Source organism: Teredinibacter purpureus (genome assembly GCF_014217335.1).
GTDB classification, from domain to species: domain Bacteria; phylum Pseudomonadota; class Gammaproteobacteria; order Pseudomonadales; family Cellvibrionaceae; genus Teredinibacter; species Teredinibacter purpureus.
Map to the genome: position 1 here is coordinate 1,516,957 of NZ_CP060092.1, position 922,746 is coordinate 2,439,702.

Consider the following 922,746-nt stretch of genomic DNA (forward strand, 5'->3'; position numbering starts at 1 on the left):
TCTTACTATTAACGCCTTTTAGTTCTGCGTGCGCTTCGCGACCATCCGCCAGTGCGACAACAATTTCGTCGACGCCATTGATAACATGGTTGTTGGTTAAGATATAACCTTCTTTGCTGACGATAACACCTGAGCCGCGCGCGGATTGCATGCGCTGCTGGCGAGGGATGTCGGAATTATTGAAGTAATGGCGAAATAATGGGTCGTCAAATAGAGGGTGCCGACGAATATTGACTTGGGTGCGGGTATATATATTGACGACTGCTGGCGCAGCGCGAGCAACGGCGCGCGCATAGGAGGTAGTGCCCTGCCAGCCATCGTTTTCGGTGGGCGACAAAAAAGCCACTGGCCGCCCAATGGCCCCAGTTTGAATGACGGAGTGTTTAAACTCGGGAAAGAGTGTAAGTGCTATCAGAGCGCCGAGTAGCCCGATAACAACGGGCCATCGAACATAAACGAACGCTCTGTAAAGGGTATTCATACCGCACTGCTCTAATAATTATTAGGGTGAGTTTGCTACGTTGGCCGTAACTTATTGCTGTGTCGTCTTGCCTTACTATGGTGGGTTAGGCTGTTTTGCCTGGGTGGAAGTTATCGTGTTCTTTATTGTCGTCTTCGTTAAGGCCGTACTCTTCGCTTAGCGTGCCTGTTTGCCCTGGAGTTTTGGGCGCCCAGTCGCGGGGTGGTTCTGCCTGTATTTCATCGATTGCATTTGCGCTCTCAATCCCTAGCGTGCTGTCCCCAGCTTCTAGTATCTTTCGGCTAATTTCCGAGTTGGTGAGTTGCACGGCGCCTTTGGCTAGGTGTTCGTGTACTTCTTTGTAGTTTTGAGTAAGGTTGTGCACCAGTTTGGATGTCTCGGCGAAGTGCTGTGCCACATCTTGTTGGTATTGGTTTAGTTCTTCGCGGGTGAGTTGTAAGCTTTGCTCTAGCTCTTTCTGTTGCTCTGGCGGCAAAAGAGTTCGACTAATTACAGCGCCAAGAAGTCCGCCAATACAAAAAACGATCGCACCGACCATCACGAGAATTTCGAGTGAAAACAAGGTTAGCCTCCAAAAAAAGAATTCAGTCCTAAACAAACTGAATAATACACCAGAATGGTGAGGGGAGTTTGAAGTAGAGAACAGATTCTTTCGCAAAAGATTCTTTGTCGTTTGTTGAGACCCTTGTGTCGTTTAAATTGAGGTTCGCATGGGGTAGAGTAGCGGCTCGATAGCGGCAGCCTTTAAATCAAGTGCTATAGTGATTTCTTCCTTTTTTATCTGTGTCAATGTGTAGATGTTTTATGCCGGATTCCCCCCTTAGTCGATACCACCAAGATCTTCAGCGTTCAGGTTTTGTTGCTGATGAGTCGCAGTTAAATGCCGTTCGCTCTCTTGATGAGCTGTATCACTCGTTGGTAAAAAGCCACGATGGCTGCGAGTGGAAGAAAGCCCAAACGCCTACCGTATGGCGCCGTCTAAAAGGTGTGTTCAGTGGTTCGTCAGGAGTCAAACTGGAGTCTCATGGCTTATATTTTTGGGGTGGGGTAGGGCGAGGCAAGACATACCTAATGGATGTGTTTTTTGAGTGTTTGCCGTTCGACGCTAAAATGCGCACTCATTTTCATCGGTTTATGCGTAGGGTTCATCAAGAGCTGACGTCTTTAACTGAGCAGCAGGACCCATTGGAAATTGTGGCAGGTCGTTTAGCCAAAGAGGCGAGAGTGATCTGTTTTGATGAGTTTTTTGTGGTGGATATAACGGATGCCATGATATTGGCGGGTTTACTCGAGGGGCTTTTTGCCCGAGGGGTAGTGCTGGTGGCAACATCGAATATTGCACCGGGCGGGTTATATGAGAATGGATTGCAGCGCGCACGTTTTTTGCCCGCTATAGCGTTGTTACATCAGTATACGCAAGTCGTTAATGTTGATGGTGGCGTGGACTACCGCCTACGGGTGCTCGAAAAAGCTGCGCTCTATTATGTGCAGGGTAATGCTGATGTTCCCGCTCAGTTAATGGCTTGCTTCCACAATTTGTTACCTGACCCCTCTGCGGCGGAAGGTGATGTAATGCTGGAGATTGAGGGGCGTCACATTGAGGCGCGATACGTTGCTGAAGATGTTGTGTGGTTTCAGTTTGCTCACTTGTGTGACGGCCCTCGTTCGCAGAATGACTATATAGAGTTGGCGCGTGAGTATCATGCCGTGATTGTAGAGGGGGTCCCTTATTTTGATGGGCAGAATGATGATTTGGCTCGGCGTTTTATCTATCTAGTAGACGAATTTTACGATCGTAATGTTAAGGTGATTGTCTCGGCGGTAGCGCCTGCGCATCAGCTGTATCGTCAGGGCCGTTTAGGTTTTGAGTTCGAACGAACGGTTAGCCGTCTTCAGGAAATGCAAAGTAGCGAATACCTCTCTCAGCCTCATAAAGCCTGATGCGTAGTGAAAGGCTCAGTGTTTAATGTGTGTGCCAATGTGCCCACATCCCTCCGCCCTTAAGATTAACTTTTTATAACCAGTGGGCATAGCCTAAAAGCGGAACTACACTTACCTGTATGGCGCCTAAAACATGTTTTTAAGCAGAGTAGTGTCGATACGTAAGGCGAGTGGTGGAGGTGGATGTTTAGTTTGTTGAAGCTATACCGGTTTTGGTCTCTTTTTAGGAGAGGTGTGTTCGCCTTTGTGGGGCTAACGCTATTGCTGGCCCCAGCAGCGAATGTTTTGGGTAAAGACGATGCTCCTGAGCCGCTAACAGTTATTCACAGCATTAGTGGGTGGAGCCCCACTATGAAAGCGTTCCAAATGGATTTGATGAGGACGTTGTTACGCTTATCGTCTGAGGAGGAGGGCGATTATAACGCTGTTTTCGATGATAGAAATATGACAACAAGCCGCTCCATGCTAGCGACACGCCGAGGTGAAATTCACACGGGGTTGACCACCGGTTGGGGGGCGCTAAGAAACAGCAAGGAGCATGTGACGCTTTATCGTTATCCCTATTTAAAGTCATTGTTAGGGCTGCGGCGTTTTATCATTCGAGCAGAAGACCGAGAACGCTTTGAGTCTATTCGATCAGTTAAGGGGTTAAAGGGGTTTCGTGCGGGGCAGGGTGCCGGCTGGCCGGATACGCGAGTTTACCGTGAGGCCGGTATTGAGGTTGTTGAGGCCGAAAACTACCCCAGCTTGTTCCCTATGCTGGCCAAAGGCCGCTTTGACTTTTTACCGTTGAGCGTGCTGGAGGTAGAGGGTGCGCTAGCAGAGTTTGAAAAGGATTACCCGAGCTTAATCATTGCAGAAAATATGTATGTCTTTTACCCCATACCTTTGTATATAAGTGTTAGCAATACTAAGCCTAAAGTGTCTGAGCGATTGAAGGCAGGGCTGGATGTTTTGTTTGATCCAGACAGTCCTTTTGAACTTGACAATCTCATGTTGCGTCATTTCCCATTAGAGGGAGAGATTGAGATTGATGGTCGAGCCACGTTAATTACAATGAATAACCCTTATGCTGAGGCCGAAATTAACCTCACTATGTTGCGTTATTTTAGTGAACATTATCGTGTTACTCTCTCCCGCTAGCGTTTTCCCTCTCCACGTTCAGTGCTATGTCGACAACTCGCTTGAATATTGGTCAATCTTTCTGTAGAATCCGCGCTCCTTTCGCTGGGGCTGGTTTTCAGCTTGCAGCATTTGAATCATTTTTCCTTTAGAAACTCGTACCTTCGCAAGGCAGATAACATGAAGACTATTAGTGCCAAACCTGAAACAGTAAAACGCGACTGGTACATCGTTGACGCTGACGGCAAAACTCTCGGCCGTATGGCTGCAGAGATTGCTTCCCGCTTGCGCGGAAAGCATAAGCCTGAGTACACGCCTCACGTAGATACCGGCGACTACATCGTAGTAGTTAATGCCGAAAAAGTACGTGTGACGGGTAAGAAAGCGTCAGATAAGATGTACCACCATCACACTGGTTATATCGGTAACCTAAAATCAATAAGCTTCGAAAAGCTCATTGATAAGGCTCCCGAACGTGCCATCGAGGTTGCCGTTAAAGGCATGATGCCGAAAGGCCCCCTCGGTCGTGCAATGTTCAAAAAATTGAAGGTTTATGCCGGTGATGCGCATCCGCACACGGCTCAGCAGCCTCAAGAACTCAACATATAATTAGGAGCGAATAATGGCCGCTGAACAATATTACGGAACAGGTCGTCGTAAAACGTCGACCGCACGAGTTTTTATCTCAACAGGTAGTGGCATCATCACCGTTAATGATCGCCCTTTAGACGAATATTTTGGCCGTGAGGTTGCTCGCATGATCGTTCGTCAGCCGCTTGAAGCGACTGATAACGCCGAGAAATTCGACATAAAAGTCACCGTTAAAGGTGGTGGTAGTTTCGGTCAGGCTGGTGCAATTCGCCATGGTTTGACTCGCGCGTTAATGGTTTACGATGAAACCTTGCGTCCAACCCTTCGTAGCGCTGGTTACGTTACTCGTGATGCCCGTGAGGTTGAGCGTAAGAAAGTTGGTCTGCGTAAAGCACGTAAGAAGCCGCAGTTCTCCAAGCGTTAATCGATTTTTGCGAGGGCTTGCTTCTCGCATCAGTTGGTTCACAAAACGCCCAAACCCCTCTGGTTTGGGCGTTTTTGTATCGGTTATACCGGAGTGTTGGGCGGCTTTAAACGACCGTTTACCTTGTCACTTTGTGGGAATTTCTTTACCATATCGCCACTTTTTGTGGGGACGCATTCCCGTCAGAGCCTTCGCCGGTCACAACTTGTTCGTATGTGCCAGAATAAGTTAGTGCTAAAGCAGAGGCCATGCGTCACGCCCCAACTATAATAAACTCCGAACTATGGGGAGAATTAGGCTTTTACGCGCTCTATTGACTAGCCTACAGGTTGTTGTGGTGCGCAGAGCGGTTTTGGAAGCCAGCTCCAGACTAGATTTCGCTATTCATCTTAAAATATTAAAAATACGGGCCTTAAATCAGCCTTAATGGGAGATAAACGTCGTGAGTAATGACGGTGTGAATGAAGGGCGTCGCCGCGTGCTAACCGCACTGACGTCTGTTGTAGGTGCAGCGGGCGTCGTAGGCGCAGCGGTGCCATTCGTGGGTTCTTGGAATCCTAGCGCGAAAGCCAAAGCGGCTGGCGCTCCAGTGGAAGTCAATATTTCCAAGCTTGAACCTGGTCAGATGATGACGGTGGAATGGCGAGGCAAGCCAGTTTACGTATTCCGTCGCACACCAGAAGCTATGGCTTCTTTGTCCTCTATTGAGGGTCGTTTAAGAGACCCTGCATCAGAGGAATCTGTTCAGCCGGCCTATGCCCAAAACGCTACACGCGCGATTGAAGGTAAGGAAGACGTATCGGTATTGTTGGGGTTGTGCACTCACTTGGGTTGCGCACCTACCTACCGTCCTGAAGTTGGTGCAGAAGATCTTGGTGGTGACGAGTGGATAGGCGGATTTTTCTGTCGCTGTCATGGTTCCAAGTTCGATCTTGCGGGTCGAGTGTTTGAGGGCGTACCAGCCCCAATTAACCTCGAGATACCGCCCTATCAATATCTAAGTGACACGTTGTTGCTTATCGGCGATGACCAGGGGGCTTAAGGCTATGATGAATTGGCTAACTGGATTATGGAATTGGATTGACGCCCGTCTACCCGTGCAGCGTGCATGGGATACACACATGGCTAAATATTACGCGCCTAAGAATTTCAATTTTTGGTATTTCTTTGGTGTTCTTTCTTTGCTGGTATTGGTTAACCAGTTACTAACCGGGGTTTGGCTCACTATGAGCTATACGCCGAGCGCCGAAGGTGCTTTTGCTTCTGTTGAGTACATCATGCGAGATGTGCCTTACGGCTGGTTAATACGCTATATGCACTCCACCGGCGCATCCGCGTTCTTCTTGGTGGTGTATCTGCACATGTTTCGCGGCCTTATGTATGGCTCTTATAAAAATCCGCGTGAACTCGTATGGATTTTCGGTATGGTTATCTATGTCGCACTAATGGCTGAGGCTTTCTTGGGTTATGTTTTGCCTTGGGGGCAGATGTCTTATTGGGGTGCGCAGGTAATTGTGAATCTGTTTGGTGCTATACCCTATGTTGGTGAAGATCTAGTGCAATGGATTCGTGGTGATTACCTCATTTCTGGTGCTACCCTTAACCGATTTTTTGCGCTGCACGTGGTTGCTGTGCCCATCGTTTTGTTGGCTTTAGTGGTGCTGCATTTACTTGCATTGCACGAAGTGGGCTCTAACAACCCCGACGGTGTTGAGATTAAAAAGAATAAAGATGAAAACGGTATCCCTTTAGATGGGGTTCCTTTCCATCCTTATTACACCGTGCATGATTTAGTCGGTATTACGGTCTTCTTATTTGCTTTCTGCGGCATAATTTTCTTTGCTCCAGAGTTGAACGGCTATTTCCTCGAGCATGCTAACTTTGAGCAGGCGAACGGTTTGAAGACCCCTGAGCATATTGCACCGGTTTGGTACTTCACGCCTTTCTACGCTATTTTACGCGCGGTTACGTTCGATCTGGGCGGTGTGTTTACGTCTAAGCTATTGGGATTTATTGCCATGGCGTTAGCGATTGTGGTGTTGTTCTTCCTTCCTTGGTTGGATCGTAGCCCCGTTAAATCGATGCGTTACAAAGGTAATTTTAGCCGTATAGCATTAATTGTTTTTGCCGCAGCATTTGTGGTGCTAGGGTATTTAGGGCTTAACGCGCCATCTCCTGCTCGCACAGCTCTCGCACAGTTCTGCACCGTGGTCTACTTCGCTTATTTTATTGGCATGCCTTTCTGGACGCGAATGGAAAAAACGTTGCCAGAGCCCGAGCGCCTGCAGATGAAAGGCTTGCCTCTGCCGTTGGTACTTGGTGGGCTGGTGTTGTTCTTGGTGTTGGTGTTTGTGCCTATTAAAGCGGTTGCAGCTTCCGGCGGCGCTTGTGGCGCGGTTCCTTGTGACCACTTTGAAGCCGATCTTGGCGATAAAGAATCTCTTCAGCGCGGTGCGGCGACCTTCATCAATTACTGTATGGGTTGCCACTCGGCATCTTATTCGCGTTACGAACGAGTTGCCGAAGACCTCAATATTCCATTGGATCTCATGCTAGAAAATATGGTTTTCACTGATCAAAAGCTCGGCGAGCTTATGACTATTTCCATGCCTGCTGATAAGGCTAAAGAGTGGTTAGGGGCAACGCCTCCCGATCTTACGTTGGCTACGCGTGCGCGGTCTTCGGATTGGCTTCACACTTTCTTGCGTAATTTTTATCAAGATGACAGCCGTCCTACGGGCGTAAACAATAAAGTGTTTGAAAGCGTTGGCATGCCACATGTGCTGCTCGAGCTGCAGGGGCTTCCTGAGTGTGCCGCGGGTGAAAAGCTGGATAGTCATGGCGATGTTGTGCGTAACGATCTTGGTGAGGCTATCATGGCGTCGTGTGGCGCTTTGAAAGTGGGCAGCGTAACCGGTAGTTTGACTCCAGAAGAGTACGATCAAACCGTTTACGATTTGGTTAACTTTATGACGTATATGTCGGAGCCTGTGGCCGATAAGCGTGTTCGTATTGGTATTTACGTTTTCTTGTTCTTAGGTGTGTTGCTGATATTTACTTGGCTCCTAAACCGCGAATATTGGAAAGACGTACACTAGCAGTAAATTTGGTCGAAGCTGTTTCCAGCATCGACCATTCCTTTTGTATTTATCTATTTTGGGGATTTAAAATGGGAGTTGTAACTAAGCGCTCATCCATGACCTACTTTTCCGATGGCCGAGATCATTACAGTCATCGCGTACGTATCGTATTGGCGGAAAAGGGGGTAACGGTTGATGTGGTTGAAGTAGACCCTGCTGATATTCCCGCTGAACTCAGTGAAATCAACCCTTACAATTCGTTGCCGACGCTGGTTGATCGTGAGTTAACGCTGTATGAAACAGGCGTTATGATGGAGTACCTTGATGAGCGTTTTCCTCATCCGCCGCTGCTTCCTGTTTACCCTGTTGCGCGAGCAGAAAGCCGACAGTTTATCTATAGAATCGAAAACGATTGGGCGCCGTTGGTTGCAACTCTCGCTAATTCAAATAGCAAAGAAGCCATCGCGGCCGCCGCAAAAGAGTTAAAAGACAGCTTAGTGGCCATAGCGCCTATTTTCGGTGAAAAGCCATTCTTTATGAGTGATGAGTTTACGCTGGTCGATTGCTGTTTGGCGCCTATTTTGTGGCGTTTAGAAGCCTATGGTGTTGAATTGCCGAATACTCGCCAGGTGTTACCTTTGCTAGAGTATATGGACCGTATGTTCCGCAGAGAGTCTTTCCAAGAAAGCCTTACTGAGCTTGAACGCGAAATGCGACCACAGTTTGGTTAATGACATTGCCCGAGGCTGTCAGGCTCCACGATTGAATAGTGGGTGTGGTGGCGTCGGTTTTGTTTTTTTCTTTTATCTATTAACGATGTATCTCGAGTGACGCCAATGGCGATGACTTCAAGTAGACCTTATCTTCTTCGTGCTCTTTACGAATGGATTGTGGATAACGACTTTACGCCCCACGTTGTAGTGAATGCTTTGGCGGGTGAGGTGGAAGTTCCACAGAAATATGTGAATAAAGAAGGGCAGATTGTTCTGAATATAGCCCCTCGTGCGGTTGCCAGTTTAGAGATTGGCAACAAAGCTGTGGTCTTCAATGCTCGCTTTGGCGGAATTCCTACCGATATTTATGTGCCATGCCATGCCGTATTAGGTATTTATGCGCGCGAAAACGGTCAGGGCATGATGTTCGAATCTGAACTGCCTACTGAGCCAGACCCTAGTTCACCAGATGAAGGGTCGCCTTCCGAACCTGCGCGTCGACCCAGTTTGCGGGTTGTAAAGTAGAAGCTTCCACCTTCATTTCTTTGTAGAGGTATAAGAGGCGGGACACGCCTTTTATACCCTCCGCCCTTAATTTTTAGTTTTTATATAGCTATTAATTCTAGCCTCTCCTGCTAATAGCGCTTTCCTAGTGCTCTTGATCCCATACAATTAGGGAGCAACCCTACAAAAAATATAAGTATCTAAAGGAGGTCTCATGGCTTTGTTACAGCATGCATACGGTATTATGACGAATCCGTCGGCAGAATGGGTGTCAGTTCGAGACGATAATAGTTCATTCAAGCAGGTTTTTTTGAGTCACGTTCCCTTTTTGGCCCTTATCCCGTCTTTGGCGTCTTTCTATGGCGTTACTCAAGTTGGTTGGAGCGTTGGCAGTGGAGATCCTATTAAGTTAAGTATTGATTCGGCCGTTTCTTTGAGCGCGTTAACCTATGTTGCGTTACTCGCGGGCGTCTTTATTCTTGGTGAATTTATTAATTGGATGTCACGTACCTATGGTGTGTCTGACTCTAAAGAACGGCGGCATCATGCGGGCACCGCTTTAGCAGTGTGTATTACTACCCCCTTATTTTTGGCCGGTATATTCTTGCTGAATCCGTCTATTTGGCTTAATGCCGTAGCAATGATCGTTGCAGGAAGTTATGCGGTATACCTCATATTTGAAGGCATGCCAATCGTCATGAGTATCGATAAAAATAGAGCATTCATGTACTCATCATCGGTGATCACTGTAGGCTTAGTGCTTATGGTTTCAGCAATGATAGGGACCGTTTTAATCTGGGGTATGGGCATTGGCCCAATCTATATCGATTAAAGCTTAGCGGCGCCTTTTTTTATATTTTACCTTTACGTAAAGCGCGTACTGCACGCGTTTCGTACTTCGGGCCACCTATACTAATGTCTTCACCCGAAAAGTTTCACGTTATGTGTCATTAGCGAGGGTGGAGCATGTTAGGACGTAATGTTATGCCCAGCAATAGTAGCCGTATCACTTTTCCTGCCATTCTAGATTTTGAAGCCTCGGGGTTTGGTAGCTCTAGCTTTCCTATCGAAGTTGGTGTTGTGCTCTCTTCGGGGCAGCGTTATTGCGCGCTTATCCGGCCACATAAAACCTGGACTCATTGGAATAGTGAGGCCGAACAGTTGCATAAAATCTCTAGATCTAAACTTGTGGAGTGCGGTAGGCCCGTGCAAGAGGTGTGCGCAGAATTAAACGAATTAGCCGGTAAAACTGCGCTCTATAGTGACGGTTGGACACATGACCATTCTTGGTTGATTCGGCTATATCATGCTGCTGCAATGGCGCCTACATTCAAGCTAAGCCCTATTGAAGCTATCGCGACCGAACAGCAGTTAGGGTGTTGGGACGACACCAAAAAAAGCGTGCAGCAAAATCTAGGTGTGCTGCGCCATAGGGCAAGCAGTGATGCGTTAATGATCCAGCAAACCTTTATTGAGTCACGGAGGAGGGCCGAGGTGGATTGTGCCCGCCTGGAAAGTGCAACGAATGTTTCCCCTGTGCCCAGAGTGAATGATTCTTTGGCTTCGGTTTATTCTCCAGGCTCTGTCCTTAAGTCCAAAGTTAACTAGTTTAGAACCTAACTTTCGTTGAGTAACGGTGGTACCGGGCAGTCTAGCGAGTCGGCGATTGCACGATATAGTTCGCCTTCTACTGGTGTAACAACGCCATCTGCGGCGATTACTTCCGCTAATGCTTTTAATAAGCGAGGCTTTTGTAAAAGTTTAAGTGCCGCGAGTTTTTCTATTGCGGTGTCTATCTCTTTGAATGAATAGTTACCCGAATTTAGTGTGAACTTTGCGTTTTTTAAACCGAGGTGTTCTATACCTTTTTGAAACGCCCCACCGGGCGATACGCTTTTGCCTGCATGCACAACTAGGCTAAAGATCAAGCTGACTTCGTTGGTTAGCTGTTGCAAACTGTAGCGCGGCTCGGGTGTGTAGGCTTCTGTATTGTTGCGGATAATTCGAAATACGCACCATTCAAAAAGACTAACATGTGAATCAGACTTGATAAGTGCAACCAAGTTATTTTTGAATACGGTGTACTGTGGTTGTGAGAGAAGTTTAAGTGCTGGAATAGCCATCTCAATTAGTGCTACGTGCTGTTTTCTTTCTAACTGAAAAACGTAATGAGCGAGTTTTTTCATTACTTTGAAAGTCGCAGGATGCGCCTGGTCTTTTAAGTGTCGAACCTGCTCGTTTCGAACATCCTTTTTTTTGTCTAACAAAAGGCAATAAATGAGTGCGCGAGCACTAAACGGCTGATGGGCGGCATCACGCAGGTTCTGAGGAATAGAGTGGATTAAGGTTTGTGCGTATCGCAGGTGGTTGCTGTCGGGCTCGCCGATACTGTCGACCACACCCATCGTAAAAGCCGACATGGACGCCTGATGCGTTGCTGACGGTTGTGCGAAGCTAGACGTTTGTTGATCTGTTTGTGCGGTATGTTCTATGGGTTGTGGGTGAATATAGCCCCCGTTCCAGCTCGGTATCACACGTTTAATTCGTGTATGCAGTGGAGGGTGGGTTGCCATTAGCGCACTAAAGGCCGTCTTAATACCTTGGCCAAAATACATATGACTAAATTGAGCAGCGTTAGCATTGTCTAATAGCGAGCCGGTGTCGTAACCGCCTATTTTTTTAAGTGCATTGCCAATACCTTCTGGGTTTCGCGTATATTGAACGGCAGACGCATCGGCCAAAAATTCTCGTTGCCGACTTACCGCAGCTTTAATCATATTGCCAAAAAAGGTTCCGCCATACCCAATCGCGACAAGGGCGAAACCTAGGCTTATTTGTGCTGACGCGTTTTTTGAGCGCGGGCCATGATAGCTAGAGTTATAGCGGCGTCGACGCCCGTAATGATAACCACCGGTGCCTTGTAATATGAAGGCACCTATCAAGCCAATAACGAGTATGCCGTGTAAAAGTGCTACGAGTCGCGTATTCAGCCGCATATCGCCATTATGTATATGACTAAACTCGTGGGCGATCACACCTTGTAATTCTTGCCTATTCAGTAGATCTATACAGCCTCTTGTAATACCAATAACGGCATCTCGCCTAGATAAACCTGCTGCAAAAGCATTGATGCTGCTTTCTTCTAACACGTAAACGGGTGGAGTTGGGTTGCCGGAAGCAATGGCCATTTCCTCGACTACATTTAACAGTATTCGGCTTTGGCCTTCGCTTCCATCGTAATGCAGTAGTTGTCCTCCTAGTGATTCAGCGACTTTCTTTCCGCCGCCGCTAAGTTGGGAATACTTAAATAACGTTCCCATTGCGACCACGGATGAGACGCTAATCGCGATAATCAAAGCATTTTTGGTTTGAAGAAACGTCAATAAATGCTCGGTCATCGACATTTGCTGCGCAGCGACAATTTCTATACTTGTTGTATGTAGACCAAGATAATAAATGAATACGCCGATCACCGTGATGGTGATAGCCACTAAGGTCAATACTGCGAGCACCAATAGTAGTACTAGCAGGGTTGTTTTTTGTCTGGCGCTATCTTGATGCTGGAAGAAATTCATAGGTTCAATAATTCAGTCCGGTAACATTAAAACGAGATTTTAGGGGCCTGTTGAATTTGCGCGCTGTCTTCAAATTCTAGTAGCTCTGCATCCTTGTTGTGCCCGAAGAAGTTGGCAAAAAACACGGGCGGAAAGCTCTGCCGGAAAATATTGTATTCGGTAACCGAATCGTTGAAGGCTTGGCGGGCAAACGCGACGCGATTCTCTGTAGAGGAAAGTTCTTCAGTGAGTTGTGCCATATTGGCGCTAGCTTTAAGGTCTGGATAGGCTTCCATCACCATATTTAAACGCCCGAGGGCACCGGCAAGCATACCTTCTGCGTTGCCCAACCCCTGCATTGCGGAAGGGTCGCCAGGGTTCTGTGATGCGGCTTTTAAGCCGGAGAGTGCGGTGTTTCGCGCGCTTATGACCGCTTCTAAGGTTTCTCTCTCATGAGATAAGTAACCCTTTGCAATCTCTACGAGGTTTGGAATGAGATCGTAGCGTCGCTTTAATTGAGTCTCGATTTGCGCAAACGCATTTTCGAATCGATTTTTAAGGCTTACCAATTGGTTGTAAATGGAAATGATGTAGAAAACCAATCCGACGAGTATGACGAGAGTAACGATTGTTGAGACGGACATAGGTAGCGCTCCTGCGATTGATGTTTGAATAGTCTAACGAGCTGTTCTGAGAATGCCAAGTGGCGTTTATTGATGTTGCCCGTGTTAGGGGGTGACACCAATACGTTAAGAACTGCGCCAATATTATTAACATTAATGGGCTAAAGCATACGCTGTAGAAAGATGCGTGTATTCTAATCTTTCAGTAGGATGGGAATTGGTTGACGCTTTATTATAAGGAGTCGGTTATATGAGAGATGATATTGTTGTAGTGGGGCTGGCAAGAACGGCTATGGGCGGTATGCAGGGTGTTTTTTCCGATACTCCAGCCACAATTTTGGGAGGCAAAGCCATAGAGGGCGCACTGCTCGATGCTGGATTAGACCCCGCCGATGTGGACGAAGTCATTATGGGGTGTGTGTTGCCCGCAGGCCAAGGTCAGGCGCCTGCACGCCAAGCATCTCTCGCTTCGGGTATATCGACGTCTGTGCCCACAACAACGCTGAACAAAGTGTGTGGCTCCGGCATGAAGGCCGTCATACTGGCTCATAACGCACTCGCAGTGGAGGCTGCTTCTGTCGTGGTGGCCGGCGGAATGGAAAATATGACACGAGCACCGTATTTACTGGATAAAGCACGCACTGGCTTTCGGCTGGGTCACGGTGAAATCTACGATCATATGTTTTTAGACGGCCTGCAAGATGCTTCTACCGGCGAACTTATGGGTCATTATGCGGAAGCTACTGCGGATAAGTATGGCTTTTCGCGCGAGGTACAAGATAACTTTGCCATCCAATCGTTAACACGTTCTCTACAGGCGATTGAGGAGGGCCGGTTTAAGCGAGAGATTACACCGGTTGTTTTAAAAAGCCGCAAAGGCGAAACGGTGATAGATACCGACGAACAGCCCGCGAATGCTAGACCAGATAAAATTCCAGGTTTGCGGCCAGCGTTCAAGAAGGAAGGTACTGTAACCGCTGCAAATGCGAGTTCTATTTCAGATGGCGCTGCTGCGCTGGTGTTAATGCGGGCCGGCAGTGCAAAAGCACAAAATATTAAGCCTATTGCGCGTATTGCTGGCTTTGCTGAATATGCTCATGAACCCGAATGGTTTACAACGGCACCTGTCGGAGCTGTTAAGGCGTTATTGGAGCGCACGAACTGGTCAATAGAGAGTGTCGATTTGTTTGAGGTCAACGAAGCTTTTGCCGTTGTAACTTTAGCCGCAATACAAGAGCTGGCTTTGCCTCTTCATAAAGTGAATGTGAATGGTGGCGCTTGTGCGTTGGGGCACCCACTTGGCGCCTCAGGTGCGAGGGTGTTGGTTACGCTCATTGCTGCGCTTGAGGCGCAGTGTAAAAAACGAGGCATTGCAACTTTGTGTATTGGCGGCGGCGAAGGTATTGCTATGGCTGTTGAAATACCTTAATACCTCGCAACGAGGAATACCGAAAAACGCTATTCAATATATTCAATGGCTCGTACAACTTTTTTAACGCCACTGGTATTGGCGACAACGTCGGTTATTTTGTCTGCTTGTACTTGCGTCATAATGCCCATTAGATAAACGATGGCATCTTCAACAACAAGTTCAACACGAGAAGAGTCTATATCGTTGTGGGCGAGCAATTTCGTTGCAATTTTTATCTCCAAATACCCGTCGTTTGTTCGTGAAATAAAACTCGTTTTGGGTTGGATTTGTAGCTCGTTATAAACCTGTCGCACACGGGAGACATTGCGAGCCGTTTCGCCTGCCAGAGTATACGCTTGCTTAGTTTCAACCTGTCCTGTCATTAGTACAGTTTGATTAAAACAGTAAATGTTAATGTGCGCTTGATCCAGTTCTTCACTCGCTTTTTTTAAATTCACGGCCACAATCGTACGTAGATTAGAGTCGTCTATTTTATTGCCGAATGAGCGGCGACCGGGATCCGTTTTTATAGGGCCAGATGTGGTCGCGTCAACAAGAGAAACGCAACCGCTTAAAAGAGAGAGGAGAAAGGCACTTAAAATGAATGCTGAAAATTTGGCCATAGGTATGGTTATTCTATCCCGAATAATGTGTTGTCGATAAGGTCGCACAAGCAAAATATGGTGAGCAGGTGAATTTCATGAATGCGGGTTCTGGAGTTGATGGCGGCACAAATCTCAATATCATTGGTATCTAGTAGTGACGATTGATCGCCGCCATCACGGCCTGTGATAGCCACGACCTCCATCCCTCTGTCACGCGCAGCGCTAACTGCGGCGACTAAATTGGCAGCGTTACCACTGGTACTTAACGTGATGAGAATGTCGCCTTCATGCCCGAGTGCGCGGATGGGCTTTGCGTATATGTCGCTATAGTTATAGTCTGCTGCGATGGCGGTATAAGTGGATACGGAGCTGCCTAACCAGATAGCGGGTAAACTAGGCCGTTCTTTTTCGTACCTATCGATAAGAGATGACGTAAAAATTTGTGCAAGCGCAGAGGATGCGCCGTTTCCGCAAATGAGTATTTTCTTGTCGTTTAGCAGTGCGTTTACAATCTTGTTGCTCGCAGCTTCTATCGAGGGGGCGAGTTGCTCGCCAACCTGCATTTTGGATTCGACACTACTCTGAAATAAGGCGTAAATTCGTTGATTCATACTGAGTGAGCCTAAAAGGCTGCTTGTATCCATTGGGTGTTTTTGTCGTCGAGTCCAATGACATCGAAGCGTATAGGCATAGTATCAGAAAGTCTGTGTTCCAATAGGTAATGTTGTGTTGCCTTAATTATTTTTTGTTGTTTGCCTCTGGTTACCGTTTCAATGGCGCTACCAAACTGGTTTGATTTTCGAAAGCGTACTTCGATGATCACTAAGGTGTTCCCTTGCTGCATAATGAGGTCGATTTCCCCCATTTTACAGTGGTAATTACGACAAACTAAGGTAAGCCCCTCGGCTTTTAAGTAAGCGAGAGCCGCATCTTCTGCGGCATCGCCGGTAATTGTCGCCGGGGCTCTTTTTTTTGAGGAGCGTTTAAATAGCATCACGGGCCGTTACGGTGGGCATTATATAGGCACGGCCCCGTATAAATTGAGCCCATGCTTGTTCGCGTACGATACGCTTTTGTTCATCTAGCCCCAGTTTGCCGGTATTTCCGTAATAGTGAGCATTACGGACTAGCTCCAGTTGGCGCAATCGAGGCGAGAGTTGAAAAGCATCAACACCTAAGGCATAAAGCCGTTGATAGGCACTCGCGCTATTGGCAAATTCATCAATAGCCTGTTTTTCGGGGGTGTGCTGATTAAAAAACCAAGGCAGGGTTGCGAACCTAATACCATTCATATCGCGGTCGGCATTACTATCGATCTCACCGTTATAGATATGGCTGGTGGAATAAACGGGTATATCGCCAGCGTAATGGTAGGCCAGTGTAGGTTTGAGTTGGCGGGCCTGAGTAGGGCGGGCAACCATAAAGATTAAATCAACGTCTTTACGTTGTCTCGGTTCAAATTCCAGGGCTCGGTTCAGTATTTGGCGCATGCGCCTTGCGCGTTGTTGGCTATCGGTAACATCCATTGCGTCGCGAATAAGGTTGGAGTATTCACTTTGCGATTTAAAACGATAATCACCGACAATAGCGCCACCCAGTGATTGCCAGGTCTCTGAAAATGTTGCAGCGGCTCGGTCGCCCCAACCGCTCTTTGGGCCGAGTATCATGGCGCGGCGATGGCCGTCTCGCCATGCTCTTTCTGCTACTTGCGCGGCTTCGTCCTCCACGGCTAAGCCAAATTGAAATAATTGCCCTGTATTCCCTAGTGCGTGTTCGCCGTAGTTAAGGGCCAATGTTGGCACAGGCATATCGAGCCGAAGTGCAAGAGTGTCGATATTGGCCTTGTCCAGTGGGCCTATCACCAGCTCTGCGCCATCAAGTACAGCTTGATCGTAGATCATGCTGATGTCGCCCGCGGCCGTGTCGTAAAAGTGTAAGTTGGGAAGTATGTCTCCTGTTTCTGCTAATCGGTAGAAGGCGGCCATAATCCCGTCACGGATAGCGGATGACGCTTTTTCCAATTTACCGCTTAGCGGTAACAATACCGCAATGTGGGAGGCCTGTTCATCCACCAGTTGTTTGAGTAACTGTAAATCGGCGGGTAAGCGCAAGCTAGCGGGGTGTTCTGGCCAACGCAGCACCCAGTCTTCTACACTTTCTAGCTGCAAACGCATGTTGGTTTGGTTATCTTTGCTCAGCGTGGCTAGTCGGTACCAGCCTTGAGCGGTGGGATCTGAATGCATTTGCGATTCCATTTGCAAATCTTTCAGTGGTAACTCCATTAAAGCGATCCAAATTTTGTCTAGATTCAAGTCGCGGGGCTCGTTGTTCAGCGCAGGCTGCATTGAGTAGCGTGCATCTATAATGAGTCGCTCCGAGATGCAGTCACGAAACTCTGCTAGGTCGCAGAGCAATTGTGCCCGTAGTTCCTGCGCGTGCAGAACAGCGACAGGTTTAGATGGAAATAGGTCGACGAATCGGGCGTCCCATAGTATTCGCTTTGCGATGAAATGTTCGCCTTGCGCTACTGCTACCTGTGCCGCTAGCATGGAGTATGTGAAATAATGTGTATCGTCGAGTGCATTAGGGTATAGGTTGCTGAGCGTGATACGAGCCCAGTCGAGTTCGCCTAATTGGTACATCCCTTCTGCCGCTTCAAGTACGAGCGATGTACGCTGTTTCCCCGTGACGCTTGCGGCTTCGGCCAGCAGTTCATTAATAGATTCTGTACTAATGACTTGACGTTCATCAGGAGGGTCTTCTTTAATCGGTGGTGTACAGGCACTTAACAGTAGTAGTGCCAAGGCTAATCCCAACCTACGAATGTTAGCGTTATAGCCTTTTAGTGGCTGAACAAATTGAATCACAGACTCCCCCGCACAAAATAAGTAAACCTAAAGGCCGAAATATAACAAATGACGAACTCAAACGCGCTATACATAGTCGCAACCCCAATCGGCAACCTTGGTGATATTACCTTAAGAGCTATAGAAACGCTTAAAACGGCTGACATTATAGCCGCAGAAGACACGCGTCACAGCGCGAAATTACTTCAATATTACGGAATAGACACCCCACTTACGCCTTATCATGATCATAGCAATGACACACAGACCCAGCGGCTGCTGGATAAGCTACAGGAGGGCCGGTCAATTGCGTTAATTTCTGATGCAGGCACGCCGCTTATCTCGGACCCTGGTTTTCGCTTGGTAGTACTGGCGCGAGAGCAAAAAATTCGTGTGGTGCCTATACCCGGCGCTTGCGCGGTTGTTACTGCCTTGAGTGCAGCAGGCCTACCCTCAGACCGTTTTTCGTTCGAAGGTTTCCTGCCAGCAAAGAATGCTGGCCGCCGTGCGCGCTTAGAATTAGTTGTCACAGATCCGCGCACATTAATTTTTTATGAATCTCCCCACCGCATTCAAGATTCGCTTGCCGATATGGCCGCGATATTTGGGCAAGATCGACAAGCAGTGTTGGCTCGTGAAATTACCAAAACGTACGAAACGTTCCTGTCCGGTGATTTTGCCCAGTTGCAGCAAGTTTTGTCTGAAGATGCCAATCAATTGCGCGGCGAAATGGTGGTAATGGTACATGGCTACAGTGAACCTCTTGCAGATCCGGAAAGGTTGGAGCCTGACGTAGAAACAATGTTGCGGGTGTTGTTAGACGAGTTGCCGCTTAAGCAAGCTGCGGCCATTGCCGCAAAATTAAGTGGAGAAAAGAAAAACAAATTGTATAAATGGGCGGTGGATAATAAAGGCGCAACGGAAAAGTAAAAAGACCTTAAGTTTGTGACGGCTAACGCCAACAGGCCGCTGCTGAATGATACAGTTGTCAGTTATGCTTAATGAACGAAAACGGTTTAACGTTAGCTGTCCAGTTAAGGAATATTGTGAATGGCTATAAAGTTTAAATCAGGCGTTGTTCTGGTGTTAGTGGGCGTTGGTTTAGTGTCGGCCTATCAGTTAGGCAGGCTTAGTGTTAAACCTATTGCGTTAGAAGTGGCTCGCGTTACAGCGCCAGAGGGTTACGATCTGTCAGCTGCGGAGCCGTGTCTGAGTCATTCACTTGCATTTTCTGTTGAGGAAGAGACTGCTCTAGTGGGGAATAACGCTGGCGATGTACAAGCGGATAGCGCGTTACTCGATAATGACAACGAGGCAAATATGAGTGACGAGCGCTATGCGCAAATGGAGCGTGCGCATGACCAAATTGAACGTTTCTCCGCTTTTACAGATACGGCCCGAAAGGATAATTTGAATCCATTGCAAGTTGTTAATAATCGGTTTGAAGAAGAGGCCGTAGATTATGATTGGGCCGCTAATCGCGAAGACGAATTGTTTTCGATGTTTGATAACCAAAACGAATTGCAAAACATTGCGCCACTATCAGTGAACTGTAAAACGACAAACTGTAAGGTTGTTTTAGCTGTTGAAAGTGAGCGTCAGGCAGAAGAGCTATCTACACTGTATAGCCGTTCTATGTTAGAGAGTGAGGGGGCTGGTATGCCGTTATCGGTATCGCATTTTTTTGATAGCGTGTCGGGCGAGCTGGTGTTTTATCTTTCGGATACGGAGGGTGCGGGGTTGTTTAAATAGTGGTAATTGTACGAACGTAAAAACCCCCTATAATTTGATTGTAGGGGGTTTTTACGTTAAGTAATTAAATTACTTAACGTAAACGCGCCAATTATTACAGTTATTAAATGACGTGGTGTAATTGCTGTTTTTAGATGTAATTGTACAGCTAGAGCCATAGCCGTTAAAACTTTCATACTTACCAATAGCAATGCTGGGGTGTCCGGGACAGCTTACGGAATATTCGGTATATAAATAGCCGCCACCGCCAGTGCCGTAAGTTTGTACTGCGCTGCATTCAGGTGGGTAGTTGCCTTGAACGGGGTCGTTCCATTCAAATATTTTAGCGCCAGCGTGTGCTGTAGTTGCAAAGCCTACCGATAATATTAGTCCTAATAGTTTAGTTTTCATGATCTCTCCAAAATTAGTTTTTCTATATTTATGTGTTTGCGGCGTCCTGCCCAATACCTCAATTAGTGTGTAATTAAAAACTAACGAGGTAATGTAAAGCTCCAAATTTTGTTGGCACGATAGTAATATTGATAGCGACAAGAAGAAAATGATTTTGACGTCATGCGTTAAATGCATGACCCAGTCGTTTTATTGCAGTGCCAAATAGATGAAACAGGTGAGATGGATGAATGTTGTCCTGCGGGAGAGGGGTTGCGCGATTTTTTTAGTGCGGGTTTAAACACTATTAAAAAAACATTTGTGTGATTATATATTTTTGTAAAGCGGGGAATAGTTGTTGTTGGGGCTGACAGCTCATAAAGGTTGTGGGCTTGAGCGAAGAGGGGCTGGAGTTGGATCTGCGCTAAGTATTAGGGGGTGATTACTTTGGTGAAAACAGCCTTAAAAATGAGAGTGTTGTTTGTGATGCAAGGCAGGTTTTCGTGGTTTTCTTGTGTGGGGTTTTTAAACAATGGTTTTTAGGCTCTGGCGAGCGTGAGTATTTGTTTGGGGCGAGGTGTTACTGTCAGAGCGGGCCAAATTTTAACGTTTAAAGAAAAGTATTAGAGTGCCTGCTGCTAGCAATAGAAGCGATTCTCGTGGGGCTTGAGTTAGCTCTGGTATTGCCTGAAGAAGTATATACCCTCCCGCGAACATGCAAGCGGCAGCGCCGATCTTTACTGTGTTGTTGCGTGAACGGTTCATGGCGTTGGATTGTGACTGGCGTAACGCCTTGCTTGCAGCTTTTAATTCCGGGGCAGCCTTTGCTAACGTTTTAACTTCCGAGAGTGTATCGAAAATTAAGTGGGGCACTTGTGGGAATTTTTCCATCCATTCTGGAGCATGGTATTTCAGGTCTTCGAAAAGTGTTTTTGGGTGAAAACGCTCGCGTACCCAGCGTTCAAGGTAGGGGTGCGCTGTATCCCATAAATCCAGTTTTGGGTAGAGCTGTCGGCCTAAGCCTTCGATATTTAAAAGCGTTTTTTGGAGTAAGACGAGTTGTGGTTGCACGGGCATTTGGTAACGCTGAGCTGTTTTGAAGAGGGAAATTAAGGCTTCTCCAAATGAAATTTCGATTAAGGGCTTTTCAAAAATAGGTTCGCATACTGAACGAATGGCGGCCTCAAAGCCCGCAATAGAGGTTGAGCGCGGCACCCAGCCGCTCAGCACATGTAGTTCGGCCACTTGTCGATAGTCACGACGAAACATCGCAAGTAGATTGCGAGCAAGATAATATTGGTCTTCTCTTGTGAGCGTACCGACAATGGCCATGTCTACCGCCATATAGCAAGGGTCGCGAGGGGTTTTCTTCGAAACGAAAACGTTGCCAGGATGCATGTCGGCGTGAAAAAAATTGTGTTCAAACACTTGGGTGAAAAAAACTTCTACTCCGCGCTCCGCTAATAATTTTAAATCGATACCGTGTGATTCTAGCTGTGCCGTGTCGGTTACGGGCAGCCCGTAAAGGCGCTCTAGCACTAAAACGTTTCGCGTGCTGTATTGCCAGTAAACTTCTGGAATGTACAGCATGTTTGAGTTTTCAAAGTTACGTCTGAGCTGCGAAGCATTTGCACCTTCGCGAGCCAGGTCCAATTCATCCAATATTGTTTCGCGGTAGTCATCAATGATTGCTACTGGTCGTAGGCGTTTACCTTCAGTAGTGAACCTTTCGATGAGGCGAGCGATAACGCGCAATAGTTGTGTATCTTTTTCGATTATGGGTTCTAGCCCAGGCCTTATTACTTTTATGACAACATCTTCGCCACTGTGTAAAACGGCTGTATGTACTTGAGCAACGGATGCTGAAGCGAGAGGCTGGCGGTCGAAATGTTTAAAGAGGGTGTCAACGGGGCCTTGTAGTTCACGCTCAACTATTTCGACGAATAATTCACTGCTAAAGGGAGCGACGTTATCTTGAAGGTGGTCGAGTTCAGCTACAATATCGTCAGGGATAAGGTCCGGGCGGGTCGAGAGTAGTTGCCCAAATTTAACAAAAATGGGGCCAAGTTCTTCGAAGGCGCGACGAATGCGTGCGCCGCGATTGTCGGGTGACTTTGGGTAGAGTTTAAATAAGAGTAATAACAGTTTGAATGTGCGAGGGCTGTGGTGGCTGTGCGCCATCTCGTCGAGTCGATAGCGACCAATAGTATGAAGTATTTTAAGTAAGCGAAAAAATTTAGCCACGGTAACGTTTAGGGCCTTAATGCTGTTGTGTGTGTTGTTGCGAGGAAATTGAAGCTAGCAGTTTATTTACTCTAGCGTCTAGTCGCTCGGATTGTTGCCGTAAAGTGTTAACGGTCTGATTGAAACGCTCCAATTCTGTAACGGTAGGTACTGCTCGCAATTCTTCTGTTAGGAATTCACTGATAAATTGTGGGGTGCGTAAGGCTCTTGGTTTTAGTGTGTTAAATAAACCCTTGAATGCTTTAGCGGCATAATGAGCGGGTAGGTCACCTACTTTTTGTGAGAGTGCATCTTCCCAGTCGATGTCGAGGTTTTTCATAAAGTGCTGGTAGTCTGCCAACAAGCTTACCTGCCCGCTAACATTGACACCGCTGCCTGCTAGCGAATGGCTGGGGTTAAAGATAAGCATTAGTAGCGTTAACCATTCGCCCTTGAGGGTTGCGGTAGCTTCGCCGGAATAATGGGCGAGCACGTAAATGTGCTCATCTACAGCATGAAGGTAGAGATTACCTTGTTCACTTTCTATCGCTAGCACTTTGTCGTGCAGTTTAGGGAGGCTGGCGCGGCTACCAGGGTCATACTGAAGTGAAGCATTGAGTGCGGTTTCAATGCTAAGGGCTAAGGCCGTTGCGTATGTGGGGTCTCGTGTGTCCATGAAGGCGCTATGCTTTTATGCCTTTGTGCAGAGCAACGACACCGCCCGTCATGTTGTAATATTTAGTGTCGCTGAAGCCTGCATCCGTGAGCATTGTTTTTAACGTTTCTTGGTCTGGGTGCATGCGAATGCTTTCAGCCAAATAACGATAGCTTTCTGAATCATTCGTAATGAGTTTACCCATGGCAGGCAGTATGCGGAAAGAGTACGTGTCGTAAATCTTTTCAAGCAGGCTATTCTGAGGCTTGGAAAACTCCAGTACGAGTAGTCGCCCGCCGGGCTTCAGGACTCTATACATTGATTTAAGTGCGAGGTCTTTATCGGTAACGTTTCGTAGGCCAAAGGCAATGGTAATGCAGTCGAAACTGTTATCAGGAAAAGGTAAGTATTGGGCGTCAGCTTGAGCGTAATGAACATTGCCCGCGATACCTTTGTCGGTAAGTTTGTCGCGACCGACCTTTAGCATGGAGTCGTTAATGTCGGCTAGTACTACGTTACCTTTGGGGCCTACAAGCCGAGCAAACTTGGCGGTAAGGTCGCCAGTGCCGCCGGCAATATCTAGTACGCTATTGCCGGTGCGTACACCCGAAAGTTCGATCGTAAATTTTTTCCAGATGCGATGTATACCGCCAGACATCAAGTCGTTCATTAAATCGTATTTGGCGGCGACAGAGTGGAATACATCCGCCACTTTTTCGGCTTTCTCTTCGGTTTTGACCGTTTGATACCCGAAGTGTGTAGTGTGATCTTTAGACATGATTAAGCCTCAAATGCTGGACAGGCTTATTGTACCTTAAAAGTGGCTTTTACATGGAGATTCTGCCGTTTATACGACTATAAGGGCTTATAAGGGGCCAACCCATTTCACGGTGGAAGTCTTGGCTGCGTCTTCCTGAGCTTCATGTGTTGCTACGCGATCGAGATAATTTTGCCATTTGTCTGCATTGTTTGCGCCGAGTTCTTGTAGGTATTCCCAAGAGTATATTCCTGAGTCATGTCCGTCACTGAAGATAAGTTTGATGGCATAATTTCCTAGTGGCTCGATACCGGTTATAGCAACAGTTTGTTTATTCAGCTGTAACACTTCTTCGCCAGGACCATGGCCCTTTACTTCTGCGGACGGTGAATACACCCGCAGGTATTCAGCGGCGAGTGGATAATGAGTATCACCAAAGGAAATTTCAAGAATACAGGATTTTCTGTGGAGCTTAATGGCGCTAGGGGTGAGGTTCATGGGTATTGTCTGCATAGAGGTAAAGAGCATGAAGGCGCTGTTCAAGCCGCTCTAGATAACGCTCAAACTTTAGGGCTCTTGCAGTAAGAGCCCTAAAGCATGGGCTGTTAGGCGTTAGAGTAAAATTAGAGTATAAACCGACTTAAATCTTCGTTTTGAGAAAGCTCGCCAAGCTGTTTGTCCACATAGGCGGTGTTGATTTCAATGTTGGCGTCCGCCTTGTCTGTTTCGAATGAGATGGTTTCGAGTAGCTTTTCGAGCACGGTATGCAGGCGACGCGCACCGATGTTTTCTGTGCTTTCATTGACGTTGTAGGCGGTTTCTGCGATGCGACGAATGCCGTCATCGGTGAATGTAATGTTAACGCCTTCTGTTGCGAGCAGTGATTGGTGTTGCTCTGTAAGTGATGCGTCTGGCTCGGTAAGAATGCGTTCAAAATCGTCAGGGGTAAGAGCTTCGAGCTCAACGCGAATAGGGAGGCGGCCCTGAAGCTCGGGGATTAAATCGGACGGCTTCGATAGGTGGAACGCGCCCGAGGCGATAAACAATATATGATCGGTTTTGATCATGCCGTGTTTGGTGCTTACGGTGCAACCTTCTATTAATGGCAGTAAATCGCGCTGAACGCCCTCACGTGAAACGTCTGCGCCTGATGCGCCTTCGCGTTTTGTGACCTTGTCTATTTCGTCTAGAAAGACGATGCCGTTTTGTTCGGCGGCCTCAATGGCTTGAGATTTTAATTCGTCTTCATTAACCAGCTTGGCGGCTTCTTCGTCGGTTAATTGTTTGAAGGCTTTTTTAACGGTTACCTTCGCTTTCTTTGTTTTGCCTGTATTAAGATTAGAAAACATACTTTGAAGCTGATTAGTCATGTCTTCCATGCCGGGTGGGGACATAATCTCCACTCCGACCTTGGGCGCAGCTACGTCTATTTCGATCTCTTTCTCATCAAGCTCGCCTTCACGTAACTTTTTACGAAAAACCTGACGCGTGCTCGATTCATGAGTTTGCTCACTGTCGGTTCTGGCGGGGGGTAGCAGTGCGTCAAGAATACGTTCTTCTGCGGCTTCCATTGCGCGATGTTGGCACTTCGCTATTTCTTGTTCTCTATAGAGCTTTATTGAGCGGTCTACAAGGTCTCGAACGATAGATTCGACATCACGACCGACATATCCAACTTCTGTGAATTTAGTCGCTTCTACCTTAACGAAAGGTGCATTAGCCAATTTTGCTAGGCGCCGTGCGATTTCAGTTTTACCTACACCGGTGGGGCCGATCATGAGGATATTTTTAGGGGTGATCTCATTACGCAAGTTTTCATCAAGTTGCATTCGGCGCCACCGATTTCGAAGGGCAATAGCAACGGCTTTTTTTGCGGCTTGCTGGCCAACAATGTGTTTGTCCAATTCGTGGACAATTTCTCGGGGAGTCATTTGTGACATGGAAAACCCTCTTGCGAATACCGCAGCATAAGGTGCCGGCTAGTATTCCAGTTGTTCAATAGTGAAGTTATGGTTGGTGTATACACATATGTCACCCGCGATGGTGAGCCCTTTTTCAACGATCTCGGCGGCTGATAACTCAGTGTTTTCCAGCAGTGCTCGCGCAGCAGATTGCGCAAATGAGCCTCCGGAGCCGATGGCAATGAGGTCGTCTTCAGGCTGTATAACATCACCGTTACCCGTGATAATGAGTGAGGCATCTTTGTCTGCAACCGAAAGCAGTGCTTCTAAGCGTCGCAGTGCACGGTCGGTGCGCCAATCTTTCGCGAGCTCAACGGCGGCCCGTACGAGCTGGCCTCCATGGGCGTCGAGTTTGGCTTCAAATCGTTCGAATAATGTAAAAGCATCGGCCGTACCGCCGGCAAAGCCCGCGATCACTTGATCGTTATAGAGTCGCCGAACTTTTCTCGCATTGCCTTTCATGATGGTGCTGCCAAGTGATACTTGGCCGTCGCCGCCGATAACCACTTGGTTGCCGCGACGTACAGATAGTATGGTTGTACCGCGATACTGTTCCACGGAAATTCCTTAAGTACGTAGTGATAGAGTAAGCAGCAGATGTGGGGGCTGCGTGCAGTAATTCAAGCGCAATTAAAGGTTTACGGAGAAGAGTGGTTGGGCGTACGCTTGAGTACTAGAGCTTCATATTGATTTGATACTAATGTGCTGCGTGCTTTTTCACGTTGAGATCGTGATTCGAATGGGCCAACTAGCACTCGATGCCATGTCTCGCCATTGCGTATACGCGCTTTTTCGATATGCGCTTCTAGGTTTAGCAAAATGAGTTGCACTTGAAGCTGTTCTGCGTCTTTTGGGTTCTTAAACGAAGCTACCTGTAAAATATACTCTTCTTCACTCGCGACTGAGGGCGTTTCAGGTGCGATTTCGAGGGGGCTTTCTTTCATGAAGTCTGGAATAGTGACGTCATTTTCTTTGAGGATGTCGTAGAAAACGAAGCGCGGGGTGGCGGGTGTTTTGATGTCCGTTTTGGGTGATTCTGATGATGATGGCGACGGCTTGCGCCCAATTTTTTGGATAGGATCCATTTCGGATAGGCGCATTAAGAACATGATGAACGCGCCAAGAATACAGCCTGTGAATAGCCATACCCAAGCGGGAACGCGAGGCTCAAGGGTTTTTCTGCGAGCGTGAGGCTGATTTTTACGTGCGTGGTTTTGCGCCATATTTGGTGTGTGTAACTTTTTATGTCTTAAATAGGGGGTGGAGTGGTGGGTTCTGTTGTCGCGAGGCTCCCTTCTGCGCTCTCTTTCGCCCTTTAGGGGTATAAGCCTGAAGCCTATCACAACAAGGTGCTCTAAAATAAATTTTCATAATAAATTTATTGGTTTACGTCTATAACTTAATATATTATCGAGATAAATTGTAGCAAAATGTAAGGGCTCTGGGCTTTGCTGGCCCTGATTTGCTAAAGTGCAAAGTAGCCTAGCCTATTTATGGGTAGCCGTTCAGTCGTGATTGTTCGCACATGATCTAGTTGGCTTATCGATAAATCACTTTATTTAGCCAGTACTCGAATTCCTCGATTTGAAGAAATGGATATTGTTATGACCCCGATCAAGCTTAACCTCAAACCGTTCATACTGCTGTCGCTCCTCGGGCTTTTTCTAGTCGGTTGTGGTGGTGCTCCTGGTAACACGCCTGGTTTAACGCCTGGAGTTGATGATACCGACAGTTCGTTTCTTAAAATTGGCACTGGTGGTGGTTCCTCTTTTTCCGAGGGTGTTGCCAGCGGTGAGCTGATAACGGCTAACTCAAGCAGCGCGTCTTGGGTTGTTGGTGTGGTGATTGTGGGTAATGGCAATATCGCAGTCGTTGATGAATACACCGTTAACTTTACTTCTACTTGTGTGGCAACCGGGTTATCAACATTGAGTCGAGATTCGGCGGCCACGGTAGCGGGGCGGGTGTCGGTCAGTTACACCTCCGACGGCTGCAGTGGTATCGATACTGTTGTAGCGACGGTCAATACGGGCAGTAACGTGATTTCGGCGGTTGTTGATTTGAATATTACTCAGGCGACCGGTAACTCCGGTGGCGGAGATGAAGGCACTGTTGTAAGAATGGGGTCTGGTACTGGCGCGGCATTTCAGGAAGATGTGTTGTTGGCAGGTTCTACCTCGTTGCCTGCGGGTGGTGATACGAGCATAACCGTTAGCTTGGTTGATATAGACGGTGTGCCTTATACCGCTGTAACGCCAGTGGTATTTTCGTCTGGTTGTGTGTCGTCTGGCTTGTCTGAATTTGCACCTGAAGAGGTGAGTACTAGTGGCGGTGTTGCCAGCGCGCAATACCGCACAAACGGTTGTACGGGTACGGATATTGTTACGGCCACGGCAACAGTAGACGGTATCGATTTATCGGCGTCAGTAAGTTTGTCGATCGAGTCTGATAACGTTCTGGGTATAGAGTTTGTTGAGGTTGTTGAGCCACTTCTGTCTTTACCTGGGGCTGGTGGTGCTGAGACTACAGAGGTGTTTTTCCGGTTGTTGGGCGGTTTGGGTGCGCCAGTTGTGGGAGAGGCTGTTTCCTTTCGCTTGAGTTCTTCAATTGGTGGGATTTCAATTGCGCCAAATCGAGAAAGCGATATCAGTGACTTTGACGGCATAGTCTCTACAACAGTTCAAAGCGGCACAGTTAGTACCACCTTCCAAGTGGTAGCAACACATGATGCAACAGGAAATTCAACTAATTCGGACGGTATTGTTGTGTCGAGTGGCGTGCCAGTCGACAGTAAGTTCTCGCTTTCGCTCTCTACCTTTACGCCTCGCGATGCATTTGATACTGACGGGATAGAAGTTGATTTAAGTATTATTGCCAGCGACTATTTCGGAAACGATGTGCCCGATGGTGCTCAGGTTTATTTTGCTTCTCCTGAGAGCGGTAACGTGGATCAGAGTTGTATATTGATTAGCGGAGAGTGTTCCGTCGTGTGGCGCAGCGCGGGAAGTCGACCTGATGATTTCCGTGCATCGATAATTGCGTATATCGACGGCGCAGAAGATTATACCGATACGAACGGTAATACTGTTTATGATGCCGGCGATGTGCGTGGAATCGATTTAGGTGAACCGTTTATCAACGAGGATGAATTGGGCGGTTATGATATTGGCGAGTTTTTTGTCGATTCGAATCGTAACGGTATCCGAGATGTTGCGAATGGAGAATGGGATGGCCCGTGCCTAGATGCTGTTGATGCGTCTGCTGATTGCTCGGGTAATGATTCCGTCTCGATATCTAAAGTGGCTGTTATTCGAATGCCAACGGACACGCCAAGAATGATCGAGGCGACCATCGATTATTCCGATGGTGTTGGTGCTCGGGATTTGTTTGAAGGGGCTCTTATTGATTTGGAATTGTCGCCAGACTTATCCGTTCTGATTACTTTCACTATTGCCGATAACAATACATTGGCCGATATTTTTGGCGGGCATCCAATGCCTTCTGGAACAAATTTTATTATCGATAGGGTCTACCCGTCTGGCGTGGTGTTTAATGATGGTGCCATCGCGGGAGATACTGAAGTGGAGGTTTCGAATTCGGCTACAGGCCCTACGACCTTCTCAGTGGTTATTTATGCTGAAGATGACGGTGACTTTAGTACCGGTTCTTTCTTGCAGGTTGGTGTTCATGAAGGCGGTGCGGCCACTGAAAAACTGGGTGAGTTTGTTTATCGATTGCGTATGTAATATTTTTATTCTTCGCCCCTTGGAGACTGTGTGAGGGGCGAGATTTTAGTGTGTTAACTTTCTAAAGCATCTACATCTATCGACCAGCGTGTTCTTTTTGCGAGAGCGTGCTGGTCTATGTGTTCTAGCCCCTTCTTTAATATTTCTTGTAGTCCCTTTCTTGAGCTGGCGGTTAGCTGAAATTGATAGCGATACCTTTCGTTCAGCTTTTCCATTCGAGCGGGCACCGGCCCTAAATAACGCAGATGCTTTGACGCTGGGGCTAGCTGGTTAAAAGTATTGGCGACCATTTGTAAAAACTCAATGGCGTTGTTAGCCCGTTTTGACTCTGCTCTAAACAGCGCGGTGAACCCGAAAGGGGGTAGGCCGGTTACTTGTCTTTCCTTGAGGATTTCGCGTGCGTATTGGTGGTATCCCTTCGTTAATAAGAACTGTAAAAGAGGGTGGTCTGGGGTATGGCTTTGAATAAGCACTTGCCCTGGTATGCTTTCTCTTCCTGCTCGTCCAGCCACTTGTACGATTAGTTGACCCATGCGTTCGGGGCCGCGAAAATCCGAGCTTAATAGCCCTTGATCGCAATCAACGATTATCACCAAGGCGATATTGGGCAGGTGGTGTCCTTTTGCGAGCATTTGAGTACCGATAAGGATGCAGGGGGCTCCTTCCGCGACTTGCTTTAACGTGTTACTTAACGCGTTTTTACGCTGTGTGGAATCTTTGTCGACGCGCAAAATAGGTGTGCTGGGGAAGCGTTCGTTTAGCCACAGCTCTGTTTGTTCTGTTCCTAGGCCTTTTGGATTGATGTCATCGCTATTGCAGCTGGGGCAGCGACGTCGCACAGGCTGCTGCGAGTCGCAATGATGGCAGTGCAGGTGGAGTGGGGACCGATGGAGGGTCATGTGTGCGTCGCAGTTACGGCATTCGGCAACCCAGCCGCATTGATGGCATAGCAGTGTTGGGGCATACCCTCGACGATTTATAAAAACAATGGCTTGGTGTCCATTGTTTAATGTGGCGCCTAAAGCCTCGACGGCTTGATTGCTAAGGCCTGCCGACAGAGTTTGTTGTCGCAGGTCGACAATTCGAATCCGTGGGGGTTGCGCTTTGCCTGCACGCTTCGTTAAGCGAAGGTGTTGGTATCTGCCTTGAAGGGCGTTGTGCAGCGTTTCTAAGGATGGTGTTGCGGAACCCAAGATGATGGGAATCTTGACGTTGCTTGCGCGGAAAATAGAAAGGTCACGTGCAGAGTAACGAAGATTGTCTTGTTGTTTGTAGGAGAGGTCATGCTCTTCATCGATGATGATGACCCCCAAATTCTTTATCGGTGTAAGGGATGCGAGGCGAGTACCGATCACAATGCGTGCCCGCCCGTCTCGGGCGGCAAGCCAGCTTTGTGTTCTTTTAACTTCACTAATGTTGGAGTGGAGCTCTGCTATCTCGCAGTTAAATCGGCGGCGAAAGCGCATGACGGTTTGGGGTGATAGGCCAATTTCAGGAATGAGAATGAGAGCTTGTTGTTGGGCTTGTAGGACGCGCGCAACGACTTGAAGGTAGATTTCGGTTTTCCCGCTTCCAGTGGCGCCTTCGAGTAGGTATGTATTGAATTGGTGGTAACGGAGGTGATCGATGGCCGCTTGCTGTTCATCGGTTAGTGACAATGGCGCTTCTTTGAGTAGTGTGTCAGTGCTACTGGTGATTTTGGGGGGCACGTCTGTGGCACATTTTTTTTCCAGCAACCCTTTTTTTTGCATGCTAGCAAGCACGCTATTACTGAAACCGAGGCCGGAGGCTTTATCCTGTGTAAGCTGGTTGTGCTGTAGAAGGTGTTGAAATATTTGTTGTTGTTTTTTTGCGCGCTTTAGTGCGTCGTGCGGCAGGCCTTTTGCCTCGATGGTTAATGCCCAAACTGTGGCCTCGGCTTGTTCTGCTTTGCCCTGGCGCAATCGCTGGGGAAGAGCGGCGTGAAGTGTTTCGCCAAAAGGGTGCTGATAATAATTTGAGGCCCATCCGCAAAGTTTTAGAAGCTCTGCAGGGATGATAGGTTGTGCGTCTAGAATGGCGTTCGCTGGCTTAATCCTGCTTGGGTCAATCGTCGGGGTTTGGTGGCAAGAAACGATAACGCCAACGAGTGTTTGTGAGCGAAAGCTTACTTCTGTGCGACGGCCGATGAGGTCGGATTCTTCGCCCGGTTTTATCGGTATGGGGGATAGATAGTCGAATAGTCGTCGTAACGGGACAGGCAGCGCGACGGCCAAATACCAAGCGTTAGGCGGGTGAGGTGGATTGAAGTCCGAGTTAGGTGTCATTGTGGAATTCTACACTAGAGGAGTGTCTTGCTGGTGGTTGCTTGGGGTAGTTTTTCAGGCAAAAAAATACCCGCGAAAAAGCGGGTATTTTGGATGTTTTGTAAGTTTGGAGGCTTATTTTTTTGCGCTGCGAGCAAATCGCTTGTTGAAGCGATCGATGCGGCCGCCACTGTCCAACACTTTTTGTTTGCCGGTGTAGAACGGGTGGCATTCAGAACACACGTCGATGTGAATCTCTTTTGCTAATGTGGAGCGTGTCTTAATGCTATTGCCGCAGCTACAGGTAGCGATCATTTCGCCGTAATTGGGTTGAATATCGTTTTGCATGGTATTGCCTCTATGTGCCAATTTGGCTTTTCTGGGTTCCGCCACCTGATCTATTGCCAAGCACCGAACCGCGTTTATGAGAGCCCAGAGGTCGAAGCGCTTCGTGCTTGGCCGGATTTGGGAGGGCGCATACTAGCAGAATAAAGCATCAAAGCAAATGCTTGGTCGCTGTCAGCAGGCGGTTTAAAAAAGCTCCTCGGTTAAACGTTCTTCATTTTCGTAAGGGTTAAAAAGTGGGGATGTGTCCTCTTTTTCAGGGGGTACATTTTCAACCCGAAAGTATTCAAATTCGGCGTCGGGGTCGCCGGTGTGGGCTCGTTCGCCAGTTTCAGGGTCAATTTTAATGCTGATAATGCCTTCTGGCTGAACGCGGGTTTTTTCCTGTGTCCCGTCAAGGGCCGTTCGCATAAAGTCAATCCATATGGGTAGAGCGGCTTTGCCGCCGAATTCGCGCTGCCCAATAGGGGTGTTTTGATCAAACCCGAGCCACGTTGTAGCGACTATGTCACTGTTATAGCCAGAAAACCAAGTATCGACGGGGCCGTTAGTGGTGCCTGTTTTGCCCGCAAGATCATTTCGGCCGAGCACTTTTGCTCGAACGCCTGTGCCTCGCTGAATAACGTCCCGAAGCATGGAGTTGATGATGTAGGCTACTCGTTCATCAAGTACTCTCTGCGCTCGCGGAAAGTCCTTTGGGCTTAAAAGGCCAAGAAGGCGTTTTAGCTCGAAAGGTATTTCAAACGGGTCGTCACTTAAATAGGGGTATTCCTCGTCTGGGTCGAACGGAGTGCTAGAGAAAGTTTCGCCTGTATCACAGTCGGAGCAAACAGTTAACGGAAGCGCCTCATATACGGTGTTGCCGGTATTATCCAGTATCTGTTCTATCAGATAGGGTTGAACTTGATACCCGCCGTTGGCAAACACGGCATAACCGGTTGCAACGTCTAGGGGCGTTAGTCCGTGGCTGCCCAGTGCAAGTGATAGGTCGCGCGGGAGTTCATCCTCAGTAAAGCCAAATCGATGCATTCCTCGTATGGTGTTGCCAATGCCTACTTCGCGTAGAACGCGAATAGAGACAAGGTTACGTGAGCGATAGAGTGCCTCTCTCAATCGTGTGGGGCCATCAAATTTCCCGCTAGAATTTTTGGGTCGCCATGTGCTTTCGAGTGCTGCGTCATCAAAGACTATAGGGGTATCCATTATGATAGAGGCTGCTGTCATCCCGTTTTCGAGAGCGGCATTATAGATAAAAGGCTTAAAATTGGAGCCGGGTTGTCGTTTGGCTTGTGTGGCACGATTAAAGTGGCTTTGGTTGAAGTCAAACCCGCCGACAAGCGATAAAATAGCGCCATTTTGGGGGGCCAGTGCGATTAGCGCAGCTTGAGCATTCGGAACTTGGCTTAGGCTGTAGCCTTTTTCTGTATTGCCCGATAATCGAATTACGTCGCCTAGGCTTACCACATCTGCGGCACTTTTGGGGGATGGGCCTAGACGGCTTTCCGAGACATAAGCTTTGGCGTTGGAGATCCCCTGATCCCAGTCAATTTTTGTGGTGCTGCCATCGGGCAAGATGGCGATAAAAGCGGTGTCTTCTATATAAGCCACGGCTGCGGGCGTTAAGTCACCGTAGGTGGGGAGACTTTTGAGTTTGTCCTGCCAGGCGTCGACTAGAGGTTGAAAATCTAAAGGTTGTGTTGTGGGTTCGGGCTCGACGTCGATTTCTGATTCTGATGCGTTTAGGAGGGGAGCGTTCGCGGCTTCGTCACCCGGCATATTCGGTAGTAGCGTCAGAGATTGTTCTGGCCCACGGTAACCATGCCGTAAATCGTATGTTAATAGTCCGTTTACGATGGCGAGATTAGCGCTCTCTTGCATTGAGCTGTTGATCGTTGTAAAAACTTTGTAGCCGTCGGTGTAAGCTTCAAGGCCAAATAGCTCGATTGCTTTGGCGCGAGCCATTTCAGCAATATATGGTGCTTGAACATCGAGATTACTATTGTGGTAGCTGGCACTTACAGGCTCGGCAATGGCGAGTGAGTAGTTGTTTTGTTCTATTTTGCCGAGGGACAGCATGCGCCCTAATATCCAGTCTCGCCTCAGAAGCGCGCGCGAGGGGTTGGCAATGGGGTTCATGGTGGACGGGCCTTTTGGCAAACCTGCCAGCATAGCAATTTGAGCTAGACTTAGTTGGTCGAGCGGTTTGCCGTAGTAAACTTGGCTCGCGGCGTTGATACCGTAGGCGCGATTGCCAAGGAAGATAATGTTGACGTAAAGCTCTAGAATCTCTTCTTTGCTTAATTCTTGCTCTATGCGCAGCGCCAGCAAAATTTCATTAAATTTTCGTGCAAAGGTCTTGCGGCGGGAAAGGTAATAATTACGCGCGACTTGCATAGTGATGGTGCTGCCGCCAGAGGCTCTACGGCCTGTCAGAACAAGCTGGCTTGCGGCCCGCATGAGGCCTTTTAGCGACACGCCATTGTGCTCGAAGAAATCGTCATCTTCAGCGGCAAGCAATGCGTCCACATAGCTTTGTGGAATATTGTTGAATTTTATAGGTGTGCGCCGTTTCTCACCAAATTCAGCTAGAAGCTTGTGGTCGGCGGAATAAACGCGCAATGGCGTTTGTAGTTTCACGTCTCTCAGGCTGTCTACGGATGGTAGTTGAGGGCTGAGAATAAGGTACATACCGGATAAAACACATAAAGTGCCGCCGGTTCCTGCGAGTGTCAGCCAAAGGCTGACGATTAAAAAGCGTTTTTTGATAGTCATTTGAGTATTTTAAAACTGAATAAGGGGCCGGATCGCAATAGGTTTTGCCATTATAAGACCTTTTTCACACTTTACCTATGTAGTCACAGGTTGCAGCCTATACTTAAAGTGCTATAACATAAACATAACCTAAGTAGCGGATATAGATAGAAAAATGGGTATTCTCAGTTTATTCGAGCAGAAAAAGAAACCCGTACTCGGTCTGGACGTGAGTTCGACAACCGTTAAGTTGTTAGAGTTCAGTCGACAGGGTGATGGCTATCGGGTCGAGAATTATGCTGTTCGCGCATTGCCACCCAATGCTGTTGTTGAAAAAAACATCAACGATGTTGAAGTGGTCGCTCAAATTATCAAGGCCGTTGTTCAGTCATCGCGCACTAAATTGAAAGATGCCGCGGTTGCAGTGCCAGGGTCATCCGTTATCACAAAGGTTATCGAGATGCCGAGTGATATGAGCGATGAAGCCCTAGAAACACAGATATCACTCGAAGCTGACCAGTATATCCCCTATCCCCTTGAAGAGGTCGCCATTGATTTTGATGTGTTAGGTGTATCGGAAAAAAATCCAGATCAAATAGAGGTGCTGTTAGCCGCATGTAGACGTGAGAATGTCGATATGCGTGCAACGATGCTTGATTTAGCCGAATTGCAAGCAAAAGTCGTTGATGTGGAAGCTTACACAATGGAACGCGCGTTTTCTTTGGTTCAAGAACAGCTCGAAGATCAGGAAGAGCAAATCGTCGCCATTGTTGATATTGGTGCAACGATGACTACTTTGAGCGTACTCGTTGACGGAAAAACAATCTATACCCGTGAGCAGTTGTTTGGGGGCAAGCAATTAACTGAAGAGATCCAGCGCCGGTACGGTTTGTCAACAGAAGAGGCTGGGCTGGCGAAAAAACAAGGGGGGCTTCCTGATGATTATGAGCCCGAAGTTTTGGAGCCTTTTAAAGACGCTGTTGTTCAGCAGGTTACTCGTTCACTCCAGTTTTTCTTTTCGTCCAGCCAGTATAATGACGTGGATCATATCGTGCTCGCTGGCGGAGTGGCGTCCATGGAGGGGTTGGCTGGTTTGATAGAAGAAAAATTAGGTACCTCGGCTACGGTGGCAAATCCTTTTGCCAATATGTCCGTGTCCTCTAAGGTTAATGCCGCCGCGCTAACAAATGATGCGCCGTCATTAATGATCGCAACCGGATTGGCCCTGAGGAGCTTTGTCTAACATGGCTCAGATTAACTTATTGCCTTGGCGTGAAGAGCACCGCCGAGAGAAAAAGAAAGAATTTTTAACCCAGCTTGGGGGCGTATGCCTACTGGCAATTGGGGTAGCTTATCTTTGGGTTCAAGCCGTAGATGGCGCTATCGCGACTCAAAACACTCGAAATAGTATGTTGAATACCGAGATTGGGTTACTAGAAAAGCAAGTTAGTGAAATTAAAGACTTGAAGAAAAAACGTCGTGAACTGCTGGACCGAATGAAGGTTATCCAGGATCTGGAGGGTAAGCGGTCCATTATTGTTCATTATTTTGATGAGTTTGCAAAGTCAGTTCCCGATGGCGTTTACATCACCACATTGTCAAAGAATGGCAATATTATTTCCATTGATGGCGTTAGCGAGTCCACCAACCGTGTATCTACTTTTATGCGTCAGCTTGACGACTCGGAGTGGTTTGCTGATCCGAACTTAAAATCGGTTGTCGCGGCCCCTCAGCATGGGTCACAAGCCAGCACTTTTCAGATGCAGCTGAAAGTGGTGCTTCCAGACGACGACGCGAAGGAAGAATAAAATGGCCGACATGAATCAGCTTATAGAGCAATTGCAAGGTTTCGATATCAATGATGTCGATTGGGATCGGGTCGGTGTTTGGCCCGTAGCGGTGAGAGTTTTACTTTGTTTTTTTGCTGCGGCCGCAATTGTTGTTGCTGGGTATTTTCTTGTTGTCCAAGAAAAAAATCATGAGCTAGATATTGCTAAGAATAAAGAAGTACAGCTTAAAACCTCATTCGAAACCAAGGCGTTTGAAGCTGCAAACTTAGACCGATATCGACAGCAAATGCTAGAAATGAAAGAGTCTTTTGGTACTTTGGTTTCTAGGCTACCGACAGATACTGAGGTTCCAGGGTTGTTAGAAGACATTGACAATAAGGGCGTTGAAAGTCGATTGTCGATACAAAGTATCGCTTTGCAAAATGAAGTTTCTACGGAATTTTACATTGAGTTGCCGATTAAGATAAATGTTTCTGGCGGGTACCATGAGTTTGGGGCTTTTGTGAGTGGTGTTGCAGGCATGCCACGCATTGTGACGTTGCATAATTTTCGAATTAGCAAGCCTTCATCTTCAAGTGGAGCGGGCTTAACTAACAGTACTTTAACAATGGAGATTATTGCTAAAACGTACCGTTACAAATCTCAAGGTAGTTAGTTATGCAAAAAAACTTGTCTCGAATATTAACCGCGTATGTATTTTGCTTCTTGTTCGTTGGCTGCAGTTCTGATGGGGCGCATTCTGATTTGAGCTCCTACATTGGAGAGGTAAAAGAGCGACCTTCCGGTTCTATTGAACGTCTTCCTCCATTTAAGCCTTATGAGGCGTTTGTTTATAGCGCTGCAGCGATGCGCAGCCCATTTGATCTCCCTATTGATGTGGAAAGGCGTGTGTATGAAAGTTCAAATGAAAACGTCAAACCCGATTTCGCTCGAGAAAAAGAGTTTTTAGAAGGGTTTGTACTGTCGTCTTTGGATATGGTTGGAACCTTGGAAAAAGATGGTGTTCTATGGGCTTTGATAAAAGATAGTAGTGGCCGTATCCACCTGATTACAGAGGGCCATTATCTAGGTAAAAATCATGGGAAAGTGATTGAAACTTCCGAGACAAATATAGAACTTATTGAAATAGTGTCTGATGGCCTTGAGGGCTGGGTTGAAAGACCGAGTATCCTTGCTTTATCCGAGAAGGAATAAACAAAATGTTTACACAAAAAATGAAAATCCTACTCATTGGTACTCTAGTGCTGGCATCTGGCAGTCTTATGGCCGCGGATTTGAATGATATCGGGTTTTCTGAGTTACCTGGTGAGCGAGCTGAGCTTCGTTTAAGCTTTGCGGGTGATGTTGTTGAGCCGCAAAGCTACATTATTGATCAGCCTCCAAGAATCGTACTTGATTTCAATGGTGTCGAGAACTTATTGGCCCAGAAGAAATACCCTATGTCTGTTGGAGAGGTAGTAAGTGCGGTGGTGGTTGCCGGAGGGGGCCGAACACGACTAATTGTTAATTTAAATAACTCCGTACCATTCTCCTCCCGAGTTGAGGGGCAGGAGCTGATCGTCGAAATCGGGGCGGAATCCGTTAGTAGTGCTGTTCCTAGCAGCCTATATAGTGAAATGTCTGGCGCTTCCCAGAGTGGCTCTGGCGAGTATCGCGGGGCAAATGCGTCTTCCGAGATTGATGGAATAGATTTTCGTCGCGGTGAGCTGGGTGAAGGTAAGGTAATTGTTACTTTGACAAATCCTAATATTGCTATTGACGTAGAAGAGGTCGCGACAGGTGTAACGGTCACCTTCTTGGATACGGCTCTTCCAGGTGCAATGGTTCGAACTTTAGATGTAGTTGATTTTGCAACGCCGGTTAGCACGTTGGGTTCAAGTACCGCGGGCTCGAATACCGTTTTGAAAATTAACGCGACAGGTGATTATGACTATTTAGCTTATCAGGCAGATAACGAGTACGTTATTAGTGTTAAGCCTTTAAGTCAGGCTGATGTAGAGGAAAAGAAAAAGGTTTTTGCCTACACCGGAGAGCGTTTGTCCATAAACTTTCAGGATATTAAGGTTCGCTCGGTGCTGCAGTTGATTGCAGATTTCACTGAATTGAATCTTGTCGCCAGCGACACCGTAACAGGTAGTATAACGTTGAGATTGGAAAACGTGCCTTGGGATCAGGCGCTGGATCTCGTATTGAAAACAAAGGGATTGGACAAGCGTCAAATTGGCAATGTATTAATGGTTGCGCCTGCCGCTGAGATAGCAGAGCGAGAGAAGCAGGAAATTGAGACCAAAAAACAATTGGAGGAGTTGGCGCCACTGAGGACTGAGTATATTCGTATTCGATATGCGAATGCTCGTGAGTTGTTCTCGTTATTTATGTCATCTAGCGGCGGCGGCGGTGCTTCTGGCGGCAGTGAGGGGGCCGGTAGTGCACGTAATTCAACAGGTAGTATCTTGTCTGATCGTGGGCAGGCTATTGTCGATGAAAGAACAAATTCGATAATACTCACTGATACTGAGGAAAAAATTAATAAATTCAAGCAGCTAATTGATCGGATTGATGTTCCTGTTAAACAGGTGATGATTGAAGCTAGATTGGTTATCGCAAACTCCGACTTTCGTAAAGAGCTGGGTGTTCGTATGGCGGGCGATGCTGTGCAGTCAACTCAGTCTGGCAGCCATATACACGAATTCACAGGTAGCATGGAAGGTATTTATGCGGAAGAAAATGGTGTAAGAGGGGCTTATTCCGATAATGACGGCGATGGATTTGCGGATAGCGCTCATACTTTTCCTCAAAATAGCTTGGTCGACCTAGGTGTGTTTAATCCGAGTGGCTCCATCGCATGGAATATTATTAGTAGTAATTTCATGTTGGGAATGGAGTTGTCGGCACTTCAAGACTCAGGCTTTGCTGAAATCGTTTCTCAGCCTAAGGTCATCACCGGCGACAAGCAGCCTGCAACGATTCAATCGGGTACCGAGGTTCCTTATCAGGAAGAGTCGGCTAGCGGTGGCACAACGACTTCATTTAAAGAGGTGGTCTTGAGCTTGCACGTGACGCCGCAAATTACGCCTGACAATAGAATAATTATGGAGTTAACGATTGATCAAGACTCGGTAACGGGCGTTTCCTCGGGTGTTCCAATTATCGATGTGACGCATTTAGAAACTTCTGTTCTTGTCTCTGATGGCGATACCGTTGTGCTTGGTGGCATTTACCAGACGGAAACGGTCAAAGGCCAGAGTAAGGTACCTCTTTTGGGCGATATACCGTTTGTAGGTGCGTTGTTTAGAAATGATATTCGCTCAGAAGAGAAGCGAGAGTTGCTAATCTTTGTGACGCCGCGAATTATGACTTCGGATTTTCTTGAATAACGTGAATCACCCTATTTTTTTGGTCGGCCCTATGGGGGCCGGCAAATCGACTATCGGCAAAATGCTAGCATTGCGTCTAAATCACGAGTTTCTTGATACAGACCATGTTATCGAGTTACGTACTGGCGCCGATATTCCTTGGATTTTTGATGTTGAAGGCGAAGACGGTTTTCGAGAGCGAGAGTCCTCGGTGCTAGACGAAATGATCGGTATGCGCTCGGCTGTGGTGGCTACCGGCGGTGGTATTATTATGCGGGAGCATAATAGACAGTTGCTTCGAGCGCAGCCATTGGTTGTGTACCTTACGGCTAGTATTGAGCAGCTGGTAGAGAGAACCTATAAAGATAAAAAAAGGCCTTTACTGCAAGTTGATGATCCCAAAGCAAAAATTGTAGAGCTCTTTAATCTTCGAGACCCTTTGTATCGCGAAGTTGCAAGTTTTGTACTTATGACTGATGGTCGAAGCCCCAAGTATGTCGTGCAGGCCATTGAAGAGTGGTTGGCAGCTTCAGGGGGTTGAATTTAGCGTTTTTTGCATTTCCGTTCTTTTTCTCATTTCTCGTATACAATATTGGCCGTTATTAAATTTCGTTTTCTAAATTGGACGCATTTTTTACTATGGCCATTCCTACCCTCAATGTAGACCTCGGCGAACGCAGTTACCCCATTTTTATCGGTGAGAACATGCTCGCTAACCCCGAAACGCTTGTCCCCTATATCGTTTCTGATCAAGTTATGCTTGTCACCAATAGCACGGTTGACCCTCTCTATACTCAAAAGATTGAGGCCTTGCTGGGTTCGCACTTTCGAATTGATAAAGTGGTATTACCCGATGGCGAGCAATATAAAAATACAGAGACGCTTAACGGTATTTTCGATGCACTGCTTGAAAAACGTCATAATCGTCGAACAACGTTAGTTGCCTTGGGTGGCGGTGTTGTGGGTGATATGGCTGGATTTGCAGCGGCATGTTATCAGCGAGGCGTTAATTTTATTCAGGTGCCCACGACGCTCTTGTCACAAGTAGATTCCTCTGTCGGCGGCAAAACGGGGGTGAATCATCCGTTGGGAAAAAATATGATAGGCGCGTTTCACCAGCCGAAATCGGTTGTGATCGATACCGACGTGTTGAAGACTTTGCCGGATAGAGAGCTTTCCGCTGGTTTGGCAGAAGTCATTAAGTACGGTTTGATTGCTGACGCGAATTTTTTTGTGTGGCTTGAAGATAATATAGGTAAGTTGCTTGCACGTGATTCGGTTGCGCTGGCGTACGCTATTGAAGTGTCTTGCCAGACAAAGGCGGATGTTGTTGCAAAAGATGAAACCGAGTCGGGTGTAAGAGCTATTTTAAATTTGGGGCACACATTTGGGCATGCCATCGAATCTCATCAGGGGTACGGTGTTTGGGTGCATGGCGAAGCGGTGGGCGCGGGTATGGTGATGGCCTGTGATTTATCGTTCCGGCTGGGGTGGCTGGGTCAGGATATTGTCGATCGAGCGCATGCGTTGATTTCTCGTGCGGGGTTACCTGTTCGGGCGCCAAAAAATATGACGCCTGACGTTTTTCTTGAATATATGGCGGTAGATAAAAAAGTGCTTGATGGAAGTTTGCGCTTGGTACTACTCAAAGGCTGTGGTGAAGCCGTGGTGACGAATGATTTCAGCGCAGCACTGTTAAACGAAACGCTCGCAGAGTTTTGTGAATAACTGAAACTAGGCTATGGAAAATCAAGAGTTAGACTTAAACCTTGAGCCACATTCATCCGAAGGCGACAGTGCGCTGATTCATCAGGAGCAGTGCAGTGGCTTTTTCTCTACACCAAGCCGGCAAGGCGTTGTTGATCAGATTGTACATTTTATGCAATTTAGTGAAGGGCTGCCTGTATTGGTGGGTGATGCTGGCGTTGGGAAGACTAGATTGTTGGGTGAGTTGTCACTTCGGTTAAGCCATCTCGAGGTGTGCGGGTGCTGTGAGTTTACGGGTGAAGCAGCATTAGTTGATGATTTGGTCATTGTTAGTGGCGCTCTGGGCCTTCAGTGTGCGGAGCAGGACAGCCCCGGTGAAATACTTGCCGCCCTTAGACATTTTTGCCATCAGCTTACATCCGAGCAAAAGCGAGGAGTGTTAATGCTCGATAATGCCCACTTGCTTGATGACGCTACATTGGGAGCTTTAACTAGCTTATTGCAGGGCATTCAAGTGGGCGGTTACGGTATATCGTTATTGTTGAGCGGGCGTCCGGGCTTGGTTGAGCGTCTTGATGAAATGGCGATACTTGATGTCCCTATTTATGATTTCGAAATGCCACAATTATCGTGTGCGGAGCTAGAGACATTTATCGCTGCGCAGGGCTTTGTTGTGTCTAATGCCGGTGAGCCGGAGGCTATTCGCCACGTATGGGCTAAGTCTATGGGCAACCCCGGCTTGGCGCTGACACTACTTAATAGCGGTTTTTCGGCTAAGGTTGCGGTTGAAGCGCATGGAAAAGCATCCGAGAGTCGAAATACCGTATTCACGTTTGCTGCGGGTATGCCCATTGTTCATCTTATGGCTATGTCTGTACTGGTTGGGGTATTGATTTGGGCGATACAATCGCGCGATACGGATGATGATGTTGAAGCGGTTACTTCAACAGAAGTGCTTGCGCCTCAGGAAGCCCCCCCTCTATCTGTGTCGTCTGTAGAGGCTTTGGGCGATGACGTAGCTGGCAATATGCTAACGACGCGCCCACCTATTGATATTACGGCTGTCCCCGCACGTCCTGACGTCCATAATTTACAGGTGGGTGCCGAAGGCGAGGCGCTGGAAGCTACCTTCGTGTTAGAGGAGGCGGTCGACACCTCGGTCGATGTGGTTGAGCTTGAGCTTGAGCGTGCGCCGGAGCCAGTGGAAATTGTGGCCGCCCCCTCTGTCGTCGAACACACTAAAACCTCACAGATGCTCTATCAGCATGATGAGGCGTTTTTGATGTCCCAGCCAAATTCAGATTATGCGCTTCAGGTGCTGGCCGCCAGCAAACATTATTCGTTACAGTCCTACATGGAGCGGCAGGAGAATCGTGCCAACTTGTATTTGTATCAAAGTTATAGAGAAGGCAAACGTCTGTATGTAGTGCTCGCGGGTGTCTATACTTCTCGGCAAGCGGCGTTAAGGGCACGTGAACACTTGCCAGAGGAGCAGAGAAATGCCGGCCCTTGGCCTCGATCACTGAAAGACATTAAGCAGGAGATCAGTGCAAATAGCCGAAATTGAAAGGCTTTTATGTGTTAGATCACCTGTATCTTGCGCCGGACAAATCGGCATCCTCTTGCTAATGATGAGTTGTGCAGTTAATATGCTGCGCCCAATTATCAGTAGCCCCTATCTTTTGGGCCTTTTTTTATCTGGCTTGCCCACAAATTAGTTCGTCGTGTTCTAGGGATTACGCAGTAGCATCCAACGTTTATAGCGAAGCGATGCACCTTAAGTGGTCGGTGTTTACTACAAGGTAAGGTGAATCTACCAAGGCTTGATGACGCAGTGGTTGGGCTCGATAGTCGTTATTAAAAGCAGCTTTAACGATACGAGAGTGGGTCACGCTAAGTGGCCGGCACGGATAGTGCGTTGAACTTTAGCGCCAGCGTGGAGGTCGATTACCCTTATTTTCGCACCAATAGCATGCATTAATAGATAGAGTTGAATGAATAAAGTGAATGAGCCTATGAAAACTGGTCTTTACCGGCTGGACGAATTTAAAGATAACTGTGGTTTTGGTTTGATTGCCCACTTAAAAGGTGTTCCCAGTCACAAACTGTTATCCACGGGTATTGAAGCCCTCACCTGCATGACCCACCGTGGCGGAATTGCCGCAGACGGAAAAACGGGTGATGGTTGTGGTTTGCTCATTCAAAAGCCCGATAGCTTCTTGCGTACGATCGCAAAAGAAGAGTTGGGTATAGAGCTGTCTAAGCAGTACGGTGTTGGCTCATTGATGCTGAGCAACGATGCGGCTGAAGCGGCTGACGCTAAAGTCGTTGTTGAAGAAGAACTTGCAGCACAAGGTTTTTCCAATTGCGCATGGCGCGAAGTCCCAACAGATTCGACCTGTCTTGGGCCGATTGCACTGCAAACCTTACCCTCTATTTTTCATCTTTTTGTGAATACAGAGGACATCGACGACCAAACGTTAAGCGCAAAATTATTTGTTGCTCGCCGCAAAGCCGAAATTCGGATGGCTAAAGCGTCGACGTTTTATATTGCGAGCCTGAGCAGTAAGGTCTTGTCGTATAAAGGGTTGATGATGCCCGTAGACTTACCTTCTTTTTATACAGACTTAGCTGATGAGCGACTCGAAACCGCCATCTGTGTTTTTCATCAGCGCTTTTCTACCAACACATTGCCAGAATGGCCGTTGGCTCAGCCGTTTCGTATGTTGGCTCACAATGGTGAAATCAACACCATCATGGGCAATCGCAACTGGTCAGTCGCGCGAACCCAAAAATTTCAAACGCCATTGTTACCCAACGTTGACGATATAGTACCGCTTGTCAATCGCACCGGTTCAGATTCGTCAAGCCTCGATAATATGCTTGAACTGCTTTTAATCGGTGGTATGGAGCTTCATCGAGCTGCGCGCATGCTCGTTCCGCCTGCATGGCAGAATGTTGAGCATATGGACGCCGATCTTAAAGCGTTTTATGAATACAACTCGATGCATATCGAACCATGGGATGGCCCCGCAGGTTTAGTGGTGACCGACGGTCGCTATGCGGTTTGTACTCTTGATCGTAACGGTCTACGCCCATCCCGGTGGGTAATCACCAAAGATGACATCATTACCGTCGCTTCTGAAATAGGCGTGTACGATTACTCTCCGGAAGACGTAGTGGCCAAAGGTCGTTTAGGCCCTGGCCAAATGTTGTCGGTAGATACGGAAACAGGCAAGCTTTACCATACCGCTGATATCGACCAAATGCTTAAAACTGGCCAGCCTTACCTTAAATGGATGAAAGAGCAGGCGGTACGGATTGAGTCAAACCTCGATCGTGAGCAAGCTGAACATAGTCTAGATGCCGATCAGGTTGAAACGGCAATGAAAATGTTTCAGGTAAGTTTCGAAGAGTGTGACCAAGTGCTACGCCCACTCGCAGAGGCGGGCCAAGAAGCGGTTGGCTCGATGGGTGACGATACCCCAATGGCCGTACTGTCTGAAAAGCGTCGCGCACTTTATGATTACTTCCGACAGCAATTCGCTCAGGTAACAAACCCGCCGATCGATCCGTTACGCGAAGCCATCGTTATGTCTTTGGAAACGTGTATTGGCCGTGAATTATCTGTATTCGATGAAACGCCCGAACACGCCAATCGGGTTATTTTGACGAGCCCTGTTTTATCGCCCGCAAAATTTCGAGCGCTTCAACAGCTAGATAGCCAAGGCTTTGAATCGACAACCATTGACCTTAACTACGATGCTTCTACTTTGAACCTTAAGCAGGCTTTAGAGTTAATGCTCGAGGATGTTGTAGCACAGGTGAAATCCGGCAAAACCGTTATCGTGTTATCGGATTTAGCTATTATTGAGGGCAAACTTCCCATCCACGCACTCCTTGCTACCGGAGCCGTTCATCACAGGTTAACGCGCGAAGGCTTGCGTTGCGATGCCAATATTATTGTTGAAACTGCCACCGCTAGAGACTCGCATCATATAGCAATGCTTATCGGGTATGGCGCTACGGCTGTATACCCCTATCTTAGCTATTACGTGATAGAGCGCCTAATTAACAAGGGCGAATTAATTGCTGATTATGCCGACGCGAGTACGAATTATCGTAAGGGTTTGGCTAAAGGCCTCTTAAAAATTCTTTCAAAGATGGGTATTTCAACCATCGCCTCATATCGTGGCGCGCAATTATTCGAAGCGGTTGGCTTATCAGAAGACGTTGTGGAGAGTTGTTTTGTTGGCACTGTTAGTCGCGTCAAAGGTGCCGATTTCAGTGATATAGAAATTGATCAAAAATCATTGGCAAAAGATGCTTGGAAAGCTCGAAAAGGTATTGAACCCGGCGGATTGCTAAAATATATGCACGGTCAGGAATATCACGCCTTTAACCCCGATGTCGTCCAAACCTTACAAAAAGCGGTTCAATCAGGTGAATATTCAGCGTGGAAAGAGTACGCCGCGTTGGTTAACCATCGGCCAACCGCGACGCTGAGAGACCTTTTAGAGCTAAAGGAAGGCGCTGCACAAGCCATACCGCTAGCCGACGTTGAGCCGATGGAATCTATCGTGCGTCGTTTCGATTCGGCAGCGATGTCTTTGGGTGCTCTAGGGCCAGAAGCGCATGAAGCTTTAGCGCAGGCCATGAATACCTTGGGTGGTCGCTCAAATAGCGGCGAAGGTGGTGAAGACCCTATTCGTTTTGGTACCAATAAAGTCTCGAAAATTAAACAAGTTGCCTCGGGTCGTTTTGGTGTGACGCCTCATTACCTTGTTAACGCCGAGGTATTACAGATTAAAGTGGCGCAAGGCGCTAAACCGGGTGAAGGTGGCCAGCTACCCGGTGGAAAAGTGGATGAGTTGATTGCTCGTTTGCGATATTCCGCTCCCGGGGTGACGCTTATTTCGCCGCCGCCGCATCATGATATTTACTCGATCGAAGATTTGGCTCAGCTCATTTTCGATTTAAAGCAGGTAAACCCAGACGCGCTCGTGTCCGTGAAATTGGTGTCTCGACCTGGCGTAGGTACCATTGCCGCCGGCGTTGCAAAGGCGTATGCCGACCTCATTACCATTTCCGGTTATGACGGTGGTACGGCAGCAAGCCCATTGACCTCTATCCGTTATGCGGGCTCCCCATGGGAATTAGGGCTTGCCGAAACTCACCAAACACTGCGTGCGAACGATTTGCGCGGCAAGGTTCGAGTGCAAACGGATGGTGGTTTGAAATCTGGTCTGGATGTTGTTAAAGCCGCTATTCTAGGTGCCGAAAGCTATGGCTTTGGAACGGCTCCAATGGTCGCGCTGGGCTGTAAGTATTTGCGTATTTGTCACTTAAATAACTGCGCTACCGGCATAGCCACCCAACAAGAAGTTTTGCGTAAAGAGCATTACATTGGCACTGTTGAAATGGCCATGAACTTCTTTAAATTTGTAGCTGAAGAAGCGCGAGAGTGGATGGCGAAACTGGGTGTTCGCAACCTAGAAGAATTGATTGGTCGTGTAGATCTTCTAGAAGCTATTGAAGGAAATACTGAGAAGCAACGTAAACTGGATTTAAGTCCAATGTTGTATACAGATGCTTTACTCGACAGTAAACCTCAGTTCTGCCAGTCCGAACGCAATGAGCCTTTTGATAAGGGCCTATTGGCTGAAGATATGGTGGCTACCGTATTACCGGCCATAGACGCGAAATTGGGTGGTGAATTTACCTTTCACATCACCAACTGTGATCGTTCAGTCGGTGCACGTATTAGTGGTGAAATAGCAAAACGTCATGGCAACCAGGGCATGGCTGACAAGCCCATCACACTGAAGTTAACCGGTATCGCTGGCCAAAGTTTCGGTGTGTGGAATGCGGGTGGCCTGAATATGTTGCTTGAAGGTGATGCGAACGATTACGTCGGTAAGGGAATGGCTGGCGGAAAACTGGTTATTCGTCCGCCTAAAGGTTCAACTTTTGCCAGTCAAGATACCAGTATTATGGGCAATACATGTTTATACGGCGCTACCGGAGGCAAGGTCTTCGCCGCAGGAAGTGCGGGTGAGCGCTGTGGTGTGCGTAATTCTGGGGCTCATGTTGTCGTCGAGGGCGCTGGCGATCACTGTTGTGAATATATGACGGGCGGTATCGTGACGGTATTAGGTGAAACCGGTGTGAATTTTGGTGCCGGTATGACTGGTGGGTTTGCCTACGTACTGGACGAGAAAAACAGATTTGTCGATAGATACAATCATGAGTTGGTCGATATCACCCGGGTTAATACGGAATCGCTTGAGCCACATCGTAATCATCTCCGTGGCGTGATCAAAGAGTTTGTCAGAGAAACTGAAAGTGTGTGGGGCCAGCATTTGCTCGATAACTTTAGTGATTACGTTGGTAAGTTTTGGTTGGTCAAACCCAAAGCTGCCGATTTAGACAGTATGTTGCACAGCGTTAAAAAGCGCGGTGAATAATTAACACAATTATCAATGGCCGTTAATAACGCGGCGATTATTGATTCAGGCTTGCTTTGCAAGCCGCCAGTAAAGTAGCAAGGGCTGAATGTATGGCTGAACGATTAAACAATAACTTCCAATTTCTCGATGTTGGACGTCAAGATCCCAATAAAAAGGACACGGCGACAAGAAAAGAGAGTTTTGTGGAAATATATCAGCCCTTTACCGAAAAACAGGTGCAGGGCCAGGCTCATCGCTGCTTAGAATGTGGCAACCCTTATTGTGAGTGGAAATGTCCGGTACATAATTACATCCCTAATTGGCTCAAACTTGTGTCCGAAGGGAATATTATTGAAGCCGTTGAGCTTTGCCACGAAACAAACTCCTTGCCTGAGGTGTGTGGTCGAGTATGCCCGCAAGATCGATTGTGTGAAGGTGCTTGTACGTTAAACGATGGTTTTGGTGCTGTAACCATTGGCAATACCGAAAAATATATTACGGATACAGCGTTTGCTCTGGGATGGCGCCCCGATATGAGCAAGGTTGTGTGGACCGACAAAAAAGTCGCCGTTATTGGCGCGGGGCCTGCGGGCTTAGCGTGTGCTGATATTCTCGTACGAAACGGTATTAAACCGACAGTTTTTGACAAACACCCTGAAATTGGTGGGCTATTAACTTTCGGTATTCCTGAGTTCAAACTCGAAAAAGACGTAATGAAAAACCGGCGTGAAATTTTTGCTCATATGGGCGTTGAGTTCCGTTTGAATATGGATGTGGGTAAAGACGTTACGATTGATGAGCTACTTGCCGATTATGATGCCGTGTTTATGGCCATGGGCACTTACACTTATATGAAAGGTGGTTTTCCCGGGGAAGATTTGCCGGGCGTGTTTGATGCCCTACCGTTTTTGATTTCTAATGTGAATCGTAATTTGGGCTTTGAAAAAGACCCCGCAGAATTCATCAGCGTCAAAGATAAAAAAGTTGTGGTATTAGGTGGCGGTGATACGGCTATGGACTGCAATCGTACATCGATTCGTCAGCAGGCCGCGAGCGTAACGTGCGCATATAGACGTGATGAAGAGAACATGCCTGGTTCGCGCAGAGAAGTGGTTAATGCGCGTGAAGAGGGCGTTGATTTTCTGTTTAATCGACAGCCCGTAGCCATCGTGGGTGATGGAAAAGTTGAAGGCGTAAAAGTGATAACAACCCGGCTAGGTGACCCAGATGAAAACGGTCGTCGTAGGCCTGAACCTATTGAGGGCAGTGAAGAGATTGTTCCTGCGGACATGGTGCTAATCGCTTTTGGGTTTCGTCCTAGCCCTGCCCCATGGTTTGAACAACAGGGTATTACTGTCAATAGCTGGGGCGGTGTTGAGGCCGCGGAAAAGCAGCAGTATAAATTTCAAACATCCAACCCTAAGGTGTTTGCAGGTGGCGATATGGTTCGCGGTTCCGATTTGGTTGTGACGGCCATTTGGGAAGGACGCCAAGCTGCCGAAGGAATAATGGATTACTTGGACGTATAATTAAAAAACGCGGCTGGTTGTCTCATGGCCGGCCTTTCAGTACCGACAATAACGACTGACTTGCCTGCCCATGATTGAATTAAAGAACGACCGTTTTCTCCGCGCGTTATTACGCCAACCTGTTGATGTAACCCCTGTTTGGATGATGCGCCAAGCAGGGCGATATTTGCCAGAATATCGTGCTGCCCGCGCGCGCGCGGGCGATTTTATGGGGCTCTGCACTAACCCGCAAAGGGCCTGTGAAGTTACCATGCAGCCGTTGGAGCGTTACCCCCTAGACGCCGCTATTCTCTTTTCCGATATTCTTACCATTCCAGATGCAATGGGGTTAGGCCTCTACTTTGAAACGGGTGAAGGCCCAAAGTTTCGCAAGCCGGTACGTACCTCGAAAGACGTTGAAGCGCTTCCTGTCGTCAATACTGAAAACGAACTCACATATGTGATCGATGCCGTATCGACCATTCGCCACGAGCTTAATGGAAGCGTGCCGTTAATTGGTTTTTCGGGCAGCCCATGGACGTTGATGACCTATATGGTTGAGGGCGGCTCGAGCAAAGATTTTCGCCGAGCAAAAACAATGCTGTATAACCAGCCCGAAGTTGCGCAGCTATTGCTTGATAAGCTCGTGCTTTCGGTAACCGACTATCTCAACGCCCAAATACGCGCCGGTGCCCAGGCGGTCCAAATTTTCGATACCTGGGGTGGAGCCTTATCGCATGAGGCCTACTTAAAGTATTCGCTAGCGCCTATGCAGCGCATTGTAGATGGTCTTATCAAAGAGCACGAAGGTCGCCAAGTCCCCGTCATTCTTTTTACAAAAGGTGGCGGCCAATGGCTAGAATCTATGGCTGCAACGGGGGCGACCGCATTAGGCTTGGACTGGACGACGGATATAAGTGTTGCTCGCGCAAGAGTTGGCGATACTGTTGCGCTACAAGGCAACATGGATCCCACTATTCTATATGCCAGCCCAGACCGAATTCGTGAAGAGGTAGGTCGTATTCTTAAATCGTATGGCGCGGGTAGTGGCCATGTATTTAATCTCGGGCACGGTATCACGCCAGAAGTAGACCCAGAGCATGCCGGAGCTTTCATTAATGCGGTACACGACCTATCAAGTGAATATCACGGCTGAAACATATCGATTAATGGTATTTGGTAATTAGCAATACCTTTGTTTATATTTATATCGAATATAAACCCTAATAAAGTATGTGTCTGGTCGTCAATTTCTTCGATTCGCCAATCAATTGCCCTTACGCAATAAGGGCTCTTACGCTTATAATTTGATCGGAGCATTTTGGCGCGAAAATACACTTTTCGTGCTAGTCTACGACGTCACTCCGAAAAATGAGGAGTGGTGACATAATAGAGCCTTTGCGTAAGAGGATAATTTCTTGGGAATTAAGCAGGTCAAGATTGATGCCAACGAGCTAACCGTTGGCATGTTTGTGTCTGGTCTAGATAGGCCATGGACGCAAACGCCTTTTCCGCTCCAAGGGTTCTATATTCGCGACCTTGATGAAATTAAAGAACTAAAGGTGCACTGCAATTTTGTTTACATCGATGTTGCTAAGGGCACCGCACCGGTAAAAACCAATCTTAGAAAGCTAACGGCTCGCTCTAGCGGTGGGCGAAAAGCTGCTCGCGCACCGAAGCTCACACGAATAGTGGATGTGGCGCCGTTAAAAATTCGGCGCGATGTGTATCGCGAAATTGATCCTCTCGAAAAAGAAATTGGCCCTGCACGCGAACTTCATCAGCAAATGTATGATGCGGTCGGCAGCGTCATGGGGCATGTTAATCAAGATCATCATCATGTGCCCATAAATGAAACTAAGCGTGTGGCGAGCCAAATGGTCGATAGCGTGCTGCGCAGCCCCGATGCTTTTACGTGGTTAAGCCGCGTTCGCGATAAAGACGAATACACCTATTCTCATGCCGTACGTTCGGCGGTTTGGGCCATTTTATTTGGTCGACATATAGGCCTGCCTAAAGCAGATTTAGATGTTTTGGCGATGGGGGTACTCCTTAAAGATATTGGTAAAACACGTTTGCCCCGGCATTTGCTTGAGAAAAAACAGCGTAGCGAAACTGAGCAAGAGGCGTATGAGAAGTTTATCGATTACGGTGTAGAAATTTTACGTAAGCTGCCCGATGTTCAGCCGCGTGTAACGTCCGTTGTTAAAACGCATTGTGAACGCGTAAATGGCAGTGGTTATCCGCAGCATTTGCGCGGTGATAAAATTCCTTTACTGGGTAAGATTGCGGGTATTGTCACTTTTTACGATGAAACGGTGAACCCGCGTGGTGAAGGGCATCCGCTATCACCGTCTAAAGCTGTCGCGAGACTGTATGAATTACGGGAAGTGGAATTTCAAGAAGAATTGGTTGTAGAATTTATTCGGGCGATTGGTTTATACCCAACAGGCACATTAGTTGAATTGTCTACGGGCGAAGTGGGTGTTGTGGTTGAGCAAAATTTTGATCGACGTTTGAAGCCTGTCGTAATGGTCGTTCTAGATGCTTACAAGCAACTATTGCGTGCGCCCGAATTAGTTAATTTAGCGGCAGAAGAGCGCGATAAACAAGCAAAATTAGATTCCGGTAAGTACCATCCGTCTGAAATACAGCGTATTGAAATTTTGCAAGATTTACAGCCGGGCGCTTATGACATAGATGTGGCCGGTATTCGCGATAAATACATTCAACGCAAGCAAGGCAAAGGCCTGCTGGGGTTGTTTAAGCGTTCAGGGTTAAAGCTACCGGGCTTTTAACCTTTATGGTATTAACAACTCTTTTGCTAGGAGTAAGGTTTTTTTATCCAAGCCCCATCTATACCCTCCTAACAACCCGCTCTCCCGTATCACTCGATGACACGGTATAAGCACTGCAACGGGATTTTTGCCAATGGCGGTGCCTGCCGCTCGGCTGGCGTTTGGGTTACCTACTTTAACCGCTACTTCACCATAACAAAGCGTCGTGCCCTGCGGTATATTGAGCAGGGCTCGCCAAACGGCTATTTGAAAGTTGGTGCCTTGCACGTATAGTTTCAGCGTTCCGTTTTTCACGCTCGGTTTTGAAAATATCCTATTCAACCACTGTTGTGCCTCGGTAGGTTGTTCTTCCCAACGAGCTGCAGACCATTGTTGTCGAAGGTGTTTGTTGTCGCGCTCAGCACCGTCATAACGTGTAAACTTTAAGCTGTGAATACCTCGTTTGGTCCAACATAGTCGAGCAATACCCAGTGGCGTATTTCCTTCTCCAAAGTAAAACGTTAATCCTTCCCCGCGGGCTTTGATATCCCCTGGTGTGACAGCTTCTAGTGATACAAGGTGGTCGTGGAGGCGGCTACTACTGGACAAACCTAGTGCGTTGCTCGTTTCAATGCAGGAGTGCTGTTCAGCAAGTATTGGTTTAGCGTTTTCTACGGTGACGCACTGTAAAAACTGTTTAGGGCTTATGCCAACCCACTGCTTAAATAAATGATGAAGGTGGTCTGAACTCATGTTGAGCTGTTGTGCTATGTTCGCAACGCTAGGTTGCGAGCGAAAGTGAAGGCGCAAATATTCAATTGCCGCGCACATGCGCTGAAAGCGCTTATGCGTAGGGGTGCTCGCAGAATTATTCATAGATCGGGTCGCTCAGAGTCAAAGATGAGTGCCTACCAAAGCCGACGATAGTATTTTATTGTCAATTTGGCGACCCGCATCCTGCTTAATGACGTTTTTTTATCGTAGCCAAGGGCTCTCCCATTTTGACGGTGCGCCCAGGGGTCATACGTTCAAGCCAGTTGGTACTGTTTTCGGGCATCAATAACACGGCGGTTGAACCTAGTTTAAATCGCCCCATCTCGCTACCGCGGGTAAGTGAAATAGGGGGGTGTTCGCCGTACTGCTGGCGTGTCACTTTATTGCCTCGAGGCGCGATTTCGCCAGCCCATACTGTTTCGATAGAGGCAACGATCATTGCGCCTACGAGTACTACAGCAACGGGCCCAACGTCCGTTTCGAAGATGGATACAACGCGTTCATTGCGCGCGAAAAGGTTGTCTACGTTGTTCACGGTCGTTGGGTTGACGGAGAAGAGTGCGCCGGGAACATGGATCATATCGGTGAGGGTGCCGCTTATGGGCATGTGTACGCGGTGATAATCTTTTGGGGATAAATATACGGTGCAATACTGGCCATTTTCAAACTTTTTAGCCAAAGTTTCGTCACCCCCCAGTAATGCTGTGGTCGAAAATGATTTTCCTTTTGCTTGGAAAATTGTATTGCCGTTAATAGTGCCTGCTTGGCTAATAGCGCCGTCAGCGGGGCATAATAAAGCATTTTCTTCTTCCTCCAGTGGTCGTGCTTCGGGCTTTAAGGCTCGGCAAAAAAATGCGTTAAAACTTTTATACTCGAGAAGGCTTTCCTGCGCGGCCTCGGCCATATTGACATCAAAATTTGCAGCAAAACGCTGGATGAATAGGTTTTTTATCCACGTGATTTCGGTGCTGGCAAACCACCCTACAATGCGCGAGAGCAAGTGATGGGGGAGTATGTATTGCAGCAGTACAAATAAAAAAGATTTCACAGCGTTGTTTCCTCAACCGGTGTGTTTGGATGGTTGCCCCATTCAGCCCAAGAGCCGTGATAGGCCTTAATGTTAAAACCGAGTAGTTTACCAACCAAATAGGTAAAACCCGAGCGGTGATGAGACTGGCAATGCGTAATAATCGAGTGCTTTTTTGTTAAGCCTACTGATTGCAAATAGTGTTCTGCATCGCTTCGTATTCGGTGGCCGTTTTGCGGTGCCATTAATTGTGTCCATTCACAATTAATGGCACCGGGAATGTGACCACCTTTACGTGCAAAAACTTTTTCGCCGCGAAACTCTTCTGGAGAGCGAGCATCCCAAATACGGGCATTGTTGTTGTTCAGCTCCGCCAGAATATCGGGAATTTCGGCGATAACGCCTGAGTGAATATTGAGGGCGGGTGATGTGGCGGAGGCTCTATGCTCGTGTTGTTCCACTGCTAGAGCGTTCTTCTTCCAGGCCAATAATCCTCCATTCACGTAGGAATAGTGTGGGTGCCCAATCACGTCTAATGTCCAAATGAATCGGCCTGCCCAGCCACCACCTTCATCGTCATAAACAATAAAATGTGTATTTGAGGTAAGGCCTAAATAGCCAAAAACCTGCTCTAGTTGCGCTAACGGCGGTATTTTACCTGGCGCAGGCGGGCGACCTGATAGTAGCGCGGTTGGGGGAAGATAGACGGCGTTAGGTATGTGGCCAGCGCGATAAGATTGCTCGGAGCTTAAATCAATAATACAAATGGGCGGTAAGGCTTGTGTGTTGTAAGCCAGAGCGCTGGCTCTAGCGTCTAGATACTGGTGGAGTTCAACCGGTTCTATAACGGGCGGCAAAAGCGGGTTGAGCATAAAGATCCTTGTGGAGAAGCATGTGCGAGAGATCGTGGTAAGGCTATAGCGATGGTTTTATATCGACGTCATTTAAGGTGTTAATGATGCGACAAAAGCTCTCATAACGTTCGGCGGATATAATCCCGTCTTGTTGCGCTGAGGTAATGGCGCATCCAGGCTCCTGTTGGTGCCTGCAATCTCTGAATTTACAATGCCCCGCACGTTGACGAAGCTCTATAAAACCGTGAATAACATCGTCCACGTTCATGTGCCATAGCCCAAAATCACGAATACCTGGTGAATCGATACAATTGCCGCCGTCAGGGAAGTGATAGAGCCTAGAATGGGTCGTGGTATGCCGGCCTTTAGCAATTTGTTCTGAAAGCTCTCCAATTTTAATATCTTCGTTGGGCAGTAACAGTTGAATAATGGACGATTTACCGACGCCAGATTGTCCCGCGAAAATACTGGTGACGTTGCGTAAATGTACTTTTAGGGTATCTAGCCCGTGTTCGCTTTTCGAAGACGCAAGCACAACGTCGTAACCGAGTAATTTATACTGATGTAGCAGTTGTTGAATAGAGCAGCTCTCAGGCTCGCCGAGTAAATCGGCCTTATTGAGAAGTAATACCGGTTTTACGTCTAAATTTTCGGCGACTACGAGGTAGCGATCAATAAGCCCTGCGTGAGGCTCGGGTTCTACGGCTAGCGTGATAAGTACTTGATCGATATTGGCGGCAACATCGCGCATTTTTCCGTAGCTATCGGGCCTTTGTAGGCGGTTACGGCTTTGCATTACAGAAACGACAACACCGCAATTATCGTCCTCTTGCTGCCAGATAACGTTGTCGCCCGTAACGATTTCCCCCAAGTTTGCACGCAGATAGCAGCGCCATAGAGTGCCATCTGCGGTCTCGATATCCGCTTGCTTTCCGTAGCGGGTTATAACCGTTCCGTGTTGCTCGGGCGCGCTAGAACGGCCTTCGTTGTCAGCATTCTTTCGGCGTTTCTTTTGGTTTTCTTCGATTCGTCGAGATTGCTGCTGGCTTAGCTTACGCTTGGTCATGAGTGGCCAATAGGGAGCGTGTTATCGTGGAGCCTGTCTGATCATTTGGCTCACGAACACGCAGAGATATGAGGTGTGAGGGTCGGGGGGTGTGCCTGCTAATGGGAACTTCCTCTTCGAGCTGCTAGAATTCGGAAGTTGCATTGTAATGGAAAAAACTATGGCTAACAGCGAAAACAACCTTATTTGGATTGATCTGGAGATGACCGGATTGATTCCTGAGCATGATGTCATCATCGAAATAGCTACAGTTGTTACTGATGCGAACCTCAATACGCTTGCTGAAGGGCCCGTTATGGCCATTTATCAGCCTGATGCGGTAATGAATCAAATGGATGAGTGGTGTACCACGCAGCATGGGCATTCAGGATTAACGCAACGGGTGAAAGCGAGCGAGGTTTCTACGTCCGCGGCTGAACAGGCAACGTTGGATTTTCTCGCAGGCTGGGTGCCTGAAGGAAAGTCGCCAATGTGCGGTAATTCGATCGGGCAAGACCGGCGATTTTTACAACGTTTTATGCCGCGATTAGCGAATTATTTTCACTATCGCAACATTGATGTAAGCACGTTAAAAGAGTTGGCGTCTCGTTGGCAGCCCCACGTTCTTGACGGGTTTACCAAGCAAGGTTCTCACCTAGCGCTAGACGATATTCGTGAATCAATCGCGGAACTAAAGCACTATCGCGAACATTTTATTCGCCAATAGATAATTACGCGTCATACCGTTGACGCGTTCTTTTATCTATAGATCTTTTCCTTCTGCAAGTTAAAGTGCTTGCTTAAAAGTTGGTCTAAGCACTGTCATCTATTGCCGCTTTTATTCTTTCCTTCAGGTGTATCATTGCACCTGTTATTCCATATTCTTCCTTGGTCTTATAAAGGAGGTTTTTAGCGCAAGCAGGTTTTTGACAAGCTTGCATATCAGGACGAAGCTTAAAGTAACAAACCGACTTAACGATTAATCTCAATCTTCGACATTGATGTTATTGAGGCTGGGTAATCGGTTTTTTTGGCGGTTATTTTATTGTTACGAGCTTCATTGTTACTAGCTCGAAGGAATGAGACCTATGCAATTTCCCGATTCATCTGTACCTTTATATTCTGTAGTCGAGTCTGACCTCTCATCGGTAACGGCTGCTGTGGCCGAACCTGAAAGTCGACGTGAGCGCAGGGACCAAAGTAAGCCAATTCCCATGAATGTGGCTGAGTACATTAACGATGACCAAGTGATGTCGCTGCGCAATATGGAAAGCTTTGGTTGGCAGTTGGCCTTTGTTCGACGGCCGTTATTTCAAGATGCTGTTGTTGTTGTTGTGAATGCCGATCAAAGTCAGTACGGCGTACTGGAGAGTGACGGTTCGATTAATATGAAGTCAATGCTTGAACTACGGCACTAGCTATATTTTATCGCGCATTAACGACCCAGCATAATTTTCTTCGTTTCCGCTATAGCGCTCTCCTTTCTTCTATATAATGCCCGCCTCTTCAAATCCTGCAGGGGCGAGGTATTTCGTGCACACCAATAATCAATTTTTTGTGAAGGGTAAGTTTTTGCTGGCTTTTGGTTTTCTTGCCGTGTTTATGGGCAATTTTGGGCAATCATTTTTTCTCGGCACTTACGGCGCTAGCATTCAACAGTCGCTAGAGCTTTCGGCCTCGCGTTATGGATTGGTGTATTCCGTCGCTACATTGCTTGCAGGAACGAGTTTAATGTTGGTAGGAGGGTATATTGATCGATGGCCGCTCATGCGCTTTACCAGTTTTGTGGCCTTTGGTTTGATGTTTGGTTGTTTGCTGTTTGTGATTAGCGACAATATTTGGTGGTTGGGGTGTGCATTTTTTATGGTGAGGTTGTGTGGCCAAGGTTTGTTACCGCATACCGGTGTTACCACCATGGCGCGTTGTTTTTCGGGTCATAGAGGTAAGGCAATTAGTGTAGCGGCTTCTGGCGTGCCTGTTGGTGAAATATTACTACCGCTTGCCGCTACGTTGCTTATCTCGTATTGGGGTTGGCAAAATAGTTGGATTGTTATTGTAATTTTTATTGCTATCGTATTTTTGCCGTTGAGCTACTTTTTACTGTCTAGCGCAAAGCGCAGAGGGTATGAGTTTTCGCCTGTTGTACGCGATGCAAGTGAGCAAGCAGAGGATCAAGGCCGAGGCGCAGTATTATCCGATGGACGTTTCTGGCGAGTGTTGCCTGCTGTGATTGCCGCACCGTTTGTGGTGACGGGTATTTTCATACATCAATCGTTCTTTTTGTTTGAAAAGCAATGGTCAATGGACGTATTTGCGGCAAGCTTTGTTGTTTATGGTGTTGTGCATTGGCTTGCATCTCTGGTTGCAGGCTTATTGGTCGATCGCTACAGCGCTGCTCGATTGCTGCCTTTTTATAATCTGCCCTTATTATTGGCGATGCTTGCCGTTGCCTTTTTAGAGGGGCCGGTTGTCGCAGGCGTTATGTTGGCGTTACTGGGTATGTCGATTGGTTGTAGCGGTCCCATTACTGGAGCGTTATGGGCGGAAGTATACGGAACTGGGAGGTTAGGTAGTATTCGTTCAATGACATCGTCATTTGGTGTTTGGTCTACCTCATTATCGCCATTGTTGTTTGGTGTGCTTATCGACAATCATATGAGCGCGGTGACTTTAGCTGTGATTTTAGCGGTCGCGGTGAGTGGGGCGTGCGTGTTAGCTGCGTTCTCCTATCCTGTCAAAAAAGTCTAACGCTGTAATTTTCGTGGTCGTTTGCGCTGCGGGTTGAGTTGTTGCGCCAAAGCCCAGTCGATGTGTTCGGCAACTAATGTGCTGGCAGTATTTTTTTGGCTGCGTAGCGCTTGAATAATCTCGTTTGAGTGCGGTGCGTTGCCAAGGCCTATCGCGAGGTTACGCTGCCAGCCTTCAAAGCCAATGCGGCGAATTGCCGAGCCTTCGGTATTTTTTAAAAACGTGTCTTCATTCCATAAGAAAAGCGTTAGTAAATCGCTGTTGGCTAGGCCGTGCCGTGGTTGAAAATCTTTTTCGCCGCTAGGTTGTGCGTACTTATTCCATGGGCAAATGGCTTGGCAGTCATCACAACCAAATACGCGGTTGCCCATTACCGCGCGGTACTCTTGAGGGATTGGCCCTTTGTTTTCGATGGTTAGGTAGGCAATGCATCGGCGTGCGTCAAGCTGATAGGGCTTGGGGAATGCGGCGGTTGGGCAAACTTTAAGGCAGGCTTCGCAATCGCCGCATTTATTTTCGGCAGTAAACGTATTAGTGGGGAACGGCAGATCGGTGAATATTTCACCTAGGAAAAACCAGCTTCCCGCATACTGGTTAATGAGTAGTGTGTGTTTGCCTACCCATCCAAGGCCGGCTTTTTCGGCAAGCGGACGCTCTAGAACTGGCGCGCTATCGACGAAAGGTCGTTGATGTGCCGGTTGGTCGGGAAAAATAATACACGCTTCAGCGTTAATTTTTTCGGCCACTTTGGCGAGACGTTTTCGAATCAACTTGTGATAATCTCGCCCTAATGCGTATCGAGAGATGTACGCTTTTTCAGGAGATTTTAAGATTTTGATCTGTTCTGTGCTATCGGGGAGATAGTCCATTCGAGCGGAAATAATACAGCGGGTGCCTTCGTGCAACTTTTCTGGTTGCTTACGCATCTCTTGCCGTTCGGCCATCCAGGCCATTGTGCCGTTGTACCCTTCGTCGAGCCACTCTTCTAGTCGCTCAGCTTCGCTCGAAAGATTGCCGTCGGATATGCCTATTTGCTGAAAACCTAGCTCTCGCGCCCAGAGTTGGATTTTTTCGGCTAGCGCGGCGAGTGCGAGCATCTGTTCTGGGGTAGGGTTATAGCCTTGCATAATGATTCAGTTCGATTGAGTGTGCGAATTGGCTTTGGGAGTATGGCCAACATTCCGTATAATTTCGGCCACACTAATTGAGCCGAACTTGCTATGAGTGATTTTACACTGCCCGACCAACTTTTTCGCGCTGAACACGTGCGCCAACTAGAAGAACTCGCGATCGATGTTACGGGTATCGCAAGTATTCAACTGATGAAGCGCGCAGGCCGCGTTGCTTTCGATGCGTTAATTCAGCGGTGGCCTAACGCCGAGTCGGTACGAATCGTTTGCGGCAGTGGTAATAATGGCGGCGACGGTTATGTTATGGCTGCGCTGGCAATGCGTAGGGAAATGGATGTAGCGGTTTTATCGCTATGCTCTCCTTCGGCCCTAACAGGGGATGCGGCTCGGGCTTATCGGTTCGCAATACAAGAAGGTGTGAGGGTTGTCGAGGTGCAAGACTGGTCGAGCGCTTTCTTACAGGAACACACCGATATCATTGTTGATGCACTCCTTGGCACAGGCTTAAAGGGAGAGCTTCGAGCAGAGGTTAAGGCGGCAATAGACGCTATTAATGGGATGGGGGTACCGGTTGTAGCTGTTGATATGCCATCGGGCCTAAACGGCGATACCGGTGGCACTTTGAGCGCTGTGATTGCGGCGACTTTAACGGTTACGTTTGTGGCCTGTAAGCCGGGTCTGCTAACGGGCCGGGGGCCTCAGTTGTGCGGGGAGGTGGTTTTTGATGATTTGGGCCTCAGCAAAGAAGGCAGCCAAGATGCGTTACAGGCCGCATGGTCTACCATTCAGGCCGACTGCCAAAGGGTGACTATCCACTCGACTAAGCTTCTACTGCAGGCTAGACCTGCCGATGCCCATAAAGGAATGTTTGGCCACGTGCTTGTGATTGGTGGCGACACGGGGTACGGCGGTGCTGTGACTCTCACGGCAGAAGCCTGTGCGCGTTCTGGAGCGGGGTTAACCAGTGTTGCGACACAACCAATCCATGTGAACGCTATTTTATCGCGCGTACCAGAAGCGATGGTTACCGGTGTTGCATCGGGTCAGGCATTGGAGCCGTTAATGGCTTTCCCTAGTGTTGTGGCGGTAGGGCCGGGGTTGGGGCAGTCACCATGGTCTGAACAAATGTTGCAGCAAGCCGTGCAGGCAGATTTACCTCTAGTTGTTGACGCAGACGGCTTGAATATTATGGCGCAAGGGCGAGTGTTGCCGAACGCGTATCGCGATAATTGGGTGCTAACGCCTCACCCTGGTGAAGCCGCCAGATTGCTTGGTTGTAGTGTTGAGGTAATACAGAATAATCGATTTTTAGCTGTGAGTGAGCTGCAAAAACGTTACGGGGGGGTTGTAGTATTAAAAGGAGCCGGTACGGTAATAACCGATGGCCACCAGCTTTATCTTGCGGATGTGGGAAACCCCGGTATGGCATCGGGTGGGATGGGCGACGTTTTAGCCGGCGTTATAGCGGCGTTAATGGCTCAGGGGCTTACGGCTCTCGACGCGGCTTGCCTTGCCGTTTGTGTGCATGGTGACGCAGCCGATTTAGCGGCCGAAGAGGGTGGTGAAAGAGGTTTGTTGGCGTCGGATTTAATCCCCTATATTCGAGAGTTATTAAATTAATGTCTGGTATTTCAATATCTGCGTCGATAATCTTTGACGCTTCTTTGGTCGATGAGGCTGCGACGGTAGCCGTTGGAAGGTTATTCGGCGCGCATCTGCGCGGCGGCGCTATTATCAATTTAGACGGTGTACTTGGTGCGGGTAAAACTACCTTCTGCCGTGGTATTCTCAATGCGTTTGGTTATTCAGGTGCGGTTAAGAGCCCAACTTATACTCTGGTCGAGCCGTATGAATTTGAAGATGCTTCGGTTTTTCATTTTGATTTGTATCGTTTGGGTGACCCTGAAGAATTGGAATACATGGGGATACGGGACTATTTCCAGACGCATGCCATTTGTTTAATCGAGTGGCCGACAAGAGGAGAAGGTTTTTTGCCCGCGCCAGATCTAACGGCCACCTTTACGCCGCAGGGCGAGGGCAGAGCGTTGAGTGTGTGTGCCCACACCGCACGCGGCATAAAAATCGTGCAGAGTATGGGTTAAAATAACAATACATGAGGGCGCTGAAGTGGTGCTGTTGAATACGCTGAAAGTGGAATGTGTGCCTTGGGCGCTATTGGCGTTTGTTCAGCTGCTGTTTCTATTAAGTTCTTCGGCTATGGCCGCTAATATCGATAGTGTGCGATTGTGGCGAGCGCCGGATCATACGCGATTAGTATTTGACTTAAGCGCAGCGGTAGAACACTCGGTTTTTCGGCTTAAAGAGCCTGACCGAATTGTAGTCGATATTGCAGGTTCTACGAGCAAGGTGTTGTCGAAGGATATCGATCTTTCGTCAACACCCATTAAACAGTTGCGCTTTGGTAAACACAGTAACAACTTGCGGGTTGTCTTGGATCTTAGTACTGACGTTAAGCCGCGTACGTTTATACTGGCGAAACATGGAGAAAAACCTGACCGTTTGGTTGTTGATCTTTATGATGCGAAAACCGAAACGGTTAAAACGGTTGAACAAGTTGTTACTACTTACAGTGGACGACGCGATATTATTGTAGCGATTGACGCCGGGCACGGTGGGGAAGATCCCGGCGCATTGGGCCCTAAAAAAATCTACGAAAAAGACATTGTTTACAAAATCAGCCAGCAGTTAGAGCGCATGGTAAATGCGCAACCCGGCTATAAAGCGCACATGGTGCGTTCTGGGGATTACTACATTCCGCTGCGTGAACGCCGAAATAAAGCGAGGAGTGTGCGAGCGGATGTTTTTATTTCTATTCATGCCGATGCGTTTAAAAACCCTAAGGCGCAAGGGGCATCGGTGTTTGCATTGTCTCGCCGTGGTGCAACCTCTGAAACGGCACGATTCTTAGCATCAAAAGAAAATGAAGCCGACTTAATTGGTGGTGTAGGCGGCGTTGACCTCGAAAACATTGACGATACGTTAGCGGGTGTACTTGTCGATTTATCGATGACAGCTTCGCTAGCTAATAGTTTAGACGTGGGCGATCGCGTATTGAAAGAGGTGGGTAAAATTACGCGATTACACAAACCACATGTAGAGCAGGCTGGTTTTGCTGTGCTTAAGTCCCCTGATGTGCCTTCTATTCTGGTCGAAACGGGTTTTATCTCCAACCCTGGAGAGGCTAAAAAACTCAATACTTTTGCTCATAGAAAAAAGCTCGCTACGGCCATATTTAATGGCGTTAAGTCCTATTTTTATGAAACCCCTCCCGCAGGCTCTTTTGTGGCTTGGGAAAAAAATGGTGGTTCTAATAGCGTTGTACAGCATACGATTACTCGAGGCGACACGCTAACGGCGTTGGCAAATCGGTATAATGTGAGCGTTGCGAAGATCAAAACGGTTAATAATTTGACCGGTTCTCACATTAAAATTGGCCAAGTACTTAAGATACCGGCCTCCTAAATTCCCATCACAAACAGTCTTATACATGAATCATATTCAAAAACTCAGCCCGAGATTAGCTAACCAGATCGCGGCGGGAGAAGTTGTTGAGCGTCCCGCCTCCGTCATCAAAGAGCTAGTCGAAAATAGTGTGGACGCCGGTGCCCAGCAGCTGGACGTGGAGGTGGAAAGTGGTGGTACAAAGTTAATTCGAGTGCGTGACAACGGAAAGGGCATTGCCAAGCAAGATTTACCGTTGGCGTTAAGCCGTCATGCAACGAGTAAAATATTAAGTTTAGATGATCTAGAATCTGTCGGTACTTTGGGATTTCGCGGAGAGGCATTAGCCAGCATCAGCTCCGTTGCACGGTTAAAATTAACCAGTAATAACGGTGATAGCGATAGTGGCTGGTGCGTAGAAGCCGAAGGTCGCGATATGGATGCGGTAGTAACACCTGCTGGGCATCCACGGGGTACGTCGGTAGAGGTAAGAGACTTATTCTTTAACACGCCTGCACGCCGAAAATTTTTAAGGACAGAAAAAACAGAATATTCTCGTATTGAAGATATTATCAAACGTTTGGCTCTTTCACGTTTTGAATTAGGGTTTTCGCTGAAAAATAATGGTCGAGTCATCCATAGCTGGCGACCGGCTCATTCGCAGTTAGAGCAAGAGCGGCGAGCTGCTCAAATTTGCGGTCCAGTCTTCATGGAAAATAGTGTGCATGTGGATATTGAACGCGCAGGTTTACGCTTATGGGGTTGGGTGGCGTTACCGACCTTTTCGCGTAGCCAGGCTGATTTGCAGCATTTTTATGTTAACGGCCGAGCTATTCGAGACCGATTAGTGGGGCATGCGATTAAGCAAGCGTACCAAGATGTTTTATATCATGGTCGTCATCCCGCCTTTGTACTTTATTTGGAACTCGATCCAGCCAATGTTGACGTTAATGTTCATCCAACGAAACATGAAGTACGTTTTCGTGATAATCGATTAGTTCACGACTTTCTTTTTAGAAGCCTCCATAAAGCGCTCGCAGACGTTCGTCCTGCAGCGGTCAATTCAGAGCTTATGGCGGGAGAGCCCGCACCGGTAGCACCTTTTGATAAACCTCCAGAGCAAGGAGCATTAGTGCTGGCCGGACAGAAGCCTGTTCAATTCGAATATACCTCTAGTGCGGTTGCAGAATCGGGAGGCGAATATCGGCCTCAGGCTCAGCCTCAGTATACTTCTGCTGGGAGCTATAGCGCTCCGTCGTCGCAGTCCCAAACGGTTGATTTTAATCAGCAGGGAGAGGTTCCGCCGCTCGGGTATGCGATTGCACAGTTAAAAGGCATCTACATCTTGGCTGAGAACGAGCAGGGTATGGTTGTTGTTGATATGCATGCAGCGCATGAGCGTATTACTTACGAAAGAATGAAAACACAGCAAGAACAACAAAAAATTCAATCGCAGCCGCTACTGGTCCCGCAATCGATGGCGGTGAGTGAAAAGGAAGCGGATAGTGCGCAGGAGTGTAATGAAGTTTTTACGCGTTTAGGCTTCGACATAGAAAGGGCAGGGCCAGAATCACTTTTAATTCGGCAGTTACCTGTTATCTTGAATCGCGCGAATGTTGAACAGTTAGTGCGGGATGTTTTATCGGATCTTATTGCTTTTGGGTCAAGTGAGCGGATCCAGCATAATATTAATGAAATTTTATCGACGATGGCGTGCCATGGTTCTGTGCGAGCAAATCGAAAGTTAAACGTTGCCGAAATGAATGCTTTATTGAGAGATATGGAAGCAACTGAACGTAGTGGCCAGTGTAATCATGGTAGGCCTACGTGGAGTCAGCTTTCGTTAGCGCAGCTAGATAAATTATTTATGCGAGGTCAATAGTGGAGCTTGCCGAACATCCCAGCGGAAAGCCTCGTGCGATCGCGTTAATGGGACCCACTGCGTCAGGGAAAACGGATCTGGCTATAGCATTGCATGAACAGTTAGGCGCCGAAATTATTAGTGTCGACTCTGCGTTGGTTTACCGTGGTTTAGATATCGGCTCTGCTAAACCTAGCGCAGATGAGCTTGCGCGCGCGCCCCATCGTTTGATTAACATTCGGGACCCGTCCGAACCCTATTCTGCGGCAGATTTCGCAAAAGATGCGACGAAAGAAATGGCCGATATTGTTGCTCAAGGTAAAACGCCGTTATTGGTTGGTGGCACCATGCTGTATTTCAAAGCTTTGCTCGAAGGGCTTTCAACCATGCCAGCGTCAGAGCCTGCTACTCGCGCGCAGATCGAAAAAGAAGCCGCTGATTTTGGTTGGCCGTATATGCATGATCAGTTAGGGCTGGTTGATCGTGTAACGGCGGAATTGATACACCCTAACCATTCGCAGCGAATTTGCCGTGCGCTTGAAGTGTATCGGCTTTCAGGAAAACCAATAAGTGAGTTCCGTCAAGAAAACAGTGGCGGTCTCTTGCATGAGTATGAATGGACCCAAATTGCGATTACACCTTTTGACAGAACCGTGCTTCATCAACGGATAGAATCGCGTTTTAAATTAATGCTTGAACTCGGGTTTATTTCCGAGGTCGAAACATTGTACCGTCGAGGCGATTTAAATTCGGAATTGCCCGCAATTAGAGCAGTGGGGTATCGTCAGGTATGGGATTACCTCGAGGGTAAGAGTGACTTTTCTCACATGCGAGAGCGGGGCATTATTGCAACTCGGCAGTTGGCTAAACGACAATTAACGTGGCTACGCTCTTGGCCGAACTTAAATTGGTTATATAGTCAGCATGAAAATGGAGAATTGTTGAGTTCTAGTGAAATTGTGATTAAAGCATTGAGAATTTTATCTCCAACCACCATATAATGGCGCGGAGACCTGCTTAATGACGAGTGCAGGATGTTGGGGCGAGAGATTGTGTGATTATTAACATTATCGGTAAGGAAGCCGGTTGATCGTGACATTCTAGCCCGAACGACTATAGTCAATTTATACGCTTACACGGATACTATTGATCTTAAAACTCTATAAATGGTTATAAGCGCGAACTTGGCGTGTTAACACCCGTTTAATGTTTTTTTATTAAGAGAACGTGACTACTTACTTTTGATCCTTACAAGGAGAATACCCATGTCAAAAGGGCATAGCTTACAAGACCCTTACCTTAATGTGCTTCGTAAAGAGCGCATTCCGGTGTCCATATATTTGGTTAACGGCATCAAACTTCAGGGACAAGTTGAATCGTTTGACCAGTTTGTGGTTTTGCTTAAAAACACTGTAAGCCAAATGGTGTATAAGCACGCTATTTCTACTGTTGTCCCTTCACGCCCTGTTCGCGTGCCTATGCTAAATGCTGATGGCACTGGCGATGATCTGGATAATGGTGAATAGCTTCGAGACGCTAAAAGCAGGGGAATAGACGTTGGTCTAGGTCAGCCTATTTAGCTTGGACGTATCTTAGACACTGCTTTTAGCCAACCTCATAGCGGAGAATTACTTGTTTTTTGATAGACCTGATTCTGGTGAATTAGCCATCTTGGTTCACTTGGAGCTGCCAAAGGCAGTAGCGGCTGATGATCCCAGAGAGTTTGAAGAGCTGGTATTGTCGGCGGGGGGAGATCCAGTGGAAATGCTCACTGGCGCGCGTTCTGCACCCCACTCAAAGTACTTTATTGGCACCGGTAAACTCGATGAGCTACTTCAGTTAGTGCGTGAGCACGATGCTGGGTTAGTGATATTTAATCACGAGTTGTCCCCAAGCCAAGAACGCAATATAGAGAAAGAGCTTGAATGTCGTGTGCTCGACCGCACAGGGCTTATCCTCGATATTTTTGCCCAGCGTGCGCGTACCCACGAAGGCAAGTTACAAGTTGAATTAGCTCAGCTTGAGCATATGTCCACTCGGTTGATTCGCGGCTGGACGCACCTTGAACGACAGAAAGGTGGCATCGGTTTACGTGGGCCAGGGGAAACGCAATTGGAGTCTGATCGTCGTTTGTTACGAGCGCGAATTAAGACTATCGGTAAGCGTCTTGAAAAAGTGCGAAAACAACGTGAACAAGGCCGGCGAGCAAGAAGCCGCGCTGATATCCCTACCGTCTCTCTTGTTGGTTATACCAATGCTGGTAAAAGCACGTTGTTTAATGCGATTACTGAAGCGGGTGTTTATGTTCGTGACCAATTGTTTGCGACCTTAGACCCTACTATGCGTCGTATTAATTTACCGGATGTTGGTGGCGCAGTGCTCGCCGACACGGTGGGTTTTATTAGTAATCTACCACACCGCTTAGTTGAATCGTTTCGCGCCACGCTAGAAGAGGCCGCTAGTGCCGATTTGTTGTTGCACGTTATCGATGCCCCGGCGGATGAGCGTTTGCATAATATTGAACAGGTCGATCTCGTTTTAGAAGAAATCAAAGCTCATCAAATTCCGCGTTTACTGGTCTATAACAAGATCGATTTAATGGAAGGTATGGCGCCCAGAATAGATCGCGATGATTTGGGCAAACCGGTCGCCGTTTGGCTTTCCGCTCGGGATTCCCAAGAAGACAGGGCGGGAATAGAGCTATTATTCAAAGCGATATCGGATTTGTTAACGGATGACATGTTCCATGAGAAAGTGAGTTTGTCCGGTGATATGGGTAGTTTACGTGCGCGGTTGCACCGGCAAAATGCAGTGCTTGGCGAATCCTATTTGCCAGACGGTCGTTGTGAAATTGAGATAAGATTGCCCCAAGTGGATCTCAAGCGTATGCTCTCGGCTGAGAACATTGATCTCCAAGACCTTGCGGTTCAACCGCAACAAGATTCAGACGACGAGCGTCTGGCGGTCTAAATCTAACCTATTGACTAGCCTGTTTTTTAACTAGCGTGCTCGTTTCGCGAACGCGTACAGTTGAAAACGGCCAAATCGCCTTTATATCCTCTCAACTAATTCAAAATAATACGGAGTAACTTATGGCTTGGAATGAACCGGGTGGTAATAATAAAGACCCCTGGGGTGGCGGAAAGCGCGGCAATGATGGCCCGCCCGACCTAGATGAAGCCCTGAAAAACCTACAAAAGAAGTTGTCTGGCCTATTTGGTGGCGGCGGTAGAAGCGGTGGCGGGCAAGGCTCTGGTTTTGGTTGGTCTATGGTTGCTCTTGTTCTTATTGTTATCGCGGGAATATATATTGTTCTTGGCTCGGGTATTGTGAACGAGCAAGAGAGGGCCGTTGTATTACGCCTAGGGAATTATCATGAAACTAAAGGCCCTGGTTTTCGCTGGAACCCGCCTTTAGTGGATAAGGTTTATACCATTAATGTGACGGGTGTACGCCAGTGGACCACGTCAGAGCAAATGCTTACTAAAGATTTGAATATTGTTGATATCAAATTGTCAGTCCAGTATTTGATCAACGATGCTGAGCAATTTTTGTTGCGAGTGAAATCGCCTGAAGAAAGTTTAAAGCAAGCAACAAATAGTGCGTTAAGGCATGTGGCAGGTTCGGCTTTGATGCATGCGGTGTTAACCGAAGGTCGAGAGCAGGTTGCTTTTGATGTTCAGGATCGCTTGCAAATGTACCTTGATTCCTATGAAACAGGAATAAGTATTGAAAAGGTGAATATCGAAGATTCTAATCCGCCTCGTGAAGTACAGGGCGCGTTCGATGAAGTGATTGAAGCGAGAGAAGATGAAGAGCGTTTTCAGAATCAGGCGCAAGCTTATGCCAACGGCGTTATTCCTGAGGCGCGTGGTGCTGCACAGCGTGTGTTAGAAGAAGCTTACGCGTATAAAGAAAAAGTCATTGCCGAAGCAGAAGGTGAGGCGAAACGTTTTGAGTATTTACTTGCCGAGTATAAAAAAGCCCCTGAAGTGACACGGCAGCGTTTGTACCTAGATGCGGTACAACAAGTGATGAGTCTAAGTTCTAAGGTAATGGTTGATGTGGAAGGCGGTAATAACATGATGTATATACCGCTCGATAAAATTATGAGCAGTAATCGTCAGCCCGCTGGGCGAGCTATGGACGCCGTTGACATGGACACTTTGACGAATCAAGTGTTAGAGAATATTCGCCAAGAAGAGTCTGGTCTTAATGCGCGTCGTAGGGAGGGGAGATAGTTATGTCCGTAAGAGCCTTTATATTATCCATACTCGCTTTTGTTACCATTGTGATTGCAGCGAATTCAATCTACATCGTCAACGAGTTTGAGCGTGGCGTGCTGTTGCATCTTGGTCGAGTGGCCAATGCTGACTTACAACCTGGTGCGCATTTCAAAATCCCAATTGTACAAGAAGTGCGCAAGTTCGATGCGCGTGTACTGACATTGGATGCACGAGCTGAACGTTTTCTGACTGTCGAAAAGAAAAGCATGATGGTCGACAGCTTTGCCAAGTGGCGTATTATCAATGTAGGAACCTATTACACGGCAACTAACGGTGATGAGGCCCGCGCAAAGCGACTGCTAGAGCAGCGTATTAATGGTGGTTTGCGGAACCAGTTTGCTCAGCGATCATTGCAAGAAGTTGTGAGTGGAGAGCGCGATCAATTAATGACTAACCTCACCAATCAGCTAAACGAATTTACCCAAGATTCTCTGGGTATCGAAGTGGTTGATGTGCGAGTGAAGAAAATTGATTTACCGTCGGATGTGAGTGGCCCGGTATTTAGCCGTATGCGCGCTGAGCGTGAACGAGAAGCGCAGGAACATCGTTCACAAGGTAAAGAGCAAGCGGAAATCATTCGCGCCGATGCAGAGCGTCAACGCACGATCATGCAGGCAGAGGCTTATCGTGATGCAGAGCTACTTCGTGGTGAAGGTGATGCAAAGGCGTCCGGTATCTATGCGGCGGCTTTTCAGCAAGATCCGGAGTTTTACAGCTTTGTTCGTAGTCTGGAAGCTTATAAACAAAGCTTTAGTGGCAAAGAAGACATACTACTGATTGACCCTGATAGCGAATTCTTCCGTTATCTGAAGAATTCAAAAGGCAAATAGCGCTTGAATTCATGGTAAAATCACATAACCGGCTCCGATAGAGCCGGTTTTTTTATGTCTACGGATGATGGGTGGGGCTTCAAAAGTACCCGTCATGCTTAGCGAACAACTGAAATGTTAATGATAAAGGCTTCATTAGAATCCTATGTGGGAAGAACTCGGTAAAGCTGTTTGCCTGATATTGATCATAGAGGGCGTCGTGCCTTTTCTGTACCCTGATCGTTGGCGTAAATTGGTGGCAACCCTAGCGATTATTGATGACCGTCGTTTGCGGATTATGGGTCTCCTTAGCATGTTGATTGGGCTGGCATTGTTGTTAATCACTAATTGAGAATATACACATTATGAGTAGAGTTGACCGCTGGTTGCTGCCAGACGGCATTGAAGAGTTACTCCCTGAAGCGGCTAACAAAGTTGAAGGACTTCGCCGTAGATTGGTCGATACTTTTAAGTGCTGGGGTTACGATTACGTTATCCCGCCTATGGTGGAGTTTACCGACTCGCTTCTCACAGGCTCGGGCCGCGATATTGAACTGCTCACCTTCAAGGTGACGGATTTAGTGTCTGGGAAGACCATGGGTATTCGTGCTGATATGACGCCACAGGCGGCTCGAATGGATGCTCATAGCTTGAAGCGGGAAGGGGTTAATCGTCTTTGTTATGCTGGGCATGTGCTACACACCCGCCCGAAAGCACCTCTAGCATCGCGCACTCCGGTGTGGGCTGGTGTTGAATTGTTCGGTGAGCCAGGTATAGATGCCGACTTAGAAGTGATTAGCTTACTGTTAAGCACATTGCAGGCTGCCGGCCTAGACAAACAGTATATTGATATCGGACACGTGGGTATTTTCCGAGCATTGTCCGAAGCGGCAAGTTTGGACGAAGCAAAAGAAGAAGCGCTGTTTAACCTGCTTCAGGCCAAGGCTACCACGGAAATTCAGCGTTGGGTTGAAGATAATATAGACGAAGAGTACATGCGCAATTGGTTTATCGAGCTTCCAAAGCTGTCTGGTAGCGTTAGTACGCTGGCTCGTGCCCAAGAGGTTTTTGCTGAAGCGCCAGCCGAAGTTGCGGCTGCATTGGACGAACTTGCAGAGCTAGCGAAAGTTCTACAGCCACGTTACCCCGAGGCGCAATTATATTTCGATTTAAGCGAGCTCCGTGGTTATCATTATCATACAGGTATCGTTTTTGGCGCATTTGCGCCAGGATTAGGGGAAGCCATAGCGAATGGCGGTCGTTACGACCATATTGGAGAGGCTTTTGGTCGTCCGCGGCCCGCTACCGGTTTTAATGTCGATCTTACGGCAATAAGTCAGGTGGTAGAGGTTGCCGAAAAAGTTAATGGTGGTATCTTTGCGCCTTCCGTTAGTGATACGGGCGTAGGTACTCGTCAGTGGCAAAAAATATCAGAATTGAGAGCGGCGGGAGAGCGTGTAGTAGTGGCATTATCGGGTCAAACTGAGCCTCTATTGCATCAAAACTGCAATCGAGTGTTAGTCGAGCGTAACGGACAGTTTGAGATAGAATCTGTCTAAACGGTATTGAGCGGTAGCCTAAAGGGGCCGCGTAAAGATTAGTAAAAAAGAGTGTATGCTAAAAATGGGTAAAAATGTTGTGGTTCTAGGCACCCAATGGGGTGACGAGGGTAAAGGTAAAATTGTGGACCTGCTCACTGAGCAGGTATCCCACGTCGCACGATTTCAGGGCGGCCACAATGCGGGCCACACGCTTGTAATTGAAGGTAAAACGACGGTATTGCACTTGATCCCTTCTGGCATATTGCATGACGGCGTTACGTGTTTTATTGGTAACGGTGTCGTGCTTGCGCCTGACGCTTTGATGAAGGAAATGAAAGAGCTAGAAGCACAAGGTGTTCCTGTTCGAGAGCGCTTACGCTTGTCTCCTTCGTGCCCTTTGATTCTTGCTTATCATGTTGCCCTTGATCAAGCGCGAGAAACCAAGCGTGGTGAGGCTAAGATAGGTACAACCGGCAGAGGCATTGGCCCTGCATACGAAGATAAGGTCTCTCGCCGAGGTCTACGTTTGGGCGACTTGCTCAATGCTGACCGTTTTGCGGCAAAACTTAAAGACGTTGTGGAGTACCACAATTTCGCATTGACACAATATTACGGTGCTGAAGCCATAAGCTATGAAAAGGTGTTATCTGAAACGCTTACCTTAGCGAAAGAATTGATCCCGATGATTTCTGACGTGGTAGATGACCTGCATGTTGCACGTGAAGCCGGAGAGAATATTTTATTCGAAGGCGCGCAAGGGTCGTTACTCGATATCGATCACGGCACCTACCCGTTTGTAACATCATCCAATACCACTGCCGGCGGCACCGCCACGGGTTCGGGGTTTGGCCCGCTGTATCTGGATTACGTATTGGGTATAACGAAGGCTTACACCACCCGTGTAGGTTCTGGCCCGTTTCCTACAGAGCTCGAGTGTGAAGTGGGCGAATACTTGGGGGTTAAAGGGCACGAGTTCGGCGCTACGACTGGACGCAAGCGTCGGACAGGTTGGTTTGATGCCGTTGCCGTTAAACATGCTGTCCGCATTAATAGCATGAGTGGCATGTGTCTAACTAAATTGGATGTGCTAGATGGCCTTAAAGAGGTCAAAATTTGCGTGGGTTACCAGAATAGTGCGGGCGAAACTATTAGCATTCCGTGTGACGCCGAAGGGTGGGAAGATATTCAGCCTGTATACGAGAGCATGCCTGGTTGGACAGACTCCACTGTAGGTGTGCAGACGGTCGAAGGGCTTCCGCAGGCGGCACGAGATTACATTAGTCGTTTAGAGGTACTGGTTGGTATAACGGTAGACATTATTTCGACTGGGCCAGACCGAGTTGAAACCATTGTGCTGAGAAGTCCCTTTACTTAAGTTTTTTTGTGTTAGCTTTAACGTGAAAGATTATAAAACCGCTGCTAAGCCAGCGGTTTTTTTATGGGCGTCGATCGAGTGTATTGGATACCTTCAGAATCTTCGCGAGAGTGGTATTGTGGTGTTTATACTCCGTTAAAAGATTAACTATACTTAAAGAGTCTTTAAAGCGTTTTTTATATTGATGGCCGCAGGATCTACTTAGCTATGGATTACCCTCAGTTTGTTGATGATCATGTCTACTTGGATATGGACTCCTCTATACCCGAAACCGACCAGCTCAAAGCTATGCTGTCCAATCTCACGCGAATTCATTTGCTAACCGCAAATAAGTTCGAGGATTTTGACGAGCTTATTCGAGAGTATTTAGTCTCAGGGCTCGAGGTTTTTGGTTTAGAGACGGGGATAGTCAGCCAAGTTACCGAAGATGGAATATACCGTATTTGTGATGTGGTTAGCCCAATTGAACTGTTGCATAAAGGGCAGGAGTTTATGCTTGAGGACACCTACTGTCGCGAGGTCGTTCGAAGCCGGCAAGTACTCGGTTTTCCTGAGGTTGGCAAACTGGACTATATGAACTGTCATCCGGTGTATCAAAACTTAAAGCTAGAGGCCTATTTGTCTGCGCCCATTTTTGTGGGCGATAAGTTGTTTGGCACGTTAAATTTTACGTCTACAACACCAAGACACCGTGGTTTTTCGTTTCATGAGCATAATCTTATTTTGCTTATGGCAAACTCTATGGGTTCCTTCATTTTGTTGCGTAACAAGGAAGATAGGTTAAAAGCGTTAAATGATCGAATTAAGCGCTTTGTCGGTTATGTTGCGCATGATCTCCGCAACCCTTTAGGTTCTATTCTTGGATATGCTCGAATGGGAGCTCGAGAAGGGTTAAGTGAAAAACGCTTGCGTACCATTATTGTGAATATCCAGCGTCCGGCAGAAAGGGCGTTAGAGTTTGTATCGACAATTTTGGAGAATGCCGCCATTAGTACGGGCAAGTTTAGTTTGGTACAGCTGCCCATAAAGACCGAAACACTTTTTAATGAAGCGGTAGAATCTGTGGCGTTATTTGCTGCAGAGTCGGGTATTCAATTTGAGTTGACTGGACAAAACGATGTGAAGGTGTTGTGTGACAGCAAGCGAATCAACCAAAGCTTAATGAATTTACTGGTAAATGCGATCAAGTATTCGCCTGCTAACAGTTACATTCAACTAAATGCCAGCGTTGTTGATCAAGCCTGTAAAATAACCATTAATAATACCATTGGTGAAAAAGACGATAGTGAATCGGTGGAAACGAAAAAGTTATACGGCTCTGTTGGGTTTGGCCTTGATATTGTAAGAGAAGTGTTGGTCGCGCATCAGTCAACGCTATTGATCGAAAATATTGGCCCGAATTATTGTGTCTCATTTTCCTTGCCCGTTGCTAATGGGTGAGCTCTTTTGTATAAACTGTTGCTGTCGTGATAAGTTAAAAATAGGGTTAATGTAAATTTGGCGCTCATAGCTATAGATTTTATTGGTTTGTCTACGCATAAGCTTACAACTGTAGAGTCTAAAGGACCTGTTTTTAGTCCTCAAAGCAGTGTTCAATTCTTCCTATATTCCTAGTTGCTATTAAATAAAACCCTCCCCCCTATAAAAATTTGACAGATTATTTTAATTCAAAAAAAACAAGGGTAAGTGATTGAATTAGAAGGTCGTCAATAAAATAACGCATATACCTATTGGCTTCTTTCCTCTGCCCGCATCAAAAAATTCCTTCCTATACTTTCGAACTGTTAGAGCGCCGTAGTGCAACTGCGCTCGTTAAAATCAGTTATACGTTAATCGCGGAATCAAAGGGAATCCAGTATATGTCTCCTCTGTTGGTAGGCGCGGCGAGTAGCCGACAAGCAAGCAAGAAAATGGTAATTCTGATGAGTGTCATCCTTGTAGGGTGGCTCGCAGGGTGTGATAGCGGTAGTGATGGCAACTCACTTACAGACGTTATCGTTCCGCCAACGGTAGAGCCAACAGACGTTCCCGCCACACCTACACCAACACCTGAACCCGCTGCACCCTTATCGTTTTCGGGTGCTGCAGTTGACGGCCCTATTGCGAATGCCGTGGTGCGAATTTATCGGTTAGATGCTAGTGCGGAAAATTTAGAGGGTGTACTGCTCGACGAAGGCGGTACGGATGCCCAAGCGCAATTTGTTGGTTTAGAGGTTGACGCGGATGAGACCGGCCCCTTCCTCATTGTCGTAAGCGCAAATGACGATACCATTGATCTAAATACAGGTATGCCGCCGATTATCTCGGATGTCCGAACCGTGGTTACCGTCGATCGCATTGGCGATCCCGTCTATATTACGCCGTTAACAACTATGGCTGTAGCACTCGCTGCAGCTAAATCAGATGACGACGGAAGTATAACGGATGAAGAGCTTTTAGACGGATTGGAGGCTGCTGCTAACGAAGTCGTCTCAGCATTAGGGTTTGGAATGAATTCCGATGTGGATATTTTCTCGGTGCCGCCCATGGTGACGAATGATACCGATACTGATGAGGAGCTTGGTGAGGTTTCTGCGTATCGCACGGCTATCTCAGGTGCCGCTGCAGTAATCTTTAGTATTCAGCAGAATACAGAAGGCGCGACTACGGGAGATATTCTGGAGGGTCTAGCCGATGACCTTAGCGATGGCTCTATTGATGGGAACAACAGCGAAAATGAAGTTTTAGAGAATTACGATAGTGATGATGCCACGGTCATTATTGAAACCGATCCCTCAAATTTATTTATTCCCGGCACAAATAATACCGTCGAAGACGTCGAACAGTTACTGAGTGATGAGACGGCCGATACAGGCAGCACTGCAGATACGACCAGCCTAACGGATGGCACGGTCGATACTGATGCTGCACCCGGTGAAGCCGATACCGACCGAGATCACGACGGCGTTATCAATGCCGACGATGCCTTTCCCAATGATCCTAGTGAAACGTTAGATACCGATGGTGACGGCGTTGGTAATAACGCAGACCCTGATGACGATAATGATGGAACACGAGATGCCAACGATGTATTTCCGTTAAACCCAAGTGAGCATTCAGACACAGACGGTGACGGCACCGGCAACGCGGAAGATGATGATGACGATAACGATGGCGTGCTGGACCCAGAGGACGACTTTCCTCTTGATGCCAGTGCTAGTGACGCAACCGACGTGGACGGCGATGGATGGCCTGCCGGCCAAGATCCAAATGATGACGACGCGGATAATCCCGGTATTGCTTTCGTCGATAGCGATGGGGATGGCTTAGGTAATAGTGTTGATTCTGATGACGACAATGATGGTGTGATTGACGAAAACGACGACCTACCTCTTGACCCTACCGAAGCATCGGATTATGACGGCGATGGTTTTGGCGATGGTAAAGATGATGATATTGATGGCGACGGCGTGGCCAACCATACCGACGGCAATGATGTAGTGAATACCCCCCAAACCCAAGCGAGCCCTCGGGATGCCTTTCCGTTCAATGCCTCGGAAAGCCGTGATATGGATCGTGATGGGATTGGTGATAATGCCGACAGCGATGCCGATGGCGATGATCTAATCGACATACACGACCCTGACCCCACAAATCGCGATACCGATGGCGACGGCGTAAGAGATGGTGCTGATGCGCTCCCAGAAGATGGTACGGAAACGTTGGATTCTGATGGTGATGGTGTAGGCAATAATGCTGATAATTGCCGTTTTGTCGCCAATGCTAACCAAGATGACATTGACGAAGACAGCATGGGTAATGCCTGTGACGACGACGACGACGGAGACGGCGTTCCAGATACGGACGACGACTTCCCTCTCGATCCGGGAGCGTCAGAATCCAGTGATGCCGATGGTGATGGTTGGCCTGCAGGTCAAGACACCGATGATAACAATGCCGCAGTGCCCGAGGGTGACTACATCGATAGCGACCAAGATGGCGCCGCCGACACTGGTGGTTTAGCTCCCGATGATGACGACGACAATGACGGCGTAAATGACGAAGATGACGCGTTTGACACAGACCCCACTGAAACGCGCGATTCGGATAACGATGGTATAGGTGATAACGCCGATCCAGACGACGACAACGACAACACGCCTGATAGCGAAGATGCCTTCCCTTATGATGACAGCCAAGCGGCTGACACCGACGGTGATGGCGTAGGCGATAGTCAGGACAACTGCCCGAATACCGCAGGCCCACAAACTGACTTCGACGACGACGGAATGGGTAATGTGTGCGATCTCGATGACGACAATGATGGCCATGCCGATGATGACGATGGGTTCCCGCTTAACCCGGAAGAATCGATGGACACCGATGGCGATGGGATTGGAAACAATGAAGACAGCGATGATGACGGTGATGGCGAAAGCGACGAAGCAGAAATGGAAGCGGGTACCGACCCTCTACACCGCGATAGTGATCGTGATGGCAGTGATGATGGCAGCGATAACTGTCCCTTAGTGGCCAATGCTGATCAGTCTGACACTGATGAAGATGGGATAGGTAACCTCTGTGATGATCCACCCGACCTATCAGGCTATTACCTTATGGACATCACTGTCAGCGTGGCCGAATCTGACGTGGCTGAAGGCTGGGAAGATATTGCGGCGCAAGACTGCGATAGCGCCGAAGGTAATATGACGGCTGAAGTGGCACTCGTTTCCCAAATGGGAACAGAGTTCAAACTGCATTTTGCCGAAAATGAATTTGACGGCGAAGACGCTGGCGAAGGCACGGTGAACGCGCTTGGCCAGGTGGTAATAGAAGATCATGGCGAGCACCGTATGCCCACAGGCATGATGGAAGAATTCCATCTCACTTTCCAGGGCCTTAATAATGCGGCCACGGGTGTCATTAGCGGAACGGTAGAAGAAGAGCGGCAAGTGACTGAAGCCGACGGTACGGCAGTACTATACTGCTACACCATGATGGCTGTGACCATGACGCCTATGCCAGAAGTGAGCTCATCGCTCGTATTGGATGCCGACGGCGCCGACGGAGGATTCTTCACCTCCGGCAGTGATTCGTGGTACGACGATATGGATGGCCATCATCAGATCGAATTTTGGTACGACCTGCTAAGCAGTGAAGGAGAAAGCAGCTTTGTCTGGAATTCTGAAACGGGCGTTTGGGAAGCCTCAATGATGGACGATGACAGAGGAGGGCTTGTGTTGACCTCTGCCGGTTGGATGGAGGCCTCCGAAGATATGAGTGTTGATATCGACGGTGACGCTGCTGTTGTGTCACGCATGAGTGCCGGAGGAGTCGCCATACAGTCGTGGATGGTAAGTGCTTACTCGCTATCGGCTGAAGGTAAACCAATGGCAAACCTAGTTAACCGTGACTGGGTGCACGAAGGTTTGATTGATCCTTTTGCAACGTTTGGAGCAGGGGTGAACGCCCTTGCAATAGCGGCGCAAAGCCAAGCTGATACTTATGAGGTGTTCTGCGGTGAAGATGATTGGGCCGGCGTGCAATTGGGTTGCTTAAATTGGATGGCCGCAAGTTGGGAGCCGCCTGAAAGCGAAAACTCACCGGTACTAGCGACCGCACTATCAGACGTTATACACGACTCTGATAGCAGTATGATGGCCTTCTGGCAAGGTATTTGGGTGGCTCGAGAAGAGTCGTCCGGCGGCGAGGTAAGGGCTTACTTACAAAGTGATGCGCCGTCTGGTGCCGAGGGCACAACCGGTACTGCAACCTTTTACTTTGCCGGTGATGATGGCGTAATGGAGCCGTTAATGGACGCAGACGGACAGGCCATTATGACCGGTTGGGCAATATCGGACCCTCTCAACAATGACACGGACTTAATCCTATCGTTTGAGATGCCTGAAATGCTTAGGCATGAGTTTGATACACCCAGTGATGATGCGGCCGTAATTCTAGCCGTTGTCGAAGACACTGATGGCGTAGGCTATGTGCGTGAAGGGCGTATGCGCGCGGCGGGTGAAATGTACCGCAACGCAGGGCTGAACGCTGTTGGCGCTGAAGCCGCACTGGCCAATTTTGACTACGAAATGCCAACACCGGAGCCCACTCCAGAGCCAACACCCACGGCTGAACCTACACCCACGGCTGAACCTACACCCACGGCTGAGCCAACACCAACCGCTGAACCAACACCCACGGCAGAGCCAACGTCCACACCGACGTCAGAGCCCAGCGGTACGCCATCTCCGGAACCTATGGGTGATCGCGATGGAGACGGAGTAGACGACGGAATGGATAACTGTGTCCTAATCGCAAACGAAGACCAAGCCGACACTGACCTCGATGGCTTGGGCGACGTGTGTGATATGACGGTTGAAGAGGTATTCGGTGTGTATCTAGCCGAATTAACTTTTACCGATACAAGTGAAGATTTTGATCATGACACCGGTGCCTGTGTTGCGTCCGAAGACGATACGTTCTTCCTCGAAACACATATGGAAGGCAATCAACTGTTTATGCACATCATGGGCGAAATGGAGGATGAAGGGCTCGGTGCCATCATGGACGCGAACAATGATTTTGTTTTGGTTGGCGGCCCCGATTTCACCGGTACCGGAACATTCTTACCTGCCACGAACAGCTTTACCTTTATGTTCAGTGACAGCTATTCCAGTGAAGACGGCACTATTCAGTGCGCAGCCGCTGGCACTGTAACCGCAACGCCACCAGATGCCGTGGTAGAAAGCACGGCCATGGCTAGCGGTGTGAGCTGGATGGAAGCACACATGTGGGACAGCACTGGTGACGGTGTCGACGATCAAAGCGAGTATGAATATGGGACCATAATGGTTGATGCGTTAGAGGTCGTGAGCTCCTGGAATGACGGGTTAGGAGAGTGGGTTGAGAACCCTGCTTCCGACACGGACAAAGAAGGGTTCCTGACGGACAACGGCATAGGCTTTGCTGATGATCTAATTGTCGTAGACGGTTTTGTCGACTCGACTGCAGGTGAAACAGCGATTATAAAAATGACCTCCGATGGTATCGCTGCCGATTACCAAATCATGCATGTAGAGTTAGAGTCATTCACTCTTGCAGGCATGCCGGTATTAAGTGTGGCACCCGATTTTTCTGCGGGTATTGGCGACACGCTTAATTTTAGTAATGGTGCCATGGCCTATGTAGCGCACATACAAACTCAAAATGATACGTACCGGTTCTGGTGCGATGACGATCACGATGAATGGTTTATGGACAACCTTGAATGCGACAACATTGTGGCCCTTGATTGGGTAGAGTCGTCAACCGATCCTTCCGATTTCGACCCCGTGCCTGCGCAAAGCCTTGACGCCGTGATCAACACGCTCGATGCTGTCTCAGCGGGCACGGCGGTAGGAGGGGTGTGGATAGGCGAAGGCTCTGACGCTATGGGTGGCTTCGACGTGCAAGCGTATTTTGCCTCGGAGAATGGCAATAGCACGGATGCATCGCAATTCGTAATGTTTGTGCGCCATAACCATGGCGGCGATCCGTCGAGTATTGTCGGTGAGGGTGCGGTTACCGTGTCCTCAATGGGTGGTCTTACGGTGATGAGCTTTGACGTTCCAGAGAGTTTAATGCCCATAGTGCATATTGATATGGACGAAATGGAACGTTTTATTTTTGTTGAAAGCGAGATTGAAACCGGCGGCGCAACCTACGTGCGCCAGGGTGCTATCAGTCGCGGCGGAGTAGCCGAAACGGCCATTCTCTTCAACCCAACGGCGCGGGATGATATCGTGAATAACTTCAGCCCCTTCTAAATGTCGTTTATAGGCCCGCCAAATTAGTCGGTCTTATCGCAATATAGTAATGCTCGCCCCATGAGGGCGAGCATTTTTTTTGTCTGAGGGAAAATGCGGATCTACTGCGAGATGATGCGTGTCAGGCTATCGTCGAGTAAATTGATATCGATACGAGTTTCGTCAATTAAGTAAAAGTGATTGGCCCCCGCAATTATTAAGTGCTCACTCGTATCGCCTGCAGCATTGGCAGCGGCGCTAAAGTTTTCGGAAATAGCGGGCGGTACAATCGTGTCGCGGCTGCCGCTTAGCAGAATGCTGGAGCTACCATTGGGCAGCATATGCATCGGCGAGGTGCTCAGCAGTCGCTCAGAAAACTCTTCTGGATTAAGGCTAGATTTATGTATTATTTGCTCAGCGCTATTGCCGCAGGCGCCAGATTCTAGATCACCAATCCCCCCCAACGTAAGCGTGCCTTTAATGCGAAGAGGATTTTCGTTGTAGAGAGGGCTATTATCCGAAAGTGTAGAACGAGCGCTTAACCATAATGCAAGATGACCTCCGGCGCTGTGTCCCATGGCCGTAACGGCGTCCTCATTAAGAGGATAGTGCTTGGCAAGGTGCCGAACATAATCCGTTGCGGCAGCCACATCCTCGAACATCGTCGGCCATTCACCGCCATTGCCTAGTCGCCTGTATTCAATATTCCACACCGCAAAATGTCGTTCGGCCAACGCAAATGAAAGCCCCTCCTGTAAATCCAGCGTGTAGCTTGATTGCCAGCAACCGCCGTGAATCATGACGACCACGGGTAAAGGTTCTTGTGAATCAGCGGCTAAATAAAGGTCGCCGAACTGTGCATTATCAGTGCCCCACGGTATGCGAACTTTCGTCACGTTTGGCGTAGGGTTTGGCAATCGAGGCTCGGGGCTAAGCTCTACGGTGGGTGATGGGCTTAGCACCTGAGTAGCAGGCTCGGAAGACGGTTGGGTTGGGTCACGTTCGCTGGCTTGCTGGCCTCCGCAACCACCGAGAAGCCCTATGACGAGAAGAAAGGGGGTGTAGAGAGACCTAACCATAAGAATTTCCGTATTTTGAGCAGAATTAACAGTAAATACGTCAAAAATTGCACAGTGGATTTCCCTGGCGGCGTTTCTTAGCCTAGAATGCACTCCGCTTTTGGCGCGCATCAACTCACCGGTGACTTCGTTTCGGTAGGATGTGCGTTCTTATTTACATTCAAATATTATCAGGAGGCCGTTCGTGAGTGACGATAGCCGCAAAGACTATCCTAACCAGCCCTTAAACCAGCATACCGTTGAAAAAATTGGCGGTACGTCCATGACTAATTACACAGCGGTGCGAGACAATATTGTGCTGAACCCAAGCGAGCGGTATCAGCGAATTTTTGTCGTATCGGCTTATGGTGGTGTTACGGATGGGCTTCTCGAACATAAAAAGAGCGGCCAACCCGGTATCTATGGCCGTTTTGCCAATGGCGTCAACGATGACAGTTGGCGCGAATCTTTAGACGAACTGAAAAAACGGCTGTTTGAGTTGAATGCACGCTTCTTTACCGATGAAGCATCTTTAGCGCAAGCCAATGATTTTATCGGTGAACGTTTGGGCGCTGCTGAGCGCTGCCTGAATGATTTGCAGCATCTTTGTGAGCATGGTCATTTCGCCTTGCAGGCACACCTCGATACCGTACGTGAAATGCTCGCCAGTATAGGCGAGGCGCACAGTGCATGGAATATGGCTACATTGCTTCGCCAAAGCGGCGTGAACGCCGTATTTGTCGACTTAACCGCCTGGAGCGATAGTCAGCATCTCGAACTCGATGAGCGCATTGTCGAAGCGTTTAAAAATATTGACCTCTCTACACAATTGCCCATTGTGACCGGTTACGCGCACAGTAAGCAGGGCTTAATGAAAAGCTTCGATCGGGGCTATAGTGAAATGACGTTTAGCCGTATAGCGGTCATAACGGGCGTGCGTGAAGCGGTTATCCATAAAGAGTTTCACCTTAGTAGTGCCGACCCTCGTCTAGTGGGTGAAGAGAATGCGGTGCCTATTGGGCGGACAAACTACGATGTTGCCGACCAACTGGCCAACTTAGGTATGGAAGCAATACATCCGCGTGCGGCAAAAGGTATGCGGCAGAGCAATATCCCATTGCGCGTTAAAAATACCTTTGAACCAGATCATGAAGGCACCTTAATTACGGGTGATTACGTTAATACCGCACCACGTGTTGAGATTATTGCTGGCCGTAAAGGCGTTTATGCAATTGAGTTGTTCGATCAAGATATGGCAGGTAAGGTCGACGAATATGATCGCGAGATATTAGCCGTTCTACGCCGTTTTAAAGCGCACATCGTATCGAAAGATATTAATGCGAATACGGTAACGCATTATCTTGCCACCAACTTAAAAACCGTCAAGCGTATTAGTGACGTGTTAGAAGAAAAATACCCAGAAGCCGATCTCAAACAAAAGAGAGTTGCCCTAGTCTCGGCCATTGGTAGCAATATGCAGGTTGCGGGTATTTTAGCTCAAACAGTTACGGCGTTGGCCGCTAAAAATATAAGTGTACTGGCAATGCACCAGTCTATGCGTCAAGTGGATATGCAATTTGTCATTGAAGAAGATGATTACGATGCAGCGGTTCAAAGCTTGCATCATTGTTTGGTTGAAACCCAGCAAGAAAACCAATCGGCATGTGTTGCGGTGTAACCTGACCTCTCGGCGGGGCACCACCCCGTCGGCCTTCTGTTCCTTTGTTCTACCCTGTTGTTGTCTCTTCTTCGTTTAAAACCTCTTCTCATTTCTGCTAATTGGCGTTACCTATAGGGTAATGGCGTGTTACCTACCTTCACAACGGTAACGATTGAAGTGTAAACTGCCTCCCAAAGCGGTCGTTAAAATAAACATCGTGTTTCTTTGAGTAACAATGGTGCGTTCTTGGTGAGTCTATGAAAATTTTTAGTGCATTTCTGTTTGGGTTATTTCTTTCTGCGGCAGCAACGGCCGACCACAATAGTGAAAATACGCTGTTATCGGCGCTTTCTACTGTGGCGACCTATAAAGAATTACGTAAAGAATGTTCCGGTACGGTTGGTGACGAACGAAAAGCGTGTTTTCACCGATTGAACCAATTGAATACCGATTACCAAGCAGCTAAAGAATTGCTGGCCTCCAATACCCATCATGATGAAACTAATGTTCACTTAGTCAGTTACGCTTACTGACATTCCTTTTCGCTCGACGTTTCTCACGCGTTTTTTTAGAAAACAGCTCACCTAAGGTTGGATAACGGACTTATCTAATGCTGGAGCAGCGTAGTGCTCGTAGTGAGGTCGAATATTGGGGTCGGCATGCTCATGAGCAACATCCGCGACTAAGCGTCTCAGCCATTGATGCGCAGGATTAAAATGTAATAGCGGGCTCCACGCCATTGTGAGTTCAAGGGCTGGAATCGTAAACGGTGGTGGCGTGAATACCAAATTAGGATTATGTTTTTGCAGTTGAGCCGCTTTTGTTGGCAACGTAACAATCAGCTCACTGACCTCGGCCATTTGCAGCGCCGCTTGATAATGCCGTGTAAAGACGTTGACATGTCGTTTCTCTCCCAGTTTATGTAACGCCGCATCGACCCACCCTAAACGTTGCACATCATCGGGGTTTACCCCAACGCCTACCCCCATTCCTGTTTTGCTTACCCAAATATGTTGCGCGCTCATGTACGTTTCATAATTAAAACAATTCGCAATAGGGTTATCTTTTGCGTACACGCAGGTGAAATTGTCTCGCCATAACAGTGTTTGGTAAAACGACTGGGGCAATTCATCGAAACGATTAATGACAAAGTCCACAAACCCCTGCTCAACATCGTGAGCTTTTACGTCGCTCGGCGCCATAATGTCGATAGAAATATGGGGCGCGGCTTCACGAAGTCGCGCAAGTACTAGCGGCATTAACGCCGATTCCCCGTAGTCACTTACCGCAATACGATAAAAGTGTTCGCTTTTATCGGGTGTGAATTTATTGATTGGCTGCACGACCTGCTCAACTTGAATTAATAAATCACGAACATGGGGTTCTAGCGCTTGGGCTCTTTCTGTCGGTTTCATTCCTTCGCTGGTGCGTACTAGCAGTGGGTCGTCGAATAATTGTCGTAAGCGCTTTAATGCATTAGACATAGCCGGTTGAGTAATGCCTAAAAACTCTGCCGCTCGTGTTACGCTTTTTTCTCGCAGCAATACATTGAGGGCAACCATTAAGTTTAAATCAACACCGTGTAAGTTCATTACCTTATCCGCATCAGTGGAATTTATACCCCAATATATACGCTTGTATGAACGGTAAGATAGCGGGATAAATCAAACTAATAGACAATAAATTATTAGCGGTTGGAATGTATTATGCGTTGTGCATAGACGATAAATAACCACGCTGAATACAAAATTGCTTCGGTATAATCGGCACGAATGAGCCAGATAAAGTGCGCAATTACCAACAAACCGATGAGGTAGACGAGTTTATGTAATTGCAGCCAGCGGCGGCCGAGCTTGCGACGGAGTGATTGGGTAGATGTTATGGTGAGGGGGATGAGCAATAGCCAAGCGGAAAAGCCCAGCGTGATGTAAGGGCGGTCGAGAATGTCTTCCCATACATAGGCGAATGAAAGGGATTGATCGAAAACCCAGTAAATAGCGAAATGTAAACTAGCGTAAAAAAAAGAATAAAGCCCCAGCATGCGCCGAAACTGCATAATTTTTTTCCAGCCAAAAGCTGCTTTAAGGGGGCTTGCACTAAGGCTTAATAATAAGCATACCAGCGCCCACTTTCCCGTTTCGTGGGTAAGTGTTTCAACGGGGTTTGCACCTAAGCGATGTTGAAAAAACTGCGCTGTTAATACAATTATAGGCAGCAGTAATAGAGTAAAAACAAGTAGTTTTAAGAGCGAGTTTTTTTTTAGCATTAAAAGTAAGTCTTTAAATTCATGTCTTTGTAGAGGCCCGCAACCTCTTCCGCATAGCCATTAAATATTTCAGTGTCAACTTTGAAGTATTCGCCAATACGCCTTTCTCGTTTTTGGCTCCAGCGAGGGTGGTTAACGGTAGGGTTTACGTTGGAATAAAACCCATACTCTTTAGGTGCGATCATATTCCAGCTAGTTTTCGGTTCTGTTTTAGTGAAGCGAATGGCGGTTATAGATTTAATACTCTTAAAGCCATATTTCCAAGGAACAACCAAGCGAATAGGGGCGCCGTTTTGGTTGGGTAGCGGCTTGCCGTAGAGCCCTACCGCCATAAACGTTAACGGGTGCATAGCCTCGTCCATGCGCAAACCTTCACGGTAAGGCCACTCTATAGTACGGCGTTTTTGCCCTGGAAGAGGGCGGTCTTTGTGATAAACCGTCTCGAACGCAACGTATTTTGCGTCACTCGTAGGCTCGAAACGTTTAAGTAAGTCGGCTAAGGTAAAGCCTGTCCATGGAATAATCATCGACCAAGCTTCTACGCAGCGTAATTTATAGATACGTTCTTCCAGTGCGTGCGGGGCTAACAGTGTCTCAAGTGCATACTGGCCTGGTTTTGCACATTCGCCTTCGACAGTGATTGACCAAGGTTCTGTTTGCAGCGCACTCGCATTTTCATACGGGTCGGTTTTGGCTGTACCTAACTCATAAAAATTATTGTACTGTGTTACGTCACCTAAAGGCGTTAGTGATTCGGTGTGAGCGCGAGTGCGTTTAGCAAGCTTTAATTTTTGTTGTAAATCGGATACTTTTGCTTGTGCAACATGAGGAAGATAGCCCGCTAGCGCCAGACCGCTCAGCCCGCTGTTACGAATGAATTGTCGCCGCGATTGGTAAAGGCTTTCGTGGGTGACATCATTTTCAGTTAAACCGTATCGGTGTGCAGACGTTATAAGCGGCCAGCGGGGCTTTGTCATGAGAGATTCTCGAAAGCAATGTTCAGGTTGTGTATAGAAATCCCAGCTGGCGCAAAGTTCATTAATCGGGGAATTTAATTTTGCAGTTATCTTGCGTTAGCCGTAATGCTTCAGCGGCAAAATCAAGTTCGTTACCCATCTTTGTAAACTCTTCTGCGTATCGGCGTTTTGCTTGCTTACGAAATTTTCCGGTGATAAAACGTCGAATTTCTGTTTCGCTTTGCAGCGCTAGCCCCGGGATTTCAACGGGTTTGCGGGTTTCTTCATCGAGCGCCACCATGCTGAAATAAGATGTGTTGGTATGCTTGCAAACCCCTTGCTTAAAGTCTTCTGATTCTACGCGTATACCCACCTCCATCGACGAGCGGCCGACATAATTGACTGAGGCATAAAGCGTAAGCAATTCACCGACTTCAACAGGGTTTAGAAAGTTAACGGAATCTACAGAGGCTGTTACACAATAGAGCCTAGCGTGGCTAGCCGCACAGGTGTAGGCAATTTTGTCCATGAGCGACAGAATAATACCACCGTGTACTTTTCCGCCGAAATTGGCGTACGAGGGAACCATTAGTTCTTTAAGAATTACTTGAGAGTCTGATACAAATCGGAATTGTTCGGTCACGTGGGCGTTTCAACTTTGATGTTACTTGCGGCTGCAAGTAGTGGGTTATATGCCCATTTTATTGAGCACGTCGATCAAATCGCGAAGTGTACGCTCAGCAACAGGATGGCTTACCGCAAAACGAGATTCGAGGTTCGTCAGCAAATCAACGATTTCATTACTGGCGCGGGTGCGTTCTACCACATCTTGCAGGTTGGAATCTAGGTCTCGCAGTAGTTCTAGGGCTTTCGTATCGGGGGTGTTGGCTTGTTTTAATTCATGAATGAGTTGTTGGGCGAGTGACTTGAGCTTACTTTCGTCCGTCATTGCACATGCCTCGTAGGATGGTGGTGATGTGTATGCGGAGGGTCTTGGCCCTCCGCTTAGGGGCTTACTCTTCTTCTTCTGCGATAGGGGGTTTTTCGTGCAGGTTAGCCTTTACGGTTCCTTTGCGATGCGAAAGCGCTGCCTCGAGTTTTTTTGCAGAATCAGCAATGGCGCTATAGAGCTGCTCATTGGTTGAATGTACCGATACTGTCGTGCCTAAAAAATGCGTATTGGCTTCAACTTTCTGCTCGTGCTTTTCGACCGTTAGGATGACGGATAAGGCGTCTAATTGAGGGAAGTGGCTTTGTACTTTAGCGAATTTAGTGTTAACAGATTGGCGAATGCCTTCGGTTATTTCTACATGACGACCAGCAATGTTAATTTGCATAAAACCTTTTCCTATTGTGATTCTTGAATGCCGGGGAAGGCACTCGGGGATGCAGCGGTTTATGTCGCTACTGTTTCTAACTTATGGGGTTGTGCAAGGAATTTCAAGCACCAGTGTCATGTAGATGAGCCGTTGTGAGCACTTTTTTTCTATTAGAGCCTGCAATCAAGGTATATCACTTGAATGTACCCGTTTGCTCATGCATTATTTGCGCCCACTTTATAGCTCATCCAGTGCCGCTACGATGTTAGAAAAAACGCACCTTATTAAACTTGCCAATATGAAAATGCCTTTTGGCCGCTATCAAGGTCGAGTATTAATTGACCTGCCAGAAGAATACCTTTTATGGTTTTCTAAAAAAGGCTTCCCCTCAGGTGAATTAGGCGAACTTTTATCTTATGCGCTGGAAATTCGTATCAATGGCCAGGAGGCCATTCTTGATCCGTTGCGCCGTTACCCCAGCATCCATTAGCCCGTTTTTCTTTGCGCCGAAGAATGTTTAGGTCTCGCTACTCACCCGCACAAAATCAGTACCGCGACAGCCTGGGCAGGGCGGGATACTACCGGTTTTTTTGAAGTGCATCTCTTTGTCACACGCGCGGCACCGCAATACACCGGCTACCGTTACCTGCCCCGTGTGGTAGCTTGAACCCGATTCGGCCCATTCCGCGAGCTTACTAAACATATCACTAGCGCCATGCGAGAGTGCAGCAGTTAAATCGAGAAAACCCGCTTGTAGGTTGTCTTTTTTAAGCTGCTTTTTCGCTTGCTCGCTAAGGGAGTGAAAATGTTTAGCTGATTGCTCAAGATCGCGTCGCAGGTAAAATTTTAAATGTGAACTTTCGTTGTGCGTGATGTCGCCTATTGCCACAAAATGATCGCGTGCTTTCTCAAGTGCTTTCTCTAAGGATGCCAGCGTTTTTTCACCTGATTCAGTAAATAGCTCGCGCGCTTTTGCCGCCATTTTTTCGTAGGTGTGGGCAAGTTTACTGTCGTCATTATTGGTCATTGCTGGAGGCTCGTACTTGAAGTGGGCGCCCCTAGAAGCTCCCTAGAGGATTATTTAAGTGTAGCTTAAGAAAACCTCCATTCCTTAACCTAAAGCGTATTAGTATGACGGTTGGTTTCGAACACAATTCAAATAAGGAGAGATCGTTATGGTACGAAAGTTATTAGTGACTATAGGTACAGCTTCAGCCCTCATATTCGGGGCGCAGGCGCTGGCGGGTAGCGACACATCAGTGGCCGTTAAGGTCAACGCTGCCATGAGCGACAGCAATCGTCCGGAAAAGCACGTGGTTCGAGATGCGAACCGTAAGCCATTAGAAACACTTGAATTTTTTGGCCTAAATGACTCAATGAAAGTTGTCGAGCTGATTCCTGGAGGAGGTTGGTATACACGCCTGTTGGCACCAGTTTTACGCGACAATGGCAAGTTGTACGTGGCCTACGGTGCGGGCTGGATGGGCGATTTACTGCAGCAGCCAGATTTCACCAAGGTGACCTTATTGGCGCCGGAGAGCAAGCTCCATAAGCCTGAAGGAGAACGCTTTTATGCATTGGAAAACGTTGCGACCGGTGTTACTAACGTTGATATGGTATTAACGTTCCGCAACTACCATAATTTTGATGAGCAGAGCCGTCAGCGTATGAACGACGAGGCTTATAAAATGCTGAAAGAGGGCGGAATTTACGGTGTTGTGGACCACACCCGCCGTCATTTGGAACCTCTCAATGGTGAGAATGGTCGTCGATTTGACCCTGTTCTTGCAATCAAAGAGATTCAGGCCGCAGGGTTTGAACTGGTGGATTTTTCGGATCTGCACTACCAGCCTGTTGATGCCTTAGAGTATGAAGTGGGCCACAAAGACGTCACCGGTAAAACCGATCGATGGACGTTGAAGTTTAAAAAAGTGTCGAAGTAAGGTACTTTTTGTTCAAAAAAAGCGCGTTTTCACTTGGTGAGCGCGCTATCACTTGGCTTTTGGGTGAGAGCCTCAGGCGCCCAAGGGCTGAAATATGTCCCGTCACTTCTTTTGCTCTTTCTTCGCCGCCTCAAACCGCGCGTTTAGCTATTTGGGTATGAGTCATCGACCATCTCTAGGTATTTTTCTAAAAAATGTTTAAGGGGGGATTTCTCCGTTCTGGCTATTTTGAGTGAATGGGATTTTTATCCGCAAACTGGCGGGCTAATAATTTGGTCGGTTTCCCCCTAGAATCATCTATTCTCTGTTATCGATCAATATTTATTGTCACAAATCTGGAATATATGTGTAACATGCGACCCGCGGTCACTGGGTCGCATGTCACTAGCGGGAGATGTCGATGAAAATTAAAAACCCTTTAACTGAAATGTTTGGCCGCTCTCCCATCAAGCCTATGGAAGAGCATATGTCGGTTGTTACCGACGCGTCTAAAGAACTGCTGGCCTTCTATGAAGCGAGCATTCTGACTGACTGGGCTGGCGCTAGCGCAGCTTATGACCGAATATCGGCATTGGAGGAAAAAGGGGACGAGCTGAAAAAGCAAATTCGCTTACATCTTCCTAAGAATCTCTTTCTTCCTGTTCCTCGGTCTGATCTTCTCGATTTACTGACCAAGCAGGATAAAATTGCCAACCGCTGCAAAGATATATCAGGTCTAATGTTGGGGCGTAAAATGGTTATACCTGTGCCTCTCCAAGATGCTGTTCGCCAGTTTTTAAAGGGTGGTATTGCAACCGTGTTACAGGCCCATAAAGCTATCAACGAAATGGACGAGTTACTCGAAACCGGCTTTGGTGGCCGCGAACTGGATGTTGTCGAAAATATGGTAAGCGTGCTCAACGACTTAGAGCAGGCCACCGATCACCAGCAAATCGATATTCGTGCGGGGTTATTTAAGCTTGAAGCTGAGTTGCCGCCCGTGGATGTCATCTTCTTTTACCGTATTATCGAAGAAATCGGCGATCTCGCTGATCGAGCGCAGAAAACAGGCCAACGGCTACTGCAATTGCTCGCTCGCTAATTCGGCACTTACGCATTCTGATTTAACTATTCGTGAGGTTCTATCCACATGTCGATCTTGTCTGATTACGGCACCATTTTGCTTGTTATGGGCTGTATATTTTGTGTTTTTATGGCCTGGGGCGTGGGTGCAAATGATGTTGCAAACGCTATGGGTACTTCCGTAGGCTCAGGCGCACTGACAATTAAGCAAGCGATATTTATCGCAATGATATTTGAGTTTTTGGGCGCTTATCTGGCGGGGGGGGAAGTAACCTCCACGGTTCGTAAAGGCATTATTGACCCTGCCGTAATGGAAGGCTCGCCTCATCTGTTGGTCTTCGGCATGTTAAGCGCATTATTGGCCGCAGGAGTATGGCTGGTCATAGCGAGTATTCTCGGGTGGCCTGTATCCACTACTCACTCTATTGTGGGCGCCATTATTGGTTTTGCTGCTGTGGGTATTTCTAGTGACATCGTGGAGTGGGGGAAAGTGGGAACTATTGTCGCGAGCTGGGTCGTATCCCCCGTTTTAGCGGGTACTCTATCCTTTCTTCTCTTTAAAAGTGTGCAGTGGCTAATTTTTGGCTCACCTAACCCGGAAGCCGCTGCGCGCAAATACATTCCTATCTACATGTTTTTAGTTGGCTTTCTAATCGCCATGGTGACCATGCTTAAAGGGCTAAAACATGTATTGAAAGATACAGGAATGCAATTGAGCTACCTCGAAAATATTGGTATTGCCGTAATACTGGGCTTAATTGTGTCTGCGTTTGGGCTTTATTTGCTTCGCCGAGTTGACACTAGCGGTGAGGTTGACCCCGATAATCGTTTTGAACATGTAGAAAAAGTGTTCGCTGTTTTAATGATCTTTACCGCTTGCTCTATGGCGTTCGCGCACGGTTCCAATGATGTTGCGAATGCGGTTGGGCCATTGGCCGCGATTGTTGGGGTGATTAAATCGGGTGCTGTTGAAACCAGCTCGGCGATGCCCGGCTGGGTGCTGCTCTTAGGTGGTCTCGGGATTGTCGTGGGATTAGCAACTTATGGGTATAAAGTCATCGCCACAATTGGACGAAAGATTACAGAATTAACTCCAAGCCGTGGCTTCGCTGCCGAACTAGGCGCTGCGGGTACGGTAGTCTTTGCATCAGGAATGGGCCTGCCTATTTCGACGACCCACACACTTGTGGGTGCAGTATTGGGCGTTGGCTTGGCACGTGGTATTGGCGCACTTAATCTCGGTGTGATTGGCTCCATCTTTATGTCCTGGGTCATTACCTTACCAGCAGGTGCTGGCTTGGCGATAATCTTCTTTTATAGTTTCAAATGGATCTTTGGAGCTTAATAGCACGGTGTAATAAACCATTTGTATAATTGAATTTTTTGAGAAGCGCCATTGTTTTATTTCAGTGGCGCTTTTTTTGTGGAAGCTAGAAAGAGTCCGCGTAACGCTCGCCGCAATGGGTGTTACTATTTGAGTCTGTATTTGGATAAACGCCTCGGGGGAGATAATGCCAGATCTAACTCTTGTAATAGGGAATAAAAATTATTCATCGTGGTCGTTGAGGCCTTGGTTTTTTCTGCGGTACCATCAAATACCGTTTAAAGAGGTAAACGTACAGCTGTTTACTGCTTCTACTGCACAGGCACTAGAGCCCTACGGTTCCAATGCTAAAGTGCCTGTTTTAACGCTAGATGAAGGTATTGTTTGGGATTCGTTAGCCATTTTGGAAACTTTATCCGAGATGTATTTAGGGGGTAAAGGTTGGCCTGTTGATGTTAATGCCCGTGCATTGGCGAGATCCATTAGCTACGAAATGCACTCAAGTTTCCAAAGCTTACGGGATGCCCTTCCTATGAACTGCCGTAAGCAATATACCATCAAAAATATATCCCCTACCCTACAAGCTGATATTGTGCGCATCAAATACTTGTGGGCGAAGTGCCGCCGGCAATATGGGAGTAAAGGTGAGTGGTTGTTCGGTGAGTTCTCAATCGCTGACGCGATGTTTGCGCCCGTCGTATTACGTTTTCACGGGTACAATATTGAGTTAAATACGGAGGAACGGGGGTACGTGCAAACTGTTTTAACTCAGCCGTGTATTCAAGCGTGGATGGCTGCAGGTGTTCTGGAAACCGCTGTGATTGATAATGACGAAGTTGCCAATGGTGGCCAGTATTCTATTTGTAATTAAATCTAGTGGTTCGTATAGCGTGATAGCTAAGTGAAAACCTAGGGTAATAATAACTGTTAACGTGGTGTTGAAAGAGGTTAAGTATGGAGTATAAGGGTGAATTTCAGATTACAGGTTGGGACGAAACAGCTCTCAGCGACGGTGAGAACGGGTGTAAATTAACGCAAGCGAACGTTACACAGCAATACTCTGGAGAAGCTGAAGGCGCCTCTACATTGACGTACCTTATGCAGTACCAAAACGAACAGTACGCACTTTTTGTTGGTTACGAAACACTTGAAATACACATAAACGGTACGGCGGGAAGTGTAGTCTTGCAGCATGATGGAGAATTTAAAAGCGGAGTGGCAAAAAGTCAGTTTAAAATTGTGGCTGGGTCAGGAAAAGCTGCATGTGAGGGTTACACTGGGCATGGCTACTTTACCTCTACGGCGGGCGGTAAAGCCGATTACGTTATAATAATGTCTTAACGGATATAAAAGGGTTAAAATTTTAAGCGTAACGTTGATCTTTCTGTGTGTTATTACGTTAGTGGGCTGCTCCAAGGCAAGTTACGTAAACGAAAAAAATACTACTATGCATGGGAAAAAGAGTTTGGCTATACGCAAGTCGTCAAAGTCAATGACACGCTATATGCAGTGGCGCACTATATCTGGCCACCTAATTAGAGGTGATATTCACTACGGATATAGAAAAGCTAAAAGCGGCTATTCCAACGCGAAAACTTTATGTCAATAATCAATACCCTTCCTCTAACTGGGTCGAAGCGGAACGGCTATGGAGTGAAAATAGCTTTCTTGAAATAGAGGTGGTGGTACTGCCGTAAACGCCAGCCTAAAGAGCGTCTAACCATTTTATTTCGAGTCAAAATTGAAGGGGCGTTAATCAGTGAAGCACCCTTTCGAACGTTCCTGTACAGAATATTTTACACGCCCATAGGTGTTTTGTTTGGGCTTCTATCACGGGCGTTAAATGGCTCACCGCGTTATTTATAGTTTTTTTTACGCCACAGGCTAGTCGGTTGAGGTGTTGCAGCGTTTTCGAATTCTGCTGAGGCCTACTGGTGTAATTCCGAGATAGCGCGCAACGTCACTTTGAGATAAGCGTTTTTCCAGTTCGGGTTGACGTGTCCGAAAAAGGCGATAACGTTCCTCCGCAGAAAGACATAAAAGCTCGTACTCTCTGCGTTCTTTTTTCATGGTGAGCTGTAGAAGAAGCCCTTGCACATCTTCCGAAAATTTTGGATCTGTATCCCTTAGTGTTTTAAGTGTCGATTGGTGGATTTTAAACAATGTACAATCTTCCAGACTCAGCACACTAAATGTACTGGGCTGATCGTGCAGCAGAGATTGTGCGCAGCTTATGAAACTTCCTTCAGTAACGAAAGATTTTATATATTCTTTTCCCTCGTTCGTAATGTAACACGCCTTGAGTAATCCGCTCTCGATAACATAAAGGTTATCCACCACTTTGCCTTGCTCAAATAGATACTCACCTTTGTGAATGCCTATTCTCGTTCCGTACTCTCTATATTTATCAAACAACTACATTCTCCACAATTAACTTGGGTTAATGAACTAAACAAAGCCTAAAGGTACAGTGCCGTCACGTGCTGATAATCATCTCGTCACTACAGGTGCGAATGAAAAATACAATAATCCGTTATCTGAGGTGAGGCACTAACGTGAATTTTGGGGTGTTATACGTGCCAATAAGCGGTTTTCTAACGTCAAAAACGTAGAGTGCTGCCGGCGCAATTTAAACTTGTCGTTTTAAAGGCATGTAGTTTTCTTCAGAAAGGAACGGAATAACGATGATCTTGGAAAAAAGAACCATTTTATTAACGGGTGGAACATCTGGAATAGGTCGGATTCTACTCGAAAAACTCGTGGACTGTAACAGCCAAATAATCGTTTTGGGACGGAACACCACAGAACTCGAGAGACTGGAAATTGAGTATGACAATGTTCATGGGTATACCTGTGATCTATCCAATAAAGCCAGTACGCTTACGTTACTTAAGGAACTTGCCGAAAGGTATCCCGATGTGTCGGTAGTCTTTAATAATGCGGCGATACAGCGCACGCCTAAGTTTACGGACGAAAACTTTTGCTTTGACACTATAGAAGAAGAGATCACGGTTAATCTTATGGCGCCAATATGGATATGTTCGGTATTGCTGAAGGGGATGGTCGCAAGAAAGGAGGGCGCGGCATTTATTAACGTGACCTCTGGGTTGGCCATAATGCCCAAAACGAACTCTGCGGTGTATTGTGCCACTAAAGCTGGGTTACACAGTTTTTCAAAGAGTTTTCGTTATCAGTTAGAATCTACGCGGGTAAAAGTATTTGAAGCCGTTCTGCCGGTTGTGGACACCCCTATGACGGAAGGCCGAGGCAGCGGAAAAATAAGTGCGGAAAAAGCGGCAAGCGCCATTATAAAAGGCGTTGAGCGGGGGAAGGAAGAAATGTTAATAGGAAAAGTCAAGATGATGCCCATTGTTCACCGCTTGAGCCCCCGACTGTTAACGTCAATCATGAAATCAGCTTAATGATCGAAAGGAGAAAAGATGAAACCCTTATTAACGGTTGCTGCCGTATTGGCGTGTATTTTCGCGTCGACATTTTTAATACTTAAATTGAGTGGGGTTCTAACGGTAGATGATATTGAATATTTTCTGCAGTCAGCGTCTGACATTAATCCGTTATACGTTGCGGCGTTAGTGATAGCCATTCTTTTTGCTGATTTATTTATAGCCGTTCCAACAATGACCGTAACCTTGTTGTCGGGCTATTTTTTGGGCGCTGTAGTTGGGGGGGTAAGTGCTTTGATTGGGATGATGTTCGCTGCAACTACCGGTTATATTATTAGCCGAAAATTTGGGCCCAGCCTACTCTATCGTATTTATAAAGACGAACAAAAACTGTCGGAAATGCGCACAATATTCGGGCGTCACGGCGCTTTCGTTTTGTTGATTTGTCGCGCAGCACCCATATTGCCAGAGCTTTGTTGTTGTCTTTCTGGCGCAACCAAAATGCCATTTATTCGTTTTATTCTTTATTTTTCCATCGGCACGGTTCCCTACGCGTTTATCGCGTCCTACGCGGGATCCATTAGTACACTGAGTAACCCGAAACCCGCGATACTAACGGCCATCATTGTTTCTGGTGGGTTGTGGTTGGTGTGGTTCTTTTTTCTAAAGATCACAAACAATTCAAAGCCGGTCAATAACGACATTACATCCGCTTAACGCGGATAGCCATAAGCACAAGAGATCGGCGCCAATGGTGTGCTGGTATCTACGCAACACTTTGGAGAGCGAGTTTATGTTTCGTTTACACGTAATTTCCTTACTATTTTTTTGTTCCATTTTCGAGGTCCATGCTATGGATAAAACCGATGTGTCATTAAAGGTCGATAATATTGATTCGTCTCGTCACGGCAATGTTGTTGTTTTTGTTTTTGGAGAAGAAGGTTTCCCGAAAGAACACGCTAAAGCCGTAACACGTTATGTATTTGCAGCGGAAACATCGACACATACACTGACTATTTCGGTTCCAAAGGCGCGTGAGTTCGCGATAAAAGTACATCATGACGAAGATGACAGTGGTACGGTAACCAAGAACTGGACGGGTATTATCCCCGCTGAAGGGCTTGGGTTTTCTTCTGGGGCAAAAATTCGTCTTGGGCCGCCATCATTCAAATCGGCGAAAATGACGTCACCTGCTAGCGGTAAAATATCGATACCATTGCGGTACCGCCATCCATAGAGCTCGTGCCAAATAATTGCGGATACTTGTAACCGAAGGCTGTTACTTGCAGGTAGTAGGTTTATATATTCTCGCTCGACGAAATGGCGAGTAGGCAAGCTCTTTTTCCTTGTGGTTGTAGTGGCCAGCGAGTAAAAAAAGGGCTATTCGTCGTGACGAGTGTTGTATCACTAGCTATACGACACTCGAGCTTTGCATCTCTTCCGTGCCCATTCCTTTTCTTTCTTATGTATGCGATATGTCTTTCTGTTGGTAGCATCTGCCGTTAAAATACGTAAAGTTGCTACGTAAGCCCACCCATATTCGGGTGTTTTCCTTACTCATTCGCTACTGTACAAAGACCCTCGCTATCGTGTTCATATTGCGGTGTTCACACGTGCGAAAATGTTGCTCATTCCGGCGAGCAGGCTTGGCCAGAAGGCCTGATTCCGGCATACTGCTCCTCACGAGCATCTCTTGGGGGCGTCTCGGTACACGGTGGGTTGCCAGCCTTTTCGTCTGATATCGGCGGTTAGGGGCGCTGTTGGTTAAAGTCTTAAGATGCCATCGTTACTTCTCTCCCCACTTTAATGAATGGTTTCATTTTATCTACGCTCGTATTGTTGGCCTATCAGGCCTGCAGTGCTATTGAAAGGTGAGTGTTGGCTTATACCCCTGAATTGCGCTTAGCGCCTTACGGTTGAATTAGCCAATCACTAAATTCCTGCGCGAAGCGGGAGCCGTTAAAGGGTGGAGCCAAAGTGACACGTTTCTATAAAATTAGGGGTAGAGTGCAGGGTGTTTTTTTTCGCGCTAAAACACAGGTTACGGCGCAAACGTTAGGTTTACAGGGGTGGGTGAATAATTGTGATGATGGCTCGGTAGAGGTTGTCGCGTGTGGCGATACTCATGCTATCGAAGCGCTTGAACAATGGCTTGCTCGTGGCCCAAAGCTTGCCCGTGTTGATAGCCTAGAAAGTCAAAATTTAAGCTTAAGCGACCTTCTACAAGCGAAACGAGTCAGCCAACTTCCGCCAGAATTTTTTATATCATATTAATTAGACACAATTATGCCTTTAACACATTTTATCGCCCACAGGGTTCAACGATTGTCGCCCACTGAACCGAGTCACGTTCATTGCCGGGAAAGCGTTTTTACGTTAAATGGGAAAATAGAAGAAGTTTTTCGAGAACTTAAACAGTCGTATTTAAAGCGTTTAGGGAAACAATACGGTCGATTTTCTGAAGATATTGGCCAGTTTCCCCTATCAAGCTGGCTACGAGAGCTGAACGAAGAAAAAATCGATTTTGCGCGCTTCTCTGAGTTGTTATTAAAACAGCTTAAAACAGTTTTCGATTCTGGTGAGTTTGCGCTTGAAGGTCATTTTTTTATCGCACAAGAGCAGCTAGAGGTTGGCTCCGGTCTTTATTGTTTTTGGGTTCATCAAAATCAAGTGTCAGCGTTAGATGGTGAACTCAACTTCAACGACCTTGTGATGCTCGATACAGCTAATATTGCTTGGGGAGTCAAAATTAACCTCGACGATTGGGAGAACGCACACTCGCAGCATTACTTGGGCGTTATTGCGTGGCGCGGTGAAAAGGAAATTTCAGATGCGTTATTAGATGTTATTGGTTTCACCGATAAAATAGACACAAAGGCCGATACAGAGCAGTTTTTGGAGGCCGTTGAGCAGTATGTGGAAAAACTGCCTGAAGACGAAATTCCGGTTACACGCAATAAAATTGTTGAATATTGTTTAGAGCAAGATAAAAGAGGCCAGGCCGTTGCCCTTACGGATTTATCCGAACATATGAACCAAACGGCGCCCAAGGAATTTCAGGAAAAAATGAACGTTTTTAATCCCGAAATAAAGCAGCAATTCATACCGGATAGAGGGCAGGTTAAAAACTATGTGCGAATTAGTGGAAGAGATGAGCTTATTAGTATGAGTTTTGCTTCGGGTTGTTTGGGTGAAACGGTTGTTTATGACGCGGAAACTGATAGCTTGACTATACGTAAAATTCCATCGGCGTTAAAATCGCGATTAATGAAACATATGAGAGACGCGTAAAGCGATCGACCTTGCGATGGAATCCGTGCAGTTAACATTATTCAACTAATAGAAAAGGCCGCATTATACTGCGGCCTTTTCTAGTTTTATGATGGGTAACTCACGTTTTAATCGTGGTTTTTTATCTAATAGGTATAGACAAGCGTTAACGACGTTTGTGTATCGGTTTTTTCGATGTTATCTAATACGACGGAGTTGTTGTAGATAGAGAAACCGGCTTTAAGCGCAAAGGATCCGTTTAGCGCTGCTGTTAAGGCTGTTTCTGCTTTCGTTTTGCTGTTTTTCGCTGAATCGAATGCTATATCACTGCTCAGTGTTTGTGTGAATTTAGCATGCTCGCTTAGCTTCCATTGGAAGTTTCCCGAGATACGCAATACCAGAGATTCTTCACTTTTACCCAGTAGATAATCACCGTTATTATTGGTGGAATTTTCGGTTTTGGAATAGGCCAAACCGGGACCAATACTGTAGTTTAATTTGGTGGCTTCGGTTTTGAATAGGCGGTTTGAATAACCGGCTGCGAGAGTGCCTTGATAATCGTAACCACTAAATTTATCGTTTTCGTAAGAGGCGTAAACAAATAGGCCTCTATGCTCTTCGTTTAGTTTGTAATCGCTTTGTGCCGACATGAAATATTTTTCAGCGGTGACTTGGTTTTCGGAAAGGATCTCGTCTTCTAGCATGATTTCGACTTCGTTTTCTTTGTAGAAGCCTTCTATAACATAGTTGTTGAGCCACTTGTCGAGGTCATGGGTAATGTCGAGTTTGCCTTTGAATGCGTTTGACTGGGTGTTACCTGAGGTGGTTAAAGCACCTAATTCTGCTTCAGCAGAAATACTTTTTGGTTCTTCTTCGGCAATACAATTATAGGCGATACACGCTAACAGTAGCGTGGCTGAATATTTCATGGGAGATCCTTGTCACGATAAGAATGGGGCGGGTGAAATTGGTGGGCGATTTTACTGTAAATTTTGGCACGGAACCACGAGAAAACAAGTGCTAGACCGGAATATTATCGCAAAGCTGTGGAAATTAACGGAGTTAATCCAGAAAATATGAGCAACAATCCAACTGGTGAAAAAATAAGCTTTCCTGTCATTGGGATTGTTTATTCGTGCTTTAAAGAAAAGTTTGGGATACCGCGCCAGCCAGGCCTTGCCTCCGCGGCCCAGGCGGTTATCGAAATTGCTGCGCCCTACAATACTTTGGATGCTTTTGAAGGGCTTGGTGATTGTAGCCATATATGGTTGCAGTTCGTTTTTCATAAAAGCTTACATCATGCTTGGCGGCCTAAAGTGCGGCCGCCTCGGTTGGGTGGAAACCGATCGGTGGGCGTATTTGCAACGCGGTCGCCTGTTCGACCTTCTGCTATTGGGTTATCTGTGGTTCGGCTAGAGAGAATTGAAGGTAAAAACGGTGTGCAACTCTATATTAGCGGTGCAGACTTATTGGAAGGCACGCCAATTTTAGATATTAAGCCCTACGTTCCGTATGTTGATTCCGTACCAGAGGCACTAAACCGAATGGCAGATGCGCCGCCCTCGGTTATGGCCGTACGGTTTAGTGGAATAGCCAAAGCACAAATAGACGCGGCCAATGGGTACGATAATCTGGCCGTGCTAATCGAGCAGGTGTTAGAGCAAGATCCACGTCCGCAGTATCAGAAGACGGATGAAGCGCGCACGTACGGTATGAAGCTTTATGAATTCAATTTAAAATGGCGGTATTGTGTTGAGGGGAGTGTAGAGAGTATTGAGGTGTTAGAGCTTGTGCCGTTATTGATTTGATGGACTGTGATAAGTGACGTCTAAGCGGCCTTTAAGCATGAAAAAGGTCGTACCACGTTACTTATTGATGGAAACGGTTGGCTACATTCGGCAACAACAAGAGCGCCCAATGTAGCCACTTTATACGTGAGGCGTTAGCGCCGAGCGCGTCGTTGGAGGCTCACCCCTAATAAACCTAAAGCTAGGAGTAATAGGCTGCTGGGTTCGGGTATGGGCGTTGTGCTGTCAATGACGTTCACTAAGCCTTTATTGAAATCTCCGTCTAGCCAATCGCCATTCTGGTCGCCCAGTGCCCATATCGTATCGAAAAAAAACTCACTAGTGCCAATCGATAGCGTATTAAAGGTTAAGGTTGCGAGGGAGAAGCTATTGGCCTGATTTGCAACGAGATCTAATGCACTTTCCCACGAGAGTTCATTAAGGTTCGCCCAACCGCTACCTGATGACGAGTCTTGCAGGCTATCGCCGAGCTGGTTACCAAAGCTAACGCTGGTCAAACCCAGAATACTGCTATCGAAAAACAAATCGAAATCAAAGTCGCCAAGAGCATTGCTATCCGTTAGACCCGAGATAAAAATATCCACGGAGACCGAATCGCCCAGCGTGACGGTTTGCTCGACGGGTGTAATGTCGATTACAACAGCGCTTGCAGTGTGGTGCGTGAAAAATAATGCTAGAGCCAATAATAATACGTAAAAGTTTGTTCTTTTCATGTTTAAGTCCTTTTAAGTTTACAGTAATTCACAACGAGGGAGTGTGCATAAGGTGACACATGCGCGTGCATCATTGAGCGTAATGGTCCCATCGCCGTCGATATCGCGCGCATCGCCAGGTGCTGCGGTGGTATTGCGTGCGCTTCTAACAATAAGAACATCGTCCTTATCGACATTATTGTCTCCGTCGAAATCACATTGCATGGGTTCAACGTCTTGGGCGAAATTTACCTCACAGCTATTGCCTGCGCCATCAGTGGCGACAATGGAGCCAGCAGCGGCAAGGTTGGCGTCAAGAATATTGATGGAATAATTCGCTTGTGGCTCGCCGGGGGTAAAGGGTGTGACCACTACGCTTGCATTCACAAGTGACACGCCTTCAATTATGAAAATGCCAGTATCAGCATCGATTGTATCGTTAGCGTTGGTGTCTTCACCGAGGTCGAGAATATCGTTGTTATTAATATCTTCACTGGGTTGGTTGTCGGTAGCAACGCCCGTGTAGCCGGTAGCGGTTGGCGTTAATGAACAAATTGGATTCCACGGGTCGCCTTTAGGATTAATAAACTGAAATAACGCACCGCCTGGGTAAATATAGGAATCGTAGCTGTTATAGCCTTCTATAGTGATGCCGTGTCCATTGGGTGAAAAGGTTTCGTGTACACCCTCCGAGAGTTGAATAACGGCCGCAGAATATAAGCTACTTGGTATAGACCGAAAGAATTCGAAAGGTATGGCGATGCCATCGAGTGTGACAGAACCAATATCGGCATTGTGTGCAATTAACGTTAAATAATGCTCCGCAAACTGCGCGCCACCGACGGTAGAGAATGTGTAAGCATTTAAATATTGTTCCGGTGGAATCATGTTGCCCATTGCTGGGTCGCCGGTGGTAGCACCGGTAGACGATTGTCCCGGCATATATTGCACAACGAAAATGGGTTTATCAGAAGAAAAATTATGTTCGCCTGCCAAGAAAGGGGTTTCGTGGAATTTTCCTTTCCCTACTCCACTGGCAATTACGGTATTGTCGAGCAGTATGTCGGTGTTGTCCTCGGAGGCAAAAATTCTATAAATCGAGCCAGCGGGTCGATCAGGGAGGTTTGCGACCAGAGCGCTAGTGCCCCAACTCTGTACCGGCTGCGCGACCTCAAAAATATGGTCGCATGCACTGATGTTATTTGGAACATTGGTACAGCGTTCACCGTTAATCACGCCAACAGGTTTGCTGGATTCTATGAGTGTCCCACTAAGATCCGCTGCGGCACCCCGTCCTTGCGTGACTAGAAAATAGGCTTCGCCCGTATTGAGCGTGACGGCATAGGGTGTGCCGGCCGGATGGCCTGTGGTAGCGGCAGTGGGTGTAATGGTAACTTCCGTGTTGTCGTAAGCAGCATACACAGTAAACTGCGAACCATAAAAGCTAGGCGTATAACTGGCGACAATATATTGGGTATTCATCGTATCAATGGGTAGTGCTAGCGCAGCGTCCGATGTGAAACCACGAAGGTTAACCATATAGGATACAAACTCTTCTGCGGCGTAAACGCGAATGGCGTTATTACTAACCGCATTAGATGTCCAGATGTTGGCCGATAATGGTATGTCGACGACGGTCACGTCGCCCGGCACAACGGTAACCGTCGTGTTAAACGTAGGGCTGTTAACTGGGTAATCAACTGTAACGTCGGTAACGGTGTCTGCCGTTAGATGAACTTGTAACGTTGATGCGCCTGTGTAGTTTGGCAAGAAAGCCATAATGAAATCCGTGCCTTTGTTGTCCAGCGCGGCGAAAGTGTACGGTGTTAAAATAGTGAGAATAAATGCGATGAGCAGTCTATAGCGAAGCGCATTGCGCGATATTTTTTGTCTCGATAAAACAGAACAGTTAACCATAATCATATCCTTATAGAATTGGGCTGTTTACAAAATGTCGACATTCGACATTGCTGAAAAGCAAGTAGTATTCCATGAGGTTTTAGACGCTAAATTAGCGGGTATATGACATCTCTATAATTGTTGTGTCGGATTTTTTCCTAGCCGTAATTAAAGCCTGTATAGCGGTTCGACGAAGAAAATCGCGTTGGCGTTTTAAACCAAGTTAAAACTAGCGTTTGGGTTGGGAGCGATGCCTTATCCGCCATTAGTGCGAATATGTGGCGCGTGAATTACGTAGGGTGCGAATAATGTGTAAAAATAATCAACTTACGTAAAAATTTGAATAGAAAAACGAAACGTTAGCCGTGCCTAGTGGTGTATATCGACGATTGGGGTAACGGTTGAGTTGCTCTCAAATGAAAGAGTACCTATCCGTTTAAAACGGAATAATGTTGAAAGTATACAGTCAGGAAAGTTTTGAATGCGAGTATTGTAGTGTAGTACGGCATCGTTGAAGCCTTTGCGCATCATTTCTATTTCGTTTTCCAGTTTGACCATCCTCCTGTGAAGGTCTTGCATTGCGTTGTTGGTTTTAAGGTCGGGGTACTGTTCGAAGATTACCGAAAGATCGCAAAGCAACTGGTGCTCGTTACGTCTATACGCATCGACTTCTGTGGCGGATGAATGGTGGTTACGTTGGGTTCGTAGCGTCGCAATTTGCGTTAATAACGCCTTTTCATGCGCAAGTAGAGTGGTTGCAATTTTCTCGAGTCGAGGAATAAGTGTTGCTCGTTTTTTTAAGCTAATTTGAATGTTAGCCCAGCCTCGGTGACAGCGTTGTCGAAGAAATATCAAATCGTTGAACATTATAATAAGCATGACGCACCCTAAAAAAATTGGCGCCGCCATAGCTGCATTCAAAAAATCTAAAGACGAAAACTGTCCGTTACTGCCTGCTATCATTAATAGCGCTAAAAACATAAGGCTGACGGATGCACTGAGCGCCAGCATACCTTTGGCGGCCTTCATAAGCATTACCGTATTCTCGGGCTTGTTGCTAATAATAAAAGGTGAGCCTTTTTCGTGGGTAAGCACCAACGTATTGCCGGTGGTTTTATCGGTTACGGCCTTCCCCAGTAAGTACAAGGTATCGTTTGGGCTTAAACGTTTCTCTGAATAGCGTTTTATGCCTCGGCGTTGGGTTGTATGGTGCTCTGTAATAATCTCGGCGTTACTAGGAAACACACGAAGCTCGCCCTCGTTATCGGTACAGTAGAAAGGTTGTTTTTCTATTCGATCTTCTAGCGTTACCCAGCGAGAATTTTTGCCGCTTCCGCGTTTTTCCGTAACGGTATAGTGATACCAACAGCAAGGCTGATTGGTGAGCGGCCCGCGCAGAGTCTCGGCCTGCGGTTGGGCTTTTAATTGCCCCACCACCTCTGTTAAGCCTACTGTTACGCCGGTTGTTTTACTGGTGGGCAAGTTTTCTTGGATGCGCTTAACGCGAATAAAGGTAAACGCAAGCCACGCGGTGCCCAGCGTAAAGGCCAGCGCGAGTAGATCAAGAAGACGGTTATGAGGCGTGCGAGTAGAGGTATAGAGCGCGCGTTCTGTGTCTGCCAGAGCTTGCTGTTCTTGTGATAAAGGCACCGCAATAGGGGCGTTTAAATGTCGGGTGTGCGCGTAGAGGCTTTCAGGAAAGGTGTTAATTTGTTCGAGATAACGTTCTCGCAGAATATAGCGGGAGAGCTGCCAGCCATTAATACGTTGTTGATCCATGTCGGCGACGGCGGAGAATGGCGCCTGAGCAAAATCGATGGTGGTACTATCGTTAAGCGAGAGATTATAGCGAGCTGCCACTGTTTGAATAAGCTCTCCCGCACGGGAATGTTGTTTTAAAAAACGTTGGTGACCATTTTGTACATCACTTTCTACACTCTTCCACCCGTAATGTAAGAGTAGTGTCGTACAGCTTAGGCTGACGAGTGTGAGATAAATTATGACCTTATGGATGGCAAGAGCGTAAATAATGCAAAAGCACATAAGCACCAGTGCGCTAATTGCGCCACTTAGAAGTAATACTACCCACCACCCCATATTACTTCGTTCTGCTGCTGCTCCTGCGCTTGACACAATGGGGATGTAGTCGCCGGAGGTCTGAAAATTAACGGTAACGTTATTATCATTGTGTTCGAGCCATCCAAAAAGGCTTACCCATTGATTGACGTCTAGTCGCCATTCGGTATATCGACGACCGCCCTTAGTTTGTCTTAACTTTTGAGGCGCAGTCCAGTGTAGAGAATGAAGGCTACTGTTGGCGATAATAAGAGCGCTACTGCTGTTATCACGGAGATAAAAATCGGCAGCATTGCTTTCATCGCGTAGAGTCCTCCATTGGGTGTTGCCATCGCTATCGCGGTATTCCTCTTCTTCTAAATACCGATAATAGATTGTTTTATTCATCGACCGTGGGGCCGTTACGGTGCTGGGCCCAGCTTCGATCACGCCGCGTAATTGTACTTCACCATGGGTGCTGCCCATGATACTGCTGTGCGGGATACGCTCTAGAATACGAAAATCAAGTAGTGATTGGAACGCTTTTTCGGCAAGAAAAAAAGCCAAGCAAGCCAACCCAATTGCGCCTATGAGCGACAAAATACGTTTAACAATATCCATAAAAATATGTGATGTCTCATGCAGTGGTTAAGTGCTGTGTAATAACGTGTTAAAGCGTGCGTGCGGCCAAGGCTTGTCGATAATGGTTGGCACTGCTGTCGTCGTTACCGAAGCATGCAAAAACAACCGTGTCTAAATGTTTTGCGTGGGTAAGGTAATCGCATATCGTTTGAACCGCAATTTTACTGGCGGCGGCGAAGGGGTATCCATATGCACCACAACTAATTGCCGGAAAAGCAATAGTACGAATGCCGTGTTTTACCGTGAGGGCGAGGCAATGGCTGTAACAGCTGCGCAATAACTCGGCCTCGCCTGCTTGGCCACCTTGCCATACAGGCCCAACGGTGTGAATAATGTATTGGGCCGCTAAACCAAAGGCGGGCGTTATGCGGGCATCGCCGGTACTACAGCCGCCGAGAGTATCACAGTACGCTCGCAGTTCGGGCCCAGCAGCGCGATGAATGGCGCCATCCACGCCGCCGCCACCGAGTAAGCTAGTATTAGCCGCGTTAACGATGGCATCAAGATTAAGTGTGGTGATATCACATTGTCGAATCAGAATTTGAGTCACGGTACGCTCCTGTTAAACAGGGGTTGAATGTGCCGTAGTGTACTCTTTTTTAGGGATGATTTACCGCTATTGTGCGGAGCCGACTGTGCCAAGACACCAAAAATTTATAGACCATGGTGAGAGCGGGAGCGTTGCTGCTTGGCCTGAGGCTTGGGGGAAGTCTTTAAGATTTACGGCACCTTTTTTGAAGCGTGGCTTGACCCCGTTGATCAATACTTTCTTTGCGGATAATTTTTTAGCTGTTATGCAATAGCGTTGTAGAGCGGGGCCAATGCCGGTGGCGCAAACCGTGCGAGGCGAGCTGGACATATTGATGAGTAGCAAACAGATGCCGCCCGTCTGTTTGTTGCTATGCGCGTATGCACGTAGCGTTTCGTTGTGAAAATCGAGTTGGTATACGGCCGTGCCCATTAACTTTCCCCACAACCAGCTAACCCAATAATCGGGCCGAGGTTTGAGAGAAAGGCGGTCGATTAAACCGTAGTCGCCACCGATTAAGCTCTGTCGAATCATCACTTTTTGGTCCAGTCGTGCGCCCTGTCCTAATTGGTCTGCCCACCAAAAACAGGACATAAATCGATCAGAAATTTTGGGTTGCCCGCCACATTGTGCCGACCCTGTTTCACCTGTCCATAACTCAGCATGGGGCTGCGAGATATCACGCAGCTGCTTAAGTTGTAAACTGTATTCGCGAAAGGCATCAAAGGATTTTACGGAAAGTGTATTGGCTTTAGTCGCTTTGCGTGTTCGCACGGGAGAGCGTACGCTTTGAAACGGGTAATAATGCCAATCGACAATATCTAGTTCGTTACCCGGCGCGTGTAAAAATTTTTCCGTAATATTTGAAAATGGTTTAATGGCCTCTCCAATTCTTGGCCAAAAAGCACTGCCGGGGCCACAAATGCGAATGCTGGGGTAGTAGCGCTTGACGAGTTGAGTAAAGGTTGCGTAATCGTTCGCGAGATCTCGTGCGTTGGGTTGTGAGAGCAACCCGTGAAAAGCCCAGTAAGCATTTAGCTCATTGCCGAGTTCACAGACATCGATAGCGTAATTGTTTTCTTTGGAATATTGCAGCAGATGTTGAATACACATACCGGCCCATTCCCCTTGTTGCTTGCGTTTGAATAACCCGTATTTAAACGTGAAGAAAAATTTTAAATGGTTGCGTGAAATAAAGCGGTGTAACTCATCCCATTGCCGTTGCGTTAACACAAGGCTGTCTTGTTCGCGGGAAATATTGTGCTGAGTGTGACGATCGAAGTAGTGTATTTTATCGGCTTCGGAACCACCCACTCGAAGATAAGCTGGGCCAAGGCTTTGCACCAATAGATTGAGTTTTGGGTTATTTAAGTTGAGAGGGGGGATGCGCAGAAGGCCTAATCCTCGGCGAGTACCCATACTGCCTTCCCACCAAAAGCCTCCTGCGATTACGGAAATATCAATAGAGAACGACAGGTAACGAGGGTCTACGCGCGCGATGGGTTGCCCGTCAGTAAGCGATATTGTCACGGTTGGTGTGGGTGATTCGTTTCGTGACTGAGCGGTTAAACGTACAATTTTGCGGAGTTTTTCTAGCAAAATACGGCCTAAGTAGAGTGAATGAGCTGCAAAAGATTAAGTCAGAATTATGACCGTCGCGTTACAATTGCGGTCGCTAGCAAAATAAGTAAGATAACGGAATAAGGTAAATGTGTGTGACAGATAAAAGCGAACACAATCAGTTCCATATATTGCGGGAAAAATGTTTAGCTAAATCTTCGCGAGAGTTTAAAGCACGTGGCAAGTCGGTACGGCGTTGCAGTAATTGCCAGCTCGCCGACTATGCGTGTATTTGCGATTACCGGCCGCAACTCCAGAGTCGAAGTGAGTTTATATTGCTTATGCATCGCAATGAAGTTTTCAAACCGACCAATACAGGGCGTCTTATTGCCGATGTGCTTCCTCAAAACACCCATGTTGCGTGTTGGAGCCGCACGGAACCAGAACCGCAATTGCTAGCACTGTTAAAGGATGAGCGTCGTCGCTGCTTTATCGTATTTCCAGAAGGTGATGATAATCATTGTGCAACCAGCGGTTTACCGCAGGATGACAAAATAAATACCTTTATATTATTGGATGGCACATGGAAGCAAGGCCGACGCATGTTAACGCTGAGCCGTTGGCTGGACGGGATAGCCGTTCTTGCTTTTCCCGAGACACTTATGCGTGGTTATGCGGTACGGAAATCGGAGCATCGATATCAGCTGTCGACGGCGGAAGCCGGTGGCTTGTGTTTACAGTTAACGGGTGAAACGACTCAGGCAAATAGATTATTCGATTACTTTACGTTATTTAATCAACATTATGTTGCAACGAGAATGTCCACTCCACCTGTTGTATCGGATCTTCATCATCGTTTAAAGGCTAATAGTGCCTAGGCGCCCGTGTTGATCTTCTCGCCTGTTAGGTTAGGGCTATGTTTCGATTTTTTCTACAGAGACAACAATAAATAAGGCAACAGTCATCCCATTAGCGTTTAGCTTTTTTCTTGGTGTAGCGCGTGGCTTGCGCGTCTAGTGGGTTGTCGGGCCAGGGGTGTTTGGGGTAACGTCCTTTCATTTCTTTTTTAACGTCTTGGTAGCTTGTCTGCCAAAATCCTTCTAGATCTTGCGTGATTTGTAGCGGACGGCGCGCAGGCGACAGCAGGTGAAGTTGGATTTTTACTTTTCCGTTCACAAGCGCGGGAGTTTGTGTACAGCCGAACATCTCTTGTAATTTTACTTCGAGTACAGGGGGGGACTGACAGTAATCGAGGCTAAGACTAGAACCGGACGGCACGTTAAGGCGTGTAGGCGCAAGATTATTGAGATCTTTAGGTTTCGGCCAAGGTAAAAGGTTTTCGAGAATGGAATGTAAGTCGAGTGTTTTTAAATCTGTTCGTTTTGTGATGCGGGATAGGTAGGGCGCTAACCAGCTTTCGAGTGTTGCTAGTAGGTGGGCGTCGCCAACATTTGGCCAGTCATTATTGGGTAGCGTGCTATTTAAAAGCATTACGCGCGCTTGCCACTGCCGCAACTCATTATTCCAGGGTAAGCAATTAATGCCGTGTGATCGTATTAAGTTTATGACAGCCTGCTGTTTATCGTTATCGCTAAGATTTTTCAGCGGTTGTTTGTTCAAAATGATGCTGCCAATACACGTTTGGCTTTCGGCAATAAGGCGATCGTTTTGCCACTCCAGAACAGTCTTTTCAGTAAGTAGTGCGCTGAGTGCGGTTGAAAATAGCGCAGGGTCGAGTGAGGCGGCACTGTATATTTTATCTTCGCTTTGGCCGGTATGGCCACCGAGTTCGGCAACGGCAAGCCAGTCGCTGCCGGCAAGTGCACTATTGCTGTCGATAATTGCGGTGCGCCCGTTGCTGAGCAAGTAATGGTGACGGCTATTGTCACGTTTTTGAGCGATTCTGTCGGGGTAGGCGCAGGCTAACAGGAAGCCCATTTGTAGCGGCGTGGCTATCTTTTCTCGGTCGCTGGTTGTTTTTCCTCTCAGTGATTGTTGAAATTGTTTTGCTTGTTTTCGAGTGCGTATTAACCAGTGATGATGTTGCTGATTCGTATTTCTATCACCGGTTAGTACGTGGAGTGTGTGTTCAATATCGACTTCGTTTATAGGGTTGCGTTCCCCCATTAGGGCTGCAATTAAGCATGCTGTTTCAAGTGCATTGTGCGCCGCGCCCATTAAAAGCATGTGGGCGAGACGTGGTTCGGTAGGCAGCGACGCCATTTTTTCACCATGGCTATTGAGGTTGCCTGTATCGGTGAGTGCGCCCAGTGTTCGAAGTAGCTGTTTGGCTTGAGCGAAGGTCGCGGCCCCGGGGGTATCGAGCCATTTCAAATCGCTCGGGTCGGTCACGCCCCATTGCAACAGTTGTAATGCAAGCGGAGCTAAGTCCGCTATTAATATTTCTGCCGGTGTGTGGGGTACGAGTTGCGAATGTTGGACATCGCTCCAAAGCCGATAACACACACCGGGTGCCAGCCGCCCTGCACGACCAGCGCGCTGTTCACTTGAAGCCCGAGAAATTCGGCAGGTTTGTAATCGTGTCATGCCGGTTCGCGGATCGAATTGAGGTTTTCGGGCGAGACCTGCGTCCACCACAATATTCACCCCTTCAATGGTTAAGCTGGTCTCAGCGATATCCGTAGCGAATACTACTTTCCGGTTAAAAGGCGAATTTGCGGGCAAAGGTGCTATGGCGGCTTGTTGTTCACGTAAAGGGATGCTGCCGTGCAACGCGAGCAATGCAATGCTGGCTTGGTCTTTGTTCGATAGCCGCGATTGTAATGAGGTAAGGCAACGGCGGATTTCATTTTGGCCGGGTAAAAAAACAAGTATGTTACCTGTCTGCTTTTTTAATGCGATTTCAATGGTTTCGCAAACGGCATTGTGAATAGGCTCACGAAGAGATAAGTGAGTGCCATAAAAACAGTCTACGGGGTAACTGCGGCCTTGGCTTCGAATAATGTTGCTCGTACCCAGCAGTGACGCCACTGAGTCGCCATCCAAGGTTGCCGACATTACCAATAACTTGAGAGGGTCGTGTGAGTCGCGAAATAACTCGCGGCCTTGTAAACAGAGTGCCAGGCCAAGGTCTGAGTGAATATTGCGCTCGTGAAATTCGTCAAAAATTACTAGCGCGGTGTCGGAAAGTTCAGGGTCGTGCTGTAAGCGCCGTGTAAGAACACCTTCGGTTATTACTTCGATGATGGTTTTTGAACTGGTTTTTTTCTCTAGCCGAATAGTATAGCCAACGGTTTCTCCCACCTTTTCACCGAGTAAGTTGGCCATTCTTTCTGCCGCTGCACGCGCGGCGACACGGCGTGGTTCGAGTACGATTATTTTTTTCCGTTGTCGCCAGGGCGCATCGATAAAAGCTAATGGAACGGCGGTGGTTTTACCTGCGCCCGGAGGCGCTTCCAATACCAGTTCGTTATCGGATAGAAGCGCGCTTGTAATGGCGGGTAAAACGAGGCTAATCGGTAAACTTGGATCTGCTGAAAACATAATTAAGGTACTACGCCGAGACTAATTGCGGGGTTTGATCACGCATGAGCGACACCGCTTTAATCTGTGCAAAGACTGTTTGTCCTACGCTAAGTTGTAAGTGTGCCAATGACCGACGGGTAATACGTGAAAGCATGATTGCGCCCTTGTCGTCGGGTGTTTTGAGTTTTACCAATACTTGGGCGGGGTCTGGGCTGTCGACAATAGCGACAACGCACAGTGGCAAAATATTACTAATACTGGAGCGCTCGGCGCGATCTAAGGCAATGCTCACGTCTCGAGCCATAATTTTAACCCGCACCTTATGGCCACGTTCAAGCTCTCGTTGTGAAACAAAAAGCGTACCAAATTCTGTAGCACATTCGGTTAAATGAAATTCGGGTTGGTGCTCGATTACAATGCCGTCCGCGACTACGCAGGCCTCTTCTAAGTGAGATAGCGGCAAGTTCGGGTCCGTCAAAAGTGAATTAAGAGGGCCTTGGTGAGTTACACGGCCATGGTCGAGTATTACCATGGTGTCGGCAATGCGAACCACTTCATTAAGCGCATGGCTAACGTACAAAATGGGAATATCCAGTTGCTGATGCAGAGCTTCCAAATACGGCAATATCTCGTTTTTACTGGCTTGATCGAGGCTGGCGAGCGGTTCGTCCATCAATAGTAATTGCGGGCTTGTGAGAAGCGCTCGAGCAATGCCAACGCGTTGTTGTTGGCCGCCCGAAAGTTGATGAGGGTAGCGCTGCGTTAACGATTCAATACCGAGCAAATGCGTTGCTTCTTCCAGAATGATTTTGCGCTCGCTTATGGGTATACGTTTGTAGCCGTACATTAAATTCTGTTGCACGGTTAAATGAGGAAATAGATTGCTCGTTTGAAACACATACCCAATAGGGCGCTTATGTGTAGGTAGCGTGATTTTTCCGTTTTGAAATTGCATTTTCTTAAATTGAATGAGGCCTGCGTCGAGAGGCTCTAAACCCGCCACACACCGTAGTAATGTGCTTTTTCCCGAGCCCGAAGGGCCAAAAATGGCGGTAATTCCCTGCGCGGGCAGTGTTAAATCTATTTCTGAGTAGAAATCGCCTTTGCGCAGTTTATAACGAAGTTGCAGCGAATTATTAAGGCTCACAGGTTCAGCCCTCTTTGTTTTCGTTCTAGCAGTTGTACACTAAATAATACGCTGAATGCGAATATTAACATGCCCGCAGCAAGCCAATGTGCCTGCGTATACTCTTGAGATTCGACGTGATTATAAATGGCCATAGAGAGTACTTGGGTCTCGCCGGGAATATTGCCACCGATCATTAGCACAACCCCAAACTCACCCATAGTGTGCGCGAAGCTAAGCACAATTGCTGTTAATAACCCCGGGCGGGCGAGCGGTAGGGCAATAGTAAAGAAGCGATCGATTGGGGAGGCGCGTAATGTGGCTGCCGTTTCCAGCGGTTGTGTGCCCATTAACCTAAAGGCATTTTCGAGAGGTTGCACGGCAAAGGGCAAAGAATAAATAACTGACGCTACCACTAAACCTGAAAAGGTAAAAGGCAGTGTTCCTATTCCAAGTGCTTGAGTCATTTGCCCTACGAATCCTTCGGGGCCGAGCAATAGGAGTAAATAAAAACCCAGCACAGTAGGGGGTAAGACCAAGGGCATTGCTACGAGCGTTGCAATATAAGGCTTGGCTGGGTGAGCTGTTCTGGCTAACCACCAACTTAGAGGTAGCGCGATAAACAGCAGTACCCATGTGGTTGTAATGGCGAGTTTAAGCGTGAGCAATATAGGCGTGTAATCGAGTGAGAGCATATAGTATTACGGTGTCGAAGGCGTTTTGTAGCCCATGCGTTGAAGTGTATTGATAGCGATAGGGGTTTTCAAAAAGGCAATAAAAGCCGCAGCCGCTGCGTTGTTTTTTCCGTGAGTTAATAATATTGCCTGCTGGGTAAGAGGCGAATGTAAATTGCTGGGTACTTTCCAGTGATAGTGGTTATGGGTGTCTAAATGTAAAAATTGCGAGAGGGCAATAAAACCGCCTTCACTGTTACCGCTGGCAATATATTGAAGGGTTTGGGTAATATTATTGCCGTAAACGAGTTGTTTTTCGTTGACGTAATTTAAGCTGTTTAAGGTTTCAACGGCGGCTACGCCGTAGGGCGCAATACTGGGATTGGCAATGGCCATTTTTCGTATCAGGCTGAAATTGGGTATTGCTTCAGACGCATGTTGTTGGGGAGCCCAATAAACCAATTGCCCTTCGGCATAATTGAAGGCTGTGTTTGCGATACCATGACCACTGGCGAGTAATGCTTGGGGGCGCTGAGTGTCGGCAGCGAGAAAAACGTCGTAGGGCGCGCCGTATTGTATTTGTGTAAAGAGTTGCCCGGTAGACCCTGTTATAACCGTGAGCGAGTGTTGCGTTTGTTCTTCAAAAATAGGTTGTAACTTTTTAAGTGTGGGACTGAAGTTGGCCGCTACCGCAACACGACAATTTTCTGCTACAGCAATGGTGCTTAAACTGATAAACAATCCATAAACAACCAGTAAACGAAAGGCAAGCATAGGTTAGAGATCCTTCGCAATTTGGATGTTATTTAATTGCGGCGTAGAAAGACTAATGCCTTCAATTTCTGCCGCAGAAAAAACGGCTTCATTAACGCTATAAATTGTGCCCATGAGATGTCGGCGAATGGTAGCGGTTATTTTGGTGTTGGGTAACCGCCCTAGATAGAACCATACCGTGTATTCAAGGGCGTAATCGCCAGCGAGTGTTAGTGCGCATTCAAACGGCGCGTCGACATTAAGGTTTAAACTAGTATTTTTACTGCATTGCTCGTTTGCCTGGCGAAAAATACGTTCTATTCGATTTCTATAATGTTGTAATTGTTCGCTTCGTTCTTCGATGGTTTTGCCGTCTATTTGGGGGTAGCCAATATTATAGCGAAGCGCTTGACGAATGCCGTCGGTTGAAGCGATACGACTAAGGTTATCAATTTTGGATTTTATAAATTGGCTATTGCGAATTAAGGTGCGATGGTTATTGCGTATGTCGTACAGCACTATGTATATCAGTGTCACTTTGCTTATGACATATTCATCAGGATAGCCATCTACAACGACGACGTCGCCGTCTTGTAGTATGCGAGTATTCAGTACAATTAAACCGCTGATGATATCGGGCGCCCAGCTAGCGCTCGTAAAGGCTAAAAAAGCAGCGACAATACCAAAAATACCTGTTGTTTCAAGCATGCTATCGGCGCCCCAAATTTTTATGAGGGCATAAATGGTAAAGATGATAATAAAACTTAAACAGAGTAAATCGACGAGGCGAGTACTATAAGTATCGATATACACTTTTTTGTCATCGATAACTTTTTCGTTGCCAAAGCGTTTTCGCGATAAGAAGCAAAGTAAATTGTAGCCATAGAGCGCGGTGTAGACCGCCGCTAAGCTGAGGCCTAATTTGATAAATGCATTTTCGTAATCACTGCTAACTTTGAGCAACGTTAGGTCTAATACGTGTAATACAAGAATGACAATGTTAACTGCGCGAAAAATACGTACCGGCGATGTGCGAGTTTCGTCAATTTCGATCAGAGCTAGTAGTGGCCTTGCAGCGAATAATAGACTGATATTGAGTAGGAATATCAGCCCGTGTACGATTCGTTCAGTCTGCGTGAAGTCAGGCGTTAGCCAGAGGATAGTATCCAAGGGGAAGAGTCTCCGTTTGCTGCCAGAAGCAACGGATAATACCGCCAACGCAGGCAAACATAAACGTTGACGGTCTTTAATTGGCAATAGTCAGAAGGGCTTCTAAGCGCGCACGGCACCTTTGGTGCCAATGATGCCTGTTTAGCGGGTAAGAGAGGTAACGTTTGAGTCTTCAACGCTTTCCGTTGAAGCGCTATCATCACTTGCCATGGGCGCGGCTTCTAGCAATACACTGGGCTTGCCCTTACATGCTTTAACTAGGTCGTCGCTACGTTTGGCGAGTAAAAGGCCAATGGCTTCTACGTCTTCATCGCTAACTGTGGGTATATTCGCTTCAATTAGGCGCGTAATACTTTCGGCCAATTCGAGCATTTTATCGTGTGCGTCTGCTGCTTTTTTGTCATCAAACATACTGCCATCCCGGTCACATTTCCAAACTGCAATAACTGCCATTGTTGCGATCCTCAATACATGGTGAATTTAGGTGTACTGTATAAGGGTACAGTACACCTAAATTGTCTGTAAAGCGAATATTATGCGTTGGGGTTGCAGTACATTTCTGGGTAAACTTATTGGTGAGCTTTTAACCTATTAATGGACCTTTCCCTAATGGACGGCCGAGCTGCCTTTAGGGGAATGTATTTTCTGAAACTTTCTTGTAATGATGACCGTAAGTAGTACGGTGAGGCGCTGAATGATATCTGTGCGAAACGCGTCGGGATTGGGCTCGACCGAGCATTTAACCGTCGATACACGTGAACTCACAATATCTTGAATGATCTGAAAGCGATTATTGTCTGCAGGGTCTAGCGTAGGAATGGTTTGAATCAATTGCTTCATCACCGTACTGTAATCGGTACTTCCGTAGCTATTGAGGATTTTTTGAGCGTGACGCTCTAGTTCCTTGATTTTCATTTCTTTTAGGCGAGGCACTAATTCAGCCTCACCGGTTCGGAGAAATTCTTGCGTTTTCATTGTCGCTGCTCCTCTGGCGTGGCGGGTATGGTAATCGGTATTATTTGAATTGTCAGTCTTGTAGTGAGCCCTATGAAATTAGAACGTCCGAGTTGTGAACTCTGTTTGCGACCTACGCGCACATGCCTGTGTGATCTTGTGCAAAAAGTAAACTCCAACATCGAAGTGATTATTTGGCAGCATCCGAGCGAAGCGGGGCACCCTAAAGGTACTGCTCAACTTTTGTACCTGTGTTTGCCGAATAGTCGTTTATATGTGGGTGAACATTATACGGCTTCGGCGCTTGGAGTAAGGTCGTCAGAATGCGCGTTGCTTTATCCCGAAGAAGAAATACAAAGCGGTTTAAAGGGCTGCGTTGAGCGGAAGTCAACGCCAACGCATCAATTACTGGTGTTAGATGGAACATGGCGTAAAAGCCGTAAACTACTGTATCTAAATACCTGGTTAGCCGATTTGCCCCGAGTGAACTTGCCGTCGGAACAGAGTGAGTACCGTATTCGGAAAGCGGAACAACCTAATCAATTATCCACCTTTGAAGCGGTACAATTGGGTTTGAAAGTGTTAGACCCACACGCAAGAGTGGGGTGTTTAACCACTGTCTTTTCTGCATTTGTAGAGCGCTATGAAAAATTTATACCCACTCGTTAACGTATAGGGTTAATACATGCCTTATGATGAATAAGTGGTGTAGATACGTGTAACCTTAACGTAGCCGAAGTGCTGCTTTGGTGGCACATTCGGTCACTATAACGGGATATAAAAGCGGTTTTAGATATTCGAATAACGTTGAATGTCGTGAACAGATGACATTGTCGAGTGAATGGACAACTACCGGTAGGGTAAGCATTGTTGTTGAATGTCGTCAGCAGGTTGTAACTCTCAATAGAGGATGATGTGTATTATGAAGATTAGAACGTTAATAGGCAGTTTATTGCTGCCAGCGCTATTGGCTTGCACTACCGCGGGCGATGCCGTAACACTGCCCAAAATGGCTGATTTACTGGCACAAGAGACCGGGCAGAACGGCCGTGCGTGTGTTCGAGTGTCCGATATTGATGGGTATGGTTTTCAGCACGACATCGTAACGGTGGATGCTGGGCGCGATTACTACTTGATGACCACTTTAACGCGTTGTCATGCGATGGCAATGGCTGTAGCGGTGGTCTTTAAGGGGCCGCAGAATGAAGTGTGTGGCGGCGGTACAAGTAGTATTACCAGTACGGATGGCCGTTGTACCATTAGTAAAATATTTGAGTTCGATGATAAGGACGCGGCCTTTAGCGCATTGAAAAAAGCTCAATCACTGATTGATGAAGCAAAAAATGCGGCCCAGATGACGATGGAACTAGTGGAATAGCTTACTCCGTTACTCGAACGAGCCTTTTGAACTAACCGTAATTTTTACGTGTTTAGACTAAGGCTAGGTTTTATCATTGACAGGGTTAACTATTTCTTTCGGTATTAGCCCGTTCGTTATGTAGTTGCGTTTGGCGCTCGCCTTTCGCTTCAATAGTGCTCTGCGTCTATCGGGTACGATTGGCCAGCGTCTACTTCAGTTTTGACTTCTCCAGTATTTAACGCGCTTAGCGTTTTCTCTCGGGCTAAGAGCGTTAGCCCATCGTTTTTTTCGCTGTGATTTCATTTAGGGGCTTCAATCTACCGCCCGCGCGCAATGGCGCTGCGTGTGTTTACGGAAAAACTAGGGGGCTATGACACGGGAACGGTCTTAGGCAGCAAAGAATTACCGTCTTTTAGAGGCAAACGTGTGACTTAACGTTAGAAAGATGGCCGAAATGTAACGGTTATGCATTTTAGCTTAGCTATTTAATTGCGATTATAACGCTTCTTTAGCAATGAATTTGACGTCAATCTAACGCGGTTTTGCTAGACTGGTGGGAGCAATATTCAGTTAAACGGCTTTAATTATCTTATTATCTTAAGTTAACCAGTAACAGGATTCGTGATGAAACGTTTTGTAAAAACTTTGATATTGGTCGCGGTAACGAGTGTATCGAATATAGGATATGCGGCCCCATTGGCATTGAATGAACAGGAATACTTCGAGAAACGAGGGCTAAACGTTTTTGTTTTTAATAATTGGTATAACGGTTTGTTTAGCGATTCAAAAATGAGTGGCTTGGAAATTGTTCATCATGGCGTGCGTACCTCCACCAATGGTGACGTTCGATTAAATTCCACACCAGAGCAGTGGGATAAAATTCCAGCGTTCATTGAACGTAAAGTTGATCTAAAAAATCAAACGGTAGAAGCTTTTTTGCATTACCCCGAATTTGATTTTAAATATTCCGTTCGAGCAGCCGCCGTTAACGGTGGTTTAAAAATTAGTGTTTCTCTGCCCAAAGCCTTACCAAAAGCATTGGAAGGGGTGGCAGGTTTTAATCTGGAATTTATCCCTTCGGTATATTTTGAAAAATCGTTTCTAATGGACGAGCATGCTGGCACGTTCCCGCTTTACCCTTCCGGGCCAAAAGAAGTCAACGGTGTACGTGCGGCGCAAGCGCTGGCCAGTGGTCAAACACTGGTATTAGCACCGGAAGATATGCAACGTCGTGTGATGATCAAGTCCAATGGGCCAACGCTTCAGCTATACGATGGTCGTAATAAAGCTCAGAACGGTTGGTTTGTGGTGCGCAGTTTGATTCCATCCGGCAAGAAAGGCGATGTCATCGAATGGCATTTAAGTGCGAGTACGGATAAACATTGGTTGCGTGAGCCATCGATCGGTCACTCGCAAGTGGGCTATCATCCTAACCAGAAAAAAATAGCCGTTATTGAGCTCGATAAATACGACACTCAAAAATCTACAGCGCGTTTAATTAAGATCTTGGCCGATGGCAGTCGAAAAACTATTGTGAAAGCAAAACCGTCCGAGTGGGGCAATTATCAACGTTATCACTACCGCACCTTCGATTTTAGTGCCGTACAAGACAGTGGCTTATATGTGCTGGAGTACGGTGCCGTTACCACCGCGCCTTTTAGAATAGGTGGCGATGTTTATTCAACGGCTTGGCACCCAACAATGGATGTCTTTATGCCGGTTCAAATGGACCACCTTCTCATTAACGAGGCCTATCGGGTATGGCACGGAGCTTCCCATTTGGACGATGCTTTGCAAGCACCGGTAAACCATAAACACTTCGATCTTTTTGCGCAGGGCCCCACAACGGACAGCCCCTACAAACCAGGCGAGCATATTCCAGGGTTGAACATTGGTGGTTGGTACGATGCCGGCGACTACGATATTCGTACCCAGAGCCAATACCGCGCCATCTCGACACTGGTTGATGTTTGGGAAACGTTTAGGCCTGAACGAGACACCACATCAGTGGATTACCCTCGTAAATTTGTCGACCTCCACGTGCCCGATGGCAAGCCTGATGTGTTACAGCAAATTGAGCATGGTGCTTTAGCGCTGATAGCCCAGTACCGTGCCGTGGGCCACGCTATTCCCGGTATTATCGTACCGACTATCGACCAGTACACGCATTTGGGCGATGGGTTGACGATGACGGATAACCTAATTTATAACGCCGGCCTTGATGAACTCGAGAGCAATGGCTACGAAAGTGGTAAGTTCGACGACCGTTGGGCGTTTACCTCCTATTCGAGCAAGTTGAATTATGGCGGCATTGCAGGCTTGGCCTCGGCTAGCCGAGCATTAAAAGGCTACAACGAGGCACTGGCGAAAGAGTGTTTGGCTACCGCTATCCGTGAATGGCAGGAAGAGCAAAGCCACGAGCCCGTGCATTTTCACCATGGTAATACCACCGGATCCGATATTGAGATTGAACACTTCAAAGCGGCGTTGGCGTTATTGAAGGCGACAGGTGAGCCACAGTATCGTCAAGCAGTGGGCGAATTACTTGCAGGGCTAGCGCCTCACTTTAACGGTGTTGCGGATCTTGCTTTAAAAGCTATTCCCTACATGGATGCGGCCTATAAAGCGCGGGTAAGAGCGCTTACCGAAGCGTATGTTAAAGCTTTACCGGAACAGCTTAAGAAAAACCCCTATGGCGTGACCATTGGTGAAGGCGGCTGGGCAGGAAATGGTTGGGTCTTATTGCGCGGCATTAATCACTACTACATGCATAAAGCGTTTCCAGATTTGATCGACAAAGAAATGGTGTATCAATCGCTCAACTATTTGTATGGCAACCACCCCGATTCCGATATCTCCCTTGTATCGGCAGTGGGGACGCGTTCAAAGAAAGTGGCGTATGGAATGAATCGCGCGGATTATTCGTTTATAGCCGGCGGAGTAGTGCCAGGCATTTTGATGTTAAAGCCTGATTTACCCGAAAACCGTGAAGACTGGCCCTTCCTGTGGGGTGAGAATGAATACGTTATTCCCATGGGGCCTTGGTATGTTTTCTTAGTCCAGGCAGTAGAGGATCTAGTCAAAGAGACTAAATGAATGGTGAGCAGCTAAAAAAGTGGGCGAAAAGACTGTTCGTAATCGGATAAATCAGATAGATTAGGTGACAAGCGCTTAGCGAAGGACATTGTTCTAACGATAGGCGTCTGTATACCTGCTGAAGCTTTGTCAGCAGAACTCAAGGGCGAAAGCCCTTTTTTTCGTTCTCCCCCTCCTATTGTTTCTCGCGTTTTTGTAAGCGTCCCTCATTGTATTTAGCGGCCACCCGCACCTTGTATTGGCTGTGGCGTAGGGTATCGCTAGCGTTATAGTTTTTATATATCGATAATATAACTTTGATTGATTTAATGTATTGGTGTTTGTTTATTACTATTACCTCGTCAACATCAATTGTCTAAATTAATCGGGAGATACCACTATGACAACGTCATTAATCAACACGACCATTAAGCCATTTACGGCAACCGCTTATCACAAGGGTGAATTTGTGCCCGTCAGCAGCGATGACCTTGCCGGTAAATGGTCCGTTGTAATGTTTTACCCAGCAGACTTTACGTTCGTCTGCCCAACGGAATTGGGTGACATGGCCGATTACTATGCGCAATTACAGGAGATGGGTGTAGAGGTTTATTCGGTGTCTACAGACACCCATTTTACCCACAAAGCGTGGCATGACTCATCAGACACCATCAGCAAAATTGATTTCCCCATGATTGGAGATCCAACCGGTGCTATTACCCGAAATTTCGGCGTCATGATAGAGGCCGATGGCTTGGCCCTTCGAGGCACCTTTGTGATCAACCCTGAAGGGGAGATAAAAGTCTCTGAAGTGCACGATTTGGGTATCGGTCGTTCTGCTAAAGAGCTCGTACGAAAAATTCAGGCTGCGCAATACGTTGCCGAGCACGATGGCGAAGTGTGCCCAGCCGCTTGGCAGCCGGGCGAAGAAACGCTCGCACCCTCCTTGGATTTGGTCGGCAAAATTTAACGGCCGTACTGTAAGGCCCACTTTATCGCTAGCGGTGAGGTGGGACTCTTAACTGAAGCATTCCTTAACTGAAGCAACCCTTAGCTAACGCAGCCCTGTTTTGGTTACAACCGTATTAAATGTTCGCGATATTTTGGAGGTGTTCTTATGCTAGACCCACATGTGAAAACTCAACTTAAACATTACCTCGCCAATCTTCAAACACCTGTGGAATTAGTCAAATTTGTTGATGACAGCCCAAAGGGTAAAGAGCTCAATAGTTTAGTTGAGCAGATAGCGGCGCTATCGGAAAACGTGAGCATTAGTCCGCAAAGCGCCGCTGGCGAACGCGTGCCGTCAATGTTAATACGCTCGGCAAAAACCGGTAGTGAAATTCGTTTTGCTGGCGTACCCATGGGGCACGAGTTTACGTCCTTGGTATTGGCGCTACTGCACAGTGGCAGCCATCCCATAAAACTGGATGAGGACGTTATCGAACAGGTACGTGGCCTCAAAGGCGAGTACCGCTTTGAGACGTTTATTTCACTCTCCTGTCAAAATTGTCCGGATGTTGTGCAAGTGATTAATATGATGGCGGCGATCAACCCCAGTATTACCAGTGTGATGATCGATGGCGCGGTATACACGGAAGAAGCCGAAACACGAAATGTTATGGCGGTTCCCACGGTATTTCTAAATGGCGAAAACTTTTCTCAAGGACGTATTACCCTCTCGACAATATTGCAGCGCCTCGATAATCAATCGGGTGACCGTGACAGGGAAAAAATTAACCGTAAAGAGCCCTTTGACGTACTCGTGGTTGGCGGTGGCCCAGCAGGTGCCTCTGCAGCCATTTATGCTGCCCGAAAGGGGGTTCGTACCGGCATAGTGGCAGACAAATTCGGCGGCCAATTATTGGATACGGTGGCCATTGAAAATTTTATTTCGGTGAAGGCAACAGATGGGCCGAAGCTAGTGGCTAGCCTCGAAGAGCATGTGCGAGAGTATGATGTGGATATTATGGCGGGCCAGCGTGTGGCGCGAATAATTGAGGCGCGTGAAAAGTATGAATATACCGTAATTGAATTGGAAAATGGTGCACGTTTAAGTTCTCGATCCGTAATAGTGGCAACGGGTGCTCGATGGCGAGAAATGAATGTACCAGGAGAGCAAGATTACCGTGGCAAAGGCGTTGCGTACTGCCCTCATTGTGACGGTCCTTTGTTTAAAGGAAAGTCGGTAGCCGTTATTGGGGGCGGCAATTCGGGTATTGAAGCAGCGATTGATCTTGCGGGTATCGTTGAGCACGTCACAGTATTAGAGTTTGATACGGAATTGCGTGCAGACGAGGTCTTGCAACGTAAAGCGCAATCTATGGGCAATATCACCATAATTCTTCAAGCCCAAACCCAAAAAGTAGTAGGTGACGGCGCGCGTGTTCAGGGTTTAGAGTATCTCGATAGAGCGACGGGTGAAACGCAGTCACTTAAGGTAGCCGGTATTTTCGTGCAAATTGGTTTAGTGCCCAATACTGAGTTTTTAAACGATGTGGTTGAAATGACGTCTCGCGGTGAAGTGGTCGTTGGCGCTCGAGGAGAAAGCTCTGTGCCGGGTATATTTGCTGCGGGTGACGTAACCAACAGTCCGTTTAAGCAAATAATTATTGCGATGGGCAGTGGTGCTACCGCGTCGTTGGGCGCGTTTGACTATTTAATTCGAACGCCTCTGCCGCCGGTAACCGTTTCTGCGCTTCGGCAAGAAAAGCCATTACACGTTGAAATCGCGTAAAAGAGGTTTTCATAAACACAGGTTTAAAATCCATTAAATTGAATACTTATTCGGTTGTTTTGCGCGGCAAACCTATTCCACACGTTGGCGGGCATCGTAAAATCTACCGGAGGGTATTCAATAAAAGGGCTGTCTAGCCCTGCGCTAGTGACGTTCATATCAATTGAGCCGTCACGTATGGGAGGCGCTTCCTGCTCGAAATTGAGATAGGCCATACTCACATAATTACTGGCTGAATATTCTAGGTTTAAATCTTGTGTAAAGGTGCAATCGCTTAACGGCGCGAACTCGTCTGCGAGTTGCCATTCCCCCGATGCGTTTGACTGCAAACAAAAGTTACCAAAGTGAACGGTGAGGTCAACGTTACCGGTAAAACCTGCACTGGCTAATTGATACATTAAACTACCAATTTTTAGCATTTGCGTTTCGTTCAACGGCATTTGGTTGTAGTGGAATTGCAGCTGACTATCAAGAGCCCAGCTGAGGGTCTCCAGCAATGCGGGGTTGTTTTCCTTTGGGATAGGCTCTGCCTTTTGGGGCCCGAAGCTTGTGGTAAAATTGTCGAACGAGCGCAGTTGTTTTTGTTGTGTTAACAAAAGCTCATGATAGTTAGTACCCAGCACCCCAAGCGAACGCTTAGTATTAAATAGCTCATAAGCCAGTACGGCCAAACCCATGAATATGAGCAATAATAGTGAACTCGAAATAATGGACGATTTTTGGCGATCAGAATTTAATTCGTCGCTAATAACGGCTAAGGGGACATCGCCTAACTTTGCCTCATTCACCCCGTTTTTCTCGATATCATGGCTGAGCCTACGAATGATAAAGCGTGCGTTATCGGCCATTTGCTGACGAACATCGGCGATATGTAGTTCGAATAGGCGAGCGACTTGCGTACGCATGTGTTCGAGTGAGGAGCTCTCGGGTTGAGGTTTGGCTGGGGCCGAATTGTGAGTAGTTGCATTTTTGAGGGGCGGTGCAGCCGTAGGTGGCCTCGTGTTTACCGTGGCCTGTTTTGGGCGTATTTCATTTTTCGGTTTTGGGGTGATTTTTAAGCTAGAGAGCACACGTTCCAGCCCGGCGGGTTTAATCACTTCTTTCGATAATATATCCAGTGCGCCAAGCGCGCGTGCTTGACCAACGTACACATCACCTTTTTGTGCGGTATACATAATGACGGGGATCATCGCCGTGGTAGGGTTGGCCTTTATAATCTTGAGAGCCTCAAAACCGTCCATGCCTTCCATATGATGGTCCATAAAAATAACGGCAGGGCTTCGGTAGCTTAAATAGGCCAAGGCCTCTTCGGCACTAAAACTGATGTCGACCGCTAAATCATAACGTGCGAGCATTTTCTTTAGCCGCAGTTGAGCGGTTTTTGAGTCGTCAACAATTAGCACACGTTGCATTATTAGCCTCTTTTATTATTAGTGTGTTGTGCGTAATTTAAACAATCATAGTACCTGTTGGCTAGCCCCATGATTATAAAATCACACGATAATGCGGGGTTTGTAGCACTTTTGGGTGGTTTTCTCTCATCTGATAGCGTTTATACTCTAGCCCTCGTAAGTATAGTGTTCCTTAAACATTCAGCAGGTAAACCTTCATGATTCAGTGGGCCCAAGGCCAAACCAGTAACCGGCAATCGATATTGCTACGTATTCTCGGCTTGCGCGCAATTGCGTTAGCGGTCGCTTTTCTCGTGTTAGGTATTTTCCAGTTTGGTTTGGAGAGGCCGCTTAATTACACGCTGCTATACACCATTGCACTGGCAGCGGTTGTCTATACCTTAGTAACGTTGTTGCGGTTGCGTAGCAAGGTCCCGGTGACAGACGCAGAATTATTTGCCCATTTACTGATGGATGCATTGATATTACTCGTTATCGTGTTTTTTTCCGGGCGCGCTACTAATCCGTTTATTTATTATTTGTTAGTCTTGGTTGCGATTAGCGCTACGATATTTAGCCGAAAGGTTAGTTGGGTATTTGCAGGTTTTGCCATAATCGCTTACACCGGATTGCTGTACCTAGATCTTGAAGAGCATATACACCATCTATTTAGCGATTTTCAGCTACACCTTATTGGCATGTGGGTGAACTTCGTTGGAAGTACCTTGTTAATGCATTTTTTCGTGTCAGTACTCGCCATGGCTTTACGAGATAGAGAAGGTCTTTTGGCTCAAGCGCGAGAAGAAACGTTAAAGAACGAACAATTGGTGGCCATAGGAACGTTAGCCGCTTCTACGGTTCATGCGTTGGGCACGCCCTTATCCACCATGGCAGTTATGTTAGGTGAGATGAAAAGCGATGCTCAAAACGATGCAGAAGATTTTGACGTATTAATGTCGCAAATCGATCGCTGCAAGCAAACTATGAGTAAGCTATCGGTTATAGCATCGAGCAAAGAGTCTGCGTCGGCACCGGCGCCCGTGAGCGATGTCATTCATCATTTAGATGAGCACTATTTGTTACTCAACCCGAAAACAATGCCGGTTTACCATGTGGAAGAAAACGTATCGCAGCGGCTTGTCAGTGATAGCTTATTGTTTGTGTATGCCATTATTAATCTAATTGACAATGCTATTCGGGCGTCCAAAGAGAGCGTTGATGTATCGGTAGCCGAAGTGGACCAATACCTACAATTTAAAATAGAAGACGATGGTGAAGGGTTACCCCCTGATATGGTTGAAAACTTTGGCAAACCGAATCTCGCGCGCAAAAACGGTGGGCTAGGTATTGGTATCTTTTTAGCCAATACAACGATTGAAAAAATGAACGGGAAAATAGTGTTATACAACCCCACAGATTCACGCTCGCAACGAACCACGTTAATTGTAGAGATACCTATAGTTGTTGCGGGCGTTAGCGATAATGCCCGCGACGTAGATGGCGGTGATTATGAATGATATAAATGGCGGCGGGCCTTCTTTTAAAGAAACAACCATAAATCGGTTTTTCTATATTGAAGATGACGAAGTGCTCGCACGTGTGACCATACGCGCTCTAACGAAGCGTGGTTTTATTGTTGAGCATTTCGACAGTATTACAGCAGCGGCAAGTTGTCACCATTTGGGCGAATTTAGTCAAGCATTGTTAGATTTAAAGTTGGGTGATGGAACGTCGCTTCCTTTAATAGAAAAACTGTTAAATGCCAATCCCCATATTAAAATTTTATTACTAACCGGTTATGCCAGTATTGCAACGGCTGTTCAAGCCGTAAAAATGGGCGCAACCAATTATCTCGCTAAGCCGGCAACCGTTGACGAAATACTGCGGGCGTTTGAAGGGGATGATGTAGATAACTCGCCAGAAGAAACACAAGGGAATGATGAAATGTCTCTGAGGCGTCGCGAGTGGGAGACCATTCAAACGGCGCTCGTTGCGAACAATGGTAATATTTCGGCTACTGCCCGCCAGCTTAAAATGCATCGTCGCACGCTACAGCGAAAATTACAGAAGCGACCTGTGAGTGAGTAACGTTACATTGCGCATAATGCTCTCACCTTTCAGCGTGTAGACTAGCCTCCCTTTTTACAATCACATGGGTGTCCTATGAAAGCCAAATTTACCGAAGGCTCAATCTTTCGGCATGTGAGCGTGATGACCTTTGCGTCGAGTATCGGCCTTATGTCACTTTTCCTAGTGGACTTGGTCGATATGTATTGGTTGAGTTTGTTAGGCGTTATTGAGCTGGCTGCGGCTATCGGTTATGCCGGCTCTATTCTCTTTTTTACACTGTCATTATCGATAGGCCTATCGATTGGTTGTGGCGCACTTGTGTCTCAGTCTGCTGGGCGCGGCGATAAAATCGCTACGAGCCAATTGGTGGGTAATATTTTCGCCCTTATTTTTGCGGTTACACTTCCAGTGTGTTTGCTGGTACTGGTATTGGTGCCAACGTTACTACGCTGGTTGGGTGCCGAAGGCCCCGCGTTTGAATTTGCGCGCGCCTATCTATTAATAATATTGCCGAGCTTGCCGTTAATGGGGGTGGCCATGGCGGCCGGGGGTGTTATGCGAGCGTTAGGGCATGCAAAGGAGGCAATGGTTTTAACCTTAATGGGTGGTTTGGTCAACGCCGTGCTCGATCCCTTGTTTATTTTTGGCTTTGGTTGGGGGATTGAAGGCGCTGCTGCTGCAACGGTAGTGGCGAGAATTGCGATGGTCGTTTACGGTTTGTATCGTGTCGCCTTTGCCTACGATCTTATTCGTTGGCCTAGTGTGGTGTCCTTTGTGGCGGATGCGCGTAGCTTTTTGGCGACCGCAATACCGGCGGTTCTTACAAACTTGGCAACACCTATAGCCGTAGCCTATGTCACCGCAATCATGGCCTTATTTGGTGATAGCGCGGTGGCGGGCAATGCGATTATTAGTAAGTTACAGCCGTTAGCGTTTGCAGGGTTGTTTGCATTGTCGGGCTCAATAGGGCCAATAGCGGGGCAGAATTTTGGCGCGAACAACAAGGCCCGAGTAATGGAAACTTTACGCGCGAGTATTCTCTTCACGTTGGCCTATAGCATTGTTGCTTGCGGTTTATTGTTTATGTTTACCGATACCTTAATCGCTATATTTAAAGCGAAAGAGGATGCCGCTCAACTCATTAAATGGTTTTGTTATGGTTTAAGTAGTATGTTCTTTTTTAGTGGTATTACCTTTGTGACCAACGCACTATTTAACAATTTACGCTTGGCCCATTGGGCAACTATTTTTAATTTTGCGAAAGCAACGGTGTTTACAATACCGTTTGTTTTGGTGGGCGCAGATCTTGGGGGCCCCGTGGGCATTTTGGTCGGCTTATATTGTGGTGCGGTGTTAGTTGCCGTGGCAGGATGGGGTATGGCGTGGCACAAAATTAGAAGGTTACCGATAGCTTAATATCGTGCGCGCCGGTTATAGAGGTCAATATACCGCACTATAACTGGCGCGAAAGTAGCTTAATTACAACGTAGCCTTAACGGTAATGTCGTTTTAATGGTTCGGAAACCAATGGCGCGTGCGATTCGCAAACGCGACCAGCGACAACATAACCGGTACTTCTACGAGTACGCCAACAACCGTTGCTAGGGCTGCTCCCGATTGTAAACCAAACACCGAAATGGCTACCGCTACCGCTAATTCAAAAAAGTTTGACGTTCCTATCATGCATGCGGGTGCAGCAATATTATGTGGTAATTTTAAGACTTTCGCGCCCGCATACGCTAGCGCAAATATTCCATAGGTTTGAATAAGCAAGGGAATAGCGATTAAGCCTATGGCGAGTGGCTTTTGTAAAATCACCTCGGCCTGAAAACCAAACAGTAGTACCACTGTCGCGAGCAAACCAATAATCGACCACGGTTTAAGCGCGCCTACAAAAGCGTCAACTTCGCGGTGGTCAGATGATTTATCCAATAGTTTTCGGGTGAAATATCCAGCAACTAAAGGGAGCAATACGTACAACCCAACGGAAAACAGTAGCGTTTGCCACGGCACCTGAATATCGGAGAGCCCTAAAAGAAACGCGGTGATGGGTGCAAACGCGAAAATCATAATAATATCGTTTACGGATACTTGTACAAGCGTGTAGTTGGCATCACCTTTTGTGAGTTGGCTCCACACAAATACCATTGCGGTGCAGGGCGCTACGCCCAATAAAATCATCCCGGCAATATATTCGTTAGCGGTTTGAGGGTCGACCAAACCTGCAAAAAATACCCGGAAAAACAACCAGCCCAAGGCCGCCATCGTAAAGGGCTTAATCAGCCAATTTATTACTAAAGTTAGGGCAAGACCTTTCGGTTTTTTACCGATATCTTTAATGGACGAGAAATCGACTTGCACCATCATGGGGTAAATCATTACCCATATAAAAACCGCGACGGGTAAGTTGACGTGCGCGACTTCCAAACGCGCAAAGAACTGAAAGACTTCAGGGAAGAGGTTGCCGGTTGCAACGCCGGCAATTATGCATAGCCCGACCCAGACACTCAAATAACGCTCAAAAATGCCCATGGCTTAGTGCTCTCCAATGGCAATAAGTGCGTGTTCGAGTTGCGCCTTGTTCAGGTTCGCTAAATCCAACTGCAATACTTTTTCTAACCGCGTTTCCAATGTTGCCATCACCCGATAAAAAGCGTCTCGAATATCGGCTTCACTGCCGTCAAGTTTGGAGGGATCGGGTAGCCCCCAGTGTATGACAATACCGTTGCCGAACCACACCGGGCACGTTTCTTTCGCTGCGCTATCGCACACGGTAAAGATAACATCGGGCGCAAAGCTCTCGTGTTCGTCCCACGATTGGCTTTTAAGATTGTGAGTCGCTAGTTTTTTTTCTGCCAAGTAGCGTAAGGAAAGTGGGTGCACTTCGCCTGCAGGTGCACTACCGGCGCTACGAGCTTCGAGTATGCCCTTTCCTAAATGGTTGGTGATAGCCTCACCCAGAATGCTGCGGCAGCGGTTGTGAGTACATACAAATAGAATTTTCATAAGCGTCCTTTTTAACGAGGTGTAGGCGAGTAGCGATTATGGCTCGCAGCGTTGCGGTCTACCCTTCATTGCCGAAAGGCTTTGGGTGTAGGGGGTTAACGTGTCTAATTCGGTGTTATGGGTTTGTTGGATGATATTCACGGCCCAGCTTGGGAGGGTGGGGTTGAGCCTGTAATAGACCCACTGGCCTTGCTTGCGATCGATAAGTAGGCCCTCTCTGCGCAGCTGTGCCAAATGACGAGAAATTTTAGGTTGGCTAAGCCCCAGTGCCTCTACGAGCTCACATACACACAATTCTTGTTCCTGAAAAACAAGCAAAGAGCAGATTAGACGGGTTTCATCGCCTAAGCACTTGAATAGCGTTTGTGGAGTCATGGGGTTCACCGTGCCGGATAACGGGTAGAGATTATATATGATTTTCCATATATTCGTTAGAGAGCCCCTAAAAAACTATTGCGGGGCTCTAAAGGGGAGGGTGCTCGTTGCGGGGGCGTATTCCGTCTATCCACAGTGAGAGCAGTTGGTTGCAGTGCTGTTCGATAGATGTGGCGTCTGCAAATATTTCTGGGTGAGTATGAATGAGGCCGTTGGTATAAGCCCAGAGGCTATCGGCCATGACGGAAAGGGGTACGTCTTGTCGGATGGCCTTGTGCTGCTGAAGGTGAGACAGGGCACTTCTCATGCTGGCGTGAAGATGTTTTTTTCGCTCGTCAAAAAAGCGCTGTAGCTCGGAGGCTTGAAGCGTAAATTCCTGGCTGCTGATAATAATACGCATGGCTTGATGAAGGTTTGGGTCGGTGAAAAAGCTGCGAATAGTGGTTTGCAGTATGTGCGTAAATTCAAGTAATAGTTCAGTTGTGCCAAGCGCCTGTAACGATGTGATAAAAGCACTGTAAGGGCCGCTAGTACTGCGCTCCCAAAGGCTTTTGATGACATCGTCTTTGTTTTTAAAGTGCCAGTACACGGCGCCTCGAGTCATGTCAGCCGCGCAGGCGATATGATGGAGGGTGGTGTTTGCGACACCTTGCTCGCTGAAGATGCGCGTGGCGGCGTCCAGCAGAGCGTGACGAGTTTTTTCGGTATCTTCTTTAGTTTTACGTGCCATGGGCGCAATTTCGCATTAAGTGGTAGCAGAATCAAGCTTGCCAATTATTATACATGCATGTATGTTTGTAAATAGGCTGTGTGAATCCCTGTAGCGGTAGCTATACCTCTATGGGAGCTGTGGTGGATAGTGTGCAATGAATGAGTGCGTAATATGTTGAATCGAAGAGTAATGGGTATAACAGCAGTAGTGTTGTTACTAGGGTGTTCTGAGCGAGACGTTACGGCCATAGAGCCGGTTGTACGGCCAGCGAAAATCGTGACCGTGCGGGCGAGTGGTGAGCGTTTAGTTCGTAGTTTTCCCGGCACGATAGAACCGTCAACCAAGTCGGATCTGGCGTTTCGAGTGGGTGGGCAGCTTATACACTTACGGGCTGTTCCCGGTGAACAGTTTGATGAAGGCGAGGTGCTCGCGCAATTGGATGATGCAGAGTTTCAGAATGCTTTGAAAGATAGAGAGGCACACCACGCGTTGGCTAAGTCTCAATACGACAAAGTGGTGCGTTTACGGGACAGTAATCATGCCAGCCCGTCAGATTTCGACCATGTAGACGCGACCTTAAAGGCGGCCCAAGCGGCTTTGGCCGTTGCGCAAGACAATCTAAAATATACGCGTTTAGTTGCGCCGTTTAAGGGCGTGGTCACGCAACTTTCGATTGAGAATTATCAAGCGGTAAACGCTAATGAAGCCGTTATGCAGCTTCGAGGGGATGATTTCTTAGATGTTCGTTTTGATATGCCGGAGAGCCTTCTGGGTAAGCTTAAAAAAGTAAAAGACCCAAGTCTGTATTGTGCTGATGTTCGTTTTACTACCTATTCGAAAAAAACCTATTCGGCGTGCTTTAAAGAATATGAATCCTCTGCGGACGCCCATACGCGCAGTTACAGCGTAGTGCTCACTATGCCGCAAGTTGATGAGTTTTCCGCGTTACCGGGAATGGCTGTTACGGTCTCGCTCGATTTGTCTTCATTGATTTCTGACGATGCCTATGCGCGAGGAATGCTGGTGCCGCTTAGCGCCGTGTTTGAGGAGGCGGAAAAAACGTGGGTGTGGAAACTGAATGCCGCGATGCAGGTGGAGAAGACTGTTGTGATCGTGAACCGTATTGAGAATGATCAAGTATTGGTGGAAGAGGGGGTAAGTGAGGGCGATTTAATTGTTGCCGTCGGCGTTAATTTTTTACAAGAAGGCCAGGCAGTAAAACCTTTATTAAAAGAACGCGGACTGTAGGTGTGATATCCGCATGATGAAATTAACTGAATACACCATGACGAAAACCACTATTTCATGGTTGGTGGTCGTGTTATTAATAGGGGGTGGTTTCTTATCGTTTATGGCGTTAGGCCGACTGGAAGACCCCGCTTTCACCCTTAAACAAGCGGTTGTTGTTACGCGTTATCCTGGCGCGTCCTCCCAGGAAGTGGAGGAAGAAGTCACGTTACCCATTGAAAATGCGATTCAGCAATTACCGTATGTGTATCGTGTTGTTTCGAATTCAACAGCGGGTTTATCGCAAGTCGAAGTTGAAATGAAAAGCATTTATCGTAAGGATGACCTCGCGCAAATATGGGATGAGATGCGTCGAAAAATTAATGACCTTGAATCGAGTTTACCACCAGGGGCGGTAAAGCCCATTATTAATGACGATTTCGGCGATGTATACGGTATTTTCTATGCGATTACAGGCGCGGGGTTTAGCTATAGAGAGTTGGCCGATTACGCAGATTATGTACGTCGTGAACTGGTGCTGGTCAAGGGGGTCGGTAAAGTATCGGTGGGTGGTAACGTGCCCGAGCGTATTTATATTGAGGTGGACCGCGCAAAATTATCAGCGTCGGGTTTTTCGATTAATGCCATTGCACAATTGATACAAGACCAAAGTTTGGTGACCGATGCAGGGCATATTGAGGTTGCCAGTGAGTATTTGCGTGTAGCGTCAACAATGTTTGGCGGTGAAGGTGTCGACGCATTAGGTTCGCTCTTGTTGGGCAGCTATGACGGCAATTTGGTGTACCTCGCCGACGTGGCAACGCTGTCTGTTGGCTATCAAGATCCAGCAACACATCTTTACCGGTTTAATGGTGCGCAAGCGCTAACGTTGGGTGTATCGTTTTCCACTGGCGTGAATGTGGTTGAGGTGGGGGCAGCACTTGAAAAACGTTTGGCCGAACTCGAGTATCAGAGACCAATCGGTATTGAATTGAACGCTGTCTACAACCAGTCTGCGCAAGTGGATGAATCGGTAAATGATTTTTTATCCGGTTTAGTGCTAGCGGTAGTTATTGTCATTGTGGTGTTGATGCTCACAATGGGGTGGCGCCCCGGTTTAATCATGAGCGCGATACTACTGCTCACGATCGCCGGCACGTTTATAGCCATGCGCCTATACCATATTGAATTGCACCGAATTTCGTTAGGTGCGCTAATTATTGCGCTGGGGATGCTGGTGGATAATGCCATCGTGATTACCGAAGGCATTATGGTAGGAATACAGCGTGGCATGTCCAAAACCGAGGCGGCCATTAAAATTGTATCGCATACGCGGTGGCCGCTATTGGGTGCTACGGTTATTGCTATTACCGCCTTCGCGCCGATCGGATTATCACCGGATGCTACTGGTGAATTTACCGGCAGTCTATTTTGGGTATTGTTATTTTCATTAATGTTGAGTTGGCTCTTGGCTATTACGTTAACGCCGTTTTTCTGTTTTCTATTGTTTAATGAATCTCAACGCAAGGCTCTTGATCCGGAAAAACCCGCAGAAGAGCAGACCAGCGTTGATCCTTACGCTGGTGCAGCGTACCGACTGTATAAAAAGCTATTGCACCTAACGCTGCATTACCGATGGGCCACTATGGGTCTGATGCTGGCGTTATTGTTGAGTGCAGGCTACGGTTTTACTTATGTAAAACAGGCGTTTTTTCCCGATAGTTCGTTGCCTGTCTTTATGGTGGATTATTGGTTGCCGGAGGGAACCAGTATTGCAGCGACAGAAGCAGACGTTAAAAAACTTGAGCGTAGAGTGCTGGCATTAGAGGGTGTAAAAAAAGTAACCGCGACTATTGGGCGTGGCGCGGAGCGGTTTATGCTCACGTACTTTCCCGAAAAATCGTATTCGAGTTATGCGCAATTAATTGTTGAAGCCGAGCGGTATGAGCAGGTCGCCAGTATTATGGCGCAAGTCGATACGCTACTTGCAGCCGAAATGCCACAAGCGTTTACACGGTTTAGGCGGCCAGCAGTAGGGCCGGCAACGACAGCGAAAATAGAAGCGCGTATTATTGGGCCAGACGCAGCCGTACTAAGATCATTGGGGCAAGAAATTGAAACGCTTTTTAACGCGGAACCCACGGCAATTAATATTCGGCAAGACTGGCGTGGCCGCACAAAAGTACTGCAGCCTGTGTTCGATTCAGCTGCCGCCAAGCGTTTTGGTATAACCAAAGCGGATTTGGATAACGCATTAAAAACAACGCTTAATGGCACCGTGGTGGGCGCGTTTAGAAAGGGCAGTGATATTGTGCCTATCGTACTTCGGCCGCCTGAAAATGAACGTAGTGGGGTAGAGCAGCTAGAGCAATTACAAGTGTTTAGCCCTGTTACAGGGCAGTACGTTAATGTTAGCCAGTTCGTATTGGGCGTGGATTTGGTGTGGGAAGACCCCATTATTAAACGTCGTGATCGTAAGCGAACGCTGTCCGTTTTGGCCGACCCTAATGAACGTTCCAACCCGTTTAAATTGCTGTCTGTATTGCGTCCTGCGGCCGAAACCATACCATTGCCTGCGGGCTATCAATTAGAGTGGGGTGGAGAATACGAAGCTCAGCAAAAAGCGAATGAGGCGGTGTTTGCGTTTCTCCCACTTGGGCTTTTGGTGATGGTGGTGATTACCATTTTTATGTTCAATTCTATTAAGCAAACGCTAGTGGTTTGGATTACCGTACCTTTGGCCTTTATTGGGGTATCGTTTGGCTTACTGGTTACAGGAGCGCCTTTTAGCTTTACGGCAATGCTAGCCGTTCTTAGTTTAATTGGCATGCAAATAAAAAATGGCATTGTCTTGGTTGAAGAGATTAAACGGTTAAGAGAAGAGTTGAGCTACAGTTGGCATCGAGCGATTAGTGATGCGTCGGTAAGCCGGTTGCGGCCGGTAAGCATGGCGGCGATCACGACTATATTGGGGATGTTACCGTTGGTGTCCGATGTGTTTTTTATGCCTATGGCGGTCACGATTATGTTTGGCTTAGGGTTCGCTACGGTGTTGACGCTATTTGTGGTGCCTGCACTTTTTGCACTTTTTTATGGTGTAAGTGAATAGCGAGAAGGTATGGCGCTAGCCACTTAATATGGCTGCTTGAATAAGGCGTACACCTTCGATAAATCGAAGGTGTACGCAGCACCATTAGCGTGTGTTCGTTGCGTGGTAGGCAGGGTACTTATAAAGGGTCAATCATTCGTTTCAAAAGACAATACAAATTCATGGTTTCCACCAGGCAACAATTCAAACGTAAAGACTTTTTGTTGGTCTCCAATAATAACGGTTGCCTCGTATTGCCCATAGAAGCCGCGTTCAGAAAATTGGCCCGCGATATCGGTTGTGCCGTTAAAGTTATTCCACCATTCAGAATAGATTTGATTTTTCCACGCGATGGCGTTGGGTTTTTCTCGCCAATCAGTGTCGTAAAGAGCCGCTTTAGGTGACCAGTGGGCATTTGCCCAGAAGCCCCATAATTGAACGCCAACCGTTGCAGGGTGGCTAAAAAAGATAGTGAGAAAATCACGTGTATAATCGGCTTGAAGTTCTTCGTCGTCTGAATTTATATCAAATTCCGTTGAGCGAATATTTAGATGGGGGAACGCCGTATTAAAACGCTCTAATAATGCGTACACCTGCTCGATAGACGTTGGGCTATCACTGAAATGACTTTGCATGCCCATACCGGTGATAGGCGCATTGTTATCCACTAAAAACTGGAGGGTATCTTCGAAGTGCTGTTGATGAGCGAAATTGCGGCCACCGGCCGATAGAATGCTGTAGTCGTTAAGATAAAGGCCTTGCGTGGGTAAGTTCTGACGAGCGCGATTAAACCACTCTACCATCACAGAATTTCCGAAGGCGTCCATTAAATAATGGTTGTCGTAGGGTTCGTTCACAACATCCCATTCATCAATATGATTAATGGTTGCAGAAGCGATGTCGTCGATATGATCAAGTACTACGTTGAGCGCCTCGGGGTCGGCATTTTCAGGGTCTCCTTCAGGAAGGTATTGCTGAATTAACTCTGGCAAATTGCGTTTCGAAGGCCAAACCATCACGTGTCCTCGTGTTGCTAGGCCGTTGTCGCGTAGCCATTGCAAACCGGCCAATGTGGTTTCTTGGCTAAAATAGTCGCCCCATTCTCCCGCCCAGGGCGCCCATTTTAAATCGTTTTCTGGGCCGCTTTGATTAAACAGTTCGAGCACTTTTGAGCGATATATATCGTTGTCGGTACCTTGGCCCATTAATAGATTGCCGACTGTAACCGAACCAAAATGATAGGCGTGTTGGGTGAAATTAACCGCGATAGCGGCGTTCGCCGCATAGGTGCCATTGTCATCGAGTACTTGTAATTGAAAGTCGCCTTTACGTATTTGTTCAATACGGTCGGCGGCAGCGATACGCCAGCTTGCATCCGTTGCTCGGCCCTCATAGCTCGGGCGTGTAATGGGTAGCAGGCTAATGTCGACGTCGTCAAAATGAAGAAGCTCTACCCCTGCAATCTCGAACGTTTGCGCGCGATCTCCGGCACCAAATCCAAACTTTAAGGCCAGATTGCCGATGGCTTGGTCATCCAAAATCTCGGCGGGCAGGTAGTACTCCACCCACTCGGCAGCAGCGGTTATCTCGCGGGTTAAATACTTGTTGTAGCTTGTATTATCTTCGAGAAACACGGTCGTAAAGGCATTGCCTGTCTCATAGGTATTGGCAATAGAGCGCATGTACACATGCACAAGCACGGTATCGCCTTGCTCAATGACCGTAGTGGTCGGAAATTGCAGCTGACCGTTCCAGAATTCCCCATCAGGCGCGTCCACCGTAATGCGCAGCGCTTGAGAAAAGCGGCTGTCCTCGACCTCAACAACGGCATATTGCCCAACGTTTTCACCGTTATTGTCCCCGCCCCAAAAGGCAACGCTTGCGTTGTCTATGGCTGATTGGCCGCTACCCAAAATATCTGTGGGCGCAGGAGTGGGGGTGGGTGCTGGTGTGGCAGTGGGAATAGGTGTGGCGGTGGGTGGGTCAGTGGGTGAGGGAGCGGCCGTAGGTGTGCTCCCCGAAGACGTACCGCTACCAGAGCAGGCACTGAGAATAAGCGCTAGACAGAGCAATAAGGAAGTTAGTATGCCATTCATGCGGTTAGTCTCTTTATTGTAGGTATGTGGCGCCAATTTACCGTGTTAGGGAACAATTAACTACAGGGAAGATGTCTTTTGCTACGCAGTGTGGGTAAAAGGGCATTGTGTGAGTGAAACAACTGCTTTTTTATCTGCTGCTAGACTTAACGGGTGGAGGTTACGTTAACGCCTTCTAGAATTTAAACCATTATTGGAATGTGGAAGTTTTACCCATGAACGCATATTGGCCTCGCGCATTGGTTCTGTCATTTATGGTGGGGTTTGCTGGTTCTGTCGTCGGACAAACTGACGATGTAACGGCAGCCGATTTAATTGAGCTAGATTTTGAAGATTTGGTCAACATGGATGTTGAGATCGAGAGTGCCGGTAAAAATACGGCGCGAGCAATGGATTTACCCTACGCTGCGTCGGTGATTACGGCCGCCGATATTCGTCACAGTGGAGCCCAAAATATTCCAGAAGCGTTGCGCTTAGCCCCAGGGCTCTCCGTAAAACAAATATCGGCGGGTGAATGGGCCGTTGGAATACGGGGTGGAGGGGGGCGGTTTTCTCGCTATGTACTGATTGTGGTTGACGGACGTATTGCCTACAACAGTGTGTACAGTGGTGTTAACTGGGATGAACTTAACTTAACGCTCTCACAAATAGCGCGAATAGAAGTTATTCGTGGCCCCAATGCGGCGTCGTGGGGGGCTAATGCGGTGAATGGCATTATTAATATTATTTCGGATAGACCCAGCGCCGAGCAAACGAAAAGGGTTGATGTGTGGGGCGGAAGTGGTGATCGAGCGGGCGTTGCCGCGAATGTAGCGCAACCTTTATCAAACGGTTGGGTGCTTGGCCTTTCAGGTAATGCATCCCAACGGCAGGGCCTTATTACACAAATGACCGAGGTGAGAGAGCCCAATCACGATGGTTGGCGTATTTCGTCGGTGCTATCGCGCATGAGTGGCCGAGAAGAAAGCATATTTATGGCCGATATGTTTGGCACTAAGCAAGCGCCGAGTTGGGGGTGGTTGAGCCAAGATCTTTCGGAACAAGAAGCGATAAATGTAGAAGAAAAATCGGGCTGGTCGGTACAAGCCAGCCATAAAGGTGGGCTAGGTGATAACGGCCATTGGAAAGTGCGAGCCTCTGCTGAGCGAACGGAAAGAGATACAACCCTATTTGAATGGAATGCCACCAATTATCAATTGGATATCGAAGTTGCTAATACGTGGCGTTCACATAATGTTGCCGTGGGCTTTAACAGCCGACAAAACGATACACGGCTGCTGTTAGATCCTTCCATGGAGTTTGTGTTTAGGCCTGCTGATCGAGAAATTAATAATTACGGCCTTTACGTGAGTGATGTGATCGACCTCACCACTAATCTACAACTTACGATGTCTGCACGTTTAGATGAAAATGAACTGAGCCAAAGTGAGGTGCAACCATCGTTGCGGTTGATATGGAGCCCCACTGAAGATGACCGTATTTGGGTTGCGGGATCTAAGGCGACCACAACACCGGCTAGAGCTTTGGTGGATATCGAGGATGTAATGTATACGGTGGTGCCGCCCGAATTATCGGGTGCTCCTTTGCCTACCGGCATACTGTTAAATGGTTATCAAAGTATCGAAGACGACCCAAGCTTACAAGCCCTAGAATTGGGGTATAGGCACACGTTCGACCGGTTCCATATTGATGTAGCACTGTTTGATTTTGACTACCGTAACGATGTTGCCGTCGAGTTGATAGGCGACCCTGTGCTGATTTTTAGCCAAGATTATGAGCCAACTCACCTTGTGCAGCGTGGCGTATTTACCAATAGCCGTATGCTTGCCAGCAGAGGAGGGGAGCTCAGTATGCGCGGAAAATTTGTTGATTGGTGGTCGGCACAGTTTACCTATTCACGCGTCGAACGCGTTGATCAAAAGGTGGGGTGGAGCTCAAATACCTCATTTATGAATAGCGTAGATCTAGCCAATAATTGGCAATGGAATTTATGGATAAGACATAGCCATGGTAATGCCGGTGCGGCTGCGCAATTTTCTGAAGTGAGTACGGCGGCTGATGGTATAGATGATTACCTTACGCTAGACACGAACGTGCAATGGCAGGCGAACGACCGTTGGCGAATAGAGTTAATAGCCAATAACCTTGGCGAAGAGCATGTCGAGACGCAGCGTGAGCAATTTGCCACAGAGCGTATGTTAGTTGAGGCTTATGCCATGCTTAAAGTGGGTTTCACCTTTTAATATGCCTAGCCGTTTCTTGTTGAAAACTTCCGTGCTGCATAGAATAGCGATTGTCTGGCTATTCTCGCTGGCAGGCTTGTTTTTTTCGGGAATCGTTAATGCTCAGCAACAAAGTGTTCATGCCTTGCGTAGCGCCTACCTTTACTATTTTTCTCATTTTATTACATGGCCTGATTCGACTCAATTTGAACGCGGTGAGCTGCACTTGTGTGTATTAACCGAAAACGAAAAAGATAGTTTTCAGCTATCCACTATCGACAACAAATTAATAGGGAAAAACAGGCTTAAAATACAGTTTTTAGACAAACATAATGATCGCGTAGACCACTGCCATATGCTGTATGTAACCGCGCCCTATCGGTTGTGGTTGTTGGCGAACGCCGGAAACCTAAATCGCGATACGCTTCTGGTAACCGAAGGTAATCTACTGAATAAAGGCGATATACATCTTTATTTGTTGGAGAACAAACTTAAATTTGAAATTGATAATAGTGGGTTAACAGTAAAGGATTTTAAGGCAAGCTCAAAACTGCTTCGTTTATCGAAAAAAAGAGGGAGCCAGTGATGCTTCAGAGGCTGCGTATAGATTTTAAATCTAGAATAGTCTTTCTTGTGTTAACCTCGGTGTTGCTGGCGGGTTTTGTTAATGGTGCCGCAGTGCTATGGAATTACGATCGTGTTAGCCGCGAAGTACTCCAAACCAGAGTCGAGATAGAATCTGATATTATTAGTCAGAATATAGCCGCGTCAATTTTATTCGATGATCAGCAAATAGCGAATGAAACATTGGCTACTTATAGCGCAGATAAGTCCATATTGCTCGCCACCTTAATGCTGCCAGAGGGAATCGAATTTGCTCGCTATGTTAATGAGACATACCGTGCAGATGATAACAATATTTTTTTGGTGTCGAAAACTATTGTTTTTGATGGCGATATTATTGGGTCGCTAAATATTGTTGTTTCCAAAGCTGAAATCTATCATCAAAATATTGCGAACGGTATATTTTTGTTTGTACTGTTAGGTGCTGTGTTTGTGTTTGTCTATAGCATTACGCGCCCTGTTTTAAAAACCATTTTAGTGCCGCTCCTCAGCTTACATTCATTGTCTGAACGTATTGCGTTGACGAGAAACTATGCGTTACGCGTCAAAATTCAGTCCGACGATGAAGTCGGAAGGCTGAGTAAAATGTTTAACCAGATGGTTGAACAAATTGAGCACCGAGACGTGATGCTCGAAAAGCAGGTCGGGCAGCGTACAAATGAGCTGGAAAAATTGGCGGAAGAATTTAGGTTTCGTGCCTTTCATGACAGTTTGACGGGCTTGCCGAATCGCGCACTACTGAATGAGCGTTTTGGGCACAATATAGAACATGCTAAGCGAATGAAAAATCGGTTTGCTTGTCTGTTGCTAGATCTTGATGATTTTAAAACCATTAACGATACGAAAGGGCATGAGTTCGGCGACGAATTGCTTATAGAAGTCGCTGGCCGATTAAAGGCTTCTGTGCGGGCGGAAGATTTAGTCTGCCGTCTAGGTGGAGATGAATTTGTATTATTGCTGAGCGACTTAAACGATATACATGAGGTAGAGGTAATCTCCCGTAAAATACTCGCCCAGATTAACCGTGAATTTAATATTAAATCGGACCGCATTCGTACAGCGGTGAGCATTGGCGGCGCGGTGTATCCGGATCATGGTGACGATTTGAGTTCCATTAAACGCCATGCCGATGTCGCAATGTATCGGGCGAAAGACGAGGGTAAAAATCGATTTTGCTTGTTTGAAGGAGGAATGGAAAAAGACGTTAAATATCGTTTAATGATTCAAAGCGATTTACGGCCAGCAATAGAAGAAAAACAATTAGAGATTTATGTTCAGCCAAAAGTAGATCCGCAACACAATAAAGTGCTGGGGTGTGAGGCATTGGTTCGCTGGAACCATCCAAAAGAAGGCTTTCTAACACCAGATAAATTTATTCCTTATGCTGAAGATGTTGGGATGATTGCCGAAATTGATTATTTCGTCATTCGAGAATGCTGTGAGCTAATTGTAAAATGGACGGAGATTTTTACGCAGCCAATTCCCATTGCGTTTAACCTTTCGGGGCGACATTTTCACGATTACCGTATTGTTGATGTGCTGGAAAAATCCATTGAGCATTACCATATTGATCCGTCGCTATTGGAGGCCGAGATTACCGAAGCGGTATTAATACAAGACCCCGAAAGAGCCCAGAAAATTGTCCATTCCATAAAATCATTGGGTTTGGGTATTAGTTTAGATGATTTTGGTACGGGTTATTCGTCATTGAATTACCTGCGTACATTGCCCATTGACACGGTAAAACTTGATCGATCTTTTGTGGCGAATATCGATAGTAATGCGCAAGATCGGCGATTAACTAGAGGGATTGTATCGCTTACACAGGGCTTAGATTTAAAACTAGTGGCAGAAGGTGTAGAGAACGAAAAGCAATTGCGGGCATTATTAGACGTGGGTTGTACCAATATGCAAGGGTACTATTTCTTACGGCCATCCTCTCATAGTGATTTTTTACACTGGTATCTCAAGGCGTTTTCGCTTCAACGCGCGTTGAGCCGTTAGTTTTTTATCGTTAAGCTGTGCGTTTAACTATTGTGTTAATACGTTATTCTCACTGTCATTTTGTAGAGACATGCATAAGAAAGCAAAAAAACGCTTCGTTGTGCGAAGCGCGAAAAAACGCCCCGAGCGGTTAGCTGAAGGGCGTTGTAGGGGGTACATTCTATTAAAGGTTACTAATGGTTAAAAATTACCTTTTACAACCAGCGCAACGCGACGGTCAGATACAAACCAAGAACGACCTGTTGCCAACATTTCATCATTCAAAATCATAAGTGTTTCTGATTGAGAATTGGTCAAGTTAGTGCCTTGTAGGCCCACTTGGAAAGTGTCATTAACAGTGTAAAAAACAGACCCATCTAACTGACCGTGATCATCGTAAAATAAAGGCGCTTTACTGATAACATCACGCGTGGTTAGTAGGTATTTGGAACGCCAGTTATAAGCGAGACGAGCATTCCACGCGTCATTTTCAAACATACCCACTAGGTTAATAGTTTCGTCTGACTGGCCTTGTAATGGCATGTTCTCGAGCTGTACTCGAATACCGGTATCGTTGGAGTCGTTACCGGTCCAACTGGCATTGTCATAAGACTCTTCGTCGTTAGGAACGCCGCTCGCATCGATATAGGTATAAGTTGCTTGCACGCCGAAGTGTTCTAATGCTCCCGAGAAGAACTGCTGATAGGACAATTCAAAACCGTCCATTTTAGCGTTGCCGCCATTTACTGTACTGGTGATGTCAGCCGTCTGGGTAATGCTGGTTGTTGGGTTGTTTATGCTTTGGTAAGCACTGCCTTGAATAAAATAGTTGCTCAGGTTTTTATGGAAAAGCGTACCACTTAACTGACCTACGTCAGAAAAATACCATTCCACGGCCATGTCGTATTGAACGGAACCCATAGGCTTAAGGTACGGGTTGCCGCCGCTACCATCCCATCCACTAACATACGCTTGTTGGATCAAAAGGTCGTTTGCGGTTACGTCATCGGGATTATCTTCGTTACGTGGGTTGCGAAGCGTTTCTACTGAACGTGCACCAACGGTTACACGGTTCCGAACATCTTCCATATCCGGTAATGCAACGGCTTTTGCAATCCCGAAGCGCGCAACTATATCGTCTGTAAGCTCTAGCTTTAAGTTAAAGCTTGGCAAAAACATATCGAAATTGGCTTTTGCCGTTTGCGGTAATTCTACGTCGTTACCAAAATTTCGAATGTCATTGGCTAAGTAGTTGCGATCGTGTCCGATCCACTCATTCCCTTCTGTATCCAAAATTACCTGCATTTCATCAGCCGTTGGGTTGTTGTAATAAGACAGCACTTGCTCGGCGGTGAGGGGTAAGGTGATATCGTCGGGAACGGCAAAGTCAGGGTTTAAATCTGGATAGCTAACAGACCCCACGGCATCGCGATCTAATTTCACGTAGCGAATACCAATGTTACCGCTATAACGTAAATCTTCGTCGCCACCAAAATCCAAGCGGGCGTAGAAGGATTGGTTCGTTTCAGTAGTATCAAAGATTTCACCTGGCGAGAAGATTCCGTATTGGTCATCTACGCCATCACGCTGAGGGTAAGGCTCCCAGTTTCCACCTGGCGTTACGTCTAGTTCGCGTGCGGGGTTGGCGCCCATCAATGACAGTACAAAATCTTTTGAGGCGTGAATGGTTTTATCGCCAGGAATTGTCAGTACATCACCACCGTGGAAATCCGACCAGTCAGCATATTCCCAGTCGCTCGATTGGTTAGGGTGCTCTTCGAGCCATCCGGCACGACCACTCCACTCGGGTCCAATGGAGCCCCACTGCCAACTGGTTACTCGTACGGTTTGTTCGCGCTTTGCGTAACGAACACCGGTTTTTATCGATTTTAAGACGTTACTGTCTTCAAAGTGATAGGTAGCATCTAAACGCATAGCGCCCGATTCACCTTCAGAGCGCTCGTAGTGGTCCATCGCCGAACGCCAAAAATAAGAGTTGGTGTCTTGGAAATAATTACTATCGCCGGCAGGATCGTTAGTGAAACCTGGGTATCCATCTGGGTAGGTTTCTGCGTCGGGGTGCGTGGCGAATAATTCTGGGTTCGCATCGCGGTAACCGTGCCATGGTTCGATTAACGTTAGGGTAGGAGTATCGCCAGTGGTGTCATATTGCTGAGAGGCAAATGTACCGGTGTGAACCACTAGATCGTCAACATTCGTTTCGGCTTGAATGTATTGAAGATCTGCTTCTAGTTCTAAATTACTCGTTGCTTGCCACACGAGGTTCGCAGAAAAATCTTCTACGAGAGTTTCGGTTTCTTGAACGCGGCTATCGAGCTGAGTTTTGTGACCGAACTGGCTGCGAACATTAGGGCCCCACGTACGAGATACGTGATCTAAGTTGTTGCCTGATACACGCCAGCCGTTGTGGGTTGGGCCGCCCCAAACAAGTGTGCCGGCTTCAAATAATCCGTTATCGCTGAACGACAATAGATCTGTTTCTGGGTTGCCAGTATCCAACGCGGTTGATTCACGGCGATCGATATCTTGGTAGCCACCTTGATATTTAATAGCCTGTTCGTGCCACGATAAGATCGCATCGGAACGAATGTATTCTACCGTTGCTGTAATAGATTCGTCAGGGCTTGCCCACTGAGCCGAGGTCGCTAAACCTTTTCGCTTGCGATCATCAGTCTTCATCAAGGCGTTTGCAGCATTAGGCAACCAAACAGTTTCGTTACCCTCTAGCCCGACAAAACGTTCTGCACCGGGTAAATTTGCGGCCCAATACTGAACATAGGCATCACTTTGAATACCATGAGATTCGCCAATCAATGAAGAGTCTGCAATGTTAATTAAGAAGCCAAAGTCACCCGCAGAAGTGGACCAGCGGTCGCTATACAAACCGGAAATGGTCGGCGTACCTTCTTGTGCAATGTCGCCGTAGGAGTAATCAGCGGTAAAGGCGAGTTGGCGACCTTTTGCATCGAAGGGTTTGCGGGTGTGCAGGCTAATAGTGCCGCCAATGCCGCCTTCAATCATATCGGCGGTTTGGTTTTTAAAGACTTCCACTTTGCCCATCAATTCTGGGGGCACATCTTGGAAATTAAGGCCTCGACCAGAATTTGCGGTGAAACTATCGCGACCATTAAATTCTGAACGTGTTTGGGTCATACCACGAATGATGGCGCCGGAACCTTCAACACTAAAGTGATCGGGATCGTCAGGGCCGGAAAACCGCTCAACGGAAACACCGGGAATACGCTGAATGGCTTCAAGTACGCTACGGTCTGGCAGAGAACCGATATCTTCCGCTGAAATAGCGTCGACAAATGTATCGGCTTCACGTTTTATATCCTGAGCATTCTGTAGGTTAGAGCGTGTTCCGCTCACGATAACTTCTTCGACCGCGGCGTCGTCAGCCTGCCCTATCGCAGAATGAGAGGCTAAGGTGCTCATTAAAACGACAAGCGAAGAGGCTAAACCTGCGCTGGCTTTATTACTTAAACTACGCAACATTACATTCATTATTGATTACTCTCTCTTTGGGTATTCGACTAGCGGCTAGCCTCGAAAAAAGGGCAAATTGTTTGTTACTGTGGGTTACCGCAATAACCGTCATGCGCTCAAGACCGGCCGTTAGGAGATGCGTGAATCGGGTTTGATTTTTTTTAGGCAATAGCATCCCGTTCCCACGACAAAAACGGGGAAATAAAGATGATTTTTGGTTGATTCACGCGCCGAGACTATGTGTGGGTGCCATCTAAATGTCAATATGACTATATGATGGTTTAGACTAAAATCTAAGGCTATTGGCGTATTAAATGTTTGTTTTTAACCTACTTAACTGATAATAAGGTTTGTATAACAATAGTATTAACGTATAAATACGATTGTTGTCAGGCCGAATGAAGGATCTTGAATGTTAAAACTATCGCATTATTGTGAACCTTGTTTTGTTTTCATTGCGTCTCTGGGGGTTGCTTTTTTTATGCAGGGCTGCGAAAGCGAAACGCAACGCAACGCCGCGGCTAATTCCTTGCCTTCCCTCGAGAGCTTGCACCTAAAAAACAACCACGTACAGGTGGTGTTAACCCCCCAAGCAGGGGGGCGAGTGATTGCGCTTTCGGTACCGGGTTTTGAGAATATTTTATCGCCTGGCACCGATGTTGTTATCCAGCCAGAAACGGTCATAACGCCTTCATCGAACCGGCTTGATTACCGTGGCCATATTATTTGGCTAGGCCCACAAAGCGAATGGTGGGTGCACCAACAGGTGAATGCCACGCGTGCGCAGGCGAAATCGGTTTGGCCGCCAGACCCATACGTCACAATGGCGCGCAATAAGGTTGTTGAGCACAGTGAGCAGCGCATTGAATTAAAAGGGGTGGAGAGCCCGGTTTCAGGCATGCGTGTAAACAAAACGTTCGCATTGCCCGATCAAAACGTGCCAGATGAGGAAACACAGGGTACGTTGGTGATAACCGCAACCGCTGAAAATATAACGCGCGACCAGACTACACGTTGGGATCTATGGATGAACACTCGTGTTACCACCGATACGCGCGTGTACGTGCCGGTTGCGGGTGCCGAAAACGTACGGCTCAGTCCTTTTTCGCCGCCGGCATCGGGGGAGATTCAATTTTTAATGGAAGACGGTATTCTCGCGCTTAACTGGGAAAAACGGCATACAGGCGCTGTAGTGGAAGGTAAATTGTTTATTCAACCTTCGGCAGGTTGGATGGCGGCCTTCACCCAAGAGCAACTGTTTATTATTGGGTTCGATCTGCTACCCGAAAGCCTGATTCATCCAGAACAAGGGCAAGTAGAGCTTTATTTACAAACAGGGTTGGGGGCAGAGGCCGGCGGCGTTATTGAGATAGAGCAGCATGCCGCATATAAAACATTGGTACCGGGCCAAAGTATGTCTGCGCAGCAGCGTTGGAGAGTCATGCCGTATACCGGTGGTAGCACCCCTAACGATCATCGTAACGCTCTTCGGGCATTAGGGCTCTAGCGGTGCACCAATAAAGAAGAGGGCTGTTCATTCATTCTCATCCAGTCAGTGGTTTTATCCGTAAAATCACTGTCTCATTTATAGCTGAATTGGAGCCCTTCATGCACACCCTCACGTTATTTTACGACGGCTGCTGTCCGCTTTGTGTCGCGGAGATGCGAGCGTTAAGCACGCGAGATACCCAACAGGCACTTGTGCTTGAGGATATCCAGCAGGAGGACTTTGTGTTGCGATACCCTCATATTAATCTAAAGCGCGCGACTGAGAGGCTACACGCCGAGAGCGGCAATGGCGATGTGTTGTTGGGGCTGGATGCCACACGCGCGGCATGGGCGGCTGTAGCGCCTAGATCTTTTACGACCTTATTCGTAACTTTTTTACGCTGGCCTCTCGTGCGGTGTTTCTCCGATGCTGCGTACGGGATCTTTGCACGCCACAGATATGGATTTTCGCGTTTATTAACGGGGCGGTCGCGTTGTGATCGTTGTAAAATATAACCACCAAGGCTTAAAGGTCTGCACGTTTTCGCAAAATTTAGCATTATCAACGCCAATTCTTTCTAACCCCCTTTCTATCATCTATGGTTAAGAGCAAATTGCTCGCCCTGTCGTTGGCTGGCGCGTGACATTTGCGCTAAATTTTAGCGAAAAATAATGCGGCCACGGCGTTAAAAAAGTAAGCGGAACGTACAATAAAAATCGAAGCGAGAGTGTATGACAAACACACTGGTTGATACGTATTTAAGTATAAGACGTCAAACATTGCGCCTCGTTGAAGGGCTGTCGGCCGAAGACTTGGTGCTGCAGTCCATGCCAGACGCGAGCCCCGCAAAGTGGCATCTTGCGCATACTACATGGTTTTTTGAAGCGTTTTTTTTGCAGAAAAAGTGTAAACATTACACGCCCTTTAATCCACAATTTCAGGTGTTGTTTAATTCTTATTACAACACCGTGGGGGAACAGCACCCGCGTCCACAGCGTGGCATGTTGGCGAGACCATCCTTGGATGAAGTGCTGGCGTATCGTCATCATGTTGATAAACACATGGTGTCGTTATTAACCGAATGCGAAGAAATTTCGTGCAGTGCCGTTACCGTTGGATTGCATCACGAAATGCAACACCAAGAATTATTACTAACCGATTTGTTGCATTTGTTTTTCCTGAACCCGCTAAAACCACCGGTCATGGCGGGTGATACAACACTGTTGGATACGCCGGTATCAAACGATTGTCAGCCCTATTTCAAAGTGTATTCCGAAAGTCTCACCACAATAGGCTGTAACGGCCCACAAAAAGATACCCGTAAGCGAAGTAGTGTACCGTTTAGTTACGATTGCGAACGCCCCGCCCATTCTGTTTTTATGCCAGCGTTTCGCATGTCGAATCGACTGGTAACAAACCGGGAGTGGTTAGCCTTTATGGATGATGGTGGTTACAAACAGAGCTTGTTGTGGCTATCCGATGGTTGGTTATGCAAAGAGCGTAATAATTGGTGTGCACCCCTGTACTGGATTCAATGTAAACAAGGATGGCAGGAATTTGGATTAGATGGCCTGCAGCCGGTCAACCTTTCATCACCGGTTTGTCATGTTAGTTATTACGAGGCCGACGCTTATGCGCGTTGGGCGGGAAAACGCTTGCCCTATGAATACGAGCTAGAAAAAATTGCACTGCAACGCCCTATTGAAGGTCAATTTCTGGAGCAACTGCAATGGCGACCGCAACCGGCTGAAAGTACGGAAGGCATGCATCAAATATATGGCGATGTATGGGAATGGACGCAAAGCGCCTACAGCGCATATCTCGGGTTCATACCGGAGCGCGGCGCGTTAGGCGAATATAACGGAAAATTTATGGCGAACCAATTCGTGCTGAAGGGCGGCTCTTGTGTTACCCCTAAAGCCCTCGTTCGAGCGAGTTATCGTAATTTTTTTCATCCGCAACAACGCTGGCAATTTAGCGGTTTGCGATTGGCTGAATAAAAAAGGAATGTTTATGCAACTTCAGAACGCCGCTAGGCAAGAAGAGAGTGGTTATGCTTCGTCTGTGGTGAAAGAGTTTTTGGCGCATGTGCGCGATGGCCTTAGAAAACCGCAAAAACAGCTGTCTCCAAAATATTTTTATGACGAAAAAGGGTCGGGGTATTTCGATAAAATATGTCAGCTAGAGGAGTATTATCCTTATAAGTCTGAACTCAAGTTAATGCCGATAGTCGCAAGAGATATCAGTAGAATACTTACCGATCGCTATAGCGTAGTAGAATTTGGTGCGGGGTCGTTAACAAAAGTGAGGCCACTATTGGACTGGCTGAGAAAGATCGATCAATTTGTACCTATCGATATATCGGGGGAACATCTTCGGTCTGCCTGTGAAGAATTGTCCGGTGATTATCCTGGCGTTAATATTACGCCGATTGAAGCCGACTTTTCACATGAAGTCGATTTGAGCGGAGTAAACGCGAAGCGCCTTGGTTTTTTCCCCGGTTCTACCATTGGTAATTTTACGCCCGCTCAAGCGAAGTCGTTTCTAGGTTCTGCGGGTAAAACGCTAGGCCCAGACAGCTATTTTATTATCGGGGTGGATACAAAAAAATCACCGACATTTTTGCATCACGCCTATAACGATGCGCAAGGCATTACGGCAAAATTTAACCTTAATATGCTGCACAGGATAAACAACGATCTAAGATGCGATATTCCTGTTCACTATTTCGAACATTACGCACACTACAACGCACTCAAAGGCTGCGTTGAAATGCATCTTGTCAGCACGAAAAACTTTGAATGTAATATTGCGGGAGAAAGCATTCATTTTTCAGCCGGTGAAAGTATTCATACCGAAAACTCTTATAAATATCATCCAGAAGAATTTACAGCGCTAGCCGAAAAAGCAGGGTGGTCGACGCAAAAGATATGGATGGCCGAGCGGGATATGTTCAGTATATTTTTGCTCAAATATTAAAATGCAGGAATGGGAGTGTCCTATTCACTGTGTTCGTACGTTTATTGGCGGCGAGGGGCGGCAACAATTACAGGGGGGTAATAGGCACCTGATTTTTAGGCTAGGCAAAGAACATCTTGTGGCCGAAAAAAACATTACTGAATGGATTAGGCAGTACTCGGCTCATAATACCCGCGATATTTGTATTGCGTTATGGATAAAAGAGGCAGGCGCGACCTATTATCTCCGAGCTATTTTTTGTCAGTACGGTCGTTACATTTTACGGTGTGGGTCAGGCAATATTGCTATTGCGGCTGCAGTATATCGTGTGGCTCCTCAGGTATTCCGCTCTAGTATTGTCGGTCTAGAAACCCCCGTGGAGTCGTTGGTGCTGGTGAAAAAAAGCGCAACCGAATTTGGTTATCGCGCGTATCCGTGCCCGCTAAGGCCTTTTTCTTGCTCGCGTCTTTGGCAGCGAATAACGGGTATTCCGCTCGTGGGAGGCGCTTTCTCGGGCGGCCCACGGGACTACGTTATTGTTGAAACGCAACACCACGCCTTTGTGCGTGATATGGTCCCGCTATTAAGACGTTTGTGTACCTATAGCGCACGGGCCCTCATTGTGACGGCGCCGTTTGTCGATACGCCGCTTTTTACTTCCACGCGGCACAGTATGCAATATGTCATGCGCTATTTTGCACCGCAGTACGGTGTGAACGAAGATGCTGCAACCGGTTCAGCGAATATACAATTGATGCATTATTGGCATAAAAGGGGCGGCTACGGAGGCGGTAGTTCAGTCATGCTGGCACACCAATTATCAAAAGAGGGGGCGGTAATGGAGGGAGTATGTTCACGGTCACTCATTACCTTGTTTGGCCGAGTGAATTTTGAACAGTAAGCGAGGGTCAGCTAGGGTTAAAGAGAGCGCTTAGCAAAAGATAGTTTTGTTACGTTTTAGCAAGAGCAGTTGCGGTGATTAAATTCTAATTCCGTTACAATGATCCCCTTAAGAACGTTGCGTAAGCTAGTGAGGCGCGGGGTAATATTGCGCCGCCTCTTGGCGAACGATTTGTTGAATTTTGAGTTAACGTAGATCCTGTCGATATGTTCAGAGTTATTGTTTTAGTCTCCCTAGTATTTGTTTCTAATAGTGTATTCGCGTCGCTTGCCGATTATTTTAAAGATGAACTTGGCCGTACCAAGTGGCAGCATGTGGCTAATTTTTCGGGCGCCGTGCTTATTACGCTTCTTACCATTACGCTTATTACCTTAGTGTTCAGTTATCGCAATAGCCGTAAAGCTAATCGCGAGCTAACCGATATTCGAAAAGATTTAGAAGATCGTGTGCAAGATCGTACCGCTACCTTAGCTCATGCGAACGAAGCGCTTGAAGGTGAGATAACTGAACACCGCGAGACCATGGAACGTCTGCAAGATTCACAGGGCTATATTCGCAGTATTGTAGATTCAATGCCGTTAATGTTGATTGGCCTGAATAACGAAAAGCACATCACTCAGTGGAATACCGCGTCTGAGAAAGTAACGGGTGCAAAACGTGAGCAAGTTTTAGGTAAGCCATTATGGGATGCCTACCCCACTATCGCGCTGTCGCCAGAACAGGTTCAAGAGGTACTCGAAACCAAAAAAACGACTACCATTAAGCACAGCCAGCGCGGCCAGTATTATTTTGATATGACGTTGTATGCGTTACAAAGCAGTAATGATGTGGGTATTGTGATTTTGCTGGAGGATGTTACGCATCGCGTGAAAGCCGAAAACCGCTTAATCGAACTCGATAAAATGGCGTCTATGGGTGAGCTAGCCGCAACCATGGCGATTGATGTGGGCACGCCATTGGCAACCATTATGAAAAATCTGCGCTGCATTCAAAACTCAGAATGTTCAACGGCTAAGGCGCCGCCTGCAAGCAATAATGAGATGCTAAACGAATGTTTATCTGCTGCGATAGATGATGGTCAGCAAGCGAATGCAATTGTTAAAAACCTGATTGATTTTTCCCAGAATCAGGGAGGAAAGCTACAGCTCGCCAATATTCCCGATATTATTGATCACACTGTAGAACTTGCCTGTGAAGTGTTAACTAACCCTTCAGGCTTGCGCTTTAGAGACATTGAATTGAAAGTTGATTACCCCGAAACACTCAGTCGTGTGCCTTGCCAAATAGCAGAGTTGCAGCAAGTGTTTTTGGGCGTATTTAGGCACGCTTGCCATGCCCTTGGCGAGTGTCAACGCGGAGACTTTTCGCCCTTAATCACGATAGAAGTTAATGAGTTTTACGATGCTATTTGGATTAAGGTTAATCATAACGGCAAGGGTTTAAATGCTGAAGAGCAACAGAATATTTTTGAACCCTTCTTCCTTAATGATACAACCCAACCGCTTTCCTCTGGCGCCCAGCGCCTGTCTTTCGCACACTTCGTGGTAACGGAGCATCATCACGGTCACATGGCGGTAACGTCAGATGTAGAGGTTGGCACTACGTTTCATGTTCAGTTCCAGGTGCGCTAAGGCACCTGGAACTGTCTTAAATTAGGGCAGTGGTGGGGCGGCAGTTTTGGATGGGTGGTAAGGGCCGGCAGGAATACGGCTGCCACCTTGAAGAAAAGCCGCTTCACTGGCTTTTATCGCCAGAGGGCGGTAGTCGGGAAACGCGCGAGTAAGAGCTGCCGACAAAGCCTCGCCAATAAGGTCCCCAAGTAAACTGCCGCTATTGGAATCGTTTTGCGATGATACGCTTACGGTTTCTCTATCCCGCCAAATTTCTTCGCCACCACTGTTTAACATCCGAAACGCTAACGTTACGGACGTAGTGGAATTAAGTACCACGTACTGCGTATCCCAATACTCGACATTAATATATAGAATGGCGCTGGCACCAAACATGAGTGCAAGACTTTCGGGGGGTAACTGCTGAACTTCTGCTGCGTCGTACAACCCTTCGTTTTCCAGTACAACTTTCACGGTATTAACAGGAAAAACGTAATAGCCGCGTTCGCCGAGCAAGCGTGGCAGTACACTCAACATCGTACCGGGTGCGTGAATGTTAACGCTGCCATTAGTGACGGGCAGTACTAATATTGAGCGAACGCCTGATTGATCAAATGTTTGCTGATAGGGATTTATCTGGGCGGTGGAGGTGGTTTCACAGGCGCTAAGCAGGGCAACCATGGCGGTAAGCCCTAGCGCGCGGAAGACATTACAGTGCATTCTGTCGTCCCTCTAAATTAAAAATCATGGATGACATTAGTTTGCGACTTTCTGGCCATGTCTCATGCTCTTTTTCATAATACGTAATTGCGGTTGCGGAATCTCCGGCCTGTAAAAAATAGGTGCCCACTTCGGCATATAGCCCTGGGGGCACAATTTTTCCATTGGCCTCTAGTTGTTCAATATGAGCGACTAATTTCTGGCGAATTTTTTGGTGTTCGGCGGGATACTGGTAGTAACGGTAAAGACCGTCGGAATAGCTGCCCCAGTCGTATTGCGATTGGCTAGCGCAGCTACTTATAAGCCCTACGGCAAATAATACGTAAAGTCTCTTCATTGTGGCAAAGGTATCGATTTGATAGCGCTTTCGCCGAGGTAAAACGTTTCGCTGAAGACGATAGTATTACCACGTGTAAGCGCGATTTTATGGGCGCCGGTCAATAGTTTAAGTGCTGCCTTTCCCGTCAAGTATTGGTCTGCAGTACCCATCGCTAGGTTATCGACCCATATTGTGAAGTCGGCGGTATTCTGAGTTTTGTTGGCAGGCGTAAACGAAATTGCCGGCCGTAAATCAACGGCTACTTCGCTGGTAGTCGGCTGCTGTACACAGCCGCTTAGTGTCACTAGCGTGAGTGCGAATGAGAAAAGTAAGATAAATGCTTTCATGGGGTAACCTCCTGAACGACTAACTGTGACGGCTGAAGTCCTTCTATACTGCCGCTCACGAGAGAGACAATAGCCCCTTCATTGGTCTCGTTCTGGCCAAAAAGGGATATAACTTTTACGCGAGCAACTTTCTTGCCGGGCAATTGAATATTAAAACCCGTTTGGCCCGATACTACCGTTTTGCCCTCTGTTAAGATATCGAACTCCATTCCCACTTGAACCCCTTGTCGCTGGCCTCCGCCCATGTAAATACCATCGGCTTCAACTGCGATCACGTTAGACTGCCAGGGTTGATCGCCAAGTAGCTGCGTTAACGAGTTAACAACTTCGGCTACCGCGATGGCGATAGCGCGGTCATTAATGGCAGCATCGTAATCGGCTCGAGAACCAAAACCCGCTACATTAACGTTTTCGATAGAGGCTTCACCTGCGCCGCTAAAGGCATTGGTTACATGTGCGGTACGCGCATCGACCAATCGTAAATCGACCTTTGCATAAGCGGTTTGTTTTTTGCTCGACGAAAGAAAGCCTGACTCGCCGGTAGTGCGACGACCAAATTCGGTAAGGGAGCCAATAAGCAGCGCATCTACGCCAACGAGATTGAGCGTTTGTCCGGTTAGAGTGGCCTCATCTTGCAGGCGGCTTATGTCTGGGCGTTCAAACACCAAAAAGTTACCCGATTCGGTTAGCGCCTTGGATAATAAATCGGTTACCTGCTTGCCTAATACATCATCGTGAATATCACGCAGCAGGCTTTTGCCGTGCAATGTTTCATTGGTGATACGCCCTAACGCCACTTTTCGTTTAAGCGTAAGCTGAGCCGGTTGGCTGGCAAGCATATCGGCTTGTGCTTGGCGTTGTTGCTCAAGAGAATAATCGTTCTCACGTTTATCAACCTGCGGGGTTTGGCTTGCGCACCCACTGAGAACCGCTAAGCCGAGGCAGAGGGTGAGCGTAAAATGAAGGAGAGAGTGCGAGCGCTGCATAGTGTGTTCCTTTTATGCCTTTAGGCCAAAATAAAGGTTTTGGCCGTGAACTAACGGATGGTAATAAAGCGGTTACGAGCGTAAAAAATCATTGCGATTATCGAGCACCATTACTGAATAGAAGCTGAATAACGTGATGTTGAAGGCGCGTGAATAAGCTGGATGCCGCTACGGAGCACCGCATGAAGCAAAGCGGCCTCCGTTCGCATACTATTTGTGTTGCCAGGTAACGCTTACGTTGTAAATTCTACAACCCTATAGTCTTCGCTGAGCGATTGTTGCACAGGTTTAGGTGCGGGGTCGTAGTGACTGAACGTAATCGTAAACGAACCTTCGCCACCCGTCATTGATTTTATTCTGGATGGGTAGTTGAACAGTTCAGCAAGGGGAATTTTGGCGCTAATGTGTGCCTGTTGTCTATGTGTAGGTGTTACGTTTGTGACGATGCCTCGGTGTGATGCGATATCACCGGTAATGTCGCCCGTACAATCTGTGGGGGCGGTAATGCTAACAATTACGATGGGTTCTAATATTAACGCGGCCGCTTTAGTCGCGGCATCTAAAAAGGCTTTGCGGCCAGCGGCGACAAAAGCAATTTCTTTGGAGTCGACGGCGTGATGTTTTCCATCTAGCAAGGTTACACGAATGTCCTGCATAGGAAACCCCGCAATTACGCCTTCTTGCAGCATTTGTTTAATGCCTTTTTCAACCGCAGGAATAAACGAACCGGGAATAGCGCCGCCGACAACTTTGTTTAAAAATTCAAAGCCTGCGCCTCTATTGAGTGGTTCAACGCTCAGCGAGACTTCACCAAACTGTCCAGCGCCACCGGTTTGTTTCTTGTGACGATAATGTCCCATTGCGGAACGCCCAATGGTTTCGCGGTAATCAATGCTTGGGGGTTGAGTCTCGACGTGTAGATTAAAAACACGCGCCATTTTTTCGAGTGCAATACGCAAGTGAAATTCGCCAACGCCGTGCAGAACAGTCTCGTTTACGTTAATACGATGCTCAAGCCTTAAGCTCGGGTCTTCTGTGATGAGTTTTTTCAGTGTCTCGGATAACTTTTGCTCATCGCCAAGGCGTTGGGGGCGTATCGAGAGCCCATACATAGGGGAGGGGAAATGTAATGATTTTAGATGCAGTGCGTCGTAGTCGTGTGAGGCGTGCAACACGGAATCAAAATGTAACTCGTCAACTTTGGCTATGGCACATATATCGCCGGGTTGTACAGATTTCACCTCCTTAAGTGCGTTACCTTGTACACGGTAAAGGTGCGTTATCTTGATAGCCTTGCGGCTATCGCCTACATAAAGCTGGCTATCGGGCACAATAGTGCCTTGGTGCACCCGCAGTACTGCAAGCTTTCCCTTGAAGGGATCCACGCTAACTTTAAATACATGAGCAACAATAGAATCTTCTGGCTGTCGAGAGAGTGTAATGGGCGCATTTTCATTTAAGAAAAGAGGTGGATTACCTTCGCTTGGGGTGGGCATTAGGGTTGTGAGAATACGCAGTAGTTCTGAGGTGCCCACACCCGTGCGTGCAGACACAAAACAAATGGGTATTAAGTGATGGCATCGAAGCGCGGTTTCGAAAGCGTCATGTAATTGCGCGGGTACTAACGCTTGGCCTTGCTCAATGTACAAGTCCATTAGCGCATCATCTAGTTCCACAACTTGGTCTACAAGTGCATCGTGAGCGTGGCTTACCGAGCAGAATTCAGTGTTTGTTTTTTGCGGATCAAAATAACAGTCCACCACAGCGCCATGGCCGGGTACGGGTAAGTTTAGCGGCAAACATTCACGCCCAAAGCGTTGTTGTATTGTTTCTACCAGCTCGCTCACATCAAAATCGAGTGCATCAATTTTATTGATGATAATTATCCTGCATTTCTCTCTCTGCTTTGCGGCCTCAAGCATACGCTCGGTCATAATTTCGATGCCGGTACTCGCGTCAATGACTACGGCAACACTTTCAACCGCAGGAAAAACACTGATGCTGCGGCCAATAAAGTCAGGATAACCCGGAGTATCCAGCATATTGAGATGCACGTGATTATGTTTCAGGTGGCATAGCGAAGACTCTACCGAGTGCTGAAGTAATGTGGACTGTGAATCGAAATCACATACCGTTGTGCCACGAGAAACCTCTCCAAGGGCTTCAATACTTTGAGTGTCAAACAGTAAGCGTTCAATGAGGGACGTTTTACCTGCACCCGAATGACCGGTGAAGGCAATGTTGCGAATAGCGTCAATAGTTGTGCGATTAGATTTGTGCATCGTGTGCTCCCGTGCGTTAAGTGGCAGTCTCGAGTACAAACAGCGAATAACGTTCAGAAAAGCAACCGCTTGCACTAAAGGCCGCGCCGCGAAACTGGGCAGGTAATAACACGTCCCGGATCAGCTGGCCTCCCGAGAAATAGTGGTAGGTTTTAGTGTGACGGAAAGTGCAAGGCTCGCGTTGACGGAGGTCAATGTTCAAGCCTCCAAGAGTAAGGCGAATCGCGCCATACCGAGACATAAGAAGTATTGCGCGACAGCGCGATGTTTAGTCGCATAGTGATGGTCAATTTCATTATTTGCTGGTCAAAACTACCACTTCTCACATCAACAAAATAAAAATAGAGTAGCGGCCGTTCGAGCAACGATAAAAAAACCTTTAATAACAATGTGTTAACAAAAAAATAAATGTTGGCACAGTTTCTGATATAGCAATAGCGTTAAATCAATTCGTTGCTTAAGCTGAGCGTAAGTGATCATCACGCATCGCACAGCCGCAATACATCGTTAATGTGTTTTTTGGGAGAATGTAATGAAAGTATTAAGGAATAGTTGTTTACGAGCGTGTTGTGTTGCCGTTGTATTACTCGTTGCCAGCGTATCGGCAATCGCCGAATCAGAGCACGCGCCAAATCGATTTCAGGCTCAGCTGCAGCATGCCGATTATGGCATGCCTCATTGCGCTTCACTATTGCCGGTCGTTCAGAAGAAATTGCAAGAGCAAGAAGCCACCATTAATCATGTGATGATTCAAAAGCCGGTACTGATGACAGAAGCAGCGAGCGCTGAGCGCGAGGCCAACACACCTGTTTTATTGCCTCGTTTTGAAAAAATTGTGGTTCATCGCTTAGATGAAAACAATTACATCACAAGTTTAGCCGTGAATTAAAATCGCTTAGGGATAGGCTGTTAGTGACGCTGATAACGATACGCCTTGCCGATTTCGAGTAGGGCTATTGGCTGACATTACTCAATAATATGAGTTTAAACGTGGTGTAGGTGCTCGCAATTAAGCACTAAAAAATTCAATTCTGGTAGCGAGATGAGTGCAAGTTACAGGTGTTGGCTGGATGAAGGTCAAGCACTAACGTAAGGTTACGTTTGGCAGCGCACGCTAAACGAATGGTGTTCTACCGACCATACACATGAATTTACGCCACGCTACTTTTAAAGGCTTCAAGCATTGAACGTTATTGACCGTGGATACCGTATTTAGACTTAATTTTTTAAGGTTCATCTACGTAAAGCCTGAATGTTCAATTGCCATACTTCTCCGTGATTTAGGGATGCTTCGTCTGTTAATATTACGGCTTTGAAAAGCACTATTTTTCTGGGAGAAGGAAATGCTGTTTTGGCTTAGATGGCTATGTCTAGGTATAGGTGTAGGTCTCACAAGTGTCTACGCCTGGGGCGAAGGTGCACGCTCGGTGCTGCCTGAGCAATGGCAGTCGATTAGTTTGGCGGGTGAAAAAGTTGGCTCTCGAACTATCCGTCGCTCAATTAAAAACGAACGTATAGAAACAACGGAGGTGCTTACATTACACACGCGAGTACCAGGCCAGCCAGCGCAACAATCGACCATTACGCTGCGGTATGTTGAATATTTAGACGGCCAGCCTATAGCGGTTTATAAAACGATTAATTCTGCGCATGCAACCCATACGATGGCGGCGGTGGTAAGCGAACGTTTTTTGGTTGTTAGTCACGGTGGCGAACGAGCACAAGCGAAGAAATATTCAATCCCGCCACATTTCTATTTTCCGGAAGCATTAAGGCAGCGCTTACTCCACAGTGATAATCAGTCGTCGATTGAATTCAATCAGTGGAGTTTTTCGGCCTTGGCATTTGAAATTGTACGGCTAGATATTCAAAAGTTTCGTCCTTCTGATCTCGCACTAGAAAATGTTGAGATCAAGAACTTTGAGGCGAACAATAGCGGCGCGGTAAATAAATACCCGCCACAGTGGCGTTTAACTCAGACGGTGTTAGGTGAAGAGAATACAGCTTCTGTACAGGGCCGTAAAAAAATCCTATTAGCCGATAAATATTTTTACGTGCAAAGCGAATGGTCTCAGTCGTCCGGTGATGCCTTGCTTGTCGAGACCTGTGACGAAGTGTGTGCGACAGCAGATGTTACGCCCTTACAAAATGTGTATAGACAACTTATTCGTTCCCCCTTTCGTATTCCTGATGCAGCTTTAAAAAGAACGATTCGCTACCATTTAAACAGTGATTCTTTAGGGCAGGTTCCCAATACTCACGAGCAAAAGGTTAAGCAACTGGATGATGGTGTACACGTGACGGTTTGCGCACACTGTGATATTGGCGCCGAGCCGAGGGCGGGAGAATTACGCGAGGCAATGCTGTCCAATTATTGGATTGATAGTGATGCCGAGAGTATTCAATTAAAAGTGCGAACGCTATTGAATGATGAGCGATCAACGCTTAATAACGACGAAAAAATGAAACATCTAAGTCGTTTTGTTACGCGTCATATGAAAACGGGAAAGGTCGTGTATTCGGGCTACGCTCGTGCATCACAAGCATTGGAAACCGGTAGTGGCGATTGCACCGAACACGCCCTTTTATTGGCCGCATTGGCACGTGCCGCAGGTATCCCAACGCGTATTATTGTTGGCCTTGCCTACAGTAATGATCGATTCTATGGAAAAACCCATATGTTTATACCGCATGCGTGGGTGCAGTCATGGGTAAATGGGGTGTGGAAAAGTTTTGATAGTGGTATGGAAGGCTTTACTGCGGGGCACATAGCACTGGGAATAAGTAATGGTGAGCAGTCAGATTTTATGCGGATAAATCACCAGTTGCGTGGTTTAACGATTGTATCCGCAGCGCAGGTGTCTTCCGCTCCATAAGCCATTTCAATAAATTGCGGTAGACGATAACGCCGTAGGAGTAGACGGTGGTTGTTTTAGGGCGCGCACGAGTGCGCTACAGCACACAGGGAAATAGGGAACAAAAAAATAGCGACATAGAAGAATATCGCTATTGGATAGTGGCGGCTAATCTACTCGGTAATTACCGGCAATTCTTCTAATACGGTTTCTTGCGTTGTGCCTTCGGCTTCAAAGGCGACGGCATCATCATTTTTTACCGCACCCATAACGGTCATTTCTTCTAACTGTATCGCTAGGTCGTCGGCGTAGGCGGTACTAGCGAATACGACAAGGGTAAGACCAATTATTTTCACAGCGGATAATACATTCATTATAGGCTCCTCACGCGTTAAAGCGTTGAGTGTAGCGAGCGGGTTAACCCGTGCGCAGTAAATGGGAGGTGGTAGTTGCTAGTAGTAGTTACTAGTGTTGGCTGCAAATACCGATGCCGCGATTATGGGTTAGAAGTGTGTCAGTTGAATGACATTAATATTGCAGTTGCGTGGAAATGCGGAAAAAGTGAGAAAAGTGAGTATCGCCCACTAAACGCTGGCGAACGCCTAAACGGAATAGCAGCTTGGCTGACGAGGGCACATGGCTCCGCGTGAACAGATTAGCCGCGCTTCACTTTCGATACCTCTGGCTACCCAGCCAATATTTAAAATACGGGCAACACTGGTTAAATCGGCCTTTATTGCACGGGGGATTTTAGCGGAACCCCCATTTTTAACGCAGGTGAGCTTTAGGCTAGCAGCTATTTCTTGTGCAGCTTTACCTTGTGCTGCAATAGCGGGATTGAGGTCGATACCAGCACACAATACATGGGCGTGTCCTGCTAAATCCTTAACATAGATAGATTCGCACGCATAAATACGTGGTTCGTTATTCACATCCATAATGGATATCTGCGAAGCGGTACCGGTAACTGGGTGGTCAATCATTCGAAAGACCGACCAATGCTGACATGGATCGCCGATCACACGCATATTCCCCCACGGCAAAGGAATACCGTTACCGCGATACACCGCTTTTAACTTGCCCGGCGCGTAAGCATCGAAATAGTGCCAGTGGGGGTAGGGTGAGACCGCCGTCATTCGGCGCATGGCAACCGATTCCGAAACCTCTACGAGTGAACTTACACTGACTTCGTAACCTTGACGGTCGAGCATTTGGCGGAAGGCAACCTTAGGGCAAAGCAGCGCACCGGCAAAAAAACTGCATTCGAAATCTCGCCATGCATGCAAAATATCTTGGGCACCCACAATGGATGACTGGCTGCCAGGTATCGCTTCTTCTAATAAAGTGGTGCTTTGCCCATGTCCGGCGACCAGCACATTTCGGAAAGCTTCTTTATCGTGCAACACGCAGTGGCCAATTTGCACGGCCAAATCGTATTTAAAACGCTTAGGGCGAGCCTTAAGCGCCGTGTTTACATAAATGGTTTTGAGCGGTTCGTAGAAGGAGGTAACGATACAATCATCACCTATCGCGATGTCGTTTTGAACCTCCGAGGGTGTTTCGTCGAACCATCTTATACGCAGGCCTAGTGATTTCACTAGGCCAAGAATATCGCCTTTACTCAGTGGCAATCGCTTTTGACCTATGTCTTCAGCAGCTCGCTCTAAATCGGGGAAATGGTTTTGATGGTGTTCTTGATGGGCCCTTATCAGCAAATGCGCAAACTGTCGCCCTGTGGTACCGGTTTGTGACAGTAACTCTGGAATAGCAATTTGTAATATTTCGTTAGAAAACAAAAAGTTAGGTTCTAGAGCCATACCACTAATACCGCCCCTGCTGCCCTTAACTGGGGTAATATCCTGCTCCTCGGGGATATCATCTAAAAACCATTCAAGCTCTTTTTGAAAGACCGTTGCAATGATCTCTAGCATGTTTTCACTGGGCACTCGCTTACCTCTTTCTATCATGGAAAGGTAGGAAACCGAGGGCGCATATTCCGCCTCAACCTTTACGCAGCGCGCAGACAAATCCTCCATTGTGAGGTGGTTACGCTTACGCAAATTACGTATTTTAGTGCCAAGGAAATGAGCCTTACGCATAAGGCTCTTAGTGTCTTTCATTTTGTAAAATTTACACTGTGAAATTTCTATTGTGAAATTCTAGCGTTTGCTCACCTAAACTGTAGTTAAGCAAACCGCTAACGTAGAACATAGATGTTAGACGCATAAAAGCGAGTTAATAGACTGCTTTAAGTGTAGCTCGGCTATTAGTCCCGATGGCTTGAATGTGAGTTTAAATTGATTAAAACAGTGAAGAAACGGGTATTTACCATGAACATTCCGCAAGAAAATAGCAGTCTTATCAACGATAAATTTTTTACCTTTATCAGCGATGAAGTATTGCCGCTTACCAGCCTACATTCGGTTACATTTTGGGAAGATCTCAACCAGTTAGTTGAAGACCTTATGCCGGTGAATAGGGCGCTTCTTCATACTCGCAACCAGATGCAGGAAAAAATTGATGCATGGCATCAATCGAATCGAGATAGACCGTTCGATGCGAATGCGTATAAATTATTGCTACACACCATTGGTTACTGGGTTGACGAGGGTGAGGATTTTACCCTTTCAACCGATAACGTAGATGCCGAAATTGCCACAATCGCCGGCCCCCAGTTAGTGGTGCCACTTAAAAATGCACGGTTCGCATTGAACGCTGCAAATGCCCGCTGGGGAAGTTTATACGATGCGCTATACGGCACCGATGTTATCCCCCATAAAGATGGTTTGAAACCGTGCAAGCGCCATAACCCTGCGAGGGGCAACCATGTTATTGCGTATGCCAAAAACTGTCTTGACGAAATTTTTCCGTTGGCACATGGCTCACATAAGAATGTTACGAACTACATGGTGTACTACCAGCACCTATTGGCGTTTTTTCCCGATGGTACGGATAGCGGTTTAAAAAACCCGCATCAGTTTGTGGCCTTATGTGGTCACAAAGATAATCCCGAATCAATCTTACTTAAAAATAACGGCTTACATATCGAAATTGTCTTCGATAGAAACGGGGTGAATGGCAAACATGACCTCGCGAAAATAGAAGACATAATTGTCGAGGCCGCCATAACCACAATTATGGATTGCGAAGACTCTGTTGCCGCCGTAGACGCCGAAGACAAACTAGCCGTCTATCGAAATTGGTTGGGTTTAATGCAGGGTGATCTCACTGCAAATTTTGATAAGGGCGGCGTCACCTACACTCGTCGGCTAAACCGCGATAAATGTTTTACTTGTGCTAATGGAGACGATTATCGGTTACCGGGGCGAGCCTTATTGCTTAATCGTAATGTCGGTCATCTTATGGAAAGCGATTTAATGACAGACCGTAATGGAGGCTGTGTTGGTGAGGGGATTCTCGACGCCGTGGTAACCGCGTTAATTGGCTCTGTCGATTTAAACCGGGAACCCAAAGAGATAAAAAATAGCCGTGCGGGCAGTATCTATATTGTTAAGCCGAAAATGCATGGCCCAGAAGAGGTGGCCTTTACGTGCACGTTATTCGACCGTGTAGAAGCGATGCTGGGATTAGAAAAAAATACGTTAAAACTGGGCATAATGGACGAAGAACGCCGAACAACCCTTAATCTAAAAGCGTGTATTCGAGCAGCAAAAGCGCGAGTTTTTTTTATTAATACGGGCTTTCTGGATCGCACTGGCGACGAAATTCATACCAGTATGCACGCAGGCCCTTTCTTACCCAAAGCGCGTATTAAGGAGCAGCCTTGGATTAACGCTTATGAGCATCGAAATGTGGATATTGGTATTGCGTGCGGTTTTCCGGGGCGCGCCCAAATTGGTAAAGGTATGTGGCCAATGCCCGATGAAATGCACAAAATGATGACGCAAAAAATGGAGCATCCTCTAGCGGGTGCAAATACGGCATGGGTGCCGTCGCCTACTGCAGCGGTGCTACACGCATTGCACTATCACAGTATCAATGTGCGAGAGGTTCAAGCGCAACTCGCGAATCGAACGCGCGCGAGCATTGACGATATTGTGTCAATACCCCTTATGTCGGCGCATATGAGCGCGAGTGCCGAGGACATTGAGCGTGAATTAGAAAACAATATTCAAGGTATTTTGGGGTATGTCGTACGATGGGTTGAGCAGGGTGTTGGCTGTTCAAAAGTACCAGACATCAATCATGTGGGATTAATGGAGGATAGAGCAACGTTACGTATATCCAGCCAACATATTGCAAATTGGTTATTACACAACGTGTGTACGGCTCAGCAGGTCAACGACAGTTTGCTTCGAATGGCGGCTGTGGTAGACAGCCAAAATAAAGGTTCAATAGGCTACGAGCCTATGGCGCCAGAGACAGAATCGAGCCTTGCGTTCAACGCAGCGAGAGATTTGATTTTTAAAGGGGTGGATCAGCCTAATGGCTATACCGAACCACTGTTACATCACTACCGTTTACGCGCTAAGCAAAAGGCGAACGGCTGAAGGCGTCAACATTGTGTAACGTGAAAAATTCGCGCAAAGACCAAGACGATATTAATTGAGGTTATTATGAATAAGTACGCAACAGAATCGAATCATGCATCGGCAACCATTAATTCTCAGGGGCATCGTTGGGATTCTATCAACCCCGAATCTGTGGCGCGAATGCGCTTACAAAACCGGTTTGAAACCGGCTTGGATATTGCCCGCTATACGGCGGCTATTATGCGCGCCGATATGGCCGACTACGATGACAATGCAGAACACTATACCCAGTCGTTGGGGTGCTGGCATGGGTTTATCGGCCAACAAAAAATAATCTCCATTAAAAAACATTTTGGTACTACTCAAGGCCGGTATTTGTATTTGTCGGGGTGGATGGTGGCGGCTATGCGTTCAGAATTTGGGCCGCTACCCGATCAGTCTATGCATGAGAAAACGGCGGTTCCAGAATTAATTACCGAATTGTATACTTTTTTAAAACAAGCCGATGCCCGCGAACTAGGCCACATGTTCAAAGCGCTAGATGCTGCACGCGCACAAGGCGACGATATTAAAACGCAAACTATTCAAAATGCCATCGATAGTTTTGAAACCCACGTGGTACCCATTATTGCGGATATTGATGCAGGCTTTGGTAATGAAGAGGCAACCTATCTACTGGCGAAAAAAATGATAGAAGCCGGTGCATGTTGTATTCAAATTGAAAACCAGGTATCGGACGCTAAACAATGTGGCCATCAAGACGGTAAGGTAACCGTGCCCCATGAAGATTTTCTCGCAAAAATAAATGCGGTGCGGTACGCCTTTATGGAGTTGGGGGTTGATGATGGCATTATTGTCGCGCGCACAGACTCCCTCGGAGCAGGGTTAACGCAAAAAATTCCGGTATCGAAAAGTACAGGCGATTTAGCGGAACAGTACAACAATTTTATTGATGGTAAAGCCATCGATAGCATCGAAGATATCGAATCTGGCGACCTTGTTATTTCACAGCAGGGCCGAAAAATAAAGGTAAACAGGTTGTCGAATGGATTGGTACGCTTTAAGCCTAACACCGGAGAAGCGCGAGTTGTACTGGATTGTATTACGTCACTACAGCACGGCGCAGATCTATTATGGATCGAGACAGAAAAACCTCACATCGGGCAGATAGCCGGCATGGTGAAACGTATTCGTGAAGCGGTTCCTAATGCAAAGCTGGTTTACAATAATAGCCCCTCTTTTAACTGGACACTTAATTTCCGTCAGCAAGTGTTTGATGCATGGCAGCAAGAAGGGCGTGACGTAGGCGCGTATGTTCGTGATAACTTAATGCGAGGCGATTACGATAATACCGCGTTAGCGAGTGAAGCCGATGAAAGAATTCGAGCCTTCCAAAAAGAGGCCGCCACGCAAGCGGGTATTTTTCATCACCTAATTACGCTGCCAACGTATCATACGGCAGCGCAGTCTACCGATAGTTTGGCGCGAGACTATTTTGGTGAGCAAGGTATGTTGGCGTATGTGAAAAATGTGCAGCGCAAAGAAATACGCGAAGCATTGGCCTGCGTAAAGCACCAAGACATGTCGGGTTCAAATATAGGGGATGACCACAAAGAGTATTTTTCGGGTGGGCAGGCGCTGAAGGCATCGGGAGAGGGGAATACAATGAATCAATTTTCCTAAGGTTACAGGCCCTAAAAAAAAGCCGCTCACCCGTTAAGGTGAGCGGCTTTTTTTGTGACGCTTAAAATAAGCGTGCGAGACCGATTACCAGCTTAAGCAGTGTGTCTGCTTAACGGAGAAGGCATTCGCTCTTTTCAGTATGCCTTCACCACATTCGCCGCGCTCATAAATATGTTCTTCAGCGAGCATGGAGGTAACGTTGCCATTAGAATCAGCATTACCAATTACGATAAGCAATGTGCCTACCGTTGAATAATCGTAAATGCGTACTTGAAGGATGTCTTGAGTGAAATGGTACGATTCAATAAGACGACCGCTTTCGTCATCATAAACGTATTCCGCTTCTTCAAGATTAGCCAGACGATCGCCAGCCCAGCTGATGGACGTTTCTACGCCATTCGCGCCCCATGTGTATTCCTGCAGTTCGTCAATACTGCCATCAGAACCGAAGTCAACGGTATTGAAGTCGACTTTTCCGTTGCTAAAGAAAGTGCGGGAATGATCATGGAAATTCTCAGACGTAACGCCGCCGTCGCTATCAAAATTTTGAGCATGTTCCGACGCCCCCACAAGATTACCGTTAGACCATTCGTCTTCCCAAGCGAGTTGGGTCATCATTTCGCCCGTTCCTGCATCGCTCCATGCGTCGAAGGAGGTTAACGTAACGACATCGGTTTCGGTGGTATTGGCGGCATCGTAGGTAAAGTCAATGCGCATAGCTTCACGGCCAAGAGGGTATACGTCCGAGATACTGTCTATGATTTGAGCGTGCTGCTCGTTATTGGCGTTGTAGGTATAAGACTGCTGTGCATGCAAAATAAGATCGACGAGCTCTTCGTTTTCGATTACGCCATTGTATTCCCGTACCTCATGCAAACGGTAGGATACTGGCGTTGCCGTTGGGGCGGTAGTCGGTACTGCAGTAGGCACTGCAGTAGGGGTAGTTCCCGAACCAGTACTGCTGCTGCCACCGCCGCCGCAGGCGACGAGTAATGTTGAAAGAGCCAGAAGGGCTAGGGTGTTATGTAGCGTTTTTATCATTTCAGTTCCTTTTAGATAAGCAAAAGCTGCGTCAATATAAAGTGGTTGATTGTCGAATACAATTTAGAATTAACGTATAAAATGACAATCAAACTTAGGTGCCCCTCCTTTTTCAAACAAACCCATTCTTTGGTTGGTGAAAAATTACTGTCGATTTGGTTTTCAAACACTTTCCCTGTAAACGCCCAATTGTTCGATGAGCCGTTTCCCCGCAAGCGCCTAACGGTCTGGTGTTAGCGGCGTGCGGCCGCACCTTGCCTCGTACCTGATTAGCGCCTTTAAGCTGTACTCCTACATCGATTGCGGGTTTTCGTCAAGATGTAATTTGGCTCAGTGGTGAATACCACTTCATATCGACATACTGTCCGCGTCAATCCTACAAGAGCAATTTTCGTGAGTAGGGATGGCTAATAGGCGCTATCGGCAGTGAGCCGATGGTGAATGAATATTCCATACTCAGACAAATGCCAAACTGGATCGATATGAAACTCTACGAATTTCTACAGGATTGCCACCAAAAAAATATCCGTTTTAAATTGTCTGGTGATGCTATAAAAATTAGCGCACCGCCGAACACACTCAACGACGAAACGGTGGCCCTCGTACGTACGCTTAAGCCCGAAATTATCGATTGGCTAAAAGAAGCGAGTAAAGCGGTCGTCGACGAGCAGGCGAGTGATACTCAATCGTCATTAAATATCCCTGTGTCTAAACGCCTTACTGCGCTCCCTGCGTCGTATAACCAAGAGCAGATGTGGTTATCCGAAGCCGTGGATGATGTGGGGCAGGGCTATCATTTTTGTCGAGTACTACACCTTAGTGGGGTGTTGAATAACGGTGCGCTCGAGCGAGCCTTTGACACGATCGTGCAACGGCATGAAACACTGCGCACCAATTTTTACGATGATTCTGGCGTTGTGTGTCAGCGTGTACACGACGCTACGTTTGGCGAAATACCCGTATTGGATTTGAGCGAAAAAGATATTCATATTGCCGAGAGTGAAGCCGAAAGTGCCGCGATAGCCTTTGAAACGCTGCCCTTCGACCTTGCCGGTGATTTAATGATGCGCTGCACATTAATAAAATTGGCCGACGACTACCATCAGTTAGTGGTGGTGCTTCATCATATTGCCTCGGACGGTTGGTCGTTAGGCGTTTTGGTGAATGAACTTAGCGAAAGTTATACCGAGCTTACCGAAGGTACTGCTGCGGTGTTAGATACCTTACCTCGGCAGTATGTCGATTTTGCCGATTGGCAGCGTCAACAAGTAAGTACGGGAGCGTTTAATGATTCCATTCAATACTGGAAACAATCACTTGGCGGAGCCCCAGACGTTCACAGTTTACCAACGGATTTCCCACGCCCGAAGCGTCGTAAATTTCACGGCGAGACCCTAACGCAGCGCATCGATTTCGCTAGCCTCGGGGAGCTAAAGTCCATTGCGCAAACCTCTGGCAGTACCTTGTTTATGGTGTTGCACACGTTGTTTGGTGTAATTTTGTCGAAATACAGCCAATCGAATGATCTAGTGATTGGTACACCAGCCGCGAATCGCTCACACGAATCCTTGAGTGGCTTAATAGGCTATTTTGTGAATATGCTGCCGTTGCGTAACACCTACGACAGCGCGGCAACGTTTAAGCAAACGCTTGCCAGTGTCACAAAAAATAGTCAAGAAGCCTTTGAACACCAGCACGTACCCTTTGATCAAATTGTTCAAACGTGCGCGGCGCACCGTAGCGCCAGTTACAACCCACTGATACAAATAGCCTTTGCCTTTCAGAATAATGATATTCCAGAATTTGAATTGCCAGGGCTGCAGTGTTCAATTAGCGCATTAAAAAAGAACACCACGTTATTCGACCTTCAACTGGATATCTCGGAAGATGCCCACGGCTTGGCGTTAACGTGGGAATATTCTACTGAATTGTTCAAACCGAATTTTATACAAGCCTTAGCCAAACATTTTTTACAGCTAACGCGTGCGGCCATTGTGTCGCCGAACACGCCTATCAATGAACTCGACTACTTAAACGAAGAAGAAAAAAATAACCTGCTGTATACCTGGAATGAACAAAAGGCCGATTACCCACACGATAAGAGTTTGGGCAAACTATTTAATGAGCAGGTAGCAAAAACACCGCATAACGTCGCAACGGTATTCGATGATGCGACGCTCACCTATACGCAGCTTAATGAAAAATCGAATCAATTAGCTGAGTATTTACGTGTTCATCGTGGCGTAGAACGCGGCGCAATGGTAGGCGTGTGTATGGATCGTTCTAGCGATATGGTGGTAGCCATTCTCGCTATTGTTAAAGCGGGTGCAGCTTATGTACCGCTTGATCGCGAGTATCCCGAAGCGCGTTTGCGCTACATGATGGAAGATGCAAAGCTCAATACCGTTATCACGCATCGCGCGATATTTGGGCAGTCACCCATTCCTGCGGCCGCAGCCTTGTGTTTAGACGACGATACCGTTAGTGCAGGCATGGAAAAATGTAGTACCCATGTAAAAGCAGAAGCCACCGCGCAAGATCACGCCTATATTATTTACACCTCAGGTTCCACAGGTAACCCCAAGGGCGTACAAGTCGATCATCGCGCAGTGGTAAGGCTCGTTAAAAACACAAATTATATTTCTCTGACCAGCGACAGCGTCGTTGCACAGGCATCTAACATGTCATTTGATGCTATGACATTCGAATTTTGGGGCGCGCTCTTGAACGGTGGCCAGCTGGTTTACGTAGCCAAAAACACCCTTATTAATCCAAAGCAATTGGGCAATGCCTTACGCGAAAAAAATATTGATACACTCTTTATTACTACGGCGCTGTTTAACGCGATTGCCAACGAAAGCCCAACGGCACTCGCCAATTTAAACGCATTATTGTTTGGCGGTGAAGATTGTTCCCCCACCGCCATTGAAACCATTGTACGTGAAGGAAAACCCGAACATCTTTTACATGTATATGGCCCCACTGAAAATACCACGTTTAGTTTATGGAAGGAGCTTACTGCCGAATATGTGGCGAGTACCCATAAAATTGCGCTGGGTAATGTTATCAGTAATACCGCAGGCTATGTCTTGGATGCACATCGCCAGCTATGCCCCGTGGGCGTAGTAGGCGAACTCTATCTAGCCGGCGCTGGTACTGCGCGTGGTTATTTAAATCGAGAAGCGTTATCGGCAGAGGTCTTTCTTAATAACCCGTTTCATAAAACGGGCTCACAGTGTTCTGGCCCCGTAATGTACAAAACGGGTGATCTTGTTCGACGCTTGCAAAACGGCGACCTCGAATTTATTGGCCGAGTGGATCATCAGGTAAAAATTCGTGGGTTCCGAATAGAGCTTGGAGAAATAGAGCACGCCCTTACATCAATGCCGAGTATTCGCGAAGCCTTTGTTATGGCGCACACCACAGCACGCGGCGACAAACAATTACTGGCGTATATTGCACCGAACCGCGATGACGATACGCTAATAAAGCAAATTCTTGAGAAAACATCGGCGGCTCTGCAATGGTCCGGCGAGATAGAGGCGGTCTTAGCGAATATGTTGCCGGACTACATGGTGCCTTCTGCGTTTATTGTACTACCTCATTTGCCCATTACGCCCAACGGTAAAGTGGATCGAAAAGCGCTGCCGGAACCCACTGCACAGCTACTGGTTAGTGAGTATGTTGCGCCGGCTAATGAAACCGAACAGACACTATGTGAAGCCTGTGAAGCCCTACTGAATGTTGAAAAGATTGGTCGGCACGATAACTTTTTTCAACTTGGCGGCCACTCATTGATGGTTATGCGTTTAGTCGCGACTATAAAAGAGCAAGGCTACATTCTCGACGCGCGGGACGTTTTTTCTGCTCGAACCTTTGCCGATCTTGCGCACTGCATGGCTGCCGTAGAAGCTCACGACGCAAGTGAAAACGTGGCGCTAAATTATGCTATACCGGAAGGTGTTAATCGTCTAACCGCAGACGTATTGCCTCTTATTAATTTGAGTGAAACTGAAATGTCGCTATTGGAAGAGACCCACCCAGGCGGCATTGAAAACCTACACAGCGTATACCCGCTATCGCCACTACAGGATGGTATTTTGTTTCATCATATGATGAATCAAACCTGCGACCCCTATATTTTAACCGCACAATTTGTCATGCCCAGTGCCGAGTCTGCACACACTTTTATTGACGGGTTACAAAACGTCATCAATCGCCATGAAGCGCTGCGTACCAATATTCGCTGGCAGGGTTTGTCGCGTCCGTTTCAGACCGTTAGCCGTGCGGTCGCGTTACCCGTAACCTGGTTAACATTTGATAATGAATGTCCGTTAAACACCAATATGCGAGTAATTGGCGAGCAACACAGCAAGCACATGGATTTGGAACTGAAGCCCCTCATAGAAGTGGTGGTAGGGCAAAGCGAAGGCCAAAGGTCGTGCGGCCTACTATTAACATTCCATCATATTATTTTGGACCATGTGGGCCTCGACATTATTAAACGCGAAATAGCCGCGCATAGCGAAGGCCATAGCGCATCGCTCGAACCGGCTGCGCAGTATGGGCATTTCATTGCCGCGAGCCTACAAGACGATGCGACCTCACGCGCAACCACCTACTTCAGTGAAACACTGGGCGATGTAGATGAAGTGACCGCACCTTTCGGATTAACCGAAGTACAGGGTAACGGCGCGAATATTATTGAATCGAATACAACACTTAGTGCGGATCTTAGTGAGCGAACACGCGCAATCGCAAAAATTGAAAACGTTAGCCCCGGTATTCTTTTTCACGCCGCATGGGCGATGGTTGTTGGCGCGTGTAGTGGCCGAGACGATATTGTATTTGGCTCCGTATTATCGGGCCGCATGCAAGGCGTGAACAATATAGGCAATATGTTAGGTGTCTTTATCAATACACTGCCTTTTCGTATTAATCTCGAAAATGTCAATGCCGAAAGTTTTGTACAGGCAATACAGCATCGCCTGAGAGAACTCATGGCCGTCGAACAAGCGCCATTGGCTCTAGCGCAAAACTGTTCTGGTATTGAAACGGCCCAGCCGCTGTTCAGTGCAATCTTAAACTATCGTCATACCGAAAATACCGCGTCACTCGAAGATAAGTTGGGTTTCACTTTAGTCGAAACGGTCGAGCGCTCTAACTACCCGTTTAATTTGTGTGTTGACGATCTGGGCGATAATTTTCTTCTAACCGCGCAGGTAGACGCGGTGCTGTCTCCCGAACGTATTGTGGCATTGGTAGAAACCGCATTGGAGCAGTTGGTAACATTGTTAGAAACCAAGAGTGACCAAAAAATTAACGCGATTTCGGTATTGTCGGCGCAAGAACGCAGCACGTTGTTGCATGAGTGGAGCGAAGGGCCGAAGAAACAGACGATGCCTTTTGACCTTATTCACCAAACGTTTGAACACCACGCTACCTCAGCGCCAAGCTCCGTTGCGATAATCTTGGGTGAGCAGCAATTAAGTTACGGTGAATTGAACGAGCAGGCGAATAAGCTTGCACATTACCTACGTCGTGAAGCAACCATAACTCCCGATACGTTAATAGGTGTTTGCTTGGAGCGCTCCTTCAATATGGTAATCACCATGCTGGCAATTGTAAAAGCTGGTGGTGCTTACTTGCCTATCGATCCGAATTATCCTCGTGCACGTCTACAGTTTATTGTTGAAGATTCTGGCCTTAGTACTATTGTAACCACGCAATCGCTCGCCACGCTATTTGAGCAAGCAAGCATTATTGCGTTGGACGATACCACCGTGAGCGATGCGATTACGGCAGAGTGCGCCAATAATATTACCGCGTCTAGCGCGGCGTTAATGCCGCAACATCTGGCTTATGCCATTTACACTTCGGGTTCTACGGGAAAACCAAAGGCATCACTGTTAACGCACAGTGGCTTATGCAACCTAGCCGATACCCAACGTCAATCACTAACGGTAGAGGAAAATTATAGTCGCGTTCTACAGTTCGCCTCTGTTGCGTTTGATGCTGCAACCTGGGAATGGGTAATGGCGTTGGCAAATGGCGCAACGTTAGTGCTTATGACGAGTGAACAACAAAAAACACCCGAAGCATTGGATGAACTCGTACAACTCAACAACGTAACACATGCAACATTACCTCCCGTATTGTTGCCGCTGCTGAATAGAGAAAAATGGCGCAGTGTCAGTACCCTTGTAGTTGCGGGTGAAGCCTGTCCGGAAAAAGTGGCTGCGCAATGGTGTGAAGGGCGTACATTTATCAATGCTTATGGCCCGTCGGAAACCACAGTGTGCGCCACCATGGGCCACTACAGCGCGCACAGCACGGCGCTGCACATGGGTAAGCCTATTCAAAATATGTCGGCTTACGTACTGAATACCCATCAAGAGCTTGCGCCCATTGGGGTGCCGGGCGAACTCTATATTGGCGGGCAAGGTGTAGGTCGAGAATATTTAAATCGAGACGCATTAACGCGCGAAAAATTCATACCTAATCCTTTTTCAAATACTCGGTCTAGATCATCAGATACGCTCTATAGAACGGGTGATCTAGTACGTTGGTTAGAGGATGGCAATCTAGAATTTTTAGGCCGCATCGATCACCAGGTTAAAATTAGAGGCTTGCGCATTGAGCTGGGTGAAATCGAAAATACCTTGTTGGCGCAAGCTACGGTCGATAATGCCATTGTGGTCGCACAAGACAATGCGCGTGGCGATAAAAGCCTGGTCGCGTACGTTGCGAGCAATAATGAAGCGGTTGTAAAAGAACTGCATACTGCGCAAGGCCGTCAACCAGAAAATGCCGCCTGCAAAACCGAAGAGGCACAATTACGGCTAGCGCTACACGCGGCCTTACCCGATTATATGGTGCCAACAGGGTTGGTGTTATTACCAACTTTGCCGGTTACTGTTAACGGAAAAATTGACCGTAAAGCACTGCCGGCGTTTGAGCCTTCTGATGCGCAAGCTGAATTTGTAGCGCCGATTAGCGAGACACAAAAACGTGTTGCAGCGATATGGCAGGACGTCTTACAGCGCGATAACGTTGGCCTACACGATAACTTTTTTCAGCACGGCGGCCATTCATTGTTAGCGGCACGTGCGATTGGTCGAATGAATGCAGAATTTTCGTTAGCCTTACCGCTTACTGCATTATTTGATCAGAAAACGATTATCGCTATTAGTACATTAATCGATTCGCAAAGTGACAGATCGGTTGATAACGTAATAGGTGAATACTCGCGAGACAACGAATTGCTTGCGTCTTTCTCCCAGCAACGTCTCTGGGTACTCGATAAAATTGATGGCGGCAGTGCTCATTACAATATGCCGAGCGTATTGGCCTTAACGGGGTCATTAGATTACAAAGCCGTAGAACAGGCGTTTAATAGAATTGTTCAACGCCACGAAAGTGTACGTACCCAGTTTTATACGAATGAAAATGGCGATGTGTGTCAGCGTATAAGGCCGTTTGTGACCCAGCCCGTAGGTTTTCATGATGTATCGACAGCGGGCGATGAACAGGCCATAACGACGGCATGGCAAACGTTAGCCAAAACAGAGGCTGCATTGGCCTTCGATCTGGACCATGATTATTGTATTCGTGCGTCGATTATTAAACTAAATGACACCGAACATCGATTATTGGTAACGGCCCATCATATTGCTTTCGATGGGTGGTCATCCGCTATCTTGATGCGTGAGTTCACCGAATATTACACGGCGAGTACGCAGCAACGATCAGCACAGCTTATGCCTCTCAGTATTCAGTACGCCGATTACGCCCAATGGCAGAGAGAGAAACTTCAAGGTGATGCGCTGGAAACGGAGCTTGATCATTGGCAAGGCAATTTAGATCACTTGCCCGTTGTGCATAGTTTGCCACTCGATAAACCTCGCCCTGCGGTGCAAACTTACAATGGCTGCACCTACACATCAGTATTGTCAGAAGATAATGTGGGCGCGCTAAAGGCGCTGTGTCAGCGAACCGATGCAACGCTCTTTATGGGCTTGCATGCAGCGCTTAGCGTTTTACTTTCTCGCTACAGTAATGAAACCGATATTGTTATTGGTTGCCCTACGGCTAACCGTGAACAGCAGGGTATAGCCGAGTTGATTGGGTTTTTCGTCAACAATCTTGTACTGCGCAGTGAATTATCCGAATCGGATTGTTTTAATGACGTTTTGCAAAAAAGTAAGTGTTGCCTAAAGCAGGCGTATGATCACCAACAAGTACCGTTCGAAAAAATTGTCGAGCGGCTACAACCTCAACGCAGTTTAAGTCATAGTCCGTTATTTCAAATAATGTTGGTATTACAAAATAATGAAGAGGCCGATCTATCGTTACCCGGTTTGCAATTGCAGCATATTGCAGAAGGCAATACGGTATCAAAATACGATCTCACTTTACACGTGACTGAAAACGAAGGGCACCTCAATCTAGGGTGGGAATTTAATACCGATCTATTTTTACCTGCAACCATTGCGCGTATGGCAAATCATTTTGACCGTGTTCTCAGCGCTGCTTTGGCCGCGCCAACCGACAATATTTATGCGCTAGAGATGCTCGATAATGACGAATGTGTTAAGCAGTTGCACGATTGGAATAAGGTCACGCCAAACGCACTCGAGCACTCAGCCATACATCGCTACTTCGAGCGAAAGGTTGATGAACAGCCAAAGGCAATCGCTGTTGTATTTGAAGATGAAACCTTAACCTATGAGCAATTAAATGGTCGTGCCAATCAGTTAGCTCATTTTATGGTGCGCGAGCGTGGCATTGTGGCCGGTGAGTTAGTAGGCATTAGTGTAGACCGATCACTGAACATGATTGTTGGCATACTGGCGGTGTTAAAAGCGGGCGGTGCGTATGTGCCATTCGATCCCGACTACCCCGTCGATAGGCTCGCCTTCATGTTGCAAGATTCTGGTGTGAAGACTGTCATTACCTCACAAAGTGTCTTCACTAAAACACCCATAACCGCTTCACAAGCGCTGTGCCTGGATGACCCGGAAGGATTGTACCGTTTCGCCCGCCAGCCTCTTGCAAACCTTGCTTCACCGGACGTAGCAATAACGCTCGACAGCTTGGCGTATGTTATCTACACCTCCGGCTCTACCGGAAAGCCTAAAGGCGTTAAGGTTAACCACCGTAATTTAATGGCCTCTACACAGGCCCGATTTAATTATTACACCACACCGTTAACGGCGTTCTTATTATTAAGCCCGTGTAGTTTTGATAGCTCTATAGCGGGTATTTTTTGGTCGTTAATGAGTGGTGCGAAGCTGGTAGTGCCCGATAAGAGTCGCCTTTCCAAACTCGATACGTTACTGGCACTAGTAAATAAAGAGCGGGTTAACTATTTGTTATCAGTTCCTTCTCTTTACCAAGAAATGTTGGGGTTAATGAAGCTTAATGGGCAAGGCGCATCATCGCTAGAGGGCGTAATTCTGGCCGGTGAGGCTTTACCGCCGGCGCTGGCAATAGAGCACCATGCCTCTCTGGGTGATCGTTGCGCATTGTTTAATGAATATGGCCCAACCGAAGCGACGGTCTGGAGTACCGTGCATAAACTTAGCGGTACGCCTGAGGGCAGTGTACCCATTGGTAAATCGCCGAATTTAGCGAAGCTTTATGTTGTAAACAATGGCCAGTTGGTTCCAGAAGGAACACCGGGCGAACTGCTCATTGGTGGTCATGGCGTAAGCCAGGGTTATTTAAATCAACCCGCGTTGACGCACGAGAAATTCATTACTAATCCATTTTATGATGACAGCGATATAACCGCCTCTAAGCAGCTGTATCGCTCTGGTGATCTCGTAAGATGGTTACCCGACGGCAATTTGGATTTTCTAGGACGGGTAGACCAACAAGTCAAAATCCGAGGGTTTCGAATTGAACTGGGTGAAATTGAAAATACATTAAGCGCCTATGCAACGGTAAAAGAAGCATTGGTTATCGCGAAAGAAAACGCGAGTGGCGATCAATATTTAGCGGCCTATATTGTGCCCGAGAGCAAGGTTACAACTGATCACGCGGCCTATAGTGATGCCTTGCAGGTGGACATGCGAAAAACCCTCCCTGACTATATGGTGCCTTCGGCGTATTTACTTCTTGATGTTTTCCCCCTAACACCAAATGGAAAAATTGACCGTAAAGCGTTGCCGGAAATTGATTTAGGGAATAGCCAACACGACTACCGTGCGCCGGAGACAACCCTCGAACGAGAGATATGCGCACTTTGGCAAGACGTATTGAGGTTGGAACGTGTCGGTATGAACGATGCTTTTTTCGAAATTGGTGGGCATTCATTATCTGCCACGCGTTTAATGGCCTTGATAAATAAGCAATACTCCCTCGCGCTACCTTTGAATACGTTGTTTAGCCATCAGCGCGTGTCTGCGCTTGTGGCGGAAATAAAGCGGGCTACACCGGTTAGCCCAATACCCGACATTGTACAGGCCGATCGATCTCAACCACTTGCACTATCGTACGCACAACAACGTTTATGGATGTTGGATCAGATTGATGGCGGTAGCGCACACTACAATATGCCAAACGTACTACGGTTAAGTGGAGAGCTTAATATTTCGGCGTTGAACGCGGCCTTTTGCACCATCGTGCAACGTCATGAAAGTTTACGAACCCGTTTTGAGACCGATACTCAAGGTCGTGCGTTACAGGTTATCGACGATATTCAAACCGTCGACATGCCTGTAGTGGATATTCGTCACCTGCCCTCCATGGAACGCGAAACGCATATCGCTACACTCTCAATGGAGGAGGCGGCCACCGTCTTTTCACTAGAACACGACCTAATGATACGGGTTAAATTAATTCAGGAAACCGACACCGATAGCCTATTGTTAATGACGTTGCATCACATTGCCGCAGACGGCTGGTCTATCTCGGTATTAATGAATGAATTTAATGCGCTCTACAATGCCTTTAACCAGAACGCAGAAAATCCATTAGCGCCACTAGCCATACAATATGCCGACTATGCGCATTGGCAGCGTGAATGGTTACAGGGCGATGTGCTTGCAGAAAAAATTGCGTACTGGAAAAACCAACTAGACCAACTGCCGGTTACTCATAGCTTGCCGCTCGATTACGAAAGGCCAGCCATGCAAAGTTACGCGGGAGAAACCTATACCACACTGTTACACAGTAGTGTACGTGATCAGTTAGCTGACTATTGCCAGCGGCAAGGCGCCACCTTGTTTATGGGTGTCCATACAGCTTTTTCCGCATTGTTGGCACGTTATAGCGATGAAAAAGATATTGTGGTGGGTAGCCCAGTGGCGAATCGTGAACAAACAGACGTGGCCGACCTCATAGGGTTTTTCGTCAACAATTTAGTGTTACGTAGCGACCTTACGGTTAACCCTTCGTTTTCCTCGTTGCTTAACGCCAATAAAGCGATGTTGATCGATGCGTATGAGCATCAGCAGGTATCGTTTGAGCAAATTGTTGAAGCATTGCAGCCCGAGAGAAGTTTAAGCCATAGCCCACTCTTCCAAATAATGTTGGTGTTTCAAAATAATGAGCAAGGCGAGCTGAATATTCCAGGCTTGTCGGTGAATCCTGTTCATCAAAATCTGCCTATCGCAAAATATGACCTAACGCTGCACATTAACGAAAGCAATGCAGGGCTTGAACTAAACTGGGAGTTTAATACCGATCTGTTCAAGCGCGATACGATAATGGCAATGTGCGAAAGTTTTAGTACATTACTCGTGAATATGTTGTCACACCCAGAGCAAGCACTATTTGAATTACCGGTGTTGAGTGAGCAGCAGCAACGCCAACCGCTACACCTTTGGAATAAAACCACCACAGATTTTCCGTCAGAGACTTGCTTCCACCGTTTGTTTGAACATTTTGCGGCCATGTCGCCCGAATCTGACGCATTAATATTAGACGGCGTTCATATGAATTACGCCGAACTGAATCAGCGTGCGAATCGGTTTGCTCGTCATCTTTTGACCAAAGGCGTAACGCTAGACAGTTTAGTGGGGCTTTGTGTTGATCGCTCCATGGAAATGGTTGTCGCCATGCTTGGCATTCAAAAAGCGGGCGCGGCTTATGTACCTATCGACCCGCAATACCCTCAGGCACGCATTGATTACATCGTAGAGGATGCGGTGCTTGAAACGGTTGTCACCCAAACCTCTACTGCCGGGCTATTACCGTTGGAACCCTCTCAGTTGGTAGTGTTGGACGATCCCGCGTTAGTTGCATCCTTATTGCTGAACGACAACAGTAATCTGTCGCATCAAGAGGTTGCTGTCGATAATAATCATGTGGCGTATGCGATCTACACCTCGGGCTCTACTGGCAACCCGAAGGCGTCGCTATTGGAGCATAAAGGCTTATGTAACTTGGTAATGGCGCAACGAGAATCACTTAACGTTGCACCTACTAGCCGAATTTTACAGTTTGCATCGGTAGCGTTTGACGCAGCAACGTGGGAGTTGGCTATGGCGCTAGGTAACGGTGCGGCACTGGTGCTTATGAACAGCGAAAGCGCCAAAGTGCCCGACGATATCTCGGCAGTCGTGGCGCAAACAGGCGTAACACACGCAACCTTGCCGCCGGTCTTGTTGCCTGCGCTTTCATTAGAGGCGTGGGAAAACGTGGCAACTATAGTGGTGGCTGGTGACGCGTGCTCCGATGCGTTGGCCAAAAAATGGAGTGTAGGTAGACGCTTTATCAACGCGTACGGCCCGTCAGAAACCACCGTATGTGCAACCTTAGGCGCATACAATTCCAGTGAAGACAACGTACTGCATATGGGCACGCCCTTACAAAATGTTCAAACCTATGTGCTAAATGAATCGTTACAGTTGGCGCCAATCGGCACGCCGGGAGAGCTGTATATTGGTGGGGTAGGTCTTGCGCGGCAGTATTTAAATCGTGTGGAAATGACACAGGAAAAATTTGTTCGCAATCCCTTTTTCGATAGCGACTCCGCTGCACACAGCGCCCGACTCTATCGTTCGGGTGACCGTGTTCGCTGGCTCACCGATGGCAATCTAGAATTTTTAGGCCGCATGGATAACCAGGTTAAAATTCGCGGCCTGCGTATTGAACTCGGTGAAATTGAAAGTGCTTTGGCAAATATTCAAGGTATAGACGACGCCGTAGTACTGGTGCGCACCGACGCTGAAAATGACAAAACATTAGTGGCCTACGTGGTATGCGCGCTAGAACACACCATTAACGACGACGAAAATGCCGAGTACCAGAACCGTGAAATGGCGCGTCTTAGACGAGAGCTGGGTACGCGTTTGCCCGACTATATGGTGCCCTCGCACTTCGTCTTAATGCCCGAGTTCCCCGTTACCTCAAACGGAAAAGTCGATCGTAAGGCATTGCCCGAGCCAGATGTTAGCCGCGTTCAAGCCGTTTACGTTGCGCCAACCAACGACACAGAAAAATTTGTATGTGAACTATTCGAAGAGCTTTTATCGGTGGAGCGAGTAGGTATTACCGATAACTTCTTCCACCTCGGCGGCCATTCGCTAATGGCAACCAAGTTGATTACCCGCATTAATAATAATTTTGATATTAATCTAGCCTTACAGAAAATATTTAACAGCCATACCGTAGAACAGCTTGTTACCAATATTGAAGAGTGTCAGTTGATGTCCTCCATTCAACAGGATTCTCCTTCCCAGACCGCATCCGATGAAATGGAATTAACACTATGAGCGCAATATTAGAGTTACTTAAAACCTTAAAAGAAAAGAATATTCGACTCGATTTAGACAGCAATGAAAATCTAGTCGTTAAAGGTGATCGCAGTGCGTTGAATAACGAACTGGTTACCGCGATAAAATCGTCCAAGGCGGCTTTAGTTGAAGTACTGAAACAAAATTGGCCTCTCACCAAACACACGATAAAAGCCGTGCCGCGCGACCGAGAGGGGTATCCAACCTCGTTTTCTCAGCAACGCTTATGGTTTTTAGATCAAATGGAAGATGAAACTAAGCATTTTAATATGCCTCAAGCCCTTAAACTCAGTGGCACCTTAAATGTTGAAGCACTAAGCAACGCGTTAACCACTATCGTGGAACGCCACGAAAGTTTGCGCACTTGTTTTAGTGAAGATGACAACGGTGAGCCAATGCAGTGTATTCAGCCTGCCACGGCGGTTGATATAATCGAGCATAACCTCACTGCTTTAGAGGCTGGTGAGCGTGAATTAACGATTGCGAAAATGGTACTAGACGAAGCCGCGCGTCCGTTTCAATTGGATTCGGACCTCATGATCCGCGCAACGTTGTTAAAAATCTCGGCCAGTGAGCATATTCTGTTTGTGACCTTGCACCACATCGCGTCCGACGGCTGGTCAATGGCTGTATTGATCAATGAATTCTCAGCACTTTATCGTGCGTATTCGGCAGGCCAAGCCAATCCGTTACCGGCACTGGATGTACAATACGTCGATTATGCACTGTGGCAGCGAGAAGTTTTACAAGGTGAAGAGCTCGACAAGCAATTGTCTTATTGGGACGATCAACTTGCCGGCATACCCGAAGTGCACGCCTTGCCGTTAGATTTTACCCGGCCTACAGAGCAAACCTTTGAAGGCGAGATTGTACAACGACAGTTAAGTGCGTCGTTATCCGCTAAATTAAACCAATTCTGTACTGAGAAGGGCGCAACCTTATTTATGGGATTGCATGCGGCCTTTTCGGTACTGCTGTCACGTTATGGTAATGAACGCGATATCGTGATGGGCACTTCTATTGCGAATCGCGAGCAGCCCGAAATTGCCGGGTTAATTGGTTTTTTCGTGAACAACTTAGTGTTGCGCTCAGATCTTTCTGAAAACCCAAGCTTCGAAAAACTACTCGCGCAAAGCAAGCAAACGCTATTGCAAGCCTATGCGCACCAGCAGGTGCCGTTCGAACAGATTGTTGAGCGCTTACAGCCACAGCGTAATCTTAGCCATAGCCCGCTCTTCCAGGTTATGTTGGTACTGCAAAATAACGAGCAAGGTGTTTTGGAGCTTCCCAATCTCACCATGAGTACTGTCGAGCAAGAAAGTACTGTCTCGAAATATGATCTCACGCTAAACGCCACCGAAAATGACAACGGATTATTGTTGGGCTGGGAATATAATACGGGCCTCTTTAGTCGTGAACGTATTGAAACCATGGCGCTGCATTTTGAACAAGTGCTAGAGCGTATGCTTGAGTCACCTTTGGTCTCGGTCGGCAGCATCAGTGTTCTAACGGCTGATGAAGAGCGTATGCTCGTGTCACAACGCAATCAATCAACCGTTGCCTTTCCTCACAGCACCTGCGTTCAAGAACTTTTCGAAGCCATGGTTGAACAAAAGCCGGATTCACCCGCAGCCATGTTTGATGAGGAATCGTTGACCTATCGCGAATTAAACGAACGGGCAAATCGACTTGCCCATTACCTATTGCGTCAGCGCCAAATAAAACCGGAGTCCCTTGTAGGGATTTGTCTTGATCGCTCATTGGATATGGTCGTAAGTGTGTTAGCGGTGCTGAAGGCCGGTGGTGCGTATGTGCCACTGGACCCCGACTACCCACAAGCACGATTGGAATATTTACTGGAAGACGCTAATCTCGAGACGGTCCTCACGCAAATGGATGTGCTACAGCGCACGTGCTTAACGGTTGAACAATCGTTGTGCTTAGATGACCCTTCCTTGCAGTTAGTTTTGGACCATCAAGCTATTACCAATATTCCGGTAACGGATTTATCGCTCGATGCCCAAAATGTGGCGTACGCGATTTACACCTCGGGATCAACCGGCAACCCAAAGGCTTCGTTATTGGTTCACCGAGGGTTGGCGAATTTGGCGCTCGGTCAAATTGACGGATTTTCGGTTAACGAAAATAGCCGAGTCTTACAATTTGCGAGCTTTGCCTTCGATGCTGCAACCTCCGAAATATTTATGGCGCTACTTAAAGGCGCCACCTTGGTTATTCCTCAGCGTGAGGTGGTTAAATCCGCCGATGCTTTGTCTGCCTTAGTTGAAGCAGTAGGCGTTACGCATGTCACGTTACCGCCCGTAATGTTGCCCTTACTCACCCAATCACAGTGGGGAAGCGTGGAAACGTTAATTGTCGCCGGCGACGCGTGCCCGCTCGCGCTTGCACAAGAATGGTCACAAGGCCGGCAGTTTATCAATGCGTATGGCCCCTCAGAAACCACCGTATGTGCCACGTTAGGCGAGTACCGCGAAGGTGATAATCTGTTGCATATTGGTCGTCCCCTGCAAAATGTTCAGGTGTATGTGTTAAATGAAGAGCGTCAACTGGTGCCAGAAGGAGCGTCGGGTGAACTGTATATTGGTGGTGTGGGTTTATCGAAAGGGTATTTGAATCGAGAAAATCTTACGCGTGAAAAATTTGTCGAAAATCCCTTCTACGACGCGGATAATTCAGCTGCGAGTGAACGACTTTATCGCACGGGTGATTTAGTGCGTTGGACAAGTGGCGAAAACCTCGAGTTTCTAGGCCGTATTGATCAGCAAGTAAAAATTCGCGGGTTCCGTATTGAATTGGGTGAAATAGAAAACACGTTAATCTCCCATCAGCACGTCAGCGATGCAATTGTCACCGTGTGGAAAATGGCCGAAGACGATAAGCGTCTGGTTGCCTATCTTGTGCGTACTAACAGCGATGAAACGACGCTAGATCAAGAAACTCTAGTAGAACAGCTACGCCAATCACTCGCCGCGCGCCTACCCGATTACATGATGCCATCAGCCTTTGTATGCATTGATAAGATCCCATTAACACCTAATGGTAAGGTTAACCGGAAGGCATTACCTGAACCTGACATTTCCCAAGTGACGGTAACGTACATTCCGCCCACAACGGAAACCGAAGCGCGCTTATGTGAGTTGTGGCAATCCATTTTAAGTGTAGAGCGCATTGGTATCGCCGATAATTTCTTTCATAGGGGTGGGCATTCTCTTCTTATGCTTCGGCTGGTGAAAGCGCTAGAGCAGGAATTTAGTCTAACCGTTAGCCTTAAAGTCATGTTTCAGTTCCCGGACTTACAGAGCCTTGCCGCCTACCTGGAATTGGCTTCGTCGTCCGACGCCACTGATAGCGACGCATTGGGCGCTCAGGAGGAATTAGAGACATTTGCTATCTAAAGCAACTTTTGTGTATGCGCTAATTATCGCTCAATAATGCCCACCAAGCCTCCGTCTTTACGGGGGCTTTTTGTTGTGCGGTGAAACCCTTATTTTTACCCTTTAATAGTACGAGCCGTCATCTTTTCGGCCTGCCATCGCGCGCTGTGCGCCTCAGCTTTACGCTGCACGTCTATGCCGTGGTGAAACAGGGTAAGAGGCTGTTCAAGCCCATAGCGTTAGAATTTCCCACCAAAAACGATCGCGCTAGCCGCCATTCTGTCAGATCTTACAGCTATTAACGATGTACTAACTCGAGCGAGAATGTTGCAACGAATTTGATTAATAGCAATGGGTGTGTGTGCAGGTATGCCTGTATCCCATTGGCTATAGCAGACAACTTTACCTAGGAAGGCACCCTATGAATGCAACTGTAGCAGTATGTGAAGCTGAATTTGAATCGACAACCCTCAGTGTTGAAGATGATCTTTCCAAACTTGAAGAGATTGCGTTAGGCGATGTAGATGTCGTGCGCGATCAAATTATCGAAACACTTAAGCGAGATCACGTAGCGCTGGTACGCGGTGCTACGCAAGAACAAGCCGATGACATTTTGCTGCGGGTCACTGAGTTTTTTGGGCTAAGTGAAGCACTCGAGATTCAGGCTGGGTTTGCCTCTGTAAAAGGCCACAGAGAAAATTTGGGCAAGTATTTTATGAGTGTGAACAAACGAACGGATTACCAGTTTATTCCGCCCCACTCAGAAGGTACGCGTTTTACGAATATGCATATTGCCTCGTTGTATTGTTATGAAAACACCACCGACGGTGGCGAAAATATTTTAATGAACGTTAATTCCGAGAGTGATATCTGGGAAAGTATGAGCGAAATATCACTGAAAGTGGATATCGGCGATAAAAAGCTCACGCCCACCGAAGTATCAGCAGCGAAAATGATGTTTCAAATCACCTTGCCCGACGATTTAATTAGCGCTACGGATAAAGTTGTAAAATCAAAACCCTCACATGTACCGGGCATTAAAATGTTTGATGTGTTAACACCCTCCAAACCAACCCATTCGGTCATTCTAGATAAAGATGTGAATGTGTATTGGGACAATATGGCCAGTACCGATTACGACTCAGCAAAAGAATATTACGCCATGCTGACAACATCGGGATTGCTTCGCGAACCTGAAAAAAAGCGTAGGCTTCAACAGTACGATAATGCAGCAGGGCGCAGAGTTTGGTCGTCCGGCGCACAGTATTCCGATCTGTTTACGTCGAAACTCACGTTAAAATTACAGCCTGGCGATTTGATTATTCAGAATAACTTAACGTGGGTACATTCAACCTGTAATTGGACACCCGCAAGCGGCAACCGAAAAGTCGCGGCGGCATTCGCCTAGCGTAAAGGCGAGGCTAACGACCCTATTGTCAACAACATTATTAACCACGGACGTGTAACGGCTATGAAATTTTTCGATCTTCTCAGTGCTTTGGCTGAATCCAAAGTAAAGGTTTCTGCTCTAAATGGCGAACTCTCTATTAGCGCACCTAAAGGTGCCGTAACGCCAGAACTGTTAAAAGCGGTAAAACTGCATAAGAGCGAACTTTTAGAATACTTCGACCGATCCGATGATAAAGACGTGAGCATCGAACGAGTAGATCGCGATGCGCCCTTATCGGTGTCGTTTGCACAACAACGCTTGTGGTTAGTGGATCAAATGGGTGATAGCACAGCCTATAATTTAGCAGAAGCGCTTCGGCTAAAAGGATCATTGGATATTGATGCTGCACGGCAGGCGTTCTATGAAATTGTGAGCCGGCACGAAAGTTTACGCACCTGTTTTGTTCAGGGTGAAAGTGGCGAGCCGTTACAAAAAATTCAAACGATAGATAGTTTTGACATTACACTGGATGATTTATCCTCACTCGACACCGATCAACAGGACACCGTTGCGCGCGATGTAATTAAAGGTGAAGCCGGTGAACCGTTCGATCTAGCCGCCGATATTATGCTGCGGGTAAGATTGCTACGCTTAAAATCGGACGAACATATTCTGCTGTTAACCATTCATCATATCGCATCGGACGGTTGGTCCATGTCGATACTAATCAATGAGTTTAGTCAGTTATACCAAGCGTATTCTTCCGGCCAAAAAGTAGCGTTGCCAGATTTGCCCGTACAGTATGCTGACTATGCGGCATGGCAGCGTGGATGGTTACAGGATGAAGTACTTACCAAACAATTGGATTACTGGGAAGGTCAATTAGCTGATTTACCGGTTGCCCATAGCGTGCCAATGGACTATTCACGGCCCAATAACCAAACGTTTAATGGTGACACCGTTACCACCCAACTCGATAAAACTACCAGCGAATTATTAACTGACCTTTGCCAAACGCATGGCGCTACGCTGTTTATGGGGTTGCATAGTGCCTTTACGGCAATACTGTCGCGCTACAGCAATGAAAAAGATATTGTTGTCGGCACGCCAACGGCGAATCGTGAACAAGCCGAAATTGCGCCATTAATTGGCTTTTTTGTCAACACGCTAGTCTTGCGTGGCGACCTGTCAGACAACCCTACTTTTAAGGCCCTATTATTACGCAGTAAAAAAATGTTACTGGATGCTTACGAAAACCAGCAGGCGCCTTTCGAGCAGATTGTTGAACGTTTAAAGCCAGAGCGTACCTTAAGCCATAGCCCATTGGCGCAAATACTTTTACAAATTCAGAATAATGAAAAAGGTGAGCTATCCATTCCAGGGTTAACGTTATCGGGAATAGAGCAAGGCTATACCACTGCAAAATACGATATTACCTTAGATGTGCAAGAAAATGACGATGGCATTGGATTACGCTGGGAGTTTAATACCGATTTATTCAAGCGCTCGACGATAGAGCGCATGGCAAAACATTTCATTGGTTTTATCCAACAAGCGACTAAACAACCCGAGGCCAATGTATTTGAAATAGCGTTTATGACCGATCAAGAACAAACGGCGATGATTGTGGATAACAATAATACCGTGGCGAGTTTCCCTGACGATGTGTGTATGCATCAGTTAATTGAGCAGCAGGTAGAACGTAATCCAAATGCTGTTGCCGTTACGTTTGAAAACACTCAAGTAAGCTACGCCGAACTCAATGAAAAGGCGAACCAGCTTGCACGTTACCTTCTCAATACGCGACAAGTGCAGCCAGAGGAATTTGTTGGCATCTGTATGGAGCGCTCTGTTGAGTTAGTGGTAAGTATTCTAGCCATACTCAAAGCTGGCTGTGCTTATGTACCGCTCGACCCAGAATACCCCGAAGCGCGGTTGCACTATATGTTAGGGGATGCGCAGTTACGCAGTGTACTTACCGATACCGATTTATCTACACGTATAGGCCTGAGTGATGAGCAGGCCGTATGTTTCGATAACGAGAGCGTTCAACGTGAACTTGTCGCGTTCTCGGCGGAGAATGTGCGTGAAAAGGAGCGGACTTCAAGCGCACGGCAATTGGCTTATATGATCTATACCTCCGGTTCTACCGGTAATCCCAAAGGGGTGATGATAGAACATCAAGCCCTGGTTAACAGAATTCATTGGATGGACCGAGAGTACGGGTGTAGCGCAAACGACAACATACTGCAAAAAACACCGTTTAGTTTTGATGTGTCGGTATGGGAATTTATGTGGCCGTTATACAGCGGTGCGAACATTGTATTAGCAAAACCGGGTGGGCATAAAGACCCTCTCTACCTTTGCGAATTAATTCAACAGGCGGGTGTTACCAAACTGCATTTTGTACCCTCTATGTTGGGCAGTATTCTTACGGTAGGCGGCCTCGAACAATGTGACTCGGTAAAACAGGTTTTTTGTAGTGGCGAAGCGCTTGCAATAGCGCACGTTGAACAGTTTCAACAGCAGTGCCCAACGGCACAATTGCATAATCTCTACGGCCCCACCGAAGCGGCCATTGATGTAAGTGCGTGGGACTGTGCTCAATACAGCCTTGAAGGTATCGATAATAACAGCGAAAAACTATCGTCTATTCCTATTGGAAAACCCATTCAAAACACCCAGTTACTGGTGTTAGATGACTATTTGAAGCCAGTACCACAGGGTGCGGCGGGTGAATTACATATTGGCGGCGTTGGGCTCGCGCGGGGCTATTGGAACCGCTCAGATCTTACCGACGAAAAATTCGTTAATAATCCTTATCGTCAAGAGCATACAACGCACAGCGCAAAACTCTATAAAACCGGTGATCTTGCTCGCTGGTTACCCAGTGGTAATTTGGAATATTTAGGGCGTTTAGATCACCAAGTGAAAATTCGAGGCTTTCGAATTGAACTGGGGGACATCGAAAATACATTGGCCGATCATGAGCACGTGAACAGTGTCGTTGTGGTTGCTTGCGCTACGGCATCGGGCGATAAACAACTGGTGGCATACGTGGCCTGTACACCGGAGTTTCGGGATGCCACCGAGACATCGGAAGCGCCTAGTCTCGCGGAGACATTACGTTTACACCTCCTACAGAAATTGCCGGAATACATGGTGCCTGCCAATATTATGGTGCTCGATGAGTTGCCCATAACACCGAATGGAAAAGTTAACCGCAGTGCGTTACCCGAACCAGATCTAGCGCGCGCTAGCGTTCCGTATGTGGCCCCGCGAAACGAAACAGAAACAGCGCTGTGTGAATTATGGCAATCGCTATTAAAGCACGATGAAATTGGAATTAATGACAGCTTTTTCGAACTAGGCGGTAACTCTCTAACCACCGTTCACCTTGTCCAACTGTTAAAGAAAAACGGCTTTAACGCCGCAATTAAAGATATTTATGAACACTCAACCATAGCAACCTTAGGTCCGTTTTGTGAACAGAATCGCCTAGAAGATGTTATTGCCGACGACTCTATGCTAGTGAAGGAGGGCGTAGTGTACCCACTTGCACCGAATCGGCATTGGTACCTAATGCGTACCGAAAGTTTGCTGGGCTGGGGTCAATCAATGGTTATGCAGTTTCATGACAACTTAGATTACAGCGATATTGTTCAGGCCACTACCGAGTATCTTGTACAAAAACATCGTGGGCTTCGCATTCAGTTCTTACAGGGGAATAACGCGTGGCAAGAACGTATTGCACCATTGAACGCGGTTGAATACTTTGAAGTAGACTACGTAGAAGACCAATTACCACCTGGCCTCCAAAACGAGGTGAGAGACGGATTACTGGAATACCAGGAAAAAATTACCTTTGATCGATTGTTCCAGGTCTCATATCGACGGGTAGATGGCGATAAAGCTGATCAAGTTGTGTTGTCGTTACACCATATGCTTTACGATGCATTTTCACTTGGCGTCATTATGTCAGATTTTGTCGAAGCGTTTATGCGCGTGCAACTGGGCTCGTTGCCCACGGAGTGTGTTGGATATGTAGGAGTGCCTGAATGGGTCGCCGACACCCAAAAATGGGTGAAAAGCGACGCGTCGTCGTCAAGCAAATCTTTCTGGACAGGTTTTGATTGTACACCCTATAAAATATTGCCTACCGATAAACCATTCAGTGAAACGTTAAACTGCATGTCGAGTACGCGTTATATTTCCGAGCGCTTGAGTAATGCCGAATCAGAAAAGCTTTTAAGTATTGTGGAGGACCATGAGGGATTATCGGTTTTTGATTTGCTTATTACTGCAGTGACTGAAGCGTTTGGACAATGGACGGGTAACCGTGCACTGAGTATTGAAATCCCCAACAGTAACCGCTTGTCGTTAACGGGTGAGCTTGATCTAGTGGGCGGCATTGGGTGGTTTATTGACTACTCACCGTTGTATATCGATATGGGTTCTGTGGGCTATGGCGTAGAAGCCGTTAACCATGTGGCCAACATGTGCAAACAATGCTTAACACGCGGCGAAGGATTTAATGCGCTAAAACACTTTGCTGATGATCAATTACTCGCCGATAAAATGGCAACGTTTCCTTACCCTGAAGTGCACTTAAACTATTTACCGCCTGAATTAAATGGTGGTGGAACGGTAGCCGGTGAAGCGGAGAATCCGGCCAACTTCTCTATTATTTCCCAGAAAAACTTTGATGGTGAAACGCGCGAGCGGGTGCATAAGTTTAGCGGCACAATGGAATTTGTGGATAACGGTTTTGTTATTCGTTGGGAGTATAGTAAAAATATCTACGACAAATCGACAATCGAAATGCTCACGGCTGCGTGTAAACAACAGTTGCTGCGTTTAGTGGATGAGCTTCAAGTGGGTCGTCTACAATTGTCCGCTTAGATAGTACCTGTTTCTGAAATTGCCATAACCAAAACGCTTGCCTTTCTGGTGTCATCCCTTGAGGGTAAGCGTTTTGGCAAGCTTTCTTTAGCTACGCGCTAAGTCGGTGTAATTCAAAGCCGTATCGCAATTAATCACACTATGTTTGCCCTCTCTTGTTGTAACGAATTATTGCGCGCTATTGTCAGGCTCCTTCTGGTCAGCCCCCTCAAAAATTTACGTCTTGTCTTACCCGCGCCCTTAAATTGTCCACTCAATACTCATCTATTAATGCCTACATCATACCGCCTACGTTATAAAACATTGATTAATGTGGGGTTATAGGTTGCTGGTCTTGCTGTCTGGGTGTGAAAGTAATCGTTGGTTTTATTGCATAATCGGAAATTCGGACGCTGAGAAAAGCATAAAAAGTAAGTAAAACAAACGGCTGCAATAAATGCATTGTGTTCTCGTTAATGTAAGGTTCTAGAGGGCGTTAATATATTCCTTGCACTGGCGCAAAAAAATCAAGATTTCTATCGAGCCCTTAACGCGTATTAGCCGCTATTGGGTAAGGCAAAAAGCAGTGATTACCAAGTTTTTCGCGACATAGGGGGCGAAACTGATCATTTAAGCGAAAATTACTTATTTAATTAGGGGTATATCGGTTATATTCCAGACCTCTTGTCGCATAATATGTTTTTGAATTAGGCGTCAGACATTTGTACTATAAGCGGGTATTGGGCTCGAACGCTTATATGCAATTTAAGTAATAAATTATTAAACGTTTATAGTCGGTATTGAGTAGTAGCGGAACTAACAAAAAGAGTCATTGGAAAGCAAGCGTAAACATTCAACAATATAGGTTGACTATTTACACAGACTCGACACTGCATATTAAAGAGATAAAGTGTGCAAGAAACTTCTGATGTTAACTATAGAAAAGTGTAAAAAAAAACGACACACGAAGGTGCGGATATGACGACAAATACATTTGGCAGTTTATATGCACAGCTCTCTAAGGTAGATACTGAAGAGCAGCTAAGAGACCTCTGCGAAAGTTTTTGTGAACTTAGCGGGTTTGAATATTTTTTAATTGGTGTTATTTGCAGTAGCGCGTCTTTAAGCGCACCGAGTATTAATACTATTACTAATTATCCGCCTGAATGGTTCGCGAGCTATTTTGACGAAGGCATGCAGAAAAGTGACCCGGTAGTACGGTATTGCTTAGAAAATACAACCCCTATTCGTTGGGATCAGTTGTTAGAGTTGGAGCAGTATATAGACCCTATGGGTGAGAAAATAATGGAGCGTGCCGGTGAGGTTGGCTTATGTACAGGCCTCTCGATTCCGCTCAAATCACCCAGTGGCGAGATCGCCATTTTTAGTATCGCGACTCGAAATAAAGATAATATAGGTAAGCGAACAGAAGATATTTTACCTTACGCGCAAGCCTTTAGTACGGCATTATTTGAAAATTATTCGCGCATTAACGTTAATTTTTCAGACCCAGATGAAGGCACATTAACTGCTCGTGAGACTCAATGTTTGTTTTGGGCCTGTGAGGGTAAGACAACCTGGGAAATCTCGAAGATTATTGACGTTAGTGAGCGAACCGTTATTTTTCATTTAACCGGCGCGACAAAAAAACTGGGTGCCGTCAATCGACAGCACGCAGTAGCTAAAGCCATCATTCGAGGTTTAATTAAGCCCACGCCTTAGCGTGGCAGGCCTTGATTTTCTGAGCACTATTCTGCTTGAGTTTCCGGCAATAGTGCTCGTTAACAGGTTCCAATCGTGTAGATTCAATACCGATTTCAACTGGTCTCGATCATCTTCATTTGCTTCCTGCGGCTTAGATACGGTTACGTGATGCACTACCTCGTCAACTAAACTGTTGTCGACTAAATGCGATAGCGTGGCCATATCGCAAATTGCGATAGCGTTATGCGTATTTTCTTTTCTGCAATGCCGAATGAGGGGTTCGAATGAATCGAGTTCGTCAATGGGATAGTACTCAATAAACTCCTCCATATTATTCTCCTCTGGTAATGTCGACACCAGCTCCTCTAACGATTTCGTGTAGAGTACCGCGCGAGACTCGCGTACTAGGTCACTGACATAAGATTGATATTCACCTTCTTTCCGTATATGGGCAATTGACAGCGAACAGCCGGTTATATCGGCCGCACTGACAGACGTTATCCAGGGGTATTCGGTTGTGTGCGCTTTTACTACGGTGACCGATGGATCGTTCTGCTGAAATGTCTTATTAACATAGGTAACGGTACCTTCCCATTGCTTCGACCAATCCTTCCAGCGATTGCTTTGTAATCGTTCCGGTACACGTGAATAAACGGTGAAAGAGGTTAATGTCGAGCCTTCGATTTTATTAACGAGCTCTTCAATATCAATCACGCCTTCTATGGGTTCTAGCGAGATAAAGAGCTGATCGATAACCGTTCTGTGTTTGTTGACTGAAAACGCCAATTTCTTAGGATGAAAGCCCGCAATAGTGCCGTCACAACATAGAACATTGTCGTTGGCATCGAGCAACGTCCATGCAATACCGCTTTGCCGTGAAAGGGTTTGAGCGCGAAAAAACGTCATTTCTGTCAATTTATCTAAAGTCATTCAATAATATCCTGATGCAAGCCCAAATAAAGGGGTACGGTGCAGTCTAATTTCGTTTTTCAAAGCTAATTAAATTAAGCGCATTGATAGGCGCGCTTGAGGCCACACTGATAAAGCCGTTGAAAAAGGGACTATTCACAATGTAGTATTTTTTTTTGTTTAGCTCCGTTAGTGAGTAACCTTCTTCATCATCTATTTCGATGGTGGAAAAGTTGGCGAATAGCCCGTCCCCCATTGCCTTGCTAGCCGACTCTTTTTGAGTCCATCGTTTAATAAAGTACTGGCTGCTAAAATTGGTGGCTTCGTATTCTGCTAGCTGTTGTTTGGTAAAGCAGGCTTGCGCTATATCTTGATAGTCATGGTCACCGTTAAATTCTATGTCTATGCCAATTTCGCCGCGTTTCGACAGCGTTACGGCGGCCCATTCCCCTGCATGTGTAATGCTAAAAAAAACATCCTCTGTATTAAGGCAAAACGGTTTTCCTAGCGTCTTTTTCCCAAAGGCCAGTTCGCCAGGCGGAAGCGTTAGCGCTTTTGATAGCACCATTCTCTTTAACCCGTGAGCCACAATCGAAAGGTTTTTGTCTTCCTGTTTAAAAAACTTGTCAGCCCGTCGAATTTCTTCCATAGATAGAACTTTACGAAAATACGTAACGTTTTCTTTCTTTGTATTCGCAATGAAAGTGGCGACATCTATTTTATCTATAAGTGTCGGGATATCGAGTTCGTCTGTTGACGGGTATCGCTTATCCGTCGTTTTCGCACATATGTCGGCGTAGTTCATGTCGAAATCTCATTCTTGCGTTAAGGCTTTTTGTTGCGGATAGAGTACGTGTAAACAGAGAGGTCTGTTAGATGATAGATGTTACAGGTGGAAAAAATGAGATTGAAAACTACATTTATGAGTGGCTATAACGCCAGGCAAACTCGGCCTAAATAGCTGTTTGTACATTCACTATAAATTTATAGGTAGCAATAAAGATGAACTAATCATGTGTTTTTGCTAAAAAAATATAATGCTTTGTAAATAGCAAATTTAGCGTTTGTTGTTTTTTCTTATTCTATTTTAGAAATAGAGTAGGGTTTTCGGCTGTTTTTTTGAAGTGTAAATATTTTGATGCGGCCACCTGTAATATATGACAGTGCACCTTTGTTGGGTTGTAAGCTGTTGATTTAAAAGGATATAAAAGTACTGAATTTTATTTGTCGAATATGACAGCTGCCAGAGCAAGCTGAAATTAATTAACTTTTCGCCATCGACAACATTCACGGCGAAAAAAATTATGAACCAGGTAATCATTTCTCAGGAAAATAAAAAATTCGAAAACAGTCTTATCAATGACGTATTTAAAGTTCGCCACGAAACGTTTATTGAACGTCTAGGCTGGGACATAACATCTGAAAATGGAATGGAAAGAGATTCATTTGATGATCTTGATGCGAATCATATTGCGATTATCGGTGAAGACGGTTTAGTCAGTGGATGTTGGAGAGCTCTACCCACAACTAATGATTATATGTTGAAAAATGTATTCCCCGAATTGCTGCAGGGTGAAGATGCTCCCGAAGCCGATGATGTGTGGGAGATAAGCCGGTTTGCTGTTCGCAAAGGTAAAAACGAAGATTCAAATGCGCACATTAATGACATTACGCTTGAGTTATTTAAGACATTTCATGCGTTTGCAAAAAAGAAAGGCATCAAAAAATACGTGACAGTCACCACTATGGCGTGCGAAAGAATTTTAAAACGAGGCGGTATGAGTGTGCGTCGAATGGGTGAAGGTAAGGTTATGCAGGTAGGCGTAGAGCGGACTGTAGCGTTATGGATAGACTTGGAAGAAAGCGCACCAGCAAACTAAAAAGTGTAGACAGTGTGTGAATCATAAAAATGCAACCTCTTATTTTATAGGAAGCCTGTCATATCTGACACTGGTGTTCTTGCTGCGCACTTTCTATGATGCCGGCCAGTGATTAGTGTTACGTTGCTGGCGCCGAAAGCCAGTTAATTGTGACGAAAATCTCATTGCCTTCGAAGAGGAGGTGGCGTTAGGGCGCATAGGATGTAGAGGTAAAGGCATGGGTTGGGTCAGTGATGTAAGTCTGTCAGCTGCAGAAGCAGAAACGCACAATATTCTTGAAGACGCTTATAACGTATCACCGCGTGTAGGGGTGGCGTGGCAGCTTTTTGGCCCGATGGGGCGGCTGTTAAAAAGTGGCGCTTTTATCGCGGGTTGTCCACAGCAAGCGTTGGCACGAGTGATACGCCGACATCGCTTTGACGCTAAGCTGTTGGTTTTAAGTGTCGAGCCGAATAATACAATTTTTAATATCGCTGAACTGACTTCGGCGATAGAGAGTTCAACCATCGATGATATTTCGTTGCTGTATCGTCTGCCAGCGGCCGTTCCCAATGTGGAATGGCGTGCATGGGAAGCGCATTGGCTCGGCACGGTACACGTGGTGGGGCAAAGCGATGTCGCAACGCGATTAAACCGTTGTATTAGCGTTGCCTGCTTGAAGGTTCGCCCTTGGATAACCTGTGTTAATGCCGCAGGGATCGATGGGCGGGTGGTTGCGTTAGATGACCTCTCAGACAATTCAGAGTTTAAATCTTACTTAAGCGATTTGGTGCTGCAAGGCGGTACTGTGGCGTATGCGCAAACACAGTTAAACTTCGTGTCCGAGCTGCCCGAGCGCAATGTCGCCGACCAGACGTTATCGTATACACCTATTCACTCGCGCCATGATCTAGAGCAGTGGGTTGAGGATAATCGCCAGCGGGGCATCGTGAATGCTGTCGTATTGGGTGATATGTCGCTCCTTGCCATGTTATTGGAAGCATCATGCGTTGACGAAATTGTTCACCATATCACCCACCGTGTTGGCGATGCCGATAGCAGTGTTTCACCTTGCATTGATTTGGATCGCTGGACGTTATCGCATAACCGTATGATGGGGGATGTAAGTCGAGTGATCTATCAAAATCCAGCGGTAAATGCGTTGCTCCAGTAAAGGCGCGTTTTAGCGCCTTACTGTTCGGCTCTTTCCTCCAATATTTTCGCGAGTAATACCTCGCAACCCCCATGGTTAGTAGGTTTTCCCTCTTTACTGTCATATCCAACAGGTTCCAACCTTCGATCAAAGCTTTAAGCTACTGGCAACTGATAACGAAGCCTTACGGCGTGCGCTCGCGTTTAACCGTGCGTCGATTGGGGTTTTCTCTTTCGTTACCTAATGGGTGTAAGTCGTGTACCACGGAGGACGTGCTTACGTCGCGTGTTAGACGGTGTGATTTGGTGTCACTTAAAAGGAAAATACTATGAAATTGTGGCCTAGAAAAATTTCAGCGGGTTGGGTTATCGCGCCAGTTGGCTTGATATTGTTTGCGGTATTAGTGAGCGCAAAGCCTAAGCCTCAGCCCAATGCTGAGCCGGTACTCACGTTACCGGAAGTGACAGTGGTCGAAGCCGAAATGGGGTACCACAAAGTGTCGGTAACGACACAAGGTGTCGTCTCGGCGGGGCGTCAAATAGATCTGGTTGCTGAATTGTCTGGCACCATTAATTTTGCGTCCGACCAATTTGTTGCGGGCGGGTTTATTGGGGTTGGAGAACCAGTGTTGGCGATCGACGATGCGGATTACCGCTATGCCATTACAAGTGCGCAAGCCAAGGTGGCAGAGGCGTCTAATCTGTGGGCGAAAGAAAAAGGGCTTGCACGTAGAGCCAGGCAAGAATGGAAAGATCTCGGAAGCGACGATGCCAATAATTTATTTTTGCGGGTTCCTCAAGTGGACGCCGCAGAAGCGATGTACAAATCCAGCGTGGCATCGCTTGACCAGGCACGCCTTAATCTAAAAAGAACCAACATAGCCTCCCCGTTTTTTGGGCGCGTGAAAGAGACGTATGTTGATCTTGGGCAGTATGTTAACTCCGGTTCTGTATTGGCAAAAATATACGACACCAGCTTTGTAGAGGTTCGATTGCCGTTAACGGACCAGCAGGCCGCATTGTTAAATCTACCGCTTACCCGCCGTGAGGAGGCCATCGCTAAACCGAGTGTCACAATCTCTGCTGATATCGCGGGTATACCGACCTCATGGGAAGGAAAAATCGTACGGGTAGAAGCCAGCGTAGACGAAGCTTCCCGAGTCTATTTTGCGGTTGCCCGAGTGAACAACCTTGCGGTAGTTCAGAGCGATAGCTTACCGTTAATGGTTGGCTTGTTTGTAAACGCCGAAATAGAAGGGCGAACATTTTCCGATATGGTTGAGCTACCGCGTGAGGCCATTTTTCACCGTAATAAAATTTATGCGCTTGCCGACGATGACGAAATTTCGCTAAAAGAAATTGACCTGTTGGTGTCGGGTGACGCAAGTGTTTGGGTGCGCGGGCCTATAGTAACCGGCGAACGCGTGGTGATTGAAAAGCAAGGCATGCTCGATGTAGGCGATAAAGTTAAACCGTTATTGGGTACACCGTTACCTGCGATAACAGTGGTTGACGCGACCGCGACTACCGCTGACACGGCTGAAGGGGTGGGTATCTAGCGATGAGTAAAATAATAGACTGGTTTTTGGATAACCCTAAAGCGGCGACATTACTGTTGGTCATGTTATTGGTTGGCGGTTTTATTGGCTCTAAACAATTACATAAAGAAGTGTTTCCGGCCTCACTAGCCCCCTTTATTGAAATTACTATGGTGTATCCTGGTGCGGCACCTAGTGAAGTTGAAAAACAAGTTGTTACTCGTATTGAGCAAGTTGTAGCGGATGTACCGGGTATCGTCGAATTGAATTCAGAATCGCGATTGGGTTTTGGTAAGGTGATCATTCAATATTTGGACGGTTACGATTCAGGCAAATTAATCAATGATTTGAAATCCCGTGTCGACGCTATTATCACCTTTCCTACCGATGTGGAGAGAGCGAATATTGTGCAAGTCGAAAATCGGCCTGACCTTATGTTTCTTGCGCTGTCGGGTGATGTTGGAGAGGCGAAACTAAAACGTACCGCCGAAACCATACGAGATCGCTTAAGCTTAATTCCGGGTGTTGCGTTAGTGGCCTTAAAAGGCACGCGTGAAGAAGAAATTTCGATAGAAGTGTCCGAATATAACTTACGACGTTATGGGCTCTCGTTCGATGATGTGGCGAGTGCAATACGCAGTAACTCGTTGAATATTCCGGCGGGCATGGTGCGTACCAATAGCGGTAACATCCAAATACAAACGCGAAATCAAGCGTACTACCGTGAAGATTTTGAGAATATTGTGGTGGCGAGCCAAACTAATGGCTCGGTAGTGTATTTACGAGATGTCGCAAACTTAAAAGACGGTTTTGTTGAAAACGATGATCGTCTTATTTTTAATGGGCGGCCTGGTGCAATTTTTCAGATAGTGGCCAACGACTCGGATGATGTAACCCAAACCACGAAGGCGCTCGAAAAGGCGCTAGAGCAAGAAAATGCGCTGTTACCGACGACTATGTCCATTGATGTCACCTTTAAGATGGCAACGGTTTTTGAAGACCGAATGAGCTTATTGGTCGAAAACAGTATTAGCGGTTTGGCGTTAGTCTTTATGGTGCTTATGCTGTTTTTACGGGCGCAACTTTCTATTTGGGTGTGCGTTGGTATTATTGCATCGTTTTCCGGCGCTATATTTTTAATGCCACTATTTGATGTAGCCCTCAACATGTTATCGCTTTTTGCGTTCCTACTGGTGTTGGGCATAGTGGTGGACGATGCCATTATCGTGAGCGAGAGCATCTACTCGCAGAATCAAAAGGGTATTTATGGGAAGGAAGCCGCAGCGAGGGGTGTAAAATCCGTTTATATGCCGGTAATGATTGCCGTAATTAGCACCATTATCTTTTTCTTGCCGCTGTATTTCGTCGCTGATTTTGCTAAGCCCACGACTTACCCCATTGTAATGGTGATTGTGCTGTGCCTAATTTTCTCGCTTATTGAATCCCTCTTTATTTTACCGGTACACCTTTCAAAAATGGGACCAGAGAAAAAACCGACGAATCGGCTAATGGCATTGTTTGGTCGGTTGAGCCATGTTACGTCATCAAAACTTACCTATTTTTCTGAATCGTTCTATCAGCCGTGGGTACTTAAAACGGTACGAGCAAAAGGCACAACGATTACGACTTTTGTCATAATATTTATTATTTCGATTGGCTTCATTGCCGGTGGCTGGATTCGGTCGAGTTTTATGCCCGTTGTACCCAACGACTACGTGGATGCAAATGTTACTCTGCCAGAGGGTTCACCAGCGACTGCGGTTAACCGTGTTGCGCAGCGAATGTCCGAGTCGGCCGAGGCAATGAAAACGGATGACGTATTGCTAGAGGCGAACAATGGCCAGCCGTTTATCACAATAATTGAATCGCAAATTTCGGGTAGCAATGTTCGATTATTTCTGGGCCTCGAGCGGGCGGGTATTCGCGATATATCGCCAGAACTTGTGGCAAGCCGGTGGCGAGAGCTTGCGGGGGAAATCCCTGAGGCGGTGGAATACCGATTAGATTATTCCATTAACGGCGTTGCGCCCGATATTGCGCTTGATATGAGTATTGCCTCTAACGATTTTGCGGATCAGCGAGCGGCTGCTAACGCCGTTGCGCTAGCGCTGTCCCAATATCCTGGTGTTTATAATATTCGTGACGGATTACAGGGCGAGCGTTCGGAACTGGAAATACTGTTAAAGCCCCATGCAGAATCATTGGGTATCACCCTAGGTGATGTATCGAATCAAATTCGCCAAGGTTATTACGGTGAGGAAGTTCAGCGCATTCCACGTGGTAATGAAGACGTGAAAGTGATGTTGCGCTATCCCATTAGCGAGCGCTTGGGGTTGGATCGGTTTGACAATATTCGTATTCGTACCCAGGCCGGTGCCGAAATACCGCTGGCGGAAGTCGCCGAGCTGAAAATTGTACCGGGCTATACTGTGATAAAGCGAAAAGATAGAAAACGTAACATCGCGATTACGGCGAATGTAAAAGAAGGCCATAGCGGAGCCGATATTGTTTATCAGCTTAAGCAAGAGTACACCACCCAATGGATGAAGGAACATCAGGGTTTTAGTATTGATACCGGCCGTAATATGCAGCAGGAACAAAAGTTTGTTAACCGTTTGGCGATAAATTTTTTGCTAGCCATGATCGCGATCTATTGCTTAATGACTATTGCATTTAAATCCTATTCTCAGCCTCTACTGGTGCTAACGGCCATTCCCTTTGGTTTTATGGGCGCGGTTTTTGGTCATCTGATAACGGGCGTAGAGTTAAGCATGATGTCAATGCTGGGGTTTGTTGCCTGCGCGGGCGTTGTTGTTAATGACAATTTAGTGCTGCTGGATAGAATTAACCGTCTTGTTGAAGAAAAAACCGATATCGTTCAAGCGGTAGTCGAAGCTGCAACAAGCCGTTTTCGGCCAATTGTACTAACATCACTGACAACGTTTGCGGGCTTAATTCCTATAATGTTTGAACGCAGTATTCAGGCTAAATTTTTACAGCCTATGGTTGTATCGCTATCGTTTGGTGTGCTGGTCGCAACCACGGTTACGCTTTTTCTAGTGCCCTCGCTGTACTTGGTAATGGCCGGGGCGAGCAGGCGTTTGAGCGCACGTAAACATACTAATGCTGCGGCGGCAGTTGACGCGCCAGCAAGCGTGTAAGCCTCGTTTTTTTGGGCCTGCCATCGCACTATAAATAAACCGATAAGGTTTGCTTATAGTGCGGCGGCTACAGTTTCCAGGGTGGGCGTTAGGGTATCCAATAATACGCTTATGGTTTCGTCTCGTTGGGCATCGACAAAAAAGTGGCCGCCGTTTATCCAGTTAATATCGGTCGTACTCCTAAAGAGAGCTTGCCATGCCAATAAATCTTCCGTTCGAATTCGATCATCAAACCCAGCAAGAATTGACAACCGCATAGGCATTTGCCCTCGATAACCGGAAGGGCTGGTTTCAATAATTTTGAAATCGGCACGTAACGACGGCAATGCCAGTTCAGCGATCTCTGGGTTGGCAAGTGCTGCTTTGGGGGCGCCACTAATATTGCCCAGCTGCCGTATAAAGTCCTCATCACTTAAAGTATGGAAGATAGTCTCACGGGGTATTGTCGGTGCTGCACTTGCAGAGGCAATAAAATGAAGCGGAAGCGAACTTTGAAAGCGTCGTAGCATAATGAGCAATTCAAAAGCAACGCGCGCACCCATACTATGGCCGAAAAAAATGGTGTCTTTGTGGGGAAGTTTTTTATACGCATTAAATAAATCGAGTGTTAGCGACTGTAAATCGTTGTAACAGGGCTCACCATATCGAACACCTCTTCCTGGAAGCTGCACCACGGATAATTCGATGGTGCTGGGCAGAAGGGTAGCCCACGGTAAAAAAGTAGCCGAATTGCCGCCAGCGTATGAAAAGCACAACAGGCGAAAGCGTGCATTCGCTAAGGGTTTAGGTGTGTAAATAAGAGATGTTCTATTCATCTGGCGACCCAAATAAGGTGAAAGGTTGTATCGAAAAATGAGGGTAAACAACGATACAAGACGATTATTGCGCCACACCTTGCTCGAATGAGCGGAATATTAACCTGTTAGGCGAAAGGTTAGAAATTATTTGACGAAAATTACGCCGGCGATGAATAAAATTAAAGATTTTAAATACAGAAATAATGGGCTTAACGCATTTTACGGCACATTGCTACTGTCATTGTCGGTAATTGAAGATAGACGAATAATTTAGCTTAATAGAGGCTGAATCTATAAGTCTGGTTTTGGGTAGTGAGCATCGCTTGCGCCCTTAATTGATGAATACATTGTGGCGAGGCGTTAGCGTGCGCTACTTTTTTGGATGGGGTGATATTGAGTGAAGATCTGTATTGTTATTGCGATGGCATTGTTAAGCTCGATGTCAGTAACCGCTGAGAATTTGAAAGATATTTATTCTCTCGCGCTAGAGAATGACTACCGTTATAAAGTGGCGGAATCAAATTATCTTGCGCTTAGCGAAAGCCGCGCACTCGGTCGATCACGTTTGCTGCCAAGTCTCGTGGTAGAGGGGTCATTGGTGAACAGTGAAACTGAAAATGAGCGACTATCCTCTAATCCATTTGCGGCGCCTAGCGAGACGACCAGCGGCACGATTAGTCAGCGTTATAGTGTGGTGTTATCTCAGCCGATAATCGACTTTTCTGCAGTCTATGGCTATCAAAAAGGCAAAGGTACTGCTAAGCGTGCGGCCTTACAGTGGCAACAAGCAAAACACGCACTTATCGTGCGGGCGACCAGTGCCTACCTAAAAACGCTTAAAACGAATGCAGATTACACGGCAGCGCGCTCAGCAGAAGCGGCCTATAAAGCGCAATTGACATCAGTACAGCTTGCCTACGATACCGGGCTGGTGAGCTCTTCTGACTTGCTGCAAGTTAAATCAGCCTACGACAGTGCTACCGCTGAAAGAATCGTGGCGGAGAATAGTGTTCGGGTGCAGTTTTACGAGTTAATGCGTATTACCGGTAGTGATCATGATGCGTTGGCGGGATTTGCGGAAAACTTTACGGTCGAAAAACCCAAGCCTGCGGTACTAAATGACTGGGTGGATATGGCAAAAGCACAAAATTTAGAGTTACATATAGCCAAAATATTCGAGCGTGAATATAAAAATAATTACAAAGAAAAAGCCTCGGCACACTTGCCAACGTTAACGGGGCGCTTAGGTTATAGCTACAATGATGACGCGAATAGTTTTAGCAACGATTCCCCCTATGACATGACGACAAGCGATATTTCAGCCTCGGTAACGCTTACCATCCCCGTTTTTTCCGGTGGTGGTACCTCGGCGTCAACACGGCAGGCGCGTTATCAATACTATGAGCAGCGCGATAATCGCAATCTAGTTGAGCGGGATGTTATTCAAGAAACACGTGCGAACTATCTCAATACGCTAGCGGGCGTCGCAAATGTAAATGCACGAAAGGTTGCGCTAGAGTCCAGTTTGAGTGCGCTTAATTCGGCGCAAGCCGGTTACAAAGAAGGCGTACTATCGGTTGTAGATCTATTGGAAGTGCAGCGTACGCACTATACGGCGTGGCGTTTGTATACCACCGCCATTCACGATTACCTTATTGCTGGGCTGCAGCTTAAAAATGTTGCGGGAACCTTGTCGGGCGACGATATAGAGTATATTGATCGCTATTTAAGTGATGACAATGCTGTGACAAAACCGTCTTAATTTTTTTCTAACCCCTGTTTATCGTTTTACTCTCCTCAAGACGCTTTTGGCCACTGAAACTCTTTCAGTGGCCATTTTTTTGATTAGTAAGTGTTGCATCTAACGCATTACAATCCGTCAATTTTGCCTCTTAACTCATCTGCTATAACACCCTACCTGTAACAACTGACAACTCACATTAATCACGAAAAAGAATTATTGTAACGGCATAAATTTGAACTCAGGAGAGTTTTGTAATGTTTAGCAATAGTTCCAAATTCTGCGTCGTGACACTGATGCTGTTGGCCATGATAAGTTGCGGCGGAAAAGTCGAAAGCGAATTGACGGCAGCTGAAAATCAAATTCAAGTACAAAAAATACAGAACCTTCAAGTGGTTGGCTTGTGGCGTTCGCCGGAGTCGGCTACAGGTTTTGAATTCTTTTCGTCGGTTATTAATGGCCCCGAAGCAAGCGGCCTAAAAACGGGCCGGGTACTCGATGGCAATAGTGTTAAACATCAATTCTGGTGGACGGCATCGGCGGACGGGAAAATTCAATTGAATCTCGTTAGCCCGAACTGTAATGCGCGGCCTTTGAGTTACTGTGAAGCGAGTGAGCAGGTAACGATTACCGCACGAGGCGATAATGCTAAAAGCTCCATATGGACAATTGAGTACGATCAAGATTATGACAATATCAGTGATCGTACCGACGTATACCCGTACACAAAAGAACTGATTGGCATCGAAGATTTTAGCCATAACGAATTGTATTTGCAGGAGTCGGAGTATTTCGCTTTTGCAACTCGATTGGACGTGTCTGGAACGCAGGTGAGTGTTCACCTGATTCACCTGGATGAAACGCTTGTTGCACACGGTGAATTGATGGCTGCGGGAGCCGATCTGGTGCAGCTGGCAACGACCGAAGATGCGAGTGTCATCGAGTCTCAGTCGTTTTATGTGGAAGGCGTGGGTTACCGCGATCTAGAGGTACAAAAAACGTATCAAAACGTCGTGCTCCGAAAGTCCAGCGGTAATGGATTCAGCGTGGCCTACGATATTGAAACGGAAGTACTTATACCGGCGGAATTGGACGGTTTACGCATCGATACTGGCAGTACTCAAGAGCGTGTGAGCTTTACACGCGTTGGCAATACCGTTGGCGATTTTTTAACGGAGAGTCGAGTGTCTAACGGCATGATAGCGGCGGGCAAACAGTTTGTTACCTTTATCCCTTATCTGTTTAACGACGAAATTGTTTTACTGGGTGCGGGAAATAGACTTAGTTTTAATACGGATGAAGCCGGTTCTTTGTCGCGTGATGATATTAACGCAGGGGAAAATGCTCGGGCCGTTAATTTTACGTGGCAAGAAAACGACGGTGGTGAACTGTTGTTGACGTTAGACGGTGGTGACACAGTTGGCATTCGATTTGTAAAACCCATAACGGGCGGCTATCAAGTTCTCTACAGTATCGATAGCGAGGAGCATGGTGAAGCCTACGTTATTCATGATTTATTCGAATCAAAATTGCGGATGGATATGTCCGACCAAATACCCGGAAAATTTCGATTTTCATCGTCGACCCCGAATGGTTTCGGAGAAACGGAATTGTCCTTTAATGAAGACGGTAGCGTGACGTTTACTGATCTTGCAGATCTTTCTGGCTACTGGTTTTTTGATGAATTCAATAATGTTGTAAGTTTTGAATGTGTAGATTTGTTAGGACAGCAAATAGACATATACCAAGAGTGTTTTGACTACTTTCAATCCATTGAAGAAAACCCCATGGTGGACTTTGCACATATTCGTCGTATTGGTTTTATGTATGAAGGTGATGGCATGTTGCGGGCGCAGTATGACGCAAACTTCTGGGGAGGAATGTTTGGAAAGCCGGATGGTGGGTATCAAGGTGTGTCTATGACGTATCGCGTTAGGCGAGTCGGCGCATCTGACAAATAAATGAGATACAAATGTTGCTTATTGGTTTTATCGAGCGACGACTAAAATAACTAAGCAACGATGATAGCGGAGAAGCGTCATGAGTAGATATCTAGGATCGAATTCAAGAATTGATCATATCGCAATTGCTGTAAATAACATTGATGAAGCGTTGTTCTTATACGAAGACGTATTTGGCTTTGAATTGCTAGCGAGAAGAGATATACAAGGCCAGTTTACGGGAATGCGATCGGCGGAGTTAGATGCCGGTGGTTTTAAAATAGTGCTGGTTCAAGGCACAGACCCTGAGTCGCAGGTTTCACGGTATGTGGAAAAGTACGGTACTGGCGTACAGCATGTAGCGGTTGAGGTTAGTGATGTCGATTTTGTCGAAAAAACGCTGGCGTCATCCGGTATTAAATTTGCCACAAATGTGATTCGCGGCAAAGAGCTCACACAAATATTTACGCAGCGTGATACTAACTCGGGAATGATGTTTGAGTTCATCTCTCGGTCAGCGTCAGGTGCGAAGTTTGAAGAGAATAATATTTTAAGTTTATTCAAGCAGCTTGAAGCTGCTGAAGCGTACTAGTGGGAAGGGCACGATTATGGAAAGTAATACAATTTTACATTACATCGAAAGAAACGCGTTTGAAAACCCACTGGGTATTGCGTTTACATTTTTGAATGAAACCGGCGAGAAAGCGAATGAGCTAACCAATGAAGCGCTTTGGCAGGAAGTGCGCGCCGTTGCGACTTACTTAGCGTCGTTTGCTGAAAAAGGCAGCCGGATTTTACTGTTCTATCCCCCAGGGTTGGAATACATCACGTCATTCTATGGCTGCTTGTTAGCCGAAATGATAGCGGTGCCTTTGTATCCACCGAGAAAAAGTACGAAGTCAGATAGGTTGGTGAAAGTGTGTGAAAGCTGTCACTCAACATTGGCGCTAGTGGCCGAAGCAGAATCTGAGAATCTAAAGCGTATTTGGGCACAACAAAATACCGATAACCTGCCGCTGGAATTTCATGTACTAACGAACAATAGCGCATTGGAACTAAAGGCTTTTGACCTTGCACGTTTTAACCCAGCAGATGTGGCGTTTTTACAGTATACCTCCGGTTCTACCGGTGTGCCTAAAGGCGTGATGATCACCCATGGCAATATCCTCGGGAATACTGAATCGCTAACCTTAACGAACAATGCCAATGGCGATGATATCTTCGTGAATTGGTTGCCGCTGTTTCATGATATGGGCCTTGTCTGTACTTTACTGTGGCCTGTATACCTAGGTGTGCAGTCGGTCATGATGGCCCCAGCAACATTTGTGCGTAACCCTTTAATTTGGCTGCAATCAATTAATCGTTACAGGGGAAGTGTTTGCGGCGCACCTAATTTTGCTTATGACCTATGTGTAAACCGCATAGACGAATCGGAATTACAAGACATCGATCTTTCCTGTTGGAAAGTGGCATTTAATTCGGCTGAACCGGTTCGAGCGGAAACCTTAAAGAATTTCTCTCGTAAATTTGGCGAGTGTGGCTATAGCCACGCTGCATTCTATCCTGGCTATGGCATGGCAGAGGCCACCGTCTTTATTTCAGGTGGTACGCGTGAAGATGGCCCTACTTTGCTGTCAGTCGACAAGCGTGAATTAGCGGAAAACAAACTGGTTATTGATGACAGTGCGAATGATTCGTCCGTTGATGTTGTCAGTTGTGGTCGAGCACTTTCGCCCCATTCGTTGAAAATCGTAGAACCTAATACCAAAGAAGAACTACCGGAAGGCTGCGTAGGTGAAATTTGGTTTTCAGGGCCGAGCTTGTCACCAGGTTACTGGGATTTAGCCACAATTTCGAAAGAAGTGTTCGGTCAATCAATTGTAAATGCAGGTACTGAAGACGCAGCCTACTTTAGAACGGGCGATCTTGGCTCGGTAGTAAAAGGTGAACTATTTGTTACTGGCCGCATGAAGGATGTGATTATTGTTCACGGCAAGAACTATTACCCTCAAGATATCGAACACTCCAGCGTGACAAGCCATGAAGCCTTAAGACCCGGTTATTGCGCGGCGTTTTCCGTAGACTCTAACGGTATCGAAAAACTGGTGGTGGCAGCAGAAGTTGATCGTAAGTTTGTACGAAAAATTGATTTCGATGAAGTCTGTAGCGCCGTTCGACAAGCGGTATTTGATGATCATTCCTTAAGTGTTGAAGAAGTGATATTGCTAAAACCTAACCGTATACCGGTAACTTCTAGCGGAAAAATACAGCGTGCCGCCACTAAGGCGTTATATGTGAAAGGTGAGCTGGAAATAATGTCTACAGGTACTCCTGCCGTAGTGGTAGAGGAGGTGCTAACGGAGGTTGAGTCTGCGATTAGCGCAATATGGAAAGGCGTTCTAAATCTGGATTGCCTCGGCTTGCATGACAACTTTTTCGATCGAGGTGGCAATTCGTTGTCAGCAATCGAGATTGCTTCGAAGATTAAGAAAGCTTACTCCGAGGTGTGCTTTAGCCACGAAGAATTATTGGAAATGCCGACGGTTGCAAAAATGGCAGAGTATATCCAATTGAAAAGCGATTATGTTGTGCGTTCAAATCAGCGCGCAGAAGCGACATCTGGAAAGGTGATAATGATATGAAGGCGAATAGATTATTACGCGCGTTGTTTAAAGCAGGCGCAGATGTTGCGTTGGAGGATGGGCGTATCGCGCTTAAAAATTGCGATAACGTATCAGACGAAATACTTGAGCAGGTACGTGAAACAAAGAGCGAACTTATTGAATTGCTTAAAAGATTGGACCGCGCTGACCGTGCGGTACCTATGATAGGTGATGATGTAAAAAGTGGCGAATACGAAAGCCCTGTTGTGATGGCCCAAGAAAGCATGTTGTTTATGGAAGAGCTCTCCGAGGGCGAGACCTACTACAACATCCCGACAGCCTACACCATAACCGGTGAACTGAGCCTTAGGTCGTTATCCGCGTCGATCGATGCGCTGGTACAGAAACATGATGTTCTTCGTTCTACCTACGAATTTAAAGCTGGGAAATATGTCCGAAAAATAGGTGTCGCTCCGACCGCTACTTTACAGCTGCGTGACCTTACGGTTGACGTACAATTTGAATCTGAAACGTTAAAGATGCGTTTGCAGGACGAGGCAAATTACTGTTTCGACTTGTCGGTAGAAATTCCGATTCGGGTAGTACTATTTAAAATTGCCGATGAACACTATATTTTGAGCCTCAATATTCATCACATTGCAGCCGATGGTTGGAGTGCAAAACAGATTGTTAAAGATATTAGCGATGGGTACGCGCAAGCACAAACAATCAGTGACACCGATGCGATGTCTTCGGCGACGTCTGACTATTGTTATGCTGATTTTGCACACTGGAACGAAGATTGGCGCGATAGTAAAGCGTTTGTAGAAGCCGAGCACTATTGGTTAGAAAGCTTAGCCGACGCGCCCGATATTCACAGTGTCGCAACGGATTACCCTCGGCCTGCCGTATTGCCGGTCACGGGTGATACCTATCGCCACACGTTATCACTAGAGATTATTGATAAACTGAAATCTGAAGCGAAAGCGCACAATACTACAACCTTTACACTATTGCAGGCCGCTTTCGCGGGGTTTATAGCGCGGTATAGTGGCGAAAGTGATATTGTTTTTGGTACTGCAATGTCGAACCGAAACCCGGTTGAATTCGTCGAGACGGTTGGTTTGTTTGCGAATACTTTAGCGTTGCGTTACAACGCAGAGCAAACACAGTCGTTTTCAGAATTAGTGGCCCAGGCAAAGGATGTTAGCCAGAACGCCCAGCGATTTCAGCAATACCCATTTGATGCATTGGTCAATGCGGTTTGCCCTGTACGAAGTCTCTCGTGCAACCCTATTGTTCAAATAATGTTGGTGATGCAAGAAGATGCAGCGCGAAACCTCGACCTAGACGGCGTGTCAGTTGCGTTGCGCGATCATCGTCAAAATGTATCCAAGTTTGATTTCACCGTTCATTGTTTTACCGATGCGAAGATACCTCGTTTAGAGTGGGAATTTAACACTCATTTGTTCTCGCTCGAGACTATCATCGCAATGTCCGAACACTTCGAGTGTATTCTTGATCAGTGGTTAACGGATACAAGTGCCATTCTCGGCCATGCACAATTTTCATTAGTCGCGCCTTTGAAAGAGTCTTCTCTAGCGCCGTTAGATGAGCCTATCGCCGATACTTTACATCACTCATTCTTAGACGCAGTGCAAGCTAACCCCAGCGCAATTGCTGTGCGCGAGGGTGAACGTAGCTTTACCTATGCCGATATCGATCGCCAGTCAGATGCGGTCGCTCAGTATCTGCATACCGTGACGGAAGGCGAATCGAAACCGATTGGCGTTTGCCTTGAACGTTCGGTTGAACTGATTGTTGCGATGCTGGGTATTTTTAAACAGGGCAGTATTTACGTACCTTTGGATTTTGATTACCCGACAGAGCGCATTAATCGCATGGTTGACGATGCCAACACATCCTTAATTATCGTTGATAATGGTGCTAGAGCAGCGTGTTTACCAGATTCCGCAGATATTGTAATGGTGTCGACTATCCTCGAAAACACTACTGATCTCCAGTATCCGCTTTCGAGTAATCCTGAGTTGCCGGCCTATGTTATTTACACCTCGGGTTCTACAGGTGCACCTAAAGGTGTGCTAGTGCCCCATAAAAGTTTATTTCATTCGTTAAAAGCGAATGCACAGCGAATGAATTTTACTGAGAACGATTCTATGCCAACGGTAGGTTCGCAAGCCTTTGGGGTATCGTTATTGGAAATATTATTGCCCCTTACCAACGGCGGTGTGGTTGAAATAATTCCAAAGGTCGCGGTGAAAGATTTGTCCGAATTAATTGCCAATACCCAAACCGTTACTGTTTTTCATGCGGTGCCAAGTTTAATGCAGCAGTGGCTCGATAATGTGAAAAGTGGCCCTACCACGTTGTATCCTAATTTACGATTATTGCTGGTAGGCGGTGAAGCTGTTTCCCATGAATTGCTCGAGGCATTACGTGAGTGGCGGCCAAACATCCAGATTCTGGAACTCTACGGCATGACGGAGTCTTCGGTGGTGTGCAGTAGTTACGAGCCAACAGCTGAAAAACACGCGCATTATTGTATTGGCAGGCCTCATTCAAACGCATTTTTTTATGTGCTCAACGAGCATCTGCGCGAGCAGCCCATTGGTGTTCCTGGTGAGCTATATATCGGTGGGCAATCACTGGCTAACGGGTACCTGAACAAGCCCGACGTGACCGCACAAAGCTTTGTTGACAGCCCTTTCCTCGGCACTAAAAAACTGTATAAAACAGGGGATAGAGTCCGTTGTTTAAGGGATGGCCATTATGAGTTTCTAGGGCGCGTTGATAATCAAGTGAGTTTACGCGGTGTGCGTATCGAACTGGGTGAAATTGAAACGCTTGTGGATAGTTTGGCTTTTGTTCAAAAGGCTATCGCGCAAGTGATGACCTTAGCTAACAACGAGAAAACGCTGGTGCTTTTCTTTGTGGGTATTAGTGATGAGAAAGGTGAGTCGAGTGTGCAACGCGATGCAATTCGTGAGCATTTATCGGCTTATCTTCCTGACCATATGCGTCCGTCCATCATTCAATCGATAGAGCGTTTTCCGTTGAACCCCAATGGGAAAGTCGACCGAAAGAAACTACCTTTGCCGACGATTTCCTCACATTCAGAAGCGCCCGATTCATCGTTGGAGCATGAAATTCTAGCGCTTTGGGCAGAGGTCTTGGGCAGAGAAACTATCGGTGTAACGGATAACTTTTTCGAGATTGGTGGCCATTCACTAATGGCATCTAAATTAGTGGCAAAGTTGCGAGCAAAATATGAAGTTGATTTGCCGCTAAAAACTATGTTTGAAGCATCGAACGTTAGACTGTGTGCAGGCCGAATTGAAAAGGCTTTGCAGAAAAAATTTGCAACGGAATTGATTATTTCCGACCATTTATTGGAAAGCGATTTCGAAGAGCTCGCCGTATAAGCATTATTCTGGAGAATGACATGAAGACGAATAAACAAAAACTTTCTATTGTGGGTTTACTCTATAAAAAAGCACCTAGACTACTGATTTTCTCGGTTTCTGTTGGAGCAATTGCGGGTGCGCTTTATAGCTTGATTATCCCTTTTGTTATTCAAGGGATTGCGGCCGAAGCCGATAGTGGTTTGGCCTTTAGTGTGGCGGGCGTATCTTTTGAGTTTGATCAATCATCTTATGCTGCCATGTTTTTTATTACCGTAACAGCCATTTTGTTTACCAAGCTAGGGTCGGTGATACTCGTTAATAGTATTGCTAAATCGGCGGCTGCCGATCTCAAAATGAGTGTTGCCGATACCATTAGCCGCGCACGTACCGATAGCATCGAAAATGTTGGGTTTTCACGGTTGCTGAACATTCTCAGTGATGATGTGAATAGCGTTGCTAATGCAGCGATTACCATTCCATTACTGGTGGTATCGTTTGTTACCATTTTAGGGATGTTGGGATATCTCGCGTTTTTGAACATTAGCGTATTTGGCATAGTGGTGGGGGCCATAGTCGTAGGTCTATTTATGTTTCAGCTGCCGGTTACACTCGCACAGAAAAAGTATGAGAAGGCCCGCGCAATTAAAGATGTAATTCAGGAAGGGGTGCGTGGCTTAGTGATGGGCGCCTATGAATTAAAACTGAATGGAAAAAAGTCGGAACGTTTTCGTAAAGAGGAGCTGTTAGACCCGGTTAACCGCAGCGTACGATTAGAAAAAATTGCAGATGCAATATTTCATTTTGCGGGAACCTCAAGCGACTTACTGTCTTTCTTTATTATTGGTTCTGTGGTCTTTATCCTGCCTACCTACATGACTTTGGATAATGCAGAAACCTACGGGGTTGTAATGGCTTTACTGTATATCGCTGGCCCGCTTGCTCATATTTTAGGCATGATGCAGCAATTTAAAGTAGGGCAAATTGCAATGATTCGAATTGAAGCGCTGTATGAGCTCGAAGAAGAGATGCAGGTAACAGAAACTGACAACATACCGCCTACATGGCATTCCTTTGGTGGCGATAAACTCACGTATCAATATCCAAATTCGTCCTCCGATCGCACTTTTTCGCTTGCGCCTATATCGGTTGATTTCAAACCGGGTCAGGTCAATTTCATTGTGGGTGGTAATGGTTCAGGCAAGACAACGTTAAGCAAGTTGTTATCGCTTCATTATTTGCCGTCGTCGGGTAACTTGTATTTCGACGGCGTTTGTATTGATCGCTCTAATATTGCTGCTGCACGAGAACGTATATCGGTTATTTATTCTGATTATTATCTTTTTTCGAAGATATATTGCGATCTCGCCACGGTTGATATGGGCAAGGTGAATACTTATCTCAATATGTTAGGGCTTTCGGGTAAAACTGAACTTATCGATGGTCGGTTTACAACCACCGATCTTTCTGATGGACAGCGTCGACGACTCGCCTTGATGGTCGCCTTGTTGGAAGACAAAGACATTTATGTGTTTGATGAGTGGGCGGCGGATCAAGACCCAACCTTTAAGAAAATATTTTACCAAAGTATTTTGCCTGAAATGCGAAAGGACAATAAATTGGTGATCGTTATTACCCACGATGATCGTTATTTTAATCATGCTGATCGCGTTATTACGATGGAAGATGGGCGTGTAAATTCTATTCAAGAAATTAAGTCCGAAGCGCTCAATCGTGTGATTGAAACTAAGGGTACCGTGTTCGAGCCGCTGGCAGAGATGGCTTAATAAACGCATAACGAGGATTTTATAATGGTTAACAAAATTGATACCGTGGCATCCAAGCAGGTTCCGTTTTTCTCGATTGTTGTGCCGACCTGTGGTCGGCCTGGAATGCTCGAAAGGGCCATTGGTAGCCTTGTTGCACAAGGCTTTACGGCATTTGAAATTGTTGTAGTGGATGATAGGCCAACAGCGGAGCCGCTTTCCTTGTCGTGCCTAGAGCATGATAGCGTGCGATATATTCAGAATACTGGCGCTCATGGTGTGGCCAATGCACGTAATCTTGGCATTGATCAAGCGCGAGCTGAATGGGTGTTGTTTTTAGACGACGACGATGAATTGGCCGATGATTATTTAACGACGTTACATCAAGCGATTTTAGCCGATGCCGATGTAGAGTTTTTCTGGAGCGGGGTACGTGTTTTTTATGCCGATAGTGACAAGGCGGTTGTGACGGCCTCAGACTGGAAGACAAAAGAAATAAAACTGTATAAAGATGATGACGCAACGTATATAGGTGCAAGTTACGGTGTTGCGCTTAAACGTTCTGTTTTTCAGCGTTGTGGTAATTTTGATGTAGATTTTCCCGTAGGCGAAGATACGGAATTATTTGTGCGCGTAATGAGTGAAGGCATAAAAGCCAGAGCCATCCCTCATATTGGGATGATTAAGCATGAAACCCATGTGGAGCGCCTTTCAACCAATTATACGAAATATGCCGACCTCAACATCTACGAGCGTATTTTTCGTAAGCATAGGGCTTATTTGGCCGATAATCGAAAGGTGTACCACACACAGCTGTGTTGGGCCTCGCTGGTGTATATCAATAACGGTAACTTCAGCGATACGAAATATTTTTTCCAAGAATTTTTAACGCTGGGGCACTATTGGTCGTATTTTAATATGGGCTGTTATCGAACGGTGCACTATATGACGTCGACCATAAAAAAATGGTGCGGTTTAAGTATTAGCCGAGCATCAGCTTAAACCGTAAAGGCCCCTTCAGGGTATTTGGTTAGGGGTAGGCGCCGTGATACTTGCGGCGTCCCATCCCACATTGGCGCGTATTGATCTTCTGTAGAGGCCTTTCTAATGAGGCGCTGGGGTACAGCGTTTGCGGGGGAGGCCCGTTTTTAGTCCTTTTCTACCTCAATCTTTGGCTCTGAGCGATTATCTGAGCGATTAAAAGTGTTGTGCTGCAGGAAGAAACCCCATCTTTTTTCAGTATCTTAAGCTCATATCAAAAAAAAGGATCTTAATTCACACTATCATAGATTTTTCGAATGTTCGGTCGTAACAGACGTAAGTGATTAAACCTATGCAGTATGTGCTTGTTTTTAACAGTGGTAGCTCGTCTTTCAAGTTTTCTCTTTTTCCGTTAGATACTGAAGTGCCCTTCTTAGCCGGTGTTGCCGAAAATCTCGGTACGCCGCAAGCCTCTATGCGTGTGGTTCCGCAGCAAGGTACACCGTTGCAGGTACCGTTGGTGGGAGCCCATGAGCGTGCGATAGAGTTGCTGGTGGAAGTTTTGCCTACCTTCGGCTTAACGTTTAAAGATATTGCAGTTGTGGGCCATAGGGTGGTTCATGGGGGCGAAGTGTTTACCGAGTCTGTGCGTATTGACGAACGTTCATTGGCGGATATTCGGGCATGTTCCGGGCTTGCTCCCTTGCATAATCCCGCTAATATTCTCGGTATAGAGCGAATAGAGGCGCTTTTTCCTCACCTTCCTCAGGTTGCAGTATTCGATACGGCTTTTCATCAAAGCTTACCTCGCAAAGCCTTTTTATACCCTATCCCCTATGCGCTTTATCGGGAGCAGGGCGTGCGCCGCTATGGTTTTCATGGCACTAGCCATCGCTATGTTGCAGAAACTACGCTTAAACAATTGGAGCTACCAGCGTCCGATAGCCATCTGTTAATCGCGCATTTAGGCAACGGCTGCAGTGCCACTGCGGTGAGAAATGGCCAGAGTGTGGATACCACCATGGGGCTAACACCGTTGGAAGGGTTGATGATGGGCACTCGCTCGGGCGATGTTGACCCAAGTTTGCATCAATACCTACACGATAAGTTGGGATGGTCGCTTAAAGATATTACCCATATGTTGAATTATGAATCGGGTTTGCGCGGTTTATCTGAGCTAAGTAACGATATGCGCACGCTGATATTGGCGGCGGAGGAGGAAGGAAATGCTCAGGCGGCCATGGCCATTGAGGTATTTTGCTTCCGTCTTGCTCGGCAACTGGCTGCGCTGGCCGCCTCCCTTCAGCGCATTGATGCGCTAGTGTTTACAGGTGGCATTGGCGAGAATAACCCGTGTATTCGCACACGGGTATTGGAGCAGCTGGCTATTTTCGGTTTTCAGGTCGATTTGGACCGTAATCAGGAGCATGGTCGATCGTTTGGCGGCGTGATTACGAAGGATAACAGCCCTGTGGCAATGGTGGTTAAAACGAATGAAGAAGCAATGATTGCACGCGATAGTGTGCGTTTACTAACTAGAGGTAACGCCTGATGCATAGCTTTTATATTGCTCCCACAACATCGGGAACAGGTCTTACATCGGTATGTTTGGGGTTTGTGCGTGCGCTCGATCAACTGGGTGTGCGTGTGGCGTTTTTTAAGCCTATTGCGCAAATCTACGGCTCCGATATTGGCCCTGGTCGGTCGACGCACTTAATTCGAGAAACCGTGGGATTACAAACCGGTGAATCGATAAGTTTGGCCTATGCGCAGCATAAGGTGGCTCAGGGAAAACTGGACCAGCTTATGGAGGAAGTGATTACTAACTATCAGGCGTCGGCCCGTGATGCAGACGTTATGGTAGTGGAAGGGCTTGTGCCTAGGGCGAATGAAGACTATATCGCGCGGTTAAATCAGCGTTTAGCGAGTACGTTAGGGAGCGATATTATTCTGGTGGCTGCAAAGCGGCAGTATTCGTCTTCAGAGCTGAATGAGCGCATTAATATCACGGCGAGTAAATTTGGTGGGTTCGACAACCCACGTTTATTGGGCTGCATACTGAACAAGGTTGGCGCACCGCCGAAGGAGAGCCAGCGGGTTAAAACGGATGATAGTCTCGACGGCTGGGAAGTTCGGGAGCGCAGCCTTGATGAGGTTAAACGAAAATTGCCGGTGTTTGGTCACGCAAACTTTCGTTGTTTAGGCATTATTCATTGGAACCCTTCTTTTATAGCACCGCGCACGCTTGATATTGTGAATCATCTGCGCGGGCGAGTGTTGCATGCGGGCAATATGGACCAGCGTCGTGTTACCTCTGTAGTGCTTTGCGCACGCACAGTCCCTAATATGCTGTTTGCACTAAAGGCCGGTACGTTAGTGATTACGCCTGGCGATCGCACCGATATTTTATTGGCAGTTGCACAGAGCGTACTGAATGGCGTGCCCTTGGCTGGTATTTTGTTTACGGGTGATTTAGTGCCCGATGAGCGGGTGATGGCGTTGTGTCGCGGTGCTATCAATACGGGTTTACCGGTACTTATAACGGAATATGATTCACTAACGACAGTACAGCGGTTGGATGATATGAGCAATGAAGTGCCCGCCGATGATGTGCCCCGTATGTTAGACGTTATGGATGCTGTGGCTGAAGCGGTTGATATTCAGTGGCTGACGAACCGCGCCGCCCTACCTCAAGATGTGCGCATGTCGCCTCCCGCTTTTCGGCATCACCTCATGTGCCAAGCGCAATTGGCGGACAAAAAAATTGTATTACCCGAAGGGGCGGAGCCACGCACTATTCAAGCGGCCATTGCTTGTACAGAACGCAAAATCGCGCGTTGCTTGTTATTGGGAAATCGCGAGCAGATTCGGCAAGTGGCCGAAGCACAAGGTTTAACGCTGCCCGATAGTATCGAAATACAGGACCCCGATGAGATTCGTGCCCGTTATGTTCAGCCCATGGTGGAATTGCGTCAACACAAAGGCGTGAGCCCGCCGCAAGCGGAAGCGTTATTGGAAGATAAGGTAATGCTGGGCACCATGATGTTGGCGCAAAACGAGGTAGACGGTCTGGTGAGTGGCGCGGTGCACACCACCGCGAATACGATACGCCCCGCCTTACAGCTTATTAAAGCCCGAGCTGAAACACGGCTCGTATCCTCTATTTTCTTTATGTTAATGCCCGATCAAGTACTGGTTTACGGTGATTGTGCCGTCAACCCTAACCCCAATGCGGCCGATTTAGCCGATATCGCCATTCAGTCGGCTGATTCGGCTCTCGCCTTCGGTATTGAGCCTCGAATTGCCATGATTAGTTACTCTACAGGTGTCTCAGGTGTCGGTAGTGACGTCGATAAAGTGCGTGAAGCGACGAAAATCGCCAAACGACTGCGTCCAGATCTGGTCATTGACGGCCCGCTGCAATATGATGCAGCGGCTATTGCCAGTGTTGCGGCTTCTAAAGCGCCCGACAGCCCTGTGGCGGGAAAAGCAACAATATTTGTATTTCCTGACCTTAATACGGGCAATACAACGTATAAAGCCGTGCAGCGAAGTGCAAACGTCGTTAGCATTGGCCCAGTATTGCAGGGTTTGAAAAAACCCGTAAATGACCTGAGCCGTGGCGCATTGGTAGATGACATTGTCTATACCATTGCCTTGACGGCCATACAGGCTGAACAGAATAACAATTAGACTTTAATTGCCTGTTTGTTGACAATTCGCCAGCGTCTCCGATGTGAACTGGGCGATAGGATAAAAACTTAAAACCCTCCTATTCGATGTTGAATGAAAGGGATTGCATGTAAGTACCCATGTGTTATTTGAGGTTTTATCCTAAGGGCCAGCGGGTTATTGTCTCGGTTTTTGACTTTCTGAAACATCAGAGTTTTATCAACAAACTGACAGCTAGTCTCTTATTGCCGTTATTGCAGCAGTTTCGGACATGTTGCGATTGATCAAAGCATTTACCAATGGCGCTTAGCAGCCATCGGTGACGGTATAATCGTTAAGCCCTGCTAAATTGGCACCTCAATAAACCGCGCTGGTCGACATCCGCGCGGTTTATTTGTCTAGAGGGTGTTTTTGGGCGTAATAAAGAACAGTAGTGAGAAACATTATGAAACAGCATACTCCCCCTCAAGGTGGGCTCTATCATCCAGAATTCGAACACGATGCTTGCGGTATAGGCTTCGTGGCTAACCTTAAGGGACGAGCGTCTCATGAGATTGTAGAAAACGCCCTCACCATGCTGACCTGTATGGAGCATCGTGGTGGTACCGGTTATGACGTCGATAGCGGTGATGGCGCGGGTATTCTTATCCAAATCCCGCACGAGTTGCTGTCTGAAGAGGCTAAGACCTTAGGTTTTGAGCTGCCCGCAGTGGGAGAATACGGGGTTGGCATGTTGTTTATGCCTAATAGCGAAGCCGTAGCCAACCAATGCCGAACGGTACTAGAAGAATGTGCCTCTGCGTTAGGGTTGAGTGTGACGGGCTACCGAAAGGTACCGGGTGATAATGCCAGCCTAGGCTTTGCCTCACGTAACAGCGAGCCCATGATTGAGCAGGCGTTTATTGTTAAGCCAGACGGAATTAGCCAAGAAGAATTTCAGCGTAAGCTGTATGTCTTGCGAAAAAGCAGCGTGTACCAAGCGTATGATCGAGTCGATTGCGAGAAAGACGAATTTTATATCGCCTCGCTGTCTAACCGCACCATCGTGTACAAGGGGCAGTTTACAACAGCGCAGGTGGCCCAATACTATTTGGATTTACGTAATCCAAAATTACAATCGGCCATTGCCATGTTCCATAGCCGTTTCTCGACGAATACATTCCCTGCATGGCGGCGCGCCCAGCCTTTTCGCATTTTGTCCCACAACGGTGAAATTAACACCGTAAAAGGCAACATTAATTGGATGATGGCTCGCCAAGCGCTTTTTGAATCCGTTAATTTCACTCCAGAAGAAATAGAGCTGTTGCATCCTATTTGTAACCGTGACAGCTCAGATTCGGCGAACTTAGATTTAGTGATTGAATTATTGCTGCTTAGCGGTCGCCCGCTGGCTCAAGTGATGATGATGGTAATCCCGGAAGCGTGGCAAAGCCAAACGGATATGGACCCCGTTAAACGCGCCTTTTACGAATATTACGCCAACGTGATGGAACCATGGGATGGCCCAGCCTCTGTCAGCTTTACCGATGGCCAAGTCGTGGGCGCAACCCTCGACCGCAATGGCCTGCGTCCTTCACGTTATTTAGTTACCGATGACTACACCGTGGTAATGGGGTCTGAGACCGGCGCTCTCTGTGTTGATCCGTCGCGCATTGTTAAAAAAGGTCGTTTGCAGCCCGGTAAAATATTTATTGCCGACTTAAACCAAGGCCGCATTATTAGTGACGACGAAGTTAAAGGCGAAATTTGTGCGCGTCAGCCTTACGGCGAATGGTTAGCGAATAACAAGATAGAGTTAAGTGATTTGCCTACGCCGGCAGACCCAATTCCCGTTGTTGAAAACCTGCGTATGCGCCAAAAGGCGTTTGGCTATACCTACGAAGATGAAAACTTAATCCTCGCGCAAATGATTGGCACCAGCAAAGAGCCTCTTGGCGCGATGGGAGCCGACAACCCCTTAGCGGTTATGTCGGACCGCCCGCAAAATTTATCAAATTATTTTAAGCAATTATTCGCGCAAGTTACCAACCCACCCATCGACCCTATTCGTGAAGAAATGGTAATGTCGTTGCGTACCTACGTGGGTGCTTCTCGTAACTTATTAAGTGAAACACCAGAACATTGTCGCAAGGTCGAAATTGATCAGCCCTTGTTAAGTAACGAGCAGTTAGCCAAGTTAAAGCACATCGATAAAGAGCATTTGCAGTCCAAAACCTTGGACACACTTTTTCGTGCCAATAAAACTGCCGGTGAGTTAGAAGCCGCGCTAGAGCGTTTATGTCGCCATGCAAAAGATGCGGTTAATGAAGGCTACTCAATTTTAATTTTGAGTGACCGCAATGTGGATTCCGATCACGCTGCAATACCGGCCTTGCTGGCCACGGCCGCTGTCCACCACTCTTTAATTCGTGATGGCTTGCGTGCTAAAGCAGAGATTATTGTAGAGTCGGCTGATGTGCGTGAAACCCATCACTTTGCCACTTTAATTGGATATGGCGCCGCAGCGGTTAACCCTTATTTAGCGATTGAAACCCTGTACGCTATGCGTGATGAAGGGACACTCGAAAGCGCATTAACGAACGACCAATTACTTCAGCGATATTGTAAAGCTGTGAACAGCGGTCTACTAAAAATATTTTCTAAAATGGGTATTTCAACGCTACAGAGCTATCAGGGTGCTCAAATTTTTGAAGCCCTCGGTATTAATAGCAGTGTTATTAAACAGTATTTCACCAGTACGATTAGCCGTATTGAAGGGATTGGCCTTGATGACATAGCGCAAGAAACGTTGGCCAAGCATCGTGAAGGATACCCGTCAGAAAATCGTATTCACATCGACGATGTGCTGCACAGTGGCGGTGATTATGCGTGGCGTCACGATGGCGAGCGCCATTTGTTTAACCCCACCACTATTCGACTCTTGCAACACGCCACCGCCGCCAATGATTACGAGCAGTTTAAAGAGTACACACGTGCGGTAGACGATCAAGCTAGCGCATCATTTACGTTGCGTAGCTTGCTTAATGTCGATGCTGATCGCCCGTCTGTTTCAATCGACGACGTAGAATCCGCCGAAAAAATATTTAAACGTTTTGCCACAGGCGCCATGAGCTTTGGTTCTATTTCGTGGGAAGCACACACCACCTTGGCAAAAGCCATGAACCGCATTGGCGGTAAGAGTAATAGTGGTGAAGGTGGTGAAGACCCAATTCGATTTAAACCCGACGAAAATGGCGATTTAATGCTAAGCCGCATTAAACAGGTGGCCTCGGGTCGCTTTGGTGTTACCAGCCATTACTTGGCCAATGCCGATGAACTACAGATTAAAATGGCTCAAGGTGCAAAGCCCGGTGAAGGAGGCCAATTACCCGGCCATAAAGTGGATGCCTGGATTGGCCGTACGCGAGGTTCAACCCCCGGTGTTGGCTTGATTTCTCCACCGCCGCATCACGACATTTATTCTATCGAAGATTTAGCCCAGCTAATTTACGATCTGAAAAACGCTAATCGTGAGGCGCGCATTAATGTGAAGCTAGTTTCCGAAGCCGGTGTGGGCACCATTGCCGCCGGAGTGTGTAAAGGTTATGCCGACGTGGTATTAATCGCTGGCTACGATGGTGGCACCGGTGCATCACCGTTAAGCTCCATTAAGCACGCGGGCTTACCTTGGGAATTAGGTTTGGCCGAAACGCATCAAACGTTAGTGGCCAACCGTTTGCGTAGCCGTATTACCGTGCAGGCCGATGGTCAAATGAAAACCCCACGCGATCTCGCTGTCGCGACTTTGCTAGGCGCAGAAGAGTGGGGTATCGCAACCGCGGCATTGATTGTTGAAGGTTGCACCATGATGCGTAAATGCCATTTAAATACTTGCCCGGTAGGCATCGCCACGCAAGATAAAGAATTGCGTAAACGCTATGCGGGTCAAGTCGATCACGTCGTCAACTTCTTCACCATGATGGTTCGCGGCTTACGCGAAATTATGGCAGAGTTAGGTTTCCGTACTATCGAAGAGATGGTAGGGCAGTCGCAATGCCTAAGTAAGCGCGACGATCTAGACCACTGGAAACTGAAAAATTTAGACCTTTCTGCGTTATTGAAAAAAGTACCTGCACACGACGGCGACACACTCTATTGCAGCCAGAAACAAAAACACTTAATCGACGATATTGTTGACCGTGATCTAATACGTGAAGCTAAAGCGGCGCTTGAGAACGGCGAACCCGTTACCTTACACAAAAATATTGTGAATACCGACCGCACTGTGGGCACCATGATTTCTAACGAAATCAGTAAAGCCTATGGAGCAGAAGGTTTACCGTATAAAACCATTGATGTGAAATTTGACGGCTCGGCCGGTCAAAGCTTTGGCACCTTCGCCGCGAAAGGTTTACGTTTTGAACTAGAAGGCGATGCGAATGACTACTTTGGTAAAGGTTTGTCGGGCGCAGAGCTGGTGGTGTACCCGCCAAAAATTTCGCCGTTTGAACCGCGTGACAATATTCTTATTGGTAACGTTGCTTTCTTCGGTGCAACTGCGGGTAAAGGCTTTATACGCGGCATAGCGGGCGAACGTTTCTGCGTGCGCAACTCCGGTGTTACCGCCGTTGTTGAAGGTGTAGGCGATCACGGTTGCGAATATATGACCGGCGGTATGGCCATTATTCTTGGTGAAACCGGCCGTAACTTTGCGGCTGGCATGAGCGGTGGTGTAGCGTGGGTATTGGATACTCAAGGCGACTTCGCCAGCAAGTGCAATATGGAAATGGTACAACTAGAAAAAGCTGAAAACGAAGATGATATTGCCGAGCTTAAAGCGTTAATCGAAGAACATTTTGATCACACGGGTTCAGATGTGGCTGAAAACTTATTGGCTAACTGGGAATTGTCTTTACCAAAATTCGTAAAAGTGATGCCGGTCGATTACAAACGTATGCAAGGTTATATGAAAGAGGCGCGCAATAGCGGCCAATACAATGATGAACAAAAAGTTGCCGAAGCTGCATTTGATATGCATCTGGCTACACTGGCTGCGAACTAAGGGGGCGCGAAAAAATGGGTAATCCAACAGGTTTTTTAAAAGTCGATCGCGCACTGCCGGCAGACCGAGATCCACAAAAACGTTTAGTTGATTGGCAAGAAGTTCACGAACATATGCCTGAAGGTGAAATACGTGAGCAGGCATCGCGCTGCATGGATTGTGGCGTACCGTTTTGTCAAAGCGGCGCTAGTCAATATGCGCCTAAAGTGGCTGGTTGTCCGGTGAACAACTTAATTCCCGAATGGAATGATTTGATCTACCGAGGGCGCTGGGAAGAAGCTATCCAGCGCCTACACCGCACCAATAATTTCCCCGAGTTTACCGGGCGAGTGTGCCCTGCTCCGTGTGAAGGTTCGTGTGTTCTTGGTATTAATGCCCCAGCGGTAACCATAAAACACCATGAATACGCCATCATAGAGCGTGCGTTTAAAGAGGGCTGGGTTGTTGCCGAGCCGCCTGCAAAGCGCAGCGGTAAAAAGGTAGCGGTTATTGGCTCCGGCCCTTCTGGCTTGGCTGCAGCGGCGCAATTAAATAAAGCCGGCCATTTAGTTACCGTATATGAGCGTGCAGACCGCATCGGTGGCTTGTTGATGTACGGTATACCCAATATGAAATTAGAGAAACACATCGTTGAACGCCGTGTAGATCTAATGAAAGAAGAAGGTATTACCTTTGAAACCAATACCGAAATTGGAAAAGATATTGCCACACAACAATTGCAGCAAGATTTCGATGCAATTGTTTTGGCTACCGGTGCAACTGCACCGCGCGATCTGCCGGTAGAAGGCCGTCACTTAAACGGTGTTCATTTCGCTATGGAGTTTTTAAGTAAAAACACCAAAAGCCTATTGGATAGTACCCACAAAGATGGTCAGTACATTAACGCCAAAGATAAGCATGTGGTGATTATTGGGGGTGGCGATACGGGTACCGATTGTGTGGCCACGTCTTTGCGCCATGGTTGCAAACACGTTACACAACTAGAAATTATGCCGCGCCCTGCCGAGCAGCGTGCCGAGAATAATCCGTGGCCAGAATGGCCAAAAACGTTATTAGTGGATTACGGCCAAAGTGAAGCCATCGCTCTTCAAGGTGATGATCCTCGTCAGTATCAAGTAATGACGAAAAAAATTGAAGCCGACGAACAAGGTAATGTAAAAGCGGTTCACACGGTCAATATCGAATGGGTGAAGGCCGATAACGGAGGCATGCGCCCAAGCGAATTAGTGGGTACGGAAAAAGTTTACGCTGCCGATTTAGTCTTTTTAGCGATGGGTTTTTTAGGGCCAGAACAAAAAGTACTAGAAGACTTAAGTGTTGAAACCGACCCGCGCAGCAACGCTAAAGCCGATTACGATAAGTTCGACACAAGCATAGAGGGTGTGTTCGCATGTGGTGATGCACGTCGTGGGCAAAGCTTGATTGTTTGGGCTATTGATGAAGGGCGTCGTGCTGCACGAGAAGTTGATAGCTTTTTGATGGGTGAAAGCTTTTTACCCTAGAGTGTATCTGTGTGTAAAAGAGCGCCTGATGGATTACATCAGGCGCTCTGACTATTCTTCTAGCCCAACACCTACAATACAGCCTGTGTTTTTGGTTAAGTAACCTTGGCGCTGTACGTATAAACCCGAAGGGGTGCGGGCAGTTTGCGCCGTGGTGACTATATGGTAACCATTGAGCCGTAAAAAACACCAAACACATAGTCGTGATAGGGGGGCTGTGGTTTCGAGAGTAAAACGCGCTTTACAATAGCCCCTCTACGCGCGAGTATTTACCGCGTTTTTAACCCAAAAATACGTTCCTTTATAGAGCGGTTTCCTTCCAGCCCACATTATTTGTAAACGTTAAAAGCGCGTAGCCTGCGCCACGGCCATTGCCTGTGCCGCTTACCCCATGTCGCCAGTATCCAGCGAGTACACCTTTTTCTATGTCGATGGATTCAACTCTAAAGCTAAAGGTGGCGCTCATCTGTCCCATTACCATCCAGCTACAATGATAGGCGTCTAGCGCTAGGGTTACCTCATTAATCGAGATGACACTAATGCGACTCACCGCGCTACCACAGCTCACTTTTGTTCCGATAAAGCTCAGCGGCATGGTTGTATCCATATTGATAGCTGCCGTGTCAGAAGACCTTACATTGGTGAATGTAAGGTGTTGTGCGCAGCCACTTCCGGGAACAATGCCGCCCATCACGAGATAACACACATCTTCATTGATGCATGTTTTATCGTGAGGTTTGGCGACGCAAATCGGAATATTTACTCCCTCATTTGCCTGAAGAAGCGCTTCTAAATGCGTAAACAGCAATTCACGAGAATAAGCTTGCTGAGCCGGAACACATTCCCCATTTGCGCATATAGACAGTTCAGCAATAGGCTCATCTTTTGTCTTACCTGCACATCCAGCCAGAACAATTAAACCTATCGCAATCAATAAATGTTTCATTCTTGTTTTCTCCTGAAAACACGTCTCTTGAAAGTGGCGAATACTAGCATGCTTTTACTGTCACGTTATGACAACGCGTTGGCCATAAGGGCGTTAGGTATCGTGCTGAAACAGTGTAGAGATAATAGACATTAACTGAATTTTAACGGTAGCACTTTAGTGGTAGCCTGATTGCTGTTCAATTTTTAGTTCACATATTCACTATGTTTTTTGACGCGACTTTATTTGTTACCTGCATCACAAAAAACGTCGACAATTTAAAACTAAATTTCTTAAATTTGTTTGTATGTTAGTTTTCGCACTGTCGTCGATTGTTTTAAATATGACACATAAACGAATACTTAGAAAATATGTCGCGTGAAAAATGAAGAGTTAAGCGACAATTAAGGAAAATTAACAAATTTATTAAGTTTATTTGTTTTGTAGCCTTGACGATAAGCAAAGCTGTGCTAGCTTTGTCGCGGTTTCAGACCAAATGGCATTTAATTATTAGCCGCTTATTCAACTCAATATTTACGTACCCCACTATTTTAACTAAAACTTTTTTATTAGTTGGACTACGGCTTGATTTTTTTGGCGGCGTAAAATTGATCATTAAGGCGCGGCATTGGAATGGTTTTGTTTGTCCTATATGCCTGCGTAGACAATTAAATCACTCTGTCAATACTGAAGGGCCGACACGCTATCTGTCAGCAGAGTAAAACCGGGTGGACAGATATTCACTCGATATAAAACTTCTCGTAAATGGAAAAACGAACTGTATGAATATTTCAGCTGAGAACGAAATAAAGCTAAAGGTAAGTCCACAAGAAAAAATAAGAGTGTTTCTGTACCAGTTGTTCTTCTCGTCATTCGAAATGCTCGCGCTTACACTGTTTATTTTCGCGAGAACATTCGATTTAGATATTGTTCAGCGTATATTTTTAGGGGGTGCTGTTACTGTATTTTCCACCGTACTCTATATTTTCGTAAAGTTTAGAGTCTCTCCGCTTTATTTTTCTACCAATGTATTCTTTGTTTTCGCCAGCGCAATGTTATTGGTCAATGTGGGTGGTATCGGTGAGTTTTTCTTGTTCCTAAGAGAGATAGGAATGTTTTTGTTTATATTCGTTATCAGTGCCATTTGGCATGTAAGGCGCTCGAATGGAGTGCTAGACCCCATCGACCCCGCACCTCGGTACAAATTCTATTCATACGGTGTGCTTGCGGTAATTTTTTGCAGCCCCTTCATAGCGTGGTTTTTTAAGGGTAATGAAAATTTGGCCGGAGGCCTGCCGTTTATTCTTATCGTTATTGCTGAAAAAGCACTCGGTTATTTCCAGATTAAAAACAAATAAGGGAGCTATTGTTCGTGATCACTACAACACCTCATAAAAATAAAGTTGCGATTATAGGCTTAGGGATGTCGTTGCCTGGCGGAGTGGAAGACCAAAAATCGTACTGGAATTTACTCGAAAATAAAATTGATGCGACGGTGGATATTCCATCAGATCGCTGGGACGCTAAACGCTTTTATGCGCCATATGAGTCGGACAAACCAGGCAAGATGTATGTAACTCGCGGCGGGTTTCTGCAGCGTGAGGTGGATGCTTTTGATCCGTTGTTTTTTGGTATTTCACCTCGTGAAGCATCAATCATGGACCTGCAGCAACGTTTGTTGCTTGAAATTGCGGTTAAAACTTTTCAGGATGCCGGCTATACCGAAGAGCATTATGCTGAGTCAAATATGGGCGTATTTATTGGCGGGTTTTGTATGGATGCCCATGTTCAAGCCGCAAATGCCGATAACAGGAATTGGTACATCAGCCAATCCGTTACTGGTTCAACTGCGACTATGCTTTCCAATAGAATATCGTACATATTTAACTTGAAAGGCCCGAGCCTAACGATAGATACAGCTTGCTCTTCGTCTCTGGTTTCTGCTCATTATGCCGTGGAAAGTATACTCGCAGGGGATTGTGATACCGCGCTTGTCGGTGGTGTGAACATCATGACTCAGCCTGAGCATTTTATTGAAATGTGCAAAGGTAAGTTACTGTCCAAAGACGGTCGTTGTTTTACGTGGGACGAAAGAGCGAATGGTTATGCGCGTGGAGAAGGTGCGGGCATGCTGCTTTTTAAATCGTTGGATGCGGCAGAGCGTGATGGCGACCATATTTATGCGGTTATCGAAGGCACTGGCGTCAATCAAGATGGTACCTCCAAAGGTATTACATCGCCCAATCCTGACTCGCAGTCCACATTAATACGTCACGTACTGCGTAAAGCCAATCTTCAGCCTCAAGATATCGATTATGTTGAAGCGCATGGTACGGGTACCCAAGCAGGAGATACCGCAGAAACAAGTGCCTTGAATGATGTCTTTCAGAAAGGCAGGCAAGGCAAACTTGTTATAGGGTCTGTGAAAACGAATATTGGTCATTTAGAGGCCGCTGCAGGCGTATCAGGTTTACTAAAAGCAATACTGTGCCTTTCCCATAAAAAGATTCCGGCAAACCTTCACTTCGAAACGCCAAACCCCGCTATTCCATTCGACGATATGTGTTTAAAGGTTCCAACTGAATTAATAGAATGGCCAACGGATAATAAAACAAAATATGTGGGTGTAAATGGTTTTGGGTATGGTGGCACGAACGCTCATATTATTCTAAGTGAAGCGCCAATAGATCGTTCTATTGAAAGTAATAACGATGAAAACGAAGCGCTAGATGCACCGCTTATGTTACCTGTATCGGGCAAATGTTTAGCGTCGGTTAAGGCGGTTGCGCAACAGTATTCCGCCATAATTGATTCAGCGGAAAATGCAACAATAAACACGCTGTTAAGACGTGTTTCCACTAAACGTAATCACTACGACCAACGCGCCTTTGTTTTTGGCGCGGACAAGCAGGAACTGTTGGCGAGGCTGCATAATCTTGAACATGATATTCCGTGTGAGGGTGTAGCGGTTGGTGATTCTGCTGCAAAAGCTGAAAAATTAGTTTTCGTCTACTCTGGTATGGGGCCTCAATGGTGGGGCATGGGGCAAGAGCTGTTTGAAAGCGAGCCGTTATTCGCCGAAAAAATTAGAGAATATGATCAGGCGTTTTTGAAAATTTCTGGTTGGTCGATACTCAAAGAAATGCTAGCAGACGAAGCCTCGTCTAGCGTACAGAAAACGCAAATCGCACAACCTTTAAACTTCGCTATCCAAGCTGCGCTCACCGAATTGTGGTTATCGTGGGGAATACAACCGGATGCAGTCGTTGGTCACAGTGTAGGCGAGGTTACCTCGGCCTACATCTCGGGCATGCTGAGTTTAGACGATGCACTATTAGTGAGTTATTACCGAAGCCTATTGCAAAGCACGCTGGCGCATACCGGTGGTATGTTAGCGGTTGGCTTATCGGATAATGCCGTTCTGCCTTACCTGGAACGCTATAGCCAGCAGGTTTCGATTGCCGCAATTAATTCACCTAGTGCTGTTACGCTTGCAGGTGAACAGAGTGCGTTAGATGAATTAGCGGAGCAGTTTACTGCGCAATCGATTTTTAATCGTGCGCTTAAGGTCGAGGTGCCTTACCACAGCCCACTTATGGCGCCGATAGAGGCGGATATTAAACAACATCTCGCAAGTGTCACGCCAAAAGAAGCGGTGATTCCTTGTTACTCCACAGTAACAGGAGCGCTGGCTAAGCAGAACGATTTTGATGCAGACTACTGGTGGCACAACGTCCGTGAAAGTGTGTCTTTCTCGAAAGCGATCACCACATTGTGTAAAGATGAATACACCAATTTTCTTGAAGTGGGGCCACACCCTGTTCTCAACTCCTCTATCAAAGAAATACTTACAGAAGCTCGTATTACTGGTCATGTGTTCTCGTCGTTAAACCGAAAAACACCTGAAGCGAATACGCTACTAGAATCCTTGGGTCGTTTATACACTCAGGGCTTTAATTTGAATTGGGGCGATATTCAAAAAGGGCGTGACAGCCACATGAAGTTGCCGATTTACCCGTGGCAACGAGTGAATTGCAACTACGGCGCACCCAAATTTATTGAGGATAAGTTTGGTGAGAAGGGTCATCCTATCTTGTACCGTAACATGCAGCTCCCAGCACCAAGCTGGCAGGTTGAATTGAGTGATTCGCTGTTCCCCTATATTAAAGATCACCAGATCGGCAATAAAATAATATTGCCGGGTGCTTTCTATGTGGAAGCTGCACTCGCACTCTACAACAGAGTTTTTGATAGCCCTGTCGTTTGCTTAAGGGATATCTCTTTCCGTCGAATTCTTGCGTTACCCGATCTTGCCAGTGATGAAGAAACGCGCATTATTTCGATGTGTAATCCCGAAAAAGATACCTTCCGAATATTTAGCACCACCACTGCACCTCAGGAAAATTGGGCTTTTCATATGGAAGGCCACTATCAAAATGTTAGTAACGTAAGTGCGTTCAAGGTACAGAAAATTCCGTGCACTAGCGAATATGTGCCTGCCGATATTACTGCGTTTTATCAGACCGTTGCGAACAATGGGCTTCAATACGGCCCTTACTTTCAACCGATTAAAAATATGTGGAGTAAGAACGGCAGTGTAGTAGCAGAATTAACCAATACGCTGGACAGCGACGATAGCGATAAATATTTACTTCCTCCACCGGTACTGGATGGTATTTTTCAAACCATGTTTTGCTTCGGAGGAGACTATAATGTTCCATTTGTACCGGTAAAAATAGAGCAGTTAATTTTTAACGGTAAGGTTAGCGAACGCTGCACTGTAGTGGGCCAATTGCTTTGGATCTCGGCCACCTCTTTAAAAGCCGATTTTACTTTGTTCGACGAAGAAGGCCAGCCTATAGTGGAGCTGTCTGGTGTAACGTGTCAGGCCTTAGCGCCCATGACTGATGGTGCCGAGAGTGGAATCAATACGTTGTACAACACTATGTGGGAGCCGTTAGATAGCAGTGACTTTGAGGCTCGCTCAGTAACGCCAGCAGGCGTTATTACTCTCTTCGACGAGCGTGAAAAGGCTACGGCGCTTACATCATTATTAGCTCAATCAAACAGTGCTATAGCTTTTTCGGATTTTGAAACGACTGCATTTGAACAACTAATACAGCAGCGCGATATCGATGCTATCGTCTATATGTGCGAGGCGCCAACGCCGCTTGCGAACGCGCTTAATCAGTCTGTAGATCATTGTGCTCGTATCACTGACATTGTTAAGGCATTGCATAAGTCTGATCCCGCTAAAACCATTAGGCTGTACCTTTGCACTCAGCAGGCGTGTAAAGTATTGGATAGCGATAGAGTGGACGGGATTTCGTCGTCTAGCTTGATAGGGCTTTGCCGAACCATTAATACCGAGCACCCTAATATCGAGTGCTCCAGCGTGGATTTCACCCACGCTACGTACGAAGAGTTCGAAATATTCTGTCGAGAAGTTTTTGAATTGGACATGGGGATACAAGAACTTGCGATTCGCGGGCATTCTTTGTATCAACATTTGCTCTCTCAATTAGACGATGAAGAAGAGTATATAGAAACAACCGAATCTCGATTTAGGCAAGAAGTGGCCGTGCGTGATTTTGGCAGCCTCGAACATGATGAATTTCCTTTCTCTGGTTGCAATACACCGCTTTCAGGGGCTGAAATCATACCTGCCGGCAGTGTAAAAATAGAAGCCGATTATTTCACGTTATCCTATTGGGATAGTGCGAATAGCCAGCTACAAGTATTTCCAGAAGATCCATCAAAGCATTTCTTCCAATACCGAGCCGGAATGCAGTGTGTGGGGTATATCGATAAATACGCTGAAGATGTTGTTGGCTTTACCGCTGGCGATTGTGTTCTCTCGTTACACCCGCACGGCATCAAAAATTTTAGCATCGTACCCCGTGACCGTATTTTTAAAATACCGCAATCACTCTCCAATGTGCGGCTTCCGGATGTATATGAGATTTTCCGCGCGAAGCTTGCTTTACGCCAAGTTGCTTTGACAGATAAAAGCCTTACGCTATTGGTGTATGGCAATTGGAGCGCTTTCACCCAAACGTTGATTGCTTATTGCGCTGAGCATAATAGTACGGTGATATTCGTTGATGAAGACTGTTCACCACTCGCTGAAATGGATGTGAAAGGTCTCGATAACGTGCGCTACTTTGCCGAAAGTGCAGGCTGGGAAGAAAGCGTAGAATCTGTATGCAGTGGTGTCGATATACTCGTCAATAACGGTCGAAAAAACTTCTCTCAAATACATCTACTTAACGCTTTTGCGAATGTAATTGACTTCAAGTCCAGTCAAATGCAACGCGCGCTAGAACAGGAAGTTCCTCCCCGTAATTGCACCTACCACATTATTGATGTGGATTATTTGTTTGCGCATAATTATGCTTATGTTCGCACTGAAATAGAAAATATTGTTGCTGAGTTAGCTCATTCAATTGATGAGTATCCACCATTGCCGGCGTTTGAACTTAGAGATATCGCTACCGCAGCGGCAGAGCTGAAAGGTGGTTCAACGGCCGCGCTGCACGTCACCATGAAAAATGAAACAGTTCCTCTTAGGGTGGAGCACGAAGAGGAAAGTTTTGAGCTAGCCGGAACGTATATTGTTACCGGTGGTACTCAAGGCTTTGGCCTTCAATGTGCACAATGGCTTGTCGAAAAAGGGGCCAAGCACCTTGTTTTAATGAGCCGAAGCGGATTAAAACAGGCCGACGCGATTACTGTCGTGGACAAGCTAAGAGCGAGCGGTGTACAGGTAGAAGTCTGCGCGGTAGATATTACCAACGCAGAGAGTTTGAAGGAAGCCGTAGCGAAAGTCACCCAAACGTTACCCCCCATCAAAGGCGTGCTTCACAGCGCTATGGTGTTGGGCGATGCTTATTTAGAACAGCTCGATAGAGACCAGTTTGCGCGTGTACTAGCGCCCAAAATACAAGGTGCTATCAATCTCGCCTCTACACTAGACACTACGCGTCTAGATTTTTTCTTAATGTTCTCGTCCATTTCATCTCTCATTGGGAACGCAGGGCAAGCCAATTACGTTGCGGCTAATAGTTTTCTTGACAGCTTTGCACATTACCTGGAAAGCCGAGGTGTACCCGCTAAAACGATTAACTGGGGTGCGCTAAGTGATAGCGGAGTACTCGCTAGCAATGAAAGCTTAGTGAAGGTACTTGAGCTAGCAGGAATTTACGGCGTATCTAACCGCGTAGCCTTGGGAGGCATGGAAAAAGTGTTGTTAGGTACAACCAGCCAAACCGGTATATTCCATATTGATTGGAACCAGTGGAGTAAAAGTAATCCGTCACTTTCCCAGTCAGGCTTTTATCAAAATCTTCTCGACGCGCAAAACAATAATGAAGATCGCATTAAATTGATGGAAGTACTGGAAAATATTATTGATAAAGATAGCGAGGAAAGAACGCAGTATGTTCAGCACGAACTTGCCGTTCGTTTCGGCGCTATTTTTAAGATGCCAGCTGAAGCTATCAACCCAAATACCAGCATTATAGATCTCGGTGTCGACTCGCTAATGGCGGTGGAAATATCGATGGCCCTGAAAACACAGTTAGGGGTGGATATCCCCACTATTGAGTTAATTAGCGGCCCCAGTATTGCCATGCTCGCAACCAAAATATTGGTTCAGATTGAAGAGCTAATTGAGGAGGTTATGAGTGACTACTCAGAAGAAGGTTCAACGGAAGAAACTGATATGCCAGAAATAAATGCCGGCTAGATATTCTTAATTTCTAACTATGTTTTGTTCACTAACACTCGTCCTCCAAAAGGAGGGCGATGGTTGCGTGCGTCTTCGCACCACTGGTTTGCCTTGACGTGGGCTGGAATGGCATAAAAAATAAATTTGACACTTAGCTGATTGGGTGGCGTTCCCACCCGATAATCATGAAGAGAATATTGAGATCGGCCATAGTCTATCAAGGGGCGACAAGATGACCATTAATAAAAACGACCTTATTAAAAAACTGCTTAACAAAAAAAATAGCAAGAGAAAATCGGCTTTAACCGCTGAAAAATCCTACCCGCGGCTTAGGGCTGCAGGCCATAAAAAAGGTACGCTTTCGCCCGCGCAAAGACGTATCTACCTGTTAAGCAAAATGAATGGTCAAAAGGACGTTGCCTATAATCTGCCGGAAGTACTTAAAGTCACCGGCGAGTATTCCATTGAACAAGCGCAACGCACGGTCGAAAATGTCATCAAACGGCACGATATTCTTCGTACCGCCTTCACTATGGAGGAGGGGGTGATCGTTCAGGAAGTGCACGAAAACGTCGAATTTAATGTCGATAATATTGTCGTATCGCACGAAGAATTTGATTCTTGGCTAGAAGGTTATATACGCCCTTTTGATTTAGAGAAGCCGTGCCTGCTTCGCTGCGCGCTGGTAGAAGCGGGTACCGACCAATATATTGTATTCGATAGCCATCACATTATAGGCGATGGTTTCTCCGCAGGCATTGTCAATAGTGAGTTTGCGCGAGCAGACCAGCCCGAAAATTTAGCTGCGCCCACGTTTCAATATCTTGATTATGTGAACTGGACGAAGCAATTTTTACGTTCCGAAAATTTTAAAAAACAGGAATCCTATTGGTTAAAAGCGCTTAGCGGTAATATTCCCCTGTTAGACTTACCATTAGACATAGCTCGGCCAGAAAGAAAAGATTTCTTGGGCGCTACTGTTGAATTTAGTCTGGGCGACGCTTCAGAATCGTTACGAGCCCTGTTTAAAGCTGAAAGAATCACGTTGTTTACGGGGCTAATCTCGGCTTATTCTGTTTTTCTTTCAAAGTTAACGCAGCAGGAAAGTATCTATATCGCCACTCCTGTGGCTGGTCGCCCTCTGCCCGAAATGCAAAACCTTCCCGGTATGTTTGTAAATACCTTGCCTGTTATTACGAGGCCTCGGTCGGCGTTGTCTTTTTCTGAATTTTTGCATGAGGTAAAGCAGGCTGCTTTTGCTTGCCAGCAGAATGCTGATTGCGATGTGTCTCATATCGTTGATCGTTTAGGCCTGAAGAGAAATCCTTCGCGTAACCCCTTGTTTGACACGCTATTTGTGCTTCAGGTTAAAAATTTAGATACGTTTGACAATACTTCTCTGGGGATCGAACCTTACGCATTTAACCGCGGTAGATCTCAGTTTGACCTTTCTATGGAGGCCGTTGAGCGTGGAAGTGAAATTGTATTCAAATTGGATTATGCAACAGCGTTGTTTTCCGAAGAAACAGTATTGCGTTTTCGCGATCAATTTTTAAATTTGCTACAAGAGATTGTTGCCGAACCTAGTGCTACGCTAGCGTCATTGTCGCTTATCGATAAGCGAACATCAGAACGGCTGTCGCGGTGGGTTCCACCTATTCAGCTTGACCAGATGGCGCCCATTGGTGATGTTTTTGACCAGGTATCAAACCGGTTCCCTAACCAGACGGCGCTTATGTTTGAGGGTGCTGCACTCACCTATCGCGAGCTCAATCAAAAAGTCCATAATCTTGCCTTCAATCTGAAAGAAAAAGGGGTTGTGGAGGGCGACTTTGTCGCCCTGCTATTAGATCGCTCGTTCGATATGATAATTTCTATTTTTGCGATTATTAAAGCCGGTGCAGCTTACGTGCCGATTGATCCCGACTACCCCGACGAACGTGTACAGTTTACGCTACAAGATAGCAACGCCAAGCTGCTGATTACTCAACCTCACATATGTAACGCTAAAGAACGTTTGTTTTCGACATTATCTTTAGGCATTGTTGAAAATGTTAGTGATTATCTAGAGGGTGATCACAGTGTTTTAACGCGTAACAGGGTTACCGATGTACTTTATGTGATTTACACCTCCGGTACTACGGGTGTACCCAAAGGCGTTATGGTCGAACACCGGTGCCTGTTTTCTCTTATTTTTGGTAATCAGAAATTGGATTTTTCGTCGAATGATAATTGGGTGTTGTTTCACTCCTTTGCATTCGATGTGTCCGTATGGGAAATTTTTGCTTCGCTATTAAACGGAAGCACATTATTTATTCCGCCCAAAGAAATTACAAAGAACACACAAGATTTCAGGCAATACGTTAAAGACAACGGTATTACGGTGTTAAATCAAACGCCTTCCGCGTTCTATCGTTTCGCGGAAATTGAACATCAGTGCAATGATAGTCTGTCATTGCGTTGGGTGAACTTTGCCGGAGAAGCGCTTTTGCCTGGGCGCCTCGCTAGCTGGTATCAAAAATACCCTGATACCGCACTGATTAATATGTACGGCATTACCGAAACAACAATTCATACAAGTTATAAGAAACTTACCGTCGACGATATTGATAACGGGGAGTGTTCCAATATCGGGGTTTCGCTCGATAGCCTTTCTATTTACCTTTTAGATAAAGATTTACAACTTTGCGCACCAGGCGTAATCGGGGAGATATATGTTGGTGGTTGGGGTGTTGCAAGAGGGTATATCAATCGCCAGGAATTGAACGAAGAGCGGTTCTTACCGGACCCATTTGTCACGGATGGGCGTATGTATAAATCTGGTGATTTGGCTAAGTGGACGCATGCTAACGAACTCGAATATTTAGGCCGAAATGATCAGCAAGTAAAAATACGTGGGTATCGAATAGAGTGTGGAGAGATCGAAAACCGTATTATCAAACTATGTAATATTGCTTCAGCGGCCGTTTTCGATAAAGTCGATGCGCGTGGAGAGAAATATTTATGTGCGGTGCTGCACGTTGAATCATTGTCCGACGAAGCGGTGAAGACGCTAAAGAGTCAGTTGCTACAGTTTTTGCCTGCCTATATGATTCCGAACCAAATCGTGAGCATTCAGGAGATGCCGCTTACTTCGAATGGCAAGCTGGATCGACGTCAACTCTCCGCTTATATGGATAATTACCAGCCAGAAATCGAATATATTGCTCCAGAAACACCAACAGAAGCTGCATTGGCAGCACTGTGGTCTAGATACTTTCCTAAAGCGGGTAAGATTGGCAGGCAACATGACTTTTTTGATCTTGGCGGCCACTCTTTGCTTGCGATTGAACTCGTTCTCGAAATTAAAAAAGAATTTGGTAAAGATGTAGCGCTAGACGTAATTTTTAATAGCAGTAGTGTGATTGATTTAGCGGTTGCGATAGACGGTAAGGGTATACAGCCGCAGCTAAAACCCATACCCATAATCTCTAGTGTGAATACTGGTTCTGGTTATAAAACGTCTGCCACGCAAAAAAGATTGTTTTTTATAGACCAGTTAACGCCACCGCCGGGCATTGCGTATAACGTGCCCGTTATTTTCGAGGTAGAGGGAAGGGTAGATACCGTCGCCTTGCAGCGTAATATCGCCGGTATTGTTTTACGGCACGAATCATTGCGAACGCAGTTCTCGCTAGTGGATGACGAACTGCGTCAGTTTATCATGCCTGAAAGTGCGTGTTGTTTGCATAAACAACACTATTCTATTGAAAATAAAGAACACGTTATTGGCGAATTTATTCAGCCGTTTGATGTGAAAACGGGGCCCCTTTTTAGGGCAAAGTACGCGACGTTCGAGCATTCTACGACAGCACTATTGATGTTTGATTTTCATCATATTATTTGCGACGGAGTTTCTTTAAACGTTTTTCTTGCAGAATTAAGTGCATTAAGTCATGGAAAGGCGCTGGGTGATTGCTCTGTTCAGTTTAAAGATTTCGCTGTTTGGTGGGAGGGTGAGCCTAAATTAGTTGAAGATAAGCGTTACTGGAGTAAGCAGCTCGCAGGCAGCCAACCGTTAGCGCTCTTTACTGATTTTCCGCGTGAAGCTGCTCAATCGTTTAAAGGCGGTGAAGTCTACTTTCATTTGGAGCCACGTCAGCACGAACAATTAATGGCGTTATCTCAACAACATAAAGTAACGCCCTATATGGTTTATATGGCGGTATTCTCGCTGCTCTTGTCTAAGATTTCTGGTCAAAAGGATATCGTCGTAGGTTCTCCTTTTTCTGGCCGGCCTCACCCCGAAATTCAGCAAACGATCGGCATGTTTGTGAGCAGCCTTCCCATTAGAAGTCGCCTTGACGATAGCGTTACCTTCGTCGGCTACCTTCAGTCTGTTCGCAAGGTATGCGTGGAAGCGCAGGACCATTTGTTTTTTCAGTTTGAAGACATTGCGAGTAATACCGGATCGGTTAAAGATATTTCAAGAAACCCGCTTTTTGACTGCATGCTGGATGTGCAGTTGCCGCGCGAGGCGACTATAACGCTTGCGGATGCGAGCCTTACGCCCGTCGAATTGGCGAACCCCTGTGCGAAAATGGATTTGGTTCTAAGTATTAAGGATTCGGGTAGTCATACGCACGGCACAACATCAATAGAATGTGTGCTTAACTACGCTGCTGAACTATTTACAGCCGAAACGGTGGAATCGTTCTCTAAGGGCTACGTAAGGTTAATGCAGCAAGTACTGGATGAACCACATTCGTTATTGCAAAATTTAGCACTCAACAAATACGACACAGGTATTGCTCCCTATATTTTTGAACGTGCAGACAACAAACAGGCAGTAAGCGAATTTCACTGGTCTAAACGATTAAATAACGTTAACCCAGATTTAAATCTTGCGACTGATTTTCCTCGCACGTCAAATGGATACACATCCTCTTCACTGCCAATTACTGTTGATTCTGAATGGGTTGATAGACTGGTAGCGTATAGTCGGTCAGCGGAAATATCGTTATCGACATTGCTCGTCTCGAGTTGGGCCGCGCTTATTTGTCGGTTATCCTCACAAGATCATTTCAGTTTAGGGGTTGCGTTAGGCCCTTGTGCACCTCTGTTGCCTTACAACGTTTTAGGTAATACTGACACGACAGTACAGCAGTTAATCGACATTAGTGAGGGGTTTTTCTCTGAGTCAAAACGCTATAACAGTATTACGACAGAACGTCTCGATGCGCTCGCGCGTAAAAACCATCGCCTAGCAGAACAGCCGATATTTAAGGTTGGCGTGTGCCTTAATGAAACCCAGGATAAGCCCCGTAGAACATTAGATTTCGTATCGGATTTATGTCTGATGGTTAAGCTCGAGCCCGCGGGCTTTAGTTGCGAATTAGTCTACGCAGACAATCTTTACCAGGAATCTACGATAAGAACCTTTATTCAACTGTGGCAGAATATACTTGCCGATATGATTGAAAACACGGGTTCCTCGGTTAGCCACTTGTCGATTTTAAATGATGCGCAAACCCGCGAAGTTACGATTACCTGGAACGACACGGAAGCGCCGTACCCTGATCAATTTGATGTAAATACGTTATTCGAGGCGCAGGTGACTAAAACGCCAAATGCCATTGCCTTGGAAGATGTTAGTCAACAGATCACTTACCTAGCGCTAGATCAACGCGCGAATCAGCTAGCACATTATTTAAAACACACGGGTGTAGTGGCGGGTGACGTAGTTGCACTGCAGCTAGAAAGATCCATGGGCATTGTGGTTGCAGAACTTGCAGTGCTCAAAGCGGGTGCTACCTATCTGCCATTGGATATGTCTTTACCAGAAGAAAGACAACACTATATTTTTAAAATGTCTGGTTGTCGATGGGTCTTAAATCTGGGTGAAGCCAATGGCGTTATTCGTGCGGAAAACGTAGAAAGTATTGACCTTAGTGCTGCTCATATTGACACCATGCCGACTAACGCTCTGGGAATCAAGCGCCGCGCTACGTCTGCAGCTTATGTAATGTTTACGTCCGGTTCCACGGGTAAGCCCAAAGGGGTGGCCATTCCTCATAAAGGCATAGCGCGCTTGGTGCTTAATACCCAATACGCACAAATTGAAGCGGGCGACCGAGTCGGCTTTGCGGCCAACCCCGCTTTCGATGCGTCCACGCTGGAAACGTGGGGTGCCTTATTAAATGGCGCAAGTTGTGTCGTGATCCCTCAAAATATTGTGCTCGATCCCGTTCAATTGACGGCATTTATACGCACTAAGGCCGTCAATTTTCTATTCTTAACCGTTGGTCTATTTAACCAATATCATCAAGCGCTTGGCTCCGTTATTCCGCAATTAAAGTATTTGATTACTGGCGGTGACGTAATAGACCCTGTCGTGGTCAAACATATTTTGGTCAACAATCCGCCTCAGCACTTGCTTGCGGCTTATGGCCCCACCGAGACGACCACTTTGGCCACAACCTACGAGATTAGCTTAAAGGATCTCGATAGAAACACCATTCCTCTTGGTTACCCTATTAGCAATACTTCAGTCTACATTCTAGATAGACACCTAAACCCGGTGCCCGTTGGCGTTATAGGCGAGCTTTATGTTGGTGGGCCAGGAGTGGCGCTCGGCTATATCAACCAGCCCGGTCTAACGGCCGAACGATTTGTTACAAACCCGTTCGTGCAAGGCACAGGCGACCACATGTATAAAACGGGTGACCTTGGTCGTTGGTTAACAGACGGGACAATAGAGTTTGCAGGTCGCGACGATCAGCAGGTTAAAATTCGTGGCTTCCGTATAGAGCTTGGGGATATTGAAACCACGTTTAATGCAATAGACGGCGTACAGTCCGTGACCGTGCAAGTGCGGGAGTCTGATAACGCACTAGGCGGTAAAGACAAGCACCTAGTGGCTTACTACATAGGCACTGCGGACGCGCATCAACTCCGTGAAAGCGCACGCGAAACCTTACCTGCGTACATGATACCGGCGGCCTACGTGCGCTTAGACGTTATGCCTTTAACACCCAACGGCAAGCTCGACCGCAAAGCCCTCCCGGCCCCCGAAGGCGACGCCTACATTAGCCAACGCTATGCGGCGCCCGAAGGCGAGCGAGAAGAAGCCCTTGCGGCGCTCTGGGCCGATCTGCTTAAACACGAGCAAGTGGGTCGACACGATAACTTCTTCGACCTCGGCGGCCACTCACTGCTGGCCGTGCAACTGCTCTCACGTATCCGTCAGACACTGCAGCTAGACGTCTCACTGAACACACTCTTTAGCCATCCGGTATTGGCCGACTTCGCCACCGCACTCGCCTCGCAGGCACCCCAATCGCAGCTGCCCTCGATCACCTTGGCCGACCGCCAGCAGCCCTTACCCCTATCGTTTGCGCAGCAACGGTTATGGTTCCTCGCCCAGATGGACGGGGTCAGTCAGGCCTACCATATTCATGGCGGCGTCTCGCTCACCGGCGCACTTGATCATGAGGTCTTACACGCAACCCTCAACCGTATCGTGGCCCGCCACGAGGCCTTGCGCACCACCTTCCTCGAGTCCGAGGGTGTGGTCATGCAGTCTATTGGTGATATTGATCAGGGCTTACCGCTACAGATCGTGGACCTCCAACACGATGATCAGCCCGAACAGGCCATGCAACAGGCACTGGATAACGCTGCGAACGCCCCCTTCGACCTCGTCAACGGGCCGCTCATTCGGGCGTGTTTACTCAAGACCCACGCACAGCAACATGTGCTGTACGTGACCATGCACCACATTATCTCCGATGGTTGGTCGCTCGGCGTCTTGATGAACGAAGTGACCGCCCTGTACGCCACCTACCATGAAGACGGCGCGGATTTAAGCCACGACCCACTGCCCCCGCTGGCCATTCAATACCCCGACTACGCCGACTGGCAACGTCGCTGGTTAAGCGGCGACACGCTGCAACAGCAAACCGCCTACTGGCAAGAGGCCCTCGCCAACGCCCCCGCGTTACTCGAGTTACCGGCCGATCGCCCGCGTCCTCAGCAGCAAAGCTTTGCGGGCGCCGCCCGTAAAGTTGTGTTCGATGCGGCGCTTACCCAGCAGCTCAAAACCCTCAGCCAGCAACACGGCAACACCCTGTTTATGACCCTGCTGACCAGCTGGGGCACCTTGCTCAGTCGGCTTTCGGGTCAACAGGATGTGGTCATCGGCAGCCCGATAGCGGGGCGTACCCACCATGAGACCGAGAACCTGATTGGGTTCTTCGTCAACACCTTAGCCTTGCGCCTACAGATCGACCCCGAAGCCTCGGTTGCCGCGTTACTGGCCCACGGCAAACAGCAACTGCTGGATGCCCAACAGCATCAAGACCTGCCGTTTGAACAGGTCGTGGACACGTTAAAACCGCCGCGCAGTATGGCGTACACCCCGATCTTCCAAGTGATGTTTGCGTGGCAGAACACACCCGAAGGGGACCTATCGCTACCGGGCTTGTCGTTATCCACCATTACCCTGGAGGCCCAGCGTCACGCGAAGTTTGACTTAACCTTGAGCCTGCAAGAAGCCAATGGACAGATAGAAGGAGAGATTGAGTTTGCCACGGCACTGTTCGAGGCTGACACGATTGATCGTTATATCGAGCATTGGACCACCTTGCTCCGCGCGATGGTGCAAGAGCCTCAGCGTCGCGTTGCGACCCTGCCTTTACTCACCGACACGCAACGCACACACATGGTTGAAGGCTGGAACCAGACCGAACGGGATTACCCCACGGACCTGTGTTTACACCAGCTGTTTGAACAGCAGGTCGCGCGCACACCACAGGCAACAGCACTGGTGTTTAACGGCGAAACGATCAGCTATCACGCCCTTAATACCCGAGCCAACCAACTGGCGCATTACCTGCGCGAGCAGGGCGTATCACCGGATAGCCGCGTCGGTATCTGCCTCGATCGCGGTGTTGAGTTGGTGGTGGCGTTATGGGCAACGCTGAAGGCGGGCGGCGCCTATGTGCCTTTAGATCCGTCGTATCCCGCGCAACGTCTCGATCATATGTTAAGCGACTCCGCCCCTCAGGTGGTGCTATTAGATGAGACCGGTCAGCAGGCACTACACGGTTTAGCGGGGCTGGGATCTCGCCCTCAACTGCATATGCACCAGCACGCCGAGCGATGGGTAAACGCCCCAACCGACAACCCCTCACGTGACGCGGTAGGGCTTACACCACAACACTTGGCGTACATCATCTACACCTCAGGCTCGACCGGCTTACCGAAGGGCGCGATGAACGAACACGCGGCGGTCGTTAACCGATTGGTCTGGATGCAAGAGGCCTATGACTTAACCGCGACCGATGTCGTACTGCAAAAAACCCCCTTCAGCTTTGATGTCTCTGTGTGGGAGTTTTTCTGGCCACTGATGTACGGCGCCTCACTCTCGATTGCGAAGCCCGACGGCCACAAAGACCCCGTGTATTTACAGACGCTCATTCAGCAAACGAACGTCACCACACTGCACTTTGTGCCCTCAATGCTGCAGGTATTTCTCGAACATGACGCGGTGCAAGCCCCGAGCGTGACGCGCGTGATCTGTAGTGGGGAAGCCTTACCCAGCAACTTAGTTAAGCGTTTCCACCAACGGGTGCAGAACGTCAGCCTCATTAACCTCTACGGGCCAACGGAAGCCGCCATTGATGTGACCGAGTGGACGTGTGATCCCGCCATGACCGGGCACGCAGTACCCATTGGTCGGCCCATCGCCAACACCCGTATTTACGTATTGGACCCGCAAGGTCAACCCGTCCCCACCGGTGTGACCGGTGAACTGTACATAGGCGGTGTTCAAGTAGGGCGCGGGTATTGGAACCAACCGGCGTTAACCGCCGAACGCTTTTTGCCCGACCCCTTTGTGCCGGATAACCACGCCACCATGTACCGTACCGGTGACCTGGCCGCTTTCCGTGCAGACGGCATTCTGGATTATTTAGGCCGTAATGATTTTCAGGTGAAGCTGCGCGGGTTCCGCATTGAACTCGGTGAAATTGAAGCGAAGCTAACCGCCTTGCCGTCTATCATCGAATCGGTCGTGGTCGCCCATAACAGCCAAACGGATTCCGGAGCCGATACCCGGTTGGTGGCCTATGTCACCACCCGCGACACCGCGGCGTTAGACGTAGACGCGGTGCGTTCCGCACTCGCCGACGATCTAGCCGCGTATATGATTCCCTCGGCGTTCATAACCCTCGACGCCATGCCGCTCTCACCCAACGGCAAGCTCGACCGCAAAGCCCTCCCGGCCCCCGAAGGCGACGCCTACATTAGCCAACGCTATGCGGCGCCCGAAGGCGAGCGAGAAGAAGCCCTTGCGGCGCTCTGGGCCGATCTGCTTAAACACGAGCAAGTGGGTCGACACGATAACTTCTTCGACCTCGGGGGCCACTCACTGCTGGCCGTGCAACTGCTCTCACGTATCCGTCAGACACTGCAGCTAGACGTCTCACTGAACACACTCTTTAGCCATCCGGTATTGGCCGACTTCGCCACCGCACTCGCCTCGCAGGCACCCCAATCGCAGCTGCCCTCGATCACCTTGGCCGACCGCCAGCAGCCCTTACCCCTATCGTTTGCGCAGCAACGGTTATGGTTCCTCGCCCAGATGGACGGGGTCAGTCAGGCCTACCATATTCATGGCGGCGTCTCGCTCACCGGCGCACTTGATCATGAGGTCTTACACGCAACCCTCAACCGTATCGTGGCCCGCCACGAGGCCTTGCGCACCACCTTCCTCGAGTCCGAGGGTGTGGTCATGCAGTCTATTGGTGATATTGATCAGGGCTTACCGCTACAGATCGTGGACCTCCAACACGATGATCAGCCCGAACAGGCCATGCAACAGGCACTGGATAACGCTGCGAACGCCCCCTTCGACCTCGTCAACGGGCCGCTCATTCGGGCGTGTTTACTCAAGACCCACGCACAGCAACATGTGCTGTACGTGACCATGCACCACATTATCTCCGATGGTTGGTCGCTCGGCGTCTTGATGAACGAAGTGACCGCCCTGTACGCCACCTACCATGAAGACGGCGCGGATTTAAGCCACGACCCACTGCCCCCGCTGGCCATTCAATACCCCGACTACGCCGACTGGCAACGTCGCTGGTTAAGCGGCGACACGCTGCAACAGCAAACCGCCTACTGGCAAGAGGCCCTCGCCAACGCCCCCGCGTTACTCGAGTTACCGGCCGATCGCCCGCGTCCTCAGCAGCAAAGCTTTGCGGGCGCCGCCCGTAAAGTTGTGTTCGATGCGGCGCTTACCCAGCAGCTCAAAACCCTCAGCCAGCAACACGGCAACACCCTGTTTATGACCCTGCTGACCAGCTGGGGCACCTTGCTCAGTCGGCTTTCGGGTCAACAGGATGTGGTCATCGGCAGCCCGATAGCGGGGCGTACCCACCATGAGACCGAGAACCTGATTGGGTTCTTCGTCAACACCTTAGCCTTGCGCCTACAGATCGACCCCGAAGCCTCGGTTGCCGCGTTACTGGCCCACGGCAAACAGCAACTGCTGGATGCCCAACAGCATCAAGACCTGCCGTTTGAACAGGTCGTGGACACGTTAAAACCGCCGCGCAGTATGGCGTACACCCCGATCTTCCAAGTGATGTTTGCGTGGCAGAACACACCCGAAGGGGACCTATCGCTACCGGGCTTGTCGTTATCCACCATTACCCTGGAGGCCCAGCGTCACGCGAAGTTTGACTTAACCTTGAGCCTGCAAGAAGCCAATGGACAGATAGAAGGAGAGATTGAGTTTGCCACGGCACTGTTCGAGGCTGACACGATTGATCGTTATATCGAGCATTGGACCACCTTGCTCCGCGCGATGGTGCAAGAGCCTCAGCGTCGCGTTGCGACCCTGCCTTTACTCACCGACACGCAACGCACACACATGGTTGAAGGCTGGAACCAGACCGAACGGGATTACCCCACGGACCTGTGTTTACACCAGCTGTTTGAACAGCAGGTCGCGCGCACACCACAGGCAACAGCACTGGTGTTTAACGGCGAAACGATCAGCTATCACGCCCTTAATACCCGAGCCAACCAACTGGCGCATTACCTGCGCGAGCAGGGCGTATCACCGGATAGCCGCGTCGGTATCTGCCTCGATCGCGGTGTTGAGTTGGTGGTGGCGTTATGGGCAACGCTGAAGGCGGGCGGCGCCTATGTGCCTTTAGATCCGTCGTATCCCGCGCAACGTCTCGACCATATGTTAAGCGACTCCGCCCCTCAGGTGGTGCTATTAGATGAGACCGGTCAGCAGGCACTACACGGTTTAGCGGGGCTGGGATCTCGCCCTCAACTGCATATGCACCAGCACGCCGAGCGATGGGCAAACGCCCCAACCGACAACCCCTCACGTGACGCGGTAGGGCTTACACCACAACACTTGGCGTACATCATCTACACCTCAGGCTCGACCGGCTTACCGAAGGGCGCGATGAACGAACACGCGGCGGTCGTTAACCGATTGGTCTGGATGCAAGAGGCCTATGACTTAACCGCGACCGATGTCGTACTGCAAAAAACCCCTTTCAGCTTTGATGTCTCTGTGTGGGAGTTTTTCTGGCCACTGATGTACGGCGCCTCACTCTCGATTGCGAAGCCCGACGGCCACAAAGACCCCGTGTATTTACAGACGCTCATTCAGCAAACGAACGTCACCACACTGCACTTTGTGCCCTCAATGCTGCAGGTATTTCTCGAACATGACGCGGTGCAAGCCCCGAGCGTGACGCGCGTGATCTGTAGTGGGGAAGCCTTACCCAGCAACTTAGTTAAGCGTTTCCACCAACGGGTGCAGAACGTCAGCCTCATTAACCTCTACGGGCCAACGGAAGCCGCCATTGATGTGACCGAGTGGACGTGTGATCCCGCCATGACCGGGCACGCAGTACCCATTGGTCGGCCCATCGCCAACACCCGTATTTACGTATTGGACCCGCAAGGTCAACCCGTCCCCACCGGTGTGACCGGTGAACTGTACATAGGCGGTGTTCAAGTAGGGCGCGGGTATTGGAACCAACCGGCGTTAACCGCCGAACGCTTTTTGCCCGACCCCTTTGTGCCGGATAACCACGCCACCATGTACCGTACCGGTGACCTGGCCGCTTTCCGTGCAGACGGCATTCTGGATTATTTAGGCCGTAATGATTTTCAGGTGAAGCTGCGCGGGTTCCGCATTGAACTCGGTGAAATTGAAGCGAAGCTAACCGCCTTGCCGTCTATCATCGAATCGGTCGTGGTCGCCCATAACAGCCAAACGGATTCCGGAGCCGATACCCGGTTGGTGGCCTATGTCACCACCCGCGACACCGCGGCGTTAGACGTAGACGCGGTGCGTTCCGCACTCGCCGACGATCTAGCCGCGTATATGATTCCCTCGGCGTTCATAACCCTCGACGCCATGCCGCTCTCACCCAACGGCAAGCTCGACCGCAAAGCCCTCCCGGCCCCCGAAGGCGACGCCTACATTAGCCAACGCTATGCGGCGCCCGAAGGCGAGCGAGAAGAAGCCCTTGCGGCGCTCTGGGCCGATCTGCTTAAACACGAGCAAGTGGGTCGACACGATAACTTCTTCGACCTCGGCGGCCACTCACTGCTGGCCGTGCAACTGCTCTCACGTATCCGTCAGACACTGCAGCTAGACGTCTCACTGAACACACTCTTTAGCCATCCGGTATTGGCCGACTTCGCCACCGCACTCGCCTCGCAGGCACCCCAATCGCAGCTGCCCTCGATCACCTTGGCCGACCGCCAGCAGCCCTTACCCCTATCGTTTGCGCAGCAACGGTTATGGTTCCTCGCCCAGATGGACGGGGTCAGTCAGGCCTACCATATTCATGGCGGCGTCTCGCTCACCGGCGCACTTGATCATGAGGTCTTACACGCAACCCTCAACCGTATCGTGGCCCGCCACGAGGCCTTGCGCACCACCTTCCTCGAGTCCGAGGGTGTGGTCATGCAGTCTATTGGTGATATTGATCAGGGCTTACCGCTACAGATCGTGGACCTCCAACACGATGATCAGCCCGAACAGGCCATGCAACAGGCACTGGATAACGCTGCGAACGCCCCCTTCGACCTCGTCAACGGGCCGCTCATTCGGGCGTGTTTACTCAAGACCCACGCACAGCAACATGTGCTGTACGTGACCATGCACCACATTATCTCCGATGGTTGGTCGCTCGGCGTCTTGATGAACGAAGTGACCGCCCTGTACGCCACCTACCATGAAGACGGCGCGGATTTAAGCCACGACCCACTGCCCCCGCTGGCCATTCAATACCCCGACTACGCCGACTGGCAACGTCGCTGGTTAAGCGGCGACACGCTGCAACAGCAAACCGCCTACTGGCAAGAGGCCCTCGCCAACGCCCCCGCGTTACTCGAGTTACCGGCCGATCGCCCGCGTCCTCAGCAGCAAAGCTTTGCGGGCGCCGCCCGTAAAGTTGTGTTCGATGCGGCGCTTACCCAGCAGCTCAAAACCCTCAGCCAGCAACACGGCAACACCCTGTTTATGACCCTGCTGACCAGCTGGGGCACCTTGCTCAGTCGGCTTTCGGGTCAACAGGATGTGGTCATCGGCAGCCCGATAGCGGGGCGTACCCACCATGAGACCGAGAACCTGATTGGGTTCTTCGTCAACACCTTAGCCTTGCGCCTACAGATCGACCCCGAAGCCTCGGTTGCCGCGTTACTGGCCCACGGCAAACAGCAACTGCTGGATGCCCAACAGCATCAAGACCTGCCGTTTGAACAGGTCGTGGACACGTTAAAACCGCCGCGCAGTATGGCGTACACCCCGATCTTCCAAGTGATGTTTGCGTGGCAGAACACACCCGAAGGGGACCTATCGCTACCGGGCTTGTCGTTATCCACCATTACCCTGGAGGCCCAGCGTCACGCGAAGTTTGACTTAACCTTGAGCCTGCAAGAAGCCAATGGACAGATAGAAGGAGAGATTGAGTTTGCCACGGCACTGTTCGAGGCTGACACGATTGATCGTTATATCGAGCATTGGACCACCTTGCTCCGCGCGATGGTGCAAGAGCCTCAGCGTCGCGTTGCGACCCTGCCTTTACTCACCGACACGCAACGCACACACATGGTTGAAGGCTGGAACCAGACCGAACGGGATTACCCCACGGACCTGTGTTTACACCAGCTGTTTGAACAGCAGGTCGCGCGCACGCCACAGGCAACAGCACTGGTGGATGCAAATGGCTCACTGACTTATCAACAGTTAAATGAGCGGGCAAACCAAGTTGCTCAGTTACTCAGTAAGGAAGGCGTAAAACGGGGAGATTGCGTATTGCTGGCGCTTCCGCGTTCGATCTCTTTTGTAGTCGCTGAACTCGCCATTGTTAAAAGCGGCGCTATTTACGTGCCCTTGGATTTGGGCTTGCCGAGTGATCGTCTGCAGTACATCCATAACAATTGTCAAAGCGAATGGTTGATTACCAATAGCCTTTTAGAGCGTAAATTTACGGCGTTACTTAACACGCATGTACTTAATATAGATAGTAACGTGGTCGTTCAGCAATCAAAACAGAACCTCAAAAATACAGCGGCGCCGACCGATGCGGTTTATGTTATGTACACCTCTGGCTCCACGGGTATGCCCAAAGGCGTGGTCATACCGCATAGAGGTGTTAGTCGGTTAGTGTTGAACAATGGTTACACGGATATCCAAAAAAGTGACCACGTTGCATTTGTCGCAAACCCTGCTTTCGATGCCTCTACCTTTGAAGTGTGGGGGCCGCTATTAAACGGTGCTCGTGCCGTTATTATTGATCAGGATGTTGTATTTGATCCGAGCAAGTTTTGCACGGCATTACTCGCGTTTGATGTGAGCTGCATGTTTTTAACGGTAGGTTTATTTAATCAATATCACGAAGCCTTAGCACCTGCGATTCGAAACCTTAAATATCTGTTGGTTGGCGGGGATGTGCTCGATGCAACTGTTGTAAAAAAAGTATTAACACATTATGCCCCCAAACATCTGTTGAACGGATACGGCCCAACAGAAAGCACAACCTTTGCAATAACCCATGATGTAACGCTGTGCGATGTTGTTACGCATAATATTCCGCTAGGACAACCAATAGGCAATACCTATATCCATATTTTAGATGGCAATAATCAAATACAGCCACTTGGAGTGGTCGGTGAATTATTTATTGGTGGTGATGGATTAGCGCTGGGCTATCTAGATCAGCCGGCCTTAACAGCCGAACGATTTGTGGTTGATCCATTTAATCGAGCCGCCAAACTCTACAAAACAGGGGACCTAGGGTATAGACGCGCAGATGGCACCATCGTCTTTGTGGGACGCAATGATTTTCAAGTAAAAATACGAGGCTTTCGAATTGAGCTTGGAGAAATAGAAAATCAATTATGCAAAGTTAATGGTGTGGAGCATTTAATAGTCCTCGCGCTTGCGCGTGAGGGTGAAGCTATTTCCTATGATAAACAGTTAGTGGCTTATTACACCGGCGATGCACAAACGGCAGAACTGAAAGAGTGGGGCAAACAAAAGCTGCCACCTTACATGGTTCCTGAGGCTTACGTGCAATTGGATATATTGCCCTTAAATCAAAATGGCAAAGTAGATAGGAAAGCACTGCCTGCTCCTGCGCCACAGGCGTTTTTAACCAAAGAGTTTGAAGCGCCCGTTGGTGAGATAGAAATGTCGCTAAGTAAGATATGGGCGGATGTTCTGAAGCAGCCCAGTATTGGCCGGCACGATAACTTTTTCGATTTGGGTGGTCACTCATTGCTTGCTGTAAGCCTTATTGAGCGAATGCGTAAAATAGGTTTACACGCAGATGTGCAAGCCATTTTTATGTCCGAAACGCTTGCCGATCTCGCTTTGGCTGTGCGCCAAAGAGGTACTCAACAAGACGTTGAAATACCACCAAACTTAATTCCAGAACAAATTCACGAAACAATTGACAGCGATATTGATGAAGACAGTATCGAGGAGTTCCGACTATGACAATGGACGATATTTTTGAACTGTGTAATCAAAAAAGCATACGTGTATACCGCGATAAAGACCAACTCGTTGTGAAAGCCCCTAAGGGAGCGATGAACGCAGAGATCGCTGCATTATTAAAAGACAATAAAAATGCGTTATTGGAACGTTTACTGACCGACAGTCAAGCAGGGGGTACCGCAGCCGACGAAATTTTCACCTTCCGCATTACGCCCGAAATGCTGACGCTGGTGGATCTTAGCCAAAGTGATATTGATGCAATAGTGGGAAAGGTAGAGGGCGGAGCGAGCAATATAAAAGATATTTACCCGCTAGCCCCTTTGCAGGAAGGTATTCTATTTCACCATTTAATGCAGGAAAACGGCGATATTTATCTTCTGCCGAATATACTTGCGTTTAAAGATAAAACCCGGCTAGACAAATTCTTAAACGCCATGCAAGGCGTGCTCAACCGACATGATGTTTTGCGAACGGGCATCGTATGGGAAAATTTAGAAGAACCGCTTCAGGTTGTATCCAGGAAAACGACATTACCAATTAAACAACTCTATTTTGATGCGTCAGGTGGTGCCGTACTCGATCAGCTTAAAGCGCACATTGACCCAAAGGTATTTCGAATCGATTTAGGTCAGGCTCCTTTGCTTCGAACGTTTATTGCAGAAGACCCCACTGAAGACCGATGGTTGCTCGCGATAATGATGCATCATTTAGTCGCGGACCACACTACGTTAGAATTAATGATTGAAGAGACCATTGCTATTCAATCGGGGCACGAAGCCGCCTTGCCGCGCCCAGTTCCGTTTAGAAATTTTATTGCGCAAATTCAAAAGGGAACCACAAAAGAAGAACATGATGCGTTTTTCTCCTCAATGCTTAGCGATATTTCTGAGCCAACTGTGCCCTACGATTTACAGGATATACAAGCAGACTTAACGGATATCGAAGAAGCCCATCTCTCTCTTGACCCTACGTTGGCTCAAGGGATAAGGGCCGTTGCGAAGAAAAATGGCGTTAGCAATGCGAGCTTATTCCATCTGGCGTGGGGGTTAGTACTTGCAAGAATTACGGGCCGAAAAGATGTTGTATTTGGTACGGTGCTCTTTGGGCGAATGCAGGGTGGCGCTGAAGCTGATCGCGGTATGGGGTTGTTTATTAATACATTACCCATCCGTATTTCAGTTACAGAACAATCACTTTCTGAAAGCTTAAAAGAAACACATTTAACGTTAGTGAAGCTATTGAAGCATGAGCATGCCTCTTTAGCGCAGGCTCAAAGAGGCAGCCAAGTATCTTCTAGTGCGCCATTATTTACAGCGTTACTAAATTACCGCCATACCGCTATGCAGCCCAACGACAATCCAAAAGCGTTGGAAGAGCAGATGGGGTTTGAACACTTAAGCGGCGATGAGCGTACCAACTATCCGTTAAGCCTATCGATTGATGATCTGGGGGAGGGCTTTGTCGCTACCGTTCAGGCACGTGAGCCTATTCGATCTGAGTCCCTAGTGGACTACTTAAAATTAGCGTTAGAAACGATAGTAAAGCAACTTAATCATGTGCCCCAAAGCAACACGGCCGACATAAACGTATTGCCGGATAAAGAATACAACCATCAAGTTTTTAGTCTAAATGATACGGCCATAGTCAATCCCGATACCTGTATACACGCATTGTTTGAATGTCAGGCAGAAAAAACACCCGACAGTACCGCTTTAATATTTGAAGAAACGCGTATTTGCTACCAACAACTCAATCGACATGCCAACCAGTTGGCGAACCTTTTAGTAGAAAAGGGCGTGCGACCTGATAGTCGAGTGGCGATTTGTTTGGAGCGCGGTATCGATATGGTCGTGGGCTTACTGGCAATTTTAAAGGCTGGTGGCTGCTATGTGCCCCTGGATCCTGCGTATCCAGTAGAGCGGTTGGCCCATATGTTGGAAGACAGTAAGCCAGTTGTAAGCTTAGTGCATAGCGCCACGCTGGAATTGATTACAACCATTGGTGACTACGCGTTAGTTAACGTGGATTCTGAAAAGCACACTATTTCACAACAACCTTGTACTACGCCGGCTATAGACCACAAATTTTCTATAGATAACCTTGCCTATATTATCTATACATCCGGCTCTACCGGTAAACCCAAAGGCGTAATGGTTACCCATAAAAATCTCCTCAATTATTTGTTGTCGGTACAGAAAGATCCGGGCATAGACGAAACGGATGTTTTACTAAACTTAACATCGCTTTCGTTTGACATAGCCAGTTTAGAGTTATTCTTGCCCCTTATTACCGGTGCAAAAACTATTCTCTCGAGCCGCTGGGATGCAGCCGATCCACGACAGTATTCGCTTCTTATGCAACGTCATGATGTCTCCATACTGCAAGCAACACCGTCAACATGGAGGTTGCTACTGGAGCACGGTTGGCCAGAATTAAAGAACCCCATAAAAATATTGTGTGGTGGAGAAGCGCTACCCGTTGATTTAAGGAATGGCTTACTTAAGCACGCTCGAGGCATGTGGAACATGTATGGCCCGACCGAAACCGCGGTCTATTCATGCATACATCAGGTTCAGTCCTCCCAAGAAGTTATAAGCATTGGTAGGGCCGTTGCGAATACGCAACTCTATATTCTAGATGATCAGCTTCGCATTGTGCCACTGGGTGCGAGCGGTGAGCTTCATATTGGCGGGGATGGAGTAAGTAGGGGCTACTTTAATCGAGACGATCTCACCGAGGAACGTTTTATTGACAGCCCCTTTCTAGACAATAAAAAAATCTATAAAACAGGGGATTTGTGTCGAATAAATAGAGATAGCAATATTGAGTACCTAGGGCGCAATGATTTTCAAGTGAAAGTTCGAGGCTTTCGTATTGAACTTGGCGAAATAGAAAATAAACTCAACGCATTGGACAGCGTGCAAGAATCGGCGGTAATTGCTCAAGATGACATGCATGGAGAAAAACAACTAAAAGCCTTTATTATTACACGAAAAGGTTGCGAATTTAGTGCCGCTTCCTTACGTACAGTACTGGCAAAAGATCTTCCTCTTTTTATGATTCCGAGCTATTTCTTGTCCGTAGACTCTATGCCTCGTACGCCAAATGGAAAACTCGATAGACAATCGCTAATTCAAGTTGATACCAGTGAATTGGTGTTGCAGGAACACCATAATTCGGCAGGCTGTACACCGCAAACAGAAACTGAGGCGTTGATACTTGAGCAGTGGGCGAAGCTCCTGAATGTTAGCGTCGTACATTCAATTAGCTGCGACCAAGACTTTTTCGACTTAGGTGGGACTTCGGTCAGTATGATCCGAATGGTCGCGTTTGTCTCAAAGACATTCGGCGTTTCGTTGTCGGTGGGGGATATGTTCCAATACCGCACCATTCAACAGCTTGCAACTTACGTAGACCAATTAATCGCTACGCCGGTAGTGGGCAATCCTGAAGAGGCCGAAGAACGTAACAGTGGCCTAATCGCGCTAAATGATGAGTCAAAAAATGTTTCAATATTTTTCGTTCCGGGGTTGAACGGTCACGCGTTAAGTCTGCAAAGTTTAGCAACGGCATTGCCTGCGTATTCAATTTATGGGTTTGAGCCGATTGACATTCACGGGGCGAAAACAGTGTCTCTTGAATCCTTCCATGATTTGTGTGCGGACTATCTATCGCTTATTAAACAGCGCAATGTTTCCGGCCCTATCTATTTGGCGGGCCATTCCCACGGCGGCATGGTGGCACATATGTTAGCGACCACGCTGCAGTCTCGCGGTGTCACTGTGTCCGGCCTTATTTTTCTGGATTCTCTTTCCAGTATTGGCAGTAGCATGCAGGACAATGTTCTAGCTAAAAGAAATGTTAGCGCTTTAGCCCCGGACTATATGCAGTCAATTTTCAGCAATTTCGAGACCTATCTAAATTGCGATCTACGCGTTGAGGCGGAGTACTTACGTTCGCTAAGCGAGCAGGAAAGGCTTTCGCATATTGCGGAACAATTATTTTCACATCACATAATCCCGTCACCATCTACTGAGTTTGTGGCGACATATCTTTTAAATAGAAAACGTCATGAAGATATGCTGACCGATTACGTGCTGAATCAAACGATTCCAACCTTTAAAGGCAGAGCCTGTCTATTTAAAGTTACCGAAACGCAAAAAATACAGCTGGATGAACTAGGAGAATATTATGGATGGGAATCGTTTGTTAGCGAAGGGCTAGATGTCCGTGTTGTTGAGGGCGATCATGAAAGCATGCTACAAGAGCCGTACGTTAACACTACCGCGACAACAATTACGAAATGGTTAGAAAGCCTCAATACTCAATAAACGTTCAACGACAAAGAATTTACTATGAAATTATCATTTTCTAAAAAATCATTGATTATAGTGTCTACGGTACTCGTTTTCGGTATTGGTTATTACAGCTTAATGCCAAACAGCCCTGCGCCCGTCAAGCAGGCCGTAGACAAGGTTGCGTTAACGGTTACTGCGGTTCAACCCACCACAGCAGAATGGCCTATTCGAATACCGGCCTACGGCAATATTGTGGCATGGCAAGAAGCAAGCGTGGGGTCTGAGTTGGGTAGCTTGTTAGTCGAATCGGTATTGGTCGATGTGGGTGATCAGGTCAGTAAAGGGCAGATACTGGCCACCTTTAATTCCGATATGCTTGATGCAAGTGTTGCGGAGCAGCGAGCCAGTGTAGAGGTGGCAAAAGCTACGCTTTCTGAAGCGCAAGCAAACGCAGAGCGAGCCCGCCAACTTCGCGTGAATAATGCCCTTAGTGAACAACAAGTAAAGCAGCAACTGACCGCCGAAAAAACCGCGCAAGCACGGCTTCAGGCAGAGCTTGCAAAATTGGAGTCGACGCAGATTCGACAAAAACAAACACTATTACGGTCTCCAGATAGTGGTGTTATTTCTTTGCGCACAGCAACCGTGGGTTCTGTCGCCTCACCGGGAGCAGAATTATTTCGTCTCGTTAGACAAAATAAATTGGAGTGGCGCGCGGAAGTTACACCCGAAAATATTGGCTATATCGAACCAGGCCAGGGCGTGACTATTCTTTTACCAAACAAACTGTCAATCGCGGGGCAGGTACGCGTTGTCGCACCCACGGTGGATTCAACTTCACGCACGGGGTTAATTTATATAGATCTACCCCATAACCGGTTTGCCAAATCTGGAATGTTTACGGCGGGCGAAATAGATGTCGGCATAGCTCAGGGCCTAACCATCCCCGAAACGGCCGTTGTCTATAGAGAAGGCCTTAGCTTTGTCTTTATTGTTAATAAAGACAATCGTGCAGTACAAACAGAAATTACTATCGGTAGGCATCATGCGAAACGGTATGAAATAAAACAGGGCGTTACTCTCTCTGACTGGATAGTAGAGACGGGGGCTGGGTTTCTTTCCGATGGCGATACTGTATATGTCTCTGAAGATGAACGAAATAAAACTGTATCCGTACGCTAGTGATCGGCTATTCCGCGTTGTATAACCACAAGAATTTAAGATATGAATATTTCATCTTGGTCCATTAAAAATCCCATTCCAGCAGTTCTTTTATTCATCCTTCTCACCCTGCTGGGCACGATGAGTTTTAAAAGAATGATCGTGCAGGAATACCCCGACATCGAACTCCCTATGGTGATCATTACCACCATTTTACCGGGCGCCTCCCCAGATCAGTTAGAAAATGAAGTCGCTAGAAAGCTGGAAAATGCAATTTCGAACATATCGAATATTAAGCATATCTATTCGGTAATCGCTAAAAGTTCTGTTACTACGATTGTCGAATTACAGCTGGATAAAAATCTATCCGATGCGATGAATGATATCCGCGATACATTAAATCGCGTTCGTAGCGACCTGCCTACCGATATCACCGAACAGCATATTGGTAAAATCGATACTGCGGGGCGCCCCATCCTCACGTATGTGGTTACTTCGCCCAATAAAGACGAAGCGGCAATTTCTCGCTGGGTAGACAATAAAGTGTTTAAGGTACTGCAAACAGTACGAGGTGTGGGGAACGTATCACGTATTGGTGGCGTGGATAGAGAAATACGCGTGGAGGTAGACCCCATAAGGATGGCGGCACTTAATGCTTCTATCGCGGATATTTCTCGTCAGATACAACGCGTACAACAAGAAGCTTCTGGCGGCATAGCTGAACTCAATGGTGTAAAGCAAACTGTTCGAATTATCGGCACGCTAGAAACCGCTGCTGATATCGCCAATTTAGAAATTCCGTTATCGGACGGACGAAGAATTAAACTAAATCAAGTGGCAGATGTATCCGACACTTATTCCGAACGGCTCTCTAGCGCTTTATTAGATGGCGAATCTGTTGTGGCCTTCGAAGTTACTCGTGCAAAAGGCGCCAGTGAAATTGACGTCGCGAATAAAGTACGTGCTGCACTAAAAACATTGCATACCGATGAATCTCACATTGATGTTGTTGAAGCGTTCAATGGCGTGGACGCAGTGACCGACGCCTATTCAGGGTCTATGCAGTTGTTGTATGAAGGTGCTTTATTGGCCGTGTTTGTTGTGTGGCTGTTTTTACGTGATTGGCGAGCGACGTTTATTTCTACGTTAGCGTTACCTCTTTCTGTTATCCCAACGTTTGCACTTATCCACTATATGGGGTTTAGCCTCAACACCGTGACACTCCAGTCGCTTGCGTTGGTGGTGGGTATTTTAGTGGATGATGCTATTGTCGAAATCGAAAATATTGTACGACATTTGCGCATGGGCAAGTCTCCTAAACAGGCCGCGATGGATGCCGCGGATGAAATCGGTCTCGCCGTTGTAGCGACGACCTTAACGTTGGTGGCCGTGTTTTTACCTACGATTTTTATGACCGGTATTACGGGTAAGTTCTTTACTCAATTCGGTTGGACATCTTCTATCGCTATTCTATTTTCGTTACTTGTTGCTCGTTTACTTACGCCTATGATGGCGGCGTATTTGCTTAAACCCGTCGTTACGCAGAAAAAAGACTCCAGGCTAATGGGGTATTACCAGCAAGCTGCAGATTGGTGTCTTGCACATAGAAAGACCACTGTTTTCGCTTCCATGGGAATATTTATCGCCTCATTGGCACTTGTTCCTCTGTTGCCAAAGGGCTTCCTTCCTATTGCTGATCGAGGTCAAACAATGGTAAGTGTCGAATTGCCTCCCGGTGAGTCTCTCGCGAACGCGACGCTTATTGCAGAGCAAGTGCGCACACTGGTTCAGGAAGATGAAGACGTTGTACAAATATATACGTCCATTGGCGAAGGTTTTGCTGGAGGCAATATGTTCGCCTCCAGCGGACCAAATCAGGAACGTAAAGCCACGCTTACCGTGAACTTAACGCAAAGATCCCAGAGAGAAAGAACACAATCAGAAATTGAAACTGATTTAAGGAAACGATTAGAGTACTTGCCCGGCGTACGAATTGTGGTGGGCAGCGGGGGTATGGGCGAGCAATTGACGTTGGTGTTATCGGGAGAAGATCCTAGGTTGCTGGAACAGAGTACCCATAGATTACTGAGAGAATTACGCACAGTACCGGGCGTGGGTAATATTAGTTCCAGTGTCAGCTTAGCCAGCCCAGAGCTTGTGGTAATACCCGATTTTTCAGCGGCGGCTGAATTGGGCGTTACTACTCAGGCTATGGGCGAAGCCCTACGAATTGCCACAAGTGGTGACTACAGCCAAGTGCTCGCTAAGCTCAACTTAGCCGAAAGCCAAGTGCCTATTCGAGTGCGGTTACCGGATTCAGCTAAACAGGATATCTCCACTCTCAGTCGCCTTTCCGTACCGGGTAAATACGGTAATGTGATGTTAGGAGCGGTGGCGGAATTTAAATTACAAAGTGGACCAGAACAAATTAACCGGTACGATCGCAATCGCATTGTAAACGTTACAGTAGAGCTAAACGGAAAATCGTTAGGCGCTACGCTTACGGAGGTTAACGCTCTGCCGTTTTTCGGAAGCCTTCCTGCAGGAATAAAACGCGTGTCCACCGGGGACGCAGAAGTAATGGAAGAATTATTTGCAAGTTTTGGTGTGGCAATGATTACCGGTGTACTTTGTATCTACATGCTACTGGTATTGTTATTTAAAGATTTTTTTCAACCGATTACGATTATTGCGGCGCTTCCCTTATCTATTGGAGGCGCATTTGGTGCGCTTTTAATTACAAAAAATGCACTATCGATGCCGTCGCTAATTGGTTTGTTGATGTTAATGGGGATCGCCGTGAAAAACTCCATATTATTGGTGGAATACACGGTAGTGGCACGCAAGGACAAGGGCTTATCTAGAGTGAATGCACTGCGTGATGCCTGCCACAAGCGAGCACGCCCAATCATAATGACGTCCATAGCTATGGGGGCAGGAATGTTCCCCGTGGCACTAGGTATGGGGGCGGACCCAAGTTTTCGAGTGCCTATGGCAACGGTGATTATTGGCGGCCTTATTACTTCTACGTTACTCAGCCTTTTCATTATTCCTGTTATTTTTACGTATATTGACGACATGGCCGTTTGGTTAAAGAAGCCTTTTGAAAAAAAGGACAGTACACACGGATTAGATTTTGAAAAAATAATAAATAGCGGAAATAGCAGGAACCAAAGTGAGTTGAGTGAAAATCTATAACAGTGTTCATATGTAAACATTAACTTAAATCGTTACGCCTAAACATTCGATAGCAATTGTTTGGGGTGAAGCACACTTTTACACATTGTAATGGCAGGAATTCTACATATGAATGTATTTTGTTTACCTTACGCAGGTGGTAACGCCAAAATAATTTATCGAAGCTGGCAACATTGTTTACCTAGTTCAATAAAAATAGTGCCGGTCGAGCTGGCGGGCCATGGGCACCGATTCGGTGAACCCTTTCACCGTGATGTGCAATCGGTGGTCGAAGATATTCTACACACGATAACACCTGATTTACATCACGAGCCCTACGCCATTTACGGACATAGTATGGGCACGCTGCTCGCTTATGAGCTGGCGCGAGCCATAGCGGCCATCAATGCGCCCCCACCTTTAACTCTCTTCCTTTCTGGCCGCAGGCCCCCTCATAATTGCCCTAAACCACGAAATATTCATACCTTTAGTGACGCTCTCTTATTAGAAGAAATGAAAAGGATGGGCGGCACGCCTACTGTTTTCTTTGAAGATCAATCGCTTATCGATGCTTTTTTACCTGTTTTTCGTAACGATTACAAAATTTTGGAACGCTATAGGTTCAAAAATATCATTCACCCAACTTCTGCGGATATTGTTTTTATTCATAGTGATGATGACCCTGTAGTCGTCGGAGATGATGTAAACGAATGGGAAAAATACACCACAGGAAGTTTTAGACGAGAAAATATGCAGGGTGGACATTTTTTTATTAACGAGAAGAAGCACGCTATTTGCCACTTGATACAAGAAGAGATTACTTGCGCTGTTATCTAGTTTTAGTCTGCGTCATAATCTAACGGGGCCGACGGGCGCTCAGTTGGCCTATATAAGAAAAACACCTGGCACGCTTTCGAACGAGAGTGATGTTTCGTTAATTATAGGTAAGTGGCTATTTACAGGGAAAACTGCTGGTATAGTCTAAAAATTACCGAGGTTTGTTAGGCCGAAGCTGCGATCAACGATGCATAATTCTAAAAAAGGGAGAAATGGACGGCTTTAGTTCGATGAGGGGTATTTGTTGATAGCGGTGGATACCAATACAGACCTAGAATCCATTTTGATAATGGGCGAAAAATCCATTCTATTGACGCCCGATGATCTCGAATCGGGTAGTAATTACATTCTAATAAAGCTGCCCGTGGGCGATTATCATATTTAAAAATTAAGATAGCTGACTATTGGTATGTAACGATGAAAAATGTTAATTACTTTTGGGGCTTAACTATAAATAAACATTCTGTTAGTTATGCGGGTAATCTCGTCGGATCTTTTTATTGATTATTCTCTAGACGCTATATTTACTTACATTCAACTAATGTTGAAATGGTAAATAAATCGTCTGAAGCACTAGAATTTATGCAAGGAAGTTTTCCTCAGTTAATGAGCTCAATCACCATGGATTATACTGGGCCGGGGGAAGATTGTTTTCTGGATTTTTGTGCAAGATGTGCCGAGCAATGCGGAACGTGATAGTGGGTTTCAGGAGTGGTTACGATGAATAGGCTGATATCGCTAATACTTCTTTTTCATCAATGGTAAGCGCAGATGTTATCCCCATTAAAAAGTTGTTTCGTGAGCCTGATTTACAGCTGTTTAGGTTATCTCCTGATGCAACACGAATGCTGGGTGATGTAATTAAGGATAAAGCTAAAACGTTGGAGCTTATAGACTTCGAAACACTAAGGTCCACCGATATTTTCGGGTTTTCTTACGGAGTGCATGGTCGATTCGAAGAGTACGGGTGGGTAGATAATGATACAGTCTATGTGGAAAGTGTATCCGTCACGGGCGGCAGAAATCGCTTTTTAATCGAACTCAATGGCCGCATGGGGATTGATTTTACCGTACCGATGCAACGTTTAACGGGCCGGTTTGAAGTCGTCGATCTGCTGGATAATGAAAACGATCGTTTATTGGTTTCTCGAACGATACGCGCCAATGGTAACAAAGTTAAACTGTATACCATAAGTACGCAGGATCTTTTAGATCGAAATTTTTCGCAAGCCGAAAATTTCAAACACCCTTTAAGGAATGCTATAGCGTATATTTCTGATGCCGGACGTGTGCGTATGGCCTTCACCCACAAGAAGGATACGTTGCTATACCACTATTTAAATAGTAATAATAAATGGAAGGAGTTTCACACGTTTGATAACGCTAAGGCCACTTTTATCTCTGTTGGGTTTATAGATGATGACACCATTGCTGTCTTGTCAAACGAGGCTACCGATAAAATTTCGCTTGTTGAGTATAGTCTAGCCAATAGTGCGTTTCGTAATGTGTTGTTTCGACATGCGACCTACGATTTAATGGGTGCAGAATTGGACGATGGAAAACTGAAAAATCCGGTGATACCGGTTATGCGAAAGGATATTTTTATTTGGCAGAAACTCTACGAAAGAGTAACGATGCCGCTAAGAATACCGCGTTGGCGCTGCAATTTTACGATAAGGCGATAGAGAGTGGGTTTGATGCTGCTAGGGTAAAAAAGCGGCGTTACTTTATGATATGAAGGATACCCGTATGGATGTTTCAAGTGTGCTTGACGCTCTGAGCGGTAAAAAGATGATGCGGAAATATTACGAGCAATTGAAGCCTCTGATGCGCTAACAACCGCAGAGCAGTCGATATTTGCGGGTTTTATTGATGAATATTTTTATCCTTTATCGACCGAACTAAAAGTGGTTCTTAACCGGCTAAGGTCCGATCGTAAGGCTCTTGCTACTGAGGACCGCGGCGAAACAACGCAAGGTGTTAAGGTTGACCTCGATATCGGTTCTTAGGTGCAATTGCACCTAGCGCTAGAGGGATTGGGTGAGGGTTTAAATAATGATGACAGCCTTCGAGGGTCGCCCCGATTTTTATTAAAGGGGTATTGGTACTTGTTGGGCGCAGAAGAGAAAATCCTGCAAGAAGATCTTCTTTCTGTTAATCAGGGGAACTGGTTTCAGCCGACTGTCACTCTCCCCGAGTTAGAAAGGGAAGGCTCAATTACACTGCGTTTTGAACTGTATTCTATGGAGGACCAGAAACGGATGTTAGCGTTAGCCAGTGAATTAGCCCTTATTGTTCCAATGTATGGCATGGCACGCCTTGGCTGCAAGCCATTCAGGGGGAGCCGCGTATAGCTTAACTTAGAGGGTTTGGTCGTGAGCCCTGCGCCTAAGAGATTAAATTTTCGCCGAAATGGCGCCATAATCATTGTTAGTTGTTAGATCAAACGGTAATATACGCGCCATACTTATGACTTTTTGGCGCGATTACGTGTACCACCGTAACCGCGAGTTTTGATAGGGCGGTTTTGCGGGCACATGTTAAAGGCGAGTTTACAGATTCTAGGCCTAGAGCGGGGAGCGACTCAGCAGCAAGCAAAGGCAGCTTATCGCCGGCTGACGGCTGCCTATCACCCCGATCGAAACCCTGGCGATCGGCATGCAGAAGAGATGTTTAAATTAGTCTGTAATGCCTATAAGATGTTATTACCGGAATTACCGAGCGGCGCTGATTCTAAAGATCTAATGCCATTAAACACCGCGCTGGACACGTCTCATTGCCGCCGAAAGCGACGCGGTACCCGTTCGGAACGCCGCTTTAATTGGCAGCTGGCTGAAGATTACATTGGTACGCAAGTAAACTGTCAAGCATAAGCTCTCAATGGGTTTCTCTATTATTTCCCCTTCCTAGCGGTTACCTGCCGCGAAATGTTTTCTTATCCAGCGCATTTAAAAATAACCGGCCGGCCAGCTGCAATGCCTTCATTATTCACCTCAGTTAATACTAGAGAGCTTATCTCTTAAAACTATTGCCGTGGCGTGTTTGGTTTTATCGATTGCCACCCTTGGTGCTTAGTCAGTACGTTTAACGGTTATGCATTAGATGTTGCTGTGTTCCTATTGGTATTCCTAATAGAGGTCTATTGGCTGGCGCTCCGGCCCACTTACGAATAGGAGAATAGTTATCGTTGGTCGTTAGTTTTTTGCGAGTATTAACTTGGTGCGTTGGTGCGTATGTAACCCAATAATACTGGTTATTAGGGGCGTTTTAGCACTATTAAAGTGCGATTTATTTCGCGATAAGCAGTTAAATAAGCCTACAAAAATAGTCGTTTTTGTTCATAATTGAAGTGATGTTGGGTTGAGCAACACTGAAGTGTAACGCGGATGTTTTGGAGGGGATTGTGGTCGAGAATTTGGAGTTTAGACATTGGTTAATTCAGCCGGGAAACCATCGAATTTTTCAAAAATTCAGGCAAGAATTAAAGCAGTATTTTACTCAAGATGTTGAGATAAAATCTTGGATGGACGTTTACCATTTGTTTGAAGTGGCGTTGACGCATACTGAAGAGGCTATTCGGTGGTTTGATCCCATTATTAGGAATAACCCTCCTTCAGCTGCGAACGGGGCTACGGCCACTCAAATTCTGCTCTATCGGGGGGCTTATGTTAATCGGGCGGAGCTACCTACTTCGAGTGTTAATCATGCTAAACGCATCATGTACCGTGGCCAAGTAATGGAAGATACGGAATTGGCAGAAGCTGCTCCAGAAAATGATGCCGCTGAAGTGAACCCGCCCAAAAAAGTGCGTTATTACCGAGGCGTAAAAGTAGAGTCTTAATGGTGGTGTAATGACACTGTGTGAGCGGGTTAAAGCGCTAGTAGTACCTCTTTAGGTTTGATGATTATCGGTCAAGCCCCAATATGGGGAGTGATTAACGCGCCAATGTTTTATTTGGTGCGTGGGTATCAGATTGGCTTAAATTTTAATCAAGGAACGCACGTTCTGCTGTATAGGGTACGCTTATTTTGACCCTAAGTTGGGGCTGCATACTGTGAATTTACTTGATCTACATGGGTTTTTTTACCGTGGGGGAAGAGGAATAATAGGCGCCAATGGGGTAACATTATGGTGCGATTCGTTCCGCTGCAAAAGGTCTTTGCACGTCAAACACCTCTTGTGTACGAAGGCTTGCACACCCCATAACAATAATTGAGGCTGCCTATGTTCAAACTTCTACATCTTCTGCTTGCGTCACTTTTACTGTATACCGCGTGGTTGCAGCTAAATGATCCCGACCCTCTCTTTTGGGTAACCTTGTATATTCTAGCGGCTGCTGTTCCTTTATTGGCCATAATGGTTGCTCGTACAGCAAAAGTGAGTGTGCTAACAGGTATTGCAGCGGGTTATTGCGTGGCGGGTTTTGTCATGACTTTGCCGGGAGGCTTCGAATATCTCCATCATATTGCGTCTGAATCGTTAATTCAGGATATGAGCCCCGCTAAGCCGTATATCGAGGAAGCGCGAGAGCTTATTGGCGCAATGTTTGCGCTGGTCGTGGTGGTTTCGTATTGGGCTGTCCATCAAAAAGGCTGGCGCTCTTTACGCGGTTAACGTGATGGTTAAAATAAGAAAAGCTCAGCCACGGTAACACCGGAACTGAGCTTTTTTACGTTATACGGCAGGCTTTTTAAGTGCGTGTTTTTTACGACTGTAAAATACTGATAAGTTTTTGACAAATATCGGTAGAGGCTATGCCATCTCTCTTTTCTGTTTCGCTCAGCAGGCCTGATAACGAGCTAATAAAAATAGCGCCGTCTTTTTTGTGAGGCGTTATTGCGCCGTGCGAGCCTTTCACTAAATGGGTGTCTAAAGGTATTACGTCCATCAGTGTTCGAAAACCGAGTTTTTTCTTGATGAGTTTGGCTCCTACTTTCAACAGCGGGAAACGAATTGCAGGGTCGAGAAAAAGCTCGACTGGGTCGTAGCCGGGTTTTCGATGAATGTCGACACATCGTGCAAAATCCGGTGCTTTTGTGTCGTCAAGCCAGTAGTAATAGCTAAACCAAGCATCAGGTTTGGCGATGGCAACTAATTCACCGCTACGCGGGTGATCTAACCCTGCTTGAAACTTTTCTTCTTTTCCGAGAACACACTCAATTTCGTCTTGCTGCTCCAGTAGCGCGCGTACTTTCGGTACTAGTGCGGGGTCTTGAATATAGACATGGGCGAGCTGGTGGTCGGCAACGGCAAATACTTTGCTGGCACCGGCGTCCAGTAATTCTAGGCCAAGTTCTTCTCGCAGCGTAATCCAGCCCTTTTGGCGGAACAGCCTGTTGAGGTGGCAAGCGCGGCTAACCGGCTGTATGCCGTACTCGGAAAGCACAACCAATTCATAATTATGTGCTTTTGCGTAGTCAGCCAATTTTCCGCACACCGCGTCAATCGCCTTAAGTTCGTCGCCAATGCTACTGTGCTCGGGCCCCACTTTTTGTAACGCGTAATCTAAATGCGGTAAGTAAACGGCAGCAAAATCAGGGGATTGTTGCTCAAGGGTTTTTAGTGCGCATTCGGCTATCCACTGGGTAGAGGTGATATTGCTTTTTGGCCCCCAAAAATTGAACAGTGGGAAGCTGCCTAACGCTTCGTTAATGTCGGCTCGCAGCGCTGTTGGAGCGGTGTAGATGTCGGGTAATTTACGGCCATCTGATGGGTACATGGGGCGAACAGTAATGGCAGTGTCAGCAGGGCAGTACATGTTATACCAGCAAAAAATATTCGCCGTGGTCGCGTTTGTGGACTGCTGCTTCACTTTATCCCATATTTGTTCAGCCTGAATGAGGTGGTTGCTTTGGTGCCAAAACCGCACTTCTGCTTGATCGCGAAAATACCAACCGTTGCCGACAATGCCGTGATCCGCAGGTGTCTTGCCCGTAAAATAAGTGGTTTGCACGGAACACGTCACCGCTGGCAGCATCGACTGAATATGGCTTTGACAGCCAGCGTTAGCCATTTTCTGCAAATGAGGGGTGTGTTCGCCAATGTGTTTGGGGCTTAGCCCAACGACATTAAGTACCAGTAGTTTAGGTGTATGAGAGTTCTGAGGCACTTATTCAACCACCTGAGGCTTTTGGCCTCGTAATACCGAGTTGCCCTCAAATAATTCTGCTTGGTCGTACCCAGATTCGGTCCAGTCCGATTCTTTAATTTGCCCGCTTTGGCTGTAAGCGGTTACAGCATTGAGATAACACATTTTGTGGACGTCTTCTTTAGGAATGCCGGACTGCAACATGAGGTTGGCGGTTTTGGGAACGGATAAAGGATCAGAAACGCCCCAGTCGGCGCTGGAGTCGATAAAAATTCTTTCCGAGCCGTATTCCCGTGCAATGTTAACCATGCGTTCGCTACCCATTTTGGTTTGAGGGTAAAGGGTAAACGCGGTCCAGTAACCGCGGTCTAAGACTTCTTTAACGGTTAGCTCATTGTTGTGATCGATCACAACTTGAGTAGGGTCTAACCCGTGCTCAGCGCAGAGCTCCATCGTTAAAATGGTTCCCTTTAACTTATCGCGGTGCGGCGTATGAACCATAACCGGTAGATTGAAATCTTTGGCTAGTTCAAGCTGCGCGCGTAAATATTTTTCTTCGAGCGCCGTACCTTCATCAAACCCGATTTCGCCAACGGCGACAACACCCTCTTTTGCGAGGAATAGCGGCAGTATTGCCATAACTTCTTCGGCGAGCGCTTCGTTATTTGCTTCTTTAGAATTTAGGCCGATCGTACAATAATGTTTGATGCCGAATTGTGAGGCGCGAAAGCGCTCCCAGCCAACCAGTGAGGCCAAATAATCCCGATAGGTTTCCACGGATGTGCGGGGTTGACCCAGCCAAAAAGCGGGTTCTATGACGGCGACAACACCGGCTTTGGCCATTGCTTCGTAGTCATCGGTGGTGCGAGCACTCATATGAACGTGCGGATCGATATACATGGTAATCACCTTATGTCTTTGTGTCATTGAGAGGTTGACGCTCTAATTGCCCATGCTGGCGATAGTGGGCCAGTGTTGGGGTGCATGGGTTTGGGCAACGTTTTTGGCGAGAATGGTGGCTAAGGGTTGTGCCGTTGAATGAGGGTTTTCTTGTAACGACAGTGCAATAGCGGCACGAATTCTAGCGTTGCTACGTGTAAATTCGTGCTCTAAATAAGCCAGCATTTTGTCGGTGCTACACTGCCAGCCAATACAGCAATATAAATCCCATGGCACAGCGCGGCTAGCGGCATGACGTTCGAGGCTGTAGTCGTGAAGCATTGTGATTAATGCTTCGTTATTGCGGGCTCTTAAACCCTCAATAGACCAAATAGGGGCCGCTAGAAACGCCGCCTTTAGAATGAGCTGGTTCCACCCCGCGGAGTCGAAATGTAAGCTTGCGAATGTATTACGGTGGGCCACTGCACTGAACACACTTTCGATATTACTGCGCGCCGCTTCGCGCGCGCGCTCCACAAAACACTCGCCGTGCGGTATGAAACGCAAACTTTGCACCAGCAAAATTTGTTCATTTACGTCGGCTGTTTTGAACAGCTCGTTAATCGCTGTAACGTAGGTTGCTTGGTCGACACTATTCGCTAACGATAGCAAAACCACTAATCTCGCGGCTTGAGCATGTTCCCATTGCTGAAGCACCTGGAATGGGTCGTAGTCGTCCAGCTTCAACGCATCGTTCTTTGAGGTTTTTTGTTTTTCAAACCATCGAGGACAAATGGCAAAAAGATAAAAAAAAGCGTGTTGGCTAGGTTTATGAGTTAGTGACGCTAAACTATGAGAAAGCTTTTCAAAACCCTCCGGTTGCGAAGCGCTGAGGTTATTGAGTAGCGTCTGTAATAATGAACCTGCAAGATTAACCATATGGACTAACTCGCCTTAATGTTACGTTGTAAAATTAAACATAAGCCAAAGCATGCTAGTGCAACGCTAGCCGTGAAAAAATAGCCTAAAGCGAACAATAAACTCGAGTCGATTAAGCATAACCCTGCTAGAAGACCTCCAATCGCTTTTGGGATAAAACGTTGTGGCCCTGGCAACAAAAAACGAATGCTATAGATGAGCCATGCAGCGGCGATGGATATGGCCATGAGCGCAGGCCAGTATGCATAGCCCGCTGGAAACGCGATACTGTAGGTTATATAAAGTGCGAACACGAGAGGTGCGGCCAATAACACTAATGGTATAAAGCTGCTGACATGATTTAAATGTTCGCTGCGTGCTAGATAAGTTATGCCTGCGATGTAGGCTGTTAAGCAGATACCCGCAGCGAATAAGGTGCCGTTAAGTGTTCCTACGAGTAGCGCGGCAGTGATATACAGCATGCATCGACAGCTTCCCATCACCCACGCACTGAAAGACCATTGTTTGTGCTTCCAGTCATACAGCAGAATACAGAGGATAAGAAGGGAAGCCGCAGTGAGAGCGACCGCTCTTTTTTCATAAGGTGTTGTTCCCGCGAAGATTGCTAATGCCACGATAAAAAAAAGTGTCGCGAAGCTACTTACTTCTTTGACACTGGTTTCGCCGTTAACAATGGGGCGGTTTTGTTGGTGGGCTTTATCCCACTCAGCATCGAAAGCGTCGTTAAAAAACATGCCGCCTAGATACAATAGGCTGAAGGCAAACAAGACGGCGGCGAGCAATGCGATAGACGGTGTCGTCGCGGTGAAAGACACACTTGCGAATGCCATTCCAGCTAAGGCGTTGCTCCACACTGTAGGCAAATTGGAGGAGCGCCCTAGCGTTAACGCTGTTGCCAGTTTCATTGTAATTTATCCTTTATCCACAGTAGTTCCCGGCTAATATTGTCGACAACGGAGCTTGCGCGCAGGTGGGAGGGCAAAACGTCAAAGGTATAGGTTTCAACTTCCAGGTGTGCGGTGATCATGTGCTTTTTTTGTTGCGCTAATAACGTAAGCAGATCGCGCTGTGTCGTTTGCAATAGGCCCATCGACGCGCAAAAAACGGGAACATGAAAATGGCTGCGTAAATCACTGTGATTGGCAGCTTTATTCAATGCCGGTTGAAGATCCATAAAAAAGTGCTGTTCGTCGTTATGTCGCACACTGGTTTGGTGTAAATAAACGTTATCGGTGAAAGCCGATAGTTGCGTGCGCATGTCGTCGTTTAAGTTGGGAATATGTAACGCTGCCGTTAATTGTATTTTATAAATGGGAATTTCGGCCGTCAGTAACTGTTGTGCGCTTTCGACGGAATCTTCAAACATGACCGCTGCGTGGCAGGTGTCTAAGCAAACGCCAATGTATTCTTTAAGCAACTTGTTTTCGGCATCACTGGCGGTAAACATAAACTGTTGAAAAAAGTTAAGCGTATCTTGCGTTGTTTCTAAATAGCAGCCGGGCTCCGGTTCAAGTGCCAGCTGGATAGTGTTGCTGGTTTGTGTTTTTAGCTCGGCCAAAAAGTGGGCGAGTCGTTTTAAGTTGTTCGCGGCCATGTGCACGGCTGTTGTATTGCAGAAGTTGGGCTTAAACCCAACTGGCACGGTTGAAATACTGCCTTGTATTCCCTTTGGTAGTAATTCGGATAATATTTCGGCCAGTTGGCAGCTGTAGATAAAACGTTCTTCCGTTTGCCAGTCGGGTTGATAGACCTGTTCTTTAACCGGTTGCCCGTGAAAGGTACCGTAAGGAAAACCGTTAAGGGTAAAAACGTAGAGATTTTCCTCATTCAGCCAATGTTTAAATTCTATTAGGGCCGTGTAGTTATCACATAAATATCGTGCCGCAATGGCGGAAAGCCGCAGCCCAACCCCAAAGGGCGTGTCGGGGTTTACGCGTTTTTTAATTGCAGGCAGGTATCGGCGTAAATTTTGAACGAGCGTAGGCCAATCTTCACCAGGATGAATGTTCGTGCAATAAGTGAGATGGCTGCCGTCTGAAAGTTTCATTGTGTTTCAGTTAGGCAGCGCTATTGTCGACAGTCTTGGCCGAGGCTTGAAAAAAATTCTGTAATTTATTGCGCGCGCGCAGTAAGGCCTGCTGATCAATATGATTGGCTTCTAAGGTTTTTCCAAACCCTGTGAGTAAAGTAATACAGAGCTGGCCGCCAAGGTGTTGACGAAATTCTTCTAAGCCTTTGAGTAGAGCGCTTTCTCCCTGTTCGGTGTTCCAGTGCAAACTGGGGTGCCATACGTCGAAACCCAGTGACCGAATAAGAAAAATAATATGCTCAGCTTTATCTTGTTCTAGGAGACCCACTTCAACGGCGTAGAGCGCGTCGAGCGCCATGCCTATAGCAACCGCTTCACCGTGTGAAAGTGCGTGAGAGGTGAGAGATTCTAATTTGTGTGCACTCCAATGACCGTAATCTAAGGGGCGGGCACTTCCCATTTCAAAGGGGTCGCCGCCGTTACAAATTTGATTTAGGTGTAGTTCTGCGCAACGTTTAATGAGATGAGCCGATGCCTTGCTTTCGCGTTGTACTAGCGCTTCGCGATTAGCGTAAATCCAGTGATAAAAATTGGCGTCTCGAATTAAGGCTACTTTAATCGCTTCGGCAAAGCCTGAGCGAAAATCGCGATCGGCCAAGCTATCGAGAAAAACAGCATCGTTAATAATGGCGTGAGGGACGGCAAAGCAGCCAAGTAAATTTTTAATGCCCACGCTGTTAATGCCATTTTTTACGCCCACGCCTGCGTCGTTTTGAGCGAGTACAGTGGTAGGCATTCTAATGAGTCGGATACCTCGGTGAAACGTAGCGGCCGCATAGCCTACTGCATCGAGCACACCGCCGCCGCCAATGGCAATAACATAGGATTGGCGGTCGAGTTCTGCTTCCAGCATGAGGCTGTGCATGCGCTCTATTTGAGTGTGGGTTTTGGCCGCTTCGCTGGCGGGTACGGTATGTAAGGTGTTGTGCCAGTCTATGTTGTGTACGGCGCAATATTGCCGAATTTGTGCGTCGAGAAGGGGTTGCTTGTCGAGTACACCTTGGTCGATAAAAAATTGCACTTTGACTGTGGCACCGGTCGATTTACCACGGCATAGCTGCTTGATAAGCGTGCTATTTGCCGGTTGGAATGCATGGCGAGTAAAGCAAAGCGGATAACTAAAATCGATGTTAAAGCGTGGGTTTAGCTGGTTCTCTGTTTGTTCGATATGTGATGTTTTTTGGGCTTTGGGTGCGGTTAGCCATTGGACGAACCGATAAGACGCGAGTGCCACTATGGGCAGACTAATGCTGGCAGCGAATGCGAGCCCAAAAGACGCGTAGTGATTGGCCCAGCTACCTACACTGGCGTAGGCAAAGGCGATGCCAGCGTTTGACAGCATGGTGATAGGTAAGAATGTGCGAAGGGGCATTTTGGTAAGCCCGGCAGTGACTACGGAGGCCTCGGCCAAGACGGGAATCGCGCGCGTAAAGAGCAACGCACTACTGCCGTACCGCTGTGCAGCCAAGTGCGCGGCATCGATATCGTGTTTAGCGAAGAAGCGACGGAGCAGTGTTTTATTCGCGCTGGCACCAAGACCATAGCCCAGTATGCAGCCTGCGCACATGCCAGCCCAAATGACCAAAAAGCCTGTGATAAAGCCTTGTGAAATAACGGCCCAAATAGACAGTACGCTTGACGGAATAGGCAGTACAACATCAAAGGTTAGGCCTAGAAATATAAGCCCGCTGGCAAGCACGCCGTGTTCGAGCGTGGTGACGCTTTCGAGCAGGGCGTTCAGTGACTCTTCTAATAAAAAGTGGGAACCCACAATTAAAAGGATAATGAGCGCAACAATGGCGCTATACCGCGTCAGTGATTGCAGAGCGCTAGAGTGACCCGAATGTGGGTGGGAGCCGCGCATAGTAAGACCTCAATTATTATTATTTGTTTTTTAGCAACGCAGTATAAATTGTGCGCATTAGCATAAAGGATCGATAAGGCTAATGCCACGGCGTTTATATTGCTTCGGCAGCTGCATCCCGCACTAAACGTAGCATTTTAGGCTTAATGCGTTCGTCATAGGTGGCGGCGCCATTCGCAAAATCGACATACCATGAATAGTGGGTGTAGAAATGGTATGGCGAAGAACTCCACACATGGCTTCTGGCAGGACTGGGGAACAGGCGGATGTTAATCGCAGGCGCGGAGCATTGGAGTTCTGCCAGAGTACTAAGCTCCCGAATATTCGGTAAGCGCCAATCGGTGCTGCCTGCAAAGCCATTTTCGGTGTTCAGTGCCGTTACGTGGATTAATGCTTCGGCCCAGTTTAACTCTAATGCTGTGCCTTCATTGCAGGTTTCACCTGTGGTGCCGAGTAGACATTGGCTCCAGGTTAAGTCTGTTTGTGAATCGGTAACCGTGTGGTTGTTATGTTGAACGTAGCGGTTATCGGGGGCCGTTGCGATGATCGTGTCGTTTTGGCAGTGTTGCTCTTCCTGCGCGAGCAGGTTAGGGGCTAGGCCCACTAAGCAGAGCAATAACGTGGTATCGAAAAATCGATAAAGCGGGTGTAAATGTTGGTTAGAGAGGTTCATAGTTCGCTCGTAGTTATTCGGTAGGATTACTGCGTACCAGTCTTACAAAACGACTGTTGCTACGTTGCAGTGGTGCGGTAAAACCGAATTGAAAGCTCACGGCCCATGCGCTGGTGTTGTTGCCCGCTACGGGTGAACGGCTCCAATAAAATTCGTTTTGGGTATTGGGAAAATAGGTGTTGTCGATGGCTGGCATTGTTCGCCCAAAGTGAGGGAGTGTTTCAAGTTCAGGGCGCGAGGGTATGCGCCAGTCGGTATAACCACACCAGCCTTCTTTGTTCACCCTGCTGAGAAACTCGTCGGTATTACAGTAGGTGGTCGGGGTTTTTACGTTGTAGCCGCTGCATTGGTCGAAACGTTTATTCCAGTCACCAATGGCGCCACCATTTTCAGCGCTAGCGCCGCTATACCATGTGAAACGGTCATCGGCGTCGTGCAGGCCGCTGTTGCCGTATACATTATCGCTGGGTTGTTTTACTTCCCACAACAGGCCGCTGACATTATCTAATACGCAATGCCACGTTTTGGCCGAGGCGGCAAGCGGTTGGCCGTTGGCGTCGATTTTACGGTAGCTAAAACCACTGTCTCCATCGTTAGCGCGTGAAGCTTCCGTATCTCGGCCGCGCATGCAGTCTTGTTGTGCAAGAATATCGCCGCTGATCAGTTTGCCCTCGGCAAGCTCTGCTGTGTCTATGTGCCCACTGCAATCGCTATTGATGTCTTTCGGATAGTTTCCTCCCCACGTGATACCGGTATCGTTGATTTTTTCACGAATGTCGAGAGGGGGGGGCGTGTCGTTACAGGCAGTCAGTACGGTGATCATACCGCCAACAAGGCTAGAGAGTAGTAACGTTTGGGCTAATGAGTTTGTCATTGTTATTATTTTTATCGTTCGATTTAGGAGTGTTTTCCTGCTTTTGGCGCAGGTAATAGAATCCATCATAAAGCCTTTTAGTGGGCCGTCAATCCGCCTTTTTTCTGAGTTTTGGTGTTCTATCGGCACAAAAAAACCCGGCGCTAGGCCGGGTTTTGAGAGGGTGTGTTTTGGATCAGGTTAACACGCCGGGGATTACGCTATCGGCATAGCCTTGGTAATCTGGGTGTTGGTCTGCGCCAAGTGCAACAGCGGCGGTGTGAATCATGTTCAGTGGCGTGTAGCTTGAGCCACCGGCATTGGACACGCCGCGTTGAATTGCACCACCGCCACCGGCCATAACCAGCGGAATGTTGTTGCTACCATGGCCATCGCCATCACCCATGTCGGTTACTTCGCACACGATTGTGGTGTCGAGGATTCCGGCATTTTTCAGTGATTGAATCAAATAAGCAGACAGGCTACTCATGTGGCTTCGGGTTTCACTGAAGTGGGGGTAGTTGGGGTCACCTGCGTTTCCGCCGTGAATAGACTGGTGATAAATACCGTCAAAACCCAAGTATGGGAAGGCAAACTCGCCTTGGTGGTTACCCAAAGCCAACGAGCAAGAGGATGTGAGGTTACACTCCAGTGCCATGGTAATAATATCGGCTTGTAAGTGTGCCTGCTGCTCAAAGGTTGCGTGCTCTAGCTCGAAGGATGCGGGCGGAGTGCCTGAATCACATGAGATGGTGCCGCCGCTAAGGGATGCAATACGGGCTTCCGTTTCTTCGATAGCCGTTAAGTGGGAATCTAAACGATGCTGCTCATAAGTACCGAGCTTATTGCCTAGAGCGCTTAATGCATCTTTGTGGGCATCAATAACACTGCCTTTGCTAGCCCCTTCTGAACCACCGCCGCCGCCCGATGGTAAGTTACCGAAGAGTCGGTCGAATGCGTTGAAGGGGTTATCTTCAAATGCCACTTCTGCGCCGTTGTCGCGTGTAAGGTAGCCGTGCCCGTTACTGTGTACACCAAGGTTTACATAGGTGAACGGGGTGTTGCCGCCGAGTACGCGACCCATATTAACGTCAAAGCTATCGCCAACCCAGCGGTCGTTGATAAGCGTAGACATGACGCCGTGACCGCCGCGGTGATGGCCCATATTCCTAAGAAAGTTACAGTCGCTGGCTACGCTGCTGTATGGCTGAGACATTACGGGAAACGACGAGAGGTTGTTGTTAGGAAACCACAAGTCAGGGATAGCGCCGTCCGGGCAGTAGATAATTACAGATTTATCTGGGCCGTTTTGGGCTTCGGCAAGGCGTGACATCATCATTCCGCCCACGAGCGGGGAGGCCTTCAGGAGTGCACGACTAATACCCGCCGAGGACAGGATTTTTAGAAAATCACGGCGCTGTTTGTCGAATTTGTTTTTATATAGCTTTTTCATGATCTTAACCTTTTTATTTTTGTCACTCACAATCAGAACAATTCGTTTAACGAAGGGTGCGACCGCATTAGCGGCCGCACGCTGGCGTTATTCGCTACGCGACCAAGCTTTGCGGAAGCGTACAGCGTCCATGACGCTCATGCTTTCCAGCATTGATCTTGGGCTTTGTTCCATCATGGTGGACGTCAGGTTTCGAACTTCACAGGTGTAACCGTCTTTCTCGGTTGATGTGAGTGTGGCCCCTTCGGGGTTGTCGACATCAATACCGTCTATACCGACACCGGTAATGTAGCGGAATAGATTTTGTGGCACACACTGCTGTGCATTTGGCAGAGTGGTAAGCACTTCGCCTAGGCCTTTAGAGCCTTGGAAGTCGAGCCAAACATCTTTGTCGTTGAGGTTCTCCGGCGCGTACAGCTGGCCAACGGCGTCAATGGTGTTGCCATTGAGGTCGGTGGTGCGCGGGTTACCAACGGCATCGAAGTCTTCCATACCGAAGCCCAGCGGGTTGATCCACTCTTTGTGACAAGCTTCACAATCTTCTGAGCCGGTAATAGCCGCGTACTTCATGCGGTTTGTTGTGGTTGGGTCATTAAGCAGGTCGGCATTTTCTTCCAGTGCTTGCTCACGGCCTAGCGCAATACCCGCAGGAGGCTCAGGCTGATCCAAACATAACATACGACGACGTACACGAACCGAACGACGAATAGGCGAACTTTCAACATCTTCTGCCCAGCGCGCCATAAACGCACCGTTCACAAGAATACCACCACGATCAGTTGTAGCGACTTGCTGGAAGTTGTTGCCTGAGACACCGTTAATGCCGTAATGCTGAGCAAGAGGGCCGTTAACGAAGGTGTAGTTTGCATCGTACAAAGAGGCAAACTGCTCTGCGTCATCAAGCATAACGTGCGCGAATACTTCGCGAACTTCCTGCTTCAAGTGTGGGATAAGATTATCAAACCCTGCCCACGTGGCATCGTCTTTCGGTGAACTTTCTAGGCGATCGGTATCAAGCCATAAGGCTACGAAATCACCCATCAATTCGTTTGCTGCATCAGTGCTTAAGAGGCGTTCGGCTTCAGCCATAATTTCAGTTTCAGAACGAAGCTGATTATTTTCGGCTTTCTGCCACAAAGTATCGTCTGGTGCTGAACCGGTGAAGGTATAGCTCAACCACGTTGCCATTTCATAAGACGTTAACTCGTAAGCGTCGTTATCAATGCCGTTGTTGGACGGGTTTTGCTCACCGATCTCGTGACGGTACAGGAATTGCGGAGACGATAGAGCTGCTTCAAGCGCCATCTGTATACCGGTCTTCACGTCGCCACTGGTTTCACTACCGTTCGCCATGTTCGAGTAGGTGCTAGTTTCAGCACTGTCTAATGAACGGCGGAACAGGCGTGGGAGGAGGTCGTCAACAAACTGATTTGCACACGTTTGATTGAAGTTTCCGCCACAGTTTAGAGCACCAGAGAAGTTGTTGTCGGACGCCCATTGAGCAACATCTTCAGCAACCGTCATATAGCTATCGTACGTGTTGTTAACCACGGACGAGTGCGTATTGTTGATGAAGTACCCGATGACCGTATCGGCTGCGAGACCAGTAGAAGCGTCGAAGTTAACGCCAACCAAGTCTTCAACTGTGTTTTGGTACTCGGTACGCGTCAATAGTTTTATCTGACGAGCGCCGTAGTTCACAGTACTGCTTTCACAGGCCAATGTTTCAGTGTTGCCCCAATAGGTTGTTTCGAGGAAATCGACAACCAAATCAGCACACTGCTGGCCACACGTTGAGGGGTTGTTCTGAGGCATTTCAGCAGCAATGTAAGCCGCCATCTCAGTTTTATCCTGTGCCGTGTTGAGTGAGATACCGATTGAGCCACCTGCCGCGTCGCTACCGTGACAGCTAGAACACTCGTTCGAGTACCACTGCTCACCTGTTAAGCTTTGTTCTGAGCTTGAGCTTGAACTAGAGCTGCTAGAAGAGGAGCTAGGCGTTGTGCCGCCGGGGCCACTACAGGTTGGGGTTTCCCAGTTACCGTCGTGTGTGCCTTGGAAGCCAAAGCTCGTGCTGCCACCGGCATTCAGGTTTCCGTTCCAACTAATGTTGGTGGCGGTTGCTGTGTTGCCACTCTCGGCTAAATCAACATTCCATGAACCGCTCACTTGTGGTGATTGGTTGAAGACAATATCGATTTCCCAGCTGCTGACTGAACTTGTGCCGTCGTTGTTAACGGTTACGTCAATCTGGTAGCCACTGCTCCAAATATTACTTTCGGAGACCGTACAGCTGATACCACCGTTGCTAGTAGACGAAGAGCTAGAGCTGCTAGAGACCGAGCTGCTAGAACTGCTGGAGACTGAACTGCTAGAGGAGGTGCTAGAAGAGCTTACTGAGCTACTGCTAGATGAGACGCTAGAACTGCTAGAAGACGAGGCTCCGCCGACGGGCTGCAGTTTATAAAGCTCACCACCGTAGTGCACAACATAGAGTTCGCCGCTATTGGACTGGCCAAAAGACGAAATATTGTAGTTGGTGTTGGCAAGTTCTTCACGGCTAGTGCTATTACCATTGTAGGTGAAAGCCCAGATACGACCGGTTTCATAGTCGCCCGCAATATACTGGCCATCGCGACCACCAATGTTGCTGCCGCGGTAAACGTAACCACCGGTGATAGAAGCACTGATACTGTGATCAAGCTCTGCAATCGGTTCTACGTATGGGCCACTGGTATTACAACTATTGGAGGTACGCTGGCTGCCTTCATAACAACGCCAGCCGTAGTTTCCGCCAGACTCGATAAGATCGATCTCTTCTAAGTCTTCCTGGCCTACGTCAGCCAACCATAACTCACCGGTTACGCTGTCGAACGTCCAGCGCCACGGGTTACGTAAACCGTAGGCGTAAACTTCATCTAGGCCGTCGCTACCCACAAATGGGTTGTCAGAAGGAATGCTATAAGGAGAGCCGTTAACCACGTCGATACGAATCATTGTGCCGAAGTAGTTGTTAAGGTTCTGGCTCGCATTTTGTGGGTCATTGGCAGAACCGCCATCACCAAACGCAGCGTAGAGGTAGCCGTCTGGACCAAACGCGATGTTGCCGCCGTTGTGGTTAGAGTAGGTTTGCTCGAAGCTGAAAATGTCTTGGCGAGAATTGGCGTTCAAGCTGCTGCCATTAGATGATTCCGTGTACTCAGCAATAACCGAGGTCATTGGGTCTGAGTTAGGGGTGGTCATCGAAATGTACACTTTACCGTTAGCCAAATAGTCTGGGTGGAAAGCCATACCCAACACACCACCTTCGTTATCGGTATCAACCACATTGGTTAAATCGATATAGGTATTCTTGGTGGAAGTGTTTTCGTTGTTGGCATCCATCCAGTAGATCATGCCGTCTTTTTCAAGTACAAACCAACGTGAGTTATCACCCGGTGCCTGCATCATGCCTAAAGGCGATTGGAACCACAGGTTGGGGTAAGCCCGTACAATTTCGACATCTTGCGGGGCAACACTGCTAGACGAAGAGCTAGAGCTGCTCGACGAACTGGACACGCTGCTGCTAGAGGAGGAACTCGATACGCTAGAACTACTTGAAGAAGAGCTAGAGCTGCTGACGTCACCGGAGGTTGAAATAACAAAACCGGCAATGGTTGCATTATCGGTAACGGTTTCCAATTCGATGGTTAAACCACCATCCGTTACGTCAATATCATCTACCTGATAGGTATAGGCGGTGTCTGAACCCACGAGCGAGTATAAATCGATGCTCGATAGTATCTGAGCGCCTTCGATTGTCACATTAAACTCACGGTCGCCTGCTGCTGTTTGATAGATCTCAGCAAACAAGAGTTCCACACTGTAGGTGCCGTTCGATACGGGCACTTCATAGGTGGTGTCGCCATAGCGCTCAGTAGAGAATACGGCATCGTCTGACGTTCCAGCAATATCGTCTGAGGTTGAGCTTTCAGTACCGCCAGTTGCGTAGGTATCGGCTTCTAGAGCAATACCGTTGTAGCTGGCGGCATTTCCGCCCGCGTTCACTGCGGCAACAACGCTAGGCGCTGAAGAGGATGAACTGCTTACTGATGAGCTGGAGCTGCTAACAGAAGAGCTAGAACTACTGACCGATGAACTTGAACTACTGACCGATGAACTTGAGCTACTACTAGAGCCATCGTTCGAGCCGCTAACCACATCGAGATCAACACTCCAAATACGCTGAGCACCTGTAATGTATAACGTCGAACCATCTGCACCACCGAAGGCGGCATTGGTGACATTGGCGTCAGCATTAATAGTGGCGATTTGGTTGCCGTTTGAATCGAAAACGGACACTTGCTGAGAGCTGTGTTCAGTAACGTAAAGGTTACCGTGACAATCCACGGCCATGCCGTCCGGGTTGTTCAACCCAGTGATTAAATCGTTACCCGCTTGTACTTGGCCGTTCACTATTGAATAGGCTCGTACACGGTAAGAATCACCACCGACGTAGAGTACATCTTCGTTAGGTGAAAGCGCGATACCGTTAGGGTTGTTCATGGAGTCTTCGATCAGGCTCACGGTGCCGTTCGTATCAACGCGGTATACACCGGTGATCGATTGGCCATCTGTTGTACCTTGCTGATAGTCAGGATCGGTAAAATAGAGGGTGCCGTCGCTTGCGCGAATAAGATCGTTTGGCGAGTTGAAGACACTACCATTATAGGTAGAGGCTACAGCCGTGCGATTTCCACTTGCTAGTTCATAACGTGATAGACCGCTAAATTTATGCGTGGCGGCAAGAATATCGCCGTTAGCATCAACGGTTAAGCCGTTACTGCCGCTGTCTGCAATTTGAGTGGTCATTACACCGTTGGCCGTCAGTTTCTGAATGCGCGAGGGGTAATTGGTCTCATAAGTGAAGTCAGAGAAGTAAAGTGAACCGTCTATCCATATAGGGCCTTCATACAGGCCGTCGGTGCTACGGGTTGAATTAGCACCTTGAATGCGAGTTGCGTTCAAGGTTCCTGAGGGCGCTACACCACAGCTAGCATTGGGTGTGGAGCTGCTGGAACTAGAGGAAACACTAGAGCTGCTGGAGCTAGAGGAAACGCTAGAACTGCTGGAGCTAGAGGAAACGCTAGAGCTGCTGGAGCTAGAGGAAACGCTAGAACTGCTGGAGCTAGACGAAACACTAGAGCTGCTGGAGCTAGAGGAGCTACTAGAGCCGCCAACTTCATTAGCATCACATGTGATGGGGTCGCTGGAGATTTCAATATCATCCATCCACACATCAGCGCTATTGCTGCTGAAACTGTGCCAACCGAACATTGTGAAGTTTAGCTTGCCGTCTAACCATTGGTTATCACCGCCAACGCCACCATTGTTCCAGTCATCGATAGAGTCGATAGAGTGAATCAATTCGTTGTTAACGTAGGCGTGGAGTTCGTGGTAAGCGCGATCGCCTGCCAACATTTCCACTACCACACAATTCCAAGAATCGGCTGGAATTTGTGGGCCGGTATACCAAAGGTCTTGAGTGGGCGCGATATCATCGCTAGGCACTTCGTTTGTTCCTAGGTGCCCTTTGATCTGACCAAAGCGAACCTCGTCATCGGCGCTGTTAGAGTTACCTTTAACACCAATAATATGCTCATGGTTATCGCCGGCTTCGTTACCCAAGCTTTTGCTCATGTAAACCATGGCTTTGAGGTAAACCTGATCCAAATTCTCAGGTAAAGCACGAACGATTTGAGCCGGTTCGGCGCCACCTTTAAAGTGAACCGATTGCGTGCCCGTAAACGCGCGAGAGTTATCAACCAATGCGTAAACGTTTTGGTTAATATTGTTGTTAGGGTTATTTTCTTGCCAAGCAACAAAGTTGTCCCAGTTAGCGGGCTGCTGATCGGCAGAATCGCTTTCGAAATCGTCCGAAAAGCTTACCGTGCCGCCAGGTGTACTGGAGCTACTGCTGGACGATACAGAGCTGCTCGAGGAGCTGCTGCTAGAGGATACCGAGCTGCTCGAGGATACGGAGCTAGACGTGCTGCTAGAAACAGAGCTAGAACTACTGCTAGATGAAACAGAGCTACTGCTAGACGATGAAGAGCTGCTAGAGGAACTAGCGGAGCCACAAATGTCGCCGTTTATAGTCGGTATTTCTGCATTACCGCTATTAGAGCCTTGAAAGCCAAATTCAATAGATGAATTGGGCTGGATATTACCGTTCCAAGCAATATTGCTCGCGGTATAAGGATTACTGCCAGAAAGGTCAACATTCCAAGAGCTAGTAATTGTTGTGCCGTCGGTATATTCCCAACTAATTTCCCAGCCGTTTATAGCGGATGAATCGTCGTTAGTAATACGAACATAACCAGTAAAGCCGGAATTCCATTCGTTTGAAACGCCGTATTCACATGTTGCTGCGTGTGATTGTGTTGCGGCGAGCAGTGGCGAAATGCACATTGCTGCTGCCAAGGTATACCTAATACATCGTTTAAATGGGATATTATTCATTATTAGCCCCCATGACTTTTTGTGAACAAAGGTCGCTCTGTACCTAACGAAATATAAAAAATTACGCTCTTATAGGCCCCGCTAGAAAAAAGCTCTGGCAGAATAAACACCTACCTTCTTAAAGTCTATTGGCTAGAAAGTGCTTTGATTTCAATCAAACAACATATGCTCAGGCCATTCATGGAAAAAGTAGTAAAACGACTAAAACATAAGTCTAAGGAATGAATACACTGGGGTTTTAATTTCTTTTTTCTATAAAAAATGTTTTTATAGATTTCTAAACGGTATAAGAATTAAGAGGTAAAACGCGACTTAATTAGTGCGCGTGTTAAGTGATTTTTGTAATTAAATTAAGGGGATACGTGAAAAAAACAAAACCCGTTATTAAGTACTAAGTAACGCTAGGGTCTAAATTACTTATAGTCACTTAGTGCCACTCTAAATAGCGTGGCACTTTATCCGTATGGCGCGATAATTATCCTGCCTGTGCGGTGACCAATTGAGTTCATTAGAGTGACCCGTTACCTACCTATATTATTCAGCCTGCAAAGATAGTGGCTTAGTGCTGGGGCAACTCATAGCAATACTCGAGTGGTTGAGAGGGGGGCGCTTAGTCTTTAACTCCTTGTTTATGAGGCCTGTAGAAAAGAGCCCCGTCAATTTAGGGCCTATCTTGCGTTCTTTGGTGTAGAGCCAGAGACCATCTCTTAGAGGCGCACATGCCTGACGATGTTATTCAGGAAGCTTTCGCCTAAGTTAGAAATAACGTATACCGTGTTTCGGGTAAGCACCGCCGCTAACGCACCGGATAATAGGTGATGTCTATGCGGTAAAGGTTTGAGATATTCAAGCTGAAAACCTTGCGTTGTATTGGGTGAAAAGTGTGAGTACACAGCAGGTAGGTGCGTTGTTATTTAACGTGCGAATGGTTGAGTGTTTTATCATTGCGAAATCGTGTTAGCAGTATGTTAGCGCCACTGTGCTTTGTGTCTACACTTAATGCGCATTGAGGTAATCACTAAGTGTTTTCTGTGGGCTTTAGTCGCTGACGATAAAAAAATAATAGACGTCAAATTCTCAATAGTAGGCTCAGGCCTTTTGAACTTTATTTACCCTATTGTCATTGCCTTAGTGGGTTATCTCGTACAGCTCATCACAATCAAACCACACGAGAAATTCATTATGAGATCGTTTTGTTCACCGCTTAAATCCCTGATGTCACGTTTAAAACAACCGTTACTTTCGCTGTTGTTCATTGCCTCACCGGTGTTGGCGCAAAGCTGGGAGCTAGTATGGTCAGATGAATTTTCCAGCGGCATTGGTGCCGACTGGGTCTTTGAGGAAGGAACGGGGTCAAGTGGTTGGGGGAATAACGAACTTCAATACTATCGACAAAACAATGCCAGCGTTGTGAATGGTGAGTTGGTTATTACCGCGCGTAGAGAGAGTTTTAACGGCTCCGACTACACCTCCGCACGCCTGAAAACTCAAAATCGCAAAAGCTTTCAATACGGCAAGATAGAAGCGCGTATTGCGGTTCCGTCAGCCAGTGGTTTATGGCCCGCATTCTGGATGCTGGGTAATAGTTTTGCCTCCGAAGGTTGGCCTCAGTGTGGTGAAATCGACATTATGGAGCACGTGAATGATGAGCAAAACATTCACGGGACAATTCACTGGCAAGATCATAACGACGAATATGCCAATTATGGTGGTTCGCAAAATTTGGATCCAACCCAGTTTCATGTGTACAGCATAGAGTGGGACGCGTCCCTAATTAAATGGTTTGTTGATGGTAACCAGTACCATGAAGCCAGTATCGCGAATGGTGTAAATGGGACAGATGAATTTCAGGGGGAATTCTTTTTGTTGTTAAATATGGCGGTAGGAGGCGACTGGCCAGGGTTTGATATTAATGAAGGGGCGCTACCCGCCCAAATGCGAGTGGATTACGTGCGCGTGTATCAGCAAGGCAATAGTGACGCGAGTAGTCGTTCGAGTAGCTCGACGAGTTCAAGTAGTGCGAGCAGTAACAGTTCCGCGACCGTATTTGAACGGGTTCTCGAAGCTGAAAATTATTCCGATATGAGTGGTGTGCAAATCGAAACAACGTCGGATACCGGCGGCGGTACTAACGTCGGGTGGATTGATGATGGAGACTGGTTGAGTTATGCCAACATTAATATTCCTGCGAACGGGCGCTACGAGATAACGTATCGTGTTGCGAGCCCCAATGGTGGACAGCTGTCATTGGATCAAAATGCCGGTGAAGTTGTGCTCGGTACTCACACAATCCCGGCCACAGGAGGATGGCAAAGTTGGGCGTCGGTCACCCGTGCGGTTGAGCTTAATGCGGGTACCTATGACTTTGGTGTGTATGCAGCGAGTGGCGGTTGGAATATTAATTGGTGGCGTATTGTTTCCCTAGGGGGGAGTGCTTCATCGTCCTCATCCAGTATTAGTTCGAGTGCCAGCAGTAGTGGTTCGAGTTCGTCCAGTAATAACGGGGGTGTTTGCAATTGGTGGGGTACCGAATTTCCATTATGTGTGACGATCGAAACAGGGTGGGGTTGGGAAAATAGTAAAAGTTGTATCTCACCGAGTACGTGCGAATCACAGTAAATAGAGGTAAACACGAGCGTTAAGTACAGCGAAGTTGCACTTACATTAATTTTTTACGCCACGAGTAAAGGGGTATAGCAAAAATGGGGCGGCGACGGTTCAGTGCGTAAAATTGCTATTTATTTGCGCATTTGAACACCTTTTTACGCCGTCGCCTTTTTTATTTGTGAGCACAATTCAGGTACACTTGGGGGTCAGCGTGGGGCGATGGGCTCAGCGAATGCTTTAGTTGGTTTTTACTAATACCGCACTAAATATTACTGAAAACCTACAACTTTACTCCTATAACATAGCGAATAATAAATGGAGATTTTTATGAAACACACTCTGCAGTATCTAGCGTTAGCGATGTCCGCTTGCATGTTTATGGCTTGTAGCCAGCAAGACGATCCTAATACTCGGCTTATAAAAAGCCAAGACATGCCAGTAGACGAGTTAATGGAGCGGTCGGGTGTTAATGCCCAAATTGTTCAGATTCCAGAAAAAGTACTGGCAGATGCAGAAGATCAGTTGCGTCGCGGTATTGTTGCTGTTGACGATATTCGAGCCATTCTAATTCAAACCTTTAACCCCAGTGACCTACGTACCGACGCGCGCGCCTACATGGCGGAAAATTTAGACGCAAATGAAGTCGAGTCGATCCTTGCGTGGTTAAACTCCGATATTGGCAAAAAGGTATCGGCGTTAGAAAAAGCGGGTAGGGTGAATGCAAAGCATCAAGATGTGATGGAGAGTTACCGTAAACTTAAGAAAAATAAACAGCGTTTAGAGCTTGTACATCAATTGGATGACGCAATGCAATCAACGGCGTCTTCTGTTGATATGGCTTTGGCCACACAGCGTTCTTTGCTAACGGCACTTATTCCCGGTATGCCCGAAACAAAGGTGATTACCGAAGATGAGATACGAGCCAAGATAGAAGAGATTCGCCCTAAAATGCTACCAAAATATAAGCGTATGGTAGAGGCCAGTTCGTTACACAGTTATCAGTCGTTAACCGATGGTGAAATGCAAGCGTATATTGCTTTTTCAAAATCTGAAGCGGCACAGCATTACTATCAAGTAATGTCAAAAAGCTTGCAGGCAGCCATTGTTGCCGCAGGCGGAAAAGCGGGTACCGCTATTGGCGACTTAGGAAAAAGCTAAATAATCTGTATTGCGATTGCATTGCAGGCATGAATAACACCGGCCTTTATGACGGTGGTGTTATTCATGTTGTTAGCCCCCTCTTTTAGCGTTTTCTTTTTTTCTTGGTGTATCTCCGTTTGAGTTGTTAACGAAAATCCCGCCTTCAGCCCCTAGAGCCATTGCTTATGCCGGCGCCAATAAATAATTGCGATGGCTAACGCCGTTAACGCGAACGGCAAACACAGTAATAATTGCACCGTCCAACCAAAACTAAATAGCACCCAGCCCGCCAATAAAGACACGATTGCCTGAACGCCAAAAATAGTAAAATCGTTAAAAGCTTGAGCTTTAAAACGTTCGTTATTCTGATACGTGTTAGGCAGCAGGCTGGTCCCGCTCACAAACAAAAAATTCCAGCCAATACCCAATAGCACTAGCGCCCACCAGTAATGAATGACTTCTTGGCCATTAGTGGCTATGGCAATAACGGCTAAATAGATAAGGCTGCCCAAAATAAGCAAAATACCGGCACCGTAATGTTTAATGATAAATCCGGTAACAAGAGAAGGTAGAAACATGGCGACAACATGGCTTTGAATAATCCATTTTGAATCGGCCATGGAGTGCCCGTCGTGCAAATGCATACTGATGGGGGTGGAGGTCATCAAAAATGCCATAACTGCATACCCCACTACAGACACAAGCATCGCCGTTAAAAATAGAGGCTGACGAACAATCGTCATAAGTGGTCGAGGCTTTCCCGTTGCGACCTCCGATGTAATGTCTGGGTTTTTAAAGCCGACAAAAAAGATAATGCCTCCGGCGATAACGAACAGCTCCATAATACCAAAAGCGATAACCTCCTTTGACAGCGCGAGTGGCGCGAATAGGGGCAGCTCGCTTACTGAGGATAATTCAGGCCCCAGCACACCCGCAACAATACCCGACATCATGAGTACTGACAGGGCAGGGCCTGTATTACGAGCGTCCTGTAAGCTTTCAATCGCAGCGAAACGAAATTGTTGATAGAAGCCCGTGCTGGCACCGACTAAAAATGTACCGGCAAGCAGCAAATAAAAATGTTGTAGCCAGGCCGAAACCGCGCACAGATTAATGCCCACAATGGAAATGACAATCCCAATAAACGATGCGTTTTTTCGGCCTATAAACCGCGCCAGCATGGCTGCCGGAATGGTCGCGCATGACAAGCCCACGATCGAGGTCGCCATGGGTAGGGTCGCAAGATCGGGAGACGGTGCTAGATGCGCGCCTAAAATACCGCCGATGAGAAAAAGTAAGGGCATAGCGCCCTGTAATAAGGCCATTGAAAAGGCTAAGACCCAAATGTTTTTAGGCAGAGATTGCAACGTAGTGAACATAAAAGCGCCGGTGAGTGGTAGAGCGATGAGCGTCGCAGGCCGTGGGTGCTTGCGCAAGTCAAACAAAGTACCATACCTTGGCGAGAGCGGTGTGAGAATCCTCGCTCGATGACGCTGCTATACTTTTTGCGCCTCCCGCTGCAGTTAAGGCCATTCGCGTTGACTTTTTGTTGACCCCTGTTGTTCGCATAATAGCGGTTGCTATAAACGCTCGTGGCACCCAGGCCACTAGTTTGCTCACCTTTTGACACGCTCTATAGGTCGTATCGAACGTGGATAAACATATATCGAATATCGGAGAGACCATGATAGAACTGAATGTTAATAATAAAACGCTTTCGTTGGACGCCGACCCTAATATGCCTTTGCTCTACGCTCTTCGCGATATTGCAGCATTAACGGGTACAAAATTTGGTTGCGGCGTGGGTCAGTGCGGTGCGTGCACGGTACATGTCGACGGCGTTCCAACGCGTGCGTGTTTAACGCCGTTATCAGCGGTTCTTTCCAATAAAATAACCACGATAGAAGGTTTGGCTAGTGAAACGGCGCTACACCCGCTCCAGCAAGCGTGGGTAGACAATAATGTTGCGCAATGTGGTTATTGCCAAAGTGGCCAACTCATGAGCGCCGCGGCATTGTTGGCGAGTAATAACGCGCCATCCGATACTGATATAGAAACGGCAATGCAGGGAAACATCTGCCGTTGTGGCACCTATCCACGTATTCGAAAAGCCATTAAACAAGCCGCCGTACAGATCCAGGAGGTGAAATAATGAGCACTATTAAACCGTTCAGCCGAAGGGCCTTCTTACAGGCAACAGGGCTTACAGGAGGAGCCTTCATTCTTGGTGCTGTGTTGCCGAGCTGTTCTCCAGAAAAGAGCCTGTCGGGTGCTGGCGCAGCACTTACCAATGTCTCAAAAGATAACGCGTTAGGCGTATTTGTTAGCCTTGATTCTGATGGGCAGGTCAACATCATTTGCCATCGAATGGAAATGGGGCAAGGCATCATGACCACAACGCCCCAAATGATAGCGGAAGAGCTAGAGGCTGATTGGAGTCGCGTTACCGTCACCTTAGCTAAGGCCGACACTAAATACGGTGGCCAAAGTACTGGCGGGTCCTCCTCAATACGTCATTTATTTGAATTTACGCGGCAAATGGGAGCAATAGCGAGGGATATGTTAGAGCAGGCGGCTGCCCAGGTGTGGGGAGTGGATAAAGCGGATGTAAAAGCAATAAAGCATACCGTCGTGCACACCGCTACAGGAAAGACCCTAACCTTTGGCGAACTCGCCGAAAGTGCAGCTACTCTGCCCGTGCCTAATGCAGAAGACGTAACACTCAAAAACCGAAAAGATTTTTCGCTTATCGGTCGCGATGTAAAACTGGTTGGTCAAGACAATATCGTACAAGGCAAAGCGGTTTATGCTCAAGATATTCAGCTGCCGGGTTTATTGATTGCTAGCATCGAGCGGCCACCGGTAGTGGGTGGAACGGTAAAATCATTTGATGCCACCGAAGCCAAAAAAGTTGCGGGCGTTGTAGAGGTTATTCGATTAAAAGATCGCGGTTTCCCCGTGAACACCAACCCTATGTCGGGCGTTGCGGTATTAGCGACAAATACATGGGCGGCAATAGAGGGCCGAAAAAAACTCACTGTTGAATGGACACTCGGCGAACATGCTATACATAACTCCGAAACGTATAAACAAGATTTAATTAAAAAAGTTAACGCCACCGGTGGTACCGTGGTTCGCGCCGAAGGCGATGTGTATCAGCATACGTTTGATCCTACTAAAACCGTAGAAGCCACCTACACCGTTCCTTATCATCATCATATGCCAATGGAAACACCTGCGGCCACCGTCATGTTTGATGGTGAAAAATGGCAGGTTTGGGCGGGCACTCAAACGCCTCAATGGGGTAAGAATCAAATACTGGAAGAGCTGGGTTTAAACCCTGAAACCGATAGTGACAAAGTTGAATTAAATACCACATTAATGGGCGGCTCGTTTGGTCGCAAAGGTAAAAATGATTTTGCCGTAGAAGCCGCCGAATTGGCGATGGCGAGCGGGCGACCGGTTAAGGTTATTTGGAGTAGGGAAGACGATGTTAAACATGGTTTTTACCATTCTATTGCGGCAAATTATTACAAAGCTGAGTTGACGGAAAATCTTAGTGCCGATTATTGGGTGCAACGTGTTGCACACCCACCTATCGATTGGCTCTTTAATCATGAGAAAAAACATACCGGCGGTTCTGGTTTAAGCCAAAGCTTTGCAGATCAACCCTTTGATATCGAACACATCAGTTGTGAAGTTGAAGATGTGGAAACGCATGTGCGAATTGGATGGTTGCGTTCCGTGCAGAATATTCACAACGCCTTTGCCATGGGCAGCTTTGTTGATGAGCTGGCCGCGAAAGCGGAGATAAGTACGCAGAAAATGTGGATGAACCTACTTGGTCGGGATCGAATTGTTGACCCGAGTAAAGAAGGGTTTGAGGGGTGGTCTAATTACGACCAAGGGCAAAAACCGGCCCATGCCATGCAAACCAGCCGTATGAAAAACGTGATTAACGAGGTGTGTGAAAAAGCAGGTGTAAACGAACCTTTAAGTGAAAATGAAGGTTGGGGCATAAGCTATGCGCATAGCTTTAATTCCTATGCCGCAGCAGCGACGAAAGTGCGCGTTGTCAATAATACGCTTGAAGTGTTGGAAATGCATACCGCAATTGATTGCGGTATTGTGATTACGCCAGACCGAGTTAAGTCACAGATGGAAGGCGCCATGATCATGGGGTTGAGCATGGCGTTATATAGTGAGATTACGGTGAAAGACGGCGTAATTGAGCAGAATAACTTCTATGATTACCCCGTTGCGCGAATACAGCAAGTGCCTAACTTGTTTGTTCATATTATAGCGTCGGATGATGCGCCGGGTGGTGTTGGCGAACCGGGTTTGCCTCCAGTAATGCCGAGCATAGTGAATGCTGTATTTCATGCAAGTGGTTTGCGCGTACGTGATTTGCCGATAAAAAATCACTTAAACGTATCCTAGCGATACGGACAGCTAATATTCAGAAAATCGAAACTAGTGGGTATTACCAAATGACGCCATAGATTTTCGATCTATGGCGTTTTTTTTAAGTAAAAAAATAATAATTAAGGGTTTGTAATGAGATTGTTTGTCGTTATCAGTTTTTTATTGCTGTATTCGTTACCAATCATGGCGATGGAATTAATTCAGAATACGCAAGGGCGAGAACACCTAAGTTTGGATGGTGATTGGCATATTATTGTCGACCCATATGAAAACGGTTTTTATGACCACCGGTACCGTGAATCCGCTAATGGTTATTTTCGTAACGCCAAACCCAAGGCGCTGTCTGATTTGATTGAATATGATTTTTCGGCTTCGCCAAAAATAACTGTTCCCGGAGACTGGAATTCCCAAAAAGAAAAATTATTTTTTTATGAAGGTACCGTTTGGTATTACAAAAACTTCACAGTAGAAAAAATTAAAGAAAAACGTTACGTGCTACATTTCGGCGCGGTGAATTACTCGGCGATTGTCTATGTAAATGGCGAAAAAGTCGGTCAGCATGAAGGCGGGTTTACGCCGTTTCAGTTTGATGTAAGTGATAACCTAAAGTCTGGTAAAAACTTTGTAGTCGTAAAAGTGGATAACACTCGAGCTCGGGATAACATTCCTACGGTTAATACTGACTGGTGGAATTACGGTGGCCTTACTCGGTCAGTTAAATTGTTAGCGCTTGATCGACAGTATCTTTCTGATTATAGCCTGCAACTGTCTAACGATGATAATCGTGAAATTGTAGGGTGGGTAAAAGTTACCAATGCTTCTTTGACGCATGAAGTGGTAACGCTGAAAGTGCCTGAGTTAGGTATAAATAAAACAATAACGCTAGGCGAAGCGGGTTATACAACGTTCAAGATTTCTGCGCAGCCGACTCTTTGGTCACCGGAAAACCCAAAACTTTATAACGTTGAATTCGTTTATAACGGTACTACCCTCGCCGATAAAATTGGTTTTCGCCATATTCGTGTCGAAGGTGAAAATGTTTTTCTAAATGACAAATCAATTTATTTTCGCGGTATAAGTCTTCACGAAGAAGCACCTAACCGAGAAGGCCGTGCGTGGAGTGAATACGATGCGAGGATATCGCTAACGCGAGCGAAAGCCTTGGGGGCTAATTTCATTCGTCTTGCACACTACCCTCATAACGAAAATATTATTCGCATGGCGGATGAGTTGGGTTTAATGGTGTGGTCAGAAATACCGGTATATTGGACCATTCAATTCGAAAACCCCCAAGTTTATACCAAAGCCGAACAGCAATTAAGTGAGATGATTAGCCGCGACAAAAACCGAGCGTCGGTGGTGTTGTGGTCGGTCGCTAATGAAACACCGAATCATCAGGATCGTTATGATTTTTTGAAAAAACTCATTAGTAAAGCCCGCGAGTTAGATAATTCACGATTGATCACGGCCGCGTCAGATACGCAAGCGGTTGAAGGACGATTACGAAAAATTGACGATCCTTTGGCCGGGCTAGTCGATGTCATTGGTATTAATACGTATTGCGGTTGGTACAGTGATAAGCCGAAAACCTGCCCTAGTTTACGCTGGCAGTCCGATTACAATAAACCAGTGATTATTAGCGAGTTTGGCGCTGGGGCCAAACATGGCCTACATGGTGATACCGATGAACGATGGACAGAAGAGTATCAAGCGGATGTTTACAAATACAATTTAGCTATGATTGATAAGATGCCGTTTGTTCGCGGGACAACACCGTGGATATTGGTTGATTTTCGCTCTCCTCGACGTCCTTTGCCTGCAATACAAGATTATTGGAATCGCAAGGGTTTACTGTCTGAGACCGGCGAGAAAAAGTTAGCATGGTTTGTACTGCATGATTATTATGCCGCTAAGGCTCAAATGGATTCGCCGTAATCTCTGACGGTACCTTTAAGCCTGCTTAAGTACATTGCGTCTAAAAGCCGGAAGAATATGCTCCGGTTTTTTTCACAACTATTAAGTACAGCTAAAGGAAAATTCAATAAATAAAATAAGAAACAGAAAGGGAGTATTCTGTTTTAGCTAAACCGAGAGAAACCCAGATTAAAGTGATAAAATTGATTGGATTAGGTTTTAGCGCATGATACTGGCCGTTATTTTTACATAGACGTAAATACTAAAAAAGCCAAACAGTACCGTTACAAAGCCAATTACCGCCCCGCGAGAAAGAGGTCGCTATGTTGCAGTCCATATTGGATGCATTTTTCAGTTTTAAAGCGTACGTTATGTTGCCCGCAATTATCTTTATAATTGCATTGTCTGTGCGCTTATCGGTCAAGAAATCATTAGTGAGTGCTATAGAGTTAGCCGTAGGCTTTGCCGGTGTTTTTATTGCATTTGATTTTTTCGTCGCGAATATTCAACCTGCGGTTGAACAATTATCGGTTATTCGAGGGTTAGATTTTACCGTTCTCGATGTTGGGTGGCCACCGCTAGCGGCGATAACGTGGGCATCACCTCTTGCGGCTATTTCTATTCCGCTCGTGTTAGTGTTGAACCTGGTTTTAATTGCGGTTGGGTTTACGCGCACCATTTATATTGATATTTGGAATTATTGGCACTTTGCATTTTTGGGCGCGTTAGTGATGAATGCCTCGGGCAGCCTGCCATTAGGCTTGGCCGCTACAGCATTGTTAGCCATATATTGTTTTAAATTAACGGAGTGGACGGCGCCAGATGTAGAGCGCGAGCTGGGTTTAAAAGGTGTTTCTGCATCACCGGTTTCGGTAAACGGAATCGTACCTTATACCGCGTTAGTTGATGCGCTCTTTGATCGTATTCCTGTGATTAAAAACATTAATTATAACCCTAGCCGAAAGCTTGAGCGAGAAGATGCCGGTGGTGATACCACCAGTTATTTGGATTTGCTTAGCGAACCTATGGTTATAGGCGCTTTAATGGGGTTAGCCTTAGCCATAGCTGCGGGTTACGATGTTAAACAAAGCCTAGAGTTAAGTGTTCACATTGCTGCGGTAATGTTTATATTACCCAAGTGTGCAGGCTTAATTGGCGAAGCCATGATTCCAATAACACAGGCTTTGCGTGCGCAAGTTGAAAGATACTTCCCTCACCGTAAAAATTTAGTGGTGGCTCTTGATACTGGTTTTCTTCTGAGCCATAAATCGGTGATCGTGACAGGGCTAATTCTTATGGCGCTAGCGATTATTATTGCGCTCTTTTTACCCGGTAATCAGGTGCTACCGCTGGGCGATTTACCTAATCTCATTTCGGTGATGTCAATATCGGTATTGATGTTTAGAGGGAACGTGTTTCGAGCGGTATTAGCGGGTATCCCCGTTATTGTAAGTTTTTTACTGATCTCGACACACTTGGCCCCTAAATATACAGCGTTGGCCGCACAAACGACCGCGTTTGAGCTGGATAATGTAGGGCTTATTACGGCATTCACCGATGGAGGCCATCAAGTGCGGGCTATCTTTTTCTATCTATTTCAGGGCGATGGAATTGCCATAGGGTTGTCTGTGGTGTTGCTGTTGTCGATGCTGTTTGTGCGTAGGCGATGGCAAAGGCTGGAGCGCCATTGCTAATGTATTCTGGTGACGAAATGAAAAACACGTTATTTTTCGGCTAAAATAGCCAGCTCGTCGACGAATCCGTGAAAGGTTGTTTCAATTTTATCGCTATACTTGGAGAGCCCGTTCATTTCTAGAACAGCGGCATCTATTGCTGACAATATCGCTTGCTCTTGATCCTCTGCGAGGCCGAAACTAAAAATGGTCGCTTCTATTTTTTGATTAATAGAAGTCAGTATTGTATGTGTGCTGGCCTTTTGTTTTTCGACCAGCGTTTCAATGTTCGCCAGTTTTTCACGGCTGTTATTCAATACAGAGCGTAACCCTTGGCTGCGTTCGTCTTCCAATTGATGTTCTATCTCAAGCGCTTTACAGCGAGCTTCCGTGCCAGCGATAAGGGCCGTAAGGTTATCTTTTATTCGGCCGTAATCATCGGCTTTGTTGAGAGGCATATTTTTGACCAGTATAGATATTCGCGATTCGTTTATGAGCGTACGCGAACCAAAATCTAATATTTTTTCGCCACGGTGAAAGCGTTCGAATACTTTTTCTTCTATAGAGCCTTTGGCACATTTTATTAAACGTTTTTCAAAGTTAAGTGAAAACAGTAAGCTGCAATTTAGCCCAAATGTTGCGGTGGTATTAAGTAATTCAGCTGCGAGCGTGTCGACTGTTTTACAGCGATAGCTCGCTTGTAAAAATTGAATGATATTGCCCAGTTCAGCGCTATTGGTCATTGCCTGAAACGCCGTATGCATGGCTTCTTTAGCTTGTTTTTCTATTTCTTTAGATTTAACTTTTTGTTCCAAAACCCGTATTACAACGTCTTCTATCGCATCGTCTTCAAATGGTTTCGTAATGTAATCTTCGGCTCCGGCTTCGTAACCCCTAAGCCGTTCTTCAGTACTGTCTAATGCAGAGACAAAAACAACCGGTGTGTGCGACAGCGTTGGGGATTTATTGATTGTTCGGCACACGTCAAAGCCGTTAATACCGGGCATGTTTGCATCAAGCAATATCAAATCAATGTCAGTCTCCGCCAGTGTGTCCAAGCAGGCCTGACCTGATTCAACTAATACGAGTGTGTAGTCTTCTTGGAGTATGTCTTCAAGAAGGTCGCGATTGTCTCTGTTGTCGTCGACTATCATTAACGTGAGTGATTGATCAGCCATTCGGTATCGTCCAAAGAATCTACACGGCGGAGTGAAAAGTGTAGTTCAAAGTTGGCCATGTTGACCCTCTCTGATGCAAGGCGGGTTGGCGTGTAATAAATATTTAATATAAAAACGCCACGTTAGCAGCATTTCTGCAATATCACTGTCATCCCTTAGCCGTAGCTTACGGCCTTACAGTTTTCCACTTGGCTCTCAATGTCACTAACGTATAGGAGGGCGAGTTGTGAATAAGTCATTTACGCTACAACTTATTTTTAGGGGTGAAAGGATGAAAGTAAAAAGTCTCGCGGCCATAACGGCGGCCCTTGTCGCAGTTACCGCAAGTGCTTTTGGTCAGGTTCTGCCAGCATCACAAACCAGCAATCGTTGGTTTACGGATGCAGAAACAAGCCTAAACAGCAAAAATGCACGCACGCAAACGAACGTTGCTAAAAACGTTATTGTTTTTGTGGGCGATGGTATGGGCATTTCTACACTCACGGCTGCGCGCATACTCGATGGCCAGATGGAGGGGCGTTTAGGGGAGGAAGGTTTTCTTAGCTTTGAGACGTTTCCCTACACGGCCTTAGTGAAAACCTACAACGTAGATGCACAAACGCCGGACTCAGCCGGCACAATGACGGCGATGATGTCAGGCATTAAAACAGATGTTGGCGTGATTGGCGTGGATGAGGATATTGAGCGAGGAAATTGCGCAACTGTTTCGGGTAACGAAGTGGTAACGGCGCTGGAGTGGGCTGAACTAAAAGGCCTTTCGACGGGCATTATTTCAACCGCGCGCATCACGCATGCGACACCAGCGGCTACCTATGCAAAATCGGCCGATAGAAACTGGGAAGATATCTCGGATATGCCGGTTTCGGGCATTGAAGGCGGCTGCGAAGATATCGCCTCGCAATTAGTTAACTTCGAGGCGAATCTAGAGGGGCGTTTTGACGGTTCTGACGTTGATGGCATTGAAGTGGTGATGGGGGGTGGCCGTCGTCATTTTTTACCTAAGGATGAGGCCGCCAATAGTGCTGACGCGGTGAGCAGTGTTGAAGGTGATCGAACCGATGGCCGCAATTTGATCACTGAATGGGAAGCGCACTATGTCAATGGACATTACATTTATGACCAAGCAGGCTTCGATGCAATTGACGCAGCAACGGCGGAGCGAGTATTTGGATTATTCAATGAATCGCACATGCAATACGACGCGGATCGCGTAAATGATATTGCCGGCGAACCCTCAATTGCACAAATGACCACGAAGGCGATAGACCTGCTCGACAATAATGAAAAGGGTTATTTTCTGGTGGTGGAGTCGGGTCGAATCGACCACGGACATCATGCGGGTAGTGCTTATAACGCCCTAACCGACACCCTCGCGTTTGCCGATGCCGTACAAGCGGCCATTGATGCAACCGATTCGTCGGAAACGCTCATTCTTGTCACGGCCGATCATAGCCACGTATTCACGATTGCGGGCTACCCCAAACGCGGTAACCCCATACTCGGTAAAGTGGTCGGTGTCGGTGCTTCAACACCTGCGCTTGCCTCGGATGGAATGCCTTACACAACCCTCGGTTATACCAATGGTAAAGGATTTGCCGATTTAACGAGTGAAACCGACGCCGATGCGCGCTATGGCTTGCCTAATGAAAATGGACGAGTCGATCTTTCCAGTGTGGATACCACCACAAGGGGGTATCACCAAGAAGCGGTTATTCCTCTGGGGTCGGAAACGCACGCAGGTGAAGATATTACCTTGCATGCATACGGCCCTGGCGCATACAAAGCGCAAGGCGTAATCGAGCAAAATGTTGTGTTCCATATTATCCGCGAAGCCCTTGGGCTAGACGCACACTAACGGGGAGAACGTGATATGAATAATGTAAAAATTGCACTGCTAAGTGCGGTAATTGTTAGCCTCGTTGCCTGTAGTGGTGATGATGGTCGCAATGGCGACAATACGCTCATCGATAAAACGACGTTAGAACTAGGGGATAGCCATTGCCCGGCCGGTGGCCTTCAAATTGATACCGGTTTAGATACCAACGCGAACGGAAGTCTAGACAGTTCAGAATTGGCCGACACCCACTATTTATGCCTACCCTATGACGCGGACGATTTCGACATGCTGGCGAACACGCGAGGTAATCGCTGGTATAAAGCAGGGGCTGCTACAACGGCTAACGCTTCTGGTTACACCACAGCAGTGGGAGCGGCCAAAAACGTTATTTTATTTGTAGGCGATGGCATGGGTGTTTCCACGGTTACGGCTGCTCGTATTTTAGAAGGCCAGTTAAAAGGCATGCTGGGCGAAGAAAACGTATTGAGCTTTGGCGAATTTCCATTTTCGGGTTTAGCGAAAACCTATAATGTCGACGCCCAAACACCCGATTCAGCGGGTACCATGACCGCGATGATGAGTGGTGTAAAAACCGACGTTGGCGTTATTGGTGTTGACGAAAATATCGTGCGAGGTGATTGCTCCACCGTTGCGGGCAATGAGCTAGTGACGGCATTGGAGTTAGCCGAAATAGCGGGAAAATCGACGGGTATTATCTCTACCGCGCGTATTACGCACGCAACGCCGGCGGCAACTTACGCAAAATCTGCAGATCGAAATTGGGAAGATAATTCCGATATGCCCACTGCTGCAGTTGATGCCGGTTGTGACGATATTGCCTCTCAGTTAGTTAGCTTCGAAAGTAACTTGGAAGCGCTTTACAGCGGCTTAGATGTCGACGGTCTTGAAGTTGTGCTGGGCGGTGGGCGTCGTCATTTTCTGCCAAAAGACGCCTCTTACAATAGCCCAGATGCCGTGAGCAGTATAGAAGGGGATCGTACCGACGGCCGTGATCTAACTGCGGAATGGCAGGCCACCTACGCCGATGGCGTTTATGTGTATGACAAAACAGGTTTCGATACGGTCAATACTGAGACTACCGAGCACCTCTTCGGTTTGTTTAATGAATCACATATGCAATATGAAGCCGATAGGGTCAATGATATTGCGGGTGAGCCTTCCATTTCAGACATGACAGAAACAGCCTTGGCTATTTTGGATAATAACGAATCCGGTTATTTCTTGATGGTTGAAGCCGGTCGTATCGATCACTCACACCACGCAGGAAATGCCTATGGAGCATTGGCCGATACTATAGCGTTTGCTAAAGCGGTGTCTAAAGCGGTTGAAATGACCAATGCCGAGGATACGCTCATAATTGTGACGGCTGATCATGGGCACGTGTTTACCATTGCGGGTTACCCGAAACGTGGCAATCCAATACTGGGCAAGGTTGTTGGTGTTGGTCGCAATGCACATACCTTGGCCTCGGACGGTATGCCATACACCACCGTTGGTTATACCAATGGACGAGGGATGCGTAATTTTGGTGACAACACAAACCCAGATGCAACATACAACGAAAATGCCAATGCGGGGCGGCAAGATTTATTATGGGTAGATACTCAAGCGCCGGGGTATCACCAGGAATCATTGGTACCTACAAGTTCAGAAACGCATTCGGGTGAAGATGTTGCAATCTATGCACAAGGCCCTGGTGCGCCCTTGCTCACCGGTACCAACGAGCAGCACATTATTTTTCATGTAATGAACTATGCCGCAAACTTGGTTGGGCTGGCTGAGACGGCGCTCGAATAAACTGTTAATACATTTATTTATAGGGGCCTTAATGGCCCCGTTTTGTATCGTGAATACCGTGTTATGTTTGAAAAAAAACAAGCGAATAGTAGCGGTAATTACTCAAGCTTTAAAAAGGAAAAGAAGTGAAAAAGACTGTTACTTACGTCACTAAAATTAGTCACGCGGTAATTTCTTTACTGTTGGGTGTGCTTGCGACTGGCCTGCAGGCCGCCGAAAACCCGTGTGCTCAAATATCCGCTTTTGGCGCGATCTATTCGCTAGTTAAAACGGCTCCAGCAATAGAGGGGGCTATTGAAACGCCCATTGAATCAACCTTTGCTTTGTGGCGAAGGCAAGGCCAAGTGGCGCATGACTATCGCGATCGCAACATCACGTTGCTGTGGAATAAAACATCGAATAATCGCCTGCGTGCAGTACAAGCATTTAATGCTCACGAACGTTCAATTGAGTACGAGGCGCACCGGCAAGGTGATCTAAATAGCTGGCAGAATAAGCGCCAGTTTTTTAGCGAGCAACTGATGCAGTCGATGACGTTAATCAAGCGTGAAGGCACTTATTGCGCGCAAAAAGAAATGTATAGTAGCGATGAGCATGGGCAAACATTATTGCTCGAATGGCTGCCTGCAATGCAAGTAGTGAGTTACTACAGCGCGAAGACAACACAAGGCATGATCGAATGGCGGTTGGATGACATCATAACGGACCGTACCATTATTAACGCAGCCTTTGCCCAGTGGGAAGGTTACGCCTCAACGGACTATGCCGACATTGGTGATAATGAATCAGACCCGTTTCTGCTAAACATGATAAACCTCGGGTTTATCGAGCACGGTTCGAACGGGTTTTATACTGCAAGTGGTCAAAGTATGGGTACGTCGCACGCTCACTAATGGGGTAAGCCATGTGTAGACGAACGCCCCATTAAAATCCTAACGACTAAGGTTTTCCGAGTTTAAAGGTAACAATGTCAACATTAAGCCCCAGTGCTACATTCGAAAGTTCGCTGGCTTTGTTTTTAAGCTCGGACAATTCATCGCGGCTGGCGCGGCTAGCTGCACTTATTTGATCAATATCGCGGGTTAGGTTATCCACGCTACTGGCGTTTTGCCCTACGGCAGAAATTAGCTGACCGATACGGTCTTGAATGGAATGAATGGCCAGCCCTGCTTGCTCCACGACAGAGTGAGAGGTACTAACAGATTGTTCCGTTTGATTCGATTGCTCCGCCATATGATGGGCTTGCTGCACAACAATATCGACTTCTTGCTGCAAGGTAATAACTGTGGTGCGAATTTCACCCGTGGCGGTTTGGGTGCGCCTAGCGAGATCCCTTACTTCATCCGCAACGACGGCAAAGCCTCGGCCCATCTCGCCCGCGCGCGCGGCCTCAATGGCTGCATTGAGCGCGAGAAGGTTGGTTTGTTCTGCAACGCTATCAATAATAGCGGTAACTTCGCCAATCTTAGAACTCTTCTCTTCTAGAGATTTTAGCTTAGCAACGGTTGTACTCATTTCTTCTGACTGCGTTTGAACACGCAGGGTCAAATCTCGGGTGACGTTTTCAAGATCGTCTAGCTGTTGAATAAGCAACACTAGGGCTTTGTCTGCGTCTCCAGAGGTGGATTTTAGCTGCCCCGATATGTCATTCACCGTATTGAAATGTTTGATTAAGCCCGTGCAAATATGCTCGGCATTTTCGGTTAAACCTGACGCTTTATTGATTCCTTGGTGGAGTTGTGACTCCATCGCCAGCAAATATTGGGCGTTTTTGCGAATATTGATGACAAATTGATAGAGGTTATCGGCCATAACGTTGACGCTTGTTACTATCTCGCCGACCACGTCTTCACTGACAATGGTGCTGCGTTGAGAGAGGTCTTTGGCGCTAATAGCTTGGGCTATATGAGAGACCTCACTTAGCTTGACCAGCAAATAGTTTTTCAGCAGCCAATAATTGGTTATACCTATAATGGCGCCAGCGACTAAGCAGCCAAGCGAAAACCAAATTTTCATACCCGCTTTGTATTCAACAAAAATAGACGCATAAAACGGGAAAATGAGTCCCATAGTAAGCCCAAAACCGATGAAAATGAGAAAGATTTTACGCAAAATACTCATAGGAGACACTCCCTTAGGGCTCCAGTGTTTTCTTTAAGCATAGCAGCTGATCGCTTATCAAAATCAGTCTCGTTAGCGAGTATTTTGGTGTGCGCTCAACCCGCTTTAACGGGGTGTTTAATCACAAATAAGCAATGGTATCTACCGTGATTCGCGAGTTGTATACTGTGTAATTAGTGCCAAAATGGGTTGGGAGAAGTTTTTTGCGCCATGTTTTACCTTTAAATGCCAAGGCTTTGCAGCCGGGCATAGTTTGCCTAGTCACGTTGTTTCTGGTGCTCCTCCCTTCGCCGGCATTCTCTGACAAAGAGGTCAATGCGTCAGTGCCCGCCGACGTACTCGAATTTTCCTATCCAGCGTCTTCCGATTCTTTTTATCAGCAGCGAAATGATTACTTCGTACAAATGCTCACGTTAGCCCTTGAGCGCAGCGGCAGGGCCTATAGTATTAAGCCCGTAGCAGTTGCGACCATGAACGAAAAACGCAGTAAAATTTTTATAAAATCTGGGCGCTACAATACGCACTGGATGCTCACCAACAATGAATCTGAAAATGAATTGCTACCCGTTCGCATACCGCTTTACAAAGGGTTGATCGGTTGGCGGTTATTAGCCATTCACAAATCTCAACAAGACCGTTTCGCAAAAATCAATAAAGTTGAAGAGTTAAAAGCCCTTACTGCAACGCAAGGATTAGGCTGGCCAGATGTTAGCATTCTACAAGCCCATGGTTTTACATTGCGCTTAGGCGTTGAATGGAATAGCCTCCTGGAACTTATGTCAACACAGCGTGTGGATTACATGCCTCTAGCGGTTAATGATATTTGGTCCACGACAGAAAGGCTGCACAAAAAAAATCTCGTAGTAGAAAATCATCTCGTACTTCATTATCCCTCGGCCTATTATTTTTTCTTGGATAAAACGTTAACTGAACATGCAGCAGCGCTTTCAGCCGGTTTGAATAACGCCATTGCAGACGGCTCTTTCGATCGATTATTTCAGAAGAAGTTTGGTGACGTCATTACACATTCTAAGTTAAATCAACGACGTGTACTAAAACTCAACAACCCCCTCATACCCATACGGACACCGTTACGAGTGCCCTCGTTATGGTTTAGCCCGCAAGCGCCAGCTAAAGACAACTTAGGTTATGGGGCCTCCGCTATTTAATCGTTAAGGAAACGCTGATTAGGTCGCCAATTTTGGCATAACACATAAAACTATTCTTTTAGCGTTCATTATGGATCCGCTATCATTTTCTGAAACCGAATATACCGCCAAAAAATGCAGAACACGTCGAGAGACGTTTGTTAAATAGATGGGTACGCTGGTTCTATAGAAATAATTGGAAAATACAATCCGTCTGCGTTCAGTACGGCCCTCGGGCATGTCGTAGTGAATTACTTTTTTTATTGTTTTTTCAGGCTATTGGTTTGTAGCATAGATGTTATCGAACGCAATACTACGCGTAGTTCTGGCCGTGCGAGTATTGCGTTAGGTCGGTTTTTTCTTTATAGCTAATACACAAACTGCGCGTGTGATTATTCAGTTTGCCTCGTGACATAAATGTCACGTCCAAATATATCGGTATCACCACTCTGATCTGTTACTGTTAGGGTAACGTTGTAGTTTCCAGCTTGCGTATAGGTGTGGGTGGGGTTTTCTTGAGTGGATTGGTTGCCGTCGCCAAAATCCCACAACCATTGTGTTACCTGACTCGTACTGCGGCTATCATCGGTAAAGGCGGCCGTTAACGATTCGAGCGTAGCAATATAATGACTGAGTACCCCTTCTTCAAATAATTGTATTTTTACCGTTTTAAATGCATCGCTAACGTCGCTTGCTGGCCAGCCTGCGGAGGCAGCTTGTTGTTGAACACATTCAGCCGCGAGAGTAAGTGTGGTGTTGGGAAGCCAGCACTGTCTGGCTGCGCTTATATACACTCGGTACGTTTCTTCCAGCCCCCAGTTTTGAGATAATAAGTAAAACGGATAAGTGATCATACCGATTCGCTTATAATAGTTATCGCCGGCTTCGGCATAATCTAATGCACTGGGGATGGCGCCGTATTCAGTGACTATGTGATCCAGTGTGCGCACGTTACCGGCGGATTCTTCTCCGTGAACCCAGTTATCTTCACTGCTCGTCCATTCGTATTTCGCCATTACCCCAGATATATCCCCAAAGGCTTCATGCAATGTGCGGGCATCTTGGCTGAGCTCGGTACCGAATACTTTTAAGGGGGAAATACGACCCAGCACACCATGACCAATCTCATGAGCAATAAGGTCTAGTGTCGCCAGAGAGTAGTGTGTTGCATAGCCATCGCTAAAACTGGCGTAAGCACCGTCCCAGAATGCTTTTATATCGATTTCGTTACCGTAGTGAACACGCAAACGTATTTTGTCCTCTAGTGGGGGTTCGCCTAAATATTTTAAAAACGTATCGTATACCATGGTGCCGTAAAACATGGCGTCGTTGAGGGTGGAGTAGGTCCAGGTGCCTATGTCGTCGGTAATGTCACGGTATGTATTGATTGGGTTTGCATCGCACACAAACGAATAGGCTGGGAATGCTGCTTCACTTACAGTGTTGGGGCTACCTGTCGTTGTCTTTGTTTCCCATGCGGTATCTTTACTGTTGTCCATATCGGTAACGCTCACTAAGCCATTATCAAATGTTTTGTAAGGCGGACCTTTCTATTTGGATATGTGGGCGGGTATCGCCGTAATACCAGTGCATTTGTTCGTTACCACCGGGGCCAGCCAAATGCGTGTTACCGGTGAAGTCGTGAAACGCGATGAGTTGTCCCTCGATAGACATGCCTGCACTGTTGGTGGGGTGCACAAGTACTGCAGTTGCTCCTTCTGGAATCGTGCTATCGATTAATGTAGCGAGCTGGTAGCCTGCAACCGAATTCGGTTCATTCCAAGGTTCTCCAATAGGGTTGCCTGCATTGTCTGCCCAATACACGGTTAAAGATGACGCTCGTGTGGAGTCGGTGGGGCTTGGTGAGGGCGCATTGATTACGGCTGTAACACTGAGTAGACCGCGCTCACCGTTTGTATCCCGTATGGTGGCATAGCTAATGTTGTTGGTGGGTATGCCGGTGGTCGGGTTGGGTTCCGGCTCTGGCGTAGGTACTGGGGGCAGATTGTTAGATGGCACGCCTCCCGAGCCGCCGCATGCACTGGTTAGCGCGCAACTGAGTAATAAAGTGGATAAAAGGATGTTCTTACAATGAATCACGGGGTATACCTGTCGGGTGTTGGGCGAGGTTATTCTAATATATGCGGTGAACTTTGCAAAAGATGTTGATAGGTTATTCAGAAGCCCTTTGGTTGTTTTTTCGGCGCAGCTAATAGGTTACCGGGTTCTTCAAGATGGCCTTACGGCACAGAATGTAAAACCATAACCCAAGCCAGAATTGGACAGGTCTCTCTTGAGGTTACTCCGTTTTGTCACCGTTATATAGGTTGTGTTCGGCGGGCGTATTGGCGTATGTGGGAATGAGTAACCACTACCATTAGTAGATGGATCGATCGTATCCAGCATTTTAGTCAGTATTATGCTTCTAGCGCTGGAAGTGGACAAAAATTAAAAGCCTACGCTGAATTGTTTTGGCGAGCGTGGTACAAGCGTTTGTTCTTCTGCTGCGTAGGCTTACTGATCAGAGCCGGTATGTTTTGTCATTGCTGTTTTACTGTGAGTTTTTATCGTGGCAGATCTGTTACGGGTCTCAGGCATAAGGAGTCTTTCTCTTTGTGATAGATCGGCCAATTTTGTGAAATTGTGATTAGTGAAGCCTACATGCACGCTATGTTCACCCTTTATGCGTAGACTCTGTGCTCCCCTATAACCCCCTATGGAGTTTAATGATGAGAAGGTGCTTAACATTTGTAGTTTTATGTATAGCCGGTACAACGATGTCCTCTGCGTGGAGTGCTGACGAAATTACCTTTAGCACATCAGAAATCACGGATAACCTTTACCTGATCGAAGGGCAGGGCGGTTTCGCTGGCGGTAATATGGTGTTGTCTGTGGGTGACGACGGTGTTGTTTTAATTGATGACAGCATGCCGCCACTGCTAGATAAGCTGAAAGCCGCAATTCGTGATGTTAGTGAGCGCCCTGTGGATTTTTTGATAAATACTCATATGCACGGCGATCATACTGGTAATAACGCCGCCTTTGGTAGCGGTATTACCCATGTTGTCGGGCATGAAAATGTGCGTGAGAGAATGAAACACGCCGAAATCGATACGCCGGAAGGAAAAAAGCCTACACCGAAAGCGGCGTTGCCTGTGATTACGTTTTCTGAAGAAATTCATTTTCACCTGAATGGAGATCGCGCTCGAGTGGTACATTTAGCTGATGCACACACGGACGGCGATGCCATTATCATCTTTGAGAAACACAATGTGATTCATGCTGGCGATATATTCTTCAATGGCTTATTTCCGTTTATCGATTTGAATAACGGGGGGTCGGCAAAAGGGTATTTGGCGGCGCAGCAAGCTATTTACGCTGAGGCGAATGAGAGCACCGTGATTGTGCCGGGCCATGGGCCGATAGCAAAGCGTAGCGATTTAAAAAAGAGTATTAAAATGCTGTCTCAGGCGATATCTAAGGTGTCAGCGCTGAAAGACAGCGGTAAATCACTAGACGAGGTTATTGTTCTTAACCCGCTTAAAACGTTTCATAAGGATTGGGACTGGGGGTTTATCTCGACAGAAAAGATGACTCGTACGTTATATCAAGACTTATAGCGGGAGGCTTTAACACTCCCAATAGGAAAGCCGAGTATTACCGTTGAGGTTGCTCGGTTTTTTTACGTCTGCTCTTGGGGCTGTGTGAGATAGCGGGCTGTATGCCGTAACGGTCAGCAGGTAAACGTGCAGAAGAAATATAATGATAGATTGGTGATGAAGGTTAGATAGTAAGGGAGCGGCGGAGCTTAGAGTGGCTCGCAGGCGCTGTGCAGGGGGGTGTTTGTGTCTAGCAGAAGGGATAAACGCCGCTAGCACGATCTTTAGCAAGCTAAAGATCAGCCCGTTAGTCTGGGCGGCTGTGGCTAGCGTTGTATTCTAAATCAGTCTTACAACGGACGAACGTTGTTGGCACATGGGCCTTTCTGACCTTGGCCTACTTCGAACTCAACCGCTTGGCCGTCATTCAGTGTAGCGAAACCGCCGCCAGCCTGAATTTCAGAATGGTGAACAAATAAGTCTTTGCTTCCATCTTCTGGTGCTATAAAACCGAAACCTTTATCTGCGTTGAACCACTTTACCGTTCCTTTACTCATACTCTGCTCTTTATCTTATAAGTGAAAAATAAATTTCTGTTTGTACTATCACCATCATACAAACAGATTTTGAATGATCTATGCCGACGCGAACCGAAGTTTGACAGGGTACGCGTAAATACCTCAAGCATGCAAACACAGGGTTCAGAGCGCTTTCGGGTATTCTCGGGCGTCTGACCTAGGTATTCTTACCTAAAGTTGATCGTATTACCACCAACAGCTTGGATTACTGTACTTTTTGTCGCTAATAGCACGTTATTTTAGGCTAAATAAGAAAAATAGCGATATTAACTTCGGATTATTTGCTGATTTTAACGCATCAACGGTTCCCATGGATAGTGCTGATGCCGTTAGAGTTACCTTCTGGCGTGTTTATTGTTGTACACGAAAAACGGATTATGAAGGTTTTTTCCACGAAAATGGAGGTGCAGAGGTAGGAGGTGTGCTTTGCTTCGCGTCTTTAGGGCGGCTTTTGGCGCTCTCCTTAACACTACCCTTAACGGTTGCAACGTACAACTCTTCAACTTTTTCTCGTGCCCATAAGGTTTTACGCAAGAATGTTAAAGAAGATTTAACGGAGGGGTTGCTCTTGAAACAGTTAAGGTTTATTCGTTCGGCTAGGCCTTTCCATCCATAGTGTTCAACAAGGTGGGTGACGATTTTCTCCAGCGTTACGCCGTGTAACGGATCCAACTTTTGCTTATCTTTCATAGCCACTGACGCCTAAAGTAGGCTTTTATGGTCTCATGCCTTCTCTTCCACGTCTATATAGGCGTTTTAATACTCTCGCCTTATTGCGGCATCTACGTACCGGTACTTTCGTTTTCGCGGTGATTTGACGGTAGGGGTGTGTCGCTTCTACCAGGCGTCGGTCGACCACGTTATGACAAAAGAGTATTCGTGCGCCTACACGTTTTTTGGCCTGATCGGGCATTCAGTAGGTTGAAATGCCAAGAGTGAATAAGCGGGTGTCGAAAAATTAAAAGGGAGCAGCGACGGGTGTGCCGTTAGTGAGTGCCTCAACCTCATTTTGGGTGGGAGTGAAATCTTGTTTTTGGTTGAAGATAGCGGAGGAATTATTTTTTCGTGGGAAAGGTTAAAGATTGATGATGATGTTACCTATACATTTCTAACCCACTAACTATAAAAAAACAATCGAAGTTAGTCGACTTTAAGCAACATATTGGTATATGGATTACACCCAAATAGTATTAATGACAATATGCTTAATGTTCGATTGACAATACCCAGTTGCGGTTCTATACGAACAGTATCGACGTTGTTACGCCGTTATTAAAAATAACAGCAAGGCCGTGTAACGCTCGATAACATCGCCTGTTTGCAATTAACAGGTTATGCCTTCCTGCAGCCCTTCTTCCTCTATCCGTGGCATTGGTTGATAGGCGTTATTTGGAGAAAAATAATGAAAATGACCAAGATGAAATTGCATTGTCGCAGAGGAACAATATCCCGTTGTTCTTTATTTCGTTCAATTCTTACATTTGTACGAGGAGAGTTTCTATGATTTTACGTAGCCTTAACAAAATTTCGGTAGATGTAAAAACCGCAGTAACCGCTCTTGTTTGTGCTGCGGCACTGTGTGTGCCAATCGCCAATGCTCAAACTTTAACATCAAACCAAACGGGTACCCATGGTGGCTATTACTACTCTTTTTGGAGTGATGGTGGCGGGTCCGTTTCCTTTACGCTCGGTAATAACGGTAATTACAGTTCAAGCTGGAGTAACGTTGGCAACTGGGTAGGCGGTAAAGGTTGGCAAACCGGTGGGCGAAAAACCGTTAATTATTCGGGTAGCTATAGTGCCAATGGTACAAGTTATCTTGCGCTTTATGGTTGGACAAAAAATCCTCTTGTTGAATATTACGTGGTTGAAAATTGGGTGAATTACAATCCAAGTTCTGGCGCAACCAGGCTAGGGACCATTAATAGTGATGGCGGTACTTATGATATTTACCGTACTCAACGTGTTAACCAACCGTCAATCGAAGGTACTGCAACGTTTTATCAATACTGGAGTATTCGTCAGCAGAAGCGCACCAGCGGAACCATTACTACCGGTACCCACTTTGACGCTTGGACGAGTGCAGGCCTGCAAATGGGTAGCCATGACTACATGGTGATGGCGACGGAAGGCTATCAAAGCAGTGGTAGTTCAAATATCACGGTGAGTGAAGGTGGTGGTAATAACTCTAGCGTTAGCAGTTCTAGCTCTTCATCCAGCTCATCTAGCTCTTCTACCGGTGGCAGCGGCAGTATTGTGGTACGCGCTCGCGGAACCAATGGCGATGAGCATCTTAATCTGATTATTGGGGGCAACGTGGTGCAAGGCTGGACCTTGAGCACTAGCGATCAAAACTATACTTACAACGGCGGTGCGACAGGCGATATTCAGGTTGAATTTGATAATGATTCTTCTGATCGTGATGTTGTACTTGATTACATTATTGTCAATGGCGAGACGCGACAAGCTGAAGATATGGAGTACAACACGACAACGTATGACGGCGAGTGTGGTGGCGGTTCTTATTCAGAAAATATGCACTGCAGCGGAGTGATTGGCTTTGGCGATACCGGCGGTTCGAACAACTCAAGTTCCTCCAGCAGCTCCTCAAGTAGTTCGTCAAGCAGCAGTTCTTCACAAGGCGGCAGCGGGTGTCAATGTAATTGGTACGGTAGCTCCTATGCCACCTGTGATAACCAGAGCACTGGTTGGGGATGGGAAAATTCGGCTAGCTGTATTGGTTCGGATACGTGTAATGACCAATACGGTGATGGCGGCGTAGTCTGTAATTAGTTGTAGGTCATTAATTGAAGCTAAAGGCTTAGGTTATTTTCCTATGATCGTGTTGCGAGTAAAGCGACGTTAGGCTCAATCCTACGCCTCTCATGCGTTCCTCAAAAAGCCGGCGTTTGACAACGCTGGCTTTTTTATGGGTAAACGAATAGCAAGGGTGCTTAGAGGTCTTGGGTAACTCTAACGATTAAGCAACAGTGGTTGTTGCGGCCATTAGAACAAGGACCGCATGGGGGAAGGCTATAGTGGGTCTCAGTGCTTGTTGAGCGTAGGCGCGTATTAAGCCAAGAGTATTTGGGCGGTTTTTGTCGAATTCCGTATTAAATTGAAAAGCGGTTAAGGGTGATTTGTTGAGCAAGCCGTGTTCAATGGCCAATAGTCGGTCTTCAATACGGGACTGAAATGTTTTCCAAATGGCATCTTGCGCCCACACCATGAGCAAAATGGCGATCAAGAGTGGGTTAAGCGTGCCGAATAAATAGGCCGCACTGAATACCGTAATATTCACAAGTTTTATGATGAGAGAAAATTTTTCATAGCTATCAAACTGATTCTGCAAAAGAGACCATTCATGTTCAATGGCAGACATTGTTACGCTACTCATGGGGTTTAACCTATTTGTTAAAAGGGGTTGTGGGACGGTCTGTTTTGGCTGCAGCCAACTCTGTAGCGCGTACTTTTACGAGTGTTTGGTTGCGTTGAAACAGGCTGTTTTTTCGAGCCTAACAAGGTTGTGACGTTTTGTCTAAGTGCTTAGCGCTACAATAATGTCGTGGGGTGATGTGTATACGAAAGGGCGTTTTAATATTTAGGCCCTGTATAGATGGCCGATGCACGAGGAAGCGCCTACGACGCTATTACATCCATTTTAATACTCTATCGGTAATTGTCCCGTTTTTACCTTATTGTCGCGCCTGACTAGTGCGCGTATGGCAGACGATTGGTTACGCCTTTGCCTGTAGGTTTGCTCTGAGGCTTGGGCGAATACTGACAGACATCGATTATCGACGAGATTGAGGAAAATACATGAAAGCAATTGGTTATTTAGTGCCGCAAACGATAGATAACGCTGATGCCCTGATGGATATTGAGTTACCTGTACCTAAGGTGGCAGGCCGTGATCTGCTCGTAAGGGTCTCAGCGGTGTCGGTTAATCCTGTTGATACGAAAATACGTTCTTCGGCCACGCCAGAGAACGGTGATCATAAAATACTGGGATGGGATGCCGTAGGCGAAGTGGTTGCCGTGGGTGACCAGGTAACGCTCTTTAATGAAGGTGATAGGGTGTGGTATGCGGGCGACATTACGCGATCAGGTTCTAACGCCGAGTTTCAGTTAGTGGATGAACGTATCGTCGGGTTAATGCCTGTGTCACTGTCTAATAGTGACGCCGCAGCGCTGCCGTTAACGTCGATTACCGCGTGGGAATTGTTGTTTGACCGGCTAGATTTTGTGCCGTCATACCCTGAAGGCTTTTCTAGCTCATTCGCAACCTCTCCCTCATTAGAGGCTCCCCCAACTGTACCGCCCGCGCGTATTTTAATTATGGGAGCCGCTGGCGGCGTAGGTTCGATATTAACGCAGCTGGCAGTAACACTCACAAATGCGACGGTTATCGGTACAGCGTCTCGCGAGCAAAGCCAGGCATGGGTGAAATCGCTGGGGGCCGATCATGTTATCAATCATCATCAGCCCTTACTCCCGCAACTTAACGCGTTAGGGGTTGATAGCGTAACGCATGTCATTAGCCTTACTCATACTGAGCAACACTTCGACCAGTTAATTGAGGTGTTAGCCCCGCAAGGAAAGCTGGCGCTTATTGATGATCCGCAAACGATGATTGATGTTCGCAAATTGAAGTTAAAATCGTTGTCGTTGCACTGGGAGCTGATGTTTACCCGTTCCATGTTCGATACATGGGATATGCAAAAGCAACATGAATTATTGACGGCGATGTCTGCATTAATTGATGCCGGCTGTATACGATCGACCATAGGCGAACACTATGGCGTGATCAATGCGGCCAATTTAAAGCGAGCGCACGCCCAGCTCGAAAGCCATCAAGCGGTAGGGAAGATAGTGCTTGAAGGCTTTTAATCGACAGTACCTGGTAATGCATGCGACGTGGCTGGGCAATATTTTTCGCCCTTCGGTCTAGAGCGAAAAATATTGGTGGGCAGCCTGCTTGTTCTTAATTGGGCCGTAATGTCTCGATAGTGATCGTTTTAGCGCCTAGAGATTTGGATGAAAGCGTTATATTTACTTGGCCTGCGTTGTTGCGTTGAGACCGTAAAACGGCCACCAGCTTTCCATGGTGTGTTTTGCGGTGCAGGCTTTGAAAACTCTCTTGTGAAACAGGGTTTCCATTGCCTATCCCTATTAATGTGGCGGGCCCGTCTATGGTAAAGGTTACGCCCAGATCATAGAGCGGTTGATAAACAAAGTGTCCGTCGGAGTCGGTGAGCTGAACGGTAAGGTAACTTAGGTCTTGTCCATCGGCTTTAATTGAAGTGCGATCGGGCATGATAGTGAAGGACGTTGCGTGTTGTGTGGTAATGAGTTGCTGAGTTTCCACCACTTTATTGTGGTGATAACCGCGCGCCTCGAGTATGCCGGGTTGGTAGGGCGCACGAAATGTCGATGTCCACTGAGTACTTGCGGAGTTTGGGCGTTTACCGAGGCTTTTCCCGTTAAGTAACAGTTCTACTTCTTCGTGAACGGAATATACGACTACGTCTAGCGGTGTTGAAAGGGGGGTGTTTGGCCATGTCCAATTGGGGTGGAGGTCGGGGTGAACCCAATAATCATAGCCGTTTTTGTAAGGTTCAGGGGTATAGCTTGGCGTAGGGCTTTTGACAAACATCGAGAGCGTGTTCTGCCCCGTTTTCCATAATACATCGCGGTAAATGCCTGCGGGCCTTTTGTAGCCAAGTGCATCAATTTCACCACAGTAAGCCAAATGCCAAGGGTAAGGCGCTAGCCCCTTCCATTGAGGCCCGTAGCCTGTCCACCCAATACCGGCTTCGCCGAGGTAGTCCCAGCCTGTCCAGACAAAATCCCCAATAATAAACGGGTATTGCTCTACATATTGCCAGTAGTCGAAGGCTTTATTGGGGTAGGTTTCCGAACCGTACATCAGGCGATTGGGGTTGCGTTGTCGGTCTGACAAGTAGTTTTTTTCTTCATAGTTATAGCCCACAACATCAAACGTATTAAGAAAAGGGTCGGCTTTTTCGCCCGATGTGTTTGCACCGATGGTGGTGGGCCGAGAGGCGTCCAAAGTTTTAATATAGGCGGTAAGCTCTGCAGCCGTTGTTGCGCCTAGGGCTGTGTTTTGCTCAGGTATTTCGTTGCCAAGACTCCACATGATAACGCTGGGATGATTAATGTCGCGATAAATGAAATTGTCTACATCAATTTTCCAGTTATGTTTAAAGTACGCGGCGTAATCGTTACTGTGATCCCATTTTTGTTTGTTCCATGCATCGAACGCCTCATTTATAACGAGCAACCCAAGCCTGTCTGCGGCATGCAAAAATGCTTCGGAGGGCGGGTTATGTGAGGTACGAACTGCGTTGTAGCCGGCGGCCAAAATTCGCTCGACTTTACGTTCCTCTGCGCGTGCATATGCAGCGGAACCAAGCATGTAATTATCGTGGTGTAAGTTCATACCCTTCAACAAGAGGGGAATGTCATTTAGGAATAGACCATGGTCGCTATCGAAGTGAAGCTTGCGAATGCCAAACGTGGTGACCGTGCTGCTCGGCGCTGAAAGGCCGCTCTCCACCCGCGTGTGGAGCTGATATAACTGTGGCGAATGGGGGTGCCAAAGTCTCGGTGAAGGTACCTTCAGTGTGTGCTCAAAGGTTTTTTGTCCCACGGGTAATGTCATACGGTTTTTTGTAGAGGCAATAATGCTACCCGTTGGATTTACAATGGTTGAATGTAAGACGATAGCGTGTGTTGCATGAGTGGCATTGTCGAACCGCGTTTTTACGTTGATGCTTGCGCTTCCATCATCGTAAACAGCGGGGGTTACTTGAGTGTCCCAGTGGTGGGTATCAATCGTATTTTTAACCACTAAGGTTATGGGCCGATAAATACCCGAACCCGAATACCAACGGCTATTACGGTGATTGTTGTGTACTCGAACGGCGAGGGTATTGAGGGCGTTCAAACGAAGGTGGTCGGTGAGCTCTACCCAAAAAGAGGTGTAACCATTGTGTTGCGCGCCGATTTTTTTGCCGTTGATAAAAATTGAAGCGTTTAAATAGATGCCGCCAAACTTTAATAAGAGGCGTTTGTTGTGTAATTCGATGGGCAGGGCAAACGTTTTTCGATACCAGCCAACGCCGCCGCTGGCGTAACCGGTATCGTATTGATCTTCTGCGCTGGAGGAGAAAGGCGACGAATCGTCTTTGCTTTCGATCGACCAGTCATGTGGCAGCTGCAGTGTTCGCCACTGGCTATCGTCATAATTATTTTTTTCTGCATTAACAGGGTCGCCGAGGGTGAATTGCCAGTTGAAGTTTAGGGGGGCATTCAGTGTCTTGGTCAGTGCTGCGTTTGGTGTTTCCTGCGGGGAGGGATGATGTGAAGCACTGTACGTGGACAGGGAAAGGTTGTTAATGAGTTGTGCCTGTTTAACCAAAACGTCATTTTGCGGTTTTTCTGAACAACTTGTAGCGCTCATAAAAATGCCAAAAATAATGCAATACATATGTATTTTTTCGACGAAAGCAATGCGTGAACGGTGTGTGGTCATGGTGTGGTTCTTTTTATTGTGAGGTTGTAGCGGTCGTAAAGCGTTAGGGCGTTTTGGTCGAGTAGAGACGCTCCAAATAGTCGTTGTGGGACATTAACTGACGAACAGAATGGGTTAATGACTTTTGTATAATCGACAGTGTTTTACTTATTCCCAGTGGTTCGAATGCAGCGATTACTGGGTCGTAGCCGTTCGGCATAACACCCATGCCGGTTAGTACTGCGTGCCAACTATCGTCGGCGAATAAATCGAACTCGTTACGGGCAATGCGCCCTTGGCTTTGGTACAGCGAGAGCTTATGTTCCAGTGATTTGGGAATGGCACGGGTTTGCCAATCGTTCCAAAATGGTGAGTCGGTACGTTTGCTGGTGCAGTAATGCAACACAATGAAATCGCGCAGGCATTCATATTCCATCGCCATAATTCTGTTGTATTCATCTTCGTTGGCGTGTGCAAAATCTTGGTTGGGTAATAGTTGGGCGAGGTTAAGTGCACCTCGCATAATTAAATAAATACTTGTCGATTCTAAGGGCTCTAAAAACCCCGCTGACAATCCAATAGCAACACAATTTTTGTGCCAGCTTTTTTGTCTAACCCCCGTACTGAAACGAAGGATTCTTGGCTCGGTGATAAAGGGCGACGCAACGCTTTTTCGTAGCAGGTCTATTGCTTGCTCGTCAGAGCAATAGTCGCTTGAGTAAACATAGCCATTGCCTGTGCGATTTTTCAGTGGAATTTTCCAGCGCCAGCCGTGGGCGTGCGCAATGGATTCTGTGTAAGGCGGTAGCGTTTCTGGGTTCTCCGTTTGCGCAACGACGGCGGCGTTAGCGGGTAGGAAATCTTGCCAGGAGGTAAAGTCGACCTGCATGGCGTCTTTCATTAGACGGGCTCGTTGCCCCGTGCAATCCACAAACAAGTCGCCTTTGATGGCGTCGCCATTTTTCAGTATGACCGTTTCAATATACCCGTTGTCTTTTAGGTTAACGTGTTCTACATGAGCGCTTACGTGCGTTACACCTTGCTCTTGGGCGTAGCGGGCCAGATAGTTAGCGGCCAATGTTGCGTCGAAATGCAGTGCGTACCCAAGCCGAGATAAATTATTGGGTTTGTGTGGGTCGGGAATATAAAAGCGGTTTTCCCGTGCGATAGCGGCTGAGGGCGAGTAGTGCGTATAAGGTGTATTGTCGCCGTCAAAATAACGTTTTAGCCAGTGCTGAAAAAACGGTTGGCCATCAATTCTTGCCCCTATATTGCCGAAAGGGTGCCAATAGTTGTGGTCGGGTGTTTGCCAGCCGGTAAATTTAATGCCGAGCTTAAAGGTCGCATTCGTTTGGCGAATAAAGTCTTCTTCTGGAATGCCGAGAATGGTTAATAAATCGATAAACGAAGGCACGGTGGCTTCGCCTACGCCAATGGTAGCTATATCGGGTGATTCAATTAGCGTGATGCTAGCATTGGTGTGGCGTAATACTCGGCCAAGTACGGCGGCGGTTATCCAGCCGGCTGTACCACCACCGACGATGACATAGGAGTGTAAGGGGGGCTGTTGCGTACGCATGGCGTTTCTCGTTTATACCGTTATTATTGTGTGCGGTGATTGTTGCGCAAAAAAAAGGGGCTCGTGTGAGCCCCCATACAGTACGTTTAGATCACGATTAAACGCATGGGTGCTTAGAAAGTTGCACGCACACCAAACTGATAACGCGCACCGGACATTTCAACCAAGCTAACGCGATCGCGTTGGCCGTAGTATTGCAAACGTGTTTCGTTTGTCAGGTTTATGCCTTCGAAAGAGGCCGTTACGTTTTCAGTAATGTCGTAAGACACGCTCATATCCAACTGTCCGTAAGCATCGTTGTACTCGGGTGATAAACCATCACCGGAGCGGCTGCTTAAGAACTGGTCACGCCAGTTATAGGCAATACGAGCTTGTATACCGTCTTTATCGTAGAAACCTACAAGGTTGTAAGAGTGCTTCGCAAAGCCTTCTAAAGCGCTGCCGGGTTCAACAATTAAGGGTAAGTTAACGGGTTGTGCATCTTTATCTTCACTGTCGGCGTAGGTGTAGTTTGCTTGTACGCCTAAGCCGCTCCACATGCCCGGTAGGTTATCGAAGTAGTGCAGTGCTCCTAGCTCAAGCCCTTGAACCGTGCCGCCGGGACGATTTTCTTTGCGAGTTGAGTTAAAGGTAACTACTTGGCCGTTAACGTCGTACGCGGCCTGTAGATATGAGTCGATAGGGCCTTCCCATGGGCCAACGGTGTTAATCGTTGAGATAAAGTTTGAGATATCTTTAAAGAAGTAACCCGCGGAGTAAGCGCTACCATTTTCTGCATAATGCTCAAACGACAAATCGAACTGGTTAACTTGATATGACTGCAGGTAAGGGTTTGCACCTGCGATAGTAACGGTTGGGCTATCCACCCCTGCGCTTTCCGTTAAGTTCACACCGGCGTCACCAAGCGACGGACGTGTAATAGTTTTTGCTATGGCTGTGCGCAAGTAGTTACCATTGGCGAAGTCCAAGCTAAAGTTTGCGCTTGGTAGAAAGTAATCTTCGCTGGTTTCTACGATGGAGTCTTTCGCTGAGGTTATGGCCGTGTTGTCGACTTGATCGGGCAAACTTGAAGAATCGGCCAGTAGTAGCAAGTCTATGGTAGAGGCTGTGCCGCTTGCACTATTCACCACGGTGACATAGCGGCCACCAACATTACCAGACCACGCTTTATCGGCAAGATCACCGGCAAGGTTGATTTGCACATAGGCGTCTAAGCCGCTTTCTTTGTTGGTGTAGGTGCCGCCAGGGCTCGCGTATACCGTGTCCCAGCCGGCGTTAACGATATTGGCACGCCAGCCATCACCATTGGTTACGGCTTGATCCAAATATGTTTGGGTGGCCGCGCGGTAAGCGTCATGGTTGGTGATTTGTACCCACTGACGCGGAAAGTTTCCGCCAACCCCATTCATAAAATCACTGTCGCTGAGGGCCAGAACCGATGCTGGTAGTGCGCCGTTGTTGGTGTCGTCGCCCCACGTAGAGCCATCGCCAATCCACATGCCGGCACCATCCCATGTTTCGCCACCGCTACTAGGGTCAAACTCGGTACCAAATTCAGCGGAGGTGATTTCACGGTCTGAATATGCAGTACCCAGTTTTACCGACTGCACGATACCTGTATCTATCTCGTACAAGGCATCTAGCTTAATTTCATTCACTTCATCGGTTGACTCGTAAGCCGAGTAACGCTGCCACGCAGAGCGAACTTTGGAAATATCGGTAACGTCTAAGCTTCCGGTGGTGGTCATGCTCGGTACGTCATTGCTGTAATCGAGTACAATTTCACTCGGTTGAGCAACGCCGTCGGCATCGAAACGGGTGTAGTGAAGGGCGGTTGTGTCATCGCCTTCGAAGGTAAGTTCTGCGTCGGAATGAGCGTAATCAAATGTCAGCGTAAGGTCACCGTCAGTGAACACGCTGTTTAGCCCCCATGCTGAAGTGGTGGAGGTTTCTTGACCGTAAGCAACGTTCATCTCAATATCGGTATCGGCAATAGTGGCATGCAGTAAGGTACCTTCATCGCTGATTACCGCATTGGTATAACGCGAAAGCGTTTGGTTGGGTACTTGCAAACCAGACCCCAAAAACTCACGGTCCAATTCGGAATGTAACGCGTCAAAGGTTGTCGCGAAGTGCTCATTCGGCGTCCATTGCACAACAATATTCGCGCCTAAACGTTCGCGATTTTCGTCGATCATGTTAAAAATGGAGCGCCCTGGCCCACGGCTGCCTTCAAGCGTGGTTGGGTTGCCGTCTTCGCCTAAGGTTGCATCACCCATCGGTAAGCCATAGCCGGTACCGTCGTACGAGTACTGGTTCCAATGGCTAGAGCGGTAGTTGTCGATGCGGCTATCGTTGTTTTTGTACGAAACGCCTGCCAAGACACCAAAGGTGTCGTCAGCAAAGGTGTTGCTGAATACGCCAGAGATTTCAGGGTTAACTTCACCCGCCATGCTGTGAGTTTTGACGTTGACTGAGCCTGCTAAATGAAGGCCTTCGTTGTTCAGTGGGCGAGCCGTGCGCACATTTACATATGCGCCGATACTGCCGGCAGCCATATCGGCTGTGGCGGTTTTCTTCACATCTGCACCGCCAATTAATTCAGACGGAAGCACTTGGAAATCAAAATCGCGGCCGCTAGTGGTTGTGGCTAGGGTACGGTTGTTAAGTTTTACGGAGTTGAACTCCGGGCCAAAGCTACGAACGGTAACTTTAGAGCCTTCGCCATTCACGCGGGAGATGGATACACCCGTAATGCGCTGTAGCGATTCGGCCACGTTCTGGTCTGGGAATTTGCCAATGTCTTCGGCAACAATACTGTCTTGAATGACACTCGAATTGCGTTTTAAATCCGTCGCTTGAGACAAGCTGGCGCGAATTCCTTGCACGAAAATTTCTTCTACTTGTTGATCTTGAGCTAGCAAGTCTGCCCCATACAGGCTTGCTAAAGATGCAATAACAGCAGCTGAAAGCTTATTTTTCTTAATCATAGATAAACGTCCTAAATCTCGATTTAAATTATTGATTATTGATTGACTGCTCATATTCACGGCGGTTTGAACCCTCCCCAACCCTGCCCGCGAGAGCAAGACCTGACCAATATATATGATATATATTGGTCAGGTAAACGTTTTCCTTTGAAAGGGTAAACGTTTTCTAATGGATTTTAGGTCGATTGTTAGGTTTCCGAGTGAAATTCGGATCATCTGTTTAGGGGAGTGTATTGGCGTTTGATGGCTATTCGTGGTGGCGCAAAAAGTATCTCGGCGCAGGTGTCATGCCCGTTGGCGGGCCACATTGCGCATTTGGAGTCGGTAATCGCCAGAGTGAGGTTTGGCGGCCTTGGGGCGAGCTGTACCGAACCGTAATATAACGTTGCTTTATGACCAGTCTCGAAACTTATACGGCTTATAAATGAACAATGCTTGGTGGATGAGGGCGTGTGACATTGCGATAGAGGCCGTCGACGGTCGGTAATTTGCCATACTAAAGGCATTGTTGTGATAGATGGGCTGAACGTTAAATGAGTGAACGACTGCAAGCAGAACAGAGTGACTTATGTGAGCACAGTAAACACCGTAAGTGTGTGCTCGCTATTGATCTAGGCACAACAAGCGTGCGTGCGGCCGTTGTGAACCAAGATCTGCAGGTTGTGTGTTCCGCGCAGCAACGACTCACGTTAACGCGGTTGGCCGAAGGAGCGGTACAGCAAGATGGGGCCGACATACTGACGGCAACGAATGCCGTAATTGCGGCGGTGCTTACCCAGTATTCGACGATAATGCGAGACAGTGGATACCCGCAGCAACGGTTGGTTTGTGCACTTGCAACGCAGCGTTCAACCGTTATCGCATGGCAGGCCACTACCGGCGCACCGGCCTCTGCCGCACTCAGTTGGCAAGATACGCGTGGCTGCGTCGCCGTTCAGGCGATGGCGTCTCAGCGTAAGTGCATACAAACACTCAGTGGTCTCGTGCTTTCCCCCCATTACGGCGCCACGAAAATACACTGGTTGGCAGAGCATTTAGCGGTTGAGTATCCACGGGTTTCTGCCGGCGAACCGTCGTGTCTTCGCATCGCGCCTCTGGCCAGTTTTATCCTATTTAATGTGTTGCAGCACCAGCCTTTTGTGTGTGATGAGTGTAATGCGGGTCGAACGCAGTTAATGGATATCCAACAGCGGTGTTGGAGCCTAGAGCTGGCTCAATTATTTCGGGTAGATCCCGCAACGTTACCGCGTATAAAACCGGTGATGGCGGCTTATGGCAGATTAAAGCATCACAACGATGTTGCCATGGTAGCGGTGTGCGGCGATCAAAATGCCGCGTTTTATGCTGTTAAATGCTTGGCAACTGCTCAAGCGGAAAGTGACGGCTATGCGGTTGCGAATTTTGGTACAGGAGCATTTATATTATCGGAAACAACGCAGGAGGTTTCACCTAATCGTCTGCTTAAAAGCGTGAGTTACAGTACTGCGGAACAGTGTCATTGGGTACTTGAAGGCACGATTAATGGCGCTGGAGCCGCATTGGACTGGTTGGCTGTGCAGTGGGAAAGTGCGTGTGTTGGACAATTAGCCTCGCAGTTGCAATTTTACGATGAGTTAGAAGTTTGGTTGGCGACTGAGCGAGAGCCTGCGCTATTCATCAATACTGTTGGTGGGCTTGGTTCCCCGTGGTGGGCTGGTGAGTGTACGCCGTACTTTACGTTGCCGCATCGCGAGACTACACGAGCGGCTAAAAGCACGGCCCTGCAATGGTCGGAAAAAGCTGTCGCCGTGTTAGAGAGTATTGCATTTATGGCAACAGCGAACCTTCAAGCAATGGTCTCAGTACGGCAAGCACCAATCAACGTCATTTATTGTAGTGGTGGCGTATGTAAAGTGGCTGGATTTTCGCAATTATTGGCCGATGCCACGGGCATAAGAGTGATACGCTTAGCTCAAACAGAAACCACCCTCATGGGGGTGGCCTTAATGGCAATACATAGTGATGCGCCCAACAAGGTTTGGCCCGTTGCGCAGCAGGTATTCGAGCCGCGTGTTAATGGGGCATTGCAATCGCGCAAAACTCAATTGTTAACTAAACTTAGCCTATTGTAATTCACACTTATTCGGTAATGAAATACGTTGAAATGGTTAACCGCTCCTTTATTTAACGCAAAGGTACCTCATGCAGCAGTCGCGAAGTTGGAAAATTGTGGGCCATCGTGGTTACCCGGCTAAGTATCCCGAAAACACGGTAATGGGGTTTCAAGCGGCTATTGCGTTGGGCGTTGATGCCATTGAGTTAGATGTGCAATTAACGGGTGATGGTGTGCCGGTCGTATTGCACGATGTACGTTTGGATCGAACGTGTGATGATATTGGCTCAGTGCTAATGCGCCGGTGGGATGATTTGAAAAAAGTATCGGCTCATCAGCCGAATAAGTTTAAACAACAGTTCTTTCCGGCTTACCTTGCCAGCTTAGAAGATGTTGCCAACGCAATTGTAACGGCCGATGTGCAAGTGTTTGTAGAAATAAAACGGCAGTCGCTTACACAGTCGAATCGTGAAGCGGTATTGGATAGCGTTTTACATGCAACACGCGCACTATCGAAAAAACGCGTACTCCTGTCGTTCGATTATAAAATTTTGGAAATCGCCAAGCAGCGGAGTGATTTAGCGGTTGGTTGGTGCGTTAAGAATTACTCGCCGCTAGCCCAAGCGCAAGCGCTGGCATTAGAACCTGACTTTCTCATTTGTAGCCCCAGTAATATTGGCAGTGCCGCGTTATGGCCTGGTAATTGGCAATGGTTTGTATACGACATAAAAACATCAGAAGAAGCTCGGAAATGGGTGGGTATGGGAGCGAGTTATATAGAAACCGATTTTCCCGATAGTTTGCTCGACAATGGATGAGCCTTATTTGTGTGTCGATGTTCTTGTTATTGGGGCGGGTATACAAGGCGCCGGTGTTGCACAAGCGGCGGCTGCACAAGGGTGGTCAACATGTGTGATAGAAAAAAATGCAAGCGCGGGCGAAGAAACATCCAGTAAAAGCTCTAAATTAATTCATGGCGGCTTGCGGTATTTAGAAACGTATCAATTTTCGTTGGTGCGCAAATGTCTCCGAGAAAAAAAACGGTTATGTCACATCGCCCCCAGTTTGGTAAAACCGGCTCGTTTTATTATTCCTGTTTATAACAATAGCCAGCGATCACCATTATGGGTGCGTATTGGGTTGTGGCTTTATGCGTTGTTGGGTTGGCCCGACAATCCTGTGCGTGGCCGGTTGTCTCGGCGTGAATGGAGCGCTCACGCCGAGTTAAATCAGCAAGGGCTTTGCGTTCTATTCGAATACGACGACGCGCAAACTGATGATAAAGCGCTGACAGAGGCAGTCTTGAACTCGGCTGAAAAGTTAGGGGCGAACGTGTTATTTAATGGCGATGTTGAGCGCGTTTCCTACAGTGCAACGCAAGGGTATATAACGCAATTACGCGATGGTCGCCGCATTGTTAGCCAAGCTTTTGTGAACGCTACCGGCCCGTGGGTGAATGAATTCGTACAGTGTATGGTGCCGCAACCACCGGTAATGGCGATAGACCTTGTGCAAGGTACGCATTTAGTGGTGAACCGCCCTGCCATGGCGTGTTGTTATTATATGGAGTCGCCAGATGACGGGCGCGCGCTTTTTGTCTTACCGTGGAAAGGGAAAACATTAATAGGCACAACAGAGCTTATGGTTCGAGAGCCGTCTACAAAATGCGAAGCCAGTGCTGACGATGTGCGTTATTTAATCCGCGCGTATAATTACTTTTTTCCCCGTCATCGTATAGGTAGCAACGATGTGATCGAGTGCTTTACGGGTATGCGTGTGCTGCCACGGTCGAGTGCCAATGAGAATAAACGCTCGCGTGAGAACGCTTTGCTCACAACCGCTTCTTTGCCGGGCTACCTTGCCATTTGTGGTGGTAAGCTCACGTCATACCGTATGAGTGCAGAATCGGTTATAGCAAAATTGAAACCGTATTTACCGGTAACACAACCCATAGCCGATACGCGCGTGCTGAAATTGGATAAAGCACCTAATCCCGATTTGTAAATAGCCAAAAAACAACGCATTTAATCTATGTCATCACCTTGAATAAGGTAAACTCCACGCCCGAAATAACCTCCCATGTTACCTGTGAACCTCCTATGACCGAAGTAACCGCAGCCCAGCAAAAGGGCCTGTGGGGCATGAGTCGTCCAATGCTGGTAGAGCAAAGCCTGCAATTGAGCGTGCCCCTTCTCGATACATTTTTTCTTAGCCGTGTAAGTGACTCTGCAGCCTCCGCTGCTGGCGCTATGACGCCCGCCCTGTTCTTCTGTGTGAATATATTATGGGTTACCGTTTTTGCGGGTTCCAGTATCGCGAGCCAGCGCATGGGGGCAGGGAGCAAAGAACGAGCGGTATCTACCATTGCAACTTACGCGTTGTGGATAGTTGTGTTGGGTTGCTTGCTGGCCATGGCGCTCTATTGGGTTGCGCCACTTGTTACCTCTGCAATGGGATTGCCCGAGCAAGTTCGCCTTGATGCCAATATTTATATGCAAGTTGTGTGTTGGCTAATGATCGTGTGGGCCGCAAAATTAATCTTTCAAAGTATTCTAAATGTCTACGGACAGCCTCAATGGAATATGTACGCGAATGTTGTGTTTTTTACGGCCAACCTTGTTGGAAACGCGGTGGTTGTGTTCGGTCTATTTGGTTTTCCGAAGCTAGGTATTGTAGGCGTGGCGTGGGCAAGTGTTATTGCCTCGTTTCTGGGTATAGTGGTGAGCGGGTCTGCCGTATATTTTCGCGTGAAGCTAGGTTTTAAGTGGCAAAATTTTAAACGTGAATTTCGCAGCGCAACCAATAATACCCTGCGTATAGCGCTTCCCAGTATGGTTGAACCACTTTCCTTCGATCTCAACATGATTGTACTCAATGGTTTTGCCGCTAGCTTAGGAGCTGCAGCTCTAGCGGCAAAAATATACACGTTCAATACGTTTTTGTTGGGGTTAATTATTAGCTTGGCGTTAACAATGGCCACGCAAGTATTAGTGTGCGAGCGGGTTGGGGCAGGTGCCTACGATAAAGCGAAGAAACAACTGTTTCAAAGTTTAAAAGTAGCGCTTTGGGGCTCGGCCGTTGTGGTGTGCGTGCTCTTGGTATTCCACCACCCTGTTATGGATATGTATACCGATGACGAATGGCTGCTTGGAAGTTCGTTTTGGTTGTTTTTACTCGCTGCTTTATCTGAACCGCCCCGAGCGATCAATGTCATGGTGGGTGGTGTGTTACGTGCAACGGGAGACGGGTTTTTTATTGCGGTTATTGGCCCGTTATTTACCTGGCTTGTGGCGTTACCTGCGGCCTATGTTATGGCGTTCGTGTTGGGCTGGGGGATCTACGGCATATTATTGTCAGCGGTGCTAGATGAAGGGTGTCGATCCGTTATGTATTGGATGCGCTGGCGAACGAATCGTTGGCAGCATACGCATGTGCATGCACGCGAAAGTAAGCAGAGCCAATAAGTACGCTCACGAGGGTGTATCGTTATACGCTTTAGCGCGGCTAACGCGTTAGGTATTTCGCTTGCAAACTTGGCGGGCCGCTAAAACATTCTGCTGAGGTTCTGTAGCGTTGAGGCATCGGCCACGGATGATGCCTTAGTATGAGCAGTCAATGGTTTACGGCTGACAGTCGACTATTGAGGGTCGATCGCTACCAAAAATCGGATAAGTGTTTGTCAGCAAAAATATCGATACCCAGCATTGTTTTTAGGGCGTAAAGGATTATAAAAATAATGGGCAGAGATGCCGCAAAAATAGTGTAAAGCATCATTGCCAAGCTTAGCCCCTGAACAGCCTCAATACGTAAAGATTCTTTGTTTCGAGTATGTGAGCGACGGTCTTTTCCGATAAGAAAAACAAAATAGAATTTTGTAAAATACAGGGGAAGTGTTCCACGAATATCGATGGGGTGTTTACGAAACGGAGCGCTCGCATTTATAGCCGCTTTAATTGCATTTAACTGAACGATATTAAGCGATTTGAATACGGCGGGGTCTATGCCACTCATAACGTGTTGAGTGTAAGCGTCTATTTGAAATTGAGGAGTCTTTTTTATGCCCATGATCACATCCGGTAAATGCTAACAGTTAAAATTCCATTTTCGATTACGGCACCAATTTTGGTATCTTTTTTTACTAACGCTGGGATGTTTTGGTTGGTAAAAAGATTGGTGTGTAGCATTTTTCCTTTCCCCTTTTCCTAAATCCATCATCTATAAACGACCTAATTCAGCCCAAACCTCATGAACGTATGGATTGATTTGATCGAACGTTGACTCTAGTAATCCGCCCTTGCTTGCTCTGGCACTGCCGTAACGCATTTTTTTACGTATTATATTAGGCCATGCTTTTTTTCTACGCTGTGGGCGATGTATTCCTGTATCGCTAGGGAGGCGAGCGCAGTGATATTGTGAAATAGATAATGCTTATACAGTAGATGCTTACGAGGCTAGGCGCAAATGACTAAAAGGCGTAACGCGATGATGGCGTAGCGTTTTTTGAGAGGCTGTAAACGGTGTGGCGAACGTATAGTGGCGTATTAGTAAAGCAAGCACTATGGTCATCAGTGTAATGATGGGTAATGGTCGGTGCGGGGAGATAGTAATCGTACGCCACAGGCTCACGCTTATTCGGCGCCGAACCATCAATGGCTTATTCGTAAATGGTTTGACTACCCTAACAATATAGAGCGATTGGAAATCTTTATCGGTGATTAGTTAAGGCGCAAAAGCGCTCGGAGAGAACGGTATTCGAAACAATGTCTAGACCCTATAAAAATATAAAACCTTATTTCATATAGCAGCTAGAAATTAGAATAAAAAAGTACAAATAACATAATTATTTTTACGCCAAAATTACGTGCTCTTAGCGTGACGCGGTTGATTTTTATTTAGGTTTGGATAGATACTGCAAGATTACATTTAATTGTTGTCGAATATTTTTCCACTGGGATAACCATAAAAATAAGAAGGATATTGGCTTAGTCATTGCGGTGATGTCGGCCCGCAACATTTAAATTTTTAATTCTGCTCAGGTACGTACTGATGTATCTGGATTTTTGTGTTTGTTCTCGAACCGTGAATAGATACCTATTTGCTATTTCGCCATCAATAACAACAAGAAGGTGGCGCGATACAAGGCAGTGTGGTCTAGAGAAGCTTTGTTTAGCTGAAGTTCAAAATGGCCACAGGGATTAGACCGTACGTAATCGGTCTGTTTTCAGGGAAGAAGTTACCTAATCACTTAAGACAAGAAAGGATAAATATCATGTTTGCTTCTAAATTAATAAAAACTACAGCAGCTTTCGCGCTTCTGGGTTATGCGGCTACGGCTTTTAGCCACGGTTATATTGAAAGCCCTCCCTCCCGCCAACAGCACTGTGGTGTTGAAGTGAAGCCCGATAACCCGTCGAGCAGTAAATGTAACGAAGCCTTTAATAACTACGGTGGGCAAAGTTCACATTGGTACAACTTTATGAGCGTTGTGGCGCACAACGAAGGGCGTAAAGTTGTAAAAAGTACCTCGAATGTGTGTGGCTTTGATGGCGAAAGTTTTAACCCAGCACCTTGGGATACGGCGGCTAATTGGCCCACTACCTCTATCAGTGGTGGTAACCAAACGTTTGTTTGGAATATTCAAAATGGCCCGCACTTTAGCGATACAAAGGAATTGGTTTTTTGGATAACGAAGCCTGGCTTCAGTTTTGATGCAAATCGCACTCTTTCGTGGAGTGATTTCGAAGATCAACCTTTCTGTGATCGTCAAGATGGCGCCGTGTCCAAAAATGAAGGTTCGGGTACGTTGTCTGCGAACTGTAATGTGCCTAGCCGTTCTGGCCGTCATGTTATTTACGGTGAGTGGGGCCGAGATGCAGCAACTTATGAGCGTTTCTTTAGTTGTGTGGATGTGACCTTTGGTGGTGGCGGAAACCCTCCTAGCTCTTCGTCTAGCTCGTCATCCTCTTCAAGTTCTTCGTCTTCAAGCTCCTCTTCGTCGTCTTCTAGCTCGTCTTCAGTGTCTAGTTCGTCTAGCAGCACTGGCGGTCAGTGTGAAGAGCAATGCCAGTGGTATCAAGATGATCCTCGTCCAGTATGTGCCAACCAAGATACTGGCTGGGGTTATGAGAATGGCCAAAGCTGTATCGGACGTACAACCTGTGAAGGTCAAGGTGGAAGCGGTGGCGTAATTAGTAGCTGTGACAGCACTCCAAGCTCCAGCAGTTCGTCTGTTTCGAGCAGCCAAAGCTCTTCAAGTAGTAGCTCTAGCAGTAGTTCTTCGTCATCGTCTTCTAGTACTGCGTCAGGCGGCACTTGTGACTGGTATGGATGGGCAGCGCCAATCTGTACGAATATTTCAAGCGGCTGGGGTACTGAGAACGGTCAAAACTGTATTTCACAAGCGGCATGCGACGCGGGATAAATTGAAGGTTTTTAAAGCGTCCGTAATTACTCGGCACGCGAACGCTTAATAGTATTAGGTTAAGCGTTACAAGGCTAACTCGGTTTCTGCTGAGTTAGCTTTTTTTTGGTTAAAAATCTGTTGTCGGAGCGAGAGCGGTGGTCCTTATTGTGGCGCTATAACGCCAACGTTACTATCGATCTACGGTATTGTGGTGGCCTCGGGTTAACGGTATGAATGTTTAAATTAATACCTTATCGCCGGTATTGAAGTTCTATTGACGCGGGGTGTAATGGAGGGCGTCGAAAATATTGTTGATTATTGGTTGCCGAGTGTACTGCGGGGGCTAGTGGAAGGTACGTAATAGAGCGGGTTGTCGGCAGGCGCCTATAGTGGCCCACACTAAAGTGGGTGGGTATGGGGCGTAGGTTTATTTATTAAACGGCACTAACTTTTCCTGTTAGGCGTAATTTTAATTAAATGCTTGTGGGTGTCGGATAAATATAGATTAGTGTAATAGATATGTTATTAGGGGTTGTCTATCTATGTGTGACTTGATTAGCGCTACAAAAAAAGGGAGTAATGCATACTAAACCGCGTGAATAGGGTCGATATGGTAAGGTAAGTAGGTTGCATTTATAAAATGGCGTGCGCAGGGTACTCTGTATAGTCAAACTCAATCTACTGCATAGATTTATATTTCAGATTAGTATTAGGATGTTATTTAAAAATGGTTATGATTGTTTTTACGCCAGCGTTTTCTTGCTAAGGTTGCTCTGTAAGTTTGCTAACAAATCCGAGCAAATACTAAAGTATTAAGTTTTATTGTCAATCTATTTGACCGCCCCGAAAGAACCATAATAAGTAAATGGGGTGCCCAACGAAAGTCTGATAGGTTGAAACGAAAGTCAGTAATTTTGAGGAGTTATTTCAGGCGCAGGTTATGTGTTTGAGGTTTTTGTGCGTGCTCCTAGTTTTTAGGACACGTTCAGGAGCAGTTTTGTTGCATTGCCGTCAATAACAATAAAAAGACAGCGCGTAGCAAAATTGTGTGGTCTATAGGGGGTTCTATTGCTAGTTAAAGAATCATGTTTGACCATTAGGGACAAGGCCTGCGATTGAAGGCCTTTCATCACGGCAGATGTTACTTAATCACTTAAAATAAGAAAGGAAAACAATAATGTTTACTTCTAAAATTATAAAAGCTACTGCAGCACTTGCTGTTTTGGGTTATGCGGGCGTGGCATTCAGCCATGGCTATATCGAAAATCCTCCTTCACGTCAGCAGCATTGTGGCGTTGATGTTAAGCCGGATAACCGTTCTAGCAACAAGTGTGATGACGCATTTGATAGCTATACGGGTTCTAGCTCACATTGGTATAACTTCATGAGCGTTGTTGCTCATAATGAAGGCCGTAAAGTTGAGAAAGGCACTACTAACGTATGTGGCTTCGACGGTGAAAGCTTTAACCCAGCACCTTGGGATACCGCTGCAGATTGGCCAACAACTTCAATCAATTCTGGTAACCAGAACTTTGTTTGGAATATCTCCAATGGACCACACTTTAGCGATACTAAAGAATTGGTTTTCTGGATTACTAAGCCAAGCTTTAACTTTGATTCAGGCCGTACTTTAACTTGGAACGATTTCGAAGCAGCCCCTTTCTGTGATGAGCAGGTTGGTTCTGGTAACTTCGGTTCAAACGGCAATGTAACTGCTGGTGGTGTTGATATTACGGTTAACTGTAACGTACCTAGCCGTTCTGGCCGTCACGTTATCTACAGTGAGTGGGGCCGTGATTCAGCTACTTACGAGCGTTTCTTCAGTTGTGTTGATGTAACGTTTGGTGGCGGAAGCAACCCAACTCCACAGCCTACTGCACAGCCTACTGCACAGCCTACTGCACAGCCTACTGCACAGCCTACTGCACAGCCTACTGCACAGCCTACTGCACAGCCTACTGCACAGCCTACTGCACAGCCTACTGCACAGCCTACTGCACAGCCTACTGCACAGCCTACTGCACAGCCTACTGCACAGCCTACTGCACAGCCTACTGCACAGCCTACTGCACAGCCTACACAGCCACCTTCATCTGGCGATACCTGTAACTGGTATGGTTGGAGTGTTGCAATCTGTGCTACTCAAGATAGCAGCTGGGGCAACGAAAATAACCAGACCTGTATCGGTCGTAGCCTCTGTCAGAATGTTGAATAAACAGTCTGACCGGTCAACTGCTTACCTGCAGTTGGTGCGTTAACGCGCATATTTAGGTTATTCACTAACCCAGCTTCGGCTGGGTTAGTTTATTTTGCATCCATTTAATTCAATATAATCTCACTCATTAACATGTCTAATATATTCAAAAAAAATCCGTGGACAGCTCTTTTTGTAGCGTTAATACTCGTGATTATTGTTAAAGTTTATGTCTTTCCAGAAAAAGCGGAAGAGGTAGATACTGTTGTTGCTGAAGCAGACTTAAAGCAACCCGCCGTCCCTATACGTGTTGAGCCTGCCGTAATCGAAAAAAACATTAGTCTTCCTGTTGTTCAAAAACCACAGCCGGCAGAGATAGCCGAAGTGGTGGAGCAAGAAGAGCCTGAATCTGAAGAACCAGAAAATAAGAATTTTGTATTATGCGAACATGTTATTTCGGGTAACTCACAATTTGAGTTTATGGGTGAAATTCGGATGACGAATAAAGGGGCAGAATCCATTTACGGTTGGTCTGTTAATTGGGAATATGAAGATGGTTCTACAATATTTGAATCTTCAGACGTTGCGCTCGGGGGGAATAATCCCTATACCGGTGAATACCTGTCTTGGAATGCCGAGATAGCGCCAGGTAAAACAGTAAAATTTAAATTCTCCGGTATTAAAGGCGAGGACGATTCGCCCAAAAACGTAAAGGTACTTGGAGAGTTTTGCATGTAAGCGCAGGTACGCTCATGCCAGATAAATACGGTTGTGGCTGCTCGGTATAGCCGCAACATAATGATAATAAAATAAACAACTATTGCTTTGGGGCTCGCCATGAAAAAGAAAATAAAAGAAGCGGCTGCACGTCAACATCAACCATTAGATAAGCTCGTGTTCTACGGTACTGTCATTATTACGGGCGGTGCGGTCATGATGGTCGAACTTTTAGGCACGCGTATTATTGGGCCTTTTTACGGCGTTAGCCTTATTGTATGGTCCTCTTTGCTCTCAGTTAGCTTGCTTGCACTCTCTATGGGGTATTACCTTGGTGGCGCTTGTGCAGATAAGGGCAAGGGTTTGCGTTTGCCGCACGCTGTTATTGCCGCTGGTATTTTAATCGCCATTATTCCTTTGCTGGGTAAACCTGTTCAATTATTCTTTGATGGATTAGGGTTGCGTTGGGGGGCGTTGTCGAGTGCGTTCGTATTGTTCACGCCACCTTTGGTTTTCTTAGGCATGGCTGGCCCATTCGTTATTCGTATGGCGACAGAACGATTGGAGAACGTGGGTTCTACGGCGGGAAATGTTTACGCGATTAGTACCATCGGTAGCGTAGTGGGCACATTGATGCTTGGGTTCTATTTGCTTCCTATATTTGGTGTTAATTCGATATTACTTTCGTTGTCGGTTGTACTTATGGCACTGGCACTTGCGTTGGTAGCTTATGAAAAATCACGCATGAATGTTAAGCACCCCGTTACACATTGGGCCGCTTATGCTGCGGTGTTAATTGCCGTGGTTGCTATACAGGCAACGGGCGTTGGTCGCCAAGATGCGGACAAAAATTTACAGGTGTTATTTGAACAAGAAACCCATTACGGATGGGTTCGCGTTGTTGACCAGAAAGATAAAGATATTCGCTGGTTGATGTCAGATGCCTCAACCATTGGTGCCGAGCATGTACCTACTGGAGCAGGGCTGCTGGGTTACCAAACCGTTGTACGTTTATTACCATGGTTTAATCCAGCTGGGAAAAAAGCGTTGTTAATTGGCCTGGGTTCTGGGCACTTAGTGAATGACCTTGCAAACTACGGTGTCAAAACCGATGCAATTGAAATTGACCCCGCAGTTGCGTATGCCGCAAACGAGTATTTTAATTTTACACCTACAGGAAAGGTTATTGTGGGTGATGCGCGCTATCGTGTTCAGCAGCTAAACGAAACCTACGACATTATTATTCACGATTGTTTTACCGGCGGGTCCGAACCTATCCATTTGCTCAGTCAGGAAATGATGCAGGAGCTTAAATCTAAGCTTAATCCGGGCGGTGTACTGGCGGTGAACTTCGTAGGCTTTACCGATAAAGCATATTTGAAACCGGTACAGTCAGTTGCACGCACGCTCGACTCGGTATTCGAAAATCGTAAAACCTTTGTTCGAACCCCAGGGGAAAGCTTTAGCGATTATATTTTTGTTGTATCGGATTCAGAGTTGAATTCGGGGCAGCACCCCAATTCCACCGTTCCTCATCAATGGCTGTCTGAGAGAGAGGTCGATATCTCGTCGGTAGGTGGTGAACTGATAACGGATGACTTTAATCCTCTTGAGTTTTTGCAAATAGCAAAGGCTGAGCACTATAGGGATATGTTGGTGGAGCGTGTTGGTCACTCAATCTTATTTCGATAAATAGAGCGTTAAGCATATGCTCCACTACACCGCTGGGCTCGGCGGTGGGCTTCCCATGCAACTCTACAGTGAACCCTTCTCTTTATTAAGTCGTTAGTCTTTCCCTTGCGAAGGTAGCGATGTGGCCGTTATACTGCCGCGCTCTGGTGAGTGTTTCGCTAGATTTCATCAAACTGCCTCATTTAATTGCCATTCTGTTGTAATGAAAACGCCAGCTAAACGACTATTGTTTGCCGCTCCCTTAAAGCTTGCGCTTGCACTACTGCTTGCAACTTTGTTTGTGGGTAGCCAATTAGCACATGCTGAGCATTTTCATTTAGAGCAGGACAATACAACATCACAAGAATGTTCTGTTTGTTCTTTGTCGGCAGTGGTTCCAGTGCCATCGCTTGTGCTGCTATTAACGTTTGCCTGTGGTGTACTTACTCTCTCTTCCTTATACCGGTTTTATCTTACCTCGGTAGATGTCTCTTCCAACGGTTCCCGCGCACCACCGATACAGCCTTAATTTTTACTGCTGCGCCTAGCAGCCTACAAAATTATTGTTTATTAAAGGTGGAATAATGAAAAAGTTATTAGTTGCGGCTGGCGCAAGTGTCAGCCTGTTTTCCTATGCCGGTTCGGAATTGAATTCTGAAGAACAACATGCTGTTGAGCATGTTTTGGTTACGGTCCCTTTTCGGCGAGTAGAGGCCGAAACAGCCTTACCGATAACGGTACTTCGTGAAGATGAACTCCAGAATCTTGCCGGGGCCACATTAGGCGAGACCTTAGCGTCACAGCCGGGTCTTGCTAGCGCTAGCTTTGGACCTGCCGTTGGGCAGCCTGTGATAAGGGGCCAGCAAGGGCCTCGCGTGGCCGTCTTGCAAAATTCATTACTCGTGGGGGATGCCTCCAATGCGAGCGCCGATCACGGTGTGAACGTAGAGCCACTGCTAGCCGATAGTATTGAGGTACTTCGAGGTCCATCTACGTTACTTTACGGAGGGGGAGCCATTGGCGGAGTCGTGAATATTATTGATGGACGTATTCCAACACAGTACGTTGACCGTGAGACAAAACTAGAGTTTCGCCACGGTAGTGTTAACGACGAGGGCGTTGGGGTCTTCCGGTTTGACGGTGGCAGTGAAAGCGTGATGTTTCACGTTGACGGTTTGAGTCAAACGACGGGGCTAATGGCAATTCCAGGAGCAGCCGAACGATTTTTGGATAATCATGAAGACGACCACGAAGACGACCACGAAGACGACCACGAAGACGACCACGAAGACGACCATGAAGATGACCACCGCGTAAGTGTTCACGAGACACCGGATGTTGGGTATATTGTTAATAGCGACGGCGAGCAACAAGCCCTCACACTAGGCGCAAGTTGGCTTTTCGATGAAGGTGTCGTGGGTATGGCGTTCAATCAGTCGAGGCGTGAGTATGGTATACCAGAAGGCGGGCATGCATCGCATGACACCGAGTATGCCGACAGTCATGATGAGGGTGACGTGCGCATTAAAATGGAACAAAAACGGGCCGACTTTAGGCTCTCTCGTACAACAACGGGGAGCGTTATTGAAGCTGTCGATTGGCAGGCGAGTTACAGTGACTACCAGCATCGCGAGTTAGAGGGGCATGCGGTGGGCACGGAGTTCAACAACACGCTTTGGCAAAACCGACTACAGTTATCCCGCAGGCCTACTGGAAACTGGCATGGCGTATTGGGGCTTCAGCAATCTCATTCAGATTTTTCCGCGCAGGGAGAGGAACGTTTTATTCCGCCGTCAAATACTGCCCAGTGGGGCCTCTTTTGGGTAGAGAATACGCATAGCCAACACACAACGCTTGAGGTTGGGTTTCGTGCAGATAACACCGTGATCACACCGGATAGCTCAGCGGTGGGCACCCAAAAGTTTACGCCTATCAGCGGGGCAGCATCTTTACTGTGGCATTTTCCGCGAGATTATCATGTGGGTGTGGCTGTGAACCATTCCGAACGTGCGCCGGTTGTTGAAGAGTTATTTTCAAACGTGGAACCATTAACGTTAAATGCACCGTACATTGTGCATGCCGCAACACAATCGATAGAGATAGGCAATCCGTTATTAAGTCTTGAGCGTTCGAATAATCTCGATGTGTCGTTTAGCTGGGATAAAGCAAAAACACAGGGGTATTTATCGGTCTATTATAATCAGCTATCGGATTACATCTACCTGCAAGCGACCGGACAATCTCAAGATGAGACGCCTATCTATGCATACCAACAAACCAACGCCCTTTTTTACGGAATAGAGTTGGACGCAACGTACCGTGTTCGTTCAGGGTTAACGTGGAGAGTGTGGGGAGACTATAGCAAGGGCCGACAAGATACGAATGACCTGCCTAGAATGCCGCCAATGCGATTGGCCACGGAGTTAAGCGGCCATTATAAGGCGTGGCGTTTTGATATTAGTGGAACACATGCTTGGGCACATAGGCGTATTGCCGAGCACGAAACACCAACCGACCAATGGACGCGTATGGATGCCGCCGTTCATTATTCAATAGATCACACAGCGACAGGCGCAGTTTTATTCTTCAGAGTAAACAATATAACCGATGCGGAAATTAGACACAGCGTATCGTTCCTGAAAGATTCCGCGCCCGAACCTGGACGATCACTGGAAATCGGGATAAGGTTTTTAATTAATTAATCGCAGTGATAGTCGCCTGCACGCTAATACAAACTATTAGGTTCTACGTTGGCGTATAGGCGACGAATGGTTAAGCAAGTTTGGTGTCGGCCAAATAGTTGGCAAGGAGAAATACCGCAATGCCAAAGGCGTATAGCGATGAACGAATAAGGAAAGGAATTTTTCGTTTTAGTGTCGGGAGTGTAATGACGATGCCAATGCTAAATATTACAGCCATGGAGGCTAGCTTCCCTGTGAGCCATATTTGCGCTAAGGGGTTAATATGAAACGTGATCGCAATATTGGCAGCGCTAAGGGCGAACATCAAAAAACAGACATACGTACTGTAGACGCTAATCGATAATACACGGCTATTTTTGATCGATAACTGAAATACCGGTATCAATAAAAACGCAAGGGCGGCAATCATTGCGCAATGCATGTGAAGTGTTTTTGCCGTCAAATAATCCATAGAACATCCTGATTGTTATCGCTTACTAAAAGTAATGGCGAAAGCTTATTCTCGCGTGACTATCATTATCAAAATAGTGAAGTGAATGTTGCTCATCAGCGCCAGGGTAAATTAGAACGTCGGCAGCCAGTCGCCAGGTATTACGCCAACGAGTAGACGCTTCAAAACTCCATGCTTGTATTCCTCTTTGATCAAAATCGTAGAGGCCTCCGGCAAGAAAACTGGTATCGGACATGTTGTTTGCAGACCATCTGGCGCCAAAAAAAAGGTCGTTTTGAAAGAGGCCTAAAGGCGTATCGTTGTTGCTCTCAACGTTATATTCTGCCACCAACCCTATGTCGGAAGATGTATCGAAAATGCCAACTAAGGTGTGCTCTAACCCGCCGGTGAAAGCGTGTTTATCTATACGTTGAATGTGTTCACTTGTCCATTCAGCTTTATACAGCGTATCGTTTTTCGCGAGTTGAATGTCACCGCCTATAAGCGTTGTAGAATAATAATTCGCCGCGAGCTGCTGGTGTTGGAGTGTAAAAGAGGGTGTTCTTGAAATGCCGTCGAAGAAAAGTACCCCTATATCGGCATCGCCTAAACTGCTGTTCCAGCGGATGGCTATATCGTCTGTTCGACGGAAATCTTCGAAAGACGTTTTCTTATCACTGCCTACTGGTGGTCGAAACCGGTCTTCTTTCATTGGTAGAGCTTGTTCTCTATAGAAGGGCAGATAATAAATATCAAGGCTGCCATTCGGTAAAAAATAGCGGAAATCCAGCAGGGCCTGCCCTAATTTAACTTCACCGTCCGGCCGTTCCATATAGTCGCTTTGATTAATAATGTTAACTCGATGCCCGCTTTCTGTTGCGCCCCAATAGACCTGCTCTATACCGATAACTACCGAATAGCTATCGGAAAAGTAATTTACCGATAGGGCTCGAACATCAATATGATTACGTTGACTATGAGTGCTCGTGCCACGAAGAAAAATGCTACTGTGCACGCTGAGACTGTTGTGAGCATATTGATGCTCTAGCTGTAATGCTGCAGAACTCTGATGGCTAAGCTGCCCCACAAACTGTGGGTCGTCAAAGAATGACAGTTGTTCGCCTTCTATGTAGGAGTTATAGAAGCCCCCAAAACTCTGCGGTGAAGCGCCCAATAATAATATAGTAAGCCAACGCTTCATAATTTTAGCGCTGCCGGCTCATGGTATCTTTACGGAACATGTTTTCACTTAAACCTGCTTGAAGTTTTAGCTGGTTGACAATCATGCTGGTGCTTTTTCCCGTTTGATTATTTTCCATTTCCATACGAAAAGCACGCCAATATTTATCGTTGATATGGCGGTAGTCGGAAAGCGTCAACGTTTTAAGAAGCGTGCCTTTTCTATCAAAATATTCCGCCTTCATAAGTTGAAAGTTCTTAATATCTAAGTGGTTTACAATACGGCTATAGCCAGAGTGATCATAAGTAGGGAAGGCCGCGACTACGAAGTGGCTGTTTTTCTCGCCCATATAAAAATGATTGTACTTGTCAATTTCGAACGAGCTTAAATCTTCATAGGAAAATTCACTCCCCATAAACGGGCCAGATTTGTTTTTAGAGGCAATGCGTTTGGTCCGTTTTAGCTGCGGAAGAAACAACCATTGCTCATCGGCGCTATGAACATGGGAGTAGTTTAGAAAAGCCGTGCCGCGTATATCCGCTGGTACGTTAAATAACGTTAGCGATTTGTTCCCGTCACCGTCTATCTCAAATTCGCTGATAGATAACTCTCTAGTGCTCTGGCCGCCATTCTTGTTGCGTAGAGTCATAACATATTCGCCAATCCCGGAGTGCCAGCCGGAACTCATTTTCTTTCTCTTAATCGCCAAATCCAATCCCTGATTTTTCATTGTCTCGGTGTATTGGCTGTTATCTTCACCGGCAAACAATTGTACGGATGCCATAATAAATAAGAAAAGTAAGTAGAGTTTGTGAGACATTTTTGCGTTAGGCTTCAGCATTTTTTACAGCTCCTGATTCCGTTAGTTCAATGACGGGCTTACCGTTGTAGGTATAGTAAAGTGTGATGGGTATGAGAATTAGATCGATCAATAATGCGACGATCAAGATTGCTGTTGTAAGCAGCCCCAGATTTTGATTGACCAAATAAGTGGATCCCGTTAAGACTAAAAAGCCGGCCGATAAAATAATGGTCGTATTGATTAGCGCAGGGCCTACACTTTCAAATACATATTCGATTGCTTGCTGCGCGTTCATTCCTTGGTTAATGCCGTATTTGAACTTACTAAGGAAGTGAACAATATCATCGACAACCACCCCTAGAGTCATGCTCGCAACAATACTTAAGCCAAGATTAATTTCACCGTTATACAACGCCCATAATCCGAAGCAAACAAGAGAAGGGGCTATCATGCCAATAAGCGCTATACCCCCGAGCCGAACTGATTTAAGGGGAATAATTAGAAGCGCGGAGATCAAGACAAATGCGATAATGGTTCCCATGGCAATGTTAGTAATATTGCGTTCGCTGATATGTGCAAACATGAGGTTAGGGCTTGCGGCAGACATAGTAATACGGTTGGCGTTATGAGAAATCCAATCTTTTGCATCAGCTTCGATACGCAATAAATCTTTAGAGCCAATGTTTTTGAATATGGCCGTTGCTCTCGCAGCGGACTTATCTATATTAATGCGGTTATTCATATCTAAACCATAAGGAAGAGACATTTCTAACAGCAGTAAGTATTGCGCGGCCATCGATTGATTATCCGGAAGCGCATAGAACTCTGGGTTATCAGCGTGTAAGTTTTTGTTTAGCTTCTTTATAGTATCGGTATAGGTTGCAACGTAAGCGACTTCTGCTTTAAGCCGTAGCCAGTTGCTAAAAGATTCCGCCTGCCTCATAAATTCAGGGTCGACAATACCGTTTTCAGATTTGCTATCGAGTTTAAAGTCCATAAATACGTAACCACTTAAGTTTTTCTCCATGAATTCCGCAGAAGCGCGGAAGGGTACTTCTGGAGCAAAATAACGTACAGCCATATCGTCAACAGTATTTTTTGGAATGAGGTAACCACAAAATCCAATACCCAGTAAACATACAGGCAATAAGATGTGTCGTTTGGAAATGGTAAAGCGAGAAAATGCGAGTAAGCGAATTTTGCTTGTTTGGCTTTGTGATTTTAGGGGTAAAAGTACCAGCAAGGCTGGAAGGGTGAATACGGCTAAAAATGCGGCAAAAAATACACCAAAGGCAACCATGTTCCCCAAATCTTTAATGGGTGGTACTTCCGACGTATTAAAACTGAGAAAACCAATAATAGTGGTGACGCTGGTTATAATGACGGGCACAAATGTTGTACGCACGCCCATTGTTACCGCTTGTAGCTTGTTGGTGCCTTGTTGGCAATGACGCTGGCTGGCGAAGATAATGTGCACGCAATCGGCAATGGCGAGCGTTATAACAATAAGCGGTACGTTCACTGTCGCCATTGAAATGGACATACCGGCCCAACCTGCAGTACCCATTGTGGCTAGAACAGACATTATCACAATAATAAAAGCCGAAATTGTGGCAGATAGCGAACGAAACACTAGCGCAAGCACCACAAAAATGATCAATAACATTAATGGTACTAATGTTCCTATGTCGGCTTTAGAGGCGGTATTTAAATTGTAGTTAAGCATTATTACCCCGCTAAGGTGAAAGTCGATATCGGGGTTAGTGGCTTTTAATTCATCTAGAGTGGCGAGTAGGTATTCAGCGATCTCAGTGACTTCAGTAGATTTATCAATTTCCGGTAGGTTAACGGTGATATTGATTGCCGAGACATGAGCCGATGGTGATAGTAAATAGTTTTTTATGATTGGGTCGCTAATCGCAATTTTTTTGCGTTTAGCCATTGCCGTGGGATTAAGTGCGTCTGGGTCTTCTATAAAATCTTCAACGATTAAATCGTCATTCAAGCCATAGGTATATTGATAGTTAGTGAGCGACTCAACCCGCGTTGAGTAGGGTGTTTGCCAGGCTTTTTCAGTGAGCGCGGTAATAAGCGCCAGTCGTTCCGGTGTGAATATTTGCTTATCGTGAGGGGCAATCAATAATACAACGTTATCCGTTTTACTGAAGACGCGTTGTAGCTCTTCGAACGCGTTTAACTCAGGGTTTTCGTCACTGAAAAATACCCTGTAATCGCCGCGGAACGTTAAATTTCCGGCGCCGACGGTAAGCCCCGCAATAATAATGACACTAATAACTAGGGAGATTACCGGTCGGCGAGCAGAGAAAGTAAACATGGCAAAACCTCAATGTTTATCTGAATTGCAAAAAGGGTGGCGCGCTAAGCGTTCGATAGGCATGATTATCTGAACGTATAAATTAATTGTACAATATAAGGTGACTAATCGTCAGTTTATATTGTTCGTTTTGAGCGCGCTACACTAAGCTTTAAAATATCAACCAGTATCACGTTAGGTGGAGTTAACAAATGGCTAGAACGGAAAGAACACCCGAAGAGGTGGCGGCAAGAGAATATGAACTGTTAAATATTGCCTACGACATCATAAAAATAGATGGGGTGTCGGCACTCACAATGGACAGAGTTGCGAGCGCCTCCCCTTATTCTAAAGGAACTGTATATAAAGATTTTTCTGGAAAGGAAGATATGCTCACCGCGCTATGCTTGAGGGGGCTCGATATTCAGTTGGCTCTCTACCAGCGTGTGCCCGATTTTCCGGGTTCATCACGTGAAAAAGCGTTAGCGTTGTTTTATGCGTACCAACATTATGCTAAAAAGTACCCCGTTCTTTTTCGTTGTGTATTAGATGGACTATCGTCTTCGGTGTTAGAAAAAACACAAGAACACCGCTTAGTGGCGCGTGCGACAAAAGAGCGGGAAATTGCCGCTATCTGTGATCGTGTTGTCGCAGAAGCGCTTGTAAATGGGGATATTAGTACCAGTACGTATACTGTCGCTCAGCTTACCTTCGCCAATTGGGCGATGGGTTTCGGTACCGCGGCGTTGCAAATGGCGGCTCAGAAGGCATTTAGTGTTTCGCGTATAGAGCTGGATTCTACGCTCCTACTCAATGCGAGTTTAGTGATGGACGGCATTGGGTGGCAGCCACTTTATTCTGAGTACGATTACCAATCGGTCTGGGTAAAAATAAAAGAATACTTCGAAGGTTTGCCAGAATATCAGGTTATCTAAAGGTTAAACGCGCCAGAAAAGGCTCGTTCAACGTCCAAGTAAAAACGCAAAAAATTAATTTTTTGCGTTTTTTTTTCGCCCAAAAATACCATCGCTCTAATTTTCTTTTTTCAAATCCTATTTCCATCACATTAATTATCGCTATGAGTGTGCTCATAAGTTCCATGCGCCAAAGTGTTTTTTTAGCTGAAATATGTAAAAAGAATGATAAAAGTAGGAGGCGACAAAGCATACCTAAATTGTGTGATAGCGCACAAAAAGGACTACCACCACCCAATAGAATGACGGTTCGTTACTTTATTGAAATATTTTGTATAGACTATTGCACCGTGCTCAGAGCATGCGCTCCTTACAATTTTTATAAATTGTGCGTAAACGGCATGTGCTGTGCTAGGGCCCCGAGACTCGGGGAGGTGGCCACGATGGCCGAGAATAGCGTTCATTTCGCGATTTTGATGAGCTTTTTGGGTGGCGGATAAAGGCCCCTAAATTTATATGTGCGATGGAGATGGATTTTTATGCAACTTAAATTAATCAATCCAATGGCTGTTGAATGGTTGGCGGCTGTTGATCTTGTTCGGAGTAAGTACCAGGCAGTATTTGACGCCGATATTCTGCCAAACCCTGACAATTTTCTAGCACTCTACGACGACGCAGGAGAATTGCAGGCGTGCTGCGGGATTACGTATGCCAGAGGGAACAAAATGTTCTCCGAACAGTACCTCGATATGCCAATCGAAAAAGCCATTGCAGCCAATTGTGGAGAAAAGGTGGAGCGCGACCAGGTACTCGAGGTTGGCTCGTTAGCAACACATTCGCGCTCGGCTGGCACAGAATTAATGAAAATGATCCCAGTCGTTGTTTGGTCGCAAGGAAAGCGCTATGCCGTGCTTACTGCCACCTCTCAACTGGCTCGGATAATGCGGCAAGTGGGTGTCCCTGCAAAACTAATTGCCCATGCATCAAGTGATCGCTTAAGCGATGTGGATCGCGAGAAATGGGGCAGCTATTACAAAACCAATCCTTTTGTTTGTTACGTTAATGTAGGTTCGTTAAGCGGTGGTTTTTTCTCAAAGGTAGGCACGTATTCCTTCAGAAATATCGATATAGAAATCGTATCAGCCAATAAGGAAATTGCATGAGCTTTCTAAATCGAATTATCGCTACAGCAATACAGCAACCGAAGGCTGTTGCGATTACGGTTCGTAACGAAAAAGGCAGTGTGGAAAAAAGCTACTCTTATGAGCAAATAATCAACGCCGCATATGTTCTCGCAGGCCAACTGATTTCGCGCCAATTAAAAACCCGTGATGTACTCACAGTTGGGGTCTTAGCCGGTAATTCAGCTGCGTGGGTAGTCGCTGATTTGGCGCTACTGTTGGCTGGAATTTGTGAAGTTCCAATTCCATTAATGTTTACAAAAGAGACCGCTATTAACCTGCTGTCGGCAACGAACTTTTATGTCTACGACAAAGAAGGTGAAGCCCGTCTAGCGCAATGGGGTGATGATTGTAGTGATGACAGCTCTATTGGTATCAATGTAGACGCATTAGTTGAGGCCGGCAATCGTCGTGCTGCTGATAACGCGAAGGTTTCATTTTCTGAGGATTGGGTGTGTAAAATCATCCACACATCCGGCACAACAAGTTTGCCAAAAGGGGTCAAAATTCGTTACGAAGGTCTCGATATACTATTGGATTCCCTTACTAAGCGTACCGAGAAAACGCACCATAGTCGTTGCATGTCCCTAGTTCCGCTTAGCCTTTTGATTGAACAGGTAAGCGCCGTTTATATGACACTAATGCATGGTGGAGAAATTGCATTTTCAGCGCCAGGGCTAGGACTTTTGGGCGAGAAATCTATTCGCTCCGAAGACTATCTGGCCCGAATTAAAAATTTTCAACCTTCTACCTTAACGCTCACACCGGCATTGGTTGATGCCTTGTCGTTAAAAGCAAAAGCGGCGTCTGTGCAGGGAAAAAATGTCATTGAAACGCTTTTTGGTACACAAAATATCCCTTTTCTTGCGTGCGGCGGAGCACCCACCAATATCGATAATCTTAAGTTATTGGCGTCCATGGGAATTCGTGTATTTGAGGGCTATGGCCTCAGTGAAAATTCGTCTGTTGTAAGCTGGAACTACGCCGCTAAGCAAAAAATAGGTTCGGTTGGCAGGCCACTAGACCATGTGAATGTCACCACCAATGAAGACGGAGAGCTGCTGGTAAAAAGCGGCTCCATTTTTGCCGGCTACACACAGAAAGATCCGTCGGCTTGCGATCTGACTGACGATGGGTGGCTAAAAACCGGCGATATCGCTCGTATAGATGATGAAGGTTTTATCTTTATAAAAGGTCGAAAAAAACACGTCATTATTACCGCAAACGGACGGAATCTATCACCAGAGTGGGTAGAAACGAGGTTTTCAACGGTTTCGGATGTTAAGCGCTGCGTGATTTTTGGCGATGGACTCGAAGATGTTCATTGTTTAATCGTGATGGATTCGACGTGCGTTGATAGCGAAGTACTAACGGCCGTTAGACAATTTTCAGAAGAGTATTTGTCAGATATTGAACGGCCGGATTTTTTCCATTTAATGAACGTTGATGAAGTTGAGGTCGCAGACCTTTGGACGATTACCGGTCGTCCTCGTCGGCAGGCTATTCAGGAACATCTATTGTCATCGGCGATTGCGTAAGGAGCTGGTATGTTAATCATTGATAAAAATCCGCTAGTAGATATAAAGGAAAATATTGTCGCTAACCCCAATAATGCGCGCGTCGATGACCTCGAAAAGACTGCATTATTTGAAGCGTTAAGTACACATGGCTACCTAATTTTACGTGGTTATGAGGCAACGTTAGCTGATTTTAACGGCTTCGTAGAGCGGGTTAGCGCAAGTTTTAGCCTAGATCCCGCACGAGAGTTTCACGGCAACGTCGCGCAAAAAGTGGACGCCGGGTTCGATGAAGTCGGGTTGCATTGTGAAAACGGCAATAGCCCTTTTTGGCCTGATTTGGCTTGGTTCTACTGTCAAGTTGCGGCCTCCCATGGGTCACAAACGACTGTTTGCGACGGTAGAGAGGTGTGGCACGGCCTTAGCGATTTAACGCGCGAGCTATTTCTAAAAAACGATATTGTTTATTCGAGAAAAGTGGAAGAACGTGCATGGAAAGAGTTTATCTATCATTCAATGGGCGGCGCGCTGAGCCTTGAGGCAATAACGTTAGAGCACTTACATGGCCTCATTAATTCCTCGCCCACCGCCAGTATTGATGTGCTTGAAAACAACGCAGTGCGTTACTACTATCGAACGCCCGCGGCAAGGAAGACACTTTTTTGCGAAAATCTATCCTTTGCAAATAGCATTCTTGGGCCTTCATACAACTACGAGACACCCAAAATTGAATTTGTTAATGGCGAGAAAATTACCGAGGAAGTGATTGCTGAAATACAACACGTAACCTCAAGTAAAACAAAAAATATAGATTGGAAAAATGGTGATATAGCGATAATTGATAATACGCGCGTTATGCATGGCCGAAGAAAAATAGAAGATAGTAAAAGAGAAATATACAACGCTCTAAGTTATATATAAGGAAAAATATGAAGTTCGCAATTATATTGAAATATTCTTTTACAAATAAATGGTTCAATCTGACTCGACCGGAAAGGCAGGATTTTGAGTTGACGCATATCTTTCCACTGATACAAAAATATGCGGAAGAACTAACGGTTAGAACATTTGATTCCGAAGCATTTGAATCGAAGTTTTCCGATTTTGCAATTGTAGAAACGCAGAACTTAAAGGCCCATACCCATTTTATGGATGACCTTAGAGATTCTCCTCTCATTGCCCACGGCTATGCCACTTTCAACGATATCTTTATGGGTATTGAAGATGGGTATAAAGAATACAATCAAGAGACCAAGTAAGGGATTTACATTATGAATATCACATTAGATAAAATTACCGAAAAAGCCCATATCAATACATTGCACCCGAACGCTCTCAATTGGCCTGAAAAAATTAGCGACGAAGAACTCGAACACCTTTCGCTACTCACCTTTGATGATAAAGATCATCCCTATGAGTCAATGGCGTACATTACCAAAGAACTCGCGCAGCTTGCTGAAATTGAAAAGCACGTAACCGGCGTAATGTCTATTGTGCTCTCGGAGTTACAGGGGCATGAAGATCAAGAACTAAATAATGGTTACTCACTTCATAATGCGCTTTCGTGTTTCGCCGCAGAGGAATTGCTACATGCCAACATGTTCTATCGTTATGTTCGGTTGTTGAGTAATACGGATTTTAAATATGCGGAAAACCTCTATTCGCAACGTGTAGGTCTCTACGAAGGTGACGATTCTCCGTGGGTAAAATTGGCTTCACTTTGTTGTTCTGCCTATATCGGCGAGTCGGTAATCACGGTATTTGAACACCGTTGTAAAGCGTTTGACCCAGAGAGAAAGTTTTTTATAACCCAGTTGCTAGAAGCGCATGGGCTGGATGAGGCGCGACATATACAAATAGATCACTTCGTTTTCGAACACGTAATTCCGAAGCTTACGCCCGCCGAATTCCGAAGAATGAAACAGATGGTTAATGCCACCGAAGACTTGAATACCGAATTGTCTATGCGTTTTGGTGAGTTTGCAGCGAATACTTTTAAGTGTGATTTCATTACCAATAATTCAGCGTGGTCTCGACAGGTAGATCTAACGCTTTCTTTTAGGGATATGGTTTTTGGCGGCGACAAAATTCAGCAAGTGGACGCCGCTATGACGGACGAACAGCGTGAAAAAGTGAAGGATTTTTGCCTGCAGTCAGTGGTCCACCTAGAGTCTGCATAAGGATTATACCTATGTCGGTTGAAATATTAGATCAAAAGTCGTCACTCAATCATCTAGAAGAGAGAAGAGTATCACCACTATTGCTGTTTTCCGTGATGTTTGCGCTTTTCCTTGCGGCGATGGACAGTACCGTTGTTGGCACAATATTGCCGGTGATTAAAGCGGAGTTTTCAAATTCGTCTTTGTACCCGTGGTTAATGAGCGGATTTATTCTTAGCTCTATATTGTCGGCCTCCGTAAGCGGATTACTGGCTGATCGGTTTGGTGAAAAGTTCGTAATGGTGACAGGCATTGCGATCTTTATTCTAGGTATGGCGCAAGCATTAGCGGCTTCGTCAATGATGTTGCTGGTAATGTCGAGATTAGTGCAGGGTGTTGGAGCCGGTATGATTACGGTCATGGCCTACACGATTGTAGGGCATCTATTCAGCGCCGAAAGCCGAGGAAAAATGCAAGGCGTGCTGAGCCTTGTCTGGGGATTGGCAGCCATAATCGGCCCGGTATTTGGCGCTGTTTTTCATGAGCAGTTTGGCTGGCGATATGTCTTTCTCGGGTACATTCCTCTATCGGCGATTGCGCTCGTTATTGTAGCTGTTATCTATAAAAGAGATGGTGCCGGTGGTGGTAGTTCATCACTGAATATTCCGGTAATTTTAGCGTTTACCGCCGGCATAGGCGGCGTCATGCTCGCCATTATGTGGGTTGGCGAAAAAAATTATTTGCGCGCATTGGCGGCTTTTGGCGGCGGGCTTACCTTGCTTTTCGGTTATGTTCTTCTCGTAAAAAATCGAAAAGATAAAGAACTGCTTCCCCGTGAAGTAGTACTCACGTGCCCGTTAAGATGCGCCGCACAATTAACCTTTTTAGCATCCGTAGTGTTGTATGCGTCTGTGGTAGTGCTACCACTTTTTATGGCCGAAACGGTTAGCGCTTCAGCGGGATTGGCTGGTGCCGTAATTGCAGCGTCATCGTTAGGTTGGGTTGTGGGTGCTGGAGTTTCCGGCGGCATGGTACACAAACGTGGGTATCGAGCCTTGTCGGGGTTTGGCGCTTTATTGTTGGTTGTTGGAACGGGTATTCATGCCTTTATACCGCTCGATGCGGATGTGTGGTTGCGCATCGTTGGCCAATTCTTTATAGGGTTAGGTATAGGTTTTTGCGCGGCTATTAGTTTGGTCTTTATACAAAACCGTGCGACCAGCGAAAATATGGGACGGTATACAGCTGCCGTGCAGTTATTTAGAAATCTTGGTGCTGCAATCGGGATAAACGCTCTAGCGGCGCTGTTGTTGTACATGGGCACTGAGGGCGGGGACGTCCGAGCGTACGCCCTATGCTTCTACACACTCTTCGCAATCGCAGTCCTTTCATTATTCCCAGCGCTAGGATTACCCGAAAAAGAGGTGAAGGTATGAATGTAGTGGTAATTAATGCAAACCCCAAAAAAAACAGTTTTTGTCACGGTTTAGCCAGCGCTTACGCGGACGGGGCCAGAAATCGCGGAGACGACGTCACCGTCATAACGTTAAGTGATCTACAGTACGATCCGGTACTGCGAACGGGGTTTGATAAAGACGATATTCTCGAACCTGACTTAAAAACGGTTGAGGACGCTATTGCGTGGGCTGACCATATCGTTTTTGTCTACCCAAATTGGTGGGGTGTGATGCCTGCAATTTTGAAAGGTACTTTAGATCGTGTTCTTAAACCGGGGTTTGCCTTTAAATTTGAAAATGGTGGCGTAATTCCGCTTCTTCGCGGTAAGACTGCATCCTTGTTTATTACGATGGATGTACCGATATGGGTATACCGCTTTATACACCATAACCGTGGTGCGAAATTGATGCGCGATAACGTGCTTAAGTTCTGCGGAATAAAAACGAGAAAAATAAAATATTTTGGTCCAATTCATTCTTCAAGTGAAAAAAAACGTGAGTCATGGTTAGGGACAGCTCGAGCGTTGGCCCTCACAGCCTAAACAATAGACCCAGCGCGGATATCAATATTAAGGGATTACAGTATGGCGACAAAATCTGTGGCGTTTTCGAGTCTTCTTGCGGACTATAAAAAATATGCCCCTGCGTGCGCGGGCGAAGTTATTGATATCGTGGAGTCGGGAGATGGATGTTGGGTTAAGAGTATCACTGGGAATCTCTATCTAGATTTTTCCAGTGGAGGTTTTGGTTATACCGTTCCCGAAATAGCGTCTCCGCTTCGCGCCCAAATGAAAAAAGTGGCGTTGTCTAGCCGGTTACTTATCTGCCGGTATGTGGGCGAAGTTGTATATAGGCTACAGGATATGGCGCCTGGACGCCTAGATACTTCGTACCTTTGCAATTCCAGTGGTGAAGGTTTTGAAGGTGCAATAAAACTGGCAAAAGGTCTTTACCCTGCACGAAGAAAAGTAGTGGTAATAGAGCCTTGCACGGGGTGCACGTTAACCTACGGGTGCCTAGCGAAAGGTGCGGGTGCTGGTTTGTTAGAGTCACTCAATATTGACGTTGAGCGGGTAAATAGCAACGTAGATAATATATCGAACGCGATAGATGGAGATACGTTATGTGTCATATTTGATCCCATTTTCACCGGCGAATATTTGGCGGTTATGAGCGATCGAATACAGGACACGATACATGAAAGGGCCAAGGAAGTAGGTGCGTTATGTGTCGCGAACGAATCCGCGACGGGCTTTGCTATAACGGGAAAAACCTTCACCAGTGAACATTTAAATTTCGTTCCTGATGTCATTGTCTTCGGCACGCAGCTCGACGGGGGCTGCGTCCCTTTTGGCGGCTATATTACAACATCTGAATTAAATGAGCGTGTTTACGGTCTTAAAAACCCTACCTTGCATGGCAGTACAACAGCGGCGAATCCACTTGGCTGTATGGCCGCTTGTTTAGTATTGGATTATATTAAAACCCATAATTTAGTTAATCGACATGTACATTTACAGGCGCTAATTGAATCCAAATTAGTCGATATTACTGAGACTTTATCCGTTCCTTTATCGTGGTCTTGTATTGGTAGTGTGCTATCCATCGATCTAAGTGAAGCGCTACACCCTAGCCGCGTGAACGCCGTATTCGAGGCGTGCAGTCAAGATGGCTTGATGCTTGAGTGTTTCAATAGAACCGTACTGCAGTTGAAAGGCGCGTTAATTGTTGGGGAGGGCGAATGGATCGCGGCGCTAGACGTTATCGAAAGCTCGCTCCGCAAGGCAACATCCGAGCAGGCGCAGAGGGAGGCAGAGGTCGTATGAACAAGCTAAATGATCGTGATCAGGTGGTTGAGGCTTGCGAAAAATATTGGAATCCGGCCGCGGCCGCTCTCTATCGCATTAGCCATAAAACGTTGGAATCTCATGCAAAAGGTAGCTGGGTATATGACGAAAACGGAGACGCGTATTTAGATTTTGCGTGCTCATATGGTGTGTTCGTAGTAGGGCATGGCAATCCAGAAGTTATAGAAGCCGCAGACAGTCAAATACAAAAAATAGGCGCTAAAGTGTCGAAATTTCCGAGTGTTGAAAGTATTACGCTTAGGAAAGCAATCGCTGAAAGTTTACCAGAAGACTTAAACAAGGTTTGGCTGGCTAGCACCGGAGCAGAAGCGTGCGAAATAGCGATGCGTGCAGCCATGATAATAATGGCACCGCGTAAAAAATTAGTGGTAATCGAAAACTCTTATCACGGTAAAACACTAGGGGCATTAGGTTTTCTTGGCCAAACAGCACACCGATTACCTTTTGGCGATTTAATGTCACATATTGAGTACGTACCGTTCGGCGATGTGGCAGCCATTTCGAGCGCCATTGATGACCAAACCGCCGCTGTATTGGTAGAGCCCATATTGGGTGGGCCGTTTCTTCAAGTTCCGCCTCTAGGTTATTTAAAAATCATTGAGTCTCGTTGCAAAGCGACAGGTACGTTGTTTATTGCAGATGAAATTCAAACGGCATTCGGTCGTGCGGGTAAGCTCTATGCTATCGATTACGACAACGTCGTTCCAGATATGATCTTACTTTCAAAGGGCCTTACTGGCGGCGCGACGCCTTTTGCCGCGTTAGTTATGAAGGAAAGCGTGCACAATAGTCTTGGTGAAAGCGAATTCTACGACGAGCGGCTGCTGCAATCTGAAAATGGCGGAAGCCCCTATGCTTGTAGCGTCGCCTTAGCGGCCATAAATTTTATCACCCGTAATAATTTAATATTAAAATCCGATGCGTTAGGGGCAAGACTTTTAACAGGACTGCATCGCATTGCCAAAAAATACCCAAAATTTATTATAGAAGCGCGAGGTGTGGGCTTAATGACAGGCCTATGCGTTAGAAACTCTGCGATTGAAAGCGCGATATCGATGGTGCTAGGAAAAAAGAATGTGCATACAGGGCATTCTCTAAACGAAACCATTGCGCATCCTGTTCTACGCTTCTACCCCCCTCTTACCGTTACGCCAGACGAGATCGACTTGTGCCTTACTAAGCTTGAAGAGACTATGGCGCAACTTAGCTGTAGGCCTTTTCTAATGTTTAAAGTTCTAGATGTGATCGCGCGGCGGCAGTACAAAATTCCATCAAAATATTTATATAAATTAACGGGTATAAAACCAATCTATACATTGGGTTAACGTTTAATTCATCGCTTAGTGAGGGCTGGAATGGGCTCGCGGGCAGTTTGAAAATAAGGATAGGGTTATGGTCTCTACATTGTTTGAAAAGTTACAGGACAGCACAACAGTTTTCCACTCATTGGATGAGTGTGAGCGCCACCAGTGGGATTTGAACGGCTTTAGCCAATCTGGTTTAGATTATTCGTTTCTTAAAACAGTAGAAGACTCAGGTATTAATAAGTTAAAGCACCGCTACGCCCTAATCGATGACGCCGAAGGCGAAACCATCGGGCGGGCCAACTTTTATGAAGTTGATATGGATTTTACAACGATGGATAAAAAAATGACTGACGGTGTGAAAAAGTCAGTCAAAGCACTCTACCCAGATTTTATGACGTTTAAAGTCTACGAAATGGGAATGTTTACCATGATAGGCGAGGCGTTAGATGTTAACAAACAAGAAGATACTGCTTTTTGTCTCGCTCAGGCCGCGCAGCATATGCAAGCCTATTGCGAGGAAGAAAATGCAGATTTCATGTTAATTCGTGATATTCCTTACGAGAATCTTGAGCTTTACCGGGAAGTGCTAGAGCCTGCGGGTTTTTACCCTGCGTTGGGTTTTGCCAATGCAAGCCTACCGTTGCGATGGGAATGTTTTGACGACTACCTCATGTCACTGAACAGCAAAGATAGGCATAAGTTAAAAACGGCACTGAAAACTGAAGAGAAATTTGGCGTACAGGTAGAAGTGATAAATGATTATTCCACCCTTTCGTCGGAGCTCGAACATCTTTGGAAGAAGGTTAACGCCAAAGCAAAAGATTATAGCCGCGAACAATTAAACGAAGCCTATTTTATCCAATCAGCAAAATGGTTACATGAGAATAGCGAAATTATAGCCTTTCGTTACGAGGGAAAACTCGTTGCGTTTATGTATAACGTTTTCGGTAGTGACGACTATACCATGCTGGACTGGGGGGTTGACTACGACTTTCCGCTCTATAGCAAGGTTAGTCTCTATCGAACGGCTTCAGTGTTATCGATAAAGCGTGCGTTCGAATTAGGGAAATCTTGTTTTGAAATGGGTATCACCAACTACATACCTAAAAAATTATTAGGTGCCACAATGGAGCCCCTTACATATTTCGTAAAACACAGAGATAGTGACGAGTATTCGAAAACGCTTGCGCGGTTGTTAACTGAAAATATTGACCTGCCGGAAGTTCTTCATGCGAATAAAACAGGTGAACAGACATCGTTCACTGACGTTGATTGGATTGAAATGATCAGGTCAATGCAGGATAACTGTTCGCCGCAAGATGTCTTTAAAATTGCGGATAGAGAATACAAGCATAGTCTGTTAAAAATGGGAAAAATATACGGGTTTTACCCGGAGTTTCGATCTTCGCAAAGCTCGTCCATTGTCAATGAGAATGGAGAGGACGTTGTGCTTATTGGTACGAACTCTTATCTCGGTTTGAATTCTCATCCAGGCGTTATCAAAGCCTCTGTGGAAGCAACCCAAAAATATGGCTCCGGTTGTAGTGGTTCTCCGCTTTTAAACGGCACGTTAGATTTACATGCGAAGTTAGAGAAAGAGTTGGCGGCGTTTGTTAACAAACCTTCGGCCGTTCTTTGCAGTACAGGCTACCAAACTAACCTTGCAGCGCTTTCTGCGTTGTGTAATCGCGATACGCTGGTTTTGATGGACGAGCGAAACCACCGCAGCCTATACGATGGTGTTCGATTGTCGGGTGCTGATATCGCGCTATTTCGACACTGTGATTTAGCTCATGCCGAGAGAATTCTTAAGCGAAACGTTGGAAGGCCCTGTTTATGGGTGACCGATTCGGTGTTTAGCATGGAAGGCACCGTAGCAGACCTTTCAACGATGTGCGACTTAAAGGAAAAGTATGGTTGCCGGTTATTTGTGGACGAATCTCATGCGTTTGGCGTTCTTGGTGAAACTGGGCGCGGTGTATCGGAATTACATAACGTAGTTGACCGCGTGGATATTGTGATGGGAACGTTTAGTAAATCGTTGGCCTCTTTGGGTGGTTTTATTGCTGCGAGCGAAGACGTAGTGGAATTTATTAAGCACAAGGCGGGTGGCCATATTTTCTCGGCAAGTTTGCCCGCCGGTGTGGTGGCAGCTGTACGAGAGTCACTTCGCCTTGTCGATGCTGAGCCAGAGCGTCGTGTGCAACTACTTGAAAAATCAAAGTATATGGCCGATGCCTTAAAGGAAATGGGGTATATGGCGGAATACAACAATACGCCGATCGTGCCGGTTGTCTTTGGTGATGAAACATTGGCGTTAGCGGCCTATAAAAAGTTTTTTGAAGAGGGGGTTTTTGTTAACCCTGTCATACCACCAGCGGTGCCAGACTTCCAGTCGGGGTTCAGGACAAGTTATATGGCCAATCATGAATGGAAAGATTTAGATAGAGCACTGGCTGTTTTCAAAAAGTTACGCCCTTACCTTGTCGATAAAACCCCATTAGAAGGAACTGATATCAATGAAAATAACGCTGTTGGAAATAATAAAAACGCACACCAAGTCTCCGCGTGAAATATCTGTTAAATCACGTTTTGTGGAAGATTTGGGGTTCGATTCATTTAGCATGATGCTAGCCATTAGTGATATTGAAGACGCGTTTGATGTTGCTATACCTTCATCGCAGCTCAGCAATCTGTTGTGCGTTAATGATCTATACGAAATCATGCTTGAGCTAGAGGTTACATCAACAACAGAGGAGAATGTCGCGTGAAGGATGTGAATAAAAACGACTACGAAATTCAGCAATCGTTATGGGACCATCTAGAATCTTGTGATGATAAAGGCATAGAGTTTTTTATTGAGGATAAACTGGACTTTAACTTTTATTCTTATCAAGAGCTTTACTACCGCTCGCTTACTGTTAAAGATAAGCTCGAGGCGTTAGGCGTGTCTCGTGGCGATAGAGTGCTGTTGTGTGCACAAAACTCACCAGAGTTCGTTCTCACGTGGTTAGGGTTATGGATGCTGGGTGCAGTACCTGTTCCCATGCCGCCTTCAATAACCATGTCTGGCGGAGGTTCATTTAGCCAGCGTGTTGCGCCGCTTTTGAACTTCCACCAATTTTTTATCTGTGAACGAAATGATCATATGTTATGGCAGGCTTTGCCAAATGCTGACATGGTCGAGTTTGTAGAAATGAAAAATTTGACTAGTGTGGCGATGGTAAGCCCGTTATCGGTTGAGCCTAATCGCGAAAATTCCGTGGAACGCCGTGTAGCGTACGAAGACGATGCCTTTATTCAGTATACCTCTGGAAGCACAAGCGCACCTAAAGGCATTATTATTAGTTATAGAAATGTTACTGATAATATTTCGGCCATTACCGAACGTATTGGTGTTACGAGCGAGCGGGATACTTATATCTCGTGGCTGCCTACCTATCACGACTACGGCCTGGTGGCCAACTTCTTGATGTGTCTATTTAATCAAATACCCATGGTAATGGTAACGCCGTTCTATTTTGTAAAACGGCCATTACGATTTATGGAGTTCGTACAACGATTTCAAGCAACCTGTGTGTGCATGCCGAATTTCGCACTCGAAGTTATCCTGCGAGCCGTTGCTATAAAGAAACCCAAAGTAGAGGATCTGAATATTTCCTCTTTGCGGTGGTGGTCAGTTGCGGCAGAACCCATTGCGCCCGAAACCATAACGGCTTTGCGGAATGTGTTAGGTCGGTATGGCTTGGGCGAAGGCGTTATTAACCCGTCCTATGGCTTGGCCGAAGCGACAGTTGGCGTTTCGGGTAACGCGGCCGGTGGCGAAATTCTTATCGTGGGCGGGGAAAAAAGGTTCGTGGCGAACGGGCCCTTATTGCGTGGTTTTGATTACGAACTACGCGACGTTCAGCCAGACGGAAGTGGTCGTCTGCATTTGCGGGGGGATAGTGTTGCGAAATGGGCGTATGTTGATGGTGAGCGTGTCGCGTTATTGGATGAAAAAGGGTTTTGTGATACACGCGATATTGCCGTTTTTAAGGATGATGAATTAATTATCTTTGGCCGTGGTGATGAAATGTTCAGTCGGCGAGGTGAGAATATATTTCCCTACGATATTGAATGCTTCGTGCGTAACTATGCTCCACTTCAGGTTCGACGCGCCGCATGTTTTAACCTAGTCGATCCTGTAAACAATAGTGAAAAATTAGTGGTTCTTTATGAAAGTCGTATAAAAAAAGAGGCGTTTCACACCACTATTAAGCCGGAACTTTTCGCCCAAATTCAAGCCGACACTGGCGTTAAAGTTGACGAGATTTTATGGGTCCCAGCCCATACCATTCCCGTCACAACCAGCGGAAAAATACAGCGTACTAAGGCTGCGTCTCTGTACACCAGCAGCATTCATTCCTACTCTACAGCAGCACAATAGGCGCGAATATGACTATGACAAATCTAGACATGATACGAGATCTCGCTGAAGGTATTATTCCGCAAACAGACAGTTTGGGCGCGCACCAATTACCTGTAGCGGAAATGGTGTTAGACGTGGCGGCGAGTTGGCCGTTCGAGCAAGAACAGTTGTTTTTTCAGAGTTTGGCGTATGTTGCCTCTCTTCCACTGCAGTTTTTCGGAAAAGAGCTGAACGCACTAACGTCCGAAGAAAAGCAGTCTTTTATTGCGCTAATAGCCGAAGTTCCTGAGTTACACCCTTTTTTCGAGCCGTTTCGAAAATTAATTGTCCTTAATTATTATGCTCTACCGCCGGCTTATGAAGCGATTGGCATGCCTGGCCCGAGTATCGATACGGGCGGACACACCATTTAATAATGGCGTTATAAAAATAAATAATAAAAAATCAGGATATTACCATGGGAATAACAGCAGATTTAGAACGGCAATATGATGTCGTTATAGTGGGCGCGGGTGCTGCAGGTGCTGCATACATTCATAAGTTAGTGAACGCAGGGCTAAAAGTACTGGCGATAGAAAAAGGCCCCTATTTTAAAAATCATAGCGACGATTTTATTGAAAATGAATTAGGGATTTTCAGCCATTTATGGGATAACAACCCTTACGAAGTTACGGGTGAAGCTTTTCGCCGTACGCCTAACTTAGGGCGCGCAGTGGGGGGCGGTACGCTGGCGTGGACAGCGGTTGCGCTGCGTTTTTTCGAGAGAGATTTTGAATTTGGCTCTCGCTGGGGGCACATAGAGGGAACATCGGTAAGAGACTGGCCAATAGGGCTAAAAACGTTGGAACCCTATTATGATGAAGCCGAACAGCATATGGGTGTTTCTGGGGGGCCAACCCCGTGGGATGCGAGTGCCGTATTGCCGCCTAATCCTCCGCTCCCTCTTTATCCCGGTTCGGAGGCGTTAAAGCAAGGTCTCGGCCAGCTTGGATTGCGCTCTACACCCGGTCGTATCGCTACAAATTCACAACCCTATAATGATTCTCCTGAATGTGTGCATTGTGGTTTTTGTCGTTCTGGTTGTCGTATAGATGCTAAGTATCAGGCCGACAAAGTCTTAATTGAACCGGCGCTGGAAACGGGCCTTCTGACGTTATCTTACTTGTCGACCGTGACAAAAATTATTACGAGCCATAGGGGGCATCGCGCAAAGGGTGTTGAGTTTATAGATGACGAAAGCGGGGAATCACATCGAGTAAAAGCGCGCTTTGTTGTGGTCTGTAATAACCCAATCGAAACGCCACGGTTGTTATTGGCCTCTCGGAGCAATGCGCATCCTAATGGTATCGGTAATCGGTACGATCAAATCGGTCGTGGTTTTTTTGCGCATCTTGGTATTGTGGGATATGGACAAACCCACGCGTTACTTAACAGTAGTATAGGCCACAATATGGGTAACCTCATGACGCTCGATAGTTGTGACCGTGGTAGCGAAAATGGCTACGGTGGTGGCTTTACGTTACTGTCGTTAAACGGCGCAGGTGCAGGCGTTCTCGCCATTGACCCTCTTGAACAATTTAATGGTGTGGCGTTAAAGGAAAAGGTCGCGGCGTTTAATCATTCGTTATTTATGGTGTCGTTTGTTGAAGGTGTACCCGTCGCCGATAATCGCATTCAATTATCAACAACTGAAGTGGATGAATACGGTATTCCTCAGGCACATGTTCATTACGAATATCACGAGAATGACATGATGGCTCTAACCGACGCACAAGGCACTATGGACGAAGTACTCACCGCTTCGGGTGCCTACGAAACTCATATTTCGCGGGAATTCGAATCTCACCCAATGGGTGGAATGGCTATGGGGCATTCTCCTCAAGAATCGGCGACGGATAGATGGGGCCGTGTGCATGGCGTTAAAAATTTATACATAGGCGGCGCGTCGTTATTTGTAACCGGTAGTTCTGTCAATCCCACACTAACGCTGCACGCTTTGGCTTTACGATCCGCGGATAAGTTAATTCGTGAATTCCGGCGGCGTTATTACTAATCGGTTTGGCGGAGATTAACATGGTTCCTCAAAGTAACACTAACTATGATGTGATTGTTGTTGGCGCCGGTCTTTCTGGATTGGTGTCAGCCATAAAACTTCAACGCTCGGGAAAGCGCGTTCTATTATTGGATAAAAACGAACGCGTTGGAGGCCTATGCGGTACTTTTACACAGGGAGGATATGAGTTTACTATCGCATGCAATGATTTCGGCCAAGGGTTAGTCAAACTCTTTAAATCACTAGACGTAGATGTGGTGTTCGAACAGAAAAAAACGGTTGTACATTACCTCGATGCTTTGATCGAAGCGCCGTTAGGCGGCGCGTTTATAAAAGCCTTGGTAAGCAACGAACCTAAGCAATTTTTACGTTTTATCGGTGGGTTAATTAAGGCCATGCTCGGGCGCGGCTTTCCTGTATTGGGACAGTTTGCTGAGCAGACCTTAGCCCCGGGATTGGTACGCGACATCGTACAGCTTCCTGCCTATTTGATGGGTGTTGCACCTTACGATCTGCCGTCTAGCTTTATTGGTTTGGATGGTAAGTATGGGTATGGTTACACTAAGCCTGCTACGCCCGTTGGTGGGCCTCAGGTTATGGCCGATGCGCTGGCTAAACGTTTCACTTCACTGGGTGGCGTTTTATGTTTAGGGGTGTATGCCCAAAAACAGGTGTTGCTCGACAATCAATATCAGATACTCATCGATAGCGGCGAGATTTATACTGCAAATGCGTTGGTAAATTCTACGGAGCAGGTATCGCTCTATGAGCACAATACTAAAAGAGGCGTGCCGTTGAGTATGCTGTTATTGACCATTGATAAGTCGGTCGAATTTCCCGTAGGGGTTCATACCCTCGTGCATTATCCGCCAAACATTGAGACCTGGTTTCCTCAGATAGACCGAGGCGAATGGCCAGAGGCGTTTGCCTTCCATATCTTTAAGAGTGACATTAAAGGAAGGCCGGATTGTTACACCCTTAATTGTTTTTTTTACATGCCGCGGGGTATTACGTCTCCTAGTTTGCAACAACAGCAACGGTACAGGACGTATATAGATGCTCATATCGAAACCTTATTGCCGGGCGTGTTAAGTGGCATACAGTATGAGTACTTTATGTCTCCCGATGATTTTGAAACTCGTCATGGAATGTCGAGTAGAGTTATGCCTTATATTCATCAAGGCGCTAAACCCGATAATATTGATTTAGAAACGGGTATATACCGAGCGGGTCATACTGTATACCCACCCGGTGACCATGCCGGCGCTGCTGTTTTATCGGGTGCCTTGGTTGCTGAAAAAATAATAAACGCGTAACGGAGCTGATATGGAATTAGGTGGTAAAAAAATTATTGTTACAGGCGGCACGGCGGGTATTGGCCGAGAGTTGGTCAAACAATGCCTCTCGGCTGGTGCGCAGGTAATAACCTGTGGTCGAAATGTAGATAAGCTGAGTGCCTTGCAAAAAGAATTTCCCAATGTGCATATTGTGCAAGCGGATATTGCGACGGACAACGGACGACATGCGTTATTGGCCGCTGCCGAAACAAAATGGGGAAGCGTTGATTTCCTGATTAATAATGCGGGTGTTCAGTATGCCATGACAATAGGTGAGGGGAACGCAGATCAAGGCCAGACTATACAGGATGAAATCGAGATTAATTTTACAGCGCAGGTATTGTTGATCGACCTGTTTTTACCGCTGATAAAAAAATCGAACAAATCGGCCATTGTGAATATTTGTTCTTGCCTTGCTCTCACGCCTAAGCGAAGTGCGCCGGTTTATTGTGCTACCAAAGCCGCGCTAATGAATTTCTCCACTGCATTGGGGTACCAATTGGTCGATACAAACGTATCGGTCGTTTCAGTGTTTCCTCCATTGGTAGAAACGGAGATGACGGCTGGCCGAGGCTCCAAAACGATTACGGCATCGGTATTTGCAGAAAAATTACTCGCGGGGGTAGTGAGCGGAAAAACTAAAATTTATGTTGGAAAAGCAACGTTATTACGTGTAATACACCGAGTATTCCCGTCACTGGCAGCAAAAATATTAAGTAATAGTTAGTGACTTAATCATAGGACAATGGAGCCATTATGAGTTTAACGCGAAGACAATTTATCAAAAATAAAGGGGCTGTTGCCCTGGCTATACCCAGTGTTGCCGGCGTGGCACCGCTGCTATTGAGTGCTAAGTCTAAGGCTGCAAAACCACCTTTATCGGCGGGTGTTATGGGGCATGTAGATCTTAGACGCTATATTCAAACGAAATAATTGTTGGTTATAGCGTGTTGAATCCGCCTCTCTGGCGCCACTAACCAATACATAAGCGTGTTGGTTAGTGGCGCGGCGGGTGGTTTTACGTGGGAATTTCTGCTGATTTATGCAAATATGAAGCGTTTGAACGTAATCGTGTTAAAATTCCTAGAAGCGCCGCCTGTGGCTTGTTTTGGGCAAAGGCTTCAACCTACGTTCTAGCGATGGAACTGAATGGCCAACGCGGCCTCTTAAGGGGTGTTGTTAGGTCTTATGTTAAGCTTCATGTATAGGCCTCATATATACGCGCTGCCTACATACTTCATTCATCTTTTTTTGTCGTAAGAACGGGAGGTAGTCTCGGATGAAACTCATAAAATGTCATGCTATGACTCGCCTATGGCTGCTCCTGGCATTATCAATTTTTTGCGTTCAGTCTATTGCTACCGTTCAATACCCCGAAAGCCTACCCTCAACCCCATCAGAAATGAATCACGGAATCCCGAGTTGTCACAGTATCGATAGCGATACTCCGGCAGATGACAATAGCTGTTGTGGTGATAACTGTACCATGACCGTGTGCCATCACAGCAGTGCTGTTATTTCAATGCACACCGCTGTTACATTTGTGCGGTTACCGCGTTTATTTGTTGCTGAAAATACCTCTACCTTATCTGAACACCCTCTCCCTTTCTTTCGCCCTCCGATTAAGCGTTAATCTCTTTTAATTCTGTCACCGTTTGAAATGTCCTAACGATAGTTACTGACGTACTGTCACGCGTTAGGTGTGTGGTCGTTAGGCTTGTGATGCTAACGGTATTTCTATTGGCGACAGCATTATTAATGCGGTGGGCATTCATCTCGTTCTGCAGTTAGATTAGCCCCTTTAATGCGTGGTATTCACCCGCTAGCGTTCTAACACGGAACAAATACGAATACTCAAAATGTGTTGAGAGGTTTTCCAAATCTCTAGGTTAAGGATAGAAAGTGAAAACAATAAAAGTCAGAAATACTCGGTCATATACGAATGCCATCGCGCTCGCTATAGGAGTGTGGTTGTACGGTTTAAGTGTTGCGGTTATGGCGGAACCCTATACCTTGAATGCGGCCGTACGGATTGCGCAAACGGTTGATCCCTGGATTACGGGCAGTGTGAATCGACAGGAAAGCTTGGAATCTTTGGGTGCTCATGCTGGTACGTTGCCCGATCCAATGGTGAGTATTGCCGTGGCGAATTTACCTTTTGACAGCTTCGATGTTCATCAGGAAGCCATGACGCAATTTAAAATTGGCGTTACACAAACTATTCCCCGTGGCAACACGCGTGCATTAACACGTGAAAAGTTAATGAACTTGAGTGAGGCTCAGCCGTTTGCTCGAGATGAACGGCGTGCGAGTGTGGCCGTAACCGTATCTCACCTGTGGTTGGAAGTGTACCGCTACCAACACACTATTGGCCTTATCGAGCGTGATAGACACTTGTTTGAGCACTTAGTGGATGTGTCTCAATCCAGTTATACATCAGCTTCTGGGCGCACACGTCAACAGGACGTGATACGCGCGCAACTCGAACTGACTCAGTTAGATGACAGGCTTACACGACTAAGACAGCAGCGTGATACAGCGCTTGCTGGCCTGATTGAATGGTTGCCCTACGAGGCTGAACGGTTAACGATAGCCTCGAGTGCGTCTGTGAATGTCAGTTTAACACCGGCCTTTTCAGCTATTCACAATAAAGGGGCAGAGCAACTTACCGCGGTTCTTATGGCGCATCCAAAAATTAAAGGCTTCGAGCGAAATATTGCGGCCTCAACCTCGAATATTCACTTGGTGAACCAAAGTTATAAACCGCAGTGGGGCTTGAATGCAAGTTACGGTTACCGTGATAGTGACCCTACGGGAAATACCCGTGCAGATCTATTTTCAGCCGGAGTTAGTTTTGATATGCCGTTTTTTACCGGCAATAAACAGGACAAAAAAGTTCAGGCGGCAACGGCTCAGCGAGAAATAATTAAAACCAATAGAGCGCTCGCGCTCCGACAGTTGAAAGCGGGCTTAGATACTGCATCAGTGAACTATTATCACTTGCAAGAGCGGCAGCGGTTATTGGACACACGTCTGTTAAAAGAGCTATCTCAACAAGCTGAGGCGTCACTCAGTGCCTATATTAGCGATGAAGCAAGTTTTTCTGATGTAGTTCGTGCTCGAATAGCAGAGCTAAATTCACTTATCGAATCACTGAATGTTGATGTTGATACTAAAAAAAGTATTGTACAGATAAATTATTTCTTAGTTGGCGCAGTGGCCATAACCCAGCATGGAGATCGACATGAGCACCTTTAATTTATTTAAACCTGCAATTTTTATTGCCATGATGGCTGGCGTTGCAGCAGGCAGCATTGTCACCTTTATGCTTCTAGGTAAGGGCGCTAGCGTGGATGAACATCTTGTAGCAGACAAACAACCGCTCTATTGGGTTGCGCCTATGGACGCTAATTATCAGCGCGATAAACCTGGGCTTTCCCCCATGGGAATGGAATTGGTACCGGTTTATGACACAGCGCCTGACGATCTCGGTGAGGGGCCGGGTACCGTTATTATCTCGCCCAGCGTGGTCAATAATTTGGGTGTGCGCACAGGGCTGGTTGAACGTCGTGAGCTTCATCGCGAAATAATCACCGTAGGTTATGTCCAGTACGACGAAGAGCGGCTGGTGCATATTCATCCTCGCGTGTCTGGTTGGATAGAAAAACTCTATGTAAAGGCCACGGGCGATCCTGTTAAAAAGAATGCGCCCTTATATTCGTTGTATTCCCCAGAACTTGTAAATGCGCAAGAGGAACTACTGCTAGCAATCAATCGCAACAACACCCGTTTGGTAACAGCGGCAAAAGAACGAATGCGTGCCTTGCATATTTCGGACAGCTTTATTGACACACTGGTGCGCGACCAAAATGTCCAACAAACGGTTACGTTTATGGCGCCTCAAGACGGTGTTGTCGATAACTTGAATATTCGAGAAGGTTTTTACGTTCAGCCCGGAACGACATTATTGAGCGTGGGCGCTTTAGATTCAGTGTGGGTAGAGGGCGAGGTATTTGAGCGGCAGGCCTCCTTGGTAGCCGTGCACGATCGTGTAGCCATGACTCTCGATTACTTGCCAGGCGAAAGCTGGGAAGGCGTAGTGGAATACATTTATCCAACGCTTAACAGTGAAACCCGTACAGCACGTGTAAGGCTAAGTTTCGACAACCCGAACGGTGTGTTGAAACCGAATATGTTTGTGCAGTTGTCAATTCAATTAAATAATCGAGCACAACGGTTGGTGATTCCACGTGAGGCACTTATTCGTACGGGGGATCAAGATCGCGTGGTGTTAGCGTTAGGTGAAGGCCGGTTCAAATCCATTGCGGTAAAAGTGGGCATTATCGACCAAGGGTTCGCCGAGATTTTGGAGGGGTTAACGGCAGGCGAGCGCGTGGTGACCTCTGCCCAATTCTTGTTAGATTCAGAGTCTAGTAAACATTCAGATTTTACCCGATTACTATCAGAGCAATCAGAGCAATTAGCGGATGAGAGCGTATGGGTTTCCGGTCACGTTATTTCAGTGCAGCACACTGAACGAAACGTTACGGTCAGTCACGCGCCTATTGCTACGTGGGGCTGGCCCGAAATGACGATGGACTTCAACGTTGCTACGCCAATAGATTTGTCATTGCTAACACCCAACGCAACGCTTCGCATGAATATACACAAAACGCCCAGCGGAGAGTATGTGATTATTCAAGTTGACGATATTGCCTCGCCGGTAACGTTGGAGCATACGCACGCTATACCAATGGAAGAGGAATAACCCATGATCGAATCAATTATTCGTTGGTCTGTTGGTAACCGTTTTCTGGTATTACTGGCGACGGTCATTCTCGTGGGAGCTGGGTTGTATTCATTGAAACACACACCGGTAGATGCCATTCCAGATTTGTCTGATGTGCAGGTGATTATTAAAACCTCCTACGCGGGGCAGGCACCGCAAGTGGTGGAAGATCACATTACCTATCCGTTAACCACCGCTATGCTTTCGGTTCCGGGTGCGGTGAGCGTGCGTGGATATTCTTTTTTCGGCGATTCCTATGTCTATATTATTTTTGACGAGGATACCGATCTATATTGGGCGCGCAGCCGGGTGCTAGAGTATTTAAGCCAAGTGGCGCCTTCTCTGCCCCCGGCGGCCAAACCGCAGCTCGGGCCAGATGCAACAGGCGTTGGTTGGGTGTTTATCTACTCGCTTATCGATAAAACAGGGCAGCATGATCTCGGTCAGTTACGCAGCCTGCAAGATTGGTTTTTAAAGTTTGAATTGCAAACGGTAGCGGGTGTATCCGAAGTGGCTACGCTCGGCGGCATGGTTAAACAATACCAGATCACGGTTGACCCAGAAAAACTACGCGCTTTTGGCATTCCGCTTTCCCATATTCAAATGGCGATACAGCGCGCGAACCAAGAGGTGGGAGCTTCCGTTATCGAAATGGCCGAAGCTGAATATATGGTAAGGGCCACCGGTTATCTAAAATCCGAATCAGATCTTGCTACGATTCCTTTAGGTGTGAATAAAAATGGTACGCCATTATTGCTGAAAGACGTCGCTAATATAGGCACTGGGCCACAAATGAGACGGGGCATTGCCGAGCTGAATGGCGAAGGCGAAACCGTTGGTGGCGTGGTGATTATGCGGTATGGGGAAAATGCACAAACTACCATTCTTGCGGTAAAAGAAAAATTGGCGCAGTTAAAGCTGGGGCTACCTAAAGGTGTAGAAATAGTAACCGTCTATGATCGTTCGAATTTAATCGAGAGTGCTGTCGAAAATTTATGGCATAAACTACTCGAAGAATTTTTAGTGGTAGCCTTGGTGTGTATGGTATTTCTTTTTCATATTCGCTCATCATTGGTTGCGATTGTGTGCTTGCCGGTTGGTATTTTAACGGCATTTATTGTTATGCATATGCAAGGTATCAACGCTAATATCATGTCGCTTGGGGGCATAGCCATTGCGATTGGTGCGATGATAGACGGTGCCATTGTTATGATTGAAAACATGCACAAACATATGGAAAAAACACCGCTTACTCGTGAGAATCGCTGGCATATTGTTGCCAACTCTGCGTCTGAAGTTGGGCCTGCACTGTTTTTTAGTCTACTTATTATTACCGTTAGTTTTGTACCGGTCTTTACCTTGGAAGCACAAGAAGGCCGTATGTTTAGCCCCTTAGCGTTTACTAAAACCTATGCTATGGCGGCGTCGGCAATATTAGCGATAACGCTCGTGCCGGTACTCATGGGGTTATTTATTCGGGGGAAAGTATTGGCGGAACAACGTAACCCGATAAACCGATTTCTTACAGCAGTTTACGTGCCGGTGCTTAAAAAAGTGCTTATTTACCCTAAAACAACATTGGTATTCGCAATGCTGGTGCTTTCCACCGTACTGTGGCCGCTCGGTAAAATAGGTAGCGAATTTATTCCGCCGCTGGATGAAGGCGATCTAATGTATATGCCCACGACCTACCCAGGCATCTCCATTGGTAAGGCCAGAGAACTATTACAGCAAACCGACAAGCTGATTGCCACCGTGCCAGAGGTAAAAACCGTATTGGGTAAAATGGGCCGGGCCGATACCGCAACCGACCCTGCCCCCCTAACCATGATTGAAACCATTATTCAATTTAAGCCTCGCGACCAATGGCGTGAGGGCGTAACAATGGAAAGTTTGAAAAAAGAATTAAATGCATTGGTAACCTTACCTGGTGTAACCAACGCGTGGGTAATGCCAATAAAAACACGTATTGATATGTTAGCAACGGGCATTAAAACGCCGGTTGGCATAAAAGTGGCTGGGCCGGATTTACGCGTTATTCAAGAGATAGGTCTACAGCTAGAACAATTGTTGGCGGGCGTAGAAGGTACTGCGTCGGTCTATTCCGAACGGGTAGCCGGTGGACGTTATTTAACAATTGATATAGATCGACTTCGGGCAGCACGCTACGGCCTTAATATCGCCGATATACAACAGGTTATTGCGTCCGCCGTTGGAGGTATGAATGTAACGCAAACGGTAGAAGGGCTAGAGCGTTACCCTGTGAATGTACGTTATCCTCACGCTTATCGTAATACGCCGGAGCAATTAAGGTTGTTGCCTATTGTCACTGAAAAAGGAGAACGACTAGCGCTGGGCGATGTGGCAAATATTCGTATAGAGAATGGGCCTGCCGGCATTAAAAGCGAAAATGCGCGTATTAATGGTTGGACGTTAATCGATATAGAAGGTATCGATATAGGGCGTTATGTCAGTGCCGCGCAAAAAGTTGTTGCCGACAACCTCACGCTACCAGCCGGTTATTCTGTGTCATGGTCGGGGCAATATGAATATATGCAACGCGCTAAAGCTAAGCTTACGTATGTAGTACCGCTCACGTTGGCCATCATTGCATTATTACTCTTTCTTAATTTTCGGCGGTTCGCCGAGGTTGGAATACTAATGGGCACTTTGCCATTCGCGTTAGTGGGCAGTATTTGGCTAATGTATTGGCAGAGTTTTAATTTTTCGATAGCGGTCGGTGTCGGGTTTATTGCGTTAGCGGGTGTTGCGGTTGAAATTAGTGTGATTATGTTGGTGTACCTCAATCAAGCATGGGTACGCGCACAGGAAGACGCGGGTGGAAAGCTAACTGCCGCGCAGTTGGAAAACGCCATTATGCGTGGTGCAGGGTTACGGGTGCGTCCTGTAATGATGACCGCAGCGGCCGTGATTGTTGGTTTATTGCCAATTCTCTACGGTACCGGCACGGGTTCTGAGGTGATGAGCCGCATTGCGGCACCGATGGTAGGCGGTATGATTAGCGCCGTGTTACTGACCCTGCTGGTATTACCTGCAGTCTATTTGTTGTGGAAATCACGAGAGTTAGAAGCGCCGTAGGAGGTGCGGTCTACTATCGCGAAAAGTTCTGGTGCTATCGTTGTGCGAGACATCACCACCGCTGCAGTTCAGTTTTGTAAGGCCGGGCATCGTGTGCGAAAGGATGGCCGGCCTTACTGCTTTAGGCGCCCTTGCGTTGTCTATCGCAAACGCGTGGGATGAAATAGGTTGGTGATTTGTGGGGGCGTACCAGAAATCGAACAATCAATAACCCGTTGAACGGAGTGATATCTTGGTGCGCTATTCGGCATTCCGCCATATTATTGTGCACTACTTTGCCCTAATTGAAGCGAATTACGCGTCAATTAGGCGGTTTAGCGGCCAGTGACGGTCTGGCACACACTTTGCGTTACTACCTTTGTAAATGTCTCCGTACCCTTTGGCATACTGGGCATCACAATTTGGTAAATAGAACGCTAGGGTTCCGATCAAGCTCCTTACAAAATAACTATTGAGCTTAGATGGCTGGTCCGAGAGCATTCGACCTCTCCCTTTTAGTCTTTCATCGAAGATAAAAGGACATGGGTTACACGGCGGGATAAAAGCCCGGGAGACTTGCTTGGTTTTGCCAGGGTATTTCGTGTAATCAATGTAACTGTCTAAGAGGTTTTCAATGAAGCATTTCATCGCTTTAATACTCATCATTTCACTTTCGCCTTTAACCCACGCTGCCGACAAATTTAAAGTGTGTTGGTCTATCTACGTGGGTTGGATGCCTTGGGCCTACGGGGCCGAGCAAGGTATCGTAAAAAAATGGGCCGACAAATACGATATTGAAATAGACGTGGTACAGATTAACGATTATATAGAATCTATTAATCAGTACAGTGCGGGTGAATTCGATGCCTGCACCATGACCAACATGGACGCTCTCACAATACCCGCAGCCGGTGGTGTGGATAGCACTGCATTGGTAGTAGGTGATTTTTCCAATGGTAACGATGGCGTAGTACTAAAAGGCAAAAAATCCCTAAAAGATTTAAAAGGCCAAAATGTTAATTTAGTTGAGCTGAGTGTTTCCCATTACCTGTTAGCTCGCGGCCTAGAAACCGTAGGGCTAAGCGAAAAAGACTTAACGGTAGTGAACACTTCTGATGCCGATATGGTAGCGGTTTACAGTACAGATGATGTTACGGCGGTATCTACGTGGAACCCGTTACTTAGCGAAATTACAGCAGTGCCTAATAGCCACAAAGTGTTCGACTCTTCACAAATTCCTGGCGAAATTATCGACTTGTTAGTGATTAATACCGACACTCTAAAAAGCAATCCAACATTAGGTAAAGCCTTAGTGGGTGCTTGGTACGAAATTATGGCCACTATGAGCGCCTCTAACAAACAAGCCACCGACGTAAAAACCTATATGGCCGTTGCCTCGGGTACCGACTTGGCCGGTTACGAAGCCCAGTTAGCCAGTACCGAAATGTTTTATACCCCTCAGGCGGCGCTGGCGTTAACCAACAGCGAGCAGCTTGTTACCACTATGGAAAACGTCGCGAATTTTTCATTCAAGCATGGATTGTTAGGCGATGGTGCGCCTAGCGCAGGTTTTATTGGTATACAAATGCCAGCGAATACTTTTGGCGATAAAAATAATGTGAAATTTCGCTTCGATCCTACGTATATGCAAATGGCCGCCGACGGAAAATTGTAATACGGGCTGACAATAGATTCAGTGATACGAAGAAGTAATGCTAGCCACACCTTATTTCACCAAGGTGTGGCCCGGCAATTTTCTCAATCGCAACTGTCTGCCACTAGCTGCTCACCAATCGAAGCCGTTCATTATGAAAAAACTGATTAACCAAACGCCGAGTAAGCCACTAAAACTGTTTCTAATTTTACTTCCCTTCGTGCTGCTCGTATTTATATATGCTGTAAGTTCTAATGCACGATTGGATATTAACCCCAACGATAAACTGCTCCCTAGTTTTAGCCAAATAGCCGATGGTATTGAACGCATGGCGCTGCAACCCAGCAAGCGTACAGGAGAGTACTTGTTCTGGCAGGACACAGTGAGTAGCCTGACGCGTCTCGGAATTGGCGTGTTAATCGCGGCCGTTATTGGATTGCTTATTGGGGTAATCGCAGGTGCACTACCGCTCTTTTCGGCATGGCTATCGCCGCTTGTTACTGTTGTATCGCTCATTCCGCCTTTAGCGATTTTACCGGTACTTTTTATTATATTTGGGCTGGGAGAATTATCAAAAGTTGTGCTAATCGCGCTGGGTATAACACCCTTTATCGCGCGGGATATACAGCGCCGAACACAAGAAATACCCACTGAGCAACTCGTCAAAGCGCAAACTCTCGGTGCAAACACCTCACAAATATTACTGCGCGTTATCTTGCCGCAAGTTATGCCAAAACTAATTGATGCCGTGCGTTTATCCTTAGGTGCTGGCTGGTTATTTTTAATTGCAGCCGAAGCGGTGGCCTCTACCGATGGTTTGGGGTATCGAATATTCTTGGTGCGCCGGTATATGGCAATGGACGTAATTCTACCCTACGTCGCTTGGATTACATGCTTGGCTTTTTTTATTGATGTCGGTTTGCGAGCGTTAAGCCGTAAATTATTTCCTTGGCACGAACAAGGAGCGCAATCATGAGTAATGAAACAGACTCACATCAACCCATGATTGAAGTTAAAAACGTGTGGAAGCAATACGATGATAACGTGGTGTTGGAGCATGTGAATATTGCTGTAGAAGAAGGGGAGTTCGTCACCCTTGTCGGCGCTTCCGGCTGTGGCAAGAGTACGTTTCTCAATATGTTGTTGGGTACTGTACAGCCCAGCAAAGGCCAAATTTTACTGTATGGCCAACCCATTCCAGAAGAGCCTGGCCCAGATCGCGGTATTGTGTTTCAGCAATATTCGGTATTCCCTCACATGACCGTATTAGAAAATGTGATGGCCACACGCGGTTTTCAACGAAAAGGTCTCACGGGTTATTTATTTGGCGCAGCAAAAGTAGCGGCCGAAAAAGACGCAAAAGCCATGCTAAACCAAGTAGGTTTAGATCACGCACTCAATCAATACCCTGATGAATTATCGGGCGGCATGAAGCAACGTTTAGCCATTGCACAGGCGCTACTAAGCAAGCCACGTGTGCTGTTACTGGACGAACCCTTTGGTGCATTAGACCCCGGTATTCGGGCCGATATGCACGAGCTAGTGTTAAATTTATGGCGTGAACATAAGCTCACTATTTTTATGGTGACGCACGATCTAAAAGAAGGTTTTTATCTGGGTACACGCCTATGGGTATTTGATAAATCTCGTCATGATCCCCATGCACCGAACCGTTATGGTGCGGGCATCACGTACGATCTACCCGTTGGGAAAGTAGACCCGTCTACTTACGAAAAAATTGACAATGAACTCCGTCCAATTACGGAGCACACAATAAAGGAATCAGCATGAGCGAAATCATCCGTTCAATTGACTACAGCACACAGCTAAAGTCGGGCGCACATTGGTCGCTGCGTCTACGCAAAGGCACCATTATGCGTTTAACTGATGTGGCCGGTGCCGCAAATGTGGGCATGTTATTTTACAACCCCAATAACCTTTTAGAACGTTACAATGCGCCCGACAGTTTAAAATGCCAACACACCTTTAAGCTTACACAAGGCCATTGTTTGTATTCTGACATGGGCCGTATATTTGCCTCCATTGTGGACGATAGCGTGGGCTGGCACGATACAGTATCGGGCAACTCTCACGCGCCCCATATCGAAGCCCTGTGGGGCGCGCGCGATTATCAAACCGATCGTAACGAGTGGAAACAAAATGGCCACGATGCTTTTTTGGTTGAGCTTGCCAAGTACGGTTTAAATGCTGCCGACCTAGCCGCAAATATTAACTGGTTCAGTAAAGTGGCCGTTAGTGATCTTGGTGCACTGCAGCTAGAAACCAATAACAGTACCGCTGGTAGTCACGTGACCTTGCGTTTTGAAATGGACACCTTGGTCGTGTTGCACACCTGCCCGCACCCTTTAGAACAATCGCCTATCTACCCCGATACAACGGTCAATATTGAATTGGGAATTGCTCACACACTGCAAGATGACGATTATTGTAAAAATCTTTGTCCAGAAAATGGGCGTGGTTTTCACAATAACGCACTCTATTGCTTAGGGGAGGGCGCTTAAGCCATGTTAACCACCAGTACTCTAATAGCCGAAGCGGCGATTGGCCGTCACATTATAGACGCGGGCGATTACTACATTGGCGTTGTAAAAGCCGGCGAAACGTTTCGCATACTCGATATAGAAGGTAACCAAGCGGCCGACACTTTATTTTTTAATGCGCACAACCCCGCCGAGCGTTATAGCGCAACCGATACCATTCGTGAGCAGGGCAATGTGTATTTAACCACCGGTTCGCAACTGCGTTCAAACCACAACACCATTATGCTCGATATTGTTGCCGACACCTGCGGTCGCCACGATACCTTGGGCGGTGCCTGTGCAACGGAAAGTAATACCGTGCGTTACGATTTAGAAAAACGTTGTATGCATGCCTGTCGCGACAGTTGGATGTTAGCCATTGCCGAAAACCCGCAGTATGGTATTAGCAAGCGCGACATTAGCCACAATATTAATTTTTTTATGAACGTGCCGATTACGCAAGATGGCGGGCTAACGTTTGAAGATGGTATTTCTGCGCCGGGTAAATATGTTGAGTTAAAAGCCGCAATGGATGTGATTGTATTAATCTCCAATTGTCCCCAGCTGAATAATCCCTGTAATGGTTATAACCCCACACCGGTTGAATATTTAGTGTGGGGTGTTGATCAAGTGACCACAGCATAAAGTTTTTATTTTTTTCACGTATAGAGTGATCGTAACCTTAAGCAATTTAAACACCTCGGTGGACGGCCACCGCTGTATTACGGTTTCGGGACGGCCCGATTAAGTTAACGCATGTTTTCTAAAATTTTAATTGCCAATCGCGGGGCGATCGCCACACGAGTGATTCGCACCTTAAATACCCTGAATATAGCCTCCGTAGCGGTGTTTGCCGAAAGTGATGCTAATAGTTTGCATGTGCGTCATGCCGACGAGGCGTTTTGTTTAGGCGAAGGGCCTGCAGCGGACACTTATTTAAATGTCGATAAAATAATCGATATTGCCAAACAAACCGGCGCCGAAGCCATTCACCCCGGTTACGGCTTCTTAAGCGAAAACGCCGATTTCGTGCGCCGTTGCGAAGCCGAAGGTATTGTATTTATGGGCCCCACACCCGCGCAAATGGATGTGTTTGGCTTAAAGCATAAAGCGCGTGAGCTCGCACACAATGCCGGTGTGCCGTTGCTATCGGGCACCGATTTACTCAGCGATTTAAATGCCGCTATTGAAGCCGCCAACACCATTACCTATCCCGTTATGCTTAAAAGTACTGCCGGTGGCGGTGGTATTGGTATGCAGTTGTGTCACTCTCAAACGGAATTAGAAGGCGCGTTTGATTCGGTAAAACGTTTAGGTGCGAATAATTTTTCCGACGACAGTGTGTTCATCGAAAAATTTATTACCCGCGCGCGGCATATTGAAGTACAAGTTTTTGCGGATGGTAAAGGCAACGCCATGGCCATTGGTGAACGCGATTGTTCGAGTCAAAGACGCAATCAAAAAGTGGTAGAAGAATGCCCCGCACCGCATTTAACCGATGCCGTACGAAAAACATTACATGACACCGCCGAAGCCCTATTGGCCAGCGTTCAATACCGAAGTGTGGGCACTGTAGAATTTATTTACGATGCAGACACCGATAAATTTTATTTTTTAGAAGTGAATACGCGTCTACAGGTGGAACACGGCGTTACCGAAGAAGTGTACGGCGTCGATTTAGTTCAGTGGATGATTCAGCTCGCCGCAGGCGAAGACATTAATCTTGACGAGCAGCGCAAGGCCTTAAACGCCGTTGGCCATGCCATACAGGTGCGGCTCTATGCGGAAGATCCTTATCTCGATTTTCAGCCCTGTGCAGGATTATTGATTGATGTACATTTCCCCGAAGGGGAAGGGATTCGCATCGATCACTGGCTTGAATCCGGTATAGAAGTGCCGCCATTTTTTGATCCCATGCTGGCAAAAGTCATTGTGCATGCGCAAGACCGTGCGGGCGCGCTCGAAAAATTACAACACACTCTAGATGGCATTCGCTTGTATGGCAGCGAAACTAATCTGGATTATTTACGTGCTTTAACACGTGATTCTGTTTTGATTGAGGGTTTAGTTACCACGCGTTACTTAAATGATTTTCGCTATTCGCCCACCCGCTTCGATGTGATTCAGGGCGGAACCCAAACCACCATTCAAGATTACCCTGCGCGCACGGGTCACTGGGATGTGGGCGTGCCACCGTCTGGCGCGTTCGATAATTATTCTTTTCGTTTGGCGAATCGTTTATTAAACAACAACGCGAGTGCAGCCGGTTTAGAAATTACCATGCAAGGGCCGACCTTGCGTTTTAGTTGTGCCACACAAATTGTTGTGGGTGGTTCTGATATTCAGGTGCAGCTCGATGATTGCGATGTGCCCTTGTGGCAAGTAATTAATGTTGCCGCGGGTCAAACCTTGAAATTAGGCCGCATTAAAGCATTGGGTGCGCGCAGTTATATGTGTGTGCGCGGCGGTATTCAATGCCCGGATTATTTAGGTTCAAAATCAACGTTCACCTTAGGCCAGTTTGGTGGTCACAATGGCCGAGCCTTGCGTGCGGGTGATGTGGTGCGTATTAACGGCAATATGCAAGCCGTTGCGCATCAACCCTTAACAACAGATTTAATTCCGGCCATCCAAAACAGTTGGGAATTGCGTGTAATTTATGGCCCCCATGGCGCGCCCGATTTTTTTACCGATAAGGATATCAACACTTTTTTTGCACACGCATGGGAAGTGCACTACAACTCTAGCCGAACCGGTGTGCGGTTAATTGGCCCCAAGCCAGAGTGGGCGCGTAAAGATGGCGGCGAAGCAGGTTTGCATCCGTCGAATATTCACGACAACGCCTACGCTTTTGGTACGGTCGATTTTACCGGGGATATGCCTGTAATTTTAGGACCAGATGGCCCATCGTTGGGCGGCTTTGTCTGCCCCGCAACCGTGATCCAAGCCGACCTATGGAAACTAGGACAATTACGCGCCGGCGATACGATTCGTTTTGTACCCGTTAGCCTAGACGATGCGGTCGCCCTAGAAGCCGCGCAAAAAAAATCTCTCGATGGTTTGCAAGCCCAATCCGTTGTTTGGGAACGCGCCGCAAATACTAGCCCTATACTCGAATCTTTATCGAAAATAACATTTGGTGTCGATGTGGTGTACCGAGCAGCGGGCGATCACTTTATGCTAGTGGAATACGGCGAGCAGGTGCTCGATATCGAATTGCGTTTTCGCGCCCACGCACTGATGCAATGGTTACAACACAATACCTTACTCGGTATGCAAGAACTCACGCCGGGTATTCGCTCGTTACAGGTTCATTACGATAGCCAACAGATTGGTTGCAAGGCTTTAATTGCGCACTTAAAAAAGGGCGAGCGTGCATTACTGTCAGAATTAAATGAACTGCGGGTACCTTCGCGTATCGTGCATATTCCGTTGTCATGGGATGACGAAGCGTGTCGTTTTGCCATCGAAAAATACGATCAATCAGTGCGCAAAAACGCCCCGTGGTGCCCGAGTAATCTAGAATTTATTCGTCGAATTAATGGCCTCGACAGTATTGATGATGTGAAAAAAATCGTCTTCGATGCCTCATATCTGGTGATGGGTTTAGGCGATGTGTATTTAGGTGCGCCTGTGGCGACACCGGTTGACCCGCGCCACCGTTTGGTAACCACCAAATATAATCCCGCCCGAACATGGACGGCGGAAAACTCCGTGGGTATCGGCGGCTCTTATCTATGCGTGTACGGCATGGAAGGCCCCGGCGGTTACCAATTTGTTGGCCGCACATTACAAATGTGGAATCGTTATCATAAAACGGCTGAATTTGAGCAGCCGTGGCTGTTACGCTTTTTTGATCAAATCCGCTTTTACGAAGTGAGTAATGAAGAGCTTACCGATATTCGTAAAAACTTCCCACAAGGTCGTTACCCGTTAAAAATAGAAGAGAGTAGTTTTAGCCTGTCGGATTACCAGAATTTTTTAACCGCCCAGAAAACCGACATCACCACGTTTACCGCGCAACGACAACAGGCTTTTGATGAAGAGCTGGCGAACTGGCACGCGACCGGCCAATTTAATTATCAGGCCGAAGTGATAGAAGCCAAAGAAGAAACCGTTGACTGGCCCGAAGAAAGCCTCGTTATGGATAGCCCCGTTTCAGGCAGTGTATGGCAAGTTGAAGTGAGTGTGGGGGAAACTGTTAAAGCGGGGCAGCCATTAATGATTTTGGAATCTATGAAAATGGAAATACCGGTACTGGCCAGCGAAGGCGGTACCGTAACCCATGTGTTATTAGAAAATGGTCATCGCGTAAATGCCGGCCAAGCACTTGTCGTAATAGAGAGTGAATAAAATATGACGATAGAATTTTTGCACGATATGAGTATTGTCGCCCTGCGTGAAGCCTATGGGCGCGGCAGCTTAACGCCCGCTACCTTAATGGCGGATATTCGCCAGCAAGCGGCGCAGTTTTCCGAGCACAATATTTGGATCCATTTGTTAAACGAACAAGAACAAGCGCCATTTTTAGACAACTTGCGCGACAAAACACTTGAAACGCATCCCTTGTGGGGTATTCCGTTTGCGATAAAAGATAATATTGATTTAGCCGGTATACCCACAACGGCCGCTTGCGAAGCGTTTGCTTATACGCCCACAGAATCGGCAAAAGTGGTACAGCGATTGATCGCGGCGGGCGCTATTCCCGTGGGAAAAGCTAATCTCGACCAATTTGCGACCGGCCTAAACGGTACCCGCTCACCTTGGGGTGCCTGTAAAAATAGTTTTAATGCGGACTACATTAGTGGCGGTTCCAGTTCGGGCTCTGCCGTATCGGTCGCCTTGGGTTTGGCCAGTTTTAGTTTGGGCACCGATACCGCCGGCTCTGGCCGAGTACCGGCGTGTTTTAATAATTTAATCGGTTTAAAACCGTCGATTGGTTTGTTATCGGCAACGGGTTTAGTGCCCGCGTGTCGTAGCCTCGATTGTATGACCATTTTCGCTTACCACACCGACGATGCGAATAGTGTGCTCGCCGTGGCCGAAGGTTACGACATTAACGATGCCTACAGCCGCCGCAATCCGTTCCCCAATACAAGCCGGCACTATGGCGAAAGAAGTGGTGCTTTAAAAGTCGGCGTTATTCCGCAATCACAACTGCAATTTTTTGGTGACGACGCCTACGCAAAAGCGTATCAAAAAACCTTGGATAAGCTCGCCGCGCAAGGATTTGAATGGGTTGAAATTAATTACGCACCTTTTAGTGAAGCCGCTAAATTATTATACGAAGGCCCGTGGGTGGCCGAACGTTACCTTGCCACGCAACCGCTTATTGACGATAACCCCGACGCCCTTTTTCCCGTAGTACGCGACATTATTGCACCGGGTGGCGAACCAAAAGCTGCGGCGTTATTTACGGCAGAGTATCGCCTGCATGCGCTGAAACAACAGTGCGATAACATTATGGCCGAGCTGGACTGCTTGCTGACACCAACAGCCGGTAAATGTTTTACGATTGATGAGATGTTAGCCGAACCCATTGTGCACAATAGTCAATTAGGTTATTACACCAACTTTATGAATCTGTTGGATCTAGCTTCGATTGCAGTGCCCACCCAAATGGCCGCGAATAATTTGCCATTTGGCGTTACCTTGGTCGGCCCAACCTTTAGCGACCGCGCATTATTGTCGATTGCAAAACGTATTCAACACCATTGTTCGCTGCCCTTGGGTGCTTCCAACCTGACCCCGCCAATCACTATAGCACCGGCCGTAAATTCCACCGCAACCATTGATGTATTAGTGTGCGGCGCGCATTTGCACGGCCAACCGCTAAATTGGCAATTGACGGAACGCAGTGCACGTTTTAAAAACAAAACTCACACGGCGCCGGTTTATCGCATGCATGCCTTAGCCGGTGGCCCGCCGTTTCGACCGGGTTTGATTTTGGATGAAAAAAACGGTGCGGCTATTGAAGTGGAAGTGTGGTCGATGCCTGCGGAAAATTTCGGCAGTTTTGTCAACGGTATTCCCGCGCCCTTAGGTATTGGCAAAGTACGGTTGGCCGATAATTCCGTGGTCAGCGGGTTTATTTGCGAGCCTTATGGGGTAGAGAGCGCGAAAGATATAACACAATATGGCGGTTGGCGTGATTTTCTAGCGACAATAACCTAGAGGTTTTCTCTGGGGATGTTACGTGCCGTGCCGTGCGGGGTTCGGCACTCGCCTCTATTGTTGTTGGCGTAATGTGTGTGGCTTTTCAATCCATGCAAATAGAGCATCTTCTAGTAGTGGTTTACTGATATACCAGCCTTGAAGAATGTCGCAATGATATTTTTTAAGTAATGCGTATTGAATTTCCGTTTCTACTCCTTCAGCGACAACTTTAATGTTGAGGCTGTGTGCCATAGCGATAGTGGCAGCGACAAGTTGTTGGTCGGACTGATTTGATTCGAGCTCGGTGATAAATTCTCGATCGATCTTTAGAATATCGAAGGTAAATTTACGCAAGTAGCTGAGAGAAGAATAGCCAGTGCCGTAGTCATCCATTGCCAAGCTTATTCCCATGCCTTTAAGGGCCTTAAGTGACATTTCGATATTACTACTTCCGCTCATTAATACCCCTTCTGTAATTTCTATTTCCAGAAAGCGAGGCTCCATACCTGCAGCGTCTAGCGCCTGTTGTATTTTATCGAGCAGGTGAGGGGATTGAAATTGGCGTGGCGAGAAGTTAACGGCCATGGAAATTATTACATTATGACGGTTATGCATAATCGCTAAGGTTTGTAGGGCAGACTGAAGAACAAATTGCCCTAGAGGTTCGATCATACCGTTGCTTTCGGCAATAGGAATAAACTCATCGGGGTAAATATCGCCTAAATCCTTGTTATGCCAGCGAAGCAATGCCTCACAGCCCATAGGTAAATTGCTGGCACTATAAAATTTTGGTTGGTAGACAACAAAAAATTCATTTTTCTGGAGGGCTGTGCGCATTTGCTCTTCTATTTTTAGCCTTCGTGACACAGTTTTATGTAAGCAGTGGGTAAAATATTCGAATGATCCGTTTCCCTGCGCTTTAGAATGGTGCGTCGCAGAATCGGCGTTTTTGAGCAGTTCTTCGGCCGAGCTACCATCATTCGGATATATCGCTATGCCTATGCTGGCGGTAAATGTAATAGCGTTATCGTCAATCGCAAACGGTTTCTCCAGAATTTTAAGCAAATTTTTAGCTGTTTTTGCGGCACTTGAAGTGTCGTCCAACCTATTTAGAATAATCAAAAATTGGTCGCCTCCTAACCTGCCCAATATATGATGCGCAGGCAATACCGATTTAAAGCTGGAGGCGACTTCGATAAGTATTTTATCGCCGGATGCATGTCCGTAGGAGTCGTTTATTTTCTTAAAATCATCGAGATCTACTGAGAGCATCGCCAGTTTATGGGTATTACGATTCGCCTCGGTGATGAGTAATGATAGCCGGTCTTGAATTAAAAAACGATTGGGTAGGCCTGTGAGTTGGTCGTAATAGGCGTAACGCATAAGTTCAGAGGTTCGCTCACGAACTTTTTTATTCAGTAAGAGGTTCCATAATAGTATTGCGGTGATAACAATCGAAAAACCGAGCCCGGTTTTCCATACCAGAGAGTAGTCACGAGTTGGTTCGACCTTTATGTAAAGCCATTTTTCAGAAATATTTTTCTTTTTCTGTGGGCTTATACTATCCAATCCTTTTTGTAAAATGGTAACTAGCTCGGGCCAATCTTTTCTTATAGCAAAATGTAGGTTTTGAGCTTCATTGGATACGGGTGCCGATACTTTCAGGTTTGTGAGATTAAGCTTTCTTATCCAGTAAGTCGATGAGGCGACGTTACCAATCATCGCATCTATTTTTCCACCAGAGAGTGCCAATAGAGCGGCTTGCAGTGTAGTGAAGGTGCGTGGGGTGATGGTGGAATTTTCGAGCAGGTAACCGTGGTGGGATGTTTTTATCTGTACGCCAACACTAAGATCGCTAAGGTCACTAAGGCTGGTAATAAATGGTGCATTCCACCGCGTAATGATCACTCTGTGAAAGTTCAGGTAAGGTTCGGTAAAATTTAAATAGGCGAGCCGTTGCTGATTTTTTCCGATGGAAGGTAATACATCAATCTCACCGATTTCGACTTTTGACATAACCTCATCCCAGCTTAAATCTGGAACTACCTGCATATTTAGATCGAGACGTTGGTTTAATATCTGAATATAATCGGACGCTATACCGCTGTAACGTTTATTCGATAAAAATTCGAATGGGGCAAATTCCGGATCAATACCAAGCCGTATGTCTCTGTGTTCGGCAATCCATTGTTGTTCTTGTTCACTTAGGTCAATTTCAACGATTAAATCATCGTAATCGGCTGGCAACCATTTGGCGCGTAGTTGTTGCATGGTCGCTTCGGGAATACTGGTCAAGGCTCTATCTAGAATGCTTTGAAGTTGCGGCCAATCGGAACGAACGGCAATGCGTTCGAATGCGTTTTTTTTGTCGTATACGGCGGCATACTTCAAATTAGTTAGTAGATATTGGCTACGAATATAGTGGGCGGCACCAAGAAAAGTAATGGCTGCATCGGCTTTGTCTGTAGACACCGCTCTAAGGCCCTCAAGAATGGTATCCACGTAATAGGGTTTTATGCTGGGGTATTCTTTGAGAATACCCTTTATATAGTGATAACCTTTAACCAAGGCGACGGTTTTGTTGTTTAGATCGTCTCGCTGTGTAATGGCTTGATTTTCGGCCTCGGTGATAATTACGAGCGATTTCATAATGTAGGGCGAGGTAAAGTGAAAACTACTCTCGCGTTCCGGTTTTTTTACCATAGTTGCAACGACATCAATCTCTCGGTTCTGTGCCGCCTGGTATAGGGTATTCCATGTATTATCCCGTGATTGCACAAAGCCAATGCCCAGTTTTCTTTCTAGTATTTTGAATACATCAACGGAAATACCCTCAACCTCACCGTTGTTATTCACAAAGCTGTAAGGGGGGAAGTGGCCGTCAAAGGCGACAGTGATGTTGGGGTGTTTATCTAGCCACATTCGCTCTGCGTGGCTCAGTTCAAAGCTGGTGGCGTTTGGAATATAGGCAAGGCTTTCTGCTGCGTATACGCAGCAGAGTAATAATATACATTGGGCAGCAGTTTTGAGCATAAACTATGGATTACCCTGCAGGTGGTGAAGGAGTCCGACAACCCTAGAGAAGGCAGAACTAGCCCAATATCCCTTAATTATAAATATAGTCGTCAGGTTCCAAAAAAGAAAACTCTAAATAATGTGAGCAAACACGGGTTGCGGGTCTAAGCCGTAGAAAAAGGTGCTTTTTAGTGGCTTTTCTGGATAAGTGTAATCACCACTCTCCTTTGTTGAAACGAAACCTATGCGTTGATATTTCTGCGATGGCATAAGAGGGCAGGGCCTTCATTTCGATGTGGTTTTAATACTCGTGAGTCAATGTCCGTTTTTGCCCTAACGGCGCGCGTTAACCCGTAATAAAGTTAATATATTCGCTTAATATTCCACGAAAATCATAACTAAAGTATTGGTCTTAAGGCTCTGTATAACGCTTGGTCTAACCGGCCCAATAGCACACCTTAAATACAAACTTATGCTAGTATGCGCGCCCTTTTAGGCCGCCCTACGCTTTTATACGCGTGTTTAAGGCGCGCGCAAAATGTATAACGGCGAGTCAGCACAGGAAGTTCACGTGGACGGTAGTTTGGAAATACAGGACAACAGCACAGCAACGCGATATTATTTTATTACCGGCGCGACCGGTTTAATGGCCTCGGAATTTCTAGCGCAGGTATTAACCTGTGATCCCACCGCGCAGTGTTACGTATTGATTCGAGCCGAATGTGACAATAGGCTTGAAACCCGTTTAAATAAGTTATTAACCTACCTTTTTCCTGATTCACAAGAGCGGGAGCACTATCGTTGCCGCGTGCAGGCCGTACGTGGCGACGTAACGGTAGAAGGCTTGGGGTTGTCGGAAAATGACTACCGCCTAATCTCATCACGGTGTACCCACATATTACATGCTGCAGCGCTTACCGATTGGGGGGCATCCCACGAAGATGCCTGGCGCAGCAACGTAGACGGGGTTAACAATATCTTGGCCTTTGCTGAACACTGTATGGGCCAGCTCGAAAAGCTAGTTCATATTTCTTCGGCGTATGTCTCTGGCTTTCAAAAAGGCCTTATACAGCCGGACGTTCTCTCATGCGATACACCGGCTTGCGATAATTATCAGTTGAGTAAACGCGAAGGCGAACGCTTAATGCGAGCGTCTTGGAACCGATTGCCTATTACCATTGTGCGGCCAACGGCAGTGGTAGGGAATGCACAGAACGGACGAACCTTATCCTACACCACGTTTTATTTTCCGTTACAGCTACTCTACAACGGCCTTACATTGATTCTGCCTGTAGCCAAAAATGGACACTTGGAAGCCGTACCCTCCGACTGGGCGGCACGCGTCATGTTCGCGTGTATGCACAAACCGAATACGGGCAAACAGTGTTACCACCTTTCCGTTGGGGAAGGTGTTCGCACGAACGGCGAAATTAGAACAATCGTGTATAACGGCTTTAACCGTATAAACGAATACCCAAAACCAACGCGCTATGTACCCTATTGGTTTTACGCCATTTTTCTATCACCTCTACTACGCCTATTATTGCCGAAGGGAAAGAGCCTAGACGAAAAAATAAAACTTTACCGGCACTACATGACAGTAAAACGAACATTCGACAATAAGAAAACCTTGGCGTTACTGAATTCTAACGATAGGCAGCCACCGTGCTTTTCCGAGTACTTGCCTACATTGCTAGAGTACGCTATTGACAATAGATGGCGATCGCGGCGCGAAAAGCGTAGCGGCCAACGGGAAGTTCAGTTTAATAAAGTGAAAAGCTAGCGAAAAGCGCTATCAATAACAATGTAAAATAAATTTACGAGGGAATAGCGTTTGTGAATTAATCAGCGATATTCTGAAGGCGCCTGAAAGTATTCTTTGTCGATATAAATCGTATTAGGGTGATTTCTACGCTGGGGTTGTAACGATACTCAGTAAAGCGTTGTTGATAGAAGACGGGTTTTTATCCAAGCGTCTTATTAGGGGCGAGTTAATGAAGCGATTACTTCGTATTAACCTTGCCAGTAAATTACGTGGTTAACTGGTTGTTTTTTCGCGGTGTATACGCTAAAGCGTGCGGTGATTTAGAAGCTGTCTTCGACGGCCCTACTGCCGGATTTTCTCTCTTAGGTGTAATGGATGAAGATAACACCGAAATTTATGCTGCCGTTGCTATGAATACTCGTAATTGATAGCATCTTTAGATTGAATGCCAATACGTTGATTGGCATTCAATCTTGGCCTTCCAAAAATTATAGCGTTAGGTAAGGCGAGAATGTCGCGCAGCAAGTGCATCCAAATATGCCGTGTGTTGATGCAGGGAGGTGCGCCTGCCTCAGGGCTTTCAATGGTGCTTATTCTATTTTAACGCCTGCACAATGTCCTGCTTTTAAATTTTTTAATTCGGCGGTGTAAATTGTGTAAGTAGAGGTGACGGCATTCAAGTATAAACTTTATTTTTACTAAACCCATTAATACACAATAGCAGCCTTTTACGGCACAGTTAACAGACTGTTTAGGGTTACGATACACTGCACCAAAAAACCTTGGGCGAAATTTCCGCTAGCAGAAAATGGTTTTCTTCCGTCGCGCAACGCAACCAGCCACCTTTTTCACATTATTGAGCATACGTTGTATATAAATAATTTTATCGTGTCCAATTAATACCCGTTTTCGGTATCGGTCTCAATGGCGGAGCACCTTTACAGGTTAAAAACCCAGCATAAGTGGATTACCCCCTACGAAGAGATGTTAACGCTGCTCGATAAATTGGCCGTTCCCCAAACAGCATTCAAACAGGCCGAAAGCGTACCCGTAATAATGGGCGCGAAAAATTATGATACAGAGAGTGACCTAACTAAACTTGTCGATTTTGCCGCGTTTAAGCAACCTAACCTTGGGTCATCCGATACGGAATTTTAGCGATTATTTATACTATCAATGTCAATAAATAAAATACCAAGCGCGAATATCTCGTGGATTTTTCGCATGCTGTACAGGAAAGCCTACTACCCCCCCCAATTTATCGAAAAATTAGTTGCCTCGCAGTCCATGTTATTTTTTTATACAGTATTGTTTTTAATAATCTTGAGTACAAACAATATTTGAACGGTAACACTAACGGTTTGTGCGGTTTTAAAGGCGTTAGTGAATATTTGAAATTTAAAACCCGGTGGTTGTGCACGTCACCTTCGTTACGATTAACGCGATCGACTATGCGTGTCAGGTAAGTGAACAGGGAAATGGTTTCTTGCCGCGGTTCTTCGAGGAACGTTAATTCGGGTGCCACAATGAGTGAATTAATTGGTTTGTGGTCTTGTGTTGGTGGCGCCATAAGCAGTTCGATGTTTTTCATGACAGGGCGTGCATGATTATGGTATTTCAATACGCGACTCTCATTCGGCTGACGTTGGATGGGCTTAGGTCGGAAAGTTTCGTGGCCAGAGTGAGTTGACGCCTTATATCAATTTGCGATAGATCATCAAACTGTTTTGGTTTGCTAAACCGGTTTCATCGGCGGGATTATGTTAACAACCGCCCATTTTTCAGGCATTCCCGCACTTTAATCATACCTGTAATATTAAAAGCGAATATCGCGTTTTTTGCGTTCCCATAGCGGCTTATTGTTAAATTGACAATTTCCAGCGTTATCAACGACAATCCGGCTTCTGATTCCATTTCTGCACACACAAAAATAATAAAAACATGCTGTGTGAACTAAACGGGGAATGGGTTAAGGGTAATGACAATAAAAAAATAATTTTCTCAACGACTACCCCTTGGGATCAGTGCAGTTAACCTTGTTTGTAAAAACACTCTCAAAAGCTACTTTCCCTTCAATTTGGACTGTTTGACTTCAAACGTTCGTATGAAATCGTAGCGCTAAAATAACGGAACAAAGAGGATACAATAATGACAGTAACGGGTTTTAAATCAGGGTATTTAGGTCGCGCAGCGAAAGCGTTAGCTATTCCCCTCCTATCGGTTGCGGTAGTTCTATTTTCGGCTGGCAGCAATGCTCAAGTCACTATTTCTGAAAACGAAGAAGGTAACAACGACGGTTATTTCTTTACGTTTTGGAAAGATTCTGGCGACGCATCAATGACGCTTTATGACGGTGGCCGCTATACCTCAAGTTGGACAAGTGCCACTAACAACTGGGTTGGTGGTTATGGCTGGAACCCCGGTGGTCGCAAGACAATTACGTACTCTGGTAGCTATAGTGCCAACAACACCAGCTATTTAGCACTTTACGGCTGGACACGAAACCCGCTGATCGAATACTACATTGTTGAAAACTGGGTGAACTATAACCCAAGTTCCGGCGCGGATAATTTCGGCTCGGTCACCATAGATGGCAGTTCTTATCAGCTGGCCCGAAGCCAACGTGTAGATAAGCCCTCTATTGATGGAACGGCAACTTTTTATCAATACTGGAGTGTACGTAACAATAAACGCACCAGCGGAACCATCGATATTGGTGCTCACTTTGATGCGTGGGAATCCGCAGGCTTAAGCTTAGGTAACGAGTTCTATTACATGGTAATGGCAACTGAAGGTTATCAAAGTGGTGGTAACTCAGATGTAACCGTTACCGAAGGCGGCTCTGGTTCTAGCTCAAGCACGAGTTCAAGTAGCTCTTCAAGTTCCAGCAGTTCGTCTAGTTCTAGCAGTTCGTCTAGTTCTAGTAGCTCTTCAAGCAACGGTGGACAATGTTCTTGTGACTGGTACGGCAGCTCTTACCCATTATGTAACAATCAAAACAGTGGCTGGGGTTGGGAAGCTAGCCAGAGCTGCATTGGTATAGACACCTGTTCATCTCAGTCTGGTGGCGGCCCTGTTGGATCAAACTGTGGTGGCAACTCTAGTTCGTCTAGCTCTTCCAGTAGTTCCAGTTCCTCCAGCAGTTCTAGCTCTTCAAGTAGTTCCAGTTCCTCCAGCAGTTCTAGCTCTTCAAGTTCTAGTTCATCTAGCAGCTCTAGCTCTTCCAGTACGGGTGGCAATGGTGCAAACTGCAGCGGTGTAAATGAATACCCTAACTGGACTGCAAGTGACTGGTCTGGCGGTAGTAACAACCACGCTGAGTCTGGCGATCAATTGGTTTACGAAGGTACGTTGTACCAAGCCAACTGGTACACCAGCACCGTACCGGGTAGCGATGCGTCTTGGAGTACCGTAGGTAGTTGTAACTAACTGTAACTAACTATCTCAATCTGGCGGTGCGGCTGTAGAAGTCGCTCGCCAGGCTTCTTCTTAATTAACTGTTTAGTGTAGTATGAAATTAAAAAAATTATTAACGAGTCTATCGCTTTTACTTTCCGCTCTCGTCATTTCTATTGCAACACCTCTCGCCGTCGCTCAGCAGCAAGTTTTTTATATTGGCACGTTCCAATCTAACGAAGCCATGACGCTGGCCAGCATGGAAGCAATGGACGGTATACCCGAGAAAGAGAAAGTCCATTATCGAAAAAAATTCTTTGGTAAGCTGGTAAACGAATTTCGTTTTGACTCGTTCACTACGTATTTTGCAAACCTGCCACCAGAAGCTAAAGATTTTGTTCCCGCTGATATCAGGCGAATATCGGACAATGCTGTTCGTATAAAATATTTTCATGAGCAACGCGGTGAAGTTGTTCGGGAGCTTACTTTTGTAGACGGCTGTTACAGTATCCCCGTAACGATTTGGCAATTTAAAGAATACTTTTGTAAAATACACTAAGAAGCGTCTGCTTAGCTTTTATTATCGGTTTTATAACAACCCAAAAGAATAATAATGAAAAAATGGTATTTTATTGTTGCAGTAACACTTGGTTTAACAAGCTGCGAAAAAAATGAGCATCGGTTTGAGCTTACTGTGGATAAAGTGGAATTACTTAAAGGATTTATGCTAAAAGGGCTTGCGCTTTCGGGTACTGTGACTTACGGCTGTATTGCAAATGAAGACTGGTTTTTTATTCAGCGCAACGGTGAGTTAGTGCAAAAAGCGGATACACGCCTATTAAAAATAGCGAACCTAAAAGCAGGTGAAGCCTTCGACGGTAAAGCCAACAAAGGCGATTATGCGACCTTTTTTATTCCCGACGGAAATACCGGTGATGTACTGGTGGGAGATTCTATTGTGAGTAGCACCGTTTCGTGCCAATAAGCTGGTCAATAGAGCGTAATCGTTTTCAGACCTTACTCTTACAGTGCCGCTTGGGTGAGTTGTGTGCTTAAGTTTTTAACATTACCCCCACGTCTTTTTGGCAAGATACCTTGTGCTCATTCAGTTGAGCTGTCCATAGCGTTCATCTTTCAAGTGTAATCCTCTGTAAATTATCGTTTGCGTAAGGGAGGATTTATGGTTGAACATCTCATACACACGATTGCGTTTACTCATCATGGCCTCCAACTATTTAACGGTTAGACCGTTTTGTTTCCTCTCGTCAGACGAAAAGTGTATAAACCGTAAGTAGGTCATATTGTGCATTTTAAACGTGAGCCAGTAAGAATAGATGGCCGAATGTATGGGTGAAATAGGGTTTTCATGTTGAATATAGGTATACGTCTTTCTACTACGTATACGCAAAGTGTAATGTGTAAGCGGTTTTTTAGGATAGCATTATAAGGGGCATGTAAATGCGATAGTATAGTTGTTTGGGTGGGAGCATCATTCAAAATGATACCGGTATTTAGCCGTATGTTAACGTGTGGCGAATAGGTGTATTTTTTTTGATAAACGCGCAGAAAGTTACTTTATGCCGAGGGATAGGTTGACACTATGAAAACAATGGGTGCAAAGGACGCAGGGGAAAATGACGCGATAAAAAGTGACCCTACCTCGTATGGGGGTTATCAAAATATTCCCCGCCAAAATGAGATTGTCGGTACCACGATGAATCGACTATCATCCACGTTTAGTCAGAATAACGTCCCCACATTGTTACACGCGAATCTCGCTTCACCACTGGAAAATGACCGCGAATCTTTTGTAAACCCCGTTCATTTTGCTGTCCAACGCAAATCTATTACTGCGCATACTTCACACGACCATCGACATTCATCATCAAGCAGTTCTGCTAACAATACCGGCCTTCCCAATACGTTGAGAGCGGGCATTGAAAACCTGTCGGGCTATTCTATGAGTGATGTGCGGGTGCATTATAATTCGAGCAAGCCTGCTCAACTGCAGGCGCACGCCTATGCGCAGGGCAATGAAATACATATGGCTCGAGGCCAGGAACAGCACTTACCGCACGAGGCGTGGCATGTTGTACAGCAAAAGCAGGGGCGAGTGCGTGCAACGACGCAATTACGTTCCAAAGTCAATATTAACAACGATGTAGGCTTAGAGCGCGAAGCCGATGTGATGGGCGAAAAAGCGCTTAACCAGAGTGTTTCGAACGCGAAGGCGCGGCCTCTGAAACGTGTGTCGTCCGTCAGTGTGGCCAGTCAGGCCAAAGCCATAGTGCAGCGGGTAGAAGTGGGAGCGAGGCCTTTCGAAGCGGGTTACGGTAATGTTTTATCCGATACCGATTGGTTTCCAAAAGCCAAACAATACGAGCAGCGATTGGGTGCCTATGCGTCTAACCATCCAAGTGCATCGCGAGCCATGTACAGGGGCCTCAGTAAAATGGTTGAAGTGTTTGAAAAATTCTACCGCGATGAATTTGCGGCCGATAAAGGCGCTATTCTAAAAAAGCTATTCTTTCGTGACGACCGAACAAGTGCGGGACAGGTGGGGCTAGACCTTAATGTTGACAAAATGCTGGAGGTTCTTGGAACAGGCAGTATACGAGAGAGAATGACTGCCTTTTATAACGCGTCATATTACGGTGCGGGTTATGGGGAGGATCTCGGTGAAGGGTTCAAGGCCGTGTTACTGGATATTGTGCACAACTCAAAATGGGATGAATCGGATGCGCTGGGTCTGGACACCGGCTCACTAAGGGAGCAAGGGAGGTACATGGGTGGGTGGAGTCGATCGGCCATTCATGCGTTAGTCTCCAGTATAAAAGAGGAAAAAGCTTACAACTACAGTGAGGATATTTTTGCATTAGGAAACTTAACGTACCAAACGGACGATAGATACCTTACTAATACCCGCGAAATTGCTGAGAGCCAGAAAGATAGAGCCGATCGTCCTGACGTTGAAAAAGCACCACATCGTAAAACGCCGGAGGGCTACCGCAAATTGGGTGTTGCGCTTTCTGATAGCGAGCTAGCCTATTTATTTCCTGACGAAAAGCCCGAGTCAGTATGGGATAAAATGACGTGGTCACAAAGTGATTATCGTCGAGACAAAACAAAGGATACACCGCTGTCGTGGGAGGAGGGTGACGTCTGTTTTGAAATATCGCCAGAGAATAGTTGGTACAAACGAATTCACGATAAGTTGAAAATGCCAGTTGTAGCGGGTGTATCGGGTACCACAGCACGCATGTTAAATTCGTTTAAATGGCTAAATACGGGTGTTAATGCACTTGAGTTTAGGCTCGCCATAATGGGGTGGATGCTTACCTCGTGGGATCACTCGCTTTATGAGATTTTGCGCGGTTCTCACATTGCGGGCGTAAAAGGCGAAAATGAGGAGGAATCTGTTAAGGATGTTATTCGCATGTACATGAATGTACCGCCGTTGTCGATAGAAAGCCTGCGCACAAATGTGGGCGAAGACGGCATGTTTCCCCATGAGTTTATTTATCGTAAACAGACATTAGAAAAAAACTCGGATAATTCACAGGCAATTGTGCCGGGCGAAAGTAGCAGTGGCGTAGATATTGCCGACACAGGAAAATCAACCCTCTATAATATTTTTGGAGCCAAGAAAGGGGGCTATTCAAACCTTACAGAGGCGCACGCCATTGCCATCTATACCTATACAAGCGGCGCTCATAACATATTAAATTCGGTCATGAGTTTTAATATGTCGGAGTTGCTGGCGAAGAAAGCAATTTGGGGAAAACTAAGTAATATTGTTGATTACCATGCTCAGCGAAGTTTTCTAGCGGATAAGCAAGCGAAGGGGACGAATACGGCGAAAGACGACCAAGATTTGCTGACGTTAAAAGCGTCACCCGTGGAATGGATAAATGTACTAACCCCGAAGAAAGAGTCCATTGTTAATGTGTTGGGTGATTCTACTTTACAGCCAGAACAGCGCGATACTTATCGAGAAAAAATATTTAACCCTTGGCTGAGCGCATTAATAGATCAGATTTACCCTGAATTACATATGCACGCCAATATGACCGTTGAGGGTTTAAGTAACTTGCCATCGGTGGACGGGGCGACCGTTTGGCGCGGGGATTGGGTCAGTAAGTTTAGTATGGACTATAACGAAGGAGAGACTGTTGCTTTTGACACATTCTCGAGTTTTTCGCGTAAGCGTAGCAACGGGGAAAATTTCGCATCGCAAGGTAGCCTATCGAATAAAATGTTAATTAAGCTTGATTTGACAGGTAAGGGTGGCAAGGATATTAGCGGGTTATCAATGTTCCCTAATGAGGAAGAAGTGTTGCTAATGCCCGGTGCGATGATGAAAATTAATAAAGCTTCTTGGATTAAAATAGCCGGTGAAGATGTGTGGTTTGTTGAGGCTGAAGAAAAATAATTAGCCGCCGATACCCATTATGCATCACGTTTAGGGGCAATGTTTTTGGGTTTTTCGCTTAGCGTAAAATCATACGTATATCCTTGCTATGTTGGCTTGCTTACCTATTCTTATAGGGTTGGTTTAGCGGCAAAAAAAGGACATAAGATGAAACATCTTCTATGGGTATCTATTGCGTGCATGCTCTTAACGGCACCAGTATGTGCAGAGTACGGTCAAACCGGATTGATTAATGTGAACGTAGGTGATTCACCTACGGGCTATACACCGCCTCAGCCGGTGACATTATTTGGCTGTAATAACACCGTATTTAAATCCAGTGTGAGTTGGGGTACTAAAAATCAGGTGGTGGGTGATATACCTTACGGGCATGCTATTTCGGATTCCGGAAAGCCATATTTTATTAGTCAATATTACGTGGCTTCTCCGCCTGCCTACCGCGGCCCTGATAATAAACAATATCCTTTTATCGGCTTAGTAACGCCCGATCGTTTTATCTTCAAAGGTGAGCGGCCAGCTCAAATAGTGGATTTAGATTACAGAATTCTAAGGCCAACTTATCTCAAGGATGTGCCTGTAGATTTCAACTTTAAATACAACAACAAAACCTGTAACGAGCAGAAAGTAACGGCAATTCCAATTAACACCGAATGCAAAAACTTCCCGTGGAATATTGGCGCGTTGGGGGCATCCGGTATCGGGCAATTAAGCCATGATGGAGGCAGAGCTTTTTTGCCGTTTTTAGGTGATAACGTAGATCCATTACAGTGTAATGTTACGCTATTAGACGATGTTGTATTGGCCCACGAGGTGTATTTTTATTCAGCGGAAGGCTTAACTAAAACCATTAATTTAACGGCGTTAGAAGGTGCTTCTAAGAAGGGGGAAAACATAATGAATTTAGTGTGTATGCCTAGAGCGGCAGACGATACTCCTGCCGGTTGTGCTGCACCGTGACGGTATCCAATAGCTATGTAGAGCAAAAAATACTGTACCCCATTCCGTTACTAACGCAGAAAAGCCCTTCGCATGCTATTTGTAAGGGCTTTTTTTCGAGCGACGATTGCGAAACACTGATCGCTATTGCTCAGGCAAAAGGCTACCGCTATTTTGATCAATCCCGTTATGGTGAACCTGGTAAAGTGAGAGTGGAGACTTGTGAAATTTCGCCAAGCGAACGGGAATCCGTTTATGCCAAGGTGGCACGTGAAGCGGTGATGATCAATCAGCAACACTGGCAATTAACTATAACGGGAATTGTCGATCCTTTTCGGGTTTTACGTTACGGCGAAGGTTATTGGTCGCGGCCGCATGTAGATAGGGATTATCGTTTGCCGGATTCACCGAAAATAGCCTGTATTGTACAGCTAGTGGCTAGTACCGATTTTATCGGAGGCGTACTCACAATAGCCGAAACCGATGCGGTTACTTTAGAGCAGGGGGATGCGGTTTTTTTGCCCGCACATGAAATTCATACGGTATCCAAGGTGGGAAAGGGCACTCGAATTGTCATGGCTGCCTGGGTACATGGGCCTGTATTGCGGTAGTGTTAATTAATGGCTTCTGCGCCACCCAAGCTTTCACCAGAAGCTAAGAAGCTGGCATAGCGAAAACCGCACCCTTGTGCTTGGATGTTATAGCGCTGATTATCGATGTGACAATGTGTGGCGTTAAGTATTAGGGTGTTGTTGGCGCCATCGTTGTACTGTAGTTCACCAGAAGTGTTGCTGGTTATGTCTACCGATAGCGAACAAGAACCCGACGCGAAACCACTTAGCCGCTCTAACGTGGCTTCCATGCGGTGCTTCTGCCCAGTTTTATAGAGTTGCCCTTGTAGGCGATAGCTTGTTGTTCCCCAAAACGATTCAACCACACAAATACCCTGTACATCGCATGTACCTGCCTGCGCGTCAAAAAACCGTTCGAAGTCAATATTCAGTACGACGTAATCGCGGGCAATTTCTTTGGTTGGGCTAGGGGCAGCGTGGTGCCACGCTTGTTGCTCAGAGTGTGTTTGCGCGCGCGCAAGGTTTCTCTGCTCAACCAGCGTTGTAGAGGCGTGAGGGGCCAGTGAAGCCATGCTAGGTGTTTCTGTGTCGGTCTGCAGTACCACCAGAGAAATAAGCCGCTGCTTCTCTTGTATTATTAATCCGTGGCTATGCATACAGGTTAAAAATTCGGCTACGCGTTCATCAGAGCCTAATTCGGTCTCGGGTGCGTGGCTATTCGCGAATTCTGCTAGACGTGTCACGGTGACTATTTTGTCTGCTTCCAGCAATAGCTGTTTGAATAAGCCTTTCACCGTAAGCCATTGGTTGCGGGCATCGGGCCGGCTATCGTAAATGAGTACGCTGTCTTGCGTGGTGAAACCCAGTAGAGCACCGCGCTGCCGGGTATTCATCCATTGCTGCGCTACGCGCTCTAATGAATCACCGAGAAAACTTTGCGCCGTACGCGGTTCGCCGTCGCTGCCTTTTTCGTGATAGTCAAAATCAAAGGTGTAGCATAAATCGTGTTGGTTCTGTTGGGAAAAAGGGTACATTATCTGCATTATTTCGGGCGGGCGAATATTGCCAAGCTGGTAGTTTTCCGGCCGATTAAAGTAGGGGCTAAAACGATCCAGTTCTATAGCAAAATATTTTTTTGGGTGTTGTAAATGTAGAATCAATGGCACCAATGCGCTGCATTGTTGATAGTCCTCATGGGTTTCACCGGGGAACCCATACAGCATGTTCCAAATGGGGTAAATACCATATTGGGAACACCATTTTAGTAGCTGTACATTTTGCAATAATGTACAGCCTTTCCCCATAAGCGTAAGGATACGGCTGTTTAAACTCTCGATACCGGGTTGCAGTATTTGTACACCAGCGTTGGCAAGTTCGTATACTTGTGATTTATTTAGGTTGGCCTTGGTTTCAAAAAAGGTGGGAATATTGGGCGCAATATCCGCAAGTTGTGGGATTAATGTTCCAAAATATTGTAGATCTAATATTTGATCGGCGGGTTGCATGAGCAACACGCCTTGAGGCTTCATATATTTATCATGCAGGTAAGCTATTTCGTCGAGCGCTCGTTGAGGCGATTTACTTCGAAACGCCATGGTAAGGCCATTAAGCCCACAAAAAGTACAGTGACTTTTTGCCCCCCACCAACAGCCTCGGGCGGTTTCATAATTTAAATGCGGTTTTAGCGAGGGAAAATAGAGGTTGAATGCGTTAAAGAAGTCATCGAAGTCGGGGTAAGGTAGTGAATCCATATCATTGATAAAGTCGCCCGTTTTTTTAGGCGGCTTTACCCTATTGCCTATGGCATGGCGTGAGCCGACTCCTGCAAATTGGTGAAGTGTTTCATCCAGTGTGGTTTCGTCTTCCAGCAACGCCGTAATAAATTGCGGAAATGTTGTATCCGCTTCGCCAGAAAATACGTAATCAATAAACGGAAAGCAGCGCATTAACGCTAGCCCCATATCGCTTTCCACATTGGGGCCGCCAAACACTAACTGAATAGTGGGGTGCCGTTCTTTTATACGCCGTGCCAGAGACAATGCCGCAATGTTTTGTTGAAACATACTGGTGAAACCAACGATACGGTATTGCGACCAGTTAACGCACTCTAGTTGGCGTTCAACAAATTGTTCAGCAGCGAATTGAGCCGTGGCGACGGTATCCTGCAAACTTGGGAAGTCAGCTGCCATATTTCTTGGCTTGTTATCAGGGAATGCCAAACGCCAAAAAGTGTCGGTTAATTCCTGCGAGGGTTCGCCATACAGCGCGCGATAGAATATCCAGTCGCCAAGATGGCTAGCGCCGCCATGGGCAATACGCTGGTAAAATGTATAGCCAATCGCTTGGGTGAACTCCAGATTCAAATAGTGCAGGTCTGCGTTTATGTGGCGCTGACGTAATCCTGATTTTAATAGTGATAAACCCAATGAAGGCATATAAGGCAGGCCGAAGGGCATAGACACCAGAGCAACCTGCGCTAGTGTGGTTTCTTGTTCAGCGCTTTGTATCATGGTCACACCATTGTTGCGCAAGCGTATTGCGTCGTGTCGTCAATACCAACTTTTAAAAAGGCCTGCTGGCGTTCAAAGCATTTATTACATTCCCCGCAGTGTTGTTGATGGCGTGGCGCATTGCAGGTTAGCGTTAGCCCTAAAGGCAGGCTGTTATAGCGTTTTATCAAATCATTTTTCTTTTTGTGTCGAAAGGGCGCCAATATCTCAATTTTATGGCTTAAAGCAGTGCTTAAAAGGCAAGATAATTGCTGAAAAAATTCATCGCTGGCATCGGGAAAGGGGTTGCCCTCCAGTGAACCAACGGCAATTTTATTAACCCCGTGTTGATGGCACCAAATGGCAGCCGCCGTAAACAATAAGACATTCCTTGCGGGCAAAAATACCATTTCATCAGGGGCGTCGGCTGCGGGCACACCGTCGCCGCTGACACTCCAGTGATCGCCATAAAGGCGATTTACCGGAAAATTTAAAATCTCAAGAGTGCGAATGTTTGGGTGATTCAGAGCATCCACAAATTGCCGCAGGGCGTGTTGCTCAGGTTGTTCCCACGCCAAGCCTTGCGCAACGTATATGGGCGTCACTTTGTGTTGTTGGGCGAGATGAAATAGCAGTATTGCGCTGTCCATGCCGCCGCTGCTTAAAACAGCGATAGATTCCATGTTTACTCACCGCAATAAGTGGCGCAACCATTCTCGGTTTCCCATAGGCGCATCTTTGATACGTTAAGGTTGTGGGAAAGCAGGTGTTTGTATATTTCTTTAGCGATGTTTTCGGCGGTGGGGTTGTCGTCCATCAGGTAGAGCGGTTCTTCGCAATCCCTTAAAACGGAGACTAAGGGGTCATCTTTAAACAGCAGCATTTTGTGATCCATATTGTCGTCAATCCATTGCTTGGCAATACGTTTAATCTCGCCAAAATCAATCACCATACCTAGCTCATCTACGGTATTTGAAGTGATTTCTATCTCAAGGCGGCCATTGTGTCCATGCAGGTGCTTACACTTACCGTTGTAATTGAATAAGCGGTGGCCGTAACAAAAATCGATAACTTTGATAACGCTGAATTGTTCCATTACCCCGTTTTCCTTTCGAGTGTGAGTCGCCTGATCCACCACGAACTACGTGGGTATGTGTGCTGCTGTAACCGGGGATCAACGACAAGACGATGGCTGTTTTTATTATGGCATCAAGATAAGGCGTCTATCGTGCGAGAGCAGACCAACCGCGATTAATGCTTAAAATTTTTGTTAATGTCTATTGGTTTAAAATATTATAGCTACACTTCACGGCGTGTGCCCAAAGTAACCTTGTATTTGTATAAAGAGGGGTTGGGCGCCTGCAATATATCCGTCGATCAATAATTGTATAGTCTCAGCGTTAATACACAGCCATCTGGTTGGCAGATATTTATCAATGTTTGTAAGGTATCTATCAGGGAGAAAAGCATGAGAGGCAATTGGTTTAATAAGATTATGTTACCGTCGTTATTGTTGTGCGGCATCAGTTCAACATTAATGGCAGGCCCTTCGGCAACGGCAGGTAGTTGTGATACATCTCCTTCCACAGCCATTAGGGCGAAATCGCAACCGCCGTGTGACTTTCCAGCAGGCGCGACGATGGACCAACTAAACTTGGCGCGTTTCGCATGGAATACCTTTGTCAGTTTGGCGTGGCCCGCAGAAAACCCAACCGTTGCCCCGTTTAAACGGGGTGTGCCTAAGGGCAGTGCCTACGGTGATTCCAGTGTGATTGTTTGGGATACGTTTCGTGAAAAGCGAGAGCTGTTTCAGACTCGCCGCTCTAAAACCAACACTGGTGACGCGCAATACGTGTGTAATGGCGTTACTACCTCAGGTGCTCCGGTCAAGCAATCGGATGCTTACTATTATTACTGGAATACGCCCACCGCATGGGATACCAATCAAGCCCCACCCACTACAGGGCCAAATCCTCAGGTTAAGGCGTGCCCCGGAACCCCGGCGACAGGTGGCGTGTTTAATTACTTGGACGAAACCGATGAGATTGGCTTGGCCGTACTGTGGCAGAAAGATGCTAATCCCACCGAAGACAACCTCATTCGCTACGAAGTGAAATTAAACAAAAGTTACTACGAGCATATTCAGGGGGATCAGTTGTGGTGTACCTCAACGCTGGACAACAAAATTGGCGATGTTAGTGGCGCGGACGGCCCAGCCAAAGTAGGTAAAGTATTGTTGCCCATTGGCAGTAATAAAACCGGCGACGAGGGCACAATTCTAGTGAAAACGGCCTGGAAAAAGCTTAGCGCTACGGAAAAATCCAGCGGTGAATATTTAACAAAAACCGCTTTGTATTATGAAGGGAATAGTGGCGAGCCTTGTTATACTTACGGCACTTTTGGCTTGATTGCGGTGCACATTATTCGTAAAACGGAATCGTTCCCGCACTTTCTCTTTACAACCTTCGAGCATAAAAACAACACGCCGGGCCAGTTTAATTATGCAAACGTGGGTTCTGCAGCACTGGCCGTTAATCCATATGGCATTCCCTACGGTAACCCGCATGCTAACTTTGCACGGCCTAAAACCGGTTCGTATCCCATCAAAGATAATTTAGTCTCACCACCATACCCAGCCAATAAATTGATTAAACCGGCCAGTGCAGTGGTGAAAGCGAATTTAGAGGCCGATAAGGTAAACAGTGCAACGGTGTGGAAGAATTACCAGCTTGTGGGTGTTCAGTACAAGCCGGTTTCCGCTCCCGCCAACGCCACTACCGGCAAGTACTATTTAAGTGGCCACCCGGCTTTGGATGTGCCAAAAACATCGGATATAGTGCGTGGTGATGGTTTCTACCCATCTTATTTTGACGATCAGGATTTCTACTTGGCCAATGCGGTCGTTGAAACTAACCAGCGCTTTCAGTTCTTTACCGGTAATTTCAGCGTACCTACGGTGGATAATGTAGTGCTTTACAAAAATGGCGACCCAAGCAAACCACGTCAGAAGACCGTTAATATGGGAGGGTGTATGGGCTGCCATGGCGTAGCGCAAACACAGGGTACGGATTTCAGTTTTACACTGAACAATCAGCTTTCTGCCCCAACGTCGTTGTCGGCAGGTAATCTCGCAGAAACGTGTGAATCGATTGCCGGTAAATACAACGCGAGCACTGGCGCGTGTACAGCTAACTAACGCCTTACCGTTTACATAAGGCCCCCAAGGTGAATGCGCTGGGGGCTTTTTTATTGTCTTACCGAAATAGAAAAGCGTCTAATGATATAATTACTGGGTTTTAGGGGGCTCTATTTCATCGCCTTCAACTACGTCTCGCCCGAGGCAAACCCAATTGTTTATATCGTCATCCTCATAGGGTGGGCCAGAGTCTTCCAATAGGGTCTTGTAGTCATTAATGTGGTGTTCACTCAGTGCGAGTAATAGTCACGTCGTGTTATTTCCTTGCCGTATAACGTTTTTTGTATTTTAAGCGTATTTAAAATACGCCCTTTAATAAAAGCAATAACGTCCGCACTCAAAAAACCACACTACAGATTAATGCTTTTGGCTTAGTGGCAGGCATAAAAGTGCTGATTGCATTTTTATCAATCTCTCATTTATAGTTTAGCAATTGTCGAATAATAAATTTAAGGTCACATGTCTAATGGTTCGAATAGTGCTTCTACTTTTAATCCTCACCGGTTGCACTAGTACACAAATCGCGCAATCACCGGCAGAACTTTTTACTACTCACGGTTACGCTTACATCGCACTGCCCAAGACCGAGCGTTTGACCATTGAAGTAATCGAAGTAGCTACCGGTAAAAGTTATAGCTTGCAGCCCAGAGCGTCGGATTATGCCTCGTTAGGTTATTGGTTGCCGGCGGGTGACTATCGCTTTAAAGCTATGGGCGAATATAAACTTACTGACTACGATGCATTCTCAATTGAGGCTGGCCGATTAACCAACCTTGGTGCTTTCGCTTCGTTTGATATAGGTGAAGATAACTTTGTGTTCTTACCCTTTCGGCACGCCTCGTTAGACGCAGAAGTTCGGGCGGTTATGGGGGAGAACGCTTCTTGGTTAAGTGGCTCTGTAATAGAGTGGGAAATGTCAGTTCGCCCCGAGCCAATGAAGCGTGTATATGAAAGTACGGGGTTGGGCTTGATTGTTGATGCGCTAACGGCCTACGAGCGTAAAGTGAATCAAGTATCATTGAATGAACAATTAAAAGAGACCACCGATCTAAAGGCTTTTTTTAACCTGGCTCGGTCTACTGCTTCTCCTGCTTCCATCGAATCCGCTATGGATAGTAACGGCAATCTATATTTCGGCGCTGAATGGGGTCAAATTAGAGTGCGAAATACCCAAGGGGAATGGCATTCAATTGATACGGGAACATTGGAAAAAATTAACGATGTTGCCTTACATGGCAATACCTTGATCGCGGTAACGGACAAGGGGCACCTTCGTTACAGTGCGGATATGGGCCGCCATTGGCGGCAAATCGATATCGCTATCGAGGCTCAAGTCTTTTACGATATCGACTATGTTGATGGTAGATGGATGGTAGTGGGGGCGACGACTACATTTAATAATTTGGGGCATAGATTACTGACCAATATATTGGTTTACGCCTTGCCTGAAAACGACTTGAAATCCATTAAGTTGGTTCATCAAAACGAAATAAGTCAAACGTATTATTTTATGCCGCTTCATGCTGAGAGTAATGCCGATTCCTATATTTTGTACAATTTCACTGATTTGATGCGTTTAGACTTATCTACTGATCAATGGGCCAAAATTACGCCACCAAAGCAGGTTAATGGTTTTAATATTTCTCCTGATGGAAAAGTGATTAGTGCGTTTTTAAATGGCGGCATGTTCTCAAACTTGTTTTACTCCATGGATAACGGTGAGAGCTGGACTAAAATGCCGCAGCCTTCCTACCCTACGATTGATGTCGTTATGACCTCGCCTAACGAGGGTCGCGCGGTACGCTATGATGTGGGTGCATTTAGTGTTCAGTTAGAAATTAACGAATATAGTGCAGCCAATAAAAAATGGAAGAAAACGGTTGATGCTCCAAAAGCTTGTACACAGATCTTAACGGATAATAACCGTACGCCGCGATTTTGTGTAACTCGTGGGGGTAGCCTCTTTGCGCTGACTGATGGTGAGTGGGTGCCGGAATTTTTGCTAAATTAAGGGGCTTGCCTTACCTTTCAGTAGGCAATAGTTTATTGTCTTTTATGAAAAAAATGGCTAAGCCCTTGTTAATTATTTCTATTTTTCTTTGTACCTGAATTTGGGTGACTCGCCTGAATTCAGGTACACCTGCCTTAACTAAAACAAGCTTATCCTTTATTCACTACACAGAAAAGCACGCGTCCCTGTGTATGCTTGTCGAGTAAGCGCTTGAATTTTCGCGTAGTCGGCTTGTAATGTGTTAAGCGACAATCGCCGTATAGTGTTTGTTATTCTGACGAGCAAATTCACTTCAGGTGCTCGCTCTTTTTTAGCCGCTTTGATGGATCCCGTTAGGCAGGTTTATTAAGTTCGTCGTCTACGACCTCATCAGTGGTTGGTAAAACATCCTTTTGTAGCCGTTTCACGATGGTGGATTTCGCAATTTCACCATTGGGTACGGATACCAATGAACCTTCTGTATTTAATAAAAAAGTGCTACGCCAACTGATGTTTTTTACCACGCCCGACGCCCCACCCGCAATCTCTATCTCGTCGCCGATGCAAAACGGGCGCTCAATATTGAGTACGACCCCAGCGAAGAGGTCGACCAGATTAGGTTGTAACGCCAAACCCAGAATCAAAGTAACAAGGCCTGATGTAGCCAGTAAGCTGGTTAAGTCTTTATCAAAGACAAAGCCAATGATGGCTAAAATTGCTAGCGAATAACATATTACGAAGGTGAGAGACCGAAAAATAGTAGGCGTAATACGCTGTTGTTCGGCGTGACCAGAGACGGAGCCTGCCTTATCTAGAATATCCCATAAATAAACGTTAATCCCTTTACTGAGTGTGGCGGCGAACAACAACCACCACAACATATCAAACAGGGTGGATATGGGGAGCAATAGCGCCATATGAGAGACCTTCGTTGCCCAAGCGAGCAGCAGAGGCTCCAGCGTCAATAAAATAAAGGCGTGGATTACACTGTTCAGTATGTACAGTTTTTGCGGTAACCACGCCAATAAAAATGCCACACATACCCAACCAAATAGGCTGAATTTAAAAATCATTTTCTCCAAATTGGGGGGCACAATACCGCGCAACGAAAAATTATTTTTGTTAACAATAGCCATGGTAGAAAACTTTGAAAATTTCAAATCTCTTGTGTCTGTCATCAGCAAAGCGGGGTCGCCAAACGTTGGCTTTGTGAGTGTGCTTTGAAACGAAACCGGGGGCCGTACAGTCCATGCCTCTGGGTCTAGGCCATAGTTCGCTCGTGCAAGGGCCTGATTGTTGGCGTTCTCCATATCCCGCGCATACACTAGTTTTTGTCGTGGTAAAGTTGCGTGGTTGAAATCTATACGGGCCACATATTCGCCAAAATTACTGCGTCCTCGCTGCTGGTTAAGGCTAAAGGTGCGCGTTGCAGCATAACGCCGATACTCCACTTTCATCTCTGCATCGCCCTCTAGCCCGGTGATACTTGACACTCTCGAGCGAGCAACCAATTCGCTGGCGTCTAATTGTTTGCGATCAATAGCATTAATAAATTCGATATTATCGAAATCAATACCCTTCGGGCCGCGAAACCATAGTAAAAAGTCTGCGGTAAACGAATTATCGGCTATTGAAACCCTCGAAATATTGAGAATTTCTAATGCTGAATACACCACATTTTTAATTTCATATTCATTATTTTGGAGGTCGATTTGAATAGGCGTAGAAATAAATGAATCATCCAAAAATTGACCCATCTGGATCGTTTCTCTAACAACATTACCGTGTTCATCAAAAAAAATGGCATTGGCCAATCCGGCTACCGAGGTTTCCGGTGTTCTAATGTCGTGCAAGGCCTCGCTCAGTTTAGCGCGCATTGCCTGAACACCGTCCTCAGGATTTAGATCGCTGTTATTGAGCGCAGTAACCACCGTGTGAATGGCATCATAATAGGCTGCAGCAGAAGAATCCGGCATTTCACCATAGGCTTTTAAATACCGGCTGTAAAAATTGAGCCCTGTTTCGCCTGCCGTGTCGAATACGATAGGGCTAAGTGCATACAAATTTTTTGTATAGAAACCGGGCTGTTCCTGTTCTCGAGGGAGGTTTTTGAAATGTTGAGAAAATACACGTTTGCCAATAGATGCCCCACCAATAATAATCATATTCTCGGTGGTTTTTTCCTCACGTAAAGCGCGTATTATTTTCTTTCCTTCGTTGTCGTGAGTGGCCAAAAATATGATTTGATAGGATGGTCGTTTACTTTCGTCATTTGACTGTTGTAAGTGTTGTGCAAATTGGTAGGCATCATCCATGGAAAAACTGTCGCCCACGGCAATATCAAAAACACTTAAATCAATTTTGTTCGACTTTTCTGTCTGCCTTTCTATTTCATTACGAAAAGCGTCCATCATCGAAGCCCCATAGGGATCACGCGTTTGCACTACTGCGATTTTGAGAGGAAAGCTAAACAGTGCCGAATTTTCAATATAACGTGCTATCGATTTCCCCTGCGCCTTGTTGTCAGGTACAACTCGAAACGACCATGGATTGTTTTCGGTTATATCTGGCCCAGTGGCTGAGCCGCCAACAACAGGAATTTCAAACTCCTGGTATATTTTTGCTGCAGGAGTTGATACATCTGAAGACCTGTGCCCAATAACCGCAATATTATCCTCCGCAACAATCTTGTTCTGAATAATACTGCGTAGAAAACTAGGGTTATCGTTGTTTTGGTCATCGTACACGTTGATTTTTATTGGCCGCTGCCCTTCAATCAAATTGGCGTTGTAGGTATTTTGGTAAAGCAAAACGCTTTGCCGCATAATTCTACCCTTTTGCATACCCTCTGCGTCGCCCTCTGCCCCTTTTACCGTCATTGGCCCCACAACGGCAATATTTACCGGCGTTTTTGTGGAGAACAGAAGTGGGTATTCGACCAGAGCAGCGGCATAAACAGCGATTAAAACTATCATTGCCACTAACCAAAAATATTGGGCGGGTTTTAGTGTTGGCATCCTTTGGCTCTCGTATAATATTGGTCGGTTGTTCGGGCAAAAACTTCCAATATGTTGGGTAACGTAACGCCTCGCCGCGCTAATGAACAAGCATTTACCGCCACAAGATACTGGTGTGATACACCGATTTTTTCAGTGGTTGTGTTGGCACCGTCATCGCTTTCCGGCTGTGCCGCCTGCCGATAGGCTCTACGCCCCAACTCATAGGGTGAAACACCAACCGACAACATAAAGCCATCTTCGCTGGAAAACCCGTTCAAACCAATAATGGGCACGGAGGCGTTGCGTTCCGTCCAATCGGCAACATCGGCGGGGTCTGCATATAACCGCATACCATCGATTGTATCCTCAGGTTTCTCTAGCTTGAGTTTTCGATAGCCATCCACCAGCAAAAAATCTGCATTATCTTTTGTGATGGCGGCTACATATTCTTGCCACTCGGAAAAGGTTTCAATAATGGGTGAACGACTAAACTCAACTTCCTTCCAATCGGGCTTACGTTCTACAGACGCAAGGTATTCTGCATCCTGCTTGGCTGTTGCAGACGCATCTTGAAGGAAATGTACGCGAGTATGATTGCCATGAAGGCTTTTGTTGCGCCCTTTTAGCAGGCGAATAACCTCAACCACGCTCGCCACAGGGATTCTTTCGAGTGTACCCTGCACGTTTTGCGCATCGTTATAGCACTGCCCCGGTTTTCTTTCGTCGGTCATACAGTAATTGTTTATATCACCATTTACACCGGAAAATACAATGCGCATATCAGGCTTATTCAGGTAGTAGGGGGCGACGACATATTGCTGAGCAATATCATCAAATGCGATAAGGATATCGGGTTGGTATAGGTCTATTGATTTTTTGGCAAGAATGGTGGGGTCTTGAGCATCTTCTGCCGTCTCAAAAGGAATGTTTTTAGCATTCATGTAGTAATAGCGAACATCGTAGTTCGAAGCAATATTCGCATTTTCCGCGATTGCTTTTCGGATACCCGCGTTGACCTGTTGCGTCCAAGCGTAGTCTGTATTGTAACTATGCAAAATAAAAATACGTTTTTGTTTCGCACTATTTAATAGCACCAGTACGGACGTTGAAAGTAAGAATAACAGCATGGAGATAGTGCGTATGGATTGTCGCATTAGAGTAACCCCATGCTTGCCCAATAGGGCATGCTGGCATAGACGGCAATTAATTTAATGAGAGTTATAACAATATTCAGTAGCAGCATTTTCTGTTCGCCTGCAGGTACCACCCCTTTTGTTAATTCTTGGAACAACAGATAATAGGACGCCTGATAAGGCCGATAAAAACTTTCTGCAAACAATAAAATAAGAAAGCCAATAAGCCAAGGGTTAACCGTGAGGTTGGTGGAAACGGGAATTAATAATGTGGCAAAAATAACCACTGTGGCGTTTATGGGTAACACTACCCTAACTGCTGCCAGCGACAATGCTAGCACCAGAATAAACACCTCCATGTTGCTGCCCATTAACCCCGTGAGAAATCCCATTTGGTTCATCAACCAGATATCAAGGTGGGTTTCGCGAATAACGGCTACCATGCCAATTAGGGAACCCAAAAAAACCAAAAAACTCCAGTCGATAGCGGCCCGAAATTGTTTCTGTTCTAAAAAGCCAAACATCACCAGATAAAACATAATTGCCATGGCTACCCAGGCAATATCGATTTTGTGGATAGTGGAAAACATCAGGCCTAGCAATAATACGGTTAACCCCAGCAAGCCAGACCATTCAGCGCTGTTCACCGGCCCAAGTAGTTTGTCCTGCTCGGCAATCACATCCTTACATATTACAAATTTTTCAGGATTGCGAAATATAACCCAGCTGGCAATCGCATATAGAGCGGCAATCACCACGCCAACAACTATAGACGCAAGCAACCAGTTAACCCATTGAAACGATTCTTGCACCTGTACGGGCAGCATGCCGAGCACAACAAAGTTTATGGATTTGCTGCTTACAAATATGGGTGATAGCAACGAGGTGCCAAACAGTAAGCTCGCTTTTAATCTAGGCCCTTCGGTTTCTCGTACTTTTTTTGATGCACTCGATAACATTTCGGCCAAAAAGGGAGAAACAATGGTTATACGCCCGTTAGTGGTAGGAATAAAAGGCGTTAGCAGAGTACCAATGGAGAAAAAACTGAGGTTATACCAAAGCTTGCTCGCTGGACCAATACGCAATAACTTTATAAGGGTTCGGTAGCTCAAACCGGATGTTTTAATAACCACGCTTAATCCGAGAATACTCATTGCCAGAAAAAAGCTGTCGCTGGAAAAACCACTAAAAGCGGTTTTGGCTGGGCTAATACCCATTAATACAGCGCTTAAGATGGAAAATAATCCGGTAATGTAATCGGGCAATAACCGAAACACCCACATTATTCCGCAGGTACTTAAAATTGCTGCGTAGGTAATAGCGTTAGAGGTGAGCGACGAATCGGATCTAAAGCTATCCAGCCCGTAATATAATGCCACTGGTGCCACGAGAGTTAACAGCCAGCCAACCAAGGTGCTTGTTTTTATTGTTGGCTGCCACGTTTCCGCGCGCGCTATTGCCATTGCCGGTTTCCCAGACAATCGCTGATGGAATAGGTCAATAATGGATTTCTTAAAATGCGTGTGGGCAATTTGTAAACGAATAAAATCCGTCGACATTTCAATAACGGTTGTCTCGGTTTTCGCGATAGCCGTGTATATATAAGTGTCCATACCTATTGCCGATTCTTCACCCAAAAAGCCATCAATCGGTATTGTGTTTTCTTCCAGGGTCAGTTCAACCTGCCCACGCTGTAGAAAATATAGGCTGTTCGCAGGCGCGCCTTGCCGATAGAGGGTTTCCCCAGCGGCAACTTCTCTTGTAGAAGCATGCGCCATACAGCGAGCAAGATCTTCTTTTTTACAACCGCTGAAAATAGGGTGATCGACTAAAAACTGGCTAATATCGGACGTGCTAGAGCGTGTACCTTGTTCGCCAAAATTAATTGCATCAGTTGCGGTATGGCTGTTCTCCATATTCGGGTTATGTCCATTTTTAGGGATGTAAGAAACGTGTAATTTGGCTGCTGTGACAGTGTTACGCGAAGTATAGTAGCACAACTACCCAATGCGGCAGATGAGCGTAAAACAAACAAATAAAGTATTCGTTAAGGTGCGTTGTTTCTGAGGGGAAATGCTGCCTATACAAATTGAAAATATAACAAGCCGGCTTATGTTGGCCAGAAAAGCTATGAGACACTTACGGAAAAAATAAGGCTTAAGCCATATGAGCATTTTATGTGGGGTAAGTTGGCCTCTTTACATGCACCGGAAATTAAAAATGCGGTACGCTCGGATCATTACACATTTGAAATAATTAGTGCTCCAGAGCATAGCGTAGATCATGTCGTGTGTTGTGAACTTCACCAAAGTGGGGTGTTTTCAGGTGATAGGTTTAGAGGCCCAAGAATAAATTACTCCCGAAGGGATGACAATATACGAGCGACTATTCGTTCATTAACATTATTGCACGCTCTAAATTCTAGTAAGTTTTTTACCGTCATTTTTTCAGCAAATCATTGCGGAGCTAAACGTTCATGATGTACCTGTGGTTTCTGTGGCTCAGTAAATGGATATCTCTCTCGGCTGGCGACGAACAACATTACTTCTTTTGCCAAATTTGAGCGGGAGCTGGTTGGTCAGTGAGTAGCAAAAAAAGAATAGCGCGCTGCCACTTTAGAATCTGGCCGCTGGCAAGGTACATGGTGCCCGTTAGGTTATGTTGTTAAAAATGATCGTTTGGCGGTTGATCAAGCGGAATCAAAAATCGTGCAGGAGATTTTCACTCGTTACGCCCATTAAGAATCTGTCACTGCGATTCTTAATGGCTTGAATGCGCGAGGTGTTAATACCAAGCGCTGGCGCACTCGAACAGGCAAGCTTAAAGGTGGCAAGGCTGTTAATCGCAATGCAATTTATACGCGGTTGAAAAACCGAGTCTATTTGGGATAAGTTTTTACGGTGACGCTTGGCAAGAAGGCGCGCATAAGCCAATTATTGATCGAGACTTGTGGTGCAAAGTTGCCACTCTATTAGATGCCCGCAGTCGTCGTGGCGAAAGTCGAGTATCATCCGATGAGGGATCAATTTTTATGTTGAGGGGCGTGTGTTCGGTGCTGATGGCCGAGCCATGTCACCATGATTATCGTCGGTCTATAAAAGTAGAAAGTACGCTTACTATATTCCACAGCGCGAAATTGCTGAAGGGGCTGGCAGCATCGGGGTTGGCTCGTTTACAGGCAGAAAACTTGAATGATCAGGTTTGGTCGAAACTGAGGCGACTGCTATCAACGCCTGAGCAGCTACTCGCACACCTGCCAAAACCGTTAACTGAAATCTCTGACTTTGATCTTTCTTTGGTTGTAAAACGATTAATGAATCTTGAAGGGTTGTCAGAAGAGTTGTTCCCGGCTCACCAAATGAAGCTTGTCACTCAGTTAATCGATCGCGTTACGGTATATACCGACCGGCTCGACATTGATTTTAGTCTCGAAGGTTTGATGGACCGGATTCTTGAATTGTTGGTAGATCGGCCAGAATTGGTGAGGGCGTATCGGCAGCTGTATTCGTAGGCGATACGTCATAGACTTTGATTTCCATATTATTTTGTACCCACTGTTTTGGTAGGTTGTACCCACGCCTACCAATGCTGTAAACAAACCTTTCTCCACGCCCGTCGATAAGGTGTTGATTTTAAAGGGCTGAATTTTCTCTGGTCATGGGCTTCGACATCGAGTTAGCGGGAGAGCCGCAGAGAGTATTCGGCAATTCAGATAATACTCGCCTTGAAAAATCCGAGATTAAGTATAGTGCGAAGGCCATAAACTCTTGCCATACAAGGCCTGTATCGCGGATCGCAGGCCATAAAAAAACCCCAACTGCGAACATTGGGGTTTCGTATTGGGTGGGGCGGAACGCGGGTTCGGTTCCTACGATAGCAACCTATTTAGTTCCTCAAGAGCTTTTAAATACTGAAGCGGGCTTATGCTTACGCAGGAACTTTGGAATCCACTTTGTCAGGAGTTAGTAGAAACTCATTTGACTTTATGCCGTGTGGTGACGATGAATCTGCGAACTCGGCTTTGTATTCCGTGGCTTTGTTATCTTATGCTCGATGGATTCGCTCTGCATATTGAACCAGAGAATAGATGCAAAATATCTAATGAGTATAGGTGGTTTCTATCCCTGTCATCGTTAAAATTAATGCATTAAATTTAGACTTAATAGAAAGTCTTGATCTAAGTTCTTTCTGTCTGAAACTATAGGCAGTTATAATAATTGGAGGTATTTTATCTCTGAGTTGTCTGATTGTTATGCGTATAAAAATTTTCGCTACACGCTTTTTTTCATCACTCGCAATCAATGAGGTGCTATTCACATGGGTGAATAAGTAACCTTTTTCCTAACACATACATTCAATTTCGTGCCGCACATCTATGCTTATAAAATCTAACAAAAAATATTCCGGTATATCCCGACCATTAAAAAATATTCGTAAGGCGTTTATCCAAGGCGATTCCCAGCTCGCATTCAAGCAAATATCAACGCTTCGAAAAGCAAAGCAACCGTTACTGCGTAAGTCGAGCGACTATTTTTTGCTGCGTGATGTCTGTCATTCTGTTGGTCGCCCGTCTATAGCCCAAGCGTTACTGCGGATTGCAGCAAGGGTATTTCCCGACAGTGCATCGATTCAGATTAGTCGATTGCTTATTACTACCTATTCCAATAGGTCTATTGGTTTGCTGGATCAGATGGAGAGCTTGAAGCCGCTCTGCAAATCGGCAGATGATGAAGCCCTCTGGTATTCGGCTATAGCACGGGTGTCAGCTGGGCTAGGAATGATGGCATCATCCTTGACTTGGATTAATCAATCCAGGCCCCTTCTCAAAAGGCACCATAGAGAAGCTTGGTATCACTTCAGTTTGGCTCATACATTTCGTCGGGATTGGGCCGGTGCAGTATCAGCCGCGGAAACTCTAGTAGAAATCGATCCGTGCGCAGAAAACAATATCGTACTTATTCGCGCTCTACTGTCCAATGGTGATTTGGAAAAAGCAAAATCTGATATTGCTAAGCTGGATACCATGAAGGGCCAGTCTTATTTGGCCGATAGTTATTGTGTACAGTTTTACTACTTTATTGGTGATATCAGTAAGGCGATTCGACACCTTGAATCAATGAGTCAACGATGGCCAGACATAGAACCATCTGCCATCGAAAAAACAATGGTAAATCTCTATTGGCTGCACGGTGATGTGCAGGCAGCAAAAGCGCTCGGACAGAAAACCGGCGATCCAATTTTTGAGTCATTGGTAAACGCAGACCTGAAGGCTGATCGAAAACTAATTGCTCTGCCGATCATGACGCAGGCGCCGTTAATGTGCGTACCAACGACTGTCGCCATGGTGGCCTCTGCGTTTGGAAAGATTCTTTCTGATCAAGACCTGTTTAGCGATATGCACGGGCGAAACGGAACCGAGATCTGGCGCATGCAAGATCATATGGAATCCATTGGCTTTGATGTGATTTATCTGCGCCCTGAATACACGGCAGTAAAGGCGTGTATTGATAAGGGGCAACCGTTAATTGGACCAACAGCTTCTCTATTCGGCGCCCATGTCGAGGTGATTGCAGGGTATGATGAGGGGTTAGGTGGCGTATTTATTCGCGATCCAGAGTCATTAACACCGTATTTTACCGACAAAACCTACTTAGATACGGCCTATAAAGCTTCGGGTAATTATCTAATTGCTATAGCGCCGAAATCAAAACTCGACTGGCTTCCCGAGTCGTATAAACATACAGAGGCGCAACACCTCATTGCCTTGAAGCGCACGATTTCTCTTGGTGAGGTAACACAAGCTCGGGAACATTTCACAGCCATTAATGATGATATCGGCTGTAATTATTTGCGTGATGTATACGGGTTTGGTGTGTTTCTTTCTCCGTTAGGCTATCAGCAAGCGATGAAGAAATATGCCGAAGACCCGTTGCTCGATGAAGTTTCACGCATTCAAGCTGTAATAGGTACACAAGACAGCGATTTTATTTATCAATGGATCACCTCATTTAGAGAGTCAAAAAACGACCTTGCACCATATTTCGGGACCTATCTCGACCTTATACTCGCACGCTCAAAGCGTGAATATGATGTTGTACTCGAAAAACTCTCAATATTGCTTTCTAAAAATGCCTCTACCGAAGCCTTGTGGAGCTACAAAGCGGAAGCCAAGTTAGAATTAGGTGATATTGAAGATGCGAAAAAGAGCATACAAATAGCCTTGGATATTGCGCCAACATCATATGATGTAAGGCGGCGAATTCGAGATATTTCGCCTTACCAGGAACCATACGAAGAAAAAGTAGCTAGTGTTCGCTCTCAGATATCCGAATATCCGGATATCTTTGAGTTAGAAGAAGAGCTCGCCGACATTTTAGGCGAAGGAGAAGATGGCCTTGCATATGAGCAGGCCATATTAAGTTGTATTAACCGGCGTCCGCTAATACCTTGGACATACAATAAACTTGCCGATTGGTATTTGAATCAGCACAGGGAGGACCTGGCTAAAAATATTTTAGAACAGGGTCGAGAAAGCTTATCAGAGCAAGAGCTCCCCAAACGCTATTTCGAACAAAATGAAGCAAACAGCGAAGACGATATCACCCCGAAAGAACAATCGGTTGATAATATCGAAACCAATCATCCGAGCGACAGTGATCGACTAAAAAATATTGTTGCCAATTGGTTCAACGGTCATCTACCAACGGAAGATGAAAAGCAATTATTAATAACGAACTCAGAGCTAGATCATTTCGACCTGTCGTGGTGGGAGAAAGCCTATATTCTCGCCATTAATTTTGCGCTGACCGATTTGGACAATGAGAATCGACAAAAAAAACAACCACTAACAGATAGTTTGCCAACGGAATTTCCGCATAAAACAACGTTGATGATATTAGCGTTTAATCGTGCCGCGATACGAATATCGCTTTCGGTTTCCGCGTGCCAGATACTTTACGATTGGGAAAAAGAACTACTCAAAAACGATACGCATTGGCGATACGATATCGCATTCGATCTAGCCTATCTAAGAGAGCTTGCGGGTTTTCTCAACGAAGCTCAAGATCGATATAAGGAAATAATAGATCGCACGCCGGGATACTATGCTCCTTACTACCGTATGGCTTGTGTTTATGAAAAAAAAGGCATGAAAAAAGAAGCTGTTCGTCAGTATCATTCTTGTCTCGATATAGCACCTAGCCATATGGGGGCAGTAAACGGATTGATCGATGTGTTTTCATCTCTCAATGATTATGCAAGCGTAACCAACTGGTGTCACTACGCATCAAAACTGTCCCCATATGATTACGATTGTATTCAGCGTTGGCTGGATTTTATTGCACACGTCGATGGTATCGAAACCGCATTTACAACCTTTAATTCATCCCGCAATAAAATACATCCTTGTGGCGAAAAGGTTTTACGTGCGCGATTGCTACAAAAACAGGGTAAATATGACGAGGCCGTGTCACAACTAGACCTGGTTATCGACGGATATAACTACGATCGTGCCATTCTCGTCGAGCGAGCTTTATGCGCTAACGGCAAAGAAGACTGGAAACGCGTGCTGGAATTGGCTAACGAAGCACTGAAGAAATCATCGACTGATTTATGGTTTATCGAAGTTAAGTTAGCTGCTCTTGAGAGTACGAAATCAACAGAAATTAGGGGATTTATCTCTCAACAAATCAAAAATGGGTGCATATCTGATGCTCTGACTTCAAGTTGGCTGAGGTTAACGCTTGAAGAAAATGATAGTGCGACATTTGTAAAAGAAAAAATATGTAAATTAATCGAGGCTATCAATAGCGACTATGTTGTTGATTTTTTATTGCGTTATTTTACCGGCTATTTTTACCAAAATAATAGTGCTAGCCTCTATTCTAAATGGTTAGACTTCTGTGAAGAAGAAAGCCCGGAATCTTTATATTTTGTGGAGCGGCGCGTAGAGTATTTATTTAGCACCGGAAAATCTCGGCAGGCATTTGAAATTGTAAAATCTTATTCTGATGCTCACAAGGATAACGCAGGCGCTTTAATGTTAATGGGGCGTATCCTTGAGGATGAATCACCTTTTGAGGCAATAAAATATCTTCGTTCGGCTTACAAAAAAAGCGGCGACGTTGAATGCTTATCACGGATTGGTCGTGCTTACCACGTTATGGGGCGTCACAATGATGCTGTGCGTGTATACCGAGAAGTTATTGAGAAAAACCCAATGAACGATCTATCTGTTAATAATTTGATGGTTCTTGGTGAAGATCCTAAGTATCTTTACTCTAAAATGGTGGATATTATTAATAACGGTCTTGGTTATAACACAGAGTATTTTCTCGTGAATACTCTAAAGGCTGCACGTAAAATTAAAACCACCGTGCCGATAAATTGGTTTAACCTTGCCGAGTACCGCCTTTCCGAGATAGAAAAAACCTCTGGCTTCCACGATGAATTACCGTTGTTGGGAAAAGCGCTATACACCTGGTACAAGCATATTGATGAAAAAGAAAAGGCGAAAGAGGTTCTAAAAAAGGCAAGTTTGAATAATCCGTTACTCGGATTTTTCTTTTGGCCCGGTAAAAAATGGATGCCTGAAACTGCGGCTAGTGAATCGAATGGTAGTCGCTAGGCTATCGCTGTTATGGCTCGGGGCCTGAATCTTCAGGCTCCAACTCTAATATTTAGACGCCGCTTTTTCTCCTGTTCAATCTCAAAGAGTCTTGCATCTATCGCTGCAGTGCTTTGATAGTTTGCGCTATAAGGTACGCGCTTGCGGCGGCTTAATAAGAGACTCCGCAGGAATACCTAATCCCTCATGCAGCTTCCAAATCATCTTCAGTGTGAGCGAACGTTTATGGTTGAGAATCTCATACACACGATTACTCTTACCAATCATGGGTTCAAGGTCTTTCACTGTTAAACCTTTGCGCTCCATCTCAAACTTGATGGCTTCAACAGGGTCAGGCAATTCCACTGGAAAATGCTTCGCTTCATAGGCCTCGATAAGCGTGACCATCACATCAAGCTTTTCACCTTCTGGTGTGTCAGGGCCAGCCATCATTAGGCTTTCAACTTCTTTTAATGCCGCTCGGTAGTCGGCATCAGTTTTAATAGGCTTAATGTCCATAGTGTTTCCTCTGGCATTTAAATAGTTTGTACATCAATCTTGTCATATTGCGTATGGGTGCCGATAAACCGAATGTAGACTACGCGATAGGTGTCAACGCCAGCTTAAAACTGACCCACTTTTACCGATTATCGCCAAAGTAAAACTGACCCACCCCGTTTAATTATTGATCGATTGTGGCGGGGCGATGCCCGCATGCTTTTTGTTTTTTAGCCGATAGCTTTCTCCCGATATTTGTACAATGTGTGCGTGATGCAGTAGCCGATCGAGTAGTGCTGCGGTTAGTGTTGTATCGTCAGCAAAGGCATTTGACCATTGTGAGAACGGCAGATTGCTGGTGACGATAATGCTGCCTTTTTCGTAACGTTTTGCTATGACATTGAAGAATAAATTCGCCTCCTCTCGCCCAAAGGGTAGATAGCCAATCTCATCAATGATCATTAATTTCGGCCCAATAATATTTCGCTTAAGATAACCATCAAGTCGGCCTTGCGCTTTTGCTGTGGAAAGCTGCAACATTAAGTCGGCAGCGGTTATAAAGCGCGTTTTGTGACCCGTCAAAATGGCTTTATAGGCCAAAGCGATTGCAAGATGGCTCTTTCCTACACCACTTGGACCAAGTAACACCACATTCTCTGTCCGCTCTAAAAAACCTAATCCAGCAAGTTCCTGAATCTGTTTTTTGGGGGCTCCTGAGGCAAACTTAAAGTCGTAATCTTCTATGCGCTTTTGGGCTGGCAAACCAGCAAACTTTAGTAATGTCGCTTGCGTACGTTCAGCTTTTGCATCTAGCTCGGTGCGCAGTAATTGCTCAAAGAAGTCTGCTAGGGTTTGCTCAGTTGAGCTGGCTTTATCGGCTAGCGCCGACCACTCTCTGGCCATTGATTCCAACTTTAGCTGCGTGCAAGCACTGCGTATGCGTTCGTGTTGAATGTTCATTGAGCCACCTCAAGCAGTTGATCGTAGACGTCCAGCGGGTGCTGGAAGCTTTCTACCGGAAGTGGTCGTATAGTTGTAATAACCGGTGAATCTACTGTCTTGTATTCAGATGGCAGCGGCTGTAGATATTGCAGCTCTTTATCCATACGTATTTGGGGTTTAACATTAGTTGTGCCGTGCGTCCGCTGATGAGCTACGTCATTTAGCCAAGTGCCTATATGGGCATTTGCGGCCTCAACATTCAGAGTCAGGCCAGCTTGCTTTAATGTGGCAGACAACGGTGTGACAAAACACTGCTTAAGATAAGAGTTGAAGCGTTCAACCTTACCTTTGGTTTTAGCTCTGTACGGTCGGCAAGCCCGAGGTCGGTAACCATAGGTGTTTGCCTGATCTAGTCATTGAGCATTCCATTGGTGCTTACCGTTGCCGTACGCATCGCGCTGAATCATGATGGACTTGGCGTTATCGAAGAGTATCTCCTTTGGTACACCACCAAAGTATTCTAGCGCACCCTTGATGCCTTCAAGCCAATCTTGCTGATTTTCAGAACTAGTAAACTTTACGTAAGTACCTCGGCTGAACCCCATTGTAGCGACGAAGGCTTTAAGCGCATTTCGGCCTCGGCGAATGATCGTAAAGTCGACTTGCATTTGCTCCCCAGGTTCGGTTTCGAAGCGCACGACTGGGTCGTTAACCGAGGACTTGAATGCACGTACAAACACCTTAATCGTTGATACGCCACCCGTGTACCCTCGTTCACGAATCTCTCTATGCAAAACAGTCGCAGGTATCCAGTGCGGCTTAGCGGCCTCAATACGTTCGAGCAAATACGGCTTGTAAGGATCTAGGATCGAAGGGCGCTGCTCTCGCTCCGAATATGTTGGTGTTTTAGCTGGTGCACGAAGGTAGCTTCGCACGGTATTTCTGGAAAGGTTGAGCTTTTTTGCAATCGCGCGAATGCCAAGCCCTTGCCTATGTAATACGTGAATATCCACTAATATCTCCTGAGTAATCATGTCACCGCCTAGCTATTAATCCGGCGGCTATAGTGCCTCAGGTGGGTCAATTTTCGTTTGGCGTTAGTGGGTCATTTTTACATTGGCGTTAACAGATAGGCGTAGTTGATCCAAACGACCAATCGATACTTATTCCCTGCAATATTGAAAACCGCACGTCCATCTTTGAGGATGCTGTCATTTCTGAAGTCCTGCTTAAGGTCAGCTGGCGTGCTCCAGTCAGCGAAATAATCGGACACCCATGTTAACGATATTAACTGCATGTACCATGACTTCATTTAGCCTTTGGCAGAATCGTTTCACCGTTTCTAAATGACCTTTAGCGGCAATGGGCTTAATGGTTTCAATTGCCTTTACGGCGGTAATCTTATGAATTGGAAGTTTGCCGAGGTCGGGAAATATATGACCTTCGAGGGAGCGCCATGTATCTAGAGCGTGGTTCGCGGATACTTTGGATTTCTTTACTTCAAGCCACTGGCTAGCCACGTGCTGCAGGGTATTGCTGTGAGATGTTTCGTTAATCAGGATTTGTTCGTCGCGGTGTTCTTTGGGGTCGGTATCTTTAGCTAGTAGTTCGCGCGCGGCTTGTCGTTTACCGCGAGCTTCCGCAATGGAAATTTTAGGGTAGCTGCCAAAGCTTAGGCTGGTACGCTTTTTAGTGAATGGCCGGTAGTAATCGAACAACCATAGCTTCGAGCCATTGGGCTTAACTCTAAGCTGTAAGCCGCCGCCATCTGATAGCGTATAAACCTTTTCTTTGGCTTTGGCTTGCTTAACTTCTGTGTTGGTTAGGGGTTTGGTTGTTCTCGCCATTTTAGTAGTACCGTTTATAGCTGTACTACCATGGTACGACTAAGCGTACCGCTAAAAAAGTAGGATGTTTTGGTGGCTCCTAAAACCTTATAGGCACAAAAAAGCCCGTAACTCGTTGGAATTACAGGCTTTTTCGGTCTTCTTTGGGTTTGCTAAAACCCTAGTTTGGTGGTGGGGCTGGACGCGGGTTCAGTTCCCTAACTCGCAACCGAGCAAGTCCATTAAATACCTGCGATTAGCTATCGATATTTGTGCCCCTAACCAGCCCTAATTAGCTTGATTTGATCCGTAGTTTTGAGCGTTCATGGTGGTTACCAAATAGTCCAACACAGGAGTTTTTATGACGGTAATACACATGAATCAGAGGCAGCTGGCGAATCGCTGGGGTGTGAGTGAAGCGACTTTAGAGCGGTGGCGTTCTGAAGGCATTGGCCCCAGGTATTTGAAACTACAGGGGCGGGTTATGTATCGGGAGAAAGATATTGAGGCCTATGAAGCCAACTGCTTGAGGCAGTCGACTTCTGAGGCAGTCAAAGAAAGCATTAGCTCTTCGTGACTGCATTAAACAGATTTACCAACTTGAGCTGGTCAACCCGGCTCACCGGTGTTTTGCCGATATTGGGATTGCCGACGACTACTGCCAGTGATTGTGCTCTCGATATAGCTACGTTAATGCGGTGCTTATCGAAGAGGAAGTCCAGCCCTCGGGGTGATTCACTGGCGTCGCTGGCACACATGCTCAAGAACACAATTGGGGCCTCTTGGCCTTGGAACTTGTCGACACTGCCCACTTTGGCTTGCTCGCCTAGCGCAGCGCGAAGTTTACTGACTTGGTGGTTGTACGGCGCGACAAACAAGATGTCGTTCCAGTCGATGGGTCTAGTTTCTGGGGATGACTTTCCAGTATGAAAAGTCCTTCCAATCAAACTATTGGCAAGATCCTGGATTACTGCTACTTCCTCATCAGAGGCTTGTGTATTGCCTTCATGCTCCACCGGAACGAATAAAACTCCGGCTTCAATATTAAGCGGCCCTTCATAGTCTGAAGGCACATCGATAATTCGTTTATCGTTAGACGGGTGTGATTCCAGTTTTCCTTCGTAAATATGTTCACTAATGAACTGGTTGACCTTGGAGTGCATTCGATAAGTTGTGCCCAAAAATACGCCCATGTCGTCTGGAATGGTCGGAGTTTCGTGTAAGAGGTAGTCCAGTACAGAAAGCCCGCTGTCGGCCGGGTGTGTGCCCTGTGAGGGCTGACCTAGCTGCATTTGGTCACCCATCAAGATAAGGTTGGTCGCGCTGCGGCTCATGGCTATGAGGTTTGCAACGGCAACTTGGCCTGCTTCATCGACAAAAAGGTAGTCGAGTTCGTTCGCCAAATCTTCTCGAGCGAATCCCCATGCTGTTGTACCCACCACGCAAGCCGGTTGGATATGATTGACCAGCTTGTTGTTCTTTAAGATGGCTACGTCATAGTCAGCCAGCTCAGGCTCATTGTCTTTGGTGCAGCCGAAGGTGGCTGAGATACCTTCCTCTTTGCAGTATTTTGCTGTACTCAATAACAGGTTGTTGATCGCCTTATGGCTATTACTGGCAATCCCCACTTTTGCACCGGACTTCATAAGCTCTGCGATAACATGCTTACCTGTATAGGACTTACCAGCACCGGGAGGTCCTTGGATTGTTAGATAGCTGCAATCCAGGTTGCTGATCGCATGAATGATTTGTTGGAGTCGTTCACCCGGATCGTGACTTGGTGCAATAGGCCCTTCGGCGTGACCTTTTATGCGGGGTTTAGAGCGTGTCAGGAAATCAATGATGGCAGATCGGCCTGAACTTAGTTGCCCACTTTCATATTCACTAACGCTCTGGTCGATGGCTTGTGGAATTGGATTTGGATTGACGTATTCGTCTGGCACTAAGGATACGACCGCTGGTGGCTCCTCTTTCGATTGCAGGACCACCAGGCCATTTTCAAGATCGCTTTCCTCTCGGACAAAGGTAACTTTTGCGGTATTTCCGTCATCCGTTTCGACACCCAATAAATAGAATTGTTTTTGCGCGCCTTTAAATTCCTGCGTGGAATCAAATCGATATTCATAAGCCAGATTACGCGCTCTTGGCGTAGGCTTAAATGGTTCACGTTCTGTTCTTTCACAGCAGGCCAAACAATCTAAGTCGTCCATCAATTCAAGGTGACTTAAGCCAAGCCTTTCGAATAAACGCCAGAATATGGGTTTCGCTTCTCGTCGATGAAACTCGAGCACCCATGCAAGGTTTTCAGTCAATGCCGCTTTTCTTGGTTCGGACTCAAGCTCAGATAAAACCTGCTCAAGTAGACGGTCCCTTAACTGCGTTCGTTCTGTTACTTCCTCTTTGACATCGGGTTCGGTGACTTCGGTTTTACCTAAATAAACGATGCTATGTTCGGCTTGCTGTTGTCGCAACCAATCGACCAGCTCCTGGGTTGAGTCACAATCATCAATGTTGTAATCCCTGATGTCGTTCAGGATTTTGGAAGTTTCCCATGTGTCGCCCTGTTCACCTCGTGAGTGCAGTTCTCGCCATTGCTCATAGACCACAACCGAGTCACCGCCATTGCCAACTTCAGTTTCACGCTTTCCGCGATAAAGGTGTTCTACATTCTTGATTGAATACCGTGGCTCACCCAGAAGAACGCCGCCTTTAACTATTTTGTATAAGTCAACGAACACCTCATTGCGAAGCAACTGGTCTACTTCGTATTCGCATACACCATAACGGCCCATCAATTTGCGGCAGGCTGCGATTTCATAATTGGCGTAATGGTATATATGCATCTTTGGGTCTTGCTGCCAACGCTGGTAAACCCATTGAATAAAATCTTGGAAGCACTGTTTTTCCTGTTCCGGATTGTGAGCCCAGAAGTCTTTAAATTGTCGATTTCCTTCCTCATCAAAATACGTGTTGCCCCAAAGGTACTCTAAGCCGCCTTCATCAAGTGGATAGCCTTCTATATCGAAGAACACATCAAGCGGTGAGTGCGGCGGGAGTAATGCTAAACCTGATTTTTCATTGGGTGCAGGCGTAATGATTTCGAATCGCGGAATGGCGCTGCCAGCACTTTGCTTTTGGATTTTTGCCTGAGCTTTCAGTTTATCAAGAACTATCGTGTTAATGCCTGGCACATACTCGATGTCGTTCGTCGCTAGTTCTTGCATCGTATCGATGCCAGCTTGATTCAACTTCTTGATTTGGCCTTTGGTGATAGTCGCCACCTGAAATAAGTGGTCTTTTTCAATCATTAGAGATTCAGCGTAATTACTCCAATCGGCCCAATTTTTAGAATCGGCAGGATCTGGTCGATTGTCTGGCGAGTAGTTACTGTGATCGTGTAAGAATGATGCTTTCAGAGTTTGGTAATAATAAAAATAGTCACTCGTTCTGAGTCGCTCATTTTCGCCATTGCCTAAAGCTACCGTTATAAACTCTGGCAGGCACCCCTGTATGGATTCGAGCATTTGCGCATAACAACACAGCTGGATGACAAAGGTCGGCTTCAACTTGTTGGCGAGTTTGGTGTCCCACACTTCGTAATGCCAATCACCAAGACTGCTCTTGTTTTTAGAAGGAGAGCTAGACTCGGCTTCATGTCTTACCTTAACCAGAAAGTCTGCATAGCCACCAAAAGGTGGTAGCTCTAATCGGGCTTGTACAATGACATCAGCTCCTTGGCGCATCGCTGCAAGCGTATTGGTGTGCTTTTCATCTGACGATTCACCTTCGATTTTAACTACATTGAGGCCTTGCTCAATAAAGGCTTCCTCCAACGCATCCTCATGCTCATAGCCCTTTTGTGCGAGGGAACTCATCAAAGCATCGGCAGGGTCTTTTTCCGGCGCCTGATCAGGATGCTCAATGGAAAACCTGTCCATCCATGAGACAAATGGGCTCTCCATGTACCTGGTCAGCTCTGAGGGGGATAAGTGGAACTGTCCGTGTTGTTTATACATAACTAACGAGGCCGGTTCTTATGATAAGGCACGCAATGGCTGGTGCTGATAAAGCACAGTGCACTCGGATCCTTGTAATCCCGGTTATTCTAGGTGAGTGAATACTAATTTTGTGCATATTGTTAAAAAGGCCTTGAACTTTTTCGCCTGATCCTCATCTATTCTCCAGTAAATCGCTGACAGCTTTGTTTTGGGGATAATCCCAGCTACAGGAGAATATGACAATGTTTTTATCGGTTGATAAGCGCTTTATGAATGCGCGTCCTCCTCCGTATTAATCTGTATTTGAATTTCAAATAGCAGGGTTGCCTGCATTTACTCAATAACTCTATTAAAAAAATAGGAGGGATGCATGCTGGAAGTAAACCAGATATCCAGAAAATACAATAGTTTTCTTGCTGTAGATAATGTCAGTTTCACTATTGGTAAGGGTGAAATTGTCGGCTTACTTGGTCATAACGGCGCCGGTAAAACCACGATCATGAAAATGATCAGCGGTTACCTTGAAGCTAATGCTGGCTCAGTGAAAGTTGACGGTGTTGATCTAGATTTAGATCCAAAAGAAATTCAAAAAAATTTAGGCTACCTGCCAGAAAGTTTGCCTGTATATTCAGAAATGAATGTCGCCGATTACTTGGATTTTTCAGCGGACTTAAAAGGCTTAAAAAACAACATTAAGAAATCAGAAATTAAACGCGTTATAGAAGCGACTGATATTTCTGCAAAACTATTGGCTCCCATTTCAACGTTGTCCCGCGGCTTTAAGCAGCGGGTTGGTGTTGCGCAAGCGATTCTTGGTCGACCAAAACTACTTATTCTGGATGAGCCAACTAACGGGCTAGATCCAGAGCAAACGCAGCATATGCGTGAGCTCATCAAGGAGGTTGCGAAAGATGCAACCGTTATTCTATCGACCCATATTATGCAAGAAGTTGAGGCGCTATGTACGCGCGTATTGATGTTGCATGGCGGAAAGCTGGCGCTGGATTCTGAACTTGAAGTACTGAGACAAAGTAATCATCTTCTATTAGAAACATCCATCAAAAAGGAGGATGTCCAACTAATAGAAAGTGTGGCAGGAGTTGACTCTGTTACATGCATAACTTCAGAAAGTGACAGTACTCGATATCGTGTTTGCATGAAAGAAAATGAAAATGTGAAAGAAATATCTGCTGCGATTGCTCGAGTTGTTGCTGATAACAACGCGTCGCTCTATCTCATTCACCCTGAGACGAGAGACTTAGAAACGTTGTTTAAAGAGGTCAATGAAGGGGAGTTTGATATTGAGGAGGTTCGTGATGCAGCATAATATTGAATCTAAAATAACAGTCAAGCGTATTGCGGCTAAAGAAATCTCGCTCTTCTTTACTTCTCCAATCGCGTATTTATTCTTGGCTACCTTTGCTGCCGTGACATTGTTTGTTTTTTTCTGGGGTGAATCTTTCTTTGCTAGGAATATCGCTGACGTTCGCCCTCTATTTGAGTGGATGCCGGTATTATTGATTTTTCTTTGCGCGACCTTAACCATGAGGTTGTGGAGTGAAGAGCGGCGAAATGGAACACTCGAATTTGTGCTAACCCAGTCGGTCCCGCTTTGGCACTTTGTCCTAGGCAAGTTTTTGGGGTGTCTATTCTTATTGCTTATCGCATTAGTGATCACACTACCTTTGCCCATTACTGTGGCTATTCTCGGAGATTTGGATTGGGGGCCAGTATGGACAGGCTATATTGCCACGCTTTTCATGGGCGCGGCCTACCTTAGTATTGGTTTATTTGTATCATCTCGAAGTGATAATCAGATAGTCAGCTTGATCAGTGCTTCGGTGCTCGCGGGGATGTTCTATCTGGTCGGCTCATCGGTAATAACCGATTTTTTTGCCAACCAAATAGGCGACTTGCTGAGACTTTTAGGGACAGGCTCCCGCTTTGAATCGATAACGCGCGGAGTAATCGATTTTCGAGATATCTATTATTACCTTAGTCTAATAGTTGTATTCCTCGCCTTGAACACATTGTCGCTTGAAAAAGAACGATGGGTGACGGATGGGTCTCGTGAGCATCATAAATACTGGCGAGTGTTTACTTTCTTACTTGTAGCGAATGCGTTCTCTGCAAACTTGTGGTTGGGGCAGGCTAATGGTTTACGCTTAGATGTAACTCGAGGTGACCAATATTCTATTTCTGAAGCGACAGAAAGTTATTTAAATCAGCTTCAGGAACCGCTTCTTGTGCGTGGTTATTTTAGTGGTAAAACCCATCCCTTATTGGCACCACTGGTGCCGCAGATGCGAGACTTGATAAAAGAGTATGAGGTTTCAGGTAAAGGGAAGGTAAGGGTTGAGTTTGTCGACCCGTTAAATGCGCCGGAGCTCGAAGAGGAAGCCAATCAGAAATATGGAATACAGCCCGTACCTTTTCAGATTGCTGATCGATATCAGTCCTCTATAGTAAGCTCGTATTTTAATGTGTTAATTCAATATGGTGATGAGCATCAGGTGCTAGGTTTTAGGGATCTTATTGAAGTTCAGGCACGTAGTGAGTCTGATATTGACGTTCAGTTAAGAAACCCAGAGCACGATTTGACTCGTGCAATAAAGAAAGTGCTGCGTGCATATCAAGCTGGTGGAAATCTTTTTGACACAGTTAAAACCGACTTAAGCCTAACGGCTTATGTCTCAACAGACGAGAAGTTACCGGAACAACTGCAGACCTTTAAAGCCGAAATTAAAGAGGTTGCAGAGGAACTTGAAGCACAGTCATCTGGACGCATAAAATTCTCGTTTGTAGAGCCTGAAAGCAATGGTGGTAAGGTTGCACAAGAAATTGGAGAGAACTATGGCTTTAAGCCCATGGCGACCAGTTTGTTTAGTAATGAGCAATTTTATTTTTATTTAACACTGCAAGGTAATGATCAAATTGTGCAGCTGCCATTAGGTGATATGAGCAAGAATGAGTTTGAGCGTAACCTGGATGCAGGTATAAAACGATTTGCTTCCGGTTTTACAAAAACCGTGGCTTTGGTGACGCCAAAACCCGACTACTCCTCTCCTTATGCTGGTAGAAGTGCAAGTTTTTCTCAGCTCGAGAACTTCTTAAGTGCTGAACTAAACGTCGTTCAAGAAGATCTTTCTGATGGTAGCGTTTCAGGTGAGGCTGATATTTTGTTACTCGCCGCTCCTAAAGCGCTAGATGAAAAGCAACTATTTGCGGTTGATCAGTTCTTAATGAAGGGGGGGACTGTTATCGCAGCAACTTCCCCGTATTCGGCTAGCCTTTCAAATCGTAATCTGAGTGTGCAAAAACACAGTAGTGGTCTCGAACGTTGGTTAGAGCACCACGGCATTAACATTGAAGATTCGTTGGTGCTTGATCCTCAAAACTCTTCATTCCCTGTTCCTGTGACACGTAATGTCGGTGGTTTTAGATTGCAAGAATTGCGGATGTTGGATTACCCCTATTTTGCTGATATTCGCAGTGATGGTTTGAATGACGACAATTTGATTACTTCAGAGTTACCGCAAATTACAATGGCCTGGAGCTCACCTGTTACGCTAGATGAAGAAAAAAACAAAACGCGTCAGGTTACTAAGCTATTAAGTAGTTCAGAACATTCATGGCTGTCAAACTCGATGGACGTGATGCCAAAAATGAGCTCGCAGGGTGTGAATGCCTTTGAGCTCGGAGGTGAACAGTCTAGCCACCTATTGGCGTTAGTCTCTCAGGGACGCTTCGATTCATTCTATGCTGGCCAATCGTCACCACTTATTGAGAAAGTGGAGGAAAGTGACGACAGTGATTCAGAGTCAGAGAAACCTGAAGGTGGGAAAGATGCTGAGAACGAGCTGCAAGTCAGTAGTGTGATAGAGCGATCGCCAGAATCATCCCGCATCATACTGTTTGCATCGAACGAGTTTCTAAGTGATCAAATTATCCAGATGCTTGGAAGCGCTCAACAAACCGAGTACGTTAATACGGTACAAATGGTAGCGAATGCGGTTGATTGGTCCCTTGAGGATGAAGGTCTTCTCAGTATTCGTTCGCGTGGTCACTTCAACAGAACCTTACCGCCGATGGAACAATCTGCTCAAATGTTTTGGGAGTACCTAAACTATGTCTTAGCGGCACTGGCCATTGCTGTGGTTGCCCTATGGGAAAGGCGAAAACGCGCGGCTAAGAACAAGCAGTATTTAGAACTTTTGGCAGCTTAACGGGAGCTTGTAATGAAAAAGAAAATTCCTTTATTAGCAGGCGTGCTAAGTGTTCAACTTATCGTTGCCTTGCTGTTTTTAATTTTGGGAAATGGCGATTCTAAAGAGCTTGTTGCAGAGCCATTATTAGGTATTTATAAGGGCAAGATAGATCGCATAGAAATCAGCGACTCTGATAAACAAGTGACAATGTCGAAAAGTGGCGATGGATGGCACTTGTCTGAAAGCGGTTTGCCTGTCGAGCAGAGTAAATTGACATCTTTGTTAGGTACGCTTGAGGAATTGAAAACGACCTGGCCGGTCGCCAAAACTACATCAAGTCACGAACGGTTTGAAGTTTCTAATAGCAAGCACCAAAGAAAACTAACCTTGTCTAAGGGGGGGGAACCTCTGGCAGAGTTTTATGTTGGAACGTCGCCGGGATTTAAAAGATCACATGTGCGTCTTGCTGGGCAGGATGAGGTCTATGCCGTGGAGTTTAATACCTACGATGCTCCCGTTATTGAGAAAGACTGGCTTGATAAAACCTTGTTGGTTGTTAAATCGGTAACGAAAATAACAGGTAAAGATTATGAACTGGCAAAAGACAGCGATAGCTGGAGTCTATCAGTTGTTCCTGAAGGACGAGAAATCAGTCAGGAAAAGGTTGGTGATCTTGCCAAGGCAATAGGTGCGTTTAGGGTGATTGATATCGCAGAAGATGTGCCGGAACTTGATGACGATAAGCGCGCCACCTTAAAAGTGAGCAATAGTGATAATTACTCCTTGGTGTTATTTGAAAAAGATGGCAAATATTATGTCAAGCGCTCAGATATAGAAAAGGTCTTTACCCTTAGTAAGTACGAGTATGATCGCTTAACCAAGCCAAACTTGGAATCCTTAACCACCGAAGTTACGGTTGACGATGCAGTAGTTAACAGTAATACAGAAGATGTCACGCTTGAAGGTGAGGAAAAAGAAGAGCCGAAATAACAGGCAAGTGGGGGGCGATATTAAGCCCCCTTTTACAATGTATTCTAAAAAGGTCAGTGTCGCTGGTTGAGCTCAATGGGGATAATGCCTATGGAGTTAAGCTGTTTTCTTAACGTGGCATTCTTTGATTGCTGCCATCTTTCCAGCAAAGAAAAAATGTCTTCGACTTTGTAGTTAAGTTCAACAGCGCAAACATTTGCCACTACTTGCAATAACTTAGGGAAGCTATTGGCAAGTTCGTTAAAAATATTACGCCCACCATGATTCAATCCGCCCATGCCAATAAAATAGTCTTTATTAACACCTCTTTTCGCAAAACTCTCAAAAAATAGCGCTCCGATAAACAAAGAACTGTCTCCCAGTTGTTTGATTATGCTGTTTCTCTGGCTGACCGTTTTTGCCTTATAAGCTTCCTCGTATAACAGAGCAAGTGTTGGCAGTGAAAGGGTGTCGTTTTTAATCTGAAATAAATGTTTGCTCTCGCTAAAGTGAATAAGAAGCTGAGCCAAGTAGTGAAGTGCTTCTTCTGACAAAGGTGGCAACAAATCTTTTGATTCTCGGTTAATACCGTCGTAAAAATATTCCTTAAGATTTGTTTGACTTATGGTGTTATCGCTCCGAATCATTGGTTTACCTCAATTTAATTTTTTTTCATTTGACCTCTTGAATCGAATTTAAGAATCCCTAATTACAGTCACGGGAAGGTTCTTCCTGACATTTATTGTCTTAGGTTATCAATCATTTTAGGAGGAAATTTATGACTTTGAAACCTCTTTACGATCGTGTGGTTGTACGCCGGTTAGAGGCAGAGACAACCACCAAAGCAGGCATCATTATCCCTGATAAGTCGGCCGAGAAGCCTACCCAGGGGGAGGTGGTAGCCGTTGGAGATGGTGTGGCTGGTGACTCGGGAGAGCTTCGAGCGCTTTTGGTGAAAAAAGGTGATCGGATTCTCTTTGGGCAATATGCCGGATCCCAGGTAAAAGTTGATGGCGAGGACTTATTGATCATGAAAGAGTCGGATATTCTTGCCGTTGTCGAACAAGAGCAGTTAGAGGAGAAAGCAGCATGAGTGCAAAAGCGGTAATCTTTTCAGGTGATGCGCGTGAGCGCATGTTGACCGGGGTGAATGTTCTGGCCGATGCCGTGAAAGCAACCCTTGGCCCAAAAGGCCGCAATGTGGTCTTAGATAAGAGCTTTGGTGCACCTAGGGTCACGAAAGATGGTGTGTCAGTGGCAAAAGAAATTGAACTGTCTGACAAGTTTCAGAATATGGGTGCTCAGATGGTTAAAGAGGTGTCATCCAAAACAGCAGACATCGCTGGTGATGGCACGACAACCGCAACAGTCTTGGCACAAGCATTGGTGCGTGAAGGTCACAAAGCTATCGCCGCAGGTATGAATCCAATGGATCTGAAGCGAGGCATCGATGCGGTAATAAACTCGGCCACGTCAGAGCTTCTTGATCTAGCTAAACCCTGCGATGACAATAAATCCATTGGCCAGGTGGCCACTGTTTCTGCGAACTGGAACCAGGATATTGGTGACATCCTTGCGGAGGCGATGGATAGAGTGGGTAAGGATGGTGTCATCACTGTTGAAGAAGGCAAGTCACTCGAAAACGAACTGGAAGTCGTTGAAGGTATGCAGTTCGATCATGGTTATCTGTCGCCTTATTTCATCAGCAATCAGGAAAAAATGCAGGTTGAGTTAGATAACCCGTATATCCTGTTGTTTGACAAGAAGATCAGCAATATCCGTGATTTGTTACCACTGCTGGAGAAAGTCGCGAAAGATAGCCGACCATTAATGTTAATAGCTGAAGATATTGAGGGTGAGGCTCTTTCTACACTCGTAGTGAATCAGTTGCGCGGTATTCTCAAAGTCGCTGCAGTCAAAGCGCCAGGCTTCGGAGATCGTCGTAAGGCTATGCTGGAAGATCTCGCTATTTTAACTGGTGCAACTGTGATTAGCGAAGAAGTTGGTTTGTCACTTGAAGGAGTGGAGTTAGATCAGCTTGGAGGTGCCAAACGTATCATTATCGCCAAAGACGCAACGACTGTCGTGGATGGTGCAGGTGATGCTAAGTCTATCGATGCGCGGGTGTCGCAGATCAAATCTGAAATAGAAAATACCAGTTCAGACTATGATCGGGAAAAACTCCAGGAGCGAGTCGCTAAGCTGGCTGGCGGTGTTGCGGTTATTAAAGTTGGCGCGGCCACCGAAGTTGAAATGAAGGAGAAAAAAGACCTCGTAGATGATGCCTTCCATGCAACGCGTGCTGCTGTCGAAGAAGGTATCGTTGCGGGTGGTGGCGTGAGCCTTATCCGTGTTGCAGAAGCCGTTAAAGTCAAAGATCTGAAGCTCGCGAATGAAGATCAACAGGTTGGAGCGCGAATTGCGCTACGCGCCATGGAAGAGCCGTTTCGACAAATCGTCAATAATGCGGGCGTTGAAGCCAGTGTTGTGCTCGAAAAGGTTCGAAATGAAAATGGTACCTATGGCTATAATGCCCAAACTGGAACCTATGGTGACATGATAGAAATGGGCATTATTGACCCAGCAAAAGTGACGCGTTCGGCCTTACAAAATGCCTGTTCTATTGCAGGGTTAATGTTGACGACTGAAGTCATGGTGACGGATGCGCCTAAGGAGGAAAGTGAGGCTCCTGCCATGCCTGATGCGGGTGGCTGGGCCTGATCTAGAGCTGACTTCATGATAGTAAGGAGGGGGAGTATTACTCCCCCTCCTTTTTTAATATAAAAGCTAGTTTTAATCGCGAGTTAAAAAATAAATAAATTTTATAAGAAAGACTATTGAAAGTTGTTTGGTAGGCCCTAGATATAGTCGTGTGAGAGGTTGTCCGTTTGGAAACCGAATCACCTTTGATTGTTTTTTATTTTATATTGCTTCTAACGGAGGATATACCATGAACGCAATTGATTTAACTCCACTCTATCGCAGCAGTGTCGGCTTTGATCGTTTAGGTTCATTCATCAATCATGCATTGACTGCTGAATCCACTACCAGTGGATACCCTCCCTACAATATCGAAGTGCTTGATGAGAATCGCTATGCCATTACGCTGGCCGTAGCAGGATTTTCTCAAGAGGAGCTGGATATTCAGGTTGAAAAAGGCGTGTTGTCTGTAGCAGGTAATAGAGCTACTAAAGATGAGCGCCAATATCTCTATCAAGGCATTGCTAATCGTACGTTTGAGCGAAAGTTCAATCTTGCTGATTATGTTGAAGTAACCGGTGCTGATCTTTCTAATGGCCTGTTGACCATAAGCCTGAAGAAAGAAATTCCCGAAGCGATGAAGCCAAAAAACATAGCCATCAATCAAGGTGGGAATGTTCTGGAACATAGCGCTGAGGAGAAAAGCACTAAAGGCAATAAGGCTGCATAGCGATATTGAGGGTGTACGTATGTGCGCCCTCCTCTTAACCTTTTTAAGCGTTTTTCAACCTGATTTGTTGGAGGTGTCTCATGGATATTGAAAAATTAAAACCTTGGAATTGGTTTAAGCATGAAGATGATTCTGCTCACCAAATTCCAGTATCGAAAAACGATGCTCTTGGTGAAAGTTCATCAGAGACTAAGAAACTTGACACCCCGCAACATCAGGCAGTGGGTTCTTTAATGCAGTTGCATAATGAAATGGACCGCCTGTTTGATGACGTGTGGCGCTCATTTGGCATGTTCTCGGGCTCAAGAGTTGCGCGACCAACATCGATATTTAATAACAGCCTGTTTGATCATTCCATCTTGGGTGATTATAGAGCGAAGCTGGATGTATCAGGCAGTAAAAAAGAGTATGAGGTATCGATCGATCTGCCTGGACTGGCAGAAGACGATATTCAGATTGAGCTGAATGGCAACACACTGGTTATTAAAGGACAGAAGGAGGAAAAAAACGAAAGTAAAGATAAACAGTACTATCGTGTAGAACGCAGTGTAGGATCTTTTCAACGTACTTTGTCATTACCTGAAGACGCTGATCGAAATGATATTTCAGCCAATATGAAAAATGGTTTATTGGTTGTCCATATTCCAAGAAAAGCATTGCCGAAAGACGATGTAAAACGTATTTCGATTTCATCGTAAATTCTCGGAGGCGGTTTATGCCGCCTCCTTTTCACAGGTAAAAATAAGAAGAGGAGAAGAAACCATGCTTCAGAGAACATATCTCACATTTGTTTTTCTGGCAATGCTTGTTATTGGTCAGGCTCAGGCGGCATTGCCGAATGTGATGAATGATGGCAGGCCATTCCCATCATTGGCGCCAATGATCAAAGATGTTCATCCGGCAGTGGTGAATATCTCGACATTTTCAACACAGCAATACAGCAACAACCCCTTATTAAACGACCCTTTCTTTAGGCATTTCTTTAATATTCCTGATCAGCGCCAGTTTCAACAACAGCCGAAAAAGCGCCAGCAAAGTGCTGGTTCGGGTGTGGTGGTGAATGCGGACGATGGAGTCGTAATGACTAATTATCATGTAATCAAGGGCGCTGATGAGGTTCGAGTTTCGTTAGCCGATGGACGAAGTTATGAGGCAAAGGTGTTGGGTGAAGATGCCGAGCTTGATATCGCGATACTGAAAATAAAAGCCGATGACCTGGTTGAAGTAAAGATTGCAGATTCCGACGTTTTGGAAGTGGGTGACTTTGTCGTGGCGATCGGTAACCCTTTTGGCCTGGGACAAACCGTGACAACAGGTGTGGTGAGTGCTCTTGGAAGAACGGGCTTGGGCATTGAAGGTTATGAAAACTTTATTCAAACCGATGCCTCTATCAATCCGGGAAACTCAGGTGGTGCTTTGGTGAACCTTGCGGGTGAACTCATAGGGGTCAATACGGCAATTATTGCGCCCTCAGGAGGTAATGTAGGGATCGGCTTTGCCATTCCGGCGAATATGGCAAAAGCCAGTATGGAACAGATTATTGAGCATGGCGAAGTCAAAAGAGGTCAGCTCGGTATTGGTATTCAAGATATTACCCCGGACTTACGTAAAGCCTTTGACATGGAAAATGGTCAAGGTGGTGTTTTGGTAACGAATGTTATGGAAAATTCTTCAGCTGAAGACGCCGGTTTGAAGTCTGGCGATGTGATTATCGCTGTTGATGGGAAGGAAACGACGTCTACAGGGCAGCTTCGTAGCAGGATAGGCACGAGAAAAATTGGCGATAAAGTGACTGTAACACTCATTCGTGACGGTGACGAAAAACGTATTAAGGTTAAGGTTGGCAAACCGAGCACTTTAGCCAGCTTGAACGACAAGTTCCATGACTTGCTTGATGGCGTGCAGTTTGAAAATGACTCAAAAGGGAGTGGCGTTCGAGTTACCAGTGTCTCCCCTAACTCAAATGCGGCCTATAGTGGCCTGCGACCTGGGGACGTTATCGTCGCTGCAAACAAGCGCCGAGTTTATGATCTTGATTCACTGGAGAAGGCCCTTTCCAGAAATAAGGCGTCAGTGCTCTTGCAAATCAACAGAGGGGGCGGCTCGTTCTTTGTGGTCATTCGATAGAAAAGTGCCAGCCTCTGGGCTGGCGCTAGTCAATCAACTGTATTGAAAGGTAGTGAAGTATTGATAGGAGGTGAACTGTGACTAACAGCATAAAGTTAAAAATCTTAAGCGCTTGTGTTGCTCTTTGTCTTATAATTATTGCGGGACTTGGTTACAGCACATGGACGCTACACGATAAAGTGAACCAGTTAGAAAATACGCATGCATCGACTTATAATCCTGCTGCGCCTTTGATTTCTCCGGTACCAAAAAGTGATAAACACTGGAATGGTATTTGGGATGACTTTAATTCCATGCCCAGAGACTTCTCGCAAATGGATAAGTGGATGGGTGACATGATGAATAAAATGAGATCGGGCCGTTCAATGTTTCAACAGCCTGGATATGACATGTTAGACCAATCGTCAACGATTGAGATTGAGGAGAATGAGCATGAATATAGAGTTATTATTGAAATGTTTGAAGGTGAAGAAGTTGAACTGAATACAGAAATTTCTGACGGTGTTCTTTCCGTATCAGGAAGAGTAAAGAACAGCGCGTCAGATAAAGGGGCAAGCCTGTTTTCTCAGTCACAATTCCTGAGCGAATTTTCAAGGACATTTGTTCTTGATGAACCCATTGATCAAGCAGGGATGGAAGTGGTTAACGAAAAAGGGAAAACGATTGTGGTCGTTCCGAAGGTTGTTAGCTAAACGAGAAGGTAGTTGGCTGAGCGAGAAGGATGGGCTCTTAAAGCGGGCGCTGAGTGATGATGACATAGCGATGATATGGCAACGATTAATAGCAGAGTCGTCTAGATGACTCCTATCGTCAAACGATATCGTACTATCCAACTTGAGATTTGGGAGGTGGTTTTATGTGTGCAGATTACGCAATCATGGAAGAAATAATCGATGTGGGGGAGCATGCATTTTCTTTGCGAGAGATAAGCCAAATCGCCAACGATGAAAACATCCTCGCACGTTACGAGAAAAACTATCCAAATGAGCTATATTCAATGATTATGATGTCATTGACCCAAAAAAAAATAAGGAGAATGAGTCCCGGCAATTGTGGGTTAGTATCATCAAGCACAGGCAATGTTTAAACGAGCGACTGGAAAGAGATGTTGGAATATCGGTCGCATCACTGGATTATCTAACAAATATCAAAGGATACTTGGAAGAGCCTAAGATTATTGAGGACAAAAAAAGTAAACTATTTTCAGAAATCGCATTGACTGATGATTTAACGGGGCTTTATATTCGTGAGGTTTTCGACGTAACACTTAACAGGGAAGTTGAGAGAGCGAAGAGAAATCATCAGGCATTAAGTTTAGTTTTTATTGATATTGATAATTTTAAGCAAATTAATGATCGAAATGGACATCTTGCTGGTGATGAGGTTTTGAGAAAGGTTGCTAATTGTATTGAGTCATCAGTAAGAGAAATGGATTTGCCTGCCCGATATGGTGGCGATGAAATCGCCGTGATTATGCCTAATACTGCCATTGAAGATGCCAAAGAAGTTTGTGATAGAATTCGAAAAAATGTTCAGACATCAATATTCGAGTCTGGCGTTCAGGTGACTATAAGCGTGGGTCTAAGTTTATACGATACTGCGATGAAAAATTTGGAGGAATTTATCGACGCTGCTGACTCTGCGCTTTACAAAGCAAAAGAAACTGGTAAGAATAATGTGTATCATGAAAACGCTAGGCTTTCCTGATCTTTTTACACCTGATCTTAGTTCTTTGCTCACTCCACAGCCTAGGCGGATCTACCGCCAGATCAAATAAGGTCACGGTCGGTGGCAATTGGTCGTCAAGAATGGCCTCGACGATATCTGGCGCTAGTGTAGTCAGGTTAACCATTCGGCTGACGTAGCTGTTGTCGACGCCTTCTTTCTCTGCAATTTCCCTTAGGGATTTAGCTTGGCCGGTTTCCAGCATGGCGAGCCAGCAATGGCCGCGTGCCAGAGCTAGCTGCAGTGGTGTTGGATCAGTATCCCATGGCCTGGGCTCATGGGAGGAACCATCAGGTAGAGTGATAAGTTGTCGGCCGCTTCGGCGTTTTAAATTGATAGGCACCGAAATACTGAGTTGGCCATTACTGGCTTCAACAACGCTTGAGTCACCTGACTGACTCATTTCAATTTTAAAGCCGCTACCTTTGTTGTTCACCCCATCCTTGGGGTTCACCGCTTCGCGGCCCGCAGAGCGGTCCAAATTATTTCCAGAAGAATTTGTCATGCGACCTCCTGTTTGGCTGAGTCAGTAATTTCTAAGGCGAGTCGTTCTATACCATTTTCCCAAAGGCGAATATCAATATTGTCTGGCTTGACGATGATTTTTTCGATCATCAATTTAATGATGCGAGATTGCTCATCAGGGAATAATTGCTCCCAAACGTTATCGATCTTGTTAAGCGCGACGGTAACTTGGGCTTCATCAATATCGTGGTGTTTCTCCTGTACGATAGATGCAACCTGTTGCGTAACGGGCGGTGCTTTGAGAATACCTCTGATTTGTTCAACAACAGCCGATTCTAGTTCGGCTGCAGGGATTCTAGGCAAGCCTGATGCGCCAGAATATTCCTTAGTATCGCGAGTGCTGATGTAGTAGCGATACCGTCGGCCACTCTTTTTCTTAGTTGAACTCCAAGTTGTCAGCGCTCGGCCTGTTCTGGTCAAGTAAAACCGGACACCTATTTTTTATAAATTCCCTGCTAACGCGCTTCACTTGTTGGCTGCAGAATCGAAGTGTCGAACCTGCTCTGTTCGAGCAGAACCGACTCTTCCATTTTGCAGCACATACTTGGATTCTTCGTATTTTATTGGCGATAAATCTTCATTCGCCGAATGCAAACGATGTACATTGTAGTAGCGCATATATTTGCCCACGTCAGTCTTCATGTGCGCTCTTGTCGGCTGCGCAATCTTAAATATCCAATCGTGTTTAAGGCTTCCGAAGAAGCGTTCAACAACCGCATTATCCCAACAGGCACCAACGTCTCCCATACTCGCCCGCATATCGTAAGCCGCTAGAAGTTTTCGATAGCGCTTACGGGTATATTGTGAGCCTCTATCGCTATGAAAAACTAAGCCTTTAGGCGGCTGTCTTAGGTTGTAGGCCTTTATCAGGGCCTTGCTCACTAAATTAGTTGTCATGCGCTTATCAATGTACCAACCAACAATTCGACGCGAGTACAAATCCATAACAATCGCCAAATACATCCAACCTTCGCCGGTCTTCAGGTAAGTGACATCGCCCGCCCAAATTTGATCCGGCCCCACTGGGTTAAAATTCTGATTCAGCAAGTTGTCGGCTACGGCATCCGAGGTTTTGCGTTTAGTTGTCACTTTATAGGCGGTTCGCTGAGTGACCCTTAAGCCAAGCTTGCGCATCAAGTTACGAACCCGATAACGACCAATCTGAAAGCCTTCTTCGCGTAATTTCTTCATCATCTCGCGACTACCCAGGCTATTGCGACTCTGCTCGAAAAGCCACTTCATCCTACGGTGTAGGTGCAAGGTATCGCTTGTTATCACTGTGCCTGGGCGCTTAAGCCAATCGTAATAGGACGTTTTCCCAACGCCCATCACGCGACACAACATAACTACAGGAAAGCGAGGTGATTCAGTCTGAATGAAATCGTACTTTACTTCATTTCTTTCGCAAAGAAGGCGCTGGCCTTTTTTAAAATCTCTTTCTCCATGCGCAGCTCTTTGTTTTCCTTGCGCAAGCGCTTAAGCTCGACTCTCTCATCCTCGGCCAGCACTTCACCTGCCTCACTAGACTCCACCTTTTCTTTCCATTTGTAGAGCATGTTGGTTGCGATACCCAACGATTTAGCGGCCTCAGGAACGGAATAGCCTTGTTCTCGAACAAGCGCAACGGCCTCTTCCTTAAACTCTTTCGGGTACTGCTTGTAAGTACGCTTCTGACTCATAATGACACCTTAATTGTTGACTAATATTGTCTCTCATTAAAGTGTCCGGTGCTATTAGACCACTACAAATAACTTCCTTTTAAATGCAGGTTACAAACCTAAAAACCATTCAGGATCCACGGTTACCTTTTCAACAAGTTCCGTTTTTACCCCTAGTGCCAGTTCTTTTAGTTTATCTGCGAGTTGGTCACCATCCACTAAATCAATTGGGGCTGCGCCATCTCGGTTGGCTTCTTCAATCGCTGATTTAGTAAAGCTACCGGTTGTAATAAACATGCCTCGGTCGGCTCGGCCAACGGTGGCACCTCTGAAATCACGAATTTCTGGTGACCCAACAGAACCTTTGTACTTTTTACATTGAAAGCAAATGTGAAAGCTCATTAAGCCGTTGATCCGAGCAATACCTTTGCCATCAATACCGCCATCGCCGGTTCGGCCGGTAACCTCAACATGCACAAAACCTGACTCACGTAACATACGTTGAGTAAGTCGTTCAAACGCATCTGGGCTCATTTCTTCTATCAAAATATGATGAAGGTGCTCTCGCCATGCGAGTGTTTCTTCAGGTGACTCATCAATGGCTGTAGCTGGGTCAGTCGGGTCCTCGGAACCTTTGCTTGTCTTTTTATCTAAAGAGCGCACGTAGCTGACTATTTCCCGGCTATCAATCTCTTTTGACTGTCTTGCCTTATCTGTTAGCGCCCAAACACCACGCGCTGAGTTTTCTAAATATCCTGCTTTTTTAAGATAAGTGCGTGCCCAGGCCAAGCGATAGCCGATTTCTGTCTGGCTGCTTTTCTCAGGATTGTGTAAAGCGGCCAGCGTATCTTCGTCAAACTTTTCTAGCTCGATAACTTCTTCGTACATTTCATCAATGCTGGCTGAGCCACCAAGATTTACCAGCGCTTTCATCAGCGGCAACATAAGTTGATCAAACGTGACCATTTGTTTCTCCTATAAAAACTAATTCAAGAAGCAGCAATAAGCGCTCTCTAATAGACGATGCCGTTTCTCCCAAATTAACAGTGCAAAACCATATTGGATGCCCTTGTATGGTAACAACCTCGTCGAGCTCTTTGTCCACCGTGGGGTGCAATAACATACCTATGCTTGATAGCGTGTTAGCGGAGCTAGGCACCTCCTGGCTACGAAGGTAGGTATACATTTGGTATATGTATCCGCTTCGAAGTGTTTCTTCTCGATGCCAGCCTTTAGTGGTGACTGAGTTGAATTTTGTGTCGATAACTAGCCTACATCCAGTGTCGCGTTGATCGATAATAATATCTGTTTTCATGCTTGGCATAATGGCATCAATGCCTGCTGTTTTTTTTGTTACCTGCCAATTGAATTGCCTCCCAGCCAAAACACGCCATTGAGCTTTTTCAAGCGTGACTGAGTAAAATCCCGCAATAGCTTTCTCGAATAACTTCCTGAGCCAAGTAACTTCTTTATCAGGTAAGGCTAGATGATGTTGACCGATAAACTCTGTAGGTAGCGCTAACGAAAATGCTAGGTCTGCTGCAGCAATCATTTTTTGATCTTCTGCATCATGACGACCAAAGCGTTCACTTTTTCCGTTATAGCCGGATGGCTTGCCTTTGCTTACCCCTAAACGCTCTAAATTCATGACCAAAGCTTTGCAGCGTCGAACGAGACCAGCCTTCTTTACAAGTTTACTGAGCTGCTCGAGCGCTGCTCGAACATAACGATTTCTGGGAGTATCGACCGATAGCTCTTCAAAACGACAACAAATCTTGCCCTTATCAAGTAACCGATGACGTTCGGTATATAAAGAATCAATGCGACCTCGAACTCGGCCAACAATTGCGACCTTGTTTTCATAGCCAAAACTTAGATTTCTAGCTAAGCGATGCTCGACTTGATGGCATAAAATTTCAGCGACCAAGTCTGCAATGTCTTCGGGGTTATCTTCAACAGCAATTTTAGCTGAGCCCAACTGGCGATATAGGTCAGAAGCGTAAAGCATTAAAAGCCAAAGATTTCTGACAGGTATTTTTCCGATGGAACGAGTCTCATCTTCTGAGTACGCTGTTTGAGTGGCCCAAGCGCTCATCAAATACCTACAACCAGAGCGTCTTGTGCTTTACGTGAACGTTCTAAATCGTCAAACCAATATTCGTCTAGTAATGGCCCTATTTCAGTTTGAACAACACTCTTATACCACTTTTCGGCATCTTTAATCGTGTTGCTAAAAGCAGGAGTGACATAGCTGTGGCCAACCTTAAATTGAGCGCCGAGGTTTCTGTCTTTCTCAATATCATTGTTTAGCGCCAAGAGGCGAGTTTCAATCTCTTCTAACAACGTCATTGAAATACCTGCCTTTGCATGAACCCATTGTCGCCAAGGCTCACCAAATATTGGCTTTAAGTCAATGAAAGCAAATCGTCGACGCAATGCGAGATCAACCAATGCAAGAGAGCGATCAGCGACATTCATTGTGCCAATGACGTACAAGTTATCAGGTACAAACACACGCTCACTTTCATTTCGGCGATAGCTTAGCTCTAAGGCTTCAGTTGGAGTTCGTTTGTCAGCTTCAAGTAAGGTCAGCATTTCACCGAAAATTTGTGCTGGATTGCCTCTGTTTATTTCTTCAATGACTACAACATGTTTAGTCTTAGCGTCTTTTTTCGCTTCATTAATCATTTCTAAAAACGGACCATCAGCCAATGTTAACTTTCCATCACCCGATGGCCGCCAACCGCGAACAAAGTCCTCATATGACAAGTTTGGGTGAAATTGAACTGCCCGTAATTTGCTATCATTCCTTTGGCCCATCAGCGCAAATGCTAATCGTTTCGCAAGCCAAGTTTTTCCCGTTCCAGGAGGTCCTTGCAAAATAAGGTTTTTCTTGGTGCGAAGTCGTTCTAAAATCTCACCTAAGGACTCTCTGTCGATAAAGCACCCGTCAGTGATAATGTCATCCAGTTGATAAGGTTCAATGGGCGCTGCGGTTACTTCAGACTCTCCCTCATCATCTGCAGTTTCATCAACAAAATCCGGATCTGTTGCATTTGGATGAGCTGAAGTATCGCCATCTTTATATAGCCAAGCCGCGAGCGAAAGTTCAGGAAACGAATGCACAGGGTAGGCTTCTTCCTGAAATCGTAACTCCAATTCATCCAGTACTTTCAGGTAATCCTTTGAACTACAGCGTCGCTTAGGGCCATTTTTGCCGATATCAATACCTAGCTTTTTAGTGATGTAAAGCTGAGACTGACCGTCAAGAGTTAAATAATTCCATGGGCGGATCCAATATAGCGCCATAGTCAAGTTCCAGCCGACGCCATATTGACTGGTTACTTGGTCATAAGCAGAGCTGAATTCACTGCGAGCATCAGAGTTGTCGCTATCTGAAAACTGCAAAGCGATATCAAAGAAGCTCCATAACGATTCTATATCTGTAGTCTGGCGCTTATCTTCAAACCCAAAAAACCATGATTTTTGGTTGTTTAAAATGGGGATACCCTCGAAAGAGTTGGGCACACCCTCGGTGACACCTAAATAATCAGCAAGGTCTTTGGCAATGGCCTTGCGGTTTTCATCCGTTATACCTCGGTTAAATAATCCTATGACAGTAAATGGACAAATATCATCTAACTGTTTGTCTTTAATATACGAAAGATCAAATTTATCGGCGAGCTGGATGACAAATGAAATAAGTTCTTGGCGCTTATCCTTGTAGGTGATGAGCTTGTCGGCGACAGCTTCATAAAACTGAGTCCATTTAAATCGTTGCTTATCTATTGGCGTATCACCGAATCGTTCCTTCCAATAGGGGGCATTACGGAATCGGTCAACATCTTGAGGCTTGCTATTGAATGTGAAATTAACCAGACCTTCAGTCATCCACTCGTCGGGGGATACTCGCCAGATTGTGCTTCGATTGGTATAAAAATACCATTCTTTAACAGGCTCCTGTCTCGGTTCCCAGTCAACATCAACGAAGCGACCATCGCCATGATTTTTGGTGACGACCCCAATAGCTTTAATGCCCATAACCGAAACGGATTGCTCTTTGTTGTCAAAAGATAGGTTTCGCTTACGAACATAAGAGGACTTAATAGCAATTTTGTCACCTGGCTGCATTGAACGAACAACATCAAGGTATTTGTCTTTATAGCCATTTTGCCAAACGCCTTCTGCCAAGAATCGATCGGTTTGGTCTTCGCTGCCTTTCCCGTAAGACGCACCAACGAACCAGTACGATTTAGGGGGGGCAGTGGTTGTGTCCGCCTTAGCTAATATTTCAGAAAGTACTTCATCCGATATCGGTAGCTGATGTTTATCAAGCACTGATCTGAGGCGCAACTTGAGCTCAGCGGTGGTATTGCTCTTAACATTCCAGTCAGTGTACTTTTTTGTTTCAGTAACGATATTTGTTAGCTGTTCAATTACGTCATTGAGTTTATCTTGCTCGATGCTTATTTTTTTAGTCTCTACAAGTGACGACACAAACTTTTTTAAGTCACTTTCTGAATTACTAATTGATTCATTAATCATTTTTAAACGCCCCTAGATTCCAAACTGAAGTCCATCATTTATTGTTTTACTTCGTCCATGAGTTGGACAGGGTTTCGGCTTGCTTTAAAATAAGCTCCACCGCTTCAGCCGCTTTGTCTGGCGGGTACTTCCAACGCTGCAATGTTCGTCTAACCAATATTTTTAGTTTCGCTCGAACACTATCTCTTACTTGCCAATCAACAGTAGTGGACCGTCTAAGCTTTTCGGTAATCTCAACGGCGATTTGCTTAAGAATGTCATCGCCTAATTCCCTTACTGCGCTTTCGTTGTTGGCTAACGCATCATAAAAGGCAACTTCATCGGGGTTTAGCCCAAGCTCAGCTTCGCGTTCCATTTCGGCCTGGAACTCTTTAGCCATTTGAATCAGCTCTTCAATAACCTGCGCCGTTTCAATAGCGCGGTTATTGTATTTTCGTAGCGTTTCTTGCAGTCGGTCAGAAAATTTCTTTTCTTGCACAACGTTGTTTCGCTTCTTAGCTTTGATGTCGTCTTTTAACAGTTTCTCCAAAAGCTCAACGGCCAAGTTTCGATGTGGCATTTGTCGAACGTCTTCTAAAAATTCATCCGATAGCAGTCCAATATTTGGCTTGTCTAATCCGCAAAGCGCAAATACATCGGCTACGGCCTCAGCAACAACGGCATTATCAAGAATTTGCTTTAAGGCAGAATTTTTCTCTTCCTGAGTACGCTTTCTATCAACAGAAGTGAATTTTGATATCGCTGCTTTAATCGCTGAATAAAACGCTATTTCTTTTCTTAAGGCTTTTGCTTCATCCAATGTGCTGCAGAGCGAGTAAGCTTTACTGGCGGCTAGCACTAAATCGAGAAAGCGTTTCTTGCCATCGCTTAATCCAAGCACATAGTTGGCAGCAGGCACTAAAATCTTATGGGCTTCATTTTCAAAGCCAGAGATGTCGATACCATCGCCCTGTGGGGTTTTGGCAAACATCCCCCGTAATGCATCCAATTTCTCAAGAAAAATAGCAAAAGCCTCTTCTGCTTGTAATGCGGGTTCGCCTTTTCCGTTAGAGTCTGTATAGGTTTTTAATGCCTGCTTTAATTCATTAGCAATACCTATGTAGTCAACCACTAGGCCGCCAGGTTTGTTTTTAAATACCCGGTTCACGCGCGCGATAGCCTGCATCAGGTTATGGCCCTTCATAGGTTTATCAACGTACATAGTGTTACAGCAAGGCGCATCAAAACCTGTTAGCCACATATCGCGCACAATCACGAGCTTAAGCGGGTCGTTTATGTCTTTAAAACGAGTTTCTAATCGTTTTTTAGTTTTCTTGTTGTAGATGTGAGGCTGCAACAATGGCTTGTCCGATGCCGAGCCAGTCATGACTATTTTAATCGCGCCTTTTTCAGGGTCGGCGGCTGTGTCTAATGGAGCGCCATGCCATTCTGGGCGCAAGGCGACTATTTCGTTGTATAAATGTGCGCAAATATCTCGGCTCATACCCACAATCATGGCTTTGCCATCCATGGTGGCATTGCGTGTTTCAAAGTGGTCGACTAGATCTTTAGCTACTTGCGTCAAACGAGGCGTTGCGCCTACGAGCTTTTCTAGTCGGCTCCATTCCCCTTTGGTTTTTTCACGGTTAGAGAGATCCTCTTCGTCTTCAACCACCTCGTCGACTTCATCAGACAATGCGGATATTTCATCGTGGTTCAAATCTAATTTAGCAAGGCGAGACTCGTAGTAAATGGGCACAGTGGCACCGTCATCTACGGCATCCTGAATGTCATAGATGGAAACATAGCCGCCAAACACCGCGCGCGTATCCTTGTCTTCTTGCGAGATAGGCGTGCCGGTAAAGCCAATAAAGGAAGCAAAGGGTAACGCGTCTCGCATATGTTTGGCGTAACCAAACTTATAATGGCCATCAGCAGTCAACGTAGCTTTCAAACCATATTGGCTTCGATGTGCTTCGTCGGAAATCACCACCAAGTTGTGCCGATTATTTAATATGGGGTGATGCGATTCTTCCTTGCCATTTTCATCTTTGATCAGAGCAAACTTCTGTACTGTTGTGAATATGATGCCCCCCGATTCCCGCTCAGCAAGCAATTGGCGAAGCGTATCTCGATCATTGGCCTGCACTGGTGTTTGCTTTAACAGCTCTACGGCATTCGAGAAGGTAGCAAATAGCTGTCCATCAAGGTCGTTGCGGTCGGTTACCACAATCAGTGTTGGGTTGTTCATTGCGGGTTGCTGCAAGAGCTTACCGGCGTAGCAGCACATTGAAATACTTTTACCGCTGCCCTGGGTATGCCAAACCACACCGGCTTTTTTACTGCCGGGTATCACTTCATCGCCATAGCTCGCGCGTTTTTCACCAACGGTATTGGTTTCTAGCTCTTGTGAGGCTACCACGGTGGCTTTAACGGCTTCGCGCACTGCATGAAACTGGTGGTAACCTGCTATTTTCTTAATAATGAGCTCGCCATCGGTTTCAAATAGTACAAAGAAACGGATGTAATCGAGAAATAATTCCCGATCAAAAAAGCCACGCACCATGGTTTCTAGCTGCCACTCTAGCAATGGCTTATCGTCTTCATCTTTAATCGTACGCCAAGGCATAAAACGTTCTTGGTTGGCGGTAAGCGACCCTACGCGTGCGGTGTATCCATCACTGACGACGAGTGCTTCGTTAAAAACAAATAGGTCCGAAACTTCATCTTTGTAGGTTTGTAGTTGATTAAACGCATCCCAAATATCAGCATTTTCATCGCTGGGGCTTTTTAATTCGAGTACGGCAAACGGCAGGCCGTTGATAAAGCAAATGACATCTGGGCGGCGTGGTTGTTTGGTGCCCGTTATCGTAAATTGATTAGCCGCAACAAAGTGATTGTTTTCCATCCGTTCAAAGTCAACAAGGAAGGCATGATCGCTGACTATTTCAGAACCCGCTGAGGGCTCTTGATCCGCTGAAGGCTCGCCACCATCATCATCCAACTTAAATTCAACAGCAACGCCCTCAAGCAGTAAGCGATGAAAGGCTCGGTTATTAGTAACAAGGTCGAGGCTTTCAGGTTTACTAATTTTACTCAATACTTGTTCAAAGCAGTTTTCCAGCACTTGTGCGGGTAAGTGCGGGTTGATCTTCTCAAATACTTGCCGCAAGTCATTTTCTAAAATCGTCTGAGCATAGTCGCGGCGCTTTGGGTTTGAACCGTCAGGTGCGATATCAGGACCATGCAATACATCCCAGCCACCTTCGCGAAACCAATCTAAACAGAGGTTTTCTAATTGTTCTTCATTCATCGTTCATCTCCGCTTTTCTTAGCCAAGCGTTTTTTAATCTCACGGTCAAAGTCTGATTCAATCTTTTGCTGTTTGTTGAATTGCTCATACTCCTCATGGGCTTTTTGCTCAGCCTGCTTGCGTGAAATATTGCCGTAACCGTCTAAAATATTGTATTCATTAAAGGCCAAAAATTTATTCACGCTTTCGCTAAAGCCTTCCATGGTAAAGGCATTTCGTCGCTCGATAATGCCTTCTATGTAGTCAAAAAATGCACCTACGGCACGTTCCAGCTTCTTAATATCGGCTTCGCTTAAATAGTTTTTGGCAATAACGGTGTCTGACTTTAAAACACGGCCTGCTGGGGCGTTTTTATAAGTGCTCATACCCATTAACGGTTTGCTGGCATCGGCGTGGTTAGCAATCATTTCTGCAGCGGTGTGGCCAGTAATGGCAAAGTGAAACTTATCTTGCACATGGGCATAAAACAGGCGCGTGGTTTCCGACTTTGGGTCGTAATCCATACTGCACTCGGCAAAAATATCGGTGATCTGTTGGTAAACACGCCGCTCGCTGGCGCGTATGGAGCGCACGCGTTCCAGTAGCTCTTTAAAGTAGTCTTTACCAAAGTATTGACCGTTTTTTAGGCGCTCATCATCCATGGCAAAGCCTTTGATGATGTACTCTTTGATTAAGGCCGTCGCCCAAATGCGAAATTGGGTGGCTTGCGCCGAGTTTACGCGATAACCCACCGAGATTGCCGCGTCTAGGTTGTAGTATTTGGTCTGGTAGGTTTTGCCGTCGTCGGCAGTTGTTTCCAAAATGGAAATAACTGAATATTCGACTAACTCGTTGCTTTCAAAGATGTTTTTTAGGTGTTTAGAGATCCCCGGCACACCGACTCCAAACAATTCCGCCATACGCTTTTGGGTGAGCCACAGGGTCTCGTTATTGAGCAATACCTCCACTTTTACTTCGCCGCTGGGGGCGGTGTAAAGCAAAAACTCGGTGCTTTGGTCTTGTAGGCTAAGGGCATTATTGGGTTTTAGGGGTTTATCGCTCATACATTGCTCACTACTTCCCAGTGGCCGGTTTTGTCCGAACCGCTTCGGGTTAATTTTCCCGCTTGTTGCAGCTTTGTAATGGCGCGCCCAATGGTGCGAAGGTCTTTGCCCAGATTGTCGGCCATTTGTTGGCGTGTTATCTGTGGGTTTTGTTGAATTAACGCCAGTATTGCCTCGGGGGTTTTAAGGGCGGCGCTATTTTCGGGAGAATTTACAGGGGCGTTTACAGGGGCGTTTACAGGGGCGTTTTTGGACAAGGTCTGAGAGATAACCGATAACATAAAATGAATAAAAGGCGTACTTTGCGCTTGTTCGTCGGCCTGCTCTAGGGCCTGATAATACTGGTGTTGGCTATCTTTTATAACGCTTTCCAAGGGCAAGGCGAGAAATAAGGGATGCCATTTTGACAAAATCAGCGTTTGCCACAAGCGGCCCATGCGCCCGTTGCCATCGGTAAAGGGGTGGATGAACTCAAATTCGTAGTGAAACACGCAGCTGTTAATCAAAGGGTGGTGGCTTGATTGCTGTAGCCACCCCATCAAATCGGCCATCAATCCGGATACTTGATGCGCAGGCGGGGCGACATGGTGCACTGTTTTACCCTTGTGTATGCCCACGGCTTTATTGCGGAATTGACCCGCGTTTACGAGTATATCCGACATCATTAAGGCATGAGCTTGCAATAAATCGTCTGTACCTTCTGGGCTTAACTGTGGCAAGGCCTCATACGCTTTAATGGCCCCTTGCACTTCGGCCAATTCACGGGCGCTGCCCATCACCGGCTGCCCATCGACAATGGCGGTGATCTGTTCTTCTGTCAGTGTATTGCCTTCAATGGCCAGAGTGCCGGTAATGGTTTTAATGCGGTTTTGCTTGCGCAGCTGGGGTGAGGCATCAAATGCGCGGGCGTTGAGCATCCCCACCTGCTCGCTGATGGTCGCCACCAGATTGAGAATATCTGCGGTGATCGTAAAAGGTGGGGTATAGCTCATGCGTTGGCCTCACTGGTTTCCTCATTTAAGGTTGAGAGGTCGATTTCGCCGGAGAGGAGCTTGGGTAGGAGAGTGTTCCTTAACTCTTGCAAATATGTCTTTTCACTATTTAAATTCATAATAAATGGATAAAAGCTTTTGGTCTTTTTTGAAAATTTTTCTCTTAGATCTTTTGGTGGCAGTGAGAACGGAAATTTCATTATGGCATCTTTATCACCACGGGGCATTTTTGCCCCTTTGGACGTTGTCATCATGTACTCAAAAAAACGGTCTTGGTAAACAAGGTTATAGACAAATTCGGTTTCTTTTTTTTCTAGGCTAGAGAACCCTAGAACATCAGCTGAACGCCCCCCATTAAAAGTCGCTAACCATATTTTTTTGAAATAGGGTCTAATATTAGAAATTAAAATATCGCATTTATGAAATGCTGGAACTGTGTTTACTGTCGGTAGGTTGGATGCTGAGGTAATTCCCTTTCTATTCTCAAGCATATTTTCAGTTGATATGTAATGATCTAAATCCAGAGAAGAAACTTGTATTCGCTCTGAAGTAAATTGCAATACATCTTGTAGAGTTCCTTTTTCCCATCCCTCCGGTATCTCCCCAAGCTCAGACTCCTGCATCCTTGATGGAAACAAAGCGGCGGTTTGGGCGAGTTGTTGGTAGGTTGCTCCCGGCATCCGGCCTCCTGCGACATTTGCATCTCCTTCGGCAGCGGCTCCTTGCGCTGCTCTACCTCCTGCATCCATGCAGTCGTGTGCGTCACGGTCTAGGTTGCTTTGTTTAAGCTCGGCTAATGCTTCAAGGCTAAGTGAGGAAATAACACTCATGGCGGCGAGTTCGGCCTCTTCGGCACTGCCGCCCGATTCCAGTACGGCTATTTTGGCTTTGACGGGATCGAAATCGACAAACCAGCTTTTGAATATGGCTTGGGCGATGGCTTCTAGGGTTTGGTTTGTTTGGGTGTTTAGTTGGGTTTTGTTTGCCAAATTTGACAGAACTTTCGCAATACGCTCCTCGTGATATGGGAGCCTTGGTATATTCAAAGCCTTTAGAACTGGAATCCGTACGTTACTCACAGTAGACCCTGTACCTTCATTCCATGAAATCTGATGCTGAACAAATGGCGACTGTAGCGCCCAGAATAAATACTCCCCACAAATCTCTGATTTTGGCCTAAGTAATACCTGTCGTTGACCAAGGCAACATTGGATACCTTCAGGAATAAGACAAACCTCTCCCATTGGTGCTTCTCTGGTAAAAATAATATCGCCCGCTTGCGGTTTGGCTCGTTTTATTCTACTTAAATAACCCTCTTTATTTGTAAAGCTTGGAGTACTAAGACTCAAAGTACCATTTTTAATATTCTGATTTCTAGTAACAATATAGCCTTCATCCGTCCATTTAGGCGTTGAATGAGGGCAATCTATTATCAACTCACACATAGACTCTAACGTGACGGTACTAGCACTCATAGCCAATCCCCGCCAAGTTCTCCTTAATCGCTTTCTCCAATGTGTCTGATTCTTCAAATTGCGCTTTCAACAAGGCTGTGAGTCGTTGCATTTTTTCTGGAAAGGCTTCTCCATCGTCTTCTACATCGGCCGCACCTACATAACGACCGGGGGTTAGTACAAAGTCGTGTTTTTCCATCGACACTCCCGGTTTCCTGCCTCCCGTGTCACTAGCGCGTCCTTGCGCGTCGTCGTCAAATATCGGTACGCTGGCGCAGAAACCTTTCTCGTCTTGATAGCCGTCACCTTGCTGCCACGCATGAAAGGTGTTGGTGATGGTGGCGATGTCGTCGGTGGTGAAGTCGCGCAGTACTCGGTCTTTCATAAAGCCTAGGTTACGGGCGTCAATAAAGAGTGTTTGTCCGCGTCTGTCGCGTTTTTCTGAATTCCCGCTCTGGCTCCCATGCTCTGCCTGTGCACCCGTGCCGCGCTTGTTCTTAGTCAAAAACCAAATACACGCAGGGATTTGGGTGTTGGTAAACAGTTGGCCGGGCAATGCCACCATGCATTCCACTAAATCGGCTTGTATTAAGGCTTTGCGAATTTGACCTTCGTTGTTGGTGTTGGAGCTCATGGAGCCATTGGCCAGTAACAGGGCCATGGAGCCGTTGTCGTTGAGGTGGTGCAGCATGTGCTGTATCCAACCGTAGTTGGCGTTGCCTTGGGGAGGTGTGCCGTACTTCCAGCGCACGTCGCCTTCTAATTTGGCGTGCCACCAGTCTTTGATATTAAACGGCGGGTTGGCCATAACAAAGTCGGCGCGTAGGTCGGGGTGTTGGTCGTCTAAAAAGGTGTCGGCGTTTTTTTTGCCAAAGTTAAAGTCGATGCCGCGAATGGCCATGTTCATGGCGGCCAGCTTCCAGGTGGTGGGGTTGCTCTCTTGGCCGTAGACGGAGATATGTTTTTTTTGTTCGGCGGCGTTGTAGTGTTTTTCGTCTTCGTGGGCTTCGATGAATTTATCGTTACTCACAAAAAAACCACCGGCGCCCATGGCGGGGTCGTAGACGCGGCCTTGGTAGGGTTGCAGCATTTCTACAATTAATGTAACGATGCTTTTAGGGGTGTAATATTGGCCGCCCTGTTTGCCTTCGGCGAGGGCGAACTGGCCTAAAAAGTATTCGTACACATGACCGAGTATGTCTTTGCTGTGTAGGTCGAGTTTTTGGCCCTTGTATTCGGGGTTGCGAAAGCTGGTGTCGGAGAATTTGTTGATGAGCTCGGTAAGCGTGCTGTTGTCCACTTCAAAGCGGGTGATTCTTGGCAGTACGCCTTTGAGTTTTGGGTTGGCGAGTTTGTCATCGACTTTGTAGGTTTCGATTTGTTCTAGGGCGTTATCGACTAACCAATTAATTGAGCGCAGTTTAGCGTCAATACCGCTGGCGTCTTGCCACAATACGCTACCTATAGCCAGTGCGGCGCTTTCTTTAATAAAGCTCCATCGGGCCTGTTTGGGCACCCAAAATACATTCTCGGAGACGTAGTATTCATTTTGTTCCATCTCCTCATTAACGGCTTGTTGGTAGGCTTCGTCGCTGTCGTAGTCTTCCCTTGGCATGTAGTAGATATTGTCTTCGCCATTGGCTGCGGGGGCAGCTTCGGTAAACAGCTTGCGCAAGTCAGTTTGGCGCTCGTCGAAGGCGTCGGACACGTATTTTAAAAAGATCAAGCCCAGTACAACGTGTTTGTAGTTGGCGGCGTCTAGGTTGTTGCGTAGTTTGTCGGCGGCTTTCCAGAGTTTATCGTCCAGCTCTTTTAAAAATTGTTGTTCGGCGTTGTTCATGCTTTTACTCATGTTCGGGATCTCTTAAATTCTTAACATTCGGTGTTGTAACCAGGGGCGATAGCTAAATTATCGACCCCGTACAGTGTTTGTTGGTTCTTGAGCCAGAGGTGATTTTCTGGCCCATCTAATTGATGTTCTTTTGAGCAATCCACATTCCAGCGACGTAAAACATAGCCCGCTACAGCTGCGCGAACTTGCAGCGCCAGCATCACACCATCCTCGCCTCTATCTTGATCTAAGTCATCTTTCGCTGGCTGCATGTCGTACTCAAATGCGATGGTTTCTGGATGCGTTAATCGAGGGTGCGGCACAATGTGTAAATCAACAATACGATTCCATTGATTATCGGCAGCCTTGGTTTGCGCTTCTGGAATCGCTTCATCGATAAGTTGTGGTGCTTCAATACGGTTAACAACAAAATCAGCAAAGCGATCACGAGCTCTGTCGTAACCTCTAACATGCCAACGCAGGCCGTTATCAATCAATGCGAAAGGCACAATTTCGCGCTCGTTTGAACCGCTGGATAGTGAGCGGTACTTGATTTTCAAAGCTTGGCTGTTGTGTATGGCTCGGGTGATATGAGCTAATGTTTGTATGTTTGGGTAGTTAAGCTGTGTTGGTGCTTCGCAGGTGACGATGGATTTTTGAGTGCCTACAAAGTCATCACCAAAGCCATGCAGTAGCGCTGCTAATGTTTGGCTGCATGAATACTCAAAGAGTGGCGAAAAACCATCTCGCTGAATATAGGTTTTAGCTTTGGTGTCGTATTCGATGTTTTTGGAGGCGAGCTCTTTATATAAAGAAAGGTCTCGTGAGGCGGCTGCTTCCTTAATGCCAAAACGTGATACCAGATCAGTGCGGTTAACCGAGCCTAGAAAGTAGAGCTTGAAGTCTATATGGAATAGACGCTCCCTTTGGGCTTGGCTAACTTTCTCTAACTGCGCTCTAGGCAGTGCTAGCTGATCCTGTTTATTGTTGTTAGCAGTGGGCGACATTCGATTCCCTGTTTAGTGGCAATATTTGTGATCTCTTGATGCTGAGCCTTTTATAGAGTGTGCAAAGCCATTAATAACACTTGATAGTTACATGCGACTGATTAGTAGTCTGTATTTGTAAATGATAATGTAGTGCGTGTCAATATGATGACCACATCTGTTTTGATGGTTATTTGTTGATTCCTTTCGCCCAACTAATTAACCCAACAAACCTTTTGATTGGTCCGATAATAAACTACTGATTTTAAAGGGTTCTCTGTTCTCTGGTCATGGTTGGGGCCTGAGGGATGGGGAGAGGGAGAGAGAGTATTCGGCAATTCAGAGAACATTTGCCTTGGATAGTTTGAGATTAAGAAGGGCTAGAAGTCCGTAAAGCCTTGCGGCATAAGGCCTGTAGCGTGGGTCTCAGGCAATAAAAAACCCCAACCCTTTCAGGTTGAGGTTTTGGTTTGGTGGAGGCGGGGGGATTTGAACCCCCGTCCGTCAGCTCTCTCTCCGCGGCTCTACATGCTTAGTTTCCGTCAATTGGTTTTAACTCCTCTACAGCCCGGCGGGCAGGACGTAGTGAGCGAGTTCGCTTAAGGTTTCGCAATGTTGTCACGATCAAAACAACGCAGCTATCCAGTTCTATATGACAGTCAGTAGCGCGATACTGGCACCTTGCTAAAGACCGCTAGCGGCGAACCACTAGTTGGTGTTTTACAAGCTACTTACGCAGCGAGTTGAGCACCGTAGTTGTCATCATTGGCAACTGTAAGATTGCAGCTTTGGATTAACGTGATTGGCTACCATCACGACATGCACCTTGGGCTTTGATACCGGCGTCGAATCCTAATCGCCCCCGGAAACTCGCTTTCACGAGTTAGCTAAGCAGTATAACTGATTATGGCGAGTGTATGTAGCGATTACGTATCTGGCGGGGAGTGTGTTGCTTATGGGTTTTGCATGATGCGTTGTTTTTGTTTGTTCCAATCGCGCTCTTTTTCAGTTTGGCGTTTATCGTGTTGCTGCTTGCCTTTTGCAATGGCAATTTCACACTTTACCAAGTGTTGTTTCCAGTACATGGCAGTGGCGACGATGGTGTGGCCTTTCTGGGTGGTGGCTTCGTACAGTTTGGTGAGCTCTTTGCGGTGCATAAGCAATTTGCGCGAGCGTGTTGGGTCTGTTACGAAGTGGGTAGAGGCTTGGGGAAGTGGCTGGATTTGGGCGCCTTGGAGCCATGCTTCGCCTTTGTGAAAGTTGACGTAGCTTTCGGTGAGTTGCCCGTGCCCTGCGCGCAAGGCTTTTACTTCCCAGCCGGATAAGGCAATGCCTGCCTCAAAGCGATCTTCAATGAAGTAGTCGTGTCGGGCTCGGCGATTTTGCGCAATGGTATTACTGCTTGTTTTTTTCTTTTTGGCCATAGCCGCGGATTATAGGGGCTGGATGGCAATGTCGCTAGCACAATCGCGATAGCGGTGTATTCGAGCCTTAACTTTAATGGGTGTTTACCGCTACAATCAGCGACTTTAGTGAATCCGATAATAATTTCCTCTGGGGGGAGTAATGGATCAACGAAAGATGCATGGCGTGTGGGCTAACCGCTGGACGTTTATTCTCGCGGCCACAGGCTCTGCCGTGGGGTTGGGTAATATTTGGAAGTTTCCGTATATTGCCGGCGAGAACGGCGGCGGTGCTTTTGTGCTGGTGTATTTGATTTGTATTGCGATTGTGGGTATTCCGGTGATGATGGCCGAAGTGCTGATTGGTCGACGTGGGCGGATGAGCCCCATTAATGCAATGCGCTATGTTACGAAAGAGGCGGGTTTGCATGGTAGCTGGACGGCTATCGGTTGGATGGGTGTGCTCGCAGGCCTAATGATTATGTCCTTTTACAGTGTGGTAGCAGGATGGGCGCTTAATTATATTTTTACGACCGGTTCTGGCACTTTTAGCGGTGTAAACGGTGAGCAAGCGGGTGAACTGTTTGGTGGTTTGCTGGGTGATAAAGGCGGCCAAGTACTGTGGCACAGTGCGTTTGTCTTGCTGACGCTTGGCGTGGTTGCGGCAGGTGTGACTAAAGGTTTGGGCATGGTTGCGCGGGTGCTCATGCCGTTCTTGTTTGTTGTTCTGATTATTTTGTTGGCTTATGGCTTTATAAAGGGCGATTTCGCGGCAGCCTTTCAGTTTTTGTTCGATTTCAAATTCGATAAATTGAGCTGGTCTGGTGTGCGTATTGCGCTTGGGCATGCCTTTTTTACCCTTAGTTTGGGGATGGGCGCGATTATGGCGTATGGCGCGTACATGCCACGGCATGCGAGTTTAGGGCGTACGATTATTACAGTGGGCGTACTTGATACGGTTGTTGCGCTGGTAGCGGGCTTGGCTATTTTCCCTATTGTATTTGCGACGGATGGCTTGGTTCCTTCAGAAGGGCCTGGGCTAATGTTTGTTAGTTTGCCTGTAGCTTTTGGAAATATGCCGGGCGGCCAAGTGTTTGGTACGTTATTTTTCTTGTTGGTGTCGGTAGCTGCGTGGAGTTCGGCGGTATCGTTAATTGAGCCGGGTGTTGCGTGGTTAGCCGAGACAAAGCGGTTTAATCGCGTTGCGTCTACGGTGTTGTTGACATCTGTGGCTTGGCTGGGCGGTATTGCGTGTATTTATAACGGGGCTATATTTGATGCGCTCGATTTCCTAACCTCACAAATTATGTTGCCCTTGGGCGGCTTATTTATCGCAATTTTTGTGGGTTGGTTAATGCGCCGGGCTATTGTATGTTCTGAAATGGACGCAGAGGGCCATCCCTTGTTTGATATTTGGTTGTTTGTTGTGCGTTACGTTTCACCGGCATTAATCGCGTTTATCATGATAGCGAGCCTCTACGATAAGCTTGTAAATTAATGGCGAAGCGTATTGAGCGTTCGGCGTTGGTGATGTTTAGCGCGGAACAAATGTTTGCGTTGGTCAATGATTTTGAGGCCTACCCTGAGTTTATGTCTGGCTGCGTGGGCGCAGAGCTGTTGGCGCGTGGCGAGAATTGGTTGGAGGCGCGTTTAGATTTAGAGATGGCGGGTATCCGGCAGTCTTTTGTTACGCATAACACGCTGCACGCCCCAGACTCTATGCATTTGCGCTTAGTCGACGGGCCATTTAAGTCGTTGGAGGGGCAGTGGGACTTTCAGCCTCTCTCGGAAGAGGCTTGTAAGGTAAGTTTCTGGATTGAGTTTGAGTTTTCCAATAGACTCGTCGCCCTTGCTGCGGGCAAGTTGTTTGAGCATGCAGCTTCTGAGCAGGTTACTGCGTTGTGTAATCGCGCTAAGCATATTTATTCATCGTGATAGTGCGTTGTTTTGCCGGCTATTTCGATACTTATATGGCATTTAGGTAATACAGATAATGAGCGATATTGAGCCTATTCGTGTGGAAGTAGCCTTTGCGTTACCCGATAAGCAGAAAATTGTGGAGTTGTTGGTTGCGCCGGGTACTACGGCGTTAATTGCAGTAGAAAAGTCGCGGATTAGCGATTTTTTTGCTGATTTAGATCTGGCCGCAGCAAAAATGGGTATTTTTGGGCAGGCATTGGGTACAAAAGGCCTGAAACAGCCCAGCGAGCATATTTTGCAAGAGGGGGATCGGGTAGAAATATACCGTCCGTTGATTGCCGACCCTAAAGAGGTTCGCAGAAGGCGAGCAGAGAAAAATAAAAAGGAAGCGTAAGTACGCTTCCTTTTGGGTATGCTTCGTCTAAGAGCGGGGCGTGCTTGTTAGGTGGCGGGGGTGCTTTCTACCGGTAAAGGCGCGCCTTCGGCGTTTATATCTACTGGTGTGTCATCTTCGTCGCCAGCAGTGTCCTCTGGCTTTTCAATGGGTTTCGGCTTACGTTTCTTTTTGTAGTCGCCTTCCCAGCGCTCTAGCAGGCCGTTTTCAAAATACACGGTGAAGTGATATTCACTCAGCTGGTCTTCTCCACGAATCATGGTGAAGTAGTAATCCCAGCGATCTGCATTGAAAGTATCGGCGATGAGTGGGTTCCCCATTAGGAAGCGGACTTGCTCGGGAGTCATGCCGACTTCGAGTTGCTCGACCTTTTCGGCGTCTATATGGTTGCCTTGCTGGATATATATGCGATAAACCCAAGGAAACTGCAGACGAGAACAGCCAGTTGCGGCAAAAAGCACTACGATCAAAAGTACAGTCTTTAAAACAAATTGCATGAGGGGGTTTCCGAAAATCTGTTGGCCGAGGATAATACCCGATCTGTTTATCACCTGAGAAGCCTAAAGGAGCATCTAAATGGCAGTAGAAAACCAAGAATTGCGCAAAGCAGGCCTAAAGGTCACGCTGCCGAGAGTTAAGATCTTACAAATCCTAGAAAATTCCGTGGATCGTCATCTAAGTGCAGAAGATGTTTATAAGCTGCTTTTAGAGGCGGGGGAAGATGTAGGCTTAGCAACAGTTTACCGTGTATTGACCCAGTTTGAGAGCGCCGGTTTGGTCGAGCGCCATAATTTTGATGGTGGCCATTCTGTATTTGAGTTAGATAGAGGTGATCATCATGATCATATGGTGTGTATCGAAACCGGTAAGGTCATAGAATTTCATAACGAAAAAATTGAGCAATTACAAAATGAAATTGCAGCAGCCCACGGCTACGAGATTACTGGCCATAGCTTGGTGTTGTATGTGAAGCCCTTAAAAAGCTAGGTGATGTTTAGCGGTTAAGGCAGGTTACAGTGTGATGTAACCTGCAGCTGTGCGTTATTTGAGCGCTTGTTAAAATCTTACTTTTCTTTCTTCTTTATATTATGTGTAGTTTCAGCTCTCAGCCTGTTGCTGTCAGCATTTCTTTCGCGTGGGCCAAGGAGTTTTTCGAGTCTACGTCTCCGCCCATCATTCGGGCTATTTCGGTGATTCGCTCTTGTTTGGAAAGCATTTTCATTGAGGAGATTGCGCCCAATTTTTTGTCCGTTTGTTTGCTCACAACCAAATGTTGGTGGCCTTTGCTGGCGACTTGAGCAAGGTGGGTAACGCAGAGTACCTGTGCGTTTTTGCCGAGCTCACGCAGTAGTTGGCCAACTTCATTGCCCGTTGTGCCACCTATGCCCACGTCCACTTCGTCAAAGACTAGGGAGGGGATGGTGGATGTTTGAGCTGTTACCACTTGAATGGCAAGGCTTACCCGAGACAGCTCTCCTCCCGATGCGACTTTGGATAAAGGCTTGGCAGGTTGGCCAGGGTTAGTGCTAATCAATAGTTCTACAGCTTCGCTGCCTCCAGCTGTAGGGGAGGTTGTTTGATGCAACGCGATGCTGAGTTTCGCGTGGTTCATAGCCAGCTGGGCGAGTTTGTCGTTTACTGCTTTGGCGAGTCGAGCACTCGCGAATTGACGTTGATCGCTGAGTTCAGTTGCGAGTTGTTGGTAAATTGTTAGGGCTTCTGCTCGTTGCGCTTCTAGAGATTCGATTTGATCGTCACCGCTTTGTAGCCCGCTAAGTTCGGCCGCTAATTCACGGTGCAATTGTTCTAGTTTTTCGGCCGGAATGCGGTGTTTGCGTGCGATTTCATAAATTGCGGTTAGCCGCAGCTCAACGTCTCCCAGCCGAGATTCATCTTGTTCGTGGCCGTCTAGAAAATGATCCAGTTCCGATTGCGCTTCTTGCAAATGAATAAGGGCGTTGTTTAGGAGTGATTCGGCTTCATGTAGTTTCTGAGGTTTATCTTGGAGGGTACTGAGTAAATGTAGCGCATTATTAAGGCGGTCTTGGATACCTTCGTCATCGCCGCATAGGCTGACAACATGTTGGCAATTGCCGTTAATGGTTTCGGCGTTTGCGAGGGTTCGCTGTTCTTGTTCTAGCTGGGCAAGCTCGTTTTCTTGTAAGGCAAGCTGGTTTAGTTCTTCTACTTGGTAATGTAGGAGTTGAAAGCGTGCATTCAAATCCTCGTTTTGTGTTTTGAGACTCTCGAGTTGGTAATTCACGCAGTGCCACGAATGAAACGTTTCTTTAACTTGCTTGGCTAGAGGCTTTAAGCCGCCAAAAGCGTCGAGTAAACGCTGGTGTGAGCGGCAATTGAGCAGTGATTGATGCTCATGCTGGCTATGAATATCGATAAGCATTTCGCCCAGCGTGCGCAGCTGGTTGAGAGTGACGGTTTGCCCATTAATAAACGCTCTGGAGCGGCCCTCGGCCGTAATAACGCGGCGTAGAATACAGTCGTCACCGTCGGTGAGCTCATGTTCTTCTAGCCATTTTTGTGCGAATTTAAGGTTGGATATATCAAAGCTGGCGTGAATGTCCGCCTTGCTGCAACCAGGACGGACCTTGTCTGCATCGGTACGATCGCCAAGCGCAAGGCCTAGGGCGTCGAGCGTAATTGATTTTCCCGCGCCGGTTTCACCGGTGATGGTGGTTAGCCCGCGGCTTAACTCAAGGTCTAGGTGGTCTACCAGGGTGAAGTCTGTGATATGCAAATGCGTTAACACGGCGGGCTCCTTGGTGTTGTTAGGGCGGGTTCGCGGAAAACCTAAAAGGTGTTTTTATGTACAGTGTTTTGACATGTGTATTTATACAGTATTTCTGGGTTATGTGGCAACACTTTTAATCTTGGCCTGAGCGGTTCAAATTTTGGGCTTGAATGTGCTTTGAGTGGCCCCATATTGCTCACAGCTGAATTGCGAATTGCGAATAGCGTTATGAGTTGAACGATGAGTTGGAGATACATGTGAGTAATCAGGATCAACCCGAAAACAACACGACTGAAGAGCTGGTTGACGATCAGGTCAGTCAAGAACCCACGGCCGATGCTGCAGAAGCTGTTGATAACAGCGAAGCACCAACAAGCGATGAATTAGCTGCTCGAATAGAACAGCTGGAAGCTGAGTTAGCCGAAGCGAAAGAGCAAGCGCTTCGCGCGGCAGCGGATGCACAGAATGTGCGTCGTAGAGCCGAGCTTGATGTAGAGAAGGCGCATAAGTACGCACTGGAAAAGTTTGTAAGCGATATGTTGCCGGTTGCCGACAATATGATGCGCTCTATCGAAGCCGCTGCGGCCGAAGGCGCCGATATGGCCTCGGTTACAGAGGGCGTAGAGCTGACAGTGAAATCGTTAATGGATGCGCTTAAGCGACATAACGTGGAGCAAGTGCACCCAGAGGGTGAGCCTTTCAATCCCGAGTTTCATCAGGCAATGACCGCCGTACCGTCTCCGGATGTTGAGCCTAATACGGTTGTCAACGTCTACCAGAGCGGTTACACCTTAAATGGGCGTTTAGTGCGTCCTGCGATGGTTGTGGTCTCTAAGGCTGAATAAAAAATACACATAATATTGGGCCTGTCCCTTGAATATCGGTGGATAGAACCAATATTGGACATCAAGCAATGCACTGGCGTATTGCCGGTTAAGCGCAAAATTTTTGCAGGTCGAGTTTATTCGTCCTGCCAGTATTAAAGATTGGAGATGATCAATGGGCAAAATTATTGGTATTGACTTAGGGACTACTAACTCCTGTGTGTCGGTTTTGGAGAATGGTAAACCTAAAGTAATCGAAAACGGCGAAGGCGATCGTACAACGCCGTCTATTGTTGCTTTCACAGACGACAATGAAATTTTGGTAGGCCAGAGCGCTAAGCGTCAGGCCGTTACTAATCCACAAAACACATTGTTTGCGGTTAAGCGCTTGATCGGTCGTAAGTTTAAAGATGATGTTGTACAAAAAGACATCAAAATGGTGCCTTATAAGATTGTTGGCGCCGATAACGGCGATGCTTGGGTGGAAGTGAAGGGCGATAAAAAAGCACCGCCTCAAATTTCAGCTGAAGTCTTGAAGAAGATGAAAAAGACCGCCGAAGATTATTTGGGCGAGAGTGTTACGGAAGCGGTTATTACTGTTCCAGCGTATTTTAACGATTCGCAGCGCCAAGCAACGAAAGATGCAGGTAAAATTGCTGGTCTAGAAGTTAAGCGTATTATTAACGAGCCAACGGCGGCAGCACTTGCGTACGGCATGGACAAAGCCAAAGGCGACCATACGGTTGCGGTCTTCGATTTAGGTGGTGGTACTTTCGATATTTCTATTATTGAAATTGCCGACGTTGATGGCGAACACCAGTTTGAAGTGTTGTCTACCAATGGTGATACCTTCTTGGGCGGCGAAGATTTCGATTTGCGCTTAATTGAGTATTTGGCTGAAGAGTTTAAGGCCGCTAACGGTATCGATTTGCACAGTGATCCTTTAGCTTTACAGCGTTTAAAAGAAGCGGCAGAAAAAGCAAAAATCGAACTCAGCTCTAGCCAGCAAACCGAAGTTAACTTGCCTTACATTACCGCTGACGCAACAGGGCCTAAGCACTTGGTCGTTAAATTGTCTCGTGCGAAATTAGAATCTTTGGTTGAAGAATTAGTAACGCGCTCTTTAGAGCCTGTTAAGCAAGCGATAAAAGATGCTGATATAGCCGTTGGTGATATCGACGATATTATTTTGGTGGGCGGGCAAACCCGTATGCCAATGGTTCAGCAAAAAGTGGCAGAGTTCTTCGGTAAAGAGCCACGTAAAGATGTAAACCCTGATGAAGCGGTTGCAATGGGCGCAGCTATTCAAGGTGCAGTATTGTCGGGTGATGTTAAAGATGTATTGTTGTTAGATGTATCGCCTTTAACGTTGGGTATTGAGACTATGGGTGGTGTAGCTACCGCCTTAATCGAAAAGAACACAACTATCCCTACAAAGAAATCACAGGTATTTTCTACTGCAGAAGACAATCAAACCGCTGTAACGATTCATGTTGTTCAGGGTGAGCGTAAGCAAGCATCACAGAATAAATCGTTAGGTCGTTTTGACTTGGCAGACATCCCACCCGCACCTCGCGGCGTGCCTCAGGTTGAGGTAACGTTCGATATCGATGCAAACGGTATTTTGAATGTATCGGCGAAAGATAAGGCTACGGGCAAAGAGCAGTCGATTATTATTAAGGCGTCTTCTGGTTTAAGCGATGATGAAATCGATCAAATGGTACAAGATGCTGAAGCCAATGCTGAAGCTGATCGCCAGTTCGAAGAAGTTGTTTCTGCTCGTAATACCTTAGAAGGTTTGGCTCATGCGACGAAGAAAACTTTAGAGGAAGCTGGCGATAAAGCAACCGATGAAGAAAAAGCCGCTATAGAAGAGGCCATTAAGGAAGCGGAAGTTGCGGCAAAAGGCGAAGATAAAGAGGCAATGGAAGCGGCAACGAAAAAGCTAACTGATGCCTCGGGATCATTGGCACAAAAACTTTATGCAGAGCAAGCGGCACAAGCGGGGCCAGAAGGTGCAGCGCCTGGTGGCGACGCGGGCCAAGAGCAGCCTGCTGAAGAAGGTGTTGTTGACGCAGAGTTTGAAGAAGTAAAAGACGAAAACAAATAAGTTACGTTTTTAATCTTTCAAACTTTCCGAGAAGCGCGGGGTTTATGCCCGCGCTTGTTGTGTTTAAAGGCGCCGTAAAAAAGCAGCGCAGACAACCATTATTAGTAAACGAAGAAGTTAAGCCCCTATGTCAAAACGCGATTATTACGAGGTACTTGGTGTTGCTCAAGATGCCTCAGGACCCGAGCTGAAAAAAGCCTACCGTAAAGTGGCTATGAAGCATCACCCCGACCGTAACGAAGGCAATAAAGATTCGGAAGAAAAATTTAAAGAAGCCTCCGAAGCTTATGAGGTGCTTTCTGACCAGCAAAAACGCGGCGCTTACGATCAATACGGCCATGCTGGCGTAGATGGTCAAGCGGGAATGGGCGGTGGCGGCGAAGGTTTCGGGAATTTCTCCGACGTTTTTGGCGATGTTTTTGGCGATATATTTGGCGGCAGTGGTGGAAGAGGCGGGCGCGGTGGCGTTGCTCGCGGGTCAGATTTACGTTATACCTTAGACTTATCTCTTGAAGACGCTGTTCGGGGCACCACGGTTAAAATTAGAGTGCCTACCTTAGTGGGCTGTGGTACTTGCGGCGGCAACGGTGCGAAGCCAGGCTCTAGCCCTATTACGTGTAATACTTGTGGTGGGCATGGCCAAGTGCGAATGCAGCAGGGGTTTTTCTCTGTGCAGCAAACGTGCCCTACATGCCGTGGTAAAGGTCAGTCTATTTCAGACCCTTGTAACAGTTGTCACGGGCAAGGGCGTGTAGAAGAAACGAAAACACTTTCGGTTAAGGTGCCTGCGGGTGTCGATACTGGCGATAGAATTCGCTTGGCCGGTGAAGGTGAGGCTGGTGCAGAGGGTGGTCCATCAGGCGATTTGTATGTGCAAATGTCGGTTAAAGATCATGAAATATTTCAGCGCGACGGCAAAAACTTATACTGTGAAGTGCCTATTAGTATGTTTGATGCGTGTTTAGGTGGCGAAATAGAAGTGCCTACACTAGATGGGCGCGTTAAGTTGAAAGTTCCGGCTGAAACTCAAACAGGAAAGCTGTTCCGTTTGCGAGGCAAAGGCGTTTCACCTATTCGTGGTGGTACTGCGGGCGACTTGCTGTGTCGTGTTATTTTGGAAACGCCGGTTAATCTCAGTGGTAAGCAAAAAGACTTACTCGAAGAGCTTCGAACGTCATTTCAAGGTAAAAAGCACTCGCCCAAACAGCACGGCTGGTTTGATGGAATGAAAAGTTTTTTTGGCGATATGAAAATGTAGAGTGCTCGTTTAAGCCTCTATTCTGTTTTATACGCTGAAGCGTTTTACGTTATAAAAATTACTCATCAATTGTTTGGCGCTATAGCCTACAAGCAACGCGTGCTTACTCTAGACGCGCGCCGTAATTTCATCCCTAGGTCTTCTCGTCCGCATTCATGCGGGCCAGAGTTCCTAGGGTATCCCCACAATTCATGCTTTCGGGCGGCAGAGTGGCGGCAAGACCTTTTACTCCTACATAACATTCTTTATTCTTTAACCTATTGACATAAAGTATTTTAAAAAACAAAAGAAGACTCTCTATGACAACTCGAATAGCCGTAACTGGCGCCGGTGGGCGCATGGGAAAAACCTTAATTGAAGCGGTGAGTATCGCCGAAGGTGCTGAGCTAACGGCCGCTATTGAACGCCCGGATAGTTCTTTGGTGGGCACCGATGCTGGCGAGCTTGCTGGAATTGGCAAAAACGGCGTAACGGTTGTGGGCGACATTAGAGCGGTTGTGGACCAGTTTGATGTGTTAATCGACTTTACTGCCCCCGTTGCAACCGTTGTTAATGCCCAGATTTGTGGAGCGGCTGGCAAGGGAATGGTTGTGGGTACGACCGGTTTTTCGCCAGAACAAAAGCAAACGTTTGATGTTGCGGTAGCGAGTATTGGTGTGTGTATGGCCTCCAATTTTAGTACCGGCGTAAATGTATGTTTCAAACTGTTAGATTTGGCTGCGCGTGCGATGGGTAACGATGTGGATATCGAGGTGTACGAGGCGCATCACCGACATAAAGTGGACGCGCCCTCCGGAACGGCATTAAGTATGGGCGAAGTAGTTGCCAATGCTTTAGACCGAGATTTAAATAAGGTTGCGGTTTACGGTAGAGAGGGGCAAACCGGTGCGCGTGAACGGGAGACCATTGGATTTGCCACTGTGCGCGGTGGCGATATTGTTGGAGATCACACGGTTTCTTTTTTGGCTGATGGTGAGCGTGTAGAAATCACACATAAGGCGTCTAGCCGAATGTCGTTCGGTCGTGGAGCTGTTCGCGCAGCGGTTTGGTTGTCGAGTGAGGCCAGTGGTCGTTACGATATGCAGGATGTGCTCGGGTTAAAGTAATTGCTTGAAGCGTGAATGTCTCTGAAAAATGAGCGTGAAGGGGTCAGTATTAGCGGGTTTAACGTAAGAAGAGAGGCGTATGAAATCGTTAGCGGGTATAGGGTTTGTGTTGTTAAGCCTGTTGTCGGGTATAGTTTTTGCGGAAGAGGATTATCCGTTTGAATGGCCCCGTCAGGCAAAAGCCGCTGTGGTGCTAACGTATGACGATACGCTTAATTCTCATCTAGATATAGCCGCGCCCCAGCTTGTTAAAGCAGGGTTAACGGGTACTTTTTATATTAGCGGCGGTCGCGGCGATATTCAGGGGCGTATGAGTGAGTGGCGAGCGCTGGCTGCGGGGGGGCATGAATTAGGTAATCATACGTTGTATCACCCTTGCCGGAAATCAATGCCGGGCCGGGAGTGGGTGTCTGCGCATTTGGATATGGATATCTACACGGTTGAACAATACGCTGCTGAATTGAATGTGACCAATAGCTTGTTGCAGGCTATTGATGGTGAGGCGCGTCGCACATTCGCCTATACCTGTGGCGACGAAACTGTTGTTAATAACGCAAGCGTTGTTGAGGTGATTAAGCCTCTTGTTATCGCGGCGAGAGCGGTCACACCGGATGGGTTCAATGATCCTCGTGCTATGGATTTCTATCACATTCACTCGGTTGACGTTGCAGGTAAAACCGGCGAAGAGCTCATTGCTTTGGCTGAGCAGGCAAAAGTTAGCAATCGTTTAATGGTTTATTTGTTTCATGGCGTGGGGGCCGATTACCTTAGTGTCGAGTCTAAAGCCCACCAGGCTTTAGTGAGTTATCTATCGTCTCATAACGACGATTATTGGGTGACAACGTTAAAAGATGCCGTGGACTATCTTCGCCCGTAAGAGGGGGGGTAGGTATTCGGTGGCCAAAACCATGAGGTTTTGGCAAACTCAATCTGTTCCAAACCCACCGAGATATTCCGTCGTTTTCCCTAGGCTTTTCATGGACAGACGCAATCTGTTTGCAGTAGAATCCGGCCTCAGATCAGGCGCATACCGCCTGGCTTGGTTTTGACGCCAAAATTGGCGCAAATCAGGTTCTAGATTCGTCAAGAAACGAGGTTCGTTGGCAATAGTCCCTGCCTCGTTTTTTTGCACAAGCCGCACGTAACTTTCTGCTATCTTTTAGGCTGATAGCCTGAACGACATATTCAAAATATGACTTGAATATGCTCTTTCGTGCGGCTTGTCGACAGCATTTCAGCATATTCCGTGGAGGAGATTCTTTTGGCATTGGTGCAGGCGACAGAGGTTCAGGACTTGGGGCAATTAATTGGCGCGGGTCGCCGGCCAGCGATATTGGTGCTGGAAGATGGCAGTGTTTTTAAAGGGATATCCATAGGGGCCGAAGGGCAATCTGTGGGTGAGGTGGTCTTTAATACCGCCATCACGGGTTATCAGGAAATTTTAACTGACCCCTCTTATGCCCGTCAGATTATCACGCTTACCTATCCCCATATCGGGAATACAGGCACCAACAGCGAAGACGAAGAGTGTGGCTCCATTTGGGCGACAGGACTGGTTATTCGCGATCTACCCTTCGTCTCCAGTAGTTTTCGTGACGAACAATCCTTAGATGAGTATCTAAAAGCTAAAAACATTCTCGGTATCGCTAACATTGACACGCGCAGGCTTACACGTATTTTGCGTGATAAGGGTGCGCAGAATGGCTGTATTATGGCGGGCGACGTAGACGAGACGAGCGCGTTGGCTGCTGCGCAAGGTTTTAGTGGCCTACAAGGGTTGGATTTAGCAAAAGAAGTCACAACGTCGACGATTCAGTCTTGGGCTGACGGTAGTTGGTCTTTGGGGAGCGGCTTTGGTGGGCTGCCTGAAGGCAAGCGCTACAAGGTCGTTGCTTATGATTTTGGCGCTAAACGCAATATCCTCAGAATGTTGGTCGATCGTGGCTGCGAGCTTACCGTTGTGCCAGCCCAAACCTCTGCCGAAGATGTGTTGGCTATGAAGCCAGATGGCGTTTTCCTCTCCAACGGCCCCGGTGACCCCGAACCTTGCGACTACGCGATAACGGCTATTAAAACGTTGCTCGAGGCAAATATGCCTTTATTTGGTATTTGCCTTGGTCATCAGTTACTGGCGTTAGCCAGTGGCGCTAAAACGGTGAAAATGAAGTTTGGTCATCACGGCGGCAATCACCCTGTTCAGAATTTGAAGACGGGAGAGGTATTGATTACGAGCCAGAATCACGGTTTTGCCGCGGACGAAGCCAGCTTGCCCGATTGTTTAGTGGCCACACATAAATCGTTGTTTGATAGCTCTCTACAAGGTATTCACCGCACGGATAAGCCAGCTTTCAGCTTTCAGGGGCACCCTGAGGCGAGCCCTGGCCCGCATGATGCGGCCGAACTATTCGACCACTTTATTGAGTTAATGGACGCAGCTAAGTAGTGCTGCCATCCTTGCTGCGAATGCAGTAACCCCCTTGCCCGCGTATAAGACGCAAAGTAAAGACATTAGCTAGGTAATAGAACTCCAATGCCAAAACGTACAGACATTAAAAGTATCTTGATTATCGGCGCTGGCCCTATCGTAATCGGGCAGGCCTGTGAATTTGACTACTCCGGCGCTCAAGCGTGTAAAGCGCTGCGTGAAGAAGGTTATCGTGTGATATTGGTGAACTCCAATCCGGCGACGATTATGACAGACCCTTCTATGGCTGATGCGACTTATATCGAGCCTATTACTTGGGAAACGGTCGAGAAAATTATTGAAAAAGAGCGTCCGGATGCATTGTTGCCCACTATGGGTGGGCAGACAGCATTAAACTGTGCGCTGGCGTTGCATGATAAGGGTGTACTTGATAAATACGGCGTAGAGTTAATTGGCGCAAAACAAGACGCTATCGATAAGGCCGAAGACAGAAACCGATTCGACCAAGCCATGAAAAAGATTGGGTTGGAATGTGCGCGGGCAAAAATTGTTCACACAATGGCTGAAGCCAATGAAGTGCCGAAAGAGTTTGGCTTTCCCGTTATTATTCGGCCGTCTTTTACCATGGGTGGTTCCGGTGGCGGTATTGCTTATAACTGGGAAGAGTTCGAAGAAATTTGTACGCGTGGCTTAGACCTGTCGCCAACCAACGAGTTATTGATCGATGAATCTTTGCTGGGTTGGAAAGAATATGAAATGGAAGTTGTGCGCGATAAAAACGACAACTGCATTATTGTTTGTTCTATCGAAAACTTTGACCCCATGGGTGTGCATACTGGTGATTCTATTACCGTAGCGCCTGCGCAAACGTTGACCGATAAAGAATACCAAATAATGCGTAATGCCTCGATTGCGGTATTGCGTGAAATTGGCGTTGAAACGGGTGGGTCTAACGTACAGTTTGCCGTTAACCCGGATGATGGCCGGTTAGTGGTTATTGAAATGAACCCGCGAGTTTCGCGTTCTTCTGCGTTAGCGTCGAAAGCCACTGGCTTCCCTATTGCAAAAGTTGCGGCAAAGTTAGCGGTGGGTTATACGCTTGATGAATTGCAGAATGATATTACCGGCGGCGCAACGCCCGCATCGTTCGAACCCTCCATTGATTACGTTGTAACCAAAATTCCACGCTTTACGTTTGAAAAGTTTGGCGATGCCGATGCGCGTTTAACTACGCAAATGAAATCGGTAGGTGAAGTGATGGCGATTGGCCGAACGTTCCAAGAGTCACTTCAAAAAGCATTGCGTGGTTTGGAGGTTGGGTCGGCTGGTTTTGAGCCAAAAATAGACCTTGAAACTGACGATGCTATCGGCACAATACGACGTGATCTTGCAACGCCGGGCGCGGAGCGTATTTGGTACGTGGGCGATGCTTTTCGTATCGGGATGAGCGTAGAAGAAATCTTTGACCAGTCAAAAATTGACCCTTGGTTTTTGGCGCAAATAAAAGATTTGATCGACACGGAGCAGGCCTTGGCTTCAACGCCATTGTCCGAAATCGACGCCAATATAATGTTCCAGTTAAAGCGTAAAGGCTTTTCAGATAAGCGTTTAAGTGATTTGCTGGCGGTAAGTGAAAAAACCGTTCGCGACCATAGGCATAAGCTTGATATTCACCCCGTGTATAAACGTGTTGATACCTGCGCTGCAGAATTTTCGACGGACACCGCCTACATGTACTCAACCTATGAGGAGGAGTGTGAAGCGCAGCCCTCTAGTCGAGAGAAAATCATGGTGTTGGGTGGCGGCCCTAACCGAATAGGGCAAGGTATTGAATTTGATTACTGTTGTGTTCACGCCTCTTTAGCTGCGCGTGAAAATGGTTATGAAACCATTATGGTGAACTGTAATCCTGAAACTGTTTCTACGGATTACGACACCTCAGATCGATTGTATTTTGAGCCTGTCACACTCGAAGACGTGCTTGAAATTGTCCATAAAGAAAAGCCAAAAGGCGTTATTGTTCAGTTTGGTGGCCAAACACCGCTTAAGTTGGCAAACGATCTGGCGGCAGAGGGAGTACCTATTATTGGTACTAGCCCAGAAGCTATCGATCGCGCGGAAGATCGCGAACGCTTCCAGCAAATGATTCAGCGTTTAGGCTTGCTCCAGCCCGATAATGCTATTGTGCGTTCAACAGAAGAAGCGTTGGCTGTGGCCGGTACGGTTGGGTACCCGTTAGTGGTTCGCCCGTCATACGTACTGGGTGGTAGAGCAATGGAAATTGTGTACACGCAAAATGAACTGCGCACTTATATGAAGGAGGCTGTTCAGGCGTCGGACGATTCCCCTGTATTGTTGGATCACTTTTTAAATAATGCGATTGAAGTTGATATTGACGCTGTTTCCGATGGTGATGCTGTTGTGATTGGTGCAATTATGCAGCATATCGAGCAGTGCGGCGTGCACTCCGGTGATTCGGCGTGTTCATTGCCCCCGTACTCACTGCCAGAAGATGTGCAAGACGAAATGCGCGAGCAGGTTAGAAAAATGGCACGTGAATTAGGCGTTATTGGCCTGATGAACGTACAGCTGGCCTATCAAGACGGCAAAATATATGTGATTGAGGTGAATCCTCGTGGTTCGCGCACAGTGCCTTTTGTGTCCAAGTGTATTGGTACATCCTTAGCAAAAGTGGCGGCATTGTGCCAAGCGGGTATGACGCTTGCGGAGCAAGGCTTCACAAAAGAAATTATTCCTGACTACTACAGTGTTAAAGAAGCGGTATTCCCGTTTAATAAATTCCCTGCTGTCGATCCTATTCTGGGGCCAGAAATGAAGTCGACAGGCGAAGTAATGGGTATTGGCGATACGTTTGCTGAGGCGTTTGCAAAGGCGCAGTTAGGTAGTGGCTCGGCTCTTCCCGAAGGTGGTACGGCTTTTATTAGTGTGCGCGATGTCGATAAAGAAGGTGCCGTGATAGTGGGTAAAGAGTTAGCCGACATGGGGTTTGAGCTTGTAGCGACAGAGGGTACTGCGAAAGTTTTAGAGGCGGCAGGCTTGAAGGTAATGCAAGTGAATAAGGTGAATGAAGGGCGCCCGCATATTGTAGACATGATTAAAAATCGCGATGTACACCTTATTATCAATACAACAGAAGGTAAAAAAGCGATTAAAGACTCTGCGTCTATTCGTCGTAGTGCAGAAAGTAATCACGTTTATTATACGACAACGCTAGCGGCTGCGAATGCACTCTGTATGGCATTGCGGTTCGGTAAGCCACTGGATGTGCGTCGTTTACAAGACTTACATAAACGTATAACTGGTTAATGAAACATAAGGGCGATTGAAACTAATGCAAAAATACCCTATGACAGTCGAAGGTGAAAAAGCCCTTCGAGACGAGTTGGAGCAGCTTAAAAAGGTTGATCGTCCTCGCATTGTTGCGGCTATTGCTGAAGCGCGCGAGCATGGCGATTTGAAGGAAAATGCCGAATATCATGCTGCGCGTGAGCAGCAAGGTTTTTGTGAAGGTCGCGTTCAAGATATTGAAGGCAAGCTTTCAACGGCGGTTATAATCGATATCATGTCGATGCCTCCGTCCGGCAAAGTTATTTTTGGTACAACAGTGAAGCTGATAAACGTTGAAACCGACGAAGAAATAGCCTACAAAATTGTGGGGCAAGACGAGGCGAATGTGAAGATCAATAAAATTTCAGTGACATCGCCTATCGCTAGAGCGCTCATAGGGAAAGAGGTGGGTGATGTTGCGGTGGTTAAGGCACCTGGTGGTGATGTTGAATACGAGATTGACGATGTGTTACATATCTAAATATGTAAAAGCATCGTAGAGCCCGCCCATAAAAAAACGGACATCGAGTCCGTTTTTTTATGGGCGGCAATTGGGCACTATCTTGCGGTCACCACCGCAAGATAGTATCTGGAAACTGGGTTCTGTCAATATTGGTCGCTAGATCGTTGCATTCTCCTCGCAGTAGAGGCGAGTGCCCGAACAAGTTTTTATCTAAAAGCCAGTAACCTTCTTTGCAATACCCTGTTTCGGCTATTTTCATATTGGCTTGAGCAACAAGTATTGATTCGGTTCGCCTAGTGCTTCTCTCCGACGTAGGCGCGTTTGGGGCGCCGTTTCTGCGCCGTGTATTTCTAGTGTCGATAGTTCTTAGCTCTGTCTCAAGGGGTAATAATTGTATTTGGAAGTGCTTTAACCCGCTTGACGTTATGCGTGTAGTGAACTGGGTTTCAGAATTCTTGGGTGGTTTTGTCGAGCTGCATCCGCAAAAAAACAGTATGGCAAGTGCGTAAAAAAAGTAACGTGTCATTATTGTGTGGGCTCGTATTTGTATCCAGCGCCGTATACCGAATGGATAACCTCTTGGTCTGCGGCGAGTTCTTGGAGTTTTTTGCGTAATTTTTTAACATGGCTGTCGACAGTGCGGTTACTTACAACACGATAGTCGCTGTAGATGTTATCCATAATAAATTGCCGAGAAAAAATTTTTCCTGGTGAATCGTACAGTAATTTAAACAGGCTGAATTCAATGGTTGTGAGTTCGGTGGTTTGGCCCTTGATGGTAACGTGGTGGCTGTCTTGGTGCAATTCGATGAGTGCCGTTGGTTGTGAAGGAAGAGTTCTACGTAACACAGCTTTTACTCGTGCGACGATTTCTTTTGGGCTAAACGGCTTACAGATGTAATCATCGGCCCCTAGCTCAAGGCCAAGTAAACGATCAATTTCTTCTACTTTGGCTGTTACCATAATGATAGGTGTTTGTGCCCACGCGGGCTTGTCGCGTAGCTCTCGGCATAAGCTTAGGCCATCTTTTTCTGGGAGCATTATATCCAGTAATATTAAGGTGGGTCGGTTGTTTTCGAGCCATGGCATTACCTCACCACCATTATGGATAAGATGGCAGGTGTAGTCCGCCGCTAACAGGTAGTCTCGAATGAGTTGAGCTAGATCTGGTTCATCTTCAACAATTAGAATTAAGGGGCGTGTGTTGGACATGAGGCGTATTCCTTAGTTCATTGGTAGCGTAATACTGATTTTCAGCCCGCCAAGAGTGGATGGCGACGCGTTTATTGTGCCCTCGTGCGCTTCAACTATATTTTTACAAATACTGAGCCCCAAGCCTGCACCGCCAAGTGCTCGGTTGCGAGATTTTTCTAGCCTGAATAGTCTGTCAAAAATCTTATCTAAGGCTTCGGCAGGAACGGAGGGCGCGCTGTCCTCAAGCGTTAGAATTATCGAATGCTCAGTTTGTGCTGCGCTTAGCTGAATTTTGCCCGGAGCGTCGGTATAGCGTGCACTATTTTCAATGAGGTTATCCAGTAATTGCTGTAAGCGCTTTTCATCTGCAAACAGACGAGTTTTTTCGTTAAGCTGGTTGCGAATGGTTAGCGATAGCTTTTCTTGAGCTAATTTTTGTTGGTAATCGAGGGCTACATTCGCAACGATTTTTTGTAGGCGTAAAGGCTCTTTGGTGTAGGTCATAGCACCTAAATCGGATAGGGATAATTCGTAGAGATCATTGATGAGGCTGCTAACAGCATCAACTTTATTGTTGAGTAGGTGCAGGTTTTCGGTGGTCGTTGGCCTAATACCGTCTAGCATGGCCTCTATCTGTGCTTTGATAACCGCAAGGGGAGTGCGCATTTCGTGTGAAATATCCGCTACCCATTGTTTTCGAGTGCTTTCGTTGAGGTTCAGGGTGCGTGCTAACTCGTTAAAGTTTTGGCAAAGCAGCCCTAGCTCATCCGCCGTATTGCGCTCTAGACGCACAGTATAATCGCCTGCGATGATTTGGCGGGCGCCGCGAGAAAGCTCGCTTAGGGGGTTAACGAGCCAGCGGGAGACGAGCATGGCGACAACAAACGAACCCGCGAAAATGGCAATGCTCAGCAAAGCGAAAGCTTTCAATTGTTGGTTGACGAATAGGCGGTCGACTGAGCGCATGAAGTCTTTTGGTTTTATGTAGCCAATATACCCAATTAATTGTTCGTTAAAATAGAGCGCTCGCCATGAATATTCGGCATTTTTAAAGTAATTACCGACAATAATTTGCTTGTTATTGTCGGTAAGGATCAGCTGGTCAATAAAGGCGCGTTCATGGGCTTTAACACTGGGGTGCAGAGGCGGCTCGTTATTGTTAACCGCTTGTCTTTGCTGTTGTTCGATAAATTCTCTAAAGGTTTGATAGCGTAGCCGACGCCAAAGGCGTTTATCGTTCTTAAGCGGCGCAAGGGACATTTCCTTCGAATAGATCTCGGTAATCGTATTTTCGAGAAATTGCAGCCGGTCGATGGCCTGTTGTGTGACGTAATCAAGAAAACCTTGCCGAACACTGGCGTGATTCAGCAGCAGCATTGCAGAAGTGCTGAGCAGCAGAGTGAGGAGAAACGTAAGCCAGAGCTTGAATTTAATGCTTTTTATCATGGGAAGACGCCTGAATGGGCAGTATTGCCAAGACCCCTTGCAACCGCAAGCGGCAAATTCAAGCTTCCTTTATATTTGCATTTTTGAATACGGCGCTTAGAAGTTTAGCGAATATTCGATTTCTTTGGGTGAGGCTTTTTCGCGGCCCGAAAGAAAAGTGCAACTTTACCTATTTCTTGGATGGTCTGCGCAGAGCATTTAGCGCTTATCTCAGCAATGGCAGCTTTGCGGGCTTCACGATCAATAATTGAGACTTTAACTTTAATTAATTCATGGTCTTCAAGTGCTCGATCAATTTCGGCAAGCACGTTTTCGGTGAGGCCTTTACCGGCGATGGTGACAACGGGGTTTAGATCGTGGCCAATGGTTCGGTATTGCTTAACTTTATCGTTGGATAGGCTCATGATGGAACTCGCTACAGAGAGGTTAAATCGGGGGCGACATTGTACAGGGTTATGGCCGAGAAGCGCGACTATAGGCGCCTGCACTGCGTTTTATTTAGTGCGGAACAAGAAAACGAGCAGGTTGGGCTGGTGGATTGCGTGCCATATTTGTATCGCGGTAGTATGAAGCGGCTTGTAAAGCTTGTTCAAAGCTTCCCTATACTCTTAGAATGCGCGCCCTAGTTGTGATTGCAATCCGCCTGGGGCTATGTGTTGCAAGCTAATGGTGTAGGCCAATGGAACAAGATAATAGAGTGAACTCATGTCCAGATCGAAAAGTAGTAATCGTTGGTTAGATGAGCATTTCAGGGATCAATATGTGTTAGCGTCCCAAAAAGATGGTTATCGCTCACGGGCTAGCTACAAGTTAGTTGAGCTAAACAAAAAAGATCGCTTGTTTAAGCGCGGCATGACAGTAGTCGATTTAGGTTCTGCGCCCGGAGGCTGGTCGCAGGTTGCCGCTCAGGCAGCAGGCGATACAGGCATTGTTTTGGCCTCCGATATTTTACCTATGGACTCCATAGCGGGTGTTACCTTTATTCAGGGTGATTTTACGGAAGAGAGCGTGCTTAATGAATTGTTGGCCGCAATGGGAGAAAAACGCGCAGATCTTGTAATTTCTGATATGGCCCCCAACATGAGTGGTATTGCGGCGGTTGATCAACCAAAAGCGATGTATTTGGTTGAGCTGGCGCTTGATATGGCGATTCAAATACTGAGCCCCGGTGGCAACTTTGTCAGCAAAGTCTTTCAGGGTGAAGGGTTCGATGATTTTCTACTTAATTGTCGCGCGCACTTTAATTCCGTTGTTACCCGCAAGCCCGATGCTTCTAGAGCGAGATCTCGAGAAGTCTATTTGGTGGCGAAGGGCTTTAAAGGCTAGACTGCGGGTATTACTCGGATATAGCGAATTTGCAAGTCCCTATTGAATTTCAGTTGGGACGGACTAATCAGGAGAAGCAGCCTTGAATGACATGGCTAAAAACCTCGTACTTTGGCTTGTAATAGCCGCTGTACTTTTTACCGTTTTCCAAAACTTTAATGAAACCGCGCCTCGCGATGAAATGACGTACTCTGAGTTTATGCTCGAAGTGCAGGACGATCGCGTAAGTGAAGTCATTATTGAGGGGCAGATGATTCGAGGCATTCGCCTAGATAACACCTCTTTTTTGGTTGTAATGCCAGAAATCCTTGACTTGAAATTGATGGATACCCTATTGGACCATCGAGTTAAGGTAAAAGGCGCTGTTCCCGAAAAGGCTAGCCTATTAGAGCAACTCTTGGTTGCGAGCTTTCCTATTTTGTTGTTTATAGCTGTATTTGTGTTTTTTATGCGGCAAATGCAGGGTGGTTCTGGTGGCCGCGGGGGCCCTATGAGTTTTGCGAAAAGTAAAGCTCGGCTGCTAGGCGAAGATCAGGTCAAAACAACGTTTGCAGATGTGGCAGGTGTTGATGAAGCCAAAGAAGATGTGCAAGAGCTTGTTGAATTCTTACGAGACCCTTCTCGCTTTCAGCGCTTGGGTGGGCGAATTCCTCGTGGCGTATTAATGGCAGGCCCTCCAGGTACCGGTAAAACGTTACTGGCAAAAGCAATTGCTGGCGAAGCGAAAGTGCCTTTCTTTTCAATTTCAGGTTCAGATTTTGTTGAAATGTTTGTCGGTGTCGGTGCCTCTCGCGTGCGAGATATGTTCGAGCAAGCGAAGAAGCAGGCCCCTTGCATTATCTTTATCGATGAAATTGACGCCGTTGGCCGGCATCGTGGTGGCGGTCATGGCGGTGGCCATGATGAACGCGAGCAAACGCTGAACCAGCTGCTTGTCGAGATGGACGGTTTTGAGGGTAATGAAGGCGTTATTGTGATTGCCGCAACTAACCGCCCAGACGTACTGGATAAGGCCTTGTTGCGCCCCGGTCGATTTGACCGACAGGTGTTTGTAGGGTTACCGGATATCCGCGGTCGTGAGCAAATTTTAAAAGTTCATATGCGAAAAGTGCCTATGGACGATCAGGTGCAAGCGTCGATATTAGCGCGTGGTACGCCCGGGTTTTCCGGCGCCGACTTGGCAAACTTGATAAACGAAGCCGCATTATTTGCTGCGCGTGCGAATAAACGTTTGGTGACGATGGAAGAGTTTGAAAATGCGCGCGATAAGATTTTAATGGGCGCAGAGCGCAAGTCCATGGTGATGAGCGAAAAGGAAAAAGAAAATACCGCCTACCACGAAGCGGGTCACGCAATTGTTGGGCGCCTAGTGCCTGAGCACGATCCCGTGCATAAGGTTAGTATCATTCCGCGGGGTAGAGCGTTAGGCGTTACCCAGTTCTTGCCGGAAGAGGATAAATACAGTAGCAGTAAGCGTTCATTGGAGTCTCGATTGTGTGCCTTGTTTGGCGGTCGTATTGCTGAAGAAATGACCTTGGGTTTAGATGGCGTTACAACAGGTGCATCTAATGATATTGAGCGTGCAACTGAAATTGCACGGAATATGGTAACCAAGTGGGGGCTATCGGAAAAGTTGGGCCCGCTTCACTACGGCGAGGATGAAGGCGCATACCCTGGCACGGGCTCCCCTCAGTATTCTGGTGAAACGTCCAGTGTCATTGATGCAGAGGTTCGCCGGATTGTGGATGAGACTTATGTTGAGGCTAAAAAGGTACTCGAAGATAATCGCGATATTCTTGACGCAATGAAAGATGCGTTGATGGAGTACGAAACGATCGATGCCGATCAGGTTGACGACTTAATGGCGCGCCGTAAAGTGCGCCCGCCACGTGATTGGCATGATACCGGTGCTGGTGGCGATGGGTCTGGCGGTTCTGATGCTCGTTCTTCTGACAGCCCGTCTGTGGGTGACCCTGCTAACCAGCATTAATGCTAGGCGCCGCCACATGCTTCAGTGTGGCGGCGTTTCTTTTTTTGGCTGAAAAGCCTGTCTATTATTTCACGGGAAAAAGCGTTAGCGCTCTCACATTTATCATGCTTCTTCATTGTGGTTCCCGTTCTATCGATTTGTCTTCCCCTAAAGTGATGGGTGTTTTAAATGTAACGCCAGATTCTTTTTTTGATGGCGGTAAGCATTACGCCGCATCAGGGGGTGAGTCGCGCCTCTTGATTGATCACGCCGTGAAAGCGGCTGAAGCGATGGTCTTGGCTGGCGCGGCATTTATCGACGTTGGCGGTGAGTCCACGCGGCCAGGCGCGGCCGATGTAAGTGCTCAGCAGGAAGCCGATAGAGTGCTGCCTGTGGTGGAGGCTTTGGCGAGTCGTGTAGATGCTGTTGTTTCGGTTGATACGTCAACAGCCTTGGTCATGGTCGAGGCATGCCGTCTTGGCGCGGGCTTGCTTAACGATGTGCGTGCGCTTGAGCGCGAGGGCGCGTTGGCTGCAGCAATAACAACAGGGTTACCTATTTGTTTGATGCATATGCAAGGTAATCCCGCCACAATGCAGGATAATCCCGCTTACATTGATGTCGTGGGCGACGTTAGTCAATATTTGGCCGCGCGTATAGCGCTGGTGGTAGACACTGCGTCTGAGTTAGGTATGGTGCCGCCTCAGCTGGTGTTAGATCCTGGGTTCGGATTTGGTAAAACAGATAATCATAATATTGCTCTTCTTAATGGGTTGACCGAGCTTTCGGCGCTGCGGCTCCCATTGTTAGTAGGGCTTTCGCGTAAATCGATGCTGGGGCGGCTGCTGGGGCGACCGCCGAGTGAGCGATTGGCTGGGAGTTTGGCGTTGGCACTTATCGCGGCGCAAAATGGCGCAAATATTATTCGGGTGCACGATGTGCCCGAAACAATGGATGTAATAACACTACTACAACAGGTCAAGAATGGGGGACACCATAGTGGCGCGTAAATATTTTGGTACAGATGGGATTCGGGGCAAGGTTGGCGAAGGTGTGATTACCCCGCAGTTTTTTTTACAGCTCGGCTGGGCCGTAGGAAAGGTACTTGCAGAACAGAAAGATCATACGGGCAATGGCACCGTCTTGATCGGTAAAGATACGCGTATTTCTGGCTATATGTTCGAGTCTGCGCTGGAGGCCGGGTTGATAGCGGCAGGCGTCGATGTGGGGCTGCTAGGCCCAATGCCAACGCCCGCCATCGCATACTTGACTCGAACGTTTCAGGCGAGTGCGGGGATTGTTATTAGTGCATCCCATAACCCTTATGGGGATAATGGTATCAAGCTGTTTAACACTCAGGGAACAAAGTTGGCCGATGAAGTGGAGCTGGCTATAGAGGCTCAAATTGATAAGCCGATGACAACTGCGTCAAAGCTGGGTAAGGCACGGCGTATACCCGATGCAGAAGGTCGGTATATCGAATTTTGTAAAGGAACGCTGCCTTGGGGCTTTAGCTTGGCGGGGCTTACTATTGTGCTTGACTGCGCTAACGGCGCTACCTACGCCATTGCCCCAAAAGTAATGGAGGAGCTTGGTGCGAACGTCATTGTGATTGGTAATGAGCCCGATGGATTGAATATCAACCTGAATTGCGGCTCTACAAAAATGAATCAGTTGCAAAAACAGGTGCTGGAATCTCATGCTGACTTGGGAATAGCGTTTGATGGTGACGGCGATAGAGTTATGTTTGTCGACGATCGCGGTGAAATATTGGATGGCGATCAATTGATCTACATTATTGCCGCGTACCGAAAATTGCGGGGTGAGGGGTGTAATGGTGTCGTTGGCACGCTTATGAGTAATTTCGGTTTTGAGAAAGGCCTTGAGAGCTTAGAGATTCCTTTTGTTCGGGCGAAAGTCGGTGATCGCTATGTGATCGAAGCGATGAACAATAATAACTGGAGCATTGGAGGGGAGTCCTCTGGCCACATCGTTTGCGCTGACGTGACGACAACTGGCGATGGTGTTATTGCCGCGTTGCAGGTACTGAAGGCGCTTATGGCTGAACAGCAAAGCCTGTATGACCTGAAACAGAGAATGCAAAAAATGCCACAGGTGATGGTTAATGTACCGGTGAATAATCGCATAGATGTTGACGCTGACCCCGTGGTTCAGTCTGCCATAGCGGATGCTGAAATACGCATGGAAGGTAATGGGCGGGTGCTTTTGCGGCCATCCGGTACTGAGCCTGTAATTAGGGTAATGGTTGAAGGGCAGCAGCATAGTTTGGTGTCAGAGATTGCTCACGAATTAGCCGAGATCGTTGGTAAAGCGGTTTCGTAAAGATTTTCATTGTTCTGGCGTTGTAACCCGCGGCAATCTCCGCTACTATTTGCGCCCGTTTTGTTGGGCTCGCGCGGTAATGTTTTGCGGGTAACCATGCAAGCCAGAAATTTGCATCAAAAACCAGAAATAAAGGTAGATCCTTATGCGTCGAAAGATCGTCATTGGTAACTGGAAAATGAATGGCAGTGTTAGTGCCAATCAAGAATTGCTGGCTAGCCTAACAGAGCAGTGGGGCGGTGTTCATCAGTCGGAAATGGCTGTGTGTCCCCCTTATCCGTATTTAGCTGCGGCGGCTGTACAGCTAGAAAAATCGAATATTGGCTTGGGTGCCCAAGATCTGAGCGTTCAAGAAAGCGGAGCCTATACGGGCGAAGTTTCCGGTAGCATGTTGGTCGATAGTGGTTGCCAGTATGTATTGGTAGGTCATTCGGAGCGTCGTGAGTATCATAGCGAATCCTCCGAATTGGTCGCAGAGAAGTTTGAAGTAGCCATCGGTAAGGGTTTGATTCCCGTACTGTGTGTTGGTGAAACGCTTGCTGACCGTGAAGATAATAAAACCTTTGACGTTATAGGTAAGCAGTTGCTGGCCGTTGTTGAGCGTTGCGGGTTGTCGAATGTGGCTAAAGGTATTATTGCTTATGAACCCGTTTGGGCGATTGGTACAGGCAAGACAGCTACACCGCAAATGGCTCAGGATGTTCATTCCTATATCCGAGAGGTGTTAGGGCCTGAGGGAGATCAAATGCGCATTTTGTATGGCGGTAGTGTTAAACCCGATTCTGCAGAAGGTTTGTTTGCTCAAAAAGATATTGATGGTGCATTGGTGGGCGGTGCTGCGCTTAATGCCAACGACTTTGTTGCGATTTGTCGCGCTGCAGAGTAACAAAATTAGAGAATAAAAATGGAAAACATCATACTTTTGGTTCACCTGTTAACAGCTTTGGCGATCATTGTGCTTATCATGCTTCAGCAGGGTAAGGGCGCAGAGATGGGCGCATCTTTCGGTGCTGGCGCCTCGCAAACGTTGTTTGGTTCGGACGGCTCTGGTAATTTCTTTTCTCGCATGACCGCAATTTTTGCTACCGTGTTTTTTGTTACAAGCTTTGCTTTGGCTGTAATTGCGAAAGAAAAAACTGAAGTTAACGATGATTTTGCGCTTCCCGAGTTGGAGCAGTTGGAGATTCCTACCGTTAGCGAGTCTGATGTGCCGGGCGAAGTCCCGTCGTTGGGTGCGGGTGCAGAAGGTGCAGGTGATGATGTTCCGCAGGTGCCGGTAAATTAATAATCTGTGAAGGTTGCGCGGTTACGTTAGTATAGCGCGCTATACGGCTTGGGCTCCTCTCCCAGTGCTGTTTAGGTTGAAACGTTTGTAAATATGCCCAAGTGGTGGAATTGGTAGACACGCTATCTTGAGGGGGTAGTGGCGTAAGCCGTGCCGGTTCAAGTCCGGCCTTGGGCACCATTTTTATGAGTGAAAACCGGTAATGTTGCGGGTTTTTACTTTCGGGTTTGTGTTTTTGCGGGAAGTTTTCGGCGTAGAAAATAGTATTTTGGAAACAATCAATTTACTGCTTGACGCACCATATGCCTCCCCCTATAATGCGCCCCCTCTGCTGCTAAGGTATATCGATAGCAAGGCAGAGAGACTGATACAGTCTAATGGCTTGAAGAGTTTAAGTTGTTGGTTGTAAAGCTGGAAGGGCAACGCTTTCATGCTTGAATCGCTTGGTAAGCAAGTCGGTTGTCGGTAGTAGTTGTTCTGGTGCGGGGTGGAGCAGCCTGGTAGCTCGTCGGGCTCATAACCCGAAGGTCGTTGGTTCAAATCCAGCCCCCGCTACCAATTATTTAATAAGTGAGATGTTGGTGGTTTTTTAAATCCCATAATTACATTTTGCTTTAAGTGTATCGGAAGCGCCCGTTAGCTCAAGCGTTTTAAATGATCACTTATATTCAAGGCTTGGGTCGCTTAGTGTGCCAAGCTGGCAGATGAAAGTCTGCATTCGAGAGGCCCCACTTTGGGGTTTTTTCGTATCTGGCGTCAGGGCATTGTTTTTAGGTGTTGCCTTGAGTTGGATAGGCTAAAATATTGCCGATGTGTTGGCTGCACGTTGGTTGTCGTATAGATGGGCTTAGCGCCCATTTTTTGTTTGTGATTTAGGGTTCTAAGTCACAGCCATCTTTTTATGCTTGACGGAGAATAGAGTCGCTTGGCAGGTAAACAATCGCAACTTGAAGAATTACTTGCACCAGTTATTGAATCGCTGGGTTGCGACCTATGGGGTCTTGAGTATTTCGCACAGGGTAAGAAGTCGATGCTGCGTGTCTTTATTGACCGCAAGCCTGACGGGGTATTGGTTGAAGACTGCGAAAGAGTCAGTCGTCAAATCAGTAGTGTAATGGATGTGGAAGACCCGATTACTGGAGAGTACACCCTAGAAGTTTCTTCTCCCGGCATGGACCGACCATTGTTCAAGTTGGAACAGTATCTTGATTACGTTGGCGAGAAGTTATCAGTAAAACTGAGAACCGGCTTCGACGGGCGCAAAAAATTCACAGGCCTTTTAAAAGGCATCGAAAATGACGAAATTGTACTTGAGGTTGATGCCGAAGAGTATTTACTTCCGTATGAGCTCGTCGATAAGGCGAGCGTCATTCCTCGCTTTTAAAAACAGTTGACATTATTTGCAAACTAAGCGGTTTTCCGAATTTAAGGATTCAGAGGCAACTCGATGAAAAAAGAAATATTGTTGGTCGCAGACGCAGTTTCCAACGAGAAAGGTGTTGATCAAGGTGTTATTTTTGAAGCCTTGGAGCTAGCACTTGCTACGGCCACTAAAAAACGTTACGACGAAGATTCTGATATTCACGTTACGATTGATCGTAAAACAGGTGATTATGAGACGGTTCGTCGTTGGTTGGTTGTGGATGACGACACCTTGGCGGAATTGGGCACCCAGTTCACCACGGAAGAAGCTCTCGAGAAAGACACCAATTTGCAGATTGGCGACGTATACCAAGAAGTCATAGAAAACGTAGAATTTGGGCGCATTGCAGCCCAAACAGCTAAGCAAGTTATTGTTCAAAAGGTGCGTGAAGCCGAGCGCGCTCAGATCGTTGATTTATATCGTGACCGAGTAGGCGAGCTAATTTCTGGTTCGGTTAAAAAAGTAACGCGCGACAACATAATTGTTGATCTTGGTAGTAATGCTGAAGCGTTGCTGCCTCGCGAAGAACTTGTTGGTCGCGAAGTGTTTCGTATGAATGATCGAATTCGCGCATTGCTTGTAGAGGTTCGTCCCGAAGTGAGAGGGCCTCAGTTATTTTTGAGCCGCGCCTGTTCTCAGATGCTGGTAGAGCTTTTCAAAATTGAAGTTCCTGAAATATCGGAAGAAGTGATTTCGTTAAAGGCTGCAGCACGCGACCCTGGTTCGCGCGCGAAAATTGCTGTTTCAACGAACGATGGTCGTATTGATCCTGTGGGTGCCTGTGTAGGCATGCGGGGTTCTCGAGTTCAGGCGGTTTCAAATGAACTGGGTAATGAACGCATCGATATTATTCTTTGGGATGATAACCCCGCGCAATTTGTCGTGAACGCTATGGCTCCTGCAGAAATCGAATCTATTGTTGTTGACGAAGAAGCCAATTCCATGGATTTGGCTGTTGGAGAAGATAACTTAGCTCAGGCGATTGGTCGAGGCGGTCAGAATGTTCGGCTCGCATCAGAACTGTCGGGCTGGGATATCAACGTCATGAGCGTTGAACAGTGGAACGAGAAACAAGAAAAAGAAGCGGGTAGTTCGAAAGATGTCTTTATGGACGCTTTGGATATCGATGAAGACGTTGCCGACGTTCTTGTCGATGAAGGTTTTACTACGCTAGAAGAGGTTGCATACGTACCTCTAGAAGAGTTTCTTGCGATAGATGGTTTTGATGAAGATATCGCAAATGAATTGCGTAGCCGAGCAAAAGATGCCTTGATAACTCAAGCGCTTGCCAGTGAGGAAGAAACTGCAGGGCAAGAACCGGCCGAAGATTTGTTGGCAATGGAAGGCATGGATGAAGGGCTCGCGAACACTTTAGCTGCTCGTGGCGTTATCACCATGGAAGATTTGGCAGAGCAAGCTGTTGACGAATTAATGGAAATTCACGGCATGGATGAAAAGCGTGCAGCCGCTTTAATTATGAAAGCGCGCGAACCTTGGTTTGCAGACGAAAACTAAGTCTAGCAATCCAAACACGCATCAAGAATATTGAACGAATTTAACGGGAACTGAGACAAATTTATGGCTGAAGTAACTGTAAGTGAACTCGCCAAGTCTGTAGGGGCTTCTGTCGATCGCATACTGGCCCAAATGAAGCAGGCCGGCTTATCACACCAGAATTCAGACGAGATGGTGTCCGACGAAGAGAAGCAAACGTTGCTGGCTTTTTTAAAGTCCAGCCACGGTGAATCCGCGGATGCGCCTAAGAAAATCACCTTAAAACGTAAAACCACAACGACGTTAAAAACTGGATCTGGCGCTTCGCGCAAAACGGTTAACGTTGAAGTTCGTAAAAAGCGAACGTATGTGAAACGTGAAGAGGCTTCTGAGGACGACGCCGATACAGGCGATCAGTCCATCTCAGAAACTGAGAGCATTGTGCCTGAAACCGGTACAGCCGAATTAACAGTTGATGCTGTACCTGTAGTGGAGACTGTAGAGCCTGTTGTTGAAGCTGACATTGAGCCTGCTGAAGAAGTGGCAGCTGCAGAGGTTGAGCCGGAGGCTCCGCCTGTGGTTGAAGTGATTCGGCCTTCGTATACCGATGATGCAGAAATGTTGCGCCAAAAAGCCGCTCAAGCTCGTCGTAAGGCTGAGCAAGATGCCGTCGAAGCTAAGAAACTCGCGCAGGAAAAACGTAAAGCTGAGCAAGTAGCTGCGGCAAAACCGGCTGCAGCTCCAGCGAATATACCAGCAGCTCCCGCATCAGTTGATGAGCGTAGTAAGCATGGTCATCCGAAGAAGCTGAAAACTAAAGCTGAAATTGAAGTTGACGAAGAAGAAGCGAAAAAGCACAACAAGAAAGCGGGTAAAGCCGTTAAGAAAGTTGCTGCTCCGAAAAAAGCTGCTTCTGCGTTGGACTATGTGGAAGATAAAGAAGAAATTGAAGAGGTTATTCATTCGCCGAAGAAGCGTCGAATGGGTGGCTCATCAGGTTCGCGTCCTGTTATTAAGGTGAAAAATCAGCATGGCTTTAAGAAGCCAACCAGTAAAATCACCTATGACGTTGAAATTCCTGAAGAAATTAGTGTGTCTGACCTCGCTCAGCGCATGAATGTTAAAGCCGGTGAAGTGGTTAAGCAGTTGATGAAACTGGGCACTATGGCCACGATCAATCAGTTGATTGATCAGGACACCGCGCAATTGGTAGTAGAAGAGCTGGGCCACAAAGTTGTACTGGTAAGCGGCGATGCCGTTGAAGTTAAGCTTCGCGAGCAAGTGGCTACTGATGACGGTGCAGTAATGGTCGATCGTGCACCTGTTGTGACGGTGATGGGCCATGTCGATCACGGTAAAACTTCGTTACTTGATTACATTCGGGAGTCTAAAGTCGCTTCTGGCGAAGCCGGTGGTATTACGCAGCATATCGGTGCCTATCGAGTGAGAACTAGTCATGGTGAGCTCGCATTTTTAGATACCCCTGGGCACGCAGCATTTACGGCTATGCGAGCGCGTGGAGCTCAATGTACCGACGTGGTAATTCTTGTTGTAGCGGCAGATGATGGCGTAATGCCTCAAACAGAAGAAGCTGTTCAGCACGCTCGAGCAGCGGGTGTACCGCTGGTTGTTGCCATTAATAAAATGGATAAAGAAGCCGCCGATCCAGAGCGAGTCAAAAACGAACTTTCAGCGAAAGACGTTATACCCGATGATTGGGGTGGTGATACTCAGTTTATCCCTGTCTCTGCTCATACAGGAGAGGGCGTCGAAGCATTGTTGGAGGCTGTTGCCTTACAGGCAGAGCTGCTTGAGCTTAAAGCGCCTTCAGATGTTCCTGCTCGCGGTGTTGTGATTGAATCTAGAATGGATAAAGGTCGCGGTGTTGTAGCGACGGTTCTTGTCCAAGGCGGCATGTTAAGCGGCGGAGATATTTTGCTGGCTGGACAAAGCTTTGGCCGTGTTCGTGCTATGACGAATGAGTTCGGTGTGAAGATCACCGAAGCAGGCCCCTCTACGCCGGTTGAGTTGTTAGGATTAGATTCTCCTCCAGAAGCGGGCGATGAATTTTTAGTTGTTCCTGATGAGCGCAAAGCGCGCGAAGTTGCTCAGTTCCGTGCAGAGAAAGAGCGTGGCGAAAAGCTGCAACGCCAACAAGCTGCGAAGCTAGAAAATATGTTTGCAGGTATGGGCAGCGACGAGAAAAAAATATTACCAGTTGTGCTTAAGACCGATGTGCGCGGTTCATTAGAAGCCATTCAGGCTGCGTTGATCGATATGGGTAACGAGGAAGTTCAGGTTACCTTGGTTGGCGGTGGTGTTGGCGGAATTACTGAAAATGACGTAAACCTAGCGCTTACCTCAGGTGCGATTATTGTGGGCTTTAACGTACGAGCGGATGCTTCTGCGCGTAAGCTGGCCGAGTCCGAATCAGCTGAAATTCGGTACTACAGTATTATTTACCAATTGATCGATGAGGTTAAATCAGCCTTGTCAGGCATGCTTGACCCCGAGCGTGTTGAAGAGATTGTCGGTATCGCAGATGTGCGCGACGTTTTCCGTTCACCAAAGTTTGGTCAAGTGGCCGGTTGTATGGTTACGGAAGGTTCGGTTCAGCGTAATAAGCCTATCCGCGTTTTGCGTGAAAATGTTGTTATTTTTGAAGGTGAGCTTGAATCGTTACGTCGCTTTAAAGACGATGTTAGTGAAGTTCGCAACGGTACAGAGTGTGGTATCGGGGTGAAAAACTACGATGTGAAAGTCGGCGATCAAATCGAAGTCTTCGATGTTAAAGAGGTAGCGAGAGAGCTGTAATGCTTTCTCAACTCTTCGAGAAATACTGAAATGCCAAGAGAATTTAAACGCTCCGATCGAGTAGCTGATGCGCTTCAGCGTAGCCTCGCGAATTTTATTCGTACGGAAATACGTGACCCACGCGTAGGAATGGTCAATGTTAATTCGGTTTCTGTGAATCGAGACATGGCTAACGCAAAGGTTTACGTTACCGTTGTTGGTGCTGAAACGGACGAAGAAGCTGAAGCGTCGGTTGCCATTTTAAATAAAGCGTCCGGTTATTTACGTAACTTGATTGCGAAAGATTTAATGCTTCGAATGACGCCAAAGTTACAGTTTTTTTACGATTTTACCGCTGTACATGGTCAGCAGTTATCGAGCCTTATCGATCAAGCGGTTGCAGAAGATAACGCGCATCACTCTGATGATAGTGGTAAAGAGGAATAAATTTTGGGGCGTAGACGTAGATTTGGTCGTCCTATTAGCGGGGTTCTTGTAGTCGATAAGCCCGCTGGCGTTACCTCTAACGATGTTGTTCAACGCGCAAAGCGGTTGTTTTATGCCAATAAAGCGGGCCACACCGGTGCGCTTGACCCTCTTGCTACGGGTGTTTTGCCTCTTTGTTTTGGGGAAGCCACCAAGTTTTCTCAGTACCTCCTAGACTCTGATAAAGGCTATATCAGTACGTATCGATTTGGCTTACAGACGGATACTGCCGATGCAGACGGCCAAGTGATAGCCGAGGTTGATGCAAGCAAGTTAACAGCTAAAGCCGTTGAGAAAGCAATCGCTCACTATCGTGGCGATATCAAACAAATCCCACCTATGTATTCTGCTCTGAAGCGCAATGGCCAGCCTTTATATAAATTGGCACGCGAAGGTATAGAGGTTGAGCGCGAAGCTCGCCCCGTCACTATTTATAATTTCGAGCTTCTTGATTTTCGCCCAGGCCAATACGCCGAGGCGGATGTGCGCGTGGAATGCAGTAAAGGTACTTATATTCGAAGTTTAGCGGAAGATATCGGGCGGGATCTGGGCGTCGGTGCCCATGTTCAATCGTTACGACGTATTCAGGCTGGTCCGTTTATGGAAGCTCAGGTGTTAAACCTTGATGATATTGAAGCTGAGCGTGGCGATGACCGCGCCGAAACGCTGGATCATCACCTGCTTCCAACAGACGCGCCAGTGGCCGAAATGCCCGCCTTGACGCTTGATGAGCACAGTGGCTTCTATTTTTTGCGAGGTCAAGCGGTTATCAATAACGAAGTCTACCAGTTGGGAGACGAAGGTGATAAAGTGCGCGTCTTCCAGTCAACTGGTGAATTTTTAGGCGTTGGCGAAATTACAGATGATAGCCGAGTGGCACCAAGCCGCTTGGTGGCTCAGCCCTAGGGTTGGGGCCTATTCCTCAATGAGAGGGAAGGTGACAAAAGAGTTGCTTTAAACGGCAAACCGACCTACCTGTAAATATGCACGGGGCAGGCCGGAACTACGCTGTATTACTCGTGAAAACGGCGAATACAGATTCGGCATATTGATAAAAAAATGAGGAGTTTCTCATGGCACTAAGTGCTCTAGAAAAAGACGCAATCGTAAAAGAACATCAAACCTCTGAGACCGATACTGGTTCTCCAGAAGTTCAGGTTGCATTGCTAACCGCTAATATTAATAAATTGCAGGGTCACTTTGCTGACCACAAGCAAGACCACCACTCACGTCGTGGTTTAATCCGTATGGTTAACCAGCGTCGTAAGTTGTTGGATTACCTGAAAGGTAAGAATGTTAGTCGTTATGCAAGTTTGATCCAGAAGTTGGGTCTACGCCGTTAAGCGGTGATGTACCTAAGTGCCCGCCTTGTGCGGGCACTTTTACTTTCTGCTCTTTGGTTTCTTTGTCTTACTCTGCTACGAAAAAGAATTTATTTATTTTCCCGTGGTCTGAATTCTACGTTGTTACGGGGTGATGGATGAATGCGAAACCTTCGGATAGCGAACGGTTTTGAATTTGAAGGTAATTGAAAAATAAAGCGCAATGGGGCGCTTCAAACATTAAGGATAAGTAATGAATCCGGTAATTAAAAAATTCCAATATGGTAAAGATACTGTCACTCTCGAAACGGGCCGCATTGCTCGTCAAGCGACAGGTGCTGTTATGGTGAGCATGGGTGAAACCCGTGTTTTGTGTACAGTTGTTGGTGCAAGAGAAGCGAAAGCAGGTCAAGACTTCTTCCCGCTCTCTGTTCATTATCAAGAAAAAGCCTATTCTGCGGGCAAAATTCCTGGCGGGTTCTTTAAGCGAGAAGGTCGTCCATCTGAGAAAGAAACACTGACTTCTCGGTTAATCGATCGACCTATTCGTCCTTTATTCCCGAACGGGTATATGTGTGAAGTACAGGTTGTTTGTACTGTTATTGCGGCCGAGAAAGCCGTTGACCCAGATATTGCCGCTATGATCGGTACGTCTGCAGCATTGGCGATATCAGGTATACCCTTTAACGGCCCTATAGGCGCTGCTCGCGTGGGATACACCCAGAGCGAAGGCTATATTCTTAACCCAGAGTACGCGGCATTAGCGGATTCTGAGTTGGACATGGTTGTTGCGGGTACTCGTGACGCGGTACTCATGGTTGAATCTGAAGCCAATGAGTTGCCAGAAGATATTATGTTGGGTGCCGTACTGTATGCCCATCAAGAGTTGCAAGCGGTTGTTCATGCGGTTGATGAGCTGGTACGTGATGCCGGTAAAGAACGTTGGGAATGGTCAGCACCGGCTGTCAATGAAGAGCTTCAAGCTGCTGTATTGCGTGGCTTCGAGGATTCTATCGGCGTTGCTTACCGCATTATTGATAAACAAAAACGTTACAACCGTTTAAGTGAACTGCGTACACAAGCGATTGCTGAGCTTGTAACCGCAGATTCTGACGTTAAAGCTGATGACGTACAAAAGCTATTTGCAAAGATTGAAAAGCAGATTGTACGTAGCCGTGTTGTGGCTGGAGAGCCTCGCATTGATGGTCGTGACAGTAAAACTGTTCGCGGCCTTCAGGTAGAAGTTGGCGTATTACCTAAAGTACACGGTTCTGCATTATTTACGCGGGGTGAAACCCAAGCTTTGGTAGTTGCTACCTTAGGTTCCGCGCGAGATGCACAAATCATTGATGCCCTTGAAGGTGAGCGTAAAGATAACTTTATGCTGCATTACAACTTCCCTCCTTACTCAGTAGGTGAATGTGGCCGTATGGGCGGCACCGGGCGTCGGGAAGTTGGTCATGGCCGATTGGCTCGCCGTGGTGTTGCTGCGATGTTACCTTCGTCGGATGATTTCCCGTACACGATGCGTGTGGTTAGTGAGATTACAGAATCAAATGGTTCAAGCTCAATGGCTTCCGTGTGTGGTACGAGTTTGGCATTGATGGACGCGGGTGTACCGTTGAAGGCGCCTGTTGCCGGTATCGCTATGGGTTTGGTTAAAGAAGAAAACGGTTATGCCGTATTAACCGATATCTTGGGCGATGAAGATCACCTTGGCGATATGGACTTTAAAGTAGCTGGTACTACCGATGGTATTACTGCGTTACAGATGGATATCAAAATTGAAGGCATTACCGAAGAAATTATGGAGACAGCGTTAGAGCAAGCTATGCACGCGCGTTTACATATTCTTGCTGAAATGAATGCTGTGATTGCAACGCCACGTTCGAAGTTGTCGGACAACGCACCTCAATACCACACGATGAAAATTGATCCCGATAAAATTCGCGATATCATCGGTAAAGGTGGCGCTACCATACGCTCAATTACCGAAGAGACCGGCGCAACTATCGATATTGATGATGATGGCACGGTGAAGATTTACGGTGATGACGGCGATAGTCTTGCGGGCGCGATCACTCGCATCGAAGAGATTACAGCAGAAGCAGAAATCGGTGCTACTTATCAAGGTAAAGTTGTACGTATTGTTGATTTCGGCGCGTTCGTGAACTTCTTGCCAGGCAAAGATGGTTTGGTCCACATTTCTCAAATCGCTCATGAGCGAGTGCAGAATGTGACAGATTATCTGAGTGAAGGTCAAGACGTAGATGTTAAATGTTTGGATATTGATCAGCGCGGTCGTATTAAGCTTTCTATCAAAGAGTTGTTGCCTAAGCCTGAAGTAGAAACTGGATCTGACGACGCTTAATACGTTAAGCTTCATCTGCTAAAACAAGCCCGCAACTGCGGGCTTTTTTCTGTTCATTTAAAAAGGTTTACAGCGTAGTGTCTCGATTGTTTTGTGCGTTTTTTTTATGTCTCCTGCTGCCTGCGGTGCAAGCAGAGGATTTGCCGAAGGTTGAATTGGGTATTGGTTTTGCGGCACAGCACTTGCGCGATTATAGGGGCGCGGATGAGAGCCAGACTCAGGCCCTTCCCTTCCCTATTCTTATTTATCGTGGTGATCGCTTTCAGGCTGATAAAGACGGTATTCGAGGTCTCTTTTTAGAAGGTGAGGGTTGGGAATTGAATTTTAGTGCTGAAGCGGCGCTAAATGGTGGAAGTGACGAAAATACTGTGCGTGCGGGCATGGAATCACTTGATTCGGCCGTTGAGTTTGGCCCGTCGTTAAATTTTAATCTCACCGGTGAGGATTTCGATCACGGGTGGTCGCTGCGACTACCCTTAAGGGCCGTATTTGCGGTTGATCTCACGGATAAGAATATTGAGCCTATAGGTTTCAATGCAAACCCCAAAATAACCTACCGTAAGCCCGCACTATGGCGTGGCTGGAACAGTAAGGTAGATCTGGGTCTTCTCTGGGGCTCGGACGACTACCACGACTATTATTATAGTGTTGCACCCGCCATGGTTACGGCAGAGCGCACGGCCTATGATGCGGCAGCCGGTTACAGTGGTAGCTATTTCAAATTTAGTTTAAAGAAACGTAGGGGCCAATTGTGGTATGGCTGGAACCTTCGCTATGATAATCTCAGTGCAGCTGTGTTCGACGATAGTCCGTTAGCCGTAACACCGCATTATTTTTCAACAACGTTAGCAGTAGGTTGGTTCTTTTGGTCAAGCGACTAAGGTGTTGTGATGAAATTCAGTGAGTCAGAAGTTCGTGTGCTAGGTGTATTAATAGAAAAAGCGGTTACAACACCCGATCAATACCCGTTGTCGCTCAATGCTTTAACAACGGGCTGTAATCAAAAAACAAATCGAGAGCCTGTGGTTGAATATTCCGATACCCAAACGCAATCGATTATTGACGAGCTGATAAAGAAAAGTCTCGTAAGTGAAATGCGCTTGGGTGGACGAGTTCCGAAATATCAGCATCGATTTTGCAATACTGAATTTGGTGAATATCATTTTAATGCCCAAGAGCTTGGCGTGATTTGTGTGTTGTTTTTGCGAGGCGCACAAACGCCGGGAGAGCTTCGAACAAGAACAAATAGACTGTGTACCTTTAGTGATGTAACTGAGGTTGAGCAGATTTTGTCTGGCCTTATTAACCGTGATGGGCTTCCCTACGTTAAGCAGTTGCCAAGAGAGGCAGGGCGTCGCGATAGCCGGTATCGTCACTTGTTTTTGGAATCAGATACCATCGACGATACCCCTCTCAAGGGTGCAGCGAGAACGTCTGGCGCGGCGGTTGTAGATGTGCCGGCGACGGCAGTAGAAGATGTTGCAGCAGACACTCTATTGGATCGGATAGAAATGTTAGAGCTGACGGTCGAAGAGCTACAGCAACAAATTATATCGCTGCAGCGTAACGTTAAAGATTAAGCTCGACGCTCATTGCCGTATGCTCGCGTGAGCCTTTTAACGATTACTGAGCAATACTTTTCTTGAATGTTTTTAAATAGTTAATAATATCCAAAGATTCATACATCCACTGTACTTTCCCATTGCCATGCTCTATACGTAAAGCTGGCACTTGTGTTTTACCACCTTGCGAGCGAAGTAACTGGCGCGCGTCATAGTCGCTAGCAACGTTAGCTCCACCAATTTTTATTTGCATGGTATCCAACGCACGGTAAACCCGCATGCAGTAGCCACATGTTGGGCTGTGATAAAGTGTGAGATGGTCGAACGGTTGATTGCTGGCTGTCATAAAACTCTCCGATAACGTGGCGCTTAATGCATTATATCCTTAGATGTAAATCCGTTACACTGCGAAGCTTCCTAAACGTTTGATAAGAATAATTTATGAGCTTTCGATATCGAGATAGTGCGCTTTCTACGGATGAAAGAGTACGTGATCTTTTGCCGCGTATGACGCTAGAAGAAAAAGTCGGTCAAATGATCCAATTGGCGGCACTAGAGGGGGACCACGAAAATTTTCTCCAGCGTTACCATATTGGTTCCTATCTACATGCCGTAGGCGATGATGTTACTCGATTACAGGCGTTAAATGAAAAACGCTCTAGGCTCAATATTCCACTCATTTTTGGTATCGACGCGATTCATGGTCACTGTTTAGAGGATGACACCACGGTTTTTCCGGTGCAGTTAGCGTTGGCCTGTACGTGGAACAAGGATTTACTCACCGAGGTGGGTAAAATAACGGCAAATGAGGCGAGGGCGAGCAACCTTCATTGGACCTTCTCGCCAGTGCTGTGCATCGGGCGTGACCCACGTTGGGGAAGAACCAGTGAAACCTTTGGGGAAGACCCAACGTTAATTGCGCTCTTGGCTGATGCACTGGCTACTGGCTATCAGACGGCGGAGTACCCGTTAGCGGCTTGTGCGAAACATTACGCCGCCTACGGGGAAACCTCGGGAGGGCGTGATTCATCCGATGCTCATATTTCCGAGCGTGAAATGCGAAACGTGTTTTTGCCGCCCTTTGAGCGTGTTGCAAAAAACGGCTGTAAAACGTTTATGGCGGGTTATCAGTCCCTTAATGGTATTCCCTGCTCAGCGAATACGTGGTTGATGAATACCGTACTTAGGGAGGAATGGCAATACGAGGGGGTTGTGGTAACAGACTGGAATAATTGCGGGCAAATGTTAACGCTTCAAAAAGCCGCGCGATCAATGGAAGAGGCAGTTGCACTATGCTTAGATGCGAGCAACGATATATTTATGTCCACGCCAGAGGTTTATGATATTACGCTGGCATTGGTACGAGAAGGACGAGTTTCCGAAGCGCGAATCGACGAAAGTGTTGAGCGTATTTTAAGGTTGAAATTTGATTTGGGGTTGTTTGATCAAGCTAAAAACCCGAATCGACAGCAGTTACTCTCCGATACGGCTCGTTGGGAAACGTCTCTCGAGGCGGCGCAACAATCACTTACCCTAGTTAAAAATTCCGGTGTATTACCTCTCTCGCAAACGCCTAGAAAAATAATGTTGGTGGGTGATAATGCGGATAACGTATTAAATCAATTAGGTGATTGGTCGTTCATCCCGGGCATGGCGGCGTATACCGATACAAAAACTCATCGGGCAGATACTGTAACGTTAAAAGCCGCTCTAGAGGCAGCGAGTGCCGAGCATGAGTGTGAAATACAGTTTTTTGGTGACGATTATTGCGGGCCTTTTTGCGAGAACCCCGTAGCGCAATCATTTATTCAGCAAGCCGCATCGGCAGATTTAATTATTTTTTGTGCCGGTGATGCACTTAAACAATATGGTGAGTTTCACGATAGAGCAGATCTAGAATTACCGGGCAATCAAAATACAATTTTTGACGCGTTGTATCAAACCAAAACGCCCATTGTCAGCGTTATGGTCATGAGTAAGCCTCATTGCATTAATGCCGTCGTCGAAAAATCGAGTGCGGTTATTATTGCTTTTAATCCTGGGGCTAAAGGCGGTACAGCGCTTACGCAATGCCTGTTTGGGGAATTAAATCCGTCTGGTCGATTACCGATCAGTTTTCCTCGCCACGTTGGGCAATTACCGGTTTATTACAATCAGGCTCCCGGTTGGCATGCTGCTATCTCTCCCCATTACGATGGTATTTCTCGGTATATTGATTTACCTGAATCACCATTGCTGGCATTTGGAGAAGGGCTAAATTACAGCGTTATTCAATACGGTGAGGCGTCTTTATCTTGCGCGCACGTCACGGCGAAAGCACCTGCAACCTTAACGTTAGAGTTGAGGAATTCTAGCGAGCGCGATGCGGTTGAAATTGTTCAGTTATATTGCAGTTTGTGTATTCCTGGTGTTACGAGCCCAATCAAAAAGCTTTTGAGTTTTAAGCGGGTATCGATAGCCGCGGGTACAACAAGGATAGTGACGTTCAGTATCGCTCAGGACGATTTTATCGTATGGGATAAGGATATGAAGCAGACGGTATGTTCTGGCGAGGCGGAGCTGAAAGTTGGGAAAAGTAGTAAAGATTGTGATCTTCAATCTTTACTACTTTGCGTTGCATGCTAGCGGTTAACGCGTGTTAGCAGCGGTTACCATTTTAACGTCTTTTGGATGTAAGCTACTAATTCTTGGCTCATTTTGGCGTGTTGTGGCCCCGTTGGGTGAGCATCACATTCGTCACCAGGAAAGTGGCTAGCGTCGAAAACATGTACTCTCTCGTTGTCAGCGAGCTGTTTCGTTTGGTGAAGATAACGGCGTAACACGGTGCGTTGTGGTCGGGCTTCTTCTCCGTCACTTACAATAGCGCCATCGGTTAAAACAATCTCGGCTTTCGGGTGGTCAGCGAGCAGCTTTTTAACGAAGGTGACATATGCTGGAACGAATGCGTCTGCGGTAGGTAAAGGCCCAATGCCCAAACTGAAGTCATTTGTGCCGAGCGATACCACAATTAAGTCTGCAGGATATGCGGCGTGTTTCCACTGTGTCCCGTTATCTTGTGCGATGGTTAGTTCGTAAAAATCGGGCCCATTAATTTCATTGGTATTGCCATTCCAGCTGCGAATGAGCCCGCGACCGCCATAGCATACTAATTGCACCTGAGCGTTCAGAGCTTCGCCTGTCAGCCATCCATAAGATCGATGTGCATTCCACCAGCTAGTGTCTTTCTCACAAGCTTGGGCGCCGTCTCTATTGGCGCCTTCTCCACAGGTTACCGAGTCGCCAATAACCAGTATCTTTCGTTCGGGAAGCGCAGGGGCTGGAAGAATATCACCTTCAGATAAAATGAATTGATTTAGTGTGATGGTGCCATGCCATGTTTCCGAATGGTGAAGTAACTCTACAACTCTAGATTCATTCGTATCTTGTGCGAACAGAGATAAAGTAGAAGCATTTTTAAGTAATTTTAGTTTCTTTATCTCGCCGCCATCAATACGCACGGCTATATAGCTATCGCTGCCTGTGCTCTTGATATTAACACCAAGGTGCTTTGCATTGGTTGTAAGGCGGAATCCAACGCCGGGATAGCCAAAAGACGCACTTCCATCTTTATTGAATTGCATTCGACCGATCGGTTGAAGCCGGTCGTCATTTGCAGGAATTACGGTTGTTTTCATACTAATGTGATTGTCCGCATTGCAGTTTAAACTGGTGAGCATACACAGGGCTATTATCCAAGTTGTTGCCACCACTGTTGTCCAATTAGATGTGTTCATAGTCGATTTCTAACCTTCGGCCGTTAGGGGTTGCGAGTTGTAGGCTGCATGAATGAATCTACGATAGGGCCCAGTTTGGTCGCGAGAAGCGCATAACCGTCATTGCTGGGATGGAGGTAATCGGACATCAAAGATTGTGGAATGTTACCCCGTTCATTAATAAACAGCGATCCAAAGTCATAGTAAAAAATAGTTTGGTTATCGTTTAGCTGCGCAATAAGTTGATTGGTCTTCGCCACTTTAACTCGGCTCTCGCTTGTTGCGAGATGGTCAAATGGATACACCCCAATGAGTAATATTTTAGTGCTAGGGAAGGCGGTTTTAAGCTCGTTAATAATACCGGTTACCCCTTCGGCTACCTGCGAAGGTGTATGGTGACTGTGCCCGAAATTATTGGTACCTATCAGTAATACCGTGAGTTTGGGGTTGAGGTTACCTGATTCTCCATTGCGCAAACGCCATAAAACGTGTTGTGTTTGGTCGCCGCCAATCCCAAAGTTAGCGGTCTTATATTGTCCAAAAGTCGCGTCGAAGATTTGTTGATTCTCTCCCCAAGTCCACCCTTCTGTTATTGAGTCGCCTATAAAGAGTATGTCGGCATCCCCTTTCTCTGCTTGAGTGACATTGACGTCATGTTTTTGATGCCAGGTTGAAATGGACATCCATTCGAACTCGACCGTTCTTGGCGCGGCTGCAGTACTTGACACGGCTGCAGTACTTGACACGGGTTGGTGTGCGCAGCCTGAAAAAAGGGCAATGATCAAGATGTAGAGGGGTCCGAGCGCCATCAGTTGATTCGCGCGAGCAGTAAAGTACATAAGTAGCCTCGAGTTAGGTCGTTAATCGTTATAAGCTGGGTGTAGACGTCATTTTTTGTGATATTAGTTATAAACTATAGTCAATCACGATAGTAATTAGCGTTTGTTGACTCATTTTGTGAATAATAACCTCTGTAAACGCTGAGCGCATCATACCGGAATAATACTCCAAGAGATTGATGAGCTATAGTTACTAGATGCACTTGTTTCTAGAGTTTTAGTTTTATTGTGACTGGTCTGCGGCACTAATATGAACAACGCAAAAGGATACGCTCGTGTTAACGCAGCAACAACTTTCAGTGAACGCTGAAGACGCCACGATTACGCAATTTCCAACAAAGAGCCGAGCAAGCCTTCAAGCCTTTTTAGTTATTGTTGTGTTTTTATCGATTGCGGCTCCGGCAGTGATAACGGGTGGTTTTTTGATCTATGAAAACTACCAGCGCACTATTGAGCAAGAAAGTCAGGCCGCGGCTGGAAGTTATGCTGACTTGCTGCAGGCGGGCATGACCATGCCGCTTTGGAATGTGGCACCGTCGCTAGGTGAACCTTTACTTGATACGGTAAAAATTGATCCTTCGGTGCTAAGAATTGTTGTTCAGGGGGTCGACGGCGAAACGTTTCTCCAATATGAAAAAGACGAAACCAGTGCTCTAGAAGAAAGCTTAGAAATTGTGCGCAATATTGCGTTTGAGGGCGAGAGACTGGGTTCTGTTTCACTCATGTACAGTTTAAAGGCGGCTAGGCAGCGATCGGCTGCCGATTCACAGCTATTGCTTACCATCATTATTTTTCAGTTAATATTCTCGCTTGGCGTATTAAGTTATTTCCTTCGTCAGCGTGTTGTGCGGCCGTTGACGGCCTTGGAAAAGGCTGCAGGTGGTATTGCCGGCGGCGATCTACGCACCGCTATACCGGTATTGCAAAACGATGAATTTGGTCGGCTTTCTAGACAGCTTGAAATCATGCGGGGCTCGTTGGAGCAAGCGTTCACCACCTTGGAAGAACGAGTAAAAGAGCGTACAGCAGAATTAGTCGATTTGAACAAGGAGCTGAAAGGCACTCTGGATAAACTGCAGCAAGCGCAAGGCAATCTCGTTCAATCTGAAAAACTTGCGGCGTTAGGGGCTTTAGTCGCGGGTGTAGCGCATGAACTTAATACTCCTCTCGGGAATGGCCTAACGGTGGCGTCGTCCTTGTATGATTCCACCCGGCAGATTCACCGTCAGTTTAGCGAAGGTATTACACGCACCGAACTTGAGAATTACTTGAGTGATATGGATGAAGGGTCACACCTCGTGGTGGCCAGCTTAGAGAGAGCTTCTGAGTTGGTCAGTGGCTTTAAGCAAGTGGCGGTCGATCGTACTAGCGCGCAGCGCAGAGAGTTTAAATTGGCGGAAATGCTAGCCGAAACGAAAATGACAATGTCGCCGCTTTTTAAGCACACGCCTTATAAAATACGTATTGACGTTCCCGAGATGATTCTAATGAATAGTTATCCTGGCCCGTTGGGGCAAATCATCACCAATCTTATGAACAATGCTTTGATTCACGCATTTGATGATCGTGATCATGGTGAAATAGATATAGTGGCTCAACCGAGCCCGATTGGAGGGGAAGCTGGGGTTCGCCTTACTATTTCCGATGATGGGCACGGTATTCCAGAGGAAAATTTAAGTAAAATATTTGATCCTTTTTTTACAACGAAACTCGGAGAAGGGGGAAATGGGTTGGGGATGCATATTGTGCACAATATTGTTACTGGTGTGCTGGGCGGCAATATTGACGTCGAATCGCAGTTAGGCAAAGGCACTTGCTTTACGATCTCTATCCCTCTTCAAGCGCCGCAATCGAGCATGGCAAAAAGTGATATAGAACAAGGTGATGCATTTCATGGCTAATGAACCAAGTGAAAAAAACGATATGATGGAATTTCTCGACGATAAACCGTCGACGGAACAGGAAGGCCTCATATCAAAACCCAGTGTGTGGCGTATCTTGATCACGGATGATGAGCAAGACGTACATACCGCTACAACGTTTGCATTGCGTAATACTCGTATTCTTGGCCGTTTTACACGCGAGTTCTGCGCGCGAAACTATCGACATTTTAAATAAGTATCAGGATATTGCGGTTATCATGCTAGATGTCGTAATGGAAACGCCGAATGCGGGTTTAGATTTGGTGGCGATAATAAGAGAGGAATTAAAAGTAACGGATTCTCGTATTATTCTTCGAACGGGTCAGCCCAATCAGGCGCCCGAAATTGAAGTGATTCGTGATTATGATATTAATGATTACAAACTTAAATCCGAATTAACACAAAGTAAGTTATATGCCGCATTAACTACCGCCGTGCGCTCTTACAAACAAATACGTATGATCGAAGCGGGCAAAAAAGGCCTCGATATGATCGTGCGCTCGAGTGCCGAGCTGCTCAGCAAAAATGGATTAAATGCGTTCGCCCAAGGTGTGATTATTCACTTGTCAGGTTTGCTAAGTGTGCCACCAGAAGGTCTGATTTGTGTGCGTCGTAACGATAAACGGCGTGAGGGGCAGCCCGAAATAATTGCTGCAGCGGGACACTACTGTGTCTTGATAGACAAGCCGTTATCGGATTTAAACGAGGAGCATGCTCGCCACTTGCTGGAATCAAGTTTAGATTCTCGCTCAAACGTATACGACAAATTTGGTCTTGCACTTTATTTGGGAAGTAGTGCGCGTGGCGATATGAGCTGTTACGTTTCAAGTGCAACGCAGCTAGATGAAATTGACCAGAGTTTATTGGAGTTGTTTTGTACGAATATTTCCATATGTGCGGATAATTTAACACTGCTAGAACAACTGAGCAATTATGCGTATATAGATGAACTTGTTGGTTTGCCTAATCGAAACGCATTAATTGAAAAAATTCAAACGACGCTAGAGAACGGTTCTCGTGCGGGTTACTTGTTGGCAATAGGGGATATCGATAATTTTGCCGAAATTAATGCTTCACTTGGGCAAAAATATGGTGACAGGCTCTTACAAGCTGTGGCTAAACGCTTGTTAAAACGTTTTCCTGATCCTTGTGTTGTGGCGAGAGTTGGCGGCGATACTTTTGCTATATTCGGCCCCGACACACATCTGAAACCCGAAAATGTATTAGTTCCTTTTTTAACGGAATTCGATATTTCGGGTGAAGAACAAATGATCTCTGTTACAGCGGGTATTGTGCCGTTAGACGAAGTTGACGGTGCTGCTTCGGAAGCGATTAAAGACGCAAGCATAGTGTTGAAAATGGCCAAAACACATAGCCGTGGAGAAGTCATTCGTTTTAACAGTGCCATGATTGAAAATGCAAAAGATCGCTTAGAGTTACTGAAAAATTTACGCACGGCCTTCGATATGGAACGGCTAGTGCTTAATTATCAGCCGAAATTATGTTTGGAAACGGGGCGTACGTTGGGCGTTGAAGCATTGTTGCGCTGGCCGGTTGATGACGGCGAATTTGTTCCGCCGGGCCACTTTATTCCGCTGGCGGAACAGTCCGGTTTAATTGTTAGGCTAGGCGAATGGATTTTGCATACAGCGCTGATGGAGCTACAAGAATTAAAACGAAATGGCTGGGACGATATTCATATGAGCGTGAATCTGTCTGTCGCTCAATTACAGCATCCGGCAATGATGAAAACACTAAAACGCGTGTTAATAGAAACAGATGTAGAGCCCGGTATGGTCGATTTAGAAGTCACTGAGTCGGTCGCGATGAACGACGTAAGTAATAATAGTCAATTGCTAGAAGATATTAAGGCAATGGGTTTTCAACTTTCTCTAGATGATTTTGGTACCGGATTTTCATCGTTGAGTTATTTGCAAAAAATGCCCATAGACCGCTTGAAGATAGACCAGTCGTTTGTTCAGTCTTTTGATAAGGGTAATAGCGGTGAAATAGTGGAACTTATTGTGCACTTAGGGCGAACCTTGAATAAAAAAGTTATTGCCGAAGGCGTAGAAACTGAAGAACAGGCCGCGTTTTTGAAGTCGCTCGGTTGTGATGAGGTACAGGGCTTTTTATATGCCCGCCCCATGCCAGCGACAAAGTTACATGCATGGTTGAAAGAGCGAAATCATTAATTGACGTGTCGAGCCTTATGGATAGGGTTCGAGCGTAAAACGTACGGCCTGGCCCGGGCGCCGCTGGGCTAATTGATAGCAATCCGCAGTGTGTACACACCCTACTTTTGGGTAACCTCCAATGGTCTGCCGGTCGTTTAGCAATACGATAGGTTGGCCATTGGGCGGAATTTGAACGCTACCAAACGCAATCCCTTCCGATAAAATACCTTTGTGCCCCCATTCGATTGTTTTCCCTGCCAAGCGGTAGCCCATTCGGTTGCTGTTGGGGTGGACGGTATAGCAAGACTTGAGCAGTTGTTCTACTGCATGAGTGGTGAATTGATGGAATTGATAGCAGGGGTTTATACGCAGCACTAACTCTTTTGAGTAGTTAGGGGTAGCTCGCCAGCTAACGGTGCGGTTTAGGCCGTGATTGGGCTTGTTATGGTTGCGATCTGGCGTATACCAAAGGGAATCACCAACGGCTAATGTTCGTGTCGTAAAATCGTATTGGAGTGATTCGCAGCTCTCAAAAAAAAGCGCTGACTTAAAACCGCCATCGATGGCGAGGTATTGCCGCAACCCGGATGTTGGTATGGCGATATAAAGGGTATCGCCAGCGGCGACGTGTGTGCTACTCCAAGGAGGGATGAGCTTGTTACCAAGTTTTATCGTACTGATTGCGCCGCAAACAGCGATACGTGTGGCAGCCTTAAATGTAAGTGAAAATGGCCCAAAAGTGATTTCAATTGCCGCGGCAGTAGCGTGATTATCCAGAAGCCTATTGGCCCAATAATAGGCGTACGCATCGGCCGCACCTCCGCTACAAAGCCCCATCACCTGCCCTCCGCGCCTGCCTTTATCGGTTAAAAAACTATGCGCGCTAGTTTTGTTGACAACAGCTTCGGCGGCGTTATCTTTTTGTATAGCGTTCATTATCGGCTGCTTGCTTTGTAAGGGATCGAAATTTGATAGGCGTAATGGAATAGAACGAAACAGAGTCTCCCGTGGAAAACCGGAACGTGGAGCTACGATGTTTTAACTCGTCAGCTAGAGGCGGCAGAATAATATCGGGTGTTTTTCCGATTATCTGCCAGCCGCCGGGTGATGTTCGCGGGTAAATACCTGTTTGAGTTTCGGCTATACCGACACTGCCTGCAGGCACTGCACCGCGCGGCGTTGCATGGCGAGGTGTCGCTATCCGAGGATCTAGCGTGCCAAGATAGGCAAACCCCGGCGTGAACCCCACGGCAAAAATAGTGTAGGTAATAGCGGTATGCCGTTCGATAAGTTCGCGAGTCGTCATCTTGTGCAGAGCCGCCAACGGCACTAAATCCGGTGCAATATCGGGGTGATAGAATACGGGAATTCTATGATGTTTAGGGGCTACGATCGGATTGGCGTTATTTCGGTGGTGCGAGCGATTGGTCAATGTGTGGATGAGCTTGCGAACAAAGGCGTTGTAGCCAATCTCGTCATCGTCAAATTCCAGCATAATCGAATTGTTTGCCGGTATAAGCTCTTTTATATGAGAGCCCAATTGCTCCGCGATACTGTCACAGTAAGCTTTTATTCGCTCAAGGGTTTGAACGTTGGCCGTCGCACCATCGAAGGACAAGCGTAAACTGTTGTCGTTGAGGCGCTCGATACTTGGAGTAAGAGAGGTGTCGTGTTGACCGTGATATAGAGTCATGGCGAGATGGCCATGACTCTAGTTTTGGTAAAGACGTTGGCTAATGGCCAATAGTGAATCAACTGCGCTAGGCGTGTCACTGTGTACACAGAGCGTGTCGATGTGAAGTGGCAACCATAAGCCACTCTCTGAGTAGACACCCTTTTTGTGAGCGAGGTTTTCCGCTTGAGCAATTATGGCATCGGTGTTGGTTAACAGCGCGTTTTTTTGGCTTCTGGGAACGAGCAATCCTCCGTCGGTATAGGCTCTATCGGCGTAACCTTCAAACATAAAATAATGAGAAAATTGTTGGGCCACTTCAGTATTTTGTTCGTTATCAAGCGTGGCCTGTATCATGAGGGGTAGCGATGGATAATGAATTGAGCATGACTCCACAAGTGCATGGAGTACATCTTGGTTGCGCATCATATCGTTATAGAGGGCGCCATGTGGTTTGATGTAACTCATGTGTGTGCCTAGCTCAGAACAGATTGTTTCAAAATCATTAACTTGTTCGAGGAAGCTTTCTTGAAGTGACGCCCTGCTCATGGCTACGGATATACGGCCCATATTTTGTCGATCGGCGTAGCCCGGGTGAGCGCCCAATTTAACGCCATAATTGAGCGCTAATGATACACAGCGCTTCATTGACGTTTCATCCCCAGCATGTCCTCCACATGCAATGTTTGCCATATGTATGTGAGGCATAACAAGGGCGTCGACTTGGTCAAGCCCTTCACCGAGATCACAGTTTAACTTCATAGAGGTCAAAACCTTTTACTGCTGGCTGCTTTATAGGCTCACGAGTATCAGTATCCAGCCTGCTGCGGCCATTAATAGGGCGCCTTGCGCTTTCTGCCATGAGAAGCATCCGTATAAGTAGGCCAGTGGTGGTAAGAAAAGTGTCGTTAAACCCCACGCGTAGTCGTCTTCGAAAGAAACGAACAAAAGGTAGATCCAGCTGGCGAGTAGTAATGTTAAGCCAAACATCATAAACGTTGCGGATATAGAATCCATATCGAAGTCTCCTGTTCATACACAATAAAAGTAGGGCGTTTTTATGCCACTGTAATAGTGGGGCGTTGAGCTGCATGAGTCTAGCAGATGCTGTTTATAAATTACATTTCCAATAGAAAGGTTACTGGCCCGTCGTTAAGGAGCGAGACTTTCATGTCCGCGCCAAACTGGCCAGTTGCGACGGTTGCGTGCCGTTCATTTAAATAACCCAAAAATGTAGAGAATAATATTTCGGCTTCTTTTGGCGGCGAGGCACTGGAGAAACCGGGCCGTAAACCTTTGCGGGTATCGGCCGCGAGCGTAAATTGAGAAATAGCTAAGAGACCACCGCCAATGTCCTTAAGGCTTAAGTTCATCTTGCCGTCGGCGTCGGGAAATATGCGGTAGGCGAGTAGGCGGTCGGCCATTCGTTGAAGGATGGCGTCGGTATCATGCTTTTCAATTCCAATGAGTGCGAGGACACCTTGATCGATTTCGCCGACTAACGCATTGTCTACGTGAACGGATGCATGGCTTACGCGTTGAATTAAGACTTTCATTAATAGCTCTAAATCACAGTATATGGTCGGCAGAGTAACAAATTACGCTCACCTATACACCGTTTTGATTAGAGCGTACCTAGGTTACAATTCGTTGCATTCAACCTTAGAGAAAAAAATTATACTGGTGCCAGTATGAGCTTATATGAAGGATGGAAATAGAGCATGTTAGGCCTACATTACCCACCGGCGGAGAGTTAACGTGTACTGGATTAAACCTTTAAACTTTCACTACAGAGTGTTTTGCTTGATGTTCAACATCGGCATACTTGCCTGTGGCGTGCTGGTGATGCCTGCGTATGCTGAGACGGAGCCTGCCTGCTCGTCAGGCGCGGCGGGTTGTGTCGAGGTCGGTGAATGGGATATCAGTATTGGTTTCGGCATTGGTTTACGCAGTAATCCGTTAATAGATGGTGATGACCTGCCGTTATTTGTTCTCCCTGCCGTTCGTTATTACGGGGAACACTTCTTTATCGATACGTATACCGGCGGCTACACGTTTTACGACTCGGGTATGCATCAACTAAGCGCTGTGGCTACGATTGGGTTTGACCAACTCTATTTTAATACGCGTAATGTAGGCAGTTTGGTGGTGGATGCGGGCCCCATTTTAGGGTCAAGCAATAACACGTTAGAGGAAGACGAGTATCAGCTGGATATTGGTGGGATCACTGCCGGTGGTCGCGAAAGTAGTGATAACCTTGTACCCGAGTCAAATGAATCAAATGCTCCGCTAGAATCACCGGATTGGCGTGCCCCTATTGATATTGACCAACTTCACAATCGCAATACTGCTGTTTTCTCCGGTCTTGAATGGGCGTACTACGCCGAAAATTGGGACGGCAGTTTACAGTTGTTGCACGATGTAACGGCGGTTCATAAAGGGCAGGAAATTCGCGCAGCGTTGTCGCGAACGGGTCGTATCGTAAACGAGTTCATAGAATTGTCGCTTGGCTTTTCTTGGCAGAGTGCGGAATTACTACAATACTACTACGGTGTGGAAAAAGATGAAGTCGAGGATGAAGCGCTAGAATATTATGCTAGCGATGGTATTTCGCCTTTTGTGCGGCTGGATTGGCGGCGGAAGATTAAAGGCAATTGGTCGTGGCAAGCGACACTCCATAATCGATGGCTATCGCCGTCCATAAAAAATAGCCCGCTTTTGGATGAAGATAGTGTGCTTACCCTCTACGTAGGGGGGGTGTACCATTTTTAAAGGGTTATTTTGTCAAATAAACCTGAACGCTTTCGTTTGTTGGTTGGCGACCTTTTGTGTATGCGGCACTTTCTGTGCTGTAACGTGTAAAGCAGCCGAGGCGGCCGTTAACGAACCTTTAAACGCAAATCTTACGGTGGTTCCGCGTATTTGTGTTTTGTCGGAAACCGCAGAAAAATGTGAGCAGTTTATTCACTTGTCGTGGTCTACGCCGCATCAGCAAAATGTATGTTTATACAATGCCGCCGATCAGTCAATTTTAAAGTGTTGGGAACAGGTGCAGCAGGGCGAAATAGATATGCTTATCACCGTCGATGAGACGGTTAGTTTTGAATTACGAGATGCGCAAGATAACCTTATTGTTATCGCAAAAACTGAATTTAAAGTCATGCGCGACCAAAAACAATACCGCCGAAGTCGCCGGAATCCATGGAGTTTTTTCTAATGAGTCTCGTTTTACTAGCAGAAGACGACAAACGCCTTGCAGAGTTAGTAAAGGATTATCTTGAAAGTCACGGTTTTCAGGTGGTTGTGGAAGACGTTGGCCATACCGTTCCTCGCGCGGTGCAGTCTCTAGAGCCGGATATTGTCATTCTTGATGTAATGCTACCAGGCAAAGATGGCCTTACAATTTGCAAAGAAATTCGGCCGCGTTATGACGGCCCGATACTAATGCTCACCGCACGTGATTCGGACGCCGATCAAGTGTCAGGGCTTGAGTACGGGGCCGATGACTACGTCATTAAACCTGCCGAACCTAGAGTGTTGCTTGCTCGCATTCGCGCGTTATTGCGTCGATACCAGCAGCCAGAAGAAAAAGAGCAGGCTGAATTGTGTTTTGGCTCTTTAAATATTGTCGTTGCGTCACGAGAAGTCCGATTAGGTGAAAACGTGGTTGCACTGTCTAGCCACGAATTTGACATGTTGTTGACGTTTGCGAAGCAACCAGGGAAAGTGTTAAGCCGGGAATATTTATTTAATATTATTTACGGTAGGCCTTACGATGGAATGGATAGAACGATTGATGTTCGTGTGTCTCAATTGAGAAAAAAACTTGGCGACTGTTCCGATGATCCAACGCGATTAAAAACCATTTGGGGCCGAGGTTATTTATTTGTAGCGGACGCTTGGTAGCCAACACTAATGAATAGAGCGTTTGCGTCACTTTATCTGCTCATTATTTTCTCCATTATCGGTGTGGGGTGGGGTGTAGATAAACTATGGCAAAGCTATAACTCCGAACCTGAAGTGAATAGCTATGTTAATAGTTTAGTGAATTTACTTGAACGTGAATTGGAACAGGTTGTACCGGCGGCCTACGGCCAGCATGTTCGAAAGTTTGCTAATACCGCCCAGTTAGATGTGGAAATATTGAGAGCGGATGAGATTTCCGGTTCGAGCTTGGGGCAGCAAATATTGCTGGGCGATTTGGTAACCGTGACTGAAAGTTCTACCCTGATTGTAAGTTATAAACGTTTGCCTGGCAGCGATAGCGTTGTCAGTATCCGCCAAGAAATTGAAGTTGGCCACGAACAATATTTCTATCAGATATTGTCGGCTGTTTTTTATTTTTTAATTTCCTTGGTCATATTTTTTTGGGTATACCCGCTTTCCCGCGATCTAAGAATATTGCAAAAAAACACCCAAAAACTGGGTAGTGACGGAGTGCCTTCGGCCGTTGATATTGCACCGCATTCTACTGTTTTTACATTGGCCCAATCGCTTAATGGAATGTCTGAACGTATTCGTGCGCTCATTTCCACACACAAAGAAATGACTTATGCTGTTTCTCATGAACTTCGTACGCCTCTAGCAAGAATGAAATTTGCGTTGGAGATCGCCGCCACAATAGAAGATCGTAAAGTGCAGGCGCGAAAATTGACAAGCATTCGGCAGGATGTAAGTGAAATGGAGAGTTTGATTAACGGCTTGTTAACCTATGCGGGATTTGAGCAGGGTGTGACAAAGTTAAACTTAAAGCCCGGAGATTTGGGTGCACTTATTGCGGAAGTTGTGGCTGGGTGTAGGGTTGATGATATTGCCATTGAATATGATATTAATGATGAATTGAACGGGCAGGATGTCATGTGTGAATGGTATTTAGTGGAGCGTGCATTACATAATGTTATCACCAATGCTCAGCGATATGCACAGAGTAAAATTACCATTACGCTCGCGATCGACGAGAAAGATTATATTGTGCTCGTCGAAGATGATGGCCCGGGCATTCCTCTAGAAGATCGATCCCGAGTCTTTAACTCCTTCGTCCGGTTACGCCAAAATACTAATTTCGATAAAAGTGGTTTCGGTTTAGGTTTATCCATTGTCAGCCGAATAATGGAGTGGCACAACGGCAGAGCACACGTGAGAGAGTCGCAGTGGGGCGGTGCGTGCTTTGAGTTGCGCTGGCCGCAACCTTATGTTTTATAGCGGTTAGGCTTTTTAGCCCGACTGGTCGCCCTCACCAGAGAGGCGCATAGCCATTTCTTCGGTCGCTTTTATTAGCGCGTCTACAATGCTGGGTTCTCGTGAGGAGTGGCCTGCATCCCGCACAATGTGTAGTTCGGCTTCTTCCCATTGTTGGTATAGGGTAACGGCATTATCTAGAGGGCATACCATATCGTAACGGCCGTGAATAATTATTCCTGGAATACTGTTAATCGCGGGCATGTTATCGGTAATCTGGTGCGGTGTTAGGAAGGCGTTGTTGATAAAATAATGCGATTCAATTCTTGCGAGCGCAAGCGCAAGATGAGGTTCAGCGAAACTGTTCACCACATCGGGATTTGGTCTTAGTGTGGCGCAGCGTCCCTCCCAGGTCGACCATGCTTTTGCGGCCGACATTTTGGCTATTTCGTTACTGCTTGTGAGTTTCTCGTAGTACGCTGCTATCAAAGATCCTCGCTCGGCTTCTGCAATAGGGTGTATAAATTCTTGCCAGTAGTCTGGGAATATTCTGTCGGCCCCTTGTTGATAGAACCACTCTAAATCACGGTCTCGGCATAAAAATATGCCTCGTAATATCAGTCCCAATATGTTTTCAGGGTACGCTTGCGCGTAAAGTAAGCTGAGGGTGGACCCCCACGAGCCGCCAAAAAGCACCCAGCGATCGATATCGAGGTGTCGCCGTATCGTTTCGATATCCTCGATAAGGTGTTGGGTTGAGTTGTTCTCAAGTTCGGCGTGAGGGGTGCTTCGGCCAGCCCCCCGTTGATCAAATAAAATAATGCGGTATTTTTCGGGGTCAAAGAAACGTCGATCGTTCTTGCCGCAGCCGGCGCCGGGGCCACCATGAACGAAGAGCACCGGAATGCCATCACGCACACCGCACTCTTCGATATAGAGCGTGTGAATATCGTCGACCACAAGGTCGTGGCGAGCGTAAGGTTTTATCTCCGGAAACAGTATTTGCATGTCAGCCCCTGTTGTTTTTATGTTGTTGTTTATAGTGACTCGTTAAACAGTGCTATGGCGAGAAAACGCGCGCCATGACTCTAATTAATGCATAGAGTATCCTATTCATTCTAGTCTAATTTGTAGTGCCAGTATTAGGCATTATTGTTCGTTCGTAAGGAGAGAGTACGTGTCAAAATCACAGCGTTGTAATTGGTGTGGCGATGACCCTTTGTATGTTGATTATCATGACACTGAATGGGGTGTGCCTATATGGGATAGCCGAGCGCTATTTGAAAAATTGATATTGGACGGTGCACAAGCGGGGCTTTCATGGATAACGATTTTGCGAAAACGCGAGGGGTACCAAAAAGCATTTGATCGCTTCGACCCAGAGAAGATGGCACGATATACTGATAAAAAATTAGAAAGGTTAATGACCGATAAAAGCATTGTTAGGAACCGACTAAAGATTAAAAGTGCCCGTCAGAATGCACAGGCGTATTTGGCGATTATGGAGGGGGAAGAGACTTTTTCAGCCTTTTTATGGTCGTTTGTGGGCGGGCAACCGAAACAAAACCGCTGGAGGACTATGGCAGAAATACCTACGTCTACGCCAGAGTCAGAGGCTATGAGTAAGGCGCTAAAAAAGGCGGGCTTTAATTTTGTGGGGCCAACGATTGTATATGCTTTTATGCAGGCTGTAGGAATGGTTAATGACCATCTTGTTAACTGCCCCTGCCACAAGCCGTGCGCGGCTTTAGCCGCTCAATAATACGTTACAGCTCTTCTGGTTGCTTGTCGTCTTTTACGGGCGTAAAAAAACGACCAAAAAATATTCCTATTTCAAATAAAAACCACATTGGAAGGGCTAATAATGCCTGAGAGATAATATCTGGTGGGGTGAGCAACATCCCAATTACGAAACAGGCAACCACTACGTATGGGCGTTTTTGTGCGAGCTGTGCCGGAGTTACTATACCGGCTGAGATTAATAACAGGGTCGCAACGGGGATTTCAAACGCGGCGCCAAAAGCGAAAAATAGTTTAATGACAAACGCTTGGTATTTGCTAATGTCGGTCATTACTGCAACCGTTTCTGGCCCAACCGAAGTGAAAAAGCTAAAAATTAACGGAAAAACAATGTAGTAAGCAAAAGCCATTCCGCTATAAAAAAGAATGATACTTGAAGCTAGTAGCGGTAGAGCCAGTTTTTTTTCTTTGCTATACAGTGCGGGAGCAATAAACCCCCATATCTGATAAAAAATAAAGGGAATACAAATAAATACAGCAGCAAATAAGGTAAGTTTGAACGGCGTAAGAAAAGGCGAAGCCACATCGGTGGCAATCATATGACTGTCTTCAGGTAAGAATACTTGAAGGGGTTGGGCTACAAACTCATAAATATTATTGGCGAAACTAAATAGGCCGAGAAATACTATAAAAATGGCTAAGAAACTTCTTAATAAGCGAGACCGCAATTCAATTAAGTGTTGAACTAAGGGCTGTTCTTGTAAGGCTTCTTTTTCGGTTTTTGTCATGAGTCAGATGGGCTGGTTTTGGGGGCGGTTGTATCGCTAGCAGGCGCTGGCGTTGATGCGGTTACTGCCGGAGGCGGAGTATCAGACGGTGGCGTTTCGTTGCTAGCAACGGCACCGGCTTCTCCCGTTGAGGGAGGCGCAATGGATTCTTCTGTAGAATCAGTGTTTTCGTCTTTATAAACACCGGTATAGTTTCCGCTGTTAATTTGCCTGCGCATTTCAGCTTGCTTGTCTTTTACGGCGCGCAAGGAGGCCATAACTTCGTCGTTATGAATTTCTCGACGAATGTCGTCAGCACCAATTTGTTTTTCAAATTCAGCGCGCGCAGCGGTTAAGTTGCGTCGAATACTATTAATCCAAATGGCACAGGTTTTAATGGCGCCGGGCAGCCGTTCAGGGCCAATGACGACCAGCCCAACGACAACGATAACCATTATTTCCAGAAAGCCCATATCAAACATAAAGCACTAACACCGTGGTGATGCCTGCCCAGTTGGGCTGCGGGTTGAGTTATTTGTTTTCAGTTTTTTCTGGCGATTCTGTTTGTGTGGTTTCAGCGATACTGGAATCTTCGGCCTCTACTTTTTTGGCTTCTTCTTCAGCTTTTTTTTCTTCGTCGGTCATGGCTTTCTTAAAGCCTTTAATCGCACCGCCTAAATCGCCACCTAAACCACGCAATCGTTTTGTGCCAAATAATAAAAGAACGATTACGAGAATAATAAGAAGCTGCCAAATACTTATACCACCTAAGCCCATTGTAGATTACCTGTTTGTAGTTGTTGTTAGTAAGGAGTTAATCGCTAGTGCGATTGGCTTTTTCATCTAAACCGGAGAGATCGAAGCGGCGAGCAAGTTCCTTCAGTACTACGGACGAATCAATGCCCAAGTGCGAAAGCATGACCATAGAGTGAAACCATAAATCTGCTGTTTCGTATACTAGGTGGTCGGTATTGCCGTCGTTCGTCACATCTTTAGCGGCAAGCAATGTTTCTGTACATTCTTCGCCAACTTTTTCTAAAATTTTATTCAGGCCTTTGTGGTGTAATTGCGCAACGTAAGACGATTTTGGATCGGCCTGATTTTTACGGTCCGCTAATACTTTGTCGAGTGAGGCTAATACATCGCTCATGAATACATCTCTTTCGGGTCTTTTAACACAGTTGAGTTTTCTTGCCAGCGTCCATCAGTAAGCGTGCGATAAAAGCACGACCTTCGGCCTGTGTGGCAAGCGATACCACCTATTTGCTCGATGGATAAAATGAGGGCATCGGCATCGCAGTCGAGCTTAATGGCACTAATTTTTTGCGTATGCCCAGAGGTTTCGCCTTTACGCCATAGTTGCTGTCGAGAACGTGACCAGTATACCGCAACGCCTTCTTTAGCCGTAAGGCTCAAAGACTCTCGGTTCATCCACGCCATCATTAAAATATCACCGGAGCTTGCGTCTTGTGCAATGGCGGGCACGAGGCCGTCTTCGTTCCACGTAATCTCGTCTAGAAATGTATCGGTGTCTGTCATTCTCGTTCGCATTATACGCTATTAGTGTTGGCCGCTAGGATACCGGAAATTGGTAGCATAACGTATCTTTCTGGTGGGGAGATCAAGAGTTTCTTCGTAAAGCTAGTGGTTGCGAGCGATTATATAGTGAGCAACTTGGCGTAAGTAGTCTGCACCTTCACCAAAAGGGCTTAATGCATTAATCGCAGTATCCACTAGTTCTTGAGCTTTGTCGTTTGCACCCTCTAGGCCTAGTAGTGATACGTAGGTGGGTTTGTTTCGCTCTGCATCGGCGCCCTGTTGTTTGCCTAGAGTAGCGGTATCTGATGTGACATCAATAATGTCGTCTTGAACCTGAAAGGCTAGACCAATCGCATCGGCATACTGTTTGAGGTGGCGCAGCTCTGACTTGCAGGCATTTACCGATATTCCGCCCAGCAAAACCGCTGCTTCGATAAGCGCCCCCGTTTTATGGGCATGCATGTTCTGCAATTGGTCGATCGGTAAGCGTTTATCGACGGAGGCTAGATCTATGGCTTGTCCTAGTACCATACCCTGCGCGCCCGAGGCTTTAGCCAGCACTCGCAGAGCGTCTAATGCTTGTACAGGGGCAATATCGCGATTGTTAGTAATAAGCTCGAAAGCGAAACATTGGAGGGCGTCACCGGCCAATATTGCAGTGGCTTCGTCGAAAGCGACATGGCAAGTAGGTTTGCCTCTGCGCAGGTCGTCGTCATCCATCGCAGGCAAATCATCATGAATAAGACTATAGGCATGAATACACTCAATGGCCGCAGCGTAGGTGTCGGTTGCGTTATTGGGTGTAGTAATGGCATTCGCTGCAGCAAAAGCCAATATGGGGCGGATACGTTTACCACCATTCAATAGGCTGTAGTGCATGGCCTCGATTAGCCGATTGTTGGAGGCGTGAGCATGTTTTGAGAGTTGTTTGCCCGAAAGAGCATTCAACAATAACTCGGAAATACGCGACTGTTGTTGCGTAATAAAAGCCTGCAGATCCTTCATTTTTACTCTGCGGCGTTGCCGTCCAGCTCGAAAGGTTTGGTTATTAGGTCGCCGCCCTCTTGTTTCAGTAACACTTCAACTTTTTGCTCGGCGTCTTGCAGAGCTGTTTGGCAGCTGCGCGTCAGTTTTATGCCTTGCTCAAAGGTTTTGAGTGATTGCTCTAAGGTGAGGTCGCCGCTCTCAAGCTTGGTAACCATCGACTCGAGTTCTTCAAGGGACTTTTCAAAATTAGGTGTTTTTTTCGTTGCCACAATAATCGTTGCCGCGAGGGCCTCCTGTGTTTGGCGCAAACATACCTGAGCGGGTAGATGGGGTCAATGTTGATTTAGGTGTTGTTATTCTCTCGGGACGTTCAGAAACCTGCTCTCTTGGCCGATATTACTCCCCAATGGCTTGTACCGTTAATGATTGTCACTCATAACAAAGTATTAATAATTAGCCTGTTCCTTAGGCGTTTTGTGTCTAGACTTGAGATAAGTCTTGTAGTGTTATGGTAGTAAAATTTAATAGGTGTGAGTGCTTACTTACCCTGATAGGTTCGATATGAGGAAGTCTCTGTGGATTTAGCGACGATTGTAGGCTTGGTGGGTGCTTTAGCGCTGATTGTTATCTCCATGCTGATGAGTGGCGAATTGGGCATGTTCGTGAACGGGCCCTCTATGGTGATCGTCGTGGGTGGAACCATTTTTGCTGTGATGGCCAAGTATGGATTGAGCCAGTTTTTAGGTGCGATAAAAGTTGCGGGTAAAAGTTTTTCAACAAAACTACCAGATCCTAATGAGCTCATTGAAGAAATAGTAGCATTGGCTGATGAGGCGCGAAAAGGCGGTTTGTTATCGTTAGAGGGAAAGGAGGTGAGCAGTGATTTTTTACAGAGAGGGATTCAGTTATTGGTAGATGGCCACGATCCGGATGTTGTAAAAACGCTTCTTTCTATTGATAAAAATAAAGCCTCTGAACGCCACGAAGTAGGGTCGTCCATATTTGCAGCCATGGCGGAAATGGCGCCCGCGATGGGGATGATCGGAACGCTTATCGGTTTGGTGGCAATGCTGGCCAATATGGATGATCCGAAATCCATTGGGCCGGCTATGGCTGTTGCACTACTTACGACACTGTACGGTGCGATTATAGCCAATGCCATGTGTGGCCCTATTTCAGACAAACTGAAGTTGCGGGCGGGAGAGGAGGCCATGGTTAAGAGTTTAGTCATCGATGCGTTGTTGGCCATACAAGGAGGGCAAAACCCGCGCGTGATTGACTCTATGTTGCGTAACTACCTTCCTGAGGGCAAAAGGGTCGTTGAGGGAGCCGAGTAACGTGTGCACCTGGGGTATGACGGTTTGGAGAGTCGCGTGTGAGTGACGAGGAAGAGCATGACTGCAATTGCGTGCCGGGATTGCCGGCATGGATGGGTACCTTTGCGGACCTTATGTCTTTGCTCATGTGTTTTTTCGTGCTGTTATTGTCTTTTTCAGAAATGGATGCGATGAAGTTTAAACGTCTAGCCGGCTCAATGGCGCAAGCGTTTGGCGTGCAGAACACCTTAAATGTGACCGACATCCCCAAAGGTACTAGCATCATTGCGCAGGAGTTCAGCCCTGGAAGGCCTGACCCGACACCGATTAATGAGATCTGGCAAAAAACGCAGGATGTTACTGAAATGTCGCTGGAACAATATTGCGCCGAAGAGTTCGATTTGGAGCAAGGCGACGAAGGTTATGATGCAGGTGCAAAAATGAGGGTAAAGCAGCAGTTAGAGGAACTAATCAAAAAAACAGAAGCGGATGCCTATGAATTGGCAAGCGCACTGCACGAGCAAATAGAAGCGGGTCAAGTTGAAATAGAAACCCGAGGCAGGCTAATTATTATACGCATTCGAGAGAAGGGCTCGTTCATATCGGGCTCAGCTGAAATGGCACCTTCTTACAAAGATGTTATGCGTGAAGTGCGCGCGGTTCTCGCCTTAAAGAAAGGCAAGATTGAAGTGCAGGGCCATACAGACGACATCCCCATTCGAACGAGCCGTTTCCGGTCGAACTGGGAGCTGTCTTCGTCCCGGGCGGTGTCAGTTGCTCATGAATTAATGCTTAATGGTGATGTTAAAGAACGTCGTTTCGAAATTGCCGGCTTTGCCGATACCGTACCCCTTGGGCCGAATGATTCCCCTGAAAATCGTGCCAGAAATCGTCGTGTTGAGATTTTGGTAAAGCAAGGCCTAGAAGATGAATTGTCAGAAGAAGATTTAGAAACATTGAAAGACGACGAAGAAGGCCAGGATATTCTGCGTGAACTGGAGCTTTCACCAGAATATTTGTTTGATTTAGAACCAGAAGAGATATTTTAATGTCGGATGAAAAGCGTCGGTATTTTCGTATAGATGAAAATGTCGGTATAGGTTATGAATTTATCGAGCGGCACAAATCCGGCCAGCTGGCGCATAAGGATACACAGGCCTTTGGGGCTCGCATGGAAAATATTCTGGATATTATTGAAGAGCAAGATGCGAAAATTGACCACTTAATGGCGACCTTAGCCGATCAAAACCCTGTAGTTGCAGAGGTGATAGGCCTCTTTAATCAAAAACTAGAGCGTGTTATCAACCATTTGTTGATGGATAGCCATACGCTTTCACGCATTGCGCATAAGGTAAAAGAGGCGAATATTTCCGCTTGCGGTATTGGTTTCGTCAATAATGAGTTCGTTGAAGAGGGCGCAAGCCTGCGGCTACAGCTTTTATTTTCACCGGGGAATTTAGCCATAGAAACGAATGGCCGTGTTGTGAGTTGTTCTTCAAATGGGGACGGTGAAAGTTATTACTGGCGAATTGATTTTTTTGGCATGAGCAAAAAAGATCAAGAAGATCTAATACAGCATATCGTAAAAACACAAGGCAGCCAGCTAAAAAACAAGACGTGACAAAAGTGCTGTTTTCGCGCCACTCTTGTAGGATATATCTCACACGTAAAAGCGAACTTAGCCTCTAGTACTGCACGCGAAAATTCGTAAAATAAACAGGGTCAAGGACGCATGCGGATGGAACCGCGGCAAGGATCAGGACGGAACTACGCCACGAAGACCTAAGGGAATTTAGGTAAATCCTGTGAGTTCGCCGCGACGTGTGCGTCGCGGCGTTTTACGCATTTCCCCCACTTGAAAGCCAGCTTTTTCTACCCCCCCCCATTTCATCTCTATCTTTCGCGGGCCAGTGTCTATACCAAGATGTGCTGCCTCCCAGTTTACAATGCTATGTTGCTCGAATATGCGGAGTAAAATTGCTGCATATTCAGCCGCATTCGGTCTCTAGTGGGGTCCAAAAAGCTTATTTCGCTATTGCGGTTGCGAACAGCAATCAATGAGAACTCTTTATCAAAATAAACTCATTGCTCACAGAAGGTTGTGCTTTCGTCTGAATTCTATGCCGCTAGTAACGATTGCAATTGATTTGCCGATCGAATTTGCCGCTGTTTTTTCCCGTCATAGCCTTTGTTAATAGATTAAAGCACTAATGGAAAGCCTGGTTTTCTTGCTGCATAATATTCTATTCCTTCCCTGAATGACTATTGAACAACAGGAATGTTGAACTTGTTTAAGAGCAGTCGCTCTGGGGCTATTAAGCTTTTTTCCCGAGAATATGGGAAAAGCTATTTTTTCTGCTTATGTATTGTCTAATTCTAAAAAGGATGGCTTGAAAAAAATTGAGAATACAACCTTTCCCAGTAATGTCTAATGGGTATGCTTTTATTTTCGGGAAAAACACTGTCATTGATCGATTAGCATTTTTTGATGGTTATACTCAGTAAATATCAAGAAATATTGCTTATGAAGAAAATAGAGATACAGATTAAAAAAACCCTTCTTAATCAATAGACGCCTTACAAAAGTATAGATTTCGCTGCGTCGACTAAGGCCTTAACCGCAGGGTGTTTAATTTTTCGCTCTGGAGAAATAGCATAGAATCGCTCACTAATGGAGTTGGTTCTACCAATGACTATAACGTCGTATTGCCCAATCACATGTGGTTCAATAGTGGTTGGTGTAGCAAAAACTCCGTAGCCTGACTGCCCGAAGAATTTCATAAGAGCACTATCATCAAATTCAGCAACGATGATTGGGTTAATGTTTTCAGTATCAAACCATGACTGGAGGTTTATTTTTTGATTGGATTTATCTCCACAAATCAAAAAATTACATTGATCTAATGATTTCGGAAAATTTTTCTTTAGTGACGGAGCAATAGCCTCAGTAGCGTAAAAGCTAACGCCGCATTCGCCTAAATAATGGTTATATGCTTTCACCGCCACGCCTGGAGTCAGAGGCCTATCGGAGATAATTAAATCTATTTTGTTCAGCGCTAGATCCGCAAGTAAGCCATCATAATCCCCCTCACGACTGATTAATTTAATTGATTCTTCCAGTTCAAAACACTTCTCTAAAATGTTGAACGCCAATATTTTGGGGATCACATCCACGATGCCAACGGTAAACACCACATTTTGCTCGGGGTTGTTCATGTCTAGAGACTGTTGAAGTTCCAGTCCTAGTGTAAATATATCTTCTGCATAGCTATAAACAAGCTTACCTGCATCGTTCATGATTAGCCTCTTGCCCCGTCGGTCAAATAATTTAAGACCTAAATACTCTTCAAATACCGTTAGCTGGCCGCTAATAGTTTGGGGTGACAGGTGCAATAATTTGGCGGCATTCACTATGCTGCCTTCTTTGGCAATGGTATAAAAATAGCGTAAATGGTTGTAGTTGAGTTGCTGAGCCATCTCTTTAGACCTTTATGGTATTGCTTTCATTTACAAACGTTCATGAGGCTTAAGTGTAATGTTGGCGGCCACATTCTAAAGCGGTTTTTTCGATGATTATAGCAATTTTGTACGACTTTTGTTGATAGGGGTCAGGCTCTATATTTTGAGACACATTGAACTAAAGCGGCTGGAGGGCAAAGTAAGACAAACACTATGATGACCTCTGGCGACGTAATGAAAATGGTCAGCCATAGGGTAATGATGGCTTGTTCTGTCGAAGAGAAAATAAGTCGGGCAATGTTAATGATGAGGTTGGTGGTCTTGGATATTAGGGTGAAAAGCTAGCGGCGATTATCAACGCTTTCAGCAGTATGCTCAAGCGAGGGCAAGCTGCTTAGAGTAAAACAATTAGCGTATGAGGTTTACGATGAAATTAAGTATTAAATTCAGAAAAGTGGTTGGAAATGGCACGCTCACTAACTACATTAATCGCCGAATCTCGTTTGCATTTTCGCGAACTGAGCATGCAATACACAGTACTGCGGTCACTGTCAGCGATATTAATGGCCCCAAAGGTGGCATCGATAAAGAATGCCTCGTGGTTATCAAACCCGCCGGAATGGCTGAAATCGTAGTGTCGGAGCGGCAGCCCAATTTTCGTCAGGCCATCGACCGTTGCATAGCCAGAGCCAATCAAAGCCTAGCCAGAAAACTAAAGCGTAATCGGCTCTCTGTCCATAAAAGGCATTCAATTAAAAGATTGCCTGTTGGAGGCAATGATGACACGACTATAGCGGGAGATGGGTATGAAGGCCTAGAACCATCGTACTAAAGGCAATGTGAATATGCTGATATAAGCGTTGTCAGCGTTACTCATCGGCGACACTTGCCCTGTTCTATTATAATGCTTCTAGTCGCACTGTTTTATCAGAACCTTTCGGATAATTCCGCAGGCCTGAAAAGCCAGTTGCAACGGATTGACTGCGACATAGATTATGTTACTACTAATGATGGTGCGAAGTACGTTGCGTGCATATGGTCGTCTTAAATGCTCGTTTTAACGTTGAATTTAAGTTTTAAATAGGGGTAAATGATGGGCTCGAAAATATTGTGTACGATAAGCACTCTTGTTTTCCTTCTTGGCGCTAACAAAGCGATTGCGGTTGAACCTCTTTTGGCGTCTGATCTTGCCTCGCATTGCAATGTTTTTCCTAATCAGGCTGAGAGTACTGATGGACAATATTGCATGCGCTATATTCAGGGCTTTATTGATGGAGCCATAGCGACTGATGAGCGGGTACTGATGAATGTAGAAGCCGAATTCGAGAAAAAGGAAACCTATGCAGAGAGAGCCATTCGAATTCGCGGTGTAGGCTTGCGCGATAGAGCGGCGCGTTATGCTGAGTTTTGTCTTGGTGATCCAGTCTCTTTACGTGAAGTGGTTACCCGTGTGGTAGAGGATCTTAACGCGAGCAACCTAGTTGCAGGCGCTGCGGCACGAACGGTAGTTTATACCTCTTTACGCAAACACTATCCTTGTGAGAAATGATGGGTCATAGTATTGATGCTTGCGCATCAGCCGCTTAGCCTTCATCGTTACAACAGTTAATCTACCAGGAATATTAATGAAACGAATCTTATTATTTATTATGACCAACATTGCCATTATGGTGGTGTTGAGCATTACACTAAGGCTGCTGGGTGTTGACAGCATATTAGCTGAAAATGGTTCAGACCTGAATATCCAGTCACTCGTTATACTGTCGGGTGTTATCGGTTTTGGTGGGTCTTTTATCTCTCTGCTGATTTCAAAGTGGATGGCCAAACGCATGACTGGGGCAGTAGTGATTGTCAGCCCCAGTAACAATATTGAGAAATGGTTGATGGCTACGGTCGAAAAACAAGCCCAAATTGTCGGTATTAAAATGCCAGAAGTGGCCATTTTTCCATCACGGGCCATGAATGCTTTTGCCACCGGGGCATCTAAAAATAATGCTCTAATGGCCGTATCTCAAGGCTTGCTAGACAACATGTCCCAAGGCGAGGTAGAAGCCGTTGTTGGGCATGAAATGAGCCATATTGCCAATGGCGATATGGTAACGTTGGCATTGATTCAGGGTGTGGTTAATACGTTCGTTGTGTTTTTGTCGCGTATTGTGGGGCATATTGTAGACCGCGTAATTTTGAAGAATAATCAGGGGCATGGTATCGGCTATTTTGTGACGGTAATGATCTCGCAGGTAGTGTTATCCATTCTGGCATCAACGATTGTGATGTATTTTTCTAGGAAGCGTGAGTTTATTGCCGACACCGGTGGTGCTGATTTAGCGGGACATCAGAATATGATCAATGCGCTTAACCGGCTTGGCCAAGTAGAGCCTGAGCCGTTGCCGGAGCAAATGGCTGCGTTTGGGATTAATGACAAAGGTGGCGTTATGGCATTGTTTTCTTCTCATCCACCTATCGAAGCTAGAATCAAAGCGCTACAAGAGCGGGCAAAAAGGCACTCTTAATATCTCGAACGCTAGTGTTCTGATGCTTCGGTTGTCGTATAGCTAAACGCATTGTTATTCTTGTTTTACTTTCGTTACCTCAATTCCCGCCCGGCTTTGCTTGGCGGGTTTTTGCGTTATGGTGCGCGCTCATCTCAAGGCGATGTGTTATCACTGTAAAGAGCATTCGTAACGGCAGCCACCAGAGCTGCTATTGAACGGCTAGACTGTATGTGAATCGGAAGCATTTTGTAGTTATTGTGTTACACCATACGAGTGGCAAGAAGGAAGCGTTTAATATTATGGATGCACGCATACTAAGACTTAATATGGCTGGTCAAGCAGTGCAGTGGCTGCATTGGAAGGAGGCTATCGGTCTCTATGCCCGCGGTGTTGTGGGGTGGTCGCTCGGTGGTGAAGTGAGAAAGGCGCACGGAGGCCGTTCGCGCCTAACGGGAGCACAGTCTGTTATATCCTTGCCCGCTATTGTGGCGTGTGAGGGTCGTGTTTTAGGCCGCTTTCGTGTAAATCCAGCCCTCACGAATCTTGGTTTATTCGCGCGAGATAATTACCAGTGCCTTTATTGCGGAGAATCGTTTGAGAGTAGTCAGTTATCGCGCGACCACGTATTCCCTCGGAGTAGGGGCGGGCTCGACAAATGGGAAAACGTCGTAGCGGCGTGTAAACGTTGCAATCAAAGAAAAGGTGATGCGCTGCTAAGTGAGCTTTCAATGGAGCTTCTAGCGTTGCCGTATAGGCCAAACAGAGCCGAATATTTAGCGCTAATGAATAATGCCCGTATTAGGGGAGATCAAATGGAATATTTGCGTCCGCAATTTTGCCGTTACAGCCCTAAGGAACCCCAGACTAACGCGACGCGATACGCGCACTGACGGCCGTAATACTACGTTCTACCACGTTTTTCCCTTAACGGGCTCCGCCAAAAGATTGCCCAGTTGATCGTTAATGGCTTTTATCGAGAGTACAACGTGGGCAAGGTAATTCATGAGCGATGTCGGTTATTCGCGAGAAATACAGGATAGCATATTGATGTTTTTTAACTGTGGTACAAAATTGCACGGTCCTTGTCGGCTATCTAGTTGATTGCAAATAATACTATCCCATGCAGTCTTGCAGGCGTTGGTGCTGCCGGGCATACAAAATAGAATAGTCCCGTTGGATAAACCCGCTAAGGCACGAGATTGAATTGTCGATGTGCCTATTTGCTCAAAAGATAGCTGTCTAAAGAGTTCTCCAAAGCCTTCTACTGTCTTGTCGAGAATGGGTTTTATCGCTTCTGGCGTACTGTCGCGCGCGGTAAAACCAGTACCGCCGGTAATTAATATTGCATGAGTTGTTGTGTCGGCTATCCAGGCCGAGACGGCTGCGCGAATAATATAAATATCGTCGATAACTATTTTTTTATCAGCGAGTAGGTGTCCGTGATCGGTTAAGCGTTGTACGAGGCTTTGGCCTGACGTATCGGTTTCTTCCGTTCGGGTATCCGATACCGTTAGTACCGCGATGTTGAGGGGGATTAAAGTTTCTGTAATTAGTTTTCCCATGTCAAAAATCTTCCTAACGATGACGTAAATTGAGCGTTTTTGTGACAATAAACCTGCGCGCGAATATTAGCCACCCAGCATCGCGAGATGTCGAGTAGAGCCGCTGTTGCCCTCGTGGAGATCGTGTGTCTCTTTTTTCCCACCTAAAAGATGTTGCAGGCGTTTCGCTAATTGCGCGCTGGATTCTTGTGTTAAATAGGGGCGAAGAGATTCATGGGCGTCAGCGAACAAACACAAATGCAAATTACCATGAGACGACACGCGAAGACGATTACAGCTACTACAAAAATCTTTACTGTAGGGCATTATTAAGCCGATATTGCCTTCGTAGTGCGGGTGAGTGTATTCCACTGCAGGCCCCGCATGAGGGTCTCTTAGCACTTGCAGCCAATTATTTTGCTCCAAGTGTTGTTGGATTTCGGCACCGCTTACGTGTTGTTTTTTGAAAAACTCCACATTGTCGCCGGTTTGCATAAGCTCAATAAAACGCAGTGAAATAGGGCGGTTGCTAACGAATTCCAAAAATTTACTGAGTTCGTTACGATTAAACTCTCGCATTAATACAACGTTGAGCTTTACCCGTTTTAAACCAAGGCTGATGGCCAAATCAATACCGGCTAATACTTCTTGGAGTTTGTTGTGGCCCGTTATCATTTCGAAATTCGCGGGTTCCAAACTATCGGCGCTTAAATTTAATTGGTCCAGGCCTGCGTCGACAAGTGCGGGCAATTGCTGCGTAATTTTATAACCGTTAGAAGTGAGCGCAACCGTTTCAATTCCCGGGGTCGATTTACAAATACGAATAATGTCGGCCAAGTCTTTTCGTAACGTGGGCTCGCCGCCTGTAATACGAATTTTTTTGGTGCCGTTAAGGGCAAAGGCTGCAGCAACACGCTGGATTTCTTCTAGGCTTAAAAATGGGTCGGGTGATGCTGCGCTGTACCCATCGGGTAGGCAGTAATTACAGCGAAAATTGCACTGATCGGTAACCGATAGGCGCAGGTACGTAAACTGACGTTGATAGCTGTCAGTGAGCTGATGATAAATACTCATGGTTTGCCTTTCCAAGTAGTGGGAGGCCACAGCATTTCTGCAGTAACCCGGCAGTTTCCTTCTTGTTATTTATAAGACAAATTAAAACCATGGATTGTATTATAAACAGCGGTGAAGGGTGCTCTGCGGCTCAAACGCCTTGTTGACAGTGTCAGTTTAGGTGCAATGAGCTTCGGCGATAAATGTGGTGCTATTGTGCGCTGAATAGCACATTTTGCCAATACACCAATAGAGGTAGATACCTATTCGTTAGCGCTATGTTGGTGCTTCGGTGGCCTTTTTAGGCATTATTATTGGCAACACTCGTTTGGACAGTGGTTAGCACCGCTGTATATACTGCGAGCTCATGGAAATTTTGTTCTCAGCTTATTAGGGGTGAATGGGTTGTATGCCACGGAAACGTTCTATTCTTCTATCGTGTCGCCGTTTTAGTCTTCTGTATTTACTTATTGTCTTATGCCTAGAAACTATAGCGGCAGTCGATGATGATGGCGCATCGAACGCTACCACGCACTGGCCGAAATTTGAGCGAGTGACCTATCTACAGCCCGAGGTTAGCCATAAAGTCGGCACTATAGCGTTTACTCAATGCCGAGTAAGCGATGTTTCGGGTTCTTACTTTCGACAATTGGAGTGCGGCTATCTCAAGGTTCCTGAAAATTATCTTCATCCCGATGGCCGAGAGATCACATTATTTATTGGTCGTCTAAAAGCGACCGGTAAAAAAGCCTTGTCGGATGCTTTTATTCCTATTCCTGGTGGCCCTGGTTCAGCTGCGAGTGAAAGCTATCTGTTTCCCAGGCAAGGGTTCGACAAAATATTACAGCAACGCGATATCTACATCCTTGATCAACGGGGAACAGGAAAGTCGAACAGGCTCGATTGTGCTGTTTTACCAGAGCAAGCATGGAAGGTAAGTCTCGATGCTGAAATACGAGCACAGCTCAAAGTTCATTACGCCGAATGTCTCGCGCAGCTAACGGGGGATCCCAGTCAATATACAACTAGCGTTGCGGTAAAAGATCTCGAAGCAGTACGACGAGCGTTGGGGCTAGAGCAATGGAATATCTATGGTGCATCTTACGGTACACGTGTTGCTCAACATTATTTACGTCGTCACCCCTCGTCTATTAGAAGTGTCGTTCTTGACGCAGTTGTACACCCTCAACTGGTATTGGGGCCGGTGATTATTTTGGAGAGCGACCGCGCATTACAAGACCTTCTTCGGCGTTGCGAAGCGACAGAAGAATGCCAAGCGCAATTTCCGGATTTAAAACAAGGCATTTATCGGCTTATAGATGAGCTAAAAGTTAAACCACTTGCGCTAACCGTAGAAAATATAACCGATGGTAAAAATGAGGAGATGTTACTTCAAGCGGGGCACGTTATTGCCTATATTCGCATGTCGCTTTACTCTGCCGACACATTGGCATTAATGCCGTTGCTATTGCATGAAGCGTACGCCAATAATAATTACGCGCCGCTCGCACGAAATGCGTTATTGATTATCGACCAAATGGACAAGCTGATTAGTACGGGCATGCATAATACAGTGATGTGCACCGAAGACGCGCCGTTTCTCGATAGAGATACCCTACACCCAGACGTGTATGCTGAGACTTACATGGGAGGTGATCTTGTAGGCTCCATGTTTGACTTGTGTCGGGATTGGCCCATAGGCCCGATTGACGAAGCGTTTAAGACCGCTGTGAAATCGGACAAACCTGTATTGCTTTTGTCTGGTTCTGTTGACCCCATTACGCCACCGCGCTACGCCGAAAAAGCAGCAGAACATTTATCGAATAGTGTGCATGTAGTGGGCCAAGGGTTGGGGCACGGTATGGCTCAGCAAGGTTGCGTACCCACACTAATGGCAAAATTTATCGACTCGGCTTCTACCGCAGATGTGCAAAGTGACTGTGTTGCCCGTCAAACGCCGAGCCCATTTTTTGTTAATTTTAATGGGCCTTCACCCTAAGTATTGCTGAAGCTGAACGGATGTAGTCAATGATAGAAGCAAACGATTTACGGAAAACGTTCCGTAAAAAAAGCAGTAAACGTAAGGCCGAGATAATTCAGGCGGTATCCAATGTTAGTTTTACCGCCGAAAATGGCAGTATTACTGGGTTGTTGGGCCCCAATGGTGCAGGAAAATCGACAACGTTACGCATGTTAGCAACCTTAATTAAGGCCGATAGTGGTACGGCGGTAGTCGACGGCTTCGATATTGCCAAATTTCCGAATCAAGTCAGAGAAAATATTGGGTTTTTACCGCATAACTCTGGCATTTATCCGCGCTTAACCGGCCGCGAAAATATTCAATACTACGCGGATATTACCGGCCTGAAAAAAAACGAATCACGCACGCGTATTGGCGACCTCATTACGTTATTGGATATGGACGATTTTGCTGACCGGCGTTCAGAAGGTTTTTCGCAAGGCCAAAAAACGAAAGTGGGTTTAGCGAGAGCGTTGGTGCATCAACCTAAGACATTGATGCTGGATGAGCCCACCAACGGCTTGGATGTAATGGCAACGCGCAGCTTGCGCCGTATTATCCGACGCCTGCGGGATGAAGGCCATTGCATTGTTTTTTCTAGCCATATAATGCAAGAAGTAGCTGCTCTGTGTGATCAGATTGCGATTATATCCGATGGAACTATTGCTATGGCCGATAGCTTAGAGGGTATTCGGCGTACTACAGGGCAAAATGATTTGGAAGATGCCTTCGTAATTGCAATTGGTGAGCAGTTGGAGACGGAATTGTAATGCAGTGGTTAACGGTTGCGCTGAAAGAAATAAAAGATAACTTACGAGATAAGCGCGCGTTCTTTTTCGCGATAGTGTACGGCCCCGTTATTTTACCCATAATGCTCGTGGGGCCTATGTTGCTAGGCGCTAAATCGGGCTTTATTGACTATGAATCCGACACCACACTAACGGTGGTGGGTGGCGAAAATGCGCCTAATCTAGTGGAATACCTTTACAAACATAATATGGTTGTAGAGCAAGCACCAGAGAATTATAAACACTTGGTTCGAGAAGGCGAGCTGGATACAGTGTTAGAAATATCCGAAGACTATGCCGACCGAATCGGTAACGGGCAGCAAGCACCTTTGTTTCTATATGTTAATCAATCGAGTAAAGATTCCCAAAAACTTAGTCGACATGTGCAATCACTCTTGCATGGCTACGCAGGGCATTTACATTATTGGCGTTTACGTGCGCGCGGGGTAGATTACCAGTTAACGCAAGTCATTCAAGTGGTTGAGCATGATCTATCCAGCGAAGGTTTTAGTGGCATGATCTTCGGGTTTTTTATGTACTTTATTATTGTTTTTACAATGATGATTGGAGGCTTCTATTTAGCGGTTGACATTACGGCCGGTGAGCGTGAACGAAATTCATTGGAACCGTTGTTGGCCTTGCCAATGAGCCGAAAATCGGTCGTGATGGGAAAATATGCCGCAATATATAGCTTTGTGTTTTTGTCCGGGTTGCTATCGGCGATAAGCCTCTATCTTCTTTTTAGATTTTTACCTTTTGAAGAGCTGGCGATGTTTTTGAATGTGTCGGCGAAAGCTGTAGCGTGCTCTTTTCTCTTTGCGTTGCCTTGCAGTTTTCTGATTACTAGTATGCTAATGGCCACGGCGGCGTTTACGAAGAGTGCTAAAGAGGCACAAACGTATATTAGCTTGTTGTATATTATTCCGATGGTGCCGATGTTAGTGGGGCAATTTGCCGATATTAAAAACACGATAAACGTTATGCTGATACCTTTTTATAGCCAGTACACACTTATTGATAAGACCATTAAGAATGAAACTATCGAGTGGCAACACATTGTGGCCTCCAGTGGTGGTACGTTGGTGTTGGCCGTCATTTTATTGTTAGTAGCGATTGGTTTGTACAACCGTGAAAAAATATTATCCGCTTAACAATGGTTATTCTGTCTATAAAAAAGGCGCCTTTCAAGGCGTTGTTGTTCCATCATACTTGTTTCATTTACACGCTTCTGCGCGAAAGCCAGTTGGACTGTTCGGCGAATAATGCGGGTACTGCAGGTCAGCTTATTTGAACGAAAGCCACTTACGTAATGGTTCAATCCACTCCCCCCCAGAAACAAAAAAGCCACCCTCAAATGAGGATGACTTTATGACTAAAAACTATGGGACAACAATACCGTTCAAAGAGCCTTTTTGGCGCTATTGTGAGAACACTATTTTAATGGCAATATATTACAGCGACATTTGAACCATAAACCATACTTTAGAGGTGTCACTTAGGTGGGTGTCTGCACTGTAGTTCGCGTACTTAAGAACCGCTTTCACTTTTTTGTTTATAGGATAAACCGCAACAGCATCAAACTCAGAGCCTAAATCGTCACCGGTATGCACGTTACTAAACGTGTGGTAAACGGCTTTTAATTTTACGCGCCCGGCCTTACCACCTACACCAACATAAATGTCTTCTATTCCGCCGGCGGGAGTTACTAAAAATTTATCGGCCCAGCCTTGCCATTTGTGTAAGGTGGCCAGTGGTGTTGTAAATGCTTTGTTACCGTCATCACTACCGAGCACTTCTACACCAACATTCCACGAAATTTTACTGGCTATTTTTCCGCTTAAATCGGCAAGATAGTAGTCAGTAGTATAGGCGGTGGGGTTGTCGCCCGCGTCTGATTGAGTGGCATAGCTAGCGGTTAGTTTTGCGACGTCAAAATCGCCTGTATATCGAATACCTATTGTATCGCTTGATGCGCCAGCGGCATTTTCAAAGTCTAATGAGTAAACAAAACCTACCACTTTTTGTTTGTCGGAAAGGGAATACGCTCCATTCACGAGATGAACATCGCCATTCCAGTCGGCGGCTTGATTGGCCGAACCAAGTGGGCCAAATATACGGTTTACGTTATTGACGTAACTATAGCTACCCTTAAAGTCACCAGCGTCGTATTTAAAGGTTAAACCATCATAGGTTTGTTCGTTTTGTCGCCATCCCACGCCACCCACAAAACGTTGGTCGTCGAGCAGTATTCTTTGACGGCCACCTAGCGCGGTAAAACCACCACGGTTATATTGCACGTACGCTTGGTTTAAATCGGTGCCTTTTGGGTCTGCTACAACTGGGTAGGCCGTATTACCATTGGTTGCGGTGTTGTAATTTTCAGCGCTTAAAGGGCGAGCATCATCCATCTCGAGCGTAAACGAAAAATCATTTACAGTTCCAGATTTAAACGTTAAGCGGCTACGTAATGTATTGGCGGCCGCGTCTTCGGCGATTCCATCTTGCGATACGCCTTCGTAACGATAGCGAAAATCGACTTTTGTCGTACTTTCGTTGATCAAAGTCTCTAATGCGGATTCACTCGCGAAAGCGGGTGTTGATACAACTACGGCAATAGCAGTACTAGCGAAGAGTTTGAGTGATGTTTTCATTCATGTTTCCTTAAGTTAGACCAATATTTAATCTTGCATATTCAAAAAATGGCTGCTGTCGAACTTCCCCCCAAAGGAAAATCGAATAAAGCAGCAGCAACAATGCTGACTGCTTTTAGTGCGTACATTACTGTCTGCGGGTAAGTTGTGACAGTAATGGGTCACAGCACAATACGATTATCTCTACTGCATAATGTGTACCGATATTTCAAAGAACGGTCTGTGTCCGCTATATTTTTACCGCAACAGGTAATTCCGATTTGCTCATTGTGGGTGTCATGAGTGGCCGACGAAATACAGTCGAGCGACTCGTTTTGCGTAAAAACTCTTTAATATCAATATGATGGAATTGTACTTTTTCTCTGTAGCAACGTACTTATCGTTACTTTTTGTATGTTAAGCGGCCATGAAAAATAACAAAAATTTTTACTGTAAAATTTTCTATTGGGGCTGTTGTATTAAAAACCTTACGTAATTAAAGTGTTTCGTCATGGGGCACAGAGCAGAAAAAATAGTGCGAATCCGCTCGTGTTGCCGCTCAATACCGGCACTCTTTTCGTGCACTGTAATCAGCGGTTAATTATTCACTGTCCAAAAAGTTATGACTTTGTGCCTGGCTTAGCCTTTGTTGAAAGCGGTCAGATTTGTGTGCAAAAAACATTGCAATCATACAAATGGCGAGCACGCCATACAGCAGCATAAAGCAGGCACTATAAATACCTACTCCATCCACCACTAGCCCGAACGCAAGAGGTAGTGTGCACCCACCTAAGGCTCCCATGGCCGCGACAAAGCCGCCCACTGAGCCCATTTGTTGGGGGTAATAATCGTTAATAATTTTGTACACGCTTGCGCGACCAAAACCTTGAGCAATACCGATAACAAAAATAAGTGCGGTAAAAACCCACACGTTCACTTCAATAGTGAGCAGCACGTCGCTGTGCACCCCGTGAATAGTCATACTGGTAGGCGGATAACTCAGAAAAAATAAGCACACGAGGCAGGTCCAAAATACCGTCCAATTAACTGAACGGCCGCCATACCGGTCTGCAAACCATCCACCTAACGCTCGTACCATGCTTGAGGTGGCTGCAAAGAAAAGGGTGAAGGCCATGGCTTGTTTGGCCGATAGGCCGTAGGCGTTAACGTAATATTGTGGAAGCCACAATATCAACGCTAAAAAACTACCAAATACAAAGTAGTAATAGAGGCTGAATCGCCAAATTTGTAAGGTGCTTACAATTTGTTTTAGTGTCAGAGGCGTAGCGGTGTAACTAACTTTGTTGGCTTGCGCAGGCCGAGTAGGTGCTAGCCATAAAAACACAAAAGCAGTGAGTAAAAGCCCAGTGGCGTAAATAGGCCCTATGGTGGCCCAGCCTAAATGTTCGACAATTGATGGCACTGCCGCGAGCGTTAAGGCGGCACCGGCATTGCCCGCGCCGAATATGCCCATGGCGGTACCCTGTTGGCTACGTTCGAACCAATCGGTGATGTACCGAATACCAAAGGTAAATGATGTACCGCTAACCCCTATCCAAAGGCCGAGCAACATATGGTCAGCGAGTGAGTGTGCAGAAGGCAAGAGTAATAGCGAAGGCACAACCGTTAACATTTGAAGCACAAATAGCATTTTAGGGTTGTATTTGTCTGCCAGAAAACCTGCGGGGATACGCAGCAAGGCCCCCGTTAGCATAGGCGACGCAAAGAGCATTCCGAGTTCGAGTGCAGAAAGTGAAAGTGTTGTTTGAAGCTCCAAAGCAAGAACTGCAAATAATATCCATACGGAAAAATTGGCACCAAAGGCAATGGTTGCGAGTAGTAGTGCGCGATTGGCACCTTTGAACAGCAGACTTTTTTGCATAAAACCTAGCGACCCTCTTTCGTTGTAAGCAATGTAACAAATTCACTTAACGCTAGGCGGGCTATGCCTACTAGAAGTTAGAGCAGTGGATTCGCATCTCTCAAGTGTACCCCCTTGTGGGTAGGGTAGTGCTAATTTAGGGGCGTGAACGCTTTCCTGCTAATCTCAAATGGGGTAGTTAAATTGTCACCGTTGCGTTGCGCGGCTGAAAATATTTCTCGCTGATTGATGTAAGTCAAACGCAGTAATCCGGTCGACCGCCACACTCCGCCCAATACTTTTTTGTGCGGAGGTTCCATGTCCACTGATAACACCATTCGATTGCTTGATTTTAAAGACCCTAAGATTAAAACGCTTCATATTACATGGTTTGCTTTTTTTCTAACCTTCATGGTTTGGTTTAATCACGCGCCCTTATTAATATACATGAAAGAAGCGTTCGACCTCTCCGTTCAGCAGGTTAAGGCCTTGATGATTCTAAACGTTGCGTTAACGATTCCTGCTCGAATTGTCATTGGCATATTGGTTGATAAATTTGGGCCGCGTAGGGTCTATAGTGCGCTATTGGTCATATCGTCCTTTCTCTGTCTAGCGTTTGCGTTTTCACAAACCTATGAGCAGCTGGCAATGCTGCGATTTTTAATGGGTTTTGTGGGGGCTGGTTTCGTGATTGGTATTCGTATGGTGGGTGAATGGTTTCCACATAAAACTGTGGGCGTAGCAGAAGGCATCTATGGTGGCTGGGGTAATTTTGGTTCGGCGGCGGCGGCTATGTTGCTGCCAACGTTAGCATTGGTCTACGGGGGTGAGAATGGATGGCGTTACGCGTTAGCCAGTACGGGAATCGTAGCGGGTTTATACGGTATATTTTATTACGTGGCTGCACGTAACACGCCCAAGGGCTCTACTTATTTTAAGCCTAAACGCGCAGGTGGTTTGGAGGTAACCAGTTGGGGCGATTTCTATCTTTATTTACTTATGAATATTCCCATGTATGTTGCGTTGGGTGTGCTTGCCTGGAAACTATCGCCTACTGGGGTCGGCTTGCTCACAACACAAACGATGTATATTTTGTGGGGCGTATTATTATTGTTAATGATCTTCCAAATAACGCAAATATGGGCGGTCAATAAACATGCGCTGCTGCACGGCGTACAGGCATTGGATAAATACAAGTTCAAACAAGTGGCAATTCTAGATTGGGCCTATTTTGTAACCTTCGGGTCTGAGCTTGCGGTTGTATCTATGTTACCGTTATTTTTTCTCGAAACATTTTCCGGTTTAAGCCCTGTAACGGCGGGTTTACTAGGGTCTGGATTTGCCTTTATGAATTTGGTTGCGCGCCCAACGGGTGGGTGGTTATCGGACAAAATTGGTCGTCGTAAAACCCTAATGGTACTTATAGGTGGCCTAGCCGTGGGCTATTTTGTGCTCGCGCAAATTACCTCGGCGTGGTGGATACCCTTAGCCGTGATGGCCACCATGTGTTGCTCGTTTTTTGTGCAGGCGGGAGAAGGTGCTGTGTTTGCGATTGTGCCGCTTATTAAACGTCGTATGACCGGTCAGATAGCGGGAATGGCTGGTGCTTATGGTAACGTTGGCGCTGTTACTTATTTAACGGTACTGAGCTTCGTTGATTACAGTACATTTTTTCTGGTGATTGCCGCATCAGCGCTCGTGATATTTTGTATTGCAATGATGCTGGATGAGCCAAAAGGTCAAATTTCCGAAGTGCTACCCGATGGCACTGTACAAATGATAGACGTGGGATAAAACAGCAAGATGATTAACACTGAGCCCAAGCTTCGGGTCGACTCAGCCACAGCCCCGTTAAAAATTGACGCGGGGTGGTGTTCGATTGCAGGCCGAAAACCCATCAATGAAGATAGCGCAGGCGTCAACATTCCAGACGATGACTATTTGTTGCAAAACAAAGGCGTCACACTTTTGGTTGCGGATGGCGTTTCTTCAGCAGAGGCTGGGCGGGAGGCAAGTGTTACGGCTGTTTCACGGTTTATAGAAGATTATTACAAAACGCCCGAAACATGGTCGGTAAGTCATGCTGGCGAAAAAATTATTACCACGTTAAATCTAAGGCTCTATCGGAAAAGTCACGAGTTTATAACAGAAGGAAAAGGCTATTTAACTACTTTTAGCTCCGTCGTATTTAAGGGGCGAACGGCTCATTTTTTTCATGTAGGTGATAGCCGTATTTATCATTTGCACCGAGATGAACAGTCAAAATGGGCAATAACCCAGTTAACGAAAGATCACACGGTATTTATTGAGCGAAATCGTGCAATTCTCGCCCGCGCAGTGGGAATGGATAGCCGCCTGAATATTGATTACGGGCGGCAACCTTTTCTTGAAGGCGAGCGGTTATTGTTAACGAGCGATGGGGTCCATGATTTTCTTGATAGCGACGCACTATGTGATTATTTAAGTGCCGACGGCAGCGCACAAGAAATCAGCGATGCCATTGTGAATGCCGCACACGCGGCCGGCAGCGACGACAATATTAGTGCCGTGGTAGCCATTATTGACGGTTTGCCTGAAGAGAGCCTTGACGACTACAGTATTAAGTTAACACGCTTACCGTTCCCGCCAGATCTATCTGTCGGTATGAATGTGGATGGGTATCAGGTAACGAAAATTCTATTTGCCTCTGCGCGCTCGCAACTGTATTTGGTGGAAGATACCGAAACAGGTGAGCATTATGCAATGAAAACACCTTCACGAAATTACGAAGACGATATCAACTATATTGACCGATTTATTCAGGAAGAATGGATTGGAAGCCGAATTAATAATGACAATGTCGTGAAAATTGTACCGTCTAATCGTAAGAAAAGTTGTTTGTATTATTTGATGGAATATGTGGAAGGGCGAGGCCTTGATCACTGGATTGCGGAGCAACAGCCACCAAGCCCTAAGCGGGCGATTGCACTTGTTAAACAGATAGCCTATGGCTTACAGGCCTTCCATGATAATGAAGCTATCCACCAAGATTTACGGCCTGCGAATGTACTGATAACCCGTGAAGATAAAGCTATTATTGTCGATTTCGGGTCGGTCTATGTTGCCGGCTTGGCCGAAATGCAGCGACCGCTAGAGCATATTAATGCGTTAGGCACCGCCACCTATTCTGACCCGCTTTATTTGATGGGCCAAAACCCCGGTATTAAAGGTGATGTTTACGCGCTTGCAACCTTAACCTATGAAATGTTTACCGGGCACCTGCCTTACGGCGATGCCATTGAAGAGTGTCGAACGGCCTTTGATTACGATAGGCTTCGCTACCTAGACGCTTCGCGCTTTAATCCTGTTATACCGCTATGGTTCGACGGTGCGTTAAAAAAAGGCGTAGATTTCGATCTGGAAAATCGATACGGTTATATCGGCGCGTTTATGAAAGATCTCACCGTGCCCAACCCTGAGTTTTTAAGGCCGGATCCTGTTGAAGAAAAGCAAGCCTCCAGCTTAATGTTTTGGAAGCTGTTGTCGGGCTTTTGGTTTCTTACCTTTCTTTTATTTATCTATCTATTTAGTCAATCCTAGACAAAGAGATGCAAACGCGATTATCCTGAATATTGGCGTACTTACGCGTGTGCCTATCGCAGAAAATTATCCAGTGGAATAACGTCTACCATTTCTCCCGCAGCAACGTTGCCTCGGTCTTGTTCTAACCTTATGTAACAGTCTGCTTTTGACAGTGACGAGAGTGCGCCAGAGCTTTGTGTGCCGGTTGTTGTCACCGAAAGAGTGCCGTCTGATTGGGTGTGTAAATTTGCCCGCTGGAAGTCAACTCTACCGGGGCTTTTTCGTAACGGGGTATCACACGGTAAATGTAAAATTGGCATAACGGTAACGTTTTCGCCACCCATGCGGCGTATGGTCGGCAGCGCGAGTTGATGAAAGGTTACCGCGGCGGAAACAGGGTTCCCGGGAAGCCCAAAAAAGGTAGCAACCTGTGAGGGGTTGGCTGGTGTGGTAATAGTGCCAAACGCAAAGGGCTTGCCGGGTTTCATGGCTAACGTATAAAAAGTGATGTCGCCCAGCTTTTGCAGTACATCCCGTGTAAAATCGGCATCGCCAACGGAAACACCTCCAGAGGAAATAATGGCGTCGCACTCAAGAGCAGCTTGAATAAAAGTGCTTTCAATAATCGCGGGATCATCCGGTAAGTTGCCGTAGTTTTTAATTTCGATATCTAATCGTTGTAATGCGGCGTGTAAAAGGTAGCGATTGCTATCGTAAATAAAGCCGTCTTTTAACGGTGAACCCAGTGGTGTAATCTCGTCGCCGGTCGAAAATAGGCCGACTCGAACTTTTCGGTACACGGCGACCTTTGCTTGGCCTAATGTTGCTAATAAGCCTATATCGATAGGGCCTAGCCGTTTTCCCTCGTTAAGTAGTAAGGTATCTTTTTGAATGTCGTTACCGGCTTTACGAATATTATCGCCGGCCTTTGCCTGCTGCGTTAGCGTGATAGCACCGCCGTGCACGACAGTGTTTTCTTGCATAACCACGCTGTTACAACCCGTAGGAATTTTCGCGCCGGTCATAATTCGAATGCACTGGCCCTCGCCAACAACCGCTTCGTAAGGTGCGCCTGCAAACGATTTTCCCGCTATTACATAGGTATCATGATGTTGTGCTGTAGTAATGTTGAGTGCGTAACCATCCATTGCTGAATTATCGTAATTAGGAATATTGTGAGGCGAAATAAGTGCGCGGCCCAGTATTCGGTTAAGCGATTCTTCAAGAGGAATGGTCTCTATATCGAGCGTAGCGATGGGCGCTTCTTGCAGCATCGTTAAAGCTTGCTCTAATGGCAATAATCCTGGTGCGTCACAACAGCTCATTTTGAAAGCCTCATTTTTGATTGACCATCCATACTGCGGCCTCAACGCGAGAACGCAAGTTTAATTTTTTTAAGATATGTTTAACGTGTACTTTAACGGTGCCGTCCGATATGTCCAGTTCTCGTGCAATAAGTTTATTACTTAAACCCTTCGCAATATACTTTAAAATTTCATGTTCACGGCTGGTTAATTTTGCCAGTAGATTGGGCCTATCGCTACCTTCGCCTCTAATGGCGCCAGCCAAAATATGGGTGAGTTTCTGGCTGATAACCATTTTTCCCAGTGCGGCTTCTTTTAAGTTTTCAAGAATTTGTTCGGGATCCATGTCTTTTAGCAGGTAGCCATCTGCGCCGTGCGTAATTGCACTTACAACATCTTCGTCGTTATCGGAAACGGTGAGCATAATAATGCGAGAGCTTACATCAGCTTCCCTTAGGCCCCGTAGCGTTTCTATACCGTCCATACCTTGCATATTTAAATCTAACACAATGAGGTCGGGATCTTTTTCTACCGCTATCGCAATTGCATCTTTACCATTGCTGGCTTCGCCAATAACAACTAATTCATCTTCGAACTCGATTAATTGCGCTAGGCCTTTTCGGAGTAGGGGATGGTCGTCGACAAGTAATATGGTCGCGGCGTTTTCTGTCATGGTGTTAGCCTTATTTTGCGCTGAAAGGGCGAAACTGTCGTGGCAAGAGAAAGTGGAATTATAACGAATAACAGGTGTGACACCCAGCAGGCATTTGATCTATATCAGCTATTTTCGTAAGGATATTGTCGGGCCATTGGTGTCCGTACCCATTTATGATGCGCACGTATAGCGGTTGAATCAGCGTATCTCTACGGTGATACCTCTTTGGGGGTATAGGCTTTTGCCGCGTGGCCTTTATTCTCTACCTCTTGGCGCGCCTTGTTCGCGACTGCAATCTTTTCCATAGTACAGCCGTCATTTTTTTAACTGCCGGTTAATTTCGGTATGGGAGAGCAAGATGGTTCAATCAGTAGTCGACGACAAAACCGGATCGGTTGGAGGAAAACCAAAAGCCGGTGGTGCAGATATTCATGAATGGGATCCCGAGAACACAGAATTTTGGGAAAGTACGGGTAAAAAAATTGCGTCGCGTAACCTTTGGATCTCGATTCCTAGTTTACTGTGCGGCTTCGCCGTGTGGCTCTATTGGGGCATTATAACGGTACAAATGTTGAATCTTGGTTTCCCATTTGCGAAGTCGGAATTATTTACATTAATGGCCATTGCGGGGCTAACAGGGGCAACTCTGCGTATTCCCAGTAGCTTTTTTATTCGTTTAACGGGCGGTCGAAACACCATATTTTTTACAACGGCATTGTTAATGATTCCGGCTTTAGGTGCTGGCCTTGCTTTAAGTGATCAGAATACGCCGCTTTGGGTGTTTCAGTTGTTGGCGTTGTTGTCGGGTTTTGGTGGCGGAAACTTTGCGTCGTCTATGTCGAATATCAGTTTTTTCTATCCGAAAAAACAGCAGGGTTTGGCGCTGGGGCTGAATGCGGGCTTAGGTAATTTTGGTGTAACCACCATGCAAATTTTGGTTCCTCTGGCAATGACCTTTGGTATCTTTGGTTCGTTGGGTGGAGAGTCGATGGTGCTGCAGAATACCTCCGGTACGCTCATTGGTAAAATACCAGCGGGCGCCGAAACCTGGATACAAAACGCGGGTTTTATTTGGTTGTTACTGTTAGTACCTCTCGCGTTTTTTGGTTGGTTTGGGATGAACAATTTACGTACTAACGATGTATCGCCCCAAATACCCAACCCCGTTTTCAGTTTCGGTATTATTAGCGGTATGTTGTTGGTTGGTTTTCTGACGGCCACGTTTGGTCTATGGTTATTATTACCAGAATCGGCAAATGGTTCTGGTTTTGGGGTGCCGAAAGAAATCGTATTAGTGTTGGTTATTGCCTCAACGGTATTTTTGTTAAAGCAAATTCCCGGGCAGATTAAAAGCAATCTTAGCCGTCAGTATCAAATATTTAACAATAAAAATACGTGGGTTATGAGCGTTATCTATACGATGACGTTTGGCTCGTTTATTGGCTTCGCGGCCTCTTTTCCGCTATCGATTAAAGTCATATTTGGTTATCAGCATCTCATGGTTGACGGGGTTATGACACACGATACGGCTAACCCTAATGGGCCTAGTGCATTGATGTACGCGTGGATGGGGCCCTTTATAGGCGCGCTCATTCGTCCGTTAGGTGGATGGGTTGCCGATAAGGTGGGAGGGGCATTAGTCACTCAAATCTGTTCTATTGCGATGGTTGCGTGTTCTATTGGTGTTGCCTACTACATGAAGGCGGCCTACGGTTCGTCTACACCCGAAGAGCATTTCGTTGCGTTCTTTGTTCTCTTCTTATTGTTGTTCGCGGCAACCGGCATTGGCAACGGTTCTACTTTCCGTACCATCGCTATGGTATTTCCGAAAGAACAGGCGGGGCCTGTATTAGGCTGGACATCGGCTGTAGCAGCCTATGGCGCATTCTATATACCTAAGGTGCTCGGTGAGCAAATCAAAGCAACAACACCTGAAGTTGCGCTGTTTGGTTTTGCCGCCTTCTATGCCGTGTGTGTGTTTGTGAATTGGTGGTTTTATTTACGTAAGGACGGCGAGTTCTATAATCCGTAGTGATTTATCTTTAGTCTACAATCTTCGGCCCGCCTTTGTGCGGGCTTTTTTTTTGAGTGCATAAAAGGCGCTGAGATGTGTTGGTACTCGTGCGCTGGGTCTGGGCGTTAAGAGCGACTAGAGAGCGACAAGTAATCTGGCATTCGCGCAAACAAGGTGGTGTCTTCTAGGTGAATATGGTCGCGCATTGTGGTGATGAACGCTTGTAGTCCCATGTAGAGCGCTTTCCAGTGGCTGCAGGCGTTGGTGGGCAATTGAAAGTTGTGGGCGCTGCGTTGAAGCTTCTTCAGCGAGCGCACATGTTCGCCGTGCTCGAATTGAAATATGGCCATACAGTTTGCGGCCATGTCCCAGTTAGATTGGATAATCATGGGGAAAAGGGTTTTTTCTTCTTTGTCCATGTGCGCCAATGTATCTTCCAGTATATTTCTAATGCATTGCGATAACCCTACGGGACATAGCGGGTCGTGGCCCCACTCTTTTTCGACTGTACTGGCTAGCCGAATAAGTTCGGGTAATTGCTTGCGATGAACATTATGGTAATGGGTCACGATATAAAGAACGAGATCCTTTTCGCTGTATTGTGAAAAATCGGGTCGTATTTTTCCTCGTATCTCTAGCCGTTCAAACTCCTCAATAACGCTTTGTTTGTCGGCACGGTATTCGGTTATCGCGTCGCGTAAGGGGAGTGAGTGATGTTGTTTATAGTCGAGTTTGAAACGGTACAAAATTTCAGTTGCACCGGGTATTTCTACCGCTAATTTTTCTAACGTTACATCGAGTATACTCATAGCGTTGTCCGTTTCTCGGAATGTTATGGTAAAAGGCGTTACCCAGGTTTTCCATCGGCGCGGGCGGAAGTGAGAATGGGTATATACACAAACAAAAATATTAAAAATGATAGGCACCATGCACTTGCGGCGAGGGTCAGGCTCATTTCATAGTGTGCCCCCCACATTGAGATGCCAAGCCCGCGCACGATTGCGGCAAAGGCTAACGCAATATAGGCAAGGCTTAGTAAGCGCTTTGGTTTAAGGGGCCTGCCCGTGTGGCCTAATGCAATACGTGACATCATCGCTAAAATCATATTGGCCATAGCGCCTGCAAACAACCAATGTAGGGCCGTTGCTTGAGAGTAAGAAGGTGATAATAGTGAGATTAGTAGCGCCAATAACCCCGTGGGTATAAGTAAGCAGGAGAAGTGAAGCGACCAAAGCAAGGGAAAGCGCCACGTTACCCATGGGCGCCAGCGTAAACAACGCAGTAAATGCGTTAAAGCTGTAAGGCCCACTACGGCGACCAAGGCTGCTTTGGGTAACATAGCGGTTAAATTCAATCCAAATAGAAGCGCGCAGACGGCGGTTAACACTATGGTGCTTACTTCTAAGGCAAACCAGTTTTCAACACGTGGAGTACCGCTTCCGTTAGCGGTAAACATAGGCAATATTCGCCCCGTTATGACGGTCATGACTATGATCATAAGCCAGCCATAAAGCGCGACGCCTTTTTGTACCAGTGATGGGTCGTTAGCAATAACACCCGCATGGCTTAATGCGTTGGCGGCAATTAATAATCCCAGAATAACTAATAGTTTTAAATTTCGACGATTATTGGTTTGAATCAGGGGTTGAGAAAAATAAAAGGCTGTGAGGGCTAAAAAACTAAGGTCGACAAGTGCGATAAGAAGAGAGGGAATTATGGGGAATAGCATTAATAGACGTGCGACAATCCATAGCAAGACGAGTAACAGTAGCTTATGCCCACGAATACCCGGTACGTTGGTCCAGTTTTGCACCGCAGTTAAAAGAAAACCGGCCAGTACCGCAGAGCTAAACCCTGTGAGTAATTCGTGGCTGTGCCAAAATAAAAGGCCACCGTAAGGGGAGAGCGCTATAACGCCTTTTATGACTACTATCCAAATAGCCATGGCAACTACTGCAAAGAGTGCCGCGAGTAAAAAGAGTGGCCTAAACGCCAATTGTAATACGGGTATTGTCATAATGGAGATATTCTCTTAAATAGTAAGGTCATTAAAGGCGTTGAACACTCGGAATAAATGTAAACCCGACACGTGTTCCTCCTTCTTTGCGCGGTTGTATCTCAATTGCGCCACCAAGATTTCGACTTCGTTCATTCATAATCGCAAGCCCGTAATGATTAAGCTTTTCGGGTGTATCGGGAATGCCCACGCCGTCGTCTTCAACGAGGAGTGTTACGCTTTTATCACGGTTATGCTGTAAACGAATTAAGACGTTATCACCCTTGGAGTGATGAATTGCGTTTTGACCGGCTTCACGCACTATTTGCAGTAAATGAATTTCTTCACTCGGCGTTAGTGGTAAATCGGTTAAACGGTAATCGAGTTGCACGCTCATATCGCTACGTTCACTTAGCTGTGTAACGGTACTTTGCAGCGCCGTATGTAGCCCGCCGTCGTCCATCTTTAGTCGGAAGGTAGTAAGAAGTTCTCTCAGTTGCCGATAGGCCGCCGAAAGCCCTTCGCGTAGCTCATCAATAATGGGTTGTTGTAATTCAAATTTATTTTTGTCGTGAGACTTTTGTAACCGCGTAACCTGTATTTGTAAATAGGATAACGATTGAGCGAGAGAATCGTGAAGTTCGCGCGCAATAACGGTGCGTTCGCTCAACATTACAAACCGGTTTTCTCGGTCTTTTTGTTGTGCCATAGAGAGTGCAATAGCGAGTTGGTTCGCAACGGATTGAACGAGGCTGTGCTGCCATTCCGGGATATTGTGGAGAGCCGTGTATTGCACATCGATAATACCGTATTGGCGGTCACCCATAACGATGGGGATGCGTTTTTCGCCCGGCAGATTGATGGGTTGTTTAAAATTGGCGGGATTACGACAATCAAAACAGTTCTTTTTCTCGCAGAGTTCCCCATCATCGTTATGAGAGCCCACTTGCATATAAGGTTGACCACCGTGTTCGGTAAACAGGCAAAGTTCTAAACGATGGTCTCCTAATACCTGAGCTAAATCTTCAATAATGGCATGAAAATCGAGGGTATCGCTGGGCGACTCAAGTATTGTGCGGGCCGTGTTAAACAAAAAATCTAGCGTTATATTATTTTGCTGTAATTCTTTGGTTCTCGCTTCTACACGTTCTTCAAGTTGGCTATAAGACTCAGCGATAGAGTCGCTCATTCGGTTAAACGTTGTGGCGAGTAACGTCAGCTCATCGTTGCCCGAAACATCTACACGCTGTTGATAATCACCCTCGCCAATTTTTTCTGCGGTTTCGGTAAGTTGGGTTAACGGCTTTTCAATACGGTGTTTTAATAGGTAGAAAATAAGGCTACCCACCAATACCGTTATGAGCAGAACGAGAAGCTGAAAGGAGCGCAAGTTCATAATCTTACGTTCGGCGTCTTTTTGGAACTGCGTCACCAGAGCGTCGGTTAACAGGACTTGGTTTTCGAGCAGGTGCTCGGTGTCGACAATATTAGGTGTGCTATCGAGCATTGCTATTAATGCCGGTTTAGTATTAGAGAGCCAATTACTGTAGGCCACGCTAAAAAAACGGGTGAGCGCGCTATGTGTGGATTTTGGCTCTAAGAGAAGCGCATGTTGTTGAGAGAAAAGAGAGTGATTCCACGTATGGTGTAATTTCTCTATTGCCTTAATAGCTTGATCTGGCTGGCCGCGCTCCATCGCCAAACCAATATGATAGGTTTGCATTCGCATGGAACCGGAAAGGTTAATAGCCTGGGCATCTTTGTCGGCCAGCTCTGTCACCCAGAACGAAATAAAAATGCTAATGAGCGTAATGCCGATAATAGCCGCAAGCGAGAGCGTGATATAGCTCATTACTGACCGATTAAAACGCGTGGGAGGGCGCTCGTTTAAAGACTCATTCATCGCATGCCTACCTGTTGAAGTGCTCCATTGTATGCCATCAACAATCTAACCGACACCCGTATACCCCTTTATGGGTAGAGTTTAATGAACGAATAGATACCTCCAAAACGGCCTTGATCTAGATCAATAGAGTGCAGCGTTAGGTTCCTATAGTGGCGGTTATATCCGTACACGCGGAATTTTCAAAGCCCGCACACAAGCGTTGTCGAGGAACACAATCATGAGCCACTTTTTAGACAAGCTGAGATTTTTTAATGTTAAGAAAACCAGCTTTTCCAATGGACACGGTGTAACAACCAACGAAGACCGAGAATGGGAAGACGGTTATCGTAAGCGTTGGCAGCACGATAAAATTGTTCGTTCCACCCACGGCGTGAACTGTACTGGTTCATGTAGCTGGAAAATCTATGTGAAAAATGGATTGGTCACGTGGGAAACGCAACAGACAGACTATCCTCGAACGCGTCCGGATTTGCCAAACCATGAGCCGAGAGGCTGCCCGCGTGGTGCCAGTTTCAGCTGGTATATCTACAGTGCCAACCGCTTAAAATACCCTAAAATCCGTAAGCATCTCTTACAGTTGTGGCGCGAAGCCAAAATAACCCATCCCGACCCAGTGTTGGCATGGGAGTCCATTGTGTCGGACCCTGAAAAGACTAAACAGTATAAAACCAAGCGTGGCCTCGGTGGTTTAGTGCGTTCGAACTGGGCAGAGGTCAATGAAATTATTGCAGCCTCTAACGTATACACCGCGAAAGAATATGGTCCAGACCGTATTACAGGGTTTTCACCCATTCCTGCGATGTCGATGGTGAGCTATGCGGCGGGTTCGCGTTATTTATCGTTGATTGGTGGTAACTGCCTAAGTTTCTATGATTGGTACTGTGATTTGCCGCCCGCCTCCCCTCAAGTATGGGGCGAGCAAACAGATGTACCGGAATCGGCGGATTGGTACAACTCGGGTTACATTATTGCGTGGGGTTCTAATGTTCCCCAAACCCGTACGCCCGATGCACACTTTTTTACCGAAGTGCGCTACAAGGGGACCAAAACGGTTTCCGTAACGCCTGATTATTCGGAAGTTGCCAAACTCACCGATGAGTGGGTGCCCGCTAAACAAGGTACCGATGCGGCTGTGGCCATGGCCATGGGCCATGTAATTCTAAAAGAATTCCACGTTGAAAAACCTAGTGCATACTTTAAAGAGTATGTAAAAACGACAACCGATTTCCCCTACCTTGTAAAACTCGAGCCTTCAGAGCAAGGGTTGCAGCAAGGCTCGTTTTTACGCGCAAGTGATTTAAAGAAAAATCACGGTCAGGAAAACAACCCCGAATGGAAAACAATTGCACTCAATGCCGATGGCAAACTCGTATCGCCTACTGGCTCTATTGGTTATCGTTGGGGTGAAAGTGGCAAATGGAATATCGAGCCACGTGACGGCGTCTCAGGCAAAGAGTTGGATTTACACACCTCGTTAAAAGAGATTGCAGACGAAGTAGCCGATGTCGCCTTCCCTTATTTTGGTGGTCAAGAACACGAATTTAATTATTTCGCGAGCACCGACCACAACGATGTGCAATTGCGAAAAGTACCCGTTAAAAAAGTAAAACTAGCCGACGGCAGTGAAGCCTTAGTGGCCACGGTGTACGACCTAACGTTAGCGAACTACGGCGTTGATAACGGCTTGAATTGCCCCAATACCGCAAAATCCTACGACGAAGACGCGCCATACACCCCTGCATGGCAAGAAAAAATTACGGGTGTGCCACGCGAACAAATTATTCGTATTGCCAAAGAATTTGGTGATAATGCCGACAAAACGCGCGGTCGTTCCATGATTATTATTGGTGCAGCAATGAACCATTGGTACAACATGGATATGAACTACCGCGGCGTGATTAATATGCTGATGATGTGTGGTTGTATTGGCCAAAGTGGTGGTGGTTGGGCTCATTATGTTGGGCAAGAAAAATTGCGGCCACAGTGCGGCTGGCTACCCTTGGCCTTTGGCTTGGATTGGCAGCGTCCACCGCGCCAAATGAACGGTACCTCGTTCTTCTATAATCACTCCGACCAGTGGCGTTATGAAAAATTGGAAATGACCGAAGTGGTTTCTCCGTTGGCCAACAAAGAAAAATGGTCAGGCTCAATTCTAGATTTTAACACCCGTGCCGAGCGTATGGGTTGGCTCCCTTCAGCGCCACAATTAAACACCAACCCGTTGGATTTGTGTGCGAAAGCGGCTGAAATGAATATGGATCCCAAGGTGTACGCCAGTGATCTTATTAAAAATGGTGATTTGAAATTTGCCTGTGAAGACCCCGATGACCCCAAAAACTATCCTCGCAATATGTTTATCTGGCGTTCCAACTTACTGGGTTCATCCGGCAAGGGCCACGAGTATATGTTGCGCCATTTGCTCGGTACTAAGCATGGTTTGATGGGCAAAGATTTAGGTGAGAGCGGCGATAAAAAACCAGAAGATGTGAAGTGGCATGACGAAGCGCCCGAAGGCAAGGTGGACTTATTGGTCACGCTCGACTTCCGTATGTCTACCACGTGCTTGTACTCCGATATCGTTTTACCTACTGCCACTTGGTATGAAAAAGACGATATGAATACGTCGGACATGCACCCCTTTATTCATCCCTTAAGTAAAGCGGTCGATCCTGTTTGGGAATCACGAAGTGATTGGGATATTTTTAAAGGAATTGCCAAGAAATTCTCGGAACTATGTGATGGCCACTTAGGTGTCGAAAAAGACTTAGTCACAGTGCCACTTCAGCACGATACTCCTGCAGAACTTGCACAGCCCGATGGTGTTAAGGCCTGGTGGAAAGGTGAGTGTGACTTTATTCCCGGTAAAACAGCACCGAACATGGTCGTGGTTGAACGTGATTTCCCCAATACCTATAAGCGATTTACCTCGCTTGGACCCATGCTTGAAAAATTAGGCAACGGCGGTAAAGGCATTAATTGGAATACAGACGATGAAGTCGATTTTCTAGGCAAGTTAAACCATGTACACAATGAAGAAGGTGCACATAAAGGGCGACCAAAGATTGAGACCGCGATTGATGCCGCCGAAGTAATTTTAAGTTTAGCCCCCGAAACAAATGGCCAGGTTGCTGTAAAAGCATGGGCGGCGCTCTCGAAAATTACCGGCCGAGACCACACCCATTTAGCCAAGCCAAAAGAAGATGAAAAAATTCGCTTCCACGATATTGTGGCGCAACCGAGAAAAATTATTAGTTCGCCTACGTGGTCCGGTTTAGAAGATGAGCACGTGTCTTACAATGCCGGTTATACCAACGTACATGAGTGTATCCCTTGGCGAACCGTGACCGGCCGTCAGCAGTTTTATCAAGATCACGAATGGATGCGCGACTTTGGCGAAACCCAATGCCTGTATAAACCACCGGTGAATATGAAAACCGTACAGCCGATGTTAGGTGCAAAACCAAACGGCAATCACGAGTTGGTCTTGAATTGGATTACGCCACACCAGAAGTGGGGTATTCACTCCACCTATTCCGACAACTTATTAATGCTTACGCTGTCGCGCGGTGGCCCCATTATCTGGCTGAGCGAAGTCGATGCGAAGAAAGGCGGCATTGAAGATAACGATTGGATAGAGGCGTTTAATGTAAACGGTGCAGTTGCCGCGCGAGCGGTGGTGTCCCAGCGAGTGCCCGAAGGCATGAGCATGATGTACCACGCACAGGAACGCATCGTAAACACCCCAGGAGCCGAAACAACACAAACGCGAGGCGGTATCCACAACTCGGTTACCCGCGCAATTATGAAACCCACTCATATGATTGGTGGCTACGCGCAACAATCCTACGGGTTTAACTATTACGGTACGGTGGGTTGTAACCGAGACGAATTTGTTATTGTCCGTAAAATGGACAACGTCGATTGGCTCGATGAAGAGTCTGCACAGGAGGAGAAATAACATGAAAATACGTGCACAAATCGGCATGGTCCTGAATTTAGATAAATGTATCGGCTGTCACACGTGTTCTATCACGTGTAAGAACGTGTGGACAAGCCGCGACGGAATGGAATACGCCTGGTTCAATAATGTAGAAACCAAACCAGGTATTGGTTTTCCGAAAGAATGGGAAAACCAAGAGAAATGGAACGGCGGTTGGGTTCGAAAAAATAATGGCAAGCTAGAGCCCAAGCAAGGTGGCAAACTACGCTTACTGGCCAACATTTTTGCTAACCCCGATCTCCCCGAAATTGACGACTACTACGAACCGTTTGATTTTGATTATGAGCACCTGCATACCGCGGCTGAAAGTAAGCATCAGCCTGTTGCTCGTCCACGCTCGCTGGTAACCGGCAAACGCATGGAGAAAATTAATTGGGGGCCAAACTGGGAAGAAATTCTGGGCACCGAGTTTGAAAAGCGTAAAGTGGATGTATGTTTTAACGAGGTGGCCGAAAAAGAAATTTACGGTGAATTCGAAAAAACTTTTATGATGTATTTGCCACGTTTATGTGAGCACTGCTTAAACCCAACCTGTGTGGCAAGTTGCCCTAGTGGGGCAATCTATAAGCGTGACGAAGATGGCATTGTATTAATCGATCAGGATAAATGTCGCGGCTGGCGCATGTGTGTGTCGGGCTGCCCTTACAAGAAAATCTATTACAACTGGAATACTGGAAAATCTGAAAAATGTATTTTCTGTTATCCCCGAATTGAAGCAGGCCAGCCAACCGTTTGCTCTGAAACGTGTGTGGGCCGTATACGCTACCTAGGTGTGCTGTTATACGACGCGGATCGAATTGAAGAAGCGGCCAGTGCCGAATCGGATAAAGATTTGTATCAGGCACAGCTTGATATTTTCCTCGACCCGAGCGACCCAGAAGTGCAAGCGGCAGCGCGTAAAGAAGGCATTCCAGACACGTGGTTGGAAGCCGCACAAAACTCGCCCGTTTACAAAATGGCGATGGACTGGAAAGTCGCGCTGCCGCTTCACCCCGAATATCGCACCTTACCAATGGTGTGGTACATCCCCCCATTGTCGCCCATTCAGAATGCGGCCGCCGCAGGCAAGATAGGCACAGGCGGTGTAATTCCCGATTTGAAATCGTTGCGTATTCCTATTCGTTATTTGGCAAACTTATTAACGGCAGGGGATGAAGCGCCTGTTATCAGTGCGTTAGAACGCATGTTGGCTATGCGTACCTATAAGCGCGCCCAACAAGTGGAGGGAGAAGAAGATTTAGCCGTACTAAAAAGGGTGGGCATTACACAAGAGCAAGTGGAAGAAATGTATCGTTACATGGCCATTGCAAATTACGAAGATCGTTTTGTTATTCCCGCTAGCCACAAAGCCTACGCCGAAGATGCTTATAGTATGAAAAGTAGTTGTGGCTTTAGTTTTGGTAACGGCTGCAGCGATGGCGATACGGGTGTCAATATGTTTGGTGGTAAGAAACAAACGAATCGCAATATTATTGCCGTATCGAATGGAGATGATTAATGGATATTTTATGTGTTATCTCACGCTTATTGGACTACCCAGACGAAGCTCTTTACGACGCAGAAAGTGATATAAGCACTATTATTTTAAGCGCACCGATAAAGGAAGAATATAAAGATAGGCTGCAAGCATTTTTATGGGAGCGCCTAGACAGTAACATGCTGGATTGGCAGTCGGAATACGACGGCCTGTTTGAACGGGGTCGCTCCCTTGGCTTGTGGCTGTTTGAGCACGTGCACGGTGAAAGCCGTGATCGTGGCCAGGCCATGGTTGATTTAATGGATCAGTATCAGCAAGCCGGTTTAGAAATATCGCAACATGAACTACCCGATTACATACCACTGTTCTTAGAGTTTATAGCAACGCAAGGCGAAGAAAACGCGCGCGGTTGGTTGCAAGACGTAGAACATGTATTGGCGTTGCTACAGGCACGTTTGGAAAAGCGAGAAAGTAACTACAGCGTTTTGTTCGAAATACTGTTGAGCATTGCCGAAAGTGAAGTGAACCTAGGTGAAGTACGGGAAATAGTCGGCGGCGAAAAACGTGATGACAGTAAAGAAGCCTTAGATAAAGAGTGGGAAGAAGAGGAGGTTACCTTTGGTGCTGAATCTGTAAAAGAGGGCTGCGATTCGACGCGAAAGCCCAGTGAATCCCAACGGGCCGATATCGATGTACCCGTGCATTGGGTTGATTTTAATGAGCCTGCATCGGTTGCCGAGGCGCCACAAAGTAAGAGGAATTCGTAATGAATGATCTAAACCATTTGTTGTTTGGTATCTACCCGTACATTGCGCTCACCATTTTTTTAGTGGGTTCTTTAATACGTTATGACCGCGAGCAATACACGTGGAAAACCAGCTCTAGCCAATTGTTGGAAAAAAAATGGTTACGACGAGGTAGTCTACCGTTTCATATCGGTGTACTGGCGATTTTAGGTGGTCATTGTGTTGGCTTACTCACGCCGCATGAAGTGTGGCATACGTTAGGTGTGTCGGCGCCGTTTAAGCAAAAAGTTGCAATGGGAATGGGGGGCGTATTTGGTGTTATTTGTCTTTACGGTATGACCATATTACTGGTACGACGTTTAACCAATGAGCGTATACGGGCAACCACAGGCAAAATGGACATCGCCATTTTATTGATGTTGTATTGTCAACTATTGCTCGGTTTAACCTCCATCTTTGTGTCTGCTGGTCACATGGACGGCGAAGAAATGTTAAAACTCATGAGCTGGACCCAAAACATCGTTACGTTTAACAGTACCGTCGCAACGGCTCAAATAGAGCATGTTCATATTATCTATAAGCTTCATATATTTTTGGGTATGACCCTATTTGTGGCCTTTCCATTTTCTCGGCTTGTACACATTTGGAGCGTACCGGTGAAATATTTGGGCAGACACTATCAAGTTGTACGGGAGCGTGGCCGTCATGTCTAATTGTTCGCATAACCACAGCCAAGGGCATCAAGAAACAATGGCGACCGTAGAGCACGCAACCACTCATCTTGAGGCTGGCCATATGATAAAAGTCAATTTAACGACGATTTCGGAAGACTCTATCTATAGAGAGATGCAATACCATGAAGCAGAATCACAAGAAACGGCCATGGTATTGGCGATGGAATCGCTGGTAGTTGCAGAATTGCTAAAGCAGCGCGCTAAGACCATTGGCCTGTCAGTAGATGAGCACGAACAATTCGTTGAGACACTAATTGAACGCGAAGTTGTACAGCCGAAGGCTACCGACGATGATTGTTTACACTACTTTACACAGAACCAAAAGAAGTTCGCCTCTCCACCATTGTTAGAGGTAAAGCATATTTTACTGGCCTGTGCGCCAGATGATACTGCGGCACGATCGGAGGCGAATGAAATGGCGGTCAATATTGTTGCTGAACTAAAATCCAATATTGGACAGTTTTCGGCACTCGCGAAGCAATATTCGCGTTGCCCGTCGGCCGAGCTGGGTGGCTCCCTAGGACAGATCAGTAAGGGGCAAACGGTACCAGAGTTCGAGCGACAGCTGTTTTGTTGTGGTGAAGGGCTTGTGGAGTCAGCCCTTGAGAGCCGTTATGGTGTGCATATTGTGTTTATCGCACACAAAGAAGCGCCGCGCCCGTTGCCGTATGATCTCGTTGCGGACAAAATTCGGGATTATCTCGATACCAAAGTCCGTAATACCGCCATTGCTCAGTATATTACAACATTAATTGACGATGCTGAGATAGAAGGCTTTGAGTTTGAGGAAAAAAAGGATCGCCAATTTTTTCATGCGTAAACCGCGTACCGATGTTGCTATGGCGGCATTACTTGAGGATATTCGTCGTACGTTTCCCTTTGACGCACCGGATTCAGCGGTGTGTCAAAAAATATGTATCGGGTGCCCGAAAAAACTATTGGCCTACCTGGAATTGGAGGTTGATGATTGGCAGAATCGTTTAGACGATGAGAGCATGCCAAACTTGGGCGATATCAATAAATTGCTCAAAAAAAGTAAAAAGATTCACAAAGTCTTGCAAATGAACCAGGTACTGGCGAAAGTGTAAAAAGCGTTTACAAAAGCATAATAACGTTATAAACCAGAGAGATAGGTATCTTACAGTTGCGGTCAATCCGCGAATTCAGGAGGTCGAACATGGGAGTAGAGCTAATGACTCAACCACATATTGCCGACGCGTTAAACGAACGGACACTATCAGATTTAATGTCTCGAAACATATTAACCGTTTATGAAGGCTGGTCTGTTAAACGAGTTGCCGCATTTTTTGTTAAGCATGGAATTAGTGGGGCGCCGGTTATTGCCGCCGATGATGAGCTTGTCGGTGTTGTTACCCAAACGGATGTCGTTCGGTTTGGTAGCCGCAGCTTAAATACCAAAGAAGTGGAACGACTCACGCAATTTTATTGTGGCCCCTATGGTGGCGAGCTTTCGGAAGACGATGTTCGTCATATGCAAGAACGTGCTAGTGAAAACTGTACGGTTCATTCCATCATGACACCAGAAGTGATAGGCCTTGATATTTCAACGCCGTTGGCCGATGTTTGTCAGGTGTTAGTCGAGCGTCAGTTACATCGTTTATTTGTCACTGAGTCAGAAAGATTAGTGGGCGTGATAACCGCTAGAGATATCTTACAAAAATTATTAGAAGCGTAACCTTTTCACATTTAAAACGCCGAATGGCGTTACTCACCACAGCCCGTTGAATATGTAGTTGTTATAGGAAACGACGGGTTTTGTGGGTTTTATGTCGAATGCCTCCTGCCGACGTTCGTGCGGCCGTGGTCCAAAACACGGGTTTTCCTTCCCTTTTTCGCCCTCAAACGTGTGTAAGTTGCTATTTATTTCGCACGCCTATTCTCAAATACAAACCGCTTATCGTACTTTCTATCGCTGATATGGCTATGGTTGTGTCGTCAATACCCCAGTAGCGTGTAAAAAAAGTGGCCACATCACAGTTTTATGTCGAACCACGTCCGTCTATTGTTTCAGTTTTTATATCAAAAAAAACGTGTTTATGCGATTGAGTTTTATCGACTCGTTATAGCTCCGCCTAAACCTCTAACGTTGTAAGCGTCATCGCCGTATACACCAATATCTTACCGTTAGTCCTAAGCCTTTGGCAGAGTGTGTGCCGCGTTGCTAATGTCATTACTAGGAATTAACGAGAACTGTTCTTTGTAGGCAAATTTACGTATGGAAAAAACAACAGGTCAACGTCGGTCGCTTATACCGGTTAATAAAAGCCTTGGTTTTAGTCTTGTTGAACTTATGGTAGTGCTTGCCATTGCCGCGATGTTGCTGGTCGTAGCAACACCGGGTTTTATGGACACGTCGGCAAAATCGATAGTGCGTGCAGGCGTAACGGAATTGGCCTCCGATCTTGCGTATGCGCGAAGCTCGGCAATAACGCGTTCTACCTCTGTCTCCATTTGCCCTAGCGATGAAGAGAGTAGCCCTCGGGAATGTAACGATGGCGATTGGGTTGATGGCTGGCTAATTTTTTATGACACAGACGAAGATGGCAATCTAGATGCCGGTGAAGAGGTCGCGCGTGTTGGGTCTTCTATGAATGCGCGCTTAGCGATAACAGTCGATAACACGGTAACCTTTAATCGTCGTGGTGGTAAAACCAATGTCTCCGAATTTGTATTTTGTATCGACGAAGATACGGGCGATTTTAATACGCGCTCTATAGTAGTGAATGTAGGAGGGCTTGTACGCGGTTCCCGCGATACAGATGAAGATGGTATTCACAATAGCGGCGAAAGCGGAGGCAATCTGGCATGTCCTTAATCGGGGTACGACGTTATTCCTTACAAAAACAATGTGGTTTTTCAATGGTGGAAATTTTAATTTCATTTATTGTTCTGGCCGCAGGGCTATTGGGTATTGCATCCATTCAGAAAAAAGGTGTGGATAATAATCACGCCGCGTATTTGCGTACGCAAGCGGTATCGTTAGCGCAAGACATGACCAGCCGTGTTCGTTCAAATACTGCGGGTTTTGAGGCCGGTAATTACAATAGGCCCAACAGTAGTTATAACGCCAATTGTTTAGGTGCCGGCTGTACGGCGGCACAAATGGCGAGTCACGATAGTTTCGAATGGTCATCCGAATTGGCGTTAGTCTTGCCGATAGGCGAAGGCATAGTGTGTGTCGATTCGTCACCCGATGACGGGGACAATTTGGCGTCACCAGCGTGCGACGGTGCAGGAAGCGAACTCGTTATAAAAATCTGGTGGGATGCCATTCCAAAAGACGGGGAGGTCGATCAGCGCTATGCCATTACATTCAGCATTTAGAGTGAAAAAATCTTGTACTTTACAGACGTTTGGTGGCGTTAAAACCACAGGTTTAACGCTTATCGAATTACTGGTATCGATGGCCATTGGTGCGATCATTTTATCGGGCAGTGTAGTGGTTTACGTAGACCAACTACAAACGTCTCGTCAGTTAACGTCTTTTTCCACGTTACAGGAATCTGGCCGAGTGGCGTTAGATATTATTGAACACGATATTCGAATGTCGGGCTTTACCGGTTGCTTTAGTACAAACGAGGAATTAAACAATACGCTGGTCACTACGTATCCTGCGTCATTTCAGCCAGAACAAGGCATACAAGGCTGGGAGGCGAAGGATACTGAACCAGGAAAAGCGATCGATAACATTCTAACGTCTACAGCACTAGTTAGAACCACCAATGGTGACTGGACAACCAGCGGCGGTAATAGTTTAGATGAACTTAGTGTGGTACCCAATTCAGATATTATTCGCGTATGGGGTGCGGGCGAGAGCGATATTCTGGTGAATAATTTGGTTGTCGGTACGCCCAATACGTTTACGGTATCGGTCGACGACGACATTGATGACGATGCCATCCTGATGTTAAGTGATTGTGAAAGTGTCGACATCGTACAAGCGTGTGCCGTTTCAACCTCTGGTACCACAAAAACGGTCACGTTAAATACCAGTTGTTCACCCGGCAATAACGCGGCCATCGCTATTGAAACGAAGGCGCTTCAAAACCCCACCGTAACCGCGCTGCGAGGTACGGCTTACTTGGTTAGTAAACAGAACAACCTCGCGATAAATCCTCCCTCGCTATTTCGGGCAGAGCTCGACCCAGACGGTGGCGGTATCGGCGAAATGCAAGAAGTCGTACAGGGCGTAGAAAGTTTACAAATTTTGTATGGCGAGAATTTGGATGATGACAATTTCAAAAGTGCAGACGCCTACGTTACAGCAAACAACGTTAGCGACTGGCGAAATGTGGTGAGTGTTCGCGTAACCCTTTTACTGCAAAGCGTGGACGACAATCTGGCTAGCGGCGTTCTGCCTTATGTTTTTAACGGTGTGAACTACGACGGCCAGGAAGGTAATCCGTCTGCCTCCGATAATCGTTTGCGCCGTGTGTTTTCCAGAACAATCACGTTGCGAAACCGTACTCTAGGAAGCTAATGATGATGACACCTCCATTACACTCGAATCAACAAGGCGTAACGCTAGCAGTCACGCTTATATTTCTATTTGTATTGTTTATTGTGGGCGTTTCTGCGGTTAAAACTTCATTGGTAGAAGAGAAAATGACGGCCAATTTACGTGATCGACATATAGCGTTTGAGGCTGGCGAATCGGCATTAAAAACAGCGGAAAACTGGTTAGACGCTATGCTCGATTATCCCACACCCAGTAGTGCAGGTACCTACGATATGTGGTTGTTAGGGACGTTGGGCTCAGGAAAATGGTGGAAGACAAATACCGCTGAATGGTGGGTAGATAAAAGTACCGCCTCGGATACTAACAGTATGCAATATGCGGCGCCGCGTTATTTGGTGGAAGAGCGGGCTTTTGTTCAAAGTGGTGAAAATTTAATTATTGGTTCTGGTGAGAACAAACAAGGTAAATATTATTACCAAGTGACATCTCGCGGGCATGGTGGTAGTGCCGATACAAAGGTGCATTTACGCTCAACTTTTATTAAACGTTTCGATTAGAAAGGCCGTGTGGCACTTTCAAAATTATGCATCGAATATTAGCGGTGCGGGATGGTAAATTATGAACAGTTTTAATCGTGTTTTAGTTAGCTTCGTTACGGGTAGTATGGTGCTTTATGGCGCGGCTTCTACTGTAGTAGCGGCAGAACTGGAATTGGCTGATGAACCATTATTTCTTGGCATTAGTACGGACCCCAATGTGTTTTTCGAACTAGACGACTCGGGGTCAATGGACTGGACTATATTAACAATTCCTTATTATCACTCATGCCAATACGACCGCGATTCACCTGGCTCAACGGGTGATTATAATTGTTCAACAAGCATCCGTAACGATGGATTGTGGCGATCTTATGGTAATGGCAGCTTTCGCTCTTACTACTACATGTTTGATGCAAGTGACAACGCTTACGCAACGGGGTGTGGCTTTTATGATTACTCCTATAACGTAAAAGATTGTGGTTTTACCGATGTATTTTCTAACGATTGGCGTGGAGGGTCGTCGAGCTTTAATGTTGTTTATTACAACCCAACCGTAACTTACAGCCCGTGGGCGGGTACAGGGTTAACTGATGCGAGTTTTACTGCCGCTAGAAGTGATCCACAACCTGCTGTTGCTGCGGTCTCGGCGCAAGCGGAGACGAACTCTCAAGTAGCCATTCCTGCGCAGTCTGCAAGGGGCCAAACCTACGGTTATACCGACACCCAAAACCTCGAAGATTTTGTGTACTACATCTGGGAAGATTCTCATGGTTTTGACGACGATGACGATTACCCTAAACGTGGGTCCAATATCAATCGAACCACTGGCGCCAATGGCTGGGTGGACCTTTGGGATAACTACTATAAATATACCGTTAAGGCGGGAAGTGTCGAGTGGGAAAAAGTCGAGTGGACGATAAATGCTAGCTCGGGATCAATGTCTGAAAATATTGTTGCTTCGGGTTCCTTTAGCGGCACGAGTACAGACCCTAATGTTACACCGGCTTTAACTACCGCTAAAATCCAACAGAATATCGCAAATTGGTACTCCTATTCGCGACGACGTTCGTATGTGGTTAAGGGCGCGGTAGGTGCCGTTGTTAGTGGATCGCCCTCCTTTCGCTTTGGGCAAACGGTTATCAATGAGTCGAGCACATTATTTAACGAAGTACCTCCCGCCGATGTCACCAAATACAGTGGCTATAATCAAGATCTATTGAACGACCTCTATAGCTTTAACTGGCCTGCCCGAGGCACACCTCTACGCAAAGGTTTAGAAAAAGCCGGTGAATATATTTCAGGAAATTTATCGGGTAAAGCCGACCCCATCATTCAGAGTTGCCAGCAGAATTTTACGGTATTATTTACCGACGGTTATTGGAATGGTTATAGCCCTTCTTCTACGATTGATGACCGAGACGGGGATGGCCGAAAAATTACAGTTGCAGATGTTGCCCGTTATTATTACGACCACGATTTGGATACAAACTTAAGCGATAATGTTGTGCCTAATGTTGCCGACCCTGCTGAATATCAGCACATGGTAACCTTTCCTGTTGCGTTTGGTGTAACGGGTGACTTAGTGGACACAGACTCCCCAGAAGATGGATGGCCAAACCCCGTGTTAACGGAATCGAATACGTGGGGTGATAACCCCGCCAGTTATAATTCCGGAAAAATCGATGATCTTTGGCATGCCGCTTACAATAGTCGCGGTGAATATGTTGCCGCTCAAACGCCGGAAGAAGTGTTGTCCAGCCTTACTGCGGCTTTAAGTGAAATTTCTAGCCGAGATGCTGCGTCGGCTTCTGTCGCCACCAGTACCGGCCAAATCTCCTCTAGTACCGCTGTCTTTCAGGCGCAGTTTAACAGCGGTGATTGGTCTGGGCGATTATATTCTTTTCCGTTAAAGGCCGATGACAGTGTCGATATTTTGAACCCCAATTGGCAGGCTGGTACTGTGCTCGATGGATTAAATTTTGATACTGGTCGCGCAATTATTTCTAACAATGGCACTACCGGTATCACGTTTCGTTTTCCCAGTGATTACGCAACGCTAAGCGCATCTGATTTTACCCATGCGCAGTTAAGCGAATTATTGGTAGATGCGCCCTATTCGTTGGCGACTGGAGACACAACAGAAAAAAGTGCAAACCAGGCCTTTGGCGAATCACTTATTAATTATCTCCGAGGTGATAGAAGTAACGAAGGCGTTTCGGCCGGCGATTTTCGGCCACGATCGTCCGTATTGGGTGATATTGTCGATTCGGACCCTAAATATGTGTCACAACCAAGCTTTTTCTATCCAGAGACACTGGAGTCTTCAAGCTATTCGTCATTTCGTAAAACCCACGAAAATCGAAAAGCGATGGTGTACGTGGGCGCAAACGACGGGATGTTACACGCGTTCGATGCTGCCAACGGCAAAGAGCTAATGTCTTATGTACCGTCAACGATACTAGGGGAATTACACGCGCTAACCGATCCGGCCTATTTCCATAAGTTTTTTGTGAATGCGGCGCCTACGATAGTCGACGCGCATTTTTCCGGGAGCTGGCACACCGTATTGGCGGGCGCTCTTGGGCGTGGTGGCCAAGGGGTATTTGGTCTTGATGTGACCAACCCAGCCGGGTTTAGCGAAGCGAACGCCGCCTCCATATTTTTGTGGGAATTTGATGACACCGATGATGCAGATATGGGCTATTCCTATAGCGAGCCGTCTATTGCCAAAATGGCAAATGGCAAGTGGGTAGCGGTATTTGGTAATGGGTACAACAATACTGAAGCCGACGGCGCCGCGAGCACAACAGGGAATTCAGTGCTGTACATTGTTGATCTTGGTACGGGTGCCGTTATTAAAAAAATTGATACGGGCGTAGGCAGTGCTACCACGCCCAATGGTATGGCTACGCCGGCGTTAGTCGATGTGGATAACGATTATGTTGTCGATTACATTTATGCCGGAGATCTATACGGCAATATGTGGAAATTTGATGTAACCGATACAAACAGCACAAACTGGGATGTTGCGTGGGTGAGCGGGACTACGAAAAAGCCGTTATTTGCAACAGCAACCGGTCAAGCGATAACCACGCGGCCAGCCGTTGGCTTGCATCCAGACGAAGATGGTCAAATGATATATTTCGGTACAGGAAAATATATCGAGACTGACGATAATAATTCACTGGGTGAACCAGACCAAAGCTTCTACGGTATCTGGGACCAGAACGAGTCAGTCGCAACGGGTTTACCTGTGATATCGAGCGATCTTTTATTACAAACAATTGATTATGAATTCTCGACCACACTTGAAGGCAATACGTACAACTTGCGCATTACGAGCGATGAGACCATTGATTGGCAAACACACGAAGGCTGGCGTATCGATTTAGTGAATCGGAATAACTCACCTGTAGACAACCAAGGCGAACGACAAGTGTCGGAAGCAATACTGCGCAACGGACGTATTATTTTTCCAACAAACTTACCCAGTGATACCCCGTGTACTCCCGGCGGCACCAGTTGGCTAATGGAGTTAGACGCGCGAGACGGAAGCCGCTTAGATGAAACACCGTTCGATCTCAATGGCGATGGCATTTTCAGTGAGCTGGATTACACCTATGGCGTTGAAAGTATTCCTGATGTACCAGCATCGGGCATTCAATCGGACGAGGGTATCATTAGTACGCCCGGCATATTGCGAGATAAAAACCGAGAAGTGAAGTATTTAAGTGGTTCAACCGGTGCGATATCCAACTTTTCCGAAAGTACGGGCGCGCAGAATATTGGTAGACAATCATGGCGAGAGCTGGAGTGATAACAATGAAACGATTACTGCTAACCCTAATCATCGCGGTGTCGAGCACCGCATGGGCGCAAAGTATTTTTACGGGCACCGTTGAAATGGTGCAGCAAGAGGGCGAAAAAATTGTTATTGACGGGAGCGAATACCGCATAACCGGCGACGCGCTAATTATGATCGGTCACGTAAAGATCAGTCTCGATAGCCTAAGGCCTGGGCATGTCGTTCGTTACCAGCTGGATACCGAAGCAATCGGTAAACGAACAATTAAAACGATTGACTTGCAAGTCTCGAAAGACGATGCAGAAAAAATACTTAGCCATTAAGGACGCTTGTATGAATTCCGAAAAAGGCTTCACCATTACTGAACTTATGATCGTACTCGTTATTATTGGTGTACTCAGCAGTATCGCAATACCGGCGTATCGTGGCAGTGTACTAAAAACAAATCGTGCAGAAGGGATTGAAGCGCTGATAGAGGCCGCGCAAAACCAAGAGGTTCTGTATTCTCAAACGAATCGATATTCGACAAATGCAAAGCCGTTTATTCCTGTGGAGGCGACTATTACAACGGAAAATGGTTACTATACGATTTCAGTAGCGAATGGCGCCTGTGGTACCAATGCGTGTTATACCGCAACCGCGACCGCTATTAGTACACAAGTGCAAGACACTACATGCCTTACCTTGAGCATAGATAACTTAGGCAGTAAAACGTCTACGCCCACGGGAAATTCTTGCTGGCGTTAAGGTTTGGGTTTAGCAGGGTTTTAAACCGTCTTACGGCTATGGAGACAATAGGCTTTAAAACAGCGTTACGTTTTCTCTAGAGTGGCTAGCTGCGAATTTTTAAAGTGATGGTCGGTTGTTATTTCTCTTATGCAAAAGGGTGGCGGTGAAAATTGATGCGCAGCCGCTTCATTGGGAAATTCTGCCTCTAATACCGTTAAGCCATCGAGAGCGCCGGTGTAAACATCTATATCACATGCTTGGTTGTTAATTATTACGCGATAGCGTTTTTTTTTCAACGCGTTTTGATTGAGTGAAGGGCCAAAGAATATTAAAAATATTCTGGCTAATAGGTTCTTCTGTTTCTTCGCGTACCAAGCCGCTACCCATTTTTTGAGTGAGTAGATGCTCGTCACCTATTTTTCTTACCCGTAATTCATTCTTCCCTTCAATGAATAAATATCCCTGCGAAATAACCTGTAACGATACGCCCTCAAAAATGCCTTCTGGGAGAGTGTCGATTAAAAACTTTCGTTCAATTTCGTAGTTCACGGTAATGCTAGCGCTCTATAGGTGGGTTAGATCGTTGAAGGCCTGGTGCTCCGCTGGCGAACAGAACGCGGTTAATATCGGAATAATATTATCTTTTCCAAGATTTTTTTTACGCGTTAGGCTTTCGATAAGAGCGAGGGTTGCCACTCGTTCATTTCGACAGGTTGTTGTGTTAATGCGTGCCTCAAGAGCGGTCACTTGTACCGAGTAATCATTGAAATCACCTAGAACAGTCTGCAGTGATTTTAGCGTTTCAATCAATGGTTCTATATCACTTCGTGCAAACAGCTCAGTAAAAAATTCCAGTAGATAACGCAAGCGCTTACAGTCAATACGCAGCTTGTGAATCTCTTCATCCGTGGTATTGTCAGTCATGGTATTGGCTTTAGTGTAGATTCGAACGTGGCTTTTGCGTAAAGATTTTTTTGCGGTGAGTAATATTGGCCGCTCAGAATACTTGCTTGCGGTGTGGGTTGTTTGCAAGCAACGTATTTCGATCTCGTTACAGATTACATCATAGACAGGGTGGCGAATGCTGGCGACCACATTCTGATGCTCGCGTGTGCGTTCTACCTTAATGTTTCGAAATAACGCATCCATACCCGCTTTATATTGCAACGGTACTAGATTTCGGTATTTTTTTTCATTTAACAAAAAAACATCTAGATCGCGTAGCGCATTGGTGGATGACGAAAATTGAGATAAATGTTGCCTAAAATAACGCTCATCGCATGGGGAAAAACACTTTTTAGTGGATTTGAGTAGAGAGCGAAGTTTTCGAAACGATACGCGGTAACGGTGTAAAAATGTCGTTGCAGCATCGTTCACAATGCCGCTCTCGTGCGCGCGGGCATAGGTGAACTGCGTTTTGACAATAGCGAGAAGAGAGGCCTGACTCGTGGCCGATGGATGCAAACCGAAGCCATTATCATCCGCACGCGTATTGAGTAGTGGTCGCGTTGTAGGGGTTATTGGAGGCTCGTGTTTCATTTGGCTCATAAGGCTATTCTTGGTGTGATTCTGGCCATAGGTGTGCTCTAGTGCCAGCTACTCGAAGACCAGAGGGCAGCGGAGGCTTCCCCTTAAAACCTTCTGCCTTTAAACTGGCGGCTTTAGCGTTGCCCTCGAGTTGTTTGGAGGGCTATATAGGTAAACAATTATGCCGTGATTACTGTTAAGGGGTCTACGGTTTGTTGACGGTTTGTGGCGTGAAAATGCCTGCCGAAATCAAAAGAGAGCAAGTTTATGAGAAACGTCGAAGTTGCATTGAAAGTAAAGGCCAAACTAGGCGAGTGCCCGCGTTGGGACGAGCGTACCCAGCGGCTGTATTGGGTTGATATTAACGCGTGTCAGTTACACCGCTTAGACCCTGCAACAGGGCGAGATGAATTCATTACTTTCGATGAAGAAATCGGCTGTTTCGCGCTACGAGAAGACGATAAAGGTTTTATAGTGGGCATGAAGTCGGGTTTTCACCTATTAGAGGGGTGGTCGCCCGTGCTACACGCAATTATAGACCCAGAAGCCGAACTCGAGCATAACCGTTTTAACGATGGTCGTTGCGATGCCGCCGGGCGTTTTATTGCGGGATCTGTTTACCCGCCAAAAGATCACGATGGTGCAAACCTGTGGTCGCTGGATACAGACGGCACCACGACTAAACTAGCCGATGGGTTGCTCACATCCAATGGTGCTGGGTTTAGCCCAGACAATAAAACGTTCTATTTTTCAGATACCCCTAAGCACGTTATTTATCGCTGCGATTACACCCTTGAAACCGGCAAAATTGGCAAGCCTACTATTTTTCACCAATTTGAATTTGGCAATGGTCGGCCAGATGGTGCAGCGGTGGATGCAGAAGGTTTTTATTGGACGGCCTTGTACGAAGGCGGTCGCATCGCGCGTTTAAACCCCGCTGGCGAGATTGTGGAAGAAGTGGCGGTTCCGGCTAAATGCCCAACGATGGTGGCTTTTGGTGGTGACGATTTAAAAACACTTTACATCACGAGTGTCGGTAATCGCCTACAAGAAGAATTGCAACAGTATCCAAATTCAGGCGCGGTTTTTAAAGTGCGTGTCGATGTACCGGGTTTGGTCGAGCATCGCAGCGCGCTTTAACGAACGGAAAAAAATGAGCAGCCATCATTTTTTTTGATGGCTGCTATCTTCCTATATAATTTCAACGATATTAGGCCATTATCCCTTCGAAAAAATCTCCACGAACCGTTAGGCGACCGGCTAAGCTTCCGTCGGGTTAGAATAATGCTATTGCCAGAGGCTCTTTCGGCGGCTTATTACATAAAGGTATTAGGAAGCATCATTATACGTTATCAGCAAAAACAGCGACGCACCTTAAAGCGCACGCCCCCCCCTTTATATCCATAGGAGCAGTGTTAAGTGTGCCCTCATGGTTTAGCCTTAGAGGCCGCTTAGGTTATGCGTCTTCTGGTCATTAAGCACAAGTCGATGCTAGATTTACGCCGTAAAGAAAATGAATACCAATAAACGGCTTATAATGGTTGGTTTCAAGTGCCACTAGGCTAGCGTTACCTTAACGGCGTACTCTTGCAGCGTGTGCCCTAGCATTAAGCGACGTTTAGATCGTTTAACGTGTGAGACTCTGCGGTTTAAGTCTTCAATATTCGATGGCGGTGAGTACAAAATACGACATAGGCTCTGATATTAATCCAAAATATTTTAGCCAAGAGTAAAATACGGTCTTCAACCTCTGCCTGCGGTACTCATCAGTCAACGTAGCTAATTAGAGACTGTTGCTAATTCGTCAAGTAATTTACAGTATCCTAAGATGAGGCTAAAAATACCATTTTGGGTGCAATGTAAGTATGGAGGTTGTCTCGCTCGGGTATTGAACGTTGCCGAAACTCTAATTCAATGCGGAAGGCTTTGGCTAAAAGGCTTTAGAATTTGTCTTGGGAGGAGCGGAGTTGATGTCACAATATTTCGAGTGCGCCCCTGCTTAGAATAAAGATAGCGCCTGTGATATTTATCACAAAAATACCTATATGAGAGCGATGTATAATAAAAGCCTGTTATGGAGTCGAAAATCACTCTCAATTTACGAACTTTCGCGTCGTACTGACATATATCCACGCTGTATAAATACTATTGCTCTATGCCTAGATTTAGGTATATAAGTATAAATGTTGTGGAAATGCGTCTTAACGACGTTGAATAAACTGTTAAATTCTAAGGCAGCTATGAAATACTTTTTATTATTAACTTTGTTCGTATCTCAGCTTACAGTTGCACAGAGTATCGATGAAACGCTGAGTGGCTGGGGGCTTTCCAAATACCCGATTGAAAAAATATTGGCTCTAAAAGCAAATGACCTAAAATCATCCAGTGATGATAGAGTTATGTGGGATCGTCATATCCTTTCAAAGGAAGATGGTAAGCTTAAGCTGCGTATTGAAGATAGTTATCGTTACAATATCGAGTCAAAAATTGACGATGTATTGTACTCTTCACAAGATAAAGGGGAGTTCGGTGGCGAATTGGGTGCGACCATCGACGGGGTCTATAAAAAGCTTATGGACGGAAACGTTCGCGAACTAATTCGATACGGTAACAGCCTTTATGTGGTTGAGGGGTTAGGTCACCTAGGTTTATCGCGCGGCAGCGTGTATCTAATTGAGGATGTAACTGAGCCAAAAACCCCAAAAAGAGTTACGCTATTGCCTGAGGCTCCTGCGGCGGCGCTATTATCGGAAAATGGAAATTTGATTATTGCCGGAGACCGTGGAGTCTATTCAATTTCAGAGGGCTATTTTAGTAGCTTAAATATTTTGTACTGGGATGCATTTTGGTCACGTATATTTTTGTGGGGTCCAACGAGTATCGTGGAATACGAAGGAAAATATCTTATTGGTTTACCGCAAGGAGTGGCTGTGCTTGAGGCTTCTATTTATGGCCAACCAAAAATTGCTTTATACATGAAAAAAGAATTTAACAAGTAAAGCCAGCAGGACGCCGCAAGCGGCGCCGCTGCTTTAGGCGTTAGGCATCAATAGCTATGAGCTGGGAATCACATCCATATAAAAACCGAAAGAACTTAATTGAGCTTGTGTTCCAATACCCTGTATGGATTATTCTTTATGGGTCAGGCCTCATATTTCCCTTTGTCGGATTTACGTGGCTAATCTATGGTTTGGGCTGGTACATAAGCCCAAAGTTATATCCTCTGCCTCATTCGGCCTTGTTTGAATTAATTGCCGAATATTTAATTTGGGTAAGAACGAGCTCTAATTACTCGTATCTAAAGAAGAAATTAATCATAGTTATATTGTCAATGGTATGTGTTGTTGTCATTCCATTGGTGTTTATTTTTTACTTTCAGTTTCTTTTTGGCTTGTGGTTCGGAGATCAATTGTATTGGTACAAACAGTTAGTAGGAGGTTAATGCCTAACAATGCCCATCAGGCTCGCCCGCAAGCGGGCTGGACCTCCGTTTCGGCGCTTGTTTTGCGGTTGTCGCTTACGCTACCGCAAAACATTCGCCTCCACTGCGGCCCCTGTGGGCGGCGTTAGGTATCTATGATAAATATCCTTGAACTTCAACCAGACGATAATGAACACTATAGAAGACTGTGGCTGTCTGGAATTACAGAACATCCAGAGTTTTTCCGCATCGCCCTTGAAGATGATCCAGATCCTATAATTCCTACAAAATTTAATTCATTTAGTTTTACATTAGGAGCTTTCTTTGAAAATAACTTGGTTGGAGTGGTAAGTTTTGAGCGTGACCCTCGCTATAAATTACTTCATAAAGCACTAATTTTTCGCATGTTTGTTCATCCTACTGCTGCAGGTCAAGGTATTGGTAAAGCTCTACTTCAAAGAGTTTTATCAATTGCAGCAAAATTGCCTGAGCTAAGGTATTTGTATTTAACTGTACTTGCTTCTAATGAGCGGGCAATAGGACTTTACTCATCTTTAAATTTTAAAGAGTTTGCTCGTGAAATTGGTGGCGTTAATATAAGTGGGCACTTCATTGATGAATTACAAATGGCTCATCAGCTGGCCAATACCTAACAAGTCGTTGCAGCACCGCTCCGGCACTTCGTGCCTGCGCTGGACAGTTTTTAAGTCGCGGTTTTGTGGTTTTGCTGCGCAAAAGTGTTCCACAAAACCACAACTTAAAAACTGCCGCTGAACTCGGCGTTATGGCTCTAGTATGAAGAATTTACTATTTATAATCGTCGCTTTTTTTTCTCATGGCTCTTATTCGGAAGAGCTTCGATTGGGCGATTTTACTCTTTCGATGAGTAAAGATCAGATTCTCGATAAAAAAGGGGAGCCTATCGAAAGAATCGAGCAGGCAGATTTGATAACTGACATATTCAAATACATAGATATAGATTTTTATTTTTCAGGCGAAAGTTTGATTGGTGCATACTCAGAAAAAGAAGGTGTGTGTGCCAACAACAATATATGCGTTGGCGTTAGGATGGGATCAGCTAGTGAGGTGTGGGGTAAAGCTTACCCTAAAATTATGCAGGGAAAAGAATATTTGGAATTCTATAAACCTGGTGAATTCAGTTGTTGGTATCGTATTGGTGGTAAAGATAAAATTAAGAGTATTGAAATTGCCTGCCAGCCATAACAAGGCGTGCCAGCTGACATTTTGGTCGGCGCTTCGTTTTGTGTATGGCTACGCCATGTTACACAAAACTTCACACCAACCAAAATGCAGCTGCACTTAGCGTTACACGTAAAAGGAAGTATGAGGTTATATGGAAGTTCTTTTAGAGCCAGCTGTAATCGTTAGTCTTATTGGCAGCCTGCTTATTGCGATGCTATCAAAAAGACTAGCTGGATTAGGTGAGTTTTTTCTAGGCCATGTGTCATTGATTCCATCAAAGGCCATTGGCCGAATCCGAGTGTTGAAGTGGCGCTATAGAAAGAATTTAATACTCAGCGCAAGAAATCAGCACAGAGTTACGTGGGCTATTGTAAGAACCTACTCATTTTTAATATTTTTCGTATTGGTAATCGTTCTTTATCTGTTACTAATAACAATTGGCCCCTTAAAAGGTATAGGTAATCTACCTGGGTCAGTGCAGGCATTTATAGCGGCTCCAATTTATATTATTGAGGTATTGTGGTTGCTCCAAAAAGAAAAAGCGCAAGATTTAATTAAAGTAGCGGAAAAACGTGTAACAAGGCTATCAAAAATCGTTCCGGCCAAAAAAACGGCCTCCACTGGACGCGCTAACGCGCGCCTTTTATAGCGGCGTTATGTGGCCAAGGTATGAGATATATATTTTTAGCATCAATTTTATTTTCTCAATCGGCGATAGCTTGCCTATGCAATAATGAAGTGGTTTTTTATACGGGTGCTAAGGCTATTGAAGCCAAGTATCCAGAGTATAAAATTACTCGAGAAGAGTATGAGGCCGTTGAATTAGACAAGAAGTGGATGGTTCTTAGGAAAGAGCATGTATATAAAGAAAACCCAAGAGAATATCCAAGGGCATTCATATCAAAAGAGGGCTGCAAACTTGATAAAGTATTTTGGTCTAAGTAAGCACATAACAAGTTTAGCCAGCATCGCCCCTTCGGGGCTGGACCTCCGTTTCGGCGCTTCGCGCCTACACTGCGGCCGCTGCTAAAGGCGTTAGGCTCCCAAAATTTGACTTATGTACAAAATAATAGCTTGTTTTCTTTTGTTGATAATCTTGCCAGCATGTGATCCTCATAGTGGATTCGGATGTATTGCGCAAGAATCTCACCCTGATGTAGAAAGAGCAAGGCAGCTTACACAGGAAGAATTAGAAAAAATCTATTATGAAGTACATAAGCTAGCCGAACAGATTCCGGAAGACAGTTACGGGAAGGAGATCTACCGGTCAGATATTCCAGACAATCTCGAATTTATGGGGGCAGAGCATATTCGAATCAATCCCGATCGAGATCCCTATATTATCTTGGCAAACTGCTATGACGAGAGAATCGAATTAACTCTATCTAAAATAGCAACTGGCACGGCGAAAATTACTTTACACTGGGCTAAACCAACTGTTGATGCCCCATATGCAACTGGTAGTCAGGTGCTTTGGGAAAAATCTCTTGATAAATAAGTTGTTTAATAAAAATTATTGCCTAACAAATATGTCAAGAAGGACATTTTTTCCGTCGCTCGTTTTGTGCTTAAATAGCACAAAACAATCAACTACAAAAATGCCTCTTACATAGGCGTTAGTAGCCTTTATGAAATGAAGAATATTCTATCGAATGTGGCACTTGGGGTTGGATGGCTATATATCAGTTTCCAACTTTATCTGGGATTTACCACCGGAGTACTAAACGGAATAGGACGGAGTGCAAGGCTTGTCTCAAAACAAGACGAACCACTATGGTTTTATTTTGTTATGGCGGCAACGATAATGTTTAACTTGGTTATATTGATATTGTTCTTATATTCAATGTTTTCAGCCGTAGATCGCAAAGTAAAAGCATACGGTGGCAACTACAATATCAATACTTTCAAGGCCATATTTAGGGGGCTAAGAAAATAGCTACTAACAAGGCTAGCCAGCAGGACCTCCGTTTCGGCGTTCGTTTTTGTGTTGGTCGCTACGCTTACACAAAAACAATCGCCTCCACTACGGCCGCTGCTAGCAGCGTTATGTGTAATACGCAACTGAGGTGTGCAAGATTAAAAAGACTATCCTAATTTTTTTGTTGCTAGTGATCTCGGTGGTTTTTATTACCTGTAGAGTTGCTATAGAAAAAGAACAGAAAGGAAAACTAGAAATTGATGTCTTTGCAATTGAATCTGCTTTTTCTGTTGCAGAGCATGTAAAGACATATAAAGAATGCCCCGATCGCCCCCTTGGCTGGAAGGGTGCTATTGAGAGTGAGAAAGGAGATTTGGAGCTAAAGAAGGGCTATGTTAGGTTAATCTACCAATGTAAAGCTGACTTTAGCGCATATATATCGGTATTCTACAGCTTTGATTCTGAAGCGGTTGCATATCTAGAGTCAAACGGTAGCATAAAATGGGTATACGGCCATTTCACCGCGAAAAAAGAAGTGGTTATTTCAACAAGCGAATCGGTTTTGTCAGTACTAAATTCAATAAAGTAGAAACACATAACCAGGCCAGCAACCTGACATTGCATGCTACGCTCCGTTTTGGGGTGGCTTCGCCACTTTACCCCAAAACTACACTCTACATGCAATGCAGGTTCTAGCGGCGTTATAACCACTCAACATCAGAGTAATCTATGTCAACCGCCGAGGAAATATTTGTAGGATATGTTGCAATTCATTCATCACAACAGATGTACTGCGAACATGGAGCCTGCATAGTGGCTGGAACACAATCCTTTATGAATAAATATTTAAAGGCATCGTCCAGCGAATCAAAAGAGTATCAAAAACGTAAGACATTGTTCCATCAAATAGTTGACGGTATGGAAATGGGTGGAGCATATGCATTTGATCTAGAGTCATATAAAATATTTAACTCATTGGCCAAGAAAGTTGGCTTAAATTTAATTCAAGAAGATAAGCCTCCTGCTATTTCAGGCCAGAGCTTTATCTTTATTAGTTTGGAAAAGTTATAACAAAAACATCTTGCCGATATTTTGGCCAACGCTTGAAAAGCAGCGTTAACCAAAATACGGCAAATGTTGGCGTTAGAAGGCACTAATGAATAGAATCCAGCTGCTAACTATTTTGTTTTTATCCGTCTCAGCTGAGGCTTGGAATGGTTGTGATACTCCTATTGGAAAAATGACAACTGACGCTATGGGAATGTCGAGTACCATATATGTCGAATGTAAAGAACTGAAAGGAATCACCAAAGCAGAAGCGGCCGATCTTATTCGTGTTATTCTAGAAAAACAACGTCCAACGGCTAATGAAATATTTATATTTTTTGTTGCCTCCAAAGATTATGTCGGTGTTTTGGATATTCCTGCGCAATATTATGTTGGGGACTACTACAATATTATGAATAAGCTTACCATTTGGCCAAGAGTATCCGGCAAAACAGAGGCTATTTCCATAAAGTAATAGCTTCTAACAAGGCGCTAAACCAGATTGCAAAAAGCGTCACTCCTTTTGCTAAAAAGCGCAAAAGCAGCGCCACTTCCCGCAACTGGTTAGCTTAACGTTAGCTGTAAGGCATAGAAATGAGGCGTTAGCTGTAAGGCATAGAAATGAAGAGTATCGCTATATTATTTGTATTGTTATTTTCATGCTCGTCTTTAGCTGAAGATTTACGGGTTTGCCCAAAGCAGGAGCCATTCCCTGCACACTCGGAAAAGCCTGAACTCTCCGAAGATGATTATGAGTACGAGAAGCATATTTATGAGCTTAAGTATGACGAAATTAATGATATCTCATATAAAAAATACCAAGCAGCATTTGAGTATCTAGAAAATGACTTGCCTAGACAATTAAAGGTTTATGGTGATTTCACTAATTCATCTGAGTTGTCAGGAAACTTCCGTTACCATACTTCAGCGATTAATGCCTATACGCTTAGGAAGCGAGCACTTGTGGAATTCTACCAATACGGTAAGGGTGAAAAGATCAATGAATTTTGTAAGTATCTATCAACACTGGAGTATCACCCATAAATACAGCTAACAAGGCGTGCCAGCTGACATTTTGGTCGGCGCTTCGTTTTGTGTATGGCTACGCCATTTTACACAAAACTACACACCAACCAAAATGCAGCTGCACTTGGCGTTATGCGAATATGAGGATTACATTTTGAATGCAAAGCTTAAAATAATTTCGTTACTTACGGCTTTGACGATCACGAACTTTGCTATGGCTTCAGAGTGCGATAAATCTTGTAAAAAGCATCTCGTAGAGAATTATTTTTCGCTTTTAGGCGAGGTTTACAAGAAAGAATCGAAATCTGAGGATATCGTAAAATTATTCGATCTATTTCATTCTGATGTACGGTATGAACATATTGAATATCAGGCAAATTTCAACAAATTGGAATGGCAACAGGCTTTTACCGAAAACCAAAACCGAGGAGCATATGGCGCGTCCAAAAATAGCGTGATCTCAGTTAAGAACTATATTTTTGGCAAAAACCATATTGCAATTGAATACAGCTACGGAGAGATCTCCGAAACAGGCGATTGGACTCCCAAAGGCGACCAGAATCTTTTGGCCCTTTTCGGGTTTAGTGGGCGAAAAATTAGTTTGGTTAGAGAGTACTGGTAGTTGCATAACAAATCGGTCAAATTGACCCCCATTACTTCGCTTCGTTTTGCGGTGGCTTCGCCACTCTACCGCAAAACTCCGTTACGCAACGGGGGCAATTTACCAAGGCGTTAAGTGTCTTATGAGAATATCTCAATCTAAGAAAGAATTTTGGCTGTCATTTATTGTTTTGTTATTAGTTATGTTTTCTACGGGTGTCGCCCTACATGATTGGTTGGCTGCTATATTGGTTGTTTTTGTAACTATGTCTTTCGCAATTGGGGTGGCATTTAATAAAGATAAGCCACGTATGGCTGGTGCGTATGGTGGTGCTGTTGCGGGTTTGGGAATTTCACTACTTTTTCTATTTTTTGGTCCGATCCAGTTTTACGGCTAACCACTTAACAAGCACAGTCACGATCAGCCAGCAAAAACACGCTGGCTTGGACAGCCTACACTCCGCGCCTTTTGTGTATTCGCTGTGCTCATTTTCACACAAAAGGCGCTACATTACGGCTGCCCGTGCTGTGAGCGTTAGCTCTAAAGTATGGAAATAGAACTCGGAATATATGGGAAGATTATTTTTTGGTGTTTAGCGCTTTTAATATTCCTGTATGAGATTTATCAGGTTTTAAAAGGGAGAGCCTCCGATAGTTGGCGAGCACATACAGCAAAGGTCACAGACGTTCGTATCGATACACGGATAGATGATGGAGTCGAGGAGAGTAAGCCTAGTATCAAATATCATTACTCATACATGGGCTCTTCTTATAGAGGTAGTAAGATTAAGTATGGTGGTCTTTGGTCTAGTAAGTATGGCAACGCAACTACAATGCTGTCGGGTATCGTCAAGGGAAGTGATGTAACCATCTACGTCAATCCCAAACGTCCCTATCAGTCCGTTTTGTATCGCGGGTATCAAGGTAGTGCTGTCTGGTTTATTTGCTTTATGGCTGTGTTTTTCTTCATCGCAGTCCAGAGCTAACAAGGCAGTCAAATTGACGGCTATTCCGTCGCTTGTTTTGGTGGCGGCCGCTACGCTGCCACAAAAACAATCAACTACATAGCCGCAATTTACTGCGGCGTTATGGCTCTAGTATGAAGAATTTACTATTTATAATCGTCGCTTTTTTTTCTCATGGCTCTTATTCGGAAGAGCTTCGATTGGGCGATTTTACTCTTTCGATGAGTAAAGATCAGATTCTCGATAAAAAAGGGGAGCCTATCGAAAGAATCGAGCAGGCAGATTTGATAACTGACATATTCAAATACATAGATATAGATTTTTATTTTTCAGGCGAAAGTTTGATTGGTGCATACTCAGAAAAAGAAGGTGTGTGTGCCAACAACAATATATGCGTTGGCGTTAGGATGGGATCAGCTAGTGAGGTGTGGGGTAAAGCTTACCCTAAAATTATGCAGGGAAAAGAATATTTGGAATTCTATAAACCTGGTGAATTCAGTTGTTGGTATCGTATTGGTGGTAAAGATAAAATTAAGAGTATTGAAATTGCCTGCCAGCCATAACAAGGCGTGCCAGCTGACATTTTGGTCGGCGCTTCGTTTTGTGTATGGCTACGCCATGTTACACAAAACTTCACACCAACCAAAATGCAGCTGCACTTAGCGTTAGGATATTTCTATCAATCAATCTAGGGGATTTATGAAAAACTTATATTTCACAATTTTTGTTTTATGTTTGTCTGGATGCGCAACTGCATATGGTAAATATGGTTTCTCAGGTGGCTATAAAGATAAGCAGTTAGATGATGGGTCTATTGAAGTTTCGTATCAGGGAAACGGTACTACTTCTCCAGAAACAGTCGAGCTATATTGGGAAAAACGAGCCGCAGAATTATGCCCAAGTGGATATGATATCGTTTCAAAAGAAAATGGTGGTCACAGTAGTTATTACCCAGTGCAAGTATTTCACCCCTTAACTGAGGGTGTTATTAAGTGCCTTGGTGATGGTTAACAGTGCAATCCTAACAAGCCGCTGTAGAAGGACAGTTTTTCCGCCGCTTAAATTTATGGCGAAAAGACTGCCATAAATCAATCAGCTCCAAAACTGCCTCTAAGCGGGGCGTTAGGCACACAAAAACATGAAAGATATTATCGATGAAATAGATTCTAGAATAAAGAGCCCCCTTTTTGGGTACTTTCTGTTTTCGTTAATCGCATTTAATTGGGAGGAGATGTTTTATCTTGTTGTGGATATTGGCTCTGTCTCTAAGAGAATCGAATATTTCCACAATGGTACTAACCTTTATTCTTTGCTCATATACCCTTTTTTGGTAGCTTCTGTATATGCAATAGCTTATCCGTGGCTTAGCTATCTTTTCATGCGGCTGAGTACAAAGCCTGCTGAGCTAAAAAATTCTTTACACGCTGAATCAGAGCACAAATTTCTTACTAAAAAGCAGGATCTGGAAAAAACTCGAAGTGAACTTCTAAGGAGCGCTGAAGTTGAGCTTATTGAAAGAGCTAAGCGTGATGCTGAACTCGGTGAGATTGAAGATGAAGGCATAAGAGAAAAACTGCAGACTGAAATAGAACAGCTTAGACAGGATAGAGATGAGCTTAGTATATCTCTGAACGAAAGCCAAAGAACCAAGGCATCTTCTTTGCCTAAGGAGCAAGAGCAAATCATTAGGCTGATTACTACCGAGGGTGGAACAATGCTTGAGAGCAGTATAATAGAAATATCAAATTTTGATAAAGTAAAAACAGAATATCTCCTTGAGGATTTGGAGCAAAGTGATTATCTAAAGAAAGATTATAACGATGATGTCGGGGTTTACTATTATTACCTCACGACAAAAAGCAAAAAGCTTATGGTGGAGAAAGGTTTTGCGAAGTAAATCATGCCTAACAAAGCTATCAAAAATCGTTCCGGCCAAAAAAAACGGCCTCCACTGGACGCGCTAACGCGCGCCTTTTATAGCGGCGTTATGGCTACAGGTAGAAAATGAGAGCTTTCGTTAAAGTCACATTATTACTCTCTGTCATTGTGAGCTTAATCTCTTGTTCCTCAAGTGGGGCAGTAGAAGAAAGGCAGGAGTTTTGGCTGCAAAAAATTAGTGAGTTTAAGCCCGTTGGAAAAACTCGATCAGAGCTATTTGAATGGCAGAAAACAAATGATATCCCCTTGAATTCCTTTCCGAACAAGGGTGGCGTCATTCTTGAAGTTATAGAAGGTGATGGCCTAGTATGCTCAAAATGGCATATATTGCTTTCAATCGACGTGGATTCTAATGATTTAATATCAAACTATTCAGTTACAAGTGCAGGAACATGCTTGTAGTAAACGAATTCGGCAGCCATAACAAGGCCAGTCAATCTGACCTCCGTAAACCGTCTTCTTTTTTGCAAAAAAACGCAAAAAAGCAGCCAATTCACTCCGGCAGTTGCTGGCGGCGTTAAATTTCAAGGAAGCATCGTGCAAGAATCACGGAAGCTAGAAGATTATTTGATAGGGAGACCTAAACCACGCGGGATAGATGTACTATGTGGTTTGAAGCATTTTGCAATTATCACTTACGCAGTTCCGGCGGAGAGATTTCAAGGTATATTTCCCGAGCGGTTTCAACTAGATACAGTTGAAGTAAATGGCCAGAAAATGGGGCTTTTATCCGTTGTTCCGTTTATTGATGTAGATTTCACATCAGCAGTGTTCCCATTCCCAAAATTTACAATGGGGCAAACCAATTATCGTATTTACATTATCGATAAAGAAACGGGTGAGCGCTGCGTATGGTTTTTGGGTACGACGCTGGACTCGTGGACGCTCGCGGTGCCCAGATATCTATGGAACCTTCCTTGGCATTCCGGCAAAGTCAGTTTCGAGTGTGTCTTAGATGAAACTAGTGGTTTTTACGAAAAGTACCGTATGGAAACGGTATCTGACTGGGCGGCAGCTTCGGTTGAATTGGTTCAATCAAAATATGACAAATTTGATTTTCCTGGCTTCCCCGACGTTGAGTCAGCCTTGGTTTACTTAACTCATCCTTTGGCTGGATTTTATTATCGAAGAGATAGTAAGCTCGGTACTTATCGAGTCTGGCACAAGGAGCTAGAGGTTACTCCAGCCAAGCTTGTATCGGCTAGTTTTAAGCTTTTATCTGATCTCGAAATTGTAAAAAAATCGGAGCAAAATTCACCTTATAGCGTCTTAATAGAACCCATTAATGAATTTACTATTTACTTGCCGCCCACTGTTATTGGGTAAAAAATTTAACAAGGCTGTCATAGGGACATTTTTTGCTACGTTCCGTTTTGGGGTGGCTTCGCCACTATACCCCAAAACTACACTACACAAAAAATGCCCCATACAGCGGCGTTATATTTCGGGAGTGGCGAATACTTGGAAGACATAAAATTTATTATATTTGGTTTGGTGTTCTTCCTTGTAGGAGGTGCCTTCGAATATTTTAGGCGTAATAAGCCATGTGAGAAGTGTGGCGGGAAGATGAAAGTTGTTGGCGTAAAAGATCCGCTAGGTAAGAATATTACAAAGACGACTACAATTGGGATTTCGCTGGGGTTCCCACATGATAAATTAGTCAAATTAAAGTGCAATAAATGTGGTCAAATCAAGAATGAAAAATGGAAGTCATAGTTAGCAATATTTTAAGAGTTAAATATAACAAATCCAGCCAAGCTCAGCCACTGCGTGGCTTGGACTTCCGTTACGGCGCTTCGCGCCTTCACTCCAGCCCTTGCTGGCGACGTTAGGCGAAGCTAATGAAGATCTCCTTAATAATTTTCGTACTCGCTTTATCTGGCTGTAGTTGCTTGAGCAAGATCGAGCAAGAATAACCTGAAGGCGAATTATTTATCTCAATGATGATGGTTGAAGGGGCTTTTTCCGGACCAATAAAGGGCAAGACTGGATTCGCTTTCTATATTGAGCAACCAAGAAATGTAAATACAATTGGCCCATTTCTGAATGGATACAGATATATAGACGGAAAGCTTGTAGAGGTTTTTGATCACGGCTCAAGCGCACGTGATTACATTGCTAAAATTGAGGATCTAGATTTTAAACCTTTCGATTATGAAGTTGAGCTAGAGAAGGCTGTCAAAAAAGCTCAAAATGACTATGAAATTGTGGTTTTAGGTGTTCGTGACGGCGCAAAATGGGAGCTTAAAATAAATACCCCATATGGAATGTTTGTTTTAAACAAATGGAACCCTGGCGGAGAAATCGAATTTCTAGCTCCATATAATGAGAATTTTAGTAAACTTAATGCAATTATAGAAGCTTTGGCAAACTACTATGGTTCTTACCACTTACATATGTAAAAAAGTGCCTAACAAGTTTGTCCACCCGACACCTTGTCCGTCGCTGCGTTTTGGGGTGGCTGCGCCACTGTACCCCAAAACTCCGCTATGGCCAAAGTGCGGGTGACAAAAGCGTTAGAGTTTCATTATGAAATTTATCGCGTTAATAATTTTAATATTTCCAAGCTTGGTTTTAGCCTGTTTTCCAACCGATGGAAGTGAGGTGGAGATTATCGGTACAGTAGTACCTGCTGTATATAAAACTCAAGAAATGATCGCGCACTATAGTGCCTTGGAGCTAGTAGAACCCGAATGTTTTTCACCGGATGGTGAACTTTCAGATGAAGAAGTAAAAATTGGAAAGGTTCAACTTGTGGTTCCAGAAGGCGTTGAAGTTGAGGTGGGTGGCAAATATCGGGTAAACGGTAATGCTTTTCATGGCCATACGGGCCATCATTATACAAAAATCATATTAAGTTCTAAAAATGTACAAAAACTCTAACAAGTTGCTCCTGCTGACATTTTTTCCGTTACTTCTTTTGTGCTTAATAGCACAAAATCATCCACTCCAAAAATGCAGCAGAGCAAGGCGTTATGGCGGGTTTAAATAATTTTTAAATCGTTCTAGAGTTCGTCAAAATTTGAGAGTTCTCAGTTTAGTAAGTGCCATCGTCGAGAAAGAACAAATGGTTTCACTCGGCACAAGAAAGTCGCGAAGTGGTTACAATAGAAAGCATTGGAATAAGGTGAGAGCAAAACCATTCGTTCCTTGGTTCACCGTTTAAGATTTCACTGCGAAACAAAAGTGGGTGGCTCGCATCTTCAAGGCTTTATCAAGAAGGTACGAGCTAAAATAATAGTAGTTTAAACTGGTTGGGTTTTTAATAGGCTAAAGTTCCGCGTTCGCTCCACAAAGAGCGCTATAGGAAATAAGTGCCACCCATCCATAACAAAAATAGCCACCTGACACAAATTGTGAAGCGCCTTATTTGTGTAAACGCTTCGCTTATTTTACACAAAACAGCACTCCACAATTTGTGCAGGTGCTATAGGCGTTAAGTGTCTTATGAGAATATCTCAATCTAAGAAAGAATTTTGGCTGTCATTTATTGTTTTGTTATTAGTTATGTTTTCTACGGGTGTCGCCCTACATGATTGGTTGGCTGCTATATTGGTTGTTTTTGTAACTATGTCTTTCGCAATTGGGGTGGCATTTAATAAAGATAAGCCACGTATGGCTGGTGCGTATGGTGGTGCTGTTGCGGGTTTGGGAATTTCACTACTTTTTCTATTTTTTGGTCCGATCCAGTTTTACGGCTAACCACTTAACAAGCACAGTCACGATCAGCCAGCAAAAACACGCTGGCTTGGACAGCCTACACTCCGCGCCTTTTGTGTATTCGCTGTGCTCATTTTCACACAAAAGGCGCTACATTACGGCTGCCCGTGCTGTGAGCGTTATGGTTTAGCGAGTATGAAAAGAATAATATTATTTATTGGTTTATTTTTATCGGTATCGTCTCATGCGGAGTGCCCTAAAGTATCAGTTCAAGTGAGTGAGCTAATTGCTGAGCATGTTGATAGCATTAGAGGCGGTGAATACTGTCATGCTCGACAAGTCCTATTGGCTGAGGATGTAGAAATTGTTTTGTACACTATAGAAGGGCCTTGCTATAAGCAGGAAAAATCTCCGCCTGGCAGCTGCGGAAATCATTTTTTTCGTTCTATGGTGGGTATAATCGATGGTAAGAAATACGAGAAGGTAATCGTCGGTGGTAAAGGTGTATTTCTAGCCGAGACAATTCGAATAGAAGGTGGCGTTGTTGCAATTAAAGGTTTGTCCTACTCGAACTCAGACCCAATGTGCTGCCCAAGTGTTTCTAGTACTCGTAGGTATAAATTGGATAACGGTTCATTTGTTGAGGTAAAACCATAACCAAGCTATCAAGCAGACCTCCATTCCGGTGCTTGATTTTTCGCTGGCCGCTACGCTAGCGCAAAACAATCACCTCCATTACGGCTGCTTATAGCGGCGTTATGTGCCCACAAATAAGGACGGTACCGTTTGAATAAATATTTTCTTATTATTATTTTACTTTTTCCAGTCCTAGCATTTAGCTCAGAGAATAAGATAACTATCAAGCTCGATGATCACGTGAATATTGAGCTAGAAAAAGAAAAATTCGAAGCCGCGGGAAAAAATATTGTATATTGGGATGATTCAAAGAGAGCGATAAATCTAATCGATGGTTGGCTGCTTTTTGGAACTGACGCGAATATACCCAATTATAAATTGGTGAGCGCGATAGTTACTATTAACGATGTACGTTTCAAGCTAGATGTTCGGGGAATGTACGAGCCTTGGTGGGAGGGCAACCCGCCCCAGTTTAAATTACAAAAATTTGGGAAAATATATAAATTGAGAGGACATTTTTCAGCTGGGGCCGGTAGCTACGAGGTGGAGTGGCAACTAATAGAAGAAAAATCATATAGAACGGTAATTGAGGGGAAAATATAGCTGCTATGCGAGTATCACATAACAAAGCAAACCAGCATCAGTCGCTGCGCTCCTTGGACAGCCTTGCCGTCGATTTTTTTATGCATGGCTTCGCCATTTTCGCACAAAAAAATCAACAACAAGTCTGCCGCTGTTTGCGGCGTTACGTGTCAAATCGTGCAAAGGAGTAGCAATGGAACATAATTTTGAGAGGTTGAAAGATCATATATTACCGCTTTCAAATTCAAATGATTTTCATGCTGCGAAGAATGAATGGAAGCTTGTTGGGGTTGAGATTCAAGAAGATTGGGATCATTGTCCGTGTGGTCAACGAATTAAAGAGTTGTGTTATATCCAGAATCAGTTCAATTCTAATAAAACCTATGTTGGCAACGTCTGTGTGAACCAATTCATTGGTATATCGACTGGTAATCTCTTTGATGGCCTAAAACGAATAGCCAAAGATAACTCTGCCAACGCGAATGAAGATCTAATTCTTCATGCTTACCAGCTTGGCTATATTTACGAAAAAGAATACCAGTTTTTAATGCAAACTCGCCGTAAACGTAAAATTTCGGATAAGCAGCTTGCATGGAAGCAAAAAATAAACTGGAGAATTGTTAATCAAACAGTTGTCCGTAAAAACACGTAACAAGTCAAAGCACTCGGACTCGGTAAAGCTGTCACCTTTTTTGTTCCAAAAAAGTCGCCAACTTCACCAAGCCGGTGTTTGAGGCGTTAGCTATCAGGCAGATATGAGCATTCTTAAATATATACAATCACTATTCTCGAGCGACTTATATATTCAGGTTTGGGAGAATAGGATAAAAATATCTAAAGTCGGAACGAATGATGTCTACGATGAAGAGCCGCTTATGGCGCTTAAAGATAATGCCAAGGGAGTTCCGATTGTTATTGAAATAGGTGACAAAGTTAAACGCCTGAATAAGTCTGAAATAGACAAAGTAGTTAATCCGTTTAAGCATCCTAGACTGTTAGTACATGACTTTGTCGTTGCCGAAAAAATTATTCAGCATGCTTTTAGGGAACTACACAAAACTAAATGGATTGCGCCTTCCCCGAGAGTTATTTTTCAGCCTATGGAAAAACTAGAAGGAGGGGTTACAGGCATAGAGGAGCGAGTTTATCGGGAGCTTTGCCTTGGAGCAGGTGCTAGGGAAATTTTATTACATATTGGCAAACCTCTGTCAGTATACTCACTAGATTTTAATGAATTTAAGCAGCAAAATAGCTAACAAGGCAATCCAGCATAAGCCACTACGTGGCTAGGACAGCCTAGCCGTCGCTCGTTTTGTGCATGGCTTCGCCATTTTCGCACAAAACAATCAACAACTAGTCTGCCGCTGATTGCGGCGTTAGCTATCAGGCAGATATGAGCATTCTTAAATATATACAATCACTATTCTCGAGCGACTTATATATTCAGGTTTGGGAGAATAGGATAAAAATATCTAAAGTCGGAACGAATGATGTCTACGATGAAGAGCCGCTTATGGCGCTTAAAGATAATGCCAAGGGAGTTCCGATTGTTATTGAAATAGGTGACAAAGTTAAACGCCTGAATAAGTCTGAAATAGACAAAGTAGTTAATCCGTTTAAGCATCCTAGACTGTTAGTACATGACTTTGTCGTTGCCGAAAAAATTATTCAGCATGCTTTTAGGGAACTACACAAAACTAAATGGATTGCGCCTTCCCCGAGAGTTATTTTTCAGCCTATGGAAAAACTAGAAGGAGGGGTTACAGGCATAGAGGAGCGAGTTTATCGGGAGCTTTGCCTTGGAGCAGGTGCTAGGGAAATTTTATTACATATTGGCAAACCTCTGTCAGTATACTCACTAGATTTTAATGAATTTAAGCAGCAAAATAGCTAACAAGGCAATCCAGCATAAGCCACTACGTGGCTAGGACAGCCTAGCCGTCGCTCGTTTTGTGCATGGCTTCGCCATTTTCGCACAAAACAATCAACAACTAGTCTGCCGCTGATTGCGGCGTTAGCTTTCATTGAGATGAAGAAACTTCGAACCATAATTTTATTTGTTCTTCCATTTATTTGTTGGGGGGCTTTGGCGGTTCATTTTCTGATGCAAGGAAATATATGGGCAGCCACTTTTGCTTCTTTACCATTTGTTGCATTTATATTTCTAATCATTTCTCCTTTCCGTGGCCCGGGTCACTTTGCTTTTACTAGTGAAATTGGACCCACACAGGAAGAAGAGGAGACTGATAGGCAATATCACTTAAAAATGGCAAAATGGTGGTTATTGGGTTCAATGGCTTTTCCATTCTGCATCGCGCTTTCTTTCTTGTTTAGCAAATATGAGGGCTTTGCAGTTGTAACTATGTTTGTTGGTATTATGCTCGGCATACCTTGCTTTTTAAAATTCCTTGGTAGCCTTTTTCAAGCTATAAGGGTCAAAAGCTAACAAGGCCATCTAGCATCGCGCCAGCATGCGCTGGCGCTGGACAAATTTTCCGCGGCTCGTTTTTGTGTTGTACGCTACGCTAACACAAAAACAACCCACTACAAATTTGCCGCTAATGGCGGCGTTAAGTATTAAATATGAATATCAAGACAGGCGTTGAGGTAGCAGGTGAGTCGTGGTGTGATGTGAATCTTGAATCGTTTACTTGGGGTAGTGGCGGTCGAGATGTGATATTGACTTTCCTAATGCACGAAAACCAAGTTGGAGTATTAACTTGCACCTGGGCTCATTCTATCAAATTTAATTTAACCAGTAGAATTAATGAAGGTGGATTACCATTAAGCTGGAACGCCAAAATTGAAGAAAATGATGTTAACGGTTGGGCGCTATTGTTTGATTTTTCGGACCGTGGGGTTGTGGAATTAATTTGTAATGAAATTTCACTCGAGCTACGAGTACGTACTTAACAATACGCTCAAACATCGCTTCGGCCTTCGGCCTCCACTGGACGCCCAATGCTACGCTTGTTTGTGCATTTACTTCGTAAATTATTGCACAAACCAGCTACACATTGTGCGCCGTTTAGCTCAGCGTTAGCCGTCATGAGTGCCATGAAGAAACTATTATTGTTATCAATGCTCGTGTTAAGTGGGTGTGGGGTCTATGAATGCATAGATATGAAAGTAGAGCGTGAGCCGAAACCTATTGATAAAACCATAATCGTTAGCCTTGCCTTCCAAGAGCAGGAGATGAGTATGGAATTAAAGTGCGAAGAATACTACGATGCTTTGTGCGCTGAGCGCGGAAACTACTGGGACGTTCGGGAAGTTGGTTCTGAAAAATCAGGTCAAACGAGCTCATTTAAATTTACTGATCCTAAACTAGGTAACGTAGAAGTTTCAGTCCCTTGGTGTGGCGATATTGTGAAAGGTCGTATGATTCCGCTGAACCATATATTGCCAAAAATAAATGGCGAAACATACTGGTTGGTGAGTATGGAAAATGGAGTTGGTAAATACCAAACATCAAAACATATAACCAAAACAGTCAAAGAAGCATATTTTAATTTATCAATGAGTATAAACGGAGTTCAACTTAAGTAGTGTCACAGCTAACAAAGCCATCAAATCGACAGCTTTACGCTGCGCTTCAAGCGGCAATTTATGGCGGCGTTAGGATATTTCTATCTATCAATCTAGGGGATTTATGAAAAACTTATATTTCACAATTTTTGTTTTATGTTTGTCTGGATGCGCAACTGCATATGGTAAATATGGTTTCTCAGGTGGCTATAAAGATAAGCAGTTAGATGATGGGTCTATTGAAGTTTCGTATCAGGGAAACGGTACTACTTCTCCAGAAACAGTCGAGCTATATTGGGAAAAACGAGCCGCAGAATTATGCCCAAGTGGATATGATATCGTTTCAAAAGAAAATGGTGGTCACAGTAGTTATTACCCAGTGCAAGTATTTCACCCCTTAACTGAGGGTGTTATTAAGTGCCTTGGTGATGGTTAACAGTGCAATCCTAACAAGCCGCTGTAGAAGGACAGTTTTTCCGCCGCTTAAATTTATGGCGAAAAGACTGCCATAAATCAATCAGCTCCAAAACTGCCTCTAAGCGGGGCGTTATGTGCTCTAAGTTATGATTGAAAGTGTTCTAATTATTTTAGCTGGTGTTTTTCTTATATGGATTGTTCGTTCATCTAGGGAAAAACATGCTGATGTTGCGAAACTTTCGAGTAAAGAGCGTGAACAACTGAAGCAGAATGTAAACTTGCAACCCAAAAAATATTTCGTGTTGGGTGGTTCTTTTACAGCAGTTCCATTCTGGGTTGTTATTTTGATTGTGGCTTTATTTTTAGGGGCATTAGTCCTTGGTGTTAATTCAATCACATAACAAGTTTATCAAAGATCGCCCACGAAAAAGCTGTGGGCTGGACGCGCAAAAAGCCGCGCGCCCTTTATAAAAGCGTTAAAACTCAGAGTCATTATGAGCAAGAATAAAGAATACTTACTTAGTGTTTCAACAGATAAAGATGGAAGCCAGGTTTTTATCCATGCTGACATAAATGGAATCTTGGCTTTAGAAAAAAGCATCGCATTTCTTAAGAGAAAGCTTGCTGAAAACGAGTGTGATCATGATCATTTTCATTCTGAGTCATGGGCTGGTGATGAGCTCTCCGAAACAATGTTGGAACAGGAGAAGGAGGCGGGCTGTAAACAAGTACATCACGTCAAAATATATGGATGGAATCAAGAGTGGAAAATAAATCACAATTTGTAGTACGTTTTAACAAGGTTAGCCAACCTCGCCCGCAAGCGGGCTGGACCTCCGTTCCGGTATTTGTTTGTGTTGGCCGCTTACGCTAACACAAACAAATACCTACACTACGGCCGTTGCTAACGGCGTTATATGAGTATCGAAATTTGAATATGTGGCCGAAATCATACTACTTCGCGCTGAGCAGAATGCTTTATATGGAGGTGCTAATTATTGCTGTTTCTGTGTTGGCGTATTTTGGTTTTGGTAGCATAGTCGATAGGGGTTCCCCTGAGGTGTTTTTGTACTCCATCGGCTCAATGCTTTATTCATCAATAGTATTCTTTCTTGCATGTATGGTTTTCTGTTTCGTCGCTGTAATAAAGAGGCAGAAGGTGGCGGCATCCTTAATGAAGTTGTTGGTTGCTGCAATCGTTGTTCTATTTCCAGCAGCACTGGTACCAAATTTTTTACCCATATAATGGAGGTTCATATAACAAGGTTAGCCAACATCGCACCTTCGGTGCTGGACCTCCGTTCCGGTGTTTGTTTATGTGCTTTAACGCTGACGCTAGCACAACACAAATACTAGACCTGCACCACTTTGGCGGACAGTTATTTACTGTTTAGTTAAAGGGGTAAAAAATGGGTTTAACAAAGAAGAAACATTACGAAAGCTACACGTTGGCTTTTAAAGTCAAGGCGGTGAGAGAGAGTAAGAAGCGTGGCGTTAGGGCGGTCGATGTTGCTAAGGCGCTTGGGATTCATCCCGTCATGCTTTACCGTTGGCGCCAAGAATATAAAGAAGGCCGTCTATCCGAGAATAAACACATGCAAATTAAAGCCCCTCCACCCAAAAAGTCTAGAGAAGACAGTGACGCACTTAAGCGCGCAGAAACGCGAATAAAGGAATTGGAAAAACGACTAGCCTCCAAAGAGGAAGAGGTCGTTATTCTAAAAAAGGCAAAACGGTTCTTCTCGGATCAGCGCAGGAAAGATACGCGTTCATAGAGGAGAACCGGGGGGCTCATAAGGTCGTTAGGATGTGTGAATATCTGGATGTCTCAACAACTGGCTATTACGATTGGCGCGAGCGTGGGGAAAGCAGTCGAGCGCAGTACGATAGTATTCTCGTTGATGAGATAACAAAGATGCATGTAGGTCATGAAAGAAATTATGGCGCTATACGAGTTCACCCATACCTAAAAAACCTAGGGTTTCCCTGTAGTCGCAGGCGGATCAACAGATTAATGAAAGCGTATTCAATAACCTCTATATACCACGCATATCGGCATAATCGCGCTTCAGGCAGTAATTCATTAAAGGTGGATAATGTATTAGCTGAGTCGCCACCAGCAGCATCGGTAGGTCGACATTGGGCTGGGGATATGACATACATTAAGACTCGAGAGGGGTCTGTATATATGGCGGCTGTACTAGACCTATTTACTCGTAAGGTTGTTGGTTGGGGTTTTTCCAGAAACCATGATGCCGATTTGGTATGCGGCGCGCTGAAGATGTCGTTGGAATATGAAGAGGCAAAACCTGGGTGTTTGTTTCATAGTGATCAGGGCTCGGAGTACTGCTCGGACATTTATCAGGAGGCCGTAGCGAACGCAGGCATGGTTAGTAGTATGAGCCGAGCTGGTACGCCAACAGATAATGCTTTTGTAGAATCATTTTTTAAGACATTAAAGAATGAATTGGTGCATCATTGGAAGTTTAATAATATGGTCGAATGTGTCGCTAGGATTGTTGACTACGTTGAGTTTTATAATGAGGATAGATTACACTCTAGCCTCAATTATGTATCACCAAATACATATCAAAATATAAATGTTTAGTGTCCGTCAAAGTGGTGCAAGTCTATACCTCCACTACGGCCGTTGCTAACGGCGTTAGGCTTAAGTATGAAAAAAGTATTACTTTGCGTCTTATCTTTAGTATTTATATCAGGGTGTTCAGGGCTGGTACGTCAATCTGGTATGGTTCCGATTCCGAGTGAACCTTGGAAAAAGGTGAGCGGTGTTGGTGTCGAGACAAGTTGCGGCGATCTAGGTGTTTCTGTTGGTTATATTTCTTATTCTGACTTAGCTATTATTGGCCCGCTAATTCCGATTGTACCGATAGGAAGATCAGATGGTGGCTCCATCTACGTAATGCTAGAAAATGAAAGTATTTGCCCATTGATACAAACAGGGAACGGTAAATTTAAAGCTACGGCCAATAAATCGACTCTTGTTTGCCACTACAAAATTGGAAAACTGGGTGTGGATCGAGAGGTTCGTTTAGTTTTTAACGAAGGTGTTAAATGTAGTCTTCCTCCAATTGAATATGAGGAAAAAATCCGATGGTTTTACACTCCGTTGTTGTCAGCCTAACAATACGGTAAACCAGACGTAAATTTCGGTGCGCCTTTTGGGTGGCTGCGCCACTTTACCCAAAAGCCACCCCAAAATTTACGCTGGTTACCTCGGCGTTATGTGGCCAAGGTATGAGATATATATTTTTAGCATCAATTTTATTTTCTCAATCGGCGATAGCTTGCCTATGCAATAATGAAGTGGTTTTTTATACGGGTGCTAAGGCTATTGAAGCCAAGTATCCAGAGTATAAAATTACTCGAGAAGAGTATGAGGCCGTTGAATTAGACAAGAAGTGGATGGTTCTTAGGAAAGAGCATGTATATAAAGAAAACCCAAGAGAATATCCAAGGGCATTCATATCAAAAGAGGGCTGCAAACTTGATAAAGTATTTTGGTCTAAGTAAGCACATAACAAGTTTAGCCAGCATCGCCCCTTCGGGGCTGGACCTCCGTTTCGGCGCTTCGCGCCTACACTGCGGCCGCTGCTAAAGGCGTTAGGTGCATGCCAGCATCACCCCAAAGATAAGGAAATTAGTAGAATGAGCGATAGAAAAGACACTCCAAAAAACTGCCCAGCATGCAAGGGCAGTTTCGTTACCGAAACACTATATAGCTGGATTTGTGCTGATTGTGGTGCAACCAAAGAGAATCCTACTAGCAGAGAAAAGAAATAATTTATGCCTCGCACTCAGCGAAAGCTATTAAATAGTAGCGATCTCAAGACCCTATATAGGGTTACAAGTCCGAAGCTTTCTGAAAAGCCAAAACTTCTTATGGTTATCCGTCAGGCCGGTAAAGATTGGGCTGTAGAAAACGCCCATTCCTTGCGGGGGTATCGTGGTTGTCAAACTAATCTAGAGTCACGAGTCAGGCAATATGAGTCAAATGGCTATTGGCCAGCTCAATGTGACCTTGGCATCGGCATATTTGAGGGTGAGCAACTTACCCAGGTACTAATGGCCACAGATTTAGGCCGTAAGCCCGTTAAAGATCATCAGCCAACTTTACCGCTAGATAATATTCTGGGTGCTATGGGGTTAACACGAAGTGATGTGCAGAAATAAACAAAAGCACCTAACAAGTTTAGTCATGCGACATTTATTCCGTCGCTTTTTTTGTGCTTTGATAGCACAAAAAAATCAACTACATAAATGCGCCTGCTAAAGGCGTTAGCTTTCATAAATATCGGAGAAATTAAATGGCAATAGAATTTAGTGAAATAGTAGTGCCAGTCATTAGTTCTGTTGTTACAGTGATTTTCGTGTTTTATATAAAGGGGTTTTTAAGCGACAGAAGCGCTTACTCTAAGTTACGAAAAAAGCTCGAGAATGTTGCAGGAAAGAATGCCACAATTGTTTACGCTGGGGCGGGCGATATAGGCGGTACACTGTACAAAATTATTGAGATTGGCAAGGAAGGTATTACAATTGAAAATCCGGTTCATAAAATATTTCTTCCTGTATCGCAAGTGCTTAGATTACCAATGGTTCTACCGGTGGATGACTATAAAACCATAAAGGAAGATTATGAAAAGGAGCAGCTAGAAAAAGTCAGCGGCGCTTTGTTTGACCCGCTGTTTGAAAAATTGGAAGAAAGTTTTGAGCAAAATGTAACGCAGCCAGGAAGTGAGATCGGTGCGAGCATAGAAGTCAAGGTTATTAATATCCTAGAAGAAAAAGGTCTTCTCATTGCTGCACCAAGCGAAAAGTAAAAAAGCTAACAAGTGTAGTCACCTGACACAAATTGCTACGCGCCTTTTTGTGTTTTCGCTACGCTCAATTATACACAAACGGCACTTCACAATTTGTGCAGGTGCTACAGGCGTTATGTTTTTTGAGGAGTAATTCGTATCAACTTTGATGAGGTGATCTTTAGAAAATCCATTTCGGCTAAATCTATCGTTGAGTTAGTTGAAAATTTGAATGGTTTTCTTCGTAATCCTTGCTCTATTGAAGAGGATGAAAACGGAAATTCGTTCATTCTTGAGCAACGTCAGCTTTTCGATACAATTGATGCGGTTAAAGTTGAACTGTATGCCAAAGAGCATGCACCGCCACATTTTCATATTAAGGGTAACGATGTTGACGCCTCGTTTACAATCGAAGATTGTAAGTTGTTACAAGGCAAGGCACCAAATAAAGTAGTTAAAAAGGTCAAGTATTGGCACAAGTATGCTCGACCAAAACTCATAGAATTTTGGAATGAAACTAGGCCTTATGACTGTCCAGTTGGCCCAATCAAAACATAACAAACAAATCATGGCGCAGCGAAGCTGCTGGGACCTCCGTTCCGTCGCTTCGCGCCTACACTACGGCCCCATATTTGGGCGTTATGTGTCCAACAGGAGTTACGCTTGATCGAATATTTTGGGTGGTTAAGTACAAGTTATTTGATTGATGAGTCTGAAATGTTGGCTTCGATAAAATCTATCCAAGGTGAATTTCCTGCCTCGGTATCCTATGTTGAAGGTATGAGCCATATTTCGTTTAGCGCTAACCCTATTAATGGAGAGGTTGTTCTAAACAACTTGGTTGTATTTATATCTGGTTTAGAGGTGAAGTTTTCTGGGTGCATTTATATTAATAACCCAAATTTAAATCAGTATGAGTATTTTGAAGTAATAAAGATCGTGGAAGATCGTGCAACAAGAATTCAGGACAGAAATTTTACAAAACAGGAAGCAATGAGTATATTTGGTGTAAATACTTAAATTATCAAGCGAAGTGTATCAGGCACATAACAAACATAGCCAAGTCGACATTTTTTACGGCGCTCGTTTTGTGCTGGTCGCTACGCTGGCACAAAACGAGCGCCGTAAAAAATGCGCTTGCTATGGGCGTTAGAAATAGGCCATGAAATTACTTACTAGCGTACTTTTTCTACTTGTTTTATCTGCGTGCGGTCCTATGTGGGAAGACGGTGAGTATGAAGTCTACTATATCGACGGTAATATTAATCTCGGGATAAAAATAGATGATTCTGGATCGTATCACGGTAGAGTAGATCACAAAGTTGTAGCCGTAGGTGCCGACGAAAAATATGTGGTCGCAAAGCAACTGGAGCCAGGAGTAACAGTGCCTTCGTATTTTTATATTGTAAGAGAAAAGGATAATATGTACCTCAACTCAGATGAAATTACGCAAGGGCCATTTTCCGAAGTTCGGTTTAACGAACTAAGCCAGAAGCTTGGGCTACCCAGCTTTAGCAAGGAGTTCTAGAAATTTCTAACAAGTGTGTCATAAGGACATTTTTTACTTCGCTTCGTTTTGGGGTGGCTACGCCACTTTACCCCAAAACTACACTACATAAAAAATGCCTCATACACAGGCGTTAGGGCCATTAAATTTGGAAGCTTATGAGTTATATTGATTCTTACGATCACGAATATATTGGATCATTAGGGTACCTTCCTATTTATCGTCCGCTCCAAGTCATTGAGGGTGATAAATGGGGTGGTTATGACTTTAGTGCTACTCCAGATAATCTTATTCTTGGTGGCGGTAGCGGTGAACACCCCGGTCTTGTTTTTCATAAGTTTGGAAGCCTAGCGGCCAGGTTTTTATACGATCAAATTACAGACGAAGAAGAGGAATCCATTCCCAAAGAGGATATGGATTACGTTATTGATCAGTGCTATGCAGACGATATTCTAGAATTCTGTAGTTGGTCTATAAGACAGTACGCCAACCTAAAAGAAATGGCAGAATCAATAACTTTCACTACTCCCTTGGGTGAAGATGAAGAAGTTGAAGAATGGCTGTGCAAATCGCTCGGCGAGCTGGTCTATTATTCTCTTTTCGATCTAAATCCTGAGCATAATAAACTAAAAGGTATCTTTGATCGCTTTGAGATTCGAGCTTCAATGCAAAATATCGCATGTGTTCCCCCAGGTTATCCTTTGTGTGGTGGTCGTAGAGTAGAGAGCGGTGAATTAAAATGGGGGCTGCATCGTTGGCTAGTAAAGCCCTAACAAGTGCAGCTTGCCGGACTTGGGTAAACTGTCACCTTTTTCGTGCTACGCAGCAAAAAAGCCGCCAGTTCACCCAAGCCGCAACTGCAGGCGTTAGGGCTCCCAATGCTTGAAGATCTCAATAAATTCTCAAAGAAAATAGCAGCTCAAGTATTTGATAAGTTTCCTCAATGGGAAAGTCTTGCGGGCATCAGAGAAGATGATGGTGAAAAAGTTTTACTAATTAAGGTTACTCCGCCTACCGGAGATACGGAGTGCCCTTTAAGCATTGATACTATCCAAGATGAGGTAACGGTAGCATTTGATGCATATCACGCGCATTTCTGGGACTTCGAAAACCCGGAAGGAGGCGATGCATTGTCCTTCATTAATTTACTATTGTCGGATGAGTATGCAGTCGTAAGCTATTGGCGTGATGACAGATGGTGTGGCTCTACGCTTTTACATGAAAGTGAATTTCCATCCGAAAATACGGAGTACCCTTACGCCAATGCTATAAAAATTAGGTCTTGGTCAGGGAGTCACAATAATGACATTCGGTGTACCCCTAAAGATTAAGGCCCTAACAAGGCCAGTCAGCCTCGCCCACGTTGTGGGCTGGACAGCTTACACTCCGCACCTTTTGTGTTCGCTTCGCTCATTGTTTCACAAAAGGTGCTCCATGTAAGCTGCCGCTGCTGGCGGCGTTAGGCTATCAAAATGAATAAGATACTATTTGCGCTAACTTTAGTTCTCGTTTGTGTAGCACCTGGTATAGCCAGTGCCGTATTTTTTGGGAAGTATTTTTCCAGTATGCTCGATGAGCGCAAAGAAGAAACCCGATTGCAAGAATTGGCTTATTCCCAGTTATTGCTAGAAAATATTGATGCGGAAAAGTACGCTTCAGCCCGAGAAAGGGCTATGTCAATGATTACAGCATCTATATTTACGGTGGACCCGAAAAACGCCTATGAATTTAAATATAGGGACGCTTGCTTGTTGCATCAAAAAATCTATAAGTACCGTGAAGAATTTCCAGAAAAATATATACCCGGAACTGAACTAGAAGAAAATGTTCAAAAAATATTGGAAATGTGGAGTAAACAAGACTGTAACGTTGAGCCCGAAGCCTAACAAAGCAATCTACCGGACTTCCACTGCGTTGCTTCGTTTGTGGTTTAACGCTACGCTACCACAAACAAACCAACTCCGTTCCTGCCCGTAATTGCGGCGTTATGACTTAAGGCAACTATGAAGTATATTTTCCTTTTCTTTGTTTTTTTATCCATTAATACATTCGCGTGTATTGTTGGGCCTGTTCAGCTTAATGTTTCCGAACCCAATGGCTTTAACTTCGTTGAGAAAGAGTCTGAGTTTTACGAATCGGTCACCGAAATTAGTATTACAGCCCCATTAAAGTATAAGGGTGAACCCTTTTAGCTAGGAATCTATTCAATAAGCCTAAATGGAAAGTTGGTTGGTAAATCTATTCATTCATCAATAAATGAATCAGGTGTACCTGAATTCCTTGGGTATGTAAGCAATAAACCTGGTTTTAGCTACAGTGTTTCGTTCTTGTATGGTGAGGGTCGGTGTAAATCTTATGAGTTTACTGCTAGCAATGAAAAATAGTCATAACAAAAGTAGCCAATTGACCTCCGTAAGCTGTCTTGGTTTTTGCAATAAGACGCAAAAACACAAGCCAACTTACTCCGGCAATTGCTACTGGCGTTAGGCTTTAGCATGAATCAAATTCGATATTTAATTCTTATTCTCTTATTGGGCGTATCTATGGTCTCGAAGTCTGAGTCAGAAATGAGGTTTGACTGTGACGAACCCAAAAATGAACAGTTTGATGGAGTGTCAATAAAAATCACTCACTGCATAGACTCTTCTGGCCCAGATAGTAATGGAGCCTATGAATTTTATTATGACTATGAAACCATTTATTTTGAGTTGGGGAGTGAATCCGTATCGGGTAAAAGGTACGCAGATACGCCTGAAGAGGCGTCCTTGATACGTATTAAAGACTTAAGCGGAGAACGATTACTAGAAGGTTCGGATCTCAAAAAAGAACTAATAAAAATATCGGTCTCTTATCTAATGGCGAACGGTGCTAAATCAGTAAAGTACTTAGATCGGTCAAATGCTATTAGTGGTTATAGCGTGGTGCCTAGTGAATAAGCCTAACAAAAAGTTCAACCTGACCTCCGCTGCGTCGTTTGTTTTTTTTGCTTCACGCTACGCTACCATAAAAACAAACAACTCCGCTTCGGCAGGTTAACTTGGCGTTAAAACTCAGAGTCATTATGAGCAAGAATAAAGAATACTTACTTAGTGTTTCAACAGATAAAGATGGAAGCCAGGTTTTTATCCATGCTGACATAAATGGAATCTTGGCTTTAGAAAAAAGCATCGCATTTCTTAAGAGAAAGCTTGCTGAAAACGAGTGTGATCATGATCATTTTCATTCTGAGTCATGGGCTGGTGATGAGCTCTCCGAAACAATGTTGGAACAGGAGAAGGAGGCGGGCTGTAAACAAGTACATCACGTCAAGATATATGGATGGAATCAAGAGTGGAAAATAAATCACAATTTGTAGTACGTTTTAACAAGGTTAGCCAACCTCGCCCGCAAGCGGGCTGGACCTCCGTTCCGGTATTTGTTTGTGTTGGCCGCTTACGCTAACACAAACAAATACCTACACTACGGCCGTTGCTAACGGCGTTAAATAGCTCGGCAACATACTATTTATACGGCGTGAAGATTTCAGTTTTAAACTTACATTTTTAGCTGTGTAGTGGTTTTAAATATTATGCTAGTTTCATAACGAAACAGTTCGTTTAGCTCTACCAGCATTAAACCGTGCAAACCACTCTAAAAGTCTGTTTTAGTATTTTAAGTTTTACTGGTTGCAAGCATATTTTAGTAACTCGTAAAAAGTGTTATTTTCGAGCGGGTAGTTTTAATGAAGAAAAAAGCAGAGCGGGGTAGTGATGTAAAGTTTACCGGTCGTTCTTCTTAGAGTTTTCAGGTTTAGCGTTTACGGGTGTTCATGTAGCGTTGTTCGCCACTTTGGTAGCAAGGCTCCATTTGCGTTCCGCAACGCAGTGTTGGTGTTGTTTGGTGTATCGCCATTTAACAAGGCCATCATGCTGCGCCAGCAAGCTGGCTGGACAAATTTTCCGTTGTTTGTTTTGTGCTTTAACGCTACGCTAGCACAAAAAAACAACTCCAAATTTGCCGCATATGGCGGCGTTAAATAGCTCGGCAACATACTATTTATACGGCGTGAAGATTTCAGTTTTAAACTTACATTTTTAGCTGTGTAGTGGTTTTAAATATAATGCTAGTTTCATAACGAAACAGTTCGTTTAGCTCTACCAGCATTAAACCGTGCAAACCACTCTAAAAGTCTGTTTTAGTATTTTAAGTTTTACTGGTTGCAAGCATATTTTAGTAACTCGTAAAAAGTGTTATTTTCGAGCGGGTAGTTTTAATGAAGAAAAAAGCAGAGCGGGGTAGTGGTGTAAAGTTTACCGGTCGTTCTTCTTAGGGTTTTCAGGTTTAGCGTTTACGGGTGTTCATGTAGCGTTGTTCGCCACTTTGGTAGCAAAGCTCCATTTGCGTTCCGCAACGCAGTGTTGGTGTTGTTTGGTGTATCGCCATTTAACAAGGCCATCATGCTGCGCCAGCAAGCTGGCTGGACAAATTTTCCGTTGTTTGTTTTGTGCTTTAACGCTACGCTAGCACAAAAAAACAACTCCAAATTTGCCGCATATGGCGGCGTTAGAAGTCCCAAGGGAGTCATATGAACCTTCAGCAAATCGATGTAACAGGATGCAGAATAGTTGGTGCAATTACCAAAGAGCTTGGTCATGCAGGTCCAAAGCATCATGGCGTGATCTTAGGTAAGTCTGAAATTGACAGAGAAGTCTATATTGCTGAAAGTATGAATTTCGGTTATCAGGCCTGTACCTATTCTGACTTCTATTCCCGGTATTCTAAAAATGGTCAAATTATTGTCCAGCCAAATGACGGTCAACTCGAAAATGTATCCGTGGCACAACGTGCAATAGAGGAACTAAGGCGCGGTGGCAAAGGTGCGTATGACCTAATCACTAATAATTGCGAATGTTTTGTAAATCGTGCTATGCACGATAAATCTATCAGTAGCCAAGTAATTAATACGGCTATTGGCATTACGGTTTTGGCTGGTTTGGTTTATGTTATCAAAAATGCTAAATAGAAAAACTCCCAGGTTATCAACTGAAGTGCAATGAAAGTGATTAACGAACATAGACTGCCTCCGGTGTTTCCATATTTAAACATTTTCTAGGTCGTCGGTTAAGTTTCATTGCAATTTTATCGCAATCCTTTTGAGTTATGCTCTTCATTGATTCTCCTTTAGGTAAATATTGTCGTATGAGACCGTTGGTATTTTCGTTTAACCCTCTTTCCCATGAGTGGTAGGGGTTGGCAAAGTAAAATGTTGAGTTAGTGACGTCTTCAATTTTTTTGTATTGATGAAACTCGGTACCGTTATCAGCGGTAATTGTTTTTACCTGATTAACCTGTTTTTTGATTAGCTGAATAACTTTTCGATTTAACTCGTCAGTCGTACGGTTCCTAATTTTGCCAATGATCGTGTATTTACTTTTTCGATCAACTAACGTGACAATTGAATGTTGATCGCGTGAACCATGAACGGTATCAATTTCGAAATGACCGATTCGGCTCTTATTTTCTGCCCCTAGAGGTCGCTCAGAGATATGGGCCTTATTGGCTAAAACGCCTCTAGAGTCAGGGCTTCTATATCTTTTTCGGCGTTTCTTGCTTGATTGACGTAAGTGCTTATAGAGATCCCCTGAATAAAACATGTTGTACCAAATATAGCGATAAATGGTCGAATGGCTGATCGATAATATATTGCACTTCTTAAGCCACAAGGAAACTTGTTCTGGGCTCCAATCGAGGCGTATTAAGGCGATGACCATCTGAAGCTCGGTATCATTGAATTGCCATTTACGACGAGACTCCCTCCGTATTCGAGAGGTACGTTTTACTGCTCGCGCTGCGCAGTATTTACCGTCTGGGCGACGATTTCGTTTTAACTCTCTGGAGATCGTGCAAGGATCGCGGCCTAAGGCCCGTGCAATATAGGCTTGAGATTTACGTTGCTTTAAATAGGCCGCTATAGTATATCTTTCATCAGTGGTGAGCTGGTGGTACATCATGAGGTCCCTCTTCTTGCCGGTCGAGAAAAACCATGAGTATCCCAGTTCACCCTATATAAAGGAAGATGCAGGCGCGTTGCACTTACTTTGCGAATTCGGCACTTCTAACAAGGCCAGTCAATCTGACCTCCGTAAGCAGTCTTCTTTTTTGCAAAAACACGCAAAAAAGCAGCCAGCTCACTCCAGCAGTTGCTGGCGGCGTTAAGGCTCATAAGAATGAAGCATCTATTTATAGCCATAGTGTTAATGCTAATAAGTGCATGTGGTTCAATTGATCGTAAAATGGTGTATTGGGAGTCTGAGCTAAGTAAGCATACTCCGATCGGTACATTGAAATCAGATGTTGCAAGTTATCTAGACACCCAAAAAAAGCTGGAGCATGGCTGCCATCGAAAGGAACTTCAGTGTTATGCACTAGATCGCGACGTTGAAAGCTATATATTTGTTACTTTCAGCGCTGTATTGGTTTTTATCTTCGATGAAGAAAAAAAGTTAAAGTCCTATGAAATTAATAAAAGTGGTGATGGGCCCTAACCTTAACAAGTCAAAGCACGCGGACTTGGTAAAGCTGTCATCTTTTTTGTACCAAAAAAGCCGCCAACTTCACCAAGCCGGTGTTTGAGGCGTTACACGTAAAAGGAAGTATGAGGTTATATGGAAGTTCTTTTAGAGCCAGCTGTAATCGTTAGTCTTATTGGCAGCCTGCTTATTGCGATGCTATCAAAAAGACTAGCTGGATTAGGTGAGTTTTTTCTAGGCCATGTGTCATTGATTCCATCAAAGGCCATTGGCCGAATCCGAGTGTTGAAGTGGCGCTATAGAAAGAATTTAATACTCAGCGCAAGAAATCAGCACAGAGTTACGTGGGCTATTGTAAGAACCTACTCATTTTTAATATTTTTCGTATTGGTAATCGTTCTTTATCTGTTACTAATAACAATTGGCCCCTTAAAAGGTATAGGTAATCTACCTGGGTCAGTGCAGGCATTTATAGCGGCTCCAATTTATATTATTGAGGTATTGTGGTTGCTCCAAAAAGAAAAAGCGCAAGATTTAATTAAAGTAGCGGAAAAACGTGTAACAAGGCTATCAAAAATCGTTCCGGCCAAAAAAACGGCCTCCACTGGACGCGCTAACGCGCGCCTTTTATAGCGGCGTTATACAAAAAGGTAAGGAGATTTTCATGTTTAAAAATAGAATACTTTTTAGTTTTCTTGTTGTTTCATTGTATGGCTGCAATTTTGACTATGATTCTGGGTCAACTAATACGTCAGTATCGTTCGGTAACCCTGTTTCATTAGCATGTTTTAAGAAAAATATTGGTAATATAAAAAATCTGTCCATTTCATCCGAAACTGATAGTAAGATTGAGCTTTCTTCTTCGGGTATAAAATCAATTATTGAATTCAAAAATGAAAACGCTATGGTTACGTCTTATTCTATTAAAACAACCACTGAAAAATCAAAGGACTCAGGTGTTCATAAGGTTATTGAAACAGAGCTTAGTGCTAAGTGCTTGGAATGATCTAAAGTTTAAATCTGTGAACGTTAGGAAATTGTATAACAAGTCGTTGCAGCACCGTTCCGCTTCGCTACACTGGACAGTTTTTAAGTCGCGGTTTTATGGTTTGCTGCGCAAAAGTATTCCATAAAACCACAACTTAAAAACTGCCGCTGAACTCGGCGTTCTGTGTAACAAGGATTTTGGTTTGAAATATATAGCAGTATGTTTTTTTCCTTTGTTTAAATTCACTTGAGTGCAAGGCGGAAAGTATTGGGTACATGAGTATAGAGCTATTATATGATTCAAAATCTGTAGATGAGTGTAAATTTCTTGGTGATATGATTGGCTCTAAAACGAATGTTTCATTGTCTTCCCATGAAGGTGAAGCAATTGTTCTTGGTCTTCTAAATGGCTGGCGTCACGAAGCCTATTTGTCTGGTGCAAATGTACTAAATATAGAGAGGGTATACTTACAGGAAGGCCAAGAGTATAACTCTGAAATGAACGGTTTTTATCGTACATCTGCACATGATCAAAACAGAGTCATTCTATATCCTAAGGCATACATATGTGCCAAGTAACACAGAACAAGACCAGTCAATCTGACCTCCGTAAACTGTCTTCTTTTTTGCAAAAAGACGCAAAAAACCAGCCAATTTACTCCGGCAGTTGCTGGCGGCGTTAGCACTCAAAACATATGAATTATCGAGTTACTTTAAGCAATTACAAAGAAGATAAATATTATCCCAAAGTTGTTGGTGTCGTTTCCGAAATACTTGAGTGTGAGCGAGTAGTAAAAACAATTGATGTATTTCACAAGATCGGTGTATTGTCCGAAGAAAATATCAAAAAGTGGAATGCTGGGCAGGTGGGCTATCTAGAGACTGTGATCGAATGCAATCTAAGCAAAGCAAATCGAATTATGGCTGTACTTGGTTTTCATTCACATGATCTCAATCTAGCAAAGTCCACTAATTTTGTAAAACGTAAAGGTCAGTATTTACGCTTCACAAAGTCAGGGGCTAAAAAAATGGAGGAATGCTATGCTCGGCAGTATAGTATCGTTGGCAAAAAGTGCTAACAAGGCCAGTCAATCTGACCTCCGTAAACTGTCTTCTTTTTTGCAAAAATAAGCAAAAAAGCAGCCAATTTACTCCGGCAGTTGCTGGCGGCGTTAGAAATAGGCCATGAAATTACTTACTAGCGTACTTTTTCTACTTGTTTTATCTGCGTGCGGTCCTATGTGGGAAGACGGTGAGTATGAAGTCTACTATATCGACGGTAATATTAATCTCGGGATAAAAATAGATGATTCTGGATCGTATCACGGTAGAGTAGATCACAAAGTTGTAGCCGTAGGTGCCGACGAAAAATATGTGGTCGCAAAGCAACTGGAGCCAGGAGTAACAGTGCCTTCGTATTTTTATATTGTAAGAGAAAAGGATAATATGTACCTCAACTCAGATGAAATTACGCAAGGGCCATTTTCCGAAGTTCGGTTTAACGAACTAAGCCAGAAGCTTGGGCTACCCAGCTTTAGCAAGGAGTTCTAGAAATTTCTAACAAGTGTGTCATAAGGACATTTTTTACTTCGCTTCGTTTTGGGGTGGCTACGCCACTTTACCCCAAAACTACACTACATAAAAAATGCCTCATACACAGGCGTTAGGGAGCAGCATGCACAGAATCTTATTACTTATCTTAATAGTTCAAATTGTGGCGGGCTGTAGTAGCACTTTGAATTTGACTGTTTGGGAGAGAGAATACTCCTCAGATATTAGAGCCGATGTTAAGGATGCCTTAATTTCGTGCGGTTATACGGAAATAGGTAGTGAAAATAATTCAGATTTGTATCAACATAATAAATTTGGAGAACAACTTTATTGCATTAGCTCGAGTGATGGTGTGACTAAAATAACAGCTGTCTTATTCAAACCGGCGCTGTTTCAAAGTGGTCCAGCAAAACAGGCTTTTGACAAAATAGAGAAAATTGGCTTAAAAAATGGAGCCAAGATAAATAGCACGGTCATACATAAGGAATACATTGAAGGAGCATGTCCCTAACAAAGCTATCATGCATCGCCAGCAAGCTGGCTGGACAAACTTTCCGGTGCTCGATTTTGTGGCGGAAAAGCATGCCACAAAACAATCACCAAAAAGTTTGCCGCATATAGCGGCGTTACATTTACCCATGAAAAAACATATTTCACTGTTAATACTGCTCTTTTCAAATTGCTCATTGTCATGTGATGATTTGGAGATCCCACAACGAATGGAGTGGTCTTCAAATAATGAAAAGATCGAATTGTTTATATCGGTTCCTGAGTATTACAAAGAGCATAAATATGTAAGTGGCACACTTACAAGTGGTAAAATACAAGTTGCCTTGAGCTTCACCAGAATAGATTATATTGGTTGGGTATCGACAACAGTTATTGGAAGCAAAGAATTCTTTAATGCAGCTAATTTGTCGGTAAATTACAAGAAACTTGGTAGCTACAATAAGGAAAGTAATAGTTTCTCGTTTGTTGGCTGCTATGCGGAGTACAATATCGAGCTAAAAATGTAACAAATCGCTGCACTCGGACGCATATTGCTACGCTCGTTTTTATGTATGTCGCGGTGCTCCATTTTACATAAAAACGCTCTCCGCAATATGCGCCGGTGAGCTCGGCGTTAGGTGCACAATTATGCTCATGGTTTTAAATATATGAATAAAGCCGATGAAGACATTATAAGGATATTAAAAAACGTTTTTCAGCTCCGAAAAATCGACCCTATGGTGTCTGATCACAATGCACGGATATGGATGATTCGGTCTTTCTTTGTGTTGTCACTACTATGTATCGTCTTGAGAGTATTTTTGGCGTTCGAGGGTAGGGAAATAACGGCAGAGATTTCAAAATTCATAAACACCCCAATCGCATTTTTCTTCACAATGCTTTTCTGGCACCTTAACAATGAATCAGAAAATTCAAGCTTCATTATGTTTTTTCTTACTTGGGTCGCATTAATGCTAGGATTGTATGTTTAATTATTTAAAGCACCTAACAAGTCGGTCAATGAACGCCTGCGGCTGGACCTCCTTACGCTTCGCTTCAGTCGGCCCATTACCGAGGCGTTATGGCTCAATGAGGGAATTATGACTACTCCAATAATCGTACTAATTTTATTAACCTTACCTTTAGTTGTGGCCTTTCTTATTTCTAAAGTAAGAGGCTTAGAATTAAATGTATGTTTGTTCACTTTCTGGGGGCTGGGTATAGCGTTTATATTTTTCTCCATAGGGCACATTGTTAAAACTGAGAGTATGGTAGAAATGCTACCTATTTGGGTTCCATTTCGACAAGCGGTAATTTATTTGACGGGTTTGCTAGAGGTGGTGATAGGGATCGCTTTATTTATTCCAAAATTTCAGGTCAATGCAGCAAAATCTGCAATCATCGTCCTTGTAATATTTTTTCCAGCCAATATTTATGCAGCATTCAATAGTATAGGTCTTGGCGGTCATCAATGGGGGCCTATTTATCTATTAATTCGAGTACCCTTGCAGTTTATTTTAATTGCATGGGCTTATTTTTTGTGCATAAAAGTCCATAACAAATTACTGCATCGGACGTAGTAAGCTTGTCATATTTTTTGAAAAATACTCAAAAAATCCGCCAAGCTCACCACGCCGCTGAGCAAGGCGTTAACTGTCACAAGGGAGTATGTGCTTGTACCAAAAAGAAGTGAATAATCTCAGAGATGAGATCGCAAGAGATCTTAGGTTTAGTGCTCGTTCGTACTACACCATTGGTATGGGTGTATTTCATGAATCAAGAATGAAAGGCTGGGTAGATTTCCAGCCTGCAATAGGAAATATAGCCATTAGTGTAGAGCTTCTTCTAAAGGCTGTTGTAGCTCAAAAAGCTCTTAGAATGCTTTATTCAAACCTCCCTGATGAAGCACAGCTATTATTATGCTACCCAGAGGCACTAACGAAAGAGCACAATGCGCTATCGTATATAAGCGATATGAAAAGTTTTTCTTTCAAAGCAATTGAACTAGATAAGTCAATTTCGCTTTTTTATCATTTCTTTCCTGAACTAAAGCAGGAATACAAGCAGTTTTTCACCTCGCTCTCATCAGTAAGAAATATCAGCGTTCATGCGTCGGTCCCAGACTTTCAAAAATATGAGTTAGAACGTATTGCGTACTTTTCAACTAGGCTATTTATCGCAATTTCAGAGCTAGATGTATTTAAATATTTCAAAACGAAAGTAGATGACAAAACAGGGAATTTTCTCAAATACTACGAAGACGAGAAAGTTAAAAAAGTTAAGACGGCCCTCGATAAAGCTAGAGATAAAGTAAAACGCGGGAATCTAGACGAACCTAGCTATTCTTCTACAGATTGGGACTCAATGAACTTGGAATGTCCGATATGCGACAATCCAGCATTCTTATACGGAGAGACAGAAGAAACAATAGATGAGAATGGTGTCGATCTAACATTTCAGTGTGAGAGCTTCTCTTGTGAAGCTTGCGGCCTAGAGCTAGAAGATTATGAAGAGTTAGAGCTAGCAGGAATCGATTCATCCCATGATAGGAACGAGGACGTTGATCAATGGGTTGAGGAACACCATCATGAATACCACGACGAGCACGAGCGGTGGTGACAGTTAACAAGGCCAGCCAGAGGGACCAAAAAACCGCCGCTTCGCTTTGGTTTTTCGGCCCCTGCTGGCGGCGTTATACGCTTAAGATAGTGCAAAGGAATCAATATGAGTGACAAACCAACAGTATTTATTGCTTCTTCATCTGAAGCTATTTCAGTTGCGGAAGCTGTTCATATAAAGCTTGGGCAAGAAATGAGGGTAAAGCTGTGGGAAAATGCTTTTGATTTGTCGTCGATTACGATTACCACCCTTATAGGAAAGACAAAAGAAGCAGACTATGCTGTCTTTGTGTTCCATCCTGACGACAAAACTCTAATAAGAGAAAAAGAATATAGCTCGGTAAGAGACAATGTTGTTCTAGAGCTAGGAATGTTTATCGGTGCGCTGGGGCTTGAAAAATGCTTCATTTTGGTTCCAAAATCAGCAGAAACTACCTTTCGATTACCTACAGATCTTGCAGGCGTAACCGCTACTTTTTACGACGACCAAGAGCCTGACTTAACAGATGCAGTTACAGGAAGTTGCGCAAAGATAAAGCAGTCTGTTAAAAAACTTGAAGCTGCTAAAACCAAGACAGAGACTACCAGTGAGGCTGAAACTTTAAGGCAGCAGCTGCACAGCACGCAATCACAAATATGGAGTATGAATCACGACATCCAGCGAGCAAATGAGCAATCTCAATCTCTATTAGAATCAATCAAACTTCATTTCTTTTCAATTGCAAAACCAGCTACCCCGGCAGAAATAAAGGCTTGGGAAGATGGTGCAAAAGCCAGCTACCTTAAAGAAGTAAAAATCCGGGATCATGGTGTGTACTTTGTAGATAGAGAAGTGATTATCCCCCCACTTCATGGCGCTGGATCAATTTCAATTATCGTCAATTCGGGCGTAAAGGTTTATGGAATAGACAAATGGAGTCATAACAGCATCTACTATATGGATGGGTTCAGAACCGATGCGCGCGTATAACAAAGCTATCAAAAATCGTTCCGGCCAAAAAACGGCCTCCACTGGACGCGCTAACGCGCGCCTTTTATAGCGGCGTTAGTTTTTCAGGAAGGTTATGGCAAAAATTAATCTACTTATTACTTTATACTTAGTATGTCCCTTAGCTTTTGGAGAAGTTGAGTTTAGTTGTAGTCCAAAAGAGGTATCAAACGGAGATGTTTTAAATTTCTCGATTTCTGTTCCTCATGGGGGATATTTTGGGGTAAAAACTCCTGACGATAATTGGATGTTTATAGTTTATCCTGCTCCTGATGAGGATTTTCCATCTCTTTACCATGCAGAAAAATTTAAGAATATTAGTAGCTTTGAGATCAGTGTTAATAATGCCGTTGCAGCCCCCGTCAAATGGACGCCAGTTAGAAAGAATATAAAAATATTTGGTGAGCCGGGAGTATATATCTTCATGCATAGTTTTAACCTTGAATCTGAAGGATATGGAATTGATGAATGTAAAGTTCTCTACAAAGAAAACTAACAAGCCAAGCCAGCAGGACTTATTTTGCTGTCGCTTCGCTCCAAAACGCAAAATAAGCCTCTGCTTGGGGCGTTATGCATTTATATGAAATGGAAAATTCTTAACAAAGTATCAGCCATTTTTCTTTTAATTCTGCTGTTAGCGGTCATTGCTGATTTGTTCGTGTTTGCCACTGTAGAGTATGGAAGAAAAGGTATAGAGTTTGTGGGTTGTTACGCTTACGACGCAATGCTTATAGGTTTTGAATGCCAAGGGTTTTCTGGAAGCTCAATAGTTGCTTCATGGTTAAATTGGCCACTGTGGTTAGTTTTTGCTCCCATGTTCGCTATTTTTAGTATAAAGGCGTTTGTGGTTGCGATTTTGGTTTGGTTGCCGCTAGTCGCTTACATTATTTCAGTATTTAAAATTAATCGGCATAAGTAATGCATAACAAGTTGCTCAACCATCGCTCTGCCTTCGGCTCCGCTGGACAGCCAAAGTGGCGATGCTTTTGTGCATTCGCTACGCTCACTGTGGCACAAAAGCATCGCCACTTTGTCTGCCGGTTAGCAAGGCGTTAGAGCACTATGGATATATACGAAACACCAAAAAGTGAAGCTCTCATTGAAGGGAACCCGTCATTAAAGAGATCTCTGTGGTTACTAGTACCCATCAATTTATATCTTTGGTGGAAACTGTATAGCTATATTGATTTATATGTTTGGTCCTTAGGTGAATCAAGCTTGATAGAAATGCTTACCTTGAGTATAAATATTCCAGTGTATGTATCTGGAATCCTTTATGTTTTTTATATTAAAGTGTCACCACGCTTGTTCTGGAAAATTTGGGTTCTAATTGCCATTGGCGATGAGTTAAGAGTTTGTATTTTCGAGTTTGGGAATATTTACGAAGCCGTTATATATGGTGGTCCAGTATTCCCTTTGTATTTTATAGGTGTGTTATACGCTTTCGGCCTCAATAGAATGTGGGTTGCACGATATCGCTTTGGCAGGTTCAGCTCTAACAAGTTAATCCAGCTGACCGCTAAAGCGTCAGCTGATTAAGACGTTAAGTGTCAAAACCATGATTAAGCATATAGCTATAATTTTCTTCTTAATGTTGATTCTAATTGTAGTGGTCTAATAGCACCGGACACTTTAATGAGAGACAATATTAGTCAACAATTAAGGTGTCATTATGAGTCAGAAGCGTACTTACAAGCAGTACCCGAAAGAGTTTAAGGAAGAGGCCGTTGCGCTTGTTCGAGAACAAGGCTATTCCGTTCCTGAGGCCGCTAAATCGTTGGGTATCGCAACCAACATGCTCTACAAATGGAAAGAAAAGGTGGAGTCTAGTGAGGCAGGTGAAGTGCTGGCCGAGGATGAGAGAGTCGAGCTTAAGCGCTTGCGCAAGGAAAACAAAGAGCTGCGCATGGAGAAAGAGATTTTAAAAAAGGCCAGTGCCTTCTTTGCGAAAGAAATGAAGTAAAGTACGATTTCATTCAGACTGAATCACCTCGCTTTCCTGTAGTTATGTTGTGTCGCGTGATGGGCGTTGGAAAAACGTCCTATTACGATTGGCTTAAGCGCCCAGGCACAGTGATAACAAGCGATACCTTGCACCTACACCGTAGGATGAAGTGGCTTTTCGAGCAGAGTCGCAATAGCCTGGGTAGTCGCGAGATGATGAAGAAATTACGCGAAGAAGGCTTTCAGATTGGTCGTTATCGGGTTCGTAACTTGATGCGCAAGCTTGGCTTAAGGGTCACTCAGCGAACCGCCTATAAAGTGACAACTAAACGCAAAACCTCGGATGCCGTAGCCGACAACTTGCTGAATCAGAATTTTAACCCAGTGGGGCCGAATCAAATTTGGGCGGGCGATGTCACTTACCTGAAGACCGGCGAAGGTTGGATGTATTTGGCGATTGTTATGGATTTGTACTCGCGTCGAATTGTTGGTTGGTACATTGATAAGCGCATGACAACTAATTTAGTGAGCAAGGCCCTGATAAAGGCCTACAACCTAAGACAGCCGCCTAAAAGCTTAGTTTTTCATAGCGATAGAGGCTCACAATATACCAGTAAGCGCTATCGAAAACTTCTAGCGGCTTACGATATGCGGGCGAGTATGGGAGACGTTGGTGCCTGTTGGGATAATGCGGTTGTTGAACGCTTCTTCGGAAGCCTTAAACACGATTGGATATTTAAGATTGCGCAGCCGACAAGAGCGCACATGAAGACTGACGTGGGCAAATATATGCGCTACTACAATGTACATCGTTTGCATTCGGCGAATGAAGATTTATCGCCAATAAAATACGAAGAATCCAAGTATGTGCTGCAAAATGGAAGAGTCGGTTCTGCTCGAACAGAGCAGGTTCGACACTTCGATTCTGCAGCCAACAAGTGAAGCGCGTTAGCAGGGAATTTATAAAAAATAGGTGTCCGGTTTTACTTGACAAGAACAAATGTCTATTGGAACGGTAGGTTTGTATAAGCTGGTTGGCACCTATTCAGGTCAAGATGCAATGTGCCTGTCTGGCATTGTGGCAGGCATAGTTGTTGGGCTTTGGTATGGAAAATCTCAGGGGCTGGGAGTAGTTTTTCCTATTAATTTAAGTGCGGTCGCGATTAGCGCTCCTTTGGTAGTATTGTCATTAGTGTTTTCTCACTTGGGCCAAGATCTTGTAGAATCATTGGCATATTTTAGCGTAGGTTTTTCACTTTTGTTTTTCTTTATTGTCGGTTTAGGTTGGGGTAAGCACTTAACAAGGGTAGCCAATTGACCTCCGTAAGCTGTCTTGGTTTTTGCAAAAAGATGCAAAAACACAATCCACCTCACTCCGGCAATTGCTACCGGCGTTATGTGCAACCAAGGATAAACAATCATGCCAGCAATAACAGAAAATATATTATGGGGTTTTGGTGGGTTTATTCTAGGTGTGTATTTCAAGACTTTTGTGTCAGAATTTTCTAAAGATTCGTACAAGTATATAAAGCAAAGGATTAGATTCTGGCTTCAATCTGAACATGAAGTAGAAGAAGACTTTAAATCAACAATATACGCACCGCAAAACTACGCCTGGATTCCAGCGGAAAATTTGGAGAATAAGCTAAGTCATAAATGGTTCTATCATCCACATCCAAAATTTGGCGGAAAATGTATAAAAGTCGTTGGTGATGCTAAGTTTCCTAAAAAGGAGTACTTAATGGTAGTGGCCGGAGCAAAGAAAATATGCACATAACAAGGCCAGTCAATCTGAACTCCGTAAACTGTCTTCTTTTTTGCAAAAGGACGCAAAAAAGCAGCCAATTCACTCCGTCAGTTGCTGGCGGCGTTAACTGTATTTACGGAGTCATGACTAAAAGTAAATGGGTTGCAATAAGAATTGTCCTGGCGGCTGTATTAGTAATTGCTATTTCGCTCTTCTTTGAGGCTAGCTTTTATCTGTCCCTTATTCTCGTGGCGGGGCTGGGTATATTCGGTGAAATAATCCACATGCCAGAAAATATGCCGGGAGCCGCAGATAATCCTGATGGTAGTGAATTGCATCCAACGAAAACAATTTTCATAGGTTTGGTTGTAGTTCTTGTTTTAGTTGGTTTGGGGGTTTTGTTTCCAGGTTTATATAGCTATGGTTTTGGCACAAACAGTTAACAAAGCTATCAAAAATCGTTCCGGCCAAAAAACGGCCTCCACTGGACGCGCTAACGCGCGCCTTTTATAGCGGCGTTATAAGGCCAATTAATGCTAGAGTCGTTGTTTAAGATCTTTGTATTCCTCATTGCAGGCTCTTGGCTGTGTTTCTGGCCTGCACAGATGATGTATACATTATCTAGGTTTCAGGTATTTGTATTTCGTATAGCCCCGTTTATGTTTTCTAATAAATTTAAAACTGAAGAGGGGGCATCTATTTCAATGTTCAATGAAAGAGCCATTAGGGCCTTCGGATTCTGTAATTTCTTTATCGCCATAGTTTTAGCAACAAAGGCGCAGTGGTGATACGTCTTATAACAAGTGGTTCCTGGCGAGGTTTTTTCCGTGCCTTATTTTGTGCTAAGGCACAAAATAAGGCACGGAAAAAACCCGCCAGAACCAAGCGTTATGCATCAAGGAATATCATGAAGAATATTACACTAATCCTTCTAGCTTTCTTTTCGCTAAATACTTGGTCACAAGAAACGGAAGAAGTTGAAACTAGAGAAGTTCCTGTAGAACTACTAAACGAGCTGCATGCGATCTCACAAATGTTTGTATATGAAGGTATACAAAATTCACTAGATCGTGCTGCTCAAGCACATCTATTTTATATTTTAGCTAAAAATGATGACCCTATAGCCATGGAAGTGGTTCTGAGGGCAACGCTACAGTCAATGAAAGCTGATATTGAGCTAGTTTTAGAGTCTGGATATTCTAAAGAGCATCAGAAGAAGAGAGCGCAGAAAATGCTAGATGAGCTATATAAGTCAGGCGTATTTAAAAAGTAAAATGCCCAGGTTATCAACTGAAGTGCAATGAAAGTGATTAACGAACATAGACTGCCTCCGGTGTTTCCATATTTAAACATTTTCTAGGTCGTCGGTTAAGTTTCATTGCAATTTTATCGCAATCCTTTTGAGTTATGCTCTTCATTGATTCTCCTTTAGGTAAATATTGTCGTATGAGACCGTTGGTATTTTCGTTTAACCCTCTTTCCCATGAGTGGTAGGGGTTGGCAAAGTAAAATGTTGAGTTAGTGACGTCTTCAATTTTTTTGTATTGATGAAACTCGGTACCGTTATCAGCGGTAATTGTTTTTACCTGATTAACCTGTTTTTTGATTAGCTGAATAACTTTTCGATTTAACTCGTCAGTCGTACGGTTCCTAATTTTGCCAATGATCGTGTATTTACTTTTTCGATCAACTAACGTGACAATTGAATGTTGATCGTAAGCGCCAAACCAACCACACCTTATCGAGACCTCAATAACCCGATATTCTAATGCCTCCCATAACACCGAAGGAGGCATCATGAGAAAATACCGTAAATACGATTGGCCAAAGCTAATTGTAGATTTTGAGGCTAGCGATAAAACCCAAACTCAATTTTGCAAGGAGCGTGACATAAACTCACGCTATTTCAATCAACAGCTACATAAACACCGCAACCAAGATAAAACCAAGTTCATCGAGTTGGAGGTCGAGCCGCAGCAAACGGCCACCGCAAAAACCAGCCTAATAATCGTCGTAGGTCGATGTAAAATCGAATGCCCTACCAGCATGCCGTTACAGTCTTTTACGACTCTAGTGCACAGTCTCGCATGATTAAGTGGTCAAACTCCATCAACGTTTATTTGCATCGAGACCCTGTGGACTTCAGAAAAGCCATTAACGGTCTATCGTTGATCGTATCAGATGATATGGCGTTATCACCTTTTGACCGCGCCATTTTCGTTTTCTGTAATAAGCGCCGCTCTCAGCTCAAAGTACTTTATTGGGATGAAACAGGCTTCGTTCTCTGGCAAAAGCGCTTAGAGAAAGAGAAGTTTAAATGGCCAAAGCGCTCAAGTAGCGAAACCATAAAAATCGATAGTGAACAATGGCATTGGCTATTACGCGGGTTCGATATCACACAAATAAAACCTCATAAGCAGCTCATCTATAGTGCTGTAGGATAGGTATTTTGGTATAATCCACAGCCATGAATGACGTGGCGAAGCTAGAAAAAGAAAATGAATTATTGCGAGAAGAGCTTGCAAGGCGTGATGTGCAAGTAGAATCGTTAAAGGAACAAATCCGTCTTTTTCTTCATAAAAAATTTTCCGCTTCCAGCGAAAAAATATCACCAGATCAACTCGGCCTCTTTAACGAGGCTGAATCTCTCGCCGAAGATGTATCCACTGAGGATGAATCGGTAACAACAACCGTAAAATCGCACGAGCGAGAATGCAAGCCGCGCGTCAGCATTCCTGATGAGCTCCCTAGGGAAGATATTATTCACGACCTTCCCGAAGAAGATAAAGTCTGCCCTCATGACGGAACAGAACTTGAGGTTATCGGTAGCGATGACCTTGAGCAATTAGATATTATTCCAGCTCAAATAAAAGTCATTCGTCATCGTCGACTCAAATACGCTTGCCCTTGCTGCGAAGGCCACATAAAAACAGCCGCGCGCTCAGTGAAACTCCCGATCGAGAAGAGCATTGCAAGTCCAGGGCTTCTAGCTTACATTGCGACGCAAAAATATTGCGATGCATTGCCACTTTATCGCCAAAGTGAGATGTTTAAGCGGATCGGCATTGAACTAGATCGTACAAACCTGGCGAATTGGATGGTTAAAGTCGGTGATCTTGTTCAGCCACTGATTGATTCATTGCAAAGTTACTTACAGCAAAAAGAATTATTACATCTGGATGAAACCACGCTGCAAGTTTTAGATGAGCCGGGAAAGAAAGCGCAAAGTAAAAGTTATCTATGGCTAATGGCAAGCTTCGGAGATCAACCGGTGCTCCTTTATCATTACTCACCTTCGCGATCACAAGAAACACCCAATGCGTTTTTATCCAATCAAACAAAAGCCATAATGGTCGACGGTTACGATGGCTATCAGCCTGCTTGTAATAGTTATGACATAGTACGCTTAGGTTGCTGGGCGCATGCACGCCGAAAGTTTATAGAAGCCCAAAAGGCCCAACTGAAGAAAAAAACAGGAAAAGCAGACGTAGCAATAAACTATATACAAAAACTTTATCAAATCGAATCTAGAACTAAACATGATCCCCCGGATAAGCGCTTTGAAATCAGGCAAAAGGAGGCCAAACCAACCCTGGAAAAACTAAGAAAATGGTTGGATAAAAGTTTATTAACGGTGCCGCCGAAAACAGCTTTGGGTAAAGCTCTTGTGTATCTCGCTAATCAATGGAATAGGCTTACCAATTACGTTGAAGACGGCTCGTACCCGATTGATAATAATGCAGCTGAGCGTTCAATACGCCCATTTACGATCGGCAGGAAAAACTGGCTCTTTGCAAAAAGTCAGGCTGGCGCACGTGCCAGTGCAAATATCTATAGTCTGGTAGAAACGGCAAAGGCGAACGGGTTGAATCCCTATGAATACTTGCGCCATGTGTTTGAAACGGTGCCAAACCTAAGTAGTGATAACACTATGGGTTCTTTGCTACCTTGGAATGTAGTGCTGGATTAACCTGAGGTTGGTTTGGCGCTTACTGTTGATCGCGTGAACCATGAACGGTATCAATTTCGAAATGACCGATTCGGCTCTTATTTTCTGCCCCTAGAGGTCGCTCAGAGATATGGGCCTTATTGGCTAAAACGCCTCTAGAGTCAGGGCTTCTATATCTTTTTCGGCGTTTCTTGCTTGATTGACGTAAGTGCTTATAGAGATCCCCTGAATAAAACATGTTGTACCAAATATAGCGATAAATGGTCGAATGGCTGATTGATAATATATTGCACTTCTTAAGCCACAAGGAAACTTGTTCTGGGCTCCAATCGAGGCGTATTAAGGCGATGACCATCTGAAGCTCGGTATCATTGAATTGCCATTTACGACGAGATTCCCTCCGTATTCGAGAGGTACGTTTTACTGCTCGCGCTGCGCAGTATTTACCGTCTGGGCGACGATTTCGTTTTAACTCTCTGGAGATCGTGCAAGGATCGCGGCCTAAGGCCCGTGCAATATAGGCTTGAGATTTACGTTGCTTTAAATAGGCCGCTATAGTATATCTTTCATCAGTGGTGAGCTGGTGGTACATCATGAGGTTCCTCTTCTTGCCGGTCGAGAAAAACCATGAGTATCCCAGTTCACCCTATATAAAGGAAGATGCAGGCGTGTTGCACTTACTTTGCGAATTCGGCAAATGTAACAAATCGCTGCACTCGGACGCATATTGCTACGCTCGTTTTTATGTATGTCGCGGTGCTCCATTTTACATAAAAACGCTCTCCGCAATATGCGCCGGTGAGCTCGGCGTTAGGGCTCCCAATGCTTGAAGATCTCAATAAATTCTCAAAGAAAATAGCAGCTCAAGTATTTGATAAGTTTCCTCAATGGGAAAGTCTTGCGGGCATCAGAGAAGATGATGGTGAAAAAGTTTTACCAATTAAGGTTACTCCGCCTACCGGAGATACGGAGTGCCCTTTAAGCATTGATACTATCCAAGATGAGGTAACGGTAGCATTTGATGCATATCACGCGCATTTCTGGGACTTCGAAAACCCGGAAGGAGGCGATGCATTGTCCTTCATTAATTTACTATTGTCGGATGAGTATGCAGTCGTAAGCTATTGGCGTGATGACAGATGGTGTGGCTCTACGCTTTTACATGAAAGTGAATTTCCATCCGAAAATACGGAGTACCCTTACGCCAATGCTATAAAAATTAGGTCTTGGTCAGGGAGTCACAATAATGACATTCGGTGTACCCCTAAAGATTAAGGCCCTAACAAGGCCAGTCAGCCTCGCCCACGTTGTGGGCTGGACAGCTTACACTCCGCACCTTTTGTGTTCGCTTCGCTCATTGTTTCACAAAAGGTGCTCCATGTAAGCTGCCGCTGCTGGCGGCGTTATACACCAAGGAGTCCGAGTGAAAGTTAAGTTGATCTTTATCATGCTAATAGCACTGTCAGGATGTGATCAGGCCCCTTTATCAGTACGAACTTTTGCAAATGGAAATTTTGAAAATGGTGTCGTAGTGGCTGAAATGGAGTATCTACTACGAGAAGGAAAATACTGTAGCTATATTTTAGTTGGTGATAGAGAGAAAGATTCCAAAGCATCTATTGATAAATATCAAGGAAAAATCTCACTGAAGTACCAAGTTGAAATTCCAGATATGGAACTTGTAGAAGAAATTGATCTTGGTGAGTTTCGCCAAAAAGATTATGGGTTCTTATATGAAGGCGGTTTTTCATCTCACCAATTTACGCTAAATGTAGATAATATTCCTAGCTATAGAGCGAACGTAAAAACAACTTTAACTGTTCATGGAGAAAAAGAGTTACTTGAATCTGGTGAGTTCGGAATTCATTTCTCTGAGTGGCAGTGTAAATAGTGTATAACAAATAAGGATATGTCGCGCTTGCCGCGACATATCTCATTGTTGAACAAGCCCGTGGTCGAGCTCTTTATTAGTAAATAAGTCGATAGGAGGTGTTTGTAATAGTGCCGGTTTTTGTCGGCACTATTTTTGTTGGGCGAACAGAGTCCTCACCCAGTAGGTGATTAAAAATCACTGCGTCATCGTGTTGTGGTTCTCCTATTTAAATGGCTTTTTTGTTACTTTATTCGTGCGCTAGCTTGGGGATGGTTTAAGCCAGTGCCTACCTATTACATTCATTATTGAATGACACTTGGGGCACATCATTCGCTTTTTCATTTGAGGCTCTTTCTGTGTGGTGTTCTCAATATCCACTTTTAGTATCCACTGAACAATGCGCAATATACGCTTGGCGTTTCCATGTAAGAAACCGTAGTCGCGCGCTCGCCTAAACCCTTTGGGTAATACGTGTTGAAGCAAAAGATACAAAAAATCTTCGCCCAGTAGCGTGCGGGTTTTTCTTATCTTTGTTTTGCTATCGATGTATTGAAACGTAATGTGGGTGCCGTCGTCGGCAACGATATTGGTGTTGGCGATTACTCCGCGGTATAAGTACCGCGATAAGTATTGCAGCGCCTCTTTACCTCGTCCGACCTTAGTGCACTGAACAATCCATTTCTTAGGTGATTTATGAGGTGGTAGCCCCGCATCATTGAGTGCCTTTAAAAAGACTCCTCGGAATACCTTGGCGAGGGCTCGGCCGTTAAATAGGTATTTGCCTTTTAGCTTGCGCCATTCCTTTCGGCGGCGGTGCAGGCCACCACCAGGAATGACAATATGAACGTGAGGGTGGTAGTCGAGGCGTCGTGAGTGAGTATGCAATACTGCGCACATGCCCAGTTCTGCCTCAAAGCCTCGCTTATTTAGCCCGAATGTCTTTAGAGTCTTCGTCGCCGATTCGAGTAAAAGCCTGTATACCGTTTTACGATGGGCTTTTGATAGGGCTCTTAACTCGCTTGGCAACGTAAAGGTCGCCATGTAGTAATCTACGGGCAGCTGTTTTTGTAATTGCCGTTCAAGCCAGTCTTGAGTGCTGCCATATTGGCATTGATTACAGGCCCTATGCCCGCATGATTGCGGAATGTTTTGGCTGTAGGGGCAAGAAGAACAGGTTGTGCCTAGTTCGCCATACTGCCCTTTACGACAACCGGTTATGGCGTTCAAGGCCGACCATTGATCTTTGTTAATCTTGGATCTATAGCGAGACTCAAAACGGGTTCGATACTTTTCAGTGATAGCTTGTAGGGTGTGCGCTGGCGTACTCATGCTTGGCCCCACAAAATACGCAGCTTGTTCATGAGTGCGTTGATGCGTTTGCCCGCATTAACGTCTGTGTGATTGGATAGCTGTGTATACAAGGCTGTAGTCTTTGGGCATTCGTGCCCCATTTCATGCTGAATAGAGCGTAGGCCTACACCGGCTTCTGTCAATAGCGTACCGTAGCAGTGCCGCAAGCTATGAATGGTGATCGCTTTACTAATACCTACGTCTTTTACAATGGCCTTAAAAGACTTCTGAAGACCGCCTCGGTCCATGGCGGCTGTTGCTGTATGCCGCTCCTGAGCGTCGCGTCCACGCGGAAATAGGAACCTAGGGTGGCGGTGTGTTGCCCAGTAAGCGCGTAAGGTCTGTAGTGTTGACTGCGGCAAGGTGACGTAGCGATCTTTCTTACCTTTAGCGCATCGAACGTGAATCTTCATACGCTCACTATCAATATCGCCAACCTGAAGGTTCAGGGCTTCAGCAAGACGAAGCCCCATACTAAACGAAGTAAAGATAAAGGCCTGAAAGCGTAACTCCCGGGTACCATTCAGTAGGCGTTCGAGTTCTTTTAGCGTTAACACATCGGGAAGGGTTTTGACTTTAGGTGGCCGAACAATCTCGACCCAGTTCCACTCTTTTTTGAGTACGTACTTATAGAAGAATTGGAGGCCATTGCGATCGACTTTGACGGTAGACCATGAGTGGGTGCGAACAAGGGATTCGAAATAGGCTTCGAAGTGTTCTTGGGTAAGGGTATCAGGCGGGCAGTCGAAAAACGCTGTAATACGCCTAAGGGCGCGAGAATAAACATCGATAGTTGTATCGGCTTTGCCTTGCCGTTTCAATGCGCTAACATGCTTGCGGTACAGTGAATCGAATCGTTTTTGCTGTGTTTTGTTCATTAGATATTCCTCTCGTTAACGAGCGGGCTTGCTCGGAGAGGAATTATCTAATACATAAGGATTTTAACTTTGCCGCGTAGCGGCTTCGTTCAACAAGCGCTTCCAGTCTGACGCCAAAACCTCCGCGTTTTTGTGTTACTCGCTGCGCTCAAATATTAACACAAAAACACTCCGGCTTTGGCGCAGCTGAAGCGGGCGTTATGCATGCCCTCCATTGAATATTGAGTTAAACCATGACTTTAGTAATTGCTGGTCACAATCTAGAAAAAAAATACTCTTATGCTTCTGCATGGACGAATGATAAGGCGAAACTCAATCAATCCGGTCTATTTGTCGCAACTGATTCGGCCATAACTAAACCGCTATCCCATGGTTATAAAACATTATTGGGCGGCTTCAAAAAAACGTACTCAATTCCTATAAAGATCTTTGAGCCGCATTTTTTGGGGGAGTATTTCCATAGCTATATTAACCCTTGTTATGAAGGGTTATGTTTTATCGCTATTGCAGGGAGCACCTTAACTGCACAACATGTCATGAACAGCATTAATGAACACCTTGGCAATCTTCGGGTAACGCATGTTAGAGATCGATTTGGTTTGGGAAAGTACACTGTAATTAGGCATTGCCAAAAGAACCCCATAGAGGAAAGAGCTGGAATTGATCAATGGGACGAGGATATGTTTCTGTCTTCCGATATTGAGCCCATAATCACCGCTGACGTAATTATAAACAATATTGAATACTCAATCCTTGAGTCTTTGACCTCCGCTAAGCGCTATCAATTAGATCAAGATGATTTTAACTCTATGTATACAGAGTTTGCAGCGGGTGCTTACTGTCCGGTTTCAAAAATACATAAACTATACACGTTCCGAATGAAGCAGGAGTTAAACAACGAGGGAATATACGAAATTGGTCTAGTAAAAGAAGAAATACCGTGGAATAAAGTCGCAGTGTTAGGAATGAGAAGCACCTTTGAGCAACGAGCTCAAGAAGTTATAAATGAGTGCATTACAAATAATGAGCCTCCAGCTGAACATTTATTCAATTTTTTAAATGAAGCAATCGACGAAGTAATGGACAGTGGTAATGGTGAAATTGGTAGGCCAAGTGTGCTTAAACTATTCAATCAAAATGAATTTAAGAAGGTAAAGTTTACCAAAGCATAATGCATAACAAAGCCATCATGCACCGCCAGCAAGCTGGCTGGACAAACTTTTCGTCGCTTGTTTAGCGCTTTAACGCTACGCTAGCGCAAAACAATCAACAAAAATTTTGCCGCATATGGCAGGCGTTAGGGCCACGAAGGAGAGTCTATGAGTTTCACGGAAGTAGTAGAAATTGGCGGGGCAGTATTAGTATCAATAGGTGGTGCCGGTGCTATTTTGATGGGCCTTTCTTCCTGGCTTGGTAAGGTTTGGGCCTCAAAAATATTAGAAGAAGATAAGAATAAATACCAAATCGCATTGGAACAGCTTAAGTCTCAATATCAACTCGATGTAGAAAAAAACAAGTCAGTATTCCTACGCTACTCAGAATCACAATTCAACTTATACAATAGTGTTTGGGTTGCGCTATGCGATCTAGAAAAATCAGCAGATCAATTGTGGGCAGCTGCTACAAGAGCATATGTCAGGAACTTTGCTAAATCATTGAGTGACGCAAAATATGAAGTTAGAAAAGGCGCTCTGATAATAGAAGAGCTGCACTACAATAGACTCATTGAACTATTTACTGAGTTTGAACAATTCGAATTTGGAAAATCTAAGCTTCTACAGCTTAGAAGAGAGCGTGAACGATTAGACAATCTCAGTGAAGATGAAATTCGATGGGTAATTGACCAAAATGGTCAAATTCGTCAAAGATTTAAAGTGCTCTTATCCGAAGTAAAAAACCAGTTCAGTGCTCAACTTCGTGGGGATTATTTAAATCAGCCCTAACAAAAACATCAACTACGCGCCTACGGCGCCGGACGCTCGTACCTCGCGCCGGTTATGTTGGCGTTAGAGCGTCAAGTTTAATCTTGATGCATCTTGCAGGGTGCAAGTCCCTGTCGGGCAAGACCTAACCAGTCACCCGTATCGAGTGTTGCGCCTGTGGCGGAAGGCGGGAAGAAAAATGTATTTTTTTTTTCTCAAGAGCTTGAACAAAACAGGTGAAGCGTACACAGAGAAATGTATAGGCCGTAGGGGTCACGCAGACCCTTAGAACTGGCATAGCAGACAGCTTCGAAATGAAAGTTGGGGTCGGCGAGGGGTTTAACGCCCGCCGAAGTCTACACAGAAGCATCCGTAACGGGTAAGGATGTGGAGGGCCTCCGGAGTCAAAAGGTTGTGGCATGTACATAGAGATGCATTTGAGAACTTGAGAGATCCATTTATTCCCCTTATGACATTAATTCCGATAACTGAATTGCTAGAGACACGAAGCGCTGTGGAAACAGGACTACGCTGGTGCTTGGAATTAATTAAACTGCGTAAGGAAAGTTGCGAGTTCTGTAAAAGGAATAGCGACCGATGGTTAAGTGGAAGTCGGATCAACCATAGTACTCTGAGGTTGGGAGAGCCAACTACATGGGGAAGGATTTGACGGGAGTACGTAGCTTGCAAAGGTCACTCATACCCGACGCTGAAGATTGGGAATACTTAGAGCTTCCCTCACTGCGAGGAATAGCCAAGAAAGCAAAGCAAGAACCAGAGTATCGCTTTCGAGATTTGTCGCGCTGCTTAGATAAAGAACATCTAGCGCACGCATTTGGTCGCATGAACAAGAAGGCAGCCCCTGGAGTGGACAACGTCACCTACCAGGACTATCAGAAACATTTTGATAGCAACACTGACGACTTAATTGAGCGATTAAAAAGACAGAGCTACAAAGCGAGGCTGGTGAAAAGGAAACACATACCTAAAGCACCTGGAAAAACGAGGCCCTTAGGGCTTCCTGTGTTGGAGGACAAGCTTCTTCAGACCGCAGGGAGTTATTTATTGGGAGCAATATACGAGCAAGACTTCTATGACTTTAGTTATGGCTATCGACCCAACCGCGATGCACGTCGAGCGGCTGATGACCTAGCCGTCAGACTCCAGTTTGGACGTATTAAATATATCGTAGAGGCGGATATAAAAGGATTTTTCAATCATATTGATCATGATATCTTACTTGAATTTATTGCAAAACGCGTGGATGACAAACGATTTTTACGTTTGATATCCAAGTGGCTGAAAGCCGGTATATTAGAAGAAGATGGTGAAGTGGTGGTGCCTGAAGAGGGGACACCGCAAGGGGGAAGTATCTCACCGATACTCGCCAACATCTATCTTCACAACGTAATCGATGAGTGGTTTGAAGAAGAAGTAAAGCCCCGATGCGACGGCGATGTATTTATCTGCCGGTACGCAGATGATTTTGTCTGTGGTTTTCAGTACAAAAGCGACGCAGAGAAGTTCTACGAGGTTTTGCCAAAGAGGTTGACGAAGTATAACCTTGAGGTGGCCGAAGAGAAAACAAACTGTATCCGGTTCAGTCGATTTAATCCAACGATGGAGAGCGCATTCACCTTCCTGAGTTTTGACTTCTATTGGGAGAAAGACAAAGGTGGAGAGGCGCGATTGTTCCGTCGAACAGCAAGAAAAAAGTTACACACTACGAAAGCAAGCTACAGTGAATTTATTAAAAAGTTTCGACATATGAAAACGTCGGAGTTAATGGATTTACTGACAGTGAAGCTACGAGGGCACAATAATTATTTTGGTGCAGTCGGGAACTTCTATAGCCTGTACTCGGTATACGATCACGTAGTAAAATTGCTGTACAAATGGTTAAATCGGCGTAGCGGAAGGAAAAGTATCACGTGGGCCAATCTTAAGCGGCTTATTAAATACCGATCGCTCGCGTTTCCTCAGTGCAAACAAAGACAAACGGATAAACGGGTATGGATGTAATGATGGAAGCTATGCACTGCGAGAGCGAGTACAACCGAGGAGCCGGATGCGGGAAAACCGCACGTCCGGATCTGCATGGGGGGTTCTATGTAAATGGGATTCCTACCATAACTGCGTCAAACAAACTATTAGATTATGGAGTGGTCTCATGAATAAAAGAAAAAACAGTAAAGTGGCTATCAAATTAATAGGAGCTATTTGTTCATTTTTTATCGCTCACTTCGCGTACGCATCAAATGATACAAAGCCTGACGCTTCTATTTACGTAGATTCACTAGAAAACTACGTTAAAGAAATCTCGGCACCGTCTCTTCCAGGGTTTTCATACTTAATTTCGAAGCACGGAAAAATCATTTCAAAAGGCAGCTTTGGTTTAGCTGATGTGGAAAAGGGTATTAAAAACAGTGAGGATACTGTTTACAGAGTCGCCTCAATCACCAAACAATTCACCGCTGTATCTGTGTTAATTCTTGCTAATGAAGGAAAGTTGTCAATAGGCGATAAGCTGAGTAAGTTTTTTCCAAATCTACCAAATTCGTCGAAGATAACTATTCTAAACTTGCTAACTCATACTTCGGGGATGTGGGATCAGGAAAGAGATGAAGATTTTCCATTCCCTATTGATCAATATGTAGAGCCTCAAGAGCACCTGTCGTATATATCTAAAAAAGGCGTTTTTTTCGAACCTGGTAAGGAGTGGCGGTATAGCAGCAATGGTTACTTTGTTCTAGGGCTAATCGTTGAAAAGGTGAGTGGCCAGTCGCTCGATTCCTTTATGAGAGAGAGAATATTCTCACCTCTTAAAATGAATAATACGGGGCTTTACGCTAACCGATCTGAGAACCCATCAATTGCAGTAGGTTATGGGCTTAAAAACGAAAAGCCATATAGGGAGATAGATACAAATATGAAAACCTATAATGGTGCTGCTGCCCTTTGCTCAACAGTAAATGACCTTTTTATATGGAACGAAGCGCTTCATAACGGTAAGGTTTTACCCGAAGAGACTTACAAGGAGTTCATTGAACCCTATAAATTTGATAATGGCTTCGTGCCTTCCGTCAAGTATGGATTCGGAGTTGGAGCGGAAATAGTGGGGGGGCATCTAACCTTGGGGCACCCAGGTCAGCTAAAGGGGTTTCAGTCAGACATTTTGAGATTGCCTAGCGAAGAGGTTAACGTTATTTTTCTATCAAATCTTAATGGATACCAATTTCCGGTCAAATGGCGCGTCACTGATAAACTAATTAAAGCCCTTTACGGTGGCGTTGAAAAAGATTAATTATAAGTTCGACCTGAGTAGCTATAAGAATTTAGTAGCTCCGACAAAACCGCCTAGTATCAACTTTGAACCGCGACAATAATAGTTAAAGTCCATAAAACATTTCCTCTGGTGTTCTGAAATCAAATCGTTTTCTTGGCCGCTGATTCAGTTTCAATGCAATTTGGTCACATTGTTGCTGAGTTAGTGATGCCATGCTTATAGTCTTGGGAAGGTATTGCCTTATTAGCCCATTAATATTTTCATTGCTTCCTCGCTCCCATGAGTGGTATGGATTCGCGAAATAAAACGTAACGTTATGACGCTGTTCGATTTTTTCGTATTGATGAAACTCGGTACCGTTATCAGCGGTAATTGTTTTTACCTGATTAACCTGTTTTTTGATTAGCTGAATAACTTTTCGATTTAACTCGTCAGTCGTACGGTTCCTAATTTTGCCAATGATCGTGTATTTACTTTTTCGATCAACTAACGTGACAATTGAATGTTGATCGCGTGAACCATGAACGGTATCAATTTCGAAATGACCGATTCGGCTCTTATTTTCTGCCCCTAGAGGTCGCTCAGAGATATGGGCCTTATTGGCTAAAACGCCTCTAGAGTCAGGGCTTCTATATCTTTTTCGGCGTTTCTTGCTTGATTGACGTAAGTGCTTATAGAGATCCCCTGAATAAAACATGTTGTACCAAATATAGCGATAAATGGTCGAATGGCTGATTGATAATATATTGCACTTCTTAAGCCACAAGGAAACTTGTTCTGGACTCCAATCGAGGCGTATTAAGGCGATGACCATCTGAAGCTCGGTATCATTGAATTGCCATTTACGACGAGACTCCCTCCGTATTCGAGAGGTACGTTTTACTGCTCGCGCTGCGCAGTATTTACCGTCTGGGCGACGATTTCGTTTTAACTCTCTGGAGATCGTGCAAGGATCGCGGCCTAAGGCCCGTGCAATATAGGCTTGAGATTTACGTTGCTTTAAATAGGCCGCTATAGTATATCTTTCATCAGTGGTGAGCTGGTGGTACATCATGAGGTTCCTCTTCTTGCCGGTCGAGAAAAACCATGAGTATCCCAGTTCACCCTATATGAAGTAAGATGCAGGCGTGTTGCACTTACTTTGCGAATTCGGCCTTTTCCATACTTGTAAGTGAGAATTAATTAATGAAATATATTTTTTTGGTGGTTTTTGTTTTTGTAGTCTCTTCCTGTGGCACTCTTCATCAAACAATCCCAGATGGGTATGCGGGGAATACGGCAACCATTGTGGACTCTTATTCAAACTTCATACAGAATAAAGCTGATTACTTTGTTCTGACAAAAGTTGATGGAAAATTGATTGAAGATAGTTGGCGTAAAACAAGATCAAATCATTATGGTCGAGGATCGGTTTTTACCCCTAGTATTGTTAGCAGAGAGGTCTTACCCGTAAAGCAAAGGTTTACATTAGAAGGGCTAGTATACTATCCAACCGATGGGCAAGCGTTGTTTGGCGACAGCATGAAAATAGAAAAGAACATTGTGTTTACTCCTGTAGCAGGAGAGACATATTTTGTTAAGGGAGCTCTTAGCAGTGGCGGCTCAATGGTCTGGCTTGAGGACTCCAAAGGGAATATGGTTTTTGATGGCCAGTAAAAATATAGAGCTAACAAGGTTATCAAATTCCCCCGTAAGCTGTCTTGGTTTTTGAAAAAATACGCAAAAACACAAGCCATCTTACTCCGGCAATTGTTACTGGCGTTATAAGCTCTCGAACTGCTTAAGGAAATCAATAAGTTTATGATTTGGAACTTCGACCCAGTATTATTTTCATATGGACCGATATCCATCCATTGGTATGGGGCTATATTTGCGTTTGCCATTACGGCTGGTTTTCTAATCGCTAAAAATATGTTCAGAATTGAAAACCGACCTCAACAAAATCTAGATAACCTTCTAGTCTATGTTGTGGCTGGAGTTATAATTGGAGCTAGACTGGCACATTGTTTTTTCTATGATCCACAGTACTATCTAAGCAATCCTGTCAAAATACTTACGATATGGGAAGGTGGGCTGGCAAGCCACGGAGGTGGTTTGGGAGCGATAACTGGAATACTTGTGTACTCCAAAAAGTACAAAGTTTCATTCATTTGGTTGCTAGATAGAATTGTTATTCCAGCGGCTCTATTCGGTTTTTTCGTTAGGATCGCAAACTTCCTAAATTCAGAAGTAGTTGGTTCCAAGTTAGTTGCGCCATGGGCTATAACCTTTGAGAAACTTGATGGCATTCCTCGGCATCCCGCTCAATTGTACGAAGCGACGGGATATCTAATGATATTTCTATTACTATTTTTCTTATATACAAAGACCAAGATAAGGGTTTATCCCGGTGCAATCGCTGGGGGCTTTCTCACTATGACCTTTACAGTGCGTTTCTTTGTTGAGTTTGTTAAGGAGCCCCAAGCATCCTATTCATTGGATTTCAGTTTAAACACCGGTCAAATTCTTAGCCTACCTTTTATGGTAATAGGTGCTGTCGTTCTAATATCAACGGGGCTTCGTGCTAGAAATGGCTTATAACAAACAAATCTTGCGGATCGGTTCCCTTTCGCTTCCCTTCTGTCGCCCGAAAATTTGGGCGTTAGGCATTCCATGATCAAAAACATATTACTAGAAAATCTAAGTCAGCCTGAAGTTCTGGAAGAGGCTTATCATTCTTCACCTCAAGAATTTGAGTCGCAACTTAAAGAAGCGCTTGAGAATAACTATGACTCGGAGACCCTAAGGGTCTGGGATGCTAGGCTGTCCTATTTTCCTCCTGTGTTACCGCAACGGATTTCTGTTGGTTTGCTAGTCCTTTTTTGTCTTGTTGCGGTCTGCTTTGCAAAACTACCGTCTTTTCTACCTATCGATGGCGATTGGTTTTACCCGCGATTTATTCCAATAGTGGTTATTAGCGCTGTAATTTCATATTTTATTAAAACCACTGAATCTAGTAGTAAAGTTTTTAAGGTTGTCATAGTTGGAATATCCGCTAGTTCCATTTATTTGGCTATTCTCCCTGAGAGTAAAGGCTCTGCCTCTATAACAATGGCGTTAGTTCACTTACCGATGTTTTCTTTATCTCTAATGGCTGCTAGCTTTATGGGTGATAATTGGAGGAGTGTAGAATCTAGGTTGAATTTCATTAGGTACTTGGGTGAAATGGGAATATATTCCATTTTAATTTTATTGGGTGGTATGGTTTTAACCGGCATTACGTTGGGTCTATTCTCTTTAATAGGGTTATCCATAGAGCAGTGGTACATGGAGTATGTTGTTGTGCTCGGTCTTATTTCAACGCCTCTAGTTGCAACATACTTATTTGACTCAATTCAAAAGAGACAAGGTAAATTCGCATCAATATTGTCAAATGTGTTTTCACCGCTGTTCCTAATTACAGTTATCGCATACCTGTTAGCTACCCTATATCAAGGTAAAAGCCCATTCACAGATAGAGAGTTTCTTATTACCTTTAATGGACTTCTTGTTGTGATTTTAGCTTTGACAATTCTTTCAATTTCTGGAAAAAAGAGAGCTGTAGGAGCCACAGGATCTGATTATATTAATGTCTCGTTAATAGGCGCCACTCTTTTAGTCAATGTCGTAGCGCTGTCAGCGATATTATTCAGATGGGCAGAGTATGGGATAACTGTAAATAGGGTGGTAGTGGCTGGTGCAAATCTCCTTATATTTATCCATCTTATATTACTATTAAGCGAGTACATCGGTCATATTAGGCGGGGAAATGGTTTGGGTAAACTTGAAGTTGTAGTCGCAAAATACCTTCCGGTATATACGCTATGGTCACTTATAGTCGCAGTATTATTGCCTATGGTGTTTTGGTTTAAGTAAATAGCCTAACGCCCGTTTGCATTTGAGCGCTTTTAGCTCTGGCCAAAAAAGACCGGCCTCCACCAAAATAGCCAAATGAAACGGGCTTTAGGGTTGCGCAATTGGACAGCGAGCACTTCGTTTTGTCTGCCGTTTATAGCGGAGTCCATACATCGCTTACGATAGATTAGCGGTTAAAGCTGTAAGTGAGGCTTTGTAGAATCCCGTTGTTTTTAATGGTGAAGTCATACCCCTTATAAAAGATTTGAGGAAAGTACATTTCAACGGTAGATTGTAATAATGTGCCATTGTTTTAAAGTGGTTTGTTGGTAAGCCACACAAAACCATAAGGCGGTAATTGCACGTCGTCGTGTAAATTGGTAAATATTTTTCCGCTATTTAGATCTGTCCATTCGTCGAGGCTGATGAGGTTGATGCTCGACAGGGGTATGGCGATGGTGTTACTACTGATGTTATGAATGCAAAAAATGCTTTGTTCTCGTTTTAAGCTTTGGCGCCAGAAAGCGAAAATGTCATCACCTAGGTGTAAGGTGAATTGCGTTGCGTTTGGATGAAATGCAGGTTGTTTAATTCTCACCGAAATGAGCGCTTTCATTTTAGTAAATACTGTCGAGTGATGGCTGTAGCCATCGTCGAGTTTCTCGCTTATCTCGTTGATGTTCCATTTGTAGCGGTTGATGGTGCGATTGTGATTTGTTAGCTGCACACCCTCGGTATAATTATTCGTGCCCAATAGACTGTGGATGTAAATAGCGGGCACACCTTCTAGCGATAGCATAATCGCATGGGCACATAAAAATCGTTCTATTTGCCATTTGTCTGGCCCGTTTATTGTTCCTTCTAAGGCATCAAAAAGCGTTACATTTATTTCGTAAGGCTTGCTTCTACCACCTTCGGTTGCACGCCACGACACTCTTGCCCCAAAGCCTTGTAAAGCATTAACCATTTCGTCGATGTCTGTCTCACTTAATAATCCCTCGGCTGGTCGTAGGCCAATGCCATCGTGGGAGGCAATAAAGTTTAAGTAAAACGTACCCATTTGCGCGGGCGGCATACTCATTTGCCATTTTTTTAGGTGTGTACCGTTACCGGTTAGCAGGGCGTGCAATAGAAGTGGTGGGAGCGAAAAGTTGTACACCGCGTGCGCTTCGTTCGCATTGCCAAAATAAGACAGGTTTTCATGGTTTGGTATGTTGGTTTCGGTAATGATAATGGCGTTGGGTGAATGGTGTTCTATAAGGGTACGAAAAAGGCGTACGAGTTCATGGGTTTTGGGGTGGTTAATGCTCTCGGTACCGATCTCTTTCCATAAAAACGCAACGGCGTCTAATCGAAAGGTGCGTACACCACGGTCTAGGTACAGTTTAATAATGTTTACCATTTCACATAAAACATTGGTGTTGGCAAAATTTAAATCGACTTGATCGTGACTAAAGGTGCACCAGACGTGACGTTTTCCGTCGAGGGTTTCCACTTCACGCAATAGCGGCGAGGTACGTGGGCGAACGACTTGGCTTAAGTCTGTTTCGGGGTCGGCTTCAATAAAATAATCTATGCCGGGCGATTTTCGCTGTTTATAGTTGTCGAACCAGCGGCTTCTACTGGAGCAATGGTTGACGACAAGATCTGACATTAAATTATAGTCTGCGCCGATTTTTTCGATATGAGACCAATCACCCAAAGAGTCGTTTACTTGGGTGTAATCTATTACGGAGAAGCCATCGTCTGAGCTGTAGGGGAAAAACGGCAAGATATGTATACCGTTTATGGTCCCTTTTAATCGTTCATCCATAAAATGGTGCAGTGTATGAAGAGGCTCTTCATCATCGTTTCGCAAAGAGTCGCCATAAGTAATCATGAAAACATCCGACTGATTCCACGAGTTTTCGTGAAGACCTGGTTTCAGGCAGTCTTCGTCTAGCGCCATGATGTGGATGAGTTTTTTGGCAAGCGCCTTACTGGCGTTGTCTTCATAAATAAGTGACAGATGGCTTTCTACCAGAAAATACAGTTCTTTTTGTAACGACGGGTTCATTCTAGAATCGCTCTCTTTTTACTGAGTAAAGTGGCCCAATTGTGATGGTTTATTATTCGCTATATTCGGCCATATCGTCGGCAACGGCTTTATTAATATCGGCTAAAACGTTAGGTATGGCACTGGTCACACGGTTCCAGCAGGGCATAAAAGGTTTTTCCATTGGGTTGTCTAGAAATTTGTGTCCGGCGGTAAGAATGTTTTTTGCAAACATTTCGACGGCTTTTTCTTCTGAGTGTATGTCGAGTTTTAATCCGTTCATACGTGCGTCGTTGTCGTAGGTCTCGACGAAATCTAAGGCGATACGAAAGTAAGTGGCTTTAATGGAGCGGAAGGTTTCGGAGTTGAATACAACGCCGTTTGTGGCGAGTTTTCTAAACAGTGCCTTAGCGATATCGATGGACATTTTGGAGAGGCCACGGGCGGCATCTTCCGGCGATAATTCTTGGTGTTTATGGTCGTAATTGTCGGCAATATCGGCCTGACATAAACGGTTGTTGGCAAAGTTGCGGTGTACTTCTGAGAGCACGCCGATTTCTAATCCCCAGTCGCTGGGTATTCGAATATCACTGATCACATCGGCACGAAATGAGAACTCTCCTGCTAGGGGGTAACGGAAACTGTCTATGTAGTCGAGATAATCGTGTTGGCCTAGTGTTTTTTTAAGTGCGCGTATGAGCGGGGTAACGAGTAGGCGGCTTACGCGGCCGTGAATTTTTCCACTCGCGACGCGGGCGTAATAGCCTTTACAGAATTCGTAGTTGAATGCTGGGTTGGCGACAGGGTAGATGAGCCTAGCGAGCAGGCTGCGGTCGTAGGTGACGATATCGCAATCGTGCAGGGCGATTGATTCGGCGCGGCCTCCTGAGAGTACATAACCAAGGCAAAACCAAACATTGCGGCCTTTCCCCGGCTCTAGCGGTGATAAGCCTTCGTCTTTTAGTCGTTGGTCGATTGCGCGCAGGCGGGGGCCGTCGTTCCAGAGAACTTTGAAGTTTTGGTTGAGTGGTTTAAAGAATTTCAGTGCGTATCGATACTCTTCTTCCGTTGCTTGATCTAGCCCGATAACAATTTCATCAAGATAATCAACTTTACTAAGTTCGTTAACGATATTTGGCAGCGCATCACCTTCCAGCTCAGAAAACAGCGAGGGCAGTACGAGGCTCATTGGGCGGCTTTTTGAAAAGCTGCGTAGCTCGTCTTCCATTGCTTCGATAGGGCGTTGGTGTAGGTTGTGCAATGTTGTGATTATGCCGTTCTGATGAAAGTCAGCCATGAATAATTCCTTGTCTATTTTTTATTGGATAAGTGTACTAATAGCTTCGTGCCAGCCAATAGGCCCGTAGCCTTGTGTGTGCAGGGCCTTGCCAAGCGGTGCAATGGTGGGGTAATCGTGAGTAGGTGAACGCACAACGACGGCATAATCGGCGATATTCAGCATGTCGATATCATTCGGGCCGTCTCCCAATGCTATTAATTTTGTTGGTAGATTGTTTATTGATTGCTGAAAGTCGCGGCACCAGGCAATAGCTTTGCCTTTGTCTGTTTGCCCGAGTACATGTACGAACCGCCCACCTTTAATCACGTGCAGGTTCCGAGATTGTAGGCGCTCAACAAACCGTTGGTAGTGTGTCTGTGTATCGTTCCACAGTAAGGGCTCCGAAAAACGTCTTTTCAGTGCGAGCGCGGCGTTGTTTTGCGTTAGGCCGGTAACCTCAACGACACGCTCAACACTCATGTCGGTAAAGCTTTCAAACTGCCATTGGGTGGCGTCTCTCACCGCTTGCAGCTCCCCGTAGAGGCGCGAACGCTGACATCCCAGTGTGTACTGCCAAAAAGAGTCTACGGAGCTGCTGCCAGCAGGGGCTTTGGGGTATTGGCTTTTGGGCAGAAATACCGCCGAGCCGTTTTCGACGATAAATGGCGATGTGAGAGACATTGCTTGTTGAAGCGCTACGACTTCTTCGTAGGTCTTGCTGGTGTTGATGATAACGGGAATATTAAGTGTGGCGAGCCGTTGTAGTGAGGGTAGAGCGGCTTCCCATTGATAGGTGTAATGGTCGAGTAGCGTACCGTCGAGATCGGTGGACACGACATAGGTTGGCTGATTGGGCTTGGCGGTAACCGTCTTCATGGTGTGTCCTTTTCGGTAAGCGCAATAATCGAATGCTGTGCGTCTAGGCTTAATGTCCAATCGGCCTGCTTAGGTAACGTGTTTAGTGCGTGCTCGGTGAGGCGCTGATAGTGTGAAATAAAGCGTTCAATGTCTTTAGGGCTTTGAATGTTACTGTGTTTACGCTTCTCGGGTGTTGAGAGTAGCCATTTTTGTTTTAGCTTTTGTTCTTGTAATAAGCGCCATTGAAAGACACAGTCAAAAGAGGGAGCTTTTAATACGGCAAGGTAATCGATTAATTTAAATAAAGTCGCGTATTGATCGGCGAGCTGTGAATTTACATAGTGCCGCCATACCCCAGTGGGGTCTTCATTGGCTTCGAGTGTGTTTATGGGGTTTACAAGTTCAGGTTCGGCTTCGGCAGACAGCCCCACGCACCAGCCTTCCAGAATGATAATATCAATGGGGCCGTTTAGGTGCGTCCAATACTCTTTGCTGGCTCTATCATCTGTGGCCTTATCAAAGCGAACGAGGCTACACGATTCACCCGTTGTAAGCGTTTGAAGTTGCTGAAGTGTGTTCTTTGCGAGCGCTAGATCATGCGTACCGGGAACGCCTCGAGTGGCGAGTAGTGGGTGCACTGTTTTGGCGAGAGATTGACGTTGGGCACGAGTGAGATAAAAGTCGTCAATGGATAGCACTGCGCATCGCATCTGGCATGAATGTTCAAGAATAAGACGAAGGAAGTCTGCAAGGGTGCTTTTACCGCTACCTTGTGTGCCTTGTATACCCAATATCAGTGGCGAGTGCTGGGCATTCGCTTTTGCGGCGATTTTGCCAGCTAATGGTTGGTACCAATGTTCAACGGTTTGTTTAAACTCCGGCGGAAGGCCGTGGGCTTGAATGGCGTCATCGATATAAGTTTGCACTATTTTTATGCCTTGCCTTATGGGTGACCCAATATGGGGCGCAAGTAATCACCTGCATGGTGCGGTTTTGTCGAGTATAGAGAGCGCTACAGTAGGTTTAATAGTTTAAGAGCAATTTTCGCACCAGTTTTGGGTTTTTTGGTGCTGGGGAACGATATTAAATTACGTGGTGGGGTTTTTAAACGTGTAGGGGTTTTCCGGAAATAAAATACCGGAGAGTGTATAGCGTATGGGAAGGGGAAAGGAGCTATATGAGTGGCTGTACGAGAACTACTTGATTAACCCAGCAGTGTTTTAACGAGTTTGCTGACTTCACCCATATCTGCGCGGCCCTGCATTTGAGGCTTCACAATGGCCATGACTTTACCCATGTCCCGCATAGATTCTGCACCGGTTTCGGCGATAGCGCTTTTGAGCAAGGACGTAATTTCGTCTTCCGAAAGAGCGGAGGGCAAATATTCCTGAATAACGCTTATTTCGTAGCTTTCCGTGTCGGCAAGCTCTTGACGACCCGCTTCTACGTACTGGCTAACGGAGTCTCTACGTTGTTTGACCTGTTTATCGAGCACAGCAAGTACGCGCGCATCGTCTAGCTCGACACGTTCATCGACCTCGATACGTTTAAATTCCGACATAAGAATACGCAAAACACCAAGACGTGGTTTATCCTTGGCGCGCATAGCATCTTTTACGGCTTGCGAGATACGATTTTTTGTGTCACTGGCCACGGTAGAGTCCCGTTTTATAGTCAATCCAATAAGGTGGCTTAAAACCACCGTTGCTGAGCTGCAATAGCAGCTGTAGCAGGATCTTAGTACAGGCGCTGAAACTTGCGGTTTTCGCGCTGAACTTTTTTCGCGTGACGCTTAACAGCTGCAGCAGCTTTACGCTTACGTACAGAAGTAGGCTTCTCGTAAAATTCGCGACGACGTACTTCGGCGAGTACACCGGCTTTCTCACAAGAGCGCTTGAAGCGACGCAAAGCAAAATCGAATGGTTCGTTTTCTTTCAGTTTTACTGAAGGCATATTTTTACCTGTTTTGTTTTCAATTATCCGATGCAGCCACATGCCTAGGCACACCAGTTCTAAGGGTGCGAGATTCTAAACACTTAGGCTTGTGCCTGCAAGGGCTTTTTGTGTGAATTTCAGGCCTGTTGGGCCTTTCGTTTTTTGGGGTTCGACTTTGGCGCCATGAGGGCCATTTGTCACGCGGTAACCTAGGTTTTAACCAAGCACATTTTATCGAGCTCACCTTTATCGAAGTGAAGGATGTTATTGAGTGTTACTTCGGCAATGGCTTGTAAGGCTTCATGTGTAAAGAACGCTTGGTGGCCCGTAATTACAACGTTTTTAAACGTTGTGAGGCGGGCGAAAATGTCGTCCTGTAATACTTGGTTAGAGTAGTTTTCGAAAAATAGGTTGGCCTCTTCTTCATAAACATCTAGCCCTAAGTAGCCTACTTGCCCGTTTTTTAGGGCTTTAATGATGGCCGGTGTATCGATTAACCCGCCGCGGCTGGTATTAATAAGCATTACGCCCTTTTTCATTTGGCTGAGCGTATTGCTATTAATAATGTGGTAGGTAGAGCGTACGAGCGGACAGTGCAGCGAAATAATGTCTGATTCGGCCCATACTTGTTCGAGGCTGACGAGCTCTACGCCGGTTTCAACGAGTGCCTCGGAGGGCATGGGATCGAAACAGATAACGCGACAACCAAACCCTTTCATTATGCGAATTATTGACTGCCCTATGCGGCCGCCGCCTACGATAGCAACAGTTTTGCCGTATAAATCGAAACCCATTAAACCGCTAAGTGAGTAGTCGTTCTCTCTAATGCGTGAAAACGCACGGTGGATATTGCGGTTTAAGTCCAAAATTAGTGCCGCTGCGTGCTCTGCGACAGCATTAGGAGAGTATTCAGGTACGCGTGCGACGGGTAGGTTGTGTTTAGCACAGGCATCAAGGTCGACGTTATTAAAGCCTGCGCAGCGCATAGCAACCAGTTTTACACCGTTTTCCTGCAGTTGGGCGGCAACGGCGGTATCGATCACGTCGTTCACAAAGCAGCAGACTATGTCGAAGCCTTTGGTGAGGGCAACGGTTTGAGCGGTCAGTTGGGGTTCAAGGAATGTGAGCTCCAAGCCAGTTTCTGTATTTGCGCTGGTGAGATGTTCTTCGTCGTAAGGTTTGGAGCTGAAAACCGCTACTTTCATTTGTTTGTCTCGTACTCAATTAGCTTTGTAGGGAAAGGAGGGGGAGTATACATTCAGTTAGGCCTCAACCGCACTAGGGTAAGGCCGAGAGATTTCCCTTATTTTTGATAAGGAAATTTACCTTGCGATAGTTTAGTCTATGCGCCTTTACTTTGGTGGGGATTCGGGCGATTAATCGCACTGGAACCCGCTCTTTGATTTGCTCCGAATGCGAGATTGTTGTTCCTATGTTTCAGTTGTTTTCTGCTTATTTTCCGATTGTGTTGCTCATCTACCTCATGACGAAAAAAAATAGCTTGCCATCTTTTCGCGCGCTACCTCTTTCTGCCTTGGTACTTTATAGCTTAATGTTGGTGGTTTTTGAGCGTGACCCAAACCAAGTGCATGCCGTAATCGTTGATGGCTTGTTGGTCGCGTGGACCCCCATTTTAATCATTGCGGGTGCTATTTTTTTATTCCGAACAATGGAAGCGACAGGCGCGTTAGCGATTATTCGCACTGGGCTTAATAGTATTTCCAACAACGCTATAGCCCAACTAATGATAGTGGGCTGGGCGTTTCAGTTTTTAATAGAGGGAGCCAGTGGTTTTGGCACACCTGCAGCATTGGCGGGGCCTGTATTGGTGGGGCTGGGTTTTCCCGCTGTTCGGGTGGCCATTTTCTGTTTGATTCTCAATAGTGTGCCCGTATCTTTTGGAGCGGTAGGAACCCCCACATGGTTCGGTCTTTCCGCCGTTTCATTAAGCGAGCTTGAGCTGGCGCAGGTAGGCATTAAATCGGCTTGGTTGAACAGTATCGCGGCACTATTCATAGTGCTCGTTGCCTTGATGTTTATTGTCGATCGTCGAAAAATCATGGGCAATATTGTCTTTATCGTACTCAGTGTACTGTGCTGCGTTACACCTTATGTCGCGATTGCTTATAGTAGTTATGAGTTTCCGGCGTTATTGGGGGGCGGTATTGGGTTGATCTTGACGATACTCTTAGCGCGATGGGGGATAGGGCTTGAAAAAACGCCAAGTGATGGCCGTCAAATTGACGATGAGGCCGTGGATCGTGCGACAGATGCTCAGAACGCGCCACGTGTATCGGTTAAAGCGCTAGTGAAGGCTACCTTTCCCCTATGGGGAACGGTTTTGTTATTAATTATTACGCGGGTTCCTCAGCTGGGTATAAAGCCTTTGTTGTTGTTAAAAGAGCCCGTGTTAAGCGTAGGCCTTGGTAGTTTGGGCGATTTGTCCGTAAGTGCAGCACTAGTGGTTTCGCTCACGAATATTTTTAATACGTCTGAATCGTGGAGTCATAGTTTTCTATATGTTCCGTCGTTGCTTCCTTTTGGTGTTATCGCTCTTTTAACCCTGCAGCTATTTAAAGACGGTAGTACGCGCACTGTTGTTAAAGAGACGGTCGAGCAAATGAAAACGCCGGTTGTTGCTTTATTGGGTGCGTTGGTGTTTGTAAATTTAATGATGATGGGTGGCGAGCAGTCGGCGGTTGCGTTAATTGGGTCGCATCTAGCGGAGATTACCGGTAGCAATTGGCAGTTTTTTGCGGCATTCCTCGGCGCCTTGGGCTCGTTTTTTTCGGGCTCGGCCACTATATCCAATTTAACGTTTGCCGGTATTCAAGATTCAATTGCGCTAGACCTCGCCCTTAATCGAACAACCATTTTGGCGCTGCAGTCGGCGGGCGGTGCTATGGGTAATATGGTGTGCATTAACAATATTGTTGCTGTTGCTTCTGTACTCGCGCTCGGTGATAAAGAAGGTTATATCCTAAAACGTACCGCCATCGCTATGCTTGTTTACGGTGTTGTGATTGGTGTGGCTGGCGTTGTAATTTTTGGCTAAGGTCTATGGCCCTGCAGTATTGGGGTTTATTGTTCAGTAAGAGATGAAACATGCGTGTATTAGGAATTGAAACATCCTGTGATGAAACCGGTGTAGCGGTCTATGACAGTGAGGCCGGCTTACTTGGGCACGACCTTTACAGTCAAATTGAGCTACATGCCGAGTATGGTGGCGTCGTACCTGAGCTAGCATCCCGCGATCATATTCGTAAGCTTATCCCACTTATCGATAGCATTCTTGATCGTACGGACTCCCAAAATAAGATCGATGCTATTGCCTACACGTGCGGGCCAGGTTTAATCGGTGCGTTGTTGGTGGGGGGGTGCGTGGGGCGCTCATTGGCTTACGCATGGAACGTGCCGGCAATTGGTGTGCATCATATGGAAGGGCATCTATTAGCGCCCCTACTCGAAGACAACCCGCCGGACTTCCCCTTTGTTGCGCTACTGGTCAGTGGCGGGCATACGCAGTTAGTGGAGGTTAAAGGAATTGGTGAGTACACCTTGTTGGGGGAGTCTCTCGACGATGCCGCCGGAGAGGCGTTCGACAAAGCCGCGAAGATGATGGATTTGGATTATCCCGGTGGGCCTCATATAGCACGCTTAGCAGAAAAGGGTACGCCGGGGCGATTTAAGTTTCCGCGCCCTATGACGGATAGGCCCGGTCTAGACTTTAGTTTTAGTGGTTTGAAAACGTTTACGTTAAACACCGTAACGAAGCATGCTCAGGCCGACGGGTTGCCCGATGATCAAACCTGTGCCGATATAGCCTTTGCTTTTCAGGAAGCCGTGGTTGATACACTCGCCATTAAATGTCGGCGAGCCTTGCAGCAATGTAATATGAATACGCTGATTATTGCGGGCGGGGTGTCTGCGAATAATCGTTTGCGCGAGCGATTGGAAGAAGCATTGGCAAAAATTAATAGCCGAGTATTTTATGCGCGCCATGAATTTTGCACCGATAATGGCGCAATGATCGCGTTTGCGGGATGTCAGCGTTTAGTCGCAGGCCAAAAAACGGGGTTAGCGGTTGATGTCATGCCTCGCTGGCCGTTAGATACTTTGGAGTCTCTGTAGTTTATGGATATAGTTTTTATTAACGATTTACGCATCAATACTATTATTGGTATTTTTGATTGGGAGCGAGAAGTTAAGCAAACGGTTCGCCTCGATGTAGAAATGGCGCACGATATCCGTAAAGCCGCCGAAACAGATGATATTCAATATGCTCTAGACTATAAAAAAGTGTCGAAGCGATTGATTTCATTTATTGGCGAATCGGAATTTTTCTTGGTTGAAACTATGGCGGAGCAAGTGGCTGCTATTATTCGCGAAGAATTTAAAGTGCCGTGGTTGTGCCTAAGTGTTAGTAAACCAGGCGCATTACGAGGAGCCGAAAGTGTTGGCATCCGTATAGAGAGAGGTGAGCGCTAAACACAATGGCAGAGGTATTGTTGAGTGTTGGAAGTAATATTGAACGGGATTTAAATATTCGCTCTGGGCTGAAATCTTTGGCGCTTGAATTTGGTACGTTGGCATTATCGCCGGTATATGAAAGCGAAGCGATTGGTTTTCAGGGTGATAATTTCTACAACCTTGTGGTTGCTATGCATACGGCTTTGTCGGTGGGGGAATTATCTTCTGTACTGAAATCCATCGAAAATAAGCATGGCAGGGATAGATCCTCGGCAAAGTTTAGCGCGCGAACCTTAGATATTGATATTCTTACGTATGACCAGCAGCAAGGTGAATGGGAAGGTATTTCATTGCCGCGAGATGAAATTAAAAAAAATGCGTTTGTATTATTGCCAATGGCCGATCTAAGACCCAATAGTTATTACCCAGGAAGCGAACAAACATATAAGGCTCTATGGGAGCGTTTTGATAGTACCTCGCAGAAATTATGGGTAGTACCTTTTCCGCTGAATGTTGAGTGAGCCACTTTTTATAACCCCTTAAATGGAAGTGAATGAAAATCGGCCCTAGCGAATCGCTCGCCCCGTAATGACGGTCGTACTTAGCCATAACGCTAAATCACTGTGCCGTGCGCATCATATTCTACACTTTTCGTATTTGGCATAACCCTTCGTTATTTTAAACGTTAGCGCTTATCATATGTCCGTCTAAACGTGTGCTGGCACCGGTGTCTAAAAACAGATACCTTTAATCTCGCGAACACGTTTTCTCGTATACCTTTCAAATATGTGAAAAATAACATTGTTATTTGATCACGAGAAAACCTTTCTGGAGGCAACTATGCGACGTTACTATTATGTGAGTAATGACTTAACCGATATTGAAAAAGCTGAAATTGATTTGTTTGATGCTGGGTATTCTCAAGAACAGGTGCACATTCTTAGTCAGCAAGATGCTGAATTGGAAAAACGACATCTTCATGAAGTTAATCCTTTTGCGCGCTTAGATATTCTTCGTTCGGGGCTTGTTGGCGCCGCGATTGGTGCATCGCTAGCCGTTATCGTTGTGCTTATTGGATTTGTCTACAAAGCTGAAACAGCGATTGACTGGCTTCCGTTTGTATTTTTAGCCGCGGTGTTGTTTTTTTTCTCAACATGGGAAGGAGGGTTTTACGGCATTCAGGTGCGTAGCGCCGAATTTAAACGTTTCCAAGACTTGCTTAACAGCGGGTTTCACGTGCTTATGGTCGATACGGATACAAAAGATCAAGATACTCTTCAGCGTTTGATGGCTTACCATGAATCTTTGTCTGATGCTGGTGAAGGGGCAGCGCGCCCAGAGTGGCTCATTGCATCACAGCGTAGTTTTCACGCTTTTGTAAAAGCAATGCCTTAGGTCGGCAATTACGCTCTTCTAAGGTGTACCTCACAACCTTGGAGAAGGTATAGAAGCTGGTAGGTTTTTACCTGTACCGCCTATATTCGATAGGCGGTTCCCTACCTTTCGCAGCTATTGCTGCAAGGTTTTTCCCCCATCAATATTCAGTATTTGCCCGGTAATGTAGTTGTTGTGTTTTGCCAAAAATTGCACCGCATCGGCGATAACGGTGCAGCCACCTATGGTCTTGAGTGGGATAGAGTTTAGTCTTGCGGGGTTCTCAATTAAATTTCCGTCTGAATCTTCTGGCCATAATATGGCGCCAGGGGCAATTCCGTTTACGCGAATATGCGGTGCAAACTCCAACGCTAAAGATTGTGTAAGCATTAGGTTTGCGGCTTTGGCCATGCAATAAATAGTGTGATTTTTTAGTGGCCGGTGGGCGTGCACATCGGCAATATTAATAATGCAGCCGTTGGCCTGTTTTAGCGGTTGGCGCAGCGCATGCGACAAAAATAAAGGCGCTTTTGCGTTTGAGTTGAATAGGGCATCCCAGTCGGTTTCGTCGAGACTCTCGAGAGGTGTGGGGAAAAAACTCGAGGCGTTATTGACTAAGAGATCACACCGGCCTACCGCCAGTAATAGATCGTGTGCGATAGACTGTGCAGTATTGGCGCCACTGAGTGTTGCTTGAATGACGAAAGCGGAGTTAGCGCGCACTGTATTCAGTTGTTCGCGTAAAGCGTGCGCTTGAGGCAGTGACCGGTCGCAATGAATCACCACCGTATAACCTGCGGTGTGAAGCTGTTGCACAATAGCGGCGCCTATTCTTCGGGCGCCACCTGTTACTAGAGCAACGGGTGCGGGGTTGTTCATTATTCCTTCACCTTATAATTTTTCTTGAACGATTCTAGTAGCGATAATCGTTTTTTGTGTAAGGCTTCTCCAAATGCCGCGCCCTTGTGGCCTTGTGCCGCAATGGCTTTGGTATCGATGGTACTCATTGCGAGACGCGCGGCTTGAAAAAATTCGGCTTGCGGGTAAGCCCTACTTTCAAACCCTGTTCTGCCTTGGGCGTCGGCTTGGCAACATACGCAAAAGTGTTCGAATCGTTCAGGCCGCCTGAAAGCGTCAAGGCGTTGGAGTGTTTCGAGTAGTTTTTTAGTGCTCAGCTCAAAGGCTCTGTGACAGTGAGTATGGAATTGCGCGACGGCCAATGCCAATTCGCGGTGAGGGTTAGGTACGCTTAGCCGATTGCACAGCGCGTTGATTAACGGCAAGCCAGTCTCTTCGTGGCCGTGGTGTTTGGGCCATTGATGCTGGGGGGTGAGCCCCTTACCCAGGTCGTGCATAAGTGCGGCAAAACGAACCTCGGAATGCTGGCTGAGTTCAACGCTACGCTGCATGCACAGAAGTACATGTTCTCCTGTGTCTATTTCAGGGTGGTGCGCGGCGGGTTGTGGAACACCAAATAGCGCGTCAAGCTCGGGCATGAGCTTTGCCAACGCGCCACAGGTGCGCAGTACACGAATAAAAACGTCGGGAGACGGCTCGTCTAGCGCGCGCGAAAATTCTTTCCATACACGCTCAGCCACTAGGTGATCAATTTCACCATTTTTTACCATCTGGGTCATTAGCGCCATAGTTTCCGGCGCTACGGTAAACCCCAATAAGTGGAAGCGCGCGGCAAATCGCGCGACGCGTAAAATACGCACAGGGTCTTCGCTAAAGGCATCTGAGACATGGCGAAGTTTTCGTTCAGCCAAATCTCGTTGCCCCTTGTAAGGGTCGATAATGTTACCGGCCGTATCTTGCGCCATTGCATTGATCGTAAGGTCTCGACGCAAAAGATCTTGTTCAAGAGTAATGTCTGGGGCGGTATAGAATTGGAAACCTTTGTAGCCCTTCCCCGATTTTCGCTCTTGACGAGCGAGGGCATACTCTTCTTTTGTATTAGGGTGTAAGAAAACTGGGAAGTCTTTACCTACGGGTGTAAAGCCAGCGTCGAGCATGTGGTCGGGGGTGCTACCTACGACCACCCAATCTCTATCCGGGGCTTTAATGTTTAATAAGGCGTCGCGAACGGCGCCGCCGACTAAATAACAGTTCATTTTTTGTATTTGCGGTTGACGTATATCAATATATATCGCACACTCTAAATCAACTCGTAGAGCATTGCCACATATGTGCATTTATTTGCGAGTAAGAATTATTAAATGTGTTGTTTTTTTTGAATTTTAATTTAGGTTTAATATAAAGTATTTTCAGTTACTACGAGATAAATATGATTTTCATGGCGGCAAAATTTGTAGCGATTATCGAGGCACACTCTGTGTGGGTCTTGCGTTGTTATTTTTTGTGCGTGCCGGATAAGTAAACGTTAGATTTAAATACTCATTCCACAAAGGCCGCAGCGTAAAAACTGCGGCCTTTGTCGTTTTAGGCTTTAAATATTTTTTTATTACTTCAGTCACTCCCGCTATTTACTGGACGGGTGAGGGAATACTCATGCCTGTAATATTGGCTTACATCTTTGTTGTTTTTATTTGGGCTACAACGCCACTGGCTATTCAGTGGAGTAATAGTAGTTTAGCATTTGTTACCTCTGTGAGCTTACGAATGGTTTTTGCGTTGGTTATTTGCGCTACCTTACTCGCAATTTTAAACATTCGCTTAATCGAAAAACGCAGTGATTGGTGGGCATTTTTGGTTGGCATGATAGGGCTATACCCCAATATGTTAATTATATATTGGGCCGCTCAGTATATCTCATCAGGGCTCATGGCTGTTATTTTGGGTTTGTATCCGTTTGCTGTGGGATTCTTTTCGTTGATATTTACGAAAGAGAATGTATTTAATCCTGCAAGAATAGTGGCGCTAGGGATTGCGGTAGGAGGGCTTTATGTACTGCATTACGATCAAATAGCCTTAGGTCATGATGCGGTTCTTGGTGTCCTTGGAATGGTGGCTTCGTCGATACTCTTTGCGTTTAGTTCGGTACTGGTGAAATTGGTAGGAGGGGGCGTCGGGCCGTTACGGCAATCAACGGGGGTTCTAGTGTTGTCGGCCCCCGCATTTGTCATAACGTGGTTTTTTTTGGATGGTGAAATCCCTACGGACATCGATACTAAATCGATTATGGGTTTGAGTTATCTTTCTGTGGCGGGTTCCGTTATTGGGCATACGTTATTTTTCTATGTGTTGCGTCATTGTTCAATGGTTTCTGTTTCACTCATTCCATTGTTAACACCCGTTTTAGCGTTGTCGATAGGCGCTGTATTTGCACAAGAGGTGATTACATTCAAAACGATTATAGGCAGCGCGATGGTGTTATTTTCACTGGGTCTGTATCAAGGTGTTTTTCAAACGATTGGCGCGGGCATTAAAAATATTCGTATTACTCACGGTGGGCTATGGGCAGTTGTCACGCGTGGTAAGGCACATTAGTTTGCGCTGGAAAAAGCGATGTTATGATAAGTCGTCTTGTAGATTGACGGATAAATCTGGGCAGTGGAATTCTTGCTTGGTGTGTTCATCTTCAATGGATTGTAGGTGAACATTGAAACCCCATAGACGGTGCACATGTTTTAGCACTTCATGGGCGGTTTTCTCATCGAGCGGTTGTCGATTGAACCGATAGTGATGAAGCGTGAGCGATCGATCGCCGCGAATATCGACATCAAACACTTGGATGTTAGGTTCTCTGTCGCCTAAGTTGTATTGTGCAGATAACGCTTCTCGAACATGCTTGTAGCCCGTATCGTCATGAATAGAGACGACTTCGATTGTATCCTTTCTGTCATCATCGAGAATGGTAAATAACCGCAGTTTTCTAATCAGTGATGGTGAGAGGAATTGCAAAATGAAACTCTCATCTTTAAAGTTTCGCATCGCGAAATTAAGGGTTTTATTCCAGTCTGAACCGGCGATATCTGGAAACCATTTTTTGTCTTCCTCTGTAGGGTGTTCGCAGATACGGCGAATATCGGTCATCATATGAAAACCAAGTGTGTAGGGGTTTATACCCGAATAATAGTCGCTATTGTAGGGTGGCTGATAAATCACGCTGGAATGAGATTGCATGAATTCGAGCATAAAGCCGTCAGTGACCTGACCTTTATCATAGAGAGAGTTTAATAATAAGTGGTGCCAGAAGCAGGCCCATCCTTCGTTCATTACCTGAGTTTGGCGTTGTGGGTAAAAATACTGGGCAATTTTTCTCACAATTCTAATTATTTCTCGTTGCCAAGGCTCGAGTAAGGGGGAATTTTTCTCAAAGAAATAGAGCAAGTTTTCTTGCGGTTCTGAGGGGAATCGTTGCTTATCACCATAGTGAGGTGATTTTTCACTCGCGGGTATTGTTCTCCATAAGTCATTGACCTGTTTTTGTAAGTATTCTTCACGTTCTCGCTGACGTTCACTTTCTTCGTAGGTTGAAAGCGGGTAGGGCCGTTTATAGCGGTCCACACCGTAATTCATAAGTGCGTGGCAGGAATCCAGCATTTCTTCTACGGCATCAACTCCGTGGCGCTCCTCACATTGCGCAATATAATGTTTAGCGAATACGAGATAGTCAATAATGGACGTGGCGTCGGTCCAGGCTCGAAATAAATAGTTACCTTTAAAGAAAGAATTATGGCCGTAGCACGCATGGGCAATCACTAGTGCCTGCATTGTCATGGAGTTTTCTTCCATGAGATAGGCGATACAGGGGTTGGAATTTATAACGATTTCATAGGCCAAGCCCATTTGGCCACGGTTGTACGATTGCTCAACACTAAGATATTGTTTCCCGTATGACCAGTGGTTATAGCCAAGTGGCATACCAACCGACGCATAGGCATCCATCATTTGCTCAGAGCTGATGACTTCAATTTGGTTTGGGTAGGTGTCTAGACCAAAATCCTGCGCAATTTGGCCTATAGCGTCATCGTAGGCGCGAATTAAATCGAAGTTCCATTCAGAGCTGGTGGAGAGTGGCGAAGTTGCGCGAATTTTCGTCATATTAGTCCGTCTGCTTTTGAAAAAGTTGCTTAAAAACGGGGTAGATATCGGTGGCGTTGAAAAGTTGTTTCATGGCAAATGTATGAGGGAAGTCAGTCAATACCTCTTCGTAAGAATGCCAGAGTGCTTGATGTTCACGCGTTGTTATTTCGATATACGAAAAGTACTGTACTTTGGGTAATATTTTCTCGGTAAGCACTTGGTAGCAAATTGAGGAATCATCGTTCCAGTTATCGCCATCGGAGGCTTGTGCGCCGTATATATTCCATTCATTCTCAGGATAACGCGATTTTATTACGTCGTCCATCAAGTGGAGTGCGCTTGATACAATGGTTCCCCCGGTTTCTCTGCTATAAAAAAACTCTTGTTCGTCAACTTCTTTTGCACTCGTATGATGGCGTATAAACACCACGTCAGTTTTCTCGTAATTACGCTGTAAAAACAGATAAAGTAGTAGGAAAAAACGTTTTGCTATGTCTTTAGTGGCTTGGTCCATTGAACCGGAAACATCCATCAAACAAAACATTACGGCTTTTGATGTAGGTATAGGGTATTTGACTTGAAGGTTATATTTTAGATCGAAGTCGTCTAGCCACGGTACACGTTTTATTTTTTCTCGCAGAGCTTCAGCTTGTTTATTAAGCTGGGCGAAAGTGCTGTCTGTCGCGTCGCCGTCCGGTTCATGCTGTATTAGTTGTTCTTCTATTGCTTTTAGTTTACGACGCTTTTTGGCCGTGAGCGCTATGCGTCGTGAGTTGGCAGATCTTAGGGAGCGAATAACGTTAATTTTTCCGGGAGAGCCTTCATTACTGACGCCTGCACGACGAAATTCAAATTCTTCATTTCCTGAAAGTTGACGCTTGACAAGATTGGGTAGCGCTAAATCTTCGAATAGGAAGTTTAAAAATTCTTCTTGCGAAATTTGAAAAATAAACTCATCTTCTCCCTCGCCTTTATCGCTGGCGCCTGAGCCTTTTCCTCCCGAACCTCCGCCAGATGGTCTGGGTATATGGTCTCCAGTGCTGAACTGGTCATTACCGGGCAGTACGCGAGTATTCCGGCCTCCACTGCCGTGTTGGAACAGCGGCTCACTCAGATCTCTGGAGGGAATACTAATATGTTCGCCACTTTCTACATCCGTAATGGAGCGTTTGTCCACGGCGTCGGATACAGCTTTTTTTATGTGTTTTCGGTAGCGGCGTAAGAAGCGCTGGCGATTAACCATGCTTTTCTTTTTTGAATTGAGTCGCCTATCAATGATGTAACTCACATTACGCCTCTTGTTATCGCTAAAGTGTGGAATGAGCTTGTTGGAGGCACGCTATTGTGATTTTCTTACACGTAAATACCATTCCGATAATAGACGAACTTGCTTTTCTGTATACCCGCGTTCTACCATTCTGGCGACGAAATCTTGATGTTTTCTTTTGTCGTCTGTAGAAGATTTTGTATTGAACGAGATTACGGGTAATAAATCTTCTGTATTGGAAAACATTTTTTTCTCTATGACGGTTCGAAGTTTTTCGTAACTATTCCATAGAGGGTTATTTCCGTTGTTGTTAGCTCTTGCGCGTAGAACAAAGTTTACAATTTCATTTCGAAAGTCTTTCGGGTTACTGATGCCCGCGGGTTTCTCTATTTTCTCGAGTTCTTCGTTTAATGCTCCTCGGTTCAGTATTTCACCTGTTTCCGGATCACGGTATTCCTGATCTTGAATCCAGAAGTCGGCATAGGTCACGTAACGATCAAATATATTTTGGCCATATTCAGCATATGATTCTAGGTAAGCGGTTTGGATTTCTTTTCCTATAAATGCGACATATCGAGGCGCTAAGAATTCTTTGATAAAGGAGAGATAGCGGTCGTGAATTTCTTCTTGAAACTGTTCTTGTTCTATCTGTTGCTCAAGCACATAGAGAAGGTGAACGGGGTTGGCTGCAATTTCTGTTGGGTCGAAGTTGAATACTTTTGAGAGTATTTTAAACGCAAAACGAGTAGAGAGGCCTGTCATGCCTTCGTTTACACCAGCGGCATCTTTGTATTCTTGTAATGATTTTGCTTTTGGGTCGGTGTCTTTCAGATTTTGCCCGTCATATATGCGCATTTTGGATAGAATGCTCGAGTTTTCGGGGCTTTTTAGACGAGAGAGTACCGTGAATTGTGCAAGCATTTTGAGAGTGTCGGGTGCGCAGGGCGATTTGGATAGCGAGCTATTGTGTAAAAGTTTTTGGTAAATATGTACTTCTTCTGACAGCCGTAAGCAATAAGGAACTTTTACTATATAAACTCTGTCAATAAATGCTTCATTATTTTTGTTGTTTTTGAAGGTTTGCCATTCGGCTTCGTTAGAATGGGCGAGCACAATGCCATCATAGGGAATTGCACCGAGGCCTTCAGTACTATTGTAATTTCCTTCTTGGGTGGCCGTTAATAGTGGGTGAAGCACCTTAATAGGGGCTTTAAACATTTCAACGAATTCCATAATACCTTGGTTAGCCCTGCACAATCCTCCAGAAAAACTATAGGCATCGGGGTCGTTTTGAGGAAAGTCTTCTAATTTTCGTATATCGACTTTTCCCACTAGTGCAGAGATGTCCTGATTGTTTTCGTCACCAGGCTCTGTTTTTGATACCGCTATTTGGTCGAGTACGGAAGGGTACATTTTAACGACCTTGAATTGACTAATGTCTCCACCGAATTCGTGTAGCCGTTTTACGGCCCACGGAGACATGATGGTTTTAATATAACGGCTGGGTATTCCGTAGTCTTCATGGAGGATGTTGGCGTCTTCTTCTGGATCGAATAAACCTAAAGGTGATTCGTATACGGGGGAATCTTTAAGGCAGTATATGGGTTGTTTTTCGATAAGGGCTTTGAGTTTTTCGGCGAGAGATGATTTGCCCCCTCCAACGGGGCCTAACAAATAGAGTATTTGTTTTTTTTCTTCTAATCCTTGAGCGGCGTGTTTAAAGAAAGAGACTATTTGTGAAATGGCTTCTTCCATACCATAAAAATCTTCGAAGGCTTTGTAGCGTTTTATAATTTTATTTGAAAAAATTCTGCTTTTGCGGGAATCTTTCGCGGTGTCGATGAGTTCTGGTTCGCCAATGGCCGCAAGCATACGCTCAGCAGCGCTAGCGTATACGCTGGCGTCTTTTTTACAGAGTTCGAGATAGTCTTGTATAGACAGTTCTTCTTCTTGAGTCGCTTCATATCGATCTTGGAAGTGGCTAAATATGGTCATGTACGCTCTCCTTCAACACCAGCTGCGGCAGTGCATTGGTAGTGAATACGGGAAATTCGGCGGGCCGGATCTACCTGAGAATTGACATAGTGAGATTGACAGTGCTTTAGTGGTCGCTCTCTTGTGTCTTTACTGGGTAAAACAGAAGGTAAACATTCTTCAGAAATATTTACCTTCAGCCCTTTTTAAGAATAGACGGTAGAATAATAAACGCTGAATATTCTGTGGATGGTTTCTGAGATTTTTGTGGTCAGCGGAGGCTATGTGACAATATATTGTCAGTTCTGCGGGGGAATATTACGGATTAAATTATTTATCAATTTATGCGCCATTTCTTCTACGCTTACGGCGGAAGGTGCGTCGCGTCTGCGGCTGCATTATGGGATAATGAGTGCTTTTAACCTTAAGGGTTTATCGTTATGACAGTATTGGTAACAGGTGGTGCGGGCTATATTGGTAGTCATACCTGTATTGAACTTATTAATGCAGGGTTTGATATTGTAGTTGTCGATAATCTTTGCAACAGTAAGTCTGAATCACTTAAGCGTGTTGAAGATATTACGGGCAAGTCTATTCCTTTTCATTTGCTCGATGTTACCGACAAACCTGCTTTACGAGAGGTATTTGAACAGTACTCTATTTCGGCGGCTATTCATTTTGCGGGTTTAAAAGCGGTAGGTGAGTCGAACGAAATTCCTCTTGCGTATTACCACAATAATCTTGGTGGCACGGTCGCTCTGTGCGAGGTTATGCAAGAGTATGGTGTGAACCCTTTGTTATTTAGTTCGTCGGCTACGGTATACGGCGATCCCGCGTCTGTGCCTATTCTAGAAAATTTTCCTACCAGCGCAACGAACCCTTATGGCCGTAGTAAGCTGATGGTAGAAGAGGTTCTCCGTGATACTTGTAAAGCGTCTAATAATACGTGGCGCATTGCGCTGTTACGTTACTTCAACCCTATTGGTGCGCATGAAAGTGGCCGTATAGGAGAAGACCCACAGGGTATACCGAATAATTTATTACCCTTTGTGGCTCAGGTTGCGGTGGGCAAGCTAGAGAAGCTAAATGTTTTCGGAGATGACTACCCAACGCAAGACGGAACGGGTGTACGTGATTACATTCACGTTGTGGATCTTGCAAAAGGTCATGTAAAAGCACTGCAAAAGTTGCTTGGGTCTGAACCTTGCTGCCTAACGTATAATTTGGGCACAGGGCAAGGTTATAGTGTATTGGAAATAGTAAAAGCATTCGAAGCCGCGAGCGGCCGAAAGGTGCCGTATCAAATTAGCCCTCGTCGCACTGGTGATATTGCGGAATGCTATGCTGACCCAGCATTGGCGGCGAATGAGCTTGGCTGGAAGGCTGAGTATACCATTGAGCGAATGGTTCAAGATTCTTGGCGCTGGCAATCCAATAATCCTAAGGGATATGAGGCTTAGCAGTCGCACTCTATGGTAAATCGTTTACCGTCCTCAAGGCGGTAAGCGGTAAGTTTTTCTCCCCAGACACACCCCGTGTCCAAGCCAATAAAATTCTCGAATAAAGTCTCGCCTTTTAGCGCTGCCCAGTGGCCAAAAATAATATTTTTATTCGCACACTTGTGTGAAGCATGCTCGAACCACGGCGCGAACCCTTGCGGGGCATTTTGTGGGCCTGCGTTTGTTTTGAATTCTAGCTGGCCGTTTTTTGCACAGAAACGCATGCGAGTGAAATAGTTAGTAATTATTCTTAAGCGGTCGTTGCCTTTGAGGTCATCATCCCATTTGTCTGGCAGGTTGCCGTACATACTGTATAAAAAATGTTGGTAGTGTTTACTTTGTAATACTGTTTCAACTTCTTTTGCGTAGCCTAGAGCTTCGCGTATTGTCCATATGGGGGGTATACCCGCGTGTACCATGGTAAAACCGAGTTTCTTGTCGCGGTATACTAATGGTTGTTGGCGAAGCCAGTGAATAATCTCTTTGCGGTCAGGAGCTTCTAGAATGGAGTGCATCTCGTTTGATGCACTGAGTTTTTTAATGCCGATATCTGCCGCGAGAAGGTGTAAATCGTGATTGCCCAATACCGTTATTGCAGATCGTCCGAGTTTTTTTACGCGTCGTAAAACACCCAGGCTGTTGTGGCCTCGATTCACGAGGTCACCGGCGAACCATACTTGGTCATGTTTTGGGTTGAATTTAATCTTATCTAGAAGTTCTTCTAGCGGGTCTAAACACCCTTGCACATCTCCGATCGCGTAGGTTGTCATAGGAATTAAAGGCCTTGCTGTACGAAAGAAAAAGGGGCTTGTTAGTGTAAGGCTGAGGGTTGTACTAGCGCAAAAGTGGGTATGGGCGTTTCAAATCGGCTGCCATCATCGCGTAGCATGACATAGTGCCCTTCCATTGTGCCCGTACTTGTTTCGAGCACGGCGCCACTGGTATAGGTGTAGGATTCCCCCGGCTCAAGCCTCGGTTGCTCTCCCACAACGCCAACGCCCTTCACCTCTTGTACTTGGCTATTGGCATCGGTTATATGCCAATAGCGGCTTACGAGCTTTGCGGCGTATTCGTCGTTGTTTTCGATGCAAATGGTATAAGCGAATACATGTTGATTTTCATGGGGCTTAGACTGTTCATTTAAATACTGGGCTGTAACATTAACCTTCATTACTTCACTCGCGCGTTGCTGTGGGTTCTATTCGGCTGGCCAAATTTCATTACACAGTGTTGTGTAATCTAGCAGGCTTAGATTTTCTGCTCGTTTGGTAAGGTCAATAGTAAAGTTATTGTCGTCAAAGTTCACCTCTAATGCTTTCAGCGAGTTACGAAGTGTTTTGCGACGTTGGGAGAAAGCGGTTCTAACGAGGTTTTCCAGCTTACTCAAATGGTGCACGGGGTGTGGCAATACTGTGTGAGGGGTTAGCCGTACAATTGCGGAGTCGACCTTGGGGGCAGGCTGAAAGGATTCAGGCGGCACCTCGAAGAGGTTTTCTACTGAGCAATAATATTGCGCCATGATACTAAGGCGGCCATAGTTTTTATCCCCTGGCACCGCCGCTAAGCGTTGCACTACCTCTTTTTGGAGCATGAAGTGCATATCTTGCACTTTCTCTTGGTAGCTTAGTAGGTGGAAAATTAATGGTGTCGAAATATTGTAAGGCAGGTTACCGACAATTCTTAGAGGTGCTTGGTCTCGCCAGAGTGTGGCAAAATCAAATTTAAGTGCGTCGGTTTGATGAATGTTGAACTCGGTATATTTGGCGAACTGGGCCAATAGGATTGGTATGAGATCGCGGTCTAGCTCTATGACATTCAGGGTCTCGCAGTGCTCTAATAATAAACCGGTAATGGCGCCTTTACCTGGCCCAATTTCAATAAGGTTATCGTCGGCGCGGGGGGCAATACTGCGTACAATTCGGTGGATAAGGCGTTCGTCGACAAGAAAGTTTTGACCAAATCGCTTGCGTGCCTTATGTTCAGTTGGGCGCCCAGAAGCGCGGTGTTGGGTAGGACTCATGATGGGGTTTCCACGGAATTACGAGCAAGGTAGAGTGCTTCGCGCAGTGCGACGTTCAAACTGCCTGCGTCGGCCTTCCCTGTGCCGGCTAAATCTAGCGCGGTACCATGATCGACGGAGGTACGAATAAAGGGGAGGCCTAAAGTAATATTGACCGCGTTGCCAAAACCTTTGTATTTGAGCACGGGTAGCCCTTGGTCGTGGTACATGGCCAAAACGGCATCAGCGTTGTCTAAGTGTTTGGGAGTAAATAATGTATCGGCTGGCAAGGGCCCAATCAACGTATTGCCTTGCGCTCTAAAGCGTTCTAACACGGGCGTTATCACGTCAATTTCTTCCATTCCCATATGCCCACCTTCACCAGCGTGAGGGTTTAACCCGCAGACGAGTACCGTGGGGCTGTTGAGATCAAATTTTGTTTTCAAGTCGTGCAGCAATATAGTAAGAACGCCACTCAGGGATTCGTCGGTGATCGCGGCCGAGACGTCTTTTAGCGGGAGATGTGTGGTGGCTAATGCAACGCGTAGGCCTGTGGTTGCAAGCATCATGACGACCTTATCCGTACCGCTTTTCTCGGCGAAAAACTCCGTGTGACCCGAAAAGGCGACACCGGCGTCGTTGATAACACTTTTTTGTACGGGGCCTGTGACAACGCCAGCAAAAAGGCCAGAGATGCAACCGTCGGTTGCGGTTTGCAGTGTGCCTAGTACGTAATGAGCATTGCGTTTGTCTAATGTGCCCGGTGTTACGGGAGCGGCTAAAGGAGTATCAACGATATAAAGCTCGCCGGCGTTTGTTTTGAGCGGAGAGCCGTGAGCGTCGAAATCAATGAGCGTTAATGGAAGCTTGAGCTGTTCGGCCCGCTCAGCAAGCAGAGCGCGGTTGGCAATACACACCAGCTGACAGTCGTGTGCTTGTTGAGCAGCGGCAATCACAAGGTCTGGGCCTATGCCTGCGGGCTCGCCGGGCGTTAATGCTATACGCAGTATTTGGGTCACTAGAGTTGCTCATAAAAATAGGGCGAGTACTAAGACTCGCCACAGGTACAGCGATATTCGCTGCAGGGGGTTTAAGCGGTAAACACGCTATATTTTGTGTTCAATAAAGGCTTCGTCGCGCATTTCTTGCAGCCATACTTGGGTTTCATCTTCGAAACGTCGGCTGGTGAGCACGTTACGGGCTTTTTGACGAATAGCTTCTTGGGTGAAGTCTTCTTGGCGGCGGCCCATAACTTCTAGAATATGCCAGCCGAACTGGGTTAAGAACGGCATACTGACTTCGCCAATTTCAGCGTCTCGTATCGTTTGTGCAAATTCAGGCACGAAAGACTCTGGGCTGGTCCAGTCCATATCACCGCCTTGTAGTTTGGAGCCAATATCTTCGGAGTGGTCTTTTGCTAGGTCTCCAAATTCGGCCTCACCTTCGATAATTTGATTACGTAAATCGGTAATTTTGGCGAGTGCTTTTTCTTTATTTAGAATAGCGGAAGGTTTGATCAATATGTGCCGAACATGGGCTTGATCGACAATTTGTTTTGTCTCGCCTTTTTTATGGTGCAGCTTCAAAATATGAAAACCTGCCTGGCTTCGGGCCGGTTTGGCGATTTCGCCAATTTCCAGTTTAGGTGCTATCTCTGCAAATAAAGTGGGGAGATCGGTCGATTTTCTGTAACCTAGATCGCCGCCTTTTAACGCGGATGGTCCAGAAGATTCGGCAATAGCCAGTTCTTCGAAGTTAGCGCCAGCTTGCAATTGTTTATAAATGCGTTCTGCACGTTCTTGTGCTGCGGTACTTTGCGCTTTGGTTGGGGAAGCGGGTAAAGCGACTAAAATATGGCCTAGCCGGTAATCGGGTGAGATCCAAAATTGCGCATCGGCTGATTTTAAGAAGTTACTAATTTCTTGCTCTGAGATACGGATACGGCCTTGCACAACACCTTGCGTTACATTACGAATAATCAAGTCGCGGCGTATATTGGAGGCAAACTCGCTAATAGACGAGCCTTCTTTCGCGAGTTCTTCCGATAACGTTTGGACGGTTAAGCCTTGGCTTGCGACAATATTCTGGATGGTACCGTTAACTTCCGCATCAGGGATTTCAATGCCGTAGCGTTCGGCCATGTTGATTTGCAGTGTCTCGGAAACAAGCTGATCCAAAATTTGTTTCTGTAAAACATCTCTCGGGGGTAAGCGCATACCCGCTTTTTCTGCTCTGCCGGCAATTTCTAGCATTCGAGAGTCGAGTTCTGATTGTGTAATCACTGACTTATCGACAATGACCACAATGCGGTCAAGCATTTGTGGCGCGGCGCAAACGCTCATCGTAGAAAAAGAGCAAAGCAAGCCCAGTAAAGGGGTAAGAATTCGTTTAGTTATATGCATAGCGTTTTACTTATTGAGGCGTTTTTCTCGTTCACGGTAGCCGTAAATACTATCTTCCAGTATTGCATCGACCTTCGCGCCCGAACTTCCCAGCCCTTTTAGGTGTATTTCAAAAAACACGCCCTGATCATACAGAGCGTCATTGCTTTCAGTGAGGGCCGCTATATTACTGTCCAACCAGCGGCGAGCCAAGAGGCGAACACGATAGCAGCAATCGTTGTATTCGAGCCCAGCGAATGCTTCCAGTTCCCGTTGGGACGTAAAATCGTAATTATAGCGTGCCATGCTAACCCATTGTTTAGCGATAGGCTTAACAAAAGAGAAGTCTAATTGATCTATGCCTGTGCTTCGATTCGCGTCTTGTCGAACGTAGCTGTAACCGAGGTTGAGCAAAGATTGATCATCTTGTGCATTTAGTTGAACACCGGCGGAGCCTCGGGTGAACAGATTGCTTTCGCTATCAAAAATACTACTGGCAAAAAAGCGCCCCCAAGGCCCGAGGCGCATGCGTAATTCCCCTGCGAATTCCGATTGCTCTTGATTGTTAACGCTCTGGTCAATTGAGACGCGTTGATCTTGAAGGTAGAAAGTTTGCCCAAGGCTTACACTGAGTAGTTCTTCGCCGGAATCGTTATCGTACCAATTGGAGGTTACGCCAAAAGTAGCGCGGTTAGCATCTTCCAATCGGTCGTGGCCACTGAAACGCGAATCGCGGTAAAGCTGTGAATAGGAGAAGGTCCGTTCAGTGGTGTCGAAGTTCACGGACTGCCCATCGTCAGTAAGGTTAAACAGCTCCGAATGATCATCATAGCTTCGATAGAGATAGAATAGCCGAGGCTCCAGGGTTTGTAAGTACTTACCTCTTGGGTTGTCGAATATAAGGCCCATATCCAAACTGGCGGATGCGGTGGCGAGAGTGGGCGCGCTATTTGCGTGGGACGATAGGGCTGCCTCATTCAATTGATAGCTCAAGCTTTGCAGGCCTAGTTCCGGTTTAAAAAAACCCCAGCTAGCACGTTTGCTAATGTTGGTTCTATAGTCGGTGGTAAAGCGCTGGCCTTTTATTATCTGCTTGCCATTGCTCCAATAATCATCACCGTGGCCGAAGTTGGTGTACTCATGATGAAGCTCTGTTCCAACGGAACCTTGTTGAAAATTACCGGTAAAGTTGATGTGAGGTAGTCGTTGATACGGGTCATCAACATCGTAAAGCAAAATTTGATAATTTTGGGCAAGGGCACTTAAATGCCAATGATCAAATCGGTAGCCAGCACTAACGGATTGATCGAGGTGAGTTGTATTTTGGACGGAAAAGGACGAAATGCCGAGGTCACGAAAATAATCGTTATCGCTTACTTGTGTGTATTCAATTTCAGAAAACCATTGCTGGTGATCGCCACCGTATTGCAGTAGATGCCCAAGCCATCGGTTTTCACCTTGATAGGGTGACGCTTCTTCTTCGGTGATTAGGCCTGCGTTTATTTGTTCGTTTAGGTCTGCGCTACGGCCACCTTTGTCATTCGCCAGAAAAGCTAAATCAACGGTAGTGGCAAATGCACGGCTTAAGTGGCGCCCTTCGGTTTCTAACATTAGCCCACGCTTACTGATTATCCTGGGTGTAACGGTCGCGTCGTAATGGGGGGCCAGATTGAAATAATAGGGTACGGCAAGGTCTACACCGTTGCGTTCGCTTATGCTAATAGATGGAAATAGCAAACCCGATTTTCTGTCACTACCGACGGGAAACGTAATATACGGCAGGTAAATAACGGGTACATCGAGCACTCTCAGTTGAATGTTGTGCCCTGTGCCTTGTTGGTTTTGAGGGTCGATGGTAATCCTTTCGCCTTGTAATACCCACGCGTTGGAATCGGGTTCACAACTTGTAAAAGAGCCATTTGTTAGTTCGATGACCTGCTCAGAACTTTGACTTATGGAGCCAGCGCTTCCGCGCAAATGTTGATCGTGCAGTACGAATTCGGCATCGGTAAACGAGGCGGAATGGTCGGAGCCGCTAGCTTTGGCTTCGCTGCCGTGTAATAAAATGCCTGGCTGCCGAATAACAACGTGGCCTTCCATGCTCGCCTCGTTGTCGAGAATGTTATAGGTCATTTTGTCTGCATTAATTGTCCGCGCTCCCTGAGACAAAATAACATTGCCTTCAAGTTGCGCCACTTCACCCGCGCGCACCACGGTTTGATTGGCTTCAATTTCGAGTGGGAACTCTTCTAAATTGTTGCCGCGAGCCCCTAGTGATTTAGCCACGTTTTTCATGGGGTCTATATAGGCGCCTTCACACCCCACTGGCACGGCCAGTTGTTGTTCTAGCGTAAGCTCGTCAAACGTTTGCCAATCGTAACGCGCTTGTAGCGGTTGATTCTTGAGAGACAATTCGTCTTCGGCGTGCCCAAATAGAGACGTTATAGAAAGCGATACAAGCGCGCTTGTGAGAATCAAAAATTTGCTGACCGAATAGCCGCGTATTTGCCGAGGTAGATCCGATGGCTTGTGGCGAGCAAAGCTCTTGGGCATACTGATTTCCAATCAAATAAAAGATGTTACGACGCCAATGGCGGGGAGTGGGTCTATGTTTCCCAAGGCGCAGATTCTACTGATCTCGCGGCCAATAGTACATTGCGGAGTAAGCAATATCGGTGAGAGAGGTGTAAAAAGTGGTCGCTGGAGAAACAGGCCTAGCAATACAAAAGAATGAACTACAGCACAAGACAGCCGCTCTAGCGGTTTGGGCAAAACAGCAGTTGCGCTCATTCGGTGTAGAAGGCGGTGATAACGCGGTTGAGCGCTGGACTCCTTTGGGGGGGGATGCGGGGTTTCGTCATTATTTTCGTTTAGCGAAAGAGAGTCTTTCTTGTACGCAGGGAGTGATGGCAGTGTGGTCTCCTCCTGCCACTGAAAAGAACGACGAGTTTGTCCGTATGGCGCAACATCTCAAGGCTGGAGGGGTGTGCACGCCGAGTATTATGGGTTATCAGCCTGAAACTGGCTTTTTACTTGTTGAGGACTTGGGCACAGAAGCGCTTCTGGACAGGTTAAACGAACAGAGTGTCGAGTTGCTCTATTCCCGAGCGCTTGATGTGCTGCTTCACATTCAGCAGTGCCCTAAAGATTCCACCCTTTATGGGCGTTACGATGCTGCTGAGCTGAATCGAGAGATGAATCTGTTCAGCGAATGGTTTGTCACGCAGTTGTTAGGCTATCGCTTAACTGATAACGATAACGTAATGATTAGTGAGGCGTTTCAATACCTCACCCGTGTTGCTTTAGAGCAACCCACGGTTGTGGTTCATCGCGATTTCCATTCCCGCAATATTATTTATAGAGACGCTCAACCCTTCGGAATTATCGATTTTCAGGATGGGGTGTTGGGCCCTTTAACCTACGATGCGGTATCGTTATTGCGGGATTGCTATGTGCAATGGCCAAAGGAAAAAGTAACGCAGTGGGCGTTAACTTATGCCGCTAAGGCCAAGAGCGCGGGGTTATTGCCAGAGCTGGAGGATACAACGTTCTTACGGTGGTTCGACTGTATGGGGGTGCAGCGTCATATTAAGGTGCTAGGTATTTTCGCGCGATTATTTCTTCGAGATGGAAAAAAAGGTTATTTAAATGATCTGCCGTTGGTTATTCAGTACACGCGCGATGTGGCTGGAGAATATACAGAGCTTGCGCCTTTTGTCCGGTGGTTCGATGAGCATTTAATGCCTCGTATCAATCAGCAACCTTGGATGATAAAAAAATGACAACCGAGCACTCCAAGCTTCGCACGGCAATGATATTAGCGGCGGGTGAGGGGCGGCGCATGCGGCCGCTCACGCTCACAACGCCGAAGCCGCTTTTAATGGCGGGAAATAAACCGCTTATTGAGTACCATATCAACAACTTAACCGCGGCGGGTATTCAGCGCATTGTTATTAATGTGGCGTACCTGGGGCAGAAAATTATTGATTTTGTCGGCGACGGTAGTCGTTACGGTGTGTCTATCGATTACTCGATAGAGCCCGAACCGCTGGAAACGGCAGGGGCCATTGGCTATGCGTTGCCACTTCTGGGCGACACGCCTTTTGTTTTAGTCAATGGCGATGTGTGGAGTGACTATCCGTTGGTTAACCTGACCCGTCTCGATACGGTTTCGGGCGCGCATTTGGTCATGGTTAAAAATCCATTACACCATCATTCGGGGGATTATGGGGTGTCTGACGGCGTTATTGTACCGGCCCAACAGGTCCGAGAAAGTGTCACCTTTAGCGGTTTGAGTGTAATCGCACCATCAGCTATCACCGCATATCCTAAGCGTCGCCTTAAATTCCCGTTACGCGAAGTATTCAATGGGTTAATGGAGCAGCGGCGTTTAACGGGAGAGGTATACGCCGGTGAGTGGAGGGATATCGGAACGCCGGAACGTTTGGCGTTGCTTGATCAGCAGTTAGCCCGCAACTCGCGCGTTTAACGAGCAAAGGCGTTTGCGAAAGCTCGAGGCTACCGAACGTTATTAATCGTCAATTCTAACGCCTTTTGCATGTTTGTTTAGGAACCCTCTTACGCGTTTAGCAATAACATCTTCGGTATCATCATCATTTACGGTGGCGGGCAGAATCCTTATTTGAGTGTAGCTGTTAAGTTGTTTTTTCCGCGCGGCTTTTACGCGTTCTGCAGGTTCATAGTTATCTAAGTAGTGATGGTTATTGTAAACATCCAGTACGGGCAACCCTGCGTCGTTTATCCAGTCGATGATGAACTTGTCGTCGGTAAGAGGGGAGTATGGAATACGGTTACGTGCATTGATTAAAATAAGCGCTCGGATAGGGCGGTTTATTAACGCTCTGGTTCTCGCTTGTTTGAGTTTTTGATCGAGCACCCCATTCGACATGGCGGGGTCGATAGCGTCAATGTATCGAGCGGCTCGACTGGCCCCAATACCATATCCCACATAAATAATATTGTACTGGCCGTTACTGTTTAAAAACGCCATGGCGGTTTCTATGCGTGCTTGAACAATCGCCTCTACATCCTTTGCTATCGGCGCTGGCGGCTCAAGGGTGTTTTCGGTGGAGGCTGGTGGAAGGTTGGTTTCATTCGAAGCGATAGCGTCGTTTTCGGCGGGCAGCCCTTCTGCCGTGTCAGGCTGTTCAGTGTCTAATGTGCTGGGGTCGGCTTTTTCTGGTGGCAATATTTCTGCGGGGCGGTCAGGTGGCCTAGGAAGGGTAGGGTTAGGCAGTGTGATAGAAAGTGTTGCCCAGCCAAAGCGTGTCAGTTGCTCACGTAACACCGAAACAGACAACGGCCAATTGGCGTGTTCACCTTCACCATGAAAAATAAGAGCCGCACCTATAGGCGTGCCGCTGGTATCGGTTTGCCAAATTGCGGAAAAATCCTCGTCTTCTGCGGTTAACGTAATTAGATTTTGATCTTGTAGTGCTTCAGTGAGCAGCTGTTGTTGCTTGGCGGCAATATTGGGTATTTCTATGGGCGGTGCCGTGGGTTCTGTGGTTGCGGCGTTGCCGGAGTCTTGCGGCGGCTCCTCATCGGTGCTTTCTTCCTGTGCATGCGTAATAAGGGGGAAAACGAGGGTATAAAAAATTAACGTATGCAGTGCTGTCGCGGCGATATGCCTCTTAGCGTAGCGTCTTGCGTATCGTAATGTAAAAAAGCGGTTTAGGGCTTTAGGCATATTCAGTACAATGCTCTGCTTTGATGCGATGCAAACGAGGAAAATCATGAGTGCAACGGCTGGTGAGAGAACGAGTAACAAGACGGATGTTTCAACCCGTAATACATTCAGCATAGCACCCTCTATTTTGGCAGCAGATTTTGCTCGTCTAGGGGAGGAGGTTGACGCTGTACTTGCCGCTGGCGCCGATATAGTGCATTTCGATGTGATGGATAATCATTATGTCCCCAATTTAAGTTTTGGGCCTATGATATGTGAGGCTTTACGTAAGTACGGTGTAACAGCTCCAATCGATGTGCATTTAATGGTTGAACCTGTGGACGACCTCATTGTTAAATTCGCCGATGCAGGCGCAACCTATATATCGTTTCACCCTGAGGCCACTCGGCATTTAGACCGATCTTTACAGCTAATACGCGATAAAGGGTGTAAGCCCGGTTTAGCGTTAAATCCTGGCACTCGTTTGGCATTAGTTGAGCCTGTAATCGAACAGTTAGACCTATTGTTGCTTATGTCAGTAAACCCTGGTTTCGGTGGTCAAACGTTTTTACCGTATGTTTTAGATAAAATTCGGGCGGCACGACACCTGCTCGACGAGAAACAATTATCGACGTTGCTAGAAGTGGATGGCGGTGTCAATCTGGATAACATTAGTGAAGTAGCGGCAGCTGGTGCCGACACGTTTGTAGCGGGTTCTGCTATTTTTGGCGCGAGTGACTATCACCAGGCTGTAACGGCGATGCGTGATAAGCTGGCACATCTATAAAAACGACTTAAATTGAATATTCCCATGTTAAAACGTCATTTTAATCCTGGAATTCTAATCTGCGAGCGCTGGCGATGGCGTCGCCATTAGTTTGTTTTCGCACCTAACATTAGAATTTTAAAGATGAGATCTTATGACACCTGAACAGTTTATTACCTTGGCCGCTGAAGGCTACAACCGAATCCCCGTTACTCGAGAAGTACTTGCCGATACTGAAACACCACTTTCAAGTTATTTGAAATTGGCTGACGGCCCCTATTCGTACTTATTTGAATCCGTGCAGGGGGGCGAAAAGTGGGGGCGTTACTCTATTATTGGGCTTCCTGCTCGAGAGCGATTAGAAGCACGAGGTTCTCTTGTACGTATTATTCGCGATGGCGAACTCAAGCGTGAGCATACCTGTGCCGACCCACTAGCCTTTGTTAAGGCTTATCAGGCCGAACATCGAGTGCCGGGGTTGGAAGGGTTACCGAATTTTAGCGGCGGCTTAGTGGGTTATTTTGCTTATGATTGTGTTCGTTACGTCGAACCAAAACTTGCTGATTCCGCCCCTGTCGATGAAATAGGGACACCTGATATTTTGCTGACAGTCTCGGATGAAGTGCTGGTGTTCGATAATTTACAAGGTACATTACACCTTATTGTGCATATCGATCCCACAACGGCTAACGCCTATGATGTTGCTCAAGCACGTCTTGACGAATTGGAAACAAAGCTGGGGCAAGGTATACAGGGATTGCCGGCAATGCCGCGTCCTCGCACTAAAAAGGGCGAAACCCTGAGCGAGAAAAATTTCAGCTCAAGCTACGGGCGTGACACCTTTCTTGCCGATGTAGGGCGGGTTAAAGACTACATATTGGCGGGCGACACTATGCAGGTGGTACTGTCTCAGCGCCTTACGCAAACGTATGAAGCGCCGCCTATTAATTTGTATCGGGCATTGCGTTGCTTAAATCCGTCGCCCTATATGTATTTTTTAAATATGGGCGATCACCATGTTGTAGGGTCCAGCCCTGAGATCCTTGCTCGTCTACAAGACGGCGAAATGACCGTTCGCCCCATCGCTGGTACGCGTCGACGCGGGTACACCGAAGCAGAAGATTTAGCGCTAGAGCAAGACTTAATCAACGACCCTAAAGAAATTGCTGAACACCTTATGCTGATAGATTTGGGGCGCAATGATGTCGGCCGTGTTGCGGAAATTGGCAGTGTAAAACTGACCGAAAAGATGATGGTCGAACGGTTTTCTCATGTTATGCATATCACGTCAAATGTAACGGGTGATCTAAAATCGGGATTGGATGCCATCGATGTCTTGCGAGCTTCATTGCCCGCGGGTACTTTATCGGGTGCACCGAAGATTCGAGCAATGGAAATTATTGATGAGTTTGAACCCGTTAAGCGCGGTATATACGGGGGGGCAGTCGGTTACCTTTCGTGGAATGGCAATATGGATACTGCAATTGCTATTCGTACAGCGGTGATTAAAGATTCAAAAATTTATGTGCAAGCCGGTGCTGGTGTGGTGGCTGACTCTGTTCCTGAGCTGGAATGGAAAGAGACTATGAATAAAGCCCGTGCAATCTTTACCGCCGTCGACTGGGTTGAAGGCTAACGTGTTATCGCATTGTATTGCAGTGGCGGTAGGGTTCGTTCAGCTAATATGGTTCTAGTTCTAACAGCTCGCGTTGGTTTGGGGTATATTAGCGCCTCACTACGGCGGTTGATGTACCATGGCTGTGGATTACAGTTAAATCGATGCCGTAAACGTGCGAGTGTTCGCTTGAAAAAAGTTCAACACAGAATAAAAGAGAGGCGTTGTTTTGGAGTCTAAGGCAGCAAATTTGAGTAATGTTTCTGGGAGTGATGGGGCGTTGGACGAACAAGCTAACGGCGGTGGGCGCATTGGTGAAATGTCTGAAATTCATCGTTTCAGTAAAACGGAACTTGAAAAGTTAAAAATCTTGTATCAGGGTGCTTCAAACACTCAGATGCTTAAGGTCTTTAGAGACTTGCGGACACGTGTATACAGTAAAGCTCAGGGTAAGAACTTTATTTGTATGTTTACCTCGGTTGTACCTGGGGGTGGTTGTTCTTACGCCGTGAAAAATCTTGCTGCGGCAATAGCCCTCGATAAGACGCGAACGTCCTTAGTTGTTGATGCAAACTTCTATGCGCCCTCTATGGACGAACTGGTGGTAACCGATGCGGAATCGGGCCTAACCGATTACCTCGATAATAGCGCATTAGGTATAGAATCTATTGTCTATGCGTCGGGTATTCCTCGCGTACGCGTCATTCCTGTGGGTGGGAATACTGAAGGTGCGACAGAGCGATTATCGTCGGAGCGTATGCAGGCCTTCTTAAAAGAATTAAAAGAGCGCTATTCTGACCGCTATATTTTAATGGATGCGCCCTCTGTAAGTGAGTACTCGGCAGAGGCTCGTATTATGGCGGCGCTATGCGACTTCGTTGTGTTAGTGGTGCCCTACGGTAAGGTCAGTAATGGACAGGTTATGGCAGCAGCAGAAGCCATTGGTGAAAATCGCTTGGCGGGTATCGTGTTTAATTCAATGTAGTATGTTTTATTGAGAACCTCTTCAGTAAAAAGCCGGCATTCATGCCGGCTTTTTTGTAGGGTTTTAACCCATATTGACTTGAACGTTATACTTTTTCATTAGGTCGTAGAGTGTTGGGCGTGTAATGCCAAGTAGTTTTGCTGTGGCAGAAATATTGTGATCAGACATTGTAAGCGCGCGCAATATCGCTGCTCGTTCTGCGTTATAGCGTACTTGTCTCAAGTTTAAATTCAAGCTTTCATCAGAGACTAAACCAAGATCCTCAGAGGAAATTTGCTTGTCTTCGCTCATTACAACGGCACGTTTAACGCGGTTTTCCATCTCGCGAATATTCCCCGGCCATGGGTAGGCTTCAATAGCTTCGGCAGCCTCTGACGCGAAGCCGGTAATGGATGCGTTCATCTGTTTAACGAAAGACTTTAAAAAGTGACGGGCGAGTAACATTTTGTCGCCTTGGCGGTCACGAAGAGGTGGGATAAGGATTTCCATTTCACATATTCGGTAGTAGAGATCTTCGCGAAAAGAGCCGTCGGCCACCATTTTTTGTAAGTTTTTATTGGTTGCACAAACCACTCTTACGTCAACGGGAATTTCTTCTCGCCCACCTACGCGCTCAATAACCCGTTCTTGTAAAAAGCGTAATAATTTAGCTTGAAGGGCAAGTGGCATATCGCCAATTTCATCTAAGAATAGCGTGCCCTCATGAGCGGTTTCCACCTTACCTAAAGTTCGCTTGTTAGCGCCGGTAAAAGCCCCTTTTTCATAGCCAAACAATTCACTTTCCATGAGGTTTTCAGGCACGGCTGCGCAGTTAATGGCGACCATGCGCTTATTAAGGCGAGGGCTTAGCTTATGAAGTGCGCGTGCAAGTACCTCTTTACCCGTGCCGCTTTCACCTGTAAGCGTACAGGTGACATCTGCCGGCGCGAGCTTTTCGATGGTGCGACAAATTTTTAACATAGCGGGGTCGCATGCAATAACACCGTCTAAAGGTGTTTGTTGCGATTCGAGCATACGGCGATTTTGTTCTTCCAAATTATGAATATGATAAGCGCGCTGCAGTATTAGATCGAGCGTTTCTGGGTTGACGGGCTTTTGATAAAAATCGTAAGCACCCATTGCCACTGCGCGAACGGCATTCTCGTAGTCGGCATTGCCGGTCATTACGATAATTTTAGCCGAAGGTGAAAGGTTGGATATTTCTCGAATACAGCGGAAGCCTTCATCAACACCTTCGTCATCGGGTGGCAGGCCAAGATCTTGCAAAATAATGGGAGGCTCATGGAGCCTGATTGCCGCAATAGCGTCTTTTCTATCGCCTGCGCAAATAACTTCGTATTGGTCGAAGTGCCAGCGAAGCTGGCTTTGCAAGCCCATGTCGTCTTCAATAATAAGAAGTTTTTGTTTTGAATCTGCTTTCATTATGCATCCATTATTTTACGAAAACGGGGTGCGCTTAAGTTAGCTTAAGTTGGCCTGTTTACAAAAGAGGGATAGTGATTATAAAGGTAGTTCCTTCGCCAGGTGAACTTTCTACCGCGACATTTCCACCAAGGCTTTGAGCATATTCTTTTGCTTGGTACATGCCAATGCCCATTCCCTTTCCGGTTTTGGTCGTTTCGAAGGGTTTAAATAATCGGCTTTGTATAAAATCAATGTCCATGCCGCTACCGTTATCTTCGATGTATACACACAAAAGGTTACCATCGAGTTCTGTCGATATATCGATAAAGCCTTCGCCATCCGTTGCATCTTGCGCATTTTGAATGATGTGCGTGAAAACCATTACGAGGCTGTCTAAATCGGCCTTTACTCGCCAGTCAGGTGAGACAGAGCGAAGCGTGGGTGATGGGCTAGATTTTTGGCATCGTTTCACCGCCTCGATCAATACCTGTTTGATGGGCATTGTGGTGATATCTTCCGACTCATTCTGTTGTAGCTTACGCAGTAAATTGCTCATACGCGTTACAGAATTATTGATCGTATTAATGGCGTCTTCGATAAAGGCTGGGTTATCTTTATGTTTTTCAGCATTTTTTACAACAAGTGATTGTTGCGCGATCAGGTTTTTTAAATCGTGCATTACATAAGCAGAAAGTTTGTTGAATGCGTCGAATTGTCGAGATTCAGCCAGTAACTCGGATTGCTCGTGTCGTTCCAAATAGCTGGCAACCTGCCGACCAACAGTTTTCACAAGGTCTAGGTCTTCCCAGTTTAACGTGGTTCGGTCTTGAGGCACGGTCAGTACAATAAAGCCCACTAAACTATTTTCGTTGAGTAAAGGCATTACCATCCATGCGTTTCTAATTTCCTGCATCCACTCAGGTAGCGTTTCATTGTTTTGTGCTAATGCAACGCTGGACGTGTTCGGTGAAAACACCCATTCCTGCGCGAGTTCTCGGCTGAAGGGGCTGGAGTCCGGCTCGATCATGTCGGATATATCCATCGAGACTTTTACTTGTTGCACCGGAGCTAATACTTTCCCTCGCTTTAGCCACAGGGCGCCACCGTCACTTTTAAACAGGTCGGCAACAACCATAATTGCGCGGGAGTGAATTTCCTCCGGTGCGGTGGGTTGTGAGAGTTGGTTGATTAATTTTAACCATTCAGCTCGATAGTCATATTTGTGGCTGAACAAGTGCTTATTGATGAGCACCTTCATTTTTTCTCTAACGGACCGTGAGGAGAAAACAGCGCTAACGGAGATTAAACCGGCCGCGAGTAAAAGGGTATAAATGACAGTGCCCCAGCTGCCCCCATAAAGCTCAACATAGTAGCCGCCAGCAGCGAGAATGGTTAAGAGTGCGCCGGCTATTGTTAATGACGTGGTGTAAAACGCAACAGGGCGAGAGAAGGTGATTTTAGCCGATTGCATTGCGGGCATATTCAAAGCCATAACGCCGATAGTCATAAATATACTGGTGGCCATTGATACGGCTGCACGCGCTTGCCAGAGATCGGCATTTAATTCTAAGAAAATCAGGTTTTGCGAAAACAGGTAGGCATCAAAAATAAAGATAATAGAAAGGTTGAGGCTCAGCAGTTTTACGAGTCGATAGTTGATAACGTTGCGATAGAGCTGTTCTACACCGAGCAGCCCCGCAATAGAAAATATAATGCCCTGCCAAGTAATAAAGCGTTCTAGCACAGCAATATCGGACGTTGACGATGTAATGTAGACAGCCAATACAAGAGCGGCAATGGCGGCGAAGTAAATGGAATATTTATATATTCTCGGTAGGGAGTTTGAGCAAAATACTTCGGTATTGCGCACAAGTGCATAGAGCCAAGCGGCGTAGTGGAGGCTTTCTATGCAAAGAAGGTGTGTCGATTCGAGCGAGGGGAAGTGTTGTAGCAGCGGAATAGCGCTGAGCCAAGCGACATGTACGAATGCCGCCGCTGGAAAAGACCAGTGTAGGCGAGTTTTGTTGTGCTGAATGACTAAGGTAATCGCAAATATGACAAATAAAAGCGCCGCACTTGCAAATGCGGTTTGCGTAACGTTACTAAATTCCATTCTTGGGCTCAAATTATTTGGGCGCGATTGATGGCGCGCTCCGTATTGTTGTTGCCCAATTATATACTGTCTTTCTTCAGGAATTAATCAGGTTGTTGTGCCGTTAGTCAGATTGCTTTAGATGTGAGACGACTTTGGTCATAAGACGCTCAAAGAGTGGTCGTGAGTCGAGTACTTTAGCTTTTTCAAACTGCATATCGTAAGCCAACTGTCTGCGCGACTTTTCCAGTATCTTAAAACCGAATCGATTGACAAATATATAGCTCTCGGTATCGAGTTTACTGCTCAGTTTACAGCGCTGATGTTTGCTGGTTTCGTCGTTAAAATACTCTAGCCATGAACCTGCAGGCAGGTTTTTAGCTTCGAGGTAAAAATGATTTGAGAGTTCTTCGTAGCGAGATTGTTGGCGTTCCAGCGCGGTCATTTCTTCCCACGACTTCTGTTGAGTATCGCCTTTGCCCAGCGATTCACGTTGCTCCGTCGTTAATGCGCAATATTCAAGGGGGTCGCCGCCAGGCTCTGTGAGTTGTGCGAGAGTTTCTTCTATCGCGGCAATTTTGGCAGCCCGTGTTTCAGGGTTGTCGATGGCGATTTCCATACCGTTTTCGATACGTTGTAATACCTCGGGTTGAAGTCGTTGTTTACGTGAAATGGAGCGCTCATCAGTATGCGGTTGGCATATCCAAATAACATCATTCACGAGGGTTTCGGCCTCTACCCATTCCGCACTGTTGTACCCGTGTTTTAGGTGGGTAATAACAAGTACCTGCAGCCATGTATTGGTGAGGAACGTGGTGACCTGCTCAGGAAGTTGCGCCGACTTAAGTTTGTTGTACAAGGCATTTTGAGCGCTTGCACGGGCTTGTCGGATTTTTGATTTTCCTTCTTCAGCTTGGGTTGTACGTTTTTCAACAAGATCCGATTTTCGTCGTTCGCGCTTCATCTCATCTTCGAGTTGCGCCAAGAATTCTTCGATAACCGATGAGCTGGTTCTGTACAGGCGGTTAATGGTTTGCACCCCGTCTGCAATAATGCGATACAAAGGGTCGCGCTCCAGGGGTTTGGTCTCATCAAAGCTCAGGCCCGCGCGGGTTATAGCGTTGATAAGTTTGCGTGCAGAATGGTCTGCGTCTGTTAAAAAGGATCGATCACGTAACGCAATTTTTAATACCGGTATTTGCAGGCGGCAAATAAGCGATTGTACGGCGATAGGTAGATTGTTATCGGACAGTACATTGTCAAAAAACATCGCGATAAGGTTAATGATGTCTTCATCTGGTTGCTCTAGGGCTTGCGGTACTTCAGGGTCGCGCTTAGCGAGAAGTTGGTTCACAACGTCCGATATAACATTACGCGGCTGCGCAGATGAGAGCTGTCGGTCTACCAGAGGCTGAGATTTGGTGAGCAGAGTTGCAAGCTGTGGCGACGCCATAATTGGCCCCGGATTGCTCGAATAAAGATAATACGTATAAGGCCCGGTTACTCGCGATGAATTATCGCCGGAAGCGGAGGCGTGCGTATTGGTCCGCGCGCCAGCCATCAATGCGCCCAGCGTTGATAGATCCAGTTGAATGTTTTGCGGGGGCTGCGCTGCGCCAAGCGCTTCGTCTTGGTGAGGTGTTTGTTCGCTACCACTGTTAGTGGGCTCTTGTTCCGGTTGAGTGCTGGGGCGCTCGCTGGAAGACGACTTGTTTAGGTGACGCGGTACTTTTGGTAAAATTCCCGCCTCAATGAGAATTTCATTGGCTTCGGAATAAATATTGCCAAGCTGCTTAAGAACGTGCTTTTCGAAGAGTTTAAAGAGAATTAAGCGGGCTTTAATATCCAGTTTGAGCTGGTTTTCGCATGCTTGAACAAAGGCGCCGGCAAGCACGCTAGGGTCGAGAGGATTGTTGCCCTCCGTAACTCTCACCTGGAGTAAAAGGTGGTCAAGGCGAATAGTGAGCTCGTAGAGTTCCTGTTTATAGGATTCTCGGGTGCGTCCAGACATATTGCTAAGGGCAAGTTCTGTCTCGAGCTGGTCGCCCTCTACAATGGAAAGCGTGCTGCTGTCATCGGCTACTGGAGCAGGCTTGTTGTCCTGAGATTCCAGCAACTGAGAATACGCATTATTAAGTTCATGCGCGAAGTCGTTAGCGACACCGCGTTTTTGTATGCGCACTTCACGCATCGATTCAAAATAGAGGTTTTGCTCGTTATTGTTGGTGGCACGCTTAGATAAGTCGTAAAAGAGATCATCCGTGGCAGCAAACATGTGCTCTAGCAGGCGTGCGGCATTCTCGCTGGATTGATTGCGAATATGCTCCAATAGCTTGGGAGGATGTTTGGGGCCTTCATACCTTTTGCCTACAAGCTCGAGGTGATCCGGTCGTTCTTTCCTTGGTGCCATGCGTTAAAACTCATTTAATAGTATCGAAGTATTCGTTCGGCTGCTGTCCTAATCGGCCACGCACTAAAACATGCATTTTTTATTCCGTTAACAAAGGATTGCCTTGTTCTCGTCAGAATGCCGTGACAAACGTCACACTTGTATGATTTTGTGGGTCTAGATGCCATTTAGTGCGCTACGCGTCGTTGCTTGGGGTGCCGCTCATCTGACGTGTTTTCCACCCTTATATGCGGCTATCTGTGCTCAAAATAGGCTAAATAGCGCCAAAGTTGAAAGGAATGGCTGTTGTTCACGTTTTGGTTATAAGTACCGGCAAACTAATTCTTATTTATCTTGCAATTGTAGTGCGCTAGCGAAAGGCGGTAATTTACTTTATTGCAGGCGATTGTAAAGGGTTTCGACAACCAATATGGGAGTTACAACAGTATTATTGTTCAATATTCGAAGTTGTTCCGCTCTACCCATTAGTAGCGCATAAAGCCTATAATGTCGCCCTTCATCGTCCCTCTAATTCTTGCTTCAATATGCGTATTGTTCGCCGCTGGTAGCAAAAACTGATTCAGGCGCAACTATGCTTTTAATGATCGATAACTATGATTCATTCACCTATAACGTCGTTCAGTATCTTGGCGAGCTGAAAGCTGAGGTGGTGGTCGTACGTAATGATGAGCTGACTCTTGACGACATCATTGCACGTAACCCTTCTCAATTAGTCGTTTCCCCTGGGCCGCGCACGCCAAATGAGGCGGGTGTTTCAGTGGAGGCGATTAAATACTTTGCAGGCAAGGTGCCCGTATTGGGTATTTGTTTGGGGCATCAGAGTATTGGTCAGGCCTTTGGTGCCGATATTGTACGTGCAAAGCAGGTGATGCACGGAAAGCTATCGAGTATCTACCATAAGGGAGTAGGGGTGTTTGCTGATTTGCCGAACCCTTATACCGCTACTCGCTACCATTCGCTGGTTATTGACAAAAAATCATTGCCCGATTGTTTAGACGTTACAGCGTGGACACAAACCGAGGATGGTGAAGTGGATGAAATAATGGGTGTTCGCCACAAGACGCTCGCAGTAGAAGGGGTGCAATTTCACCCCGAATCTATATTAAGCGAGCACGGCCACAAAATGCTGCAGAACTTTCTCGATTTGCCTTCGTCGTAAGTTTGCTGAATAACAACAATAAGGGATTGTATGAATATACAAACAGCATTAGCAAAAGTAGTGGCTGGGGAAAGCTTATCCCAGCCTGAGATGACCTCCGTGATGACTATGGTAATGACCGGCGATGCTACACCGGCACAAATTGGCGGGTTATTGGTTGCGCTGCGGGTGAAAGGCGAGTCTATCGATGAAATTACGGGTGCCGCCAGTGTTATGCGTGAGTTGGCGACAAAAGTAACGGTTAAGGCTGATAATCTAGTCGACACTTGTGGTACCGGTGGTGACGGCGCAAATTTATTTAATGTCTCTACTGCGGCCGCATTTGTTGTCGCTGCAGCTGGAGGGCATGTTGCTAAACACGGTAATCGTTCTGTTTCCAGCTCCACCGGTAGTGCGGATGTGCTCGAAGCAGCCGGTGTTAATTTGGCTATTGGGCCCGAGCACGTTGCACGTGCGATTGAAGAGTTGGGTGTTGGGTTTATGTTTGCGCCTGCGCACCACGGCGCCATGAAGCATGCAATAGGGCCACGAAAAGAATTAGGAATGCGCACTATTTTTAATATGTTAGGGCCAATGACAAACCCTGCAGGTGTTAAGCGTCAAGTTATCGGTGTATTTAATGCCGCGTTGTGTCGCCCCATGGCCGAAGTGCTTGCCCGTTTGGGAAGTGAGCATGTCATGGTAGTACATTCGGATGATGGTTTGGACGAACTCTCTACTGCGGCGCCTAGTACGGTGGCGGAGCTTAAAAACGGTAAAATAACGGAGTTCACACTTAATCCAAATGATTATGGTGTGGCCACGAAAGATTTAGCCGGCTTGTCGGTCGCCAGTGCGGAAGAGTCCTTAGCGTTAATTCGTGGGGCTTTTACAAAAGACCGTGCAGAGGCCGCTGTGAAGGCGGCCAACATTATTGCGTTAAATGCCGGCGCGGCAATTTATGTTTCCGGGTTGGCCGATAGTTTAATGAATGGTGTGGCTATGGCTGAAGATGCTTTGGCAAGTGGTGCCGCCGGCGAAAAATTAAAAGAGCTTGCCGAATTTACTCAGGTTTAAGAAAAGGTTATTTGTGTGTCTGAAACTCCAACAATTCTAAAAAAAATAATCGCAAGAAAGCACGAAGAAGTTGCTGAGCGAAAACAGCAGGTGTCTGAGCAACAGCTTCGAGATTTGGCGGCGGCGCAATCTTCTGCGCGCGGCTTTGTTGCGGCGATGGAAGCTAAATTAGCGTCTGGTCGTTCGGCTGTAATTGCAGAAATCAAAAAAGCATCGCCGAGCAAAGGGGTGATCCGGGAGCACTTTGTTCCCGCTGAGATTGCAAAAAGTTATGCGCGAGGTGGAGCGGCGTGCTTATCTGTTTTAACTGACGTTGATTATTTTCAAGGGGCTGATGAGTATTTGCGGCAGGCAAGAGCGGCTGTTGACCTGCCTGTAATACGAAAAGATTTTATTGTTGACCCCTATCAAGTGATAGAAGCGCGTGCAATAGGTGCTGATTGTGTATTGCTCATTGTGTCGGCCCTGGATCGCCAGCAATTGCATGACTTAAATACGTTGGCTCATGAGATGGGGTTAGATGTGTTGATAGAAGTTCATGGGTTGGCTGAACTGGAATTGGCGTTAGAGCTACCAAACAAACTCGTGGGCATTAATAACCGCAACCTACATTCATTTGACGTTACACTTGATACAACGTTTCAGTTGTTGGATAAAATCCCTAACGATAAAATCGTGGTCACCGAAAGTGGCATTTTGGCGCAAAATGATGTTCTTGCGATGCGCGAGCGTAGAGTCAATGCGTTTTTGGTAGGGGAGTCGTTTATGCGCGCCCCAGAACCAGGCGAAAAACTACAGGAGCTGTTTGGTACGGCATAAGGTTGTAGCCGATACTAGAATAAAAAAATGGGCGCCTTTAGTGGGCGCCCATTACGTTTTGTCTGGTGTTGGGTGTGCGTTAACGTGTTCCGAATACCACCATAGTTTTGCCTTTGACGGAGACCAAACCTTGGTCTTCTAGCGTTTTCAGTACGCGCCCCACCATTTCGCGTGAACAGCCTACAATGCGACCAATTTCCTGACGTGTAATCTTTATTTGCATGCCGTCTGGGTGGGTCATTGCGTCGGGCTCTTTGCATAAATCTAGCAGTGTACGCGCTACGCGGCCTGTCACATCTAAAAAGGCCAAATCTCCAACTTTGCGGGTGGTATTACGCAAGCGGCGGGCCATTTGCGTACCAAGAGCAAAAAGAAACTCTGGGTGTTCTTCAGAAATTTCCTGAAATTTAGTGTAAGAGACTTCTGCTATTTCGCATTCTGTTTTGGCCCTAACCCATGCGCTGCGATTGTCTTGCGCGTCGAATAGGCCCATTTCGCCAAAAAAATCGCCATCATTTAAATAGGCGACAATCATTTCTCGGCCTTCTTCGTCTTCAATGAGAACCGTTACGGACCCTTTGATGATGTAGTAGAGCGAATCGCTTTTATCACCCGCATAAATGAGCGTGCTTTTCGCGGGGTAGCGGCGACGATGGCAGTGAGCCAAAAAGTCGTCCACATTATTTATGTGCGGTGTTAGTGATACAGCAACCAAGTTAGTATCCTCGAGTCTTCGAACAAAATTGAGCGCGACGGCTAAACACAAGTTTAGCGCGTTTTATTATTATTGAAATTCAATTTGCGGCGCGCATCCTCAATGAGTATAACCCGAGAGTTGCTATAAACTGAATAGCCTGTAGCTGTTCATGTCAGTGTTTAATCACAAAAACTGAATTGTTTTCAAAAACCATACTGTGTCACAGTATTTGGGGGTGAAATATTTTAGCGCATAAGCAAAGGCCTTTTATGGTAATCTTTGCGCGTTTTTTTAAGCCAAGCGATATTTGGCGTCGCAATAATTAATTCTATTCGATTTTCGAATTACGTAATCAAATGAAAGTAGGTTCGCGTTATGCAAGCAACAGTAAAATGGGTGGATGGCGCCCAATTTCTTGGGGAGTCTGGTAGTGGTCACAGTGTCGTTATGGACGGGCCTCCAGATCATGGTGGCCGAGATACCGGTGTACGCCCAATGGAGATGTTATTACTCGGGTTAGGGGGCTGCGCGTCATTTGATGTGATGAGTATTCTCAAGAAAACACGGCAAAAAGTTTCGGGCTGTAAAACTGAAATAGAAGCAACGCGCGCCGATGCCGTGCCTGCCGTTTTTACCCATATTCACTTAAAATTTATTGTGGAAGGTGCCGGTTTGAAAGACGCTCAGGTTAAGCGAGCGGTAGAGCTTTCGGCAGAAAAATATTGTTCTGCCTCTATAATGTTAGAAGCTGCAGGCGTCGAAATGAGTCATAGCTATGAAATAGTCGACTTGAGCTAGCTGTGTGATTGTTATGCATGTATAGCGTTCTATTCGCTTTTTTTAACGCTAGCAAAAGGAGAGAAATGTGTTCGAGCGGGTAGGGAGAGCTCTATTGGCCCGCAGGCCGGTTGGGCGCGTTTTTCTCTGTGTATTATTCATGCTTTTGGCGGTATTGTCGTTTGCACAGGCAGAGCCAACGGTTGAACGGGTTACGCCGTTAACTATTAGTTTCCCTTATATTAAAAGTGACCCCGTCTACGAAGAGCGTTCTATTTATATTCAGGCGCTTCTTAAGCTCATATTAGACAGCACGGGTATCCCGTTTATATTGTCACCGGCCGATGAGCGCACTGTACCGTCGAGCCGTACGGCCATGTTTATGAATCAAGGCCACTTTAACGTGGCAGCATTGCACACAAATCCCGATCGAGAGCGGCTCATGCGGCCTATTCGAATCCCTATTTTTAGGGGGTTGGGTGGCTGGCGGTTACTCTTTGTGCGCCAAGCCGATGTTGATCTGTTTGAAGGCGTAGCCAGTTTGGCTCAACTCAAGCAATTAATGGCAGGCCAAGGGCACGATTGGCCCGATACCCCAATACTAACCGACAGTGGTTTTAAACTGCGCACATCGGTGAATAGAGATAGCCTCTACGAAATGCTACGTTTAGAGCGTATCGACTTTTTTCCGCGCGGTGCCTATGAAATCTGGCACGAAGAAGGCCTTTCGCAAACGGTTGATCTTGTCATCGACCGTCATCTTGCGCTGCGCTACCCCACGGCCACCTATCTGTATGTGGCTAAGCAAGATGAGGCGTTGGCCACCCTATTGGAAGAGGGTTTCGAAACTATTATTGCAGATGGCTCTTTTAACCGTTTGTTTATGTCCTATTTAGGTGAGGCAATTTTTAAGGCGCAGCTAGACCAGCGGACAATCTTCGAGATACCCAACCCAAGCCTTACAGCCGAAACACCGCTGCAGCGTAAAGCCTTATGGTTCCACGTTGAAGAGTTGAAATAGGCAGCGTGCACAAAGTGCGTGAAATCCCACAATCATTGCCTATCCTTATATAGCGCCTATATTGGGTAGGCGTATGCCTTGGGCGAAACTCTATGATGATAGAGGTTGGTGTGCAGGAAACAGCACACATAACAGCACACATAACAGGGCAGGCTAGAGAGTGACGTAAAGTGGTTCACAACACAGGAGCGTTAATTGTGCGTCTATTGATGGTGCTTTGTTGGGGAGGGCTGCTGTTCTCCTCCGTGTTAAACGCAGAAGAGCGCATTGCGCCCATCATTGCACCCATATCCGAAGCTGCGGAAGAGACGCCACTGGTGGTGAGGTATTCTTACAATACGTCCGACCCGGTTTATCTTCGTCGGGCTATCTATGTTGGTCGTCTACTGGATATGGTTCTAAGTAAGTCCGGCTCACCCTACGTGTTAGAAATATCTGAAGTCAAAACGACGCCCTCCGTAAGGACCGCCGAGGAGCTGAGCCGGGGGTATTATGATGTGTCTGCAGTGCACACGAACACGAAGCTCGAGCAAGAATTACGGCCTATTCGATACCCTATATTTCGGGGCCTCACGGGTTGGCGAATAATGTTTATTCGCCAAGAAAGTCGTCGTCAATTTGCCGCACTTCAAACGGCGGAGCAGCTAAAACTCTTAACTGCAGGCCAAGGGCATAACTGGCCCGACAACTCGATATTACTGCACAATGGTTACAGTTTGCGTACCGGCGTCAATCGCAATAGTTTATATAAACTATTGACCTACAATCGGATCGATTATTTTCCGAGAGGGGTTTATCAAATATGGAACGAACAAGAGTTACTCGCACCTGAGGGTGTAGTCATTGATACCAATGTGCTATTGCGCTACCCAACGGCTACGTACTTTTTTGTGCCTATAGAACATGAAAATATGGCAAGGGTGCTGGAGAAGGGTTTTGAGGTTGCTTTAGAAGATGGCTCGTTTCACGCGTTTTTTAGAGAGGAAATGGGGCTATTCATTTTCAAGGGGCAGCTGGGTAAAAGGGTTGTCTTCGACATGGATAACCCCAACCTACCGCCTGAAACGCCCCTAAAAAGAAAAGAACTTTGGTTCGATTTAGAGGAGCTAAAACAGGCTGATTGGGCAACCCCAAAGGCAATGAAATAACGCTGCGCCTAGAGGAAAAAATACGTGGACAGCTACGGGCCTAATGGTTAAATTTTGTAGCTCGTTTCGGTCATGGCTTTCGATATTAACGACATGACACCCTTGATAGGCCCCGGAAAACGCACGCCACCGGCATCAAGGGCGGTATGTGCGTGTTTTGCTTCATCCACCAGCATTTGCTCGACAATAGCACGCGAGGCTACATCGTTCTCCGGCAGTTCCTCTAGGTGTTTTTCTAAATGCTTACACACCTGATTTTCTGTGGCGGCAACAAAGCCGAGGCTCACCTTATCGCTAATAAGGCCTGCGGTTGCACCAATACCAAATGACAACCCGTACCATAAGGGGTTGAGTAGGCTTGTATGGCTCCCCAAACTATCGATACGTTCCTCACACCACGCCAAATGATCAATCTCTTCGTCTGCCGCCAACTCCATCTCTTTACGCACGGCCGGTAGTTTTGCCGTAAGTGCTTGCCCCTGATACAACGCTTGTGCGCATACCTCGCCCGCATGATTTACGCGCATAAGCCCTGCGGCATGTCGCCGTTCGGTATCGGATAGCGGCTCTGGCTGCGCTACCTCCGGTTTAGGCGTATCGCGCGTGAGAGTTTGTGTGCCCGGAGTAAGCGTGCGCAACGCACGGTCGGCCCCGCAAATAAAGGAGTCCAGCATTGAGAGATGACGATCGGCCATAAAACCACCTGCAAATTAGTAAAACTGAGGAGCGATTCCCTTAACATAGAGCCGCCACTAATGAAGTTTAACCCCAAGCGGCGCTACAATGCTCGTTAAAAAATGGGTTCGCTAAAAGAACGCTTAAAGCGACTAAAGGGAGATTATGAATAATAACGATTTAAGGCTCATACTCAATACCAATGTTTCACTGCTCGTGGTCGAAACATGGGATGAGTCAAGAACGCTCGAACTTTTACAAGACCTGTTTCGCACAGAAAGTGTACCCGCATGGAGTTGGAGCTGCACAAGCGGTTTAGCCCCACTAGGTTTTGGGCTAGAGCTAGCCAACCCAGAGCAATACGCCGACCCCGAAGTAGCGCTCAACTTCATAAAACAATACGGAAAGCGCGGCGCCTTTGTACTGTGCGATATGCACCCCTATCTCGACGCCCCCAAAATTATACGGCAGCTTAAAGATATTGCGCTCTCACACGGCCAACATAAACACAAAGTCGTATTGGTGAGCCATCGCTTAGAACTCCCGGCAGAACTAAGCCGCTATGGCGCCTCGGTATCAATCTCGATGCCAACCGAAGACGAAATTCTTGCCATAGTGCGTGAACAAGCACGGCAATGGTCGGATAAAAACCACAGAAGCAAAATTAAAACCGACAACGAAACCTTACAAAAACTGGTCAATAACTTAAAAGGCTTACCGCATCAAGATGTACGTAGGCTAGCCTACGGCGCCATCGCCGATGATGGCGCCATAACCGAAGACGATTTGCCCGAAGTCACAAAAGCAAAATTCGCCTTAATGAATATGGAAGGCATACTGCACTTCGAATACAGCACGGCGCACTTGCGTGATGTGGCAGGCTTATACAGCCTTAAACAATGGCTAGAGGATAGACGAAAAGCCATGACCACCGACGACACAGCACTAGACCCACCCAAAGGGGTACTATTATTCGGTGTGCAAGGTGGCGGAAAAAGTTTGGCTGCGAAATCGATAGCGGGCGTGTGGGGCTTACCGCTATTGCGTTTGGACATGGCGGCATTATTCAATAAATACATTGGCGAAACCGAACGAAACCTGCGCGAAGCATTAAAACTGGCCGACCTCATGTCGCCCTGCGTGCTATGGCTAGATGAAATAGAAAAAGGAATGGCGCAAGGCAATGACGACGGCGGCACACCCAAACGATTGCTGGGAACATTACTCACCTGGATGGCCGAACGAAAAAGCCGTGTTTTTATGGTGGCTACCAGTAACGACATCAGCCAGCTTCCGCCAGAACTGATGCGTAAAGGTCGGTTCGACGAAATATTTTTTGTAGACCTGCCAGACAACCAAACGCGTTACACCATCTTTTCTATTCACCTGAAAAAACGCGACCTCGATCCCTCACGCTATAATCTAGATGCGCTTGCGCAAATGTCTGAAGGCTACACTGGAGCAGAAATAGAGCAAGCGGTCGTGTCTGCCACCTATGCGGCCGCAGCAAGAAACGAAAAAGTATCCAACCAACTCTTACAAGATGCCATTCAAAAAACCCAACCTCTATCCGTGGTAATGGCAGAGAAAATGTCCGAACTAAAGGCGTGGGCGAAAGAACGTGCCGTACCGGCCAATTAATCAAAAATAAAACAACAAATTTAACCCCTTTAACACTAACCGGCTATGATTGTAAGAAATTGTAGCGGCTCAAAATAAAAGCAAGGAGAATATTCGTGGATATAGAAGAAATGGTTGCCGGTGTTACCGAAGTAGCAGTTACCTGGCTGCAAGAAAATGCCTTATCGCTGGTGTTGGCGTTGGCCATATTTATTATAGGCCGTTGGGTGGCTAGCATTCTAGCCAATGTTGTGCACGCGATACTCACGCGGTCGAAAGTTGACGACATTCTTGTCGACTTCCTCTCTGGAATAGCCAAATCAATTTTAGTGCTATTCGTTATCATTGCCGCGCTAGGGCAACTTGGTATCGACACAACCTCGCTAATCGCGCTACTGGGTGCTGCAGGCTTAGCCGTCGGTTTAGCGCTAAAAGATTCGTTACAGAACTTTGCGTCCGGCGTAATGTTAATCTTGTTTAGGCCGTTTAAATCGGGCGATTTCGTTGACGCCGGTGGCGTAACGGGAATTGTAGAGCGCATTACCGTATTCTCTACCACTATGCGAACGGGCGACAACAAAGAAGTGATAGTGCCCAACGGATTAATATACGGCGGCACCATCACCAACTTCTCCGCGCGCGAAACCCGAAGAGTCGACATGGTATTTGGTATAGGCTACGACGCCGATTTATTAAAAGCCAAAAACATACTCATTGAAATGCTCGAAAAAGATGAACGCGTATTAGCAGACCCAGCACCCGTAGTTGCCGTTAGCGAACTGGCCGACAGCGCCGTAAATTTCGTGGTGCGCCCATGGGTGAAATCTGCCGATTACTGGGGCGTATACTGGGATATGCACGAAAACGTTAAGTTACGTTTCGATAGCGAAAATATATCCATACCGTACCCACAAATGGACGTACACCTAAACAAACTAAACGATTAAAAAAAAATAATTAGAAAAAATTAGAAAACAAAGGGAAGCGTAAACGCGCTTCCCTTTTTAGTGTCGCCCCCTTTTACAGCGCAATAACACCCCTTCCTTCCCCGCTTGATCTCCCTCATGTAATCCCATTGGTGTGCCTACAACAACTGTGGTCTAATCGTAGAGTGAATAAAAGGAGAGGAACATGGACAAGTTCGATCGTTTTCAATATTTACATCGTCTGTTTATCTCCCGTAAACGGCCCATCCCAATTAAACGTATCGCAGAAAAACTGGAGTGTAGCGAACACAATGCAAAACGGCTAATACACCAACTAAGGGATTATTGGGCAGCCCCCCTTATGTACTGCAGCCAATCAAAAGGGTGGTATTACGCTATAAAAACCGGTGAAAAATTCGAACTCCCCGGTTTATGGCTTACCGCAGACGAACTCCAAGGGCTAACGGCATTACTTCACCTGTTACATGGGCTCAACCAAGGCCTCGTCAGCAGCGAACTTACAATAATCGAAAACAGCATTACCCAACTACTACAAGCACGCGGTATTAGCGCCGCAGCCTTCACCCAACATATACGTTACCTCCCTATCGCCAAGCGTGATATTAACCACACAAGTTTTAACGCTGTTGCCGAAGCGCTCATACAACGCAAACAGCTCAACATACAGTATCGCGATTACCGCAATCAGAAAACCACACGCACCATAAGCCCCCAAACATTAGTGTACTACCGCGAAAATTGGCACCTAGATGCTTGGTGCCACACGCGCAACGCACTGCGAACATTTTCAATATCACGAATAGAACGCTTCGAAAAACAACAGATAAAAGCCGAAACCCTACCGCAAGAACAGCTTTCCTCCCACTTCGCGAGCAGTTACGGTATTTTTGCCGGCACCGCCAAACACACCGCAAAATTACGTTTTTACCCCGAAGTAGCCAGAGAGATTGCAAGCCAGCAATGGCACCCCAAACAGCATGGAGAATGGCAAGGCGGCTGTTACTTACTCAGTATTCCCTACAATCACGACACCGAATTAATAATGGAACTGTTGAAATACGGCGGTAATGTAGAAGTGCTGGCGCCACCTATTTTACGGCAACACGTGAAGGAAAAATTGAAGGCCGCTTTGGCGTGGTATTAGTTGTATATAAATACAGGTCACGTTTTGACGTACTGGTGGCGTTACAGTGTGTCTATCGAAAGGCAACCGACTTAAATCGTACCTCAGAACTGAATGAGACACCGTAATGGATGATTTTTCACCGTCAGACCTAAAAGCCATATTGCACTCAAAGCGCGCCAACCTGTATTACTTGGAGCATTGCCGAGTAATGCAAAAAGACGGCCGCGTACTTTATTTAAAAGAAGCCAAAACGGAAAATCAGTATTGGAACATTCCCATTGCTAACACCACCGCGATAATGTTGGGTACTGGCACCTCAATAACACAGGCCGCAGTACGAATGCTCTCACAGGCCGGTGTGTTATTAGGGTTTTGTGGCGGCGGGGGTACACCGTTGTATATGGGGTGTGAAATAGAATGGATGACCGCGCAAAGTGAATATCGCCCTACACAATACCTACAAGGCTGGGTAAGTTTTTGGTTTGACGATATCAAACGCGTAGCGGCAGCAAAACACATGCAGCAAGCCAGAATTGATTACCTGTTAAAGGTATGGGCAAAAGACAGAGATTTAAAAGCAGAAGGCCTACAAATAGATGACCACGAAGTGCAAGGGGCGCTAGATGTTTTTAAAGTAAGAACAGAACGGGCAACACATTCCGGCGAACTCTTACTCACAGAAGCGCAACTCACCAAAACCCTCTACAAATACGTGGCCAATAAAACCGATTTTGGCGAATTTAGCCGTGAGCGAGACGGAACAGACAAAGCCAACGCCTTCCTAAACCACGGCAACTACCTCGCCTACGGGTTGGCCGCCACAACCCTATGGGTGCTGGGCATCCCTCACGGCTTCGCTGTAATGCACGGTAAAACGCGAAGGGGTGCGTTAGTGTTCGATGTGGCCGATCTAATAAAAGACGCCATCGTACTGCCTTGGGCTTTTGTGTGCGCAAAAGAGAACGCAACAGAACAAGAGTTTCGCCAGCAATGCCTTCAATCGTTCACCAATCATAAAGCCTTGGATTTTATGTTTAACCAAGTAAAAGCTATAGCCTTGAGAGGAACCGAAGAAGAGGCCCTATCACCATGATGGTTACCTTCGTTTCCCAGTGTGAAAAGAAAGCCCTCAGCAAAACGCGAAGAGTGTTAGACGCCTTCGCTAACCGCATAGGCGACAACACATGGCAAACCGTAATAACCGAAGATGGCCTACTAACGGTTAAAAAAATGCTGCGCAAAACCGCCAGTAAAAATACCGCCGTGAGCTGTCACTGGATACGTTCGCGGTCTAGGAGCCATTTTTTATGGGTGGTGGGGAATAGAAGGAAGTTTGATGGCGAGGGAAGGGTGCCGGTGAATAGTACAGAGGCAACAACAGGGCAGTATAAAGATAACTTCAATTGGAAAAATCAAAAAATATTAACTCATGCTGCCACTATTGCAGGGCTATTTCATGACTTTGGAAAGGCGAACAAGCTCTTTCAAGATAAGATAAATCCTGTCATAAATACAGAGAGTTTCGAACCGTACCGTCATGAATGGGTGTCCTTGCGCCTGTTTCAAGCATTTGTGGGTGGGCGTACAGATGAGCAATGGCTCGAGGCTTTAGCAAATGGAAATTTTGATTTTGTAAATGATTGCTTTAAAGATGGATTAGACGACCGCGCAAAAGGTGTTAAGCCGATACTCTGCCTTCCAAGCTTTGCGCAATTGGTTGCATGGATAATTGTTTCTCACCACCGCTTGCCGCTGGTACCCAAGTGGCGTGATGACATTACTGGCAACCCAGCACCAATAGAAAAAGCTGATGCGTGGTTGGAGCATAGCTTTGAAGCAATGTGGAATTCATATCGATGTAATGATAAAGACCAGTTGCATCGATTGAATGATAACTGGTCTTTTAAAGAAGGCGCATTGCCTTACCACAGTTTTAAATGGGTTTCCCATGCTGGAATTTTGGCCTCAGAAGCAAAGAAAGAATTGATCAATTTATTTGCTGCCGACATTGATGCTTGGGACTTTATCAGCGACCAGCTTTTTACAAGCCATTTAGCACGGCTGTCCATGATGCTGGCAGATCATTATTGGTCTAATGATAAGCATGAAAATAAGGATGATTGGAGAAGTCAAAATTATCTGGTTTATGCAAATACGCATAAGAAAACACGGCACTTAAAGCAGCAATTGGATGAGCACCTCATCGGGGTGGCACACCATGCCAATAGAATTACTAAATCTTTGTCAAAGCTAAATAGTAGTCTCCCTTCACTAAACCCTAACGACTTCCTATCGGATCCAGTTGCAAAAAAGGATGAACAAAAATATGGCTGGCAGGATCAGGCTATAAAACTGGTCAGCAAGTTTGGTAAAGAACCACTGGCTCATGGGTTTTTTGGTATCAACATGGCTTCAACGGGTAAAGGTAAAACAATAGCAAATGCCAAAATAATGTATGCCTTAGGAGAGCAGCTTGGGCGTACCCGATTCAGTGTTGCGCTGGGGTTACGGTCGCTTACATTACAAACAGGCAGAGAGTTTCGAGGCAGTTTATCGTTGAGTAATGAAGATTTAGCAATCGCCGTTGGTGGCGTATCCGTTAAACAATTATTCGAAAATAGTTTTAATGTTAGTCAAGAAAACGTCGAAGTTGAGCAATCGGGTAGCGAGTCTTCTCAAGAGGTATTGGATGAAGATCTCTATATTGACTATAGAGGTGACTTAGAACACAGCCTAAGCGAATGGACAAAGTACGATAGAAATCAACGCATTGACAAACTGCTCTGCGCTCCGGTACTGGTTAGTACAATTGATCATTTGATTCCGGCTACAGAGGGTACAAGTGGAGGCAAACAAATTGCCCCAATGCTGCGTTTGCTTACTTCTGATTTGGTATTGGATGAGCCAGATGATTTTGGGCTTAGTGACTTGCCTGCTCTGTGCCGTTTAGTTCACTGGGCGGGAATGCTAGGCAGTAAAGTCTTGCTCTCGACCGCAACCATGCCGCCTGCATTAGCCTATGCATTGTACGAGTCTTACAGAGCGGGTTGGTCTCAATATGCAAAGGCAAACCTTGACAATTGGGACCAAAATATTTGCTGCGCTTGGTTCGATGAATTTACAACATCAGATTACCAAAACCGATTTGTAAATGATTTGGTGGCGTACAAGAAGCTACACCAGAAGTTTGTAAATAAAAGAATTAAAAATATAAAAAAAGAAGAAATAAAACATCCACCAAAGCGTATTGGCGACATCATTCCTGTTCGGAAATGCTCAGAGAAAAGCCATATCGAGAATTTGGCGGATACCGTTTTCCAATCGATCAGTGAACTTCATAATCATCATCATGCATATAAAGATGACAAAACAGTTTCTATCGGGTTAGTTCGTATGGCGAATATCAACCCGCTGGTGGCAGTTGCTCAATCGCTAATGAAAATAGATGCACCGGAAAATACACGCATTCATTACTGTGTTTATCATAGTCGCTATCCGCTCGCGATACGTTCTTATATGGAGAACAAGCTGGATACAATCCTCAACCGAAAGTATCAATCAGCCCTTTGGACTAGCGAAGCTGGAATTGGCGATATGCTTTCCAGATTTCCAGAACGAAACCATATTTTTGTTGTTCTAGCTTCGCCAGTTGCCGAAGTGGGTAGGGATCATGACTACGATTGGGCGGTTGTTGAGCCAAGCTCAATGCGTTCGATTATTCAATTGGCTGGCCGAGTGCTCCGCCATCGGGAGCTTGGTGAATCCATCGAAATCTCAAACATTCATTTGCTGAACGAAAACTTTAAGGCACTCAAAGGTAAAGATATTTGTTTTGATCGCCCAGGTTTTGAGTCAACAGAACTAAAGTTAGCTTCACATGATTTAAGATCAAGGCTTGAAGCAGAACAGTATAACCCAATCAATGCCATTCCAAGAATCCAGGAGTTGGAAATTGGCAGAAAAACTATTATTAGAGATTTAAAATTAATTGAACTGGAGTATGTGGCGCTGGCATTACAACTTTTTACCGGTAAAAATAAAGCAAAAGTATGGTGGGAAAATACGCCCTATTGGTGCGGGGAGGTTCAGCGGCAACAACGCTTTCGCGATTCAAAAAAGGACGATGCTTACTATCTGATTGTTGAAAACGAGTATCAACCCCCTCAGTGGCACTGGCTCAATGAAGCCGTTTATCCAGCAAAAATGACAACGGAGAAAAACATCAATATTGAGCCAATAGCAACCCTGGATACAGGTGAACGAATTGATTTTTGGTTTGATCTTGATGTTAGTGGTATTTATTCAAATCTAGCGAATGACTTCGCTATAGATCTTGATGAAGTCAGTCGTCGTTTCGGAGAGTTGCGTGTAACAGAATACGGTAATGGCGATTATCAGGAGTATCGCTATCACAATAATTTAGGATTATTTCAGGAGATAGATGAAGAATGAGCGAAGAAAATACAATGCATCAAGAAATCAGGTCTTTTATTTTGAATCGAAAGATAAAAAAGAAAGAAAACCTGCTAACAACTAAATTATTGAAGGAAAAAGACGGTGGCTTAAACAAAATTTTGATATCTATCATTGAAGGCACTAATAACTACCCAAAAGACAAGCTGAAAGAGATTGTTGATAGAAAAAGACCCAAGGATACAACGCCACATGACTTTCAGTTGCAAAAATATCAAGATTTATCTGGATTAGTCAAAAATAGCTCGATTAGTATTGATGAACAACTTGAAGTGTATGAAGAGCAAAGGCAAAAGGTAGAAGATGCCCATGTGTTTGCAACTTGGCTGGATGAGAACTGCCAATATGCAGAATTCGCGTCTGTTGCAACCCACGTTACAAAGCTGACTCACTCGTCAAATAAAGGAACTTCTTTTTATGACAATACGACGGAGAGTGATAACAAGTATTTAACCACCTCTATCCTTAAACAGCGTGTCGCAGATGGGACTTATGAGAATGCTCTGTACTCCCCAGTAGTTGCACTTTTATTGGTTGAAAGTAATGGGCGTTATTTTTATGAAGACGTTATTCAGTCCAATTATGAAGGTTTGGAAGGGTTTGAAAACAGCGCAGAGCAACTAAGTGCATGGAAGCAGCAGCTGAAGAAATCCATAGATAAGCCAAGCAAGAGTTCAGACTCACTGTCAAAACAAATTTATTTTCCAGTCGTAGATAATCCCCAAAAGACTGAAGACTGGCACCTAGTTTCGGTATTAGCTTCTTCATCGTTAGCTCAAGATGTTTTTAGTAGAACTGGATCAAAGGACTTTAACGATAAAAATCGTAGTTTAAAAACTAAATACCGAAACAAATCTTTGTTCAGTGAAGAAGAAATCGTGAATTTTCCTAAAAAAGCGACACTTATGGTGACGCAAAGCTCGCATCAAAATACGTCCATATTGAATGGCAAGCGCAGCGGGCGATTATTCCTGTTGCCTTCTACACCTCCTACATGGACAAGCCAAATAAAACCACCACTTCACCATAAATCGTGGTTTGACCGAGGAGTGCCATTCAACAGCATAAAGGAAGATATAGAGCATCTTAAAAACTTTATTTTGCGCTTTGACAAAACGGGGCAAAGCACCCGAGACCCCAAAAAACAACGCTGGTTAATAAAGTGGGGGCGTGGCGTGCTTTCAACAGCCATGCTCTACGCTGAAACCATTCAAAACTTGCCTGCTGGATGGTCAAGCGCCCCTGTCTCTGAAATAAAGCTCAAGTCTGAGCAGCAATACTTTCTTGACCCCTACAGAATGGATGGCGATTTTCAAACAACGAAAGACGCTGCTAATTGGCAAAGCGTCGTTGCCAGTGATTTTGCTCAATGGCTCAATAAAAAAATACAAGGCAAGGATAAGAAATTTACACCTCAAGCAGAACATACAAGGCTATGGCAAGCGTTGATGCTGGAGGAGCTAAGAGAGCACACTAAAATGGTTAAAGTCGTTATCGCTGCGAACAAGGAGGAACAGGCATGAGCCAATACATACTTATCAATCGAATTCATGTTCAAAACGCAAACGCAGTAGCAGGGTTTACATGGGGTTTTCCCGCAATTACACACTTTATGGGTTTTGCACATGCGCTTTCGCTCAAAATTCAAAAATCCGATTTTAACGAATACTCAATTTCAGGGTGTGGCGTAGTTTGCCACGAACATATCACGCATACCTACGGTGATTACGAGGCGTTATTTTCACAAACCAAAAACCCCGGTGCGATGCATTTTGAAAAAAATAAGGCAGGGAAGAATCCTTCGATAATAGAAGAGGGGAAAATGAAGATAACGGTGTCACTGCTTATTCATTTGGATGGATTCTTAGGGGGACAGGCTGACAACTTTACCGAATGGCTGAAAAAACAGTGCTTGTTACAGCGGTTAGCAGGTGGAACTATTTTGGATGTAGAGTCTATCCAGATTTTTGACCTTGAGGATAAATCTAAATTTTACTTGCTCAAACGCAAGTTATTACCTGGCTTTGCTTTAATGGATAGATCAAGTCTTTTGGGGGAACATTACGAAGGAGAGCTTTCAAAAAACTCAGAAACTGAGTTGTTGGATGCGTGGCTAGACTTTTCTGCTCTAAAACAAAGAGCGCGGCCTAAATCTAATCTCATTACTAAACACCTCAAAGCGCAAATTAAGCGCGGGGAACTTAATCCACAGGTATTACGGGCTTGGGAAGCCCATTTAGAAAGTATTCCCTATGAAGGAAATATTCCTCAGTCTGTAGTCGAGTATTTTCAAACCCTTGATCAAAGCGAAACAGGCAAAGACAAAGACGTACAGGGACAGTGGCAACATTATTGTCAGCCAACTGACAAAAGCCCTGCTGACTGGGAGTACCTTCCTAAAGCTAGTTCAGGGTATTTGGTTCCAATAATGACGGGCTATAAAGCCATATCTGAGGTGTATGAACAAAATTCTGAAAAGAGTTTGCAAATACTGGGCGCACGAGATAACGAAACCCCGGTTTGTTTTGTTGAAGCCGTGCATTCAATTGGTCAGTGGCTCGGCGTAAATCGATTCAAAAGCAAAGAAGATATTGCTAGCTGTCTTTGGCAATACGACTACAAAAAGAATTGGTATTTATGTCGCCAACCGGATGCAACAGAGCAAGGCGGTGACGACGAAGACACCATACTGACTGAAATTTTAGATTTGAGCTAACCTACCATTAACAAAGGAAATGATTATGACTATTAAATTACCCTCAATGCTCGCGTTTGAACGTAAACTTGAACCTTCGGATGCCTTGATGATGTCAGGCAGTTGGAATGATATAGCGTCGACAAATGACTCGGATTCATGGCAACCAATAACCCCAAAATCACGAACCCTCAGAGGTACCAAAAGCCAGTTTGCAAAAGACAAACGGGAAGAAGCTAACATTTCAGAAGGGGATGATGCGTATTTGCCGCTCGACAAAGACACACTTAAGGTTGGTTTCACATTACGTATTATTGGTAACGTAGGCGAACCTTTTGGCTGTAATGAGCCAGATTTTGAAAAGAAAATAAAAGCAAAAGTGGCTGAGCATAAAGCCGAAGGGTTAAAAGAGTTAGCCTATCGTTATGCTCATAATATAGCCAGCGGACGATTCTTGTGGAGAAACCGTGTATGCGCTGAAGATATTAGCATTCAAGTACAGATAAACGACAGCGATGCCTTACCTTTTAAGGCGGGTGAATTTGATTTGAATGATTTTGATGAGCAGCGCGATCACGATAACTTAAAACAATTGGCTGATGCCATATACACTGGTTTGAATGGCACAAATGATTTTGTGCTTCTCAGCGTAGAGGCTTATGTTTTATTGGGTAAAGGACAACATGTATTTCCTTCGCAAGAAATGAATATGAACGAAAAGAAAAAAGTACTATTTACACTTGATAGTTGTGCTGCGTTACACAGCGTAAAAGTGGGTAATGCTATACGTACTATTGACGACTGGTATGAGAATGCAGAGTTCCCCATTGCAATTGAGCCATTTGGCTCAGTTACCCAGAGAGGGCAGGCGTACAGGACAAAATCAAATACACACCTATACGACTTGATGCTTGCTTGGGTCAACGACAAAGACATATCAACAGAGCAAAAAAACTTTGTACTCGCCAACCTGATTCGAGGTGGTGTTTTTGGTGGTAAAGCAGAGGGCTGAAAATGAATCATTATGTGGATGTTAAGCTATTCCCAGATGCAGAAATTCCCTCATCGGTATTAATGAATGCTATCTATACTAAATTCCATAAAGCGCTCTGCGATCTTGGTGCCAGAGCAATCGGTGTAAGCTTCCCAAAGTTCAACGTTACGCTCTGTAATTTGTTGCGTTTACACGGTAGCGAGGCTGATCTTTCTGCCTTGTTACAACAAAACTGGCTAGGCGGGATGAGCAGCTATTGCACACTTTCTGAAATTCAGGAAGTGCCCGTAAACACCAAACACCGAGCCGTTTCTCGCAGGCAATCCAACATGAGCGAAGCCAAACTTAAACGTTTAATTAAGCGGGGCTCTATTACCGAGGTAGAAGCCAAAGCCTATCGTGCAAAAATGTTTAGTAACGGGTTAGATAACCCCTATATTGAATTGACGAGTGCATCCAATGGGCACAAACACCGTCGGTATATTGAATTTGGTGAGTTGTTGGATTCGCCAGTAGAGGGTGAGTTCGATCAGTTTGGCCTATCCAAAACCGCTACAGTCCCTTGGTTTTAAGCTGCCACTCAAACCCCGTCAATCTCGGTGGGGTTGGCCCTTTTAATAACATGCACGTTAACCGCTCTTATGCGCTTTGCTCATAGTGCATAAAAACGGTTATATAGGCTTTATTTTGTACATCATCAATGTTGAGTTGTTGCTAGAGAGTCGGTTAAACCAATTAAAATAGCCATTTAAAAAAACACTTAAAAATCATATAGTTACAGAAAGGCCAAAAAGCATAGGTAAAAACACCAAAATGCTCCTAAGTCTTTGTTGTAGCTATTTTTTTATGTCGTATACTCTAGTTCACTGCCGAACAGGCAGCTTAGAAATACAACTTCGCCCGCTCCTGCACCTTCGCCTTGTTCACTGCCGAACAGGCAGCTTAGAAATATAGTTTTTGGTGATTATCAGTTTTTAGTGTGTTCACTGCCGAACAGGCAGCTTAGAAAAGTGAAACCAGCGAGCCATTCGCTCAAAACCAGTTCACTGCCGAACAGGCAGCTTAGAAAACTGGGGCAACCTAACAGGCATCGTGTTTCGCGTTCACTGCCGAACAGGCAGCTTAGAAATCAAGTGGACTGCTTATCTTTGGTTGGTCACAGTTCACTGCCGAACAGGCAGCTTAGAAACTGTTATTAGATTACCTGTGCTATCCCAAAACGTTCACTGCCGAACAGGCAGCTTAGAAATGTAGAGAAATCCCTTCTCAAACGATGGGATAGTTCACTGCCGAACAGGCAGCTTAGAAAGAGGTGTAAAAGTACAGCGTAGTGATGTAACTGTTCACTGCCGAACAGGCAGCTTAGAAAATCTGAATAGTTCATTGTACGCAATAACGACCGTTCACTGCCGAACAGGCAGCTTAGAAATCCTGATACTCTGCCAACGCTCTTCTATCGCCGTTCACTGCCGAACAGGCAGCTTAGAAATACGCTATGGGGCGAGGTTCGCGCCGTTGATGGTTCACTGCCGAACAGGCAGCTTAGAAAGCTATGATGCGGTTACCGTCTGACATCGCCCAGTTCACTGCCGAACAGGCAGCTTAGAAAAGCCAACGTCCCTGTAACACGTTAAAAATAAATGTTCACTGCCGAACAGGCAGCTTAGAAATGCGTGCGAATTTGCCCATTAAACGTGTAACGGTTCACTGCCGAACAGGCAGCTTAGAAAAATTAATACATTCATATCTACTCACCTTTAGTGTTCACTGCCGAACAGGCAGCTTAGAAAACCCCGCCCCCTGCATCACTGCGCAATTTCCTGTTCACTGCCGAACAGGCAGCTTAGAAATAGCCCAGTTGCTTGGCGGTGCTGGGTTTTACGTTCACTGCCGAACAGGCAGCTTAGAAAGGTGGGGCGACAACTGGGGCGACAAAGTTGAAGTTCACTGCCGAACAGGCAGCTTAGAAACATAAACTAGCGTTTGATCGTTACGAGTAATCGTTCACTGCCGAACAGGCAGCTTAGAAACCTACGCTTACGATCACGTCCGCACCGAAGCTGTTCACTGCCGAACAGGCAGCTTAGAAATAGTCATAACGGCATCAGAAGCGGCTGCGTTAGTTCACTGCCGAACAGGCAGCTTAGAAAAATTCGATGCGATGCAGCTGAAGCGCAGGAAGGTTCACTGCCGAACAGGCAGCTTAGAAAAGCAGGATTTGTGATCGCTGCATTGCGAATAAGTTCACTGCCGAACAGGCAGCTTAGAAAGATATCGACACTGTATCCATAGGCGCTCATAAGTTCACTGCCGAACAGGCAGCTTAGAAACACCGTCTGCTCCTATCATTTTCCCAGCCTCCGTTCACTGCCGAACAGGCAGCTTAGAAAGAGAAGTGTTTAGCCGTGATTAGAATCATATCGTTCACTGCCGAACAGGCAGCTTAGAAATACACAGATCAATAGTCGATTGGGAGTGGTACGTTCACTGCCGAACAGGCAGCTTAGAAAATATGCAGCCGTAACAGCAGCATCATCTACAGGTTCACTGCCGAACAGGCAGCTTAGAAAGTCTGGCTGAAAACCGACAATCTCGTAACTTGGTTCACTGCCGAACAGGCAGCTTAGAAACTCCTGCCCGACAAATTCTTGATTGAGGATTCGTTCACTGCCGAACAGGCAGCTTAGAAAAGACAGAGATAAAACCGCAGATAAATGCGATAGTTCACTGCCGAACAGGCAGCTTAGAAAAAACCCAATCATTGGGGTCGGTTCGCCTAGGGGTTCACTGCCGAACAGGCAGCTTAGAAAAGATGGGAACATATCACCTATTACTGATGACCGTTCACTGCCGAACAGGCAGCTTAGAAATGACAAGATCTGGGAAGTTGCTGAAGGTGGGTGTTCACTGCCGAACAGGCAGCTTAGAAAACCCCCATCCATCATAAAAGCATGGTTTTTAGGTTCACTGCCGAACAGGCAGCTTAGAAACAAGGGTTATATTTCTTTCGCTGCCGCTAATTGTTCACTGCCGAACAGGCAGCTTAGAAAACGTCGACCAGTTACCTGGCCATTGATTGAAGGTTCACTGCCGAACAGGCAGCTTAGAAAGGACGGAGCCTCGCATTCAGTCACGCGTGTTGGTTCACTGCCGAACAGGCAGCTTAGAAATCGGATATATGTACATCTCTGTGCTACATTTCGTTCACTGCCGAACAGGCAGCTTAGAAATGTCAATGCGGGATGGCTTATGTCGGTAAGGAGTTCACTGCCGAACAGGCAGCTTAGAAACGATCAAACGCATGCATTACGCTACTCATATCGTTCACTGCCGAACAGGCAGCTTAGAAAAATTTAGATCTATGACCACCCCAGTCTTGAGTGTTCACTGCCGAACAGGCAGCTTAGAAATCATTGAAGAGTACGCCATGGGACGAGATCTCGTTCACTGCCGAACAGGCAGCTTAGAAAGTTGAGCTTGGTGCTGTAGGCGGGTCTGGCAGGTTCACTGCCGAACAGGCAGCTTAGAAAGCTTTAAACTCTCCCAGCGTTACAGACGGATTGTTCACTGCCGAACAGGCAGCTTAGAAAGAAGTGTCTGCGTCAATAGTAGTTCAGGAAGAGTTCACTGCCGAACAGGCAGCTTAGAAAGGAAAGATAAAAACCGTTTGTGAAGGGAATTTGTTCACTGCCGAACAGGCAGCTTAGAAAGCATCGAGTACGCGGAGCGTGGAGACAATGAAGTTCACTGCCGAACAGGCAGCTTAGAAATTCAGTGCAACGTTACAGTTAAGCGGCCACCAGTTCACTGCCGAACAGGCAGCTTAGAAAGGAGAAATCCGGCAATTTTTTATCAGTTCGGAGTTCACTGCCGAACAGGCAGCTTAGAAATGTGACTGTGCAACTTACTTGTCGCCCCTGTCGTTCACTGCCGAACAGGCAGCTTAGAAAACGATACACCGTGAACGCCACTTACCCAGCTCGTTCACTGCCGAACAGGCAGCTTAGAAATGAGTACGGCATTCGAGCTGGCGCACGAATACGTTCACTGCCGAACAGGCAGCTTAGAAAAACAACACCAACAACACCGGTTACGGCTCCGAGTTCACTGCCGAACAGGCAGCTTAGAAAGCAAAGATGACGAACAAACGACTCATTGATCAGTTCACTGCCGAACAGGCAGCTTAGAAAGACAAAAAACAACAATGTCAACTATTGTACGAGTTCACTGCCGAACAGGCAGCTTAGAAATGAGATTGAAGGGATGCAGTATTGACACATAAGTTCACTGCCGAACAGGCAGCTTAGAAATACAAAATTAAACTACGTTCACGTTGATAGTCGTTCACTGCCGAACAGGCAGCTTAGAAATTCAGGATATCAGAGCTTACATCTCATCTCTTGTTCACTGCCGAACAGGCAGCTTAGAAAATTCGAGGTTGCAACGGACGCTGATGGTGTCGGTTCACTGCCGAACAGGCAGCTTAGAAAATTCGAGGTTGCAACGGACGCTGATGGTGTCGGTTCACTGCCGAACAGGCAGCTTAGAAAGACTTAGATGCTGACGACAACGTACGGGAATAGTTCACTGCCGAACAGGCAGCTTAGAAAGCTCGCAGTAGTCGTTGAATATGTTCCGGATGGTTCACTGCCGAACAGGCAGCTTAGAAAGACACGATCCTCATCAATTCTCGCACTCTCAAGTTCACTGCCGAACAGGCAGCTTAGAAATTTCTACGCTTGCTTTGGGTTCATCCCTTAGCGTTCACTGCCGAACAGGCAGCTTAGAAAGCGGAATACATTCGAGACTACTGTGAAGATTCGTTCACTGCCGAACAGGCAGCTTAGAAATCGACAAGGGGCTTTCAGCAGTCTTTATACGTGTTCACTGCCGAACAGGCAGCTTAGAAAATAACAACTGTGTTGTAGCTATAAACTCGCCCGTTCACTGCCGAACAGGCAGCTTAGAAATGAATTGATTCCTCGAAAAACTGTTTGATTTTGTTCACTGCCGAACAGGCAGCTTAGAAAGCTTAGAATCGTAGGCGTCTGCCCGTTGCGGGGTTCACTGCCGAACAGGCAGCTTAGAAAGTACCTAAAGGGGAGCCGTGGCAGTTGTCTGCGTTCACTGCCGAACAGGCAGCTTAGAAAGTCAATCGACAAAGGCACGCGGGTCTTAATTAGTTCACTGCCGAACAGGCAGCTTAGGAATTTTGAATACAAAAACCAAACACTTCCTTCCGTTCACTAGGAGAATTTATAGTTTCTTTTTAAATCTATTTCTGTGTTAAAGGTATGCAGGTGTAGTTTGTGTTGAGTTATAAACGCTGCATTGCCGTTGTTTGCCGTAGCATGTGTGCTCGTGTAGAGCTGGATGCGGGTAAAATGAACGGTAGGGGGTTAATTATATGCGGCGATTATTAAAGGTGGGTTTGGGCGCGGTAACGGTTTTATTAGGGGCTTTTTTTGCGGGCGTTTTTTGGCCCTTGGCTATGCCTGTGGCGGAAAAAACTGACAGGCCTATTGCAATAACCTCTGTTGGGGTAATCGATTTAGTGAACGGCCGCGTAGTGGCGGACCAAACGGTACTTATTGTGGATAAGAGAATTCGAGCGATAGGGCCGGCGGCGGATGTTGTTCTTCCTCCGAATACGATAATGCTGGCCGGTGAAGGGCGCTTTGTAATGCCGTCGTTATGGGATATGCATACCCATATTTTTGCCGTAACCCCTATGCTCGATTTGCCGCTTTATATCGCGTATGGCGTGACGAATGTTAGAGATATGGCCAGTTGCGCTAAAGCGGGCGACCCTTTTGTTGCTTGCCCTGCGGATTTTAACGCGTGGACAGCGGCGGCAGAAAATGATGAGTGGGTAGGGCCGCGCATTCAGGGTACGGCAAGTTGGCAGGTGAATGGCCCCAGTGTGCATAAGTCTATTAAAGGTCTCCCTGATTTTTTTGGTACCGAGAACGCAGCTCAGGCGCGCGCGTATGCGCGTTATTACGCGGGTAAAGTGGATGCGCTTAAAGTGTACAATTTTGTGTCGCCGGAGGCGTATTTTGCGCTGGTAGACGAAGCGCAAAAGGTGGGGCTAGAAGTTGTTGGCCATCGCCCTCGTGCGGTGAGTGCTATAGCGGCTGCTCAGCATCAAAAAAGTATTGAGCACGCTCGGTTTATGTTGCATGAGTCGTTTGCGGGTAGTGAGGCTTTGCGTGATTCAGTTGCCAAAGGAGAGTGGTTTGAAGACCGTCGTCGTATGTTGGATGAGCACGACCCGCTTATGGCAAAGGCTATTTTTAGTGCGATGAAGGCCGCGAATACGTGGTATGTACCAACCCATTTAACGCGTAGGGTAGATGCGTATGCCGACCACGCGCTTATTGTAAATGACCCAATCTTGCGTTATTTACACCCTTTACTGAAGTGGCAATGGATGGAAGATGTTAACAAGGTTATTAACGAAGACTCTAGCCCGGAGGCCCGCCAAACGTACCGTGATTTTTATGCGAAAGGCCTCGAGTTAACGGGTGATGCACATAGAGCAGGGGTAAAGGTTTTAGTGGGTACGGATTATATTGTTGCCGGTGTGACGGTACATGATGAGTTAGCGCAATTGGTTAAAGCCGGTATGAGCCCGTTGGATGCACTGCGTTCTGCAACGGTTTTACCTACAGAGTATTTTGACCTGCAAGCGCACTATGGTGCTGTTGAGGTAGGGAAAATGGCCGATTTAGTGGTGTTAAATAATAACCCGCTGGAGAATATTCGCCATACGTTAAGCATTGAAACGGTTGTGTTTAATGGCAATATTTATGACCGAAAGGCGCTTGATAAGCTTTCGGCGCTGGTGGAGCGCAGGGCCAATAGTTGGAGTATTGGGTGCAAAATAGTGTGGGAGTTTATTCAGCAGCCTGCGGCGTATTAGCGGGGTAGCTGCAGGGTTTTTATACGTGGGGCTGTAAATAGTTGGCTATTACTATAGCGTTATAAACAAGGGTGCCCCATTACGCCTTCGCGTTCGAAGGTGTCTTTAGAAAATTCAAAGTAGCGGCCGTCGGCACGGCCAAACCAGCATAGGTCTTCCGTAAGCCGTAGGTTCCATAATTGTTCTGTGTCTGGGTGTGTATTGGCGAATGCGTTGGGGTTGAGTACCGCAAGGTTGGTGCCGGTTGCAGACCGCGCCGACGGAAACCAAAAGCATTCGGCGCCCGCTTCGCGAAGGTTGCTGCCTAGTTGTTGGCTGAAGCTCCAATCTTGGGTGGCGGTAAGTGTTGGCCGGAGGTTTGCGAACAGTTCTGAGCCAAGATCACAGCCTTTTTGGCTGCAAAGCCTAACGGAGAACAGCGTTCGGCAATCGGTAATGTCGGCGAGTGGGCCAGTAATTTTGGGGCCTTTTTGGAATAGCCAAAGGTATACGGCGGTTTCGGCCAGGGCGGTTTCTTGTTCTTTAGCGGCGTAAAATATACCGCGTTCCCATTGTGACCCGTACCGAGAGCCGTATTGCAACGGGGGATACCGGAAGGGTGTCATGAGCAGGTAGGATAATGGCGAACATTCTGCGGGTACTGGCGGTTTGGTGGCGTCTAGCAGCTGTTCTAAGCGGTTCTGCTCTTCGGCGTTGCGGCTTATCATGCGGGTGGCCGCGGTTTCTTGGGTTTCGACCACGCGCCACGCAAGGCCCACCAGTGGTGATAAATAGGATGCAAGGGTGTTAGCGGTTGGTATTGCCGGCACTTAAATTTTGCCTCGCATGGCGTCGAGGTAGCCAATAACACGGCCTATGCCAAGCGTCGATTGTATAAGGTCTACGGGCCTTTCGTTTGCGAGGTGTTGGTTATCGGTATTCATCCAGTGCTTCATGGCGGCTTGGTTGCCACCGAGTATGGCGTAAAGTGACCGATAGACGCGAATAACGAGTAAGGCGAGTTCGAAAGGTTTCCCGTTGCTGGCAAACGCGGCGTCGTCTAGGTTGTCGTGCGCGCGTTTTTTTATGCGTGTGATGGTGGTGCGAGAAACACCAATGGCGGTGGCGATTTGATCTTGCGTAATGCCAAGGTGCTTGCAAGCCTCAGTTAGCCCATTTGCAACAATGGCGCTGTCATTAAGAAGGCGTGAAGGTTCCATATCGATAACGGCTCATTTGGTTGAAATCTGTCGAAATTGTTGCATATGACCACCGCTTGCGCAATAGCCTATTCGTTATGAGGGGGATTTTGTCTATATGAGGGGTGTTGGAATGCTGCGCCTCGTAAAAATGCTAAAGGCGCAGTAGTGCTCGGTAGGGTGGGAACTATTGCTCGCGCGCTATCGCGCGATAGGCAATATCGGTACGCAGGTATACGTCTTTCCAATCAATATGTTTGGCTAATGCGTAGGCATTTTGCTGTGCTTCGGTTACGGTGTTGCCCATGGCGGTTGCACATAAAACACGGCCGCCATGGGTGACAACATGGCCGTCCTTTAGCGCGGTGCCGGCGTGAAATACTTTCGCATCGGCTGATTCTCCTTCTCCTAAGCCACTAATCACATCGCCTTTGTTGTAACTACCGGGGTAGCCGCCTGCGGCGAGTACAACGCCCACGGAAGGGCGTGAATCCCATTCGGTGGTTTTGGTGCTAAGGGTTTTGTCGAGTGCTGCTTGGCACAGTTCAACAAGGTCGGATTGCAGGCGCAGCATAATAGGCTGTGTTTCGGGGTCGCCAAAACGGCAGTTATATTCAATGACTTTCGGCGTGCCGCTGGCGTCGATCATTAAGCCTGCGTAGAGAAAGCCGGTATAGGTATTGCCCTCGGCTGCCATGCCGCGAATGGTGGGCATAATCACTTCATTCATAATGCGGGCGTATACTTCGTCGGTAACCACTGGCGCAGGTGAGTAGGCTCCCATGCCGCCTGTATTGAGGCCGGTATCGCCGTTGCCTGCGCGTTTGTGGTCTTGGCTGGTGGCCATGGGTAATACGTGTTCACCGTCGGCAATTACAATAAAGCTGGCTTCTTCGCCCGTTAAAAATTCTTCGATTACTACACGACAACCGGCGTCACCAAAGGCATTGCCCGAGAGCATATCGGTTACGGCGTCTTCGGCGGTTTTTAAATCTTCAGCAACAATTACGCCTTTACCGGCGGCTAAGCCATCGGCTTTAACTACAATAGGCGCGCCTTTTTCGCGTAAGTAGGCCAAGGCGGGCTCTACTTCGGTAAAGGTTTGGTAGTCTGCAGAGGGTATGTTGTGGCGGGCGAGAAAATCTTTGGTGAAAGATTTAGAACCTTCCAGCTGTGCGGCGCCTTTACTGGGGCCGAAGCAGGCTAGGCCTTCGGCTTGAAAGGCATCCACTATGCCTTCAACTAACGGGACTTCGGGGCCAACAATAGTGAGCCCTACGTTATTGTTTTTGGCGAAAGCAATTTGCTGGGTAAAGTCGAGTACGTCGATATTTACGTTTTCCATTTTACTTTCGGTGGCGCTGCCCGCATTGCCGGGCGCGACAAATACTTTTTCTGCTTGGCTGCTTTGTGCGGCTTTCCAAGCGAGTGCGTGTTCGCGGCCACCGGAGCCAATAACCAGTATGTTCATAAACTTAACCTGTTATATTTTTAAATGCTTTAAGATTTTTTAATCTCGCAGTGACTACGACGTTAGCCGAGTGCTCGGGTAGTGCGTGCTGAAAGACCATATTTTATGGGTTTATGTGTTTTCAGCCTGCACTACCAGATGCTCGGCGAATGAAATACACCGAGCGGCTCGTTAAAACTAGTGGCGGAAATGACGCATACGAGTAAACACCACGGCCATGCCGTGTTCGTCGGCGGCGGCAATAACTTCATCATCACGCATAGAACCACCGGGTTCGATTACAGCGGTAATGCCCACGCTGGCGGCGTTGTCTATACCGTCGCGAAAGGGGAAGAAGGCGTCGGAAGCCATGACAGAACCTTTTACCTCAAAACCGGCCATTTCGGCTTTTATGCCGGCGATACGGGCTGAGTTTACGCGGCTCATTTGGCCTGCACCTACGCCAATAGTTTGGCTGTTTTTAGCGTAAATAATGGCGTTGGATTTCACCATTTTGCCTACTTTCCACGCGAATAATAGATCACGAATTTCGTCTTCGGTGGGCGCGCGCTTGGTCACAATTTCTAGGTCGGCTTCGGTAATAATACCGTCGTCGCGGTCTTGAACTAATAGGCCGCCGGTTATGCGTTTAAAGTCGAAAACATGGTTGCCGTTGGTTTGCCATTCGCCGCATTCAAGTAAACGAACATTTTTCTTGGCGCTAACAATGTCGCTCGCTTCTGGGGTAACGTGTGGAGCAATAATAACTTCGACAAATTGTTTGTCGACAATGGCTTTGGCCGTTGCGCCATCTAGCGGTTGGTTGAACGCGATAATGCCGCCGAATGCCGATTCCGGATCGGTGGCAAAGGCTTTTTCGTAGGCGTGTAAAATGTTGTCGCCTAGCGCAACGCCACAAGGGTTGGCGTGTTTAACAATAACGCAGGCCGGTGCGGTAAATTGTTTTACGGTTTCTAGTGCGGCGTCTGTATCGGCCACATTATTGTATGACAGTTCTTTGCCCTGCAATTGCTTTGCCGATGTAACGCTGGCTTGCGTGTAATTTTTTTCTTTGTAGAAAGCGGCTTTTTGATGAGGGTTTTCACCGTAGCGCATGCTTTGTACTTTGTCGTATTGAAGGTTGAAGGTGCGCGGAAAGTTTTCTTCGCCTGCGCCAACCTTTTGGCCAAGGTAGTTGGCAATTGCGCCGTCATAAGCGGATGTGTGCTCGTAAGCTTGTACACATAAATCGAAACGCGTGTCGCGCGATAACGCGGCATTGTTGGCTTGCATTTCGGCGAGTACAGTGGCGTAGCTATTGGCGTTCACCACAATAGCGACATCTTTGAAGTTTTTGGCCGCTGCGCGAACCATTGTTGGCCCGCCAATATCGATATTTTCAATAGCGGTGGGTAGGTCGCAATCGGGGTTGGCTACCGTTTGTTCAAAGGGGTATAGGTTAACGACAACCATATCAATTGGGTTGATGCCGTGTTTGGCCATTACGCTATCGTCTATGCCGCGACGGGCGAGAATTCCACCGTGAACTTTGGGGTGTAGAGTTTTCACTCTGCCGCTCATCATTTCGGGGAAACCGGTGTAGTCGGAAATTTCGATAGCCGGAATTTTATTCTCGCAGAGCAGTTTGTAGGTGCCGCCAGTAGACAGTATTTCTACACCTTGTGCGTTAAGCGATTGGGCAAATTCTACAATGCCTGTTTTATCCGACACGCTGATAAGGGCGCGTTTTATGGTTACAAGTTCAGACGGGTTGGTCATGAGTGAGTGCGATCCTGTGATGGGGATTTAACGTTTTACACAACGCGATTGATTAGCCACAAGTGTGGTAGGCCATAGGGTGTTATACCGGTTTACTTGAGCCGCTAATTAAAAAGCGTTGGAATTGAGTTATGTCTTACAACAGCATAGACATTAAAACGGTACGGGTTCGCGAGGTGCGAAATAGGTCGTTACGTTGTGAATGTCGTACGGTATACAAGGCCAGTAGAAACTGGCCTTTTTGGTCGAGCATAATGGTTGTGCTAGTGGTGTTGGTTCGTCAAAATTAAAGCAGGCCGTATTGCTTTAATTTTTTACGCAATGTGCCACGGTTAAGGCCAAGCACGTGCGCTGCACGCGTTTGGTTGTGGCGGGTGTATTTCATTACAACTTCTAACATTGGCGCTTCAACTTCTGCCAATACCATGTCGTAAACATCGCTCACATCTTGACCGTCAAGATGCTGGAAGTAGTTAGATACGGCTTTCTCTACACTATCCCTTAATGAAGGCTCTTGTATGCTGTTGTACTGCTCGCCATTCGCTGGTTGAGTAGTAAATTCTCGCGCGCCTTCTCTTAGAAGCGTATCCGCTGTGTTCATGCTGCATTTTCCTCGTAAGTTGCAGGCCTGTGGTGAAAAAATTCGGCCACGGCCTCAAGTTGTGATGGTAACGTGTCTAGTTGGTTAAATTTCTGAAGGAACGGTTGCGCGCCGGTTAGGCTTTCGAGATACCAACGGGTATGTTTTCGCGCAATGCGTGCCCCTTTGATATCACCATAGAACGCAGTGAGTTCTTTCAGGTGCCACTCCAGTGTTTGTTGTATTTGTTGTTCACGAGGCTTGGCGCAGAGTGTCCCCTGTTGCAGGTAGTGCTCTGTTTGCTCAAAAATCCAGGGATTGCCCAGTGCACGACGGCCGATCATTACCGCTGCAGCGCCGGTGTGCTCGAGCACACGTTTTGCTTTTTGCGGGCTGTCGATGTCGCCGTTGGCAATTACCGGTAGAGCAACGCTGGTTACAATAGCGGCAATGGTGTCGTATTCAGCATTACCGTTAAAGCGACAAGCGCGGGTGCGGCCATGAATGGCCAGCGCCTGTATTCCGCTATCTTCCGCGATACGGGCAATTTTGATTCCGTTACGGTTGGAGGGTTCCCAGCCGGTCCGGGTTTTTAGCGTTACAGGGACGCTCACACTGTTAACGACGGTTGTCAGAATCTCGGCAACTAAAGCTTCATTTTGCAATAGCGCTGAGCCTGCCAGTTTTTTACAAACCTTTTTCGCGGGACACCCCATATTAATATCAATAATGTGGGCGCCATGCGCGACGGCTTGTTGCGCAGCATCGGCCATCATATGAGGGTCGCTACCGGCAATTTGAATACTGATTGGAGACTGTTCTTGTTGTTGTCCGGCAAGACGTGAGCGGGTTTTGTTGCTCTGCCAGAGCCGGGTATCACTTGTGATCATTTCGGACGTGGTTAAACCCGCACCGTGTGTACGGCACAGACGGCGAAAGGGAGCATCGGTGACGCCAGCCATAGGGGCTAGCAGGATGCGGCTTTCAATTGTATGTGGTCCAATTTGAAACAAACGATTCTTCCCCAAGAATTGCTTGCAGTTACATCTAAGTACTGGATGAAGTACTTTGGCTGCGCGCTGCGATAGGTATCCAACAGAATTTCTCAGCGACATAACTCGTTGTGGGTCGAGAGGAAAGAGTACAACGAGTGGCGCACAAATCACTTTATTTGGCGGCAATGGCGCCGCCGAAAAAGGGTGGCTATCATACCCGTTGTTGAGAGTATTGGGAATGCACAATTTGACCGTTTTGATCAAAAAACTAGCAGTTTTTGAAGGTTTATAGCCTTAATTTGCGATGGCTATACGGTAGCCGACGGCGGAGGGCCCTGGGTCGACGATTTCAAGTGCAATATGAATGGGTTGGCGGCTGGGCATACTGTTCTTACCGGCCATTTCACCACCGAGGTATTCGGCGGGTTCGAAGCGGCGAGCCGCTATGGCATTGTCTTGCATGTCGGTAAACACTAAGTCGAGCGCAGGGAAGCTTTGAGGATAAGGCGCTGCGTTTTGCAAAACGGCGTCTACGACGAGGGCGCCACTTTGGCTGGGGTGGCTACGCACTACCAAATTTACGGCATGAATGGCGGTGCGATCATGGAGCGGCGCAAGTGTGCAGTTGAGATACTCACAGGCGTGGGCGTAGTAACTACGGTACGGTTCGATGCGGTTCAGGGTGTCAAATTGCAGCCATGCGACTTGTGCAAATAACGCGGTGGCCATTAGGGCAATAAGGGGGAACCACAGTATTTTCGATTCCAGGAATGAGCGGCTTTTCTTGTAGGAGAGTTCTACAGGCTCGGGTTCTATCGCGTGAAGAAATTGTTTCTGAGAGGTTTGCCGTGTTTCGTAGTCGGGTTCGGCAAAGGCTTCGAGCTCGGCTAAAGAGGGTTCTGGGGCCGAGAATATGGAGTCGTGCGACTCCGTTGGGGCTGGGTTTTCGTTTTCGTTGGTTGTTGGTTCATTGTAGTGGTGGATGTCTTCTACAAAATCTGATGATGGGTGTTCGGAGTATTGGGTTTGGTCGTGCTCGGGAGCGACAGGGGCTTGTTCTGGCGTAAGGTGTTTGTTGTTGTCGGTTTCGAGCAGGTCTAAGGCCCAGGATTCGTCTGATGTTGGCGCGTCATCGTCTTCGTCGTTGACGGGATCTCGCTCGAATAAGTTGGATTCCCGCGAGCCAACGGTTTTGCTGTAGAGAATATTGTCATTGAAGTCGGCATCGTAAGCACCTTGGTCGGTGTCACCTTCGCCCAGGGGCATGTCATCACTAATGAGGAGGTTATCGTCTTCGTCAGGAGTCGTGATAGCCGGAGGGGGCGTTTTAGTGTTTGCGGTTGCTGTGTGACGCATGCGAGGCGGCGGCGATGCTTTTTTCGGTTGTGCTTTTGCGGCGCTTTTAGCGGGGGCAGTAGCTTGTTTTACGAGAAATTGTCGAGCATTGAATATATTCAGGCACGAGCCACATCGCACAGCACCTTTTGCGGACTTTAAGTGCGCTTCGGTAATGCGAAAGGATGTGTGGCATTTGGGACAGCGGGTTATCGTGTCTGTCATTCTTGGTGTGGCTCTTCTCTAGCAGTGTGTTTCTGCGCGGTCGCGCGGCTAACGTTCTAGAATCTTCATTAAGTTTAGCCGCTAATGCGTTATCAATTCTCACTTTATGTGCAGTTTATACGCAAGTTGCTCAAGCGTAAATTGGGATAGCAAGCATTTGTGAGTCAAATGGCGTATAAATCACTTTATTTTGTTCGCGCAAGCTTACTTTGAGGAGCGGGCAGTGCCTGTTATGCAAATCCACTCGTCTTTTACTCGAATCTCGTCGATCTCTATAGCGGTTTCGTAAGCTTGAACGATAGCGTCACGCTGAGTGTTAAGTACGCCGGATAAGCATAGTTTGCCTCCAGGTTTTAGAAGTGCGCACAATGTGGGCGCTAATTCTACTAGCGGGCCAGCGAGTATATTGGCTAGAACAACATCGACAGTGTCTGTTGGGCAGTTAGCCGGGAAAAACACAGGAAAGCGTTCGGGTTCCAGTGCATTGCGTGCGGCATTGTCGCGTGTTGCGAGTAAAGCTTGCGGGTCGATATCGGTTCCGGTTACGTGGGAGGCGCCCAAGAGTAATGCGGCAATGCCAAGTATGCCGGAGCCGCAGCCGTAATCGATGGCGGTTTTACACTCAATATTTTGTTCGGCGAGCCATTGCAGGCACAAAAAAGTTGTAGGGTGCGTGCCCGTACCAAAGGCTAGGCCGGGGTCGAGCATGAGGTTGACGGCATTTTGGTCGGGCGGGGGCGTCCAGCTCGGGCAAATCCAAAGGTTGTCGGCACACTGTATCGGGTGATAGTGGCTCATCCATTCCCGTTCCCAGTCTTTGTCTTCTAAAAGGTGCCAGTTGATGGTCGTTAATGTTTCGCCCGTTTCCTGAAAAAAGTAAGCGCTCACCTTTTCGCCGATATCAGCTGTATCAATGTCGGCCTCAAATAACCCTGTAATTCGAGTTTCGTGCCAGAGTGGTGTTTCGCCCAATGCGGGTTCAAATATTGGCTGGTCGGCATTGTCTTCGAATGTCACGGCGAGAGAGCCGTTTTCGAGTAGGGTGGTTTCTAACAGGGGTGCGCGCTCGCGAGCGCTTTGGATACGCAATTGCAACCAAGGCATTTTGGTTTTCCTCAATTAAAAACACCGCAGCATAGAGGGCTGCGGTGTTTAAAGGACGGTAAAAAACGCAGGTTATAGACCCAGCTTTTTCTCGAGGTAGTGAATGTTTACACCGCCTTCAATAAAGGCTTCGTCACGGACAAGGTCTTTATGTAGGTCGGTGTTGGTGCGAATGCCACTAATAACCAGTTCGTCCAGCGCGCCTTCCATGCGTCGTAATGCGCTGCGACGATCTTCGGCGTGCGTAATTATTTTGGCAATCATGGAGTCGTAATACGGTGGAACGGTGTAGCCACTGTATAGGTGGGAATCTACGCGAACGCCTAGCCCGCCGGGCGGATGGAAGTTATCAACCAGCCCTGGCGATGGCATAAATGTTTTTGCGTCTTCGGCATTAATGCGACATTCAATGGCGTGGCCTGTTGCTTTGATGTCTTCTTGACGAAGGCTGAGTTTCTCGCCAGCACACACACGAATTTGTTCTTTAATAAGGTCTACGCCGGTGATCATTTCTGATACGGGGTGTTCGACCTGAATGCGCGTATTCATTTCAATGAAATAGAACCCGCCGTCTTCGTATAAGAACTCAAATGTGCCTGCGCCTTTGTAGCCAATATCGTTACAGGCTTTTACGCATGAATCGAATACCGCTTGTCGTGCCTCTTCGTTGATACCCGGTGCCGGTGCTTCTTCAATAACTTTCTGGTGACGTCGCTGCATTGAGCAGTCGCGGTCATACAGGTGCACGGTATTGCCTTGACCATCGGAGATAATTTGTACTTCGACGTGACGAGGGTTTTGCAGAAACTTTTCCATGTAGACGGTATCGTCGCCAAATGATGATTTGGCTTCGGTTTTCGTCACCTGAATAGAATTCCACAAGCTGGCTTCTGTGTGAACAACACGCATGCCGCGACCACCACCACCTGCAGCGGCTTTAATAATGACCGGGAAGCCAATTTTGCGTCCCATCATAATGCAAGCTTCGGCATCGTCTGGCAGCGGGCCATCTGAGCCGGGTACGGTGGGAACGCCGGCTTCTTTCATCGCTCGAATAGCCGCCACCTTGTCGCCCATTATGCGAATGGTTTCGGGGTCTGGGCCGATAAAGACAAAACCACTTTTTTGGACTTGTTCGGCAAAATCGGCATTTTCGGCCAGAAATCCATAGCCGGGGTGAACCGCTATAGCGTCTGTCACTTCCATCGCCGAGATAATGGCGGGAATATTAAGGTAGCTTTCCGTTGACGAGTTTGGGCCAATACAAACGGATTCGTCTGCTAGGCGTACGTGTTTAAGGTCGCGGTCGGCTTTTGAGTAAACCGCGACGGTGGTGATATCCAATTCGCGACATGCACGTAAAATACGCAGCGCAATTTCGCCTCTGTTGGCAATGAGGACCTTGTTAAACATAGTGTTTACCCTCTAATTGCGTATTAAGCGATAACCAATAAAGGCTGGTCGAACTCTACCGGTTCTCCATCTTCAACTAAAATGGCTTCGATTACGCCAGACTTGTCTGCTTCGATCTGGTTCATCATTTTCATCGCTTCTACGATACAAATAACATCACCCGTTTTAACCGATTGGCCTATCTCCATAAACGAAGGGGAACCGGGGCTTGGTGAACGGTAGAAGGTGCCAACCATGGGGGAGAGCACTTGGTGGCCGGTGGCTTCTGGAACGGCTACGGGGGCAGGCGCTGGAGCTGGCGCAGCAGCGGGTGGAGCAGCTGCCATTGGCGCTTGTTGGTACATCGGTTGCATTGGTACTGGGGCGTTATTTGAGCCTCGGCTAATGCGAACAGATTCTTCGCCTTCTTTAATTTCTAACTCTTCTACGTTGGATTCTTCTAACAGTTCAATCAGTTTCTTGATTTTGCGGATGTCCATAAGGGCCTCTCTGTAACAAGCGCGTTAATTGATAGGGTTAATTACTTGGAACATATTTAAGTGTTTTCCAAGTGTGAAAAAGCGGCCTGAAGGGCCAGTTCGTAGCTTTGTGCTCCGAAGCCGCAAATAACACCGTTGGCCAAATCTGAAAAATAGGAATGATGGCGAAACGGTTCGCGGTTAAATACGTTGGATAGGTGGCACTCAACAAAAGGAATGCGCACTGCGGCTAGTGCGTCGCGAAGGGCGACGCTCGTGTGGGTAAAGGCCGCTGGATTGATAACAATAAAATCGACGCCCTCGTTTTGCGCGTCGTGAATACGATCGATCAGTTCATATTCGGCGTTACTCTGCAAAGCGTGTAGATGGTGGCCTTTTTCAATGCACAGCGTGGTGAGGTGCTGGTTGATATCGGCGAGGGTGGTGCTGCCATAAACGTCTGGTTCGCGAGTGCCTAAAAGATTGAGGTTGGGGCCATGAAGAACCAATATTGTTGCCATGGGTTTGTCCACCAAGTTGCGCAATGAGAGAATTTAACGTGTTTGTCGTCAAAATTTTGTCGTCTATGAAGTCTGGTTCGAAAATGCTGCGAATTGTGCCGATATTGTAATACACAGCGGCTAACAAGCACACATTCGCGTAGCTGGAGGGATTTTGCCTAAATTGGCGCGGGATGTCTATCGTAAGATGAGAACTTGCTCACTTTCAGCGCAGATATCTCCATAATTAACGAAGATCATGAAAAAAAGCTTAGTTATTACTCAATTGCTTAAGGCTTTATTAAATGCATCGTTAAGAATGGAAGGGGTTAAGAATTGAGGCAAAATGGCCGGTTCGCTGCCTATTTTTGCCGGAAACATAAGGTAAAGGGGGATACCACTACGATTGTAGCGTTTGAGAGCGGTTGCTATCTCGTCATTGGGATTGGTCCAATCGGCTTTCATCAGGGTGATGTTTTGTTGTTGTGCGGCATTGAAGAAGGTATCGGAGTGAAAGGCGACGCGCTCATTAACTTTGCAGGTTATGCACCAATCTGCGGTGAAGTTTACAAATACGGGTTTACCTTCGGCTCTCAGTTGTTCCAGGCCTGCAAGGCTGAAAGGGGTCCATTGAGTGGAATGAGCTGTCGTTTGTGTTGCCTGCAAATGGCGTACACCCCAGGTGGTTTGTGCCGCGGTAAACAGGCTGGCTACGATGAGTACCCGTAACAGCAGTTTGTAAGCGGTTGAGCCGGGGGAAAAACGCGTTAACCAGAGGGCAAAACAGATGAGTAGGGCGCTAGAAAGTATTAGCGCTATACCGCTACTGCCCACTTGATGGCCTAGCACCCATAGAAGCCAAATGGCGGTTGCCAGTAAGGGGAAGGCGAGTACTTGCTTGAGAATGTCCATCCATGCGCCGGGCTGCGGCAGGTAGTTGGCGAGCTTGGGGCTATAGCTAAGTGCGAGAAAGGGAAGCGCCATGCCAAAACCAAGAGTGGCAAAAATAAGAAGTGCAACGGGAACGGATTGCGTTAGTGCCACGCCTAATGCTGTGGCCATAAAGGGAGCGGTGCAGGGGCTCGCAACCACTGCGGCTAGCACGCCGGTAAAAAAGGATGCGCGAACACCGCCGCCAGTTGTCAGGGATTGGCCTGCACCCATAAATTGAGTGCCGAGTTCGAACATGCCAAAAAGGTTTAGCCCCATCACTAAAAACAGGTAAATTAACGCAGCAACAAAGACGGGATGCTGAAGTTGGAACCCCCAGCCCAGCATTTCGCCGGCTTCACGCGCGACCAGAATGGTTGCGGCGGCCACAATAAAGGAGCCGACTACACCAACGGTATAGGCCCATCCGTGTTGGCGTTGCTGGTGGCCTGAATGCCCGCTTGAAGCAAAACTTAGCGCTTTAAGCGAGAGTACAGGGAAGACGCAAGGCATCAGGTTTAAAATTAAGCCCCCAAGTAGAGCACCGAGCAATATTGCGGGAAGAAATGTTGTGGCTGGTTCGCTTGTGGCCGCTAAGGGCATGGTTTGCAGTGAGCGAGTTGTTTTAGGGTTTGAAGGGGGTGTTGTTGTTAGTTGAGATTTATCATGTTCTGTAAAGCTGCCATCTGCCGCGAGGTAAAAGTATTGTCGACGAGGGGAATAACAAAGGCCTGCATCGGCGCAACCTTGCGAACTTATTTTGAGTTCGTAGGGTGGCGCAAAACTGGGTAGCGGGCTGCGTACGATTGTGGTGTTGTAATAAACCTCTAATTCTTTTGCGAAATATTCGTCGTATTTACGTTTTCCCGGTTCGAAATCCAGTGTTAATTTTTCGGCGTTTGTGCCATTGCTCACTTCGAGTTTGAACTGATGTTGGTACAAGTAGTAAGCGGGGGCAATATTCCATAACATCTCAAATTGATCGGAGCGGCGTTCCACCATGACTTGGTAGGCTTGATCGACCGGTAAAAATTCACTCTCGTTGCTGGCGACTCCAAAGTTATAATCTTCTGTATGAGCGTAGGTGCTCCACAGCAAGACAAGGAACCCTGCGAGTAGGAATGTGGGGGCAGTTTTACGTAATGATCGAAGCGCGTAAGAAAAAGTCATAATGTAAGGTTGGCGTGTGATTTTGCGTATGGAAGTACTAACAGGTAGTCTTCGTGCCGCATAGATGTCAGAAATGGTGGAGTTGCTTTAAGTTAAGCTTACGACAGTTGGCGTTACCAATAGTTCATCGTAAGCCTTTAGTGTACCGAACGCCGTTAGACTTTGCAGGGCAATGATCACATGCAGGTGTTTATAGTTAAGTGTGTATAGGGTATAGGGGTATGTCTGTGAGGGGGTCGAGGGTGCGATGCGTCATTTTAACGTGTGTATTGTTAGGTTGGTTATCGGGTTGTGGTGGTATTAAGGTTAAGGGTGATACTGAAAACGATCATATCGAGACGGTTGAGACAACAGTTGGGGCAAGTACGGTTCCGCTTGTGGGTTTAGAGCAACGTTTTCTCGCTAAAGCCGAAGCGGCGTTAGCGAAAGGACGTTTGACGTTTCCGGCTGAAGATAACGCGTACGACCGTTTTAAGGCAGTTTTAATAATAGACCCCAATAACGCTGCGGCGAGAGCGGGTTTGCAAGTGATTTTAATACAGTATGCCGAGAAAGTGCGTAAAGCTATGGCGGCGAGCCAGCCAGCCCAAGCGCGTAATTTATTGGCCGAGGCGGAATCGTATTACCCACAAAGCCGTTTGCTAGACAGCTTAACTAAAGAGCTGGTGGCTATTCAGCCAATAGCACGACGACAGTCGAGCCTTCCTGCTCACGAGGGGCGGGCGATTGAAACATTTAACGTGCCTGTCGAGTGGCTTAAAAGTGACAAGCAGGCCGTTTTGCCTCTGCTGGGTGGTATCGCCAGACGCATTGCTGTTACGCAAGAGTCAATTATGATTTATGCGCGTACAGATGCTGAAGGGCGTTGGATTTATAAGCATATTAAAAAGGAAGCTGCAGGGTATCGGGTTCGCGGCGATATTAGGCTTTCGAGTAAGGTTAAGATAGTGATACTCCCTCCCTTTTAGGGGAGGTTCTACATTCGACCATATTGGTATAGCCCTCTCCATCTGGCCCGTCTTCTCTTTCCCCCTTTTTCTCCTTCTCCTTCTCCCTTATGTCTTTCGACCACGGTAGGTTTGGGGGCTCCGTACTTTCTCTTCGCTGCACGAGATACTCGGAGTGCGATCAGTTTGATCGTGACTACAATTAAGTGTGCTGTTCTTTATACGCCATATTGGCCTTAAAGTTGTCCACCCTTTTCTTTGTCTTTCTTCCCCGCTTAGGGAGAGCCTTATTAATGAGCCTGTTTCGCAAGCTTGTGTTAAGCACGTCAATATTGATGTTTCTGATGTTGAGTGCGACGTTTGTTGTTGTTATGCATGCTGAGAGGCAGTTGTTGGCGCATCAGTTACGTGAAGATGCCTCCATCGCGGCATTAAATCTCGCCACGCGGTTACGGGGAGCGCTTGCCCCTGACGAGCGTGATCAGCGTGAACAGTGGGTTGACGAGCTCTTTCATGGTGGTGAATATCGGCGTGTTGTCTTCCATGACCTCGCTGACAATACCGCAATCTATAGAACCCATACCCTAGAAGGATTGGATACTCCTGAGTGGTTTGTTAATACATTCGCCTTAGCGGATGGGTTTGGCGCGGCGTCGGTGAAAGTTGTGGGTGCTGTTCAGGGGCGAGTCTTTGTGAGTAAGCACCCGGCTCGAGCTTATGCCACTTTGTGGTGGCATTTTTTGCTGAATATGTGGTTGTTTTTAGGTGTGGCCTTAATGGTCTATGCGCTGATTTTAGTCTTTGCTGCTTGGCATTTTCGTGGGCTTCGGCGTTTGCAGGGGCAGGCAAAGAATGTGCTTCGTGGAAATTATGGGCAAGTGATGGATATAACGTGTGCAAGTGATGTGAACACGTTAGCTGTGACGATTAATTGGTTGACGGCAAAGCTTCGAAATATTCTGAGCGAACAATTAATGATTAGCCAGTCGCTTCATACGGAGGCGCATTTGGACCCTCTGACGGGGCTTCCGAATCGTAATGCCTTCGAAGCGCAAATGCATGCCTGGGTAAGCGCCGACGGGGGTGGCCCAGGCGTATTGCTGTTGTTACATGTTGCGGGCGTCTACGAGCTAAACGATAGCCATGGGCGTGATGCCGGAGATAGCTTGTTGAGGCGTGTGGCTGAACTGATGCGCGACTCGTTAGCAACCTGGCCTGGGGGTTTTGCGTCTCGTCGAACGGGGTGTGATTTTGCTGTTTTCGTGCCAGGTATGGCGCAAGAAGAAGCGGCACATTGGTTGTCGGGTATTAAAGTCCGTGTGGAATCGATCGAGCTGGCAGTGAACTCTGAAATGGTTAATTTTTGGTTGGGGGCTGCAGCCTCTAGAGCCATAACCTCTATGGCAAAAATGCTAAGTGCAGCTGATGCGGCGCTGAGATTGGCAAGATCATCCGGTCGTACAGATTGGGCGGTATACCCCGTAGATGATCCTCTTATTGATGTTCGCCCTGCTGGAGAATGGCAGCAATTTTTAAAAAGAATGATCGAGCGGAAAGAGGTCTTGCTTCATTTTCAGCCAATGTATTCGAGGGCGCTAGAGCCTATGGGCTCTGAGGTGTTTTGTCGTGCAAATGACGAGGGCGAAATAGTGCCTGCCGGTGTGTTTTGGCCTTTGGCGGAGCGCTTTGGGCTGGTTCCAGCATTGGACCAATTGGTTTTGGAGGGCGCGATTCAGAGTTTGGCGAACAATTCTGAGCGTGTATTGAGCGTGAATGTTTCGTCTTTATCGGTTATCGACCCGCTTTTTATTCGCTGGTTAACGGGGTACCTATCACTTAACTCTGAAGTGTGTGATCGCCTGATCTTGGAATTTCATGAACGAGTGTTAACCTTAGCCGAGGTTGATTTTGAGCTGGTGCATGGGGTTCTAAGTGATTTAGGGGTAAAAATTGCGCTAGACCATTGTGGGATAACGCCAGAAACTCTTGGCCAGCTACAATTGCTAGAGCTAGCGTATATTAAAATTGACCGGCGCTTTATTGCTGGAATTGCTACCGATCAATGTAATCGGTTCTATATGCAAACATTGGTGCAGCTTGCGCACGCTTGTGATGTTAAGATTCTCGCAGATGGGGTAGAGAGTGATTCGGAGTGGGAAGCATTGCTTCGTTTACACGTTAATGGGGGGCAAGGTTTTTTCTTTGGTCGCCCTAGCGCACAAATGCCAGCTTCTGGAGTGACAGTGGCATTATCCAAGAATAATTAGAGTTGTGAGTTTTTAACATGTATGTATCTCGTAGGGTGTGTTTTCATTGTGTTTTGGGGGGTATAGCTATGCTTTTCATGGCTGCGCTAGCGGGGTGTGGTAATGAAGGTGCAGGCGTTGCGCCTCCCGATATCGAGATCGAATCTGCGGTAATGCCTGTATTAGCGCCAGGCCAGACTACAGCCGCAATCTATTTGTCGATACGAAACAACACCGATGAGCCCGCCGTAGTCAATTATATTTACGCAGCAATATCTGACCATATTGAAGTTCATCGCAATATATACGAAGAGGGTATGATGAAAATGCGGCCGGTACCTCATGTCTCAATTCCGGCGCATGGCACAATGCAGTTTGCACCTAATGGTTACCACTTAATGGTTTTTGGTATTTCATCAACGCCTAGCGCAGGTGACCAATTTAGTTTAACAATAGAATTCGAAGGCGGTCGTGTTGCGACCGGTAATGTCAACGTTCGTCCTTTGGCGTTGTAATCGGTGGGTCGATCTTATGTTTAATTCAGTATCTGAAAAAGTGAATGCCATGAAGCAGTTTTCCGAAACTCGTTGGCACGATTTTAAAAGTGATTTGGCGGAAAGTAATCGTTGGTTCCGCTACGTCTTAATTTCATTTGGGTTTTATTTGTTGCTGGCCATAATTGTGGGCGGCTATTGGAGTTTTGAGCCTAACCTTTTTAATGTTCGAGAGGCCGCCCTCCGGGAAGTGGGTTCGAATGAGCAGAGAATGGTAACAGGGGTAGCAACAACGGCGGCTTTAATCAATGTAGTTGATACCTTGATGAACAAGCCTGGCGGCTATCTTGCTAATGACATTGCTCCTCCAGGCGCATGGCTAGATAATATCCCCAATTGGGAATATGGCGTTGTAATACAAGTTCGAGATTTAACAAAGGCAATGCGTGAGGCGTTTAGTCGTTCGCAATCGCAATCTACTGAAGATAAAGACTTAGCGCTTGCCGAGCCTCATTTTAATTTCGACCACAATAGCTGGCTGTTGCCGGCAACAGAAAAAGAATATTTAGATGGTGTTAAATATTTACGCTCGTATTTGCAGCGTTTGAGTGACGAGCAGCAAACTGAAGCACAATTTTATTCAAGAGCCGACAATATTCACTATTGGTTAAGCACCGTAGAGACGCGTTTGGGGAGTTTGTCTCAGCGGTTAAGCGCGAGTGTGGGGCAGCGTCGAATCAATACTGATTTAGCCGGTACGATGGGCGCGCAGCAATCAACCCAAATACCAAAAGAAAGAGAAATAAAAACCGGCTGGTTTGAAATTGACGATGTATTTTCTGAGGCGCGTGGCAGTGCTTGGGCGCTTATCCATTTTTTGAAAGCAATAGAAATTGATTTTGCTGATGTACTGGAAAAAAAGAATGCTAGGGTGAGCTTGAAGCAAATTATTCGAGAGTTAGAGGGTACGCAGGAAACGGTTTATAGCCCCATGATATTAAATGGCAGTGGCTTTGGCGTGTTGGCCAATCACTCTCTAGTGATGGCCAACTATATCTCACGCGCGAACGCTGCCATTATCGATTTGCGCGATCTCTTGTCGCGCGGTTAAGCCAAACTCGCCAATAACTCTGCGTGTTGCGCTTGTGATAAGCGAGGCCCGAATTGCGATACGACTACAGAAGCGGCTTTGCTGGCCAGTGCGCCGGCGCTGGCGAAGTCCATGCCTCGTGTAATACCGAATAAAAATGCGCCGGCAAACATGTCTCCTGCACCGTTCGTATCTAGTGGCTGTACCTTGTGTGCAGAAACCTCTACATATTCGGTCCCATCAAACAATAGTGCTCCATCGCTACCGCGTGTAATCGCAAATGTTTTAGCATATTGTTTTAATGCCTCCGCTGCGTCTTTTACGTTCGCTGTTTGGGTGAAGTTAATTGCTTCATCTTCGTTGCAAAACATAATGTCGACGCCCGAACCAACCATTTCTAGCAAGCCGTCGCGGAAAAAGTTAACAATTGCAGGGTCTGAGAGGCTCAGCGCTGTCTTTACATTGTTGGCTTCAGCTTGCTCGCGTAACGCAATAGCCGCTGGGCGCCCTGTTTCGGAGGTGACCAAATAGCCTTCGATATAGGCATAGCGAGACTTGCATAGCGCCTCTAAATCAATGTCTTCAGCCGAGATGTACTCGCTCGTACCCAAAAACGTATTCATGGTGCGCTCAGCATCGGGGGTAATCATAACTAAGCATTTACCGGTAATGCCGTCGCAAGAGCCATTTCTGTTATGGTAATCCACACCGGCATTGGCGAGATCTTTTAAATAAAATGCGCCGTTCTCGTCACTTGCTACGCGGCAGCTGTAAAAGTTTCGAGCACCAAAATAACTAGCCGCAATAATGCTGTTTGCGGCTGAGCCGCCGCTGGCCCGGTTAGACGCGACAAGGTGCGTTGATAAAGCGTCTATCAACGCATGTTGTCGTTCTTCGTCAACCAGTGTCATCACACCCTTCTCAATGGCTAGGCTTTCTAAGTCTTTGTCCGAAACTTCAATTTCGGTGTCGACCAAACCGGCACCAATTCCGTATATATCGTAGTTGCTCATTCTTACTCTCCGTAGGTAGATGCGAGGGATTATAGCGGTCGCGGCGAAGAGTTAAAGTGCGGTAATAATAGAAATGTTTTTGAGCGAGGGTAATAAGCTTCGTTAAATGGCATCAAAGACGTTCTTTTTGCGTGGATTTTGTGGATAATGAAGTCGTTGTCACTAAAATCATGGTGTGAACTGACGCGAATTGATCATAAAGCGTTCTGCATTGCGGTGATAGAGGCTATAGTTTTAGAGTAGGTAGTGGGCGTGAGCGCAAATAAAGGAGCATGTTCCCGCTATTGGCTGTAAGGAATGCGATTTTTGCGAGAAGAAGTATGCGGTTTTAACACCTTTGTTGAAATCAAAAAACGACAACTTGGTATGAACAAGAATTTAGGGGAGTTATGTCAAGACTGATTCGAGGCGATGAGGGCAAGGAAATGGACGCAGGTTCCACTGGCGAGCATGCGCCATTGTTATTGCCGTTATCCAGTTCGGCTGTGGTTTCGCATTTAAAGGCGTGTCAAAACCTAGCAGCGAGCCATTCCCAAGATGCATTTCGCGAGTATCTTAAGGTGTTAGATGACGCCTTGTCGGTGGAAATGGACGGTGCGGAGTCTAATCAGGCGCAAGAGGAATTAGCGGAAGTTCAGAGGCTTTTTAGACAGAATAGAGATGAGTTAGAGCGCTATTTCTGTGGCTATCTATCTGAGGGCTTTGTTAAGTTCAAGAAGCGCGAATTGCAAACCAATGTTGGTGGCGCCGAAGATGAAGACCAATTGTCCTTGGTTGACAATGAAGATTTGGAAGAAACGATTGCCATTTCCTCTATAACGCAACGAGCAGATGCTTTTTTTGCAGAGCCTCTGTGGGCTTTGAATCAGCGCTTTGCCGTCTTAAACGGTGGTGAACACGTTACAGAGGCGACTAACCCTGCATCACCTATACAGTTTTGTGAATCGTTACGAAAAGCGCTTAAGTTGTTGCCGCTTGACCCCAAAGTAAAGCAACTCGCTTATAAAGTGTATGACGATGAATTAATTAAGATAATTCAGAGTATTAGCGAAGAAATTAATCAATATCTGGGGCACCAAGGCGTGCTGCCGCATCTAAAATATAGCGTACCCTCTGGGCAGGCCCCTGCCTCGGCTTTGCAAGGAGGGGAAGAGGCTCCCGATACTGCGTCACCGGTCGAGCAACTGGCTGCAGAGCTTTCTTCCAGCCAGCCTAACCCTAACCTTCCTCCAGAGGAATATCAAAATAGCCTGGTGCAAGCTATTCGAGGCCTACAAAACCAGATGGTTGGTGCTACCTCTACGTTGCCTCCTGGCGGTGTAATGGTCTCCTCTTCCGATTTGATGGGAGCCTTACAAGCGCTGCAATCAACGGGCGCGCCGGAACATATTGGCGCTCAAGGGCAGGTTATTCCATTGGATGTTTCACAGATTGTGGAGCGTCTACACGCACAGTTAAAAACGGAAGAGAATGACGGTGCAGTTGAAAAAAACGATATGCAAACGATCGATTTGGTCGGGATGCTATTCGAATATATGCTGAATGACGAAAACTTACCCGATTCGATCAAGGCATTGCTCAGTTACTTACACACACCTTTTTTAAAAATAGCCTTTATCGACCCAGGCTTTTTTGAGGCGGCAGAACATCCAGCGCGCGTATTGCTGAATAATTTGGCGGAAGCTGGTGCAAATTGGGTGAGCGATGACGGCTCTGCTCAATACGATATGTATAACAAGATAAAAGACATTGTGAATCGGATTTTGCACGAATTCGATAACGACGTTAAATTTATTACCGAACTTCTTCTGGAGTTTAGTAGCTACACTAAGAACATTGTTCGTCGGCAAGAATTGATGGAGCGGCGAGCTACAGAAAAAGCGCAAGGCGAAGAAAAACTGCGTGAAGTGAAACTGAAGGTTAATGAAGAGGTGCGGGGCAGAACAGAAGGCAAGGAATTGCCGTCGGCAGTGCTTCTGTTTTTATTGCAACCGTGGTCCGATTTTCTTAGTTTTGCATTGTTGCGATACGGCGAAAAATCCGACAAGTGGGGTAAGGCTCTTGCGGTAGTGGATGATGTACTTTGGTGTGTAGAGCCTAAAGATAATCCTGCCGATAAAACCCGTCAGCTCGAAATCCACGACGATTTAATATCGGCGGTCCTAAATGGCTTTGAAACCATAGGGTACGACCAGATAAAAGGCAATAAGCTGATTGATGCGCTGTCGTCGCTAATTAAGTTGGCGATGCAAAGCAAAAAAGCAGAGCCTGCGCCTGCACCGATGCGTGATAAATTAGAGCGAATAGCGGCTGAAAAAGCGGGGTCAAAAGAAATTCGAGCAGAAAATTCGACACCAGAAGAGTCCCAAATGGTTGAGAGTTTGAAGATGATCGAATTTGGTACGTGGTTTGAGTTTGAAGGCGGGAAACGCTTGAAAGTGGCTTGGTATAACGCACGGACATCACATTATATGCTTGTTGATCAAATGGGGAAGCGTGTCGATATGATGTCGGGTTTGAATCTTGCCCGGCAAATGATTTCGAGTAAAACTAAGATTATATCGGGTAGCTCGAAACCTTTCTTCGAGCGAGCTTTGGAAAATATTTTCCAGAAGCTAAACGAAAAAGCCGAGTTGGCGAAGCCTGGAGACGACCTTAATGAAACCAGCTGAAGACGAACATCGAGGCCTGAAACGGGCGCCCGTTCATCAAGTTATCCTCGTGCGCGACGTGCTACACGATGTTGAGGTTGGGCGCGTGGTTAATTTGCACGAAGAAGGGTTTATGATTTTGGGCGGCGACGAAGTGAAGGAAAACTGCCTTTATCAGCTGCAATTTACCTTGTCCTCCGAAATCGATGGCGTTACGTGCATGAATATTGGCGCAGAATGTTTATGGATTAGAGAAACTGTAGGTGATACCCGAAATTGGGCCGGCTTTCATATCGTCGATATTGCCGGCCCAGATGTTGACATAATTTCTAAGTTAAAAAATCAAATTGACGATTAGAGGTAAGCGTATAGCGGCCTCTTGTTTATAAAGTACTAAATACTTTTGTTGCTGCGCTCAAGGTAAAATCAATATCGTCGTCGGTATGGGCGGCCGACATAAACGCTGCTTCGTAGGAGGCCGGCGCTAAATAAATACCTTCTTTCAGCATGCCGTGGAAAAAACGGTTAAAGCGCTCATTATTACAGGCTATGACTTGTTGATAGTTATAGACCTGCTTTTCTTCTGTAAAAAAGCCGCCCCACATAGTACCAACATGATTCGTTGTAAACGGAATGCCAGCCTCTGACGCGATAGCGTTGAGGCCTTTCACTAAGCGGTCGGTGTGGTTGAATAGTGGCTGATAAAACCCCGGTTCGGCTATCTTTTGCAATGTTGTTAAGCCTGCGGCCATGGCGACAGGGTTGCCTGAGAGAGTCCCAGCTTGATAGACAGGCCCTACGGGTGCAATGTGGTTCATGATGTCTTCATGGCCGCCAAAGGCGCCCACAGGCATGCCGCCGCCCATAACCTTGCCCAATGTGGTTATATCGGGTTGGATGTTGTAATAGCCTTGCGCGCCCGTAAGACCGAGCCGGAAACCGGTCATGACTTCATCGAGAATTAATTGTGCGCCGGACGCGGTACAGGCTTCTCGCAATGATTCTAAAAAGCCGGGTAAGGGTGGAATGCAATTCATATTACCGGCCACCGGTTCAACGATTACGCACGCAATCTCATCGCCTAGACGAGCGAAGGTTTCCTTTACTTGCTCAATATTGTTGTAGGTAAGGGTAATTGTGTGTTCGGCTAGGCACGCCGGCACGCCGGGTGAGCTGGGCACTCCTAGGGTCAGCGCACCGCTACCGGCTTTAATCAGTAATGAGTCTGAATGGCCATGGTAGCAGCCTTCGAATTTAACTATTTTATCGCGACCGGTATAGCCACGCGCTAGGCGAATTGCGCTCATTGTGGCTTCGGTGCCGGAACTTACGAATCGTACTTTGTCCATTCCCGGCATAATATTGCAAAGGGTTTCGGCGAGTTCTGTTTCGATTTCTGTCGGCGCGCCGAAGCTTAAGCCCTGCTGAAGTTTTTCTGTTACGGCCGTTAGAACATCATCATCGGCATGCCCGAGAATCATCGGGCCCCATGAGAGTACGTAGTCTACGTAGCGCTTCTGGTCGATATCAAATAGGTAAGCGCCCTTTGCTCGTTCAATAAAAATAGGCTCTCCGCCTACGGCTTTAAAAGCTCGAACGGGAGAGTTTACGCCGCCGGGAATCGTTTTTTGTGCGCGCTGAAAAGCGGATGACTGTTCACTCATGGTGGTCTCTTTCTGGGTGGAGTTCGAAAAAAGAGGGCTATGTTAGTGGCTTTTTTTCGTCGCTGGCAAGTCTTGAGAGGATTCTATATTTTTATCGGCCCAAAAAAAACGATGTGGTGTACGAATAGAGAAGCCTAGTTCTCGGGATGCGCACATTGTTTGCCACGTATAATTTTGGGCTTGGTTAAGTGACATTTGTGGTGTGCCACCGTGGGCCAGGTAGGCGCAGGTGCTCATGGCAAGCGTGCTGCTGGCACCGTGGCAAGTGGGGGGTTCTTGTTCCCAATGGTATTCTTGTACGAGGCCTTTGATGTTGAAACTACTGTTTTGGAAGCAGGGGTGATCATGGCCGGTGCCGGTGATAAGAACATATTCACAGCCATTGCTGGTGAGTGCTTGCGCGGTTGTCGCTAGCGTGTCGGATTCTCTGGATATGGTTCTCGCTTCATACAATGAAAAGACACCAATTTTGAGTTGCGGCACAATTAACGAAAAGAAGGCTTCCGGTAGGTCGTTCTGTTCTTCGTCGTCACTATCCCATAATAATAATGCTGGGTGCGCAACGACGGGAATTGAAGGGAGAGCATGAATAATAGTATGCACTGCTTCGGTGTTGGCAACGGAGCCAAGAAATCCTATCTTGATGGCGGCGACGTTCATATTATCGAGTACGGAGCGGGCCTGTGTTATTAGCAGCGATGAGTCGACAGCGGTTGATTCTATATCTGAGCCCGCACCGGCAGAGGACAGGGACGTGACCACAGGGGCGCAGTGGCAACCAAGGCTGGCGGCTGTTTCTATATCTGCCTGTAAGCCGCCAGAGCCTGAAGGATCTAGTGCACCAAGCGAAAGTATAATGGGCGGGTTGGCGTTATTTTTTATCATGAGTAATTTATGCCGTTTAGTCACTACCGAGTTTAGCACAAGGCGGCTGGAACCCTGCGAATCCAGCTGCCAGTAACGTCGTTGCTAGAGAGGCTGCTTCACAACGACCAAAAATACACAGGCGAGCAAAATGACGGTAGGCACTTCATTGAACCAACGAAAGAATACATGGCTTTTTGTGCAAAGATTATCGCGTAGCTGACGAATAAAGTAGCCACAGACGTGGTGATAAACCACGAGAATGGCTACTAAGGCCATTTTTATCCAAAACCACGTGCTGGCGGTATAATAATCCCAAGCGTAAGTGGTTACCCACACGCCAAAAATAATGGTTAACCAGAGTGAGGGTAAGCCAATGCCCCAATATAGTTTTCGTTCCATTATCTTGAATTGGTTTTTAGTGTTCTGGTCGTCACTCATCGCGTGATAAACAAATAAACGTGGTAAATAAAATAGCATCGCAAACCAGCAAACCACGGCAATAATATGAATGGCTTTAACCCACAGCATGTTTAAACTCCTCTGGTTGATAATAATTCTGAATGGACGCCATCGTAATAACGCCATGAACATTGCCGCTGAGCGGCCTGTAGGTTTTAGATACAAAGAGCCCTTCTGCACCGGCTTGAGTGAGGGCTTCTAGCGCTTCGATTAAATTGGCGGTGTCGTGAATGGGCTGTAAGTTTAACCGCCGTCCAGGGATGTCGTGTAGATGTAGCTCAAGCACTTCCGGTGAGAGGGTGTTTTCGACGTCCTGGATAATATATTCTTTATGTGCCGTTACTGCTGCGGCTAGGTCGGCCGCTCTTAACGCTACTTTTTGCTGGTCTTCCTCATAGAGAACCCACATAGGTTTCTTGGACAGTAATAGATGCGATTCATCCACCGTTATATTAGGCGGTGCCATCACAAACCGTGTATCCATAATGCTGCGCACACCCGCTCGGCGAAGCGCTTGTTTTGCCGGGCCGAAATCTAGTTTGCGTCCGCTGTGAATTAATTGTTGAACAAAAATACTTTGTAATTTGAAGAGTTGGCGAGTTGAGACGCAAGCCACCACAATGACAAGCATCGCAGGGAAAATCATATGAGGGTTGTAGCTCAGCTCCAATACTGCGACTAAAGCGGCAAGAGGGGCGTTGAGTGTAGCGGCCATCATGCCTGTCATGCCGATGACAACGTAAAAGCTAGGGTTGGTCGAAAGTTCAGGCATTATGGCTTGTAACGCTAAGCCCATTGCGCCACCGATACAGCCACCGATGACGAGTAGCGGGCCAATAACGCCCCCAGGAATACCCAAGCCAATAACGACGGGGGTAATCAGTAATTTAGCCATCCCAATAATTAATAGGCTACCCACTAAGAGCTGGCCAGCCAATGCGGCATTGACGGTGTCATAGCCGAGCCCCATTACTTCCGGCACTGCAGTGGCAACCACGGCGGTTAGTAAACCGGCCACCAATAAGCGTAAATAAATAGAGATTGTATTAAATTTAAGCGCGAAAATATTCAATCGAATATACGTGCTGGCACATAGGGAAATAACGAGACCCACCACCACCATATAAGGCAGTTCCGTCAAACTGTTCATATCGCTTGAGCCTACGAGCAAGCCGCCACTTTCGCCAAAGGCGGCTTGGCTCATCATGGTGCCCATAACCGATGCGAGAATAACGGGAACGAAGCCAACAATGGTGTATTCCATCACAATAACTTCCATTGCGAAAATAACGCCCGCCATTGGAGTGTCGAATGACGCTGAAATGGCGGCGGCAACACCACAGCCTATTAGCGTATGCATACTGTTGTTGGGCAGGCGTAACCATTGCCCCAGCTGGCTTGCAACACCGGCGCCTAAATGCACGGCTGGCCCTTCACGGCCAACGGATTGGCCACTTACCATTGCGATAATCGCGCCCGCAAACTGTACTAGCCAGTTGCTAAAAGGGAGTTTTCCTTGATAGTTGTGGAGGCGGTCAAGTACATGGGCAACGCTTGTTTCACTGTGCTTTTTTCCGGCAATCTTAATTAATAATCCCAGAGCGAGAAGCCCGGTGAAAATAAATAAGAAACGGTCTGGAATACTCAGCGATTCGAAATTGTCGGTGTGTTCGCTGATTAAAAAACTTAGCGGTGTATCGATCAAAAAACGAAATACGACAATGACGGCACCCGTTAATAGGCCGATTAGAAGCCCTAATAGCGTGAGCTGGGGAAGCGCGTCGAAATAGGCGAGAGAGTGGCGGAAATTGTTTAGGTGGTCGCTGCAAAAACGGGCAATCTGTTTGGTGTTAATCATTGTTTCTCCACATTCCCTAGCATTGCACGCGAGCGTCGCTTTAGGTTTTCCCTAAACCCCCTTATCATACGCGGCAATTCTTAGAACGTCATTGGCGAAATGATTACGGAGGTTATGTAGTGATCAAGGTAGGTATTGTAGGTGGTACTGGGTATACCGGTGTGGAATTGTTGCGTTTGCTCGCTATTCACCCCAAGGCAGAAGCCACAGTTATAACGTCTCGAGCAGAGGCGGGTAAGCCGGTTGCAGAGCTATTTCCGAACCTGCGTGGCCATTGCGATCTTTGTTTTAGCGAACCCAGCCTGGAATCGTTAAGTGTGTGTGACGTAGTCTTCTTTGCAACGCCTCATGGGGTTGCGCAAGCGATGATGACGGAACTGTTCAGCGCAGGGATACGTGTCATTGATTTGTCTGCAGACTTTCGTATTAAAGATATTCCCACTTGGGAAAAGTGGTACGGCCAGCAGCACGGCTGCCCCGAGTTGGTTGAAAAGGCTGTTTACGGTTTGCCAGAAGTGAATCGAGACGCGATTAAGCATGCACAGCTCATTGCGTGTCCGGGTTGTTACCCTACGTCTGTTCAGCTGGGTTTTTTGCCGTTATTAGAAAATGATTTGATCGAAACCGATAATCTTATCGCGAATGCAGCGTCGGGTATCAGTGGTGCGGGTCGTCAAGGTAAAATCGATTTCTTATTGGCAGAAAGTAGCGGTAGTTTTAAAGCATACGGTGTAGCGGGCCACAGGCACTTACCTGAAATTGAGCAAGGCCTGCAAACGCTAATGCCAAAAGGTAGCGCGCCAGCCAAGCTCACGTTTGTGCCGCATTTATTGCCCACTATTCGAGGTATTCATTCCACACTGTATGCGCGCCTTAAGGGTGATGCAGGCGATTTACAGGGATTATATGAGCAGCGATACGCGAACGAGGCGTTCGTTGATGTATTGCCTGCTGGTACCTTTCCGCAAACCCGCACCGTGAAAAGTACAAATATGTGCAGGTTATCCATTATTGAGCCGCAGGAAAGAGGTACTGTGGTGGTTATGTCTGTCATAGACAATTTAACCAAAGGTGCTTCAGGTCAAGGTATACAGAATATGAACATTATGTTCGGCTTAGAAGAAACGTTAGGGCTGAATGCTCCAGCGTCGCTGCCGTAGTGGAATAGGTCTCTGCGAATGAAAAAGGAAGCTTAAATGGCAGTTGTAACAGGCAGTAAACAACATGAACTGAAAATTGTTCAATATAACCCTTGGCGACGAGTGCTCATGGTGCTCGTGTTAATGGCTGTTGTTGGGAGCGGCGTAGTAGCGAGTTATTATACGGGCCACCATACGGGTATGGCGGGCCAAGAAAAGGCGCTTGATGATGTTGCTAGGTTGCGTCTGGAACTGAGTGCTAGCGAGAGTAATGTTGATAGCCTAACGCAGCAGTTAGCCAATATTAATTTGGGTGCAGAAGTGGATCGACAGGCAAGTGAAACGGTTCGCCAAGAAGTTATCGGCCTAAAAGATCAGGTTGCCGCTCTAGAAGAAGAGAATAGCTTTTACCGTAATTTGATGGCTCCCACCGGTAACAAGAGAGGTTTAACGTTTGGCGCCGTGGAAATCGTCGATACCGATAAGCCTCGCACGTATAACTATAAAGTGGTGATGCAGCAGTTAGCGACGAACCATCAGTTACTCGCAGGAAGCCTTACTGTTAACGTCATTGGCAGGCTAAATGGAGTTGATGCAACCTTTTCATTAAGCCAGCTGTCTGAGCAGGTTAGCCGAGAGGCCATTCGGTTGCGATTTAAGTACTTTCAAACCGTGCAGGGCGAAATGGCTCTACCGGAAGGGTTTGAGCCAGAGCGTATTGAGCTGGTTGCAAAATCAACCGGTAAAACACCGGTTACAATAGAAAAACGATTCGGTTGGTTGGTTGAGGAGGCCTAGCCTATGTTTTCGAAGAAAAAAGATAATCCATTCGCCCAAGGTGGGCATACGTTGTTTGATAATGCGCTCGAAATTAATGGTGATGTCCGTTTTGGCGGGACACTGGATATTGAGGGCTCTGTGAACGGAAATATAACCGCAGAGGCGGCCGGAGATGCCTTAGTGCGTGTTCGGGCAAAAGGCGAGGTGACGGGTGAAATACATGCGCCGAAAATTATTATTAACGGCCACGTAAATGGCGATGTTTTCTGCTCCAAGCATTTGGAGTTGGCGGCGAATGCGGTTGTAAATGGGAATGTTCACTATAAAGTCATCGAAATGGTGAAAGGTGCCGAAGTTAATGGCAAGTTAGTTCATATGCAAGAAGATAGCGCTAAGGTAGCGGTGCCGGTTCCTGCCGCGCCTGCACGTGTTGCTGAAGTCAGTGCCGTGCCTAAAGCATCTACCTAGTTTTGGATTGCAATACTTGACCAAAACACTAGGTTAATTGGATAATGCTCGACCGGTCGCTGTTTGGCGGCCGGTGTTCCATTCATAAGGTGTTTTTGCCATGAGTCAGCCGCAAACGTTTGTTCCCGAGCCTCTAATAGTGACCGAAAACGCGGTCTCTAAAGTGAAAGGTTTAATTGATGAAGAGGGTAACCCCGACCTCAAACTGCGCGTTTATGTGACGGGCGGTGGGTGCTCCGGCTTTCAATATGGTTTCGCATTTGACGAGCTATGCGCAGAAGACGACGCTCAAATTGAGCGCGAAGGCATAGTCGTTGTTGTCGATGCCATGAGTTACCCTTATTTGGTCGGTGCTAAGCTAGACTATCAAGAAGGTTTACAAGGGTCTCGTTTTACCGTTGAAAACCCTAATGCCTCGTCAACATGCGGTTGTGGGTCTTCATTTTCTATATAAACCTGTTTTAGGTGGTAGGGTGAAACTGCATATTATTCGATACACCTTGCTTATTCCTCGGCGCGTCACGCGTCGTTTTGTGCTCATCTCATCATTGTTGCTGTCTTCAGCTCTTGCGCCTTGGTGTGTTATAGCTGAAGAGCCTGTTGGGCTCGACCAGCCTCCAGCGCCGTCACTACCTATGGCGTCCTATTTTAATGCGCTGCCGCCAGCCCAATTACCCCGTATTGAATTGCCTTCGGGCTATCTAGCGCGAATTGAGCTTAACTCTTCGAAAGAGTTGGGCCATGCGCTACAACGCGCCGAAATACTGTTTCGTGAAGGTACTGCGTTACGTGTTAGCGAGCCTCTAGCTTTCGTGCTTCATGGGCCTGAAGTTGCCATATTCTTTCGTGAAAATTATGAGGAGTATAAATCTATTGTAGATTTGGCGGCGCGTCTGTCGGCATTAGACGTTATTGATGTTCGCGTATGCCGCACCCGAATGGGGGTTTTGGGGCGTTCGCCAACGGTACTATTACCCTTTGTGGGCACGGTACCGTTTGGGCCAGCAGAGGTCGAACGTCTTGTTGACGACAAAAAATTTGTCTATTTCTAAAACTACTTGTTGAGTTCTACCACCTACTTTTGATACCGTGCGCCGCTGAGCTGGCTGAGCAATCGCGTTTGTGGCAACACAACCGAGGAAAGTCCGGGCTCCATAGGGTAGAACGCCAGGTAACGCCTGGGGGGCGCGAGCCTACGGAAAGTGCAGCAGAGAGTAGACCGCCGATGGCCTTCGGGCACAGGTAAGGCTGAAAGGGTGCGGTAAGAGCGCACCGCGCAACTGGTAACAGCTTGTGGCATGGTAAACCCCGTTCGGAGCAAGACCAAATAGGAATCCTACAGGCGTGACCCGCGCTGGATTCGGGTAGGTCGCTTGAGGCTTGTGGTGACGCAAGCCCTAGATGAATGATTGTTCTCGACAGAACCCGGCTTACAGGCCAGCTCACCTCATTTCAATGATTGAATCGTTATTCAGTCTTCTGTAGCGCAAACGGCTAAGGTCGTTGCGCCCTTTGGCTTTCATCGATTAAAGCGCGAATTTTTTGTCGTGTTTTCCCCTCCTAAAATTAGTGCTCAATTTGCGCTATGGTTCTCTTAGTCTTTTGTGAATTAGTTCTCGTGTTATGTAGCGGTATCGAAGTAACGCTTTGGCATCATAATCATTCTGATCTATGGCGTTACATACTTTAGTGTTATTGCCTGACGGGTTTGCAGCTGCGACCATTAGCGCGTTTGGTTTGCAGCGAATTGCGGCAGGCTATTATCGGCGAAATTAAAGGGATCATCATGCTTGATGTGATATGGAATCCGGAATCTTGTGGTGTTTTAGATAAGTCTATTTTGGGCGAAGAAATTGCTCGGCATCAACGCAGTATGCTCGGTAGCGGGCAGGGGTTTTGGGAATGGGATTTAAGCGCAAATAAGCTTCGATGGTACGGCGTATTTTGGCGTGAGCTTGGTTACAACGAGCTCGATATCCAGAATATGACAGAGCCCGAAGTGCTTTTGAATTATATTCATCCAGACGACAGAGCAAGCTTTGGTGAGGCTATGGCCGAAACAATCACCAAAGGTGTCGGAATAGATTTGTGTTATCGATTACGCAGCAAAATGGGTTATTACTTATGGGTGCGTGTTACAGGGCAAGGGTTTCGGGATGAGAATGGTTGGACTCACCATGTTGCGGGCGTAAACCAAAATATTTCTCAGTTGAAACAGACGGAGCAAGCTTTACGCGCGAGTGAAGAGCGCTATAGTCGTATCATAGCCGGTACACGTGACGGTGTTTGGGATTGGGATATAGTCACTGGTGCTGTAGAGTTTTCAGAGGTTTGTTGGGAGCAAATTGGCTTTTCGGCAAGCGATGTCAAAACACTTAACTTGAGCACTATTGCCGATTGGGGCGCGCGCATGTCTAAGGCTGATGTGGGACGTTTTGACCGATCATTACGAGCGCATATTTTAGAGGGTGTGCCTTTTGATATTGAATATCAAATAAAAGCCAAAGACGAGAGTATGTATTGGCTTCGTGCGCGTGCAGAGGCTACTTATAACAAAGAAGGGAGGGCGGTGAAGGTATCTGGTAGCAATATGGATATTACCGAACTTAAAAACACACAGCTTGCGGTGGTTCAAGCGAAAGTTTTGGCAGAAAAAGCCAATCAAGCTAAATCTGAATTTTTGTCCAGTATGAGCCATGAATTACGCACACCCTTAAATGCGATTTTAGGTTATGCCCAGCTATTTGATTACGACTCCAATTTAAATCGAGAGCAGACGGGGAATATTGGGGAAATTCGTAAAGCAGGTGCCCATTTGTTGCATCTTATTAATGAAGTGCTTGATCTTGCTAGGATTGAAGCGGGGCGCATGACGTTATCGTTGGAGCCTGTGATTCCTAACCGAGTGATGGATGATTGCCTGCAATTGATAAAGCCTCTTGCTGAGGAAAAAAATATTGAATTGCTAGTGCAAACCGGTGGTTTAGGTGAGACCCCTATTTTTGCGGACAATACGCGGCTAAAGCAATCGCTGATTAATTTGATCTCAAACGCAATTAAATACAATAATGCCAATGGCACGGTTACCGTTTCTCTATCGCTTTCTACCAACAAAACTATTCGTATCAATGTGATCGACACCGGTGTAGGAATTCCTGACGAAAAGCGAGATCAGGTGTTCGAGCCGTTCAATCGACTAAGCGCAGAATTCGGGAGTATCGAAGGCAGCGGTGTAGGTTTGGTGATTACCAAACGGTTGGTTGAAATGATGCAAGGCTCTATCGATTTTACTAGCAGAGAGAAGGTGGGCACTAAGTTTTGGATTGAACTGCCATTAGCGAAGGAAGGTCAAAAAGGTGTCTCCGAGAGAGCCGAGGATGTTTTTTCATCAAAACGAAGTGAATTAAAAGTTACGAGCCCTAAGCGTATTTTATACATAGAAGATAACCCTGCGAACACCCGTTTATTTTCAAAAATAATCGATCGGTTTGAGCTGCTAACGGTGAGTACCGTTATGGAGCCGTTACTAGGAATATACGAAGCGCGTACCGCGCCTCCCGATATTATTGTGCTGGATATTAATTTGCCAGATCTTGATGGGTACGAAGTGTTAGAAGTTCTGCAGAATGATGTGCGAACGAAGGATATTCCCGTTGTTGCATTATCCGCTAATGCGATGTCGTTAGATGTAAATAAAGGAATGAAAGCTGGTTTTGTTGATTATCTCACCAAACCCGTAGACGTTAATCGATTGATTGAAGTTTTCAATGCTCATCTATCATAACAGCCCTTCTACCAAGCCGTCTTAAACGGCGTGCTCGGCACCTCTTCAGGGCCGAGCACTGTATCCTGCAGTATTCCTCTGTTTTTTTACGCCATACCGATGTTATTTGTGCCATATGATCTATACTCACTTTATCTGTGTTGTTTGTGCTTATCTGAAAACATTCAGTTAAGCGTTGTCATTATGTCTTCTCGGAACATTGGATCGCTCCGTTTTTGTTTGCGGTATTGCGTTAATGGAATGAAGTTGTCCGCCACAATCAGTTGGGTATCCAATGTTGGCTCGGATGGTACGTCTGGCGGCTATCGGTTCGGTTCTTTGGTGCGGTGCATTTTATAGCGTACGCAGTGGTGCGGATGTCTCGTCTATCCCCAATGAGAAGCAATTTCTACTGGGTATGAGCTTCGAAGAATTGCGACTTATAGAGGTCGTTGTGACCGTACAGAAAAAGGAAGAAGGTGTACAAGAGACACCTATCTCCGTAGCGGTTGCCTCTGGGGATAGCTTGGTTCAACAGGGCATTACTGACCTTGCCGCATTGCAGGGGTTTATCCCAGGGGTTCAGTTTCAACCCGTTGGGGACACGCTTGCGACTATTCGAGGCTTGGGAACCTACACGCTTGAACCTGGCGTTGACTCGGCCATCTCATTTAATCTCGACGGAATATATCTCGCCTCTCCTGGAACGACCCCTCCTGTGTTTTTTGATTTGTCTCGTGTCGAAATAATGCGTGGCCCGCAAGGTACGTTATTCGGCCGCAATTCGAATGCTGGCGCAATTAATATTGTGACAAATAAGCCTGTGCGAGAGTTTGAGGGGCTGGCTTCCGTGCAGGTTGGAAACAATGAATTACTGACTAGCGAATTTGTTATTAATACGCCGTTAAATGATGACTTCACTTTGCGTGCAGCGATGTCCACCGTTTCCCATGAAGGATACAAAAAAAGTGGGCACGATGATAAAGACCAATATGCCGGCCGGGTACACCTTCTTTATTCCCCTGTTGAAACCTTTAGCTTCTTAGGTACCGTTGACTACTCAATGGAGGACAGTATGGGCGGCGGAGAGTTTTCGCCGTGCCCCCCGAAATCATCGGCGTTTTGCACCATCGACTGGGAACCCTTTAGTGGGCCGAGGAATCCCAGCGAGGATGATTTTCGCAAGGTAAGCAATACGGGGTTCTATGGAGAAGCAAGGTGGGAGGCTGATCGAGCCACGTGGGTTTCGGTCTCGAATTACCGAGCGCTAGACTCTAGACGAATACTCAGTGCAGAGGACCCCTTTGGAGGGGTGATTATGCTCAACCCAGAGAGTAGTGGCGCTTTGGCCTCGCAGGAAGTTAGGGTCGAATCGCCAGCGAGTAATGAGGTTTTATGGGTGCTGGGCGTGTATAGGTCAAGCGAGTCTCGAGACTACACCTTTAATAACGATTTGATTTTTGCGGATGGGTTACCTCTTCTCGATCAAACGTTCTCGCTTGAGAACTACAGTGCAGATTCGAGCGCATTGTTTGCACAGCTAGAATACCCCGTTACATCAAGCGTAAGGACAATCTTAGGGTTGCGATACACCGTTGAGCAAAAGGTAATGTTGGGAGGAATTGAAAACAGTTTAACGGGGGATGCCTACACGATCGATACTGAAAGCGATCACGCCAAATTAACCTGGAAGGCGGGCCTAGAATACGATATTGCTGAAAACGCTAGGGTATTTGGTTCCGTCAGTACGGGCTTTAAAAGCGGTGGAGCGAGCATGGTCCCCTCTGGGTTCGAGCTTCCGGAAACTTACGAGCCAGAAGAAATTACGGCCTATCAATTAGGTGTGAAGAGTCGATTCAAAGAAAACCGAATTCAGTTGAATGCAGAGGCGTTTTATTACGATTATACCGGTTTGCAAAATTTAACGCCGGTTAACAGCGACTCCACGTTCTTTTTTACAACTGCTAATAGTCAAAAAACAGTATTTCAAGGTGGGGAAATAGAAACAGCGTATGTTTTCGATGATGCGAGCCGCCTAGGGGTAGCGCTCGCTTATTTGGATGCCGAATACACCGAATTTGAGCTTCCTGGGTTGAGTCTTTCAGGAGGAGCCGTTCGGTCAAGCCCGCCGCTAACGGCCAATATTTCCTATGATAAGGTGTTCAAATTTTTGCACGGTTCACGGCTATTGGGGCATATTGAATGGATCTGGTTTGACGAGCAGTGGGCCAGCATAACTAATTCGCCTAATGCGCTGCAGGAAAGTTATGGGCAGACCGCGGCCAGCGTTACATATCAATCGGCATCTAAAAAATGGGACAGTATTTTTTGGGTACGCAACCTAGAAAATAATGCCGTAATCCACTCCGTTTTCGCGGACGCTGCAACCGTATACCCACCACGGAGTCTGGGTGTTTCTATACGGCGTAACTTCCAATAATACACCCAGCTCTGTAGCTAGAGTTGGGAGAACCCGTCATTTGTTCTACCTTGATGACGTCTTATACCTCATAGATATAAGCTTTTATATTTATAACACCAATTTGTCTTGTAGTTAATGTCGTTTCTAGGAAATGGCGTTAACTGCTTGTAGTTGATTGCTATTCCCTTCGTTTATATTGCGTATTCCCTCCATAAAAGACCTAAAACCTCCCTAGTTTCAACGGCTTACCTGTGTTTGTGTGCGCATTCCCTTGACTTTGGGCTGAAGCCAAATATAGTGTGGAAAGTGGTGTAAAGTGGTTTTTTGTGGAGTAAAGTGGGTAAAAGGTGTAAATACCTTTATACTTCATAGGAATATTCCCGAATCGGCGCTTCAAGACCCGGCTTGGATAAACCAAAACGCGCACTCCATACGCCTAAAATTGATGTGGAATGCAGGAGAGTTGAGTGTTTCAAGGTAGTAACGCCATCAACATGGACGCCAAAGGGCGCATGGCAATTCCGGCTAAATGCCGGGACTCGCTAGCGAGTGCCTGCGGTGGTCGAATTGTGATGACGGCACACACTCAAGATCGTTGCGTACTGGTGTATCCAGAACCCGAGTGGCAAGAAATTCTGCCCAAAATTGAAGCGCTTCCCACCTTTAACAAAGCATCTCTTAGAGCGCAGCGCTTGTTAATCGGCTACGCCACCAGTTTAGAGTTGGATTCTAATGGTCGTGTATTGGTCCCACCTACACTTCGCGATTATGCCAATCTAGATAAAAAATTGATGCTCGTCGGTCTTGGCAAAAAATTCGAGCTTTGGAGTGAAGAGGCGTGGTTAGCCTCGGTGGCAGATCTTGACGATGAAGAGCTGCCGGAAGAAATGATGACCCTCTCTCTTTGAGGTCTGAGGTCCTAAGCATGAAAGCTACACCACATTTTTCGGTTCTTTTACAAGAGTCGGTTGACGCACTAGTGACGAATCCAAACGGCATCTATGTTGATGGAACCTTTGGTCGCGGCGGGCATAGCCGTGCAATTTTAAATCAGCTTGGCAGCGAAGGGCGTCTTATCGCCTTCGATAAAGATCCTGATGCTGTCACCGTCGGGGAAGCGTTAGCGCAAGAAGATGAGCGGTTCACCATTGTCCATGATTCTTTTGCCCAGTTAGAGCAGTTAAAGGAATTGCTTCCAGAGCTTTCTGGCTCACGTATTGACGGTGTTCTGTTAGATCTTGGTGTGTCCTCTCCTCAGCTGGATGTTGCCGAGCGGGGCTTTAGTTTTATGCAGAATGGCCCTCTCGATATGCGCATGGATAATAGCAAAGGCCAGACCGCTGCCGAATGGATCAATACAGCAGAGGAAGGTGAGATTATATTTGTGCTGCGTGAATATGGCGAAGAGCGGTTTGCTCGCCGTATGGCGAGGGCCGTTTTGGCCGAACGTGAAAAGACACCGTTTGAAACAACGGCACATTTTGCCAAAGTTATTACTGAAGCAAATCCCCGCTGGGAAAAAGGTAAAAATCCTGCGACGCGAGCCTTCCAAGCGGTACGTATTTACATTAACCGAGAGCTAGCTGATTTAGAGCTTGCCTTAACGGGCGGTCTAACACTCCTCGACAGCGGTGGGCGTTTTGTTGTGATTAGTTTTCACTCGCTAGAAGATCGAATGGTAAAGCGTTTTTTTCGTGAGCAGTCGCGAGGCAAGCAGTTTCCAGCGGGTTTACCCATTACCGAAGATATGTTGAATAAAACCGCTAAAACGATTGGCAAAGCGATTAAAGCCGGTGACGGAGAGCTGGACCAAAATATTCGATCGCGTAGTGCCGTATTGCGAATAGCAGAAAAACTATAGTTGATTGGCGTGCATGGAGCACTGCGGAGAATAAACAATGAAAGCCGTAATAATTGCCGTGCTTTGGTTGTCGTGTGTAAGTTCTGCTATGGGGGTTGTGTATGTTAGTTATGAGTCCCGTCAAGCAACACAAAAATTAGAAGTACTAAGGCGAGAGTCTGGTCGCATGCAGGTGGCATCAGGCCAGTTTTTGCTAGAAAAAAGTACGTGGGCGGCATATTCCCGAGTGGAAAAAATAGCGGTAAATGAATTGAATATGGTTGTCCCAGATTCAGACAAAACGGTACTGGTATATAAAAAATGAAGAAAGCGGTGCAAATGTCTTTTTGGCGATTTTGGGTGCTAGGTGGAATGCTTATCATTTTACCCTGCGCCCTTGCTTGGCATTTGGCTAACTTGCAAGTGGTTCCTTCGGCCGATAAAGGTTTTGAGTTTTTGCAAAGCGAAGGTGAAGCACGAACATTACGTAGCGAAATGTTGAGTGCTTATCGAGGCGTTATTACCGATCGAAATGGAGAGTTACTGGCGGTTAGTACGCCGGTGACATCAATATATGCCAACCCAGAATTGTTAGATGAAAATGAATTTGTTGCTTTAGCGTCAGCGCTTGATATTCCCGTGAGTCAATTGCGCGATCGTGTTGAGGTTTACGAAAATAAACAGTTCATGTATTTGGCTCGGCATTTACCGCCACAACAGGCGGATAAAATTCTTGAACAGAAATTTTCAGGCGTCGCAGCCGAGACAGAATATAGGCGTTATTACCCCGCCGGAGAGGTCGCGGCCCATGTTGTGGGTTTTACTGACCTTGATGATCATGGTCAGGAGGGTATTGAACTTGCTTTTGATGAGCACCTTGCGGGTGCGATGGGCTATAAGCGTGTACTTAAAGATTTAAAAGGTAATATTGTTAAAGAAAAGGGCGTGCTAAAAGCGCCGGTTGCCGGTAAAGAATTACGATTAAGTTTAGATTTAAGGCTTCAGTACCTCGCTTATAAAGAATTAAAAGCAGCAGTGAATAAGCAAAAAGCCAAATCGGGCTCTGTGGTTTTACTGGATGTTAGATCGGGCGAAATATTGGCAATGGTTAATCAGCCATCGTACAACCCCAATGACAGAAGCCATTTGCGTTCTGAGCAAATACGTAATCGTGCAATAACCGACGTATTTGAACCTGGCTCTACCGTAAAGCCTCTGACCGTAATGGCAGCGCTAGAGACAGGGCGGTACACGCCGGAACATGTTATCGACACTAGCCCTGGTTATGTAATGGTGGGTAAGAAAGCCTTGCTAGACCCGAAAGATTACGGCCGTTTATCGATAACTAAAATTATTACCAAATCGAGCCAAGTAGGTATTACTAAGTTGGCGTTAGACATAGAGCCGCGAGATATACGCGAATTATTTTTTCGTGCGGGAATGGGGCAAAGTACCGGCATGGGGTTTCCTGGTGAAAGTGTGGGCGTGCTACCCACTCGAGACCGTTGGCTACCTATCGAAACCGCGACATTGGCTTTTGGCTATGGTCTAAATGTAAACGCCGTTCAGTTAGCGCAAGCGTATGCAATGATTGCCGATAAAGGGAATTTTAAGCACGCAAGCTTGTTACGCAGTGACGATCAACACGTTGAAAGTCAGGTTGTTTCTAAGTCTGTAGCGCAAAGCGTTATTGAAATGTTGAAAACGGTTCCGCGTGCAGGTGGCACTGCCACGCGCGCGCAGATAGACGCTTACCCCGTAGCCGGTAAAACAGGAACCTCTCATAAAATTGGTGTAGATGGTTATGCAGAAGACCGGCATTTCGCGCTATTTGCAGGTTTCTCGCCCGCGGACAACCCCGAAGTCGTCGCGGTAATTGTTATTAATGAACCCACAGACGGAAAGTATTTTGGTGGTGAAGCTGCAGCCCCTGTATTTGCGAGCATTGTTGAGGGGGCATTGAAAATACTGCGTGTTCCTCCACAGGCTGACGCTGCATATGTGGTGGGGCTGTAATGAGAGGCTCGATAGAGGCGCAAGTAGCATCACGACCACGTTGCACATTTAATGCATTGGCCAGGGCTGCTGGGTGTGAATTATTACCATCCGATCCTTGTGTCGATAATATTACGTTAGATAGCCGAGATGTTTCATTAAACGCGTTGTTTATTGCCGTCTCTGGAGAAAACGTTGATGGTCGAGATTTTATTGATCAAGCCATTGCGGCGGGTGCATCGGTTGTGGTTGCGGAGGCTGATGGCACTAAAGAAGGTAGCCTGCAGTACTCGGAAGGGGTGCCCATACTTTCGGTGACAGAACTTAACCAAAAAGTTGGGCTCATAGCGGCGCAATTTTTTAACCATCCTTCCAATCGTATGGCGGTTATAGGGGTGACGGGAACTAATGGAAAAACTACGTGTGCCCAGCTGATTCAGCAAATGTTTCAGTTGTTGGGGGAAAAGGCGGCGACGATCGGCACCATGGGCTATGGTGCCGATCTGTCCTCGTTAACCACTACCGGTTTAACAACTCCCGATGCAATTAGTTGCCAGAAAATATTATATACATTGGCAGAACGTAACGTTAAATATACTTCCTTGGAAGTGTCGTCACATGCAATTGTGCAAAAGCGACACCTTGGTATTCAATTCCGATCGGCGGTTTTTACTAATTTAAGCCGAGATCATTTGGATTACCACGGTACGATGGAATCTTATGCAGCAGTTAAAGCCGAATTGTTTCAAAACCCACAATTGCGCTACGTTGTAGTTAATGCAGATGATGCGGTAGGCCACAATATTAGTACAGCGGCGGTTCCCTTAAGTGTGGAAAGTATTCGCTATAGGGTATGTACAACGAAAGGCGTTAAGCCCACATCTAGCGTGAAAAATTTAGTGATAGCGTATGACCTAACTTTTTCAGCGGAGGGTATACAGGGGCAAGTAATAACGCCGTGGGGCGATGGTGAGTTTAGAAGCACTTTAATTGGCCTGTTTAATGTGTATAACCTGCTTGCCAGTATTAGTGTCGCCTGTTGCGAAGGTTATCCACTAGAAAAAGTGTTAGCGGCAACCGAGAAGCTAGCCCCCATTGTTGGCCGCATGCAAAAAGTCGAACATGGCTATTCGACTATAGCGGTCTTAATTGATTATGCGCATACGCCCGATGCATTGGAGCAGGCGTTAATGTCTGCACGCGAACATACCAGTAAAGCGTTATGGGTTGTGTTTGGGTGTGGCGGCAATCGAGACAGAGGTAAACGCGCGAGCATGGGGCGTGCAGCTATATCAATGGCGGATCATATAATTGTTACGTCCGATAATCCCCGTAACGAAAATCCAATGGATATTATTGGTGATATCGTCGCGGATGTTGCTACTGCAGACAATATGTATATAGAAGTTGACCGTGAAAAAGCTATCGGCTTGGCCGTGAGCAATGCCAAAGATGGCGACCTTATTCTTATTGCCGGGAAAGGGCACGAAACGTATCAAATACTGAAGGGCGAGACGGTGTCATTCAGTGATTATGATACTGCGGTGACAGCATTGGATAATCGGATGCACGGTCATGCGGGAGTTAAGCGATGATGTTGAGTTTATTAACGGCAGCGTGTGAAGGCAAACTTCACGGCAATGATGTTGAATATGAACGAGTGAGCACTGATACGCGCAATATTCTCACTGGCGATCTATTTATAGCCCTGCGTGGCGACCGTTTCGACGGACATCAATTTGTACTTGATGCCGAAAGAGCTGGTGCTGTGGCACTTGTTGTGGATGCCGTGCAAGAGAGTGTTTGCATCCCACAACTGGTGGTTGAGAATACTAACCACGCACTCGGGTTTGCAGGGCGTTTAAATAGAGACTCCAGTAAAGCTAAAGTGATTGCTATTACCGGTAGTAGCGGTAAAACAACGGTAAAAGGAATGTTGCACGCTATTTTGGCTAATGAGGGTGAGGTGCTGGCAACACAAGGTAATTTTAATAATCATATTGGTGTTCCGCTTACGCTTTTACAGTTGAAACCTGCGCATGAGTTTGCCGTTATAGAAGCCGGTACAAGTGGGAAAGGTGAAATTGGATATTTGGCAGGCTTGATTCGGCCCTGTATTGCATTAGTGAATAATGTTATGTCAGCTCATTTGGAGGGCTTCGGTACAGTAGAAGCGATTGGGCAGGAAAAGTCTAATATCTTCAGTGAGGACACTCTAAAAATTGGCGTTGTTAATTTGAAGTCTCAACAACTCAATACTGCTCTTAATCAATTAACACAAGTTGAACGTATTGGGTTTGCGCTAGTTGAAAGCGATACCGCGATGGAAAACCTACGGGAAGACTATAAAGATAAAATAGATCAGTTTGTATTTGGAAAAATAAAGCATTCATCTAACGATAAAAAGAATGAGTTTACGCTGTACGCAGAAAATTCAATGAGTGTTATTACTATCGCAGTTCCTGGGCGGCACAATATTGAAAATGCACTTGCGGCCGCGAGTTGTGCGTTAGCGGCCGGCGCGACGCGTGAATCGATTACGGCGGGTTTGGGTACTTTTAGTGGCGTGCCTGGACGAATGCAAGTGGTGGAGAGTGATCGATGCGCGATGCTCGTTGATGACACCTATAATGCAAATCCCGGTTCAATGCGGGCCGCAATAGATTTTCTGGCGAACAAAAAAAATAGTGTGCTTATTGTAGGTGATATGGCCGAAGTTGGTGAAACAGCCGAAAATATTCATGCCGAACTCGGTAAGTATGCAAAGGACAATGGGGTTTCACGTGTGTATGCCGTGGGTCCTTTGAGCGCAAAACTGGTCGAAAAGTTTGGTGATAAGGGGCAATGGTTTGAAAGCCAAGCTTTGTTAAAGGCTCATTTAGAGTCGGATGTGTTAGACCACTGCGCGATTTTGGTAAAAGGATCCAGACGTTCGAAAATGGAAAATATTATTCAACAGCTGAAACGAATTGAGGAGAAAGGCTGATGTTGTTTTGGCTGGCCGATGTACTACAGGAATTTATTAGTGGTTTTGGAATGTTTCGCTACCTAACGTTGCGCGGAATACTGGGTGTAATGACGGCATTGGGAATATCGATGCTTATGGGGCCTTGGGTCATTAAAAAATTAAATCACTTACAGATAGGGCAAGCGATTCGAGATGATGGCCCGCAAAGCCATTTGAGTAAATCAGGTACGCCGACAATGGGCGGTACTCTCATTATCTTCGCGATTGTGATATCGACACTCTTATGGGCAGACTTGTCAAACCGGTATGTATTAGTTGTTCTGTTTGTCACCATAGCGTACGGCTTAATTGGTTGGGTGGACGATTATAGGAAAGTGGTTGAGAAAAATTCCAAAGGATTGCCCGCAAAATGGAAATATTTTTGGCAATCGATAGCAGGGTTTGGCGTGGCTGTAGCGCTTTTTTCGAGTGCACAGTCGCCGGTAGAAACAACTTTGTATATTCCGTTTTTTAAGAGTTTTGCGTGGGAGATGGGTGGTTTTTTCATTATCCTTACGTATTTTATGATTGTTGGCTTTAGTAATGCCGTTAATCTTACCGATGGTCTAGATGGCCTAGCCATTATGCCAACAGTAATGGTTGGTTCGGCGCTAGGTATTATCGCCTACTTAAGTGGGCATGCGAATTTTTCAGGTTATCTGCATATACCTTATATACCGGGCGCCGGAGAGCTGGTTATTTATTGTGGTGCGCTAGCTGGAGCCGGATTAGGTTTTTTGTGGTTTAACACTTATCCGGCTCAAGTTTTTATGGGGGATGTGGGTGCTTTGGCTTTGGGTGCTGCGCTGGGTGTGATTGCCGTTATTGTTCGCCATGAAATTGTATTTTTTATTATGTCAGGCATATTTGTTATGGAGACTGTCTCCGTAATATTGCAAGTGGCTTCATTTAAACTAACGGGCCGACGCATATTTAGAATGGCGCCGTTGCATCATCATTTTGAATTAAAGGGCTGGCCTGAGCCAAGAGTCATCGTCAGGTTCTGGATTATTACTGTAATGCTCGTTTTGTTCGGGCTTGCAACACTCAAAATACGGTAGCTTTAGGAAAGTATGAGCACATTAATCGCGTCCGATAAAATGGTAGTTATTCTCGGTTTAGGAAAGACCGGGCTTTCGGTTGCGCGATTTTTAACTAAACAGAATAGAACCTTTGTGGTTGTTGATACGCGAGACAATCCGCCGGGTTTAGCTGAGCTTAAAACCATTAATGCCAATGTGACGATACTGGCAGGTCCAATAAGCGAGCACGTTGAAACAATAATGTGCGGCGCCGAGGAGATTATAATCAGCCCAGGCATTTCGCGGGATATTCCCGTGATAAAGGCGGCGATCAAAATGGGGATATCGGTTGTTGGCGACGTTGAGCTGTTTTTGAGAGAGGTAAAGGCTCCAGTCGTTGGTATTACCGGTTCTAACGGTAAAACAACGGTTACAACGCTAGTAGGGCTTGCCGCTGAAAAAGCGGGGTTACACGTTAAAGTTGCAGGTAATATCGGAATCCCAGCATTGGATGTCTTGCATGACAGTGTTGAACTCTATGTGTTGGAACTCTCTAGTTTTCAGTTAGAAAGCATTCCTCGCGCAAAATTGAGCGTAGCGTGCAATTTAAATGTTAGCGCAGATCATATGGATCGCTACAGTTCGCTGGCTGTTTATTGTATGGCAAAGCAGCGAATTTTTTGGGGCGCAGAGCGTGTTGTATACAATCTGGATGATAAATTAACGCAACCACCGGCAATCAGTGGGGTTCATCGTTTTGGGTTTGGGTTAGGGGTTTCCTCCGAACAAGGCGATAGTAAATACCTTTACGATGGCGAAAGTGCAGCGCTAAAAAATGATAATGATACGCTTTTGTTGGCAAATGAATTAAAGATGTTTGGTCGTCATAATATTGCAAATGCGCTCGCTGTAATGGGTATTTGCGATGCTGCTCGTATTGATAGAGCAGCTGTTCTTAATGTTCTTCGAACGTTTAAAGGCCTGCCCCATCGTTGTGAATGGGCGGGAGAGAAAAAAACGATAACATTTATCAATGATTCTAAGGCAACCAATGTAGGTGCGACTATAGCGGCGATAGAAGGGCTCTACGCTGATTTTTCAGCCATTACACTTATCGCGGGTGGCGATGGTAAAGATGCCGATTTTAGTGCCCTTGGTAACGTTATTGAGGGCCGAATTCGTGTCTTAGTATTGGTTGGCGTGGATGCCGGTAAAATTGCTGCGCAGGTTAATAAAAAGGTTACAACTTTTTACGCTGAAAGCCTGCCCGAGGCCGTTCAAATGGCATACCAAAAAAGTGAACCCAATAGCGCTGTTCTTCTGTCGCCGGCCTGCGCAAGTTTCGATATGTTTAGCGGGTTCGAGGCGCGGGGAGAATGCTTTATAGCGAGTGTTGAGGCATTGGTAGCATGAAATTAGCGAATGTTTCGCTTTCGCAACAGGTATCCGCGTTAGCGTTAGATCGAGGATTAGTGTTGGTTGTGGCAACTCTGATTAGTATCGGTTTAATTATGGTTGCCTCAAGCTCATTAGATTTCGCGGCAGCACAATACGGCGATGCTTGGTTTTTTGTGAAAAAACAACTGACGTTTTTATGTATAGGTATCGCGGCAGGTATTATTGTTGCTGCTATTCCAATGACAATTTGGCAGCGGTACTCGGGTATTTTATTGTTGATGGCGATTTTTTTTCTGGTAGTAGTACTGTTACCGGGTGTTGGTAAAGTTGTTAATGGTAGTCGTCGCTGGTTAAGTATTGGACCTGTGTCTATGCAAGCATCCGAACTTTCAAAATTTTGCTTGATTGTATATTTCGCGAGTTATCTCGCGCGAAAGAATCACGAAATACGCTACGAGTGGGCCGGTTTTTTTAAGATGATCGGCATTATTGGTTTTGTGGTGTTTTTGTTATTGCTAGAACCGGATTTTGGAAGCTCGGTTGTTATTTGCTTGACGTTGGGCGCTATGATGTTTGTTGCGGGTGTGCCATTACTACGTTTTGGGTTGTTAGCACTCACGGGTGTGGTGTTTTTAGCGAGTATGGCCCGCTTGTCTCCGTATCGATGGGAGCGTCTTATAACGTTTATGGATCCGTGGGAACGACAATTTGATAGTGGTTATCAGCTGGTGCAGTCCCTTATTGCGTTTGGCCGAGGTGAGTGGCTTGGGACCGGCTTGGGCAACAGCATGCAAAAATTGTTTTTCTTACCAGAGGCGCATACCGATTTTATTTTTTCAATTTATTCGGAAGAATTTGGGTTAATTGGTGCGTTAGTGTTAATAGGCCTATTTAGTTATTTTGTGTGGAAAATGCTATGTCTTTCAAGGGTGGCGTTCTATCGACAAAAATTATTTGGTTGCTATTTAGTGTTTGGAATTGCCGTTATGGTCGCGGTACAAGCGTTTATTAATATGGGGGTTGCTTCTGGTTTATTGCCCACCAAAGGGTTGACTCTTCCCTTTGTGAGTTATGGCGGTAGTAGCTTATTAGTTACCTGCACATTGGTTGCATTGGTTTTTAGAGTGGCTTGGGAGGAGCGTTTCGGTGCTGAATAACCCAAAACGTATTCTTATCAGCGCGGGAGGAACCGGCGGGCATGTTTTCCCTGGCTTGGCTCTAGCGGCAGCGTTGGCTGCGCGAGGGTATGATATTCATTGGATGGGAACGGCGACCGGCATCGAATCACGTTTGGTTATAGAAGCAGGCATTCCGCTTCACTTAGTATCGGTTCAAGGTGTTCGGGGTAAGGGAGTTGTTGCGTTACTGACGTCGCCTTTTAATATTGTTCGCGCAATAGTACAGGCTGTAAAAATAGTAATTAAGGTTCGCCCTGGGTTGGTTGTGGGATTGGGTGGGTTCGTTGCAGCGCCTGCGGGATTTGCAGCAAAACTAACACGTATACCGCTAGTCATTCACGAGCAAAACGCTGTGGCCGGCACAACGAATAGGCTTTTGGCTGCATTCGCGAACGCTGTTCTCACCGCGTTCCCAAATGTGTTAGAGAAAGGCTTGTGTATTGGAAACCCAGTACGAAAAGAATTTTTCGAGCCGCGTAGTGCTCGTAACGTTTTCGATGGGAGCGCGGAGCAAGCATTAAAGGTTGTGGTAGTAGGAGGCAGTCGAGGTGCGAAAGCGGTTAATCATCTAGTCGCTGACTCGATTGGCATTATGGGCGAAACTCGTGAAAAGATGGCGGTCTATCACCAAACGGGAGAAAAACTTTTTGATGAAGCGATGGCGCATTATCGGCAAGTTGGTTTGAGCGTGCGGGAGGCCGGGGAAGGTTACCCTAGTAAAGGCCACATTATAGTAGCACCATTTATTCGGGATATGGCTGAGTGCTTAGCGTGGGCAGATGTTGTAATTTGTCGTGCCGGCGCTTTGACGATATCGGAACTGGCTGCCAGTGGGGTTGGTTCCGTACTAGTGCCTTTTCCGTTTGCCATTGATGATCATCAAACGGTAAACGGACAGTATTTAGTTGCGGAGCAAGCGGCTGTAATATTTCAGCAGCAAGAATTGACGCCGGCTAAATTAACACAGTTGTTAAATGAGTTTATCGATAACCCCCGTACATTAGTGGATATGGGGCGTCGAGCTCGCGCGAGTGCCAAGCCTCACGCAGTCACTGAGTTCGCTGATTGTTGTGAAACGTTATTTAGAGAGACGTAAATTGTTAAAATTTTGGATTCGATTATGAATGCTAGTGATATTCAGCAAGTACCAGAGATGAGACGAATAAGGCGAATACATTTCGTGGGAATTGGCGGTGCCGGCATGAGCGGAATTGCTGAAGTGCTCCTCAATCAGGGGTATGACATATCGGGGTCAGATTTAAAGGAATCCGATGTTACGCGTCGGCTTTCCGGTATGGGTATAGACATTTTTATTGGCCATCACGGGGCCAATGTACAAGGTGCAGATGTGGTGGTGAATTCCAGCGCTGTAACCGAAGGAAATGCAGAATTAAGTGAGGCCCGTGAAAAACGGATTCCTATAGTACGTCGTGCAGAAATGCTAGGTGAATTAATGCGCTATCGACATGGTATTGCGGTAGCGGGTACTCATGGAAAAACAACAACTACTAGCCTAATTGCGAGTATTTTTGCGGCTGCAGATAAAGATCCAACCTTTGTTATTGGAGGCTTATTAAATAGTGCTGGTAGTAACGCGGGCTTGGGTGAAAGTCGTTATTTGGTTGCGGAAGCTGATGAAAGTGATGCGTCTTTTTTACATCTTCAGCCCATGGTTGCGGTTGTGACTAATATTGATGCAGACCATATGGATACGTACGGAGGAGATTTCTCAAACGTTAAGAAAGCGTTTATCGAATTTCTCCACAACCTACCGTTTTATGGCGTGGCAGTAATGTGTGGTGACGATCCTGTTGTGAATGAGATCATACCTAGTGTATCCCGTTCTGTACTGACTTATGGATTTTCAAATGAGTGTGATTATGTGATTTCTAACCTGAAGCAAACAGAAGGCATGCAGCGTTTTTCGATAGCACGCCCGGGTAAAGACTCGCTACTTGAACTTTCTTTGACTATGCCCGGTAGCCATAATGTTTTAAATGCGGCCGCGGCCGTGGCCGTTGCAACTGATGAAGGCATTGAGGACGAGGCGATACAAGCTGGTTTGTCGAAATTTTCGGGGGTAGGTCGACGCTTTGAAATCTATGGTGAATTTTCGGTGGGCAGTGAGGGTAGCGCCATGCTTGTGGATGACTACGGTCATCATCCCAGAGAAGTTGCTGCAACAATTAAAGCGATTCGTGATGGTTGGCCCGAACGCCGTTTACTGATGATTTATCAACCGCATCGGTATTCGCGCACGCGTGATCTGTATGAAGACTTTGTCGATGTATTGTCCAGCGTGGATCAATTGGTTTTGCTCGAAGTCTATGCTGCGGGTGAGGACCCTATTGCGGGTGCGGACGGTCGCCATCTGAGCCGGAGTATTAGAAATCGTGCGGCGGTGGACCCCATATTTGTTGAAGGTATAGAGGGTGTACCTGCTGTAATTAAAGATATCGTTCTACCTGGCGACGTTGTGATCACACAAGGTGCCGGTAACGTGGGTTTATTAGCGGCTGAACTAGCAAAACGTAAATTTATTTAAGATTATGACTGAAAAATATCGTGTAAATTACAAACAATATTTGAAGGCCGAAAACGCTTTTGGGAAGGTGGCTGTTCTTTATGGCGGCACTTCGGCTGAGCGCGAGATATCACTTAAAAGCGGAGCTGCTGTTGAGCGAGGCCTGAGGGCGATGGGAATAGCCGCCACGGCCTATGATATACGTGAAAATGCGATAGAGCAGATTCTCTCGCTTGAATTCGATCGCGCGTTTATAGCGCTGCACGGCGCTGGCGGCGAAGACGGTAAAATCCAAGCCGTACTTGATTTAATGGGTAAGCCGTATACGGGCAGCCGTCATACCGCTTCAGCAATAGCAATGGACAAATTAAAAACCAAGCAAATTTGGTTGTCTGAAGGTTTGTCAACACCACGCTATCACGTGGTAAAAAATGATTCTGATATGCAAGCGATAATCACGAGCCTCGGTGGCACTGTGTTTGTAAAGCCCGTACGCGAAGGGTCTAGTATTGGTATGTGTACCGCTGATTCCGCCAGCGCCCTAGTTAAGGCTTTTGAGTACGCCAATGGATTCGATCACTTAGTTTTGGCCGAGCAAAAAATTACAGGTGCAGAGTTTTCGGTTGCAATTTTAAATGGGCAAGCACTCGAGCCGGTTGAGTTGGAAACTGATAATGATTTTTATGATTACGACGCAAAATACCAGTCGAACAATACGCGTTATAAATGCCCGTCTAGCTTAAGTGTAGAGCAACTCGCCGAGATAAAAGCGTTGGCGGTTCGGGCCTTTGACTCGATTGGTTGTGAGGGGTGGGGTCGTGTGGATGTAATGCAAGATGAGTGTGGAGCGTTTTATCTCTTAGAGGTGAACACTGTTCCCGGCATGACCGATCATAGTTTGGTGCCAATGGCAGCCAAGGCCGAAGGAATAGATTTTAGCCGTTTGGTAACGGAAATATTGACGCTAACGCTGGATTAGCGACGAGACAATAATGGTAACGGTATTTTGGGCGGTGTATGTCTTTAGATCGAAAGCGAGGAGTAAAGCGTGAGCGTACGCTTAAGCCACGTCGCGCAGCAAGCGATTCGGTCAAAGGTGCTGTAAAAAAGTCAAAGGGTGATAGCAGTAGTGGCGCTATTTATCCGCGTAGCATGCGTTTTTTGAGGTTTTGTTTTTTTATAGGGTTCAGTGGTTTTGTATTCTATTTTGTGAATTGGAAAGAGCTGTATAGCAAGTTTCAATCCTTGGTTAACAAGCCCGTTGCGAATATTGTCGTCAAGGGAGAATTTACGTACTTATCCCAGAAGAATATTCAAAAGATGGTAATGGACCAAATTAGCAGTAACTTCGTTGATGTTAATTTGGTTGATTTACAGTTGCGATTACAGATAGAGCCTTGGGTTAAATCGGCGAGTGTTCAGCGCAGTTGGCCAGATGGTTTGTTGATTGAAGTGAATGAAGAAAAACCGATAGCCCGTTGGGCTGATGATGCGTTTATTAGCAACGAGGGTGCAGTAATAGTTATTGACGAGAATGTTTCGTTGAGCCATTTGCCTCGTTTAGCTGGGCCTTTAAACGAGAGTTTGGCCATTACGCGCACTTATTTGGAAATGACTGAACTGTTTGCAAGTCGAAAATTGGTGCTTACGGGCGTGAATGTAGATGAAACAATGGCGTGGTCTATTAGTTTGAAAAACGGAATTGAAATAGTATTTGGCCAATATGATGTGTTGACCAAGTTACGCAATTTCTTATTGGTATACGATACAAATTTGCAGCCCGACATAGGTCGCGTAAAACGGGTCGATATGCGTTACGAAAGCGGCATGGCAGTGGCCTGGCGACTAGACTAAAAAAGTCCCGATAGGCATATTCGAGCAGCAGACGGTGAACAAATTAAAATAAACGGCGGGTAATTAAATGGCACATTCGAGCGGGGGACGCATGATTGTTGGCCTGGATATAGGGACATCCAAGGTAGTTGCGATTGTAGGGGAAATATCAGCCGAAACAGAACTATCGGTTGTAGGAATTGGTTCGCATAAATCTGTCGGTATGAAAAAAGGCGTGGTCGTCAATATTGAATCGACGGTGCAATCTATTCAGCGCGCGATTGAAGAAGCTGAGTTAATGGCTGGGTGTGAAATTCACTCTGTCTACGTTGGTATTGCGGGTAGCCATATTCGTAGCCTTAACTCTCACGGCATTGTTGCGATCAAAGATCGGGAAGTGTTCGCACAAGATCTTGATCGAGTCATCGACGCAGCCCAAGCGGTTGCTATACCTGCGGACCAGAAAATTTTACATATATTGCCGCAGGAATATTTAATTGATGAGCAAGAAGGTGTTAAAGAGCCGCTAGGAATGTCGGGTGTTCGCTTGGAAGCGAAGGTTCATCTAGTGACCTGTGCCGTAAATGCGGCTCAGAATATTGAAAAATGTATTCGCCGTTGTGGCTTAGAAGTTGAAGACGTCATCCTAGAGCAGTTAGCATCAGCTTATTCCGTACTAACAGAAGATGAAAAAGAATTGGGAGTGTGCTTGGTCGATATTGGAGGCGGTACTACGGATATCGCAATCTTTACCGAAGGCGCTATTCGCCATACGGGTGTAATCCCTATAGCGGGAGACCAAGTGACGAATGATATTGCAATGGCATTGCGAACACCCACGCAATACGCAGAAGAAATTAAGATAAAGTATGCTTGTGCACTTGCAAAATTAACTGGAGCCGAAGAAACAATAAAAGTACCTAGTGTTGGCGATAGGCCTGCACGAAACTTGTCCAGGCAAGCCCTCGCTGAAGTGGTAGAACCGCGTTATGACGAACTGTTTACACTCGTGCAGTCAGAGTTGCGTCGCAGTGGGTTTGAGCATTTAGTTGCAGCAGGTATTGTTTTAACGGGTGGCACCTCAAAAATGGAAGGTGTTATTGAGTTAGCAGAAGAAATATTTCATATGCCCGTACGGTTAGGGGCACCCACTAATATTAGTGGGCTGAAAGATATTGTTGATAATCCTATTTACTCGACCGGCGTAGGTTTGCTCATTTACGGTATGCATCAAAATGGCGAGAGTGTATACGGTGCCGAGCAGGGTGAAAGTTTTATTAGTCGGTTGAAATCTTGGTTTCAACGAAACTTGTAATTTAGAAATTTGATGCAGCGAAATTGACGTTGCATTAATGGTAGTCAAAATCAAGGGGATAAAGAGGGGAACTCTTATGTTTGAATTAGTTGATAGTATTCCGCAGAACGCGGTTATCAAAGTTGTAGGTGTTGGCGGCGGCGGCGGTAACGCTGTAAAGCATATGATTACAAACGCTGTAGATGGCGTTGAATTTATATGTGCAAACACTGACGCTCAAGCTTTGAAAGATGTTGATGCAAGAACGGTTTTACAGCTTGGCCATTGCATTACCAAGGGCCTTGGCGCAGGCGCAAATCCACAGATCGGCCGCGAGGCCGCGCTTGAAGATCGTGAACGTATTATCGAGGTGCTGGAAGGCGCTGACATGGTGTTCATTACGGCCGGTATGGGCGGTGGTACTGGTACGGGTGGTGCTCCCGTTGTCGCGGAAATTGCTAAAGAACTCGGTATTCTAACGGTTGCGGTTGTAACCAAGCCGTTTCCGTTTGAAGGGCGCAAGCGCATGGCGATCGCAGATGAGGGTATTAAGCAATTACAAGATCGCGTTGACTCACTGATCACGATACCTAACGAAAAGCTTTTGGCTGTATTGGGTAAAGCTACGACACTTCTTGATGCGTTTAAAGCTGCGAATGATGTGTTGTTAGGCGCAGTGCAAGGCATAGCAGATTTGATTATTCGGCCTGGTATGATCAACGTGGATTTTGCCGATGTTCGCACGGTAATGTCTGAAATGGGTATGGCAATGATGGGAAGTGGCAGCTCGACCGGTGAAAACCGTGCGCGAGAAGCCGCAGAAGCCGCAGTGCGCAGTCCACTATTGGAAGATGTTAATTTGCAGGGTGCGCGGGGAATTCTAGTTAATATTACAGCGGGTATGGATCTTTCCTTGGGCGAATTCACAGAGGTGGGTGATACGATTGAAGAATTTGCGTCCGGCGATGCAACGGTTGTAGTGGGTACTGTAATTGACCCAGATATGTCGAACGAGTTGCGCGTAACGGTTGTTGCAACCGGGTTAGGCGCAGGTGAGCGAGTTCAACAAGCACCACCTACAAAAGTGGTAATTGATAACACGCGCACAGCTGACGGCCGTCCGAATTATAGTGAATTGGATCGTCCTACTATTATTCGAAATACACAGCAGACCAAGGTAGCGCCGGAAGTGGAACCACAGGAAAAAGATTTGGAATATCTCGATATTCCAGCATTTCTTCGTCGCCAAGCTGACTAATTTTTCGTTTTATGCGAGAGAGTATGGCTCAGCTGAATGTGATGTAATAAATGTGATGTGTGGCGGTGAGTTCCCCGCTCTTCTTCGGCGATGCCGGAGAACACATGGATGTGGCTGCCTCAACAGGCTCAAACTTGCAGCAGCCATGGGGTTCCCCCATGGCTGCGCACTATAGGACGTTATCTGACGTGCGCTCTATGTTTGAAGTAGTTTGAAGGTGTGAAGTCGATTGAAGATATAATGACGGGCCTAATTTATCTTAATTTGGCGCGTTAGCGCTCAAAATTTGACGTAATACGACGTTTGATCTAGCAAAAGTGGTAACCTCAACATCGTTCAGGAGAGAGGTTCACGCTGAACCGAATGGGCTCTCAATAGTCTGAAATAGAGTCTTTTTATATCGCTCGAGCTTGGATCGGTATTATCGAGATTACCCCTGAACAAAAGTATGAATAGTAGCGGTCAATATTGGTTAAATAATGGTCAGATAGGTTGGTTTGGCGTATGCGTTCTGTTATTATGCGCGCCGCTTTCCAGCCTACCTTTGAGACACGATTGAATGATAAAGCAACGAACACTGAAAAATGAAATCAGAGCGACCGGTGTTGGTCTACACACAGGACAAAAGGTGTATTTAACCCTGCGTCCCGCACCGATTGATGCTGGTATCGTCTTTCGACGAGTGGATTTAAGTCCCGTTGTAGAGATTGAAGCTAAGGCTGAAAATGTAGGGGACACCACACTTTCTACTACGTTAGTAAATGGTGACGTTCGCGTCTCTACCGTTGAACATTTACTTTCTGCAATGGCCGGGCTCGGTATCGACAACGCCATTATTGAAGTGAGTGCTGACGAAGTACCTATTATGGACGGCAGTGCGGGCCCATTTGTATTTCTAATTCAGTCCGCGGGTATCCAAGAGCAGGCTGCCCCTAAGAAGTTTATACGTATTAAGAAAAAGGTAGTTGTGAGAGACGGCGATAAAGAAGCCGCTTTCCTACCTTTTAATGGTTTTAAGGTTACTTTTGCAATTGAATTTGATCACCCTGTGTTCAAAGGGCGTAAATTAGATGCTACCGTAGATTTTTCAAGCACATCGTTCGTTAAAGAAGTTTCACGTGCACGTACTTTCGGTTTTATGCATGAAATAGAATATTTACGCTCCAAAGGGCTCGCCAAAGGTGGAAGTGTCGATAACGCTATTGTGGTCGATAAGTATCGAATTTTAAACGATGATGGTTTGCGCTATGAAGATGAGTTTGTAAAGCATAAGGTTCTCGATGCTATCGGCGATCTTTATCTGCTGGGCACCAGCTTAATAGGCGAATTTAAAGCGTTTAAGTCCGGTCATGGTTTGAACAATAAGTCGCTTAGAGAGTTGATCAAACAGAAAGACGCGTGGGAAGTGGTGACCTTTGAAGATGATGAAGAAGCGCCTATATCCTATGTAAAGCCTTTGATGGCGGTTTCATAGCCTGCAGGCTGTTGGTCAAATTTACGAAATTAAGAATAAAAAAGACTATAATCCGTATCCAAAATGCATATGGAGTTGATGTTTCGTGGTTAGGTGTGCCATAGTTCGGTGCAATAGTTGACCGACTGCATCTGATGGACGAGTGGGCTTGCCAGTTTGCTCGCCGTGCACAACTATTAATATAAAGTGACGGAATCACATAGTATTCTCTGTCTCTGGTAATGCAATCTTCCAGAAACGAATACGTCAATCGTAACAACAGGCACCAGCGTGCAGATTAATCGATGAAAATAATCGTAGTGAGTAAGCGCCACGGTAGCACCCGCAGTTTTACGCTGGGTGGTTGGACGCGTGCGTTACTCTCTGCCTGTATGGTAGGTATTCCGGTCGGAGCTGCCACCTTGGCTGTTACGCACTTCGCTAATAATGATGCCAATGATGTTCTAACTCCAGATGCCACTCAAGCGTGGACGGAATCTTTGGCGTTGCAACAGCAGCAAGTTGAAGAAGCGCAGTATTTTACAGAGAAAAAACTTGCCGCTATAACCTTACGTGTTGCCGAACTTCAAGCTCGATTGGTGCGTTTAGACGCACTTGGCGAACGTTTGACGTCGATGGCAAAATTGGATAATGGTGAGTTTGACTTCAGCCGAGTGCCCGCGTTGGGTGGGCCAGAGCAGAATATAGACGGCGCTAATTACGCTGCACCCGAATTTAAATTGGTGTTAGAACAGCTCGGCGAACAAATCGACGACCGCCGACAGCAGCTCGATACATTAGAAGCCTTAATGGCTAAGCGTAAATTACAGAACGATGTATTTCTGGCTGGCCGCCCTATAAAAAAAGGGTGGATGTCTTCTCGGTATGGTCGCCGTAGCGATCCGTTTAACGGTCGGATAGCATGGCATGCTGGTGTTGATTTTGCCGGTAAAGAAGGTTCAGATATCGTTGCGGTTGCCGCTGGGGTTGTAACGTGGTCTGGTGAGCGTTACGGCTATGGTGAGATGGTTGAAGTTAACCACGGTAACGGCTTTAAGACACGGTATGCTCACTGTAAAGAGAATCTAGTGAACGTTGGCGACGTGGTCAAAAAAGGCCAAATCGTTGCGTTAATGGGCTCGAGCGGCCGCTCGACCGGCCCGCATGTCCACTTTGAAGTATACAAAAATGGTCGTACGGTCGACCCTGCCACCTATATTCATAGGGCTAGTAGATAGCACTCCCCCCTTAGCCAGCAATCATATCGTCACATTGCTAGGCCTCCATATTTGTCGTACCACACCAAAACTTTTACACACTGCCGAGCTTTTTTGCTCGCTCACTGGCTGGAAATCTTATGTTAGGTAAACTCTTTAGAGCCGTATTTGGTTCAAAAAATGATCGCGAGCTAAAGAAAATGGGCAAAGTTGTCCAACAAATAAACGCGTTAGAAACTCAGATAGAAGCGCTATCTGACGATGAGTTAAAAGGGAAAACAATTGAATATCGTGAGCGTTATGAGAAGGGTGAAACGCTAGAGCAGCTTCTGCCTGAGGCTTTTGCAACCGTTCGAGAGGCAAGTCGCAGAGCGATGGCTATGCGTCACTTCGATGTGCAGATGATAGGCGGTATGACCTTACATCAGGGTCGGATTTCAGAAATGAAAACAGGTGAAGGTAAAACGCTTGTTGCGACACTCGCGACTTATTTAAATGCAATTCCTGGGAAGGGTGTTCATATTGTAACAGTGAACGATTACCTGGCTACTCGAGATTCAAATTGGATGCGCCCTGTATACGAAGCATTAGGAATGACCGTTGGTTCCATTGTTTCAATGCAGGACCCGCAAGAAAAGTACAATGCGTACCGAGCTGACATCACATACGGTACGAATAACGAGTTTGGTTTCGATTACCTTCGAGATAATATGGCGTTGAGAAAAGAGGATCGCGTACAGCGGCCTTTGTTTTTTGCTGTTATCGATGAAGTGGATTCGATTTTGATCGATGAGGCAAGAACGCCGCTTATAATTTCGGGTGCTGCTGAAGATAGCTCCCTACTCTACAAGAAAATCAATGCGCTAATTCCTCAGTTAAAACTCCAGCCTGAATCTGACGAAGAAGAACCCACTGAAATCGGCCACTTTACTATTGATGAAAAAGTTCGTTCGATCGAGTTGACCGAGACTGGGCACCAGCTCGTGGAAGAGTTACTGATTGGTGCGGGCTTGCTCAAAAATGATGAAAGCTTGTATCAAGCTTCTAATCTAGGTTTGGTACACCACATCAATTCTGGCTTGCGTGCTCATCACCTCTATCAGCGAGATGTTGAATACATTGTGCAGGAAAACCAAGTGGTGCTTATTGATGAGCATACAGGCCGAACAATGCAAGGACGACGTTTGTCCGAGGGGCTGCACCAAGCAATTGAGGCGAAAGAAGGCGTTAATATTCAGGCTGAAAGCCAGACTATGGCATCGACTACCTTTCAGAATTATTTTAGATTATACCCAAAATTGTCTGGTATGACGGGCACAGCAGATACTGAAGCGTTTGAATTCCGACAGATATATGGCTTGGATGTGGTCGTCATTCCTACCAACAGACCTGTATCTCGCCAAGACTTGAATGACCTTATCTTTCTGAATGTAGAGGATAAGTACGAAGCTATCATTGAAGATGTTAAGGCTTTTCGCGAAAAAAAGGCGCCTGTATTGGTCGGTACCGCTTCGGTAGAAACATCCGAGGAAATGTCTAAACGATTAAATGCGGCGGGAATAAAACACGAAGTTCTTAATGCTAAACAACACGATCGTGAGGCCGATATTATTGCTGAGGCGGGGCGTCCTGGTGCGGTAACTATCGCTACGAATATGGCGGGTCGTGGTACCGATATTGTTTTGGGCGGTAAGTGGGAAGTTGAAGTTTCAAAACTTCAGAACCCAACAGAAACCGAAGTGGAGGCGATTAAAGCGGATTGGAAGGTTCGACACCAAATAGTGCTAGACGCTGGCGGGTTGCATATTATCGGCACTGAGCGGCATGAATCTAGACGTATCGATAACCAACTTCGGGGGCGCGCTGGCAGGCAGGGCGACCCTGGTCTTTCTCGATTTTATTTGTCGCTTGAAGATAATCTGATGCGAATCTTTGCGTCAGAACGCATGCGTTCTATTATGCAAACACTTGGCATGGAGAAGGGTGAGGCAATCGAGCACCGTATGGTGACTAATGCCATTGAGAAAGCACAACGAAAGGTAGAAGGCCGTAACTTTGATTACCGTAAGCAACTATTAGAATATGATGATGTTGCAAATGATCAGCGTCGCGTTATCTACACGCAGCGAAATGAGTTGTTAGACGCGGATGATATTGAAGAAGCTATTGCCGGTATACGCGACGACGTTGTGGCTGGGCAGCTAGCAGAGTTTGTTCCTCCTCAATCAGTAGAAGAACAATGGGATATCGCTGGCCTAGAAAAGCGTTTTCATGACGATTACGGTGTAGATCTTCCTATACAACAATGGTTGGACGAGGATGACAAGTTAAACGAAGAATCGCTAGGCGAAAAGTTATCTAATGCCATGAGCGAGTACTATCAGCAGGAAAAGGTAACTAAAATTGGCGATATTATTCGCACCCTTGAAAAACAATTGATGTTGCAAGTGCTCGATACCTTATGGAAAGAGCATTTACAAAATATGGATAATTTGCGGCAAGGCATTAATTTGAGGGCTTATGCGCAACGTAATCCTAAACAAGAATATAAGCGTGAATCGTTTGCACTATTTGAAAGCCTACTTGAAGCGCTAAAGTTTGATGTTACCCGTGTTTTGTTCCGAATTGAGCCAGTCACTGAAGAGCAGCTTGCGGAAATGGATCGTCGACGTCAAGCCGCCGCAGAAGCTCAGAAGATAAAATTACAGCACGAAGAGTTTTCGGCTTTAGAAACTGAAGCGCCAGGCGCAATGGATCAAGTGAAGCCGGAGCGGCCATATGTGCGCACAGGCAAAAAAATTGGGCGAAACGATAACTGCCCGTGTGGGTCGGGTAAAAAATATAAGGCATGTCACGGAAAGCTGGCTTAGTTAAGCATTTTTTTGAAAAGTAGCAAGTAAAAAAGCAGCGCTTTATCCGCTGCTTTTTTACTTATATTAGGTTAAGTAATTTTTATCTATCTCATTTTCGAGAGCGTATTCATTAAAGAGAGGGGAGGTGTATTCATGGCGGTAGGTAATGGGGTATGGCCGACTGTTTTTCCTGTTGCCGGTGTTCGCTTGGGTGTGGCCGCTGCCGGTGTGAAATACACAGATAGAAATGATGTGGTGCTATTAGAGATCGCTGAGGGTAGCGAGGTCGCTGGCGTGTTTACGCAGAATGCCTTTTGCGCTGCACCGGTAACTCTAGCCAAACAACACTTGGGCGAAAATACGCCACGATATTTTTTGATCAATTCGGGTAACGCGAATGCTTGTACAGGCGACGCCGGTTTTGACGCTGCACAAGAAACCATGTCCGCTGTAGCGCGTGTTGCAAAAGTTAGTATTAATCAGGTTCTGCCTTTTTCAACCGGTGTGATAGGGGAGCCGTTGCCAAGCAGCAAAATTGTAGCCGCTATTCCGCAGGCGTATGAACAGCTGGATGTGATGGGCTGGGAGCTGGCGGCAACTACTATTATGACAACAGATACACGCCCTAAAGCGAGTAGTGTTCGGATTAATATTGGTGGCGAAACTGTCTCTATCACTGGAATTTCGAAAGGCTCGGGAATGATTCGCCCCAATATGGCGACAATGTTAGCTTACATTGCAACGGATGCGGCAATCGATGCAGATACGCTTCGCGCTATTTCCCTTTCTGCTGCGAACAAATCATTTAATAGAATTACCATCGATGGTGATACGTCTACGAATGATGCCTGTATGTTAATCGCCACTGGGCAATCTTCTGCAAAGAAAATTGAGCGGCCGAGCGGTGAAGCCTTTGAAAAAATTCGAGATGCTATAATCGATGTTTACAAAAATCTCGCACAGCAAATCGTGCGAGACGGAGAAGGCGCAACAAAGTTTGTTACGGTAAATGTCTCGGGTGGAAAATCGAATTCAGAGTGTTTACAGGTGGCTTATGCTATTGCGCATTCGCCTTTGGTTAAAACAGCGCTATTCGCGTCGGACCCCAATTGGGGGCGTATTGTTGCGGCTATAGGTTACGCTGGTATCGACTCTCTTGATCCCTCACGCGTGTCAGTGAGTTTGGATGATGTTCAAATCGTCAAAAATGGTAGTCGCGCGGTAAGCTATTTAGAGGAATCTGGCCAAGCTATTTTTAATCAACCTGAGTTTTCGATAAACGTAGCGCTTGGACGTGGTGAAGCGTCAGAAACACTGTGGACGAGTGATTTGTCGCACGAGTACGTTACTATCAATGCTGAGTACCGCACCTAGATGAAGGTTCAGACGAAGCAGGTTAGGGTTGCTGTTGGCGTAGTGCTTAACGCAGCGAATGAGGTGTTAATTGCACAGCGACAGTCGGGCCAGCACTTGGCGGGGTTATGGGAATTTCCCGGAGGCAAGATAGAAATGGGTGAAAGTTGTGCGCAAGCGCTAGTGCGTGAACTCTGGGAAGAGGTGGGTATAAAGGTCGCTTCTTCCGATCCGTTTATGGTTGTTGCGCATCAGTACGAAACCAAAAGTGTTGAACTTGACGTTCACATGGTGAGGGTTTTTAGTGGTGAGGCGTTTGGACGGGAAGGGCAGTCTATTCGTTGGGAGGGCGTTAGCTGCCTTATAGAAGGACATTTTCCGGAGGCAAACCGCCCTATAATTGCGGCTCTAAAACAGTTCTGTATCTAGCGATACTATTTTGTCTATTCTTGCAGGTCGTTCGACCAGCTATCATCTTCTAGTTCATTCCCGTCTATACGATGGTTTTCACTGGCCCATTCACCAAAGTCAATGAGTTTGCAGCGTTCACTACAAAATGGCCGTTCAGGAAAATCGTTGGTCATTAGTACGGGCTTACTGCATGTTGGGCACTTTACTGAAAGCGTTTTTAATGTCATATCAAGGATAGGTAATTTTGGTGCAGTTGATTTACTTGCTGCTGAGTGGATTCTAGAGAGCCGCTATTATCAATAATATCGTCTGCCTTTGCTAGTCGTTCAGCCCTATTAATTTGCGCCGTAATAATGGCTTTAATGTCATCGCTAGGTACTTCGTCCCGAGTGGAGGCACGTTCAACTTGTATATTTTCTGGGATATCAACGACGAGTATTCGATTAACCGATTTGTCTTGGCCGGTCTCTAGCAAAAGTGGCGATGAAAGAATGGCGTACGGGCTGGTGATGCTTTTTAATAACGTAGCAGTGGTGCGCCGTATCGCGGGGTGAGTGATATGTTCAAGCCATTGTTTTTCGTCTGGGTGAGTAAAAATAATATTACGCAGTTTGGAGCGATTAAGCGCCCCGTTAGCGAGCAAAAGCTCTACGCCGAAATGATCGATAATTTGCTTTAAACAGGGCTCACCGGGAGCCACTATTTGTCGCGCAACACTATCGGAATCAACAACACCTATACCGAGATTGGCAAATAGATCGGTAACCGTTGTTTTGCCGCTGCCAATACCGCCGGTTACGCCAATCGTGAACATAGGTTAGCTAATTTTTGCGTAGCTAAGGTATATTTCGGTAATGCTTTCACCCCAAAAAAAGGCCATCCAGCCGGCAATTGCTAAATAAGGGCCAAAAGGAATTGGCACATTTTTATCTCGGCCCGCAATAACGATTCCGGCAATACCAATAACCGCACCGACAAAAGACGACAGAATGATGATGAGTGGCAGCATTTGCCAGCCCATCCAAGCGCCAAGCGCCGCGAGCAATTTGAAGTCGCCAAAGCCCATGCCTTCTTTACCTGTTATTAGTTTAAACAGCCAGAAAACACACCATAAAACCAAGTAGCCTGCAATTGCCCCGTAAACGGCGCTGTGTATATCTGTAAATATTCCAAAGGAGTTTACGACAATACCGCCCCACATTAGGGGTAGGGTAATGCTGTCTGGTAATAGCTGGTGATCGATATCTATCATCGTAAGGGCGATAAGACACCAAGTAAACAAAAGAGCGAAGCCACCACTTTCGTTGAGACCCAAAGAGAAAATACAAAACACGGACAGTATGCCGGTAACCATTTCTACAATGGGGTACCGAATGGAAATGGAGGTATTGCAACTATGGCAGCGCCCTTTAAGTATTAGATAACTGAATACGGGTATATTTTGCCAGGCCCGAATAGGTGCCTTACAGGAAGGGCAATGCGAAGACGGAAAGGCGATATTAAACTGGGTGTCCACCTCGTTTCCGTTATCGGGATGATCGTTTAAAAACTCTTTGCACTCGGCTTTCCATTGAGCAAACATCGAAAGAGGTAAACGATAGATGACAACATTCAAAAAACTACCGATGGCTAGGCTAACAATTAAAGTGCCTGCGAGCGATAACATAAGAAGTGAGTAGGCATCGATGGCGTTGTGCTCTCCCATTGTTAAACAACCTGCCCGATCTGAAATATGGGTAGGTACATCGCGATCATCAAGCCACCGACTAAAACACCTAGTACGGACATGATAATGGGTTCTAGTAGGGAGGTTAAGCTATCAACTAAATTATCTACAGCCTCTTCATAATAGCTAGCGACTTTATCCAGCATTTCATCGAGAGCACCTGATTCCTCGCCGATAGTTGTCATTTGTACGAGCATTGCCGGAAATAAATGGGTGTTAGTGATGGCCGCATTTAATTGCGTACCGGTAGATACTTCATCTTTTATTCGAAGTACTGCGGCTTCGTATAAAGAGTTTCCTGTTGCTCCAGCGACTGATTGTAATGCGTCAATTAAGGGCACGCCCGCAGCAAATGTTGTTGAAAGTGTTCGAGCGAATCGCGCGATGATTGACTGGTACACAATTCCGCCGACAACGGGGATTTTCAGCATAAGGCGATCAATGAAGTTTCGAAAAGTTTGGCTTTTTTGTTTTAGTTTCCCCAAAAAAAACACGCTGGCGATTAATGCTGCCCCAATAATATGCCAGTACGCCTGAGCTGCTTCCGAAAGATGTAATACGAAAAGCGTAAATGCCGGAAGTTCTGCGCCAAAACTGCTAAAAGTTTCGGCAAATTGCGGGACCACTTTAACTAATAATATACCGGTAACAACAAGGGCGACAATTACAACAGCAATTGGATAGGTCATTGCCTTTTTTATTTTCGCTTTTAACTGTTCGGTTTTTTCTTTATAAATTGCAATCCGGTCAAGCATTGTTTCTAGGGCGCCAGACTGCTCTCCCGATTCGACAAGATTACAGAAAAGCTCATCAAAATATTTTGGCTGCTTTCGTAGTGAGGCGGCAAAGCCCCCTCCGGCAGCAACATCGTCTTTGATGCCACGAATAAGTTTGGCTAGGTTTTTATTTTCGCTGCCGCCGGCGACTATTTCAAAGCTTTGAACTAAGGGTACGCCTGCCTTCATCATCGTAGCCATTTGTCGAGTAAAAAGCGCAATATCCATGGGTTTGATGGGTTTGCCTCCGCCACCGAACATTGGTTTTGATTTGCGCCGTACACTATTAGTTCTTACCCCTTGCTTCAGTAGCTGAGCTTTAGCGAGGGAGGAACTTGGGCTGACAACTTCGCCGGTAACCTTGTTGCCTTTTTTGTCTACGCCCTTGTAGGAGAATACTTCTGTAGTTGTGGAGTGGGCTGTTGTTGCCATCTGGTTTAATCCTTGGTGACTCGATTGGCTTCTTCAAGGCTAGTAAGGCCTGAGGCTGCTTTTTGAAGCGCTGATATTCTTAGATCGTTGAACCCTGCATTACGCGCAGCATCGGCTATCTGAATTGAATTTCCGCCTTCCATAATGATGCGTGAAATTTCAGCTGTAATTCGAACGACTTCATAGATGCCCACACGGCCTTTATAACCGTCAGTACATTTTTCACACCCTACCGGATGAAATAACGTAAATTCAGAGCGTTCTACACCAATCTTGTCGAAGCCTTCTTCTGTTAGAATTTCATCTGGAATATCGTCGGCGGGTATTTTGCAAGCGGGACAAAGCCTTCTTGCCAAACGTTGAGCGATAATAAGGCTTACAGTGGTCGCAACGTTAAATGTCGGAACGCCCATATTCAGGAGTCGGGTTAAGGTTTCTGGTGCACTGTTTGTATGAAGTGTAGAGAGTACAAGGTGGCCTGTTTGAGCCGCCTTTATGGCTATTTCGGCGGTTTCTATATCTCGAATTTCCCCAACCATTACAATATCAGGATCTTGACGGAGGAAGGAGCGCAGTGCCTCTGCGAACGTTAGGCCTACGCGGTTGTTCATATTGACCTGATTAATACCCTCAAGGTTGATCTCAACTGGATCTTCCGCTGTTGAGATATTGCGTTCAGCGGTATTAAGTATGTTAAGGCCTGTATAGAGCGAAACTGTTTTGCCTGAACCTGTTGGGCCGGTTACAAGAATCATACCTTGTGGTTGCTCTAAAGCATCTAAGTACATTTTCTTTTGCTCTGCTTCGTAGCCGAGCGCGTCGATGCCGAGCTTAGCGCTTGAGGGGTCCAAAATTCGAAGCACTACTTTTTCTCCGAAGAGCGTGGGTAGAGTGTTTACCCGAAAATCGATTGCGCGATTTTTGGATATTTTCATTTTGATTCGACCGTCTTGCGGTACACGTCTTTCTGATATATCCATCTGAGACATAACTTTTAGGCGAGCGGCTAAGCGAATGGCAAGATTGACTGGAGGCCGTGCCATTTCTTTCAGTATTCCATCCGTTCTAAATCGTACTCGATAGGTTTTTTCATAGGGCTCAAAATGGATGTCAGATGCGCCAATCTTGATGGCGTCGAGCAAAACCTTATTTACAAATCGTACGATAGGAGCTTCGTCCGCTTCAGAGGTATCCTCTCCTTTGGGGCCGTCTTCGTCAACGGCTTCAATATCAAGGTCATCCAGCCCGTCTTCGTCTAAATCGCCAAGAGCATCTCCAATACTTTCTTCTTCTGCCGTTAGAAAGGCTTCGATAGATGCGTGCAGCTTATCGGCTTCGGCCAAAAGTGCTTCTGTGGTTAGTCCCGTGTTAAATTTTATTTCGTCGAGTGCATGAAGGTTAGTGGGGTCTGCTACGGCAATAAATAATCGGTTACCGCGTTTAAACAAAGGGAGGGCATGGTGTTTTTGGATGAGTTTGGGGTCGATAACCCCAGAAGGAATGGCATCTTTGCTTAATGCGGATATATCGAGCAACGGGGTGCCAAACTCATCTGCGGCAGCTTCTGCGATTTGCTTGCCGCTAATAGAGCTATTGTTGACCAGGTAGAGAGGCAGTGGAGTTTTGTCTCGAGTTGCGCCCTCAATGGCCTTTACGGCATCGTCTTCCGATATAAGGTTGTCTCGCACTAATCGTCGCGCAAGACCACTAATACTGATAGCTGTATTCATTTAACTCTCGTAAACCTTATCGTAACGGTGGTAGCACCTAAGACTAAACCGAAGCCATTCGCCGGCTAAAACATACCGTAAGTGTAGAATAGTCGGTCAGTGCTGGTGGAATTCTAAGTGGACTTTACCATTTTTTCTAGGTTCGGCCAGTAACCTACTGTAAGTTTTAGGGTTTTAAGTGAATTGGGGCGCACTTTAAGCTACGGCGAACTTAAAATAGCCGTTGGCTCGTGTGGTTTTCGACGAGCAAAACCTGTCCTTAATGTGACAATTTCCGTCACCGAGAGGGTAGCGTAATTGCTGGGGAGAGGCGGCGCGCCCCTATTTTAAAGTGATTAGGCTAACTTGTTGTTTTGGCATTGTTATTGAATAGGTTAGCTTCGACTCTCAATCATTCCCTTGGAGGAACAGTTAGATGCAACAAGCACAAAAAGGTTTTACGTTAATTGAATTGATGATCGTAGTCGCGATTATCGGTATTTTGGCAGCGGTAGCATTACCCGCTTATCAGGATTACACGTCTCGTGCAAAAGTTAGCGAGCCTGTTAGTTTATTAAGCGGTCTTAAAATAGATGTTAGTGGTTATTACACCGATAAAGGGTCGTTGCCAACATTAGCGCTGTTGACGGGTTATGCTGGCCCCAAAGTTATTGAAGGTAAGTTTACAACTGGTATTGTTGGCGGTACAGCTGGCTTGTTTGTCGCTACAATGCGGTCTGCTGTAGGTGCAAACATCAACGCTAAAACTGTACAGTTAAGCTTTTTTACCGACAGCAATGGTTTACTGAAGCATGTATGCGAGCCTGGTGGAACAGATCCAATTCCGGCTAAATATTTACCTGCAGAGTGCCGATAAACTTTATACTTAACCGGTAAATGAGTTATTCGTAAGCCCAATAGTGATCTATTGGGCTTTTTTGTGTTTGCGTATATTCACCAAATGTTAATAGCTATGAGACTAAATCAGTCGATTTTTCTTGCCATCGCGTGTGTTGTTGCTGTTTTTTTCTTGTATTGGCCGGGCTTATATGGCGACTTCATGCTCGACGACCACGGTAATCTTCCCCCTTTATACAGTTCAATGCAGCTCTACGGTTTTTGGGGGGCTATTTTTGATGGTGGCTCTGGCCCTTTGGGGCGGCCGGTATCACTATGGACGTTTGCTCTCCAAGAAGCGCATTGGCCTACCCCTTATTTTTATAAGCTGGTGAATGTTTTTATACACCTACTCAACGCTGCTTTAGTTGTATGGGTTGTACGCCTTGTGCTACCAGGCTTATCCCATAGTGTAGGGGGTAAGTATCGTTGGGCGCCTTACGTCGTGGGGTTTGTCTGGGCCATTCTTCCCGTTCATCTCTCATCTGTTCTTTATGTTATACAGAGAATGACGCTCTTAAGTTCTACTTTTGTTCTTTTGGGTGTTTTGTCTTACTTGTATTCGCGTAGATATTTTGTCTGTCAGGACTATGTGCGCGGTTATATAGGCATGTTCTGTGGGGTCGGGGGAAGTTTATTCTTTGGTGTTTTTGCCAAAGAGAATGCTTTAGTTTTAGTGTTGTATTTGGTTGTGATCGAAACTTGCGTTCAGCGGCATAGCCCAATTGACAATAAGTTGATCCGAAAATCAATTTTATTGGGCTTGTGGGCACCCATGATTCTGTTTGGTATGTATATCGTTTATCGATGGCCGTCTTGGGAAAATGTGTGGGTTTTGCGAGAGTTTAATGTGTTCGAGCGCCTGTTTACACAAGCCATAATTCTTGTTGATTATAGTAAAGTCGTCTTATTACCCATTCCGTCTGATCTTGGGCTATATCACGATGGGTATCCAATCTCCCATGGTTTTTTTGACCCCGCTAAAACCATTATTTGTTTTGCCTCCATTGCTCTTGCTTTAGCTGCCGCATACTACGCTAAATGTAAAAAACACTACTGGGTATACTTTGGTGTTATATGGTTTTTCTCCGGGCATGTTATGGAGTCGACCGTTGTGCCACTGGAGCTGTATTTTGAACATAGGAATTATTTGCCGTCCCTATCTCTTGTTATGATGGTTGTAATTGGCATGACCCAGCTACTTGAGCGCGCTAGTCAACCGCGCGTGAGGTGGATGTTTGTATTTTTATCTGTAATCTATGCTGCGTATCTGGCGCTAATTACTTTTGGTCAGTCGGTTATGTGGGGAAATACAGAGGCTTTTCAGTTGGTACATGCAGCGGAAAGAAAAAATTCCGTGCGCGCACAGTCTTTATTGGTTAGTCGTTTCCAGTTGGAGGGTGACGAAGTGCGGGCGTATGAGCAGCTGTTAACGCTGGAAGCTCAATTTCCTGATGAACTTTCTATAGAGTTTTCGAAGCTAGAATTTGGCTGTTATTACACAGAAACACTTAACTATAGGCCTAATCTTGATCAGTGGACATTGAAAGCCGCTACGGGCAGGTTTTCACATGCAACAATGAAATCGATGAATGATATGATTGATCATTTCGGGGGTTCAGCTGAAGTAGACTGTGATAATTTTACCGCCGCCGAGCTGGAGATTATGATTGCGGCTGTTCTAGATAACCCTTCATATTTGTGGAGAAAAAATCATATCTATAAAATTCTTTCTTTGTTAATGCTTAACCTTGGGAATACGGAAAAAGCGCTGGCTTATGCTCTGGGGATTGATAAAGCAAGTACTGAAGTGAGACTGTATAGAGCACGTTTACAGGCGACGATGGGGAACTACGATGCCGCAATTGCAGAGATAGAACGAGCGTTGGCGGAAATTGGTTCTGGAGTAAAAGCTAAGAGAATGCAGCGTAATGCCGATCTTTTACTGGAACAGTTGTATGAAGATCAAAAGTTGGATAAATAGGAGGTGATTAATCATGTATTTGTCTGTCGTTATTCCGGCGAAAAATGAAGAGAAAGGTTTAAGAAAAACAATACCTGAACTGCTGCGAGTGCTTTCTGGAGAATTCGAAATTATCGTGGTAAACGATGGTGGTGACGACGATAGCTTAAAGGTTTTAGCTGAATACCCTGTTACCGTGATCGAGCATAAATACTCCAAGGGCAATGGAGCTGCGATAAAGTCGGGTCTACGTGCCGCAAGCGGTGAAATCGTAGTATGTATGGATGCCGACGGGCAGCATCAGCCAAAAGAAATACCTATTTTGGTCGCTAAACTGGAGGAAGGCTACGATATGGTTGTAGGTGCACGGAATAGAAAAGGGCAGGCGGGAGTGCATCGATCTCTTGCCAATGGTCTTTATAATCGTTTTGCCTCTTGGGTTGTAGGCCATAAAATTGAAGATCTAACATCAGGTTTTCGTGCCGTTAAGCGGGAAATGTTCCTTGAGTTTATTAGTTTGCTACCTAACAAGTTTTCGTACCCTACCACCGTTACCATGAGCTTTTTTAGGGCAGGTTATTCGGTAGGTTATGTTCCGATAGAGGTTCTTGATCGAGTAAAGGGCACAAAGAGCCATATTAATATCACACAAGATGGCGTTCGTTTTTTATTGATTGTATTCAAAATTGGTACATTATTTTCTCCGTTAAAAATATTTACGCCTGTGAGCCTCGCACTTTTTTTAATGGGCTGTGGTTACTATGGGTTTACATTTATAACGGCTGGTCGGTTCACGAATATGAGCGCCCTACTGTTTACAACGTCATTAATGATTTTTCTATTGGGCCTTATTTCTGAGCAAATAACCGCTCTGCTTTACCGTGATGGGCCTGAGAAGTGAAAAATTTACGTTTTGCGGGTGTCCCTGTATGTTTCTATGCCATAAGAGGGTTTGATTTGTTGCCAGGTTTGGCTGTTCAATGAGCCTTAATAAAATTAAGAAATTGGCAGGGCCCGCAATTTTATTGGCCTTCTTCGCTTATTTAATGTTCTTTTTTTTATCGGATATTGACCGGTTTTCTCCGTTGTTGAATATTTCACCCAATGTCGCAGCTGGGTTACTGGGATTAAGTTTTTTAGTCTTTCTAGGGTTGTCCGTACAACAATATCTAATATTGTTGTCAGTAAAATGTAAACTGTCTTTCTCAACGGTTTTCTTGCTAGCGGTGAGCAATACCTTGCTAAATTATCTACCGCTGAAAATGGGGCTTGTTGCAAAGGGCGGTTATTTAAAGTTTATGCACAAGTTGTCAGTGGGTGATTACCTTGGGACGCTGGCGTCAGGGCAATTGCTGTGGATATTGCTTTCTGCATTAATTGGCGCGGTGGTTGGCTTTCTTACGTTGTATCCCGAATTGCAAACCTTGAATGTGACGCTTATGTTGCTTACGGCGTTGCTTGCTCTAAGTGCGGTAATGACTAGTTTGTTATTGTTGACTTTTCGGCGCCCCTATATGGTCGAGTTTTTAGGGAAAGTATTATCTGTAATTCGAATTGACCCCAAACTTATACCCTGCATTTCTATTAGCCGTCCTATTATACTTTTGTATGTGGTTTCGAGCGGCGTACTCTTCGGTATTTTCTCTTTGCGTGTATGGTGTTCATTCGCTGTAGTAGGAGTGGATATCGACTTTTTGCAGGTGTTATTCTTGCAGGCATGTCTTTCAGTTAGCTTTGCATTTTCTTTTGTGCCGGGGAATCTTGGGCTGAAAGAGGGTGCTTTTGTGGCGCTAAGTGCAATGTATGGGTTAGATTTAGATGGCGCACTTCTAGCGGCTCTAATCGATAGGGCTGCAAGTTTATCGCTTACTTTTCTACTTGGGCCAATGGCGCTGGCCCGATTGAGTTATTCCGTTTGGTTAGAAAAAACAGTGCCACCTATTTCTCATTGAGGTAAGGGATAAATTTTAGTATAACTTTCTCTATTATCGCTCTTGTTTTAGAGGATACAGCAAGGGCGAACGATGGCTGTCTGTGTTTTATCCTCCACTCCGCAGAGTGGAATTGAGCCTTGAATAACATTTTTGAAGTTTCGTAAATCCCAGCGCAATAGAATGCGGCACCTATTTTGTACGCCTTTACTTGAAAAAAAGCGTTCCCAAAATTTAGTCTGTTTTTCCAGAGGCAGTTTGTAGAGTGGAATTCAAAATCGACTATTTTTAATAGAGGGTTTTCCTCGTCATGGTTGACTAACATGTTAGATAGATTGATATCGATGATATCCAATAGGTTTGCTTGGCTTCGGTCGTTAAACGCCGTTAGGCGGAGATTTATTGTCGTTTTTTTTGCGTCACCCCAAATGTTTCGAAGCTGTTGCGCCAGGTTTTTGTAATCTTTTTTGTGCTTTGGTTGCCAAACGCTCATGGTTGTCGCTCTAATGTACGGGAATACAATTCCTTCTTCACATAATCCTGTAGGTATTACAGCCCAATCATATTTTAATTGTGATCCAATTTCGTACTCTCTAATATCTAGATGTGGAGTACGGAAACGTTTTTTTACAAAAAATTCTTTTGCATCGGTGGCGTAGAGTTTTAATTCCACGCCTGAATCAGAGATAAGGTGCTGATCGTCCGCTATGTTTTGGTTTTTACTGCCGAAGGATCGGCCAAATGATTTAATGTGTTGTGCGGTTAACGGAAGCGGGGTACTGCTGTTTTTAGGTTCCCAGTTACTGCCTTGTATCGATAGTTTTATTAGCCAGCGCCACGTGCCATGTATATAAAATTTTCCTATTATTTCAATGTCAGATAATATTGGTTCAATGCTATTAAATAGGTAGTGTAAGTGCTCTTCGTCGGTTTGAAAATATTGGTTTATACGGCGTTGCCACTCCCAACGGCTCCCTTCCGAAAGCTCACCTGTTTCGAAAAACATTTGGCCATCACAGTGCCGAGCTAGGTTTTGAAAAGCGTCAATTGCACTGCCAAGTCCATTTTCTCGGACTATATGATGATGAACCGCTCCATAAAAAATAGTGTCGTATTGCTGATGAAGTTCTTGGCTGCAAATGTCTCCAATGATGAGATCGAATTGACTGTTGCTCAGTAGCGCTTCAGATGTTGCTCCTTGAGCTAGTTCAATGCCCGTGGCCTTCGTGATTTTGTTCTGATTAAGTAGGTACGATGTGGTTATGCCTTGGTTGCAGCCTACGTCTAGAAAGTGGTTGGATTGATGGATGTGGGCCCCGATTCGTTCGGCTCTTTTTAGCGATCGCTGATAATGTCTAGAATGGTAGTGTTTGTCGCCTTGCCATGATGAGTTATCGGGATTCATTTTGTTACCTAAATTTTAAATAATAGTTAACGGCATCGTTCTAATGGCTGAATAGTGAAATGCTATCAACAATGATTTTTGATGGCGACTCGGCTCCCGCAATAGGCGGGCGTTTGAATGTTTTATAATGCTGTATAAAGGCGGTGATCAACTTGTTGTTGTAACCACTTAGTACAGCATTTTCGCCTAGCCCTTCCTCTCGTTCCGTCGCCTTTCGCATCAGTAGGCAGGGAAGACCGAGATAATAGCATTCTTCTTGGTTGCTGCCTCCGTCGGTTATTAGGTATTCGCAGTTTTTTAAGAGGGAAGTGAATTTAAAATAATCGTATCGTGGGCAAAGTTCAATGCTTGGACATTCTTCGAGTTTTTTGAGTAAGTTATATTCTCGTAGTTTATTTTCGGTTGGTTTGTGAAGTATAAAACGTTTTTGAATGGAATCGTTTTGGGAAGTCAATGTGTTGACAATCTTGGATAGCATTTTCCGAGAAAATATATTTTCGAACCGATGTATTGAAATTATTCCGTAGGGCTGCCCTTGTTGTGTCGTTGCTCTTGGTGTTGCACTGATGGCGTCGTATAGAGTGTTCTCCCCAGTGTTAATTTTTACGCCCTTGACCTTGTTTAAGTTCTTGAGGGGGGCTTCTCCTGGGGCGAAGAAATAATCGGTTAGTTTGAAGGATAGTAGCCTAAGTATTTCTTCTGGAAAAGGGTGAAATAAATTGTGGGATCTTAATCCTGATTCAATATGCGCGGTTTTTAATCCTTGCCGTTTCCCAAGGAAAGTACCAAGCAATGTAGAGAATGTATCGCCGTGATTTAAGATTATGCCTTTCGTATCGTGTTTAAATAATTTGTTTAGATTTTTTCTATTCCAATTGGCTATAATTATCTGTATCGCCCAGTTGGCCATTTGCATGATTCCGGTGATATCACGGCCATTATACAGTGTGGCGTCAGGTTCCTTGTCAATGCCAAAGTTTTTTAAAATTAGATCCATTGTGTCTTTATGTTGGCCACTAAAAATGAAATTGTATGGAATCTTACGGTTTTGAAGCTCCTTCATTATTGGAGCCATTTTGATTAGTTGCGCTTTCGTACCAATAAAGACATGGATCATAATGTGAATAGCCCGTAATTTTTGACTAATATTCTAAAGAATGCGCATGGATAAGTCTGTGGCTCGACAATTTTTTGTTAAGTCACCGCTGGATATAAAATCAATGCTAGCGCCTTTGAATTCTTTGATAAGTTCGCTCGTAATATTGCCAGAGAGTTCGTACTGTGCTTTTTTCTCTAATTTCCCCGCTTCGGCCAGCATATCGGCACTAAAATTATCAAGCATTACAACGTCGGCGCCACCGGCTAAAGCTTGTTTTAGTTCGTCTAGGGTTTCTGTTTCAACTTCAACTAATTTGCCTGGCGCTATTGCTCTGGCTTTTTTGATTGCGAAGCTTATGCCGCCGCAGGCCGCAATATGGTTTTCTTTGATTAGAAAGGCGTCAAACAAGCCTATTCTATGATTATGGCAGCCGCCACAGGCAACCGCATATTTTTGAGCAGTACGTAGCCCAGGAATCGTTTTGCGGGTGTCTAATATTTTAATGTCGGTACCTTCTACGAGGCGAGCGTATGCTTTTGCTTTGGTCGCAATCCCAGAGAGTAACTGTAAAAAATTAAGGGCTGTACGCTCGCCAGTGAGTATTGAGCGTGTATTGCCTGTTAGGCTAAAAAGTGTTGTATTGGCTTTAACTTCTTGTCCATCAGTTACATGCCATTGAACCTTTTCGATGCCGCCGAGTTGTCGAAAGGTCTCGTTGACCCATTCTGTGCCACATACAACGCAATCTTCCCGAGTGATGACTTCGGCCGAATCAACTTTATCGTTATCGATAAGTTGAGCGGTAATATCTCCGTCGTGAATGTCTTCTTTCAATGCTTGCTGGACAGAGCGTTGTATGTCGATGCGGATATCGTCTAGTGTTAGGTTCATAGTGTAGCGATGTCTGTTGTTGGTTAGCGAGTATGTTGGCGGAGGGTTAATTGATTGCCTTCTTGGGTGAAATCTAGTGTTTTAAGCGCACTCATACCGAGAAGTATTTCATTATCGCCCATCATGCCTGGGTTGAGTGAAGCGCGTACATTGTGCAGTGATATTGGCCCAAGGCGTAAGTGGTCAATTGTTGTGGACCATACTTTCACTTTTCCGTTTGCCGTGGTTACGGTGAATGGAGCTCCGCGTTTAAGGCCTAGAACTCTTTCCATATTAGCGGGAATTGCAACATGAGTCGCGCCGGTATCAAGTAAGAATGTGACGGGATGGCCGTTTATATGCCCATTGGCGACATAGTGACCCCAGCGGTTTCGTTCTAGCGTTACATTAATTTCATGTTGCTGGATTTCCCCATTGACTTCGCGGTTGGGGTTGTAATCGTTTTCTTCTTGGTTGGAGAAAAACAAAGTCAGCCCTGTTAGCACAAGTATCCAGCAGGCGATTAACATACCTTTTCCGGCGCTTTTTCCTGGGGGTTGTTGGCTAGGCATAGGGACTCTGGGTTAGGGGATGAATATTTAGCGAAATAAGGTTCGCGATAGACTGTATTTTTTGATTATAACAACTCATATTTGATAGGTCATAGAAGTATTAAGTGGTTCACGCTTTGCCCTAGTGCGTGTGATACATCTCTCGAACCCATCAAGCTTCCGTAGGCGCGCGGAGCGCATCCAGTATACTGAAACGTAGCTGCTCGACTAATACTGTCAGCAACTGAGAATTATTGTCAGTTCAATGCTTATATAGGTGTTAATAGGAGGCGATACGTGCCTGAAAATGCCAAAAAAACAGCAAATGTGAAGGTAGTACATTTGGAACCTGAAAGTCAAAAAATGGCCAGAGCACGCATTGCTCGGTTACCGGCCGCCATCCATGCTGTTCACGAGAAAGGTAAGCAGCTGCTTCAGCAGCAACTAAAAGCTTTTTTTGACCAAGCTGACGACTCCCTTTTTAGCCTCGCTGATAAGGCCGCGTCAAACCAAGAGCAGAATATCTATTTTGACTCTATGCGCGAAGTACGTGTGCAGCGTCGAGGTATTGAAAAACGTTTTAACAGCTCTATTGATGACGCTTTTGCGAATTTGGCGTCTAATCAGGTCCAGCCAGAAAATACGTCGTATGGTGATACCCTCGATGGTGAGGCGCTTTCGCTGGTTCAGAACGATGAACTTGAAGAGATGGTCGCAATGGAATCGTCCGTTACTCGGGCGAATAGCGAATATGCCGAAGCGGTGCAACAAATATCCTTGCGATTGGATAGTTTAGTGCCTGTAAAAGTGTATCAAGCGAATAACCCTCTAGGACCGGAGGTGTTAGCGAATGCATTTATCGATCAAGCTAAGCGTCTCGATATTGATATTAAAGCTAAATTGGTTTTATTTAAGCTATTTGATCGGACGGTGATGCAAAATTTAGGAGCCCTTTACAGCACTGTCAATCAATTGCTAGTAGAGCATAATGTATTGCCCTCGCTTAGCGTAAAAGGCACCTCTAGTACCGCTTCTCATGGCGTGCATAATGTTTCCCAAACGATACAATCAGCGGCAACAATGGCTGTTGAATCTGGGGCCGGTAACACGTTAAGCCATGAGGTTGTTGCGCTTATTCAAACGATGCTGGACCAGCAGCAAAAGCCTGTTATGGGTGGGGTTGTTGCCGAGGTTGTGCAGCTACTCTCTATGGTTCAAAAATCGCCATCGCCTGTCACGAATGTTAATGGTGGCATTAACGCGTTAGAGTTAATCGGCCAGTTACAACAACAAAGCGGTAGTGAAGCCTCTATTGGTCGCTCCGAGCAAGAGGTGATTAATCTTGTCGACATGTTGTTCAATTTTATTCTCGAAGATCGAAACTTAGCGGTAGAGATGAAAGCTCAAATCAGCCGTATGCAAATTCCAATGGTGAAGGTCGCGCTATTAGATAAGTCTTTTTTCGCGAAGGGTGGGCATTCCGCTCGGCGGCTGCTTAATGAAATTGCGACGGCTGCGCTGGGTTGGCAGCCTCCAGTAGGAAAAGGTAAGAGCGACCCTCTTTATCAAAAAATTAATGAGGTTGTTGTTACATTGCTGACCCGTTTCGATACGGATGTCAGTATTTTTAATGACCTTTTAGCCGATTTTTCTTCTTTTGTTGCGAAAGATCGCCGTCGTGCAGCGATACTCGAGCGCCGTACGCTTGATGCCGAAGACGGAAAAGCAAGGGCTGAAGTGGCACGCACCATTGTGGCGATTGAAATAGAGCTTCGTACGGTTGATAGGGTGCTACCACCCGTGGTTAAAAAGCTTATAGATGGCCCCTGGAGCAACGTGCTGTTCGTGAACAATTTGAAGTATGGCAGTCATTCCGATAGCTGGATGGGTGCATTGAAAACACTCGAAGATTTAGTGTTGAGCACTCTTCCTCCGAGATCGGCAGAAGAGCGAAAGACGCTTATTCAGCTAGTGCCAAAGTTGTTGCAGCGATTGCGCTCAGGGCTGGACTCTATCTCGTTTAACCCATTCGAAATGTCCGAGATATTTAAAGAGCTGGAAAATGTTCATTTGGCGTGTATTCGCGGAGAAGGAATAGAAATTGAGGTCGCCGAAGAGGCGGTCTTGCCCGAAGAGGAGGTTCTCGATGAGATTACTGAAATCTCGGGTGATCTATTAGCGGATGTTGACGCTGCATTGGGTATCGAACCTGAGACCAGTCATTCAGGAGGGGCGAGCGAAGTGTCGGGTGTTACTGCCGCACCATCACGGCAGGAAAGAGACCAAGAAAGTCGCCAACATAGTGACCACACACCGCAGCAAAACGCAAAAACGGTTGTTACTGCTGATGTCGCTTTTCCACCTGACGATGCTTTTATGTTACAAGTGAACAGCTTTGTCCAAGGTGCTTGGTTTGAAATGACCGATGAAGAAGGCATCATGGCACGCTGTCGTTTAGCGGCCGTGATTAAACCTACCGGCAAGTATATCTTTGTGAATCGCAACGGTATGAAGGTCGCTGAAAAGGCGCAGCAGGAGCTGGCTCAGCTATTGAAACAAAATCGTTTACGAGCGTTGGATAATAGTATGTTGTTCGATCGCGCGCTAGAAACCGTGGTATCGGGGCTTCGTAAGACTTAAATCAAGGCGCCATACTTACACTGCGCACATTTTATGTGGGATTTTGCGCATTGCTTTGGGCTTGCTTTTACTCAAAAGCTTGAGGTGAAAAAGGTACACCACTGGCTACTCTCAACGACCTATGCGCATTGCTTCTCGACTCCTCCCCTCATTCTTTAGGCCAAGGACGGCGTTTAATCGGCGTGTTATGTGTGTTTTATCAGGTTACTATACTGCCTAGGTTTAATTGAATGGAGTGTAACGATGAGTGCAATCGAGAACGGTTGGTATCGGCACGCACGTGTAGCGCGCTCACCTAATTATAATGATCGCCCCGCTAACACACTTGTCTCTCTTTTGGTTATTCACAATATTAGTTTGCCCCCGGGGGAATACGACAACACTTATATTGAACAGTTCTTTCAAAACGTCTTGCCCGTGGGCGCTCATCCGTACTTTAAAACGATTGAAAAACTGCAGGTGTCTGCACATTGCGTCATTAGACGCGGTGGAGAGGTGGTGCAGTTCGTGTCTTTCGATCATCGCGCGTGGCACGCCGGCGTTTCGGTCTTTGAGAATAGAGAAAACTGTAATGACTATTCTATTGGTATAGAGCTGGAGGGGACTGATACCGAGCCCTATACTACAGAGCAATATCGCTCGCTAGGCACCTTAACTAAGAGTATCCTGCGACAATTTCCGGCCATTAATGCTGTGCGCAGAATCGTGGGGCATAGCGATATATCGCCCAATCGGAAGACGGATCCTGGGCCTGCTTTTGACTGGCCCTACTATTATTCCCTGCTGAACGATGCACATTAACCTGGAGGCTCTATGAATCTGTTCATAGTCATTATCGCTATAGCTTTTATTCAAGTGTGGGGAGCGTCGAACCCTTTACATCGCGATGCTTGGTTTTTTTCGTGGACGAATCGTGTTGTAAAAAATGACATGATCGGCGCGGATTTTAAGGTAATTCTTGCGGTTGGCCTGCCGGTGTTAATATTGCTGGGGCTTGCTGCTGTTGCTATGCAGTTTTCACAATGGTTGCTTCTCCCGTTAGGTGTTGTGGTTTTGCTCTATAGTTTTGGTCGCGGAGAGTTCGGCGATATAGTCGCAGAGTATACAAAGGCGTGCTATATCGAAGATTGGCGTTCGGCTTTGGAGCGAGCGGAGCGCTTAGGTGTGGATACAATCGATTTACGAGAAGGGGATTGGTCTGAGCTACATGAACATGTGTTAAACGAAGCGGGTTATAGAGGCTTTGAACGTATGTTTGCCATCTTATTTTGGTTTTTTGTTTTAGGCCCTGTTGGGGCGATAATGTATCGATTGGTGTTTTTGTTTTCTCACGAAGCTCAACCCAATGACGATTTGGCCAGGCGATTACGGTGGATGTTAGAGTGGCCGGCGGTACGATTGTTAGGTTTGTCTTTTGCGCTTACCGGAAACTTTGTTGGATGCTTCCAGCGCTGGAGGGAATGTGTTTTTTGTGCGAAAAGAACCACTATAGCCGTGCTCAGCCCCTTAATTTTGGGGGCGCTTATGGTCGATGAGGGGTTGGCTCAGACGTGTGAAGTGACGAGAAAAGAATTAAACCTGCTTAATGGTCTTTACACGCGTACCCTATGGTTTTGGCTCGCTACGGCCTCTGTGTTAATCATCTTAATCTAGCTGGTGAGGGCGTTGTTTCGTTTTGTTAAGCTATTGATTGTAAAGAGATAATTGTTTTTTTGGGAGAAGCTTTTACACTACGCTAAGGGGAATTTACGTGAATGACGGAAACGGCTTGACCTCGTTAGATCATAAGCATAATATGAGCTTCCTTACCGGCTGGCTGTACATGCATACAGTTCTCCCCTTCGCACGGATGCGGCCATAGTACCCTTGAAGAAGCCCCTCCCTTGGCTTCTACCCCTGAACTAAGAGTGCGGTACCTCCAGCCCGGTAAGGCCCTTCTTTATATAGGTGTAATACCTATAATACCTATAAGACAGCTTCCATTGGGTTATCTATTCCCTACCTTTTATTCTTTTGATGGGATGCGATTAAAACCGCAAGTATTATGGCGGGAATGCCCATTACAGCGGCATATAAGAAAAAAGTCGAATAGCCAAATTGGTCAACAATAACCCCAGAAAAACCGCTTTGAAATTTACCCGGAAGGGTCATTAAGGAAGAGAACAGAGCGTACTGGGTGGCCGTGTAGGCGCGGTTGGTTAGGCTCGATAGATAGGCGATAAAGCTCGCGGTGGCGAATCCTCCGCTTAAATTATCGGCACTAATGGTAATAATGAGCCATTGTTGTTCTGCCCCCACAATAGCGAGCTGCATGTAAAGCAGGTTTGTTATAGCCACAATAACGGCGCCGAAAATTAACGGGCGGTATACCCCAAATCGAGCGACACAAAGGCCCGCAATAAAGCCCCCAATAATTGTCATGGCAAAACCGTACAGTTTCGAAATACTGGCTATTTGTGTTTTAGAAAAGCCAAGATCTAAATAGAAAGGGTTAGCCATAATACCCATAGTGATGTCGCTAAGCCTGAAGAGCCCAATAAACACCAAGATGAGTATGGCAAAGCGACCGTTACGTTGGAAAAAATCAATAAAGGGGTAAACAACGGCGTGGTAAAACCAGGTTGCCGTCAAGATCTCTTCTAGGTTTGTTGAGGGTGTACCACCGCTAGGTTCTTGAATTCTAAGTGTAAACAGGATACCGGCGCCCATGAGGGCCGCCATCGCATAATACGCGGTAGGCCAATCAATGATATCGGCGATAAATAAGCTGCCGGCGCCCGCGACCAGTAAGGCTAATCGATAGCCAAGGTTATAGGTCGCAGCCATCGCTCCTTGGTATTCAACTTGTGCGATTTCTATGCGATAGGCATCTATCACAATATCTTGTGTAGCAGAAGAAAAGGCAACGAGAACCGCACATAATGCGACAACAAGTAGTTGGTCAGATGGGTCTGTAAGTGCCATTAATACAAGGCCGGCCACAATGCCTAATTGGGCGAGCAGTAGCCAACTACGTCGTTTTCCCATCGTTTGCGTTAGAAAAGGTAGCGCGAGATTGTCGACAATGGGAGCCCAGATAACTTTGACAGAGTAGGTGATGCCAACCCAGCCAAAAAAGCCTATTGCTGTGCGGCTCACATCCATATCGCGTAACCAAGTACTTAAAGTTGAAAAGACGAGTAAGTATGGCAACCCGGCAAAAAACCCCAGTACAAGCATCAAGAGAACGGGGCGTTTTGTGTATAGCTTTAGGGCGTCGATCCAACTAATGGTTGCTGGCGGGTGAGGGTTAGAGGTCAAGATGTGAACTGCCTGTAGTGGTGACTAGAAAGTGTAACCCTACCGGCTCTATGAGGCTAGAGCTAGTAGTGGGAACCTTGTGTTTAACAATTGTGCCCACATAGTAGTTGTTACAGTTGTTACGGAGCTAGTTTGTGAGAGTTATTCTTTTCTTGTTCGTAGTCATTCCTATTCTCGAAATGTGGTTACTGATAACCGTTGGCGGTGTTATTGGGCCGCTTCCCACGATTGGGCTCGTATTATTGACGGCCATGCTTGGGGTAGTGCTTATACGACAGCAGGGCTTCAGTACGTTAACGCGTGCGCGTGCGAAAATGAGTGAGGGGAAGCTCCCTGCCAGCGAAATGATCGAGGGCTTGTTTTTAGCTATTGGTGGCGCTTTGCTCCTTACACCGGGCTTTTTTACAGATGCTCTTGGGTTTGCGTGTGTTCTACCCGGTATTCGGCATCTCATGATTGCGTGGGGTGTGCGGCAATTCAAATTTCGAAATGTGACTACCCCGAGAGCCCCCGGTGAAAATACGGGCAATGCTCGCCACACAATCGATGGCGAATTTCGTCGAGAAGATTAAATAATTGTCTGTTTATCTACAGTTTTTCGCCTTTTGGGTGTTGAATTCCCTGAATCGGCACCCATCTTGGGGTACACAAAGCTTTCGTTGCGCTGCTACAGGCTGTAAAGACGCGGCGCAGCAAATAAAACTTGCTCCACTTCAGAGCAAATGTGTTTAAAAACGCTAATTATTGGAGAGATCATCAATGAAAATTCGTCCTTTACACGATCGTGTTGTGGTTCGCCGCAAGGAAGAAGAACAAACTTCAGCTGGCGGCATTGTGTTGCCAGGTTCAGCTAAAGAAAAGCCAAATCAAGGCGTAGTTGTTGCTGTTGGCTCCGGCCGCGTATTAGACAACGGCGAAAACCGTCCTGTTGACGTAAAAGAAGGTGACGTTGTCGTTTTCGGTAAATATGCCGGTAGTGACACTATTGAAGTGAATGGCGAAGAGCTGGTTATCCTCAGTGAGAGTGATATCAAAGCGATTGTTGAATAATTGCTGGGTAAAGCCCCTGTAAACTTCATTCGAATGTAAGATTTAAACTTAGCTAGTAAGGAAAAAATGACCATGGCAGCTAAAGACGTAAAATTTGGTGACGAATCGCGCCAAAAAATGTTGGCCGGTGTAAACATTCTCGCCGACGCCGTAAAAATCACCTTGGGCCCTAAAGGTCGCAATGTTGTATTAGATAAAGCTTTTGGTGCTCCGACCGTAACAAAAGACGGTGTTTCTGTAGCGAAAGAAATCGAATTGGCTGATAAATTTGAAAACATGGGCGCACAAATGGTTAAAGAAGTTGCGTCAAAAGCGTCTGATGACGCTGGTGACGGAACGACTACGGCAACTGTATTGGCTCAAGCCATCGTCAATGAAGGTTTGAAATCTGTTGCGGCAGGCATGAACCCAATGGATCTTAAGCGCGGCATCGATAAAGCTGTTATAGCGGCAGTTGAGTTTGTTCGCGCGAGTTCTCAGCCTTGTGAAGATGCTAAATCAATTGCGCAGGTTGGCACTATTTCGGCAAACTCTGATACCCATGTGGGCGATATCATTGCCGAAGCGATGGCAAAAGTAGGTAAAGAGGGTGTTATCACCGTTGAGGAAGGTAATAGCCTCGAAAACGAATTGGATGTTGTCGAAGGTATGCAGTTTGACCGCGGTTATTTGTCGCCATACTTCATAACAAACCAAGACAACATGAGCGTTGAGCACGAAGCACCGTTTATTTTGTTAGTGGATAAGAAAATCTCCAACATTCGCGAGCTATTATCTGTGCTTGAAGCTGTAGCGAAAGCCGGTAAGCCGCTTATCATTATTGCTGAAGATGTTGAAGGCGAAGCCTTGGCGACTTTAGTGGTTAACAATATGCGCGGTATCGTAAAAGTTGCGGCGTGTAAGGCTCCTGGCTTTGGTGATCGTCGTAAAGCTATGTTGCAAGACATCGCGATATTGACGGGTGCTACTGTTATCTCTGAAGAAGTTGGTTTAGATCTAGAAAGTGCAACATTGGAGCACTTAGGGCAAGCTAAACGTTTCAGCATGAGTAAAGAAAACAGTGTAATCGTAGATGGCGCTGGTGTTGCTTCAGACATTCAAGCACGTGTTAGTCAGATTCGTGCACAAATCGAAGAGACAACGTCTGAATATGATGCTGAAAAACTGCAAGAGCGCGTTGCTAAATTAGCTGGCGGTGTAGCGGTAATTAAAGTTGGTGCAGCCACTGAAGTTGAAATGAAAGAGAAGAAAGCACGCGTAGAAGATGCATTGCATGCAACTCGTGCGGCGGTTGAAGAAGGTGTTGTACCTGGTGGTGGTGTTGCGCTTATTCGCGCCGTCAGCGCTATTGCAGACCTAAGAGGCGATAACGAAGACCAAGATGCCGGTATAGGTATTGCGCGTCGTGCAATGGAAGCTCCGTTGCGTCAAATCGTTACCAACGCTGGTGAAGAAGCATCGGTTGTGGCTGAAAAAGTACGTAACGGCGAAGGTAACTTTGGTTACAACGCAGGTACTGGCGTGTATGACGACATGATCGCGATGGGAATTCTTGACCCAGCAAAAGTAACGCGTACTGCATTGCAGGCCGCAGGCTCTATTGCTGGCTTGATGATTACCACCGAAGCGATGGTCGCCGATTCGCCAGAAGATAAGTCTGCCGGTGGCGCTCCAGATATGGGCGGTATGGGTGGTATGGGTGGTATGGGCGGCATGATGTAAGCGTCGTTCGCTAGTATTACCGTAAACGGCTCCCTTTGGGGGCCGTTTCTTTTGGTCTAAAGTAAAGTTAAATAAAGCGTACTTGTTCCTCAATGCTGCTTATTGAAGAGCAATACAGTTGTACTATGGATATTGCTACCGATAAAACTGATGGAGTTGTCGTTTGGGCTATATGGCGGCTGGCTCTGAGTCTTTGAATTACATTATTGTTGTACCTTAAAAAGGAATATTACACATGGCAATTGAATTACCCGCTCTGCCTTATGCACAAGATGCTTTGGCACCTCATATTTCCGCTGAAACATTAGCGTTTCATTATGGAAAGCATCACAACACTTATGTCGATAAGTTGAATGGTCTGATACCCGGTACTGAGTTTGAGGGTAAAAGCCTAGAGGACATTGTAAAAACTGCTACTGGTGGCGTATTTAATAATGCGGCTCAAATTTGGAACCACAGTTTTTACTGGAATTGTTTGTCACCCAATGGTGGTGGACACGCTACCGGCGATATAGCCGATGCCATTAATAAGGCTTTTGGTTCTTTTGATGCGTTTAAAACCCAGTTTACACAGTCCGCGATTAATAACTTTGGTTCGAGTTGGACGTGGCTGGTGAAAAAAGCCGACGGCAGTGTTGAAATTGTCAATACATCAAATGCCGCTACACCGTTGACCGATGAGACCGTAACGCCTCTGCTGACGGTCGATCTGTGGGAACACGCTTACTATATTGACTACCGCAATGCTCGCCCTGCGTACATGGACGCTTTTTGGCAGCTGGTCAATTGGGAGTTTGTTAACAGCAACTTATAACCCTAGATCGCGAGAATGAGTATAAAAACCGTGTTCTTTGGAACACGGTTTTTTTTCGCCCAAAATTAAGTGCTGATGGCGGATCAATCCGGCTTAAAAGGGTACGACCAATAAAATGCGTATCAACAAACTGGCTATACTTTATTGTGGAAGTACCACTTGTGCCGAAAAAACGAGTTCAACAACATGGATAGTTTTATAACAATAATACTGCGTTATAGCGTTTTAATACTGCTCATGTGGGGGTTCTGGAGTGGCGTGTCAGCTGAAACGTTTCGCATGGCAACGCACGAAACTATTCACCACGCATTTCCAGAAGTCGAGAATCGATTAGTGCTGGCTTACGCCGCCCTAGGGCATACGTTAGAGTTAAAAGAGGTGCCAGTACTGCGTTCTTTAGCGTTAAGTAATAGAGGTGACTTAGATGGAGAGCTGATCCGTATACGCTCCATTACCGATTACGCACCCAATTTGCGCCTTATCGACGTTCCGGTAGCTTACGCCGAAGTCGCCATTTTTACGGCAGACCAAAGCAATATTCAGACTATCTACGATCTAGCAGGAAAGCGTATCATCACAACGCTGGGCACGAAGCTTCCCAAAGACTTGAGCGAGCAATATGGGTTTAGCTTGATGATGGCGCCAAGTGTCGAGGCCGCGTTTCAAATGGCCTCTCGTGGGAGAGGCGCGGGCGTGTTGTATACCGCTCGGGAGGGCCGTCAAATATTAGATAAACTGAACCTTACGGGCCTTGCTGGTTGTTATTTGCCCGTTGGGCGTTACCCTCTCTATCACTTCGTACATAAAAAAAATAAACATTTAATTGACGATCTCCTTAATGTCCTGAGAGCGTCCGATCAGCTGTGAACGAGATATTGGGATTGCATTTTTACAGTGCTGGTATAAAGTAAGCTGTTCTTTTTAACGACAATAAACTACATATTTGGGGCTAATTATGGAGATTGTAGATTTCCTATTCCGTTGGGCACACTTACTCTTTGGCATTACATGGATTGGAATGCTGTACTACTTCAACTTTATTCAAACGGAATACTTCAAGGAAGCTGATGGTTCCGCGCTGCCAGACGTTAAAGCGAAGCTCGCGCCGCGTGCTTTGTGGTGGTTTCGTTGGGGCGCGATGTTTACCTTTGTTTCAGGTGTTATTCTTCTTGGCGGTGTTCAGCACAAGACCTTAATGAACGATTACATCATTTTAGGTGCCTTACTCGGTACGTTTATGTTCCTTAACGTTTGGTTAATTATTTGGCCAAAGCAGAAGATTATTCTGGGCTTGGCCGAAGGTGATGCCGCCGCTTCAGCGCCAAAAGCAGCGCTAGCTTCGCGAACTAACACGTTATTTTCTGGGCCTATGGCTTTTTGTATGCTGGCTTCGCCGCACTTAGGGTATAGCGCAGACTATCTGGTTGCGGCTAATGGCGCTAGTTTGGGCTTGTGGCTATCGATTGCTTTGGCTGTATTGCTTCAGGTAAATGCAATAGTGGGCAAACCTGGGCCTATCGCCAGCGTTCGTGGTGTGATTCACATGAGTCTTGCGTTAACTGCGGTATTCTTCTTGCTTAATCTATACCTATAACAACCTTACCGACTACAACACGTCGAACGCCCTTATGGGGGTTCGGCTTTCCCTTATTTCTGGTTTAGTTTCATGAACGATCGAAAAGAACCCACTTTAAACCCTATTCGTCCAGAGCAGGATGAGATAGTCAGACATCGTCAGCGCTCAACGCCGCCTAAGGCATCCGCCAAAGTGCACACGCCTGTACGCCCTGTCATCGTTAAATCGCCGTTGGCGCCCATTGCTTTTATGCTGGCCATTGCGGGTGTTGGTTTGGCAGGTTTTTCGTATTGGCAATTAGTGCAAACCCAGCAAACTCTCTCGGCAGCAGATGCTCGAATCGTTGCTCTCGAAGGACAGTTACAGTTAACGGGTGACGAATCCAGCGCCTCGGTTACCGCTTTACAGGCAAAACTGAAATGGGCCGATTCAGAAATTCGTAAATTGTGGGGTGTATCGTACGACCGCAACAAGAAAGATATAGCAGAGAACAAACAGCAAATTGCAGTGCTTAAAAATGGCGCGAAATCGGTCGACAGCAAAATTCAAACGGCGCTTAAGAACACGACAGCCGAAATTAATCTAATTAATGATTTACTCGACTCTCAGCAAAGCGCTATGAGCGGGGTGGAAAGTAAAGCCCTATCGCAGACGACTCAAGTACAGGCGCTTACTGATAAAATCCGTTTATTAGAAAAAACGGAGGCAGACCTTAAACGCCGTATTAGCACTAACGAAGAGGCTATTCAGGCTATCGATGCTTTTCGCCGCAGTGTTAATCAACAACTGCTACAGTTAAATACCGAGCGAATGCCTTAGGCCTATTTGTCTCTTTATTATTCGCTTCTTTATGATTTACCACTCTCTGAAAAAATACTCAGAGGGTGTAAAATACCTATCACTTAGCTCTATGAGCGCCCCCTTTTAATCGTTTCAAGCTGGAACCCTCCATGACTACAGTAATCCGTCAGGAAGACATCATTGCCAGTGTGGCAGATGCCTTGCAGTTTATTTCTTATTATCACCCTAAAGATTTTATCGACGCCGTACACGATGCATATCAGCGAGAGGCCAACCCCGCGGCAAAAGACGCTATGGCTCAAATTCTGATTAACTCTCGCATGTGTGCGCAGGGGCATCGGCCTATCTGTCAAGACACCGGTATTGTGACGGCCTTTGTGAATGTAGGTATGGAAACTCAGGTGGAAGGTGGTATGAGTTTCGATGAGATTATTAATCAAGGTGTGCGTGAAGCGTATCAAAATCCGGATAATGTCTTACGGGCTTCTATCCTTTCTGATCCCGACGGGGCTCGAAAAAATACAGGGGATAACACGCCAGCGGTTATTCATTACAAAATGGTGCCGGGTAACACCATCGATATTCATGTGGCAGCTAAAGGCGGTGGTTCTGAAGCAAAATCAAAATTTGCCATGCTAAACCCTTCTGATTCTGTTGTTGATTGGGTGCTTAATATCGTACCCACAATGGGCGCGGGGTGGTGTCCACCTGGCATGCTGGGTATTGGCATTGGTGGGACAGCAGAAAAAGCCATGCTACTCGCGAAAGAAGCATTATTAGACCCCGTAAACATCCAAGATTTACGGGAGAAGGGTGCGAGTAATCGGGCTGAAGAATTACGATTAGAGTTGATGGATAAAGTGAACGCTCTAGGCATCGGTGCACAGGGTTTAGGTGGCCTTACCACGGTGCTAGATGTCAAAGTTAAGGATTTTCCTACACACGCGGCGAATAAGGCGATAGCGCTCATTCCGAATTGCGCCGCCACGCGCCACGCGCATTTTACGTTAACGGGCGAAGGTCCAGCATTGCAAACACCACCGGCACTAGAAGATTGGCCCGAAGTGAGCTGGGAAGTAGGCGATAGTGTAGAACGAGTAGATTTAGATAGCATAACACCTGAGGCAATTGCACAGTGGCAGCCGGGTCAGACACTATTGTTAAATGGTAAATTGTTGACCGGTCGAGATGCTGCGCATAAGCGGTTGGTGGAAATGATTGAAAACGGCGACGAAATGCCCGTTGATTTCACTAATAAATTTATTTATTACGTAGGCCCAGTAGATCCCGTTGGTGACGAAGTTGTAGGCCCTGCCGGCCCAACTACCGCCACTCGAATGGATAAATTTACCCGAACGGTACTAGAAAAGACCGGTTTGATTGGAATGGTCGGCAAGGCCGAGCGCGGCCCAGTTGCCATCGAGGCAATTAAAGATAATAAAGCGGTCTATTTAATGGCTGTTGGTGGCGCGGCGTACTTAGTTTCTAAAGCTATTGTGGGAGCGAAAGTCCTCGCGTTTGAAGATTTGGGTATGGAAGCGATTTATGAGTTTGAGGTAAAGGATATGCCGGTTACTGTCGCAGTGGATAGTGAAGGTGTTTCCGTTCATCAAACGGGGCCTAAAATCTGGCAAGCGAAAATCAAAGAGCAAGCACTTAACCTACAATAGAGTAGCCTCCCAGCCCGTTGAGTATTCGCGTGTCTGGGAGTGTCTTTCATTGATTATCGCTTCAACAAGGAACGTCCTTATGCTTAATGCTATACCGTTAAAGGAGCAACATTGCGACGCTTGTCGAGCGGATGCTCCAAGGCTCAGTGAGGGCGCTCTCGCAGAATTACAAAAGACCTTGCCGCAGTGGAAAATAATAACGGTAGATTCTATCGCGCAGCTTGAACGAGCCTTTCTGTTTGCCAACTTTAGTGAAGCAATGGCGTTTGCTCAGGCCGTAGGTGAATTAGCTGAAGCCGAAGGTCACCACCCTGCTTTGCTAGTGGAGTGGGGCAGGGTGACAGTGCGTTGGTGGACACATAAAATAGGTGGGTTGCACCGCAATGATGTACTAATGGCCGCAAAAACTAATTCTCTCCCGTTGTAACTCGGGTGTCGCCCGATTCATTTTATTCCAAAACAGCCTATTCACACCCTCACGCTTGGTGCTTCACCGCTATACTTCAGTTAGTGACAGATTAGTGATTTGTACACGTGGACGTATATTTGAAAGGAAAAATGCATAGTTGAAAGCGGCGAGGTGAAGTGGCCCTCATGCGTATTAGTGATAGTAGACTCAAGACAAAGCTTACATTAATGGCCGTATTGTCTGCCGCTGCAGCGATATTGTGTGTGGTGATTGCGTTCGTCATTCAAGATCTACAGCTCGTAAACCGTATAAAAAGTGAACAAACAAAAACTCACAATAACGTCTTAGCCAATCATCTTGCGATTGCGCTTAGAGAGCCTTATCCAATACTTGTTGAGCAGCTACTGAAAACGTCAATCAGTGAGCACGGCATTATCGCCGCCGCTGTTGTGGGCCCATCCGATAGGGTCTATGCGAGTCACCAGTTCAAAGGTATCGAGAATGGCCAGCGAGCCTCTCCTACGCAACTCAACACGCTGGTACAGGCCCAGAATAATCACGCTCCTGTTAGTGTTCATTACACAAAAGTCCCATTAGAGGGGAATCGGTACGCAACATTAGTCACCGTAGTTAGCCGTTCTGATGTGCAAAAACGTATTGGCTTTATGATGGGGTATTCCGCCATGGCGGCAGTTCTTGCGCTACTCATCGCGACCGCTATTTCTTGGTTTGTACAAAAAGTTGTCTCTCAGCCCATTCGCCGGTTAATTGCTCTATCTCGTGGCGTAAAGTCGACGGGCGATTACGGTGTAAGAGCGATTGTTACGGGGCGAGATGAATTGGGCGAATTGGCGCAGGGCTTTAACGATATGCTCGAGCAAATTCAAGCACGCGATCAAAACTTAGAAAAACAAGTGCGTCAACGAACGCGCGAACTCGAAGAGCTTGCTGACGCGTTTCGGTATCGAGCGCTTCACGATGCCTTGACGGGTTTGCCCAACCGAGCGTTGCTGCGCGAAGAATTCTATCGTGCGGTAGCGCATGCGAACCGTTCAGGCTTGTCATTTGCGCTTATGCTTATTGATCTCGACGATTTCAAAGCGGTAAACGATACCTACGGCCATGACGTGGGTGACGAACTTCTGCAGCAATTTGCACGACGTTTACAAGACAGTGTTCGGGGTGAAGACCGCGTGTGCCGGTTAGGTGGCGATGAATTTGTAGCGCTTATGGAAGGGATTGGCAGCGACGCCATGATTCAAACCATTGGCGAGAATTTACGCGTAGATTTGGATAATGACCTAATAATTCGAGATAAGCCGATGCATATTACCGTTAGCATAGGCGCAAGTCTTTACCCTAAGAACGGCAAGCAGCTGACCGAGTTAAAACGAAAAGCTGATATCGCTATGTACGCCTCTAAGGCGGGCGGTAAAAACCAGCTAACCATTTATACTGCCAGCGTGGAGCAGGGTTCATCAGCGTTATTGGTAGCACAAGCTCAACTTGCAAAAGCAATTGGCAAGCATGAAATTAAAGTTGATTATCAACCGCAAGTGGACATAGAAGCGGGTAGTTTGGTGGCAGCAGAGGCCTTAGTGCGTTGGCATCACCCTGAGCAAGGTATTTTGCTGCCGAAAGACTTTATTGCGCTAGCCGAAGAGACGGGCCTTATTCAATCTATCGATCTCTATGTGTTGGATTGCGCTTGTAGACAAAGTGCCGAATGGTTGCGGGTGTTAGGCCGTGTTATTCCTGTGTCGGTTAACTTGTCTGGTGTTCATTTTCGTACGATAGAACTTGTCGATACCATTCGTGCTACCCTGAAGGCGCACCAGTTAACGAGCGAGCATTTGATTGTTGAGCTTACTCAATCCGTTTTAGGTGAGGATGAGCGAACAACACAAGACGTTGTAGCGGCTATACAAAAATTAAAGGTGCGCGTAGCACTGGATAATTTTGGGGTGGCCGATGCATCTTTGCATTATATGCGCAGTTTTCAAGTTGATATTGTAAAACTCGATAAAAGTTTTTCCCGTTTTGTTCATGAGAGCGAACGAGAAAACAAACTGGCTAAAGGTATTGTTGAAATGGCCAAACATTACGGTGTTGTTTTGGTCGCGGAAGGGGTTGAGTCAGAATCGCAAGCGCATAGTTTAACGTCACTCGGTTGTCATGTTATGCAAGGATATTGGTGCGCTAAACCTTGTGAAAACTACGCTTTTGAACGTTGGCTAGCAATGTTTGATCAAAACTACGTCGCATAATGGTGGCTTTAGTATCATAATAAAATAGACATTTTCTTCAATATTTTGAGAGTTCACTATGACCGAGACGACAAAAATTTCTGACAATGTGGTTCCACTGAAAAGGAAGAAGCCGGCCGAAATACATAAAGGGAAATCGCTTTGTCGCCACGGCTTTCATAAGTGGATAATAAAACAAGAAAAGCAATTCGATGTTAAGAAAGGTAAGTTGGTTACCCTTTGCAAATGTTCACGTTGCGGCAAAGAAAAAGTAGAACTCAAATAATGATGACGTTATTGCGCTCGTAGCTGGGGTGTTATTAATACTATAGCGCTGGGATGAACGGAGACATAACGATATCAGTTGTTCTATAGGGGCACGCAAAGCTCACTTTTTTACCTGCTTTTATGCGAAAACGTACGGCTCTTTCCACCGTAGGCCAAGGCGTTTCGTCCCACAAAATTTCTGCTTCGCCCGTTAGGTAAATATGGCTTCCCGTTTTAAAGTCAACCAGTAAAATTCCCGTTCTTGCATCTTCGCTTAAATTCCCTAAGGTGTTGAAAAAGTTGTTTCCACTATAGTCGGGAAAAACAAAGTGGTAATCGTCTTCGATTAGAATGAAGCCTGGCGCCCCACCTCTGTGAGATACATCAAAATCTGAATGGGCACTGGCAATAAAAAAAGTATCTGCACGGCTTAATTCCCTTTTTAGGCTATCGTCAAACACGGTGAAATCGGTCGCTACAGATTCAGATGGCTCGGTGATAATCTCCTGTAACTGCTGATGTATGTATTTGGGGCAATTACCAAAACTTTGCTGAATGTTAACGTCTAAACGTATTGTATCCCCCATTCTTTGCACATAATCGACTAGCCCGTTGACGCGATTGCGTCTTCGTGTAGGCCACTCTAACCCTAGCATGCCTAATTTTTTATTCGGGTGGAGGTGTTCTAGTAGTGGGTCATAGGGGTTCGAATTAAAAAATAATCGTAGGTTTTTTGGGTCGGGCGATTGTATAAACCCCGATTCCCCGTATACCGCTGTGGCCCAAATGTTGTGGGCAGAATCATCAGAGCCAAGAAACATCATAGGAAGGTTTTCATAAAAACTACGGTGTTGCTCCGGCATAACTGTTCGGATAACTTTTTTACCGATAGCCTCCATTTTGGCTTTCACACCTAAGCGCGATTGTATGGCAGTTTCTCCAGCGTGAAACGGGGAATTACTCATGGCTTAGCCCTCTGGTAGTGCTATGAATTCGACACGCAAGCCGCCAGGGATCGTTACCATCATGTGGGTAACGGGTGAACTATTTAAGGCTTCGGGTGCAAACTCTAATGTGGCGCCGTCATAATGTTCTATGGCCTTCTGAAGGGTTTCGAGTTGATCAATACCGCCAACCTTTATAGCGAAATGGTGTAATCCCACGTTTTGCTTGCGATCAAAGTGAACCATTTTTTGTGGGGTTTGTACTTGCCATAGCGTTAACATAGTAATGCCATCACTAATAAAAATTGCGGGATAATCGGGTTTTTCTCCGACACGTTTATAGCCTAAGACTGATTCAAAAAAATCAGCAGTGTTATGAATATTGGGAACGGTGAGCCCCAAATGATGGAGGCCATGGGTGCTGACATTGGTGTTTTGAGTGGGTGAAGGTAAAGGCATTGCATTGGTTCCTTGCTGTTTTTATAACGGAGTAGTGAACAGGTCTGTCTACCGGAAGAAGGTTAGTGTACAGATCTGTCTATGTCAACGGTTTTGTTCTATAATCTTTTCGGTAAATATTGAGGAGTATGAGCATGGGTGGGCAACCACGAAAGGCGCTATTAATTGATACGGCGTTCAAGTTGTTTAATGAACTGGGTTACCACGCTGCGGGTATTGATTTGATTTTGCGGGAATCGGGTGTATCGAAGGCTACCTTGTATAAACACTTTCGCAGTAAAGATGAATTGATTTTGGCGGTGTTACGTCAGAGGCACGAACAGATCATATTGATGTTGCGAGAAACCTTAATGCGTTCGGAGGATGAGACTGTGCGGGTGCTTGCAGTGTTTGATACCTTGGATGCGTGGTTTCAGTCGAACGATTTTTATGGCTGTTATTTTATCAAGGCCAGTGCTGAATATACGTTTTCGGGGGAGGCTATTCACGATTATGCTGCGTGGCATAAGGAGAGCGTTAAGCATCTATTAAAAGAGTTTATTCCCGATCGGTCGCCGACGAAACGTGATTCACTCGCCGAAAGTCTCTTGTTAATTATGGACGGTGCCATTGTCGGAGCGCATATGCGGGGCGATAGGCGTGCGGCAGAGAAAGGTAAAGAGATTGCCGCAGCACTGCTAGCGCAATAAAGGTTGCTTCTGGCCCTATTAAGTAAGGGCTACGCTTGAAGTGTTGTTTGCAGCAGGCTGTTGTCAGTTTTTCGTTAGAGGTTCACGGGTTGATTGTCTAGCAGGGTTGTACCATTACGCATGGATAACCGGCCATCGGCAAATAGACCAACGGCTAAAGGGTAAATGCGATGTTCTTCAATGAGCACGCGTTTTGCCAGTGTTTCTGCTGTATCGTTTTTTAGAATGGGGACACGCGCCTGTATTGCAGTAGGCCCGCCATCGAGCTCGGCTGTTACGAAGTGTACCGTTACGCCATGCTCTGTGTCGCCTGCGTCAATGGCGCGCTGGTGGGTGTGTAACCCTTGGTATTTGGGGAGCAGGGAAGGGTGGATATTGAGCATTCGGCCTAAATAGTGATTCGTGAACGCCGGAGTGAGAATGCGCATAAAACCCGCTAGTACCACAAGTTGGGGGGCGTGCGCATCAATGACATCACGTAGAGCAAGGTCAAAACTTTCGCGTGTATTGAACAGTGTGTGGTCGAGTACCTGCGCGGTAATACCCTGTTCGCACGCACGATCTAAGCCTTTAACGCCCGCTTTGTTACTAATGACCGCTCGAATATTAATATTCAGTGTGCCGTCATTTTGTCCATCGATAATGGCTTGTAAATTACTGCCGCTGCCTGAAATAAGCACAACGACATTAATGGGGGCGCAAGGGTGTGTAGCGTTCACGAACAATTCTCTTTAAAAAGTGTACTTATAAATCGTTCAGTTGAACTTGCTCTTCACCCGCCTTGGCGGCTTCAATTTGGCCTATTACGAATGCTTGTTCACCTTCGGCCTTAAGAAGTTCGAGAGCACGTTCAGCATCGTTGGCGGCAACACAGACCACCATACCTACACCACAATTAAAGGTGCGGTACATCTCGAATGCTGCTACGTTACCTTTTTCTTTTAGCCAAGCGAATACTTCGGGGAATTGCCAGCGGCTGCATTCAATTACGGCTTTTGCGCTTTCAGGTAATACGCGAGGGATATTTTCGGTGAGGCCGCCGCCAGTAATATGGCAAAGTGCATTTATGTCGATTTGCTTCATTACGTTGAGTAATGACTTCACATATATACGCGTAGGTTCAAGTAAGGCGTCACCTAAGGTGGTATTGCCTAGGGCGGTGCTGAGGTCGGCGTTGCTGACCTCTAAAATTTTGCGGATGAGCGAATAGCCGTTCGAATGCGGGCCACTAGACGCTAGTCCAATAAGTACATCTCCTGCTTGAACTTTACTGCCATCGAGAATTTTCGACTTTTCAACAATACCCACACAAAAACCGGCTAAGTCGTAGTCTTCGCCTTCATACATGCCTGGCATTTCAGCGGTTTCACCACCAACAAGTGAGCAGCCAGAGAGCGCGCAACCGTCACCAATGCCTTCTACTACCTGCGCGGCAATATCGACGGAGAGCTTACCGGTCGCGTAGTAATCAAGGAAGAATAGGGGCTCTGCGCCGCCGACGATAAGGTCGTTAACGCACATGGCGACTAAGTCTATACCGATGGTATCGTGCTTTTTCATATCCATGGCAAGCTTAAGCTTGGTGCCAACACCATCCGTGCCCGAGACCAATACGGGTTCGTTATAGCCTTTGGGTAGTTCAAACAGTGCGCCAAAACCACCGAGACCCGCCATCACTTCGGGGCGCTTGGTGCGTTTAGCGACGCCTTTTATACGTTCGACCAACGCATTTCCTGCGTCGATATCGACACCGGCGTCTTTATAGCTGAGTGATTGAGGGGCGTCGCTTGGGGGTGGCGTTTGTTGAGTCATATCGGTAGAGTTCAATCCAGTTAAACGGCAGTATTTTTGAGGCGTGCATTCTAACAGCTTCGTCAGCGGAGTGGCAGGGCCAGATCAACCCTTAATATTAAACCATAGCGTGATTTTTGTTGGTCTTAGCCTGCTTGAACCAGCGCAAGTTGTTACAATTCGCTATTCGTTCCGATGGAACGCTAACTGAGAAGCCAACTGCAGAGAGGATTGGGGTGAAAATAGCCGAAAACAATGTTGGATGGAAGGCGCAATGGACGCGAGTAGCGCAATCACTAGTGAAAATGACGATAGCACTGTCTTTGTTCGCTACGGCCGCTACGGCAGGGGCAAATGTTGATTTTTTTAGCGCCAGCGTACCGGTTGCCTCGCAATCAAAAGCTGACCGTATTGCGGCTGCCCAGCAGGGGTTTGCCGAGGTTGTCGTTAGAATTTCGGGTAGCGAGTTAGTGCTTGATAACGCACCGCTTAGCCGTGCGCAAGATAATGCCATTGCCTATGTTGAACAATTTCAGTACTCGTCCGTGATGGATGTTGGCTTGATCGCGGAAGGCTTTAACGAGCAAATTTCACTCGCCTTTTCTGCGCCGGCCATAGAACGATTGCTGCGTGACAATAATTTACCCTATTGGCCTATCAATCGACCAACCACGCTAGTGTGGTTGGTCGAAGATAATGTTGTGGACGGCAAACAGTTTATAAATGCCGACATAGCTCCCGAAGTGTTAGAGGGGTTTGAGTTGGCGAGTGCTCAAAGAGGGTTGCCGTTAAGTTACCCCCTGTTAGATTTAGAAGATATGATGAGCTTGTCGGCTGAGCAGTTATGGCGGTTGGATGAAGCGGCTATTCTAGAGGCTTCAGAACGTTATAGTGCGGACGCCATCGTGGTAGGGCGATATTCCACAACATCGCGTGGTGAATTGTTGGCAACGTGGCAATTTTTTCATCGAGGAGACTCTCGTGTATACGACAGTCGAAACTTAGAGACTGCTGAGTTAGGTTATTTCGCGCTCAACCCTCTGGCAGATTATTTGGGTGCGCGTTACGCCATTTTTTCCCGCGAGGGCAGTGTGCCAGCCTTGGTGCTGCAATTGTCCGGCGTTAATAGTTTTGGTGATTATCGGAAGGCATTGGATTATCTTGAAAATGTTGCGGCTGTAGCGGGTGTATTTGTCGCAGGTGTGCGCCAAGATACGGTGTTGTTGCATTTGGACTCGGATGCGGGTGCCGAAAAATTTATGAGTGCCTTGGTGTTGGACGGACGGTTAGAACCCGTGCGTGTATTAGGGGCCGGTGAGGTGCCCGTATGGCAGCAAATACCAAAAGGCTCTCCTGAAAACCCTCTATTTTATCGTTGGAAATAACGTTTAGGGCATCGGTCGCGGTGTTATGCCTGAGTGTATCCTGTGTGTTATAGGTCAATTAAAGTGTTGAATAAGTATGAGTAGTTCTTCTCCCGTTCAGTTGAGCCTTGGCGTTTCTTTGCGAGATGATGCCACGTTCGATAATTATTTTGTTGCGAGTGAGCGTACTGCGCAGGCAATTCATAGGCTTAAGTGTTTAGCGGGTGACCCCGATCAGCAACTACTGATGGTTTGGGGTATGCGAGGTTCTGGGCTTACCCATTTATTGCAGGCGGCTTGCCATATTGCCGGTGAGCATCAGCGTCGTGTCCAGTATTTACCAATGGCAGATGTTCGAGGTTACGAGGCTGCCCATCTTTGTGATGGTTTAGAAGAAATGGATATTGTTTGTTTGGATGGTATTGAGCATATTTGTGGCAATGCGCAGTGGGAGAAAAATCTTTTCCATTTATTTAATCGGTTGAGAGATGGGGGGAAATCTTTACTAGTATCTTCTCATGAGAGCCCGACAACCTTGCCTATCGCGCTAGCGGATTTAAAATCCCGATTACTGGGGTGCGAGGTGTATCAGATAGAAAGTTTAAATGACGAGGGTAAAAAGGAGGTATTACGTTTGCGTGCAGCGGCGCGTGGAATGGAATTGCCTGAAGAAGTTGCTAACTTTATTTTAAACCGTGCTTCGCGTGATATGGTGGACTTGTTTCATTTGCTAAATCGCTTGGACGATGCGTCTTTACAGGAGCAGCGAAAGCTAACCATTCCATTTGTGAAAGCAGTATTAGGTGTTTGATGCGCTAATATTGCACGTGCCGAGAATGGGTTTACTCTTAAGGTAACGGTGACGTCGCTACAGTGAATAAAATGCCGTAAGAAAACGGTTTTAAAAAAATGTCTATATAAAAAAGCCCCGCTAATACGAGTATTGGCGGGGCTTTTTAGTTAGAACATTACACGGTTTTACAAGTCTTTATATTGAACGCCGCGCGATTCAGCGTAGTGTGCTTCAGATACATCTACGCCCATTACCGGAAGACCTCCGGCATCCATTATGGCATTGGCGGCAGGTGTTAGCTGTGCATTGTCATCGAACAAGCTGCGTGTTCCTGCGTCGTCATTCGACCAGTCTGGCGCGCTCAACCAACGGCTAGCCTGGCTCCACGTTGCACCCCAATAGAAAATACCTTTGAAGCCATTCAGGTTTTCTACGGCATTGGTAAGGTCGTATAAGAAATCGTACTGACCTTGCTTAGAGTGGGTGTACGAGGTGCTTTCGTTGGCATCGCTGCGTGTCCAGTACGCTGCAGTTTCAACAAGGTAAACATCTTGTCCGTAGGTGTTGTGTAGCGTATTAATGGTAGAGACGGCCGTATTAATGCCGCCGTGCCACATCTCGTAAAATGATAGGCCCTGTGCATCCATTTTACCGCCGTTATTCGAATAGCTTGAATACCAAGAGGTCGCTTCTGATCCTTGGCCTGCATATTGAATAATAACGGGAATATTACCAATGCTTTTAACTGCATCGTAACCTGAGTTAGTTAAGCGCACAAAGTTGCCCCAACCGTTGGTTTCAATTCTACCAAGATCCCAACACATTCCTGGGTTTACTTCGTTACCCACCTGTACCATGTCGGGAAGAACACCTGCATTTTGCATAGAGGTTAGCGTATCGCGAGTGTAATTGTAGAGTGTACTTTCCAGCGTACCAATGTTCATGTTGGCCCACGCGTCAGGTGCGTAGTTTTGTCCTGGATCTGCCCACCAATCGGAATAGAAGAAGTCGAGTAGTATCTTCATGCCATTGGCTTTCGCTTCTTGTGCCATTGCAATAACGTAATCAAGATCTTGATGTAAACCGTAATTGCCTGGAGGGTTTACCAAAATACGAATGCGGGCGTAATTAAAACCATGGCTGGCTAAAATGCCAACGGCAGAATCCGTATTGGGTTCTTGGGTAGGTTGTGGCGTAGGTGTGGGTGTTGATGTGGGCCCAGAGGTTGGGGCTGGCGTTGGTGTGGGGTTAGTACCGCCACTATTGCCGCTAGTTGCGCCAAAATTAATAGCGCCGTTGCAATGCATTATTTCTGAGTAAGCGCCGCCGCCGCAGGTTTCATCCCAAAGGCCAGTGTTTTCGGCCATGTCTTCTGCTTGACGCGTTTCACCGTTCACGATGATGTAATCCACTTGTACATCTAAACCGCTGGCGTCATTGGTAAAGGCCACTTCAATATCACCCGAAGCGCTAGTGGATGCCGTGTAGTCTTGCATGCTTGCGCTTAATGTCCACGTCTGAACGTTATTGTCGCCAACACTCAGTGTGATTGATTCACTGCCATCTGTGCCGCTAGCGCGTACTGTAATATTTTGTGTTCCGGTGCCAGGCTCATCTGTGGGGGAAGGTGTAGGTGTTGGAGTGGGTGTTGATGTTGGTTGAGCCGTTGGTGTTGGTGTGGGCACCGGTGTTGGGTTGGTGGCGGCGGATACGAGAACAAAAGATACATCATCAAAGCTCGTCCATTCAGTATTGTCTGTTGCCATGCCAATGGTGCAACTGCTGCCGATAACGTCAATATTGTTTAGCGTAATTTGCGTCCAATTTCCCCACGAAATTGCGGGTACATCTACACGAACATTATTGCTGCCGCAGTTTTCAGCGTAAATGTAAGCATCGCTTGAATCTCCGCCTACGGAATAAACGGATAATGCGTAGGTGCCAGCCGTTAAACCTGTAAGGGTTTGATAGGTGTTTACATTGTAGTTATTGCTGGATGAATAGTGGGTTAGACGGTTTCCACTTCTACCGTCAGATTCTAAGAGCATGGCAGAAGACGTTCCTGACACGCTCCAGCTGTTAGTACCATTTTCAAAGTCTGGATTGTTGGCCAGGTTTTGTGCTGTTGCGTTTGTGGTGAACAGCATTATTGAAAGTAGAAAAGTTAAACATCCTAGTAGTGTTGCTTGTCCCTTTGGATGGATTAGGGTGTTTTTAAAAATCATTGGTTCAGTTTTCCTTTAAAGGTTTTATTTTCAAACTTGAACCGAAATACCACGCCTGGTACTGCCGTTTTAACCCTGCGTGCATCGCCTCGGCTTTCCGCAATATATATTATAAATATGTATTGTAAGATCACTATAGGTGAGCGATGTTGCGTTTTCAATCAATTGCAGGCAGTTGCTCCAAGGTAAATTTTGCCCCATAAAACGTACCCAAAAAAAACTATCAAGGTAAATCGATTCGCGCAAAATTTACCTTGTTTTAAAGGGTCGAAAGGCTCCGTGTTGCGGGCGATGCGGCCTTGTAATAATGAAGGTGAAGGAATATGTCATACCCGTTTGTTAAGGGTTAAGTGTTTTATACGGGGGAGTGAGGGGAATATGAATTTTCGATTTAAAGCGAAGGTTACGAGTGGCTTGTGGCTACACTATGACGTAAAAACGATGGTTCGTGGGAGTGAAGTGATGGAGGTTGCCTTGTGCTGTTTGAATAATGAGACGGAAGAATGGGGTGGTTAGAAGGAGAAGCTACAATAAGGGGGGTGTTGCAAAAGAGTATGTTTGCCGACGTAATCGTTGCGTAACATTGAGAGTAATGTGGCGAGAACCTGAAACGTCATTTTCGTCGATAACTTAGGGAGAGCTGGCACGCTTAAAGTGAGAGTGGGGCCTAACGGTGCCAAGTAGCAGTAAGCTAACAATTAACGCTGTGCTAAATATGTCGAATAGTGAATGGTATTGCTGGTATAGCATTAGCGCAAAGTAGCAGAGTAAAAGTGCAACGAAAGGTATTTTAATGTGAGGCCAAGCAAAACATAAAATTCCGGTGAGCGTTGTGGCTGCTGCGGTGTGCGTGCTGTAGTCCCCTTGTGCTAATGCCCATAGCGAAAAATGCTTATCCAAAAACATTAAACCATAGGTGATGACAATGGCGCTTAGAAATAGAACGCTCAGCAATGAGACGTGTCGCCAGTGTTTTGCTATTGCGTGGCGTAGAAGGGTAACGAGGACACCGAGTAGTAAAAGCGGTGTATAGCTATCGGCAATTAAATCGAGTGTTTCAAATGAAAGCATAGCGTTTTCGTTTTATGTTAAAGCCGGTTTAAACACCGGCTTATTTAAAAGAAAGAATTAAAACTATTCGGTAACGAGTAAACGCTTGATTTTATTAGGGCGCGTAACACTCAAGGCAATGGGCCATTACTGCCGGTTGCGTGCCGTCCTGAAGTGCAGGTTTTACATACTGTGAAAAAGCCTTAACGAGCGTATTCGCGTGATGTCCGCCAAGGGTGTTCAGCATATCGAGGCTCTGGAGTGAATTGGACAAGAGGGCACCGTCAACGCTTAGGCTAACTTGCTTCATGAGTTGTTGCATAATTTTTTCAGACGTTGAAAGTGGCGCTTCAATTTTTTTAACCTGATAAGTGTCTAGTGCGTGCACGTTAGCGATGTGGGCAAGGAGATCGGAGAGGCTGCCCAGGTTATCGACAAGCCCGAGAGATTTTGCTGTTTCGCCCGTCCATACACGTCCACCGGCTATTTCATTTACACTTGTGGGGTCGCTATCTCGCGCTTCTGCAACGATGTTTAAAAAGCGGGCGTACACATCATTGACGCCGTTTTGAATAAGATTTTTTGCCGGCGTAGAGAGCGCTCTATCAATATTGTATAAATCGGATAACGGTGTTGTACCAACGCCGTCCGAATGTATCCCCATATTGGTCAGTGCGTTGGATAAGTTTGGTACTAATCCCCAGACACCAATAGAGCCCGTAAGCGTGGCTGGGGTGGACCAAATTTCATTGGCGGCTGTTGAAATCCAATAGCCGCCAGAGGCCGCCATACTACCCATGGAAATATAAATGGGCAGGTCATTGTCGCGCGCAGTTAAAATTTCTTTACGAATAACTTCAGAGGCAAAGGCACTGCCACCACCACTGTTAACGCGAATAATAAGAGCCTTTAGGGTCTCGTCATTTCGCGCTTGCGCTATTAAATCGCTGAGGCTATCACCGCCAATCATATCCACATCTTGGTAGCCATCAACAATGGTTCCGGTGGCGACTATGAGGCCAATGTTAGGGCTATCTGAATGTAGAGTTGGTGTCGCGGATCGACGGTAATGCTCTAGGCTTATGGCGTTAAAGCTTTCGCCGTCTTCTTCTTTTCCTAAGAGTTCAATTAACGCGTCATTAATACCGTTACGAGAATCAATGACGTCTACCAATTGTAGATTTTGTGCAATGTTGGATAAGGGGTCTTTTTGCGCAGCGTCACTGTCTGAAATAGAGGCAATAAAGGCGTTGATCTGCTCGGCTGGAATTTCTCGATTATGGCTGACGATAGTAACGTAACGTTGCCACAGCTCGTTAATCCAGCGGCTGTTGTGCTCGCGAGAAGCGTCCGACATAGAGTTGCGCATAAAGGGTTCAACCGCGTCTTTGTAATCGCCTACGCGAAACACGTGGAACTTAATGGCGAGGGTGTCGGCGGCATCTTTGTAATAGTTTCGAAAAGTACCAAAGCCTGTCATCAGTACGTTCCCCATATCGTTCATAAATAAGGTGTCGGCATAGCTGGCTAGAAAGTATTGTTGTTGCGAATAGTTGTCGGCATAGGTGTAAATAGGTTTTCCGGTAGCTTTGAAAGCATCGAGCGCTTGCCCTAACTCTTCCATCTTGCTAATGCCGCCACCATTGAAATGATTAAGGTTCATCACTAGTGCGGTAATGCGCGCATCAAGCGAGGCCTCTATAATAGAATCGATTAATTCTTGGAGCGGGGTTTCGGCTATTTGATCGCCGGCACCAAACATCAAATCGGCTGGTGTGGGATTATAGGTTCTTTGGTCAACTAGGTAGCCTTCCGGTGCAATATACAGTGCTGTACTGCTGGGGATATCGTAGCTAGGCGCCGACGATAGGCTAGCAATAATTGAAATGACGATAGCAAGAAAGATAACATTTAATAACGCCGTTCGAACGCCGGTAATTAAACGCCAAAACTTATCCCAAATAAAACCAATAATTTTAAACATATGCAGTTAATCCCTAACGTTTTTGCATGCGTTGCAGCCAGCGTGCTGCGAGCATTGCAGAAATAAATAGTGACGAGGTTAAAAAAACAAAAACGCCGTCGGTCCAGTTGGCGGTAGAGGTGAAGGCACCGTCGACGGCTTTAACAAAATACACCAGCATTAAAAAACAGAGCCAGCTATAGCTGCGGTAATATTTTTGCCAGAGGCCGGGCAATAGTAATAATACGGGGACAGATTGCGCCAATAATACCACCCAGTTTGGGCCACTATTACGGCTTAAGTGCCAACCAATGAATAGCAGTATAAGCCCAGCAACACATACGGCTGTGGCGAGTACACTGTAAAAAACTTTCTGTTCTAAGTGAGCGATGGGGGCTACTGGCTTTGTTGACATGTGTAAAGGTAACTCATAAAGGTTGGTGTTAAATAGGAGGCAACAAAAAAGCGTTAAGCGAGACGTTGTGCAAGGTTTGCTACACGCTTGCCTAAAAATTTACACAATTGTTGCTCATCATCACTCATGTTTTGGTCATGCTGTGTTCCGCTTACATGGCTTGCGCCATAGGGGGTTCCACCCGTTTTGGTCTCGTGCAGTGCTTGTTGACTATAGGGTATTCCGGCAATGACCATGCCTTGGTGTAGCAGGGGTAGCATCATAGAGAGCAAGGTGGATTCTTGGCCCCCGTGCATAGAGCTTGTAGAGGTGAACATTGCGGCGGGCTTGCCTATTAAATCACCGTTTAGCCAAAGGCTAGAAGTGTTATCGATAAAATATTTTAGGGGTGCAGCCATATTGCCAAAACGAGTAGGGCTTCCCAGTATTAGACCTGCGCAGTCTTTTAAATCATTTTCATTGCAGTATAAATCGCCTTCTGTCGGGATATCATCTTCGGTCGTTTCGCATACGGTCGAAATAGCAGGCACGGTCCGCAAACGAGCTTCAAGCCCTGCGGTTTCTACGCCACGGGCAATGAGCTGAGCCATCGCTCGGGTGGCACCTTGGCGGCTGTAATAGAGAACGAGAATATAGGGCTGAGGCATTGTGTGCTTAACCTATGAGCGTGTTAACATTTTCGGGTGGACGACCGAGTATGGCGCGGCCCGCTTTAGTGACTATTGGTCTTTCGATTAGTTTGGGGTATTGCACCATATAATCAATAATCTCGGCGTCACTTAATGCGCCATTCGAAAGTGCGCAATCTTTATAGGCTTGTTCGCCCTTACGCAAAAGTGCGCGTGGGCTCATTTCCAATGTGTTCAGTAGCAATTGTAGTTCGGTTGCCGTGGGGGGCGTTTCGAGATAGAGCACCACTTCTGGCGCAATCCCAGCCGCTTCAATTAAAGCCAGTGTTTGGCGAGATTTTGAGCAGCGAGGGTTGTGGTAAATTGTTACGGTGTCGGTCATGGGAATCGCTATTGTTAAGGGAAAGACGGCTATTCTAAACGTGGTCGCCCATGGGCACCAATTTTCATTTAATGAAGTACGTAATAATGAGTCGAAAACCCAATAGCAAGCGTGCACAGCCCTCAGGCAAAACAACGCACATCGTGAGGCTGAGAGCGTATCTCTCGTCGATGACGGGCTTTGTTGCGGAGTTGGCTCATGAGTTTATTGATAAGGGCTGTCAGAAGAGTGCCGCGGCCTTAACCTACATGACACTGTTCGCTCTTGTGCCTTTAATGACGGTGACGTATGCCATGTTTTCGATTATTCCTGCGTTTGATGGGGTGGCAGAAGAGCTTCAGGGTATGATTTTTACCCATTTTTTACCGGAAACTGGCAACGAAGTGACCGATTATTTGGCTGATTTTTCGTCGCAGGCTCGAAGTTTAACGAAGGTGGGCGTCGTTATACTGTTGGTTACGGCGTACCTCATGCTGCGCAATATCGAGAAAACCTTTAACGCAATTTGGGGTGTTAGGCAGGGCCGTAGTGGCTTGTTTGGCTACCTGCTCTATTGGGCCATTCTGAGTATTGGCCCTTTATTGCTGGGTGCGGGCTTTGTTGTAAGTACGTACTTACTTTCGTTAAAGCTAATAGTCACTGAGCTGAATGAGTGGGGGCTTACATCGACCATCGTCCAATTATTACCGTGGCTGATGACCAGTGTGGCCTTTACCCTTTTGTTCGTGGCGGTGCCTAATTGTCGCGTTCCTTTCCGTTTTGGCCTTATCGGCGGTATTTTAACTGCAATACTGTTTGAGCTACTTAAAAACCTGTTTGGATATTTGGTGGCGAATTCCAGTTTTAAACTGATTTACGGCGCGTTTGCGGTGGTGCCACTATTTCTTCTATGGATTAACTTTCTTTGGACCATTATTTTGGGTGGCGCCGTATTTGTGCGTACGTTAGCCGAGCACAGTTATGCCTCTCGGGTGCTGCGTTATTCCGATATGCTCGCGGTATTGCGTTGTTTGGCGCTGTTCAGAGATAAATTGCGGTCCGGGGCTACCGTGGGCGATAAGGATTGTGTGAATTTGGGCTTAGGGCTCGTACATTGGCAGCGATTACGGTCGTTACTGGTGGAGTTTCGTTGGATAGTGGTGACGGACTCGGGAGATTATGTTCTCAGTCGTGACCTTAAACAGGCCAGCTTATGGGATGTGGCAGAGATGGTGCGGTTACCGGTGAATGAACAATTGGCCGATAACGATAACATTCCCAGCCCTGAGCCCTGGTTGCGTGACTTTTTAGCGCGTCAGGCCCAGATCGGTGAAAACGCACGTCAAACGTACGCCATTCCGCTTGAGACACTCTTTTCTCAAGAGCGCTAGCGGCGGCTGCACGAGTATTGGCTGTGCGTTATGAGTGTCAAAGTGGAAGCTGTCTGTTCGCACCTTTGAATGGCATGAATTATCGCTCATTACGCTTGTTTCTAAGCGTTTGCAGCACAGCTGTCTATAATCAAAAGAAATCTTGCTCCGAGGCGATTATTCGCAAAATCTTATGGCTATCCCTTTACTGATATGCGACGACTCCAATATGGCGCGTAAGCAGGTTGCACGTTCATTGCCCGAGCACTGGGACGTGGATGTCACGTTTGCGGGCAATGGCGTTGAGGCAATGAAAGTGATTCGTGAAGGCAAAGGTGAAATGGTGTTTCTTGACCTCACAATGCCCGAAATGGACGGGTTTGGTGTGCTCGAGACCGTGAAAAAGGAAGACTTAAAAAGCGTGATTATTGTTATTTCGGGTGATATTCAGCCCGAAGCCCGTGAGCGCGTTCGCGCCTTGGGAGCGCTCGATTTTATCAAAAAGCCCGTCAGCAAAGAAAAACTTCACTCAGTATTGGAAACCTTTGGCTTACTGTAGCCGCAGGTTCTCGACTGCACCATTTGTAACCCAGCCACTTCATTGATGCCCTTTTCGGGCCGTTCTATTGCATTAGAAACGTTCTAATCAGTTACGTTTGCGTTGCGCTACACCCAAAGTGGCGCACAAACAGGTTTTCAATTGCTGTTAAACTTGCCCTCCAAATAAAGAGCCTCTCTAACGTTGTGGTGTGCGTTCACTGCAGAACACTCACTAACCACTATTTGATTATTACCGATATGAAACTTTCTAACATTGGACAGCAGCTTGGTCGTGACGCCGGTATCGTGAGCTTAATGGAAGACTTGGGCGACGCTCTGAATGTAAACCCGAATATGCTTTTTTTAGGGGGTGGAAACCCAGCCGCTATTCCAGCGGTGGAGCGGCGATTAGCGGCGCATCTACAAGCAATTGTATCGGACCCGCAGCAGGTTAATAAATTATTAGGGGTTTACCAGTCGCCACAAGGTAATGAAACTTTTATAGCCGCGTTGGCTAAGTACCTGCAAAAAACACAGGGTTGGGCGATTACAGAGCGAAATTTAGCCATTACCAATGGCAGCCAGTCGGCCTTTTTTCTGTTGTTTAATTTGTTGGCGGGGCGCGATACGGAAGATTGTGAGCGGAAGATCTATTTGCCGCTAGTACCCGAGTATTTGGGGTATCGAGATCAAGCCCTGTCACCCGATATGTTCAAGAGCTTTCGTCCCGAGATTGAATTACTCGGTGACCACCGTTTTAAATATAAAATCGATTTTAATGCGTTGACCATCAAGGAGGATATAGCGGCATTGTGTGTATCACGGCCTACAAACCCCACGGGTAATGTTTTGACCGATGAGGAAATGCAGCGTCTTAATGCGTTAAGTTGTGAGCATAACGTGCCGTTGATTGTCGATTGTGCCTATGGAGCTCCTTTCCCCGGGATTTTGTACCAGCCGGTTAATAATGTTTGGCAGCCGAATACAATATTTGTATTGAGTTTGTCCAAGCTGGGTTTGCCGGGGGTGCGAACGGGTATAGTGGTCGCACACGAAGCTATCATTGAGAAGCTCGTGTGTGCCAATACCATTGTCAGTTTGGCGAATGGTAATCTTGGGCCTATGTTAGGTACCAAATTGTTGCTGGAAGACAATATTGATGCGTTGTGCCAGCAAACGTTATTGCCTTATTACGAGCAAAAACGAAAGCTGATGTTGGAGTTGATTGCCCGGTACCTCGTAGGGCATGACTACCGAATCCATGCTTCGGAAGGCGCTTTTTTTCTCTGGCTTTGGTTTCCCTCATTAACGGTTACGTCTGAAATACTCTATCAGCATTTGAAACAGCGAAACGTGCTAGTAATGGCAGGGGAGCATTTTTTCTTTGGGTTAGAAGAGGGCTGGCCGCACAGCCGGCAATGCCTGCGCTTAAACTTCTGTCAAAGCGAAGCCGTTATGACAGAGGCATTGATTATTCTTGCGGATGAATTACACCGTTGTCGTTACCGTTAGTCTTCGTCTGTTTTTCTGAGTTAATTGAACCGTAAGTTTAGGACGGCATGCTGCGTTCGAAACGGGGAGCATCGGGGAAGACTTTATGTGCTTACGGTGATTAGAGGCTTTGCTTCAGTTGAATTAACGCATTTTCAACGAGTTGATTAAGGGGCTGGTCTATATCAAGCGGGATAATATCGTGTTCGTTGGGTGCTTCGAGTGCGGCGAACTGGCTGTCGAGTAGCGAGGTCGGCATAAAATGGTCTTCTCTAGTCTTCATTCGAGCAAGTATGAGTTCTTTGCTGCCGTGTAAATGTAAAAAACGGACATTTGCCTCCGAGATGCGGAGTAGGTCGCGATGCTCTTTGCGCAGCCCAGAAAAAGCAAGAGTACAGCTTTTGTGGGTGCGCGATAGCGCTTCCAAATGCGCGCGTAATGTTTTCACCCAGGGTAGTCGCATATCGTCTGTTAGCGGCAAGCCGCTAGCCATATGAGCTTTATTGGTCTCGCTGTGGAAATCGTCGGCATCTAGGCTTTGGATTCCCAATTGGCTTGCTAGCGATTGTGCGACGGTCGTTTTTCCGCACCCCGAAACGCCCATTACAATCACCATTAATGGCGTGCTAGACAGGTGTGAAAGCAGGGGGGTTTGATCGCTATCATTCATATTGTTGCCGTGTGCGCGGGTGCCCAATTGTTAAGTGGAGTGTTGCTTATGGTGTAATGTTTGGTTCGAAAGTTCCACTCTAGCGCCTCTACTTTAGAATGATAGCGCTGTCATTATTGTTGTGCTAAGGTTCTGCGCGGATACTCTGACAGGGTTAGCGGTGGCGGAGTTTAGAACGTATGGCCTCAAAACTCTAGTTTTTAAGGGAAGCGGGTGAACACTAAATCAGTAAAAAGACGCGTAACAATGTCAGACGTCGCCGAACTGGCTGGTGTTAGCGCAATCACGGTGTCACGGGTAATTAATCGCCCAGAGAAAGTCTCCGCTGTAGTTAAGCAAAAAGTGTTCAGTGCCATAGATTCACTGGGCTACATTCCGAATCATTCGGCGAGTGCATTAGCCTCATCACGCTCAGGTGTTATTGGCGTTGTAATCCCGTCTTTGTCTAACAGTGTTTTTAATGACGTACTGAAAGGTATATACGAAGTTACGGGGCCTACGGGTTACCACGTGGTATTGGCCGACAGTCATTATTCACCTTTAGAAGAAGAGCGTATGGTGCGTACGCTACTGGGTCAGTCACCTGAAGCAATGATTATTACAGGGGGCAATCAAACCGAGCTTACGCGTAACATGTTGCTAGGTGCGGGTATTCCTATTGTTCAAATAATGGAATCGGTGGATGAGCCCATCGATATGAATGTAGGCTTTTCTCACCGCGAAGCAGCATTTGAGGTTGTGTCTAAAATCGTGGCTGCAGGTTATACCAAACTCGGTTTTCTGGGGGCTCGCATGGACTCGCGCGCGCAGCAGCGATTACAAGGGTACCGCAATGCCATGGAAGCACAGGGTTTGTTTAACGATGACTGGGTGATGACCACACCTAGGCCTTCGTCTATTGCAATGGGGGGGGAGCTATTTACCAGCCTCATGGCTAAATCTGAAGGCGAATGCAACGCGGTTTTTTGTGTAAACGATGATTTAGCCTTGGGCACACTGTTTGAATGCCAACGAATGTATATTTCGGTTCCCGATAAAATGGCTATCTGTGGATTTAATGATATTGAGGCATCTGCGCTGGTGAACCCGCCGTTATCCAGCGTGCGCGTACCTCGATATGATATGGGGGTAACAGCCGCGCAGATGGCGTTACGTGTATTATCTGATGACGACAATTCTGCGGCAGAGCAACACAATAAAATTGTCGATTCTGGCTATCAAATTATGATGAGAGAATCGACGGGTTATAAAAAATAATAATGAAAAGGATTTAGGCTTTGGCCTGGTCCAACACTAATTTTTGGGGGTTAGTTGTGACAACAAGTACTGCAGGCGATAGAACGGCCACGTTACCGTTAAAAGAAAAATTGGGTTATGGTTTTGGTGATTTTGGCTTTAATTTATATTGGACAACTATCGCATCTTTTCTAGCGGCATTTTACACCGATGTATTTGGAATATCAGCGGCTGCCGCAGGCACTATGTTGCTAACCACAAAAGTTATCGATGCGTGTACTGATCCGGTGATGGGTGCCATTGCTGATCGAACGAATACTCGTTTTGGTAAGTTTAGGCCCTTTCTTATTTGGGCTGGGTTGCCTATGGCCGGCGCCGCAATTCTCACGTTTAGCACACCAGACCTTAATGAGTCGGGCAAGGTTGTATACGCCTACGTAACCTATACGCTCATGATGATGATGTACACGGTGCTCAGTACACCTTACTCGGCATTGTCCGGCGTGATGACCGCGCGTAGCCAAGAGCGCACGTCCCTTATTAGTATTCGTTTTATCTTCGCCTTTTCGGCCGGATTTTTTGTCAATTACTTTACATTGGATTTCGTCAACGCGCTGGGTAATGGTGACGATGCTAAAGGTTGGCAGTTAACCATGACCTTATATGGTCTTGCCGCAGCGCTTATTTTTGGTGTTACGTTTTTAACCACTAAAGAACGAATTTCACCACCGGCGGGGCAAAAAACAAACCCAGTTGACGATATTAAAGATCTTATCGCTAATCGTCCTTGGCTCATTTTATTCGCGTTATCCATGATTATCATGATGACAATTACGATGCGTGCGGGTTCTGCCTATTATTATTTTACTTACTATTTGGAGCGTCCCGATCTACTTGGTATGTATTTAGGGCTTCAAATGGCCGCTTATGCCGTTGGCGCTGCTTGTGCACCATTGATGACCAAGTATTTAGATAAAACGCGGTTGTTAATGCTGTTAATGTTAATTGTGGGTAGCCTCTCTATTCTATTTTCGTTTGTCAGTAAGCCAGAACTTAACGGTGTGCGCAGTATTGAAGGCGGCGAATCTATTACGTTACAGGCTGGGGCGTTAACAAACGTGGAGTCCATTGAGGGTATTCAGTACCAGTGGCAAGAGCATAAAAAATCATGGTGGATATTTACCGATCGTGTCGCGATTGCAGGTGAAACAGCGGCTTCGGCTAGCTTCTCTTCTGACGAAGATATGATGGTGAGCGTTGTTGTGATGGGTGTAAATGACGCGGGAGAAACGATTGAAGTTGACAGCGGTGAGCTTCCTAGTGAAATTTTTACGATGTTTATACTGTGTATATTGATTAGTTTGGCACTTGGGCCTAAGTCACCATTAACGTGGTCTATGTATGCCGATACCGCCGACTACAACGAGTGGAAGACAGGTCGTCGTGCCACAGCAATGACCTTCTCGGCTGCAACTTTTTCTCAGAAGCTAGGAGGTGCGTTAGGTTCTGCAGGTATGTTGTGGGTACTGGCGGCATTTGGATATGCTGCTAAGGCGGCGCAAACTGATGCTTCTCAATTTAGTATTGTATTGCTGCAAACGGCGGTACCAGGTTGCTTTGCGCTACTAGCGGTGTTTGTTACGCGGTTGTATACCTTAACCGGTGATCAGCTAGAAACTATCCAGAAAGAGCTTGAAGAGCGAGAAGGCTCAGCCTCTTAACGGTAGTAATTAGAAGTCATGTCTATTGTATAGCCGTCAAACGTTGACGCTGTGTTATGCATCTTTTAAAGCCCTCACCGCTTTTCGCCGTGAGGGTAAATGTTCCAGGTAAAAGGTAAGCTCAACGCACAGCTTTTCGGCTGTACGTTCATTAGCATAATTGCGTAAGTAAAAAACACAAATATCTATTGAAATTTTGTGAGTGAGAGCGGGTGCGCTATGTGCAGCCACTTCTTATTGGCTGCACATATTTTGGCGTTTGCCCTTGGGTGGCAACTCATTTGTTTTAGAAACTTTTTGTTGGAGTTTTGAATGTTAAATATTACTGATAACGGTGAACGTTACGAATTGTTAGATCCGACCGCCATGCCGAATTCTGCAGGCTTTCTGTGGAATCAAAAAATGATGATTCAGGTGAATTGTCGTGGTTATGCCATTGCGCAGTTTATGCAGCCGGAACCTTCAAAATACACCTATCAGCCAATGGTTGAAGGTAAGATTTTTATGTTGCCCGAACAGCCATTCTTTGCACATTCGCCTGGGCGTTTTTTCTATATTAAAGATGAAGAAACCGGCGAGATATTTTCGGCTCCGTTTGAGCCGTCTAAAGTGCAACCGGATGTTTTTGTGTTTTCTGTGGGTAAAAATGATATTCGCTGGAGAGTTGAGCACTTAGGTATTGAAGTGGCGTTGGAGTTAAGTATTCCTGCTAACGATGTTGTTGAACTTTGGAAACTGAGTGTTACGAATAAATCTGGGCGTCCACGTAATATCAGCGTATACCCTTATGTGCCGTTTGGTTTTATGAGCTGGATGAATCAGTCTGCGCAATATAACGAATCATTGGGTGGTATTGTTGGCTCCTGCGTAACGCCGTATCAAAAGCTTGATGATTACTTTAAAAACAAAAATCTTAAAGACAAAACTGTTTTTCTTCACGAACGAAAACCAACGGCTTATGAGGCTTGTCGTGATATTTTTGAAGGTGTTGGTGGTATACACCATCCCTCGGGCATTCAGGCAGAGCAGTTGGGTAACGGCGATGCACTTTATGAAACGCCAGCGGCAATCTTTCAATATCGTTTAACGTTAGAGGATGAGGCCCGCGAAGATTACCGCTTTTTATTGGCGCCTGCATTTGACATAGCCGAAGCAAGTGAGACGCGCAATCGTTATTTTAGTGATACTGATTTTACCGCCACGAAGTCGGAATATGCCGCCTACGTGGCCAAAGGCAAGGGTGTTATTACGGTTGATACACCGGATAAACACTTCGATAACTTCATTAATCATTGGTTGCCTCGCCAGGTGTTTTATCATGGTGATGTAAACCGCCTGTCTACCGATCCGCAAACGCGCAATTACCTCCAAGACAGCATGGGTATGAGTTACATCGCGCCGGAAGTAACCAAAAAAGCCTTTTTGTGGGCATTAGCGCAGCAAGAAGAAAGTGGTGCTATGCCGGATGGCATTTTGTTGCGAAAAGACGCCGAATTGAAATATATCAACCAAATTCCTCACACCGATCACTGCGTTTGGCTGCCGGTATGTTTGCAGGCGTACCTCAATGAAACGGATGATATTGCCTTTTTACAAACGCCCGTTAAAGATTGGAAAGGTGATGTGGTACTTACCGTGTTTGAGCGGATTTCATTAGCCATGCGGTGGTTGCTACACGACAGAGACGAGCGAGGTCTAAATTATATTGCGCAGGGCGATTGGAACGACCCTATGAATATGGTGGGCTATAAAGGTAAAGGCGTTTCGGGCTGGTTGTCGGTGGCAACGGCTTACGGTCTAAAGCTTTGGGCTGAGGTGTGTGAGCGTGTGGGTGAAACTGAAGCCGCCAATGAATTCAGAGCGGGGGCCAAAGCAATTAATACCGCGGTTAACACCCATATGTGGGATGGCGATTGGTATGGTCGAGGTATTACCGATGATGGTGTGGTATTTGGTGTTGCCAAGGACGAAGAGGGCCGTATTTTCCTGAACCCTCAGAGTTGGGCATTAATGGCAGGAACACCCGATGAAGCGCAATCTGCGAAAATACTTACGGCTATCGATGAACAGCTCAATACACCTTATGGCGTAATGATGCTAGCCCCGGCGTATACGGCAATGCGGGATGATGTCGGGCGAGTGACACAGAAGCACCCAGGCGCCGCAGAAAACGGCTCCATTTACAGTCATGCGTCTGCATTCTACGGCTGGAGTTTGTGTTGTATTGGCGATGGTGACCGCGCATTTGATGTAATTCGTAAGATGATCGCCGGGCCGGATGACGCTGATTTACGTCAAAGAGGGCAGTTACCTGTTTACATCCCCAATTATTATCGTGGCGCCTATTACCAACATCCACGTACTGCGGGGCGTTCAAGTCAGCTGTTTAATACCGGTACGGTTTCTTGGGTATACCGCTCGGTGGTGGAAGGCTTATTTGGTTTAGAAGGCTGTACGGAAGGTCTAGGCATTAAGCCGCTACTGCCGAGTGATTGGCCGTCTGCTAGCGTAGTGCGTGAGTTTCGTGGGGCCTCCTTTGCGGTGAGCTACCAGCGTATTGAGGGCCTAAAAGAGATGAAGGTACTTGTGAATGGTGAAACGCTGGAAACACCACTCATTACGAATATTGTAGAGGGAGATTCTTATAAGGTAGAAGTACTACTACCGGCGGTATAGGGAGTATTGGTATCACGGTTAGGGTGGTGATGGCTTGAACAGATAGGGGAAAACTACAATAATGGCGGCTTCCATTACGCACAATAATAACAACAAAGAGTTTTCCCCGTGATCAAGCCAGCAAACCCTATCGCCCCGTCTCTAGCGAACCCGTCTGCAATCGGAATGCCGCCGTTAGCACTATTCGGGTTGTTAATATTCGCACTATTAATGATGGGGTTTAATACCATCAGCCATCTTAGTGTTGGTATTGGCGATGAAGATGTCCACCGTTTTCAAATTAACTGGTTTGTTAATGGCCAGTATGAAATATTCAAATATGTCACGATGTTGCCGCTGTATCATGCGGTGGTGGCGTTTTTAGGTAAAGTTTCGGGATTGACCAGCCTCAATGGGTTGCGGTTTGCCCACTTAGTCTTCGCTGCGGGTGTCATACCTGCTATGTACGCCCTAACGCGCTGCTTTTACCCGAATGAAGCGCAATCTCGTACATTACTCCTAATCTTTGTGCCTTTCTTATTTCCACTGTTTTTCTTGACCTATACGGACTTGCCATCGCTAATGTTCGTACTGTTCATGATAGAACGCGCCTGGAAAAAACAGTACTTTTGGGCGGGCTTGTTGGCCTTGGTTGCCGTGGTGATGCGTCAACCAAACATTATTTGGGCGGCCTTTACGGCATGCCTCGTGATTTTGAGTACGGCAAAAGAAATGTCGGTTGGCCTTAGATTATTATCGAAAAATGACGGCGACGAAGTGGTGTTGGGCCTATTAGATAAAGCTTTTATTATTGAGTCTCTTAAGCGTACAAGTTACTTCGTAGTGGTGTTTGTACTCTTTGTTATCTTTGTTGTTGTGAACGGAGGCGTTGCTGTTGGCGATGCAGAGCAGCACCCTATTTCGTTTAACCTTTCAAATTTGTATTTTTTCTTACTGGTCGCTTTCGTACTGTTTTTGCCGTTCAATGTTGAACAGGTAGGGAATATTAAACGGTTGATCGTAGCGAATTGGTGGATACTGCCGTTACTGGCGGTATTGTTTGTTGTTTACTTTTATACCTATGAACACCCACATAAATACAATACGACCGCGTTAAAATTCTATCGTCATAATCTGTTTTTACATTATACGTGCGATATTTTGCCAATTAAAATTGCCTGCTTTATACCCATGGCGTGGATGTCGCTTAGTTTTGTAACGGCCGTACGGGAAAGTACCTATGGGCCACAACTATTGTTAATGCTGCCGTTTGCGTTACTGTCTTTTGTACCCCTACCCTTAATCGAGCAGCGCTATTATGTGGTAGCGCTTACGCTGTTTCTGGTGTTGCGCCCTAAAATATCTTCTTGGAGTACAGGGCTTACCTTAGGTGGCTTTATAGCCTTGTGTGCGTATGTAATGTTTAATATTTCACGGCAAACGTTTTTCTTGTAGTACTGCCAATACTCAAGCCATACGCATGAACAACTTTTAATAATAACGACTTAACAAGTAGTGATCTTATGTTCGCAATCTATTTAATTTTTACCATTGCATTTCTTTGGTTTTGCCTTGCTGGGGCAACGCTCGCCATACACCGTTGGTGTCCGCACTTCCTTCTCGCAAAAAGTGTAAGTGTAGTGTTTTTCGTGCTTAGCCTGTTCTTCGTTGAACATTTTGTTGGGCTTGGGGCGCTAAATTGGGGGTTGCCCCTCTTTATGGCTATTGCGGCATGGTTTTTCTGGAAAAAAATAGAAATTGTGAAAAGTCGCGAATTTATTGTTGCCGAAATAATATTCTTGGCAGCTTTTATTTACGCATTTCTTTGGCGTTTTACTTTTCCTTCTATTACGCCATCGTCAGAGCGTATGACCGATCTATTTTTTATAACGAACTATATGCAAGGCGCCACCTTGCCTGCGGTAGATAATTGGAACCCACCGCATCTTTTTGATTATTACTATGCCTTCCAACATTATGGTGCAGCCTTGCTGGGCCGTATTCTTAATCTTTCGCCGGGGGCTTCCTATAATTATGGCTTCGGCTTACTTGGTGCGCTACCCATTACACTCGTGGTCTTCGTTGGCCAAAGAATGTTTGCTGGGCTTGGGTTTAAGTACTATCAGAAAATAGGGCTCGCGGCGTTGCTTACCTGTGCAGTTGCGTTTGGCGGCAATGGTTTGTCGCCGCTACTGCGCTTGGTTTATGACTCGCCAAATTATTCTACGTTCGTTAAAGCGGGTATGAATGAAAATGCGAAAGCGCAAGCGATACAACGATTTCATTCAGCTCAGGCCAATCAAAGTCGCGACCTAATTATTGGCGCTGCTCGCTTTATTGGGAGTGATCGCGACAAAGACATGAAAGACCGTACTATCTCGAATAAGGCGCTAGCCAGTGCTTTTTTTCCTGACACAAAGCCGGTAATACAAGGCAAGAAAATGGTTTTGCCGTCGGAGAACCTTGGTTATCAATATTTTTTAGGGGATTACCATCCGACGCTCGGCGGCTTTTTCTTGCTGGCGTTAGCGTTGGCTCTATTGTTTTCACTTCAGCCTATTGGTGGTGTGCGGGAAAGTGAGGCGTGGTCTAAGCGAGCGCAAGCGGGCTTGACGTTGTGTGTGCCCTTAATGCTTATTACCAATACATGGACAATGCCCTTGTTGGTTGTATTGATCGCGGCGTGGATGGCATATCGCTTATTGTCCAAGTTGCCCATATATTGGGCATGGCTGATAGGCGGGGGTGTAGCGGGGAGCTTTTTGATTTATCCCTTTATGGCAGGTTTTTTAACTAGCACGTTACCCACTCCGGTTGTTTCCGTTAGCGATGAAATGCGTACCCCGTGGCCGCGTTTTCTTGCCTTGCAGTGGCCCGTTATATTGCTTATTGCATTCGGTTTTTTGGGAAGGCAGAGCACGAAAAATAGCGTGGATGTTTAGCGCTTTGTGGTTGGTTTTACTGGCTGCTTCTGAGTTAATTTATATTGATGACCCCACCGCGGCGCATTTTAGCCGTACGAATACGGTGATGAAGTGGTGGGGCTGGATACAAATGGGAGCCTTTGTTTCGCTGGGTGCTTTATTGATGAGTTCGTCAACGAAGTGGCTGCGTTATATTACCCTCATGGTACTGTTCGTGATTACAGCAACAGCGGGTTTCGAATTACAGCGTTATTGGCGTCATTCCGGGAAATTTTACGCGGGCGACTTAGATGGCCATCACTGGTACACGAATAATGCAACGAACCGGCAGATGTTCGAATATTTAGAGGCAGCGGAGTATGGAATTGTCTTGGAGCCGGTGTTAGATAATGCCTACAGCAACACTAGTATTTACGGTATTTTTAATGGCAAACCTGTTTTGTTGGGGTGGCCTTCGCATTTGCGAACATGGCACGGAAATGTGCCGCGAACGTGGATTTTAAAAGAGCAAATTGATCGGTTTTATCAAGGCGAGAAAGAAGACGCATTAGCGTGGTTAAAAAGCCATGATGTGGAATATGTTGTTTTTAGTCCGCGAAGTGATAATGCAAAATTTGATGTAATAAACGATCAGATTAAAGAGGGGTTTGCTTGGCATGAATTTGAACATTCTCGTCAACGCCATACGGGAATCTGGGTTAAGGTAGACTAAACGATTGATGGGCTAAACAGTAGCTAAGCGGAAAATAATATGAACAATGATAACGCTGAAAATAATAACGATAAAAAAAGGCTGTCTTTATTGGTGCCGATGTATAACGAGTCGAGTGTTATACCCGTTTTTTTTGAGACAGTTTTAAATGTGTTGAAAGAGGTCACTTACGAACTCGAAATAGTGTGTGTTAATGATGGCTCTACGGATAATACATTAGCGTTACTTAAAAGTTACGCGGAGAAAGACGCACGCATAAAAGTTATATCATTCTCTCGCAATTTCGGAAAAGAGCCTGCAATGACGGCCGCTTTGGATTATGCGACCGGCGACGCAATAATACCCATCGATGCTGATTTGCAGGACCCTCCAGAGCTGATTCTCGAGATGCTCGAAAAATGGGAAGAGGGTTTCAGCGTTGTTTTTGCTCGGCGATCATCGCGCGAATCAGACGGGCTTGTAAAACGCAACACTGCGTTATGGTTTTATTCTTTATTCAATAAAATGAGTGACACGTATATTCCGTCTAATGTTGGGGATTATCGGTTGATGGACCGTCGTGTTGTTGACGTGATTAAACGGCTGCCTGAAAAAGATCGATTTATGAAAGGCCTGTTTTGTTGGCCCGGATTTAAAAGTACAACGGTCGAATTTGAGCGCCCGGAAAGAGCCGAGGGCGAAACGAAATTTAATATGTGGAAACTCTGGAACTTTGCCATTAGCGGTATAGCCTCTTTTAGTACCATGCCTATTCGAGCGGGTATTTATGTAGGGTTAATGATTTCCGTTGCGTCCTTTGTTTACGCGATGTTTATCGTGACAAAAACATTGTTTATGGGGGTCGATGTTCCGGGTTATGCCTCTATTATGGTGGCGGTGCTTTTTTTAGGTGGTATTCAAATGTTCTTTTTAGGTTTGTTGGGCGAATATATTGGGCGCATCTACAAAGAAGTTAAAAATAGGCCTTTGTATGTGGTAGAAGAAACCATAGGTTTGGGCTAACGTTTTCACTTACTGAGGAGGCGTTTTGCCTATAACATTTATACGGCGTACCTTTAGCCGAGAATTAATAGTTCAATTATTGGTTTTTGGTGTTGTGGGTGTGCTCGCAACGTTAACTCATTACCTAGTGGCACTTTTTAGTTACGAAGGGCTTAACTTAAGCCTGTATTTCGCTAATCTTCTGGGTTACTTGTCGGCAGTTTTGGTGTCCTATTTCGGGCATGGTCGCTTTACGTTTAAGCAGTCTTTTCGTTGGGCGTTATTTGTCCGTTTTTCGGTTATGTCGGTTACCACCTTTTTGTGCAGCGAATTAATGTTAGTTGGGTTAGAAAACTATGCTCAACTGCCTGCGCGGTTTTCGCTGGCGGTGGTGGTGTGCACCATTCCTATCGTGACATTTGTTTTGAGTAAGTTATGGGTATTTAAGCCTTGAAACTATTGGCTAGCGTGTGTGCAATTTTCTACTGCTTTTTTAGCGTGCTATCAGTATCGGCAGGGGAAATAGCCATTACCTTTGACGATGCGCCGCGAGAAGATACGGCCTATTTTAGCGGTAACGAGCGAACGCAAAGGCTTATTCATAACTTAGCCGCTGCAGGAATTCAAAGCACGCTGTTTTTTGTATTGGGTAAAAATATAGTGCCGCAAACACAAGGTCGCTTAGAGGCTTACGTTGCGGCAGGGCATTTTCTTGCGAATCATAGTTTCGACCATTTGTCGGCGAACACGGTGGTGATTGAGGATGTACGAAAAGATATTGATACTGCTCATGCCTTGCTTACGAAACAAAATGGGTTCACGGCTTATTATCGACCACCTTATTTACATTACGGTGAGACCGAGACTAAACGGGACCAGCTATTGAGTCATTTGAAGACGCGTGGCTACCAATTAGGCTACGTTACGGTTGATAATTATGATTGGTATATGGACAGTATTTTTCAAAAGGCTGTTGCAAGCGGTAAAATAATTGACCATAAAGCCCTTGGCGACCTCTACGTCAATCTCCTATGGGAGTCGATTGTTTTTTATGATCAGTTAGCGTTAAAAACGCTAGGGCGTTCTCCTAAACACGTTTTGCTATTACATGAAAATGATTTGGCGGCGCTTTATGTCGGCCAATTGCAACGCTTTTTAAAGGCAAAAGGCTGGAAGATTATTACCCCAGAAGCGGCTTATAGCGATGCTATTGCTCATAAGGTTCCAGAGGTTCTCTTCCATAAGCAAGGCCGTGTAGCCGCGCTGGCTCGCGCTAAAGGCGTGCCTGAACCTGAGTTGCGTTCTGCTCCTGAATCTACGGCGTATCTGGACGAACAGTTTTCAAAACATCACGTATTTATTGACGCCCCCCTAGCTCATTAATCGTGTACGACACTGTTTGAATGTTGTTTTAAATTCATTTCCAGCGACTAGTAGCGCTTGGCTATCAAGCCTTTTAGGCTCAATCCGGCGTTGTAATCTAGTACGTTGCTTCCATTATCTCATTCAGAAACACATTTTTTTGATTCCGTGCTTTTTGTCAGGCCGTTGAAGACCTCACTCAACAGCCTCTCGAACGGACCTACTTTTTCACGCTGGCGTTGTAGCACCGCTATTGTTTATCCCTTAGGCCATATCTCTAGCTTTAACGGCCGTAAACTCGTTTTACACCGAAGAGGATTATAGGTAGACCATTCTGCGACTAAATATTGTAAGTCACGCCGTGTCGGCTGTTGTTGACGTCTAAGGGTGTGGTTATAGAGTATTTTTCAGTATTAGCGTATTGATATAAAAATACATTATAAGGCTTTAATCGAGAAGCCTTAGCGGTACTATACTTATGGTTTTAATGACCATATACTTATGGTTCTACTGACTATATAAGTGGAGGTCAGTTGATAACATTGTGCCGCTTCGCAATTTTAACAATAAGAGTATTGCGTGAGTGCACTCGATCAATATTGCCTGTTTGCAACAAACGGGACCAGCCTTGCAATTGTTTTGGCCCTTTGGGCTGTTGTGATTGTATAGGTGTATCTGGAGAAAAATAATGATTTTTACCAAAATACGAAGTCAAATGCTGAAGAACAGTTTAGCTGCGTTGGCAATGGCCGCTTTTTGTGTGCCTGCCGCTAACGCTCAAACCATCACCTCTAATCAAACGGGAACACATAACGGATTTTATTATTCGTTCTGGAAAGATTCCGGCGACGCGACCTTTGGGTTACGTGAAGATGGTCGTTATACCTCTCAATGGAGCAACGGGACTAATAATTGGGTTGGAGGCAAGGGGTGGAACCCTGGTGGTCGCAAGGTTGTAAATTACTCGGGGAACTACGGTGTTGATAGTTCACAAAATTCTTATTTGGCGTTGTATGGGTGGACAAAAAACCCACTAATTGAGTACTACGTTATTGAAAGTTATGGTTCGTATAACCCTGCTAGTTGTAGTGGCGGAACGGACTACGGCAGCTTTCAAAGTGATGGCGCAACCTACAATGTACGTCGTTGTCAGCGCGTTAACCAGCCATCAATTGATGGTACCCAAACCTTTTATCAGTATTTCAGTGTAAGAACCCCGAAGAAAGGTTTTGGTAGCATTAGTGGCACGATCACGGTGGGTAATCACTTTGATTTTTGGGCGAGTAAAGGCCTGAATTTAGGTAGCCATGACTATATGGTGCTGGCAACTGAAGGCTACCAGAGTTCAGGTAGTTCAGATATCACCGTATGGGAAGGTGGTTCTAGTGGCGGCGGCAACAGTTCAAGTGTTTCTAGTAGTAGTTCAAGTTCTGTCGCGAGTAGTTCTAGCAGTGCGAGCGGAAGTGATATCGTTGTTCGTGCTCGCGGTACCGATGGGGCTGAGCATATTAATTTAATTATTGGTGGTAACGTTGTTGCAGATTGGACCTTGAGCACTAACGCCCAAGACTACACTTATACCGGTAACGCTAGTGGCGACATTGAAGTTGAGTTCGACAATGACTCTAGCGGCTTAGACGTTATTCTGGATTCTGTGTATGTTAATGGTGAGACTCGCCAAGCTGAAGATATGGAATACAACACCGCAACTTACGATGGTGAGTGCGGCGGCGGTTCTTATTCAGAGACTATGCACTGTAGCGGTGTGATTGGCTTTGGCAGCACTAGCGATTGCTTTAGCGGTAATTGTAACGGTGGTTCGGTGTCATCTAGCTCGTCATCTTCTTCGTCTGTTGCGAGTAGCAGTTCTTCCAGTTCAACAGGTGGCGGTTCTGCTTGTCAGTGTAACTGGTACGGTTCTTTGTACCCGAGCTGTAATAATCAGGCCAGTGGTTGGGGCTGGGAAAATTCAGCAAGCTGTATAGGGGATAGTACGTGTAACGGGCAATCTGGTAACGGTGGAATTGTTTGTAACTAATCAACGTTAATGTTTGATGTGTTTAATAGCCCTGGCTTAATCAAGCTGGGGCTTTTTTGTTTTCGGGAGCGATAAAAAAGAGGAATGTGGGTGCACGGTTGGTAATGCGTTAGCAGTGTTAACAATACGATTAAAGTCAGGTGATAAAACCATAATAGTGATAAAGCCACCAACCTAGCACGCCTGTTATTGCCGTCAAAACGGTGCCCGGCAGTAGCATTTTTGCTGGGTAGGCCGACTGCTTTTTGTGTTGAAGGCAGTAGGCGATGGCGACGGGAAAACATAGTAAACAACATGCTCCGTAGAAATAATGTCGATTGCCTATGGCGGTGAGCGCTGTTATCAGTATGCCGACGAACATGAGTGCAATACCAATTCCACCGGTGATCGTCAGTATGATGACCCATTCAGAAGCCACTGTTATTCCTCATTGTTTTCGGTAAGCGTTGCGTGGTCACTTTGTGTTGTGTCGGGTGCTGGTGTTGTGTCGGGCGCTGTGGCGGTATCGCTCTCAGCAGGAAGCGGCCAGCCGCCCAGTGCTTTCCATTTATTAACAATGGTGCAAAATAAATCTGCGGTTTTTTCTGCATCGTAGGCGGCAGAGTGTGCTTCGCTATTATTGAATTCAATATTCGCGCGTTTGCAGCTGGTTGCCAGCACGGTATGGCCGAACGCAAGGCCGGAAAGGCTTGCGGTGTCCATGCAGGAAAAGGGGTGAAACGGGTTACGTTTTATATCGCATCTACTCGAGGCCGCATTTAGAAAACCCAAATCGAAATGTGCATTATGGCCAACTAATACCGCGCGGTTGCAGCCGGTGGTTTTAACTGCTTTACGTACGGCTTGAAATACCTCGCCGAGTGCAATCTGTTCTGGAACGGAGTGTCGGTCTTCGCAATCGAGATTGATTCCAGTAAAGTCCAGAGCTGTTTGTTCTATGTTCGCTCCTTCAAATGGGTCAACGTGAAATTCGAACGTTTCGTGGCGCACTAAAGTGCCGTCTTCTTCCATTTGTAATGTAACAGCGGCTATTTCAAGTAGGGCGTCGGTAGCACAGTTAAAGCCGCCGGTTTCGACGTCAATAATGACAGGTAAAAAGCCTCTAAAGCGCAAGGCAATGGGGGTTTTCTGTTTTTCTTCTGGGCTGGTTTGGGGTTGGGTGTCGCTCACAAAACTCTCAGTATGGGTTGGTTAAATTGTTATTGTTGCTGCAATTGCCAGTTAAGCGTTTCGCCTGCTTTTACGGGTACTAACTGCTCGTCGCCATAGTGGAGAGTTGTTGGAACCGTCCATTCTTTTCTCTCTAGCGTAATGGTGCCGGTATTTCGCGGTAATGCGTAAAAATCGGGGCCGTAAAAACTCGCGAACGCTTCAAGCTTGTCGAGCGCGTTGTTGTCCTCAAAGGCTTGTGCATACAGTTCAATTGCGGCAAAAGCAGTGTAACTACCGGCGCATCCACAGGCGGTTTCTTTTTTATTTTTTGCGTGAGGAGCAGAATCGGTGCCTAAGAAAAATTTAGGGCTTGCGCTGGTAGCGGCGGCAATTAGTGCTTGTTGATGGCTCTGACGCTTAAGGATGGGTAGGCAATAATAGTGCGGGCGAATGCCGCCTGCGAGCATATGATTGCGGTTATAGAGTAAATGGTGTGCCGTAATGGTGGCCGCAATATTAGTGGAGGCAGCAGCCACGAACTGAGCGGCTTGGGCCGTTGTTATGTGCTCGAGTACAATTTTTAGCGCGGGGAAGTCGAGCACTAAGGGGGCTAAAGTTCGGTCTATAAACGCGGCTTCTCGGTCAAAAATATCAATGTCGGCATCGGTTACTTCGCCATGTAACAGTAGCGGAACTTGGTGCGCTTGCATGGCCTCTAGCGCTGGATATAAATGCTTGATATGGGTAACACCCGAATCTGAATTGGTTGTTGCGCCTGCGGGGTAAAGCTTACAGGCAACTACTCCGGCTGCTTTCGCATCAATGATATCTTGCGCGCTAGTGTTGTCGGTTAGGTAAAGCACCATAAGAGGCTCAAATGTACTGCCTTCTGGCCGAGCGGCTTTAATGCGGGTTTTATACGCTAGCGCTTGGGTTGCGTTCATCACTGGCGGAACAAGGTTGGGCATAATTATTGCCCGCGAAAAACGACTTGCTGCGTGTGGAACCGTCGTGCGAAGGGCTTCGCCGTCTCGCAGGTGAATGTGCCAGTCGTCTGGTGTGGTAAGCGTGAGGGTGTCTGTCATGGAAACTGCATCTATCCTAAAGCGTGTGCTTGCCCGCGAGCTGCGGTGTTAGTGGAGCGAATGCTACCGGAAAACAGAGAGTCTTGCACTGGTCGTGTCTTAAGCTACCGCAGTTTTGGCCGATAACCACTGTAGGTGTAATTGGATGATGAAATTATGGTAACGCGCTGCCTGCCGCGCAGCGGCTGAGGTTAGTTGAATATGGAAAGAGTTAAACAACGGCTATACGGTGTAGGTAAGCGTTGGTTTGTTGCTGGAGGCTGCTGCGCAATGCTGTGCGCGCCTTGGGTGATGGCAGCAACTGAATACACAAATGCTATCAATGATGGCCAGTGGCAAGCTTATACGTCAGTATTTGAATGCAGTATTGAGCAGCGAGTGCCCTATTTTGGAAAGGTCGTGTTTGAGACTAGGGCGGGACATAGCTCGTGTGTTTTTCTACAGTCGCAACCTGCGCGTTTTAAGGCGGGAACGGCCACCTTGGTGGCGCAATCGCCCGTATGGATGCCGGAAGAGCCTCCTTTTGATTTTGGTGCAATATCACTAAAACGCGGGGCTAAGCCTTTTTGGAAAGGTAGTGATTATGCTGAGAGTATGTTGGCGCAACTTCACGAAGGCCGTGAACTGGCGTTTACAAAAGATCGCTGGTTTGAGCCGCCCCATTCTGCCCCCTCAGAAGTGCGGCTGACGAGCATTGGTTTTAGGGAAGCGTATCGAAAGTATTTGAGTTGTTTGGGAGGCCTATTACCTGCCAGTTTTGATCAGGTAAGGCGTACAGCATTGTATTTTCCTCCCGGCAACCCTGAAGAGCTTAGTCATAAGATGTTGGCACAAATCGATAAAATGCTCGCACTGGTAAAACATGACCCAAAAATTCGATTGTTTTATATTGATGGCCATACGGACGCCTTTGGCGATAGGGCTGAAAATCTTGAACTTTCGAAAATGCGGGCCGAAATGGTGAGCCAGTATCTAACAGCTAGGGGCGTTCCAGAGGATTGGATTACGGTGCGTTGGCACGGTGAACGATACCCCGTGTCATCCAATAATTCTGCGGGAAACCGAGCAAAAAATCGGCGCGTAACGGTACGTATGGAAAAGGTGGAAGAGCTGGAAGTATTGCCGCTTGCCTCTGCGGGGTGATTGCCTATGCGGGCTTGAGGGTCGTGTCTGAGTATTGTGGTCCGCGTGAGGGTTGGTATTTGCCTCAATCCGTTTTTAGCGGGCTAAAGTGAGATAAGCCCTTAAAATACAGCAGTAAGCTCAGCGCAGAAGTTCCTGCGATCATGCTCATGACCATTATCTGATACCGAACCGCTTCCAACGGCGAGATACCCGAAAGAATTTGTCCTGTCATCATGCCCGGTAACGACACCAGCCCTACGGCTAATAACGCGTTAATTTGCGGAATCATGGCAGCATTGAAGGCGATGGCACCAGCCTGCGTACTATTGCGCGCGTGTTCTGCCTCGTAACGTTCTGCCCCTAAGCTTAGGCTGTTCATACCATTAGCGAACACCATTCCTGCAAGAGGAATGACAATTTGCGGTTGATACCAAGGCGACAGCTTTAGCACCACCACAATTATCCACAGTAAATGCGCGCTTCCGGCAACGAAAAGTGCGAGAACGGCCACATTAAAATGCACTATTGATCGATTTTTTAACGGCCGAATCGCAATAGCGGCCGAAACAAGTGTCATGAAAATAATGATCGCAAGGCCGATTAACCCCCATTGGTAGTCGAATAGCAGCGCGAGAAGGTACCCCATCGCGATTAATTGCAGCACCATGCGTGCGCTGGCAATGATCAAATCACGACAATGGCTCAGCTTCCATTGGTAAATTACGATGGCAACCAACAGCGGAAGTGTAGAAAGTAACGTGTCGAATGGCGATAGGCTGATCATGGTCAAATTCCATTAAGGGCCTTTTAGGCAAAATAGTGGTGAATAAACGCCTAAACTGTGTGTTTGCGGGTTCTTTTACGCTTAGCACTTGGCCTTGGCCAAGCTTCCATATAAAATTCGCGGCCTTCAGATCCTAACCTATCCATTTGTGGAGTTTCCATGTCCGTAGATAAGTCTTCAATCAAAAAAGTTGTTCTCGCCTATTCCGGCGGCCTTGATACATCCGTGATCATTCGTTGGTTGGAAGAGACGTACGAGTGTGAAGTTGTCACCTTCACTGCCGATATTGGTCAAGGTGAAGAAGTTGAACCCGCTCGCGCCAAAGCTCAGGCGATGGGTATAAAAGAAATTTACATTGAAGACTTACGCGAAGAATTTGTTCGCGACTACGTGTTTCCAATGTTTCGCGCTAACGCTATTTATGAAGGCGAATATTTACTTGGTACATCCATCGCTCGCCCGTTAATTTCTAAGCGTTTAGTTGAAATTGTGAAAGAAACCGGGGCCGATGCGATTTGTCATGGCGCTACGGGTAAAGGTAATGATCAGGTGCGGTTTGAGCTAGGCGCCTACGCGTTACAGCCTGGGATACACATTATAGCGCCTTGGCGTGAATGGGATTTAACCTCGCGCGAAACGCTTATGGCGTATTGTAAAGAGCGTGACATCCCTGTTGATTTCGCGAAAGCGAGTAAAAAATCCCCTTATTCTATGGATGCCAACCTTTTACATATTTCCTATGAAGGCGATATTTTGGAAGATCCTTGGGAGGAAGCCGAGCCCGATATGTGGCGTTGGACGGTATCCCCAGAAGAAGCGCCTGATACCCCCGAATATATCGAACTTACCTTTGAAAAAGGTGACGTTGTGGCAATTAACGGTGAAGCAATGTCACCGGCAACCGTACTGGAAACACTTAACAAGAAAGGTGGCGCACACGGAATTGGTCGATTAGATATCGTTGAAAACCGTTACGTGGGAATGAAGTCTCGAGGCTGTTATGAAACACCAGGGGGCACTATATTGTTGCCCGCACATCGCGCTATTGAGTCGTTGACCCTTGATCGTGAAGCCGCACACCTTAAAGATTCAATAATGCCCAAATATGCTGAGTTAGTGTACAACGGTTACTGGTGGAGCCCCGAACGTAAAATGTTGCAAGCCCTCATTGATAACAGCCAAGAATCGGTTAATGGTGAGGTTCGATTGAAATTGTACAAAGGTTCTGTAAGTGTGGTTGGCCGTCGTTCTGCGGATAGTTTGTTTGATGAAAGTATTGCAACGTTTGAAGACGACGCTGGTGCATACGACCAGAAAGATGCGGCCGGTTTCATTAAACTTAACGCGCTACGCATGCGCATAGCGGCCCAGAAGGGGCGCAAACTAGACTAGTATGTACTTCCCGAGTACGGCTTTCGGCGGTGCTCGGTTCTACGCGGTTCTATTAATGTCTTCCCCGCATTCAGCCTCCTTGCAATAAAAAAACCACTGAAACGTTCTGATGTTTGAGTGGTTTTTCGCGTCGATTGATCGTGATCAAACAGAGATCGTGCTGAGAGCCTATAATCATCCGTAATTGCAGCCTGTAAAATGACAATTCCTTACCCTTTATGTGGGCTTGTCTGTTCTGTTGGAAAAAGCAGAGGGCTTTGGTAGTTTATGAATGACTTAAACCTTATTTCGTATCCAAACTTAAATAACGTAGGAACACACTATGAGCAATGGCTTGGCAACTGAGCAGCCACTCTACAACTACAAGGTCGTTCGTCAGTTTACGATTATGACTATTGTATGGGGTATTGTTGGTATGGCAGTGGGCGTGCTGCTGGCAGCACAACTTATGTGGCCAGAATTGAATGATATTCTGCAACCGTATTCGCATTTTGGGCGTTTGCGACCGCTCCACACGAATGCGGTAATCTTTGCCTTTGGTGGTTGTGCGCTATTTGCGACGTCTTTCTATGTTGTTCAGCGAACGTGTCAGGCTAAACTTTTCGGCGGTTTTCTAATCCCCTTTGTGTTTTGGGGATGGCAATTAGTGATCGTGCTTGCGGCCATTACGTTGCCTATGGGGTATACCTCAGCAAAAGAATATGCCGAGCTTGAATGGCCCATCGATATTTTGATTACTTTTGTGTGGGTGGCGTACGGAATCGTATTTTTTGGCACCATTGTGATGCGTAAAACATCGCACATTTACGTGGCTAATTGGTTTTTTGGGGCCTTTATTATCACGGTTGCGTTGTTACATGTTGTGAACAGCATGGCAGTCCCTATTTCGCTGACAAAGTCGTATTCGGCTTATGCGGGTGCAATGGACGCAATGATCCAGTGGTGGTATGGCCACAATGCCGTAGGGTTCTTTTTAACCGCAGGTTTTCTGGGCATGATGTATTACTTTGTACCAAAGCAAGCGGGTCGGCCAGTATTTTCCTACCAGCTTTCTATCGTTCATTTTTGGGCGTTAATTGCCATTTATATTTGGGCGGGGCCTCACCACTTACATTATTCGGCGTTGCCTGATTGGGCGCAATCGTTAGGTATGGTGATGTCATTAGTCTTATTAGCGCCCAGTTGGGGCGGTATGATTAACGGTATTATGACGCTCTCGGGTGCATGGGATAAATTGCGAACAGACCCAACGCTGCGCTTTCTTGTCGTGTCGTTATCTTTTTATGGGATGTCGACATTTGAGGGACCAATGATGTCTATCAAAACTGTTAACGCGCTCTCTCATGATACCGATTGGACGATTGGGCACGTGCACTCTGGTGCGTTGGGGTGGGTTGCAATGATATCGATCGGGGCGGTCTATCATTTATTGCCGGTGCTCTTTAGTCGCGCTCGTATGTGGAGTATTCAGTTAGTGAATATTCATTTCTGGTTGTCCACCATTGGTACTGTTTTGTATATCTGCGCGATGTGGGTGAATGGCATTATGCAGGGTTTAATGTGGCGAGCCTTTAACGCCGATGGCACCCTGACGTATAGTTTTGCGGCCTCTGTAGAGGCGAGTTATCCGGGCTATTTTGTGCGTTTTCTAGGCGGATTTATTTTCCTCGTTGGAATGCTAATCATGGCCTATAACGCGTATAAAACCATCGTTGAAGAAGAGCCCGCGGATGAAGCGCCGCTAGGCGCCGAGCCACAAGTTGCCTAAGGGGAAGCCACAATGAAAAATCATGACCTTGTAGAAAAAAATGTAGGTTTAATGGTGGTGTTGGTTGCCGTGGCCATTAGTTTTGGTGGTTTGGTGCAATTAGTACCTCAGTTTTTCCTTGAGGAAACCACCGAGCCTGTAGAAGGCTTAATGCCATTAACGGCGGTTCAACTTGAAGGGCGCGATATTTATATTCGTGAGGGCTGTCATGTGTGCCATACACAGATGGTACGCCCACTACGCGCAGAGGTAGAGCGTTACGGTCATTACTCTGTTGCTGGCGAATCCGTTTATGAGCACCCCTTCTTATGGGGATCAAAGCGTACCGGCCCAGATTTAGCGCGTGTGGGTAAGCGATACAGTGATACGTGGCATAAATTGCATTTATACAATCCGCGCAATGCCGTGCCGGAATCCAACATGCCAGCGTTTCCGTGGCTGTTTGATGCTGTGATCGACGGCAAACAAACCGCGACCAAAATGGAAGCGCTAAAATTTGTGGGCGTGCCTTATACCGCGGAAGATATTGCGGGCGCAGAACAGGCGGTGGCGGGTACCACTGAAGTGGATGCATTGGTGGCCTATTTGCAACAATTAGGCACTCTGTTAACGCACAAACGTTAGGTCAAAACAATGGATATTAATGATTTAAGAAGTCTATCTGTGGTGCTGGTGACGGTTGCGTTTGCGGGTATTTGCTGGTGGGCGTTTTCGCCAAGGCGTAAACAGGGGTTTGAGGACGCGGCAAATTTACCGTTTGCTGACGAAGAGCCGAAGGCAACAGAACAACAGAAAACTGAAGACCTTAATCTTCAGTCCGCTGACCAAAAATAAGGGCAGGGTTGATTATGAGTACATTTTGGAGTTTATGGATTATTGTGCTGACATCCTTATGTTTAGCATTGGTTTGCTGGGTGTTGTTTGCCAACCGCAAAGTGGCTATACGGGATGACGAAGATCCCGAAAACAAAACAACGGGCCATGTATACGATGGTATTGAGGAATACGATAATCCATTGCCGCGCTGGTGGTTTATCTTGTTTGTTATCACGCTTATCTATGCGGCTATTTACCTTGTGTTGTACCCGGGTATGGGTAGTTTTAAAGGTCTATTGGGGTGGAGCTCTACCGGCGAGTTACGCATGGACCAAGAAAAGGCACAGGCAGATCTAGCCGAAACATTTGGTGTTTATTCGCAAATGCCACTAGAAGAACTTGTGCACGACGGGCGCGCAATGAAAATGGGCGTGCGCTTATTTGCGAATAACTGCGCAGTTTGTCACGGAGCGGATGCTGGCGGAAACTTTGGCTTCCCTAACCTTACCGATAATGCATGGTTACACGGCGGTAGCCCCGATGAGATTCTTACTAGTATTCGCGATGGTCGTGAAGGTGCTATGCCTGCGTGGGGCGATATAATAGGTGAATCAAATGTTGTTGCCGTGAGTGAATACGTTTTAAAAACGTCTGGTCAAGAATACGATACGGTACTAGCCGAAACCGGTGAAACTGTTTTCACCCAAAATTGTGCAGCGTGCCATAACGGTGATGCTACGGGTAATAAATTGCTTGGAGCGCCCAATTTGACGGATGATGATTGGCTGTATGACGGTTCTCGTGAAGGTATTCAACATTCTGTTCGGAACGGTTTGGCAAACAAAATGCCCGCGCAAAGTGATATGCTACGCGCAGATAAAATCCATCTGTTAGCAGCCTATGTGTATTCGTTATCGTTCGATTACGATGAATAGGTTATAGCATTCAGAACTGCGAAATCTCTTAAGTGAGTTTTCGCAGTAGTGTTTCGTGCGGCAGAATCATTTGTTCGTAAGGCTTAATTCAATATTCGGAGTTCGCCACGTGTCTGAGCAGTCTTCTTCCGATAAAGACAGCACCATCCGGTACCGCAATCTCTACGAATCACCGGGTAAAATATACACCCGAAAAATTTCTGGTTTTTACCAATCTATTCGCCGCTATACTGGGCTGCCGTTAATTGCCGCCTTTATTTTAATACCGTGGCTGGTGATAGACGGTCGGCCCGCAATGCATTTCGATTTGCCTGCGCGTCAATTCCATATTTTTTGGCTTACATTCTGGCCGCAAGATTTCATGCTGTTGGCCTGGCTCCTGATTATTTCTGCCTTTGCGCTGTTTACGGTTACCGTATTACTTGGCCGCGTTTATTGCGGTTTTACGTGTCCCCAAACGGTATGGACATTAATGTTCATATCGGTAGAGCGTTTTTTTCAAGGGGACCGCAATAAGCAAATGAAGTTGGCGGGGCAGGCTTGGGGCTTTAATAAAGTGTGGCGTGTTGCCGCCACTCATTCGGTATGGGTGCTAATAGCGTTTATCACTGGCGTAACGTTTGTGGGCTATTTTGTTCCTATTCGAGAGTTGTTGTTGGGGTTGTTCCCCTATGCAGATCCTCAAACGGGTATTTTGACTATTGGAGCGCATCCTGTTGCCGCGTTTTGGACACTGTTTTTCGCAGGAGCCACTTACCTCAACGCCGGCTGGATGCGTGAGCAAGTTTGTAAATATATGTGTCCCTATGCACGTTTTCAGTCGGTTATGTACGATGAAAATACATTGGCGGTGCAATACGATCTGAAACGGGGTGAAGCGCGCGGCCCTCGAAAACCAAAAGACGATTACAAAGCAAAGGGACTGGGTGATTGTATCGATTGCTCATGGTGCGTACAGGTGTGCCCCGTGGATATCGATATTCGCGACGGATTGCAGTACGAGTGTATTAATTGTGGTCTGTGTGTCGATGCGTGTAACGCTGTAATGGATAAAATGGCATACCCTCAAGGTTTAATTCGTTTTACGTCTACAGATGAATTAGCCAGTGGGAAAACGAACTTCTTTCGCCCTCGTCTATTTGGCTATTCGTTTGCCGTATTGGCGATGATATCGGCGTTTGTCTATACCGTCGCGACACGAACGCCGTTGTCTGTCGATGTTATTCGAGACCGTGGTGTGAGAATGTATCGTGTTAGTGGTCAAGATATTCAAAACGTTTATACCGTAAAAATAAACAATATGGATCGTGATGCGCATATCTATCGAGTGTCTGTAGACGGCGATTACCCCTTTTCTGTTAATAATTTCCGGCCTATCGAAATTGAAGGCGGAGAGATTTTTACGTTGCCGTTACGTATTTCTGTGCCTAGAAAGATGTTCGACCGAGAAAAAGCGATGGTTGTTGTGACCGTAACCGCACGTGATAACACCGCGCTTTCTGCTGTAGAAGAAGCCAGTTTTATTGGACCTGCGTCTCGACGCTAACCGCTATAAAACCTAAATATTGAGACTGTAATTGACTAATGTAATGCCGGAAAAAAATTGGTACCAAGAACCATGGGCATGGCTAGTAGCTGCGCCTTTAATATTGGTTTTTGTTGTGTGCGCCATTCTTGTTACCACGGCCATTAAATATGGCGATGATGTGGTTACGGATGATTATTATAAAGAAGGGAAAATGGTGAATAATCGTTTTGCCGCTGAAGCTTATGCGCTAGAGAACGGCATTAGCGGAGTGTTAACGTTGCATGAATCCGAAAACCGGTTCAGTTTGACGTTAAGTGAGCCATTAAATTCCAATGATACGATTACGTTAATTTTGTCTCACCCCGTTGAGTCTGATTATGATCATCACTTTGTCTTAAAACGAGATTCTCTTAAAGGCTACTCTGTACCTGCTCCGGCGATTAGAGCTGGGCGTTGGTACGTTCGCTTGGAGGGTTTTTCTGGGGATGCACAGCAATTGTTGTGGCGAATTGGTAACGAGATCGATTTTAGCCAATCGTTGATTGTGTCTTTACAGTAGGTGTCTATGACGACCTGCTTTCATTGCGGTCTGCCTGTTGAGCCTGCCGACACCTCTGTTCTCACTGCAAGCATAAACGATAAGCCTGAGCTTTTTTGTTGTCAAGGTTGCTTGGCCGTGGCGCAAACGATTCATGCAGGAGGTCTCGATAGTTATTATTGTTATCGGGATACCCTAGCGGAAAAACCGTCTTCCACACCGCAAAACTTTGCCGGCTACGATTTACCTGAAGTGCAAAAAGATTTCGTTTGCAACGATGGCGAACACTTTAAAATTGCGCGATTAAGTGTACAAGGTATTAGCTGCGCGGCCTGTGCGTGGCTAATCGAACATCATTTGGGGCGCAATTCTGCAGTAGATTCAGTGCGGGTTAATGCGACCAACCGAAGCTGTCTAATACGGTGGGATAATTCTAAACAAACGCTTAGCGTTTTAATGGATGAGCTACACGCTATTGGTTATCGCCCCCAGCCCGATAAACACGATACCCAACAGCTTGTCCGAAAGCAGGAATCTCAACAGGCGTTAATGCGGTTAGGGGTGGCAGGGATTGGCATGATGCAGGTCGGCATGGTTTCCGTTGCACTTTACGCCGGTGGTATTCAAGGGATCGCGGTAAATTGGGAAGTGTTTCTTCGGTGGGTAAGCTTGGTTATTGCAACCCCTGTTGTTCTTTTTTCGGCACAGCCCTTTTTTGCGAGCGCATGGCGAGCACTGCGCGCCCGGCATTTAACGATGGACGTTTCTGTGTCTCTGGCAATAGGGCTGGCCTATGGCGCTAGCGCGTGGGCAACCATTACACGTAGCGGCGATGTATATTTTGATTCAGTGTCTATGTTTACCTTTTTCCTGCTATTGGGCCGACATCTTGAAATGCGCGCGCGTCACAGCAGTGCGTTTGCGAGTGAAAACCTTCAGCAGTTATTACCGTTAACGGTGACACGGCTAGAGTTAAATGAGCGGTGCTCGGTTCCCCTGGCAGCGCTTGTAGCCGGAGACGATGTTTGGGTAGATGCAGGAGAGGTGGTGCCCGCCGACGGCGTAGTGATGTCTGACAACGCAAGAGTGGATGAGTCTTTACTGACGGGGGAATCGCTCCCCCGAAAGAAACAAAAGGGGAGCCATGCTTACGCCGGTACCTTGAATGGTGAGGTCGCACTGAGGTTACAAGTAACGGCCGTGGGCGATGGTACACAGCTCTCGGCGATTGAACGTTTGGTCGACCACGCTAGCCTTGTGAAGCCAAAGCAATTGGCGTTTGCCGATAGGGTAGCGGCTTGGTTTGTGGGGGCTACATTGATTCTGACCGTCATTGTGGGCGCTGTATGGTGGCAAATAGAGCCAGGCAAAGCGTTTTGGGTGGTGTTGTCGGTGTTGGTTGTCACTTGCCCTTGTGCGCTATCGCTGGCAACGCCTGCAGCGCTAACGGCTGGTTTGAATCGCGCACGAAAGATGGGCGTGTTAATTACCGGCCCGCAAGCGATGGAGTCGTTAGCGACTGTCGATCAAATTGTATTTGATAAAACGGGTACGCTCACAGAAGGGAAAGTAAGGGTGATCGATGTAGTGCTTGTAGAACCTACGAGTACATCAGGTACAGCATCCATAGACAGTAACTTACTAGACCCTGATAGGGTTCTAGCGGTTATTGCGGCATTAGAAGAGCATTCTCGCCACCCTATAGCGAAAGCCTTCAAACGCTATAGAGATCGATGCACCGTAAAACAGGTAGATGTCGAACAAGGCGAAGGGATAGAAGGCGTGGTTGAAAACCATCGGTATCGCTTTGGTCGCCCGACTTATGCCGTGGATTCAGTGCTCGCGCCAGAGCCTCCCTCCAGTAACGGAATGTGGCAATTGTTAACGGTGTGCTTAACGCAGCGTTATCAGCCGTTAGCTTGGGTGTGTTTGGCAGATGATATACGGCCCTCTGCAATGGAAAGCGTTGCAGGTTTGTTTAGGCTTGGGCGTGACGTCGCGCTACTTAGTGGCGATAGGGCCGCTTCTGTTACAGTAATGGGTGAGCGGCTGGGTATTCAGACGCAAGTCGCTGAAGCTCGGCCACATGACAAATTAGCATGGCTAAGTACACAGCAAGCGGAAGCGCAAAAAGTGCTCATGGTGGGGGACGGAATAAATGATGTTCCTGTACTCAGTGCGGCTGATGTTTCAATGGCTATGGGGTCGGCTACACGTTTGGCGCAGTCTAAGGCCGATAGTATCTTGCTCAACGGCAACCTAGCCGCAATACCAGACGTTATTCGTCTATCGATACGGGTACAGCGGGTTATTCGTCAAAACCTAGGCTGGGCACTGCTATACAATGGCATTGCTTTGCCGGTGGCGGTGATGGGCTTATTGCCGCCGTATTTGGCCGCTATTGGCATGTCGTTTAGTTCGTTGATTGTTGTGTTGAATGCTATGCGCGTGTAGCGCCTTATTAAGAGCCTCTTATGCAAAGCCTTTTAATTTTAATTCCAATTGCCTTGGTATTTGTTGTAATCGCGATAGGTATTTTTTTCTGGGCTGTTCGCTCAGGCCAGTACGACGATTTAGATACAGAGGCAAGACGTATTTTGTTCGAGGAAGATCCAGCCAAGCAGGCACCATCAGCGATTGAAGAAAACGATTCCGTATCGAGCAAAAAATAATGAATATAGACACATTACTAGCCGCTTTCGTATTGGGGCTGATGGGAGCAGGGCATTGCTTAGGAATGTGTGGTGGCGTAGTCGCGGCGCTCTCGTTTGCGAACAAAGCGGCTGCATCTAGCCGAAGAATTGGGATTATGGTGGCCTATAACGTGGGCCGTATCCTGAGTTATGGCAGTATCGGTTTCTTATTGGGATTGGTTGCATCAGGCGCTAGCGCGTTTACACCGTTACCCATTCTCCGAATGTTGTCTGGCTTGTTATTAATTGCAATGGGCTTGTATCTAACCCATTGGTGGAAGGTACTGACTCGCCTTGAAGCTTTTGGCGCGTTGATCTGGCGTTATATTTCGCCTTTCGCAAAAAGTTTGATGCCCGTTACGCGCATACGCTCAGCGTTATTGCTTGGTATGCTGTGGGGGTGGCTACCCTGTGGCTTGGTGTATTCAATGTTAGGCTTCGCGGCCAGTCAAGGTACGGGTGTTGCGTCCTCTATGGTGATGATAGCCTTTGGGTTGGGCACCTTGCCCGCCGTTGTGGCGGGAGGCGTTGCCAGCGGTGCTATTAAGCGTTTCATCGCTCATATTTGGGTGAGAAATATTTTTGGTGTGGTATTTGTTCTGTATGGTTTTTTTACATTGTTACCTGTGGTTGCTGTGCTGTTGAGCGCCCTTGGGTTCGACGCGGGTAGTGCGTTGCACGATACACACCATCACTAGCGTTTTTATTTGTGGCGCGACAGCGCGACCATCAGATCACTCCCACTCCCACTCCCACTCCCTTCTCGTCGTCATTAGTGGCACCTTGTTTGGCGGACGCTAGCTCCTTAAAACGCCTAATTCTTATCTCTTATTGATATAAATATATCGATATATATTCGTATTAGTTTGGTTGTTTTTAACGATGAGAATTTAGGCACCACAGTATCCTTATGTTGAGTCGCTTGATTACTGTTTTCTGTGCACGGAAAAACGTCAGGTTGCGTCAAAATGTTTGCCCCGAGTAAGAATAAAAGTCGACTGGCTCTTCGATCGGGCTCTTAGTCACCAAGAAAACATTAATGGACGTTTGTGCTTTTAAAAATCTTACGTTATGCGTTGTATTCTTTTGATTGGCTCTGGTGACTTTAATCACTGTATTGCAGTGACACACTAAATCTGGCCACATTTCTAGCTGGGTTTTCCGTAGATTTGTTATTTTTTATCGAAAATAAATACGCTGCAATATGGGATTTTTACACTCCCGTTAAAGTATGTTCATTGTAGGGCGCCAATAGCTATAGCTAAAAATAGTGCAAAAGCGTGTAATGTATACATGTATACCTAGCTGTAATTAGGGGGGCATTGTTTGTTTTGCAGGGTTATCGGGGGCAAATTGGTATGAAAGTACGAGTTGGGGGCGAGAGGGGGTTTTTGTTCTCAGTCCCCGCTGAAAGTGAATTCAAAACGCTTTACAACTTATTCTAAGGGAAGTTCCCGAAGATATTGACAGTACAATCAGTAGGAGTAATATGCCCACTCCGCTGAATCATTTATGTTTATTATCAAAATAAAAGTAATGAACCTTATAAAGGTCTGTGTGGGGAGCCGCATAAGGTTTACCTGATAAACATAAAATAGTGGTAAAGGAATAATAAAAATTTAATTACGCCCAAAACCCACCATCTACACCCAGTTGCGAAATTCTTTAAATTTCGATGCTATGGACGTATCTAAAAATAAAATCAACTCTAATCGAGGAGTGAGAGTGTCTATGTTTACTAAAAATAAATTATCTATCGCAGTAGTTGGCGTATTAGCAGCTTCAGCTGTAATGCCGGCATTGGCTCAAAACGACAACATTGAAGAAGTGTTTGTAACTGGCATGCGTGCCAGCTTAGAAGCAGCAATGGATATTAAACGTAATGCTGCTGGTGTTGTTGACGCAATTAGTGCTGAAGACATTGGTAAATTCCCAGATTCTAACCTTGCTGAATCACTTCAGCGTATCACCGGTGTATCCATCAGCCGTGTTAATGGTGAAGGTGCTGAAATCACCGTTCGAGGCTTCGGTGGCGAATACAACATGGTGACCTTAAATGGTCGTACTATGCCTGGTGCAAGTGTATACGGTGGTGGTAGTGGCGCTGGCGGTACTTGGGGTGGTTCAACTCGTGCGTTTGATTTCTCCAACCTTGCATCTGAAAGTGTTTCTGGTGTAGAAGTATATAAAACCGGTAAAGCTTCAATAGCCACTGGTGGTATTGGTGCCACTGTTAACGTTAAAACCGCTAAACCGTTAGATAACCCAGGCTTAAACGCTTCTTTTGGTGCAAAGGCGCTTAGCGATAGCACTAACCGTACCGGTAGCGACATTACACCAGAATTATCCGGTGTGGTTAGCTGGGCAGATGACACCGAAACTTTCGGTATTGCTGTTTCGGGTAGTTACCAAGAACGTGACTCTGGCTCTACTGGTGCTTCTGAAAATGCTTGGAATATAGGCGTTTGGGGTGAAGATAACTTATATTCCTTTACTGATGATGCGGTTATTGTTAACGCACCTCAAGACGGTCAGCTATACGGTCGTCCAAACGATATCCGTTACGTATTCTCTGATACTCAGCGTACTCGTACCAATGCTCACGTGGCTTTGCAGTGGGCGCCCTCAGAAGCCATTACCACAAGCTTGGATTACACCTTTGCTGAAAATGAAATTCTTGAGCGTCGTGGTGAGTCAACAAGCTGGTTAGCGAACGGTAACTCTATCGATCGCGTTGAATTCGATACCGGTTCTGTTGTTGCGGCACCTTTGTACATTCATGAAACTGCTGGTCCGCGTGACCAAGGTTATGAGCAGCAATTGCGTCAACAGGTCAATACGTTGAGCTCCGTGGGCTTTAATGTTGATTGGGCCGTTTCAGACCGTTTAACGCTGAACTTCGATTTGCATAATTCAAGCATGGAAAGCCTTCCAAATGGCCCCGGCAATAGCGGTGAGATTGCCGCAAGTTTAGGTGCTCCTGTTCAGACCTCTCATTGGCTTGATTTCAGTGGTGATATGCCGCTTTACGACTTTGAGATTAATGACGGTATTCAGGGCACATCTACTGTTCGCGACCCTAGCTCTCCAGACTTCGCCCCAACAAACTATCAAGACGCTGATGGCAATGATATTCGTTACCCTAATTGGGTAGAGGCGTGGACTGTTGATGCAGCTGACCCAGCGGTTCAGGTGTTTACCAATGGTGAAACAACTGATACAGCAACAGCCGTTTACCGTGGTAATAACAACGGTGAGCTAGATGCTGGTGATATCGGTTCACAGGTAGTGCGGGTATTCTATGCCGCTCAAACGACCGATCTCACGCAAATGAAGTTGGATGGTTCATTCGAATTCGATAATGGCCGTTTCGACTTTGGTGTTGAATCTCGTTCTATGGAAATGACTCAGCAAGCATCTGATCGTTACATGGGTATGGGCGATTGGGGTATTGCTAATGTTGGCGACGTTCCTGTTGAACTTTTTGAAGAGTATAACCTTTCAGATTTTGAAGATTACGACGCTTCTGCCTCTATGCAGCGTGGCTTTAAAGGTAATGCAGAAGATATTGCTCAAAGCCTAGTCGATACCTATGGTACGGCTGATAACGGTTATGTGGTTGCTTATAATCCTAATTTCTCACAAAACAACGTAGTGAAAGAAGACATTAATGCCGTTTACGTTGAGGTCGCGTTGGAAGGTTCTTTGGGTGACATGCCTACCAACATTTTGGCCGGTTTGCGTTATGAGTCTACTGAAGTTACGTCGTCTACAGATATGTTGGTACCAACCCATCTAAGGTGGCTGGATAATAATGACTTTAATACTCAGCGTCAAAGTGATGCTACTCGTTTAGATGCAGTTGAAAGCTACGACAATTTATTGCCAAGCTTAGACTTTGATATCGCTATTACGGACGCTATTAAAGCACGTGCTTCTTTTAGCCAGACCATTGCGCGTACTACATTCAGCAACTTATCGCCAGCGGCAAGTAACTTCGCTTCTGGTGGCGGGTCTGTCTACAATGGTGCACAGCCAACGGCTAACTTAGGTAACCCCGGCCTGCTTCCATTAGAGTCAAATAACTTTGACTTGTCTGCAGAATGGTACTTCGATGACACTAGCTATGTTTCTGCGGGTGTTTTCGAGAAGCGAGTGAAAAACTTCGTAGGTACTGAGCAAACTAATAGAACCTTGTCTGAGTTTGGTGTTATCCAAGATGTAACCAGTGGCCCACGTGTTCAGCGTGCAGCGCAAGCGTTACAGGATGAAGGTATTGCTTTAGACGACACTTCATTGTTCGTAATGACGGCAATTTTGGATAACCCAACAGCATTCCCGAATGGTGCTGCTGATTACGCTTCTGCTGTTGCCGAAGAAGTTGCCTTTACTTACGATATTGATGCGGTTACCACTGGCGCCGATATGGACCCAGAAACCGTATGGCAGATTAGTTCGCCAATTAACAACCGAGAAGCGAAATTGTACGGTGCAGAATTTGCCGTTCAGCACTTCTTTGGCGAATCTGGTTTTGGTGTACAGGCTAACTACACGGTCGTAAATGGTGATATATCTTATGATAATGGTGCACACCCAAGCGAAAGCCAGTTTGCGCTGCTTGGTTTGAGTGACACAGCCAACATCGTGGGTATGTACGAAAAAGATGGTCTTCAGGCACGTATCGCTTATAACTGGCGTGATCAGTACCTAGACGATGCTAGCCGTAACAGCTCAAGAAACCCTGTATACATTGAAGCGTATTCACAGATCGACTTGAATGTTAGCTACGATGTTACTGATGAGCTTGTTGTATTTGCTGAAGGCTTGAACATTACGGGTGAAAACTCTCGTAGCCATCAGCGTAACGTTCACATGATCGAAGAGCTTTACGATCTTGGTGCTCGTTATACTGTAGGTGCTCGTTACAGCTTCTAAGTATTAATGTTTAACTAGACACTGTTCTAAATAAAGGCCCCTATTTTAGGGGCTTTTTTTTTGTAGCGTTTTATTGCGGCGTTGTAGTAAAACTCTGTTAGTAAGTGTCTTTAAGGTGTGATATTTTTTAGTGGGTTTCAATGTCCGTGAAGGCTTCTTTTTCGAGCTAAATTTGATCGATTATCCAAAATAGGTGTGTAGTGGAAACTAAACCAATAAAAAACATTGTTATTGCAGGTGGCGGCACCGCGGGCTGGATAGCAGCTGTTGCGTTATCTAAAAAACTCAGTGGTGCTGTTAGTTCTATAACGCTAGTTGAGTCTGATGATATTGGCACGGTGGGCGTAGGTGAGGCCACTATCCCACCCATTCGTGTCTTTCATAAACTTATGCAAATAGATGAGCAGGAGTTTATGCGTGAAACCGATGCGACGTTTAAATTGGGGATCTCGTTCGAAGGCTGGAAGAATATTGGGGCCGATTATATCCACTCTTTTGGAAAAACAGGGAAGGAAGCTTGGCTGGCAGAATTCGTTCATTTTTGGCTGAGAGCGAAAGAAAAAGGTTTTGCCGGTGATTTCGGAGATTATTGTTATGAACTGCAAGCGGCAAAGCAGAATAAGTTTGGTCTCTCCCCCGGCGCCGATATTAATTATGCGTACCATTTAGACGCGACGAAATATGCAAAATATTTGAGAAAAATTAGCGAATCTCACGGTGTAAAAAGGGTTGAAGGAAAAATATCCTCTGTGAATCAGGATGCGTCCACCGGTTTTATTAATTCTTTGCAGCTTGATTCCGGTACGCTTATTGAGGGAGACTTGTTTATAGATTGCACAGGCTTTAGTGGGTTGTTGATCGAGAAAACACTCCATACGGGTTATGAGGATTGGAGTCACTGGCTGCCATGCGATTCGGCAGTGGCCATGCAAACGGAATTAACCGAACCGGCTATTCCGTATACACGGTCTGTTGCACATAGGGCTGGGTGGCGCTGGAAAATTCCGCTGCAGCATAGAGTTGGCAACGGCTTGGTCTATAGTCGTCAGCACATGTCTGATGAAAGCGCGCGAGAAAAAATACTGAGTGACGTCAATGGAAAGCCACTTAACGACCCACGAGTAATACGGTTTAGAACGGGCTGTAGACGTAAGAATTGGAATAAAAACTGTATTGCATTGGGCTTGTCCAGTGGTTTTATTGAGCCGTTAGAGTCTACAAGTATTCATTTGTTTATTATGGGCGTGACCCGATTAATGCAAATGTTTCCGTTTGCGGGCGTGCACGATTCGGTTGTGGAAGAGTTTAATACGCAGTCTAGAAAAGAGCTTGAGATGGTTCGAGATTTTATAATTTTACATTATAAGGTTACTAATCGCACCGACAGCTCGTTTTGGTCTTACTGCAAAAATATGGACGTACCCAGTAGCTTAGCTCGGCGTATAGAGGTGTTTCAAGAGGCCGCGCTCGCGTTCCAGCGAGAAGGTGAATTGTTTCGAGTGGATTCTTGGTCGCAAGTGATGTTGGGGCAAGGGATTATGCCGTCACATTATCATCGCATCGCGGATCAAATGAGCGATAAGGAGTTAAAGCGATTCTTAGAGACGATGAAATTCGGCATCGATAATGCTGTGGATAAACTACCGTTGCATCACAACTTTATAGAGCAATATTGCAAAACGAAACCCCATTAAACGTGTGGCTGAGAACCGCAAAAGGCACCGTTTTAGGTTCAGAGCCCTGTAACTGCCGAGTTCGGCGCGCGTAGTGTGGCGAACGCAATAAATCTTGTAGGCGAAAGGTTTGCCGCTACAGAGGTGGGCTAAGCTATAAGCTAGAGGTACGAAGGGTAGGTTACCTATAGCGTAAATGCTCTCTGGCGTTTGTGATGTTTGCCTAACGGGTGGCGCTAAAGGTATGCTTCGCGCCTTACAACACTCTAAAAACTTGGATGCTCTCATTATGCGCTTGTTACACACCATGCTTCGCGTTGGCGACCTCGAAAAATCTCTAGCATTTTATACCGATATTTTGGGGATGAACCTCCTGCGTAAAAATGACTACCCCGAAGGGAAGTTCACATTGGCATTTGTAGGCTACGGTAGTGAAGAGGATACCGCTGTTCTTGAGTTAACCCATAATTGGGAAACGCAAGATTACACTCATGGAAATGCTTTTGGGCATATTGCCATTGGGGTTGATGATGTCTATGACGCGTGTAATAAAATAAAAGCCGCAGGTGGAAAAGTTGTGCGTGAAGCGGGGCCAATGCAACACAGCACAACCATACTAGCGTTTGTAGAAGACCCTGACGGGTATAAAATTGAATTGCTAATGAATAATCGCAGTCGTTAGTTCGCGAGCGACCTTCCTTGAAAACCTTATTAATTGATAATTTCGATTCCTTTACCTACAACCTCTACCAATTAATTGCTGAGGTTAATCGCGTTGCGCCAGTTGTTGTAAAGAACAACGAATATTCTTGGGCGGAGTTAAAAGCACAGGGGTTTGATAATATTGTTATCAGCCCCGGGCCTGGGCGGCCAGAACGCTCAGCGGACTTTGGTATTTGCGAACAAGTCATATTGGATGCGGATATCCCAGTACTGGGTGTGTGCCTTGGGCACCAAGGGCTTTGTCATTTTACGGGTGGGCGAATTGACTACGCGGCAAAGGTAATGCATGGTCGCATAAGCGCAATTCATCATTCCAAATCAGATCTGTTTAAAAGTTTACCGTCGCCGTTTAATGCGGTGCGATACCATTCTTTAATTGCCACGGAAATTACAGAAGACTTAGAGGTTACGGCTTTCACCTCAGACCATATCCCTATGGCCGTGCGGCACAAAACTAGGCCAATGTGGGGTGTTCAATTTCATCCGGAATCCATATGCTCGGAATTTGGTTTTCAGCTGCTGCAGAATTTTCGCGATCTAACGGTTGAATATTACAAGCAGCATTCACGTGTTACGCAAAAAATTGTTGTAGAAATGCCAAGTGACTTGAGTGTGAAACGGCCGGAAAGTGTTGGTTCCATTGGTATTAAACCCGTCTTGTACCACCGACGGCTTGCTTTCAATGTAGACACCGCTGAGATATTTAAAACATTGTATGGCGCTTCTTCGTCGGCGTACTGGCTAGATTCTGCATTGTCCGATAAAAATGCTCGGTTCTCGTTTCTAGGCGATAATGCGGGCCCACTGTCCGAATCCTTGCGGTATTGCAGTGTTGAAAAAGCATTGACGATTACGGCTGGCGATACGGTTACCGTCTTAGCTGAAAGTATTTTTAGCTATCTGAAACGACGCACCCAAGAACTACAGTGTTTTGATGATAGCCTGCCGTTTGACTTTAACCTGGGCTATGTCGGCTATTTTGGGTATGAATTAAAAGGTGAATGTGGCTTCTCCGATCAGTTTAAAAGCGAGCGGCCTGATGCTTGCTGGATGCTGGCCGACAGAGCGGTTGCTGTCGATCATGAAGAAGATGTGATTTATTTAGTGGGGCTAGAATACCCAGAAAATAGAGAACGACTAGATTGTTGGTTTAATGAAACAGAAAAAGCCCTCGCTAAGTTAGTTAACACTTGCGTTAGGCGAGAACAAGATTATTCCTTTCTTAGCGTACATAGTGAAAACTCACAGCCATTTGAGCGGGCTCTATCTGAAGACCGCTACCTCGATGCTATAGCGCGCGCAAAAAAAGCGATTCAGGAAGGTGAAAGCTACGAAATATGTTTAACAAATAAGCTAACAAAAAAATGTGATGCATCGCCATTAGAGGTCTACCTTGAATTGCGGCGAGATAATCCGGCCCCCTACGCGAGCTTTTTGAGGTTCAATCATCTTGCCATTCTCTGCTCCTCCCCCGAGCGATTCCTCACTATCGATCGTCATGGCGTTGTTGAAACAAAACCGATAAAAGGCACGCGTAAGCGCGGAAAAACGCCTGTAGAGGACGAAGCGCTAGTCTCCGATTTAATCAACAGTGAAAAAGATCGGTCGGAAAATTTAATGATTGTTGATTTACTGCGTAATGATTTGGGGCAAATCTGTGATATTGGCAGTGTCGACGTTAAAAAACTGTTTGCTATCGAAAGCTATGCCACGGTTCATCAATTGGTAAGTACCGTTAGAGGGCACTTAAAGCGCGGTAAAACGGCTATTGATTGCGTACAGGCCTGTTTTCCGGGCGGCAGTATGACCGGTGCACCGAAAAAAAGAACCTTGTCTATTCTTGATGAGCTAGAGAGCGGTGCACGAGGTATTTATTCCGGTAGTATTGGGTATTTGGCGCTGAATGGCTGTGCAGATTTAAATATTGTGATTCGAACCATCGTACTGGAAGATGGAGTGGCGGAAATCGGCGTAGGGGGTGCTATTGTCGACTTGTCTGAGCCGCAACAAGAGCTAGATGAAACCCTACTGAAAGGGCAAGCTTTGCTCGCCGTACTCGATCGGTATACGAGCGACTAACCTCCCATGTTTGGCGGCATACGTTAACAGGCGCCGCCTTATCTCATATCTCCTCACCTCTTCTCACCGTTCAAGCTATTGTATAGGCTCCATTCTTGCTATTAAGAATACCACCTGCTGTTATCTAGCCAAATATTCGGCTGAAGTTTGGCGTATCTGCTATAAATAGAGAGCGTTCTACTTAATAATAAATGCAGCCGTAGAGCTGTCCTTTCGTCTCGCGAGATACAACCCTCAAGGACTCACTCAGCCGTATGAATCAGGTATTTATTGCCAATCCAAAAGGCGGATGTGGAAAGACAACCATCACCACACAGTTAGCGGCTTATTTTGCGAATACAGGGCAAAAAGTGTTGTTGGTGGATCACGATGCTCAGCGATCAAGTTCTGATTGGCTGGGGAGCCGGCCTAAAAACTATTCCGCCATTAGCCTTATTGCCACGGCCTTAGACGAACCCTGCGACACTAACGGTGCTGAATTAGTCTTGCATGATATGCCTGCTGCATGGGATCTAGAGCATGTGGCAGATATTATTCATGACGGTGACCACGTATTAATCCCTGTTTTGTCATCGCCTACGGACATAAAAGCGTGCCTACGATTTATTATGGGGTTGTACCGCACTGGAATTATGGAATCATCAATAAAAATCGGTTTGGTCGCTAATCGAGCGCGTGTGAACACCCGCTATTTTCAGGTGTTAATGGCATTTATGGAGAGGGTGGAGCTACCCTTGATCGCAACGTTACGTGACACGCAAATATATGTGCGCGCGATGGACAAAGGGCTAACAATATTTGATTTACCACCAGGGCGTGTTGCGGTTGAAGTTGCGCAATGGCAGCCGCTGCTCGATTGGTTACAAGCCGAGCACTAATCTTTATTGAAAAGACTCTACGCGACGTGCCCGGTTGTTCTGACTCGTTTAGCGCCTTTCGTGGCCTTCACCTTGTTTTTAGACGCTTGATTTTTCAACTGAATATCGACCATGTTTTTAATCGCAATTAATAACCCCGCAATGAAAAAAGCACCGGGGGGTAATACTGCGACCAAAAAGCCTTTGTAGTTATCACCGAACAGGGTCAGCGTCCAAGCGCGCGCGCTTTCACCTAGCAATAAATGCATATTGTCGAATAGCGTTCCTGCGCCAAGAATTTCTCTCAGTGCGCCAATGGTCACAAGCACCAGTAAAAACCCTAAGCCCATCATAAAGCCATCAATCGCCGAAGGGAGTAGGGGGTTCTTGCAGGCGAACGCGTCTGCGCGCCCGAGAATGGCACAGTTGGTTACAATTAGCGGGATAAAAATACCTAGAATTTGGTACAGCTCATAAGTAAAGGCCTGCATTAGCAGTTCTGTACATGTTGTAAATGCTGCAATAATCATTACAAAGGCCGGTAGCTTAACGGCATCGCTCACTGCGTGACGAATAAGCGAAACGGCAATATTGGACCCTACTAATACGAGCATGGTTGCGATACCGAGGCCCAACGCATTTACTACAGACCCTGTCACCGCTAGCAAGGGACATAAGCCCAATAACTGAACCAGTGCTGGGTTGTTCTTCCACAAACCATTGGACGTTATTTCTTTATAATTAGCCATTATCTTATTCGCTCGCTGCTTGCGGGAAGAGTAACGCTTTGTGCTGGTTAAAAAATTCCAGCGTCAGTTTTACCCGTTTGACTACCGCGCGCGGTGTAATGGTTGCGCCGGTAAACTGGTCAAAATCGCCGCCATCCTTTTTTACCGCCCATTGTTTTGCGGTAGGGTTGTGTAGTGATGTTCCGTCAAAATTCAAAATCCAAGGGCTTTTACGTAAATCAACTTTATCGCCTAACCCTGGTGTTTCTTTGTGGGCCAACACGCGTACACCGGCTACAGAGCCGTCGTAATTTACGCCAACAATAAGTTTAATATCACCGCTGTAACCGTCAGGTGCAATCATGGGAATAATCGCGGCAACGGGTTGCGCCTCTTTGAAGGCTAAATAAATATCGGCATCGTCTTTTAAACCCAGCTCACCCAGCAATTGAGCGGGAATGGGGAAGGTCGTGTCGAGCATATCGTTGTCATGCCGTGAACGCGGTACTATTTCTAGTAGCGCAGCTTGCGCGGCTTTTCGTTCCGCAGCGGCAATACGATCAGCCGTAGATTGATAGGTTGTAGCGAGAATGCCCGCTGTAACCAACGCGAAAGCCGCTAAAATAAAACTGTTTTTACTAATGGATTGTCCTAACACGCGCTAACCTGCTTTATGGCCATATGTTTTTGGCTTGGTGTAATAATCAATAAAGGGTGCTGCAAAATTCATCAGTAGCACGGCAAACGCGACGGCATCGGGATAATTTCCCCAGACACGAATAATAAATACGAGAGCACCAACGACGGCACCATAAATTATTCTGCCTCGATTGCTCACGGCGCTGGTTACGGGGTCCGTTACAATAAAAAATGCGCCGAGCATAGTGGCGCCCGAGAGCAGATGAAAAAGCGGAGAACCGGCGCTGCTGGAACTACCGCCATCGTAAAATAATGCAGACAAAACGGTGAGACTTGCCAGCATCGATATGGGGGCGTGCCAGGTAAATATTTTTTTATAGAGCAAGAAAATACCACCGATCAAAAACGCGATATTGACCCATTCCCAACCAGCTCCGGCCCAGCGACCGGCGAGAAAACTCGTGTCTTCGCGGTAAAGCTCCGACACACTTAGACTATTATTTTGTTTTAAAACATCCAGCGCAGTCGCAGCAGTATAACCGTCTAAGCTTTCATAGCTTAATACGTGCTGAAGAGCTTGCCCAAGGCCAGGCAGAGTTTGGCCCTCTGTGAGTGTGGAAACTGCCGCTGGCCACTGGCTCATTTCGAGTGGAAATGAAATCAGTAATACAATATAGCCAACCATTGCAGGGTTGAACGGATTGTAACCGAGCCCACCATACAGTTGTTTCGCGACAACAATGGCAAAAAAACAACCAGTGGCAATGAGCCACCAAGACGAATATGGCGGTAGAGCAAGGGCCAATAGAACGGCGGTAAGTAGCGCACTCAAATCCCGTAAATAAAAACCAACGGGTTTTTTGCGTAGCGTGAGAAACGCGGCTTCAAATGCGAGACAAAAGGCGCTTGCGATAACAATATTTAGCAATGTTCCATAACCAAAAAACATGCTGAGAATAGCGATGCCCGGAACGGTAGCCAGTAGCACGGTTTTCATGACCGAACCCGTATTGCCGGGTTTATGTGCGTGAGGTGAACTCACTTTAATAAAAGCCATTGTTAGACGGTACCTTCTTTTATTGCGGCATGAGTGGCGGCAAGCTTAATTTTTAACTTTTCGAGGGCCGACCGAAAGGCATCAATATGCTCGTCGTTCTCCTCTTCGGCCTTTTGTAGTTTTAACGTTGCCTTTGCAACGCGCGCCTCTAGCGATTTCAATTGCTCGCGAATTTTCTCTTCTGGCGACATAGCGGCTTGCGCGGCCGCTTTAGCTTTTGCACGTTCAATGGCCGCTGAGGCGGCGTTTTTCGCAGGTACGGCATCGGTAGCGGCGCGGCTATCGGCTGAAGTGTCGGGTGGGGTGTTTTCTATCAGTGCAGATAACTCTTTTTGATTAGCGGCTAGCTTTTCTGTGAGTTTAGTTACACCTTGTTCCAGCGCGCCAAGCGTGGGCGAATGATTGGTTTTGGCTTCTATAATTTTTTCTTGTGCGGTGGTGATACGCTTCTCTAAGGTCGTAATGGTTTTTTCCAGTTGCGCGCGTGGCGATGCGGCCATTTTGTTGGCGATTGTTTTCGCGCTTTTGTCCACCGATGTTTGTTGTTGCGTGAAGGTGTCGAGTTTTACTTTTGCTTCGGCTGCTTTTTGTTGCGCTTGCTTTAATCTTGCCTGAAGCGATTCAATTCGAGCGTTATCGGTGCCTTCACTAATGGCTTCGGCAATGGATTTTTCTGCGCGCGCTACACGGCTTTCTGCACTGGAAACTGCGCGTTCAAGTTTTGCGCTTTCTTTTGCGGGGTCTATTTCTTGTGCGCTGGTTTTCGCCGTGGCAACGGCTTCGCTCACAATATCTTTTGGAACTTCGCCAGCGGCCGCCTTCTGTGCTTGCATCTTTTTCGCTTTTTCGGCGGCGGCTTTACGGGCCACGCGTTTCGCTTCTTTTTCGGCGTCGGCTTGCGCCATGCGCGCTTGTCTTGCTTCAAAGCGTAAACGAGCGCGGTCTGAATTGGCCTTTTCTGCATCGAGGTTTTTAATCTCGCTTTTAGAAGCGCGATAATACTGAACTAAGGGGATATTGCTGGGGCATACAAACGAGCAGGCACCACACTCAATACAGTCGAAAAGATTGTGCTCGCGAAGCTGATCAAAATTTTCACTTTGGGCATACCAAAATAATTGTTGAGGTAGCAAGCTAGCAGGGCACGCTTGTTCACACATACCACATCGAATACACGGCTGAGCGGGCGGTTGCGAGGGCATTTCAGATAACGAAGGCGCAAGAATACAGTTCGTGGTTTTAATCACCGGCGCGCGAGGAGCTAGCAGCGTAAAGCCCATCATTGGGCCGCCAATAATTAAGCGCGGGCACTGCTCTTGTTGCCAGCCATGAGCCTCTAGTATGTGTTCGACCGGCGTGCCGAGCAGAACGTCAATATTACGTTGTGATTGTAACGACTCACCCACAACGGTGGTTACTCGGCTGATAAGGGGTTCGCCAAAGCGTACGGCGCGGTAGGCGGCAACAGCGGTTCCTACATTTTGCACAACAATCCCTATTTGGGCGGGTATGCCGCCGCTCGGGACTTGTTTGCCCGTAAGAATTTCGATTAATTGTTTTTCACCACCCGAGGGGTACTTTGTGGGGAAGACGACAATGGTGATTTTGGTACCGGTGGCGGCTTTTCGCATGGCCGCTATTGCTTCGGGTTTGTTGTCCTCAATGCCAATTAAGAGGGTGGCAGGGTTATCCAGCAGTATGGCTAATAGTTGTGCTCCCGCAATAATGTCGCTGGCGCGTTCACGCATCAGCATGTCGTCGGCGGTAATATAGGGTTCACACTCGGTGCCATTTAAAATGAGCGTATCAATCTTATTGTCGGCTCGGGGGTTAAGTTTTACCGCTGTTGGGAAACCCGCGCCGCCCATACCGGCAATACCGGCTTCGCGAATTTTACTCACGAGCACATGATGTTCTAGTTCGTCAAAATTTTCGCAGGGTGAGAGTGTTGCCCATGTGTCGGTATTGTCGGGCGTAATCACAATACAGGGTGCTTTCATACCAGAGGTGTGGGGAATTGGCCTGTCTTCAATGGCCGCAACCGTACCGGAGGTTGAAGCGTGAACGGTAGCACTGAAGACACCCTCGGCATCGGCAATTTTTTCGCCTTTGAGTACCGTTTGGCCTACGCTCACAATGGCTTGTGCTGGCGCACCAATATGTTGGTTCAACGGTAAAATAATTTCGCTTGGCAATGGAATTGTGCCAATAGCTTCGCCGGTGGATTGATGCTTATTTTCCGCTGGATGCACGCCGCCGTGAATATTAAATACTTTAATCATGCCGCATGCTCCTGATTTTTATCAGTTGCAATAATGTTGGTGGGTGTTGGCAACGACCACTTCCAGCTACCAATGCCGTGTTCTACTGGCAACATATCAATACAGTCAACGGGGCAAGGTTCTACACATAAATCGCAACCGGTACATTCAGAGCCTATCACTGTGTGCATTTGTTTTGCCGCGCCTAAAATGGCGTCTACAGGGCAGGCTTGTATACACTTGGTGCAGCCGATGCATTCGTCTTCGCGGATGTAGGCCACTTTTTTAACTTCAGATTCTTCACCGTGCTCTTCATCGAGCGCGGGCGCTTCAACGTCCAATAAATTGGCGAGCGCCGCGATGGTGGTGTGCCCACCGGGAGGGCACTTATTAATAGGGTCGCCATCAACGATTGCTTGTGCGTAAGGGCGGCAACCTGGGTAGCCGCATTGACCACATTGGGTTTGCGGTAACAGCTCATCTATTTGCTCTACGAGTGGGTCGCCCTCTACTTTAAAACGAATAGCGGCAAAGCCAAGTACACCGCCAAAAATGGCGGCCATAGAGCCAAGCGCAATGAGAGCGCCGAGAATAGGGTATTGTAGGAGTAGTTCGATCATCATTATTATACGAGGCCAGCAAATCCCATAAAGGCTAGCGACATTAAGCCCGCGGTTATCATGCCAATGGCTGCGCCTTTAAAGGCATCAGGCACATCGGCTACGGCGAGTCTTTCGCGCATGGCAGAAAATAAAATAAGTACCAGAGAAAAACCAACGGCAGCGCCAAAACCATAAAAAGTCGATTCGAGAAAATTATGGGCTTTATTGGTGTTTTGTAAGGCAACGCCCAGTACCGCGCAATTGGTGGTAATAAGGGGTAAAAATACACCCAGCACGCGGTAAAGCAGCGGGCTGGTTTTTTCGATAAACATTTTTGCAAACTGCACAACCGCTGCAATAACCAAAATAAACGAAATGGTTTTTAAATAGGTTAAGTCCAGCGGCCTTAATACCCATTCGTACACCATGTAGCTGCACACGGACGCAAGCGTCAGCACGAAGGTTGTGGCGGTACTCATGCCAATGGCCGTTTCCAGTTTATTGGACACGCCCATAAAAGGGCACAGCCCTAAAAATTGAACTAGCACAAAATTGTTAACCAGTACTGTGCTTAATAAAATAACCGCAAATTCGGTCATGCTGCTCTCTTGTGTCAATTAGCGCGATAAGTGGTGGTTTACCAACTGTAAGCGAATGCGTGTATTAGCCGTAGGTGCGGCGCGAATAAATATAGGCGGTTACATTACGCGCATACCAGGCTCTGCACCTGCGTGTGGCTCGAGAATATATAGTGCTTTGCCGCCGGGGCCAGCCGCCAGCACCATGCCTTCAGATAAACCAAATTTCATTTTTCGTGGCTTAAGGTTCGCGACCATAATAGTATGTTTACCTATTAGATCTTCAGGCTTATAAGCGCCTTTAATACCGGCAAAAACGTTTTTAGAGTCACCCCCTAAATCCAGGGTGAGGCGTAGGAGCTTGTCGGCACCTTCTACATGCTCTGCGTTCGCAATAAGCGCTATGCGCAAATCTACTTTGGCAAAATCAGCAAATTCAATTTCGTCGGCTACGGGTTCTTTATCAAGCCACGTATCGTTTGTGGCGGCTTGCGGTTCTGCGTGCGGGGCCTCGTCTTTACTTGCTTCAATCATGGCGTCAACCTTTTCGCGTTCAACGCGAACCATAAGAGGTTTGAATTTGTTAATAGTATGTTCGCCGTAAAACGAAAGAGGGGTAGACCAATCGAACGTGGTATTTAAAAAGGTTTCTGCCGCTAAGGCCGTAGACGGTAATACGGGTTTTAAATAGGTCATTAATGCCTTAAAGCAGTTAATGCCTAACGTGCAAATATCCAATACTTTTTGTTCATTTCCTTCTTGCTTGGCTAAACTCCACGGCGCTTGTTCTGCAATGTATTCGTTCGCGGCATCGGCTAGCGCCATTATTTCGCGCATGGCTTTACTGAACTCTCTATTTTCGTAGGCCTCTGCAATAATGGGGTCCGCGGCTACAAAAGTATTCCACAACTTTTCGTCTGCAATGGTAGAGGATAAGGTGCCGCCCGATTTCGCAATAAATTTGGCCGTGCGGCTGGCAATATTCACAACCTTGCCAACCAAATCCGAGTTCACCTTGGTAACGAAATCGTCTAGATTTAAATCTAAGTCATCAACGCTATTGGTTAATTTTGTGGCGTAATAGTAGCGCAGGTACTCGGGCGTTAAGTGTTCTAAATAGGTTCTAGCATTGATGAACGTGCCGCGAGATTTAGACATTTTCTTACCGTCGACAGTAAGAAAACCGTGAACACAGACTTTGGTGGGGGTACGGAAGCCTGCACTGCTGAGTACGGCTGGCCAAAATAGCGCATGGAAATTGATGATGTCTTTGCCAATAAAGTGGTAAAGCTCGTGGGTGGAATCTTTTTTCCAATAGTCGTCGAACACTAATGTGTCGTTTTTATCGCACAAGTTTTTAAAACTGGCCATATAGCCTATGGGTGCATCTAGCCATACATAAAAATATTTGCCAGGGTGTTCGGGTATTTCAAACCCAAAGTAGGGCGCATCGCGCGAAATATCCCATTCCTGTAAACCGCTATCTAGCCATTCGGCAAGCTTGTTGGCAACTTCATCTTGTAAGTGGCCAGCGCGTGTCCATGTTTTTAAAAAATCGGTAAATTCCGGTAGGGTAAAGAAGAAATGGTCCGATTTCTTTTCAATGGGTGTCGCGCCCGAAATAACGGAAACAGGGTTGATAAGCTCCATAGGCGAATAGGTCGCGCTACAAGCTTCGCAGTTGTCGCCGTATTGGTCGGGCGTTTTGCATTTAGGGCAACTGCCTTTTACGTAGCGATCGGCGAGAAATAATTCTTTTTCAGGATCAAATGCCTGTGTGACCGAGCGCGTGGCAATATGGCCGTTTGCAACGAGTTGTTCGTAAATATGGCTGGAAAGCGCTTTATTTTCGTTTGAATGTGTTGAATGGTAATTATCAAACTCGATTAAAAAATCGTTAAAGTCAGCTTGGTGTTCGGCACTCACCTTAGCAATCTGCTGCTCAGGCGTTAAGCCGAGCTGCTCGGCTTTAAGCATAATGGCGGTACCATGGGCATCGTCAGCGCATACGTACGTGCAGTGGTGACCGCGCAATTTCTGAAAGCGCACCCAAATGTCCGTTTGGATGGTTTCGACCATGTGCCCCAAATGAATAGAGCCATTGGCGTAGGGGAGGGCGCTTGTTACGAGAATTTTGCGTTGTTCAGTCATGGTTGCTTATTGATCGCTGCCGGTGTAAAGAATGTATGCCCACTGTTGGCGGGCTTTTCGGGCGCGGAACTATACCACTAAATTGGCGAATTTTCCGCCTTCAGGTGGGGATTATCTCGCGTAATAAGGTGAGTAGTAGGGTGTGTAAATTGAATCAAACGCGCAGCGGTGGTAATTTGCCTGCCTTATTCCGCCTCAAACCTTTTTTGTTGGAGTTTTCATGAGTTGTGACCTGTTGCAGGAAGTTCAATCCGCTTTACAGAGCGTTGCTTTACCAGAATTGGGTGGGCAAAGTTTACGCACCATCTGCGACGTGGCGACCCACGAAGGTGCTGTTCGAATACTAATCAAACAGGGCGTAAACGGTGAGGCCCTCACCGAGCGTCTTCAGGCTTTAGTGGCGAATGCCGTTGCCGCATTACCGCAGGACACCATCGAGGTTGGTGTAGAGGTAAAAGTACTGCCAGCGAAGTCTCTGCAATCGGCTAGCGTCAGCAGCGTGCCGGGCGTTAAGAATATTGTGGCCGTTGCGTCTGGCAAAGGTGGGGTGGCTAAATCTACTACCGCGGTCAATATTGCGCTAGCGCTTGCTCAATCGGGTGCGAAAGTAGGCATGCTCGATGCCGACATATACGGCCCTAGTCAGCCTCAAATGCTAGGTGTGGCCGATAAACGGCCCGAAATGTACGGCCCCAATATGATCGAACCTATTAATGGGTTAGGTGTGCATGTGGTGTCTATGGGTAACCTCGTTACGGACAAAACGCCCATGGTATGGCGTGGGCCAATGGTAAGTGGTGCCTTACAGCAGCTACTGCAAAATACTCATTGGGTCGATATTGATTATTTAGTGATCGATATGCCTCCCGGTACTGGTGATATTCAGTTGACACTATCGCAGGCCGTACCTGTGTCGGGCTCCGTAATTGTGACAACCCCACAAGATATTGCGCTTCTGGATGCGAGAAAAGGTATTGAAATGTTCAATAAAGTGAATATTCCGGTATTCGGTGTTGTTGAGAATATGGCTACGCATATCTGCGCTAACTGTGGCCATGCAGAAGCCATCTTTGGCGAAAAAGGTGGCGAAGCGTTAGCGGCTGAGTATGGTGTGGGCGTACTAGGCCGGTTACCGCTTACACGCTCCATTCGAGAGCAAACCGATGCCGGAACCCCGCCCGTATTTGCCGAGCCTGAATCGGCTATTAGCCTTGAGTATCGAAGCATTGCCAATAGCGTGGCTATGGCACTGTGGGAGCAGTCATTGGTGGGCAGCGCAGGCCCAGAAATTTCTTTTTCAGATGATTAGAATCGCATAGCTTGCGATGCAGCGCAGCCGCTACTATTATCCCCGCAACTAAATTCGTCAACCTAACCCTTGGCGCCCAAGTAGAGAGAAGCACCATGAGTATTAAATCCGACCATTGGATTCGCCGAATGGCAGAAAATGAAGGCATGATCGAGCCATTCGAGCCGGGCCAAGTGCGTTACGATAGTAACGATAAACGGCTTATTTCTTACGGAACATCCAGCTACGGCTACGATGTTCGTTGCTCCAATGAGTTTAAAATTTTTACCAACGTCCACTCTGCAGTTGTAGACCCTAAAAATTTCGACGCGAACAGTTTTGTCGATATTCAAAGTGACGTGTGTGTCATTCCGCCAAACTCGTTTGCATTGGCTCGTACGGTAGAATTTTTTCGTATTCCTCGTTCGGTCTTAACGGTGTGCTTGGGTAAATCTACTTACGCGCGTTGCGGTATTATCGTGAATGTAACGCCTTTAGAGCCCGAGTGGGAAGGCCATGTTACCTTGGAGTTTTCCAACACCACGCCATTGCCGGCAAAGATATACGCGAACGAAGGCGTTGCTCAAATGTTGTTTTTTGAAAGCGACGAGCCGTGCGAAACCTCGTATAAAGATCGCGGTGGGAAGTACCAAGGCCAAACAGGTGTAACCCTTCCAAAAACCTAGTGCGGTTTAAGGTTGGCTGGCGGTAATAAAGCATGTGAATAGTGAGCCATAAATACAACGTCGATGCGGAAACGGGTCGGCGTTTTTTTGTGGCTGCATGACCTCAACGCTCGGGTGCGTCCCTGTAATTTTCGGATTTATGCGTTTCCATTTTCAGTCAAAAAAACGCAGACAAATGTCTAGCGGGTGGCTGTTTAATATTCACGCCTTAAGTGCAGAGGGCAACGCCCTTCTCTTTCTTTCCAAACTCTATCCGTGTTCAAATGGCGGTTTTCGAAATAGATAAAAGGTATTTTTATGGCTAAAGCTGTGGTCGCGCTAACACGTACGCTATGTATCGGTATGCTTTTTTTGTTCCAGCAATCGTGTGGCGTTATTCAAACAGAAAAATCCCCATTGCCGTTAGTTACCGTAGCAGTAGAAGATGATTTTCGAGTAGGGTTTTCGGGGAAAGGTGCGGGCGCAGGCGTCATGTTATCGGCATCAATGGGGCCTATGGGTATCGCCATTGGCGTGGCTATAGATGAAGGGATTGCCAAAAAAATACGTGAAAACATCGCGAAAACCGACATCACTATAGAGCGCTCAATACGCTTGGCACTGCAACCGTTAGCCAACAACCTTGCGCATGATATTGCCGTAACTCTCGAAGAGCTTAAATTTGTTACTACCTCTAAAGAGGGATTTAACGACGCGGTTAAAATAGTGGTTACCCTAAAAGTACCAGCACAGAATAATACTCCCGCTAACAGTTTTAACACCGCTACCGCCGTACAAAACGGAACATGTACTACCGACTATTACGAGCTGAACGCAATAAAACAAGAACCCGCCGCTGTGGGGCTGGCGCTCACACAAGCGGCGGCGTGTGTGAGTAATATACTAAACATGTATTATGGGCGAGCTTAGTCGCCAGGGCTTTCGTTTAATTAATGTGTCTTATACGTGCGCAAGAGCACATTGCCGTTTAGGTGTCGTACTCTTGGTTTCGTGTGATAAATATCATAGCTAAAAGTAAAAACAAATACCCGAAGCTGCGGTGCATTGTAATCGCGGCAAAGGCGATAATACTATCGGCCGTGTATACGCTCAATCAGCAAACAATATTATAAGAACTTTAGTACAACCTGAAAACAGCACCATGGATGGGCTACGTAAATACGTGTTAAACGTGCTTGCCGAATATTCCACCTCACTACCTACTTAACTGAAAGGTGTCGCCACCGGTTTTTTTACGCCATCGCCACCAACCTTTAGTTCGAAAAATGTACAGATATAACGTTTGGCTTCTAACGGATTGCTTCCAACAGCCTAGGCGCTAAAAAAGGTAAGGCTGAGGCCCAACAAGCAAAATACCCGTACCCACTATCAATATGAATTTATCGCTAAATATTTGTAGGGTTATTGTTCGAACAACCACTACCAATACTAGGAGAGGGTAATGCCAGAGAATGAACTTTGTCGCGCAGTAAAAAGTTTTCCTGTAAACGGAATTAACCGTGTAGTCGCGGCATTATTCTCGGTATGCCTCTCCGCCTTTGCCTTTGGCGACACGCTAAATGAAAATGCATACGAAGTGTATTATGGCGATTTTAACGATGACGGCAGGGCGGGCGATGTTTACTACCACCGCAAAGATACTTTTGTATTAATACACGGTGAAATCGCCATACCACTCTCCGTTGCCAACGAAGGTAGTTATGTTGTTTACGAAGGCTCGAACGGAACAGTAACCGAACTTGTGTTATCAAAATCCAGCCTCGGCAATTATACGCTGGGTGAATTAAACAGCGATTATTATTTTACAGACACCAATGGCGATGGCCTGCCCGATATAGTCGCCGTAGCGCTCGGAACATCTGGTCAGTCGGTGACATTGCTGGGGAGTGATACGGGTGTTCTCACTGCAACTATCAATGAAAGGCCTCCAGAAAATATTGAATCTCCACCGAGCGCACGTATTGCAACAAGTGCAATAGTAACGGCTGAGGAACGCATCGCTATCGATAAGCTTCAATCTTTAGGGGGTTCGTTCAGGGTGGATGAAAGTGGTGCGGCTACCTACTCAATACCTATCGTTGCTCCTGCTGGTTCGGCGGGTGTTGCACCTGGAATCAGTCTTAACTATTCCAGTATGGCAGGCAACGGTATTGCCGGTAAAGGGTGGTCATTGGGTGGGTTTGGGTCAATTTCCCGATGCCGTCAAACGCTTTTCCAAGATGGCGCCTCGAAGCCTATTTCTTGGGGGCAGACGATCGTTTTTGTTTAAATGGCGTGCGATTGTTACTGGTTAGTGGTGGGGAATACGGCGCACCAGGCAGCCTGTATCGAACAGAAGTAGACTCCTATGTCGTAGTTACTGCAATAGGCGGTACGCTGGGAGAGCCCGATTATTTTAGTGTGCGCGCAAAAGATGGTTCTACTACCTACTATGGAGGAGAGGGTGCTCATAATTCCGAGCAAACGGCCTATAACGCAAGCGGGGACGCGCAACTGGATAAGGTTTTATCCTGGAAAATCCAAGAGTTTAAAGATAGTACTTCAAACCCTATTCGATACTTCTACTCTGTGCTGGAGAGTGAACATTTCCCAACGGAAGTTCGGTATGCCTACAGTCGTAATGGGGTAGAACATGCAAAAGTCGTTTTTGGATATGCTGTGGGTGCCCGCCCAGATGCGGCTTGCATTTTCGCTCGTGCGATTTTACGGTTGTTGTTACCGATTCATCCTCAGTGGATACATCTTCGGCGAGAGATTCAGCCTCGTTAAAGAGGCCGAGTTGATCTGGTGATATTTTTTCGCTGGAAGCGGAAAATTTTTTATGAAGAAAAAGACGGATTTGTTCCTTTAACGATTCTACTTGCACATCACGCCTTGCAAGCTCTTCTCGCAATAATTCATTTTCTTTTTCTAGCTTCGCCACGTCATTCATGGCTGTGGATTATACCAAAATACCTATCCTACAGCACTATAGATGAGCTGCTTATGAGGTTTTATTTGTGTGATATCGAACCCGCGTAATAGCCAATGCCATTGTTCACTATCGATTTTTATGGTTTCGCTACTTGAGCGCTTTGGCCATTTAAACTTCTCTTTCTCTAAGCGCTTTTGCCAGAGAACGAAGCCTGTTTCATCCCAATAAAGTACTTTGAGCTGAGAGCGGCGCTTATTACAGAAAACGAAAATGGCGCGGTCAAAAGGCGATAACGCCATATCATCTGATACGATCAACGATAGACCGTTAATGGCTTTTCTGAAGTCCACAGGGTCTCGATGCAAATAAACGTTGATGGAGTTTGACCACTTAATCATGCGAGACTGTGCACTAGAGTCGTAAAAGGCTGTAACGGCATGCTGGTAGGGCATTCGATTTTACATCGACCTACGACGATTATTAGGCTGGTTTTTGCGGTGGCCGTTTGCTGCGGCTCGACCTCCAACTCGATGAACTTGGTTTTATCTTGGTTGCGGTGTTTATGTAGCTGTTGATTGAAATAGCGTGAGTTTATGTCACGCTCCTTGCAAAATTGAGTTTGGGTTTTATCGCTAGCCTCAAAATCTACAATTAGCTTTGGCCAATCGTATTTACGGTATTTTCTCATGATGCCTCCTTCGGTGTTATGGGAGGCATTAGAATATCGGGTTATTGAGGTCTCGATAAGGTGTGGTTGGTTTGGCGCTTACTTAAGTTTTTATTTTGTTGTATTGTTAAGATAAATTAATGTTTTTTTCTTATAAAGCAAATGAATGTTTTTTTTGTATAGGAACATCTGATTAACCCGAGAGTTCCTACAAACGTTATTTAAATCTATAAGCACACAATATTTCAGCTAAATATTAACGTTTTCTTATCGCCATTGAGGCGATAAGCCGTTTTCAGGCGTACCTCGCCTGTTAAATTGTCATTAAATGACGTCTAGCCAAAAACAAATTGGTTAATGCACATTTCGTAAATACCGCTTGTGCGTTTTTAGCCAAACCTTTATAACGCACTTTGCGAAAACCAAATTGATGTTTGATTACACCAAACAAATGCTCTACCCGTGGTCGAATTTTTGACTTGTTACGATTTTCCTGGCGCTCTTTATTTGTAAGTGGGTGATTGCGACGACCACGCTTATGAGTAAAGTCTTTGGCATGTTGTGCACTGGCCTTTATTTGCGATTTTTGTCCCGTATAGGCCGAGTCACCATAGACGCGCCGCTCCTCTCCATGAAGTAAATCCCCAAGTACTTGTGAGTCATGAACGTTCGCGGACGTTACCCGTACGGAATGGATTAGCTTTGTTTGACTATCAACGCCAATATGGGCTTTCATACCAAAATACCATTGCCCCCCTTTCTGAGTAGATTTCATGTCGGGATCTCGTTGACGCGCTTTGTTTTTGGTCGAGCGTGGTGCATCAATAATCGTGGCATCCACAATGGTGCCGCGGTTGAGCTTAAGGCCATTTTCTTGAAGGTACGCATTCACCAACCGAAATAACTCACCGCCCAAATTATGACGTTCCATTAAATGACGAAATTTACACATTGTTGTTTCATCAGGAACAGGCTCTTTGCCCAAATCGATACCGACAAACTGTCGCATAGCTCGTGAATCATAAAGTGCTTCTTCGGCACTTGGGTCAGACAATTCAAACCAATGCTGCAAGAAATGAATGCGTAGCATGCGCTCTATACCAATCGTTGGGCGCCCACCCAAGCTGGATGCCTTGGGATAAAAGGGTTCGATCGCTTCACAAAGCTCTTCCCAGGGAAGAATCTCGTTCATTTGATCCAGAAATATCTCTTTACGCGTTTTCTTGCGGTATTTTTCAAATCCACTGGCTTCAAGGCTTTGTTGTTTCATATCATTCGGGCTTAAGTTATGAGGTGTTTTTATTATCGCATTTTTGATAGGTTAATCAGAGGTTCCTATAAACTGTTCGATGTTGAATAGTGGCTGGTTTTTATTTTAATGAATTGTTGTATTGATATTTTTTGGTAATGATGATTGTGTTAGGGGGTTGTTTAGGTTTTTGTTATGAAATACATAAAGGATTTTATATGCGGTTCGTTGTGAATTTTTCTATTGGGAGTGGCTTTATTCTTTGCGTCTGCGTTAGTTAATGCTGGTACATTTAACCTTGGCGGTAGTGCGAACGGAGGAAAAGTCGATTACGATGGGACTTATACAATCACTTGGTCGGGCTATGAAAGCCCCACGAGTTATGAAGATGTAACGGTTAAATTGTATAGAGGATCCAGTTCATCGGGAACTTTTCTAAGAAGCGGTACATCTGGAAGTTATACCGAAACCAACAAAAGTAATGGTAAATACAGCTATTTCCTGCATGTATGTCGTCGCTCAATATATTATCAAGGAGCTGGATGCAGTAGCACTTCTGGTAGTGTGGTGTCGGCCATTGAGGTGGCGAAAACACCCAGCGCACCTAGCACTATTACTTTGACCGGTGGCACGCTGGATTGTGATCAGTCCATTGGTGTTAGCTGGTCGTCTGCTTCAGGTGGAAATCGCTATTCGCTTGAAGAAAGAAAAAGAAAAAATTCATCGAGTTCTTGGAGTTCCTGGAGCAATGTATCGTCAAATATTGACAAGACATCATACGGGGCTCCGGCTTCTGATGCAGGTTATGACTATCAATATAGGGTGGCTGCCCGGTATTTAACTCCAAATGGAAATTACAGCGGGTATAGTTCTTGGGTGCTTTCGTCAGTCAAAACTAAACTTTTGTGCCGGAGTCCGCAACCACCTTCTGTTTCGACTACGATTTCTTCGGACGGAGATTATTCTATCTCGTTCAATGGTGGAACGGGTGCTAATAAGCTTAATGAGATTTCGGGCGGAGTAACCAAAGTTGTTGGAACGTCACGTGGACTGGGTTCAAAAGAAATTAGTTTGTCCAAGGGTAATGGTATTTATGAATACTATGTAACAGGATGTACGAAAAAGGGAACCTGCTTGGATTCAACCCGAGTTAAGGTTACGGCGAAAATGGTTGTTCCCAAGCCAACAGTAGATACGCTGGTTTCTAGATTTGGAAGTGTGGGAATAACGTATAACGGGTTCTCTGGCACAAATACTTTGTATAGAAATGGGGCTGCACTGGTTACCGCTAGCGGTACTGGAGCTAAATTTGTGCAGCGCTCGGAAGATAACGGCCTAAGCACTTACCACTTAACGGCGTGTAATGTGGGCGGCAGTTGTGAGAACTCAGGAAGTGTTAGTGTCAAGGTGGTAAAAATTCCTGGAATACCAGGAGCTGTCCAGTTTTTCCCATTAAATTCGTCCATGGAATGCGATACAAATTTTGAGCTTTCATGGGGGGCTGCAAGTGTGGGATCCCACTATCAAGTGCAAGAGCGAGCCCGTGCGCCGAGTGGTATGTGGTCGTCATGGACAACTAAAGCAACGGATATCAACGCGGGTAGTTATTCTCCAACAAATAGTTTGAGCTATATACCGTCGTCGCTTCCCGCTAATAGGGAATATCAGTATCAGGTAAAGTCTAGGTATATCCTGCAAGGAGAGCATAGTGATTACAGCGGTTGGCAAATTTCAGCGGTGCAGTTGAAACCGCCCTGTGAGAATCCCCCGAAGCCGATAATTGGAGAAAAACCCAGTTATGATGGTGTATTCGATATCACCTTTAAAGGGTTTGGCGGTACTAATGAACTCCTTTATAAAAAGGTTTCCGATGGATCGACAGGCGTATTGGCAACGCATTCCGGCTCATCAAATAAAGCAGTGTCTGTTCGATTGTCGAACGGCCAATACAAAATATTTGTAAGGGCTTGTACTCAGTTGGGGTCATGTTTTAACTCAGAAGATGTAGAGCAAGTCGTTGTTAAAGCGCCATCAATGCCATCAAACTTAAGAATTTCCGGGGTTATGCCTAACTGTTGGGACGATGTTAAATTGGCATGGGACGGAACCATGTCGGACAGTGTTAGATACACAATTCAGCTTCTTGTGAATTCAGAATATGAAAATGTTTGGGCAACTGTAGCTCAGGTTACAAACAGTAATGAAAAACCCTTAATAGATCTCGACGCCGGATATTCACGGATAAGCTATACATTTCGTATAGGCGCTCAATCTATTATAGGTGGCTATGTAAGCGATATGAGTGCCTATGCTCTCTATTCTGGATTCATCGGCCCACCTAAATGTCCTACTAATTTGGCGGCGCCTTCATCAGACGATCCGGTAAGTAAAGATGGAATTTACTCGATTGATTTCACTGGTTTTGAAACAAGCGAGTTATTTGAACGAAAGGTTGGTGGGGTGTGGGTGTCGGTGAAAACCGGGGGGGGAACGGGTGTTTATGTCGTTCCAGGCGCGAAGGGTTCGGGCATATACGAGTATTATGCAAGGGGGTGTTACAGCGAAGGTGTTAATACGGAGGGAGGTTGTCTTTCATCAGATATATATAAAGTATCGGTGGTACGAACGCCTGAAGTTCCAGGGTCGATTTCGTTCTCAGATGCAGACCCAGAGTGCGATACGGAGTTCGACCTCAATTGGGGGGCGTCTAACGGTGCAAATCGCTATACCATTAAAGAAAGGTCAAAATCAGTAGGTGCGTCATCGTCGAAATCAGTAGGTGCGTCATCGTGGAGTCCTAACTGGCAAGTTATTGCAGAGGATGTAGTGGAAACACAGTTTGACCTACAAGGTATTGGGGCTGGTCGAGATTATCAGTATCAAGTATTGGCGAGATATAAAATAGAAGAAGCTTGGAGTGATAATAGTGCGGCTTCAATATCGGCCATTATCAGGAAGCCTGAGTGTTTCATTAGCGCTCCGACATTATCAGCGAATCGTTCTTTAGGTGAAAAATACACAGTAGCGTACGAAAGTTTTAAAGGGGCGAGTGCGCTGTTTGAAAGACGCGTCGATACTCAGTCGTGGAATGAAGTAGCATCGTCAAGCGGCAAGGGGCTTCATCAGTGGGAAGCAAACCATTCAAGCGGCGCTTACGAGTATTACAGTCGGGCATGTACGGTTAGTGAAACTTGTATCGATTCGAAAGTCTCATCTCGTGTCTTCATAATAGCAAGCTCCGAAGATGGGCATGTTGAAGTTCCAGTATCTCCAGTTCTAGCCAGTCCCGCACTGGTAAGTGACGTAGAAAAAAATGCCACCGATCAAACGCTCAAGTTTAAAGGTGAAGCTTCTGTATCACCAAGCGGGTCGTTTACATACAGCATTTCGTTGAATGTCGCCCAAGGCACAGCCGCTTATAGTCCTTCAGTATCATTAAATTATGATAGCGCAGCAGGTAATGGTTTGGTTGGCCAGGGGTGGTCATTACGTGCGGCTGGAGCAATAAGTCGTTGTAGGCAGACGCTGAGTTTCGAGAGAAATGCTCAATCCATTGATTGGAGTGATAGTGATCGCTTCTGTTTAAATGGCGAACGTTTGGTTCTGGTATCTGGTGATACATACGGTGCGGTCGGTGCGGAATATAAAACAGCGGTTGATTCCCTGAATAAAGTGTACTCATTGGGTGGAACGAGGGGGCATCCGGATCGTTTTCGTGTTGAAAATAGAGGTGGTTCAATTTATCTATATGGTGGTGAGGGGCTGCATAATTCGGAGCTTGTTACGCAGGATGAACTCGCAGGCTCAAATGCTTCACAGGTGCTCACCTGGAAATTGTCAGAAACAAAAAATAAAGCCGGAAATAGTATTGTTTATCAATATGGTAATCAGGACGTAACGGGGCATCGCTTGTCGAGTATTTATTATGCCTATGGCAGTGCTGATCCGGCTTTCAGTGTGCAATCTTACAATGCACATGTTGAGTTTGAGTATAGTGACAGGCCAGATAAATTATATCGGTATGTGGGTGGTTATCAGTTCAATGAGCTTAAAAGGTTGTCTGGAATATTTGTCTACGCAAACGCAGGCTCCAGCGAAGCAGATATTTATCGATATTACAAAATTAATTATGAAGAAAGTGTGGAATTATCAAATGTTAAGAGTCATGTAGATTCTATTGAGGAGTGTATATCGTCAACAAATTGTATCGCGCCTATTGAATTTGAGCGGGTTGAAGCGCCCACACTAAATTTGACAACAGCGTTAAGCAGTATTGATTTAGGTGGCTGGGAAGCGCTTGTATGTAATTGTAATGAATCTGCCGATATGGTGCCTGATTATGTAAAAGCGTTCGCGGATATAAATGGAGATGGCCTGCAAGATTTAATTTGGTATAAGGCAGGAAACGGCTTGAAATATGCTGTTCAATCCGATGCAGGTGTGTTTGTAGAGGAAAATTTTGAAAACGGACAGGCTATATCGCCCTACAGCCTTGGAATGGGCTCTAGTTGGGTACCGTTAAAGGTTAAGCTAGAACCGATGGATATTAACAACGATGGGCGAATGGATATAGCGGTGTTTGTATCCGATCACGTAAACAGTATGTCTGTTGGGGAGTGGTCATTATTTTTATCGGTATATACAAACGATAAATGGCAGCTTAAGAAAATGACAGACTTTGTCATGCCGTCCAATAGCGGCAGGCTTCAGTTTGCCGATCTGAATACAGATGGATTGATAGATGCTGTTAAAGGCCCTGGTGATGGGGCAATGGAGTTCTACTACCTTGAAAGAGATCCTGCAAAAAGTGTAACAAGTAACCTGCCTTACAGATTTTCGGAACAAAAAGTACCGGCAAATAATTCAGCGGTATTGAGTGGTACGGATGAAGAACTTGATTTTCGAGGGTATGTAGGAGGTGATCCGGTTATTCGAGAAGTCGACTGGCTGGCAAGCGGTGATTTCAATCGAGATGGACGGCTGGATTTCGTGGGCTTTGCCCACTTTAAAGAAAACCTTGGGCCGACCAGTGTATATGCTGATTGTAAATTTAGAGATTATTTGTTTGTTGCAAATATAACGGGTGATTTTAATAGTCCGGAGTTGAGCGTCAGCTCGGTTTTGTGGCAAAACGGTCCATATTCATTTGAGAGGGTTGGGCTTAGCGGTTACTACGATTGCGAGTCAGTAACCTCCTCGAACCGAATGACCGGTGGTGTGGTTTCCACTTCAGATATAAATGGCGATGGTATATCCGATATCGTTTTCACGGATACCATCACCGCGTACTACGGTAGTACGGGGTTTAGAAACGTTTATGTTTCGCTTGGTACTGATAGGCAAGGTGAATTTTTGCCGGCGGTGAATGTTCTGACGGAAAACGATTTTGTTCCGGGAACTTTTGAAACGGATGATCTTGCTCAATCAGACACCTTTAATCTGCAAGTTGTCGATTGGGATAATGACGGAGACAAAGATCTGATATGGCAAGTCAAGAGCTCAGGTAAAGTTTATCTTAAGCGTTGGGATGAAGAGGGGTACGAGTCGGGTTATAGTGTTTTATTTGCTGATGATACACGCAAGGTTATAAATCAGTTTATAGACATTAATGGAGATGGGCAGGTAGACCGCTTGCGCACAGATAGCACCACCGGAAGCGAGTATTTTTACGAAGGTGAAGATCAAACAGTATCTGACCTTGTTTACAAAGTAATGTTGGGCGATGGCGAAGAAGTGAGTGTTCAATATGAAAAGATGAACCGGTCAGATAGCTACATCGGATTTGGCGAAACTGTTATAACAACCGCTTCGCAAGAAGTTATTGGTTTTGGTAGCGGCCCCTTATGTTCAGAGGTTCCGCCTGGGGCGTCTGAATGCAGGGAAGAAATAAGAACAGGGCGTGTTCTTTACTCTACAAATAGATCCTTTTCTGCTGACGAGATGTACGCTGAGCTGGGCGATCCGTTTGCCAATTTAAGATCGGAAGAAACATCTCTGGAGCAGACGACAGCCCACAGTCGGATACCTGTATGGGAAATGTCTGGTGCACTGCCTTTGGTCGTTAATTTGAGTCGCTCGGTTCCAAAAGCATTAGTAGGTCCTGGAGCTATTTCCGCGCAAAATAAGGAACAGCAAGAGTACACCTATAGCGGTGCGCGTATACAGGCAGGAGGCAGAGGGTTTCTTGGTTTTGAGCAGGTGTCGGTATTTGATTCACGCTCTGCATTGCTTACCGTTACAGGTTATCGGCAGGATTGGCCTTTCATTGGTAAAAAGCGCTTCGAGTCGGTGTTTACAGATACGGGAAGTAAATTAGTCGAGTCGGCTTTTATCTCATCCATTAGCGGATTTCAGAGCGACTGGGTGCAAACCTCGCAAATAAGTGGAAGCGCCAGTTTGGGGGCGCTGCTTGTCTACGAAAAACAGGTCGATCAAAGCAAATATGACCTTGCTGAAAACGGTACCGTTCAAGGCGCTTTGCTTTTGCGTGAGCAAAATGAAGTTATTGATATTGATGTGTTTGGAAATATCATTGAAGAACAGAAAGCGCTATACGATAGCGCTAATACGTTATTTGAGCGAATTACCACTACCAATACCTACGGTGCTGACGATAAAGATAAATTTTGGGGTTTGTTACAAACCCAGTCGGTAGCGACGCACCGCCCATCAGCAGAAGTGCAAACACAAACCCGCGCAACCCAGTATAGCTATTACGACAGAGATGGAGAGTGTTTTAGTAGCAGCTTTGGTTATGCGGCAAACAAACTCGAAGGCTTGCTGTGCAACCAAACAGTAGAACCGGATAGTGTCGAATTGGCCGTAACCACCACCTTTATATACGATGAAAATGGCAACCTTCAATTCTCTTTGGCAAGTGACGTAAATCAATCAGATTATCGTTTATCACCCTTCACGCAATATGATCCGGCAGGGCGCTATGTAGAGGCTGTTTATGGCGTATTCAGCCAGAGTGCGGGTGAATTATCAGGGGGTTCGGATTATTACCAGAGTCTTGCTGCAGAAATGGATCTGTCTGTGCAATGGCAAACCCAAGTGATAAGCCGTGACCGCTTCGGTACACCAACAGAAACGCAAACCCATTTGGGTAATGGAGCCGTTCTCACCAGTGTTGTAGGTACATCAAATTACGGCATTCCTGTTTTTACCGCTGATGATACGGGTAACGCTATTATCAATACCGCCTATGATGCTGGGGGTGATCCAGAAAGTCTATGTCCTGCTAGCGCTACCATTCTGCGTGCTCAAACAATGGCTGGTGGCAGCGAAACTCGTGTGTGTGAAGACATGCGAGGCCGTAACATCCGTACCTTAACAAAAAGTTTTAACGGTGGCTGGTCGGTTATCGATACCGAATATGACAGTTTGGACAGAATACGCCATCAATCAGAGCCTTATGCCCTTTCTCAGGGGGATGCTCTTTCTGAGGGGGGCGGAGTATGGACAAGCACGGTCTACGACCTGCTTGGTCGTCCAACGCGTATCAACCACGCTTTCCATGTAGTCGACGATGAGGGCGAAAGCACGGGCGCTCGTGCATATTCGCGGTTTAGATATAGCGGGTTTATCACCGTTTCTGACAGCCCAGAGCGCAAACTCACAACAAAAACGGTCAATGTGAAAGGCGAATTAACCAGTGTTCAGGATCACGATGGCAACATCGTTCAATATGAGCACGATGTCTACGGTAATTTGACCCTGATGAATGATGCCGGAACAGGAGGGAACAGTACACATATTCAATACGATGCGCTCGGGCGCAAAACCGGCATGACGGACCCAGATAAAGGTACCTGGGCCTATAGCTACACAGTCTTTGGTGAGTTGGAATGCCAAACGGACGCCAAAGGTCAAACGCAACGATACATATACGATGGAAGAGGCCGTGCAACGCAACGGATAGACAGCAATAACAACAGTGACTGTAGCGCTACCGGTAGTGGCACTACCAGCTATTGGGAATACGACCTTGCAGCGAACGGTTTGGGCAAACTGAGTGATGAATATATATCGGATTCAGGCTTCCAGCGCATCTATTCCTACGATGCTTTGGGTCGTAATACTGTTACAGAAACGGTGATACAGGGTGTGGGCAGCGAAATCAGTCATTTCAGCAAAACAACCTACGACGAATACGGGCGAATCTGGCAAAGCTTCGATGCCGGTCGAAAAGGAGAAGACTTTACTCATAATGGCGTAAAAACCTTGTACAACAGTTATGGGTATGTATCGGCCCTTGTGGATGCCAGCGTGAGCGAAGCGGGCGAACCGGTTCGCCATTACTATGAAATTCAGGAAACCGACGCCCGTGGTAATGTAACGCAAGCCGTGTTAGGTGAAGGCGTGATAACCACCAACGCCACCTACAATGCGCGAACGGGCAGGGTGGAAAATATAACGGCCAGCAACCTCTATGGCACAGCCGTTGGCAATCCCATACAAAACCTGAATGTGCGCTGGAGCACAGTGGGCAATGTGGTGTACCGGGAGGAAACCGGCTGGGGAGAACGCGTAGACAGGCCGCAAAACATTAAGGAGCAGTTCCAATACGATAACCTCAATCGCCTCCGGTACTACACACTAAGCGGCGATGCGAGCGGAACTCAGGAAGTTACCTACAATGCCATTGGCAACATCCTCAGCAAAACAGACGTTGCCGAGGGCGCGCAATACAGCTACGGAACAGGCAACACTAGCGCCGCCAACGATGCCGGCCCCCATGCTGTCACGGCGATAGGCAATGTTAGCTACCTGTACGACAACAACGGTAATCTGCTATATGAAAGGGAAAATAACGAAGTTAAACGTAGCTTTAGCTACACCCTTGCAGACCAGATAAGCCAAATCAGCACTTCTGCCGGAAGGGTGCAATTCAGCTATGGTCCGGACAGGCAGCGCTTTAAGCGGGTCGATACCACTGCGGGTAATAAAACCACCACCACCCTGTACCTGGGAGGTACAGAAAAAATCTATTACAGCGATGCGGTTGAGTGGAAGCGGACAATAGGTGGCATTGCACAAGTCACCCACACGCTGGATCTTACCGAAACCTCCGAACAAGGCCAGCAGCTCCACTTCCTGCTGCGTGATCACCTCGGGTCTATCACCCATATTGTTGATCAGTTCGGGCTGCCGGTGCAGAGCATGGCCTTCGACCCCTGGGGTAAGCGCAGAAATGCAAGCGACTGGGCAGCGTTAGAAGAAGGGGGACTGAACAGTTTTGCCAAGGCCGCCAAGCCCATCACCTCCCGCGGGTTTACTGGGCATGAAATGATTGATGGCGCCGACATTATTCACATGAACGGGCGCATCTACGACAGCCACCTGGCAAGGTTTGTTCAGGCCGACCCGATCATACAGGCGCCAGAAGTACTGGGCAGCTTGAACCGTTATTCGTATGTGTGGAACAATCCGCTAAACATGACCGACCCGAGTGGATATATGGGGTGTCGTGTGCCACCGGATATGCAACGGGCGATGCCGATATATGACGTGTATAGCGAATCTTCAAGCGGGTATGATGTCACCCTGACTTATGACGATGGTTCTCCACAAACCTTCTTTTTGTCTGATTCATTTGTTGATTCGGCTACTGGTGAAGTGGATCAGGGCTGGGCCGATGCGGTGGTTGATGCTTCTGGGGGGAGGTTTGGTAGAAACGTTACGGGGTATTTTAACGAACAGGGCGAGCCCTTATTGGCTTCGGATAATGGGCCAAGTGGAAATTTGGTAGAAGATCCGACGCTGAAGTCGGCGTTGGAGGTTGTGGAGGGTGAGGTTGCACAAAAGGGAAAATTTGAACCAGTTGTTGATACAAGTATACCGTTTGCTACGGAAGAAGGCGCAATGAGGGCGTTAGATACTGTAGTTCAAAACGAATACAATAAAACAAACGGCCAATACGAATATATGGGATTTGTTGTTAAAAATAGTGATGGGCAATATTTTATGACTGATGTAGGGACAACTAATGATGCGTATGGGGTAACGTTTAATCCGACCAAAGTTTATCAAGCGGGTTATACCGTTGAGGTAATTCATCATCACCACACGGCGACTGCAATATTTTCACCCGCTGACATAAGTGTTTCTGGTGATCCTATCTATCTTCGGGCTTTCCCCAATATGAGAGTAACTTTAAGGTATCAAAATGAACTTCGATTTTATCAATCCGGGGCGGGAATGAAAACTTTAAGCAGAACGCGGGCGCAGTCCTTGGGTGTTCAGCCGGGCTCGTCACGTGGTCAGTCTTGTGAAAAATATAAGTGTTATTAAAAAGCCTGTACATGGACTTGCCCAATTGAGCAATTGGTGTAATTTTATTGTGGATAATTTATGAAAATTTTCGTGATCTATTTTTTTACTGTTTTTATTTTGTATTCTTCTCCATCGTTTTCATTGCCTGACGCGTGTGCGAAATACGTAAACGATTTTGTCCAAACAATGGAGAAAGACAGTGTTCGTTTAGAAACAACAAAGGACCGAAAAGAGTGGATTTATAAGGAATTGCAGCGAATAAAGCAACTACGTGAAAAATTACCGGATTGTGATGTAAAGCATAAGTTGGAATTACCAGATAGCCACACCTGAGACAACAATAATAGTAAAGGACAACTTTGTGCACAAAAGACGCAGGAGCAGCTAGAAAATGGCTATGCACGGGTTTTAGCTACAACCGAGAATATTGAAGATGGGTTGGTGTGGAATACTGAATTTGGGCGTTGGGAGCACTATAGGGATGGAGAGCTTTTTCAGTCAGGTAAGGGGTATTCTGGGGGCGGAAACGGGGAAAATGCTTTTGCGTATAACAACCCGAGAGCAGATGTTTTAAAAGATATCGGGCCCGCTCCTGCCGGTACATACATTGCTGAAAGGCGCACTTCCGACGGTTGGATTCGCTTATGGCCTGCACCCGATAACCAGATGTATGGGCGAGATGATATTTTTATACATGGAGATGCTGGTTTCTTCGGTGATGCTTCACGGGGATGTTTGATTATTCAGCAAAGTCAGAGGAAGTATATACGTACTGGAACCATGGTGTGGATAAAATGATTTTGAAATGTAAGGGTTTTGTAAAATTACTTGCGCTTTCAATTAGTTTAGTTGTTTGTTTTCCGGGTTTTGGCGACGAGCAAGACTTAAACTATCTGGGTGTGATATTGAATAAAGAATTACGGCTTTTCCCTAAGAATATTGGTGGTGTTGATGTTTCGGATTTTCTAATAGATGGAATGACCGGGAAGTTATGTCTTGTAGATGAAGGGAAGGTCGTCGTTTTTTTGATTGACGGTAACCCCGAAAAGAAAACTTATTCTGTTAGAGGAGTAAAAAACCTTCCAAAAACTGACAATGTCGTTGATTGTTTTGTTAGTGCTGAGGAGTTGCATAGCATCGAAGGCATTTCTTTTGGGGAAAGGGTCAACTCTGTTGTTAGCAGGTTTATGGGAGCTGGTTTCGTTCTATCAAAGAAATCTGATGAGAGAACTATTTACCTGTATAAAACAATAGCAGGCCAAGCAAGCTGCCATTATTTTAACGATCCGTTTGAGGGCGAATATTCGGTGTATGGTGAACCGAAAAGCCTAGTATCTTATGTGCTTAAAAGTGACTCGGAGAGTAAAGTTGTAGCGGTGGAGATGTACGCATCTCGCGATATAGAGCCCATGTCAGGAACATGCCCAGAAAAGAATGACGAAAAGAATATAAAAGGGACATCCACAAATTATTAAGCCTTGACTATTTTTCTCAAAGCCCAGCCCGAAAGCTGGGCTTTTTGGTTTTAGCGAGCAAGGCTCTTAACCATTTGTTTGGTTTGGTGCTTCACCAACATTCCTTCGATCATTTCCCCGCCCAACAAATAATCGGACAGCCACGTTAAGTGAAAAACAATCAGTTTAGTTGTGGTTTTTATTAAACCCATCACGCCATAGGCGCTATTTCATTACTGTTTGTTTTTGGCGTGAAATATTTGATTTTTCTGAATTTCAGACGAGTCTAGCCGCTCTCTAGGTTCGAGAAAGGTAGGGTTTATTGCCGGATGGGGTGTTAGTGGAAAATGGCTTCGCAATTCGCGAAGGCCGGTCTTCTTTTCAATCCTAGAACTTTGGCAGCGAGCATGAGTTTTGCTTTGCAGCCGACTAAGCTTTTGAATGTGGATTCGAATTGGGTGGTGAGTGTGAGCCATTCGCGGCTGGTTATATTCAATCGCTCTAGAATGGGTGGCAAGTTGTTGTCGATAAAACCACGTTTGTTTTCTCGAATCGCTCTGCCTGTTATGTCCACGAGCTGAATGTAATCCTTCAGGTGAAAGGGTAAGCCTTGGGGCATGGGTTCTCTTGGGTTGCCTACAAATTTAGCCAGTTTTAAAGGTTGAGTGTTAGCCGCTTTAAGGGCCTCAATACGCCGTTTTATAGAGGTATGTTCCGAGCTTTCTGGGGTTGTCGCCATTTTGGCTCGAACAGGATTTAAATCGACATAAGCCATGCAAGCGGCGAGTGCTTTTTCATCCAGTAACGCCTGTGATTTAAACCGGCTTTCCCAAAAACGACCTGTGCAGTGGTCTTCTGCATTTGCCCTGCGGGCAATGGGTTCGTTTAAAGCCCACATGAAACGACTTATGCTGGCGAGTTCCAAGCGCCATTGGTCCAGCTTTTCTTTCACGGCCTGCCGCTGGGCGTCATCTAACGGCCCACCTTTTACAAACGCTTGCGTTAAGGGGGTACCTTTGTAAAGGGTGTGCCAGCGTTTGGCTACCTCTAAATCGCTTAACGTGTGAGCCTCTGCGGCATTAATATGCAATACCAGATGGTGGTGATTACTCATTACGGCGTAAGCACAGATGTCAATGCAAAACACTTCCCCCAGGAATACAATACGGTCTTCAACCCACTGTCGGCGGTGTTCGTAGTCGTTACCGGTTAACGCATCTAGGCCGCAAAGAAACGCGCGGCGCACACAGCGAGATGTGCAGTGATAGTAGGGTGTGGCATCTAGTGAGATTTGTTGCTTCCTTGGGCGGGGCATGGCTCATTCCTTGAGTTAACTTTTGCTGTTTTAATATACAGCGTTGTTTTTCTTGGATCAAGCGGTGGTGTGGGTGTCCGAGAAACTTTAGCGCAGAAATGCAAGCGACTGGGCAGCGTTAGAAGAAGGGGGACTGAACAGTTTTGCCAAGGCCGCCAAGCCCATCACCTCCCGCGGGTTTACTGGGCATGAAATGATTGATGGCGCCGACATTATTCACATGAACGGGCGCATCTACGACAGCCACCTGGCAAGGTTTGTTCAGGCCGACCCGATCATACAGGCGCCAGAAGTACTGGGCAGCTTGAACCGTTATTCGTATGTGTGGAACAATCCGCTAAACATGACCGACCCGAGTGGATATATGGGGTGTCGTGTGCCACCGGATATGCAACGGGCGATGCCGATATATGACGTGTATAGCGAATCTTCAAGCGGGTATGATGTCACCCTGACTTATGACGATGGTTCTCCACAAACCTTCTTTTTGTCTGATTCATTTGTTGATTCGGCTACTGGTGAAGTGGACCAGGGCTGGGCCGATGCGGTGGTTGATGCTTCTGGGGGGAGGTTTGGTAGAAACGTTACGGGGTATTTTAACGAACAGGGCGAGCCCTTATTGGCTTCGGATAATGGGCCAAGTGGAAATTTGGTAGAAGATCCGACGCTGAAGTCGGCGTTGGAGGTTGTGGAGGGTGAGGTTGCACATAAGGGTGTAAGTACAAACTTGCTTAGCTTTTTTCAAGATGAAGCGTTTCACAAGGAGTTTGCTGAACAGTATCCATTTGAATATTCAAAATGGTTGGAGTTTGCATCAAGCTATGAGATTTCTGCTTTCAATGCTGCAAATTTTGGTGGGGAGATTCGGCAGCTAGCGTGGCTAGAATTTAATGACCATATCACTGATGTCTCGATGACGGTTCACTTGAAGGGTATAGCCGGGTCGTTCTCCGGACATGTTATTCCAGGGCCATTGAATAAAGCCGAGGTGTGGCATATAAAAGATATTTATGATGGGGTTGGAAAGATTTCTAGCAATCAGGTTTTGATGGAGACTTCTTTGATAATTGCGAAAGGCCCCCAATATTTTAATGAAAACCTATTCCGTTCCTATTATGGCAGTGGGTTTGATTCTAGGCTCACAGGTATATATAAGGAGACACGAAAATGAAGAATAGTTCAAATGTGATGGTCGTTAATATTGCACGGTTGTTAGTTATATTTGGTGTATTAATTGGCTTTTCTCACCAAGCTGCATCTAAGGGTGCGGGTGCCGAAATGCAAGGGTTTGATAAAAACTTTGTGGTGGATCTACTTTTATTAGATTTGGGTGAAGATCTTAAAGTATTCGGTGAGATTGCAATGGTAGAAGGGGTTTCCCAATCTACGATATTGGTTATGCAGCAATCAATTTTCAGGAAGCTTTTACTTGTCTATTCTTACAAACCTCAGCTGCCTGAATTGAAAGGTGAACCATTGGAATCGCTGTGTATCATCTCTACTGGTAGCGTGGCGAGCTTATTAAATGGAGGTGGTTTCAAAAAAGAATTAGTATCTATTTTGGATGAGTATTTCAGCTCATTTCAAGATGATGTGAAAGGGAAGATTGCTGATATTCAGAGTTCCTTGAAAGGGGATGGGTGCTTTATAGGCGGCTCTCAATAGCCATCAGGCAAAAATACTCTGGGACATCCACAAATTAAAAAAACTTGACAAACTCTTCTCCAAGCCCAGTCTATCGCTGGGCTTTTTGGTTTAAGGAGCTGCTTGCTGGATAACGGTATCGAGCATATCCATCACAAATTTTTGCTTGGACTTGGGTAGCTGGCTGATCTGTTCTACCTGCTTTAGCAGCTTGGGCGCGGGGCCGCGTTTTTTGCTGTTGTCTTTGCTGTCGCTGTTGGTAATCCCGATTAACTCTTCCACCGATACCGCCAGCACCTCTGCCAGCGTTGGCAGCATGGACGATGGCACCTTCCTCCTGCCCGCTTCAAACGCCTGCATGTACTGCTGGGAGATTCCCAGAATCTCTGCCAGTTGCACCTGCGTAATCTGCTGTTCCTTTCGCAAAGACGCAATCTTGCGTCCCAGTTGCTTGAAAAAGTCGTTGTCGTTCTGAGTCATCTTGTCTAGGTAGTGGGCTATCACCAAATAATCGGACAGCCACGTTAAGTGAAAAACAATCAGTTTAGTTGTGGTTTTTATTAAACCCATAGGCAAATAATCGGACAGCCACGTTAAGTGAAAAACAATCAGTTTAGTTGTGGTTTTTATTAAACCCATCACGCCATAGGCGCTATTTCATTACTGTTTGTTTTTGGCGTGAAATATTTGATTTTTCTGAATTTCAGACGAGTCTAGCCGCTCTCTAGGTTCGAGAAAGGTAGGGTTTATTGCCGGATGGGGTGTTAGTGGAAAATGGCTTCGCAATTCGCGAAGGCCGGTCTTCTTTTCAATCCTAGAACTTTGGCAGCGAGCATGAGTTTTGCTTTGCAGCCGACTAAGCTTTTGAATGTGGATTCGAACTGGGTGGTGAGTGTGAGCCATTCGTGGCTGGTTATATTCAATCGTTCTAGAATGGGTGGCAAGTTGTTGTCGATAAAACCACGTTTGTGTTCTCTAATCGCTCTGCCTGTTATGTCCACGAGCTGAATGTAATCCTTCAGGTGAAAGGGTAAGCCTTGGGGCATGGGTTCTCTTGGGTTGCCTACAAATTCAGCCAGTTTTAAAGGTTGAGTTGAGGGGTGAGTTAAGGGGTGAGTGTTAGCCGCTTTAAAGGTCTCAATACGCCGTTTTATAGAGGTATGTTCCGAGCTTTCTGGGGTTGTCGCCATTTTGGCTCGAACAGGATTTAAATCGACATAAGCCATGCAAGCGGCGAGTGCTTTTTCATCCAGTAACGCCTGTGATTTAAACCGGCTTTCCCAAAAGCGACCTGTGCAGTGGTCTTCTGCATTTGCCCTGCGGGCAATGGGTTCGTTTAAAGCCCACATGAAACGACTTATGCTGGCGAGTTCCAAGCGCCATTGGTCCAGCTTTTCTTTCACGGCCTGCCGCTGGGCGTCATCTAACGGCCCACCTTTTACAAACGCTTGCGTTAAGGGGGTACCTTTGTAAAGGGTGTGCCAGCGTTTGGCTACCTCTAAATCGCTTAACGTGTGAGCCTCTGCGGCATTAATATGCAATACCAGATGGTGGTGATTACTCATTACGGCGTAAGCACAGATGTCAATGCAAAACACTTCCCCCAGGAATACAATACGGTCTTCAACCCACTGTCGGCGGTGTTCGTAGTCGTTACCGGTTAACGCATCTAGGCCGCAAAGAAACGCGCGGCGCACACAGCGAGATGTGCAGTGATAGTAGGGTGTGGCATCTAGTGAGATTTGTTGCTTCCTTGGGCGGGGCATGGCTCATTCCTTGAGTTAACTTTTGCTGTTTTAAAATACAGTTTTGTTTTTCTTAGATCAAGCGGTGGTGTGGGTGTCCGAGAAACCTGAAACCTTCCTTTGAATCGCCAATCCTCCAGTCGCGTCATGTATCATAACCATAATCGATATAGGCAGTTTAATAGTTACTATAGGTTTTAAACAATAGAAATTGGGCCGTAAAAAAACGAGGACATATATCTCTAAGAAACCTTTTATTTGGGCTCCTACTCATATATTTTTTCATCTCACATTTAGCGTCTATAACAAGACAATGTTGTTATCTATATTCGATCTTAAGTATATGCTTTGCTCTGTTCACTCGAGCATGCGGTTAATGTGGTCTGTTTTTTGGAACTGCACGAGCGGTATTGCAGGCTAATCGTTTCCCCCAATCGCCTTGGTGGCAGGCTGCACAGGCTTGCTCACTGTCAAATGCTACTTGTTTTCCCAGCGCTTTAAATTTTATACCAGCTTTTAACAGCTTAGCTTGAATATTTTTTTCGATAGTGGTTTTACTGCCGTTGTTTAATGCAATATTCTTTTCGTTTTCGGTGTTAAATACACAGGTGATGAATAGGCTAGCGGGGAAGTTGGTATAATTGGCCTGATGCGTTAACCACGCGAAGCCGGGTATAGTCTTTTGCGATTGGGTACAAATATCTGTTAGTGCCGTTCGAATATTGTTGTCAATTTTCTTTTCGGTTTTACTCTTGGGTTTTGTCATAGCGTAATTTGGTGGTGAATAATCAATGGGGTAGAATTATGCATAAGATACCTTTCGAAAGATAGCTGGCGTGGTTTTTTGATGGTTAAGCTTCAAAGGTGGGGCGCCGTATGGGTTTTAATGTTGTTGGATGAGCAGTGGTGTTTGCGATGCATCGAGGGAGGACATAGAGTCATTCTTTAATGTAAAAAACTTAATATTTGATTGGTTTATGGTCGCTATTTCATTGTAAAAATGAAGCGCGAACAGGCTGTCGAAGCTGCCGTCTTTCTTGGCTTTTCGAATGCCGTAGGTTAATCGTTCGGCCAGCTCGGGGTGTTGTGTATTTACGTAGAAATAAACAGACATAGGGAAAAAAAGTACAATATTCGGTTCTATTATTAAGTCTGGGTATTGCGCTATAACGGTTTCAAGAGTGCCTTCAGCTTCATTGATGCCGAGAGATATAGCGTCGAACCTTTTTTTGTTTAGCATTGCGAATAGGCTATCGATACTGTGCGTTTGAACAACGGAAATATTGTTCGCGCGAAGAACCGCTACATCGGGCCAGCGTACGCCTTGACCTACCGAGAGCGTTTGGAGCTTGCTTAGCGAATCAATTTGCTTAAATTTGTCGGCGTCTGCTTTGCGAATAATTAAGCGCCTGTAACCCAGTATTCCCTTTATCACAGACTCTTTTATTCGGATAAGCGACCCTGCACTTTCTTCCATTACTTCGTCATTTGGGGATATATGCACCTGAAAACGATCGGCACGTGCAGCCTCAATACGCGCCCGCTCTATTCCGGGGCGGTGCTCAATGGTATGGAGACTGTAGGGCCCATATTTAACACGGCTTTTTTCCATAGCAAGCCATGTCACGGCCTTGTCATAGGCATGTCGACCTTTAGCCCCGCCCATCCACATGGTATAGGAGGGAATGGGGTCTGAGGGCAGTAGTTCTTGCGAGCTGAGGTCGCTAGCGTCTGAGTCGGTGCCTATTAGGAATAGTAAGCCAAGAATCAACAGGTGGCGCATTGCAGTAAAGCCGTAACAAGTAGTGAGATGATAGTCTCTTATTCTAGACGTAATTGGCGACACTTGCCTATGTCAGAGGGCTTTTTTTACTCTGCACTAAAAATGCTTAGGGCCATATTTTGTTGTACAAATATAGCGACAATCTACCGCTGCAGCGGTAGATTGTCGGCGGGGAGATATCGCGTGGTCTTGGTATGGCGAAGAGTCAAGGGACGCTAGAGGCTCTTGTATAGCATAAGCTACACAAGAGTGGCCTTTTTACTTGGGGAGTTCCGCTACACGATATTGCTCGGGTACTTGGCTAAGATTATCGAAGGTGTCAGTAATTTTTTTAAGTAAGCCATCTTTAATGTCGTAAATCCAGCCGTGTACTGCGAGTGGCTGGCGTGCGCTCCAAGCATTTTGTATGGCTGGAATATGACAAACATTGGCGACTTGTTGCTTAACATTTAATTCGCACATTAAATTTAGGCGTTCTTTCTCGTCGGCAATACAAGCCATCTTTTTTCGGCTGTGGTAATAAACGTCTCGTATATTTCGCACCCACTGGTCTACTAGCCCAAACTGTTCGTTTAGCATAGCGGCCTGCACGCCACCACAGTTGTAATGCCCGCAAACAATAATGTGTTTAACTTTTAATACTTGTACGGCGTAGTAAATAACGCTCAGACAGTTTAAGTCGGTATGGACAACGCAGTTGGCTATATTACGGTGCACAAATAATTCACCGGGCATAAGGCCTACAATTTCATTTGCGGGCACACGGCTGTCGGCACAACCTATCCATAAATACTCGGGTTTTTGCTGTTTTGATAATTTTTCGAAAAAGGTGGGGTCTTCGGCTTTTATCGCGTCGGCCCATTGCTGGTTATTCTGGAAAAGATTCTCGAGTTCGTTCATAGTGCGGCTCTAGTAAAGTGACTAATGGCAGCTGTGTTCGTGAGCAGCGAGTATACCCAAAAGAACGAAAAAGGGACAAGCCGATGAAAAGCTTTTATTGGCACGATTATGAGACCTGGGGGACAAACCCAGCTATTGACCGGCCAAGCCAGTTTGCCGGCGTGCGCACTGACGAAAATTTAAACATTATTGGGGACCCGCTGGTGATGTATTGCCAGCCGCCAGAGGATATCTGGCCACAGCCGTTAGCGTGTATGGTTACTGGTATTACTCCCCAGTTAGCCTTGCAAGAAGGCTTGCCTGAACACGCGTTTATTAAAAAAATTCATCGAGAATTTTCTCAGCCGGGCACTTGTGGCGTTGGTTATAATTCACTTCGGTTTGACGACGAAGTTACACGCTATGCCTTGTACCGCAACTTCTATGACCCGTATGAGCGTGAGTGGCGTAACGGTAATTCCCGTTGGGATATTATAGATATGGTGCGGCTTGCCTATGCGCTACGGCCAGAGGGTATCGAGTGGCCTATAGTCGATGGCCGACCGAGTTTTCGGTTAGAAAACCTTACTGTAGCGAATAACATAGCGCATCAATCGGCTCATGATGCCTATTCTGATGTTGAAGCTACTATAGAAATGGCAAAATTGGTACGCAGTGCGCAACCGGATTTATACCAGTACGCGCTAGCAAACAAGACAAAGCAAAAAGTCGCAGCCATGATGGATGTGGCCAACAAAAAGCCGCTGTTGCATATTTCATCGCGCTTCTCTGCGGAACACGGTTGTGCGGCACTTATCGTACCTTTATCGATGCATCCAACCAATAAAAATGCGGTGGTTGTCTATGATCTGTCAATAGACCCTACACCGCTGTTAACACTGGATGCTGACGCCATTGCCGAACGAGTTTTTACTGCAACGGCTGACTTACCCGAAGGGGTAGCGCGTATTCCGCTAAAGTTGGTGCATATTAATCGGTGCCCTATCTTAGTGACACCTAAGTTGTTAGACGAAAAGGCTGCGCAGCGTTTAAATATTGATAAGGCGCTTTGCGAGAGACATTGGCGGCAATTGCGTGAGAGTGATCTCTCAGGGAAGCTCGAATTACTCTATACCGCTGAGCGATTTTCACCGCGCAAAGACCCGGAGCAGCAGTTGTACAATGGTTTTTTAAATGGAGAAGATAAAAAACAGTGCGCTGTTCTTCGTAAAGCTAAACTTAAAGAGCTCGCTGAGATGCCGTCCGTTTTTAACGATACCCGCTTGAACCAGATGTTATTGCGCTATAAGGCCCGAAATTTTCCGGAGGCGTTAAATGAGCAAGAGCGGTTGGAGTGGCATGAGCATGTGCAAGAACGTCTAATGCAGGGTGAAGAGGGGTGTTTGTCCTATAGCGAATATCTCTCAGTACTTGATACGCTAGCCTTAAGCGAGGATGGAGCATCGATAGAGAAACAAGCGTTGATCAGTGCGTTGCGTCAATGGGGCGAACAAAAAACTTACGCTTTTTGAATTTCTAAATCGTATCGTCCGTTTGCTAGATTTGTTTGATAGCATCGGGTATGGCCAATGTGTTCTTTCATTAACGAAACGATCATTTTTTTATCGGCTTCACTGGTATCGATACCGAAGCAAACCGCAGAAAGCTCGCTTGTTTCGAAGGTTAAGTCATCGACCCATGTGGAGGGCTCATCATTTATTTGCCTTTTCTCTGAGAGGCGAAAGCAGCGCCATTCCTGTTCGAGTTTACGTGAGAGTGATTTTACCGTAAAGAGCGATTCGAAGTTCGGTTTCTCGTCGACAGGAGGGTTGTTTAAAATAGCATCGATTTGATCACGTAAATCGGCAAGCTCTGGTCGAGTATTGCCGTATTGTATCGGTTGAGGCCGCCGTGCAAGTGCTTGATCGGTACAGTCGAACCGAAAACACACACCTCGATGGTTATTACCAAAATGGTCCCATGCCACAGTATTGTCGGGCCGAGAGCTAAAACTGCACACACGAACTTTACGGTTATAGTCTTCCCACAGTTTTAAATAATTTTGAACGGTGGACATGCGTTGATCGACCATTTTGGCGAGCAATTCGCCTAGCACGCCTTCGGCTTCCTCTGGGTTTCCAAATCTATCCTCTTCTCGCCAGCGCCGTATAGCGTTTATTAGTGGTGTATCGCCTTGTGGTTTACTAGAGGCGAAAATCATTGAAGCTGCAAGTTTTATCGTGGCTTGCAGCAGCGATGCTCGGTCAAAGTTCACGGGTGTGAGGTGTTGGAGCTCGAGAGGGTCACCATAGACAACGGGCGAACTCCAGCGCAAAGTGCGGCTCGAAAGAATGAGTTGCGCGGTGTCAATCGAGCAATATTTAAAGAGTTTTTCGGGGATTGCCACAGCGGTTTCCTAATACAAATTATGCTGTATTTATAACTATTATAGGTAGCTTAGTCGGTTTTTCAGTGTTTTGCGTCCTTAAGTGGAGCCTGTTCGGGCGGAATCTGGCAAATAGTTGATCTTAAACGCTTGGGCTATTTCAGCCGCGGCAGTAGAATAGCCGGCAAATTTGATCCCCCTTCTGAGGTAGCGCACTGTGATATTCGCCGGTTCCCATATTCTGTCTGTTGAACAATTTTCTCGCGCTGACATTGAACAGATATTCGCGGTTGCAGACAGCATGGAGCCCTACGCCTTGCGTAAAAGGGTTACGCGGGTACTTGAGGGCGCTATTTTGGGTAATATGTTTTTTGAACCCAGTACGCGCACACGCGTTAGTTTTGGTTGCGCTTTTAATTTGTTGGGTGGAGAAGTACGAGAAACAACGGGTTTTAAAAGCTCGGCCATTGCCAAGGGCGAGTCGCTTTACGATACCGCTCGCGTATTATCCGGCTATAGCGACGTAATTTGTATGCGGCACCCTGAATCGGGTTCGGTAGCCGAGTTTGCTTCCGCGAGCCGAGTGCCGGTTGTTAATGGTGGCGATGGTGCTAATGAACACCCCAGCCAAGCGTTGTTAGACCTTTATACCATTCAAAAAGAAGTTACGGCTAAACGTGGTTCGATGGACGGATTACGGATAGCTATGATAGGCGATCTAAAGCATGGTCGTACGGTGCATTCATTGAGCCGGCTATTGGCGCTGTACGACAATATTGAAGTCGTCTTGGTCTCGCCGGAAGAGCTGGCAATGCCGGAACGTTATGTCGACGCTTTGCGTTCGGCAGGGCATAAAGTGGTAATTTCTTCAGAGCTCAATCACAGTATTAGCCGAGTTGATATTGTGTATTCAACACGCATCCAAGAAGAGCGGTTTGAGTCGAAAGAGGCGGCGGACGTTTACCGTGGCCGTTTTCGGTTGAACCAATCGATCTACACAGAGTTCTGCCAACCGAATACGGTCATTATGCACCCTTTACCGCGTGATTCTCGTTCAGACGCAAATGAGTTAGACAATGACCTTAATCAGAACCCTAACCTCGCTATTTTCCGGCAGGCGGACAATGGGGTATTGGTACGTATGGCGCTCTTTGCGATGATTTTGGACGTTGTCGGGCAAGTAGAAGCGCATTCGCGAGAGGTTAATTGGTACCACCGTCGCAACGGTATGTAGTGTATATGGCATTTAACTCATTACTGGTTCTTTAGTATTGGTTATTGTTTTTGGCGCTTCGTCAAATCTGCTTTCGTGGCGCATTCGTAAGCTTGATATAGATAAATGTCACATTTAACACCCTGCCTTATGACTGAAGCCTTTCGCTTTGGTTATTAATTGGGCATAATCAGTAACGAATAATCAGTATAAAGTGTGAACTCAGCGGTTGGTAGAATTTGCAGAAAGCGTTAGACTCAAAGCGTTAATTATAATGTTCTAGCGTGTTATCGAGCACGGATTTGTTCGAGGAGGTCTCATTAAGGAAGATGATTTTGTCTGTTTACTAACGGCATACCAACAATTATCTAATTAAGAAATGAGGTGGAAGTAATGGCAGGCTTTGATGTCTTCCGTGGAATGGCAGGAGCTGTTCTCGCGAGCTGTATACTTTCAGGGAGTGCTTTAGCACAGCCCGAGACCGGGGCCGAAGACCTTTGGTTGTTAGCAAAATACGACGTAAATGGTGACAATGTGATCACCGTCGATGAAATATCCGATAAGCGTAAACAAATTTTTTCGCGGATGGACGACAACGCTGATGGCGGTGTCTCTTTTGAAGAGTATTTAAAGCTCGATACGGCTAAACGTGAGATGTTGTTAAAAGCGCGCTTTAGCAAATTAGACCTTGATGAAGACGGTACGCTTTCCGACAATGAATATTGTTCCTACCTCGGCAGTTTTGAGCGTTTCGATCAAAACGGCGATGGTAACATTAGTACAGCCGAGATTACCCGCGACACCCCGGCTAAAGTTGATATAGCCGTTGAAGAAAACGACGAAAATGTACATTGTCTTTTCTGGGTTTGTGTGCGCACCAACCTCGATTAAAGCAATGATTAAAAAAGCGGCAATAGGCCGCTTTTTTACGTTTTGTGTGTGCTCTCTCGCGGCTACTAATCAATGTATTGTCGTATTTTGGCAATGAGTTGATGCCGGTCGAGTGGCTTTTGAAGGCAGGCATTAGCTTCTACTTGTCGACCAAAGCGTAAAAGCTCCTCTTCCTCACACACCGAAATTAGTATGACAGGCGTTTCAGCAATAGCGGCGTTATCCTTAAGTGAACGGCACAGTTCGTAGCCGTTTACTCCCGGTAAATAGACATCAATCAAAATTACGTCGGGTCGCATTTCTTGTGCGAGCCTTAGGCACTCTTCCCCATTTTGCGTGGTGATTAAGGCGCAGTGGCCTTCAAGTGTTTTCTCGATAACAGACAAACTTGTAGGGTCATCATCGACAACTAAAACGCTTGCATCTGGCGTATAGGCCGATAGCGTCACTTGATTGCGACCCCTTCTTTTTGATTTGTAGAGCGCCTTATCGGCAAGGCTAATTTGATGTGAGAGGCTGGTTCCGGTGGTGAAGTTGGCGAGTGAGAGGCCAACGCTTACCGTTACGCGGTCACTTTCTCGCGAGCCTCGGTGCTTAATGTGTAATGCCTCAATGGTTTTACGTACGTGCTCGGCGACATGCAGGGCGCCGGCTTCTGGTGTATTGGGGAGTAGCGCAATAAATTCTTCCCCACCGTAGCGGGCAACAATATCGCCTGGCCGGTTTAGGCAGCGGCGTAATGCCGTTGAAATAAGGCGGATACATTCGTCTCCCGATTGGTGGCCGTATTCGTCATTATAGAGTTTGAAATGGTCGATATCGAGCAACAACAATGAGACGGGTTCTTGGGAGCGAGTGGCCAGTTTCCAATGTTCTTCTGCTTTCATGTCAAAGGTACGGCGATTGTAAAGGCCGCTAAGGCTGTCTTTCTCACTTAAAAAGGTGAGTTCTTCGTTGGCTTGGTTGAGTTTGTTACGCATGTCGACAATACGCTCCATGGCTCGAATTTTTGCCGAGAGAATCACGGAACTAACGGGTTTTATCAGATAATCATCGCCGCCAGCTTCTATACCTTCACGCAAGCTTTCTTCTTGGTTGTGGGCGGTCACGAAAATAATCGGCACCCAATGGCTGCCCAGCCACTCCCGAATGAGGCGTGTAGTCTCAAACCCGTCTAAACCGGGCATTTCCACATCCATAATAATGAGATCGATGGGGTTTTTATCGACAATCTGTAGTGCCTCTTCCCCACATTTGGCCACAACAGGGTCGTGGCCGGCTTTACGGATATAGGTGCACGTTGCATGGCGCAGGGTCGGACTGTCTTCAACCAGAAGGATTTTCATAAGGTTAGATTTAAGCGCCTTTCTTTAAAGTTCCACTAAAGAGTTTATCACAGGGTAAAAAATACGCTCTCTCTCGCTTTTGGGCATGCTGAGCACTAAGCAAAACTGTATAATCGCTCGGTTTATATGTAGCCGGCGAAATATCAGCCTAAAAACCGGCATTTGATGAAGAATTACGCCTGTTACGGGCGGTTAATAGCGGATGTGAGCGCTTGATTTATGTCGGAATTTGAAGATATTCGGCCCTATAACGACGACGAGGTGCGCCCTATCATTGAGCGGCTTCTGGCCGATGGTGAATTTCTCGATACGTTGGCCAAGTTCAAGCTACCAAGCGCTATGGGTTTTGCTGCACGCGCGTTGCGTTCCGTGGTGCGTAAACGGCTCGCAAAAGAAGTAGGCCACATTAATAATGTTGAATCGTTTCAAGCTTTGATCGAAAAGTATCTTTCTCGCTCTATAAACGAAACAGTCAAAAGCCTCACCTATTCGGGTTTGGAGCATATCAATGCGAACGAGCCCTATTTATTTATCAGTAATCATCGCGATATCGCGATGGATCCCGCACTAATTAACTGGGTGCTATTCCATAATAATTACCCCACCATGCGCATCGCTATTGGTGATAACTTACTCACTAAGCCTTTTGCTGCAGATTTAATGCGTTTAAATAAAAGCTTTATTGTGCGCCGTAATCTCGCATCACGTCGTGAAAAACTGGCGGCGGCTAAAAAACTAGCCAGTTATATACACCACTCGGTATTAACCGACCGCGAAAATTTATGGATTGCACAACGTGAGGGGCGAGCCAAAGATGGTTGGGATAAAACAAACCCTGCATTAATCAATATGTTTGCAATGAGCAAACCGAGCGATATGCCGTTTGAGGATTTTATACGCGAAGCGCGTATTGTTCCTGTGAGTATTTCCTATGCGTATGACCCTTGCGATATAGACAAAGCGCACGAGCTGCATCAAAAAGCAGTACATGGCTCGTATACAAAAGACGAGCACGAAGATGTTATGAGTATTGCACGCGGAATTACGGGTTATAAAGAAGCCGTGCATGTTAGCTTTGGAACTTTACTCGAAGATGGGCTTGAAACAGCCGATGACGTTGCTGAAGAGATTGATCGTCAGGTGGAGTCTAATTATATCTTGCACTCAACTAATTGCTTTGCCTATGAATTATTAGAGCATAAAACACCTTCTGTACGGGTGGGTGCGGAGGGTATCGCTTTTGAAACGTACGATTGGGGTAAGGCTAGGGCGCAGTTTAAAGACCGTATTGCGACCTGTAATGACAGTACTCGAAAGATAGTGCTAACGGGCTATGCCAACCCGGTGTACCGTCGATTAGGTGAACAAAAGTGCTAAATGAGGATACCAAAAAGGTTATTCAGCAAGCGTATCGAAAATTTCTTGCATCGAAAGAGTTAAACCCTCGATACGGTCAAAAACTGATGATCGCTGAAATTGCCCGTACATTGGGAAATATCAAAATGGATGATCATGAAACGCGATCCTCCGATAGCCATGTGTGCGTCATAGAAGCGGGAACGGGTACAGGAAAAACGGTTGCCTATCTATTAGCAGCATTACCCATCGCAAAAGCATTGAATAAAAAACTGGTGCTGGCAACGGCAACAGTGGCGCTACAAGAGCAAGTTGTATTAAAAGATCTTCCCGAATTATTACACCATAGCGAACTAGATTTTCAATTCCGTTTGGCAAAGGGGCGTGGCCGTTATTTGTGTTTGGCAAAACTCGATAAGCTACTGTCCGTGGATGACGAAGTTCAATTTATTCCGTTATACGAAGATGAGCAAAGCGGTATAACCACCACCGAAAACAAGTTATACGCTGGCATGATGGAAAAATTGTCTCATGGCGATTGGGATGGCGACCGAGATAATTGGGAAGATGAAATAGAGCAGACAACGTGGCAGCGAGTGACTACGGATCACCGACAGTGTACAGGTCGAAAATGCAGCTTTATTCGCAGTTGTTCTTTTTTTAAAGCCCGCGAAGAGTTAGATGATGTCGACTTAGTTGTCGCGAACCACGATTTAGTGCTTGCCGATCTTGCTTTAGGTGGGGGCGCTATTCTATCTGCTCCAGAAGAAACTATTTATATTTTTGATGAAGGACATCACCTTCCAGATAAAGCACTCAATCATTTTGCAACTCATGGGCGTTATCGAAGCACTATTCGTTGGTTAGGTCAAACAGAAGGCCAGTGGCAATCGATTGTAGGGCCAATTGCTGAGGCGAGCTATTTTATGCAAATGGCCGCACCAATGGAAGCCAAGCTAAAAAGTGTTCGTACGGTAATGGAAACGCATTTGTTTTTAATTCAAGCGTTGACGGCAGAGGTAGATCGCGAACAGTTTTCGCCGCGATTGAGGTTTCCTGAAGGCGTGGTGCCAGAAGAGCTAGAAGTGCTCGCGGTGGAGTTGCAGCGTGAATTTTCAGATTTAGTGCAGCTACTCGGTAAATTAAATAAGGAAATGAACACTCTACTTGACGAAGACTACCCGACAGTTCCGCGTGTGGATCTCGAAAATACGCTGCCTATACTCGGGTCTATGTTGAGTAGGGCTGAGTCTAGTTTTGAATTATGGACGAGTTATGCTGATACGCGAGTAGATAAAAAATTTCCTCATGCACGCTGGATTAGCTTGTTGGAATACAATGAACTTAGTGACTTTGAAATGGTGTCTAGCCCTATCTTAGCGTCTCGAGCGTTAGAAAAAGATTTGTGGTCTCGATGTTTTGGTGCCGTGGTAACGTCTGCAACATTAACGGCTCTAAATTCGTTTGATCGATTTAAATACCGCGCAGGAACGTATGACAATAGCCACTATGTAATTGTGCCCAGCCCCTTTGATTATGCGGCAAATGCCGATCTTGTGGTGCCTGAAGCCGCGATTGAAGCGAAAGATGCTCAAGCCCATACTGAAAGTTTGATTTCGTTACTGCCCAGTATTATCGATAAAGCGTCAGGCTCTTTGGTGTTGTTTTCTTCTCGAAAACAAATGCAAGAAGTCTACGAGAATATGCCGCGCGAGTTTAAAACACTCATACTGATTCAGGGCGTTGAAAGCAAGCAAGCGCTGGTAAGAAAACATAAAAAACGTATCGACAATAAAGAGGGTAGTGTTTTGTTTGGGCTCGCGAGTTTTTCGGAAGGTGTAGATTTGCCCGGTGAGTATTGTACTCATGTGCTTATTGCAAAAATTCCGTTTTCCGTTCCCGACGATCCTTTAGAGGCGGCGTTGGCCGAGTGGATAGAGGCGAGTGGTGGTAATGCTTTTATGCAAATTACGGTTCCTGACGCGGCCATTAAATTGGTGCAGGCCTGTGGTCGCCTTTTAAGAACAGAGTCTGATAAGGGGCGTATATCCATCTTGGATAAGCGTATTCTGACAAAGCGTTATGGCCGAGCATTATTAAATTCTTTGCCGCCTTTTGGTGGTGGCGTGAGGTAGAGCGGTGTGGATAATCGAAATGCCTGTATGCAGGCCCTGCTTATGTCGCTGGAAGAGGAACTGCGCGATCTTCAATGTTGGCAGCCACAGCCTCCAACGGCCAAGAGTCTACTGAGTACCCAACCTTTTTGTATCGACACCCTTTCTTTTGCGCAATGGTTACAATTTGTTTTTATTGTCAGAATACAGGCCTTGATCGACACTGGTCAGCCGCTTCCCCAAAAATGTGCTATTACACCTATGGCTGAAGAATTTTTTCGACAGCACGGTTTTCAGTCAGAAGCAATTCTTGAGATGGTCAGACAAATCGACGAGATCTTGATGTAATTGTAGTAATTTTGGGTTGTTTTGTTGTTGTAAATCTTCGCTTCGTTTTATTATTGATGTTGCTTAATTTATGACAATAAAAATATGCAAGGAGAGCGGCATGGGGAATTTCGCCACTTATAGAATCGTAAGTTCGGGGGAATGCCTTACTGGCTTTGATGCTCGTAAGGTTAATCGATCCTTTGCTCGATTGTTACGGCTTAGTGATGAAAAAGCGGCGCTGGCCCTTACCGGCATGCGAACACTCAAAAAAGGTTTGCCTTTGGCGAGTGCGCAAGTGTACAAACGAAAACTTGAGCTTATTGGTGTGGATGTTCACCTCGTGCAAGAGGTTGCCGCACTTGAGCCAACTCCCCGTATGAGCGCGACGCCTGCTGACATTCAATCTCCTGAAAATAGTACAGCAGATACAGCGCCTCAGGCCGTCACGTCGTCAGTAATGCATGCGGTATTCGAACCTAATACCCGCGCGTTGGTTTGTCCAAGATGTGGGCTTGAACAGCCGCAATACGAGCAGTGTTGTGGGTGTGGTACGTGTCTCCACAACGTAGGCTCAGCCAAACAAGTAATGAATACGGTTCCGCTTTTTCAAACCGACAATCTGAATACAACGAATAGGCACACGGCAGAAAAAGGCGCATTGACGGCGCGTGGTATTGCTGCGGGTGCAGTTGCGGCCAGTATGGGTGCGTTTTTGTGGGTGTTGGTAGCGAAGCTCGTGAACTACGCGCTAGGTCTAGTGGCGTGGTTAATTGGTGGAATGGTGGGGTTTACCGCAGCAAAACTTGGATCGAGAGGCGAGCTTTCCGGCGTAATATGCGGAGCTTTAGCGTTGTTGGCGGTACTCGGCGGAAAATACACCGTGGCTGAAGCGTTGCAAAATCAATGGCAAGGTGAGTTTGAAATACTCTACCAAAACGCAGATTTACAGCCGCTATACGATATGGATATAGCCAATGCACAACGTTACAAAGCGATGGTGGTAGACGAGCAAACCTTGCGTGAATTTATTATTGAAAATGGTTATGTACTGGCGTTTACGGACGAAGAGCTTGAAGAGGCCGATATACGTTACTTTACCGAATCGATTGGTCCTCGGTTGGAGCGTCTCGCTGCAGATGATCTGACTATCGATGATTGGGCAACCATGGCATTTTCCGGCAGTCGGCAGGTCGAATCGACCGTACAAGTGATGCGCAACAGTATCGGTATTGCGGAGTTTGTTTTTCTCTTATTGGGCATTGGCACGGCTTATCGTACAGGGCGTGGCCAAGCGTAATCCCCCTCCCTCGGTTGTGCTTCGAATGACCGGTTTACCTCATTCGGCTTTTTTTATCGCGAGCCTCGCGTTCGTCGCTGGGTTTGGGCCTAACGGCTGAGTAGCCTATTGTATTGGAGATCACTCGAATTAATGCCTTAATTCTTGCCAGAGAACTAAGCTTATAGGTACAGGCCTAATAAGGCCTATATACGCGAGTGCTGCGGCGTGTGTGGCACATTGAGTGGGAAAGCGAGTAGAGGTGTGCAGCATGAATAATCTTGTTACGCTGGGCGAGTTCGTGATTCAACATCAGCAGGATTACCCCGAAGCCACAGGTGATCTTAGCCAAATTTTTGGTGCGATTAAATTGGCGTCGAAACTGGTGCACCGTGAAATCAATAAAGCGGGTATTGCGGACATCGTAGGTTACGCCGGTCAAAAAAATGTTCAGGGTGAACAGCAGCAAAAATTGGATGTTTACGCAAATGATAAATTTAAAACGGCCTTGGCGGCACGAGGTCTTGTGTGTGGTTTGGCTTCAGAAGAGGAGGAGTCGTTTGTAGAGTTTACTCAACCACAACATAAAGGTAGCAAATACATTGTATTAATTGACCCCATTGACGGTTCTTCCAATATCGATGTCAATGTTGCGGTAGGCACAATTTTTTCAATTTATCGACGTGTTTCGCCGCATCAAGAGCCGGTACAGATAGAGGATTTTTTGCAGTGTGGTACAGAGCAAGTGGCGGCAGGCTATGTTATTTATGGGTCGTCTACTATGTTGGTTTATACCACTGGAAATGGCGTGAACGGTTTTACGTTTGACCCTTCTATAGGTGTTTATTACCTTTCTCACCCTAATATGGCCATACCTTCAAAGGGCACAATTTATTCGGTAAACGAAGGTAACTATGTTCATTTTCCCGTGGGGGTTAAACAGTATATTAAATACTGCCAAGAAAACGATGAAGCAACGCAACGGCCTTACACTTCACGTTACATTGGTTCTTTGGTGGCTGATTTTCACCGAAACTTATTGAAAGGTGGCATTTTTATCTACCCGTCATACGCGGAAAACGCCTGTGGGAAGTTGCGGTTATTATACGAGTGTAATCCAATGGCGTTTATTATGGAGCAGGCCGGTGGTGCGGCATCAGACGGTAGGTCACGTATCATTGAACGAGTACCTAACGCCTTACACCAGCGAACCCCGTTTTTTGTGGGGTCGCCTAAAATGGTAGAGAAAGCAGAAGCGTTCATGGCATATGTTGGCTCGTGACACGGGGTACCGAAGCGGTAAATAAGAGCCCAAAAAGAGGTTGAACGTTGGTCTTTATAGGGCCCGCTGAGTGTCTCTGAGCGTTGCCTTACATGCGCTCCATGGTTTCTATTCCCAGTAGCTCTAAGCCTTGTTGTAGGCGTTGGGCAACGTTCTTACTGAGTTGTAAGCGGCTGTTACGGGTATTGTCGTCGACATCGCTTTTTAATATAGGGCACGCTTCGTAAAACGTCATAAACAAGCTGGCGAGGTCATATAAATACGTGCATAAAATATGCGGCATAGCGTCGGCACTAACGTGCTCAAGTGCCTCGTCAAATTGCAATGTTTTCAGTACCAATGATTTTTCTTGGGGTTCTGTTACGCAGAGTTCGCCGGAGAAACTATTAAGGTCGATATTGGCTTTACGGAATATGCTACATATACGTGCATAGGCGTACTGCATATACGGCCCTGTATTGCCTTCAAAACTCAGCATAGCGTCCCAGTTAAAGATGTAATCATTGGTGCGCGTTTTAGATAGGTCGGCATATTTTACGGCCCCTATGCCTACTTTTTGAGACACTTCTTTTATTGTCGCAGCGTCTAATTCCGGATTTTTTTCACTAACGATTGTGTGTGCACGTTCAATAGCCTCGACCAGTAAGTCGGCGAGTTTTACGGTGCCGCCGCTTCGTGTTTTAAACGGTTTACCATCGGCGCCCATCATGGTGCCGAAGGGATGATGTTCGAGGTTGACCCATTCATCGACAAAACCTGCTTTGCGTGCAACGGTGAATACTTGCTGCATGTGCAACGATTGGCGAGCGTCAATAAAATAAAGTATGCGATTAGCTTTTAAGGTGTTGGCGCGATAGCGCAGTGCCGCCAAGTCGGTAGTGGCGTATAAATATCCGCCGTCTTTCTTTTGAATGATAACAGGGCTGGGGTTCCCATTTTTATCGGCAAGCTCTTGCAGGAAAACGACTTGAGCACCGTCATCTTCGACTGCTAGCGCTTGGGCTTTTAGAGCCGTTACGGTGGGGGCTAAATCTTCATTGTATGCGCTTTCGCCGCGAACGTTAGACGCGTTCAGTGTGACATTCAGCGTTTGGTAAATATCTTCGCTATGCTTCAGCGATACATTTTTAAATTGTTCCCAAAGCCTTAATACCTTTGCATCGCCAGATTGTAACGCGACCACGTATTGGCGTGCTCGGTCTGCGAAAGCGGTGTCTTTATCGAAGTGAGCTTTTGCTTGTTGGTAGAAGCCTTCTAAATCTTTTAAGGCGAGTTCAGCGCGTTCTCCATCACCTAGCTGCTCTTCGAGTTCGGCAATGAGCATACCAAACTGAGTGCCCCAGTCGCCGACATGGTTTTGGCGTATCACCTTGTCGCCACGAAACTCTAATATGCGGGCGATGGCGTCGCCAATAATAGTAGAGCGCAAATGCCCCACATGCATTTCTTTGGCAAGGTTTGGTGAAGAATAATCGATAACGACGGTTTGGCTATCGATACGCTCTTGTGCGGGCATATCGTACTGTTTGGCTAACCATGTACTGGCTAAATGAATATTGATAAATCCTGGGCCGGCGATGTCTATTTTTTCTGCAATGCCGTTAAGGTCCAGGTGATCGACGATTGTTTGCGCCAGTACGCGGGGGTTGGTTTTCATCGCTTTAGCGGCAGCCATAGCGCCATTGGCTTGGTAATCACCAAAACCGGCCTTTTTACTGATGGCAACATGAGGGCTATAGTCGCTAGGAATACCGGCATCTGACATGGCATGGCGTACACGATCGGCGAGAAAACTACGAATATTCATGGTAATAATATCTTGAATGCTGAAGGAAGCGCGATTGTAACGGCATGGCTGTCAGAAGCAAGTTTGTGGGTCAAGAAACCAACGAGTTTTAACGAGGGTAGGTATTGCCACTCAGGGCGGATAAATAGGCTATAGGTTTACAGCGCGTTAGCATAGAGAATAGCGAGGCTGTTCTATAATGGTAGACGAGATAAAGAAGCGTAAACGAATACGACGGAGAAGGGATGGGTATGACAACAAATATTGTAACTGAGCGCGACGCAGGCGTATTGATGATCACCTTGAATCGTGTCAATAAGAAGAATGCACTTAATCAGGCCATGTATCAGGCGCTGGCGGAAACGCTGAATGCGGCGGCGGATAACCAAGCGGTAAGGGTCGTGTTGATAACGGGTGTGGAAGATTGTTTTTGCAGCGGTAACGACCTCGCCGATTTTGCTAATTTTATGTCGGAGCCGGAGAAGCTGGCAGGCAGTGAGAACCCCACACTGGCCTTTATGTTAGCTCTGGAAAAATGTCCTAAACCGGTGGTGGCGGCAGTCTCTGGCCCCGCAGTGGGCATAGGAACAACAATGCTTTTACATTGTGATTTAGTTTATTGTGCAGAAAATACAGCGTTTTCGTTGCCTTTCGTTAATTTGGGCTTAAGGCCAGAGTATGCCAGTTCATATTTGCTGCCGAGATTAGCGGGCCATGCGCGAGCGGCAGAATGGATATTATTGGGTGAGCCTTTTGGCGCAGAGGCGGCTTATCAAGCGGGCTTGGTTAATGGCGTAGTGGATGATCCTCTTTTAAAAGCACGCGAAGTGTGCCACAAGTTGGCGGCTCAAGCGCCTATAGCCGTTCGTGAGGCGAAGGCGTTGCTAAAGTTATCGGGTCGAAAGGCGGTGAGCGATACGTTGAATACAGAGCTCCAAAGCTTTGTCGCGAGCTTGTCGAGCCCTGAGTTTGGAGAGGCGGTAACGGCTTTTTTTGAAAAGCGTCCAGCCGATTTTTCTAAAATTTAAATAGTGGATTACCAGGAACAGGTTAATTATATGAGCCAAATACCGTTGGATTTTAGTGGGTATACCGTAATGGTGGTAGGTGGCACCAGCGGTATTAATCGTGGTATTGCTGAAAGCTTTGCACGGGCGGGCGCGAAGGTGGCGGTGGCGAGCCGTAGTGAAGAAAAAGTGGAAGATACGGTCGCGGCGCTGTCGGTATTAGGCGCCGAAAGCATGGGGTTTGCTGCTGATGTACGCGATCAGGCGTCGATTAAAAAGGGCTTCGAGGACGTTGAACGCGTATTGGGTAAGTTTGACGTTTTAGTGAGCGGCGCGGCAGGAAACTTTCCTGCGCTGGCCAATGGTATGTCGGCGAATGGTTTTAAATCGGTGGTCGATATCGATTTACTCGGTACGTTCCATGTAATGCAAGCGGCTTACCCTCATCTTAAAAAACCGGGCGCGAGTATTATTAATATTTCTGCGCCTCAGGCTTTTTTACCGATGGTGGCACAATCTCATGTGTGTGCGGCGAAGGCTGGTGTAGATATGATAACCCGGACATTGGCGATGGAATGGGGCCCAAAAGGTATTCGTGTGAACAGTGTGGTGCCCGGGCCTATTGAGGGTACCGAAGGCATGAAGCGTTTGGCGCCTACCCCAGAGCTGGTTTCGCAAGCCACGCAGAGCGTACCCCTTAAACGCTTGGGGCAGCCCGATGATATTGGGAATGTTTGCTTGTTTTTAGGTTCTTCGTTAGCTAGCTATGTGAGTGGTACGGTCATACCGGTAGATGGCGGCTGGGCATTGGGAGGCGTTTCGGCGTTCAGCGCAACGCTTGGTGATTTTATGATGCAAATGTCGGAAGAGTAATGGCGCTGTCTGGTTTTGCATTGAATAGACCTTAAACCACACCCTTGCTATGATCGCGCCTTGCCCATTGGGGGGCGCCATTAACGCAAGAGGGCCGTATGACTGTAAAAGTTACCCAGCTGATCCTTAAGTTCAGTTGTAATGACCAGCCTGGAATAGTGGCGTCTGTCGCTAGTCTGTTTTCTCTCCAAGGGTTCAATATTCGCGAGTCGTCACAATTTGAAGATGTGACAACGCGTCGTTTTTTTATGCGTACGTTACTTGAGTCGGTCGAAGGGCCTAAAAGCCTTACTGATGTCACTTCGGCTTTTCAGTCTGTTGCTGATCGTTACCAAATGGATTGGACACTCACTAACGGCACAAAACGCACCAAGGTGTTAATTGCTGTTTCTCAGTGGGGGCATTGCCTTAATAATTTACTGAATGGCTGGAAGCACGGCACATTACCTGTCGATATAGTGGGAGTGGTGTCTAATCATGATGATATGCGCTCGCTTAGCGAATGGTACGATGTGCCTTATCACTATTTACCGGTGACTAAAGAGACTAAGGTCGAACAAGAAGCTCAAATGTTAGGCTTGATGACTGATACCGGCGCTGAGCTATTAGTGCTCGCGCGATACATGCAAATACTGTCCGACAACCTCTGTAAGCAATTGTCAGGGCGCGCTATTAATATTCATCATTCGTTCTTACCCGGTTTTAAAGGCGCGAAGCCTTATCATCAAGCGTATGAACGTGGCGTAAAACTTATTGGGGCTACGGCGCATTACGTAACCGCCGAGTTGGATGAAGGGCCTATTATTGAGCAGGAAGTGGAGCGTGTGACACACGCGAATTCACCAGAAGAGCTTGTAGAATTGGGCCGTAATACCGAAGCCGTTGTATTGCAGCGTGCGGTGCGGTGGCATGCAGAGCATAGGGTTTTATTGAACGGTAAGAAAACCGTGGTATTTGCGCGTTAAGTCTTTAACGCGACGTTGCAGCAGTACAACCGTGCAACCGTGCAACACACGGTGTTGATGGTAAGCGGTCAGGCCGGAGCCTGACATCGGCGGCTAGGGTAACAGACTGTAGTGGCTGAGTATTCTAGCCTGCGATTATTAGCCCTCATTGACTGCGGGAATACATTTTAGCAATGCCTGAAATGGGTGTTGTACTCGTTTTCCGTCCTCTCTTTTTATTTGACTTCTACATGAATATCCCGTGGCTAACAGTTGAGTGGTCTCAATATTGGCTACGGGTTTTTTCCAGCTCAAGGCATATATTTTTTTAGAGGTTTCCTGGTTGCGAGCTTCATGGCCGTAGGTGCCTGACATGCCGCAACAGCCTAACGATAAAATATCCAGCGTATGCCCTAGCGCTTCAAAAACCAGTTTCCATTGATCGCGTTCTTTTGTGGCATGGCTTTGCTCAATACAGTGCGGCATTAATGTAAAGGTTTGGCCTTGATCGGTGGCATGGGTTTGCAGGCGTTCTAGGTTTTGACTCAGCCATTCCTGTAGTAATAAAACATTGGGCGCACTGTGTTCGCTATCTTCATTTTGCAAGAATTTTGTATATTCGGCGCGATAGGTGTAGGTCATTGATGGGTCTACGCCGATCAAGGCAATTCCGGCATCAGAAAAACGATTGAGCATTTTTGAATTGCGGCGAGCGACGCGTGTAAACCAATTTAAGAACCCATGTACATGCAATGGTTTTCCGTTGGCTTTATAAGGGGCGATATAGGGCGTAAACCCAAGAGCGCGCAGTAATAATACAATATCTATAATTAAGGGCGTTTCGAAATAGCGTGTAAACGCATCTTGTACAATGACAACGGTATTCGCTTTTTCGGCATCACTCATTCGATTGATCACGCGTATATCGGCTACTTCTATCGCGCGCTTTCGTAGCGATACGCGAGAAATTTGAGGGCCATCGATAAAACCTACCCACTTCTCTAATAGATACTTGATTGGCCTAGCACCCATAACCGTGTTGTAAACCAGTGGTAATTTCGCACATACCGGCAATAGAAACTCCAGCGTGCCCACCAAATAATCTTTTAAGGGGCGTAAATAACGGGTGTGATACAGCGCAATAAAACGCGAGCGAAACTCGGGAACGTCAACTTTTATGGGGCACTGCCCAGCGCAGGCTTTACACGATAAACAGCCAGCCATTGCATCGTACACATCATGAGAAAAATCGTCTTTATTGCGATTACCAATGGCGTTGAACAGTTTGCCCGGAAAATGAGCGAGCGCCGAAAGGCCACTAGTATTTTTCAGCTCCTGCTGAGGCGTTACTTTTTGATCGGATAACAATTTTAACCACGTGCGCACAAGGGAGGCACGGCCTTTAGGGGAGTGAATGCGGTCACGCGTCCCTTTCCATGAGGGGCACATGGCATCGTTGGGGTTCCAATTGTAGCAAGCACCGTTACCGTTGCAGTACACGGCTTCGCTAAAGCTCTTCCACGTGTCTGGCGCTATTTCGCGGTCATATTGCCCTCGTGTAGGCACTTCATTAATTTTTAGTAATTCTATTTCTGCAGAAGGCGTTGCAATTTTTCCAGGGTTAAGTTGGTTATACGGGTCGAAGGCGGCTTTTATGCGTTGCAGCTGTGGGTAGAGTTCACCAAAAAATTTAGGTGAATATTCAGAACGCACACCTTTGCCGTGCTCTCCCCACAAAAGGCCATGATACTGTTGGCATAAATCGGCAACGCGATCGGATATTTCCCACGCCATTTCTTCTTGCTGAGGGTCTTTCATGTCGAGCGCGGGGCGAACATGTAATACGCCGGCATCCACATGGCCAAACATGCCGTATTCCAACTGATAGCCGTCAAGTATTTCACGAAATTCGAGAATAAAGTCGGCGAGATTTTCTGGTGGAACGGCGGTATCTTCTACAAAAGGAACGGGTCGTGCTTCACCTGCGGCGTTGCCAAGTAACCCCACCGCACGTTTGCGCATTGCCCAAATACGCTTTACGGCGTCATCGCCCCATGCGAGTGAGTAGCCAATGCGCCCTGTCGGTTTTATTTCTCCTTCATCGAAATCGGGTGTATTACTGCTATGCCCAATGGATTGTTTGAGGATGTGCGCGAGACGATCAATACCGTCTTGTAATATTTGTTCCGTGTCGCCTGTAAATTCTACGAGATTAATACCCATAATGTTTTGAGTATTATCGTCGGTTAACCCGGTGGTGTTCGCATCGTCAAAGAAGGTTTCAACCTGATCCCAGATGAAATCGTTCATCGCTAAGGTGAGCACTTTTGAATCGATGGTTTCAATAGACGTAGGGTTAGCGCGCATAAGTTCGGTGGCGTCGCGTAATGAACTATTAAAGTCTGAGTACTTTACAATGACTAGTACCGAATGCTTTGGGATGGTGAGTAAATTCAGTTTTGCTTCGGCAACAAATCCGAGTGTTCCCTCGCTGCCACATAAAATATTGTTGAGGTTCAGCTTGCCGTTTTCGTCGCGAATATGGGCTAAATCGTAGCCGGTGAGACAACGGTTTAGCGGCGGAAATACTTCATCTATTAACGCGCCATGTTCTTGTTGAATGGCGTCTACAAGTCTATGGATGTTAGCGCAGCGATCACTACCTTGGCTGAGAGCGTTAAATTCTTCCTCATCCAGTGCGCGGGTTTCGAGCGTTGAACCATCGGCGAGTATCGTTGTAAGTTCCAATACATGGTCGCGGGTTTTTCCGTATACACACGAACCTTGGCCGGACGCATCGGTGTTAATCATGCCGCCAATCGTGGCGCGGTTGCTGGTTGAAAGATCGGGCGCAAAGAATAGGCCGTGTGGTTTAAGTGCGGCGTTAAGCTGATCTTTAACAACACCGGATTGCACCCGTGCCCACTTTTCTTCTACGTTAATGTCGAGCACCGCATTCATGTGACGTGAGGTGTCGACCACAATGCCGTCGGTTAAGGACTGCCCGTTGGTACCAGTGCCGCCGCCACGAGCGGTGAGTACAATGCTTTTGTAGTCCGGCTCGCCGGCGAGCTTGGTTAGGGTAATGAGATCATTAATATCGCGCGGATGAACAATACCTTGTGGCAGCACTTGATACAGCGAGTTATCAGTGGCTAAGGATAATCGATGCCCCATGTCAGAGACGATTTCGCCGGAAAACCCTTTGTTGGCCAGTGCTTCTAAAAAAACCAAGTACTGCGTTTGCTGGTCGTTGAACGGGGTTAATTTAGGGATCATAACAGCGCTATCCTGTGCCAGCGGCAATAACAAAGCTTCGCAGCTAGACTATAGTAAACATATGGTGAACGAGAGTGGCGCATTTTAAACCCTTGTCAGGGCTGGGTCACCTGCAGGAGAAGAATGAACGTCGTTGCGCAATTTAATGATAGTTTCGAACGAAATGTGTCTAATCATTTTGAGCTTTTTTTTCGCACGTTTTATAACCATTTCGAGGCGCTATCGCCGCAAATTAGCGCTGTATTTGCACACACCGTTGAATCCCGCCGACATGAAATGCTTGAAGATTCCATCTTGATGTTAATGAGTTGTTCTGCAGGTAAGGAAGCATCCGTCGAACTTAAGCATTTGGCGAGTTTTCATGCAAGGCAAGGGATTGATGTAAGGATGTACGACGATTGGTTTGAGGCGTTGATGCAAACGCTAACTGAACTTGATGATACGTTTTGCGATGCAGATAGACATGCCTGGCAGGAAATGCTGTTACCCGGTATAAGGTATATGAAGGATTATCATGAATAAGTGACTACTGAATAACTTCCAACCTATCTCCCAGCTGTAACCCCCTCGCTCTTGCCTTTTCCGTACCGCCTTCTAATATCGCATTCATACCAAACGCGGGTGCTTTATTGCTCCCTGGCATGGGGTTGATGGCGGTTAGCTGTTTGAAAGGTACTGCATTAGGCAGGCGTTCGCTGGTGTCGGGGTTGAGTGTAATAATAGAGCAACGTTGGCATGGGTCTATCAGCGAAAACTCAAAGCCAGAGGCGTTGTGTCGAAGCGCCTTGACATGATGCTCTGCGAAGCCCGGTAATCCGCTGAAAACAATATTGGGCCTGAAGTGGCGTATGTCTACTTCCGGTAAGTGTTGAAGGCTCAGTGAAAGGTTTAACGCGTAGAGCGATAGTGCATTGGCCACAAGAAATGGCGCGGCATCGGCAAAGTGTGTGGCATCGGCACCAAATCGATCGGGGTAGCCTGGTAAACGTGGCACGCGTTTGTCAAAATAACCGAGGAAAAGGGGTTCGTCAGAATCTAGAGCGTTGGTCACCCATTCGTTGACTGCGGTGTGGGCAATAAAGGCCGTAGCCTCATCGCGCCATATATGAATAATTTGGGTGCGCGCGTCTTCTATGTCGGGGAGTGTTACGGGGCAGGGCGCAATGGCTTTATCAGCATCGTTAAAATATAAATTAAATCGTTTGCCATCACGTCGAATACGAATGAGGCCCAATCTTGGGTTTTTACGTTGGCTTAAAAACACGCCGTCTTTATTTAAAATAACCCACTCACGATCACCCGAGATACCCTTCGCAGAAATTGAGCATTGAGCTAGGCCAACGCCGGCACAAGATTTAACCGGGTAGTGATACAAGCCTGTAATCGTAACTTCCACGTTCTACCTATTTTTACTTATCGACTTGCGCTGAATTGCAAAAGTACGCTTTGGGCACCTACCAATTACGGTAATGTTAAGGCTTTCTGTTCTCGAAAGCCGCTAATTGTGCTGCGGTGGCAGGCTTTTGGTGTTTCGCTTTCCAGTCATCATAGGGCATACCGTAGACTTTTTCGCGCGCTTGGTCGTAATCGACTTCAATCCCTTGCTCTTGTGCAGCCGCGGCGTACCACTTGGCGAGGCAGTTTCGACAAAATCCCGCAAGATTCATCAACTCAATATTTTGTACGTCTTTGCGTGAGTCTAAATGTTTGAGTAGCTTCTGAAAGACCGCCGCTTCTATAGCGTTGTTCGTTGAATTGCTCATGGGAGGTTTCCTCTGCTAGCCAATATGGGCGTTGAGATTAACGCCATTTAAACAATTACGAAAGGGTAATAATACAATTAATTTGAACGACAGTCGCGCCCTGTATTGGTGCGATATTTTGGCTTGAACGACGCCTTATTGGGGTGAAAGCGATCGTTACGGACACGAGAGTGATTTCAAAGTGGGCGCGACCGCACCTTTATGGTGCTTTATTATGCGGTAGTGGTGTCCAAAAAACAGTCTAGAATCCTTTGTTGTACGGTGGTGTGATTTTTAAGTCTTTGTATTTTATACATTTATTATATTTTTTCTGATTTTTTATAGGTTTGGTTTCTTTTTTGCATTAGTCAATATGACTGGCGAGCAATGTGTCTCCTCCAAAACCAGTCTGGTGCAAATCTATTAAAAAATATGTGGCAAAACTATGACTTATTCCACTCCCCAAAACCCTGCTATTCGGCCGCAGAGCACGAAAGTTGGAAAAGTTTGGTTGGTAGGCGCTGGCCCTGGCGACCCCGACCTCCTTACGGTTAAGGCCTTGCGTGTAATACAGCAGGCAGACCTCATTCTTTTTGATAACTTGGTTAGTCAAGATATTCGTGCGCTATTCCCGCACGCCGTGCCGGCCTTCTACGTGGGTAAGCGTAAAGATGATCACAGTATTGCTCAACAAGACCTTAATGCCTTGTTATTAAAAAAGGCCAATCAGGGGCTGAGTGTTGTGCGCATAAAGGGCGGTGACCCTTTCGTATTTGGCCGTGGTGGTGAAGAGTTAATGGCTCTAATCCAGGCGGGAGTTGATGCCGAGGTTGTACCCGGTATCACGTCGGCATCGGGTTGTACTACTGCCGCAGGAATACCGCTAACGCATCGCGGTGTTGCGCAAGGCTGTACCTTTGTTACAGCCCACGGAGAAACCGAATTACATTTGGATTGGCATTCACTCGCACATATTGGACATACACTGGTTTTCTATATGGGCGTGAGCCGAGCGCACGTAATTGTCAAAAATCTAATCGGTAATGGTTTGGCCGCTAATACGCCTGCCGCCATTATCGAAAATGGATGCCGCCCCGATCAGCGTGAAATTATTGGTCATTTGGGCGAGCTGAGCCAAATGGTAGAAAAGAATAAGGTCCAATCGCCCGCGCTAATTATAGTGGGCGAAGTTGTCAATCTTTCAAGCCAGCTTCGTGCAGTCCCCCAGATGGACATGTTGAACAAGAGCTGTGCCTAAGCACTGTAAGAATTTTTGAGGAAAAAAAATGAGCAAGCAAAGAATTGTAGTCGTTGGTAACGGCATGGTGGGGCACAAGTTAATTGATAACTTAATCAAACACGAAAATGCCGACCAATATGACGTTATCACGTTTTCGGAAGAGCCTCGTTTAGCCTATGACCGCGTGCAGTTAAGTGCGTATTTTTCGGGGTCAACGGCTGACGATTTGATGCTAACGTCCGAAGCATATTACGAAGAAAATGGCGTTAAGTATGTGCTTAATGAAAAAGTTGTTGAGCTTAAAACCGCCGAAAATAAAGTTGTAACGGCGAGCGGTCGAGAAGAAAGTTACGATAAATTAGTGCTTGCGACGGGCTCCTTTCCGTTTGTCCCCCCTATCCCAGGAAAGGATCAACCGCACTGCCTAGTTTACCGCACCATAGAAGATTTAGAGGCCATTACCGCGTCTGCGAGTGAGAGCAAAGTTGGTGTTGTTGTGGGTGGCGGGTTGTTGGGTTTAGAAGCTGCAAATGCCTTGCAAAATTTAGGGTTAGAGGTGCATGTTGTTGAGTTTGCACCGCGACTGATGGCTGTACAGCTCGATGAAGGTGGTGGCGAATTACTTCGCAGTAAAATTTCCAGTTTAGGTGTGAATATCCATACTGAGAAAAACACACAAGATATTGTAGCGGGAGAAAATGCACGTTACAGAATGAATTTTGCTGATGGATCACATCTCGAAACGGATATGATTTTATTCTCGGCCGGTATTCGTCCACAGGATGAACTCGCACGCCAATATGACATTGCTATCGGCGAACGAGGCGGGATTGTCATCGACAATAACTGTCAAACCTCTGTTGAAAACGTGTATGCGGTTGGTGAGTGCGCGCTCTGGGAAGGGCGGATTTATGGATTGGTTGCACCGGGTTATACCATGGCCAAAGTTGCCGTATCCCATATGACCGGTGGCCAAGAACAATTTACCGGTGCCGATATGAGCACCAAATTAAAACTGCTTGGCGTCGACGTGGCGAGTGTTGGTGATGCACAAGGACGTACGCCAGGCTGCTTAAGTTACGTTTATCAAGATGGCGTTAACGGCGTGTATAAACGCATTATTGTGTCAGAAGATAAAACTCGCTTGCTAGGTGCCGTACTGGTTGGTGATGTAGAGGCCTATGGAACGCTTCAGCAAATGTGCGTCAACAGCATGGATTTACCTGAGACACCCGAAGCGCTTATTTTGCCGGCACTGGAAGGTGGAGCCGCATCAGCAGGAATGGGTGTTGATGCGTTGCCAGAAGGCGCGGTTATTTGTAGTTGTAACGATGTGACGAAAGGCCAGATTTGTTGTGCCGTACAAGACGGGGCTGCCACGATTGGTGATATTAAATCGGCCACAAAAGCGGGCACAAGTTGTGGTGGTTGTGTTGCGTTAGCCACGCAAGTTATGAACAGTGAACTGGAAAATCTTGGTGTAGAAGTTAACACCGATCTTTGCGAGCACTTTGCCCATACACGGCAAGAGCTACATCACATTGTACGCGTGGAAAAAATTAAAACGTTTGACGCGCTTATCGAAACACACGGTAAAGGTTTAGGCTGCGATATTTGTAAACCAACCGTCGGTTCAATTTTAGCGAGTTGCTGGAATGATTATGTGCTCGAGGATAATCATGCACCTCTGCAAGATACCAATGATTATTTTATGGCGAACATGCAGAAAAACGGAACTTACTCGGTTGTGCCGCGCGTGCCAGGTGGTGAAATTACGCCTGATAAATTAATTGTATTGGGGCAGGTCGCTAAGACCTATAACTTGTATACCAAAATTACGGGCGGCCAGAGAATAGATTTGTTTGGTGCGCAGCAACATGAACTGCCTCTTATTTGGAAAGAACTTGTAGAGGCTGGTTTTGAAACCGGGCATGCCTACGGGAAATCGTTAAGAACCGTTAAATCCTGTGTGGGTAGTACATGGTGTCGTTACGGCATGCTCGACAGTGTGGGAATGGCCATACGTTTAGAAGATCGTTACAAAGGGCTGCGTTCTCCCCATAAAATAAAATTTGCCGTATCTGGTTGTACACGAGAGTGTGCCGAAGCGCAAAGTAAAGATATTGGCGTTATCGCAACAGAAACAGGGTGGAGTTTGTATACCTGCGGTAATGGGGGTATGAAACCACGTCATGGCGATTTGTTTGCAACAGGGCTCGATGATGACATGCTGATCAAATATATCGATCGTTTGTTGATGTTCTATGTTCGCACCGCTGACCGTTTACAGCGCACCTCTGTTTGGATGGACAATCTTGAAGGCGGTTTAGATTATCTAAAATCGGTTGTGGTTGACGATAAACTCAATGTTGCCAGCGAACTGGAAAATGAAATGAGCCATGTGGTAGGGACGTATCAGTGCGAGTGGAAAACGACGCTTGAAAACCCAGAAAAGCTTAAACGCTTCCGTACGTTTGTGAACAGTGACGAAAAAGATAATACCGTTGTTTTTGTAGAAGAGCGTGCGCAAATTCGCCCCGCTACTGAAGAAGAATTAATTAAATTTGTTGAATCTGAAGAGCCTGTATCAGCCTAGGAGATTGCGTTATGAGTACGACCGAATTGAACTGGGTATCGGTATGTGATGCCAATGATTTAACGCCATTCTTGGGTGTAAGAGCGCTGCTTGAAAAAGAGCAGGTGGCCATTTTTAAAGTGAAAGATGCGCTATATGCTGTAAATGCCATAGACCCGTTTACCAAAACGGCTATTTTGGCTCGGGGTATTGTAGGTGATTTACAGCAGCAAATAGTGGTTGCTTCGCCATTGTATAAACAGCATTTTAATTTAGAAACCGGTGTTTGCTTGGAAGATGAAACGGTAAGTGTTAAGACCTACTCGATTCGTGAACAAGATGGAAAAATACAATTAGCGGCAGGATAACGTCCGTACTTAATTGATCCGCTGACATGATAAACGACAGCAGGAACGCCATAATGGGGTTCCTGCTAAATACACATGGGGGAACGACTTAATGCTGTTTGGTCGAAACAAGAAAAACCCAATTAAAATTCGAAACAAAGGTGCCGTGGAGTGGAAGTACTCTACGTGCGGTTATTGTTCGGTTGGGTGCTCCATTGAGATTGGTATGAACGAAGATGGTGTACCCGTGACCACGCGTGGCGTAGGTGGCGCGGATGTCAATCGTGGAAAGTTGTGTATTAAAGGTTTAACCGAAGCCCAAATATTTGATTCCGTGGGTCGTGGTACACGTCCGAAAATTCGGCAGAAGTCGTTCGACGAGTGGGAAGACACCACATGGGATAATGCGCTCGATAAAACGGCCGATGAATTTAAACGTATTCAAGAGAAATACGGTCGCGATTCTGTGGCTATTATTTCAACCGGTCAGATCATGACTGAAGAATTCTACACCTTGGGTAAGCTAGTTAGAGGGGTAATAGGCACGAATAACTACGATGGCAATACCACCTTATGTATGGCTTCGGCGGTATCAGGTTATAAACGTTCCTTTGGCTCCGACGGGCCTCCTGGGTGTTACGGCGATTTTGAACATACTGAATGTTTAATGGCTTTTGGTTCGAATTTGCCAGAGCAACACCCTATTATCTATTGGCGATTGAAAGAAGCATTAGAAAAACGAAAATTTCCGGTCATTGTGATAGACCCTCGCGTCACAATGTTTTCTCAGTTTGCAGATATGCACTTAGCCATTACGCCCGGAACAGATCTTGTTCTTCTAAATAGCCTCGCCTATGTGATTTTAGATGAAGGCCTAGAAGACCGTGCGTACATTGACGCTAGCTGTAGTAATTACGAAAAGTTTTCTAAAACCGTAGCCGATTACGATCCTGTGTCGGCGTCCAAAATTTGCGGAATTGATGAAGATACTATTCGAAACGTTGCGCGGCTATATGCCAAAGCGGGTTCGGCTATGTCGATTTGGACAATGGGTATCAATCAGAGTACCCATGGCTCGGACGGTGTGTGCGGTATCAATAATTTAAATTTAATCACGGGTAATATCGGCAAACCAGGAGGCACAAGTTTGTCGATTACAGGGCAAAATAATGCGATGGGCACACGTGAGTGGTCCTCGTGTTCAGGGTTGCCTGGGTATAGGGCGTTAGAAAAACCAGAGCACCGTGAAGAGGTTGCAACGTTTTGGGGAATTGATTCAAGCTTTTTTCCCGAAAAACGAGGTTTAGTCGAAACAGATATTTTTCCTGCCATCGAAACGGGCCAGATTAAAGCGTTATGGCTGGTCGCAACCAATCCCATGACATCAATGCCAAACTCCGCTCGTATTCGTAAAACGTTTGAAAAACTGGAGTTTTGCGTGGTGCAAGATTGTTACGAAGATGTTGAAACAACGCAGTATGCGAATGTTTATTTACCTGCGGCGCTCTGGGCTGAAAAGCGTGGGTGTTTTACCAATACTGAGCGACGCGTAAACCTGACCAACCCAGTGGTGAAGCCCATAGGTGAGAGTAAATCTGATTTTTGGATATTTACTCAGTTAGCTAAGCGGTGGGAGCAGGGACAAAAAATCACATTCCCAGACGATACAGAAGAAGTATTTGAGGAGATGAAAGCGTTATCTAAAGGCGCTCATCGTATGTTGGATATTTCCGGTATGAGCTATGACCTTATTGAAAAGTCGCGTGGTATTCAGTGGCCTTTCCGTGAAGGGCAAGACAAAGGTTCGGCACGTTTGTATACCGACGGTGTCTTCCAGCACGGTGACGGCAAAGCCAAACTCATGGACATGCCTTATATTGAAAACAACGAATGCCCTTGCGAAGACTTTCCCTTCTGGCTTAACAGTGGCCGTGTAGTCGAGCACTTTCACACCCGCACAAAAACAGGAAAAGTTGGAAACTGTAATAAGTTTAGCCCAACACCCTATATGGAAATAAACCCTGATGCGGCGGCCGATTTGGGCGTTAAACATATGAGTTATGTTCGCCTTGTGTCTCGGCGTGGTGATGCCGTTGTGCTCGTGCAAACCACGCAACGTGTTGCTCGTAATATGGTCTTTATTCCCATGCATTTTCACGATTGCATTAATCGTCTGTCGCTAGGGTTGCTCGACCCTTATTCTCGACAGCCAGCCTTTAAACAATCAGCCGTTCGCATTGAACACATTGACCAAAAAGAAGCGGCTCGTCTTAACGTTGAAATGCGCGCGTTCTAGGGGAATACACTATGTTTGAAGTGAGAGATGACGAACCCGGTTATGCAAAACTATTTGACCCCATAACGGACGAGAAAAATCGTTACGGTGCCGATATAAAATTAACGCCCGTAGAAGATAACGGCGTTAGTTTACGTATTAATGGTGATGAGGGGATAGGCAGTAATCCAAACCGTACGAAGCAGCACGCCTTTCATTTTACAGCGGACAACTGCATTGGGTGTCATGCCTGTGAAGCGGCTTGTAGCGAAAAGAACGATTTACCTCCACATCTTAGTTATCGCTCCGTGGGTTACGTAGAAGGTGGAACATTCCCTAACTTTACACGCATGAATATTTCAATGGCGTGCAATCATTGCGATGATCCTGTGTGTCTAAAGGGTTGCCCCACTCGCGCGTATACGAAACACCCCGAGTATGGCGCGGTTATTCAAGACCCTGATATTTGTTTTGGTTGTGGTTACTGTACCTGGGTATGCCCCTATAATGCCCCACAGCTCGACCCCGTGAATGGCCAAGTTGAAAAATGTAATATGTGTGTCGATAGGCTTGAAGTAGGTCTTAAGCCCGCGTGTGTATCAGCCTGTATTGGCAATGCGCTTAATTTTGGTGTGGTAGAAAACATGCCTGAAAATCGTGAGCAAATCGAAACGCAAATTCCTGGCTTTCCCGATCCTTCAATCACTAACCCCAATATTCGTTTTCAGCAAGTCAAAACCATGCCGCGAGAAGTTACGCGAACTGACTCCATGCCTGTGAAATACCATAAAAGTAATATCGATGGACAATACAAACCTGTTGTCGATCAAAAAGATGGAATAGAAAAGCACTGGAATATTAAGCGTTTATCTTCGCGAGAAAACCCATTGGTATTATTCACGTTGGTAACGCAAGCGGCTATTGGTGTGTTTGCGGTTGCGTTTTTGGGTGGGATACTCGGCGTGCCGGCATTAAGCGCTGCAATGGATTCGATTATGTATGTACCCATGATTGCCATTGCGTTTGGGTTGGCGGGTTTTGGGCTGTTTTTATCCACGACCCACTTAGGTAAACCAATACGTTTTTACCGTGGGTTTAATAACCTTCGACATTCTCCCGTGAGCCGTGAAGGGGCTGGCGTAGCGGTATTTATGGGCTTCGCGGGCTTACACTTGCTTACCATGCTGCCGAGTAACGGGCTGTTTCAAACGTTGTTCGGTGATGGGCTTGTTGCTTATATGGTAATGCCTTCCATTGTTACCGGAGGGCTAGCGTTTTGTGGCAGTTTAGTCGGTTTGTATTATATGTACCGCTGCTACCGCATTAAGGCGCGCCCGTTCTGGGATCACTGGCAAACGGCTACCACTTTTGTGGGCAGCGCGTTGGCGATGGGTGGTGTAGTGGTTGGGTTAATGAACGTGCCTTACTTGGCGTTATTGGGTGGTGACTATAGCGCGCTACTGTCCACTCTAGGGCCTGTGATTGTGCTTGGATTAGTGATGGAAGGGCTTGGTTTGTACCGGCACGCTAAAGATCTGAACGGAGCCGAAACGGAAGGCGCTGTTTCGCATTACATTCAATCGACAACCTTTGGTAAAAGCTACCTTCTTAGAAACACGTTAATAGCGTTGAATAGTGTGGCTGTTGCTGCTTTGAGTATTGCGGCTATTAACGGGTGGCTAGCGATTAGCTTATGGGGTTTTGTCGGGCTCAGTTTGATTGCCTCTGCGCTAATTGGTCGTGCTATTTTTTATGTGTTGGTGGTTCCAACCACGATGCCCGGCGCGTTCTTCTGGAAAAATAAAGCGTTTGAAGAGCACGCGCGAGAAATTGGCTTGGCCGCCAACCCAGCGGTAGGTGTAGCGACATGGAAACACTAATGTAATTTGCTTTTTGCACCAGTTGGAGCGGCTTCGGCCGCTCTTTTTTTTGCCTGAAGATTAAGGATTATTCGCCGTTTTCGCAACGTTTAAAATAGCCGCTACTGCGGGCTTAGGTTTTTTGTTTCGGTCGTAAGGCAAGGTATAGTTTGTTCGGTTGGGTATGGGGTAATCGTTCTTCCATGACATATCGTCGTGTACGCCCCAAAAGGTTACGCGATCGATAGCATCTTTATACTGGTAGAAAATACCGAAGAGTTCGGCGTATCGGTTTGCCAGTTGTTGTTGGACATCATTCGGTAAACCGTTGGCGTATGGGTCTAGGTAGGCCTTAAATTCCTCTTCTTGAAATTGAGGGTGCATCATGCCGGTACCAATAATTTGGCCTTCACGTGTTAAGGGCAGTACATCAATATCGAGTTCGGTAATCATGACTTTAATACCGAGTGCTGAATAGGCTTTAATGGCTTCTTCAATATAGCGGTTGTCGGGGTAATTGAGCCCCCAATGCCCTTGAATACCCACGCCATCTATACGTAGTCCCTCAGCCTGAAGCATTTTTATCATACGAACAATGCCGTCACGTTTTTTGGGCCGCCACGCGTTAAAGTCGTTATAGTAGAGTTCGGTGTTTGGGGCGTATTGGGCGGCAAACTTAAAAGCCGATTTTACCATGGTGTCGCCATCGCCAACGCCGTTTACCCACGTTGTTGGCCGGTAAGAACCGTCATCGGCAATAACTTCGTTGACCACATCCCATGCGTGAACCTTTCCAGCGTATCGACCTGCAACCGTTTCTATATGGCTACGCATTTGCTCAATTTGCGCTGTAGGTGAGAGGGGTTCGCCATTCTCATCGTTAAAAAACCATTGTGGTGTTTGATTATGCCACACCAGCGTATGGCCAACGATAAACATATTATGCGCTTTACCGAATTCAACATAGGCGTCGGCAGGGGCAAAATTATACACCCCAGGTTGTGGGTTAATAGGCGCGGCTTTCATACCGTTTTCGATGGTAATTGTATTGAATTGCGTTGTGACAATGGTTTGGGTCTCGGCATCTTCGCCAGAGATTATCGCGTGATTTGTTGCGCTCCCCACTAAGAAAGCCGCTTTAAAGGCTGTTTTGAGAGGTATGTTTTCTGGTGTTGCTTGTGGTTTAGTGCAGCCACTTAATGCCAGTGCAGTGATTAGGACAGGTAAAAATAATTTCACGGTGTACCACCTTTGGGTTGTTTTTATTCCAGAAGAATGGAGTGTTTATAGGGGGGAAGGCTCTATGCTGGTTAATAAAACATAATGAGTGAAAGGCTTCAAGCTTTCGGAGAACGGGAAGGGTACGGCAATGACAGGCGCTGCATGGCGTTTGTAAAAAAGCGTGTGAGTTGAGTACTATTGTAATTCGGTTAAATTAAACCATAGCTCGGGGCGGTCTAACGGGGTTTTGGAACTTAAATTGGGGTTTGGAAGTTCAAATACAGTGCGTTTAGAAAGACGCGCCGCGCTGAAATACGCATCGTGATACTGGTAAAACAATCGTGTGAAAGACCCGTCTTTTATGGCGATCTCGAACCCTTTTTCGAGTGTTGTTGCGAGCCGTTCATTTTTGGGCGAGACGAAAAAATAAAAGGCAGTGGGATAGTGAAGGAGAAGTGTTTCTTCTATATGTAGTAGCTGCGCATCGGGCAACTCGGTTTCATGCCAAATTTCAAATGCCGATCGCGGAAAGTAATCTACACGGCCGTGATAAAGCATTTTATATAAATTTTCGCGTGCCGGAGCGGTTATAACGTTTAGGCCTGCATGTTTTAAAATACTGGTGTCGGGCCATCCACGGCCTTGGCCTGCGCGTACGCTTTTGAGTTGCCCAAAGGATTTAATGGTGGAAAATGTATCGATATCGGTGTCTCGTATAAAGAGAAGCCGCCAGCCACTTAGCCCTCTGAAAACGGGATAGCGTATGGGCCGAAGCTCCGATTCCCGACGTGGATTGGTATGTAGCATCGCAATATCCAGTTTATCTGAATCTAAATACCGTGATTCACGTGCTTCTGGAATAGTCGCTATATCGACTTTTTCTAAGCGATACGGTTGACCCGATTTACGTAATACCAAATCGAGCAGTGCGCCGTAGTAGAGGCCTTGCGGTAGATAGACTTTGTCTGCTGGGGCGTATGGGTATTTGACAACAAGTACATCGGTGTTGCTTTGAGCGGGAGGGTTTTTCTGAGCCTTTGCCGCTGTTGATAGAGCAAGCACACACGCTAGGCATAAGAACTTAGTGCAAGATAACGTGCGCATGTATTACGGCAACCCAAATAGAACCATAAAATAATAATAGCCTACAGTTTCGGTATAAGCTGAAAAAGTTACTTTAGACATACCTTATGAACAGTGCACGGCAATGTATAAGGCCGTTCGGTTAGGTTGCTTTGGGTGTGGCGGTTTGCGTTGAGGCTGAGAGGTTGGCGTTTGAAATGCCTGCAGATGTTCGTATCCTACGTGCGGCCATATCCACCCCGATATTCATTAACGCCGCCACTATCACCAATAAAAAGGCTTTGTCGTAGCGAATCTCTTCAAATGCCGAGTCTATATAAAACCCTAATGTTGTTACGCCCAATAACCCCAAAATGGCGGATTCGCGCATGATGACCTCCCAGCGATAGAGCAATAGGGTGAGTAATTGCGGGAAAATACGCGGCACTATTTCAAAACTATATAAGTTAACGTTTTTTGGATGATCCGCGCGCAGTGGAAGTTGTTCCGATTGGCGCGCAATAATGTAGCCGATTAAGCCGCTATTGTGGATGGCTAAGGCAAGAATCGCGGGTAGGCCAGATGGGCCGAAAACAAGCAATAGAATAAAGGCTATAACAATTTCGGGCGTGGAGCGCAGCAATAACAGTAAACCGTACCCCGCGATATTGGCTCGGCCAACGATGGGCTTACTCGCAAGGGGAAACAGGATGAGTGCCAAAAGGCCTGTCAGTACTAATGCTAAAAGCGATAGTACGAGCGTATAACCCGCAGCGGGAATGAGTAGTTCGAATAGCTGTGTGCCATACCATTGCGCGGCGGCGAATAGCTTGCCTTCAAGTAATGGCGCGGGCCAAATGTCATGACTAATAAATTGCCAAAAATAGCTGCCGTAAACGGGCGGCGAATCGGGTAACCAAAACCAGGCCGTTACACTATAAAATGGAATGAGTGGCCATTTTAACCAATAGCGTATGCTTGCGATTAAGCCGAAAAACACCCATAAAACACAGGCTGCTTCTGAATACTGCCCTTGCTTAAAGGCCGATTCAAAATAGAAGCCCAACGTAGGTAAACCGATAAACCCTAGTATGGCGCTTGAGCGCAACGCACATTCAAACCGATAGCGTACATAGGTTGTCAGTTCCGGTAGGGATTGTGCAAAGAGCGTATAAAACCATTGGCTAATACCTTTTTTACTTTCGAGGGTAAGGGACGGGAGGGACGATTGTCGGTCAAAAGTTTCGGAAAATATTTTGGCAAAAATACCCGTGTAAGGGATAGCGATTGCGAGTATGCCAGTGACGGCCGATAACCCGAATGTTTGCATTAATATTAGCCCCCAAAACAGCTCGTGCACAGCGCGAATACTGGCGGAAAATACACGAACGCTACGGTGTGCAAACAGTGTTGAAAGTAATAGGCCGGCTACAACAGAGGTTAAAATAGCAATAAATGCGAAGGCGATGGTGTGTAAAAGGGCGTTACCCAATGTACTCCAGTTATGCCACTGTGGTGTGACAAACCCTGTAAAAATGCGGCGTAACTCTTGCCACGGCTCGGAAGGGTAGAGCGATAAATCCGCAAAAGGTAAGCTCAATAGAGCGGCCAATAGAAATAAGACGCTTACACGCAAAAAAGGACGGTCATGTAAATGTCGCAAATAGTATGCGTGACAGGCGAGTGCGAGCGATTTAAAGCCCAGCATAAAAGTGACTTAATTGTTCTGAGGAAGCCTGTGCCGAAGGGCGATCAAAAATAATTTCACCGTTGCGAATACCCACAATACGATCGAATACCGATAATGCCAATTGAGGATCGTGCAATGCGACGACGACGGTAGAGTGGTGAGTAAGAATTTGGGATAGCACTTGCTGGCTTCGCGAGGGGTCGAGCGCGGTAACGGGTTCGTCGCCAAGAAAAATATTTTTTCGTCGATAAATGGCCCTGGCAATGGCGACGCGTTGTCGTTCGCCACCTGAAAGACGTGCCACCGCTTTGGTGAGTAAGTGTGCGATACCCAATTCTGCGCCGAGATTTTGGATAGCAGTTTTCTGTTGCTGTACAGGAAGTAACAGGTTCCACAGATTATAAAGTGTGGAATGTTGCTCTAGCTGGGCCATATAAATATTGTGAAACACAGATAGAGAATCGACGAGCCCGAGTTGTTGTGGGCAGAGCGCACACTGGTCTCGTAGTTGTTGGTGTAGCGCCATTAATAGCGTTGATTTTCCTGCGCCGCTAGGGCCTAGCAGCGCAATCTTTTCACCCGATTTTATGGTGAGATTGATGTTATGTAATACTTGCTGGTCGTCTGTTTGACGGCAGAAGTTATGTAACTCAATTAAAGGCTGGTTCATTGCAATAAGTGTATGGCGCGCGCAGTATCTTCTATTGCTTGGTAGTCGCTGTTACTGGCAGGTACAAACGACGTACGAGGAAAACGTTTCAGCAAGGATTCGTCTTTCATGTTGAGTAGAGCATGTTGTACCTTTTGTGTAAAACCTTTGCCGTATTGGCTGTCTGCGTCACCGCGTATTGTCCATTGATAATCGGGATAATCGGGCGTTGTCCAAATAACGTTCACTTTCTCAAGGTCGACTTTACCTTCTGAAACCGCTGTTTCCCATACAAGGTAATTTAACGCCCCTACTTGGTAGGCGCCTGCCTGTACTTGAGCGAGTGTCATGCTGTGGTCGCCCGAAAACCCAACGCGAGTAAAGGCTTTTTCGGGGGCTTGCTTAAAGTGTTCACGAATATAAAATTCGGGCATAAGCCGACCAGAAGTGGAACCCTTAGATCCAAACGTAAAGGTCTTATCTTTTATTGCGTTAGGGAAATTTTCCGAGGGCGTTATATTCGTGCTGTGGTGCGCGATAAAATAGGTTTTAAAAAACTGGTCTTCGTACCCTTGAGCGAGTGCTTGCGAACCAGGTACTTGTATACGGGCCTGTACCCCCGAAAGCCCACCAAACCAGGCCAGTTGTACTTGGTTGTTACGAAATGCGGTGACGGCCGCCGCATAGGACTTTACGGGTATATACGTAACTTCTATCCCTAACGTTTGCGCGAGGTAGTCGCTTATTTTACTAAACCGTTCCACCAGCCGAGATTCGTCTTCATCTGGAATAGCGGTGAACGTGAAGGTTTGCGCGCTAACCGAAAAAGTTAAAATTAAAAATATTATTCCGATGAAAAGTTTGAATGTGTTCATTGGTCACCTGATTGTAGATAGTCAAGAATAGCGTTGGGTCTGCCGCGAAAGATAACGCGATCGGTTTTCTTTTTAGTTTGGTAGTCATACATGGGGTCGTAGTAATCACGTAGTAACGTTTCGATCCATGCTCGATGGTGTTCTTCGTTGCCGTTTTGCTGGGCGCTTAAGGCATCGTTCATTTGTTGGTTCAAGTGTGTAAAACGGGTACTGCCTAAGCGCTTACGTATTCGGTAAAGCGATTGTTGTAGCTCGGTGGAAAAAGTTTCGAAGCCGATTTCTTCGCCATAGATCGCAAGGCTATCTTGTAGATTGCGACGAATATAGTTTTCGAAAGAGTGTGTTACCCGTTCTTCTAATGTTGTTTCAACGAGCACCAAAGGTGCTTCCCCCATTTTAGTGTGCAACGGCACAGGCAAACAAAGCCTGCCAATGAGACGGCTTTCGTCTTCGAGAATAGTTGGCTGTTGCGGGTATTGATGGGCTTGTTTTAACAGTGCTACCGCAATCGCATTTTCGAACGATATTAGTGGCGGTTGGCCTCCTATACGCCTCCCAAAAGCGCTGCCGCGATGATTCGCTAGCCCCTCTAAGTCGATGCTATTAGGGAGTTTGTTTAGCAGGTCTGTTTTCGCCGAACCGGTGTGCCCACCCAAAATAATTAGAGGCCGCGCTTGCGTTTGCTGTTCCAGCGTGTCGATTAAGTAGCGCCGCATGGCTTTATAACCGCCGGTAATACGCGGGTAATCACACCCTGCTTCGGCCAACCATTGTTGGCAAATTTGGGAGCGTAAACCACCGCGAAAACAAAATAGGTAGCCCTCGGGGTGACGTTTTGTAAATGCTAGCCACGTATCGAGGCGCCGTTGCTTTGTTTCACCGCAGACCAGTTTATGCCCCAATGTGATGGCGGCGTCTTGGCCTTTCTCTTTATAACAAGTGCCGACTTTTTCCCGCTCTTCGTTTGTCATTAACGGCAGGTTTTCGGTGCATGGAAAGCTGCCTCGATCAAATTCGATGGGTGCACGGGTATCGAACAAAGGCGTATCGTTTAGGAAGAGTGTTTTAAAGTCTGCGCTATCGGTCATGTAGAAACCTCGACGCGATGGCCATATTCATAAGGGAGCAGTTTTCCGATCGCGGTAGCGTGTAACGCGGCGTCTTGTAGAAGGCGTTCCACCTCTACTTGCGCAGAGGGTTCTACGGCGATCAGTAACCCTCCACTGGTTTGCGGATCGCATAGGGTATATTTTTGCTGGTCGGTAAGAGCCGACACTTTCTCGCCATAGCTTTCAAAATTACGCAGTGTGCCGCCAGGAATGCAGCCTTGCGCAAGGTAGTCGTTAACAGGCTCCAGCAATGGCACTGTACTCGCTTGGATATGCGCTTTTAGGTGGCTACCTTCACACACTTCAATAAGGTGGCCTAATAAGCCAAACCCTGTGACATCGGTAATGGCTGTTACGCCTTTAATGGACGAAAGCGCACTGCCTATATTATTGAGTTTGCACATCCAGTCGCGCGCTAAAAACTCGTGTTCAGCGCGGAGTTTTTTCTGTTTTTGTGCTGTGGTGAGTACACCAATGCCAAGGGGTTTGGTGAGGTACAGCGTAGAGCCTGCGGTTGCCGACGCATTTTTACGTAAACGTTCTTTGGGTACTCTACCCGTAACGGCGAGCCCAAATATGGGTTCAGGTGAATCTATACTGTGACCGCCGGCCAATTGAATACCGGCTTGCGCGCACATCTCTCGGCCGCCCTCAATAACGCGTGCAGCGATTTCGGGGGGAAGGAGATTGACGGGCCAGCCTAGGATGGCGATGGCCATAATGGGGGTTCCGCCCATCGCGTAGATATCGCTAATGGCGTTTGCAGCGGCAATACGGCCGAAATCGAATGGATCGTCGGCGATAGGCATGAAAAAATCAGTGGTACTTAGAATGACTTCGCCATTCCCTAGATCGTATGCAGCGGCGTCATCGCGCGTACTATTACCGACAAGAAGGGACGGATCTGCGGGGTAAGATGTACTACTGGCTAGAATCTTATCCAGTACTGCAGGGGATATTTTGCATCCGCATCCCGCGCCATGACTGAACTCCGTTAGTTTTATAGTCTTGCTCATGATGGCCGCTTCATAATGAAAAGCGGAATGATAAGGGCTTTGGACACGCTTGTCACAAGCTTCGCAATAATGAAATGCACAGCGGCGCTGCGGTACCCTTGTGGTGCAGTGTTAGAGGTAGGTTGAATCGCAACGCTAAATGTAGTCGGAATCGTTGCCTTGGAGGGCTTTAGCGCTCCTGTTTTAGGGTCAAAGCATGCCTACAAGGGGTATTTGAGTTGTCTGTCTGCCGTTTCGCTTGACGCTGCTATAGGTATGCAGCCGTACCAATACGGGGTAATGTGGATTGTGCCGGTGGACGAGGGATTCTAGTTTGCGGGGAATCGATAATGCCTGTAAGGGGTGTTGATAGTCTTTAATTTTTTACGGGGAGGTGGTTGCGTGAAGTATGAGGGCGGTTGTCATTGTGGTGCGGTGAAATTTGAAGTAGAAGCCGATGAGCATTTAGCGTGTGTAAAGTGCAATTGTAGTATTTGCGCTATGACAGGCTTTCTTCATCTCATTGTGCCGCGTTCTAAATTTACCCTACTGAGCGATAAGGCGAACCTTACGGTTTACCGTTTTAACACGGGCGTAGCCAAACATTCGTTTTGTAGTACGTGTGGAATTAAATCGTTTTACACGCCTCGCTCGAACCCAGAGGGGGTCGATGTCAATATACGTTGCTTAACACCAACGCCATTGAGCTTAAATGTGAGTGCGTTTGATGGCCAACGTTGGGAGGAAAACGCGCATAGCTTGGCTCATTTGAGCCAAGAGTAAATAGCGGTGAGCGCGGGCTTGCGCTATGCGGGCTGTACTGAACCCTCGACTGGTTGGGCGGCGTTACCGATGAGAGCGTTGAGTTCGGGAATACAGGAGCCACAGTTGGTGCCGCATTTTAATTTTTCGCCCAATTTTTCGGTGGTGTTATGCCCCGCGTTAATGGCCTCGGTAATCGTCTTTTCACCCATCTGATAACAAGAACAGATTATTTTGCCTGCGTCCTCTAGCCCATTATTGGGGCGACCAGCCAAAATGGCAAAGCGATTGCCGCTATCGCAAAGTTGCCCTAATTGGTTTTCTAGCCAGCTGTTTTCTTCTGCAATGGTATTCGAGGGGCTTATCGTTAGAGTAATGACAACGGCGTCTTCTACGTAGCCAACGGCCTTGTAATGTTGGTTGTGAGAGTCGAGTACTTCACTCCATTGTTCGATGTTGGGGAATTGTTCGCGTACCCAGCGTGGCCAATCAGTGACGGGGGTAGTGTCGGCTAAGCGGTATTTAAAACCTTGTTGCAGTAAAATTTTACTCCAGTAGCGCGATGGTGGCGTCACGGCGGTTGTCGTTAACATAAAACCCTGCCAAGCAGGTTGAAACGCTTTAGCCGTTACCGGCGTGTGTTTGAATTCCGGTTGTCCACACAGGGGGTCGGTAATAGCATTAACGAGTGCATCGGCGCGGCTGCTGGAGGCAACATTGTCATTCCAATGTATGGGCACAAAAATTTCGCCCAGTCGTACCGAATCAGTGACATTAACCCGTCCAAAATAATGCGCGTTTCGGTTGCTCAGTTCGGCAAGGTCGCCGGGTTTTATTCCCAGCAACGTTGCATTTTGCGGGTGCATATCGATATAGGGTTCGTCGGTGTGGCTGACAAGCTTTGACGACGAGCCGGTTCGGCCCATGGTATGCCATTGATCACGGATGCGGCCAGTGTTCATCATTAGATCGCCGTTGCGCGGTACAGCTTTGGGGAACTGGGCGGTGACGGCGACTAACTGCGCACGTCTGTTGGCGGTGTAGTAGTGGCCATCGCGAAAAAGGCGTTTATTCGACGTGGTTGGGTTGTTTGAAACGGGCCAATAGGTGGGTTTTAAATTGAAGTAGTCGTGGTCATCAAGGTTAGCAAGTGCAGAAATATCAAAACAGCGCGTACCGTTATTACGATAACCTGACAATGCCGCGTGTTCGCGAAATATTTCAGCGGGTGATTGATAATTAAAGCCTTCGTTAAACCCCATCGCCTGTGCGAATTCTGCGAGTATTTGCCAGTCATGCTTAGCTTCGCCCGGCGCGGTTAGAAACCCTTTTTGCAGTGAAATACAGCGTTCAGAATTGGTAACGGTACCGGTTTTTTCGCCCCACGTTGTTGCGGGAAAAACAATGTCCGCTTCTTTTGCCGTATCGGTGTTGCCAATGCAATCGCTGACAATAACCGTTTCACAGCGTCTTAGGGCTTCGCGTACAAAGTTTGCGTCTGGCATTGTGACGACAGGGTTTGTTGCCATAATCCAAATGGCTTTAATTTTCCCTTCGTGTACCGCCTTAAACATATCGACCGCTTTTAAACCTTCGGTTTTGGCTAAGTTGGGGGCTTGCCAAAAATCTTCAACAATTTTATGGGCGGTGTTATCTCCCATATTCATATGTGCGGCCAATTGAGTGGCGAGACCGCCGACTTCTCGTCCGCCCATGGCATTGGGTTGTCCCGTTATTGAAAAAGGCGCTGCACCTTCCCGGCCTATTTTTCCGGTCGCAAGGTGGCAATTTATAATGGCGTTGCCTTTATCTACGCCAGAGGATGATTGATTGATGCCTTGCGAAAAAACGGTCACGGCCGTGTTGCTATTGGCGAAAAGTGAATACACCGAAACGATGGACTTTTCGTCAGTGTCACACATTATTGCGGCTTGTGCGGTATTACTCACTTGTGATTGTGCGGCGGATAACGTTTGCTCGAAGTTGTCGCAATATTTTTCAATATACTGCGTATCAAGCTTTTTTTCGGTGGCCAAATAACTGAGAAGGCCGTTAAAGAAAAAGGCGTCTGAACCGGGGCGAATAGGTAAGTGAATATCGGCGATATCGCACGTGGGTGTTTTGCGTGGATCTAACACCACGACTTTAAGTGTTGGCCGGGATTTTTTTGCTTTTACAATGCGTTGATATACGACGGGGTGTGTGTAGGCCATATTGGACCCTACTAACAGTATGACATCTGTTTTTTCTAAATCTTCGTAGCAGCCGGGTACTATGTCTTCCCCAAAAGCGCGTTTATGGGCGACGACAGCAGACGCCATACACAGGCGCGAATTGGTGTCGACATTGCCGCTGCCAATAAAACCTTTCATTAATTTATTGGCAATATAGTAATCTTCTGTTAACAACTGGCCAGACAAATAAAAGGCAACAGAGTCTGGCCCGTAGGTGTTAATGGTGTCTTTAAATTTTTGAGCGCCGAGCGCAATGGCTTCTTCCCATGAGGACGGGGCGCCACTGACCATGGGCTGTAATAGCCTATCTGAAAAGTCCTGTGTTTCGTGTAGTGCCGAGCCCTTTACACATAACTTTCCTTTGTTTGCGGGGTGTGCACTATTACCTTTAACGCCGATAATTTTATTGTGTCCAACGGTGGCGGTTACGCCACAGCCTACACCGCAATAACAGCAGGTGGTGTTCACGTCTTTAACAGAGGTGTTGGATGCAATGAGATTCGCGTGATTCATAAGTGTTTATTATCTGCTTTTGTCGTCGATGGTGGTTTAGGCCGCTTGAATATCGGCATGGTCGCGTGACGGTTTTGGGGTGTTATTCATCGATAGGGGTGTGACATATAATTGCCCGAATATAAGGTGAGGTAAGTGATGGCTTATCGGCTCGCGCAATTGCATTAAATCAAAATAATATTGGCCATCGCGTGTATCACCAAACAATACAATACCCACAATAGCATTGTTTTCGATAATGAGCTTACGATAGACATTGTTGGCGGGGTCTTGCATGATAATGTCGTGCTGATGCGGTTGTGTTGTCACCTCACCAGCGGAATAGAGCTGCACACCAGACACTTTTAATTTGGTTGCTACAGGCTGTAACGTAAACGGCGTAAACACGTTGTTTACGAGACGGTCTGCGAGCGATACGCATTGGCGCCAAATGGGTTCCACAAGGCCAAAGGTTTCTCTGTTAAATTCACAGCATTCGCCCAGAGCACTCACATCGGTTAACGATGTGCGCATATAAGTGTCCACCACAATTGCGCGTTGCGTCTCAATTGGCGTGTTCTCGGTTACGAGAATGTTGGGGGTAATACCGGTCGCAATAATGGCTAAATCACACGGTAGTTCTTCGCCGTTTTTAAGTGTTACATGGCTTACTTTTTTATCGCCGTGGAACGCCTCAATTTCAGTGTTAAGCTTGAATTCGATATTACTATTTTCCATTACATTGCGTAACAAGCCTCCTGCAGTTGTATCGAGTTGGCGATTTAATAGCCCTGCAGAGCGGTGCACAAGCGTTACGCGAACATCTTGTTGTGCTAACCCATAGGCGGCTTCTAGGCCGAGTAATCCACCACCCACCACAATGGCGTGCTTGGCGTTGCGGCTCGCTTTTTTAATGGTGTTTACATCGTTGAGTGTTCTGAAGGTAAAAATATTATTCAGATGTTGGTTGGTGGCAGGAATGTTACTCGGTATTGAGCCCGTAGCAATCACGAGCTGATCGTAACTGAGTTGTTCGCCCGTCGATAAAGTTACGGTTTTGTCGGCGCTATTAAAGGTGAGTACTCGTCCTCCTGCAACGAAGGTTATGGCGTTGTCTTGATACCATTGGGCGTTTTTTTGAATGATGCTGTGTTGGGTATGTTCGCCTGCCAATACCGGTGACAGCATAATGCGATTGTAGCTTCCTTGAGGTTCGTCCCCCACAACCGTTATGGCGTAGCGTGCGGCGTTGCGCTTCATAATCTCGTCTATTAGCCGTCCTGCGGCCATACCGTTGCCGATAATGAGTAGTTTTGGTGGGGTGTTACTAGCAGTGGTCACAGAGTAATGTCTCATCCCGAATGAAAGTTAATGGTCGCAATTACGTGCCTGCTATATCTTGGTGCGTCTCGTGTGCTGACGTTTTCGTTTGTGTGGACGAAACCGTGTCATCTACAAGGATTTGCGCCAAAATGGTGCAGCCAAGCGCGTAATATCGCTTCTTTAGTGAGTAGAGCAAAAGGCGGGCCACTATAAGTTGGAGAGAGGTTTTTAAACGGTGTACTGAGAGAGGGCACGTGGTGCCCCCCGTTTAGAAAGCGATGCGGGCTATTGCGGCGTTGTCATCCACCTGAAAGTTAAATTGCCACCCTTGTTTGTCGGTGATTTTTTTAACCAGCGTTAAGCCAAGGCCAAAACTACCGGTAATTAACGCTTCGGCGGCATCTTGTTGTCTGGAAGAGTCGTAGCTATAACAATGATTGCTATTGGTAATACTCAGTTGGTTGGCTGCGGTGGCTTCTATCGTTATTGTGCCGCTGCAGCTGTGTTGGAAGGCGTTGCGAATGAGGTTGTCGAGCACGATATGTACAAGTGCTGTTTCAATGTCTTGTGTTTCGAGTGTTTCGAGGCGGATGATGAGTTCGATAGTTTTACCATCGTTCAAGCTTTTGTTTTCGTGAATGATTTCATTAATCAGCTCGGCTAGGTCAGTTTTTTGTGTGGTGGGAGCTGAGTAGTTTTCGATGGCGAGCCACAAAATAGCTTCTGTTACCGATTTCATTGTATCGCCAGCGCGTCTTATGCGTTGAAGGACACGGTCGATATCGTGATCGCCTATTTTGCGTTTGTATTCCAGTACATCCATAGCATTGCGAATAATGGCGATGGGGGTACGTAGTTCATGGCTGGCGTTACGTAAAAATTGGCGTTCACGTTCGTTATAATTGTGGATGCGCTCTAGAGCACCGTAGAGGCTGGCGGCCATTTGGCCTATTTCGTCGGCTTCTATATCGTCGGGTAAATCTTTTGGTGGGCTGGACTGGTCTAGGCTGTCTATCCAGCGAGAAAGGCTTGTCATGGGAGTGAGAGAACGCGTTATCGTGGTTTTGAATACGAGCAGCATCACAATGACCAGTATACCGCCCACAATCGCAAGCAATTTAAATTTGTACCACACTTTCTGTGCAATTTCGTCGGAGACGGTGATGTTATAGAAAACGAATAATCGTTCCTCTCTATCGGGTAGGGAGGCGATTAGAAGGTGGTAATGCGATTCTGTACCGGGGTTCTTTTTAAAGCGGTAAATTAAGCCTTCTTTTGAGGCGGGCCAATCCTGCCAATCACGATTGGGGTAACGGCTAAGAATGTCGGGTGGTAACGTGTGTTCACCAATAAAGCCGCGCAGTGAGCGCGTGCTGGGTAAGGGTGCATTTTTATCTTTCGCGTAAGCGAGTTTGTATAAGTGTGCTTCTTGCCAAACGATACCGTGGGTTGCATCTTGCAAACCCCAGTCGTAAAGCATTGCGAGCATGGTGGTGTAAAAGGAGACCAATAGAATCGAAAAAATAAGTACAATTTTTCCAATTCGTGTGCGTAATGAGTAGTGACGGTTAATGGGTGTCACGCAGTGCAACTCCAACCCCTCGTAAGGTATGTATTAGTGGAAATTCAAACGGTTTATCAACGAGCTTTCGCAAGGTATAAAGGTGCGACTTAAGGGCTTCCGAGTCGGGCGGGCTGTCTTTCCATAAGACATTTTCTAATTCGAAACGGGATAAAACGCGTGGTGATGCCTGTATAAGTGCGACTAGAAGTTTCCAGCATGCGGGGGAAAGGTCGATGGGTTTTCCTGCGCGAGTGGCTTGATGATTGTCGAGGTTTACGTCTAAATCGGCCACTTTAAGGCTAGAGCCGCTGGTGGTTTTTCGTTTGGTAATGGCCCGTAAACGCGCTTCTAACTCGGGTAAATCAAACGGCTTTACAAGATAGTCGTCGGCGCCTGCGTCGAAGCCTGCGAGTTTGTCGTCAAGCGTATCGCGGGCGGTTAGCATAATAATAGGGGCGTTATTTCCGTGTTCGCGCAATGTTTTACAAAGGCTTAAGCCGTCTAGCCCTGGCATCATAATATCCAGAATCATGGCGTCGTAGTTATTGTCGCGACAGAGTTCCAGTGCGTGATCACCTCGCTCTGCATAGTCACAGTCAAACTCTTGTAATTCTAAATAGTCGAGCACACTGCCCGCTAAGTCTCTATTGTCTTCAACTAATAGCACTATCATGGTTTTGTCCCTCCAATGGACCAGTATACACGCCGAGTGCCGCAGGTTTTTGACCTGAGGTTGACCGGCGATTTGATGAGGGGTGGCGGAACCGGTGGGTCAGTGATTCCAAGGCATGCGCGCAATAAGAAAGGCTAGCCCGCAACGGTTCGTTATGCCAGCAAAGGTGAGCCCAGCACCAACGAATGCCGCAATATAGAAAAAATTAGGGTGCATGTTCATGCCGAGAATAACCCCACATAGAATAGCTAAACCGGCGGTTATGCGTACTTGTCTCTCCAGCGAAATAGTCGTTTTTGCACCTTTGTTAACGTGGCCACCTGCGGCTTTAATGGCGTTTAGGCCGCCGTCTATAATTACCCATTTCAACGGCGCCAGTACGCCAAGTTGACGCACGGCTGCGTCGGCGCGCATTCCGCTTTGGCACAATAAAAACACACGTTTATCGTCCAATTGCTCGACCGAAATTTTGTCGTTAACCGCAGTGGTGCTCAGGCACTGAAAGGGAATCTGAATACAGTGGTCGATATTTTCGTGCTGTATTTCGGCGGGGCTACGCAAATCAACAATGGTGAGTTCTGCGGAGGGTGCAGAACGCAGAGCGTTAAAGTCTGTCGCACTAATTCGAGTGGTTGTCATGGGGGCTCGTTACATATTGTGTCGTTGAGGGTGAATGGGCACTACGGTTAATTCGCTTAGGGCTCATCAGGGCAGTAGATGGATTTAAGTGTGCCAATAATGCGTATAGCGTGGTCACCAGAGAGCCGGTAATACACGGTTTGGCTTTCTTTTCGGGTTGTGACAAGGCCTGCTTCACGTAACCGGGCGAGGTGCTGAGAGAGAGCCGATTGACTGAGTGGCACGAGCTTATTCAACTCGCCTACAGAGAGTTCTTTTTCGCCGAGAGAGCAGCACACCATTAAGCGATTTTCATTGCCGAGTTCTTTTAGAAGGGTGGCAGCGTCTTTTGCGTGTTGGCTTAAAGCTTCGAGTGGGGTCAACGGTGTGTCCTCATGGGTTGCTCACCGAGTACAGGGTGAAGCCTAGGCGAGTACTGAGATAGTCCAATAGATTTTATATTAGACACCTCTAAAGAAGCAAGAAGCAAGGTGTTTTGAGGGGAGTAGGTAGAGTAGGGTGGGGTTGCAGGAGAGGCATTGGCCAAGAAACGATTGTGGCCAATGCCGTAAGGTTTAGCGTTTGAAAAAAGCGACCATTTGATCCATTAGGTGGGCTTGTTCTGCCATGGCTTCGCTTGTAGCAGACGCTTGTTCAACGAGCGCTGCGTTTTGTTGTGTCATTTGATCCATTTGCCCCACAGCGGTATTAACCTGCTCGATTCCGGTGGTTTGTTCGCGAGCACTGGTAAGTAGTTGCTCCATCATTGTGCCAACGTGTTCAATTTCTAGCACGATGGTTTGCAGGGTTTTACCGGAAGTTTCGACAAGATTAGAGCCCTCTGTAACTTTGCTGACCGAATCCTGAATTAATCCCTTAATTTCCTTTGCGGCACCGGCAGAACGCTGCGCGAGATTGCGAACTTCTCCTGCAACTACGGCAAATCCTCGACCTTGTTCGCCTGCACGGGCGGCTTCAACGGCCGCGTTGAGGGCGAGTAAATTGGTTTGAAAGGCAATTTCGTCTATAACACCAATAATATTGGCGATTTTGGTGCTGGAGTCGGATATTTCGGCCATGGCTTGAGACGTTGCCTGTACAGACTGGTTGCCTTCTCGCGCGATATTGATGGAGCGGTTGGCGAGTTCGCTGGCTTTACTGGCATTTTCCTCGCTTTGTTTAACGATGGTTATCATCTCTTCCATGCTAGAGGCTGTCTCTTCTAGCGACGAGGCTTGTTGTTCTGTCCGTTGGCTGAGGTCTGTATTGCCAACGGTAATTTCGGTAGAGCCGCGTGCAATGTTGGCCGAGGCATTAGAGATTCGCTCAATCACCTCTCGGAGTTTATTAACGGTGATATTGGCGTCTTCTTTTAATTTAGCGAACTCACCTTCATAGTTTCGATCGATCGTTTGTGAAAGGTCGCCATTGGCAAGTGATGAGAAAATACGAATAATGTCGTCTAGTGCGACATTGGTTGTCATCATCACTCGGTTTAATCCTTCGCTAATATTACGGAAAAATCCTACTTTTCCTTCCATGCTAATAGTTTTACTAAAATCGCCAGCTGCCGCCGCATTAATAATGCCGTTGACTTCATGCTCAATGGCCACTTCATTGGTGCGATCGAGCCACTCTACAACGGTACCTATGCGCTCGCCATTATGGTTGTTAATGGGGTTGGCGGTTAAGGAAAAGGAGCGTTCTCCAGCTTGAACGTTACTGCTGTAGGTTGTTGTGAGGCGAGACAATATGGCGCGTTGATGGGACGGGTCTTTATGAAAGACATCCATATTTTCGCCCATAAGTTTGTTCGCATTAAAACGCCCTAAATGTGCTTTTAACTCCGGTTCAGCATTTTTCATCATGGCAGTGAGCGAGCCGTTAGTGTAAATAATATTGTAGTCTGCATCGGCAATCATTGTGCTGGTTGAAGAGCTATCCAGTGCCTGGCGAATGCGGGCATTCTCGTCGGCAATTCGTCGTTCTTCTTTTTGGCGAGACAACTCCTGTGTAATATTTTCCCATTCCACAACGGCGCCTAGGAATGTGTTGTTGTTATCTCTAATGGGGGTTGCAGAAAGGTTGAAATCTAATGCACCTATAGAGAGGTTGGTTTTAAAGTTTTCTTTTAACCCTGCTAGTAAGCTGCGCTGATGAGAGGGGTTTTGGTGAAAGATATCAATATTCGCGCCCATTAATGCGTGTGGGTTAAACGAGGATATTGCCGTTTTTATATCCGCTTCGGCATCCAGCATAAGTTCAGAAACAGACTTATTCATATAGACAATGTTGAAGTCTGCATCGGCAATCATTACGCCTGTAGCTGATACATCTAATGCTTGTTTTATAATTAAAGTTTCGGTTGCTTGAGCTTCCGCTTTTTTAGCGGAGTGCTCCGCCGATTCGGCATTTTCGTTGGCAATTTTTTGTTGTTTTAATTGCTCGTCGTTAGCGACTTTAACCTGTTGCGTGGCGGCATTTACGCCGTGAGTAAGAGTGCCTAGTTGGCCCGGATAATGTTCGCCAACCGATTCGCTATAATTGCCCTTGCCTAGTTCTTCTAAAACAATATTGGTACCTGTAATGGAGGAGGATAAATTTGACAGAAGCGAGTTAAAGGCGCGGCTAGTATCGCCAATTTCATCTTGAAAATCATTTTTTATCACAAGCTGAAAATTGCCTTCTCGCTCGACACGCTGAATAGTTTTTCCAAGTAAAAGAATAGGAGAACTTACTAATTTACTGATGTAAAACGCAAAAGCCGCAATGATCACAGCCCCTAGTAATGCGATTATGGCCATTGTCCATTTAAGTGCAGTTACACCGAAAAAAGCTTCGCTTACGTCTATTTCGGCAATAGATACCCAGCTGAAATCACCGAAATCTATGCGGCTATAAGAGGACAGAACCGCGTTGTTGTTGTAATCACGAATGATGCGCTCGGCAGATTCTCCCTGCAAGGCTCTTTCGACGGCCTCGGTACGAACAGAGCCTTCTTTTGGGTGTCGGAATGATGCCACCACGGAGCGGTTTTTAAGATCGAGGTAGGCGTCTGAGCGCATTAAGTAGTCTTGCCCAACGAGATAGCTCTCGCCGGATTTCCCCATGCCCGATCGTTCGCCCATGATGGTGTTAATGGGTTCAAGCGGCATTTGAAAAATGAGCACTGAAGTGAGTTTATCGTTGTAGTAAATGGGGGTAGCGATAAAGCTGGCGGGGGCTTCGTAGGAGGGCGTGTACGAAGCAAAATCTTTCAGTATGCTTTTGCCTTCGGGTAATGCTAGGGCTTCGCGAAAGCTGTCGCCAAAATTGGTTGCAGCATAGGGACCGTCTAAAAGAGATGTTCCAAAGTCTAATTCTTTGAATACGGAATACACAATACTGCCTGTCTCGGCGTCTACAATAAATAAATCGTAGAACCCAAATTCTTTAATAAAGTTTCTGAAATTGTCGTGGTACTTTCGGTGCACTCGGTGGTAAACACTGCGGCCAGTGGCGCCATCATATAGGTGTTTTTCACCAAGTGGGTGTGGGTTTTCGGTAATATAGCGTGCTTGAGCAACAATTGCTGTGTCCGAGAGGTTGGCGATTAATGCATTGGTGTCTATGGCGGCACCATCATTGTCGGCGCTGTATTTTTGTGCGAATTCCTGCGCGTAGTACTGCGATATATTTTGCTTAAATACAGAAAGTTCTTCTTCTCCATAGTTTTCCGAATTAATGATTCGATTGAACGAGCGCGAAAATGCGCCTGCGGCGTTCGACACCATAGGTGTTTTAGCCATGATAACTATTTGACTATGCACTTGTTCGAAGTACCGTTCGATGGCAGAAGATTTAATTTCTCGGACTGACTTTAATTGATCAAACGCTTGTTGTTCGAGCTGCTGGGTGGCAACCGTTGAAGCAATAAAAGACACTAAAATCATGGGTACAAGGCCAACCAAAAGCAGCACAGAAATTAATTTTTGCGCAAGCGTAAGATTCATAAACCAGGTTTTCATCCTAACATCCTTTCTGGAAATATACGGAGAGGGGTTGTTAAACAGGACGGCCGGAAATCGGCCAAGTTTTTCAGATATACTCATATCTTTTTAAAAGCATAGAGGAATATTTCTGATTAGTTATACCTATCCGTTATAGTCGACGCTTTGGCGCTTTACTTGTGTGTTTTAAAACGCAATTTAAGGTTAGAGCGCCACACAGTGGTTGGCGGTCTATCGATAGCGTTGAGGTAAAGGATCGATGTCGGAGGTTATAGGGAAGGGATAGGGGTTCTGTTAAGTAAGACGTATTTTGATGAGGTTGGCAGGTCGGTAATGGCGATACCTACAAAATAAATTCCTAGATTCAAGGTGAGTGAGTGTAGACTCTTCACGCTTGAAGTACGGTTAACATGACATAATTTGGCACTTAAAATATCGTTATTACAGTGGAGCACATGAGATGAGTCAATCAACGGTTCGGTGGGGTATTTTGAGTACGGCGAAAATTGCGCGAGAAAAGCTTATTCCGGCCATTCACGCGTCTGAGCACAATACGGTGGTTGCCGTAGGGTCCCGATCACAAGAGCAGGCGCAAGCATTTGCGTCTGAACTCGATATTGAGCACGCTTTTGGTGAATACCAACAGTTATTAGAGTGCCCAGATATTGATATTGTGTATAACCCTTTGCCTAACCATTTACATGTACCGTGGACCATTAAGGCCATTGAAGCGGGTAAACATGTACTGTGTGAGAAGCCCATTGGGTTGGACGTAGCCGATACGCAAAAATTGTTAGCCGTAGCGCAAGCGCATCCGAACGTAAAAGTGATGGAAGCGTTTATGTACCGGTTTCACCCGCAGTGGGCACGTGCAAAAGCGTTGTTGGATGAGGGCCGCATTGGCAAAATTAATAGTATTGAGGCGGTGTTTACGTACTTTAATCGGGACGCTGATAATGTGCGTAATAAGCCTGGTATTGGTGGCGGAGGCTTATTGGATATTGGCTGCTACTGTATATCGGCAACGCGCTATTTATTGGGCCGAGAACCGCAGCGTGTTATGGGAAGCTTGTCGATAGATGCTGACTTTGATGTGGATTGCCATGCTCACGGCTTACTGGATTACGGGGACGTGCGCGCGAGTATTTATTGTTCAACGCAAAGTGAGCCTACACAACGTGTTTATGTTTCGGGTGAAAAAGGTAGTTTGTTTTTAGATTTACCGTTTTATCAGCCGGATAACGGTATGGCGACAATCACGTTATCTCATGACCGCAATGCAACGGTCATTGAAACCGAAGCCTGTGACCATTACGTCAAACAAATTGATGCGTTGGCGGCCTCGATTGTGAACAATATACCCGTGCCCACGCCGTTACAGGACGCTTTATGCAATATGCGTGTTATTGATGGCGTATTTGCGAGCCACGAACAAGGCCGTTGGATAACGTTATAACGCTTAATGGCAGGCGAGCGAAGAGAGGTTTTGCGGGATTTACTACAAAAAAGCGCTGAAATATCAGCGCTTTTTTGTTGGAGAACTATTTACCTGTTCTTCGGCGAATAACCGGTAAACTAAGGAGTAGGAGTAAGTTGGCCCAATAGAGGCTACCGCCACCACTATCGTTGTCAGTGTTTGTGGGTGGTGGGTCAGAAGGCGTGTCGTTTGCGTCAATGAGTGTGTTTTCAATAGGGGTTAACGTACTGGCCGTGTCGGGAGAGGCGTCGAGCACCATAATATTGCGTACAAACACAATATTATCTTCGTTTACCGCTTGGTACTCGGTATCGTTACTTTGCAAGTAATATTGCTCGAACTGCTCCTGAGTGTAATCCATGAGAGGCAAATGCGTGAAGCTAGAGCCTAGATCAAACGTAGGTAATGCCACTATGGCGTCAACAATCGACATTCCTTGCCCCGTGACTTCACCGAAGACGGTAAAGCCGCCGTTCGTTACATCAAGGTTGGCGCTGTTGTTACTGAGGTTAATAAACCATTGGCTGGTCGCACTGTTGGGGTCGCTGGCTACTTTTGCCATTGCAATGGTACCGCGCCTATTGGAGTATACGGGCTCATTTATAACAGGATCGTTGGTGGCAATGTATTCAGGTGGCCCCTGCTCAACAAATGTTAAGCCTCCACCTTGAAGTACAAAAGTAGCCACGGAACGATGGATCATGGTGTCTGTGTAGGCACCGGTGTTGACGTAACGTAAAAAATTGGCCACGGTTTGAGGTGTTGCGTTGTCATACAAATTAACTTCGAAATCACCCAAAGATGTTTGAAACTGTACTGTTGTAGCGTGGGCGGCAGACATCATAATACTGCTAGCGCTTAAGCACACAGCTATCCAGCGTCCTATCATAGGGAAGGAGGAGGGTTTAAGCATAAGGGACCTTATTTCTCATTTGAGTGGCACATGAAACTTCTGTGCCACCTTACCTCAATCATACTAACCGGGCGAGCGTATAGCCTCACCCAATCGTAATCTTTTGTAATGTACCGGTTCTCGTTTTACGGCTGCGATGGGGCTATTCGATAGCCCTTCAACCCGTAATAGCCTATGTAGAGATAACATAACACGGGCAACAGAAACGATACTTGTAATCCGATGCTGTCAGCCAGAAGCCCTTGCAGGGGCGGCACAATAGCGCCTCCTACTATAGCAACACACAAAATACCCGAGCCCTGACTGGTTGCGGGGCCTAGCTTGTTAATCGCGAGGCTAAAGATGACAGGGAACATGATGGCGTTGAACAGCCCAATAGCAAGCACAGACCACACGGCAATGTAGCCACTGCTAAGCGACGCAGTGATTAGCAAGACGGTAGCGCTGGCTGCTGCAATACTTAAGAGTTTTTGGGGCGGGAACTTTAACATTAAGGCTACGCCCACAAAGCGCCCTACCATGGCGGCACCCCAGTAAAACGAGATCATTGAGCCGGCTTGACGCTTCGGCATATTGGCCACATTAGGGTCTCCGAGAAAGTCGACAATAAAACTTCCTATCGAGACTTCTGCACCGACGTATAAAAATATGCCCAAAGCGCCTAAAACGAGGTGGCGGTGCTGCCATGCGGTTTTTGCGGTGTGGCCTTGATCGGCTTCGGCGTCGACGATAACAGGCAGGTTTTTCAATAAGGCGAAAACAACGGCGAGCCCTATAAGCGATGCAGCGAGTATTAAGTAGGGGAGTTGCACAGCCTCGGCTTCGTGCTGGCGATGAGCATCCAGCTCAACGGCGGACAGCGCGCTAATATCAACGGTTGCGGCAGAAAAAATTAGCACAGCGCCAAAGATAGGGCCTAGGGTGGTACCGAGTGAGTTGAATGCTTGTGTGAAGGTTAAGCGAAGCGATGCACCTTCAGGGTTGCCAAGCCGTGTAACAAAGGGGTTGGCGGCTACTTGCAGTACCGTAATACCGGCGGCGAGCACAAATAGAGCGGTAAGAAATAAACCATAAACGCGTTGAGTACCGGCAGGGTAAAACAGTAAGCAGCCAATACCGGCAATGAGCAAGCCTAATACCACACCTTTTTTGTACCCGATATGTTTTATTAAACTGCCCGCTGGGTAAGAGACCACACCATAGGCACCGAAGAACGCAAATTGCACGGCAGAGGCTTGGAAGTGCGTTAGGTCAAATACCGCTTTTAGATGCGGTATTAGAATATCGTTTAAAACCGTAATAAAGCCCCACATAAAAAATAGTATTGTGAGGATAGCTAAAGGTACGATTGAGTGTTGAGTGTTGGGTGGCCCGTTATTGAGTGAAGAGCCTGATAGGTTGGAGCTGGGTATTGAAGCCATAATGTATCCATTATTATTGTTTTATGAAGGTATTGCGGTGCGGTTAAGTGAGCATGCCCATTTTTCACTGAGATTAAGGTAAAAGTCTAGAGGCGGTTTGTACTAATTGAATTTTGCCTGGATAAAATGGACTACAGCGTTGGAGCTGAGCGTGGAAAGCGCTTTCACGCGCCGGTTAACGTTTAGGTGGTACATTTCGTGGATGAGTTACATGTGAGGGTGGAGTGACAAAGCGTTGAATTTTGTGATTAGATGCCTGCCATTACTTGACGATATGCCGCTCATTCCCTAGAGTGCCGGCACCCTAACCCTGCCAAGAGGTTTGTATACATGTTTCCTTCTATTGTTGCCGATATTGGTGGTACCAATGCCCGTTTCGCCCTTGTAACCGGCGAAGCTGATGGCCAGTTCGTTATCGAGCAAATCCAAATTCTAAATGGAAGCGACTACGCTTCTTTTTCTGACGCTTTGCGTACCTATATTGAGTCTCTCGACGGCGTAACACCGGTATCGGCATGTGCCGCCATTGCAGGCCCCATTGAAGGGGATAGTGTGAAAATGACCAACTTGAATTGGTCGTTTTCTCCCTCGGCTGTTCGTGAAGAATTTGGCTTCAAAAAATTCGAAGCCATCAATGATTTCGCAGCGCTAGCGGTTGCAACCAGCGCCTTACTGCCTGGAGATCTTGTATCGGTACGTAACGGTCAGCGCGATCCTATGGGAAATAAAGCAATATTAGGCCCAGGTACGGGACTGGGTGTTGCTGGTTTGGCTTACAGTAATGGCCATTGGTTGCCCATCCCGAGTGAGGGTGGCCACGTTAATATTGCGCCGGCAACGCCATTGGAATGCGATGTTGTAAAAGCGGCTATGGCCCAGCACGGTCATGTATCGGCAGAGGTATTTATTTCTGGGCCGGGCTTAGTCAACTTATATAACGCGCTGTGTGCGGTTAAAGGGGTACAAGCGCGTGTATTGGAACCTAAAGACGTAACCGCAGACGGTGTTTCTGGTAAGGATTCCACCTGCCAAGAAACACTGGCATTATTTTGTAGTTTTATCGGCAGTTTATCCGGCAACTTGGCATTAACTTATGGAGCGAAAGGCGGAGTCTATTTGGCTGGAGGCGTATTGCCACGCATTCTTGATTGTGTGAAAGCCAGTGATTTAGCCCTACGTTTTGAAGAAAAGGGTGTGATGAGCCCTTATGTGAGCAATATTCCTGTTGATATTATTACTCACCCGCAAACAGCCTTTTTGGGTGCTGCTGCGTGGTTAGCTCAATCATAACCAGTATGAGTTGTGAGTACGACAGGGCCCATTTGTGGGCTCGTCGTACTCTACGTTATAGACGTATTGTTTAAAAATATTGTCCGATATCTTCGGGGAATTCATTAAAGCTTGGAATCTTCTCGTTGGGGGTTACCCACGGTGCTTTCGATGCAACCTGAACATGTGCGCTTGCCTTAATAGTATGCGCGGTTGTAATGCAAGCGAGAGCCACACTCATATAATCGCTTTTTTCTGCGGCATAGTTCATCAGCCGCGACCCGCAATGCCCACAAAATACGCGTATACCGTACGTACTAGAGTTAAATTCTTTTAGTAAGTTCTTTCCTTTTACGATATTCAAACTACTTTTTTTGGAAAACAATTGCGTCGCGTAATTGGCGCCGTGTGATCGCCGGCAGATTGAACAATGGCAATTCATCGCCACGTTATTATTAGGTTCAAAGGTAAAGTGTATTTGACCGCACAAGCATTGTCCTTCCATGGTTCTATTCCGTTAATGACGAGTGTAAGTTCGGGTAGGTTGCCCTACATTTGAGCGCGAGATGCACTTAAATGTGGGGCAACCTACCCGTACCACTATTGGCAAAGATTAAGGGCGTTTTCTCCTGACACTGGGCCTACGGCGATATTTTTAAGGCTTACATTAAAGTTACCGGAGGAATCTATACGGAAAATACTGTTAATTTTCGCGAGGTCTGTACGGTGGTTGGCGACGCATTCAAGTGGAACATATACCGTTTTCCAAGTGTTTTTCGGTAATGTTTTTAAGGCTTGGGTGACGTCTATCTGTTGAGAGCATAGGTGTCCGCATTCCATTTTTAACCAGACTTTCTGATCGGCGGCTTGGGCGATATTGAGGTCAAATGTCAGTGCATGACCAGCCACTAAATTGGGTACCATGGAATGCACGAGACCATCTTGCAAAACGGCGTTGTTGCGTGGTGCGTCTTTCCACGTCAAATCAATCTGTTCAAATGTACGGGCCTCCGAGCGCACGATAGAGGCCGTTAAACCTTGCCATGTTGTGCTATCGGTAACGGCAACTTTTTCAAGGCTTTTTAGTTCGAGATGGAGCTTCCAGTCGTCATTGTTAACCGTGTAAGTGGTTATGTCGTTGAGCGTTTCGGGTAAATCGCATCCATGGGTAAACGGGGTGTAGTTTTCATCGAAGGCAGGTGTTTGTTGTTGTGATTGATAAGTTAAACCGAAACTAAACGGAAATAATGGGTTGTTAAGGCTGCCATCGGTATTGGGGCAAGGCTCAGACGGCCACGCGAAGGGAAGGCGCCCTTTAAAAGGGTGAGCGGGGTCTGCGCCCTCAAGCAATACGTCGGCAATGCCTTGGCCTTCGGAGCCCGGTAGCCATGCCATAACAAATGCGTCTGAGGCGTTAAGCTCTTTGGTGACAAGGCGGGGGCGGCCTGAAATAAAGACGGATACCGTTGGAATGCCATCGGCTTGTAGTTTTTTCAAAATTGAGAGCGCTTCGCTGTACTGTCGATTGTAGTCGAACGTTTTTAAATTCTCCAAATCACCACGCATTTCCGCGAAGGGCTCTTCACCAAAAACAACAATTGCGGCGTCTGGGCGTTCGGTATAATCGCCTGTTTCGCTAAGAGTGACTTTACCGCCCGCAGAGCGTGTAGTGTAAAGCATACCTTTATAAATGCTCGTGGCCGCGGGAAAATCTTCTGGGCTGGTGTCGTCACCTTGCCAGCTTATTGTCCAGCCACCACTTTGCATAGCAACGTCGTTGGCGGCGTTACCGGCGATTAAAAGGTGTTTATTGGCCGATAGTGGTAGCAGGTTATTATTGTTTTTTAACAGCACCAAAGATTCACGTACGGCTTCACGCGCAAGCCCTCTGTGTGAGCCTGTAGAAAGGTATTCCCCATGGGTATAGGCACTACGAGACGAGGGGCGTAACCCTTTAAACAAGCCTGCGCGTACCTTCACGCGCAATATCCGTGTTACGGCATCGTCGATGCGGCTCATGGCAATTTCGCCGCTCTTTACTTGTGCGATGGTGTTGGTAATCATGTTGGGCCAATCGGGTTTGGCGGGAACCATCAGCATGTCGACACCGGCGTTAATAGCGGTGGCACAGTTATCGCGAGTACAGCCTTCAACATGTCCAATGGCGTTCCAGTCACTGATAACAAATCCATCAAAACCAAGATGCTCTTTTAGTACATCGGTTAACAGATAGTTATGCGCATGCATGGGAATGCCTTGCCAGCTGCTATAGGAGGCCATTACCGTTTGGGCACCGGAGCTTAGCGTGGAAAGGTAACCAGTAAGGTGCTGGTTAATCAGTTCCTGTTCGGTTAATTCTGTTTTTCCTTGGTCATCACCTCGGGTGGTCGCGCCATCACCAATAAAGTGTTTCGCTGTAGCGATAACGTGGTTATAGGCTAAGAAATTAGTGGTATTGGGTTCGCCTTGTAACCCTAATACCATTGCTGCCGAGAGTTCGGCGACTATACCGGGGCTTTCGCTAAAGCTCTCATAGGTGCGACCCCAGCGTAAATTCTTCGCGACAGCGGTGGTGGGTGCGAAATTCCAATCGATACCGGTTGCGACTACCTCTAATGCAACGGCTTGGCCTATTCGCTTCACCAGCGCGGGGTTGTTAGCGGCGCCCAATGCACTGTTGTGTGGGAACAGTGTTGCGCCGACAACATTATTGTGACCATGTACGGCATCGGTACCCCAAATGAGAGGAATAGCGGGTACGCCTTCTGGCATATTCAGCGACGCGTCCCAGTAGGCGTCGGCGAGCGTCATCCAATCTTCTGCTTTTGCGTGACGGTCTTTGTTGGGGTACATGCCACCGCCATTTAAGACGGAGCCTAGGTAATATTGCGTGACATCTTCGGGGGTGACGTGGTCGATAGACGGTTGCATCATTTGACCGATTTTTTGCTCAAGGCTCATGGCGCTAACCATTTCCTGAATCTGTTGTTCTACCTCGGGATTGTAAGCGATTGGCAGCGAAACTGTGGGCCATTTGGCGGTTAGTTTAGGCGGCGTTACGTCGTTATTCGTGGCCTCATTATTGTTACCTTGAGAGCAGCCAAATAAGAGGGCTGTAACCAATGCGGCAGAGGTTAATGCGTTAAAACTCGTTTTCGATATCACGGATACTCTCCAGTTTGAGAACCCCTGCTCACTAATGGCCCCTGCTTCGTGGATTATGGGCAGGGGTGTGGCTCGGGTTGTTTTTATTTTTATCGGGGCCTATGTTAACAAGTGCACTCCGTTACGGCCAGATCTGCTGTTATACGACGGCGAGCAGGGTAGAACGCCACTTATTTTGGACGAGAGAGCGATAAATATTTTAACTTGGCCATCCAGGATGGCCCTGCGAGATGGGTCTTTAGTGAAAGTCTCGAGAGTGAACGCGAAAGTTATTTAATCGATCTGAATAGTCAATCAATTCTCCTGCGATAACATGAACAACTCTATGAGGTTTTGTAGGGTCACTAATGTCTATACTGCCTTTGACTAAAAGTAATTGGCTGGTGAGCAATGGCGTGCGAAAAAGTGCTTGAGTACTTTTCCATACCACGACATTAATATTGCCGGTTTCGTCTTCAAGGGTTAAAAATAGTGTGCCTTTGGCGGTGCCGGGACGTTGCCGTCCCGTGACGATACCGACAATTTGTACAAACCGGCCCTGACTAAGGCTGTGTAGTTGGCTTTGTTTTTTACAGCGGTTAAACGGTGGCGATTCTCGTAATAATGCCATAGGGTGGACACGCAAGCTTAGTCCTGTGGTTTGGTAGTCTTGACTTACATCCTGCTCCATTGAAGGGGCTTGGGTTAATAATGATTCTTGAATGTTGAAGTTAGAATAGTGGTTTGAGGCTGGGGTTAATAACGGGCTTTCAGGTTCCACTGCGGCGGCTTGCCAGTGGGACTGGTGGCGATTACCTGCAAGCGAGTGTAGTGCATCAGCGGCAGCGAGACGCTGTAAATCGGCGCTGTTAAGGCTTGCTCGTTGCGCGAGATCTTCCATACTTATAAAAGGTTGCGTTCTGCGGGCAATACTAATATTACCCGCTTTCTGTTGATCGAGTGACTTTATTCGACAAAACCCCAAACGCAGGGCCCAAGGTGATAGGTCGCTATTACTCGCTTCTAGAGTGTTTTCGAATTCACTGTAATGGATATCAATAGGACGTACCGGTACTTTGTGTCGGCGCGCATCTTGAATTAACTGTGAAGGGGAATAAAATCCCATCGGTTGGCTATTAAGTAGCGCACAATAAAATGCAGCAGGATGGTGACATTTCAGCCATGAGGAGGCATAGCAGAGTAGGGCAAAACTCGCTGAATGGGATTCTGGAAAGCCGTAACCCCCAAAACCTTTTATTTGTTCGAACAAGCGCTGCCCAAACTCCAACGAATACCCATTGCGGGTCATACCGCGAATAAATTTTTCTTCAAACTGTAAAAGGTTGCCGTTTTTCCCCCAACTGGCCATAGCTCGGCGTAAGTTGTCAGCTTCACCTCCACTAAAACCGGCTGCAACCATGGCTAAGCGAATTGCTTGTTCTTGAAATATAGGAACGCCCAGCGTGGGTTTTAAAACCTTTTCTATTTCGGGGCTTTGGTAACTAACAGGCTCAAGGCCCTCTCGTCGGCGTAAGTATGGGTGTACCATATCGCCCTGAATAGGTCCGGGGCGGACAATGGCAATTTCAATAACCAAATCATAAAAGCAGCGTGGTTGTAGGCGCGGCAACATGGACATTTGCGCGCGCGATTCTATTTGAAACACCCCAATACTGTCTGCGGCGCAGAGCATGTCATACGTGGCTGGATCTTCACGAGGAATATCGGCCAATGATTGAATCATTGGTGTGTATTGACTGACATACGTTAAGCATTTTTTTAATGCGGTAAGCATGCCGAGCGCAAGAATGTCCACTTTGAGTAACCCCATCGCCTCTATGTCATCTTTATCCCATTGGATAATAGTGCGTTCTGGCATGCTGGCGTTTTCAAGAGGAACCAAGTCACTTATTTTATTTTGGGTGATAACAAAACCGCCTACATGCTGGGATAGGTGCCGAGGAAACCCTATTATCTGTTCGACTAGACTAAAAAATAGCTGTAGTTTTTGTTGTTGAAATTGTAAACCTGCTGTCTCGATACGTTGAGCTAAATCGCTTGATCTGCCCCATCCTGCCAATGATTTTGATAAATGCTCTATGAATGCGGGCTCGAACCCTAACGCTTTTCCTACATCACGAATGGCGCTGCGCGATCGATAACTGATAACCGTGGCGACAAGTGCCGCGCGTTGCCGAGAATATTTTGCATAAATATATTGAATAACCTCTTCGCGTCGTTGGTGCTCAAAATCCACATCAATATCGGGCGGCTCGTTACGCTCCTTTGAAATAAAACGTTCAAATAATACATTGATTTGCCCTGGGGCTATTTCGGTAATTAAGAGACAGTAACAGACAACCGAATTAGCGGCTGAACCTCTGCCTTGGCAAAGAATATTTTTCGATCGAGCGAAGCGCACAATATCGTGAACGGTTAAAAAATAATATTCGTACCGAAGTTCTTCTATAAGCGCCAATTCTTTTTGTAACAATGCTTCGGCCGATATTGGAGTACCATTTGGCCAGCGTTGTTGTTTTCCGTGATTGACTAAATTACGTAAATGACGGATAGGCGGTATGGTGTCGGGTACAAGTTCCTGTGGGTATTGGTAACGCAGTTCATCTAAACTAAAACAGCATTGCGCGGCAATTGAGTGAGTTTCATCGAGTAAGGCTTGAGGGTACAGTTGGGTCAGTTCGTAATAGCTTTTTAAAGCCCCCTCAGCATTTGGGTTTAACCTTGTACCTAGTTTGTCGACAGATGTGTTGTAAGCAATTGCGGCCAGTGTATCGTGCAGGGCTTTGCGTTCTGGGCTATGCATGATGACCCGTGGGCAAGCGACCAGAGGAATAATATGAGCGAGGCTTAATTGTTGCCAATACTCAAAGTTTACCTGTTCGCCACCGCCGAACTCAAAGTTGACGCCAATCCAAAGGCGTTGTTTGAAAGCCTTTGCTAGGGCTTCGGCGTTGTTACTGAGTGTTTTAGTCTCGTCGTCGTTGCTAGGGGGCGTAGGTAACCAGATGATAAAGCAGTGCTGTAAGCGAAACCTTAAATCGTCGAAATGGGCTTCGTAGTCGCCTTTTTGTGCTCTGCGACGTGCCAGTGTTATAAAACCGCTTAATTCCGCATAAGCGATATTGCTTGGTGCTAAAACAACCAGCTGTAGGCCATTTGAAAGACGAAAATAGCTGCCGACAACAAGGGGTATGCCTAATGCTTTGGCCGTTACCCATGCTTTTACAATACCGGCAAGAGAGCACTCGTCGCTTATCGTCATAGCACTATAGCCAAGGTTGGAGGCCTGGGTAACCAGTTCGTGCGGGTGTGAGGCGCCACGAAGAAAGGTGTAATTGCTGAGACTGAATAATTGAGCGTAGATCATAGGGTAAGTATACTGTATAAATAGGGGTCTTCCCCTATTCAGGTGGCTTTCTAGCCTTTCCTAATAAACTCCCCTAGAATCCCAGCCTTTTATTTCTTGGTTTTCAGTGATGGACGAGCTTTCTCTTTACGAAAAAATATTATCAATCTCTTCTCCTTGGTTTGTCGAATCAGTTCAGCTAGATGAGCGTGACAACACCGTTCACGTCCACGTTGAATACGATTGCGACAAACATTTAACCTGCCCTTTGTGTGAATCCAGATGTAGTCGCCATGACACCAGAACAAGAACATGGCGCCATCTCGATAGCTGTCAATTTCGCACTCTCGTTCACGCGAATATCCCTCGCTCTAAATGTCGCACGCACGGTGTATTGCAAGCTGATATCCCCTGGGCTGATAAGCGATCAAGTTTCACCTTGATGTTTGAGGCTTATGTAATCTCCTGGCTTCAAGAGGCGAGTATTAATGCCGTCAGTAAGAAGCTGGCGCTTAGCTGGAATGCTGCCGATGGAATAATGAAGCGGGCTGTAGAGCGAGGCCTAAAAAGACGGTCTCATCTACATATTCAAAACCTAGCTGTCGATGAGGTCTGCAGCAAAAAGGGACATGAATATGTGACCATTGTTTCTAATGATCATGGGCATGTAATAGATGTCCAAGAAGATCGCAAAAAATCGAGTTTAAACGCATTTTTTACAGGATTAAGTGACAAGCAAATCCAATCAGTTGAAACGATTAGTATGGATATGAGTCCGTCCTATATTTATGCCACCAAAGAGTATATTCCTCACTGGGAAAGAGCGATATGTTTTGATAGGTTCCATGTTGCGATGGACTTAAATAAGGCTCTAAATAGTGTTCGTAAAAGTGAAGCCAATATGGTCGCGCAACAACACAAGCTAGAGCTCCATAGATCGAAATTTGCATGGCTGAGATCACGTGAAAATCTAAAGGATATTCATTCTGTACAGATTTCAACATTAAGCGTTGTAGCAAAGAAGACTGCACGCGCATGGGCGATAAAGGAGTATGCCATGGAGCTCTGGAATTATGATGATCGTATATGGGCTGAAGAAGCTTGGAAGCAATGGTACAGCTGGGCGATAAGAAGCCGCCTCAATCCTATAAAATCGGTAGCTAAAAGCATAAAGAAGAATCTATGGGGGATAATAAACGCCATCGTAAATAAAAAGAATAATGCTGGTGCAGAAAGTATAAATAGCAGAATAAAAATGCTAAAAGTAAAAGCGAAAGGTTTTAGGAATAAGGCCCGTTTTAAGGCTGCAATTTTATTTCATCTCGGCGGGCTGGACCTGATGCCAGAAATCTAGCCACCCGAATAGGGGAAGGCCCATAAATAGACAGTTATCTTGGGTTTGGTTTTCTTTTAATGTAGGAAGGAGGTACCTCTTATTGCTGCATACATTATGGCGTAGCGTCGGCTCGGGATGTTGTACGTGACATCAGTGGGGATAAGGTCTTTTTAACGTGGAGTTGTGGGGCTCGGACAGCCGTGAAGCGTTCTGCACGCAGAATAAATAGTGCGACAAATAAGTCGTTTGAATTACGCCATTTAATTGGTGCGATAGGTCTCAATCAAATTTTAAAATTTAAGCTATTGATTTGCGAATGGCCTATAATGCGCGGCGAATAGAGAGGGTGTGGTGTTCTTTAAATGAAATTATCGCCATAGTAATCGGTTTTCATAAGTTAAATGAATAACCTTAAAGGTTAATATTTAAAATAATTACACATGCTACTGTGTGGATTGTTTGTTGTCGCAAAAAATAAAAATAAATACGTGTGACAGATTAATCCTTGTATCCACTTTTTCGTCAGTTCGAATCTCTGTTCATTTTGTCAAAATATTTTCTAGTTTAAATTCAATAAGTAACGTTTTCCTGTGAAAATAATTTTTATGGGTGAAGTAGCGTTGGGGTTTTACTGGAAAGTGAGTGGTAAAAATTTAATAAAACTAAATATCAACACTCCAGGAGAATGTAATGCCTAATTTATTACGTCGTTGTTTATTTGTGGCGGTTACGCTGCTAGTAAGCAATTATTTGTATGCTGAAACGGGGAACCCGCGCGTTAATCAGGTGGGGTATACACCGAATAGCGCGAAAATAGCGAGTTATAAAGCGAGTTCAAATACCGCTCAAACGTGGGAATTACGCCAAAATGGTAACGTGGTCGCAAATGGCACCACCAACCCGCAAGGTGTAGACGCCGCTTCCGGCGACAATGTTCATCATATTAATTTCTCCTCTGCGAGTGTGACCGGTTCTGGTTTTACACTGCATGTAGGGGGTGATGAAAGTTACGCTTTCGACATAGCTGCGGATGCGTTTTCACCGATAATGTATGACGCTATTCGTTATTTTTACCATAACCGTTCAGGTATTGAAATTGAAACACAGTACACCGGTGGCGGTAACGGTAGTTACGCGGCTGATGCTCAGTGGGCTCGTCCTGCGGGCCATTTAAATCAAGGCTCTAACCAAGGTGACTTTGCCGTACCGTGTTGGGCAGATAGTGGTTGTAATTATGCCTTAGACGTAACCAAAGGTTGGTATGACGCAGGGGATCACGGAAAATATGTCGTCAATGGCGGTATTTCTGTTTGGAAGTTACTTAATATGTACGAGCGCGCGTTACATATTAGCAATAGTGCGAATAAGTTTGCCGATGGTACGCTGAATATTCCAGAAAGTGGTAACGGTGTTGCCGATATTCTGGATGAAGCGCGTTGGCAAATGGAATTTATGATGGCTATGCAGGTGCCCGAAGGCGAGAATAAAGCTGGAATGGTGCACCATAAAATGCATGATGTGGGCTGGACGGGTTTACCTCTAGCACCTCATGAAGATTCCAATGAGCGAGCATTGGTGCCACCGAGCGTAACCGCCACCTTGAACGTTGCGGCGACAGGCGCTCAGTGTGCGCGTCTATTTGCTGAAATTGACGCAGCTTTTGCTAATGAGTGTTTAAGTGTTGCGCAAACGGCATGGAGCGCGGCAGAGCAAAACCCTAATGATGTTTATGAGGGTGGGTACGATAGCGGCGGCGGTGGTTATGGTGATGCGAATGCAGCCGATGAGTTTTTCTGGGCTGCAGCAGAACTTTATCTCGCGACAGGTGATAGCCAGTACTTACCAACTATTAACAGTTACGAAGTGGTTTTGACCGATTGGGCATGGCCCGACACAGCCATTCCCGGCTTGATGTCGTTAGCAATAGTACCCGGTGCTAATACGGCTAGTTTACGCGACATGGCCCGTACCAAAATCATTGAAATTGCCGATTTACACGTGGCCACTATTAATTCGAACGGGTACATGGTGCCTTCTACGGATGAAGAATATTATTGGGGTTCCAATAATGTTGTTGCGAACAAAATGGCTTTAATTGCCTTGGCTTATGATTTTACTGGCAACGACAGTTACGCCAAAGCGTTTACACAAGCTATGGATTACCTTTTTGGTAACAACACATTGTCATTTTCTTATATCTCTGGGCATGGTGAAGATGCCTTAACGCAGCCGCATCACCGCTTTTGGGCGGGCGCTTTAAGTAGCAGCTACCCATGGTTGCCGCCTGGCGCTTTATCGGGTGGCCCGAACGATGGGTTGGAAGATGACACTGCAGCTAGTGCGTTAGGTGGGTGCGAATCTATACCGGCAAGTTGTTATATGGACAATATTGAATCGTGGTCGACCAATGAAATAACGATTAACTGGAACAGTGCTTTAGCGTGGGTGCTCGCGTTTTATGATGATTACGCGAACCAAACGGGAACACCAACACCGGTACCCACAGCGACACCAACACCTACACCTACGGCAACACCAACACCTACACCTACGGCAACACCAACACCTACGGCCACGCCGGTACCTACAGTGACACCCACACCAGTACCCTCGGTTACACCCACGGCTACGCCCACGCCAACGCCCACGCCAACGCCCGCACCAACATCACCTCCAGGGCAGTGCGAAGAAGTGTGTCAGTGGTATCAAGATGACCCTAGACCGCTTTGTGAAAACCAAGACAGTGGCTGGGGATGGGAAAATCAACAAAGCTGTATTGGCCGAACAACCTGTGAAGACCAAGGTGGTAGCGGTGGTGTTATAAGTGAGTGTGAATCTACACCCGTACCTACGGCTACGCCTAC

The 922,746-nt window shown here is 46.3% G+C and carries 740 protein-coding genes, 2 tRNA genes, 2 other RNA genes, 6 pseudogenes, 1 CRISPR repeat array and 2 riboswitches (2 of these 753 cut by a window edge); of the genes and pseudogenes, 482 read left to right on the plus strand and 268 right to left on the minus strand.

Going from position 1 to position 922,746, the window contains the following annotated elements:
* Together H5647_RS06750 and H5647_RS06755 are read right to left on the minus strand one after the other, a co-directional pair.
* A protein-coding gene (locus H5647_RS06750) for a S1C family serine protease (protein WP_045857329.1) crosses the window boundary here: on the minus strand, window positions 1–481 show its start. 683 nt of this gene lie to the left of the window's left edge; only the first 481 of its 1,164 coding nucleotides appear in the window; the start codon lies at window positions 479–481; the stop codon falls past the left edge of the window.
* An 85-nt stretch (window positions 482–566) separates the two neighbouring features.
* Window positions 567–1,043 carry a YhcB family protein gene (locus H5647_RS06755; protein ID WP_236074805.1) on the minus strand — a complete coding sequence of 159 codons (477 nt, stop codon included), beginning with the start codon at window positions 1,041–1,043 and terminating at the stop codon, window positions 567–569.
* Window positions 1,044–1,285: 242 nt separating this feature from the next.
* Here H5647_RS06755 and zapE point away from each other — a divergent pair, with 242 nt between their 5' ends.
* From zapE to H5647_RS06805, 10 genes are all read left to right on the plus strand, one after another.
* Window positions 1,286–2,422 (plus strand): cell division protein ZapE, encoded by a 1,137-nt coding sequence (gene zapE / locus H5647_RS06760; RefSeq protein WP_045857331.1) that lies wholly within the window; start codon window positions 1,286–1,288, stop codon window positions 2,420–2,422.
* 234 nt (window positions 2,423–2,656) lie between these two features.
* Window positions 2,657–3,565, plus strand: a complete 909-nt coding sequence (locus H5647_RS06765) for a hypothetical protein (protein WP_162926310.1) — start codon at window positions 2,657–2,659, stop codon at window positions 3,563–3,565.
* A gap of 159 nt (window positions 3,566–3,724) precedes the next feature.
* Window positions 3,725–4,153 (plus strand): 50S ribosomal protein L13, encoded by a 429-nt coding sequence (gene rplM / locus H5647_RS06770; protein WP_045857333.1) that lies wholly within the window; start codon window positions 3,725–3,727, stop codon window positions 4,151–4,153.
* A gap of 13 nt (window positions 4,154–4,166) precedes the next feature.
* Window positions 4,167–4,559, plus strand: a complete 393-nt coding sequence (gene rpsI, locus H5647_RS06775) for a 30S ribosomal protein S9 (protein WP_045857335.1) — start codon at window positions 4,167–4,169, stop codon at window positions 4,557–4,559.
* Between the two features lie 442 nt (window positions 4,560–5,001).
* On the plus strand, window positions 5,002–5,601 hold the full coding sequence (gene petA / locus H5647_RS06780) for a ubiquinol-cytochrome c reductase iron-sulfur subunit (RefSeq protein WP_045857337.1): 600 nt from the start codon (window positions 5,002–5,004) through the stop codon (window positions 5,599–5,601).
* Between the two features lie 4 nt (window positions 5,602–5,605).
* Entirely contained in the window at window positions 5,606–7,657 is a 2,052-nt protein-coding gene (locus H5647_RS06785; RefSeq protein ID WP_045857339.1) for a ubiquinol-cytochrome c reductase, read from the plus strand.
* Between the two features lie 71 nt (window positions 7,658–7,728).
* Window positions 7,729–8,370 (plus strand): glutathione S-transferase N-terminal domain-containing protein, encoded by a 642-nt coding sequence (locus H5647_RS06790; RefSeq protein ID WP_045857342.1) that lies wholly within the window; start codon window positions 7,729–7,731, stop codon window positions 8,368–8,370.
* Window positions 8,371–8,475: 105 nt separating this feature from the next.
* Window positions 8,476–8,877 carry a ClpXP protease specificity-enhancing factor gene (locus H5647_RS06795; RefSeq protein WP_045857344.1) on the plus strand — a complete coding sequence of 134 codons (402 nt, stop codon included), beginning with the start codon at window positions 8,476–8,478 and terminating at the stop codon, window positions 8,875–8,877.
* Between the two features lie 193 nt (window positions 8,878–9,070).
* Complete coding sequence (locus H5647_RS06800) at window positions 9,071–9,688, plus strand: Yip1 family protein (RefSeq protein ID WP_045857345.1); 618 nt, start codon at window positions 9,071–9,073, stop codon at window positions 9,686–9,688.
* Window positions 9,689–9,840: 152 nt separating this feature from the next.
* Window positions 9,841–10,464 carry a hypothetical protein gene (locus tag H5647_RS06805; RefSeq protein WP_236074807.1) on the plus strand — a complete coding sequence of 208 codons (624 nt, stop codon included), beginning with the start codon at window positions 9,841–9,843 and terminating at the stop codon, window positions 10,462–10,464.
* An 8-nt stretch (window positions 10,465–10,472) separates the two neighbouring features.
* Here the strand turns inward: H5647_RS06805 and H5647_RS06810 are convergent, their stop codons facing one another.
* Together H5647_RS06810 and H5647_RS06815 are read right to left on the minus strand one after the other, a co-directional pair.
* On the minus strand, window positions 10,473–12,431 hold the full coding sequence (locus H5647_RS06810; RefSeq protein ID WP_045857346.1) for a M48 family metallopeptidase: 1,959 nt from the start codon (window positions 12,429–12,431) through the stop codon (window positions 10,473–10,475).
* 26 nt (window positions 12,432–12,457) lie between these two features.
* Window positions 12,458–13,054: a LemA family protein gene (locus tag H5647_RS06815; protein WP_045857347.1), complete on the minus strand. Its 597-nt coding sequence runs from the start codon at window positions 13,052–13,054 to the stop codon at window positions 12,458–12,460.
* A gap of 229 nt (window positions 13,055–13,283) precedes the next feature.
* On the opposite strand from H5647_RS06815, the gene H5647_RS06820 reads away from it, so the two are divergent.
* On the plus strand, window positions 13,284–14,462 hold the full coding sequence (locus H5647_RS06820) for a thiolase family protein (protein WP_045857348.1): 1,179 nt from the start codon (window positions 13,284–13,286) through the stop codon (window positions 14,460–14,462).
* A gap of 29 nt (window positions 14,463–14,491) precedes the next feature.
* On the opposite strand, the gene H5647_RS06825 is transcribed toward H5647_RS06820, so the two are convergent.
* The 4 genes from H5647_RS06825 to H5647_RS06840 are packed head-to-tail and all read right to left on the minus strand — an operon-like array spanning window position 14,492 to window position 17,916.
* Complete coding sequence (locus H5647_RS06825; protein WP_045857349.1) at window positions 14,492–15,067, minus strand: BON domain-containing protein; 576 nt, start codon at window positions 15,065–15,067, stop codon at window positions 14,492–14,494.
* An 8-nt stretch (window positions 15,068–15,075) separates the two neighbouring features.
* Complete coding sequence (locus H5647_RS06830) at window positions 15,076–15,660, minus strand: SIS domain-containing protein (RefSeq protein ID WP_045857351.1); 585 nt, start codon at window positions 15,658–15,660, stop codon at window positions 15,076–15,078.
* Between the two features lie 11 nt (window positions 15,661–15,671).
* Window positions 15,672–16,043: a YraN family protein gene (locus H5647_RS06835; protein ID WP_045857352.1), complete on the minus strand. Its 372-nt coding sequence runs from the start codon at window positions 16,041–16,043 to the stop codon at window positions 15,672–15,674.
* Entirely contained in the window at window positions 16,033–17,916 is a 1,884-nt protein-coding gene (locus H5647_RS06840; protein ID WP_045857354.1) for a penicillin-binding protein activator, read from the minus strand. Before H5647_RS06840 ends, H5647_RS06835 begins: the two co-directional genes overlap by 11 nt.
* 48 nt (window positions 17,917–17,964) lie before the next feature.
* On the opposite strand from H5647_RS06840, the gene rsmI reads away from it, so the two are divergent.
* Both rsmI and H5647_RS06850 read left to right on the plus strand, forming a co-directional pair.
* A complete protein-coding gene (gene rsmI / locus H5647_RS06845) occupies window positions 17,965–18,825 on the plus strand; it encodes a 16S rRNA (cytidine(1402)-2'-O)-methyltransferase (protein ID WP_045857356.1) in 861 nt (286 codons plus the stop codon).
* Window positions 18,826–18,945: 120 nt separating this feature from the next.
* Entirely contained in the window at window positions 18,946–19,647 is a 702-nt protein-coding gene (locus H5647_RS06850) for a hypothetical protein (RefSeq protein ID WP_052691913.1), read from the plus strand.
* Between the two features lie 69 nt (window positions 19,648–19,716).
* On the opposite strand, the gene H5647_RS06855 is transcribed toward H5647_RS06850, so the two are convergent.
* Window positions 19,717–20,037 carry a hypothetical protein gene (locus tag H5647_RS06855; RefSeq protein ID WP_045861165.1) on the minus strand — a complete coding sequence of 107 codons (321 nt, stop codon included), beginning with the start codon at window positions 20,035–20,037 and terminating at the stop codon, window positions 19,717–19,719.
* Between the two features lie 171 nt (window positions 20,038–20,208).
* On the opposite strand from H5647_RS06855, the gene H5647_RS22320 reads away from it, so the two are divergent.
* Complete coding sequence (locus H5647_RS22320; RefSeq protein ID WP_268871344.1) at window positions 20,209–20,343, plus strand: hypothetical protein; 135 nt, start codon at window positions 20,209–20,211, stop codon at window positions 20,341–20,343.
* 276 nt (window positions 20,344–20,619) lie between these two features.
* Here H5647_RS22320 and ubiB read toward each other — a convergent pair whose 3' ends face one another.
* The 7 genes from ubiB to H5647_RS06890 form a co-directional block, all read right to left on the minus strand.
* Window positions 20,620–22,260 (minus strand): ubiquinone biosynthesis regulatory protein kinase UbiB, encoded by a 1,641-nt coding sequence (gene ubiB / locus H5647_RS06860; RefSeq protein ID WP_045857358.1) that lies wholly within the window; start codon window positions 22,258–22,260, stop codon window positions 20,620–20,622.
* Between the two features lie 16 nt (window positions 22,261–22,276).
* Window positions 22,277–22,915 carry a ubiquinone biosynthesis accessory factor UbiJ gene (locus H5647_RS06865; protein WP_045857359.1) on the minus strand — a complete coding sequence of 213 codons (639 nt, stop codon included), beginning with the start codon at window positions 22,913–22,915 and terminating at the stop codon, window positions 22,277–22,279.
* A 7-nt stretch (window positions 22,916–22,922) separates the two neighbouring features.
* On the minus strand, window positions 22,923–23,672 hold the full coding sequence (gene ubiE, locus H5647_RS06870; RefSeq protein ID WP_045857362.1) for a bifunctional demethylmenaquinone methyltransferase/2-methoxy-6-polyprenyl-1,4-benzoquinol methylase UbiE: 750 nt from the start codon (window positions 23,670–23,672) through the stop codon (window positions 22,923–22,925).
* A gap of 87 nt (window positions 23,673–23,759) precedes the next feature.
* On the minus strand, window positions 23,760–24,149 hold the full coding sequence (locus H5647_RS06875) for a gamma-butyrobetaine hydroxylase-like domain-containing protein (RefSeq protein WP_045861166.1): 390 nt from the start codon (window positions 24,147–24,149) through the stop codon (window positions 23,760–23,762).
* Window positions 24,150–24,274: 125 nt separating this feature from the next.
* The gene (gene hslU, locus H5647_RS06880; RefSeq protein WP_045857364.1) at window positions 24,275–25,591 is read right to left on the minus strand and encodes an ATP-dependent protease ATPase subunit HslU; all 1,317 of its coding nucleotides are present in this window, start codon (window positions 25,589–25,591) and stop codon (window positions 24,275–24,277) included.
* 39 nt (window positions 25,592–25,630) lie between these two features.
* Entirely contained in the window at window positions 25,631–26,170 is a 540-nt protein-coding gene (hslV, locus tag H5647_RS06885; protein WP_045857366.1) for an ATP-dependent protease subunit HslV, read from the minus strand.
* A gap of 80 nt (window positions 26,171–26,250) precedes the next feature.
* Window positions 26,251–26,835, minus strand: coding sequence for an SPOR domain-containing protein (locus tag H5647_RS06890; protein ID WP_045857368.1), 585 nt, complete (start codon window positions 26,833–26,835; stop codon window positions 26,251–26,253).
* A 381-nt stretch (window positions 26,836–27,216) separates the two neighbouring features.
* On the opposite strand from H5647_RS06890, the gene H5647_RS06895 reads away from it, so the two are divergent.
* A complete protein-coding gene (locus H5647_RS06895) occupies window positions 27,217–29,358 on the plus strand; it encodes an autotransporter outer membrane beta-barrel domain-containing protein (RefSeq protein ID WP_162926312.1) in 2,142 nt (713 codons plus the stop codon).
* Window positions 29,359–29,411: 53 nt separating this feature from the next.
* On the opposite strand, the gene H5647_RS06900 is transcribed toward H5647_RS06895, so the two are convergent.
* The 3 genes from H5647_RS06900 to H5647_RS06910 all read right to left on the minus strand — a co-directional run bounded on the left by H5647_RS06900 (window position 29,412) and on the right by H5647_RS06910 (window position 34,760).
* Window positions 29,412–31,664 (minus strand): primosomal protein N', encoded by a 2,253-nt coding sequence (locus tag H5647_RS06900; protein WP_045857372.1) that lies wholly within the window; start codon window positions 31,662–31,664, stop codon window positions 29,412–29,414.
* 114 nt (window positions 31,665–31,778) lie between these two features.
* Window positions 31,779–31,991: a 50S ribosomal protein L31 gene (gene rpmE / locus H5647_RS06905; RefSeq protein WP_045861167.1), complete on the minus strand. Its 213-nt coding sequence runs from the start codon at window positions 31,989–31,991 to the stop codon at window positions 31,779–31,781.
* Between the two features lie 183 nt (window positions 31,992–32,174).
* Entirely contained in the window at window positions 32,175–34,760 is a 2,586-nt protein-coding gene (locus tag H5647_RS06910) for a penicillin-binding protein 1A (protein WP_082086977.1), read from the minus strand.
* Between the two features lie 154 nt (window positions 34,761–34,914).
* Here H5647_RS06910 and H5647_RS06915 point away from each other — a divergent pair, with 154 nt between their 5' ends.
* The 12 genes from H5647_RS06915 (at window position 34,915) to H5647_RS06970 (ending at window position 52,347) form a co-directional block, all read left to right on the plus strand.
* Window positions 34,915–35,982: a pilus assembly protein PilM gene (locus tag H5647_RS06915; protein ID WP_045857374.1), complete on the plus strand. Its 1,068-nt coding sequence runs from the start codon at window positions 34,915–34,917 to the stop codon at window positions 35,980–35,982.
* 1 nt (window position 35,983) lies between these two features.
* Window positions 35,984–36,547, plus strand: a complete 564-nt coding sequence (locus tag H5647_RS06920) for a PilN domain-containing protein (RefSeq protein ID WP_045857376.1) — start codon at window positions 35,984–35,986, stop codon at window positions 36,545–36,547.
* 1 nt (window position 36,548) lies between these two features.
* Window positions 36,549–37,184: a type IV pilus inner membrane component PilO gene (locus H5647_RS06925; protein WP_045857377.1), complete on the plus strand. Its 636-nt coding sequence runs from the start codon at window positions 36,549–36,551 to the stop codon at window positions 37,182–37,184.
* A gap of 2 nt (window positions 37,185–37,186) precedes the next feature.
* The gene (locus tag H5647_RS06930; RefSeq protein WP_082086978.1) at window positions 37,187–37,723 is read left to right on the plus strand and encodes a pilus assembly protein PilP; all 537 of its coding nucleotides are present in this window, start codon (window positions 37,187–37,189) and stop codon (window positions 37,721–37,723) included.
* 5 nt (window positions 37,724–37,728) lie between these two features.
* Window positions 37,729–39,906: a type IV pilus secretin PilQ gene (locus tag H5647_RS06935; RefSeq protein WP_045857378.1), complete on the plus strand. Its 2,178-nt coding sequence runs from the start codon at window positions 37,729–37,731 to the stop codon at window positions 39,904–39,906.
* A gap of 1 nt (window position 39,907) precedes the next feature.
* Window positions 39,908–40,426 (plus strand): shikimate kinase AroK, encoded by a 519-nt coding sequence (gene aroK / locus H5647_RS06940; protein WP_121495358.1) that lies wholly within the window; start codon window positions 39,908–39,910, stop codon window positions 40,424–40,426.
* 104 nt (window positions 40,427–40,530) lie between these two features.
* Window positions 40,531–41,613, plus strand: a complete 1,083-nt coding sequence (gene aroB / locus H5647_RS06945; protein WP_045861171.1) for a 3-dehydroquinate synthase — start codon at window positions 40,531–40,533, stop codon at window positions 41,611–41,613.
* Window positions 41,614–41,626: 13 nt separating this feature from the next.
* Window positions 41,627–43,159 carry an SPOR domain-containing protein gene (locus tag H5647_RS06950; protein ID WP_045857380.1) on the plus strand — a complete coding sequence of 511 codons (1,533 nt, stop codon included), beginning with the start codon at window positions 41,627–41,629 and terminating at the stop codon, window positions 43,157–43,159.
* 448 nt (window positions 43,160–43,607) lie between these two features.
* The gene (gltB, locus tag H5647_RS06955) at window positions 43,608–48,059 is read left to right on the plus strand and encodes a glutamate synthase large subunit (RefSeq protein WP_200911659.1); all 4,452 of its coding nucleotides are present in this window, start codon (window positions 43,608–43,610) and stop codon (window positions 48,057–48,059) included.
* Window positions 48,060–48,151: 92 nt separating this feature from the next.
* Window positions 48,152–49,570, plus strand: coding sequence for an FAD-dependent oxidoreductase (locus H5647_RS06960; RefSeq protein WP_045857383.1), 1,419 nt, complete (start codon window positions 48,152–48,154; stop codon window positions 49,568–49,570).
* Window positions 49,571–49,640: 70 nt separating this feature from the next.
* The gene (gene hemE, locus H5647_RS06965; protein WP_045857385.1) at window positions 49,641–50,705 is read left to right on the plus strand and encodes a uroporphyrinogen decarboxylase; all 1,065 of its coding nucleotides are present in this window, start codon (window positions 49,641–49,643) and stop codon (window positions 50,703–50,705) included.
* Between the two features lie 262 nt (window positions 50,706–50,967).
* Window positions 50,968–52,347, plus strand: a complete 1,380-nt coding sequence (locus tag H5647_RS06970) for an HD-GYP domain-containing protein (protein WP_045857389.1) — start codon at window positions 50,968–50,970, stop codon at window positions 52,345–52,347.
* A 3-nt stretch (window positions 52,348–52,350) separates the two neighbouring features.
* Here the strand turns inward: H5647_RS06970 and H5647_RS06975 are convergent, their stop codons facing one another.
* From H5647_RS06975 to rsgA, 4 genes are all read right to left on the minus strand, one after another.
* On the minus strand, window positions 52,351–53,202 hold the full coding sequence (locus H5647_RS06975) for a methylated-DNA--[protein]-cysteine S-methyltransferase (RefSeq protein WP_045857391.1): 852 nt from the start codon (window positions 53,200–53,202) through the stop codon (window positions 52,351–52,353).
* 85 nt (window positions 53,203–53,287) lie between these two features.
* A complete protein-coding gene (gene asd / locus H5647_RS06980; protein WP_045857393.1) occupies window positions 53,288–54,148 on the minus strand; it encodes an archaetidylserine decarboxylase in 861 nt (286 codons plus the stop codon).
* Complete coding sequence (locus H5647_RS06985; protein ID WP_045857394.1) at window positions 54,145–54,999, minus strand: rhodanese-like domain-containing protein; 855 nt, start codon at window positions 54,997–54,999, stop codon at window positions 54,145–54,147. Before H5647_RS06985 ends, asd begins: the two co-directional genes overlap by 4 nt.
* 43 nt (window positions 55,000–55,042) lie before the next feature.
* Window positions 55,043–56,047 carry a small ribosomal subunit biogenesis GTPase RsgA gene (gene rsgA / locus H5647_RS06990; RefSeq protein ID WP_045857396.1) on the minus strand — a complete coding sequence of 335 codons (1,005 nt, stop codon included), beginning with the start codon at window positions 56,045–56,047 and terminating at the stop codon, window positions 55,043–55,045.
* Between the two features lie 160 nt (window positions 56,048–56,207).
* On the opposite strand from rsgA, the gene orn reads away from it, so the two are divergent.
* The 3 genes from orn to H5647_RS07005 all read left to right on the plus strand — a co-directional run bounded on the left by orn (window position 56,208) and on the right by H5647_RS07005 (window position 58,774).
* Window positions 56,208–56,753, plus strand: coding sequence for an oligoribonuclease (gene orn, locus H5647_RS06995; RefSeq protein WP_045861172.1), 546 nt, complete (start codon window positions 56,208–56,210; stop codon window positions 56,751–56,753).
* 361 nt (window positions 56,754–57,114) lie between these two features.
* The gene (locus H5647_RS07000; RefSeq protein WP_052691914.1) at window positions 57,115–57,444 is read left to right on the plus strand and encodes a hypothetical protein; all 330 of its coding nucleotides are present in this window, start codon (window positions 57,115–57,117) and stop codon (window positions 57,442–57,444) included.
* Window positions 57,445–57,559: 115 nt separating this feature from the next.
* Entirely contained in the window at window positions 57,560–58,774 is a 1,215-nt protein-coding gene (locus H5647_RS07005; protein ID WP_236074811.1) for an MFS transporter, read from the plus strand.
* Here H5647_RS07005 and queG read toward each other — a convergent pair.
* Window positions 58,771–59,901 carry a tRNA epoxyqueuosine(34) reductase QueG gene (queG, locus tag H5647_RS07010; RefSeq protein WP_045857400.1) on the minus strand — a complete coding sequence of 377 codons (1,131 nt, stop codon included), beginning with the start codon at window positions 59,899–59,901 and terminating at the stop codon, window positions 58,771–58,773. The two genes, H5647_RS07005 and queG, sit on opposite strands and share 4 nt — an antisense overlap.
* Before the next feature lie 93 nt (window positions 59,902–59,994).
* Between queG and H5647_RS07015 the strand changes: the two genes are divergently transcribed.
* From H5647_RS07015 to H5647_RS07080, 14 genes are all read left to right on the plus strand, one after another.
* On the plus strand, window positions 59,995–61,524 hold the full coding sequence (locus H5647_RS07015; protein WP_045857402.1) for a bifunctional ADP-dependent NAD(P)H-hydrate dehydratase/NAD(P)H-hydrate epimerase: 1,530 nt from the start codon (window positions 59,995–59,997) through the stop codon (window positions 61,522–61,524).
* Complete coding sequence (gene tsaE / locus H5647_RS07020) at window positions 61,524–62,006, plus strand: tRNA (adenosine(37)-N6)-threonylcarbamoyltransferase complex ATPase subunit type 1 TsaE (protein WP_045857404.1); 483 nt, start codon at window positions 61,524–61,526, stop codon at window positions 62,004–62,006. Before H5647_RS07015 ends, tsaE begins: the two co-directional genes overlap by 1 nt.
* Window positions 62,007–62,121: 115 nt before the next feature.
* Window positions 62,122–63,387, plus strand: coding sequence for an N-acetylmuramoyl-L-alanine amidase (locus tag H5647_RS07025; protein ID WP_082087161.1), 1,266 nt, complete (start codon window positions 62,122–62,124; stop codon window positions 63,385–63,387).
* A 25-nt stretch (window positions 63,388–63,412) separates the two neighbouring features.
* Complete coding sequence (gene mutL / locus H5647_RS07030) at window positions 63,413–65,248, plus strand: DNA mismatch repair endonuclease MutL (protein ID WP_045857406.1); 1,836 nt, start codon at window positions 63,413–63,415, stop codon at window positions 65,246–65,248.
* A gap of 47 nt (window positions 65,249–65,295) precedes the next feature.
* Window positions 65,296–66,228 (plus strand): tRNA (adenosine(37)-N6)-dimethylallyltransferase MiaA, encoded by a 933-nt coding sequence (gene miaA / locus H5647_RS07035; protein ID WP_121495418.1) that lies wholly within the window; start codon window positions 65,296–65,298, stop codon window positions 66,226–66,228.
* 264 nt (window positions 66,229–66,492) lie between these two features.
* A complete protein-coding gene (gene hfq, locus H5647_RS07040) occupies window positions 66,493–66,753 on the plus strand; it encodes an RNA chaperone Hfq (RefSeq protein WP_045857412.1) in 261 nt (86 codons plus the stop codon).
* 106 nt (window positions 66,754–66,859) lie between these two features.
* Complete coding sequence (gene hflX / locus H5647_RS07045) at window positions 66,860–68,197, plus strand: ribosome rescue GTPase HflX (protein WP_045857416.1); 1,338 nt, start codon at window positions 66,860–66,862, stop codon at window positions 68,195–68,197.
* Window positions 68,198–68,319: 122 nt separating this feature from the next.
* Window positions 68,320–69,468, plus strand: a complete 1,149-nt coding sequence (hflK, locus tag H5647_RS07050; RefSeq protein WP_045857417.1) for an FtsH protease activity modulator HflK — start codon at window positions 68,320–68,322, stop codon at window positions 69,466–69,468.
* A gap of 2 nt (window positions 69,469–69,470) precedes the next feature.
* Window positions 69,471–70,343, plus strand: a complete 873-nt coding sequence (gene hflC / locus H5647_RS07055) for a protease modulator HflC (RefSeq protein ID WP_045857419.1) — start codon at window positions 69,471–69,473, stop codon at window positions 70,341–70,343.
* Window positions 70,344–70,488: 145 nt separating this feature from the next.
* Window positions 70,489–70,674, plus strand: a complete 186-nt coding sequence (locus tag H5647_RS07060) for a DUF2065 domain-containing protein (protein WP_045857421.1) — start codon at window positions 70,489–70,491, stop codon at window positions 70,672–70,674.
* A gap of 13 nt (window positions 70,675–70,687) precedes the next feature.
* Entirely contained in the window at window positions 70,688–71,881 is a 1,194-nt protein-coding gene (locus tag H5647_RS07065) for an ATP phosphoribosyltransferase regulatory subunit (RefSeq protein ID WP_045857423.1), read from the plus strand.
* 64 nt (window positions 71,882–71,945) lie between these two features.
* Entirely contained in the window at window positions 71,946–73,238 is a 1,293-nt protein-coding gene (locus H5647_RS07070) for an adenylosuccinate synthase (protein WP_045861175.1), read from the plus strand.
* 207 nt (window positions 73,239–73,445) lie between these two features.
* Window positions 73,446–74,678 carry a GAF domain-containing sensor histidine kinase gene (locus H5647_RS07075; RefSeq protein ID WP_045857425.1) on the plus strand — a complete coding sequence of 411 codons (1,233 nt, stop codon included), beginning with the start codon at window positions 73,446–73,448 and terminating at the stop codon, window positions 74,676–74,678.
* A gap of 419 nt (window positions 74,679–75,097) precedes the next feature.
* Window positions 75,098–81,025, plus strand: coding sequence for a thrombospondin type 3 repeat-containing protein (locus H5647_RS07080; RefSeq protein ID WP_052691915.1), 5,928 nt, complete (start codon window positions 75,098–75,100; stop codon window positions 81,023–81,025).
* 101 nt (window positions 81,026–81,126) lie between these two features.
* Here the strand turns inward: H5647_RS07080 and H5647_RS07085 are convergent, their stop codons facing one another.
* Complete coding sequence (locus H5647_RS07085) at window positions 81,127–82,083, minus strand: alpha/beta hydrolase (RefSeq protein ID WP_162926314.1); 957 nt, start codon at window positions 82,081–82,083, stop codon at window positions 81,127–81,129.
* A 184-nt stretch (window positions 82,084–82,267) separates the two neighbouring features.
* Here H5647_RS07085 and H5647_RS07090 point away from each other — a divergent pair, with 184 nt between their 5' ends.
* On the plus strand, window positions 82,268–83,740 hold the full coding sequence (locus H5647_RS07090; RefSeq protein WP_268871345.1) for an aspartate kinase: 1,473 nt from the start codon (window positions 82,268–82,270) through the stop codon (window positions 83,738–83,740).
* A 239-nt stretch (window positions 83,741–83,979) separates the two neighbouring features.
* On the plus strand, window positions 83,980–84,255 hold the full coding sequence (locus H5647_RS07095; RefSeq protein ID WP_045857427.1) for a hypothetical protein: 276 nt from the start codon (window positions 83,980–83,982) through the stop codon (window positions 84,253–84,255).
* A gap of 51 nt (window positions 84,256–84,306) precedes the next feature.
* On the opposite strand, the gene H5647_RS07100 is transcribed toward H5647_RS07095, so the two are convergent.
* From H5647_RS07100 to hpf, 6 genes are all read right to left on the minus strand, one after another.
* Window positions 84,307–85,314, minus strand: coding sequence for a LysR family transcriptional regulator (locus H5647_RS07100; protein WP_045857428.1), 1,008 nt, complete (start codon window positions 85,312–85,314; stop codon window positions 84,307–84,309).
* Window positions 85,315–85,409: 95 nt separating this feature from the next.
* Window positions 85,410–85,988, minus strand: coding sequence for a protein-methionine-sulfoxide reductase heme-binding subunit MsrQ (locus tag H5647_RS07105; protein ID WP_045857429.1), 579 nt, complete (start codon window positions 85,986–85,988; stop codon window positions 85,410–85,412).
* On the minus strand, window positions 85,988–86,965 hold the full coding sequence (gene msrP, locus H5647_RS07110) for a protein-methionine-sulfoxide reductase catalytic subunit MsrP (protein WP_045857430.1): 978 nt from the start codon (window positions 86,963–86,965) through the stop codon (window positions 85,988–85,990). Before msrP ends, H5647_RS07105 begins: the two co-directional genes overlap by 1 nt.
* A gap of 61 nt (window positions 86,966–87,026) precedes the next feature.
* On the minus strand, window positions 87,027–87,533 hold the full coding sequence (locus tag H5647_RS07115; protein ID WP_045861179.1) for an acyl-CoA thioesterase: 507 nt from the start codon (window positions 87,531–87,533) through the stop codon (window positions 87,027–87,029).
* A 99-nt stretch (window positions 87,534–87,632) separates the two neighbouring features.
* Window positions 87,633–87,893 (minus strand): DUF4404 family protein, encoded by a 261-nt coding sequence (locus H5647_RS07120; protein ID WP_045857433.1) that lies wholly within the window; start codon window positions 87,891–87,893, stop codon window positions 87,633–87,635.
* 64 nt (window positions 87,894–87,957) lie between these two features.
* Window positions 87,958–88,281, minus strand: a complete 324-nt coding sequence (hpf, locus tag H5647_RS07125; RefSeq protein WP_045857436.1) for a ribosome hibernation-promoting factor, HPF/YfiA family — start codon at window positions 88,279–88,281, stop codon at window positions 87,958–87,960.
* 244 nt (window positions 88,282–88,525) lie between these two features.
* On the opposite strand from hpf, the gene H5647_RS07130 reads away from it, so the two are divergent.
* On the plus strand, window positions 88,526–88,753 hold the full coding sequence (locus tag H5647_RS07130) for a DUF3820 family protein (RefSeq protein ID WP_045861180.1): 228 nt from the start codon (window positions 88,526–88,528) through the stop codon (window positions 88,751–88,753).
* A gap of 27 nt (window positions 88,754–88,780) precedes the next feature.
* Here the strand turns inward: H5647_RS07130 and H5647_RS07135 are convergent, their stop codons facing one another.
* Window positions 88,781–89,290 carry a zinc ribbon-containing protein gene (locus tag H5647_RS07135; RefSeq protein WP_045857437.1) on the minus strand — a complete coding sequence of 170 codons (510 nt, stop codon included), beginning with the start codon at window positions 89,288–89,290 and terminating at the stop codon, window positions 88,781–88,783.
* A gap of 148 nt (window positions 89,291–89,438) precedes the next feature.
* Between H5647_RS07135 and H5647_RS07140 the strand changes: the two genes are divergently transcribed.
* The 6 genes from H5647_RS07140 to H5647_RS07165 all read left to right on the plus strand — a co-directional run bounded on the left by H5647_RS07140 (window position 89,439) and on the right by H5647_RS07165 (window position 94,289).
* The gene (locus H5647_RS07140) at window positions 89,439–90,206 is read left to right on the plus strand and encodes a class I SAM-dependent methyltransferase (protein WP_045857440.1); all 768 of its coding nucleotides are present in this window, start codon (window positions 89,439–89,441) and stop codon (window positions 90,204–90,206) included.
* Window positions 90,207–90,606: 400 nt separating this feature from the next.
* Window positions 90,607–91,287 carry a TIGR00153 family protein gene (locus H5647_RS07145; RefSeq protein WP_045857441.1) on the plus strand — a complete coding sequence of 227 codons (681 nt, stop codon included), beginning with the start codon at window positions 90,607–90,609 and terminating at the stop codon, window positions 91,285–91,287.
* Between the two features lie 48 nt (window positions 91,288–91,335).
* Window positions 91,336–92,613: an inorganic phosphate transporter gene (locus tag H5647_RS07150; protein ID WP_045857443.1), complete on the plus strand. Its 1,278-nt coding sequence runs from the start codon at window positions 91,336–91,338 to the stop codon at window positions 92,611–92,613.
* Window positions 92,614–92,779: 166 nt separating this feature from the next.
* Window positions 92,780–93,463 (plus strand): glutathione S-transferase family protein, encoded by a 684-nt coding sequence (locus H5647_RS07155; protein ID WP_045857445.1) that lies wholly within the window; start codon window positions 92,780–92,782, stop codon window positions 93,461–93,463.
* Window positions 93,464–93,546: 83 nt separating this feature from the next.
* Window positions 93,547–93,933, plus strand: coding sequence for a DUF3224 domain-containing protein (locus tag H5647_RS07160; RefSeq protein WP_045857447.1), 387 nt, complete (start codon window positions 93,547–93,549; stop codon window positions 93,931–93,933).
* Between the two features lie 200 nt (window positions 93,934–94,133).
* A complete protein-coding gene (locus H5647_RS07165; protein WP_162926316.1) occupies window positions 94,134–94,289 on the plus strand; it encodes a hypothetical protein in 156 nt (51 codons plus the stop codon).
* 187 nt (window positions 94,290–94,476) lie between these two features.
* On the opposite strand, the gene H5647_RS07170 is transcribed toward H5647_RS07165, so the two are convergent.
* Window positions 94,477–95,007: a Crp/Fnr family transcriptional regulator gene (locus H5647_RS07170; protein ID WP_045857450.1), complete on the minus strand. Its 531-nt coding sequence runs from the start codon at window positions 95,005–95,007 to the stop codon at window positions 94,477–94,479.
* 269 nt (window positions 95,008–95,276) lie between these two features.
* Here H5647_RS07170 and H5647_RS07175 point away from each other — a divergent pair, with 269 nt between their 5' ends.
* The 5 genes from H5647_RS07175 to H5647_RS07195 all read left to right on the plus strand — a co-directional run bounded on the left by H5647_RS07175 (window position 95,277) and on the right by H5647_RS07195 (window position 99,287).
* On the plus strand, window positions 95,277–96,014 hold the full coding sequence (locus tag H5647_RS07175; RefSeq protein WP_045857451.1) for an SDR family oxidoreductase: 738 nt from the start codon (window positions 95,277–95,279) through the stop codon (window positions 96,012–96,014).
* Window positions 96,015–96,032: 18 nt separating this feature from the next.
* Window positions 96,033–96,713: a TVP38/TMEM64 family protein gene (locus H5647_RS07180; protein ID WP_045857454.1), complete on the plus strand. Its 681-nt coding sequence runs from the start codon at window positions 96,033–96,035 to the stop codon at window positions 96,711–96,713.
* Between the two features lie 136 nt (window positions 96,714–96,849).
* On the plus strand, window positions 96,850–97,233 hold the full coding sequence (locus tag H5647_RS07185) for a DUF2141 domain-containing protein (protein ID WP_082087163.1): 384 nt from the start codon (window positions 96,850–96,852) through the stop codon (window positions 97,231–97,233).
* Between the two features lie 740 nt (window positions 97,234–97,973).
* Window positions 97,974–98,270, plus strand: a complete 297-nt coding sequence (gene yccX / locus H5647_RS07190; RefSeq protein ID WP_045857458.1) for an acylphosphatase — start codon at window positions 97,974–97,976, stop codon at window positions 98,268–98,270.
* 12 nt (window positions 98,271–98,282) lie between these two features.
* The gene (locus H5647_RS07195; protein WP_045857460.1) at window positions 98,283–99,287 is read left to right on the plus strand and encodes a nucleoid-associated protein; all 1,005 of its coding nucleotides are present in this window, start codon (window positions 98,283–98,285) and stop codon (window positions 99,285–99,287) included.
* A 125-nt stretch (window positions 99,288–99,412) separates the two neighbouring features.
* Here H5647_RS07195 and H5647_RS07200 read toward each other — a convergent pair whose 3' ends face one another.
* Window positions 99,413–100,195 (minus strand): DUF481 domain-containing protein, encoded by a 783-nt coding sequence (locus H5647_RS07200; protein ID WP_052691917.1) that lies wholly within the window; start codon window positions 100,193–100,195, stop codon window positions 99,413–99,415.
* Between the two features lie 147 nt (window positions 100,196–100,342).
* On the opposite strand from H5647_RS07200, the gene tsaA reads away from it, so the two are divergent.
* Window positions 100,343–101,074, plus strand: coding sequence for a tRNA (N6-threonylcarbamoyladenosine(37)-N6)-methyltransferase TrmO (gene tsaA / locus H5647_RS07205; RefSeq protein ID WP_045857462.1), 732 nt, complete (start codon window positions 100,343–100,345; stop codon window positions 101,072–101,074).
* Window positions 101,075–101,208: 134 nt separating this feature from the next.
* On the opposite strand, the gene H5647_RS07210 is transcribed toward tsaA, so the two are convergent.
* The 5 genes from H5647_RS07210 to H5647_RS07230 all read right to left on the minus strand — a co-directional run bounded on the left by H5647_RS07210 (window position 101,209) and on the right by H5647_RS07230 (window position 108,490).
* Window positions 101,209–101,787, minus strand: coding sequence for a PEP-CTERM sorting domain-containing protein (locus H5647_RS07210; protein ID WP_045857464.1), 579 nt, complete (start codon window positions 101,785–101,787; stop codon window positions 101,209–101,211).
* Window positions 101,788–101,805: 18 nt separating this feature from the next.
* Complete coding sequence (locus tag H5647_RS07215; RefSeq protein WP_045857466.1) at window positions 101,806–103,683, minus strand: IgGFc-binding protein; 1,878 nt, start codon at window positions 103,681–103,683, stop codon at window positions 101,806–101,808.
* 351 nt (window positions 103,684–104,034) lie between these two features.
* On the minus strand, window positions 104,035–106,341 hold the full coding sequence (locus H5647_RS07220) for a LemA family protein (protein WP_052691918.1): 2,307 nt from the start codon (window positions 106,339–106,341) through the stop codon (window positions 104,035–104,037).
* Window positions 106,342–106,390: 49 nt separating this feature from the next.
* On the minus strand, window positions 106,391–106,912 hold the full coding sequence (locus H5647_RS07225) for an O-acetyl-ADP-ribose deacetylase (RefSeq protein WP_045857468.1): 522 nt from the start codon (window positions 106,910–106,912) through the stop codon (window positions 106,391–106,393).
* 66 nt (window positions 106,913–106,978) lie between these two features.
* Window positions 106,979–108,490, minus strand: coding sequence for a glycosyl hydrolase family 79 N-terminal domain-containing protein (locus H5647_RS07230; RefSeq protein ID WP_236074815.1), 1,512 nt, complete (start codon window positions 108,488–108,490; stop codon window positions 106,979–106,981).
* 116 nt (window positions 108,491–108,606) lie between these two features.
* Between H5647_RS07230 and H5647_RS07235 the strand changes: the two genes are divergently transcribed.
* On the plus strand, window positions 108,607–109,329 hold the full coding sequence (locus tag H5647_RS07235; protein ID WP_236074816.1) for a tRNA-uridine aminocarboxypropyltransferase: 723 nt from the start codon (window positions 108,607–108,609) through the stop codon (window positions 109,327–109,329).
* Between the two features lie 91 nt (window positions 109,330–109,420).
* On the opposite strand, the gene hrpB is transcribed toward H5647_RS07235, so the two are convergent.
* The 7 genes from hrpB to H5647_RS07270 form a co-directional block, all read right to left on the minus strand.
* Window positions 109,421–111,955, minus strand: a complete 2,535-nt coding sequence (gene hrpB / locus H5647_RS07240; RefSeq protein WP_045857472.1) for an ATP-dependent helicase HrpB — start codon at window positions 111,953–111,955, stop codon at window positions 109,421–109,423.
* Between the two features lie 10 nt (window positions 111,956–111,965).
* Window positions 111,966–113,084: a molybdenum ABC transporter ATP-binding protein gene (gene modC / locus H5647_RS07245; protein WP_045857473.1), complete on the minus strand. Its 1,119-nt coding sequence runs from the start codon at window positions 113,082–113,084 to the stop codon at window positions 111,966–111,968.
* A complete protein-coding gene (modB, locus tag H5647_RS07250) occupies window positions 113,081–113,758 on the minus strand; it encodes a molybdate ABC transporter permease subunit (RefSeq protein ID WP_045857477.1) in 678 nt (225 codons plus the stop codon). Before modB ends, modC begins: the two co-directional genes overlap by 4 nt.
* 6 nt (window positions 113,759–113,764) lie before the next feature.
* Window positions 113,765–114,511, minus strand: a complete 747-nt coding sequence (gene modA, locus H5647_RS07255) for a molybdate ABC transporter substrate-binding protein (RefSeq protein WP_045857480.1) — start codon at window positions 114,509–114,511, stop codon at window positions 113,765–113,767.
* Between the two features lie 3 nt (window positions 114,512–114,514).
* Entirely contained in the window at window positions 114,515–115,660 is a 1,146-nt protein-coding gene (locus H5647_RS07260; RefSeq protein ID WP_045857481.1) for a mechanosensitive ion channel family protein, read from the minus strand.
* A gap of 141 nt (window positions 115,661–115,801) precedes the next feature.
* Window positions 115,802–116,113: a YebG family protein gene (locus tag H5647_RS07265; protein WP_045857482.1), complete on the minus strand. Its 312-nt coding sequence runs from the start codon at window positions 116,111–116,113 to the stop codon at window positions 115,802–115,804.
* Between the two features lie 153 nt (window positions 116,114–116,266).
* Complete coding sequence (locus tag H5647_RS07270; RefSeq protein WP_045857483.1) at window positions 116,267–116,635, minus strand: hypothetical protein; 369 nt, start codon at window positions 116,633–116,635, stop codon at window positions 116,267–116,269.
* 72 nt (window positions 116,636–116,707) lie between these two features.
* Here H5647_RS07270 and H5647_RS07275 point away from each other — a divergent pair, with 72 nt between their 5' ends.
* The 5 genes from H5647_RS07275 to ahpF all read left to right on the plus strand — a co-directional run bounded on the left by H5647_RS07275 (window position 116,708) and on the right by ahpF (window position 123,786).
* On the plus strand, window positions 116,708–117,283 hold the full coding sequence (locus tag H5647_RS07275) for a tRNA-uridine aminocarboxypropyltransferase (protein ID WP_052691919.1): 576 nt from the start codon (window positions 116,708–116,710) through the stop codon (window positions 117,281–117,283).
* 253 nt (window positions 117,284–117,536) lie between these two features.
* A complete protein-coding gene (locus H5647_RS07280; RefSeq protein WP_052691920.1) occupies window positions 117,537–117,992 on the plus strand; it encodes a DUF6491 family protein in 456 nt (151 codons plus the stop codon).
* A gap of 606 nt (window positions 117,993–118,598) precedes the next feature.
* Window positions 118,599–121,070, plus strand: coding sequence for a glycoside hydrolase family 9 protein (locus H5647_RS07285; RefSeq protein WP_045857487.1), 2,472 nt, complete (start codon window positions 118,599–118,601; stop codon window positions 121,068–121,070).
* A gap of 379 nt (window positions 121,071–121,449) precedes the next feature.
* Window positions 121,450–122,019, plus strand: coding sequence for an alkyl hydroperoxide reductase subunit C (gene ahpC, locus H5647_RS07290; protein ID WP_045857488.1), 570 nt, complete (start codon window positions 121,450–121,452; stop codon window positions 122,017–122,019).
* 147 nt (window positions 122,020–122,166) lie between these two features.
* The gene (ahpF, locus tag H5647_RS07295) at window positions 122,167–123,786 is read left to right on the plus strand and encodes an alkyl hydroperoxide reductase subunit F (RefSeq protein WP_045857493.1); all 1,620 of its coding nucleotides are present in this window, start codon (window positions 122,167–122,169) and stop codon (window positions 123,784–123,786) included.
* A gap of 23 nt (window positions 123,787–123,809) precedes the next feature.
* Here the strand turns inward: ahpF and H5647_RS07300 are convergent, their stop codons facing one another.
* Window positions 123,810–125,198, minus strand: a complete 1,389-nt coding sequence (locus H5647_RS07300; RefSeq protein WP_045857494.1) for a response regulator — start codon at window positions 125,196–125,198, stop codon at window positions 123,810–123,812.
* A 197-nt stretch (window positions 125,199–125,395) separates the two neighbouring features.
* Between H5647_RS07300 and H5647_RS07305 the strand changes: the two genes are divergently transcribed.
* From H5647_RS07305 to H5647_RS07315, 3 genes are all read left to right on the plus strand, one after another.
* Window positions 125,396–126,694 carry a sensor histidine kinase gene (locus H5647_RS07305; RefSeq protein WP_121495359.1) on the plus strand — a complete coding sequence of 433 codons (1,299 nt, stop codon included), beginning with the start codon at window positions 125,396–125,398 and terminating at the stop codon, window positions 126,692–126,694.
* The gene (locus H5647_RS07310; RefSeq protein ID WP_082086982.1) at window positions 126,687–127,265 is read left to right on the plus strand and encodes a response regulator transcription factor; all 579 of its coding nucleotides are present in this window, start codon (window positions 126,687–126,689) and stop codon (window positions 127,263–127,265) included. Before H5647_RS07305 ends, H5647_RS07310 begins: the two co-directional genes overlap by 8 nt.
* A 75-nt stretch (window positions 127,266–127,340) precedes the next feature.
* Window positions 127,341–128,663 carry an MATE family efflux transporter gene (locus tag H5647_RS07315; RefSeq protein WP_045857496.1) on the plus strand — a complete coding sequence of 441 codons (1,323 nt, stop codon included), beginning with the start codon at window positions 127,341–127,343 and terminating at the stop codon, window positions 128,661–128,663.
* A 93-nt stretch (window positions 128,664–128,756) separates the two neighbouring features.
* On the opposite strand, the gene arsB is transcribed toward H5647_RS07315, so the two are convergent.
* From arsB to H5647_RS22360, 4 genes are all read right to left on the minus strand, one after another.
* On the minus strand, window positions 128,757–129,779 hold the full coding sequence (arsB, locus tag H5647_RS07320; protein ID WP_045857498.1) for an ACR3 family arsenite efflux transporter: 1,023 nt from the start codon (window positions 129,777–129,779) through the stop codon (window positions 128,757–128,759).
* A gap of 3 nt (window positions 129,780–129,782) precedes the next feature.
* Window positions 129,783–130,253 carry an arsenate reductase ArsC gene (locus H5647_RS07325; protein ID WP_045857499.1) on the minus strand — a complete coding sequence of 157 codons (471 nt, stop codon included), beginning with the start codon at window positions 130,251–130,253 and terminating at the stop codon, window positions 129,783–129,785.
* 36 nt (window positions 130,254–130,289) lie between these two features.
* Window positions 130,290–130,628: a metalloregulator ArsR/SmtB family transcription factor gene (locus H5647_RS07330; RefSeq protein WP_045857501.1), complete on the minus strand. Its 339-nt coding sequence runs from the start codon at window positions 130,626–130,628 to the stop codon at window positions 130,290–130,292.
* Between the two features lie 88 nt (window positions 130,629–130,716).
* The gene (locus H5647_RS22360; RefSeq protein ID WP_052691921.1) at window positions 130,717–131,358 is read right to left on the minus strand and encodes a TetR family transcriptional regulator; all 642 of its coding nucleotides are present in this window, start codon (window positions 131,356–131,358) and stop codon (window positions 130,717–130,719) included.
* Window positions 131,359–131,511: 153 nt separating this feature from the next.
* Between H5647_RS22360 and H5647_RS07340 the strand changes: the two genes are divergently transcribed.
* Both H5647_RS07340 and H5647_RS07345 read left to right on the plus strand, forming a co-directional pair.
* Window positions 131,512–132,588, plus strand: coding sequence for an efflux RND transporter periplasmic adaptor subunit (locus H5647_RS07340; RefSeq protein WP_082086983.1), 1,077 nt, complete (start codon window positions 131,512–131,514; stop codon window positions 132,586–132,588).
* 13 nt (window positions 132,589–132,601) lie between these two features.
* Window positions 132,602–135,676, plus strand: a complete 3,075-nt coding sequence (locus tag H5647_RS07345) for an efflux RND transporter permease subunit (RefSeq protein ID WP_236074818.1) — start codon at window positions 132,602–132,604, stop codon at window positions 135,674–135,676.
* A gap of 128 nt (window positions 135,677–135,804) precedes the next feature.
* Here the strand turns inward: H5647_RS07345 and H5647_RS07350 are convergent, their stop codons facing one another.
* Window positions 135,805–137,751 (minus strand): endo-1,4-beta-xylanase, encoded by a 1,947-nt coding sequence (locus H5647_RS07350; RefSeq protein WP_045857504.1) that lies wholly within the window; start codon window positions 137,749–137,751, stop codon window positions 135,805–135,807.
* Window positions 137,752–137,966: 215 nt separating this feature from the next.
* On the opposite strand from H5647_RS07350, the gene H5647_RS07355 reads away from it, so the two are divergent.
* Genes H5647_RS07355 through H5647_RS07365 form a run of 3 tightly spaced genes read left to right on the plus strand, consistent with a single transcriptional unit; the run spans window position 137,967 to window position 142,601 of the window.
* A complete protein-coding gene (locus tag H5647_RS07355) occupies window positions 137,967–139,994 on the plus strand; it encodes a TonB-dependent receptor plug domain-containing protein (protein ID WP_045857505.1) in 2,028 nt (675 codons plus the stop codon).
* A 31-nt stretch (window positions 139,995–140,025) separates the two neighbouring features.
* The gene (locus tag H5647_RS07360; protein ID WP_162926318.1) at window positions 140,026–140,559 is read left to right on the plus strand and encodes a YfiR family protein; all 534 of its coding nucleotides are present in this window, start codon (window positions 140,026–140,028) and stop codon (window positions 140,557–140,559) included.
* On the plus strand, window positions 140,559–142,601 hold the full coding sequence (locus H5647_RS07365) for a putative bifunctional diguanylate cyclase/phosphodiesterase (protein ID WP_052691922.1): 2,043 nt from the start codon (window positions 140,559–140,561) through the stop codon (window positions 142,599–142,601). The genes H5647_RS07360 and H5647_RS07365 overlap by 1 nt, the downstream gene beginning before the upstream one ends.
* A gap of 180 nt (window positions 142,602–142,781) precedes the next feature.
* Here the strand turns inward: H5647_RS07365 and H5647_RS07370 are convergent, their stop codons facing one another.
* Entirely contained in the window at window positions 142,782–146,108 is a 3,327-nt protein-coding gene (locus tag H5647_RS07370; RefSeq protein ID WP_045857509.1) for a TonB-dependent receptor, read from the minus strand.
* Window positions 146,109–146,502: 394 nt separating this feature from the next.
* Between H5647_RS07370 and H5647_RS07375 the strand changes: the two genes are divergently transcribed.
* The 6 genes from H5647_RS07375 to H5647_RS07400 all read left to right on the plus strand — a co-directional run bounded on the left by H5647_RS07375 (window position 146,503) and on the right by H5647_RS07400 (window position 153,069).
* Window positions 146,503–147,597, plus strand: a complete 1,095-nt coding sequence (locus H5647_RS07375) for a DUF4380 domain-containing protein (RefSeq protein WP_052691923.1) — start codon at window positions 146,503–146,505, stop codon at window positions 147,595–147,597.
* A gap of 101 nt (window positions 147,598–147,698) precedes the next feature.
* Window positions 147,699–148,094 (plus strand): thiol-disulfide oxidoreductase DCC family protein, encoded by a 396-nt coding sequence (locus tag H5647_RS07380; protein ID WP_082086985.1) that lies wholly within the window; start codon window positions 147,699–147,701, stop codon window positions 148,092–148,094.
* Window positions 148,095–148,310: 216 nt separating this feature from the next.
* Entirely contained in the window at window positions 148,311–149,579 is a 1,269-nt protein-coding gene (egtB, locus tag H5647_RS07385) for an ergothioneine biosynthesis protein EgtB (RefSeq protein ID WP_045857512.1), read from the plus strand.
* 13 nt (window positions 149,580–149,592) lie between these two features.
* Entirely contained in the window at window positions 149,593–150,558 is a 966-nt protein-coding gene (egtD, locus tag H5647_RS07390; RefSeq protein WP_052691924.1) for an L-histidine N(alpha)-methyltransferase, read from the plus strand.
* A 118-nt stretch (window positions 150,559–150,676) separates the two neighbouring features.
* A complete protein-coding gene (locus tag H5647_RS07395; RefSeq protein ID WP_162926319.1) occupies window positions 150,677–151,438 on the plus strand; it encodes a PhzF family phenazine biosynthesis protein in 762 nt (253 codons plus the stop codon).
* A 206-nt stretch (window positions 151,439–151,644) separates the two neighbouring features.
* Complete coding sequence (locus H5647_RS07400) at window positions 151,645–153,069, plus strand: two-component system sensor histidine kinase NtrB (protein ID WP_045857517.1); 1,425 nt, start codon at window positions 151,645–151,647, stop codon at window positions 153,067–153,069.
* Between the two features lie 21 nt (window positions 153,070–153,090).
* On the opposite strand, the gene H5647_RS07405 is transcribed toward H5647_RS07400, so the two are convergent.
* From H5647_RS07405 to fusA, 5 genes are all read right to left on the minus strand, one after another.
* Window positions 153,091–153,768: a GNA1162 family protein gene (locus tag H5647_RS07405; RefSeq protein ID WP_045857520.1), complete on the minus strand. Its 678-nt coding sequence runs from the start codon at window positions 153,766–153,768 to the stop codon at window positions 153,091–153,093.
* Window positions 153,758–154,105, minus strand: a complete 348-nt coding sequence (locus tag H5647_RS07410; protein ID WP_045857522.1) for a DUF4810 domain-containing protein — start codon at window positions 154,103–154,105, stop codon at window positions 153,758–153,760. Before H5647_RS07410 ends, H5647_RS07405 begins: the two co-directional genes overlap by 11 nt.
* Window positions 154,102–154,434: a hypothetical protein gene (locus H5647_RS07415; RefSeq protein WP_045857525.1), complete on the minus strand. Its 333-nt coding sequence runs from the start codon at window positions 154,432–154,434 to the stop codon at window positions 154,102–154,104. Before H5647_RS07415 ends, H5647_RS07410 begins: the two co-directional genes overlap by 4 nt.
* A complete protein-coding gene (locus H5647_RS07420) occupies window positions 154,431–155,420 on the minus strand; it encodes a CsgG/HfaB family protein (protein WP_045857527.1) in 990 nt (329 codons plus the stop codon). Before H5647_RS07420 ends, H5647_RS07415 begins: the two co-directional genes overlap by 4 nt.
* A 233-nt stretch (window positions 155,421–155,653) precedes the next feature.
* On the minus strand, window positions 155,654–157,702 hold the full coding sequence (gene fusA, locus H5647_RS07425) for an elongation factor G (protein WP_045857529.1): 2,049 nt from the start codon (window positions 157,700–157,702) through the stop codon (window positions 155,654–155,656).
* Between the two features lie 532 nt (window positions 157,703–158,234).
* Between fusA and H5647_RS07430 the strand changes: the two genes are divergently transcribed.
* Together H5647_RS07430 and H5647_RS07435 are read left to right on the plus strand one after the other, a co-directional pair.
* Window positions 158,235–158,591: a hypothetical protein gene (locus tag H5647_RS07430; protein ID WP_045857531.1), complete on the plus strand. Its 357-nt coding sequence runs from the start codon at window positions 158,235–158,237 to the stop codon at window positions 158,589–158,591.
* A gap of 454 nt (window positions 158,592–159,045) precedes the next feature.
* The gene (locus tag H5647_RS07435) at window positions 159,046–160,578 is read left to right on the plus strand and encodes a transglutaminase-like domain-containing protein (RefSeq protein ID WP_052691925.1); all 1,533 of its coding nucleotides are present in this window, start codon (window positions 159,046–159,048) and stop codon (window positions 160,576–160,578) included.
* A 152-nt stretch (window positions 160,579–160,730) separates the two neighbouring features.
* On the opposite strand, the gene H5647_RS07440 is transcribed toward H5647_RS07435, so the two are convergent.
* Together H5647_RS07440 and H5647_RS07445 are read right to left on the minus strand one after the other, a co-directional pair.
* On the minus strand, window positions 160,731–160,931 hold the full coding sequence (locus H5647_RS07440; RefSeq protein WP_045857533.1) for a hypothetical protein: 201 nt from the start codon (window positions 160,929–160,931) through the stop codon (window positions 160,731–160,733).
* A 228-nt stretch (window positions 160,932–161,159) separates the two neighbouring features.
* Window positions 161,160–162,677 (minus strand): DUF3612 domain-containing protein, encoded by a 1,518-nt coding sequence (locus H5647_RS07445; RefSeq protein ID WP_045857535.1) that lies wholly within the window; start codon window positions 162,675–162,677, stop codon window positions 161,160–161,162.
* Window positions 162,678–162,887: 210 nt separating this feature from the next.
* Between H5647_RS07445 and H5647_RS07450 the strand changes: the two genes are divergently transcribed.
* Window positions 162,888–165,068, plus strand: a complete 2,181-nt coding sequence (locus H5647_RS07450) for a malate synthase G (protein WP_045857536.1) — start codon at window positions 162,888–162,890, stop codon at window positions 165,066–165,068.
* A 66-nt stretch (window positions 165,069–165,134) separates the two neighbouring features.
* The gene (locus H5647_RS07455; protein WP_045857538.1) at window positions 165,135–166,733 is read left to right on the plus strand and encodes an isocitrate lyase; all 1,599 of its coding nucleotides are present in this window, start codon (window positions 165,135–165,137) and stop codon (window positions 166,731–166,733) included.
* 84 nt (window positions 166,734–166,817) lie between these two features.
* Here the strand turns inward: H5647_RS07455 and H5647_RS07460 are convergent, their stop codons facing one another.
* Window positions 166,818–167,774 (minus strand): hypothetical protein, encoded by a 957-nt coding sequence (locus H5647_RS07460; RefSeq protein ID WP_045857539.1) that lies wholly within the window; start codon window positions 167,772–167,774, stop codon window positions 166,818–166,820.
* Window positions 167,775–168,256: 482 nt separating this feature from the next.
* Here H5647_RS07460 and H5647_RS07465 point away from each other — a divergent pair, with 482 nt between their 5' ends.
* From H5647_RS07465 to H5647_RS07485, 5 genes are all read left to right on the plus strand, one after another.
* Window positions 168,257–181,498 (plus strand): non-ribosomal peptide synthetase, encoded by a 13,242-nt coding sequence (locus H5647_RS07465; RefSeq protein ID WP_162926320.1) that lies wholly within the window; start codon window positions 168,257–168,259, stop codon window positions 181,496–181,498.
* The gene (locus H5647_RS07470) at window positions 181,495–184,935 is read left to right on the plus strand and encodes a non-ribosomal peptide synthetase (protein WP_052691926.1); all 3,441 of its coding nucleotides are present in this window, start codon (window positions 181,495–181,497) and stop codon (window positions 184,933–184,935) included. Before H5647_RS07465 ends, H5647_RS07470 begins: the two co-directional genes overlap by 4 nt.
* A gap of 400 nt (window positions 184,936–185,335) precedes the next feature.
* On the plus strand, window positions 185,336–186,322 hold the full coding sequence (locus H5647_RS07475) for a Fe(II)-2OG oxygenase family protein (RefSeq protein ID WP_045857544.1): 987 nt from the start codon (window positions 185,336–185,338) through the stop codon (window positions 186,320–186,322).
* 63 nt (window positions 186,323–186,385) lie between these two features.
* Window positions 186,386–191,206: a non-ribosomal peptide synthetase gene (locus tag H5647_RS07480; protein WP_052691927.1), complete on the plus strand. Its 4,821-nt coding sequence runs from the start codon at window positions 186,386–186,388 to the stop codon at window positions 191,204–191,206.
* Between the two features lie 957 nt (window positions 191,207–192,163).
* Window positions 192,164–192,907: a helix-turn-helix transcriptional regulator gene (locus H5647_RS07485; protein WP_045857547.1), complete on the plus strand. Its 744-nt coding sequence runs from the start codon at window positions 192,164–192,166 to the stop codon at window positions 192,905–192,907.
* Here the strand turns inward: H5647_RS07485 and H5647_RS07490 are convergent.
* Both H5647_RS07490 and H5647_RS07495 read right to left on the minus strand, forming a co-directional pair.
* Window positions 192,887–193,819: a hypothetical protein gene (locus H5647_RS07490; RefSeq protein ID WP_045857549.1), complete on the minus strand. Its 933-nt coding sequence runs from the start codon at window positions 193,817–193,819 to the stop codon at window positions 192,887–192,889. The two genes, H5647_RS07485 and H5647_RS07490, sit on opposite strands and share 21 nt — an antisense overlap.
* A gap of 46 nt (window positions 193,820–193,865) precedes the next feature.
* Window positions 193,866–194,603: a 4'-phosphopantetheinyl transferase family protein gene (locus H5647_RS07495; RefSeq protein WP_045857551.1), complete on the minus strand. Its 738-nt coding sequence runs from the start codon at window positions 194,601–194,603 to the stop codon at window positions 193,866–193,868.
* 499 nt (window positions 194,604–195,102) lie between these two features.
* On the opposite strand from H5647_RS07495, the gene H5647_RS07500 reads away from it, so the two are divergent.
* The 4 genes from H5647_RS07500 (at window position 195,103) to H5647_RS07515 (ending at window position 201,508) form a co-directional block, all read left to right on the plus strand.
* On the plus strand, window positions 195,103–195,678 hold the full coding sequence (locus tag H5647_RS07500) for an acyl-homoserine-lactone synthase (protein ID WP_045857553.1): 576 nt from the start codon (window positions 195,103–195,105) through the stop codon (window positions 195,676–195,678).
* Between the two features lie 115 nt (window positions 195,679–195,793).
* Window positions 195,794–196,831, plus strand: coding sequence for a hypothetical protein (locus H5647_RS07505; RefSeq protein ID WP_162926321.1), 1,038 nt, complete (start codon window positions 195,794–195,796; stop codon window positions 196,829–196,831).
* Between the two features lie 307 nt (window positions 196,832–197,138).
* Window positions 197,139–198,368, plus strand: a complete 1,230-nt coding sequence (locus H5647_RS07510; RefSeq protein WP_052691928.1) for an efflux RND transporter periplasmic adaptor subunit — start codon at window positions 197,139–197,141, stop codon at window positions 198,366–198,368.
* 2 nt (window positions 198,369–198,370) lie between these two features.
* Window positions 198,371–201,508: an efflux RND transporter permease subunit gene (locus tag H5647_RS07515; RefSeq protein WP_045857557.1), complete on the plus strand. Its 3,138-nt coding sequence runs from the start codon at window positions 198,371–198,373 to the stop codon at window positions 201,506–201,508.
* Window positions 201,509–201,561: 53 nt separating this feature from the next.
* On the opposite strand, the gene H5647_RS07520 is transcribed toward H5647_RS07515, so the two are convergent.
* Window positions 201,562–202,323, minus strand: coding sequence for a thioesterase II family protein (locus tag H5647_RS07520; RefSeq protein ID WP_045857560.1), 762 nt, complete (start codon window positions 202,321–202,323; stop codon window positions 201,562–201,564).
* Between the two features lie 379 nt (window positions 202,324–202,702).
* Between H5647_RS07520 and H5647_RS07525 the strand changes: the two genes are divergently transcribed.
* The 11 genes from H5647_RS07525 to H5647_RS07575 all read left to right on the plus strand — a co-directional run bounded on the left by H5647_RS07525 (window position 202,703) and on the right by H5647_RS07575 (window position 224,973).
* Complete coding sequence (locus H5647_RS07525) at window positions 202,703–204,067, plus strand: TolC family outer membrane protein (protein ID WP_162926322.1); 1,365 nt, start codon at window positions 202,703–202,705, stop codon at window positions 204,065–204,067.
* A gap of 236 nt (window positions 204,068–204,303) precedes the next feature.
* A complete protein-coding gene (locus H5647_RS07530; RefSeq protein WP_045857564.1) occupies window positions 204,304–206,007 on the plus strand; it encodes a hypothetical protein in 1,704 nt (567 codons plus the stop codon).
* A 79-nt stretch (window positions 206,008–206,086) separates the two neighbouring features.
* Window positions 206,087–206,578: a VOC family protein gene (locus H5647_RS07535; RefSeq protein WP_045857566.1), complete on the plus strand. Its 492-nt coding sequence runs from the start codon at window positions 206,087–206,089 to the stop codon at window positions 206,576–206,578.
* 16 nt (window positions 206,579–206,594) lie between these two features.
* Window positions 206,595–208,628, plus strand: coding sequence for an AMP-binding protein (locus H5647_RS07540; protein WP_045857567.1), 2,034 nt, complete (start codon window positions 206,595–206,597; stop codon window positions 208,626–208,628).
* Window positions 208,625–212,032 carry a non-ribosomal peptide synthetase gene (locus H5647_RS07545; RefSeq protein ID WP_045857569.1) on the plus strand — a complete coding sequence of 1,136 codons (3,408 nt, stop codon included), beginning with the start codon at window positions 208,625–208,627 and terminating at the stop codon, window positions 212,030–212,032. The genes H5647_RS07540 and H5647_RS07545 overlap by 4 nt, the downstream gene beginning before the upstream one ends.
* 20 nt (window positions 212,033–212,052) lie before the next feature.
* Window positions 212,053–213,798: a cyclic peptide export ABC transporter gene (locus H5647_RS07550; RefSeq protein ID WP_045857571.1), complete on the plus strand. Its 1,746-nt coding sequence runs from the start codon at window positions 212,053–212,055 to the stop codon at window positions 213,796–213,798.
* A 24-nt stretch (window positions 213,799–213,822) separates the two neighbouring features.
* Window positions 213,823–214,779 (plus strand): glycosyltransferase family 2 protein, encoded by a 957-nt coding sequence (locus H5647_RS07555; RefSeq protein ID WP_052691929.1) that lies wholly within the window; start codon window positions 213,823–213,825, stop codon window positions 214,777–214,779.
* Window positions 214,780–215,110: 331 nt separating this feature from the next.
* Entirely contained in the window at window positions 215,111–216,310 is a 1,200-nt protein-coding gene (locus tag H5647_RS07560) for an acetate/propionate family kinase (RefSeq protein ID WP_045857572.1), read from the plus strand.
* On the plus strand, window positions 216,310–218,451 hold the full coding sequence (pta, locus tag H5647_RS07565) for a phosphate acetyltransferase (protein ID WP_045857573.1): 2,142 nt from the start codon (window positions 216,310–216,312) through the stop codon (window positions 218,449–218,451). Before H5647_RS07560 ends, pta begins: the two co-directional genes overlap by 1 nt.
* A 424-nt stretch (window positions 218,452–218,875) precedes the next feature.
* Entirely contained in the window at window positions 218,876–223,471 is a 4,596-nt protein-coding gene (gene gltB / locus H5647_RS07570) for a glutamate synthase large subunit (RefSeq protein ID WP_045857575.1), read from the plus strand.
* Window positions 223,472–223,485: 14 nt separating this feature from the next.
* Window positions 223,486–224,973, plus strand: a complete 1,488-nt coding sequence (locus H5647_RS07575; protein WP_045857577.1) for a glutamate synthase subunit beta — start codon at window positions 223,486–223,488, stop codon at window positions 224,971–224,973.
* A gap of 301 nt (window positions 224,974–225,274) precedes the next feature.
* Here the strand turns inward: H5647_RS07575 and H5647_RS07580 are convergent, their stop codons facing one another.
* Complete coding sequence (locus H5647_RS07580; RefSeq protein WP_045857579.1) at window positions 225,275–225,919, minus strand: hypothetical protein; 645 nt, start codon at window positions 225,917–225,919, stop codon at window positions 225,275–225,277.
* A gap of 761 nt (window positions 225,920–226,680) precedes the next feature.
* Between H5647_RS07580 and H5647_RS07585 the strand changes: the two genes are divergently transcribed.
* The 13 genes from H5647_RS07585 (at window position 226,681) to H5647_RS07645 (ending at window position 264,747) form a co-directional block, all read left to right on the plus strand.
* Window positions 226,681–227,256 carry a hypothetical protein gene (locus tag H5647_RS07585; RefSeq protein ID WP_045857581.1) on the plus strand — a complete coding sequence of 192 codons (576 nt, stop codon included), beginning with the start codon at window positions 226,681–226,683 and terminating at the stop codon, window positions 227,254–227,256.
* 14 nt (window positions 227,257–227,270) lie between these two features.
* On the plus strand, window positions 227,271–233,645 hold the full coding sequence (locus tag H5647_RS07590) for a type I polyketide synthase (protein ID WP_162926323.1): 6,375 nt from the start codon (window positions 227,271–227,273) through the stop codon (window positions 233,643–233,645).
* Between the two features lie 214 nt (window positions 233,646–233,859).
* A complete protein-coding gene (locus H5647_RS07595; RefSeq protein ID WP_045857585.1) occupies window positions 233,860–250,659 on the plus strand; it encodes a non-ribosomal peptide synthetase in 16,800 nt (5,599 codons plus the stop codon).
* Entirely contained in the window at window positions 250,656–254,990 is a 4,335-nt protein-coding gene (locus H5647_RS07600) for a non-ribosomal peptide synthetase (protein WP_052691930.1), read from the plus strand. The genes H5647_RS07595 and H5647_RS07600 overlap by 4 nt, the downstream gene beginning before the upstream one ends.
* 24 nt (window positions 254,991–255,014) lie before the next feature.
* Window positions 255,015–256,139 carry an efflux RND transporter periplasmic adaptor subunit gene (locus tag H5647_RS07605; protein WP_045857587.1) on the plus strand — a complete coding sequence of 375 codons (1,125 nt, stop codon included), beginning with the start codon at window positions 255,015–255,017 and terminating at the stop codon, window positions 256,137–256,139.
* Window positions 256,140–256,181: 42 nt separating this feature from the next.
* Window positions 256,182–259,316: an efflux RND transporter permease subunit gene (locus H5647_RS07610; RefSeq protein ID WP_082086987.1), complete on the plus strand. Its 3,135-nt coding sequence runs from the start codon at window positions 256,182–256,184 to the stop codon at window positions 259,314–259,316.
* A gap of 108 nt (window positions 259,317–259,424) precedes the next feature.
* Window positions 259,425–260,132, plus strand: coding sequence for a thioesterase II family protein (locus H5647_RS07615; RefSeq protein ID WP_045857588.1), 708 nt, complete (start codon window positions 259,425–259,427; stop codon window positions 260,130–260,132).
* Between the two features lie 244 nt (window positions 260,133–260,376).
* Entirely contained in the window at window positions 260,377–260,517 is a 141-nt protein-coding gene (locus H5647_RS07620; protein ID WP_162926324.1) for a hypothetical protein, read from the plus strand.
* Window positions 260,518–260,890: 373 nt separating this feature from the next.
* Complete coding sequence (locus H5647_RS07625) at window positions 260,891–261,817, plus strand: hypothetical protein (protein ID WP_045857590.1); 927 nt, start codon at window positions 260,891–260,893, stop codon at window positions 261,815–261,817.
* A gap of 324 nt (window positions 261,818–262,141) precedes the next feature.
* Window positions 262,142–262,486 (plus strand): hypothetical protein, encoded by a 345-nt coding sequence (locus H5647_RS07630; protein WP_045857592.1) that lies wholly within the window; start codon window positions 262,142–262,144, stop codon window positions 262,484–262,486.
* A gap of 183 nt (window positions 262,487–262,669) precedes the next feature.
* Window positions 262,670–263,005: a J domain-containing protein gene (locus H5647_RS07635; protein WP_045857594.1), complete on the plus strand. Its 336-nt coding sequence runs from the start codon at window positions 262,670–262,672 to the stop codon at window positions 263,003–263,005.
* Between the two features lie 530 nt (window positions 263,006–263,535).
* Window positions 263,536–263,973, plus strand: a complete 438-nt coding sequence (locus H5647_RS07640; protein WP_045857595.1) for a hypothetical protein — start codon at window positions 263,536–263,538, stop codon at window positions 263,971–263,973.
* Window positions 263,974–264,357: 384 nt separating this feature from the next.
* Window positions 264,358–264,747, plus strand: a complete 390-nt coding sequence (locus H5647_RS07645) for a transmembrane 220 family protein (protein ID WP_045857597.1) — start codon at window positions 264,358–264,360, stop codon at window positions 264,745–264,747.
* A 91-nt stretch (window positions 264,748–264,838) separates the two neighbouring features.
* Here the strand turns inward: H5647_RS07645 and H5647_RS07650 are convergent, their stop codons facing one another.
* The 10 genes from H5647_RS07650 to H5647_RS22100 all read right to left on the minus strand — a co-directional run bounded on the left by H5647_RS07650 (window position 264,839) and on the right by H5647_RS22100 (window position 281,472).
* A complete protein-coding gene (locus tag H5647_RS07650; RefSeq protein ID WP_045857600.1) occupies window positions 264,839–266,242 on the minus strand; it encodes an alkaline phosphatase family protein in 1,404 nt (467 codons plus the stop codon).
* A complete protein-coding gene (locus H5647_RS07655) occupies window positions 266,243–267,121 on the minus strand; it encodes a TatD family hydrolase (protein ID WP_045857602.1) in 879 nt (292 codons plus the stop codon).
* A gap of 42 nt (window positions 267,122–267,163) precedes the next feature.
* Window positions 267,164–268,039: an EboA domain-containing protein gene (locus H5647_RS07660; protein WP_052691931.1), complete on the minus strand. Its 876-nt coding sequence runs from the start codon at window positions 268,037–268,039 to the stop codon at window positions 267,164–267,166.
* Between the two features lie 5 nt (window positions 268,040–268,044).
* Window positions 268,045–268,944, minus strand: a complete 900-nt coding sequence (locus H5647_RS07665; protein WP_045857604.1) for a UbiA family prenyltransferase — start codon at window positions 268,942–268,944, stop codon at window positions 268,045–268,047.
* Window positions 268,941–270,086, minus strand: a complete 1,146-nt coding sequence (eboE, locus tag H5647_RS07670; protein WP_045857606.1) for a metabolite traffic protein EboE — start codon at window positions 270,084–270,086, stop codon at window positions 268,941–268,943. The genes H5647_RS07665 and eboE overlap by 4 nt, the downstream gene beginning before the upstream one ends.
* A gap of 10 nt (window positions 270,087–270,096) precedes the next feature.
* Complete coding sequence (locus H5647_RS07675) at window positions 270,097–271,992, minus strand: 3-dehydroquinate synthase (protein WP_236074820.1); 1,896 nt, start codon at window positions 271,990–271,992, stop codon at window positions 270,097–270,099.
* 94 nt (window positions 271,993–272,086) lie between these two features.
* Complete coding sequence (locus H5647_RS07680) at window positions 272,087–272,665, minus strand: Lcl C-terminal domain-containing protein (protein WP_082086989.1); 579 nt, start codon at window positions 272,663–272,665, stop codon at window positions 272,087–272,089.
* Window positions 272,666–272,678: 13 nt separating this feature from the next.
* Entirely contained in the window at window positions 272,679–273,539 is an 861-nt protein-coding gene (locus tag H5647_RS07685) for an Lcl C-terminal domain-containing protein (protein ID WP_236074822.1), read from the minus strand.
* A 175-nt stretch (window positions 273,540–273,714) separates the two neighbouring features.
* Entirely contained in the window at window positions 273,715–274,971 is a 1,257-nt protein-coding gene (locus H5647_RS07690) for a DUF1552 domain-containing protein (RefSeq protein ID WP_200911642.1), read from the minus strand.
* A gap of 87 nt (window positions 274,972–275,058) precedes the next feature.
* The gene (locus tag H5647_RS22100) at window positions 275,059–281,472 is read right to left on the minus strand and encodes a PQQ-dependent sugar dehydrogenase (protein ID WP_082086990.1); all 6,414 of its coding nucleotides are present in this window, start codon (window positions 281,470–281,472) and stop codon (window positions 275,059–275,061) included.
* A 1,182-nt stretch (window positions 281,473–282,654) separates the two neighbouring features.
* Between H5647_RS22100 and H5647_RS07715 the strand changes: the two genes are divergently transcribed.
* Window positions 282,655–284,091, plus strand: a complete 1,437-nt coding sequence (locus H5647_RS07715; protein WP_082087165.1) for a carbohydrate-binding protein — start codon at window positions 282,655–282,657, stop codon at window positions 284,089–284,091.
* 315 nt (window positions 284,092–284,406) lie between these two features.
* Window positions 284,407–285,237, plus strand: coding sequence for a hypothetical protein (locus H5647_RS07720; protein ID WP_052691932.1), 831 nt, complete (start codon window positions 284,407–284,409; stop codon window positions 285,235–285,237).
* 152 nt (window positions 285,238–285,389) lie between these two features.
* On the opposite strand, the gene H5647_RS07725 is transcribed toward H5647_RS07720, so the two are convergent.
* Window positions 285,390–286,598 carry an MFS transporter gene (locus H5647_RS07725; RefSeq protein WP_045861206.1) on the minus strand — a complete coding sequence of 403 codons (1,209 nt, stop codon included), beginning with the start codon at window positions 286,596–286,598 and terminating at the stop codon, window positions 285,390–285,392.
* A 305-nt stretch (window positions 286,599–286,903) separates the two neighbouring features.
* Between H5647_RS07725 and H5647_RS07730 the strand changes: the two genes are divergently transcribed.
* From H5647_RS07730 to H5647_RS07745, 4 genes are all read left to right on the plus strand, one after another.
* Window positions 286,904–287,371, plus strand: coding sequence for a (2Fe-2S)-binding protein (locus H5647_RS07730; protein ID WP_045857614.1), 468 nt, complete (start codon window positions 286,904–286,906; stop codon window positions 287,369–287,371).
* Window positions 287,371–289,659, plus strand: a complete 2,289-nt coding sequence (locus H5647_RS07735) for a xanthine dehydrogenase family protein molybdopterin-binding subunit (RefSeq protein ID WP_045857616.1) — start codon at window positions 287,371–287,373, stop codon at window positions 289,657–289,659. The genes H5647_RS07730 and H5647_RS07735 overlap by 1 nt, the downstream gene beginning before the upstream one ends.
* Before the next feature lie 117 nt (window positions 289,660–289,776).
* Window positions 289,777–291,579, plus strand: a complete 1,803-nt coding sequence (locus H5647_RS07740; RefSeq protein ID WP_045857618.1) for a glycoside hydrolase family 2 protein — start codon at window positions 289,777–289,779, stop codon at window positions 291,577–291,579.
* Between the two features lie 302 nt (window positions 291,580–291,881).
* Window positions 291,882–293,252: a PTS transporter subunit IIC gene (locus tag H5647_RS07745; protein WP_045857620.1), complete on the plus strand. Its 1,371-nt coding sequence runs from the start codon at window positions 291,882–291,884 to the stop codon at window positions 293,250–293,252.
* Window positions 293,253–293,281: 29 nt separating this feature from the next.
* Here the strand turns inward: H5647_RS07745 and H5647_RS07750 are convergent, their stop codons facing one another.
* Window positions 293,282–294,409 carry a response regulator gene (locus H5647_RS07750; RefSeq protein WP_045857622.1) on the minus strand — a complete coding sequence of 376 codons (1,128 nt, stop codon included), beginning with the start codon at window positions 294,407–294,409 and terminating at the stop codon, window positions 293,282–293,284.
* 271 nt (window positions 294,410–294,680) lie between these two features.
* Here H5647_RS07750 and H5647_RS07755 point away from each other — a divergent pair, with 271 nt between their 5' ends.
* The 3 genes from H5647_RS07755 to H5647_RS07765 all read left to right on the plus strand — a co-directional run bounded on the left by H5647_RS07755 (window position 294,681) and on the right by H5647_RS07765 (window position 298,957).
* Complete coding sequence (locus H5647_RS07755) at window positions 294,681–296,264, plus strand: alkaline phosphatase (RefSeq protein ID WP_045857623.1); 1,584 nt, start codon at window positions 294,681–294,683, stop codon at window positions 296,262–296,264.
* A gap of 15 nt (window positions 296,265–296,279) precedes the next feature.
* On the plus strand, window positions 296,280–298,064 hold the full coding sequence (locus tag H5647_RS07760) for an alkaline phosphatase (protein WP_045857625.1): 1,785 nt from the start codon (window positions 296,280–296,282) through the stop codon (window positions 298,062–298,064).
* Window positions 298,065–298,189: 125 nt separating this feature from the next.
* Complete coding sequence (locus tag H5647_RS07765) at window positions 298,190–298,957, plus strand: hypothetical protein (protein ID WP_052691933.1); 768 nt, start codon at window positions 298,190–298,192, stop codon at window positions 298,955–298,957.
* A 46-nt stretch (window positions 298,958–299,003) separates the two neighbouring features.
* Here H5647_RS07765 and H5647_RS07770 read toward each other — a convergent pair whose 3' ends face one another.
* Window positions 299,004–300,185 carry a methyl-accepting chemotaxis protein gene (locus H5647_RS07770; RefSeq protein ID WP_045857627.1) on the minus strand — a complete coding sequence of 394 codons (1,182 nt, stop codon included), beginning with the start codon at window positions 300,183–300,185 and terminating at the stop codon, window positions 299,004–299,006.
* Between the two features lie 203 nt (window positions 300,186–300,388).
* On the opposite strand from H5647_RS07770, the gene H5647_RS07775 reads away from it, so the two are divergent.
* On the plus strand, window positions 300,389–301,354 hold the full coding sequence (locus H5647_RS07775) for a transglycosylase SLT domain-containing protein (RefSeq protein ID WP_052691934.1): 966 nt from the start codon (window positions 300,389–300,391) through the stop codon (window positions 301,352–301,354).
* A 371-nt stretch (window positions 301,355–301,725) separates the two neighbouring features.
* Here the strand turns inward: H5647_RS07775 and H5647_RS22365 are convergent, their stop codons facing one another.
* Window positions 301,726–302,832, minus strand: coding sequence for a PKD domain-containing protein (locus H5647_RS22365; protein WP_052691935.1), 1,107 nt, complete (start codon window positions 302,830–302,832; stop codon window positions 301,726–301,728).
* Between the two features lie 25 nt (window positions 302,833–302,857).
* On the minus strand, window positions 302,858–303,352 hold the full coding sequence (locus tag H5647_RS07785; protein ID WP_052691936.1) for a hypothetical protein: 495 nt from the start codon (window positions 303,350–303,352) through the stop codon (window positions 302,858–302,860).
* Between the two features lie 758 nt (window positions 303,353–304,110).
* Between H5647_RS07785 and H5647_RS07790 the strand changes: the two genes are divergently transcribed.
* Entirely contained in the window at window positions 304,111–304,953 is an 843-nt protein-coding gene (locus H5647_RS07790) for an MBL fold metallo-hydrolase (protein ID WP_236074824.1), read from the plus strand.
* A gap of 329 nt (window positions 304,954–305,282) precedes the next feature.
* Here H5647_RS07790 and H5647_RS07795 read toward each other — a convergent pair whose 3' ends face one another.
* Together H5647_RS07795 and H5647_RS07800 are read right to left on the minus strand one after the other, a co-directional pair.
* Window positions 305,283–305,489, minus strand: a complete 207-nt coding sequence (locus H5647_RS07795) for a cold-shock protein (RefSeq protein WP_045857632.1) — start codon at window positions 305,487–305,489, stop codon at window positions 305,283–305,285.
* Between the two features lie 396 nt (window positions 305,490–305,885).
* Entirely contained in the window at window positions 305,886–306,200 is a 315-nt protein-coding gene (locus H5647_RS07800; RefSeq protein WP_045857634.1) for a VF530 family protein, read from the minus strand.
* Window positions 306,201–307,010: 810 nt separating this feature from the next.
* On the opposite strand from H5647_RS07800, the pseudogene H5647_RS07805 reads away from it, so the two are divergent.
* Window positions 307,011–308,180 (plus strand): annotated as a pseudogene (locus H5647_RS07805) (glycoside hydrolase family 11 protein); the annotation flags it as partial.
* A 310-nt stretch (window positions 308,181–308,490) separates the two neighbouring features.
* Here the strand turns inward: H5647_RS07805 and H5647_RS07810 are convergent.
* The gene (locus H5647_RS07810; protein WP_045857637.1) at window positions 308,491–308,907 is read right to left on the minus strand and encodes a hypothetical protein; all 417 of its coding nucleotides are present in this window, start codon (window positions 308,905–308,907) and stop codon (window positions 308,491–308,493) included.
* A gap of 422 nt (window positions 308,908–309,329) precedes the next feature.
* On the opposite strand from H5647_RS07810, the gene H5647_RS07815 reads away from it, so the two are divergent.
* Window positions 309,330–310,400: a zinc-binding alcohol dehydrogenase family protein gene (locus tag H5647_RS07815; RefSeq protein ID WP_045857639.1), complete on the plus strand. Its 1,071-nt coding sequence runs from the start codon at window positions 309,330–309,332 to the stop codon at window positions 310,398–310,400.
* Window positions 310,401–310,494: 94 nt separating this feature from the next.
* On the opposite strand, the gene H5647_RS07820 is transcribed toward H5647_RS07815, so the two are convergent.
* The 3 genes from H5647_RS07820 to H5647_RS07830 all read right to left on the minus strand — a co-directional run bounded on the left by H5647_RS07820 (window position 310,495) and on the right by H5647_RS07830 (window position 317,616).
* Window positions 310,495–313,068, minus strand: coding sequence for a glycoside hydrolase family 2 TIM barrel-domain containing protein (locus H5647_RS07820; RefSeq protein ID WP_052691937.1), 2,574 nt, complete (start codon window positions 313,066–313,068; stop codon window positions 310,495–310,497).
* Between the two features lie 43 nt (window positions 313,069–313,111).
* Complete coding sequence (locus H5647_RS07825) at window positions 313,112–314,626, minus strand: tryptophan halogenase family protein (protein ID WP_045857641.1); 1,515 nt, start codon at window positions 314,624–314,626, stop codon at window positions 313,112–313,114.
* 113 nt (window positions 314,627–314,739) lie between these two features.
* A complete protein-coding gene (locus H5647_RS07830) occupies window positions 314,740–317,616 on the minus strand; it encodes a TonB-dependent receptor (protein WP_045857643.1) in 2,877 nt (958 codons plus the stop codon).
* Between the two features lie 533 nt (window positions 317,617–318,149).
* On the opposite strand from H5647_RS07830, the gene H5647_RS07835 reads away from it, so the two are divergent.
* The 4 genes from H5647_RS07835 to H5647_RS07850 all read left to right on the plus strand — a co-directional run bounded on the left by H5647_RS07835 (window position 318,150) and on the right by H5647_RS07850 (window position 323,172).
* Entirely contained in the window at window positions 318,150–319,727 is a 1,578-nt protein-coding gene (locus H5647_RS07835) for an FGGY family carbohydrate kinase (RefSeq protein WP_045857644.1), read from the plus strand.
* 70 nt (window positions 319,728–319,797) lie between these two features.
* Window positions 319,798–320,526: a glycerophosphodiester phosphodiesterase family protein gene (locus H5647_RS07840; RefSeq protein ID WP_045857646.1), complete on the plus strand. Its 729-nt coding sequence runs from the start codon at window positions 319,798–319,800 to the stop codon at window positions 320,524–320,526.
* Window positions 320,519–321,712 (plus strand): glycerol-3-phosphate dehydrogenase/oxidase, encoded by a 1,194-nt coding sequence (locus tag H5647_RS07845; RefSeq protein ID WP_045857648.1) that lies wholly within the window; start codon window positions 320,519–320,521, stop codon window positions 321,710–321,712. Before H5647_RS07840 ends, H5647_RS07845 begins: the two co-directional genes overlap by 8 nt.
* A 95-nt stretch (window positions 321,713–321,807) precedes the next feature.
* Complete coding sequence (locus H5647_RS07850; protein ID WP_045857649.1) at window positions 321,808–323,172, plus strand: MATE family efflux transporter; 1,365 nt, start codon at window positions 321,808–321,810, stop codon at window positions 323,170–323,172.
* A gap of 190 nt (window positions 323,173–323,362) precedes the next feature.
* Here the strand turns inward: H5647_RS07850 and H5647_RS07855 are convergent, their stop codons facing one another.
* Window positions 323,363–323,773 (minus strand): hypothetical protein, encoded by a 411-nt coding sequence (locus tag H5647_RS07855; protein ID WP_045857651.1) that lies wholly within the window; start codon window positions 323,771–323,773, stop codon window positions 323,363–323,365.
* 1,204 nt (window positions 323,774–324,977) lie between these two features.
* On the opposite strand from H5647_RS07855, the gene H5647_RS22330 reads away from it, so the two are divergent.
* The 6 genes from H5647_RS22330 (at window position 324,978) to H5647_RS07885 (ending at window position 333,395) form a co-directional block, all read left to right on the plus strand.
* Entirely contained in the window at window positions 324,978–326,129 is a 1,152-nt protein-coding gene (locus H5647_RS22330; protein WP_045857653.1) for a lytic polysaccharide monooxygenase, read from the plus strand.
* A 1,159-nt stretch (window positions 326,130–327,288) separates the two neighbouring features.
* Complete coding sequence (locus tag H5647_RS07865) at window positions 327,289–328,326, plus strand: lytic polysaccharide monooxygenase (protein ID WP_045857655.1); 1,038 nt, start codon at window positions 327,289–327,291, stop codon at window positions 328,324–328,326.
* Between the two features lie 189 nt (window positions 328,327–328,515).
* Window positions 328,516–329,043: a cellulose binding domain-containing protein gene (locus H5647_RS07870; protein WP_052691938.1), complete on the plus strand. Its 528-nt coding sequence runs from the start codon at window positions 328,516–328,518 to the stop codon at window positions 329,041–329,043.
* A gap of 99 nt (window positions 329,044–329,142) precedes the next feature.
* Entirely contained in the window at window positions 329,143–330,714 is a 1,572-nt protein-coding gene (locus H5647_RS07875) for a fused MFS/spermidine synthase (RefSeq protein ID WP_045857659.1), read from the plus strand.
* A gap of 202 nt (window positions 330,715–330,916) precedes the next feature.
* A complete protein-coding gene (locus tag H5647_RS07880; RefSeq protein ID WP_162926325.1) occupies window positions 330,917–331,222 on the plus strand; it encodes a hypothetical protein in 306 nt (101 codons plus the stop codon).
* Window positions 331,223–331,277: 55 nt separating this feature from the next.
* On the plus strand, window positions 331,278–333,395 hold the full coding sequence (locus H5647_RS07885) for a TonB-dependent receptor (protein WP_045857663.1): 2,118 nt from the start codon (window positions 331,278–331,280) through the stop codon (window positions 333,393–333,395).
* 70 nt (window positions 333,396–333,465) lie between these two features.
* On the opposite strand, the gene H5647_RS07890 is transcribed toward H5647_RS07885, so the two are convergent.
* From H5647_RS07890 to H5647_RS07905, 4 genes are read right to left on the minus strand one after another with little or no spacing between them, the layout of a single operon-like run.
* Window positions 333,466–333,846: a SirB2 family protein gene (locus H5647_RS07890; protein ID WP_045857665.1), complete on the minus strand. Its 381-nt coding sequence runs from the start codon at window positions 333,844–333,846 to the stop codon at window positions 333,466–333,468.
* 25 nt (window positions 333,847–333,871) lie between these two features.
* Entirely contained in the window at window positions 333,872–335,026 is a 1,155-nt protein-coding gene (locus tag H5647_RS07895) for a hypothetical protein (protein WP_045857668.1), read from the minus strand.
* Between the two features lie 4 nt (window positions 335,027–335,030).
* Window positions 335,031–335,846: an outer membrane lipoprotein-sorting protein gene (locus tag H5647_RS07900; RefSeq protein WP_052691939.1), complete on the minus strand. Its 816-nt coding sequence runs from the start codon at window positions 335,844–335,846 to the stop codon at window positions 335,031–335,033.
* The gene (locus H5647_RS07905) at window positions 335,833–338,142 is read right to left on the minus strand and encodes an efflux RND transporter permease subunit (RefSeq protein WP_045857670.1); all 2,310 of its coding nucleotides are present in this window, start codon (window positions 338,140–338,142) and stop codon (window positions 335,833–335,835) included. Before H5647_RS07905 ends, H5647_RS07900 begins: the two co-directional genes overlap by 14 nt.
* Window positions 338,143–338,333: 191 nt before the next feature.
* Between H5647_RS07905 and H5647_RS07910 the strand changes: the two genes are divergently transcribed.
* The 29 genes from H5647_RS07910 (at window position 338,334) to atzF (ending at window position 374,560) form a co-directional block, all read left to right on the plus strand.
* A complete protein-coding gene (locus tag H5647_RS07910) occupies window positions 338,334–339,056 on the plus strand; it encodes a TetR/AcrR family transcriptional regulator (RefSeq protein ID WP_045857672.1) in 723 nt (240 codons plus the stop codon).
* A 518-nt stretch (window positions 339,057–339,574) separates the two neighbouring features.
* A complete protein-coding gene (locus H5647_RS07915) occupies window positions 339,575–340,198 on the plus strand; it encodes a thermostable hemolysin (RefSeq protein WP_045857674.1) in 624 nt (207 codons plus the stop codon).
* Window positions 340,195–341,754 carry an AMP-binding protein gene (locus tag H5647_RS07920; protein ID WP_045857676.1) on the plus strand — a complete coding sequence of 520 codons (1,560 nt, stop codon included), beginning with the start codon at window positions 340,195–340,197 and terminating at the stop codon, window positions 341,752–341,754. Before H5647_RS07915 ends, H5647_RS07920 begins: the two co-directional genes overlap by 4 nt.
* Before the next feature lie 9 nt (window positions 341,755–341,763).
* A complete protein-coding gene (locus H5647_RS07925) occupies window positions 341,764–342,654 on the plus strand; it encodes a TauD/TfdA family dioxygenase (RefSeq protein WP_052691940.1) in 891 nt (296 codons plus the stop codon).
* Between the two features lie 8 nt (window positions 342,655–342,662).
* On the plus strand, window positions 342,663–342,992 hold the full coding sequence (locus H5647_RS07930) for a darcynin family protein (RefSeq protein ID WP_045857677.1): 330 nt from the start codon (window positions 342,663–342,665) through the stop codon (window positions 342,990–342,992).
* Between the two features lie 12 nt (window positions 342,993–343,004).
* Window positions 343,005–343,913: a hypothetical protein gene (locus H5647_RS07935; protein WP_045857679.1), complete on the plus strand. Its 909-nt coding sequence runs from the start codon at window positions 343,005–343,007 to the stop codon at window positions 343,911–343,913.
* An 11-nt stretch (window positions 343,914–343,924) separates the two neighbouring features.
* A complete protein-coding gene (locus H5647_RS07940) occupies window positions 343,925–345,328 on the plus strand; it encodes an MFS transporter (RefSeq protein WP_045857681.1) in 1,404 nt (467 codons plus the stop codon).
* A complete protein-coding gene (locus H5647_RS07945; protein WP_045857683.1) occupies window positions 345,325–345,891 on the plus strand; it encodes an NAD(P)H-dependent oxidoreductase in 567 nt (188 codons plus the stop codon). The genes H5647_RS07940 and H5647_RS07945 overlap by 4 nt, the downstream gene beginning before the upstream one ends.
* A 42-nt stretch (window positions 345,892–345,933) precedes the next feature.
* Window positions 345,934–347,175: an aminotransferase class III-fold pyridoxal phosphate-dependent enzyme gene (locus H5647_RS07950; protein WP_045857685.1), complete on the plus strand. Its 1,242-nt coding sequence runs from the start codon at window positions 345,934–345,936 to the stop codon at window positions 347,173–347,175.
* Window positions 347,172–348,542 carry an aspartate aminotransferase family protein gene (locus H5647_RS07955; protein WP_045857687.1) on the plus strand — a complete coding sequence of 457 codons (1,371 nt, stop codon included), beginning with the start codon at window positions 347,172–347,174 and terminating at the stop codon, window positions 348,540–348,542. The genes H5647_RS07950 and H5647_RS07955 overlap by 4 nt, the downstream gene beginning before the upstream one ends.
* Before the next feature lie 67 nt (window positions 348,543–348,609).
* On the plus strand, window positions 348,610–351,096 hold the full coding sequence (locus H5647_RS07960) for an 8-amino-7-oxononanoate synthase family protein (protein ID WP_052691941.1): 2,487 nt from the start codon (window positions 348,610–348,612) through the stop codon (window positions 351,094–351,096).
* Window positions 351,044–351,295: an acyl carrier protein gene (locus tag H5647_RS07965; protein WP_045857689.1), complete on the plus strand. Its 252-nt coding sequence runs from the start codon at window positions 351,044–351,046 to the stop codon at window positions 351,293–351,295. Before H5647_RS07960 ends, H5647_RS07965 begins: the two co-directional genes overlap by 53 nt.
* A complete protein-coding gene (locus H5647_RS07970; protein WP_045857691.1) occupies window positions 351,292–352,953 on the plus strand; it encodes an AMP-binding protein in 1,662 nt (553 codons plus the stop codon). Before H5647_RS07965 ends, H5647_RS07970 begins: the two co-directional genes overlap by 4 nt.
* Before the next feature lie 8 nt (window positions 352,954–352,961).
* The gene (locus tag H5647_RS07975; protein WP_082086996.1) at window positions 352,962–353,348 is read left to right on the plus strand and encodes a gluconate 2-dehydrogenase subunit 3 family protein; all 387 of its coding nucleotides are present in this window, start codon (window positions 352,962–352,964) and stop codon (window positions 353,346–353,348) included.
* A 44-nt stretch (window positions 353,349–353,392) separates the two neighbouring features.
* Window positions 353,393–354,988, plus strand: coding sequence for a GMC oxidoreductase (locus H5647_RS07980; protein WP_045857695.1), 1,596 nt, complete (start codon window positions 353,393–353,395; stop codon window positions 354,986–354,988).
* 20 nt (window positions 354,989–355,008) lie between these two features.
* Entirely contained in the window at window positions 355,009–356,304 is a 1,296-nt protein-coding gene (locus H5647_RS07985; RefSeq protein ID WP_045857696.1) for a phytoene desaturase family protein, read from the plus strand.
* Window positions 356,305–356,314: 10 nt separating this feature from the next.
* Window positions 356,315–357,052: an SDR family oxidoreductase gene (locus H5647_RS07990; protein ID WP_045857699.1), complete on the plus strand. Its 738-nt coding sequence runs from the start codon at window positions 356,315–356,317 to the stop codon at window positions 357,050–357,052.
* A gap of 29 nt (window positions 357,053–357,081) precedes the next feature.
* Window positions 357,082–357,258, plus strand: a complete 177-nt coding sequence (locus H5647_RS07995) for a hypothetical protein (protein WP_162926326.1) — start codon at window positions 357,082–357,084, stop codon at window positions 357,256–357,258.
* Window positions 357,259–357,604: 346 nt separating this feature from the next.
* Window positions 357,605–357,958 carry a hypothetical protein gene (locus H5647_RS08000; RefSeq protein WP_162926327.1) on the plus strand — a complete coding sequence of 118 codons (354 nt, stop codon included), beginning with the start codon at window positions 357,605–357,607 and terminating at the stop codon, window positions 357,956–357,958.
* A 269-nt stretch (window positions 357,959–358,227) separates the two neighbouring features.
* Window positions 358,228–359,583 carry a TolC family protein gene (locus tag H5647_RS08005; RefSeq protein ID WP_236074827.1) on the plus strand — a complete coding sequence of 452 codons (1,356 nt, stop codon included), beginning with the start codon at window positions 358,228–358,230 and terminating at the stop codon, window positions 359,581–359,583.
* Window positions 359,570–361,093, plus strand: coding sequence for an efflux RND transporter periplasmic adaptor subunit (locus tag H5647_RS08010; RefSeq protein ID WP_052691942.1), 1,524 nt, complete (start codon window positions 359,570–359,572; stop codon window positions 361,091–361,093). The genes H5647_RS08005 and H5647_RS08010 overlap by 14 nt, the downstream gene beginning before the upstream one ends.
* Window positions 361,094–361,096: 3 nt before the next feature.
* Window positions 361,097–364,213 (plus strand): efflux RND transporter permease subunit, encoded by a 3,117-nt coding sequence (locus tag H5647_RS08015; protein ID WP_045857703.1) that lies wholly within the window; start codon window positions 361,097–361,099, stop codon window positions 364,211–364,213.
* A gap of 405 nt (window positions 364,214–364,618) precedes the next feature.
* Window positions 364,619–364,768, plus strand: a riboswitch (guanidine-I (ykkC/yxkD leader).
* Between the two features lie 58 nt (window positions 364,769–364,826).
* On the plus strand, window positions 364,827–365,867 hold the full coding sequence (locus H5647_RS08020; protein ID WP_082086997.1) for a putative urea ABC transporter substrate-binding protein: 1,041 nt from the start codon (window positions 364,827–364,829) through the stop codon (window positions 365,865–365,867).
* Between the two features lie 133 nt (window positions 365,868–366,000).
* Window positions 366,001–366,822: an ABC transporter permease gene (locus tag H5647_RS08025; RefSeq protein WP_045861216.1), complete on the plus strand. Its 822-nt coding sequence runs from the start codon at window positions 366,001–366,003 to the stop codon at window positions 366,820–366,822.
* The gene (locus H5647_RS08030) at window positions 366,819–367,637 is read left to right on the plus strand and encodes an ABC transporter ATP-binding protein (protein ID WP_236074829.1); all 819 of its coding nucleotides are present in this window, start codon (window positions 366,819–366,821) and stop codon (window positions 367,635–367,637) included. Before H5647_RS08025 ends, H5647_RS08030 begins: the two co-directional genes overlap by 4 nt.
* Window positions 367,634–368,368, plus strand: coding sequence for an urea amidolyase associated protein UAAP1 (locus H5647_RS08035; RefSeq protein WP_045857712.1), 735 nt, complete (start codon window positions 367,634–367,636; stop codon window positions 368,366–368,368). The genes H5647_RS08030 and H5647_RS08035 overlap by 4 nt, the downstream gene beginning before the upstream one ends.
* Before the next feature lie 3 nt (window positions 368,369–368,371).
* Window positions 368,372–369,031, plus strand: coding sequence for an urea amidolyase associated protein UAAP2 (locus tag H5647_RS08040; protein ID WP_045857714.1), 660 nt, complete (start codon window positions 368,372–368,374; stop codon window positions 369,029–369,031).
* A gap of 111 nt (window positions 369,032–369,142) precedes the next feature.
* Window positions 369,143–372,739: an urea carboxylase gene (gene uca / locus H5647_RS08045; protein ID WP_045857716.1), complete on the plus strand. Its 3,597-nt coding sequence runs from the start codon at window positions 369,143–369,145 to the stop codon at window positions 372,737–372,739.
* Between the two features lie 3 nt (window positions 372,740–372,742).
* Complete coding sequence (atzF, locus tag H5647_RS08050) at window positions 372,743–374,560, plus strand: allophanate hydrolase (RefSeq protein WP_045857718.1); 1,818 nt, start codon at window positions 372,743–372,745, stop codon at window positions 374,558–374,560.
* Between the two features lie 54 nt (window positions 374,561–374,614).
* On the opposite strand, the gene H5647_RS08055 is transcribed toward atzF, so the two are convergent.
* Window positions 374,615–377,575: an EAL domain-containing protein gene (locus H5647_RS08055; protein ID WP_052691943.1), complete on the minus strand. Its 2,961-nt coding sequence runs from the start codon at window positions 377,573–377,575 to the stop codon at window positions 374,615–374,617.
* A 520-nt stretch (window positions 377,576–378,095) separates the two neighbouring features.
* Here H5647_RS08055 and H5647_RS08060 point away from each other — a divergent pair.
* The 9 genes from H5647_RS08060 to H5647_RS08100 all read left to right on the plus strand — a co-directional run bounded on the left by H5647_RS08060 (window position 378,096) and on the right by H5647_RS08100 (window position 388,697).
* The gene (locus tag H5647_RS08060) at window positions 378,096–379,340 is read left to right on the plus strand and encodes an SDR family oxidoreductase (protein ID WP_045857720.1); all 1,245 of its coding nucleotides are present in this window, start codon (window positions 378,096–378,098) and stop codon (window positions 379,338–379,340) included.
* 236 nt (window positions 379,341–379,576) lie between these two features.
* A complete protein-coding gene (locus H5647_RS08065) occupies window positions 379,577–379,750 on the plus strand; it encodes a hypothetical protein (RefSeq protein ID WP_162926329.1) in 174 nt (57 codons plus the stop codon).
* 496 nt (window positions 379,751–380,246) lie between these two features.
* A complete protein-coding gene (locus tag H5647_RS08070; RefSeq protein WP_045857722.1) occupies window positions 380,247–380,480 on the plus strand; it encodes a hypothetical protein in 234 nt (77 codons plus the stop codon).
* Window positions 380,481–381,470: 990 nt separating this feature from the next.
* Window positions 381,471–382,751, plus strand: a complete 1,281-nt coding sequence (locus tag H5647_RS08075) for a glycoside hydrolase family 11 protein (protein WP_052691944.1) — start codon at window positions 381,471–381,473, stop codon at window positions 382,749–382,751.
* 82 nt (window positions 382,752–382,833) lie between these two features.
* Entirely contained in the window at window positions 382,834–383,277 is a 444-nt protein-coding gene (locus H5647_RS08080; protein WP_045857727.1) for a hypothetical protein, read from the plus strand.
* Between the two features lie 54 nt (window positions 383,278–383,331).
* Window positions 383,332–383,703, plus strand: a complete 372-nt coding sequence (locus H5647_RS08085) for a hypothetical protein (RefSeq protein ID WP_045857729.1) — start codon at window positions 383,332–383,334, stop codon at window positions 383,701–383,703.
* Window positions 383,704–384,318: 615 nt separating this feature from the next.
* Entirely contained in the window at window positions 384,319–387,150 is a 2,832-nt protein-coding gene (locus H5647_RS08090) for an eCIS core domain-containing protein (RefSeq protein WP_082086998.1), read from the plus strand.
* A 147-nt stretch (window positions 387,151–387,297) separates the two neighbouring features.
* Entirely contained in the window at window positions 387,298–388,107 is an 810-nt protein-coding gene (locus tag H5647_RS08095; RefSeq protein WP_162926330.1) for a hypothetical protein, read from the plus strand.
* On the plus strand, window positions 388,104–388,697 hold the full coding sequence (locus H5647_RS08100; protein WP_045857732.1) for a 2OG-Fe(II) oxygenase: 594 nt from the start codon (window positions 388,104–388,106) through the stop codon (window positions 388,695–388,697). The genes H5647_RS08095 and H5647_RS08100 overlap by 4 nt, the downstream gene beginning before the upstream one ends.
* Before the next feature lie 2 nt (window positions 388,698–388,699).
* Here H5647_RS08100 and H5647_RS08105 read toward each other — a convergent pair whose 3' ends face one another.
* Genes H5647_RS08105 through H5647_RS08115 form a run of 3 tightly spaced genes read right to left on the minus strand, consistent with a single transcriptional unit; the run spans window position 388,700 to window position 392,243 of the window.
* Complete coding sequence (locus H5647_RS08105) at window positions 388,700–391,168, minus strand: RiPP maturation radical SAM C-methyltransferase (RefSeq protein WP_045857733.1); 2,469 nt, start codon at window positions 391,166–391,168, stop codon at window positions 388,700–388,702.
* Window positions 391,169–391,170: 2 nt separating this feature from the next.
* Complete coding sequence (locus H5647_RS08110; protein WP_045857734.1) at window positions 391,171–391,830, minus strand: 7-cyano-7-deazaguanine synthase; 660 nt, start codon at window positions 391,828–391,830, stop codon at window positions 391,171–391,173.
* A 2-nt stretch (window positions 391,831–391,832) separates the two neighbouring features.
* Window positions 391,833–392,243 (minus strand): 6-pyruvoyl trahydropterin synthase family protein, encoded by a 411-nt coding sequence (locus tag H5647_RS08115; protein WP_045857736.1) that lies wholly within the window; start codon window positions 392,241–392,243, stop codon window positions 391,833–391,835.
* A 372-nt stretch (window positions 392,244–392,615) separates the two neighbouring features.
* On the opposite strand from H5647_RS08115, the gene H5647_RS08120 reads away from it, so the two are divergent.
* Both H5647_RS08120 and H5647_RS08125 read left to right on the plus strand, forming a co-directional pair.
* Window positions 392,616–394,343, plus strand: a complete 1,728-nt coding sequence (locus H5647_RS08120) for a hypothetical protein (protein WP_162926332.1) — start codon at window positions 392,616–392,618, stop codon at window positions 394,341–394,343.
* 466 nt (window positions 394,344–394,809) lie between these two features.
* Window positions 394,810–396,354: a beta propeller repeat protein gene (locus H5647_RS08125; protein WP_045857741.1), complete on the plus strand. Its 1,545-nt coding sequence runs from the start codon at window positions 394,810–394,812 to the stop codon at window positions 396,352–396,354.
* Window positions 396,355–396,686: 332 nt separating this feature from the next.
* Here the strand turns inward: H5647_RS08125 and H5647_RS08130 are convergent, their stop codons facing one another.
* From H5647_RS08130 to H5647_RS08140, 3 genes are read right to left on the minus strand one after another with little or no spacing between them, the layout of a single operon-like run.
* Window positions 396,687–399,350, minus strand: a complete 2,664-nt coding sequence (locus tag H5647_RS08130) for an ABC transporter substrate-binding protein (RefSeq protein WP_045857743.1) — start codon at window positions 399,348–399,350, stop codon at window positions 396,687–396,689.
* On the minus strand, window positions 399,338–400,486 hold the full coding sequence (locus tag H5647_RS08135; RefSeq protein ID WP_236074831.1) for an ABC transporter substrate-binding protein: 1,149 nt from the start codon (window positions 400,484–400,486) through the stop codon (window positions 399,338–399,340). The genes H5647_RS08130 and H5647_RS08135 overlap by 13 nt, the downstream gene beginning before the upstream one ends.
* A complete protein-coding gene (locus H5647_RS08140) occupies window positions 400,486–402,381 on the minus strand; it encodes an SLC13 family permease (RefSeq protein ID WP_045857745.1) in 1,896 nt (631 codons plus the stop codon). The genes H5647_RS08135 and H5647_RS08140 overlap by 1 nt, the downstream gene beginning before the upstream one ends.
* Window positions 402,382–403,523: 1,142 nt before the next feature.
* Between H5647_RS08140 and H5647_RS08145 the strand changes: the two genes are divergently transcribed.
* Complete coding sequence (locus H5647_RS08145) at window positions 403,524–403,976, plus strand: hypothetical protein (protein ID WP_162926334.1); 453 nt, start codon at window positions 403,524–403,526, stop codon at window positions 403,974–403,976.
* 864 nt (window positions 403,977–404,840) lie between these two features.
* Window positions 404,841–409,091 (plus strand): C39 family peptidase, encoded by a 4,251-nt coding sequence (locus H5647_RS08150; RefSeq protein ID WP_045857753.1) that lies wholly within the window; start codon window positions 404,841–404,843, stop codon window positions 409,089–409,091.
* 126 nt (window positions 409,092–409,217) lie between these two features.
* On the opposite strand, the gene H5647_RS08155 is transcribed toward H5647_RS08150, so the two are convergent.
* From H5647_RS08155 to H5647_RS08180, 5 genes and pseudogenes are all read right to left on the minus strand, one after another.
* A complete protein-coding gene (locus tag H5647_RS08155) occupies window positions 409,218–409,589 on the minus strand; it encodes a helix-turn-helix domain-containing protein (protein WP_045857755.1) in 372 nt (123 codons plus the stop codon).
* A gap of 159 nt (window positions 409,590–409,748) precedes the next feature.
* Window positions 409,749–410,528, minus strand: coding sequence for an IS21-like element helper ATPase IstB (gene istB / locus H5647_RS08165; RefSeq protein ID WP_045855575.1), 780 nt, complete (start codon window positions 410,526–410,528; stop codon window positions 409,749–409,751).
* A pseudogene (istA, locus tag H5647_RS08170) lies at window positions 410,525–411,544 on the minus strand (IS21 family transposase). The gene istB and the pseudogene istA overlap by 4 nt, the downstream one beginning before the upstream one ends.
* 77 nt (window positions 411,545–411,621) lie before the next feature.
* Window positions 411,622–411,822, minus strand: a complete 201-nt coding sequence (locus H5647_RS22535) for a type II toxin-antitoxin system HigB family toxin (RefSeq protein ID WP_082086999.1) — start codon at window positions 411,820–411,822, stop codon at window positions 411,622–411,624.
* Window positions 411,764–412,357: an integrase arm-type DNA-binding domain-containing protein gene (locus tag H5647_RS08180; protein ID WP_082087000.1), complete on the minus strand. Its 594-nt coding sequence runs from the start codon at window positions 412,355–412,357 to the stop codon at window positions 411,764–411,766. The genes H5647_RS22535 and H5647_RS08180 overlap by 59 nt, the downstream gene beginning before the upstream one ends.
* A gap of 340 nt (window positions 412,358–412,697) precedes the next feature.
* On the opposite strand from H5647_RS08180, the gene H5647_RS08185 reads away from it, so the two are divergent.
* Window positions 412,698–412,913 (plus strand): helix-turn-helix transcriptional regulator, encoded by a 216-nt coding sequence (locus H5647_RS08185; RefSeq protein WP_045857757.1) that lies wholly within the window; start codon window positions 412,698–412,700, stop codon window positions 412,911–412,913.
* On the opposite strand, the gene H5647_RS08190 is transcribed toward H5647_RS08185, so the two are convergent.
* Window positions 412,900–416,298 carry a TM0106 family RecB-like putative nuclease gene (locus tag H5647_RS08190; RefSeq protein ID WP_236074832.1) on the minus strand — a complete coding sequence of 1,133 codons (3,399 nt, stop codon included), beginning with the start codon at window positions 416,296–416,298 and terminating at the stop codon, window positions 412,900–412,902. The two genes, H5647_RS08185 and H5647_RS08190, sit on opposite strands and share 14 nt — an antisense overlap.
* 406 nt (window positions 416,299–416,704) lie before the next feature.
* On the opposite strand from H5647_RS08190, the gene H5647_RS08195 reads away from it, so the two are divergent.
* The 3 genes from H5647_RS08195 to H5647_RS08205 are packed head-to-tail and all read left to right on the plus strand — an operon-like array spanning window position 416,705 to window position 421,532.
* Entirely contained in the window at window positions 416,705–417,661 is a 957-nt protein-coding gene (locus tag H5647_RS08195) for an ABC transporter ATP-binding protein (protein WP_045857761.1), read from the plus strand.
* A complete protein-coding gene (locus H5647_RS08200; protein WP_045857763.1) occupies window positions 417,651–420,560 on the plus strand; it encodes a Gldg family protein in 2,910 nt (969 codons plus the stop codon). Before H5647_RS08195 ends, H5647_RS08200 begins: the two co-directional genes overlap by 11 nt.
* A gap of 12 nt (window positions 420,561–420,572) precedes the next feature.
* Window positions 420,573–421,532 (plus strand): DUF4340 domain-containing protein, encoded by a 960-nt coding sequence (locus H5647_RS08205; protein WP_045857766.1) that lies wholly within the window; start codon window positions 420,573–420,575, stop codon window positions 421,530–421,532.
* A 53-nt stretch (window positions 421,533–421,585) separates the two neighbouring features.
* On the opposite strand, the gene H5647_RS08210 is transcribed toward H5647_RS08205, so the two are convergent.
* Window positions 421,586–422,158: a hypothetical protein gene (locus tag H5647_RS08210; protein ID WP_045857768.1), complete on the minus strand. Its 573-nt coding sequence runs from the start codon at window positions 422,156–422,158 to the stop codon at window positions 421,586–421,588.
* A 131-nt stretch (window positions 422,159–422,289) separates the two neighbouring features.
* Here H5647_RS08210 and H5647_RS08215 point away from each other — a divergent pair, with 131 nt between their 5' ends.
* The 7 genes from H5647_RS08215 to H5647_RS08250 all read left to right on the plus strand — a co-directional run bounded on the left by H5647_RS08215 (window position 422,290) and on the right by H5647_RS08250 (window position 428,775).
* Window positions 422,290–422,604, plus strand: a complete 315-nt coding sequence (locus H5647_RS08215; protein WP_045857769.1) for a co-chaperone GroES — start codon at window positions 422,290–422,292, stop codon at window positions 422,602–422,604.
* Entirely contained in the window at window positions 422,601–424,232 is a 1,632-nt protein-coding gene (gene groL / locus H5647_RS08220; protein ID WP_045857771.1) for a chaperonin GroEL, read from the plus strand. The genes H5647_RS08215 and groL (H5647_RS08220) overlap by 4 nt, the downstream gene beginning before the upstream one ends.
* A gap of 229 nt (window positions 424,233–424,461) precedes the next feature.
* Window positions 424,462–424,941, plus strand: coding sequence for an Hsp20 family protein (locus tag H5647_RS08225; RefSeq protein WP_045857773.1), 480 nt, complete (start codon window positions 424,462–424,464; stop codon window positions 424,939–424,941).
* 80 nt (window positions 424,942–425,021) lie between these two features.
* Entirely contained in the window at window positions 425,022–425,639 is a 618-nt protein-coding gene (locus H5647_RS08230; RefSeq protein WP_045857775.1) for an Hsp20/alpha crystallin family protein, read from the plus strand.
* Window positions 425,640–425,703: 64 nt separating this feature from the next.
* Window positions 425,704–427,068 (plus strand): DegQ family serine endoprotease, encoded by a 1,365-nt coding sequence (locus H5647_RS08235; RefSeq protein WP_045857777.1) that lies wholly within the window; start codon window positions 425,704–425,706, stop codon window positions 427,066–427,068.
* 77 nt (window positions 427,069–427,145) lie between these two features.
* Window positions 427,146–427,760: an Hsp20/alpha crystallin family protein gene (locus H5647_RS08240; RefSeq protein ID WP_045857779.1), complete on the plus strand. Its 615-nt coding sequence runs from the start codon at window positions 427,146–427,148 to the stop codon at window positions 427,758–427,760.
* 358 nt (window positions 427,761–428,118) lie between these two features.
* On the plus strand, window positions 428,119–428,775 hold the full coding sequence (locus tag H5647_RS08250; RefSeq protein ID WP_236249152.1) for a GGDEF domain-containing protein: 657 nt from the start codon (window positions 428,119–428,121) through the stop codon (window positions 428,773–428,775).
* On the opposite strand, the gene H5647_RS08255 is transcribed toward H5647_RS08250, so the two are convergent.
* The 14 genes from H5647_RS08255 to smpB all read right to left on the minus strand — a co-directional run bounded on the left by H5647_RS08255 (window position 428,762) and on the right by smpB (window position 446,543).
* Window positions 428,762–429,298: a hypothetical protein gene (locus tag H5647_RS08255; protein ID WP_200911643.1), complete on the minus strand. Its 537-nt coding sequence runs from the start codon at window positions 429,296–429,298 to the stop codon at window positions 428,762–428,764. The genes H5647_RS08250 and H5647_RS08255 overlap by 14 nt on opposite strands.
* Complete coding sequence (locus tag H5647_RS08260) at window positions 429,295–429,738, minus strand: zinc ribbon domain-containing protein (RefSeq protein ID WP_236074835.1); 444 nt, start codon at window positions 429,736–429,738, stop codon at window positions 429,295–429,297. The genes H5647_RS08255 and H5647_RS08260 overlap by 4 nt, the downstream gene beginning before the upstream one ends.
* A gap of 45 nt (window positions 429,739–429,783) precedes the next feature.
* A protein-coding gene (locus H5647_RS08265) for an IS3 family transposase (RefSeq protein ID WP_236074836.1) occupies window positions 429,784–430,997 on the minus strand; the annotation gives its coding sequence in 2 pieces (ribosomal slippage) (window positions 429,784–430,748 and window positions 430,748–430,997; 1,215 coding nt in all).
* Window positions 430,998–431,087: 90 nt separating this feature from the next.
* Entirely contained in the window at window positions 431,088–431,942 is an 855-nt protein-coding gene (locus tag H5647_RS08270; RefSeq protein ID WP_045857787.1) for a restriction endonuclease, read from the minus strand.
* Window positions 431,929–433,071 (minus strand): 5-methylcytosine-specific restriction endonuclease system specificity protein McrC, encoded by a 1,143-nt coding sequence (gene mcrC / locus H5647_RS08275; RefSeq protein WP_045857788.1) that lies wholly within the window; start codon window positions 433,069–433,071, stop codon window positions 431,929–431,931. Before mcrC ends, H5647_RS08270 begins: the two co-directional genes overlap by 14 nt.
* Window positions 433,071–435,521: an McrB family protein gene (locus tag H5647_RS08280; protein ID WP_082087002.1), complete on the minus strand. Its 2,451-nt coding sequence runs from the start codon at window positions 435,519–435,521 to the stop codon at window positions 433,071–433,073. The genes mcrC and H5647_RS08280 overlap by 1 nt, the downstream gene beginning before the upstream one ends.
* A gap of 46 nt (window positions 435,522–435,567) precedes the next feature.
* Entirely contained in the window at window positions 435,568–438,813 is a 3,246-nt protein-coding gene (locus H5647_RS08285) for a type I restriction endonuclease subunit R (protein ID WP_045857790.1), read from the minus strand.
* Window positions 438,810–439,856: a virulence RhuM family protein gene (locus H5647_RS08290; protein WP_045857793.1), complete on the minus strand. Its 1,047-nt coding sequence runs from the start codon at window positions 439,854–439,856 to the stop codon at window positions 438,810–438,812. The genes H5647_RS08285 and H5647_RS08290 overlap by 4 nt, the downstream gene beginning before the upstream one ends.
* Entirely contained in the window at window positions 439,853–440,848 is a 996-nt protein-coding gene (locus H5647_RS08295) for a Fic family protein (protein ID WP_045857795.1), read from the minus strand. The genes H5647_RS08290 and H5647_RS08295 overlap by 4 nt, the downstream gene beginning before the upstream one ends.
* The gene (locus H5647_RS08300) at window positions 440,845–442,293 is read right to left on the minus strand and encodes a restriction endonuclease subunit S (protein WP_045861227.1); all 1,449 of its coding nucleotides are present in this window, start codon (window positions 442,291–442,293) and stop codon (window positions 440,845–440,847) included. The genes H5647_RS08295 and H5647_RS08300 overlap by 4 nt, the downstream gene beginning before the upstream one ends.
* 19 nt (window positions 442,294–442,312) lie before the next feature.
* The gene (locus H5647_RS08305; protein WP_236074838.1) at window positions 442,313–444,154 is read right to left on the minus strand and encodes a type I restriction-modification system subunit M; all 1,842 of its coding nucleotides are present in this window, start codon (window positions 444,152–444,154) and stop codon (window positions 442,313–442,315) included.
* Between the two features lie 20 nt (window positions 444,155–444,174).
* Entirely contained in the window at window positions 444,175–445,140 is a 966-nt protein-coding gene (locus tag H5647_RS08310) for a WYL domain-containing protein (protein ID WP_045857797.1), read from the minus strand.
* Window positions 445,141–445,590: 450 nt separating this feature from the next.
* Window positions 445,591–445,983, minus strand: a transfer-messenger RNA (tmRNA) gene (ssrA, locus tag H5647_RS08315).
* 89 nt (window positions 445,984–446,072) lie between these two features.
* Entirely contained in the window at window positions 446,073–446,543 is a 471-nt protein-coding gene (gene smpB / locus H5647_RS08320) for an SsrA-binding protein SmpB (RefSeq protein ID WP_045857799.1), read from the minus strand.
* A 142-nt stretch (window positions 446,544–446,685) separates the two neighbouring features.
* On the opposite strand from smpB, the gene H5647_RS08325 reads away from it, so the two are divergent.
* The 3 genes from H5647_RS08325 to H5647_RS08335 are packed head-to-tail and all read left to right on the plus strand — an operon-like array spanning window position 446,686 to window position 448,836.
* Window positions 446,686–448,020, plus strand: a complete 1,335-nt coding sequence (locus tag H5647_RS08325) for a sodium-dependent transporter (RefSeq protein ID WP_045857801.1) — start codon at window positions 446,686–446,688, stop codon at window positions 448,018–448,020.
* Complete coding sequence (locus H5647_RS08330) at window positions 448,020–448,457, plus strand: type II toxin-antitoxin system RatA family toxin (protein WP_045857803.1); 438 nt, start codon at window positions 448,020–448,022, stop codon at window positions 448,455–448,457. Before H5647_RS08325 ends, H5647_RS08330 begins: the two co-directional genes overlap by 1 nt.
* A gap of 58 nt (window positions 448,458–448,515) precedes the next feature.
* Window positions 448,516–448,836 (plus strand): RnfH family protein, encoded by a 321-nt coding sequence (locus tag H5647_RS08335; protein WP_045857805.1) that lies wholly within the window; start codon window positions 448,516–448,518, stop codon window positions 448,834–448,836.
* Between the two features lie 47 nt (window positions 448,837–448,883).
* Here H5647_RS08335 and H5647_RS08340 read toward each other — a convergent pair whose 3' ends face one another.
* On the minus strand, window positions 448,884–449,333 hold the full coding sequence (locus H5647_RS08340; protein ID WP_045857807.1) for an outer membrane protein assembly factor BamE: 450 nt from the start codon (window positions 449,331–449,333) through the stop codon (window positions 448,884–448,886).
* Window positions 449,334–449,412: 79 nt separating this feature from the next.
* Here H5647_RS08340 and fur point away from each other — a divergent pair, with 79 nt between their 5' ends.
* Window positions 449,413–449,823 carry a ferric iron uptake transcriptional regulator gene (fur, locus tag H5647_RS08345; protein WP_045857809.1) on the plus strand — a complete coding sequence of 137 codons (411 nt, stop codon included), beginning with the start codon at window positions 449,413–449,415 and terminating at the stop codon, window positions 449,821–449,823.
* A gap of 118 nt (window positions 449,824–449,941) precedes the next feature.
* Here fur and recN read toward each other — a convergent pair whose 3' ends face one another.
* Window positions 449,942–451,603, minus strand: coding sequence for a DNA repair protein RecN (gene recN, locus H5647_RS08350; RefSeq protein WP_045857811.1), 1,662 nt, complete (start codon window positions 451,601–451,603; stop codon window positions 449,942–449,944).
* A gap of 239 nt (window positions 451,604–451,842) precedes the next feature.
* On the opposite strand from recN, the gene grpE reads away from it, so the two are divergent.
* The 8 genes from grpE (at window position 451,843) to greA (ending at window position 463,137) form a co-directional block, all read left to right on the plus strand.
* Complete coding sequence (gene grpE, locus H5647_RS08355; protein WP_082087004.1) at window positions 451,843–452,430, plus strand: nucleotide exchange factor GrpE; 588 nt, start codon at window positions 451,843–451,845, stop codon at window positions 452,428–452,430.
* A 154-nt stretch (window positions 452,431–452,584) separates the two neighbouring features.
* Complete coding sequence (dnaK, locus tag H5647_RS08360; RefSeq protein WP_045857813.1) at window positions 452,585–454,519, plus strand: molecular chaperone DnaK; 1,935 nt, start codon at window positions 452,585–452,587, stop codon at window positions 454,517–454,519.
* Between the two features lie 127 nt (window positions 454,520–454,646).
* A complete protein-coding gene (gene dnaJ, locus H5647_RS08365) occupies window positions 454,647–455,777 on the plus strand; it encodes a molecular chaperone DnaJ (RefSeq protein WP_045857815.1) in 1,131 nt (376 codons plus the stop codon).
* 299 nt (window positions 455,778–456,076) lie between these two features.
* Complete coding sequence (gene dapB / locus H5647_RS08370; RefSeq protein ID WP_045857816.1) at window positions 456,077–456,883, plus strand: 4-hydroxy-tetrahydrodipicolinate reductase; 807 nt, start codon at window positions 456,077–456,079, stop codon at window positions 456,881–456,883.
* Between the two features lie 79 nt (window positions 456,884–456,962).
* Entirely contained in the window at window positions 456,963–457,760 is a 798-nt protein-coding gene (locus H5647_RS08375) for a polysaccharide deacetylase family protein (RefSeq protein ID WP_045857818.1), read from the plus strand.
* A 390-nt stretch (window positions 457,761–458,150) separates the two neighbouring features.
* Window positions 458,151–459,326: a glutamine-hydrolyzing carbamoyl-phosphate synthase small subunit gene (gene carA, locus H5647_RS08380; protein ID WP_236075046.1), complete on the plus strand. Its 1,176-nt coding sequence runs from the start codon at window positions 458,151–458,153 to the stop codon at window positions 459,324–459,326.
* 87 nt (window positions 459,327–459,413) lie between these two features.
* Window positions 459,414–462,635 (plus strand): carbamoyl-phosphate synthase large subunit, encoded by a 3,222-nt coding sequence (carB, locus tag H5647_RS08385; RefSeq protein WP_045857821.1) that lies wholly within the window; start codon window positions 459,414–459,416, stop codon window positions 462,633–462,635.
* Window positions 462,636–462,660: 25 nt separating this feature from the next.
* Window positions 462,661–463,137, plus strand: a complete 477-nt coding sequence (gene greA / locus H5647_RS08390) for a transcription elongation factor GreA (protein WP_045857824.1) — start codon at window positions 462,661–462,663, stop codon at window positions 463,135–463,137.
* Window positions 463,138–463,644: 507 nt separating this feature from the next.
* On the opposite strand, the gene H5647_RS08395 is transcribed toward greA, so the two are convergent.
* The 3 genes from H5647_RS08395 to H5647_RS08405 form a co-directional block, all read right to left on the minus strand.
* Window positions 463,645–464,331, minus strand: a complete 687-nt coding sequence (locus tag H5647_RS08395; protein WP_045857826.1) for a response regulator — start codon at window positions 464,329–464,331, stop codon at window positions 463,645–463,647.
* Window positions 464,332–464,343: 12 nt separating this feature from the next.
* The gene (locus H5647_RS08400; RefSeq protein ID WP_045857828.1) at window positions 464,344–465,759 is read right to left on the minus strand and encodes an ATP-binding protein; all 1,416 of its coding nucleotides are present in this window, start codon (window positions 465,757–465,759) and stop codon (window positions 464,344–464,346) included.
* 104 nt (window positions 465,760–465,863) lie between these two features.
* On the minus strand, window positions 465,864–466,163 hold the full coding sequence (locus H5647_RS08405) for a YhbY family RNA-binding protein (protein ID WP_045857830.1): 300 nt from the start codon (window positions 466,161–466,163) through the stop codon (window positions 465,864–465,866).
* Window positions 466,164–466,464: 301 nt separating this feature from the next.
* Between H5647_RS08405 and rlmE the strand changes: the two genes are divergently transcribed.
* The 17 genes from rlmE (at window position 466,465) to H5647_RS08490 (ending at window position 484,151) form a co-directional block, all read left to right on the plus strand.
* On the plus strand, window positions 466,465–467,085 hold the full coding sequence (gene rlmE / locus H5647_RS08410) for a 23S rRNA (uridine(2552)-2'-O)-methyltransferase RlmE (protein ID WP_045857832.1): 621 nt from the start codon (window positions 466,465–466,467) through the stop codon (window positions 467,083–467,085).
* An 82-nt stretch (window positions 467,086–467,167) separates the two neighbouring features.
* Complete coding sequence (gene ftsH / locus H5647_RS08415; protein WP_456243501.1) at window positions 467,168–469,075, plus strand: ATP-dependent zinc metalloprotease FtsH; 1,908 nt, start codon at window positions 467,168–467,170, stop codon at window positions 469,073–469,075.
* A 104-nt stretch (window positions 469,076–469,179) separates the two neighbouring features.
* Window positions 469,180–470,064 carry a dihydropteroate synthase gene (gene folP, locus H5647_RS08420; RefSeq protein WP_121495421.1) on the plus strand — a complete coding sequence of 295 codons (885 nt, stop codon included), beginning with the start codon at window positions 469,180–469,182 and terminating at the stop codon, window positions 470,062–470,064.
* The gene (gene glmM, locus H5647_RS08425; protein WP_045857837.1) at window positions 470,054–471,397 is read left to right on the plus strand and encodes a phosphoglucosamine mutase; all 1,344 of its coding nucleotides are present in this window, start codon (window positions 470,054–470,056) and stop codon (window positions 471,395–471,397) included. Before folP ends, glmM begins: the two co-directional genes overlap by 11 nt.
* Before the next feature lie 145 nt (window positions 471,398–471,542).
* Window positions 471,543–472,283, plus strand: coding sequence for a triose-phosphate isomerase (gene tpiA, locus H5647_RS08430; protein WP_045857839.1), 741 nt, complete (start codon window positions 471,543–471,545; stop codon window positions 472,281–472,283).
* Window positions 472,284–472,301: 18 nt separating this feature from the next.
* Entirely contained in the window at window positions 472,302–472,682 is a 381-nt protein-coding gene (gene secG / locus H5647_RS08435) for a preprotein translocase subunit SecG (RefSeq protein WP_045857841.1), read from the plus strand.
* Between the two features lie 95 nt (window positions 472,683–472,777).
* Window positions 472,778–472,862: transfer RNA gene (locus H5647_RS08440), tRNA-Leu, on the plus strand.
* Window positions 472,863–473,163: 301 nt separating this feature from the next.
* Window positions 473,164–473,240: transfer RNA gene (locus H5647_RS08445), tRNA-Met, on the plus strand.
* Window positions 473,241–473,607: 367 nt separating this feature from the next.
* Window positions 473,608–474,066 (plus strand): ribosome maturation factor RimP, encoded by a 459-nt coding sequence (gene rimP / locus H5647_RS08450; protein ID WP_045857843.1) that lies wholly within the window; start codon window positions 473,608–473,610, stop codon window positions 474,064–474,066.
* A 63-nt stretch (window positions 474,067–474,129) separates the two neighbouring features.
* A complete protein-coding gene (gene nusA / locus H5647_RS08455; protein WP_045857847.1) occupies window positions 474,130–475,620 on the plus strand; it encodes a transcription termination factor NusA in 1,491 nt (496 codons plus the stop codon).
* 63 nt (window positions 475,621–475,683) lie between these two features.
* Complete coding sequence (gene infB, locus H5647_RS08460) at window positions 475,684–478,413, plus strand: translation initiation factor IF-2 (RefSeq protein ID WP_045857848.1); 2,730 nt, start codon at window positions 475,684–475,686, stop codon at window positions 478,411–478,413.
* A 30-nt stretch (window positions 478,414–478,443) separates the two neighbouring features.
* Window positions 478,444–478,839, plus strand: coding sequence for a 30S ribosome-binding factor RbfA (gene rbfA / locus H5647_RS08465; RefSeq protein WP_045857850.1), 396 nt, complete (start codon window positions 478,444–478,446; stop codon window positions 478,837–478,839).
* 3 nt (window positions 478,840–478,842) lie between these two features.
* Window positions 478,843–479,784: a tRNA pseudouridine(55) synthase TruB gene (truB, locus tag H5647_RS08470; protein ID WP_045857852.1), complete on the plus strand. Its 942-nt coding sequence runs from the start codon at window positions 478,843–478,845 to the stop codon at window positions 479,782–479,784.
* Window positions 479,785–479,951: 167 nt separating this feature from the next.
* Entirely contained in the window at window positions 479,952–480,221 is a 270-nt protein-coding gene (gene rpsO / locus H5647_RS08475) for a 30S ribosomal protein S15 (protein WP_045857855.1), read from the plus strand.
* A gap of 232 nt (window positions 480,222–480,453) precedes the next feature.
* Window positions 480,454–482,571 (plus strand): polyribonucleotide nucleotidyltransferase, encoded by a 2,118-nt coding sequence (gene pnp / locus H5647_RS08480; protein ID WP_045857856.1) that lies wholly within the window; start codon window positions 480,454–480,456, stop codon window positions 482,569–482,571.
* A 77-nt stretch (window positions 482,572–482,648) separates the two neighbouring features.
* Window positions 482,649–483,452 carry a MipA/OmpV family protein gene (locus H5647_RS08485; protein WP_045857858.1) on the plus strand — a complete coding sequence of 268 codons (804 nt, stop codon included), beginning with the start codon at window positions 482,649–482,651 and terminating at the stop codon, window positions 483,450–483,452.
* A gap of 9 nt (window positions 483,453–483,461) precedes the next feature.
* Complete coding sequence (locus tag H5647_RS08490; RefSeq protein ID WP_045857860.1) at window positions 483,462–484,151, plus strand: YceH family protein; 690 nt, start codon at window positions 483,462–483,464, stop codon at window positions 484,149–484,151.
* Window positions 484,152–484,194: 43 nt separating this feature from the next.
* Here the strand turns inward: H5647_RS08490 and H5647_RS08495 are convergent, their stop codons facing one another.
* Complete coding sequence (locus H5647_RS08495) at window positions 484,195–484,479, minus strand: glutaredoxin family protein (RefSeq protein ID WP_045857862.1); 285 nt, start codon at window positions 484,477–484,479, stop codon at window positions 484,195–484,197.
* Window positions 484,480–484,574: 95 nt separating this feature from the next.
* Here H5647_RS08495 and H5647_RS08500 point away from each other — a divergent pair, with 95 nt between their 5' ends.
* Window positions 484,575–486,758 carry a beta-glucosidase family protein gene (locus tag H5647_RS08500; RefSeq protein ID WP_045857863.1) on the plus strand — a complete coding sequence of 728 codons (2,184 nt, stop codon included), beginning with the start codon at window positions 484,575–484,577 and terminating at the stop codon, window positions 486,756–486,758.
* A gap of 23 nt (window positions 486,759–486,781) precedes the next feature.
* Here the strand turns inward: H5647_RS08500 and H5647_RS08505 are convergent, their stop codons facing one another.
* Together H5647_RS08505 and H5647_RS08510 are read right to left on the minus strand one after the other, a co-directional pair.
* Window positions 486,782–487,906, minus strand: coding sequence for an SGNH/GDSL hydrolase family protein (locus H5647_RS08505; RefSeq protein ID WP_082087005.1), 1,125 nt, complete (start codon window positions 487,904–487,906; stop codon window positions 486,782–486,784).
* A 23-nt stretch (window positions 487,907–487,929) separates the two neighbouring features.
* Window positions 487,930–488,613 (minus strand): GDSL-type esterase/lipase family protein, encoded by a 684-nt coding sequence (locus H5647_RS08510; protein WP_162926336.1) that lies wholly within the window; start codon window positions 488,611–488,613, stop codon window positions 487,930–487,932.
* A gap of 386 nt (window positions 488,614–488,999) precedes the next feature.
* Here H5647_RS08510 and H5647_RS08515 point away from each other — a divergent pair, with 386 nt between their 5' ends.
* The 3 genes from H5647_RS08515 to H5647_RS08520 are packed head-to-tail and all read left to right on the plus strand — an operon-like array spanning window position 489,000 to window position 492,841.
* Window positions 489,000–490,625, plus strand: coding sequence for a sensor histidine kinase (locus H5647_RS08515; RefSeq protein WP_045857867.1), 1,626 nt, complete (start codon window positions 489,000–489,002; stop codon window positions 490,623–490,625).
* On the plus strand, window positions 490,618–490,842 hold the full coding sequence (locus H5647_RS22130; RefSeq protein WP_236074840.1) for a hypothetical protein: 225 nt from the start codon (window positions 490,618–490,620) through the stop codon (window positions 490,840–490,842). Before H5647_RS08515 ends, H5647_RS22130 begins: the two co-directional genes overlap by 8 nt.
* Window positions 490,843–490,864: 22 nt before the next feature.
* On the plus strand, window positions 490,865–492,841 hold the full coding sequence (locus H5647_RS08520) for an EAL domain-containing protein (RefSeq protein ID WP_236074842.1): 1,977 nt from the start codon (window positions 490,865–490,867) through the stop codon (window positions 492,839–492,841).
* Window positions 492,842–492,856: 15 nt separating this feature from the next.
* On the opposite strand, the gene H5647_RS08525 is transcribed toward H5647_RS08520, so the two are convergent.
* The 5 genes from H5647_RS08525 to dtd all read right to left on the minus strand — a co-directional run bounded on the left by H5647_RS08525 (window position 492,857) and on the right by dtd (window position 496,051).
* Window positions 492,857–493,759, minus strand: a complete 903-nt coding sequence (locus H5647_RS08525; RefSeq protein WP_045857869.1) for a 5-oxoprolinase subunit C family protein — start codon at window positions 493,757–493,759, stop codon at window positions 492,857–492,859.
* Window positions 493,737–494,516, minus strand: a complete 780-nt coding sequence (locus H5647_RS08530) for a 5-oxoprolinase subunit B family protein (RefSeq protein ID WP_052691949.1) — start codon at window positions 494,514–494,516, stop codon at window positions 493,737–493,739. Before H5647_RS08530 ends, H5647_RS08525 begins: the two co-directional genes overlap by 23 nt.
* 18 nt (window positions 494,517–494,534) lie before the next feature.
* Window positions 494,535–495,257 carry a 5-oxoprolinase subunit PxpA gene (locus H5647_RS08535; protein WP_045857871.1) on the minus strand — a complete coding sequence of 241 codons (723 nt, stop codon included), beginning with the start codon at window positions 495,255–495,257 and terminating at the stop codon, window positions 494,535–494,537.
* A 30-nt stretch (window positions 495,258–495,287) separates the two neighbouring features.
* Entirely contained in the window at window positions 495,288–495,512 is a 225-nt protein-coding gene (locus H5647_RS08540) for a hypothetical protein (RefSeq protein WP_045857873.1), read from the minus strand.
* Window positions 495,513–495,613: 101 nt separating this feature from the next.
* On the minus strand, window positions 495,614–496,051 hold the full coding sequence (dtd, locus tag H5647_RS08545; RefSeq protein WP_045857874.1) for a D-aminoacyl-tRNA deacylase: 438 nt from the start codon (window positions 496,049–496,051) through the stop codon (window positions 495,614–495,616).
* 202 nt (window positions 496,052–496,253) lie between these two features.
* Here dtd and H5647_RS08550 point away from each other — a divergent pair, with 202 nt between their 5' ends.
* The 4 genes from H5647_RS08550 (at window position 496,254) to H5647_RS08565 (ending at window position 499,697) form a co-directional block, all read left to right on the plus strand.
* Window positions 496,254–497,267, plus strand: a complete 1,014-nt coding sequence (locus tag H5647_RS08550) for a MipA/OmpV family protein (protein WP_162926337.1) — start codon at window positions 496,254–496,256, stop codon at window positions 497,265–497,267.
* Between the two features lie 157 nt (window positions 497,268–497,424).
* Complete coding sequence (locus H5647_RS08555; RefSeq protein ID WP_162926338.1) at window positions 497,425–497,712, plus strand: DUF3019 domain-containing protein; 288 nt, start codon at window positions 497,425–497,427, stop codon at window positions 497,710–497,712.
* Complete coding sequence (locus H5647_RS08560) at window positions 497,712–498,401, plus strand: response regulator (protein WP_045857877.1); 690 nt, start codon at window positions 497,712–497,714, stop codon at window positions 498,399–498,401. Before H5647_RS08555 ends, H5647_RS08560 begins: the two co-directional genes overlap by 1 nt.
* Before the next feature lie 9 nt (window positions 498,402–498,410).
* Window positions 498,411–499,697, plus strand: coding sequence for an ATP-binding protein (locus H5647_RS08565; RefSeq protein ID WP_045857879.1), 1,287 nt, complete (start codon window positions 498,411–498,413; stop codon window positions 499,695–499,697).
* 12 nt (window positions 499,698–499,709) lie between these two features.
* Here the strand turns inward: H5647_RS08565 and pip are convergent, their stop codons facing one another.
* Entirely contained in the window at window positions 499,710–500,681 is a 972-nt protein-coding gene (pip, locus tag H5647_RS08570; RefSeq protein WP_045857881.1) for a prolyl aminopeptidase, read from the minus strand.
* Window positions 500,682–500,850: 169 nt separating this feature from the next.
* Here pip and H5647_RS08575 point away from each other — a divergent pair, with 169 nt between their 5' ends.
* Complete coding sequence (locus tag H5647_RS08575) at window positions 500,851–501,435, plus strand: DNA-3-methyladenine glycosylase I (RefSeq protein WP_045857882.1); 585 nt, start codon at window positions 500,851–500,853, stop codon at window positions 501,433–501,435.
* 4 nt (window positions 501,436–501,439) lie between these two features.
* Here the strand turns inward: H5647_RS08575 and tatC are convergent, their stop codons facing one another.
* The 7 genes from tatC to H5647_RS08610 all read right to left on the minus strand — a co-directional run bounded on the left by tatC (window position 501,440) and on the right by H5647_RS08610 (window position 504,975).
* On the minus strand, window positions 501,440–502,201 hold the full coding sequence (tatC, locus tag H5647_RS08580; protein ID WP_045857884.1) for a twin-arginine translocase subunit TatC: 762 nt from the start codon (window positions 502,199–502,201) through the stop codon (window positions 501,440–501,442).
* Window positions 502,198–502,662, minus strand: a complete 465-nt coding sequence (gene tatB, locus H5647_RS08585; protein ID WP_052691952.1) for a Sec-independent protein translocase protein TatB — start codon at window positions 502,660–502,662, stop codon at window positions 502,198–502,200. Before tatB ends, tatC begins: the two co-directional genes overlap by 4 nt.
* 49 nt (window positions 502,663–502,711) lie before the next feature.
* Window positions 502,712–502,957, minus strand: coding sequence for a Sec-independent protein translocase subunit TatA (tatA, locus tag H5647_RS08590; RefSeq protein ID WP_045857885.1), 246 nt, complete (start codon window positions 502,955–502,957; stop codon window positions 502,712–502,714).
* Window positions 502,958–502,994: 37 nt separating this feature from the next.
* On the minus strand, window positions 502,995–503,330 hold the full coding sequence (locus H5647_RS08595) for a phosphoribosyl-ATP diphosphatase (protein ID WP_045857887.1): 336 nt from the start codon (window positions 503,328–503,330) through the stop codon (window positions 502,995–502,997).
* Entirely contained in the window at window positions 503,327–503,719 is a 393-nt protein-coding gene (gene hisI / locus H5647_RS08600) for a phosphoribosyl-AMP cyclohydrolase (protein WP_045857889.1), read from the minus strand. Before hisI ends, H5647_RS08595 begins: the two co-directional genes overlap by 4 nt.
* Window positions 503,720–503,821: 102 nt before the next feature.
* Window positions 503,822–504,724, minus strand: coding sequence for a polyprenyl synthetase family protein (locus tag H5647_RS08605; RefSeq protein WP_052691953.1), 903 nt, complete (start codon window positions 504,722–504,724; stop codon window positions 503,822–503,824).
* A gap of 2 nt (window positions 504,725–504,726) precedes the next feature.
* Window positions 504,727–504,975, minus strand: coding sequence for an exodeoxyribonuclease VII small subunit (locus tag H5647_RS08610; RefSeq protein WP_045861236.1), 249 nt, complete (start codon window positions 504,973–504,975; stop codon window positions 504,727–504,729).
* Window positions 504,976–505,281: 306 nt separating this feature from the next.
* Between H5647_RS08610 and pomA the strand changes: the two genes are divergently transcribed.
* The 3 genes from pomA to H5647_RS08625 are packed head-to-tail and all read left to right on the plus strand — an operon-like array spanning window position 505,282 to window position 507,643.
* Window positions 505,282–506,043: a flagellar motor protein PomA gene (pomA, locus tag H5647_RS08615; RefSeq protein ID WP_045857891.1), complete on the plus strand. Its 762-nt coding sequence runs from the start codon at window positions 505,282–505,284 to the stop codon at window positions 506,041–506,043.
* Window positions 506,044–506,081: 38 nt separating this feature from the next.
* A complete protein-coding gene (locus H5647_RS08620) occupies window positions 506,082–507,071 on the plus strand; it encodes a flagellar motor protein MotB (RefSeq protein ID WP_045857892.1) in 990 nt (329 codons plus the stop codon).
* Window positions 507,071–507,643, plus strand: coding sequence for a PilZ domain-containing protein (locus tag H5647_RS08625; protein WP_045857894.1), 573 nt, complete (start codon window positions 507,071–507,073; stop codon window positions 507,641–507,643). The genes H5647_RS08620 and H5647_RS08625 overlap by 1 nt, the downstream gene beginning before the upstream one ends.
* Before the next feature lie 956 nt (window positions 507,644–508,599).
* Here the strand turns inward: H5647_RS08625 and nhaR are convergent.
* Window positions 508,600–509,499, minus strand: a complete 900-nt coding sequence (nhaR, locus tag H5647_RS08630) for a transcriptional activator NhaR (RefSeq protein ID WP_045857895.1) — start codon at window positions 509,497–509,499, stop codon at window positions 508,600–508,602.
* A 409-nt stretch (window positions 509,500–509,908) separates the two neighbouring features.
* Here nhaR and H5647_RS08635 point away from each other — a divergent pair, with 409 nt between their 5' ends.
* The 4 genes from H5647_RS08635 to H5647_RS08650 all read left to right on the plus strand — a co-directional run bounded on the left by H5647_RS08635 (window position 509,909) and on the right by H5647_RS08650 (window position 512,866).
* Window positions 509,909–510,313 (plus strand): HPF/RaiA family ribosome-associated protein, encoded by a 405-nt coding sequence (locus tag H5647_RS08635; RefSeq protein WP_052691954.1) that lies wholly within the window; start codon window positions 509,909–509,911, stop codon window positions 510,311–510,313.
* Between the two features lie 258 nt (window positions 510,314–510,571).
* The gene (locus tag H5647_RS08640; RefSeq protein ID WP_162926339.1) at window positions 510,572–511,030 is read left to right on the plus strand and encodes a Rap1a/Tai family immunity protein; all 459 of its coding nucleotides are present in this window, start codon (window positions 510,572–510,574) and stop codon (window positions 511,028–511,030) included.
* Between the two features lie 76 nt (window positions 511,031–511,106).
* On the plus strand, window positions 511,107–511,994 hold the full coding sequence (gene htpX, locus H5647_RS08645) for a protease HtpX (protein WP_045857899.1): 888 nt from the start codon (window positions 511,107–511,109) through the stop codon (window positions 511,992–511,994).
* A 281-nt stretch (window positions 511,995–512,275) separates the two neighbouring features.
* Window positions 512,276–512,866 (plus strand): HNH endonuclease, encoded by a 591-nt coding sequence (locus H5647_RS08650; protein ID WP_045861238.1) that lies wholly within the window; start codon window positions 512,276–512,278, stop codon window positions 512,864–512,866.
* 18 nt (window positions 512,867–512,884) lie between these two features.
* On the opposite strand, the gene H5647_RS22540 is transcribed toward H5647_RS08650, so the two are convergent.
* The 3 genes from H5647_RS22540 to moaA all read right to left on the minus strand — a co-directional run bounded on the left by H5647_RS22540 (window position 512,885) and on the right by moaA (window position 514,591).
* Window positions 512,885–512,980 (minus strand): ACP phosphodiesterase, encoded by a 96-nt coding sequence (locus tag H5647_RS22540; RefSeq protein WP_456243502.1) that lies wholly within the window; start codon window positions 512,978–512,980, stop codon window positions 512,885–512,887.
* 12 nt (window positions 512,981–512,992) lie between these two features.
* A complete protein-coding gene (moaB, locus tag H5647_RS08655; RefSeq protein ID WP_045857901.1) occupies window positions 512,993–513,538 on the minus strand; it encodes a molybdenum cofactor biosynthesis protein B in 546 nt (181 codons plus the stop codon).
* Window positions 513,539–513,604: 66 nt separating this feature from the next.
* Window positions 513,605–514,591: a GTP 3',8-cyclase MoaA gene (moaA, locus tag H5647_RS08660; RefSeq protein WP_045857902.1), complete on the minus strand. Its 987-nt coding sequence runs from the start codon at window positions 514,589–514,591 to the stop codon at window positions 513,605–513,607.
* Window positions 514,580–514,781: riboswitch (molybdenum cofactor riboswitch) on the minus strand. It overlaps the preceding gene by 12 nt.
* Window positions 514,782–514,979: 198 nt before the next feature.
* On the opposite strand from moaA, the gene H5647_RS08665 reads away from it, so the two are divergent.
* The 3 genes from H5647_RS08665 to H5647_RS08675 are packed head-to-tail and all read left to right on the plus strand — an operon-like array spanning window position 514,980 to window position 518,529.
* Window positions 514,980–516,569: an alpha/beta hydrolase gene (locus H5647_RS08665; protein WP_045857904.1), complete on the plus strand. Its 1,590-nt coding sequence runs from the start codon at window positions 514,980–514,982 to the stop codon at window positions 516,567–516,569.
* 29 nt (window positions 516,570–516,598) lie between these two features.
* Entirely contained in the window at window positions 516,599–517,360 is a 762-nt protein-coding gene (locus H5647_RS08670) for an ABC transporter ATP-binding protein (RefSeq protein ID WP_045857905.1), read from the plus strand.
* The gene (locus H5647_RS08675) at window positions 517,360–518,529 is read left to right on the plus strand and encodes an ABC transporter permease (RefSeq protein ID WP_045857907.1); all 1,170 of its coding nucleotides are present in this window, start codon (window positions 517,360–517,362) and stop codon (window positions 518,527–518,529) included. The genes H5647_RS08670 and H5647_RS08675 overlap by 1 nt, the downstream gene beginning before the upstream one ends.
* Before the next feature lie 300 nt (window positions 518,530–518,829).
* On the opposite strand, the gene H5647_RS08680 is transcribed toward H5647_RS08675, so the two are convergent.
* Both H5647_RS08680 and H5647_RS08685 read right to left on the minus strand, forming a co-directional pair.
* On the minus strand, window positions 518,830–520,029 hold the full coding sequence (locus H5647_RS08680; protein ID WP_045857910.1) for an alginate export family protein: 1,200 nt from the start codon (window positions 520,027–520,029) through the stop codon (window positions 518,830–518,832).
* 580 nt (window positions 520,030–520,609) lie between these two features.
* A complete protein-coding gene (locus H5647_RS08685; RefSeq protein ID WP_045857911.1) occupies window positions 520,610–521,890 on the minus strand; it encodes an MFS transporter in 1,281 nt (426 codons plus the stop codon).
* A 297-nt stretch (window positions 521,891–522,187) separates the two neighbouring features.
* On the opposite strand from H5647_RS08685, the gene H5647_RS08690 reads away from it, so the two are divergent.
* Both H5647_RS08690 and H5647_RS08695 read left to right on the plus strand, forming a co-directional pair.
* Window positions 522,188–523,663 (plus strand): NarK family nitrate/nitrite MFS transporter, encoded by a 1,476-nt coding sequence (locus H5647_RS08690; protein ID WP_045857913.1) that lies wholly within the window; start codon window positions 522,188–522,190, stop codon window positions 523,661–523,663.
* A gap of 9 nt (window positions 523,664–523,672) precedes the next feature.
* Window positions 523,673–525,448, plus strand: a complete 1,776-nt coding sequence (locus tag H5647_RS08695; RefSeq protein ID WP_045857915.1) for a bifunctional protein-serine/threonine kinase/phosphatase — start codon at window positions 523,673–523,675, stop codon at window positions 525,446–525,448.
* Window positions 525,449–525,501: 53 nt separating this feature from the next.
* On the opposite strand, the gene moeA is transcribed toward H5647_RS08695, so the two are convergent.
* Both moeA and narL read right to left on the minus strand, forming a co-directional pair.
* Window positions 525,502–526,755 carry a molybdopterin molybdotransferase MoeA gene (gene moeA / locus H5647_RS08700; RefSeq protein WP_045857917.1) on the minus strand — a complete coding sequence of 418 codons (1,254 nt, stop codon included), beginning with the start codon at window positions 526,753–526,755 and terminating at the stop codon, window positions 525,502–525,504.
* A 10-nt stretch (window positions 526,756–526,765) separates the two neighbouring features.
* A complete protein-coding gene (gene narL, locus H5647_RS08705; protein WP_045857919.1) occupies window positions 526,766–527,407 on the minus strand; it encodes a two-component system response regulator NarL in 642 nt (213 codons plus the stop codon).
* A gap of 340 nt (window positions 527,408–527,747) precedes the next feature.
* Here narL and H5647_RS08710 point away from each other — a divergent pair, with 340 nt between their 5' ends.
* A complete protein-coding gene (locus H5647_RS08710; protein WP_082087009.1) occupies window positions 527,748–529,421 on the plus strand; it encodes an MFS transporter in 1,674 nt (557 codons plus the stop codon).
* A 107-nt stretch (window positions 529,422–529,528) separates the two neighbouring features.
* On the opposite strand, the gene H5647_RS08715 is transcribed toward H5647_RS08710, so the two are convergent.
* From H5647_RS08715 to H5647_RS08725, 3 genes are read right to left on the minus strand one after another with little or no spacing between them, the layout of a single operon-like run.
* Window positions 529,529–530,212, minus strand: coding sequence for a hemerythrin domain-containing protein (locus H5647_RS08715; RefSeq protein ID WP_045857920.1), 684 nt, complete (start codon window positions 530,210–530,212; stop codon window positions 529,529–529,531).
* 38 nt (window positions 530,213–530,250) lie between these two features.
* Window positions 530,251–531,420: an NnrS family protein gene (locus H5647_RS08720; protein WP_045857922.1), complete on the minus strand. Its 1,170-nt coding sequence runs from the start codon at window positions 531,418–531,420 to the stop codon at window positions 530,251–530,253.
* Between the two features lie 31 nt (window positions 531,421–531,451).
* Complete coding sequence (locus H5647_RS08725; protein WP_045857924.1) at window positions 531,452–533,302, minus strand: HAMP domain-containing protein; 1,851 nt, start codon at window positions 533,300–533,302, stop codon at window positions 531,452–531,454.
* A gap of 220 nt (window positions 533,303–533,522) precedes the next feature.
* Here H5647_RS08725 and H5647_RS08730 point away from each other — a divergent pair, with 220 nt between their 5' ends.
* The 14 genes from H5647_RS08730 (at window position 533,523) to H5647_RS08795 (ending at window position 549,833) form a co-directional block, all read left to right on the plus strand.
* Complete coding sequence (locus H5647_RS08730) at window positions 533,523–537,263, plus strand: nitrate reductase subunit alpha (RefSeq protein WP_045857927.1); 3,741 nt, start codon at window positions 533,523–533,525, stop codon at window positions 537,261–537,263.
* Window position 537,264: 1 nt separating this feature from the next.
* Window positions 537,265–538,803 (plus strand): nitrate reductase subunit beta, encoded by a 1,539-nt coding sequence (gene narH, locus H5647_RS08735; protein ID WP_045857932.1) that lies wholly within the window; start codon window positions 537,265–537,267, stop codon window positions 538,801–538,803.
* Entirely contained in the window at window positions 538,803–539,549 is a 747-nt protein-coding gene (narJ, locus tag H5647_RS08740; protein WP_045857933.1) for a nitrate reductase molybdenum cofactor assembly chaperone, read from the plus strand. Before narH ends, narJ begins: the two co-directional genes overlap by 1 nt.
* The gene (gene narI, locus H5647_RS08745; protein WP_045857934.1) at window positions 539,549–540,241 is read left to right on the plus strand and encodes a respiratory nitrate reductase subunit gamma; all 693 of its coding nucleotides are present in this window, start codon (window positions 539,549–539,551) and stop codon (window positions 540,239–540,241) included. Before narJ ends, narI begins: the two co-directional genes overlap by 1 nt.
* Window positions 540,234–541,082, plus strand: a complete 849-nt coding sequence (locus H5647_RS08750; RefSeq protein WP_236074844.1) for a peptidylprolyl isomerase — start codon at window positions 540,234–540,236, stop codon at window positions 541,080–541,082. Before narI ends, H5647_RS08750 begins: the two co-directional genes overlap by 8 nt.
* Window positions 541,075–541,350, plus strand: coding sequence for a hypothetical protein (locus H5647_RS08755; RefSeq protein ID WP_045857936.1), 276 nt, complete (start codon window positions 541,075–541,077; stop codon window positions 541,348–541,350). Before H5647_RS08750 ends, H5647_RS08755 begins: the two co-directional genes overlap by 8 nt.
* Window positions 541,351–541,439: 89 nt before the next feature.
* Window positions 541,440–541,958, plus strand: a complete 519-nt coding sequence (locus tag H5647_RS08760; RefSeq protein WP_052691955.1) for a CBS domain-containing protein — start codon at window positions 541,440–541,442, stop codon at window positions 541,956–541,958.
* Window positions 541,959–542,498: 540 nt separating this feature from the next.
* A complete protein-coding gene (locus H5647_RS08765; RefSeq protein ID WP_045857939.1) occupies window positions 542,499–543,098 on the plus strand; it encodes a GspH/FimT family pseudopilin in 600 nt (199 codons plus the stop codon).
* The gene (gene pilV / locus H5647_RS08770; protein WP_045857941.1) at window positions 543,089–543,607 is read left to right on the plus strand and encodes a type IV pilus modification protein PilV; all 519 of its coding nucleotides are present in this window, start codon (window positions 543,089–543,091) and stop codon (window positions 543,605–543,607) included. Before H5647_RS08765 ends, pilV begins: the two co-directional genes overlap by 10 nt.
* Window positions 543,585–544,763, plus strand: coding sequence for a PilW family protein (locus H5647_RS08775; RefSeq protein ID WP_082087011.1), 1,179 nt, complete (start codon window positions 543,585–543,587; stop codon window positions 544,761–544,763). Before pilV ends, H5647_RS08775 begins: the two co-directional genes overlap by 23 nt.
* Window positions 544,763–545,299 (plus strand): pilus assembly PilX family protein, encoded by a 537-nt coding sequence (locus H5647_RS08780; RefSeq protein ID WP_236074845.1) that lies wholly within the window; start codon window positions 544,763–544,765, stop codon window positions 545,297–545,299. Before H5647_RS08775 ends, H5647_RS08780 begins: the two co-directional genes overlap by 1 nt.
* A 61-nt stretch (window positions 545,300–545,360) precedes the next feature.
* Complete coding sequence (locus tag H5647_RS08785) at window positions 545,361–549,098, plus strand: pilus assembly protein (RefSeq protein ID WP_052691956.1); 3,738 nt, start codon at window positions 545,361–545,363, stop codon at window positions 549,096–549,098.
* 5 nt (window positions 549,099–549,103) lie between these two features.
* On the plus strand, window positions 549,104–549,409 hold the full coding sequence (locus H5647_RS08790; RefSeq protein ID WP_045857943.1) for a hypothetical protein: 306 nt from the start codon (window positions 549,104–549,106) through the stop codon (window positions 549,407–549,409).
* Window positions 549,410–549,419: 10 nt separating this feature from the next.
* Window positions 549,420–549,833, plus strand: coding sequence for a type IV pilin protein (locus H5647_RS08795; protein ID WP_045857944.1), 414 nt, complete (start codon window positions 549,420–549,422; stop codon window positions 549,831–549,833).
* 246 nt (window positions 549,834–550,079) lie between these two features.
* Here H5647_RS08795 and H5647_RS08800 read toward each other — a convergent pair whose 3' ends face one another.
* A complete protein-coding gene (locus H5647_RS08800) occupies window positions 550,080–550,364 on the minus strand; it encodes a CYTH domain-containing protein (protein WP_052691958.1) in 285 nt (94 codons plus the stop codon).
* A gap of 15 nt (window positions 550,365–550,379) precedes the next feature.
* Window positions 550,380–551,363, minus strand: coding sequence for a CHAD domain-containing protein (locus H5647_RS08805; protein WP_045857945.1), 984 nt, complete (start codon window positions 551,361–551,363; stop codon window positions 550,380–550,382).
* Window positions 551,364–551,609: 246 nt separating this feature from the next.
* Here H5647_RS08805 and H5647_RS08810 point away from each other — a divergent pair, with 246 nt between their 5' ends.
* From H5647_RS08810 to H5647_RS08970, 33 genes are all read left to right on the plus strand, one after another.
* Complete coding sequence (locus H5647_RS08810; RefSeq protein WP_045857946.1) at window positions 551,610–552,482, plus strand: SMP-30/gluconolactonase/LRE family protein; 873 nt, start codon at window positions 551,610–551,612, stop codon at window positions 552,480–552,482.
* A gap of 1,100 nt (window positions 552,483–553,582) precedes the next feature.
* Window positions 553,583–554,341 (plus strand): hypothetical protein, encoded by a 759-nt coding sequence (locus H5647_RS08815; protein WP_045857947.1) that lies wholly within the window; start codon window positions 553,583–553,585, stop codon window positions 554,339–554,341.
* Between the two features lie 577 nt (window positions 554,342–554,918).
* Window positions 554,919–555,416 carry a GNAT family N-acetyltransferase gene (locus H5647_RS08820; protein ID WP_045856764.1) on the plus strand — a complete coding sequence of 166 codons (498 nt, stop codon included), beginning with the start codon at window positions 554,919–554,921 and terminating at the stop codon, window positions 555,414–555,416.
* 142 nt (window positions 555,417–555,558) lie between these two features.
* Window positions 555,559–555,987 carry a hypothetical protein gene (locus H5647_RS08825; protein WP_045857949.1) on the plus strand — a complete coding sequence of 143 codons (429 nt, stop codon included), beginning with the start codon at window positions 555,559–555,561 and terminating at the stop codon, window positions 555,985–555,987.
* Window positions 555,988–556,117: 130 nt separating this feature from the next.
* The gene (locus H5647_RS08830; protein ID WP_045857950.1) at window positions 556,118–556,615 is read left to right on the plus strand and encodes a hypothetical protein; all 498 of its coding nucleotides are present in this window, start codon (window positions 556,118–556,120) and stop codon (window positions 556,613–556,615) included.
* A 20-nt stretch (window positions 556,616–556,635) separates the two neighbouring features.
* Window positions 556,636–556,911: a hypothetical protein gene (locus tag H5647_RS08835; protein WP_045856557.1), complete on the plus strand. Its 276-nt coding sequence runs from the start codon at window positions 556,636–556,638 to the stop codon at window positions 556,909–556,911.
* A 112-nt stretch (window positions 556,912–557,023) separates the two neighbouring features.
* The gene (locus H5647_RS08840) at window positions 557,024–557,464 is read left to right on the plus strand and encodes a hypothetical protein (RefSeq protein WP_045857951.1); all 441 of its coding nucleotides are present in this window, start codon (window positions 557,024–557,026) and stop codon (window positions 557,462–557,464) included.
* Window positions 557,465–558,032: 568 nt separating this feature from the next.
* Window positions 558,033–558,473 (plus strand): hypothetical protein, encoded by a 441-nt coding sequence (locus H5647_RS08845; RefSeq protein ID WP_045859821.1) that lies wholly within the window; start codon window positions 558,033–558,035, stop codon window positions 558,471–558,473.
* A 140-nt stretch (window positions 558,474–558,613) separates the two neighbouring features.
* Complete coding sequence (locus H5647_RS08850) at window positions 558,614–558,955, plus strand: hypothetical protein (protein WP_045857954.1); 342 nt, start codon at window positions 558,614–558,616, stop codon at window positions 558,953–558,955.
* Between the two features lie 85 nt (window positions 558,956–559,040).
* Window positions 559,041–559,406, plus strand: a complete 366-nt coding sequence (locus tag H5647_RS08855) for a hypothetical protein (protein ID WP_045857955.1) — start codon at window positions 559,041–559,043, stop codon at window positions 559,404–559,406.
* Window positions 559,407–559,552: 146 nt separating this feature from the next.
* Entirely contained in the window at window positions 559,553–559,975 is a 423-nt protein-coding gene (locus H5647_RS08860; protein WP_045857268.1) for a hypothetical protein, read from the plus strand.
* Between the two features lie 136 nt (window positions 559,976–560,111).
* On the plus strand, window positions 560,112–560,579 hold the full coding sequence (locus H5647_RS08865; RefSeq protein WP_052692032.1) for a hypothetical protein: 468 nt from the start codon (window positions 560,112–560,114) through the stop codon (window positions 560,577–560,579).
* A 121-nt stretch (window positions 560,580–560,700) separates the two neighbouring features.
* Window positions 560,701–560,955, plus strand: a complete 255-nt coding sequence (locus tag H5647_RS08870) for a hypothetical protein (protein ID WP_045857956.1) — start codon at window positions 560,701–560,703, stop codon at window positions 560,953–560,955.
* Window positions 560,956–561,105: 150 nt separating this feature from the next.
* Window positions 561,106–561,543 (plus strand): DUF3592 domain-containing protein, encoded by a 438-nt coding sequence (locus H5647_RS08875; protein WP_045856527.1) that lies wholly within the window; start codon window positions 561,106–561,108, stop codon window positions 561,541–561,543.
* Window positions 561,544–561,656: 113 nt separating this feature from the next.
* A complete protein-coding gene (locus H5647_RS08880; protein ID WP_045857949.1) occupies window positions 561,657–562,085 on the plus strand; it encodes a hypothetical protein in 429 nt (142 codons plus the stop codon).
* 136 nt (window positions 562,086–562,221) lie between these two features.
* Window positions 562,222–562,533 (plus strand): CC0125/CC1285 family lipoprotein, encoded by a 312-nt coding sequence (locus tag H5647_RS08885; RefSeq protein ID WP_045856500.1) that lies wholly within the window; start codon window positions 562,222–562,224, stop codon window positions 562,531–562,533.
* Window positions 562,534–562,660: 127 nt separating this feature from the next.
* Window positions 562,661–563,419, plus strand: coding sequence for a hypothetical protein (locus tag H5647_RS08890; protein WP_045857957.1), 759 nt, complete (start codon window positions 562,661–562,663; stop codon window positions 563,417–563,419).
* 107 nt (window positions 563,420–563,526) lie between these two features.
* Window positions 563,527–563,862: a hypothetical protein gene (locus H5647_RS08895; protein WP_045856724.1), complete on the plus strand. Its 336-nt coding sequence runs from the start codon at window positions 563,527–563,529 to the stop codon at window positions 563,860–563,862.
* Between the two features lie 135 nt (window positions 563,863–563,997).
* The gene (locus tag H5647_RS08900; protein WP_045857958.1) at window positions 563,998–564,786 is read left to right on the plus strand and encodes a DUF2071 domain-containing protein; all 789 of its coding nucleotides are present in this window, start codon (window positions 563,998–564,000) and stop codon (window positions 564,784–564,786) included.
* A gap of 614 nt (window positions 564,787–565,400) precedes the next feature.
* Window positions 565,401–565,862 carry a hypothetical protein gene (locus H5647_RS08905; RefSeq protein WP_045857960.1) on the plus strand — a complete coding sequence of 154 codons (462 nt, stop codon included), beginning with the start codon at window positions 565,401–565,403 and terminating at the stop codon, window positions 565,860–565,862.
* A gap of 127 nt (window positions 565,863–565,989) precedes the next feature.
* A complete protein-coding gene (locus H5647_RS08910; RefSeq protein WP_045857961.1) occupies window positions 565,990–566,343 on the plus strand; it encodes a DUF4431 domain-containing protein in 354 nt (117 codons plus the stop codon).
* A 564-nt stretch (window positions 566,344–566,907) separates the two neighbouring features.
* Window positions 566,908–567,162, plus strand: a complete 255-nt coding sequence (locus tag H5647_RS08915; RefSeq protein WP_045857956.1) for a hypothetical protein — start codon at window positions 566,908–566,910, stop codon at window positions 567,160–567,162.
* 153 nt (window positions 567,163–567,315) lie between these two features.
* Window positions 567,316–567,777 (plus strand): hypothetical protein, encoded by a 462-nt coding sequence (locus tag H5647_RS08920; RefSeq protein WP_045857962.1) that lies wholly within the window; start codon window positions 567,316–567,318, stop codon window positions 567,775–567,777.
* 129 nt (window positions 567,778–567,906) lie between these two features.
* Entirely contained in the window at window positions 567,907–568,359 is a 453-nt protein-coding gene (locus H5647_RS08925; RefSeq protein WP_045857963.1) for a hypothetical protein, read from the plus strand.
* A gap of 172 nt (window positions 568,360–568,531) precedes the next feature.
* A complete protein-coding gene (locus tag H5647_RS08930) occupies window positions 568,532–568,990 on the plus strand; it encodes a hypothetical protein (RefSeq protein ID WP_045857964.1) in 459 nt (152 codons plus the stop codon).
* Between the two features lie 103 nt (window positions 568,991–569,093).
* Entirely contained in the window at window positions 569,094–569,594 is a 501-nt protein-coding gene (locus tag H5647_RS08935) for a rod shape-determining protein (RefSeq protein WP_045856588.1), read from the plus strand.
* A gap of 137 nt (window positions 569,595–569,731) precedes the next feature.
* A complete protein-coding gene (locus H5647_RS08940; protein WP_045856588.1) occupies window positions 569,732–570,232 on the plus strand; it encodes a rod shape-determining protein in 501 nt (166 codons plus the stop codon).
* 135 nt (window positions 570,233–570,367) lie between these two features.
* Entirely contained in the window at window positions 570,368–570,784 is a 417-nt protein-coding gene (locus H5647_RS08945) for a hypothetical protein (RefSeq protein WP_045857965.1), read from the plus strand.
* Between the two features lie 137 nt (window positions 570,785–570,921).
* On the plus strand, window positions 570,922–571,251 hold the full coding sequence (locus H5647_RS08950; protein ID WP_045857966.1) for a hypothetical protein: 330 nt from the start codon (window positions 570,922–570,924) through the stop codon (window positions 571,249–571,251).
* Between the two features lie 210 nt (window positions 571,252–571,461).
* Complete coding sequence (locus tag H5647_RS08955; protein WP_162926341.1) at window positions 571,462–571,887, plus strand: hypothetical protein; 426 nt, start codon at window positions 571,462–571,464, stop codon at window positions 571,885–571,887.
* A 103-nt stretch (window positions 571,888–571,990) separates the two neighbouring features.
* Window positions 571,991–572,302 carry a CC0125/CC1285 family lipoprotein gene (locus H5647_RS08960; RefSeq protein ID WP_045856500.1) on the plus strand — a complete coding sequence of 104 codons (312 nt, stop codon included), beginning with the start codon at window positions 571,991–571,993 and terminating at the stop codon, window positions 572,300–572,302.
* A gap of 127 nt (window positions 572,303–572,429) precedes the next feature.
* Window positions 572,430–572,684: a hypothetical protein gene (locus H5647_RS08965; RefSeq protein ID WP_045857968.1), complete on the plus strand. Its 255-nt coding sequence runs from the start codon at window positions 572,430–572,432 to the stop codon at window positions 572,682–572,684.
* Window positions 572,685–572,777: 93 nt separating this feature from the next.
* Window positions 572,778–573,071: an Imm32 family immunity protein gene (locus tag H5647_RS08970; RefSeq protein WP_045857969.1), complete on the plus strand. Its 294-nt coding sequence runs from the start codon at window positions 572,778–572,780 to the stop codon at window positions 573,069–573,071.
* Window positions 573,072–573,372: 301 nt separating this feature from the next.
* On the opposite strand, the gene H5647_RS08975 is transcribed toward H5647_RS08970, so the two are convergent.
* Window positions 573,373–573,525, minus strand: a complete 153-nt coding sequence (locus H5647_RS08975; RefSeq protein WP_162926342.1) for a hypothetical protein — start codon at window positions 573,523–573,525, stop codon at window positions 573,373–573,375.
* 167 nt (window positions 573,526–573,692) lie between these two features.
* On the opposite strand from H5647_RS08975, the gene H5647_RS08980 reads away from it, so the two are divergent.
* From H5647_RS08980 to H5647_RS09055, 16 genes are all read left to right on the plus strand, one after another.
* Complete coding sequence (locus H5647_RS08980; RefSeq protein WP_045856502.1) at window positions 573,693–574,058, plus strand: transposase; 366 nt, start codon at window positions 573,693–573,695, stop codon at window positions 574,056–574,058.
* Complete coding sequence (locus H5647_RS08985) at window positions 574,055–574,891, plus strand: IS3 family transposase (RefSeq protein WP_236075025.1); 837 nt, start codon at window positions 574,055–574,057, stop codon at window positions 574,889–574,891. The genes H5647_RS08980 and H5647_RS08985 overlap by 4 nt, the downstream gene beginning before the upstream one ends.
* 66 nt (window positions 574,892–574,957) lie before the next feature.
* Window positions 574,958–575,428, plus strand: coding sequence for a hypothetical protein (locus H5647_RS08990; RefSeq protein ID WP_045857971.1), 471 nt, complete (start codon window positions 574,958–574,960; stop codon window positions 575,426–575,428).
* A gap of 41 nt (window positions 575,429–575,469) precedes the next feature.
* Window positions 575,470–575,817 (plus strand): hypothetical protein, encoded by a 348-nt coding sequence (locus tag H5647_RS08995; RefSeq protein ID WP_162926343.1) that lies wholly within the window; start codon window positions 575,470–575,472, stop codon window positions 575,815–575,817.
* 273 nt (window positions 575,818–576,090) lie between these two features.
* Window positions 576,091–576,477 (plus strand): hypothetical protein, encoded by a 387-nt coding sequence (locus H5647_RS09000; protein WP_045857972.1) that lies wholly within the window; start codon window positions 576,091–576,093, stop codon window positions 576,475–576,477.
* Between the two features lie 134 nt (window positions 576,478–576,611).
* Complete coding sequence (locus H5647_RS09005; protein ID WP_045857973.1) at window positions 576,612–577,124, plus strand: hypothetical protein; 513 nt, start codon at window positions 576,612–576,614, stop codon at window positions 577,122–577,124.
* A 153-nt stretch (window positions 577,125–577,277) separates the two neighbouring features.
* The gene (locus H5647_RS09010; RefSeq protein WP_052691960.1) at window positions 577,278–577,661 is read left to right on the plus strand and encodes a DUF4160 domain-containing protein; all 384 of its coding nucleotides are present in this window, start codon (window positions 577,278–577,280) and stop codon (window positions 577,659–577,661) included.
* Between the two features lie 105 nt (window positions 577,662–577,766).
* A complete protein-coding gene (locus H5647_RS09015) occupies window positions 577,767–578,123 on the plus strand; it encodes a hypothetical protein (RefSeq protein ID WP_045857974.1) in 357 nt (118 codons plus the stop codon).
* 142 nt (window positions 578,124–578,265) lie between these two features.
* The gene (locus H5647_RS09020; RefSeq protein WP_045856309.1) at window positions 578,266–578,631 is read left to right on the plus strand and encodes a hypothetical protein; all 366 of its coding nucleotides are present in this window, start codon (window positions 578,266–578,268) and stop codon (window positions 578,629–578,631) included.
* Window positions 578,632–578,768: 137 nt separating this feature from the next.
* Window positions 578,769–579,383 (plus strand): hypothetical protein, encoded by a 615-nt coding sequence (locus H5647_RS09025; RefSeq protein ID WP_052691961.1) that lies wholly within the window; start codon window positions 578,769–578,771, stop codon window positions 579,381–579,383.
* Window positions 579,384–579,425: 42 nt separating this feature from the next.
* A complete protein-coding gene (locus H5647_RS09030) occupies window positions 579,426–579,941 on the plus strand; it encodes a hypothetical protein (RefSeq protein ID WP_162926344.1) in 516 nt (171 codons plus the stop codon).
* Between the two features lie 141 nt (window positions 579,942–580,082).
* Window positions 580,083–580,496 (plus strand): hypothetical protein, encoded by a 414-nt coding sequence (locus H5647_RS09035; protein WP_045856521.1) that lies wholly within the window; start codon window positions 580,083–580,085, stop codon window positions 580,494–580,496.
* A gap of 117 nt (window positions 580,497–580,613) precedes the next feature.
* Window positions 580,614–580,802 carry a hypothetical protein gene (locus H5647_RS09040; RefSeq protein ID WP_045856709.1) on the plus strand — a complete coding sequence of 63 codons (189 nt, stop codon included), beginning with the start codon at window positions 580,614–580,616 and terminating at the stop codon, window positions 580,800–580,802.
* 303 nt (window positions 580,803–581,105) lie between these two features.
* The gene (locus H5647_RS09045) at window positions 581,106–581,546 is read left to right on the plus strand and encodes a hypothetical protein (protein ID WP_045857976.1); all 441 of its coding nucleotides are present in this window, start codon (window positions 581,106–581,108) and stop codon (window positions 581,544–581,546) included.
* Between the two features lie 125 nt (window positions 581,547–581,671).
* Window positions 581,672–581,965: an Imm32 family immunity protein gene (locus H5647_RS09050; RefSeq protein WP_045857969.1), complete on the plus strand. Its 294-nt coding sequence runs from the start codon at window positions 581,672–581,674 to the stop codon at window positions 581,963–581,965.
* 1,209 nt (window positions 581,966–583,174) lie between these two features.
* Complete coding sequence (locus H5647_RS09055; RefSeq protein WP_045857978.1) at window positions 583,175–583,612, plus strand: lecithin retinol acyltransferase family protein; 438 nt, start codon at window positions 583,175–583,177, stop codon at window positions 583,610–583,612.
* A gap of 40 nt (window positions 583,613–583,652) precedes the next feature.
* Here H5647_RS09055 and H5647_RS09060 read toward each other — a convergent pair whose 3' ends face one another.
* A complete protein-coding gene (locus tag H5647_RS09060; protein ID WP_045856342.1) occupies window positions 583,653–584,600 on the minus strand; it encodes an IS30 family transposase in 948 nt (315 codons plus the stop codon).
* Window positions 584,601–584,816: 216 nt separating this feature from the next.
* Here H5647_RS09060 and H5647_RS09065 point away from each other — a divergent pair, with 216 nt between their 5' ends.
* From H5647_RS09065 to H5647_RS09155, 19 genes are all read left to right on the plus strand, one after another.
* A complete protein-coding gene (locus H5647_RS09065; RefSeq protein ID WP_045857979.1) occupies window positions 584,817–585,134 on the plus strand; it encodes a hypothetical protein in 318 nt (105 codons plus the stop codon).
* A gap of 120 nt (window positions 585,135–585,254) precedes the next feature.
* The gene (locus H5647_RS09070; RefSeq protein WP_045857950.1) at window positions 585,255–585,752 is read left to right on the plus strand and encodes a hypothetical protein; all 498 of its coding nucleotides are present in this window, start codon (window positions 585,255–585,257) and stop codon (window positions 585,750–585,752) included.
* Window positions 585,753–585,783: 31 nt separating this feature from the next.
* The gene (locus tag H5647_RS09075; protein ID WP_045856522.1) at window positions 585,784–586,125 is read left to right on the plus strand and encodes a hypothetical protein; all 342 of its coding nucleotides are present in this window, start codon (window positions 585,784–585,786) and stop codon (window positions 586,123–586,125) included.
* A gap of 257 nt (window positions 586,126–586,382) precedes the next feature.
* Window positions 586,383–586,685, plus strand: a complete 303-nt coding sequence (locus H5647_RS09080; RefSeq protein ID WP_045857980.1) for a hypothetical protein — start codon at window positions 586,383–586,385, stop codon at window positions 586,683–586,685.
* 116 nt (window positions 586,686–586,801) lie between these two features.
* A complete protein-coding gene (locus H5647_RS09085; RefSeq protein WP_045856803.1) occupies window positions 586,802–587,185 on the plus strand; it encodes a hypothetical protein in 384 nt (127 codons plus the stop codon).
* 106 nt (window positions 587,186–587,291) lie between these two features.
* Entirely contained in the window at window positions 587,292–587,657 is a 366-nt protein-coding gene (locus H5647_RS09090; protein ID WP_045856309.1) for a hypothetical protein, read from the plus strand.
* A 124-nt stretch (window positions 587,658–587,781) separates the two neighbouring features.
* Window positions 587,782–588,168, plus strand: a complete 387-nt coding sequence (locus tag H5647_RS09095; protein WP_045857981.1) for a hypothetical protein — start codon at window positions 587,782–587,784, stop codon at window positions 588,166–588,168.
* Window positions 588,149–588,673: a hypothetical protein gene (locus H5647_RS09100; RefSeq protein ID WP_162926345.1), complete on the plus strand. Its 525-nt coding sequence runs from the start codon at window positions 588,149–588,151 to the stop codon at window positions 588,671–588,673. The genes H5647_RS09095 and H5647_RS09100 overlap by 20 nt, the downstream gene beginning before the upstream one ends.
* A gap of 573 nt (window positions 588,674–589,246) precedes the next feature.
* The gene (locus H5647_RS09105; RefSeq protein ID WP_045857984.1) at window positions 589,247–589,726 is read left to right on the plus strand and encodes a DoxX family protein; all 480 of its coding nucleotides are present in this window, start codon (window positions 589,247–589,249) and stop codon (window positions 589,724–589,726) included.
* Between the two features lie 88 nt (window positions 589,727–589,814).
* Window positions 589,815–590,765, plus strand: a complete 951-nt coding sequence (locus H5647_RS09110) for a hypothetical protein (RefSeq protein WP_045857985.1) — start codon at window positions 589,815–589,817, stop codon at window positions 590,763–590,765.
* A gap of 105 nt (window positions 590,766–590,870) precedes the next feature.
* Complete coding sequence (locus H5647_RS09115) at window positions 590,871–591,734, plus strand: TIR domain-containing protein (protein ID WP_045857986.1); 864 nt, start codon at window positions 590,871–590,873, stop codon at window positions 591,732–591,734.
* A gap of 94 nt (window positions 591,735–591,828) precedes the next feature.
* On the plus strand, window positions 591,829–592,248 hold the full coding sequence (locus H5647_RS09120) for a hypothetical protein (RefSeq protein ID WP_045857987.1): 420 nt from the start codon (window positions 591,829–591,831) through the stop codon (window positions 592,246–592,248).
* Window positions 592,249–592,332: 84 nt separating this feature from the next.
* Window positions 592,333–592,671, plus strand: coding sequence for a hypothetical protein (locus H5647_RS09125; RefSeq protein ID WP_045857988.1), 339 nt, complete (start codon window positions 592,333–592,335; stop codon window positions 592,669–592,671).
* Window positions 592,672–592,814: 143 nt separating this feature from the next.
* Window positions 592,815–593,291 carry a hypothetical protein gene (locus H5647_RS09130; protein WP_045857989.1) on the plus strand — a complete coding sequence of 159 codons (477 nt, stop codon included), beginning with the start codon at window positions 592,815–592,817 and terminating at the stop codon, window positions 593,289–593,291.
* Between the two features lie 133 nt (window positions 593,292–593,424).
* Window positions 593,425–594,638, plus strand: a protein-coding gene (locus H5647_RS09135) for an IS3 family transposase (protein ID WP_236074847.1) whose coding sequence is annotated in 2 segments (ribosomal slippage) — window positions 593,425–593,674 and window positions 593,674–594,638 — 1,215 coding nt in all. Because the reading frame shifts where the segments join, the coding sequence is not laid out codon by codon here.
* Window positions 594,639–594,696: 58 nt separating this feature from the next.
* The gene (locus tag H5647_RS09140) at window positions 594,697–595,014 is read left to right on the plus strand and encodes a hypothetical protein (RefSeq protein WP_052691962.1); all 318 of its coding nucleotides are present in this window, start codon (window positions 594,697–594,699) and stop codon (window positions 595,012–595,014) included.
* A 102-nt stretch (window positions 595,015–595,116) separates the two neighbouring features.
* On the plus strand, window positions 595,117–595,473 hold the full coding sequence (locus tag H5647_RS09145) for a hypothetical protein (protein ID WP_045857991.1): 357 nt from the start codon (window positions 595,117–595,119) through the stop codon (window positions 595,471–595,473).
* Between the two features lie 113 nt (window positions 595,474–595,586).
* Window positions 595,587–595,886, plus strand: a complete 300-nt coding sequence (locus tag H5647_RS09150) for a hypothetical protein (protein ID WP_045857993.1) — start codon at window positions 595,587–595,589, stop codon at window positions 595,884–595,886.
* Window positions 595,887–596,350: 464 nt separating this feature from the next.
* Window positions 596,351–596,716 carry a hypothetical protein gene (locus H5647_RS09155; protein ID WP_162926346.1) on the plus strand — a complete coding sequence of 122 codons (366 nt, stop codon included), beginning with the start codon at window positions 596,351–596,353 and terminating at the stop codon, window positions 596,714–596,716.
* A gap of 37 nt (window positions 596,717–596,753) precedes the next feature.
* Here H5647_RS09155 and H5647_RS09160 read toward each other — a convergent pair.
* A pseudogene (locus H5647_RS09160) lies at window positions 596,754–597,167 on the minus strand (IS30 family transposase); the annotation flags it as partial.
* 73 nt (window positions 597,168–597,240) lie between these two features.
* Between H5647_RS09160 and tnpA (H5647_RS09165) the strand changes: the two are divergent.
* Genes tnpA (H5647_RS09165) through tnpC form a run of 3 tightly spaced genes read left to right on the plus strand, consistent with a single transcriptional unit; the run spans window position 597,241 to window position 599,413 of the window.
* Window positions 597,241–597,534 carry an IS66 family insertion sequence element accessory protein TnpA gene (tnpA, locus tag H5647_RS09165; RefSeq protein WP_045857997.1) on the plus strand — a complete coding sequence of 98 codons (294 nt, stop codon included), beginning with the start codon at window positions 597,241–597,243 and terminating at the stop codon, window positions 597,532–597,534.
* Window positions 597,477–597,887 (plus strand): IS66 family insertion sequence element accessory protein TnpB, encoded by a 411-nt coding sequence (tnpB, locus tag H5647_RS09170; protein ID WP_082087014.1) that lies wholly within the window; start codon window positions 597,477–597,479, stop codon window positions 597,885–597,887. Before tnpA (H5647_RS09165) ends, tnpB (H5647_RS09170) begins: the two co-directional genes overlap by 58 nt.
* Window positions 597,888–597,910: 23 nt before the next feature.
* A complete protein-coding gene (tnpC, locus tag H5647_RS09175) occupies window positions 597,911–599,413 on the plus strand; it encodes an IS66 family transposase (protein WP_045857999.1) in 1,503 nt (500 codons plus the stop codon).
* Between the two features lie 25 nt (window positions 599,414–599,438).
* Here tnpC and H5647_RS09180 read toward each other — a convergent pair.
* Window positions 599,439–599,987: pseudogene (locus tag H5647_RS09180) on the minus strand (IS30 family transposase); the annotation flags it as partial.
* Window positions 599,988–600,190: 203 nt separating this feature from the next.
* Here H5647_RS09180 and H5647_RS09185 point away from each other — a divergent pair.
* Both H5647_RS09185 and H5647_RS09190 read left to right on the plus strand, forming a co-directional pair.
* Entirely contained in the window at window positions 600,191–600,667 is a 477-nt protein-coding gene (locus tag H5647_RS09185; RefSeq protein WP_162926347.1) for a hypothetical protein, read from the plus strand.
* Window positions 600,668–600,815: 148 nt separating this feature from the next.
* Entirely contained in the window at window positions 600,816–601,283 is a 468-nt protein-coding gene (locus H5647_RS09190; protein WP_045858004.1) for a hypothetical protein, read from the plus strand.
* 240 nt (window positions 601,284–601,523) lie between these two features.
* Here H5647_RS09190 and H5647_RS09195 read toward each other — a convergent pair whose 3' ends face one another.
* On the minus strand, window positions 601,524–602,594 hold the full coding sequence (locus tag H5647_RS09195) for an IS91 family transposase (protein ID WP_052691964.1): 1,071 nt from the start codon (window positions 602,592–602,594) through the stop codon (window positions 601,524–601,526).
* Complete coding sequence (locus H5647_RS09200; RefSeq protein WP_045858005.1) at window positions 602,591–603,493, minus strand: tyrosine-type recombinase/integrase; 903 nt, start codon at window positions 603,491–603,493, stop codon at window positions 602,591–602,593. The genes H5647_RS09195 and H5647_RS09200 overlap by 4 nt, the downstream gene beginning before the upstream one ends.
* A 233-nt stretch (window positions 603,494–603,726) precedes the next feature.
* Between H5647_RS09200 and H5647_RS09205 the strand changes: the two genes are divergently transcribed.
* From H5647_RS09205 to H5647_RS09220, 4 genes are all read left to right on the plus strand, one after another.
* Window positions 603,727–604,665 (plus strand): hypothetical protein, encoded by a 939-nt coding sequence (locus H5647_RS09205; RefSeq protein WP_052691965.1) that lies wholly within the window; start codon window positions 603,727–603,729, stop codon window positions 604,663–604,665.
* A 147-nt stretch (window positions 604,666–604,812) separates the two neighbouring features.
* The gene (locus H5647_RS09210) at window positions 604,813–605,436 is read left to right on the plus strand and encodes a hypothetical protein (protein ID WP_052691966.1); all 624 of its coding nucleotides are present in this window, start codon (window positions 604,813–604,815) and stop codon (window positions 605,434–605,436) included.
* 633 nt (window positions 605,437–606,069) lie between these two features.
* Window positions 606,070–607,437, plus strand: a complete 1,368-nt coding sequence (gene ltrA / locus H5647_RS09215; protein WP_082087015.1) for a group II intron reverse transcriptase/maturase — start codon at window positions 606,070–606,072, stop codon at window positions 607,435–607,437.
* A gap of 148 nt (window positions 607,438–607,585) precedes the next feature.
* Window positions 607,586–608,719: a serine hydrolase domain-containing protein gene (locus tag H5647_RS09220; RefSeq protein ID WP_045858006.1), complete on the plus strand. Its 1,134-nt coding sequence runs from the start codon at window positions 607,586–607,588 to the stop codon at window positions 608,717–608,719.
* A gap of 85 nt (window positions 608,720–608,804) precedes the next feature.
* Here the strand turns inward: H5647_RS09220 and H5647_RS09225 are convergent, their stop codons facing one another.
* Window positions 608,805–609,755 carry an IS30 family transposase gene (locus H5647_RS09225; protein WP_045858007.1) on the minus strand — a complete coding sequence of 317 codons (951 nt, stop codon included), beginning with the start codon at window positions 609,753–609,755 and terminating at the stop codon, window positions 608,805–608,807.
* Between the two features lie 131 nt (window positions 609,756–609,886).
* Here H5647_RS09225 and H5647_RS09230 point away from each other — a divergent pair, with 131 nt between their 5' ends.
* The 3 genes from H5647_RS09230 to H5647_RS09240 all read left to right on the plus strand — a co-directional run bounded on the left by H5647_RS09230 (window position 609,887) and on the right by H5647_RS09240 (window position 612,595).
* The gene (locus tag H5647_RS09230; protein WP_045858008.1) at window positions 609,887–610,357 is read left to right on the plus strand and encodes a hypothetical protein; all 471 of its coding nucleotides are present in this window, start codon (window positions 609,887–609,889) and stop codon (window positions 610,355–610,357) included.
* A 144-nt stretch (window positions 610,358–610,501) separates the two neighbouring features.
* On the plus strand, window positions 610,502–611,281 hold the full coding sequence (lgt, locus tag H5647_RS09235; protein WP_045858010.1) for a prolipoprotein diacylglyceryl transferase: 780 nt from the start codon (window positions 610,502–610,504) through the stop codon (window positions 611,279–611,281).
* A 72-nt stretch (window positions 611,282–611,353) separates the two neighbouring features.
* Entirely contained in the window at window positions 611,354–612,595 is a 1,242-nt protein-coding gene (locus H5647_RS09240) for a hypothetical protein (RefSeq protein ID WP_045858012.1), read from the plus strand.
* A 292-nt stretch (window positions 612,596–612,887) separates the two neighbouring features.
* Here H5647_RS09240 and H5647_RS09245 read toward each other — a convergent pair whose 3' ends face one another.
* From H5647_RS09245 to H5647_RS09275, 7 genes are all read right to left on the minus strand, one after another.
* Entirely contained in the window at window positions 612,888–614,630 is a 1,743-nt protein-coding gene (locus tag H5647_RS09245) for an alpha-amylase family glycosyl hydrolase (RefSeq protein WP_045858014.1), read from the minus strand.
* A 52-nt stretch (window positions 614,631–614,682) separates the two neighbouring features.
* Complete coding sequence (locus tag H5647_RS09250; protein ID WP_045858016.1) at window positions 614,683–615,906, minus strand: glycosyltransferase family protein; 1,224 nt, start codon at window positions 615,904–615,906, stop codon at window positions 614,683–614,685.
* A 21-nt stretch (window positions 615,907–615,927) separates the two neighbouring features.
* On the minus strand, window positions 615,928–616,764 hold the full coding sequence (locus tag H5647_RS09255) for an HAD-IIB family hydrolase (protein WP_045858018.1): 837 nt from the start codon (window positions 616,762–616,764) through the stop codon (window positions 615,928–615,930).
* Window positions 616,761–617,672: a phosphoribulokinase gene (locus H5647_RS09260; protein WP_236074849.1), complete on the minus strand. Its 912-nt coding sequence runs from the start codon at window positions 617,670–617,672 to the stop codon at window positions 616,761–616,763. Before H5647_RS09260 ends, H5647_RS09255 begins: the two co-directional genes overlap by 4 nt.
* A 278-nt stretch (window positions 617,673–617,950) precedes the next feature.
* A complete protein-coding gene (locus tag H5647_RS09265) occupies window positions 617,951–618,400 on the minus strand; it encodes a GatB/YqeY domain-containing protein (RefSeq protein ID WP_045858021.1) in 450 nt (149 codons plus the stop codon).
* Window positions 618,401–618,483: 83 nt separating this feature from the next.
* Window positions 618,484–618,699, minus strand: a complete 216-nt coding sequence (gene rpsU / locus H5647_RS09270; protein WP_015817302.1) for a 30S ribosomal protein S21 — start codon at window positions 618,697–618,699, stop codon at window positions 618,484–618,486.
* A gap of 191 nt (window positions 618,700–618,890) precedes the next feature.
* Window positions 618,891–619,886: a 2-hydroxyacid dehydrogenase gene (locus tag H5647_RS09275; RefSeq protein ID WP_045858023.1), complete on the minus strand. Its 996-nt coding sequence runs from the start codon at window positions 619,884–619,886 to the stop codon at window positions 618,891–618,893.
* 227 nt (window positions 619,887–620,113) lie between these two features.
* Here H5647_RS09275 and H5647_RS09280 point away from each other — a divergent pair, with 227 nt between their 5' ends.
* The 5 genes from H5647_RS09280 (at window position 620,114) to H5647_RS09300 (ending at window position 624,546) form a co-directional block, all read left to right on the plus strand.
* Window positions 620,114–621,736 carry an L-lactate permease gene (locus H5647_RS09280; RefSeq protein WP_045858025.1) on the plus strand — a complete coding sequence of 541 codons (1,623 nt, stop codon included), beginning with the start codon at window positions 620,114–620,116 and terminating at the stop codon, window positions 621,734–621,736.
* A gap of 50 nt (window positions 621,737–621,786) precedes the next feature.
* Entirely contained in the window at window positions 621,787–622,812 is a 1,026-nt protein-coding gene (tsaD, locus tag H5647_RS09285; protein WP_045858026.1) for a tRNA (adenosine(37)-N6)-threonylcarbamoyltransferase complex transferase subunit TsaD, read from the plus strand.
* A gap of 3 nt (window positions 622,813–622,815) precedes the next feature.
* Window positions 622,816–623,169: a dihydroneopterin aldolase gene (gene folB, locus H5647_RS09290; RefSeq protein WP_045858028.1), complete on the plus strand. Its 354-nt coding sequence runs from the start codon at window positions 622,816–622,818 to the stop codon at window positions 623,167–623,169.
* Between the two features lie 5 nt (window positions 623,170–623,174).
* Window positions 623,175–623,672 carry a 2-amino-4-hydroxy-6-hydroxymethyldihydropteridine diphosphokinase gene (gene folK, locus H5647_RS09295; protein ID WP_045858029.1) on the plus strand — a complete coding sequence of 166 codons (498 nt, stop codon included), beginning with the start codon at window positions 623,175–623,177 and terminating at the stop codon, window positions 623,670–623,672.
* Between the two features lie 319 nt (window positions 623,673–623,991).
* Window positions 623,992–624,546, plus strand: a complete 555-nt coding sequence (locus tag H5647_RS09300) for a hypothetical protein (RefSeq protein ID WP_045858031.1) — start codon at window positions 623,992–623,994, stop codon at window positions 624,544–624,546.
* A 114-nt stretch (window positions 624,547–624,660) separates the two neighbouring features.
* Here the strand turns inward: H5647_RS09300 and H5647_RS09305 are convergent, their stop codons facing one another.
* A complete protein-coding gene (locus tag H5647_RS09305; RefSeq protein ID WP_045858033.1) occupies window positions 624,661–625,404 on the minus strand; it encodes a pteridine reductase in 744 nt (247 codons plus the stop codon).
* Complete coding sequence (locus tag H5647_RS09310; protein WP_045861254.1) at window positions 625,404–626,639, minus strand: multifunctional CCA addition/repair protein; 1,236 nt, start codon at window positions 626,637–626,639, stop codon at window positions 625,404–625,406. Before H5647_RS09310 ends, H5647_RS09305 begins: the two co-directional genes overlap by 1 nt.
* Window positions 626,640–627,036: 397 nt before the next feature.
* Here H5647_RS09310 and H5647_RS09315 point away from each other — a divergent pair, with 397 nt between their 5' ends.
* Entirely contained in the window at window positions 627,037–627,975 is a 939-nt protein-coding gene (locus H5647_RS09315) for a DMT family transporter (RefSeq protein WP_045858035.1), read from the plus strand.
* A gap of 21 nt (window positions 627,976–627,996) precedes the next feature.
* Here H5647_RS09315 and H5647_RS09320 read toward each other — a convergent pair whose 3' ends face one another.
* Genes H5647_RS09320 through H5647_RS09330 form a run of 3 tightly spaced genes read right to left on the minus strand, consistent with a single transcriptional unit; the run spans window position 627,997 to window position 632,776 of the window.
* Entirely contained in the window at window positions 627,997–629,532 is a 1,536-nt protein-coding gene (locus H5647_RS09320) for a SpoVR family protein (RefSeq protein ID WP_045858036.1), read from the minus strand.
* Between the two features lies 1 nt (window position 629,533).
* Window positions 629,534–630,802, minus strand: coding sequence for a YeaH/YhbH family protein (locus tag H5647_RS09325; RefSeq protein ID WP_045858037.1), 1,269 nt, complete (start codon window positions 630,800–630,802; stop codon window positions 629,534–629,536).
* Window positions 630,803–630,853: 51 nt separating this feature from the next.
* Complete coding sequence (locus H5647_RS09330) at window positions 630,854–632,776, minus strand: PrkA family serine protein kinase (RefSeq protein WP_045858040.1); 1,923 nt, start codon at window positions 632,774–632,776, stop codon at window positions 630,854–630,856.
* A gap of 419 nt (window positions 632,777–633,195) precedes the next feature.
* Here H5647_RS09330 and galE point away from each other — a divergent pair, with 419 nt between their 5' ends.
* Window positions 633,196–634,215, plus strand: a complete 1,020-nt coding sequence (gene galE, locus H5647_RS09335; RefSeq protein WP_045858042.1) for a UDP-glucose 4-epimerase GalE — start codon at window positions 633,196–633,198, stop codon at window positions 634,213–634,215.
* Here the strand turns inward: galE and H5647_RS09340 are convergent.
* The 6 genes from H5647_RS09340 to H5647_RS09365 form a co-directional block, all read right to left on the minus strand.
* The gene (locus H5647_RS09340; protein WP_045858043.1) at window positions 634,212–635,024 is read right to left on the minus strand and encodes a symmetrical bis(5'-nucleosyl)-tetraphosphatase; all 813 of its coding nucleotides are present in this window, start codon (window positions 635,022–635,024) and stop codon (window positions 634,212–634,214) included. The two genes, galE and H5647_RS09340, sit on opposite strands and share 4 nt — an antisense overlap.
* 41 nt (window positions 635,025–635,065) lie before the next feature.
* Entirely contained in the window at window positions 635,066–635,425 is a 360-nt protein-coding gene (gene apaG, locus H5647_RS09345; RefSeq protein WP_045858044.1) for a Co2+/Mg2+ efflux protein ApaG, read from the minus strand.
* Window positions 635,426–635,452: 27 nt separating this feature from the next.
* Window positions 635,453–636,274 carry a 16S rRNA (adenine(1518)-N(6)/adenine(1519)-N(6))-dimethyltransferase RsmA gene (gene rsmA / locus H5647_RS09350; protein ID WP_045858045.1) on the minus strand — a complete coding sequence of 274 codons (822 nt, stop codon included), beginning with the start codon at window positions 636,272–636,274 and terminating at the stop codon, window positions 635,453–635,455.
* The gene (pdxA, locus tag H5647_RS09355; protein WP_045861255.1) at window positions 636,271–637,260 is read right to left on the minus strand and encodes a 4-hydroxythreonine-4-phosphate dehydrogenase PdxA; all 990 of its coding nucleotides are present in this window, start codon (window positions 637,258–637,260) and stop codon (window positions 636,271–636,273) included. Before pdxA ends, rsmA begins: the two co-directional genes overlap by 4 nt.
* 99 nt (window positions 637,261–637,359) lie before the next feature.
* Window positions 637,360–638,655 (minus strand): peptidylprolyl isomerase, encoded by a 1,296-nt coding sequence (locus H5647_RS09360; protein WP_045858046.1) that lies wholly within the window; start codon window positions 638,653–638,655, stop codon window positions 637,360–637,362.
* A 6-nt stretch (window positions 638,656–638,661) separates the two neighbouring features.
* Window positions 638,662–641,187 carry an LPS-assembly protein LptD gene (locus H5647_RS09365; protein WP_052691967.1) on the minus strand — a complete coding sequence of 842 codons (2,526 nt, stop codon included), beginning with the start codon at window positions 641,185–641,187 and terminating at the stop codon, window positions 638,662–638,664.
* A gap of 140 nt (window positions 641,188–641,327) precedes the next feature.
* Here H5647_RS09365 and H5647_RS09370 point away from each other — a divergent pair, with 140 nt between their 5' ends.
* The gene (locus H5647_RS09370; protein ID WP_052691969.1) at window positions 641,328–642,416 is read left to right on the plus strand and encodes an aminoglycoside phosphotransferase family protein; all 1,089 of its coding nucleotides are present in this window, start codon (window positions 641,328–641,330) and stop codon (window positions 642,414–642,416) included.
* Complete coding sequence (gene murU, locus H5647_RS09375) at window positions 642,413–643,123, plus strand: N-acetylmuramate alpha-1-phosphate uridylyltransferase MurU (protein ID WP_236074851.1); 711 nt, start codon at window positions 642,413–642,415, stop codon at window positions 643,121–643,123. The genes H5647_RS09370 and murU overlap by 4 nt, the downstream gene beginning before the upstream one ends.
* A 42-nt stretch (window positions 643,124–643,165) precedes the next feature.
* Here murU and H5647_RS09380 read toward each other — a convergent pair whose 3' ends face one another.
* Window positions 643,166–644,344, minus strand: coding sequence for a DUF3530 family protein (locus H5647_RS09380; RefSeq protein WP_162926348.1), 1,179 nt, complete (start codon window positions 644,342–644,344; stop codon window positions 643,166–643,168).
* 46 nt (window positions 644,345–644,390) lie between these two features.
* On the opposite strand from H5647_RS09380, the gene rpe reads away from it, so the two are divergent.
* The 3 genes from rpe to H5647_RS09395 all read left to right on the plus strand — a co-directional run bounded on the left by rpe (window position 644,391) and on the right by H5647_RS09395 (window position 647,689).
* On the plus strand, window positions 644,391–645,110 hold the full coding sequence (gene rpe / locus H5647_RS09385) for a ribulose-phosphate 3-epimerase (RefSeq protein ID WP_045858047.1): 720 nt from the start codon (window positions 644,391–644,393) through the stop codon (window positions 645,108–645,110).
* Between the two features lie 133 nt (window positions 645,111–645,243).
* Window positions 645,244–646,725 (plus strand): anthranilate synthase component I, encoded by a 1,482-nt coding sequence (gene trpE / locus H5647_RS09390; protein ID WP_045858048.1) that lies wholly within the window; start codon window positions 645,244–645,246, stop codon window positions 646,723–646,725.
* Window positions 646,726–646,954: 229 nt separating this feature from the next.
* Window positions 646,955–647,689: a CpsD/CapB family tyrosine-protein kinase gene (locus H5647_RS09395; RefSeq protein ID WP_236074853.1), complete on the plus strand. Its 735-nt coding sequence runs from the start codon at window positions 646,955–646,957 to the stop codon at window positions 647,687–647,689.
* 63 nt (window positions 647,690–647,752) lie between these two features.
* Here H5647_RS09395 and prsR read toward each other — a convergent pair whose 3' ends face one another.
* The 3 genes from prsR to H5647_RS09410 form a co-directional block, all read right to left on the minus strand.
* Complete coding sequence (gene prsR, locus H5647_RS09400) at window positions 647,753–649,114, minus strand: PEP-CTERM-box response regulator transcription factor (protein ID WP_045858051.1); 1,362 nt, start codon at window positions 649,112–649,114, stop codon at window positions 647,753–647,755.
* A 55-nt stretch (window positions 649,115–649,169) separates the two neighbouring features.
* Entirely contained in the window at window positions 649,170–651,206 is a 2,037-nt protein-coding gene (gene prsK, locus H5647_RS09405; RefSeq protein ID WP_045858052.1) for an XrtA/PEP-CTERM system histidine kinase PrsK, read from the minus strand.
* A 103-nt stretch (window positions 651,207–651,309) separates the two neighbouring features.
* Entirely contained in the window at window positions 651,310–653,595 is a 2,286-nt protein-coding gene (locus H5647_RS09410) for a DUF1631 domain-containing protein (protein ID WP_045858054.1), read from the minus strand.
* A gap of 571 nt (window positions 653,596–654,166) precedes the next feature.
* Between H5647_RS09410 and H5647_RS09415 the strand changes: the two genes are divergently transcribed.
* From H5647_RS09415 to trpC, 3 genes are read left to right on the plus strand one after another with little or no spacing between them, the layout of a single operon-like run.
* Window positions 654,167–654,754, plus strand: a complete 588-nt coding sequence (locus H5647_RS09415) for an anthranilate synthase component II (RefSeq protein WP_045858057.1) — start codon at window positions 654,167–654,169, stop codon at window positions 654,752–654,754.
* A 30-nt stretch (window positions 654,755–654,784) separates the two neighbouring features.
* Complete coding sequence (gene trpD / locus H5647_RS09420; protein WP_045858058.1) at window positions 654,785–655,810, plus strand: anthranilate phosphoribosyltransferase; 1,026 nt, start codon at window positions 654,785–654,787, stop codon at window positions 655,808–655,810.
* 15 nt (window positions 655,811–655,825) lie between these two features.
* Window positions 655,826–656,629: an indole-3-glycerol phosphate synthase TrpC gene (gene trpC, locus H5647_RS09425; protein ID WP_045858060.1), complete on the plus strand. Its 804-nt coding sequence runs from the start codon at window positions 655,826–655,828 to the stop codon at window positions 656,627–656,629.
* Window positions 656,630–656,708: 79 nt separating this feature from the next.
* Here trpC and crp read toward each other — a convergent pair whose 3' ends face one another.
* A complete protein-coding gene (gene crp / locus H5647_RS09430) occupies window positions 656,709–657,344 on the minus strand; it encodes a cAMP-activated global transcriptional regulator CRP (RefSeq protein WP_045861260.1) in 636 nt (211 codons plus the stop codon).
* A 357-nt stretch (window positions 657,345–657,701) separates the two neighbouring features.
* On the opposite strand from crp, the gene H5647_RS09435 reads away from it, so the two are divergent.
* The 3 genes from H5647_RS09435 to H5647_RS09445 all read left to right on the plus strand — a co-directional run bounded on the left by H5647_RS09435 (window position 657,702) and on the right by H5647_RS09445 (window position 660,272).
* On the plus strand, window positions 657,702–658,124 hold the full coding sequence (locus H5647_RS09435) for an OsmC family protein (protein ID WP_045858062.1): 423 nt from the start codon (window positions 657,702–657,704) through the stop codon (window positions 658,122–658,124).
* A gap of 67 nt (window positions 658,125–658,191) precedes the next feature.
* Window positions 658,192–659,124: a hypothetical protein gene (locus H5647_RS09440; RefSeq protein ID WP_052691973.1), complete on the plus strand. Its 933-nt coding sequence runs from the start codon at window positions 658,192–658,194 to the stop codon at window positions 659,122–659,124.
* 170 nt (window positions 659,125–659,294) lie between these two features.
* Complete coding sequence (locus H5647_RS09445) at window positions 659,295–660,272, plus strand: hypothetical protein (protein WP_162926349.1); 978 nt, start codon at window positions 659,295–659,297, stop codon at window positions 660,270–660,272.
* A 47-nt stretch (window positions 660,273–660,319) separates the two neighbouring features.
* Here the strand turns inward: H5647_RS09445 and coq7 are convergent, their stop codons facing one another.
* Complete coding sequence (gene coq7, locus H5647_RS09450) at window positions 660,320–660,967, minus strand: 2-polyprenyl-3-methyl-6-methoxy-1,4-benzoquinone monooxygenase (protein ID WP_045858064.1); 648 nt, start codon at window positions 660,965–660,967, stop codon at window positions 660,320–660,322.
* 145 nt (window positions 660,968–661,112) lie between these two features.
* Here coq7 and H5647_RS09455 point away from each other — a divergent pair, with 145 nt between their 5' ends.
* From H5647_RS09455 to H5647_RS09500, 10 genes are all read left to right on the plus strand, one after another.
* Entirely contained in the window at window positions 661,113–662,588 is a 1,476-nt protein-coding gene (locus H5647_RS09455; RefSeq protein WP_045858066.1) for an AAA family ATPase, read from the plus strand.
* Between the two features lie 95 nt (window positions 662,589–662,683).
* A complete protein-coding gene (locus H5647_RS09460) occupies window positions 662,684–663,514 on the plus strand; it encodes a mechanosensitive ion channel family protein (protein ID WP_456243503.1) in 831 nt (276 codons plus the stop codon).
* A gap of 184 nt (window positions 663,515–663,698) precedes the next feature.
* On the plus strand, window positions 663,699–664,658 hold the full coding sequence (locus tag H5647_RS09465) for a helix-turn-helix transcriptional regulator (RefSeq protein WP_045858068.1): 960 nt from the start codon (window positions 663,699–663,701) through the stop codon (window positions 664,656–664,658).
* A 106-nt stretch (window positions 664,659–664,764) separates the two neighbouring features.
* A complete protein-coding gene (gene cas1f, locus H5647_RS09470; protein WP_045858069.1) occupies window positions 664,765–665,733 on the plus strand; it encodes a type I-F CRISPR-associated endonuclease Cas1f in 969 nt (322 codons plus the stop codon).
* The gene (gene cas3f, locus H5647_RS09475; protein ID WP_236075050.1) at window positions 665,733–669,092 is read left to right on the plus strand and encodes a type I-F CRISPR-associated helicase Cas3f; all 3,360 of its coding nucleotides are present in this window, start codon (window positions 665,733–665,735) and stop codon (window positions 669,090–669,092) included. Before cas1f ends, cas3f begins: the two co-directional genes overlap by 1 nt.
* Entirely contained in the window at window positions 669,089–670,636 is a 1,548-nt protein-coding gene (gene csy1 / locus H5647_RS09480) for a type I-F CRISPR-associated protein Csy1 (protein WP_045858073.1), read from the plus strand. The genes cas3f and csy1 overlap by 4 nt, the downstream gene beginning before the upstream one ends.
* Window positions 670,633–671,829 carry a type I-F CRISPR-associated protein Csy2 gene (gene csy2 / locus H5647_RS09485; RefSeq protein WP_045858075.1) on the plus strand — a complete coding sequence of 399 codons (1,197 nt, stop codon included), beginning with the start codon at window positions 670,633–670,635 and terminating at the stop codon, window positions 671,827–671,829. Before csy1 ends, csy2 begins: the two co-directional genes overlap by 4 nt.
* A gap of 25 nt (window positions 671,830–671,854) precedes the next feature.
* A complete protein-coding gene (csy3, locus tag H5647_RS09490) occupies window positions 671,855–672,820 on the plus strand; it encodes a type I-F CRISPR-associated protein Csy3 (protein ID WP_045858077.1) in 966 nt (321 codons plus the stop codon).
* A gap of 2 nt (window positions 672,821–672,822) precedes the next feature.
* The gene (gene cas6f, locus H5647_RS09495; protein WP_045858079.1) at window positions 672,823–673,374 is read left to right on the plus strand and encodes a type I-F CRISPR-associated endoribonuclease Cas6/Csy4; all 552 of its coding nucleotides are present in this window, start codon (window positions 672,823–672,825) and stop codon (window positions 673,372–673,374) included.
* A 289-nt stretch (window positions 673,375–673,663) separates the two neighbouring features.
* Window positions 673,664–678,012: direct repeats of the CRISPR family, unit length 28 nt; unit sequence GTTCACTGCCGAACAGGCAGCTTAGAAA.
* Window positions 678,013–678,209: 197 nt separating this feature from the next.
* Window positions 678,210–679,727 (plus strand): amidohydrolase family protein, encoded by a 1,518-nt coding sequence (locus H5647_RS09500; RefSeq protein WP_045858081.1) that lies wholly within the window; start codon window positions 678,210–678,212, stop codon window positions 679,725–679,727.
* Window positions 679,728–679,786: 59 nt separating this feature from the next.
* On the opposite strand, the gene H5647_RS09505 is transcribed toward H5647_RS09500, so the two are convergent.
* The 12 genes from H5647_RS09505 to H5647_RS09560 all read right to left on the minus strand — a co-directional run bounded on the left by H5647_RS09505 (window position 679,787) and on the right by H5647_RS09560 (window position 692,844).
* Window positions 679,787–680,536, minus strand: a complete 750-nt coding sequence (locus tag H5647_RS09505; RefSeq protein ID WP_045858083.1) for an RES family NAD+ phosphorylase — start codon at window positions 680,534–680,536, stop codon at window positions 679,787–679,789.
* On the minus strand, window positions 680,537–680,926 hold the full coding sequence (locus H5647_RS09510; RefSeq protein WP_045858085.1) for an antitoxin Xre/MbcA/ParS toxin-binding domain-containing protein: 390 nt from the start codon (window positions 680,924–680,926) through the stop codon (window positions 680,537–680,539).
* A 166-nt stretch (window positions 680,927–681,092) separates the two neighbouring features.
* A complete protein-coding gene (purD, locus tag H5647_RS09515) occupies window positions 681,093–682,376 on the minus strand; it encodes a phosphoribosylamine--glycine ligase (RefSeq protein WP_045858086.1) in 1,284 nt (427 codons plus the stop codon).
* A 177-nt stretch (window positions 682,377–682,553) separates the two neighbouring features.
* Window positions 682,554–684,134 (minus strand): bifunctional phosphoribosylaminoimidazolecarboxamide formyltransferase/IMP cyclohydrolase, encoded by a 1,581-nt coding sequence (purH, locus tag H5647_RS09520; protein ID WP_045858088.1) that lies wholly within the window; start codon window positions 684,132–684,134, stop codon window positions 682,554–682,556.
* Window positions 684,135–684,420: 286 nt separating this feature from the next.
* Complete coding sequence (gene fis / locus H5647_RS09525; RefSeq protein WP_082087018.1) at window positions 684,421–684,735, minus strand: DNA-binding transcriptional regulator Fis; 315 nt, start codon at window positions 684,733–684,735, stop codon at window positions 684,421–684,423.
* Window positions 684,732–685,727, minus strand: a complete 996-nt coding sequence (gene dusB, locus H5647_RS09530; RefSeq protein WP_045858090.1) for a tRNA dihydrouridine synthase DusB — start codon at window positions 685,725–685,727, stop codon at window positions 684,732–684,734. Before dusB ends, fis begins: the two co-directional genes overlap by 4 nt.
* A 276-nt stretch (window positions 685,728–686,003) precedes the next feature.
* On the minus strand, window positions 686,004–687,269 hold the full coding sequence (locus H5647_RS09535) for a DUF3426 domain-containing protein (RefSeq protein ID WP_045858094.1): 1,266 nt from the start codon (window positions 687,267–687,269) through the stop codon (window positions 686,004–686,006).
* A 204-nt stretch (window positions 687,270–687,473) separates the two neighbouring features.
* Window positions 687,474–688,373: a 50S ribosomal protein L11 methyltransferase gene (prmA, locus tag H5647_RS09540; RefSeq protein WP_045858095.1), complete on the minus strand. Its 900-nt coding sequence runs from the start codon at window positions 688,371–688,373 to the stop codon at window positions 687,474–687,476.
* A 72-nt stretch (window positions 688,374–688,445) separates the two neighbouring features.
* A complete protein-coding gene (gene accC, locus H5647_RS09545; RefSeq protein ID WP_045858097.1) occupies window positions 688,446–689,786 on the minus strand; it encodes an acetyl-CoA carboxylase biotin carboxylase subunit in 1,341 nt (446 codons plus the stop codon).
* A 23-nt stretch (window positions 689,787–689,809) separates the two neighbouring features.
* Window positions 689,810–690,265 carry an acetyl-CoA carboxylase biotin carboxyl carrier protein gene (gene accB / locus H5647_RS09550; protein ID WP_045858099.1) on the minus strand — a complete coding sequence of 152 codons (456 nt, stop codon included), beginning with the start codon at window positions 690,263–690,265 and terminating at the stop codon, window positions 689,810–689,812.
* A 56-nt stretch (window positions 690,266–690,321) separates the two neighbouring features.
* Window positions 690,322–690,765 (minus strand): type II 3-dehydroquinate dehydratase, encoded by a 444-nt coding sequence (gene aroQ, locus H5647_RS09555; protein WP_045858101.1) that lies wholly within the window; start codon window positions 690,763–690,765, stop codon window positions 690,322–690,324.
* A 261-nt stretch (window positions 690,766–691,026) separates the two neighbouring features.
* On the minus strand, window positions 691,027–692,844 hold the full coding sequence (locus H5647_RS09560) for a protein-disulfide reductase DsbD family protein (protein ID WP_045858103.1): 1,818 nt from the start codon (window positions 692,842–692,844) through the stop codon (window positions 691,027–691,029).
* A 242-nt stretch (window positions 692,845–693,086) separates the two neighbouring features.
* Between H5647_RS09560 and H5647_RS09565 the strand changes: the two genes are divergently transcribed.
* From H5647_RS09565 to H5647_RS09580, 4 genes are all read left to right on the plus strand, one after another.
* Window positions 693,087–693,812 (plus strand): tetratricopeptide repeat protein, encoded by a 726-nt coding sequence (locus tag H5647_RS09565; RefSeq protein WP_052691977.1) that lies wholly within the window; start codon window positions 693,087–693,089, stop codon window positions 693,810–693,812.
* Between the two features lie 272 nt (window positions 693,813–694,084).
* Window positions 694,085–696,058 carry a bifunctional diguanylate cyclase/phosphodiesterase gene (locus H5647_RS09570; RefSeq protein ID WP_045858107.1) on the plus strand — a complete coding sequence of 658 codons (1,974 nt, stop codon included), beginning with the start codon at window positions 694,085–694,087 and terminating at the stop codon, window positions 696,056–696,058.
* Window positions 696,059–696,126: 68 nt separating this feature from the next.
* On the plus strand, window positions 696,127–696,552 hold the full coding sequence (locus tag H5647_RS09575) for a copper chaperone PCu(A)C (RefSeq protein WP_045858110.1): 426 nt from the start codon (window positions 696,127–696,129) through the stop codon (window positions 696,550–696,552).
* Between the two features lie 16 nt (window positions 696,553–696,568).
* The gene (locus tag H5647_RS09580) at window positions 696,569–697,642 is read left to right on the plus strand and encodes a DUF2333 family protein (RefSeq protein ID WP_045858112.1); all 1,074 of its coding nucleotides are present in this window, start codon (window positions 696,569–696,571) and stop codon (window positions 697,640–697,642) included.
* Here the strand turns inward: H5647_RS09580 and H5647_RS09585 are convergent.
* Window positions 697,639–698,634, minus strand: a complete 996-nt coding sequence (locus H5647_RS09585) for an adenosine kinase (protein ID WP_045858113.1) — start codon at window positions 698,632–698,634, stop codon at window positions 697,639–697,641. The genes H5647_RS09580 and H5647_RS09585 overlap by 4 nt on opposite strands.
* Window positions 698,635–699,023: 389 nt before the next feature.
* On the opposite strand from H5647_RS09585, the gene H5647_RS09590 reads away from it, so the two are divergent.
* Together H5647_RS09590 and H5647_RS09595 are read left to right on the plus strand one after the other, a co-directional pair.
* Window positions 699,024–701,306, plus strand: a complete 2,283-nt coding sequence (locus H5647_RS09590; protein ID WP_045858115.1) for a DUF1631 domain-containing protein — start codon at window positions 699,024–699,026, stop codon at window positions 701,304–701,306.
* Window positions 701,293–701,643 carry a hypothetical protein gene (locus H5647_RS09595; RefSeq protein ID WP_045858117.1) on the plus strand — a complete coding sequence of 117 codons (351 nt, stop codon included), beginning with the start codon at window positions 701,293–701,295 and terminating at the stop codon, window positions 701,641–701,643. Before H5647_RS09590 ends, H5647_RS09595 begins: the two co-directional genes overlap by 14 nt.
* Window positions 701,644–701,668: 25 nt before the next feature.
* On the opposite strand, the gene hemL is transcribed toward H5647_RS09595, so the two are convergent.
* The 4 genes from hemL to H5647_RS09615 form a co-directional block, all read right to left on the minus strand.
* Window positions 701,669–702,949, minus strand: coding sequence for a glutamate-1-semialdehyde 2,1-aminomutase (gene hemL / locus H5647_RS09600; protein WP_045858119.1), 1,281 nt, complete (start codon window positions 702,947–702,949; stop codon window positions 701,669–701,671).
* A 42-nt stretch (window positions 702,950–702,991) separates the two neighbouring features.
* Entirely contained in the window at window positions 702,992–703,834 is an 843-nt protein-coding gene (gene thiD / locus H5647_RS09605; RefSeq protein WP_045858121.1) for a bifunctional hydroxymethylpyrimidine kinase/phosphomethylpyrimidine kinase, read from the minus strand.
* Window positions 703,835–703,918: 84 nt separating this feature from the next.
* Window positions 703,919–704,344, minus strand: a complete 426-nt coding sequence (locus H5647_RS09610; protein WP_045858124.1) for a CopD family protein — start codon at window positions 704,342–704,344, stop codon at window positions 703,919–703,921.
* Complete coding sequence (locus H5647_RS09615) at window positions 704,331–706,133, minus strand: chloride channel protein (protein ID WP_045858125.1); 1,803 nt, start codon at window positions 706,131–706,133, stop codon at window positions 704,331–704,333. The genes H5647_RS09610 and H5647_RS09615 overlap by 14 nt, the downstream gene beginning before the upstream one ends.
* A 119-nt stretch (window positions 706,134–706,252) precedes the next feature.
* Here H5647_RS09615 and argC point away from each other — a divergent pair, with 119 nt between their 5' ends.
* The 28 genes from argC (at window position 706,253) to mutT (ending at window position 739,358) form a co-directional block, all read left to right on the plus strand.
* Window positions 706,253–707,293, plus strand: a complete 1,041-nt coding sequence (gene argC / locus H5647_RS09620) for an N-acetyl-gamma-glutamyl-phosphate reductase (RefSeq protein WP_045858127.1) — start codon at window positions 706,253–706,255, stop codon at window positions 707,291–707,293.
* Window positions 707,294–707,329: 36 nt separating this feature from the next.
* Window positions 707,330–708,070: a DUF6776 family protein gene (locus tag H5647_RS09625; RefSeq protein WP_045858130.1), complete on the plus strand. Its 741-nt coding sequence runs from the start codon at window positions 707,330–707,332 to the stop codon at window positions 708,068–708,070.
* 3 nt (window positions 708,071–708,073) lie between these two features.
* The gene (locus H5647_RS09630) at window positions 708,074–708,520 is read left to right on the plus strand and encodes a bactofilin family protein (protein WP_045858132.1); all 447 of its coding nucleotides are present in this window, start codon (window positions 708,074–708,076) and stop codon (window positions 708,518–708,520) included.
* Between the two features lie 100 nt (window positions 708,521–708,620).
* Window positions 708,621–708,974, plus strand: a complete 354-nt coding sequence (erpA, locus tag H5647_RS09635) for an iron-sulfur cluster insertion protein ErpA (protein WP_045858134.1) — start codon at window positions 708,621–708,623, stop codon at window positions 708,972–708,974.
* 19 nt (window positions 708,975–708,993) lie between these two features.
* Entirely contained in the window at window positions 708,994–709,572 is a 579-nt protein-coding gene (locus H5647_RS09640; protein ID WP_200911644.1) for an acyl-CoA transferase, read from the plus strand.
* A gap of 46 nt (window positions 709,573–709,618) precedes the next feature.
* An RNA gene (rnpB, locus tag H5647_RS09645) (RNase P RNA component class A) lies at window positions 709,619–709,969 on the plus strand.
* 337 nt (window positions 709,970–710,306) lie between these two features.
* Window positions 710,307–712,304, plus strand: a complete 1,998-nt coding sequence (locus tag H5647_RS09650; RefSeq protein ID WP_045861266.1) for an ATP-binding protein — start codon at window positions 710,307–710,309, stop codon at window positions 712,302–712,304.
* Between the two features lie 274 nt (window positions 712,305–712,578).
* Complete coding sequence (locus H5647_RS09655) at window positions 712,579–714,723, plus strand: TonB-dependent receptor (RefSeq protein ID WP_045858137.1); 2,145 nt, start codon at window positions 712,579–712,581, stop codon at window positions 714,721–714,723.
* Between the two features lie 449 nt (window positions 714,724–715,172).
* Window positions 715,173–715,613 carry a division/cell wall cluster transcriptional repressor MraZ gene (gene mraZ, locus H5647_RS09660; RefSeq protein ID WP_045858139.1) on the plus strand — a complete coding sequence of 147 codons (441 nt, stop codon included), beginning with the start codon at window positions 715,173–715,175 and terminating at the stop codon, window positions 715,611–715,613.
* A 17-nt stretch (window positions 715,614–715,630) separates the two neighbouring features.
* Window positions 715,631–716,566 (plus strand): 16S rRNA (cytosine(1402)-N(4))-methyltransferase RsmH, encoded by a 936-nt coding sequence (rsmH, locus tag H5647_RS09665; protein WP_045858141.1) that lies wholly within the window; start codon window positions 715,631–715,633, stop codon window positions 716,564–716,566.
* A gap of 37 nt (window positions 716,567–716,603) precedes the next feature.
* Complete coding sequence (ftsL, locus tag H5647_RS09670; protein ID WP_045858143.1) at window positions 716,604–716,870, plus strand: cell division protein FtsL; 267 nt, start codon at window positions 716,604–716,606, stop codon at window positions 716,868–716,870.
* 14 nt (window positions 716,871–716,884) lie between these two features.
* A complete protein-coding gene (locus tag H5647_RS09675; RefSeq protein ID WP_236249153.1) occupies window positions 716,885–718,561 on the plus strand; it encodes a peptidoglycan D,D-transpeptidase FtsI family protein in 1,677 nt (558 codons plus the stop codon).
* Window positions 718,561–720,135 (plus strand): UDP-N-acetylmuramoyl-L-alanyl-D-glutamate--2,6-diaminopimelate ligase, encoded by a 1,575-nt coding sequence (locus H5647_RS09680; RefSeq protein ID WP_052691979.1) that lies wholly within the window; start codon window positions 718,561–718,563, stop codon window positions 720,133–720,135. The genes H5647_RS09675 and H5647_RS09680 overlap by 1 nt, the downstream gene beginning before the upstream one ends.
* The gene (locus tag H5647_RS09685; RefSeq protein ID WP_045858146.1) at window positions 720,132–721,526 is read left to right on the plus strand and encodes a UDP-N-acetylmuramoyl-tripeptide--D-alanyl-D-alanine ligase; all 1,395 of its coding nucleotides are present in this window, start codon (window positions 720,132–720,134) and stop codon (window positions 721,524–721,526) included. Before H5647_RS09680 ends, H5647_RS09685 begins: the two co-directional genes overlap by 4 nt.
* Window positions 721,526–722,608 (plus strand): phospho-N-acetylmuramoyl-pentapeptide-transferase, encoded by a 1,083-nt coding sequence (gene mraY, locus H5647_RS09690; protein WP_045858148.1) that lies wholly within the window; start codon window positions 721,526–721,528, stop codon window positions 722,606–722,608. The genes H5647_RS09685 and mraY overlap by 1 nt, the downstream gene beginning before the upstream one ends.
* A 12-nt stretch (window positions 722,609–722,620) precedes the next feature.
* Window positions 722,621–723,982: a UDP-N-acetylmuramoyl-L-alanine--D-glutamate ligase gene (gene murD, locus H5647_RS09695; protein WP_045858150.1), complete on the plus strand. Its 1,362-nt coding sequence runs from the start codon at window positions 722,621–722,623 to the stop codon at window positions 723,980–723,982.
* A complete protein-coding gene (ftsW, locus tag H5647_RS09700; protein WP_121495364.1) occupies window positions 723,979–725,124 on the plus strand; it encodes a putative lipid II flippase FtsW in 1,146 nt (381 codons plus the stop codon). The genes murD and ftsW overlap by 4 nt, the downstream gene beginning before the upstream one ends.
* Window positions 725,114–726,241: an undecaprenyldiphospho-muramoylpentapeptide beta-N-acetylglucosaminyltransferase gene (gene murG, locus H5647_RS09705; RefSeq protein WP_236074854.1), complete on the plus strand. Its 1,128-nt coding sequence runs from the start codon at window positions 725,114–725,116 to the stop codon at window positions 726,239–726,241. The genes ftsW and murG overlap by 11 nt, the downstream gene beginning before the upstream one ends.
* Before the next feature lie 24 nt (window positions 726,242–726,265).
* Window positions 726,266–727,690: a UDP-N-acetylmuramate--L-alanine ligase gene (murC, locus tag H5647_RS09710; RefSeq protein WP_045858153.1), complete on the plus strand. Its 1,425-nt coding sequence runs from the start codon at window positions 726,266–726,268 to the stop codon at window positions 727,688–727,690.
* Between the two features lie 4 nt (window positions 727,691–727,694).
* On the plus strand, window positions 727,695–728,648 hold the full coding sequence (locus H5647_RS09715; RefSeq protein ID WP_045858155.1) for a D-alanine--D-alanine ligase: 954 nt from the start codon (window positions 727,695–727,697) through the stop codon (window positions 728,646–728,648).
* 38 nt (window positions 728,649–728,686) lie between these two features.
* Window positions 728,687–729,523 (plus strand): cell division protein FtsQ/DivIB, encoded by an 837-nt coding sequence (locus tag H5647_RS09720; RefSeq protein WP_052691981.1) that lies wholly within the window; start codon window positions 728,687–728,689, stop codon window positions 729,521–729,523.
* A gap of 67 nt (window positions 729,524–729,590) precedes the next feature.
* Window positions 729,591–730,817, plus strand: coding sequence for a cell division protein FtsA (gene ftsA, locus H5647_RS09725; RefSeq protein WP_045858157.1), 1,227 nt, complete (start codon window positions 729,591–729,593; stop codon window positions 730,815–730,817).
* Window positions 730,818–730,893: 76 nt separating this feature from the next.
* Window positions 730,894–732,054, plus strand: a complete 1,161-nt coding sequence (gene ftsZ / locus H5647_RS09730; RefSeq protein ID WP_045858159.1) for a cell division protein FtsZ — start codon at window positions 730,894–730,896, stop codon at window positions 732,052–732,054.
* 559 nt (window positions 732,055–732,613) lie between these two features.
* A complete protein-coding gene (gene lpxC / locus H5647_RS09735; RefSeq protein ID WP_045858161.1) occupies window positions 732,614–733,528 on the plus strand; it encodes a UDP-3-O-acyl-N-acetylglucosamine deacetylase in 915 nt (304 codons plus the stop codon).
* Window positions 733,529–733,812: 284 nt separating this feature from the next.
* Window positions 733,813–734,745 carry a M23 family metallopeptidase gene (locus H5647_RS09740; RefSeq protein WP_045858162.1) on the plus strand — a complete coding sequence of 311 codons (933 nt, stop codon included), beginning with the start codon at window positions 733,813–733,815 and terminating at the stop codon, window positions 734,743–734,745.
* A gap of 119 nt (window positions 734,746–734,864) precedes the next feature.
* Window positions 734,865–737,594 (plus strand): preprotein translocase subunit SecA, encoded by a 2,730-nt coding sequence (gene secA / locus H5647_RS09745; RefSeq protein WP_045858164.1) that lies wholly within the window; start codon window positions 734,865–734,867, stop codon window positions 737,592–737,594.
* A gap of 135 nt (window positions 737,595–737,729) precedes the next feature.
* The gene (gene argJ, locus H5647_RS09750) at window positions 737,730–738,950 is read left to right on the plus strand and encodes a bifunctional glutamate N-acetyltransferase/amino-acid acetyltransferase ArgJ (RefSeq protein WP_045858165.1); all 1,221 of its coding nucleotides are present in this window, start codon (window positions 737,730–737,732) and stop codon (window positions 738,948–738,950) included.
* Entirely contained in the window at window positions 738,951–739,358 is a 408-nt protein-coding gene (gene mutT, locus H5647_RS09755) for an 8-oxo-dGTP diphosphatase MutT (RefSeq protein WP_045858166.1), read from the plus strand.
* Window positions 739,359–739,372: 14 nt separating this feature from the next.
* Here mutT and yacG read toward each other — a convergent pair whose 3' ends face one another.
* From yacG to pilB, 5 genes are read right to left on the minus strand one after another with little or no spacing between them, the layout of a single operon-like run.
* Window positions 739,373–739,567, minus strand: coding sequence for a DNA gyrase inhibitor YacG (gene yacG / locus H5647_RS09760; protein WP_045858168.1), 195 nt, complete (start codon window positions 739,565–739,567; stop codon window positions 739,373–739,375).
* Window positions 739,564–740,154 carry a dephospho-CoA kinase gene (gene coaE / locus H5647_RS09765; RefSeq protein WP_045858169.1) on the minus strand — a complete coding sequence of 197 codons (591 nt, stop codon included), beginning with the start codon at window positions 740,152–740,154 and terminating at the stop codon, window positions 739,564–739,566. The genes yacG and coaE overlap by 4 nt, the downstream gene beginning before the upstream one ends.
* A gap of 3 nt (window positions 740,155–740,157) precedes the next feature.
* Window positions 740,158–741,006, minus strand: a complete 849-nt coding sequence (locus H5647_RS09770; RefSeq protein ID WP_236075052.1) for a prepilin peptidase — start codon at window positions 741,004–741,006, stop codon at window positions 740,158–740,160.
* 41 nt (window positions 741,007–741,047) lie between these two features.
* Entirely contained in the window at window positions 741,048–742,274 is a 1,227-nt protein-coding gene (locus H5647_RS09775) for a type II secretion system F family protein (RefSeq protein WP_045858173.1), read from the minus strand.
* 5 nt (window positions 742,275–742,279) lie between these two features.
* The gene (gene pilB, locus H5647_RS09780) at window positions 742,280–744,004 is read right to left on the minus strand and encodes a type IV-A pilus assembly ATPase PilB (RefSeq protein ID WP_045858175.1); all 1,725 of its coding nucleotides are present in this window, start codon (window positions 744,002–744,004) and stop codon (window positions 742,280–742,282) included.
* A gap of 415 nt (window positions 744,005–744,419) precedes the next feature.
* Here pilB and H5647_RS09785 point away from each other — a divergent pair, with 415 nt between their 5' ends.
* The 4 genes from H5647_RS09785 to H5647_RS09800 all read left to right on the plus strand — a co-directional run bounded on the left by H5647_RS09785 (window position 744,420) and on the right by H5647_RS09800 (window position 748,795).
* Entirely contained in the window at window positions 744,420–744,860 is a 441-nt protein-coding gene (locus H5647_RS09785) for a pilin (protein WP_045858177.1), read from the plus strand.
* A gap of 96 nt (window positions 744,861–744,956) precedes the next feature.
* A complete protein-coding gene (locus H5647_RS09790; RefSeq protein WP_162926350.1) occupies window positions 744,957–746,864 on the plus strand; it encodes a tetratricopeptide repeat protein in 1,908 nt (635 codons plus the stop codon).
* 13 nt (window positions 746,865–746,877) lie between these two features.
* Window positions 746,878–747,744: a glycosyltransferase family 2 protein gene (locus tag H5647_RS09795; protein WP_045858181.1), complete on the plus strand. Its 867-nt coding sequence runs from the start codon at window positions 746,878–746,880 to the stop codon at window positions 747,742–747,744.
* A 79-nt stretch (window positions 747,745–747,823) separates the two neighbouring features.
* Entirely contained in the window at window positions 747,824–748,795 is a 972-nt protein-coding gene (locus H5647_RS09800) for a lysylphosphatidylglycerol synthase transmembrane domain-containing protein (protein WP_045858183.1), read from the plus strand.
* Here H5647_RS09800 and H5647_RS09805 read toward each other — a convergent pair.
* Genes H5647_RS09805 through H5647_RS09820 form a run of 4 tightly spaced genes read right to left on the minus strand, consistent with a single transcriptional unit; the run spans window position 748,782 to window position 752,720 of the window.
* A complete protein-coding gene (locus tag H5647_RS09805; RefSeq protein ID WP_045858185.1) occupies window positions 748,782–750,179 on the minus strand; it encodes a class I SAM-dependent methyltransferase in 1,398 nt (465 codons plus the stop codon). The genes H5647_RS09800 and H5647_RS09805 overlap by 14 nt on opposite strands.
* Before the next feature lie 40 nt (window positions 750,180–750,219).
* Window positions 750,220–751,296, minus strand: coding sequence for a UDP-N-acetylglucosamine 2-epimerase (locus tag H5647_RS09810; RefSeq protein WP_045858187.1), 1,077 nt, complete (start codon window positions 751,294–751,296; stop codon window positions 750,220–750,222).
* 33 nt (window positions 751,297–751,329) lie between these two features.
* A complete protein-coding gene (gene nadC, locus H5647_RS09815) occupies window positions 751,330–752,169 on the minus strand; it encodes a carboxylating nicotinate-nucleotide diphosphorylase (protein ID WP_045858190.1) in 840 nt (279 codons plus the stop codon).
* Window positions 752,170–752,192: 23 nt separating this feature from the next.
* Window positions 752,193–752,720 carry a retropepsin-like aspartic protease family protein gene (locus tag H5647_RS09820; protein ID WP_045858191.1) on the minus strand — a complete coding sequence of 176 codons (528 nt, stop codon included), beginning with the start codon at window positions 752,718–752,720 and terminating at the stop codon, window positions 752,193–752,195.
* A 276-nt stretch (window positions 752,721–752,996) separates the two neighbouring features.
* Here H5647_RS09820 and H5647_RS09825 point away from each other — a divergent pair, with 276 nt between their 5' ends.
* From H5647_RS09825 to ampE, 3 genes are all read left to right on the plus strand, one after another.
* A complete protein-coding gene (locus tag H5647_RS09825) occupies window positions 752,997–755,339 on the plus strand; it encodes a DUF1631 domain-containing protein (RefSeq protein WP_045858192.1) in 2,343 nt (780 codons plus the stop codon).
* 243 nt (window positions 755,340–755,582) lie between these two features.
* On the plus strand, window positions 755,583–756,140 hold the full coding sequence (gene ampD, locus H5647_RS09830; protein ID WP_045858194.1) for a 1,6-anhydro-N-acetylmuramyl-L-alanine amidase AmpD: 558 nt from the start codon (window positions 755,583–755,585) through the stop codon (window positions 756,138–756,140).
* Between the two features lie 12 nt (window positions 756,141–756,152).
* Entirely contained in the window at window positions 756,153–756,992 is an 840-nt protein-coding gene (ampE, locus tag H5647_RS09835) for a regulatory signaling modulator protein AmpE (RefSeq protein WP_045858196.1), read from the plus strand.
* Between the two features lie 345 nt (window positions 756,993–757,337).
* Here ampE and H5647_RS09840 read toward each other — a convergent pair whose 3' ends face one another.
* Window positions 757,338–758,639 carry an AmpG family muropeptide MFS transporter gene (locus H5647_RS09840; RefSeq protein WP_408034016.1) on the minus strand — a complete coding sequence of 434 codons (1,302 nt, stop codon included), beginning with the start codon at window positions 758,637–758,639 and terminating at the stop codon, window positions 757,338–757,340.
* A gap of 134 nt (window positions 758,640–758,773) precedes the next feature.
* Between H5647_RS09840 and H5647_RS09845 the strand changes: the two genes are divergently transcribed.
* The 11 genes from H5647_RS09845 (at window position 758,774) to H5647_RS22140 (ending at window position 769,213) form a co-directional block, all read left to right on the plus strand.
* Window positions 758,774–759,211 (plus strand): FxsA family protein, encoded by a 438-nt coding sequence (locus tag H5647_RS09845; protein ID WP_045858199.1) that lies wholly within the window; start codon window positions 758,774–758,776, stop codon window positions 759,209–759,211.
* Between the two features lie 187 nt (window positions 759,212–759,398).
* Complete coding sequence (locus H5647_RS09850; RefSeq protein WP_045858200.1) at window positions 759,399–759,689, plus strand: co-chaperone GroES; 291 nt, start codon at window positions 759,399–759,401, stop codon at window positions 759,687–759,689.
* Between the two features lie 72 nt (window positions 759,690–759,761).
* Window positions 759,762–761,411, plus strand: a complete 1,650-nt coding sequence (gene groL, locus H5647_RS09855) for a chaperonin GroEL (RefSeq protein ID WP_045858202.1) — start codon at window positions 759,762–759,764, stop codon at window positions 761,409–761,411.
* 235 nt (window positions 761,412–761,646) lie between these two features.
* A complete protein-coding gene (locus tag H5647_RS09860) occupies window positions 761,647–762,225 on the plus strand; it encodes a Fe-Mn family superoxide dismutase (RefSeq protein WP_045858205.1) in 579 nt (192 codons plus the stop codon).
* A gap of 186 nt (window positions 762,226–762,411) precedes the next feature.
* Window positions 762,412–763,092: a substrate-binding periplasmic protein gene (locus H5647_RS09865; RefSeq protein ID WP_045858208.1), complete on the plus strand. Its 681-nt coding sequence runs from the start codon at window positions 762,412–762,414 to the stop codon at window positions 763,090–763,092.
* 88 nt (window positions 763,093–763,180) lie between these two features.
* Window positions 763,181–763,819, plus strand: coding sequence for a urate hydroxylase PuuD (locus H5647_RS09870; protein ID WP_045858209.1), 639 nt, complete (start codon window positions 763,181–763,183; stop codon window positions 763,817–763,819).
* A gap of 72 nt (window positions 763,820–763,891) precedes the next feature.
* The gene (locus H5647_RS09875) at window positions 763,892–764,620 is read left to right on the plus strand and encodes a hypothetical protein (protein WP_045858211.1); all 729 of its coding nucleotides are present in this window, start codon (window positions 763,892–763,894) and stop codon (window positions 764,618–764,620) included.
* Window positions 764,621–764,751: 131 nt separating this feature from the next.
* Window positions 764,752–766,272, plus strand: coding sequence for a fumarate hydratase (locus H5647_RS09880; protein ID WP_045858212.1), 1,521 nt, complete (start codon window positions 764,752–764,754; stop codon window positions 766,270–766,272).
* A gap of 79 nt (window positions 766,273–766,351) precedes the next feature.
* Window positions 766,352–766,699 carry a 4a-hydroxytetrahydrobiopterin dehydratase gene (locus H5647_RS09885; RefSeq protein ID WP_045858214.1) on the plus strand — a complete coding sequence of 116 codons (348 nt, stop codon included), beginning with the start codon at window positions 766,352–766,354 and terminating at the stop codon, window positions 766,697–766,699.
* Between the two features lie 167 nt (window positions 766,700–766,866).
* A complete protein-coding gene (locus H5647_RS09890; protein WP_045858216.1) occupies window positions 766,867–768,948 on the plus strand; it encodes an EAL domain-containing protein in 2,082 nt (693 codons plus the stop codon).
* A gap of 58 nt (window positions 768,949–769,006) precedes the next feature.
* A complete protein-coding gene (locus H5647_RS22140; protein ID WP_045858218.1) occupies window positions 769,007–769,213 on the plus strand; it encodes a hypothetical protein in 207 nt (68 codons plus the stop codon).
* Between the two features lie 40 nt (window positions 769,214–769,253).
* Here H5647_RS22140 and H5647_RS09895 read toward each other — a convergent pair whose 3' ends face one another.
* Together H5647_RS09895 and H5647_RS09900 are read right to left on the minus strand one after the other, a co-directional pair.
* The gene (locus H5647_RS09895) at window positions 769,254–770,159 is read right to left on the minus strand and encodes a pyridoxamine 5'-phosphate oxidase family protein (RefSeq protein ID WP_045858220.1); all 906 of its coding nucleotides are present in this window, start codon (window positions 770,157–770,159) and stop codon (window positions 769,254–769,256) included.
* A gap of 3 nt (window positions 770,160–770,162) precedes the next feature.
* The gene (locus H5647_RS09900) at window positions 770,163–770,597 is read right to left on the minus strand and encodes a VOC family protein (protein WP_045858221.1); all 435 of its coding nucleotides are present in this window, start codon (window positions 770,595–770,597) and stop codon (window positions 770,163–770,165) included.
* A gap of 134 nt (window positions 770,598–770,731) precedes the next feature.
* On the opposite strand from H5647_RS09900, the gene H5647_RS09905 reads away from it, so the two are divergent.
* The gene (locus H5647_RS09905) at window positions 770,732–771,286 is read left to right on the plus strand and encodes a TetR/AcrR family transcriptional regulator (RefSeq protein WP_045858223.1); all 555 of its coding nucleotides are present in this window, start codon (window positions 770,732–770,734) and stop codon (window positions 771,284–771,286) included.
* 74 nt (window positions 771,287–771,360) lie between these two features.
* On the opposite strand, the gene purN is transcribed toward H5647_RS09905, so the two are convergent.
* Complete coding sequence (purN, locus tag H5647_RS09910) at window positions 771,361–772,005, minus strand: phosphoribosylglycinamide formyltransferase (RefSeq protein WP_045858225.1); 645 nt, start codon at window positions 772,003–772,005, stop codon at window positions 771,361–771,363.
* Between the two features lie 25 nt (window positions 772,006–772,030).
* Window positions 772,031–773,098: a phosphoribosylformylglycinamidine cyclo-ligase gene (purM, locus tag H5647_RS09915; RefSeq protein WP_045858227.1), complete on the minus strand. Its 1,068-nt coding sequence runs from the start codon at window positions 773,096–773,098 to the stop codon at window positions 772,031–772,033.
* A gap of 215 nt (window positions 773,099–773,313) precedes the next feature.
* On the opposite strand from purM, the gene H5647_RS09920 reads away from it, so the two are divergent.
* Both H5647_RS09920 and hda read left to right on the plus strand, forming a co-directional pair.
* Window positions 773,314–774,462, plus strand: a complete 1,149-nt coding sequence (locus H5647_RS09920; protein ID WP_162926351.1) for a DUF2066 domain-containing protein — start codon at window positions 773,314–773,316, stop codon at window positions 774,460–774,462.
* A gap of 76 nt (window positions 774,463–774,538) precedes the next feature.
* Complete coding sequence (hda, locus tag H5647_RS09925; RefSeq protein WP_045858228.1) at window positions 774,539–775,252, plus strand: DnaA regulatory inactivator Hda; 714 nt, start codon at window positions 774,539–774,541, stop codon at window positions 775,250–775,252.
* Window positions 775,253–775,419: 167 nt separating this feature from the next.
* Here the strand turns inward: hda and H5647_RS09930 are convergent, their stop codons facing one another.
* Window positions 775,420–777,459: a glycosyl hydrolase 53 family protein gene (locus tag H5647_RS09930; RefSeq protein WP_082087021.1), complete on the minus strand. Its 2,040-nt coding sequence runs from the start codon at window positions 777,457–777,459 to the stop codon at window positions 775,420–775,422.
* 378 nt (window positions 777,460–777,837) lie between these two features.
* Here H5647_RS09930 and H5647_RS09935 point away from each other — a divergent pair, with 378 nt between their 5' ends.
* Window positions 777,838–777,975, plus strand: a complete 138-nt coding sequence (locus H5647_RS09935; protein WP_162926352.1) for a hypothetical protein — start codon at window positions 777,838–777,840, stop codon at window positions 777,973–777,975.
* A gap of 114 nt (window positions 777,976–778,089) precedes the next feature.
* Here H5647_RS09935 and H5647_RS09940 read toward each other — a convergent pair whose 3' ends face one another.
* The 5 genes from H5647_RS09940 to arsC form a co-directional block, all read right to left on the minus strand.
* Window positions 778,090–778,530, minus strand: coding sequence for a hypothetical protein (locus H5647_RS09940; protein WP_052691984.1), 441 nt, complete (start codon window positions 778,528–778,530; stop codon window positions 778,090–778,092).
* Window positions 778,531–778,624: 94 nt separating this feature from the next.
* On the minus strand, window positions 778,625–780,493 hold the full coding sequence (sppA, locus tag H5647_RS09945; protein WP_045858232.1) for a signal peptide peptidase SppA: 1,869 nt from the start codon (window positions 780,491–780,493) through the stop codon (window positions 778,625–778,627).
* 13 nt (window positions 780,494–780,506) lie between these two features.
* Complete coding sequence (locus H5647_RS09950) at window positions 780,507–780,887, minus strand: DUF2069 domain-containing protein (RefSeq protein WP_045858234.1); 381 nt, start codon at window positions 780,885–780,887, stop codon at window positions 780,507–780,509.
* Between the two features lie 53 nt (window positions 780,888–780,940).
* A complete protein-coding gene (gene wrbA, locus H5647_RS09955) occupies window positions 780,941–781,534 on the minus strand; it encodes an NAD(P)H:quinone oxidoreductase (protein ID WP_045858236.1) in 594 nt (197 codons plus the stop codon).
* Window positions 781,535–781,541: 7 nt separating this feature from the next.
* Window positions 781,542–781,898 carry an arsenate reductase (glutaredoxin) gene (gene arsC, locus H5647_RS09960; protein ID WP_045858238.1) on the minus strand — a complete coding sequence of 119 codons (357 nt, stop codon included), beginning with the start codon at window positions 781,896–781,898 and terminating at the stop codon, window positions 781,542–781,544.
* A gap of 86 nt (window positions 781,899–781,984) precedes the next feature.
* Here arsC and H5647_RS09965 point away from each other — a divergent pair, with 86 nt between their 5' ends.
* The 3 genes from H5647_RS09965 to H5647_RS09975 all read left to right on the plus strand — a co-directional run bounded on the left by H5647_RS09965 (window position 781,985) and on the right by H5647_RS09975 (window position 785,299).
* Complete coding sequence (locus H5647_RS09965) at window positions 781,985–783,268, plus strand: YihY family inner membrane protein (RefSeq protein ID WP_052692265.1); 1,284 nt, start codon at window positions 781,985–781,987, stop codon at window positions 783,266–783,268.
* Between the two features lie 172 nt (window positions 783,269–783,440).
* Entirely contained in the window at window positions 783,441–783,806 is a 366-nt protein-coding gene (locus H5647_RS09970; protein WP_045858242.1) for a response regulator, read from the plus strand.
* Window positions 783,807–784,045: 239 nt separating this feature from the next.
* Entirely contained in the window at window positions 784,046–785,299 is a 1,254-nt protein-coding gene (locus H5647_RS09975; protein WP_045861274.1) for a valine--pyruvate transaminase, read from the plus strand.
* Between the two features lie 100 nt (window positions 785,300–785,399).
* On the opposite strand, the gene H5647_RS09980 is transcribed toward H5647_RS09975, so the two are convergent.
* The gene (locus tag H5647_RS09980) at window positions 785,400–785,948 is read right to left on the minus strand and encodes a gluconokinase (protein WP_045858244.1); all 549 of its coding nucleotides are present in this window, start codon (window positions 785,946–785,948) and stop codon (window positions 785,400–785,402) included.
* A gap of 246 nt (window positions 785,949–786,194) precedes the next feature.
* Here H5647_RS09980 and H5647_RS09985 point away from each other — a divergent pair, with 246 nt between their 5' ends.
* The 10 genes from H5647_RS09985 to H5647_RS10025 all read left to right on the plus strand — a co-directional run bounded on the left by H5647_RS09985 (window position 786,195) and on the right by H5647_RS10025 (window position 799,577).
* Window positions 786,195–787,205, plus strand: a complete 1,011-nt coding sequence (locus H5647_RS09985; protein ID WP_045858246.1) for a LacI family DNA-binding transcriptional regulator — start codon at window positions 786,195–786,197, stop codon at window positions 787,203–787,205.
* A 56-nt stretch (window positions 787,206–787,261) separates the two neighbouring features.
* Entirely contained in the window at window positions 787,262–788,905 is a 1,644-nt protein-coding gene (locus H5647_RS09990) for an MFS transporter (RefSeq protein ID WP_045861275.1), read from the plus strand.
* 312 nt (window positions 788,906–789,217) lie between these two features.
* A complete protein-coding gene (locus tag H5647_RS09995; RefSeq protein WP_045858255.1) occupies window positions 789,218–791,581 on the plus strand; it encodes a GH36-type glycosyl hydrolase domain-containing protein in 2,364 nt (787 codons plus the stop codon).
* Window positions 791,582–791,689: 108 nt separating this feature from the next.
* Window positions 791,690–793,015, plus strand: a complete 1,326-nt coding sequence (locus H5647_RS10000; protein WP_045858257.1) for a Dol-P-Glc:Glc(2)Man(9)GlcNAc(2)-PP-Dol alpha-1,2-glucosyltransferase — start codon at window positions 791,690–791,692, stop codon at window positions 793,013–793,015.
* 68 nt (window positions 793,016–793,083) lie between these two features.
* The gene (locus H5647_RS10005) at window positions 793,084–794,502 is read left to right on the plus strand and encodes a DUF2298 domain-containing protein (protein WP_236074856.1); all 1,419 of its coding nucleotides are present in this window, start codon (window positions 793,084–793,086) and stop codon (window positions 794,500–794,502) included.
* Window positions 794,495–795,196, plus strand: a complete 702-nt coding sequence (locus tag H5647_RS22145) for a hypothetical protein (protein WP_236074858.1) — start codon at window positions 794,495–794,497, stop codon at window positions 795,194–795,196. Before H5647_RS10005 ends, H5647_RS22145 begins: the two co-directional genes overlap by 8 nt.
* Window positions 795,197–795,235: 39 nt before the next feature.
* Window positions 795,236–796,198 (plus strand): glycosyltransferase family 2 protein, encoded by a 963-nt coding sequence (locus H5647_RS10010; RefSeq protein ID WP_045858259.1) that lies wholly within the window; start codon window positions 795,236–795,238, stop codon window positions 796,196–796,198.
* Between the two features lie 25 nt (window positions 796,199–796,223).
* Window positions 796,224–796,631, plus strand: coding sequence for a GtrA family protein (locus H5647_RS10015; RefSeq protein ID WP_236074859.1), 408 nt, complete (start codon window positions 796,224–796,226; stop codon window positions 796,629–796,631).
* The gene (locus tag H5647_RS10020; RefSeq protein ID WP_052691985.1) at window positions 796,628–797,560 is read left to right on the plus strand and encodes a polysaccharide deacetylase family protein; all 933 of its coding nucleotides are present in this window, start codon (window positions 796,628–796,630) and stop codon (window positions 797,558–797,560) included. The genes H5647_RS10015 and H5647_RS10020 overlap by 4 nt, the downstream gene beginning before the upstream one ends.
* Window positions 797,561–798,227: 667 nt before the next feature.
* Window positions 798,228–799,577, plus strand: a complete 1,350-nt coding sequence (locus tag H5647_RS10025; protein WP_045858261.1) for a glycoside hydrolase family 11 protein — start codon at window positions 798,228–798,230, stop codon at window positions 799,575–799,577.
* 136 nt (window positions 799,578–799,713) lie between these two features.
* Here H5647_RS10025 and H5647_RS10030 read toward each other — a convergent pair whose 3' ends face one another.
* Genes H5647_RS10030 through pyrC form a run of 3 tightly spaced genes read right to left on the minus strand, consistent with a single transcriptional unit; the run spans window position 799,714 to window position 801,814 of the window.
* On the minus strand, window positions 799,714–799,995 hold the full coding sequence (locus tag H5647_RS10030; RefSeq protein ID WP_200911645.1) for a hypothetical protein: 282 nt from the start codon (window positions 799,993–799,995) through the stop codon (window positions 799,714–799,716).
* Window positions 799,996–799,997: 2 nt separating this feature from the next.
* A complete protein-coding gene (gene rnt / locus H5647_RS10035; RefSeq protein WP_045858262.1) occupies window positions 799,998–800,747 on the minus strand; it encodes a ribonuclease T in 750 nt (249 codons plus the stop codon).
* 29 nt (window positions 800,748–800,776) lie between these two features.
* Window positions 800,777–801,814, minus strand: coding sequence for a dihydroorotase (gene pyrC / locus H5647_RS10040; protein WP_045858264.1), 1,038 nt, complete (start codon window positions 801,812–801,814; stop codon window positions 800,777–800,779).
* 201 nt (window positions 801,815–802,015) lie between these two features.
* On the opposite strand from pyrC, the gene H5647_RS10045 reads away from it, so the two are divergent.
* The gene (locus H5647_RS10045) at window positions 802,016–802,957 is read left to right on the plus strand and encodes a MotY family protein (RefSeq protein WP_200911646.1); all 942 of its coding nucleotides are present in this window, start codon (window positions 802,016–802,018) and stop codon (window positions 802,955–802,957) included.
* A 64-nt stretch (window positions 802,958–803,021) separates the two neighbouring features.
* On the opposite strand, the gene H5647_RS10050 is transcribed toward H5647_RS10045, so the two are convergent.
* Entirely contained in the window at window positions 803,022–803,723 is a 702-nt protein-coding gene (locus H5647_RS10050; protein WP_045858277.1) for an ABC transporter permease, read from the minus strand.
* A gap of 159 nt (window positions 803,724–803,882) precedes the next feature.
* On the opposite strand from H5647_RS10050, the gene H5647_RS10055 reads away from it, so the two are divergent.
* The 15 genes from H5647_RS10055 (at window position 803,883) to H5647_RS10125 (ending at window position 823,681) form a co-directional block, all read left to right on the plus strand.
* The gene (locus tag H5647_RS10055) at window positions 803,883–805,115 is read left to right on the plus strand and encodes an argininosuccinate synthase (protein ID WP_045858280.1); all 1,233 of its coding nucleotides are present in this window, start codon (window positions 803,883–803,885) and stop codon (window positions 805,113–805,115) included.
* A gap of 322 nt (window positions 805,116–805,437) precedes the next feature.
* Window positions 805,438–806,883 carry a cytochrome-c oxidase, cbb3-type subunit I gene (gene ccoN, locus H5647_RS10060; RefSeq protein ID WP_045858282.1) on the plus strand — a complete coding sequence of 482 codons (1,446 nt, stop codon included), beginning with the start codon at window positions 805,438–805,440 and terminating at the stop codon, window positions 806,881–806,883.
* A gap of 12 nt (window positions 806,884–806,895) precedes the next feature.
* On the plus strand, window positions 806,896–807,507 hold the full coding sequence (gene ccoO / locus H5647_RS10065) for a cytochrome-c oxidase, cbb3-type subunit II (RefSeq protein WP_045858284.1): 612 nt from the start codon (window positions 806,896–806,898) through the stop codon (window positions 807,505–807,507).
* Between the two features lie 9 nt (window positions 807,508–807,516).
* Window positions 807,517–807,717, plus strand: coding sequence for a CcoQ/FixQ family Cbb3-type cytochrome c oxidase assembly chaperone (locus tag H5647_RS10070; RefSeq protein ID WP_045858286.1), 201 nt, complete (start codon window positions 807,517–807,519; stop codon window positions 807,715–807,717).
* 14 nt (window positions 807,718–807,731) lie between these two features.
* Complete coding sequence (gene ccoP, locus H5647_RS10075; protein WP_200911578.1) at window positions 807,732–808,634, plus strand: cytochrome-c oxidase, cbb3-type subunit III; 903 nt, start codon at window positions 807,732–807,734, stop codon at window positions 808,632–808,634.
* A 109-nt stretch (window positions 808,635–808,743) separates the two neighbouring features.
* Window positions 808,744–810,180, plus strand: a complete 1,437-nt coding sequence (ccoG, locus tag H5647_RS10080) for a cytochrome c oxidase accessory protein CcoG (protein WP_045858288.1) — start codon at window positions 808,744–808,746, stop codon at window positions 810,178–810,180.
* Between the two features lie 31 nt (window positions 810,181–810,211).
* A complete protein-coding gene (locus H5647_RS10085) occupies window positions 810,212–810,721 on the plus strand; it encodes a FixH family protein (RefSeq protein WP_236074860.1) in 510 nt (169 codons plus the stop codon).
* Window positions 810,722–810,727: 6 nt separating this feature from the next.
* Window positions 810,728–813,154, plus strand: a complete 2,427-nt coding sequence (locus H5647_RS10090) for a heavy metal translocating P-type ATPase (protein ID WP_045858291.1) — start codon at window positions 810,728–810,730, stop codon at window positions 813,152–813,154.
* Window positions 813,155–813,174: 20 nt separating this feature from the next.
* Window positions 813,175–813,372, plus strand: coding sequence for a cbb3-type cytochrome oxidase assembly protein CcoS (gene ccoS / locus H5647_RS10095; protein ID WP_045858293.1), 198 nt, complete (start codon window positions 813,175–813,177; stop codon window positions 813,370–813,372).
* A complete protein-coding gene (locus tag H5647_RS10100) occupies window positions 813,372–814,091 on the plus strand; it encodes a sulfite exporter TauE/SafE family protein (RefSeq protein WP_045858295.1) in 720 nt (239 codons plus the stop codon). The genes ccoS and H5647_RS10100 overlap by 1 nt, the downstream gene beginning before the upstream one ends.
* 1,033 nt (window positions 814,092–815,124) lie before the next feature.
* Window positions 815,125–818,328, plus strand: a complete 3,204-nt coding sequence (locus H5647_RS10105; RefSeq protein ID WP_045858297.1) for a TonB-dependent receptor — start codon at window positions 815,125–815,127, stop codon at window positions 818,326–818,328.
* Window positions 818,329–818,528: 200 nt separating this feature from the next.
* The gene (locus H5647_RS10110) at window positions 818,529–820,022 is read left to right on the plus strand and encodes a tryptophan halogenase family protein (RefSeq protein ID WP_045858299.1); all 1,494 of its coding nucleotides are present in this window, start codon (window positions 818,529–818,531) and stop codon (window positions 820,020–820,022) included.
* Between the two features lie 268 nt (window positions 820,023–820,290).
* Window positions 820,291–820,683 carry a lactoylglutathione lyase gene (gene gloA / locus H5647_RS10115; protein ID WP_045861281.1) on the plus strand — a complete coding sequence of 131 codons (393 nt, stop codon included), beginning with the start codon at window positions 820,291–820,293 and terminating at the stop codon, window positions 820,681–820,683.
* 17 nt (window positions 820,684–820,700) lie between these two features.
* Window positions 820,701–822,803, plus strand: a complete 2,103-nt coding sequence (pabB, locus tag H5647_RS10120) for an aminodeoxychorismate synthase (protein ID WP_045858301.1) — start codon at window positions 820,701–820,703, stop codon at window positions 822,801–822,803.
* Between the two features lie 254 nt (window positions 822,804–823,057).
* Window positions 823,058–823,681, plus strand: a complete 624-nt coding sequence (locus H5647_RS10125) for a ParA family protein (RefSeq protein WP_045858303.1) — start codon at window positions 823,058–823,060, stop codon at window positions 823,679–823,681.
* Window positions 823,682–823,698: 17 nt separating this feature from the next.
* Here the strand turns inward: H5647_RS10125 and H5647_RS10130 are convergent, their stop codons facing one another.
* The 7 genes from H5647_RS10130 to metG all read right to left on the minus strand — a co-directional run bounded on the left by H5647_RS10130 (window position 823,699) and on the right by metG (window position 831,676).
* Complete coding sequence (locus H5647_RS10130) at window positions 823,699–824,409, minus strand: electron transport complex subunit E (protein WP_045858304.1); 711 nt, start codon at window positions 824,407–824,409, stop codon at window positions 823,699–823,701.
* A gap of 4 nt (window positions 824,410–824,413) precedes the next feature.
* Window positions 824,414–825,046, minus strand: a complete 633-nt coding sequence (gene rsxG, locus H5647_RS10135) for an electron transport complex subunit RsxG (protein ID WP_045858307.1) — start codon at window positions 825,044–825,046, stop codon at window positions 824,414–824,416.
* Between the two features lie 3 nt (window positions 825,047–825,049).
* Window positions 825,050–826,084 (minus strand): electron transport complex subunit RsxD, encoded by a 1,035-nt coding sequence (gene rsxD, locus H5647_RS10140; protein ID WP_045858309.1) that lies wholly within the window; start codon window positions 826,082–826,084, stop codon window positions 825,050–825,052.
* Window positions 826,085–826,086: 2 nt separating this feature from the next.
* On the minus strand, window positions 826,087–828,366 hold the full coding sequence (rsxC, locus tag H5647_RS10145; protein ID WP_045858311.1) for an electron transport complex subunit RsxC: 2,280 nt from the start codon (window positions 828,364–828,366) through the stop codon (window positions 826,087–826,089).
* The gene (gene rsxB, locus H5647_RS10150; protein ID WP_045861282.1) at window positions 828,363–828,965 is read right to left on the minus strand and encodes an electron transport complex subunit RsxB; all 603 of its coding nucleotides are present in this window, start codon (window positions 828,963–828,965) and stop codon (window positions 828,363–828,365) included. Before rsxB ends, rsxC begins: the two co-directional genes overlap by 4 nt.
* A gap of 5 nt (window positions 828,966–828,970) precedes the next feature.
* Window positions 828,971–829,546: an electron transport complex subunit RsxA gene (rsxA, locus tag H5647_RS10155; protein WP_045858313.1), complete on the minus strand. Its 576-nt coding sequence runs from the start codon at window positions 829,544–829,546 to the stop codon at window positions 828,971–828,973.
* A 99-nt stretch (window positions 829,547–829,645) separates the two neighbouring features.
* Window positions 829,646–831,676, minus strand: coding sequence for a methionine--tRNA ligase (gene metG / locus H5647_RS10160; protein ID WP_045858315.1), 2,031 nt, complete (start codon window positions 831,674–831,676; stop codon window positions 829,646–829,648).
* A gap of 220 nt (window positions 831,677–831,896) precedes the next feature.
* Between metG and apbC the strand changes: the two genes are divergently transcribed.
* From apbC to H5647_RS10180, 4 genes are all read left to right on the plus strand, one after another.
* A complete protein-coding gene (gene apbC / locus H5647_RS10165; protein ID WP_045858318.1) occupies window positions 831,897–832,985 on the plus strand; it encodes an iron-sulfur cluster carrier protein ApbC in 1,089 nt (362 codons plus the stop codon).
* Window positions 832,986–833,080: 95 nt separating this feature from the next.
* On the plus strand, window positions 833,081–833,650 hold the full coding sequence (dcd, locus tag H5647_RS10170; RefSeq protein WP_045858320.1) for a dCTP deaminase: 570 nt from the start codon (window positions 833,081–833,083) through the stop codon (window positions 833,648–833,650).
* A gap of 297 nt (window positions 833,651–833,947) precedes the next feature.
* Complete coding sequence (locus tag H5647_RS10175) at window positions 833,948–834,559, plus strand: hypothetical protein (protein ID WP_045858322.1); 612 nt, start codon at window positions 833,948–833,950, stop codon at window positions 834,557–834,559.
* Window positions 834,560–835,091: 532 nt separating this feature from the next.
* Window positions 835,092–835,919, plus strand: coding sequence for a SpvB/TcaC N-terminal domain-containing protein (locus H5647_RS10180; RefSeq protein WP_045858323.1), 828 nt, complete (start codon window positions 835,092–835,094; stop codon window positions 835,917–835,919).
* Window positions 835,920–836,198: 279 nt separating this feature from the next.
* On the opposite strand, the gene H5647_RS10185 is transcribed toward H5647_RS10180, so the two are convergent.
* The 4 genes and pseudogenes from H5647_RS10185 to H5647_RS10200 form a co-directional block, all read right to left on the minus strand.
* Entirely contained in the window at window positions 836,199–836,582 is a 384-nt protein-coding gene (locus H5647_RS10185; RefSeq protein ID WP_045858325.1) for an IS66 family transposase, read from the minus strand.
* Window positions 836,583–836,605: 23 nt separating this feature from the next.
* Window positions 836,606–837,016, minus strand: a complete 411-nt coding sequence (gene tnpB / locus H5647_RS10190) for an IS66 family insertion sequence element accessory protein TnpB (RefSeq protein WP_082087022.1) — start codon at window positions 837,014–837,016, stop codon at window positions 836,606–836,608.
* Window positions 836,959–837,252: an IS66 family insertion sequence element accessory protein TnpA gene (tnpA, locus tag H5647_RS10195; RefSeq protein WP_045858327.1), complete on the minus strand. Its 294-nt coding sequence runs from the start codon at window positions 837,250–837,252 to the stop codon at window positions 836,959–836,961. Before tnpA (H5647_RS10195) ends, tnpB (H5647_RS10190) begins: the two co-directional genes overlap by 58 nt.
* 224 nt (window positions 837,253–837,476) lie before the next feature.
* Window positions 837,477–838,501, minus strand: a pseudogene (locus H5647_RS10200) (IS5 family transposase).
* A gap of 228 nt (window positions 838,502–838,729) precedes the next feature.
* On the opposite strand from H5647_RS10200, the gene H5647_RS10205 reads away from it, so the two are divergent.
* From H5647_RS10205 to H5647_RS10220, 4 genes are all read left to right on the plus strand, one after another.
* A complete protein-coding gene (locus tag H5647_RS10205; protein ID WP_162926353.1) occupies window positions 838,730–848,776 on the plus strand; it encodes an RHS repeat-associated core domain-containing protein in 10,047 nt (3,348 codons plus the stop codon).
* A gap of 60 nt (window positions 848,777–848,836) precedes the next feature.
* Window positions 848,837–849,091, plus strand: coding sequence for a hypothetical protein (locus H5647_RS10210; protein ID WP_045858332.1), 255 nt, complete (start codon window positions 848,837–848,839; stop codon window positions 849,089–849,091).
* 108 nt (window positions 849,092–849,199) lie between these two features.
* Window positions 849,200–849,556, plus strand: coding sequence for a tlde1 domain-containing protein (locus tag H5647_RS10215; protein ID WP_045857285.1), 357 nt, complete (start codon window positions 849,200–849,202; stop codon window positions 849,554–849,556).
* Window positions 849,544–850,233, plus strand: coding sequence for a hypothetical protein (locus tag H5647_RS10220; protein WP_162926309.1), 690 nt, complete (start codon window positions 849,544–849,546; stop codon window positions 850,231–850,233). The genes H5647_RS10215 and H5647_RS10220 overlap by 13 nt, the downstream gene beginning before the upstream one ends.
* A gap of 316 nt (window positions 850,234–850,549) precedes the next feature.
* Here H5647_RS10220 and H5647_RS10225 read toward each other — a convergent pair whose 3' ends face one another.
* Window positions 850,550–851,527: a hypothetical protein gene (locus H5647_RS10225; protein ID WP_045858334.1), complete on the minus strand. Its 978-nt coding sequence runs from the start codon at window positions 851,525–851,527 to the stop codon at window positions 850,550–850,552.
* A gap of 163 nt (window positions 851,528–851,690) precedes the next feature.
* Here H5647_RS10225 and H5647_RS10230 point away from each other — a divergent pair, with 163 nt between their 5' ends.
* Both H5647_RS10230 and H5647_RS10235 read left to right on the plus strand, forming a co-directional pair.
* On the plus strand, window positions 851,691–852,698 hold the full coding sequence (locus H5647_RS10230) for an RHS repeat-associated core domain-containing protein (protein WP_268871375.1): 1,008 nt from the start codon (window positions 851,691–851,693) through the stop codon (window positions 852,696–852,698).
* Window positions 852,695–853,192: a hypothetical protein gene (locus tag H5647_RS10235; protein WP_045858338.1), complete on the plus strand. Its 498-nt coding sequence runs from the start codon at window positions 852,695–852,697 to the stop codon at window positions 853,190–853,192. Before H5647_RS10230 ends, H5647_RS10235 begins: the two co-directional genes overlap by 4 nt.
* 90 nt (window positions 853,193–853,282) lie before the next feature.
* On the opposite strand, the gene H5647_RS10240 is transcribed toward H5647_RS10235, so the two are convergent.
* The 5 genes from H5647_RS10240 to can all read right to left on the minus strand — a co-directional run bounded on the left by H5647_RS10240 (window position 853,283) and on the right by can (window position 857,599).
* The gene (locus H5647_RS10240; protein WP_236074861.1) at window positions 853,283–853,810 is read right to left on the minus strand and encodes a helix-turn-helix domain-containing protein; all 528 of its coding nucleotides are present in this window, start codon (window positions 853,808–853,810) and stop codon (window positions 853,283–853,285) included.
* Between the two features lie 125 nt (window positions 853,811–853,935).
* Window positions 853,936–854,937, minus strand: a complete 1,002-nt coding sequence (locus tag H5647_RS10245; protein ID WP_045858340.1) for a hypothetical protein — start codon at window positions 854,935–854,937, stop codon at window positions 853,936–853,938.
* Between the two features lie 352 nt (window positions 854,938–855,289).
* Window positions 855,290–855,682 carry a hypothetical protein gene (locus tag H5647_RS10250; protein ID WP_045858342.1) on the minus strand — a complete coding sequence of 131 codons (393 nt, stop codon included), beginning with the start codon at window positions 855,680–855,682 and terminating at the stop codon, window positions 855,290–855,292.
* 117 nt (window positions 855,683–855,799) lie between these two features.
* The gene (locus H5647_RS10255) at window positions 855,800–856,699 is read right to left on the minus strand and encodes a type 2 periplasmic-binding domain-containing protein (RefSeq protein ID WP_052691987.1); all 900 of its coding nucleotides are present in this window, start codon (window positions 856,697–856,699) and stop codon (window positions 855,800–855,802) included.
* A 258-nt stretch (window positions 856,700–856,957) separates the two neighbouring features.
* The gene (can, locus tag H5647_RS10260; RefSeq protein WP_045858344.1) at window positions 856,958–857,599 is read right to left on the minus strand and encodes a carbonate dehydratase; all 642 of its coding nucleotides are present in this window, start codon (window positions 857,597–857,599) and stop codon (window positions 856,958–856,960) included.
* An 83-nt stretch (window positions 857,600–857,682) separates the two neighbouring features.
* Here can and sbcB point away from each other — a divergent pair, with 83 nt between their 5' ends.
* Window positions 857,683–859,110 (plus strand): exodeoxyribonuclease I, encoded by a 1,428-nt coding sequence (gene sbcB / locus H5647_RS10265; RefSeq protein ID WP_045858347.1) that lies wholly within the window; start codon window positions 857,683–857,685, stop codon window positions 859,108–859,110.
* On the opposite strand, the gene H5647_RS10270 is transcribed toward sbcB, so the two are convergent.
* Window positions 859,098–859,985, minus strand: coding sequence for a DUF2971 domain-containing protein (locus H5647_RS10270; RefSeq protein WP_045858349.1), 888 nt, complete (start codon window positions 859,983–859,985; stop codon window positions 859,098–859,100). The two genes, sbcB and H5647_RS10270, sit on opposite strands and share 13 nt — an antisense overlap.
* A gap of 196 nt (window positions 859,986–860,181) precedes the next feature.
* Between H5647_RS10270 and H5647_RS10275 the strand changes: the two genes are divergently transcribed.
* Together H5647_RS10275 and H5647_RS10280 are read left to right on the plus strand one after the other, a co-directional pair.
* Window positions 860,182–861,198 (plus strand): aspartate carbamoyltransferase, encoded by a 1,017-nt coding sequence (locus H5647_RS10275; RefSeq protein WP_045858351.1) that lies wholly within the window; start codon window positions 860,182–860,184, stop codon window positions 861,196–861,198.
* Window positions 861,199–861,570: 372 nt separating this feature from the next.
* Window positions 861,571–862,068 carry an EF-hand domain-containing protein gene (locus H5647_RS10280; protein ID WP_236074862.1) on the plus strand — a complete coding sequence of 166 codons (498 nt, stop codon included), beginning with the start codon at window positions 861,571–861,573 and terminating at the stop codon, window positions 862,066–862,068.
* Window positions 862,069–862,133: 65 nt separating this feature from the next.
* Here H5647_RS10280 and H5647_RS10285 read toward each other — a convergent pair whose 3' ends face one another.
* Window positions 862,134–863,414, minus strand: a complete 1,281-nt coding sequence (locus H5647_RS10285; RefSeq protein ID WP_045858352.1) for a response regulator — start codon at window positions 863,412–863,414, stop codon at window positions 862,134–862,136.
* Between the two features lie 219 nt (window positions 863,415–863,633).
* Here H5647_RS10285 and H5647_RS10290 point away from each other — a divergent pair, with 219 nt between their 5' ends.
* From H5647_RS10290 to fbp, 5 genes are all read left to right on the plus strand, one after another.
* Window positions 863,634–864,791: a 1-acyl-sn-glycerol-3-phosphate acyltransferase gene (locus tag H5647_RS10290; protein WP_045858354.1), complete on the plus strand. Its 1,158-nt coding sequence runs from the start codon at window positions 863,634–863,636 to the stop codon at window positions 864,789–864,791.
* Window positions 864,785–866,905 carry an ATP-dependent DNA helicase DinG gene (dinG, locus tag H5647_RS10295; RefSeq protein ID WP_045858356.1) on the plus strand — a complete coding sequence of 707 codons (2,121 nt, stop codon included), beginning with the start codon at window positions 864,785–864,787 and terminating at the stop codon, window positions 866,903–866,905. Before H5647_RS10290 ends, dinG begins: the two co-directional genes overlap by 7 nt.
* A 6-nt stretch (window positions 866,906–866,911) precedes the next feature.
* Window positions 866,912–867,232 carry a YqcC family protein gene (locus H5647_RS10300; RefSeq protein WP_045858357.1) on the plus strand — a complete coding sequence of 107 codons (321 nt, stop codon included), beginning with the start codon at window positions 866,912–866,914 and terminating at the stop codon, window positions 867,230–867,232.
* A gap of 100 nt (window positions 867,233–867,332) precedes the next feature.
* Window positions 867,333–868,511 carry a hypothetical protein gene (locus H5647_RS10305; protein WP_045858360.1) on the plus strand — a complete coding sequence of 393 codons (1,179 nt, stop codon included), beginning with the start codon at window positions 867,333–867,335 and terminating at the stop codon, window positions 868,509–868,511.
* Window positions 868,512–868,761: 250 nt separating this feature from the next.
* Window positions 868,762–869,772, plus strand: a complete 1,011-nt coding sequence (gene fbp / locus H5647_RS10310) for a class 1 fructose-bisphosphatase (RefSeq protein WP_045858363.1) — start codon at window positions 868,762–868,764, stop codon at window positions 869,770–869,772.
* 88 nt (window positions 869,773–869,860) lie between these two features.
* Here the strand turns inward: fbp and argS are convergent, their stop codons facing one another.
* A complete protein-coding gene (gene argS / locus H5647_RS10315; RefSeq protein ID WP_045858365.1) occupies window positions 869,861–871,579 on the minus strand; it encodes an arginine--tRNA ligase in 1,719 nt (572 codons plus the stop codon).
* A 230-nt stretch (window positions 871,580–871,809) separates the two neighbouring features.
* Between argS and H5647_RS10320 the strand changes: the two genes are divergently transcribed.
* The 3 genes from H5647_RS10320 to purU all read left to right on the plus strand — a co-directional run bounded on the left by H5647_RS10320 (window position 871,810) and on the right by purU (window position 874,403).
* A complete protein-coding gene (locus tag H5647_RS10320; protein ID WP_045861286.1) occupies window positions 871,810–872,586 on the plus strand; it encodes an enoyl-CoA hydratase in 777 nt (258 codons plus the stop codon).
* Window positions 872,587–872,616: 30 nt separating this feature from the next.
* Complete coding sequence (locus H5647_RS10325; protein WP_045861287.1) at window positions 872,617–873,438, plus strand: SDR family oxidoreductase; 822 nt, start codon at window positions 872,617–872,619, stop codon at window positions 873,436–873,438.
* A gap of 98 nt (window positions 873,439–873,536) precedes the next feature.
* Entirely contained in the window at window positions 873,537–874,403 is an 867-nt protein-coding gene (gene purU / locus H5647_RS10330; protein WP_045858367.1) for a formyltetrahydrofolate deformylase, read from the plus strand.
* Window positions 874,404–874,541: 138 nt separating this feature from the next.
* On the opposite strand, the gene ydiJ is transcribed toward purU, so the two are convergent.
* The gene (gene ydiJ, locus H5647_RS10335; protein ID WP_045858369.1) at window positions 874,542–877,661 is read right to left on the minus strand and encodes a D-2-hydroxyglutarate dehydrogenase YdiJ; all 3,120 of its coding nucleotides are present in this window, start codon (window positions 877,659–877,661) and stop codon (window positions 874,542–874,544) included.
* Between the two features lie 123 nt (window positions 877,662–877,784).
* On the opposite strand from ydiJ, the gene H5647_RS10340 reads away from it, so the two are divergent.
* The gene (locus H5647_RS10340) at window positions 877,785–878,183 is read left to right on the plus strand and encodes a globin (RefSeq protein WP_045858371.1); all 399 of its coding nucleotides are present in this window, start codon (window positions 877,785–877,787) and stop codon (window positions 878,181–878,183) included.
* Window positions 878,184–878,187: 4 nt separating this feature from the next.
* On the opposite strand, the gene H5647_RS10345 is transcribed toward H5647_RS10340, so the two are convergent.
* Together H5647_RS10345 and H5647_RS10350 are read right to left on the minus strand one after the other, a co-directional pair.
* A complete protein-coding gene (locus tag H5647_RS10345) occupies window positions 878,188–879,057 on the minus strand; it encodes an MOSC domain-containing protein (RefSeq protein WP_045858374.1) in 870 nt (289 codons plus the stop codon).
* A 76-nt stretch (window positions 879,058–879,133) separates the two neighbouring features.
* Entirely contained in the window at window positions 879,134–879,424 is a 291-nt protein-coding gene (locus tag H5647_RS10350) for a DUF1244 domain-containing protein (protein WP_045858376.1), read from the minus strand.
* A gap of 424 nt (window positions 879,425–879,848) precedes the next feature.
* Between H5647_RS10350 and cobA the strand changes: the two genes are divergently transcribed.
* From cobA to H5647_RS10375, 5 genes are all read left to right on the plus strand, one after another.
* Window positions 879,849–880,661, plus strand: a complete 813-nt coding sequence (gene cobA / locus H5647_RS10355) for a uroporphyrinogen-III C-methyltransferase (RefSeq protein ID WP_045858378.1) — start codon at window positions 879,849–879,851, stop codon at window positions 880,659–880,661.
* Between the two features lie 28 nt (window positions 880,662–880,689).
* Entirely contained in the window at window positions 880,690–883,239 is a 2,550-nt protein-coding gene (nirB, locus tag H5647_RS10360) for a nitrite reductase large subunit NirB (protein WP_045858380.1), read from the plus strand.
* A gap of 11 nt (window positions 883,240–883,250) precedes the next feature.
* Complete coding sequence (nirD, locus tag H5647_RS10365; protein ID WP_045858381.1) at window positions 883,251–883,586, plus strand: nitrite reductase small subunit NirD; 336 nt, start codon at window positions 883,251–883,253, stop codon at window positions 883,584–883,586.
* Window positions 883,587–883,677: 91 nt separating this feature from the next.
* Window positions 883,678–885,861, plus strand: a complete 2,184-nt coding sequence (locus tag H5647_RS10370; RefSeq protein WP_045858383.1) for a molybdopterin oxidoreductase family protein — start codon at window positions 883,678–883,680, stop codon at window positions 885,859–885,861.
* Between the two features lie 11 nt (window positions 885,862–885,872).
* On the plus strand, window positions 885,873–887,720 hold the full coding sequence (locus H5647_RS10375) for a DmsC/YnfH family molybdoenzyme membrane anchor subunit (RefSeq protein WP_045858384.1): 1,848 nt from the start codon (window positions 885,873–885,875) through the stop codon (window positions 887,718–887,720).
* 60 nt (window positions 887,721–887,780) lie between these two features.
* On the opposite strand, the gene H5647_RS10380 is transcribed toward H5647_RS10375, so the two are convergent.
* The 7 genes from H5647_RS10380 to selD all read right to left on the minus strand — a co-directional run bounded on the left by H5647_RS10380 (window position 887,781) and on the right by selD (window position 895,321).
* Entirely contained in the window at window positions 887,781–888,938 is a 1,158-nt protein-coding gene (locus H5647_RS10380; protein ID WP_082087023.1) for an endo-1,4-beta-xylanase, read from the minus strand.
* Window positions 888,939–889,115: 177 nt separating this feature from the next.
* A complete protein-coding gene (locus tag H5647_RS10385) occupies window positions 889,116–890,024 on the minus strand; it encodes an amino acid ABC transporter substrate-binding protein (protein WP_162926354.1) in 909 nt (302 codons plus the stop codon).
* 121 nt (window positions 890,025–890,145) lie between these two features.
* Window positions 890,146–891,690, minus strand: coding sequence for a PhnE/PtxC family ABC transporter permease (locus H5647_RS10390; RefSeq protein ID WP_236074864.1), 1,545 nt, complete (start codon window positions 891,688–891,690; stop codon window positions 890,146–890,148).
* Window positions 891,677–892,342: an ATP-binding cassette domain-containing protein gene (locus H5647_RS10395; RefSeq protein ID WP_045858387.1), complete on the minus strand. Its 666-nt coding sequence runs from the start codon at window positions 892,340–892,342 to the stop codon at window positions 891,677–891,679. The genes H5647_RS10390 and H5647_RS10395 overlap by 14 nt, the downstream gene beginning before the upstream one ends.
* A complete protein-coding gene (locus tag H5647_RS10400; RefSeq protein WP_045858389.1) occupies window positions 892,339–893,196 on the minus strand; it encodes a putative selenate ABC transporter substrate-binding protein in 858 nt (285 codons plus the stop codon). Before H5647_RS10400 ends, H5647_RS10395 begins: the two co-directional genes overlap by 4 nt.
* Entirely contained in the window at window positions 893,193–894,284 is a 1,092-nt protein-coding gene (gene mnmH / locus H5647_RS10405; RefSeq protein ID WP_045858390.1) for a tRNA 2-selenouridine(34) synthase MnmH, read from the minus strand. The genes H5647_RS10400 and mnmH overlap by 4 nt, the downstream gene beginning before the upstream one ends.
* Window positions 894,281–895,321, minus strand: coding sequence for a selenide, water dikinase SelD (gene selD, locus H5647_RS10410; protein WP_045858392.1), 1,041 nt, complete (start codon window positions 895,319–895,321; stop codon window positions 894,281–894,283). Before selD ends, mnmH begins: the two co-directional genes overlap by 4 nt.
* Before the next feature lie 381 nt (window positions 895,322–895,702).
* Here selD and H5647_RS10415 point away from each other — a divergent pair, with 381 nt between their 5' ends.
* Complete coding sequence (locus H5647_RS10415; protein WP_045858394.1) at window positions 895,703–896,083, plus strand: GFA family protein; 381 nt, start codon at window positions 895,703–895,705, stop codon at window positions 896,081–896,083.
* A gap of 23 nt (window positions 896,084–896,106) precedes the next feature.
* Here H5647_RS10415 and H5647_RS10420 read toward each other — a convergent pair whose 3' ends face one another.
* The 7 genes from H5647_RS10420 to H5647_RS10450 all read right to left on the minus strand — a co-directional run bounded on the left by H5647_RS10420 (window position 896,107) and on the right by H5647_RS10450 (window position 906,973).
* A complete protein-coding gene (locus H5647_RS10420) occupies window positions 896,107–898,809 on the minus strand; it encodes a nitrate reductase (protein WP_045858395.1) in 2,703 nt (900 codons plus the stop codon).
* 36 nt (window positions 898,810–898,845) lie between these two features.
* A complete protein-coding gene (locus H5647_RS10425; protein ID WP_162926355.1) occupies window positions 898,846–900,129 on the minus strand; it encodes an NAD(P)/FAD-dependent oxidoreductase in 1,284 nt (427 codons plus the stop codon).
* Between the two features lie 250 nt (window positions 900,130–900,379).
* A complete protein-coding gene (locus H5647_RS10430) occupies window positions 900,380–901,693 on the minus strand; it encodes a sensor histidine kinase (RefSeq protein ID WP_045858400.1) in 1,314 nt (437 codons plus the stop codon).
* On the minus strand, window positions 901,680–902,348 hold the full coding sequence (locus H5647_RS10435) for a response regulator transcription factor (RefSeq protein WP_045858402.1): 669 nt from the start codon (window positions 902,346–902,348) through the stop codon (window positions 901,680–901,682). The genes H5647_RS10430 and H5647_RS10435 overlap by 14 nt, the downstream gene beginning before the upstream one ends.
* A gap of 99 nt (window positions 902,349–902,447) precedes the next feature.
* Window positions 902,448–902,987: a rhodanese-like domain-containing protein gene (locus H5647_RS10440; RefSeq protein ID WP_045858405.1), complete on the minus strand. Its 540-nt coding sequence runs from the start codon at window positions 902,985–902,987 to the stop codon at window positions 902,448–902,450.
* 56 nt (window positions 902,988–903,043) lie between these two features.
* Entirely contained in the window at window positions 903,044–903,349 is a 306-nt protein-coding gene (locus H5647_RS10445; protein ID WP_045858406.1) for an ArsR/SmtB family transcription factor, read from the minus strand.
* A gap of 192 nt (window positions 903,350–903,541) precedes the next feature.
* Complete coding sequence (locus H5647_RS10450; RefSeq protein ID WP_045858408.1) at window positions 903,542–906,973, minus strand: methyl-accepting chemotaxis protein; 3,432 nt, start codon at window positions 906,971–906,973, stop codon at window positions 903,542–903,544.
* A gap of 442 nt (window positions 906,974–907,415) precedes the next feature.
* Between H5647_RS10450 and H5647_RS10455 the strand changes: the two genes are divergently transcribed.
* Window positions 907,416–908,411, plus strand: a complete 996-nt coding sequence (locus H5647_RS10455; protein WP_045858410.1) for a Gfo/Idh/MocA family protein — start codon at window positions 907,416–907,418, stop codon at window positions 908,409–908,411.
* 85 nt (window positions 908,412–908,496) lie between these two features.
* Here H5647_RS10455 and H5647_RS10460 read toward each other — a convergent pair whose 3' ends face one another.
* Together H5647_RS10460 and H5647_RS10465 are read right to left on the minus strand one after the other, a co-directional pair.
* On the minus strand, window positions 908,497–909,345 hold the full coding sequence (locus tag H5647_RS10460) for a peptidylprolyl isomerase (RefSeq protein WP_236074865.1): 849 nt from the start codon (window positions 909,343–909,345) through the stop codon (window positions 908,497–908,499).
* A gap of 125 nt (window positions 909,346–909,470) precedes the next feature.
* Window positions 909,471–910,766, minus strand: a complete 1,296-nt coding sequence (locus H5647_RS10465) for a sugar MFS transporter (protein ID WP_045858413.1) — start codon at window positions 910,764–910,766, stop codon at window positions 909,471–909,473.
* Between the two features lie 315 nt (window positions 910,767–911,081).
* Here H5647_RS10465 and glk point away from each other — a divergent pair.
* A pseudogene (glk, locus tag H5647_RS10470) lies at window positions 911,082–912,056 on the plus strand (glucokinase); the annotation flags it as partial.
* 70 nt (window positions 912,057–912,126) lie between these two features.
* Here glk and H5647_RS10475 read toward each other — a convergent pair.
* From H5647_RS10475 to H5647_RS10485, 3 genes are all read right to left on the minus strand, one after another.
* Window positions 912,127–912,540: a GFA family protein gene (locus tag H5647_RS10475; RefSeq protein WP_052691996.1), complete on the minus strand. Its 414-nt coding sequence runs from the start codon at window positions 912,538–912,540 to the stop codon at window positions 912,127–912,129.
* Between the two features lie 95 nt (window positions 912,541–912,635).
* Window positions 912,636–915,200 (minus strand): glycoside hydrolase family 3 protein, encoded by a 2,565-nt coding sequence (locus H5647_RS10480; RefSeq protein ID WP_045858416.1) that lies wholly within the window; start codon window positions 915,198–915,200, stop codon window positions 912,636–912,638.
* Between the two features lie 238 nt (window positions 915,201–915,438).
* Window positions 915,439–918,567: an error-prone DNA polymerase gene (locus H5647_RS10485; RefSeq protein WP_045858418.1), complete on the minus strand. Its 3,129-nt coding sequence runs from the start codon at window positions 918,565–918,567 to the stop codon at window positions 915,439–915,441.
* A gap of 109 nt (window positions 918,568–918,676) precedes the next feature.
* On the opposite strand from H5647_RS10485, the gene H5647_RS10490 reads away from it, so the two are divergent.
* Both H5647_RS10490 and H5647_RS10495 read left to right on the plus strand, forming a co-directional pair.
* Entirely contained in the window at window positions 918,677–919,900 is a 1,224-nt protein-coding gene (locus tag H5647_RS10490) for an ISL3 family transposase (protein WP_045858420.1), read from the plus strand.
* Window positions 919,901–920,572: 672 nt separating this feature from the next.
* Window positions 920,573–922,746, plus strand: the 5' portion of a protein-coding gene (locus tag H5647_RS10495; protein WP_052692000.1) for a glycoside hydrolase family 9 protein. Its footprint extends 553 nt past the window's final position; only the first 2,174 of its 2,727 coding nucleotides appear in the window; its start codon is at window positions 920,573–920,575; the stop codon falls past the right edge of the window.

Bases quoted from the DNA above. Each gene is read 5' to 3' on its own strand.
- zapE (WP_045857331.1), top strand. From the start codon at position 1,286: ATGCCGGATTCCCCCCTTAGTCGATACCACCAAGATCTTCAGCGTTCA.
- rplM (WP_045857333.1), top strand. From the start codon at position 3,725: ATGAAGACTATTAGTGCCAAACCTGAAACAGTAAAACGCGACTGGTAC.
- rpsI (WP_045857335.1), top strand. From the start codon at position 4,167: ATGGCCGCTGAACAATATTACGGAACAGGTCGTCGTAAAACGTCGACC.
- H5647_RS06785 (WP_045857339.1), top strand. From the start codon at position 5,606: ATGATGAATTGGCTAACTGGATTATGGAATTGGATTGACGCCCGTCTA.
- H5647_RS06790 (WP_045857342.1), top strand. From the start codon at position 7,729: ATGGGAGTTGTAACTAAGCGCTCATCCATGACCTACTTTTCCGATGGC.
- H5647_RS06795 (WP_045857344.1), top strand. From the start codon at position 8,476: ATGGCGATGACTTCAAGTAGACCTTATCTTCTTCGTGCTCTTTACGAA.
- H5647_RS06800 (WP_045857345.1), top strand. From the start codon at position 9,071: ATGGCTTTGTTACAGCATGCATACGGTATTATGACGAATCCGTCGGCA.
- H5647_RS06805 (WP_236074807.1), top strand. From the start codon at position 9,841: ATGCCCAGCAATAGTAGCCGTATCACTTTTCCTGCCATTCTAGATTTT.
- H5647_RS06810 (WP_045857346.1), bottom strand. From the start codon at position 12,431: ATGAATTTCTTCCAGCATCAAGATAGCGCCAGACAAAAAACAACCCTG.
- H5647_RS06815 (WP_045857347.1), bottom strand. From the start codon at position 13,054: ATGTCCGTCTCAACAATCGTTACTCTCGTCATACTCGTCGGATTGGTT.
- H5647_RS06820 (WP_045857348.1), top strand. From the start codon at position 13,284: ATGAGAGATGATATTGTTGTAGTGGGGCTGGCAAGAACGGCTATGGGC.
- H5647_RS06825 (WP_045857349.1), bottom strand. From the start codon at position 15,067: ATGGCCAAATTTTCAGCATTCATTTTAAGTGCCTTTCTCCTCTCTCTT.
- H5647_RS06830 (WP_045857351.1), bottom strand. From the start codon at position 15,660: ATGAATCAACGAATTTACGCCTTATTTCAGAGTAGTGTCGAATCCAAA.
- H5647_RS06835 (WP_045857352.1), bottom strand. From the start codon at position 16,043: ATGCTATTTAAACGCTCCTCAAAAAAAAGAGCCCCGGCGACAATTACC.
- rsmI (WP_045857356.1), top strand. From the start codon at position 17,965: ATGACGAACTCAAACGCGCTATACATAGTCGCAACCCCAATCGGCAAC.
- H5647_RS06850 (WP_052691913.1), top strand. From the start codon at position 18,946: ATGGCTATAAAGTTTAAATCAGGCGTTGTTCTGGTGTTAGTGGGCGTT.
- H5647_RS06855 (WP_045861165.1), bottom strand. From the start codon at position 20,037: ATGAAAACTAAACTATTAGGACTAATATTATCGGTAGGCTTTGCAACT.
- H5647_RS22320 (WP_268871344.1), top strand. From the start codon at position 20,209: ATGCATGACCCAGTCGTTTTATTGCAGTGCCAAATAGATGAAACAGGT.
- H5647_RS06865 (WP_045857359.1), bottom strand. From the start codon at position 22,915: ATGGACACACGAGACCCCACATACGCAACGGCCTTAGCCCTTAGCATT.
- ubiE (WP_045857362.1), bottom strand. From the start codon at position 23,672: ATGTCTAAAGATCACACTACACACTTCGGGTATCAAACGGTCAAAACC.
- H5647_RS06875 (WP_045861166.1), bottom strand. From the start codon at position 24,149: ATGAACCTCACCCCTAGCGCCATTAAGCTCCACAGAAAATCCTGTATT.
- hslU (WP_045857364.1), bottom strand. From the start codon at position 25,591: ATGTCACAAATGACTCCCCGAGAAATTGTCCACGAATTGGACAAACAC.
- H5647_RS06890 (WP_045857368.1), bottom strand. From the start codon at position 26,835: ATGGCGCAAAACCACGCACGTAAAAATCAGCCTCACGCTCGCAGAAAA.
- H5647_RS06895 (WP_162926312.1), top strand. From the start codon at position 27,217: ATGACCCCGATCAAGCTTAACCTCAAACCGTTCATACTGCTGTCGCTC.
- H5647_RS06900 (WP_045857372.1), bottom strand. From the start codon at position 31,664: ATGACACCTAACTCGGACTTCAATCCACCTCACCCGCCTAACGCTTGG.
- rpmE (WP_045861167.1), bottom strand. From the start codon at position 31,991: ATGCAAAACGATATTCAACCCAATTACGGCGAAATGATCGCTACCTGT.
- H5647_RS06910 (WP_082086977.1), bottom strand. From the start codon at position 34,760: ATGACTATCAAAAAACGCTTTTTAATCGTCAGCCTTTGGCTGACACTC.
- H5647_RS06915 (WP_045857374.1), top strand. From the start codon at position 34,915: ATGGGTATTCTCAGTTTATTCGAGCAGAAAAAGAAACCCGTACTCGGT.
- H5647_RS06920 (WP_045857376.1), top strand. From the start codon at position 35,984: ATGGCTCAGATTAACTTATTGCCTTGGCGTGAAGAGCACCGCCGAGAG.
- H5647_RS06925 (WP_045857377.1), top strand. From the start codon at position 36,549: ATGGCCGACATGAATCAGCTTATAGAGCAATTGCAAGGTTTCGATATC.
- H5647_RS06930 (WP_082086978.1), top strand. From the start codon at position 37,187: ATGCAAAAAAACTTGTCTCGAATATTAACCGCGTATGTATTTTGCTTC.
- H5647_RS06935 (WP_045857378.1), top strand. From the start codon at position 37,729: ATGTTTACACAAAAAATGAAAATCCTACTCATTGGTACTCTAGTGCTG.
- H5647_RS06950 (WP_045857380.1), top strand. From the start codon at position 41,627: ATGGAAAATCAAGAGTTAGACTTAAACCTTGAGCCACATTCATCCGAA.
- gltB (WP_200911659.1), top strand. From the start codon at position 43,608: ATGAAAACTGGTCTTTACCGGCTGGACGAATTTAAAGATAACTGTGGT.
- H5647_RS06960 (WP_045857383.1), top strand. From the start codon at position 48,152: ATGGCTGAACGATTAAACAATAACTTCCAATTTCTCGATGTTGGACGT.
- hemE (WP_045857385.1), top strand. From the start codon at position 49,641: ATGATTGAATTAAAGAACGACCGTTTTCTCCGCGCGTTATTACGCCAA.
- H5647_RS06975 (WP_045857391.1), bottom strand. From the start codon at position 53,202: ATGAATAATTCTGCGAGCACCCCTACGCATAAGCGCTTTCAGCGCATG.
- H5647_RS06985 (WP_045857394.1), bottom strand. From the start codon at position 54,999: ATGCTCAACCCGCTTTTGCCGCCCGTTATAGAACCGGTTGAACTCCAC.
- rsgA (WP_045857396.1), bottom strand. From the start codon at position 56,047: ATGACCAAGCGTAAGCTAAGCCAGCAGCAATCTCGACGAATCGAAGAA.
- orn (WP_045861172.1), top strand. From the start codon at position 56,208: ATGGCTAACAGCGAAAACAACCTTATTTGGATTGATCTGGAGATGACC.
- H5647_RS07000 (WP_052691914.1), top strand. From the start codon at position 57,115: ATGCAATTTCCCGATTCATCTGTACCTTTATATTCTGTAGTCGAGTCT.
- queG (WP_045857400.1), bottom strand. From the start codon at position 59,901: ATGCAAGGCTATAACCCTACCCCAGAACAGATGCTCGCACTCGCCGCG.
- H5647_RS07015 (WP_045857402.1), top strand. From the start codon at position 59,995: ATGAGTGATTTTACACTGCCCGACCAACTTTTTCGCGCTGAACACGTG.
- tsaE (WP_045857404.1), top strand. From the start codon at position 61,524: ATGTCTGGTATTTCAATATCTGCGTCGATAATCTTTGACGCTTCTTTG.
- H5647_RS07025 (WP_082087161.1), top strand. From the start codon at position 62,122: ATGGCCGCTAATATCGATAGTGTGCGATTGTGGCGAGCGCCGGATCAT.
- mutL (WP_045857406.1), top strand. From the start codon at position 63,413: ATGAATCATATTCAAAAACTCAGCCCGAGATTAGCTAACCAGATCGCG.
- miaA (WP_121495418.1), top strand. From the start codon at position 65,296: ATGGGACCCACTGCGTCAGGGAAAACGGATCTGGCTATAGCATTGCAT.
- hfq (WP_045857412.1), top strand. From the start codon at position 66,493: ATGTCAAAAGGGCATAGCTTACAAGACCCTTACCTTAATGTGCTTCGT.
- hflK (WP_045857417.1), top strand. From the start codon at position 68,320: ATGGCTTGGAATGAACCGGGTGGTAATAATAAAGACCCCTGGGGTGGC.
- hflC (WP_045857419.1), top strand. From the start codon at position 69,471: ATGTCCGTAAGAGCCTTTATATTATCCATACTCGCTTTTGTTACCATT.
- H5647_RS07060 (WP_045857421.1), top strand. From the start codon at position 70,489: ATGTGGGAAGAACTCGGTAAAGCTGTTTGCCTGATATTGATCATAGAG.
- H5647_RS07065 (WP_045857423.1), top strand. From the start codon at position 70,688: ATGAGTAGAGTTGACCGCTGGTTGCTGCCAGACGGCATTGAAGAGTTA.
- H5647_RS07070 (WP_045861175.1), top strand. From the start codon at position 71,946: ATGGGTAAAAATGTTGTGGTTCTAGGCACCCAATGGGGTGACGAGGGT.
- H5647_RS07075 (WP_045857425.1), top strand. From the start codon at position 73,446: ATGGATTACCCTCAGTTTGTTGATGATCATGTCTACTTGGATATGGAC.
- H5647_RS07080 (WP_052691915.1), top strand. From the start codon at position 75,098: ATGTCTCCTCTGTTGGTAGGCGCGGCGAGTAGCCGACAAGCAAGCAAG.
- H5647_RS07085 (WP_162926314.1), bottom strand. From the start codon at position 82,083: ATGGTTAGGTCTCTCTACACCCCCTTTCTTCTCGTCATAGGGCTTCTC.
- H5647_RS07095 (WP_045857427.1), top strand. From the start codon at position 83,980: ATGAAAATTTTTAGTGCATTTCTGTTTGGGTTATTTCTTTCTGCGGCA.
- H5647_RS07100 (WP_045857428.1), bottom strand. From the start codon at position 85,314: ATGAACTTACACGGTGTTGATTTAAACTTAATGGTTGCCCTCAATGTA.
- H5647_RS07105 (WP_045857429.1), bottom strand. From the start codon at position 85,988: ATGCTAAAAAAAAACTCGCTCTTAAAACTACTTGTTTTTACTCTATTA.
- msrP (WP_045857430.1), bottom strand. From the start codon at position 86,965: ATGACAAAGCCCCGCTGGCCGCTTATAACGTCTGCACACCGATACGGT.
- H5647_RS07115 (WP_045861179.1), bottom strand. From the start codon at position 87,533: ATGGTTCCCTCGTACGCCAATTTCGGCGGAAAAGTACACGGTGGTATT.
- H5647_RS07120 (WP_045857433.1), bottom strand. From the start codon at position 87,893: ATGACGGACGAAAGTAAGCTCAAGTCACTCGCCCAACAACTCATTCAT.
- hpf (WP_045857436.1), bottom strand. From the start codon at position 88,281: ATGCAAATTAACATTGCTGGTCGTCATGTAGAAATAACCGAAGGCATT.
- H5647_RS07130 (WP_045861180.1), top strand. From the start codon at position 88,526: ATGTTAGAAAAAACGCACCTTATTAAACTTGCCAATATGAAAATGCCT.
- H5647_RS07135 (WP_045857437.1), bottom strand. From the start codon at position 89,290: ATGACCAATAATGACGACAGTAAACTTGCCCACACCTACGAAAAAATG.
- H5647_RS07140 (WP_045857440.1), top strand. From the start codon at position 89,439: ATGGTACGAAAGTTATTAGTGACTATAGGTACAGCTTCAGCCCTCATA.
- H5647_RS07145 (WP_045857441.1), top strand. From the start codon at position 90,607: ATGAAAATTAAAAACCCTTTAACTGAAATGTTTGGCCGCTCTCCCATC.
- H5647_RS07150 (WP_045857443.1), top strand. From the start codon at position 91,336: ATGTCGATCTTGTCTGATTACGGCACCATTTTGCTTGTTATGGGCTGT.
- H5647_RS07155 (WP_045857445.1), top strand. From the start codon at position 92,780: ATGCCAGATCTAACTCTTGTAATAGGGAATAAAAATTATTCATCGTGG.
- H5647_RS07160 (WP_045857447.1), top strand. From the start codon at position 93,547: ATGGAGTATAAGGGTGAATTTCAGATTACAGGTTGGGACGAAACAGCT.
- H5647_RS07175 (WP_045857451.1), top strand. From the start codon at position 95,277: ATGATCTTGGAAAAAAGAACCATTTTATTAACGGGTGGAACATCTGGA.
- H5647_RS07180 (WP_045857454.1), top strand. From the start codon at position 96,033: ATGAAACCCTTATTAACGGTTGCTGCCGTATTGGCGTGTATTTTCGCG.
- H5647_RS07185 (WP_082087163.1), top strand. From the start codon at position 96,850: ATGGATAAAACCGATGTGTCATTAAAGGTCGATAATATTGATTCGTCT.
- H5647_RS07195 (WP_045857460.1), top strand. From the start codon at position 98,283: ATGCCTTTAACACATTTTATCGCCCACAGGGTTCAACGATTGTCGCCC.
- H5647_RS07200 (WP_052691917.1), bottom strand. From the start codon at position 100,195: ATGAAATATTCAGCCACGCTACTGTTAGCGTGTATCGCCTATAATTGT.
- tsaA (WP_045857462.1), top strand. From the start codon at position 100,343: ATGAGCAACAATCCAACTGGTGAAAAAATAAGCTTTCCTGTCATTGGG.
- H5647_RS07210 (WP_045857464.1), bottom strand. From the start codon at position 101,787: ATGAAAAGAACAAACTTTTACGTATTATTATTGGCTCTAGCATTATTT.
- H5647_RS07215 (WP_045857466.1), bottom strand. From the start codon at position 103,683: ATGGTTAACTGTTCTGTTTTATCGAGACAAAAAATATCGCGCAATGCG.
- H5647_RS07220 (WP_052691918.1), bottom strand. From the start codon at position 106,341: ATGGATATTGTTAAACGTATTTTGTCGCTCATAGGCGCAATTGGGTTG.
- hrpB (WP_045857472.1), bottom strand. From the start codon at position 111,955: ATGTTTTCAGCAGATCCAAGTTTACCGATTAGCCTCGTTTTACCCGCC.
- modB (WP_045857477.1), bottom strand. From the start codon at position 113,758: ATGCTCTCACTCGATTACACGCCTATATTGCTCACGCTTAAACTCGCC.
- modA (WP_045857480.1), bottom strand. From the start codon at position 114,511: ATGCTTGCCTTTCGTTTACTGGTTGTTTATGGATTGTTTATCAGTTTA.
- H5647_RS07265 (WP_045857482.1), bottom strand. From the start codon at position 116,113: ATGGCAGTTATTGCAGTTTGGAAATGTGACCGGGATGGCAGTATGTTT.
- H5647_RS07270 (WP_045857483.1), bottom strand. From the start codon at position 116,635: ATGAAAACGCAAGAATTTCTCCGAACCGGTGAGGCTGAATTAGTGCCT.
- H5647_RS07275 (WP_052691919.1), top strand. From the start codon at position 116,708: ATGAAATTAGAACGTCCGAGTTGTGAACTCTGTTTGCGACCTACGCGC.
- H5647_RS07280 (WP_052691920.1), top strand. From the start codon at position 117,537: ATGAAGATTAGAACGTTAATAGGCAGTTTATTGCTGCCAGCGCTATTG.
- H5647_RS07285 (WP_045857487.1), top strand. From the start codon at position 118,599: ATGAAACGTTTTGTAAAAACTTTGATATTGGTCGCGGTAACGAGTGTA.
- ahpC (WP_045857488.1), top strand. From the start codon at position 121,450: ATGACAACGTCATTAATCAACACGACCATTAAGCCATTTACGGCAACC.
- ahpF (WP_045857493.1), top strand. From the start codon at position 122,167: ATGCTAGACCCACATGTGAAAACTCAACTTAAACATTACCTCGCCAAT.
- H5647_RS07300 (WP_045857494.1), bottom strand. From the start codon at position 125,198: ATGCAACGTGTGCTAATTGTTGACGACTCAAAAACCGCTCAACTGCGG.
- H5647_RS07305 (WP_121495359.1), top strand. From the start codon at position 125,396: ATGATTCAGTGGGCCCAAGGCCAAACCAGTAACCGGCAATCGATATTG.
- H5647_RS07310 (WP_082086982.1), top strand. From the start codon at position 126,687: ATGAATGATATAAATGGCGGCGGGCCTTCTTTTAAAGAAACAACCATA.
- H5647_RS07315 (WP_045857496.1), top strand. From the start codon at position 127,341: ATGAAAGCCAAATTTACCGAAGGCTCAATCTTTCGGCATGTGAGCGTG.
- arsB (WP_045857498.1), bottom strand. From the start codon at position 129,779: ATGGGCATTTTTGAGCGTTATTTGAGTGTCTGGGTCGGGCTATGCATA.
- H5647_RS07325 (WP_045857499.1), bottom strand. From the start codon at position 130,253: ATGAAAATTCTATTTGTATGTACTCACAACCGCTGCCGCAGCATTCTG.
- H5647_RS07330 (WP_045857501.1), bottom strand. From the start codon at position 130,628: ATGACTCCACAAACGCTATTCAAGTGCTTAGGCGATGAAACCCGTCTA.
- H5647_RS22360 (WP_052691921.1), bottom strand. From the start codon at position 131,358: ATGGCACGTAAAACTAAAGAAGATACCGAAAAAACTCGTCACGCTCTG.
- H5647_RS07340 (WP_082086983.1), top strand. From the start codon at position 131,512: ATGTTGAATCGAAGAGTAATGGGTATAACAGCAGTAGTGTTGTTACTA.
- H5647_RS07345 (WP_236074818.1), top strand. From the start codon at position 132,602: ATGATGAAATTAACTGAATACACCATGACGAAAACCACTATTTCATGG.
- H5647_RS07350 (WP_045857504.1), bottom strand. From the start codon at position 137,751: ATGAATGGCATACTAACTTCCTTATTGCTCTGTCTAGCGCTTATTCTC.
- H5647_RS07355 (WP_045857505.1), top strand. From the start codon at position 137,967: ATGAACGCATATTGGCCTCGCGCATTGGTTCTGTCATTTATGGTGGGG.
- H5647_RS07365 (WP_052691922.1), top strand. From the start codon at position 140,559: ATGCTTCAGAGGCTGCGTATAGATTTTAAATCTAGAATAGTCTTTCTT.
- H5647_RS07370 (WP_045857509.1), bottom strand. From the start codon at position 146,108: ATGAATGTAATGTTGCGTAGTTTAAGTAATAAAGCCAGCGCAGGTTTA.
- H5647_RS07375 (WP_052691923.1), top strand. From the start codon at position 146,503: ATGTTAAAACTATCGCATTATTGTGAACCTTGTTTTGTTTTCATTGCG.
- H5647_RS07380 (WP_082086985.1), top strand. From the start codon at position 147,699: ATGCACACCCTCACGTTATTTTACGACGGCTGCTGTCCGCTTTGTGTC.
- egtB (WP_045857512.1), top strand. From the start codon at position 148,311: ATGACAAACACACTGGTTGATACGTATTTAAGTATAAGACGTCAAACA.
- egtD (WP_052691924.1), top strand. From the start codon at position 149,593: ATGCAACTTCAGAACGCCGCTAGGCAAGAAGAGAGTGGTTATGCTTCG.
- H5647_RS07400 (WP_045857517.1), top strand. From the start codon at position 151,645: ATGTTCAGAGTTATTGTTTTAGTCTCCCTAGTATTTGTTTCTAATAGT.
- H5647_RS07405 (WP_045857520.1), bottom strand. From the start codon at position 153,768: ATGCACTGTAATGTCTTCCGCGCGCTAGGGCTTACCGCCATGGTTGCC.
- H5647_RS07410 (WP_045857522.1), bottom strand. From the start codon at position 154,105: ATGAAGAGACTTTACGTATTATTTGCCGTAGGGCTTATAAGTAGCTGC.
- H5647_RS07415 (WP_045857525.1), bottom strand. From the start codon at position 154,434: ATGAAAGCATTTATCTTACTTTTCTCATTCGCACTCACGCTAGTGACA.
- H5647_RS07420 (WP_045857527.1), bottom strand. From the start codon at position 155,420: ATGCAGCGCTCGCACTCTCTCCTTCATTTTACGCTCACCCTCTGCCTC.
- fusA (WP_045857529.1), bottom strand. From the start codon at position 157,702: ATGCACAAATCTAATCGCACAACTATTGACGCTATTCGCAACATTGCC.
- H5647_RS07430 (WP_045857531.1), top strand. From the start codon at position 158,235: ATGAAAGTATTAAGGAATAGTTGTTTACGAGCGTGTTGTGTTGCCGTT.
- H5647_RS07435 (WP_052691925.1), top strand. From the start codon at position 159,046: ATGCTGTTTTGGCTTAGATGGCTATGTCTAGGTATAGGTGTAGGTCTC.
- H5647_RS07440 (WP_045857533.1), bottom strand. From the start codon at position 160,931: ATGAATGTATTATCCGCTGTGAAAATAATTGGTCTTACCCTTGTCGTA.
- H5647_RS07445 (WP_045857535.1), bottom strand. From the start codon at position 162,677: ATGAAAGACACTAAGAGCCTTATGCGTAAGGCTCATTTCCTTGGCACT.
- H5647_RS07450 (WP_045857536.1), top strand. From the start codon at position 162,888: ATGAACATTCCGCAAGAAAATAGCAGTCTTATCAACGATAAATTTTTT.
- H5647_RS07455 (WP_045857538.1), top strand. From the start codon at position 165,135: ATGAATAAGTACGCAACAGAATCGAATCATGCATCGGCAACCATTAAT.
- H5647_RS07460 (WP_045857539.1), bottom strand. From the start codon at position 167,774: ATGATAAAAACGCTACATAACACCCTAGCCCTTCTGGCTCTTTCAACA.
- H5647_RS07465 (WP_162926320.1), top strand. From the start codon at position 168,257: ATGAAACTCTACGAATTTCTACAGGATTGCCACCAAAAAAATATCCGT.
- H5647_RS07470 (WP_052691926.1), top strand. From the start codon at position 181,495: ATGAGCGCAATATTAGAGTTACTTAAAACCTTAAAAGAAAAGAATATT.
- H5647_RS07475 (WP_045857544.1), top strand. From the start codon at position 185,336: ATGAATGCAACTGTAGCAGTATGTGAAGCTGAATTTGAATCGACAACC.
- H5647_RS07480 (WP_052691927.1), top strand. From the start codon at position 186,386: ATGAAATTTTTCGATCTTCTCAGTGCTTTGGCTGAATCCAAAGTAAAG.
- H5647_RS07485 (WP_045857547.1), top strand. From the start codon at position 192,164: ATGACGACAAATACATTTGGCAGTTTATATGCACAGCTCTCTAAGGTA.
- H5647_RS07490 (WP_045857549.1), bottom strand. From the start codon at position 193,819: ATGACTTTAGATAAATTGACAGAAATGACGTTTTTTCGCGCTCAAACC.
- H5647_RS07495 (WP_045857551.1), bottom strand. From the start codon at position 194,603: ATGAACTACGCCGACATATGTGCGAAAACGACGGATAAGCGATACCCG.
- H5647_RS07500 (WP_045857553.1), top strand. From the start codon at position 195,103: ATGAACCAGGTAATCATTTCTCAGGAAAATAAAAAATTCGAAAACAGT.
- H5647_RS07510 (WP_052691928.1), top strand. From the start codon at position 197,139: ATGAAATTGTGGCCTAGAAAAATTTCAGCGGGTTGGGTTATCGCGCCA.
- H5647_RS07515 (WP_045857557.1), top strand. From the start codon at position 198,371: ATGAGTAAAATAATAGACTGGTTTTTGGATAACCCTAAAGCGGCGACA.
- H5647_RS07520 (WP_045857560.1), bottom strand. From the start codon at position 202,323: ATGAATAGAACATCTCTTATTTACACACCTAAACCCTTAGCGAATGCA.
- H5647_RS07530 (WP_045857564.1), top strand. From the start codon at position 204,304: ATGTTTAGCAATAGTTCCAAATTCTGCGTCGTGACACTGATGCTGTTG.
- H5647_RS07535 (WP_045857566.1), top strand. From the start codon at position 206,087: ATGAGTAGATATCTAGGATCGAATTCAAGAATTGATCATATCGCAATT.
- H5647_RS07540 (WP_045857567.1), top strand. From the start codon at position 206,595: ATGGAAAGTAATACAATTTTACATTACATCGAAAGAAACGCGTTTGAA.
- H5647_RS07545 (WP_045857569.1), top strand. From the start codon at position 208,625: ATGAAGGCGAATAGATTATTACGCGCGTTGTTTAAAGCAGGCGCAGAT.
- H5647_RS07550 (WP_045857571.1), top strand. From the start codon at position 212,053: ATGAAGACGAATAAACAAAAACTTTCTATTGTGGGTTTACTCTATAAA.
- H5647_RS07555 (WP_052691929.1), top strand. From the start codon at position 213,823: ATGGTTAACAAAATTGATACCGTGGCATCCAAGCAGGTTCCGTTTTTC.
- H5647_RS07560 (WP_045857572.1), top strand. From the start codon at position 215,111: ATGCAGTATGTGCTTGTTTTTAACAGTGGTAGCTCGTCTTTCAAGTTT.
- pta (WP_045857573.1), top strand. From the start codon at position 216,310: ATGCATAGCTTTTATATTGCTCCCACAACATCGGGAACAGGTCTTACA.
- gltB (WP_045857575.1), top strand. From the start codon at position 218,876: ATGAAACAGCATACTCCCCCTCAAGGTGGGCTCTATCATCCAGAATTC.
- H5647_RS07575 (WP_045857577.1), top strand. From the start codon at position 223,486: ATGGGTAATCCAACAGGTTTTTTAAAAGTCGATCGCGCACTGCCGGCA.
- H5647_RS07580 (WP_045857579.1), bottom strand. From the start codon at position 225,919: ATGAAACATTTATTGATTGCGATAGGTTTAATTGTTCTGGCTGGATGT.
- H5647_RS07585 (WP_045857581.1), top strand. From the start codon at position 226,681: ATGAATATTTCAGCTGAGAACGAAATAAAGCTAAAGGTAAGTCCACAA.
- H5647_RS07595 (WP_045857585.1), top strand. From the start codon at position 233,860: ATGACCATTAATAAAAACGACCTTATTAAAAAACTGCTTAACAAAAAA.
- H5647_RS07600 (WP_052691930.1), top strand. From the start codon at position 250,656: ATGACAATGGACGATATTTTTGAACTGTGTAATCAAAAAAGCATACGT.
- H5647_RS07605 (WP_045857587.1), top strand. From the start codon at position 255,015: ATGAAATTATCATTTTCTAAAAAATCATTGATTATAGTGTCTACGGTA.
- H5647_RS07610 (WP_082086987.1), top strand. From the start codon at position 256,182: ATGAATATTTCATCTTGGTCCATTAAAAATCCCATTCCAGCAGTTCTT.
- H5647_RS07615 (WP_045857588.1), top strand. From the start codon at position 259,425: ATGAATGTATTTTGTTTACCTTACGCAGGTGGTAACGCCAAAATAATT.
- H5647_RS07625 (WP_045857590.1), top strand. From the start codon at position 260,891: ATGGTAAGCGCAGATGTTATCCCCATTAAAAAGTTGTTTCGTGAGCCT.
- H5647_RS07635 (WP_045857594.1), top strand. From the start codon at position 262,670: ATGTTAAAGGCGAGTTTACAGATTCTAGGCCTAGAGCGGGGAGCGACT.
- H5647_RS07645 (WP_045857597.1), top strand. From the start codon at position 264,358: ATGTTCAAACTTCTACATCTTCTGCTTGCGTCACTTTTACTGTATACC.
- H5647_RS07655 (WP_045857602.1), bottom strand. From the start codon at position 267,121: ATGTATATCGATCCGCACGTTCATATGAGTGCTCGCACCACCGATGAC.
- H5647_RS07660 (WP_052691931.1), bottom strand. From the start codon at position 268,039: ATGGTTAATCTTGCAGGTTCATTATTACAGACGCTACTCAATAACCTC.
- H5647_RS07665 (WP_045857604.1), bottom strand. From the start codon at position 268,944: ATGAAACTGGCAACAGCGTTAACGCTAGGGCGCTCCTCCAATTTGCCT.
- eboE (WP_045857606.1), bottom strand. From the start codon at position 270,086: ATGAAACTTTCAGACGGCAGCCATCTCACTTATTGCACGAACATTCAT.
- H5647_RS07675 (WP_236074820.1), bottom strand. From the start codon at position 271,992: ATGCGCGGCTCCCACCCACATTCGGGTCACTCTAGCGCTCTGCAATCA.
- H5647_RS07680 (WP_082086989.1), bottom strand. From the start codon at position 272,665: ATGAACCTCTCTAACCAACATTTACACCCGCTTTATCGATTTTTCGAT.
- H5647_RS07685 (WP_236074822.1), bottom strand. From the start codon at position 273,539: ATGACAAACTCATTAGCCCAAACGTTACTACTCTCTAGCCTTGTTGGC.
- H5647_RS07690 (WP_200911642.1), bottom strand. From the start codon at position 274,971: ATGAAAAAGCTATATAAAAACAAATTCGACAAACAGCGCCGTGATTTT.
- H5647_RS22100 (WP_082086990.1), bottom strand. From the start codon at position 281,472: ATGAATAATATCCCATTTAAACGATGTATTAGGTATACCTTGGCAGCA.
- H5647_RS07715 (WP_082087165.1), top strand. From the start codon at position 282,655: ATGAGATCGTTTTGTTCACCGCTTAAATCCCTGATGTCACGTTTAAAA.
- H5647_RS07720 (WP_052691932.1), top strand. From the start codon at position 284,407: ATGAAACACACTCTGCAGTATCTAGCGTTAGCGATGTCCGCTTGCATG.
- H5647_RS07725 (WP_045861206.1), bottom strand. From the start codon at position 286,598: ATGTTCACTACGTTGCAATCTCTGCCTAAAAACATTTGGGTCTTAGCC.
- H5647_RS07730 (WP_045857614.1), top strand. From the start codon at position 286,904: ATGATAGAACTGAATGTTAATAATAAAACGCTTTCGTTGGACGCCGAC.
- H5647_RS07735 (WP_045857616.1), top strand. From the start codon at position 287,371: ATGAGCACTATTAAACCGTTCAGCCGAAGGGCCTTCTTACAGGCAACA.
- H5647_RS07740 (WP_045857618.1), top strand. From the start codon at position 289,777: ATGAGATTGTTTGTCGTTATCAGTTTTTTATTGCTGTATTCGTTACCA.
- H5647_RS07745 (WP_045857620.1), top strand. From the start codon at position 291,882: ATGTTGCAGTCCATATTGGATGCATTTTTCAGTTTTAAAGCGTACGTT.
- H5647_RS07750 (WP_045857622.1), bottom strand. From the start codon at position 294,409: ATGGCTGATCAATCACTCACGTTAATGATAGTCGACGACAACAGAGAC.
- H5647_RS07755 (WP_045857623.1), top strand. From the start codon at position 294,681: ATGAAAGTAAAAAGTCTCGCGGCCATAACGGCGGCCCTTGTCGCAGTT.
- H5647_RS07760 (WP_045857625.1), top strand. From the start codon at position 296,280: ATGAATAATGTAAAAATTGCACTGCTAAGTGCGGTAATTGTTAGCCTC.
- H5647_RS07770 (WP_045857627.1), bottom strand. From the start codon at position 300,185: ATGAGTATTTTGCGTAAAATCTTTCTCATTTTCATCGGTTTTGGGCTT.
- H5647_RS22365 (WP_052691935.1), bottom strand. From the start codon at position 302,832: ATGGACAACAGTAAAGATACCGCATGGGAAACAAAGACAACGACAGGT.
- H5647_RS07790 (WP_236074824.1), top strand. From the start codon at position 304,111: ATGTCCTCTGCGTGGAGTGCTGACGAAATTACCTTTAGCACATCAGAA.
- H5647_RS07795 (WP_045857632.1), bottom strand. From the start codon at position 305,489: ATGAGTAAAGGAACGGTAAAGTGGTTCAACGCAGATAAAGGTTTCGGT.
- H5647_RS07800 (WP_045857634.1), bottom strand. From the start codon at position 306,200: ATGAAAGATAAGCAAAAGTTGGATCCGTTACACGGCGTAACGCTGGAG.
- H5647_RS07810 (WP_045857637.1), bottom strand. From the start codon at position 308,907: ATGAGTAGCGTAACAATGTCTGCCATTGAACATGAATGGTCTCTTTTG.
- H5647_RS07815 (WP_045857639.1), top strand. From the start codon at position 309,330: ATGAAAGCAATTGGTTATTTAGTGCCGCAAACGATAGATAACGCTGAT.
- H5647_RS07820 (WP_052691937.1), bottom strand. From the start codon at position 313,068: ATGACCACACACCGTTCACGCATTGCTTTCGTCGAAAAAATACATATG.
- H5647_RS07825 (WP_045857641.1), bottom strand. From the start codon at position 314,626: ATGCGTACGCAACAGCCCCCCTTACACTCCTATGTCATCGTCGGTGGT.
- H5647_RS07830 (WP_045857643.1), bottom strand. From the start codon at position 317,616: ATGATTAAGAAAAATAAGCTTTCAGCTGCTGTTATTGCATCTTTAGCA.
- H5647_RS07835 (WP_045857644.1), top strand. From the start codon at position 318,150: ATGAGTGAACGACTGCAAGCAGAACAGAGTGACTTATGTGAGCACAGT.
- H5647_RS07840 (WP_045857646.1), top strand. From the start codon at position 319,798: ATGCAGCAGTCGCGAAGTTGGAAAATTGTGGGCCATCGTGGTTACCCG.
- H5647_RS07845 (WP_045857648.1), top strand. From the start codon at position 320,519: ATGGATGAGCCTTATTTGTGTGTCGATGTTCTTGTTATTGGGGCGGGT.
- H5647_RS07850 (WP_045857649.1), top strand. From the start codon at position 321,808: ATGACCGAAGTAACCGCAGCCCAGCAAAAGGGCCTGTGGGGCATGAGT.
- H5647_RS07855 (WP_045857651.1), bottom strand. From the start codon at position 323,773: ATGGGCATAAAAAAGACTCCTCAATTTCAAATAGACGCTTACACTCAA.
- H5647_RS22330 (WP_045857653.1), top strand. From the start codon at position 324,978: ATGTTTGCTTCTAAATTAATAAAAACTACAGCAGCTTTCGCGCTTCTG.
- H5647_RS07865 (WP_045857655.1), top strand. From the start codon at position 327,289: ATGTTTACTTCTAAAATTATAAAAGCTACTGCAGCACTTGCTGTTTTG.
- H5647_RS07875 (WP_045857659.1), top strand. From the start codon at position 329,143: ATGAAAAAGAAAATAAAAGAAGCGGCTGCACGTCAACATCAACCATTA.
- H5647_RS07880 (WP_162926325.1), top strand. From the start codon at position 330,917: ATGAAAACGCCAGCTAAACGACTATTGTTTGCCGCTCCCTTAAAGCTT.
- H5647_RS07885 (WP_045857663.1), top strand. From the start codon at position 331,278: ATGAAAAAGTTATTAGTTGCGGCTGGCGCAAGTGTCAGCCTGTTTTCC.
- H5647_RS07890 (WP_045857665.1), bottom strand. From the start codon at position 333,846: ATGGATTATTTGACGGCAAAAACACTTCACATGCATTGCGCAATGATT.
- H5647_RS07895 (WP_045857668.1), bottom strand. From the start codon at position 335,026: ATGAAGCGTTGGCTTACTATATTATTATTGGGCGCTTCACCGCAGAGT.
- H5647_RS07900 (WP_052691939.1), bottom strand. From the start codon at position 335,846: ATGCTGAAGCCTAACGCAAAAATGTCTCACAAACTCTACTTACTTTTC.
- H5647_RS07905 (WP_045857670.1), bottom strand. From the start codon at position 338,142: ATGTTTACTTTCTCTGCTCGCCGACCGGTAATCTCCCTAGTTATTAGT.
- H5647_RS07910 (WP_045857672.1), top strand. From the start codon at position 338,334: ATGGCTAGAACGGAAAGAACACCCGAAGAGGTGGCGGCAAGAGAATAT.
- H5647_RS07915 (WP_045857674.1), top strand. From the start codon at position 339,575: ATGCAACTTAAATTAATCAATCCAATGGCTGTTGAATGGTTGGCGGCT.
- H5647_RS07920 (WP_045857676.1), top strand. From the start codon at position 340,195: ATGAGCTTTCTAAATCGAATTATCGCTACAGCAATACAGCAACCGAAG.
- H5647_RS07925 (WP_052691940.1), top strand. From the start codon at position 341,764: ATGTTAATCATTGATAAAAATCCGCTAGTAGATATAAAGGAAAATATT.
- H5647_RS07930 (WP_045857677.1), top strand. From the start codon at position 342,663: ATGAAGTTCGCAATTATATTGAAATATTCTTTTACAAATAAATGGTTC.
- H5647_RS07935 (WP_045857679.1), top strand. From the start codon at position 343,005: ATGAATATCACATTAGATAAAATTACCGAAAAAGCCCATATCAATACA.
- H5647_RS07940 (WP_045857681.1), top strand. From the start codon at position 343,925: ATGTCGGTTGAAATATTAGATCAAAAGTCGTCACTCAATCATCTAGAA.
- H5647_RS07945 (WP_045857683.1), top strand. From the start codon at position 345,325: ATGAATGTAGTGGTAATTAATGCAAACCCCAAAAAAAACAGTTTTTGT.
- H5647_RS07950 (WP_045857685.1), top strand. From the start codon at position 345,934: ATGGCGACAAAATCTGTGGCGTTTTCGAGTCTTCTTGCGGACTATAAA.
- H5647_RS07955 (WP_045857687.1), top strand. From the start codon at position 347,172: ATGAACAAGCTAAATGATCGTGATCAGGTGGTTGAGGCTTGCGAAAAA.
- H5647_RS07960 (WP_052691941.1), top strand. From the start codon at position 348,610: ATGGTCTCTACATTGTTTGAAAAGTTACAGGACAGCACAACAGTTTTC.
- H5647_RS07965 (WP_045857689.1), top strand. From the start codon at position 351,044: ATGAAAATAACGCTGTTGGAAATAATAAAAACGCACACCAAGTCTCCG.
- H5647_RS07975 (WP_082086996.1), top strand. From the start codon at position 352,962: ATGACTATGACAAATCTAGACATGATACGAGATCTCGCTGAAGGTATT.
- H5647_RS07980 (WP_045857695.1), top strand. From the start codon at position 353,393: ATGGGAATAACAGCAGATTTAGAACGGCAATATGATGTCGTTATAGTG.
- H5647_RS07985 (WP_045857696.1), top strand. From the start codon at position 355,009: ATGGTTCCTCAAAGTAACACTAACTATGATGTGATTGTTGTTGGCGCC.
- H5647_RS07990 (WP_045857699.1), top strand. From the start codon at position 356,315: ATGGAATTAGGTGGTAAAAAAATTATTGTTACAGGCGGCACGGCGGGT.
- H5647_RS07995 (WP_162926326.1), top strand. From the start codon at position 357,082: ATGAGTTTAACGCGAAGACAATTTATCAAAAATAAAGGGGCTGTTGCC.
- H5647_RS08000 (WP_162926327.1), top strand. From the start codon at position 357,605: ATGAAACTCATAAAATGTCATGCTATGACTCGCCTATGGCTGCTCCTG.
- H5647_RS08010 (WP_052691942.1), top strand. From the start codon at position 359,570: ATGAGCACCTTTAATTTATTTAAACCTGCAATTTTTATTGCCATGATG.
- H5647_RS08015 (WP_045857703.1), top strand. From the start codon at position 361,097: ATGATCGAATCAATTATTCGTTGGTCTGTTGGTAACCGTTTTCTGGTA.
- H5647_RS08020 (WP_082086997.1), top strand. From the start codon at position 364,827: ATGAAGCATTTCATCGCTTTAATACTCATCATTTCACTTTCGCCTTTA.
- H5647_RS08025 (WP_045861216.1), top strand. From the start codon at position 366,001: ATGAAAAAACTGATTAACCAAACGCCGAGTAAGCCACTAAAACTGTTT.
- H5647_RS08030 (WP_236074829.1), top strand. From the start codon at position 366,819: ATGAGTAATGAAACAGACTCACATCAACCCATGATTGAAGTTAAAAAC.
- H5647_RS08035 (WP_045857712.1), top strand. From the start codon at position 367,634: ATGAGCGAAATCATCCGTTCAATTGACTACAGCACACAGCTAAAGTCG.
- H5647_RS08040 (WP_045857714.1), top strand. From the start codon at position 368,372: ATGTTAACCACCAGTACTCTAATAGCCGAAGCGGCGATTGGCCGTCAC.
- uca (WP_045857716.1), top strand. From the start codon at position 369,143: ATGTTTTCTAAAATTTTAATTGCCAATCGCGGGGCGATCGCCACACGA.
- atzF (WP_045857718.1), top strand. From the start codon at position 372,743: ATGACGATAGAATTTTTGCACGATATGAGTATTGTCGCCCTGCGTGAA.
- H5647_RS08055 (WP_052691943.1), bottom strand. From the start codon at position 377,575: ATGCTCAAAACTGCTGCCCAATGTATATTATTACTCTGCTGCGTATAC.
- H5647_RS08060 (WP_045857720.1), top strand. From the start codon at position 378,096: ATGTATAACGGCGAGTCAGCACAGGAAGTTCACGTGGACGGTAGTTTG.
- H5647_RS08070 (WP_045857722.1), top strand. From the start codon at position 380,247: ATGGCGGAGCACCTTTACAGGTTAAAAACCCAGCATAAGTGGATTACC.
- H5647_RS08075 (WP_052691944.1), top strand. From the start codon at position 381,471: ATGACAGTAACGGGTTTTAAATCAGGGTATTTAGGTCGCGCAGCGAAA.
- H5647_RS08080 (WP_045857727.1), top strand. From the start codon at position 382,834: ATGAAATTAAAAAAATTATTAACGAGTCTATCGCTTTTACTTTCCGCT.
- H5647_RS08085 (WP_045857729.1), top strand. From the start codon at position 383,332: ATGAAAAAATGGTATTTTATTGTTGCAGTAACACTTGGTTTAACAAGC.
- H5647_RS08090 (WP_082086998.1), top strand. From the start codon at position 384,319: ATGAAAACAATGGGTGCAAAGGACGCAGGGGAAAATGACGCGATAAAA.
- H5647_RS08095 (WP_162926330.1), top strand. From the start codon at position 387,298: ATGAAACATCTTCTATGGGTATCTATTGCGTGCATGCTCTTAACGGCA.
- H5647_RS08105 (WP_045857733.1), bottom strand. From the start codon at position 391,168: ATGATACAAAGCGCTGAACAAGAAACCACACTAGCGCAGGTTGCTCTG.
- H5647_RS08110 (WP_045857734.1), bottom strand. From the start codon at position 391,830: ATGGAATCTATCGCTGTTTTAAGCAGCGGCGGCATGGACAGCGCAATA.
- H5647_RS08115 (WP_045857736.1), bottom strand. From the start codon at position 392,243: ATGGAACAATTCAGCGTTATCAAAGTTATCGATTTTTGTTACGGCCAC.
- H5647_RS08120 (WP_162926332.1), top strand. From the start codon at position 392,616: ATGAGAGGCAATTGGTTTAATAAGATTATGTTACCGTCGTTATTGTTG.
- H5647_RS08125 (WP_045857741.1), top strand. From the start codon at position 394,810: ATGGTTCGAATAGTGCTTCTACTTTTAATCCTCACCGGTTGCACTAGT.
- H5647_RS08130 (WP_045857743.1), bottom strand. From the start codon at position 399,350: ATGCCAACACTAAAACCCGCCCAATATTTTTGGTTAGTGGCAATGATA.
- H5647_RS08135 (WP_236074831.1), bottom strand. From the start codon at position 400,486: ATGCGACAATCCATACGCACTATCTCCATGCTGTTATTCTTACTTTCA.
- H5647_RS08140 (WP_045857745.1), bottom strand. From the start codon at position 402,381: ATGGAGAACAGCCATACCGCAACTGATGCAATTAATTTTGGCGAACAA.
- H5647_RS08145 (WP_162926334.1), top strand. From the start codon at position 403,524: ATGGCCGAGCCATGTCACCATGATTATCGTCGGTCTATAAAAGTAGAA.
- H5647_RS08150 (WP_045857753.1), top strand. From the start codon at position 404,841: ATGCTTATAAAATCTAACAAAAAATATTCCGGTATATCCCGACCATTA.
- H5647_RS08155 (WP_045857755.1), bottom strand. From the start codon at position 409,589: ATGGACATTAAGCCTATTAAAACTGATGCCGACTACCGAGCGGCATTA.
- istB (WP_045855575.1), bottom strand. From the start codon at position 410,528: ATGAACATTCAACACGAACGCATACGCAGTGCTTGCACGCAGCTAAAG.
- H5647_RS22535 (WP_082086999.1), bottom strand. From the start codon at position 411,822: ATGAAGTCATGGTACATGCAGTTAATATCGTTAACATGGGTGTCCGAT.
- H5647_RS08180 (WP_082087000.1), bottom strand. From the start codon at position 412,357: ATGGCGAGAACAACCAAACCCCTAACCAACACAGAAGTTAAGCAAGCC.
- H5647_RS08185 (WP_045857757.1), top strand. From the start codon at position 412,698: ATGACGGTAATACACATGAATCAGAGGCAGCTGGCGAATCGCTGGGGT.
- H5647_RS08190 (WP_236074832.1), bottom strand. From the start codon at position 416,298: ATGGAGAGCCCATTTGTCTCATGGATGGACAGGTTTTCCATTGAGCAT.
- H5647_RS08195 (WP_045857761.1), top strand. From the start codon at position 416,705: ATGCTGGAAGTAAACCAGATATCCAGAAAATACAATAGTTTTCTTGCT.
- H5647_RS08200 (WP_045857763.1), top strand. From the start codon at position 417,651: ATGCAGCATAATATTGAATCTAAAATAACAGTCAAGCGTATTGCGGCT.
- H5647_RS08205 (WP_045857766.1), top strand. From the start codon at position 420,573: ATGAAAAAGAAAATTCCTTTATTAGCAGGCGTGCTAAGTGTTCAACTT.
- H5647_RS08210 (WP_045857768.1), bottom strand. From the start codon at position 422,158: ATGATTCGGAGCGATAACACCATAAGTCAAACAAATCTTAAGGAATAT.
- H5647_RS08215 (WP_045857769.1), top strand. From the start codon at position 422,290: ATGACTTTGAAACCTCTTTACGATCGTGTGGTTGTACGCCGGTTAGAG.
- groL (WP_045857771.1), top strand. From the start codon at position 422,601: ATGAGTGCAAAAGCGGTAATCTTTTCAGGTGATGCGCGTGAGCGCATG.
- H5647_RS08225 (WP_045857773.1), top strand. From the start codon at position 424,462: ATGAACGCAATTGATTTAACTCCACTCTATCGCAGCAGTGTCGGCTTT.
- H5647_RS08230 (WP_045857775.1), top strand. From the start codon at position 425,022: ATGGATATTGAAAAATTAAAACCTTGGAATTGGTTTAAGCATGAAGAT.
- H5647_RS08235 (WP_045857777.1), top strand. From the start codon at position 425,704: ATGCTTCAGAGAACATATCTCACATTTGTTTTTCTGGCAATGCTTGTT.
- H5647_RS08255 (WP_200911643.1), bottom strand. From the start codon at position 429,298: ATGACAAATTCTTCTGGAAATAATTTGGACCGCTCTGCGGGCCGCGAA.
- H5647_RS08270 (WP_045857787.1), bottom strand. From the start codon at position 431,942: ATGGTCACGTTTGATCAACTTATGTTGCCGCTGATGAAAGCGCTGGTA.
- mcrC (WP_045857788.1), bottom strand. From the start codon at position 433,071: ATGAGCGCTTGGGCCACTCAAACAGCGTACTCAGAAGATGAGACTCGT.
- H5647_RS08280 (WP_082087002.1), bottom strand. From the start codon at position 435,521: ATGATTAATGAATCAATTAGTAATTCAGAAAGTGACTTAAAAAAGTTT.
- H5647_RS08285 (WP_045857790.1), bottom strand. From the start codon at position 438,813: ATGAATGAAGAACAATTAGAAAACCTCTGTTTAGATTGGTTTCGCGAA.
- H5647_RS08290 (WP_045857793.1), bottom strand. From the start codon at position 439,856: ATGAGCGATAAACCCCTAAAACCCAATAATGCCCTTAGCCTACAAGAC.
- H5647_RS08295 (WP_045857795.1), bottom strand. From the start codon at position 440,848: ATGAGCTATACCCCACCTTTTACGATCACCGCAGATATTCTCAATCTG.
- H5647_RS08300 (WP_045861227.1), bottom strand. From the start codon at position 442,293: ATGTGTGAGTTGATAATAGATTGCCCTCATTCAACGCCTAAATGGACG.
- H5647_RS08305 (WP_236074838.1), bottom strand. From the start codon at position 444,154: ATGAGTAAAAGCATGAACAACGCCGAACAACAATTTTTAAAAGAGCTG.
- H5647_RS08310 (WP_045857797.1), bottom strand. From the start codon at position 445,140: ATGTCGCCCACTGCTAACAACAATAAACAGGATCAGCTAGCACTGCCT.
- smpB (WP_045857799.1), bottom strand. From the start codon at position 446,543: ATGGCCAAAAAGAAAAAAACAAGCAGTAATACCATTGCGCAAAATCGC.
- H5647_RS08325 (WP_045857801.1), top strand. From the start codon at position 446,686: ATGGATCAACGAAAGATGCATGGCGTGTGGGCTAACCGCTGGACGTTT.
- H5647_RS08330 (WP_045857803.1), top strand. From the start codon at position 448,020: ATGGCGAAGCGTATTGAGCGTTCGGCGTTGGTGATGTTTAGCGCGGAA.
- H5647_RS08335 (WP_045857805.1), top strand. From the start codon at position 448,516: ATGAGCGATATTGAGCCTATTCGTGTGGAAGTAGCCTTTGCGTTACCC.
- H5647_RS08340 (WP_045857807.1), bottom strand. From the start codon at position 449,333: ATGCAATTTGTTTTAAAGACTGTACTTTTGATCGTAGTGCTTTTTGCC.
- fur (WP_045857809.1), top strand. From the start codon at position 449,413: ATGGCAGTAGAAAACCAAGAATTGCGCAAAGCAGGCCTAAAGGTCACG.
- dnaK (WP_045857813.1), top strand. From the start codon at position 452,585: ATGGGCAAAATTATTGGTATTGACTTAGGGACTACTAACTCCTGTGTG.
- dnaJ (WP_045857815.1), top strand. From the start codon at position 454,647: ATGTCAAAACGCGATTATTACGAGGTACTTGGTGTTGCTCAAGATGCC.
- dapB (WP_045857816.1), top strand. From the start codon at position 456,077: ATGACAACTCGAATAGCCGTAACTGGCGCCGGTGGGCGCATGGGAAAA.
- H5647_RS08375 (WP_045857818.1), top strand. From the start codon at position 456,963: ATGAAATCGTTAGCGGGTATAGGGTTTGTGTTGTTAAGCCTGTTGTCG.
- carB (WP_045857821.1), top strand. From the start codon at position 459,414: ATGCCAAAACGTACAGACATTAAAAGTATCTTGATTATCGGCGCTGGC.
- greA (WP_045857824.1), top strand. From the start codon at position 462,661: ATGCAAAAATACCCTATGACAGTCGAAGGTGAAAAAGCCCTTCGAGAC.
- H5647_RS08395 (WP_045857826.1), bottom strand. From the start codon at position 464,331: ATGTCCAACACACGCCCCTTAATTCTAATTGTTGAAGATGAACCAGAT.
- H5647_RS08400 (WP_045857828.1), bottom strand. From the start codon at position 465,759: ATGATAAAAAGCATTAAATTCAAGCTCTGGCTTACGTTTCTCCTCACT.
- H5647_RS08405 (WP_045857830.1), bottom strand. From the start codon at position 466,163: ATGAGCCTATCCAACGATAAAGTTAAGCAATACCGAACCATTGGCCAC.
- rlmE (WP_045857832.1), top strand. From the start codon at position 466,465: ATGTCCAGATCGAAAAGTAGTAATCGTTGGTTAGATGAGCATTTCAGG.
- folP (WP_121495421.1), top strand. From the start codon at position 469,180: ATGCTTCTTCATTGTGGTTCCCGTTCTATCGATTTGTCTTCCCCTAAA.
- tpiA (WP_045857839.1), top strand. From the start codon at position 471,543: ATGCGTCGAAAGATCGTCATTGGTAACTGGAAAATGAATGGCAGTGTT.
- secG (WP_045857841.1), top strand. From the start codon at position 472,302: ATGGAAAACATCATACTTTTGGTTCACCTGTTAACAGCTTTGGCGATC.
- nusA (WP_045857847.1), top strand. From the start codon at position 474,130: ATGAAAAAAGAAATATTGTTGGTCGCAGACGCAGTTTCCAACGAGAAA.
- infB (WP_045857848.1), top strand. From the start codon at position 475,684: ATGGCTGAAGTAACTGTAAGTGAACTCGCCAAGTCTGTAGGGGCTTCT.
- rbfA (WP_045857850.1), top strand. From the start codon at position 478,444: ATGCCAAGAGAATTTAAACGCTCCGATCGAGTAGCTGATGCGCTTCAG.
- rpsO (WP_045857855.1), top strand. From the start codon at position 479,952: ATGGCACTAAGTGCTCTAGAAAAAGACGCAATCGTAAAAGAACATCAA.
- pnp (WP_045857856.1), top strand. From the start codon at position 480,454: ATGAATCCGGTAATTAAAAAATTCCAATATGGTAAAGATACTGTCACT.
- H5647_RS08490 (WP_045857860.1), top strand. From the start codon at position 483,462: ATGAAATTCAGTGAGTCAGAAGTTCGTGTGCTAGGTGTATTAATAGAA.
- H5647_RS08495 (WP_045857862.1), bottom strand. From the start codon at position 484,479: ATGACAGCCAGCAATCAACCGTTCGACCATCTCACACTTTATCACAGC.
- H5647_RS08500 (WP_045857863.1), top strand. From the start codon at position 484,575: ATGAGCTTTCGATATCGAGATAGTGCGCTTTCTACGGATGAAAGAGTA.
- H5647_RS08505 (WP_082087005.1), bottom strand. From the start codon at position 487,906: ATGAACACATCTAATTGGACAACAGTGGTGGCAACAACTTGGATAATA.
- H5647_RS22130 (WP_236074840.1), top strand. From the start codon at position 490,618: ATGGCTAATGAACCAAGTGAAAAAAACGATATGATGGAATTTCTCGAC.
- H5647_RS08520 (WP_236074842.1), top strand. From the start codon at position 490,865: ATGCTAGATGTCGTAATGGAAACGCCGAATGCGGGTTTAGATTTGGTG.
- H5647_RS08525 (WP_045857869.1), bottom strand. From the start codon at position 493,759: ATGAACGCTATACAAAAAGATAACGCCGCCGAAGCTGTTGTCAACAAA.
- H5647_RS08530 (WP_052691949.1), bottom strand. From the start codon at position 494,516: ATGACTCTATATCACGGTCAACACGACACCTCTCTTACTCCAAGTATC.
- H5647_RS08535 (WP_045857871.1), bottom strand. From the start codon at position 495,257: ATGAAGTTAAACTGTGATCTCGGTGAAGGGCTTGACCAAGTCGACGCC.
- H5647_RS08540 (WP_045857873.1), bottom strand. From the start codon at position 495,512: ATGGATTCTATATCCGCAACGTTTATGATGTTTGGCTTAACATTACTA.
- dtd (WP_045857874.1), bottom strand. From the start codon at position 496,051: ATGAAAGTCTTAATTCAACGCGTAAGCCATGCATCCGTTCACGTAGAC.
- H5647_RS08560 (WP_045857877.1), top strand. From the start codon at position 497,712: ATGAGTCTCGTTTTACTAGCAGAAGACGACAAACGCCTTGCAGAGTTA.
- H5647_RS08565 (WP_045857879.1), top strand. From the start codon at position 498,411: ATGAATAGAGCGTTTGCGTCACTTTATCTGCTCATTATTTTCTCCATT.
- pip (WP_045857881.1), bottom strand. From the start codon at position 500,681: ATGCAAATACTGTTTCCGGAGATAAAACCTTACGCTCGCCACGACCTT.
- tatC (WP_045857884.1), bottom strand. From the start codon at position 502,201: ATGACAAAAACCGAAAAAGAAGCCTTACAAGAACAGCCCTTAGTTCAA.
- tatB (WP_052691952.1), bottom strand. From the start codon at position 502,662: ATGTTTGATATGGGCTTTCTGGAAATAATGGTTATCGTTGTCGTTGGG.
- tatA (WP_045857885.1), bottom strand. From the start codon at position 502,957: ATGGGCTTAGGTGGTATAAGTATTTGGCAGCTTCTTATTATTCTCGTA.
- H5647_RS08595 (WP_045857887.1), bottom strand. From the start codon at position 503,330: ATGAGCGATGTATTAGCCTCACTCGACAAAGTATTAGCGGACCGTAAA.
- hisI (WP_045857889.1), bottom strand. From the start codon at position 503,719: ATGACAGACACCGATACATTTCTAGACGAGATTACGTGGAACGAAGAC.
- H5647_RS08605 (WP_052691953.1), bottom strand. From the start codon at position 504,724: ATGAAGGATCTGCAGGCTTTTATTACGCAACAACAGTCGCGTATTTCC.
- H5647_RS08625 (WP_045857894.1), top strand. From the start codon at position 507,071: ATGTCGGATGAAAAGCGTCGGTATTTTCGTATAGATGAAAATGTCGGT.
- nhaR (WP_045857895.1), bottom strand. From the start codon at position 509,499: ATGGCTCAGCAACTCAACTACAACCATTTACGCTATTTTTATACCATT.
- H5647_RS08635 (WP_052691954.1), top strand. From the start codon at position 509,909: ATGAAATTAAGTATTAAATTCAGAAAAGTGGTTGGAAATGGCACGCTC.
- H5647_RS08640 (WP_162926339.1), top strand. From the start codon at position 510,572: ATGATGGGCTCGAAAATATTGTGTACGATAAGCACTCTTGTTTTCCTT.
- htpX (WP_045857899.1), top strand. From the start codon at position 511,107: ATGAAACGAATCTTATTATTTATTATGACCAACATTGCCATTATGGTG.
- H5647_RS08650 (WP_045861238.1), top strand. From the start codon at position 512,276: ATGGATGCACGCATACTAAGACTTAATATGGCTGGTCAAGCAGTGCAG.
- H5647_RS22540 (WP_456243502.1), bottom strand. From the start codon at position 512,980: ATGAATTACCTTGCCCACGTTGTACTCTCGATAAAAGCCATTAACGAT.
- moaB (WP_045857901.1), bottom strand. From the start codon at position 513,538: ATGGGAAAACTAATTACAGAAACTTTAATCCCCCTCAACATCGCGGTA.
- moaA (WP_045857902.1), bottom strand. From the start codon at position 514,591: ATGAGTATTTATCATCAGCTCACTGACAGCTATCAACGTCAGTTTACG.
- H5647_RS08665 (WP_045857904.1), top strand. From the start codon at position 514,980: ATGCCACGGAAACGTTCTATTCTTCTATCGTGTCGCCGTTTTAGTCTT.
- H5647_RS08670 (WP_045857905.1), top strand. From the start codon at position 516,599: ATGATAGAAGCAAACGATTTACGGAAAACGTTCCGTAAAAAAAGCAGT.
- H5647_RS08675 (WP_045857907.1), top strand. From the start codon at position 517,360: ATGCAGTGGTTAACGGTTGCGCTGAAAGAAATAAAAGATAACTTACGA.
- H5647_RS08680 (WP_045857910.1), bottom strand. From the start codon at position 520,029: ATGAAAACATCACTCAAACTCTTCGCTAGTACTGCTATTGCCGTAGTT.
- H5647_RS08685 (WP_045857911.1), bottom strand. From the start codon at position 521,890: ATGCAAAAAAGTCTGCTGTTCAAAGGTGCCAATCGCGCACTACTACTC.
- H5647_RS08690 (WP_045857913.1), top strand. From the start codon at position 522,188: ATGTCCACTGATAACACCATTCGATTGCTTGATTTTAAAGACCCTAAG.
- H5647_RS08695 (WP_045857915.1), top strand. From the start codon at position 523,673: ATGATTAACACTGAGCCCAAGCTTCGGGTCGACTCAGCCACAGCCCCG.
- moeA (WP_045857917.1), bottom strand. From the start codon at position 526,755: ATGAGCTGTTGTGACGCACCAGGATTATTGCCATTAGAGCAAGCTTTA.
- narL (WP_045857919.1), bottom strand. From the start codon at position 527,407: ATGACAGAAAACGCCGCGACCATATTACTTGTCGACGACCATCCCCTA.
- H5647_RS08710 (WP_082087009.1), top strand. From the start codon at position 527,748: ATGGTTCAATCAGTAGTCGACGACAAAACCGGATCGGTTGGAGGAAAA.
- H5647_RS08715 (WP_045857920.1), bottom strand. From the start codon at position 530,212: ATGAGTATACTCGATGTAACGTTAGAAAAATTAGCGGTAGAAATACCC.
- H5647_RS08720 (WP_045857922.1), bottom strand. From the start codon at position 531,420: ATGACAATACCCGTATTACAATTGGCGTTTAGGCCACTCTTTTTACTC.
- H5647_RS08725 (WP_045857924.1), bottom strand. From the start codon at position 533,302: ATGAATGAGTCTTTAAACGAGCGCCCTCCCACGCGTTTTAATCGGTCA.
- H5647_RS08730 (WP_045857927.1), top strand. From the start codon at position 533,523: ATGAGCCACTTTTTAGACAAGCTGAGATTTTTTAATGTTAAGAAAACC.
- narH (WP_045857932.1), top strand. From the start codon at position 537,265: ATGAAAATACGTGCACAAATCGGCATGGTCCTGAATTTAGATAAATGT.
- narJ (WP_045857933.1), top strand. From the start codon at position 538,803: ATGGATATTTTATGTGTTATCTCACGCTTATTGGACTACCCAGACGAA.
- narI (WP_045857934.1), top strand. From the start codon at position 539,549: ATGAATGATCTAAACCATTTGTTGTTTGGTATCTACCCGTACATTGCG.
- H5647_RS08750 (WP_236074844.1), top strand. From the start codon at position 540,234: ATGTCTAATTGTTCGCATAACCACAGCCAAGGGCATCAAGAAACAATG.
- H5647_RS08755 (WP_045857936.1), top strand. From the start codon at position 541,075: ATGCGTAAACCGCGTACCGATGTTGCTATGGCGGCATTACTTGAGGAT.
- H5647_RS08760 (WP_052691955.1), top strand. From the start codon at position 541,440: ATGGGAGTAGAGCTAATGACTCAACCACATATTGCCGACGCGTTAAAC.
- H5647_RS08765 (WP_045857939.1), top strand. From the start codon at position 542,499: ATGGAAAAAACAACAGGTCAACGTCGGTCGCTTATACCGGTTAATAAA.
- pilV (WP_045857941.1), top strand. From the start codon at position 543,089: ATGTCCTTAATCGGGGTACGACGTTATTCCTTACAAAAACAATGTGGT.
- H5647_RS08775 (WP_082087011.1), top strand. From the start codon at position 543,585: ATGCCATTACATTCAGCATTTAGAGTGAAAAAATCTTGTACTTTACAG.
- H5647_RS08780 (WP_236074845.1), top strand. From the start codon at position 544,763: ATGATGATGACACCTCCATTACACTCGAATCAACAAGGCGTAACGCTA.
- H5647_RS08785 (WP_052691956.1), top strand. From the start codon at position 545,361: ATGAACAGTTTTAATCGTGTTTTAGTTAGCTTCGTTACGGGTAGTATG.
- H5647_RS08790 (WP_045857943.1), top strand. From the start codon at position 549,104: ATGAAACGATTACTGCTAACCCTAATCATCGCGGTGTCGAGCACCGCA.
- H5647_RS08795 (WP_045857944.1), top strand. From the start codon at position 549,420: ATGAATTCCGAAAAAGGCTTCACCATTACTGAACTTATGATCGTACTC.
- H5647_RS08805 (WP_045857945.1), bottom strand. From the start codon at position 551,363: ATGAGCCAAATGAAACACGAGCCTCCAATAACCCCTACAACGCGACCA.
- H5647_RS08810 (WP_045857946.1), top strand. From the start codon at position 551,610: ATGAGAAACGTCGAAGTTGCATTGAAAGTAAAGGCCAAACTAGGCGAG.
- H5647_RS08815 (WP_045857947.1), top strand. From the start codon at position 553,583: ATGAAATACTTTTTATTATTAACTTTGTTCGTATCTCAGCTTACAGTT.
- H5647_RS08820 (WP_045856764.1), top strand. From the start codon at position 554,919: ATGATAAATATCCTTGAACTTCAACCAGACGATAATGAACACTATAGA.
- H5647_RS08825 (WP_045857949.1), top strand. From the start codon at position 555,559: ATGAAGAATTTACTATTTATAATCGTCGCTTTTTTTTCTCATGGCTCT.
- H5647_RS08830 (WP_045857950.1), top strand. From the start codon at position 556,118: ATGGAAGTTCTTTTAGAGCCAGCTGTAATCGTTAGTCTTATTGGCAGC.
- H5647_RS08835 (WP_045856557.1), top strand. From the start codon at position 556,636: ATGAGATATATATTTTTAGCATCAATTTTATTTTCTCAATCGGCGATA.
- H5647_RS08840 (WP_045857951.1), top strand. From the start codon at position 557,024: ATGTACAAAATAATAGCTTGTTTTCTTTTGTTGATAATCTTGCCAGCA.
- H5647_RS08850 (WP_045857954.1), top strand. From the start codon at position 558,614: ATGTCAACCGCCGAGGAAATATTTGTAGGATATGTTGCAATTCATTCA.
- H5647_RS08855 (WP_045857955.1), top strand. From the start codon at position 559,041: ATGAATAGAATCCAGCTGCTAACTATTTTGTTTTTATCCGTCTCAGCT.
- H5647_RS08860 (WP_045857268.1), top strand. From the start codon at position 559,553: ATGAAGAGTATCGCTATATTATTTGTATTGTTATTTTCATGCTCGTCT.
- H5647_RS08870 (WP_045857956.1), top strand. From the start codon at position 560,701: ATGAGAATATCTCAATCTAAGAAAGAATTTTGGCTGTCATTTATTGTT.
- H5647_RS08875 (WP_045856527.1), top strand. From the start codon at position 561,106: ATGGAAATAGAACTCGGAATATATGGGAAGATTATTTTTTGGTGTTTA.
- H5647_RS08880 (WP_045857949.1), top strand. From the start codon at position 561,657: ATGAAGAATTTACTATTTATAATCGTCGCTTTTTTTTCTCATGGCTCT.
- H5647_RS08885 (WP_045856500.1), top strand. From the start codon at position 562,222: ATGAAAAACTTATATTTCACAATTTTTGTTTTATGTTTGTCTGGATGC.
- H5647_RS08890 (WP_045857957.1), top strand. From the start codon at position 562,661: ATGAAAGATATTATCGATGAAATAGATTCTAGAATAAAGAGCCCCCTT.
- H5647_RS08895 (WP_045856724.1), top strand. From the start codon at position 563,527: ATGAGAGCTTTCGTTAAAGTCACATTATTACTCTCTGTCATTGTGAGC.
- H5647_RS08905 (WP_045857960.1), top strand. From the start codon at position 565,401: ATGATGATGGTTGAAGGGGCTTTTTCCGGACCAATAAAGGGCAAGACT.
- H5647_RS08910 (WP_045857961.1), top strand. From the start codon at position 565,990: ATGAAATTTATCGCGTTAATAATTTTAATATTTCCAAGCTTGGTTTTA.
- H5647_RS08915 (WP_045857956.1), top strand. From the start codon at position 566,908: ATGAGAATATCTCAATCTAAGAAAGAATTTTGGCTGTCATTTATTGTT.
- H5647_RS08920 (WP_045857962.1), top strand. From the start codon at position 567,316: ATGAAAAGAATAATATTATTTATTGGTTTATTTTTATCGGTATCGTCT.
- H5647_RS08930 (WP_045857964.1), top strand. From the start codon at position 568,532: ATGGAACATAATTTTGAGAGGTTGAAAGATCATATATTACCGCTTTCA.
- H5647_RS08935 (WP_045856588.1), top strand. From the start codon at position 569,094: ATGAGCATTCTTAAATATATACAATCACTATTCTCGAGCGACTTATAT.
- H5647_RS08940 (WP_045856588.1), top strand. From the start codon at position 569,732: ATGAGCATTCTTAAATATATACAATCACTATTCTCGAGCGACTTATAT.
- H5647_RS08945 (WP_045857965.1), top strand. From the start codon at position 570,368: ATGAAGAAACTTCGAACCATAATTTTATTTGTTCTTCCATTTATTTGT.
- H5647_RS08950 (WP_045857966.1), top strand. From the start codon at position 570,922: ATGAATATCAAGACAGGCGTTGAGGTAGCAGGTGAGTCGTGGTGTGAT.
- H5647_RS08955 (WP_162926341.1), top strand. From the start codon at position 571,462: ATGAAAGTAGAGCGTGAGCCGAAACCTATTGATAAAACCATAATCGTT.
- H5647_RS08960 (WP_045856500.1), top strand. From the start codon at position 571,991: ATGAAAAACTTATATTTCACAATTTTTGTTTTATGTTTGTCTGGATGC.
- H5647_RS08965 (WP_045857968.1), top strand. From the start codon at position 572,430: ATGATTGAAAGTGTTCTAATTATTTTAGCTGGTGTTTTTCTTATATGG.
- H5647_RS08970 (WP_045857969.1), top strand. From the start codon at position 572,778: ATGAGCAAGAATAAAGAATACTTACTTAGTGTTTCAACAGATAAAGAT.
- H5647_RS08975 (WP_162926342.1), bottom strand. From the start codon at position 573,525: ATGGGTAAAAAATTTGGTACCAGTGCTGCTGGAAATAGAACAACGATT.
- H5647_RS08980 (WP_045856502.1), top strand. From the start codon at position 573,693: ATGGGTTTAACAAAGAAGAAACATTACGAAAGCTACACGTTGGCTTTT.
- H5647_RS08990 (WP_045857971.1), top strand. From the start codon at position 574,958: ATGAAAAAAGTATTACTTTGCGTCTTATCTTTAGTATTTATATCAGGG.
- H5647_RS09000 (WP_045857972.1), top strand. From the start codon at position 576,091: ATGCCTCGCACTCAGCGAAAGCTATTAAATAGTAGCGATCTCAAGACC.
- H5647_RS09005 (WP_045857973.1), top strand. From the start codon at position 576,612: ATGGCAATAGAATTTAGTGAAATAGTAGTGCCAGTCATTAGTTCTGTT.
- H5647_RS09020 (WP_045856309.1), top strand. From the start codon at position 578,266: ATGAAATTACTTACTAGCGTACTTTTTCTACTTGTTTTATCTGCGTGC.
- H5647_RS09025 (WP_052691961.1), top strand. From the start codon at position 578,769: ATGAGTTATATTGATTCTTACGATCACGAATATATTGGATCATTAGGG.
- H5647_RS09035 (WP_045856521.1), top strand. From the start codon at position 580,083: ATGAATAAGATACTATTTGCGCTAACTTTAGTTCTCGTTTGTGTAGCA.
- H5647_RS09040 (WP_045856709.1), top strand. From the start codon at position 580,614: ATGAAGTATATTTTCCTTTTCTTTGTTTTTTTATCCATTAATACATTC.
- H5647_RS09045 (WP_045857976.1), top strand. From the start codon at position 581,106: ATGAATCAAATTCGATATTTAATTCTTATTCTCTTATTGGGCGTATCT.
- H5647_RS09050 (WP_045857969.1), top strand. From the start codon at position 581,672: ATGAGCAAGAATAAAGAATACTTACTTAGTGTTTCAACAGATAAAGAT.
- H5647_RS09055 (WP_045857978.1), top strand. From the start codon at position 583,175: ATGAACCTTCAGCAAATCGATGTAACAGGATGCAGAATAGTTGGTGCA.
- H5647_RS09060 (WP_045856342.1), bottom strand. From the start codon at position 584,600: ATGATGTACCACCAGCTCACCACTGATGAAAGATATACTATAGCGGCC.
- H5647_RS09065 (WP_045857979.1), top strand. From the start codon at position 584,817: ATGAAGCATCTATTTATAGCCATAGTGTTAATGCTAATAAGTGCATGT.
- H5647_RS09070 (WP_045857950.1), top strand. From the start codon at position 585,255: ATGGAAGTTCTTTTAGAGCCAGCTGTAATCGTTAGTCTTATTGGCAGC.
- H5647_RS09075 (WP_045856522.1), top strand. From the start codon at position 585,784: ATGTTTAAAAATAGAATACTTTTTAGTTTTCTTGTTGTTTCATTGTAT.
- H5647_RS09080 (WP_045857980.1), top strand. From the start codon at position 586,383: ATGAGTATAGAGCTATTATATGATTCAAAATCTGTAGATGAGTGTAAA.
- H5647_RS09085 (WP_045856803.1), top strand. From the start codon at position 586,802: ATGAATTATCGAGTTACTTTAAGCAATTACAAAGAAGATAAATATTAT.
- H5647_RS09090 (WP_045856309.1), top strand. From the start codon at position 587,292: ATGAAATTACTTACTAGCGTACTTTTTCTACTTGTTTTATCTGCGTGC.
- H5647_RS09095 (WP_045857981.1), top strand. From the start codon at position 587,782: ATGCACAGAATCTTATTACTTATCTTAATAGTTCAAATTGTGGCGGGC.
- H5647_RS09105 (WP_045857984.1), top strand. From the start codon at position 589,247: ATGACTACTCCAATAATCGTACTAATTTTATTAACCTTACCTTTAGTT.
- H5647_RS09110 (WP_045857985.1), top strand. From the start codon at position 589,815: ATGTGCTTGTACCAAAAAGAAGTGAATAATCTCAGAGATGAGATCGCA.
- H5647_RS09115 (WP_045857986.1), top strand. From the start codon at position 590,871: ATGAGTGACAAACCAACAGTATTTATTGCTTCTTCATCTGAAGCTATT.
- H5647_RS09120 (WP_045857987.1), top strand. From the start codon at position 591,829: ATGGCAAAAATTAATCTACTTATTACTTTATACTTAGTATGTCCCTTA.
- H5647_RS09125 (WP_045857988.1), top strand. From the start codon at position 592,333: ATGAAATGGAAAATTCTTAACAAAGTATCAGCCATTTTTCTTTTAATT.
- H5647_RS09130 (WP_045857989.1), top strand. From the start codon at position 592,815: ATGGATATATACGAAACACCAAAAAGTGAAGCTCTCATTGAAGGGAAC.
- H5647_RS09140 (WP_052691962.1), top strand. From the start codon at position 594,697: ATGTCTATTGGAACGGTAGGTTTGTATAAGCTGGTTGGCACCTATTCA.
- H5647_RS09145 (WP_045857991.1), top strand. From the start codon at position 595,117: ATGCCAGCAATAACAGAAAATATATTATGGGGTTTTGGTGGGTTTATT.
- H5647_RS09150 (WP_045857993.1), top strand. From the start codon at position 595,587: ATGACTAAAAGTAAATGGGTTGCAATAAGAATTGTCCTGGCGGCTGTA.
- H5647_RS09155 (WP_162926346.1), top strand. From the start codon at position 596,351: ATGAAGAATATTACACTAATCCTTCTAGCTTTCTTTTCGCTAAATACT.
- tnpA (WP_045857997.1), top strand. From the start codon at position 597,241: ATGAGAAAATACCGTAAATACGATTGGCCAAAGCTAATTGTAGATTTT.
- tnpB (WP_082087014.1), top strand. From the start codon at position 597,477: ATGCCCTACCAGCATGCCGTTACAGTCTTTTACGACTCTAGTGCACAG.
- tnpC (WP_045857999.1), top strand. From the start codon at position 597,911: ATGAATGACGTGGCGAAGCTAGAAAAAGAAAATGAATTATTGCGAGAA.
- H5647_RS09195 (WP_052691964.1), bottom strand. From the start codon at position 602,594: ATGAGTACGCCAGCGCACACCCTACAAGCTATCACTGAAAAGTATCGA.
- H5647_RS09200 (WP_045858005.1), bottom strand. From the start codon at position 603,493: ATGAACAAAACACAGCAAAAACGATTCGATTCACTGTACCGCAAGCAT.
- H5647_RS09205 (WP_052691965.1), top strand. From the start codon at position 603,727: ATGACTTTAGTAATTGCTGGTCACAATCTAGAAAAAAAATACTCTTAT.
- H5647_RS09210 (WP_052691966.1), top strand. From the start codon at position 604,813: ATGAGTTTCACGGAAGTAGTAGAAATTGGCGGGGCAGTATTAGTATCA.
- ltrA (WP_082087015.1), top strand. From the start codon at position 606,070: ATGGGGAAGGATTTGACGGGAGTACGTAGCTTGCAAAGGTCACTCATA.
- H5647_RS09220 (WP_045858006.1), top strand. From the start codon at position 607,586: ATGAATAAAAGAAAAAACAGTAAAGTGGCTATCAAATTAATAGGAGCT.
- H5647_RS09225 (WP_045858007.1), bottom strand. From the start codon at position 609,755: ATGATGTACCACCAGCTCACCACTGATGAAAGATATACTATAGCGGCC.
- H5647_RS09230 (WP_045858008.1), top strand. From the start codon at position 609,887: ATGAAATATATTTTTTTGGTGGTTTTTGTTTTTGTAGTCTCTTCCTGT.
- lgt (WP_045858010.1), top strand. From the start codon at position 610,502: ATGATTTGGAACTTCGACCCAGTATTATTTTCATATGGACCGATATCC.
- H5647_RS09240 (WP_045858012.1), top strand. From the start codon at position 611,354: ATGATCAAAAACATATTACTAGAAAATCTAAGTCAGCCTGAAGTTCTG.
- H5647_RS09245 (WP_045858014.1), bottom strand. From the start codon at position 614,630: ATGAACCCGTCGTTACAAAAAGAACTGTATTTTCTGGTAGAAAGCCAT.
- H5647_RS09250 (WP_045858016.1), bottom strand. From the start codon at position 615,906: ATGGCTGACTTTCATCAGAACGGCATAATCACAACATTGCACAACCTA.
- H5647_RS09255 (WP_045858018.1), bottom strand. From the start codon at position 616,764: ATGAAGACGGTTACCGCCAAGCCCAATCAGCCAACCTATGTCGTGTCC.
- rpsU (WP_015817302.1), bottom strand. From the start codon at position 618,699: ATGCCTTCAGTAAAACTGAAAGAAAACGAACCATTCGATTTTGCTTTG.
- H5647_RS09275 (WP_045858023.1), bottom strand. From the start codon at position 619,886: ATGAAAGTAGCGGTTTTCAGCTCCAAACCTTACGACGAAGAACATCTC.
- H5647_RS09280 (WP_045858025.1), top strand. From the start codon at position 620,114: ATGTTTCAGTTGTTTTCTGCTTATTTTCCGATTGTGTTGCTCATCTAC.
- tsaD (WP_045858026.1), top strand. From the start codon at position 621,787: ATGCGTGTATTAGGAATTGAAACATCCTGTGATGAAACCGGTGTAGCG.
- folB (WP_045858028.1), top strand. From the start codon at position 622,816: ATGGATATAGTTTTTATTAACGATTTACGCATCAATACTATTATTGGT.
- folK (WP_045858029.1), top strand. From the start codon at position 623,175: ATGGCAGAGGTATTGTTGAGTGTTGGAAGTAATATTGAACGGGATTTA.
- H5647_RS09300 (WP_045858031.1), top strand. From the start codon at position 623,992: ATGCGACGTTACTATTATGTGAGTAATGACTTAACCGATATTGAAAAA.
- H5647_RS09305 (WP_045858033.1), bottom strand. From the start codon at position 625,404: ATGAACAACCCCGCACCCGTTGCTCTAGTAACAGGTGGCGCCCGAAGA.
- H5647_RS09310 (WP_045861254.1), bottom strand. From the start codon at position 626,639: ATGAACTGTTATTTAGTCGGCGGCGCCGTTCGCGACGCCTTATTAAAC.
- H5647_RS09315 (WP_045858035.1), top strand. From the start codon at position 627,037: ATGCCTGTAATATTGGCTTACATCTTTGTTGTTTTTATTTGGGCTACA.
- H5647_RS09320 (WP_045858036.1), bottom strand. From the start codon at position 629,532: ATGACGAAAATTCGCGCAACTTCGCCACTCTCCACCAGCTCTGAATGG.
- H5647_RS09330 (WP_045858040.1), bottom strand. From the start codon at position 632,776: ATGACCATATTTAGCCACTTCCAAGATCGATATGAAGCGACTCAAGAA.
- galE (WP_045858042.1), top strand. From the start codon at position 633,196: ATGACAGTATTGGTAACAGGTGGTGCGGGCTATATTGGTAGTCATACC.
- H5647_RS09340 (WP_045858043.1), bottom strand. From the start codon at position 635,024: ATGACAACCTACGCGATCGGAGATGTGCAAGGGTGTTTAGACCCGCTA.
- apaG (WP_045858044.1), bottom strand. From the start codon at position 635,425: ATGAAGGTTAATGTTACAGCCCAGTATTTAAATGAACAGTCTAAGCCC.
- rsmA (WP_045858045.1), bottom strand. From the start codon at position 636,274: ATGAGTCCTACCCAACACCGCGCTTCTGGGCGCCCAACTGAACATAAG.
- H5647_RS09360 (WP_045858046.1), bottom strand. From the start codon at position 638,655: ATGCATATAACTAAACGAATTCTTACCCCTTTACTGGGCTTGCTTTGC.
- H5647_RS09365 (WP_052691967.1), bottom strand. From the start codon at position 641,187: ATGCCCAAGAGCTTTGCTCGCCACAAGCCATCGGATCTACCTCGGCAA.
- murU (WP_236074851.1), top strand. From the start codon at position 642,413: ATGACAACCGAGCACTCCAAGCTTCGCACGGCAATGATATTAGCGGCG.
- H5647_RS09380 (WP_162926348.1), bottom strand. From the start codon at position 644,344: ATGCCTAAAGCCCTAAACCGCTTTTTTACATTACGATACGCAAGACGC.
- rpe (WP_045858047.1), top strand. From the start codon at position 644,391: ATGAGTGCAACGGCTGGTGAGAGAACGAGTAACAAGACGGATGTTTCA.
- trpE (WP_045858048.1), top strand. From the start codon at position 645,244: ATGACACCTGAACAGTTTATTACCTTGGCCGCTGAAGGCTACAACCGA.
- prsK (WP_045858052.1), bottom strand. From the start codon at position 651,206: ATGGAATTTAGTAACGTTACGCAAACCGCATTTGCAAGTGCGGCGCTT.
- H5647_RS09410 (WP_045858054.1), bottom strand. From the start codon at position 653,595: ATGGCACCAAGGAAAGAACGACCGGATCACCTCGAGCTTGTAGGCAAA.
- H5647_RS09415 (WP_045858057.1), top strand. From the start codon at position 654,167: ATGCTTTTAATGATCGATAACTATGATTCATTCACCTATAACGTCGTT.
- trpD (WP_045858058.1), top strand. From the start codon at position 654,785: ATGAATATACAAACAGCATTAGCAAAAGTAGTGGCTGGGGAAAGCTTA.
- H5647_RS09435 (WP_045858062.1), top strand. From the start codon at position 657,702: ATGCAAGCAACAGTAAAATGGGTGGATGGCGCCCAATTTCTTGGGGAG.
- coq7 (WP_045858064.1), bottom strand. From the start codon at position 660,967: ATGGCCGATCGTCATCTCTCAATGCTGGACTCCTTTATTTGCGGGGCC.
- H5647_RS09455 (WP_045858066.1), top strand. From the start codon at position 661,113: ATGAATAATAACGATTTAAGGCTCATACTCAATACCAATGTTTCACTG.
- H5647_RS09465 (WP_045858068.1), top strand. From the start codon at position 663,699: ATGGACAAGTTCGATCGTTTTCAATATTTACATCGTCTGTTTATCTCC.
- cas1f (WP_045858069.1), top strand. From the start codon at position 664,765: ATGGATGATTTTTCACCGTCAGACCTAAAAGCCATATTGCACTCAAAG.
- cas3f (WP_236075050.1), top strand. From the start codon at position 665,733: ATGGTTACCTTCGTTTCCCAGTGTGAAAAGAAAGCCCTCAGCAAAACG.
- csy1 (WP_045858073.1), top strand. From the start codon at position 669,089: ATGAGCGAAGAAAATACAATGCATCAAGAAATCAGGTCTTTTATTTTG.
- csy2 (WP_045858075.1), top strand. From the start codon at position 670,633: ATGAGCCAATACATACTTATCAATCGAATTCATGTTCAAAACGCAAAC.
- csy3 (WP_045858077.1), top strand. From the start codon at position 671,855: ATGACTATTAAATTACCCTCAATGCTCGCGTTTGAACGTAAACTTGAA.
- cas6f (WP_045858079.1), top strand. From the start codon at position 672,823: ATGAATCATTATGTGGATGTTAAGCTATTCCCAGATGCAGAAATTCCC.
- H5647_RS09500 (WP_045858081.1), top strand. From the start codon at position 678,210: ATGCGGCGATTATTAAAGGTGGGTTTGGGCGCGGTAACGGTTTTATTA.
- H5647_RS09510 (WP_045858085.1), bottom strand. From the start codon at position 680,926: ATGGAACCTTCACGCCTTCTTAATGACAGCGCCATTGTTGCAAATGGG.
- purD (WP_045858086.1), bottom strand. From the start codon at position 682,376: ATGAACATACTGGTTATTGGCTCCGGTGGCCGCGAACACGCACTCGCT.
- purH (WP_045858088.1), bottom strand. From the start codon at position 684,134: ATGACCAACCCGTCTGAACTTGTAACCATAAAACGCGCCCTTATCAGC.
- fis (WP_082087018.1), bottom strand. From the start codon at position 684,735: ATGAACACAGCGGATACGCTTCTAAGAGAAGGCGCGCGAGAATTTACT.
- H5647_RS09535 (WP_045858094.1), bottom strand. From the start codon at position 687,269: ATGACAGACACGATAACCCGCTGTCCCAAATGCCACACATCCTTTCGC.
- prmA (WP_045858095.1), bottom strand. From the start codon at position 688,373: ATGCCTTGGTTGCAATTGCGTATCCAAAGCGCTCGCGAGCGCGCACCC.
- accC (WP_045858097.1), bottom strand. From the start codon at position 689,786: ATGTTTAACAAGGTCCTCATTGCCAACAGAGGCGAAATTGCGCTGCGT.
- accB (WP_045858099.1), bottom strand. From the start codon at position 690,265: ATGGACATCCGCAAAATCAAGAAACTGATTGAACTGTTAGAAGAATCC.
- aroQ (WP_045858101.1), bottom strand. From the start codon at position 690,765: ATGGCAACAATATTGGTTCTTCATGGCCCCAACCTCAATCTTTTAGGC.
- H5647_RS09560 (WP_045858103.1), bottom strand. From the start codon at position 692,844: ATGACTTTTTCTTACGCGCTTCGATCATTACGTAAAACTGCCCCCACA.
- H5647_RS09570 (WP_045858107.1), top strand. From the start codon at position 694,085: ATGAGCCTGTTTCGCAAGCTTGTGTTAAGCACGTCAATATTGATGTTT.
- H5647_RS09575 (WP_045858110.1), top strand. From the start codon at position 696,127: ATGCTTTTCATGGCTGCGCTAGCGGGGTGTGGTAATGAAGGTGCAGGC.
- H5647_RS09580 (WP_045858112.1), top strand. From the start codon at position 696,569: ATGTTTAATTCAGTATCTGAAAAAGTGAATGCCATGAAGCAGTTTTCC.
- H5647_RS09585 (WP_045858113.1), bottom strand. From the start codon at position 698,634: ATGAGCAACTACGATATATACGGAATTGGTGCCGGTTTGGTCGACACC.
- H5647_RS09590 (WP_045858115.1), top strand. From the start codon at position 699,024: ATGTCAAGACTGATTCGAGGCGATGAGGGCAAGGAAATGGACGCAGGT.
- H5647_RS09595 (WP_045858117.1), top strand. From the start codon at position 701,293: ATGAAACCAGCTGAAGACGAACATCGAGGCCTGAAACGGGCGCCCGTT.
- hemL (WP_045858119.1), bottom strand. From the start codon at position 702,949: ATGAGTGAACAGTCATCCGCTTTTCAGCGCGCACAAAAAACGATTCCC.
- thiD (WP_045858121.1), bottom strand. From the start codon at position 703,834: ATGATAAAAAATAACGCCAACCCGCCCATTATACTTTCGCTTGGTGCA.
- H5647_RS09610 (WP_045858124.1), bottom strand. From the start codon at position 704,344: ATGCTGTGGGTTAAAGCCATTCATATTATTGCCGTGGTTTGCTGGTTT.
- H5647_RS09615 (WP_045858125.1), bottom strand. From the start codon at position 706,133: ATGATTAACACCAAACAGATTGCCCGTTTTTGCAGCGACCACCTAAAC.
- H5647_RS09625 (WP_045858130.1), top strand. From the start codon at position 707,330: ATGGCAGTTGTAACAGGCAGTAAACAACATGAACTGAAAATTGTTCAA.
- H5647_RS09630 (WP_045858132.1), top strand. From the start codon at position 708,074: ATGTTTTCGAAGAAAAAAGATAATCCATTCGCCCAAGGTGGGCATACG.
- erpA (WP_045858134.1), top strand. From the start codon at position 708,621: ATGAGTCAGCCGCAAACGTTTGTTCCCGAGCCTCTAATAGTGACCGAA.
- H5647_RS09650 (WP_045861266.1), top strand. From the start codon at position 710,307: ATGCTTGATGTGATATGGAATCCGGAATCTTGTGGTGTTTTAGATAAG.
- H5647_RS09655 (WP_045858137.1), top strand. From the start codon at position 712,579: ATGTTGGCTCGGATGGTACGTCTGGCGGCTATCGGTTCGGTTCTTTGG.
- rsmH (WP_045858141.1), top strand. From the start codon at position 715,631: ATGAAAGCTACACCACATTTTTCGGTTCTTTTACAAGAGTCGGTTGAC.
- ftsL (WP_045858143.1), top strand. From the start codon at position 716,604: ATGAAAGCCGTAATAATTGCCGTGCTTTGGTTGTCGTGTGTAAGTTCT.
- H5647_RS09675 (WP_236249153.1), top strand. From the start codon at position 716,885: ATGTCTTTTTGGCGATTTTGGGTGCTAGGTGGAATGCTTATCATTTTA.
- H5647_RS09680 (WP_052691979.1), top strand. From the start codon at position 718,561: ATGAGAGGCTCGATAGAGGCGCAAGTAGCATCACGACCACGTTGCACA.
- H5647_RS09685 (WP_045858146.1), top strand. From the start codon at position 720,132: ATGATGTTGAGTTTATTAACGGCAGCGTGTGAAGGCAAACTTCACGGC.
- mraY (WP_045858148.1), top strand. From the start codon at position 721,526: ATGTTGTTTTGGCTGGCCGATGTACTACAGGAATTTATTAGTGGTTTT.
- murD (WP_045858150.1), top strand. From the start codon at position 722,621: ATGAGCACATTAATCGCGTCCGATAAAATGGTAGTTATTCTCGGTTTA.
- ftsW (WP_121495364.1), top strand. From the start codon at position 723,979: ATGAAATTAGCGAATGTTTCGCTTTCGCAACAGGTATCCGCGTTAGCG.
- murC (WP_045858153.1), top strand. From the start codon at position 726,266: ATGAATGCTAGTGATATTCAGCAAGTACCAGAGATGAGACGAATAAGG.
- H5647_RS09715 (WP_045858155.1), top strand. From the start codon at position 727,695: ATGACTGAAAAATATCGTGTAAATTACAAACAATATTTGAAGGCCGAA.
- H5647_RS09720 (WP_052691981.1), top strand. From the start codon at position 728,687: ATGTCTTTAGATCGAAAGCGAGGAGTAAAGCGTGAGCGTACGCTTAAG.
- ftsA (WP_045858157.1), top strand. From the start codon at position 729,591: ATGGCACATTCGAGCGGGGGACGCATGATTGTTGGCCTGGATATAGGG.
- ftsZ (WP_045858159.1), top strand. From the start codon at position 730,894: ATGTTTGAATTAGTTGATAGTATTCCGCAGAACGCGGTTATCAAAGTT.
- lpxC (WP_045858161.1), top strand. From the start codon at position 732,614: ATGATAAAGCAACGAACACTGAAAAATGAAATCAGAGCGACCGGTGTT.
- H5647_RS09740 (WP_045858162.1), top strand. From the start codon at position 733,813: ATGAAAATAATCGTAGTGAGTAAGCGCCACGGTAGCACCCGCAGTTTT.
- secA (WP_045858164.1), top strand. From the start codon at position 734,865: ATGTTAGGTAAACTCTTTAGAGCCGTATTTGGTTCAAAAAATGATCGC.
- argJ (WP_045858165.1), top strand. From the start codon at position 737,730: ATGGCGGTAGGTAATGGGGTATGGCCGACTGTTTTTCCTGTTGCCGGT.
- mutT (WP_045858166.1), top strand. From the start codon at position 738,951: ATGAAGGTTCAGACGAAGCAGGTTAGGGTTGCTGTTGGCGTAGTGCTT.
- yacG (WP_045858168.1), bottom strand. From the start codon at position 739,567: ATGACATTAAAAACGCTTTCAGTAAAGTGCCCAACATGCAGTAAGCCC.
- coaE (WP_045858169.1), bottom strand. From the start codon at position 740,154: ATGTTCACGATTGGCGTAACCGGCGGTATTGGCAGCGGCAAAACAACG.
- H5647_RS09770 (WP_236075052.1), bottom strand. From the start codon at position 741,006: ATGTTATCGCTCGCAGGCACTTTAATTGTTAGCCTAGCCATCGGTAGT.
- H5647_RS09775 (WP_045858173.1), bottom strand. From the start codon at position 742,274: ATGGCAACAACAGCCCACTCCACAACTACAGAAGTATTCTCCTACAAG.
- pilB (WP_045858175.1), bottom strand. From the start codon at position 744,004: ATGAATACAGCTATCAGTATTAGTGGTCTTGCGCGACGATTAGTGCGA.
- H5647_RS09785 (WP_045858177.1), top strand. From the start codon at position 744,420: ATGCAACAAGCACAAAAAGGTTTTACGTTAATTGAATTGATGATCGTA.
- H5647_RS09790 (WP_162926350.1), top strand. From the start codon at position 744,957: ATGAGACTAAATCAGTCGATTTTTCTTGCCATCGCGTGTGTTGTTGCT.
- H5647_RS09795 (WP_045858181.1), top strand. From the start codon at position 746,878: ATGTATTTGTCTGTCGTTATTCCGGCGAAAAATGAAGAGAAAGGTTTA.
- H5647_RS09800 (WP_045858183.1), top strand. From the start codon at position 747,824: ATGAGCCTTAATAAAATTAAGAAATTGGCAGGGCCCGCAATTTTATTG.
- H5647_RS09805 (WP_045858185.1), bottom strand. From the start codon at position 750,179: ATGAATCCCGATAACTCATCATGGCAAGGCGACAAACACTACCATTCT.
- H5647_RS09810 (WP_045858187.1), bottom strand. From the start codon at position 751,296: ATGATCCATGTCTTTATTGGTACGAAAGCGCAACTAATCAAAATGGCT.
- nadC (WP_045858190.1), bottom strand. From the start codon at position 752,169: ATGAACCTAACACTAGACGATATCCGCATCGACATACAACGCTCTGTC.
- H5647_RS09820 (WP_045858191.1), bottom strand. From the start codon at position 752,720: ATGCCTAGCCAACAACCCCCAGGAAAAAGCGCCGGAAAAGGTATGTTA.
- ampD (WP_045858194.1), top strand. From the start codon at position 755,583: ATGAGTGCAATCGAGAACGGTTGGTATCGGCACGCACGTGTAGCGCGC.
- ampE (WP_045858196.1), top strand. From the start codon at position 756,153: ATGAATCTGTTCATAGTCATTATCGCTATAGCTTTTATTCAAGTGTGG.
- H5647_RS09850 (WP_045858200.1), top strand. From the start codon at position 759,399: ATGAAAATTCGTCCTTTACACGATCGTGTTGTGGTTCGCCGCAAGGAA.
- groL (WP_045858202.1), top strand. From the start codon at position 759,762: ATGGCAGCTAAAGACGTAAAATTTGGTGACGAATCGCGCCAAAAAATG.
- H5647_RS09860 (WP_045858205.1), top strand. From the start codon at position 761,647: ATGGCAATTGAATTACCCGCTCTGCCTTATGCACAAGATGCTTTGGCA.
- H5647_RS09865 (WP_045858208.1), top strand. From the start codon at position 762,412: ATGGATAGTTTTATAACAATAATACTGCGTTATAGCGTTTTAATACTG.
- H5647_RS09870 (WP_045858209.1), top strand. From the start codon at position 763,181: ATGGAGATTGTAGATTTCCTATTCCGTTGGGCACACTTACTCTTTGGC.
- H5647_RS09875 (WP_045858211.1), top strand. From the start codon at position 763,892: ATGAACGATCGAAAAGAACCCACTTTAAACCCTATTCGTCCAGAGCAG.
- H5647_RS09880 (WP_045858212.1), top strand. From the start codon at position 764,752: ATGACTACAGTAATCCGTCAGGAAGACATCATTGCCAGTGTGGCAGAT.
- H5647_RS09885 (WP_045858214.1), top strand. From the start codon at position 766,352: ATGCTTAATGCTATACCGTTAAAGGAGCAACATTGCGACGCTTGTCGA.
- H5647_RS09890 (WP_045858216.1), top strand. From the start codon at position 766,867: ATGCGTATTAGTGATAGTAGACTCAAGACAAAGCTTACATTAATGGCC.
- H5647_RS22140 (WP_045858218.1), top strand. From the start codon at position 769,007: ATGACCGAGACGACAAAAATTTCTGACAATGTGGTTCCACTGAAAAGG.
- H5647_RS09895 (WP_045858220.1), bottom strand. From the start codon at position 770,159: ATGAGTAATTCCCCGTTTCACGCTGGAGAAACTGCCATACAATCGCGC.
- H5647_RS09900 (WP_045858221.1), bottom strand. From the start codon at position 770,597: ATGCCTTTACCTTCACCCACTCAAAACACCAATGTCAGCACCCATGGC.
- H5647_RS09905 (WP_045858223.1), top strand. From the start codon at position 770,732: ATGGGTGGGCAACCACGAAAGGCGCTATTAATTGATACGGCGTTCAAG.
- purM (WP_045858227.1), bottom strand. From the start codon at position 773,098: ATGACTCAACAAACGCCACCCCCAAGCGACGCCCCTCAATCACTCAGC.
- hda (WP_045858228.1), top strand. From the start codon at position 774,539: ATGAGTAGTTCTTCTCCCGTTCAGTTGAGCCTTGGCGTTTCTTTGCGA.
- H5647_RS09930 (WP_082087021.1), bottom strand. From the start codon at position 777,459: ATGATTTTTAAAAACACCCTAATCCATCCAAAGGGACAAGCAACACTA.
- H5647_RS09935 (WP_162926352.1), top strand. From the start codon at position 777,838: ATGAATTTTCGATTTAAAGCGAAGGTTACGAGTGGCTTGTGGCTACAC.
- H5647_RS09940 (WP_052691984.1), bottom strand. From the start codon at position 778,530: ATGCTTTCATTTGAAACACTCGATTTAATTGCCGATAGCTATACACCG.
- sppA (WP_045858232.1), bottom strand. From the start codon at position 780,493: ATGTTTAAAATTATTGGTTTTATTTGGGATAAGTTTTGGCGTTTAATT.
- H5647_RS09950 (WP_045858234.1), bottom strand. From the start codon at position 780,887: ATGTCAACAAAGCCAGTAGCCCCCATCGCTCACTTAGAACAGAAAGTT.
- wrbA (WP_045858236.1), bottom strand. From the start codon at position 781,534: ATGCCTCAGCCCTATATTCTCGTTCTCTATTACAGCCGCCAAGGTGCC.
- arsC (WP_045858238.1), bottom strand. From the start codon at position 781,898: ATGACCGACACCGTAACAATTTACCACAACCCTCGCTGCTCAAAATCT.
- H5647_RS09965 (WP_052692265.1), top strand. From the start codon at position 781,985: ATGAGTCGAAAACCCAATAGCAAGCGTGCACAGCCCTCAGGCAAAACA.
- H5647_RS09970 (WP_045858242.1), top strand. From the start codon at position 783,441: ATGGCTATCCCTTTACTGATATGCGACGACTCCAATATGGCGCGTAAG.
- H5647_RS09975 (WP_045861274.1), top strand. From the start codon at position 784,046: ATGAAACTTTCTAACATTGGACAGCAGCTTGGTCGTGACGCCGGTATC.
- H5647_RS09980 (WP_045858244.1), bottom strand. From the start codon at position 785,948: ATGAATGATAGCGATCAAACCCCCCTGCTTTCACACCTGTCTAGCACG.
- H5647_RS09985 (WP_045858246.1), top strand. From the start codon at position 786,195: ATGTCAGACGTCGCCGAACTGGCTGGTGTTAGCGCAATCACGGTGTCA.
- H5647_RS09995 (WP_045858255.1), top strand. From the start codon at position 789,218: ATGTTAAATATTACTGATAACGGTGAACGTTACGAATTGTTAGATCCG.
- H5647_RS10005 (WP_236074856.1), top strand. From the start codon at position 793,084: ATGTTCGCAATCTATTTAATTTTTACCATTGCATTTCTTTGGTTTTGC.
- H5647_RS22145 (WP_236074858.1), top strand. From the start codon at position 794,495: ATGTTTAGCGCTTTGTGGTTGGTTTTACTGGCTGCTTCTGAGTTAATT.
- H5647_RS10010 (WP_045858259.1), top strand. From the start codon at position 795,236: ATGAACAATGATAACGCTGAAAATAATAACGATAAAAAAAGGCTGTCT.
- H5647_RS10025 (WP_045858261.1), top strand. From the start codon at position 798,228: ATGATTTTTACCAAAATACGAAGTCAAATGCTGAAGAACAGTTTAGCT.
- pyrC (WP_045858264.1), bottom strand. From the start codon at position 801,814: ATGACAGACACCCTCACGCTTACCACACCAGACGACTGGCACATTCAC.
- H5647_RS10045 (WP_200911646.1), top strand. From the start codon at position 802,016: ATGGAAAGAGTTAAACAACGGCTATACGGTGTAGGTAAGCGTTGGTTT.
- H5647_RS10050 (WP_045858277.1), bottom strand. From the start codon at position 803,723: ATGATCAGCCTATCGCCATTCGACACGTTACTTTCTACACTTCCGCTG.
- H5647_RS10055 (WP_045858280.1), top strand. From the start codon at position 803,883: ATGTCCGTAGATAAGTCTTCAATCAAAAAAGTTGTTCTCGCCTATTCC.
- ccoN (WP_045858282.1), top strand. From the start codon at position 805,438: ATGAGCAATGGCTTGGCAACTGAGCAGCCACTCTACAACTACAAGGTC.
- ccoO (WP_045858284.1), top strand. From the start codon at position 806,896: ATGAAAAATCATGACCTTGTAGAAAAAAATGTAGGTTTAATGGTGGTG.
- H5647_RS10070 (WP_045858286.1), top strand. From the start codon at position 807,517: ATGGATATTAATGATTTAAGAAGTCTATCTGTGGTGCTGGTGACGGTT.
- ccoP (WP_200911578.1), top strand. From the start codon at position 807,732: ATGAGTACATTTTGGAGTTTATGGATTATTGTGCTGACATCCTTATGT.
- H5647_RS10090 (WP_045858291.1), top strand. From the start codon at position 810,728: ATGACGACCTGCTTTCATTGCGGTCTGCCTGTTGAGCCTGCCGACACC.
- ccoS (WP_045858293.1), top strand. From the start codon at position 813,175: ATGCAAAGCCTTTTAATTTTAATTCCAATTGCCTTGGTATTTGTTGTA.
- H5647_RS10100 (WP_045858295.1), top strand. From the start codon at position 813,372: ATGAATATAGACACATTACTAGCCGCTTTCGTATTGGGGCTGATGGGA.
- H5647_RS10105 (WP_045858297.1), top strand. From the start codon at position 815,125: ATGTTTACTAAAAATAAATTATCTATCGCAGTAGTTGGCGTATTAGCA.
- gloA (WP_045861281.1), top strand. From the start codon at position 820,291: ATGCGCTTGTTACACACCATGCTTCGCGTTGGCGACCTCGAAAAATCT.
- H5647_RS10125 (WP_045858303.1), top strand. From the start codon at position 823,058: ATGAATCAGGTATTTATTGCCAATCCAAAAGGCGGATGTGGAAAGACA.
- H5647_RS10130 (WP_045858304.1), bottom strand. From the start codon at position 824,409: ATGGCTAATTATAAAGAAATAACGTCCAATGGTTTGTGGAAGAACAAC.
- rsxD (WP_045858309.1), bottom strand. From the start codon at position 826,084: ATGGCTTTTATTAAAGTGAGTTCACCTCACGCACATAAACCCGGCAAT.
- rsxC (WP_045858311.1), bottom strand. From the start codon at position 828,366: ATGATTAAAGTATTTAATATTCACGGCGGCGTGCATCCAGCGGAAAAT.
- rsxB (WP_045861282.1), bottom strand. From the start codon at position 828,965: ATGATCGAACTACTCCTACAATACCCTATTCTCGGCGCTCTCATTGCG.
- rsxA (WP_045858313.1), bottom strand. From the start codon at position 829,546: ATGACCGAATTTGCGGTTATTTTATTAAGCACAGTACTGGTTAACAAT.
- metG (WP_045858315.1), bottom strand. From the start codon at position 831,676: ATGACTGAACAACGCAAAATTCTCGTAACAAGCGCCCTCCCCTACGCC.
- apbC (WP_045858318.1), top strand. From the start codon at position 831,897: ATGAGTTGTGACCTGTTGCAGGAAGTTCAATCCGCTTTACAGAGCGTT.
- dcd (WP_045858320.1), top strand. From the start codon at position 833,081: ATGAGTATTAAATCCGACCATTGGATTCGCCGAATGGCAGAAAATGAA.
- H5647_RS10175 (WP_045858322.1), top strand. From the start codon at position 833,948: ATGGCTAAAGCTGTGGTCGCGCTAACACGTACGCTATGTATCGGTATG.
- H5647_RS10180 (WP_045858323.1), top strand. From the start codon at position 835,092: ATGCCAGAGAATGAACTTTGTCGCGCAGTAAAAAGTTTTCCTGTAAAC.
- H5647_RS10185 (WP_045858325.1), bottom strand. From the start codon at position 836,582: ATGAATGACGTGGCGAAGCTAGAAAAAGAAAATGAATTATTGCGAGAA.
- tnpB (WP_082087022.1), bottom strand. From the start codon at position 837,016: ATGCCCTACCAGCATGCCGTTACAGCCTTTTACGACTCTAGTGCACAG.
- tnpA (WP_045858327.1), bottom strand. From the start codon at position 837,252: ATGAGAAAATACCGTAAATACGATTGGCCAAAGCTAATTGTAGATTTT.
- H5647_RS10210 (WP_045858332.1), top strand. From the start codon at position 848,837: ATGAAAATTTTCGTGATCTATTTTTTTACTGTTTTTATTTTGTATTCT.
- H5647_RS10225 (WP_045858334.1), bottom strand. From the start codon at position 851,527: ATGCCCCGCCCAAGGAAGCAACAAATCTCACTAGATGCCACACCCTAC.
- H5647_RS10235 (WP_045858338.1), top strand. From the start codon at position 852,695: ATGAAGAATAGTTCAAATGTGATGGTCGTTAATATTGCACGGTTGTTA.
- H5647_RS10240 (WP_236074861.1), bottom strand. From the start codon at position 853,810: ATGGGTTTAATAAAAACCACAACTAAACTGATTGTTTTTCACTTAACG.
- H5647_RS10245 (WP_045858340.1), bottom strand. From the start codon at position 854,937: ATGCCCCGCCCAAGGAAGCAACAAATCTCACTAGATGCCACACCCTAC.
- H5647_RS10250 (WP_045858342.1), bottom strand. From the start codon at position 855,682: ATGACAAAACCCAAGAGTAAAACCGAAAAGAAAATTGACAACAATATT.
- H5647_RS10255 (WP_052691987.1), bottom strand. From the start codon at position 856,699: ATGCGCCACCTGTTGATTCTTGGCTTACTATTCCTAATAGGCACCGAC.
- can (WP_045858344.1), bottom strand. From the start codon at position 857,599: ATGAACGAACTCGAGAATCTTTTCCAGAATAACCAGCAATGGGCCGAC.
- sbcB (WP_045858347.1), top strand. From the start codon at position 857,683: ATGAAAAGCTTTTATTGGCACGATTATGAGACCTGGGGGACAAACCCA.
- H5647_RS10280 (WP_236074862.1), top strand. From the start codon at position 861,571: ATGGCAGGCTTTGATGTCTTCCGTGGAATGGCAGGAGCTGTTCTCGCG.
- H5647_RS10285 (WP_045858352.1), bottom strand. From the start codon at position 863,414: ATGAAAATCCTTCTGGTTGAAGACAGTCCGACCCTGCGCCATGCAACG.
- H5647_RS10290 (WP_045858354.1), top strand. From the start codon at position 863,634: ATGTCGGAATTTGAAGATATTCGGCCCTATAACGACGACGAGGTGCGC.
- H5647_RS10305 (WP_045858360.1), top strand. From the start codon at position 867,333: ATGGGGAATTTCGCCACTTATAGAATCGTAAGTTCGGGGGAATGCCTT.
- fbp (WP_045858363.1), top strand. From the start codon at position 868,762: ATGAATAATCTTGTTACGCTGGGCGAGTTCGTGATTCAACATCAGCAG.
- argS (WP_045858365.1), bottom strand. From the start codon at position 871,579: ATGAATATTCGTAGTTTTCTCGCCGATCGTGTACGCCATGCCATGTCA.
- H5647_RS10320 (WP_045861286.1), top strand. From the start codon at position 871,810: ATGACAACAAATATTGTAACTGAGCGCGACGCAGGCGTATTGATGATC.
- H5647_RS10325 (WP_045861287.1), top strand. From the start codon at position 872,617: ATGAGCCAAATACCGTTGGATTTTAGTGGGTATACCGTAATGGTGGTA.
- purU (WP_045858367.1), top strand. From the start codon at position 873,537: ATGACTGTAAAAGTTACCCAGCTGATCCTTAAGTTCAGTTGTAATGAC.
- ydiJ (WP_045858369.1), bottom strand. From the start codon at position 877,661: ATGATCCCTAAATTAACCCCGTTCAACGACCAGCAAACGCAGTACTTG.
- H5647_RS10340 (WP_045858371.1), top strand. From the start codon at position 877,785: ATGAACGTCGTTGCGCAATTTAATGATAGTTTCGAACGAAATGTGTCT.
- H5647_RS10350 (WP_045858376.1), bottom strand. From the start codon at position 879,424: ATGAGCAATTCAACGAACAACGCTATAGAAGCGGCGGTCTTTCAGAAG.
- cobA (WP_045858378.1), top strand. From the start codon at position 879,849: ATGACTTATTCCACTCCCCAAAACCCTGCTATTCGGCCGCAGAGCACG.
- nirB (WP_045858380.1), top strand. From the start codon at position 880,690: ATGAGCAAGCAAAGAATTGTAGTCGTTGGTAACGGCATGGTGGGGCAC.
- nirD (WP_045858381.1), top strand. From the start codon at position 883,251: ATGAGTACGACCGAATTGAACTGGGTATCGGTATGTGATGCCAATGAT.
- H5647_RS10370 (WP_045858383.1), top strand. From the start codon at position 883,678: ATGCTGTTTGGTCGAAACAAGAAAAACCCAATTAAAATTCGAAACAAA.
- H5647_RS10375 (WP_045858384.1), top strand. From the start codon at position 885,873: ATGTTTGAAGTGAGAGATGACGAACCCGGTTATGCAAAACTATTTGAC.
- H5647_RS10385 (WP_162926354.1), bottom strand. From the start codon at position 890,024: ATGCGCACGTTATCTTGCACTAAGTTCTTATGCCTAGCGTGTGTGCTT.
- H5647_RS10390 (WP_236074864.1), bottom strand. From the start codon at position 891,690: ATGCTGGGCTTTAAATCGCTCGCACTCGCCTGTCACGCATACTATTTG.
- H5647_RS10395 (WP_045858387.1), bottom strand. From the start codon at position 892,342: ATGAACCAGCCTTTAATTGAGTTACATAACTTCTGCCGTCAAACAGAC.
- H5647_RS10400 (WP_045858389.1), bottom strand. From the start codon at position 893,196: ATGAACACATTCAAACTTTTCATCGGAATAATATTTTTAATTTTAACT.
- mnmH (WP_045858390.1), bottom strand. From the start codon at position 894,284: ATGACCGATAGCGCAGACTTTAAAACACTCTTCCTAAACGATACGCCT.
- selD (WP_045858392.1), bottom strand. From the start codon at position 895,321: ATGAGCAAGACTATAAAACTAACGGAGTTCAGTCATGGCGCGGGATGC.
- H5647_RS10420 (WP_045858395.1), bottom strand. From the start codon at position 898,809: ATGAATCACGCGAATCTCATTGCATCCAACACCTCTGTTAAAGACGTG.
- H5647_RS10435 (WP_045858402.1), bottom strand. From the start codon at position 902,348: ATGATAGTGCTATTAGTTGAAGACAATAGAGACTTAGCGGGCAGTGTG.
- H5647_RS10440 (WP_045858405.1), bottom strand. From the start codon at position 902,987: ATGACAACCACTCGAATTAGTGCGACAGACTTTAACGCTCTGCGTTCT.
- H5647_RS10450 (WP_045858408.1), bottom strand. From the start codon at position 906,973: ATGAAAACCTGGTTTATGAATCTTACGCTTGCGCAAAAATTAATTTCT.
- H5647_RS10455 (WP_045858410.1), top strand. From the start codon at position 907,416: ATGAGTCAATCAACGGTTCGGTGGGGTATTTTGAGTACGGCGAAAATT.
- H5647_RS10460 (WP_236074865.1), bottom strand. From the start codon at position 909,345: ATGCTTAAACCCTCCTCCTTCCCTATGATAGGACGCTGGATAGCTGTG.
- H5647_RS10465 (WP_045858413.1), bottom strand. From the start codon at position 910,766: ATGGCTTCAATACCCAGCTCCAACCTATCAGGCTCTTCACTCAATAAC.
- H5647_RS10475 (WP_052691996.1), bottom strand. From the start codon at position 912,540: ATGGAAGGACAATGCTTGTGCGGTCAAATACACTTTACCTTTGAACCT.
- H5647_RS10485 (WP_045858418.1), bottom strand. From the start codon at position 918,567: ATGATCTACGCTCAATTATTCAGTCTCAGCAATTACACCTTTCTTCGT.
- H5647_RS10490 (WP_045858420.1), top strand. From the start codon at position 918,677: ATGGACGAGCTTTCTCTTTACGAAAAAATATTATCAATCTCTTCTCCT.